Below are 922,746 nucleotides of genomic sequence, written 5' to 3'. Positions count from 1 at the left end.
CAGCCTGGGTGGCATGAGCGGCATGCACAAACAGTTCCAGCCGCTGGATTACATTGAACACGTGCAGCAGCCTTACTGGTTTGCCGAGGGCGGTGAACTGTCTCCAGAGGAGTTCGGTATCCAGGCCGCGCGCAGCCTCGATGAAAAAATCCAGGAGCTGGGCCCTGAGAAAGTGGCCGCCTTTATTGCCGAACCTATCCAGGGCGCCGGTGGTGTGGTCATTCCGCCAGAGACCTACTGGCCTGAAGTGAAGAAAGTACTGGATCAGTACGACATCCTGTTAGTAATGGACGAGGTGATCTTTGGTTTCGGTCGCACCGGCGAATGGTTCGGCGCCGATTACTACGGCCTCAAGCCCGACCTGATGACTTTCGCCAAAGCGGTGACCAACGGTTACTTCCCTCTGGGCGGTACCATGGTGGGTGATCGCGTTGCGGATGTGATCAAGAGCAAGGGCGGTGAGTTCACTCACGGCTATACCTACTCCGCACACCCAGCGGCCTGTATGGCAGGCCTGGCCACTATCAACATCCTGCGCAACGAAAGAATCATCGAGAATGTGCGCGATGTAACTGGCCCCTATCTGGCCAAGCGCTGGGCTGAGCTGGCCGAACACCCGATTGTTGGTGAGGCGCGCAGCCTGGGTATGGTCGGCGCTCTGGAGCTGGTGAAGGACAAGGCCAGTCGCGCCCGCTTCGATGACGACTGTACCGCCGGCGCGGTATGCCGCGACCTGAGTATCAAACACGGTTTGGTGATGCGTGCTGTTGGTGATGCGATGGTGATTGCGCCGCCGCTGATTATCACCACCGAGCAGGTGGATGAGTTGGTGGAGAAAGCGCATCGCGCACTAGACGACACCGCTAAAGCTCTAGCGTAAACTCGGGGTTTCGCCCCCTTATTGGAAGCGGCGCAAGGCTGTCACTCATAATTCGCCAAAGGCGGACATGGGGGCAGCCCTGGGCCGCTTCTGCGGTTTGACAGGACTACCTCAGGCAACTTATGTCACAAGAAAAAGAATTTACTGCCCAGCCAGAGCTGCTGGAGCAGTCGCGCAAATTCCTGGCAGAGCACCCGGACCTAAAGTGGATCGAAGGCTTTATGTTCGACATCAATGGCGTCCCCCGCGGTAAATGGCTGCCTGCTGAAGCAGCGGAGAAGCTGCTCAAGGGGAGTCTGCAAATGCCGCGCAGCGCCGTTAGCCTGGATATCTGGGGACGGGATATTGAAGACAGTCCCCTGGTGTTCGCCAGTGGTGACAGTGATGGTGTCTGCCTGCCGGTATCGCCGATCAGCCTGGCGCCCTGGCACCGGGAGGAGACGGCGCAACTGCATATGCAGTTGCACGAAGCGGATGGTTCCCCACTTTATGCCGATCCGCGCGCCCAGCTGCAGCGGGTGGTGGATCGCCTGCAGAAGCTCGGCTATACCGCGGTTTGTGCCACCGAATTGGAGTTTTACCTGCTGCGCGATGATGTTGACCATTTAGCGCGCCCGCGTCCGGTTAGTGACAATGATGCCGAGCTGGTGCCTTCCACGGATGTATACGATCTGTCTGAACTGAATGCGCAGCGTCACTTTTTTGCCGATGTACGCGCCGCCTGCGAGGCTCAGGGCATTCCCGCTGACTCGGTACTTTCAGAGTGTGCACCCGGTCAATTTGAAATCAATCTGCTGCACAGTGCCGATCCGGTCAAAGTAGCCGACCAGACATTGCTGTTTAAGCGCTTATTGAAAGGCGTAGCGCGCAGTCATGGCTTCCGTGTGAGCACTATGGCCAAACCCTTTGGGGATCAGGCTGGCAATGGCATGCATGTGCACTTAAGTCTGATTGATAGCAGTGGCAAAAATGTTTTCGATGATGGCAGTGAGGAGGGCTCCGAGCTGTTGCGTCAGGCAGCCGCGGGTATGCTGGCAACAGCCAATGATGCGATGGCCTTTTTCGCGCCGCACAGCAACTCTTACCGCCGTTTCCAGGAAAGCTCTCACGCACCGCTGAACCTGTGTTGGGGCTACGATAACCGCACCACAACACTGCGTGTCCCAGCCAGCAACCCAGAAGCCCGTCGTATCGAGCACCGTATCGCCGGTGCGGATGTGAACCCCTATTTGGTTTTGGCGGGTATTTTGGCTGGTGTCTGCCATGGTCTAGAGAACCAGTTGCAAGCGCCTGAACCGGTGGAAGGTGATGCCTACCAGGTGCAAAGCGAACAGCTGATCAACACCTGGAGTGGGGCACTCAAGCGCTTTGGTAGAAGTGTCTTGTGGCGCGAGTATCTCGATCCTCGGTTTGTCGAGCTTTTCTTGATGCTGAAGCGCCAGGAGATGGCAGAAATTGGCGCCCGAGTTACCGATGTGGAATATCAAAGTTACTTGCATCGGGTTTAATTTTTGGCCTGTTGACTACCGGCGTATAAATACTGAACGGCTTTTGCGACAGGGGCTCTGGAGAGTGGCAATACTCTGCTATACCTAAATTTAAGTGCGTAACGTGCTTGAAACTCTCCTCCTGAAAGTGTGTTCGAGAAACCTGGCCCGCCATTGGCGGGCATTTTTTTGCCAAAAAAATAATCAGGTTCGCTTTTGGTTAGCTCTTCCGCTGAAAAAACTAATGCCACCTTTCTCTTTGCGCCTAACCTGTTTCAAGTGACGAAATTTAGACGTTACTGTCAGGTAAATAATCCGTTACAGTTTTTTGAGGTGCGGTATTTTGGGTGGGTTATGCGCAGAATAGGGGCTTGCAGTGACCATAGGGCTATAAGCTTTGTGTGAATTTTTAGGCGCTCGCCAAAATCTCACCGGCGAAAATACCATTGAGGGGGAATTCACTCGCTTCATTTATTTGGCTTCAGAAGCCACGCGGAAGGGCGGACTGGCCAACAGCGTGGACTGCTTCTGCCTAGCAGTCATTTCTCCGCCAGTGTATTCTTCCGCTTTACCAGCGTAGGGCCCCGGATTGGTCGACTGCTATAGCCAGGCTTCACAGCCCGGCGCTGCATTTTTGATTAATGTATGTGGGTCTCAGAACAAGCAGATGGGGAATCTATGACCGCCTTGGGAAATTGTGCAGACGGTCCAATGGCTGGCGAGACACGGCCACTAAAAATATGTCTACTGGGTTATCGCAGCCACCCGCACAGTGGTGGCCAGGGTATTTATCTCCGTTATTTGAGTAAGGCACTGGTTGATGCCGGTCATTCCGTGGATGTTATATCCGGCCAGCCCTATCCGGAATTGGATGAAAGGGTCAAGCTGATTAAGATGCCCGGCCTCAATCTCTATGAAGTAGAAAAGCCCAGCCTTGCCCTTAGACCAAAACACCTGCTCTCCTGGGCGGATTTCTTTGAGTGGTGGAGTAAACTGACCGGCGGTTTTGCCGAGCCTTATACCTTTGGCCGCCGAGTGCGCAAATACCTGCGCCAGCATGGCCACAAGTACGACATAGTTCACGATAATCAATCCCTTTGCTACGGCCTGTTGGATATCGAGCGCAGCGGCCTTCCGGTTGTTGCCACTATTCACCATCCCATTACCCGCGATCGTCAGTTAGCCCTGGATGCGGCGCCGGACTGGCGTTTTCGTTTATTGGTGCGGCGCTGGCATAACTTCCTCAATATGCAGATTAAGGTCTCGAGGAAATTACGCCATATTGTCACGGTATCGCGACAGTCAGAGCGGGATATCATCGAGCAGTTTGGGGTAGCACCAGAACAGATCCACCTGATTTACAACGGTATCGACACAGAGATATTCAGTCCCGACGACAAAGTACATCGCCAGCCCTTGCGCATCATGACGACCTCATCGGCGGATCAGCCGCTCAAAGGCCTTGGGGTCTTGTTACAGGCCATGGCTGGATTGCGAGAGCGCTTTCCCGATTTGGAACTATTGGTGGTCGGGCGCTTACGCGAGGGCGGCGCCACCGAAAAGCTGCTGAAAAAGCTGAAATTACAGGATGCAGTGCAGTTTGTTTCCGGTATTTCCAATGAAGAACTGGTGAATCATTATCGCAGTGCAACAGTTGTTGCCTGTCCGTCACTTTATGAAGGGTTTGGTCTGCCAGCAGGCGAGGCGATGGCTTGCGGGGCCCCGGTGGTTTCCAGTGATGGTGGCGCTCTGCCAGAAGTAGTTGGCAATGCGGGTATCGTCGTCCCGGCCGGTGACAGCAATGCGCTGGCAGAGGCTTTGGGGCGCGTTCTGGAGGATAAGTCTTTACAAGCCAATATGGGTGCTCAAGGCAGGGCGCGTATAGAAAATAAGTTCTGCTGGAGTCTGGCGGCAGAAAACCTAGTCGCTTACTACCGCGAAATACTCGGCGAGCCGGCTGTACAACAGCAGAAAGAAAACGATTTAGTTGACGCAGATGTCAGCGGTGCGGAGGCAGCTTAATGATTACTGTAGATCCGCAACACTTGAATCTTCGCCCAGGGCAAAAAGTTTTGGACCTGGGCTGTGGCGAGGGGCGCCATTCCATCCATTTGATGATCACGGATGAGGTGGATGTCTACGGCATAGACCTGTGCCTCAATGATGTGCGCACCGCCAGTGAGCGTGCCGAACCTTTTAACCATCCAGAGCATGCCAAAGGGCGCCTATTACTCGGGGTGGCGAATGGCTTACAGCTGCCTTTTGCCGATGCCACATTTGATGTGGTGATCTGCTCCGAAGTATTGGAGCACATTCACGAGTACAAAGAAGTCCTCGCAGAAATAGATCGTGTGCTAAAACCTTCGGGCATCTTTGCCGCCACCGTACCGGCGTATTTCCCCGAGTGGATCTGCTGGCAACTCAGCGATGAGTACCATCAGGTAGAGGGGGGGCATATCCGCATTTTCCGTGAGCGCGAACTGCGCCAGAGCATTGAAGCCCTGGGACACCGGCATTTCGCCCGCCACAAGGCCCATGCTTTGCACTCTCCCTATTGGTGGTTAAAGTGTCTGTTTTGGAACAAACCGGATAATCGCCTGGTGGCTGCCTATCATCGCCTGCTTGTTTGGGACTTGATGAAGCGGCCCGCGCTCACCCGTGTGACGGAGAAATTGTTGAACCCGCTTTTGGGAAAAAGTATCGCGCTCTATTTTGTGAAGGCGGAGCAGCGGGTTCCTGAGCGCCTACCTCTGGCCGAGGAGGTGAACTCGTGACTGAAACGGTAACATCCCAAAAGAAGGCGAGCCTGTTTCCTACCGGCTTTGTGCGCGATAGTGCCGCCTACATCCTTTCTCAACAGTTGCCCGATGGCTCAATTCCCTGGTTTAAAGGGCATTACGCCGACCCCTGGGATCACGTAGAGGCGGCCATGGGATTGGCCATCGCCGGGGAGTTTGTCGCTGCGGAAAAGGCCTATCGTTGGTTGGCGGATATTCAGCTGCAGGATGGCAGCTGGTGGGCGGCTTATAAAGACGGGGCGATTGATAATAGCGAGCGCCGGGAGAGTAATTTTGTCGCTTATGTGGCCACTGGGGTCTGGCAGTATTACCTGATTAGCGGTGATAGTCGTTTTCTACAGCGGTACTGGCCGATGGTGGAGCGCGCCATCGATTTTGTCTTGGGCCTGCAGACCGAACACGGTGAGATTCACTGGGCTGTAGACGCCGAGGGAAAACACAAAGAGGATGCCCTGATTACCGGGTGTGCCTCGGTTTATAAAAGCCTGGAATGCGCGATCAATATTGCCAGTGCACTGGGGCTGGAGCGCACGGAGTGGATGCGGGGCCGCGCTGCACTCGGCGAGGCGTTACAGAACAAGCCCGAACGTTTTGACCGGACCTGGGAGAGCAAAGCGCGCTTTTCCATGGACTGGTTTTACCCCGTGCTCACTGGCGCTATTGCTGGAGAAGCCGCCCGAGCGCGTCTTCAACAGCGTTGGGATGAATTTGTGGTGGCCGGTTTAGGCTGCCGCTGTGTGAATGATGAACCCTGGGTAACGGTGGCGGAATCCTGCGAGTTGACCATGGCGTTGCTGGCCTCAGGTCAGCGGGCTCGCGCCGAGATTATTTACCGGGGCCTGCATCGCTGGCAGGACAGTGATGGCGGTTATTGGACGGGATATGTTTATCGGGATCAGGCGGTCTGGCCCGAGGAAAAAACCACCTGGACTGTGGGCGCTATGTTGCTTGCTGCAGATGCGCTTGCCGACCTGACGCCGGCAAGCGGGCTGTTTACCTCGGTACGCCTGCCATCAGATGCGGCGCAGGATACCCAGAGTGTCGACAGTTTCGACCAGCTCGAATTGAGCGGAAGCCAGGGCTAGCTTGTAAATGTCGTAGGGAGCCTGGCCGCCATCGGCTGGATCGGGAAATATGTCGTGAATGGCCAGGTAACCGCCTGGCACTATATGACGAGACCAGCTGCGATAGTCCGTCATTGCTGCTTCCAGAGAGTGTCCGCCGTCGATAAATACGAGCCCGAGCGGGGTGTTCCAGTGACGTGCGGCCACCGCTGAGGGGGCCACTACCGGCACTACCCAATCTTCCAGCTCGGCCGTTCGCATATTTGTGCGAAAGGTGCGAAAGCTGTCCATTAGGTTGGCTTTTTGGTCAAACAAATCGGGATCGTGGTACTCCTCGCCAGGCTGGTGCTCCTCGGAACCGCGATGGTGATCCACGGCAAACACGACGCTGTCGGTCAGCTTGCAGGCTGAGGCCAAATAGATCGTGGACTTTCCGCAATAGCTGCCTACTTCTAGGCAGGGGCCCAGGCTACTGGCCTCAGCGGCAAGATGGTAGAGCGCTTCCCCCTCGTGGGCTGCGAGAAATCCCTTGATGGCTCGGATATCGATGGGCAAATGAATGGACATAGTTTACTGCTTGCTATTTTACTTGGCCCAAACACTAAACTGGCGCTTGCACAAAAGCAATTGTGATTTTTTGTGGGCAGCAGGCCCCACCAAATAGAAATTTAATTATGCGCAAGGATCATAGGCCTTACTGGCTGAAGCGCCTGCAGTTGCGTTGGCGCAACTGGCGCACGCACTATTTTTTACTTCCTCAGTTTGATGCGGTAGGTGTTGACCCGGAAGTGATGGACCCCTCTTCAGTGCATGTATTTGGAAATAATGTTCGCCTGGGTAATTATCCGCATTTGATTTCCAATGCGGAAAAATGCATTCGCTTCACTACCTTTGGACACAAGGGGGGCGAGGCTTTTATTACTATTGGGGATTATGTGCTGATTTCCCCAGGGGTTCGTATTTCGGCGGCTCAATCCATAGAAATTGGCGATGCCTGTATGATTGCGGCAAATGTTTATATTTCCGATTCCGACTGGCATGGCCTCTATAACCGCACCAGGCCCTTTCGCTGCACCGCACCGATACGCCTCGGTAATAATGTCTGGATTGGCGATAGCGCGACTATTTGTAAAGGCGTTAGTATCGGCGATAATTCCGTGGTTGGTGCGGCCAGTGTGGTCACCAAGGATGTGCCTGCGAATACGGTGGTGGCCGGCAATCCGGCCAAGCCGATAAAAACCATTAATCCCAAGCGCAGAATGATTACTCGCGAAGCGCTCTTTGCCGATGCTTTTCGGCAGGCTCATAATATGGATGAGCTGGATAAATATATGCTGCAAGGCAATAGTTTTTTCGGCTGGTTGCGTTCTGTATTTTTCCCCCGCCGCGGTGATTAAAGGTGTTTTAAGTTCCGCTTATGATTTTGCGTACAGATAAACTGATGAAAAAAAGAAAAAGTGTTGTTTTGATTGGCATGCCTGGCGCCGGCAAAAGTACTCTGGGTGTTTTGTTGGCCAAAGAGTTGGCCCTGGATTTTGTCGACACCGATGTTTTGATTCAGGCACAAGAGGGCAAGACCCTTCAGGAAATTATGGCGGAAAGCGACTACCTCAATCTGCGTGCTATTGAGGGGGAGGTTATTGCCGCAGCACAGCTGCCCAAGCATGTGGTTTCCACCGGGGGCAGTGCGGTATATAGCGCAAAGGGTATGGCAAATTTACGCGAGCAAGGCACGGTTGTATTTCTGGAGTGCTCTGCAGACGAGTTGAGTCGGCGAATCCATAATTATGAAAGCCGTGGGATAGCTAAGGCGCCGGGACAAAGTTTTGAAGAGTTGTTTGAGGAGCGGCAGGCTCTGTATCGCAAATATGCGGATATTACGCTGAGCTGCGATGGTTTGGATCTGCAGCAGGCACTGGATCAGTTATTACAAAAGTTACGAAGGTTGGACTGATGTCGTGAGCCCTGAGGTTACAGGGCTCAGATCTCGCCTCTCTTTTTTCGACTGCAAGATTGACGGAGGCTAGAGCGGCAACTGAGTGGTGTATTTCACTTGCTTGAGCGCGAAGGTGGAATTTACCGAGGCCACATTGGGCAGATGCACCAGCGAACGTTTTAGCAGTTGTTCGTAGTGTTCAACGCTGTCCACGACTACGCGCAGTACATAGTCCTTATCGCCGCTGGTTGAATAGCATTCAACCACTTCCTGTACATCCTGTACTGCGGTTTCAAAATTATTCAGGGACTCTTCGTCGTGGTTGTGGATGGTCACGTAACAGTATACCGTGACTCCCAGGTCCAGTTTGCGGGGGTCCAACAGAGTGACGCGGCCGCGAATAATGCCTTCTGCTTCCAGCCTCTTGATACGGCGCCAGCAGGGGGTGTGAGAAAGACCGACTTTGTCTCCGAGCTCCGCCATGGAATAATCGGCGTTCTCCTGCAGCGCTCGCAGAATCTTGCGGTCGAAATCATCCAGGTCTGTCGAACGCTTCATAAAGACTCCTATCCTATAAAAAATTGCTCGATCGAGATTTTCATCACAAATTTACGCACATTTACGTAAATAAAGCAATGCTCTGTTGCGCTTAACGCACTAGTATGACCTGACCAATCCGTTTCAACTTGAGTGCTTTTTGTGATTACCCGCCAGAGGGGTGACCTGAGAGGCGAAAAAATGAACTCTCTACGGCTGAAGCGGAGCAATTCGGAAGAATAATGACTTATAACTCGAACCGGGTTTCGAGAAGAATAAATGACCGGAAACTAGGTGTATGACTGATAAAGTAGCCAGTCCCCAGCGCGCGGTGGACTCCCAGGTAAAAAAACCAATATCACTGGATGATCGTTTTACCACTCTGAAAGGCCGTGTGCTTCTCTCTGGGATTCAGGCACTGGTGCGCCTGCCCATCGACCAGATGCGGATGGATCAATCCCGCGGCCTGAATACTGCGACTTTTATCTCCGGTTATCGCGGCTCCCCACTGGGTGGCTACGATCTACAGCTCTCAAGGGCCAAAAAATTACTGGACCAGCACAATATCCGATTTCAACCGGGCGTGAATGAGGAGCTGGCAGCGACTGCAGTGTGGGGCTCCCAGCAGGTTGGTCTGTTCGATGGCGCCCGGGTGGATGGTGTCTGTGGTATCTGGTATGGCAAGACGCCGGGTGTGGACCGCTCTTGCGATGCTTTCCGCCACGCCAATGCCGCGGGTTCCTCGCCAAAGGGCGGGGCGCTTATCATCGCTGGAGATGACCACGGCTGTAAGTCTTCCTCCTATCCAGGACAGTCGGAATTTGCTTTTGTGGATATGCATATTCCGGTTTTGAATCCCGCAACTGTGCAGGAGGTTCTGGATTACGGTCATTATGGCCTGGAGTTGTCTCGCTTTAGTGGCTGTTGGGTGGCGATGATCACTCTGGCAGAAAATATGGATAGCTCCGCTACGGTGGAAGTCGATCCACAGCGAGTACAGTTCAGCTACCCCGAGATTGAGCGCCCTGAAGGTGGGCTCAATATTCGCAAACAAGACAATCCCCTCGAACAGGAGGAGCGTTTGTGGCGCTACAAGCGCCCGGCAGCTCTGGCATTTGCCCGGGCCAATAAACTGAACAAGGTTGTGCTGGAAAATCCAGAGGCTACTCTAGGTATCGTTACTACCGGTAAGGCCCACCTGGACTTGATGCAGGCCTTCGAGGATATGGGTATCAATGAGGAGAAAGCCCGACAGCTGGGCATTCGTATCCTCAAGGTGGGGATGACCTATCCCCTGGATGTGCCCGGCATCCAAGAATTTGCCCGGGGCCTGGATACCCTGCTGGTGCTGGAGGAGAAGCGCAGCCTGATGGAAGTGCAGCTGAAAGAAGAGCTGTACAACGTCCACCTCAAGGACGCCAACTTTCCGCGTATCCTCGGTAAAGTGGATGAGCACGACCAGCCTTTAATGCCCGCCTATGGAGAATTGTCTCCGGCCATCATCTGCCAGGTGCTGGGTCTGATTTTGGATCAAGACCAGTTGGGCGAGCGCGGGCAACACCGCTTAATGCGCCTCAACGCCCTGGCGCAACGCATTGCGCAACAGGCGGGCTCCAGTGTGTCACGCCTACCCATGTTTTGTGCCGGCTGTCCCCACAACCGTTCCACCAAAGTGCCGGAGGGCAGTCGCGCCCTTGCCGGTATCGGCTGCCACTATATGGCCCAGTGGTTGGATCGCGAGACATTCACCTTTACGCAAATGGGTGCCGAAGGGGTGAACTGGGTTGGGCAAGCGCCCTTCACCGATGAAAAGCATGTGTTTGTAAATCTGGGTGATGGCACCTATTTCCACTCTGGAATTCTCGCCATTCGCGCCTCTGTGGCCGCCAGAGTCAATATCACTTACAAAATACTGTTCAACGACGCCGTCGCCATGACGGGTGGTCAGCCCCACGATGGCGAGTTGGCACCGGATATGATCTGCCGCCAGGTGCTGGCGGAAGGGGTGCAAAAAGTCGTTCTGGTGATGGACAATCCGGATAAATACCAGGGGGCTCTGAGCTTCCCTTCCGAGGTAGAGATTCGCCACCGGGACTATATGCCGGCGGTAATGGAAGAGTTGCGTGATGTGGAAGGGTGTACGGTTATTATTTACGATCAGACCTGTGCCACTGAATTGCGACGCAAGCGCAAACGTGGCCTGCTGCCCCAGGCGGAGGGGCGCCCCTTTATCAATGAATTGGTGTGTGAAGGCTGTGGCGACTGTGTGCAACAGTCCAGCTGTATTGCCGTGGAAAAGGTTTCCACCGCTCTGGGGGACAAGCGCCGCGTCAACCAAACCGGCTGCAACCAGGATCTGTCCTGTATCAATGGTTTTTGCCCTTCGTTTGTTACCGTAAAAGGTGGGCGACTGGCCAAAGGTGCAGGCGTTGGCGATGTATTGCGAACAGAAGCAGAAAAGTTGCCTGCGCCACAGCTACCAGGCCTAGTTGAACCCTTTAACTTCCTGGTGACAGGGGTGGGCGGCACCGGTGTGGTGACCATCGGAGCACTGTTGGCGATGGCAGCGCATATTGAGGGCAAAGCCTGCAGCACCCTGGATCAGACCGGCCTCGCGCAAAAAGGCGGTGCCGTTTATTCCCATATTCGTTTTGCCGCTCAGCCCGAAGCGCTGCAAGCGGTACGTATCTCAGATGGTCGCGCCGATGCACTGATGGCCTGCGACTTGATTGCTGCTGGGAATCTCGCCGCTTGCCTGGCCAAGCTGGATGAAACCCATAGCCGTGCGGTAGTTAATACGCATCTGAGCCCCACAGCTGCCACCGTTTTGGGCCGTGAGGATGCCCACTCTCCACAGGCGGTTCTCGATACTCTGAGCAGTGCGGTTAGCGAGTTGGATTCCATCGATGCCCACCGTCTGACCAAATCTGCACTGGGAGATACCCTGGCGGCCAATATATTTATGTTGGGTTTTGCCTGGCAAAAAGGCCTTCTGCCACTCTCCCAGGCGTCGCTGTTACAGGCTATTGAGCTGAATGGCGTGGCGGTTGAGGGCAACCTGCAGGGATTTGCTGCCGGGCGCCTGGCAGCAGCGGATCGAAAGATTTTAAACCGGCTTCTCGCCCATGACCGCGCGCCTGTTGTGTTGCCCAAAGGGCTGGATGAGATTGTTGCCCATCGGGTTGAACACCTGACCGGCTATCAAAATGAGGAATTAGCCAAGCGCTATCAGAGCCTGGTCGATAAGGTCAAAGCGGCCGAAATTCTTAAAACGCCAGCGAGTCAGGCACTTGCGGAGGTGGTTGCGCGCAATTATGCCAAGCTACTCGCTTACAAGGACGAGTATGAGGTCGCGCGCCTCTACACGGATGGGCGCTTTACCCAGTCTCTGCAGGAAAATTTCAGCGGCGATTTTGTACTTGAGTTCAATCTTGCCCCGCCTCTATTGGCCCGTTTCGACAAGGTGTTGGGGCGCCCGCGTAAGATGAAATTTGGCGGTTGGATGTATAAAGCGTTTGGTGTCCTGGCCAAACTGAAGTTCTTGCGTGGTACGGCCCTGGATATTTTTGGCTATACCGCTGAGCGCCGTATGGAGCGGGCCTTGATTACTGAGTATGAGCAGCTGGTTGAGAAAGTGGTGGGTGAGTTGAATGCGCAAAACCACCAGGCGGCTATTGAACTGCTTAGCTACCCAGAGGTTATTAAAGGCTATGGGCACATCAAAGAGGCCAACTGGTTGGAAGCCCAGCGACAAAGAGAGCTGGCGCTGAGCCGCTTCGAAAATCCTTCTCGAAACGCTGGTCAGGCCAGCGAGGTTGAGATTTTCGATCCCACTAAAGCTCAGCAGGTGGGTTAACTCTCCAGCCATAACAGCCCCGGCAGATTTCCTCCGGGGTTGTTTTTCCTACCAGTAAGCCTGCATTCGAACAGCGAACTGTTTGGTTTGATCGCCGGTAAAATCATCATCCCCGAGTGTGATATTCATCATTAAACGCACCTTGGGGTTGAAATAATAATTAAACCCAAAAACAAAGTTGCTAACCCTCATGCGGGGAATATCCTTATTCTCGATGGTGTCGTAACGTGCGGTTACTTCGAAAGCGCCTTCCGGTGGGGTGGGTTTGATGGATTTAAAAACGCCTATTTTATCGTCGTAGGGTTTGTGCTGACCGGTGATCGCCCAGCTACCGGTGATATACCAGGTGCGCACATCCTGATCGCCAATGAAGCAGCCGGTAAATGGATCGCATAAGAAACTGGGCGGTGCGCCAAAAAAATCCTCGAAAGTAAGCTCTGATAGATAGATATCTCCAGAGAAATTGCCAAAAGCGTATTCTGATTGGGCGTAAAAAGGACCGTAGGTGCCGGCTAACTCCAGTCCAAAAATCCACACATCACCACCTGGGTTACCTTGATAAAATTCATCATCACCAAAATCACCAAAGAAAAATTCGCCACCACCAGGGCTTAAAGCAACCAGCTGCTCCGGGCCACGACGCCCGGCATATTCAACCAGGGCCTCACGGGCTAAGGTGTCCTCATTGGCATCTTCATAACTTAAATAGGCGCCGAGGTGCAGGGTGCTGATGGGCTCGTTAATCGGGGCCCAAGTAAACCGGGCTGCGCTCCCTATGCCCTCATTGCGCGGATCACCGGGATTGCGCAGGTTAAAGAGATCGACGCCAAATGTATGGCAGCACCAGTGGGTATTCCAACCAATTCCCTGTTGTCGACCGCGGTCGGCGAAAACCCCTGTGGCAGTGGCGAAGGATCTCTCCATCATGGTGATTTCATTGGAGCTGGTTAGCTCATTAATAGAGCGGCTGGGTTTGAAGTTGCCAATGCGAAGTTTGCCGTCGAAGATTTTAGTGGCCAGAAATACATCTCTAAGCCCTCCAGTTCCTGCGGAGGCAAAATCCCTCTCCAGCTTGTATTCCCACTTCCAGAGTTTCCCCTTCATTGCCAGGCGCACTCGGCGAAAGTCCGTAGTGTTTACCGGCTCCTCAAATTCATCATCTATGAAAAAACTGTCAAAGTAGTTGTCGTCCTTGTCAAAAAAGTAGGTGTCAAAATGGATTCGACCGCCGAGCTCAGCGGAAAAATTACCATCGTCAGAGGTAATTTTGAGCCCGCCTTCTGTTTTGGCCTTATCGGCTGTGGCGGGGGAAGAAACAAGGGCACAGGCTAGGGCACAAGATAGGCCGTAGCGTTTCATGGGATACTCCCTAGAAAACTGCAGTGACAACTGCGGCGTGTTGTTGCAGTTTAGCAAGTGAGTATGACGATTAATCAATTTTTCGCCGATTCAGCTTTTTTGCGGGTAAAAGGGCGCTGGTTTTGAGCGTGCGAAGTGCGGGTGGTATTGGGTAAGCCCGTGAAACAGTGACAACTATTTATGTCTGCGCCAATATTTCGCGGGCAAAAGTAAGAAGGTATTCAGCTTAGTGATTACACTGCCTGGAAAAAATTAGATGCGCTCCAGTTTATAGCCTTTTTCTTTCATCAGTTCTGCAATACTGCCTTGCCCTACCAGATGACCGGCGCCGACAACCACAAACAGTGAACGATACTTTGGCGCCTTGGATGCAATCTTATTGGCCATATTTTTGTTGCGCTGGAAAAAGAGCTTGTCGTAAAGGGGCTTGTATTCGGGATTTTCCTCAAGACCATCGAGCAATATCAGACGGTTGAGGGCATCGTGATCCCCGGCTTTCCAAGCATTGGTGAGTTGAGGTAGGTAGGTGGAAATATCTTCCAGTTGTTCTAGCGTCTGCTGAAGTAAAAGGGCGGGATTGTCTAAGCCGTTCAAAAGCTGGAATTGTTGCACGACTCCTTCAAGCTCTAATACCGGTTTGCCATCTTTTTTGGCTTTGGTTAGGAAGTGACGATCGATACCCAACTCAGGGTTGAGGCCCAGAGCCTGCATTTCGATCATGCTCATGGAGATCATAGCGATAGCGGGACGCTGACGAATAAACATGGCTTCCGGCATGTTGCGTTTATGCATCCAGGCTTGCAGTCTCTTATATAAGTCTGCTGGCAGGTCGTCACGCAGGCTGCGCTCTCCTTGATAGACCGATTCCATCATAATTTTCTGTTGCACCATTATGTCGCTTTCGGCTGCGAGTACATCGGCTTCAACGGCAATAGCGTCGCTAGTGGCATAGGCGCGCTCTATTTGGGCACGCATCGGATAAAAGTCTTCCGTTGCCAAGTGGATAGAGCCCAGCAGATAGACAGTTTTATCCTCCTTGGTGGCTTTCCAGAAAATACCGCGGTCTGTTTCGGCTGCGGTGGCAGTGCCAACAAGCAATATAAGAACAAGAGCGATCGACTGTGTGAAATAGCGTTGGAACATTGCTTTTCCCTGAATGTGTTGAAGCGAGTCATGTTAGCACTCGTGAAGCTCATCTCATACCGGGGGAACTTGCTGGTAAATTGGCCTGGCCAGAGGGGTTTGTTGCAAACTTGTGTGGAATCTACTGGGAAATTATTTCTGTGAGGGCCAAAATACTGCCTTTGTTCCATTTTTGCGGTAGGTATTTTGAAAATCGTACAAGTCTGGCCTGAGTTGGAGCCTGGAGAAGTAGGCAAGGTCGCGCTGGAATTTATTCAGGAACTGGCCCGGCAGGGCGTTAAACCCGTTGTGATCTCTGCTGGGGGAGCATTGGTAAACCGTTTAGAGTTGCATGATATTCAGCATATTCAATTATCTTTGAATAAAAAGCCTTTTCTGTCTGTGGCCTTTGCGCGTCGGTTGCGCAATGTCTTACAAAGCTTAAATGCCGATGTAATTCATGTTCACGGGCGCCTGACTGCCCAGCTGGTTTGGCGGGCTTGGCGAGGCATGGATGTCGGCGCCCGTCCCAGTTTAATTACTCATGTCGATCAGTATTTTTCACCTGGCAGACGGGATGCGGGATTGATTTCTGGGCAATCTGTCATCGCATCGTCCAAAGGGATCGCAAATCATTTGCAGCAGCATTTGGGAGAAAAGTTAGCTCACCCGGCCCATGTTGTGCATTGGGGCATTAATTCCCGGGAGTTCGATCGCAGTAAACCTGTATCGAGCCAATGGCACTTACGCTTTTTGAATAGCTATCCGCAGTTGGAGGGAAAAAATTGGTGGTTGTATTCGGGTTCCCTGTCAGAAAAGGGGGAGTTGAGAACCTTTTTGCAGGCTTTGGCACAGGCTAAAGAGAGCCATGACGATTTATTGGGGCTGGTGGTAGGAGTGCCTCAGGGCGGCGATTTACGCTATGTACGTAAGCTGGAGCAGCTAGCTCAAGAGTTGGGGCTTGAGGGATGTGTACTGTTTCTGGGAGAGAGAAAGGATTTACGGGAACTCTATGCTTCCTCGCAGTTAGCTTTTTGTCTCTCCGACTCCGGAGAGCCTAATGGCAAAAATGCGATGCAGGCTTTGGCGATGGGGTGTGCGGTGATTGCCTATAAAGATACCTGTGCTGGAGAAGTACTGGCGCACTGTTTCGCTCAAGGCGTGGTTGATCGGGGGAGCCCACAAGCCCTGTGCGATGCTGGCCTGACTTTGATGGCACAGCGGGATAAAGCGGAATTACACAGCTTTTTTCATGAAGATATCGTTAAAAAGACCGTGAATATCTACCGTAACCTCAGTGTCACTTCTTAACCAGCAATTGCAAGCGCCCCAGTGTTGAATCAGAAATTAAAATGCCCATTGATTGAGGCGAAGTCGAAACCGGGGTTGGGGATGTTGGTGTAGGCATTGGAGAAGTGGCTATAGCGCACCGATAATGTATGGCCACTGCTAAAGCGATAGCCCAGGGCAAAATGCAGAGCAAAGTTAACCTTGGTGCTGAGCTGAATATCGCCAAATTCCCGCTGGCTTAAGTAAGAAGCGCCAACTCCCGCTTCTCCAAATCCACCTAGGGGTTCACTGCGCGGATACCAGCGCAGTACCGGTTTGATTTCTATGATGTTTTGCTGCTGGGTTTCATTGAGATGTCCCAGGCGTATATAGGAGTAGCTGCCCTGGCCCCACCATTGCCATGAATGATTGGCGTTATTGGAGGAGGTGAGTAGGTATGAGTAGTTCACGCCGGCTACCTTGGCGGCGGAAATAGAGTCCCGTTGCATTAAGGCATTTCCCAGCCCCTTTCCGCCGCTGATAATAATTTCCTGTTCAGCGTGTGCTACGTGTGAAATGAGGAAATTTAAGGCGAAGAAAAGGATACAGCCTAGCGCTGTGTTATCGCCCGCAGCCTGTGTGAAAGATTTACGCATGGGATATAGGGGGATAGTTGCAAGAGCTGTAATTAAGACTAGTGGGAAAGTGATTGATGGCAAGCACGGTACTCGTTGACCGCCACCGACTTCCTCCTGTTTGATAGGAGGTGATTGGTTGGGGGCTGAAAATCAGCCCCCTGCTCTGAGAGTATTGGTCTTTTGATCGATTGCTGGATCAATTGCTGGGCAGTTATCGCCACTGTCGCTTCAGTTGGCGAATGGCATCGGAGTGCAGCTGGCGCGCGCGCTCCTGGCTGAGTCCAAGTTGCTCACCGATAACCCGGAAAGAACAATCTCTATCTGAAATTAGTCCATAGCGCAGGTTCAGCACGGTCCGCTGTCGTGGTGGTAGTCGATTGACCGCTTCGCGCAGGCGCTCCGCCAGCTCTTGATTGGTAACCAGCTCATCGGTGTTATAAAGCTCGTCGGCGGGAGCGTAATCCAAGCGGGTGCTGCTCTGGTCGTCTGCGACAGGGTCGTCCAGTGAGCCTGTAGGGCCCGGTAGCTTGAGTAGACTCTGGATGCGTTCCAGATCGAGCCCTGTATGTTTCACCAGGTTCTCATCAGAGGCGGGCTGCCCCAGAGCGCGCACCTCGCCAATGGCACGGTAAATTGTACGCAAATCATCCTGCACATTGGCTGGCTGGCGCACCAAATCCTCATTGCGGCGCATAGCCAGCTGTATTTCCTGCTGAATCCACCAGTAGGCATAGGTGGAAAAGCGGTAGCCCATTTGTGGTTTGAAGCGTTCAATCGCCTTCATTAAGCCGACATTGCCCTCCTGGATCAGGTCAATGAATGGCACCGAGGGATTGCGGAAACGTTTGGCAATGGCGATGACCAGGCGCAGGTTACACTGGATGAGTTTCTTGCGCTGTTCCTGGAAGCGCCGCAGAAGGCCGCCGAGCTTGCTTCTTTCCCTTCGGATAAGTTCGTCGCCGGCCATTAATTTTTCGGTGTGCGCAATGATCAGGCCGTGATCATAGGCGCCGGTACTGCCGCGCTGCTCCACGCCCTCGCTGCGCAGCTGCACAAGCTCGGTGCCGCATTGCTGCAGCTTCTCGATCAGGGTGTCCTCGAGATCTCGCAACAGGCAGGTGGTACTGTGTTCCTCTTCGGGTGTGAGCAATTCAAGCCTATATAAGTGCTTGAGATAGCTCTGCATTGGGGTGCTGCCGCTTTCGCTCAGAGGCTCCCCAACTGAATGAATCTCTTCGATATCGGGCCCGGCTTCTTCCGTCTGGCCGCGATTTTCCGCATTGGAGCAGGAATCGGAGAGGGCGTTGTCTGTATCCTTCAGCCAGTCTTCATCCCTTGAGTAAAAATTTTCTCGGGACAAGTGCTTAAACCTTCTGTTGACTGCGTGAACGATATGTTTTGTTCAGTCTCTCCGGGCACCCTTTGGCGCCCATTTCACCTTAACGATAGATGAAAGTTGAATTTTGCGCCCTATTAAGGCTGACTGATAAGTCTTTGCGTGAGAGGGAGGGGCTGGGCGCAGAGAGCGCCCGGATTACTAATGGTAAGTTATTTCAGGCGCTTGACCCGCATTTTCTTTCCACCATCGGCAGGTTTCATAAAGAAGGAGCCAAACATCGCGCGCTCCACGACAACGAGGTCACCGGATTTCCAGAATATGCGACCCGTATCATTCTGCTTCTAGATCTGGCCGTTTTCCAGGGTGACAATTTTCTTGTTGTGGGCGCCCTCCTGAATTTCTGCGATTTTTGCCTCGATAGACTCAGGTGCTTCTTCAGTTTGCTTGTATTCTTGACCGAAATCTTGCTCGGCTCGCTTTGCGAGGGAGTTGCTGAGCTTGTCGTAGCAAGCCAGTCGATCCGTGTTGGGTGTAATTTCAGAGCAGCCTTTAAGCTGTTTTCCCAGCGTGTCCGCGTAAATACTGGGAGCAAGGATGGTTAGGAGGGAGATAAGAAAAATTCGTTTCATGACTATTTATTACGTTATTTTGCCGGAGCTGCGGCTAATGGACAATTGGATTTGTGCGTCTCCGCACGCTTTTAGTGGAACCCACATGGAAAAATAGCCTCGATAAAGATGAGCTAATCTGTCACCTTATTAAAGCGATTTGGTTGGCTCATTTTCAATAGCGGTGCTTGTTTTAGGGGTTTGTTGAGTGCTTGGCTATTGATTGGATTTGAATCATAGGCAAAAACTATCCAGGGGCGGAACAATGAAAAGTCTTATTACTCCCGCAGTTATATTGGCTACGGCAGGTTATCTCAGTATCGAGGGTTTGCGACTTACACTCGGAGGAGAGGTTTTTGCCTCAACGAGCGTGGTTACCCTACCTCAGAATCAACAGGGTAAGGGTATAGAGCAGGACTTTTCCGGGAGCAATATCAAAAAAGGCGAAATGCTCGGTGGCAGTGAGATGATGGAATTTGAGGGGGACGTCTTTGCCGATGTGCCTGAGCATATGGGGGCGGATAAAGGTGTGGGGCAGAGAAGCCCATCGGGAGAGGAATCCCCCAAGAAGTGATAGGGGCGAACACCTTTGTCCCTGTCTCAGCAAAAAACCGGGAGCTACCCGGTTTTTTGCTATTTACAGGGTCTAGCGCTTTTGCGCGCTGAAGTGTTTGCCGCTCTGGCTGCGGCTATCATTGCCCATTAAGTAGAGGTAAGTCGGCATAATTTCTTCTGGTGCCGCTACTGATTTGGGGTTTTCTGCCGGGTAGGCCGTCGCGCGCATAGCTGTGCGGGTAGCGCCCGGGTTGAGGCTGTTCACCCGAACATTGGATACACCTTCCAATTCATCGGCGAGTACCTGCATCAGCCCCTCTGTTGCGAACTTTGATACAGAATAGGCCCCCCAATATGCCCGTCCCTTTAAGCCAACGCTAGAGCTGGTGAAAACTACCGAACCGGCTTCGGATTTTTCCAGCAGAGGCAGTAGTGTTTTGGTGAGCCCAAATGCTGCATTGACATTGACCTGCATGACCTGTTGCCAGGTAGCGAAATGGTAATTTGCCAGGGGCGTGCGCTGTCCGAGTAGACTTGCGTTGTGAAGCAGGCCATCTAGGCGGCCAAATTCCTGTTCGATGGCCTCGGCAAGATTTTCAAAGTTTTCTATGCGTGCTTCACTGAGATCCATAGGGAAAATTGCCGGCTGTGGTCCTCCGGCGGCTTCAATCTCGTCATAGACCATTTCGAGCTTTGGGGTGGTGCGACCCAAAAGTATTAAAGTGGCTCCGTGTGCGGCAAAAGTTTTTGCTGCAACTTTGCCAATACCGTCACCAGCGCCGGTAACGAGTATGATTTTATCTTTTAGTAAGTTTGATGGAGCGACATAGTCGCCGGCATATTCAGACATGAAACATCCTGATGCTGGCGCCCAGCATCGGGCCGGGCATGATTACGAAGATTAAATGTAATGTTGCTGAAGCAAGGGCCAGATTTCATCCACAGAGCTGACCAGGTGATCGGCACCCCAATTGGTGGGGTCATCAGATGCATCGATATAGCCGTATGCGCAAGCAATCGTCGGCATGCCTGCACGCTGGCCGGCAATTATATCCCGCTGGTGATCTCCGATATAAACGGCGTCTGCTGGAGCGCATCCAATTTTGCTGCACGCGAGTAATATCGCTTCTGGGTCTGGCTTTGACTTGCTGACATGATCGGGGCAAATCACCGCAGAGGCCGGTGGCAGATATTCAAATGCCTGCATCAACGGCACCGTAAATGCTTCGGGTTTATTGGTGACGATACCCCAGGGGATTTCATTCTGCGCGAGGGTATCCAGCAATGGTTCTATGCCGGGAAAGGGGACGGTTTGCTCTGCGAGGTGCGCGAGGTAGAGATCCAGCAGGCGCTGCAGGAGGCTGGCAAATTCGGGATCACCTTCCTGTTTGCCAAACCCCAGGGTGACCAATGCCCTTGAGCCGCTTGAGACGGTGCCGCGGATTACCTGGTCGGGCAGTGGAGGTAATTGCTCCTGATGCCGTAACTGATTGAGCACGACAATAAAGTCCGGTGCGGTGTCGAGGAGTGTGCCATCCAGGTCAAATAAAACTGCTTTCATCGTAGGGGTCGCTTATTCGGGTTTGCTGGCATACATCAGGTAATTGACGTCGACGTCGCGGGGATTGAGTTTATAGTTGCGAGTAACCGGGTTGTAGGTCATGCCGGTGATATCGCACAGTTCCAGGTCCGCCTCGCGCAGCCAGGCACCCATTTCCGAGGGGCGGATAAACTTGCTGTATTCATGGGTGCCTTTGGGTAGTAAGCGTAGGATATATTCCGCTCCCACCACGCCAAAGAGCCAGCCTTTGGGAGTGCGGTTGATCGTCGAGAAAAATAAGTGTCCGCCGGGCTTGACCAGTTTGGCGCAGGCGCGGATCACTGAGGCAGGATCGGGTACATGTTCGAGCATTTCCAGGCAGGTGACTACGTCGTAACTTTCCGGTGCTTCTTCGGCAAGCTCTTCCACGGCAATTCGTCGATAATCTACCGATACGCCGCTTTCCAGAGCATGTAATTTGGCAACGTTGAGAGGGGCTTCGCCCATATCAATCCCGGTCACCTTTGCACCTCGCTGGGCCATAGCCTCAGCCAGAATCCCTCCGCCGCAGCCGACATCCAGCAGTTTTTTGTCGGCTACTGAGGCGTATCTGTCAATGTAGTTAGCGCGCAATGGGTTAATTTCGTGCAGCGGTTTAAATTCGCCTTCTTTATCCCACCAGCGGCTGGCGAGTTGCTCGAATTTGGCGATTTCCGTGGGATCTACATTACTCATGAATTTCTCTGCAAACTCCGTCGCTGTTAACCCGTAAATACATGCGGCTACGGGTTATCTCGGCACGGGGGTGTGCCGTAACCAGTTGTCAGCTGGCCGGTAAAAGTCCGAGAAAGCAGGGAGGCTTGAATAGCCACTCCAGTATTTCGCGGACGGCAACAAAAGGGATGAAGTACACCCATTAAATTGCCTGGTTAATGATTAATTAGCGGCTGATTCCTATATTGAATCGCAGTGTCCGGCTCGCGCCTAGCGCGAATGGCCGGCGATTCTATCACGCCATAGTTGCGCTCGCTGGATTACCTCAGTCTCGTTCAGGGTGAGTAATTGGCGCTCTTCCAATAACTGCTTGCCCGCAACCCAGACGTCGCTGACATTGTGTCCGCCGCTGGCATAAATTAGTTGAGACATGGGGTCGTGTACTGGTTGCTGCTCCAGGCCGGATAGATTGATCGCGGCAATATCGGCGCTCTTGCCAATTTCCAGGCTGCCGGTTTCCTCCTCAATACCCAAAGCACGTGCGCCATTGATAGTAGCCATTGCCAGCGCCTGGTGAGCGGGGAGTGCGGTGGCCCTGCCACTGACAGCCTTGGCCAGCAGTGCGGCGGTACTGGCCTCGGCAAACAAGTCCTGACTATTGTTGCTAGCGGCTCCGTCAGTGCCCAGGGATACATTAATACCGGCATCAAGCATCTCGACGGTAGGGCAGAAGCCGGAGGCCAGTTTGAGGTTGGACGATGGGCAGTGGGCTACGTGCGCACCACTGGTTTTCAACAATTCTATGTCCCGTTCATTGGTTGCCACCATATGGACGCAGAGAGTCTGTGGGCTCATCAGGCCAAGGCGCTGTAGCCGCTCGGTGGGGCGTTCGCCATTTTGCTTCAGCGCAGTTTCCACTTCCTGGTAAGTCTCGTGCAGATGTATCTGCACGGGAATTTGCGCCTCAGCAGAGCACACAGCGATTTTCTCCAGGGTTTGATCGCCGACGGTGTAGGGGGCGTGTGGTGCAAAAACCACTTCAATGCGCTCATGGGCGCGGTAGTCGTCGCGCAGTGCCAAGCCTTTATGCAGGGCCTCTTCGGCGTGGCGGCTCCAGGGGGTGGGCACATCCAATACCGGAAAGGCGATATGTGCGCGGATGCCGGTTTCCCGGACAGCGGTTGCGACAGCTTCTGGGTAGAAATACTGATCAGAGAAAGTGGTAGTTCCCGAGCGCAGCATTTCCGCAATGGCATGGCGGCTGCCATCCGCGACAAACTCCGGCCCTACCCAGCGCTGTTCCGTCGGCCAAATATGTTTTTCCAGCCATTCCTTGAGGGGGCGGTCATCGGCATAGCCCCGCAATAGCGTCATGGGCGCGTGATTGTGGGTGTTGATCAGCCCGGGGATCAGGGCGTGATGCTTGAGCTCCACTTCCCGTTTTGCCTTGAACCGTATTTTGGCTTCTGCCGATGGCAGCAGGGCGGTGATTCGCCCGTTCTCAATGGCTAAAGAGCAATTTTCGTACACTTTTTGCTCGGGGATTACTGGGATAATCCAGCGCGCGTGAATCAGGGTGTCTATTGCTTGGGGCATGGAAGTTAGGCAGCGGCGGTTAAGATGGGGATTTACTTTAGCGGTAGAGACTGCTTGCGGCAACAGGGGAGAGTAGTGGTCCAGAAGAGCGTAGGGCAGCCGGTCCAAAGGCGTCAAACTGTGCTAGAATCGCCCGCTTATCCGGGCTCAGTACACATGCCCGCGCTATAAAAAGGAACGCCGTAAGCCATGGGCGAATTAGCCAAAGAAATCTCTCCGATTAATATCGAAGAAGAACTCAAGCAGTCTTATCTCGACTACGCCATGAGCGTGATTGTCGGGCGCGCACTGCCGGATGTACGCGATGGCCTCAAGCCGGTACACCGCCGTGTGCTCTTCGCTATGAGCGAACTTAAAAACGACTGGAATAAACCCTACAAAAAGTCAGCGCGTGTCGTTGGCGATGTGATCGGTAAATACCACCCGCACGGGGATACCGCGGTCTACGACACGATTGTGCGTATGGCCCAGCCTTTCTCTATGCGCTACACCCTGGTAGATGGCCAGGGCAACTTCGGTTCTATCGATGGTGATAGTCCGGCTGCCATGCGTTATACCGAAATTCGCATGGATAAGCTGGCCCACGAACTGCTATCTGACCTAGATAAAGAAACCGTCAATTTTGTCGATAACTACGACGGCTCCGAGCAAATGCCGGAGGTGCTGCCCTCCCGCGTGCCGAACCTATTGGTGAACGGCTCTTCGGGTATTGCCGTGGGCATGGCCACCAATATCCCCCCCCACAACTTAAAAGAGGTTGTCAACGCCTGCCTGGCATTGATCAACAATCCCGAGCTGTCTGTTGACGACTTGATGGAGTATATCCCTGGGCCGGACTTCCCCACTGGGGCAACCATCAATGGCCGCGCCGGGATACTCTTGGCCTATCGCACGGGCCGCGGGCGTATCTACGTGCGCGCAAAGGCGGATGTGATTCGCGATGACAAGACCAATCGCGAAACAATTGTTATTACTGAGATCCCCTATCAGCTGAACAAGGCTCGATTGATCGAGCGCATTGCCGAGCTGGTGAAAGAGAAGAAGATCGAGGGTATCTCTGAGCTGCGCGACGAATCCGATAAAGACGGCCTGCGCGTAGTGATTGAATTGAAGCGCGGTGAGTTGGGTGATGTGGTTTTAAACAACCTCTACTCCCAAACCCAGCTGGAAAGCGTGTTCGGCATCAATATGGTGGCTCTGGTCGATGGCCAGCCCAAGGTGCTGAACCTGAAAGAGCTGCTCGAGCACTTCGTGCGTCACCGCCAGGAAGTGGTGACTCGCCGTACCGTCTACCTGCTGCGCAAAGCGCGCGAGCGCGGTCATATTCTTGAAGGTCTGGCGATCGCCATCGCCAATATCGACCCGGTGATCGAGTTGATCAAGTCCTCCGCTACCCCAGCGGATGCCCGTGAGGCGCTGCTGGCCAAAGGCTGGCCAGTGGGCAATGTGCAGCAATTCCTTGAGCGTGCTGGCGCCGATGCCTGCCGACCGGATGATCTGCCAAAAGAGTTTGGTCTGCGCGACAACGCTTACTACCTGTCACCAGCTCAGGCTCAGGCCATTCTTGAGCTGCGCCTGCACCGCCTCACCGGTATGGAACACGACAAGTTGCTGGCGGAATACCAGGATCGCCTTGAGCAGATCGCTGAATACCTGCATATCCTCGGCAGCTTCGAGCGTCTGATGGAAGTGATCCGCGAAGAGTTGGAGCAGCTGTCTAAGGACTTTGGTGATGAGCGCCGCACCGATATCGTTGCTTCCCGTCAAGACCTGACCGTAGAAGACCTGATCACCCCGGAAGATAAGGTGGTGACTATCTCTCACGGTGGCTACGCCAAGAGTCAGCCCTTGACCGATTACCAGGCTCAGCGTCGTGGCGGCATGGGTAAGTCGGCCACCCAGGTGAAGGATGAAGACTTCGTCGAGCACCTTTTGATTGCCAACTCCCACGACACTATTTTGTGCTTCTCTAATAGAGGCAAGGTGTACTGGCTCAAAGTTTACGAAGTACCCACTGCCGGTCGCGCCTCGCGCGGACGGCCGGTAGTCAATATGCTGCCGCTGGAAGAGGGTGAGCGTATCAGCAGCCTGATGCCTGTGTCCGAGTACGATGAAAATCACTTTATCTTCTTCGCTACTGCTAACGGCACCGTAAAGAAGACTCCGCTTACCGCCTTTGCCCGTCCGCGCAGCGTGGGTTTGCGCGCTATCGAACTGGAAGAAGGAGATCGTCTCGTTGCCACAGCGGTGACCGATGGTGAGCGCGATGTACTGCTGCTAACCAGCGCCGGTAAAGCGGCGCGATTCTCCGAGGCCAATGTCCGTTCCATGGGTCGCGTGTCCCGCGGCGTACGCGGTATCCGCATGCAGGAGGGCAAGGAGGTGATCGCCATGGTAATCCCGGAAGAGGGCGGCTCGGTGATGATGGCTACTGAAAACGGCTACGGTAAGCGTACCGCCATCAGCGAATTCCCCACCAAGGGTCGCGGCACCCAGGGTGTTATCGCGATCGCCGAAAGTGAGCGCAACGGTGCCTTAGTGGGCGCCTGCCAGGTGCATCCAGGCGAGGAAATGATGTTGATTTCCGATCAGGGCACTCTGGTGCGCACCCGTGTCGACGAGGTTTCTGTCCTGGGGCGCAATACCCAAGGGGTACGTGTCATCCGGCTTAAGAGCGGTGAAAAGCTCGTGGGCCTCGGGCGCATTGAAGAAACTGAGGAAGAAGTCGAAGACAACGGTGGGGCAGAGTGACCCACCCTCAGGTACCAAAAGAAAGGCTGCGATTATCGCGGCCTTTCTTGCCTCTGACGCCCTAAGAAATGCCTGAAAGCGTGATACCTATCTCCCTGAATGGCGGTTTGTGCGTCGGCACATCTAGTTGAATTTGAAACCATTTTTAGTTTGTGGAAGTCAGGTCATGAGGAAATACAATTTCTGCGCTGGTCCCGCCGCTCTACCTGAGCCGGTTTTACAGCAGGCGCAGCAGGAGCTGCTGGATTGGCGCGGTCTGGGGTGTTCAGTGATGGAGGTTAGTCACCGCTCGCCAGAATTTGTCGAGGTGGCTGAACGCGCGGAACAGGATCTGCGCGACCTGCTCAAGGTGCCAGATAACTATAAGGTGCTGTTTTTACAGGGTGGGGCTACCGGACAGTTCAGTGCGGTGCCTTGGAACCTGCTCGGCGCAGGCTCAAAACAGGCTGACTTTATCCACACCGGGCAGTGGGCGGCCAAGGCGATTAAAGAAGCTCGACGTTATGGCGAAGTCAATGTGGTTGCGTCCAGTGAGGATCGTAATTTCCGCTATGTGCCATCACAGGACAGCTGGCAGCAGAGTAAGGGAGCGGCCTATTTTCATTACACGCCCAACGAGACCATCGGCGGTATCGAGTTCGACTATGTTCCTGAAGTGGAATGTCCCCTGATTGCGGATATGTCCTCTAATATTCTTTCCTGTCCAATCGACGTGGAAAAATTTGGTGTGATATATGCCGGTGCGCAAAAAAATATTGGCCCCTCCGGTATAGCGGTCGCTTTGGTTCGCGATGATCTCCTCGATCGAGCGCTAAAAGATATTCCGCGTAGCTTGAGTTGGAAAGTCGCGGCAGATGCCGGCTCTATGGATAACACGCCACCCACATTCGCCTGGTACCTTTCAGGTCTGGTTTTCCAGTGGCTCAAGAATCAGGGTGGCGTTGAAGCTATGGCTCAACAGGCTGCTAAAAAGTCCTCTCTGCTCTATGACTTTCTCGATAGCAGTGATTTCTTTTCCAGCCCGGTGGAGAAGTCCAGCCGCTCGCGGATGAATGTTCCATTTGTGTTGGCCGACGAGCGACTCGATAAGCCGTTTTTGGCCGAGGCCGAGGAAGCCGGGTTGCTCAGTTTGAAGGGGCACCGCTCTGTGGGGGGGATGCGGGCATCCCTTTATAACGCCGTACCCTTTGAGGCGGTGAAGGCGCTAGTGGCCTTTATGGCGGACTTCGAGGCCCGCAGAGGCTAAAGAACAGGCAATTAATAAACCCAGGAAAGTAGAAAGCGGATGACAGAGGAAACCGTGGGAGGCGACCAGCGCCTGCTGGAGCTGCGCAATCGTATCGATGACATTGACTCGGAGATCGCCCGGCTAATCAGCGAGCGGGCCAGTTGCGCACTGGAGGTGGCGGAGGTAAAAAAAGCAACCGGAGAGGATGCGCTTTATTATCGCCCTGAACGTGAGGCGCAGGTTCTGCGTCGCGCTATGGAGCGCAATGCTGGCCCTTTGACCGATGAGGAAATGGCGAGGCTTTTTCGAGAGATTATGTCCGCCTGCCTCGCTCTGGAGGAGCCGGTCAAGGTAGCTTATCTTGGGCCTGAAGGTACCTTTACCCAGCAGGCAGCCTTGAAGCATTTTGGCAATTCCGCGCAGAGTCGTCCGCTGGCGGCCATCGATGAAGTCTTCCGTGAGGTGGAGGCCGGCGCTGTGAATTACGGCGTAGTGCCGGTAGAGAACTCCACTGAAGGTGTGATCAATCACACCCTGGACAACTTTATGAACTCCAATCTCAGTATTTGCGGAGAGGTGGAGTTGCGTATTCACCATCACCTGATGATTTCCGATGTGACTCGGCCGGAGTCGATCACGCGTATTTATTCCCATGCCCAGAGTTTGGCCCAATGCCGCAAATGGCTGGATGCACATTACCCCAACGTGGAGCGGGTGGCGGTCTCCAGTAATGCGGATGCGGCCAAGCGTGTTAAAGGGGAGTGGAATGCCGCGGCAATCGCCGGGGATATGGCGGCCGATCTCTATGGCCTGAAAGTGCTGTCAGAGAAAATTGAAGACCGCCCGGATAATTCCACGCGTTTCCTGATCGTTGGCACTCAGCAGGTGCCTGCCAGTGGCGATGATAAGACCTCTCTGATGGTCTCCATGCGCAATGAGCCAGGTGCGCTGCACGATATGCTTGAGCCCTTCCGCCGCTACAGCATCGACCTTACCAGGGTGGAAACGCGGCCTTCTCAGTCTGGCAACTGGACTTACGTGTTTTTTGTCGACTTTAAAGGTCACCGCGATACGAAGGATATTGCTGAGGCGCTAAAAGAGGTCGGTGCCTGTGCTTCGGATCTGAAAGTGCTCGGCTCCTACCCGCGCGGTGTCCTGTGATGGGACAAGTGCGTGTTGGCCGCTTGTTGGTTGTGGGTATCGGCCTTATTGGTGGCAGCTTTGCGCTCGCCCTCAAGGCGGCGGGAGCCTGCCGTGAAGTGATCGGTGTGGCGCTTCAGGAGGAGGTCTGCGAGCAGGCAAAGAGATTGGGTGTAGTCGATCGCGCCTACACAAGCCTGCCGCCAGCGCTTGAGCAGCTGGAAGCTGGGGATCTGGTTTTTATTGCGGTGCCAACTCTCGCAGTGGAGTCGGTATTTGCGCAGCTGAAGGATCATTTGCCTGAAGGTGTGACTGTCACCGATAGTGCCAGTGTTAAGGGGAGTGTGCAGAGTGCGGCGGAAAAAACCTGGGGCAGGGTACCGAATTATCTGGTGTTAGGGCACCCAATTGCCGGCTCCGAGAAAAGTGGGGTAAGCGCTGCGCGCGATGACCTCTTTCGCGATCACCGCGTAATCCTCACCCCAGCTCCTGACACCGATGTCGATCACCTGCACAGAGTGGCTCAGGCGTGGCAGGCCGCCGGAGCTGAAGTATTGAAAATGTCGGTGGAAGAGCATGATGAAGTACTGGCCGCGACCAGCCACCTTCCCCATGTGATCGCCTTTAGCCTAGTGGATACCCTGGCCCATGATGCTGAGAATGAAAATATTTTCCGCTATGCGGCCGGTGGTTTTCGCGACTTCACTCGCATTGCCTCCAGTGACCCGGTGATGTGGCGGGATATTATGCTGGCTAACCGAGATGCCATCTTAAAAGCGATCGATCTCTACAGTCTCAATCTTTCCTCCCTGCGCAGTGCGATCGCCTCTGGTGATAGCTCGGCACTGATGGGGGTCTTTACCCGCGCTAAAGCGGCGCGGGATCACTTTACAAAAATGTTAGCGAAACAAGCGTATTCAGAACCTATGCAAGCAAAGGAAGTTACTTTTATCGCGCAACCGGGTGGTACCGTGAGTGGCAAACTCCGTGTTCCGGGAGATAAATCCATGTCACACCGCTCAATTATGCTGGGCTCTCTGGCTGAAGGGGTGACAGAAGTGGAGGGCTTCCTTGAGGGGGAGGACGCTCTGGCCACTCTGCAGGCATTTCGCGATATGGGGGTGGTCATTGAGGGGCCGGATAAGGGCCGAGTGACGATACATGGAGTGGGGTTGCATGGTTTACAGGCGCCGCCTGGCCCGCTTTATCTGGGTAACTCCGGGACCTCTATGCGCCTGCTTGCTGGTTTGCTCGCGGGTCAGAATTTTGATGTCACTCTGACCGGTGATGAATCCCTCTCTAAGCGCCCCATGAACCGGGTTGCCAACCCATTGCGAGACATGGGCGCAGCAATTGAAACCGGGCCCGAGGGGCGTCCACCACTATTGATCAAAGGTGGTAAACGACTCGCCGGTATCGATTATCACCTGCCAATGGCAAGTGCCCAGGTGAAATCTGCGGTCCTGCTCGCCGGCCTCTATGCAGAAGGTGAAACCAGCACTGTGGAGCCGGCTCCTACCCGTGATCATACCGAGCGCATGTTGCAGGGTTTTGGTTATTCCGTGGGACGTGATGGTGCCCGCGCGACCTTGCAAGGAAATGGAGAGTTGAAGGCTTGTCGTATTGATGTGCCGGCGGATATCTCCTCAGCGGCTTTCTTTATGGTGGCTGCGGCTATTTCTCCAGGGGCGGATGTGACCCTGGAGCATGTGGGAATCAACCCGACGCGCGATGGAGTCATTAATATCCTTCGGGCTATGGGTGGTGATATTGAGCTTTCAAATAAACGCACTGTGGGGGGGGAGCCGGTCGCGGATATCCGGGTTCGCTATGCGCCTTTAAAGGGAATTGCTATTCCCGAAGATCAGGTGCCTCTGGCTATCGATGAATTCCCCGCACTATTTATTGCCGCGGCTTGCGCGCAGGGGCAGACGGTTTTGACCGGTGCTGAAGAATTGCGTGTAAAAGAGAGTGATCGTATTCAGGCGATGGCCAATGGTCTTGCTGCCTTGGGGGTAAGTGCGGCGCCTACCGAAGATGGAATCGTGATCAATGGCTCCCCAGAAAAAGCGGTATTTTCCGGTGGCACCGTGGATAGTTTAGGAGATCACCGTATCGCTATGGCTTTTGCGGTGGCATCGCTGCGTGCAAAGGATACAATCCGCATCCTCCACTGCGCCAATGTGGCGACCTCCTTTCCGAACTTTGCTGAACTGGCAGTTGGTTCAGGCTTTAGGCTGCAGTTAGCTTGACCTAGGGTATCTTTATGGGGGGAGCCGGTTTGCGCGGCTAACGATGAAGTAGAGTTGTACGAATAACTATGAATGATTCAAGCAAGCTGCCACCGGTTGTCACAATTGACGGTCCCAGTGGCTCAGGTAAGGGAACTATCGCAAAGCTGCTGGCCGACAGGCTGGGCTTTGCTCTTTTGGACTCTGGCGCTCTTTATCGGGCTGCCGCCTTGGCCGCCCTGGAAAAAGAGGTGGATCTCGCCGATGAAGAAGCGCTGACTCAGGTTGCCAAAGATTTGGATGTTCGCTTTCCGATAAGTGATGGTCGCTTGCAGGTCTTGTTGGAGGGTCGGGAGGTCAGCCATGAAATCCGCATGGAGCGGGTGAGTATGGCGGCTTCTACGGTGGCTGCAATCCCCGGCGTGCGCGCCGCATTACTGCAGCGTCAACGGGACTTCAGGCTTCAGCCAGGTTTAGTGGCCGATGGCCGGGATATGGGCACCACCGTGTTCCCCGATGCCCCCGTTAAGGTGTATCTAACCGCCAGTGCAGAGGAGCGCGCCAGGAGGCGCGAAGCGCAGTTGCGGGAGAAGGGGGTTTCTGTTAGCCTCCGCGACCTGCTGGAGGACATCCGTGCCCGTGATGCACAGGATATGAATCGAAAAGCGTCCCCCCTGGCTCCCGCTGAAGATGCGGTAGAGCTCGATAGTACTGGGGTTGGGATTGAGGATGTTCTCAATAAAGTAATGGCACTGGTACAGGAGCGGATCGCGCCCTGAACCACAGAAGTCAGTAGCAGAAAGTTTTTAACGATAGCGGCCGGGTTTTGCCAGAATTGCCCGGCCGTTGTTGTAATCCGACCCGCGTTCTGGCATCGCGGTTGGGGTCCTGGCTGGCGGTTGACTAAACTCAACAGTTACTAACGGCTGGACCCAGCACTATAGGTAATGTAATGAGCGAGAGCTTTGCTGATCTATTTGAAGAGAGCCTGAAAAGCGTTGAAATGGCACCGGGCGCTATCGTCACTGGTGTTGTAATTGACGTAGACAAAGACTGGGTAACCGTTCACGCGGGCCTGAAGTCTGAAGGCGTTATCCCTGCTGCACAGTTCGCCAACGATAAAGGCGAAGTTGAGCTGCAGGTGGGCGACGAAGTACAGGTTGCCCTGGAAGCTGTAGAAGACGGTTTCGGTGAAACCCGTCTGTCCCGTGAAAAAGCCAAGCGCGCCGAAGCCTGGAAAATCCTCGACGCAGCGCACGCAGCTGACGAAGTGGTTAAAGGTGTTATCAGCGGTAAGGTTAAGGGTGGCTTTACTGTCGACGTTGCCAATATCCGCGCATTCCTGCCCGGCTCTCTGGTCGATGTTCGCCCGGTTCGCGACACCGCGCACCTGGAAGGTAAAGAGCTCGAGTTCAAGGTTATCAAGCTGGATGCCAAGCGTAACAACGTAGTGGTTTCCCGTCGCGCCGTGATGGAAGCTGCAACCTCTGAAGAGCGTGAAGCGCTGCTGGAAAGCCTGCAAGAAGGCATGAGCATTAAGGGTATCGTTAAGAACCTGACCGACTACGGTGCTTTCGTAGATCTGGGTGGTATCGACGGCCTGCTGCACATCACCGATATGGCTTGGAAGCGTATCAAGCATCCGAGCGAGATCGTGAACGTTGGCGACGAGATCGAAGTAAAAGTACTGAAGTTCGACCGCGAGCGTAGCCGTGTATCCCTGGGCCTGAAGCAACTGGGCGAAGATCCTTGGGTATCCATCAAGCAGCGCTACCCAGAGAACAGCCGCGTGAAGGCGGTTGTAACCAACCTGACCGACTACGGCTGCTTCGCAGAGCTGGAAGAAGGTGTGGAAGGCCTGGTACACGTTTCCGAAATGGATTGGACCAACAAGAACATTCACCCGTCCAAAGTTGTCCAGGTTGGCGACGAGGTAGAGGTGATGATTCTGGATATCGACGAAGAGCGTCGTCGTATCTCCCTGGGTATCAAGCAGTGCCAGGAAAATCCGTGGGATGCCTTCGCGCGTAAATTCGCTAAGGGCGACAAGATCTCCGGCAAGATCAAGTCTATCACTGACTTCGGTATCTTCATCGGTCTCGACGGCAGCATCGACGGTCTGGTTCACCTGTCCGATATCTCCTGGAACGAAGCTGGCGAAGAAGCTGTTCGCAAGTTCAAGAAAGGCGACGAAATCGAGACTGTTATCCTGGGCATCGATTCCGAGCGCGAGCGTATCTCCCTGGGTATCAAGCAGCTGGAGTCCGATCCGTTCTCCGACTACGTATCCACTAGCGATCGCGGCAGCATCGTCAATGGTATCGTGAAGGAAGTGGACGCTAAGCAAGCGGTAATCACCCTGGCAGATGAAGTTGAAGGCGTTCTGCGCGCTTCAGAAATTAGCCGCGACAAGGTTGAAGACGCTCGCAACGTTCTGAAAGAAGGCGAAGAAGTAGAAGCTAAGATCACCAGCGTGGATCGCAAGAACCGCGTGATCAGCCTGTCTATCAAAGCCAAAGATCAGGACGACGAGAAGCAAGCCATCAAGGATCACAGCAAGAAGCAGTCTGAGCAAGTTCAGCCTGCTACTATCGGTGACCTGATCAAGGCACAGATGAACAACAAAGACTAATCATCTTTGAGTGTTCACCACTTCAGATTTCTTGTCTGAAGTGACCCGAAAGCCGGACTGGGGTTGCCCAGTCCGGCTTTCTATTAGATGATTGGCGCTCTACTCCAGAAAATCAATGACTTACAAAGGTTGCGGAGCGCATGACCAAGTCCGAACTGATCGAAAGGATTGCGTTGAGGTTGGATCAGCTGCCAGTTAAGGATGTAGAGCTGGCGGTCAAGGTGATGTTGGATACCATGTCTGATTCCCTCTCTCAGGGGGAGCGCATTGAGATACGAGGTTTTGGCAGTTTTTCACTGCATTACCGTGCACCACGCACTGGGCGGAATCCTAAAACGGGGGATGCTGTGGCGCTGGCGGGTAAATATGTTCCCCATTTCAAGCCTGGCAAAGAATTGCGCGACAGAGTAAATCGCAGCATGCACGATGTGGCTGGGATCGAAGTATGATTGCACCTCGGATATTGCCGGATGAGAGGGGTGGTGCTTCCAAAATGGCAGTATCATTCGCCTGAAAATCCTTGTGGCCGCTAGTTTGAGCCAATCTTTCGTGGAACGTGGAGGTTCCCTTGTCATTTCTGCGCTGGCTGATGCACTTTTTTTTCGGCCTTTTGGCCCTGATTTGCGTTGCTCTCGGTATCTATTTTGCGGTGGAAAACTCCCAGGTGATCTCCCCGGTTATTGCGGGTTACTCCCTGCAGTCCGGAAGCGTTGGGGTTTGGCTGATCTGTATGCTGCTTCTGGGCGTTTTGCTCGGCTTCCTTGCCAGTCTTTTACCGATTTTTTCCCAGCACCGCCGCGCTAGAGGTTTGAACAAGCAGCTCAAAAAGATGGAGCGCGAACTGCAAGCCGTTCACCGTAAGGCTTCCGGAGACTGACTTGCTGGATCTTGCCTACTTCTTCTTTCTGCTGACTGCTGTTGCTATCGGTTGGGTATTGGGTCGCGGTAGCTCCAGGAGAAAGCCCGACTTTAGTGAGCGGGAGCAGTCCCTGGCTCGCTCTTATGCGCAGGGTCTTAATTATCTTCTGAGCGAGCACCACGATGACACCATTGAGAAGTTTATCGATTCTCTTGAGGTCAGCCCGGTCACTTTCGATACGCACCTGGCTCTGGGCAATCTCTTGCGTAGAAGGGGGGAGTACGACCAGGCTATCAGGGTCCACCAGAACCTGCTCGCGCGTCCCAGCTTATCAAGGCAGAGCCAGCATAAAGCCCAGTTTGAGTTGGCCTGCGACTATATCGCCGCTGGCTGGTTAGATAGGGCCGAGCGGCTTCTACAGGAGCTGGTTGAAACCTCCCAGGAGCTGCGGGCAACCAGTCTCGAACATTTGATTGAGGTCTATAGGGATGAGAGAGAGTGGGCTAAAGCCATCCATGCGGTAAATCTTTTGCATGGTCGCCGATTCAAGCGATTGTCCGCTGACTGGGCTCCTATACAGGCGCACTTTTGCTGTGAGTTGGCTGAGGAGGCTATTGCAGGCAAAGACTATTTGAGTGCGCGTAAACATCTAGATGCGGCTTTGGGGTATGATCGCAGCTCAGTCAGAGCCTGCTTACTGTGGGCGCGTCTTGAATACTTGCTCGGTAAGCAGCGTGACGCTATCAAGGTGTTGCAGCGGATTCCCAAGCAAAGCCCCGACTATATTCCGGAAATTCTGGAGTTATTAATCACCTGCTATGTCGAGCTGGATGATGGAAAGGGGTTGGATCGCTATCTTGAGTCGCTCCTCAAGGAGCACCCATCGAATAGCGTATTGATCGCTCTTACTAGCAGGATTCAAGAGCAGGATAGTGAAGCCGCTGCGGCAGCCTTTATGGGCAAGCAGCTTGCTCTGCGCCCATCATTGCGAGGACTTGGCCGTTTTCTGGATTTGTATATTGGCACGGCGCAAGGTAGGTCGAGGGAAAATCTCTCCCTGCTGAAAACATTGGTTGATCAACTGATCGCCAATCGTCCGCACTATCGTTGCAGTAATTGTGGATTCTCTGGAAACCAATTGCACTGGTTATGCCCCAGCTGCAAGCATTGGGACTCTGTCCGCTCAGTCAAGGGGATCGAGGGGGAGTGATGGATTTCCTCGATCGCTATCTAGTCTAATTTTTTTAGAGGTATTTCTTTGCATTCTCAAGTCTCCTCCCCGGTTATTGTCGCCCTCGATTATGACAACGCCGATGCCGCGCTCTCTATGGCGGATCAGCTAGACCCATCTCTTTGTCGAGTAAAAGTTGGCAAGGAATTATTCACTATTGCGGGGCCAGATCTGGTTCGCGCCCTTGTCGATCGAGGGTTTGAGGTTTTTCTGGACCTGAAATTTCATGATATCCCCAATACCGTTGCAGCAGCGGTAAAGGCGGCAGCGCGCCTGGGTGTTTGGATGGTAAATGTGCACGCTAGTGGCGGAGAGCGCATGATGAGAGCGGCTGCCGATGCGTTGAGTGAGCTTGGCGAAGGTAGGCCGTTGCTGATCGGAGTCACTGTGCTGACTAGCACCACCCAGGAAGAGCTTGCAGCAACTGGGGTTGGTAAGCCCTTGGAGGAGCAGGTGCTCAACCTGGCCGCTCAGGCTCAGTCCTGTGGTCTCGATGGTGTAGTCTGCTCTGCGCGCGAGGCTGAAGCGCTAAAAGAAGCCTGTGGTCCAGATTTTGCTTTGGTGACCCCAGGGATTCGCCCTGCCGGTAGTGACGCCGGCGATCAGCGACGTACTCTTACCCCTTCTGAGGCATTGAATCAGGGATCTGACTACTTGGTAATTGGTCGACCAATCACCGCGGCAGAGTACCCCCTGACAGCCCTGCAAGATATATTGGCTGAAATTGCAGGAAAATAAGGTTTGTTTGCTTTGACTGGGTGTCATGTAGTGTAATAAGCCTATGCAAGAGGCTCATATGACCTGTTGGTATCATGCTCCGGCTTGGGGAGGTATAGCAGTCCCAATGTGAAACCAAAACACTTTCACTGGGAGTCGATCATGATAAAAGCTCATTCGTTAATTTCTGTATTTTTGGCTATTGCCCTTTCATTTTTTTCTTTATCGGCATTATCCGCCGAGGAGATTGAGGTTGCACAGCAAGACTCTATTGCGGTCAATGTAAACAGTGCATCCGCGGCAGAGCTTGCTGACAGGCTTGTCGGCATTGGTGAGGCCAAAGCGCAGCTGATTATTGAGTATCGGGAGCAGCATGGTCCCTTTACATCGTTAGATCAGCTGCTCAATGTCAAAGGGATTGGTGCAGCGACGCTCGACAAGAATCGTGAGCGGATTCGATTGTAGTTGACTTGGAATTAGGGGCGAAGAGGATTCCCCTTTGTTGATAGGATGGGGTGCCTCTCTGCCTCAGCTCTCCTCTGCTGCGAAATTGATGTCAGCGCTTGTTCTGAGGTTTAGTTTTAGCGCTATGTGTTGCGTCAATAGTAGGTGTTGAAGGAGAAAGTTTTGACAGGTTCATTTTTAGCTTGGTTGCTCCCCTTGTTAGTTGGGGGGGCATTGAGTTACGGCATGACATCTGTCTTGCTGTCGCGCATGCAAAATTTGGCCCTGGATGTGCCCAATCATCGCTCCATGCATAGCGACCCGGTTCCTCGCACTGGTGGTTGGGCGCTATTGGCGGGTTGCGGGCTGGGCTTAGCTGTGGGGCCGGCATCTTTTCCTCTGCCGGTTTATATATCTTTTTTCTTGCTGCTTGCTGTATCGGCCATAGATGATGTGCGGCATGTGGCTGCTAGGGTACGTTTTGCCACCCAGTTAATCGCCGCGATATTGATTGTTCTTTCGCTACCCAGAGAGGTGGATTGGTGGTGGCTTCTTCCCCTCGTTCTGGCGGGGAGTTGGATGATCAATCTGTACAATTTTATGGACGGCATGGATGGCTTTGCCGGCAGCATGACTGTGATCGGTTTTTTATCTCTTGGTCTTGTGTGTTTTTTTGCTGGTGATTGGGAGTTGGCTGGTGTGTGCGCCTTGTTTGTGGTGTGCACAGTGATTTTCCTGCGCTTTAATTGGCCCCCTGCTCGAATATTTATGGGGGATGCAGGGTCCACAGGCATTGGTTTGGCAGTGTTCGCTTTAAGCGTGTTTGGGTGGCAGAGAGGGGCCTTTCAGTTATGGTTCCCGATCATTGTATTTAGCCCATTTTGGGTGGATGCCAGTTTTACATTATTGCGCAGAGTGGCCACTGGGCAGCGCTGGTGGGAGGCCCATCGAGAGCACGTGTACCAGCGCTTGGCACTCCGAATTGGAGTGAGAAAAACACTACATTTGCAGTTGGCTTTAATGGTTGCTGCATCTAGTGTCGCATTCGCTTTTGTTGCCTTGACGGCAGCTTGACTTTGATGGTCGCTCGAATGGGGCCAGGGATTGGTTGATTCTATGTTTGGAGTAATCCTGTGATTGGTATTTGGCGAAAATTTGACAGGGCCAAGAAGCCGACATTGATGTTGCTGTTTGACCTCGCGATGCTGAGTGTTGCCTTTTTTATTGCTATGGCAATTCGGCTCAATGGCTTTGCTGAGGCTGTGACGTTGCCAATGCTGGCCTGCCTGGTTATTACCATCTGCTCCAGTAGCTTTATATTTCTTAAGCTCGGCTTGTACCGCACGGTTATTCGCTACATGGGGCAGAAAGCGGTTATCGCCGTACTCCAAGGGGTTACAGCATCCTCAATTCTACTTGCAGTAGCCTCTTATTTGACCACTGCGGGCGTCCCTCGCTCGGTACCAGTTATCTATTGGTGTTTTGCACTGATTGCTGTGGGTGGGTCTCGCTGGCTGGTTAGGATTTACTATCAGATGGCCTTGGAGATCCATAAAACTCGCGTGGCAATTTATGGCGCCGGTACGGCTGGTTTGCAGGTTTATAAGGCGTTGCTTCATGGTGAAGTCTATAAGCCCGTCGCCTTTTTTGACGATAACACCTCTAAGCAAAAGACTTTGATTGATGGTGTTATGGTTTATTCCCCGGCAAACATCCTTAGCGTTGTTGCCGATCAGGATATTGCTGAGGTTTTATTGGCAATGCCTGGCGTGCCTAAGCGCCGGCGCCGGGAAATAGCAAGGGGGCTTCGTGAGCAGGGGTTGGTGGTCAAGGCCATTCCCGGTGTGGAGGAGCTGGTTGATGCGGCGGGCCGCACCGAAGATATGTCCCAAACCTATGAAAATATTTTAGGTAGGGCTCCAGTAGAGCCTGAAAAAACTTTGATAGCTGGCTCTATTAGCGGCAAGGTGGTGCTGGTTACTGGTGCTGGTGGGTCTATTGGATCGGAACTGTGCCGGCAGATTGCCCAGTGGGGGCCGACTCACTTAGTGCTGGTTGAATCCTCTGAGTATGTCCTCTACCAAATTGAGCGTGAGCTTCGCCAGCAGCAGCTGGACGAAGGGTATCAGCTCAAGGTGACTGCACTACTTGGTGATGTCCGAGATAAAGTGCGAATGGCCGATATCATTAAAGGCTTTTCGGTAAATACTATTTATCATGCCGCTGCCTATAAGCATGTTCCATTGGTTGAGCAGAATGTCGTTCTGGGTGCAGACAATAATGTGCTGGGTACCCTGTCAGTTTTGGAGGCCACCGAAGGCTCCAAGGTGGAGCAGTTTGTTCTGATTTCTACCGATAAGGCCGTACGCCCAACGAATGTCATGGGTGCCACCAAGCGCCTTGCCGAACTGGTGTGTCAGGATTATGGTCGCCACTCCAGCAAAATGCGGGTCTGTATGGTCCGCTTTGGTAATGTGCTGGGCTCTTCTGGCTCGGTTATCCCTCTGTTTACAGATCAGATCAATGCGGGCGGCCCCGTTACTGTGACCCACCCTAAGGTGACCCGCTACTTTATGACCATTCCCGAAGCCGCTCAGCTTGTCTTGCAGGCCGGGAATATGGGCCGCAACGGCGATGTATTTGTATTGGATATGGGAGAGCCGGTACAAATCTATGATCTTGCCGAGCGGCTTATCAGGATTATGGGGCACTCCGTAAAGGATGATAAAAACCCTGACGGAGATATTGAGATTCAAGTGACTGGCTTGCGTCCCGGGGAGAAACTCTACGAGGAGCTGCTACTTGGTGACAATGTATCGGGTACCGACCACCCGATGATTATGCGCGCGGAAGAGGAGTTCCTGGAGAGGGGGGCCCTGCGATCGCTTATTGCGGCACTGAGGCAGGCCTGTGCTGAGCATCACTGCGAGAAGGTCCATCAGATCTTATCTGAATCGGTAAGTGGTTATGTCTCAAGGCACGGCTTGGCCGATGCCGTTTGGTCTTGCTCTGCCAGAGTGCCCCGCCCGGTAAAAATGGCCACCGTTGAGCGACTTCCCGTCTCTAATGAGGGCGTCTCCGGTAGCTTTTTATAGGGCCGCTACCACTGGCGACCCTCAGTACTTTATAAGCTGGTAGCTGAGGGGCTTTTCGGGGGTGAGAAATAAAGGTCGAGGTGAAAAAGATAGGGTGGTTATACAAGAAAAAACCCCACATAGCATGCTATGTGGGGTTTTAATTTGGCTCCGCCTGCTGGGCTCGAACCAGCGACCCAATGATTAACAGTCATTTGCTCTACCAACTGAGCTAAGGCGGAATTTAATCTAACTTATAGAGCGCAAATTAAGCTGCGCTTTGAAATTTGGCTCCGCCTGCTGGGCTCGAACCAGCGACCCAATGATTAACAGTCATTTGCTCTACCAACTGAGCTAAGGCGGAATATCTTTTCGGCTGTGCCGTTGAGATGGCGCGTATATTATAGAGCACTCCTGACTAGGTCAACCCCTTTTTTGATCTTTAACTAATTGATTTGTCAGGAAAATATTTATTTGGCCTGCGAGCAAAACGCCTCAGGTCTGAGGAGGGCAGGGTAGGACGCTATTCTCTTGTATTTGAGGGTGGTATGACGACAGCCTACAATCCGGTGTTGCATGAACGATTGAGTGGTTGAGGGAAGTGTATGGAGTCGCGGCCTTTTAAGGTGGAATCTAAGTATCAGCCAGCCGGGGATCAGCCGCTGGCGATCGAGCAGTTATCTGAGGGTATAGACGATGGTTTGAGTCATCAAACGCTGCTGGGGGTTACGGGTTCGGGTAAAACCTTCACTATGGCGAACATCATCGAGCGCTTACAGCGCCCGGCAATAGTGATGGCGCACAACAAAACGTTGGCTGCCCAGCTCTATGGGGAGTTCAAAGAGTTTTTCCCTAAGAATGCCGTCGAGTATTTCGTCTCCTATTACGACTACTACCAGCCTGAAGCTTATGTGCCCTCCTCAGATACTTTTATTGAGAAGGATGCATCGGTAAATGAGCACATTGAGCAGATGCGCCTTTCTGCCACAAAGGCACTGATAGAGCGGCGTGATGTTGTGGTCGTCGCCACGGTATCGGCTATTTATGGCCTGGGTGATCCCGATAAATATCTAAAAATGGTGTTGCATCTGGATCGCGGCGACCTGGTGGATCAGCGCACAATTTTACGCAGGTTGGCGGAGTTGCAATACACGCGCAATGATGCCGATTTCCGCCGCGCAACTTATCGTGTGCGCGGTGATATTATTGATATCTACCCGGCCGACTCCGATTTGGAGGCGGTTCGCCTGTCTCTGTTTGATGAAGAGATTGAAGAGATCACCCTGTTTGACCCTCTTACTGGCGAGCAGCTCAAGAAAGTTCCCCGGGTTACCATCTTCCCCAAGAGTCACTACGTTACCCCGCGCGAGACCATTGTCAGCGCTATCGATGAAATCAAGGATGAACTGCGGGTGCGTCTGGATCAGTTGCGCGGTAATAACAAGCTGCTGGAGGCGCAGAGGCTGGATCAGCGTACCCGATATGATTTGGAAATGATGCAGGAGTTAGGGTATTGCAATGGCGTGGAGAATTATTCTCGTTACCTGTCTGGTCGTGATGCCGGCCAGCCACCGCCCACACTTTTTGACTACTTGCCAAACGATGCGCTGCTGTTTATCGATGAAAGCCACGTAACCGTGCCGCAAATTGGCGGTATGTACCGTGGGGATAGATCGCGCAAAGAGACCCTGGTGGAGTACGGTTTCCGTCTCCCTTCCGCCCTGGACAACCGCCCGCTCAAATTTGAAGAGTGGGAGCACCTGGCCCCGCAAACGGTATTTGTTTCGGCGACACCGGGGCCCTATGAGGCTGATCACGCGGGGCAGGTGGTTGAGCAGGTAGTGCGGCCCACGGGGCTAGTTGATCCGGAAGTGGAAATACGCCCGGCTCAAACCCAGGTTGACGATGCGCTCTCTGAAATTCACCGCTGCGCGGAAGCGGATCAGCGAGTGCTGATTACCGTGCTGACAAAGCGGATGGCAGAGGACCTGACCGAGTATCTGGCGGAGAATGGGGTGCGGGTACGCTACCTCCACTCCGATATCGATACTGTCGAACGGGTGGAGATTATTCGCGATCTTCGCATCGGCGAGTTTGACGTGCTAGTTGGTATTAACTTGCTGCGTGAAGGTCTGGATATGCCAGAGGTTGCCCTGGTGGCCATCTTCGATGCCGATAAGGAGGGCTTCCTCCGCTCTGACCGCTCACTGATCCAGACTATTGGCCGGGCGGCGCGCAACCTTGAGGGGCGGGCTATTTTGTATGCAGACAAAGTAACCGGCTCTATGGAGCGCGCGCTCGAGGAGACCCGCCGTCGCCGGGAAAAACAGCTTGCCTTCAATAAGGAGCATGGCATCACACCGAAAGGTATTCGCAAAAGTGTCGCCGATATTCTTGAGGGGGCTGTGGCTCCCGGTGTGCCCAAAAGTAGGCGTAAAGTGGCCGAAGGGAAGGGCGCCTACAAGGTTGACGCCAAACCATTATCTGACAAGCAGCGTTGGGCGCGAATTGCTGAGTTGGAGAACCAGATGTATGAGCACGCCAAAAACCTGGAGTTTGAATCTGCAGCAAAGTTGCGAGATGAGATTTCACGCCTGAAGGAAGTGGAATAATTGGGTTGGGGGCAGCTTTATCGGCTGCCCACATAGCCGCAATCACTTAAAAAAATTACTGCAAAAGCTCAGTAAGTTGTTGAAAACACTGAAAAGCGGTGCTAAAGTTCGCGCTCTTCGCAGCACTGGGTTCCCCCGCTGCAGAGTTCTAGACCCGTAGCTCAGTTGGTTAGAGCGCTGCCTTGACATGGCAGAGGTCAGCGGTTCAAATCCGCTCGGGTCTACCATCTTCAAAGGGTGGTTACTCCATCCGAATCAATAGTTCCATGAAAGGTTTCATGGATAGTTTCATGCGGTCTTTGGTAGGGATCGCCACTGAGAGAAAGGACAAACAATGCTCGTTGTTACTCTCCCCGATGGTTCTCGTCGAGAATTTTCCGCTCCGGTTTCCGTGCATGACGTGGCCGCAGATATCGGTCCCGGTTTGGCCAAGGCTGCACTTGCTGGCGTAGTCGACGGCAAAGAGGTTGATATCAGCTATATCATCGATCGCGATGTCAATCTGGCCATTATCACCGACCGCCAGCCCGAAGGCCTGGAAGTCATTCGCCACTCTGCCGCACACTTGCTGGCGCAAGCTGTTAAGCAGCTGTACCCGACGGCCCAGGTCACTATTGGCCCGGTTATCGAAGATGGCTTCTATTACGATTTTGCCTACGAGCGCCAATTTACGCCGGAAGACCTGGAAAAGATCGAAGAGCGTATGGAAGTGCTGGCCAAGGAAGATATTACGGTCAGTCGCCGGCTAATGCCTCGTAAAGAAGCGGTGCAATACTTCCGAGATATGGGCGAAGAGTACAAAGCCGAGATTATCGACAGTATCCCCAGTGATGAAGATATTTCCCTGTACCGCCAGGGCGACTTTGAAGACCTGTGTCGCGGCCCCCACGTGCCTTCCACTGGCAGATTGAAGGCCTTTAAGCTGACTAAGGTGGCTGGTGCCTACTGGCGCGGTGACTCCAGCAATGAGATGTTGACCCGTGTTTACGGTACTGCCTGGGCCAACAAGAAAGAATTAAAAGCTTACCTGCGCCGTATTGAAGAAGCAGAGAAGCGTGACCACCGCAAGCTGGCTAAGAAATACGATCTCTTCCATATCCAGGAAGAGGCGCCAGGCATGGTGTTCTGGCACCCGAATGGTTGGACGATATACAGCACTGTCGAGCAGTACATGCGTCGCCGTCAGCGCGAGTTTGGTTACAAAGAAATCAAAACCCCACAGCTGGTGGATTTCAGCCTGTGGCGCAAGTCCGGTCATGCGGACAAGTTTGCCGATGACATGTTTACGCTCACCAGTGAAGAGCGTCAGTTTGCCATCAAACCGATGAATTGCCCCTGTCATGTGCAGGTGTTCAATCAAGGATTGCGCAGTTACCGCGACCTGCCGCTGCGCTTGGCGGAGTTTGGTTCCTGTCACCGTAGTGAACCCTCCGGTTCCCTGCATGGTCTGATGCGTGTGCGCGGCTTCGTGCAGGATGATGGCCATATCTTTTGTAGCGAAGACCAGATCCAGTCAGAGGTTTCTGACTTTATGGATCTGCTGCATTCCGTGTACAAAGACTTTGGCTTTAATGATGTTATTTACCGCCTCTCCACTCGCCCGGAGAAGCGTGTAGGTTCCGATGAAAGCTGGGACAAGGCGGAAAAAGCGCTGGCGGATGCGTTGGATGCCGCAGGTCTGCCCTGGGAGGAGCTGCCAGGTGAAGGTGCCTTCTACGGACCCAAGATCGAATTCTCCCTGAAAGACTGCCTCGGCCGTGTATGGCAGTGCGGTACTATTCAGGTAGATTTCTCTATGCCGGGCCGCCTGGATGCGCAATATGTTGCCGAAGATGGCTCGCGTCAGTCACCGGTCATGTTGCACCGCGCAGCCCTGGGGTCCTTCGAACGCTTTATCGGAATCCTGATCGAGCACTATGAAGGCGCGTTCCCCACCTGGCTGGCGCCACAGCAGGTGGCAATCATGAATATCACCGATCGTCAGGCTGATTATTGCCGCGATCTTGAGGCTCGCCTCGGCGCCCTTGAATACCGCGCCAGTGCTGACTTGAGAAACGAGAAGATCGGCTTTAAAATCCGCGAGCACACGCTTCAGCGTGTCCCTTATCTGCTGGTCATTGGCGATAAGGAAGTAGAGAGCCAGACGGTTGCCGTGCGCACCCGCAGCGGTGAGGACCTGGGAAGCATGACTTATGAGTCTTTCCTTGAGATTCTCGAGCAGGACGTCAGTCGCCGCGGCCGTTTGTCCGAAGATAATGCATAACAACTTGGCAACTGGGAGACCACAGCTATTAAACGAGACACTAAGGGACGGTCCAAAAAGGCCCGCATAAACGATCAGATTGAAGCGTCAGAAATCCGCCTGATTGGCGCTGATGGCGAACAGGTAGGCATTGTCTCCCTGAGTGAGGCGCTGGAGGCTGCGCAACAGGCCAGCTTGGATCTCGTTGAAATTGCCCCGGACTCCACGCCGATAGTCTGTAAGATCATGGACTACGGCAAGCACGTATTCGAGGCCAAGAAAGCCAAGAATGCGGCCAAGAAGAAGCAGAAGCAGCAGCAGATCAAGGAAATGAAATTCCGCCCTGGCACCGATATCGGTGACTACCAGATCAAGCTGCGCAACCTCATCCGCTTCCTTGAAGCGGGTGACAAAGCCAAAGTATCCCTGCGCTTCCGTGGTCGTGAAATGGCTCACCAGGAGCTCGGCATGGAAATGATGCAGCGCATCGAAAAAGACCTGGAAGAGCTGGCTGTTGTAGAGCAAAGACCAAAGATGGAAGGTCGCCAGATGCTGATGGTTCTCGCTCCCAGCAAAAAGAAAAAGTGAGGTTTGGGGAAGCGATTCCCGGAACCTCCTTTGAGAAGTGATTGGGCGACGGCTGCCTCCTCACTCTCACAGTGTCGATAACCCCTGGTTGTCGGCAGTTACTAAAGGTGCCTGTTTTATACAGGCGAATATTCACTTTGGAGTACAAAATGCCGAAAGCAAAGACTCATAGTGGCGCTGCCAAGCGCTTCAAGAAGACGGCTGCGGGCTACAAGCACAAGCACGCTAACAAGAGCCACATCCTCACCAAGATGACCACCAAGCGTAAGCGTCAGCTGCGTGGCACCCAGACTATGAACAAGTCTGATGCCGGTCTGGTCGATCGTATGCTGCGCGCCAAGTAATTGGCCCAAATCGCAAAGGTTTAAGAGGATAAGTTATGGCCCGTGTAAAACGTGGTGTAGAGGCGCGTCGTCGTCACAAGAAGATTCTGAAGCAGGCTAAAGGCTACTACGGTGCGCGTTCTCGCGTATTCCGCGTTGCCAAGCAGGCAGTTATTAAAGCTGGTCAGTACGCATACCGTGACCGTCGCGTTAAGAAGCGTAACTTCCGCGCTCTGTGGATTACCCGTATTAACGCCCAGTCCCGTGCCGAAGGCCTGAGCTACAGCCGCCTGATTGCAGGTCTGAAGAAAGCGGACATCGCACTGGATCGCCGTGTACTGGCTGATCTGGCTGTTTACGATAAAGCCGCTTTTGCTGCCGTAGTTGAAAAAGCTAAGGCAGCCCTGGCAGCGTAAGCTGTCACTTCAGTTGTAAAACTGAATACTTAAAATAGGGAAGGGCTGTAGCGGCCCTTCCCTATTTTTTTATGGGGTTTCCGCTATTTTTACCGGTGGCGGTGCCAGGGGAGCCCCCGCGGTGCAAGCGCACCGGCCGAAACAAGCACAAAAAACTAGGGCCGTGAGGCCCCAATCGAAGTTGGATTCAAACGGGAACAGTTCGATGCAAGATTTGCAGTCCCTCACCGAGCAGGCAATGGAGCTGGTGGAGAAGGCCGACGGCCTCGCCGCACTGGATCAGGTGCGTGTTGATTACCTGGGCAAAAAGGGCCAGCTGACGGCACTGCTGAAAGGCCTGGGCAAGCTGTCTGCTGAGGAGCGCCCGGCTGCGGGTGCCAAGATCAACGAAGCCAAGCAGCAGGTGCAGGAAAAAATTAACGCGCGCCGTACAATGCTGGAGCAGGCCGCCATCAATGCCAAGCTGGCTGAAGAGACCATTGATGTCACTCTGCCGGGGCGCGGTGAAGAGCAGGGCAATGCTCACCCCATCACCCGCACCTTAAAGCGTGTAGAAGAATTCTTTGCGGGCATCGGATTTACTGTTGAGAACGGCCCGGAAGTCGAACAGGACTATTACAACTTCGAAGCCCTGAATATTCCTGCGCACCACCCGGCGCGCGCGATGCATGACACTTTCTACGTGGACCCCACCACCGTACTGAGAACCCACACTTCTTCCGTGCAGATCCGCACCATGGAGAAAAAATCTCCGCCGTTGCGCATTATCTGCCCGGGCCGCGTATACCGTTGCGACTCCGATGTGACCCACTCGCCCATGTTCCACCAGGTAGAAGGCCTGGTAATCGGGGAGAACATCAGCTTTGCGCATCTGAAAGGCACCATCGACCAATTCCTGCGTGCTTTCTTCGAAGCGGAAGTGCCGGTACGTTTCCGTCCGTCTTATTTCCCATTCACTGAGCCTTCCGCAGAAGCGGATATCCAGTGCACCGCCTGTGGTGGTGAAGGTTGCCGCGTATGTTCCGGCACCGGCTGGCTGGAAATTCTCGGCTGCGGCATGGTGCACCCGAATGTGTTTGCCGCCTGCGATATCGACAGCGAAAAATACTCCGGCTTTGCCTTCGGTATTGGTATCGAGCGCCTCGCCATGCTGCGTTACGGCGTTAACGATCTGCGCTTGTTCTTCGATAACGATCTGCGCTTCTTGAAACAGTTCTAGCCCAGTGAGAGTGCGAATAGCCGAGGCTGTTCGCAGTAGCAATCGAATTGTGGAGGCCCGGGTGGCGAAATAAATACTCCGGGCGAAATGCGCACAGAGCTGCGCTGACGGAATACAGAAAGAGATCAACTATGAAAATCAGCAACTCCTGGTTGCGGGAATGGGTAAACCCGAAACTCACCACACAGGAACTGGCCGATCAAATTACCATGGCCGGCCTGGAAGTGGATGGCATAGAGAAAGTAGCGGGTGATTTTTCCGGGGTGGTTGTGGGTGAGATTGTCGCCTGTGAACAGCATCCGGATGCCGACAAACTGCGCGTGTGTAAAGTGGCCGGTCACCCCGACGGTGAAATGCAAGTAGTGTGTGGTGCCCCCAACGCGCGCGTTGGAATCAAAATTCCTTTTGCTCTGGTAGGCGCCAAGCTGCCGGGCGATTTTAAAATCAAAAAAGCCAAGCTGCGTGGTGTAGAGAGCTTCGGCATGCTCTGCGCACAGACCGAACTGGAATTGGGCGAAGACAACGACGGTATCTGGGAGCTGCCGGAAGACGCACCCACCGGTACCGATCTGCGCGAATACTTGCAGCTCGATGACGAGACTATCGAAGTGGATCTCACCCCGAACCGCTCCGACTGCCTCGGTGTTGCCGGCATTGCCCGCGAAGTGGGCGTACTGAATCGCTGTGCCGTGCAGGGCCCGGAAGTTGCCCCGGTACCCCAGCAAATCGACGAGAGCCTGCCGGTATCCCTGCTGGCCGAAGCCGCCTGCCCGCGCTACGTAGGTCGTGTCATTCGCAATATTGATATCAAAGCCGTAACACCCCTGTGGATGCAAGAGCGTCTGCGTCGCAGCGGCCTGCGCAGTATCGATCCGGTAGTAGACGTGACCAACTACGTCTTATTGGAGCTGGGCCAGCCCATGCACGCCTTCGACCTGGAGAAACTCTCTGGCGGTATCAAGGTACGTATGGCAGAAGCCGGCGAAGAGCTGACCCTGCTGGACGGCCAGGAAGTGAAATTGCAGGAAGGTACCCTGGTAATTGCCGACGAAGAGAAGCCTCTGGCCATGGCTGGTATTATGGGCGGCTTGGATTCTTCCGTTACCGAAGGCACCCAACATATCTTCCTGGAGAGCGCCTTCTTCAGTCCGCTGGCGATAGCCGGTAAGGCCCGCTCCTATGGCCTTCACACCGATTCCTCTCACCGTTTTGAGCGCGGAGTGGACTATCACCTGCAAGAGAAAGCGGTTGAGCGCGCTACTCAGCTGCTGCTGGACATTGTCGGCGGCGAGCCTGGCCCGGTTCATCTGCGCGAGCTGACCGAAACCATGCCCGCCGAGCGCCATATTACCCTGCGCCGTGCGCGGGTAGAGCAGGGCCTGGGTATCCAGCTGGCTGATGACGAAATTGTCGATATCCTTACCCGCCTGGGTCTGGAAAAGATTGATCAGAATGAAGAAGGCTGGACCTTCCTTGCCCCCAGCTTCCGTTTCGATATCGCCATCGAAGCCGATCTGCTGGAAGAGCTGGCCCGTGTTTACGGTTACAACCGTATTCCCAGCGAGAGCTTTACCGCCGAGCTGGAAATTGCCCCGCGCCCGGAGAGCACCATTGCCCAGGACAACCTGGAGCAGACCCTACTGAGCCGCGGCTACTACGAAGCGATCACTTTCAGCTTTATCGATAGCGACAGCGCCGCGCTGTTTGACCCGGAAGCCGATCCGGTGGCCCTGCAGAACCCAATCAGCGCTGAGCTGGCGGTGATGCGTACCACCTTATTGCCGGGCCTGTGTAAAGCCTTGCAGTACAACCTCAATCGCCAGCAAAACCGCGTGCGCCTGTTCGAAACTGGCCTGCGCTTCGTACCTGGCGCCGAGCTGCACCAGGAGCAGATGATCGCCGGTCTCGCCTACGGTAACCGCTTTGCGGAAAACTGGACTGGTAGCAAAGACAGCGTGGATTTCTTCGATGTGAAAGCCGACGTGGAAGCCCTGTTGGCCCGCACCGGTGTCGCCGAGGAATTCCGCTTTGTCGCCGGCCAACACTCCGCGCTGCACCCCGGTCAAACCGCCAAGATTATGCGCGGTGACCGCGAAGTAGGGGTTATCGGTGCCCTGCACCCGCAGCTGCAGAAGAAGCTGGACTTGGCCAAGCCGGCCTTCGTATTCGAGCTCAGCCTGGAAGCAATCGGAGACGGTAAAGCCCCCGCATTCCGCCCGCTGTCCAAGTTCCCGGAAGTGCGCCGCGACCTGGCCCTGTTGATTGATGCGGACGTTCCCGCCGCCAACCTGGTAGAGACCGCCACAGAGGCCGCCGGTGAAACCTTGACGGACCTCAAGATATTTGACGTCTACCAGGGCAAAGGTATTGATTTAAATAGAAAAAGTGTCGCTTTGGGCTTGACGTTTCAGCATTCGTCGCGCACCCTTAATGACGAAGAAATCAATGCCGCCTTGGATGCGGTGGTCGGTAAATTAGAACAAAAATATAACGCTAGTCTGCGCTAACAGAGCATGATGCTCTCGGTGTGCAGACTGAATTGCACCCCGAGAGCGTCTGCTTCCGGGTTGAAAGCCGCCGCGGTTTGGGCCGCTTCCGATCTGGAGTCGACGCCTCTGAATCAATTGGTAGGATCCAATGACAGAGGCACTGACCAAGGCCGGGCTCGCCGAGAAGTTGTACGAGGAGCTGGGCTTTAATAAGCGCGAAGCAAAAGAGATCGTCGAGTATTTCTTCGAGGAAATCCGCAATGCGCTGGAAAGCAACGAGCAGGTCAAGCTCTCGGGCTTTGGCAATTTCGACTTGCGCGATAAAAGCCAGCGCCCCGGTCGCAACCCCAAGACCGGCGAGGAAATCCCCATCTCAGCCCGCAGGGTAGTCACCTTCAAACCAGGGCAAAAACTCAAGACACGAGTAGAGGAACATGCTGGAACCGAGCAATAATGCTCAGCTACCTGCAATCCCCGGTAAGCGCTATTTCACCATTGGTGAAGTGAGCGAGCTGTGTGCCGTGAAGCCCCATGTACTGCGCTACTGGGAGCAGGAATTCCCACAGCTGAAGCCTGTTAAACGCCGCGGCAACCGCCGTTACTACCAACACCAGGACGTTATTATGGTGCGCCAGATTCGTGCGCTACTCTATGAAGAGGGCTATACCATTGGAGGAGCCCGCCAGCAGATAGAGACCGGTAGTGAAAGGGCAGAAGTGGTGCAGTTACAGCAGGTGCTACCGGAAGTGATAGCGGAACTCAAAGATGTAGTGGCCTTGCTGGATGGGAGAAAGAATTTCTAAAAAACTGTAAACCTGGGCTTGCAATCCAGCCGCACTCAGGTATGATTCACGCCACATCGAGACACGATGTCTTTAAAAATCAATCACTTAGCGAAGTGAGCGATTTTTCAAAATCGGAGCGTAGCGCAGCCTGGTAGCGCACCACACTGGGGGTGTGGTGGTCGTCGGTTCAAATCCGGCCGCTCCGACCATACATATCGTTGCATATAGCAACGGCCAAGAAACCCGCTTTTTAGCGGGTTTTTTTGTGTCCGCAATTTGAGTCCACAATAAGTTCATTCTTGGAGAAGCTCTAAGTAGTTCAGCCAAGTAGGGCCTGAAGGATACCGCTCATAAGAACCTCTAACCTGCTCGCTCCAGGGTAGTCAATTCTAATAGCATTAATTGACACCGTTTTGTATGCACACTTTAGAGGTTTCAGTCGCTGCTAAGGAGGGGTACTTAAAACCATTAATCGGCTTCATCACCGATGAGACTCCAAAGAATCCTGCTTAGGGGCGGGCCGTTGTGCGAGGCAAGTAGCTTGGATAGCAGAGATTAAATAATGATCTTCATATCCATTTTTGAATTGACGGGGGCGTCGAGGCCAGTGGAATCATCGTGTAATATGTGATTACGTTAACAACAAAAAAAATCTATCTGCCTCAGGGAGATGAGGTTCAAATGCACATATCCAAGCTTTGTTTAGTAAATTACCGAAACTTCTCCAATGCCCAGTTCCATTTCAAGAAAGGTATAAATACCGTAATTGGGGAAAATGGGTCCGGTAAAACAAATTTGTTCCGGGCTCTCCGTCTTTTGCTAGACGACAACATGATGAGATTCGCTTACCGTTTAAATGAATCTGACTTTAATAGGTCGTTGTCGTCCTGGAAGGGGCACTGGATCATTTTGAGTTTAGAGTTCGAGGATATTTCACCAGATGAAGAGGTGCAGGCCTTATTTGTTCATGGGACGGGGGTTCTTGAAGAAGGTACTGTAGATCGAGCGACATACAATTTGATCTTTCGTCCTAAAAAAGATGTAAGGCAGGCCTTGTCTGAACTCGACGACGGCGATCACGATGGATTGGCCTCTATTCTCAATCAAATAACAATCGACGATTACGAAACTATTTTTACTGGGCGTAGTAATACAGATTTCAACGATCCGGCGATCTACCGTCAAATTGTAGGAGACTTTGATGCCGTCCGATTTAGTGCAGAAATAGAACACCCAGCTATTGGTATAAAGATTCCGGCAGTCTTGTCTATTTCGAGAGAAATATCGTTTACATTTGTTCAAGCTCTGAGAGACGTTGTTTCAGAGTTTCATAACAATAGAACAAATCCTCTATTGTCACTGCTTAAAAGTAAAAGTGGTGATATAGATCCCGCTATGTTTGGGCCAATTACCAATCAAGTAAAAGAATTAAATAATTCCATTGAGGGGTTGCCGGATGTTCAGGGGGTTCGCGGCGATATTAGGGATACGATTAAAGGTACAGCAGGCGAAGCCTATTCACCGGCATCCCTAGCAATCAAATCCGATCTATCTGATGAGGCCGAAAAATTATTTCAGTCTTTGAAGCTTTTCGTTGGCGAATCGGAGGATGGCCATGAGGGTCCGATTCATGAAATGAGCTTGGGGGGTGCTAACTTAATATTCCTGACTTTAAAGTTATTGGAATTTAAGTATCAGAAAGATAAGCAGTCATTTGCTAATTTTCTGTTGATCGAAGAGCCTGAAGCGCACATACATACCCATATCCAGAGAACCCTATTTGATAAGCTTAATTATCAGGACACTCAAATAATCTATTCAACTCATTCTGCACATATTTCAGAGGTGAGTAACATTGAGAACGTTAACATCCTTGGCCGTACTTTAAATAAATGTGAGGCCTACCAGCCATCTTTTGGTTTGAGTCAAGATGTTATAGGTAATATACAGCGTTACCTTGATGCAGTAAGAAGTAGCTTGTTGTTTGCGAGAAGCGTGATATTAGTGGAAGGGGATGCCGAGGAAATTCTTATACCGGTATTGATCAAAGAGGTTCTAGGTGTAAGTCTTGACGAGCTTGGGATAAGTTTAGTTAACATCAGAAGTACCGGATTTAAGAATGTTGCGTCACTGTTTCATGATTCTAGAGTTCGTAAACGATGCGCGATCGTGACGGACCTAGATAAGTCGGTGATTGATACGGTACCAAGTGAGGGTGACTCGGAATATACCACAAGGTTAAAAAGGAAATGTAAAAAATCACAGGAGTTAGGGGAATCTCGACGGATAGATCTTGAAAATTTTTGTGATACCAATAATTGGTTAAGTCCATTTTTTTCGGAGCACACGTTCGAAGTTGATTTTGCTAGAGAGAAAAATCTAGAGAAGTTTATTGAATTGGTTCCTGAAGTTTATTCTCAGCAGGCAACCATTAATAGGTCAGTGGAAGAGTTGCAGTCTTCTGATGTTTCCGAATATGGGATTAGAGTCTTAAAGATGGCTGCCAATGAAGGCAAGGGCTGGTTTGCTATTAGGCTTGGCAAGTGCATTGACTTCAAAACAAACATTCCGAACTACTTATTGAAAGCCATTGCATTTGCACATCCAGTGATATCTAAGGATGTTTGGATTCGGATACTTAATTATCGCTTAATGAGACTCAAAGAAGATACCTCTATTCCAGCCTCTGAAATAGAAGCCTACGAGGAAATTATTGAAGCCTTTCGGTTGGGGAATAAGGATCTAGAAGAGCTTAAACTTGATACCTTCCAACCTTTTGTAGACAAGCAGATAAATGCTATTTTAGAGGCTTTCTAGTATGTCATTTTGGGGAGAAGATGAGCTTAATCCTGAACAAGAGCAAGCCATACTGGATCCTGAAAGTGTATTTCTTGTGGCGTGCCCTGGGAGCGGAAAAACTCGAACTCTAACTTATAAAATTGCTTATGAATTGACAAACTTAAGTGATTCTAAGGAGTACGTGGTTGCAATTACATATACAAATCGAGCAGCAGATGAGATTCATGAGAGGGTTGAAGCTCTAGGAGTCAACACTGATAAGTTGTGGATTGGCACGATACATTCTTTTTGTTTGGAGTGGATCCTTAAACCATATGGCGTTTACCATGAGTTTTTGCGTTTTGGTTTTAAGGTAATAGATTCTCATGATAAGGAGAAAATTCTGGCCGGGTTGTGTGGTAAACATTCAACTCGACAGACTCGCGTAAAAATTTGGGATTGTGATTTTCATTTTGAACCGGACGGACATGTTCTTTCCTGCAAAAACTCTAGGAAGATTGAACTCATCAATAGAGTTTTGGGTGAGTATTTCGATATTTTACGAAGCCGGCGTCAAATTGATTTTGAGCTGATCCTTTATTTTTCATATAAACTTCTAGAAGAAAATGTAGAAATTAGTTCAATTCTTTCTTGTATATTTTCTCATATTTTGGTAGATGAGTACCAAGATACTATGAAAATTCAATACTCTATAATTTTGTCGATATTAAGAGCGGGTGCTGGTTCGACTAAGTCTTTTATCGTTGGCGATCCGAACCAAGCAATTTACGAATCCCTCGGGGGGTCCGCCATAGATGCTCAAGAATTTAGGCAGCAATCTCAGTTAATAATGAACGAGAGGGAGCTTTCTAAAAATTATCGATCTTCTAGTCGAATAATAGAATTTTTCTCAAATTTTAAAGTTTATAATTCAACTATTATATCTGCATCGAGTGTTGATACCTGTAAGAGTTTGATTACTTTCAATAGCTCTGTTGATAGAGAGGATTTGGAGGATGAATTAGTTAGATTGATTTTGTTGAATGTCGAAGAATTAGGTGTGCTTCAAAAAGAAGTTTGTGTCATTGCGCCTTGGTGGATCCACCTCGCCAGTTTGACTCGTAGACTTATTTTTCGTCTCCCAAGCTATCAATTTAACGGTCCTGGAACGGTCCCTTTTGCTCGAGATATAGAGAATTTTTGGTATAAACTGGCAAAAATTGCATTGACTCGCGCTTCACCAGATGTTTATGTTCGGCGACTAAGATGGGCGTCAGATATAGTCAAAGATCTTGAGTTCGCTGGAGTTGACGTAAGTAAAATTACGGCGAAATCGTTACTAAGATGTTGCAATACACTAGTGGTAACTGAAGAAAATGGTTTGCTTTATTTATCTGTTTTTTTTGAAAGACTTTTTGAGTTGCTCAAAATAAATGCTATGGCTTATTCCATGCTAAAGGAGCACTATGATGCATTCTTTGAGAGCTCAAGAGATCGTATAGCTCGATTAAAGAGCGAAGGTGTAGAATCCATAGATCATATTGATTCATTTAGGAGAGTCTTTCAGTCTAAGAAAGGGATTACAATTTCTACCATTCACGGCGTGAAAGGTGCTGAGTTTGATACTGTAATTGCTTTCGCTCTTCTTGAGGGGATGGTTCCTCATTTTAGTGATTCGGGTGGTCAGGAAAGTGCGAAGAAGCTCCTTTATGTAATTGGATCTCGTGCAAGAAAAAATCTACACCTTATCTCGGAGCGAGGCCGTACTCGATATGGGAATAGCGAATATTTCCCGACGGTAGCTCTAAGAGCTTACGATTTTGATTATGATGATTTGTGATAGTTAGTAACGATAGGTGTACAGTTATTGACAGAGCTCCAGGGGAGGGGTATTGGCCCCTCCTATTGCTTCTGCTCCACAATTTTCGAATTCGGTAACCGGTCGAACTGACCACTTGTTGAAACGAGTGATAACCTGCGATTTTGTTTGAAATAACAGGTCGCTCAATTTTTGATCTTCTAGGCCGTATTTGTTCTCATCTTAGATTAGCCCTTTCAGCGGCTCACTGCTTATCGAAGCCAGCACTGATCAAATTTATAACGACTTCGCGCTCTTTCTTAGTTTAACAATGGGGCTTGGCAACGTGTATAAAACTGATGAAATATTTAAGTTTTCATCTATTTCAGAAAACCCATAGGCAGCTTCAGCATTGAGTATTTTATTCCCCCATGCTTTTGAAAAAGTATATAAAAATTCCAATGAAAACCGTAATTTTTAATGGTTAGCTGAATTACCTCTAGCCAAAATACAAAAAAATATAGGCGCGGAAATTATCCTATTGGAATTTATTCAGTTTGTTTCGCTCTCAAAGCAGCGTAAAATCGATAGATATTTTTGGTATTTTGGCCGTAATTGAGCGAGCCGATTAAAAAGGCTTCAGAAGTTTAAATAGTATTGAAAGCTTCGAGAGAGTCGAGAATTTTCTAAAAGACCCATCCCCTCAAAGGAGAACGGTAGCGTGACGTAAGAGTAAGTAAAAGGCGCTGACCCAAGGTGCTAGGAACACCCGGGGCCAGCTAACCAAATTGATAACCTAAGTATCAAAATGGCTATATGGATAATACGCTAGAAACCCGCTCGTCTTCAATAAAGTGGAGTACATTCAGCGGCTTGGGGCCTGTTCCCAAGCTCTGGAAGCCTAGCGCCCGCCTTTTCCTCTTCTCTGCCTACCGCCCCCGTGCACCGCCCCATATTTCCTCCAAACGCTAAGCCCAAGCTTCCCCATCACGGAAGCGCCCAAACTTCGACCATTGAAGGAAATAAGTATGTTGATCTTAAAGCGACGGACAGGTGAGCTTTTAAGGATTGGAGCAAATGTCTCGGTCACAGTGCTGGAGGTTAAAGGTAATCAAGTGAAGATAGGCATAAGTGCACCCAGGTCACTGCCCATCCATCGTGAAGAAATCTATGTGCGGATCAAGAGAGAACGGAAGGTGAGCGCCTAAATATGCCGAAAGGATGGGACCGTTCTGGGTATCCATCTTTAAAAACTGGATTCCCAGCAAACTATTATTCCTTTGTCTAGCAGGCGGTATAGGCACACAGAAACGAATACCTTTTTGTTGTATAAAGGATCTTTTGAAAATAAAAGGTGGTTAGTTGGCTGGGTGAGGGGTTAAGAAAGCTTTGGCAGTCCTGTAGGGTGTTTCTTAGGACTGTTTTGTCAAGATATCTAGCTTTTCGATGGTTGGTGGTATATTCATAATCTATGATACCTGGCTTTTGTCTGGCGGAGTTAGCGACCATACCAGTCTACATGTTGGATATAGTGCCCTCGCTAAAGGGTAGGCTCTTGGGCACAGTATGGCGCTTATTACCAAGCACCGGCATTAGGTCTGGAGGCAGACTACGAGTAGTTGCTGAAAGCTCCCGCTGTTGGATCGAGGTAAATTGGACTCTTCCGGGCTTTTGACAATATTAGTTTGGATTGGATTAAAATGCTTACAGACTGCCAGAGACCGTTAATCTAGTAAATCTAAGAGTTTGAAACGTTCCCAAAAGTAGACACTGTACTTATTTTGGGGAGGAATAACCCCAGTTAAATAGCGTATTAATTAGCAGGTATCCACTAAACGTGTTTGCTAAAGAGCAACTAACTCCATGAGATTTTTCATCTTGTTGTGATCAAGGGCACTGCTCAGAATAGAGCCGTTGGGCCAGCGTGAAAGCTTTAAAAGACCTTTAGCAGCAATTAACTACTGCTGTATTAGAGTAAGTTATGGCTGCCTTCAAGTCTAAATAGTGCACAATATGATTGGATATTCCTCACTATAATCTAGGTCGCGACATAAAGAACAAAAATAGGGACCTTTTTTGCATTCGGGCCTGAATCCATTGGCAGCTGTGCACACAATCTTTAATGTATTAAATATCTTCCTCAAAAACCTGCCCTGCAGCCAAGAATGGAAGCATATTGAAAGTATAATTGTGACCTTGAGAGGGGGTGCATCTATTTACTCTGTTAAAACATAAGGTTTTAGTGGGTTTTTTTGTTTGGACCTATGGGAAAAATTAATATTTGCCTGCTAGCTAGTTTTTTTGTCTAATTGCATCAAGCGTGATTTGTTCAAGTAATTGGAAAGGAGATCCAGTGAAAAATACAGTTTTTATAATTTTATTGATTATATCCCTCCCTTTATCGGTTTACGGCGATTGTAGGGGAATGTGGAACATCAGTGGCAATGTATATGTTGAAGGGGTTGATTTCCAAGAGAAAGAGCATGCTGGTGAGATGTTCTGTTATGTGGAGTTTTATTATGATAGTGGAGATTATCTGCCAGATAACTTTATTCTCGAAGAATGCCATATTGGTGAAACGGTATTAGATTGGAGGGGAAAGGCAATGGCCCTAATTACATTGACAATGATAAGTAAGGAGCCCGATACTAATGGAGATTATGGAATAAATAGAAAGCAAGCGCACGCATTTCAGCGTTGCGTTATTTAGAAAAGTGATTTAGGACACTCAAAAATACCAGTTACGCGGTAAAAATCATTACTGGTGGCTCTTCATCTATGATTTAGCAGTAAGGGACGTGAAATTCTGGGAGTTTGTATTCAGGCTTCGGAAATTTTTTTGAAGGAAAATCGGCACACATGGCATCAAGTGCTTGGATTAGGGCTAGATTTACAGGGAGTCCCTGAGAGTAAGCCCCGGCAGCCGCCTATGCTGTGTATCCAACGTTTATTGAGCCGACCACTCCATTCCACAAGCTCTAAATGATTATCCAGCTGAAGGGGGTAGTCCTTTGGGTATATCTTGCCGCTCGGTGCCCATAAGAGGCAAAAGATTTTTAGGCTTCTTCCAGAAATGGCTGTGCGAATGCGATACTGAGTGGATGTGTAATTGAGCGCTTCTGAAGTTTCCGATATTTTGGCTCGAAAAGGGTTGAATTAACGTCGACTGTTATCTGGACAAGTTGCAGGATAAGGCCCAAAAGCTGGCTGACTACCCTGACCTTGAGGAGACTGATCAGAATCTCTATTACACCATTACTGAAACCAAGCTGACCTTGGAGAGAATACTGCCTAGCAACCGGGACAGTACCGCTATCCTCTGAGGCCGTAGGTATCCATTCGTGTGATATCGTCATGCACAAACCTTTCATTCCCTGTCTCCAATCCTATTTGTTTTTGGATACCAATTTCTGTTATTCGGGTTTAGCTTTTCTAGATTTTATTGGCAACACGCTGTTCTTTTTTGGGGTTCTAAATTGGGGTGGTATCCATGATTCGTTTAACTGCCTAGAGCTGACTTCGTGCGAGGGAATATTTCAGATCTTCTCTTAAATTGGCCTTGAGTGTGATTACACTGTATTACCTGTAGTTGATATCTCTACTTCGAGGGGAATAATGATGATCGTTTGGTTTTTAGTGAATTTGATATTTATTTTTTAGGGGAACGTATGTCAGTGCTAAGGTCAGGAGAGACTGTTATAGCTTCAGAAACGGATGTTCGATCTGGAACTATAGGGTACGGTGGTGTCAATGATGCATTCGATTTATATCTTGTAAAGTTGGCTAGTGGAAATTATTTGCTTATAGTTTTTATGAAGATCCAGTTCTTCTTTGACGATGGAGAAGGCGGTGAGTGGAGTTCATCAGAAAAGTCACTTTTTGTTAGTCGGTGGAAGCTTGCTATACAGAGCAAGTGGGGCGGAAGAGTGCTTAAATATCTGGCATCTGGAAAAGCTATTGGTATAGATTTTAGGTTTGAGACGCAAATAGGTGGCTGGATGTTGGATCACTGGGAAATAAGCGTAGAAAAGGTTAGCAATTTTGCTGTAAGTAGTGTTAATCCAGTAAAGGGAACCGTTGCATTGGATAGTCAAGACCTGAAGCTTGTATGGAAGTCGGGTGGTCAACGGCAGCGAGGTGCAGTCCATGAGTTTGGTCATATGCTTGGCCTTGAAGATGAATATCATAAATCAAGTAAGCACAATGGGGACTATAGATCTGTTATGAATAGTGGTGAGACAGTACTTAAAAGGCATGATAGTACTCATATGAAATGGTTAGAAAGTAAGTTGGCGGATCATGGTATTTCATAGTGCTTAAAAATCTATGCTTGATATTGTTGTTTTTTTGCCTGGCGTCCTGCGGTAAGGAAGATAGTATGGGTGATATTAAAGTCCTAGCATCAAAGGTTGTTTCGAGCTCTACGGCCCAAGAGGAAGAGCAAGCCTTAGAAAGTGTGTGGGAATATGTTTATAAAAATAGAATTTATGTTGAGGTATTATCAGTGGATTCTGAAGGGGGTAAATCTGATATTAATAATCTTGAAGATTTGAGTGGCGTGGTTAAGGTCCAAGCCCTATTTTCTAAGGGTGATCAGTCTTTTACTTTAGAATGGGAGCCACATGAGTTAGATAATGTGTTTATCCTATATAGGGAAAAATAGGTGGATTGTTCTGATCCCGCAGAAAGGAAACTTTTTCTTCGATAATTTTATGTATCAATTGTTGGTCGAGGCTGAGGCGCAAGAGAAGAGCATTTTTTGCAGCTTTTGAGTTGGTGGATGTCAAGGGTTGGTAAACGCCAATCTGGGTGAAGCTATAATCCGTGTAGCATTTGGATATCTTGCTGATTGGTCAGGCTATTTTTTAGCTAGCCTAGCTAGTGAGCTAAATTCTGGCTGGTCAACTACACCCCAAAATGAAAAAGCTCAAAGATTTGACAAGCTTAATAGTTCAGTTATTGATATAGAGATTACTAATTGGGATGGATTAGAACGAGTAACAGTACCAATTACTTTAGGGGCTTCAAGCGAGGCTACTCAAAACCCTGTGTGGCCTCATTTTTCTGTAAGTGGCAAGTCAGGAACTAAATTGATAGAGCCTCGGCCCTGCTTGCCTCGACATACCACAGTTATTTATCCCTCAAAATCTCCATCGCCGCATTATGCCCAGGCAGCCCAGTAACCCCACCTCCCGGGTGACTGCCGGAGCCGCAGAGATACAGACCTTGGATTGGTGTGCGGTAATCCGCAAAGCCCATAAAGGGGCGGTTGCTCCACAGTTGGTCCAGGCCTAAGGCACCATGGAAGATATCACCTCCCATCAAGCCAAACTTGCGCTCTAAATCCAGCGGTGAGTGGATTTGTTGAGCAATGATGGAATCACGGAAATTGGGTGCATAGTTGGTGACGGTATCGATAATGGTCTGAGTTGCCTGCTCGCGATAGCCGTCCCAGCTCTTACCCTCCGGCAGTTCTGGAGCAAATTGCTGGCAGAATAGGCTGGCAACATGTTTGCCCTCGGGGGCCAGAGAAGGATCGATGGTGGAGGGGATCAATATCTCGACAATGGGTTGCTTTGACCAGCCATATTGGGTCGCATCTATATAGGCTTGTTCCAGGTAGTCCATGGTGGGGCCAATGACGATTCCAGACTTGTGGTGCGGTTGTGCGTTATTACCAGGCTTGCAGGTAAAGTCTGGCAGCTCAGATAGTGCGACATTCATACGGAAGGTGCCCGAGCCCACTCTAAAACCACGTACACGGCGGCGGAACTCCGGTTCCAGATGTTGTTCGTCTATCATCTGGGAATAGAGCAGTTTAGGGCCGACATTGGCGACTACTTTACCGGCAGTAACGGTTTCCCCACTGCTTAGCTGTACTCCGGTAGCGCGACCACCATCGATCAATACCTCTTTAACTTCAGCATCCGTTCGAATGGTGACTCCGAGGTGCTCCGCTTCTTTGCGCATCGCCTGGGTGATCGCACCCATACCACCTATTGCATGTCCCCAAGCGCCTTTCTCGCCGTTTACCTCGCCAAACACATGATGTAGTAGCACATAGGCGGAACCGGGAGTGCTGGGAGCGGCATAGTTGCCGACGATAGAGTCGAAGGCAAACGCAGCTTTTACATGGTCATTTTCGAACCAGGCATCCAGCACGCTGGTGGCACTCTTGGTGAACAGGTCCAATGCATCACGACGGGATGCCATACTCAGTTTTTTCGCCCTCAGGCCAAAGCCGCCGGCGCGAATCAAATCCACAAGGCCGCCACCTACATTGGGGGGAGCACGCAGCAGTTCCTCGCGCAAAATGTCTGCCACCGTTTCCAGCATGGCATAAAAGTCAGGTAGGGTGGCTGCGTCTCTTCCAGAGAAACGCGCAATTTCTGCCTGTGTATCCGCGAGATTCTTATGGAAGGAAAGGCTTTCCTCCTCTGAAAGTGGGAAAAAGTTTGATTGCGGCCGTAACTTGATCTCCAGGCCATGCTCACGCAAATGGAGGTCTTCTATGATTTTGGGATTAAGCAGGCTAACGGTGTAGCTAGCCACAGAGTTTCGGAAACCTGGGTGGAACTCTTCAGTAACCGCTGCACCGCCAACAATCGACCGGCGCTCAAGAATCGTTACATTTTTTCCAGCTTTAGCCAAATAGCAAGCACAAACCAAGCCATTATGGCCGCCACCAATAATCAAAAAATCCTTCATTATTATGCTCTGAGTAGGAAGATTCGGTATATAAAATATGCCAAAAAAAGTCGGGCGGCTCAATCATTGAATTCTTGGGGTAGGTATTGATAAGTCGTCAATTAGAAAGAACACTCTACTTAATCCTGGGAACCTAAAATCAAAATATTAGCAGCTGGTTTTGATAGATCGCTTTAGTCTGTTGAGAAAGTTACGGGAGACAGGGATTTTTGTATCTGTACCAGCCATTCTTACAAAATGACGTCGTGAATGTGACTTTAACTCCAGCATTCTTTCGCTATTAATAATATAGCTACGATGCAGTCGATAAAATAAGTTCCCCGGTAACAGTTCACAAAAAGTATCCAATGTCATATCGGATATTATGGTGTCTCCACTGTGTAAACGAGCCCCTTTTTCGGTGAGATGAACACGGCGATAACGGCCTATACTTTCAATATAATTAATGTGGTCATGCAAAATTATTCTTTGTTGGTTGCCATCGTTCAATAATAAACGATGAATGTTTGTAGTATTCCCCCTTTGCTCTAAAGCATACATCTCCTGTTGCAAAATTTTACGAATGCTCTTGGCAATTAATTCTGGCCTGGCAGGTTTTACCAAGTAATCAATAGCATCAGTGTCAAAAGCACGCAACGCATAATTTTCATAGGCGGTTAAAAAAATTAATTGATAATTCATCTGAGAGGTTGCTTTTGCCACATCAAATCCTGTTACTTCAGGCATTTCAATATCGAGAAAAACAATATCGGGTCGCTTGACCAAAATCTGTTCTATTGCAGACTTACCATCCGACACCTCTACTATGACTTCCAATTCGTTAAAAGTATCAATCACCTCCTTTAAGCTGTATCTTGCAGCAGGTTCGTCATCAACTATGGCAACGGTTTTCGATTTCATCTGCGCTTCCTTGCAGGTGCTGTGAGTTAGTGTATGAGGTGACTTCTGGAATACGAATTACCATACTGGTGCCTCCAATACTTGAACTCAAATTCATTGAGTAATCATCAGCAAAATGTAATTTCAGGGATTCTGACAATATGCGTAGACCTTGACCCTCTTGTATATTGCTGTCATCAAAAGGAGGGCCGGTATCATGTACTTCTATTTTTAAGTAGCCAGTTTGTAATTCTATGTTGATGCTCACATGGCCGCCCCTTACAAAGGGTGCAATGCCATACTTAATGGAGTTCTCAACAACCGGTAAAAGCAATAAGGAAGGAACAAGCTTTCCCTTTAATACGGCTGGGCAATCTATATCAAAGGTAAGTCGACTATCGAATCGTTTACGCTGTAATAAAAGGTAGAGTTCCACCAGCTGTAATTCTTCTTCTAAGCTTGCCCAGTTATTATTGGAAAGCCTGACAGTGCCGCGCAATAAATCAGAAAGGTTATAAATAAGTTCTTTTGCAGCTGGCGGATCTCGGCTTATCTCAGTCGCTATCAAGTTTAAAGTGTTGAATAAAAAGTGAGGGTTGGATTGCATCTTAAGCATCTGCAATTCTGTCTTCTGGGCATTCATGCAGGTATGGTAGTGTAATTCCTGCTGCTGGAATATATACATTACAGCCATGTAAATTAGCGATTCAAGTAGCAGTACCACGACTGGTAAAAATTTTATATTTGATACATTGTTTTCGAGTGGGATTTCGACAATTGGCACAACCCAGATAAAAATAAAAAAAATAACGATGGGTCTATATAGCCAAATATACTGCTCAATCAAAGATGTTAGTAATCTCTTGAATAGGGTCTCAAAAATATTGAACAGTAAGTATCCAGCAAAAAATACACTCCATATCTTGATTGTTACCTGCAGTAAAAGATAAATATTGAGATGGTTGAGCAAATAAAGTGCGCTAGAAATAAGGCCAATATTAAAAGATGGCCAAATAATCAAGAATATCCATGCTTGATTAGGTTTTCTCTTGCGAATTTCCACAGAATTTTGGTTGGTTGTGGTTTCTATCAATATCTTTCAATTCCAATAAATTTTCAGGTCGTAAAAACCATAAGTAACTATGGACGTTGACCCTTGTTTCGTCTACCGCAGGGTTTGAAATATAAACCATAAGTAAAAAATTTTTGGTCTTTTTGAAAATTGTTCAGCGAATATTTTTGATTTGTGTGGAGGTAAGGCAATTTAAATCCACTGGTTATTTTTAAGTTCGAGTTAAGTGTAAGAAATCTAGATGACTATTTAAACTCTTTGTGTTGAATAATATGGCTTAAAGCACCATTGATACGAATATTTACACCATCTGAACAATCCTGCCTTCTTTACGGTGTTGTAGTAGTGATATCTGTATTCCTCACTCCTGGCATTTACTGTTCACTGACTGCAAAAGGAATACATCCATGGCAAATCACTCTTTATCACCAGATATTAAAGAGATTTACTCTAAGCGCAGATGGCCAAATATCATTGGCGCCTTTATGCTTGGAGTTTTAATCACTGCTTGTAACTCAGATAACTCTGAAGAAACAACAGAAGAAATACCAGACTCCTCTGGGCCGAATAGCGAGGCCTGTAAATCAGCAGAAAACACAACGCAAGTTACCGATGCTGGTGTGGAGTATATGGTCACTCCAGAGGCCTGTTTTGATTCATTGCCCGGTTATGAGTTTGCTGCTAATTACGCAGAAATTGATGGCCTAAGTATGCATTATGTGGATGTAGGGCCAGTTGATGGGGATGTTGTATTACTCTTGCATGGCCAGCCAAGTTGGTCCTATCTTTATCGGAAAATGATTCCTATCCTCGCAGAAGCTGGTTACCGGGTAATAGCACCTGATAACATCGGCATGGGTAAGTCAGATAAGCCAGTTGATGTCACGATTCACCAATTCGAGCAGCATGTTGCTTGGACAAAAGCCTTTATTGATAAACTACAATTAACTAATATCAATCTTTTCGTACATGATTGGGGTAGTCTTTTTGGTCTTCGAATTGCCGGTGAAATGTCACACCATATTGCGAGATTAGTTGTCGCCAATGGTAACCTGCCAATAATCCCTCCTGGTAAAAATCCATATATTTACCCTAGTTTTGAGTTAGACGAGTCATTAGGTGATGCAGCAACATTTTTTGCCTCTCGGTCAAGCGACCAAGTTGAGGGATTCCAGCAGTGGATTGACTATGCATCTAGTGTACCTGAGCTATTGGCCGGAGATGTGGTTCAAGTCTTGACAGTCTACCAGTTGACTGATGAAGAAATTTCCGCTTACAACGCACCTTATCCCAGTATTGATTATAAAGCGGCAATACGTGCTTTTCCTGCCATGTTTGTTGATATCGAGATGCAAAATATAATTGCTTGGCAAACACTCGGGGCATTTCATAATCCTTTTATGTTTAATGCCGGTGAGTTCGATCGAGGCTTAGGCAGCGAGGAAAATCAGCAAAAGTGGATCGAGCATGTACCAGGATCGGATGGTAATGATCACAGGCGTTTTTTGGCTGGGCACTTTATTCAAGATGATGTGGGTGAAGAATTAGCTATTCACTTATTAAACTTTCTACGAAGCACCACTCCAGAAGAACCATTGCGTGCAGGTGGTCCATCCTTCAATTTCCGTTATTGCGAAATTTTGCTTTCATATCAAGATGGCTCAAGTATAACAGCAGAAATCTGGGGTACACCGGGAGTTAACTATTGCCCACAGGCCCAGTGGGAGACTCTAGATTTTAACGATATAGCTGCGGAATATGATGCACTATCAGCCATACCCAATGGACCTCGTTTTTTTGTTGTGGATGAAAATCTAGGTGGCGACATCATTTTACCCAGTCCAGATGATGAATACCGATTGTTTGGCGAGTTAGAAATGCGTTTATTAACTAGCGTTGATCTGACTGATAGTCAAGGGGAGGATGTTGCCTATGTTCCTGGTAAAGTACTAAGGGATAACACCTGGTTATTTTATGAAGGTAGACGTGTCTATGAGTTAACAGATATCAATGGGCAGGTATATATCATGCAGTCTTTTAGTCGACTTGAAGATACCAACTTACAGATGGACGATTTGAAACATCTAGGCGCTCGTCTTAACCTACCCGAAGGGTGGACATTCAGGAGTCGAATTCTAAATGAGCCTTTGCAGGTTTCAGCTATTGATGGCACAGCCATGGTGCTTAAGGATGACCTGGGTAACAGCTACCAACTCGTACCGTAATATTAGCTAGATATTTAACGTAATCTTTTCAATAAATAGGTTGAATTTATTGAGGCCCACTTGTTGTCAAGTGGGCTTCAATTTTTTGGATCTACAGATCCTGGATCAAATATATTTTTGAAGATCCTGTTGTCAATCATCTATATGTTCGACTATCCCTGAATCGTTATTGCTGGAGTACAAGTTAAACAAAGGAATCTCTGATTGTCTTGAGCACATATTTTTGAAGTGTAGCCTTGTTTTCATTGGATAGAGTATATTCAATTTGCACTTACTCTCTATGCTTGAAAAGCTTATTCTATCCCAAGTAAAACAATGTCTGATTAATCCTTTAGCCAAAAAGGTGAGCTGTATTTGCAAGGCGCTGAATTACTCAATAAGGGTTTCACACAAAATCTAAGTAAAAAACACGATTTAATATTCTGTAGCCTTTGATGTGCTAGTGCAAACTTAATCAGACGCTGCAGTGACGGCATAGGATGTATAAGTCTGTCAATCTTTCTTGTTCATAAGTAAAGTTCATCTATCTGCCGATAAATACCATGTATATTGGGGTGCTGCAAATAGAAAATTCTTAAAATTTAGGTGTGCAATGATGAAAATGGCGCCAAAATATCATCATTGACGGTTAAGCGCCTTTCTTGATCCAGGGAGCTTAAAAAGCATATTAAGCGCTTTTTTCATTATGAAGTGACGCCAGCGACCTTCGGAGGATCTAAAGTGGAGGATTAAGTCTTGTATACAAGGCAAGTTGCATAGGTTGGGGTAAGCTTTGGACAAAGCTTCTTACCGAAGAGGTACGATTATCAAGATCTCGATAATCTTCGTTTAATAAAGATAACAATCTGTTCTTGTTTTTATTGTTTAAACATATATTCAATATGCAACAATCCAAGCGCGGCAAGAAAAAAGTTACACTGCTTAGTGCAACACTGCTCAGCGCAACCTGCATGATCGGGTCAGGCTGGCTTTTCAGTGCTCAATTGACAGCAAGATATGCCGGCAACTGGGCATTCGCAGCTTGGATCCTAACAGCAGCTCTGGTTTTGATGGTGGGCCTTTGTCTTGCTCGTGTCGTGGCAATTCATCCAGTAAGGGGAGCATTAGCTCAAGCCAGTGCTTTATCGTATAACAATATCTTTGGTATGCCTTTTGCCTTTGCTAATTGGTTTGGCATTCTGATGGTGGTTGCTACAGAAGCTCAAGCTACAACACAGTACCTTTCATCAGCAATTGGATCCTCTTTACTGATAGAAAACTATAGGCTCACGACCTGGGGGAAAGTGCTAGCTCTCAGTATTTTGGGTCTTTATCTGATGGTTAATTTTTATGGAATTCGCTGGTTAACTAAAATCAATAACGTGGTCACAGTACTGAAGATATTTACCCCGCTATTTGCACTTACGGTATTGCTCATTGTAGTTTTCACGCGGAATCAAACTGGATCCAATTTTTCTCTCTCTTCTAGTCAGGAATTTGAGTTCCATAGTGCATTCTCTGCCATTATTGGTGCTGGACTTATTTATTCATACAATGGTTTTCAGGTGAGTGTTGCGTTTGCTAGTGAAATTAAAAAACCCAGACGCAATATTCCGTTGGCTATTATTCTGTCGATAGTCATTATCACTTTAGTCTACCTGTCGCTACAATTTGCCTTTATGGAAGCAGTGCCACATGAGCTATTGATTGAGAATGGTGGCTGGCAGGGGTTGAATTTTGCATCGCCACTCTTAGATTTAGCTACTCTTCTTGGTCTGCATTTTCTGGCGCTTGTATTACTAGTAGATAGTGTTACCAGCCCTTCTGCCTCTGGATATACGTATCTTGGAGCTTCATCAAGAATTTTATTTGGGATGGCACAACTAGGACAAATGCCTCGGTGGCTAGCCGTATTGGATCCGGTACACAATATTTCCAGGCGATCGATTCTGGTTAACTGGGTTTTAGCAGCGATTGTTCTAGCTAATGCGGATAGCTGGGCAGCACTTATGGTAATTGTGACCGGATATCATGTCGTCAGTTATATGGCTGCGCCTATCAGTATGGGGGCTCTTGAGCCTAATACTCGCTGGTTTGGACTTATTGTTTTTGTGCTATTGAGCTTACTGATGCTGACATTGGAGTCTTCGTCGCTACTTTTGCTATGTGTTTCCTTGAGCATTCTAGTGTCTATATATGCATCATTACATATTTCTGGAGCAGGAATTCATAAGTTAATTGTCTTCACCTTGCCATTCTTGACATACTTGTGGATTCTATATTTTGTCTCGAGTATTTGGCTGGTTATGATCGTATCTGGAGTTTTTTATTTAGTAATATCATCTCGTCCCTATGTGGAGTTTTGCAAGAGTCACAATATGGAGAGAGGAGGGTAGAGTAGAGGGTTTAAACTAAAGTCGTAGAGAGGCATTTTATAGGCTTAGTATTTTTTACTGAAGAGTCAAGTTAGACCTGGAGACGAAAAGCTAATATCTACCAGGTCAAAATCTATTGGTCAAACCATAGAGTTAATCATCTTATTGGCTTTTGAATTACCAGAGCCATGATTGAGATCATCCCAGGTAACTCGGCCAGAGGCAAGATCTAACTTAACACCTTGGTGGCCAACGTAGTTGCCGCCCCGACGTAAATTCATCTCGGAGAATACTCCCTGGCTATTGAAGTTGAATTTCTCCAAATTGCTAATGTTAAAATTAACATCAAACATTCGATTAAACTCCAGCACACCACGTACTGTATCAATTAAGGCTCGAGTATGTATCAGGCTGGACCCATTCCCACTCATGGTTTGATGTGAAGAGTTACCATTAAGGGATACACCACCAAAAACCCATCCCCGCCATTTTCTTCCCGGCGCAATAGGGCAGACCGCTGCCATGATCTCGAATGCATCATCCCTTACCTGTTGAACTTGCATAGAGCCAGAAAAGTGCGCGACCACCCCAATTTTTCTGGGTGCGCCACTATAGAGTACTAGCCCCACACAAGAACCATATCCATCAGAGCGTAACGTTCCTGCATTGGTGCCAGTCACTCAAGTACATTCAGGTCTGAAACGATAAGCAGCATAACCGCCTCCCAATCGAACTGCCATGACCGAACCTCCTTATTGGAAATTTGTAAGTTATGTGACCGGTTGGTCTAAAGCAGTATAACGATAAATTGTATGGTGAGCCTTTTCAATATCATCAAATTACACTATTGACGACTGATATTGATTGGTTAGTTATCGACGCGGTAGTTCATTTATTTATGAAGATGAGGGTTGATGTCAAACAGGTTCGGCAAAATTGATATTGGTTTTGTCTATGGGTGGGATTTTGCTTTTTGAGTGATTTTTATATTTACGCCTGGCAATATGATGAAAATTTAGTAAGCCATAGATATAGAGTTATTTAAGAATCTAACATGACGTTATTCTATGCTTGGGAGTAAACGGGATCTACAGTTAGCCTTTGTTGCGGGTCAGGCTTGGCTAGATAATGGGAGGCAAGCTTGGTTACTTTAAGCTAAAAAGGCTTTCTTTGGTGTGCTTGTGGGGAAAATTCAATGTGCTTACACACAAGAATAAATAAGGGTACATTTCAATTGTGTAAGAAATATGGATTTCATGTGATTTATTTCAGGCTGAGGTCCAGCGATTATCTTCAGTTTTTTAAATGCTAGTTTTAATCATTTCTTGATTTCTAATCTTAAGCTATAGCTTGATGTCAAAGCCTTCATATGTAGTTTAAATTTACAAGAAGAGTGGTTTTTGAGTTTATTTATTCCTCGCTTCATTGGTTTAAATGAAATAAATTACTGATCTCCCATTTTTATAATTTTCGTCTTTTTTTGGCCTGGCGATAGGAACCGTACTAATTGAAGGCGGTCCATAGCTTTGTCGTAAACGCTGCTCTTGAGGCATACACATGCTTCAACTGGCTAAGGAACTAGCTCAACAGGGGAAGGATATTGGACAAAATTGAATAACAGGCAGAAATATGATTTACCAGAAAACCAAATTAGCATCTGTATTAAAACAACCTATTTTTAATCATGCATTAATGGCTGTAGTACTGGCCGGACTCAGCTCCAATGCACTTAGCCATGGTTATGTAGAAGCAGCTGATGGTGGTGTTGCCTCTGCACGTGGAACTCTGTGCAAATACCCTCTTGATACTGGAGAAATGAATACTGGCTGTGGCGCTGTCCAGTGGGAGCCCCAAAGTGTTGAGGGTGCCGAGGGTTTCCCTGATAGTGGCCCAGCCGATGGCCAAATCGCCAGTGCTGGGAATAGCTCCTGGTCTGAATTGAATGAACAGTCTTCTGATCGTTGGGTTAAAAACTATATTAGTTCTGGTTGGCAAACCTTTAAATGGCACTTTACTGCAAACCATGTAACCCGCGATTGGAAATATTATATTACCAAGGAAAACTGGAACCCGAATTCTGCCTTGACTCGAGACCAGTTTGATCTTGATCCCTTCTGCGAAGTGGATGGGAACTATGAGCAGCCTCCAACAAATATGACGCACGAGTGTCAGGTGCCAAATCGTGAGGGCTACCATGTGATTCTTGCTGTTTGGGATGTTGGGGACACGGTGAATGCCTTCTATAACGTTATCGATGTAGAGTTCGACGGTGATAATGTAACCAATACTGAATGGAGTGTTGGAGGCACAATTAACCCAACTCAGGACTTAAATGTTGGGGATAAGGTGTATACCCGTGTTTTTGATAGTACCGGCGAAAACGATTCTTACTCTACTGTTCTGGAGATAACTTCTGGTGAACAGGGGATTGCCGAAAACTGGTCTCACGATCTAGCTGAGTTAATCAATCAGGAGCAATCCAGCATTCGAGCCGGTGATTATGATGGCAGTAGTAGTTTTGAGCCGTTGTACGGTATCAATAGCATCTACCTGTTGGGCAGTAGCGGCCTGAGAAATGTTGAGATTGGATACGAACTTAGCGCTGACCAGGATGATGCCACTACAGGTGACGATGATTCTGGAGAAACCGGTGATAGTGAGAATACTGGGAGTTCAGGAAGCAGCAGCTGTGCAACCTTCGAGCAGCCGTATGCTGGTGATCCAGGCTACTCGATTGGCGATGTAGTTATTTACGAAGGGGTTGCCTACGAATCTAAGCACGAGCCCAATTGGTGGTCTCCGAGCTCTGCGCCCACATTGTGGAGCGAAACCACATGCCAGACAGAGGGTGATGACTCTGGCAGTGATATTGGCACGGGATCAGACGATAGCAATGACAATAGTGTCGATGACAATGCTAGCGGTGATGAAGGTTCGGCAGCTTCTTGCCCTGAGTTTCAGCAGCCTTACGCGGGTGATGGGGGCTATGAAGTCGGTGATCGAGTAACTTTCGAGGGCCAGGTATATATTTCTACTTTTGGGCCCAACTGGTGGTCCCCCTCGGCTGCACCCCAGTACTGGGAGCAGAGTTCCTGCCAGTAACCTAGGTACTCCTAGCCGTCTCCCTTTGGGGAGGCGGTTCTAGAGAGAAGCCCGTTTTAATACCGAGGGCAGGCAAAAAACCTGGTATCTCGTTAATCGCTAAAGTATGCTGATTTTTGAGTTAATTAGCATAAATTCCTGATGAGATTTATCATTTACCATCTCTCTCTAACGCTATCGATATACCCCAGTACCTAATCTTGTAGAATCAATGGTTATTTGGCCGCCTGATTGACAGCTTTATGAATTCATACAGTCCACCGGCTGAACATTATTTTGTACTTTAGCTTTTCTTTTTCATTCCATATTTATTTATGTTATTCAAGATGAAGTTTTTCGGGGTGTTTGGCTTTCTTTTGATATCTTACAAATTAAAAGTTTATGATTGATACTCCTTCCACCTATCACTATCTTTAGCGGATCGAAACATTAAGCTTATAATTAAGTTTCGAAAGGAATACTTATCCTTTCACTCGAATTAAAACCTGATGCTGGTTAATTGGGTGGAGGACGGTTTACGACTTGGTTAGTTTGCATATTTGGTTGTATTTTTAAACTTACTTCTACTTCTACTTCTACTTCTACTTTTCCTTATTATTTGGATTGAGATGTTTCATTTAATCGCTAATTGCCCGAATATATTTCTCCCGCTGGTTTATTCTCCCAGTTTGGTAGTGTTGATTGCTGTGCCGGCGGGCATTTCAGAAAGCCAATTAATCAATCTATAGAGTCGCGGTTTTACTCAAGCTACTGGATTCACGCCATCTGTTCTCTTCCATCTTTACTAAAGTGACATAAAGTAGTATTTTGCCTTCAACCCCAAGCGTTGACCCGTATCCATGCATAACAACACTGCGGTTGTCACTATCGAATTCGATTGTATAGTTTGCATTGGCGACTCTAATGGATGTAGTTATTTGATTAGAATCGCTATCAGATCTTTCTGAGTTGATGATTACAGAGTTTCCATCAACAGATAAATAGATATCTATAGACTCATTGGTTTCTTCAACTTGAAAATTGGACCTGCCCGCTAGTTGAACCACATCGGATGTGGAAATATCTTGCTTGTCGATAGCTCGCTTAGCTACAGACTTTAAAGAGTTAAAATCAGAGTCGTCTAATACATTATTAAATGTCTCATTTGCCAGGGGTAGATTGGAAAATAATGTGAAAAACAATGACGCAAGAATTGATGTTTTTGTATTCATCTTATCTCTCAGATTGATTTGCTTGGGTGACGTTAAAAGATTTCTTATGGAAGAAGTATCGTTGTTCCCAACAAAGCTTATTCGAAAGGGTGGATGTTTGGGGTGTGAATAAAGCGTCAGTTTGAGGGAGTTGTTATGAATAATCTGATATGGATAGTTGGGGTGCCAAATTGTTTCGAGAAGTTTTAAACCGTAACTGAATAGTACGCCTCTTATTTGGTAGGGTATGATTGAATTCACTTATAATCAGAAGGGATATTTATGCCTTGGCCTGGCCCTAAATGTCGCAATCTCTTTTACTTTATATTCAGTGCATTAAGAGGAGGTGATCGAGTGCAAATCTAAGACGTACGGAATTGAGAGGTCGATGGGCTTATAAGTGGGTGGTGATTTGTCGCGCTGATCAGAATGATTTACCTTTTCTACTTTGAATGCTGGGTTACCCAAGGTAAGCGAGGAGAGGTTATCGAGGATATGGAATATACCATTAATAGTAAATCGTTCTACTGGATGGTTAGCTTTTGGAGTATATACCTAACAAGTTCAGGATTTCATGCTAAATAAGACTATGGTAACATGAAGCATAGCTACAGATGCTCTTCTCAAAGCTTTGCAACCTCGGTCTCGACAAAATATTTTTTATTTTTAGTAATTATGTTTAGATATGGTTTGATACTCATTTCACTTTTTATCTTGGTAGCATGTGATAAACCTTCTCAGCCGCCAAGAGAAAGCTCAAAAATTTCCAATATTGCTGCGGATAAGGCAAGAGGTGATTCGGTAAAACTGGATGATGTCTTGGTGGACCTTGAAGGGCCAGGTGAATCTTTGGAAGAAGAATCTTCGCCTGAAGTTGAGATTGGCAGGAGTAGGGCTGATAAGCATGAAGAACAAAATGTGCCCGTCAAAGAAGTACGTCATAAACCACTAGATATTAGTGCTGCCTTTGAGGAGGGCGTTACATCTGGAAAAGGATATGATTTTTCCAGGAAAAATACACTCCCGGATCTATTTGAGCAAAAGAAAAAGGAGGAGGGAGTCTCTTTTAGTGGCAAGTTAATCAATGATCCTGCTAACCCAGACTACTTTGATTCTTTAGAGGGTGCAGAATTCTCAATTGAGGTTAAAACCCGCTAGTGAAGTTATAATGTGATATCTACTGGGCGATGGATTTGGTGGCCGTTAACTTCATTTGGTACATCCTTCTAGAAAGATATTATTTACTATAAATGCCTTGCTTTTCTTAAAAATAGTTAAGATTATATTTGTCGCTCTCAGAGGTTTTCCCTTGAGAGCTGCTGTGAAGGTTTAAGTGTGTGTATTTAACTCCTTGTCAGTTTTGAATTGATGTTTCATTTTTGGAGTGAGATTAGGATTTTATAACAAGGAAGTCTGCATTATGTCTGGAAGTTACCCCAATAGAATTAAACAGTTGCCACTATATGATGGTCGCTTTGATGCTTATAAACTTGAAGCGAAAGGCAGTGATGTACTTTTTGCTTCTTATCCCGCAGGCACGACTATTCCAGCCCATGTCCATGAAACGGATAATTATGGGGTGATTACAAAAGGGGAGCTGATACTGAGCATGAATGGTGTTGTCCAACGATTTGGCGTTGGTGATTGGTACCATGTGCCCGCCTATACCGAACATGCCGCCTCTTTTGAACAGGATACTGATGAAATCGAGTTTTGGTTTAATTCAGGTGAGAAAGGATAAATTACTTCAGCATATTTTTGTTATCGTGCAGAGCTACATTTGTTAGCTTGGTGAAGTGATTAAAAAGATTGGATAACCCGGATACGGTCATTCATGGCTCTCACGGAGATCGGGATTTCTGGTGCGAATACTTCCCATGCATGAATAACGCCAGGGCGCAGGTGAAACTCCGTGCTCACCCCGTCATTGGTGAGTAGCCGTGCATATTGGATATCTTCATTACGAAAGATATCCAGCTCGCCCACCTCAATATATGCTGGAGGCAATCCCTCAGCGTTTTTCAAGTGTGCCGGGGCAGCTACAGGGCTAACGTTGTTTGTGCCTGCGGCATCCCCGAGATAGGCACGCCAGGCGGTGAGGTTGTCATCATTGGTCCAGAGTACTAAAGGGGCCAGATTTGGATCCTCGATAATATTCCGATCATCAAGCATTGGGTAGATAAGGATTTGCCTTGCCAAAGAGGGGCCTTTCCGCTCTCTTGTCAGGATGGTTAGTGCGGCAGATAACCCCCCGCCAGCACTATCTCCCATAACAGCTAGTCGACAGGGGTCTACATTTAGCTGCTTGGCATTCTTATGTAGCCAGCTCAATGCGGAGAAGCAATCTTCAATAGGGGTAGGGAAGGGGTGCTCCGGCGCTTTACGATAATCTACTGAGAGAAATGGAACCCCACTTTTAGAGACATAGTTTGCGACTGTTCGGTCGTAAATCCCAACATCGTTAAAGATCAGGCCACCACCATGCAGGTAGAGTACTGCTGAGCCCGGTGTCGAACCCTCCTTACAATACCAGCGTAACAGCATACTGGACCCATCCGCTGCCTTTACCAGAAAATCTTCAATTAAAACATCACTTGGCATAGGCTGCGTGCGAAGTACTTCTCTAAGAACCCTCTCTCCAATCTCACGCCTTGTTGCCACATCACCAACGGCGATTGGTTCTATTGGCTCTAGTAGCGCGCTAAATTTATCAAGTGCCTGGGTAAAATCCCTGTCGACTGAAAAGGCCATTGTGTATCCGTACTTTTGATTTGGTGCAGACTTCAACTTCTTAGGAAGAAAAATCCGGGCGCCTATAGCTTTGTCCATTTTTCTACGAGTGTGTTGTAAATGGTGCCTGAATCCTCCTCGTGACGTGGTCAATTAGCCAGTTTTTCAGGAAAGAGAAGTAAAACTGAAACTTAATGGTCATACCGGAATGATATCGTTTACTGGTGGTTCTCTTGTGCCAAATACGAAATCTTATGAAAAAGCAACTTTGTAAGTTGGTTTCGAGTATTTTTTTTACTCGTTATGCGAGTTTTGAAATATAAGAAGTGAATAGCGTAGGGAAATTGAAGCTATCCATTGGTTTTCTCGCCCGGAAATGTGCATGCATTGTGAAATAGTTAAGTAGCGTTAAGCGCGTATTGATGCCGCAGAGTTTTAGGTTAATTTCTTTCCTGGAACGTTAGTGCTTATTTTAATTTTTTAATTCATTGAATAAGTTCGAGGAAACGATCTTAAGTTGGTGTGGCCACTATCAAGTAATCTTTCAGGAATAAATAATGCTAAAAATAAACTCCATTCCTCTTCTGGTACTGGGAATCTCAGTGTCGATGATGGCAGTTGGTGAAATAGATAGCGGTGATGTAAAGGTGCAGCGACTGGATTTACAGGGACAAATCGACACCCGGGCACCTTTATCTAAAACGCTTTGGGCCGGCGCGCACAACGCCTATGCCTCTTACCAGTGGGACCAGGGAGTCTATACCGATGTTAACCAATGGTATGCTCCGGAAAAACTATTCCATCGTGGCATCCGCCTGGTGGAGTACGATACTTATCCTTCATCCACTTTTAGCTCTACTCCACATATGTGCCATATGGGGCTTGAAGAGGCCACCATGTGTATTTATATGGCTGGTACCGCAGCAACTCTGGGGGATGGCTTTGATGAAATCACCGATTTTCTTGAAGATAATCAGGATGAGGTGTTGTTCATAAAGTTTGAAGCCTACGACTCCGACTATCATCAAAATTTCAGAAACAAAATTGGTGAGAAGATAGAGAGTCGCTTAGGGGACTATGTTTTCAAGCCAACGGACTGGGGTTATTCCGAAGGCGATTGCGCCTCATTACCGGTGCAAACGTTGACAAAGCAAGACGTGCTGGATGCAGGTCGGAATATTATTCTCTTTACACAGGTCCCCAGAGATTACCCACATACCGGAGACGATAATCTTTGCGATTATCACGATGAGTCACATAGCAGCAAGTATTTAAGAAATGTCTGGATTGGTGTGGATGAGATGGATGCTTCTGGCAATCTGACTTCCAATGAACCCTTGGCACAAAACTCCAGCCAATTGACAGCGGATTCTGATGGCAATAGCAGTGCGACTACCCACTATAAAAACGGGAATTTCAGTGTCGCACTGGATGCGACCACAGAATACAGCAAAAACGATATTAAAATTTACGGTAATACCGTTCAAGAAAAAGCGCAAGCAGGTTATCAGTTAATTGAGTTGGCTTTAGTTGAAGCCAATGCAACAACTATTGGTGCTTCCAAGGCTCCACAAATAGAAGACTATTTGTGGTCTTGGAGAGATGATTCACCGGGTACCGAACACAACTGTAGTTGGCTGACTAATGATGGCGAGATCCGAGATTACAATTGCTCGTCAGAACGTGTATTTGCCTGTGTGGATGATGATCGCAACTGGCATATCAGTGAGTCCACTGGTGCCTGGTCTGATGGCTACAGTGTTTGTGCTGCTAAAGGTTATCGCTATGGAATGCCCTACAATGCCCTTGAGAATTCTGAACTTTATGCTGAAAGGAATGCTCAGGGGATAACCACTTCGGTTTGGGTGAATTACTACAAAGTATTTGATGGATTCTGGCTTGCGAGCCAGAAAGCTTACTCTGATTTTGGTTATCTGAAAAAAGATGAGATTGGTGGAACTGGTGGGGATTCATTTGATTCTATCGATCTTGTTAAGCGTAAGCTACTCGGAAGTGGCACGATGAATCTTAAGTCAGTGCAGATTCGTTCTGGAAGCCGTATTGATGGTTTAAAGGCCTGTTATGAATTCCGGCAAGCTGTCAGCCATGCAAATGCGAGTGAACATGAACTTTGCATGGAGTATGGCGATGGGGATGGGGGTTCAATGGGCTCTGTTCTGAATTTTGATACCACGAGTGGGGAGTACCTTGATGATGTCAAAATTTGCTGGGACGATGAAAAATACAGTTCCGGCAGTGTTTATTATTTGAAACTGACTTCTAGCACAGGTGAGACAGTTTCTGGTGGCTCTCAACAGGGTTCCTGTACGACCTACTCTTCTACCTCAACCCAGCAGCTATTTGCTTTCCATGGTCGTCATGGGGATGAAATTAATGCTTTAGGGGTGCATAAACTTTCCAACTCATTAGTTAATGCCGGATATTATGCGACCGACTGGCTCAACAATGATGATCCATCCTCGGGAGGCATAGACTATGAAAGTTTTAATGAGCAGAAAGCGGCTGGTAATATTTCCAGCAATTGTGAAGTAGGGGATGTAGTTGGCATCGTCGGACGTTTAGCGGATTCCAAGTTGGACTATAGGCTAACTGGTGAAGATCTACTTGTCGGAGATATTGGTACTAATTATCGTTTCTTCTGCGCTACAGAGGCGTGTAGTGATTACGAGGTGAAATACTTCTTCTCTACATCATCTTGTTTGCCTTAGACCTCGGAATTTTGAGCGGATAGGAGGACCCTGTCCGCTCAAAATACAGTGTTATTTAGTGATTAAGAAGCATGTGGTTGCATCGATTTTCCACTTCTTCTCTTATCCCACTTGATTAGTCCAATCAGCAATCCTGAGATAATCAATAAAGCTGAACCTATTTTAATTGGCCCCAGAGGCTCTTGATAAAATAGCCAACTCGCAAAAAGTCCAAAAACTGGTACCAGTAAGGTGAGGGGAGCAATGGTAGATAGCGGGTAAGTCACAACCAAGCGATTCCAGATCCAATAGCCAAGCAATGTAGTAGGCCAAGCCTGGAATAGAATTGAAAAGATAGTTCGCTTATCTATTTCAATTAGGCTGTAAAAAATCTCTTTACCTTCCAAAGCCAGCGCAAGAGCGATTAAAGGAAAAGGAGCGAATAGTAGGCTCCAAACGATAAAGGCGAAAACCTGCTTAGTATTCGCAGCCTTCATTATTAATCCACTAACCCCCCAGCAGATTGCTGCCATTACCACCAGGCTCACGCCGAAAAAGCTGACACTACCGTCTTCAATAAGCAAGGCTAGCCACAGGCCTAAGAGCGCCAGGCTGGCCCCTAACAACTTTTGAGTGCTTATGGTTTCTTTTAGAATCATCCAACCGATCAATACACTGATTGCTGCATTGAGCTGAAGAAGCAATGAAGCCATCCCTGGAGAAAGCCCTGCTGTAACTGAATAAGTGGTTAGTCCCCAGATACCCGTACCGAATACCAGGCTATAGCTAAGGATATATCGCCAGGCTACGGGAGGTCTGGGTATAAAGAAAATGGCCGGTATTGCCGCAAGAGCAAAGCGCAGGGCGGTGAGAAGCATTGGATTGAGATTGGTGGTGCCCATCTTGATAGCAATAAAGTTCATCCCCCAAATTACCGTCACAAAAATTCCCAATGCCAGGTCTTTATAGCGCATAACTTCAGTCCCATTGATATCGGGATAGTTTCTGTGCATTCTGAGATTAGGTACAGATACAGATTTGAACCAAAAAAAGTATACAGTTTGTTGGTTTGCTTCCCCTTAAGGGCCTGTGCTCAGGGCGAGCTGTGGATGTCGGAGGGGAGTAGTCATGCGGTATAAGAGTCTGGCTGATCGTTTAATAGACGATGTGCGCCTGGGGAGAGTGCAGGCGGGGCAAAAGCTTCCCTCATTACGGCAGCTTGCCCAGCAGAATGAGGTCAGCATGACTACCGCACTAAACTGTTATCGTTATCTTGAGGAGATAGGATGGGTACAAGCCCGGCCTCAGTCTGGTTTTTATGTGAGACAGCCTCTAATCGTGGGGACACTTCCCGAGTTGCCTACTTTTGCTAGTCAGGCAACAGCGCCGAGTACAGGTGGGCCCTCCTATTCTGTGCTGCCTGGACCACTCGGAATAACTCAGTTGGCTGCGGAATTGCAGCCAGTTTATGGTTTGGAGCGAAGCTTACGCCGTGCCACTCGAAGTCAGGGGGAGAGGGTATGCCTTTATCCTGATGTGCAAGGAGAATTACTGCTACGTCGTTCGCTTAGTGAGCACTTTGGGAGCTCAGGATTCCACTTTCAAGCCTCAGAGCTTGTGATCACCAATGGTTGTCTCGATGCAGTACGCACAGCGCTGGAAGTAACTACTAGACCCGGAGATGCGGTGGCCATTAGTTCCCCTTGCTACAGCGGGCTCCTTCAACTCCTGGCAAGAATGCGGAGGAATGTTGTGGAGATTCCTTCTACCGCTGAGGGATTGAATTTGCATCAGTTGGAGTTACAGATGCAAAAAAGGAGTATTAGTGCAGGGCTTTTTACCTGTAGCCACATGAACCCAACCGGCATCAGTCTTAATGTTGCACAGAAACAGCAGTTAGCCGAGTTGGCGAATAAATACCGCATCCCAATTATTGAGGACGATATTTACCATGAGCTTGATCACCGAGGTACCCCTCCACTGCCAGTATGCCATTGGGATAAAGGGGGTTATTTACTATGGTGTGGCTCTATATCAAAAACGCTAAGTGCTGGTTATCGGCTGGGTTGGTGTTTGCCTGGTCGTTATCTAAGTGACTACAGGCATCAGCGTCAATGGGAAAGTTTAGGGGTAAATTCACCTCTCCAATTGGGTTTGGCTGATTTTGTTGCTAGTGGCCAATATACCAAGCATCTGTCAGCATTGAGGCCTAGATTGGTAGAGCAAGTAGCTCAGTATCGTAATTTTTTGACTGACCGACTCCCCTCTGGGGCCCGTATCAGTGCTCCTGCAGGTGGACTGGTTTTATGGCTACAGATTCCTGGGTTAAATGAACAGCTTTTTGCGTGTCTTGCCCAGGAGCAAGGCTTGGATATAAGGACAGGGTCATGCTTTAGTACCCTAAATTATTATAAAGATTGCTTAAGGGTTAACTGTGGCTTTCCTATGAAAGATAAGATAGGGGAGTATTCTCAAGCAGGAAAACAGCTGGAGCAGCTGGTTGGGCTGATCAATCAGAGTGTTTGAAGCAAAAGTATAGCGTTTGAGTAAATTTTTTAATTCAGCCTGTTATGTTGATTAGATTTAAATTTCTATTTAGGCCTCCCGTAGTCTAATAGCGCGCACTCACTTGCAGATGGTTTGACACCTGAAATTACTCCATCGGTGATGTTTGCCATGATTAGCGCTGTCACGACATGACAAAAATATTTCAATTGCCCGCCTCCCTTTGCTAGAATCCGCGCCGATTTTGAGAGAGTTAATTCATGGAGGACTACAAATGAAAACTATTGCAAAATTAACTGCGTCAATTTTGGCTGTTGCTGGCACCATCCCTGCTCAGGCAGATACAACATTTGATTTACCGAATTTTAGTCAGTGTTCAGAGGTTGCGACTCAAAGCAATACTAACGACCGCGAGGTATATCGCATTTTTTCAGATTTTTACTATGAAATCGAAGATAAACGCGAGTATGCCATTACTGCGGTGAAGGACTGGGTAAAAAATTATGCAGCCAGCTGTATCACTTCCACCACCCAAATTACACTGGATGACGTGCAATGTGATGAATTTGTTGGCGGTGCGCCAATTTGCCGTATTGAAAGTGACGAAGGCGATTATGTCGTTGTAAAGGATTACGTTGATTCCACAAACATAGTACTTTCCAAGCATGATCAGCAACGCTGGCCTGGGGTACATTCTTCCAATGACATGGATATGCTGTGGGTAGCTAACCCTGCGCAATGTTACTCCGATCTGCTGGGCTCTGGCTGGGATTCCCAGGCTTATTACCAGGATGCGTATAACTATCGTTACTTCGGTGATTACCGCTTTGTTTTAGCTAGAACTACTCGTGATCTTGTACAAAACCTGGCGGGGCAGTCTGAGCAGTGTGCTTATGAAACGACAGGTATTGAAGCTTACAAAATGGAATGTGCAGAGACTTCAGGCGGCACCAAGGTGTGTGCTTCCAGGTACACGAATGCTGGTTATTTCGTATTTGTTAGTGACGATAATCACGGTATGCACGTTGTATTTAATCGCTGGGATTAATAAATCTCATTGACTATGAAAGCTCCCTTGAGTGGGGGCTTTCAGCAAGTGGGGCTTTCAGCGTATGCATCGCCTCTCTCACTCTCCTCTTCTTAATAAAACTCTACAACAGCGCTGCTTATCCTTATCCATAACTTCTCAAATGGCTGTTCTCAGCGATCAGCATATCAAGACTTTTGTGACTCACGATGAATGCCCGTTATTAATTCTGCTCGGTACTTTTGTTGCCTAGTGTTTTGGGTGAAAACTATTTCTCTATCTTCCCGCATTGAGTGTCTTAGTCAATCTTCGACACGCCTTGCTATGGCACCTGCTGACTGATAGGCTGTAAATGTGATCACATTTTTACCTAAGTAGCTTCGCGAATTCTCCGGGGGTGGCTTATTTTTAGGATTGACAGGATCAGGGAGCAGATTGATGCAGGGTGAAATTCTACCCGCCATGCCTAAGCAGGCTGCAGTAGTAGCGCACTTGATTGCCAAGTTGCTATTCGTTCTGGTAGGGCATAAGCGCAAAATTAACGCTGAACAATTAGCCGAAGCGAGCAGCAAATTGCTAGCCAGTGATAGTGGTTTTAATGCCTTCCTTTATTATGTTGAGGGTAACCCTGTAGCTGTTATTACGGTGTCCAGGTCTGCGGCTATTTATGCCGGAGGCTTTTACGGTGTGATTGAAGAATTTTACGTGGAGCCTGAATACCGTAGCCAATCGATCGGCAAAAGATTACTTGACCGGGTGATTCAATTTGCAGAGGAGCAGGGTTGGTCTCGCTTGGAAGTGAGCACACCAGAAAAGGAAAAGTGGAAAAGAACAGAAGATTTTTATCGTCGAGAAGGTTTTTCAGGTAACTCTAATGGTGAGAGACTCAAGTTGGAGATTTAGAGCTCTCTAAGTTTATAAATCTAAGAGGAGCGATAGATATTGAAATAGATTCGCCTTTCTACTCGTGTAGTTTTCTTTCCTGAGCCTAAGTTCAATCTAGTAGATGTTTTACCGGTATTTTTTTGTTTGACTATTTGGTCCCGATAGGAGTATTCCCTGTCGGGAATACTGGTTAACAGTGTCATAAACTCGTTCTTGATTTTTGCAGTTTAATATAATTAACTGCTCTCCAGTTTTCGGTAGTTACACCTTTGAGCTTTTTAATTTGCTGGGATGATTAACCTTTCATATCGGCCTTCAAAGGTGCAGAAAATTTATATATGGATGAAGTGAGTTAACTATATAAATCTATATTTATAAGCAAAAGGTCAGGTAAAGCAGTCGGCCGTTTTTATTACAAGGAAAATAATGAAACGTCGCGATCTTCTTAAAGCCGCTGGTGCCCTCTCTGCGCTGCCTATTGCTGGTATGACATCTTCTACAGCTCAGGCAAGTAATCGCTTAGAGAATTTTCCGAAATCTATTATGCACGGTAGTCTGCAGGACTCAGCCGGTTTTCTTAAGGTAGTTCAGGGTAACCTGCCAGATGATGTCACCGGTCACCTGCTGATGGCCGAGGGTATCCCTCTCGCCCCTAATCATTTGACCCCCAACGGAAAAGGCGCGCTCACCCGGTTGGATTTTAGTGGTAGGGCTAGTAATAGCAGTGTTGCTTATACACGAAAAATGATCAGAACCGCCTCTGCAATTATGCAGGAGCAGGATTTGAGTGGTTTCGACAAGTTTAATCTGCTGGGTGGGACGATCTATTCCAGTGCAAACCTGGGTTTCATGAATTATTGCAACACGGCCCCCAACTATATGGGGGATAACCGCTTTGCTATGAGCTACGAGGGTGGAATGCCCTATGAATTCGATGCGACCACACTGGAAATGATAACACCTATCGGTGAGGTGGATGAGTGGGAATCCAGCCTGCCGCCACTGCTCGATAACCTAACGCCAAAGAAGTGGCTGTTCCCGCAAATTCGTACCACAGGCCACCCCTTCTTTGATCTGGAGTCGGGTGAATGTATCACCATAAATTATGGTGGCAACATGGGTGACTCCGGGCGCTCGGGCTTTATTCGCCTGATCTCCTGGGATCAGCAGGGGATTTTTAAAAGCTGGAATATTCGCGATCGTCAGGGAAACAACGCCTACATTGCTGCCAGCTCTCACTCCCTGGGGGTTACGCGCAATCATGTCATTATTTTTGAGACAGCGGCCAGGGTGGAGTCTACCCGTATTCTCGGTACTCATATTGTATTGCCGCAGGAGCACAGCACCCGCTGCTGGGTGTTACGCAAATCTGATATGGTGCCTGGGCGTGAAGATATTATTGCCGATTATCTAGAGTTGGGCTTCGATACTTCGGATATTGTTTGTAATTATGATGATAGCGCTGGTGAAATTACCCTCTATGGTCAGTATATGGGGGCCATGGATAAGTCTGAGCAGCTATTCCGCTATGAGATATTCCAGGAGGGCGGGCTGGTACCGAAATGGCTGTCCGGCTATCCAGCAGCACCGGTGGATGTCGGTGGTTTGGTGCGGGCACGGATACAAGTAACTTCCGACTTCGCGCGGGAGATCAAGGAAGACTATCAGGTTATTCGAGATGAAAACCTGTTGTGGGACATGAATGACCCGGCTTATCGTGGCCACTTCCAGTTTCCTGAAACCTTTGAGCATCTCTATTGGGCCGCGGTGGGTTACCGTCCCGATTTGGTTTCAATGCGCGTATCTTGGGCATACCGCAATTACCCTGAACGTTTATATAGCTATTGGGATATGCCCGAGCAAAGCAGGCCATCTGCTTTGGTGCATATGGATTGCTCCCGTATGCAAATTGCCGATGCGTATCAGTTCCCCGATGACTGTGTGATGCGCACTCCGCAGTTTATGGCTCGACCTGGGTCCACCGCTCAGAATGATGGCTACCTGATAGCCGCCGTTGTTCGAAAATATCCGAGTGGCGCTCAATCCAACGGCAAAGAATTTTGGATATTCGATGCCGCTGCACTCAGTAGGGGGCCACTCTGTATTCTCGCCAGCGACTCCCTGGAATTCGCCACTACGAATCATGCCCTATGGGTGCCTTCTATAAGCCGTCGCCCCGCCGCGGCTTATCGTTCTGGATATGGGGACTTCCTGCGCGGTAAGGCGCCGGATCACAGCCGCAATGTTCAGGACATTATCAACCGGGAGCTTCTGCCAAGGTTTGGTTAATTTTTCTGATTAGTTGACATACAACGACTCTGTAATACAACAACAAGGAAACAAAGGCATGTACCATCAATTACTCTCCGGGCGATGTCATTTGTTGCGCCGGGCCACCAGTTTTTTATGTGCGGCAGGTTTGTTTTTTGCTGCGGGGGCTTCGGCGGAGCAGTTACCTCCACCCATTGATGTACCAGAGGTTATAAAAAACTACCAAGAGACTCAGGAATGTTTTCCAGGGGTTATTCATGACCCTTCAACGATTGCCGAGGTGCAGGCAATCGTGCGCGATGCAGCCGCTCAGGGCCGCAAGGTCATGACCGGCACACGGCGTTTCAACAGCCAGATAGATGCTGCCTGTGCCGGTAATGGAGAGGTGCAAATCACCCTGGAAAATATGGATCAGGTGGTTAGCCTGGACAAAGAAAACCGCCTGGTAACCGTACAGGCCGGTATGCGCTTTAATAATTTGGCGGCCTACTTACGTGAGCATGAGCTCAGTGTGCCTATGGTCACGGAGCTGGCGATCTTCTCGATTGGTGGGATGCTCGGTAGCGGCACACATGGTTCTACCTTTACCCAGAAGAGCAATATGATCTCGGATTATGTCACCGAGATAAAACTCGTTGATGGTAAGGGGGATCTACGTGTTATTAATGGTGAGCTACTCAATGCTGCACGGGTTAATCTGGGCGTGTTGGGGGTTGTGGTTGAAGTGACCATCGAAGCCGAGCCGGGCTACAAGGTGCGGGCCAAAGTGAAGGGGCACCGGGATGACAGCGACCTGGAAAATGTTGTCTTGGATCTTGCCCGAGATAACCACTCTGCAAATATTGCCTGGTTCCCTGGGTTGGGGCGCTATACGGTAACCACCTATAACAAGGTTCCCTTGGACACCCGGGGCAATGCTTATAACGCTCAAGCCGATGTCTCTGATTTTTCCGAGTATCTGTTTGGCCTGATTTTCGATAGCCTTCATGAGGCCGACAGTGCAGCTTTACAGTGCTTTGCCGCGTCCCTGCGCTATACAGCCCGCTCCAGCTCCTACTTCCGCGATGTTAATACGGGTCTCAAGAAATTGATTAAACCCACAGGCCATGCGGACCTGATGCAGCATTTTGTTTGTAAAGAGCCGAATAATTGTGTCTGGGACAAGCTGCCGATTGCCTTACAGGAAGTGGCTATACCCTTTGAGGAGTTGCCCAACTGGATTGCCGATGTGCGCCAGATTATCGCCCACAGCGAGCGCACTTGCTTCCCTTTGAATGGTATTTATTTCCGCTTTGGCAAGGCCTCCGACAGCTACCTGGGAATGAGTGCCGGGCGCGATACCGCTTTCGTAGGAATTGAGTACACCCTTCGCCAGCGTGGTGAGGCGGTGCCGAAAAACTACTTTGTGAATCTGGAAATTGAACAGATGTCCCTGCGGAAGTATGGTGCCAGGCCGCACTGGGGTAAGAACTCGGTGGCTATTTTTGAGGATATGCCTTCACGCTTCCCCAAATGGTCTCAATTCCTCGATGCCAAGGCTGAGCTGGACCCGGAGAATGTCTTTACCAATCCGTTCTGGGAGCGTGTCAGTGGCCAAGATCCACTTGAGAATTACCTAACGCCACATTGTAATGCCGATGGTCAGTGCTATTGCAGAACCGATGAGCACTGTGAGCAGGGGGCAAGCTGCCAGGCCGGTAGTTGGTATTCTGAGGCGCGGATTTGTAAGAAAGATTAAGTTTGTATTGATGCAAAAGGGGTGGCAGTTTCGCCACTCCTTCTCATTTTTTTCGATTGATCGTTAATTATTTGACAGATGCTCTTTAATGAGCAGGCAAAACTTTTCTGGGTTTTCTATTGGCAACATGTGATTTTCTGAAGCAACTTGTAATAGTTTCGATGTCGAAATATGACTGGCCGCAGATTTGGATACTATCTGAAAGAGCTTTCTGGTTTTACTGCCGTATCCAATCGTAGTTGGAGTTGGGATTTCAGATAAGTGCTCTTTATCCAGGCAGGGCTTTTCGGTTTGGGAGAGTTGTAAGGGGAGGGTGTGCGCATTTTCCAGTTGCTGGTCACGGAGTTCTGGTGCTTGTGAAGAGAAATATCCAGCTCTGTTCCCGGAGCCATCGATAAGAAACTCGACAGCCGCCTCAAGCTCACCATTAGTAACTGCGTTAAATACCTTACCAAACATGGCTTCGGCATCCTGCATAAATTCTTCCATCTTCTGGGTGTCTAGATGTCCTGGGTACCCAGGTTCATAGACAAATAGGCTTTTGAATAATTTGGGTGCTTTTATCGCTGCGCTTAATGCAACGTCAGCACCATAAGACCAAGCGATCAAATGAAAGGGGCCCTCATTAAGGGTGGCTGCAAAATTAATCAGATCGTTGGCATGCGTATCAATACCAAAACTTCCCGTTTTTCCTTTTTTTTCAGCGCCGAAGTGTCTTTGGGTGAGAGAAACAACCCTGTACTCTTTTGAGAGTATATGGTGATGCGGCTCCCACATTCTTTCATCGGCAAGTGCACCATGAAGAAAGAGGATAGTTTCTTTAGGTTTTTCTGGTGAGTACTTTATCATGGGTATATAAACTTTATTATTTATTTCTAATTTTTACTCTCTGAATCAGAGTGTGCTAATAGCTTGACTGTGCACCTCTATGCCCTAAGGTTTTATTTTTGTAAAGTTTGATAAGGGCCAAGAAGCTGATAGCGGCTAAGTTTACTCCGATTCCCCAAGTTTGTTCATTTAAAAAAGAAAGTGCGTATTCAGCACCGACACTCAGGCGATATGTGCCACTGATGGGTGGACAGGTCAATAAAAAGGATGCGCCTATTCCGGTGGCAATTTTGAAGTTCACTACAGGAGATGTGATCCAGGGAATCTGTGCGATAAAAGCCCGCTCAAGATGCTCTATATTTGAAAGGTCTTTTAAAAACGTTAAGCCCGCATAAAGTGAGTATACAAAAAAAGTGAATACAAAGCTGTTGCCAATTACTTTGTAGAATGTTAATTCTCGTGAGGCCACGGTATCCACTGCAACCATAATGATTCCAACGGAGCTGCCGCCAATTGATGTGGCCAGTAAAATCTGTCTGATGGTTGTTTTCAATGATTTTCCTTTAAAGACCAGTTTCCTCAGGCTCTTTTACTGATCGCTTTTTAAAGGCCAAGTATATTGATAAATTGATCATATATGAGGGACTATTTCTCTATACGCTGTCCTGATCGGTACAAGAAATAAGGGCAGGATTTATTAACGAGCGAATTGCTTTGCTAGAGCGCCTGGGTGTAATACAGGCGCTTTAAACCGAGAGGATTGCTTTGAAAACTTATCAGAGTCGTGGCAGGAAAGACTTCCTGTCTATTTTATTTCTCCAACAACTGATCCAACGGCAACTCAGTACGGTAGCGTACCTGCTTTAAAGAAAAGCTGCTCTTGATATGGTCAATTCCCGGCAGCTCTGTCAGCTTTTTATCGAGAAACTCCTGGTAGGCCTGCAGGTTGGGGACCACAACCCGGAGCAGATAATCGAAGTCGCCGGTCATCAGGTAGCATTCCATAACCTCCGGCCATTGGCCGATAACGGATTCGAAATCCTGCAGCTCTTTTTTCACCTGGTGGTTGAGGGTGACCTGGATAAAGACGCTGACTGGAAGCCCTACTTTTTCCGGCTCCAAGAGGGTCACTGCGCGCTTGATAAAGCCCTGTTCATTGAGGTTTTTGACCCGGCGTGAGCATGGGGAGGGGGAGAGGCAGACTTTTTCTGCCAGCTCAATATTGGGGATAGTGGCATCTTCCTGGAGAATCTCCAGGATTTTTTTATCAATGGCATCCAGTAAATAGGCCATGGTCTTTTTCCGTATCTCTTCTCTCTGAACGAACACCGGATTATCCGGCCGCTTCACTGCCTTGCCGGCATGACAAAACATCCCGGTTGAATCCTGTCTGGGCAATTATCCTGTTTTATTGCAGCGCCGTGAAACCGTTTATTCTTTGCTATCAATATTCATTCGCTCGCCAGCTCAGCGCTGGGTGACCAGCCACTATGCATTCGTTCATTCTGCCTTTCCATTTGTCGTCCAGCGAGTGAGGAAAATGGTCATGCGAAGGGATAGATCAGTTTGTATCCCGCATCGACATCCCCGTGAAGTTCCTAATCGATGAATCCCTAAAAAACCGGCTTTTTGAGTGAATTGTTGCTAGCAGCTTATGATCTTTAGCGAGTTGTGTCCGTATTATGCCCTAGCCAGGCTTATTTTGGTATGACCTGCCTGGCCGGGCGGTGTTAATTTTAGCGGCTAAGCAGATGCCTCGGTTTGGCTTTCGACTGGCTCCCTCAGTGTTGAGATGAAATAAGCACTGTGACACCCGCCATCGAACCGGGCAAAAGAAAAGCAATAATTAATAAATAGGTGGTACCCATGGCAATGGTCGAAGGCGATCAGGAGCTGGGCTTTGATACAGAGTATTCTCTCAAGGCCGCGTTTACCCGCGATTCTGGCCGGGTCTTTTTGACCGGCATCGACGCACTGGTGCGCCTGCCGTTGATGCAGAAACGCATGGATGAGCTGGCGGGCCTGAATACTGCGGGCTTTGTTTCCGGTTACCGGGGGTCTCCCCTCGGTGGTTACGACCAAGCCTTGTGGCGGCACAAGAAGTTATTGGCTGAGCACGATATTCACTTCGAGCCGGGTATCAATGAAGATCTTGGGGCCACCAATATTTGGGGTACCCAGCTGATCGATCACTACCGCAAGCAGGCCACTCGCGATGGGGTCTTTTCCATCTGGTATGGCAAGGGCCACGGGGTGGATCGCACCGCGGATGTGTTCCGCCAAGCCAATATCCAGGGTACCGCCAAGCTCGGCGGCGTGCTGGCGCTGTGTGGCGATGACCACACCGCTGAATCCTCCATGTTCTCCCACAATACCGATCAGATTTTTGAATCGGTCATGATGCCGCTGTTGTTTCCCGCCAGTATCGATGAGTATCTCACCCTCGGGCTCGCCGGTATTGCCCTGTCGCGCTTTTCCGGCCTGTGGGTGGGTTTCAAAGCGATTACCGAAACGGTGGAGGCCGGTGCCTCTCTGGTGGTTCCGAGCCTGCCTCAGTTTAGTATTCCGGCGGATTTCCCCATTCCCGCGCACGGCCTGAATTACGATCCGCACCTTAACTGGCCGGCGGAGCGCCTGGAATACGAGCGCCGCATGCTGGAGGAACGCCTGCCGGCGGCGCGGGCTTTCGCCTATGCCAACCGTCTGGATAGAACAACTCACAAGGCCGAGCGCAAGCGCTTTGGCATTGTGACGGTCGGCAAGGCCCACGGGGATCTACTCGAGGCGTTGCAGCTCCTCAACCTGAGCGAAGAGGACCTGCGCCAGGCGGGGATTGCCATTTACAAGGTGGCAATGTCATGGCCCCTGGAGCCCCGCGGTATCGGTGAGTTTGCCGATGGCATGGAGCGCCTGCTGGTGGTTGAGGAAAAACGCCCACTGGTGGAAGACCAGCTGAAGAATCTTTTATATGGCTGGGAAGATGGCCGCCGCCCGAAAGTGGTCGGTAAGAAAGATCTCAATGGTGGAGACCTACTACCTGCAATCTGGGGGTTTGGCCCGGACCAGGTGGCCAAGGCCATCGCCCGCTGGCTGGCGGACACCGATCTCGCGCAGCGACTGATTCCACTGGCAGAAAAGCTGGGCGGTAATGTGCCGCAGCGTGCCCAGGGTCTATTGGCGCGGGAGCCGATCTTCTGTGCTGGCTGCCCCCATAACACCTCCACCAAACTGCCGGAGGGCAGTCTCGGCAGTGCCGGTATCGGCTGTCATATTATGGCGCTGGGCAAGGGGCTGCGCACCGATACCTATTCCCATATGGGCGGTGAAGGCGCGCACTGGGTGGGGCTGTATCGTTTCTCCAGTGCCGAGCATATTTTCCAGAATATGGGTGACGGTACCTATAACCACTCCGGGCTGCTGGCTATTCGCCAGGCGGTGGCCAGTAAGGTCAATATCACCTACAAGATCTTGCTCAACGATGCGGTAGCCATGACCGGTGGCCAGCCCGCCGATGGCGAAGTAAATGCTCCCAGCCTGGCCGCGCAGCTGCTGGCTGAGGGGGTGGGTGAGGTGGTCCTGCTCAGTGAAAACCCCGATCACTGGCACCAGCACCGCGGCCAGTTGCCGGCGAAGGTGGAAGTACTGGACCGTTCCGAGTTGGATGCCGTCCAGCGTCGCCTGCGTGAAACGCCCGGTGTTACCGCCATTATTTACGAGCAGGTGTGCGCCGCAGAAAAACGCCGCCGCCGCAAGAAAAAGCTGATGGTGGACCCGCCCAAGCGCCTGCTGATCAACCAGCGTGTATGTGAGGGTTGTGGCGACTGCAGTGTGCAGTCGAGCTGTATCGCCGTAGAGCCACTGGAAACTCTTTATGGCCGCAAACGCCAGATTAACCAGTCCAGCTGCAACAAAGATATGCGCTGTGCCGATGGTTTCTGCCCCAGTTTTGTCACTGTCGAGGGGGGGGAATTAAAAAAACCACCGGTGCAGTCCCTGGCCGAGTCCCTGGATGCTGCAATTGTCAGTTTGCCCGCAGCGCCGGTGGCCGCCTTGGAACAGCCACTCAGTATTTTGGTGGCCGGTATCGGCGGCAGCGGTGTTCTTACCGTGGCCGCACTTTTGGGCATGGCCGCGCATCTGGAAGATAAGGGCAGTACCACGCTCTACTTCACCGGCCTGTCACAAAAGAATGGTGCGGTGGTTGCTCACGTAAAGGTGGGTGCGCGCCCAGAGGCCATTACCACCGCGCGTATCCGCGATGGCGCCGCCGAGCTACTACTCGGTTGCGATATGGTCACCGCTGCCGGTCAGCGCCCCAAGTTTGCTACCGGCAAAATGCGCGCGCTGGTCAATACGGCCGAGGTGCCTGTGGCGGCGTTTGTGCGTAACAACGAACTGGCCTTCCCGGCAGATACTACCCAGCAGAGCATTGAGTCCCTCTGTGCTGAATACTTTGCCTTCGATGCGAATAAATACGCTCAGGCACTGTTTGGCGATACCGTTGCCAGTAACCTGATGATCATGGGCTTCGCCTGCCAGAAAGGGCTGCTGCCTATTGGTGAGGCGGCACTGGAGAGGGCGATCGAACTGAATGGTGTGGCGGTGGAAAACAACCTGCGCGCATTCCGCGCTGGGCGTTTGTTGGCGACGGACCCGAGGGCGATTGAAAAACTGGCGGTGCCGGCGCAGCCAGTAAAAATGATTGAGCCTCAGGAATCTGTAGAGCAACTGATCGCACGTTTGAGTAGCGAGCTGAGTGAATACCAAAATGCCGCCTACGCTCGCCAATTCACACAGTCTATAGCGCCGCTGCAGCGAGCGGAGTCGGCCCTGGCCGGCACGGCGGGGGAGTTGACCCGCACGGCGGCTAACAGTCTGTTCAAAGCCATGGCCTACAAGGATGAGTATGAGGTAGCGCGCTTGTACAGTGGCGAGGATTTCCAGCGCCAACTGCGCGAGACGTTTAGCGGCGATTACTCCCTGAAATTCCATATGGCCCCGCCCGTATTGGCTCGCCCTGATGCCAGTGGTCGGGTGCGCAAGATGCAATTTGGTCCCTGGATGGGCCGCTTAATGCCGCTGTTGGCGCGGGGTAAAGTACTGCGCGGTACCGTGCTGGATGTATTTGGTTACACCAAAGAGCGCCGTGCCGAGCGCGATTGGGCCCGCCAGGTGGCTCAGGCGGTGGAATCGGTGGCGGCCCAGCTAAGCACTGATAATATCGCCGCGGCGCGTGAGCTGCTGGAGATACCCATGCAGGTGCGTGGCTACGGCCATGTGCGCGAGCAGAAGTTTGCCCTGGTGCAGGAGCGCTGGCAGAAACTGTTTACTCAGTTTTCCGCTCGCAATGGGGTAGAGGAGCCGGCAGCAGTTTCTTGAATTATTTAGAGAGTGTCAGAAGGCGAAAGTAAAAATTCATACTTGCATAGATCGTAGCCTGGGAATTTGACAGGGAATGCGCTTGAGGCATGGATGCCGATAACCTGGATACAGGTTTTAAATACCTCAAAAGCAGAGTTTTGCCAGGGCTTATCCTGGCCTGAAAGGGATGAGCGGGTTGAGGAACAGCCCGCGGATTCCCGTAAGGGACACCGGGGCCGCGACTGCAGAAAAACACAGGCAGTCCATGTCCTGGGTGGCGATGGGCCTGTGTACCTGCCCCGGCTCGCGTAACACGAAATCCCCCCGCCCATATATACCATTGTGATCGGAAAAACTGCCATGCAGTACCAGGGCGAATTCCTGCCCACGGTGATCGTGTTTTGGCAGACCACTGCCACTGCGCAGGCAGTGGAAAGCCACCTCGTAATCCCTCTGCCCAGACTTGAGCCGACACATTTGCAGGTTCCGAGTCAGGGTTTTCCATCGCCGGTTAGGGTTGCTGGCCAATAGTTTATTCAGAACTTTGGGCAAATGATCCATGGCCGGCTCCCCGCCAACCGGTACTGGAGTGGGGGTATCTTCGCTTTTATGAATGATCTTCTCTGGAATCTGGCCGATACGTTCCATCAGTCGCTCGAAAGCATTGGCTTGCAGGGGTTGTGCGGGACTTCCGTTGAGGAGTGAGCCACCGAGATTATTTAAGGTAGACAACTGGGAGCGACAGTCGGCACACATCTGTACATGGGCAGCAACAACCAGGCTGGGGCCGCGGGCCAGGCTGCCGGAGGCGTATTCCAACAGAAGATTTTCATCCGGGTGGTGGCGAATCATTCGGCGTTCACCTGACGAACCTGGCTTGTAATTTTTTCATGGCCAAGCGCACACGGGATTTGACCGTACCCAGGGGAAGGCGCAGTTCTTCGGAAATTTCGCTGTGGGATTTTCCCTCCATATAGGCCTTTTCCAAAATATGGCTCTGCTCTGCGGGCAGGGCGCTGAGGCCGTCGGCGATATCGCGTTCGTTGCGTTTATGTTGCAAAAATAACAGGGGCTGGTTTTCCAGGTTTTCATCCCAGATATCGGCCACATCAACATCGCTGTCGCGATTCTGGTGGCGTAGACTGCGGCGCAGCATATCGATACGGCAATTGCGCATAATGGTAAATATCCAGGTACTGGCCGAGGCTTTGCCCTGGTCAAAACAGGGGGCCTTATGCCATACCTTGAGCATGACTTCCTGAACCAGCTCATCCGCCGCTTCGGCATTGAGTGCCTGGGTGCTGCGGCTGTGGTGGAAGCCCTTGATCAGCGGGGCAAAATGTCGGAATACACGCTCGAACGCCTGGCGATCGCGCTGGGCGCCAACCTGCGTCAGTAGCCTGCTCCAGTCATCCTTGTAATCCTGGGAAGCTTTCACCGCAATTCCATTGCCGTTGTGTCTTAGTCTATGCGCCATATTAGCGCTCTCTACTGTGATGTCGATCTTTTACTACGCTTGTGCTCGGCAAATGGATTGGGCTTTTTTTACTTTGGCGCTGTGATCTGCCTTCCGCAGGCTAACGTAAATGATAGGGATAGCGCTGGGGAATACGGTGGAAGGGAAGATGAGCAGCCGAACATTGGTTAAGGAAGTGCAATCCTATTATCGGGATTTCTTGGTTAGGGATCCCGCCGAGCTATCGAAAATATACAGCGATAAAATTGTATTCCGTGACCCTTTGCACCGGATTGAGGGGCTGCCCGCTCTGAAAACATATTTCTCTGGTATGAGCCGCGGGCTCACCCAGTGCCGTTTTCGTTTTGAAGAGGCTTCAATTACCCATGATAGTGCTTGCCTGCCCTGGTATATGCACTATGCGCACCAGTCTTTGAAAGGTGGTCGGCCGCTGCGCTTGCGCGGCTGCAGTTTGGTGCGCTTTTCAGACAAAGTGTTTTATCACGAAGATTTTTACGATATGGGGGCGATGGTCTACGAACAGGTGCCGCTACTAGGTTCTCTTGTGCGCAAAATTAAACTGCGCCTGGGGCAGGGCTGACTGGTGGCGGAAATTCGCGATAAGACACTATGGATTACGGGGGCCAGTTCCGGTATCGGCCGAGCCCTGGTCCTACGTCTTGCCGATCACAATAATTTTGTGATTGCCAGCGGACGCCGGCGTGAAGCCCTGGCAGAGTTGCAGCAGTTTGCTCCCACGCGCATTCGCATACTCGATTGCGATGTGGCCGATGACAGTGCCATGGCCTCTACTTTTGAGCGTCTCAAGGATTTAACCGATCACCTGGATGGGGTGATCGCCTGTGCCGGCACTTGTGAATATGACAATGATTTACAGCTAGAAACCGCTATGTATCGGCGGGTATTTGACGCCAATTTCTTTGGCGTCGTGAATACTCTGCGTTGTGCTTTGCCTCTGTTGGCTGCCAGCAAGTCTCCACTTTTTGCCGCATTAGGCAGCTTATCTTCGGTTGTACCTTTTCCCAGAGCGGAGGCCTATGGCAGCTCCAAAGCCGCGCTCGATTACTTTTTGGCATCGGTACGTGCGGATACCTGCCATACAAACCTCAAGGTCGTGCTGGTCCGCCCGGGATTTGTCGACACCCCCCTTACCGCGCAGAACGACTTTGACATGCCTTTTTTGATTAGCGCGGAGCAAGCAGCGGAGTATATTGAGGTGGGGTTGTCTCGCAAAAAATCCATAATCGATTTTCCTCTGCGCTTGAGCCTGCCACTGCGTTTTCTCGGATTTTTCCGTTCTCTTTGGTTTCGTTTTTGCACACCAAAAATAAGTAGGATTCGTACCTTAAGGAAGAGTTGATGCGTATTGCCATCGTCGGGAGTGGAATTGCCGGCATGACGGCGGCTTATCTTTTGAGCCGCAAGCACGAGATCACCGTATTTGAAGCGCAGGACCGACTGGGTGGGCACACTGCGACGGTCGATGTGCAGGAAGGTGATCGCACCCTGGCCATCGATACCGGTTTTATTGTGTATAACGACTGGACCTACCCGAACTTTATTCGCCTGCTCGATGAGCTGGGCATCGAGTCCCAGCCGACCTCCATGGGTTTCAGCGTGTGCTGCGATCAGGAGGGCTATGAGTATGCCGGCAATAACCTCAATACATTATTTTCTCAACGCTCCAACCTTCTCAGCGCCGGTCACTGGCGCATGCTGTGGGACATAGTGCGATTTAATCATACGGCCACGCGGGACTGGCGCGAAGGGCGCTTGCATGAAGGCCTGACCCTCGGAGAGTACTTGCCGGCGAATGGTTACTCGGCAGAATTTGCCAATCGCTACCTGGTTCCCATGGGGTCGGCGATTTGGTCAGCCAGTGTGGCGCAGATGCTCGAATTTTCGGTAAGTTTTTTTGTGCGTTTCTTTTTCAATCACGGCCTACTCAACCTGGTGCGACGGCCCCAGTGGCGAGTGATTAAAGGGGGCTCCCGCTCCTATATTCCCACACTGATTGCACCTTATGCCGACAGGGTTAGGCTCTCTACTGAAGTGCAATCTGTCAGACGTAGGGAGCAAAATGTGGAGCTGCTGACTTGTACGGGTGAGCAACTCAACTTTGATCAGGTAGTGTTCGCCTGCCACTCGGATCAGGCGTTGGAGTGTCTTGAAGATGCCTCTGGGTTGGAGCGGCAATTGCTCAGAGCCATTCCCTACGCACGCAATAGCGTGGTATTGCATACAGATACCAGTTTATTACCACAACAAAGGCGCAGCTGGTCCAGTTGGAATTACCGGCTAGGAACTGAGCGCGATGAGTTACCGGTGCTGACCTATAACATGAACATTTTGCAGGGGCTGACAACAGATAAAACTTACTGTGTCACCCTGAATGCCGAGGATCGTATCGCCCCAGAAAAGGTGCTTGCGCGCTTTGAATATGCCCATCCCCAGTTTTCTGTAGCGGGCACTCGTGCCCAGCAGCAATGGACGTGCATTAATGGGGTAAACCGCACTTGGTTTTGCGGTGCTTATTGGGCCAATGGTTTTCATGAGGATGGGGTGAGCAGCGCTTTGCGAGTCGCCGAGGGATTGGGAGTAACCTGGTGAAGGGGAAACCTTAATGGAGGCCGCAACAATGGAGAGCGCCATTTACACCGGTTGGGTCCAACATCGCCGCTTTTCCCCCCGCCAAAATGCCTTCCGCTACAAGGTTTTTATGGTGTATCTAGACTTGGCGGAGCTAGAGCAATTTTGTGCACTCTCTCCCTGGTGGTCGAAAAAGCCATGGGCTCCAGCCCGTTTTCGCCGCGAGGATTTTTTTGGCGACCCGGAATTCAGCATTGATGAGGCCGTGCGCCGCAGGGTTGAGGCGGTTGCCGGGGAACGCCCGCAAGGGCCCGTGCGTATGCTCGCCAATTGGCGTTACTTTGGCTACAACATGAATCCTATCAGTATCTATTACTGCTTTGATGGCGAGGGCAGGGAAGTGCGTTGGTTATTACTGGATGTTCACAATACCCCCTGGAAAGAGCGCCACAGCTATGTGCTGGATTGCCGCTCCGGGGCGCGGGTGCAGAAAGTGGCTTTTGCCAAGACTTTTCATGTCTCCCCCTTTATGCCCATCTCCCAGGGCTATCATTGGAGAAGTATTACGCCGGGTGATCGCCTCACTGCTTATTTACAGAATTTTGATCGATGTGGCCAAGGGGAGGAAGAGCGTCCTCTATTCGATGCCATACTGAGCCTGCGCCGTTGCGAGCTGAGCGCAGGCCTTCTCAATCGTATTCTGGTCCAGTATCCATTTATGACTGCAAAAGTGATTGCCACCATTTATTGGCAGGCGCTGAAGTTATGGTTCAAGCGCACTCCTGTCTATGCGCATCCCGGTGACAGGGGCAAAGTTCAGGGAGGGGAGAAGCATTTATGAATCCAGAGCAAACTTCGCGGGCAACCGTTGGAGAGGAGAGTCAGTCTTGGTTAGTGCGACTCGCGCGCAAGCTGGTCTTGGCTAAGATGCAAGTGGTAGAGCGGGGCCACCTGCTGATTGAAGATGGGGAAGCCAGTTACCATTTTGGCCAGCCAGTGGAGCAGGCAGCGGTGCGGGCGCATATTCGCGTTCGGGATGCCAGTGCCTATGTACAGGTACTGTTAAACGGCACCATTGGTTCGGGCGAAGCCTATATGCAGAACGCCTGGGACTCTCCAAACCTGTTGGATGTGATCCGCCTGATGGTCGATAACATGTCCCTGATTGAGAGTATGGATAGCCGTGGGAGTCAGCTGCCCCGCATGGTGTTACGCGCCTTGCATAACCTCAACAATAATAATCGCAGGGGTTCCCGCAAAAATATCGCCGCGCATTATGATCTGGGAAATGACTTTTTCCGCTTATTTCTCGATAAAACCATGCTCTATTCCTCGGCCATGTTCCCCTCTGAGCAGGCTACCTTGTACCAGGCTTCTGTTCACAAAATGGAGCATATTTGCCAAAAGTTGCAATTAAAACCCGACGATCACCTGCTGGAAATCGGCACAGGTTGGGGTGGCATGGCTATTTACGCGGCAAAACACACAGGTTGCCAGGTAACCACCACGACAATCTCTGCAGAGCAATATGAGTATACCCGCCAGTGGGTGGAGCGTGAGGGACTGCAAGATAAGGTGCGTGTGCTGTTACAGGATTATCGGGACTTAGACGGCAGCTTCGATAAATTGGTTTCTATTGAAATGGTGGAGGCGGTGGGGCATGAATATCACCGTAAGTTCTTTTCCATTTGTAGTCGTTTACTAAAAGAAGATGGCCTGATGTTTATGCAGGCCATTACTATTTCGGATCAGCGCTACCATCAATACCGCAAAGACATCGATTTTATTCAGCACTATATTTTTCCCGGTGGTTGCCTGCCATCCAATCAGGTTATTGCTCAGCAGATTGCCACCGCTACTGATATGCAGATTGTGGGTTTGGAGGATATTACTGCGGACTATGCGCGCACACTGAGGCACTGGCGCAACGCATTTTTGAGCAGGCTGCCACAGGTGCGCAACCTGGGTTTTGATGACCGTTTTATTCGGATGTGGGAATTTTATTTGTGCTACTGCGAAGGTGGCTTTATGCAGAGGGTGATCAGTACCGCTCAGTTTGTCTTTGCCAAGCCGCGCGCTCTTATCGACTGATATGTGGCGCTTTATCGCCAATGCTTTGCTGTTTGATATTGCCTGGCCCCTTTGTGTGATCGTTGCGCGTCCCTGGATTGTTGTGCCGTTTACGCTGGTCAATTTATTTATTCACTTGTTTTTTGTCGCTAACCTGCGCAGAGAGCCTTTGTGGTTGGGGGGCGTGTTTCTTTTTGGCGTGGGGGTGGACTCGGTACTTTTTCATCTGGGAGTATTGCAAAACCTCAGTGGTATTTCCTGGCCTCCCATCTGGCTGGTATGTCTGTGGTTAAATTTTGCCATGACACTGCGCTACAGCCTGGTATTCCTACAGCGTAATTTATGGCTGGCTGCGTTGTTAGGCGGCTTTTTTGGTCCTTTTAGCTATTACACCGGTGCCTTCTTGAATGGCACCGTAGAGTTGGGCCAGCCCTTGTGGCGATCATTGATGTTACTGTCGCTGCTGTGGGCGCTGATGCTTCTGGGATTTAGCTACTTGGCGCGCACTATAAACCCCACCTATCGGTGAATGGCCGTGCAGCCGTGCAGCCGTGCAGCCGTGCAAGCTGGCGCAAAGCTTGTATTCGGCGGCCTCGCCACCTATACATACCCTACTCAATTAAAAATGTAATTTCTGGTTCAGTCACCTTATTTTACCAACGCCACCAAGGAGCCAGCCATGAAAGCTTACCTCGTGCGGGCCCTGATCTTGGTCGGGGTTCTGGGGGCACTCGATTCCAGGTGCCTATCGGAGGAAGTGGTCGTCGACGAGCGGGGTGAATTTAGCGAGATCGACCCGGGAGACGAGAATGGTGAGGGTGATGAGAACGGTGAGGGAGACGAGAATGGCGAAGATGACGGGTTTGGTACTGTCGCCGGTAGTCTGGTAATTGCTTCGGATTATATGTTCCGCAGTATCTCGAACTCGAATAATGGTCCTACCGTCCAGGGCGACCTCAACTGGACCCACGATATTGGTTTCTATATTGGCGTCTGGACAACCAATACGGACTTCGGTGGCCCCGGCAATAGTATGGAGTTTGATCCCTATGTAGGGTGGTCGGGAGATCTGCCTGAGACCGAAATTAACTTGAATATTGGCTATTGGTCTTACAACTATCCAAAGTCGGAATTTGATTTCGACTATGCCGAAACCTATCTGATCCTTAGTTTTACGGTGGATAAATTAACGATCAGCCCGAGCCTCTGGTATTCAAATAACTACTTTGGCAGAGACTTTCTCAATAATGTCGATTCTCTGGCCTATGAAGCGACCTTTAGCTTGGAGTTGGCCAGCTACATGGATATTTCTGTGCATCTTGGCGAGCAAACTTTTGAATCTTCCTACAACCATCTCAATTATGGTTATTACGACGCCGGTATAGACTGGACAATCAGTGATTACACCCTGGGTTTACGTTGGTACGATACCGATGGTGTCGATCCATTCCTGGCTGCCAAGAATCTAACCGATGGGCGCTTTGTTTTTAAAGTCACTCGCAGCTTTTAGAGTAAATCATATACGCTTTTTGCCTGATCTACGTCGGCGAAAATTTCACTTCGAATCTTCTTTTTTGACCCCAGTGAAGCCTCCGCTCATCGACCATCTACTCAATCATCTACGTAAAAAGCTATGGTTGGAAGCCATGTAAGCTGGCATAGGGTTGGAAATTAAATTTAAAAAAACCCTATGCCTTCCCAGCTCAGTTAAGTTTGCGGGTTCATCCACTAATCCTGCGCTTACCTGGTATTGAGTAGGGCTTAGCGCAGAGAGCGCTCCGGTTTTTTCTCGCGCTGGCTGCTTTCCCAGCCACTCGCCACATAGCTCTCTGCCGTGGATGGCTTTAGTAATGACTTACCCAGAATATGATCGGCGGCTTTCTCGCCAATCATGATGGTGGGGGCGTTGAGATTGCCATTGGTGAGGGTTGGCATGATGGAGGAATCTACCACGCGCAGGTTTTCTATGCCGTGTACCCGGCATTCGGGATCCACTACGGCCATTTCATCCGTGCCCATACGACAACTGCCGGCAGGGTGATAGGCGGTCTCGGCGGTTTCGGCGAGCCAATGGTCGATCTCATCGTCACTTTGCACGTCCGGTCCCGGAGAAATCTCCCGCCCTCGGTAAGGGTCCATGCCTGCCTGGGCAAAAATCTCACGGGTGAAGTGCAGGCCAGAGCGAAAGGCTTGCTTGTCCTCTTCATGGTCTAAGTAGTTGAAGACCATTTCCGGTGCGGCTGCTGGATCTGCCGATTTGAGTTTGACCCAGCCGCGGCTGAGCGGTTTGTTTGCGCCCAGGTGTACCTGAAATCCATGCCCTTTCACCGCACTGGAGCCATCGTAAGCGATGGCGCCGGCGAGGAAGTGGTACTGGATATCCGGATATTTAAGGCCGGCGCGGCTGCGAATGTAGCCATTGGATTCGAAATGATTGGAAGCGCCCAGGCCCCGTTTGAAGAGTAGCCAGTTGATGCCAATCCAGGCCTTGCCCAGTGGCCCGAGCCAGCCGTTGAGGGTGATTTTCTGTTTGCATTCCTGCTGCACCCAGACCTCGAGGTGGTCCTGCAGGTTTTGCCCGACACCAGGCAGATCGTGTACGACTTCGATACCGTGTTCCTGCAGGTGGGCCGCTGGGCCTATACCGGACAACATCAGCAACTTGGGTGAGTTGAATGAACTGGCGGAAACGATCACTTCTTTATTAGCGCGCGCGCGAAAGATTTTTCCGCCCTGCCGGTATTCCACACCTATGGCTTTCTTGCCCTGCATAATCACGTGAGTTGTGAGGGCATGCATTTTGAGTTCGAGGTTACTGCGGCTCAGAACCGGCTTCAGGTAGGCGAGGGCGGTCGAGCAGCGCACACCGTCGCGCACAGACATGTCCATGCGCCCGAAGCCCTCCTGCCGATAGCCATTGTAATCCTGGGTAAAGCCGTAGCCCGCCTGAGTACCGGCCTCAATAAAGGCGCGGTAAAGCGGGTTTTTCATATTGTTGCCGTTGCACGCGGTGATAGGGCCCTGGTCGCCGCGATAGGCGTCACTGCCATAGACACAGGTTTCGGCTCGGCGGAAGTAGGGCAGGACATCCGCGTAGCCCCAGCCGGATGCGCCGTGCTCCACCCACTCCTCGTAGTCTCCAGCGCAGCCCCGAACAAATGCCATACCGTTGATCGAAGAGGAGCCGCCAATGACCTTGCCGCGGGCCTGATGGATTCGCCGGCCATGCAGCCCCGGCTCCGGTTCGGTATAAAACTCCCAATCGTATTTAGGCATATTCAGCGGAATGGAAAACGCTGAGGGCATACGGATATAAATGGAATTATCCTTGCCGCCAAATTCCAACAGTAAAAGGCTGTTTTTGCTGTCCGCCGTCAACCGGTTGGCCAGCACGGCGCCGGCTGAACCCGCCCCCACCACGATATAGTCAACAGCCTGATCAAAGTCCTGATTACTCATCTGTTTACCCTAGGCTGACCCTGGTTCACCCTCTTCACCGGTACTGCGTGCCGCGCGCTCACGGCGCATGTGCAGGTACTGTAGATGTGCTTCGAAGTGGTCGACGATGTCACTGATGACCTGTTCGCGGGTGTACCCCATAAGATCGTAGGTCAGCCCGCCTTCCCGCAGATGTGGTTCCAGACGGTAGTAGTTGGAGCGGGGTTGCTCTGCCCGCAGGGTAAACGCTGGCATCGAGCACTGCCGCGGCCACACCTGATAGGTGAAGTCCACTTCACCGCCGAGGTCCACGTTGAGCTCCAGATGCAGATTGTCGCCCTCGTCGCCAGCGATACTGACCGGATACCCTTCCTCTTCGAGCTTCTGTTTCATCGCCTCAAACGCGGGCTGGATGGTGCGTTGTATAAATGTTTCCACCTGCTTAAACGTTGGAAAGCTGATCGCGCGCGACAGCCGCTGGGCCCAATTGGTATGCCCTTCCCGCGATATAGTTCTGCCTGAAAGATGCCCGGATAAAGACTCTTGCATGCTCGCGGATTTCAGCTTCTCAAGCTGCAACGCCTTGTACAGCCCCAACATGATCAGCAGCAGGACAATGGCAAAGGGCAGCCCCATGATCACCACCGCACCCTGCAGGGCGGAAAGGCCACCTGTCATCAGTAGAGCAATGGTCACAATACCGATGATTGCAGCCCACAAAATCCGCATCCAGGGTTCCGCATCCTGATTGGGATCTTCGAGCCGGATAGTGAGATTGGAAAGCACCAGCGAGCCCGAGTCTCCAGAGGTGACAAAGAACACGATCGACAGGATGGTTACCGCAATTGTGGTTAGCATGCTCCAGGGCAGCTGTTCGAGAAACAGGTAGATGGCCGACCCGGGTTTCTCTACCGCCTGCGTGCCGAATTCTGTGGCGCCGCCCATTACCATATCGATGGCCGAGTTGCCCATGATGGCCATCCAGGCGGCCATAAATGTGAAGGGCAGAATCAAGGTGCCGATAACAAATGCACGAATGGTGCGGCCGCGGGAAATTCGTGCCAGGAACAGGCCGACGAAGGGCCCCCAGGCAATCCACCATGCCCAGAAAAACAGTGTCCAGGCATTGAGCCAATCCGTGGGTGGGGCGAAAGCATAGGTATTGAAGGACAAGCCGATAAAGTTCTGTAAGTAATCACCAATGTTGGTGACGAAGGCGTCGAGCAAAAATCGTGTCTTGCCGGTAATCAACACATACAGCATCAGCACTATTGCCAGTAACATGTTGAATTCTGACAGTCGCCGAATTCCCCGCTCTACACCGGTGGCTGCAGAGAATGCGGCGAACACCACAATCATAACTGCCAGCAGTGATTGCGTGAAGATGCCCTCCGGTATACCAAACATGTACTGTAAGCCGTAGTTCAGCTGGATGATCCCGATTCCCAGGCTGGTGGCAACGCCGAACACCGTGCCCAATACCGCGGCAATATCCACGGTATTGCCGAGAGAGCCGTAGATACGTTTACCGAACAACGGATAAAGTGCTGAGCGAATGGTAAGGGGCAGTCCATGCCGGTAGCTGAAGAAAGCCAGGGACATACCTACCAGGGTATAAACTCCCCAGCCGGACAGACCCCAGTGCAAAAAAGTTAGCGCCATGGCATGGCGTGCCGCTTCGATACTGCCGCCCTCACCAGCAGGGGGCTCCATAAATTGGGTCACGGGCTCTACGATGCAGTAGAAAATCAGGTCGATGCCGATTCCGGCGCTGAAAAGCATGGCAGCCCAGGTCACGATATTGAAATCGGGTTCTGAGTGATCGGGTCCGAGTTTGATGTCACCGAATTTGGAAATGGCCACCAGGATCACGAAGATGAGGTAGGCAACGATAGCGAGAAAGTAAAACCAGCCGAAACTGCCAGATATCCAACTAAGGACCTCGTTAATAACGCCGATTGCCTGCTCGGTAAAGATCATCGCCCAGAGGGAGAACAGCACAATACCCACGACAGAGCCATAAAATACCAGTGGCTTTATTCGCGCTTCTGCGCTGCTCGCTTTAGATGTGCTTTCCGATGATTTGGTGCTGTGCATGTCTCCCCTGCGAAAAAAGACCGACTATCCCATCAGAGTAGGCTATGCCTGACAGTCGCCGGGTGTGCTCATGGAGGTTGGGGACTACTTCAGGGCAGGTGTTGAAAATTTAACTCATAGAAATCAGCATCTCTCACAGGCTTGTTGTAATAGCCGTTATTACTCTTCATTTAATCAATAATCTGCGCATAGAGGGGGTTCTTATTCACTGACCCTTGTCCGATGGGATCTCTTTAATGACTTTTTAGTCGGTCATTTTCTTGCTTTTCCCTTCTCTCGACTGGCGCCATCTTCAACCAGCAGCTAAACCTAAAGATGAAAAGCGTGACATACACGCAATCTCTAGGCTCAGGCTGTAAGAGGTGTCCGATGAAAACTGGTATTAACGCCACCGCAGGATTTTGCCTCGCCCTATTAATTGGGTGTGCTGCCCAACCGGAACAGGTACCTGGTGCCGGCGGCATCGTGATTGATACCTGGGGCGTCAATATGAACCAGTATCAAGTCGACCTCTCTGAGTGCAAGGGGATTGCCTATTCCACCTATAGCGACCAAGGTCGCCGGGGCTTAACGGGTGCTGCCGGGGGTGCAGTGGTGGGCGGTGCGCTGGGCGCTATCGTCGGTGATAGTAGCCGGGCTGCGGCGGCAGGTGCTGGTGCGGGAGCCCTGGTAGGTGGTCTCTCCGGCGCTGGTAGTGCCGGTGCCGAAGCACAGCAAATTATCAAAAACTGTCTGCGCGGGCGCGGATATCGCGTGCTGAATTAATTCCCCTCACAGGAGTTAGCCAAGTTTTCTCGTGGGTCCTCTGATATTCGGCAACCTCACAGGACTTGGCTTGGGCCGGGAAATCCCCGGCTCTTTTTTTATGCTCTTTTTACAGGGTTTAGTTGGGAACAACCATTTTAAAGCCGAAAGCAACGCGTTGATCTTTCAGTGAATACTATGGGAGTAAGTTATGGCCAGTGGCACTACCATCAATGCCTATGGGGTTATGCAAGCTGGAGGCCCCTTTAAACCGTATCAGGTAAAAGTGGGGGACTTGGGAGCAACTGAGGTGGAGTTGGAAGTTCTCTACTGTGGTATTTGCCACAGTGACCTCAGCATGATTGAGGATGAGTGGGGAGTATCCAAATACCCCATGGTTGCCGGCCATGAAGTGATTGGGCGGGTTCTTGCTTCGGGAGAGCAAGCTGGTCACTTCAAGCCTGGCACCGTTGTCGGCCTGGGTTGGAACTCCGGTTATTGTGAGACCTGTCACTACTGCCGGCGGGGCGATCAAAACTTGTGTGCCGAAGCCCAATTTACCACTCTTACGGGTGGGGGTTTCGCCGATAAAGCCCGCGCTGATATGGGCAGCTTGGTGGTGATTCCCGAGGGGGTGGACCTGGTCTCGGCAGGACCTCTCCTGTGCGGTGGCATTACCGTATTTAACCCGTTGGTGCAGTTTGGTATTGAACCCACCGCTAAAGTAGCGGTGATTGGTATCGGGGGCTTGGGGCATTTGGCCCTGATGTTCCTAAATGCCTGGGGTTGTGAGGTTACCGCTTTTACTTCCAGTGAGCACAAGCGCACCGAGGCCCTGTCTCTCGGTGCTCATAAGACATTGAACTCACGGGACCCGGAAGAAATTAAATCGGCCTCTATGAGTTTCGATTTCATTATTTCTACAGTGAATGTCAACTTGGATTGGGATCTATATATCCAGGCATTAAAGCCGAAAGGGCGCCTGCATTTTGTCGGTGCTGTTGTGGACCCCATCCAGTTTACCCTTTTCCCTATGATCTTCGGTCAGCGCTCCATCTCGGCTTCCCCGGTGGGCAGCCCAGCAACCATTGAAACCATGCTCGATTTTGTTGCTCATCACCAAATCCGGCCGCAGGTGGAGATTTACCCTATGAGCCAGATTGAGGAAGCGTTCAGGCACTTGAAGTCAGGTAACCCCAAGTATCGAATCGTATTGTCTAGGGAGTAGAGCGCTGGAAAGCCGCTGTAATAGAGAGTGTGAAGCTCTTCTGGTTATTAGATTACAAACTATTCGGTGTATTGGCTTTAAGAGCTAGCCAAGTAATCTCGGTAACCGTGCATGGCTGTTCATTCTGACATGCCTCGTGTATACCGAGATTCTTACGAACACTGGTGTGCAGGATTTATAAGTCCTTTTTTAAGGTACTTATGATAAATGCAGGCTGTTATGGGGAAAGATAACGATTGGTCCAGAATACCCGGAAGAGTATTTCTCTATGAAATCTTTTTAGGATTAAATTGATTGCTTAGTCCTTTCTATCAGTTTCCGCTTTCTGTTTGGTCTCTAAATTTCGATCACAATTTCCTTGTCTGCACTGTGTACTAATGTTGGTGCCATTCTTAATAGGCGTTAATCCCATCGATTCTTCCATCGATTTCGTCTGTATTGCCGTTTCAGGTAGTCGCTTTCACGATAGTAGAGTTTGTCGTCATAACAAATAAAATCACAGAACCTTTTATCGCTCACGCAATCAGCTGGTATCTCCCGATTGTTTCCAAGACACCGGTGATAAACATGCTTACAGGTTCTCATGCATCGTTTGCGGGCTTCTTGTTCATTGAGACTGCTTGCCAGGCTGGAGGAAGATGTGCCCAATAGTATTAAGAGTGTAGCTATTGCCAGCGTAAATTTTCCGGTTGCCATGCTAATTGCCGCACCTGTGAAAGTTTCACCGCTTAAGAGTAATGTTTACCGTTTTGAAAAACAAATTTTACTCGCTGAGCAATATTATATGAATCAATCATCAGCCTCTTTGCTTAAGTTTCTGTACTACTCGATCTAGTTCAGCTTGATTATCGTTGATAAGTCTATCTGCTAAAATTTTTAGCTTGTCGATGGATTTGTAATCAAATGGATCAACAAAGGGATCGGTTATTTCTACATTGAAGTAGTTATAACTTATTTGACCTTTATGGCTAAGTGATTTGGCAATCTCCAGGGTGTATAATTGTTGATCGTCCATAGATCTTTGTACATTCGATATAAGATCTTTAGTCCAGCCTATTTCTCCCCAGTTTTTTAAGCTTCTGTAGTTGGTTTCCATAGTGTTCAAGGGCGATGTACCAGCACCAAGGATCAGTACATAGTAGTTTTTCCCTGGGAACTCTCTGATGGTTTCTAAAAGAATGATGCTGGTAGGATTGTTTGCATCTATGCCAGCATCAGCAAAGTAGCGGTGGCGAATATCTTTCCCGGTAGTCATAAACTCTACCGGGGGGAATAGGCTCTCAGCACTAGTAGCTGCAGTGACAAGCTGATAAAGCGTATTGGTGGGCAGTTCGGTAACTTCCTGACCTCGATTTTTAAATAGTTTCACCTGGCCTGTATGGATGTTCAGGGAGGGTATGATGATGTAATTATTTAGGTCGGTGAGTTTCATACCATTTGTGTAGTGTTTATCCATGGTATTACTCAGCCGCTCTCCAATGAAACGAGGCGAAAAAAGACCATTGGCGGTTAACAGTTTATGATACCAAGGGGTAGAGAATATATAGCCGCTCTCATTTTTGTAGATTTGAATTATCCTGTCAGTTTTAGAGTCAACACTTTGATCTTTAGACCCTTGCCGGTCTGTTGGTAGATAGGGGGCATTGAGCCCTGTGGCAATAATGGCACCCGTTGAGACGCCGCTGAAAATATCAAATAGTTCCTCAATGGGTTTGCCAGTTTGGTTTTCTATGTATTGAATTACGTAAAGTGGAATCAATCCGCGGATGCCACCGCCATCTACAATCAGAATGTTAATGGTTTCTTTGTCTTTGAGAGCATCATTATTTTTAATAAACTCACCTGTGACCGGGCGAGCATCAAACTTAGTGCTCTGTGTGAGGCGGCTATTGTATAAATACACTAGGCTCACAAAAACAATAATAAGAAAAGCAATAATGGCTGATAGATGCCGAGCTTTCATAAGTTGTTTGTACTCTTTAAGTCCATAGCATTCTTTAAATCTAGATCCTAAAGAGTACAGGATAGGGCGATAGTTTTATCTTTGGCTATTCCATTAAGGAATTTCAGGTGTAGCTTTTTATCTGTTTACAGATTGTTTTTTTGTATCCTGCTTTCTGCTTCCCTGGGGAGGATATTATTCTATGGGCAGAAAGATATCGGTGATCATTTCACTTTCCGACACCTCTGGAAAAAACTTTACCCTCTCAAAAAACATTGGGAATTCACGCAGAGTAAAATCTGAAGAATCCAGCCACTGAAAGTACAGGTATCGAACGGTTGTGCCGATTGAGTCATCGCTCCCACTGTGTCTAATGACTGCGCATTTTCCAGCCGGAATCACTTTGTTGACTATATTCTCGGCATTGGTGTCGGTAGAGGTTTTTACCATGCAGCAGACGTCAAATCTGTACTGATCGGGAGGTGTGGTTGCTGGATCATCGTAAACTAGGTTGAAGGTTCTGCTGTTGTTCGGTGAAAGCCCCTGAGCTTTCCGCCATTGAATAAACTGTCTGATGGTCGTGCCCAATAGGTGGGCTGCGCCCCGGTGTTCCATAACGGCAAGCTGGGTCTCGGGGAATTCAATAATATCGACCTGGTAACTAGCGGAACTTTCCATTAACTGGCTCCTTAACATCATTATTGGCTCATAGTGTTTGTGCCAAACTTCCCAGTCTGGGGCTCGGCGAAACTCTGAGGGACTCTTGCCAAAGAGTTTCTTAAAAGCTCGCGTGAAGGCTTCATGGCTGTCGTAGCCGTTCTCCAGAGCTATATCCAACACCTTTTTGTCCCGGTAGGTGAGCTGATAGGCCGCCCGTTTGAGCCTCAGCAATCTGACAAGGGTTATCACGGACATGCCGAAAAATGCGGAGCACTGTCGGTGGAAGTGGTACTTAGACAAGTTGGCGTACTGGCAGAGCTTGTCGATATCCAGTTCGGAGTTCAGGTTGGCCTCGATATAGCGCAGTACCTGCGCAAACCTTTCCCTATACCTCATCATAGATACCGCCTCGTTTTATCTAAAAGTATTCTAAATTTTGTGTCTCTCTGACACTTGATCAAAGTTGCGGAATATTACCCATGGAGAGCGCGAGTTGGTGGGGGCGAGGAAAAGAGGGGAGAGGGAGTGGAAACAGAGGAGGTAGAGGGGTGGAATGGAGGGGGCGCATAGGCCCCCGAATAGACTGCAGGGGACTAACAGGGTGTGGTAGACCTCTTGAAGGTGTTTACCATGACCTTTGCCTCCTTGAGACGCTGTAAGTAGTCCTTCAGGGAGTTGAGCCCAGCCTTCACCCCAAAGGAAATCACTTTTATCACCAGGGAGAATGCCAGTTCTGATTTGAGGTGGGGGGTAAATGCCAGAAAGGCTTTGAAAATAGAGCAGTGGATTCTTTTGAGTAGATCTTGAATATCTTTATTGCCGGTAGATATCTTCTCGGCTTTTTTCTCAAAAGCTTTGAGTTCATCCAAGTACTCGGTAAATAAACGGTAATTAAAGACAACGGTTTTGTGCTCTTTGTACCCGGCTATGATGCGACTCAGGGCATCGTTGATTTTTCTGAGGGCAATGTAATCTGTTCTGGATAGGTGCTCATAGGAATTGGAGAGATACGCGATGGTATCTCTCCGTAATTGACAAAATTCGAACAGGTGTTGGTCATGCTTTCTTATCTCAAAAAGCCTGTATATCTGAATTGCAATGAAGACAAGAGCAATCGCGAGCAACATGGAGAACACTACTCAAACTCCTTTTCATTAACTGGCTTTTTGGGGGCCACTTTTCTAGTGGGCGGAGAATAGGAAAAGGCATTATCCATCAGTTTGAGGAACCTGTCCCGATACTCTTTATTATCTGCCGCTAGTCGATCAATTTCAACTTGGCGATCTTTCAACCGCCCACTGTACATCCAGAACAATAAATAATGCGCAAAGATGAAAAACACGACAAACAGGCCATTTTTTAGGCCCATTTCCTGTATGAAGTGGAGTATATCTTTCAGGGTATCGGTCATGCAGTCCCTTAAAGCCAATTTCATTGAATCTTGCGCATTTTTAACCATTGAGACGGTTGAAGCAAATCGCTTCACTGAAGATGGGAAGTGGTGAGAGCTTTTCCGTGCCTTTAATAGAGTTCTATGGGTTTGCTGCTTGTTATTTTCAAGGCAGTTGAGGACGAGGAAGGGCTTATTGGGGTTAAAGCAGGCCAGGTTGATGTGGAAATCCGGGGGGAAAGAATTGTCCGTCAAGAACTCCCTGCCCAGAAATGAGGGCAGGGAGGGGGGGGAATCTACTGTGCTTCGGCCTGGCTGGTTTCCGGCAGTTTTTCTGGAGCTTCCGTTAGCTGCTTGCCGGGGTTTTTAATCACGCCTTTTTGCAGGATTAAAGTGTTGGGGTATGTAATTAATTCCTCGCCCCGTCTGATCAGGACATGAAACAGTGTGATCTCCTCAATCGTGCCAGAGATGTCATCGTCTTTGTCCATCACCCGAATCTTGTCGCCAACCCGGTAGGGAAAGCCGAAGAAAATAATCAGGCTGGCGGTGATGTTACTCAATATTGACCACTGGGCAAAAAGTGCCACGCCAATTACTGCAAATACGGAAGAGAGGAAGATGGAAACCTGGGTGTATTCAAATCCCAGGGCGCTGATCAGCAGGACCAGGTGAAATACCAAAAGAGCAATACTGACGGTCTTGGAAATGTATTTGAGGCGATAGGGCTTGACTGCCCTGGTTTGCCCAAATCGGCTGATAGCGGAGGAGCTAAGCCTCATGCAGATAAAATAAGAGGCTACGATCAGTGCCGCTATGATTAAATTCATATGTGTGTCTCGTCTCCGTACCGTGCCCATTAGGGAGAGGGCTGCGGGGCACGTCTTGTCGTTAATCACTCTCCGCCCGCTGCGCGGATCATAATCTCACACCGCCACACTGCCAAGCTGTCATGCAAGCGGGAGCCTGAAGGCCTGCCAGTGGGCTTGGTATGGGCACGGCTGGCGGCTCGCTGGTCAGCCATCGTTCTTGCCGGGATCGGCGAACTGCCCCTAAACTGTATACATATACAGTATTGGGCAAATCCTATGAAACTAGCGACTCTCTACAGCCACGGTGTTGCTGCTGGCTTTCCATCCCCTGCGGATGATCACAAAGAGAAAAGTCTCAGTCTTGATCAACATTTGATCACTCATCCAGCGGCCACGTTTATGGCCCGCGCCAATGGCGACTCCATGCAGGGCTTGGGGATCTTCGACCGCGATCTCCTGGTTGTCGACCGCTCACTGACGCCGGTACACGGTGATGTCGTGGTGGTGGCCCTGGATGGCCAGCTCACCTGTAAGGTACTGGATCGCCACCATGGGCGGCTGCTATCGGCCAATGACCGCTATCCGCCGATACCGGTTTGGGAGGGGCAGGAGCTTATCGTTGAAGGGGTGGTTAAAGCCTCTATTCGCTATCACCGCCCCCGCTGAATGCTGGCACTGGTGGATTGCAACAGCTGCTACGCCAGCTGTGAACAGATATTCCGGCCCGACTTAAGGGGTAGGCCGGTGGTGGTACTCTCCAATAATGATGGTTTTGTGGTGGCGCGCTCGAAGGAGGCCAAAGCGCTGGGGATTGGGGATTTGCAGCCCTTCTTCAAGATTGAACACCTGTTGCGACGGCACAAGGTGGCCATCTTCTCCAGTAACTATCCGCTGTACGGTGATATTTCCCACCGGGTGATGGAAACCCTGAAAGGCTTCAGCCCGGAAGTGGAGGTGTACAGTATCGATGAGATGTTTCTCAATCTGTACGGCTTGCAGGAGCAGTGGTTGGATTACGGCCAGCGGATTCGCACAACCCTGTGGCGTGATGTGCGTATGCCGGTGGGGGTGGGGATTGCCCCGAGTAAGACTCTGGCTAAGCTCGCCAACCGGGCGGCGAAGAAAATCGCTAGCTGCAATGGAGTCTGTGCTCTGGATACCCCGCAGAAGTGGCAGTGGCTACAAAAGCGTATGCCGGTCGATAAAGTCTGGGGCGTTGGCAGGCGCCTGGCAAAGCGGCTGGGGCACTTGGGTATAGAGACCGCTTATGATCTGGCGCAGGCCAATCCCAAGATCCTGCGTCGGCACACCAATATCAATATTGAGCGAACTATTGAGGAGTTAAATGGAGTTCCGTGCCTGAGCTTGGAGGAACAACCGCCGGCAAAGAAGCAGATTTATTGCACGCGCTCTTTTGGGGAGAAGCTGACTGAGCTGCAGCCCATTCAGCAGGCAATCAGCCTCTATGCCAGCCGAGCGGCAGAAAAGCTGCGCGCCCAGGAGTGCCTGGTGGCTTCAATACATGTTTTTCTGCACACCTCACCTCACGAGCCCCACTATTACAGCCGCAGTACGCTGGTACAGTGTCCCTATGCCACCGATGACAGCCGCCTGATCGCCGGTCTGGCCAAGGGGGCGATAGCCGAGCTTTACCGCCCGGGCCACCGCTTTATGAAAGCCGGTGTGGGCCTGGTAGAGCTGGTGCCCAGGCCTCTGGGGCAGGGGGATCTGTTCACTGTCGGCCAGCCGGCCCGCGCCGGGGAGATGATGCAGGCCCTCGATAGGGTCAATCAGCGTTTTGGCCGCGGCACCCTTTTTTTGGGTGCTGAGGGGGTACATAAACACTGGAAAATGCGCCAGGCCTATCGCTCACCCGCCTACACCACACGCTGGGAAGCGCTGCCACTGGTAGATGTTTAAGAGGGTATTTTTTAAGGAGGCGGCTGGTCCTGTTTCTTTGGGGTATCAAGATTCAACGCCCCGCAGCTGCCGCAGTTTTTGATGAGGACTGGAATATTGTCCAGGCATGCATTGCAGACGAAGCAGCGACCGCTCTTTAAGGTCTTGTGACATGCGAAGCGCTTTACCTCCATCATAGGGAGGCCAATAGCGGGTTTTAAGGCTTTAATCAGCGTTGCGCTGATCCTGTGATCGGGAAAGGCGCGGAGGATTTCCCGTATCGGAATAAGTGCGGAATCCTTGATATCCCAGATTTGGCCACAGTGATCACAGTAAAGAAGCATCGGATGGCTGGCAGTATTTATCGATCGATAAATACCAGTCTAGCCGCAAGCAGTCAGTGTGAGGAGTCAGCAGGGGAAAGGAAGCTAGAGTCTCGGCGGGGTACAGGCTGAACTGAGATCGTTAGTTTTAAGCGGGCTCTTAATATTTCAAATCCAGATCCAGCAGGGAGACAGGCTTGCCCTCTTTGTTTATCAGGTCCACCTTAACAGCTTCTCCGGTTTTTTTATCAACCACTCGAGACCAGCGTACATTGGTTTTCTCAGACCAGTGTGTACTCCAATCAATCAGAGAGACCAAAACGGGGACTAGCGCAAGGCACTTTGGGGTAGCGCTATAAAGCATACGCCGCGCACCGGGCTTAATGGGCGCTTTAACCAGGATGCCGGTTTCCTCCAGGTTAGTTAATCTCTGCGTGAGGATATTTCGAGATATCTGCAAGCTATCTTGCAATGAGTCAAATCGATTAACGCCTCTCAGCACATCGCGGACAATCAGCAGGCTCCAGCGGTCGCCGATCACAGAAAGTGCCTCTTCGATCCCACATTGAACAGCGGGTTTACTGTCGCTCATAGCCGTTCCGGAGTTGTTCAAGGCGCCATGGTCTCACAAGTTAGTTCCAAAACAAAACTTCCCTGGAGGCCGCATCAGGTCGTTATATAGCCATAAGTTATTGAAGGTTCTAGCTACAACCCGTGCAATTAAGTTGCATTTTGGAACTTATTTATATTAGATTAGTTCCAAAATGCAACTTATGGTATGGGTCATGCACTTCAAACCTATCGTTTTATGTTCTCTGGTCGAAGGCTCACGAGCGAGCCTCAACAAGCAAGCCCTGGAGCAAGTCATAGGCCGGGCTTACCGGGAACACCTAAGCCAGCCGGTAACGCCCAGGGTGATATGGATGGAGGTTCCCTCAAACCAAGCCTTTTTGGAGGGAAAGACATCGTCGGTGGCCACCTTGATGGCCCCAGTGCCTGATGGAACATCAAATAAGTTGCGACACCCGTTTTTATACCAACTGCTGGAGCAGTGGTGCCTCACAACAGGGATAAACAAAAACGAAGTCGTTATTACGGCGCCTGACCAATCGCTCAGCAGGGCATTCCTAAGCGCAAATCGCAAGCGTATGTCACCGCTGCGGCAAATTGCCTACATAGCCAAAACACTGGTGCGTTTAGTGAGATCCAAAAGCGCCACGGGTCATTTCAACACCCATATCAATTTATGAGAGGTTAAAAATGCCGCTTTATACGATTTCCACTTGGCGCCCATTATCTGCTCCTGAGCAACAGGCTCTGGTCTCTGGGATTACTGAAGTTCACTGCACAATAACTGGCGCACCCGCACAATTTGTACAGGTTGTATTTAGTCGAGGCGTTCATTTACGCTCAAAGAACAGTCTCCATATCCTGGGTTCCATTCGCGCAGGTCGCAGCGATAGAATCAAGTTAGCTCTAGCCAATCGCTTTATCGAAGTGGCCTCCCAGGTTTTAGGGTGTTCTTCCGCTCGCTGCACGGTGGATCTTATAGATGTTCCCGCCAGTTGGGTGATAGAGGGGGGCGCGGTTATGCCAGAACCTGGAGAGGAGCAAGAGTGGCTTGCCCAGCATTCAAGCTAGGCTTGCGGTTGCTTTCTAAGTATCAGTGTAAGCTAAGTATCAAAGTAAAAAATAATTCAATACAACCATCTGCTGATTGGCAGTCAGGGAGTAATATTATGTCCACTTCAACCTTGAAAGGTATTGAGGCTCTGGAAGCCTACCTGCTAACAGGTAAGCAGCCAGAGGGGCAAGATTTTTCCAGCTTTAAAGCTTTTTCGGAAAAATTCAGCGGAAATACTTTTGAAGCATTAATGGCTGCGTGCAAGCGCTATTCCCAGCAAACGGCGATCTCTTTTTTTCTCTCAGGCAAAGACTATAGAAAGCCAGTAAAGATTAGCTATCAAACACTGGCTGAGCGTATTATCCAAACTGCCAATTTATTCAGTGGTGTCGGTATTCAAGAGCATGACACTGTCGCATTTGTACTGCCAAATTTACCAGAAACCCACTATGTACTATGGGGGGCGGAGGCGGCCGCTAAAGTATTGGCGATCAATCCGCTACTGGAGGCCAAACAGATAGAAGAGCTGATTCGGCATAGCCAGGCAAAAGCCATCGTTACCTTGAGTCCTTTCCCGGGCACTGATATCTGTGAAAAAGTTGAGAGTATTTTGCCGAATTTACCCGAGGTAAAAAGCATCTTTCATGTGGACCCGGCATATCACGCCGGAGGCTTGAAAGGCATTGCGGCTAGTGCAATTCAGTATCAATACCGTCGGCGGCTGAAATCACTGGAAGGCAAAAAACGAATACCCTTCCAGTCGGCGATTAAGCAGCAACCGTCTAGTCATTTGAACTTTAAACGCAGTATCCACGGTGATGACATCGCCTCCCTATTTTGTACCGGGGGTACAACAGGGTTACCAAAGATCGCCACCCATACACACGGGAATGAATTGGCGAATGCAAAAAGTATTGGTTTGGTCGCCGGCGATATTATGGGGCCCGGAAAAGTTATTCTCTGTGGCTTGCCACTATTTCATGTGAATGCGGCAATCGTGACGGGGCTTGCAGCGTTTATTAACGGCTGTGAGGTGGTATTAATGACCCCACAGGGCTACCGGGGTGAGGGTGTTTTCAGTAACTTCTGGAACATCATTGAATTCTATCGCGTGAACAGTTTTAGCGCTGTGCCCACAGTTTATTCTACTTTGTTGCAGCAGCCAGTAAAACAGTGTGATATCTCCTCCCTGCAAATGGCTTTGTGTGGCGCGGCGCCTATGCCGGTTGAGGTTTTTAATGCTTTTGAGCGTATAACCGGTGTGCAAATCGTAGAGGGATATGGTTTAACGGAAGGCACTTGCGCTAGTAGTCTCACGCCACCACATGGCGCGAAGAAAGTGGGCTCAATCGGGCTGCGTTTACCGCTGCAAGAGATGAGAAGTGTCCAGCTAGGTGAGCAGGGAAATTTTATTCGGTACAGCCAGACCAATGAAATCGGCAATTTGCTTATTCGAGGAGACAATGTCTTCAATGGGTATCTCAACCCTGAGCACAATAAGGGAATCTGGGTGCAGGATGATCAAGGGCAGCGCTGGTTTAACACCGGGGATTTAGGCAGGCAGGATGAAGATGGCTATTTTTGGCTCACAGGCCGAAAAAAAGAGTTGATCGTGCGTGGAGGCCATAATATTGAGCCCAAATTGATAGAAGAAGTCCTCTGTCGACACCCTTCCGTTGCTATGGCTGCAGCAGTAGGCACACCAGATGCACACGCGGGAGAGGTTCCCGTCGCCTATGTCATGCTGTCGGGTGAAGCGGTCAGCACGCTGACAGTCAGAGGGCAGGAGGTTGTAATGGATGATTTTGCCAAAGCCCTGCTTGAAGAAATTACTGCCTATGCCAAAGAAAATATTACCGAGCGGGCGGCCATCCCCAGAAAAATTGTACTTCGAGTGGGACTCCCTACTACGGCGGTTGGCAAGATCTTCAAGCCCGCGTTGGAGATGGAGGAAATCCGACTGTGTGTTCAGGACATTATTGATCGATTGGTGCAGGGAACAGATTCAGCCATTACCGAGAGCCAGGTAAAAGTGGAGCAAGACAAGGTGCTTGGCACTATTGCCAGGGTTACCACCGGAGGGGATTCCAGTCTCGAGGGCGCTCTTGCGGAACAGCTTGCGCCGTACACCTTTAAATATGAGATCGTCTAATTTTATTTTTGGGGTGCTCTCTTACTGAGCACCCCGACCAAGCGATTCAATCTTTGGTGGAGCTTGCACAGCTTGCCTTGAGGTTTTTACCAGCCCCAATAACTTACCATATAGAGTGTTACATATAAGTCCAGCCATAATCAGCGCAAAGCCGATGACCTCTATGGTTTCTAATTTTTCGTCCAAAATAATACTGGAGGTGATAATGCCCACTACCGGGATCAATAGGGCGAAAGGGGTCACCGTTGCCGCAGAATGGGTTCTAAGAAGTCTGCCCCAGATCGCGAAGGCAATCAGCGTAGAGATATAGCTGACAAAGGCTAGGGAAAGCCAGGTTTTCGCATTGGTACCAATAATCAGGGTTAAAGGATCTTGAGTCTCCAGAAAATAGGAGAGGGTAAAAAGAGGTATGGGAGGCACCAGGCATACCCAGACCATAAAGTGCAACAGATTGACGCCCTGAGTGCGTTTCATGATCAAGTTCGACAGGGCCCAGAAGAAAGCTGCAAGTAATAACAGCACCAAGCCGAATGAGGTTACGCTCCCCTCACTGCTGAAGAGAAACAGTGAAAATCCGGCCATTGCAATGAAAATACCCAACAGTTGATATCGACCTATTGCCTCCTTAAAGAAAATTGCACTCAGTAAGATGGTAAAGAAGACCTGAGCCTGAAGGATCAGTGAAGAAATTCCTGCAGAGGCGTCCGCTTTCATGGCGAAGAAGAGTAGCCCAAACTTGAACACCCCAAGAAAGACACCGACACCCAGTAGGTTCCACGGAGAGGTTTTGGGAAAGGGGATAAAAAGTACGGCCGGAATTGCAACTACAAGGAATCGAAGTGCGGAGAATAGGATGGGAGGAAGTTCTTCCAGTCCAATTTTAATAACCGAAAAATTAACTCCCCAAATGATAACAACAGTGCAAGCTCGAGCCAGATCCTTTAACGGCATAAATAATCCCCATCCCTACAGAGGGTAACTACTTTAGAACACTCTGGGAGGTTTGCACTCCTCAGCTTTTTAATGGGAGATACCTGTCTAATGTAGATGCTAGTAGATATTGCTTGGAAAACTGCTCCTGCATAATAAAGAGACTATGGAAATAGTCAATCGAATAGCATGAATCTTGTGGAGCTGGGCGAGTTGGATTGGTAGAGGTGTTTTGCCTAGAAAGTTAACAGTACGATTCTGGCTTATCTGTATCTCTCCAATAAGTCTGTCGGTACATTATTTCAAGGAGCTATGGTGTTAACAGCCAAAGAGGTCAACAAAAGAGTGGGTAACATCATCATCGATCTAATGGTTTTCAGTGCAGTTTTTCTGAGTAACTAAGCGATCTTCAGGGCATAAAGCCTGCAGATGACCTATCGATGGTTAGGGCTGGGTAAGAGATTTGTAGTCTGCGCAAATATGGATGATCAAATATCGAACTTGTGATGAACTACTACTGAGAAGCTTTTTTATCTGGCTGGTTGAGTCGCTCGATAATTCTTTTTAATTCTTGCTGGTTTTCTTCGATCAAGCGATCGGCGTAAGTTTTTAAATGGTGCAGGGAGTCATAGTCAAAGATATCGACGAATGGATCAGTGACTTCGATATTTAGGTAATCGTATTCCAGGCGATTGCCATCAGAGAGCTGTTGAGCGAGCTCCAGTGCGTATAATTGTTGAATATCCATATATCTCTGAATATTGGAAAAGGCATCCCGTATCCAGTTGATACGCCCCCAATTTTTCAGTTCACTGTAATCTGCTTCACTGCTAGCCAGTGGTGGTGAGCCTGCTCCTAAAATTAGTACGTAATAGTTTTTATTTGGAAATTCTCTAAGAATATCCAGTAGTACCAGGCTGGTGGGGTTATTCATGGCCAGGCCGGCATCGGCAAAGTAGCTGTGCTCTCTGGATTGCTCTGGTGTCCTGAAAGCTACCGGAGGAAAGGCGGTCTCGGCGCTGACTGCTGCAGTGATAAGCTGGTATAAGCTGTCGGTAGGTAGTTGTTTGATTTCATCCCCTCGATTTTTGAAAAGGTGTATTTTACCACTGTGAATGTCAAGTGCTGGGATAAGAACAAAGTTATTGAGATCTGTGAAAGAAAGTGACTTTGTATAGTGGTTTTCCAGTACACGGTGGAGTCGCTCACCCATGAAGGAAGGGGAAAACAGCCCCCAGCCTGTCAATAGATCGTGATACCAAGGTGAGGAAAACAGATAGTCACTTTCTTCTTTATAGAGTTGTATTAAGTACTCTGTGGCAGAATCATGTCCAGTGTAATTTTTAGGGATAAATTTTTCAGGGATGTTGATGCCGCTGGCTACAATGGCACCGCTGGATACTCCGCTGTAGACATCGAATACCTCGCTAATCGGCTTGTGTAGTTTGTTCTCGAGATAGTTGAGTACATATAGGGGGATGAGCCCCCGAACACCGCCGCCATCTATGATCAAGATTTTGATAGTGTCTTTTTCTTTGAGGTAATCCAGGCTTTCTGACCGCTCGGGCTCGTAAGGGGAGCTTTTGAAAGTGACAGACTGGGTAAAATGCTTGTTGTAGACATAAGCGGCAACAATATAAATTGCAAGAATGCAGAGTAGGGCTATAACCACACGTTTAAGCATAAGACTGCAGACCACTCTCACTTAAAGAGTTAGTGAATGCTGCCGGGCCGAAGCCAAGATTAACTTAGTTAGATTGGTGTGAAGTGTATGGTCGTATGCCTGCAATCGCTACCTGCGGAGCTATCTACAGAAGAAATAAAAAAAGGGCTTGTATCCGGAGATACAAACCCTTTTGAAATGGCGCGCTCGGGAGGATTCGAACCTCCGACCGCCTGGTTCGTAGCCAGGTACTCTATCCAGCTGAGCTACGAGCGCGTCGTTGAGGGTGCGCACAATATAGATTTACCAATGAGTCGTCAAGCACTTTTATGAAAAAGAGTAATTGAGGTCAAATATTGATCATTAAGCGAAGGAGAACAGTGGCCACCTCCTATTCTGGTTGGTTAAGAGGTGGGAGTGGGGTAATGAAGCTAAGCCTTTAGCTACGGCATTACCCAACACCAGTACACCTGAAACCCTGAGGCATTTGAGGAATAACTAGCCGCTTAGTGGCGTGTCCGTTGTTGATGGATTGGGTCACATTGGTAGCTGTATTCTTGGCATGCGCGTTTAGTGTTCAATCTTGGAGAGAAGCTTGGGGTTCTGGATCAAATTCCTTACACCATGAGCATGGTCTTCATTAAAGATATTGTCCTTGCACCAGTTGCCCACAGAAGTAATGTTGACCTTGGCAACATTGGGGCGGACACTCCAGGTGACTTGATAAGGTGAGCCCTGTTCATTGTAATCTGGACCGGTGGTGGAACCTGAATACTGAATTGGCTTTCCAGTATTGCTGGGAATGCCCAAGGCTTGTTGAAAACCACCTTTTTCATCATGGGCAGTTAATTTTACAAAGTCTAAAGCAGTGGAATCATTCACCAAGACATAAACTTGCGTTTCTACCCGCAACTGTGGATTCTTGATGTCTTCGTTAAAGCAGGAACCCAAGGTTGGACCGGGTTTAATTTTGGCGGATGAGTGGACATAGTGGACTTCAATGGTATCTCCAGGATGAAGGCTGCCATGTTCGCTTGGGCACACTTCTTGATTAGGTGGGGCTAACTCGGTGTCGGTAAGAGTGCCGGAATACTTAAAACCCGACAGGAAGCCATGCCCATCACCGTTGCCCGCATACTGGGTAAATTCTCCACCTTTATGCTCAGCATTTTTATGAAAATGGATATTGCACAAGTTCATAACCGTATGAGCTGGTGCGGCAGCAAAGAAAATCGCATGGTTTCCGGAAGTTGATTCAATATCACGTGGGGATTGCGGGCCAAAATTTCTCCCTGTGGTATTCTTCTCTAAATTAGCACGTTGATTTGCGATGGTCTCATCTGATACTGCGCCATTACTTTCTTGCGCAGAAGCGTTGACGGCTATAGTTGTCGTTGCAGCTAAAACAAAAAGAGATTTTATTTTCACGGTGATAATCCCCCTGCGGTTTGTTGTGGTTGAGAGGTTGTTTGTATTTATGTGGGTATGTTGCTCTGGTAATTAATTCCGGTACGCTGCAGGAGTAACTTTAGATTACATCCAATAGGGCATCTGTTACTCTATCCGGCTTATATACACAGCTGCTAAATGGCTGTTGCCATCCGCAATGATAAAGTCACTTTTGCCATCTTTGTTTAAATCTAAAAGTGCGACTCCCCACGGATTGGGAGTATTCGTATTCTTAAATTTGATCGACTTGATTGTCGAGCCTCCAATTAAAACGAGAATTTCACCCGACCAACTGCTGATTAAAGCGACGTCAATATCATCACCATTGATATCTCCTGTCGCAATCTGTTTGGCGCCATTAGATGCCTGGATTTCTACTTGTTTCTTTTTTGGAAAGCTGCCGCTACCATCTCCCGGGATTATAGTAATGACATCGCGGTTGTTGGCTACAAGTAAATCCATGTTTCCGTCTCCGTTCATGTCTGCCGCCTCAACAGTAAATGGAGCTTCAGATTGTGCCAGGTTATTTAAGCTGAAAGAATTATTGCCAGATTTGTTATTTATTAATATGCCTATATCATTCTGATTGGGCGTCACCAAATCGGAGTGTCCGTCTTTGTTTAAGTCTTTGATGGCAAATCCCCGGTAGGGGTCTCCTCCCACTTTAATAGTCTTCCCTGGCAGTTTAAAATCACCATTCCCGTGTCCTTTGAGAATAAGTAAACCTTCGTGATCACGGTTGTCTACAATCAGGTCAACTTTACTATCACCATCAAGGTCACTTAATCGGACGACATGTGGGTGGGGCGTTACTTGCACGCTTAAAGGTGAATTCGGTGCAGGGTAAAAACCTCCTTTACCATTTCCAAAAAGCATGGTGACGTATGAGGTTTCGTGGTTGGCTATAACAACATCAATGTTCCCATCACCATTGATGTCAGAGGTCGATAAACCTGAAGGGCTGTCACCGGCGGGGAAGTCTCCAGCTGATGTCAAAGTCCCATTGCCATTGGAAAGAAAGGTTACTATGTTGTTATCCGAATTGTTTGCAATAATTGCATCTTGATTTCTGTCTGAATTGAGGTCTATCACTGCAACTGCAGGTTGGCCGGCACCAACTTTAAGTATGGAAGCGGAGTAAGATATATTTTCTACTTTGATTGTGTCTGCGGAGCATAAAGCGCTAGTCATAAAACAGAGTGTTAGAGGAATATATTTAACTAAATTCATTTTCTTATGGTTCTCTAAGGTTTGCGTGATTACATAACAAATTTTAAGGGGATGCTCTGGTCTAGAGTTGGCAAAAGTTAATTATATCCGGCTTAGAATTTTATCTGGCACCAGGCTAATAATCGAGATTAATCTGTTAGCTTCTGGTGAATTTGGCGATATATGAATTTTGTGTGGGGCTAAATGGATGTTGCCATAACTTAATAACTTATCAATATTATGTGCAGTGCGAAACACCCGTGATCGATCTTAAGCCTTATTCTGCTTTTTCAGGAAAAATTATTTTTTTGATGCCTGCGCCCTAAGATGGAGGGTTTTTCAAGCTGTTCTTGATTGAGCTAGTAAAAATTATAGCCTTGGGTTTGCCTGTATTATGGCTGCTTAAAAGAGTCAGGCTGCTCTTTGTTGGCGCTTGAAAATATCTTTTGGTCCCTAGTGGTCACTATTAGCCATGTATTGTCAAAATCTATTTAAATGCAGACTCAGTGTATCAGGGTGGCTGCTGGTAAAGACCCCATGCAGGTTGCGCGGCTCTACTGTAAGAGAGCGATAAAAATTTATATCGTATTCATGCCTCCATTAGGCTCACAATTTTATGCCTGGATTTTATAACAAGTGATTTCCTTGACAATAGTAAAGGGGCCCGTTGGTTGCAGCCCAGTTATTTTCAACACGGGTAAGCTAGGAACCTTATGGGAGCCGATGCCAACCAGTCGCCCTGAAAGAACGACATTAGATGGATGGGCATAACTAAAACGCTAATTGTCTACCGAGGTACTTCCTCTTGAGAGAATTGCAAGCTGGCAAGGTCCTTAATAGTCGAGGGCGTTTATGAGTTTTTGCTGGTAGGGGATCATCCCCTACCTATATATTTGTAATCGACATTAACCCGTTTTCCGCGACAGTCACTCCGGCCTTTTCAATAAATCAAACATCAGCCGGGAAAACTGCTTGATCTTTTCTGGATCTGATAGAAGCTGCATCATCTGATTCTGGTGGGCATCATTGCTTTCCAGGATCGCGCGTCGTCCACCGCTTTGTTAAAGCCCCCTAACAGGGCCTTCTAGACAGTGTTATTCGCTAGCTGTTCCATCACCCGCACGTTTGCTGCACTCAAACATTTCCTTGGCTGTTTATAGGCGGCTAGGGCGGACTTGTAGCGGACCTGCCAACGCTCAAGCACCGGCATGCGGGTATTGGCAATCGCCGCGTTGCTCTTGCGCTTGATGAAAAAGGCCGCGCAGAACTGCTCTACTTCTAACAAAGTAAAGCTGCCCGCAGCTTGTCGAACAGATCAAAAATCAGGTCCGGGTCGGTGCAGCTAGTATTTCAATTACTCGGAGTAGGGCGCTTGGGTGGCCGCGCTGTCTACGATCAAAGCCAGTTTTTTAGCGGTTGTCGGTGAGTGACTAGAGCGCAGACATCAACCCAACCACGACTACCATCCCAGGCACAGCCACTATCCCAGTCGGCTAGCTAAACAGCATCACCAGCCCAGGCCCCAAGGCACAAATCTGCGTATTAGCAGAAATCAAACAGCTTTAGCGACATGCCCAATAAAGGCAAACCCTTCGCACAAGAGGACACCCTAGCGCCCGCCGTCAAGCCCTGGATACCATCGACGCACAACTGCAGCTAGAAGAGCAGGCCGCACAAAACAATCTGCCGGGCACTGCCAGTAATGGCGAGCGCTACCTAGTGGCTTCAGGCAGCGGCGCCTGGGCCGGTAAAGTCGGCCAGCTTGCCCGCTATGTGGCAATGTTAGGCTGCAGACAACTTTGCTTGACAAAAGTGGCCCTGAATAAAGCGGACAATCTGTTGTATGTGAAAGGCAACACAGCTGGAATATCGCTAACCGCCAGGGGGCTCTGCCGAAGATCACTGGGAGTGCAAACAGCGATTCGGCTGGGTGCTGGGGCAGATGTTATCCGTGTTAAATAATATTTACTGAGATAACCAGGTTAGTTAATCGCTCTGCTTTTAACTGTTGGCTTAGTTGGTACGTATATAAGGGTAAAATTTTTTGGGGTATGGGGAAGGAATGAAATAAAATACTTCGGACAGTTTTGGCCTGGTTGTTTTAGGGTTGTGGCATTGTAAAGGTATTTTACGCAATTTGGAGACTTTCAAGGCTGTGATAAATACCGATTATCAAGCTGCAGGCCTTGTTAGGGTTGGGAATTAAAAAACTGTCCGAAGTATTTATGTGTTTCATAGTATATGTAATAGGTTGTAATTTTGAAAAAACTAGCTACAAAATTCGCTCTGCACAGGGCTGTGTTGAAAAATTCTATCGGTGGAATCACTTTAACCTGCGCATCGGCTTTGGTGCAGGCAGATACGATCAGTACCAAAATAGACTTGGGTGCACCCTTCCCCTTCAGGATGGAAGATGGAATTAAACACGAGTTAATTTTAGATGTTGGTTATCAATTCGATACCATTAAGAAAATTTGTATCAATACGAAAGTTAAAAATGGAACTGCGGGCGGAGTATCTTATGAAACAAAAAGTGAACCTGCAGGACCTTTCACTCTTCCTTATTTTGAATCGCAAGCGTTGATGTTGCTTAAGAGCGTAGAGCTTCCAACACCGGAAAATCCTAATCCTGTACCACAGATGCAAGAAAGCATCAATATCTGTGGGGGAGAAAACAGCCTCTTAGCAAAAAACTTTCTCGATGGAGAAGGTAAATTTACGTTCAATGTGTCCGGTGGTTATATAGATTTCTGGGACTTTGAGCTGGTTGTAGAGGGGGATGTTTCTGATACTCAGTTGGCGATTGTGCTTGACGAACCTGTCGAATTTTCAGTGCCTTCCTATGGAGGAAGAGTCAATTATGATGCAAGTATTCGTAATTTAGATTCTTCACAATCATTGGTTACTCTTGAGCAATGGAGCGTGCTCACCCTTCCCAATGGGGATAATTACCCCATTCATAAATCACGTGATGTTGTGTTGAATTATTCTGAGGCAAAGGACTACACTCGAAATTATCTAACGATACCAGAATGGTTTGAGGCTGGAGATTACGAGTTAACCTGGTATGTCACTGACCCAAGCACCGGGGTTCGGGTGAAAGACAGTCTGCATTTTACTAAAAGTGCTGACTAAGTTTTAAGTTCTCGACTGAGCTGGGGGCTCTTGTGTCCCAGTTCTTCCTTTATCAAATCAAGAGCTTTGCTTTTTAAGGGCCGGATTATGAAAAACTGTCCGAAGTATTGTTGTGCCTCATAATATATGTAATGGAATATCGTTTTGAAAAAAATCACAAACAAATACCCTCAGTATAGGGCTGTGTTGAAAAGTTCTATCGCTGGTTTCACTTTAATCTGCGCGTCGACATTGGTTCAGGCAGATACGATCAGTACAAAAATAGATTTAGGTGAGCCGTTCCCCTTTAGGATGGAAGATAGAACTACACACGAGGTGGATTTAGATGTTGGCTATCAGTTCGAATCTATTGATAAAATTTGTATCAATGCTGAAGTTAAAGATGGAGATGCTTTCTCGGTAGCTTATGGGGTTATAGAAGAGTCTACAGGTGCAGGGCCTGACGATATTATTAATGCTGTATATAAATTGGAGCTCATCAGTTATTCTGGTGATGTCTCAACTCCAGAAAACTTCAATCCTGTCCCACAGATAGCAAACATCAGCTTTTGTGAAGATGAAACCAGTATCTTGGCAAAAAATTTTCTCGATGGAGAAGGTAAATTTACGTTCAATGTGTCCGGTGGTTATTTGGATTTCTGGGACTTTGAGCTGGTTGTAGAGGGTGATGTCTCTGATATTCAGATGGCGATTGAGCTTGATGAGCCTGTCGAATTTTTAGTGCCTTCCTATGGGGGTAGAGTCAATTATGATGCGAGTATTCGCAATTTAGATTCTTCACTATCGTTGGTTACTCTTGAGCAATGGAGTGTGCTCACTCTTCCTAATGGTGATAATTACCCCATTCATAAATCACGGGATGTCGTGTTGAATTATTCTGAGGCAAAGGACTACACTCGAAATTATCTAACGATACCAGGGTGGTTTGAGGCTGGAGATTACGAGTTAACCTGGTATGTCACTGACCCAAGTATCGGGATTCGGGTGAAAGACAGTCTGCATTTTACTAAAAGTGCTGACTAAGTTTTAAGTTTTCGACTGAGCTGGGGGGGTTCTTGTGTCCCAGCTCTTCCTTTATCAAATCAAGAACTTTGCTTTTTAAGGGCCGGATTATTAAAAACTGTCCGAAGTATTGTTGTGCCTCATAATATATGTAATGGAATATCGTTTTGAAAAAATTCACAAATAAAAACCCTCAGTATAGGGCTGTATTGAAGAGCTCTATCGCTGGTTTCACTTTAATCTGCGCGTCGACATTGGTTCAGGCAGATACGATCAGTACAAAAATAGATTTAGGTGAGCCGTTCCCCTTCAGGATGGGAGATGGAGTGGAGTACGAGGTGGACCTAGATATTGGCTATCAATTCGACAGTATTGAAAAAATTTGTATCAAAACTGAAGTTAAAGGTGGAGATGCAGGTGCAGCATTTTATAGGGTAGAAAGTGAATCAGTAAAACCTTTCACGATGCCTATTTCTCAAACGTATGCGCAAAGACTCCTTTATTCTATGGATGCTCCAACTCCGGAAAATCCCAATCCTGTTTGGCAGATGGCAGACATCAGCTTCTGCGAAGGTGAAACTAGTATCTTGGCGAAAAATTTCCTTGATGGAGAAGGTAAATTTACATTCTATGTGTCCGGTGGTTATGTGGAATTCTGGGACTTTGAGCTGGTTGTAGAGGGTGATGTCTCTGATACTCAGTTGGCGATTGTGCTTGACGAACCTGTCAAATTTTCAGTTCCTTCCTATGGGGGTAGAGTAAATTATGATGCGAGTATTCGTAATTTAGATTCCTCAAAATCGTTGGTTACTCTTGAACAATGGAGTGTGCTCACTCTTCCTAATGGTGATAATTACCCCATTCATAAATCACGGGATGTTGTGTTGAACTATTCTGAGGCGAAGGATTACACTCGAAATTATTTAACGATACCAGAGTGGTTTAAGGCTGGAGATTACGAGCTAACTTGGTATGTCGCTGACCCAAGCACCGGGATTCGGGTGAAAGACAGTCTGCATTTCACAAAAAGTGCTGACTAAGTTTTAAGCTTTCGACTGAGTTGGGATACTCTTGTGTCCCAGCTGTCCCGTTCTAATCATATATGGCTCAGTCATCAAAATAAGTTTTGGATGTTTGACTACCTTTGATATTAAAGCACTGTCGTTTCGGTCTTATGGATGGCCCTCTATACCGGCCAGTTTTTCCAACAGGCTTCGGACTTGAATGTTGAGCATATAGGCCTACTCACCTTGGCTCACAAGTTCGGCGGTGCCAATTGAGATCGCGAACATCATCATGACTTCGCGGAAGACCCGGCCAACCTGTGGCTGGTGGATGATGGGTACAATCAAACCAAGAGCGATAAAGGTCCCGACGAATGGTTGCCCCCTACCAACCCGCTCGCGCAATCTATGCGAGGCAGTTTGGGGATGTTGCCCGAAAGTATGGATTGATTAAATTGGAGACAGCTAAGTTGGAGTGGCTTTTGGTGGGATAGCTTTAGAGTGGTTATCGGTTGGAATATTACTCTTTAGCTGCTCTTCTCGAAGGATACCCTGATTAAAAGGAAGCTACGTGTTAAATTGAGGCAACATATAAGTTGGTGAGGATTTCAGCCTCTGTCTCACCATCATTGGAACCAGTCAAGAATAGATGTATTCTTTTGTCAGTTGTAATATTTTTAGCTCCTCCGGACTTTAGCGCGTCTTTGAGATTATCTTTGGGGGGTTTGTGATTTTTAGCAGCGCTGAAAACGTGGAAATTAATGCTCTCTGTTATGCCAAAAAACCTCGCTGCTTTTTTAATTGCTTCTGTAGATTTCTCATAGAGTTGCATATTCGCTTTGATCAAAGCATCCACTTTCGTGTTATTTTCTTTTTCGGCATTCAAGTTTTTAACATAGACATTGCGGATTATTTCGTCCGGCCGAATTTTGTAAAACTTGCACCTATCTTAACTGCATCTATTAAATGTAGTTCATTGGTGGCATCAACAGCAAAAATCCATATTTCATTATCGATAATTGCCGCATCTTTAATGTTGATTGGTTTTTAATTTTGGATAAAATGGGGAGATGTTCTTTCCATATTTTGCCTTCCAGACTGACAATGAATCATAAGTGGTACGTAGAGCGTATTTATTCTCAACAGACCCTCCGGTAACAAGCGATACATCAACCTTACAGTTGGGGCCTGCTTCAGCGACTGTTAATGCACAGGTTTTCATTACAAATCCTTGTATTTGAAATCATAGACATCCGAAGAAATAAACGTGGCGGTACAGACTCTATTTCCCTGTTTTGCCCTTTCGAATGCTCTGTCAAGGTTGTAGATGTCGTTAGACCAATCACTCTCTTCGTAGGTGGCAATATTGGTAATGTCTTTAATAGATATCCCGTCCTCGTTGAAATTAGAGGTAAGATGATCGATTGCCTCTTCTTTTGAGGTTGCTGGTACAACAGCGCGGTTGTAATAGAAATCGCTTCCATCTTGCTCGACTGAGCTAGTTGGTAAGACCGTACAAATGGTATCGATAACCCAAAACTTATCCATTGAGTACTTCACCCCCTAAAAGTGGTCCTAATTTACGATAGTGGGTGTGTTTTGTAAGCCCGCTTAGCGTAGAATCTTTTTCTGCAAGAAAAGCTGTATGATCTTCATTCAGCGTAAGACTGACTGCTTGTGTAATTTAAAAAAGCTACCCTTCTCAGTTTGTGTGCTTGATAAGATACTGCGACTTATATTGAGGCAGCGGTACCACTTTTTGGGGAGATGGCATTACAGAAGTACCAATTTGATTTTATGCAGTAACAATTGCTTTGAATTTGGTGTGTCGGTCTATGGGCTGATTTAACAGGATGCGGTACGTTATGCATTCGTAACAGGGTAACAATACTAGGCTAGGAGGCCGCTATGGGATTTGGTGGAATTAGTATCTGGCAGTTGATCATAATATTGCTTCTTATAATACCAATAGTGCATGTACTCATCTCCAGTCGCTCCCATGGTGGGGCAAAAGTGGGATGGTTCTTCGGTGTTCTTTTCTTTTCCTGGTTGGTCTACGCCGTCTTTCTGATTGTTACCCAGCCAGTGAAGGATGCTAAGGTGGTTCGTGGCAGTTAGATTATCTGTGCACCTTCCTCCACAGTTGGTAAGTGCTCTCAATCACCTGGTGAATATGCCGGCGAAACTCCTGCGGCAATTTTGCGTACATTCGGGCTCTTAACGGCGGAAAGGGAACCTGCGCAAAGTGGTGCAGGTTCTCGGTGCCGTACACCTCCGCCATAGTAATCTCCACCGCCTCACACCAAGCCGGCAGCAGCTCCGCGGGTATCTTCTGCTTGCCTGTTTCCATCTTCGAAACTTGAGATGGCGCCAGTCCCAGCTGCCTGGCCTACTGTGCGATCGTTTCCCCCTCCTGTTTCCTTGCGTTGCGCAGGCGTTCGCCCAGTGTTCCGGCCTCATAGTCATCCATTGCCCTTTACAGCCCTCTAGCAGTAAACTGTATAGATATACAGTATTTAGGGTTTCCAGTATGAAGCTTTCCCCACTCTACGGCCACAGCGTAGCCTGTGGCTTTCCCTCTCCCGCCGATGACCACAAGGAGGCGGCCCTTAGCCTGGATGAGCACTTAATCAGCAAGCCGGCGGCGACCTTTATGGCGCGGGCGAATGGGGATTCCATGATGGGGCTTGGCATCTTCGACAAGGATCTGTTGATTGTCGATCGCTCGCTAAAGCCTACTCATGGCGATGTGGTGGTGGTGGCCCTGGATGGACAGCTCACCTGTAAGGTGCTGGACCAGCAGCAGGGGCGGCTACTTTCTGCCAACGATGACTATGCCCCGATCCCCATTTGGGAAGGGCAGGAACTGATAGTGGAGGGGGTGGTAAAAGCTTCGGTGCGTTACCACCGGCCGCGCTGAATGCTGGTACTGGTGGATTGCAATAGCTGCTACGCCAGCTGTGAGCAGATATTCCGGACGGACCTGCGCGGGCGCCCGGTGGTGGTGCTCTCCAATAACGATGGCTTTGTGGTGGCGCGCTCCAAGGAAGCAAAGCTATTAGGCATCGGCGACCTGGAGCCCTTTTTTAAGGTTCAGCACCTGCTGCGCGCTCACCGGGTGGCCATCTTCTCCAGCAATTACCCCCTGTATGGTGATATCTCTCACCGGGTGATGACCACCCTGCGCGAGTTTGGCCCCAACGTGGAGGTCTACAGCATCGATGAGATGTTTTTGGACCTGCATGGGCTGCAGGAGGATTGGCAGGACTACGGCCGCAAGATCCGCAACACCGTCTGGCGCAATATCCGTATGCCCGTCGGAGTGGGTATCGCCCCCAGTAAAACCCTGACCAAGCTCGCCAACCGCGCAGCCAAGAAAATCCCCAAGTGCGATGGTGTTTGTGCGTTGGATACGCCCGAGAAACGGCAGTGGATGCAGCGCCGCACCGCTGTGAATGATGTGTGGGGTATAGGTCGTCGCCTCACCAAGCACCTGGCGGATTTCGGCATAGAGACCGCCTACGACCTGGCACAGGCCAACCCGAAAATCCTGCGCCGCCGTATTAATGTGAATATTGAGCGAACTATTGAGGAATTGAACGGGATTCCCTGCCTGGGCTTGGAGGAAGAGCCTCCGGCGAAGAAGCAGATCTATTGCACCCGCTCCTTTAGTGAAAAGCTCACAGACTTACCCCCGATACTGCAGGCCGCCACCCTCTACGCCAGCAGAGCCGCAGAGAAACTGCGCGCACAGAAATCGCTGGTAAAGTCGATCCATCTATTCCTGCACACTTCACCCCATGAACCCAACTACTACAGCCGCAGCACCGTAGTGCAGACCCCATACCCGACCGATGACACGCGGGTAATCGTGCGGCTGGTGAGGGAGGCCATTGCCGATTTATACCACCCCGGCTGCCGCTTTATGAAAGCAGGCGTCGGGCTAATCGAGATAATCCCTCGCGCACTGGGCCAGGGTGATTTGTTCACCCCAGGACAATCGCTCAGGGCAGGGGAGACCATGCAAGCGATGGACAGGATCAATAAAAAGTTCGGTCGCGGGACACTGTTTCTAGGGGTTGAAGGTATCCAGAAGAAATGGAAGATGCGGCAGGCTTTTACATCGCCTGCCTATACCACTCGGTGGGGGGATTTGCCTCGGGTGGTAACTTAGTTTTTTGGAGAACCTTGTCGAAACTTGAAATACAAGATTTTAGTCGGGCAAGATTACATCAACGCCAATCGCAAAGTGATCAGATGGATATGTTTTATATGCGTTCTTCAGAGAAAATATCCGATCGTTCGTCGGAATTAGAAAGCTACTCTCATAGCCACTTTGTGAATCACCTGCGATATAAGGTGAAGATCTAATAATAGTGTTGTCTCCAAGTAGCCAGTCAATTTTTAATTCAGAGCTTTTGATGTGAGTAGAAGATAAACTGACATGTGATGAGCTGCAGGAGTTAGTGGTTTCGCATTGTAAGTTGGTGAATCTTGTTTCGTCTGTTATTTCTTTTATTGGGTGGCTGTTCGGTTTTGAGTTTAGGTCGCCAACTATGATTGTAGGATTTGTTCTGTTTTCATGTTTTTCCATGACTTTTTTGGCTGAGGCAAGGCGAATGTCTGGGTCAACATGGCAAAAATGAGTATTTACAAAAGTAAATTTATTTTTGTTTTCGTCATCGTTGTCGATTAATGTTACCCACATTTGATTTTTTATGGCTGCGCCATTTCTGTTTGATTTTGGGAAAAGCGCACTGCCAGAGTTGGCTTCATTCTTTGTGAATCTTCTCTTTTTGTACAGAATTAAATTGTAGAAATCTTTATCTGCTTCAGCTTCTACAATTTCATATTCAGGTTTAAAGTGAGAAAAAATATCGTTGTATTGTGATCCCTTGACCTCTTGTAAGCCAATTATGTCAGGGTCTTTTTCTTCGATTATAGAGTATATTAGATTTCGCCGAATATGCCAGTGTGCTACTTTTTTTTTCATATAGTGGGCAATTCTCACAAAGTATATTGTAAGACATTATTTTTATTTTCTTTTGGTCTCCAAGTGCGACTTCGGCGCCAAATGTAAAAAAGATAAGTGCTAAGAAGAATAATTTATTTCTCAGTGAGATTTTTTTCATACCCTGGTCAACTTGAATTGAAATGCGAAAGTTACATAGTAAGGGGGTTTTAGCGTTGGCATTTTTATTTAGGAGTTGGGTTTTATGCTTACATATAATATTTTCGGTGAGCCTGTCTCGCAAAACTCATTGCTTACATGCATTTTAACTTGATCGCCATTATTATATGCAGTAATGAGTAATCCATATAGTGGATTAAAGCCGGGGTGTTCCATCGATAAAGCATAGCGATAGTTAATTTCGCATCCAATTGGATTATGTTCAGATCCGTCTGTATAGATGTAAATCTTTCCTGAGGCGCCTCCCATCATAGAGTTAATCTTGGTCCAATCACCCTCTGACCAATCTTCGGCGGCATAAGATATACTGCAGGCTGAGAAAATTGAAATGGCAAATAAAATTTTGATGATGTTGATTTTAAACATTAATTCTTCCTTTTAATTTCAACTATGAAAGTTCTATTCCTTTACTCTTTTCTTTAGGGTCAAGGATTTGTAAATTCAGTGAGCTTTGCTCACCACTTTGTATAGGCTTTCGTTTGCTCCTTCAAGTAGTCATAGTGGTCATAGACTTGCCATTGGCCCGGCAGTTTGTGTCCTAGCATTATTTCAGCAATATGGGGCTATGTCAGTTCGGAGAAGTTTGTCCTTGTCGCCTTGCGCAAGTCGTGAACCGATCAGTGTTTCATCTCATAGTCTTTGTGCCGGCGTAGCCACTGAATGGCATTGTAAAGCAGTGCCAGCGGTAGAAAATAGTACCACCCCAGAAGAAGTTGAGGCAGGCTCCATACCCCCGCAGGTGGCACGCGGGTAATAGTCTGACTATTGGGGGGCGTGAAGGTGGTGGACCGAATCAACCGTAAGTTCGGTTGGGAGGCTTTTTTTCTAGGTGCTGAAGGCATCAAGAAAAAGTAGAAATGTGTCAGGCGTTTACATTGCTTGCCTATACTACTAGTTGGGGGGGGCTAGGGTGGTGACCTGTGGCTATAGCCCCCTATCCCCTATATTGGGAGGCTGTGAATTGACTATGGGGGCTGTTAAGGCGCTAGTTATATGTCAACACGGAGGGTAGGTGCGGGGCTGTCTAAATATACAGATTTTGAGCGATTGCCCTATTTAATTTGCACCACAACAAAAAAAGGCTTACGCCGTGAGACGTAAGCCTTTGCTTTGTATGGCGCGCTCGGGAGGATTCGAACCTCCGACCGCCTGGTTCGTAGCCAGGTACTCTATCCAGCTGAGCTACGAGCGCGTTACGGGTGCGGATATTATAGAGACGCTTTACCCAAGTCAACTGTTTTCTTAAAAAAATCGTTACAAATCATTGTCTTACCCCATACATACTGGCCTTGCCAAGAGCTATACCAAATAGCGGGCCAGGGTGTCCCAGTCGAAGCGCCGCGTTTTGCCATCGCTGAACTGTACCTCCACACGCTGATCCTCCCATTTTAAAACCCGCCCCTGGCCGAGTTTGTTGTGGCGTAGGACCTCGCCTTGGCTGGGCTTGCGTATGGGGGCGGCGGGTGCGCTGAGTGTTGGGTTGTAGTCGCAGGTCTCTAGGTAGCGCAGGGCCTGGCGGGAGACCGGGATATCGGTATGGACATGTTCGGGGCGTTCGCGCAGGCATTGCGCCATCAGCTGGCTAAGAGGCAATTGCATTTCGTCGATAAATAACGAGGGCTGTGCGGCATCGGGGTCTTTGCGCTTCGCTTCCTCGGTGGGGGCCAGCAGAAATAGTTTGGACTTTGCCCGCGTCATAGCCACATACATCAGGCGGCGCTCACTCTCCAGGGAGGCGGGGGTGCTGAAATCCCGCTGGGACTGGTAGGGCATATTGTGCTGGGTAAGGGTGGGAATAATGACCTGATCCCACTCCAGCCCTTTGGCCTGGTGCATGGTGGTGATCTGGATGGCCTCTGCGGCAGTCTGCTCGCCCTCGCGGTGTTGCCGCTGCAATTCCTGCAGGTGCGCCAAGGCTTCTGCCGGAGGTTGCTTGAGGGTATCCAGATATTGGCAGAAGGCCAGAATGGTCTGCTGCCTCTCCTCACCCTGCTGGCGGGTGAAGGCGTCTTCGGCGATACCGCTGAGGAGTTCCAGCTCACCGATATGCCGGCGCAACAGCTCGCCGGCGTGGCCGCGCCAGCTCTCTATTTGTATCAAAAGCTCTGCCCGTTGGCGCAGGCGTTTGGCTTGGGGTTTGCTCAGACTCTCGGGCAGTTGCGCAAGCAGCTGTTTGCCCCAGCCTTTCTCCCGAGTGGCGAGGGCGGCGCAGAGGGGTTCGAGTACTTTGCGCGGGATGCGCACATGCGGGGCGGTGAGCCATTCGTACAATCCTTGCTGGCGCCGCTTGGGCGGGAGTTCGCTAAAACGTCCCGAGGCGATATTCAGGCTCCAGAACAGTGGTCGCAGTTCGCGGCGCGACAGCACCGTGTTGCGGCTGGCGGAGCGGTAGGGAATACTGTTGGCCAGCAGCGCCAGCTCCAGCGGTGCGGCAATAGACCAGAGGCGCACCAGCACGGCGATACCCGCCAAAGATTGGCCCTGCTTTTGGCAACGGCGCAGGTGCTCTACCAGCCAGCGCCCCTCTTTATCGGTGTTCACCAGTTCGATGGGGGTTTGCCGTTCGCCATCGGCGGAGACACAAAAAATCTCGGCGCGGTCGCGATTGTTTTCAATAAAGTGGTTGGCGGCCAGGGACAGCTGGTGCCCGTAGCGGAAGGTACGGCTCAGGTGATAAATGTGAGACGGCGGAAAATCCTGGTCGAAGAGTTTGAGCAGGAATTCCGGCTTGGAGCCGCGCCACTCATAAATGGTCTGGTCGGGGTCGCCAATGGCGATCACATTGCCATTGCCGCCGTGCAGCACTCGCAATAGAAAGTGCTGTATCTCGTTAATGTCCTGGTACTCATCCACCAGGATATCTTCATAATTTCCGCCGTATTGTTGTGCCAGCTCCGGTTTTTCATGGAGCAGTTTTGCCGGGTCGTAGATCAGGTCGGCATAGGTTACGGCTGCCTGGCTGCGGCGCCAGTCTTCGAAGGTGCGAAATACCTGTAAAAAATATCCGTATTCGTCGCCGAGTTTCAGTTCCTTGAGCGCACTGTGCTCACCGCAGAGAAGGGTTTTGCTGTAGTCGATAAAAAATTCTGCGGCCTCGACTTCCGACTGCTTGCGCTCGCGAATTTCCTCCAGCTCGTGGGTGGGAGCGCACTCCTCAATGGCCTTCCAGATTTGCAGCTGTACGCTGGATTGTGGCAGGGGGCTGAGGTTGGCTGCGGTGATATGGCCGTTGGCCATCATGCGCTGGTACAGGCGGTAGCCGACGCTGTGAAAGGTGTGCACCGCCGGGATGTGATTACTGGCCAGCTGGCCCATACGGCGCTCGAAATCCTCCCGCGCGCTGCGGTTGTACATCAATACCAGCAGCTGGGCGGCGGGGGTGCCGGCATCCAGGCGATTTTTTACATAGTGCAGTAGGGCAGTGGTTTTGCCGGAACCGGCCACGGCAATAATCTTGGCGTGGCCCCCGGAGTGATCCGCAATGGCCCGCTGTTCCTGTGTCAGTGTATCGCCAGCCATGGTGTCCTTCGCCCAAATACTGGATATTTTGCCAGTAATTGGCGCTGGCAGACAAGTTAACTAAGTGATGGGTCAAGTGGGATCGGCGGGGGAGGGGGGAGCGCTGGGTTGGCCATCGTCATTGATATTGTGATGGCGCAGGGCCAGTTCGGCGATGTAGGCAGAGAGAAATACCCGGCCGGTTAATTCTTGCAGCAGCTTGGAGCGTCCCAGCCGGTCCAGTACCGGGCCCTTAACTTCCGCCAGGTGCAGGCGGATATTGCGCTCCAGCAGGTCTTGGTTGACCTGCTGCAGGCGCTCGGTGGCGGTGCTGTCGATGCGGTTGACCGAAGAGAGAATCAGCACCAGGTCGTGCAGGCTTTTTTGCCGTTTCACCTCTGCAAACAGGCGGTCTTCTACCGCGCTGATATTGCTGAAAAACAAATTTTCATCGATGCGTAGGAAAAGAATGTCCGGTTGGGTTTTTACCGTATAGCGCAGCACATTGCGGAAGTGCTCGGTGCCGGGAACACGCCCCACCACGGCGATATGAGGCCGGCTAGCGCGCCAAATCAGGGTGGCGAAAGAGAGCCCTACGCCCAGGCCGATACCCGCTTCCACACCAAACAGTATGACGCCTAATAAAGTGCCGCCCATGGCCAGGCCATCGGTGCGGTCATAGTGCCAGTGTTGTGCCAGTGCGCGTAGGTCAATCAGATTGGCTGCCGCCACAATAATGGTTGCGGCCAGTACGCACACCGGCAGTTCGGTAAACACCTTGGTGGCATAGAGCAGCACCAGAGCTATCAACACAGCGGCGATAATACCGCTCAGCGGTGATTTTGCCCCCGCTTCATCGTTCACCGCGGTGCGCGCAAAGCTGCCGGTTACCGCAAACCCACCGGAAAAGGCACTGAGAAGATTGGCGGTACCGAGGCCGCGTAGTTCCGCATTGGCATCAAGCTTTTCTCCCCGTCGCAGGGCGATGGTGTGGGCCACCGAGAGGCTCTCGACAAAGCCGAGCAGGGCGATAATCAGTGCCGGCAGCAATAGCTCGTAAATCATGGAGAAATTAAAAACCGGCAGGGTGAAATCTGGCAGGCCCGCAGGGATTTCGCCCACCACGGGCAAATCCTGCTCCCAGTGGAAAATGGTGGTGAGGGCGATGGAGAGCAGCACAACCAGCATTGGAGCCAGGCGCGATAGCAGCTTTGCCCGTGTGGCCTCAACGCCCAGGGTGCGCAGTAAAAAAGGAAGCCCGAGGCGCGCGATAATTAAGCTAGACAGGGCAATCAGCCCCATCAGGGCTGCATCCGGGTCGCTCAACGGGCCGTTATCTATGGTGCTCAGCAAAATTTCCAGGGCCGTGTGCCCCTCACTTTTAATGCCGAGCAGTGGGGCTATCTGCCCCGCGATGATCAGCACCGCTGCGCCGGACACAAAGCCATTGACCACCGGTAGGCTCAGCAGATTGGAGAGGCTGCCAAGGCCCAGGAAACCCATCAATAGCAGCATTATTCCACTGAGTAGGGCCAGTAGTATGGCCCCGTTGATATATTCGGCACTGCCGGGAGTGGCGATTGGGGTGAGGGCGGAGGCGGTCATCAGGGCCAGTATTGCCACGGGCCCCACAGAGAGTACTGAGCTGGAGCCGAACAGGGCATAGCCCACCAGAGGCAGCAGACCCGCATAAAGTCCCAAGTAGGGCGGCAGGCCGGCCAGTGCCGCATAGGCCAGTGCCTGGGGAATCAACATCATGCTGGCAAGGATTGCAGCCACGGCATCCCCTATCAGCCACTTGGGCTGGTAGCGTTTTAGCCAGAGGGGGATCAGTTGCTGCACACGCATGTTTTACTTTTGTTGATTGGCGGATCTCCACTTGGTGGTGGCGATACCTTGATTCAACAAGATAGACCGCAGCGACGGCGCTGCTTACTAGTGCCGCCTCTACCAGGTGACCGCCTTATCCGCGCGCCGGGATCATCTTATGAGCGCCGAGCCTGAAGATGCCCATGCCGGCCAGCATGGCCAGGGTAAATATCAGTGCTTTTTCCAGCCCGGCACCGCTTGCCACAATGGCGGGGCCGGGGCAGAAGCCCGCCAAGCCCCAGCCGATCCCAAACATTAGGCCGCCTATCACCAGGCGGCGGTCAATATGGGTATTGGTTGGCAGCTGCAAGGTTTCTTTTAATAGGGATTCTTTGTGCCCTTTAAATAATTGTAAGGCGGGCAGACTGACGGCGATGGCGCCCGCCATAACCAGTGCCAGGGAAGGGTCCCAAGCGCCGGCAATATCTAAAAAGCCCAATACCTTTTCCGGGTTAGCCATACCGGATAACAACAAGCCCAGTCCGAAGATCAAGCCCGCCAGTAACGCCGTCACAGTGGTTTTCATCATTTGATCCTCTCTTAAGCGGCCAGCAGGTGGCGGACAACATAAACAGTGGCAAAGCCAGCGGCCATAAACATTAGCGTGGCGACCAGAGAGCGGGGTGAGAGACGGGATAGGCCGCAGACACCATGACCGCTGGTGCAGCCGGAGCCCAAGCGGGTGCCGAAGCCCACCAGCAGGCCGGCGGTGATCAGGGTGGGGTAGCCCGCCTCAATTTTGATGGGGGGGAGGGCGGCAAAGAGCTGCCAGGCCAGCGGTGCAGCCAGTAAGCCGATAATAAAAGCCAGGCGCCAGCCGATACCGGAGCTGCTTTCCAGCAGGCCGCCCAAAACACCAGAGATGCCGGCAATGCGGCCATTAAAAATCAGCAATAGGACGCTGGCGAGCCCGATAAGTGCGCCGCCGGCGAGTGCCGTGGTAGGGGTGAAGGCAGTCCAATCGATGGTCATGGCGTTACTCCGCGCAGTAGAGTTGATAAAGAGTTTGTAGAAGTGCCAGAACCCGTGGGTCAGCTACTCGGTAGTAAACGTGTTTGCCCTCCCGGCGGGTGTCCACCAACCCCTCGCGGCGTAGGACACCCAGCTGTTGGGAGAGGCTGGGCTGGCGAAGACCCAGGCGTTCCTCAAGTTCGCCTACATTAAGTTCTTCCTGGCTGAGTTGGCACAGCAGTAACAAGCGGTCTTGGTTGGCCAGGGAGCGCAGCATGGCCGCGGCTTGGCCGGCGGAGTCGCGCATCTTGTTTAAATCGAGGCTGGAGGTATCGGGCATTAACTTGGCCTGGTAACAATCTACAAAATAATAATATATTGTTTTACATATTATCAAAATGTATATTGATCGGGTAGTGAATTTGGAGGGCAAAAAATGCCGCAGGTAAAGCAAAGCACTCAGGTGCGGCCGTTCCTCGACAGAGAGACCGAAACCTGGAGCTATGTGGTATACGACAGGGCCGGTGGCTCGGCCGCCGTGGTGGATGCCGTGCTCAACTTTGACACGGCATCCGGGCATACCAGCAACAAGGGTGCGCAAGAAATAGTGGCGTTTATCCGGGAAAAGAATCTCACCCTGGAGTGGATACTGGAAACCCACGCCCATGCCGACCACCTCTCTGCGGCGCCTTTCCTGCGGGAGCAGTTGGGTGGACGCATCGCTATCGGCGAGCACATTTGCCAGGTGCAGAAGATTTTTCGAGAGGTTTTTAACCTGGAACGGGAGTTCCTTGCCGATGGCAGCCAGTTTGATCACCTGTTCAAAGACGGTGAACATTTTCAGGTGGGGGATTTGGAGGCGCGAGTAATTTATAGCCCCGGTCATACTCCCGCAGATATGGCCTGGTTGATCGGCGATGCCCTGTTTGTGGGAGATACCCTGTTTATGCCGGATGTGGGCAGTGCCCGATGTGATTTCCCCGGAGGCGATGCCGCACAACTGTATTTGTCGGTGAAAAAAATATTATCCCTGCCGGACGAAACCCGCATGTTCATGTGTCACGACTACCCGCCGCAGGGTCAGCGGGAGCACCAGTGTGAAACCAGTGTGGGGGCCCAGCGACGGGAAAATATCCACCTGCGCGACGGTATTAGCGAAAGCGAGTTTGTGGCAATCCGTAAAAAACGCGATGCCAGCCTGCCCATGCCGCGGCTGATTATCCCCTCAGTGCAGGTCAATATTCGTGCCGGCCAGTTTCCTCCGGCAGAATCCAATGGCACAGTCTATCTAAAAGTGCCGCTGAATCAGCTGTAAAAAATCCAAGTAAATCTAGCGCTGCAGCCAAGATTAGCTGGGGCCGCAGTCACAACGAGGCGACGATGAATATTAAAAAATTAGATGGGCAAGTGAGCGTTTCTGAACATATTGCCTGTGAAGAGATGGCACCTCTGGCACAGAGTGGTGTACAGGTGGTGGTTTGCAACTGCCCGGAAGGGGAGAGTGAGGCACACCCCAGCTACGAAGCCATGGAACGGGCCGCTCAGGATGCCGGCCTACGCTTTATTGCGATTCCTTTTACCCGTGGGCGAATGACCCGGGAGCACTGCGAGGCCTTTCGCAATGTATTGCAGAGCGGTGAAAAAATTCATGCGTTCTGCCGCACCGGAAATCGTTCCAGTCAGGTTTGGGCTGGGGCCAAAATTTTAATGGGTGCCGATAAAAAACAGTTGCATAGCCAGGCACAGGCAGCAGGCTTTGATGTCAGCGCCGCGCTGGTTGCTATCGATTCCTAACTTATCGAGCCCTAATTAATTTGAGCACCTAATTAAGGCGCTTTAATTGCCGGCTAGACCATACCAAAAATTGCGGCACCGCTATGCATTGTAAGAGAGTACCGCAATTAAATGTCTGTCATATGCCGTGACAAAACGGGTGGAACTGACGGCGTGAAGAGAAAAAGTGGAAGGTAAACCATGGTTATGCAGAAACTCTCCCGATGGTTTCCCATCTTCACTACCTTTCAATCCTATAACCGCCGCACTTTAAACCGGGATCTACTCGCCGCCGTAATAGTCACGGTGCTGCTGATTCCCCAATCCCTTGCTTACGCCCTGTTAGCGGGGTTGCCGGCGGAAGTCGGCCTCTATGCCAGTATGGTACCGCTGGTGGTTTACGGTATTTTCGGCTCTAGTAGTACTTTATCTGTGGGGCCGGTCGCGGTGATCTCACTGATGAGTGCCGCCGCCCTGGGAGAGGTCACTGCTACTGGTGAGGTGGATTACCTGAGCGCGGCCGCCGCCCTGGCGCTGCTCTCCGGGGGAATACTTTTTCTGCTGGGCACTTTACGTCTCGGCATGCTGGCGAACTTTCTTTCTCACCCGGTGATCTCTGGTTTTATTACTGCTTCCGCATTATTGATTGCACTCAGCCAGCTGCGGCATTTATTGGGGGTGCCCGCCCATGGTGATACTGCACAGGAGTTACTGCTATCGCTATGGCAGAACCTGCAAAGCATCAATAGCCTCGCCTTGATCACTGGAGTGGGGGTGGTGATTTTTCTCTATTGGGCCAGAGCTTTTGCTGCAAAGTTTCTGGAAAGCATGGGGTTGTCTCGCAGTAATGCCGGACTGTTTGCCAGGGCGGCTCCGGTGGTGGGCGTGCTGGCAACCATTGCCTTATCCGCTGTCCTGAATTTTGAAACTCACCAGGTGGCACTGGTAGGCGTTATTCCCGCCGGTTTACCGCCGCTATCATTGCCGAAGCTAACACTGCCGCTACTGCAATCTTTACTTGTTCCTGCACTAATGATCGCCATTATTGGCTATGTAGAATCCATATCAGTGGCCAAAACCCTTGCAGCCAAGCGACGACAAAGAATTGATGGTAATCAAGAGTTGATCGCCCTGGGTATGGCCAATATCAGCTCCGGCCTTTCTGGTGGTTTCCCAGTGAGTGGTGGCTTTTCTCGCTCGGTAGTGAATGATGCCGCAGGTGCGCAGACACAATTTGCCAGCCTGTTTACTGCCATAGGCATCGCCTTAGCCGCGCTCTTTTTGACCCCTTTTCTTTATTACCTACCAAAAACCACCCTCGCCGCTACTATTATTGTTGCGGTTCTCTCCCTGGTGGACTTCTCCATCCTGCGTAAAACCTGGCACTTTGCCAAGGCAGATTTTATTGCCGTTACCTTGACAATTGCCGTTACCCTGTTAATGGGCGTCGAGCCCGGTGTAGCCTGTGGTGTTGCCGCATCCCTATTATTATTTATCTATCGTGCTTCTAAGCCCCATATCGCCGAAGTGGGCTTGGTGGAGGGCACCGAGCATTTCCGCAATATTCACCGACACCAGGTAAAAACTGTTCCCGAGATTCTCACCTTCCGCGTAGATGGCCGCCTGATTTTCTCTAATATCGGCGTACTGGAAGACCGTATCTATAGCGGCCTTGCCAATAATCCTCAGGTGAGACACGTCATTCTGATGTGTAGCGCAGTGAATGAGATTGACTGGAGTGCATTAGAAGTTTTGGAGTCTATGAATGCGAATCTGGCGGAAAGAGGGGTTTGCTTCCATCTCTCCGAAGTGAAAGGGCCAGTGATGGATTGCTTGGAGAAAAGTAGTTTTTTGAAGAAGTTGTCTGGGCGGGTATTTTTGAGTCAGTATCAGGCGTTTGTGCAGCTAGGTTAGGGCAAAACCACATTACATTGAAGGAATGCAAGGCTTGCGGACTACAAGCGGTATAAGTCATTGGGTGACTCACTAAGGTCGCAGTTCGAATACACCGTTGAATAGAAGTGTGGCCAGAACCTTTCACCAAATAGGCTGAGAAGATCAAAGCAGGCCATACAGGGGCTAGGACACTTCTTCCATCTAGCTGTGCTTGAGGCTTAAAGCGGCCATCCTAGAAGTGACCGGATCTAGCGGAAATATTCCAGCTAGCTTATGCATTCAAGGCTAAATCCACTTGCAAAAGCCTCATAAGTGTTGGTTTCTTTTGCATATTTTTATGTGCAGAAATTACTATGTTCAACTGTTGTCGATATCTAAGATCACAAGCAGATGCACATATCCACAGTAAGATCAGCGTTAACCTATTGATTTTTAATGATTTACATCAGTGATCAAAAGCAACAAAATAACAAGATATAATGCAGCCGCAATATATCCACTTGAGTGTTTCTATGTCAGAGATTGCTAATTCCTTGATTTGTAAGCCTTTTTCTGGATTTACTGGTTTTTTTGAACTTGGGATATGTTGCAGGGTGATATAGTGCAGCTGCTTTTGAATACACTGTTAGGCAAAAGTACAAATGACAGAGAAAGTACCATGTACAAAATGCGGTGCGCTTGTTCTTCCTAGTACAGCAGAGAGAACGGGTGGTGTTTGTATGGCCTGTAAAAACGGCATACGAGAAAGCATGGAGAAATCAAAGGAGTATTATAAAAAGGAAATAGAGCTTGATAAAACATGCCCGTTCAGGCTCTTTTGGAGCGAGTTAGTGTCTCGTGTATATAATGAAAGTAAAGGTTTTAAATCTCTGTCTGAAGCAGAAAAAATATACTTTTCGGTTAATTGCCTGAGTGGTGAAGTCTATAACGGTGGCTTTGATCAGTACTTTTCCAATTCAGCCGGTGAAAACTACATGCATGCTGAATTAGGGCTAATTCAACTTAAAGCAACAAATTCACTTGGGTTATTACGCAAAGCTAAACAGATAGTATTTGGCAAATCGGATGTCCCAAAAGAGCAATATTTACGTCAGGTGGCAACTAATTCTGATGATGTTTCGAAAGATCTAGATGAACTAGACACCGAATTCTATAAAGATCCAGATCAGCTAGCAGAGAAGCTTGAAACTTACGCAATAAATAATGACCTAGTCAAAAATGCCTAACAATACGTGCCAGCCGACATTTTTTCCGTCGCTCCTTTTGTGCTTAAATAGCACAAAAGGGCTCCTCCAAAAATGCGGCTGCACTCAGCGTTAGGTGAAATTCAGTATGAGACTAATTGGCATCATTTTTGTCTTTTTATTTAGCTCATCCGTTTATTCAGATGAGATTCCATGCTGGATGAATCCTGACATGGTTCCAGAAACAACCCAGCTCGCGGTATTAAAGACATACCTATTGCCAATCAATCTAGATGCACCCAGAAAAGATTTAGAAGCGAGAATAAAGCATCAAGATTATCGCTTCATCTCAATTGGCGGTTTTGGGGTCGGCTATCCAGGTCTTTCTGACAAAGAGATGCTCTGCAAATACGGCTCTAGATATATCATGGGTACTTCAGACGCATTGGAGGGGAGGGAGCATAGTAAGCTGTCTCATGCATTTAGCCGTTATGCTAAAGAATATAATATGGCCTTGGAGAAGAAACTCAGTGCCAAGTAATTCACCTAACAATCACAGGCAGTATGCGCCGGCCCTTCGGGCCTCTGCGGGACCTCCTACGCTACGCTTCGGCCGCCCCTGCTGTGGGCATTAGAAGTGCATAGGTATGAAGACTGTAATCTCTATTCTGGCTTTGTTTCTTTTAGTTGCCTGCACAGGGAATATGATCAAAGGTGAATGGCACCATGCAAATGATCAAAGCAGCACTCTGATAAGATTTGAAAATGGAGATGACTGTTTCATCTTTGTGGGTGGGCCCGTCGATGGAATGGCTTCCGAGTGTAAGTATCAAAAGATAGGGGTGAATTCTTACGAATTGTGGTTCCTGGATGAAGCCGGAAATACAGAGGAAGGTGGCTATCTACCACTTACTTACGATCAAGAAAAAGGCACCATAACCGTTGTAGCCGAGGAGCGTACTATTGAGCTTCGTAGAAAATAGCTCCACTTCTAACAAGGTGGTGTTGTTCGCCGCGCAAAAGACGCGTGACTGGGACAGCCTACACGCCGCTTCGCTCTGTTTCGGCTGCCCCAAACAACGGCGTTATGTGTAAATAGATATGGAAGATCATGTATATAGCCCGACAACTTTTTGGCAGCTATTTGGTGGCATTAACGACTTTACCGCTTGGTTTATGCCCTTCTTTCTATTTGCTGCATCATTAGTGTGGTTCCATAGAGAACGCTCCATTTTATCTGGGCTTTCACTTTTCGCAGGAGTATTAGTTGCCGCCTCAAGGGTTGCGCACATATTAATACCTAACGTACATTCAATCGCCCTTGGGAACTCCGAACCAACTATTGAGCAAAACCCAGTCATCTGGTTTTTATACGTACAAGCCTTAAATATTGGCAGTTTTATTTTCGTTGTATGCGTTGGTTATCACTTCGCATTCAGCCAAACACATAACAAGCAAAGGCAGCAACGCCCTTCGGGCAGGACGCGCTAACGCGCGCCGCTGCTTTGGGCGTTCTGAATACCGACAAACTTGAGAGATAATAAAGAGGCATAATGCTAACTGATACATTTGCAGACCGTTACCTTGGAATCCAGATGTGGGAAGACTTCACAGATGTGGAGGAACGCTTTTTAGTTCAGGGGTTTCGCATAGTCAGTGAGCAGCTATTTCCATACTACAGGGATGGAAAAGAAATTCCCACCTCGAAAGCGACTTGGATATCGATACATGACAAGCTAAGTATGGAGCTTGGCTTGGATGAGCTGTCTCGAAAACGCTATCACTTCAACACAACCTATAATGGTAAGCCTGTCACTCAAAGTGGGGCTTGGTCTATGGATAAGGTCTGCAAAGAGTTTGTTAACTCAAAATATGATGGGACTGTATCTGCCGATAGGTTCATTAAAGAAAGGCTGAGTTTTATTGAGCTGGCGTTTCGTGAGAGAGAAAATCAGCTTAATGAAATAAATAGAAATTTGCCGCAGAAATTGCTGCATGCCCAAATCCAAGATAAGCGAGTTAAGTCAGGAGGCGTTAGAATTCCGGGTAATCGAGCGGATAGCTTAAAAGCATTTAACGAATCAATTAATGCATCATTTAAAGCTTCCGTTGCAGAATTAAATGAACGTCTGCGTCGAGCAAACTTCAACCTTAATTATCATAACGGATTTATACAGATTTCTGATGACAAGCTTCTAGAAGAACAGATTGAAAGAGCATTCTGGGACATGACAAATGACCCGCTCTGGAAAAATGTCGACATAGATATGAAGGAGGCTGTAGATCTCAGAGATAGTAATGGTAGAGATCCTGCCTTCTATGCTGCTCGAGCTTTGGAAAGTACGATTAAAATTATTTCCGACCAGAAGGGATGGACGCACGGTGGGGAAAAAGGCGCACAAAACTATATTGAGAATTTGGCTAGTAAAAAGAATGGCGCATTTATCAACGACTGGGAACGAGATGCTTTGAAAGCGTTTTTTGCAGCAGTGAGAAACCCTTTTGGTCATGGCCCAGGAAGTGAAGAAATGCCAAAGCTTTCACGGCAGCAAACTGACTGGGCAATTGAGTCATGCATGTCATGGGTAAAAACTCTAGTAATGCGTATGTAGCGAGAATGTGCCAAGAAAACACTAGCAAGTTGCTCAATTGCGTTCCGGCCGCAAAAAGCGCGGCCTCCACGGGACAGCCTACGCTTTGCTTCGGCTGCCCATTAGCAAAGCGTTAGCGCCAATCTTATCCGAGGTAGATGTAACCTAAATGAGCACAGAAAAAGACAAAATATCCCGTGTTAAGAAGGCAATTTTAACTGCTGACCAAAATTCTTCTCTTAAGGATATTATAGATATAGATGAGCCTGCATTTAGCGGCGTAAGAATTTTGTACGCTACAAATTTTAGTGGTGCACAATTGCAGGTAGATGACTCACTAGAGCATATCATTTCAGGTATATTCTCGAAAGATCGATTGCTAGCGTACTCAGATTCAATCAGAAATGAGATGGAGTTAGGAACATCTGTTATTGGTTTCAAACAAAGAGCATTGCTTGATACAAACTTGTTGTCGGACCTTCCAAAGTACTTCAAGGGCATCGACATTACCACAACGGATAAAGTTGAAGATGTCTTGACTGTAATCGAAAGTGTATATGGTGGTGGGTTTGACTATTCTTTTGCCATGCTAGAGAACTTGAGGCAATTTACTTGTGACAACAACCCTCACCCAGTTAATAAAGTTTCAGCAGCAATTTACTTCGACCACAAATTAAGAGGTACCATAAAAAAATCGAACACGGAAGGCGATATATTCGAGCCATATATTGAACAAGCTGAGTCCGTTTGGATGAGCTTTAGGTCAAGTGAAGTCATGTGGGGCCAGATAGATCGAAGAGACCTAATTTATGCAGTTATGCTTAAAACCTTTCACATGTGCTGGACAAGTACGAATATCACTATAGAAAGGGCGCTCCATAATCTTGTTGACTACTGCTTGGATGAGCTGGGTGTATTACCCCTCAAGGAAATCTACTTTGCATGGAAAGTTGTAATTGGATTCAGTGTTGGTTTCTTTACGCCTGTTTTTGATGAGGGCTCTCTTAAGTCGCCAAAAAGTGACTCGGTAAAACGTATCGGTGCTCTTGCATGGGATCTATTTATATTTAGATTCACAGAAACTTCACTTACAGAAGAAGCAGGTAACAATTTTTACATTCCAAGCGTAACTACTTTGGATAAGGGATTGCTCGATACGATTTCAAGCTGCCCAGTAAAGGCTATGATTTCTTTTCCAGAGCTTAAATATGTTGAAACAATATTCGAGAATGAGCTTCAGTTTCAACAGTGTTTAGATTCCTCAATGTCAGCGAAACAGAAAGAGAGAATATTAGATGTTGGTAGAGGCATTAAAGGAGCCAAAAGGTCCAGGCAGTATATGTCTATATCGATATCCAAGTTAGAGAAATCAATAAAGAAGCTAAACTAAAATCGCTAACAAGGCGCTGCACACGGATAAATTACTCGCTGCGCTCCTAATTTACCGGTGAGCGGGGCGTTATATTTCACGATAACGGAGAGTATCGGTGATTGATCTAGATAGGTTCATTGTAGAATTGGATAGGCTCATTACAGCGGTTCACCTTTACGATGAGCTTTATTGCGATGACGAAGCAATAAAAGTCGTGAATTCAGTATCCAGCCAGGCTTTTAATATTATCCGGTACTCAATGCACAACGACATAGTCATGTCGGTGTCGAAGCTTATCTTTGATGGCAAAGGCTATAAAACCAAAAAACAAGAATACGAATACTTGAGTCAGTATAATCTAGCCACAAAGTACGAACATTTTATTGATGGCGAGCTTCAAACAAATAGAGACGGAATTCGAACCCTAAAAGAATCTCTGAATGTGAAAAACTATCGCGATCTTGTCCTAGCCCACAATGACAAACCCACACTAACGGGAGAGTCTGAATTACCGAAGCATAATCTAGAAACAGCCACTCTATTAGAGTTACTTCAAGAATCCAGACTGTTATTCTTCGGCATTCGTTTAAAATTAGCTAAGGAACAAGGCGAAACTAGCTTAGCAGTATCGGGTTGCAATGTAGTCCGTAGCGGCGTGGGTTATAATCTTGTAAGGAAGCTAAAAAATATAACAAACAAAGGCAGCCGACGTATAAATGCGCAGCTGCTTTGAGCGTTATCTGGCGTGAAGTTGAACCAGTGGGGCATTAATCGACCGAGGCTCAAATGAAACTCGACAGCGGGATCCGGTTAGTAAGCGACGGCGAGCAAGCTGACTTGTATACACTCGACGAAATCAACACAGCGCTGGCGCCGATCGGCGCCCGGATTTGGGCGCAGGATTGGTCGGGCCTCTCCAACGACCTTAAGGCCTTTTTGGCCGATCCCGAACCTCCGACGGAGCGTGTCGCGGAAGTGATGCCACACTTTCTGCTATCCCGCGAACGTCTACTGGAAATCATCGCCCAGGCGGGACGCGAGCCCCATATTCCCGGAGGCGGAGAGCTGACCACACTGGACGAGACCCATGGCGTTTCCTATCCGCAACTGTATGTCGCACAGGAAGGTGAGGACTTTTCGCGTTTTGACCGAATGCATGTGAACATTAGCGCCGATGGGACGCCTGTCGATGACGTGGTACAACTTCTCTGCGGCAGGGGTTTCGTTGTGCACCTCCGTATTCCTTCGGGCGAGACGTTCAAAGTATATCTTGCCTGCCCCACGTCTGATGCTGGCTGGCTTTTAACTGTTGATTGCGCCATCCCATTTATCGGCAGCTTTAGCGGCGCTTCGGCTGGGGCCAAAGCCGTCACCCAAGTTATCGGCCCGGCACGCTGGAGGATGGAGTATCTTGAATAGAGATGTCTGTGCAGCTAACGGACGCGTTCAATCAATGGAAAATGGCAACAGCCAGATAACAACGCGTTGCACCGGAGTAAGGGCGTCGTCCTTCCTCCAGCTACCCAACCAAACGAACGCCCTTGCCCGGTGAACGCCACCGTTAAGCCTCTATGAATATCGAGCATTTTAACAAGTATCTTGAGTTTCAAGATAAAGGCCTGAAAAAACAGGCGACAAAAGAGGTTAGGTTATTTATCGATTCATTCTTAGATGAAAGCGAGAAATATGAGTGGGTGTGGGCTTGTTTGCCAAAACTCGATAAAAACAGACATTCAAGAATAAGGCATGAACTTTTCCATGAGGTCGTGTTTCCTACACTGAAAAAGGGGTATATTGAAAATGACTTCAAATCTACATTATGGCTGGCCAAACTAATACAGAATATCTATCAGAATAATAGAGTTCATGAAGAACTAGATTGGATTACCGATACCTTACTTCTAGAGAGGTGTTGTAAGTTAAGTCCGAAGAATGATGAAGCAAGAAGTTTATATCTGGAATCAATTGTTTCATGGTTAGGCTATTGCATCCACGAATGGCCATCTGGGATATTGAGTGGTAACGATGGTGCAAGTCTTGAGGAATGCAAACTAATGAGAAGAGAAATTGAGGTGGTATCTTCATTAGATAAAGAAATGATACACAAAGACTTCATAAGTGATTTTTTGGAGAAATTGTGTGAATACGAGGCAAGGCTTAACAAGTGACTATGGCCCTTTGTCAAATATTTAAACCATTTTCTCATTCCAATAGGTGTTGTTTTTTACCATCGTATTGAGGATGGTAAGTTGCTTCCTCATACATGCGATAAGGGCTACTTGCTTTGGTTTACCAGCAGCGACCAAGCGCTCATATATTGGCTTTGATTTAGGGTGGCATTGTATTGCCGACATCATAGAAACAAACAAAACCGTGCGTACACGATGTCGCCCACCTCGAATATAGCGCTTACCCTGGAAGCTGCCGCTATCACGATTCATCGGGGCGATACCCACAAGGGCCGCTATCTCTTTGCGGTTCAACTTGCCCAGCTCAGGAAGTTCGCTCATTAGCGTGTAAGCCAGTACATTACCGACTCCTTTAGCACTTAATAAGAGATCGCGTTTTTGTCGCCACTCGGCAACACTGTTAACAAGTTTATCAAGTTGCTTATCGATCCCTTCTAGCTCTTTCTTGATGGCTTTTAAGATAGCCTGAATGGGCTTGTGAACAGACTTAGGCATTCTCTTGAGACGATTCTTTTGCATTGTGCTCATTTCTAAGCACTGGTTCCTGACCGTCAGCAAGTCACTGATATTTCTGAGCTTTTCTGGTTTGATTGATGACAATTTTGGCTTCATTGCTTCACCAAAATGTGCGATATCAATAGCATCTAGCTTATCTGCTTTGGCGAGCCGCCCCGCTGACTTTGCAAAGTTTCTTACTTGCGTAGGATTGCAAACAACTATCGGCAATCCAGCTTTATGAGCAGAACAGACGAATTCTAATTCTAGTCTTCCTGTGGACTCGATTAATACCCTTTGAGGTTTAAGCGGTTGTAGTCGTTTAATGGCGTCTTTAATACCTTCTTTGTTATTGGTAACACTAAAGAGCTGGCCAGTAGGTCTCACATAAATATCGAGTTGTTTACCGCTGGTATCGATACCGACATTGATCTCTTGAGGTTCCATAAGATAAGCTATCTCCGCCTTGCTATTCGGACTCGAGGCCCACATGACTATTCGAGTTATGCCTAGTGGGTGTCTGTCACGTTCATACTTGTTATCGGCCTTTATGAACCGGCGCAGCAACGAACTGTGACAAACAAGGCCTTCGGTGGCCGCCGAAGGTGGGTCTCAATTTACCCGTTAGCGAAAAGGATTTTCAATATCAGAATCGGACAAGAACAACCATACAAATCAATACAACCGACCACTACCGCGCCGGCTGATTGAGACGTTATAAGGCTGTTCCACTAATCAAAAATGTTCAGGGTATAGAAAATGAACGTAAATTATAAGCAAGGAACTAAAGTAGATTGTCAACGCATAGCTGAACTTGATTACTTGGCATCTGACGGTGCAGTTGAATATCTTTTTCATGATTTGATACCGGGTTGTTCTGCTTTGCAGCTACTTTGTGATGGATTAGAACAAGATATTTATCCTCATACTTTTCGCAGTGCTATTGTGGCTGAAATTGATCAAAAAGTTATCGGAATGGCCCTCTCATATCCGGCGCACTATCACGGTATAACTGACGAATTAACAAACTTTTTGCCAGCTAGTCGAATTGAAAGATTCAGAGAGTTTTATACCAGTAGAGCTGAAGGAAGCTATTTTCTCGATGCTATGTGTGTTGAAGAATCGTATCGAAGATTGGGTGTTGGTAAAGCATTGATAAATCATACAAAAGAAAAAGCGAGTAATGACGGTTACAATGAACTTAGTCTCATAGTGTTCGCTGACAACATTCGAGCTATTGGCCTTTATAAAAAGCAAGGATTTAGAGTGGTAAAAAATATCAAGTTGGAGCCACATGAGCTTATTCCTCATGAAGGTGGCTGTTTGCTCATGAAGGCTGAAATATAAAACCATATAAAAAGTTGATGATGTTCACTGTTGACCTCCACCGGAAATCCTTTCCCATTATGTAAATGCCTACCTTTTGACTGGGGTATGAGGGAAGGTGATTAAAACCCCGCTTCTTGGTCCAGTGATTTGTCCAACGAGAATTCTGTACTTACTTGACAGAATATGCTGAGGGAAGAGGGTGTTTGATGATTTTTAATTATTCTGTTGAGGTTCCCATGGATACATTTTTATCAAAATTAGTGTTAACAGCCTCAAGCATGGATCAGTGAAAAGATGGGCAATAAGCAGGGCTCCAAACTCTTATCCAGAGAATGAGTCGCCCTGCAGCTTAATGTGAGTATTAGCGAGATTTAAAAATTAAGATTCGATGGTTCCCGGAGTCAGTAATAAATAAGTTATTTTTATAACCAAAAATTCCTGTGGGTTCATTCAGAGTAGATGCTGTCGGCGATTCAGCTTCATCCGGATACCCAGTACCGTTTTGATTTGCATCATTTGCGGTAAAATTAGTAAATCCATTCTGACCTAGAACTCTGTCTGCAGGTTCAAAATTTGTGGTTGGCCACGTGTCCCAAATCAGAATTCTATTATTTTTGCTGTCAGCAACAAAGAGTTGAATTCCATTTGACCAAATGCCAGTTGACGGTTCGTTAAAAGTGTACTCGTTGACGGGCCATTCTATGCCTTCTTTGTTTGTTAACTCCTTATTTCTACTTGTGAAGTCCGGTTGTCCTAGAACTACATCTGCAGGCGCAAAATTTTTGCTGGGGAAATTGTTCCATAGTAGAATACGGTTGTTTCCGCTGTCTATAATTGCTAGTTTTTTTCCGTCACTCCATACATCAGTAGGTGAATTGAAAGTATTTGCAGAAGGTCCATCCAGGACGCAATCTACTAACGATGTCTGACCGAGCACTAGATCTGGAGGCGTGTTGTTATTATCTGGTTGCGTGTTCCAAATCAAAACCCTATCGTTTCCTGCATCGGTGACTAGAATTTTTTTATCCGCAATAGAGGCTCCCCAACTAATCCAGAGTGCCAGGCTCACACAAGGGGAAATATCATCTTCACCAATTGTTAATGTTCGAGAAGGTATCGCTCCCATCCCAATCGTTATTTTGTCATAAATAGAGATAAGTCTTTCTTTATATTGTGAAATCAGAAGGTTATTACCATCAAAACTTATATCTGATGGGCCAAATAATTCCTGTCGTTTGTCAGATAGGGTGAGAGTATCCAGTCCATCCTTACCTACCGCCATATCTGCAGGAGCGCCATTAATGGTGGGGATAGAGTTAAAGACTAACACTCTATTAGAGGAAGTATCTGAAATATATAGTTTTCCTTCATTGTCAACACTTACATCTCCGCTGGGCTGAAATGAAAAGTTTTTCGCGCTTATTCCTACATCGTTGCTAGAAAAGTTATCTTGACCAATAACAACTTTTGCGGAGTCAAAATTCTCAAAATATAAAGGGATAGTAAAAGTACTGCTATATTGCGGTATTTTGTTACCTGCTTGGTCATTAACATCAATGCTAATGTCGCGGTTTTGACCAGACTCCCAGTTGGTATCGGGTTTAATGGATAAGGTATCATTCCTAACATTGGTTTCAGACCAAGCAATTGTATAGCCATCTTCAGTAAGGCTACCAGTCAATTGAAGACTTTCGACATCCATAGACTCTGAGAAGAGAACCTTGATTATGTCGTTATTCTCTAAGCGAACCGTCCCTGGAGTAAAATTGACAACAGAGGGAGGCTGCGTATCTATCTGATAGGAGGCAACAACCTCTTCCATGATGTTATCGGCATCAATTTCTGCATTAATGACTAAGGTATATTCTGATAAATTTACCCACCCCGCTTTTGGGTTTACTATCAGTGTATCTTCATCAAGCTGAGTAATCACTCCGTCTTCACCCATAGTTCCAGATAACGTAACATTATCTAGTTGAATGGAAGTACTGAAGTTCAGCTGAATATCCTCATTTGGCCCAATGATGCTGCCGCTAGCTGGCTTGAGGCTTACTAAAAGTGGTGGTGTATCACTGCCAGGCCCATCCGTTGTTGGAGGTGTAGTATCATCGCCCTCAGAACCATTACCGGAATTAGTTGCGGAGCCATTCCCAGAGTTATCTCCAGAACTATTTCCATGGCTACTTTCGGAATCGCTGTTTGTTGAGTCACTACCCCCTGAGCCGCCACTACAGCCATAAAGTGATGAGGCGATTGCGACACAAAGTATTAACTTTAGAATACGATCTTTCATACTTACTTCCCTATTACTAAACTCCTGGAATCAACGAGAAAATTTCCAATTGAAACTGTCGTGCTAAATTTGGATGATTCCTAAGTCAAGATTACCGTTTTACCATTTGAAAGTCACTTTTTACTGGAGGCTAAAAGTTAAGTTCTCATGCTGTAAGTTTAGGAGTAAAAGCCCTAAGTTGACTTCTTACCATGCCTCTTAATCTATATTTATGGTCGATTACATGAGGGTAGGGATTTTATAGAGTGATGGTATTAAAAATAAATCTCTGCAATTTATAGGTTGGATTTGCCGGCTTAAGTGGTTTAATTAATGATTTTTATTGTTATGATAAAGGTTCTGAAGAAAGCATGAATTTGCTTAGCAGGTTGTGAATTGTTTGGTTTATTTGGATGTAGATAAATTTACGTATTAATTAATACATAGGTAAACCACCACCCCTGACGGTGAGACTTGACAGGGCTCTGCCGTTCCGGCATGTAGAATGAAAAATATGGCCTCCATGAACGGGCAAGTTCTAGAAGGAGGCCATATGCGAGATTGGCAGTGCCAAGCTCACGTGAAATATTATTGCAGGTACCACGTGGTATTTGTGCCCAATTATCGAAAGAAAGCGTTATTTGGGATATTTAGGCGGGAGATTGGAGCAGTATTCCGGGACTTATGTCGTCAAAAGGGCATTGTGTTGGTCGAAGAGTACGCAATGAGGGATCACATTCATATGCTGTTAATGATTCCTCTGAAGTTTAGTGTTTCCAATACGGTTGCGTTTCTGAAAGGAAAATCTGCGATCCAGATATTTCGGAAGTACAAGCATGTACAGAGAAATTTCACTGGAAGACACTTTTGGGCTCGCGGTTACTGCGTGAGTATAGCGGGGCTTGATGAGCAGATGATTCGAGAGTACATCAAGATTCAAGAGGTCGAAGAACGCCGGCAAGAGCAGATGCAACTGGCGGGGTTGTAACTAGCCCCCTTTGGGGGCTTTCACCATACCACCCGATATACGGGTGGTTGCTGATTCGTGGGCGTTCGTGGTTCTTCCGAAGGATGAAAGCGCAAGACTTCCGCGGCGGGGTCGAACTACAGTATAGGGAACCATTAACGGTCAAGATTTTAGGCTTTGCTTGAGCCGGATGGTCAGAGAAGCCACTGGCAGCGCATCAATAAAGAGCTACTATAAGCTTCGGGTACAGTTGTTGGTGGAATCTGCCAGTTTGAGATCGCGCCTGTGCAGAAGGAACCTGAACCGGAAATCCCAGCTGACGGCTTAGCAGCATTGGTGGCTTCTCTTGACGCTCGGACTACTTAGTATGACACAACCACTGTTACGCGTGTCGACTGGATTCATTGGATAGTCTCAGCCAAACAGGCAAAGACACGAACAAAGCGGATTAACAATGCATGTGAAATGCTTGCCTCAGGAAAGCGGAGAGTCTGGTGTTTTGATCCGTCAGGTTACTACAGCAAAGCCTTCAGCGCTCCCAAAGCGGCAGACTCCAATAACTAAGGTAGTGCTAAGTGCGCCCATACAAGCACAGGTAACTGGACAGTCAAAATTGTCAGGCCTTTTGCCCCAAAAGCAGCGCAAATTTTGCCTGCCGTTGCTGCAGGCGTTAACTGTGCTGGTGGATTATGAGTAAGGGGAAAGGAATATTACTAAGAATCGCACTAGTGGTGGTACTTGCAGCTGCTATTTCACATTTCTTTGGTAGCAGCTTTTATATGAACGTTGTGATTATTACGACTCTGGGAGTGTTAGGCGAAGTGGTACACATGCCTGAAAATATGCCGGGAGCTGCCGACAACCCCGAAGGAAAGGAAATTCATCCATTTAAGGCAATGGCCATTGGAGTAGTTATTGTGTTGGTTTAGCTTGTAGTGGGGTTTCTGTTTCCAGAGGTATATCGATTTGGTTTCGATTCGTACAGTTAACAAGTCGCATCGCCAGCAAAGGATGCGGGTTGAATTCGCTACACGTACATTACGTTCCGCTCGCCTATGCACTAGGTTTTGTATCTCTTGAATATGAGTAAAGTCGATCTGAAAGAAATTGTAGAGAGGTTGAAGGTTGGAGTCTTATGTAGAGATTTTTCTGGACGTCTTTGCTATGAAATAAATGATTTGCCTCTCGATAAATATAAAGAGACTAAAAGAGCGCTTGTTAAGAAATTTGAGTTATGTCCATTCGGTATCACAATTTACGGACTGGATGAAGTTTTTCAAAGCTATATGCGTGGGTTTAAGCGGGTAGGTATTGAGTGGGATGTATGGTCTGGATTCACTATTGTTGCGAAGAGTAAGCGCGCTGAAAATCTGGTAATCAACATGGCTCGATACCTTGAGAGCACCATTAAAATGTGACAAACACAGGCAGCAAGGCTCCGGCCTTCCGCGAGACGCCCAGTGTTATGCACATTTTGTACTTGGCACTGCACTCCCAATGCCGCGCAAAACGCGCATAGGGTAAGCCGCCAATGCTGTGGGTGATATACAATAGGAAAAGCATGAATAAATTTTCAAATCTGGTGTTGCTACTGGTTCACTTTGGTTTAGGCGTGCTGTTCGTTGTGATATTGATTTCATCAAACGGCTTGTTTGAGCATGTACAAAAAGCATCGATGTTTCTTGCGCGTATATTTGGTGACGCATCTCAACACTTCATGGGGCCGTACCATATATTTCTCTTTTGTCTTGGCGGATTAACCGGTTATATCTGGTCTAAAAATGCGTATATCCTTGCATTTTTCCAAGTCTTTCCATCATTTCTTGTGTTTGGCGTATTTAATTTTTCGGACAGTCCATTTTACTTAAAATTACTGTTCGGTCTTGGTTTAGTTATGGCGTCCATTTTCGGTGCATATGTTGGCAGGGTGCTTCGTAGAAAAAAAACGGGAAGAAATGCATAACTATCACAAGCAGGATGCTCCGGGCCTTTGCCCCTCAGCGGGACGCTGGACTCCCAACTCCGCACAAAATGTGCATAGCGTTGGGCGCTTCTTTTTAGGGCGTTATACCCCTTAGAAATCCCCAACGCGTACCTGATAAAATCTAGATTTAGACTCCAGTGGCTTATATTTTTCTGCTTACTTCAGAAAGATATACCGCTTCTTGAATCAGAAAACTCCATTATCATTCTTTATACTTCCTCCGCTTATGAGTGAATAAAATCGCATAAAACCATCTAGTGCTTGTATTGAATCCCAGTGTTCTACAATTCTGCCATTCTCAAGGCGCCAGGTGTCGATAATATTCATACCCTTGCTATCGTGACCTCTGTCACTTTTTTTCAGAGTGGCATGTGAGTGGAAGATAACGTAATCGCCATCAGCATAGATATGCTTAACGTCATAAGTGTAGTCGGGATAGTCCTCAACAAACTCTTGTAAAAAACCCACTAAACCAGTGATTTTATCGGGCAAATTACGGTTGTGTTGAACATACGAGCTATCGTTATAACGCTCAAGTATGTAATCAAAATTATGGTTATTCATCAGATTCTGAACAAAGTCAGTGACCAAGGTAACATTAGCCAATTCTTGCTCAGTCCAGCTATTTTTTTGTAATGCTTTCAAATTTATAGTCAGCTGATCCGCATTCTGTGCAGAGACAGTAGTGCTTGCTATTAGCAGCAGTGTTGTTGCAATAATCTTCCACATAATGTTATCCACTTAGTTTGATTGGTTGATATTAGTATCACTTGAGTCTTATGGTATATAATAGTAACTAGCACAACAAGAAGGCACTTTGGTGTCATCTAGGCACATTTTGGTAACCTATAAAACGATGCTGGCAAAAGAGGTGTGGCATGACTGTGAGAAGAAAAGACAAAGAGAAAACCGAAAAGCGGGTATTTCATAATACCGAAGACTGTCCCATTCGTAATGTGGTGGCACAGATAGGTGACAAATGGTCAGTGCTGATATTGTTTGCACTTGTCGAGGGTGCCGACCGATTTAACTCACTGAAATCAAGAGTGGTGGGTATCTCACAGCGCATGCTTACACAAACCCTCCGTGACCTTGAGCGGGAAGGATATGTATCAAGAACGGTCTATGCCGAAGTGCCGGTAAAAGTAGAATATAACCTTACAGAAATGGGTAGAGATTTGGTTAAACCTTTATACCAGTTGGTTTCCTGGGCAGAATCACACCATACAGAAATCAAACGTTCGCGAAGAATTTACGATGAAAAAGTCAATCAAGAGTGACTCACCTAATTTCACGTAAGGTATGAAGCATCAATGAATAATGAATCAAAACGCACACTATAAGTGAATATGGTCCTTTGACAAATATTTAAGTGTAGTGCTTTAGGCTTGATCTGATAGTTACTGGTTTTTCAGAAGGTGCTCTATCTGGTCTAAACTAATCTCCTCAGTATTTAAGTAGAGTGATTTTTCGCTTAAGGTATAGCTAATTTTCAATGTGAGCAGCTTCCGCAATCTTACCCCTAAGCCATTTATTTGCTTGATCATCCTTATTTTTTAAATTCCAGTAGACTTTCATAGAGTAGTCAGGGAGGCTAATAGGTGGGGTGAAAAGTTTAATATTGAATTTGCTAGTGATAGATTGAATGAATTTTCTTGGTGCGGTTAGAATCGCATCACTACGCTCTACTATGAAAGGTGCGCTAGAAAAATTGGCCACCTTAAATTGAACATTTCGAGACAAGCCAATTTTCTCTAACGCTTCATCAACCATTCCCCGGTTATCACGCCCCGTGCCAGCCAGGATATGTGGATAATTGCAGAAATTATGAATATCCTTTTTGCTTTTCAGAAATGGGTGATCAGCCCTTACTACTGAAGCAAAATCATCTCTATATAACGTTTTCACCATAAGGCTCGGGTGATTGGATTCCACAGTGCTGATTGAAAGATCAGACTCACCACTTTCAATCTGATTGGCTATGCCAAGTTTATCTATTTTTATAAAAATAACTTGAATTCTGGGAGCCTCCCTTTGAAGTAATGCTATCAATGGGGGGGCAATACTCTGCTCCACTAAATCACTCGTTGCGATATAGAAATTACGCTGTGTATTTTCTGGGTCGAACGCTTCCTGATTTAAAATATTCCGTTCAAAATCATGCAGCCATCGATTCAAAGCCACTTGTAGTGTTTCTGCTCTTGGCGTCAGTACCAATTGATTGCCCTGCCTTATGACTAGTGAGTCATTTAAGCTGTGGCGGAGTTTCTTGAGCGTGTGACTCACCGCAGACTGAGTGAGTCCGGCGCGTTCACCAGCACGGGTGAGATTTCGGGTTTCAAAGATAATCTGCAGCAGCCTTAATTGGTTCAGCTCTATGTCTGAAATATTGCTCATCTGGACCTGACTCGGCTATTAGTTGTGTTCATGATTATATTAGACTAATTAATTTCAGTAATGAAGGCTTGGGGCCTATTCTGCGCACAGTCCAATTCGATCAACCCCAGTCCCGAGGAACTGATTATGAGTTTGAAGAAACTACTTGCAATGGCGTCACTGTTGGTTAGTCCACTGGCAATGGCCGACAACGTGTTGGTTGTGATGTCTGATGTGTCTGAAATGAAATTGAAAGGTGGCTATGACTACAAAACTGGCTTCTATTTGAATGAACTTATGGAGCCGGTAAAACTTCTGATGGATGCAGGGCATACATTAACATTTGCCACTCCGACTGGGCTGGCACCGACCTTGGACCCGATATCGGATACACCTGACCACTTCTTAGATGTTAGTCAGGAGAACTACAGTACCCATAAAGCGCTCTTCGAAAATCTAATGCTGACCGACAAAGCGCATAGCCCCGTAGTCAGCTTTGCCCGTATTGAACAAATTGGCATCGAGAATTTTGATGCGATGTTTGTACCTGGCGGCCACGCACCTTTGGGAGACCTGGTATCGAATGATCGACTGGGAGGTTTCTTAAGGCATTTTAATGCTGAATCTAAGCCCACGGGTTTAGTTTGCCACGGCCCAGTTGCTCTGTTGTCCGCTTTGCCTAATAGCTCTGATTTTGAGTCCCAAATGAAAGCAGGCAAGAAGGCAAAGCCTGCTCAGGGTTGGGTCTATGATGGCTACAAAATGACCTCTTTTAGTAATTCAGAAGAAGCCGTTGCTACACAATACTACTTAGGTGGCGATGAGCTGTTTTACTGGCCACAAAATGCACTTACTAATGCTGGTGGCAATTACTCTAAAGGTAAAGAGGATTGGCAGACACATGTAGTTGTTGATCGTGAGCTGGTGACAGGTCAAAACAACAAATCCTCTGTCGCTGTTGCCCAAGAACTCTTAAAGTTAATGAAGTAGTAGCTTGCTCTGTACCTCTTCAGGCATAGCTCTTAGGAAGGCTGTGTCTGAGGAGGTGTGACTTATACTGTATTTCAACAATTTTTACAGTATTTTTCCTCTGAATATCTTTGTCATCAACTTAGGGGTCCCTATGAGCATGTCTTCCATTTTAAAGAAGAATAACATTGCAGTTATTACCGGTGGCGCCAGTGGAATAGGTCTTGCTACGGCAAGGATCTTATCGGAAAGAGGGATGAAGGTTTGCATTGCCGATATCAACAAAGATAAGTTGAAAGAGGCCAAGCACAATCTATCAACTGATACGCTCATTGTAGAGACCGATGTAGCTGATTTTGGTTCGGTGATGGCTCTCAAGGAGAGAGTAAAAGAAAAATTTGGTCGTATTGATTTTCTTTTCAACAATGCGGGTACTGCGGTTAAAAGTGGTAGCTGGGAAAATCTAGAGGGCTGGAATAAGACGATCAACACGAACCTTTGGGGGGCGATCCATTGTATTCACGTATTTGCTCCGGAAATGCTTAATCAAAGTAGCCCATCAATCATTGTTACCACTGGGTCCAAGCAGGGAATCACCACGCCTCCAGGAAATCCAGCTTACAACGTGAGTAAGGCTGCAGTAAAAGTCGTTACGGAAGCATTACAGCACGCTATTCGTAATTCAGTTGGAAGCCGAGTCACATCACACCTATTGATTCCAGGGTTTACTTATACGGGTATGATTGACAGTCCCACTAAACCTGAGAGTGCATGGACTGCAGAGCAAGTAGTTGAATTCATGATGAGAGGTATTGAAAGGGGGGATTTCTACATTCTGTGCCCAGATAATGACGTAGATCGTGAAACTGATAATAAACGTATTCGCTGGGCTTTTGGAGATATTATCCATAATCGTCCACCGCTTTCTCGCTGGCATCCTGACTACCAATACGCTTTTGATGCAACAATAAATGAGTAGTGACTGATAAGTTTGACAGAAAAGTTATGGCGAAGCTCTCGTGACGATTTTCTACACCTTTCAAATTTTATGCGGCAATAGATGAGAGTAGATTGTTGTATGAATTTTTGGTTTTTTAGGTGGGTATTTCCGTTAGTGCGTTGAGCTTCAATTTATTTTTCATATTTCCCTTTTGATGGGCAAAATTACTGTCTTGTTAATGCTGAAAAACCCACTTTAGTGGTGGCATAAGTTAGGCGATGGCCAGGTGTCGCTATGCTCTACAAACCATTTCTGGATAAATGCGTAAAACTTTGAGTTAACGCGCATGCTTATAACTAATTACCTCACTCTTTTATCTGTTTGGTGCGTCACAGCCCCGAATTTACCTTTGCCCGAATTTACCTTTGAGAGTAAATTGAGTGGCTAATGGCATCATAACACCAAATTTTACCTCCAAAGAAATATACTTCTAATGAGTGAGATTTCTGATGCTGTCTTTGCTGTGCGGTAGTGTCAAAGCTTATTTCGATCATATTTCTTGAGATTTATTGGTTGGCGGTTAGTGGCGCAGGGTTGAGTGTTGTTGAGGTTTTATGTTGGCAATTTATTCTGGTGTCGCGCCAGTATTGGGGTTTATCGAGATTAGCTGGTTTCTTTTACCTCTTAATGACTTTCTGGGTCATGAATTATATTCATTATTAAATTCAATGAATTGATTTCACTCATTTCTGTTTGGACATTAATCTATACAGGAATCAAGCGATGTAGCTCACAATTTAAGGAGACAATCATGACTCAAACTGCTTTAGTTACTGGTTCAAACAGTGGTTTCGGTTACCTGATCGCCAATACACTTGCAAGTAATGGTTTCAAAGTCATTGGCACAATGAGAGATTCAAAAGGACGCAATGCCTCAATAGCCAATGAGTTACAGGCAAAAGGTATCACCATAGTGGATATTGATGTAACTGACGATGAGAGTGTTGCTAAAGGTATTGCTCAAGTGATCCAGGAAGTGGGCGAAATTGACGTACTGATTAATAATGCTGGAGTCGGCACTCTCGGTTGGCAGGAAAGTTTTACTATTGAGGATTTTAAAAAGGTTTTTGATATTAATGTCTTTGGGGTTCAGCGGTTAATACGCGCGGTATTACCTCAAATGAAAAAGCGTGGAAGTGGAACCCTTATTCAAATATCCAGCATTCTGGGTCAATTCGTGCTGCCTTTCCTAGGCTCTTATAATGCTACGAAACACGCAGTGGAAGGCATTGCGGAGAATTATCGCGTAGAATTAGCACAATTTGGAATTCAATCATTGATTGTACAGCCAGGTGGATTTGGTACAGATTTTGGTTCCAACTTGTTAAAAGCAAGTGATAGAGCGGTGGCTGCAAGCTATGGTGAGTATGCAGATGCTCCAGAGCAAATGTGGGCAGGCACTGAAGAAGGGCATGAGTCAGAGGATGCTCCCAGCCCGCAACTAGTCGCAGACGCAGTACTCAACCTACTGAATACCGATCCTGAGAATCGACCATTTCGGACGACCGTTGATGGTACGGGATTAAATCCCACGATAGAGAAAATCAATAGTGTGACCGAACAAGCTATGCAAGAAATATATTCTGCTTATGGAATGTCAAACTTATTTCAGCTTAAGAAATATTAAAGAGATGCGTTGAAAATGGGCACCTTGAATACTCTGGCGGGTATAAAAGGTGCCTGCGCTTAATAATATCTCTTTATGATATCGCTAGATCTGCCCATAACTTTTATCTTTGGCAGGAAGTATAAGGCGGCTTAAATAGAATGTTGGTATAGGACAACTAAATAGATATTCTCTATACAGCCGATTGTTTCATCTTAAAGAAACTGAATATCATTATTTTATAGCCCCCATTTGTTTCAGGAAGCCGTATTTATCCCAGGTAACCCAGGTTTCGGTGATCTTTCCCTCTTCAATCCTGACAAACTCAACGCCATCATAAGTGACGGTCTTCTTTGTTGGGGGTTCACCCATAAAAGAGCCGACATGATTTGCCCTGATAACCACATGGGTGGCCACTAAATTGCCTTCAGCGACCTGCATTTTATTAAGAATTTTTACGTCTTTGAAGGCGGCATGAAATTTATCTACCTCAGCCTTTACTTCTTGTAAATTTCGTTTTTGAGGGCCAGCGGTATAGTTGGTTGCAGAATCCAGATGATTCACATAGTTTGGAGCAAAAATAGTGGCTGGATCAATATCAGTCCCACTGAGCCACCAATCAATAGCTTGCATAGCGAGTTTTTTATTTGCCTCTAGATCATTGGAATAAGCAAAAACGCTAGTTAAACTCGCACACAAGAAGATACATGTCGTTATTACCAAAGAAAGATATCGTTTAGTCATGTAGTTGTCCTATTTGCAAAGGTACCTGAGGTAACCGTTAGTTTTGATGAAAAAGGAGTTCATTAGAGAGCTATAAGGAATGCAAAGTATGAACGCTATTCGAAGGAATAGTCATGTCTGCAGGTGGATTTTGGCAACTGCTTCCTCCTTACCTGCCCAGTTGCTGGGTTAAATAGCCCTTCACGATTCATCAGGTTATCAAGTTCCGGATTGGAAGCTTGTAGGAGGAAACGATGGCCTTAGTCCCCTCCTTATTGGCAGCTTTTACATTAACCTATATCGACTGACTATTGGATTATCTAAGTGGGCTAGAGACTCAGCATCTCTCGTAGGCGGGTGGCTGGCCGTCTGGCAACCTCTATCTCTTTCCCGTCAGTCATGGTTATTAGTAAACCACTGTTAATCCACGATTCTATATCCTTAATAAAATTTAAATTGATAATCTGCTGTCGATTAACGCGAAAGAAAATTTCAGGGTTCAATCTTTGTTCAATTTTGGCTAAAGATTTATAAATAAATGGTTTGCTATCATCGAAAAAGACTTGCGCATGATTGCCGCAGTTCTCAAAGTGGCGAATTTTTCCGATTTCGATTAGCCAGCAACGCTCTCCATCTTTAATGAATATTTTATTGTTGCTGTCTAAGTAATTTATTGAGTCGCTGGAGGGGGTAGGGGGTGTCTCACGTAATGTCTTGTCTAGGGCCCGCTTTAGTTTTTGAGGGTTGATTGGCTTAAGTAAATAATCCAGAGCATTCACTTCGAAAGCTTGGATGGCATACTCATCGTAAGCTGTTGTGAAGATAATTTGAGGTGTAAGGTCCAGTTTCTCTAGTATGTCAAATCCATTGCCATCAGGAAGGTTGATATCTAAGAAAACTAAGTCCGGCTGTTCTTCTGATATAAGAGAGATCGCTTCTTCACAGTTTTTTGCCTCCGCAATCAAGTTTATATGCTTATGAGGTTTGAGCAGTTCTCTCAATTCATTACGTGCGAGTCGTGAGTCTTCAACGATAATGGCTTTCACTTCTTATACCACTAATTGTAAGGAGGAGGGAATATGGCACTGGGCAACTACATGGGAGCCCTGCTGTTTAATATTAAAACGTGTCCTATTGCCATATTGAATGGTTAATCTTTTTTGGATATTGCTTAATCCTACGCCAGTATTGTTGCTCTCTGTAGCTGATGCTGTGTTGAGGGTGCCTGGATTTTTTACAGTGATTACTATATGGTTTTCTTCTTTTGTTACTTTAATCATTAGTTCACCTCCTTGTTTGCACTTCTCTATGCCATGACGTACAGCATTTTCAGCAAGTAGCTGGATTAACAGTGGTGGTATTCTCTCTCCCATTAAGTGATCGTCAGCCTCGATTTTGAAAGCTAGTCGATCTTCATATTGAATTTTTAGAAGTTCGATATACTGGCAAACGATCTCTAGTTCATCTCTTAAGGGTACAGTCTTATGCTTGTGGGCAATTAAGGTATAACGTAGCAGATCAGAGAGATTGGTTAACATTTCTCTAGACCTATTGGTATCTTCAAGTATCAAGGCGCGAATGTTATTTAATCCATTAAAAAGAAAGTGAGGGTTTAGTTGCCCCATTAGCGCACTCATTTTAGCTTCATTGAGTTGCAGCTTGAGTTGTGTTGCATCTTGCTCAGCCTTTCGCAAGCGATCTTGGTTTACTGCAGTAAGGTAAATTAGAGACCAAGTTAGCATGAGTAGGATAAGGATAAGCCAGCTATCGAACACCGCTTCCCAAAAAGTGTGAACAACCGTATATCCCTCAGAGTTGTAGTATGCATAGATGATACTCACTGCGATACAGGCGCAGATAAATCCTAGTAAGATCGAGGCGGAGAGAAAATAAGCCCATTGTTGATACCAACTTTTATCAAAAAGATTAAAGCGGTATATGATTTCTCGGATAATAAGAGTGGAGAGACCAACGGTTAATACTACGGTTGCAACGTGTATTGCGATCTTGTCGATGTGATCCTGGGTCAGTAGTCCCAGTGAGAAGGTGTTTACTAGTGAGAATATTGCCCAGCCACCAAAGTGGTAGGATAGAAACTTTACAGATGGAGTAGGTGATTTTAGAAAATTCATTGAGTGTATATATTAATAAAAATGGCTCCAAGATAGGAGCCATAGATTGATATTTCTTATTATGACTAGAAGCGTTCATTTAGCCATAATGACATTATGTTAAGGGCTCTTGGAGAGAAGCTTTCTTCAATTTCAGCATATTCAGAAAATGAGCCGTTGCCTGCAGTTTGAAAAAGGTGGTTCATTTTTTCAAGTTCAATAGTTTTAAAGTCCTTGTGCCCAGCATTGCTCAATATTGACTGTATATTGTTCAGGTTCATTTTTGCATCAACTTGAAAGTCCAGCGATCCAATAAGAGCTAATAATGGTGATTTTGTTTTTTCTAAATAAGGCTCAGGGTTGAACTTAAGAAAATAACGGAACCAAGGTGTAGAGTATTGGTTCTTTAGTTGTTCAACTTGAACATCCAGTTCTTCTGCCTTAACGCCTTCGAGCTTGACACTTTCGTAAAGCAGTTCCTCAATCTCACCATTGATACTTTCTTTTAGCCCAAGCATGCCAAGTTTATCAAAAATTTCCTTATCTAAATTGCTGAGTTTTTGCAGCTTTTCTTCTGGAACGCCTTTAAATCTACGATCCCGGTTCCATTGATCAATAATCAATTCTGGTATTTTAACCCCTGGGCCTGCAAGCAGGATTGAAAAAGCGATATCATCTCGGCTGCTAGCAACCATGGGTGCTATCATACCACCTTCGCTGTGTCCAATTAATCCAACTTTACCTTTGGGTAAGTCTTTGCGACTGTTTAAAAAATCTACAGCGGCACTGGTATCGTTGGCAAAGTCTTCGCTGGTTGCTGCACTGAAGTCACCACTGGAGCCACCAATGCCGCGGTCGTCATAGCGAAATACTGCATATCCTTGTCGTGTCAGGTGATCGGCGATTATTGCGAATGGCTTATGGCCAAACAGGGTTTCATCACGGTCCTGAGGCCCTGAGCCACTGATAAGAACAGCGGTTGCCTTGATATTTGACTTTGGTTTAGTCAGTGTTCCTGAAATGATATTGTTCGTCGCAGCATTCTTAAAGCTCACTTCCTCAATCGTATACGGAAATGGACCTTGTGGTGTCTGGGGGCGATTGTTCGGCCTGTTTCTTGCACTCTCAGAGGTCCTGCTAAAATTCATCGGTGATGCAACTTCCTGATGAATAGCGCCGAACATCAGGTCAGTTGCTTCACTATAAGCGCCTTTGTAGCTAATCTGTAAGTCTTCCACTTCGAAAGTGATACTATTGTCTTGGATTTCCAGCATGGAGACTTCTAGCCCCTCCTTCCGCAGAGTGGGGCTGTCCAAAGTGCCGGTCCACTCGCCATTAACTTCGTCAAGATGAATGACTATTGGCACATTTCTCTCACCATTTATTTGTGCAACTGACCTCCAGCTTCCTTCGATGCCACCAGCCATTGCATTGGCTGAGATCAAGCCTGTTGCGAGGATCAAGGTTTTTAATTGCCACTTGGCTTTTGCAAAGGTAGTTTTGCTCGCTTGCATGTGTGATATCCCTGTGTGTATTCGATGAATGCTTGGCATTCTAATGAGCTTTTGGCTTTATGTAGGAAGTTTAGTGGGAATGGTTTTTATGATTGATGAGCGGTAAAGAAAGATGATGAGTGGCTAGAGCCTGTGCATGCACAAGATGGTTCTATAGTGCCATTAGTTTTGAGGCATATCTGTCACCTCTTTGTAGGCTAGGCAAGGGCTTGGTGGAGTGGCCCTTGTTTCTGGTTTATTGTTCGATAGGCTGGAGGGGCTTCGGTGTAGATAGCCGTTAAGCACACAGCAAATGCGGCCTGCAGGGTTCGCACTACAGAGTTTTAGAGCGATTTGTATCCTGCGTTGCGACTGATGGAAAGGTCTAGGTATTCCTACATAGCTTTGTTTTGATGGTGAGCCACTCTAAAAGTAATAGAAGTTACGGCGTTATTCAGAGGCCCCCTAAATGCCGTAAGATGGTGAGTGGCCTTTCTTGTACACCAATACTGTTCTCAGAAAGCTCAAAAATAGTTCACCATCTTGATTGAAGCCACGAGTTTCAACCGTCACTATTCCCTGAGTAGGGCGGGAATGTGATTCCCGTTTAGATAGGATTTCACTCTCAGCGTAGATGGTGTCCCCCTCAAAAACAGGTTTTAGAAGCTTTACCTTATCCCACTCTAAATTAGCTACTACCTTCTTACTGATAGTGTTTACGGTCATTCCAGTTACAATTGCCAGGGTTAGAGTGCTATCTACTAGCGGTAACTTCCATTCAGTGTTTTGTGCATAGTGTGCGTCAAAATGCAATTGTGCCGTATTCATTGTAAGTAACGTCATCCAAGTATTGTCTGTTCGAGTCAATGTTCTACCTGGACGATGCTCAATGATCATACCCTCTGTGAAGTCTTCGAAGTAAAATCCAAAGTCTTCCCGATAGCGGTTATCGTTGATTTTTTGATAGGGTTGGAATTGCATGACTACCATTTCCCTTGCGGCTTCAGTTTAGTTTGTTGAAGATAGTGATGATTTGCTTTGCTTTGGAATAGACAGGTACATCAATCATCTCCCCCTGGTATTGACAAGCCTTGCCCTTTGAGTTGTTATAAATCTCTACGATTTTTTCTGCTTTTTCATACTCCTCCTGAGTAGGCTTGAAAGAAGACTTGATTGCTGAGATTTGTTTCGGGTGGATAGCGGCTTTGCCATTGAATCCCATTGTCTTAACGATATTCAGCTCTTTCAGTAGCCCATCTTCATTATTGAAGTCAAAGTATGGTGAGTCATAACAGGCCAGATTCTTTGTCGCTGATGCTTCTACGATTTTGCTGCGAGCAGAGCTTAGGGCGTTAATGGAGTTGTCACAGTTCAGGTCGTTGGCGTAGTCTGCAGCACCAAACATCAAGGCCTGCAGTTTATATGGGCTGTTTTTAACAATATTGTGGATGTTAATTGTTCCATTGGCTGTTTCGATTAAGGCAATTATTGCTAAGTCCTCATAAGTTTGAGAGAGAAGTTCATCAAGCTGCTGGATATCATTAGGGGACTCTGTCTTGGGGTAAAGTACAGCTTCGATCTGTAATTTGGTGGTAGTAATAGCCAGTATGTCTTTTAGTCCTTCATTGCTTGTTAGGTGGTTGATTCGAATAATATTGGCTGTGGTGTGGCTGATTTTCTTGGAAAGATAGTGAACCGCATTATCTCGGGCTAATTGCTTATCACTTTTGGGTACACTATCTTCGAGATCAATAATAACGGCACTGGCTTCTACTTCTGCGGCTTTCTGATAAAGAGTGGGTTTATTACCTGGCGTGAAAAGCAGTGCAGGATGAATGTGTAGGTTGATCATAAGATTGGTTAGATGAAATTGTGCTCTTTAGCTTCTTTTATCAGGCTTTCCCTAAATTCTGGGTGTGCAATATTAATTAGGGCATGGGTACGCTCTGTGGTTGATTTTCCCATCAGCTGGCAGCAGCCGTATTCAGTAACTACGTAATCAACATCTAGCCTGGAATCTGTTGTGATGGTATTTAATCGCGGTACCACCCGAGAAATTTTTCCGCCCTGTGCTGTAGAACTGCTTGCCAATATGGTCTTACCGTTTTTCGAGTAATAGACACCTCTAATGAAATCCAGTTGTCCTCCCACTCCTGAGAATTGATGGTCAGTAAATTCTGCATTCACCTGACCATTGAAATCGATCTCTATAAAGGAGTTAACTGATATCATGTTGTCAATCTGGGCAATAGTCTGTGGTTCATTGACGTAAGAGACCGGGAGGCAGGCCATTGAAGGATTTCCATCAATAAAGTCATACAGTGCCCTGTCACCTATTGCAAAGGTGAAAACATTGAGGTGGGTATTAAGCGTTTTTCGTGAATTATTAACAGCTCCAGATTTGATCAGGTTTATCATGCCCGAGGTGATCACCTCGGTATGTATCCCAAGATCTTTCTTACCAACCAAATGCTCACATACAGCATTGGGAACACCACCAATCCCCATTTGAATGGTGGAGCCATCAGGTATTAGTGGTGCTATATAATCGCTGATCTTTTTATCCAGTTCAGAGGTTTCTCTTTGTGGCTCTTCGATTAATGGAGTGTCGTTTTCTATGATTGCATCCACTTCGTTAATATGAAGAAGTGTTTGCCCAGAAGTTCTCGGCATATTTTTATTGACTTCAACAATCAATCGCTCCGCGTGTCTGGATAGCTCAATGGCATAATCCCCGCTAGTGCCAAAGTTGAAGTATCCATATTTATCCATTGGGGATACGGTAACGAGAAAGGCATCCAAATTAACTTGCCTTTTAATGATTTCAGGGTAGCGACTGAAGGATATAGGCACATAGTTAATGTATTTTTTACCCTTGGCGAAACCTTTCTTGGCGAGCTTGACCTCGTCTTTGGTGAGCATGGAGGAAAAAGGTCTAACGCGGTCTAGTAAATCTTCCTGGAAAATGGTCTTCATTGCGATGCCACCGCAGCGCATGTAGTACACTTTGAGCTTCTTTATGTCGTCTGCCCGTACTCGCTTTTCTAAAGCTTTTAGTAAGGCCGGTGGCGTGGCTACACGCATGCCCATAGAGATGATGCTTTCGCTGGGTATTGCGGATATGGCGTTGTCGGCTGTGGTCAATTTTCTATGGTATTGGGCTTCGTAGTTCATAATACGCTAAATTCACCGTTATCTTATTTGTCTTCTCGCTGGGCCCTTAGGCGCTTAATGGCCTACTAGCACTGAACTTAAAATAGATTATTTTTCCGGTCTAGATAGTGAAGTATGGGCTTCGATAGCATTCTCGGTTAATGCTAGGGCTTATTTATAGTGGCTGTTTTATTCTGTCGTGATTTTTTGCTATTTATAAAGATTGAAAGGTTATTTACGGTGATATTATTTAGGGCTATCAGGTTCAATGTGAACAGTAAGTGTCGGTGGGATAAAGGAGAGGTTATGAGGCAGGAAGAGAGCTAGAGAATCCCATTGACCTTGATTGCAAATGCTAAAGAGGGACTGGGAGGGCGGCATATTTCGTGCAGTACACAAGTAAAAAAGGCCGGTCTTAGACCGGCCTTGAGAAGTATCGATATTTATTCCACTGAGGAGCGGATCAGGTAATCAAACGCGCCCAATGCTGCCGTGGCTCCGGCGCCCATGGAAATCACAATTTGCTTGTAAGGCACAGTGGTGGCATCGCCGGCAGCGTAGACGCCGGGTACAGAAGTTGCGCCACGCTCGTTGATAACAATCTCTCCCATGCGATTCATTTCTACATCGGTTTCCTTGAGGAACTCTGTATTGGGTACCAACCCAATTTGCACAAAGATTCCTGCCAGATCGAGTTTTTTGCTCTCTCCAGATTCACGATCGGTGTAGGCGAGCCCATTTACCTTGTTACCATCGCCTAGGACTTCAGTGGTTTGGGCGTTGACGATAATGTCAATGTTATCCATCTGCTGAGCCTTGCGTACTAAAACGTCATCCGCGCGCAGCTTGTCGGCAAATTCCAATACGGTGACATGCTCGACAATACCAGCCAGGTCGATGGCCGCCTCAATACCGGAGTTGCCTCCACCGATAACCGCAACGCGCTTACCTTTAAAGAAGGGGCCGTCGCAATGGGGGCAGTAGGCTACGCCTTTAGTGCGGTATTCCGCTTCACCTGGCACGCCGAGTTCTCTCCAGCGGGCTCCGGTGGCCAGTACGACTGAGCGACTGGATAGGGTAGCGCCGCTTTGCAGTTCTATATCCACCAGCTCGTTGCGCTGTAAATTGGCTGCACGTTGGTCGGTAATTATATCTACGCCGTACTCTTTAACGTGTTGCTCCAGACTGGCAGAAAGCTTCGGGCCTTCGGTGTAAGGGACTGAGATAAAGTTTTCGATACCCACGGTATCCATTACCTGTCCGCCAAAGCGCTCAGCTACCAAGCCTGTGCGAATACCCTTGCGTGCGGCATAAATGGCTGCGGCAGCACCGGCGGGTCCACCACCCACTACCAGTAAGTCGTAAGGGTCTTTTTCATTGAGTTCTTCAGTTTTGCGTTCTGCGGCGCCGCTATCCAGTTTACTGACGATTTCTTCCAGAGACATTCTCCCCTGGCCGAAGTGTTCGCCGTTCAGGTACACCGCTGGTACCGCCATCACATTGCGCTGCTCAACCTCATCCTGGAACAGGCCGCCATCGATCATCTCGTGGGTGATGTTCGGGTTTAGGGTAGCCATCAGGTTCAGTGCTTGAACCACATCCGGGCAGTTCTGGCAGGAAAGCGATATGTAAGTTTCAAAGTGAAATTCACCTTTTAGATTGCGCACCTGCTCCAGTAGTTCTGGGTTCGCCTTAGAGGGATGGCCGCCCGCTTGCAGTAACGCCAACACCAGAGAGGTGAATTCATGGCCCAGCGGGATTCCGGCAAAGCTTACACGGGGTTCTTCACCCGCTGGAGCGATGGCCATACTCGGTGTGCGCTTGGCCTGACCTTGCCGTGCGCTGATTTTTCCAGAGAGCGCGGAAATTTCATCGACCAGCGATTCCAGTTCTTTGGATTTCTGGCTTTCATCAGTGGACACACGAATCTCGATCGGCTTGACGATATTCTGCAGGTAAGTGTCCAGTTGCTTCTTCAGGTTTGCATCCAACATCGGTGTGTCCTTTCCTAACAATTTAAAAATTTGGGTGTGGCCCACCTCTTTGGTGGGCCGGGTCAGAGCTGTTCGGGTTTAAATTTTGCCGACAAGATCGAGGGAGGGCGCTAGGGTTTCTTCCCCTTCCTTCCACTTGGCCGGGCAGACTTCACCGGGGTGTGCGGCGACGTACTGAGCGGCTTTGATCTTGCGCAGTAGCTCGCTGGCATCGCGGCCGATACCACCGGCGGTGATCTCAACGATCTGGATGCGACCTTCCGGGTCGATCACAAAGGTGCCGCGGTCGGCAATGCCTTCTTCCTCGATCATCACGCCGAAGTTGCGGGTGATGGTGCCTGTGGGATCGCCGATCATCGGGTACTGGATCTTGCCGATGGTGTCTGAAGAGTCGTGCCAGGCTTTGTGGGTGAAGTGGGTGTCCGTGGATACGGAGTAAATCTCCACGCCCAGTTTTTTGAACTCTTCGTAGTTGTCCGCGAGGTCGCCCAGCTCGGTGGGGCACACAAAGGTGAAGTCGGCCGGGTAGAAGAAGAACACCGCCCACTTGCCCTTTACGTCGGCGTCGCTGATATCGAAGAAGTCACCGTTCTGGTAAGCCTTGGCATTAAAGGGTTTCAGTTGGGATTCGATGTAACGTGACATGGATAGCTCCTTATTCATGGCTGTCTTGCCGGTCGTTGTTTGGGTACGGGGGTAATACTATCGATTACGATAAATTAATAAAAATTATTAATTTAAATGCTTTCGATAGTTAATAGCTATCTATGACTGCATCTTGATTGCCGTGGGTGGGGGATACCACTGCAGGGTGTTGATAGGTATTCAACACCGCTAGAAGCAGCGGTATTGAGTGCTGCTCAGCATTCCTTAATCAGGAAGTTACCAGCTAAGAGGTCGGCCTCTGGGTTGAGTGATGAAGAGCTGAAAAAGAGTTGAGGACTAGATACGAGGACATTAGCAATGGGGTATGAGAGTGGATTGGTGCTCGAGGTTTTAGCTTAGCTTTGTGCTGGTGTGAGGTTGAAAGTTGCCGATATGAATGAAAACGTTGTGCATGTCACAGTAATTGGTGTCGGCCTGCCTGGGGAGTCAATTGGGTGGCTGCATTTGTCTCAGTTAATGAGTATGCCAAATGTCGTCGTGGATGCGGTTATTGAGGAATATTGGCTTTCTGAGGCTGTGGCTTCGAGCGAGAAAGGGCTGGCATATCAAAGAGAGATGGCAAGACTTGAGGAGCAGTTCGGAGGCTTCAAAATCTATACCTCTGTAACTCAGTTGCCCAGGCCAGATATGTTCTCCAAGCATTTGGTCATCATCTCGGTTAGAACTCCATCAGCCCCGGATGTGTTTAAGTCGGTAGTTGCCAAAGGCTATAGGAATATTTACTTGGAAAAGCCAGGGGCAGATTCCCTGGAAAAATTACAAGCCATGGAGAGGATTGCCGAAGAAAAAAATGTAAAGGTTGTCGTAGGTTATCAAAAACATATTGCAAATTATGTAAAAGAAGCTGAGAAAATCGACCATGAGTGTGCGTTGCACTCGAGAAGCGTTGGTTTTATACATCACAACCCCCACCCTGAAGATTCTCTAGAAAGTGTGTTTAGGCAAAATTCTGAAGGAATGCTGCTGAATCAGTGCTGTCATGAGCTTGAACTTTGTGTCGCAAAGTGGAAATTAGCTCCTAATAACATTGTTGATGTAGTAGTTAACCCTGAGAAAACTGTACAAAAACGTTTTGGTAATATTGAGGATTTTAAGAAACTATCCTTCAAGGTAGAGACTAATTTGGGAGTTACTTTTTCCTTTTTTGCCACCCGTTGTGAGGGGGTAGAAAACAGTATAGTGATGAGGAGAGGCCTCACAGGTAAGCCTATTTTGGTTAGGCAGGCCAACCAAGATGTGTCAGAGCGCGCTTTGGCGCTTACCAAGAAAGAAAAAGGTGCAATGTGGTATTGCTACTTATTCGAGCAGGATTACCGTGTTCTGAAGAGTTTATTTATTGAGTCAATTTTATACCACGATGACGAGAAGTATTTAAGCCTCCCCAGGCTGCCACACGCCTGTGGAGTTCTTCAGCTAGCCGCGGCGATTGAGCCTAGTATTCAGGCTCAGGTTAAGAGTAACAAAGATCATCATCCTGTTGCTCAGGTTGTAGATACGGTATGTCAACAGCCAACTACTCAAAGAATCTGGTACCACCAAAAACTATTTGCCCCTGGTAATAACTTTCTTATTGATATCCTAAGGCCGCCAAAGAAAAGAATTATCTGTTGCGTTGATGACAGAGTCTGGGATCTTTATGCAAAAGATATCCTTGAGTGGGAGAATTCCGTTGGAGTTAGTCTTACTCCAATAGTGATGAAAGGCGGTGAACAGTCAAAGAATATTGATAGTTTCCTCAAGGTGATTGATGAGGTCTGGAAGGCAAACCCTCTCCGCTATAGAGAGCCAATCGTAGCCATGGGGGGGGGGGCGGTAACAGATACCATAGGATTCGTTAGCGCCGTCTGGCGACGTAATACCCCATGGATACGTATTCCCACTACACTTATGGGGATGATTGATTCCTCTATCGGAATCAAAGTGAGTGTGAACCATATTATTAAGAATGGTTTAGGTGCTTTCCACTGTCCTCGGCATACCATTATCGATCCGACCTTTTTACGCACTAACTCACAACGGGTATTGAAGAGTGCGATTGGCGAAATGATTAAAGTGGGCGTGGTATTTAATAAAGAGGTTCTCAATCTGCTATCTAAAAGGGGTGAGGGCTTGTTGGATAGCAGGTTTCTCGACTCTAATGGCTTGCCTGGAGAGGATTCTTACAATCTTATTATGATTTGTATTGATGCCATGCTGGATAGCATCGCGGGGGACCTAAACGAGGAAAATTTATCCCGGCCAATGGATTTTGGGCACACACTTTCAAGATGGCTGGAACGTGATGAATCATTCCGGCTGATGCATGGTGAGGCAGTAGGTATTGATTGCCTGTTCACATCCCTAGTGGCTGAACAAATGGAGTTGATTACCAAAGAGGAGGTTGAGTTTCTCTTTGATATTTACGTCAAGTTGGGACTTGCAGCTAGCGTAAAAGGGCTTAACTTGGATGTATACAAAACAGCTCTAAAACAAGTTTCTATTCATCGATCGGGTAGATTACGGGCTCCACTGCCTGCGCCTCTAGGGCGTTGCACTTGGGTAGATGAAATAAAAAATAAAGATCTGGAGAATTCCTGGATTAGCTTGCAAAAGAGACTCGCTATACATCCTGAGCTGGTTTTGGACCCAGATACTATTGAAAATGAAGATTATCGGTCTGCTGGTGTGAAAACGTCAAATGTTAGAAGCCAGGAAAAATATATTCAAAAATCACTTCGCTGGGGAATTATTGGTTGCGGAAGAATTGCAAATGACTTTGCGATAATTATCAATTATCTGGAGTCTGCTGAAATTCAAGCTGTGGCTTCAAGAGATTTGGATAGAGCGAAAGATTTTGCGAGTAACCACGGAGTCAGTCGGGCGTATGGGAGTTATCTAGAGCTTGTTTCTGATCCAGACGTTGATGTTGTTTATATTGCAACCACCCCAGAGCTGCATCGGCAGCATGCTGAACTGGCGTTGAGGGCAGGAAAGCCGGTGCTTGTTGAGAAACCTTTAGCGCTCACAGTCGAGGATGCCTTAAAGATTAAAGCGCTTGCCCATAAAAAGCAGCTGTTCTGTATGGAAGGGATGTGGATGAGATTCTTCCCTGCTATTGAATATTGTAGAAGCATCGTAAGTAGCGGCGAGATCGGTAAGGTTTGCCAGATTCGGGCAGACTTAAGTTTCGACTTGCGTAAGGATGAAGGGCTTCAATCGCCTAAATGGCGGGTAGGGGCGGGCATGGATGCTGGTGTTTACCCCATTCATGCCGCGCTTATGTTGCTTGGAAGGAATGCATCAGACCTAGAGTTTTCTGGCGTACTTGATGACTATGGATTTCAGGAGGATGGTGCGGGATTAATCTATGCGCATTATGATTCCGGGACTACAGCTGTTGTTTCCTGGAGTCATCTGGTTGAGGGAGCGGAAGAATTGGAGGTCTATGGCACTAAGGGTAGGGTGAAAGTACACTCACCGGCTCACTGCCCGACAAGGATTTCCGTAACCAGGGTCGAGGGTGATCGAAGAGCCGATAATAATACCAGGTTGTATGAATTTCCGCTGCCGCGAATTAGGGGGGAGTTTAATTATCCTAACTCCGAGGGGCTATACTACGAGGCTCGGGCGGTGCAGCGATGCTTGGAGAGAGGATTGATCGAGTGCCCGGAGCTTCCTTTAGCAGACTCCGTGCAGGCAATCAAGATGATCGTAGAGTGCGACCACCACATTAAAAGAAAAGCTGCGTGAAACGAAATATCTATTGGTTTGGGTTGCTGTCCTGCTACGGAGCGCTGTTTCTTCTGGGGTTTATAGAAGTTTATAAGGCACCAATTTATCCAAAAATACTAGATTTCTTTTCTGTATCCCCTACTAAGGGCTCCACCTTTTTCTTTTTATCCACCTTTTCAGCTTTATTGATGACGCTCTCCGGATCTTTGTGGGTAAAGAGGGTGAGAGTCATATCTGGCTTGGGGTTGTTTGTCATTTTCATGGGGAGCGGCTCCATCCTATCAGGTATCTCTGGTTATTTTCACTCCTTTCCTGTATTGATTTTGGGCAGTTTTGTTTTTGGGGTCGGTGCAGGGGGTTGTATGGTGCTAATTAATGTAGCAATTCCTCTTTTTGTACCTCAAGACCTGACTCGCCAAGGGTATTGTGGATTGCATAGCACCTACGGAGTTGCATCAATACTATCTCCATTATTGCCTGTACTCTTCTATAAATATCACTTTGGTTGGGAGGGTGGGTTCTACCTGTTTGGTGGGCTTGCAACCGCAATTTTACTATTTATTTTCTTTGGATTACGCAATAGCAGGGCAAGGCGTCAAGCGGGTGAGGGAGGTATTGATCCCAGTGCTTATCGAGAAAAGAGTAAGCGTGATAAAGAACCAAAAGAGTGGTGGATTGCAATAGGTGGTGGGCTGATTGTTTCTGCCTACAACGGATCGGAGCATATTCTTGCAAGTCGACTGGTGCTGTTTCTTGAGGCAAGAGGCGGCCCATGGGCGGTTGAAGCTGATATCCTGCTATCAATCTTTTTTGGACTATTGTGCATTGGCAGAATACTTTTTACCTTTATTCTTCTGAAGGGCAATACCTTCTTTTGGCTGATTATCTCTTTTCTATCGACTGCAGTGGTTTTTCTTCTGGGTTATTGGGTGAATCCTATATGGTTTCCGGTATGCGGATTAACATTATCTTACCTATTCCCCTATACGATGGAGTGGTTAACCCGTTGTTCCAAGAATCCACCATTTACTGTTTCATTTTCTCTTGGCACAGGAGGTGTATTTTTGATATTTGCCCATGCTTTGGTGGGTTGGTTGGATGGAAATTATGGAATTCAAACAGCTATTTATGTAGTCCCAGTATTTCTTCTGTCAGGGATTATAATTTGCACATTGATAGCCTTTTTTGAGAGGTTGAAAAATTCTCGATAAACGTCTAATAATCCATATTATTCTCATGAATAAAAAAGAATGTTAATCAGTTGAAGTTCTCAATGTGCAGGGTTAAAAAACCTGGGTAATTCACTCACAGATGAGTCAGCCTTATCATAGGAAGGTGGTTAGAGTGAAAATACTAACGGGTTGATAAGGTGCTTCTTCCTGCAGGTTGATACTTAATAGGTTAGGAGACGGTCGGATTGGTGATAAGGCGTTCAGTATCAAAGCTTGATGGGCAGGTATATTAAATTCTATAATCGCTACAATAGTAGGTGTCGTCTGAGCTCATTTATTGGCAAATAGTGCTACTAGTCATGTAGATCAAATAGTGCTTGAAATGTACTAATATATTAATTACGCTGAGCGCCTGTAATAGATGTTCCCACCTTGGAAAATAAAATTCTGTCATCCTACCTGGAGTTTTTTACGCCGATGAATTAAGTCCTGCGCATAATTGGAGCTAAGTTCGCACTCTATCGCTGCGGACCTATTTAATCCTTTGCAGGTGGCGTATCTTCCTTGAGAACCAGTCTTGTTCGATAGCAGAAATACGCCGCACGATCTTATGATCGGAGGGCATATGACAGCTATTTGTACTCTTGAAAACGTCTCCCTGATATTTGGGGGGACCTCGATTTTCCATGAAGTAAGTTTGGAATTACCTATAGGGATCACTGGATTAGTTGCACCTAATGGCAGTGGGAAATCCACGTTACTTGGCATTCTTCACGGTCAAGTTTCCATTGCTAGCGGCAAGGTATCTTGGAAAAGACGCCATCACCTGGTGAAACAGATGAATCACCGGCCTGATTTGCGGATCGTCGATTGCCTCGCAGATGGACACTTGTATGAAGTTTTTTCACGGATTGACCAAGGGCATGCATCAGAGGAGGACTTGATATCCGTTGCGGACTGTTGGCATCTGCCTCTTAATTGGCAACGCCAGCTAGAGGAAGCAAAAATCCATGCGCCATTGGAGACTCCTATTGAAAGACTGAGTGGTGGTCAAAGAGCCAGATTACACCTTGCCTATGCATTCTCTCTCTCAAATGATTACTTACTTCTCGATGAGCCTAGCAATCATCTTGACCAGAGTGGTCGAGAATGGCTGAAAGAGAAAATAATAAGTCATTCAGGCGGGGCGTTGGTAGCCAGTCATGACGTGGAGTTACTAGAAAATACTGGGCAAATAGTAGAGATATATCAGCGAGGACTGAGAACCTATGGCGGCGCATACAGTACGTATACACAACAAAAAGAAACAGAGTATGCAGCCCTGCTTCAAAGGGCAGAAGATAATCGAAAAGAATTAAATAGATTAAATAACGTTAGACAGGAAAGTTTGCATAAGTTTGCTACTAGAAAACGACAGGGTAAAGGCCAGCGGAACTCTCAAAGCAAGAGTCTTATGGATTCACAAAAAGATCGTGCAGGAAAAGGTCTCGGAAAGTTAAAGCGAAAGTGTGTGCAGCGCAAGTTACAGTTAGAGAGAAAAGGTGATGAGATAAGTAAAAAAACTACAATTGAGTCCCAGAGGCTAAGACCACAAAAGCTATCCATAACTAAGTGTGACTCTCGAAAATCAATAAAACTGCATCTCGAAAATTTGCAGCTTCCATATGGTTCTCATAATAAGCCTATATCTTTAACAATCCGAACGGGGGATCGTTGGAGGATAAAGGGTAGCAATGGCAGTGGAAAGTCCACCCTGCTGAAGATTATTGCTGGCCAACTAGAAGCTTTAAGTGGTGTTTGCCAACTGCGTGGAAGTGTTTGTTATTTAGATCAGGATTTCAGTTTTCTCAATAAAGAGATATCAGCTCTAGAGAACCTTTCCTTTCTTCACCCTGGCAGAAAAGAATCTGAATGGCGTATCATGCTAGGTAATTTGCGGCTAAGGGGTGATATGGCGCTGCTTCCTCTCAGGTTACTTAGCGGGGGGGAGCAATTAAAAGTAGCTCTACTAGCCATTACACAAGGCACTATTACCACAGACCTTATACTACTAGACGAGCCAGATAATCACTTGGATCTGGATTCCCGTCAGCTATTAGTGGATGCCATTATGGATTTTTCTGGTGCTGTTTTATTGGTCTCACATAATCTGAGTTTTGTTAAGGCTTTAGGTGTTGACGGTCAGCTAAACTTGGATTGAAAAATCTTTACCGATTAGTAAGAAAAGGGGATTAGTAGGTAGTATGTAACTGACGGCAGGCTATTTAGTTGATTATGGTATTAACCTTGCCACTTTATATCCTATTGAAACATAGGTCTTTCGTCTGCCTAGTTTTTCCTGAAAATTTATCTTCCCATGCTCGAAAGGGCTTATCTATGAGGCTGCCGCTGTACAACGGTGCCTTGCTGCAGGGCGCACTGAATGCCCTCAAGCTCCTATGGATGATTCATTGTTGGCTATTCAGTTATTGTCAGATTGCGATCACATTATCAAAAGCAGAGAGAGTTAGAGCCTTACGACGTTTAGATTTTTGTTAGTCAGGCATACTTTTTCTGAAAACGAAATTTATGGTAGCGTTTGATAATTCTATTGAATTTGTATGAATCTGCTGTTCAAAAATTATAAATGGCAATGCCCACCAAAAGGTGGGCATTGCCGGTTCCAATCCTGTGAGGGCTTGGGAAAACTTAAATCTTGCCTACCAGGTCGAGAGATGGGGCCAGGGTCTCTTCACCTTCTTTCCATTTAGCCGGGCAGACTTCACCGGGGTGTGCGGCGACATACTGGGCAGCTTTGATCTTGCGCAGCAATTCGCTGGCGTCGCGACCGATACCACCAGCGGTGATCTCAACGATCTGTATACGGCCTTCCGGGTCGATCACAAAGGTGCCGCGGTCGGCGATGCCTTCTTCCTCAATCATCACACCGAAGTTACGTGTAATGGTGCCGGTGGGGTCGCCGATCATCGGGTATTGGATTTTACCGATGGTGTCAGAGGAGTCGTGCCAGGCTTTGTGGGTGAAGTGGGTATCGGTGGAGACGGAGTAGATCTCTACACCCAACTTTTTGAACTCTTCGTAGTTGTCCGCCAGATCACCGAGCTCTGTGGGGCATACAAAGGTGAAGTCGGCGGGGTAGAAGAAGAATACGGCCCACTTGCCTTTTACATCGGTGTCGCTGACGTCGTGAAATTCGCCGTTCTGATAGGCCTTGGCTTTGAAGGGCTTGAGTTCGGATTCGATATAACGGGACATGAATTGCTCCTTAGTTGGATTAAAAGTATTCCGCGTTGTGTCTGTAACTTCTGTGACCTAAATACTATTGTTCTTGTGTTTTTAATAAAAATTAACAATTTAAATGTGTCAGATAGCCTGTGACTATGCGCTTATCTGGGGCAGGCTAGATTGTGGATGGAAGCGACTTTAGAGATACTCCAAGGAGTTGGGGTGCGCGTAATGCTGCTCACCGGTAATGGATACTAAGCCGCAGGAAAGTGGTATGCGATTGATAAGGTTGTTGAAGTATGACCTGGCGCGGGAAGCCGGGGACTGGGTGGATGATGGGGTGATCAGCGAGGCGCAGGCTGAGTTAATCTGCGCCCGCTATGAGGTGGACTACCATCGTGCCCGGCAGCGCTCAATGGGTTACAACGTGTTGGTGGGGCTCGGTTACCTGTTTATCGCCTTGGCGCTGATTACCCTGATTGGTGCCAACTGGGAGGAAATTCCACGCGCTTTGCGTATGGGAGGGCTGGTAGCGCTCACTCTAGCCACCCAATGCGTTGCCCTGCGGATCTATTTCACAGGAGATCCCCGCCGGGGCGAGGGGCTTTTCCTTCTGGGGAACTTCTTCTTTGGTGCCTCAATTATCCTGATCGCGCAGATATACCATTTGGGCGAAAATATGCCCGATGGCGTCTTCTGGTGGGCATTGGGTTGCTTGCCGTTTGCCCTGATTACTCGCAGCCCCTGGCTGGCAATCCAGACACAAGTTTTAGCGCTGCTGTGGTTCTTTTTGCAGGTCAGCATGGGCTACTACCCTGCGCTCTTCCCGCTCTTTATAGCGGCATCTCTCTATGTGCTTCTGCGCGGGCGTGCGAGTACGGTTCTTATGCTGTTGCTCTTGGTGAGTATCGGCTTCTGGGTTGAATACACTCTGTCGGAATTTTGGCGGAGCCAGCAGCCGTGGGTTGGGTTGAAGCTCTATCCCGAGAATCTGGCGGTAGCGGTTGCCCTGTTTATTCTGCTGTATGTTTTCAGCCACTGGCTGGCCTTGAGGGGGGCATCGGTGGCCAAGGATTACGCAACGGTGATTTCCGTGTGGTGCCTGCGTTTTGCTCTGGTCAGCCTGCTGGTATTCAGCTTTGCATTTCCCTGGGAGGAGCTGATTGAGGCCCAGTGGGAGCACCGGCTGAGTATGTGGCTGGTGGTAGCCGCGATGGCTGCCGCTACGCTGGTATTAGCACTGCCGACCAGGCGCCTGTTATCGAGCGGCCTCCTCTTGGTATTTTTTGTTGGTGCACTGATTACCGTCAGTACCAGAGGCGCCCCGGATTTGGCAGTGTATCTGCAGGTGGCGACTAATTTCGTCCTTATCAGCTGCGGTATTTGGTTGATCTACCGGGGTATTCACGATGGTATTTCCCATTATTTCTTTCTTGGGGTGATGTCGATATTAATCACCGCACTGCTGCGCTATATCGACTTGATCGGCGATTATCTGGGGGCGGCGTTAATCTTTATTCTATTTGCGGGCCTGCTGCTGGGCGCCGCCAAGTACTGGAAGCACCACCAGGGCGGGGAGGAAATGTCATGAAGAAGGGATTGACCTACGCCTTAGGGGTGGCGATTGCTACGCAATTTTTCATTCTTGTGGGGATGTATGTAAAAGCGCAGATGCCGCTTTGGACGGGAGAGCTGGTTCGGGTCAAAGCGATTCCGGTAGATCCCCGCTCTCTATTTCGAGGTAACTATGCGCGGCTGAATTACGATTTTTCTCGCATTGCCAAGTCGGCCCTGGCCGGAGACCGGCGAGTGCGAGAAGGAGAGGTGGTATATGTGTCCCTGAAAAAAGATCCTTCAGGGCTCTATGCGTTTTCTGGAGCGAGCCTGGAGAAACCTTCCGAAGGGGTATTCCTAAAAGGGCGGGTTGCGGGTCGTAACGCTTGGCGTGCAAAGCATTTTTATCGTGTTAAGTACGGCATTGAGGCTTACTTTGCGCCCAAGGCAAAGGCTCTGCAGCTGGAGCGGGAACTGCGTGATGGTGGAATAGCCGAGCTTATGGTGGCGCCCAGCGGGCAAGTGACCCTTAAGAATGTAATTGGGGACGATTGATTCGGTAAATTGACTCGTGCGGTGTTTGGTGTGGGAGTATGCCGGACTCCTAATCGAGCAGAAAAAACAATGCCAACGGATGGGAGGCATGCGCTATGTCACAGGGGAAAGGACATCGGATCGATATTTTCTCTACCATGATGTGGGTGCAGGGGGGTTGCCTGCTGCTGGCAGCAATCGGTTTTGGGTTTTCCGAGGTAGCGCTTCCCGCATTCGAGAGTGCCATTTTGAGTTCAGTGGCCTGGGGAATTCTGGGGGCGTTACTCAGCTTTGTAGCAGTAGTGGCGTTGACTCGTTCCCATAATCGGGTGGGCCGCGCCCTGCGCTGGCACTGTGGCCGGCTGGCGCCAATTTTCAGCAAAATGCCTCTAGTTCAATTAGTGATACTGTCTATTGCTGCGGGCGTGTGTGAGGAGCTGTTATTTCGTGGCTTTCTGCAAACCTGGTTATCACAGCTGAGTTCACCGCTCTTGGGATTATTCGTTGCCTCCCTCATTTTTGCACTTCTACATTGGGCTTCGCTGATCTATGTACTGTTGATTTTTGTCTTTGGTCTGATCCTCGGCTATGCCTATCAGGTTAGTGGGAGCCTGTTGGGGGTGATAGTCTGGCACGCCGTTTACGATTTTTTTGCCTTGGCCGCTCTCGCCTATTACCCCAAGGTGCTGGGCGCCGATCGATGGTTGAGCGAATAATCCGTTTATTCAGGGGCTCGGCAGTTCAGTCCTTCAGCCCTTTATCCCTTCAACCCTATAGCAGGGTGTGGGCGAGTAGTAGGGTGAGTAGAGCGGTTATGGTAAAGGCAATCAGTGCCAGCAGGCCGTCGTGGGCCACCAAGGCCAGTCCAAAAATGGTGAGGGCAAATCCCGCGGTAGTAGCGGAAAAGGGCACCAGTTCCATCAGCGGCATCGTTAAAGCGATCAGCGAACAGGTGGTGGCGATGGCATAGGTGCCACCGCGCCTCACCAGAAAGTCCAGGCGCGGCTGCATCCAGCGGTCAGCAAACTCTGCCGGCCGTCGCAACCAATGCAATGCTCTTATGAGCTTCTTTTTAGATATGGAACGCTTGAGTAGCCACTTGGGCAGCCATACATGTCTCCGCCCTAATAGGAGTTGAATGGCTACTAGTAGCAGCAGCGCTGCCATGGCGGTAGAAATGCCGGGCACGCCACTCAATGGGGAGAACAAAATCAGACCCACCACCAGCAGGAAGGGCGCATAAGACCTGAGCCCGATGGTATCTATCACAAGTTCCAGGGAGACCCGCTCAGCGTGTTGGCAGCTGGTTTCGATTTGCTCGAGCAGTTGGCACAGACCGGTAAACTCCTGGGGCATAACAGCGAGGCTCAGTGCCTGGCGGTGTTTGGTTGCGCAGGGCCCGATGGCCAGGGTTTTACATGCTGGCATCCTCGCCGACTGTGAGCTACGGCCGGGAGCGTCGGCAAGGCGACCTGGGGCAAGGCGACCTGGGGCAAGGCGACCTGGGGCAAGGCGGGCAAGAGCAGCTCAAACAAATAGGACACAAACAATAGCATGGCGTTCACCAGAAAGGGAAACCTCTAGAGATAGTCTGTGCCGCCAAGGCCCCAAGCGCCAGTCCAACAGGGGATCTAGTTGGAAAACAATTCATCCAAAGTGAAGGTTTCCAGGCCCTTACCCTGCCTTTGGCTCTCGCTCACCATCTTTGCCGCCACTTGGGCGCCTTTTATTGGACGGTAGCGACGTAATCCGGGCAGCAGGCAGATCCAGGGTAGTAGTATGGCGCCAATTTTCTCAGCTGGGCGCGAATCGCTACGCTCTCCCACTAGTAGAGAAGGGCGGAAGATACTGATTTGGGCAAAGGGCAGCAGCAAAACCTTCTGTTCCAGTTCTCCTTTCATTCGCAAATAGGCATTGCCGCTCTCGGCATTAGCGCCACTGGAGGATACCAACAGATAATGAGATACCCCGTTATCCGCTGCCAGTTGTGCCGCGTGGAGCTGATAATCCACATCCACCTTATGTTGTTGCTCCAGGCTGCCGGCCTGTTTCTTGGTAGTACCTAGGCAGGAAAAGAGCAAGTCGCCCCGAAATAATTCTGCATATTCCTCAAGGCGATCAAAATCCACTACTTCATTGCGTACCTTGGGGTGGGGGGAGAGAGCATTTCGGCGGGTCAGGGTTACTATTTCATCAATGAAAGCTTCTTTTGCTAATTGCTCAACCAGGTGATTCCCGATCAGTCCTGTTGCTCCGATAATAATGGCTTTCATTGCTATATTTCCTGGCTAATCACTTTTCTATAAGGTGAATGATCCACTATTAAGGGGTGGTATTGTCAAGTTTGTTGGGCACCTAAAAAGCTAGAATTTTCAGTCAGTTTGTTTAAATAAATGAGCACTCCGTTAAAAAATTAGAAAAGATATTTGGAATTTTTTTGCCATTAGATATTGAGCCTTGAAAGATAAACTCCAGGTAGTGATGCAATAAATTATGGAGTTAAGTAGGATATAGCGGGCTTATATAGGCTTGGGTTTTCAACGGCGTTGTCCATGAAGACTGAGAGGCATTCAGGTTGATTCGGATTGGTTTGGTTAGTTCTTTTGCTATCCAATCTCCCCACAAAATCAATTCTCACCGAGTTTGACGCAGCGCCAACGGAGCTAGCAATCTACTACCTGTGACTGACGGAGCGCTCTCATACCCTAACGTTGGCTTGCCTAGCGGTTGGTGCCACAATCCAACCCAAATCGGTCCTGGTGTTGCTTGAGTGGCGTAAATGTGGATGGTGCCAACAACCTTATCCAAACGGATCAGTCAGCACTTTGCCAGGTAACGATTTACGGACAAAAGGACGAATCGGCTATCGTTTTTCAGGAATAGCCGAAGCGGTGGAGAAGTTCGAAATAATACAAGTGTTACTGTAAAACCTCAGGTTTCATCCCTGCACAATATTTGGCCGGTATTTCATCTAAATGGAATGCCTTCATAAGATCTCTGCTTGCCCCAACATAAGACCCTACCGTTGCGCCTGACCAGTAGCCCGTATCACAAGTCAGAGAAACACAGTCTCCCCCAAAAGTTACAAAGGGCTTATCACGTACAATCTTGCATGTGCATATGGCTTTGAGCGGATTCATTGGATCGACAATGCAAGGTTGATCCAGGCAATCTGTCCACGGCCCACCCTGTGGGCAGGAAAGTACAGGCTTTGTAGGCGCCTGTGCGAAAGAAAATGTCGATAAGGCTTTTTTTACACCATTTGAGTCAGTCACAGGCACCCGGGCTTTGCATTCTGATAACCCGAAGTTCAATCCCTCGTTAACATCACAATTACAAATTGCATTTGAATCCGGTTTTTCAGGATCTGGAACGCAAGGGGCGGATGTGCATAAGACATATTCATTGCTACAAATGGTGCCCTTGCCATTTTTGATGGCGTTGTGATTGCCCTCCTGAGCGGCTGCTTCAAACCCTATCAAGGCAAGGGCAATCAAAATGATAGTGACCAGGGATGAACCTTTCTTCATGAACGTAGCCTTTATGATTAAAAGGTTGGATAAAATTTAAGCTGATATGGCTCATGTTAGGATCATTAAAGTGTCTGTTTTTGATGGATAGGGTCAGTTTGTCAAATTGCAGCCAATGTCGTTCAAGATGGTGGGGGGGAGAATCAGGAATCGGATCTAACAGGCGTCATTTAATCTATGGATCTATTGGATATAAAGGTTAGCTAGGTATGTATGTTGGTCAGGACTTAATGCGTAGATGGGATGGATGAACTCTAAAGTAATAAGTCTTGTACATAACCTGTGTGCGTAAAGATTGGATGATGGTCAGATGCGAAGGGGGTCGGCATATCTAGGCATCAAGGATGCCTAGGCATGCTCCTATTTAGGTTGCTCAATGCAAAACTTCTCGGCAATTCTAGAAAAAAAATTTAGTGTTCCAGCAGTTTCAATACAGTTATTAAGCCGATCTTGATTGGGTAAATAGGTACCTTGCATCTCCTGCTGCCGCATGGGCATCCGATCTATACGATGAAATATTTCCACGGGTGAGAAGGTTACAGTGCGATATTTCACTCCACCATCCTTGCCAATTAAAACAACCTGTTCCGTATTGCCCCTGAAATATTGATCGCGGACATTAACACCGAAATCTCTGGCAATTTCACCGGGGTAATTAGTCTCGATCTTCTCATTGGAAAACAAAAACCACAGTAGTTGCCTTTCGGCGAATTGTGGTTCCAGCTTGAGTAGAGACTGCATAGTCTCCGGCACGTCTTTAGGGTTGGCCAGGAGTAACACACGATATTTCCATTGGAAATTTTTAAGATTGTTTATAGCTACTTCTTCTGCGGAAAGCTGTAAAGAATGAAGAATTAATAGCAAAAAAAACAGTATGCGCATTAGTACAACTCTGCTATTTGGATTGCTAAATACACTTAAGTTTAGCTGAGTTAAATCAACTAGACTTTTACGGTGCCTCTCTTGATTGCCCCTGTTAATAAAATAGGGGGTGGCCCCCTGGTTTTTAGTGGACCTTATTAAAGAGGCTCTTAAGCACTAGGCTACTGAGAGAAGTCCCAAACCCAAGTATTGCAGGGACCTGACAACTTCCTGACTTGATTTTCAATTGGAGTCTCTGAAGCTGGTACCATTCATGGCGTACGTGCAGGAGTCCTCCCAGCAGTCAAACCGATTAGGCCTATTAGCCATATTCGTTGCTCTGTTTATTATCGCTATCGATATTAGCGCCTTCTCCCCGGCGGTTCCGGCCATCGAAAGGGAGATGAATATGGATATTACCACTTCACAATGGGTTATTAATGGCTATGGACTGGTGTTTGGGGTACTGGTTGTTACCGGGGGGCGTATAGCAGACATTATCGGTCGACGTCGTACTTTTATAGCTGGAGCCAGTATTTTTTTGCTCTTTTCCCTTGTCGGTGGGCTTTCAATCAATGTGCCAATGCTACTGGCAAGTCGGGCGGCGATGGGTGTGGGGGCTGCCCTTATGTGGCCTGCAATTTTGGGTATGGCTTATAACCTGATGCCTGAAGAGCGCGCAGGGGAAACTGGGGGATTGATTATGGCGGTTTGTGGCTTGGCCAATACCCTTGGCCCGGTTGTGGGCGGCTTGTTGGCAGATCTACTGAGTTGGCGCTGGATATTCTTCTTCAATTTGCCTATTGCTACTGTCGCAGTATATATGTGTTGGAAATTTACCCCTCTAGATGCCCCCTATAATCCGGATGAAAAAATTGATTATCTCGGTGTTGTTGCCCTTACAGGTTCGTTGTTAAGTTTTCTCCTAGCCTTAAGCTTTGCTTCTGAGAGAGGTTTTCTGAATCCTTTAGTGGTGGGGCTGTTATCTTTGTTCTTATTATTCAGCGTTGCTTTTTTCATTATAGAAATAAAAGCCGGTGATATTGCACTGATTCCACCAGACATCATTGAAAACAAGCGTTTCTTGGCTGCAGGTGCAGTTACGCTCTTTACCTCTGTAACTTTCTTCTCAGTTATTTTGTACTTGCCACAATTCTTAACTAATGTGAGAGGCTTTTCTACTATACAGTCAGGGTTGGTCTTGGTCCCAATGATGCTTGCTTTTGGACTGATGTCATTTGTTGCAGGAAAATTATATTTGAGGACAGGTGGAAAACTACTGGTCTGTGTTGGGATTCTTGGTATGAGTCTGGGAATGTTCTTTTTGTCTAGGCTGAGTCTAGGCTACGAGTATATCTTTGGGTTAATCATTTTAGGGGCAGGCCTTGGGCTATTTAACCCCTCAACTACAACGATGGTTATTGCCATCGTTAATCCCAATCGTGCCAGCCTGGCGAGTGCCATTATTTATATGCTTAAAATTACCGGGGGGGCTGTCGGTTTAGGTGTTAATGCAGCGATATTGGGTTTTTCACAGAATATAACATCAGGTATTGGCCGGGCATTTGAGGTGAATGCCTGTTTCGCATTTGTGGGCTTTGTCATTGCGTTTTTATTTATGAGTGCACCCAGAATCCCAGAGCGGGAAGAAGGGTAATGGCTGGAATGAGGGAGTATGTGGAGAAGGCTGAAACAAATATCCTATTTTTGGGTTCTCATCCAAAACTGCTGAAGGAAGTAGGTTAGTGGAGCAACCGAAGATTTCAAGGGGACAGGTCTATGGGCTATCTTCAGCTGCCCTGGCCCTCTTTCTGATCGCTATTGATATGAGTGCATTTGCCCCCGCGCTACCTGCCATAGAGAATGAATTTGGTTTTGATATTACTACCTCACAATGGGTAATCAATGGCTATGCGCTTGTATTCGGTATCTTGGTGGTTACTGGCGGGCGCTTGGCTGATATTTATGGAAGAAAACGCGCATTTATTACGGGGGCTGGCATTTTTGCCCTTTGCTCACTATTAGGTGGGCTTTCTGTCGATATGGCGATGCTATTGGTGGTCCGCTGTTTAATGGGCATAGGGGCAGCATTAATGTGGCCATCAATTATAGGAATGACATATAGCTTGGTATCTAAAGAGTATGCAGGCCAGGTTGGTGGAGGTTTAATGGCAGTCTTGGGGCTGGCGAATATAGTCGGGCCCATTGCTGGTGGAGTTTTAGCAGAATATTTGAGCTGGCGCTGGATATTTTATATAAATATTCCCCTTGCTCTTACAGCAATTCTATTATGTTGGAAGCCAGTGCCTGATGATGTTCCAACGGGTACACGTGAGAAAGTCGATTACCTGGGAGTCATCACATTAAGTGTCTCGCTATTTAGTCTTCTAATTTCTTTGAATCTGGCCTCTGAGATTGGATTTAGGCACCCGCTGGTAGTCTACTTGTTAATGGCATTCCTAATATTTATATGTCTCTTTATCGTTTTAGAGAGACGTAATCAAGAGATGGCTTTGATTCCGGCAGATATCATCACAAATAAAACATTTTGTGTTGTGAGTATTGTAACGCTGTTATCCGCAATGATGTTTTTTGCGGTTCTATTGTTTATGCCACAATTCTTCATTGAATATCGAGGATTTACTGCCGTCCAGTCTGGATTTGCAATGGTTCCTCTTATGGCTACTTTTGCCTTGACCTCCTACCTCTCTGGGGCTCTTCATAAACAGCTGGGGGCTAAGATATTGATCTGTGTAGGGCTTGTCTGCAAGGGGGCAGGTATTTTTTCCCTATCATACCTTAATCATGAGGCTGAATATCTGGAGCTTATTCCCGGGTTAATTATTCTAGGTATTGGTATAGGTCTATTTAACCCAGCGGTAACTACTGTAGCTGTTTCGGTTGTTGATTCAAGTCGTTCAAGCTTGGCTAGTGCGATTCTATATATGTTCAAGATTGCTGGAGGGGCATTGGGGTTGGGAATCAATGCGACTATCGTAGCATTCGCCCCAGATGTGGTTGAAGGTATTGGTCGAGCCTATACGGTGAATGCCTACTTTGCTCTCAGTGCATTTATCATCGCTGTTTTCTTTGTTCCAGGGCCGTTACCCAAAGTGCTTTCAGGGCGCAAGTAGCAAAGAAGCATGTTGCTCATTTTAGAGTAATTTGATATGAAATAAGTATTTTGGAAATGAAAGAGTAAGTAAATTTTGACATACGAGGGTGATTGAAAAATGACTAAAAAATGCTGATCAAGATTGAAATCTAAAGTGGTGCAGAAGGAGTCAATTTATGTCGGCGTCAAATTCCTCTCTAGGTAGGGAGCAATATCTAGGGCTTACGGCCCTATCTATGGCAGTGTTCCTTGTTGCTAATGACTTTACCGCTTTTGCCCCCGCACTGCCTGCTATAGAAAATGAGTTTAACGTGGACATAACCACCTCGCAGTGGATTATTAATGGTTATGCATTGGTCTTTGGTGTTTTAATTATCACCGGTGGTCGCCTTGCTGATCTCTATGGTAGAAGAAATATATTCTTTTGTGGCACCCTGGTTTTTATGTTTTTTTCACTTCTGGGTGGCTTGGCTGTTAATGTTTACATGCTCTTGATTTCAAGAGCTTTGATGGGGATCGGAGCGGCAATGATGTGGCCATCCGTCCTGGGGATGACCTATAACCTGATGCCCGAGGACCGCTCAGGCCAGGCCGGCGGGTTAATTATGGCAGTTTGTGCCTTCGCTAATGCCATAGGCCCGGTATTGGGGGGGACACTGGCTGACCTTTTAAGTTGGCGTTGGATTTTTTTAATCAACATCCCCATTGCTTCACTCGCCATGTTTGTATGCTGGAAGGTGGTTCCGTTCGAGCCTCCTGAGCCAACAGATGAGAAAATTGACTATCCAGGGGTCGCGACTCTCTCAGTTTCTTTATTTGGTTTGCTGTTTGCTCTGGATATGTCTGGGCAGATCGGTTTCAAGCACCCGCTAATTATTGCGCTCTTGACAGTGTTTTGTGTGTTTATTTGTGTGTTTGCTATTACTGAATATCGAACAGGGCGCAATGCGCTGGTTCCTGGTGATGTTATCGGTAATAGGAAATTTCTTGCGGCAAGTGTTGTCACCCTATTAGTCGCTGTCTTATATTTCTCAGCGCTATTATATGTTCCACAGTTTCTGACAAAAACACAGGGATACAGTGCGATGCAGTCCGGTATGTCACTGATTCCGTTAATGGTTATTTCCGGGGTGTTCGCCTATTTGTCTGGACGTTTCTATGAAGTCATTGGGCCAAGGTGGCTGGCGGGGGCGGGGATACTGTGCATGTGTGTGGGAATGTTTATGCTGTCTCATCTAAACGACCACACAGGATTTGTGTCTCTGTTGCCGGGTATGGCAATGCTGGGTACTGGCATTGGCCTATTCAACCCTGCAATTACTACCGCTGCAATCACTGCCGTATCACCAAGCCGGGCAAGCCTTGCTGGGGCTGTTTTATATATGTTTAAAATTGCTGGCGGCGCTATTGGGCTTGGTATGAATGCGACTATCGTGGCTTTTGCCCCTGATATTGCTTCAGGTATTGACCGAGCATTTACGGTTAATGCCTATCTCGCTCTTGCAGGGTTGATTGGATGCCTGTTTTTTGTTGGAGCTAGCCAGAAGAAGGAGGTATCTGGTTAGCATACCTAATGAGTACATCTATAAGTAAATAGCTCTTCAAAAGGGCGGTCAGTTTTGGGTTGACGAAAGGGCTTGTATAGTAATCATTGTGTTTTTTTATCTTTCTATTCGCCCTTGAGTACTAAAATAGCAAAGTCTCGCCAAAGGATATTCTGTCTAAGCCTCTATTTTTCGAAAATAAATATGATCGGCATAAGTCTTTCCGCCAATCATGTGGGCTTCTGGGATGATCATATCAAGATGAAAGCCGCACTTCCCGAGCACCCGCTCTGAAGCAATGTTACCTTCTGTTGCTACTGCCTTATAGTGCGCAATACCATGCTCTAAATAGGCCCATTCCATTAAGCCGGCAAGCGATTCGGTACCATAACTTTTTCCATGAAACTCTGGTAACAATAAATAGCCAACTTCGGCTATGCCGTTCTCTAATTGAAACCCAGTAACCCCCATTTTCTGGCCGGAGAGTTTATCTATAATAGTCATGCACAACCAAGTATTAGAGTTCGCTTCCCAGGGCGTAAGTCTTGATTCAAACTTAGACTTTAATTCTGTTTCATCTGGCGCATCGAAACATAACTGGATTACTTGAGGATTAGTATGCAAACTCTCAAATAGTGACCAATCACCTTTGGTGATAGGTGACATGGTTAAGCGCTGGGTACTTACTTTCATTTCTGTTCAACACTCCATTGGTACATTAATTTTGATGATATTTCAGGTTATTTTAAAAGTTGGTCAAAATTTTTAAATAGGAGTGAGTCTGCGAAGTAAGATTGAAAAAGTTCCAACTTTGCAGATACCTAAAGATTAAGAGGTCGTTAAAATTTTTGCTCATCAACGGTAGAATTCATTACTGCCACACAGGGGCTTCCCGGTCCTGCACAAGGCCCTTCTAAAATGTATGTGGCGCGTCTATTGCAACCGGAAGCACCGTATGTGCGTCGGTCTAGTTGGTGAATGGTCATGGATTTAGCATCACAATTTAAATCAAAAGGTGCTCTTTTTGAGACGGTTTCTTCCATGAGGGAGGTACAGCCACTTAATAAAGTAACCAAAATGCTTGACCAGATTAATTTGCGTCCCACGGGTAATCCTTTTCTATAAAATTGATGAAGTAGATAGGGTAAACATACACAGGCCTAAGCTTGTTGAATGTTAATAGATTTATTAATATCGACTTGCCTGTGTTTCCTATTGTTGAATAGTAAGATTTATTTCCCTTTAAGATCTAGGTAACAATTATATTGTTAAAGTTATCCTTTGGGGAGTGGACATTCAGGCTTTTGTCGTATGTTAACGATCTCTTAGCTAAGAGATATCGTCTGATATTGATCGTTAGTACCAATTATCCTTTCATGATTACTTGCCTGAAGGTTGTTTACCGGGCTTCCAAGCGGATTGCACCTTAAATCGCTTAATAAGATCTTGAATCTTGGGGCTCGTGCAGCTTGCCTCTTCTATTTCCCTATATACCATGTCGGTTGCTCGCTTGCCTGCATCAAGGAGTATCTGTGAGGCTTGCTCGTCTGTTAGGCTTGGCTTTTTCCTTTTAATGTACTGGGATGACATTCGGGTAACCAGCTCATAATTGGCTAGAAACAGAGCTAGTTCCTGCTCTGTCGGCTTGTAACATTTACCCGCTGCGGCGCTAGACAGGGTAAAGTGCTCATACATCTTAAGGATTTCAGGCGTGCTCTGAGCAGCGGCGGCTGCGTTGGATAGGAGTGCGATAGTTAGAGTTATAATAGCTTGCATATCATTCCTATATGATGAATAGCTAAAGTTGATTTAATTCAGTAAATCTCTTTGTTGTACTATTTAAAACTGATTAGGTTTTGCTCATTTATTGTAGTGTGCGTTGCTTGTAGATTGTTGTTCTTTTGCTGGATATATTCCTGATTTCCATTTTTGCTTGCACCAATTCAAAAAAAAGGTTCTAACATGTGACCTGTTTTTTTCCCCAAAATTTACACCATCGACCGGCAGATACTACAACATGTAGATTGTAAGAAGTGCTTGTCTCTTCGGGTGCCTGACCTGGGATCTTAATTTTATGTGATTCAGAATATCTACTTGCTAATTTAATTAGATCCTCACCATACCTAACCAGCTCTGAAGGCTGTTGGTATTCAAATGATTTAGCCAGTAGGTCTTCACCAATTATTTCCTTGCAGTCTTTCAAAAGCTGGGCTCTGAAAGAGTAAGCATCCACGTAACCCAATAGACTATTGCTGTAATAGGGGATGCCATCACACGGAGGAGAGAGCTCTAGTACATAGTATCCAGTTAATCTGGAGAGAAATTCTTCTTCACTTATTTCTTGATTTGAGCCTTTGTACTTCTCTTTAGCCCACAGGGTAGCTGCTTCGTCGATGCCTACTTGGGGCGTATTGAGGGTTTCAAAAGCAGAGATTGATATCTCTTCAAACCTTTGTTCTAGTCTTTTCCTCCCAAACCAAACTTTTCCTAAAAGCTTTTTGGTGATTTTCTTAAATTCTTCTTCATGTCCAGGTTTTGCCTTGTTGGCTGGGTTCCAATCAAGCCCCATGGATCCTTCCTTGCGATGTAAATTTTTTAAGAGCCAAGAATATAATAGTTTGATCGACGTTACGAATTGCTCTGCTTAGATTGGAGTTACACACATAGCTCGATAAAATAATTGGCCAAGAGGCTTGGATATAGAAGTGACACTGACTACCTTTCGACGATCAGAGTGTCATATATTGTAATGGGGTTGGCACTAGATGGTTGATTTTTACATTTGACTTTACAGTGTGGTATTTTTCACCTTTTTCTTAATTTTGCTGCAAATGCTTACAAATAAAATCCACACATAATTTAATTTTGGGTATTTGATATTTACTGCGCTCGTAAAGTAGAAAAATGCCAATATCGCCCCCGGGGCTGACGGAAACCTGCCCTTGGGTGGGTACCTGCACCAATTCCCCGGATTCCAGGTATTCACAAATACTCCATGAAGGTACACAGAACATGCCGCGGTGATTCAGCGCTGCAGCCAGCAGGGCCTTACCGTTATTGCTTATCATGTGGGTGGATAGTTTCAGTGGCTCCCAATGGTCACCATCCAAATAGTGCCAGTCTATAGGGCCTCTGGGGCCGCGGTATTGCAGGGCCTGGGCAGACTCGATAGCTTGTTTGTTCAGCGGAAACTCCTGCCCCAGGGCGTTTAGGTACTCTGGCGTGGCGGTGAGTGAGAATTCGTTCTTGGATAGGCGCTTGGCGATGACATGCTCATCGGGGGCATAGCCTCCACGTATGGCGATATCCACTGGGTCTTTGCCCAGCTGGGCAAGGTCGTCGCTGTAGTGCAGATCAAAAACAATTTTGGGGTAACGCTGGGCGAATTCTTCCAGCAAGGGTGTCAGGTGTTGTTCCCCATAAGAGGGCAGGCAGCTGATACGGATCAACCCGCTCGGTGCCTCGAAGGTTTGGCTCACCAGTTCGTCAGCTTGCTCCAGTTGGCGAATGGCTTCACTGGTCATGGAATAGTAAAGTTTGCCCAGCTCGGTAACCTCCACCTTGCGAGTGCTGCGCTGCAATAACTCTACCCCTAGGGACTGTTCCAGATCCCGAACCCGCCGGGAGATGGAGGAGGCGGGCACATCAAATTCCTCGGCTACGGCAGTAAAACTGCATAGTTCTGCCACTCGTTTGAAGTAGCGTAATGCCCTGATTTTGTCCATAAATCCTCTATTTTTGGCGATTCTTGCGGGTATCCCGCCTTTATTATTGTCAGAAAGACAAAAGACTTCCACCGGAAGCTCACTGTTTCATAGGCGGGCTAGGGGGCACTATCGTCATCATTCCTGAACAGATGACTAGAGGGATTAATGAAAGCACTCAAAATTACTCAGTATGGTGATATCGACAGCAGCCTGGCTTTTCAAGAGGCCAATGTACCTGAGCCGGGTGCTGGCGAGGTACTGATTAAAATAAATGCAGCGAGTATCAACCCCATAGATCTGATGGTGATGCGCGGTGAAATGAAAGCTGTAAAGAAGCTCAATCTACCAGTGGGTATCGGCCGTGACCTAAGTGGTGAGGTGGTCTCTGTGGGTAATGGGGTCTCCCAATATCAGCCCGGTGAAGAGGTCTTCGCCAGGGTGGGGGAGGATCATGTAGGAACTCTTGCCCAGTATCTGGTAGTGGATGCTTCTCACTTGGCGAAAAAGCCCAACAATCTCACCCATGAAGAGGCTGCAAGCGTCCCCCTGGTGGGGCTGACTTCCTACCAGGCCCTGATTCAAGTTGCGGGTTTGAAAAAGGGAGAGAAAGTATTGATTCATGCGGGTTCCGGTGGCATTGGCTCTATGGCTATTCAGCTCGCTAAGGCTTACGGCGCTTATGTGATAACAACAACCAGTAGCGCCAATGTGGAATGGGTGCGCAAGCTTGGTGCGGATCAGGTGATCGACTACAAAAAAGAAAACTATCTGGAACTGCTGTCTGATATCGATGTGGTTTATGACACCCTCGGTAAGCAATACACATTAGACGCTTTCAAAGTCTTGAAGAAAGGTGGCAGGGTAGTATCTATCGCAGGGGTGGTGGACCCGCAGACGGCGAGGGAATTGGGTATCAACTGGTTGTTGCGCAAGTTGATCCGCCTAAAGTCGCGTCCGATATTGAAGCTGGCGAAAGAGAAAAACGCATTTTATCGCATGGTCATCATGCAGGCGAATGGGGCCCAGCTCAATGAGTTGGGGGCGCTGTATCAGGACAAGATAATTCACCCGGTCGTCGATAGGGTTTATCCCTTCGAGCAGAGCCTGGCTGCCTTCACTTACTTGAATACCAAGCGGGCAAAAGGCAAAGTGGTTATTTCACTGGCGAATGGCGGTTGATGTGCTGGATTTTTTAGGGTTGCTTTTTCGCTAAGATGTCAGCCATACCTTGAGATTTGGGTATGGCTGCCACTGACTTTTAACTTCTCACTATTTATCTTCTTATCCTCAGACGCAGTTGATCAATGCCTATCGATTGCACTCCTGTTTTTTTAAATTTTATAGAGCCCTGTTATTGAAGGGAGATAGTTTCTCCCGATGTATCTGTAAAATAATTGCCATCAATTTCCGGCTTTAATTGAGGGGTTATGAGACTTGCCTCACATAATCACCTCAGATTGCAACTTCTCTGCGTTGAAAATTAACAACGGCCGGTTTCCCTAGATTTGACTTCCCTCACATCTGCCCATTTCTGTATTCACTACAATGCCGCTGGCTGAAAGGTCCCTGTTTTCAGGCATTTCAATGTGGCCCATAAGGGGCTTGCACATCGCTGGTTTTCATTGATAAGGATTGGGTCAGAGGTAGGCCACATGTTCAGAATTTTGCAGGTAACTCTCCTTCTTTTATTGGCAGTCGCAGTGAATGCGCAGGATGTCAGCCGAGATGATATTCGTGGTTTGGATGAACAGATCCAAGATGTCAAAAAAGATGTGATCGACCTCACGGCGACTTTGGCACAGCTGGAAGAGAAACTGTTGTTTCCCTCAAATACCCAGGTGGCCCTGTTTGTTTCTGTTGCCGATGAAAAGCCATTTGAGCTGGAATCTGTAGAGATTACGCTCAATGGGGAGATCGTTGCGCACCACCTCTACACCTATCGCGAAATTGAATCTCTGCAGAAGGGTGGGGTGCAAAAAATTTATACCGGTAATGTGCAGGCGGGTGCGCACCCGTTGCAGGTGCGCTTTATCGGTAAGACCCCTTCAGGTAAAGATTATCAGGCCAATGCCTCTTACCAGATCGATAAGGCAGTGGGGCCCAAGTTTGTTGAGATCAGGATTTCCGGAACCGAGTCTGAGATTAACTTCAAGGACTGGTAATCATGCGCATCCCACTGCTTTCCGCCTTCTCTGGCGTCGCCGGGGCTCGCCTGCGTGCCCTCAGCTTCACCCTCTGTAGCTTCTCTCTGCTCTCCAGTGCTGCTCAGGCCGATGATGAGAAAGAGGAGCTGCGCGATTTGTTTTTTGGTGCGGCCATGTATTACGCCCATCAGGAAAATTACTTCGATGCGATTGTGGCCCTGGACAATGAGTTGGCCCAGTACCACCGCCTGGATGAGCCGGAGCTGGACCCATTCAGTGCGCATTTGGGGCAGGCGGAATTTTCTGTGGGCGACCTGGAGCTTTCCTATCGGATGCACCGGGAAGCGGGCCGCGCGATCGAGGCGGTGCTGAAAGGCAACGTTTCTCAGGAAGTGCGTAATGAGGCCGCCTATCGCCTGGCTAAGATTCACTATCACAAACAGCAGCCCCTCAATGCTCTGCACGCACTGGAAATGATTGAGGGCAGGGTGCCCTTGCGGGTGCGCGCCGATGAGCAGTTCCTGCGTGCGCGGGTATTTATGGAATTGGGGCGCCTCGAAGAAGCCGTTGAGCTGCTTAAAGATTTAAAAGGTGAGGAATCCCTGGACGGCTTTGTGGAATTCAACCTGGGCATCGCCCAGTTGAAGTCCGGGGAGGAAGCTCGCGGTGTGCTTGAGCTGACGGCTCTGGGCAAGCGCCGCGGTAGCAATCCCGTCGACCAGGCGCTGTATGACAAGACCAACCTCTTGCTGGGCTCTCACTTGATGGAGGCCGGCGAGCTGGAGTTGGCGCGCCCCTATTTTGATCGGGTCAATCTCGAGGGGCCTTTCTCTAATCGAGCACTACTCGGTGCCGGCTGGGTGGAGGCCCGTGCGGGCCGATATGATCGCGCCCTGGTGCCCTGGAGAATCTTGCAGAACCGCAAGGGCACTAATGAGGCGGTTCAGGAAGTGATGTTGGCGGTGCCTTATGCCTACGGCAAGCTGGATGTACACAGTACGGCAGCCATTAATTACGGCCGCGCCCTGGATGCTTTTGGCCGTGAAATCGATACGCTGACCGCTTCTATCAATAGTATTCGCCAGGGAAAGTTTCTCGAAGCGCTGCGCCGTAAAGAGGCTACCCAGGTGCAAAACTGGGTGGTGGCTTTGCGCAATCTGCCGGAGGCGCCGGAGACCCATTATCTCCTTGATCTGATGGCCTCCAATGATTATCAGGAATTCCTGCGTAATTATCGTGATCTCAATGATCTCTTCGAGCGCAATAAAGAGTGGCTTAAAAGCCTGACCGCTTATGAAGATATTATCAGTGCGCGTCGAGCTTACTACGAGCCCCTGTTGCCACAGTTAGACGAACAATTCCGTGCGCTGGATGCGCGTATCAAGCTGCGTATGGAGCAGCGCGATCAGTTTTCCAATCGTATCGAACAGATGCTGGTTTCCCGTCGCCCCGAATATCTCGCGACCGCCGATGAGCAGGAAGCACGCCTGCAGCTGTTGCAGCTGCGCAAGGAGATCGCGCGCAATCCCAACGGTTTTACCGAGGAAACCCGCAGCCGCCTGGCGCGCTTGCAGGGTATTTTGGATTTACGTCTCTCCACTGAGTATCACCAGCGCCTCACAGAAGCTTATAGGCATTTGCAGGAACTCAATATTGAGATTGAAAAACTGCAAACAATTTATCGCTCCTATGTGCGCAGTCGTCAGGCGGCCACCCATAGTTACACCGGTTACAACAAGAATATCCAGCGCCTGCGTGCGCAAATTCACGCTGCACAGCAGCGTCTGGAGATGCTGATGGCCCGCCAGGGCAGCATGCTGGAAGCGCTCGCCGTTGAAGAGTTAGAGCGCCGTCGCAGCCAGTTGGAAAGCTACCAGATTAAAGCGCGCTTCGCCCTGGCCGATAGTTATGACCGTGCCAACGAACTGCAAGAGCAACGCGAGGATGAGCGCAAGATTGAGCAGCACCGCGAGGCTCAGCCGGAAACGCTTCCGGAGCACAACCCGCCCGAAATGGAAGCATCAGAAACTGAAAATAATCTGCAGGAGCCGGATGAGGTTGAGCAGCACCGTGAAGCTCAGCCGGAAACTCTTCCGGAACACAATCCTCCCGAAATGGAAGCATCTGAAACTGATAATAAGTTGCAGGAGCCGGACGAAGTTGAGTCACACAGCGAGACCCAGACGGAAGCTCTTCCAAGGAGCAGTCCTGCCGAATCGGAAGCTCCAGAGATTGAGGGGGATAAAGCGTGAAATCCTTAACCAAGCGCGTAAAACACCCCGTTAGGGCTGCTATTAAGCCCGTCGCGACAGGATACAAGCCCCCGATCTTACTGCGCCGCTGTGCATTAGCTGCGGCTGTATTGTTGCTCAACGCCTGTGCGGTTAATAGCGGCAAGACCATTGGCAGTCTGCAGAATGTCGATATTGAGATCAAAGAAGAATATATCGACGGAAGCCTGGAAAAGGCCCTGGCCAGTTATCAACGCTACTTGCAGGAAACTCCAGAGTCTAAACTCACTCCCGAGGCGATGCGTCGTATTGCCGACCTGAAAATCAAGCAGGCGCACCGGGCCGAAGATGCCGCTATCGACGGTGTCGCGGCTGCTGCCAGCGGTGCTGTGATCGCCATTGATGCTCCAGAAGTACCTGAAGAGAACACTTTGGAGGCTCCCGCAGGAGTTGCTGCGCCTGTGTCCAAAGTACAAGATCAACAGCTACAGGAAGTTGCAGCAGAGCAAACTGGCGCGGCGGAATCCGATGCAGATTTCGAAGCCCGTGCTAGCAGCAGTGTCGATATTGCAGCAGATACTACCCCGCTACAGGTGCCCGAGGAGGACCCGGAAGCGCTGATGTCAGCCAATGCCCGTGAGGCGATCGCGCTGTATCTTAAGCTGCTGAAAAAATATCCCTTCTACGACCGCAATGACCAGGTGATGTACCAGCTCTCCCGTGCCTACGAAGAGGCGGGACAAATTGATGCCGCAGTGGATGTGTTGCGTCAATTGGTGGCCAAGTATCCAGATTCACGCCATATCGATGAGGCCTGGTTTCGCCTGGGTGAATACCACTTTACCCGTAAAAAATACCTGGATGCAGAAGAGGCCTATGGTCGGGTAATTACGATTGGCGAGATTTCCAGTTTTTACGAATTGGCCTTATATAAGCGCGGTTGGTCCCTGTTTAAACAGGATATGTACGAGATGGCGCTGGATGATTACGTGGCCATGCTCGATTACAAAGTTTCTCAAGGTTACGATTTCGATCAGCAGACCAATACGGTTGAACGCAAACATGTGGATGATACTTTCCGCGTGGTGAGTCTGAGTTTCTCTTATATGGAGGGGCCAGATTCCATTGTCGATTATTTCTCCCGCAAGGGCGCGCGTCAGTATGAATACCTGGTGTATAGCCACTTGGGTGAATACTATCTGGACAAGCGCCGCTACCAGGATTCGGCGAAATCCTACATCGCTTTTGTGGAGCGGAATCCTCTCCACAAAGTTTCCGCGGACTTTTCTATTCGCGTCATCGATATTTACAGCAAAGGTGGATTTCCCAAGCTGGTACTTGAGGCGAAGAAAACCTTCGTCAATACCTACGCTCTTAATGCCGAATACTGGACCGTATTCGATATCAATGAATTCGGTGAGGTGGTTGAGTTTTTACAGGCCAACCTGATCGACTTGGCAGGCCACTATCACGCTGCCTACCAGAATAAGAAGTTGAAGGATAAGAAAGGCGAGCACTATCGCGAGGCCATTCACTGGTATCGCCGCTATCTACAGTCCTTCCGTGAAACCGAGCGCGCGCCGGAAATGAACTACCAGCTAGCCGGTTTGATGCTGGAAAATCGCGATTTCCACAATGCCGCACTGGAATATGAGCGCACCGCCTACGAATATCCCGCCCACAAGGACTCCAGCGAAGCGGGCTACGCTGCGGTTTATGCTTATCGTGAACACTTGGCGAACAACTTGAAAGAGGCGAGCGCAGATCAGCGTGCGCCGCTGTTGCGGGAAATTATTCGTTCCTCCTTAACGTTTGCCGATACTTTTGCGCAACACGCCAAGGCGCCACAAGTGATGTTGGGTGCGGTGGAGGAGTTGTATGGTCTTAAAGACTATACGCCAGTGATCGAAAATGGCCGCCAGCTGCTGGAGAAATTCCCGGCGGCAGAGCAGGAAATTCGTCGCTCCGCCTGGATGTTGGTGGCCCACGGTTCCTTTGATACCCAGGCCTATGTCGATGCGGAAGTGGCCTATGGGGAAACGCTAAATCTCACTGCGGCTGATGCCAAAGATCGTTCGGGGCTGGTCGATAACCTGGCCGCGTCCATTTACCAGCAGGGCGATATGGCGCGCAAGCAAGAGGACCATGCCACCGCTGCCGGCCACTTCCTGCGAATTCGCGCTGCGGCTCCGGGGGCGACTTTATTGGCTACGGCTGAGTACGATGCCGCCGCCTCCCTGATTGTGCTCAAGGATTGGACCCAGGCTGCCTCGGTGCTGAACAGCTTCCGCAGGAATTTCCCCGAACACGAACTGGCCAAAGATGTCACCAAGAAATTGGCGGTGGTCTATCAGGAGAGCGGAGAGCTCTTGTTGGCGGCTGCAGAATTTGAGCGTATTGAGCGAGAATCTGAGGATGAAGAGATTCGTCGCGAAGCCCTGACCCAGGCGGCGGATCTTTACAGTGCCGCCAAAGATAGTGACAGAGCCCTGGCGGTATTGCGCCGTTACGTCAAGCTGTTCCCCAATCCCATGGAACCGGCTCTGGAAACGCGGCAGAAGATTGCCGATATCTATAAATCCTCCGGCCAGCAAAAACGCTACACGCAGGAACTGCGCGAGATGGTGCGCATTGAGTTGCGCGGCGGCTCCCAGCGCAGTGATCGCACCCGCTACCTCGCCGGTAACGCCGCACTGCAACTGGCGCAGCCCAGTTATGAAGCCTTTACCCAGGTGGCGCTGGTGAAGCCCATCGAGCAAAACCTGAATCTGAAGCGCAAGCGCATGAAAAAGGCGATCAGCGATTTCTCAGCCCTGATCGACTACAAGGTAGCCGATGTGACCGCTGCAGCTACCTATTACCTTGCGGAAATTTATCTGCACTTCAGTGTGTCCCTGAAAGACTCTGAGCGCCCAAGTAATTTAAGTGCGCTTGAGCTGGAGGAGTATGAGCTGGCTCTGGAGGATCAAATTTATCCCTTCGAAGAAAAAGCGATTTCCGTACATGAGAAAAATGTTGAGCTGCTCGGGGTGGGTATTTACAACCCCTGGGTCGACAAAAGTATCGGAAAGCTGGCAGGTCTGATGCCGGCCCGTTATGCACGCGCCGAGGAAGCTGGTGAGTATCTGCAGAACATTGTGCCTCTGCCGCCAGAACCTGAGGTGTTGGAATCGGGTGAAGCGGTTTCCGGCCAGTAACAGTGAAAATGGAGATTAGGGCTATGCAAACAAGATTGCGAATGGTTGTCCTGATGGTTGTGGCTTTGTTTCTGGCTGCCTGTGCGGGTGTCCAGACCAAGTCGGGAAAAGTTTCTGATTATTCCTCTGTGCGGGTATCCGGCAGTGTGAGCCGGGACTTTGCGCGTTCCCTGGAACTCCTCGCCAATAAGGAATTTGTGCAGGCCATTGAATTATTGGAGTCGGTTGTTGAGCGGGAGCAGCGCTTGCCTGCACCCTATATCAATCTCGGTATTGCCCAATCTCAGGTTGGCGAGGAAAAAAAAGCGGAAGAGGCTTTTCTTAAGGCGTTAGAGATTGATGCCGAACACCCGGTAGCCACCAATGAGTTGGCTGTGCTTTATCGCAAGCAGGGTCGCTTTGCCGATGCGCGCAAAATTTATGTGAATGCCTTGGCAGAAAACCCCGAATACCTGCCTTTGATTAAAAATCTAGGCATATTGTGTGATCTCTATCTGCAAGATCTCCAGTGCGCTCTGGCACAATTCCAGCAATATGTGCAGCTGGAGCCAGAAGATCAGGATGTATCCATCTGGCTGGCGGATCTTAAGAGGAGGGCAGACAAGTGACAGTGCAGTGTAAATGGATTTTGCCGTTCCTTATGGGGTTAGTCATTTCGTCATTCGCCAATGCGCAATCACAGGATGAAGAAAAAACACAATCCACAGAAAAGAAAGTGGATTCCAAGGTAAAGGAGCTATCGGGTATATCCATTATTGGTAACAAGGAAGCGCCCAAGTCCCTATATATCGTTCCCTGGAAAAGTTCCGAGGTGGGCGTTGAAAGTGATCTTGTCTCCAGCTTGATGGACGACAAGCTCAAACCGCTCGACAAGGAAGTTTTCATGCGTGAGCTGGAGTTCTACCAGCTCAGCCTGTCCGGCGATTAACGCCGTCCTTTCTCTGGCAAGTGCCAGAGCAGCAACCAATTACTGCAGTATTTCTCAAGAGGGTTTGTAATGGACTTTTTCAATAGCGTCATCGAGTTTTTCCAGACGGGCGGTACTTTTATGTACCCCATTCTTGTGGTGGCCGCCCTGGGTAGCGCCGTAGCGATTGAGCGATTTATCCGCCTGCACTACGAGCGCCATACCAACCGCACCATGTGGGATAAATTACAGCCGATTCTCTCCAGCGGAGATTTCGATCGCGCTCGCAATCTGGTCAAGCAGGATAATTCCAGTGTAGCTAAGCTGCTTTCCATGGGCTTGGCCCGCCAGGGTGCGGTGCGCCGTCGCGAAGACATCGAAATCGCGATGGAAGAGAGCATGATGGAAATCACTCCGCAACTGGAAAAGCGCACTCCCTACGTAGCGCTGTTCTCCAATATTGCCACGCTGCTAGGGCTGCTCGGTACCATTATGGGCCTGATCGAAGCCTTTACTGCGGTTGCTAATGCCAACCCTGCAGAAAAGGCTGACCTGCTCTCCGCCAGTATTTCCGTGGCGATGAACACTACCGCCTTCGGCCTGATGACCGGTATTCCCCTGTTGATCGTGCATGCGCTGCTCAACTCTCTCACCGGTGAAATTATCGACAGCCTGGAAATGGTTTCCGTAAAAGCCTCCAACCTGATCGACAGCTCAACTCGCCGCCGCTTCGAAATCGATGCGCCCACTTCAGAGAAGAAAGCTGAAAATAAGCCAGTCAAGAAATCTGATAAGCACTCCAAAGCGCAACCCGAGGCCCAGGCCAAAACCGAAGAACAGCAAACGGAAACTGCGTAATGAGAAGGCGGCGCCACGGGAGAGATAAAGAAGCCCCGGAGCTGGACATTACCGCCTTCCTGAACCTGATGGTGGTGCTGGTACCCTTCCTGTTGGTATCGGCAGTGTTCTCACGGGTAACAATTTTAGAGCTGAATATGCCGAGCGGAGCCGGCGGCGGAGCGCCGGATGATCCCGCAGTTACGGTGGAAGTCGTCGTGCGTAAGGAGGCACTGGAAATCAGTGATGGTGAGAAGGTTATCGCGCGTTTTCCTAATCTGAATCAGCCCGAAGAGGGTGAGTCCGCACCGATGGAAGCAGCTGTGGAGGCCGGCACTGAAGAGGGCGAAAAGCTTGCCCTGTTGCCAACTGCCGAGGTCTACGACCTGAAAAAACTCACTGAGTTTTTATTGCAGGTAAAAGCCAGCTATCCGGAAAAAACGGATTCCATTTTGTTGATGGAAGCGGATATCGCCTATGAGCATCTCGTGGGTGTGATGGATACCGTACGCGGAGCCGAAGTGCGTGTGGAAGGCAGTGATCCCAGCGATCCCGAAGCGGTGGAGAGGGTGGTGCTGTTTCCCGATATTTCCATAGGAGATGCGCCGTGAGACATGAAAGCCGACGTATGAAGCGCATGGCGCGCAGCCATAAGCGCAAAAAAACCTCGGGGATGAACCTTACCTCACTGATGGACGTGTTCACCATTCTGGTGTTTTTCCTGCTCACCAACACCTCCAGCAATGAGGCGTTGGAGCCACCCAAGGTCATCACTTTACCGGATTCAGTGGTGGAGACTAAGCCCAGGGAAACCGTGACTTTGATGGTGACTGACGAGGAAATCCTGGTGGAATCCAATTCGGTGGTGGCTACCAGCGAGGTGCTTGAGAGTGAGGAAATCATTATCGAGGCCATCAAGCAGGCGATGATTGCCGAAATGGGTAAGGCCATTGGTGTGGTCCAGGCTTCTGCCGAAGCAGAGGCTGAGGAGGAAGGCACTGAAGGTGAAGTGCAGCCGGAGCCACCGGAAGTCAATATTCTCGCGGACAGGGGCATTCCGTTCAGTTTGCTTAAAAAGGTGATGTCCAGCTGTACGGAAGCTGGCTACACCAAGGTATCGCTGGCGGTTATTCAGAAAGCATCTCAGGGTTAATGGAAGTTTGTGAGTAATTTTCTACAACAACAGCAGGCGCTTAGCGAATCGCTCAATGCGGTTCGCCAGCGTATGCTCCTGCTCGAGGATGAGCGGCAGCAGATAGAGGAGCAGCTGGCCGAGTTGCAGGCCAGTGGCACCAAGTTCCAGCTGCTTGATGAAATATCTGAGCGTCTGAGCAAGCTCGAAGAAGCTGGCGCAGGGGAAATGTTTTGGGCCGAGCACTACCGGGCCGATGCTTCCGCTCAGGTGATTGCGCGAATTGGCGAATCCACCCGCGATTACAATGAGCGGCTGGACCAGCTGCATCAGTCTCGACGACAAGTCCTCGACAATATTGAATATTGTAATGAGGAAATCTTTGCTCTGGATGAGCAGGCGGATGAGCTGCGCCGTGAAGAGGAAGAGTCTAAGTACGAATTCGAAATCACACGCGAATTTGAACAGCCGGATTTTCGTCCGATGGTTATGCCTTGGCATACCCAAGGTGAGGATGAAAAGCGTTTCCGCCTCTGTGTATTTGCGTCTCTATTTATCGCCACTTTATTGGGTTATCTAGTGCCGCTCTACACGCTGCCGGAACCGGAATCCGAGGTGGTTGAAATTCCCGAGCGCCTGGCCAAGCTGGTCATCGAAAAGAAAACCAAGCCCAAGCCACCGCCTGAGCCGGAGAAAACCAAGCCCAAGAAAGAGGAGAAAAAACCCGAGCCTAAGCCTGAACAAAAGGTGGCTAAGCAGGAGCCGAAGCCTACCAAGACCGAGAAAAAGCAGGCTCGTAAGAAAGCCGAGCGCGCCGGTGTTCTGGCCTTCAAAGATAATTTCCAGGATCTCATTCAGGATGATCTGGATAATCGTCTCGGCCAGCAGACACAGCTGAGCACGGCTGGTAAGAAGGAAAATCGCAGCCAGCGTTCTCTGATTACTTCTGCTGCGGCCAAGGGTAGTGGCGGCCTGAGTGCTGCCGATGTGAGCCGCAACGTGGCTGGAACTGGGTCCTCTCTGGGTGGTGTCGAGTTTGCGCGAGTGGAGAGTGCTATCGGTACCGAAGGTGACTTTGCCGGTGAGGATCGTCCGCTTAGCGATGGTGTGGGGCCGTCCCGAACCGACGAAGAAATTCAGATTGTCTTCGATCGTTATAAGTCGTCGCTGTATCGTATCTACAACCGCGAGTTGCGTAACAACCCGGCTCTGCAGGGTAAGATGGTGTTGAAAATTACTATCGAACCGGATGGCTCTGTATCCATGGCACAAGTGGAATCCAGTGATATGGATTCACCGGCACTCAATGCCAAGATTGTGGCAAGGGTCAAGCGGTTTAACTTTGGTGAAAAGGCTGGTGTTCCAACGATCACCATTCTCTACCCGATCGACTTCCTGCCTCAAAACTAATCAAAAGTGTCTCCTTCTCACTTGGGTGAGGAGGAGACACTTTTTGTACATGCTGGTTGTGTAAAAGTTTTTAATTGCTTTCTCGATGACTCCCTTCCTGGGTATCCCTGAGAACCACTTGGCAATCTCCAAAAAAGTTCCCTTGCCCCGCAGTATTTATGACCTGTTTCACGGCCACTTTTTTCCTCTGCAATTAAAGTTCGCGCACCGGGCAGACCCTGTGCGGTGGCAGTGCTTGTGGGCTCTGTCGAGGATTTTGTAAACAGAAAAGCGGCGGCTAATAAGTGACGATGATGTCAGAAGTAATTGGACGGAAATCCTGGAATAATGCGCTTGTTGGTTTAGTGCTGCTCTGTATTTGGATTGCTTTATTTGCCCCGCAGGCTAGGGCGGATCACAACTGTCCCTCATCTCCGGATAACCCCGCATTTTTTAATATCATTGAACATAGTTCCTCTAACAGCTGGTGCGAGCTTTGTGGTGATGGTCAAGTGGCTATCAAGATCGAGGTCCCTAGTATCCGCAGTGATTTTATGGGAACTCAGCATATCGAGAACATTGTGGTCACAGAAGATCTTGGTTCTTCTCAGCTGGAATATGTTCCCGGTTCTACTTGGGTAAGTTCAGGTTCTATAATAAGTGAGCCTACAATTAGTGGCTCCACGATACGTTGGGATCAAAATGATTTAACTGCACTTGCTGCCCGTAATGAAAGTACCACTTTATGGATTACCTTTGAGGTACGCAGCAGAGCTGATAGAGAAGAGGACCTGGTCAATAACAACCGCAGAATTTATGCTTCTGCTTCATTTGACTATTGTGGCGATTCCGAAACTGATTACCATGATCTGGTGTTAAGTATTAAAGAGCCGCTGCCCTCCGTAGATAAACGCGGTCGTAATATCGATGCGGGTCAAACTAACTACACCAATGATGTTTACGGCAATATTAATGATGATGTGATCTGGCGTATCGCCATCTCCAATGCTGGGGATGCTGATATGCAGGATGTGCGCTTCGATGATTTGATGTCCAATCCGAATATGGATATCAATTATGCCTGCTCTAGTAATGCAGCCGCTGAGGTTATCGCCGATAACAATGGCTCAAACCCAGGCGTTTCTGGGTGTGTTTCAGCCAGCAACAATATCAATGATTTTGAGCTGGATGGCAGTTTCTCTGGTGGTTCTGGCCGTACGGATGTCCCGGCAAATTCAACTCTAAATATTTATCTGGTCGGTAAGGTAAACACTTCTTGTAGCGACGGCACTAATAAGGTTTCGGATATAGAGTGGGGTTGTGAAATTGATGACGATACTGGGGTGGGCGGAATTTCCTCTCCGGCTGTCGGGTCCGGGCCTGGTTCAGATTCAGAGGCGATGTATGCACGGGTTGCCGACGCGCTCGATATTACCCAGGTTATTACCGGAACCAACCTGAATCAGCCTTTGGGCTCCGCCGGGTTTGTAACTATTACTATCAATAACCAGACCCGCGGCTCGGTTAAGGATATCCAGTTCGTCAGCGATCTTCCCGATGAGTATGTGGTGGATACCACCTATACGCCGCAAATCATCCGTGAGCGCCGCGGCATTGATGGGCATGGGGCCAATTACAGCTCCACTTACCCCGGTAAGGCCGATACCTTGCAATGGCGTGTGGGTAGCAACTGGAATCAATGGCACACTGACCCCCTGCAAAATAACAAGCCGGAATTCCGTCTGCTGAGTAGTACTACGCACCGGGATTATTCGGACCAGCGCAATATGATGCGTCAGGGCGATGAGATACAAATCCGTTTCCGTATCGTTACCACGGAGCCGAGCTTCTACGACAAAATGGCCGACCTGGATGTTGAGGAAGAATCTGCAGGTAATGGCAAGGATCCCAACAGTAATATCCGCCTTGCGAATAATGTCCTAACGATTGATTACGAAGACTTTTGCCCCAGTACCAATCCACCGACTCAAGTTGAAAACCAGTCGGTTACACCGGACCCGGAAGACCTGGATATCAGCACTGTACACCCTCTGTATATTGTGCGGGATAGCGGTACTTCCGAGCTGACGGTTGATGTAACCAACAACGGTGGTCACGATGCGGACAATTACGATGTGTATGTCACCTTTGGTGAAGCAATGCGCGTGCTGTCCAATGACCGTGCCTGCACACCCATCGGCAAGCCAAACCCTGGTACAGTGCCGGCACATCCCCTTTGGAATCAGCCGGATTATTTACCAGCATCGTCAGCGGTTTATCGTTGTTCCAATTTAGGTGGCGTTATTGAGCCCGGTAAGACCGAGCGCATTGTTTTTCAGGTTGAGAAAAACCATTCAGCAACTGATGATGATCTTACTTTCCGCGCCGATGTAGTGGGGGAGATAACCCTCTCTGATGGTACACCACTGTATTTCCCCAACCCCGTTAAGCTGAGTCAAACAACACCTGAGGAACAACTTGCCAATAACTATACCCTCGACGGCATGCGTGCGCGGGTGATGGGTTTTAACCTGATCAAGGAACGCTCTGATCAGTGTAACGAACTGACTTCCGAAGCTGCCTTTTCCAATGACAGTGTGTTGATCGGTGAAGAGTGTCGCTTTGAAATCCAGGCCGGTGGCTGGTTCGGTTTCGATACGCCCGGATTTACTCTGATCGAAGTACGCGATATTGATGTGCTCGATGACCTGCCTGATGGTCAGGGCTATATTAACGATGCTCCGCTTAATTGTGCCGATGTTACACTGCCGCACCCAACTTCCCAGGCCAACTGTGTGGTAATTCCCAGCGGTGATATCGTAGAAAGTGGGGGTTTGAATATCCCCCTCAGTGAAACAGATTTTCTCTGGGAGGTAACTTCCAAGATCACCTTGCGAGACCGCTGGTTCCTTGCAGATATGACCACGCGCTTGTTGAATGATCCGGTAGACACCGAAAATACCGATCCGAATCAGCATGCCAATCCCAGCACCGACTTTGCGCGCGCGCAATTTACCGCAGTGTTCGATACCGAAACAATTGTGGTGGATAATTTTAATACCAGCGGGATCTTGACCAATATCGACGGTATTCCGACTACAGTCCCGGGCTTCCCGGATATTACTGAATGGTCGGAAACCGTAACCGTCTCTGAGCCCCATATCGAAATCGATAAGAAAGTCTGTAACGAAAACCTCTATGGTATCGGCACCAGCTGTACAAATTTCGTGGACTTTACGAATGAAGGTCACCGGGACCAGACTTATATTTTCCGTTTGACCCTGACTAACCGCGCCGCAGATGCTGGAGTAAACCGTGCTCCGGCCTACGATTTGGTTGTTACCGATACCCTCGACCCCACCGGTCAGATGTGTGTGCAGGCCCTGGGCAGCGATGGCTTGGACAACGATGGCGATGGTTCAGCGGAAACGAACAGTGGTGACGATGGATGGGTCGGCACCACTATCGGGGCGAATAATTATTCTGAAGCTAGCCATTGTAGCGATGGTGGAACTCCGGCCATTGTTACCTTCTCTTATGAGCACTCCTCGGCATTGGAGCGAATTAATCCCGGTGATTCGATCACCCTTTATTACCGAGTAAAGCCGCATCGCTCCGTAGCACCATTGCAGCTATTCAATAACACCTTCTATACCCGCTATGACAGCCTGGAAGGTGACTTTGGCCACCAGACTGCCACACAGATCGATAGTGATGCGGACAACGATGGTGTCGGGGATGGGTCTCCTGCAGCGGGGCGTGCACGCCACTATAAATCGGCCGATGCTGAAGCGCGCATGCAGATTATTGAGGTAAAAGCGGAACCTAAACAGGCCCTGGAGCTTTCTAATAGCACTGCCAGTGGCACCAATAGTGATACTGCCGTTGTTGGTGAGGAAATTCGCTACCGATTAACCGCGAAAATCCCCGCGGCCAAGTTGCGTAACTTTGTTATTCGCGATGAATTGCCAGCGGGTATGCGTTGTATTGAAGGGCAAACGGTTAACCTCAATGCTTCTCCCTACGATGCCGCCGGTTTTATTCCAGGGGGGACGTTTAGCGCAACCTGTACCAGTACTGGCACTGCCGATTATGTGGAGTGGGATTTTGGTGACCAGGAACTCACAACGGTAACCGGCAGCCTGTTTGATTTCCCAGTTGAATTTATCGCACGTATCGAAAATAGCAGTAATACTGATGATGGCGATTTGCTGGGCAACGGGGGTAGCTACACCACCGCGCAGGTGAGTTATGTGGATGAGGCCGGTGGCAATATCGTAGTGCCTTTCGACTCCCACGAAATTACCGTGTTGGAACCGAAGATAAAACTCAATAAATCCTTCGCTGTAACCAATAGCGATGCGGACGATATTCTCACAGTAACTGTAACCGCGGAAAATACCGGTAGCGCCGCTGCCTATAATCTGCAGGTGCTTGATGACCTGACCGGTACCAAGTTGGTTTACGTTGGCAATATCGGTGGTAATGATCCCCCCCAAAATGTTGATGTCACTACTGTAGGTGCCAATGCACCGATCTTTAGCTGGAATCGCAACAATGCGGATTACAGTATTGCCGTTGGCGCCACTAAATCCTTTACGTTTGATGTGCGCGTAGAGCAGGGCGTAGAGCCCCATGAGATTCTGGATAACACTATTCAGGCTCGCTGGCAGTCCCTGCCGGGCAAAGATATTTCATTGAATAGCAGCAAGACCATCGGCAACGATGGGGCCGCTGATGGTATGCGTATCGGCGTACTGCCCAATGGTGGTGACGCTATCAATGATTACGAAACCAATGCCAGTGCCCAGACAGAAGTCTTGCCACTGCAAATGAGTAAAACTGATTTGCAGCCGGCGGTAGTTCCCACTATCGGTGCCCATAAAAAATTCCAGCTGGAGATTCGTTTACCTGAAGGTATCAGCCAAAGCGTAGCGATTACGGATCAACTGGGCAGCCCGGAAGGTTATGTGCTTAGTCATAATAGCGATTACGACATCAGCTACGACTTTATCGGTATCGAGACCATCAATGGCGCTGCGCCCTCTGAAGCCGCATTTAATAGCTTCCCCGCAGACAACACTGCTGGCAATGCCACCTGGGATATCGGTACCGTCGATACGAATAGTGAAAATGACACTGCTGGCGGAACCATTGAACCACTGATCCGTATTACCTATTTCGCCCGTATCGCCAATGATTTGGCCACTAACGACGGTGACTCACGCCGCAACGGTGCCACCCTGTCTTATAGCAATGGCGAAACCGGGGCCGGGGAAAATCTCAATGACAGAACTGCCGCGGTTACCGTGGTAGAGCCCCTGTTAACAGTGAGTAAAACCGTGAGCAATGCAACCAACCCCGGCAATTTACCCGTGGGTGGCGATGTATTGGAGTACGAGATTACCGTGGCCCACGCTGGTGGCTCCACCGCTGCCGCTTACGATTTAAATCTGGTGGACACACTGCCGTCGGAACTGCAGTTGGATAATAGCTTTACTCCGACCGCATTGATTAACGGCGGCGTCGTGGCTGGTTTTGTCGCTACACCGGCGGCGGCACCGAATGGACCGTTGATTTGGGGTCGCGATAACGGCGATAACAGCCTGGACCTGCAGTTGGGTGAAACCCTGGTGATCACCTATCGCACCCAGGTGAATGGGGTTTTTGGTTCGCCGATTAGTAATAGTGTGATGCTGGACTGGACCTCACTGGATAACAGCAGCAGCAACGATCAGGCCTATGAGCGCGATGGCGCCGGCTGCCCAAGTATTTCTGCACCGGATGACTACTGTGTAGGCCCGGCCAACGCCAGTATCGATACGGTGGATAACACCAGTCTCTCCAAGACTGTGATTGCGGATTCCGATAGCGCTACTCCAGTGGGTACACTGCGTGTTGGTGACACGGTGACCTATCAGCTGGTCCTGAACCTGCAAGCGGGCACTACTCCGGCGGTAACCGTTACCGATACGCTGCCCAGCGGCTTGGAATTTGATTCCATTGTCAGTGTAAATGGCGATACCACCGCCCCCTACAATGACAATCTGAACGATTACTCCTATGCGGCGATTGCCGTGCCCACTGCCGGCGATACCGGTACGGTAACTTGGAACCTGGGGGATATTCGCAGTAATTTCGGCAATACCAATCACTTTGTGATTGAGTACACCGCCAAGGTGCAAACCGGTGCAGGCATTGCCGTACCCACCGCCACCCTGACCAATACTGCGCAATTGAATTACACCGGTGCCGCCAGCGCATTGCAGGACAGCGCCAGCATTACGGTGCTGCAGCCGCGCCTCGCGAATCTGACCAAGACCGATGCCAACTGGCCCAGTTCCCATATGAATGTGAACCCGGCCAATGATGTGATGCAGTTTACCCTGCAAGCCTGCAACACCGGTTTGGCTCCAGCCTATGATCTGTCATTGACCGATGATCTGGCTACGCAGATGGACCAGAATTCCATCGCCAACTTGCGGGTGTCTCTGGATGGCACAGTACTGACGCAGGGCGCTGACTACAACTACACCGCACCGGCCAATCGCGGCGACGATATGCACTTTACTCTGCAGGTGCCTATCGAAGCCGGCGCCTGTTTGGATATTTATTATGAAATTGGTTTTTATACCGATATCGGCGGCGGTGAAAATTGGGTAAACACCTTTACGGCCAATGAATTCTGGTCACTGCCCAGCAAGAACGGCGAGCAGTATGCCCCAGTTCCCCTGGCAACCCCTTATCCGATGGGTACAGTTGCCACCACGGTAACGCCGCCACAGAAAACCCTGCTTACTGCCCCTGCGGCGGCAGTGGGCGAGGAAGTGGTGTATCGCATTCAAGTACCGGGCAGCGCCACCACCGCGGCGATTCATGACTTAGTGATTACCGATGTGCTCGACCCCAGCCTGTCACTGGTGCAGTTGCAGGAAATAAATGGCCGCGCATTTACAGATAACACCAGCAATAACAATATTGCCCTGGCCGTGGATATGATTCCGGCTGGCGATGTGGCGATTTTTGAGGTGCGTGCGCGTGTTGCCAATAACGCAACCGCGCAGGCGGGGCACAGTTTTGCCAATGAGGCCAGCTATACCTTTGCCGCCACCAAAGGTGGTGCGGCTCAGGCTGGTGGTGTTGGCACTGCGCCGACGCTCACGATTGTTGAGCCGGATTTATCCGCAACCAATGCCGTAGCCAACCAGACCAGCCCCGGCAATGACCCGGATGCGGGCGATATTCTGCGCTTCACTCTGGATCTCAGCGCTGCGGGCAATACAGAAAATTCTGCCGCATTTGATTTGGCAATCAGTCAGCAGCTTTCACTCGGCCTGCAATTTGTACCGGGCAGTGTCACCTTTGCCGGTGCCGCCCAGGCTGATCCCACTGTCACTGGCGATGGTGTGAATAACGCACAAGCGCTCGAATGGAACCGTACTAACAGTGATCTGGACATCGCCGCAGGCAATAACAGCCTGCTGGTATTCGATGCATTGGTATTAGATGAAGTATTGGCGGCCGCCTCGCTTTCTGCTGCTGCACGTATCGAGTGGACCAGTCTGGATGAAGACAACAGCAGTTCCCACGAGCGTAATGGTGCCGATGGTGTCGGCGGTTTAAATGATTATGTGCTGGAAAGTATCGCTGCACAGCTGACCGCCGCCAATGACAGTACCCTGAGCAAAACCCGTGTCGACGACAGTTACGGTAGCGGCAATGCCCAGTTGCGTGTCGGTGATCTGGTGGAGTACGAGCTGCGCCTGGCATTGCCCGAAGGCTCAGCACCGAACACTCAGATTGTCGATACCCTGCCGCAGGGCATGGTATTTGCCGGTACTGTGTCAGTGAATGGAGATAGCAACGCACCCTTCGCGGCTGTGGCACCTTTCGCTCACAGTGATATTGCCGAGCCGGTGCAGGCTGGTGACCCCGCGATGGGCCCAACGACATTAAGTTGGAATATTGCCGATCTGCGCAATCTCGGCGATAACAATGCAGCCAATGACGAATTTGTGCTGCGCTATCGTGCTCGGGTATTAAACCGCGATGTACATCCATGGCCTGCCAATAATACGGCGCTCACCAATAATGCGGTGTTTAGCTTTGATGCGGCCACCGGTACAGAGGCCCGCAATGACAGCGAAACCCTGGATCTACTGCAGCCGGATTTGGCGGTAGCGATCAGCGCGACGCCCGCAGGTGGTACCACTCTGTCCGCCGGTGACACGGTCGATTACACCATTACCATTACCAATAATGGCTCAGCACCGGCGTACGATCCGGTCTTTAAAGATTTGATTCCCCACGGCCTGCGCCAGGGTGGCATCAGTGTGCAGTCGATCAATGTGAATGGTGCTGCGGCCGGCGCAATTGCCCCGGCGTTCGATAACAGTACCGGTGAGGCGGTTTGGGATTTCTCTGCGGGAACAGGTTATGCCATTAATCCGAGTCAGACTTTGCAGATGGTGTATCGCGTACAGGCCGATGCCAACTTAGGCGCGGGCCTCAATCTGCAAAATGCAGCCTATGTAGAAACCTATTACTCACTGGATGGCGATAATCTGCCTTCCCTGGGAGCCACTGCGGTTGCTTTGGATATGCGCGAAGACTACGGCCCCACAGCCCCAGTGGGTGTGCAGTTTAATACCCCCAATGCCGCGCCGCTGTTAATTGAAAATACTCAGCCCACGGCCTCTATAGGCGAGCCATTCAATTACCGTATTACCATTCCGCAAACGCCACAGCCGGCAGCCCTGCACGATGTGAGTGTGCTGATCGACTTGAGTGCTTCTGCTGCGGATCTGGAATTTATTGGTGCGGCCAAGGTTTCCGGTAAAAACGCATTTACCCCGCAAAATACCGGCTCCGCCTCTGCATTGGTGATTGCCGATAGCACCAGTGGCATCGACATACCGGCTGGTGAGCAGGTGGTGATTGATATCACTCTGCGCCTGCGCGACAGCAATCCGCCCAATGTGGATGGCTTCCTGTTTAGCAACAGCGCCAGTTACAGCTACAACTACGGCAACGACAATCCGGCGTTGGGGCAGGGCGCCGGTGCCGGTAATACCACTTTGGATATGCAGGTGGTAGAACCCACGGCGATTACCCTGACAAAAACCGGCCCCGCCAGTGTGCAGTCTGGTTTGCCCGGTACTTTTACTTTGGACTTACACAATATCGGTACCGGCCCTGCTTGGGATATCAACGTGACCGATATTCTGCCGGACAATAATCCCGGTGGTATGTGTGAAACCGCACCAAATAATTTTGCTGCGCAAATTACAGACGCTGCCGGTACAGCAATTGCCACTCTGAGCGAAGGCACCGATTTTAATACGGCCTTTGATGCAGCCAGCTGTACGCTCACCCTTACCTCGATTGGCGCTGGGGCAATGTTGGTTGCGGATCACCATCTGTTGCTAAGTTACGACGCCACCCTGGATGCGGATACCCGCGATGGCGATACGCTCACCAATATTGCCGGCGTAACACTGTGGCACAGTTGGGATAGCAGTGCGCCCGAAGCGCGTCAGTACACCCGTCCGGCGCCAACCGACGGCACTCCTGGGGTTCTTGATCACGAGGACGCGTTCAGCGTGAGCGCCTCGGTGCCCAAGGTGACTTTCTACAAGACTGTTGAGAATGTTACTCGTGGGGAAAGTCCAGCAACTGAGGCCAGCCCTACTGAGGTATTGCGTTACACCCTCACACTGACAAACCTGAGCGGTGTGGATGTAAGCAGTATTGAAATTACCGATGACCTGGGCCGCCTCAACAGCCTGCCGCTGTTCCAGTCCGGTTCACTCCAGCTGGTAACAGCTCCGGCAAATAGCGATAGCAGCGGAACAGATCCTTCTGCTGGTACCCACGGCAGTGGTTTGCTGAAGGTGACAAATCTTGACCTGGCAGCAAGTGGCAATGCTGGCGATTCAATTCAGTTGGTCTATGAAGTCACTCTCGCCCCTGTTATTGATAGCGCTACAGCTGTATTGAATCAGGCTCAGGTACAGTTGCCAGGCCAGTTACTCAAAAACAGTGACGATCCCAATATTAACGGCACCGATGATCCTGACGCGGAGGGTGATGAAGATCCTACTCAGGTGTTAATCGATTCCGAGCCACTGCTGGTGGTACACAAAACCTCAGCGGATATAACAGGCGATCCTGATCTGCTGATGGTGACGGATACTCTGCGTTATACCATTCGCGTGGAAAATACCGGTAGCGAAAATGTCGTTAATGCAATGCTGCGCGACCAGATTCCAGCCAATACCACTTACGTAGCGGGTTCCACCACCTTGAATGGTTCAGCGCTTTCGGATGTAAGTGGCACTTCTCCTCTTGCAGCTGGAATGAGTATTAATACCAATGGCGAGGCCGATGGCTTTATTGGTGCGGCTGCAACCGGTGTTGCAGCTGCGGTGGTCACCTTTGATGTCACCATTAATGATGTCAACGATGGCACCATGATTTCTAACCAAGGCTTTGTTAATGGCGAGGGTGCAGGAAGCGGTCCCTTTGCTGAAGTGCCTTCGGATGATCCTGCTACCGATGCGCCCAACGATCCTACAATCGATATTGTGGGCGATGTCCCCTTGCTGATTGCTCATAAAACCGTGGCAATTACTGTGGACAATATTTCTGCGGGCATTGTTGATCCCGGTGATGTACTGCGTTACACCATTGCAATTTCCAATATGGGGGGTGTCGATGCACTACAGGCGGTTCTCACCGACCAGGTGCCTGCAAATACCACTTATGTTGCTGGCAGTACGACCCTAAATGGCGTGGCTGTTGCCGACAACGCTGGCGGTATGTCACTGCTGAATACGGCCTTGCCCGTGTCTTCCAATGACCTAACACCACCACTGCCGGGTGCCGATGAGGGGGTGATCACTTCTGCACAAACGGCCACTGTAACTTTTGATGTGATGGTGAATGCGGACGTTGCCAGGGGAACTGTAATTAGTAACCAGGGCAGCGTCACTGCAGAAGAACTGCCACTGGTTCTCACTGATGCGGATGGCAATCCGGCCAATGGTGCCCAGCCGACTCTAGTGGTTGTGGGTGATGCACAGCTACTTTCAATTGTGAAAGAAGTCGCCGTTATCGGTGGCGGTGCAGCTGAAGCCGGTACAGTGCTGGAGTACCTGGTGGCCATTGAAAATATCAGTGGTGTACCGGCAACCATGGTGACTATTACTGATGACCTAATGGTTGCTGGTGATGGTGTCCTTACCTACGTTGCAGACTCTGCCACCCTCAATGGCCAGGTCGATGGTGTCAGTATCGCTGGTCAGGTAATTACCGCAGATTACTCAACTATTTATGGGGACTTGTTGCCGGGTGAAAGTGCAACACTGCGCTTCCAGGCAAAGCTTTCCGACAACCTGGAAATTGGTTATACGGTGCTGAACACCGCTGAAGTACAGTGGAATAATCCTCCTTCAACTAATCAAGCCAGTGTTGCCATAGATGTGGGCGGTACGCCGGGTATTGCCAACTTGGCCGGTTACCTATGGCACGATGTGAACTTCAATAACCAGGCGGATGCAGACGAACGATTATTGTTGAATTGGGCTGTAGATCTCTATTTCAATGATACTTTGCTGGAAACTATCCAGACCGACGAAAACGGTTACTTCCAATTCCAAGGGCTAGTTCCAAATGGCTACGGTGGTCTCAGTTATGAGATGCGCTACACCGCACCGGATGCCACTGAAAATACTGCATCTTTAGGTAACTCGGTTTCCGATTTCACCGATGGTCCGCAACGTATTAGTGAGATTTTTGTAGACTCAGGGGCCAATCCGCAGGACTTGAATTTACCGCTGACACCAAATGGTGTGGTGTACAACTCGATCCTGCGTGAGCCCATTACCGGTGCTGCTCTGACCATGCTGCGCGCTAGCTCTGGGCAGGAATTGCCGGATCGCTGTTTCGATGATGAAAAGCAGCAGGGCCAAGTAACCCATACCGGTGGTTACTACAAATTCGACATTAATTTCGATGATGCCGCTTGTCCTGCCAATGCGGACTACCTGATTAAGGTAGAGCTTGCCGATAAGAAATATGTCGGTGGTGAATCCCTGGTAATCCCTGCGCAAACCAATGAGGAAACTGCCGGGTTCGATGTGGGTGCCTGCCTCGGCAGCAATGCCGATATGGTGCCGGGAACCGCGCAGCACTGTGAAGTGCAGCTGTCCCCAGCGCATCCACCGCTGGATATCGAAGCGCGCGATGCGTTAACCGATTACTACCTGCGCCTCTCTCTGGATGACCAGCAGATTCCAGGGGACAGCCAGTTGTTCAACAACCATATTCCTATGGACCCGAACCTGGAGGGTGCGCTTTCCATTACCAAAACTGCGGCCATGCTGAATGTGACTCGCAGCCAGCTGGTGCCTTACACCATTACCTTTGGCAACAGCTTGCCGGTGCCGCTCACAGATTTGCAGCTGGTGGACTTCTTCCCCGCTGGCTTCAAATACGTGGCCGGCTCGGCCCGCCTCGACGGCGAACCGGTAGAGCCGGAGACAAAAGGCTTGCAATTGATCTGGTCCGACTTGCGTGTGGAAGCCGATCAGACCCGCGAGCTGAAACTGCTGCTGGTCGTGGGCTCCGGCGTGGGCGAGGGCAAGTATGTTAACCGCGCGGCTATGTTCAACCAGCTCTCCGGGCAGGCAGCTTCTGGTGAGGCCTCGGCAACCGTGCGTGTGGTGCCAGACCCCACCTTCGACTGTACCGATGTGATCGGTAAGGTTTTCGACGATAAAAATATGAATGGCTATCAGGATGCCGGTGAAGGTGGTTTGCCTGGTGCGCGAGTGGTGAGTGCTACTGGCCTCAATGCTACCGCTGACGCCCACGGTCGATTCCATATCACTTGTGCTGTGGTACCGAATCCTGATCGCGGTTCCAATTTTGTGCTCAAGCTCGACGATCGCAGTCTGCCTAGCGGCTATCGTCTCACCACGGAAAACCCGCGTGTAGTGCGCGCGACCCGAGGCAAGATGGTGAAGTTTAACTTCGGTGCCAGCTTGCACCGGGTGGTGCGACTGGATATGGCTGAGGCGGTCTTTGAACCGACAACTACCGAGATGCGTCCCCAGTGGCAGTCCCGTATTGAACTGTTGCTGGAAAAACTCAGTGAAGCGCCTTCGGTATTGCGTCTGTCTTACCTCGCGGAAAATGAAGACCCGGATTTGGTGGAAGAGCGTTTGCAAGCGATCAAGACTGAAATTGCCGAGCAGTGGGCAGCTAGTTATGGCGACTACGAATTGACTATTGAAACGGAAGTATTCTGGCGGCGTGGTGCGCCGCCTAGCAAAGGAGGGTGGCAGTAATGTCCTTTGCAGATAGCGATAAAAATCGCAGTAGCATGGAACCATCGAGTGCTCTGGTTGCTGTAAAAAAAACTGTTCGCACATTTCGCCGACGTGAGCGCTGTTTGGCCACAGCCATCGCCCTGGCCTTGGCGCTACCGGCGCAAGCGCAACAACCAGTTGTCGCTGAGGCCGCCGAGCCTCAGGAGGCGAGCTGGTGGCAAGTGTGGCAAAAAATTCCCGGACTGACTCCAGAAATAGAGGAACCTCAGGCAGAATTTGAGGAAAAGTCCATCGGCAGCAATACGGAAACCATGCTATTGCGTGCCCCAGCCAATCAATGGCTGCAGGATGCAGGGAGTTTTATTGCTCCGCCTGAGCCAATTGTGCTGGAAGACTTTATCGAACCCATACCGTTTTATACTGTAGAGGATGAAGTCTCCCCAGAGGCTATAGAGTTATTGCGAGAAAAACTCACCGAGTTAGGTGAAAAGCCAAACTTTAAGCTGCACTTTATTGGCCACACCGATTCTGATCCCATGCAAAAAGAATTGGTGGCTGATTATGAGAATAAGGATGACTTTACCCAGGCCAGGGCTCAGTTCGTAGCAGATTTCTTCCAGCAGGCCCTGGACTTGCCAGAGGAAATGATCACCGTGGAAGGCCGCGGTGATGTCGAGCCAATCGCCGACAATATCACCACCGCAGGGCGCGAACTGAATCGCCGCGTCCAGGTGCAGGTGACTTACGATGCCCTGAATGAAGAAGCCATGGCGGCACGCGCCCGCGCTGAAGCCCTGGCGCTCAATCGAGTGAAAGTATGCCGGCAGGAAACGGTTTGTAGGCTCAACTATACCGCTGGTACTGAGCAGCGCGCGCGTTTAAAGAACCTGGTCAATCCTCTGCGCTGGCAGGCAGGGCAAGCGAATTTGCCCGAGGCGTTTTTACGCCGTATCCGCGAAGTGCGCTCGAATTTAGCGAATAAAAATAATCTGGTCATCCATTTTGTCGGCCACACCGATGCACTGCCTCTGCAGATTGGTGAAAGTTCTGAACAGCAGCAGAGTGCTTATCGGGAAAAATCCCATAGCGAAGCTCGCCGTGTCGCTCTGGCGGTGCGCGATGCCCTGGGCCTGCCGGGCACCATGATTACCAGTAGCGGCAAGGGGGCCAGTCAGCCTATTGCCGCCAATGACACACCTAAAGGCCGCGCTCTCAACCGTCGCGTGGAAGTGGAATTCTGGTACGACGATCCCCTCGAAGTAGCGGTGGACGGGGTACAGGCCTGCCCGGAAGCGGCGGCTGCAGAAACCATTACCATTGCACACCAATCCCTACGTGGAGATATACCGCCCATTCGCTTCGATAATGGCGATCCGATTATTACCCAGGCACAGCTGACCCAAATGCGTGCGGCCATGGGGGAAATCGCCAGCAAGGCCAATGTGCGCTTGAGCTTTATTGGCTACAGCGAAAACAAACGTATGGATCGCCGTGAAGCCATGGTTTATGGCGATGATGTGGGGCTTTCCGGTGCACGCGCTCGCCGCGCTATGGAGCAGGTAAAAGAGCTTCTCAGCCTTGAAGACACCCAAGTGCAATCGGAAGGTCGCGGTTATGTGCAGTCCGACGATGTAGTGGCCAACGGCTTCACTCTGAATGAAGGTGCCAGGGTTGAAGTACAGGTACTTTACGATGAGCTGGCGATTCTGGCGGAGAGTGACCGCCTGGAAATTGAGCGCATTAATCGCGAGGCTATCGCCAATAATCCCTATTCTCTGAATTTAATGCGTATTACCGTGGATGGCAGCCCGGAGTATGACCCTTATAAAAACTCAGCCGATTTACAGCGTTGTACCGATGTGGCTCTCGATAATGCCAATATCCAGTTCCGCTTCGATAACAAAAAGATGCAGCCGCGCCTGAATGTTTCAGCCTGGCCTAATACCATCCGCTATGCGGATAACCCGGATACCGAACACAGCGAGAACCGCGTAGTTTTCCGCAGCTATACCAACTATCCCACCTTTATTGAGCAGGCCGAGGTGCGGCTGTTTGAAGAGGGCCAGTCCCTGCGCGACACTCCCCTTGACGTGGTTCCGCTGATCGCTGGGGAAGGAGAGTGGTTTGCGGAATTTTCCCAGTTCCAGGCGCCGTTAAAAAAACTGCACTATGTGCTGCGGGTGTACGATAGAAAAGGCCGCTTCGATGAAACCACCGAACAGACTCTGTGGTTGGTGGACAAGGTCGAAGAGTCCACGAAAGATGTGGATGTCTCCCAGGAATTACTGGTTGGCTACGGCGAGAACCGCTTAGCGCGACGAAGTATCCCTCTGGATGGCAATAGTGTGCTGGTGAATGGTGCTGAGGTGCCGCCAGGGCACACTGTTTGGCTGGCGGGTAATCCAGTACCGGTTAACGAGCAGGGCCAGTTTGTGGCCGAGCAGATTTTTGATCCCGGTATGCATACCGTAGAGGTGGCGGTTCTGGATGAAGAGGGCAATGGCGAATTGTTCCTGCGCGATCTGGAATTTGCTAAAAACGACTGGTTTACCGTGGGTATTGCCGATCTCACGATCGGCTACGATAAAACCAACGGCCCTGCAGCGCTGGTGACCGGCGATGAAACCCACTATGACAATTCTGTCAGCTACGATGGCCGACTGGCGTTTTATACTAGCGGTGGCTTCGGTGAAGGCTGGCGTTTGTCCGCCAGTGCGGATACGGAAGAAGGTCCTGTCGACGATCTGTTTTCCAACTTTATGGAAAAAACGCCGGATGCCCTGTTTCGTCGTTTAGATAGCGATCTTTATTATCCCACCTTTGGTGACGACTCCACCGTAGTGGAAGATGCGCCCACCTCTGGCAAGTTTTATGTGAAGTTGTCCAAGTACGACGATTACGGCTTGTGGGGTAATTTCAAAGCGACCTATGCCGATAATGAACTGGCGCAAATAGATCGTGCTCTTTACGGTGCCAACGGTCACTTCGAAAGCGATTCCATGACCAGCTTCGGGGAAAAGCGCTTCCAGGTGGATGCCTTCGGCGCGGAGCCAGGTACTATTGCCGCACGCGATGAGCATCGAGGAACCGGCGGTTCCCTGTATTTCCTTCATCACCAGGATATTCTGAACGGTTCCGAGCGCCTGCGAGTGGAAGTGCGGGATAAAGACTCAGGCCTGGTGCTAGCTGTAAAAAATCTCTCGCCGGTCATTGATTACGATATCGATTATATTCAAGGCCGCGTACTGCTGAACAAACCGCTATCCGCCCTGGCTAACGATAATTTATTAATTCAGGATGGCTCCTACAACGGCAATCCCCAATATCTGGTCGCCCGTTACGAATATACTCCCGGCTTTGAAGAGATGGACACCCTGGCCTTTGGTGGCCGCGCCCATTACTGGTTTGGAGATCACGTAAAGCTGGGGCTTAGTGCTACCCAGCAAGATGAGGACGACAACGAAACCGCGTTGCAGGGCTTCGATTTAACCCTGCGCAAAACCGCCGGTAGCTGGCTAAAAGTGGAAGTGGCCAACAGTGAAGGCGGTAACTTGGATACCACCAACTCTTTGGATGGCGGTTTCACTTTTGATAATGGTCAGACCTTAGACCCCGAGGCCTCTGCGGGCGCGACCAAAGTAGAGGGTAGCCTACAGCTGGGAGATTTCTTCGAAAGTCTGCGCGGCTCCAGTAATTTTTACCACCAGCAGCGCGAAGCCGGCTTCTCCGGCCCCGGCCAATTTGCCCGGGGCGAAACCACACAGTTTGGAGCCGGGGTCAACCTACCTCTTGGTGAAAGTTTCGATGTGGGCTTGAAAGCGGACAATAAAGAAGAGGAATTCGGTCTGCACACAAGTGCTACAGATCTGATGCTCGGCTATCGCCTCAACGACCACTGGCGCCTTAGCTCGGGCGTGCGCAATGATAGCCGCGAGGATTTCTCGGAGGTCGTTGCAGCTACCCAAACCGAAGGCGATCGCACCGATATGGCGGTGGAAGCCAGTTATGATTCCGGTGAAAACTGGAGTGCTTTCGGCTTTGTACAGGGCACTGTGGAAGTAAACGGCACCCGTGAAGAAAACAACCGGGTTGGTATGGGTGGCGCCTACCGGGTGAGTGACAGACTCACCATGGATAGTGAAGTCTCCAGCGGCGATACCGGTTTGGCCGCGCGCCTGGGTACCGATTTCCTGGTGAGCGATAGAACCAGCGTCTACCTGAATTACACCCTCGATAACGAGCGCAGCGATACCGGCGTGCGTGCCCGCAAAGGCAATATGAGTACCGGCTTCCGCAGCCGTTATTCCGACACTTTGAGTATGTATGGTGAGGAGCGCTACAGCCACGGCGATGTCTCCACCGGCCTGACCCACGCCCTGGGTATGGACCTGGCACCCAACGACCGCTGGACATATGGCACCACAGTAGAGGCGGGCACCCTGGAAGACCCACGCACCGGCGCCAAAACTGAGCGCAACGCCCTGGGACTTAATATGGGCTATAGCCTGGATGAAATCCGTTTGGCTTCGGCAGTGGAATACCGCACCGATACCATGGAAACCACACTGGATGAAAATACCGTGCTGGAATCCGAGCGCGATACCTGGCTGCTAAAAAACACCCTGAGCTATCAACTCAACCCAGACTGGCGCTTGGTCGGCAAATTCAATTACTCCGATAGCAAAAGCTCCCAGGGCGAGTTTTATGATGGAAAATTTACTGAAGCGGTAATGGGCTACGCCTACCGCCCGGTGAATCACGATCGCCTCAATACGCTATTGAAATACACCTATTTCTATAACGTGCCCACCAAAGATCAGGTAACGGTAGAAAACACCTCGGCTGAATTTATTCAGAAGAGTCATATTTTCTCCGTGGATGCCAGCTACGATCTCACCCAACGCTGGACCCTGGGAGGCAAATACGCCTACCGCCTGGGCCAGTTAAGCCTGGATAGAGAAGACCCGGAATTCTTCGACAGCCGCGCCAGCCTCTATGTACTGCGCGCAGACTGGCATTTTGTAAAACGCTGGGATCTGTTAATCGAAGGCCGCCTACTCGACTTGCCCGAAGCACAGGATAGCAAGAGTGGTGCCTTGGTCGGCCTGTACCGTCATATCGGTGATCATTTGAAGTTGGGGGTGGGTTACAACTTTACCGACTTCTCCGATGATCTCACCCAGCTGGATTACGACAGCCAGGGGATGTTTGTGAATATTGTTGGTAAGTTGTAAGAGTGGAGTAGGAATTAGAACCTTATTTTGTTTGAGGCGCACTTCTTCAGTGAAGTTATGTCGTTCGTAAGAAGTTAATAAGGCCTGCCGTTGCGGGCCTTCTTCTCTTTTTACTTAATTTTTAATGACTCCATCCACTTATTAGGTACACCTAAAAAGTGATCTCGAAGTCTATCTTCTATATGCTCTGGGTCCCATACGGCAGCTCTCTCTAACCCTTCACAATCCCCTGCTGAAACAGGTCCGTCTTGAATTTCGGAGTTCCTATATAGGAATAAATTACCATTCATGGGGCTCTGCTTAAAAAAAGTCACTGGTGCCCTTAGATCTTCTGTTAAAGGGCTTTGGCCAATAATTGGCCATCGACCGGATGTAACTGCATATTTCATAACCCAAACTTTAAATAAAATAGGGGAGTTAATCACAACATTAATCGGCGGAATCTCCTTAACTTTTAAATCGTAAAAAGCTATAAGAGGGTCCTTGAGTACATGTGCAAAGCAAAACTCACCACTTTCTAATTCAATTTTAACTACACTTCCAGCTTTATGTTTAATAGCCATACAAAAGCCCAAGATTTACTTTATTACTTCAATTATATACAATCCATTTCTTATTTTTAGCTCCGACCCATTAATAACATTGTCAGGAGTGCCTCCGGTAGATTTTGCTCCCCCATTAGTGTCAATAAGTAATTAACACATAGGTAAACCACCGCCTCTGCGGTGAGACTTGACAAGGCTCAGCTGTTCCGGTGTACAGAGTAAAAATATGGCCTCCATGAACGGGCAAGCTCCAGAAGGAAGCCATATGAGAGATTGGCAATGCCAAGCTCACGTGAAACATTATTGCAGGTACCACGTGGTATTTGTGCCCAAGTATCGAAAGAAAGCCTTATTTGGGACATTGAGATGGGAGATTGGAGCAATATTCCGAGACTTATGTCGTCAATAGAGCATTGAATTGGTAAAGGGTACGCAATGAGGGATCACATTCATATGCTGTTAATGACTCCTCCGAAGTTTAGTGTTTCCAATACGGTCGGGTTTCTGAAAGGGAAATCTGCAATCCAGATATTTCTGAAGTACAAGCAAGTACAGAGAAATTTCGCAGAAAGACACTTTTGGGCTCAGGGTTACTGTGTGAGTATAGTGGGGCTAGATGAGCAGGTGATTTGAGTGTATATCAAGAATCAAGAGGTAGAAGAATACCAGCATGAGCAGATGCAACTGGCGGGGTTGTAACTGGCCCCCTCTGGGGGCTTTCACCATACCACCTGCTATGCGGGTGGTTGCTGATTAAACGGATGCTCCAAGTGGGTGATGGCTTAGTAGCTAACTCGAGATTTCTATTAGCTGGCTGTGCTTATGAATCATAAGCCTATCTAAATTTAAAATGAGGCAGTCGTGAGATATTTTCCGCTATTAAGGTGCTAGGGTTACGGAGTTTCTTGTGTTGTTCTTTAAAAGCTGAAATGACAGTAGTTTAAAGTAGCCTGTCTTTGATCGATATTGATTAAGATCTATCACAGACAGGCGCTCCATATTGGTAATCAACTCAAGGTCGCAAGAAATCTATTTAAGATTACTCCTCGGCTAATTTTGATATGTCAACTTCAAGCCCAGCCAAATGGGTAGTAAGCTCCTCAGGAATATCAGAGCTTACTTCACCACCTAAGTGCTCAGAGAGAAATTCTTCCATTTTTATCAAATAAGCCAGTTTATTAATGCGCTTGGTAAATCCGTGCCCCTCATCGTTAGCCAAAATATACTCGACAGCTAAGTCTTTTTGATACATGTCTATAGCAATTTGATCAGACTCAAGTTGAGTAACGCGAGGATCATTTGCACCCTGAACCAATAGTAAAGGTGCTTTAATTTGATCCGTAAAGTTTAAAGGTGATCGGGCCTGCATATCCTCTCGGTCTGCTTGAATCAAAGGATCACCGACTGCTTTGAACCAGTTGGAAATAAATGGTCGATAATACTCCGGGAATGACTCAACCAAGGTGACTAGGCTTGATGGGCCCACAAAAGATATCGCGGCTGCATATACATCTGGGGTGAAAGTCAACCCGGAAAGTGCTGCATAGCCACCGTAAGACCCACCCATGATTGCTACTTTATCTTTGTCCGCAATGCCTTGCTCCACTAGAAACTCAACACCATCAGTCAAGTCATGTTGCATTGCACCGGTTCCCCACTGGCGATTACCCAAAGCGATGAAGGTTTCACCAAAGCCTGTAGATGCACGAAAGTTGGGTTGTAATACCGCATAACCACGATTCGATAGCAACTGAGACACGCGATTGAAGAAGCTATCACTAAGTTTCCAGTGATCTCTTCCCCATGGACCACCGTGAGGCAATACCACTAGCGGCAATTGACTGCTCTTGCCTTTGGGCAGAGTCAGATAGGCTTGAATAGTAATGCCGTCACGGGCTTTATAAGTAATAGAGCGTCTTTCTGCCAGAGATTCAGAATCTAACCTTGTATCTTTATCTATCAAGCGCCTCAGGGATTGGTCTGCTTGATTGTAGGTATAGAAAGCCCCTAGATCGACATCACTGGCAATATCTAGCAGCCATATGCCAGTCTCCTCATTGAGAGAGATAACATCAATCTCTACCCTGCCTGAAAATTGATTGGTGATATATTGCCAATGCTTTTTGAACTCCTTACTAATTGGATAATCTTCTCGATATCCATAGTAGTAAGAAACCAACTGAAGTTCTCCATCTTTACTGAATAAGGTCTTATAAACGTCGGATCGCTTATGGGGATCTGTATGCACATCCGTGATTTCTCCTGAAGCCAAGCTCAATTGCTTTAACCCCGAAGTGTCTGCCTCACCGAAGCTGGACTCGAAGTACACTCTTCCAAGATCTGCGTTATAACTGGATAGGTGTAAAATTTCACCCGCTTCAGTTTTCAGGGCTTCTTGCCAGGATTTATTCTTATAAATAAATAACTGCATTGATGTATCTGGGTTCGATCTCACACCAGCAATGGGAAATCCTTTAGGATCAATCAGTACATCATTAAAACGCTCGGTATTGGTCATCAGTGATGTAAGCTTACCGGCTTCAGTATCCAGCCGATAAAATTTTAATGTCATCGGATCGTCGTGATTCGCAATGAGTGTAAGGGTGTCAGGTGTTTTTGAAGCCTGTCCCAAAAGTATGTAATTGACACCTTTTTTCGATGTTAAATTTTGGGTGTTCAGCAAATTTAGAGTTTTATCCTTTACCTCCAGATCCAATCGGAAAATCTGGTGCTGTTCGTTCCCATCGGAATCTTTAGAAACAAACATACCGAGCTGATGTTTATCCCAATAAAAGCTATCTGCTCCATCGGCAAAAGCAGTTAAAGGGAAGGCATCCTCAACACTCCCATCACTCGGCATTACATAGATATTTGGTGCTCCGTTGTGTTGCTGGAGCCAGGCCAGCCATTGACCATCAGAAGATAATTTGACTCCATTGATTTCAGAGTCATTAAAGAAACTCTCAATAGGGAGTAACTCCTGTTGAGCTTCTGTTGATACTGAATCCTCTAAAACGACATTCATGCTACAGCCGCTAAATACAGTGGCAAAGCTCAGCCAGCAGATGGCCTTACGTATTGACCAACGGTGATTCTTGAATTCCATGGACTTAACTCCTTATCAGTGATGACCATGGATATACTGTAGAGCAGCTATAAATTATTGTAAAGCAATAAATTATAGCTGGATTGCAGAAATTAGATGCTGTTGTATAATGTTTGCTTATCCCAAAGGAGCTAACCTGTGAAGCAAAATATTCAGGTATTAAGTACGCGTCTGCGCTGGACTGTCGTCGCTGTCAGTTTGATTGCCATAAGCATTTTGCTAATCAACTACTTTGTTTACGATGAGAATGCCTTCAATAGCAGCAACCCACTTTTCCAGGAACTTTGGGCGTTAGGTGACGAGTACAGGTCGATGCTATTACTCGGCCAACTACCGACCTTTGTGCTTTCCGGCTTGTTTATCTATTGGCTTTGGCGGCTTTTTGGTCAGTACGCGAAGGGTGACTATTTTGGCAAAGAGAGTGATCGTTGCTATGTGTGGTTGGTTTGGCTCTATGGTTCTTCGATCCTGGTGCGCTTACTGGAGTCTTTGTGGCTCAGTTATCTATCGTATTTGCATGAAAATGAACTGACCCTGGTGCTGTCATTTGATGTCGGTAGGCTTTTCACATTGTTCGTACTTGTGAGCGTCCTCTATATTTTGCGCGCAGCAAAACAAATTGAGCAAGAAAACAAAGAGTTTGTATAGCATGGCTATCATTGTCAATTTGGACGTTATGCTGGCCAAACGTAAAGTCAGCTCTAAATCATTGGCAGCTGAGATAGGTATTACCGAGGCTAACTTGTCATTATTGAAGCGTGGCAAAGTGAAAGGAGTCAGGTTTGATACGTTATCGGCAATATGTGAAGCGCTTGAATGTCAGCCCGGTGATATTTTAGAGTTCAAAAAAGATGAGTGATCTACTTTTTCTACCCAGTTTTACCCTCAGGAAGGGAGTGTCAGGGGTGCTACCGGGAAATCTTTAGTTCAATAGTTGAGGGCTGAAGTGAAAACTGCTGGTCTTCTTCAGTCTCCTATGCTTTCCATTCAAATATACTAAAGGGGAGGGTACCTAGAAATAAGTTCGCTATTGAAGCTTCTGGGCGGTAGGTGCTTTCCGGTTGTAGAGGTATCGATTCCTTTTAATCTTCCTCTCGTTATATCTGTTCTTGCCAATAGAATTATTATCCTCTTAAGACCTGACTACCTATTCAGTAGTGTTTACCGCAACAAGCAAAATCCCACCCTATAATCGGTTTTTATAGATGCGGTAGTGGGTAGTCACAAAAAATTTCAGTGGTGCCCCATCCAGTAGTGCTCAACTCTTGGGTGAAAGCTTTGTCTGTAAGCCTGCGTTTTATTGCATATTTCTACTTTCTGTTTTTATCTTTTACAGCCTGTGCCAGTGGTTTCTCTAGCAAATCGTATTCAGACTCTTCCCTACTAGTAGTTAAAGCGGCTGTCTCTGAAACGAGCAGCCGTATAGAAGACATTCCATTTTCTTGGCTTTCACTACCAAGCGTTGTCAATGACTATGCTCTGGTAAAGCCAAAAGAGGGTGGTGTTTGGTCTGAGCTTAGTAAGTTTACTGGGTATTCATATCAATCTAAAGGGCTATCTCAAGGGCCTTCGGAGTTCAAGACGCAGCCCAGAAGTAGTACAGGCTGTGATGGTTTTTCACGTGAGAAACATCAAGATGGTGCTAATCCTCTTCCCACGCCAAGAAATATAACTGTTCAAAGTGGAGAGTTGGAGAAAGTCCAGCTCGTAAACCCTCCGATACAAGCTCCCCGAGTGGTGGATGCTGTTTCTGAAAATCCAGGATCTCAAGGAACTGTTGAAGTCAAATGGGAAACCCCTGGGTCAAGGAAAAAAATTACCGGCTATGAAATTGAGCAGTGTAAAGATAGTTGTTCCACATGGTCTTGTGTTTATTCTGGAGTGAGTACAGGCCCAATTGCCCTACCAAGGGAAAAGGGTAAGCGATTAACAAGTGGTTCCTATAAATTTCGAATTCGATCTTATACCAGGACTGATGGTTCTACCTCCTATAGCGCCTGGGTAAACTCTCCAAGAGTCGCTGTAATCCGAAAGGGATTGATAAATCCTAAAGCTGTCAGGTTCACTCAGGATAGCATTAAGGCAACTTTTTCAAACGGACGAAAAGTGGAAGACTTAATCCAGGATCTAAAGAGTGGAAAATTGAATGCGGGTGATGTGCCACCTATACGGGTATTTAGTAGAGATGGTAAAATCTATTCGTTAGACAATCGCAGGCTTAAGGCCTTTCAGGAGGCAGCAAAGCCGATCCGCATAACACCCGCGACCACAAGTGAGATTGTTGAGGGGTCATTTAAATTCACGAGTAAAAATGATGGCACCTCGATTCGTATTCGCAGAGGAGATAAATGAAAAAATTAAACTTACTTGAAAATCTTAACCAGATTAAGACAAGAGATGATTTCTCTAAATTTGTTCTGGATATTCTTAATGATTATAAAAACAATTCTTCGAGTTGGGAGAATGCTGATCTAGCCAGTTTTCTGGAGGCAATGGCTGCTTGGGCAGATGATATGGATGGCTTTTACGCTAATCAGGGAGAAGAAATTCCCGAAAATATTCATTGGAAGATTTTTGCTGAAATCCTTTATGCTGCCAGAATGTATGAATAACTTCATTAACCCGTTCATTTATTGATCCGCCATTCTGGGGATTGGTTTACTCAGCACTCCATATGAGTTTTTATGACAGCTTATAAATTTAAACTTAATGACTAAGTGACTGAATAAATATTCTCGCTTTCAAAAAAATCTATCTCGCCTCTTCATTACCCCTTTGTTACAAGTTGACCAGGGCTGACTGTACTATTCCTAATATTAATTGACCGAATACGGGGTGAATCCAACCGTCTGGATGCTGGCCAATGATTCGATGAGATACCGTCATGAGCGAGTCATTACTTGAGGTTAAGGGAGAACCCGAGATCATCTTCATTGGTGCGGGTATCAATTCTCTCTGCGCTGCATTCATCCTGGCCAAAGAGGGTTGGCGAGTACTGGTCCTCGATCAAAATGCTACTCCAGGTGGTGCGATACGAACGCTGGAACTCACTTTACCAGGATTCTTACATGACATTGGGGCGATGAACCTGAGTATGTTCGTAGGCTCAGAATTTTATACTGAGCACAGAGAGGTCTTGGCAGAAAAGGGCTTGGAATTTATTGTCGCGGAGCATTCCTTTGGGTCATTTGCTTCGGATGACCGATTTTTGGGCGTTAGTAGGGATCTGGATGCCAATTTGCGATCCATTGCGTGCTTCTCGAAGGCAGACGCTGAGGCATGGAAGGATTGGCGTGAAGACTATAATCGGTGCAGTCCCACCTTGTTCCAACTATTGGCCTCACCAGCCGTTCAAACCGGGCCGCTGGAACTGGTCTTTGGCAGAACCGGGGATATACCCCCTAGTGTCTCTACTCCCTTACGCGGGATACTGCTTGACTCCCTTCGTGCGAATTTAGGGCGATGTTTTCAGAGTGATATTGTACAGGCTCTGATAGCCGCTTGGGCAATGCACTTAGATTATGCACCTGATATCTCGGGTGGATGCTGGATGCCTTTTCTGGAGACCAATGGTGATGAGCGAAATGGCATTCCGATTGCTCGCGGTGGATCCGGCAACATGATCCGGGCCATTGTAGAACTTGTTCAGGAGCATGGGGCAAATGTTGCGGCCAAGCAGATGGTACAAGAGATCCTCTTTGATAAGGGGAGGGCGTCCGGTGTACGTCTTGCGAGTGGACAGGAGCTGCGATGTTCTCGTGGAGTTGTCGCCAGTGTCACACCGCAGGCATTGGTGAGACTGACGAGAGGTAATTTGTCGGATGCGATAGTTAAAGAAGCGGAAAACTACCGTTACGGGCCAGGCACAATGGTGATTCATCTTGCTCTATCGAGGTTGCCCGATTGGAAAGATGAAGCGGCGCGACGGAGCTTCTATGTGCATATAGGCCCATCGCTGGACTATATAGCGGCCGCTTATCAGGAAGGTGTGGCGGGTATGCTTCCAAGTCACCCTTTTATCGTAGTGGGCCAACCGACGATATTTGATTTAACCCGCGCCCCTGATGGCCAGCATGTTCTTTGGATAATGGTACGTGCAATACCTGCTGAGATTCGTGGAGATGCTGCAGGTGAAATAAAAGAACAGGTCTGGAGCTCTGAAGCTGCCAAAAAAGTTGCAGATCGCGTCATTCGGAAGATATCGAGATATGCGCCGGGTCTTCCCGATAGGATCCTCGGGATGACTATACATACGCCATTGGAATTGCAGCAATTGAACCCAAATCTTGTGAATGGAGATTTAAACGCTGGTAGCCTCCATTTATCACAATTTTATGGCAATCGGCCCTTTACTGGGTATGCGAACCATGAAATGCCAATTCCAGGTCTCTACATGTGTGGTACATCCACCTGGCCAGGTGGAGGTGCCGCGCCAGGGTCGGGAATGTTATTGGCTAGAAAGCTCTTATGTGGGAATTCGTGAAAGTGCATTGTCGATGCTAAATGGGTGTATTCATGGAAGGGATGCGATCAATTGGCATTGATTGGCCCATTTTACATTTTCAGATATCTTAAATGCTTAGTTAAGTCTTCAGAAGGGTATCTTTAAAGGGGCGGTATAATCTTTTTCTCAATGAAAGACTCAAAAAGGGCTTTCTATCTAGGGGATTAAATTCTTAGGAAGAACATTCTAAGGAAATACATGTAAGGTGCTTCACTTCTTGGATGCGACTGGTTGGAGTCAGTAACCGAGCGATATACAATTTTTATAGGTTCTGAACTACTGGGGCCATTATTAGACTTCGCATTTGATACTATCACACCTATTTAAGGCCGACTAAACTATAGGAAAACTTAGCTAACGGAGTCGCTCAATGCTCTGTTACTTGAAATTCCTACTCGCTATTTTCATTGCTTGCTGCCTCTTGACGCCATTAAGCTCCGCTGTTGAGAGAGATAAATTAATCAGTCAGGCAAAATTTTCTAGTAATGGAAGCTGCTATACCCTTGATCGACTTACCCTGACAAATAGCCTTAATTTTGAATATCTAAAATATTATCTCACCCACAATGCTTTTATTGCAGCTAGTTTCATTGTTGGAAGCAGTCGGCAGCCTAAGGCCAGGCAAACCAAAAGACAGAGATTCACTTTTTTTAGTGAAACCTGCTATCCGGAAAAGAAATATACTGGCCGTATCAAAGAGAAATTTTGTAAAAGGAAAAAATCTCATTCGCAGTATTTTTTCAAAAGTTTGCAACAGCTGGCGCAAGAAAACAGACTAAAATTTGATCGCTGTATTGAAAGTTATCAAAATGTAATTTTTCAAACATATGATTTTCAGTCTAGGTCTAATGATAAATCCGACAATGCAAATGAAATCGAAGGATTTAATGAGGTATATGCAATGGCACCTGCGGCGAAAATAGAGATTGATGCCTTAGCAGATGTGATTGCTACTTTGACTGGAGGTCAGGTCGCTAAAGTGCCGATAAAATCGAAAGATAGGGCTCAAATAAAAATAATAAATGATTATGGCGGCGATCCAACCAGAATAACGGACCTTGCCAGAAACACTATTATTGTTCCTCAAGATAAAATCAAAGAAGTGATAGAAATGCTTCGTGCAAAAGCCACAACCGTTAAAATATCAGATGGAGCCTTAGATCTACTAGGTTACAGTGGAGTAAACTCTAAAATAAAAACGAAGTCTGGCTTAATTGCGGAAATACAGGTGAATTCACCAGAAATGATATTTGCAAAAGAGCCTCCAGAATTAGCTAAGGCCCTGTTGGGGGAGGATGTTTATAACTCGATTGCAAGTAAATCTCCAATTGCAGGCGGGAAAGGGCATAGGTTGTATGAAAAATGGCGCTCTTTAGATGAAGATGATCCGAATAGAAGGAAACTCGAGGCTGAAAGTAAAGAGTATTATGAATCAATAAGGTCTAAGACAATGTCAATTAAAACTGGCAAGTATTTAAACTTAAAGAATATTTATATTGATTATTCTTTTGAGTCGGTTATGTTTAGGCGGGATAAAAAAACAAAAAACATATATAGAAAATTTTATGGGAAAAAAGAACACCCCGCTCCTATCCCGCATACAAATCGATTGTTTAATGATGCTCTTTTGTATGGTCAAGAAATCACTAAAGAAGAATATCTTAAAGGTGAAGGGGGAGGTAACTAATGACTGATCTAAATGCTGCAATTGAAGTAGTAGTAAAACTATATTTCAGGAATAAGGATAGGCCTGGAATCTCATATCTTGATTTTTTCATGTTGGATCTTCCCTAATGGCAAGATGGGAGTTACGCCACTGCCTCCCAGAGTTGTGCACTGACCCGAAAAATTAAAACTAGTCCAGATATAAACATAATTGATAGGGCGTAACTATCGAATCTCTGGATGCTTATTATTTTTAAAAAATGTTTTGCTACGAGCATTCCCACCATAACGCCTAAACCAATAGTGATGCCATATGTGAGCAGTTCTGAATTGAGGGCGCCAAAATGGAAATAGGCAACAAGCTTAGTGGAGTGCATCATTAAAGAACTTACTCCTCTCGTGGCTACCAGCTCTTCTTTGTTGAGTCCATAATTTAAGAAAAAGGGGTTTTGTACAGGGCCAACCGCGCCAATGATTGAGGAGAAGAGTGTGGTGACAAACCCCAGCATGGGGAAATATGGAAGATGCATAATGAAAGATTTTTTCTTTCGTCCGAATCCAAACTGAAATACGGTCGATACCAAGAATAAACCGACAGTGAACTCTATCAATAATGGGTGCATTTGCGTGTAAACATAGGCACCAATGATTGCTCCGGGAATAATTCCTGGTAGTAGCCATAGCGCTACTTTCCAATTAATGTACTTCCAGAATAAAAAAATGCCAAATGGCGATGCAATAGCATTGCCAGTGGTTAATATAGGTGCAACGAGATGAGGTCCTACCAGAAATCCTACCAAAGGTACTAGCAGCAGTGCTCCTCCACCTGCAGCCATGATAGATATGTAGCCGGTTACTAGCCCAAATATAAGGAGTAGGAAAATAATCATAAGTTAGCAGATTTTCATGCCTAGCATCAATATTGTTATTCCTTATAGGTAAGCACAAAAACAATGAAAGACTAGTGGCTGTGATATAGGGAGAGTGTTTTAAGTATAAAAATTGGAGTTTGTGCAGAGAAGCCTGACGCCAAGTTGGGTATGGCGTAGCTTAGCACTTATAATTTTTTATATTATCGATAATTGCGCCAGAAAGTTGGCTGATAGCTGTATGTTATCAGTATTAGATTCATCACGAATATAAAGGCGATACCGTGGCGATGCATTTTTTTGTTCTTCGAAGTTAAAGGAGAATATATATCATTGTGGAGATTTAGGCGGAGTGTAGCAGCCTAAAAAACGTTTTGTAAAAAGATGTTAGCTGCAAACTAGAGGTATGGGTTGCTGCATATAATCCCTTCCCTTCTACCGATAAAATTTAAATTTCTTCAGGTGGGCTAAATACCGTCATCCCTCGCTTAGGAGTGAATGGCTCATCGTTTTCTCCAATAAATTGGAATGGTATAGATACAGTTGACATTCCAATATTCTTTCGGATTACAAAGTGAAGATGAGGCCCGGTGGAAAAGCCAGAGGAGCCAGATCTGGCTAAACGATCTCCAGATTTCACCTTGTCTCCAGGTTTTACTAAGGCGGTTCCTTGTAATACATGCGCATATGTAGCATAGGTGCCATCCTCATGCAAAACTGATACATAGTTGGCTTTATCTAGGAAGTACTCCTTTGCTCCACCCATATGGTAGTCGTCTTTTACCCAGATGACAGTTCCCTCTCTGGCCGCACCTATGTAGGTGCCTATAGGCATGGCAATATCTACTGCGTATTTATTCGGTCGTTGGTGATGGGAAAATCTACCATTAAAGGATTGGGTAATTCGGTGGTCTTGAAGAGAAGAAATGGGTAGGCGATAAGTATAGGGCTTTGCAAGTGTTTCCGGTGAACCCATCACCCATGTGTAATAATATTTATCAATTTCTTCGTTACTTTCATAAAGTTTAAATTTTGAATTGCCAGGTACAACTGTTGTAAAAACTCTATCTATATTTTCCGAAAACTTAATTTTAAGTTGCACTTCAATAGGTGCGTAATAAGGGTTTTGAGCAAATATATAATTAACCTTATCATCGGTTAGGGTATATATCTTTGGTTTGCTCTTGGTTAGCTTAGAGGAGGTCTTCTTTATTGTTTCTACTTCAATATCTTTGGTAGGTTTTCTATCGGTAAAAATCCAATTCCCCTTCTGATCTTTGTATTTATAGATCTGATCGGCACTGGCTGGTATGGAAAGCAGGAAATATAGTGAGAGTAAAGTTAAGAATCTTTCCATTGAAATTTGCTTTGTTTATGCTCAATTTAGCAGTTCATTTTATCTATGAATAGTTATTGGATCAAGTTTGATTATCTAATGTTTGTTATAAACTTTAAGTGACGACTTTATTGGCTCAGAAGGCGGGCCAATACAAAGTTTATAACAATCCTTACTGTTGAGTCGTGTGCACACCTACAGCTTAATTGGGTGATTTGATTTATATAAGAAGTTTTAAGGTTTGCTTGTGGTTGATATCGCACAATTTTTATATGTGGGGCTACAATATGATCTACTTATAGCATTAGGGGTTGCAGTTATTACTTGAGATCAATAAGCCCAATATTTCATGATAAAATTCATTGTCTGACATTTTGCCAGAGAGGTTAATGTTTCTAATCTCAAGGCCTTAGATGCATAATGAATGTATTATTAAATATAGTGGCTTTAATCCGGTCGGTACATTAATTATCTATATGGATGAGACTTAATTTTTTAGAGTGCAGGCTTATCTTGTTTATTATGAAAGATGGGGCTGATATCGGTTCGTTAACCTCAGTCTAACAACTAAGATAATAGATTAAGCACATTTTCCAACGAAATGAGTGACGGTAATGTATCTAAAGGGATTAACCGCTTCTGAAGCCCGAAGTCTGGGTTTGACGGCGTTAATTTTCTCAATTTTTCTTGTTGGATATGATTATACCGCTTTCTCTGTCGCTCTCCCTTCAATTCAGAAGACGTTCCAGGTCGATATTACGACAACAATGTGGCTGGTTAATGCTTACGCCTTGGCTTTTGGTGTTTCTGTAATATCTTGTGGCCGCTTAGCTGATATGTTGGGGAGGCGACGAACCTTTTTTATAGGCGCAACGCTCTTTTCGGTATTCTCTCTTTTAGGTGGTTTTTCGCTAAATATATGGATGTTGATGGGGTGTCGCGTAATGTTAAGTATTGGTGGCGCCATGATGTGGCCTTCCGTGATAGGGATGACTTATCACTTGTTAGATAGCAAGCGCGCCGGTGTTGCAGGTGGACTGTTGATGCTTGGTTGTGGCGTGGCAAATTCCCTTGGCCCTATTATTGGTGGGGTTTTAACCGATACCCTGGGGTGGCGTTGGATACTTTTCCTAAATCTCCCCTTAACCCTGGTGGCGATGCTTATTTGCTGGAAATTGGTCATTAGCGATTTACCATCGGCCCCGGGCGAACATGTGGATTTAACTGGGCTGTTTTTTCTTTCATTGGCTTTACTTGCGCTGTTGTTAGGGTTGGATTTATCTGTAGATGTGGGGTTTGTTAACTACCGGACATTACTCCTATTTTTAGGCTTTGTTCTTTTCTTATCTGTATTTGCCTGGTTGGATTATCGTTCCTCAGGAGAGCCTCTGATACCTGTGGATGTGGTCAAGAATAAGAAGTTCTTCGCGGAGGGAGTCGCTACTTTATTGGTCTCTGTGGCATTTATATCTGCACTGATGTTTGTTCCACAGTTTCTCAGTAAGGTATGGAAGTTCACTGCGATACAGTCTGGTATAGCGCTACTTCCCATGATGATACTGTTTGGTGCCACCTCTTTCCTATCTGGACATCTTTATGAGAGGTTTGGGGCCAAGTTACTTTCCTGTTTTGGGGCTCTATTTATGTGGGCCGGTATGTTGGTTCTCTCTAAACTTTCTGTGCAAGTTGAGCCTTTCATTTTTACGCCTGGCATGGGGTTGATGGGTATTGGAATGGGTTTGTTTTACCCCACTATCACCACGGCAGCTATTCTAATTCTCAGGTATGACCGTGCCAGCCTTGCTGCAGCCATCATCTATATGTTTCAAATTATTGGTGGTGCAATCGGTTTGGGATTGAATACGACAATCGTTGCGCTGGCCCCAGATTTGGCGACTGGTATTAGTCGGGCGTTTTTGATGAATGCCCACTTGGCCCTATTGGGAATGGTGGTGAGTGTGTTTTTTATCAATGGAAGAGGGAAGGGTTCAATTTAATTGAGGGCGGTATAAGATTCCCCTAAATACTAACTTATTCTCAGGTTTATAACGTCATTATTATGATATATGTCTATTGGCAATATGTAGTGGTTTTTTGTGAAGATCTCTCCAAGGGGCTAATTAATGGCGTGGAATTTTCTTGAATAGACCGGGCCAAATTCCCCGAGAAATCTTTTATAAATTTCTGTGTCATGTCTGCAAATGTGTTCAATTTTTTTAATTATTTCTGGGGTGGATCTTAGTTGTTGGGCGAGTTCACTATTGGGGCTTTCATTTAATCTAAGTAAATTTAATTTAACCTGAAAGTCTTTTTCTGTCTGTTCTGTCAGTTGGTCTAGGTGTTCGGTTGTGCCAACGATAGAAAATCTCTGCAAGTTGCGAATGGCTTGCTCAATATAATCCGCTGGGTTTGATCGAGGTGCCTGGCTAAAGTCTGAAAAGTAATGAATGAAGCTTAGGCCGGCAGAAATGCCTTTGTGAGACCGGATGTATTCGTTCAGTGGAAGTGTATTCTTAGCCCATTTGCTCAGCTTGAAAGTATTGTAAGTATAAAGTGATATCCATCTCTCAACAGGATCTCTTAGGACTGTAAAAAAATTCCACTCAGGGGAGAAATTTGTTACAAGGTTGGGGCGGCAGAAGCAATGGCCACTGCCAAAAAAATTCGCCTTAATAGATAGGTTGTAGGCGAGCACTGTTTCTCGAACTGACATCATTGATCTATCTAAGATGCTGGCCGCAAATCTACTCTCTTCTAGCTTGATATCGAATTGGCCTAATTTATTAGGTGTATAGAGTTGATTTCTGAATGCGGAATCTAATGAGGATCCTGCACATTTAGGGACATGGCAAAAATATATCTTTGGAGGGAGAGTTAGTCCGGATGGATGTCTTAAGGTAGTGAGGGGCTGATCTTCCAAGTTGGTATCTGGAGTTGTTTGGTTGGCCAATTTTCTTAGTAGCTTTTTCATTTGAAGATTATTTGCGGCGAGAGTGAAAAGCTACTTATTAGAATGGGTCCGGTCAAGGTCTTAATTAGAATCTTGAATTTTGGCGCGATTAATATCTGTTATTTTTTTGATATTTCTGTTTTAGCTGCAGAGTAGAAGTAAAGTAAATAAAAAATTATCGGATTTCTTCCTCAGTCCTATTTTCGTATTTAGTTAACAAGGAAAGCATTGTTTAGGTTTAAGCTCTTTACCTTGTTTTGCTTGGTAAGAGTTTTGGAGGTGCCATAAAAAAGCCCCGCCAAATGGCGGGGCTTTCTCTTGAGGCAGGGCTGTTACTTAAACAGTAACTTCCTGGATCTCGGTGGCGGCAATGCGCTTACCTTCTTCGGCAGATTTCTGGAAATCTTCAATCTGGTCGAAGTTCAGGTAGCGGTAGATCTCGCTGGACATGGAATCCAGGTTCTTCGCGTATTCCTGGTACTCGGCCGGGGTCGGCAGTTTACCCAGGATAGCGCCCACAGAAGCCAGTTCAGCGGAGGTCAGGTACACATTGGCACCGTCGCCCAGGCGGTTGGGGAAGTTACGGGTAGAGGTGGACAGTACGGTGCTGTTCGGAGCCACACGCGCCTGGTTACCCATGCAGAGGGAGCATCCGGGCATTTCGGTGCGGGCACCGGCTGCGCCGTAGATGTTGTAGTAACCCTCTTCCATCAGCTGGTGCTCGTCCATCTTAGTGGGCGGAGCGATCCACATGCGGGTGGAGATACCACCTTTGTGTCCCTGCAACAGCTTACCGGCAGCGCGGAAGTGGCCGATGTTGGTCATACAGGAGCCGATGAATACTTCGTCTACTTTATCGCCAGCAACGTCGGACAGCAGGCGCGCGTCGTCCGGGTCGTTCGGTGCACAAACGATAGGCTCTTTGATATCGGCCAGATCAATCTCGATAACTTCCAGGTACTCTGCGTCGGCATCCGCTTCCATCAGTTTCGGGTTGGCCAGCCACTCTTCCATAGCACGCGCGCGGCGTTCCAGGGTGCGCTTGGAGCCATAACCTTCGGCGATCATCCAGCGCAACAGGGTGATGTTGGAGCGCAGGTACTCGGCCATGGTCTCTTCGGACAGTTTAATGGTACAGCCAGCAGCGGAGCGCTCGGCGGAGGCGTCGGACAGTTCGAAAGCCTGCTCTACGGTCAGGTTTTCCAGGCCTTCGATCTCGAGGATACGGCCGGAGAAGATGTTCTTCTTGCCTTTCTTCTCTACGGTCAGCAAGCCTTGCTTGATGGCGTAAAGCGGAATGGCGTGTACCAGGTCGCGCAGGGTGATACCGGGCTGCATTTCGCCTTTGAAGCGCACCAGTACAGACTCAGGCATATCCAGCGGCATAACGCCAGTTGCTGCGGCGAAGGCTACCAGGCCGGAACCTGCCGGGAAGGAGATACCCATGGGGAAACGGGTGTGGGAGTCACCACCGGTACCTACGGTGTCTGGCAGCAGCATACGGTTCAGCCAGCTGTGGATGATACCGTCAGCCGGGCGCAGGGAAACACCGCCGCGGTTCATGATGAAGTCCGGCAGGGTGTGCTGGGTGCTGATATCAACGGGCTTGGGGTAGGCCGCAGTGTGACAGAAAGACTGCATGACCAGGTCGGCGGAGAAGCCGAGGCAGGCCAGGTCTTTCAGTTCGTCACGGGTCATGGGGCCAGTGGTGTCTTGGGAGCCCACAGTGGTCATTTTCGGTTCGCAATAGGTGCCCGGACGGATACCTTCAACGCCACAGGCTTTACCAACCATTTTCTGCGCCAGGGTGTAACCCTTGCCGGTATCGACGGGCTGCTCAGGCTTGCGGAACAGCTCGGAAGGCGCCAGGCCCAGGGATTCACGGGCTTTGCCGGTGAGGCCGCGACCGATAATCAGGTTGATACGACCGCCAGCCTGAACTTCGTCCAACAGTACTTCGGACTTCAGTTCGAATTCGGACAGTACTTTGCCATCTTCGGCCAGGATCTTGCCGTCGTAGGGGCGGATCTCGATGATGTCGCCCATGTTCAGTTCGTCAACCGGCGCTTCGAATACCAGTGCGCCGGCATCTTCCATGGTGTTGTAGAAGATCGGGGCGACTTTACCGCCGATACAAATACCACCGCCTTTCTTGTTCGGCACGCCGGGCATTTCTTCACCGAAATACCACAGTACGGAGTTGGTGGCGGATTTACGGGAGGAACCGGTACCCACTACGTCGCCAACGAAAGCAACGGGCAGGCCTTTGGCTTTCACTTCTTCAATCTGCTTCAGCGGGCCGGTAACGCCGGCTTCTTCAGGCTCCAGGCCGTCGCGCTTCATTTTGTACATGGCCAGCGCGTGCAGGGGGATATCCGGGCGGGACCAGGCATCGGGAGCAGGAGACAGGTCATCGGTGTTGGTTTCGCCGGTCACCTTGAATACGGCAACCTTGATGCTCTCGGGCACTTTGTTGCGCTTGGTGAACCACTCGGCATCGGCCCAGGATTGCAGTACGGCTTTGGCGTGTTCGTTGCCGGCTTTGGCTTTCTCTTCCACATCGTGGAAGGCGTCGAACATCAGTAGGGTGCCTTTTAGCTGCTCTGCGGCCAGCTCGGCCAGATCTTTGTCGTCCAGCAGTTCTACCAGGGTAGCGATGTTATAGCCGCCAAGCATTTGGCCCAGTAGTTCTACAGCGTGTTTGCGGTCGATCAGCGGGGACTCCGCTTCACCCTTGATAATGGCGGACAGGAAGCCGGCTTTTACGTAAGCGGCTTCGTCAACACCGGGCGGTACACGGTGGGTGAGCAGGTCAACTAATTCCTGCTCTTCGCCTTTTGGCGGATTTTTCAGCAGCTCAACCAAGCCAGCTACTTGCTCAGCGTCGAGCGGCTTCGGTGGGATGCCCTGTTCGGCGCGTTCTGCGACGTGATTACGATAGGCTTCAAGCACGGATAAGTCCCTCTTGGTGTGTGGGGTGGCACCAACAGCGGGTGGAATTCCCGATCTTTGTATTGTTGTCGGGATTTTTTTTTCGAGGCCGCTGAAGGCGGGGTGGCGAATACTACAGCAAAGCCCTACAGCTGTTAAGTTTATCGAAAAATCAATAATTTAAGTGAATTTCGACTATTCGTAGGGCGAATTTTACTGCGCTCACAGCAGCTGTCCCGCCTCTTTTCTTAGTGGCCGAAACAAAATAGTCTACGCGCAATTTTAATCCAGGCCTCCGGTGCCTGATCGGCTAAATCTGGTTAATTGATGTACAAAAAAGTCCGTACACCTTGTATCGGTGTCTGCTCAACGGGAATTGGCGATGATGTTTGCCGTGGCTGCAAGCGTTTTGCCCACGAGGTGATCGATTGGAATGCCTACTCCGAGGAGCAGCGCCGCATTATTGCCTCCCGGCGTGAAGGCTATTTAACCAATGCCGTGCGCAGTCAGCTGGAAATCATCGATGAATCCCTATTGCTTTCGCAGCTGCGCCATCAGCAGATTCGCTTTGATGATAGTCAGGGTGCCTATTGTTGGGTATTTGAATTACTGCGGGCGGGTGCCAGCCAGATTGGCGACTTGAGCACATTCGGGCTGCGGCCGACCGCACAGGCCAAGGGGGTGAGCCTGGTGGAAGTTCGCCGGCGCATTGATGAGGATTTCTACGCTCTATCTGTAGCTTATTACCAGCGCTATATTGCCCCAGGTCTGCAAAAAGACTGACGGCTTCTCTTTATTTACCATTGCGTGCCTCTTATTTTTAGCATTGCGTACCTCGGTCGGTATTTTCTTGGGGCAGCTTATCCCTTTAGAATTCATACTCCTTTTCCGGTAATGGAGAACCGGCTATCAGCTCAACTCAAAAAAAATCTCGCCGAGCATTGCTCGTGGTCAATCCGAAAAGTCGAAATGGCGCCGAGGCAGATATCGACAGCGGCATAGAACGTTTGCGCGCTGACGGAGTAGAAGTGGAAGTCCTGCACTCCGAGGGTCCACAGGAAACTGAGGATGCGATCCGGCAGCGCCACAAGGCTCTGGACTTTGTGATCATCGGCGGCGGCGATGGCACTATCAGCTCCACTGCCAGGGTATTGAAAGAGTGTCAATTGCCTCTAGCTATTTTGCCGTTGGGGACTGCGAATGATCTGGCCCGCTCACTGGGCATCGAGGATCTGGAGCAGGCCTTTGATGTCATTATCGAGAACTACCGCCAGCCGATTGACCTCGGTGTTGTCAATGGCCACTACTTTTTCAATGTGGCCAATATGGGGCTTGGGGTAAAAGTGACAGAGGCACAAGACTCCGAAATAAAAAAACGTTGGGGGGTGCTGAGTTACTTGAGGGCTTTCTTTGTTGCCCTGAGGCGGGCGCAAAAGTTCCGGGTCAAGTTGGCGCTGGATGATGAGCGCTATCGAATGGGGTCCATCCAATTGGCGGTGGGTAATGGCCGTTACTATGGCGGTGGGAACCTGGTGGCCGAAGAGGCGCGCATCAATGATGCCAGGCTCGATCTGTACTGTCTGCGTCCACGCGGCCTGATGGAGCTACTGGGTATGGCGCTGTTGGTGCGCGGTGGCAAACACCACTTGGCCAAGAGAATCTTTAACGCCAGTGCCCAGCATATAGAAGTGGAAACCAAGCCGCGCCTGGAGATCCACGCAGATGGAGAGCCGGTTACCAATACTCCGGCCACTTTCTCGGTTATTCCCAAGGCGCTAGAGGTGCTGGTGCCACGTAATTCTGAAGAACTCCTCAGTGAAAAAGAGAGAGGGCAATGACACTCATTCGCACAGAAACCCAAGCCGCATTGAATGACCTGTTTATGGCGCTTACCCGCAGCGAGGATGACTACCGAGCTGCGGCCGAACAACTCGAAGATCAGGCTGCAGCCGATTTTCTGTGCGCTATCGCTTCCAAGCGGCAGTCGCTTGCACAATGTGTGGAGCGAGCGATTCGCGCAGAGGGCGGCTTGCCCTCGGAACCGGATCCTGACCTGAAAGCGGGTGAGCAGCTTCTGCAGATGCTTGGGCCATTGATGGCCGACGACAAGACCAAGGAAGTCTTTCAGCAGCGTCTCGATGCTGACCGCGAGCTGCTGGACTATATGGAGTGCGAGGATTTGAGCGCCCTAGAGGGGGCTCACGGCGAGCTCAAGGGTGAGTGCCGCCATCACCTCGAGGAATCTCTGACCTGGCTCGAAAAGCGCCTAGAGTGATCCTCGCCGGCTGATCACCCTCAGCGCTGCTGCCGCAGAAATACCCGCAGGGCTGGCAGGAAAGGCTCATTGGCGATGGTCAGATCCCGCCTCTGCCGGCGCCGGCTCACACTGGGTTGATGGTCGATCCGAGTAAATTCCGGTAGCTGCTCGGCCTCGTTGGCGGCCACCAGTACCGGCATGGAGGAATAGCCCACCTGACGGTATTGGTCTTCCTCGCCCGTTCCCTGCGCAAAAAATATTTCCGCGACCTGCAGATTGGGGCGGCTCTGTACCTGTACCTGGCGCAAGTCATCCTGCTGGCTTTTGTGCAAGCCGGCGAGCAGTTGCCGTTGGTACTGAATACCGGGGTCCGCGCCGGTCGGGTCCATCTGGACCAGCTTTTTCTCACACCATTGCGTCGTTACTTTACGAATAGACTTGCGCGCTTTTATCCAGGAGAGGGTGATGGCGTCGGGATACTCATCACAGAGTAAAACCAGGCGGTAGCACTGACGCAGGTGCGCGCGTGGATAGCCTGCCTGAGCCAATACCTCGCGCACGTTGCGGTCTCGCTCGGCCATTGGCCGCTCAGCCAGGGCTGCACGGTATTCGGCGATGGCATTGGCAAAGGCCTCCTTGGCGCTGTTGAGCTGTTTGGCCAGGGACAGAGTCTTTTGCGGGACTGCCAGTAAACCGGGAATTTGTAGGGTTACGCGGGCATCGCCACCGGTACCTAGAGGTTCGGCGTAATCCAGTTGGGAATAGAGAGCACCAGCGAGCGAGAAGGGGCGCTCAAAGCTTTCTTGCAAGGATTGGGCAGCTTCCAAGGCAAAAGGTGGCTGCAGCAGATAGTGTTGCCAGGGCTTACCGGCAGTCTGCAGCTGTTCGAGAGCGTCGCGCAACTCTGCGGCGCGGCTGTGGACCTGTTCCAGCAGGGGGGGGATGCCGAGTGCCAATGCCCGATGGTCTCTCATTGCCGAGTTCCACTATCTAAAAGGCTGTTATTTTAATGCACTTAATAAACCGTTACCAAATTTCTATTCAAATGGTTTAATCCTGAGGGCCCTGCTTGGCAGGGCCGCGTTGGCCAGTGGTGGCATGGTGCAGGATGATAGTGCTCGGTGGGTCACTTTTAGGATTGCTCTTGGAGTGTAATAGTTGATTTAGCTTGGGACCTGCCTTTCTGCCGCTGTGTCGCTATAATCCCGCGCCAAATGATTGATGCCAAGTGAATACCGACCCCATGAGTGCCCAAGTTCCCGATTTGTCCGCAATCCATGAATTCCTGTTGTGCGCCACCCCGGATGCCTGGATTGAGGCGGCACTAGCCGAGCCAGAGATGATGCTGGTAGATCACGCCAACTGTGAGAAAAAAGCGGCGGGTACGGCACTCAACCTGATGTTCCGCTATTTGGGGGATTTTGAGCTGCTGCACAAGATGTCGCGTCTGGCCCGCGAGGAGCTACGCCACTTTGAGCAGGTGTTGGCAATTATGGAAAAGCGCGGCATTGCCTATCCCCACGTCAGTGCCTCCCGCTACGCCGCTGGGCTGCGTGCAGAGGTGCGCTCCGCGGAGCCTGGGCGCCTCGTGGATACTCTGATTTGTGGGGCCATCATTGAGGCGCGCTCCTGTGAGCGTTTTGCTCGTATTGCGCCACACCTGGACGAAGAGCTGCAGAAATTTTATCTCTCACTTCTGAAGTCAGAAGCCCGCCACTTCCGCGATTATCTGCACCTTGCACAAAAAGCTGCCAATGAGGATATAGAGCCTCGGGTGCAGGCTTTATTACAGCTCGAGAAGGAGCTTGTGCTGAGTGGCGATGGCGAGTTTCGTTTTCACAGCGGCGTACCTGGCAAAGTTTAAGGTGCGCTTTATATAGCCCAGCTTCAGCTCTGGTCCAGACTGGCCAGTAAGCGGTTAAAGTCCTGCAGATCCCTGTCGCTCCCGTAGTCCACAGAAAACTTATTGTGAAAAAATACGGTGAGCTTCACTTTGTCTGAGTTGATGAAGACGGTATAGCCATCAAAGTCGGTGCTTACTGTCAGCCCTTGGTAATGCCAGCCATCGGCTTCCTTTTGTCCCTCTCGGGTGGCCCGATCAAATACCCGCAAGGCCTGTTTGACGTCAATTTTGCTCTCCTCTTCCATACTGACCTCCCCGCGCCGCTAGACTTGTTGTTTCAATGTCGGAAATTCCTTTCCCTTACTGTATGGAATATTACACAGCATGGATAGTAGCGGCTATCAGCAGCCGGTGGTGGATACCCGTCTGTTTGACATCCTGGCTTATTTGGGACTTTGTCCTTTTGTTATCGGGTTGTTGCTACAGATAACCGAGGTCTCCTTGTTGGGCATTGATGCCCGCTTATTTTTTACCGCTTACAGCGCGGTGATACTCAGTTTTTTATGTGGTGTCTGGTGGGGTGGGGCACTTAATCGCCCCGGTCATCCGCATCGGATGGCGTTGGTGTTTCTCAGTAACCTAATCGCACTGGCCGGTTGGGTTGGATTGCTTTTGTATCAAAGCCCTTGGGGCTTGCCCATCCTCGCAATTGGTTTTGCATTTGTGGCCTGGATGGAGGCCCGTTTGAATCCAAATTTGCCTGGCCGGGAGCAATACTTTCGCACGCGCAGTATCGTTACCTATCTTGTGATCGCTTGTCACCTCGGCATGATGCTGCTGTCTTAACGCCTTCGTTGGCAGTTCCTCAGACTTATTGAAAGCTAGACTTTTACCTGAAAACCGACAAGGAAATGCCAGAAATGGAGCCGATTACCCCCTCAGCACAAGACCAATTATTTTTTGACGCCAGGACACATAGTTACTGGCAGGATAAACCAGTACCGCAGCCGCTGCTGAAAGAGTTGCATGACCTGGTCAGGATGGCACCCACCAGCGCTAACTGTTGCCCGATGCGGGTTGTGTTTATTGTGAGCAAGGAGGGCAAGGCAAGACTTAAACCGGCCTTGAATGAGGGCAATGTCGAGAAAACCCTGTCGGCTCCGGTTACGGCAATTATTGCGCACGATATGCGTTTTTATGAACACCTCCCCAAACTGTTTCCCCACGCACCGGCCCGGGAGTGGTTTGCCGATAATCCAGAGCTGGCAGAAACTACAGCGTTTCGCAATGGTTCAATCCAGGGAGGCTATTTCATCTTGGCGGCGAGGGCTCTGGGGTTAGACTGCGGTCCTATGTCGGGGTTTGATAACGCACTCGTGGATCACGAATTCTTTAGCGATAAATCCTCGGCTCCGGCTTTTGTACAGGAGCATTGTCCAGAGAGCCACATTAAATCCAATTTCCTCTGTAACCTCGGATATGGCGTGGATGCCAAACTGCACCCGCGCAATCCTCGCTTTGAATTCGATGAAGTATGTCGGGTCGTTTAATCATGCGGAGAAAATGCCGCTTGGTGTTTATTGGTATTGCTAAAAGTGGGCAGGATTAATGGCTCATAGACCGTTGCAGAATTTATCTCGCCCTGAGGAATATTTTTTACCCAGGGATGAAGAGGTTCTGTATGAATTATTTGGGCGTGACATTAGTCGGCCGGTCGTCGAGCGTTTTCTCGCCTTACAGGATATCGAGTATTTACGCTGTGTCTCTTCTGAATATAAAGGTATTTACCAGGCAGACCAGATGTTGTTGGACTGCTATGCCAGAAAGATCAATGAAGAGGCGGTTTTAGATGAGAAACTATTGTTCACTAAAGCGGAGTTTGAGCCGATCATTGCGGCTTATAGAAGCGAAGCACAGTACATGAACCTGGGGGAGGATAGGGCGACCTTGCCTCATGATGTGATTTCGACTGAGGAGTTTGTGCTGCATTTGCAGGCCACAATTGCTAGAGCTTTAGAAAAAAAGAAAGAGGCTGATGACTTTGTCGTTGTGATTCCAACCACTAGCTATAAAGGGGAGCTTATCCCCAAGGCGATTTGCAGTAAAGCCAAGCTGGATGATGAGACTTTCAAAAGGCAGTGCCAGTTGGGCTTAGTGCGCAATCAGCACCTGCAGTATGTGTTGAGTAAGTCCTATCTTTGGACCCTTGCCCATGCTTGGCCCTTTATTACTGGCAGTGAGGTGGGTGAGGGGCGCTTTCGCGGTGTGGTATTTAGACAGTTCGATCTCAATTGGGGCACCATTGCCTGTGATCTCGATAGTGATACCAATGTCTTTGTAATTACTGATGCTAGCTGTTCCGGGGGCGAGGCTGAGCATATTCGCAGCCGCTTGCTAAGGTGTGATAAGCGCGAGAAATCCGCCATTATCATTCCGCTCTGCAAAAGGGCAGCCTTGAATCGGTTGAGTAAAAACTCCGAAGGATATGCCGAGATTGTTGCGGGTGTTGTGCTGGATGATTTTAAACGGCAGTGGAAAGATATTGGGCAGAGAGCGAGTTATAAGACCCTGAGAGGCGGAAATTAAAGTTGGAAGCCTAACTTAAGGTGAGTCAGTCAGGTTACCCAAATTGCTAAAAAGAGGGTTTGGAGACCATCAGGTAAACGATCGCAACTGTTAGAGGAAAGGCCAGCGCACCCAGTAGGCACCATGTCCGCATAATTTTGCGTATTTTACCGTGGTTATTCTCCTGGTTGGCATGAGAGCGCAACTGATATTGCAGGTAGACCACCGGTAGCCACAGTAGGAAGACAGCGAGGGTCAATCCGGCGGCTAGTTGCAGCCACGTTTGCTGAATCCAGGCCGGATTTATCATCAGCATGCCCATGGCACTGCCCATCAGCCCAAGCACGGCGCTGCCGGTGAAAATCCAGTCCGCCCGCACTGTTTCCTTACTTACCCACTGGATTACTTGTGAATCGCCGGACAGCCAACCGCGCAAGGTATACCAGGCAATTCCGGTGCCGGTACCGAGTACGATAATGGCGCAGAGGATGTGTAGTGTCTTGAGTACGAGGTAGTAATTCATAAACGCGCTGACCAAATTAAGCGGGAGTAAGGTAGGGCTTTGAGCGGGAATTTTCAATTCTATTGGTTTTCATAGGTTTTCTTTGAGCATGATCTTCAAACCGGAAAAAATCATCAGTGGCGGACAAACTGGAGCGGACACCGGCGGATTGATCGCTGGGCAACGTCTGGGTATTGCTACCGGTGGCGCCGCACCAAAAGGCTATTTGACCGAGGAGGGGGCGCGAGCGGAATTTCTGAAAGGCTTTGGGTTAATTGAGCTGCCGACCAAAGATTTGGCAGAGCGAACGCGGGAAAATATACGCAACTCCGATGCGACCTTAATTTTTACCGACAATCCCAACAGCGACGGTACTGCTTATACCATCCGGTTCTGCCGGGAAATGGACAAGCCGTACTTGATAGTTGATCCCAGGGAAGACTGCTGCAGAAAAATACGAGCATTTATCGATAAAAATAGACCGTTTGTGTTGAATGTGGCTGGTAATAGGGAATCAAATTCCCGTGGTATTACCCAGCGGGCGATTAAAATAATCCAGCAGGTATTTAGTGGTTAATTGCCTGCCCAAGTGGCAGAGGATCGCGCAAGCGAATCTCTAAATCGGTGTATTGGCCAACTGAATACCAGAAAAATACGCAAAGTGCGGTGATTGTCGCCCCAAGGGTGAAATAGTGTACCCATCTGGGTTCGGGACCACCGGGTAGCAAGTGTCTCTCTTCGACGCTGCGCCGGCGATTTAATATCAACGCATAGAAAATAACGGTGCTGATGACAAAAATCAGTGACCATCGCGTTTGCTGGCCATCTGAGCCTACCAGTGCCACCAGGCAATAGATGGCGGCAATCAGCAGTATCACGGTAAACAGTATGTATTGATGATGTGGCATTTTGCCGTAGGCGAGCACTCGCAGAGCGATTGCCGAGTAGATATAGGGTAGCAATGTCATGATGACTGCTACCGAGGCTATCTTGCCGAACTGCTGGCTGGCGCTAGGAGAAATAGTGGCGAGCACCAGCAAGGACATCAGAATGGCTACCAGTGCCAGGCCGAATGAGGGCACACCTTTCGCGTTGGTTTTGGCAAAGGCCTTGGAAAAGAGTCCGTCATCGGCGGCGGCCTTGGCAGATTGACCCACCAAAAGAATCCAGCCTCCGAGTGATCCGATACATCCTATAGCCGCACAGATGGCCACAATATTCGCCGCAGTATTGCCCAGCGCCAGGCGCGCCGCATCGGCAAAGGGTGCGGAAGAGGCGATCAACGCTTTGTTGGGTAGCATGCCCATAATGACCGAAGAACTCAGCACATAAGCTACCGATGCCAGCAGCACCCCACCTACGGTGGCGATAGGTACATTGCGACTGGGGTTCCTTACCACCGCAGTGGATACGGAGGCAGTCTCTACCCCAATAAACGCCCACAGGGTAAAAGTTAAAGTGGTCATGATTGCGCTGGTATCGCTCTTGCCGGAGACATTCCATCCGGCGCTGAACGTCTGGCTGTCGAACCAGAACCACCCAAAAAGGGCAGTGCCGAGGATCGGAATCAGTACCAGGCTGGTGGTGAGAGACTGTATTCGCCCGACGATATGCGGCCCCAGGATATTCGCGTAAGTGAGCAGCCAGATCAGTGCCACCTGGGCCAGGGCAAAGGTAAATGGGTCCTTGAGGGGTGGGAAGAAATGGGTGATGTAGCCCAGCCCGGCGGTAATCAGTGCGACGTTACCGATGACATTGGCCAGCCAATACACCAGGTTGGTTTGATAGCCGATATAGTCGCCGAAGGCCTGGCGCGCGTAGGCATAGGGCCCCCCGGCGGCTGGGTCTAGGGCGGCGAGGCGGGCAAAAACCAGTGCAAGTGATACGGCGCCAACGATGGTAATGAGCCAGCCGACTAGGGAAATACTGCCGACAACCGCCAGATTGGCCGGAAGCATAAATACCCCAGAGCCCATCATATTGCCAGCCACCATCAGTGTGGCGGGCACCAGTCCGATTTTATTTTTCTCCGCGGGATGAGGAGCTATGGCGCGGCCCCCCGGCTCAGGGCGTAGATATAGTAGCGCCCCTCGCGTACTTCCACTCCATGGTTATCGTGGCCGAAACCGGGAAACTCCCGGTCGAAGGATTCCAATACCCGCAAGTATTCCAGCGAGGGGCTGCCCTCACTGCCAAAATTCTCCCCGGGCATCAACAGAGGGATACCGGGTGGGTAGGGAATAACCCCTGTTGCCGCAGTGCGCCCGGCCAACTGATCGAGAGGGAGTAGTTCCACCTCGCCGCGTACCAGGGCTTCATAGGCCTGCACGGGGCTGTAATCGGCCTGGGGCAGGGCGGAAAAACCGGCGGACATTTTTGCCGTGCTGCGCAACTCCTTCATTCGGTCAAACATTTTTTGCGCTAAGTCCCGCAGGCCCATCTCCGTATAGCCCGGGTACTTTGCCAGTAGGTTGGGCAGGCACTGACTGAGGGGCTGGTTAGCGTCGTAGTCCCGCTTGAAGGCGAGCAGCGCATTGATCAGGGTGCCCCATTTGCCTTTCGTAATGCCGATGGAGAAAAGGAACAGGATGGTGAAGTCGGTCGTTTTCTCGACAATGATGCCGAGGTTATCCAGATACTTGCTGATAATACCGGCTGGAATACCCCATTGTGCGAGTTGGCCGTTGCGCTGCATGCCTGGGGTGGTGATTGAGACCTTGATGGGGTCGAGCATGCAGTAATTTTTTTCCAGCTCGCCGAAGCCGTGCCAGGAGTCGCCGGGGTTCAGCAGCCAGCAGCTGGCTTCGTTACAGAGCAGCTCTATGGGGGCGCTGTGAAAGGCGTATTTCTGGCCACTCGCCGGGTCTGTCACCTGATCCGGCTGCCAACCGTCAAAAAACCACTCCCCTTTGTCTTCATATTCCCGTTTGAGCCGTGCCAACACCTGGCGAAAAGCCACCGCCTCGGCAATGGACTCGCCGGTGAGCGCCGTGCCACCGGGGCCGTCCATCATCGCGGTGCTGACATCATTTGAAGCCATGATGGAGTAGAGCGGCGAGGTGGAGGCGTGCAACATAAACGCTTCGTTAAAGCGGCCGTGCTCGATGGGGCTGCGCCCGTCGCGGATATGGATCATGGAAGCCTGTGATAGAGCCGCCAGTAGTTTGTGAGTGGACTGGGTGGCGAATTTGGTTGGGCCATTATGGGGCTCGGCATCATCGCTGTCGTACATAGCGAAGCGATCCCGGTAGATGGGATTGAAGCGGGCATAGGCATACCAAGCTTCATCAAAGTGCAGCCGGTCGACGGACTCACCCAGCAATTCCTCCACCCGGCGCACGTTATAACAGAGCCCGTCATAGGTGGAGTTGGTAATAACCGCATGCACCGCGCGCTGGCTGTCGGTGGTGCGTGCCAGGGGATTGTTCTGGATCGCTTGGGATACCGCCGCTTTCGTCAACTGATCCGGGGGAATCGGTCCGATCAATCCGTAGTGATTGCGCAGAGGCACCAGGTAAGCGGGGATGGCGCCAGACATTGTGATGGCGTGCTCCACCGACTTGTGACAGTTGCGGTCGCACAGGGCCAGTTGGCCGCGGGTCACAGAGGCCATCACAATCACGCGGTTGGAGGTGGAGGAGCCGTTGGTGACATAGTAAGTACGGTCAGCACCGAACACCTTGGCCGCGTAGCGCTCTCCGGCGGCAATTGGCCCGGTGTGATCGAGTAGGGAACCCAGCTCTGTCACAGAAATGGACAGGTCCGAGCGCAGCATGTTCTCACCAAAGAAATCGTAGAAGGCGCGGCCCGCGGGGGATTTTAGGAATGCAGTGCCGCCGGTATGGCCGGGTGTGTGCCAGGAGTATTCATGTACACGGGCGAAATGGGTCAGGGCGGCAAACATCGGCGGCAGTACCGCATGGCTATAGCGCTCTATTGCCCCTTGAATGCGCCCACCGATAAAAGTGGGGGTGTCCTCCAATATCCAGATAAAGTCATTGGCCAGCTCCAGGGCGCGTCGTGGCATATTGCTGACGGTTTCGCGATCGGCCAGTAGGAATACCGGCAGCTGTAAATTGCGCGCTCTCAGCTGTTCCAGCACATTTAACGCGGGCAAATGGCCGCTGCCCGGTAGCTCCCAATTTAGCAGCAGGCATTGTATCGCTGGGTTGGCGCGCAGCATGGCACTGGCGTCGTCACTGGAGACCGTGGTGATCAGGTCGATGCGGCGCTGCGCCAGCTCCTCTTGCAGGCGCGCGGCGGCGCGACCGGGAGCGCTGTTGCTGGCGATCTCCCCGCTGGCGAGTAGGGCCAGCATCCCGGTGGGCACTTGTTTTCCGAGCTGGTGCATGGCTCTCCCGCCTGGGTTGCGCTGGGTTGCGCTGGGTTGCGTCTGGGGTCGAGCTGGGTGGCCCGTGTCAGCGCAGAAAGTTGTCTTTCAGCAGGTCGACCACTTCATCGGCACGCCCGCTGAGTATGGCCTTGAGGCCAAACAGCGCGGTGGAGGAGACCTGTTGCGCCGTGACCTCCGGAGGCATGACCAGTTCCAACCGATTTACAGTAACATCTAGCAGGGCCGGTCCTTTCGCCGCCAACCAGCGCTTCATTGCGTCCTCTAGATCATCGGCTTGCTCGACTTTCTCTCCGTGAATGCCAATGACTTCCGCCATGCGACTGAAGTCGGGATTCTGCAAATCGGTAAAGCTATCTAATAGCCCTTCGATACGCTGCTCCATTTCCACAAAGCCGAGGGAGTGATTGTTAAAGACCAATAGTTTGAGTGGGATTTTTTCTTGTACCAAAGTCAACAGATCCCCCATCAGCATGGTCATTCCCCCATCGCCGCACATCGCAATTACCTGGCGGCTGGGGTCGGCTTTGGCCATGCCCAGGCCCTGAGGGTAGGCATTAGCCATGGTGCCGTGGGAGAGGCTGGTGAGAAAGGAGCGTTTGCCATTGGCGCGTAGATGGCGCAGCAGCCAAACCATGGGAGAGCCGCCATCGGCAGTAAATACGGCCCCATCGCTGGCCAGTTTGTCCAGGGTTTGAGCAACAAACTGGGGGTGAATCAGTTTGGGGTCGGGCTCGTGTCCTCGATCTTCCAATTGCTCCAGGTCTTTTTGATAGCGACCGAGCAGGTCTTGGAGAAATTTTTTGTCGCTGCGGGCTTTTAGTTTTGGCAAAAGGGCTTCAATGGTTGCACCGACATCGCCTACCAAGCCCATATGAATGGGGGTGCGGCGACCAAGGTGGGAGGCCTCTATGTCCACTTGGATGATGGTGGCTTTTTCCGGGTAAAACTGGGTGTAGGCGAAGTCGTTGCCCAGACACAACAACAGGTCACAGGTCTGGATTGCACGATAGCCGGCGGGGTTGCCGAGAATGCCATTCATGCCGATGTTGCAGGGGTTGTCGTACTCTAAAAACTCTTTGGAGCGGGTGGTATGTACGATTGGGGCGGACAGGTGTTGCCCCAGTTTGACTACCGCATCGTGAGCAAAGCGGCAGCCAATGCCGCCATAGATAACAATCTTTTCGGCCTGGTTCAGTTTTTCCGCCAGTGCATCCAGTTCCTCATCAGTGGGGCGTGCTAACCACTGGGGGCGATGGACTGCCCAGGGGATCGAGTCTTTCACCTTGGTTTTGAAGGTATCACCACTGATCTCAACCACGGCCACGCCTCGGTGGTTGAGTGCGGCTTGGGCGGCCTGGCAGATAATACGGCGCGCCTGCTTCGGGTCGGAGAGGGTTTCACAGAATACCGAGCACTGCTCGTAAAGCTTGATCTGATCGACATCCTGTGGGAATCCCAGCCCCTGCTCGGCACGGTCGATACGGGAGGCAATCAGCAATACCGGTGCGCCGTTGCGGTGGCTCTCGAAGATACCGTTGAGAAAATGCAGGCTACCGGGGCCGGCAGTGCCGGCACAAACACTCAGCTCACCACTCAGATAGGACTCACCGCCGGCAGCAAGGGCGCCCACCTCCTCGTGGCGAACATGCACCCATTCCAGCTTGGACTGGCGCACGGCGGAGGTAAAGTGATTGATGGTATCGCCGACGATGCCGTAGCAGCGTTTTGCCCCGGCTTTTACCAGGGCATCGACAACAATCTCCGAAACGGTCTCCATGGAAATCTCCAGTAAAAGGGGCTGGGGCTATAGGCGTCGCAGGGCGGAGTGATCATCGTGATGAGCCAGATTAACCGCAGGCTGAAATGAGTCGGCCCTCGCGGCCTGCCACCAGTGTCGGTAAGGGGTTTCATCGGGTGCGTCTATCAAGGACTTCTCATTGAGGAAATGCCAGATTCGATCGATAGGGTATGACTCGGTGCCATTGATTCGGTGGTAGAGGTGATAGGGCTGTAGATCCCGCGGTTCGGTTAAACCTGCGGCGGCGATAATATCCCCAAGGGCCTCCAGAGTTTTCTCCTGAAATGCCGCAGCGCGCTTACTCTGCACATCCACCACCAGACCGCGCTGGCGTTGAGGGTCCTGGGTGGTGACACCCGTGGGGCAGGTATCGGTGTGGCAGCGCCGCGACTGGATACAGCCAATGGAAAACATAAAAGGTCGCGCGGCATTGCACCAATCAGCGCCAATCGCCAGGCAGGCAGCCAGTTCTGAAGCAGAGTAAATTTTGCCGCTGGCGGCCAGCCGCACTTTATCCCGTAAGCCGGTACCCACCAGAGCATTGCGCACCACGATCAACCCCGACAGTAGCGGCATGCCCACATGGTTGGATAATTCCAGCGGTGCGGCGCCTGTGCCCCCTTCGGCGCCATCTACCACGATAAAGTCGAGATATTTTTTCGTTTCGAGCATGGCTTTCATAATGGCCAGCACTTCAAATACCTGCCCTACACACAGTTTGATACCCACCGGTTTGCCCCCAGATAGGTTGCGCATCTGGTCGGCAAATTCGAGCATTTCAACGGGGGTCGAAAACATTGAGTGTGCTCGTGGGGAGACGCAATCCACTCCTGGTTTCACTTTGCGAGTGGAGGCGATTTCCTGGGTGACTTTTGCACCGGGCAATACGCCCCCATGGCCGGGTTTAGCACCCTGGCTCAGTTTAATTTCGGTCATCTTTACCTGATCATCACAGGCTTCTCGAAAAAGGTCGGGATCGAAACTGCCGTCATCGTGGCGGGCTCCAAAGTAGCCACTTCCTAATTCCCACACCAGGTCACCGCCGTGTTTACGGTGGTAGGGGCTGATACCGCCCTCTCCGGTATCGTGATAGAAACCGCCGATAGCGGCGCCCTTGTTTAGAGCCTCAATCGCTGGGGCGGATAGGGCGCCGAAACTCATGGCGGAGATATTTAATAGCGTTGCCGAATAGGGCTTTGCGCAACGACCGGAACCCACCTCAATGCGGGACTTCACATCCGCTTCTTTGGCCGGGTTAATAGAATGTGTGAGCCACATATATTCATCGCTCTGCACATCCAACTGGGTGCCAAAGGGATGCATATCCGAGAAGCCGTCGGCGCGAGCGTAAACCAGCCGCCGCGCCTCATAGCTAAATGGCTTGCCTTCCTCGTCACCTTCCACCATATAGGCGCGGAAGTAAGGACGCAGATTCAGGAACATCCAGCGGATGCGGCCGGCAACAGGAAAATTACGTGTCACATTCCAGTAGGGCTGCAGCATGTCGTAGATACCCAGAAGAACCAAAGATAGGCTCAGCAGCAGGGCGATTACCCACCAAGCATCGACTGCGATGGTGAGAATTAGAAATATCGGGGTCAGAACCAGGGCGGTCACCGGAATGATCGCGCGCTTGATTCCATTTCTACTGGCGTAAGCACGCCAGGCTGAGGAGATGATCATAGTGGGTGGGTTCAATCTCATTACAGGGAGTTCCGATAATGAACCTAGATCATCGCGCGGGGCTTTGCTGCTATATACCCTCGATCTGCCGCAAAACAGGCCGCTCAAGGTGTGAATCTTACCAAGTAGCTTTTTTTAGGCGTATAAACAATCTTTATGCGTGTAATTAATATTGTCGAGTAATTAGTGCAGGGCGAGTGGCACAGTGAGTCGCTCGTTTATTCTCATCTTGAACATACAATACTCATTAAGGGAGCCTCTGAATAATTTCGAAATGCTTCTGCAGGGTTAAAAGGTTTTAGATATTAGGTGCACCACGTCGTGAGGGCTGCCTGGCAGAAATTTGGCAGAAAGATTATTGAGCGTTCATGGGAGAGAAGCATGTCGGGATGGGAACAGTCTGCAGATGTGCCTCTGTCAATCACAGAGCGGAGTATCTACAACTTACATTACCGAAAAGCCCTGGCGGATATGATCGCCCGCGCCATAAATATCAAAGGGCCTCTTCAAGTTGACCTGTTCAGGGAGGCGGTTCATAGAACCGTTAACACTTACCCCATTTTTCGCTGCCGCTACACCAGGGAGCCCGTTAGACGCATTTTTGTTGATGTCGAACTGGATATCATTGATGTCTGTGACATGAGTGATGCCCATATAATGAGCTTTTTAACTCAATACAGTAATGCGCCAATAGCGTTGCAGTCGGATCAACTCTTGGGGTTAAGTCTGATTCGCACGGGAGAGGCTGAATACATTCTCTTGACAAAATGTCATCATATTATTGCCGATGGCATTAGCTTGGCCCTGCTTTTAGAGTTGGCTCTAACTGCTTACCTGGATCTCGAGCATGGCGCAAGCTTCCGGTCCCAGCCCGAAACGATTGACTTTGCCGATTATGTAAATTTCGAAAATAACTATATCCACTCCCAGCGAGGACAAAAAGCTCTGCAATATTGGCGGGACAAGCTCAACCTTCAAAGAAACGCTGTTGAGGTGGCGTCAGTTGGAAAAATGGTCTCGCTCTATTGCGAAGATTTGGCTTATACCCTGGAACCGAGAGAATTTTTACATATAAAAGAGCGTGCTAGGGCTGCTGGGGTCAGTCACTTTGCTTATCTGTGTGCCGCATTTCAACAAGCTTTGTACGAACTCTTACAAAAAGAGTTTTGGATGAATGTGAGTTTGTCACTTCGGATAAAAAAAGAACATAGGCAGATTTTTGGACCCATGTTTCGCTTGGCAAATCTGGCTGTGGTGGTTGAAGAAGACTGGGCGGAAAAATTACAGCGTTTGTCCAGGGAAATACAATATGCCGTGCGTACAGTTTATGTGGCGGACTCAATAGGCCCCCATGGAATCATCGGTAATAACCTACCAGCTCCCTGTACCTATTTGGTCAACTACTTGCAAACGGAAGTGCATCAAGAAGGATTGCAAGCTGCATATAATGCCGCGGGCTCTGATTGGATTGCTATTAATGAGAAAATTAAAATACGTTCGTTAGATCTCCCCGCCCGTATCAGTCCCTATGGCATTTATCTCTCCTTGGCGGCTTACGATGGATATCTCCACAGTAATTTTGTTTATAACGCCAACTGCTTTAGTCGAGACACCCTACAAAAACTTAGTGAACGTTGGCGCTGTATCTTAATGCACGGGTATTAGGGCTTATACAGATAAGCCGAAGTTAAACCAAACTTGAAAATTACCGGGAAATACTGGTGGTCTTAAGCTGCATATGACTTCGTTTGTGTCCATCATCAGCTCGTTAGCTTGCCTGCAGAGTCTCATAAAGACAGAGGTCCAAGGCTTTTCAGTAAGCAAGTGCGGGCATACGCTCACGGGAGTGGCTTTCTATTGAGGTCACAACGGAGTGATCATTTAATTCAAGTAGAATCTCATCCAGGCTGAGAAGTTGCCAGCATGCCTTTGCCCCAGTCTCTACCATTTCTCCACGTAAAAATTTGCGAGCTAGGGCCGCCGCAGGAGCCGCTGGAATCCAGGGACCATCGCCATTCAGGCCGAGCACCTGCCAGCAGCGTGAGGCAGTTTCACCATGGGTATTTTCCCCTATGGCACGCACAATCATGCCGCCGTGTGGGGTGCCTCCCGGCCAGCGTTCGCTGAGTTTGTGGCCGAGTTGGGCGATGCGTGCGGTAGTTGCGGGTAGCTGTAGGCGAGATAATTGGGCACAAGCGGACAGGCCGATTTGCAGGGTGAGTGGCTCCAACCCGGTAGCGAAGCGGGCGCTGTGCATCTCGGGGAAATACTTCGGGAAGAGTTCCAGATCGGGCACATCAAAATCGCACAGCCAGCGTTTACCTACCGGGTGGGCGAGCTTGATGGGGCGTAGATTTTTTCCTGCATGGGATTCACGCCAGTAGCCGCCCTGTAGTTGTGGAAAGCTATGGCCGAGGGATTCAACACCGGCGCGTACGGTTGCCAGGCCGCGGTCTATACGGTGTGCGGGTGCTATAGCGATGTCGACGGAATGAATAACCGGCAACTCCAGCTGGATTTCGGCGATTGCGGCGGAGCTCAGGCCGGGCAGGCTGCTGGCACCAGACACCATGGCTATTCCCGCAGCTTCTGCTGCAGGTGATAGGCGATGGAAGTCACACACGAAGCGGCGGCCATCGGAGATATCGATGTAAGGTGTGCGGGATTCGATACAGGCTTTGGCGACTCGGTAATCCGCCTCTTTTTGAAAAGGTCCTGCGCAGTGAATCAAAAGATCCAAATGTAGGGCTTTCAGTTGCGCGGACAGGTTAATGGCGTCTCTTTCCAGGCGCAAGCCTTCGGCGAGCCCACCGAGTTCTTCAGCGCATTGATCCGCCTGAGCCTTGTTGCGGCCGGCAATAATCAGCTGGATATCGGGCTCAGAACGCAACATATGCGCGATGCGCGCGCCAAAATTGCCGTAGCCGCCAAGTATTAATACCCGTTTGTTCAGGTTGTTGATCACCTGGATCGCACTCCTCTCCCCTGAGGTCAGAGAGGATCATGCAATGGGGTGGTGGCGTAAATCAAGAGAATCTTGGTGTCTGTGATCAATCGATTGGGTAGTGGTTTGGTTCAATTTGGCCTAGCAAAGAGGATTTTGACGAAAAATAGCAGTTTCTAGGGGGCAGCCCTTGCGCTTGAATGGCATAACCTTCTTTACCGAACTATATTCCCTATCCGCGCCAAGCTGGTGCCTGTTGGCAATCCGATTGGCGCCATTAAACCCCAGGTTTCTGCACAAGGCTCCGGGTTTCTCTAGGATTCTAAGGGGGAGCGCTTTTTTCTCACAGTACTCCCTTTGGCCGAATGGATGGGTGGATTGTAGGCGCTAATCAGTGACACCACCCACTAGCTGGTCAATAGCCAGCAGTCGCCTGGTTAGTGGTCTTGTATATTATTTATTCATTTATAGCTTTCGGTATTTGGCGCGAATTTTCTCTGGGGAGGCAAATATGCGGCAAAACGGTAATGCCCGCATTTTGGTATTGGGTGGTGACGGATTCTGTGGCTGGCCTACGGCACTGTATTTATCGAGGCAGGGTTACGCTGTCACTATCGTGGATAATTTTTCACGACGCCTTATCGATGAGGAATTGGGGGTGGAATCCCTGACGCCTATCGAGAGTATTGGGCAGCGTATTCAATGCTGGTGGGAAATGACCGGGCTCAACATTGGCCTGCATAGGCTGGATCTTGCCTGTGATTACGATCCCCTTGTGGAGTTGATTGCAGAGACCAGGCCTGCTGCGATTGTGCATTTTGCCGAGCAGCGCGCTGCGCCATACTCCATGAAATCCTCGCGTCACAAGCGTTACACGGTTTCCAACAATATCAATGCCACCAATAATCTTCTCGCTGCCGTGGTGGATGCGGGTGTCGATACGCATGTCGTCCATCTCGGTACTATGGGGGTTTACGGTTACGGCTCTGCGGGAATGAAGATTCCAGAGGGCTACCTGGATGTGGAAATACCCCTGGAAAATGGACAGAGGGTTTCCCAGCAGATTCTCTATCCGACCAACCCAGGCAGTATTTATCACCTGACCAAGTCTCAGGATCAGCTGCTCTTTGCCTACTACAACAAAAACGATGGTGTGCGAGTTACGGATTTACACCAGGGGATCGTTTGGGGAACTCAAACTGCAGAAACCGCCCTGGATGAGCGCTTAATCAATCGTTTTGACTACGACGGGGATTACGGCACTGTACTGAACCGTTTTCTTATGCAGGCTGCTACTGGTCATGAGTTGACGGTTCATGGCACTGGTGGGCAGACACGCGCATTTATTCATATCTCCGATACGGTGCGCTGTATCCAGCTGGCGATCGACTCCCCTCCCGCAGTGGGCGAGCGTGTGCGCATTATGAACCAGATGACCGAAACCCACCGGGTGCGCGATCTCGCCAAGATAATTGCTGATGCCAGTGGAGCCAAGGTGGCATTTGTCGATAACCCCCGCAACGAGGCCGCAGAGAACGAGTTATTTGTGGAGAATGACAGCCTGTGTAACCTGGGCTTGAAGCCAACTTTCCTGGCTCAGGGGCTGATGGAGGAAATCTCTGAAGTTGCCGGAAAATATGCGCACCGCTCTAATCCCGACCTGATCCCATGTCGCTCCTACTGGCGAACACGAAAAAACCAGGAAAGTTCTCTTTGTGAAGGTATTGGTACAGATACTGAGGATAGTGCTGAGGCGCCACACCTGCGCCAGGTATTGGGTGGGGCACAGAATTTGATTGGGCCCACTAGCTCGTAGCCGGCAATAGGCGTTCCCCATGCCAGGCTGGGATTGCTCCACCCGTGTGCCTCTGTCAATTACTGAACAGAGCATTTACAACCTCAATCACCGCAAGGTGTTGGCTGACCTGATTACCCGTGCCATGCGCATCAAGGGCGATGTGGATGTCGAGTTGTTTGAGCGGGCCATTCCGTTGGTTGTAAATTCCTATCCTATTTTTCGTTGCCGCTATCATGATGAGCCGGCGGTTCGAAGCTTTGACGATATCGAGCTGGACTATATGGATATTCGTCATATGAGTGAGGCGCATATCACCAGTTTCCTGCGCCAGTTCAGCAGTTCGCCCATGGATTTAAATTCGGATCAACTACTTGGTCTCAGTCTTTTTCGGACCGGCGAAGATGAATATATTTTCTTGACCAAGTGTCACCACATTATTACTGATGGCATTAGTCTTTCACTGTTGTGGGCAGAATCCCTGACTGCTTACCTGACCATGGAAGCTGGGAAGCCTTATAGGCCTCGGGGAGAAGCTACGGATTTTGCTGACTATATCAATTTTGAAGACACCTATCTCGAATCGGAGCGTGGGCAAAAAGCCAGATATTACTGGCGTAACAAGTTGGAGCTACAGCATGAGGCTGTTTGGCAGGCCTCGCATCAAGAAATTGTTTCAATTATTTGTAAGGAGGCGACCCTCAATATTGAGGGCAGAGAGTTCGAAGAAATCCAGGCCAATGCCGGCGATGCAAAGGTCAGCCTGTTTGCCTACTTGTGTGCCGCTTACCAACAAACTCTATGTGAATTTCTTCACCATGACTTTTGGCTGAATACCAGCCTGTCACTGCGTTTAAAGCGAGAACACCGGTATATTCTGGGGCCCATGTTTCGTTATGGAAACCTTTCCGTTTGTAGGAACGAATCCTGGCCGGAAAAGCTCACCCGGCTGTCGCAAGAGATCAAACGTGCAGTGCGCACGGCCTATGCTGCAGACTCTATCGGCCCTCATGGCAGCATCGGCCATAAACTTAATGCCTCCAATTGTTTCCTGGTTAGTTTTCTTCAGACCGAAGAGCATCATGAAGGCTTTAGTGCTGTATATACCGGTGAAACTTCAGACTGGGTGGAAGTTGGCGAGAAATTGAAAATACATACGACCCCACTGCCCACACGTTTAACCCCCTACGGAATTTATCTTTCAATAGCGGCTTATGGAGGCCAGCTTCGGGCGAGCTTTATCTATAATGTGAACTGTTTCAGTCTAAAACAGGTGGAGTGTATTATGGATCGATGGCGTCTTCGCGCGATCCATGGCTCGCAAGAGAAAATGCCCCCTCTATGATCCATCCCATAGGTTTTTTCTGAGCATTTGGCAGTGCGTCCCCCTAATGAGTATCAAGTAGTGTGCAGTTGTCGCCATGTCTCATTGTGCCTTTGTTACCCTCATCAATAGCCCAGAGTATGTGATTGGTGCAGTCGCTCTAAAGCGCTCATTGGAGAGGGTGGGAAGTATCTATCCTCTAGTTACAATGGTGGTCGCCGATTGCGTTAATACAGCGCCGCTGGAATCTTCTGGATGCTTGGTGCAGGAGGTCAACCTGCCGGATTTTTCCGAAGCATTTATTCGGCGTCATGAGCGCGAGAGGTTACATCGGCGTGCGCCTTTCGATAAAGGGAATAAGCCTAGATTTCATGTTCCATTGAACAATTTCTGCAAACTGGCTCTTTGGCGTTTGGAGGAATATGACAAACTTGTGTTTCTCGATGCAGATGTTCTAGTGCTTCGTAATATTGATCACCTGATGGATTACCCCGAGTTTTGTGCTGCACCTAACCTCTATGAAGACTTGGATGGCTTTGGACGGATGAATTCCGGCTTGTTTACTGCCGTACCCTGTGAGGGCACTTATCAAAAAATGCTGAAATTGCTGGATCGACCCGGCGTATTTTGGCGTCGCACCGACCAAACTTTTTTACAGGCGTTTTTTCCCCGCTGGCACGGTATACCTTATATCTACAATGCTTTGCAGTATCTGTATCTGAACTTACCTCAATTATGGCTGTGGAGCAGTATTCATGTGATTCACTATCAATACGAAAAGCCTTGGCAAAAGGACCATGGGAAGGCGGAGCAGCTCAGACCGCTGATCGATTTGTGGTGGGCTGTCAATCAGGGGCGCGATATCAGTTTAAGAGTCGAGCAGCTTGCGCGTGAGCAGCGCCAATCGTCGGGTGGTGCCTTGTGAATATCGGTATCACTGGCGCTAGTGGTTATGTCGGGCAATTTATTGTTCGCTACTTTCTCGATCATGGTTACAAGGTGCGGGCAATGTCCCGTTCGGGGCGCAAGTCGGGCTTATTTCCCTTTGCTGCGGGCAGTAACTTTGAGTGGGTTGCTGGCGATATGGCAGATCGCAGTGTTTTATCCAAATTTGTGAGGGGGCTTAATGCGATAGTGCACTGCGCCTATGACCATTTGCCCGGTCGCTATCGAGGTGGGGAGGGGGAAAACCTCTCCAGGTATCTCGATTCCAATTTGAACAGCACGCTGCTGTTGATGCAGGTGGCTCACTCTGCTGCCGTGGATAAATTTGTTTTTATTTCCAGTAGGGCGGTGTACGCGACGGGGTGTTTGCGCGGCAGTTTGTACGAGCATCAGGCGGTGCGGCCCGATACATTTTATGGGGCTTATAAATCGGCGGTGGAGGCGATGGTCTGTGCCTGGGCTCAGCAACGGCAATGGCATGCGGTTTCCCTGCGCCTCACCGGAGTCTATGGTGTGGTAAATCCTCTGGAGCGCAGCAAGTGGTATGACATTGCCCGTGCGGTGGTCAGTGGGGAGCCCTATACCCAGGCCAGAGTTGCCACCGAGGTACATGGAGAAGATGTAGCTCGAGCGGTAGAGTTGGTGCTGACTGAGGAGGATGCCAGGGGTCGGGCAGTAAATTGCAGTGATCGCCTGGTGAGTTACCGGGAAGTGGCTGAGATTTTGCAGTCCATGTTGGGAACGCGTAGCCCTCTGCCCCCAGAGCCTCGGGAAGAGCCGCCAGCGGTAATGGACTGTGCCTATTTGCAGGGCAAGGGCTTCAAGTTTGGCGGGGTAGAGCGCTTGCGACACAGCCTGCGCCTACTGGCGGAAGCTGTGAAGCTCGAGCAAAGACTCTACCATTAGCGGGCGTAGTGATGGGGTGGTCAGCCGATTGGCCAGTGCACGAGCTCCAATGTTTCGCCGTTCGCTTTCAGGCACCATGCATTGTGATCCCAGTCTCCCAGTACAATGCGCTCCGCAGGGGCATCATTAATGGAGAAGGGGTGGCGGCCCGGCCTGTGGGTGTGGCCGTGGATCAAAATGTTCGCGTTGTATTCACGCATCACTTTTTCCACTTCCTCAGGGGTGACATCCATGATGTCTTCCGCTTTGCGGCTGTTCATGGCTTTGGACGCGGCACGAATCTGTGCTGCGATAGCGCGGCGCTCTTCCAAAGGCTTGGCTAGCAACCCCTGCTGCCAGTTGGGGTCCCGCGCCTGGCGACGGAAAGCCATGTATTCCTCATCGCGGGTACATAGGCTGTCGCCATGCATCAAAAGTACTTGCCGACCTGCCAGAGTGAGGGTGGTTGGGTCCTGCAGCAATACTGCCCCTGTGCGCTGGGCAAAATCCGCACCGAGTAGGAAATCGCGGTTGCCGTGCATCAGATACAGTTCCACCCCGGTGCCACTGTAGTGGCTCAACTCCCGCACTACTTCATCGATCAGGGGGGCATCGTCGTCATCGCCAATCCAGGCCTCGAAGAAGTCGCCGAGAATATATAGTGCCTCGGCACCGGCGGCAGGGCCGCGCAGGAAATCAAAGAAAGCCTGAGTGATCTCTGGACGGCTCTCATCGAGGTGCAGATCGGAAATAAAATAAATAGACAATGTCCCCGCCTTAAAGCCTAAATGGGCTCGAAAAATTACTTATCTGCGTAGTCGTCAGAAATGCTGATGCCGGTGATTTCGATGGTTTCCAGAGGTACGTCCTGGTGGAAACCCTTGCTGCCGGTTTTTACGCTCTTGATCTTGTTGACCACGTCCATACCGTTGGCCACTTTACCAAACACGCAGTAACCCCAGCCCTGGGTGTCCTTGCTGCGGAAGTTCAGGAAGTCGTTGTCCTTTACATTGATAAAGAACTGGGAGCTGGCGGAGTGTGGGTCCATGGTGCGGGCCATGGCCAGGGTGCCGGTGTCATTCTTCAGGCCGTTGTCCGCTTCGTTTTCAATGGACTCACGGGTTTCTTTCTGCTCCATATCGGGGGTCATACCGCCGCCCTGAATCATGAAGTTGTCGATCACCCGGTGGAAAATGGTCCCAGTGTAAAAATCATCACGGCAGTACTGCAGGAAGTTGGCTGCAGTCTTTGGGGCCTTGTCGAAATCCAGTTCGATAGCAATATCTCCGTGGGTAGTGTGCAAGGTGATCATAAAATGTCCTATGAGGGTTGATTTCGGCCGGCATGATACCTTTTCGTCAGGAGCTGTAAAACGCCGAGTCACGATATCATAATGGATTGCCTAAAAAGTGTGCGCCAACAGTAAAAATCATCGCCTGACACTCAGCTAAATAGGATATTCTGTGGCTCAACTAGGGTATAATTCGCCGTTTATGTTCGCACAGCTGTAAATAAGAGAATCCTATGACATCCGAGAGCAAGCCCGCTCACTTTTTACAGAACCTAATTCGCGAAGACCTGGCAGAGGGCCGGGTATCCCAGGTGGCAACCCGCTTTCCACCGGAGCCGAATGGATATCTACATATTGGACACGCCAAATCCATCTGCCTGAACTTTGGTTTGGCTCAGGAGTTTGGCGGCACCTGTAATTTACGTTTTGATGACACCAACCCGGCTAAGGAAGAGGAAGAGTTTGTCGAGGCGATTAAGCGCGACGTCTCCTGGCTCGGTTTTGAGTGGAATGGCGAGGCCAAATATTCCTCGGATAATTTTGATCAATTGTACGAATGGGCACTGCACCTGATTAAAGATGGCAAGGCCTACGTGTGCGATCTGTCCGCAGAAGAAGCTCGTCACTACCGCGGCACGCTGAAAGAGCCGGGTAAGAACAGCCCTTACCGGGATCGCTCCGTCGAGGAAAACCTGGCGCTGTTCGAGAAGATGCGCAACGGTGAAATGGAAGAGGGCCAGTGCAGCCTGCGCGCCAAGATCGATATGGCTGCGCCCAATATCAATCTGCGCGACCCGATTATTTACCGCATCAAAAAAATGGCTCACCACCAGACCGGTGATAAGTGGTGCATTTATCCCAGCTACGATTTTGCCCACGGCCAGTGTGATGCAATTGAGGGTATCAGCCACTCTATCTGTACCCTGGAATTCGAAGATCACAAGCCACTGTACGACTGGTTGATCGAGAATCTGCCGGTGCCCTCGCGCCCGCGTCAGTACGAATTTGCCCGCCTGCACCTCAACTACACCGTGGTGTCCAAGCGCAAGCTCAAGCAGTTGGTTGACGAAGGCCATGTAGACGGCTGGGATGATCCCCGCATGCCGACCCTGTCCGGTATGCGCCGTCGCGGCTTTACTCCGGCCTCCATTCGCAACTTCTGCGAGATGATCGGTGTCACCCGTTCCGACTCCGTCGTCGATGTGGGCATGCTGGAATACAGCATTCGAGACGACCTGGATAAAAATGCACCGCGCGCTATGTGCGTGATGGAGCCTTTGAAGATCACCCTGAAAAATTACCCGGAAGGTCAGGAAGAACTGTTGTCAGCACCGGGCCACCCGGTGCGCGATGACCTGCCGGCCCGTGAACTTCCGTTTGGCCGCACTCTCTATATTGAGAAAGAGGATTTCCGCGAAGAGGCCAACAAGAAGTACAAACGCCTGGTGCTGGGTAAAAAAGTTCGCTTGCGCAATGCCTATGTCATTTTTGCCGAAGAAGTGGTGAAGAACGATGCCGGCGAAATTGTAGAAGTGATCTGCTCGGTTGATCTGGATACCCTGGGCAAAGACCCAGCCGACGGCGTTAAGCCGAAGGGTGTTATTCACTGGGTTTCTGCGGATAAGAATGTCGATTGCGAAGTGCGTCTCTACGATCGCCTCTTCAACGATGCGGCGCCGGATGCCGGCGGTAAGAACTTCCTTGACTGTGTAAACCCGGACAACCTGCAAATCCTAAAAGGCTGTAAGGCGGAAATCGGCCTGGCCAAAGCGGAGCCGGAGCAGGGTTACCAGTTCGAGCGCAACGGCTACTTCTGTCGCGACAGCAAATACGGCAGCGCAGAAGCGCCGGTGTTTAACCGCACCATTGGCCTGCGCGATAGCTGGGCGAAAGAGCAAAGCAAATAACAAAACAGGTCACTGTCTGAGGGCAGTGTTTGGAGGCTGGGCCAATGATAGGCCCAGCCCAGTCAGCAAAAGAGTTTGAGAGAAGAGATGTCTCTACAGGTCTACAACACGTTTTCCGGCAAGAAAGAACCTTTCGTACCACTGGTGGAAGATCAGGTGCGCATGTACGTGTGTGGCCCCACTGTGTACAACCGCGTGCATATCGGCAATGCCCGCCCTGTAGTGGTGTTCGATACCCTGTACCGGGTACTAAAAAGAAATTTCAGCGATGTGATTTACGCGCGCAATATCACCGATATTGACGACAAAATCATGAAGACCGCGCGGGATAACGGCGAGGAAATCGGCGTGCTGTCGGCGCGCTATGCCCAGGCTTACTATGAGGATATGGCCGCGCTCAATAACCTGGAGCCGGATATCGTCCCCTACGCTACCCAGCACTTGCCGGAAATGATCGCGATGATCGAAAGCCTGCTGGAGAAGGGTCACGCCTACGCCGCCGAGGGCCATGTGCTATTCGCGGTGGAGTCCATGCAGGAATACGGTCAGCTGTCCAAACGCTCCCTCGACGATATGCTCGCCGGTGCGCGGGTGGAAGTTGCACCTTACAAAAAATATGCCGGTGACTTCGTATTGTGGAAGCCCTCCTCAGAAGAAGAGCCAGGTTGGGACAGTCCCTGGGGCCGTGGCCGTCCTGGTTGGCACCTGGAGTGCTCGGCCATGATCAAGAAGCACCTGGGTGACACCATCGATATTCACGGTGGCGGTCGCGACCTGACTTTCCCCCACCACGAAAATGAGCGAGCCCAAAGCTGCTGCGCCAATGGCGTGGATTTTGTGCGCTACTGGATGCACAACGGCTACGTGAATATCGACGGCGAGAAGATGTCCAAATCCCTGGGTAACTTCCGCATGGTCAAAGACCTGTTGGCACTTTACCCTGGCGAAGTACTGCGCTTCGCATTGCTATCTGCCCACTACCGTTCAGAACTGAATTTCAGTGCTGACCTGCTGGACCAGGCTTGGCGCACCCTGGATACCCTCTACGGTGCCCTGCGTGAAACCGAAGTGGTTGAGGCGCAAGCGGCAGATTTGGCCGGCACCGCTTTTCTTAAAGCGCTGGAAGATGATCTAAATACTCCCATCGCCATTAGCGAACTGCACCAGATCGCCCGCGATTTGAACAAGGCCGAAGACGCCGATAAAGCGCGCCTGAAAGGTTTGTTGCTGGCGGCCGGTGAAATGCTTGGCATTTTGCAGCAAGACCCGGAAACTTGGTTCAAGCAGGCCCGCGGTGGCGAAGAAACGATTTCCGCAGAGGAAATTGAAGCGCTGATTGAAGAGCGTGTGCAGAGCAAGAAAAACCGTGACTTTGCCCGCGCCGATGAGATTCGCGAAGAGTTAAAATCCAAAGGTGTGGTACTTGAGGATAGCCGCGAGGGCACTAAGTGGCGCCGCGAGTAGGGCGCCTCTAACCCCTAAACGACATCCTTAAACTACGCTCACTGATTTCTCCCTGGCTGGTCGCAGCTGGGGAGAAAAAGCCATTCGAATTTCATTTGTAGAAGCGAACCATGAGAAAAGTACTCGTTTTAATCAGTTCCGCTGTAGCCCTTGTCGCACTGACCGCCTGTGAGCCCAAACGTGGTTCCGACGCCTGGTGTGAAAAAATGGATAAAGTACCCAAGGGCCAATGGACTTTGGATGATGGGCGTGACTACACCAAGTACTGCGTCTTCAATCAAAAGCCGGAAGAGGAATAAGCGGGCCTATAGTCGTTGTTCTTCGTCGATTCCTACCAGCACTTCTTCCGCCCGCTGACCGGTAAATACCGCGAGCAGGTGGTCGAGTGCTTGCGTCTTTTGTATGAGCGTCTGTACACCGCTAAGGCTGACTACGGTGAGTCTTTGCTGCGCGAGCAGATCCTGGAAATTTTTGCCGAGGCTCTGACCCGCGCGCCCCAACTTGATAGTGAAGATGGAGTGCAGGACCCTGAGGGCCGTTTCCGCAACCTGCGCGATCAGGCCGTTTGGGTACTGAACAGCCTGGTGGAATTCGGTTGGCTGGAGAAGCAGGTGGACAGCGCTACGCTCACCGCCACTTACCCGTTTAGCCGACGGGGCCGACTTTTCACTCAGCCGTTAGTGGAAGTGAATGGCACCCGCGTGCGCACCCGCCACCGCAACACCCGCAACACCTTAAATGCCCTCGAAGCCTTTGCCAGCCGAGGTGAAATCCACGATTTAATCGATGCCTGGGAATATTCCGAGCGTATCGTGGCGGATTTCACCGATATGATTGCCGAACTGGAAGAGCGCAAACGGGAAATGGTGCGCGAGGTGGAAGCCCAGTTACTGGTGCAGCAGGCCACCGATGAGTTTTTCTCCTTTATGGAGAGCCGCTTCCAGCCGGATCTGGCTATCCGCTTGTCTGCGGACAGCGTGGAAAAGCACCGCGATGCCATCAATCGGGTGATTGAGCGTATTCGCCGCAAAGAGGATGTGCAGAAGGCGGAGTGGGAAAAGCGCCTGCGCCAATTTTTGCCGGAATTGGTGGAGCAGGGGCAGTCTTTATTGTGGCTGATGCTCGATACCATCGAGGACCGCATGCGCCGCGCCTGCGAGGTGAAACTGCCTGCACTGCGCCGGGCCCTACAGGGCTTTACCAAGCGCGCCGATATTATTATTCGCCAGCTGAGTTACCTGCACAGCCAGGCCGAAGGCGAGTTTGCCGACCTGTGCCAGCGACTCGGCGAAAGCCAGCAAAAAACACAAATTCTCGAGCAGCTGGGTGAAGAGCTGGGCGGATTTCAGCTGCGGCTGTTCGACCCCAAGCAAACCCAGTTGTGGCAGCGCAATCGCCGCCAGCCGGTGAATACCCGGGTCGAAGATGAAACCCCCATCGGTGAAGAGAACCGCCGCGAGATTGAGCTACAGCAACTGCTCGACCAGGCGTTTAATTTCAACAACAGTCACCTGCGCGATTATCTGAGTGATGCCCTCGGCACCGGCCGCCAGATCAACAGCCGCAACCTGCCATTGCGCGATGCGCGTGATTTGCTCGCCATGAGCCATGTGATCGAAGCGGCCGCGGTGAACCAGAGTGGCGCCGCCGATCTGCAGGTGAAATTTACCGGTGAAATCGCCAGCAATGATTATTTCACTGAGTTTGATGAATATATCCTGGAGCTGAAAAACAGTGATTGAACAGGCTTTGGAAGAGGCTCTGGCGCAATGTCGCCTGAATCGCAGTGAATTCTCCGAGCTACTGGTACGCCTGTTGGATTACGGTGTGATCTGCCGGGATGAAAGCGTGATTGAGACCACCCTTTACGATCGTTTCCAGCGCTGTGAGCAGCTGGTGCGCGAGTGGTTGGCTCCGCTGGGATTGCGTTTGCAGCACGACAGCCGTTTCCAGTTTATCCGCGTATACCCGCCCGGCGCTGAGGTGCCCGGTCTCCCGGATCAGGAAGAGCCGCACCACGGTGGCTTCCGCGCGCGCCTTAGCCAGCAGGAAGTGGCCGCGATTCTCGCCCTGCGGGTGGAGTACGACAAAGCGCTGCGGGAAGGGCAGGTGGATGAGAGCGGTTGTGCCGCGCTATCGATGGAAGCCCTGGAACTGGGCATGCGCAACTTGCTGAAAATGTCCCTGCCGGATAAGCACGCCGAGCGTAAAAACCTGTTGAAGAAATTACGCCAACTGCGTCTGGTGCAGTTCAGCAGTGAAGAAGTGGAGACCAGTGCGGAAGTCTGGTTACGCGTGCGCCCGACCATCGCCCACTTTGTCAGCGAGTCGGTACTGCGCCAGTTGATCGACAATGACATTCCACCGGCTTCCCACGAAGAGAAGGATGATGATGCTGAGGAAGAAAAACCCTCCGAACGTATAACCCCAGAAGTTGAAGACCACAGCCTGTTTGAGAGCGAAGCGGCCTCTTAGGGTGTAATAAAAATGGCCGGGACTACCGGCCAAAAAAATCGAGAAATATTCGACCGCCTGGGGCTGTGTGAACCGCGCCCAGGAGCCTTGCAAAAGGTTGTCGGGTTCCCGCCTGCGAAAAGACTGTGTTTTTGAAAAGACTATGTTCCTAAAAAAACTGATCCTGATTAACTGGGGCAATATCCCGCAGTTGGAATATGATTTCGGCCCGATCAACTTGTTTTCCGGTGGCAACGGTTCCGGTAAAACCACGGCGGCCGATGCTATCCAGACATTGATGACCGCCGCCCACGACACCCTGTTTACCTTTAACCCGGGACAGGATGAAACCACCCAGCGCGGGCGCGGTGGCAAGCAGGTGCGGACGCTAGCTTCCTATGTACTGGGTTGTGACGACGGCAGTTACGCCCGTGTAGAGCCCACCGACTGTTACATCGCCGGTATTTTTCACCCCACCAGCGGTGAAGACGATGCTGAGCCCTTTACCGCAGTGATGGGGATTCGCGCGCACCTGGATAACAGCAGCAAACCCGCCCAGGCTCGCCAGAGTGATTTGCGCTTTTTCGTATTCCCCGGCGAGCAGTTGGTGATGGGGGATTTTGTCCGGGATTACACTGATGGCAAACACCTGCTGCCGCTGGATAAGTTCAACCAGGTCCTGAGCAAGCAGTTCGAAAAAGTAGAGCAGTACGACAAGAAAAAGGCCTACCTGCGCCGCCTTTACGGCGCCCTGCGCGGACGCCGCGATGCGGTCTCCGATCGCGAGGCCATGCATGCCGCGCGCACCTTTGCCAATTTTATGGCCTACAAGCCAGTAAAAAGCATCAACGATTTTGTCGCCCAGGAAGTGTTGGAAAAACGCGATCTGGGTGATGCCATCCGCTCCGTCTCCGAGCTGATGAAAACCATTCACAGCATGGAGCAGGAAGCCCGCCAGATTGTGGAGCGGGTCAGCTCGCTGGAGGCCATTGCCCAGTCGGTAGAGCTCTACCGGGAGCAGTGGTTGCAGTTGCGGGTGCAGGAATATTTATGCGCGCGCCACCGCCAGCAGCGGGTACAAAAAAGTTACCTGAGCGGCAAGAACGACCAGAAAAAACTGCGTACCGATCTGGAAAACAATGAGCGGGAAGTGCGCATCGCTTCCGAGCGCGTCGAGCAACTCAACGGCCAGCTGGTAGAGCTTCAAGCCCAACGTCTGGGTATCGATGCGCTGCGCAATAAGGACGAACTGGAACAGCGTATTAACAATGCCCTGAGCCTTCTGTCCCAGCAGCACACCCCCATGTCTGCTGAAGAGGCCCGCTGGCGCGAGAACCGCGAGGCCGCCGAAGAATTATTAAACCTGCTCAACTCCACCTCTGCCGAGCTGGAAATTCCCGCCTTCTCCGATAAAGCACTGGTGCAGGCGATCAAGCAGGTAGCCCGCGAGGAAGACCTGCCGGATTTGCACAAGCTGTTGGGCAAGGACTGGATTGACCTGGCCGCATTGGAGCCACTGCGCGAGCGCGCTGCCAGCAGCGAAGCTCTACAGAACCGCCTCTTCGACTTGCTGGATAGCAGTGGCAAAGCTGGCACCAGTGATGAGGTTTCTCCCAAAGAGCAGATTACCCAACAGGCCTCCCGCTGGGAACAAAAAGTGCAGCAACTGCAAAAGCAGCTGCGCACCCAGGAAAGCCGTATCCAGCATTTGCAGGCCAACCGCGTGCGCTACCCCCAGTCGGTGGAAGCGGCCCTGGCCGCTATTCGTGAGCAGTGCCCGCAGGCGGAACCCCGCGTCCTGTGTGATTACGTGGAAGTGTTGGATGAGCGCTGGCAGATGGCGATTGAAGGCTATCTGGGCGGCGCGCGCTTCTCGATTATTGTGGAGCCGGAGCACGAGGCCCGCGCGATTCGCATCGTGCGCAGCCTGCCTGGTCGCAACAACCGCGCCCGGGTGATTCAGGGGGATAAAGCCCGTCGCGATGCTGAGCGCCTGGAGACACCGTCCAGCTCCATTCTCGAATTGATGGAATTCACCCATAAAACTGCCGAGCACTATTTGCGCGCCTCCTATGGTGCCGTGGTACAGGTAGAGGATGAACACGAGCTGCGCGGCACCCGCCGGGGCCTGACCGCTGATGGTATGGCCAGTGGTAACTACAGCATGTGGCGCTGCGATATGGACGATGCGGAGCTGGTATTCGGCCAGGGCGCTCGCGCTCGCGCATTGGCCGCACAGCAGCGCGCTATGGAGCAGTTGCTGGAAGAAGCCGCTCACGTCAACGAGCGCCACCAGCTCTACCGCCGTGTCACCAACGCGGTGCGTGGGTTGGCGAATATCAAGCTGTTGTCTATCGTGGATTCCGCACTGGCGGCCCAACGCGAATGGCGCAGTGCCGAGCGTGCTTTGGAAAACCTGGATCTAAAGGATTTCGAGCAGTTCGAGCAGCAAGTCGACGAACTAAAAGCCCAGCTTAAAAACCAGCAGAAGCAGTTGTCTGATCTCCAGCGTCAAACCGGTTCCCTGGAAACAAAGTTAAAGAGCAACGAAAAACTTTTGTATGCCCTGTCTGGTGAGCTGGAGTCCCTGGACGATGCCGCCAGTGACAGCGAGGAGATGGTAAGGCGTATTACCGCCATCGATCCGGCTTTCGATGCCGAGCAGGTGCTGGTTACTGCCGACGAGCAGGTGGAGCGCGCCGCCGATAACTTCGATTTCTCAGCGGATATTGAAAGCTGGCAAGGGCAGTTGGAAAAATATAGTCGCCAGCTGGATCGCGCGGTGATGGAGTACAACGCCACTTGTGCCAGCGTTGATACCCTGGTGTTTGAGCCAGACCTGAGCGGTGGCCATAAAGACAACCTGTTCAGGTTGATCAGTGGCCTCGGCAATCAGGTGGAAACCCTGCGTAACCGCCTGAAGAATAATCTGCTGGTGGAGCGTCACGATCAACTGCTGGGATTGAAAAAATCCTTCAACACTACTTTTGTCACTCACTTGTGCCACGCTATTTACCAGTCCATCAACGACGGTAAGCGCGTGTTGGATGATCTGAACAAAGAGCTGGAGCACCACCGTTTCGGCGCCGATCGCGAGCGCTTCCGTTTCGACTACCAATGGGTTGCGGAATTTAAGGAGTACTGGAGCTTCTTTAAGGCGGTGATCGAGCTGCCGAGTCTGGGTGAAGAGCAGAGCCTGTTCGATACGGATTTGGCACCCAAGCACCGCAAAGTGCGCGATCGCTTGTTGAATATGCTGCTGAGTGAGAACGAACAGGTGGCGCGACGCGAGCTGGATCGTATCAGCGATTACCGCAATTACCGCAGCTACGAAATTTATAAAGAACCGGAGGGCAAGGAGCCAATTGCGCTCAGCCAGTACGGCACCGGCTCTGGCGGCCAGCTTGAAACACCGGCTTATATTATCCGCTCCGCAGCGGTCACTTCGGCCTTCCGCTTTGGTGAAAGCGGCAGCCATTTGCAGATGGTGCTGGTGGATGAGGCCTTCTCCAAAATGGATGAGTCCCGCTCTAAAGAAGTGATCCGTTACTTGACTGAAACCCTGGGCTTACAGCTGCTGTTTATTATGCCCAGCAGTAAATCCGGGCCTTTTATGGATCTGATCTCCAACCAGTTTGTGTTCAGTAAGTGCCCCAGTGCCAAGCCCATCGGCCAGCTGAATACTCGGGTGTATGTGGATCGCAAGGTGTGCAACCAAGAGCGTATCGCTGAACTCTGGGCCAATCACCGCCGCACGATTCGGCAACAGGCATCACTGGATTTTATGGATCTGGTAGAAGTAGATTGAACTGAGCAGGCATTTTTCGGGGGAAACCCCTCCATTGGCAGGGAGGCAACCGATGGAAAAGGCATTGCCCTATTGGGTAGAGGAAAACCCGCTGTTAATCGGTATCCTGAATTTTATTTTGGATCGGCGGGATAGCCAGCTGCAGCGTGGCAAAAAAGCTCGCATCAGTTTCAGGTTGGATTTGCGCGCTGGCAGTAAACGCTGGCAAGAAGTACTTGAGCCACTCAGGGACCCCACCCAGGATGAGCAGGAACTGTGGAGTGAGCTCCAGCACTTTGCCAATGAGTATCAATGCTTTGCGGTAAAGCCGAATCCTAAACGGCGACCGGGTGTTGCAGAGTGGCAGGGTGCTCAGCTGATCTTTAGGGATGCCAGTGAAGAGCAGCTGCGCCTATGGCTCAATCGTCCATCGCCCAATTTGCGCCAGTCTGCCTGGACCAGTTTACTGGAACCCTATGCCGACCGTTTTGAGAACCCCACTGCTTTTCCCATAAAAGGGTTGGAACTCCAGCCGGGATTCGACTCCGTTGAAGAGTTGGTCTCTTGTTGGGCTGCTATAAGTCGGGAATTGATTTTTGCCGAGCAAATCACCTGGCGGCAATTGGCCGCGCGCTGCTTTAAAGGCGATTCCAAATATCTTGATTTACATAGTCGCCAGTCCCTGGTGCGTAACCTGTTTCCGGAACTGAGCCGAAAAATTCGCGAGCGCCAGTTGTTACTTCACGCTTACCTGCCGGAACAGTTTACGCAGGTGATTTTTATAGAGAATCAGGATACTTTTATCAGCCTCGCTGAATTGCAGCCCAACCGCACGGCCCTGGTGTATAGCGAGGGTTATCAGGGCGGCGCGGAGCGGATTCGCAATCCTGGCATTGCTCGCTTTAGTACATTTAATGTGGTCGATAAAGCGTCTCGACAGCAATTTCTCCAATGGTGGTATGGCGATGACTCGAGTCCATTGCCAGTTTTTTTCTGGGGGGACCTGGACTATGAAGGCTTGCGGATCGCTGCCGCATTGAGAAGAAGCTTTCCTGAGTTACAGTGTTGGCGCCCCGGTTATGACCTACTGCTCGACTCTCTTCGCACTGGCAAAGCCCACTGCCCCGATTTGGCAGAAAAACTAGGGCAAAAACCTATCGAAATGATTGGCTGCCAATACGCGGATCAATATTTGATCCCGGCTCTTTCGGCAACCACTTCTTTTGTGGACCAGGAGGCTGCCAACTTAGGTGCTTTGTTGGAAACCCTTCCATAGTCTTTAGGAAAGATTGCCTTTGTCGCTAATCGATAAATTTCTCTATAGTTTTATCGCCCAGTGGCCCATGCAATAGCTTCAGTCAGCTTTAAAGCTTGTTTTTTATGCGCAACATCTCGGAAGATGCAGGAAATTTACGGTAAAAATGCCCTTTAAAAATAACAAGGGAAGTTCCTGGAGATCTCTATGCGTCAGTTTTCCATTTTGGTCATTTTTGCTTTGGCCTTTGGCGGCGCCGCTGTTTTATATGAGAAGGAAAGCCGCAAAGTTAAAGGTGTGCTGACCCAGATTACCGAGCTGCAGGCGCAGATGGGAGATTTGCAGGCGGAGGTCAATCGGCTTAACAGCGAGCTTGAAGCCGTGAAGCTTGCAGAGCGTCGCCGGCCGAATTTGTCCACTATGGCCAATCGCATCCGCCGGGAGTCCAACCCGTCCATGCCGCCCAAGCCGGTAGTGGAAAAGCGATTCGAGCAAAAACGCTCCGCTCTGATGGCCTCCGATGTTACTACGGCCCCGCCTGCAATCCGTTCGGGAGAAGGGCAGGGTGAGAGTGATGAGTGGTCACGCCCCACTATAGATGCGGACCAGTATCAAAAGGAGTCTACGGAAAAGGAAGTGTTGGACCCCTACCAGTAATTTACCTTCACCGGTTGATTCCTGCTGTAAAGCCCGCAAAATACCTGCCTCTTGGTGCACACCGTGCCAGGTATTTCGCGGGTTTGCTGTATCTGGCAAATGCGTTTTACAGCCACTGATTGTGAGGGGGCGCCCCGGCCAATGTCGTTAAATAAATTCTACACATCGCTCAATAGTCAACTCGAAGGCCTGCTATCAGCGGAGAATGATTGGCTGGCCAATACTGCCAATGCCAGCGCCTTACTGTTTATGGAGCTGAAAGATATCAACTGGGCGGGCTTCTACTTTTTGCATGGTGATGAGCTGCGCCTGGGGCCCTTCCAGGGTAAGCCCGCCTGTACTCGGATTCCGGTAGGTGCCGGGGTTTGTGGCACAGCGGTATCCACTGGTGAATCCCAGCTAGTGGAAGATGTGCATCAGTTCCCCGGCCATATCGCTTGCGATGCGGTTTCTGCTTCTGAAGTGGTTATTCCGCTCTACGATAATAACGGCCGATGCCTCGGAGTGCTGGATATCGATAGCCCCACCGTTGCCCGCTTCACTCAGGAAGACCTTGCCGGCTTACAGGGCTTTGCCCAGGTTCTGCTGAAATCCTCTGACCTGCCGAAAAGCTAATGGCGCTATTGTGGCAGAAGCAGGTGGGAGACACCCGCTACGAGGTGCGCAACCACGGCGCCAGTGTGCGCTTGTACAGTAACGGGGTATTTCATTCCCAGTGGAATCCCCGCGATCCCCTTAAGGGCTCCCTGTGGGAGCTGCTTATGTTGCCTGCCTTCTTTCTCCCAGAGAAGCGTCTGAATTCGGTATTGCTGTTGGGGGTGGGGGGCGGTGCCCTGATTCGCCTGCTGCAGGCCTATACCTCAGCAGAGCGCATCGTTGGTGTGGACTTGGACCCGGTTCACCTGCAGGTGGCTCGCCGCTACTTCGGTGTTAAGGATGTTGAGCTGGTGCATGCCGATGCCAAAGAGTATGTAGCAGATTATCTGGAAAACCCCTCCAATGAGCCGTTTGATCTGGTGATCGATGATTTGTTTGGTCACTTCCAGGGGGTGGCACAGCGTGCCGTACCCGCAAATCAAGCATGGTGTGCCAGCTTAATGCACCTCCTACATAAGGAGGGTGTTTTGGTCAGCAATTTTGGCGATCTCCAGGAGCTTCGAGGCAGTGCCTGGTGTCAAAAAACTTTACGCAATCGTCTACGTGGCGCCTGGATGGCCTATATGCCCCAATATGAAAACCATATCCTGGCAGTGAGTAGAAAGACACTTTCCCTGTCGGAACTGAATGCCCGCGCTCCAGGCAAAATCAATCCCAGTAGCCCCAGCTGTCGTCTCTATACCCATCACCGAATTTTGCGTTGAGTTTCCTGACTGGCTTGCCCAAACCGCAAACTAGATAGAGAGAAAAATGCCATTGTCGTTTTTTTGTGGGGTCTTGTTGGCGCCCTTTCTCACAGTCTGTCTATACTGACATTAGCGACTTATTACTCCAGGGCTCGTTAATGCGGTACAAAACAGTTGAGGAAGTTATTCAGGAAGGAAGGGATTTTCATGCCAAATTGGCGCTGCAATACCAAGAGTATGAGCAGCTTGCCACCAACAAGCGGGTTGAGCTGCTCCTAGATCAGCTTCGACGACGGGAGGACTCCATGAAGCACTCGCTGGAGAACTTCCACGCCGACCTGCCTCCTGGTGCCCTGCATACCTGGGTGCAATTTGCCCCAGAAGGGCGCGAGAAGGAGTTCCTGCAGCGTCTGCGTAGTATCGATATCGACAATCTAGACGACATTGCCAAACTGGCAATGGATATTGAGATCTACCTGGCCGATCAATACCGGGATCTGGCTCAGGGTGCGGAGACACCTTCCGCGCGTGAGGCTTTCGAACGCTTGCGGCAACTGGAGGAGTTGGAGGAGCACACCCTCTCTATGAATCTGTTTAATTTGCGCGACTATTGATTCTACCGGTCTCGCTGGTTCGCAAGCTTGATTTTTGCCCCCTGGCGACTGCTCGCCTTATTTAGACGTCGGCAAACTGCGCCCTAAGGGCGCAGCCGATATACACAGAAGCCCTTCTCTTTGGTGATCAACTGCACTTCAGAGAAGTAGCGCGGCCCCTTTTTACCCAGCGGAATAAACTCATTCACCACAAAGAGTGCCGTACCGGTTATTTTCAATAACCGTGCGCTTTGTTGCAGAAAGCGATCGGTGAGATCGCCCTCCACCTGGAACCCCTGGTGGAAGGGCGGGTTGCACAGCACCAGATCGGCAGCGCCGCTTTCCAACTCATCTCCGGCATCCGAGGGCAGTACTACCCCTTTTATCCCTAGAGCCTGAAAGTTTTTCTTACAAGCGAGCAGGGCGGCGGCATTATTATCGGTAGCGGTAAAGTGGAAGCTCCCCAGTGATGCCAGCCGTGTGCTGAGGTAGCCGTAGCCACAGCCGAGGTCCACTACCTGGGCGTTTTCCTTGGGCAGCTCGGTGGTGAGTTGCTGGGCCAGCAGGGCGCTGCCCTTGTCAATCTTGTTCCAGCCGAACAGACCGGGCTTGCTGTAGAGGTCGCCTAACTCTGGCAGACTGCGCAGCTGCGGGTAATCCTCCTCAGCGATGAGCTTTCCACCCTGAGGATGCTCCACCCGGTTAACGCTGCAATAATCGTTACCGAATTTTTGCAGATGCTTACTGCTATCCAAGCGCTCCGCAACTTTCAGTGCATAGCTTTTAATGCCGCTCTGCTTTTCACCCAGTAACACCAGTTCGCCACCCTCTCCGAGGAGTCGGGGGGCCTGGTTGATGATATGGTGAACGACGGCCTTCTCTTTAGAAACTGAATAAACAATGCGGCGATAGCGGCGATTCAGCTCTTCAAAGTGAAAGTCGTTATAGAAGCTGCGCCCAACCTTACCCTGGGCCAGCTCGGCAATATCCCAGCGGTTGGTAAGGAGATCGCCTTCGAAGTGGAAACCCGGCTGTAGCAAGGGCTTGCTGTTTTCATCGGCGATCCACAGGGTTTCACTCGGCACCTGTGAGATTTCCTGGAGGAGAAGCGAGGACATAGTCTTTATTGTACCGAAGCAATTTCTTCAGAAGTTAACAGCCGGTATTCGCCTTCCTGGAGTTCTTCATCCAGGAAAATATCGCCGATTCTCTCCCGATGCAGTTCGATTACCCGGTTGCCCAGGGCGGCAAACATACGCTTGACCTGGTGGTAGCGGCCCTCACCGATGGTGATGCGCACCTCGTTGGCATAGAGAATCTCAAGCTTGGCCGGCTTGGTTCTTTTCTTTTCATTATTGAGCCAGATGCCTTTGGCAAACTTTGCCACCGCATCTTCCTCAATTTTCTCAGCCAGCAGAGCGTAATAGGTTTTCTCACAGTGGTGGTTCGGCGAGGTCACTTTATGTGACCACTGGCCATCATCGGTGAGTAGTACCAGCCCGGTGGTATCGATATCCAGGCGCCCGGCAATATGCAGCTTGGCCTTGTTGGGCTCGTCAATCAGGTCCAGCACCGTAGGGTGCTCGCCATCTTTGGTCGCGCTTACATAGCCCAGGGGTTTGTTCAACATAATGTAGCGTGGCCCCGGCTCGTGCAGGGGCTCGCCGTCCAGGTACAGTGCATCGCTGGCCTGCACCTTGGCGGCCGGATCGGTGACTATCTCGCCGTTTACACTGATACGCTCCGCCTTGGCAGCGCGCTTCACATCGGAGCGGGAGAGGTCAGTCACCTGACTGACCGCCTTATCCAACCGTATAGAACTAGCCAATCTTGCGTTCACCGGAATCGACAGATTGGTAGATCAGGGTATTGATGGTCATGGGGCCAACACCGCCGGGCACCGGGGTGTAGGCGGCAACGCGCTCAGTTAGCGGGCCTAGTTCGATATCGCCCACGCCGCCTGGATGGTAGCCGGCATCCACAACTACTGCGCCATCTTTAATCCACTCAGCCTTAATAAACTCCGGTTTACCCACGGCGCCCACTACGATATCGGCGCGGCGGATATGTTCTGCCAGGTCTTGAGTACGGGAGTGGCAGATAGTTACGGTGGCGTTGGCGTTCAACAGCATGGCAGCCATCGGCTTACCCAGGATAGGACTGCGGCCCACAACTACGGCATGCTTGCCTTCCATTTCGATATTGTAGGCTTCCAGTAGGCGCATAATGCCTTTGGGGGTTGCGCAGCCATAGGCTTCTTCACCCATGGCCATGCGGCCAAAGCCCAGGCAGGTCACGCCATCTACATCTTTCTCCAGGCTAATCGCGTCGAAACAGGCACGCTCATCGATCTGTGCCGGCACCGGGTGCTGAAGTAGGATACCGTGGACGTTGGGGTTGGCGTTGAGCGCCTCAATCTTGGCGAGTAACTCCTCAGTGGTGGTGGAGGAGGGCAGTTCCACCTGCATGGAATCCATGCCGATGCGGCGGCAAGCATTGCCCTTCATCTTTACATAGGTAGCTGAAGCGGGGTCATCACCCACCAGGATGGTCGCCAGGATTGGCGTTTGCCCACCGCTCTTCTCTTTTAGTACGGCTACTCGAGCCGAGAGTTCTTCTTCAGTTTTCTGTGCCAGGGCCTTGCCGTCCAGAACCAGTGCAGACATAGATGCTATCTCTAACAATAAAAAATCGATGGCTAATAGACCGGAGTCTGCTCCAGCACCTACTGTATATAGAAGGGCGGAAGCAGGCGATTTTTAAAAACGCTTACTTTTTATCCGGTCGGATTCGCGAAGTGCGCCATTTTCGCACAGGTTGGAAATAATTTCGCCACTTCTGGGCCCAGATAGGCAAAAGGATAAACTTCTTTAAAAATAATAGCTTAGAAGCGTTGACATGGGCCGGGGGTATCATTACTATGCACGCACTTCGCAGCTACAGCGACTTACACAACCACCTACGGGGCGGTTAACAGGGTCAAAGAGATGCGAATGATTGGAAAAACGGGGCATAGCGCAGTCTGGTAGCGCGCCTGCTTTGGGAGCAGGATGTCGGGGGTTCGAATCCCTCTGCCCCGACCAATTTTCCGGGTTCACCTTGCGCCCGTAGCTCAGCTGGATAGAGCATCCGCCTTCTAAGCGGATGGTCGCAGGTTCGAGTCCTGCCGGGCGTGCCATCTACACAAGATGGTGCTGGTTTGGCAAAAAGGACTTAGTCTGAAGCCAGATTGGTTGCAAGAGATATCCGGAAATCAGTACTGCCACAAGGTGCTGAAGTATATCACTGTTATGGTGGCCGTAGCTCAGTTGGTAGAGCACAGGATTGTGGCTCCTGAGGTCGCGGGTTCGATCCCCGTCGGCCACCCCAGATTCTTCCTTGTTTATCAAGGACTTAAAACCCCGCCTAGTGCGGGGTTTTTTAGTTTTGGGCTCTTGAGGGGTAATTCGAGGGGGTAATTTTTACCACAATCGATTCTTTCAGTTCCCCCGATTGGATATTTATCCAGTGCCCTTTGGCGTATCCTTCTTTTCTTTAATCCTCGCCTTGTTGAGAGAAACAACCTTATCGGCGGTGTGGTTGTAGCGCTCCATCATGCTGCGAGTCTTATGCCCGCTGAACTCCTGCTTGTCGCCTTCAAAGTCTGAGATGCCTTTTATCTTTAAGTCATGAAATCGAAAGCGAGCGGGTAGGGCGCCGGCCTCATTGGCTGCTTTCTGTTCACGGCTCCAGGTGCTATTAAACCCGTCTCGAGTAAAGCGCTGCCCAGTTCGGCCACGAATCAGATACATACTTTGTGACCTGGAGCTGGTGTTGCTTTTAAGTGCCAGTTCAACCGCGTCGTGCAATCGCTCCGTCCAGAGTTTCAGCTGCTTCTTGCCGGTTTTTTGCTGGCAAATCATTAAACCCTCGTCGGTAATGTCCTGTCGCTTTAATGCGAGAACATCTTGCTGCCGTGCGCCGCAGAGGTATGAAATTTCCATGGCAGCAGCGTGTGTAGTGTGTCCCCTGGATTCAAGCCAGGTGTAAAAGGCTAAATATTCTGAATCTTCGACATAGCGACCACCCTGTTTTTCCTTGAGAGGTTTCACAGCCTTGGTTGGGTCATCGACCGACACGAATCCACGAGCCTTTCCCCAGCGATAAATAATGCTGAGGAATGTTCTCTCTCTATTGGCGGCTGTTGGATACTGCTGCCCGCGGGCATCCATATACATTTGGATTACTGGTGAAGAGATGGTGTCTGGATTTGCAGGCCCGAATACCGCCTCTATTTTCTTAGCGTACCGCGCATAGTCTTTTTGGGTCTGAGGTTTTAGCTCTTTGGTGTACTGTGGGGAGGCTAAATACAACTCTAACAGGTCGGCAATGGTAAAGGTCTTGCCGTGCTGGCCGCTTTCCCATAGCTCATAAGCGGTCCATACCTCGGCTCGAGTTGCATCAGGGCCGCAGAGGTGCCAAGCTCCTTGCCCGCGTATTTTCACCCGGTAGCCGCGCGGGTAATTCTCAACCCAACGTGGCATCCAGGCGTTCTTGGGGTTTCTTGGTCTAGCCATTGATGGCGCTCATGTTCACACCTGATGGTATTTGAGGTCCTTGCCCGTTGTGGCTGGTGGTGGTCACTTGCATGAGTTTAGCTTGGTTGACCATTTCCCAGGTCAGGGCGGGAGAGCGGTCTTTCTTAATGACGTAGGGAATGCGATTCCTGTCCAATACTCGCTTTTGCTCCTCAATATTTTCTGCGCCAACGCCGGTTAAGCGACCAATTTCGTACTTAGTGAGTAGTTTGCTCATGCTGCCACCTCTGCCTGTTCAACCCTGCGAAACTCGATAACCCATACCCATGGGTTTTGGTCCCAGCTGTCGTTGCCGTATATGGATTCCCAAACCCTGCGGAATGCTGGGCGCGGTTTTTCATACCATCCACAGAATTGAGCGGCTGCAGACTCAGGCCCATCAACGCCTTCGGCTTTTGCGTCTTCCTCGCTGATATCTTGAATACGCTCAACGCGAACATTAGTTATTTCTAAGTTGATACGACTGGCCCAGCGGGGCATGTGGATTGAGGGGGTATTGTTTCCTTCTTGGGCTGACTTGGGCATGGTCCAGCTTTCAGCGATATCGTCATCCCTGAAGAATTCGAAACTACCATCGGCTAAATACTCGACCTTCACATCCTCGCAGTCACAGGTGTCCATTGCGCACGTATGAGAAATAGAAGGTTTCCAGGTTTCGCGCACCCATAGGCGGTCGCCAGGTTCACCGCAGGGGCAAGTTATCGGGGTAGTTGGGAGTCCAGTGCAGGTGAATGGCTTCCCGTGACGGACAGTATCTGGTTGCGGTTTTATTGGCCTGCGGATCTGAGTTTTACGGCCATCCAGAATTGCCCACACCGTATCCTCATTAAATAAAATAGGTCTTTCCTTCATTATGCTGCTCTCCCTTTTTCCTGCTTGCGGTTCGGCAGAATCTCCGCTTGCCATCCGTGGTCTTTGTAGTGGTTGGGGTTGCCTTGGTTTTGGATAGTGTCCAGCTCTGGGCGCACCAGCTCGGCCAAGTCGTTTAGGCGGACTCCGCGTGATTTGAACTCGGTGGAGTCTTTATAGAAATCGCCCTCTGGGGTTTTGCACTCGACAAAAACCGTTACCAGCCAGTGGTGTTGCCAGTTGAGGATTTCGTGCTGCAGCTTGGCGCGGGCTATATCGCCAACGGCGCCGCCTTGGCGTCGATGGCTGATATCGAGAATGGGGTCGCCATCATTATCTAGGCCGGTGCTGCTGCGAGCGGTGAGGACCAAGCCGGGCAGCCAGCGGTTTACCAGACGGGCGTGTTGGGCCTGCTTGCTCATGGGTTTACGGGGTTTACGCTTGGCCATTCTCTATTTCTCAATATCCTCTACCCACTTAGCCCGCATTGGGCGGGCTGAGTGAGCTATTTTTTAGGGTTAAGCGTATTGAGGCTCGGCTGCGGCTATTAATTTTTTTGATGGGCGTTCGCACTCGTCGGGTTTTTGTTCCTTTAACTCGCCTCTATAGAATTTGAAGTTTCTCGCTGTATCGGTTTCCTTGTCGAATATCTGTATCCAGTCAATAAAAGCCTCTGGTTTGGCGATTTCTTTAACCCTTTCCAGTGCCTGTTCTTCGGTGTGTACGGACTCTTTAAAATCTTTTGCTCCGCCCATCATTAGGCTGTTGTAGCTGCCGCAAAAAATTGCAAATCGTTTCATTGGTTTCTCCCATTTTTAAAATGGGCTCCGTACCGGCAGCCCTAACGGTTACAGCTGACTAATGCGCCTGGGCGCGGTTAAATTTTTAGCTGGCTTTGGGTATGGGTTTGTCTTCAACAAGGTCGCGAATCCAGACCATGCCTTTGGCTGTTACCTTGGTGGTGATGTACTGCACTTTTACCGGGCCTCGGTAATATTCATCGGCTATGGCAATTAGCAGCTGTTGTGAAACAGCCTGTTTTGTTGGCGTATTGCGCATGGGTTCGCGGCTATGTAGCAAGTCGTTTTCCCGCATTAATTTCAGCAGGGTATTTCTACCCAGTTTCACGGTTCTGGCGGCCTGGGTGATGGTGAAGGTTTTTTCCTTTTTCACGCTGCCTCCTGTTTTTTCGGTTTTATATTTGGGTTTTGAGCTTGTTTAGCTGCGAGTATGCGCAGTTGATTTATTTGGATTTGTTGCAGCTGTACTGTGCGTGCTAGCTCTTCGTAAAGCTCCAAAATCCGGCTAAATTCATTCATGGCTTAACCCCGTTATTTTTTTGAACTTCCTTTCTCTGCCGATGGCGGGCTCCCAGTGTCGGCAGGGTTGGCAGCTCCAGCCGCGTAGTTGCAATTGCCCGTTAAATGCCGGTTCTGCGGGTTTTCCGCAGTGGCGGCAGGGCATTTGCGGGAGCGGCTGGGTTTCGCTCACGCTGCTTCCTTCCTCTGTATTTCCAAGTGGTTCCATTCGCGGTAGAGGGCACTCAGTTTTTTATCGCCGTCTGCAATTACGCTTTGCGGTTCTCTGCCGTGGTAGCGCAGATTCATCACATTGAGGGCGTGTTCATAGTTGTCGCCATCCAGCAGGGAGAGGTTGGCAACGGGGACTGCGAAATCACTGCTATTCCAGGCTGAAAGCAAAACCTGTGCGGCTATTTCACTCGCGCCGGAGTATCCGTTGGCAACGCGGAGCAGGGTTTCCACGCTCTGGGTTGGGCTGTAAGTATTCATGCGGCATCACCTCCAAATGGGGGCCAATTATTGTTTTGTGTTGGCCGTGCAAAAGTGGGTTTTGGCTGCACTAAACGGATGTGCGCTTTGTGGTCGGCGTTGACGATATCGATGCGGCGTTTCAGCTGGTCGATATGGTTTTTGCTCATGGCCGTTGGATGTACAAACACGGTGGCGGTCATGCGATTCCCTCCCGGTTGTTGCGGATGCGAATGGTTCGAACTGTGGGGCGGCGCTGGAAGCGGGTGCGTAATTGGTCTTGAGCATCAGCACCGATGCCGCTGAGTACGCAGGAGAGCAGGACGAATTGAATCAGTCCGTGCTTTACCGCTTTGGCCACTGCGTCTGTGCTGTTGCGGGCGTGGAGTTTGTAAAAGCACTCGGCCAGCAGGTTGGTTACGTTCGTGACTGAGCACTGCATAGCCTGGGCTGTCTCGCGATTGGAGAGTCCACGAGCGCGATGGGTCAGCGCTTCGGCCTGTCGTGGTGCCAGTGGTCTGAGGTGTTTGGCGGTGTCCATTTGAGTGCCCTGTCCTTGGTTAGCAATTAAAGTAGCCGAAAGTTAACATGCTGGTCAATAGCCATAAGTTAATTTTCCACAGTTAATACCCTTGGTATGCTCGAAGCGCACTTATCACGGAGGATAAGAATGAAAAAGCTAAGTTATGTGGTGGTAGGAGTTCTGTTGGTATTTGGCCTTGAGGGCTGTGCTGTAAAGAATGATGCGCCAGTGATAATTAGCGAATATTTCGCTATAGAGCATTTCTCTAGCAAGCAGGAAGTATTGAGTAAGGCAAGGCAGGCCTTGTTGAGAGATGGATTTAAGATTTTATCTACTGACTTAGAGGCGGGTTATATCTCGACCTCCCTTAAAGATTGGAGGCTTTCGCCAGAGCAGGCCCATTGTGGTACGGCTAAAGGGATGGATTACTTGAATGACAATCACACCAAGACGGAGGTGGCTTTTAATGTGGTCGTTGATGATAAAGCCGTGATTGTTCGTTCAAACATCCAGGGAGAGTATATACCGGGAGAATTGGCTCAAAATCTGACTTTGAACTGTGTATCCCGCGGTGTTATAGAAGTTGAGATGGCTAAAAAAATACTGTTGTGATTCTTAGTATTAAAAAGCCCGTATTTGCGGGCTTTTTTTTATTCAGGGGTGTAAGAGCCAATAATAACCCCGCAAAAGGTTACGTCTTTGCCGGTCACATCCATCGGTGAGTAAGTTGGGTTGATCGGGCGCAAGTAAATGTGGCCCATGTCTTCAGCATAAGTTTTGAAAGTCGCCTCTCCATTTATCTTGGCGATAACCCGGCATCCATTAGTAAGAGGTTTGTCGGGATCGACAAAAATGATTGTTCCCTCAGGGTAAGAACGCTGGCCTGGGTAGGGGCTAGTCATACTGTCGCCATTCACACGTAGTGCGTAGGCGCGGTCTGAGTGTGCAGCTGGGCAGGGCAGCCATGCTTCGGCTTCGCCGGGTTCTAGCAGATCTACCGCTTCACAAAAAGCACCTGCTTGTACCCAGCTGATCAGGGGGATTCTCCCTTGAATTCTTGGTCCTTGTGTAACATTGCTTCCCTCCGTGTTACCTAGCAGTCCTGGACCTTTACCGGCCCCAGTGAGCAACCAATCCACTGACACCCCGAGAGTTTCTGCAATTCGTGTGGCGGTACTCATGCGCGGTAATTTTTCACCGTTCCGGTAGCTCCAAATAGTCACGGTGCTGACATCAAACAGGCGAGCTAGGGCCTCCTGCGTGTCTTCTACACCGGCATGTGTGACGGCCTGTTTAAACCGCTTTGCAAAGTCAGGATGTTTCATATCGACATGTTAGCTACAAGTTAATTAATTAGCGGCTATTGATTTCAAGTAGCCGAAAGTTAATACTTTGGCTACTGACAGCAGGGAGAAGCCGAGATGACCCAGGACGTGATCAATTCAGCAATCGATGATGCGGTGAGGGTGGTTGGCTCTCAGGCCAAGCTAGCGCGGGCAATTGGGGTTACGCCGGTCTTTGTGTCTCAGATGCGTCGAGGGCTGAGAGCAGTTCCTCCAAAGCTATGCACAAAAATTGAGTTGGCTACTCAGCGGAAGGTATCTCGCGCCTGTTTGCGCCCTGATGTGTTTGGTTCGTTGGAGGGGCAAATAGATCAGCAAGGCATTCCAGAGGTTCGGGAGGCAAGTTAAGCCCGTGTGGGTTAGTCGGTGAAGCCAGAATAACGATCATTTTCAAATCCCCATTTTATTGTCCTGTCATTCTGCGGTGAGTGAAGGTCAGGATTAATTCATTGCGGTATATGGGGATTTATACAGGGTTCTACCAGATGCCATAGAAAGGGCCGGTGAGGGACGCCAACCCGGCCCGCTTTGACGACGGCGGGAAAGACCGCTGGCAGCCGGGAAAGACCGGCGCTCATTTCCATGCGCCTTTGGTGCTTCTGTTGGGTGTAGTTCGCTATGCACGAATAGTGAAATCAAGGATAGGTAAAAACAAAATGACCCATTCATTTTTCTTCGGGGGGGCTGCTGCATGATTCGTCGAAGTGCTCGGCCGTCTTCAAATTATTTGGTGATTGCTAATTCCGTTGTCTGCGATCGCCGTATTTCTTTTGCTGCTGGCGGTTTGCTGCTGCATCTGTTGTCAAAACCTGATCATTGGGAGGTTTCCCCTTCGGCACTAGCCAAAGAGGCTCAGGAGGGCAGGGACAAGATCTACAAGCTATTAGGTGAGTTGATCGATGCTGGTTATTGCAAGCGCATTACTCGGCGTGGTGAGCGGGGAAAAATAGTCGGTATGGACTATGAAATCTCTGATACTCCAAGAGATGCTGATCCACTTCCTGAAAACCCGGATACGGATTTACCGGATACGGATTTACCGTATCCGGGTTTGCCGACACAAGAAAGTAAAGATACTAAGAAAGTAACTAATCTAGAAAATAACCAGAGAGAGCGCGAGCAGGGGGGTGCGGTTGCTGTTTGCCAGGAGCAGGCCCCGCGATCCAAGCGCGGTTCCCGCCTTCCCGATGATTGGCAGCTCACCCAGGAATTCTACGATGAGGCGGTCAAGGTTCGCCCTGAGGTGATGCACCAGATCTACGATATCGCGGCCAGCTTTGGTGATTACTGGAAATCTCAGTCGGGCAAGCAGGGGGTGCGGTGCGATTGGTTGGCCGTGTGGCGCAATTGGGTGAGGCGGGAAAGGTTTATTCCTCCACAGCGCTCAGTGCCCCAGCAGCGAACGCGAGACCGTCCAATCGGTGAAATCTTGTCAGACACCAGCTGGTAAATACGAAACATCAAGGAGCGATAGCTATGACCGTTGTGACTCTCACAGAAGCCAAAGAGCGAATTATGACAACCGTTGCGAGTAGACCCTTAGCGGTATTCCGCACGGATAACCCGCGCCAGGTGGATTTGGTGTTTGCTCATACGGTGGTGACGCAAAATAAAATCCGAGAGGTGCATGAGGATTATTTGGGGACTTTCCACCGGGATAATATGCATGTGGCGAGGAAGGTTTTTAGGGAAAATGCCGAAAGTTTACAGGCGGCAGCGTGATAGGGCCCAGCCGGGCCAGTTGAGGTTGGTGTTTACAGTCTTGGGGGAGGTGGCATGAGATTCGATTCAGCGAGACAGGCTTGGCATGATGCCTTTGATGGCTCTGCGGCGGCGTTTGATTATGAGGCTATGGGTAATAGGAGCACGGTCACCTCAAAGACTCGGCGAGGGCGGAAGATAATTATTCGGGGTGAGGTGCAGGGAGAGGCTAATCAGGTTATTTGCCGCATTGATGCGCCTCGGGTTAGTGGTGTTGAAACGATTGTGGGCAAGGGTAGCGGTAGCCGGGTTATGGATTCCTGTGAGAAGGGAATCATTCAGAGCGTGGTTGCCAAGCTGAGACAAAGTGATCCACTGGCTTACTGCTGGGGCATGGCTGCCTATGCGCCACCGGCAAAAAGATTTAAAGAGCGGGCGGCGCTGTTGCAGTACTTGATGTCTGAATTCGATAAGTGGGAGGAGCCGCACCCGAGGGATAAGGTTAGCCAGTTGGCGTTATTTTGTATTAGCGCGAGTGCGTTGCGGGATGTGAATGGGCGATCAATAGATCTAGGTCATGCACGTAAAATATTAGGGTGTGACAAAAAGCGTTGGGATAGGGAGTGGGTGAAAATTTGGAAGCGCTTACAGCGGCGTCTGGACCCTTTGCCCGGAAGAGCTTTGGGGCCTGTGTCTGAGTTGGTGCAAGAGTACCGCATTAGATTTAAAAAGGCCTGTTGACAGCTTTGTCCTGAGTAGGTATAAATTCCCCAGCATGCGGTTTTTCCGCTTTGCAGAATAAAGCCGGCCTCTGAGCCGGTTTTTTTTGTATATAATTTAATAAGGTTTACTACCGTTTATAAAATTCTGTAGACCTTAACTTATGCTTTATATCTTTTTTGAATGGAATTTCCGAAAAATGTGATCAGGTGCTGGGTTTTGATGTGCGTTATAAGGTTCACTTTCTCTTCGAGCGGTTAATTCAATTTATTTTTCAGTGAATTTTTATGTTTTTAAGAAATACCATTAAAACAGTAGCTGTTTCTGTGGCTTTAATATCCTTCGGTGCGCAAGCTAAAACGTTCAAGTATGAACTTCAAGATCTACATTCATCTAACGGTGAGATACAGTACCCAGGCCTAAATTTGAATGACGCTAGCTCTGTGGTTTTGACTGTTGAGCAAGCGGATAATTCAGTGCCTGCTATGCTTACATCGTTAACAATTAATTTTCCTCATGCGCCCGGTCTGTCAGTAAGTGATTTTAAAGAAAATGATCAAGGTTGGAGATTTTATTCTACCGTCGATGATGTTTGGGTGTATCGTCAGCTCGATATTGCAGTAGACGGTTTTAATGCTGGAAATCCAAATAATGAAACGGTTCACATTGAAGGTTTTGTCTCTGAAGCTGAAAATTTTATTGGGGAAGAGCGTTCACTAAATTTTGAGCAAAGACTATTTTCTGTTCATGGACAATTAGTTGATGTGACTCCAGGCAAAGTTGTTGATGTCAAATCGTTTACAGTTGATGGCAGTCAGGTTGAGCTGTCGCTAAAAGATAATCCAGCTGTTGATCCAAATTCAAGCAATGGTGATATGGCATTTGTTATCGAATTGCTGTGGTTTGGGGAGGGGAAAGAGGTTTACCATTTTCACGCACCTTTTGGTGATGAAACAAAATTTTATGAAGCATACAAGCTAGAAGTCTCAACAATGCCTGGGCCTGATGGTGATGAAACAGCTGTCAGTATTAAAGTTAAAGACGCGCAAGGTATGGAATTTGAAACACATCATATTTATCTTAAAGATATGCTGAGGGAAGCTTACGAGCTTTAATCGCATCCTTATTTTTGATTTAAGCTTTAAGATACGCTGTTTATTTAAATCAGTAAAAAGTCTTAGTAAAGTCGTTCTGTAACGAAACTTATTTCATAAGAATTAACCCGCCCTGTGCGGGTTTTTTCATTTCTGGTACTTCCATGTTTGATAACGACTATTTCACAGAGTTGGAATTGGCTTGTCGTTGCTGTGGCAAAAATTATTTTAAAGATGAAACGCTAAAGCGCCTGATTAGAGTCAGGGAGCGCTTCGGCAAGCCAATGGTTATAAATTCCGGTTATCGTTGCTCAGCTCACAACAAACGATTAAATGCGACCATGACTCATGCTACCGGGCAAGCTGTTGATATTTCTGTGGCTGTAGGCAGAGCACATGAGCTTATGAAAGTTGCCTTAGAAGAAGGTTTCAGCGGTATAGGGGTGAAGCAGAAAGGGCCGATCAAAAAGCGGTTTATCCATTTGGATGATCTTGATTCAATTTCTGGCGAGCGGGCGCGCCCTGCGGTGTGGAGCTACTAATGATTTCAGCTATATCCAGCTTACTCGGCAAGGTCATAGACAAGGCATTCCCGGATAAGACAGAGGCCAACCGCCTAAAGGCGCAGGTAGATTCAAAGTTAATCTCAATGGACCTGGAGGAGCTGAGAGCGGCTACCCAGGTAATCACTGCAGAAGCTGGGGGAGAGTCATGGCTACAAAGAAACTGGCGGCCAGTAACAATGCTCACGTTCGTGGGGCTGATCGTCTTTCATTGGCTGGGGTGGACAGCGCCAAACCTCAGCGAGAACCAGACTCTCGCCCTTCTGGAAATAGTAAAAATCGGCCTCGGTGGTTATGTCGTGGGGCGCAGCGTTGAGAAGGCAACTATTGCCTGGAAGCAGACATGACACTTCAGGATGCCCTCAGAGAGATAGCGGATAAGGCTGGCTATATGACTGCTATTGGTGCTGGAACTTTCGCGGGTTGGCTTGCAAACAACTGGCTTGGTCTTGCTGGTGTGCTGATAGCTGCGGCAGGTTTAATGGTTAATTGGTATTACAACCACAAGCGCTTGAAGCTGCAGGAGCAGCAGGGCGGGGACGATGGACGTTAGTGTAAAGCTGGATACTTCAAAGTTTGATCGAGCATCTGCTGAATTAAAAAAGCAATTACCTTATGCCAGTTCGGTTGCCCTAAATAACGTGGCCTTTCGTATACGGGGAGAAGAGTGCTCAGCGATGGGGCGTGTATTTACAAACCCTGCAAAGTTAATGCTGAACTCTGTATTGGTAAAGAAAGCCACGAAGCGTTCTGGCATTGCCAAAGTCTTTATCCGTGATCAGGTTTCCAATGGAACTGCACCGAGTAAATATCTGGCTCCGTCGATTATGGATGTGAACCGGAACGATAAGCGCTTTGAGCGAGCCCTTCGGCACATGGGTGTCCTACCTGCTGGTATGTATGTGGTGCATGGCGAGGTGGCGAGATTAAACAAGCATGGGAATATCTCGGTCGGTACCTATAAGAAGATTTTGGCAGAACTCCGTGCTGGTACCAGTGTAAAAAAGAGCGGGGCAAATAGTGCTCAAGGGCCTACAGGCAAACACTTTGTAGGAAAGGTAAACGGAGTATTGGGTGTGTGGAAGAGGGCAGGCGGTAAGCGCCGGCCAACGGTTAAGCCCATCCTGATTTTCCTCAAAGGCAAGCCAGATTACCGCAAGCGTTTCCCTTTTATCCGAATAGCTGAAGGCATAGCCCGTAGGCATTTGCCATTAGAACTGGATAAGGCCATGGACCATGCGATTGCGACCGCAAAAAGACGTTGAACGGGTCCTCCTGAGGGGCCAACACACGGGTGATTCGGACCCCGCTTTTTTAACAGATATCCAAAATTTCATAGGGGGTTATACCTTGGCTGGTGATATCTCTCTTGATGATCAGGCCACACAATTGGGCTTTGCTCGCTTGGTTGGCGCTACTCAACCGGCTATTGCCAAACACTACAAGGCAGACGTTTTTACTGTAGGTGCCAGTTTCAGAGTTTGGCTTCATGAGTACTGCGAGCGGCTGCGAACCGAGGCTGCAGGACGCCAAGCGAATGAGGCCCGCAACCGTCGCGATATGGCGCAGGCAGTTGAGTCAGAGGCAAATGCACAATTAAAAATGCGTGAGCTGTATCGGCAAGACCAATTAATTCTGGATATTGAGTCCGTACGCAAGGCGATGGTGGAGTGGTCCACCATTGGCAAGAATGAATTTTTAGGAGCGGTGGAAAGCATCGTTATTGCTATCGAGAGCCAGCATGCCATTACCATCGATCGCGAACCCCTACAGCCAAACATTGACGCTGCCCTCAAAGCTATTGGCAGTTACGAAATTGAATCTGAAGAGGCTGGTGGAGGAGGTGCGCCAGGCCTGGATACCGCAGCCTAAAATCCCGCTGATCGAGTGGCTACCGGACAATATCAAACTGCCCTCGGAGGATAGCGACAACGCTGGTTATTACCGCAACGACTATGTGCCCTATTTCTGGGGCGTAATGCACGCATTGGATAATCCGGTGTCGTGGATGGTGGTAATGCAGAAGGCCGCGCAGATCGGCTGGACGGTTCTGCTGGCCACCGATATCTGCAAGGTCGCCGTCACCGACCCGGCCCGCATCCTGATGCTGTTCCCCAAGGATGAAAAAGGCCGGCTGTTTATGGATGAAAAGCTGGTGCCGATTATCGAAGGCTCGCCAGCAGTGAATCGGGTGATTGATGTCACCACTAGTCGCAAAGGCGGCAGCCGCTCGACGCGCAAGAAATTCCCCGGTGGTGAGGTGCGCACCATTGGCTCCAACTCCATCTCCAATGTGAAATCCACCACAGCCCGCCGGGGCTATGTGGAGGAGCCAGACGATACCAACAAAGATGTCGGCGATCAGGGCGACTCCATTCGCCACCTGCGCGAACGCCTCAAGCGCATGCGCAACAAGAAATTAATTATTGGTGGCACGCCGGCGGTAGCGGATCTTTCCCAGGTAGAGCACTACACCAAGCTCGGTACCATGCGCGTACTGCCGGTGACCTGCCATGACTGCGGTGACTCCCATGTACTGGATTGGGAAAACGTCCGCTGGCTGAAGAAGGAAGAGGGTATACCGCACCCGGTATTTGGCCTGCATCAGCCTGATACGGCTATCTATGGCTGCCCGGAATGTGGCAGCGAATGGGATGACTACCGCCGCCAGGCCAATATTCTGCAGACCTGTAAAACGGCGCGAGAAAATGGAGATGACTTTGCCGGCTGGGTGAAAACCCAATGCGGTGAAGATTTTGAGCCCGATGAAATCGAACCGATAGAAACCTTTATGGAGCTTTCCGAGCTCTATGTGTGCATACCCGGCACCGGCCTTGCCGATGTGGTGCGGGATTTTCTCGAAGCCGAACACGAAGCCAAAAGTGGGGATGAATCCGCGCGCATCGTATTCCAGAACAACAAATTGGGCAGGCCCTACCAGTATGCCGCCAGCCGATTGTTGGACCACGAAAAACTACAAGAGGCCGCCGAGGACTACCCGGAATTATCCTGCCCCGCCGGCGGCCTGCTGGTAACGGTGGGCGTTGATGTGCAGCACGACCGCCTCGCGATATCAATACGCGCTTTCGGTCGCAATGAAGAAAGCTGGCAGTTGTTCTGGGGCGAGATCGACGGCGATACCGCAGACAAGCGCGACGACTGCTGGGCTGCCCTGGATAAGCTAGTCTTCCAGCCTTTCGAGCACGAGCGCTTTGGCGAAATACGCGCAGCCGCAGTCAGTATCGACTCCTCCGATGGGGGCACCAGCAACGCGGTCTATCACTGGGTGCGAACCCGCGATAAAAAACATCGCGGCGTGCTGGTGATGGCCATCAAAGGCGACAGTAACGACTTCGGCACCAAGGAAATCTTTTCCCAACCCAGACAGGTGGATTACAACAATCCCAAGCGTCGTACCAAGGCTGACCGCCACGGGGTTCGGGTTTATATGGTGGGTACCCATAAAGCCAAGGATCTGATTGCCAAACGTTTGCTCGGCACCAGTGCTTATATGCACAGCTGCAAACATGTGCGGCAGGACTACTGGGAACAGGTGACTGCCGAAGTGAAAGCCCCCAGTAAAAAGCATAAAGGCCGAGAAACTTGGCAGCAGCGCCCCGGCAGACCCAACGAGGGCACCGATACCGAGGTCTATGCCCTACACGCAGCCCACGCCAAGGGCATGCATAAATACAACGAGAAAAAATGGTCCAGCATTGAATCACAGCTGGGCCAGCGCACCCTGTTTAGCGAACCGGAAATATCACCGGATCAATCTCAGCCAGCCCCGAAAAAACTACACCGGCCAGCACAGCCGGTGGGCTCCCTACTGGATAGTTAAATGTCGAAAACCGCACAAGCCATGGTCGACCTCTATATCGAGGCCGAGCTAGATGTGCTCGCCGGTAAAACCACGGTGATTAACGGCCGCCAATTTACTGCAGAGAACCTGCAGGAAATCCGCGCTGGTCGTCAGGAGTGGGAGCGCCGCGCACAGCAAGAAAAACTCAAGGTTGCCGGCAAACGCCGCGGACCCGCCTACGCGAACTTTTACTAATGAACAAACTGGATTCTGTTATCGGGTTCTTTGCGCCCGAAGCTGCCCTGCGCCGCGTGCAAGCCCGCCGCGCCTTGGAGATCGCCGCCGCCTATGAAGCCGCACGGCCAAGCCGGCTGAGGAAAAATCCCGGTGATAACCGCAGTGGGGATTTAGTAATTGAAGGCAGTGTGGAAACACTGCGCGGCCAGGCCCGGCACCTGGAGCAAAATCACGATTTTGCCTTTGGCATTCTCACCACTATGACCAACAACATCGTCGGCCCGCGCGGCATCGATGTGGAGTTCCAACCTAAAACTTGGGATGGCGATATTCACGAAGGCCTCGCCAGCCAAATGAATGAGGCTCACAAGGAATGGGCACGGCGCCCGGAATGCACCCGGCAATTTAGCTGGGGCAAATCCCAGCGGCTTTTATGTAATACCTGGCTACGGGATGGCGAAACCCTACTGCGGCACCTGCAGGGCTCGGTGCCGGGATTAAAGCATAGGACCCCAGTGCCTTACACCATCGAATGCCTGGAACCGGATTTTCTGCCGGTGGATTACAACGATCCCAGCCAGCGCATAGTGCAGGGTATTGAGAAATCTGCCTGGGGCGAAGCCAAGGCCTTTTGGCTCTACGACGAGCACCCAGGAGCCTCACTGAACTGGCGCATGAAGTGCAGGCGCCACACTGCGGAAAATATCGAGCACCTGAAATTTGTACGCCGGCTGCACCAAACCCGTGGAGTTTCCATCTTTGCCGCGGTGATGAATCGCCTCAACGATATCAAAGACTATGAAGAAAACGAGCGCGTTGCCGCCAAGATTGCCTCGGCCATGGTGGGTTTTATCCAGAAGGGCAGCCCTGATACTTATGAGCATGATGATGCTTGGGATAGTGAAGGAAAGCGTATTCTCGACATCCGTGCCGGCGCCATCTATGACGATCTCCGCCCAGGGGAATCTGTCGGCACCATCCAAAGTAATCGCCCCAGTGGTCTGCTAACGCCATTTTTAGAAACCATGCACCGCATGGCCGCCGCCGGCACCATGGCCAGCTTTAGCAGCATCAGCAAAAACTACAACGGTACTTATAGTGCGCAGCGCCAGGAGCTGGTGGAGCAGTGGACCAATTACGAAACTCTCAGCCTGGAATTCTGCGAGGAGATTGTAGAGCCGGTCACCCGGCGCTGGGTGCAAATGGGTTTACTGGCCGATGCCTTCCAAGTGCCGGCTGATGTCGACCCGGCAACCCTGATGCACGTCGATTTTATTACCCCGGTCATGCCCTGGATTAACCCAGCCCACGAAGCCAGCGCCGATGAAACCCTGCTGGAAAACGTGCTGGTCAGCCCACAGCAGACCATTCGCCGCCGGGGCAAGAAATCGGACGATGTAATCAAGCAAACCGCTGCCTGGCAGAGAAAGCTGAAAGAAAACGATATCACCACTCCAAGCAAACGCGCTGCGGTCCCCGCAGAAAATACTGAGTCCGACTCTAAATAGGAGACCGCAATGCCTAAAAAATCCTGGTACAGCATTACTGCCGCTGCCAATACCAGTGAAGCCGATATCTATTTGTACGACACCATCGGTTATTGGGGTGTAACCGCAAAAGACTTTGCCCGGGATCTCAAAGCGCTCGGCAATGTCAGCAAGATCAATCTGCACATTAACTGCCCCGGCGGCGACGTGTTCGATGGCACTGCCATTTACAACCTGCTGAAAGATCACAAAGCCGAGGTGGAAACCTGGATTGAAGGCATCGCAGCCAGTATGGGCAGCGTGATCGCCCTCGCCGGGGATACCGTCCATATCGCTGAAAATGCCTATTACATGGTGCACAACCCCAGTGCCGGTGTGCGAGGCGATGAGCGCGCCCTGGAAAAAACCAAAGGCCTGCTCGCCAAAGTGAAAGCCACCATGATCGGCCTCTATGCCTCCCGCACAGGAATGTCCGATGAGGAAGTCAGCCAAGTGATGGATGACGAGACCTGGTACACCGGTGCCGAGGCGGTAACGGCCGGCTTCGCCACCGATACCACAGCAGCAATCGAGATGGCTGCCAGTTTTAACGGCGATCTCTTCAACCAGTTCAAAAATACCCCTCAAGCCATTAGTGCATTGGTTGTGCAGGGTTCCACTGAATTCAGATTCCCGTCTGCGGTTGCAGGCAATCCAAACCAAACCCATAGCCAGGAGGCGAAAGCCATGACTACAACCACCTCCACCACGCCAGCTGCAACCGCTGCGACCGAGGTTACCCCAGAAATGAAAGCGCAGATCGAAGCCAGTGCCAGAGCGCAATTTGCAGCGGATGAGCAAAAACGCAAAGACGGTATCAAAGCCGCTTTTAAGGGCTTCGAAGCGCACAGCACGGTAATGCAATCCTGCCTCGATGATATGAATTGCACAGTAACCGCAGCCAAAGACAAACTGCTTGAAGCCCTGGGCCATCAAACCCCAACCCCGGTGCAAAGCTACAGCCTGGTAGTGCAGGAAGGCGAGGGCATCAAACGTATGAAAGCGGATGCCGAGAATGCCATCGCTATGCGCGCCCTTGGTGAACAGCGCACCGAAGGCAATGGCCTGGCCGGCTATACCATGTTGGAAATTGCCCGCATGTTGATGCACGCCCACGGCCAGAACCTAACGGGCCTGGATAAAATGGCTGTGGTCGCCGCCGCCTTTACCCATAGCTCCGGGGACTTTGCCACTGTCCTCGGCAATATTGCCAATAAAGCCATGCTCAAGGGCTACTCGGAAGCGGCGGAGGTATTTCCGCAGTTTACCGCCACCGGCAACCTCAGCGACTTCAAGATAGCCACCCGCACCGACCTGGGTTCCTTCCCAACCTTGCGCCAGGTGGCAACGGGGGCAGAATTTAAATATGTCAGCATGGGCGAGCGCGCCGAAACCGCCGTGCTGGCCACCTACGGCGAGATGTTCTCTATTACCCGTCAGGCCATTATCAATGACGACCTGGGAGCCTTTACCCGTATCCCACAAAAAATGGGCCTCGCCGCCGTGCGTACCGTGGGGGACCTGGTGTTCAGTATCCTGATCAACAATCCAAAAATGGCCGATGGCAAGGCACTGTTCCATGAGGACCATGGAAACCTGGCCTCCGCAGCAGGGATTAACACCAGCAGCATTGATGCCGCAAGGGTAAAAATGGGCAAGCAGAAGGACGGCGATGCCTTCCTGAATATCCGCCCCAAATTCCTGATCTGTGATATTGCCGACGAGGGTACTGCACGGGTCGCACTGGAATCCGAGTTCGAAGTGGGTGCAACCAGCAAAAACAACACCGTACCCAATAGCGTGCGCAATATCGCCAGCGTGGTATCCGATGCGCGTTTGCACGGTCATAACGGCTGGTATCTGGGTGCCGATCCCAATATGCACGACACCATCGAAGTACTCTACCTGGACGGCCAGCAGGCGCCGGTACTCGAGCAACAAAACGGCTGGAATGTGGACGGGGTGGAATTCAAAGTCCGCCTCGATGCCGCCGCCAAAGCCTGGGACGCTAAAGGCATGGTGAAGACACCCAAGACTTAATGCCAAACCCAAACCGAACCAAACCTAAAAAAAACCGAATAGGGCTGCACATCGCGGCCTTTTTTATTGCAACAGCTCAAAACCCAAGCGGGGAAAGTGAAATGGCTACCAATTTTGTTCAAGACGGCCGCATGCTCGATTACGCCAATGCCACCGGCTCAGAGATCACCTCTGGCCAGGTGGTCGCCATCGGCGCAGTGCTGGGCGTGGCCCTGGATGATATCGCCAACGGCGCATCCGGTGTGATTGCTATTGAAGGTGTGTTTAGCGTGCCCAAGGTATCCGGTGCAGTGATTGGCCAGGGGGAAACCCTGACCTGGGTCGTTTCCTCAAAAGCCTTTGACGATAGTGCCGCAACAGCCGCAACCGGCGATATTACCGGCCCCACAGCCTTTGCCGCAGAGGCTGCCGGCGATGGCGTTACCAGCCTAGCGGTGAAGTTTACCGGCGTACCTGGCACAGTGAAGGCTTAGGTGATCGATGGATCTGGACCAACGAGCCGCAGAGCGCGCGTTCCGCAAATGGGGCAAGCCCGCTACCTATACAGATGGTAGCGGTGCTGAGCCTATTGCTTGCCGGGTGATTAAGGATCAGGAGATCGACGAGTTCGATGATGAGGAGCGTGTGCGGGTGCCGCGTATCGAGTTGAGTCTGCTGGTGAGTGAAGTTGGGCTTTATAGCTCTGGGGCGGTGGTTACGCTTGATGGTGTAGTATATAGAGTGCGCAAGCGACTGGTGGATGATGGAGTTATTTGGCGGGTACAGGTTGACGGTTGAAGCAAGCCAATAGGTTATCATTTGGACTGTATAAGGGTGATAAGAGCCTTTATTCGAAAACCAATGAAGGTTGAGATTGGGTTTATAAAGACAGGTATATAAAAAGCCACTCTTGAATTAACTATTAAGCATCAGGAGGAATTGGTGCAACTTTCCAAAATAGTTTGGGTATTAATTGTATTGTGTATATCAGTTGCAGTGCGTGCTGAGGATGAGTTTGTAAACAAGTATCGAAACTATACGCCACAGCAGATAGCTGATTTACCAGAAAAGGAGCGCAGTAGTAAAGTTCCTATGATGTATTCGTTTGCGGCGAGAAGCGGTTTGGCGAAAGGGGCTGAATTGCAGTTTGCAATGCAGTTGAATACTTTGATGTACCCAGGAATTGATGATTATGAAAGTGCTGTAAAGTCATTTCAGAGAGACTTGGGTGATAAGGCTACTGGGGTTCTAACTGTATGGCAGATTCATAACCTAGAGAAGCGTTCAGGTTTTCAAAAACTTTCAAGGGTTTCATTTCCCTCCGATTATTTCAGTAGAAAATCTGATAGTTATGCAACGGTTAAGGGAACCATGATGATTCATGGTGAGCGAATTGCTTGGCCAGTTAATTACTTTCAGCTCAAGTGCTACAAGTCAGGCATGTATTGTGAACTTGATGAACTATATCTTATATTTCCTGACGATGATTCATGGACTCAAACATTTGATGTGATGCAAAAGAGGACTCAGTACTACGATGTAACGAATTGGTCTAATGATATTGTTGATGCAGTCCCGAACGACCCGGGCGATGGTTGCAGAGTTACGGCTCTAAATCTGAACTTCAAGGCTAAAGAGTTCTACCAGATTACAAGGAATGGAGCTGAGAAATGTGAGTTCATGGGGGTTGCTTTACCAAAGTTGGAAAGACCTCAAGTTGCTCAAGTAGTTGATGGAGAAGACATCATAAATAGAGAGTTCGGTGAGCTTCGTGAAAAGGCATTTTCCTTTTTATCTAGCGAATTCAGGAGCAAAGTTGAAAAACTTAAAGCCGAGACTAAGTAATGTTTGTCTAGGTGCTGTCAGGAACAAGTCTGAGTTACGATGTTAGATTTAAACGCCTGAAGATATTTTTCAAAGCTCTTGTAGGTTTAGATAGCCATTACCAGAAAAATAGTTATCTCGAAAGATATTGCAGCATGCAAGATTTCCGAACCCGCACCAGCGGGTTTTTTCATGCCCAAAATTTCTGGAGTACTTCCCAATGACCCAACGCATCACCATCCGCGATGCAGTACTAAACAACTTGCAAACCCTATCCGGATACACATTCCCCTCTGCTGGCCAATCGTGTTGTGGAGGAAACAATAGGTATCAGCCCAATGCAGTTGATGGGTATAACTCACCTGGAGGCTGAGAATAACGAACCTCTCTACACCCCTTCGGAATTGGGTAAAGCGTACGAAATGAGTGCCCGAGAGTTCAACGCCATCCTACAGCGTATGGGGCTGCAGAAGCATGTGGAATACAAGCCGCACAAGAAACGCTGGGAGCTAACGCCAAAGGGTGAAGAGTTTGGCCGTTATTGCGATACCGGCAAGAATCACTCTGGCGGCGCTCCAGTACAGCAGATCAAATGGCGCAAGGCGGTATTGGAAGAGGTTGCCCGCTATGCGGAACAGCTCCGCGATAAGTTGCCTGGGGGCCCCTTCCTTAAAGTGGTATAAGTTTTACGGCGGCCATGAGCGTGAATACAACACCGCAAGGAAATAGCGCTCGCCCATTTATCATTCTCCTTTGGGTGTTCAGTGGCTGCCGCCTTATTAAAGGGTTCCCAAAATGATATGAAACAGTGAAAATACTGAGATGGAAAAACGCGGCTTTATATCTATTTTTGCACATCTACGCTAGGCGTAAGTAAGTAACTAATTGATTTCCTTAGTCTTTTCCTTCTTTGAAGGAGGTGGGGCTTAGAAATATAAAGCAAGGTGGTATAAAGAATTTTTTTTGAATGAACTGTTATAACTCTGAATAAGGATGTCCTGTTATGCAGGAAGTAATTGAGCAGCCCGAATATATCTACCACTACACAAGCATACATTCCTTAGCCTGTATACTTGAAAGCACTAAGATTCGCTTCACTAAGCTAAGCAACTTAAATGACCCTCTAGAGGGAAAATCCTCAGATTTAAGAGGGTCTGAGCATTTAGTCTTTTGTTCTTCTTGGACTGCTCAAGGGCGCGACACTATACCGTTATGGAAAATGTATACAGACCTACAGGGGGTAAGAATAAAAGCTCCTATCAATATGTTTGCTATAGACGGAGAATTGAAAAGAGGGACTTGGGGACGTCTAGAAGTAAATCATTCAACTCTAAAAAATGTAATTGAGACCACTGCGACAGGTGGTATAAACGGAAATCGTATAGTAAATAGACTAAATAAACTCTTAGGGCCAGATCCTGTCCGATATCTTAATGAAAGAGATACTGCGTATACCAAAGCACTTTCCAGTTATGTTTCACCTAGTGGTCCAGGAGAAGTCATAAATTTGTCAGAGGTTGGGATCTATAAGAATGATGACTGGGGGTACGAAAAGGAATGGCGATTTCGATTGCCATTTGGAGTTAGTTTTACATCCCCGCAGGGCATAAGTGCTAGTGATTTCTGTAAGCTTGTAGGGTTTGAAAAAAACTATATTGATGTGCCGTTAAAAAATGAGGTCATTGATAATATTGAAATCATGATGGGGCCTCGATGCCAAGCATCACATGAAATAATTGTGCGCTCCTTGCTGGAGAAGTATTCTTCTAATTTCAATTTGAATAAGAGTGATATAAAAATAAAATAGCCATAGCAAACTAATGCAATGGGACTGCTTCGCAGCCGTTGTTTGGAGCGTTGAGAGCCTAAACCTGAAAAAATCTCTTTGAACCTCTGATGGCAATTAAAATGTGCTCAGAGCGAGTAAACGCTATCGAAGCGTAAATCCTCAAACCCGCACTAGCGGGTTTTTTTGTGTCTAAAATTCTTGGAGTACTACCCAATGACCCAACGCATCACCATCCGCGATGGCGTTTTTAATAATCTGCAAACCCTATCCGATTACAACTTCCCCTCAGTGGGAACCACTGAAGGCATTGAACGGGAAAAACTACCGGCAATCTTTGTGGGCTTTGCTACGGAAAACACAGAGCAGGAGCTCTCGGGCACTACCCGCCAGCTGGATCTTGTCGTTTCTGTGGTGGTGCACAGCCGGGGGGATATCTATGAACTGCTGGATCAGGCCTCTGAGGATGTTGAGGACGTATTGCAGGATCGAACCCTGGGCGGCGTCTGTGAAATTTTTGCGCTGTCGCAAACGGATTTCGCCCTGGATCAGGATCACCCGCTGGGTGAAGTACGCCTGACCTATACCGCCCAATATTCCACTGAATGACGCACCCCGCGTCGGACTTTCATTTCCACTAAAGCAACGGGAGAACCCCTATGTCTCAATTGGCTCAGGGCACCAATATCTATTTTATCGACCCGGCAGATGATTCTGTGAAGAAAGTGACCGGGCTGAATTCTTTTAACCCCGGCGGCAACCCGGCGGATCAGCTCGACGATACCTCTCTGGAGGACTTGGATAAAAAATTCAAACGGGGCCTGCGTACACCTGGGCAGGCGTCGGTGGGACTCAAAATTGATCCGAGAAATGCGGTCCACAAGCGCCTGCATGAGCTTTCCCAGGATGACACCGTGGACAATATGAAATGGGCGGTGGGCTGGAGTGATGGCACAGAGCCGCCCACGGTGACCGACAGTGATTTTGTGCTGCCGGATAGCCGCACTTGGTTCACCTTCGAGGGCTATGTGGCCGACTTCCCCTTTGATTTCCAGCAGAACAGTTTGGTCACTGGAGAAATGTCGATCCAGCGCAGCGGCGGTTCGGCCTGGACGGTTAAGTCTTCAACCTAAGAGAGTAATTATGGAATTATCCATCGAATCCCTGCAGCAGCAGGGGGCTTTTTCCGGGGCACCGGTTAAGCGTTCCATTACCTGGAAACAGGGCGAGCAGGAGTTATCGGCAACCGTTTACGTGCGCCGTCTCTCCTATCACAGCGCCGTCAATGATGTGGCGGCGATGCGTGGTGAGGGGGATATGATTGCCGGGCGTATCGCGGCCTGTATTGTCGATGCCGAGGGCAAGCCGGTGTTTACCCCGGCGGACATAACCGGAGAGGCAGACCCGGAGCGCGGCCCGCTCAATGCGAATCTGACCCAGGCCCTGCTACTGGAAATCGGTGCGGTCAATAACCTGGGAAAGACGCCCAGCTCAGCGAACTAGACGAACTCTGGCATGAGCTGGTGCTGAATGGCATCGGCGGCTGCACCATCGCCGAGGCCCAGCAGCGGCTCAGCTATGAAGAGGTCCAGCGCTGGGCGCTCTACCGTAAAAAGCGCGGCTCCCTACATCCGGGGATGCGTACCGAAAGATCAACGGCGCTACTCGCCACCCTCTACGCCAATGCTCACCGTGGCAAAGGCAATCCCGTAAAAATCACCGACTTTATGCCCCATGAGGAAGAGCCAGAGCTATCGCTGCAAGAGGCGATGAAGAGCTGGCACTAGGGGCCAGTGGATAGCTATGTCTATAAAAAATCTGGGCACATTAACGGTAGATCTAATCGCCAAAGTTGGCGGTTTTAAAAAAGGTCTGGATGACGCTGAGCGCGGTACCGATAAGTGGAAGCAGCAGGTTAAGAAAAATGTCGCGGCCGTTGGCAAGGCGTTCGGAGCAGTCACGGTTGCCGCTGCTGGCGCCCTAGCGGTAATGACCGCGCGCGTGGTGGAGCAGTCCGGCGAAATTGAAAACCTCTCTGCAGTGGCCAATACCAGCACCGAGGAATTCCAGCGCATGACCTACGCCGCGCAGCGCTACGGCGTTGAGCAGGACAAGGTTGCGGATATTCTCAAGGATACCTCGGATAAGGTCGGGGACTTTCTGCAAAACGGCGGCGGTCCTCTCAAAGACTTCTTTGACAATATCGCCCCACAGGTGGGGGTAACTGCCGAAGAGTTTCGCCACCTCTCTGGCCGCGATGCGCTCGGGCTCTATGTAAAGAGCCTGGAAAAGGCCAATCTCAGCCAGAATGAGATGACCTTTTATATGGAGGCCATCGCCAGTGATGCCACTTTGTTGCTGCCGCTGCTGCGCAATAATGCCAGCGAATTAAACCGGCTCGGCGATGAGGCCCAGGATGTGGGCGCGGTGCTGTCGGATCTGGATCTTCAGCAGCTCGGGGAAGTGCGCGAAAACCTGGATCAATTAAAAGGCGCGCTCGACGGCTTTGAAAAAGAGGTGGTCACCGGCGCACTGCCAGCCATCAAAGACCTGACCGAGCTGATTCAGGACGAAAAAACGCAAGCCGCTTTTTCAGCGCTCACCACGGCACTGATCAATGTGGGTTCGGCTGCGGCATCCGCCGTGGTTGAGCTGGTGGAATTTACCCAAGAGGTAGGTAAATCCGTCGCCCGCATGGTCCACGGCGAGCCGGAAATCTTAAAGCTAGATCACTCGCTGGAGCAGTTGAGCGCAACCATTAATAGCGGCGTGATCGGTGATGGCAAGCTGCTCACCGGTATTCGCCTGGCCACCGGGGAATATATTCATCAGGGTACTTCAGTCGATGACCTGCGTGTAAAACTGGCAGCGTTGCAGAAGCAGCGGGATGCATTCTTTGGTACATCGACAAAGACTGATTTTGGCGATCTGCTCGGTGATGATTTCAGGGCGGTGATTGCCGACCTGGAAAAAGAATTCACAACCGCTGCAAAGGTTGTGGACGGTGAACTGTTGCCGCCTGTAGACCACTGGCTGATTTTTAACGAGGTTATCGAAGAACTCGGCACCGAATTTAAGACCGCCAAGGAGGAAGCCGAGGCCCTGCAGCGGAATCAGGAAGCCTATGCCGGCCTGTTGCGGGATTTGCGCACCGACGAAGAAGTACTGACCGATCAGATGCGCGAGCGCTTGGCTATCGTCGATGCCATGGCCGGCCTGACCGAAGAGCAGCGGGCCAGCACTCTCGGCCGTATTGCCGGCGCCGCCACCGAAGACGGCCCAACCCTGGGCGGCCTCGATAGCGGTGAGGATATCGAAGCCGCGCGCACCGAGCTGGAAGACTGGTATTCCACCCAGCTGCAAATGCTGGAGCAATTCCGCAGCGAGCGCGCCGACCTCAATGCCACTTGGGATGAAGAGGAATTATCCCTGCGGCAGCAGTATGAAGAGCGCCTCACCGAAATCTCCCAGGCCAATGAAGACCTGCGCCGCCAGCAGCAGCTGGATGGCTACAGCTTATTGATGCAAGTTGCTGCGGAGTATTACTCGGGCATGGAAGGCGAAGAGGCGGCCTATATGCGCGCGGCTCTTTCTATCGGCGGGGCCCTGCTGGATGAGAAAAAACGCAATGCGCTGCAAAGCGTAATCGCTAATACCCAGGATGCCGCTATGGGGGCCTATAACGCGATGGCCTCTATCCCCTATATCGGCCCGGTGCTGGGCGCTGCTGCGGCGGGTGCGGTCTATGTCACCGGCGGCCTGGCTGCGGCAAAGATTACCGGTATGGCCCACGATGGTATCGACGCGGTACCGGAGGACGGCACTTGGTTACTGCAAAAAGGCGAGCGGGTAACCACCTCGGAAACCAGCGCAAAACTGGACCGCACCCTGGCCATGATTCAGGCGGATATGCACCGCGGTGGCGGTGCAGGGGATTACAGCCGCCCGGTTTCCATGACACAGAATATTCGCGTCGATGGCACGGTGAATAACCGCACTGCCACGCAGCTCGCCCGCGAGAGCGAGCGTAAACAACGGATTAACCGCAGGAGGCTCGGCTCTTAATGTTTAACGAAAGTCGCCTGCTGGAAAAAGTGGCTTACGGCTCCGAATACGGCCACCGCTATAAAACCGATATTAAAGAACTGCGCAGCGGGGTAGAGCGCCGCAATGCGGAATGGGAGCGCCCGCTGGGTCGTTACTCGGTGCTGTTTAAAAACCTGGATTATGCAGACCATCAAATCGTGGTCGCCGCCCATCACGCCTGCATGGGTGCCCTGATTGGTTTTCGTTTTAAAGACGCCAGCGATTTTGAAGCGGAGCGGGAAGTGATTGGCTTCGGTACAGGCAATAGCGAGAGCTACCAGCTGGTAAAAAAATATGTGTTCGGGGCCTTTTCCTATCAGCGCAAAATTATAAAACCGGTGATTGGCCGGGTAATGATTTTTGCCGATAGCAATCCGGTGGCCGCCAGTATCGACTACACCACAGGACAAGTGCAGCTCAGTGCTGCTAACGGTGCGGAGATTACCTGGAGCGGGGAATTCGATGTGCCGGTGCGCTTTGAAGACGATGAGATCGGCTTCAGTATCGACAATCGCCACCAGCAAATGCCGGTACTCAATGGCAATGTGGAACTGCTGGAGATTCGCCTGTGAGAACCATTCCCCCAGCGCTGCAAGCCCATCTGGACAGCGGCGTCACCACGCTGTGCCGCTTATTAAAAATTACTCTGGCCGATGGCCGCCAGTTTGGTACTACTACCCTGGACCGCGATATCGAATTCGAAGGGCTCACCTATTACGCCCAGAACGGTTTCGATTCCAGCATTATTGCCAGTGATACCAGTTTTGATGTGGACAATGCCGAGGGCTATTCGCTGTATAGCACCGACGTGCCTGGCATCACCGTGGAAATGGCTGAGCGCGGTGAGTTGGACGGGGCGGAGTGGGCCATGGTTCTGGTGAATTACCGCGATCTGTCCATGGGTGCACTGTTGCTCGATGGCGGTGATGTGGGCGAGGTGCGCACCGCGCGCAATACGGTCTTTATGCCGGAACTACTCAGCTATGCCATGCGCCTGCGGCAGAGTATCGGCCATGTGGATTCCATCACCTGCCGCGCGATTTTCGGCACTCCGGCCAATTCCCAGACCGGTTGCGGTGTCAATGCAGATCCTTTGTGGCAGTCCGCCACCGTGACCGCCGTCTCTGGGGATGAGCCCAAAGTTACCTACAAGGTCAGCAATATTGCCAGCCTGCCCACCGGCGCCAAGCGCTGGCGGGTGCGTTGGGTTAGCGGCAATAACGTCTCCTCGCGCCTGTATCAGGTGGAGGCCGTGGATATCGCAACAGGGCAAATCACCCAAATCGAGCCGCTGCCCTTTGCCGTAGAAAATGGGGATCAATTGGAGATCCGCCCAGACTGCGACAAGACCTTTTCAGTGTGCCGCGATGTGTACAGTAATCACCTCGATTTTAAAGGTGAAAATTTAATCCCCATCGGCCAGGCCAGCGATACCCCCGGCGCCGGTGTGCCCGGCAGTGCCGGTGGTGGCTCCTCGTTTAATTCCAACGGCACCAGCCAGCAGCAACACTAATGCAACAACAAAGAATCGACACACTGGCCTTTGCCCGCGGCCTGGTGGCTAAGCGCGTGCGCTGGCGGCACCGGGGCCGCACCCCTTGGGCGGTGGATTGCGTGGGCATGATCGTGCTCAGCCTGCGCGCCGCTGGTCTGGAAATTGAAGATGAAAAACACTATGGCCGCGAACCCTGGAAGGATGGGGTGCGCCGCAAAATGCGCGCGCGTTTCGGTGAACCGATTGCCGAGCAATTATGGAAGCCGGGGGATATTGCCGTTTTTAAATCTCCGCAGCGCAGCGATCCCAGCCATGTGGGTTTTTTAGGGGATTACTCTCTCGGCGCCCCGGGTGATTTTAGTTTGATCCATGCCCACGCCGATCAGGATTGCAGAGAACACCTATTGGATGCGCGCTGGCGCCGCTTGCTGGTGGAGGTTTACTCGCCATGGGCAACCTGATTTTCGGCAAGACCACCATTCAGGGGCGCAAGTTTGACAAGATCCAACTGCAGACCAGCAAGGCGGGGGTGCCGCGCCAGATTATTTTCGGCCGGGTAAAGCCGGTGATCGGCAATATTATCGCTACCACGCCGCCAAAAATTGTTAAGAAAAAACAGAAGCAAAAAAGCGGTAAGGGTAGCGGCAAGACCGAAGTCGTTAACGAAGAAGTCTATCGCACTTATGCGATACGCATCTGCGAGGGGCCGATTACCGGTATCTGTAAGGTCTGGCGCAACAACGAATTAGTCTACGACCGCGACAGCACAGACCCCATACAGATCGACAATAACCAAGCGTTTTTGCAGCTGGCCGAGTTTTTCCTCGGCAGCTTCCAGCAGATGCCCAGTGCGATACTGCAGGCCGCTTTTGGTATCAACAGTGTGCCCGCCTATCGCGGCACCTGTTATCTGGTCATCGACAACGAAAATCTCACCAGCACCGGCGGCGCCATTCCGCAGTATGCCTTCGAGGTGGAGCGGTCCGAGGGCTTTGTCCTCACCAGTAAACCCTATGCCATTGAGGCCACCGATGGCGTGACCACCAGCCCCGGTGTGCAGGGTGGGCGCACCAAGCCCGATTACACCCGTGAATTCACCGAGGCTACCCAGGCCGGCTTTACCGCTATTAGCGGCAGCCTGCGTTCGGTATATCAGTCCCATGCCTACAGCGAAGCCACCACTGCCGGTTTTTCTGGCCTCAGCGGTTACATACGGGAGAAACACAACATTGAAATCGCCACTGAAAGCATTAACGCCGCCCTGGCGTCGCTCAGCGGCCGTATGCCGGACTGTATTAAACACACGGTCGAGACCGAGGCCGTCAACGCCCTGTTTGTCAAAATCGAAGGATCACTGGAATGAAACTAAAAAGCGGCCTAGCCGGAAGGTTTAAAATCGAAGCCTATAAACGCGATGCCAGCGGTGCGGAAATCCCCGGCAGTCGCCGTGTGGCCGCGCCCTGGTTTAGCAACCTGATTTTGAATCAGGGCCTGGATGGTTGGGCCGTCAATAAGGATATCAACCGGGTTTGTCATGTGGGTGCCGGTTCCAGCACACCGGCGGTCACCGATACCGGCCTAAACAGCCCGCTGGGCTACACCGAGGACCGCTCCTCGCTCACCAACGGGTTGGATAACAGCGGTGCGCCCTTTGTGTGGAAACGCACGGTGTTTGCCTTTGGGGAAGGCGAGGCCGCCGGTAATCTAGCCGAGATCGGTGTGGGCTGGGGCACGAATCACACCGATTTATTTTCTCGCACCTTGATTACCGATGCCCAGGGCAACCCCACTTCGCTAACTGTGCTGCCAGATGAATACTTAGACGTTACCTATGAGTTGCGCCTTTATATTCCCACGATAGACGCGGTGGGCACTGTGGCATTGGGGGGCATTATTTACGATTGGCGCGCCCGCCCCAGCAATGCCGATTTCAATTCTACCGGCCAAACATCCCCCGGGTGGGCGATGACTTCCCCACGTAGCCTACCTGGCGTAACGCAAAACAGCTTGGCTTACGACGGTGGCATTGGCGATATGTACAACCGCCCCAGCGGTAATAGTGATTCTATCCATTACAACACCATTGAGATTGCGCCCTATGTGGACGGCAGTTTTGAAGCGGTGTGGACGGCAACCTATCCCCCGGACAAAGCCAACTTTACTAACGGTATTCGCTCGGTAGAGCCGCGCATGGGTTTTGGTGCCTGGCAGATCGAGTTTGCCGCCCAAGGTACTGGCGATGCCATCCCCAAAAACTCGGATAAAGCCCTGGTGTTGACCTTTACGCAAAGTTTCCACCGGGTGGCCGTCTGATGGCACTGCCCGATAACGCGCTCAGTGCTCAGCCGATCTTTGCCCCGTTTCTTGGTGGCCGCGCGTTACCGGTGCGCGCCATTACCGATTATGAAACCGGTGGTGTCGCCATTCAGGACACCAGTCGCGGCCTGGACTATCAGCACTGGCGCGCGCGGGTGTTGCAGGATGGCAGCGAGATAGTGCTGGATGCCGAAGCGGTGGCCCCGTTTACGGTGATTACCGGAAGCAATATCACCGAAGTTTCTTTGGCCTTCGACCAGAATATGCGCCCGGTGATTGCCTATGTGGAGGGCGGCATCGCCAAGCTGTACTGGTACGACAGCAGCCAGGGCGCCCAGATCACCACAGACTGGCCGGGCCTGATCACACCCAGGGTTACCCTGGATGATAAGCGGCCCACGCAGCTGCATATCAGTGATGTGATTTTTGCCTATTTAAAAAGCGGCGATCTTTGCTACCGTCAGCAGCGTGACCGCTACCAAACCGAATATGTTTTACAGCAAAACGTACCCAGTCCCGGCCTGATTAAAATCGGCATGCACCGGCAATTTCGCCTGCAATTCCTGTTAAAAAATCCCGAATAGAAAACCCTGAATAGATCCTCTATGTCTGTGCAATATCCCCTCTATGCCGTGGTCGCAGAGATCTGCGAGCGTGCCGGCCTGCCGTTCGGCAAATTCGATACCTCCCTGCTGGAGGGGTATGTCTCGGGTATGCAGATCAGCAACGACGCCCCCGCGTTCGAACATATTCAGGAGCTGGCCAAGGCGTTCTTTTTTGATCCGGTCAACCGGGGCGATTCCCTGGTGTTTACCCCGCGCGGCGCCGAGCCGCTGTTGACCATCGATGAAAACGATTTGATCGGCGATAGCGATGACGAGAAAACCCGCCGCTCCCCCGAAGAGATTGTGCGGGTGCTCAATCTCAACTATTACGACGCGGACGGTGGTATCGATACCTGTAAGCAGACCAGCGACCGCAGTATTGATACACGCAGCGAGGGTGAGAAAAATATCGAAACCCCGCTGGTTTTAGAAACCGACCAAGCCGCGCAGATCGCCGTGATTATGCACAAGGTGATGATCGAAGAGCAGCGCGGCGAGTTTGAAATTACCCTGCCGGATAGTTACCTCAAGCTCACTCCTGGCGACGTGGTGCTGTTCCGTGGGGATCGTTGCCGTATTGATGAAGTTTCCCTGGATAACGGCGAACAGAAATACAAGCTGATCCACGACCGCAAAAGCGCCTATCAATCCCAGGCCTTCGGCGTAGCTCCTATGGCCCCACCGGCCCCGGTGCCGTTAGTGCCGGGCTCTACGTATATCGAATTTATCGACGCGCCCATACTGGCCAGCGGTGATGATTTACAGCTGGGCTACTACATCGCGATTGCTGGCAGCAACAGCGCCTGGGGTGGTACCACAGTGGCCCTGTCCCTCGATGGGGGGCAGAATTTTATCGAATCCGATAACACCGATATCGAAGCGGTGATGGGCGAGCTGATTACCAGCCTCGCCGGCCACAAGCGGGAAATCCCCGACACTCACAGCCGCGTACAGCTACGTCTGTATGACAGCAACGACGCACTGGAAAATCGCACGTTGGCGGACCTGCTCAACCGCCAGAATAGGGCGTTGATCGGCAATGAAATCGTGAGCTTTGGCGAGGCGGAAGAAATTAGCCCCGGCGTGTGGGAGTTGGATTATTTCCTGCGCGGGCGCCTCGGCACCACGCCAGCCAATCACCCGGCGGGCACGCGCTTTGTATTGCTGGAACGCAACACCCTCAACTTTATTGCCACCGAGCGCTACAACCTCGGACAGACCTTAACCTTCCGCGCCACCAGTATTGGCAGTGGTAAAGAGACAGTTAACAGCGGCACGTTCATTGGGGCCAGCCATACCGAACCCGCCCCGGCCAATCTGCGCGCGCACCGCGCAAATGGCCAGCTGGTAATTCAATGGCTCGGAGTAGGGCGCCTTGGCGGCCGTGCTGCCTATGATCAAAGTCAGTTTTTTGCGGGCTACCGGGTAACGATCAACGGCCAGAGCACAGACACCACAGCAACCACACTCACCCTCGCAGACCCAGGCCCGGCCACTATCACCGTCAGCCAGCTAAACAGCATCACCGGCCCAGGCCCGGCCGCACAGATCAGCGTATAAGCAGGAAGCAAACCATGAGTAACACACCGAATAACGGTATTCCCTACGCACAAGAAGGCACCCTAGACCCCGCCGCCAGCCTCAATCAGGCCCTGGACACAGCAGACGCACTGCTACAGCTGGAAGTGCAGGCCATACAGAATGACCCACCAGCAAGTGCCAGCGACGGCGACCGCTACCTGGTTGCCGCAGGCACCGGCGCCTGGGCCGGCAAAGACGGCCAGCTTGCCCGCTATGTGGCAACGCCAGGCTACTGGCAGTTTTTCCCCGCAAAAGTGGCCCTGAATAAAGCGGATGGCCTGCTGTATGTGAAAGGCAATAGCGGCTGGCAGGTGGCCAACCGCCCGACGTCGTTGCCGGTGATTAGTGGAGATACAAGCAGCGATTTGGCTGGGGTGGTGGAGCAGATGTTGGGTGCATTGGATGGGGTGTTTTGGGATAATCAGGTGAGTTAGATTGCTTTTTATATCAAGGTTAAAAGAAGCCTGAGGCATAGAGGGGTGTGATATATTGCAGCTGCTTTTGAATACACTGTTAGGCGTCTTATGATTGATCGAATTATTAATCTAATATCAATCTTGTGCATATTTGTAATATGCTTTATCACTGGCTCAACTGTATATAATTCTTGGAAAGCTACTGAGGACTGGGAAAAAGTTTGGGTGGTAAATGAAGATCGAAAGTCAAATCCTTTTGATAAGTTCGATAATCCAGAGCAGGTGCAAGAGCGAAAAGATCCAAGCAAGATTCTTTCTGCCATGAAAAATGCACAAAAGGCATACGATTTTGTTGCTGTAGAGAAGTTAAGAACACATTTAGAATTTCATTTTAGGCCCACTGATGAGATAAAAGTACGAATATCAGAAGATGAATTTTCTAATATTTTTTTGGCTTTGTTTGCATCATTACTATCTTTGCTAATACCCGTTTCAATCAATTATGTTAGACACGCAAAATTTAGACTCTGGAATAGTAATAGCACCTAACAAATTGCTGGAACCGACCATCTGCATTTCGCTCTCTTTTTGCCGCTAGCTGCGCTAGCACAAAGCGGCGCTATTCCGGCGTTAATTAAGTAAGACGTTATGCATAAGTAAGGCTAAATTAGAGTAGGCACCTATGAGTAAAAAAGATTTTGAAGATTTGCTTAGAAAGCATGAAGTTAAATTTGAAGAAAAAGAAATTGATTGGCAACGAGAAAAAGAAGAATGGTTAGATTTTATAAATCAATTCTACAAAACTTTAGAGCAATGGTTATCTCCTTATAAAGAAAAAGGTTCAGTCTCTTATTTCTATAAAGATCTTCAATTAACAGAAGATTACATCGGGACTTACACGGTAAAGGTTATGACCGTTGATTTTGCTGGCCAAAAGTTGACCTTTGAGCCCATAGGTACTTTGCTCATCGGAACCAAAGGTCGAATTGATATGGAGGGTGTGAAGGGGCGAGTGCAATTTATTCTAGCGGATAAAAACAGTAAGGGGATGAAAGTTAGTGTGTCCATCTCAATTGATGGAGAAAAACCAAAAGAGAAAGAGCCACAAAAAATTCCAGAGTGGACTTGGAAAATCGTCTTAAGAGAGTCTCGTAAGGTTTCATTTGTAGAGTTTAATGAAGATAATTTCTTTGACTCACTAATGGAAATTGTAAATGGCTAAACGAAAGAAAATCTCATTTACAAATTCAAACTCGACTATCGAAGATATTGAGAGTTACTATGTAGATAGTGAGGGCTCCTTGAAATCATATTATGACGTTGATTTCGAATCAGGCGAAATATCTGCTAAGTTCATCGGTTATTCCAAGGAAGAAGTTTTCGGAGAATTAAGAGAAAGGAAAGAAACATTAGATCGAATGTGCTCTCTCGAATTACTTGCCGCAATTGAGGCTAGAGTGAAGGTTGATTACATCATTCGAGGTCAGAATAAATTAAGAGATGACTTTTCAAAGAAAATCAGACTTGTCTACAGTAGAAAAAATAATAAAGCGTCATTAAAAGAAGATATTATTTCTGTATGGCGCAAAGAGAAACCGGAACACAAAACAAGGCTAGATAATTTGTGTTTGGCTCTTGACTATAGAAATTGGCTAGCACACGGCAGGTATTGGCAGCCTAAAGGAGCGCCTCATATTCATAAGTATGACTATTTGTCAGTGTACTCTTTGGCAGAAGATATATTGGGCAATATGGATCTTTTAGAAAGTACATAACATAGTACTGCTTCAGACTATTTCTGCATACGCTTGACAATAGTCGCAAAGCGGAGTGTTATCGCCTACTTTTCCAAAGCTGGTAACTACTCTCAATCACCCGGTGAATATGCCGGCGAAACTCCTGCGGCAATTTTGCATAGAGCCGCCAATCAACGGCGGAAAGGGAATCTGCGCAAAATGATGTAGGTTCTCAACCCCGTACACCTCCGCTAGCGTAATCCCCACCGCCTCACACCAGGCCGGCAGCAGTTCCGCCGCTATCTTCTGCTTGCCTGTTTCCATTTTCGAAACTTGAGATGGCGCCAGTCCCAGCTGCCTGGCCAACTGTGCGATCGTCATCCCCCCTCAGTTTCCTTGCGTTGCGCAGGCGTGCGCCCAGTGTTCCGGCCTCGTAGTCATCCGTTGCCCTTGCCGGTTGCTGCCCTCTGGTAATAAACTGTATGCATATACAGTATTCAGGGTTTCCAGAATGAAGCTTTCCCCACTCTACGGTCACGGCATTGCCTGTGGCTTTCCTTCTCCCGCCGATGACCACAAGGAGGCGGCACTCAGCCTGGATGAGCACTTAATCAGCAAGCCTGCGGCGACCTTTATGGCGCGGGCGAATGGGGATTCCATGATGGGGCTCGGCATCTTTGATAAGGATCTGTTGATTGTCGATCGCTCGCTAAAGCCTACCCATGGCGATGTGGTGGTGGTGGCCCTGGATGGACAGCTGACCTGCAAGGTGCTGGACCAGCAGCAGGGGCGGCTGCTCTCTGCCAATGATGACTACGCCCCGATCCCTATTTGGGAAGGGCAGGAATTGATTGTGGAGGGGGTGGTTAAAGCTTCGGTGCGCTACCACCGGCCGCGCTGAATGTTGGTATTGGTGGATTGCAATAGCTGTTACGCCAGCTGTGAGCAGATATTCCGGCCGGATCTGCGTGGGCGCCCGGTGGTGGTGCTCTCCAATAACGACGGCTTTGTGGTGGCGCGCTCCAAGGAGGCGAAGCTATTGGGCATCGGCGACCTGGAGCCCTTCTTCAAGGTTCAGCACCTGCTGCGCGCCCACCGAGTGGCCATCTTCTCCAGCAACTACCCATTGTATGGTGATATTTCTCACCGGGTGATGACCACCCTGCGCGAGTTCGGCCCTAACGTGGAGGTCTACAGCATTGATGAGATGTTTTTGGATCTGCACGGGCTGCAGGAAGATTGGAGTGATTACGGCCGCAAGATCCGCAACACCCTCTGGCGCAACATTCGTATGCCTGTCGGTGTGGGCATTGCTCCCAGTAAAACCTTGGCCAAGCTCGCCAACCGTGCGGCCAAGAAAATCCCCAAGTGCGATGGCGTCTGTGCATTGGATACGCCAGAGAAGTGGCAATGGATGCAGCGCCGCACCGCCGTCAATGATGTGTGGGGCATAGGCCGACGCCTCACCAAGCGCCTGGCGGATTTCGGCATAGAGACCGCCTACGACCTGGCGCAGGCCAACCCGAAAATCTTGCGCCGTCGCATCAATGTGAATATTGAGCGCACTATTGAGGAGCTAAACGGAATCCCCTGCCTGGGCTTGGAGGAAGAGCCCCCAGCAAAAAAGCAGATCTATTGCACCCGCTCCTTCGGTGAAAAGCTCACCGACCTAGCGCCGATACTGCAGGCTGCCACCCTCTACGCCAGCAGGGCCGCAGAGAAACTGCGTGCACAGAAATCGCTGGTAAAGTCGATTCACCTATTCCTGCATACCTCACCCCATGAACCCAACTACTACAGCCGCAGCGCCGTAGTACAGACCCCATACCCCACCGACGACACGCGGGTAATCGTGCGGCTGGTGAGAGAAGCCATTGCGGACTTGTACCGCCCCGGCTGCCGTTTTATGAAAGCAGGCGTCGGGCTTATCGAGATAATTCCTCGCGCACTGGGGCAGGGGGATCTGTTCACTCCAGGGCAATCACTCAGGGCAGGGCAGACCATGCAAACGATGGACCGGATCAACAAAAAATTCGGTCGTGGGACTTTGTTCCTAGGGGCCGAGGGTATCCAGAAAAAGTGGAAGATGCGGCAAGCGTTTACATCGCCTGCCTATACCACTCGGTGGGGGGATTTGCCTCGGGTGGTGACTTGAGGTGTTGCTGGAAGTTTTGTCTTTAAGAGTTAATGCTTCTCTCAATCTATTGTATTGAGCAGTGAAGATGAAAAGCGACAGGCACTTGTTACATGCAGCTACCATTTACCAGACCAGTCACACTTGTATTGTTGATTGTTAATATCTAGGGTAAAAGGATACCATTTATCGAATCCCCAAACTTCGCGGCTTACAACGCCATTAGAAAATGATTTTAAATTTATCTCGTCGCTTGCAATACGCTTGATAGAGAATATAAAGCCATTTACGTTGTAGATATGGATTTCAGTATCCGTTGTTGCGATCACAGTATCAGGATCAGCTTTAATGATTGTTTTAAGATAATCACACTTCTTTTTACCAAGTAGCTTGCGTTCATTTATATCAATGAAGTAGCCTTGGCCGGTAGATAGAACGAAAGCTAAACTGCTACGACACTGAATAGCATCGTCACCACCACCCCATCCCGTTCCAAACACGCCAACCTAGTCAAGATAATCAGAGTCTTAGAATTTGAACCATGTGCAATCGCCAATTGCATCTAACCGAACTTCATCAATGCTTCCTGATTCAGGGATGTAGTTTAGTAGAACAGGCTTCATAGTTTAAGTATGAAACTCCCCGTTAAGCGGCAGACACAAGCTATGCTTTTGAGTACAGCTATTGCCTGACCGACTTCAACGGCTTGTTATATGTTTTACGCCAGATGACCACTAATGCCAACTCCTAAAAAAAATGCCATTAATGAAGACGCAGCAGCGATAGATAATACCCAGTTTGGCCAGATAGAATAAATGTATCGACCAGATCTTGGATAAAATTTAGTGTACCAATTCGTTTTATAACCTCCGCTTCTACTATCACTTACAGTGCTAAAAAACAACAATATGAAAAGCAGCTGAACGAACCACCAATAAACTGATTTAATATCAAAATTAAAAAACTCTAATCCTGATAAAAACCCTAAGCAAATCAAAATAAATGGGGCCGCAAAACTGTAAAATAAAAGATGCAAAATTAACCTACTTTAAGTGGCCACATATATTTAGCATTAACATTGCTGGCTATTAATAAAAACACATAACGCCTGGAGTACAGATAAAGCGTGCAGTATTTTGTCCAGCCACACGAAGTGTGGCGATCGTACTTCCACTTGTAATCTGTGTTACTCATGGATGAAGTAGGCATCTGTTTCTTTTCCTTCATCTATCATTGGAGCCTCGATTGAAATCAGTTTTCCAAGTATGGGTATGAGCTCATTCTCCGATACAATGCGCCCCTGCTTATTGCTATATAGAGTTCTTAGTTCTTTCCTGGAAATACTAATTTGATCAATGCTCAAAAGGTTCTTCTCATTCAAAAGCTCAACTAGCTTTCTAATATTTTCAGGCTACGCTTCTGACTCTTGTGCGTGCCAGATGAATTCTTGAACCTCTTCTGGATCATCAGTTTCGTAAATAACTGCTCCAGAGATACTTGTATCCGTCTCATTCTGCCATTGAGTCTCTTTAGCATTGAGGGCACCTAGGAATTGCATGGGAAATAGCTTTCTTTACATGATTCTCTCGTACAACTAACGCAATATTTTGCGATTGGTTTGGATCGCAGCGGAAAACCAATCCGACAACAGGGCCTTGTGATGAGCTCACAATCACAAATACACTCAGGTCATTTTTCGCCACATATGAATAGATGGTGCTTTACTTTCCCTATTGACTAATTCACGTAAATTTTCACCATCATTTTGAAGATCAATGTGGTCTATTTTTTGTTGAGTGGAATAGTTCACCAGATAATAAGAATCTATGCCCTTGGCCCCTAGTTTTCCAGCATAGTCATAAATATAGTCAAATGGGCTAAGTGTTCCAAAAGTCACCGATAAAACTCTGAGGTTCTTAGGTATGTCTATTAGCTTGCCATTATCTGAACTTAAGTACTCATTTCCATTGAATACACAGAGTCTTTGTTCTCTTTCATAGCTCCAATCAGATTGCTTGGTTAACAGTAGTCCTTCAAATACAAGCTGTGGTTTGAAAAGTGCATCAATGAGAGAAAAGCATGGCCGCTCATCCTGATATAAAATTTTTTCTATGAAAGTAAATTTGGAGTTCCAAATGGAGTGATTATTTTCAAATTCAATAGATACACCAGAATAGTTTTTCCCATAGTGTGACCACATGACATTGTTGTTTTCTAAAGGGATGAAGCATTTTATTAAAGTGCCGCCTATCCTCTTAATGATTTTCTCCATGACATTGTATTGTGTTCCTGACGTTTCATTCTTGAGTGCACTGATCATGAATCTGTGTATGGGAGCATCCAATAAAAAATTATGCTTAACTTCATCGAAAGGCCTATCATAAATAGATAGTATTGCTTCGATCAATCGTCCTCGTGGAATATTAGACTCGTCAAACGATTCAATCTGACAGCTACATTCTGAGACGTCGTTGAAATTTTCTGGTTTTGATAAGAAAAGTTTATTATCCAGTATTGAATCTAACCTACAAGACTCTGCAGGCTCATAAGTAAACAACTTATCAGACTTAAACATTTACAACACCTCCTTAGTCGTATTTGACAGAGCTGGATGATTCATAGCTAGTACCTTATGCATATGGCTGGATAAATCCAACAAGAAATATACAGTGATCATCGTGACCACTATATAGTTTTTACCTTATAGTTATAATCTTTCGGTTATAAAGGCGGTTGTGGAAATTTTAAGGGTCACCCAGAAATAACAGTCACGGTAAGTGGAAATTCCCGAGAAATTCGGCCACAAATGAACGCGTAGAAGGTCAATCCAATACTTATGGAGTGCCATCATTGTGCGTTGGTTGAATGTCCATCAGCTCTAAAAAGTGCTCAAATGTGTCCTATATTCGCGACTAACCATTAATTAATATAGGGCAGGAATGAGTAAAAGCAGAGTGTTTCCCTTGGCAGTGATTCATCAGAAAGCTAGTGGCCACAAGGGCTGGAAAGTGGTTTAAGTGACTACTGTTGCAGTATATGAGTCCCTCTGTATCTCAATAGAGGTGCGGCTTTATCTTCTAGCCACTAACAAGGAGAAAGATAGCTTTTTGCCCTGCTGTACATTTACCGACTAGATCCCGGTTCGATGGGAGATAAAACTGTTAGTAGAAGATGAATTTTGGGATCATTCTGACTCAAACGATCAGGCTTAGTGCAATACTGATTGCACATTCAGTTTGCACTAGGGGTAACTCTAAGGTTTAATAGCCCCCATGCGAGGTAAAATACTGGCTGTATATGCAGGCCTTACCCCCAAAGATGGAGATAAGTGATTGATTTTGTGGGGTTGAGCCAAGCCTTGTGGCTCCTGAGGTCGCGGGTTCGATCCCCGTCGGCCACCCCAGATTCTTCCTTGTTTATCAAGGACTTAAAACCTCGCCTAGTGCGGGGTTTTTTCGTTTTGGGCCTCAGTGTACGAATTCAGTGTACGAATTTCTGCCTCAATCTATGTTGAGGTTTCAATTTGATGGGTATTTGGGCGCCCTGGTTTTCTCAGCAATCTCCCATCTTTAAGAGCTTGTGATTCTAGCCTGATGACTGGGTTGTCTGATGTATGCATTCCTGCCTGAATCGATTTTTAGCCCTCAGCTTTGATGTTTTTCCAGTGGCTGTACATTTTGATACGGAAAAGTAGCGATGCTCATCGGCCCAATTTGATTTATTTGAATATGAACCTGCGGAAAAAGTCTAAACTCCCTTTCTTTATATTTTCGTAGTTTTTTGTTGCTTTATGTGGGTGTCAAACTCAGAGCGCGAGGAGAAGGAGGAACTCGGGCGTGAAATTAGTAGCATTGCCCCCGAGATGGTATCTGGACTGTATGCCTATGATCCAGCAAGTGATAGTTGGATAGATCTTGGCCGGCGCAAAGAGCTATTGATGACAGTGTTTTCTGTTGCAAGCACGGATTTTCGGCCTGACAGTCGTAAATACCCTTCTGAAAATCCAGTAGATATCGTTAAGGTCGTAGCTAGTAGTTGGTGTTATGACATGTGGTTTTGGGATGAGTGGCGTCCAGATTTTAAAATGTTCTTTAGTGTTAGGAAAAATAAATGTGCACCACTAAAGAGTGGGCCACTTTCCAATTACATGGGGTTCAAATTTAACTCAGCGCAGCTAAAAGCATTTCGAGAGTTCGTACGATGGGCTAGGGATGTTGACAATCCCAGCTAGATTCTAGTCTTAAAATTATCCAATTTTTCTTTTTTCAAGTAGTAGCTAGGAGCTGTAATGAAGTATCTGCTGTCTGTAGTCTTGTTAAGTTGTTCTGCTTTCGCCTCTGCGGCAGGCGACTCAAATTTTTCAATAGGTTTGGGTGGGGATCATGCTGGGCTCGGAGCAAAGTACACTATTAACCGAGGTAAAGATAAGTACTTCGGCTCTTTTGGTTGGTTAGGATATACGGAGCAGGCCGGCTGGATTGAGGGGTATGGTATAGGTTGGGAGCTGCTAGTCTCTTCTGATAGTCATTCTGTGGGGGCTTTTTTAGGTACCGTCAGCCATGATACTGTGGGTGATAAAATTGCCCGCTATCATGGAATTTCCTTACTCTACAACTACTATTTTTCAGGTTTTTCTGAGGCTTCATTTGTGATTGGTGCTGATGTCTATGCAGGCGCCAGCTCCAAGGATGAGCGGTATTTTGATGGCAATAGAGCTGGTGCGAGCTTGAAGGTTGCTTATCAGTGGTAGTGTAGGTCTGAGGAGAGCATCGAGCCTCCCTTGTCTGCTAAGTAGTAAAGCCCCGTCTAGTGCGGGGTTTTTTCGTTTTGGGGTGGGTTGCCACACAATTTATTTAATCTGTGCGAAGGTTCTAGCTTATTGAATAGTAAAATAATATTTTTCGAAAGTGAAGGTTGAGCTCTCTTGATTGGTGAAGTGAAATTTAAGTTTGTTGTTCTGTGTTGGGAGTGGGTCTAAAAATATTTATTTTTTCCATTGTTACTTTATAAGACTCTTGTATTTCCCTTAGGGCTTCAGTTGAGTTATCTTCATCGCTACTTGTAACTTCGATCACTTCCTTTTTTGTCGAATATAGTTCATTGAGCGCAGGTGAGCTTAGCTTATTCTCATCCTCTATGTAGAGTAAGGCGGTATATGTTGATGTTCCATACAGCATGGTGCCTTCGAACTCATCGCATAAATATTTTAGTTTAGTTAAGAAGTCACCATAGTCCTTAATTCTTGAGAAAGCGGATTTTAGTAAGTTGCCACAAATTGGGACTTCTATTTCTGGGGCATCTTTAAAGAGAAGTTTAATCGTTCTACATTCATTGGAGTGAAAAAGGTCATCTTGGTTAGGGTTTAAGATGAATAGGTCACGCCTAATTGATGTCTCTTGTGAGATGAAATGCCAATAAAGTCTTACTGCTAATCTTACGTCGTTTGTTTTAGTTATTTCTATTAGGATGCATGTTAACTCAATAATTGCCTCATCGAAGGTCTCCATCCATTCTAGCCTGGGTTTAATGTTTAGCTTAGTGGTGCCGTTGGATGGGTAGGATGATTTATAGAAGGGTCTGATAGCTTTTTCTGAGCATTGGCTTGCTATGTGTTCCGGCAGATCATTTTTTAGCTCTTTAAAATGATCTGTGTATTCTTGTCTATGTTTATAGAAGTTTGAAAAAATATTTTGTTCGCTGGTTTGTTCTATTTGGTGTGCTATTTGAGAGGATCTATGAATGACAGCGATTATTCCTAGTGAAGAAAAACATGTGGCCAAAATGGCTAGGGGTGCTCTAAGGACAGTAAAGAGAAGAAAATTAGCGCCAGAAAATGATGGTTCAAAGTTTAGGTCTGAATATATTAAAATTACAATGGTGCTGATTGTTGCTAAGGAGAGAAGTATCCATAAGGTTGTCTTAAATAATGGGGCTGAATAAAGTTTTACCTTTGGGTTTATTTCAAAAAAATGGAGAATTGATTTCAACTCTTTGATGCCTTGTTTTGGTTTTTTTGCTCTGTCCATAAATCTATAGGGTGAGAGTTTTATTTGAATAAATCTTTTGATGTGAGATTTCAAATCAAAAGCAAGTGAAATTTATATATTTAAAATTTAGAGTAATTTAAATATCTATCCTATTCAAAACAAGGGTTGGGGTGATTTAAGTCATTTTGGGGTGTTGTCTTTCTTGATTTTGTTGTGTTCCAGGCTGACCACCCGATCCGCAGTACGATTGTACCGCTCAGCCATAGACCAGGTCTTATGCCCAGTGAACTTTTGAACATCTCCCTCAAAGTCACTGGCCGCTTTGATTTTCAAATCATGAAAGCGAAAGCGCAGCTTGATAGCGCCAGCAGCTAGGGCTGCTCGCTGTTCTCTTTGCCATATAGCATTGAAGCCGGTGCGGGTGTAGGCGCGGCCAACACGGCTGCGGATGATATGGGTGGTTTGGATTTGTGCTTCGGTATTGGTGCCTACTGCACGATCAACAGCCTCTTTGAGCGCTGAACTCCATAATTTAAGTTGGGCTTTGCCTGTCTTGGCTTGCACGATCAAAAGGCCATCTTCTTGGATATCAGAGCGGGTTAGAGCAAGTACGTCCTGTTGCCTGGCTGCACATAGATAGCTAATTTCCATAGCGCATTGGTGCATTACGTGGCCGTGTTCACCCAGCCACTGCCAGAAGGCCTGGTATTCCCAGTCTTCCACATAGCGCCCGCCGGGCTTTACTTTAATTGTTTTCACTACCGCTGTGGGGTCTTCGATCTTCACAAAGCCTCTGGCTTTGCCCCATTTCATCACAATGCCTAGAAAGGTTCGCTCTCTATTGGCTGAAGTGGGGTACTCAGCGCCGCGTGCATCCATAAACATCTGTACTAGTGGGGAGGTGATATTATCTGGTTCCATTTCCCCAAATACCGTGAGAACTCGTTGGCTGTAGCGGTAGTAGTCTTTTTGAGTCTGCGGTTTTATATGTTTGGTGTACTGAGGGGAGGCGAAGTAGAGCTCTACTAAATCTGCGAAGGTAAAGGTCTTTTGCACTAGACCGGCTAGGTATTTCTCATAGGCAACCCAGACTTCAGCCCTGGAGGCGTCGGGGCCGGCAATATGTTTGGTTGGCTCGCCATGCTTGCGAAATCGGTAACCGTTTTTATACCTGGCTACATGTGGTGGCATCCATGCATTTTCGGGGTTGCGCCTTCTGCCCATTAGTTTGCTGCTCCAAGGTTAAAGCCTGGGGGCAGGTTAACACCGGCTAAGTCGGGTTTTGAAACCCCTCGGGCCAGAATGGCTTGATTTACCATTTCCCAGGTGAGTGCAGGGGATCGGTCCTTTTTCAGCACATAGGGAATCCGATTGGCATCGAGAATACGCTTTTGCGCTTCCATATTCCCTATCGGTGTTCCGGTCATGCGATTTCCTCCCAGTTGTTGCGAAAGCGAATAGTGCGAATTGTGGGGCGGCATTGAAAGCGGGTGCGTAGTTTGTAAAACCGCTCTGCCAGCAAGTTATTGGTGTTGGTCACAGAGAGCTGCATAGATTGGGTGGTCTCACAATTGAAGAAGTCGCGAGAGCAGTGTGTCCGTGCTTCGGCGTGACGTTAGGTAAATGGTCTGAACGGCTTAGCAGTGTTCACTTGAGTGCCCTATCCTTGGTTAACAATTACTGTTTCCGAAAATTTATATTTGAGTTGATAGTCATATGTTCATTTCCGAGGTCAGCACTCTTGATATGCTGAAGTGCACTTATCACGGAGGATAAAAATGAAAAAGCTAAGAGGTTTGGTGGTAGGAGTTCTACTGTTATCTTGCCTGGAGGGTTGTGCCGTAAAGAATGATACGCCAGTGGTAATTAGCGAGTATTTCGCAATAGAGCACTTCTCTAATAAGCAGGAGGTCTTGAGTAAGGCGAGACAGGCCTTGTTGAGAGACGGATTTCAAATTTTATCTGCTGATTTAGAGGCAGGTTATATCTCTACTTCTCTGAGAAATTGGAAGCTTTCGCCGAGTCAGGCCCATTGTGGTACGGCTAAAGGGGTAGATTATTTGGATGACAATCACACCAAGACAGAGGTGGCTTTTAATGTGGTGGTCGATGATAGAGCAGTGATTGTTCGCTCAAACATTCAGGGAGAGTATCTACCGGGAGAGCTGGCTAAAAATCTTACTTTAAATTGTGTTTCTCGCGGTGTTATAGAAGTTGAGATGGCAAAGAAAATATTGTTCTGATTTTTGGTATACAAAGCCCATATTAATGGGCTTTTTTGTCTGACTCAGGAGTGTAGAAGTCAAAGATAACCTCGCAAAAACTTACTTTTTTGCCAGTAACCCGCCCCGTATCCAGGCGTGGAACTCGCCTCCCGATGATAGGCAGCTGATCAGAGGATTTTATAATCAGGCTGTCAGGGTATGCCCAGCTGGCTGTGTGGTGCAATTGGGTGAGGCGGGAGAGGTTTGCTCCCATAATGCCCCTCCAGCGAGCGAGAGACCGTCCAATCGGTGAGATATTGAGAGATACCAGCTGATAAGCCCCGAGCACCAAGCCAAAAGTTTTCAGTTGGTCGCGTGATAGGGCCCAGTCGGGCCAGTTGAGGTAAGTGTTTACAGTCTTGCGGTCATGAGATTCGATTCAACGAGACAGGCTTGGCATGATGTCTTTTATGGCTCTGCTTCAGCGTTTGATTATGAGGCAATGGGCAATAGGAGTACCGTCACCTCAAACACCCGGCGGGGCCGTAAAGTTTTAATTCGTGATGAGGTATAGGGAAAGGCAAATCAAGTGTTCGGCCGAATTGATGCGCCTCGGGTGAGTGGTGTTGAAACGATTGTGAGTAAGGTGAGCGGTAACCGAGTTATGGATTCCTGTGAGCAGGGAATCATTCGACGTGATTGCAAAACTGAGACAAATCGATCTGCTGGGGCATTGTTGGGGCATGGCTGCGTATGTGTCACCGGCATAAAGATTTAAAGAGCGGGCGGCGCTGTTGCGGTATCTGATGTCTGAATTCGACAAGTGGGAGGAGCCGCACCCGAGGGATAAGGTTAGCCAGCTGGCGTTATTCTGTATTAGTGCGAGTACGTTGCGGGATGTGAATGGGCGGTCAATAGATCTGGGCCATGCACGTAAAATATTAGGGTGTGACAAAAAGCATTGGGATGAGGAGTGAGTGAAAATTTGGAAGCGCCTACAGCGGCGTTTGGATCCATTGCCAGGAAGAGCTTTGGGGTCGGTGTCTGAGTTGGTGCAAGAGTACCGCAGTCGATTTAAAAAGGCCTGTTGACAGCTTTGTCCTGAGTAGGTATAGATTTCCCAGCATGCGGTTTTTCCGCTTTGCAGAATAAAACCGGCCACTGAGCCGGTTTTTTTGTGCCTGAGTGAGCGAGGGCGTCGCCCGATAGATTGGCAAGCAATCACAGGGAAAATCAACAGCCGGTTCGACTGCTGAAAAATCTCTTTAAAAATTGTAGGTCAGGGCAAGGGAAGAAAGGCTGGGTTTCTTTTTGTCCATGTTAAAAATAGTGTGCTCTAAGCTAAGGCTCCAATTGTTATAGTTCCATCCTGCGGAAATTCCATAGTAAAAATCACTATCTTTTGTGCTATCTTTGCCGGAGCCTTTAAAGTTAGTATTCTTAATGTCTAATACATTTCCATTGTAATCAGCCCAGGTTTGTTGCATGTTGAAAGTATTTTTATGTTTCAAATCTGCATCCCACGAGTGGAACCCTGTGCGTACTCCAGCATAAAAATCTTTGGTTACATCTGTGGTAAATAATATACCCAGCATTTTTGATTTGATGCTGAGGGTTATATCCTTGCTTGTTTCACGGTGGGAGGTGTAAGGACCAGAATCTAAGTCATATGACTCGTCTGCAATGAAATTGTCGCTGCCATCAGCATCTCCCAGATCTGCATACCCAGCTTCAAAAGCGAAGAAGCGGTTAAGACGGTAACCTAAAGCTACGGTCCAGCCTTTAGGGGTGGAAAGGTCTACACCTATATTTGCTGAAGCTTCATATGAAGAAATATTCGTGTCTACCTTTCCATAAGAAGATCTAAGGTAAAAGTTATTTTCCGTCGCCATTGTGTTGGATGCAGAAAAGAGGATGACAGAGGCAAGAATTAATTTGTTCAAAAGATATCCTTAAATAAATGCAAAAGAGCTGTCTAATCCAAAAGTAGACGCTGGTATAACTTATACGGTAGTACAGCTAAAACCGTGCTCTTCATTGTGTGGAGAGTGTCAAGAAGTAATTGCTCTGTTAACAGCAGAAAAAAAGTGTCAGAATTCAAGTTAGGCGCATAATGCAATAGTCAAGTACCCCTAGTCAAAATAAATCTTACCCCACGCTTGGCTTTCTTATCTCTTAAACATTTAAACACCGAAACACCATGTTCCAGAATGATTATTTCAAAGAGTTGGAATTGGCCTGTCGTTGTTGTGGCAAAAATCATTTCAAAGATAAAACGCTCAGGCGCCTGATCCAAGTTAGAGAGCGCTATGGCAAGCCGATGATTATTAACTCCGGTTACCGCTGCCCAGTTCATAACGCTCGATTAAATGCCACCATGACTCACGCCACCGGGCAAGCTGTAGATGTTTCTGTGGCTGTAGGTAGAGCACATGAGCTTATGAAAGTTGCCTTAGAAGAAGGTTTCAGCGGTATAGGGGGGAAGCAGAAGGGGCCGATCAAAAAGCGGTTTATCCATTTGGATGACCCTGATTCAATTCCTGGCGAGCATACGCGCCCTGCGGTGTGGAGCTACTAATGATTTCAGCTATATCCAGCTTACTCGGCAAGGTCATAGGCAAGGCATTCCCGAATAAGACAGGTTAACCGCCTAAAGGCGCAGGTAGATTCAAAGTTAATCTCAATGGACCTGGAGGAGCTGAGAGCGGCTGCCCAGGTAACCACTGTAGAAGCTGGGGGATAGTCATGGCTACAAAGAAACTGGCGGCCAGTAACAATGCTCACGTTCGTGGGGCTGATCGTCTTTCATTGGCTGGGGTGGACGGCAACGAACCTAAGGGAGGGCCAGATCCTCAATCTAATGAAAATAGTAAAAAATGGCCTCGGTGATTATGTCGCGGGGCGTAATGTTGAAAGAGTGGCTAGTGATCCTACCCACTAACGACGGATACTCTATTAAGAGATAAACTACATAGCAGAGGTGCCCTATGACAAGATCAAGTAAGTCAACCAAAACCGTACGTAAACAATACTCTGAAGAATATTGATCCTACCCATCAACAGCGGACACACCGCCACTTAGAGCAGTTTTCTTGTAACTGTAGAAAGTGTCTTTCGATAATCCAGGTCGCTTGCAAGCTTTGGATATGTTGCCGAGTTCTGCTGCCAGATTGAGTAATTGGGTCTTGTGTTTGATGATACGATCATTAGTATGGAACAAGGGGTTTGCCCTTGGTTTTTTTAAGTATCTTTATTAAAACTGGTAAAGTCCTATTTTCAATAAGTTATGACGGATTCGGCTCGAATTGGCCCAGTTTTGGCTTTGTCGGGTTGGCATGATTTATTATGGCGTTTGTGTGTTTCATTCAAGAATGAAAATGAAATATATTTGAATGTTTTCGAGAAGTGCTGGGCTGCAGTAATAGGTGCACTTTTAATATTCAAAAGAGGCTGTGTGGAAGTCGGTCAGGGGTATATTGATATCTAAAAATTACTGGGGATTATTTAAATGAAAGAATCTAGAAGGATAATTATTTGTCTTGCTCTCGGTTTCGGTTTTTGCAGTCAGACATTTGCTGTTGAGATCCTCGCGCACAGGGGTGCATCTGGCGAATACCCTCAAAGTACAGCGCTGGCTTTCGATAAGGCATTAGAGCAAGGGGCGGATATTCTGGAACTGGATGTACATTTGTCGAAAGACCATTACATCATCATAAATCATGATGCAGATCTCAAAGACAATGTTGGAGTGCCCGATAAAATTAATGATTTGACTCTGGGTGAAATTAAGACCCTGGATGCTGGGCATGAGTTTACCCTGGATAAAGGCAGTAGCTATCCTTTCAGAAATCAGGGGCTTACTTTATTAACGCTGAATGAACTGTTTGAGCGATATCCTGATGGGGTCTTTAATGTGGAAATAAAACCTAACGACAGAAAGCTCTCAGAAGTGCTTTGGCAGGTTATTTTAGACTACAGGATGGAGCAGAGAGTGACTGTTGCGAGTCAACATAGCAAAGCAATGAAACACTTTAGAGAAATTAGCGGGGGTGAGGTCAGGACCAGTGCAACCATAGGTGAGCTTGTGGAGGCAAGCCTTGCCTGGAGTTCGGGTTTTGGCTGGGCTTTCAAACCGCAATTTGATGTCGCGCAACTGCCATATAGTATAACAACCAAGCCTTACGTGCGTTTTTTTCAGAAAAAAGGTGTGGATGTTGACCTTTGGACGGTGAACGATGCGGACCATATCGAGCGCAGTATATCATTGGGTGTAGATGGAATAATTGGCGATTATCCTGATCGTATTTATCAGGCGCTTGTAGATGCCGGGGAGCGCTAGTATCTACTAACCATCCACAAAATATGGGGCAATCTAATACCTGTACCTGAGAAATCACTTACCTGTGGCGAGAACTGTGAAATACTTCTCTAAGGTGAGCATAAACTTAGAGTATGAGTGTTAGTAAAAATTGTCATTTGTTTTAGCTATAGGTTGGGTGCAGGGTAGGGACTGTATGCGTAGTAATCTATCTGGCGGATAAAGTTGTTAGTCCGTTTGTTGGTCAATTTTATTAATTATTAATTATTAATTGTCATTATCATGGAGAGAGTAGATGTATAAAACAATTCTTTGCGCTATAGAGGCTTCCCAGGAGGGCCGCTTTGTGCTTTCAAAGGCAGTAGATCTCTCTAAGCAGCATGAAAGTAACTTAATAGTATTGAATGTGCTCCCTTATAGCTTTCTTCCTAAGGATTATCAACGGGAGCTTAAAGAGGATGCTATTCCTAAGTTTGAGGAGATTACTTCATCTTTTGGTGTCGCTAAAAAGAATCGTGCCCTAAAGGTGGGTAAACCTTATGAAGTTATTTGTAAGGAAGCTGTAAAGAGAAATGTCGATTTAATTGTGCTGGGGACGCATTCTAAGAAAGGTCTAAGTTCTCTTATCGGCTCTACAGCGAACAGTATTGTAAATTACGCTCATTGTGATGTCACTCTGGTGAGAATTTGATTGGGATGGGCTTTACGTAGACAAATTATAGAAAACAGTCTTGGAGGCTATAGTGTGAACTACTGCTAGGCGGGCAGCATCTAGTTTAATTTGGGAGGAAAGGTTGACTTCGTCTACTCATTGAACACCTCTATCTTTGATGGCAACTTTACCACTTAACTTGGTGTCCGGGTTTAGTAGACTCACTACAAAGTGAGTCTACATAAGGAATTATTGCAGGTATTTATTAGCAGTCGATTAACTATCGAATATAATTATTCGACTGCTATTACGAAATTTAGATCGGTAATGGACTGTTTCCCATTAATCTACTTATGCTAGCGGGCAGAGTGAGGAGGTAGAAAGTTATCTGAACTTTCCCTTCCAGCTACATCCTGGAACTCATCTTCACTGTCAACCGATGCTGGGGCGTTGCGCAGAATCAAGAAACCAGCGACCCCTGAGATCACAGAAGCCAACAAAATTCCGGCTTTCGCCTGAATCAGAATCTCGTTTTGGCTGCTAAATGCCAACTCGGCAATAAAGATCGACATTGTAAATCCAATACCGGCGAGAAGAGCTACACCAATGATGTGCTGAAAGTTTGCGGCCTTTGGGAGTTTGCCCCAGCCAAGTTTCCAGCCAATCCAGGTGGCGCCGACAATGCCAATTAGCTTGCCAACAACCAAGCCGCCAATAACTCCAAGGGTTACTGGATTGAACACCGCTGTTGAACTGCTAAAGCTGTCGAAAGGGATGCCTGCATTTGCGAGTGCGAAGATAGGGATTACTATAAAGCCCACAGGGATATGTAAGCGAGTCTCCATACGTTGCAGGGGGGACTGAGCCAGATTTACACCGTTACCCAGGGCCATTACTCTTGCGTGGAGGGCATCGTTAGCAATGATTTTGTCCCCGGGGCGAAAATAGCGGTCGAAGCTGCGGATAATATCTTTTACAAAGGTGCTGAATGCTACTGGGTCATACTTTGGTTTAGCTGGCAATGCCATGGCGGTAATGACACCGGCTAGCGTTGCGTGGACGCCTGCCTTGTAAAGTCCATACCAGAGTAAAATACCTATAAAAACATAGGCTGAAGAGCGACGAATTCCGGCAGCATTGAGTAAACCCATGGTTACAACTAGAAAGCCGGATGCGATTAGAGCAGTAGTGTTCACTTGCTCGGTATACCAGATTGCAATCACAAGGATTGCACCCAGGTCATCAACAATGGCCAGGGCTACCAGGAAGGTTACAACTGCTCTGGGTACTCGGTTTCCTAGAAGTGCTATACAGCCTACTGCGAAGGCGATATCGGTAGCCATGGGAATGCCCCACCCAGATGCCGCTGCGCTGCCGCTATTGAGAGAATTGTAAATAAGAGCTGGAACCACCATGCCACCAATAGCTGCCATTAATGGTAAGACCGCTTGGCGTAGATCGGAAAGCTCTCCAACTAGAAATTCACGCTTAAGTTCAAGCCCTACTAAGAAAAAGAAAATGGCCATTAGGCCATCATTAATCCAGTGGTGTAATGAAAGAGAAAGCTCCCAGCCACCGGAGCCGATGCTAATTGGTACGTGCAGCAGGTGCTTGTAAGCATCCTGTAGGGGGGAGTTGGCAACAATCAGTGCTACCAATGCAGAGAGCATTAATAAGATACCACTGCTACTTTGGCGATGAATAAATTCTTCAAAAGGTGTAACCAAGCGACCAAAGGCCCCCTCTAGTGGCGCCTCAAAAACCTTCCCTTTGCGAATTTTGAACCTATCCAGAACACTTTTTGCCATCGGCTATCTGCCTCCTTCTTCTAGCTAAGCCTTACAAAAAGTAGGGCTACTATATGCCTTTTAGAGGTCAGAGGTTAGCATGGCGAATGTATCGTTATCTATATTGAAATGTATTTTAGCTAGAGTTGACTTTGCGAACTTTAAGTAGCTCAGAATAAGAACCCCTTTCCTGATGTGAAGTTGTAGTAAGGCTGCAGTAAATTAGCTATGAGTGGAGTTGGGGGCCTAGGGGCTCTAGAAGGCTACTTTATAGCCTTAAGCCAGGGAGGCCTTAAGGGGTGACTTGTTCATTTTATAGTCACTCGTATAGCTCCGCTATTGGATTTCGATCAATAAGTAGTGAACCGTCTTTTGAGTGGTCAAGATTCGCCATAATTAGAGTTGCCGTAGAGAATTATAATGTTAAAGAGGCGGCTATTTGCCAAGAAGAAGCTTTGTGCTTAACTATCTGGAAGCCGATGCCAAACACGGTAAATATCGCAATTAAGTGCGTCGTGCCTAGATAGAAAGTTAGGAGTAGGGTATTTGAGCGTGGCGACTCTTTCCCTGTGAAAAAATCATGCAGCTTGCAAAGCTGTGAGATGAATAGATGTATCCTCAGCAGGTTTTCCTCTTGGCTTGCTTGCGCGACAACCCCTCATATTTCTTTTAGTGCAACCCACGAGAGTGTTTCAGATACTCGATCATTGGGTGGGTTGATCTCTTTTTGCTGTGGAGATGTGTCTTCTATTAATGGACAGGATCAAATTATAGCTACCCTGGTTCGTAGAACATTTGCTTGCAAGTATGCAATGCAGATCTCACAAGCTAAATCAAGAAGAGGTACACTTCGCCCGCTGAAGCGCTATAATTCATACTGAATATTAATACTAATCAAAGCCCTAATACTCCAAGTGTGGATCCCATTTTTTCAGCTATAACTGAGCTGCTCAATTGATTGAGGGTGCTGCTTTTAATACCTAGCTGAAAGTGACTAACTAATGCGGCAATTACTAAAAATAAAGTAAAAAGAGATCAGTAAAAGTGAAAAGTCATGGAGAAGTTTTCTTGGTATTGTGGGGCGTAATTTTTAGTTGGCTGGTCTCTGAAAAATCAGAAAGAGACTGAAAGTCTGCGTATTTCTTTGTTTTGCAGCTTGCGAGATATTGCTTAAAAACTCTACTAATTTGATATACCTGAGGGGTTAAGGTGATTTCTAATAAGAGATAAGGTTGTACGTAATTTTGTATCCCCTCTATAGGAATTTTTATGGGGTTATGTTGCCTGGAGATGAAAAGTATTTAGGAAGCATGTTTGTATGTCGCTTAATTTAGCGTGTTGTTTTTTATGGAAAAATATCACTGATATCTGCTTTAGCTCATTCTTTCAAATACATTTTATTGTACGGTGGGTGAAACTGTGGAAGTAATGACACGTTCCATTATTCTTTTTTCGCAAAAATTGATGCTCTAACAAAGCTTTTCATACCTGGCGAGCGTTTTTGGAATCGTAGGTGAGTACCTTTGGTGAAGGTGCGTTTGTTAATACTCAAATCGCAGCAAGGTCGTCTTTAGAGCTAGTAATATCATATACCGGTTACCTCACTCCTTGAGTGACTGTGGAAATACTCGTTGACCACAGTTTGTAAAGGGCGGTGGCGGGCTTGCCGTATCTAGCGGGAGAAAAGTTTTACCTTTTGATTGGGTTTCGTGATTTTTACCCCCTATTCATTTAATGGGGCGGAGGTTTTTCTAATCTTTCTTATGTTTCTTTATGGCCATGCCTGCTAAATATGCTATAAGCAGGACCTTTACGCATATGGCTCAAATGCTTGATAATTGGCGCCCAGGCTTCCAGGGGTGGGTGGTGCTTATGTGCTTCTTCCCAAGCGGGGGTGTATAGGAATTGAATCTGAAATCTTGGAGTGATCGGTGACGACAACAGTTGAACGCAAGGCAACCAATGTACATTGGCATGATGGCGATGTAACTCGAGACAACAGGGCTAGCATTCTTGGCCATAAAGGGGTGACTCTCTGGTTCACTGGTTTGTCTGGTTCCGGCAAGAGCACTGTGGCGGTAGCTGTTGAGAAAGCCCTGGCTGCACGTGGAGTTCTGAGCTACCGCTTGGATGGCGATAATATACGCTTAGGGATCAACTCCAATCTGGGCTTCTCCGCTGAAGATCGCCAAGAAAATATCCGTCGTGTCGGCGAGATCTCCAAGCTGTTTGCGGATACCGGGGTTGTGGTGCTGAGTAGCTTTATCAGTCCATATCGCGAGGATCGCGATTTGGTCAGAAAGATGCACGAGGATGGAAGCCTGCCCTATTTGGAGGTGTTTGTAGACTGCCCCTTAGAAGAGGCGGAATCCCGCGACCCCAAAGGCCTCTATAAAAAGGCCCGAGCTGGTGAGATTAAAGGCTTTACCGGTATTGATGACCCCTATGAAGCGCCAGTTTCCCCAGAGTTGCGCCTGAATACGGCAGAAATGACCCTGGAGCAGGAGGTGGCGGTGGTTATTTCCACTCTGCAGGAAAAGGGTATTATCGCCAAGGACTAAGGCTCTTCTCAGCTTGTCTATACCAGAAAGGGAAGCTTAAACAGCCTCCCTTTTTTCTATCGGATTTGTCAGATCATTCGATCCGTCTCTTCTGATACTTACTTCCTATAAGTCCTTCCCTGCGCCAAGAATCGGTTGATCTCCTTATCCCTTCATATACTCATCCTGTACCAGTTATAGAAGTTGGCAGCTGCGGAGGCGTTTATGTCGACAAGGGGAGCTTGGTTTCTCTCTGTATTTTTCTTGGTGTTGGTCGGAGTGCTAGGAGTAGCTGCTTGGATCGCATATGCAAAACTACCAAAGGTGCATGGCAAGGTGGATGCTCCGGTGCTGGGAGTGCCAGCTGGAGCCCTCGAATATTCTCCCGCGCCTGCCTATGCAGGTCCTCATCCAAGAATGATGTCGCGCCCACCAGAGTATTTCCCTTTCCCTATCTCAATCGGTGAGGTCGGACCTGTGGAAACCCTATTTACGGGCCCTTCAAAATACCCGTTCTTCTGTGGTCGCAATGCCATTACGGATAGGCAGCCATTAGTGGATAACCAGGTTAAGGAAGGAGTGGCGGTTTTTGCTTTAGATGCTGATGGAAAGAAAACCAAAGAGGTGATTGGTTATAGTCGGGACTGTAGTCATGCCACGGAGGTCACTTACTTCTATCGCAGTACAACCGATGGAAGTTTTTACTATCTACATGAGGCGCGCAACGATATTGATAAGGTGACAGTGAATGGTCGCCAGGTAGATTTTATCGTTCGAGTGGAAACGGGCACGATCAACCGGCACTTTTACGCCATTGCTGCTTTGCGTGGAGAGGGAGAAACAGCCGAAAAACCGAATGCCAGTAACTGGAACCGCCGCCTGATCTATCAATTTCGCGGTGGAGTTGGTATTGGCTGGCGCCAAGGCAATCTGAGCAAAGGGGATGTGACTACACGGCGCATGGATCAATTGGCCCGTGGCTATGCCATCGTTTACTCGACAGCGAATCAAACTAGAAATCACTACAATTTATGGTTGGCTGAAGATACGGCACGGCGCCTCAAGAAACAGTTCCAGGCACTTTATGGCGAGCCAATGTATACGGTGGGCATCGGTGGTTCTGGAGGAGCCATACAGCAATATCTATTCGCGCAAAATGCACCAGGGTTACTGGATGCAGCAATTCCACTCTATTCCTATCCAGATATGGTGACCCAGACAATTTATGCCTTTGACTGTGAGCCGCTTGAGTATTTCTTTGATGTTTTGGATGCCGACAACCCCAGCTGGAAGGATGTTGAGGAACGTCAGCGCATTCAGGGGCTAGCAGCCAACCCTGAGGCAGATAGTCGCTTCAAGCTGATAACAATGGCAGCAGGTTTGTTTGACAGTCGTTACAGGGGGCGGCCAAGTGGCGCAACTGAGTGTGTTGATGGGTGGCGTGGTTTGGTGCCATTAGTAAACAATCCAAATTTTGTGCATTTCTTCAAAAGCTTTGCTGGGGATTTACCGGAGAGGGTGCATTGGACTCATTGGGAAAACCTCCGCCAGTTTTACGGAGCTGGTGAAAATGGCTATGCAAATTCCACCTGGGATAATGAGGGGGTTCAATATGGGCTGAAAGCGTTGGTGGATAGTGAAATCAGCATCGACACCTTCTTGAAAATTAATGCCGCCATAGGTGGTTGGAAGGCCCAGCAGAATCAGTCACAAGAAAAGCTATGGTTTTTAAATGGTGGGTTGTTCCCTGTAAAGCTTTCCGTTTGGAGCGAGCAAAATCTCAATATGGGAACTTTGGAGAAACCTGCCAAGCGTAGTCGAGCAAGTATGGAGGCGATCAATGGTATCTATAGGTCGGGTCACGTTTTCCTTGGGGATGTGGAAATCCCAATTGTAGATATGCGCCACTATCTGGATGAAGAGCCGGATATGCATCATAGCTCCGCTTCTTTCACTGCTCGTGAGCGTATTCGAAGAGCTCGGGGCCATGCGGATAATCAGTTGATCTGGATGAGTCACAAAGACTACAACCCTCTGGATGACGCTTTAGATCTTGTTGACCGCTGGATGCAAAACATCATCAATGATCCTGCCAGCGGTGTTGTAGATAATCGACCAGAGGATGCTATCGACCGCTGCTTTGACAGCGAAGGTAATGTATTGGCTTCGGGGTCGGATGTTTGGAATGGCGACTGGAATGGTCAACCAAAGGGTAAATGTATGAGGGAGTACCCGGCACACAGTACTTCAAGGCAAGTAGCCGGGGCACCTGTGACGGATGACATTTTTAAGTGCGCGCTTCAGCCAGTTGAGCGGGCCTTGGCAAAGGGCGTATACGGCTCCCATACGGAAGAGATTTCGGGTCGCCTCGACGATTTACGTCGCATCTTTCCAACCGGGGTTTGTAATTACAACGAGCAGGACTTGGCGCGCCCGAAAGAGCAGTTGATTCCTAAAGAGGTTCCTGTACGGATAGCAGGTCATCTAATAGACCCAGACTATCGACAGGGCAAGCTATTGCAGGAGGCAAGTGTCGGGGATGGGGAGATGCAGCCGGTGTCTGTACCTTCGGAAAGCATGCCCGATGAATAACGGTGGGTCTTGGCGCGAAAATTCTTGACAGGAAATTTTATTCCAGTAATATGCGCCTCGCTCAAGGGGCAAGGCCCTTAAAAAAGATGAGCAGCGGGTGGTTAGCTCAGTTGGGAGAGCGACGGCCTTACAAGCCGTAGGTCACAGGTTCGACCCCTGTACCACCCACCAACTTCCTTAAGTGGAAGTTGACTACCGAGGACCGGTAGTTCAGTTGGTTAGAATGCCGGCCTGTCACGCCGGAGGTCGCGGGTTCGAGTCCCGTCCGGTCCGCCAGATACGAAAAAGGCCCCTTCGAAAGATGGGGCCTTTTTCATATCTGTAAGATTGGTATGCGAGAGCTAGAGTTGGTCCTATATTGACGCATATGGGAGGAAACCCGGTCTTGGTCTGATCGGCAGGCTGAGAAAATAGCAGATGGTGGAAGGCCTACTGGATCTGAGTACTTCCTGGTGCCTCCAGAAATAAACAAGCTTATTGTTTTGGCTCTTAATAAAGGGTGCAAATCATCACTGGGGATAGAGGCTAGCTAGAGCTGACTCAACCGATGCATTATCACTTGTAACAAAATTTGGATCGCCGGCTTGGTGAAGCTTTTGTCTTCAGCATAAAGACTCCCTCAATCTAGGCAATGCAGGTTGGCAGGATGCAAGTTTCAGGGGGGGGGAGCCTAGAAGTGATCGATGTACCTCTCGATCAATGTAGCCCTCTTTGGACCCCTGGCTTCACCCAAGTGACGATCAGTTCTGGAGGCTATTGTTACGGCAAAAACCAGAAAGATGAGCTCTATTCCTCACTATTTAACTAATCTCGATCTGAATTACTTCACCGAAGCCGCTCGCGACATTCCCTACCAGAAAGTCCACAGTGATCTTTTCCCTGGAGTTGAGGTTTGGATCCGTCGCGATGACCTGCTAGACCCGCTTATTTCAGGTAATAAAGCCTACAAACTCCTTTACAACCTAATCGAGGCGGGAGAGCATGGGGTCGAAACCCTAATTACCTGTGGCGGGGCCTGGTCAAATCACTTACATGCCTCTGCTGCTGCAGGGGCCCGCTTTGGCTTCCGTACCATTGGCATTATTCGCGGTGAACGCTCGCCAGAGCTGAGTGCCATGCTGCAAGATGCAGAGCGCCTGGGCATGGAATTTAAGTTTGTGACCCGAGAATTATATAGGCAACGCAATCAGCAGGAGTTTCTCAATCATTTAGGGGTTGAGCTACATAATTGCCTCTATTTGCCAGAAGGTGGGGCAAACTTTGCTGGTGCAAGAGGAGTTTTCTTATTGGGGAAAGTTATCGAAGCCACCAAGCCAATTAGGTTTGATCAGCTTTGGCTGGCTTGCGGTACAGGCCTGACTCTCGGAGGGCTGAGGGCATCTGTAAGTAGCTTTCCTGTGTGCGGCGTTGAGGTTTTGCGAGCAGGTCAGTCTATCCGCCGAGATGCACAGCGCTGGCTCTCGGCACTATCAACAAGCACAACTTGCATTCGTGACCAATTAGTCGCGACGAATGCCGAGCTAATGAATGAGTACCATTGCGGCGGCTATGGTAAATACCCCAGCCAATTGCAGGCATTTCAGCAGGCTTTCGAGCGTCAATCCGGTATCCCTCTAGATCCTATTTATACCGCCAAACTGTTGTATGCGATTCACCTAAGAGCTAATGCTGGCCATTTCGAAGGCGGTACTAAGATCCTGGCACTTCATTCTGGAGGGCTGCAGGGGCGACGTGGATTACAGCTTGGTAGCTAGGTTAAAAAACAACCTTTTTGGGCCGGTGGCTTCCCTTGACCGGGCGTCCTTGTTCGACTCCAATACCCAGCTAAGGCATAATACCCTGTCACATTTTTAGGAAGCTTTCCCCGTCGACGTTTTAAAACGAGATTAGGCGTCTGATAGGCAAAGCATCAATCACAAGGCCCTGGTTCGGGCACTTGAGAGGGAGCGGTGTCGGAATTTCAAAATATCGGTCTGATCGGCCGCACTGAAAGTGATAGTGCTGTGCTCTCGCTCAAGCGCCTTATGGTATTTCTTGAGCAGCAAGGCTACGCCGTTGTTTTGGAGAAGGAGACTGCTACGGCTGTGTCCGCCCCCAACGCACGGGTCTCTTCAAAAGAAAAGCTAGGTGAGCTCTGTGATTTAGTCATTGTCGTCGGTGGTGATGGTAGCCTACTCGCCGCCGCCCGCGCCTTGGCAAAATTCAGTGTGCCCCTACTTGGTATTAATCGTGGACGCCTGGGCTTTCTAACCGATATCACTCCTGATGAAATCGAGCAAAAAGTTGGCGAGGTGTTAGCTGGTAAATATATGGCCGAGAGTCGCTTCCTGCTGGACATGTCTGTGACTCGTGATGACAAACCTATAGGAAAAGGCTCGGGGCTTAACGATATCGTAATCCATCCCGGTGAATTCATTCGGATGATTGAGTTCGATCTTTATATCGATGGGCAGTTTGTTTATACCCAACGCTCTGATGGCTTAATCGTTTCTACACCTACGGGTTCCACCGCCTACGCACTATCTGGTGGAGGGCCGATTATGCATCCAAAGCTGGATGCCATTGTCCTGGTGCCGCTAAACCCACATACCTTGAGCAGCCGCCCAATTGTTGTGGAAGGTAGTAGTGAGTTTAAAATCATTATCGGTAAGTACAATACTGCTAATCCACATGTAACTTGCGACGGGCAAGATCATATTATTACCGAACCTAATGATGTTATACGAATTCATAAAAAGCCACATCGGCTGACCCTGATCCACCCTATAGATCATAATTTTTATGAAACCTGTAGATCTAAACTTGGTTGGGCCGAACAACTTAACAAATATTAAATTAGAAAATATATACGAATGAGAGGTGTTAGTGAGAGTTATTACATTCGGGACTTTTGATATTTTTCATGTTGGTCATGTAAATATATTAGAGAGAGCAAAGGAATTGGGCGATCAACTTATTGTTGGCGTTTCTTCAGACGCCTTAAATATAAAGAAGAAAGGTCGCCCTCCAATTTACAGTGAAGCTGACAGGATTGCGATTGTAAGCTCTATACATTGCGTAGATGAAGTATTTTTAGAAGAATCTCTTGAAAGAAAAGGGGATTACATAAAGCAACATGGTGCTGATGTCTTAGTAATGGGGGATGACTGGAAAGGGAAGTTCGATTGTTATTCCAATCTATGTGAAGTCATTTATTTCCCTAGAACTGAGGGAATATCTACCACTCAGATAATAGATATTGTAAGAAAAGAGCCAGCTGTCTAAGAAAAAATTCAAATGAAAATCTGTATTTTTACTGTTTCTCTTAACACCAAAATTACCGGAATAGACGTTGTTGCAGTTGGTTTGGCCAACGAGCTTGTCAGCAAGGGGCATGAAGTTGTATTTCTCACTCATCCTGGGCAGGGTGTACCTGACAGGTTGATCCTAAATTCGTCTATCAAGAAGTACGAGATACATAGAAACTACTCAGATAAAAATATAAAACTAGCACGTTCAATATTTTTACGTGAGTGTCCAGATGTTGTGCTCCCGATGATTACAAATTCAATTGTATCTGTTTTGGTTGCAGCACTTCATGGGCTTGAGATACCACTGTTGATATCGGAACATAATAATCCGGAAAAGTATCTGAATATGTGGTGGAAGCTCGGACAAAACTATAACGAAAAGCTAGAGATTAGAAATGCTATATTTGGCGCTGCTGATAGGATTCACTTATTAAATGAGTCCTTCAAGGACGGTCTCCCGGAGTTCTTGCGTGACCGCTCATTCGTGCTTAAAAATGCTTGTCCAGTTACGGTGTCGTCACGAAGTAATATAGAGGCCAATAATATTGTCTGTGTAGGACGGCTTGAGCAAAATCAAAAGAATATCAAACTTTTAATAGAATCATTTGCTCAAGTAGCTACAAAATACCCAGACTGGACTCTCACGATCGTCGGAGACGGTCCAAATAAGAGTTATTATACAAACTTAGTTAATTCATTAGGTATAAAGAATAAAGTTGAGTTTACAGGTCACGTTGATAACGCAGAAGAGTATTACCTGAAAGCCTCTATATTTTCCATTCCCTCATATTTTGAGGGCTGTCCAATGACCTTGATTGAGGCTCAATCATTTGGCCTTCCCGCAATAGGCCTGGACAGTTGTTCTGGCGTTAATGAAATGATATGCGATGGTGTCGATGGTCTCCTCGTTGCAAAAGATGAATACGCAGATGGTCTAGAATCCTTGGTTAAGTCAACAGATTTGCGAATAAGGATGTCCAAAAATGCAATGATAAGTGCGAAACGCTACGAGCCATCCTCCATCTATAATGCGTGGGAAACTGAAATTTTTGCTACTATTAATGAATATAAAGAGCGTGGCCAAGTAAGACTTTCCGAGATTAATACAATAAGCGAATCAGATATTTCTAAAGTTTTACTATTGAGATTTATTAAGGAAAATATATTTTGGCGAACGTATCCTCGTATCAATTGCTCTTCGGAGAGGCGCCGTTATCAGAAGGTGTTGGAATCTACCTCTTGGCGAATTACTGCACCGATACGCTTAACTCGTCGTTCTATAGATTATTTGAAAACTAATGGAATTTTAGCATCCATTTCAAAAGCTGCAAGTGTATTAAGATCTAGATTTATTTTTAATCCAAAAGTAATAAAATTCCTTGGGCGCTGCCTGCCTCGTATTGATGTTGTCGGTGTCGATATCAATAACATGAATGATGTTGAGGAGTTGGTAAAGCATTTAGTTAATAAAAAAAATGTAATAAAAAATACAACAACTTCTTTCTGCGATTATCTAAAGTTGGCTAGAGCAAGGGTTATTGTCTCTGCTGCTGGTGCATTTAAGAATGAGTATACCAATCAGGCTACTTGGGTAGAGGTTTGGCATGCAGCTGGAGCTGTTAAGTTTTTTTCAAATAGAACTTACAAGAATATTTCAAATAGACATTATATTTTCGCACCATCAGAGTACATGAGAAGAGAGTACGCCAAATCCTTCACAACAAGCCTTGATAACGTTTATGCATGGGGAGCAATAAAAACGGATAGGTGTTTCAATGCTTTAGAAATTGAGGCTGCAAAGAAGGAATTTTATAGATCATACCCCGAATTAAAGGGAAAAAAAATCTATCTCTATGCTCCCACTTATCGCGGGAAGTGGCCTGACAATGTTCATCTTAATCTTGAGCTGAACTTTGAAGAATTAGCCAGGCAGTTAACCCCTGATGAAGTGCTTGTTACTAAGCTCCACCCTGCAATTAAGGTTGACTCAAGTCTAGAAGCTGTTCATAAATCAAATATTTATGAAATTCCCGGAAAAATTTTTGATTTTTCCGATGATGATATTTTCAATTTAATTTCTGCTTCCGATGTTGTAATCACAGATTATTCTTCAGTCGTTTACGAGGCTGCGTTAATGAAAAAACCATTAGTTTTTTATGCGGAGGATGTTGAATTGTATGATCTCGAAAGAGGGTTGGCGTTTGACTATAGGGTAGAAATTCCCGGGCAAATAATAGATCAACCAGATGAGAGCTTACTTTTATCCTCAATTCGAGAGGCAAAGGTGGACAAAGAGAAGAATGCAATTTTCATAGAAAAATTCTTGGGTGCTTGTGATGGAAAGTCAATCATTAGGCTTAACCAGCTTGTTCAACAGATCCTTTCCAAGGGTATTAAAGAGCCCGTATCCACAGATCACTTACCTTCTGTAAACACATAACTAAGATAGTTTATGAAAGTCAGGCCAGTTGTTATGAAATCAAAGTTTCTGAATATGAGCTCACAGGAGGTAAAACTTTCCTGTATATACTCAATTCAGGTGAATAACGACTTTGATGAGTTGTTCACTAGGCTCCGGTTTATAGCAACCGATAAACTGCGCCCGGACTGTGTAGAAATCTTAGTTGTAGATGCAACTAAAAATCTAGAATATAGATCAAAAATTAAAAATTTTTGCTATCAGAATCAGTATAAGTACCTAGAAGCTAAATGTGAATCAAACAGGTTTTCGTTAAGTAGAGTAAGAAATCTTGCTGCAAGCCAAGCTAAAGGTGAGTTCATACTTTTTCATGATATTGATCTTCTACTATATGATAATTATTTTAATGATATATTGAAGTTGATAGCGAGCAACAAGTTAGAAAGCTATAATTCACGCTTGCTTTCAATTCCCTGCTTATACCTTACCAATCACGAGTCAAAAAGACAGCTATGTAGTACAAGAAAAGAAGATGTTCTTTTCTTGGCTGATCAGTGCAGATTGGATCCAAAAGCTCATTTGGAAAGCTTTGCGGATGTATGTTCCGCGGTGATTATAAATCGTCAATATTATCTATCACTAGGCGGGCAAGACCCCAGTTTTCGAGGTTGGGGCTACGAAGACTCTGAGTTTGTTTTCCGAGTTTTAGAGCGCTCTTCTGGTTTTTTGAAGCCTCGATTTTTTAGATGGAACCTAGAAAAGGAATATCGACATCAAGCTGCTTTTGTAGGCTGGAGAAGTAGCTTTCGTCTACACGGTCTTTCTGCAACTTTAAATGGTATTTACCTTCGACATATCTGGCACGCTCGAAGAGATGATGGGGCATGGGCTAGCAATGAGAGTAATTCTAATAAACAGTTATTTTTGAGCCGAATAAAAGAGAGGACGCACGCTAGGCGGGCGATTATAGATTGTTCATCGAAAGTTGAAGTGGTCGTTTACCCTTCTATTCCTGATTCAATGTCGTATATTGGCTCTTTCCTTGGAAAAGTATCTGAGATTGCTGACTTAGAAGAGCTTAAGTCAAAAAATAAAGTGGAAGTAGTCACGTTTTGCGAGGGTTTGGAAGAGGAAGGAATTGATTACACATGTATTATGGAGTCGCAATTAAAGCCGTTCTTCTACTCTGAAAGCTCATCAGGTAAAGAGTGCCATGCCAACCTCTTTGAGGAGTGCCCGACTGTGTTGAACTATATTGTACATTTAGAAAGGTCGCTTAAACTTAGAGCTTGGATTTATTTGAGCTGGCTTAAGAAAAGCTACTCTAATGATCTTTGCTTGGTCTTAATGGCAGCAATCTTTGGAATTCGATACAAAACAGACTGGGTTATGAAAGGTGAGGGTTTTGAGAGAGGGGGTAAGAAAAATAACAACTACTTGACTATTTCGAAGGAGGAATGCCGAGAATATTTAGCAAGGTTATTATCCTTCCCTCAAAAGCAATTTTTTGGAGGGAGAATTCGACTAAAAAATAACACACGTGCATTTATTGATCGTGGAGGAGAAATTATGGCAAGTAGTCCTTATTATGATTGTGTTCGTTGGTCATTGCCAATGCTTGGTATAGACTACAACTCCTTGGTCGCTTTTTTAAAGGCGCTTTTCTCTCATATTCGCTCTGTGTTTTCTTTGGTTTACTTCCGCAAATGAATGAGCTGATTGGCTGCCCATCTTAGTGAGTGGGCGGCGGACAATACCATCTAAATTTATGAATTAAAAGGCTGGAGTGAGTCAGGCCATTCCATAAAGTTTGAGATGGAGTCCACCACTAAATTATGAGCAGAGGGCTAGGCAATGCATTCAGTCTTTGTGGTTTTTAAGGTATAAAACTCATTTTTATTTCCAGTTGGAGTGAGCTTCTCACAAATACACTAACCGATTTTTATGTCTAATATCTGTTGGTTTGAATTTTTGGTGATTCCCTTGTGATCGATTAGGTTGCTAACTAATCTTATACATACATTAGTGTGTGACAAATCTATGGACTTCAAGTTGCTCAGGGCTGGCCTGGTTAACTGTGTAGTCAATTTATTTTTCCCCACGAATAGATAAAATAAATGTTTTGAGGTCGTTCGTCAGATGCTGACGAGGTATGATTGGCATTGAAAATTTGGGCAAACTTTTCCATAGTTAGGAAATAATTATTACTTGGATATTGGGTTGCTATTTGCATTATTGTTGATTTTTCCTTGTGTCCCTCAATATTGATTCGATTTAAGAGGTTTTAGAGTGTTTGAGCAATTAATTCAAGTGTCATAGTTATCTATTGGGGGCAGTCTCAAGAGATTAATTTACTGGATCTATGAAACGGTTTGAGCCATATAGAGGGATTTGATCTGATATCATTCTTTCTAGAGACACTATTCGGTTCGGTTCGGTTCGGTTCGGTTCGGTATGTGGTTGTTAGTGTGGAAGCTACTTAACCTTTGGAAAGAAGGCCTCCCTTGCTAACACTTTTTTGAGAATCTATGCTGAAAGGGCCTCTACCCCTCCCTAATCATTGGTAAGATACATAAACCTTGCTCAGACAAGATTATCATATCGTTGCCCCTCTATCCTAGATATTTATCATTGTAAGTTTAGTGAATATGCTCGAATATATCTAAAGAATGTCAATTTATCAGAGGGATTTTTCAGGCTTAAAACCCCTTATTTTTTAAGCGGATTAATTAATACATAGGGAAAGCAATGCCCTTGATAGTGAAACTTGACAGGACTTGTCGTTCTGGCGTGCAGATTAAAAATATGGCCTTCATGAACCGGCAAGTTCTAAAAGGATGTCATACACGAGCTTGGCCGTTCCAAGCTCGCATGAAGCTTTATAGCAGGTACCACCTGGTATTTGTGCTAAGTACCGAAAAAAGCATTATTTGGGATGTTTAGATGGGAGAGCAGAGGGTTACTTTGAGTCTTATGCCGCCAAAAGGGGATTGAGTTGGTCGAGGAGTACGTAATGAGGGATCATATTCATATGTTTTAATGTTTCCTTGAAGTTCAGTATATCCAATACGGTTGAGTTTTTGAAAGGGAAATCTACTATTCAAATACTCCGGAAATGCAACCCTATGCAGAGAAACCTTACAGGAAAATACTTTTTGGCTCGGTGCTATTGTGTGATCAGCGAGGCTTGATGAGCATATTAAGAATAGAGGTTGAAGGGCGCCGCCAAGAGTAGGTGCGGCTAGCGGTATTTTAACTAGTTCACTATGAGGGCTTTCACCATGCCACTTGCTTGCGGTTAGTCGTTGATTAGAGAAAATTCTTTGGTTACAGCATGATATTTGAGATAATTGGATTTTAATTTGAATTTAACGAAAATGTTAAAATTAGACTAAAATCTCAGATCCTTAACTTTTATTTGAGTTTGAAGCATAAGGAGGGAGAGTGAATAAGTGGTAGGTTACTATAAAGCTTGAGTCGAGAGAGGAAGAAAGTCATTAAAAGTTAACCATTAACAATAGGTCTAAGTAAATAAAAAAACTATAGAGAGTTGATGTATTTATAGCCTGCGTAATTGGTGTATTATATCTCGTTGTTTATTTGTGGTCGCTGTTTAAAGGTAATTTTATGTTAAAGCTAAATATATTTAATAACTATAAGAAAAAAGTTACATTTTCCCCATCTAAAGAAATTTTAAAGCTGACGGACTCAATAATTGAGAGATCTATAGATGTGAATTTTTCTGGATTGTCAACTATCAAGATTGATCGATCAGAAGTAGGGCATAAATCTGAAAGGCTTCACAATATATATGGGTTCGCACGGCGCAACCAAAATGTTAAGGAGCTCGTTACCAATCTAACAAACAATGGTTTTTATTTGACTCATTGCCAAAATGGAATTTCTACATTCAATAAATTCATTAATGCAGCCTCATTTTCTAAATTTATTAAAAAAGAAAATCTTAGGTATCACCGATCTATATTTTACACATTGGAGAAGCCTTTAGTTAAAAGTGATCGCTCTAGGTTGATGGTGATATTCTCTTCTGTTGCTGGCAAGGCTTATAATTCAGATGTTGCCACAAGAAATTTCTATTTAAACTTTAATTCTATACAGAAATACATACCTAGCAATACTTATATTCTGAGAATTGCAGATGTTGGTGGGGTCGTAGGAAGTTTCTATTTGAATAACAATTTTAATGAACAAGTAGAAGATGATATCCAATCATTGATTTCAAAGATTTCAGGAGAGTTTAGCATCTGCCATGATGATATTGTCTTATATGGTACATCTAAAGGTGGAACAGGAAGTCTTTACCATGCAATTTTAGGTCAGTATAAATGTGTGTCTGTAGATCCAATTATCACGGGGGAGTACCATCTAAATCAGCTTCGAGACTGTCATTTTGTATCAGGGACCTTTCCAAAAGAAAAATCCGATTTGTTTTACTCTCTGTTGAAAAATAATCTATTAAGTAAAAAGGTCAATATAATTTATTCTAGGCAATCTCCAATTTTTAAGGAGGTTGAAGGTATGTTTAACAAACATAAGGAATCAATGAATCTTTTCAACTTCTCTCATCCAAAAATAAAGTGCCATGCTGATGTTGGTAGGTATAGTTTAAATTTATTAATGCTCCTGATAAATAACCTGTATTATGACGTTGGTATTGTTTCATCTAAGAAAGTTGTTAATTAATATCTAAGTAAACTACAGCTATTGACGGTGAGAAATGATGGGGCTCTGCTGTTCAGGCGCGTAAATTAAAAATATGGTCTTCAAGAGCTGGCAAGTTCTATAAGGGAGGCCATATATGAGATCGGCAGTACTGAGCTCATGTGAAGCATTATTGTAGGTATCACGCAGTATTTATGCCTAAGTATCGAAAGAAAGAATGATTTGAAAAATTAAGACGATAAATTGGAACGATATTTCGAGACTTATGCCGTCGGACATTGAGTTGGTAGAAGGGTACACAATGAGTGATTACCTTCATATGTTGCTAATGATTCCTCCGAAATTTAGTGTATTCCAATGTGGTTGCGCTTTTGAAAGGGGAATCTACGATCCAGATATTTCAGAAGTATAAGATGTACAGAGAAATTTTTCAGGAAGACACTTTTGAGTTCGGGGCTACTGCGTGAGTATAGTGGGGTTCGATGAGCAGATAACTAGAGAGTATATCAAAAGCCAAGAAATTGAAGAGGTCGGTCAAGTACAGATTCAGCTGGCAGGATTATATCTAGTTCTCTCTGGGGGTCTTCACCATACTGATCCTACCCACCAACAACGGGCACACCACCAAGACACCGATCATCGTAGCAGAATTTTTGAATGATCTAGGGGTGCTATGTATCCTGACTGACCGTGGTACGGAATATTGTGGCAAACTGGAGTAACATAGTTGTAAATTAAATCTTAGTGTGAACGAAATAGAATACATCAAGACAAAAGCGAGATATCCACAAACCAACGGTATTTGTGACCGATTCCATAAAACTATTTTACAGGAGTTCTACCAACCATCGTCACCTTGAATATCTATTAATCGATAGAAGGACTGAAAAGGATCTGGACGAATGGCTTCTCTATTAGATTAATGATCGTACCCTCAAGGCAAGAAGTGTTGTGGCCACACACCAATGACAACACTTGAAGATGAAAAAGTCATCTGGATGGAAAAATTGTATACTGAATTTGACCTGATATAACACTTTCTGAAAAACCGGTAGCGGTCAGATCAAGTTCGAACTACTACACCTTATGAAGTGGGGTCCTGCACTATATTAGTCATTCCCTCTGTTACTTTTTCTTTGTAGATTTATATGTCCTTAGATACCAATTTCTTTGTGCCTAGTAGGCGGTAAAATCCTGAAATAAGCTCTACACCATTTTCTGAGCCTATGGTTTTCCAGATTAAGAACTTTATTGCCCTCTTGATTCGAAGTATAAAGTGGGAGGATGTGCGAGGCGTTGGGCTTTTTGTATTTTTAGGGATGTTAACTTGTGAGAATTTTACTCCAAGCAGGTAGGACTTTTCGGGGAATAGAGGGAGCGTCCTAGAGTTAAAATTTTCCTGGATTTCCTGTCCGAGTATACGAATTGTTTTGAATTTAACTTTTGTAGTAATAGTAATTACATCTCCATCCCTGCGCACTGATCTTGTTGAAAATTGGCCAAATGAGTAGAATTCATTAATAAGGTAGTTGAGAAACTTATAAATACGATTTATATCTGGTTCCCACTCCCTCGAAATAAATGTCGAGGCTTCTTCTGGGGTTTCAGCCTTATTGCATATTCCTTTATGATAATAGAACGCATCACCAACAGAAACAACGTTCTTAAATCTTAGAATAGATAACAATCCAACTCCCGAGTTTAGAAGGAATACCGAGTCAGCGGCATCGATTAAATCATGTATATTTTCTAGGTCGCAGTTAATAACATTGTGGTTGTCTTCAAATGGGTATGTAGGTTTTTTTTTAAGCGGGTGTGTTTTAATAAGAAATACCCACTCCCTAAGTGACTTGGATACAGTGTCCACCCATGTATAGAAGTCAGAATATCTCCTTAGCGGCCCCTTGAAAAATTCGCAAACAGTATCACCTGGTCTTTGAAGGGGTACAAGGCATATCTTTTTCCCATTTATTCGGTACTTATTTTTAATATACTCCGGCCCCATTTTTTTTGACTGCTTTTCAAGGTAATTTCCCTGTTGCATTTCGTTTTTACAATACTCAGAAACTGATAAAATTTCGGCATCAGATAGCTCTCTGTCCCAGTTTTTTTCGTGATATGAATTGCTGTCAGCATTGAATCCATTCATATCAAAGAAAACTGCTCCAGGAAGTGCTCCTCTCTCGTACGCAATGTACGGAATTTCTTCATTTCTACAATATCTATAGATATTTAATCTTTGTTTATTTGCGTATGGATTGTGAAAAAATACTTGATCTATTTTTTTCTTTGATATGTATTCTTTAAGCTCTGTTTCTGTTTCAAAGAATGATTCACGTTGGTAATCAACATGCCCAAGAGAGGGTATGACCTCTCTTACACTCTCAGTAAACTCACTGCCTTCAACTCCCAGAAATAGGGTTCTTTTATTATTGTAGGGTATCGGTGGTAGCCAGCAACTACATTGGTTGTCATATTCTGACATGCACTGCTTTAACAGGTTCTTGTTTTCCTTTGACTTCTTTATATAGTCATTAGATCCTTTTTCTCGTTCATGCCATAGATGGGCAATAAATATGCCGTCTAATGCAGTCTCATCTCCATACTTTCTATACAAGGATCTGAATCCAGAATAGCTTTGCGTACTCCAGTGTCCGTCGTTGTTGTATATATTTGATGGCCTTGGAAATCTTGGGTTATTGCTATACGCTCGATAAAATAGTTCGAAATCTTCACAGCCATGTCCCTGGAATCTTGGATCATGTCCTCCTAGGGTACAGTAATAGTAGCGATCAAAAACAGCAACTGATGAGCTTGCAGCGTAAAACTCTATTCTTTCATCTCCAATTTTCATGCTTTCTTGGAGATAAACTTTTCTGTTTTCAGGTGAGTTGCTTATATACTCTTTAGATGCGCTGTAGGATAAATATATACATGGGATATTGATAACTTCATCTATCCCATCGCTGAACCTCCCATTAATAAGTATCTTGAGATCTTCATAAAAAGTTGCATATGGGAGTAAATCTACATCCTGAAAAAGGATATATTTAGCTGTTGATATCTCTGCGCCGTGATCACGTGCCTTTCCTATAGAAAAGGTTTCATTTTTGGTATTTATGTAAGAGTATAAGGCACCGTACTTATTGCAAATATCTTTTGCTTTAATTGAGGCTCCCGCATCACTACCAGAATCAACAAGGATAAAACGAGCATCCTGGCGGGAGAATTCACTTAGAACTGCTTCCAAATTAATTAGACAGTTGTCTCGCAGTGGGCTATATCTGAACGGAATTATTACATCGAGGAAAGTCGTTTGGCTCATGGTAGCTCCGAGTGTTTGTTACTGGGACATTACCATTGATTTGTTTCTGTTGGATTTCGATTTTTTTTAAAAAATTATAACGTTTTGTTTCAGTAAAAGTCAGGTTTTCGATATTGTTTTAGTTAATTTGCTTTTTATCAATATCTTAAAAGCTGAAAAAATAATACTGGGTAGGGGGTAGCATGAATATCTCTGATTTTTGATGGCCGATATTACCCTGCTTAAAAGTGAGCTTTTTGGTGTGATAAGCATTTTTTGCTTTTGTAAAAGCAAGTGCAGGAGCTCTTCCTGACTTTTAATTGAGAATGTGTGATGGGTGGGTAAGGCTTCATCCAACTTTACTTTGATGATGGCGTCAGTCCCAGAAAAAACTCCTCTCCCTACTGCGTAAACAGGTTTGTCGTATATCAATGATTCAAGTAAGACAGTACTATTTATCCCCAGAACACAGCTAGACTTTGATATCAATTGATGTAGTGGGGTTTCGTAGTCGAGCTTTATTCGGCTATTGTTGGGGAGGAGGTTAATTAGTGGGGTACGGTCAAGAGGGTGCTGGCGTGCAATAATATCTATATTTGGTGCCACATGTGATTCGGCCCACTTTAGAAAGCTTATCATAGTGGAAAATGGAGAAAACTTTGTAATGTTTGTGTCTGTTTCTAACTGGAGGGGAATAAATAGATATCCATTATCAGAGATATCATTATCCCCAAAATTTTTCCTATATGAAACTTTCCATTGTTTTACGTTTTGCCGCTCTTCCGAACTAATAGTTCTTGGTTTTGTAATGGAGATCGAGCTTTGTCCATTTACTCCGAGGGGGTCTTCATAGTAAGTACCTGACTGTGGAAACCAGCCAGCTTCCAAGAAGGAGAATTTCTGATTTGGATTTATATCAAGAGCAAGATTTATAAAATCCTGTTGATAGTGGGGTAGACCATTCCAAATTATTATCTTTTCCGGTTTAAAGCTCTCTATCACTTTATGGAAGCAGTTCGCCCGATAATGTTTTATTTCTTTTAAGGCTTTATTCGGGTTCGCTTCGAATTGCTTCGCTAGTGCTTTATTTCTAGATAAGGAGATAAAGTTAAATCCGCTTGTTGCAATCTTAGCTTTGATTATATTTGTGCAATTGACGCTGTGTGGTTGATTGATATGGTTTCTGCTAAGAAGTTGTACTTCTTCTTCAACCAATAGTAGAATATTATTTCCGAGTTCGGACTCTTTATGTGCGATTGCTAAGATTATATCTGCGCGCTGAATGTCTGGCATTGGCTCATATATAAGGATACGCATTACTTCTGTGATTCCTCATAGCATGCTACTACATCTTTGCTATCCCCGTATTGGGCTACAACGCCATTTTCAATCCATAAAGCTTTGTTACAAAGCCGCTTCACAGTTTCTGCAGAATGAGAAACCAGGACTACAGTATCGCCTGAGGTGATTTTTTCTCGCATTACTGCTTCTGATTTCCTTCTAAACCTAGAATCGCCGACTGCTAAAATCTCATCAATCAGTAAGACATCAGATTTCAAATGAATTGCGACAGCCATTCCAAGGCGCTGCTTCATACCGGTAGAGTAGTTTTTAACTGGCTGGTCAAAAAACTCCCTAAGTTCAGCAAATTCATTGATTTCATTAAGTTTGCTAACGATATAAGCCTTTTCCAGACCCATCATCATGCCGCTAATAACCGCATTTTGGCGACCAGAAAGATTTTGATCATAGCCGACGGTTAAAGAAAGTAGTGCCGTTCTATGACCGTGGTTGATCACTTTCCCGTTATCAGGCTTGATGATACCGTTCAAGAGACGAAGTAGAGTGCTTTTCCCTGCACCATTGCGACCAAGAACTCCAAGCGAATCACCCACATAAAGCTCAAAACTAATATCTTTCAGTGGGCTATAAACACTGGTTGCTCGGGTAAAAGGAATGCCTGAGCGATAGGTCACCCGTACATTTTTCAGGCTAATGGCTGATTTCTTGCTTTCACTCATCTTTGCATCAGTGCCCTTGCGAATACGGGATTTAGCTTTTTCATTATTAATCTAGCTAAGGCATAAAGCGATATAACTGCACAGGTGTAAATTGCCAGACTAGATACGTTAGGTATTTGGTTATACATCAATATGTCGCGGTAGCTCTCAATGATCCAGATCATTGGATTGTAAGCGAGAATATCTTGAGCGTTTTGTGGTAACGAGCTGACGGTATAGAGGATGCCTGAGCCATACATGCCGAGTCGTAGCAAATGGGGAATCAGGTTAGAGAGGTCTGGTACAAATGGAATTAGCGCACTAGCGATCAGGCCACAGGCATAGTTCAGGAGGAACTGTATTACAAGGATTAATGGAAGGTAGATGTAGCTCCATGTGGGTGGATACCCCATTATCCATAACCCAATTAGCAGTAGCATAAACACAATACTGAACTTGAAGGTGTCCATGACGATATTAATAGATGGAAGTACTACTTTGGGGAAATTGACTTGGCTGATTAGTGCATGATTTTGGGTAATAGCAGCTGAGCAGTGGCTGACGCATTGGGCAAACCACTGCCAAACTACCAATCCCACAAGAAGGAAGGGGACAAAGTCATCTGTTCCTCTTTGAAATACAACGGCAAATATAAAGTAATAGATCGCCATCGAAAAAATGGGTTCTATGATCCACCAGAGGAAGCTTAAATAGGTTTTCGAGGCTTCAGATCGTAAATTACATAACGCCTTGTAGAAGACGATGTCTCTATGATGTTTTTGTAGAAAAATCACGGGGTTAAAACACTTTTTGGTATTCGGATAAAATTTTGTCTGAAACTGCTTTGGAGGATAACCCCAAGGTGGGGCAACCTATTTTCGATATGTCTTTTCTTGCTATATATAGCAACTCTTTCAATTTGTTCGCATCATTAACAGGGAAAACGGAGGTTGGGGAAAGTAGCTCGGCACAACCTGGAGTATTAGAGGCTAGAACAGGCTTTTTCCTTGCGGCAGCTTCAAGCAGCACTTGGGGTTGATTTTCTGGTGAGTTGCTGGGTATTACTAGCAAGTCTAAAGAGTCTAGAAATTCTTTGCTCTGTGATTCGCTAAGCTCACCGGTATATTCAGTAATTTTATAGGAGCTTAGGCACTGTTTGGCATATCTGTGATCGGATATTCTTCCTGCGACTTTGAGTTTGACTTTTGAATCACCAAGGTCATTTAATGCATGGGTAAGGGTATGAAGGCCTTTGTGTGGTGCAATAGCGCCAAGAAACCCAACTACGAAGGGGGTAGTGTTCGTCTGTCGGTGAGGTACTGTTTCAAACCAAGTATCTGAAAGGCCTGCAGGAATATAGTGGCAATTACTGAGTGAGTAGTACTCTTTTATCCGTCTCAGGCTTGTTTTTGAGAGGCAAATTACCTTTCTTGCTTTATTTAGAGCTGAGGCCAGGATTTGCTTACGGTTCTTGCTTTCTGGCGCTGTTGCAAATTTGGTGTTTTTTAAGTGTAAAATTTTAGCAATATAATCTCTAGTAACTGGAAACTGAGAGACGGTTTTTACTAACTTGTTAGGGTGTGTTTCTGCAATGCAGCGGAAGCAGGTTTCATAGTCAGCAAATCCTGAGCAAAAATCGCCGGATCTAAGAGTCAGTGTATGCTTGGGGCAGAGCCACCAGAAGTCAGTGATTGAGATGAAGTAAGGAATGTTTAGGTTCTGGGCTGCTTCCAGTATATTAATGCCTATATGGGCTGGATTAACCATATGGACGACATCGGGTTTCAGCTCAGAAAGTAAAGCCTGATGATTTTCAATCGAATCACCCTCGGTGGTTCCCCAGCCAAAAGTTGGGAGCTTAATTAGGCGAATTCGGTCTTCGTCAATAAGTGTGGGATCGGTTAGTATCCCTTCAGGATCACCGCCCGCAACTATGACATCACAACCGCGCTTACTTAGATCTTGAGCGAGATTGCGAATGTATTTTTCGGTTCCCTGGTTATACCCGGGCCCGAATTGCATGGTACAGAATAATATTCTCACATTGACACCGGGGTTACTGGGGCGGTTATTATACCTTAATGTGTTATAAAACAATAGGTTATCGGCAGGCCCGTACCCCTTCTGTTAAGTGAGTCTCCTTTGAATCCTGAGCTTGAAGTTCTCCACTGTTATCGAACCTTTTATCCTGAGTCACAAGGAGGAGTTGAGCAGGTAATTTTAGAAATCGCACAAAAAACAGAAAAGTGTGGTGTTCTCACTCTGGCTGATTCCCCCCGCAGTCTGAAGTTGAATGATCATTTGCCCGTAATTGCCAAGAAGCGTTGGTTCTCGATCGCTTCATGTTGCATAGGTCCAGGTTTATTGGGGGCTTTGTATCAAACTAAAGCAAAGCTATTGCATTTTCATTTTCCGTGGCCATTCGGTGACTTGTCATATTTTCTGGCCGGTCGGTCACGCCCATTGATCGTGACTTATCATTCAGATATCGTTAGGCAGAGGTTGTTAGGTGCCCTCTATCGACCTCTCATGCATAGGTTCCTGGCCCGTGCGGATCGCATTATAGCGACTTCACATAACTATCTGAAAAGTAGCCCGATTCTTGCCGCTTACAGGGATAAAGTGAAAGTGATTCCCCTTGGTGTGTCCGAGCAGGGATACCCTGAACCCTCGGATAAGACAATGGAAAGCCTCGAGATGCGATTTGGCCGGGGCTTTATGCTGTTTGTGGGTGTCCTCAGGTATTATAAAGGGCTCGAGTACTTGGTTCGAGCCGCTGCAAATCAACCTTATCGTGTTGTTATAGCTGGCAATGGGCCTGAGGCTAGTCGCTTGAAATCTTTGGCTGACCATCTGGGGGCAACCAACGTACATTTTGCGGGTTTTGTCAGCGATGAAGAAAAGGCCGCGTTGATGAGATTGTGTAGAGCAGTAGTTTTTCCCTCTCATTTACGTTCGGAGGCTTTCGGCGTTACCCTGATTGAGGGGTTGATGAATAGTAAACCCCTCATTTCCTGCGAAATTGGCACCGGAACTAGTTTTGTCAACCAAGATGGAGAAACGGGCTATGTTGTGCGCCCAGCCGACCCTATTGAACTTCGAGAGGCAATGGAAAATTTATGGTCCGATTCTGTGAAAGCAGAGGAAATGGGGCGCGCTGGTCGTTGTCGTTACGAGAGGTTATTTACTGCTGACAAAATGGCTGAAGCTCATCATCAGCTCTACCGAGAGGTTCTCATGGAGAGGGGGCTGGTAGATTAATGGCCAAAATAGCAGTGGATGCTCGACCACTTTCGATTCCCACTACAGGCATCGGTCGTTATACCCGTGCAGTTTTGGAGCGAATGCTGAGTAGCGGGCATCATTGGTACCTTTACAGCCACCAACCTCTGCTGATTGATTTTGAGTCGCTTCCTAATGTGACTGTGCGATCGGCAAATATTCAAAAGGGAAGTCTCAGTACTTTCTTTGCGCAGATGGTTTTTCCCCTGTGGGCCTGGAAAGATGATGTAGATTTATTTTGGTCTCCCCGCCACCATCTACCCCTTTGCCTTGGGCGATCGATATCGAAGGTGTTAACAATACACGATTTGGTATGGCAGCGTTTCCCTAAGACTATGTCGCGTTTGGGTCTACAGCTTGAAAGACTGCTGATGCCTCAGGGCGTTAAGTCGGCTGACTCAATTATTGCTGTTTCAGAGGCAACGGCAAATGAATTGAGGCAGTCATTTCCCAGCTGCGCTGAAAAGCTTGTGACTATTTATGAGGCCCCTTTTTTAGATGTTTCTGAAGTGCCTAGCCCTCCAGGCAAGTATTTTCTTTTTGTGGGTACAATTGAACCTCGCAAGAATCTCAAACGCTTGCTCGAAGCATACTCCTTATATCGAGAAAGAGTTACTAATCCACTCCCTCTGAAAATTTGTGGTGGTAAGGGCTGGGGTATGCCGGAATTGAAGGGAAAAGTCCAGGAGTTAAATCTAGAGGGGAGTGCTGAGATTCTAGGTTATATAACTGATGACCAATTGCCTAAGCTCTACCGGGAGGCGAGAGCATTACTGATTCCTTCGCTATACGAGGGGTTTGGTCTGCCAATTGTCGAAGCTTATAGCCAGGGAACACCGGTATTGACAGCAAACCGAGGAGCTATGGCTGAAGTTGCCGGAGATGCGGCAGTTACGGTCAACCCTGATTCGACAGCAGAAATTGCCCATGCACTTGCAGTGTTGACCCAAGACCTTGAAAAAGTATCAGAATTGCAATTCTATGCTCTGAGAAGGGCTGGGGAATTCTCTTGGAATAAAGCGGCAGCCGAGACTCTTTCAGTGATTGAGTCAGCTTTAAATCGGGCCGGATAACGGCGGTGGGCTGAGGCTATTAATTGAGATTGTCTTAACGCAACAATCACTAAATTGGCCATATATGCATATAGGAAAGCAGAGTGGACTTTTGGGGTCTGCTTTTCTATGGGGGGTTTGGCCATGCCAGTTTGTTAGGGGGTAAAAGTTTGGTAGCTTAGGCCTGACCGAATAGGGTAGCTGCAAAAAAATGAGTAACTGCCTCGTCAAGCCTGAGCTGGTGCACATCAAGTAAGTATCAGGTAAATAGCTTCGGTAATTCCCCCACCTCCGAAGCTTCTTCCATGCCTCTGTCTCGGCTCATCAACTTATCCATCAGAACCTTCACCTTCACAATATTTAGCGGCTTTACAGGTTCTTGATAGATGGCTGCACTGAGCAGCGACTGAATTTCTTTCAGCTCCTCAAAACCCAGTTGGTGTGAAATCTCAGTTAAGTTATTTCCGCTTACATGGGGCCAGCGTTGCTGTAGCCAGTCGAGTAAGGCTTGTTGAATGTGTCTGGGGTCTTCACTATCAATCGCTTTCTTTAATCTCGCCTCTTGGTGCATCTTCTTTGCTGACGTTGCCTGGGCTGCAGGTTGCTTTGGGCGCTGTTGGCGATACCGGTAGAAATAGAAAACCCACAGTAGATGGGAGGCAAGGGCGGCGATAGCCAGGTTGCGCCAGAAATGATCCTGTTCCTCCAGGGTTTTAGTGCCGGGAACAAGGGTGGGGAGGTTTCCGGGTTCTTGCGCTTGAGGGGCGGCTGCAGCAGTACCGCTGACCTTAAAGCGGAAAGCGGGAAGTTGGGTGGCGCGCTGTTTTTGGCTCTTGGTATCCCACCAAGTGAGTGTGACTGCGGGCAGCTGGTAATCACCAGGCTGGGTGGCGACGATTGCGGTGGTTTCTATGCGGCTACCAGTAACGCCATTAGGGCCTACCTGATCTTCCTGTTGTGGTTGGTCGGGGTAGGTTTTAAGGCCTTCAATGTCTAACTTGGGGAGAGGTGGTAGTTGGGCTGCGCGCAGGCCTTCAGCCCGTATGGTAAGAATCCGGGTAATAGGCTCGCCCACGGTAAAGGTATCCGGGTCTTGGCTCCAGCTTTGCACGATTCCCAGGCTTGCTGCAGGCAGCCAGTGGGCACCGCTGTAGCTGTCAGGCTTGGGAAGAACCTCGATGGTTTTTGCCTGGGAGCGCAGGCGCAGCCTTTGGCTGTTGCGATTGAACAGCGAGAAGGGGTCTCTTCGCCCGGCAACGGCGACATAAGTCAATGCGGGAATAGAGAGCTGGCCAGAGCTATCGGGAAAGATGGCATAAGTCAGTTCGTATACGGCATGACTGACGCCATCGAGTTTGCGCTCATAGCGTTGCTCATCAACCTTTTCTACATGGGCACCGGCCACTTGTAATGGCTCAGTGGCGATATCGTGCAGCCCGATAGTTGTGTACAACCGCACTTTAACTAGTAGCTGCTCTTGTACGTAGACCTTGTCTTTGTCTAATTCGATCTCCAGAAAAGCCTTGCGATCAGCGCCATTGGGGGTACTGCCGGCCTCACTGACCTTTATGGGGATTGCATCTGAAACTTGCCCTTTATAGTGCAATGAAGGAATAAATAACTCTCCTTCCCGCTTTGGGGCCAGCGTGAGCATCCATTCGACAAAGCTCTCCGCGCGACCATTGATGACCCGGTACTGGTTGGACTGTTGACGAGAGAGAATGTCAAAATCCTGCTCCAGTAATTCGAAGTCGGGCTGGCCGCCATTCTCATCACCGGAGTAGCGCACGCGCAAATTCAGGGTTTCATCGATACCAATTTTATTGCGATCCACACTGGCATTGAGATCACTGGCCCAGCCACTGGCGGGCAGGCAAAAGAGAGCCAGTAAAAATAGCAGGCAGTGAAGTCCTGAAAAATCTAGTGGACGAGATAATTTATGGTCCTTAAAAAAGCTATCCATAAGCCTTCCTGAAGTTTGGTCACATCTAAAAACAGAGATCATGTTTTGCATTGTGGGTATCTATCTACCACCTTTGGGTAGCGCCGTTTTCAGGGGGTTCCCACTCGCCACTGCGATAGGCACGCCGCCTCTGCAAGCTTTCGTATTTGAATTTTTCCCGCATTAAGCCGGCTGGATCGTCGGGAATTTGACGTAGCCATTGGTCCAGGGCCTGCTGGGTTTCTGGGTCCAATTGGCGCTCCTCGGCTCCGGCTGGTTGGGGCTCTCCTTGCTGTTCTTTTTGCTCTTTTTCGCCCTGTTGGGCTTGTTGAGACCGCCGCTCCTGTTCATTTTGTTGCTGCTCAGCTTCTTCAGGCTGCTGTTCGGCTGATTGATCCTGTTCCTGGCCAGATTGTTGCTCGGAGGGCTGGGGTTCGCCGGAGGAGGGTTGTTGCTTGTTCTCCTGCTGTTGATCCTGTTGATTTTGCTGTTGGTTGCCGGCCTGCTGATCCTGTTGCTGATCTTGCTTGTCTTGTTGTTCTTGTTGATCACCGGATTGCTGTTGATTTTGTTGTTGCTGGCGCTCTTGAAGGTCCTTGAGTTTCTCGGCAATTTCCCGGTTGTGTTGCGCATCGGCGAATTGGGGTGCTTGAGCCAGAGCCTGGTCATAGGCTTCAATGGCGCGCTCATAGTCGCCTTGCTGCACTAGGCTGTTACCCAGGTTGTATAGGCCCTGGGCATCATTTGACTGGGCAAAGTCCTGCTGGGCAGCAGCATAATCACCGGCGCGATAATTTGCCGTGCCGCGCCATTCTGGATTGCGAAAAGTCTCTGCGGCTTCGGCGGACTCCCCTTTATTGAGTAATTCCTGACCCTGCTGATCTTTGCGTTGCCAAAGATCCTTCCATTCTAAAGCCAGGCTTTCACTCGGCAGTCCCAAGGTTAGGGCGAGGGGCAGGGTGCAGGCGAGAGCGCCACGACGAAACAGCAAGGCTGCAAACGGTAAGAGAAGAAGGATCAATAGGGGGCCTTCGTCGCGCCATTGGTCAAATTCTCGCTCGGTCAGCTCGGCTTGGTCGAGGGTTTCGTTTTGTGGAAGCAGGTGCTCTATGTCGGCGTCGTTGACGGTAATCTTGGCGTAACGGCCGCCGCTGTCTCTAGCCAGTTTGCGCAGTTCCCGTGGGTCAAAATTGGAAATCACAATTGCGCCATTGCTATCTGTGACGAAGCCGCCACTATTGCCGCGGGGGATTGGGCTCCCCTCGCCACTGCCGACTGCGAGAATGTTGAGCTCAACTCCAGCCTCCGCCAGGGATTTGGCGACGATATCTGCGGCCGCAGGCTCAATGCCGTCAGTGACTGCGAGCAGTTGCCCGCGCCCAGCAGAGCCATCCTTGAGCAGGCGAATACCGGTCTGTACAGCCATTTCAATGTTGCTGCCGGGTACCGGCATAATCGCAGGCGATAATGCCGGAACCAAGTTGGCGATGGTGGCGGTATCTTCTGTTAGTGGTGTGACCACATGGGCTTCGCCGGCATAGGCGACCAGGGCGGTCAGTCCGTCTTTGCGCTCACGAAGAATATCCAGAATTTTTAACCTGGCGCGGGTGAGGCGATTGGGAGAGAGATCTGTCGCCATCATGGAGGGAGACAGGTCCATTAAAATCACCAAGGCGTCCTGGTTGCTGTAGACCGGAGTGGGCAGCTTTCTCCAAGAGGGCCCCGCCATAGCGATAATCATGGTGGCGAGTAATGCAAAGATTAGCCCGAATAACCAGGGGCGCTTGGCGCTGCCGCGCATTAACAAATGCGGTAACAAATCCGCATCAATCACCTTTTGCAGTTGGGCATTGTTCAGAACGATCTTGCCGAGGCCCCAGCAAATGAGTGCTGCGGGGATTAATAGCCATAGCCAGTAGGGGCGGAGAAAGTGAAACGATTGGAGTAGCTCAGGTGTGCTCACTGTGCCTGGCCTCCGTTGGTAGTAGCTTGTTTATTGCCGTTGCCGGAATATCTGAAATTAGTGGTGAGAGGGGCCACTGCCCAGATGGCAGACAGAAGTAGGGCTGCTCCAAGTGGCCATATGAATAGGGACTTCAGTGGGCGGTAGCTTTCTGCTTCCTGTTCCACAGGTTCCAGCTCATCCAATTCCGAATATATCTCTGCTAGCTCCTGGGGATTATGGGCGCGGAAATAGCGGCCGCCAGTTGTATCGGCAATTGTCTGCAGAGTTTTGCTGTCGAGATCCCTGGAGGGGTTAATTCTTCGGCTGCCATAGCGGCTGCCCAATAAACCCGGTTGAACCATCTCTTCAGCACCCACACCGATGGTGTAAACGGTGATGCCTGCTTGTTGTGCCAGCTCGGCGGCCTTTAGTGGAGACACTTCGCCAGCGGTATTGGCGCCGTCGGTGAGCAGGATTAGCACGCGCTGCTCGGCTGGGCGCTGGGTTAGGCGCTTAACAGATAGGCCGATAGCATCCCCTATAGCGGTACCCTGGCCGGCGAATCCGATTTGGGCTTCCCGCAATAGGGTCCCTACAGTTTCCCGGTCATAGGTCAGTGGCGCCTGAAGATAGGCGCGGGTGCCGAAGAGCACCAGGCCCAGGCGATCGCCCTGGCGCCGCTCTACAAAGTCCCCCACCACCTGTTTGACTGCATTAATACGCATCGCTGGGCGCCCGCCCAGAAGCATGTCGGGAGTTTCCATGCTGCCAGATATATCTACCGCAACCAATAGATCCCTTGCGCTACTGGCTTGGGAAATCGGTTCTCCATACCAGCGAGGCCTCGCGGCGGCACAGATCAGCAGTAACCAAATCAGGGCGAGCAACATTAAATTGAGGTAGTTGCTTTGCTCTCCACCGCCGCGCTGAGAGAGTTCAGAATAGAAGGGTACTTTTAAGGCACTGCTTAATGGCTTTGAGCGGGGCAGTAGCCACCGCGCGAGCAGCGGTAAAGGGACTAGTAGGAAAACCCATGGCCAGGCAAACTCAAACACCGGCATGCTCCTTACTCACTTGTGGCTCGGAGTCTTGCGCCGTTAATTGGTGCTGCAGAACCCACTGAATAGCGTATTGGCGAAAAGCCTCGCTGCTCTCCGGTTTAGAAAAGCCGCGATAAAGTTGTTCGAGCAAGGCCTCCCGTGCCTCGTCAGGACATTTTAGAGAGGCGCTGTTCTCTAAAAAGCTCAACCATGCGCTACCGGTGAGATTGCCACAGTGCGCTCTGCTAAAAGTGGTTACAGCAACGCGTTTCAGAATTTCGTTGATCTCTCCAGTCGCTTCAGGCCGGCTTACATCCACCGCATTTAATAAAGCAACGGCTTCAATTTTGTAGCGGTTGCGCTCGGCCTGCTTGCGCCGATGTCTAATCCACAGGGTAATTCCAAGCAAAGAGAGAAGTATCAATAAAGCGAGTAGCCACCAGCCAGGCGCGGGTGGCCACCAGCTTACAGGAGCCGGTTCCTGAATGTCGTGTAGTTGGGCCAGTAATTCTTGGGCCTCGGGTGAGGGGGGTTGCAGTTGCTGCTGTTTTCTCAGCATGGTTGCCCCTCCACTGAAGTTATTGGGTTGGTGGTGCCAATCGCTCCAGTTAAATAAAACCTACCAGGTGAAAATTCAGTGTGTTCCCTATCAATCACGGCTACTGCCTTTTATTTTTATGCCAACCGTTTTGCTGGCGTGAACCGTAAAAAGACATTAATTCCCCGACAAGGGGTTTTGTATTGTCAAAATCCAACAGCGGAAGTCGATGTCGCCGGCATAATTGTTCAACATCGGCGCGGGCCTGGGCCTGCTTTTCTGCAAAATGCTCACGCAGGGGGCGGTTGCCTGCGTTTAAAAATGTGCGTTGTCGGCCATCCGAAATTGTCAGGGACTGATCGGGCAAATGTTGTTCCAGTGGATCAGTTATGCGCAGTACCTGTAAATCCGCGTGCCTCGACAGCAAATACAAAGACTGGGAGCATTGCTGATTCAGGTCATGACAATCACTTATAAGAAAAAGTGCACTGCCGGGGCGGGCGATACGGCGGGCCTCCTCCAGCAGAGTCTGCATGGATTGGCTGCCATTCTCAGCGATTGGGCTCTGTAATTTAGATGCCCTGTCCACTGCGCTGTGAATCATCGCTAATACGGCGTGATGGCTGCGCTTAGGGCGCACAGTGTCTATGTCTTTATCAGAAAAGAGCAGGGCACCGATGCGGTCGCTGTGTTGCAGCCCAGCCCAGCCCAGTGCGGCGGCGATGCCGCTCGCTGCGACAGACTTGAAAGCGCGGTGGCTACCGAAAAACATCGGTGAGCGCAAATCGAGCAGGATAACAATGGGCCTCTCCCGCTCCTCCTGATACAACTTGGTATGGGTTGTGCCAGTGCGCGCAGTTACACGCCAGTCGATTGAGCGTACGTCATCGCCGGCTTGGTAATCCCGTACTTCTTCGAAATTCATCCCACGCCCACGGTAGCGGGTAAGGAGGTTCCCAGCCTGGTCGCTGCGCACCAGGCGAGGTTTAAAGAGCTGTAACTGGCGCGCAACATAGCGCATTTGCACCAGTGAGTTGACTTCCGGATAGGCGCCGCGCAGGTCCAGTTCTGATGGCGGGGTTGCGGTGTGCATCAGATAGCTGGCACCTGTTGAAGCAGGCGTTGAATAACCTGGTCTGTAGTAATGCCAGCGGCTTCGGCTTCAAAACTGAGTAGCAGGCGATGGCGTAAAATATCTGGGGCAACATCCATGACATCATCTGGGGTCACAAAATCGCGCCCTGCTAGCCAAGCGCGTGCGCGGGCACAGCGGTCGAGTGCAATTGTTGCCCTTGGACTTGCACCAAAATCTAGCCATGATGCCAGCTCGCTGTCATACTTCGCCGGCTCGCGCGTAGCAATGACAAGTTGGACAGTATAGGTTTCCACGGCCTCGACCATCTGCATTTCCAGAATCTGGTTGCGGGCCTGAAAAATGGTTTCCTGGCTGATAATTTCGGTAGGGCGATTTTCGCCAAGGGTGGCCTCGGATCTGGCCAGGCGCAGGATTTTTGCTTCCGCCTCGGCATCGGGATAGGCAAGATTCACCTGCATGAGGAACCTATCCAACTGAGCCTCAGGCAGAGGATAAGTCCCCTCTTGCTCAATGGGGTTTTGGGTGGCCATCACTAAAAATAATTGCGGCAGCGGATAGGTTTTTCGACCCACACTAATTTGCCGCTCGGCCATAGCCTCCAACAGTGCCGATTGCACTTTGGCGGGCGCGCGGTTTATCTCATCCGCCAGGATCAGGTTGTGAAAGACTGGTCCCGGTTGAAAATGGAACTCTCCGGTTTCCGGCCGGTAAATGTCGGTACCGGTAATATCAGCCGGCAGCAAGTCTGGCGTGAATTGAACTCGATGGAAGTCACCCTCAATAGCTTCGCCCAGTGTTTTGATCGCCTTGGTTTTGGCCAGGCCTGGAGCCCCCTCAACGAGCAGGTGTCCATCGGCAAGCAGAGCGATCAGAATACGATTAACCAGCGTCTCCTGGCCGATGATCTGCTCTTCCAGCCAGTCGCCCAATGCGATGATGTGATCTCTGATATTCCGGTTTGCTTCCATAGCGTCTCTTCTTCTGTAAATGTGCCCGCCCAATTAGTCCGGGTGGCTATCTACCATCTTTTATATATAGTCGCCGCCAAAGCGATGGGGCCTGTTGATTTTAGCGGCACCAGTAGAAGAGGCAACCACCGAACACCCGCCCACTTTTTAGGCGACATTCTTGAGGTGGCGTTGGTGCCACTCACAAGGTTAATTGAAAGTTTAATTTTTTGGACTCGCCCCTGCAGCACTTCAGGGATGAGATGACGATCTTTTCGGATCTACAGTCATAGGATTCGATGTGACAAAAATGAGATTGGGAGGTTCCCCGTGAATATGGCGACGGTGATTACCGACAGCCGTGAAGAGTTAGTGGCACAAATTTGTGAGCTGATTCGCGATAAGTTGTCATCTGATGCAGAGCCGGTAGTGGCTTTTGCGCAGCAGTTTCTGCACCAGTATCCACTGGAAGACCTGCAGGGCCGACGTCTGGTAGATATCTACGGTTGTATCTACACCTGGTGGAACTTTATTCAGCAACGTTCTGATGGCCTGCCCAAGGTGCGAATCTTCAATCCGCGCCTGGAAGACGATGGCTGGGAATGCTCGCATACGGTAATAGGGCTACTGGTACGGGATATGCCCTTCCTGGTGGACTCGGTGCGTATGGAGGTTAACCAGAAAAATACGGTTATCCACTCCATTAAGAGTACCGTGCTGCAACTCGAGCGCAGTGCTGGCGGAAAATTAAAACGCCTGCTGCCACCCAGGGATGAAATTCCCAATCTGACTTTTGAGCATATTACGGCTAAAGATCACAAGCCTGCCAAGGGGGCGAAGTTAGTCAGTGAGGCCCTCATTTATATTGAGGTCAACCATGACACTTCGGCGAAGTTTGCCTCAGAGCTCACTGCGGCCCTGAAAGATGTTCTCGGCGATGTGGAATTGGTGGTTGATGATTACGCGCCCATGCTCGAGACCTGTGGCGGTATGGAAGGGCAGCTGAAAGCCGGAGTATCTGAGGACGATACCAATCTCCTTGAGGCCTGTGCGTTTTTACAGTGGATGCGCGATGGCAACTTTACTTTTCTCGGCTACCGGGAGTATGAGTTCAGTCAGGTAGGCGACAAGAAAATTCTCAGTGAGGTGGAAGATCGCCGCCTCGGCATCTTCAAGAAGCTAGAAGAAGCCGCAGCGCCTATGCCCGAAACGGCTTTTAGCGAAGGCAAGCAGCGCTTTTACCAGGGGCCCAACTATCTGACTTTTGCCAAGTCCTCGGTGAAATCCCGCGTACATCGCAGCGCCTACTCAGATTATGTCATGATCAAGCGCTATAACGCCGAGGGCGAGGTGATTGGTGAATCCGCTTTTATGGGGCTCTATACCTCACCAGTTTACACAGAGAGTCCAGCCAAGATCCCTATTATCCGACGCAAGATGGCCTCAATTATTGAGTACAGCGGTCTCTCTGGTTATGGGCATGATGGTAAGGCGCTGCGCCGTATTCTGGATACCTTTCCCCGCGATGAACTGTTTCAGAGCAGCACCCGGGAGCTCTTCGATGTTGTGATGGGGGTACTCAGCCTGAATGAGCGCGCCCATGTTCGCCTGTTTATGCGCAGAGACCTTTTTGGAAAATTTGTTACAGCCACTGTGTATGTTCCAAGGGACCAGTTCAGCAGTAGCGTACGCGAATTGATTTGTGCTCATATCTCCAAGGCGATCAAGGCCAAAGAGTCTGATTTCACCACCTATTTTTCTGAATCCATCCTCGCGCGCGTGCACTTTGTTTTCCGCATCTCGCCTGATGAGCCTGTCGATATAGACGTAGCGCTGCTGGAGGCGCAAATTGTGGATATTACCCGCTCCTGGGAAGATGTTTTTCAAAGATCCTTAGTTGAAAGTAGCGGAGAGGAAGAGGGTAACCGACTTTTCCGGATTTTTGGCCGCGCCTTCCCGGCAGGTTATCGAGAGGATTTCGAGCCGCGCATCGCCGTACAGGATGTGGCGGCGATCCAGGATCTTAACGAAAACAACCGGGTGGCGATGAGCTTTTACCAGCCATCTGGAGCCGCTCAGGGCAGCTTGCGCTTCAAGGTATTTAACTGGGGCAGTGGTCTGACCCTCTCCGATGTAATTCCCGTATTGGAAAACCTCGGTCTGCGGGTAATCGGAGAATTCCCTTATACCATTCGCCCTTCCGGCAGCACCGATGTATGGATGCATGAATTCCACCTGGAATTTGGCTTGCCAACGAAAATCGATGCGCAGGCATCCCGTGGCCTTTTCCAGGATGCGTTTGCTGCAATCTGGAGTCATACCGCTGAGAGCGATGCCTTTAACCGCCTGGTATTGGCTGCGCGCTTGAACTGGCGCGAAGTCTCTATGCTGCGCGCCTATGCGCGCTATCTCAAGCAGACAAAGTCCAGTGCAAGCCAGAGCTATATTGCCGCAACCTTGGCTAGCCAAGTGGAAATCACGCGCAATTTAGTGGCCCTGTTCCGCGCATTGTTTGATCCGCGTTTGAGTAGTGGTAAGCAAGAGCAAACCCGTGTGGAACGGTTGATTGCCAAAATTCACGATGGTCTCGATGCCGTTGAGAACCTCAACGAAGATCTGGTATTGCGCCGCTATCTCGAGTTGATCCTCGCCACCTTGAGAACCAACTTTTTCCAAGTCGGAGCTGACGGCCAGCCCAAGGACTATATCTCCATCAAGTTCAGTCCGCGGGATATTCCCGGTATTCCCGAGCCGCGTCCGGAATTTGAAATCTTTGTCTACTCCCCAAGGGTGGAAGGCGTACACCTGCGTGGTAGCAAGGTAGCCCGCGGTGGCCTGCGCTGGTCGGATCGCCGGGAGGACTTCCGCACAGAAGTCTTGGGTTTGGTAAAAGCCCAGGCGGTAAAAAATGCGGTGATTGTCCCCAGTGGTGCCAAGGGCGGTTTTGTTGTGCGCCGCCCCCCTGCAGATGGCAGCCGCGAAGCCATGCTGGAAGAGGGTATCGCTTGCTACAAAACCTTTATCCGCGGCTTGCTGGATATTACCGATAACCTGAAGAACGGTGAGATTGTCGCGCCCGAGCAGGTAGTGCGTCGGGATGAGGACGATCCCTACCTGGTGGTTGCTGCGGATAAGGGAACGGCGACGTTTTCCGATATCGCTAATGGTATTGCCGCGGATTACGGCTTTTGGCTGGGGGATGCCTTTGCCTCAGGTGGTAGTCAGGGTTACGACCACAAGAAGATGGGCATTACCGCTCGCGGAGCCTGGGTTTCGGTGCAGAGACATTTCCGTGAGATGGGAGTGGATGTTCAGAAAGAGGACTTCTCAGTAATTGGTATCGGCGATATGGGCGGTGATGTGTTTGGCAACGGTATGCTGTTGTCTGAGCATATCCAGCTGAAAGCTGCATTCAACCATATGCATATTTTTATCGATCCGAGTCCCGATGCGGCAAGCAGTTTCGAAGAGCGCAAGCGTTTGTTTGAGCTGCCTCGTTCCAGCTGGAGGGATTACGATCACACACTGATATCCAAGGGTGGCGGTGTCTTTGAACGCAGAGTGAAAGCGATCAGTATCACTCCTGAGATGAAAAAAGCCTTCGACATCAAGGAAGACCGACTGACGCCCAATGAGTTGATCAGTGCCCTGTTGCGTGCGCCGGTGGATTTGATTTGGAATGGTGGTATCGGTACTTATGTTAAGGCCGGGACGGAAACCGATAGTGAAGTGGGCGACAAATCCAACGACCACCTGCGCGTTAACGGCGCGGAGTTGCGCGCTAAAGTTTTTGGTGAGGGTGGCAACCTGGGTATGACTCAGCGTGGGCGAATTGAGTATGCCCTTAACGGTGGCCGCTGTAACACAGACTTTATCGATAACGCAGCGGGTGTGGACTGTTCCGACCATGAGGTGAATATCAAGATTCTCCTCGATAAAGTGGTGGCGAATGGCGATCTCACCGAGAAGCAGCGCAACCAGCTGCTGCACGGTATGACCGATTCGGTGAGCGAGCTGGTGCTGCATAATAACTACGACCAGACCCGTGCATTGAGCGTGGCGGAGTACCAAGTCTCCAAGCGTCTGGATGAGTACCGCCGTACGATTAATACCCTGGAAGAAGATGGCCGATTAAAGAGGGCTCTAGAGTTTATTCCCGATAATGAGCAGATTTCTGATCGGGTACACAAGGGACAGACCCTGACTCGGCCGGAGCTTTCCGTTTTGATTTCCTACGTGAAAGTGAAGTTGAAAGAGGAGCTACAGGAGGCGGAAATTACCGATAACCCTCGTGTGCGCGAAGCGGCCGAATCCGCCTTCCCGGCAGCATTGGTAGAGCGCTACAAAGACCAGGTGTACGAGCATCCTCTGTTGCGCCAGATCGTTTCCACTCAGGTGGCCAACGAAATGGTCAACAGTATGGGGATTACCTTTTACAACCGCATCAGCACGGCAACCGGTGCGGATGTTAACGATGTCGCTGCAGCCTATATTAGTGCCCGCGATGTGTACAAGATGGTGGAGTTCCAGCAACAACTGGCCGAGCTGGATTACAAGGTGCCCGCAGAGCTGCAGACCGAACTGCTCAACTCTATGATCGGCCGGGTTCGCCGCGCAGCTCGCTGGTTCCTGCGCAATCGCCGCAGTGATTTGGAGCCCGCTCAGAATTGTGCCTTGTTCCAATCGCAGGTGCAGAGAGTGATCAAGGCTCTGCCCAAAGTCCTCAGTGGCGACCCATTGGGGGAGTGGGAGCAGCGCTACCAGAAACTGCTAGAGGCTGGTTTGCCGGAAGAGATCGCCCTGCTGTCTGCGTCGCCGACCTATCTCTACTCAGCTCTGGGTATTTCTGAGTCAGCCTATGCCAGTGACCGGCCGGTGGAGGAAGTGGCTAAAGTCTACTTCAGCCTCTCCGATGAGCTGAATTTGCACTGGTTTGGCAACCTGATTGTGGATCTGCCAGTGGATAGTTTCTGGCAGGCCCAGGCTCGCGAGACCAGTATGGATGACCTTGACAGTCAGCTCGCTACCCTGGCCGTCCATATCCTGCGTCTCGCCAGTGCTGAGAATTTGGATGTAGATAGTGCAATGTCTCGCTGGGGCGCTATTATGGCGCCAGCTATTCAGCGTTGGCACAATATGATTGCCGAGCTGAAGGCTGCTGCCGTCGGTGATTTTGCGATGTTTACAGTAGCGTTGCGCGAGTTGATGTACCTCGCCCACGCAACGGCCGATCGCGAGACCTTGGCGGAATAGGCCGGTGCAAGCCCGTGAAATCGCTGGAGGTTCTCCAACTTTCAGAGATCACGGGCGGTAATGAAACTCTACTCCCGTTCGTTTGCTCCGGGCGAACGGGTCCAGTCCCCACGTAAGGAAAGGTATGTATTCAACTCTGCGTAAAGCTCTGTTTGCGCTCGATCCCGAGCGGGCCCACCACCTCTCTCTGGATGCAATAGGTGCCGCTGAGCGCCTCGGTTTGATGTCTTTTTTCAAGCAATCAGTGGCGCATGACCCGGTAGAGCTGATGGGGCTGACCCTACCGAATCCGGTTGGTCTGGCCGCGGGGCTGGATAAGAATGCCCAGGCATTTAATGGCCTGGGTGCACTTGGCTTTGGATTTGTCGAGGTGGGTACTGTGACTCCTCGCCCGCAGCCAGGTAACCCACTTCCTCGACTGTTTCGTGTAGAGGAAGCGGGTGCCATTATCAACCGTATGGGGTTCAATAACCTTGGGGTTGATTACTTGATCGATAGAGTGAAACACCGCCGTTACAAGGGTGTTTTGGGTATCAATGTCGGCAAGAATTTCGATACCCCGGTGGAAAAGGCGGCTGATGATTACCGTCTCTGCATGGAAAAAGTGTATCCCTACGCCGATTACATCACCGCGAATGTTTCATCGCCGAATACCAAGGGGCTGCGGGACCTGCAATTTGGTGAGAGTCTCAACAGGCTGCTGGGTAGCATCAAGGACAAGCAAGCGGAGCTGGCTCAAAAGAGTGATCGCTATGTGCCAGTTGCGGTGAAAATTGCTCCTGATATGGAAGGGGATGCCATAGCGCAGATTGCGGAGGCGCTGTGCGAATACAGCATCGATGGGGTTATCGCCACGAACACCACGATCGATAAATCATCTGTGGCCAATCTACCCCACGGCAGTGAAGAGGGTGGGCTCAGTGGAAAGCCCTTACAACAACGCTCTACGGAGGTGATTGAGCAGCTGTCAAAAGCGTTGGATAAGCAGCTCCCGATTATCGGCGTGGGCGGTATCTTCGATGGCGACAGTGCCGCAGAAAAAATTCGTGCTGGGGCAACGGCTGTTCAGATCTATACCGGTTTTATCTACCGCGGGCCCCAATTAGTGCGTGAGGCAGTGGAAGCCATTGCGATGGAGCGACGCCGTTCAACTGGTGAGTAAGCTGGATATTGACCATCCCGCCTAATGGCTGTGAAGTGTGCTCGCCGATCAGGATGGTTTGCCAATGGCTTGGCGCTTATTGTTTCTGATGAGCTGACGAAAGGTGCAGGCTTGCCTGCACCTTCCCGCTGACTAAATGGTGCTCCAGCCGTCTGGGTATTGGATATCGGTAGAAACGGCGCCATAAATTTCCAGTTTTTGCGCCTTGGTAGTCCTGTCAAAGCCATTCCAGTAGTCTTCCCGCCCTTCACGCCAGCCGTTAACCCATTCCTGGTGTGGGTCATTTTCGACAAAGGGACAGCTATCAATAGACTTATTGTTCAGGGCTGCCAAATACCCTTTATAGAAAGCCCTGTCGGCGTGATTGCGTTTTTGGCGTTTCATCTATACGGCACCTCTGCTTGTAGATTTACGGACTGCGGCGCGGCCCGTTGGATGCTTATTGCGGTTTTGTTGCATCGACAATTAAAGCTTAGCGAATCTTTTCCGCGGGCAGTTGAGCGCCGCCATTCGCTTCCCACACTGCAAGAATATGGTGGAGGGGCCACAATCGGAAAAAGCTGGATGTGGCGCCTTGGGTATTTGCAAAATGCCAGTGAGAAGTGGGGGTGACCCGGTAGACACCATAACGATCCCCATGTGCCATAGGCTCAGCCGTTACAAAGTGGGATAATCGCGCCAGAAAGTCTGGCCTGCCGAGGAAGTTGCTGCCTTTCAGGTATCCCTCTCAGGCCGTTTGAAAATCTAATTCACGCCAACAGGCGTTGTATATACCCACTTATTGTGGGGTTATCGAGAAAAAGTTTTGACCGACTCACATATAGAAGAATTTAAGTTCACCGCGACCTGCCCGAAAGGATTGGAGAATCTACTTGTCGGAGAGCTGGAGTCCCTGGGTGCCAGGGTCCTTCGAGAACAGCCCGCGGCAGTGCATTTTGCCGGTTCTTTGAAGCTGGCCTATCGCTGTTGCCTCTGGAGCCGTCTGGCCAACCGAATCCTACTGCAGCTTGATCAAGTGCGTATTAGCGGAGCTGAAGATCTCTATCGGGCTGTGGCGGCACAACCTTGGGAGCAGCATATTGGCCCCTCGGGGAAACTTTGGTTGCAGTTTTCGGGGACCAATCGAGAGATCCGAAACAGCCAGTTTGGCGCACAAAAGACAAAAGATGCCATCGTTGATCGCTTGCGGGAAAAAACCGGGGCGAGGCCCAGCATCGATAAGCACAATCCAGACTTAACCGTTGCCCTGCGACTGCAGCGGGATAAGCTGGATATTGCCATAGATCTGAGTGGGGAAAGCCTTCACAAGCGGGGTTATAGAACACATATCGGTGCTGCCCCGCTGAAGGAAAACCTGGCGGCGGCCCTATTGATGCGTACCCGCTGGTCGCAGATTGCGGAGGAGGACGGGGCCCTTTTGGATCCCATGTGTGGCTCAGGCACTATTTTGATTGAGGCGGCCATGATGGCTGCAGATATCGCCCCGGGTCTATTCCGCGAAAGCTTTGGTTTCGAGCGCTGGCTCAACCACCAGAGCGATATTTGGAATGAGCTGCGAGAGGAAGCTTTGCAGCGCCGCGCCGCGGGTTTGGAAAAGCCTCTACCAGAAATTCGCGGTTACGATGCTGATGCCAGGGTGCTATTTGCCGCCGAAGGTAATATCGCCAGGGCGGGATTGGAGCGGCAGGTGAGGGTGAGTTGTCGGCCGGTTGCGACATTCAAGGTTCCGAGTCACAGAGAGGTCAATGTTGGCCTGGTATTGACCAACCCACCCTATGGTGAGCGCCTTGGAGAGCAAGAGGCTCTGCGGGAAACTTACGCGGAATTGGGGCGGCAGCTGAAGGCGGAATTCCCCGGTTGGCTGGTGGGAATTTTTACCGGTAATCCTGAGTTGGGTTATTCCACTGGCCTGCGCTCTCACAAGCACTACCAGCTGTATAACGGCACAATTCCAAGCCAATTACTGCTGTTTCAAGTGCGCGAACAAAATGAGCAAAACGAAACTGCGCAAAAGGAGCGTAAGCTTTCCCCGGAAGCCGAAATGGTGGCCAACCGCCTGCGCAAGAATTTACGCACCACGGGTAAGTGGGCCTCCAGGAATGGTATTGATTGTTTTAGGCTCTACGATGCTGACCTGCCGGAATATGCCGCTGCGGTGGACTTATATCGAACCCTGGAAGGGGACCTGTATGCACATCTGCAAGAGTACCGGCCACCGGCCAGTATTGATGAAAACAAGGCGCGAAACCGGTTAAGAGATTTGATGCGGGCTGTGCAATTCGTTCTGGAGTTGCCCAGGGGGAAAATGAGTATCAAGGAGCGTCGTCGCCACAGCCATAAAAGCGGCCAGAAGGGCGCCAGCCAGTATCAAAAGCAGGCTGATGCAGGGTCCAGCTTACAAGTGCAGGAGTACGGCGCTGAGTTGGAAGTGGATTTGTGGAGTTACCTGGATACCGGGCTGTTCCTGGACCACCGCCCGGTGAGAAAGTACCTGCGCGAAATGTCCTCGGGGAAAAAGTTTCTCAACCTATTTTGCTATACCGCGACTGCCACTGTACAAGCGGCTCTGGGTGGCTGTGTGCAGAGTACCAGTGTGGATATGTCCAGAACCTATCAATCCTGGGCCGCGCGAAACTTTCGTGCAAACGGTATGGACCCCTATAAGCATCAATTGATAGAGGCGGATTGCCTGCAGTGGTTGGCATCGGCCCAGCAAAATCGTAAAGGGCATTACGACCTGATCTTCCTCGATCCCCCGAGCTTTTCCAACTCGGCCAAAATGCGAGGTGTGTTGGATATCCAACGCGATCACGCCAATCTGATTAGCCAATGTATGGCGCTATTGGCTCCGCAGGGCACTTTGATTTTTTCCAATAATTTGCGCAGCTTTAAAATGGACGCGGCAGTTACTGAAGCCTTTGCTGTGCAGCCATTGCAGTTACTGGATAAGGATTTTCAGCGCAATCCCAAGATCCACAATGTTTGGGAAATACAGCGAAAGTAAAAGTAACTAGAAGCAGTTGCTAGCCTAGGGAATTATTGGAGCAGTGGAATAATGTGGCACAAGGATGTGTCGTGGCTACTGATCTCTATTGCCCCAGATTGAAATATCTATTGCAGTTTGCCACCACTTGAATGCTTTGACTCTGGTCGTGAAAAGTTGATGGCAGTGGCCTGGCGAGATTCTCAGTTTTTTAACTAGATCAATAATTAATCAAGTTCCATCACAACGCGTATCCCCACATCCTTTGTGCGGCTATTTTCATCGAGACCCTTGCGATATTCCGCTCCGATTCTGTTGGAGGGGTCCCGCATTGAGCCGCCGCGAACACTGCGTAACTGACAGTTTTTGATGTTCACGGGGGAGGGGGTGTTGCGGTTTTTATCGTAACCGGGTTGGTAGCAGTCCTGTACCCACTCAGCGACATTGCCCGCGGTATCGTACAAGCCAAATGGGTTGGCTTGGTAGTTTGCAACCGGCCCGGTTTTAATAGAGAAAAGGCTGTTAAATTGGCTATCGCATCCGCGCCTGCAATTGGCTTTTCCTCTTGCGTCGCTACTTTTCCACCAAAAAGAGTGGTTTGTGCCTGCGCGAGCTGCATATTCCCACTCAGCTTCACTGGGTAGGCGATACTTTCTACCCGTCTCCTTTGAAAGCCACTGAACATAGTCTTGAGCATCCTGCCAAGAGATATTGATGGCCGGCCTTTCTCCACGGCCCCAACCGGCATCGCTGGGTTGCTTGGCATCTGTGGCCAGGGCAAAGCGATCATATTCTTCAAAAGTAATTTCGCGGGTTGAAATGGCAAAAGGTTTGGGAATATTAACTGGATGTGCCGGGCGGCTGCTGCTGTGCTTATCACTGCCCATGGTAAATTCTCCCGAATCCACCACGACCATTTGTGGCCCCCGGCCGCCAGAGGAGAGCGTTGAGCGTATTTTCTTCCCGGCAAAGTAGGCCTTTTGCAGTTTTACTGAAAGCTGGAGATCCTGGTCACCAATGTTAATCCAGCGCCGATAATGGTTATAACCAGGCTTGCTGACTTCCACATCGTATTGCCCTGGCTCCAGTTGAATGCCGGGCTGATAGCGGGGGGCAATATTCATTATGCGTATGCGCGCATCCTCAGGCTCGGGCGCTACTGTAAAGGCAAATGTTGGTGTGGTATTTGCTGCTTCTGGCGGTTTCTCGGAAGTGTCAGCAGAGCTTTGAGTCGTTAAACCGGCTGATACCGGTAATTGAACAGACTGACTCGGTTGAGGCAGTTTGAGTGGACCCCCTTGAGAGATAGTCTGAGGACTGGCCAGTTTTTGTGCATGTTCTGGCAGTTTTTCTGAGACTGCACCTGCCATGCTGGTTTGCTGCTTACCTAGGTTATCGGTGCTGATAATAGAATCGGGGATAAGGATGTTAGCGTCATCTGCTAATGTGATGTTGCCCTGCTGGGGTGCCTTGTTGCCCAATACACTAAAAACACTCCAGCCTAAAAGTAGAGTAATGGCGGTGATAGCACTTAAAGCCCATGGGCGTTTGTGTTTTACCGGCTCACTGACCAATTGCCTTAGGCGTACAAGGGTATCCTGATCTTTGCGCGCAGGCCCAAGTTGCTGGGGGTTGCCCTGTCTAAGTTGCCAGGTCTTGATAAAGCGTTCGCGGAGGCTGCTGAAAAGAGTAAGGAAAAGTGCTCGTGCCAGGCTGGATACACCGATAGAGGTGTTGTTTAACTGGCTGATCTGCTGGCTTGGTTTTCCCGCCAAGGTGGCAACCAGCTGATCGGCCGCATCGGCAACCTCCAGGCCCCGTTGAAATCGTTTTGATGGATCTTTGGCTAGGGCGCGGTCAATAATCGACTGGTACAGCGCGTGTCGGGCAGGCAGCTTTGGTATGGGGTCGGTCAAGTGCTTGATGGCAATAGCCACTGCTTCCTCGGCCTGGTAGGGCACGACACCGGTCAGCATTTCATAAAAAACCACGCCAAGGCTGTAGAGGTCTGCACGACCATCAATGGCGTTACCCCTGGCCTGTTCGGGGCTCATATAGTGGGGTGTCCCTACGACCATACCGCTATTGGTCATTCTCGTGGTATGTGCCACTGCGCGAGCCACACCAAAATCACTCAATACGGCGGAACCGTCTTCCCGAAAAAGTATATTTTCCGGTTTCAAATCCCTGTGTACATACCCCTTGCTGTGGGAGTGATCCAGGGCCATGGCAATTTGTCGCACCACGTTCAGAGCTTCCAGTGGCTCCAGGGGTCCTTTGGCGAGTCTCTCCGCAACCGATCCGCCAGACATGTAGTCCATGGCGATATAGTTCAGGCTGCGGTAGCGCCCAATATCGTGGATGCCGACAATATTGGGGTGTGAGAGTTGCCCGACAATATTGGCTTCTCGCTGGAATCGCTCGCTAAAGATTGGATCGGCATTGAGAACCGGCGACATAACCTTGAGAGCCACTTGACGACCCACGCTGCGCTGAATGGCTAGGTATACCGTGGACATGCCGCCCTGGTTTATTTTTCGGAGAATACGATAGCCGGGGATTTGCAGCGAGGAGTTGCCACTCTTGACGAGTTCCATGATGTGTTATCGCCCTGTTAAAGCAGCTGGGACAGTCCGCCTGCCAGTGCGGCAACAGCCCCGCAAGCGGCAAGCAAAATCAGTAGCGGGCGCCACCTTCTGTTGTTGCGGCTTGTGTCGACATTTTCGTTTTGCGTGATGCTATCGGGAGATTGCTTCGAAATGCTTAGGGGAGAGGCAATGGCTGGAGCTTCGATAATTTGAATGGTGATGTTGTCTTTGCCGCCGGCGTCGAGGGCTGCGTTGATGAGAAGTTCGACTGCTTGGTGAATATTGGTATTTTCTGAAATGATCCGGTTTATTTTCTCACTGGGGACTTCAGAACTGAGGCCATCGCTGCAAAGTAAAATTTTCTGTCCGGCGCTCCAACGATAGGAAACTCGATCAACTTCGAGCTTTGGGTTGGTGCTACCGCCAATACATCGGGTAATAACGTGGCGATTGGGGTGACTTGCGGCTTCTTCGGAGTTGATGGCGCCAGAATCCATCAGCATTTGAACATAGGAGTGGTCACTGGTTAGTTGACTGAACTCTCCGTTTTTATCGCCAGGTGTCCACAGGTAAGCCCGACTATCTCCAACCCAATAGATGTGATAGTAATCCCCTTCCTCGGCAAGCACCACCGCGGTGGATCCCATATTGGCAGTGCTGTGTTCATCGCCGAGCAGTAGGGCGTGGGCTTTTTGCAATGCCCGTTCATAATGGCGGTCGGTCGCTGCGCACTTTTGGATTTCCTCAACAACAGTCTGGCTGGCAATCTCTCCGGCGTGGTGGCCGCCCAAACCATCGGCGACAACCCAAATGCCCTCTGCTTCATCGGCCCAATAGGCATCTTCGTTCTGCTCACGCCGGTAACCGGGATGAGTGGCGCCAGCGCTACGTGTAGCACTTGGGGTGCGTTGAACTGCTTCGCTGTGCCGCGATACTTCGCGTACTTTGGCTTCACTCACTGGCGTGCAACTACCTGTTATGGTTTCTTATCGTAACTGACGGTGATAGCCGCTTCGGCAAAAGCCCGTCTTCTCCCTGTCGTGCTGCAAGTGTACTTTACCCAACGACACCTGCGGCAGCTGAATAGGTCATCCTTGCCTGAGCTGGATATTAGACCTTTGCCCCATTGTAAGCTGCAAACCCAATCACACGCTAATGATATTGCCCGTGTTAAACTCGGCTCGATCCTTCAATCTGCAAATTTTTTCAGGTTATACAGTTAATTGGGACTCCCACCTTATTTAGGATGCCCCATATTCAATCTCCTTAGGGCGAGGAGCGCGACCGATGCTCAAACTTTGTGATGTAAACGATTCGGGCCAAAGTGTTTGGCTGGTGGCCCCTGGTGTGACGGTGGGGCGCGATCAAGGATGCGACCTATGTTTACCAGATGATTCTATAGCGAAGTTGCATTTGAAGATTGCGATCAAAGGGGATCAGTTGACTCTGGGAAATGTTTCCGGTGGTTCTCAAGTACTAGTTAACGGTAAGTCGGTCGCCTCAGCCTGCCATTTAAAATTGAATGATCGGATAACAATTGGGTCCCGAACACTGCAAATTGTTGACCCCAAGGTGACGAAGCTCAGTTCAAGCAAGGCTAAAAATGTAGCCTGGGCATTGCGGGCAAATCACAAGGCCATAGCTGGAAAAGTATTTCCTGTTAAAGGCGGGGCAGTGGTGGGGCGCTCTGAGGAGTGTGATATCACTTTTTCACTTTCGCATCTCTCGCGCCGTCATGCGCGGATGGAAGTGCGAGAGGGATTGCTGTTCGTGATTGACCTCGGCTCGGCCAATGGTACTTTCGTCAATGGTCGACGAATTACGGAGAGTCGTGTGCGGCGGGGGGATGAGTTGCGGTTTGATTCGTTGAGCTTTTCCGTTGTGGGCCCTGCCGATGACCTCGATCGCACTGCAGTGCGTCCGGCAATCTCTTCACATTTAATGAAATCCTCACGGCTTGCTTCAGGCGAAATCGCTGCTGAAGATGTCACTCAACGTTCCTTTGCGGTGCCCATTGGTGAGCAGCGGGAGGAGGTGCCAAATATGGTGGAGTCTTTGGAAGGGGAGCCCAAGCCCAGCATTTCCATGAAAGCGATGGGGCTAGCTGTTTTGTTAATCGCGGGTGCTGCTGGTTACTTTTGGTTAAATACTTTGGGGGTATTTTAATGAGCGCCCCCCGTGAATTGCTGTTGTATACCACCCTCGGATGTAGCTTGTGCGAGAAAGCCAAGCTGGAAATATGGCCCTTGTTAGAACAGTTTGGGTTGCGCTTGCGGGAGGTGGATATTGCCGATGATGATAGCTTGTTCGAGCGCTTTAGCTTACTGATTCCGGTAGTAGGCTTGGGTGATCCTGAAGACACTTGTGCCTGGCCCTTCGAGCAATCACAACTGCGAGTATGGCTGGCAAAACGGATCAGCTGAATAAGCACCCCTGAATAGGCACCTCTGAATTATTAAGAAATCTCTTTTCTGTCTGAAGCCCTCCCCTGAAAAGGGCTTCAGAATGAATTTCATTTTCCGCAAAAACGAGCCACATAAAGGCTGCACAAGGAACCTTCAAGCTTCACAAAAGATTCCTAAAGCTTATTGCTTGCTTCATTTGCCCTAAGTAACTGTAGCTTGGTGCCACTTCGATAGGCATAAATTACCGTATACGCGAGTACATTTTGCACATAATTTCTGGTTTCACTATAGGGAATGGTCTCTATCCAGACGTCGTGTGGAAGCTGTTGACGGGTCTCTTTTAACCACTTTGCGACCCGTGTTGGCCCCGCGTTGTAAGCCGCTGCGGCGAGGAAGCGGTTGTTATCGAAGCGATTTAACAGAGTGCTCAGATAAAAACTGCCCAGGGCAATATTGGTTTTGGGGCTGAGAAGATCCCAGCTGCGTCGATAGCGAACTCCGGCGCGTTTCGCTGTTGCACGGGCGGTGGAGGGGAGCAGTTGCATCAGGCCCAATGCGCCAGACCTTGATTTGGCATCGTGGCTAAAGTGGCTTTCCTGGCGGGCGACGGCAAAAATCATATAGGGCTCTAAGGGGGCGCTCTGCCGTCCGACCTGCTCACTTACACTTGTTACTATGTCGGCAAAGGCCAGGGGAAAGCGGAGCTCCAGGTCATCCAGGTAGTCCGCCGCAAGAACCGACTGTATGGATTTGTGATACCACCCCCAAGCACTGGCTACTTTTCCCGCAGCTAAAAGTTCCCCGTGATCCATCTCCCGAGTGGCGTATCTCCATTCCCGACGGGCGTGGAATAACTCACCAATAGCCTGAAGCTCACGAGCTCTTTGCAAATCGGCACGCTGGGCCATCTGCTGCACTTGCACTGGTGTGATTGGAGCGGGACGGTCAACAAAACTGTAATTTTGCCCGAGGGCATCGGCGGCGAGAAAACCGTAATAACTGCGCTCGCGCGCAGCTTTCCGATACAGTAGGGAGGCTGCTCCAGATTGAGCTTTACCGTAGACTTCTTCCAGTGAGCGGGCTTTCCAATAGAGCCAGCGGTCACGCTGTTGTCGTTCAGTAGGTAGGCGGTCTATCCAGAAGGCAACCCGCTCCCAATCGAGTTCGCGCAAAGACTGTCGTGCCAGCCACTCAATGGAATAGCCATCATCAATGGTGTGATTCTTAGTTAGCTGCAATAGTCCCTGGATATTGTCTTGCCGAGCAAATTGACGTGCCAAGTGACGAAGCATCTCCACCTGTTCATCATCGCTAAAGAGGAGGCTTGCACTATAGCGCTGCCATGCTTCCTCAGCGATTGCGGCGTCTTTTCGAGCCAGGCGATGCAGTCCATGCAGGATAATTTCCCTATTTTGATTGGGCGCCTGTAAAAAGCGAGAGTAGTTAAGAAGGCTTTTGGGGGATCTATGCACTTCCCTCAGTACAGTAGCTCTCTGCACATAGGGCTCGTCCATTTTCCTGGCGATATAAGAAGCTAGCTCCAGATTGCCCTCCTTCAGGGCGAGCAGGTGGCGGGCCCAGGTTTTCTCCTGAGTGAGACCGCCATTTCGCATCCAGTGTGCAAATACTGGATCGCACTCTTCAGCCTGGGAGTGGCCGACGAGCCAGAGTTCGGTGGTAACTTGATCGGCTTTTTCCTTGCTTCCATGGCGAAACAGAGCGTCGGCGTAATAACAGCGAAGTGCCGCGCGGCGGTGTTTTTCAGGTTGGTAGTATTTCAGGTAGGTTTTGAATTGGCGCTGTTGCCCAAGCTCTCTAAGTAACCTAATGCGCATCCAGTCGCCGATAGCAGTTCCCTGATTCTCTGCAAGAAAAAGGTCGATCTCTTTAACCGGTAATTGGCGCAATTTTCTGCTAATTGCCCAGTAGTCCAGGTAAGGGGCCAAGGGGTAATTGGTTAATTTGGCTTTCAACCGCTCTAGCTGCTTCTTGTTGCCGTGTTTGATGGCGAGCCTGGCTTGTTGTAACAGCTGACGCTGGCTGGATGACTCAGAAGACGACTCTTCTTGTTGAGTCAATTCTTTTGCGGATTCCAGTGGTGCTGCCTGGGCGCTGAGACAGGCCCAGATCAACAGGGGGGCGAATAACTGGGGGAGTCCCCTTGTGCTAACTGACATGACAGTAACCCCAAAATTGAGTCTGGTCGCGCAAGTTTATGAGACGGCTTGGCAAAAAAGCGTAAAATAGCGAATTTTTCACAGGACCCGAAGCGGCAATTTTCGTTTCATTCATCTTTCTAGCGAGAATGTTAACCGGGTCTGTTAATTGTAGTGCCTAATTATGTTGCTTCTATTGGATGGGGTCAGTCTGCGTTACGGGGCCCAAATTCTTGCTGATAATGCCAGTGCAAAAATTGAGCGGGGTGATCGTATTTGTCTTGTGGGGCGCAATGGGGAGGGTAAGTCCAGCCTGTTGCGTTTGATTGCCGGGCAGGTGGACCCTGATGCAGGGGAGATCGTTCGCGCTAGCGGGATGGTGATGGCAACTCTTGAGCAGGAGCTGCCTGCGGACTGTCTCGACACTGTCTATTGCTATGTGGCCGAGGGTTTGGGGCCTATAGGAAGGGTGTTGGCCGGCTATCGGCAAACCCCTACGGCTGAGCTGCAGAGCAAAATTGAAGCAGAGCACGGCTGGGAACTCTTGCCCAGAGTCGACAGTGTACTCGATCGTCTCGGATTGAATCCGGATGAATTGGTGGCCGATCTCTCTGGTGGCTGGCAGCGCCGCGCAGCTCTTGCCCGGGCATTGGTTACAGAGCCAGACCTACTTATTCTCGATGAGCCCACCAACCACTTGGATATTGCCGCAGTGGAGTGGCTGGAAGGTTTTCTCGATACTTTTAGAGGGGCCTTACTATTCGTCAGTCACGACCGTGCTTTGGCACAGCGCTTGTCCCGCACAGTGTGGGATCTGGATCGGGGGTACCTGCGTGTTTTTCGCTGCGAATTTGAGCGATACCAGGAGGAAAAGGAAAAACTTTTAGAAGAAGAGGCCAGAAATGAGGCGCTATTCGATAAAAAGTTAGCCCAGGAGGAGGCCTGGATTCGCCAGGGGATTAAGGCAAGACGCACCCGTAACGAGGGGCGTGTGCGTGCTTTACAGGGACTTAGGCGCCAGCGGGAGGCGCGCCGTACGCAGCAGGGTATTGCCCGGATGTCCCTCGATAGTGGCGAAGTGTCCGGTAAGCTGGTGGCCGAGCTGAGCAATGTTACCTTTGCCTACCCCAATGAGGCTCCCCTAATCCGCAACCTCTCATTTACCTTGATGCGCGGCGATAAGGTGGGGTTGATTGGCCCCAATGGTGTCGGCAAAAGCACACTGATCCGAGTGCTGCTTGGAGATCTCCAGCCGCAGTCCGGAAATGTCCGTTTGGGCACCAAACAGCAGGTCGCCTACTTTGACCAGCGTAGAGACCAGCTTAATCCTGAGCTCACCGTGCTGGACAATGTTGCCGAGGGGCGCGATTCGGTCACCATTGGCGGTAAGAGTCGCCATATCATGTCTTATTTGTCGGACTTTCTCTTTAGCGGTTTGAAAGCGCGTACCAAGGTCGGTGCCTTGAGTGGAGGTGAGCGCAACAGAGCTCTCCTGGCAAAATTGTTCAGTCAACCAGCCAATATTTTGGTGCTCGATGAACCGACTAATGACTTGGATGTTGAAACCCTGGAGCTGCTTGAGCAATTGCTGTTGGAGTTCAGTGGCACTGTGATATTAGTCAGCCACGATCGCGCTTTTCTCGACAATGTTGTGGATTCGTGTCTGGCTTTTGAGGGGGATGGTCGCATCCGTGAGTATGTCGGTGGTTATGCCGACTTCATTCGCCAAGGAGGTCGTTTCGAGCAGGAGGTGAAGGAGAAAGAGGTTCCTGAGGCTAAGGTAAAACCCAAGCCGGCTGAAGCGGATAAGTCGCAGATTAAGAAAAAGAAGCTCAGCTATAAATTGCAGCGTGAACTGGACAGCCTGCCGGCTTTGATTGAGCAGCTTGAAGAGGAAATTGGCGCTATTGAGGCCGAGGTGGCCGATCCTGCTTTTTATCAGCAGGAGCAAGCCGAAGTGCAGAGCCGATTGAATGCACTTGCAGAGAAACAAGCCCAATTAGAGACCGCTTTCGATCGTTGGTCGGAGTTGGAAGGAGGCGATGAATAAGGTTTGTGTGTTTGGAAGAGGTGGTGCTTAGCACCACCTCTTGTGCTGTAAAGGAGAGGTGCTCACTCTTCCTCTACATAAACTCTAACGGCTAAAACATCGCACTTGGCTCCGTGAAGAACGCCATTAGATGTTGAGCCGAGAAGCAACGCCAGCCCGTGGCGCCCGTGGCTGCCGATTACGATAAGGTCTATGTCGAGATCTTTGGCTAAGCGGTGTATCTCGGTGGATGGCTGCCCCAAAATAACATGCTGACGCTCAGCAGGGATATTCAGCGGTAGGGCCGCTTTGTGCAGTTGTTCCTTGGCTTGTCTTTGCAGTTGGTCTTGCACCTCCGACAAATCCATGGGGATATCTCCACCGTAGGCAAATGTCAGGGGTTCAATCGCATGCATTAAGCAGATTTCAGCGTTGAAAGCTTCAGCGAGAGTCGCTGCTTTCTCTATAACCTGTGACGACTCTTCCGAGAGGTCCAACCCCACCAAAATTCGTTGATATTTCGCCATATTCCATTAACTCCTGTCTTTTATTTTTGCCCTGAGGGGCCTCCTGCGACAGCCATTTTCAGTCTACCGTAAAAAAAACTGTTTGACATGGATCATATAGGGCGTCGCAGAATAGGCCGCTTTTTCATCATCGTAAGGAACCGACATGTCCGAGTGGCTACCGGTAATTATTATTGGCTTTGCTATTGCCCTGGTACTAGGGCCTGTGATGTGGCTGAAGCCCAATCAGCGCGATAGCCGCTTGGCGGATTTGCGAGGGCGTGCAGCTAAGGCGGGTATTACCGTGCAAATCCAGACCTTACCTGCGGCACTGGGAGAGGGGACCGCAGCGGTATATTGCTACCGATGGAATGATCGAAAGCGCCTGCAGGTTGGCTGGGCGCTGCAGCGCCAGCGCATCAATCATGAGATGAACTTTGCCGGCAATTGGGATTGGAGTAATAGCGTTAAGGCGCCCCAGACGGCATGGCAGTACTTACATCAGTTAGTGGATAGTTTGCCGTCAGATTGCTGTGCGATTATCGCTACCGATGTCGGATTGGGGGTGCAATGGCAAGAGAACGGTGGGGTAAAGGCTTTTTCACAGCTGTCTGACAGTTTGGCGGAGTACGCACCATTAATAGAGGAAGCAGTGCGCAGGACCAATCCGATCAAGCTCCCTGAGGACTAGGGTGGCAGGCGTTTTAGAAGGCTGCCCAAATAGGGAAAAATGTCACAATTTTGCTCCTTTTGGGTGGTGAAATTTGGCGAATCGACAGCAAAAATTGTCAGCTTCCCTTGACCCCGCCCCTAGTGGAGCTTATATATTCGCGCAGCGCGGGCCCGAACTACGGGTCTGAAATGCTTCGGATAGCAGTAAATTTTTCATTTGAAATCAAAGGCTTATGGGTAAATCACTGGTCATCGTCGAATCGCCGGCCAAAGCGAAAACTATCAATAAATATCTCGGCAAGGACTTTGTGGTTAAGTCCAGCGTCGGTCATATTCGCGATTTGCCAACTGGTGGCGGCAACAAACAGCCCGTTGATGCAAAAGAGCGGGCAAGACGTGCGGCTGAGACCCGTAAACTTTCGCCTGAGGCGAAAGAGGTCTACAAGCGTAAGAAAAATCGTGAGCAACTGATCAAGCGCATGGGTATCGACCCAGATAATGGCTGGCAGGCTCACTATGAAATCCTACCGGGTAAAGAGAAGGTGGTCAGCGAGTTGCAGAAACTTGCCGAGAATGCCGACCACATTTACCTGGCAACGGACTTGGACCGCGAGGGAGAGGCCATCGCCTGGCACTTGCGCGAAGCCATTGGTGGCAATGATGATCGTTATCGCCGGGTAGTTTTCAATGAGATTACCAAATCGGCAATTCAGGAGGCTTTCAAAGACCCCGGCCGCCTGAATATCAATCGGGTTCATGCTCAGCAGGCCCGTCGTTTTCTCGATCGCATCGTGGGCTATATGGTGTCCCCGCTGTTGTGGGAAAAGGTTGCCCGCGGCCTTTCCGCCGGTCGGGTGCAATCGGTAGCCGTGCGATTGGTGGTTGAGCGCGAGCGTGAAATTCGCGCCTTTATCCCGGAAGAGTACTGGACGCTCTTTGCCGATACCGCCACAAACAAAGCGAACAAGCTCCGCCTTGAAGTTAAAAAGCAGGCTGGAGAAGCTTTCCGCCCCACCAATGAAGTCGACGCGAAAAGCGCGGTTAAATTGTTGCAGGGCAGTGAGTTTGTTGTCAGTGCTCGTGATGACAAGCCCACGAGCTCCAAGCCAGGGGCTCCTTTTATTACTTCTACGCTACAGCAGGCGGCAAGCAATCGCCTTGGCTTTAGTGTTAAGAAAACTATGACCCTAGCGCAGCGCCTCTACGAAGCTGGTCATATCACCTACATGCGTACCGATTCGACTAATTTGAGTAAAGAAGCGGTTGAGTCGGCCCGGCAATATATCGGTGAGAATTTCGGCGATAAGTATTTACCGGAAAATCCCAATAGCTATAGCAGCAAAGAGGGGGCGCAAGAAGCGCACGAGGCAATACGCCCCTCCGATGTCCGTGTCGCCCCTAATATGCTTTCCGGTATGGAGCGCGATGCAGAGCGGCTCTACAACCTGATTTGGCAACAGTTTGTTGCCTGTCAAATGACCCCGGCGAAATACACTTCAACCTCTATTGTGGTGAGCGCTGGTGAATTTGAGTTGCGTGCTCGCGGCCGGGTGATTCGCTTTGATGGCTTTCTCAAGGTCGCGCCTCCGGCAGGTAAAAAAGATGAGGATCTAGTACTGCCTGATGTGAAGGTGGGTGAAAAGCTCTCACTAGAGCAGCTAGACCCGAAACAGCACTTTACGAAACCGCCAGCTCGCTTCAGTGAGGCAGCCCTGGTAAAAGAGCTGGAGAAGCGGGGTATTGGCCGACCCTCCACCTATGCCTCAATCATTTCCACTATCCAGGATCGTGGCTATGTGCGGCTAGAGAACCGCCGTTTTTATGCGGAAAAAATGGGTGATATTGTCACCGACCGTCTCAGTGAAAGTTTTAAAAACCTGATGGACTACGGTTTTACTGCAAACCTGGAGGAATCTCTGGATGCGGTCGCCGACGGCGATAAGGGTTGGAAGCAGCTGCTTGATGAGTTTTATCAGGACTTCTCTTCGCGACTGGAAAAGGCTCAGTCCAGCGATGCGGGTATGCGTCGCAACACGCCGACGGATACCGATATTGAATGCGGTAAGTGCGGCCGCCATATGCAGATTCGCACGGGTTCTACCGGTGTTTTCCTGGGGTGCTCTGGTTATGCGCTGCCTCCCAAGGAGCGCTGCACCAATACAATGAATCTGGTTTCCGGTGATGAGGCGATAGACGCAGATAAGGATGAGGATGCAGAAACCCGTCAGCTGCGGGAGAAGCGCCGTTGTCCCAAGTGCGGCACGGCGATGGATAGCTATCTGCTCGATGAACATCGCAAACTGCATATCTGTGGTAACAATCCGGACTGTAATGGATACGAGGTGGAGCAGGGCACGTTCAAAATCAAAGGTTATGATGGCCCGATTATTGAGTGTGATAAATGCGGAAGCGATATGCAGCTGAAGTCTGGCCGCTTTGGTAAATATTTTGGCTGCACTAATGAAGCTTGTAAGAACACCCGTAAGCTGTTGAAGAATGGCCAGCCGGCACCACCGAAGATGGATCCGGTGCCCATGCCTGAGTTGGCATGCCAGAAGGTTGAAGACCATTACATCCTCCGTGATGGCGCCTCCGGGTTATTCCTGGCTGCCAGTCAGTTCCCGAAAAACCGTGAAACCCGTGCACCGCTGGTCAAAGAGTTGCTACCTCACCAAAGTGAGATCGATCCCAAGTACAGTTTCTTGTTCTCTGCACCTGCACAGGATGATCAGGGGCGGGATACCGTGGTTCGCTTCAGTCGCAAGACCCAAGAGCAATATGTCCAGTCCGAGGAGGATGGAAAGGCGACGGGTTGGAAAGCTTTCTATCGGGATGGCGCCTGGAAGGTTGAGGCGGCAAGTAAGTCCACAGCGGCTAAGAAAAAGCCTGCAGCGAAGAAAGTGGCGGCAAAAAAGTAAATGAGCAATCCCTACACTGGTCTGGTTACATCCGCGCTACGCAAGAGCCAACTGCTTGCCACCAGTAGTTTTGACTCTGCTATTCAGCGAATGGCTCTTGAGGAAGGTGCCCTGTTGCAATTGTGGAAAGCTTACCGGGCTTTCCTGGCTGAGCTTTCCCATCAATTGCAACTGGGGTTTGAGCCTGAGTCCCTACAGGTTATTGTGGATAGTCTGCATAACCAGGGGAAAGCCAGTGTTGAAGTAAGGGAATTGCAGTTGTTGGTCTCAGAGCCGGGGAGTTGGCTGAGCGAGTTTTTACGCGCATGGCATCAACTCTTGCGGCTACCTCCGCTTGCGGAAGATAAGGGGCAGGGTGGCAATCTGATACCAGCGCACAATGTCGCGGGCCCTGTAGCTGTTGATCTTTCCTTCGAAGTGCTGCTCAAATGGCACGCTGCATTAAGTGAGTTGGTACGCAGGCAGCGTGCCAATCTTGAGGAGTGCTGAGGGCTCCTCGCTCCCTTTCTGTCTATCTGTTTGCACCCACTGAAACTTCTAAATTGCCTGTGGTACACTGGGCGCAAACTGATGTGCAGTGAAGGGAAAGCTAATGTCCTCCGAAACTTTTGAGATTATCGAGTTGGCCAATGGCGATGTGGCTCTGCGCCGCGCCGGTCACGAGGAGGCCCCTCTGGTGAGTATTCGTTTCTCAGCCGAGAGTCTCCAATTTTTACGTAAGCACAAAGTAGCGGTGGCTAGGGCAATGCTGGAAGCGGGCATAGAAGCTGTGCAGAATCTTGACGACCTGGAGCCTGGTTACTTCGAAGAGGAAGAATCAATGCCGGTTAACCATACGATTCATTGATCTAATCTATGGTAAGGTGAGCAGGTAAAAGTGTTTCAACAGCGGCTTAGAGCCGCTGTTGTTGTATATGGACATTGGTAAACTGTTTATTCTTAAGGGGTTTGGCGAATCACGCCCACCGCGAGCCCTTCAATTACAAAGTTCTTATCCCGCATATCCACCTGGATAGTCTCAAAGTCTTCGTTTTCGGGTAGTAGTTGCACAGTTGCCTGATTGCCTTTGCGGCGGAAGCGTTTAACAGTTACTTCATCATCAATCCGGGCAACCACAATCTGCCCATTTCTGACTTGCTCGGTTTTCTGTACGGCCAGCAGGTCCCCATCGAGAATACCTGCGTTGCGCATACTCATGCCGTGCACCCTGAGTAAATAATCTGCTGGCGGGTGAAAGAAGCTGGCGGGCAGGTCGCAATAATCCTCAATATGCTCTGTGGCCAGGATAGGGTGGCCTGCAGCGACACGTCCTACGATGGGAAGACCGGATTGGTGATCTGGAATTCGAATGCCCCTGGAGGCGCCGGCGACCATCTCAATGGCCCCTTTTCTCGCCAATGCTTTGAGGTGTTCCTCTGCGGCATTGGGTGAGCGAAAGCCCAGTTCCTGGGCAATTTCTGCGCGGGTGGGGGGGTAGCCTGTGTCATCCAGGTAGGTTTTGATCAGCTCTAATACTTGAGTCTGACGTGCGGTGAGATTGGTCATAGATTTACCTAGAGTTTCTGTATTTTTATACAGTTGCTGGGATTATATACAGATTTTAGGTTTGCGCAAACCCGCCCCTTGCCTCGATTCAAGCTGCTACATTGATTAAGAAAAGAATGAGTGAAAAAAAGAGTAGTTGAAAGAGCTGACAGCACGAGAGAACAAGGGAGAACAATAATGCTTGATGCAAAGATGCCCGAGGCTTGGAGGGTTCTGCGTATACAGTCGGAATTAGTTGACGGGATTGAGCGTCTAATTGCACTAAAAGGGGCTGTAACGGTTTTTGGTGGCGCGCGTTTCACAGAGGATAGTTTGGAATACCAGCAGGGAGTAAAGCTTGGAGGGCTTTTGGCTGCCGAGGGGATACCGGTAATCACCGGTGGTGGCCCAGGTCTTATGGAGGCGTGTAATCGAGGGGCTTTTGGGCAGTCTGGCCCCTCAATTGGATTAAATATTGAACTCCCTTTTGAGCAGGCAGCCAATCCGTATCAGGATATAAGTTTGAACTTTCGTTATTTCTTTGTGCGGAAATTTATGTTTGTTAAGCATGCCGCCGGTTTTGTTGGCCTAGCTGGGGGCTACGGTACTCTGGATGAATTGTTTGAAGCCTTAACACTTGTGCAAACACAAAAAGTAAGGCGATTTCCTATAGTGCTGGTTGGGGAGCGCTATTGGGGTGGGTTGTACAATTGGTTAGTGGATACAGTGCTGGAAAAGGGTTGTATTGATTCAGGTGATCTTGATTTATTCCATATCGTGGATACTGTCGAGGAGGCTGTACACTTGATTTTGAAGTATTTGCGGGCAAAAGCCAGTCAAAAATAATTTAAAAATTGTAAATTTTTGTTGGGGCAAAGAGGTTTGGCTATTGCTCTAGTAAGTTTTCAGAGCTAGTCAAACACTCTGCGGGTTCTCTATTTTGGGGCTTTGATTATTCTGAGCTATTGCCCATCGTATACTCCCCTTTGATCACCAGATGCTAGTTTCAGCGGTTTGTAATGCGTGTCAGGCTGATTAATGAGCCTGCTATTATTCTTATATTTGATCGCTTGTAATTAGGGGTATTTTTACTTATTAGCTAGCCTGTATTCTAAATAGGACGCCAAACTGTGCCGATTTATGGAGACCCCCTACCAAAGCCCGCGAACTTGAAGAATCTCTTACAGGTCGCTCTAGACAGTAAGCCAGATGAGATAGCGCTACTTTGCGGCAGTCGAGCGTGGACCTGGCGAGAATTGCAAAGTGATATTGATACTTTGGCTGAGAGGCTGGCAGCGAAGGGTTTTCGTCGAGGTGAAAGGTTTGCGTCTTTGATGCCGAACCGAGGCGAAATGCTTATTTTTTTTCTCTCATGCATCAAGCTAGGGCTAGTTGCAATTCCATTAAACTATCGCTACACCTCAGCCGAAATTGATCGTGCTCTTGAAGTGAGTGGCGCAGTAGCCTTGTGCGTAGGTGAGGAGCGTAGAGAGGATATTCGATCTAATAAATCTGTTGGCGGATTGAGTAAAGGTATTCTTATTTTTGAGAGTGCTCTTGAAAATACCTGGAATTTTGAAAGTTTGGTTGATTCTGGATTGCCTGCGGTTGGGCCTCCTTCATCAGATTTAGAGGATTGTGCATTCCTTTTCTTTACATCCGGCAGTACCGGAGAGCCGAAGGGTGTCACACACAGTCAGTTTTCTTTTGGGTCTGTTGTGGCAAGTTTCGCTGCTGCTTTAAATCTATCACACAATGATGTTGTTTTACCTGGAGCCTCTATTGCACATGTGGGGTCACTTTCAACAGCCATGGCTGCATTTTCTGTAGGTGCAATGGTTGTCATTCCTCAAAGTTTTGAGGGGCCAGAAATTCTTTCCTTATTGCGATCTCACCGGCCAACTGTGCTGGTGATGATTCCCGCAGCTTTTATCTCGATGGAGCGCAACCATGATGCAAGGCGTGAAGACTTCGCGTCACTTCGATTGTGTGTTACTGGTGGTGATAAATTTCCGCTCAATCTTGCAGTTGAATTTGTCCGCAAGACTGGTCTGATGATCCAGGAGACTTACGGGCTCACAGAGGCTCCAGATTGCCTTTTCAATCCTTCCAGCTCAATAGAGAAGGCTGGGTCCGTTGGTAAAGTTTCTCCAGGTTATATTGCTTGCTTACGTGATGGCGAGGGGAGGGAGGTTGCCTCTGATATAGATGGTAACCTCTGGCTCAGTGGAGCGCCGGTGATGACTGGTTATTGGGCTAATTCTGGAGTAACTCGAGCGGTGCTTGAGAATGGCTGGTTTGATACCGGTGATATTATGCGTGTCGATTCTCATGGTTATTTTTGGTTTCGTGGTCGAAAAAAGCAGATTATTGTCCGAGATGGCTCAAGCCTCTCACCCCAGGAAATTGAAGAAGCTGTTATGGCGCATCCAGCGGTTGATCTCGCTGGAGTAGTTGGCGTTCACAATGATGTTCATGGAGAGGATGTGTGGGCTTTTATCACGCTGAAGAGCGGTGTACCTGCGCCAAGTGTTGAGGATGTTATTGATTGTGCGAGAGAGCGTGTCGGTTACAAGGCCCCTGAAGTGATCATAATCCTGGATAGTATGCCTCTCAATCCCACTGGCAAAATTGATAGGGCAGCACTAAAAAAGCTTGCAGGAGAACAATTATCGATTAGTCAAAAAAAGTGAATGCTGCGAAGTGGTTTGTCGCTACAGATTAAATTTTTTCAATTTATGGCTGTTTCGTAGGGTATTTCAGCTCTGCCTTAAAGGTTGTATTTTTAATTGATAGCTGCAATTCAGATGGACTTGGGCCGCAAAGATGAGGTGCCCCGGCCGTTTCTTTTGTTCATGTGTTCATGTGTTCATGAATTCATGTCTCTGAGTTGATTTAACCTTTCTTGGACCCTCTATCTATCGGGTAGCTTCTCAAAGCGCTTATCTTAAAGTTGCAGTATTCAGACGGAGGCATTAGCAGTTGTTCTGCACCAGTGGGTATTACCTCTTGAACGATGTAGCAATACGTCAGTTTCAACTATGAGGAATTTTCTGTCCGCAGGCGCTTGCATGATGGTGATAAGCGATCCGAACCCCTAAAGGTGTTTTGTACAGTTGGACTGGCAGAGGAATATGCTAATCTGGCCAGAGTTAAACAACTGTTTTAAATGATGGTTTGATATATGAGCCAGACGGACACCGTCAGCCGGATACTGGACGCAGCTGAAGTGCTATTTGCCGAGCGCGGTTTTACGGAAACTTCTCTCAGAACGATTACGAGCACAGCAGGTGTTAACCTGGCGGCAGTCAATTACCACTTTGGCTCAAAAAAAGAGCTGATCCAGGCGGTCTTTGAACGCTTTTTGACCCCATTTACCGAGGCTTTAGAGTCAGAGCTCGACCGACGTATTGCTTCTGGCCAGCCGCTTAGAGTAGAGGGGCTATTAGAAAGCCTTTACAGGGTGGGGCTGGGCAGTTTGAGTGAGCGAGGGCTCGATCCGCAGCGCTTTATGCGTCTGTTGGGATTGGCCTACACACAGTTTCAGGGGCACTTACGTCGCTTTATAGTGTCTCGTTACGGTGAAAGTTACCGGCGCTTTGCCGGCCTGCTGGCTGAGGCCTTACCAGGGGTTGACCCCGTTACGTTCTACTGGCGCCTGTATTTCATGCTGGGAGCCACTATCTTCACCTTGTCGAGCTACGATGCCATAGAGGCTATTCTGAGAGAGGATTTTGGTGCTCAGAGCAGTTTGCCGGAAACCCTGGAGCGTCTTGTGCCGGCCGCTTCTGCGATGCTGAAGGTGGAGGCCAGTTAAGCCATAGAGCTGGTGAATATAAGAGGAATTGGATATGTCCGCATCACTTGGACCAGTGATGATTGATATTGAGGGGCAGGAGCTCACCAATGAGGATTGTGAGCTCTTACGTCACCCGCTTGTGGGCGGCTTGATTTTCTTTGCGCACAATTACCGGGACCGCAATCAGCTGCAGGCGTTGATTACGGATATTCGATCTATACGTCCGGAGATTCTCCTGGCTGTTGACCAGGAGGGGGGACGGGTCCAGCGGTTTCGTGAGGGCTTTACTCGCCTGCCTTCCATGCAGAAATTATCTGCAGAAGCATCTGCAACGCAGTTGCAGGATGTGGGCTGGCTGCTGGCTGCGGAGCTACTGGCTGTAGGGGTGGACTTCAGTTTTACCCCCGTTTTGGATGCGGATGATAGCCATAGCCGGGTTATTGGAGATCGCAGTTTTTGTCCAGACCCCGGCCGCTTGGCAGCTATTGCGAGGCCATTCATTCAAGGAATGCATGAGGCCGGTATGGCCTCAACTGGCAAGCATTTTCCCGGGCATGGCCATGTATTGGAAGACAGTCATGTGGAGCTTCCAGAGGATGAGCGGACTCTGGAGCGGGTTATGGATTCCGATGCCTTGCCCTTCATTGAGCTTATTGGTATTGGTGAACTGGATGCTGTGATGCCTGCCCACATTCGCTTCGTCAACATTGATAGTCAGCCCGTGGGTTTTTCCCGATACTGGCTGAGGGATATTTTGCGGGGGCGGCTCGGGTTTAATGGAATCATCTTTAGTGACGATCTGTCGATGGAGGGGGCGGGTGTAGCCGGAGGTTATGGAGAGAGGATCCGAGCTGCACTGGAGGCGGGTTGTGATATGGGGGTGGTCTGTAACAATCGTGCCGGGGCTCTAGAGTCCCTCGCCGGGCTACAGAACTTTAAGCCCGCAGCGGAGTCCAGTGAACGTCTGAAAGCGATGCGCGGCAAGCCTTCAATCACCTCCTGGGCGGAACTTGAAAATAGTGAGCGCTGGCGTAGAACGCACAGTTGGTTAGCTTCAATAATGCAGTAATTGAGATGTGCTGGCTTTTAACCCGACTGAAGCCTATTTGGGTGGAGTGGAGTCAGCTTTATGAGTGGAGGGGGAATCGTGGAGTCCGTAGAGAGTGTGCTGTTGTCCTGGCTGGGTGATAACCGGGTCTGGATAGTCTCTGTTTTTTTGATTGTATTGACTTCCGCGTTAGCGGCATGGATTTTTGGGCGCTTTGTGCAAAAGCTGGCTGCCAGGGCTGAGAAGACCGTCAATCCTTGGGATGATGCGCTGGTAGGGGCTCTTTCCCCACCTGGGCAGGTATTAATCTGGCTACTGGGCCTGACGGTTGCTGCCCAGCGTGCGGGCCTAGCAACGGGGTCTGAGATTTTTTCCCTTGCGGAGCCCGCCCGCGAGATAGGTCTTATCCTAGTGCTCTCCTGGTTCGCCTGGCGCTTCTCCCATAGTGCGGAACGCAACCTGTGTAACCCCCGCTACATTGGTAAACCGATGGATGCCACCACGGTTAGGGCCATTGGCAAGCTGGTGAGGGCTTCGATCGCCATCACCGCCGGTATAGTGATTATGCAGTTCCTGGGCTATAGCGTCAGCGGTGTTTTGGCCTTTGGTGGCATTGGCGGGCTGGCAGTTGGCTTTGCCGCTAAGGATTTGTTGGCGAACTTCTTTGGCGGACTGATGATTTATCTGGACCGGCCCTTTGCGGTCGGCGATTGGATTCGCTCGCCGGACAAAGAGATAGAGGGCACCGTCGAGGACATTGGCTGGCGCTTAACCCGTATTCGCACCTTTGATATGCGACCGGTTTATGTGCCCAACAGCGTGTTCACCCAAATATCTGTCGAGAATCCTTCAAGGATGCTCAATCGCAGGATTTTTGAAACTATTGGTATCCGTTACAAAGATGCCCATTTGATGGCGCAGATCGTTGCTGATGTTAAGAAAATGTTACAGCATCACCCGGAAATAGATGCCAACCGGACTCTTATTGTTAATTTTAATAGTTTTGCTGCCTCATCCCTGGATTTCTTTATATACACCTTTACCAGAACTACCGAGTGGGTGAGGTACCATGAAATCAAACAGGATGTTTTGTTGAATGTGCTCAATATTATTGAGCGCCATGGCGCCTCCTGTGCATTCCCCACCTCAACAGTTCATATTGCCGATATTCCTTCATTAGCGCGTGAAGCCGCGTTAGACAGTTGAGTATTGGGAGTGCGATAAGGTACAAATGTTTAGTTTTTATATGGAGCTTAATCGGGATTTTGACGGTTAATTATGCCTAGTGGTAAAAACGTAGTATTTATTTCACATAGAAACCTAGACACTGGCGCTGTTTTATCTAAGAATCAGGTTACGCCCTTTGGGTATCTCTCAAAAGGGTGAAGCAAGATAGCATTCTGCATGGAGCAGTTTGTTAACAATGGGGTGGCGTTTGCCCCTCTTGCCGAAATAAGCAGTGAGGTAATAGAGGTAGGCGCAATAACAATAATGAGGTTTTCTCAATGAGTGATCGCGTTACAGGTACAGTGAAGTGGTTCAATAACGCACGGGGTTATGGCTTCATCACCTGTGGAGAAGGAACTGAAGATATTTTCGTTCACTATCGCAGCATTCGCGGAGAGGGTTATAAAACCCTTAACGAGGGGCAAGCGGTTGAGTTCGAAATGCAACAAGGTGACAAAGGACTGCTGGCGGAAGATGTTGTTCCCTGTGAGTGATTTTCGGATCGCTCGTTGAAAGAACTGTTATCGTGTAGAGTTTGCGGTTGCCAGCTGCTAACTCTGCCAGCGCCTCTAAAGCGGGCTGCTTGGCTCGCTTTTCTATCTCCCCCCCCCTTCGCCCAGTTATCCTATTTACTGAGGTGATATGCCTTTCGCGTGTGACCAATTACATCGATTCCGTTTCGCGTTGTGTTTTCTCTAATAATTAGCCCCTTGAGATATTCAGAAAAATTAAATTTTTTCACGGCTTTAATAAATATGAAATCGATTTAATGGTATGTGCGCTTTAATGGCTGGGATTGGATGCAGTGTATTTGTTGGGTGATATTTGAAAGCTTATGGTTTTACTTTTAAATTTTTTCACTTGCTTATATGGCAAATAGCTTCGAGTAAATTGCGTTAGGGTGAGTCAATATGAAGGTGGGCCAATGTTGAGGTGAAGATAATTTCCTCATTTGCTCCTAATAGTTGTATGTCTATTCGCTATTGAGATCCCTCTGAATCACTCTTATAGAAAAATTTTATTGCCTTAGGAACAATCAAATTCGTTTGATTGTCTCGTTGGGTTTGGTGGATATTCTTTGGCTGTTACAGGATTAATTTATTTTAACTTTTGAGTGGGTGCTCTATTAGGAGTGCCCCCCCTTTAGAAAAATAAAAGAGGGGGGCTTTTTTGTAGAGCTTCGCAGGCTTTTTATTTACTGGTTTTCTACTGGTTTTCTAAAGGGTGTCAGAGTTTATTTCTTCGGTGGGCTCTTCTTTGATGCCGGCAACCGTGCGAATTTCAATTAGAATGCCAAATGCTGGATGGTCAATATAGTGCAGCTGGCCACTTCGCATACGGCGCTCATGTTGTAAATGAGCAGCTCGCATAACATGCATTGGCTGTTCGACAACTGGAAGCGAAGCATCAAGGGTCATTGGTTCTTGTCCCGCAGCTGGACTAAGAGCATCTTGCGGCTCTTGATTGGAGAAAGAATTATTTCCTTCATGGGCAAGGCGTGTGGAGGTCTCTTCAATAGAGGTTGTCGGTGTGACTCTGGGATGAAGAGGCAGGCGGATACCTTTTGCGGATGCCGGAGCTGAAAAGTCGCTTAGCCAGAGGTTTGTACTTAGGTGCAAATAGCGAGAGACGCTCAAGGTGATCGAGCCCTCCAGCTGATGGTGCCCAGCATAGGCGTCACCACCGTCAATCAGGATCGCTGGAGACTTGTGCTTTTGTTCCAGCACCTGGTGCCAGGCTTTGTGAAACAAAATACGGTCCCCGCCTCTCACCAGTGCGGCAACCTTGTTGTCCAGCTTGGTGGCTACCGGGGAAAGCATCAAGCGGGAGAGTGGCGTCTCGTCAGTAGTGTTGCCATTGAGTCCCATCGTTTCAAAGCCGATAGGCTCTTCGTCCAGGTCTGTAGCTCTGCGAGGGCTGTGGGTGGACCCGTTAGGTTCTGAAAGTGTGGGGGCCGCCGGGCTTTTAGAGGTTTCCTTTCGATGTGTGCGGGTATTGAAATCCACCCAGCGACTTGGGTATGAGAGCTTGGGCTCTGCTGGCCAGGTTTCACTGGTTTGCGCCATGCCTTGGGGGCGCTCGAATACGATCATCTCGATCTCAAAGGTATTGCCGGCATAGTTCGCCGCCTGAGTGGCCGCGGCGGAGAGCGCCAGGGCCAAGGTAGAGCAGAGGTGCGCTATCTTTTTTATGGTCATGGGTTTACCACTTTTCTCCATCTGTCTGTTGTCAGGGCCTGGAGGCATTCTACAACTGGGTATCTGTGCGGGGGATTGTGGCAGGGGGTTGCCCCCCTGTCGATCGACCCCATCACCGGTTGCAGGGTGCTATCACTGGGCCAGTCGCTCCAACACTTCGTTGATTTCCTGTAGTTTGCGCTCGGGACCCTCTTCATCGAGGCTGAAGTTCAACTGGTTGGCACCTGCAAGTTGATAGCGTCCCGGCTGGGTCTGCACCATTTTCACTAAGGTCAGGGGGTCTACCTGGGTGTTCTCGGCAAACTCAATGCGGCCGCGGACAGCGGAGGCCTCCAGCTTGCGAATCCCCATTTTATCCGCCTTCAGTTTAATTTCTGTGGTGCGGAACAGGTGTTTTACCGGTTCGGGCAGCAGGCCAAAGCGGTCGATCATTTCCACCTGAAGCTCTTTGAGCTGTTGGCGATCGACGGCATTGGCGATGCGTTTATACATCATCAGGCGGCCGTGCACATCCGGCAGGTAATCCTCGGGGATTAGTGCCGGTACTCGCAGATTGACATCTACCGCCGGGGATTCCAGGGGTTCGTCGATATTGGGAGTGCGCCCCTCGCGGATGGCCTTCACTGCGCGATCGAGCATCTCCATATACAGGTTGAAGCCCACGCTCTGAATCTGTCCGCTCTGCTCCTCGCCAAGTAACTCGCCGGCACCGCGGATTTCCAGGTCGTGGGTGGCCAGGGTGAAACCGGCTCCCAGATCCTGGGCTTCGCTGATAGCTTCCAAGCGCTTAATGGCGTCGCCTGTCATCGAGCGTTTGTTGGGGGTGAGTAAATAGGCATAGGCCTGGTGGTGGGAGCGCCCCACACGGCCGCGCAGCTGATGTAGCTGGGCCAGTCCAAATTTATCCGCACGTTCGATCAGGATAGTGTTGGCCGTTGGGACGTCGATGCCTGTCTCGATAATGGTGGTGCAGACCAATACATTGAAGCGCTTGTGGTAAAAGTCACTCATGACCTGTTCCAGCTCGCGCTCGCGCATCTGGCCGTGACCGATACCGATACGGGCCTCGGGAATCATTTCCTGCAGTTCCCTGGCTATACGCTCAATGCTCTTAACCTCGTTATGCAGGAAGTACACCTGCCCACCACGGAGGATCTCCCGCAGTATGGCTTCCTTCACCAGGGCATCGTCGCGCTCGCGTACAAAAGTCTTTACCGATAGGCGTCGCGCCGGTGGGGTAGCGATGACCGAGAGATCTCGAATACCGGCCATGGCCATATTCAAGGTGCGCGGAATCGGTGTGGCTGTTAGGTTGAGGATATCCACCTCCGCGCGCAGGCTCTTGAGTCGCTCCTTCTGACGTACACCGAAACGGTGCTCCTCGTCGATAATCAGCAATCCCAGGTTTTTGAAATCCAGATCGCTCTGCAGCAATTTGTGGGTGCCGACCAGGATGTCCACCTTGCCGCTCGCTACTTTCTCTTTCACGCTGTCCACTTCTTTGCCGGAGCGGAAGCGGGAGATGACCTCGATATTGATGGGCCAGTCGGCAAAGCGATCCTGGAAGGATTGGAAATGCTGCTGTGCCAGCAGGGTGGTGGGAACCAGCATGGCCACCTGTTTGCCGGCGTGGGCGGCGACAAAGGCTGCACGCATGGCGACTTCGGTTTTACCAAAGCCCACATCGCCACACACTAGTCGATCCATGGGTTTTTTCGACAGCATATCGCCGACCACGGCTTCGATAGCTTGCTGTTGGTCCGGGGTCTCTTCGAAGGGGAAACCGGCGGCGAATTCGCGATAAGCCAGTTTGGGATCGGCAAAGGCATGGCCGACACGGGCTTCCCGGCGGGCGTAGATATCTAAAAGCTCGGCGGCGGCATCACGTACTTTTTCGGCCGCTTTGCGTTTGGCCTTTTGCCACTGCTCACTGCCCATTTTATGCAAGGGGGCCAGGGCTTCGTCAGCCCCGGAGTATCGGCTGATCAGGTGCAGGCTGGCTACGGGCACATAGAGTTTGGCCTCATCGGCATATTCCAGGGTCAGAAACTCTGCCGGCTGCCCATCGATTTCAAGATGTTGCAGGCCGCGATAGCGCCCCACGCCGTGGTCGATATGTACCACCGGGGTTCCGATTCGCAGTTCCGCCAAATTTTTGACTGCATTGTCAGCATCATCTTTGGCTTTTTTACGGCGGCGCTGTTGAAGCACTCGTTCGCCAAACAGCTGTGGCTCCGCGATCAGGTTGATGGCGGGGTCGCTGAGCAGTAACCCCTGATCCAGAGGGGCTACAGTGATGCCGATGGATTTATCGCTTTGAAGGAACTCTTGCCAGCTTTGAAAGGTGGGTGGAGATAAGCGTATGCCTTTGAGTAGCTCAAGTAGTGCCTCGCGGCGCCCACCGCTCTCGGCACAAAAGAGTACCCGCCCGGAATACTCCATCAAATAACTCTCCAGGGCTGCCATGGGCTGCTCGGCTTTTCCGTCCACTGGTAATGTCGGTGGCACCTGGGTGTCAAAGTTGTGATTGCCCTGAGTCTCGGGCAGTGTCTCGTTGGAGAAAATGGCTCTCGGCATCGACTTGAGTGCACCGTTGAACTCGTCGATATCCAGCAGAATTTGGCGGGGCTGCAGGATCGGACGGGTCAGATCGCCGCGGCGGCTTTCATAGCGGTTGCTGACCTCGCGCCAGAAGCTGTCTACTGGTGCTTGAATATTCCCCTGAATAAATGCCTGGCTGTTTTCTGGTAGGTAGTCGAACAGGCTCGCGCAGTTATTATCGAAAAATAATGGCAAATAATATTCGATGCCTGCTGGCGCAATGCCTGCACTGATATCCTGGTAAATGGGCGCCAGACTGGGGTCAACTTGAAACTGTTCATGCCAGTTTTGCAGGAAGCCGGAAAGGCCGGCTTTATGCATAGGGAATTCCCTAGCGGGCAGTAGGTGAATAGTTTCCACCTTGTCCACGGTGCGCTGGGTTTCTGGATCAAAAGTGCGCAGGGACTCAATCTCATCATCGAACAGGTCGATGCGGTAGGGCAGCGGGCTGCCCATGGGGAAAATATCCATGAGTGAGCCGCGCACGGCAAACTCACCGTGTTCGTAGACGGTATCTACACAGTGATAGCCAGCCTGTTCAAGCAGGCGGCGCTGTATATCGATATCAAACTGTTGCCCCTCATTGAGGATCAGGGCATTGCCGGCTACGTAATCGCTGGGAGGCAGGCGATGCATCAAGGTGCTTACAGGCACGATGACGATACCACTCCCCATTTGCGGCAGGCGGTAGAGAGTGGCCAGGCGGTCCGAAATAATGTCCTGGTGGGGAGAGAAGGTGTCGTAGGGGAGGATCTCCCAATCGGGGAAATGGAAGATCTGAAAATCGCTCTGTGAGGTCTCATCTCTCCGCGCTTTGTTAAAAAATTTCAGTTGCACCTCTAAACGGTGCGCTTCAAGGCTGTCCCGAGTGACCAGCAGAGTAGGGGATTGGCTGTTACGGGCAGCATTGAGAATGGCGAGCGCGGCCGCTGCGCCGTGTAGTTGCCCCCAGAATTGCCGGTCGCTATCGCCGTGAAATTTGGGGGGAGTTAGAGGCTGTATATCGGTCATCTTTCCTTAAATATCCGCGCTTTCATTTGCTGTAGTGCCAGGGGCGGCTATTGTAGCCGCGATCGGATTAGGCTGCAGTCTATGATATCTGCGCCGGTGAATTTGGTCTCAAACGGCTAGGCTTTTTGGGAGATTGCGCATTGGGACAGCTTGTGACAACAAAAAGGTAGTTTTACTACATTTTTTTGGTTTTTTTTTGCGCAGTTGCGCAGCCTTGGGTGAATCCTGATAATGCGCAGCCATACGGCCCCCGAGTGGTTTGTGGGCCGAGATTTCCTGCCTATTAAACACATTGCAGAGGTGTCCGATAGTGACTCAGAAGCGACCGAAGCCCGCGGACTTTTTCAAGGACTGGAAGCAGCGTGAAGCGCTGGCCGAATCCATGATCCCGATGATTGGAAAGCTCAACCGCGAGCAAAACGTCGGCATTTATATGTACGGCCGCAACCTGGTTAACCGCTCTGTACTGAGCATCATGAAAGCGCATCGCTTCGTGCGTCAGGTTGAGGAAAACGAACTCTCCGAGTTTGAAACCTTCCCGGTGTTGGAAGCTATCTGCAAACTGGAGCTGGGCCCTGTCCACATCGACCTGGGAACCCTGACCAACAAATTTATGCGCGATGACCGCGGCCTGTCCGTGGACGAATTTGTACGTGAAGAGCTGTCCGACGCAGCGGGTGCCGGCAAGCCTCTGCCCGAATCCAAAGATGTTGTGATCTACGGTTTTGGTCGTATCGGCCGTCTGGTTGCCCGCCTGCTGATCGACAAGGCCGGCAGTGGTGATGTTCTGCGTCTGCGCGCTATCGTGCTGCGCAAGGGTAAGGCCCCCAACGATCTGGTGAAGCGCGCTTCTCTGCTGCGCCGCGACTCCGTACACGGCGCTTTCCAGGGCACTATCCGTGTAGACGAGGAGACCAACTCCCTGATCTGTAACGGTAACGAAATCAAGATTATCTACGCCAACTCCCCGCAGGAAGTGGATTACACCCAGCACGGTATCAACGATGCAATTATCGTTGATAGCACCGGTGTATGGCGCGATGAAGAAGGTCTGAGTCAGCACCTGCAGAGCCCTGGCGCTTCCAAGGTGCTTCTGACTGCACCGGGCAAGGGCGACATCAAGAATATCGTTTACGGTATCAACAGCAACGATATCAAGCCGGAAGACAAGGTGCTGTCCGCCGCTTCCTGTACCACTAACGCCATCGTGCCTGTTCTGAAGGCGATGATGGACGGCTACGGTGTTGAGCACGGCCACGTAGAAACCGTACACGCCTACACCAACGACCAGAACCTGATCGACAACTATCACAAAGGTGAGCGTCGCGGTCGCGCTGCAGCGCTGAACATGGTTCTGACTGAAACTGGTGCTGCCAAGGCGGTTGCCAAAGCGCTACCCGAGCTGAAAGGTAAGCTCACCGGCAACGCAATTCGTGTTCCGACCCCCAATGTTTCCATGGCGATCCTGAACCTGAATCTGGGTAAAGAGACCACCAAGGAAGAGTTGAACGAATACATGCGCGATGTGGCACTGCACTCGCCACTGCGTCAGCAGATCGATTTCACCAACTCCCCGGAAGTGGTGTCCAGCGACTTTGTTGGTTCCCGCGTTGCCTGCGTATTCGATTCCACTGCGACTATCGTGGATGGCAAGAATGCGGTGCTCTACTGCTGGTACGACAATGAGTTCGGCTACAGCTGTCAGGTGGTTCGCTGCCTGGAAGATATGGCTGGCGTTCGTTATGAGTTGTTCCCTAAGAAAGACTAAGGCGTCAGCTAAAGGTCTGCAGGTCGGCCCGCAGGGCTGACCGTGAGGGTGGGGCGGCAGTCACAGCCGCCCGCCTACTTCTCGCCAAATCCCTGTTTTTTCAGTAGAAATTTCCTATCTCAGAGCCACTTTGGACGCTTCCAGGCTGGTAAAGCTTTTGCCCCATCTTTATAATGCGCGCGATTTTGCGGGGCGGCCGTGCGCCGAGAAGTTAGCGCGCACAACCATTAGTTAGCTTCCTTCCGCCCGGTCTACGGGTGAAACGGCATAAGCCCTCGCAGCACAGAATTCCACAGTATGGCTCGCCAGTCCGGGATTGACTGTTTTTCAGTTTGAACCTGGGCGGGTGAGCTTTATTGCAATTTTATAAACTAGAAACTTAGGCATAGGCGTATGAGAAAGATCCGTCGGGGATTGGACTTACCCATATCCGGCGCGCCCGAGCAGGTCATCCACAAAGGACCTGCGATCAAGACCGTTGCTGTTCTCGGCCCCGATTATCACGGGATGAAACCGACAATGGCAGTGGCTGTAGGGGATCGCGTCAATCTTGGTCAGCTACTGTTCAGTGATAAAAAAACCGAAGGTGTGCGCTACACAGCGCCGGCCGCCGGTCGTGTTGTTGCTATCAATCGTGGTGCCCGCCGTGTTCTGCAATCCGTTGTGATTGGCATAGACGGTGATGCAGCGGAACAGTTCCAGAGCTACAGCGCAGATAAGCTGTCTGGCCTGACACGTGAGCAGGTTGTTGAGAACCTGGTTGAGTCTGGCATGTGGACCGCACTGCGCACCCGCCCGTTCAGCCGCGTCCCCGCTTTGGATGCCAAGCCGGAAGCGGTGTTTATCAATGCGATGGACACCAATCCTCTGGCTGCCAATCCAGAAGTGGTGATTGCCGAGAATCCTAAAGCCTTCTCTCAGGGCGTTGAGATTCTTTCCAAGCTGGCGGAAACCACTTACGTCTGTACCGCCCCTGATGCAGACATCCCCGTACCGAGCGCTGCGAATATTCGCCGCGAAGCTTTTGCCGGCCCCCATCCGGCTGGCCTGTCCGGTACCCATATTCACTACTTGAACCCGGTTTCCGGTTCTCGCAGTGTATTTACCATTAACTACCAGGATGTGATCGCCGTAGGCAAACTGTTTACCACCGGTAAACTGTTCACCGACCGCGTTGTTTCCCTGGCCGGCCCTCAAGTCAAGCAGCCGCGCCTTTTGCGCACTCGTCTCGGCGCCAGCCTGGAAGCTTTGACTTCCGGTGAGCTGAAAGGTGATAACGACCGCGTCATTTCCGGCTCCGTATTTGGCGGCCGCACCGCTGAAGGTCCTTTGGGTTACTTGGGTCGCTACCATAATCAGGTATCTGTCCTGGAAGAGGGCGATGAGCGTCCTTTCCTGCACTACCTGCGTGCCGGTAACAAGCGCTACTCTGTTTTCCCGATTTACCTCTCGCGCCTGTTCAAGAACAAGCTGTTCAACTTCACTACCAGCACTAACGGTTCCGAGCGTGCCATGGTGCCGGTCGGCACTTATGAGAAGGTCATGCCGCTGGATGTACTGCCGACCCAGCTACTGCGCTCCCTCATCGTAGGTGATACCGCTATGGCCCAGAAACTGGGTGCTCTGGAGTTGGATGAGGAAGATCTGGCACTGTGTACCTTTGTGTGTCCGGGCAAGTACGAATACGGCCCCATTTTGCGGGACAACCTGACCCGTATTGAGAAGGAGGGGTAAGTATGTTGCGTAAATTCCTCGATTCCATCGAACCGAAATTCCACAAAGGCGGCAAGTTCGAAAAGTTCTATGCCCTCTTTGAGGCCATTGATACTGGCTTGTTCCAGCCGGCTGATAAAACCAAGACCACGGCTCATGTGCGCGATGGTATCGACCTGAAGCGTATTATGATCACCGTGTGGGCTTGTGCGATGATCCCTGCCTTCTACGGTATGTGGAATATCGGTTTCCAGGCCAACACTATTCTGGAAGGCATGACCAATCCGGATCTGTCCGGTTGGCGTCACGCCATTATTGGTGCTCTGACCTCCTATAACCCAGCGAGCCTGTGGGACAACTTTGTCTACGGAGCCATGTACTTCCTGCCGATTTATGCGGTCACCTTTATTGTGGGTGGTATCTGGGAAGTGCTGTTCGCCGCTGTGCGCGGTCACGAAGTGAACGAAGGTTTCTTCGTAACCTCCATTCTGTTTGCCTTAACCTGTCCGCCGGATCTGCCTCTGTGGATGGTGGCTATGGGCATCAGCTTCGGTGTGGTGATCGGTAAGGAAGTGTTCGGTGGTACCGGCAAAAACTTCCTCAACCCGGCACTGACCGGTCGTGCGTTCGTATTCTTCGCCTACCCGGCGGCCATGTCTGGCGATGCTGTCTGGACTGCGGTTGACGGTTACACCGGTGCAACTGCGCTGTCTGTTATGGCCAGCGAAGGCATCCAGAACGGTATCGTGAACGCTGCGGTTGGTCAGGTAACCTGGTTCGACGCTTTCTTCGGCAAGATACATGGTTCCATCGGTGAAACTTCTACCCTGGCTATCCTGATTGCCGGTGTAATCCTGATGGGCATGAAGATCGCCAGCTGGCGCATCGTAGCCGGCACCCTGCTGGGTATGATGGCCACCGCGTTTATGTTCAACATGATCGGTTCCGAAACCAACCCGATGTTCCAGGTACCCTGGTACTGGCACCTGGTAGTGGGCGGTTTTGCTTTCGGCCTGATCTTTATGACCACTGACCCGGTTTCCGCTGCCATGACCAACACTGGTCGCTGGTGGTACGGCATTTTGATCGGGGTGATGGTTGTCCTGATTCGTGTAGTGAACCCGGCCTTCCCGGAAGGCATGATGCTGGCGATCCTGTTCGCTAACCTGTTCGCTCCGCTGTTTGACCACTTTGTGGTGCAGTCCAATATCAAACGGAGGTTGGCACGTGGCTAATAAAGATTCCGTAACCGGTACTTTGATTGTCGCGCTGGTAATGTGCCTGGTGTGCTCTGTAGTGGTTTCCACTGCGGCGGTAATGCTGAAGCCTGCCCAGCAGGCGAATGCCGAGCTGGACATGAAGCGCAACGTACTGATGGCTGGTGGCCTGCTGAAGGACTCTCACGCTAACAAAGCGCAAGTCGAGAAGGCCTTCGCCGATGTGAAGATCAAATACGTTGACCTGAACACCGGTAAGTTCACCGATGAAGCGCCGGCTGGCGGCAGCGGTCGCGCTGCTTCCAAGATCCCCTCTGCCAGTGAGAGACTGCCGGCAGACGAGGACACCGCTAAGATCATCCGCCGGGAAAATACCAAAGAGGTATACCTGGTGGAGAAAGATGGCAAGCTGGACAAGATCATTCTGCCTGTCCGCGGCTACGGCCTTTGGGGTACCTTGTACGGCTTCCTCGCGCTGGAGAGCAACCTCGACACCGTAGCGGGCCTCGGCTTCTACGAGCACAAGGAAACTCCCGGACTGGGTGGCGAAGTGGACAACCCCAACTGGAAATCCCAGTGGGTTGGTAAGCAAGTCTTCGACAGCCAGGGCAACGTCGATATCAGCGTGATCAAAGGGCAGGTTAATCCGAAAAGCCCGAATGCGATTCACGAAGTAGACGGCCTGTCCGGTGCGACTCTGACCAGTAAGGGCGTTAGCAACCTGGTGAACTTCTGGTTGGGTAACCAGGGTTATGGTCCCTTCCTGAAAAACCTGAAAGCAGGGGAGGCATAAGCATGAAAATTAAAGAGACTCTGCTAGAGCCGATTTTTAACAACAACCCGATCGCGCTGCAGATCCTGGGTATCTGTTCTGCACTGGCTGTAACCAGCTCGCTGCAGGTGACCCTGGTAATGTGTATCGCCCTGACCTCGGTTGTGGCCTGTTCCAACGTTGCGGTATCTCTGATCCGCAAGCAGATCCCGAACAGTATCCGCATCATCGTTCAGATGACCGTGATTGCCTCATTGGTAATCCTGGTGGATCAGCTGATCAAGGCATTGGCTTACGACATCTCCAAGCAGCTGTCCGTATTCGTTGGCCTGATCATTACCAACTGTATCGTAATGGGCCGTGCGGAAGCCTTCGCTATGAAGAACCCGCCGCTGCCCAGCTTCTTCGATGGTCTCGGTAACGGTCTGGGCTATAGCGTTATCCTGATTGGTCTCGCGGTAATCCGTGAACTGTTCGGCGCTGGTAAGCTGTTCGGTGTGGACATCCTGACCACCGTGAGCAACGGCGGTTGGTATATCCCCAACGGCCTGCTGTTGTTGCCGCCCAGTGCATTCTTCCTGATCGGCCTGTTCATCTGGGCAATCCGCGCCTGGAAGCCTGCCCAGGTTGAGCAAGACGAGTTCAAGATTGCGCCTAATTCCCAAGCGCAGGAGGCCTAATCCATGGAACATTATATTTCTTTGATTATCCGCGCCGTTTTCGTTGAAAACATGGCGTTGGCCTTCTTCCTCGGTATGTGTACCTTCCTGGCCGTATCGAAGAAGATCGAAGCTGCGATTGGCCTGGGTGTTGCGGTTATCGTGGTACTGACTCTGACAGTACCGGTCAATAACCTGATCTACACCTACCTGCTGAAAGACGGTGCACTGGCCTGGGCCGGTTACCCCGACGTGGACCTGAGCTTCCTCGGCCTGCTGTCCTACATCGGCGTAATTGCGGCACTGGTACAGATCCTGGAGATGTTCCTGGATAAATATGTACCGGCGCTCTACAACGCCCTGGGTGTATTCCTGCCGCTGATCACCGTGAACTGCGCCATTATGGGTGCCTCTCTGTTCATGGTTGAGCGCGAATACGCGTTCGGTGAGAGTGTTGCCTACGGCTTCGGTGCCGGCCTAGGCTGGGCACTGGCGATTACCGCTCTGGCCGGTATTCGTGAAAAGCTGAAGTACAGCGACGTACCGGATGGCTTGAAAGGCCTGGGCATCACCTTCGTAACCGTTGGTCTGATGTCCCTGGGCTTCATGTCCTTCGGCGGCATCGATATCTAAGCGGGGAAAACAATAGAATGAGTATTGAAATTATCCTCGGCGTAGCGATGTTTACCGTCATCGTACTGGCGCTGGTGGCGGTGATCCTTGCGGCCCGCTCGCGCCTGGTAAACACCGGCAACGTCAACATTTTGGTTAACGGTGAGAAGACTCTCACCGTACCGGCCGGCGGCAAGCTGCTGCAAACCCTGGCTGCCAATAACCTGTTCCTGGCCTCCGCCTGTGGTGGCGGTGGTAGCTGTGCGCAGTGTGTATGTAAAGTGACTGCGGGCGGTGGCGATATGCTGCCGACCGAAGCAGCGCACTTCACCCCGCGCGATGCGAAAGAAGGCAAGCGCCTTTCCTGTCAGGTTGCAGTTAAGCAGGACATGGAAATCGAAGTGCCGGAAGAGGTGTTTGGCGTGAAGCAGTGGGAGTGCACTGTGGAATCCAACCCCAACGTTGCCACCTTCATTAAAGAGCTGACCTTGCGTTTGCCCGAAGGCGAAAACGTTGACTTCCGTGCTGGCGGTTACGTACAGCTGGAAGCCCCAGCTCACCACGTTAAATTTGCCGACTTCGAAGTAGAAGAGCAGTACCGCGGTGACTGGGAGCACTTTGGCTTCTTCAAGCTGGAGTCCAAGGTGACCGAGCCAGTAGTTCGCGCCTACTCTATGGCGAACTACCCGGAAGAGAAAGGTGTTGTTAAGTTCAACATCCGTATCGCGACTCCGCCGCCCCGTACCGAGGGTATCCCGCCGGGTCAGATGTCTTCCTACGTGTTCAGCCTGAAGCCGGGTGACAAGATCAAGGTGTACGGCCCCTTCGGTGAGTTCTTCGCCAAGGAAACCGACAACGAGATGGTATTCATCGGTGGTGGTGCCGGTATGGCGCCGATGCGTTCACACATTTTCGACCAGCTCAAGCGTCTGCACTCCAAGCGCAAGATCAGCTTCTGGTACGGCGCGCGCTCCCTGCGCGAGATGTTCTACGAAGATGACTACAACGGCCTGGCTGCTGAATTTGATAACTTCAAGTGGCATGTGGCTTTGTCTGATCCGCAGCCGGAAGATAACTGGACGGGTTACACGGGCTTCATTCACAACGTGGTGTATGAAAACTACCTGAAGGACCACCCGGCTCCGGAAGACTGTGAGTACTACATGTGTGGGCCGCCCATGATGAACGCCGCGGTAATCAATATGCTCAAAGACTTGGGCGTAGAGGATGAAAATATTCTCCTCGATGACTTCGGTGGTTAAACGGAGAGCTTAGTTTGCTAAACGCAATCAAAGCCCCGCAAAAAACAAAAACAGGGCCCGTTTTTCCGGCCCTGTTTTTGCTTTGTGTGGCTGTAATTTTTTCAGCCTGTACTCCAGGGGTGGAAAACTGGCAGCTCAGTGGCCGTACCATGGGCACCAGTTATCACATCACCCTAGTGGACGTTCCCGATGGTATAGACCGCAATGCGTTGCAGAAGCTGATTGATAGCGAGCTGCAGCAGGTCAACCAGGAGATGTCCACTTACATCAACGACTCCGAGTTGATGCTGCTAAATCGCGGCCCTATCGGCGAACCTATTCCGGTCAGCCAGCCACTCGCCGATATTGTAGAGATGTCCCTGGATATCTATCGTCGTAGTGATGGCGCCTTTGAGGTGACCGTTGGTCCTCTGGTCAACTTGTGGGGGTTTGGCCCCAAGCCTGAGCCGGAGCAGATTCCCGTTGATGCGGATATCGACCGCCTGTTAAAAGTTGTGGGATCTGATGCGCTCTCGGTGACTCGCCAGCCGAATACCATCACCCGCCAGCGACCGGTGGAAATAGATTTGTCGGCTATTGCCAAGGGGCATGGCGTCGACCGGGTCGCCTTGTTATTAGAGCGTCAAGGGGTTCGTAACTACCTGGTCGAGATAGGTGGTGAACTGCGAACCCTTGGGGTGAATCCAAAAGGTAAGGCTTGGCGAATTGGTATTGAAGCTCCAGACTCCTTCGGACAAATGGTTCAGCAGCCCATAGAAGTTAGTGGTAAAGCGGTGGCCACCAGTGGCGATTACCGCAATTACTATGAGCGCGATGGCATCCGCTATTCGCACAGTATCGACCCGCGTACCGGGCGGCCATTAACTCACAATCTCGCTTCGGTCACTGTGGTGGCTGAGAGCTGCGCAGAAGCTGATGGTTTGGCCACTGCCCTCAATGTACTTGGTGCTAAAGAAGGGTTGGATTTGGCCGAAAGGGATAACCTGGCCGTTTTTATGCTGGTTAAAACTGATAAAGGATTTGAAGAGCGGTTTAGCTCCGCTTTTGCTCCTTACCTAGAGAGGTCTGAGTAATGACAATTTTTATCTTTGCTTTTATTGCCATGTTGTTAGTTGTCGCTGGCATGGCACTCGGCGCCATGGTGCAAAACAAGCCATTAAAAGGTTCCTGTGGTGGTTTGAATAATATTGGTATGAAGCAGGATTGCTCCATTTGTGGTGGCAATGACGACAAATGCGAGAAAGAGCAGGAGCGACAGCTTCAAGAAAAAGCAGCCGCTGAAGATCTTGCTTACGATGCTACTAAACGCAAGTAAGCAGCCCCCAAGCCCGTGAGCAACGGGCTTGTAGTTTTATATCATTGGCACCAATCGTGCCGATTTTAATATTGAATGTGAGTCGCTAGTACGGCTTACATTCCGTTTTGAAAAAAGAATTAGAGCAATAGATGGCAGAGCAAAAGTTTGACTTGGTTGTAATTGGTTCTGGTCCCGCAGGTGAGGCCGCCGCAATGAGCGCCGCGAAAAAGGGCATGCGCGTCGCAGTGATTGAAAAACGCCAGGTAGTGGGTGGCAACTGTACCCATAAAGGCACTATTCCCTCCAAGGCACTGCGCCACTCTGTCAAACAATTAATGCGGTATAACACTCAGAGTGTTTTTCGTGCTCTGGGTGAACCGCGCCGCCTAACGTTTCCCCAGGTGATGCAGACGGTCAATAAAGTGATTTCCTATCAAGTGGAAATGCACACTTCTTTTTATGCGCGTAACCGAGTTGAATTGATCGTTGGGGCGGCAAATTTCCGCGATGCTAATAGCGTGGAAGTACAACTGCCCGATGGTGCTATGGAAATTGTCACCGCGAAAAAATTTATTATCGCCACCGGCTCCCGCCCATATCGTCCCGCCGATGTAGACTTCGATCACGAGCGTGTCTACGACAGCGATATGATTCTGGATATGCAGCACACACCGCATTCCATCATGATCTACGGCGCCGGTGTGATAGGCTGTGAATACGCTTCTATTTTTGCTGGTCTCGGCATCAAGGTAGATTTGATCAATACCCGCAGTAGCCTATTGGAATTCCTCGATGATGAGATCTCTGATGCCCTGAGTTATCACCTACGGGATATGGGAGTCACTGTTCGTCACCAAGAAGAGTATGCGCGTGTACTCCCGAATGAACAGGGCGTAATTATGGAAATGCAATCTGGTAAGCGTATCCATGCCGATGCTCTACTCTGGTGTAACGGCCGTACAGGTAATACCAGCTCCCTGGGACTGGAAAATGTCGGCCTCGAAGCCAACCATCGCGGCCAGTTAAGCGTGGATGATCACTACTGTACCGAGGTGGAAAATATCTTTGCCGTCGGCGATGTTATTGGTTGGCCCAGTCTTGCCAGTGCCTCCTATGACCAGGGTAGGGCGGTAGCGGCGGCCATAGCCGGCCGCGGGCACCGTGTAATCGAGGATGCGCCCACTGGTATTTATACCCTACCGGAAATTTCCTCAGTGGGTAAAACCGAATCCGAACTGACAGCCGCCAAGGTACCCTATGAGGTGGGGCGCGCGCTCTTTAAGCACACAGCGCGGGCTCAGATATCCGGCGAGCGCGTGGGCATGCTCAAGATCCTGTTCCATATCGAGACCCGTGAGATCCTAGGCATCCACTGTTTTGGTGCTGAAGCGGCAGAGATCGTGCATATTGGCCAGGCCATCATGAAGCAGCCCTCTCCAAATAACACTATCGATTATTTCGTGAATACCACATTCAACTACCCCACCATGGCGGAGGCCTATCGCAGTGCCGCACTGGATGGCCTCAACCGGGTTGCACGGCTATGACAGAACCCTCACCCAGTGAGTTTCAGGAATTGGTAAAGGGGTTTTTTGAACAAATCCCTTTTAATCAACAAATTGGACTTGAGATGCGCTCCCTTGATTTAGAGGCGCTCACCCTTTCCGCTGGATTCGAGTTGAGACCGCAGCTGATAGGTAATATCTGGAAGAATATTCTGCATGGTGGCGTTATCGCTACGGCCCTGGATACCGTCGGTGGCCTCACGGCAATGGTTGCGGCTTACCAGAGAATGGGAAACATGCACTGGAAAGAAAAGGCCGAGCGCCTCTCCAAGCTTGGCACCGTAGATATGCGTGTTGATTACTTAAAGCCGGGCAGGGGGGAGCACTTTATCTGTGAGGGCTCTATCCTGCGTACGGGTAACAAGCTTGTTGTTGCGCGGATGGAGCTGAGTAATGATGAAGCTGAGCTGATTGCTACGGGCACTGCAACCTATCTTTACTGATTTTGTGGAAAGAGCCGCGAGATGAGTTAAAACGCCGGATTTTTACCTTGATCGACTGGGCTGATAATACCCCGTTCATGCACCTTGCGGCGTTATGAATTCTAACCATTAAGTCATTAGGAGTGACAATGAAAAAGCTAATGTTTATTTTTTAATCTTTAGTGAGCTTATCTACGCAAGCCTTTGATCGGGTGAATGCTAGTATAGATAGGATTTATGCTGAAGATTTTGGCTTTACTTTTTTGGTTAGTAACTTGGATGGGAGTCAACAATGTGGCCGATCGCATTTGGCTGTATATAGGGAAGGTAAGCCGCATTTTTCTGGGCTTTATTCTATGGTGTTGACGGCTTTTGCTTCTGGGCAGAAAGTAGAAATAGTCATAAAGAAATGTGAAGGTAATAGAGCTAGTGTTGACCATATGTCTATCTACAACGGCTAATATTTTTATAACAAGTCAAGGCTGTCGGACGCTTCGCGTCGCAGCTTGTGGCGTTAGTTCTGATACCCAAAATAAATTAACCTAAGCTTAGATGTTATATATGCTTAAAAAAATTCTATATTTGATCTCTAGCTTCTTTTGTGGGTCTTCTGCTCGCATGCAGCGGCGGCGGTGGCAATGGTGGCGGCGGTGGCAATGGTGGCAGTGGCGGGAACAGTTCTGATCCAGCAGAGATACCCGCTGAAATAGAAAGCTTTACCTCCTCCGAAATACTTTCAATTGATCCTCCTTCTTTTGAAGTTGTTGTACGATTTTCACAGAACGTATCGCGAGAAGACGCTCTCGATATCGGAGTAAAAGTTGTTGTGGCTACCGATGGAGCTGGTGATGTTATGGGGCAGGACTTTGCCCTGTTTTTCAATATGGATTGTCCAAGCGACTCTGAAAATTGCGATCAGACAGATTACTTCTTTACTTGGAGCTATGGAGATATCATAGGCTGGTGCTGCACTCTTAGAGGGCGTGACCTTTCGTATGAACTCACGAATGTAGAAGGGTATTTACAGTTAACTATGAGCTATCATGGAAAATTCACTAAGAGCACATATGATAATCTAGTTAGCGGTAACGTCTTAACAAATGTAGAGACAATTCTTTTTTCTGGGTCAAATAAAGAAACTGTTTTATCAAGGGATTACTACCCGTTGGTGAATGAGTTTACTGATCAACTTGGAGAGCTGAATGATAATCTCCGTGATTATGATGGTTCCTCAGGTTTAATTGATATTCAAAGTATTACTATCACTAATTATTTGGGCCCCTAAACCTGTCAAAGGTACTAACAAATCAAGGAAGCGGGACGCTGAGCCGGCCCCCCTTCTTGAGGCGTTATGTTTAAGGAGTACTAATGAAGTTATTGATTATTGTCCCTATTATTTTTGCTCTTACAGGTTGTGTAATGGGGGCTCCCAATCTGACTCCAGATCAAGCAGCAAGAGTGGATCAAATAGAGATTCTTGAGGAAGGCCAATTTCCTGATAAGGAATATAGCACCATAGATGATATTAGCGCTGCTGACTGTTCAGGTGCACCTTATGGAGGTCGAGTTTGGGGTGACGCAGAAAAAGCAATTGAAACTCTAAAGGCAAAAGCTGCATCGTTAGATGCTGATGCGATCATAAACACAAGTTGTTCTGCGGCCCCATTTGTTAATAACTGCTGGGCTGCAAAACTTTGTTCGGGTCAAGCGGTAAAGTGGTCACAAACATAACAAACCGCAGCACAATCGCCACTTCGTGGCTGGGCAGTCAAAGAAACCTTCCCCCATGGAGTAGACGCCTACCTTTTGAATAGGGTAGGAGAAAATGCCGAAAATATTGAGCGAAGAACGTGTTGTTGAATACTCAACAGAGTTTAAAGTTAGAGTGGTCGCACTCACTAATCAACTGAAAGTAGATACGACTACTATCGCCAACATCATTGGCCTACATCCAGTAATGGTGTATAGATGGCGACAAGAAAGTAGAGAAGGCAAGTTGGTTGAGAAGCCTAGCCGTAGAATAAGTATGACGAAGACAGAGAAACCTCAGTCTCAAACTGATGATAAAGAAATAAAACGCCTAAGAAAACAGGTTGAGAAATTACAAAAGGAGAATAATCTCCTAAAAAAGTGGGAAGCGTACCTGAAAGATCAAAAGCTGAAAGATTCGCGTTCATAGCCCACAATCGGTTGGACTTTGGTGTCAGGTACTTGTGTAGATATTTGGATGTTTCGCCTCAGGGGTTTTATAAATGGCTTAATCGTATTGAGAGTGCTCGAGACATAGAAAATAAGCGAATTCTAGGGTGTATAGAGACTATCTACACACAGCATAATGGTAATTATGGAAGCCCAAGAATTAGCGCAGAACTGAAAGCTAATGGTGAGCGAATAAATCACAAACGTGTTGAACGCCTTATGCGAGAGGCTGGAATCGTGGGGAAAGCAGGAAGGATCTATCGTCGACGCCCATTACCTGGAAATCCTTGTATTAAGGTTGAAAATTTACAACGAGAGCATGGTATGCCGACTAAACCAGACTCTCATTGGGCAGGTGATGTGACCTATCTGAAGATCAATGGTCAGTGGCAATATTTAGCTGTAATTATTGATCTTTACTCTCGAAAAGTGGTGGGTTGGGAATTGTCAAATACTCGAACGTTGAATTAACACTATCAGCGCTAAATAAAGCTGTCCGTCGCAGAAGGATAGAATCAGGTCTAATATTTCACAGTGACCGTGGGTCTGAGTACGGTGCTTATGCATACCAAAACCGACTCAAAGAGCTAGGTATTGAGCCGAGCATGAATCGACCAGGATTTATGAATGACAATGTGTATGTAGAGTCATTTTTCCAGACACTGAAAACTGAGAATATCAAAGGATTTTACTTTGAGTCGGTTGAGGATCTTAGGGCTAACTTATCTTGGTACCTTGATAGATACTATAACTTGAAGAGAAGACACAGTTCACTTGGGTTCAAAAGCCCAGATGAATATGAAAGAATGGCCGCATAAGATGAATATAAGGTAGCATCTACTTTAAGGGGGGAGGCTTCAAACCTACGGTTTATCTGCCTGTGTGCTAAGCGTTATGGCTCCTGAGAATTCATGAGAAATTTAATATTTATACTGGCTGTATTTCCAATTTTTGCAGCTGCTTATGACACAACTAGATTACATTCCCATCATGTCTATGCTGAAGGCGTCCTCCCTGAGCCATATAAAAGTGTATCTTTGAAAATTGATTTAGATCCAGAAAATGATAATTTAAAGAGCATTACTCTTAATGTAGATGGAAAGTTAATCAGCTTCCCCGAGTCAGAGAGGGCAAAGCTTACTGATCTTGATTTACATTCATTGCAAATTGAGCACGGCATATTTAGTGCTCATGATAGTGAAATGGGGGATGTTCTTTATATAAAAATCGCAAAAAAAGAAAGAAAGTCAATGAAGTGCAATTTTGATCAAGAAGGCCTAAACCACGGTGTCTATGATGTTGCATTAATCCAGTATAACTTCGAAGCCCCACCCGTTGTCATGTTGGATAATCCGTACAAATATTATGTTGGAAGTTACCGGTGGTGCTTCGAGGGGTATAAACCATGACAATCGCAGGCAGTTTGCTCCGGCCCTTCGGGCCTCCGCGGGACGCCCAATGCTATGCACTTTTTTGTTCGGGTTGCTGCGCTCCCAATTTCGCACAAAAAAGTGCATAGCATTGGTCGGCCCTGCTGCGGGCGTTATGTTTAAGACTTACCCACGTTTAGTAGACACCCTGTATAGTTAGGTTTAGGCCTAACACGGAGGTGTATCATGGGTAAGAAAAGAACTCAGGCGTATACGGAGGAGTTCCGTAGAGAAGCAGTTAAGAGGGCTGAAAAGCCTGGAGCAACAACGGCTTCTGTGGCACGAGAGCTAGGCGTCAGCGCACAGCAGATCTACAACTGGCGTCGTCAGTTTAATCGACTATCTGATAAGCAGTTCAATAGTTTAGATGGCGTCGACTATTCAAAACAGGAAAGCGCTGAAGTTCGCAAGCTCAGGAAGGAGCTGCATGAAGCTCGCCAGGAGGTTGAGTTTCTAAAAAAGGCAGCTGCGTACTTTGCGAACCACCAAGAGTAAAGTACGCACTGATACAAGAGCATGTAGGGTCATTCCCGGTTAGCTTGATGTGTCGGTGTTTAGAAGTCTCAAGATCGGGTTATTATCGATGGCGAGGGCGGTTGCCACCTCCTCGCATGATTAGAAAGATACGAACAATCGAGAAAATCCGAGAGACGTTTGCTGAGTTTAGAGGTCGTTATGGAGCGCCTAGAATCACTTGCGAGCTTCAAGAGTTGGGTGAACCATGCTCACGGAACTACGTCGCTAAGCTTATGCAACAGGAGCATCTTAAAGCGAGAAACGGCAAAGGCTTTCGATATAGTCAGCCCGTAGAGGGGAATATCAATGTCGCCGCCAACCTACTTAAGCGTTGCTTCGATGTGGATCGACCAAATTGCCGCTGGACCAGTGATATTACGTATATCTGGGTTCTGGAGCGGTGGTTGTACCTCGCGGTAGTTATGGATCTGTACTCTCGACGTATTGTAGGTTGGGCATTCGACTCCCAGATGACCGATGAATTGACACGTCGAGCGTTGAAAATGGCTCTAGAGCGACGACAAATAAAGCCTGGACTGATAGCTCACTCTGACAGGGGTGTGCAATATCGATCGCAGAAATACCAGGATCTCTTGTCCGAAAGCAAGTGCAAGCCGAGCATGAGTCGCCAGGCTAACTGTTGGGATAATGCGGCAATGGAATCATTCTTCAGTAGGCTAAAAGTCGAGCTGGTTTATGCCGGAACATTCGAAAGCGAAGAGCAAGCAAAATCTGAGGTGTTTGAATACATTGAGATTTTCTACAATAGGGTTCGTAAGCACTCTGCATTGGGCTATGTAAGTCCAGCAGAGTATGAGCGTAAATATGCATAGTTAGAGTGTCTACTTTTTGTGGGCAAGACCAGTTTAGTTTTCAGAGTAAGCAAAGGATGAAGGAAGAAAAGCTCTACGAATTTGGCCCAAGCTGGGAAGCTACACGCGTTGCTATTGAACGTAAAGGCTACGAAAGGATACTTTCGTTCTCAGTGAAATTCGAAAAAGAAGGTGAGGTTGTCGAGCTAGAGTTTTTGGGGCCAAAGGATATTGATGGCTTGCCAGAATTAATAGATGTTGAGCATGTTATTGTGTCGAAGGAAATTAATAGCCAAAGAGAGTTTGGTACTATTAAGGTGGAGTTCCTAGGCGAGTGTTGGCAGGCGGTTTGGTGTGATTCAGTTTCGCAAGTTGGCCAAACATAACAAAACCAAACACGGCCGCCAGCAAAGCTGGCTGGACCTACATTCCGCTGCTTCGCAGCTCCATTTCGGTCCGTGTTGGCGGATTAATTCGAGCAAGTTGAGGAATTTAGACTAGTGAGTATAAATTATACCTTTCATCCAATAAGCTCAGAAAACATCGAGAAGATTAGGGGGAATGAATTTCTTTATTGGTTGCTATTAGAGGATAGTGAGTTTTACGAAGAGGAAACCTGTGAAGTGCCTCCTGCGGACTTTGAAGTTAGTAGCAGAGAAGGGTCAGTTTTGATTGATGACTGGAATATTAAAACTGTTGGTTGGATTAAGGAAGTTTTAGATTCAAGATATCCCAGAATAATCAAATCTCTAGAGCAACTTAGCTACCAATTTGGAGAAGATTGTGGAGATGGTGTGGATTTTGGTTTTGGTCCTATAGCAATAATAACCTACGAGCAAGTGGCAGCAGCTTTAGATAACCTATCTGAGATTACGGAAGATTCTTCGCTAGAAGGAAAAGTAGAAGATATTAAATTCATTGGGAACTGGTTAATTGAATTGAAGTCTGCACTTCAAGAGATTTTTAATTCAAAATTTGGATTGATTCGGAAGCTTGGTTAGTAACGAGACCAAGCACGATCGCAAATGCAAGCATTTGCTGGACCTCCGGTGCTATCGCGCCTCCGGCCCGTGTTGGCAGGCGTTACAAGCCCTAGTAAGGAATATACAATTGATTTGGATGGCTCTATTTGCAGGAACCATTATGTGGCTAATTCAGAACTACAAAGATAGTAGTGAGCCAGTAATGGCTTTTTGGATTTACCTTGGTGGTACATTGGTTTTGGGATCAATCATGCTCTTCATCGCTGTAAAAACTAATCATTCTCCTTACGTGGTATTCTCAACTTATTTAGACGGAGGGGGCGGCAAGCTATTCTTTTGCTTCTGGGTACTTCTAGCTGCAGCCACATCTCAATTTATATCAAACTTGCGTAGATCACTGTAGTGCCTTGTAACAAAGCTATCATACACGCCGAACGTTGTTGGGCTGGACAAACTTTCCGACGCTCGAATTTGTGCTGGACGCTTACGCTAGCACAAATCAATCACCAAAAAATTTGCCGTATATAGCGGCGTTATATTTAAGACTTACCCACGTTTAGTAGACACCCTGTATAGTTAGGTTTAGGCCTAACACGGAGTCAGAGTATATGAATTTATAAATATTAAATTTTCTCAGAAGATAGGCCAATAGATATTAGCCTTTGACATACCTCTCGAGCTTCAATGCCCTGAGTTGAGTATGAATATAAAGAATGAAGAGTATTACGATGCTCTGTGAGCGGAGAGCGGAAATTCCTACCCAAGTTGCTCAGGTATGGTTAATGGTGTAGAGTCTCCCTTGAAACACATGGCCTCTAAATTTACGGCGAAAACTACTGGCTCAAGTCTCTCGAGAGTACTATAAGTGCTCTTTGAACAGTCAAGCACAATCACTACTGCAAGTGATGCGCTGGTTGATTCTCGCGGCCTGTAAAAGCTTTCCGCTATGACCTAGCACTAACTACATTTTTCTAGCCCCTAGATCTAAAAATTCTTCAGTAGATCTTTATTCAACTCTATTAGATTTACTGGCCATATTATCCATGCATGTAGCTTTCAGGTAAGTATTCCAATACTATCTACTTGAGTTGGAAAGCAGTGAATAAAGCGACACTGGGATATCTGCTAAATTTTCGAATTAGTCTGGAGGAAGTTAAGTGTGGACTTTTTGTATGGGTATCTTCTATCTAACCAATAGATTAGCCGAGCTTATATTTTGATGTTTATATTCATAGTAATCTATAGCGTTGTAATGGCAATATTTACCCTGCTACCTACTTTAAGGTATGAGGCTTGGTATATACGCGGATTTGATTTCCCGAGATTGCAGTTCTCAATATTGTTAATTTTTCTTTTGATACTTCAATGTATTTTTCTTGATTTCAGTAGTCCCATGTCTTACGGCTTGGTTCTGGTTAGTATTTTTTGCTTAGGATGTCAGTTGTGGCGGATAGTTCCTCACTTGTTTCTTTTCCCAGTTCAAGTGGAGCGTGTAAGTTCACGGGAAGGAAATCTTGAGGAATACGATAACATTAGTATTTTGACTGCTAATGTACAAGGTTCAAATAGAAGAGCAGCAGACTTTTTAGATATCGTTAAGCGGCATAATCCGGACATTATACTCACACTTGAGTCGAATAAGTGGTGGCAATCTCAGCTGGATACGTTAGAACCAAGCTATCCATATACGATAAAGTGTCCTCTCGAAAATTTATATGGGATGCACGTTTATTCCAGGCTCCCTTTGTCGGATAGTCAAATACAATTTTTGGTTGAAGATAATGTGCCTTCTATGCACACACTGGTTCAGACTCCTCAAGGCCATACGATTAATGCTCATTTTTTGCATCCTGCCCCTCCAAGTCCAACTGAAAATGACACTTCTGAAGAGAGGGATGCAGAGCTCCTGGTTGTTGCAGAAAAAGTGAAAAACAAGACTTCGCCTATTATCGTTGCAGGCGACTTTAATGATGTGACTTGGTCTCGTACTACACGACTATTCAGAAAAGTTAGTGGGCTGCTAGATCCACGTATTGGGCGAGGCCTGTTTAATACTTTTCATGCTAAATATTGGTTTATACGTTGGCCATTGGATCATTTGTTCCACAGTAAACACTTTAAACTACTAAGTATTCAACGTTTACAGGGGTTTGGTTCTGACCATTTCCCCTTATTAACCCATTTACAGATTCAGGCTCAAGTTGTAGCTGATGAAAGTACAGAATCATTGGCACCAAGAGAGGAGGGCGTAGCTCAAGAAAAGACTGCTCAGCAAAATGTTGATGCTAGTGATGTGGCTTCTTTGGGAAGCTCAAAGTAGTTGGTAGAGTTGCTCTAAGGCATATAGTGTTATGCCTTAAGTTTTCAGGTGTTAGTGATTAATTTATACTTTGACTAATGGCTAAGTAATAGTTCGGCAATGACTTCTTTTTATATTGTGGGGTTGATTCGGGGGTAGAAATGCTCACTGAACCTTATAAGGTCGTCATGAAAGGATAGAATGGGGGTTGCGGGTTGGCAAAAATGGTAGAGCTAAATTTATGTAAATTCGATGGCGGTTAGATTGGGCAAGCGATTAAGGATCATTCACTTGCACATACATGCTGTCCGTTCTTACTGCTGATTTTTATTAAAATCCGTTTCTTGTAGAAAATTGTTGGATAAATATTTATAGAGTGGAGGGGCTGCTTTGCAGCCCCTCAAGACTTATTATCCGGTTACTTTTAGCTTATTAACCACCTTTTGCACATCGTCGGTATTCTCTGCGATGGTCTGCGCTAGGTCTTTCTGAGCGCTAGACTTGACGGAGCCTTTAAGGGTAATCGTGCCTTCTTGTGCAGACACATCAATCTTAGTTCCGGAGACTTCTCGGTCAAGCAATAATCGTGTTTTTACAACGGTGGCAATCTTGGTGTCTGTATATTCCTTTGAGATGCTTTCTCCAAGGCTTTCTTTGTTGACGACAGTAAGTTTGTTATTAACTTTCTTGACGCCATCAATGCCAGTAATTAGCTCCTCTGCGAGACGTTTATCGATATTACTTTCCACCTCGCCAGTTAGTATGACTACGCCACTGTTGACATCAGTATCAATGGCAAAATTGTTTAGGTTCTCATTGAGCAGTAGGATGGCTTCTGCCTTTCCGTCGAGCCAAGCATCACTCATGGTTGAGCTTTTCTGATCTGATTTTTCCCCTGCCATAGCGCCAGCTGAAAAAGATACTGCGATGATGGCGGCGCTAAGAGTGCTTTTCATAAGGTTCATAAATTACTCCGTTCTTTGCTTGTGACACAATAACTCAAGCAGCTTTCATGCCAAGTTTTTCTGATGATGTGTTTTTGTTTTTTTCTTGGTTAAGGGTCACAAGGTGTTTTTCTAGTTGCTCGATAGCTGTTTGTTGCTTTGCTGTTAGTGCGGAGAGCGCCATTCTTAGGTGGCTATCGCCTGTGGATTGGATAACTTTCAGCTGATGAAAACTCTGTAATTTTTCACATTCAATGAGTCTGTTGATTAGTCTTTTGGGAGGATGTTTTATGATTATGGCAATTGGACGCCGTTCTATTATCCACTTTTTTGTCGAAAGTGAAGCGTTGAAGGAGGCTCCGTCAAGTAAATTTTTTACATTCTCATGTAGATCTTTCAAATTCTTGAAAGTCTCCCTAATGCCTAGATTTCCTATATTGCCTAGACCGGTTTTATAAAATAGCCTGGCATTTAAGCTTAGGTAGTAGATGGTGTTTATTTCATGCTCTATTGATTGTTGTGATAAGTTTGATGACGCCGATGGTTTCACTGGTAGATGTGACATTTTTTTATCCCTATTGAATTCTGTGAGTTGAGGTAGGTTTCAGTGCCTACTATTTGGAATTTGTAAGTTGTTCGTTGAGTTTCTTTTAAAGAAGTTCAAGCTTTTATTCTGTGGTTGAGCGATGGGTAGTGATTTATAACTGTAGGATGGTTTTATATCGGGGCAGTGTCGGCCAGAATCGGAGGTGCTGATTTCTTGAGTTCTGGGTGATTGCGGGCATGAAAAATATAGTTATGAGTGTTTTGTTCTAATGTCTTAAATTTGAGTTCCGTATTCTATTGCTGTAGTTGGCTCCCGGATTCTTATTGAATGGAGCCTGCTTGAATTAAAATCTAATAATTAATTGATCTCTAGGGAAACGATCTGGGGCGTTTCCCTAGGGTAGATTTTTAGCAATATAAGGATTGGAAGGGTGTTTCATATCCCCTTGCAAAACAACTAGCAGTCGGTATCTTTTGCATTGGCCCCTTCTTTAACTTCTTCACATGCATCTTCAATCTGATTGCCGGCTTGCTCAGCTTTGTTGTCGATTCGCTCTCCGAGGGTTTCAGCAGATTGCTCCTCACAGGCTGCGAGAGAGAAACTGAATACTGCTGCGAGTAGAACTAAACTGAGTTTCTTCATTGAATTGTTCATGAGGCTCTCCTTTGGTCGAGTTTTGGATCACTAAACTCTTTGCTAAAACTTGCTAAACAAAAAAGTGTTTATTTCAATACACCAGATAACTGTATCTGTAATAAAGCAAGAGCTATGCCAATTTGTTATTTTCAGTTTTTACAGGGTGAAAGGCTATTTTTACTGTTGGTAGGGCTGGAGACGTGAAAATATTTCAAGGGTCTATGTAATATCTTCACTTACTGCTCCTAGCAGTAAGGAAAGCTATCAAGCATTTTATTGTGAGATGGGAGAGATAATAGAGGTGAATCGAAGTAGACTTGGGGGGCGACACAGTGATGCCCCCAAGTATTAGCCCAACAGGGTTTTATTTACGAACCAGCATTAGGCCGGTTTCTGTGTGGTCTGTGTAGGGGAATTGATCAAATAGGGCAAAGCGCTCTATACGATGGGTTTTGCTTAAAAGCTTGAGGTTTTCCAGTTGGGTTTCCGGGTTGCAGGAGATATACAAAATACGAGGAAAGCGCGCAACCATCGCACAGGTATCCTCATCCAGTCCTGCACGGGGTGGATCTACCAATACCGTGTCAAAATTGTAGTCATCTAGATCTATGTGAGAGAGGCGGCGAAATGGCCGAACCTTGTCTATAGCTTGGGTAAATTCCTCACTGGATAGACGCACGATATCCAGGTTGGTGACGCCATTGGCTTGAATATTTTCCTGGGCAGAATTGACCGAAACCTTGGAGATTTCGGTGGCCAGTACCTTCTCAAAATTTTCACTGAGAGGAATGGTGAAGTTGCCGTTTCCGCAGTAGAGTTCAAGCAGGTCGCTGGAGTTTTGCCCGCAGGCATTCTTGGCCCAGTGGATCATGGCGCGACAAATGTGCCCATTGGGTTGGGTAAAGCTGCCTTCTACTTGTTTGTACTGATACTTCTTGCCATCGATATCCAGTTGCTCGGTGACGAAGTCTCGCTCTAATACGACTTTCTGCTTGCGTGAGCGGCCCAGTATGGGAAAGCCCAGTTTTTCCTGCAGGGCTGTGGCTTCTTGCTCCCAAATTTCATCCAGCTTTTTGTGATAGATGAGTGTAATGAGCGCGTCACCACTCAATGTGGTGAGGAATTCGGCGGAGAACAGGCGTTTGCGCAGCACCTCGTTGCTGTTAACAGCCTCCAGTGCCTTGGGCATCAGCTGATTCATCAGCTCTGAACCCACGGTGAATGTATCGATGATAAAAGGCTTCTTGTATTCGCCTTGGCGATACATAGCGTAATGGGCTACGCCGCCTTCATGCCAAACCTTGAACTCGGCGCGAAGCCGGTAGTGGATGGGGGGCGATGGAAACAGCTCGGGCTCCAGGTCGGTGAATTCCCGGTAGGCCTCGGCCAAGCGCTCGGCCTTTTGATGGAGCTGTTGTTGATAGTCGTCGGTGTTAACGCGGTGCAGTGCCATATTAGAATACGGTAGTCTCATTGGTAGAGCGGGCGCGAATTATATAGGAATCCGTATGGCAATAGGTGAGATTGCAATAAGAGTGTCGGGACAGGGGCTTCAGGAGTTTACTGGTCAGGTGGCTGATTGGGTTTCCAGGCAGAATGTGGGGGAGGGGCTTTGTACGCTATTTATTCAACATACCTCGGCGAGTCTGTTGATTCAGGAGAACGCAGATCCCAGCGCACGCAGGGATCTGGAGCACTGGCTCAATCGGTTGGTCCCTGAGGATGACCCCCTATACACCCATACTCTCGAGGGACCGGATGATATGCCGGCCCATATCAAGGCGGCTCTAACAGCCACTAGTCTCTCCATCCCCGTGCTGAATGGGCGACTTATGTTGGGCACTTGGCAGGGGGTCTACTTGTGGGAGCATCGTCACCATCATGGCGAGCGCAGAGTCATTCTTCATATCTAAGCGCCCATCCTAGAGACAGTTGGTGGGTTTGGGCAGCCCGGCGATTTTACTGGCAACCTTGGCGGGGCTGGGGGGGAATAGTTGCATCAGATAGATGCTGCGCCCTTTCTCCGGGCCCAGACGTTGACCGATAAACTTTACTAATGGGCGCATGGCGGGAGAGAGCTCGAATTGGCGGTAGAACTCCTGCAGTAGCTCAATCACTTCCCAATGTGCACTCGAGAGCTCTATCTCCTCGGCTCGAGCCAGCTCTTCGGCGACATCGCGGTTCCAGTCATTTAAGTTGCGCAGGTAGCCCTCTTTGTCCAACGGAATTTCCTGGCCATTTACATTCAGGTTGCTCATTGTTTGTATCACCGGAACCAACTGACGATGGGATTATGCTCGGTGCACAGCTGCACCCAGCGGGTGTCGTCGATCATCTCTACCGAGTCAGATGCCGAGCTAGTTTGCAATCCGCGGGCTTGGCTATCGGCTGATAGGCAGTAGATCTTTGTTTTGTGCAGACCCTGAAGGGTTTGGTGCTGTAGGGCGTAGACCCCATCTTCGATCAAGAGCAGGGCATCGCCTTCGGCAAGGCTCTGCAGGCAATCGTGCAGGGCTTGGCAGCTAAAGGGAGATTTACTGACAACATGTAAGGTCATATTAAAAGCTCAACACACACTGATAAGTAGCGATCAACTCTCCGGGGTTGTCCACCAGGGTCACCTCTGCGCCGGGTATTTGAATTAGATCAGGGCCAATACCTCTCTCCTCCAGGCTGTGTTGACAGACATAGAGTTGCTCGACACCAAACATGGGGAGCGCCATGAGATTACGGCGCAGGCTTTTTTGTTCTATGGCCTCTGGGGCTTGGTTGTCCAGCAGTTGAAATACGCCATCGCCCAGGAAGAGCAAGTCAATTTCCTGCTCCATAGCTGCGGAGGCGAGGACGGCTTCAATGCCCTCTCTGGCTAGGGCGCTACCGTAAGGAGCAGCTCGGCATAGGGCCAGGGTTTGATTGCTCATTGTTAGCCTCCAAAAGTGATCAGGCGCTCAGAGTTGGCCGCAGCATCGGTAAGCTGACCGAGGCCGGCCAGCTCGAAGCCCTCTGCGAGATTGGCTGCGGGCTTTTCCAGGCGCTGAGCCTCCCGCTGGCTTAACACGCCGCGCCTCTGTGCGGCGGCAATGCAGACGACTAAATCCAGGTTGTGCTTTTGCTGTAGCGTCTGCCATTCACGGATCAAGTCGGCCTCGTCTTGGGGAGGGGCGGCAATCGTGTTGCCGTTTTGTACGCCATCGCAGTAGAAAAATATCCGGTAGATTTCATGTCCTTCAGCCAGTAGCACTTTGGCAAAACGCAATGCACTGGCGGCGGATTGGGAGGCGTGAGGAGCGGAGTATATTGCCAGGGAAAACTTCATAGGGGGCCAAATAGTAAAATGCCCCGCAGAGCGGGGCATTGGGACTTGCTCAGCAGTGCTGGTGCTTAGTCATCAGAGGATGCGAATCCAAGGATGTGCAGCAGGCTGGTGAACAGGTTAAAGATATTCAGGTACAGGGAAGCGGTGGCCATCAGGTAGTTAGTCTCACCGCCATTGATGATGCGACTGGTGTCATACAGGATGAAACCTGACATCAACAGGGCAACAACACCACTCAGGGCAACGCTGACCAGAGGCATATGAATGCCGAAGAAGCCCGCGATGATGACTGCCAGGAAACACACCAGGACAGCGATCAGGCCGACGGCCAGGAAACCACCCATAAAGCTGAAGTCTTTGCGAGTAGTCAGTACGTAAGCAGACAGAGCAAAGAAAATCAGGGCAGTGGTACCCAGAGCTTGCATGACGATCTGGCCGCCGCCAGCGAGGCCAAGGTAGTGGTTGAGCAATGGACCGATGGATGCGCCCAGAAGACCGGTGAATGCGAACACAACACCTACACCGGCGCTAGAGTTGGCGGTGCGCGGCAGTACGAACCAGATCAGGGCCAGGGCTCCCAGGGAGCAGATCAGGCTCATGCCTCGGCCCATACCGACGGCCATGGAGATACCAGCTGTGACAGCACTAAAGAGTACGGTCATGGCCAGTAGGGCATAGGTATTGCGCAACACTTTCGCCGATTCCGAGCGGTCCAGTGCGCGGGTATTTGTATAAGCTTGCGGTTGCATTTAGCGACTCCTGCTATTTAATCGATACCGGAATCATATAGCTCGCGGTGGGGACCATCAAGTCGGTAAATCCCTTTTAAGCGCTGGCTATAAATCGAGATGAATTCGAAAAACCGTAGTTTTATTAGGGGTTTAGTCGAATCTTCTCCTGCTAATAATGAGGGCCTCGGGGAATTTTTCAAGTAGGTTTAGTTGCTCCCGGGCGAAAAGGCACCTCGATATCAACAATTAATGGCAGGTGGTCCGAGGCCTGCCGGGTGAGTGTAGTACGGGGCACTCGCACTTTTTTTACCGCGATGCCGGCACTCAGGAAAACATGGTCGATGCGCACCTTCAGAAAAGTGCCTTTGGGAGTGTGTTTGGGGGCCTGTTCCTGGGCGTCGCGCAGGTAACCAGTTAGTCGCTTGCACTCGGCAGAGTTGGGCAGTGCGTTGAAGTCGCCGAGTAAAATTCGCTCGCCCTTACAGCGTGGGTTCCCCAGCCATTCTGGCCCCAGCAACGCATCCACCTGGCGCAGGCGTTCTATACGGGAGAGGCCCAGGTGGGTGTTGATCACCTGGATCTTGCTGCCATTGTGTTCAATTTCTACCCAGATGGCACCGCGAGGTTCATCGGCAGCCGGATTGAAGAGGCGCCCCTTGCCCTCGGGTGGTCCCGGCAAAATCCCTTTTTTGATCAGCTTGGCTGGTAAATGAGTAAGAATGGCATCGCCGTAGAGTTCTTCATTGAGGTGAATGGCGGGCTGGAAGTGCACATCCATCGCGAGCAGCCGCGCCAGCCGCTCTGCTTGATCGAGCCCCCCGCTGCGTTTACGTCTCACATCTAACTCCTGCAGGGCGACTATATCGGGGCGGTAGCGGGCGATTACCCGGGCGATACGCTGGGGTGACAAGGTGCCATCGGTTCCCTGGCAGCTGTGCACGTTATAGGTCATCACCCTGAGGGTTTTTTGCGGCGGTTGATGTTCATCCAGTTTCATGGGGCGGGCGCCGCGCAGGTAGGCCCTCGCAGCAGTGCGCAGATCCTGTGGGCGCCAATAACCCAGGCGAGGGTCCGGAGGCTGGATATCTTGCGGCATCAGGGCAAAGGCGTGGGTTTCCCTGGGGCCGGCGGCGCCGTGGCTGCCGTTTTCCATCGCGAAGGTCAGCGGTTGCTCTTCAGTGGAGCACCAGCCGTACATCATAAAGTCGCCGGCGTCTGGGTGGCTGCACAGGCTCACCATGTCGGCTATAGATTGTTCGGGATAGGGGTGCTCGTCTCCCATCAACTTGCGGCCATCCTCCGGCAATCGCACCGGGCCGTGTTTCCACCAGCCGTGTACTGGGGAATCTGCTGAAGTGGGGTCCACCCGATAGAGCACCAGAGGTATTTTGGCCTCTTCAACGATCTTGCGGGCGACCTCCTCGCGGCTAATATCCCCCAGCTCCAGGTTATAAAGCATGGCCAGTGGACCGAGGGCAGTGAGCGCCAATGGCCTTTTCTGAGCAGTCTGCTCGGTTGGTTGCTCCTGCTTTTCAATATCCTCTTTATCCATCCACTCGCTGCCAAACAGGCGCGCGCGCTCCAACTGAACGCCGTGCCTGGTCTGGCCAGGTTCAATTTCTGGTGGCTTGGCGAGCCCAGAGAGTGTTTCTGACAGGGCATCGCCAAGGCTGCGGCCATAAATCTCTTCGTAGGGTTTGGTTTGTTCCTGGCCGTGATCGGAAAAAATCCACACATCGTAATGACGCCGGTCAGAGACATGCGCAGCACGCCAAATTCGGGCCACGGCATCGTCAATGCCCTTCAAAACCCAGTGGGCAAACGCCGAGCGTGGACCGCGGCGGTGGGATTGCTCGTCATAGCCGAGCAAATTGACATAGATAATGGGCAGGCCACGGCTGATATCGACCTTGGCGCCCATAGTGCAAAACTCCCGCGAGAGGATGGTGACGCCGACCCGGGTGGGGATAAACATCAGTTCCTTTATAAAGCTTTGCCCCTGCAGGACCCCGCGCACGCAGTCTATGAGCGAGAGTAATAATTCCACCAAAATTAGCGCGCCCGTACGTATCAGGCTCCATAAGTTGCTGAGGATAAGGACTGCGATGGTCCATGGGCTGGCGCTGCGCAGGGCCGGCCCCCAGCCTTGATCGGCCGGGCAAAAGTGGGCTTCGCCGGTTTTGGTGCCGGCGCGAAATAGGCTCAGGTAACAACTTCCGCCGCGCAGCAGCGGATCGCGCTGCTGGAACATGTCTCGGCTTTCCACCAGCGCGGCTACTTCAGGATCGTACATGCGGCCTAGCTTTTGGGTTTCGTGTACCAGAAAGCCAAAGGCCGGTACCGCCTGGCGCACGCCATAGAAAAGTTCTGCCTGAACGGCGGGGGTGGTGGAGGGGACCCCCGAAAACATGTGCTCCAAGCGGTAGTGCTCTTTGCGAATCAAACGCTTCAAAAAAGGCATCCTGCCTCTGGCCAAGGCCTTTAATAATTCCGGGTGGGCCAGGCCGTCGATTTGGATCAGGATTAAGCCCGGAGCATGGGGTTGACGGCCACTGGTAGAAAGTCCCAGCAACTTGGCGATCCACTCGCTGCGGCTGAAGCGGCGGCGCCAGCGCCTGATGGATAGTCCGACTCGGCTTATCATAATCTGTGATTACGGCTCTGGTGCCTGGCCAAATGCGGCGCCTGCGGCGCCGGTCAGCCCCTCGATAATCTCCCACTGGGCGCCGATAAGGTTGCGCATACGCATCCACTGGGCAAAAAGAGAGTCATCCATAGCCCAACCGTATTTCAGAAGCGGTTGATAGAGATCCAGGGCCCGCTGCGCGCAGCTGTGCATGGAAAAATCCCGTGCGGTGTTCAGGGCCTCGCGATTGAGGGCTTGACGCTTTTCTGTGGGGAGCTGGTAAAGCCAGCGAATGGCGTCGATAAAGCCATCCAAATTGACATCCGTCACCAGGAGTCCATTTTTGCCGTTGCGCACCATCTCACGTGAGCCGTTGGCATCCAGGGCGATAACCGGCACACCTCCGGCCATCGCTTCGGAGAGTACCAGTCCCTGGGTTTCACTGGTGGAGGCGAACACAAAAGTATCCATCGCGTTGTACATGTCCCGCCGTGCTTCGCCGAGCACCGCGCCGGGCATGTGCAGCCGTTGGGCCAGGCCGCGGCTGGCAAAGATTGCCTGCAGTTCCTCCTCAAGAGGTCCGCTGCCGGCAAACAGGAAGTGGCTGTTTTCCTCATCACGCATAAACCGGGCTACCGCGTTGCAGAGAAAGCGCAGGTTTTTCTCCTGCCCGAAGCGACCCAGATGGCCCACCACAAAAGCGGACTCGGGAATGCCCAGGCGGCGGCGTACCTTGCTGCCGTCGCCGTTGTTGTAATCCTCTAATTGAACGCCGGTAGGAACCTCGGCGATAGGGGTCTGCACGCCGCGCTCGCGCAGCAATTTGACAATACTGTGGCTGGGCGCCAGTACTAGGCTCGCGAGGTTGGCATAGCGGGTGGCGAGCTCAACTACAAAGCGCTTGAGCACCTGTGAGTCTGCCGGCACGTAATGGGTGTAGTGTTCGTAGAGTGTGTGGTGGGTAAAGACCAGAGGCAGTTCCCGCTGTCGCGCCACCCTGAGGGCGGTCATTCCCAGAAGGAAAGGGTGGTGCGCATGCACAATATCTGGCTTAAATTGATCCAGCCGATCGCTCAAGTCCGGTGAGAAAGGCAGTGCTACCGAGAAGTCACTGCCGTTGAAGTTCTGGATTGCGTGGATGCGGACTACATTCTTTTCCCCGGCGATTTTCTCTGGGAATTCCGGAGCCACTATCAACACATTGTGACCCCGCCTGCGATATTCCTCACTAAATGCGGCGACCGAGTGCGCCACGCCACCGACGTGGGGCAGATAGGTATTGGTCAGCATGACGATATTCACAGGGGTTTTAACTCCACAGACTCTAGCCCCTCGCCAACCAGTGTGGGTGGAAAGCCGATGGGGTTGACGGCTATGGCAGGCGGCTTTCCATACCAGTCTGCCGTCCAGGATACCTTCGGCTGAATTCCGGGCGTGATTTCCAAGGAAATCACGCCAAAGCGGGTCGGTGCCGGGCCGAAGCAAATGGGTTCCTTGGCGGAGGTATCCTTGAGCCACTCCGGTGGTAATCCTGAGACCAGAATCAAGGCGTCCTGTTCCTCCCGCACAAAGCAATTGCGCTGCATGGCGACCCACTCCGCAGCCGCCCAGGCATGCTGTCCATCCCCCATACAGCCACCCAGAGAGTGGGGATGAATGGCTTCCGGCCACTGGCCTGTGGGAGAGGCCAACTTGGCGACATTGCGCATCAATTCCAGGCAGCGCCGGTCCCCGGCGCGCAGTAAGACCTGGGCGATATGCAAAGTGAGATAGGCATTGATACCTGAGTGGATCATGTCCTGAAAAAAGCCGCCGCTGACAAAGCAGTTGTCGATCAAAAAGTCGGCCAGATCGGTCAGCCGGGGATTATCCGGTGAGTAGAGCTGCAGCGGGTAGCCGGCCACCACCGATCCAATAGCTCCAGCATCCAGGCGCCGGTTGGGAGAGGCGGGCATGGCGGCGCGTCCGAGACGCTCTTGAGCGCCGTTAAGGCTCTCATCGATGGTGCGCTGGAAATCGTTGGCTGCGGTGTTGAACCGATGGGCACTGTCGTCGATGCCCTCTCTGGTGCAAATCTCGGCCGCGGCGTGTAACCCGGCCACTCCCCAGAAGTCATCCCAGTAGTAACAGTCGTTGGGGCCCAGGTGTTCAGCGCTAAAGCCCGCAGGAAGCAGTCCGGCACAAAGGCTGCCATCCTGGGGTAGGCGTTTGTTGATGATCCATCTGGCACCTCTGAGGATGGGGTCACACCAGAACTGCTTGAGGGGCCTGTTGGCCAGCTGGCAATACAAGTTGAATATCCAAAGCGCCTCGCCGTTGGAGTCCCACTCACCGTCCTGGGAGTGAAAGAATCCGTCCCGCTTCTGCCGTTGAGGAAACTGATCTAAAGCGCGTTCTGCACGATCTATTAACCCCGCATAAAGCAGTGACTGGATCATAAATGCGGCATCACGGAACCAGAATCGCTTGTAGGTATAGGGGCCTGGGTAGACATCTTTGGGGGAGTGCAGGATCAATGTGCGAATGGCAGAGTCGTAGAGGAACTGGAAATCTCTGTCTGGTACCTTGAGCGCACAGTGACCGGCTAAACTTTCTTCCCAGCTTTTCGCTTTTGTGTCTTTTGGGGTTTCGGAGTCCAGGGGGATTGAGACCTCAAGCTTTAGGGGCTTGTGGCGCTCTAAACGAAACATCGCTGCCGCGGTGGCCATTCCCACATCGCACTCGCCTTGCATTCGGCCGGTCAAGTCCTTCAGGTGCAGGTAAATATCTCCACCGCGATAGTTCGATGCTAAGTGTTTGTCGATGGGCTGGCTGAATGAAACCGCCTGTTTGTCCTCAATCAGCCAACCCTTGCCCTCGTCATTCAGCCGGGCTTTATGCACAAAGCTGACCCCTTCAGGGTTGCAAGGGCGCAGGGCTACCAGCAGCCAGCCGCCATCCCGGCAACTGGCTTTGAGCTTTATTTTGCAGTGGGGCACGCCGCTCTGTGCTGTCACCGCAACATGATTTCGCAGTTTTAGGCCTCTGCGGGCAGACTCTGTGACTACAGCGAGGTTGTCAGCCAGTTCCTGATGCTGCTCACAGTAGGTGAGAGAGGCTGGGGTGAGTTCTTCGCCACCGTCGCCAATCACCCAGGCATCTATGGACCAGCCGTCGTAGTACGGCGTTACCATTCCGCGGGGGTCGACTACGGGCAATGCCTCGCAGTCGGGTAGCCCCACAGCGGTCCAATTGCGGTGACTGAGGTTGCAGTGGGTTATTGAAAAGGCTCTGGGGATAAACGAATTGTCACGTGGGTCAAACTGGCGCTGTATCCAGTAGGGCCAAATCCAATCCAAATTGTGTTGGATCACCTTGCTATTGATCAACGCACGGGCGTGGAACACCGCCCCCGCACGCAGGAGTTCGATGGGCTCACTCACTTCAGAGGGTTCTGCAAAGCGCTGCAGATGCGCCATCAGGGTCAGTGGGTCGAGGAAACCGTGGGCGGTGGCGAATCGGCGAACAAAGAAACGCCAGGGTAGCCATTTCATCCAAGGCATTAGAGGTCCTCTTCTTTCACGATCTTCTTCAGGGCGCGTCGCGCCATACGGGTCAGGCCGATCAAGGCCAGCACGGCGAGTACAAAGCCCATGATATATAGCGCCCATTGCACCGTAGTGCGTTCTTCCACCTCGCCCAGGGAGGTGAGATCTGCGGCGATGGAGCCCACATACACATTGTTTAGTGTGATGGGAATAACCCCCAGGGCATTGCCTAATACAAAGTCCCTCAGCCGCACCGGTGTCAGTCCAAAGAAGTAATTGGAAAGTTTGAAAGGGAACAGCGGCACCAAGCGGGTCAGCATAATCATCTGCCAGCCCTCACGCCTTATTACTTCGCCCACGGTGGCGGGTTTGATATGGGACATAATCCAGCGTGATGGTTTTTCTCCGAGTAGATAGCGGGCGATTAGAAAGGCCAGGGTAGCGCCGAGAACCGTCCCTGCCAGCACGAGTAATGTCCCTTTTACAACACCGAAAACAAACCCTGCTCCCATAGTAAAAATAATGCCCGGCAGCAACAGCACGATTGCCAGAGCAACGATCAGAACGAACAGCAGGCTGGTTTGCCAGCCCCGGTCATTGAGCCACTGGAAGAGTTCGATCAGTTGTTCATCCAGGTTGAAATAGTGCAGCAGGCTGAGCGCCCCGGCCACGGCGATCAGGCAAATCAGAATCACAATTACCGGGAGGAACTTCGCCGCCATAAAACTGCTCAGGAGCTAACAACAAACGGTTTTGATTGCCGCCAGTTATTAGCCTAGCCAATGGAAAAGGGCAGGTGAAACTTCATAGTGGCGTCCCTGGGTTTTTAATGGGGTAGGGGAGTTCATAAAGCGATGGTCCATCCGGGGAAGGTATAAAGCCGATATGAAAAATAGAAATATTAAGAGTGATGTATCGGATGGCGTGGGGATAGGCGTATGCACTTAGACGTGTTCACTAAGCACATATACTTACTTGAATAATTGCATATTGAGCGGGTGTGTGCTGCTGCCAGGAAGGGGTGATCGTTGTTCAAGGGCGGGTTCGCAATATGGGTCTTTATCGGCGCTGCCTGGAGCTCTGTCCCCGAGCCCGTGCTTCCACTCAATGAAGCTGTGCAGACGGCGATTCGAGCAAACCTGCGGGTGCAAGGTGCCGCACTGGAAGTCGATGAGGCAGGCGATTCAGTTGAGGCTTTGAAGACCCGCCGCTATCCCCGGCTTGAACTGGATGCCGCCATCAATCGCAATCTCACTACCCAGAGCTACACCTTCCCTGAGGGTAGCCTCGTTCCCGATTCTGAAATCGGTCCAATACCGCCAGAAAATGTGGAGATCACCACGGAGGAGGGAACGACTAAGATTGTTTCCTTTAGTGCGCGCCAACCATTAACCAGGCTTTACACCATTGCTCTGGAAATTTGTGAAGGTTATGTCACCACCGAGATGGCGGTGCAAAAAGTGCGTTGGACCCAGCAGGATGTTGCCTACCTGGTGAAGCTACAGTATTTCGAGGTGGGCAGGATCCTTGGCGATTTACAGGCCATTGATGAATCCATTCTCTTTTTGAGCTCACTGAGCGATCTGGTGCGCAATTATGTCGATCAGCAGGTAGCTCTGGAATACGAGTTGCTGGATGTACGCGCCCGACTAGCCCAGCGTCAGCTGGAGCGCCAGCGCCTGGTTGATGAAATGATCACTGCCAAAGAGCGACTGAATGCTTTAATGGGGCGCGATGTGGAAACGCCATTTAACGTTGAGCATCTTCCACTTCCCCATCAAGTCGTCTATGACACCGATGAATCCCTGCTGCTGGCCTTTGATCAGCGCGCCGACTTCATTGAGTCGCAACTGGCCATAGAAAAAGCGGAGTACAGTTACGACGTCAAAAAATCAGAATACATACCCGATGTGGATATCCACTTCAGCTATATCAAACTCTATAACGTCAATCTGATTCCCGATGCAGAGGCATTCGTTGCATTGGATTTCCGTTGGGAGTTTTTTGACTGGGGGCGTAAACGCGATGAGCTGGCGAGTCGCGCGAGTAAGATCGCCGGGGCAGAAGTGAAAATGGGCGAAGTGCGCAATCAAATCGAAATTGAGGTGCGCGATAGTTTGCGCAAACTGCGTACCTCACAAGAGTCGGTGGGCGTTGCCCGAGAACTACAGGCGGCCTATCGGGAAAAGCTGCGGGTGATGATTAACCGCTATCGCGAACAGACAACGCTTCTGACCAATGTCCTGGAAACAGAAACCCAGCTTGAGCGCGCCAACAGCGATTACAACAAAGCGGTGCTATCTGTTTGGGGGGCGCTGGCCGAATATGAAAAAGCGGTTGGGGAGGTGTAGCGGTGCTACGTTCCACCCCATGGCTGCTGCTTCTACTCTTACTTGCTGCTTGTCACGGCGAGCCGCCGGCAAAGCAACCGGTGCCTGTTCAGACCACTGTCGTGCGCACTGAAACGGGCATTGAGGGTTTTCCCTACTCTGCAGTGGTTAATCCCTATACCCAGGTCAATGTGGCTTTTCGCACAGAGGGTTATATCGATGAAATCCCAACCCGCAGGGTCCTGGGGGAAACCCGCATACTGCAGGGCGGGGACCGGGTGATACAGGGAGAGCCTCTGGCAATAGTCAATGACGAGCAATACCGAGATAAAGTAGTGGAAGCCGCGGCGAATGTGAGTAAAGCAGAGGCCGCAAGGCGCAAAGCGGATTTGGATTACAAGCGTGCCTCAGCCCTGTTCGCCACCGCAAGTATTACCGCACCAGATTACGATGCAGCCAGGGAAGAGTACGAGGTTTCACAGGCTGCAGTGGTGGGTTCGAAAGCACGGCTCGATAACGCCAAAGAGGACCTCAATGACACGGTGCTTCGCTCCCCCCTCACCGGGGTCATACTCCAGCGCAATATAGAGGTTGGGACCCTGGTACATCGGGATACTGTGGGTTTTGTCGTTGCCGACACCACCCGCGTAAAGGTGGTCTTTAATGTACCCGATGTGGTCTTGCGCTATGCCAAGTTGGGCAGTGTTTTATCCATGCATACAGAATCTTTAACGGGAAAGATTTTTACGGGGCAGGTTACAGAGGTTTCACCTAAAGCTGAGGAGCGCACCAGGGTTTTTGCTATAACGGTGACGGTGCCCAATCCCGATGCCCTGCTGAAAACGGGCATGATAATGAGCCTTGTGCTGGATAAAACACAAGAGCCTCCTAATCGTGTAGTTATCCCTTTGTCTTGCCTTGTGACCCCCACCAATGAAGAGGGTGGCTTTGCGGTTTTTGTTTTGGAAGTGGATAAAGATGTTTTGCGGGCAAAACTGCGAAGAGTGGTTCCGGGAGCGGTGCTTGGGAACAGTATCGTTATCCTGCGTGGGCTGGAGGTTGGAGAGCGGGTGGTCTCTAACGGCACGGCACAGTTACAGGATGGTCAAATGGTGAGGGTGGTGCCCTAGTGCTTTAAGGGAATAACAATGGCGGTTAAGGACGAAAAAACCAGAGAGGAAATCCTGGAAGCGGAGAGCGAGCACCGCTTTAATACCGCGCGTTTTTTTGTTGATAATGCCTCTATATCCTGGGCGTTGTTGGTTGGCGTTATGTTTTGGGGCTTGATTGCCTACCTGGTAATGCCAAAAAGTAAGGACCCAGATATTCCCGTTCGTATAGCAACGGCAACGACCAAATGGCCCGGGCAGAGTGCCATTAAGGTAGAGGAGTTGGTAACGCGCCGTATAGAGAATGCCATTGCCCAGAGTGAATACTTATACCAGCCTGATGCCCGCTCTTTCGCCATAAAATCACTCACTCTTAATGGGGTCTCAATAGTACAAACCCAGTTGGCGCCTCATACCGATGTCACTAAAGCTTTTAATGACATTAATTTAAAGCTGATAGATGCGCAAAGTACGTTGCCATCTGGGGCAGAAGCCACGCTATTTAATAGCGAGTTTGGGGATACCGCAGCGGTGCTTTTGGCGGTGGCGAGCCCTCGGGCCGATGCGACGGAGATTAGTCTCAGGGCCGAGAATATTCGCGAGGCCATATCGGAAGTTCGCGCAGAGTATAAGCGCCAAGGATTGGAACAGCGCGTGAGTATTATGGTAGCCCTGCCACTTTCAGTGTATGGGGCCAATGCCATGGCAGCGTTTCGGGTATTTTCCCGTTGGCTGAAAGATGAGGGCTACGGCATCGCTTTTAAAATCCTTTCTGGACCGGGTTATATCGGTGTGGACTTTACAACGGATAAGAGCGATGAAGAGTTAATGCTCGCGGAAAAGCGATTCCTGAATGAACGGCTCAGCGCACAGAAGTTTTTCCCAGATGCCTGGAATCCGTTTATCGTACGGGATTTAGCACAAACACGTGAGAGACTGGATGCGGTGGCCGGGGCAAAATATAGCTATCGACAGCTGGATGATTTCTCCGATCTCATTGCTGCCAATATCCGTACTCTGCCCCAGGTCAAGCGGGTGCTGCGCTCAGGGGTACTGCACCAGCAAGTCGACTTGATTTACTCTCAGGAGCGGCTTGCCTCATACGGTCTGCGCCCGGATATGATCGCGCCGATACTCAACGCGCGCAATACGACTATCCCTGGCGGTACTCTAACCGTGGAGGATATGGACGTTGCAATATTTCCCAGCGGAGATTTCACCAACTACGAGGAAATAGGGGATGTGCCCATAGCCCTGAGCCAGGAGGGTACTCCGGTTTACCTACGGGGTGTATTGGATGTTTCAATGGGTTATGAGTCACCGCCGCAATTATTGAATTATTACATCAGCAGGTCAAAGCATGATGGAACCTGGCATCGTCATCGCAGTGTTAATTTGTCGGTGCAAATGCGTACCGGAGAACAGATTGGTGAACTGGGCAAGGTACTCACTCAATTACTGGATAAGGTCAGAGCTGACTTACCGCCGGATCTAATCATTGAGCGTGTCTCTGATCAACCTCGACAGGTAAAAGAAAGTGTCGGGCTTTTTATTGAGGCCTTGGTTGAAGCCATTATTCTCGTCGTGATTGTCGCCTTCATCGGTTTTTCAGATTGGCGCTCTGCTGTGCTGTTAATGATTTCCATACCGATTACTCTGGCGATGACGTTTGGTTTTATCCAGTTTATGGGGGTGGAAATCCAGCAGGTTTCTATTGCAGCACTGATCATTGCTTTGGGACTACTGGTGGATGACCCTGTCGTTGCCGGGGATGCCATTAAACGACAAATGGCCGCGGGTAAACCATCCTTTATCGCTGCTTGGCTCGGGCCAACGTTACTGGCCAAGGCGATATTCTTTGCAACCCTCACTAACGTAGTGGCTTACCTGCCTTTCTTACTATTAACCGGTAATCAAGGGGATTTTTTGCATAGCCTACCGGTTGTTATGGCAAGCGCCCTGATCGCTTCACGTATCGTATCCATGACCTTTCTCCCCTTTATTGGCAATCTCATTTTGCGTCCGCCAAAGCATGCCGAGCCCAGTTTGGCAGAAAGAAGAAAACATGGACTTACCGGCTTCTATTATCGCACCGCCAATTGGGCAATAGATAATCGGAAGCTTGTTTTGTTAGGGTTCTTAATCGTTTTGATAGCCGGGTTTGCATTAAAAACCCAGCTGAAAAATGCTTTTTTCCCCGATGATGTTCAATATCTCTCCTATGTGGATATCTGGCTGCAAAATGATGCGAGTATTGATGCTACAGATAATATAGCCCGGCAAGCGGAGCAGGTAATACGGGAGACCATTGCAGAATATCAAGGGGCGAGCAGTAAAGATCTTGATGAATCTATCTTGCAAGCTCTCAGTACTACTGTTGGAGGAGGGGCTCCTCGCTTTTGGTACACTGTAAATCCGCGACCTCAGCAGGCCAATTACGGGCAGATAATAATTCGGCTTAGCAATAAAGATTTAACCCCAGAATTAGTGCCGATACTCCAGAAGGCGCTTAGTGAAAAGATTCCGGGTGCCTATCTGGATGTACGTCAACTGCAAACAACGCCGGTGGATTATCCATTTGAGATTCGGGTGTCCGGACGGGTAACAACTGGGTCCGAAGAGGAAAAGAGGGATATTGTTATTCTGCGGGAGATTGCAGAAAAGGTAAGGGATATTGTACAGCAGTCTCCCTATGCGCGCACTGTGCGCCAGGACTGGGGGGATGAGAGTTTGACTCTGAATATGAATGTTTTGGAAGATCGTGCAGCGATGTCTGGGGTTACCAATTCAGATATCGCTCTTTCTTCATCAACAGCAATTAATGGTAATGAGGTTGCTACGTTACGCCAGGGGGATAAGGAAATACCCATTGTTGCTCGTCTGCGAATAGATCAGCGAGGGCGCTTGCAGGATATCAATAACCTCTATGTATTTGCCTCTGATAGTGAGGTTAGAGTGCCGCTGGAACAGGTTGCAACAACCGGGGTCGACTTTAGAACTGAAAGGATTCGGCGGCTAGAAAAATTTCGAACCATTTCAGTATTCGCCTATCCCTATAGTGGATTTATATCCTCGGATATTATGGGAGATGTTAAACAAGAGCTGGAAGCATTACAGAAAACATTGCCGAGTGGGTATCAGCTACAGGCTTCTGGAGATGCGGCAAATTCCAAACATGGCTTTTCACAGCTGCTCATGATCCTTGGTGTTTCTTCCGGTGCAATTTTTCTGGCCCTGGTATTCCAATTCAGTAATCTTTTAAAGCCACTAGTGGTATTTGCTACGGTACCGCTTGGGATGGTCGGTGCCTTGGCTGCGTTATATATCACCCGCCAACCGTTTGGTTTTATGGCCTTTCTGGGTATTGTCAGCTTGGTAGGGGTAATTGTTAGCCATATTATTGTCCTGTTTGACTTTATCGAAGTACGCCATGCCGCTGGCGATCCATTTAGAGAGGCGCTATTAGATGCGGGAATTTTACGACTAAGGCCAATACTAATTACTATTGCGGCTACTACCTGTGCCCTGATACCTCTCGCCTTCCATGGAGGCCCGCTTTGGCAACCCCTGTGCTTTGCCCAGATAGGAGGGTTGATCTTGGCGACTTGTGGCACCTTACTACTGGTGCCGGTGCTTTATACCGTCATGGTGGTGGATCTCAAATGGATCCGCTGGGTAGAAAAACCCTCAGATCAGGATGACAAAAGTCAAAGCACTGTAAAGGCATAGGTAATCTACTTATCAGTCATGTATCTAAGAGTGGGAATAGTCATCTCATGCTCCTTAAATAGCTGGGCATTGGCTATGGTTGGGGCTCATAACCCCAATCAGAGTTGAAAGGATGTCAGATGCGTCTTTTAATGAAAATACTGATTCCCGTTAAGAGTGGAAACAATGCTGTTGCCGACAAGTCTATGTCGAGAGTATTTAATGACTTTATTGCCTCTGCAGAGCCGAAATCCTCTTATTTCTTTCTTGAAGATGGTAAACGTGGAGCCATTTTTATCCTGGAGGAAAAGCGACAGGATCATCTGATGGCTTACAATGAAAAATTTTTCTCTGTTTTAGGTGCCGAAATCTGGATTACACCCGTTTTAAACCAAAAAGAGCTGCAAAAGCACCTTTAAGCGATGTCTGGATACTGATCGAGAACTGTTGGGACCTTAGAGTTAGGACATTATACTAATTTTCGGTTTATTTGTGGTTTTCTCGATAACCGCTTAAGTTTCCAAGCCTTTTAAAGGCTTGTAAATATGAATCCAGGAATTGCAATTTATCTGGGGTTCTATATGCCTGTTAGTGATAACAAAGGGAGCAGGGGGGTATTAATTAGTTTAAAAAATTTATTGTTTTTTTTAACTTTAGGGTTCTCTTGCAGTTCTTTAGGTGTCCAGCTTGAGAATTCTTCTAGTGGTTATTATTGGCAATCGGGTAATGGAAACATAAAGCAGCTTCATTTAACTGAGAGTTGTTCGCCATTTAAAATGATTGCAGCTACACCTCATAGCCACTACGCATCGAGTGAGCTTCTTGGGATTGTGATTTTTAGGACCATTGCCAAAGATGTTTCAACCTCCCAAAGAGTAAAAACGCCACCTATACGTCATTTCGACGCCGTCACCGAAATCGATTTCAAACCGAACTTGGCCCGTAAAAGGTACCACCGTATTTGTGATCGCAAGGCACCACAGAATTTAAACTCCTGTGCCGAGGCGCAATGGCAGTACCGTCAAGCTAAGGCTTGCTTGGAAGCTCGAGAAGACTGGGAAGTTAAGTGGGGCACTTCGGAAACCGCAGAGCCCCATGAACGAGCACTGGAGAATGTTAGAGCAAGAGTAAAGAATGCTGAGAGGGATCGGCGCCGGTATTGCGAACTCGGGAAAAATTATAAGGATTGAGCCTCTCTGAAGGGATCGAATATAGCTCCAACTTTTTGGGTAGTTCAACCAGTTGTGAACTCGGCCGTGCATGTTGGTTTTAACCTGGGATGGCTTATCAAGGGCTCCCGTTCTTGTTCTTGCTGGCAATCAACTTCTCTAGCAGTGACTCACTGCTTTGCTATCTGTAGACTGTTTCACCAGTAGGACTTGAAATGAGCGAAATTTGTGGAAGAACGTGTATTGTTGACTGGTGCCAGTGGCTTTGTAGGTAGAGCGCTCCTGCCGGCCCTACGAGATAAAGGCTTTAATGTACTGCCCGTGTATCGTCAAGCGATTGAGGGAGGGCTTCAGATACCGCAAATAGATGCGGAGACTGATTGGAGTTCTGCTCTGCACAATATTGACGTAGTCATTCATGCAGCTGCGCGAGTTCACGTAATGCATGAAAGTGCTGCTGATCCCCTGGCAGAATTTCGTAAGGTTAACTTGGAAGGCACCCTCCAGCTGGCTCGTCAGGCTGCCTTATCTGGAGTGAAAAGATTTATCTTCCTGAGCTCTATTAAGGTGAATGGGGAGTCTACCACCGGTAGGGCGCCATTTACTGCTGAGGAAGCCCCACATCCGGCCGATCCCTATGCCATTTCTAAAAAAGAAGCTGAGGATGCGCTGTTGGCTTTGGCTGAGGAAACAGGTTTGGAAGTAGTCATTATCCGCCCACCATTGGTGTATGGACCGGGGGTGAAGGCCAACTTTCAATCCATGATAAGATGGCTTCAGAAAGGTGTCCCGCTACCCTTGGGCTCGATAAAGAATCGTCGCAGCTTGGTCTCTGTCTATAACCTGATCGATTTGATTGCAATTTGTATTACTCATCCAAAGGCCAGAAACCAAATCTTCCTTGTGTCCGATGACTTAGATATGTCCATCACAGATTTACTGGTGCGGATCGCCAGCGCTCTGGGTTGTCATGCCCGACTAGTACCTGTGCCGGAATCTGTTTTGACAATCACTCTCACCCTATTGGGAAAAAGGGCCATAGCTGATCGTTTGTGTGGCTCCTTGCAAGTGGATATCGAGAAAACCAAGCTATTGCTGGGCTGGGAACCACCGGTAACTGTAGAAGAAGGGTTGGCTAAAACTGTTGGAGGTCTATAAAAATCTGGTAAGAGCTAATTTTTCTAGTCTTAAAACAGAGGCCGCGAATGCGCTACTGCGGCCTCCCGTTCCCTAGCCTTGTCTATTGACAACAGCAGAGTAAAAACCCATTAGATATGAGCTGGGAACATCAATAACTGAGCGATGCCCTGATTTTGCGTACAGTTTTACTCTCAGTTTATCTCGGCGCTTGAGGGCGTCGGTAATTTGATCCTCGCTCAATGCTACCTCTAACGTCTCTTCAAGCATGCAACTATTCGTTGAAGCGCAGTTGAGTGTTTTTCTATTCAGTTGGGAGAATTCAAGTTGGCTCCCACTACCTAAGATCGCCTTTTCATAGTTGCGCCAGTTTTCCCGGTAAGTGATATCAATCTGTAAAAGGTACTGAGGGGAGGTACCATCACTGGGGGCAAGGGCACGCAATTTATAGTAGTACAAATTGTAAGCGGAACCGTCTGTGGTCCCCTGCATTGGGGGGCCGCTATATTCAGTTGCACTATCATCGGCGGTATTCTGTATTGCCACTGCCTGGCGAACTTCGCTAGCGCTTTTTTGTGTAATGCTCGTCGTAGCGCTACACCCGGCTAATAAGATAGCCGCCAGACCGATCGCAAATCTGCTCATATACCCTTCCTGCTACGATAGAGGCTTTGATTTTATAGGCGCGAAGTATCTCATATTTGAAGCCTGTTGTAGGGATTGAAGCGCACTTTTTTACATAATTGACCATATCAATAGTCATATTTGATTTGAGTCGTCAATACATCCTATTATAAATTCACCTTTACTCATATCACATTTGCATATTGGTATTGCTGGCTTTAGGAATGCCATAAGCCAGAATCAAGCAATCTGCAAAGTTCATTGATAGAGCACCTATTATTACCGAAAAGCCTGAGTCATAGAGTTTCAGTGCGATTGCTAGCTCAAATTATCATAAACGGTAAAGAGCAGGTGGTTTGTGGTTGTGGATTGCCGGTCAAATTTACATGTCGATAAAAGTAAACAATAAGCATGATCAATGTTCTTATAATATATGGAAAGGTTTGAGGTGCTGTAATGAAGGTCAGGTATATTACGGCCATTGTTTTAATATCTTTGGGCCTGCTGGTGTATTTCTATAACCATCAGTTTATCCAAGGTATAAAATTTGAATCGCAGCCAATTGCGAGCGAGCTAATAAAGAGTAATGCGGACCTTAAAAAGAAAGAAACAATTAATATCTTGATTATCGAAGGTGGCGGTGTTCGCGGCCTTATTCCTCTCTATCTGATGCGTTATATTGAAGAGCAGCTTGGCAGGCCCATCGAGGAATTTTTCGATGTGTTTAGTGGGGTGTCGACGGGTGCAATTATTGCAACTAGTTTAAATATACCGGATGCGGAGTTTAACCGCTTAGACTCGGGGAAAACTCTCTCAAAAAATGAAAAACTAATCAGTATTTATGAAAACGAAAGTGAGTACATTTTCTCTGCACCTTGGTATCACAATATTTTAACGGTCAATGGTTATCTTTCCCCTAAATTTAAGGGAAGTCACCTGTGTAAAGTGTTAAAGAAAAATTACTCCACTCAGATGAACTTCACTAGTTTGAACAATTATGTAATCATTCCTTCTCTGGATATACATAATGGCCATTTGCACCTATTTAAGAACCGTGGAGATGAGGCAGGTAAGCTACCAACAAATACCCTGTATCAATTGGTTCTAGCAGCGTCCAGCGCAGAAGCTTATTTCACCCCGGTAGATTTTGTAACTGCGGATGGTGCTTTAAGCCATCGGTATTTTGCAGATGCGGCAATCACAGCTAACGATCCAGCTAGCATTATATTGCATGATGTTATCAATGAGTTTCCTGATAAAAACTATTATGTGTTGATCCTTGGGTCTGGTATTCATCCGGTGCAGACTATGGATTTTAATTATAGGAGTTTGAAAAGTTGGGGGAAATTGCGCTGGTTTCAAGATGCCATATTTAGTATGACAAGATCTATGGATTATCAACAAATATTTTCTCTAGAGATAGCAAAATCTTTAGCATCATCACGGGTGAGCTATGACTACCTGAACATTCAACTGATAGACCCATTCGTTGGCCCTTTTGATTATAAATCAATCGACAAGCTTAAGGTTCTTTCAGATAGACTTATTGAAGAAAACAAGACGGAGATCGATCGGGTGATTAATTATCTTAAAGGAGAATAGCAAAACAGCTAGGGCTAATTCTGTTGGTGTTGTTAATCTCTTGTATTTCCTACTAATTCAGGCAGCTCGTCCATTGTAGTGAAGCTCACAACACCTTCAATGTTGCACTGCTCTTCAAATCTATTAAAGAAGAAGGTTTTCATTCCTGCATCTATACCAGCTTTAACGCCCACGGGACCATCATCAATAACGATGCAGTTTTCTACCGAATAACCCATCCCTTTGGCTGCATGCAGATATATACCTGGATCTGGCTTCCAAATACCTACCTCGTAAGAGCTATATAAATTGTCTCCAAAGTATTTGGATAAACCACATAGGCCTAAAGTATGCTTTATTTTTTCTATTGGTCCGCTAGATACCACTGCTTTTGGGGCATCTAGTGCTTCTAGAGCCTCAATTACCCCTTCAACAGGTCTAAGTTCTTTGTTAAATAGGCCTGATACTATAGTTCGATACTCTTGTACAAAATCTCCTGGCAGATCGAGTCCATTTTCCTTTTCTAAAATAGATAGTAGGCTTGAGAGTTTCCATCCTCTGAAACGGATCACTAATTCATCAGCATCCAACGCTATCCCATAGCGCCTGAACATTAGCACGAGGCCTATGTTACAAAGATACTCGCTATCAACTAATGTTCCATCATTGTCAAAGAGTAAACAATTATCCATGGCTCAATATATAAGAAAAAGGGTATTGGGGAGGGGCATCTTAGCATTTTTAAAGTGATATCTAGAGTTAGTTAATCGTTCCATGTAAATGATTTTCTGCTAAGCGCTATATGGCATGGTTAATGGGTGCTTCCTGGAAGCTAAAATTTCAGGAGGGAGGCAGGTATAAGTGCAGTAAGCATTGTCTAGCTGGCCCAATCAAGCCAGTTCCAGAGTTAATAATTGCTATTTTCATAATGCGTTTTCCTTAAAGCAATGGAAGCCAAGCCATTGTATGAAGGTGTTGATCAACAAGGCGGGGATCGTTGTACAGTAAATGTTTTTTCTGTTGATTAATATTTGTCACAGCTCAATGTGGCATTGGGAAAAGCAGTCGTGAGACAGATGGTATGACTAGTATCCATTTATGATTTATCTTTGTCAGGTTCTTTGGCGCGGCATTATACGAGCTAATGCATATGGCAATATATTGGACGCAATGACTATTACAATCGGGGTTAGGTTATATTTCTTCTTCCTTCAGATAACAGATATCCCATGTGGTGGCCAGCTAGCCCAATTGAGCCCCTTGAGCATGGCTTCGCCACGATGAATGGAGAGCTCTTATGTGTTACTCCTTTACGGTCCCTAATGATAAATCCATGTCATTACTTCCCATTGAATACAAGAGAGATGCTCTTGCTTGGCAGCAGTTCCGCTTGGACCAGAAGTGGGAGGTTTCTGCTGGCAGGGCAGAGGCTCAGCAGGTTCTTGGTTTGAAGGGACAGCCCCGGGTGAGCCAATTTCGCTTGGCAGGGGTGGGTGAGAGAGTATATCCACGGTATTTTGCGCCGGGTATCACTGGTGATGGGGCGCAAAACTGGTTGCGTCCTTTGCGCTACTCCTTGCAGTCTGCAAATTCTACAGTGGATCTATCGACCCGCTATAGCCTCTATAACGCCCGGTTGGATAGATTGCTGGATGCAAAGACTTGGCGGCCTTTAATAGGGCGCCAGCATGGTATTTTGCCTTTTAGCAGCTTCTTTGAGTGGGTGGATCATAAAGGGCGGAAGACTCAGGTTCAATTTACTCCATTGGGTAGAGAAATCATGTGGGCACCCATCCTCTGGGATTACTGGGAATCTGTTGGTGGGGAGGTTGGCTACTACTCATGCACTTTAATTACTGATGAGCCGGCACCTGAGGTTGCAGCGGCTGGCCACGATAGAAGCCCAATCTTTTTGGGTGCTGAATATGTACAAGTTTGGTTAGATGTGGAATCTTATACTGCCCCTGAATGGCAGAAATTTTTGAAAGGGCATCGTGAGCAGGTAGCGTATGGGGCCTTCGCGATTGCGTGAAAATTTAAGTGGCTGCTTGTGGCTTCCCACTCCTCCAAATAGCCTTGTTAAGCATCTGGATTAGTTATCTTAGGCGTAGCTCAGACGGTGTAGGTAACACCGCTGGTGCGTCGACGGATAGCCCGTAAACTTCAAGGCCACTAAGCACCCCTTGACTAGAGAAGATAAATACTCCAGCTAACGCGGCTTCACCCCCGAATAGATAATCACTCAAGATATGCACCTCTGGTCCGGCGATGGGCATGCCTTTTACTTTAAAATTGAAACTCGCACAGCCACATTCACACTTCCAGTCAGTAGCTTCAGCCTGCTCCAGTTGGGCAATATAGCCAGAAGCATCTTCATTGCCATTCTCAAGCAGCCACTTTGCAAGCGAATATTCTTCTTTCGTAAGTTCTCTAGTCATTTGGTTATGTTTCTTGGCTTCAGAATACTGGTGGACTATAGAGGTGGTGAATGGCCGGGGCACCTTCAAGGCTAGAATTGACGTGTTTCGGTTTAGCCTGTGTATCTACCAGGCTGCTACCTTGAACCTTTTGTTCTCTTTGATTCAGCTAGTGTTTTGGAGATTGCTTTCTTCGCCTTTGTGTACAAACTCTTGGGGTCTGCTTCATTAGGTAGAACAGTGAACTGTTTTTCTTTGTCGCTTAGCGGCTTATCGCTCATCATTATGATCCTCATCAAGGTCGATGATCATGATTCCATCTTTGTCACTTTTGCCAGACGCCAAGCCTTCAGGTTCTTTGATCTTGTCTTTCTCTGCTCTCATTTGTTGAGCCAGTCTCTTTAGCCTAGCTCTTGCTTGCTCTTCTTTGGAAAGCCCTTTGAGCTTCTCACCATGAGCGATATTGAAGTCTTTGATTTTGTCATTCATCAAATGATTCTCGGGATGCAGCTGCCGCTTCTGGGGTTGCACTGTACTCCTTTCTGCTCATAGCAATCTCGGGCATCACTATTTATGGAGTGCATAATTTTTAGATAGGTAGCACCAAGAAGGGCGACATAGGCGTATAAGGCTGTGTAGGTTGACTCTAGGTGAGCTCCACCTGGACTCGGTAAAAATCCACCCTCAGCCCTGCTTCATGATGTGTCAGGCGGCATATAACAAACACTGCCTTTAATGGCTTTCTGTTTCTTCTTGTTGTGTACATATACAGCTAACTTTTTTCACCAACAAATCGGTTGGGAAGTGGGGTGCTGTATGCATGTGTGCTTCCACCATCTTGGCAGTAAGAGATTTTTTTGCGCTGAGACTTCGTTGAGGCCCAAACGAAAAAGGGCGGTACCAAAAATTTTGGTACCGCCCTTCGGTGCTTGCAAGTCTATAATTTACAAGGCTTTATATGGCGGTGGGGCAGGGATTCGAACCCTGGGACCTGTTACAGTCAACGGTTTTCAAGACCGCCGCTTTCGACCACTCAGCCACCCCACCAAATTGTGCTGCGCATTATACATAGCTTCGTGCTACATACAACTGTCTTTGTGAAATTTTTTAATAAGTTCAATAAGTTAGGTGATTTATTGATCAATCTAGGTGAATTCTTTAGGCATTAAAAAGCCCCCGGCAGCTAAGCTGCCGGGGGCTTTGATTGGCGCTGTTTAGCCAGCTTCTGCTGAGTTGTGGTCAGTATCAGCTTGTGCTTGCGATACCCGGCGGGCCATGCGCGGGTCGTTGGCTGGGCGTGCCAGGGCGCGTGGGCTGTGCTCAATGGCCGCTGGTTGAGCGGTATCCAGCGGTTGCTGGGAGCCCATCTCGCGGTGCTCGGTAACGATAGCCAGCTCAAGTAATGGTTTGGGGTTGATGCGCGGGTCATTGCCTGCGCGCCCCTGGGTTGCCGGAGCATTGATTTCCTCGGAAGCTATAGCTTCTTCGGCCATGATCTCTTCTCTGGCAATAGCATCACTTTGCTTTTCAGCTGCTTTTGCGGCCTCGCTGGCTTCCTGCAGGGCAGTCTCCTCAGTGTCCTGCTGCTCCACAATGGCTTCCGCGGTTTTAGAGCTTGCCGTTGTTTTGGTGCTAGCAGCTTCCTGAGTGGCCTTTGCGGTTGCCTGGGGGGCTTCCCTGGTTGCAGCAGGTGTTACCGCTTGCTGGGTCTCTGCTGGGGCAGTGGCCGGCTCCGCTTTTACCCTGGTCGCTTCAGTTGCTTCTGACGCTACGGGCGCTTGCGCAGGCGCTTTCTCTGCGGGCTTGGGTTTGGAAGCCTGAGCGGGCTCGGGTGCCTTCTGTTCACTGTGCTCGGTTTTGGTTCTTGGCGCCTCGCTTGCAGATGTGTTGCTGGAGCTAGAAGTGTCGCTGGAGCTTTTGGCCGTGGTATCCCGGGATTTTCTGGCTTCGCTTTCAGCTTCGTCAATGGCTTCATTGACTTCGCGATTCAGCTCTTCCTGACTTTGGGCTACGGCTGTGGCGGCAGTATTTTCTGCACGACGGCCACGGCGACGAGCTTGCGGGCGGCCGCGAACATTGCTGGGGCGGCGCGACGGGCGCTGCTGATCAGTGCTCTCTTCTACTTGAGTAGCATTTTCATTGGTGCTGTTGTCGGAGATGTTACCGCGGTTTTCGTCCTTGCGGCGATTGTCCCCGCTGCGACGACGACGGCGACGACGCTGCCCCTCGCCTCGATCTGCTCCACTGTCGCGCTCATCATACGGCTTTGCGGTCTGTTTGGGCTCGCGCTGGTCTTCGCTCTTGGCGTCTTCGCGGCGATCGTCTCTGCGGCGGGTCTGGCGCTCACCGCGGTTTCCTCGGTTGCCACCGCGCTGGTTGCGATTACGGTTGCGATTGCGTTGGTAATCTTTGCCGCGGTTTTGCGACTTTTGATGCTTTTTGGGCTCTTCTTCCTTGCTGGTGAAAAGCTCCGCAATAGCACTAATCAGACGGCTAAACAGGCCTGGCTCCGGTTTCTTTTCGGGAGTGGGGGCCGGTGCAGTGTGTGCGAGCGGTTGAACAGTCGGTTGGGCCAGTGGGCGCTTGGGCTGCTCTTCTTTCTTGGTGACGGTTTCCTCAACGCTTCCAGAAATTTTATAGGAGGTTTCGAGGGTAGAGGTATCGTCATCGCGCAGGCGCTGTACTTCAAAGTGGGGGGTTTCAATCTCCGCGTTGGGTACAACCACTACACGGGTATTGTTGCGCGCTTCAATCTGGGAAATAGCCTTGCGCTTCTCGTTGAGAAGGTAGGTGGCGACATTCACCGGGGTAATTGCGCGAATCTCTGCGCTGCGCTCTTTCTTGGCTTCTTCTTCCACCAGGCGCAGGATTGAGAGGGCCAGGGATTTGGTGCCGCGAATGGTACCTTGGCCGCTACAGCGTGGGCAGACGCGGAAAGTGGTTTCGCCGAGAGATGGACGCAGGCGCTGGCGGGACATTTCCAGCAGGCCGAAACGGGAGATACGGCCAACCTGTACACGTGCACGGTCCATGCTGAGGGCTTTTTCCATGCGCTTCTCAACTTCGCGCTGGTTGGATTTGCTCTGCATGTCGATAAAGTCGATCACTACCAGGCCGCCCATATCGCGCAGGCGCAGCTGGCGAGCGATCTCGTCGGCGGCTTCCAGGTTGATACTGCGCGCGGTCTCCTCAATGTCGCCGCCTTTGGTGGCGCGGGAGGAGTTGATGTCGATAGAGACTAGCGCTTCGGTAACATCGATAACGATGGAGCCACCGGAGGGAAGTTTAACTTCGCGTTCAAACGCGGTCTCGATCTGGCTTTCAATTTGGTAGCGGTTGAAGAGCGGAATGCTGTCTTCGTAGAACTTTACCTTGTGGGCGTAGTGGGGCATGACCTGCTCGGCAAAGCCCTTTACTAGCTTGAAGGCATCCGCATCATCAACAATGACTTCGCCAATATCATCGCGCATGTAATCGCGAATTGCTCGAATGATTACATTGCTTTCCTGGAAGAGGAATTCGGGTGCGCTATTCTTGTCTGCTGATTCTTTAATTAGGCTCCACAGTTGCAGGAGATAGTTGAGATCCCATTGCAGCTCTTCGCCGCTGCGACCAACACCGGCGGTGCGCACGATAATGCCCATGCCAGAGGGGACTTCTACGCTTGCCAGGGCATCGCGTAGCTCGGATCGCTCGTCACCTTCAATACGGCGAGAGATGCCTCCGGCGCGGGGGTTGTTTGGCATCAGTACCAAGTAGCGCCCGGCGAGGCTGATAAAGGTAGTCAGGGCCGCGCCTTTGTTGCCGCGCTCTTCCTTATCGACCTGAACGACAACCTCCATTCCCTCTTTAACGACATCTTTAATCTTGATGCGGCCTTCGATGTCCTTGGGCTGCTTGAGGAAGTATTCGCGGGAGATTTCTTTCAGGGGAAGGAAGCCGTGGCGCTCTTCGCCATAGTCGACAAATGCGGCTTCGAGCGAGGGTTCTACGCGGGTAATTTTACCTTTGTAGATGTTGGCTTTTTTCTGCTGGCGGGTGCGATTTTCAATATCCAAGTCATAGAGCCACTGGCCATCTACCAGGGCTACACGCAACTCCTCAGGCTGGGTTGCGTTGATCAGCATTCTCTTCATGCGTGTCGATTTCCTTGCGTTGCGCAAAGGTTTGACACCGCTAGTTGCAGGCTTGCTTGTTGGCCGCCAAGAGGAGAGGACCTAGTGGCGGGGCAGAGAAACGAGAGAGGCTGTCTGTTCCGCAAATTCAGTCTACGCGGCTTTTCGAGACGAGCGTTCGCCCAATATTTTCACTGCAAAAACTCCGGATACACGCTGCTGTGGTGCTATCCGTTGGTACTTATTAGTACCTTTCTTCCTTTAGTACCTTATGTTTAGTACTGCCCTGTACCGGGGCCGTGGGTTTCCATGGCCGGATTGGGCGCCACCCTTCGGTCTATTTCAAGCTGGGCGGCAAGGTTTGCGTCATTATTACTGGCTCTGCAGCTCGGCTTTTGGCCGGTACCTTTCTTCTATATTTTGTTGACCAGGTCATTGGAAGCAGTTTTAGCCTGGTTGCCAGTTCGGTCGCTGGCATTATCTGCAGAGCGGGACGCAAATTTTGAGTCGTCCTTTCAAGCGCTGCGGGTCGCGGCCCGTCTTACCTTCGCGATTGTTACCCACTTAACTGTGGGCTGTTGTGCCGGTGAGGCCCCCTTGAGATTCTCGTTTTGGGAAGCGCTCATCAGCTCAGTTTTTATCAATAACGCGGGTATGCCCGCGCACTGGCCGAACAGCGGTATTTTCTCTGAAGCCATGGCTATTTCTTCATGTGGGAAGCCGCCAATGGCCGAAAACCAGCCGAATTCAGACCGGCCGAATATAGCACGGGCAGGGAGGTGCTTCAATTGTCCCCTAAGCGGCGCTATGATGCGCGTCATGCGAAGTACACCTCCCCTTAAAACGGCTGCGGCCGACACCCCCTCTGATACCTGGAACCCCTCTGGTGGCGTGCAGCTTTTAACTGTGCCCGAAGAGCTGGCTGGTCAGAGGATTGATAATTTTCTGCAGGCACGCCTAAAAGGTGTGCCCCGTTCACGCGTCTACCGAATTCTGCGTAAGGGCGAGGTAAGAGTAAATAAAGGACGGGTCAAGGCGGAATACAAGCTGGCAGCGGGCGATGTGGTGCGTGTGCCGCCAATTCGTGCCGCGGAGCAGGCTCCTGCCCCCCTTGCGGGAGAGCAGCTGCGCCAGTTGGTGCGAGATTCCATTCTTTATGATGACAATGGCCTACTTGTGATCAATAAGCCTGCGGGACTTGCCGTTCACGGTGGCAGTGGAGTCCGTCTTGGCTTGATTGAAGTGCTCAGGCAGATGTATCCGCAGAGCCCATTTATTGAACTGGTGCATCGCCTCGATCGGGATACGAGCGGTGCAATTATGGTGGCCCGCAAGCGCAACGTTTTGCAGCATGTGCAGTCGGAGCTGAGAGGTGGTCGAATAGGGAAGTCTTATTTGGCGCTGGCAGTGGGTAAGTGGCCCCGGGGCAGAAAGGTTGTTGAGGCTCCTCTGCGCAAGAACACCCTCAAGAGTGGCGAGCGGATGGTTTCGGTGCACCAGGATGGCAAAGCATCCGAGACGCGCTTCCAGGTGCTGGAGCGTTTCAAGGCGGCAACACTGCTGGCCGCAGAGCCGGTAACCGGTCGCACCCACCAGATTCGCGTGCATGCTCAGTTTGTCGGCTGCCCCTTGGCGGGCGATAGCAAATACACCAGTGACGAGGATAACCGCGCTTTTCGCGAGCGTGGGCTAAAGCGTCTTTTCCTGCATTCTGCTTCTGTGCGCTGTACCCTGCCAGACGGTACCGCTGTGAGTGTCGAAGCGCCCCTGCCCACTGAAATGCAGGCGTTATTGAATAAGTTGCGGGAAGAGTAGGGCGGTAAGCAATGCTGGTGATCCTCGATTGGGATGGCACTGTTTGTAATTCTGAGGCGCGGATTGTGGCCTGTATGCTGCGTGCAGCTGAGCGGGTTGGCTTGCCTGCGCTTACCCCTGATGCGGTGAGCAATATTATTGGGTTGGGTTTGCCGGAGGCGGCGGCCACCCTTTTTCCAGAGGCTCCCGATGGGGATCGACAAGCGCTGAGGCAATTCTATTCGGAGGAGTGGATGGCTGCGCGGGTGGAGCCTGTGCCCTTATTTGAAGGAGTGTTGGATACCCTAGATAAATTGCTCTCTCGGGGGCACAAGCTGGCGGTTGCTACAGGGAAAAGTCGTCGCGGTCTCAACCGGGAGTTTGAGGAGCATGGTCTGGGGCATTTGTTTGTGGCGAGCCGCTGCGCGGATGAAACTGCTTCCAAGCCCGATCCGCGCATGCTCAGTGAGCTACTGGTCGAAACCAGATGCGAGGTTCGTGAGGCGGTGATGGTCGGCGATACTACTTATGATTTAGCGATGGCGGCGGCAATGGGTATGCCTTCAATCGGCGTTAGTTACGGGGCTCATTGCCCGACTCGCCTGCAGGAGTATCGTCCCCAGGCGATTATCGACGAATTTGCCGGCTTACTGGGTTGGGCCCCTCTCACTCCTTAGGCGTTGATTCGGGAGCTGGTTGTAGGGGGTCTATGCCAAATTCACCGAGTAGGTCTACCAAGCGGATAAGGGGGAGGCCCACAAGGGTGTTGATGTCTGTGCCGTCGAGTTTTTCAAATAAGGCGATGCCGAGGCCCTCGACTTTAAAAGATCCGGCACAATCGTAGGGCTCTTCTAGCTCCACATATCTTTCAATCTGCGCCAGGCTGAGCGGGCGGAAATACACCGTGAAAGTTTCCACAGTGCTTGCTTGGCGGCCGCTTTCGCTGTCTAAGAGTGACAGGCCGGTGTGAAATATGACTTTGTTGCCAGAGCAGGCTTGTAGCTGGGCAATAGCTTTGGTGCGGTTGCCGGGCTTGCCTAGAATCCCGCCTTCATATTCTGCCACCTGGTCTGAGCCGATGATTAGGGCTTTGGGGTGATCTTTTACCAAGGCCTGGGCTTTTTCCTGTGCGAGTCGCAAGGCTAGCGCGCCTGCACCTTCCCCTGGTCTGGCTTCTTCATTTATATGAGGTGCCGCGTGGCGAAAGGGCAGGTTGAGCTGTTGTAGTAACGCTCTTCGATAGGGGGAGCTGGAGGCTAGTATCAGTGGAGAGGCCATTATTTGGGCAGTTCCATGGTTGTTTGGTCAATGTTTGTGACCGAGCGATACTGCAGTGACTGAATTGTTTTGACAAGGGTAGGGTGAGTCCATAGAATTGCGCGCTTATGTCGATAGCCCCCTCTAAATCAGTATTGCCAAAGAGCGTTGACGCTCGAAAATTGGTGCAGCGCGAACAGTATCTGGAAGGTATTTTGCCTCTGGAATCACTGGGGCGCCTCCGTGAGGCTGTAGAGTCTGTGGAAGGGGAGGTTGTGGCTGATATTCAGTTTGGTCGCGACCTGCAAAATCACCTCACTGTTAGTGGCAAGGTGTCGTGCACGGTGGATTTACTATGCCAACGTTGCCTACACCCCGTGCGCGAGCAGCTCGAAGCGCAATTTTGCTGGGGTATCGTTTGGTCTGAAGAGCAGGGCAAGGCCCTCCCCAAAGACCTGGATCCGGTTATTCAGGATGGCGATGAGCTAAACCTACACCAGATCCTGGAAGATGAAATTTTGCTTAATCTGCCGATGGTGGCTTATCACGATGCGGAATGTGTCTCTAAGGACAGTTTCCATGTCGGTGAGAAGGAGTCTGAAGCGGGTGAGCAACGGGAAAACCCCTTTAAAGTGCTGGAGCAGTTGAAGGGTTCTTCGGGGAAATCCTAGATTTTTCCGGGGAGTTTGGGCTCGCCGGTAGGCGCCCCGGTTCCAGCGAAATTTGTTTATTTTAGGAGCTAGCAATGGCTGTTCAACAAAACAAGAAGACTCGTTCCCGTCGCGGTATGCGTCGTTCACACGACGCTCTGGGCGCCGGTGCAACTCTCTCCGTAGACCCCACTACCGGTGAAAAACACCGTCGTCACCACGTGACCAAAGACGGTTTTTACCGTGGTCGCAAGGTGATCGAAATCGGCGGCGGCTCCGAAGAAGAGTAAGCTTTGTCCAGCCAATTGCGATTGGCCGTGGATGCAATGGGCGGGGACTTAGGTCCCCGCTCTGTCGTTCCGGCCTGTATTAGATTTCTTCATAACTTCCCCGAAGCGCAGCTGAAACTCTTTGGCCCGCGCGCGCAATTAGAGGCTCTGTTCCTCGAGCAGCGCTACTCCCAAATCCCCGATCGTCTTGAAATTGTCCCCTGTGAGCAGGTTGTTACCCAGGAGTGCAACCCTTTACAGGCCGTTCGTCATAAGCGCGACTCTACTATGGCTAAGGCTTTGAAGGCGGTGGCAGAGGGGAGTGCTCAGGCGATGGTAACTTCAGGAAATACCGGCGCTCTATTGGCTCTGAGTCGCAGCGTTCTAGGTAATATTGAGGGCGTTCGCAAACCAGCGCTGGGCAAGTCCGTACCCTCAGGGCACGGTTCCTGCTACCTTTTGGATCTCGGCGCCAATGTGGGGTGTAGTGCTGAAGACTTGCTGCAATTTGCGCGTATGGGGATAGAGGCTCAGCATCTGCATACCGGTATCCCTCGCGAGGATATCGAAGTGGCCCTGCTGAATATCGGTGCAGAAGCGCACAAGGGAACTGCTGAGATACGCAGGGCTGCCGAGCTTTTCGAGGCAGACCCTGGAGTCAACTATGTCGGCTTTGTGGAAGGGCATGACATCTTTACCGGTGCTGTCGATGTGGTTGTGTGTGATGGCCTGATGGGAAATGTGGCTATGAAATCCGCTGAGGGCGTAATAAGACTTATGGGTCAAAAAGCGTTCACCATCGAGAAAAAGGGGTGTTTCAAGCGTTTTTTTGGCCAATTAGCCATAAAGCTGTTGCGAAAATGGCGCACACAGGTAGAGCCTGCCCGCTATAATGGCGCCAGCTTTGTAGGGGTGAAGGGCAACGTGATTAAAAGCCACGGAGGTGCCAGCAGCGAAGCTTTTTACCGGGCTATGGTGACGGCAAAAGAATGTGCCGATGCCAATCTAGCCGCCAGAGTTGGCGCTGCCCTGGTACAAGCTGGTGAGCGAAACTCAAAGGAAATGGGGTAGATGGTTCGCCCCGCTCCTACTGAAATTTGCCAAATAGGTTTAAGGATATCTTATGACCAATGCCGCGCTTGCATTCGTCTTTCCTGGGCAGGGATCTCAAAAGATCGGTATGCTCTCCGAGATTGCTCAGGAAGCCCCAGAAATCCAGTCCACCTTTGCTGAGGCTTCGGAGGTTCTTGGATACGACCTTTGGGATCTCTGTCAAAATGGTGAGCAGGAAGCGATCAATCTAACCCAGCGCACTCAACCCCTTCTTCTGACCTCCAGTGTTGCTCTCTATCGTCTCTGGCGTGCCCGTGGTGGTGCTGTGCCTGCGCGCATGGCGGGGCACAGCCTGGGAGAGTGGTCTGCATTAGTATGCTCTGGTGTTTTGGCTTTTAAGGATGCTGTCCACTTAGTTCGTGAGCGCGGCCGCCTGATGCAGGAAGCTGTACCCGTAGGCACTGGAGCTATGGCCGCAGTGATTGGCCTCGACGATGCGGTAGTGGAAGAGGTCTGTGCTAAAGCCGCTCAAGGGGAGGTAGTTGCCGCGGTGAACTACAACTCACCGGGGCAGATTGTTATTGCTGGCAGTAGTGCTGCGGTTGAAAGGGCCATAGATGCCTGTAAATCAGCCGGCGCCAAGCGTGCAATGCCTTTGCCGGTGAGTGCACCCTTTCATACTGAGCTAATGCGTCCAGCAGCTGAAAAGCTCGCTCCTCAAATTGAGGCAGCGGAGTTTAGCGCACCGCAAATCCCTGTTGTGCACAATGTGCATGCCGAAGCCGAATCTGATCCGGCGAAGATCAAAGCTTTAATGATTGAGCAAATCTATAGCCCTGTGCGCTGGACGGCCTGTGCCCAAAAGCTTGTGAGCGATGGCGCTACACAATGGGTTGAATGTGGTCCGGGCAAGGTGCTGGCTGGTTTGGTCAAGCGCATCAATCGCAGTGCTACTTGTCACGGTATAGATACTCCTGCCAGCTTTAATGAGGCGCTGAGAGCTACAGCTGCCTGATATTGCTCAGGCACGATTGGCAATGGTCGAATAAGGATAATGCAAGTATGAGCCTAAAGATTTCCCTTGAAGGTAAGGTGGCCCTGGTCACTGGCGCCAGTCGCGGTATTGGTGCGGCAATTGCGGATATGCTGGGTAGCCAGGGCGCAACGGTGATAGGTACTGCTACCAGTGATAGCGGTGCAGAGAAAATCAGTGCGCGTTTTGCCGAGAAAGGCTTTAGTGGGGCTGGTATGGTGCTTGATGTGACGAGTGCCGAAAGCATTGCCGGGCTGCATGAGGCTGTGAAAAATGATTTTGCGGCGCCTGCCATCCTGGTCAATAACGCGGGCATCACTAAAGACAACTTGCTTATGCGCATGAAGGATGATGAGTGGGACTCTGTGATTGAGACAAACTTGTCCGCAGTTTACCGCATGACGAAAGCGTGTCTTCGGGATATGACCCGAGCTCGCTGGGGGCGCATCATTAATATCAGTTCTGTCGTGGGTAGCATGGGCAATGCCGGTCAGAGCAATTACGCAGCCACCAAGGCTGGAGTAGCCGGTTTTGCGCGCTCTCTGGCTGCAGAGATCGGCTCCCGCGGTATCACTGTCAATACCGTTGCCCCGGGTTTTATAGATACCGATATGACCAAAGTGCTGCCCGAAGCCCAGCGCGAGGCACTGCTTGAAAAGATTCCCCTGGGGCGTCTGGGGCAGCCCGAAGAGATCGCTTCTGTTGTGGCATTTCTGGCAAGTGATGCCGGAGCCTATGTCACAGGGGAGACGATACATGTCAATGGCGGCATGTATATGACCTGAGATACGCTAAAAATATCAAAATAACTTGTTGATTTTTATAAGATTTTTGTATTTGCTAATGGTGCCGCAGAGCCGTGCATTACAACCCTAAAAACTTGGGGTACAATGGCCTCTGAATTATCCAAAAGCTGTGTGAGCCGGTCGTTATCGCCGTTAATTGGATTGGCGAAATAACAATAGCGACTAAAACAGATTTTTACCCACTAGGAGTTAAATTGAATCATGAGCAGCATTGAAGAGCGCGTTAAAAAGATCGTTGCTGAACAACTGGGCGTGAAGGAAGAAGACGTTAAGCCTGAAGCCTCTTTTGTTGAAGATCTGGGCGCGGACTCACTCGACACAGTTGAGTTGGTAATGGCTTTGGAAGAGGAATTCGAAACCGAAATCCCCGATGAAGAAGCTGAGAAAATCACAACTGTTCAGCTGGCAATTGATTACATCAAGGACAACCTTGGTTAATTCCTGCTGGGTGGTTTAGGCGCGAACAGTTTTATTACTGTGCGTAGCCAAGCGTTTCTGAGAGCCGTTCTATGTTACATAGCGCGGCTCTCTTTTTATTTGCACTATGGAATTGTGACTACTGTTCGAGTGTTGTTTCATTCACAAACTATTGAAGGAAGAACAGTGACAGTAAGAGTTTCGGGGGGACCGCAGTGTCGCACAGAAGAGTTGTTGTAACCGGAATGGGCGCAGTAAGCCCGCTAGGTAACACCGTAGGGGAGACTTGGTCTGGCATTCTGAAAGGTGTCAGTGGGGCAGCTCCAATAGAAACGTTCGATGTTTCGGCGTTCTCGACCCGCTTCGCCGCTACGGTAAAAGATTTCGATCCCACGCCCTATATGCCTGCAAAAGATGCACGCAAGATGGACACCTTCCTGCAGTATGGCTTGGTCGCGGGTATTCAGGCGATGGAAGATAGTGGCCTGGAAGTTAGCGAAGGCAATGCACCGCGTATGGGGACCTGTATCGGTTCCGGTATGGGGGGCATCATGGCTATTGAAGACAATGCCCTGTTAATCGCGGAGAAGGGCCCCCGACGGGTATCACCGTTTTTTGTGCCGGGTGCCATCATCAACATGGTAGCTGGTAACCTATCGATTAAATATGGCCTTCGAGGGCCAAACCTTGCCGTCACAACGGCCTGCACTACTGGGACCCATGCCTTGGGGTTGGGAATGCGGACCATCCAATATGGCGATGCAGATGTTATGGTGTGCGGCGGGGCCGAAATGGTCACCACACCTGTTGGGCTCGGTGGCTTCTGTGCGGCCAGGGCGCTTTCCACACGCAATGATGATCCCAAGACGGCCAGTCGCCCATGGGATAAAGACCGGGATGGTTTCGTATTGGGAGAGGGCGCTGCGGTGCTCGTCCTGGAAGAGTATGAGCATGCAAAAGCCCGCGGCGCGACTATTTACGCCGAGCTTGCGGGCTTTGGTATGAGTGGCGACGCCCACCACATGACCTCGCCCCCTGAAGATGGTGCCGGAGCCGCACTTTCAATGCAGAACGCACTGAAAGACGCGGGTATGAGGGCTACCGAAATCCAATATATTAACGCCCATGGCACTTCTACCCCGTTAGGGGATACTGCTGAAATCCAGGCGGTACGCAATGTTTTTGCCGGCTCTGCAGAAAAGCTGGCTGTAAGCTCCACCAAGTCTATGACGGGGCACCTTTTAGGCGCAGCTGGTGCTATTGAGGCGGTTTTCTCCGTTCTTGCGTTGCGTGACCAGATGGCGCCACCAACAATCAATTTAAATAATGCCGATGAGGCTTGCGAAGGTATTAACCTGGTTCCTCAAGAGGCTCAGCCGATGGCTATCGATTCGGTACTTTCTAACTCCTTTGGGTTCGGCGGTACCAATGGTTCACTGATTTTCAAGCGAATCTGACCTATCTGCCCGCCTTTGGGCGGGCAACTCTCATTCCGAGGACTGCATGTCCAAATTACCGCAGCTTTTCCTTCGAGGCCATCCTGTGCAGAGCCTGCCAGAAGATGGGTGCTATAAAGACGGAATCCTCGAAACTATGCGTTGTCACAACGGGAAGATTCCTCTGTGGCCATTGCATAGAGAGCGCCTTGCACGAGCCTTGGGTTTGGGCGAGTCGTCACTTGCTGATATTGATCAATGCGTCCCTTTGCTGGCAGCACAGGGGGGTCACAAAATGGCGATCGCTCGGTTACGGGTGGGCCTTATTGATGGCCAGTGGTGCTGGGACCTTTCCTTTTTGCCACTGCAGCCGGCAGCGGAGGCAGAACTTGGGGTTCACCTTTTCCCCTGTAAGACTCATTTGCCGGTTTCACAAAGATGGAACTCTGGCTGCAAATTTTTGAGTCGCAGTCGATATAATAGGGCGAAGTCTGAGCTCCCTGAGGGCGACTACCTCGATGGCCTGATGCTTGACACTGAAGGCAGGGTTATCGAGAGCTTGCGCTGTAATTTACTGGCGCGCTTTGGCGATGGCTGGATAACACCTAACCTACAGCGGTGTGGTGTCCGGGGTGTCATGCTTGACTGGCTGTCAAGCAGGATTCAATGGCAGGAGCGAGATATGGATATTCAGGACCTGTGCGGTGCTGAGGAAATAGCTTTGTGCAACAGCGTGCGCGGGGTACTACCTGTTGTTGAGATTGTCGGCCACAAGCGTTGGCAAATTGGGCCTGGTGTTCGTGGGTTGCAGCAATTGATTATGGAAACATTGTGGTAAAAAAGAAGAAGCAGACAAGCTCCCCTGTGAAATTCTGGAAGGTCCTGTTTGGAGGTTTCCTTTTTTCAGGTCTGTTGGTGCTGGCATCTCTTTGGATGTTACAGGTGTCTCTCGCTACACCGTTGCCGGTGGGAGAAAAGGGCCTTCAGTTTCAGGTGGGCAAAGGCAGCAGTCTATCTGGCACTTTGCGCAAGCTGAAAGGTGATGGGGTAATCAACTGGCCGAGATTGGTGCTTGCCTATGCTTACTGGGAGGGCAAAACAGATATCCACTCTGGTGAGTATTTGATCCCCCATGGAAGTACAGCAATGGATTTGATCGCCCGGCTAAACCGAGGGGATGTCACCGTTTACCGGCTGACTCTGGTTGAGGGTTGGACATTCCAGCAGGCCCTGCACAAGATTCGCTCGGGGCAAAGGGTTGTTAGATCCGAGGCCGGTAGTAGTGTCAGTGCAGCTGCCCGGGCTCTCGGCCTGGAAGAGGGCGCAGAGGAGGGTTGGATTTTCCCAGATACCTATGTTTACCGCTCTGGAACTACGGATATTGAGCTTCTGCGCGAGGCTTACGAACGTATGCAGCGTGTATTGGATGAGGAGTGGCAGGCAAAAGGAGAGGGGCTTCCTTATGCATCCCCCTATGAAGCCTTGATCATGGCTTCGCTGATTGAAAAGGAAACCGGTCAGCCTTCGGAACGCAGTGAAATCGCAGGGGTGTTTGTGCGTCGCTTGAATAAAGGCATGCGTCTGCAAACAGATCCTACTGTCATTTATGGGTTGGGAGAAGATTATGATGGTAATCTCACTCGAGCACACCTTCGGGCGCCAACCCCGTATAATACCTATGTAATCAATGGGCTGCCCCCCACACCAATTGCACTGCCAGGGCGTGCGGCTATCCGTGCTGCACTCAACCCAAAACCTGGTAAAAGCCTTTATTTTGTAGGCAAGGGGGATGGCTCCCATCATTTTTCAGCCACTCTGACAGAGCACAACCGTGCGGTGCGGGAGTATCAGCTGAAGAGGCGAGCGGATTACCGCTCCAGCCCGGTTAAAGGAAATTAGAGATAGTGTCGCGCGGAAAATTCATAACCCTGGAAGGCGGGGAGGGGGTTGGTAAGTCCACCAACCTGCAATTTATTACCCAGTGGTTAGCTGATCGTAATATTCCATTTATTCAAACCCGTGAGCCAGGTGGTACGCCGCTGGCTGAACAGTTGCGGGAATTGCTCCTGGCGAAGCGTGAAGAGGCGGTTGACCCTACGGCGGAATTGCTTATGCTCTTTGCTGCTCGAGCGCAGCATTTGGCGAAAGTGATTGTCCCGGCTCTGGAACGTGGTGATTGGGTAATTTGTGACCGCTTCACCGATGCCACTTATGCTTATCAGGGTGGTGGCCGAGCGCTCGATAGAGCCTTAATAGAGCGGCTCGAACAAGATGTGCAGGGTGATTTGCGCCCCGATAAAGTGCTTCTTTTAGACCTGGACCCGCAAATAGGTTTGGAGCGTGCAGCCAGTACTGGGGCTGCCGATCGATTTGAAAGTGAGCAGCTGGCTTTCTTTCACCGAGTGCGTGCGGCTTATCGTGAACGTGCACAGGCGGCCCCCTCACGTTACGCTATTGTTGATGCCAGCCAGCCTCTAGCGCAGGTTCAGCAGCAGCTGGGGCAGGAGTTACAGCGTCTTCTTTAAAGGGCGCTGTAAAAATATAGCCCCCACGGCGCCTTTATTGTTGGTAGTGAAGTTCCCAGTTACAAATTTGGCAAATGGCAGTGTCTGAAGCACCTGAACATATCCCTATTCCCTCTCTATTACCCTGGCAAACGGAACAGTGGCAACGGCTCGGTACCCAGTGGCGCGCAGGTCGGTGTCCTCATGCCTTGCTGATCAGTGGTCAGCCAGGTCTTGGCAAGCGCGCTTTTGCCGAGGCTTTTTCAGCGCTGGTATTGTGTGAACAACCCAGAGAAGGGCAGGCCTGTGGGAGCTGCAAAGACTGCCACCTTTGGCAGGCGGGATCTCACCCGGATTTTCTTCGGGTGGAGCCAGAGAAAGAGGGAGGGCCGCTCAAGGTTGAGCAGATTCGCCAGCTCGGCGACTTTGTGTCGCGAACCAGTGGGCGCGGGGGCGCGCGCTTGGTGTGGCTGGCGCCGGCAGAGGCGATGAACATCAATGCGGCTAACGCCCTGCTGAAAAACCTGGAGGAACCGGCGGCATCAGTGATTTTCCTGCTAGTTAGTGACTCACCGGCGGGCTTACTGCCAACGATTCGCAGCCGTTGCCAATCTGTTGTATTTCCACCTCCTTCAGAAGAAATGGCACTGCAGTGGCTGCGCGCTAGTGACTTGGAGGAAGACTCGGCAACCAGGGCCCTGGCACTCGCTGGTGGGGCCCCATTGCTGGCTGCGCGATTGGCAGACCCAAAGTGTGAGGAAATTCGAGAGCGGTTTTTGCAAGAGCTTGTTGCTCTGGCCCAAGGGAGTACTAGGGCCGTGACAGCTGCCGGTCGCTGGGAGACCCCTCCCGAACCCGCAGACCTAGGCCAGCTTATTCAATTTTGGCAGCAGTGGGTTGCTCAAATGGCTCGGGTGCGCAGCTGTGATGCCACTGGTGATACTCAGGTTATGGCACTTTTGCAAAGGTTCCCCGGTGCAGGGCGGGCTAGCTTGCGCACACTGTTTGGCTTTTATGATCATCTTCTTCAGGCGCGTATGGGGCTCGCAAGCGGAGCAAATCCCAACCGTCGCCTGTTGCTGGAAGAGTTGATGATTCGCTGGGCCAGGTTATTCGGCTGAGTGAAAAACGATCAATAATGGTTGGCGTACTATTTAGTTTCATCAAAGTGTCGATCCGCTGGGTTCTGGACAGAAACAGTACGCTCAGATAAGTTAGCGCAACATTAAAAACATTGAGGTTGAGCATGAAAGCCATGGGAGGCGGTGCCCGAAACGGCATCCTATCGCTGAAGATTCAGGATAAATCAGTTCTCTACGCGGCTTATATGCCCTTTGTAAAGAATGGTGGCCTGTTTATCAGTACGGATAAATCCTACAGCCTCGGTGATGAAGTATTCCTGCTGTTAAGCCTGATGGATGAACCCGAAAAAATTCCGGTGGCCGGCAAGGTGATCTGGATAACCCCCAGTGGAGCCCAGGGAAACCGTACGCCGGGTATTGGCGTTCAGTTTGGGGACAAGGACAATATTGCGCAAAACAAAATAGAAACTTACCTCGCTGGCACTCTTGAATCCAGCCGACCCACTCACACGTTGTAAATTTCACATGCTCGTAGATTCTCATTGTCACCTGGATAGACTGAAGCTCGATAAGTTTGATGGCGATCTGGACGCTGTTCTGGAGTTGGCTCGCAGTCGGGGGGTCGGAAAATTCTTGTGTGTTGGTATCAGTCTCGATAATGCCGATGCTGTCGTAGAGATCGCTTCAAAGTATGAAGATGTGGTTTGCTCAGTGGGGATACATCCGCTGGATGTCGAATCCGGTCTCGCTGGTGTGGACCAATTGATCGAAATGGCGGGGCGCCCCAAGGTGGTAGCACTGGGGGAGACTGGTCTCGATTATTACTACAGTACCGAGACAAAAGAGACCCAACAGCAAAGTTTTATCGCCCATCTACAGGCGGCGGGCCAAGTGGGGCTGCCGGTGATAGTGCATACCCGCGATGCCCGTGAAGATACGATTCAGTTAATTCGGCAGCATGGAAACCTGCAAACAGCGGGTGTATTGCATTGCTTCACCGAGAGCTGGGAGATGGCTAAGGCCGCACTGGACCTAAACTATTACATTTCCCTCTCTGGCATTGTTACATTTAAAAATGCCGAGGACCTGCGCGATGTTGCGCGTAAACTGCCCCTCGATCGCCTACTGGTGGAAACAGATTCTCCCTACCTTGCACCGATTCCCTATCGTGGCAAGCCTAATATCCCGGCTTATGTGCGGGAAGTAGCCGAATTCATTGCTGAGTTGCGCGGAATTTCTTACGAGCAGCTGGCTGAAATCACTACAGAAAATTTTCTCCGATTATTTCCTCGGGCTGCCTAAGCCCGGCTAGTTAGAAGTTCCCTATATGATGAAGCAGCAATTGCAGGTCATGCTGACCCTGCAGGACGAAATTAATACCGTTGTTAATGATAATTGGCGTGCGCAAAACTTTGCCTGGTATCGCGCTATTTGGGTAGAAAGTGCCGAACTTTTGGATCACTACGGTTGGAAGTGGTGGAAAAAACAACAGCCCGATATAGATCAGGTGAAACTCGAGCTGGTAGATATTTGGCATTTTGGCCTGAGCCTTGAATTGCAACAGGGTGCCCCGATTCAGGTTGCTGAAAAGATGCTGCAGGAATTAGAGGCAGGTCAGCGAGCTACTGGTGATTTTCGTGAAAACCTGGAGGCCTTCACTTTAAATACTTTGGCAAGCAAACAATTCGATCTGCCAGGGTTTGCTCAGCTTCTCGCCGATACAGAGATGCCTTTTACCGAGCTGTATCAACGTTATGTAGGCAAGAACGTGCTCAATCGTTTCCGCCAGGATAACGGTTATAAAGAGGGTACTTATGTGAAGACCTGGGGTGGGCGCGAAGATAACGAGCACTTGGCTGAGATTGCCAGTGAGCTCGACGCCTCCGCTGATGATTACAGCGATCAGGTTTATCGCACCTTGCAGCAACGTTACCGGGAAATCGCTTTGGCGTGATCCTTATTTGACGTTTTATTTGAGAAAAATGCAGTTTTACTAGGCAAATTGAGTTGGTAATTTCCCCGCTTGAGGTGAAATTTGCTCGAGAGGCCCTATAATGCGGCCGCTTACAAACGAGGAGAACTATCGTGAAAGCACCTGTTCGTGTTGCTGTTACCGGCGCTGCCGGTCAGATCAGCTATTCGCTGCTGTTCCGCATCGCCTCCGGCGAGATGCTGGGTAAAGATCAACCAGTTATTCTGCAGTTGCTGGAAATCACTCCAGCATTGGAAGCGCTGAAAGGCGTGGCCATGGAGCTTGAAGACTGCGCTTTCCCGCTGCTGGCGGGTATTGTTCAGAGCGACGACGCTACTGTTGCGTTTAAAGACGCTGATTATGCTCTGCTCGTGGGCGCTCGTCCCCGTGGACCGGGTATGGAGCGTAAAGACCTGCTTGAAGCAAACGCCGCTATCTTCTCTGCACAGGGTAAGGCGCTGAATGACGTCGCCTCCCGCAATGTGAAAGTATTGGTTGTTGGCAACCCTGCGAATACCAATGCCCTGATCGCTCAGCGCAATGCGCCTGATCTGGATCCGCGCAATTTCACCGCAATGACTCGCCTGGACCACAATCGCGCGCTGTCGCAACTGGCCAATAAAACAGAGTCTAGTGTTAACGACATTACCCACATGACCATTTGGGGTAACCACTCCTCCACTCAATACCCAGACCTGCATCAGGTTAAAGTATCGGGTGAAGCTGCCATGGATAAAGTGGAGCAGGACTGGTACGAGAACGACTTCATCCCGACTGTTCAGCAGCGCGGTGCCGCCATTATTAAGGCTCGTGGCGCTTCCTCTGCAGCTTCTGCAGCTAATGCGGCTATCGATCATATGCGCGACTGGGCTCTGGGCACCGCAGAAGGTGACTGGACCAGCATGGCTGTTTACAGCGATGGTTCCTACGGTATTCAGGAAGGCCTGATTTACTCTTTCCCATGCACCTGTAAAGGCGGGGATTGGGAAATTGTCCAGGGCGTGGATATCAACGACTTCTCTCGCGAGAAAATGTCTGCGACCGAGAAGGAGTTGGCGGAAGAACGTGATGCGGTTGCCCACCTGCTGCCGTAACTCTGCCGCTTAACCGGCCTTATTGGCTGGTTCGTTAAAAAAGCCCGCACGGATGTGCGGGCTTTTTTATTTGCGCAGATAAACGTGAGTTGCTTCTATTGGGGCAAATAAGCTTCCACTAGAACAGGTGAAAGAAGTGAGGTGGTATTTACGACCTTGGTGTTATTCCCTCTAATTTCCTGCTTTCAGTCACTTTTTTTAGAGCTGCCGTAATACGGAGCTCTTGCCTTGTTGGAGCTTAAAATGACCCTCCGCAGTGGTAATCAAGCGAACCTTGGCTGATCTGAGTATTGCGATAGCTGTGAAACTGGCGGGTCGCTATACGAGTGTGGGCTGGTGGCGGCGGCACTACACTGATGGAGTAAGTAATGTCTGGAAACGTTTGCCATGGTCACAGAAGTCGGCCGCCAAGCCCCGCGATGCGCCTGCATTCTTCTTCAGCCTAACCAGTCTCTATCGGCAACCGGAAACCTTTGGGTGTTCTTCTCTCTGGTTGGCGTTTCCCTCGGTATTAGTCTGGCTTTTGCCTTTGCCGGGGCGTGGATGATCCTGCCATTTGCTGGTTTGGAAATCCTATTACTTGCGGTTTTATTTACCTATGTCTATTTGGAAGGGACTCGTCGTGAGGTAATCCGTATCAGCGATGAACGGGTTGTCTTCGACTGTTGCAAGGGGTTTCGCCAGCAATCTGTCTACCATCGGGAGTTTTCTCGGAGCAATTTGGCCTTATTGGTGCGAATGGGGAATAGCGCGGCTGAGCCGGCCTCGGTGACCTTCAGTGGCCCTGAGGGCTGCCTCGAAGTAGGTGAATTCTTGACCGATGCCGAGAAGGCGGATTTGGTACAAAAGCTCAAACGGATTGGTATCTTTGCACGCAGGGAGAAGGAGTTTCGCGTGCATCAGTTTTGATTGAGATCCGATGTGGCATTCCAGTTAGTACTTTTCGTTATAATCCCCACAAAATTCACAGCAACTCCTTAGGGGATTTCTTATGGCCTTTCCCAAAATTGGCAACCTAGCACCAGCTTTCACTCTGACAAACCAGAACGGCGAGAAGGTTTCACTCAAGGACTTCCGTGATAGAAACAATGTTGTGCTTTATTTCTACCCAAAGGCGCTGACACCCGGCTGCACTACACAGGCCTGTGGCATCCGGGATAGCGCCGATGCGTTTGAAAAACTTGATACTGTTGTTCTAGGTGTCAGTCCGGATCCAGAAGCCAAATTACAGCGTTTTATCGATAAACATGAACTGAATTTTGACCTCCTTTCCGATGAAGATCACAAGATCGCAGACAAGTACGGTTGCTGGGGGTTGAAGAAATTCATGGGCAAGGAGTACATGGGGCTGATCCGGACAACTTTTATCATCGATAAAAGTGGGCGCTTGCGCCATATTATCGATAAGGTGAAAACCAAGACCCACAGTGAGGACGTGCTTAACTGGGTGGGTGAAAATCTGGGTTAATGCGCTAGGATTGCGGATTGGTAGATTTTTTCTTGGGGGAGTAGATGGCCTCTGCCCCCCGAATTACCTTGGTTTTTAAGAAAAGTGAGTATTCGGGCCACTCAATTCTGCCCCTTACAGCACAATAAGATGAAAAAAACCACTGTCGCCCCTTGCATTCTCAATTCTTGGTCTATACTGGCAGATGTAAAGGAAAGGTGCGCCGGCGAGAGAGTGTTTCTCTTTGGGTATTGCCGGAGCGGTTAGTTTAAAAATTGTACATCTCTGTGAAGGATTCGATGTCTGTTTTTGGTGCGTCCCGCATCGAGTAGTAGTCCGCCGAAGTGGTTGATGTTGTGGGCAGGGGCAGCCGGGATTCGCTGGATGCGGACATAGAAAAATAACTGCGGCTCACGGAACTCAAAAGGAGCAGCTCGATGAACCATACTCAGCCCGACCAGACTTCGCTCTCAGAAGATAAATCCCTTCAGCAGGCCAGAATATCCGGTGACCCGAATATCCTTGACCAGCTGTTGGCGCCACCGGAAGCTACCAGCTTTGGCATTGCTGCCAGAGTTATCGATGTGTTGGAGCAGCGCATCGGTAAGGCTTCTCTCGCTATTCGCCCAGTTGCCTCTGACTTAAGCATGTCCACCCGGACTTTGCAGCGTCGTTTGCAGGAGCATAATCTGAGCTTCGCCTCACTGCGTGACCATGTACGTTTCCGTCACGCGGTGCACTTCCTCAAAGATACCGCCTTAAGTGTCGACGGAATTTCCCGGATCCTGGATTTTTCTGACAGGACCAGTTTCACCAGTGCGTTTAAGCGTTGGACAGGTATGTCACCAACAGGTTATCGCCGTCAGGTGCGTCAGCGCTTTTAAATGAGTGGGAATTGATTAGGTCGGTCTTTCGTCGATCGGCCCAATCCGTTGCCTCAACAGGGGAAACCCGTTAGAGTTGGCGGCAATTTTATAGGCTGACTCTTTGAGGTTTTGCATGAGCTTTTTTATCCCCTCTGCCATGGCACAGCAAGCGGCACCGGCACCACAGGGTAACCCGATGATAACCCTGTTGATGTTTGCGGGTCTGTTCGCATTCATGTGGTTTTTTATCATTCGCCCTCAGCGCAAGCGTCAGAAGGAGCACCAGGAACTGGTTGGCGCTCTGAAAAAGGGTGATGAAGTGGTCATGAGCAGCGGTATGCTGGGTCGTGTAGACAAGGTAGACGAAGACTACATCGTGCTGGAAGTTGCAGACAACATGTCTCTGAAGTTCCAGAAAGTAGCTGTTCATGCGGTGTTGCCGAAAGGCACAATTAAAAAGATCTGACTGCTCTATTGGTTTGATCTTTTATGGATTTTTAGAAAACCCGGCAGTAGCCGGGTTTTTTTTGCTGTTGGTTTCTACACTGACTAAATATTGAGCTTGGCAAGCGGCGTTCGTTGCTTAAACCTTAGTTTCTTAAGGCTTCGTTGCTAATACCTAGGCACTTCGAGTTAGGTAAGAGATTAGGCCAACAGGGTTCTCTACTTTTTTTATCGGCCTAACTGAATAGAATGGAATCTACTTTGTTTGAAAAGATACCCGTTGAGCTACCCAGACGTCTGAATCTGGCCCATCTGCCAACGCCTCTGCAACCCCTCGACCGTATTAGCGAACTTTATTCCTACCCATACGGTGGCCCGAAAATCTGGGTGAAAAGAGATGATCTGACGGAATCGGGAATGTCTGGCAATAAGCTGCGAAAGCTTGAGTTCGTGGTTGCAGAGGCACTAGAGCAGGGCAGTGATACCTTAATCACCTGTGGTGGTATTCAATCCAACCATTGCCGCACTACCGCGCTTGTCGGGGCTCGCCTAGGTCTCAATGTGCACTTGCTGTTGCGAGGGGAGCCGGTCGCTGAGGCTGATGGGAACCTGTTGTTGGACCAGTTGGCAGGTGCAGAAGTTACTTTCTATTCGCCCGCAGAATTTGCCAAGGACATCAAAGGCCTTTTTAATTCCTGTAAAGATGAATACCGCAAACGTGGCCTTAAAGCTTTTTGCATTCCAACCGGTGCTAGTGATGGCCTGGGTTTGTGGGGATATCTCTCCGCTTCGCAGGAATTAATCGCTGACTGCCTAACAAGGGGGTTCGAGCCGGATCATATTGTATGTGCAACAGGGAGTGGGGGTACCCAGGCTGGTTTAACCCTGGGGTGTCATCTGCAGGGATTTAATGTACAAGTGACAGGTTATGCAGTTTGCGATAATGCCGCATATTTCCAGGCTAAAGTGAAAGAGGATATTCGTCACTGGAGTAGGCTGTCGGGGAATCCTATAGATACGCAATCACTGCAAGTGAACGTCAACGCTGACTATATTGGGCCTGGATATGCCAAGGCTGGCCCCCCGATCTACAAAATGATTGAGGAAGTCGCTCGCTTGGAGGGAATATTGCTGGAGCCTATATATACCGGTAAAGCTTTTTATGGACTGATACAGGAGCTACAAAAAGGCCGCTACAAAGGCTGTGATAACCTGGTATTTGTACACACGGGAGGGCAATTCGCGTTATTCCCCTATCGCCACAACTTCTCATTTCGTAGGGTTTAGGCCCCTTTACTGTTCTAGCGCTGCGGAAGCTGCTAACCTGCGCAACAAATTACGGCTGCGGCTGTATATAAAACAAACAGAATTAGTTCAGAGAAGTGGGGGGTTAGTTTGGATTCCTTTAATCAGCTGCTACTGTCGCTAGACGGTTTGCTCGGTTCAGCACCTTGGTTCCCGTGGGTGCTGCTTGGGGTAGGTTTCTTTTTCACTATTTACCTAGGGTTTCCGCAATTCCGTTACTTTGGGCATGCGATTAAGATTGTCCAGGGTAAATACGATAAGCCCAGCGACCCTGGTGATACTTCCCACTTCCAAGCTCTTGCTACCGCTCTTTCCGGTACAGTGGGTACCGGTAACATTGGCGGGGTAGGTCTCGCTATTTTCCTGGGTGGGCCGGCCGCGTTGTTCTGGATGTGGATGACTGCCTTCCTGGGTATGACAACCAAATTTGTCGAAGTCACCCTGTCACACAAGTATCGTATTAAAGCGGCGGATGGTTACTATGCAGGTGGCCCCATGTTTTATATGGAGCGCCGTCTCAATATGAAATGGTTGGCGGTTTTGTTTGCCATTGCCACTGTAATTTGCTCCTTTGGAACCGGAAGCCTGCCCCAGGTGAATAATATCGCCCAGGCGGTGCACGATTCTTTCGGTATTGAGAAAGCCCTGACTGGTGGTGTGCTCGCAATTCTGCTGGGTATGGTGATCATTGGTGGAATTACGCGGATCGCTAAGGTTACCTCCACTATTGTTCCCGCAATGGCACTGATCTACATCATTGGTGCATTGGGAGTAATTTTCTACAATATTGAAAATATCATTCCTTCATTCGTGGCTGTTTTCCGCGATGCCTTTACCGGCAGTGCTGCAGTGGGTGGCTTCCTCGGAGCCAGCTTTGCCTATGCCTTTAACCGTGGTGTAAACCGCGGCCTCTTCTCCAACGAAGCCGGTCAGGGCTCAGCGCCCATTGCTCACGCCGCCGCACGTGCCGATGAGCCTGTATCCGAGGGTATGGTTTCCCTGCTGGAACCGTTTATCGATACCATCATTATCTGTACCTTGACCGGTCTGGTAATCCTGTCTTCCGGTGTCTGGACTGAGAAACATGAAAACCTGTTTGAGGGTGCCGATACTTATGTTGTAGAGGGCCGTTACGAAGAGAGTGATCCCGAGCAAGTTAAGCAATTGTTTAACTACCTCAGTGGTCGGCCTAGCGAAGTGAAGGCCTATAACGGCTCGGTGGTTGTGACAGATGGACATCCGCTCAATGTTCAGGACTTCACCTTGATTCATGCACGTTCAATTGCTGAAGACCTGGATTTCCGTGTCGGTGATGACCAGTTCAGTGGTGTATTGAATGTAGTAGATGGTAAGTTTGCCAATGAGGATGTAGATATCTGGGGTAAATCCCTGGTTCATTCCGTGGCTCTGACCAGTAAGGCTTTCCAGCGCGGTTTCTTCGGAGAGTACGGTGGACTGATCGTTACACTTGGCATTCTCCTGTTTGCTTTCTCAACCGCTATCGCCTGGTCTTACTACGGTGATCGTTCCATGATCTATCTGTTTGGCCCCAAAGCGGTAATGCCCTACAGAATTGTGTATGTCATCGCCTTCTTCTGGGCAGCGATTGAAGATACCACCGTTATTTGGAATTTGTCCGCGGTAGCTATCGTCATCATGACCTTGCCCAACTTGTTTGGTATCACCATATTGGCGAAGGAGATGAAGGATACGGTGAAGGAGTATTGGAAGGATCCCAGTCATAAATAAAGTGACCACCCGTAAACGTCCGAATTAAAAAAAGGCAGCCAAATGGCTGCCTTTTTCGTTACCGGGATAGGCTGGTATGGCAGCTTATCCCGATTTCTAGAGACTCAGCACATGCCCTTATTCAGACTGGGCGCTGAGAGTTATACCGGAGTAGGAAGAGTAGCCACGAATACTGATGTACCATGTCCCCGCTTGAGGGTTGCTGACATTACAGCTCTCCTCATTACCCCACTTGTAGGGGCGGCAATCCCAGTTGTTGCGAGTAGGCTCTGAACCATAGCGTACATAGAGGTCAGCATCACCACTGCCACCTGACATGGTTGCGGTCAGAGAGGACATGCCCTCGGCAACGTCTAATGAGAAATGTTGCCAGCTGCCGTTGGAGCCGGAAAGATCGGTTTCCTCCCAGCCGCCAGGCTCACCGCCGCCGTCACCTTCTGTGAAACTGCCCACCAGGCTGACACCGGAGAAGGAGCTATAGCCACGCACCATTACGTAGTAGGTGCCCTCTTGAACATTCGAAATGTCACAGGTCTCATTGTTGCCACTACTAAAGGGACGACAGTCGTATGTGGAGGTCGTAGGAGCTGCACCAAAACGGACATAAAGATCGGCATCACCACTTCCGCCGGACATAGCAAAGCTCAAGTCAGTTGCGTCCCCTGGTACATCCATGGTGTAGTGAAGTTCATCACCAGAGCCACCGCTGAGGTTATCTACTGAAACGCCATTCTCTAGTTCACCGGGAGGAGGTGGCGGTGTGGTATCACAGGTAACTCCTACGGTACTGAAGGCGGTTGTAACATCCGCTTTACTGTACCCTAGGTCTACAGCAGCTTGCTCAACACCGCAGGCAGCTTCATCGTAGTCAGAGTTTGAGCCCCAGTACATCTGATTGGCGAGGACAAAAATATCAAATGCCTTGCGAGTATCCCAGCCGCTGGTATTGGCGATCAGATAGAAAGCTCGGTTGTAGACACCAGAGCTATAGTGTACGTCCATACCGCTGTAATAATCGTCGGCATGTCCAATGGAGCGTCCATCCTGTGTCGGGTCTTCAAAATAACGCAAGGCGCCATTGGCTTTGAAAATCTGAGCTCCAACCAGCCAGTCGTTACTGCCAGTCATAAAGTATTCAGCGGCTTCACCAGAGATATCGGAGAAGGCTTCATTAATTCCCCCTGGTTGTTGACTGTAAACTAGGCCAGAGTTCTGCTCGGTAAAGCCGTGGCTGACTTCGTGAGCCGTAACATCCAGGCTGACTAGCGGGTGGAAGGTGTTTTGACCATCGCCAAAGGTCATTTGGCTGCCATCCCAGAATGCATTTTCGTAGTTATTACCGTAATGCACGCGAAGGCGCAGCTTTTGAGTCAGCGGTGAAGTGTTGTACCAGTCGCTGAACATATCGAAGACCACGCCACCGAAATAGTGCGCGTCATTTAGCGGTGAATAAGCACCATTGATTTCTTTGTGATCATTGTAGGGGCAGTTGAATTGATGGACGCTACCGCCACTGGTTCCATGATTCAGGTCCACAGTTTCAACATTGGTAGTATCCATACGGCAGTTGGCATCAACCTGCATGGAGGGGAAATCGGTACCATATTCATAGCGGCCTGTTTTTAAATTGCCGCCAGGACCCTGTGCATCTTGGAAGGTGAGGCCATCCCAATGCTTAATCACTTCGCCGGTCATGGCATCAATAAAGTAGAAGGGGCGCTTGGGGTCGTCTCCATACTCGACCCAGTTCACCAGGTAGGCGAGGCGCGCTTCATCCTTATCATTGATGTAAACATAGAGTTCTTTTTTCTGGTTTTTGGCTTCCAGTTTAAGTACTGGCAGTGACAGGGCACCTGACATCACTCCCTGCTGTGCGCGCAGGGAGACCTGGTGGTTCATGGCGCGATCAAGGGCATTGCCCGCGTCAATTGCCGCGCGCACGGTGGGCACTTCGAGCTCAAGCCCGGTGAGAACATTACCGTGCATTTCGGTAATAAGACCTTTACCGGAACTGGTTACGGTCTGTCCCCATACGGGGATACCTTTGTGGGTCTGTTGATAACGGGCGATGGTCTTGCCATTTCCCAGTGTACGCTCGCGAATTTTCACCAATGCCATATCTGATCCGGCAACGGTGTTGAGTGTTTGAGGCGAGAGCATATCCGGAGTTGCTGGGACACGGTCTGCGGCCTGAGCACTGATAGCCATGGCTAAAGTGCAGGTAAGTCCTACGAAATGCTTCATTGCTAGCTTTCCCTTTACGTAACTTTTTTATTAGGGACCGAGCACCTGGAACTGATAGGTAATCCAGCATGGCGTTACCGAACAGTTCAGCAGTTTTGGTGCTAACGGTCTTTATGGTTGGTAAGACAGCAGAAGAAGGCCGGGCATCAGGGGTGGGGCCATAAAATGGCAGTGACGTCCGCTTTCTCAAACCGGTTGCCCAAAATTTCCGGGCAACCTGAGATTACCTTGCATGCGCTTAGTGGCAACAAAAAGGTGATGACAAACTCATATATTTGAATTCTTTTCGATATTTTTGCTTAAGTAGTCACAAATCAGCAAATAATATCCTGCCGAAGAATCCAAAATGATGCGCCTAAATAAACCCGATAAAAGGGTGATACGCCAGTCAATAATTAATTTTCAGATAAGTCTCGAAAATTTTTATTGGGAATATCTACACGTTAAGAAGAAGATATTCCCGCTCCCAAGAGCTGATCACCCGGTTAAATTCTTCATATTCGTCGCGCTTAATTGCGCTCCATGCTTTTACAAATTTTCTGCCAAACATTTCTGTAGCAGCTTCGCATTCCGTTAAAAGATTGAGAGCGTGTTCTTGCGTACGAGGCAAAGTAATGGCTTCTTTAGAGCAATCGCCCTGATACGGTGCGCTGGGTGCCACTTTGTTGATCATGCCAAGATAACCACAGGCGAGTGAGGCAGCAATGGCGAGGTAAGGGTTGCAGTCGGCACCAGGAAATCGATTCTCTAATCTTTTTCCCTGAGGCGAGCTGTCGGGAACCCTTAGCCCTGTAGTGCGATTATCATAGCCCCAGTGCAGGCTTGTAGGTGCAGCCATTTCAGGGGTGAAGCGGCGATAAGAATTTACATTTGGGGCTAGAAAACTAATGAATCCCGGGGTGTACTCCTGCATGCCGCCAATAAAATGCATGAAGGTTTCGTTTTCATTTCCATTGCCGTCTACAAAAATATTTTTTCCTGTTTTTGTGTCGACAATACTCTGGTGGAGGTGTAGTGCACTGCCGGGTTCATCTTCCATGGGTTTGGCCATAAAGGTGGCATAAATTCCATGGCGTAAAGCAGTCTCTCTGACCGTGCGTTTAAAAGTAAAAACCTGATCGGCGAGTTGCAGCGGATCGCCGTGGAGGAAGTTAATTTCCATCTGTGCGGTCCCGGATTCATGAATCAGTGTGTCCACATCCAGGCCCTGTGCCTCACAGAAGTTATACATATCCTCAATAATGGGTTCGTATTCGTTGGCGGCATCGATACTATAGGACTGTCTCGTTTTTTCTGTGCGGCCAGATCTTCCCACCGGCGCTGAAAGTTTTTCATCTGGATCGAGATTGCGTTTCACAAGGTAAAATTCCACTTCGGGAGCAACAACCGGCTTCCAACCTTTTTCTTTATATTTTTCCAAAACAAATTTGAGGATATTGCGGGTACTAATCGGATGGGGTTGACCATCCCGGGTATAGCAATCATGAATAATTTGAGCAGTGGGATCATTGGCCCAGGGGTTAAGTCGAACGGAATCGGGATCGGGTACCAGTAACATATCCGTATCAGCCGGATCGACAAGCTCGTTGTGTTCATCGACATAGTCTCCGGTCACGGTTTGGACCAGGATACTTTCCGGTAAACGGCTGTCCTGGGTGAGAAATTTATCTGTAGGGGTGAATTTACCCCTGGCATTACCTGACATATCCGGTACCAGGCATTCCACTTCTGCAATATCGTGCTCTGCCAGCCAACTTGTAATCTTGTCCATTCTCTTGTTTTTCCGGTGTGTTCCCATCTGAGAGTCGCTCCAGTATATGCCTGACCTACATACTCGCGATAGCCGATGCTGTTTAGCGGAGCAGTTTGTTGCCCTCATAGGCTTGGGGCATAGATTGATAGTGTCTGGTGGAGATCTAGCATGGAGGGTAAAAGCGAATTACCATTCGGCAATTCCCGGAGGCTGGGAAAACCTAAACCTCCGGCCGACACAACGCCTTAAGGGGTTGCATTGATGATAAGCACACCTGGTTATACAGATTCCTACTACTCCGCAAGTGCCAGCCCATTGCCTTCCTATCCTCAGCTGGAAGGTACCAGGGAAGCGGATGTTTGCGTAATCGGTGCAGGCTATACCGGACTCTCTACGGCATTGCATTTGGCTGAACGGGGTTACAAAGTGACTTTGCTGGAAGCCGAGCGTGTGGCCTGGGGGGCTTCGGGGCGCAATGGCGGGCATGTGGGGGTGGGGCAGAGGCGCTGCCAGAGTGACCTGGAAGAAATGTTCGGTGTCGATATTGCCAAACGGCTCTGGCAATTTAGCCTGGAAGCGGTGCACCTAGTCGAGCAGTTAATCAAGAAGCATCAAATTCACTGTGATCTGAAGCGGGGGATTATGCATCTTGCCGCCAAGCCCAGCCATGATAACTATTTGCGCAAAGAGGCCGAACTTCTTCAGGAGCGTTACGGCTACACCGATGTGCGGTATGCCGATGAGCAGGAGGTGGGTGGCCTTGTGGGAACACGGCGTTATTTGGGGGCGCAAATTGACAGTGGCTCACTGCACCTTCATCCGCTCAACTATGGGTTGGGGTTGGCGGCAGCCTGTGTCAAAGCGGGAGTCGAACTCTTTGAGCACAGCCGAGTGACTGGCTATCGAGGGGGGCGTTCCTGTACGGTTGAGACAGCCAAAGGGCAGGTGAAAGCAAATAATATGGTTCTGGCCTGCAATGGCTATCTTGGTAATTTGGAGTCTCGTCTGGCTGGCAAAATAATGCCGATTAATAACTTTATTCTGGCCACTGAACCCCTGTCCGAACCTCTTGCACAGAAACTGATCGCCAATGATTACGCGGTGCAGGACACACTATTCGTTATTAATTACTGGAAGCTTTCAGGGGATAACCGCCTGATTTTTGGCGGAGGGGAAAATTACACGGCCCGTTTTCCCGCAGATATTCGCAAGTTTGTGCGAAAAAATATGCTGAAAGTGTATCCGCAGCTTGAGCAGACCAGAATAGATTATGGCTGGGGTGGCACTCTGGCAATCACTATGAACCGTATGCCGCACATGGGCCGATTAGAGCCCAATGTCTATTACAGCCAAGGCTATTCGGGTCATGGGGTACCTACTGCCACTTTTGCGGGCAAGTTACTCGCAGAAGTCATTGCTGGTACAGAAGAGCGTTTCGACATTATGTCGAAAATTCCAACAGAGACTTTTCCAGGAGGGACTCTTTTGCGTTGGCCCGGCCTGGTACTGGGGATGCTCTACCACAGTCTGCTCGATAGGTTTGGGCATTAATGGGGTTAGCTGTGGCTAGTTACTGGTGAAGTTGTAGGCTGCTTTGGTGTTAATATGCCGTAACTTGCATTTGGGAAGCCGAACTTGTCCAACACCGAGCAGCCAAAACGTAAAAGCCAGTTATCTCCCCGCCGTGAGCCCATTCAGGCCCGCGCGCGGGCACGAGCAAGGCAGATTCTTGATGTCACCGGGCGCCTACTAGAGGAAGTGGGTCTCGACGACCTCACCACAATCCTAATTGCCAGGAAGCTCGATATTTCGGTGGGCTCCCTCTATCACTATTTTCCCAATAAACACGCGATTCTCTATGCTATGGGCGAGCAGTGGCTCGCCAGCATCAGCGGGGCTATGGCCGAATTGGCAGAGTTAGACCTCGAAGACATGGCGCTTGAAAATTTTATTGATGAGTTTATTGGGCGCCTATTGACGGTCTACCGTGAGCAGCGCGGGCTACTGCCACTGGTTCAGGCGATGTGGGGAATCCCCGAGTTACACGAGCTGGACGAGAGCCATGACGAGCTGGTGATCGGGCACCTGGTGGAGATGTTCCAGCGCTTGGGCTTTGCCTGCCCACCCAATGAATTGAATCGCCTGGGCAGGCTTACGTTGGAAAGTTGCCATGCGCTATTGCTGGTGATGGTCAACCAGGCCGAGAGGCGTGCACAGCGTACCCGAGAAGATTTACAGCAAATGCTGTTCACTCTGTTAAATGGTAGGCGTAACGATAACAGTCCTGAGGGACTTGGTGATGTGGAGGCTCCCTGATGGCTATGCGACCAGATAAGCTGGTAATCGCGATTTCCTCGCGGGCATTATTTGACCTGAACGATAGCCATAAAGTCTTCGAAGAGCAGGGCTTACAAGCGTTCTCCCGTTATCAGGTGGAGCGGGAGAATGATGTTCTGCAGAAAGGTGATGCTTTTCATTTAGTAGAGAAATTTCTAAAAATCAATGAGCAGCTAGGGGGGGAGCCGAGGGTCGAGGTCATCCTGCTCTCGCGCAACAGTGCAGATACCGGGCTGCGGGTGTTCAACTCGATTGAGCACTACGGCTTGGATATTACCCGGGCGGCCTTTTGCAATGGTGAAAGCCCCTACCGCTATATCGGGCCATTTGGTTGCAACCTGTTTCTATCGACCGATGGCCTGGATGTGCGCCGCGCGCTGGAGCAGGGGGTTGCTGCGGCCACTCTGGTAGCCGGTGGCAATCGTGAACAGCGAGATGATGTTTTACGCTTTGCTTTTGATGGTGACGCGGTCATCTTTTCCGATGAGGCGGAGCAGATTTTTAAACGGGATGGGCTCGCCGCCTTTGCCCGGGCCGAGCGAGCCTCGGCGCAGATGCCTTTGGGCGGGGGGCCTTTCAAGGGCTTCCTTGAGGCCTTGCAAAAATTGCAGGCGGAGTTTGGTTTGGAAGCCTGCCCAATCCGCACCGCGCTGGTAACTGCCCGATCGGCTCCAGCCCATGAGCGGGTAATTCGTACGCTGCGTGCTTGGGATATCCGGGTGGATGAATCAGTATTCCTGGGTGGGCTGCCGAAGGGGGAATTCCTACGGGCATTCGGTGCTGATGTCTTCTTCGATGATCAGCCAGCGCATTGCGCTTCTGCTGCAGAGCATGTTGCCACAGGTCATGTACCACATGGAATTGCCAACGTCGCTAATAGTGAAGCCTAATCGTATAAGCCTTTTTGGGGGGGCTGTTAATCCCTCGAAGTTGATTGACACTCGCCGCGCTTCACCGGATATTCATTTGTCCGTTGGCCCCGGCTTCGATTGGCTGCTATTCTTTTCTCGCATAACTCAAGATGTTTTTTATAACTAACAATTTATCTGTCAGAGTTGCACTCGTCCAGGGGCGGGATGATTGATACCAAAGGGAGGACTTATGAAGCTGCAGCAGTTGCGATATATCTGGGAAGTGGCACATCACGATCTCAACGTTTCTGCTACTGCGCAGAGCCTCTATACCTCCCAGCCGGGCATCAGTAAGCAGATTCGCCTTTTGGAGGACGAGCTTGGAGTGGAAATTTTTGCCCGTAGCGGCAAGCACCTGACCCGGGTGACTCCAGCGGGTGAGGCGATCCTCAAGACCGCTGGCGAAATTATGCGCAAAGTGGAAAATATTAAGCAGGTTGCCCAAGAGTTCAGTAATGACAAGAAGGGCAGCCTGGCAGTTGCCACTACTCATACCCAGGCGCGTTACGCGCTGCCCCCGGTCATCAAGCTGTTTATTTCCCGTTACCCGGATGTGTCTCTGCATATGCATCAAGGCACGCCCATGCAGATCTCGGAAATGGCGGCCGATGGCACAGCGGATTTCGCCATTGCCACCGAGGCGCTGGAGCTATTCAGTGATCTGGTGATGATGCCGGTGTACCGCTGGAATCGCTGCGTGCTGGTACCCAAAGACCACCCTCTCTGTCATGCCAGTAAGCTGGACCTGGAAGAGGTTGCCAAATACCCGATAGTCACTTATGTGTTTGGCTTTACCGGTCGTTCAAAGCTGGACGAGGCGTTTCTGGAGAAAGGGCTTTCCCCTAAGGTGGTATTCACCGCTGCGGATGCGGACGTTATCAAAACCTATGTGCGGCTGGGACTGGGTATCGGCATAGTGGCGGATATGGCGGTGGATGGCGAGGACGAAGATCTGGTTGCCCTTGATGCGAGTAACCTATTTGAACCCAGCATCACCAAGATTGGCTTCCGTAAGGGAATTTTTCTGCGGGGCTTTATGTATGATTTCATCCAGCAGTTTGCACCGCATCTCACCCGAGAGTTGGTGGACCAAGCAGCGCACGCCACGTCTAGGGCCGAAGTGGATGCGCTATTTGCCGATAAAGAGCTGCCAGTTTATTGAAGGTGGCTGCTTAGCTGCTTAGCTGCTTGGCGGGGGCTAGGAGGCCTCCGCCTGCTGGATCAGCGGCTGCAACACTTCTTTGGCCAACTTAAAGTAGACGGTGTAAATTTCTGCTTCCTGCCCCTCGCGCTCAACCACAAAGAATGGTGCACGATCCACTTTAAATTGCTGGGCAATCTGCATACCGCTACTTTGCGGGTCGCGTACATCGGCTATCAAGGTTTGGTCGATAAATTTCAGCTGCCCATTCACTTCCAGTTTTTCCTGCACATCGCGACACTTGGCGCAGGGGGAGCCATCGGCAAGTATTTTTTTAACCAGTGTGATCTTCACGATAAATTCCTTGATCCAGTTAAGTGCTGAAATTGGCACTACTGGCATTGAATCTATCAGATGGTCTAATAACTTTGAAATATCAATCCTGGATAGATCTATAACCAAAAAGCTGTAATAAGACTACAGGAAAGCCCGCCAGAAGGTGATTCCCGGCGGGCGGGGCAATTACTGGAGGAATTGCTCTGCGGTCTCTAGGAGTAAGTGTACTTTCGCCAGGCACTCATTGTGTTCTGCTATTGGATCAGAGTCTGCAACTATACCTCCGCCGGCAGCGCAGGTAATGCGGCCATTGCTGGCACTGAAGGTGCGGATAGCAATATTGGTATCGGCGCGACCGCAGCTGCTGATATAGCCGATGCTGCCGCAATAGATGCCTCGCGGGCTGCTTTCCAACTCGCGGATCACCTCCATAGAGCGGCGCTTGGGGGCGCCGGTAATAGAGCCACCGGGAAAGCAGGCTGCCAGGAGATCGCTGTAGGCTGAATCCTCGTGCATTTCTCCGGTCACAATGCTGACCAAATGGTGGACATTGGCAAAGCTGGTCAACTGGAATAATTCCGGCACGCGCACACTGCCACTGCGGCACAACTTGCTGAAATCATTGCGCAACAGATCCACAATCATTAGGTTTTCCGCGCGATCTTTAGGGCTTCTCTGTAGGGTAAATGCAGCCCGTTGATCCTCTACTGGGTCGGCGGCTCTGGCTGCGGTGCCCTTGATGGGCTCGGTGCGTAAACTGTTTCCATCGGCGCGGATAAAGCGCTCCGGTGATAAGCTCAGCAGGCTTCCCTGGGGCAGCTCCATAAAGGCGGAAAAGGGGCCGGCTGCTCGCTGGCGCAACGCCATATAGGCACTGAAGAGGTCGCCTTCATAAGGGGCGCTGAAGCGCTGAGTAAAGTTTGCCTGGTAGACATCCCCAGCCGCAATATATTCGAGGATGCGTTCAATGCGCTCCTGGTAGTCCGTGGCACTGAATTCATGGGCGAATGGTGCCAACAGTCGAAAGCCTTTCAGATCTTGATCCTGCTCCCACTGCACCGATTTAAAGCGATCGATCAGCTCGCGTACCTGCCTGGCTGGGCAGGCTGGGTGGAATACCAGGTGGCTGGAACCCAGCTGATGGTCCGCGATAAAAGCCCAGCTATAAAGCCCAAAGAAGCCTGCGGGCAGGTCTGTGGGCCGGATATCCGCCGGCAAATAGTTTCCGCTGGTGCCCAGTTCATAGCCGGCGAAGCCTATCATCCCTCCGCAGAAGGGCAGTTGCGAGTCCCGCTCCTGTGGGCAGAGTTCACGGCTCAGGTCATCCACTTGAGTGAAAGGTTCACTGCTGTCTGCTGCCAGTTCCAGCGTATTGAGGGGGTCGGCGCTGATAATATCGTAGCGGCCACTGCTGCTGAGAGGGCGGCCGCTATCGAGCCACACTGGCACCGGAAGATCTGCAATCGCCCTAAAGGCCGCGGCAGAATTGAGTGAATAGGGCAGGGAGACTATTTGCATATCAAAACACGGCAGTCTGGAAGACGGCGCACACTACACACTTTGACGCGGCGTGAAAAGGGCGGCTGGCCCTTTGGTCAATCCTTATTAGTCAATCCTGCGCTCGATGCCTGCCTGGGACATCAGGCGGGTTGCGAGCTCCTCCACGGAAAGTTGGGTGGCGTTGAGGAAGGGCACCTGTGCCCGCCTCAGCATCTGTTCGACTTGGCGCACCTCAAATTCACACTGTTCCTTAGAAGCGTAGCGGCTATTGGCGCGTCTTTCCTGTCGAATCTGCATCAGCCGCTCGGGGTCTATGGTGAGGCCGAAGAGTTTTCGGTGGTAGGGGCGCAATATCTTCGGCAGGGTGGTGGAGTCCATATCCTCTTCGGTGATGGGGTAATTGGCGGCGCGCAGCCCAAACTGTAGGGCTAAATAGAGGCAGGTGGGGGTTTTGCCGGAGCGGGAGACTCCGAGCAGTATCACATCCGCCTGTTCAAATTCACTGATACGGCGGCCGTCGTCATTGTCCATAGCAAAATGCACCGCATCGATACGCTCACTGTAGCGGCGATTGTTGGCAATGCCATGGGAAACATTAACGGTTTGAGTGGGGTCGCGCCCAAATAAATTGGCCAGAGGTGTCAGGTAGTTCTCGAATACATCCAACATCAGTGCGGGGCTTTGGTGCAGCTGATCGCGAATCTGATTTGACACGATGCTGGTAATAATAATGGGCTGTAACCCAGACTCTTGCGAGGCTCTATCGATACGCTGTAAAGCTTGTTGAACTTTCTCAGCCGAGTCTATGTAGGGCAGGGTCACCTGCTCGACATGCTGATCCTGAAACTGTGCCAACAGGCTGTGGCCAATGGCCTCCACGGTGAGGCCGGTTCCATCGGAAATAAAAAAGGCGGTGCGTTTGTCTTTTGCCATGCTGCTTCTCTGTCTGTTGGCGGGACCTTTTCAGTGGCCGCTAGTATAGGGGCGGTGGGCCAAAAGGTCTTATTTTCTGAGTGTTTCGCCATCTTGTAGAAAATTTACAACATTTTGGCCGTTTTTACTGGGCTATTTTTTACAAGACTCATCCTTATAATCAGCGCCCAACAAACCTGATTTCAGAGGGCCTTCACTTGACGAATTTCACCATCGACTTTGCAAAACTGGGAATGGATGATGTCGACAAGGTCGGCGGTAAAAACGCATCACTCGGCGAGATGATCTCATCTCTGGCCGGTGCTGGTGTGAGTGTACCGGGCGGCTTTGCGACCACTGCGGAGGCCTTCCGGGCTTTCCTGGCCCATGAACAGTTGGAGCAGCGTATCGCCGAGCGTCTGAAAGGGCTCGATGTCGGTGATGTTACTGAACTCGCCAAAGCGGGCGATGAAATTCGCAACTGGATCTTACAGACTCCTTTCCCCGCACAACTGGAAAAAGAGATCCGCGATGGCTACGAAGCTCTGGGTGGCGGTGAGACAGCCGTTGCCGTGCGCTCCTCGGCTACCGCGGAAGACTTACCGGATGCCTCTTTCGCCGGTCAGCAAGAGACCTTCCTGAATATCCGCGGTATCGATGCGGTTTTGACTGCGGTTAAAGAAGTCTTTGCCTCTCTCTACAACGACCGCGCCATTGCCTACCGTGTGCACACGGGTTACGCGGATGTAGGCGTTGCTCTATCCGCGGGTATTCAGCACATGGTGCGCAGTGAAACTGGCGCAGCCGGTGTGATGTTCACCCTGGATACCGAAAGTGGATTCCGCGATGTGATCTTTATCACCGCGGCCTTCGGTTTAGGTGAGACTGTTGTACAGGGGGCTGTGAACCCCGACGAGTTCTACCTCTACAAGCCTGCTTTGGATGCCGGACGCCCGGCGATCCTGCGTCGCAATCGCGGCAGCAAAGCGATCAAGATGGTGTACGACGAAAGCGGTGAGTGTGGGCGCTCTGTAAAAACCGTTGAGGTTGCAGAGGAAGATCGTCAGCGTTTTGCCCTTAACGATGAAGAGTTGACCAGTCTAGCGGTGCAGGCCCGCAAAATTGAAGAGCACTATGGTCGCCCGATGGATATCGAGTGGGCCAAAGACGGCGATACCGGCAAGCTGTTTATCGTACAGGCGCGTCCGGAGACCGTACGCTCTCGCGACCAGGGTACCCACATCGAGCGCTACAGTTTGCAGGAGCGCGGTGAAGTACTGTGTGAAGGGCGCGCTATTGGTCAGCGCATTGGTGCCGGCCGCGTGCGTAAGCTGAAGTCTGTTGAAGACATGGCAGCTATGCAGGACGGCGAGGTGCTGGTGACCGATATGACCGACCCGGATTGGGAGCCGGTTCTGAAGAAAGCCAGCGCAATTGTCACCAACCGCGGCGGCCGTACCTGTCACGCGGCGATTATTGCCCGCGAACTGGGGATTCCCGCGGTGGTTGGCTGTGGAAACGCCACTGAATTATTGGAAAATGGCACTCCGGTGACCGTATCTTGTGCTGAAGGCGACACCGGTTTTGTGATGTCTGGCGAGCTGAATTTCCAGCGTGAGGAAACTGAAGTTTCCGAGATGCCGGACCTGCCTTTCAAGATTATGCTCAACGTGGGCAATCCGGATCGCGCTTTTGCTTTCAGTCACCTGCCCAATCAGGGTGTTGGCCTGGCGCGTTTGGAATTTATCCTGAACCGGATGATTGGTATTCACCCGAAAGCGCTGCTCGAGCTGGATAGTTTGCCGGAAGATCTGCAACAGAATATCCGTGAGCGCATTGGCGGCTACGCTTCTCCGGAAGACTTTATTGTCGAGAAGTTGGTGGAAGGTATCGCTACCCTGGCCGCCGCTTTTGCGCCTAATCGTGTGATTGTGCGTCTGTCTGACTTTAAGTCCAACGAATATGCACACTTGGTGGGTGGTCAGCTGTACGAGCCCAGCGAAGAGAACCCGATGCTCGGTTTCCGTGGTGCGGCCCGTTACCGCTCCGAAGATTTCCGTCAGTGCTTCGCTCTGGAATGTCGCGCACTGAAGAAAGTGCGCGATGAGATGGGCTTGACCAATGTAGAGATCATGGTGCCCTTCGTGCGCACCCCGGAAGAGGCGGAAGAGGTAGTCGGTCTGCTCGCCGAAAATGGCTTGCGTCGCGGTGAGGGTGGCCTGAAGGTCATCATGATGTGCGAACTGCCCTCGAATGCTCTGCTGGCCGAAGAGTTCCTGCAGCACTTTGACGGTTTCTCTATCGGTTCCAACGACCTGACCCAGCTTACCCTGGGCCTGGATCGGGATTCCGGCCTAGTGGCTGACCTGTTCGATGAGCGAAACCCAGCGGTTAAGGCCTTGCTGTCCCGCGCCATTCAGGCCTGTAAAAAAGCCGGTAAATATGTGGGCATTTGCGGTCAGGGACCTTCTGACCACAAAGACTTCGCTCGTTGGTTGATGGATGAGGGGATTGACAGTGTTTCCCTGAACCCGGATACGGCTGTGGATACTTGGCTATTCCTGGCTAACGAAGAAGCCTGATTTCCCAGCAAAGCGGCCCTATTGGGCCGCTTTTTCTAATTAAACACCTCTCGCGCGGCTGTGGTTTTTTTTGCTCGAGCCGTTTCGCATCTGCTCAAAAATTAGACTCCAGTTGCCGCTTACCTCGATAACTTCGGATTTTATCCTGCTATTTCAGTGTGAGATTTGCAGATCACACACTACCGAAAAAATTCAACACTCTATGGCTTACCCGCCAAGAGAAGAATTCATTCTAAGTCTTATCATCAGCCTCAATAGAATCGGAAGAGTCCTGAGGCAGCGCGTTGATAGAAAAAAACCTAGCGCAATTTGCTTTGGTGCTGATTCACCTGCAGGGGTAAATCCCCCGGTGTTGAAGTTTAAGTGGTACCGGTAGGGCTGTTTTCCTGTCCGTCCACTTTGGCAGAACAGAGAAAGTTGTTGAGGTGAGCTATGCATACGAGCAGACAGTTACAAATTCCGATATGGCATATTTTCCTGATGTTGTGTCTCCTGGCGCTACTCGCTGTTCCTCCGGCAATGGCAAAGCCCCGTGGAGGTAACTGGTTTGATGATCGCGCTGCAGCCAGGGGAGGGAGTGCTTCAATCAGAATTGATTTGAGCGAGCAACGCGCTTATCTCTACAAAGGCGGTAAATTGGTTGGGGTTTCTAGAATTTCATCGGGCAAGCGTGGCTACAGTACGCGCCCGGGACATTTCCGCGTTCTGTCCAAACATCCCCATCACCGCTCTTCGATCTACGGTAGCTATGTGGATAGACGCACAGGCCGGGTGGTGAGATCTAATGTGAATACCCGTAAGCACCGCCGTCCTGCCGGTACCGTATATCGCGGTGCGAAAATGAATAATTACATTCGTTTTAATGGCGGCATCGGTCTACATGCCTCAGGTCATGTGCCCGGATATCCTGCCTCCCACGGATGTGTACGCATGCCGCCGCACATGGCAAGTAAGTTTTATCGCCATGTGCGCGTAGGTACCCCGGTACGTGTTACGCACTAAAAATGGCGTAACGCATAGAGCAGTTTTGTAGCAGCGAAGCCTTGGCCGGGTATTATCTATAGAGATGATACCCGGTATTTATTTGTCAGCCTGCCACCAAAGTTACGGTACCGCTATCATCACTTTTTACGGAATGATTGCGAGAGGACTTATGTCAATTTCAACCCCCGATTTGTGTGATGCCCACGGCGATGCAGTACAAGTGGTTGAGCCGATGTTTATTAATTACGGAGGCCGTGAGAGCTTTGGCGGTCAAATCGTAACTATTAAATGTTTCGAGGATAATTCTTTGGTGCGTGAGCTCGTTGCAGAACCTGGGCAGGGCAAGGTTTTGGTGGTTGATGCGGGCGGTTCTATGCGCCGTGCCTGCCTTGGGGATATGCTCGCCGAGAAAGCAGTCGCTAATGGCTGGGAAGGCATTGTCATGTATGGCTGTATCCGCGATGTTGATCAGATTGCGGCGCTGGATCTGGGGGTGCAGGCCCTGGGTACACACCCAATGAAAACTGAGAAAAAAGGGATTGGCGAGCGGGATCTGGAAGTCACTTTTGGCGGGGTGAGTTTCCGCCCAGGTGATTATCTCTATGGGGATAACAACGGCATTATTGTTGCACAAAAACAACTGGTATGAACTGCAGACTCAATAAGTGATTGGGAATAAAAATGCCCGCTGGCAACTTCGCTGCCGCGGGCATTTTTCTCAGGGAGCCGTTTATCGATTGATTAAATCAGAAACCGGGTCCCTCGGCATGCGTAAGGACATCAGAAAATTAAGGATCTTGTTCTTGTCCTCATCTGTCAGATTCTGGAAATTTTCTGCGGCATAGCCGGCATCGCTTCCGGGATTATCGTGTAACAGTATGGCTTCTACCAGAGTGAGAGCGCGGCCATCGTGCATGTAGGGTGCAGTGTCTGCCACTCCCCACAGGCGTGCGGTAATAAACTCCCTGTTTTGTACCTCATCTAGGAAGAAAGCCGTTTCAGATAGTGCGATGCCCATGTCATGGCGCTTGAGATCAGAGAACATTTCGACTTCAACCCCAGCCCCAAAAATAGTTTTAAAAATTGTGGGGGGTTTACTCAGATCTACCTCATAGAAAGTATCTTCAAATGGAGCCTCAGGTGAGCCAGTCAGCTTATAGGGTAACTTTCTGCGCTCAGTGGTCATAACGGGTCGATGGCAGTCGGCACAGCCTATTTGACTGAACAGTTTACGACCGTCGGTATTTTTTGTGGATTCTATCTTAAAGGGGCGGTCCAGCGTGGTGACAAAAATACTAATTGCTGAAAGATCACCGACAGATATTTCATTGGTTACACCGTCATTGTCCTCATCGGCGTCCTCTCCACCAAATTTTTCGGTCGCTTGCATGCCCATGTGAAATGAAAGGGCATCCATTGCGAATTCGCGGGCTGAAGCCACATCTCCCTTCCTGCCAAAAGGCCGCACGACCAAATCCTCATCGACGCCTTCCACATTACTGGTATCCAGGTTACCATCCTCATCGGCAACGATGGTGCCAAAATTAACGGATTTAGTATCCAGGCTGACAACGGTTCCAGGGTTGTCTAGGGCATATTGTTTGAGACCCTGAAGCTCAAAGGTCATTTCTCTAGCCACTAATTCAATGCCCCCGGAACCAAATAAAAAGAGGGGGTTGATCAGGCGGCCGTCATATTCGGCAGTACCATCAAAGCTCTCATCAATGACATCAATATTTACCGGACGCAGCATTGCACTGGTGCTAAAACCGCCGCCGCCGCCAATACCCATCGTAGGCGGCACAGTCCTGTTACTGACGATACTATGGCATTCCAGGCAGTTCTGAGAGTCGAGACCATTGACTCGCAGGAAGGTGCCATTGCCCTGTAATGTCGGCCGATTGCCGGCATCGGCTGAGTGGTTATCGGGTTGGGATTCATCGTGTGGGCCATCCCCATAACCATCGTAGCGATTGAAGGGGGTGCTAAAAATGAGCATTCCTGCCCGGCGAATTTCATCCAGGGTTAGTTCACCCTCTACAATTTGTCCCTGGGTAATTCTGTCTTCAGGGGCTAACCGGGGGCCTTCTCCCACCAGATTGGCAAAGAGCAGTGTGGGGGTTATTAGTAGTCCAACACCGGCAAGTGAGTTCACAAGAGTCTGCTTCATATGAGCATCCTAAGTTCAATGCTTTCTATCAACTGATCCAGAGCTTCATTTGCGGCGTCCATTCCTTCTCTCTAAATATAGGTAGATTTTCCCAGGGATATCGCGACAACTGGCGCCTCATACATCTTTTTGACGTATAAATTACAGGTTCTCTTGGGCGCCTGCTCTTTTCTGCTCATTAACGGGGCTCTGGATAAGGTCTTGAAGAAAAGAAATCCGCGCCAGGTGGGTCTTAAATGGCGTATCTGTAACGTTCTATTGCCGTGGAGGCTCTGCGGGATCATTCAGCGACTCCCCAAGTCGATTCGTTGCCTATCATTGTCTTTTGAAATAACACCATGGCTTCTGGAAAGTGGCAGGGTATTTTGCCGCTACGGATACTACGGAAGGTAAAAATGAGCGAGCTGCGCAAGAAATTCTTTACCAAACCTCTGCTGAACATCATCAAGAGGGTTTTGCCGCCAATATCGCAAACTGAGCGAGAAGCAATGGAGGCCGGGGAGGTTTGGTGGGATGCCCAGCTACTTTCCGGCAAGCCGGATTGGAAACAACTGCTGGATATGGGGCCACCGGAGCTGAGTGAGGAAGAGCAGGCCTTTCTCGACGGGCCTGTCGAAGAGCTCTGCAAAATGGTCAACGATTGGCAAATCAGCTTTGTCGAGCACGATATTCCAGAGCCTGTATGGGAATTTCTGCGAAAGAACCGTTTTTTCGGCATCATTATCCCTAAAAAATATGGCGGCCTCGGCTTTTCCCCCGCCGCACACGCAGAAATAGTGACCAAGATTTCCACGCGCAGTAACACCGTGGGTGTGACAGTCATGGTGCCAAATTCCCTGGGGCCGGGTGAATTACTGCTGGCCCATGGAACCCAGGAACAAAAAGACCACTATTTGCCCCGACTCGCCGATGGCACGGATATTCCCTGTTTTGGCCTGACCAGCCCTCAGGCAGGTTCCGATGCGGCCGCCATGATCGACCGTGGGGAAGTTTGTTACGGAGACTATAAGGGGGAAAAGGTCTTGGGCATGCGTGTCAACTGGCACAAGCGCTACATCACACTGGGACCTATTGCCACGGTTTTGGGGCTCGCCTTTAAGTTGTACGACCCGGAGCATATTCTCGGCGATAAAGAGGAGTTGGGAATTACCGTGGCATTGGTTCCCACTGATACTGAGGGCGTGACTATTGGTCAGCGCCATCTACCCGCGATGCAGGCCTTCCAGAATGGCCCCAACTGGGGAAAAGATGTTTTTATTCCCATGGAATGGATTATCGGTGGCCAGGAGAACGTCGGAAAGGGCTGGGAAATGCTGATGAGTGCCTTGGCTGCGGGCCGGGGTATCTCACTGCCCTCTCTCTCCACTGGCGGCGCCAAGATGGCTGCAAGAACCACCGGCGCCTACGCCCGTATTCGCGAACAGTTCAATATTCCCGTTGGGCGCTTTGAAGGGGTGCAACGGCGCTTAGCGGAGATTGCCGCTATTGCCTTCGTGCTCGATAGCGCACACAAAACGACTACCAGAGCGCTGGATGACGGCATCAAGCCGGCGGTCATTACCGCAATTATGAAAGCCAGTGCAACGGGAGGGCTGCGCCAGGCCATTGATGACGCCATGGATATCCATGCGGGCAAGGCAATAATGGATGGGCCATTGAATTATTTGGGTAATGCTTATCGCGCTGTGCCAGTGGCGATTACGGTAGAAGGCGCAAACCTGTTAACCCGCAGCTTGATGATCTTCGGCCAGGGGGCGATACGCTGCCATCCCTATATACTCGATGAAATGCTCGCAGCCGAAAACCCCAATACGGAAGAGGGGTTGGAGCAATTAGATCGGTTGTTACCCAAACACATGTGGTTCCAGGTCAAAACGCTGCTGCGCGGAGTGTTTCACGGTTGGACCGTGGGGCTCTTTGCCAGCAGTCCGCGCAATGTCGGGGGCGCGGCTAAGTATTTCCGTCAGATCAATCGCTATTCGGCTGTGCTGACTCTGGTTACAGAAGTCTCTCTGATCACTTTGGGCGGAGAGCTGAAAAGGAAAGAATTGATCTCCTCCCGGCTTGGCGATGTACTCAGCCAGCTGTATCTGCTGAGTTGTACCCTCAAGCGTTTCTATGACGACGGTAATCCAAAAGATGATTTGCCGTTATTGGAATACGCTATGCGCGATGGCTTACATAAAATTGAAGTTCAGTTGCTGGAAGTCTTTCAGAATTTCCCGCGTCCTTTCTTTGGCCAGATAATGCATTTCCTGACCATGCCTTGGGGACACAGTATTCACACCGCCTCGGATCGCCAGGCTAGGGCCTGTGCAGAATTGCTGCTGAACCCCTCTAAGACTCGAGACCGTTTAACTCGTGGCGTTTTCCTCGGCAATCCTGGAGACGGGGTCGATATAGTCGAGCAAGCTTTTGAAAAGGTATGTGCTTCCGAGCGTGCGCGGGAGAAGCTAAAAAAAGGTGGTATTCGCACTCTCAGTCGCGAGTCGGTGGAAGAGGGGCTGCAACGCAACTTGATTAGTAGTGAAGAGGCGGATGCCCTTCGGGAAGCCGCTGATGCGGTGGATAAGGCTATCCAGGTCGATCATTTCGACCACTTGGCCAGGGAGGCTGGGCAAATCCAATAGCGCTGCGAGGGAAGTCTGATCTCCATGGAAGTCTTTCCCAATAAAGCACCTCAACGCTTTACCGCTGTTGAGGCTTGTATCGATGCGCTTCTACAAAAAGTCGGTAAAAAAATTGTACTGGGGTTGCCCCTGGGGCTGGGAAAGGCCAATCACTTTGCCAATGCCCTTTACGCACGTGCCGCTGCCGATCCATCTATCTCCCTGACCATCTTTACTGCGCTGACTCTTGAGCGACCCCGGGGGGATAGCGATATCACTCGCCGCTTTGTACAGCCATTGCTGGATCGCCTTTACAGTCACTACCAGGATCTTGGGTATGTGGCTGCACGAAGAAAAGGAGAGCTCCCCAATAATGTTGAGGTGATAGAGTTTTTTATGGAGCCCGGTGCCTTACTGGGTAACCACTATGCGCAACAGCATTATGTCAGTACGAATTATACCCAGGTGCCTGCTGAGCTTCTGCGCAACGGGATCAATGTGATCGCGCAAATGGTGTCGCCCTCACCAATGGGGGATAAATACAGTTTAAGTTGTAATCCGGATCTGACACTACCGCTTTTGTTAATGGCCTCAGAACGCAAAGAAAAGCCATTATTTTTACTTGGAGAAGTGAATCCCCAGCTACCGTATATGCCCGGTAGCAGTGAGCTTGCTGAGACGGAGTTTGATTTTTTACTCGAAGGGCAGAGCTTTGACTCCCCATTATTTCCTGCTCCAGCCATGCCAGTGAGTTTTACCGAGTACGCCATCGCCTTTCATATTGCCAGCCTCATTGCTGATGGTGGCACATTGCAAGTGGGTATTGGTGTCCTGGGTGATGCGGTTTGTCATGTACTACGCCTGCGCCACACAGAAAACACTTTATTCTCCCGTTTGCTGGGGAAACTGATCGGGACCGAGCTGCCCCCTTATCGGAAAAGCCTGCCTCTTCAAATAGCGCCTTTTCAGCGGGGACTCTATGGTGCCAGTGAAATGGTTCCCCATGGCTTTTTACATCTGCGCAGGGCAGGAGTTTTAATCCGCGAAGTGTACGGCGATGAGGCGCTGCAGGAGTTGTTGGATTCCGATGTCATCACCCACACGGTGAATGAGGAGACCTTACTCGCTCTTCAGAAGTGTGGCCGTATCCATTGCCCTTTAACCACTGAAGATACGGAGTTTCTACAACGATTCGGTATTGTAGATCCGAGTTACAGCTGGCGCGGCCACAAGTTGCTGACTCCCGATGGTGAGGAAGAGGAGTGTGATCTGCACAGTGAGCACGGCCGGCGGCGTCTGATAGGCAATTGTCTGAATAACAAATTGAAAGGGGGCATCTGGCTTCACGGTGGCTTCTATCTAGGTCCGGAAGTAATGTATCGAGAGCTACGCGATCTGGCTCCAGTCGAGCGGGCGGGCATTGATATGACCTCCATCGATTTCACTAACGACCTTCAAGACCAGCAGCTGTTAAAGCGAGCCCAGCGCAAACACGCCCGCTTTGTAAATTCAGCCATGATGGTGACCTTGGGCGGGGCGGTTATTTCCGATGCTTTGATGGATAACCAGGTAGTTAGCGGTGTTGGTGGGCAATACAATTTTGTAGCTCAGGCGTTCGCACTGCCGGGTGCCCGCTCTATCATTGCGCTGCCGAGTACACGGGTTCGCGATGGAATTTGTGAAAGCAATATTGTGTGGGAATACCCTCATACCACTATACCCAGACACTTGCGGGATATCGTGGTAACTGAATACGGTGCGGTGGATCTGCGCGGTAAGACGGATCGGGATGTGATGATCTCCATGCTCAGCATTTGCGATGCACGATTCCAGGCTGTGTTGCTGGAGCAGGCCAAATATGCCGGCAAGATTGAAAAGGGTTTTGCTATTCCTGCTGAGTTTAATCGGAATACCCCGGAGCATATTGCCGAGATTTTTTCCGATGAAAAGTCCCTGGCAATGCTACCTTATTATCCATTGGGAACGGACTTTACCGATGAAGAGGGATTATTGGCCGTTGCACTCCAGCAGTTGAGGGCGGCCGACCGCAGTTGGTGGCGAATGCTGATGACGGTGATCAAGGGTCGCGGAGTATGGCGGGATAAATCTGAAGAGTTCGCGTTTATCCATCGTTGCCTGGAGCGGATGGGCTGCGATCATTCGGATACCTATGAGCACCGCTTGGAGGCCTATGTCATTGCCGCTGCACTGCATGATTATATCGACACCCGCCGCCCTCTCAGTGGTTAGGAGCTGAGGATTGTTCAGCGAGTTGCTGCTGACGTTGTTGGGCCTGAATAGCAGTCAGTGCAATGGTGTAGACAATATCGTCTACCAGGGCGCCGCGGGAAAGATCATTTACTGGTTTGCGCAATCCCTGCAGCATGGGGCCAATACTGACCAGGTCCGCACTGCGCTGTACAGCTTTATAAGTCGTGTTGCCGGTGTTTAGGTCGGGAAAAATAAAAACGGTGGCACGGCCGGCAACTGGACTCTGCGGTGCTTTTTGTTTGGCCACATTTTCGATGAGTGCCGCGTCGTATTGCAGTGGTCCATCAATAACCAGGTTGGGCCTCCTTTTCCTGGCGATTTGTGTTGCTTCCCGCACTTTGTCCACGTCTAACCCAGTCCCTGAGGTACCGGTGGAGTAACTGATCATTGCCACACGGGGCTCGATACCAAAAGCTGCTGCTGAGTCTGCTGATTGGATGGCAATAGCGGCCAGCTGACTGGCGTTGGGATCGGGATTAATCGCGCAGTCTCCGTATACCAGCACTTGCTCGGGTAGAAGCATAAAGAAAATTGAGGAAACCAGTTCTTCACCTGGGGCTGCCTTGATTAATTGCAGGGCGGGGCGGATGGTATTGGCGGTGGTGTGGATAGCGCCTGAAACCAGGCCATCTACCTGGTCCAGAGCGAGCATCATAGTGCCCAATACCACATTGTCTTGCAGCTGTTCTTTCGCGACTACTTGGGTGAGCCCTTTGTTTTTACGCAAAGCCACCATGGGCTCAATATAATTTTCCCTGACATCCTCCGGCTTGATGATTTCTATCTGGTTATTGAGTTTAAGGCCCTGTTGCTCGGCAACTCGTTGGATAGTATCAGCTCTCCCCAGAAGTATGGGTTGTGCAATACCGCGTTCTACACAAGCCAGGGCCGCGCGAATTGTGCGAGGCTCTTCTCCCTCCGGCAGTACAATGCGTTTTAATGCCCGTCGGGCCAGCTCTGTCAGGTGGTAGCGAAAAGCTGGGGGTGCCATGCGGCGCGGCCGCTGGGAGACCTGGCTGAGGGACTGCACCCAGTTACTATCCAAATGGCTGGCGAAAAAATCCTGTACCCGGTTTACCCGCTCGCGGTCATCCGCAGGGGTGCGCAGATTAAAAGTTTGCAGCTCCATAACGGTATGCCAGGTGTTGGAGCCAACCAGCATTACCGGAAGGCCGGTCTCCATGGCGGGCGTGCAAAGTTTGTGTACGCCGCGATCTAGTCGATAACCTCCAGTCAGCAATAAACAGCCAATCTTTACACCATTCATTGCCGCCAAACTGGCCCCAACCATGACATCGGGCCTATCGGCGGAGGTGATCAATAGTGCCCCGGGGGAAAAGCGGTGCAGCATATTGGGGAGTGATCGAGAGCAGAAGGTCACACTGCGTAAACGGCGACTCTCTAATTCTCCGCGGTTAATCAACTGTGCATTGAAGTGACGAACGAGATCCAGTGCGCGGGGTGCCAGCAGCTGTGCGTTCCAGGGAATAGCGCCGACAATACGCAAGGGGATCTGACGGTAGAGGGCTTTGCGGTCGATAGTTGCGGAGCTGGGCTCCTGTTGGGCGCCCACCGAGATAAAGTGACCACCGGGTGGGTCGGTTATGCGGGGTGGTGCATCCAGCTTATTGATAATGCAGCCCACCACTGGGTTGGATGGCCCCTCCCCAAACGATTGCATGGCAAACTGCAGGCGTTCTCTGAGCTGACGGATATTGCCCGTGTGCAGGCTGGCAACCAGAACCACTTCAGCATCCAGGGTTTTCGCCACTTGGGAGTTTAACTGGTCTGCATATTGGTTGAGCCCGCCGGGTAAAAGGCCCTCCACAACGATGACATCCGCAGCTGGAAAACTCCTACGGTAGCGGGCCAATATTTTCTCCTGCAACTCCGCGGAATCACCTGCAGCAATCATAGCCTCCGCTTGCTGTGCGCTGATTGAAGGGGGAATATCCAGCTTAGTGGTTTGTCGCAGTATCTCGGTTGTTCTCTCGATGGCGCCGTCGCGAGAAGGGGGTTCACTGACAGGCTTAAAAAACTGGGTTTCCACACGGTTGCGTTCCAGTGCCCGTATCAAACCCAGGCTTACTGAGGTGATCCCCACGCCCACTTCCAGTGGGATCAGCATCAAGGTGCGCGCATTCTGTGCCATCTTCAAGACGCCCTGCTCGCCAAGCGAATGGTATCGCGGGCAATTACCCATTCCTCCCGAGTGGGTATTACAAAGATATCCGGTGTTCCGTCTTTCGAAATTCGTCCCTCGGCACCGAAGCGGATTTTTTCATTGCACGTTTCATCCAGTTGGTAGCCGAACTGACTGAGCCAGCCTGTGGTTTCTCGACGTACCCAGGCAGAGTTTTCGCCGATTCCCCCAGTAAAAACCAAGCTATCGACCCGCTTTAAGGGCACTGTGTAGGCCGCGATATATTTGGCCAGCCGATAGCAAAAGATCTTCAGTGCCAGGCTGGCACCTGCGTGGCCTTTTGCCATGGCCTCTTCTAGCTCCCGACAGTCATTGCTCAGCTCGGATATCCCGAGCAATCCACTGTTGCGATTGAGCAGCAGTTCAAGTTCTGCCAGGGAGTAATCCAAGGCCTCGCCTAAATGAAGTAACAGGCCAGGGTCCAGGTCACCGCAGCGGCTCCCCATCACCAACCCTTCGAGCGGGGTCAATCCCATACTGGTATCAACACTCTGCCCCTCTTTTATGGCGCAGAGAGAGGCCCCATTACCCAGATGAGCGGAGATGACATTGATGTTGTTTGTGGGTTTATTCAATAACTCCGCACAGCGCTCGCCAATATAGCGATGACTGCTGCCATGCATACCGTAGCGGCGCAGGTGATGATCCCGGTAAAAGCGGTAGGGCAGGGCGTAGAGATAAGCGTAATCCGGCAAGCTTTGGTGGAAGGCGGTATCGAATACTGCTACCTGTGGCAGCTCAGGAAAGGCGACCAGAGAGGCTTGTATACCCTGTAGGGCGGCAGGGTTATGGAGAGGGGCCAGTTCACAGCAGGCTCTTATGGCCGATAGCACATGGTTGTCTATAAGGGCGGAATCTGCGAATTGTTCGCCACCGTGAACCACCCGGTGGCCAATGGCCACAAGTTGCTTGCGTAACTCTGACCAAGGGCCGGCGAAGCGTTCTACCAGGGCACCGACAACGCTGTCATAGTCGTCCCCCGGTGAGAGCGGTTGCTTGCCCTCTTTATCGCAATACTGCCACTTAAGTACCGCTGAAGAGGTATTTAGTGCAGCGGCCTGGCCATTTAAGTGATCCTCGCCACTTGTGGGGTCAATTGCGGAGAACTTGAGGGAGGAACTGCCGCAATTGAAGATCAGAACAAGGTTTTGACCAGACATAGGCGTTGCGCACCTTAGCGTGTATACCCTAAGGCTAGCTAATGTGGCGTAAAAATCCTTTGATAAAGGGAATAAGGCGGGGAATAAAAAAAGGGCCGCGATTGCGGCCCGAGTTCTAAATGCAGATATAAAAGCGCAGTTTGCACAACTGTTCTTCTTCGGCGGATTCATTGCTTAGATCAATTGGACCCAGCGGAAAATCCCTGAAGAAAAAGGCGGCTTGCGCCGCCTTGAATCTACCTGAAAGGTATAAGAGCGTCTTAGCTGAACTGGTTCATGGTGTTGTCTTTACCAGAAGCTTTCAGGGCAGCTTCACCAGCGAAGTATTCTTTATGGTCGTCACCGATGTCGGAACCGGCCATGTTCTGGTGCTTAACGCAGGCGATACCCTGACGGATTTCTTTGCGCTGAACGCCTTTTACATAGCCCAGCATGCCTTGCTCACCGAAGTACTCTTTGGCCAGGTTGTCGGTAGACAGGGCCGCAGTGTGGTAAGTCGGCAGGGTGATCAGGTGGTGGAAGATACCGGCTTCACGGGCAGCGTCGGCCTGGAAGGTGCGGATCTTGTCGTCTGCAGCTGCAGAAAGCTCGGAGTCGTCATACTCGGCGCTCATCAGGTTGGCGCGGTCGTAAGCAGATACATCTTTACCTTCTTCGACCCACGCATCGAACACTTGCTGACGGAAGTTCAGGGTCCAGTTGAAGGACGGGCTGTTGTTGTAAACCAGCTTCGCATCGGGAACGACCTTGCGGATTTCGTCCATCATGCCGCCGATCTGGCGAACGTGAGGCTTCTCGGTTTCGATCCAGATCAGGTCAGCGCCGTTCTGCAGAGAAGTGATGCTGTCCAGGATGCAGCGAGCTTCGCCGGTGCCTTTGCGGAACTGGAACAGGTTGGAAGCCAGGCGCTTAGGACGCAGCAACTTGCCTTCGCGGTTGATTACAACGTCGCCGTTAGCCAGGTCAGCAGGTGCGATTTCTTCGCAGTCCAGGAAAGAGTTGTACTGGTCGCCCAGGTCGCCCGGCTCTTTGGTCACAGCGATCTGCTTGGTCAGGCCAGCACCCAGGGAGTCGGTACGGGCAACGATAACACCGTTGTCTACGCCCAGCTCCAGGAACGCGTAGCGAACTGCGCGGATCTTGGCCAGGAAGTCTTCGTGAGGAACGGTTACTTTACCGTCCTGGTGGCCACACTGCTTCTCATCGGAAACCTGGTTCTCGATCTGGATACAGCAAGCACCCGCTTCGATCATTTGCTTGGCCATCAGGTAGGTGGCTTCCGCATTACCGAAACCGGCGTCGATGTCGGCGATGATCGGTACAACGTGGGTCTTGTGGTTGTCGATCTTGTCTTGAGCCGCTTTTTCGGCTTCTTTGTCGCCAGCTTCACGGGCGGCGTCCAGCTCGCGGAACAGGTCGTTCAGTTCGCGGGCATCGGCTTGACGCAGGAAGGTGTACAGCTCGTTGATCAGGTGTGCAACAGAGGTTTTCTCGTGCATGGACTGGTCGGGCAGAGGACCGAATTCACTGCGCAGAGCGGCAACCATCCAGCCGGACAGGTACAAGTAGCGACGGTCGGTGTTGCCTTCGAAGTGCTTCTTAATAGAAATCATCTTCTGTTGGCCGATGAAGCCGTGCCAGCAGCCCAGAGACTGGGTGTACTTGGAGCTGTCCTTGTCGTAGTTCTCCATGTCTGCACGCATGATATTGGCAGTGTATTTGGCAATATCCAGGCCGTTCTTGAATTTGTTCTGGGCGCGCATACGGGCAACAGATTCGGGATTGATAGCGTCCCAAGTGCCGCTTTTGCTGTCACGGAGCTTAGCTACCGCGTCGATGTCTTGAGTGTAAGTGGACATGACAGTGTTTCCTTAAAACGGTGACTGCGATTAGGTGTTGAGTATCTTAGGAGGAGTGGCATAATTTGCCTAATTTATTGATTTTATTTTCACTATCGATCTGGCAAATGTTGTATGCAACTGGAAAGAGCTGACCTGAACCTGCTGGTATACCTGGATGTACTGTTGCGCGAGCGCAATGTGACCCGCGCGGCCAACTATCTAGGGTTGTCCCAACCCGCGATGAGTAATGGCCTCAAGCGCCTGCGCGAACTCTTTGACGACCCCCTGTTGGTGCGAACCCGCGAAGGCATGATGCCCACCGAGCGCGCCCTGGAGCTGCAGCCTATGGTGCGCGAGGCACTGTCCAGTATCGACCGTGTGATTCAGCCCAACCGAGACTTCGATCCTGCCAACACCCGTCGTACCTTCCGCATTATGGCCAGTGACTATGCGGAATCCACATTGATTCCGCCCCTGCTCAAGAAGCTGCGCGATGATGCCCCCGGTATCAGCCTGGACATTATGACGCCCAGTGATGTGAGCTTTGTGGATGTGGAGCAGGGTAAAGTGGATATGGTGATCAACCGCTTCGACAGCATGCCCCAAAGTTTCCACCAGGCTACTGTCTGGCGCGACAGTTTTTCCTGCATGATGCGGGCAGATAACCCAATTCTCGAAGACTACAATCTGCAGAGTTATTTGAAGGCCCAGCATATCTGGGTGAGCAAGACCGGCATGGGCGTAGGTGTGGGGGTCAATCCGGAGGACGTACAGCGTCTGGGCTGGGTAGATGAAGCTATCGGCAAGCTGGGGGAAAAGCGGGATATCTCGGTATTTACCCGCCATTATCAGGTGGCTATGTTACTGGCTGAGCAGAGCGACCTGATTGTCACCGTGCCTACACGCTTGGCGCAGCTCGCCAACGACAATCCCAGGGTAGTGCGCCGGGACCCGCCATTGGATATCCCTCCATTGGAGCTGAAAATGGCCTGGAGTCCCTTGTTACAACAAAGCGCGCCACACCGCTGGTTACGCCGCCTGATCCTGGATATTGGCCGGGCATTGTAAGTGACCAGTAAGTAAGGAAGCATGCGCTTTGCGAGTGAATATCCAGTTCTCTAGGCAAGGTTTCATGCGCCAGCCGCATTCATAAAAATTTGATCTATGAATAGTGGAAATTGTGTCTATAAATTAGCGGTATGCCGAAATGGCTGTTTAGAATGCCGTAATTCCAACAATCAGTGAGAGGCCCAGGGTATGACGGAACGAGTCCAAATCGGTGATCTACAAATCGCACCAGAGCTTTACAACCTGGTTTGCGAGGAGGTGATTCCAGGAACCGGGGTCGATGCCGATAAGTTCTGGGCTGGACTCGATGCGATCGTTCGCGACCTGGCGCCAGTGAATCGGTCTCTGCTTGAAAAGCGCGACGAACTCCAGGAAACCCTGGACCGCTGGTACACCGATAATCCGGAAGGTTTCCGCGATCTGAATGGCTATCAGTCATTTTTGAAAGAAATTGGCTACCTGGTGGATGAGCCCGCTGAATTCAGTGCATCCACTGAGAATGTGGATGAGGAAATCGCCACTCTCGCCGGCCCTCAGTTGGTAGTGCCTGTGATGAACGCCCGCTACGCCCTGAATGCCGCGAATGCTCGCTGGGGCAGCCTTTACGACGCTCTTTATGGCACAGATGTCATTAGTGAAGAGGGTGGTGCGGAAAAGGGCAGTGAGTACAACTCGGTGCGCGGCGCCAAAGTTATTGAGTTTGCGCGCAACTTCCTCGACCAATCCGCCCCATTAACTTGCGGCAGTCACAAAGAAGCCGTGCAATATCGTATCAACGGCTCTCTGCTGGAAGTGGTTCAAGCCAATGGCGATATTGCCACCCTGAAAGACGGCACCCAGTTTGCCGGTTACCGCGGCGACAGCGAAGAGCCCTCCAGTATTCTGCTCAAGCAGCACGGTCTGCACTTTGAAATTCAGGTAGATCGTCAGAGCCCTATCGGTAAAACCGATGATGCGGGTATTAAAGATGTTCTTATGGAGTCCGCGCTGACCACCATTATGGACTGTGAGGACTCCGTAGCAGCAGTGGATGCGGAAGATAAGGTTGTGGTTTATCGCAACTGGCTTGGTCTGATGCGAGGGGACCTGAAGGAAACCATCAGCAAAGGTGGCAAGTCATTTGAGCGCAAGCTTAATGCCGACCGTGAATATATCACTCCGAATGGCAATCAATTGACCTTACCGGGTCGCAGCTTGATGTTTGTGCGCAACGTTGGCCATCTCATGACCAACGATGCTGTTTTATATGGTGATGGCCAGGAAATTCCGGAAGGCATTCTCGATGGCATGGTCACCAGCCTGATTTCTTTACATGATCTGCGTGGCAACAACGAGATCAAGAACTCCCGCGAAGGTAGCATCTATATCGTAAAACCGAAGATGCACGGCCCGGAAGAGGTGGCTTTTGCCAACACGTTGTTTAATCGCATCGAGGATGTCCTTGGCCTACCGCGTTACACCGTGAAAATGGGCATTATGGATGAAGAGCGCCGTACTACGGTGAACCTCAAAGCCTGTATTGCGGAAGCCAAAGAGCGCGTGGTGTTTATTAATACCGGCTTCCTGGATCGCACCGGAGATGAAATTCACACCTCCATGCTTGCTGGTCCCATGATTCGCAAGGGCGACATGAAGCAATCCACCTGGATTAACGCCTACGAAGAGTGGAACGTAGATGTGGGTCTCAATAGCGGCCTCAAGGGAAGAGCGCAAATTGGTAAAGGCATGTGGCCAATACCAGATCAGATGTCAGCCATGATGCACGCAAAACTCGCGCACCCCATGGCCGGTGCGAATACTGCCTGGGTGCCATCGCCTACTGCGGCAACTCTGCACGCGTTGCACTATCACAAGGTAGATGTGAACCGCCGCCAGGAAGAAATTCAGCATCGCCACCACGCCAAGCTGGAAGATATTCTCACCGTACCGGTGGCCGAAGACACCAACTGGAGTGCTAAAGAGATCCAGCTGGAATTGGACAATAATGCCCAAGGTATCCTCGGCTATGTAGTGCGCTGGGTAGAGCAGGGCGTGGGCTGTTCCAAGGTGCCGGACATTAATGATGTCGGCCTGATGGAAGACCGCGCGACCCTGCGGATTTCTTCACAACATATTGCCAACTGGCTCAAGCACGGCATCGTCACAGAGAAACAGGTGCGCGACACCATGGAGCGCATGGCCGCAGTTGTTGACCGCCAGAATGCGGATGATGCCAATTACAATAATATGGCACCAGACTTCGATAAGAGCGTTGCCTTCCAGGCCGCCTGTGAACTCGTTTTTGAAGGCTGTGTTCAGCCAAACGGTTATACAGAGCCGGTTCTGCATCGCCGTAGACGCGAGTTTAAAGCTTTGAATGCTTGATTCTAGAACTCAAAAGTTCCAAAGGGCCCCATAAGGGGCCTTTTTTGTTTGGGGTGAGCTATTTCACTATTTCCTTTTAACCCTGAAAAATTCTCGATATTTATTTTGGCTTCACTTTTATTTACAGACCCTGGCTCAGCTTCACCAATCAAAATTAAACACCTACATATCAATTTTTACGTTTCGGTCTACATGACGTTATATCCGTTATGAATTGAATGTTAGTCGCAGGTATTGTTGTTTAAATGTCCTCGAGGTTGTTTCTCTATAAATAAGCAAGTTATGTTTTGTGTCTCTATGAAAATTCATGACTGATGTCATTTTGACATTTAATTGAACGTTTGAATTATTCTATTTAACTGTATTGAGCTTTTATTTGTCCGCTTACCTATATGCCATACTTCTTCCCGGCAACTAGCGCAATTATCTGATAAATAAACTTTGCGGCGCCAAAGAAAAATTTAGGCGTTGTTAAGAGGTGGAAATATAGTCGGAGAGGGCCTTGCAGTTATCTCGCAATGCAAAGGAGTCGCTCAAACTCGCGACGGCTTTGGTCTTTGTTTATGCCATTGCTATGGGCCTTAATTGGGAGAAACCTTTTTGGGCTGGGTTCGCTGTTATTGTATGTAGTCAGGCCAACCTCGGACAGTCTCTCAATCGGGCAATTTTGTGGATCATGGGGACACTTTTTGCGCTAATGGGCGGATGGTTAATCGTCGCCTTGTTTCCTCAAGATCGTTGGCTTTTTATGATCGCCCTTTCTCTTTGGGTTGCAAGTTGCGTCTATTTCCTACAAAGATCCCGTTATCAGTATTTTTGGATTACATGTGGCTATGTCATTCTACTGTTGTGGGATGCGACTGGTGGTGACCTATCTATTTCCTATGAAGAAGGCATTTTACGTGTACAGGAATCTTTACTGGGAATTGTCGTTTACGGTCTTATTGCGGTTCTTATATGGCCAAACTGTAGTCGAGATGAGTTAGATAAAGTATCTGCTGAACTTCTTGAAAAGCACCGACTTTTTGCTGAAAGTTGTTTTGATCGAATCCAAAAGCAAGAAAAAGTTGAGGTTCGTCCAGATAAACGGGTCGAACTGCTTAAAACTGACACGCGACTTAATACAGCCATTAATGATGCCAGTTCCGACAGCTATGAAATTTGGGAGTGTCGTAAGCAGTGGAATCACTTTGGGCATCGTGCAACAGCAGTCACTCAGTCATTACTCAAACTCGAGGAAAGTTTGGCTTTATCTAGTGAGCTGGGTGTATCCAAATATCTTTCTGGGGTGGATGAGTACATAGAGGATATTCAAGACCGTTTCGCTCAAATAAAACATGCAATGAGTGGAGGTGGTCTCGCTGATAGAGCCGTGGAAAGAAATATCCAGGGAGATGTAGAAAAAATAAAAGAGCTTTCAACCTTTCAGACAGCCGCTTTGGCGATTACGAGACGATCTTTAAATGATCTAGCGGTAGAAACCCGATTTTTTATCGATTCTGCGAATGATATTCAGCAGATGGGCCGGTCATATTTAAAGTTCCCAGATGAAGGGGGCGGCTATTGGCTCGGTCTACTTATGCCTGACCCAGACAGGCTTGGGAATGTGGTTCGTGTACTTGTAGGTATTTGGATTGCTTATCTGTCATACCTATTCGTCCCGGGTATGATAGGAGGTTTATTGGTTGTTCTATTAATTACAGTAATAGCAATTATTGCCGCAGTGAGCCCTCAAATCAGGTTGTTTGAGACATGCATCTACACAATATTGGTTTGTTTAATGTCGGCGCCTTTATACTTCTTTGTGATGCCAAAGTTGCAGGGATTTTACTCGCTGGGGTTAATGATATTCATTTGGACCTTTATTGTCTGCTATCTGGCTAATCGAGCATTCGGCACACAGTCGATGATAAGAACACTGGTACTTATTTTCCCACAGATTATATTCAATTTTAATGACTACCAAACATATAGTTTTGTTGTGTATACAAACTATGTTTTCGTTCTGGCTATTATATTTTGTATTCTGGCGATTTCCAGAAATATACCATTTTCCTCACATCCTGAGAGGAACTTTAAAAAAAATGTGGACAGGCTTCTCAATAGCGCTGCCTGCTTAATATTGCAGGGCGATATCCCTGAAGCTAGAAGGCGATCAATTCTTTATCGGCTATATATACTTTACCACATTAACATTGTTTTTATTGCATATAAAAGCATTCTCTATTGGATGGATGGTATTGATAAGAACCGTATTAAGGGTATGTCTAGATATCAGATGGAGAGGGTAATTAGCCTGCTGATGTTGATTGCAAATCAGGTGAAAATTTTATACGGAATAGATAAAAGTAAAATGAAGTTTGTAGCTCCAAAGAGGATGATGCGTGAAGCCTTTATTTGGAGGTGTCTGGCTGGGAAGATACTTTTTTATTTATCCGGTAAGAAAAGAGAGGTTCATATTGATTCGTTGCGGCGGGGATATCGAAGGATATTTCATCGGGCAAATGTCGATGTAAATGAGCTTATGGAGATGGGCGCATATAGTGCAAAATCCAAGGAGGGTGTGTCCAATTTTTTATATTTCTTAGGGGTTACCCACTGTATCAATAACTATTTGGCTGAATTATTTCATTTGTCAGAGTCATTGGACTGGGAGCGGTTTTGTGAAGAGCGATTCTTGTGATTTAACCAGGTCTGTGAATGGAAAAGATACCGCATGATGTTTCTGTAGGTGGATTTTACCTTTCACCTATATTGGTTTCAGGCTTGCTCGGTGTGCTTGCTGCACTTCTTACTGCCAGACTTCTAGATCGTTATCGACTCTCTAGGTATTTTGCAAATCCTCCTGTTGTCATTATCTCATTGAGTGTTATTTACTCTGTTTTCTTTGGGGTAGTATTTGTGGGGATATAAGTATGAAAAAATATAGTAAATATATTCTCACGGGCAGCTTGGTTTTAATTGCCGTTTTGTTATTGGTTTTGCAGTTTTGGAGGTACCTTAACAATCCATGGACAAGAGATGGAACGGTTCAGGCTGATATTATCCAGATTACCCCCAGGGTTTCTGGCCAAGTAGTTAAGCTACCGATTAGGGATAATCAATTTATCAAAGCAGGAGAGCTCCTATTTCAAATTGATCCGAGAATCTATGAGGCGGCACTTGCTGAAGCAAAAGCGCAATATGAGGAGGCCATAGATACATATAATGCCCAAAGGGAAAATATTCTTGCCTATGAAGCCCGGTTGCGAGAATCCTCAGCGGCCATAGATCAGGCCCAAAGTAATATCAATGCACTTGATGCAGAGATTACAAAGGCCAGGGCGGAATATAAGCGTCAACAGGAATTGCTTCCTCAGCGTGCCACTTCGGTGAGATCCCTTCAGGCTGCTCAGGCAGAGTTTGAGTCGTCTGTGGAATATCGTGCTGGAGCAGAAGCGAGACTTGCCAAGTCTTTGGCTTCTCTAGAGCAGTCACAGGCTGAATTGGCCCAGGCCCGAGCTCAACTAGGCGCACTGGGAATAGATAATCCAGGCGTGCGTGCGGCTCTTGCTTTAGTGCGTCAGGCAGAGCTTAATCTGGAATACACTACGGTTACCGCACCGGTTTCCGGCTATGTAACGAACCTCGATTTCCGTTTTGGTGATCAAGCGGTTGCGAATCAACCGGCCCTGTCCATAGTAGACGTTAGTACTTATCGGGTGGAGGGGTATTTTCGGGAAACATTCATCCGTCGTATTTCTCCAGGTGATCAGGCCATAGTGACTTTGATGGCCTATCCATACAGGCCGCTCCATGGTTATGTGGAAAGTATTGGCTGGGGAATAGCCCAAACAGATGGAACCGCTGGCAATGATTTACTACCAAGGGTAGATCCAACGTTTGAATGGATACGATTAGCACAGCGGATACCCGTGAGAGTTCATCTGACCGAAATCCCCACCTCGGTTGAGCTGCGGGTTGGTTTCACTAGCTCAGTACTGGTTATGAGTGGTACTGCGAGCGCCGAACAAGATGATACGGCGCAAACTCCTTAGTTGGTTAAGCTCAATAAACCTACGCCAGCCTGTAGTTCTAGGTGTACTTACCATGTTTGTTGGTAATGGCTGCATGTTGGGGCCAGACTATTTGCCTCCGCCAGTTACAGTTGAAGACTCTTGGATTTATCAAAATAATAAGAGTTTGGACAGTCTAGAAGCAGTGAATCCCTATTGGTGGCAGTCGGCCTTTGCAGACCCCATTTTGGATGATTTGGTAGCCCAGGCGATAGAAAATAACCTGGAACTAAGGTCTGCCGCCCTGAGGGCTTTACAAGCGCAGCAACTCCTCGCAATTGCAGTCGGTAATCAATACCCACAGATACAGCAAATTGAGGGCTTGGTAGATCGATCTAAATATGTTCGCTCAGGCATAACCGGTAACTTACAGACCGAATATTACCTCAATTTCAATTTGACATGGGAGCTGGATATGTGGGGGCAGCTAAGGAGGTTGGTCAACTCTGCTGCCGCGGACTTTGAGGCTAGTATGGCCGAATATGATGGTTTGCTCGTTTCGATTATTGCACAGGTGGCTCAGACATATATCAATATCCGCACTATCAAGCGGCGTCTTGAAGTGGCCAGAGAGAATATTCGTATTCAGCAAGAGGGTCTAAGAATTGCAGAAGTAAAATTCCATGCAGGAGAGGTGAGCGCCTTGGATGCTGAGCAGGCGCAAACCTTATTGAGTAATACCGAGGCTACTGTGCCAGGGTTGGAAATAGCGCTGCAGCAATTCAAAAATACCCTTTCGATATTGTTGGGCATGCCGCCTCATAGTCTTAATGACATTCTTTCTGTGTCTCCAACAGTACCACATGTCCCCTCAATTATAGCGGTAGGTATGCCGCAGGATCTCCTGCGACAGCGTCCAGACATCCGTCAGGCCGAACGCCTCCTCGCTGCTCAGGGAGAGCTGATTGGTGTTGCACGCGCAGAGCTTTACCCAAACTTTTCAATTGGTGGATTGATTGGCGCAATTGATATTAGGGGAGGGCAGCTAAATGGTAGAAGCGATGCTTGGGATCTATTTGTTGATTTTGAATGGAATGTTTTTAACTATGGACGATTGCGTAACAATGTACGCTTGCAGGATGCGACCTTTCAGCAGCTAGTCTCGGATTATCAGCAGGTGGTTCTGCAGGCGCAAGTGGATGTTGAAAATGCAATTGTTGCTTATCTTAAATCCCAAGAGCAGCAATATTTTTACAATATAGCTGCTATGGCTTCAGAGGAAGCGGTTAACCTATCTTTAACTCAATATATTGATGGGCAAATACAATACAATACAGTTCTTACAACCATGGTCTCCAACCTTGCGCAACAAGATATTTTAGTGGTTGCTCAGGGTGCCGTGGCAGCAAACCTGGTTCAGGTTTACCTCTCTCTTGGAGGCGGATGGCAGATAGTGGACGGGTTAACTCCTTTGGAGCTATTACCAGAAGAAACCATAGAGGATATGCTTCGGCGGACCCACTATTGGGATAAGCTCTTGGATTAGAGCAAGATAGACTTAGAAGATTAATTATCTAGCCATTGTCGAAATTTGGGACTTCTTGTTTTACTGGTAATTAGCGGCTCGTCTACACCTGCAAGATAAATGGCTAATGTATCCTTGCTATAATTTTCGAAACGTTGAATACTGTGGATATTAATTATATCGCTACGATTAATACGAAAAAAATCCTGAGGGTTCAACTGAGTTTCAATGTCCGTAACAGACTGCTGTACTAGAGAATGACAGTTCCCTCTGTTGTCATATGCCATGATAATGCCTTTATTTGCTCTTAGGCAAACGATATCATCTACCTGTAAAACTTCCATGCCGAGCCTTTTTCTTAGAAGGAATCTACGTCTGTAGCTTTGACGGTTAGTTATGTGTAATTGCTCCTCGCTTGCTGGCGAAAAGGCTTCTTTAAGTTGTTCAAAAGCAAACATGGCCTCAATAAATCTCTTATATGAATAAGGTTTGAGTAAATATTCAATCCCCATGTTTTGAAAAGCTTGCATCCAGTAAGTGTTGTAAGCGGTAGTATAAATTACTGGGCAAGGTAAATTTAACTGTTCCAAGGCTATAAATGACGGGCCATCTAGAAGCTCAATATCAGAGAAAATAAGGTCAATAAATTCTTCCCCAGAAAAAAATTCTTGAACTTTTGCAATTGTATCCAGAGGGCCCTGAATGTGAGCTTTTGGATTGTACTTTATTATATAGTTAGATAGCTTCTCAGCAGCAATTGGTTCATCTTCTATGATTAAAATATTCATTGTCTTTATGTGCTAATCGTGAACAACTGGGATACGAAGTTTAAACTCTTCAGTGGTTTGGATTATCTCTATTGGCTTGCCCAGTATAGCGCTTGCTCTTGTCTTTAAATTAGTCAATCCGAGACCTTTTGATAGAGGAGGATGTAATTTTGGCCGAATTTTATTGGTAATATCAAGCCACGATTCGCTAACCTCTATTTGGATTGTTAAAGGGTTCTCCAGGTCGCCTTTGTTATGTTTGATAACATTTTCTAATGCTAGCTGTAGGGAGCATGGCAGAGTCATATGCTGCAATATTTCCTTTTTGCTACAATCAATATTTAATTTATAAGCATTTGCAAAACGTAGATTTAGCAGATAAATATAATTGGTAGCAAAAGAGATTTCCTCTGAAAGGCATATTTTTTCGAGGTCTTGGCAATCTAGGATGTATCGGTAGATATCTGAGAAAGTTTCAATGTGGAGATCGGCAATCTCTGGTTTAGAGCTTATTAACCCTGATAATATGTTTAGATTGTTAAATAGAAAGTGAGGGTCCAGTTGCTGTTTGATTTGTTTGAGTTTACTTTGGGTTAAAGCTTTATCTGCTCTTTCTAGGGCCAGTTTCTGCTGGTTAAGATTCTCAATTAGTTTCAATGAGATTACAGCTCCGCCATTAATGGCGTGCAATAGAAAAAGAGTTGTTATTGATAATAGTACATGAGGTTTATCTATTTTTTGTAGGTCAAAAACTAATTCGATCAGTGTTGTTATAATTGTGAGCAGGGCAACGAATAATATACTGCTAAGCATAAACACCTTGGTGTATAGCTTAGGTGGAATATTGGTACTGTTGTATCTCGTTGTGAGTTTGTTATAGATTTTAACTGTAAGCCACTGAGCGCAAAAGCACTGTGCAGCTATCCAAAAAGGGGCGTCGTAATGAATGACAAAAGGTTCACTTGGTCCTGTTTGGCTTATGGCCGAGAATAAGACAATCAAAAAAGAAAGGCATAATGTCAGAATAACAATGATTGTCTTATTCATTATTTATTTAATGCTACTATATTTGCTCACTAGGGAGTCTCATAATAACATTTCCATTAATGTCTAGAAACTCCAATTTTGCCTCTCCAGATTTTGTAACAATCAATTGAATACGTTTGTTACCTTCCGGGTCATGAAGTTGAAGCTTAGAATCCCCGTTTAGGGTGCCATAAAAAGCTCTACGTGTACCGTTTAATTTTTCTTCTTTGTATTTATTAGATATTCGTGCAACTTTTTCTTGGTCATTATTCTCTTGTGCTGCAATAAGTTCCTTAGTTAGCTCAAAATCCATATCTTCATCAGGTCGATCAATCACCGTCAATCCTGTGACCATTCGGTCATCGCTTTCAATATGCTGTATCATTAATGTTTGGTCTTGATTGTACCTGTCGAAAGATAGATGCAGTCCATGATTTACAGTATCGCCATCCTTTTTTCCTCGAAATATGAAGCCTCCATTTTCTGTTCCTTCATCATTGTAAAAAATCATCCCTGGTCTGGCTGATTTTGGCCGGAATACTTCCTTACCAAATTTTTCCGCACCTGGGGCTTTCTCAGAGTTTGCAAGAACCATGCGGTTTAATCCGTTGTTTTCAACAATGTTTAGTCGCTTAACGGATATCTCTTCAAACATTGTTGTGGGTTCTTTTTGGCTAATGTAGATCCCTAAAAAAATGAGTCCTCCAGTCAAAAGAATGTTTATTGTGTTTTGCCCTAACATGCTTGTTCTCTTGTTCTTCATTGCTATCTCTCTTGTTGTGCAAAGAACTTAGGGTAGAATCACGTGAGATGTTGAGGGAGGGTAAAACTATAAAGAGGGGGGATGATCTATTGAGTAGAGGAAATTTCTCGTCGGAAAGCTCTACAAGAGACTGGAAATTGAGAGGGCCGTATAGAATTGTTCAACTGCCACTCTGAAATCTTGACCTAAACCAAGGTTTAGGTATTAGACTGCTCCTATTGTTGATTGGCCAGGAGGATTAGAGGCAAATGACAGAAAGCACACACAATATAGATTTACAAAAATACTTTGAGCGGATCGGTTACTATAATAAGCCTTCTCTGGATCTGGATACCCTGAAGAGCATCCTTACCCAGCATATTCGTACCCTGCCATTTGAAAATGTAACGTCCTTTCTAGGCAGTCCCGTGAATATTGATCTAGCTGCGATTGAGCAAAAGCTAGTGAATCAAAAGCGTGGAGGCTATTGTTTTGAGCAAAATGCCTTGCTACGTGCTGTGTTGCAGCAGATTGGATTTACGGTAACCGGGCTTGCTGCACGCGTTCTCTGGCAGACACCACCAGGCCATCAGCCTGCACAATCGCATATGATTTTGCTTGTGGAAGTCGGCCAGGTGCATTACCTGTTAGATGCTGGTTTTGGTAGTAATACCCTTACTGCTCCAATACGCTTGGATGTATCTGATCCACAGAGCACGCCACACGGCACCTATCGCTTGACATTGTCTGATGAAGACTGCTTATTGGAAGTAAAGGTCGCTGATTCCTGGCAGCCAATGTATAGCTTTGATTTACGTCCACGTACTGCAGGTGATTATAAGATCGCCAACTGGTTTTGTTGTACACACCCAGAATCTCGTTTCGTTGAGCATTTAATTGCTACACGGGCATTCCCAGAAGGTCGCCATGCTTTATTGGATCGCCAATTAAGTTATCAGCCAATTGCGGGGCCAAAAACTGTCATTATGCTGGCCAATGTCGAAGAGATACGTAAAACGCTTTTAGAGGTGTTTGGGATCGAGGCTCCGAGGGACGCAGGCGCCGACAAAAAGCTGGCAAATCTCTTCAAGGTTGCAACATCGTCTGAGAGTTATGATCACTCTATTGCGAATATCGATCAGGCCGTATCATGATCAAAGTGGGCGTTGTATACCATTCTGTTTGTGGCAGCACAAGGACTTTAGCTGAAGCCATTGTAGATGGGATCAATAGTAATCCAGGTTGTGAAGGGGGAGCATTTGCGATTGAGGGCGCTCACATTATTCAAGGGCGCTATCACAATCCTGAATTGATGCTTCGTTTGGACCAATGTGATGGAATTGTACTTGGTTCGCCAACCTTTATGGGATCGGTTTCAGCTCAGTTTAAGGCTTTCATGGACGCAGCCAGTGAACGCTATAGTGGGCGTGGGTGGGTTGATAAGTTATCTGCGGGCTTTACCATCGGTAGTAACTTTAGTGGGGATCAACTCAATACGATTAGCACTTTACAGATATTTGCCTCTCAGATGGGTATGTTGTGGGTACCTTTAGATATTGTGCCAAGCCAGGATGCCGAGGGGCGAAATAGGAGTGGGTGCCAGTCGGGACTTGTTGCTGTTCTTGAGAGTGAGGGAGCCGTTCACGAGCTTGATTATCATACGGCCTTATACATGGGAGGGCGAATAGGGCGATTACTAGGCCGCTTCCAACAACTATAACGATAACTAAATAGAGGTAAAAACCCTAATTGATTTTTAATGTATTTTGTTAGGATAAATCGCTTATAGATAATGAAATAGCCTCTGGAGCTTATTGTTGAATTTTGCCGGGGCTATTTTTCCTTATGAAAGAATAAGCTGCTAAAAAACCCAATACAGATAACGATACCTACCAACTGAAAAGCAGACTGATAATTTAGGAATTTAGTACTGCCTTTAGGTAAAAAATTAAGGTGCTCGGTTATTCTATCTATTAGTCCAAGCTGTTGATTGGCTTCAAGTGATAGGCCTACAAGCGCCTGTAATAGCCCACCAAAAATAAATCCGGCAGTAACTACCAGCGCAGTTGCCAGGGTGTGAGTAGATTTTGGTAATTGAGCCTGGATTACTGAAAATGCCAGAATAGATCCGCTGAGTCCAACTCCAAGAATAAAGTTGGCTCCTAAACTCCATGAGATGGAGAGATTAATCAATAGTAAGATCAATGTGATTGCCAATGCAATTAGGCTATACGTTCTTGCGGGTACAATATAGTCATTTCTATGTTGCGCCCAGACGCCAACTGTGAGGCTCCCAAAGATTACCCCTATCAGAGTCATTGTGTTGCTAAAAGTCCCTTGCTGTGCGGTTTCGTCAAAAAAATCTACCTGGAACTGCACATTCCACAAGTCGGAGTAAGCGAGCATGCTACCGTAGAGGCAGGCATAAAAAATTAATGCTGCCCAGAATTGTAAAGACGTAAAACAAACCCTAAGTTGAGTAATGAGTGGTAAGGCAGGAGCATTTTTTTCATTGCTGATTTTGGGGTTGCTGCCAACAAATAGATATATCGCCGCTGCCAAAGTAATAAGAAAAGCGCCAGCAAAATAATATAGGTCCCGAAACGAGGTGATACTTGCAGTTAACCCGAACAGTATTGATAAAAAAGCCGCACTAAAGTTTGCTAACCCCTGGCTTAATGCGCTTAAAAGGGAGAAGTGATCCGGTAAATCTCTCTCGATAATATAGATAACTCCTATAAAACTACACGACAGGCCAAATGCAGTTAAGATTTGACCGACTAACGCCCACAAAAAACTGGAGCTACTTGCAAAAATGATACAGCCACATGAGGCTAGTAAAGCCGTTAGGCTCAGAAGTTTTTTTGGGCTGAAAGCGCCTAGTTTTGATCCCAGTAGGAGTTGACCAAGTGAGTAAGCGATAAAAGAGCTGCCGCCTAAAATACCTATTTCACTGTGATCAAGTTCTAGCTGGGTGACAATGTTGGGGGATAGTAATGCAAAGAAAACTGAGAGCACGATACTGCTTGAAAAAAGGAGGACTGCAATACTCCAGGGAAGGTATCTCTGCTTTCCTTCCAATCTAGCCCCAGCTCTGTGCATATCAGCCATCTCTCAGAAGCTTTCTGCTCCAATTATTATGCTCACGAATGACAGGGGCCATATCAATTGAAATAATCTCTCCATTACTAACTATCTGGCGGCCGTGAATAACCACTGTTTTCGCAGACTGTGGAGCGCAAAAGACTACGGCGGCGACAGGGTCTGAAAGGGCTCCCGCGTATTGAATAGTATTGAGCTCCAGTGTAAAAAAATCTGCGCAGCGCCCGACCTCTAGCGCACCGATATCAGTGCGATTAAGAACCCTTGCACCTCCAAGGGTGGCAAGTTCCAAGGCTTCTCGAGCTGTCATCCATTCTGAGGAACGCAGTGGGTGGGATTGAGGGAGTTGGGCGTAACGGTGTGGCCCTTCTGGGGGGCGAAGTCCCATTCTCAACCTTGAAAGCAGCATGGCTTGGCGGGTTTCGAGAAGCATATTGGAGGCGTCATTACTGGCGGAGCCATCAACGCCAAGACCCACTTTTATGCCAGCGGCAATATAATCTTTGACTGGCGCAATTCCCGAAGAAAGACGCATATTAGAGCTTGGGCAGTGTGAAATACCACACCCCATGCGAGCCAAAGCATTCACTTCCAAGGCATCGACATGTACGGCATGAGCAAACCAAACATCGGGGCCTAGCCATTCGGCTTCTTCCATCCATTCCAAAGGTCGCTTGCCAAACCGTTCAAGTGTATGGCGTTCTTCATCAAATGTTTCGCAGATGTGTGTGTGCAGCATGACCCCCTTATCTCGGGCCAGCTGAGCGGTTTCCTTGAGCAAGTTTTCTGAAACATTAAATGGGGAGCAGGGGGCTAAAACGATTCGGGTTAGGGCGCCGTAATTTGCATCGTGATAGCGATCTATGACACGAATGCTGTCCTGGAGAATAAATTCTTCATCCTCGACGCTCTCATCTGGAGGCAAGCCCCCTTTGGATCTCCCTAAGGACATAGAGCCGCGACTAGCATGAAATCTCACTCCCAAATCTTTGGCGGCTTCAATATGAATATCTACTTTGTTGCCACTTTTGAATAGATAAGAGTGGTCAAACACCGTCGTGCAACCAGAGAGCACAAGCTCACCTAAACCAATCAGGGCGCTGGTACGGGAAGCCTCAGGGTTTATACGGGTCCAAATGGGGTAGTGGAGCTGCAACCAAGCAAACAGGTTCATGTTTTGGGTGGCAGGCAGGTTACGGGTCAACGTCTGATTTAAGTGGTGATGAGTGTTCACCATCCCGGGGAGGGCTATCTGCCCGCGGGCATCTATAATCGTATCCGCATTCCTGGGCAGGTCTTTGGACTGCCCTACAGCAGTAATTATTCCGTCCTCAGCATAAATACCCCCGTCGGTAATTTCACGCCTTTCTGAGTCCATGGTTACCAGGATTTCGGCATTTTTAAGGAGCAGTGTCTTGGGCATGGTTGGTTGAGCACCTCCTTATTCGATTTCCAGGCCCTCTGATATTAGTCCGAGCTAACAGGAAGTCAGGAAAAAGGGGCTGTGTCCAAATGATGGGCAGCCTGTTCGGTCTCAGTTATAGCAAGTAAATAAAGGAATAGTATAAAAGAATACACTTACAAAACCGTTATCATATGAATTTATATTCCCGCTAGCCACATCTACAGAAAATGTTAGTTAGGTGATGGGGGAACGGATGGGATCTACCTGAACAGTGAAGAGGGTATTTTGTTTATGGTGGTTTGGATGGAGGATGGCCGGCATGCATTTCCATGCCGGCATTTTTCATTCCAGCTTAGTTTAACTGCCGCACCATCTTGATATGGGGGATACCCGCTTCATAAAAGATCTCTCCCTCGGGACTAAAGCCACCTCTGGTATAAAAACCCTGAGCGTGTTGTTGTGCATGCAGGTAGATATTGAGTAAGCCCCGCTGCTTGGCAAAGTCACAAATGCTGTTTAGTAATTGGGCCCCAATTCCAAGGCCTCGAGCAGATTGCTTGATCGCCATTCTGCCAACTTTGCCATTTTTACAGAGGCGCCCGGTCCCTACAGCGACACCCTCATTGAAAACCAGGAAATGTTGCGAACTTTCCTCCAGGTTATCCCATTCCAAGTCTGCGGGTACTTTCTGTTCTTGCACAAACACGGCTTCGCGGATAGCTCGAATGCTTTCTTGCTCTTTTTGCCAGTCAGCAGGGCGTACCAGTACGGCCATTTCAGAAATCCTCAGGGGGATAAATTAGTGTGCCCTGGGCTACCAGCTGATCGATGAGCCCATCATTGCTTGCGATTTCAGGGAAGGCCTCAATATCGTCCCAGGAGATTTCATGGGACTCGGCAAACTGCTGGGCAAATGTGAGTGGTGCGGAGAGAGCCTCACCATCGACAAATAACGTGGCGGGCTCTCGACAGAAGGCTGCTCGCGATGCGGGGTTTAGTACTAGCTGTGCCCCTTTAGGCATTTGCTCACGCCAGTCTGAAGCTTCATCTGCATCTAATGCGACAGTATCAGGGTATTTTGCTTCAGTCATTACAGCGCCAAACCACTGTGTGATCTTTTCTGGTTGCTTCAGCCACTCGATGAGCTGTTGTTGCAAACAAGCTACTGACTCAGAATCTACTTCTGCTGGGCATTTTGCCGGTTCCATGCCGGCATCGGTATAACGCAGGCTGTCCGGTAGACCCATGGCTACTTCGGCGGCGAGGTCTTCCAGTATGACTGAAGCAGAGGGTGCTCGGAAGCCAATGGAAATCGTGGTGCAGCCGCCCTCGGCGATACCCCAGTGGCTATATTGTGGAGGAAGATAGAGCATATCACCGGGTTCTAGCACCCAGCTGTTTTCTGCATTGAACTCTTTCAAGATATTGAGGGGCGTGCCTTCCAGACGTGGGCTGGTTTCATCTACTTTTACTCCCTGCTGCCAAAGGCGCTTGCCTTCGGCCTGGAGCAGAAAGACATCGTAGTGGTCGTAATGAGGTCCGACACTCCCCTGGTCGGCCGCGTAACTAATCATGACGTCATCTAAGCGCCAGTCTGGGATAAAGCGGAAGGACTCTTTTAGTTCGGCCACTTCCGAGAGCCACTGGTCTACTGCTTGTACAAGTAATGTCCAGTGAGTGCGGGGTAGGGTGAGGAAGTCTTCTTCAGTGAAAGGGCCAGTGCGTAGCTCCCAGGGCCCGCTCTCACCGTTTTCCAGCACCAGGCGCGATTCGACCGCTTCCTCCAGTGCCATGCCTGCAAGCTCTTCCCCTGAAATGGGCGATTCGAAGTTGGGGAAGGCATTGCGGATCAGCAGGGGTTTTTGCTGCCAATAATCGCGCATAAAAACTTCAATTGGCATATCGCCGAGATGGGTAAGGGGGCTTGCCACGGTAACTCTCACTGTTAGTTGGGCTGGGGAAATGTTCTCAGGTCTGCGATTGGATGTAACTTAGCGTGAAGTTACAGCCCTGCAGAGTAGAGTGATCATAAGCGGTTTGAAAAAGCTTCCGGCCACGGAGAGGTGGCCGGAAGCAGTGCTCACTTAAATTTTGCGGGCTTGCTCGATAGCATTACCGATATAGGATGCTGGGGTCATTTCCAATAGTGCGCTTTTGGCTTCTGCAGGAATTTCCAGGTTCTCGATAAACACCTTTAAAGTTTCGCGGGTAATACCCTGGCCGCGAGTAAGGGCCTTCAGCTTCTCGTAAGGCTCTTCGATGTTGTAGCGGCGCATAACAGTCTGGATCGGCTCGGCCAGAACTTCCCAGGAATTATCCAGGTCTTCCGCCAGGCGTTCACGGTTGATCTCCAGTTTGCCCAGTCCCTTCATAGTGGCGGCATAAGCAATGGCGGAGTAACCGGCGCCCACGCCCATATTGCGCAGTACAGTGGAGTCGGTCAGGTCGCGCTGCCAGCGGGAGACCGGCAATTTCGCGGCCAGGTGCTGGAATACGGCATTGGCCAGGCCCAGGTTGCCTTCGGAGTTTTCGAAGTCGATAGGGTTGACCTTGTGCGGCATGGTGGAGGAGCCCACTTCTCCGGCAACGACTTTCTGCTTGAAGTAGCCAAGGGAGATATAGCCCCAGATATCGCGGTCAAAGTCGATCAGGATAGTGTTAAAGCGCGCAATGGCATCGAACAGTTCGGCAATATAGTCGTGGGGTTCGATCTGGGTGGTGTAGGGGTTCCAGGTCAGGCCGAGAGAGGAGATGAACTCTTCCGCGTTCTTTTCCCAGTCGATAGTTGGGTAAGCAGACAGGTGAGCATTGTAGTTGCCCACAGCACCGTTGATTTTACCCAGCAGTGGTACGGCCTCTACCTGGGCTACCTGGCGGCGCAGGCGCGCAACCACGTTGGCGAGCTCCTTACCCACAGTCGTGGGGCTGGCGGTTTGGCCGTGGGTGCGGGATAGCATAGGCACATCGGCGAAGTCCTGGGCGAGTTTAGCGATTTTCTCTACCAGTTCATTCATTGCGGGCAGCATGAAGTTATCTCGGCCAGCGCGCAGCATCAGGGCGTGGGACAGGTTGTTGATGTCCTCGGAGGTGCAGGCGAAGTGAACGAATTCGCTTACTTTTGCCAGCTGTGCATTGCCGCTGATTTTTTCTTTGAGGAAGTATTCAACCGCTTTCACGTCGTGGTTGGTGGTGCGCTCAATTTCCTTGATACGCCCAGCATCTTCCAGGGAAAAGTTGGCCACAATGTTATCAAGCAATTGGTTGGCAGCTTCGTCGAACTGTTCTACCTCAGCAATTTCCGAGTGTGCGGAGAGTTTCTGAAGCCAGCGCACTTCCACTTCAACACGGGCGCGAATCAGGCCGTATTCACTGAAAATTTCACGTAGGGGGGCAGTCTTGCTCTCGTAGCGACCATCAATAGGGGATACCGCTGTGAGTGCGGAAAGCTCAACTGTCATAGTAAATCTCCGGGATTAGTTTTTTATAGATTCGATCTGTGCGATCAGCTCGTCGGTCGCACGCAATAGTTTTTTGCGTTGAAACAGAAGGTGCAGGCGTCTGCCACCCAATTGTCGCCACAGCGTGGCTGAACGAATACCGGCAAACAGCATGGAGCGGATCTGGTTGGCGACACGCTGTTGCTGCAGGAAATTGAAATCCCCCAGAACCTGGATGCGGAAGCGGAAAGTACCGAGAGTATCGCTGTAGATGCTGGCGAGATTGGAAAATACATTCTCGTGAGTGGGGGCGAAGTGCTCCGCCTGAGTCTTGGCTTTTTCGAGGCGGCTGCCAATAATGGAAAGCAACTCTCCTTTCTTGCTTAATTGCCGCTGCAGATAGAGCACCGAGAGTGCGTAGCGCAGGCAGTCTGTGTATTCGGGGTGTTGCCGCGATTGCAGTAACTGCCTTGAAACCTGTAAGCCAGGCAGCAGCTTTTCTGCACCGGCAAACACATCTTCGGTGCGATCTGGGTTGAGCTGGAAGAGGCTATACACCCCGGTTTCCAATTGGGCCTGGGGAGCGGTGCCCGTTTTGGCCAAACGCTCTACCAGTGTTGCGGATTGAAAAATTCCGGCCAGTGCCAGAGCCTGGTCCCGCCAGTTATTCAAAGTCACTCCTTAGTGTTTCTTGTACTTTTCTGGTACGGCGGTGCCTATACCGGTTGCCTGTTCTATCACTGCGCCGCCGAGGCATTTTTCTCTATCGTACAGGACCAGAGATTGCCCTGGAGTAATTGCACGTTGAGGCTCATCAAATTCCACAACTAGGTTTCCATCTTCCTGTACTTGTACGATGCAATCCTGGTCCGGCTGGCGATAGCGAGTTTTCGCCTGACAGCGGAAAGACTTCCCTGGTGCAGCACTATTGATCCAATGGGTTTGGGTTGCCGTCAAGCCAGTGGCGTAGAGCAAGGGGTGGTGCGCCCCCTGGGCGACAATCAATACGTTGCGCTCCAGGTTTTTACCCACGACATACCAAGGTTCTTCGCCTGCACCTTTTACGCCACCGATACCTAGCCCCTGTCTCTGTCCGATGGTGTGGTACATCAGGCCGGCGTGACGCCCCATAACTTCGCCTTCGGGCGTTTCCATGTCGCCCGGCTGGGCGGGCAGGTACTGCTCCAGGAAATCCTTAAAGCGACGTTCGCCAATAAAGCAAATACCGGTGCTGTCTTTCTTGTTGTGGGTGATAAAGCCATTTTCCTCGGCGATACGCCGCACTTCGGGTTTCTCCAGTTCCCCTAATGGGAACAGTGAACGAGCAAACTCTGCCTCCCCAACAGCGTGGAGGAAATAGCTTTGATCTTTGTTGCCATCCAACCCCTTGAATAAGTAGGAGCGACCTTCTAAATCACGGCGGCGGGCATAGTGCCCGGTGGCAATGGCATCCGCGCCCAGAACTTCGGCATATTCCAGGAAAACTTTAAATTTGATTTCCCGGTTACACAGAATGTCTGGGTTCGGTGTGCGGCCGGCTTTGTATTCTGCCAGGAAGTATTCGAATACATGATCCCAATACTCGGCTGCAAAATTGGCGGTGTGCAGTTTAATGCCCAGCTTTTCACAAACAGCCTGGGCATCGGCCAAGTCCGCTTTCGCAGTGCAGTATTCGGTGCCGTCGTCCTCGTCCCAGTTTTTCATAAACAAGCCCTCCACCTGGTAGCCCTGCTGCATAAGCAGGAGTGCGGCTACAGAGGAATCCACACCGCCGGACATACCGACGATGACGCGCTTTGGCAGTTTGTTGTGCGTGGAATCAGGCATAAGAAGGACAGTCACTACTTCACTGAGATGGAAAGGGGGCGAATTTTACCTGTGAATCGTGCTTCTGACCAAGGCCGCTTTTATCTTGCTTTATAGCTTACTGCCCCCGGCGGGGGCGATTGCGCTTCTGAGGTGGCTTCGTTTTGCGATAGGGCCTTGGTTTAGGCGCAGAGAAAACCTCCTCTGAGCGGTACTGTCCCGGCTGCAGAGCATCGAGCTTCCAATTGCCGATCGCCATACGCACCAGTCGCAGGGTGGGGCAGCCGACTGCGGCGGTCATGCGTCGCACCTGGCGGTTTCGGCCCTCATGGATAATGAGCTCTACCCAGCTGGTGGGGATGGACTTGCGCTCTCTAATTGGGGGATTGCGCGGCCACAGATCGACTTCGGAGAGTCTGCGGGCCTTAGCAGGAGCTGTGCGTCCATCCTTCAAATCTAGGCCTTGGCGCAGGAACATCAGGGCATCATCGGTGATGTCCCCCTCAACTTGGGCCCAGTAGGTTTTCGCCATCTTTCTTTTTGGATGGCTGATTTGATGTTGTAGCGCTCCATCATCAGTGAGGAGTAGGAGACCCTCGGAGTCGTAGTCGAGCCGTCCGGCGGCATAGAAGCCTTTGTGCGGGATATAGTCCGCAAGTGTGGCGCGACCCTGGGGATCTGTGAATTGGCTTAACACGCCAAAAGGTTTGTTTAGGAGAATGATCTTGGGCATAAGAAAAATTGAGTATTGTAATCCAACTACAAAAATTAGCCGATGCTGCTATAATCCCGCCGATTTTTATCCCCGCCCAATGGTCCCGGGGGAGCGGTGCAAGCAACGCTGGACCTAAAAAGTCATAGAATTTTGGGAGTTTACGCAATATGGGTCACATCCAAGTGCCGGCAGACGGCGAAAAAGTTACAGTCAATTCCGACGGTTCGCTGAATGTTCCGAATCGCCCGGTAATTCCGTTCATCGAGGGTGACGGCATCGGTGTGGATATCACCCCGGTAATGCGCAAGGTTATCGACGCGGCGGTAGAGAAAGCTTTCGGCGGCGACAAGAAAATCGAGTGGATGGAAATCTACTGCGGCGAGAAAGCCGCAGAGACTTACGCTGGCGACTGGTTCCCAGCTGAAACCCTCGAAGCGATCAAAGACTACGTTGTCAGCATCAAAGGCCCTCTGACCACTCCAGTAGGCGGCGGCTTCCGTTCCCTGAACGTAGCCCTGCGTCAGGAGCTGGATCTGTACGTATGTCAGCGCCCGGTGCGCTGGTTCAGCGGTGTACCTTCTCCGGTGAAAGAGCCGAACAAGGTAGACATGGTGATCTTCCGTGAAAACTCCGAAGACATCTACGCGGGTATCGAGTGGAAAGCTGACACCGACGAAGCCAAGAAAGTTATCAAGTTCCTGCAGGACGAGATGGGTGTTAAGAAAATCCGTTTCCCTGAGAACTGCGGTATCGGTGTTAAGCCGGTTTCTTCTGAAGGTACCAAGCGTCTCGTGCGCAAGGCTATCCAGTACGCTGTGGACCAGGATCGCGATTCCGTAACCTTGGTACACAAAGGCAACATCATGAAGTTCACCGAAGGTGCCTTCGCCGATTGGGGTTATGAGCTGGCTCGCGACGAGTTTGGCGCTCAGCCGCTGGACGGTGGTCCTTGGCACAGCTTCAAGAACCCGAAAACTGGCAAAGAGATCGTTGTTAAGGACGTGATTGCCGATGCGATGCTGCAGCAGATCCTGTTGCGTCCTGCTGAGTACGACGTAATTGCCACCCTGAACCTGAACGGCGACTACCTGTCTGACGCACTGGCTGCGCAGGTTGGCGGTATCGGTATCGCTCCGGGTGCGAACTTGTCCGACGATGTTGCTCTGTTCGAAGCGACTCACGGTACTGCGCCTAAGTACGCTGGCCAAGATAAGGTAAACCCGGGCTCACTGATTCTTTCCGCTGAGATGATGCTGCGTCACCTGGGCTGGAACGAAGCTGCAGACCTGGTCATCAAGGGTATGGAAGGCGCTATCGAAGCCAAGACCGTAACCTACGATTTCGAGCGCCTGATGGATGGTGCCGAGCTGAAATCCTGCTCCGCATTTGGTGACGAAGTCATCAAGCACATGGCCTAATTGGCTGATTTAGGGTTGGATTGTTTAATCCGGCCCTAACTAAAAAAGCCCTTTGCTGTAAAGCGAAGGGCTTTTTTGTTGGTGTGGGTCTGTCAGCGCAGCTTCAACAGCTTAGTCGAGCGCTTCCGCCTCTTTCTCTCTGATTGTCTCAGAGCGGCTGAGATCTGCATTAACGCTGGCGCTTTGGCTGCTAGTCGTGGTTTCTGCCGCCGCGGCGGTAGAAATATTTGCGGCGTGATAGCCTTTGTCACCTCTGACGATATCAAAGGTAACTTGCTGGCCGGCTTTCAGGGTTCGGTAGCCTTCCATCTGAATTGCGGAATAGTGCGCGAACAGATCCTCCCCTCCTTCATCTGCAAGAATAAACCCATATCCCTTAGCGTTGTTGAACCACTTCACGGTACCAGTAGGCATAACGAACTCCCTCTAATTGCCTGAGTGACCTATCGGCCACCTTACAGAGTTTTTATATTTATTTGACCTGCGGATTAATCGACTGCGATCCTATCTGCGACTAATGGCTGTGAATGAGCAGGCACTACCTCTTGTAGTCAACTGCTATAGGAATGTCAAGAAGCTGCGCTTGAGGCTGTGATGTCCCTGTGTCGTTGGTCAAATAAGGTTACAATGGCAGGTCGTTGATGGTTGAGCATGTCGTGCTACTAAAGCTCGTTAGAACACATTGATAATTGTTATGAGTATTTTGCAGGTCATTAAACTAGGCTCCAGTGATTCTGGAGAAGATTATTTAGAGGGTGAGGGTTCCGATGGCGGGCTCGCACTGGAAGAGGCGCCGCCACGGCTCAAACGCCCGCCTATGTATAAGGTCATCATGTTGAATGATGACTACACCCCCATGGACTTTGTTGTGGAGACTCTGGAGTTATTTTTTGGGGTCAACCGTGAGCGCGCCACACAGTTGATGCTGCAAGTACACACACGGGGAAAAGCAGTGTGCGGTGTCTATACTCGGGATATAGCGGAGACAAAGGCCGCGCAAGTTAATCAGTTCGCCCAGGAGAATGAGCATCCGTTGTTGTGTGAGATAGAGGCGGACGAGAGTAAAGACGATTGATTTATATTAAAGCTGCTTTAGCACAAGGGTCCCGTCACCTGAAAGGAATCAGCCAGGAGATAGATGCCGGCAAAGGGTGCGCGCCTACCAGCGGAGTCGGCGGGGAATATTGGCGATTAGGGTTTGAGGTTTAAATGCTCAGCAAGGACTTAGAGGTAACGCTCAATCTGGCGTTCAAGGGTGCACGAGCGAAGCGGCACGAATTCATGACTGTGGAGCACCTGTTGCTGGCGCTCCTGGACAATGAGTCGGCTGCTGACGTGTTGCATGCCTGCGGGGCCGACCTGAGCGCATTGCGCCGCGAACTGTTGGAGTTTGTGGACTCTACCACGCCGTTAATCCCGGAGGCAGATACCGATCGCGAGACCCAGCCTACCCTGGGGTTCCAAAGGGTATTGCAGAGGGCCGTTTTCCACGTTCAGTCATCGGGTAAAAAAGAGGTTACCGGGGCTAATGTGTTGGTCGCCATTTTCTGTGAACAGGAAAGCCAAGCCGTTTACTATCTGAAGCAGCAGAGTGTTGCGCGCATTGATGTAGTCAATTACATCACCCATGGGATTTCCAGGGTCGGTTCCAGCGGCAACAACCACAATCATCACCATGGTTCAGATGCCACCCAGGAGCAGGTGGAAGAGGAGATCAGCACCGGTACCGAACCCGGAGGCTCTGACCCCCTGGAGAGCTATGCAACCAACCTGAATCAGGAGGCAATCCTCGGTCGAATCGACCCGCTGGTCGGGCGTGGTCCCGAAGTTGAACGGGTTACTCAGGTCCTCGCGCGACGCCGAAAGAATAACCCCCTGTTGGTGGGTGAATCCGGCGTCGGTAAAACAGCAATCGCTGAAGGCTTGGCCAGGCGAATTGTGGATGAGGATATTCCAGAGCCATTAAAAGACAGTACCATTTACTCTCTCGATCTGGGCTCTCTACTGGCCGGAACCAAGTATCGGGGTGATTTTGAGAAGCGTTTCAAAGCATTGTTAGCCGAGCTGAAGAAACGCGAGCATGCAGTCCTGTTTATTGATGAGATCCATACCATTATTGGAGCCGGCGCAGCATCCGGCGGCGTTATGGACGCTTCCAACCTGCTGAAACCACTGCTTTCCAGCGGTCAGCTTCGCTGCATTGGCTCCACCACCTTTACCGAATACCGCGGGATCTTCGAGAAAGACCGCGCGCTCTCACGCCGCTTTCAAAAAATCGATGTCAGTGAGCCTTCGGTAGAGGAGACGGTACAGATACTGCAGGGGCTCAGAAGCTGCTTCGAGGATCATCACAAAGTGCGTTTCACCGATGCCGCCCTCGATGCCGCCGCCCAGCTCTCCAGCCGTCATATCACCGAGCGTTTCCTGCCCGATAAAGCGATCGATGTGATTGATGAGGCGGGGGCCTATCAATCCCTGCTGTCCGTCGAGGAGCGCACAGAGGTGATTGGTGTTGGTGAGATCGAAGAAGTGATAGCCAAAATGGCTCGGATCCCGGCGAAGAGTGTCTCCGCTTCGGACAAGGAGCAGTTATCGCGACTAGACGATAATCTCAAGATGGTGGTCTTTGGTCAGGATCGGGCGATTGAAGCGCTCAGTACGGCCATTAAGCTGAGTCGTGCAGGACTCGGTGCGGAGGAGAAACCCATAGGCTCGTTCTTGTTCTCTGGCCCTACAGGGGTCGGTAAGACCGAGCTCTGCCGTCAGCTGGCCAAGGTCATGGGGATCGAGCTTATTCGCTTCGATATGTCCGAGTATATGGAGCGCCATACGGTTTCCCGTCTGATTGGTGCGCCTCCCGGCTATGTGGGCTTCGACCAAGGCGGGTTGTTAACCGATGCGGTGACCAAGCATCCTCACAGTGTGGTGTTGCTCGATGAGATCGAGAAGGCTCACCCCGAAGTATTTAACCTGCTTCTGCAGGTGATGGATCATGGGACCCTGACGGACAATAACGGGCGCAAAGCGGATTTCCGCAATGTGATCCTGATTATGACCACGAATGCTGGTGCTGAACTGATGAGCCGTCGATCTATCGGTTTCTCCAGTCAGGATCACTCCTCCGATGGTATGGAGGAGATCAAAAAGATGTTTACCCCCGAGTTCCGCAACCGCCTCGACAGCATTATCCAATTTGGTGCTCTTCCATTGGATGTGGTTAAAACAGTGGTGGATAAGTTTATTGTCGAGTTGCAGGCGCAGCTGGATGACTCCCGTGTAACCCTGATCGTGGAAGATGAGGCCCGCGAGTGGCTGGCTATTCGCGGTTATGATGAGAAAATGGGTGCTCGCCCAATGTCCCGCTTGATACGAGACAAGTTGCGTAAACCCCTGGCGGAGTCCGTTCTGTTTGGGGAGTTGGCGGAAGAGGGTGGCCGTGTAGTGGTCGTCATAGAAAATGACGAAATATCCATAAAGACGGCGGTTCCGGCCTGATTTTGCTTGCAAGCCCATCAAAAAAGCCACCGTAAGGTGGCTTTTTTGTATCACAGCAAATCGCCTTGGAGGCTTTTGCCTGGCGAGCGAATTAACGGGCGCGGTACGTAATGCGGCCTTTGCTCAGGTCGTAGGGCGTAAGCTCCACCTTGACCTTGTCGCCAGTGAGGATGCGAATGTAGTTTTTACGCATCTTTCCTGAGATGTGCGCAATGACCACGTGTCCGTTTTCCAGCTTTACGCGGAAAGTGGTATTTGGCAGGGTGTCGATCACCTCGCCTTCCATTTCAATATAATCGTCTTTTGCCATGCGGCAGCAACCTTCAAATAAACTTGATCAGACCTTTACCCCGGAGGCAATCTTGCCTAGCCGCGGCTCGACGGGCGAGCATTTTGCACGAAAAGGCAGAATAGAGCAAAGGGCGCGTGTAATGGGGCTATAGAGACTTCAAGCTCCAGCGGTTCTCTGTGAGCATTTCTATCGGCTTGAACTGGCTTTTATAGGCCATTTTGTGGCACTTCTCGATCCAATAGCCCAAATAGAGATTGGAGAGGCCCAGCCTCCTGGCCCATTCGATCTGGTAGAGAATGCAATAGCTGCCGAGGCTGCGTTTGTCCTCATCCGGGTCGAAGAAAGTATAGATGGCCGACAGGCCAGCAGTGAGAAGGTCGGTAACCGCTACAGCCACCAGGCGCCCCCGCGCACGCAGTTCGATATAGCGTGTGGCCCCCCAGGCTGGACTCAAGAAGCTGCGATATTGCTCGCGGCTGGGAGGGTACATTTCTCCGTCGGCGTGGCGCTGCTCGATATAGCGGGCGTACAGCTCGTAATGTTCGTCTGTGTCGATGGATTCGATATGAAAGATATCCAGATCCTTATTGCGCTTCCAGCAGCGCCGCTGGTTGCGATCCGGTACAAAAAGACCCACAGGCACACGGGCGGGTACACAGGCTCTGCAGGTGGCGCACTGCGGTCGGTAGAGATAGGCACCACTACGGCGGAAGCCCAGCTCTGAAAGGCGGTTGTACAGGCGTTGGTCTACTTCTGTCTGCGGGTCCACAAATACCGTTGTGGCCTCCCTGTCCGGCAGGTAGCCACATGGGTGGGGCAGGGTTGCCAGCAGGCGGACCGAGTCGAGCTGAGAATATTTACCCATAAGTCCACGAAAGTTCCCAAGGCTGCGGGAAGGCGGGTTGTGCCAGGCCGCATTCCAGCAAGTGTTCGAAGTCCCTACGACACAATTCAACGGCCCCGAGACTGTTCAAGTGAGGGTTGCTTACCTGGCAGTCGATGAGAGGGCAGCCCCACAATTCTAATTGGCGAACGAGGTGGACAAAAGCGACTTTGGAAGCATCCGTCTCCCGGTGAAACATTGATTCGCCAAAAAATACCCGACCGATGGCTATGCCATAAAGCCCGCCAACCAACTGCCCGTCGCGCCATACTTCGACGGAGTGGGCATGGCCAAGGTGGTGCATATCGACATACGCCTCGGTCATTTCATCGGTGATCCAGGTGCCATCCTCAGCGGTTCTTGGGGCGCGGCAGCCCTCGATGACCGCTTCGAAGGCCTGGTCAAATGTGACCGAGAATGTACCTCGGCGCAGCGTCTTGCGTAGGCTGCGACCAATACGAAAGTCACTGGGTATCACCACGCAGCGTGGCGAGGGTGACCACCATAGGATGGGCTGGTCATCGGAGAACCAAGGAAAGATACCGCGTCCGTAGGCTGCTAACAGCCAGTCTGGTGTGAGGTCTCCACCCGCAGCGAGTAGCCCATTGGGGTCGTCGAGAGCAGTCTGGGTAGGGGGGAAATCGATATGGTTGTGATCCAGCCACATCAGGCGGCTTTGGGTATTCCTTGCCACAAACTGATACCTGTCCTGGGCCTGAAGAGGCCCGGGTAGCCTTGTGGATACCCGGGGCAGAAGCGCTTATTAGGCGTCGAGGAAACGCTCGGCATCCAGAGCTGCCATACAGCCAGTTCCGGCGGAAGTGACCGCCTGGCGGTAGATATGATCAGACACATCGCCTGCAGCGAACACACCGGGCACAGATGTCTGGGTCGCGTTACCCTCCAGGCCACTTTGTACGATGATATAGCCGTTGTTCATTTCCAGCTGATCTTTAAAAATATCAGTATTGGGCTTGTGGCCAATCGCGATAAACACACCGGAGACTTCAAGCTCCTTGGTAGAGTCGTCCTGTGTGCTGCGAACGCGCAGACCAGTGACACCGCTGTCATCCCCAAGAACTTCGTCGAGGGTGTGGTGAAAGCAAAGTTTGATATTGCCGTTTTCCACCTTGTCCATCAGGCGATTTTGCAGAATCTTTTCCGCACGAAGTTCGTCGCGGCGGTGAATCAGTGTGACTTCACTGGCGATGTTAGACAGGTAAAGGGCCTCTTCAACAGCGGTGTTGCCGCCGCCTACTACCGCCACTTTTTGATCGCGATAGAAAAAACCATCACAGGTGGCACAGGCACTGACGCCGCGGCCTTGGAAGGCTTCCTCGGAGGGCAGGCCCAGGTACTGAGCAGAGGCGCCTGTGGCAATAATCAGTGCATCGCAGGTGTAGGTTTCATTGCCCTTCAGGGTGAATGGGCGGTTGTTCAGATCTACAGACTCGATGTGGTCGAAAATAATCTGGGTGTCGAAACGCTCGGCGTGTTGCTGCATTTGCACCATCAGGTCGGGACCTTGCAGGTCGGCGATACCACCGGGCCAGTTTTCAACTTCTGTGGTAGTAGTCAGCTGTCCACCCTGCTGCATGCCGGTGATCACTACGGGGTTCAAATTTGCGCGGGCTGCGTAGATGGCTGCTGTGTAGCCTGCAGGACCAGAACCGAGAATAATCAGTCGATGATGGTTGTTGCTCATGAAACTCTCTTTAAACCTGTCTGAGTGCAAAGTTTACCCAGTGAACTGGGGGTCCACCTAGCTGGCCATATTTTAATCAGCCAAAGCTATTAGATTGGCCGATATAATAGGCGATAGTGACAATGCGGCGAAATAGTTTGCCTCAATTTATGCCATTGGGAAGTGCTATTTGGGTCGCTACGGCGGGTCGGTCCGGTTCTATCTATCCAGAAATGACATCAATAATTGCTAATAATTCCTTGTTTTTATTGAATAAATTGCGATTTATTTAATGTGAAGTCTGCCCGAAAGGTCTTATAAAGTATTTGTATTTGGTCACAAGAGGGCTCGGAGGAGGTGTTTTCATCCTTTTGGTAATTAGCCAAATTTCGGATGCATAACAACGGCCAAAGGGCGAAGCCATGAGGCAGGGCAGAAAAATAGTACCGTTGAATCTGGGCAGTAACTTGATTGGCCACCCCACATTTACCTTCAGTCTCAGTAATGAAGCACAGGTATTTGTGTCGGAAATCCTGGATGACACTTTCTCCTTGAGGCTTTCTGTCGATTTAGGGCCTGACGGTAGTCATATTGCCAGTTTGCATGGCCCTCCAGATCTAGTGGAGTTGTTCGCATCCCTCAAGCTGCAGGTCAGATGCGATATTGTGGCGGATGGGTACAATGTCCTCTCCCATGATGCTTTAGACGCCTTCGTGGCTTCACCCGAATCGAAAGCAAAACTACTCGAAGCGCTGGATCTCAGAGAGGGAAACAAAGTACTGGACTTAATGAGCGGCAGTGGAGCGGTCAGCCAGTTGCTGTTGGAGTATGGTGATAAAAAGTCAATGGAGATTGCTCTCAGTCTGTGCGATACCCACCACTCCCAGCTCAAGCGTATTGACCCAAAAGTGCGTGAAAGGGTTGTCGATGTTACTGTGGGTGATGCCAGGGCGTTGCCTTATGAAAAGGAATCTTTTGATGCAGTAGTGCTCAAAATGGGATTGCACGAAGTGCCCCAATTGGATCAACCGTTGGTAATGAGGAATGTCTTTCGAGTTCTGAAGAGGGGGGGGCGCTTCATTATTTGGCAATTGCTGCCTGCCACCGGTGTGATACAGGATGTATTTACAGATATCGTACGAAAAACCAGCATTTTGGCTGGCTGCGAATCTCAAGCATTCAACCGCTACTTCCCCAGGCAGGACCAGTTATCCTGGCTATTTAAAAGTGCTGGATTCAGTGGATGTGAGGAAATATTTCAGGCTGAATTCACTTACAGCACCCGAGCGAGCCTGGTCGCCGAGCTGGGTGGAGACTCCAGCAAACTAGAAATACTGAATAACTTTGCCCGCGACAGAGTGCCCCATGAGATAAGAGATTCGTTGTGTTGGCGGGATACTGGAGAGGATATTTCCCTTAAGATTCCGGCTTGTATATATCGCACATACAAACCAGCATAAATCAAAGATAATTAGGCCATCGAGGAAATCGCTTAAGTAGCGATTTCCGTTTATTACAAGTGCCAGAAAGTAACAACAAAGATTATTGAGGTAAGCCATTGAAGGCCGAGAGCGCAACCGAAGAAAATTCCGCGAAGAGCGGTGTATTGCCGGATTCACTCGTCGCCCGCTTGGTTCGCGAGGGTGCATTAATCAGTCTGCTAGCGGGTGCACTACTGTTGGCTATCAGCCTGCTGAGTTATGACTCCCAGGATCCAGGTTGGTCCCATACCGGTCAGTTAGGAAAAATTCACAATGCCATTGGACCGGCTGGGGCCTGGCTCGCCGATGTGTGCCTTTCACTATTGGGTTGGATGGCTTACCTGTTCCCTCTGTTGATCGGCTTGCGCGCCTATAAAATCTTGCGCGATCGCAATGCGCGATTTCATGCTCCTCTGCTTGCACTTAGAGTCTTTGGTCTGACCCTTCTGCTAGTCAGTGGCGCTTCTTTGGCGACACTCTGTTTTTCCCCTGCGGAAAATCCACTGCCGTTCACTAATGGTGGGATCATTGGCGATGCATTGTCGAGTTCCCTGGAGGGGAGTCTCGGTTATGTTGGCGCGACCATTCTATTGCTGGCGATTTTCGCTATTGGTACCACCGTGTTTACCGGTCTTTCCTGGCTCAAGCTGGTGGAATCCATCGGCCGCAATGTGTTGGGGCTTATTGCCTGGTTGGCTAGCTACTACAAGCAGTGGCGTCAGAAGCGCACAGAACAACGGGTGGCGCGGGAAGCTATAGTGGTACGCAAAGCTGCCGTGGAAGAAGAAAAGCAGCGCACAGCCAAACGCATTCCACCCAAGATCGAAGCGACGGCACCAAAGCCGAAGCAGAGCCCCCGGGCGGCAAAGGAAAAGCAGGGTGAACTATTCAAGGCTGGGCCTGTGACTGGAACCTTGCCACCTTTGGGACTTCTCGACCCCTCCGACCAGAATAAGAAGCCGGGCTTTTCCCGGGAGTCCCTCGAAGCACTGTCTCGTTTGCTGGAGTTGAAACTCAAAGATTTTGGTGTGGTAGCCGAGGTTGTATCGGTACTGCCAGGCCCCGTGGTGACCCGCTTTGAGATCCAGCCGGCGCCAGGGGTAAAGGTGAGTAAAATCTCCAACCTGGCTAAAGACCTGGCCAGATCCCTGGCGGTAATCAGTGTCCGTGTGGTGGAGGTGATCCCGGGTAAATCGGTAGTGGGTATTGAGATTCCCAATGAGAATCGGCAGATGGTGCGCCTCAGTGAGGTGCTGTCCGCCGATGTTTATGAAAATGCCAAATCGCCTCTGACTCTGGCGCTTGGGCACGATATTTCCGGTCAGCCGGTAGTGGCGGATCTCGCTAAGATGCCCCACCTCCTAGTCGCCGGTACCACCGGTTCTGGTAAATCCGTGGGCATCAATGTGATGCTGCTCAGCCTGTTATATAAGTCCACGCCGGAGGAGGTCCGCCTGATTTTGGTGGACCCGAAGATGTTGGAATTATCGGTATACGAGGGTATTCCCCACCTACTCACCCCGGTGATCACCGATATGAATGACGCGGCCAATGGTTTGCGCTGGTGTGTGGGTGAGATGGAGCGTCGCTATAAATTGATGGCGGCGATGGGGGTGCGCAATCTGGCGGGCTTTAATCGCAAGATAAGAGAGGCAGAAGAAGCCGGTGAGCCGATTCTGGACCCTATTTGGGAGCCAGATCCTGCTTCCAGTGTTCCGGCTGAAGAGCAAACCGCCCCTGCACTTAAGGCTCTGCCCGCAATCGTGGTTGTTATTGATGAATTTGCCGACATGATGATGATTGTTGGCAAAAAGGTGGAACAGCTGATTGCCCGTATTGCACAGAAAGCCCGGGCCGCAGGTATTCATCTGCTGTTAGCTACCCAGCGGCCCTCGGTAGATGTGATTACCGGGTTGATCAAGGCCAATGTGCCAACCCGTATCGGTTTCCAGGTCTCCTCCAAAGTGGATTCTCGCACCATTCTTGACCAAGGCGGCGCCGAGCAACTGCTCGGCCACGGCGATATGCTTTACCTGCCTCCAGGCAGTGGGGTGCCAGTGCGGGTTCACGGTGCTTTTGTTGACGACCATGAGGTACATAAAGTCGTCGCAGACTGGACGCGCCGGGGTGAGCCCGAATATATCGACGGTATCGTTGATGACAGCAACAACAGTATTCCAGTGCCTGGTCTGCAGTCCGAGGGCGGTGATGAAGATGACCCTGAGGCTGATGCTCTTTACGATGAAGCCGTTGCTTTTGTCACCAAATCGCGCAAAGCGTCCATCTCTTCAGTGCAGCGCCAGCTTCGCATCGGCTACAATCGCGCCGCGCGAATTATCGATGCCATGGAGGCTGCTGGCGTTGTGTCGCCCGCTGGACATAATGGCAACCGTGAAGTGTTGGCTCCGCCCCCCGCATAAGAGGGGGCAGCGCCAATCGCAGTTAAGCTACGGTTCACTTCTTGCTGGCTAATCTTTAGGGAAATCAACACACTGGAAATCAATGATGAAGAATATTCTACGCAACTTGCTGGTGGCATTGACGGTTGTGACCAGTGCAGCCTGGGCCGACGCTACCGAAGATCTCGGCAAACTACTGCAACCCCTGTCTTCCCTGTCTGGAAATTTTAAGCAGACCTTGATTGATGAGCGCGGCAAGGTTTCGCAAAAAAGCAACGGCAACTTTTCTGTGCAGCGTCCGGGTAAGTTACGCTGGAAAACAGGTGAGCCTTATGCCCAACTATTGGTGACCAATAATAAAACTCTATGGCTCTATGACCCGGATCTTGAGCAAGTCACCGTTCGTCCGGTGGATGAGCGCATGAAAGAGACTCCAGCGCTGTTACTCGGCGGCAAGGTTGAGGATATTCGCAAATCTTTCGATGTGACCTTAAAAGAGGGTGTTTACCAGCTGGTGCCAAAGAATCCAAAGGCGCCGTTTAAGTCGATGGAAATCCGTTTTGCTAAAGATGGTTTGCCATCCTCTATGAAAGTACGCGATAGCATGGGGCAGACAACCGAGATTGTCTTCAACAGCATGAAAGCAAATCCCAAACTTTCTGAGTCCCTCTTTAATTTCAAGCCACCCGCTGGTACAGACATAATCAAAGATGAGTGATCTGTTTCAAACTCCGCCGACGCACCAACCACTGGCCGCGAGAATGCGGCCCGATTCCCTGGCCCACTATGTGGGCCAATCACATTTATTGGGCAAGGGAAAACCTCTGCGGGAAGCAGTTGAGCGTGGCCAGTTGCACTCGATGATTTTGTGGGGGCCGCCGGGCGTCGGCAAGACCACATTTGCCCGGCTGTTGGCGGCAGAGTGTGATGCGCACTTCGCCACCCTGTCTGCAGTATTGGCGGGAGTGAAGGATATTCGGCAGGCAGTTGCTGAAGCCGAACAACGGCGAATGCAGTCAGGCCGTAACACCATTCTTTTTGTCGACGAAGTACACCGTTTCAACAAAGCGCAGCAGGATGCTTTTCTTCCCTATGTGGAAGAGGGCATCGTGACTTTTGTTGGCGCCACTACTGAAAACCCGGCCTTTGAGTTGAACAATGCGCTCCTGTCCCGCTGCCGGGTTTATCTGCTGCGCAGTATTCCTGAAGAAGACTTGCTTGGGCTACTGCAGTATGCGCTGCAGGCGGATGATCAATTACGCGAGCGAAGTGTCCATGTGCCAGAAAATGTTTTGGGCAAGATTGCCCGCGCGGCCGATGGGGATGCACGCAGCGCCTTGAACTTACTCGAAGTCGCCTGCGACCTGGCCAGGGAAGAGGGCGGTAGGCTGGTGGTCGATAAAGACGTACTCAGCGAAGTACTCAGCGCCGATGTGCGCCGATTCGACAAGGGCGGTGATTATTTTTACGACCAGATTTCTGCCATGCATAAATCTGTGCGGGGCTCAGATCCCGATGCAGCGCTCTACTGGTTTGTGCGCATGCTCGATGGTGGCTGCGATCCCTTATATGTCGCCCGCCGGGTAGTGCGTATGGCCAGTGAAGACATTGGTAATGCCGATCCACGCGCGCTGCAGTTGGCTCTGAATGCCTGGGATGTCCAGGAGCGTCTCGGTAGCCCGGAGGGGGAGCTGGCTATTGCGCAAGCAATTACTTATCTTGCAGTCGCAGCGAAAAGTAACGCGGTTTACAGTGCTTATAAACGCGCAGTGGCCGATGTACGCCGCGAACCCAGTTACGAAGTGCCCGTTCATTTACGCAATGCCCCCACTAAGTTGGCGAAGAGTCTGTCTCACGGTGCAGAGTACCGCTATGCCCACGACGAGCCCGATGCTTTCGCGGCGGGAGAGAACTACTTCCCCGAAGAGATTGCAGACAGGCAGTATTACCAGCCTGTACCCCGTGGGCTGGAGCTAAAGATTTCTGAAAAGTTGCAGGTGCTGCGACGTCTTAACAGTGAAAGTGCTGAGCAGCGCTATAAAAACAAACCTTAGCGCTAGCTATTAGAGAAAGTCGAAAGGATTAGAAGGAAAAATCTATGCAGTGGCTCGCCATCGCCATAGGTGGTGCCTTGGGGGCAATGCTTCGCCACCAGATTACTGTCTGGACCTATCCGGTATTCAACGGGAAATTCCCACTCGGCACATTAATCGTGAATGTGCTCGGATCATTCCTTATCGGTATTGCCTACATATTGATCACTCACAGGGCAATGCTTGGGGAGGAGTGGCGCCTGTTGATCATGACAGGAATGTTCGGTGCACTGACTACCTTTTCCACTTTCTCCCTAGAGAGCCTGATACTGTGGCACAATGGCCAGCCTTTGATGGCTCTTGGCTATATCGTTGGCAGTCTCATTTGCTGCCTGGCGGCCACAGGAGCCGCAGTCGCCCTGGCGACGCGTTATTTTTAACCAATATTTACTTTAATTTTGTTGTAGGAGCCTGATTACAGGCGAACTGGAAACGATGCTCGATCCCAAACTGATTCGCACGGATATGGACCAAGTGGCCGCAGCCTTGAAAAAGCGCGGTGTGGAACTGGATACTGCCAAACTGGAAGCCCTCGAGGAGCGCCGTAAAGAGCTGCAGGTGCGCACCGAGAGTTTGCAAAACGAGCGCAATAGCAAATCGAAAAATATCGGGCGGGCCAAGGCTGCCGGAGAAGATATTGCTCCTTTGCTCAAAGAAGTCGAGTCTCTCGGGGGCGAACTGCAAAATGCCAAGCAGGCGTTGTCTGAGTTACAGGAAGAGTTGGATGCGATTCTCTCCGCGATCCCCAACCTGCCGGATGCCTCTGTCCCTGAAGGCGAGAGTGAAGATGATAACGTAGAGGTGCGTCGCTGGGGGCAGCCGCGTACTTTTGATTTTGAGGTCAAAGACCATGTTGATCTGGGCTCTCAGCTCGGCGGTCTCGATTTCGAAATGGCGGTAAAACTCACTGGCTCGCGCTTTGCAGTGATGTCCGGTGAGGTGGCGCGCCTGCATCGTGCCCTTGCCCAATTTATGCTCGACACGCACGTCGAAGAGCATGGCTACAAAGAGACCAATGTACCGGTGATCGTCAACAGTGACTCCCTGTACGGAACCTCTCAGTTGCCAAAGTTTGAGGAAGATTTGTTCAAGCTCACCGATGAGCGCGGCTTCTATATGATTCCTACCGCGGAAGTACCGCTGACCAATATGTATCGCGATCATATTGTTGAGGACAGCGACTCGCTGCCGCACAAACTGGTAGCGCACACAACCTGCTTCCGCTCCGAGGCCGGTTCACACGGCCGCGACACCCGTGGCATGATTCGCCAACACCAGTTTGAAAAAGTAGAGCTGGTATGGGCAGCGCGCCCGGATCAGTCCGAAGAGGCGTTGGAGACCCTTACCAAAAATGCTGAGGCGATTCTGCAAAAGCTGAACCTGCCTTATCGCACTGTAGTGTTGTGTGGCGGTGATATCGGATTTGCCGCGCGTAAGACTTACGATATCGAAGTCTGGATTCCCTCCCAGGACAAGTACCGTGAAATCTCTTCTTGCTCCCTGGTTGGCGATTTCCAGGCACGCCGTATGAAGGCGCGCTGGCGTAACCCGGAAACCGGCAAGCCCGAGTTGTTGCACACACTAAACGGCTCCGGTTTGGCAGTAGGGCGCACTTTGATCGCGGTGCTGGAAAACTACCAGCGCGAGGATGGCAGTATCGAGGTGCCCGAAGTGCTGCGCCCCTATATGCGCGGCCAAGAGGTTATCTCCGCTGTCTAAATGCGGTGATTTAAAAGGGCGAACAATGTGTTCGCCCTTTTTTCTTTGCTGAGTAGAATACTGCTCACCGGCTTGTTTGATGGATTAATCCGTGCGTTATCTCCCGCTTGCATTCGATATAAAAGATCGCCCCAGCCTGATCGTTGGAGGTGGCTCCATAGCCACACGTAAGGCTCGTCTGTTGCAAAAGGCGGGGGCTCAAATATGGGTGGTATCCCCAGATATCACAGAAGAATTACAACAGATAGTGGTTGATTCCAAAGGACAGTGGTATCGGGAAACCTATTCTGCTGAGTATTTGGATTTGGCCGAGTTGGTGATCGCTGCCACAAACAGTCCTGAGGTCAATGGCTGTGTATCCAGGGATGCGCAGAGACGTCGCTTGCCAGTGAATGCTGTAGATGCTCCGGAACTTTGTACTTTTACCTTTCCGGCGATTGTTGAACGCGGCGATCTGTCTATCGGAATCAATAGTGGCGGGGCAGCTCCGGTTCTGGCCCGCCGTATTCGAGCCCAGCTGGAAGCACTACTTTCGCCGGGGATTGCATCACTGGTGGATTTTGCCTCACGAATGCGTTCTCACGTAAAAGATGCACTACCGGAAGCCCGTCGTAAGAATTTCTGGGAGTGGGTCTTTGCCGGTCCTGTTGCCCGCCGGGTGGAGTCGGGTCAGCTGACGGATGCAGAGAAGGAATTTTTTAGCGCTTTGCAAGATTGGCAGGGGAGTCCCAATCCGCCAGGGGAGGTCTACCTGGTTGGCGGTGGGCCGGGAGATCCAGACTTATTGACCTTTCGTGCGCTGCGCTTAATGCAGCAAGCTGACGTAGTGCTCTACGACCGACTGGTTTCCCCTGAGGTTTTGGATCTGGTGCGCAGAGATGCCGAGCGTATTTATGTCGGTAAAAGAAAGGCGTTTCATGCCGTACCGCAAGACGACATCAATCAGCTATTGGTCGATTTGGCCAAGCAGGGTAAGAAAGTACTGCGCCTGAAAGGTGGTGACCCCTTTATTTTTGGGCGTGGTGGAGAAGAAATCGACAAGCTGGCTGATGCTTCGATTCCCTTTCAGGTGGTACCGGGAATAACCGCTGCGGCTGGATGTGCCAGTTATGCGGGTATTCCATTGACCCATCGAGATCATGCACAATCCGTGCGATTTATTACTGGTCACCTCAAGGAGGGAAGTCTCGACCTGCCATGGAAAGAGCTGGCCTCTGGCAGCCAGACATTGGTTTTCTACATGGGATTAACGGGACTGGAAAAAATTTGTGCAGAGCTTGTTCACCATGGTCTGCCGGTAAGCACTCCTGCGGCGCTGATTGAAAAAGGCACTACCCAGGCACAAAGAGTGATCGTCGGTGACCTCAGTACATTACCCACACTGGCACATGAAAAAGCCGTACGGGCGCCTACGCTCACCATTATCGGTGGTGTCGTCAGCCTGCATGAAAAACTGAGCTGGTATCAGCCAGGCTAGTGCCCGCAGTTTCAAATCGGCCTATGGCTTCTTGCGTTGGCACTGAATCTACCCTGACAGAAACTATACTGAAAAGGTCTTTCCGTCAGGTATAAGTGCCATGCTGCTGGCGATGATTCGCTTTTATTGCACCAATTTTGTGCGATTCTTTCTCCCACAACAGCCAGAGCTTCCGCAGTTTGGCCCGCTGGATTGTGATACCCGCCGCTACAGCTATGAATATCGTCAAAAGAAAGATCTGGTGCGCTGGCTGTGGACCGGGGTTTCCCTGATCATGCTGTGTTTTCCGGTTTTACCATTAGTGCTTGGTCTAACCTTTTTTACCGCTTTTTTATCCTTCGCAATTTTGGATGAGACCACCTGATTTTTTCTATTGTTAATCCAGCAACTCTGCCAATGCACTAATGCGGCACGAGTTTGTGCTGCAGTGTGAGTTGGAAAGGTGCTGGCCGTTAAGGCATCTAAGCCAGAATTTCTAGGCTGGGCATTTTTCGTTATTGCAGTTTCAGCTGGTAACGGCTTTCTCCCTCTTTTAAAGGAGAGGGATTTCCTTCTACCCAGTCGCTATGGCCTTTACCAAAAAATGGGGAAAGCGGGTGGCTGCTTTGCCCTGTTGCCATATGGAAAATACCGTACTCCTCCCGCCCTGGTGAGACAACCATTCGCTCTGAGGCGCCGTGAGTTGGGGATTGAAAACGGGGCATATGGGTATCCCCAGCCAGTTGGTCCTCGGGCATTGCGGTAAACCAATCTATGGCTGATATGGCTCTCGCTAGTGGGTGCCGGATAGAAGCCGTGTTGTGTTCGCCCCAGGTTTGTTGTATCAGGGGTAGTTCGTCTGCCGACATTTTTTCCAGAACTTGATCAAGTGCGGCTAATTTAAGTGCTGTCCAGGATTCAAAATCGGGGTTGAGCAGGTGTTGAGGTTCTTCTTGTGTGAGAGTCCAGATCGGGTATTCGAATTGACGCTTTAATTGACCGAAAGAAAAGTTGGGCTGGGATTTGCGCATAAAAGTAAGAATAGGGGCGGTGCACAACTCCATAAACTTAAGGCGGTAATTGCGAACAATACGGTACCCAACCGAGTCGGGGCTGGCGCGTCCTCCCCAGTTCTGTACTAATTGATAAGTCTCGCTGTAACCTTCCCGGCCTCGCAGGAATTCGGTCAGGTGTTGCTGCCAGCGCTGCAGAAAAATGGCGCGGTCATCCAGCTGAATATCCAACAGAGATTGTTCATCAAACTGCTGGCGGGCGAGTAGGTTATCGCGTATTTGCTGCTGGCGGGCTCCGAGGGCATAGCCGTGATCGCCCATGATTTTCAGCCAATTTCCATCTACGGTTCGGGCATTAGCACTCCACAGGCGATGATTGGCAGGGTTATAAATTCGCGGTTGTTCCTCTGTGGTGAGATAGCCATCCCAGTAGGTTTTACCCTCGGCCCAGCTTACCGAGCGGCTGCCATCAAAGCCAAACCGCTTGGGGATAGGCCCGGCGATTGTCCAGCCAATGTTGCCTTTCTGATCGCCTACAAGAAGGTTCTGGTGAGGTATTCCGATTGCCGGACCAAGGTTTAATGCTTCCCTGGTGGTAGTGATAGATTCCATCTGCAATAAATTCATATTGCCAGCGGGGATATCGTGAGCAACCCAGCGATAGGCGAGAGGGGTTCCACGGTGGTTTTTCCCGATAACAGGCCCCCAAATAGTTTTCTTCACTATGAGTGCTTCATCGGGGGCACTTTTTACTTTGATAATTTCCTCTTCGAGAGTGATATCCCGCCAGCCATCTGGGGTCAGGTATTGGGTGGTGTCTGAGTTCAATTCCAGGGGAATAAGGTCACCCCAATCTGCGCCGGTATTGGTAAAGCCCCAGGCAATTGCGCCATTGCTTCCGGCCACCACGATCGGACCTCCCGGTAGGGTAACTCCGCGAATAGTCCTGTTGGTCCCAGGAATATTCCAGCCTGCGCGAAACCAGATGTTGGGTACATTCAGCCCCAGATGCATGTCGTTAGCGAGGATGGCGCCACCGTGCTCAGTTAAGGCCCCACCAACCACCCAGTTGTTACTGCCGTAAACTTTGTCATCGCTTTCCATGGTCTGGTAGGCAATAGGATCGTTTTTACCCAGCAATGAAGAAATTGGCGTTTCTGGGACAGTACTAATAGGCTCCTCCTCGCCAATTAGCGGAGCATCCCAGATACCTCCGGCAGGAAAGTAGAATGTGTAAAGGTCTTGCGGTAAGAGATCGGCGAGAGCGGTATCGCGCCTTTCGAATTTTCCCTCTTCACTTTGCAGTGTTAAGTACATGCTAAAGGTCGTCAGCAGACTGTCGGCGGCGCTCCAGGGCCTGGGGTCCTGCCCTAAAAGAAAATATTCCCAGGGCTTGCTGCCAAGCTGTAGCAGTCCGAAGTTTACTCCGCGTACATAGTGATCGAGTAGTTGGCGCTGCGTCTCGGGCATTGCCTCAATATTCCTTTCGGCCCGCTTGCGAAACTGATGCCTGCGCACCTTTTTATCTTTTTTCAGTGCTGCCGGGCCTACCAGTTCAGACAGCTCTCCCGCGGAGCTTCGTCGCAACAGGTCCATTTGGAAGAAGCGCTCCTGGGCATGTAAAAAGCCCAAGGCAAAGGCGGAGCTATTGCGGTCACTGGACTGGATCATTACCACACCCTGCTGATCCCGATGTATGAGCGCGGGTTCAGACAGTTGCCCAGAGACGATACTGCCTTCGAGTACAGGTAGGCTCTGTCTCCACCAGGCCCAGGCTGCAAGAAGGAGGACAGTAATGAGTACCATAGTTGCAATGAGTAAATACATTGCGCGGCTCTTTAAATAAGATGAACTTAAATAAGACGGGCGCACCATAAGTTTTTTCCGTGCAGTGGTTGCTTTAATCAATGCCGGTCAAATCGGATCGCTTTTATCACGTTAAATAAACAAGTTACTAGAGAACACACGTTAGTAACTTTTGGTGACGGTAATAACAAGCTATTTACGCCTAATTACCTGTCTTTTCGCGCAATCCTTCACAATACTGACCAGTCAAAAGAAAAAGGTCATATCGGGGTTTTAAATCCAAAAACGCAATCGTAAGATGGCGTGGAATAACAAAAATAATAAACCAGAACATCACGCTGTATAACAATAAATGCGAGGACGCGATGATGCACGATGTTGGTAACACCGTAAAAAACCGTCAATTTAAACTCTCCATCCTCTCTGGGGCTATAGCCTTTCTCACCGCTGTGAGTGCTGGCGTTCAAGCTGCGGAAATCGAGGAGGTCGTGGTGACAGCGCAGAAGCGCGCGGAAAACCTGCAGGATGTACCCATCGCGATTTCTGCATTTACCGGGGACAATATAAAAGAGTCCGGTGTCAAAAATCTGACGGACCTGGGGCGATATACGCCAGGCGTTGAGATGCATAACGATACCGCCTTGCAGCCAACATATAGTATCCGCGGTATTCAAACCAACGATTGGACTGTGGGATCTGACCCGGCTGTTGCTGTCTATGTGGATGGCGTTTACACCGGCCGTGGTGCCGGTGCCGAAATCCCCCTGACAGATATCGAAAGGGTAGAGGTTCTAAAAGGTCCACAAGGTACGCTGTTTGGGCGCAATGCCACTGGCGGGGCCATTCATATTATTACAACCAAGCCCCAGGCAGATAATTCGGTTGAGCTTAACCTCACCGCTGGTAACTACGGACGCCAATCATCCGATCTGCTTCTCAACCGCCAGCTGACCGATACGCTATATGCCCGCTTCTCGGCATCCACTAACCGCCGCGATCCTTTTGCGGATAATTTGGCGGGTGGTTTCTCCGTAGGAGATCAGGACACCCAGACCTACCGGGCATCCGTTTTATGGGAGCCCGCAGAGGATATCGAGGTTCTATGGCGTGCTGATTATGGTGTTATGGACCAAGGCAGTGCTTTACGCACAACCATCGTGCCAAGTCTGAAAGGGGAGACCGATGTATTTGGGGACTACGCCCTCGATACACCCACGATTGAAGACAGGGATTCTTTCAGTACCTCTCTGACGGTGAGTAAGGATTTTGATAATTTCACCTTCACCTCAATTACCGCTTATCGAAAGTTTGATGCGCACTTGCAGCAGGATGAAGATGGCACCGCTAACCCAGACCATATGTTTGGGTCTGCCAATACCGATGACCAGAGTCAGTTCTCGCAGGAATTCCGACTCAATGGTGCTACCGATACGGTTAAATGGACTCTGGGGGCCTCTTATTCTCAAGAAGAGTTGGACCATACGACTTACGCTTATTTCACAACCGGTTCTGTTGAATCCTTTGCGGTTTATGAAGGCGTCAAAGCGCTATACCCAGATCTGACTCAGACCCAGCAGGAGGACCTGGCGGTTATTAATCGGCAGTATTATGAGTCGATGGGGCTAGAGGGCGCCGCTAGTGCGACTTTTGTTTACGACCTGATGTTGCAAAGTGGTCAGGTGGATGAGCTGTTATTTGCCTTGGGTGCGCCAGACTATGTCACAGGCAGCATGCTTAAAGCAGATCAGGTTGTAGGGCAGATGATGGCGGGTTTCCAGCCTTGGATAGCCTCCGATGCGCCCTGGAATGAGAGTGTGCGCAACACCGGTGATTATCGCTCCACTGCGATCTATGGTGATATGACTTGGAGTATCACCGATAAGATGGATCTCACGGTGGGCGCTCGCTACACCTACGATAAGAAAGATTTCACTATCCAAACCGCCTATGGCAACAGCATTCCCCTGTCACTATCTGGCGGAGAAGTTGATCTTCTCGATGAAAAAGGCAATAAGGTTGGCAGTATAGAGCTACCAGCAATTGACTTGGGCTCACAGCTTTTCGGCATTGCCTTCTACAACAATGGTCAGCCTGAGCTTAATTCCAAGTTGAGCGATAGCTGGAGTGATATTTCCGGCCGCATCGTGCTCGACTATCGCTGGACGGACGAGATGATGACCTTTATATCCCTGGCGGATGGTTTTAAAGCCGGTGGATTTAACAGTCTTAACTTTGGTCCGGGCGTTGAGTCGTCTTTCGATCAGGAGGATGTGGTCAATCTGGAAGTGGGCCTGAAGAGCAATCTGTTCGACAACCGCGTACGCCTGAATGCATCCGTCTACACCTACGAGTACAAAAACTTACAGGAGCTGGACCTGGTCGGTTACCCAATTCCCAGCTACAACCTGAGAAATGCCGATGCGGAAGGTACCGGTGCCGAGATAGAGGTGCAGTGGGCGGCTACCGATAGCCTGTTCATTGCTGGTAACTACTCCTATCTAGACACCGAATTCACGGACTACCAGATAATAACGGCTATTGGCGAAACCGAGGAGGATTCCAAGGTCGGCCAGGCCAGGGTTTCCACCCCTGAGAGCAAATTCAACCTGATGGCCGAGTATACGTTTGACTTGGCTTCCGGTGGGGAGCTCGTATTCCGGGGGGATTACAACTGGACCGATGAACGGATTGGCTCTATCACCGATAGAACCCGCATAGTGGATGATTATCAATTATTTAACTTGCGAGCAGCCTGGAACAGTGATTCTGATAACTATTCGGTAGCTCTTTGGGTGCAGAACTTAACCGATGAAGAAATAGCCGGTGGTTACGGCGGTACCGGCGCTGCAATCGGGGCTAGCCCTGCATGGCGCTTTATGCCGAGGATGTACGGTGCAGATTTTACTGCACGATTTTAATTCGTTATTCATGTCAGCATGACGAGAGTGTGGGCCGGTTTACCGGCCCTTTTTTTTGTACAGTTCCATCTTTACGAAATAAAGTGGCGTGAATTAGACCCTATAATTCTGCAAGCTCTTAGGAATACACCTAAAACTGCGTATGATGATTTCAATAGAACTGAATTCTATCGTAGTTGATTATTGATATGACAATATTCGCAGGTGAAGTTTCTCTGGAAGAGTTACAGCAGCAGGTTCTTTCAACTTATCAAAGGGTGCGGGGGGAGACGGAATGTCTTGCTGCGCCTCTATCTGTCGAGGATATGCAGCTGCAATCAATGCCCGATGCCAGTCCAACCAAGTGGCATCTGGCGCATACCAGCTGGTTTTTTGAAACCTTTATACTCGCTCAGCATTTGCCCAAATACCAACTTTTTGATCCTCAGTTTCATCACCTTTTTAATTCCTATTACAACAGCTTGGGTACACCCTATGCCAGGCCACAGCGGGGCTTGATATCCCGCCCTGGAGTTGAGCGTATTTACGCCTATCGGCAGTTTGTAGACTCAGCCATGGAGCAGCTGTTAAATGAACACCCCTTTACCTCGAGCATCAGTGCACTGTTAGATCTCGGCCTCAATCATGAGCAGCAACATCAGGAGTTAATGCTGACGGATATCAAGCATGCACTTTCGATGAATCCAATGGCTCCCGCTTACAGTGATAGCGCCCCCGAAGATGAGGCAGAGAATGTAGCACCGTTACGTTGGCTGGAAATTCCCGGTGGATTTTATGGTATCGGTAGTGATGGAGAGGATTTCTTTTTTGATAATGAGGGGCCTGCTCATAAACAGTTTCTGCCTGATTTTTCCATTGCTTCACGACTGGTGAGTAATGCTGAATATCTGGATTTTATCGAGGATGGCGGCTACCAACAACACAGGCTCTGGTTATCTGATGGTTGGTCGCTGATAGAAAAGCACGCCCAAAAGCATCCTTTATATTGGCGTGATACCGATAGTGGCTGGCAACAATATACTTTACACGGTTTGCAGCCGATAAATGGTTATGAGCCTGTGCATCACCTGTCTTTTTATGAAGCAGATGCATTTGCCACCTGGGCCGGTAAAAGATTGCCCACTGAATTTGAATGGGAGGCGGCTGCCTGTCACCTTCGTCAACTAAACCAGCTTGCCAGTGCCAATTTGCTGGAAAAGCGTTATTTAAAGCCTTTGGCTGCGCAAAATGGTCAGACCCAATTCCTGGGGGACCTGTGGGAGTGGACCTCCAGTGCCTATTTGCCATACCACGGTTTCAAGGCCCGCAGGGACGCGGTTGGTGAATACAACGGTAAGTTTATGTGCAACCAGAAAGTCTTGCGTGGAGGGTCTTTCGCAACCCCATCTGATCATATAAGAATTAGTTATAGGAACTTCTTTTATCCACATCAAGCGTGGCAATTTACCGGTGTCCGATTGGCAGGAGACTAAAGTGAAAGCAGCCTTATCGTCAGTTACGGAAAATCAACTCCAAAATAATGAATTCCTAAGAGATGTTTTAGAGGGGTTGGGGGGTAATAGAAAAACATTGCCCTGCAAGTACTTATATGACGAAGTTGGCTCTCGTCTTTTTGAAGAGATATGCGATTCAAGTGATTACTACCTGACCAGAAATGAGGCAGACATATTCGCGATTCATTTGGATAAAATTGCAGAAAGAATTGGGCCCGAAGCTCTGCTAATAGAACCGGGGGCCGGAAACTGTGAAAAGGTAGAAGCGCTGCTTGCCGCATTGGATTCTCCCAAGGGCTATTATCCTATTGATATATCCCCTGAGATATTGCTGGATGCCGAAAGGCGAATAAAAAATGGATTACCGGGGATGCAGGTATGGAGTGAAGTCGGGGACTTTACTCAGGCAGCTGTGTGGGACAACTTGATTAATATTCCTTCCCGGAAAAGGGTTGTCTTTTTTCCTGGGTCGACAATAGGTAACTTTGAACCACTCGAGGCGGAGCGTTTGTTGGAGTTGTTCGCCTCCAACCTGAGTCCTGGTGATGGCTTGGTGATAGGCACAGATTTGGTTAAGGATTCAGTGACTTTAGAGCGGGCCTACAACGATAGTGATCATATCACTGAGAAATTTAATTTGAATCTCCTGCAGAGAATTAACGTCGAGCTAGGGGCGGATTTTGACCTGTCTCTGTTTGCGCATCGTGCATTTTACCACTCGTTGCGCCAGCGGGTGGAAATGCATCTGGTTTGCCTTAAGAGTCACAGTGTTTCGATTGCGGATACAAAGATAGAATTTATTGAGGGAGAAACGATTCATACTGAAAACAGCCATAAGTATTCTATTGCAGGCTTTAATAGCTTACTGACCCGTAGCGGGTTTGAACCTGTCTGCTTCTGGCAGGATCCCGCTGAGACTTATGTCATTCATTATGCCCAGGCCATATAGGATTAAGATGTTGGAGGGGTGGGTAAAAAGGGCTTTCTTGTCTTTAATGTTCGCCGCTTCACTGGCTGGTATTGCCATCGCTGAAAGTACAAGTAATACCGCCGCTATGGTTGTCTATAAGCACCCATTGTGTTTTTGTTGTAATAAATGGATTACTCATCTAAAGGAAAATGATTTAGAAACCACCTCGGTTTTTAAAGTGGATATGCAGGGAGTTAAACGTAAGTGGGGTATCCCCAGGGGTATGGAGGGGTGCCATACCGCGATTTGGCATGATAGATACGTCTTTGAAGGGCATGTACCGGCCTTACATATTCAGAAGTTCCTGGCCTCACCTCCCGAGGGGAGTGTGGGGCTGATCGTTGCCGGGATGCCGATTGGTAGCCCCGGTATGGAGGATGGAGAAAAATTTGAGCCCTACAATATTTACTTGCTACTAAAGGGCGGTGATTATCGTCTGTATGCCCGCATTGAAAAGCCTGACGAGATCTAATCACTTAAAAGATTTGCTCTTAAATATTTAAGCCCCAGAGCTTAATGCTTGTAAAGCTCTTTACCAGCTTGCATACCAGATAATCCAAAAGTAGCTTACTAATACGCTGATAATGCTGACGGGAAGCATCAGAAAGAAAAACTGCCAAAAGTTAAAGGGCTTGACTCCGAACTTCTCTGCTTGCTGCAATACAATCACATTACTAGCAGCGCTAATAATGAATAAGTTTCCAGCCACTGTTGATATGGCAGAGAGCATCATTAATATCTGGGTATCTTGTTGGTGCAGGAGGTTAAGGTAAATCTCAACTACTGGCACGTTGGAAAATAATTGGCTGGCAAAGAAGCTGACAAAAGCAACGGTTTCTGGTTCAGCCAAGTCAATATTGCTTACTTTAAGGAAATGTTGGAGTGACCCCGATTGAAGCAGGGACCCTGTCACTACAAACATAGAGATAAAAAAGAATAGGGTGGGCCAGTCCACCTCTCTTAATATGCGCCTGCGCTCGTGGCTGGCAATATAGATGGGTAGGCAGGCAGCCAAACCAATTTGCCCAATAGTGGGATGATATATACCGTCTACATTGTGCAATATACTTGCAAGAAAGATGAGTGCTAATAAAAGAGTGGCAGATAAAAGTGCTGGCCACTTTTGAGTAACTTCCTCCTCCTCTTTGTACTCTCTTGAGGCTTCATAATTGATGATATCACTGGTTTTAAAGAAACGTTTTAACCATATCATCGAAAGAAACATAATAATGATGGCGGGAATAAGAATCCACTGGGCAAAAACGACAAACATATTGTCGAAGTTCCCGACATTGGCAATCAGTATATTTTGTGGGTTGCCCACAGGGGAGACCATGCTGCCGATGGTTACAGTTGCGCACAGGGTTATCAGTAGAGGGATCAGTCCCCATTTCATGTTTCGTGCTAGCACTATCGCAATGGGGACGCCAATCACTGCGGCGGCGTCATTGGTAAGAATGGCTGCGCATAATGCCATTACAAGGATATAACTTATCAATACCAAACCAGGATGCTTGATTGAGAGAATTCGGTGGCTGATTTGTGTGGATATCCCGGTATCGTACAGGGCCGAAGCAATAGAGAAAACGGAGAATAAATACAGTATCAGATCCCAATCTATGGCAAAAAAGGCTTCCCTCAAACTAATCTGGCGCATTAATAGTAGAGCGATTGCGCCAAAGGTCATGATGTGCCATATGCGAATAATGGATGGAAGCCACTGCCTCGCGGCAATCAATATAAAAATGACTGCCGACACAATTAGGCTAATGGACATTGGCACAGCCTCGGACTTCGTCTCTGCTAACTGCTACTCTGAAAATCATTAAACAGTTCTTTTGGTTAGTGTTTGGCTGCCCGCCTGGGCAGATAAAGCAAAAAATAAGATTTATTTATGAGTTTAAACAAACCTCTTCTCTTTACGAACTTCTTCGCGGGAGATGTGGTTGCAGGTTTGGGGCCCTATTTAGCGATATATCTTTTGTCAGCCATGCATTGGAAGACTGGAGATATTGGCATTGTTCTGGCAATTGGCGGCATTACAACCGTTTTACTGCAAACACCCGCCGGAGCATTCATTGATAGCACCCGCTTTAAGCGTGCACTGATTGCTTCTTGCGGCGTTATTATTGCTATTGTCTCTGTCGCTATTGTTGCTCTTACCAATCATAAACCTATCATCTATGGCTCCCAGGTTTTAATGGGAGCAGCCATTGCCTTTGTGGCTCCCTCTATCGCGGCGATTACTCTGGGAGTCTGTAGCGATAAAACTTTTACCTTACAAACCAGTGCCAATCAGGCAGCTAATCATGCGGGCAATGTTTTTGCCGCAGCAATTGCCGGAATTGTGGCGCTGACGATTGCGGCCGAAGGGGTTTTTTGGTTGATGGCCATTATGGGTGTGTTAATGGCGATCTCTGTTGGATTTATTCCCGCTAATTCCATCGACCATATACGTGCGCGGGGTGGTGAAAAACGCGATGCCTCAGGGAAAAAGGAGCCTGCTGGATTTTCCGTACTGCTCACCGATAAGCGCCTGATCGCTTTGGCAGTGAGCGTCTTCCTGTTTCATTTTGGCAATGCGGCCATGCTGCCTCTGGTCAGCCAGAAGCTATCGCTGAATTCAAACGTGAATCAAGCGATTGCCTTTACCTCGGCTTGTATTATTGCTGCGCAATTTTGGATGATGTTGATGTCTCTTATGTGTGCGGCCAAGGCGGATGACTGGGGCCGTAAAGCTATCTTCATGATTGGGTTCTGTATCAACCCGATTCGCGCAGTCTTGTTTATGTCGACAGATAACCCTTTCTTTCTGGTGGCAATACAGTCGTTGGATGGTGTCGCCAATGGGATCTTTGGGGTGGTTATTATCTTGATGTGTGCCGACCTCACCAGGGGCACGGGGCGTTTCAACATTACTCAAGGAGTCATGGCCGCTCTGGTGGGGATAGGATCTGCTTGTAGTAACTTCTCGGCGGAATATGTTACCCAATTCTTTGGCTACGGTGCGGCCTTTCTGACTTTGGCAGGGATAGCGACCGTTGCAGCGATATTCTTCCTGATCTTTGTTCCCGAAACCATGCCGAAAAAGCGGGCTCAACCTCAGGAATAGCAGGCGCTATCTGGCGCTTATCCCAACTTATGCCGGAGTTCGTTATATACTGATGATATTCGCGCAATTTTATCGGGGTCCAAGAATCCCAAGTTTTTCGCGAAATCCGCTCTGCCCGGTTGGCTCGGGGCAGCACCAGGCCCGGCATCTACACCAGGCCCGGCACCTACACCAGGCCCGGCACCTACACCAGGCCCGGCACCTAAAGGGAGAGCAGGGCAGGTTATTAGCAATAGCGGGACCCGGGATATGACTGATCAGTTTACCCCCGCCATAGGCCTTGGAAACTGTCATGTTCAAACGGTCTTTGGCCGTGTGCACCGTCCAGTTCCTTGGATAGAAACCCAGTGCCGCTGGTATGAAACCCCGGACGGGGATTGCCTCGCATTACTCACCCCGCGCCCATTGGTGGATGACCCGGATCTCCCACTGGTTCTGATTCTCCATGGTTTAGCGGGCTCAGTAGCCTCTCCCTATGTTCAGGGCATGATGGATTCTCTTCTCTCGCACCGCTACCAGGTTGCGGTCATGCATTTTCGCGGCTGCGGCGGGGTACCCAATAGGTTGCCGAGGGCATATCACAGCGGTGATAGCGAGGACCCTCGCTGGATGGTTGAGCAGTTAAGGGGAGAGCTACCCGCGACACCCGTTATGGTGGTCGGATACTCACTGGGTGGTAATGTCCTGCTTAAAATGCTGGGCGAGGATGGAAGCTGCAGCCCGGTGGCCGCCGCCGTGGCGATTTCATCGCCAATGGACCTCCATGCCTGTAGCCGCAAAATTAATACTGGCTTGTCCAAGCTGTACCAGCGCCATCTGCTGAGTTGCCTGCGTCTTACTTTGAAACAAAAGGCAGAAGACCCCTGTATCGCTGCAGCTCTGCCCAATGTGGACGATGCCACGTTCTTTGCCAACTTCCGTTGTTTCGACGACACTTTTACGGCACCACTACACGGATTTCGGGATGCCGATGACTATTACACCAGGGCTTCGAGCAAGCATCTTCTGCGGGAAATTGGGGTGCCGACGATGATCATTAATTCCGTAGATGACCCTTTTGTTTGCCCATCTGCCATCCCTGAGAAGAAAGAGGTGAGCTCTATGGTGCAGTTGGAGGTTACCCTGCAGGGAGGGCACGTAGGGTTTGTCAGCGGATCTCTGTGGCGGCCGAATTATTGGTTGGAGCACAAAGTCCCGAAATTTCTCGATTCTGCCATTTTGCGGGATAAAGGCTAAAAACTCAGCGCCGCTGTTGCGACGCTGATTTGATACCCCTCAGCAACATTGGCTTCCAGTTGCAGCCTCTTCGCCTATCCCTTCTGAGAAGGGCATTTCACGTCCACAACCGGGAAATAATCCGAAGTGTTGTGAGAAGTCGCCGATAAAGTCAAAATGTGGGGCCATTCGTGTTTCTGACAGCATTTTCCAGGTGTTACCACAGACGGGGAAGACCCGCCCCTTTTCTATTCGATGGTGTCCATCCAAAATAAATGCTGAAGGTTGGTCTGGAATTGTGCCCTTATATATCACGGCTTGGCCGTAGTCCTCACAATCCTTCTCCAGCCCCGACAGTTTGAACAAGCGGTAGGTGGCAGAATAAAAACGGACGGCGCCACAACGAGCGAGTAAGACCTCATTGGTCACTTCCAAAGGGCGGCTTTCCACCAGGCGACTGTCGCGGAAGCCACTGACTTGAGCGAGCTCCAAAAAGTCATTCCAGTAAAGTGCACCGCCCAGGCACTCACCCACCAGCTCAGGGTCTGTGCGCAGGGCATCGGGGACGCGGCGATCGGCATAAACATCGGAGAAGTAAAATTCACCCCCCTCTTTGAGTAATCGATGTAGGCCTCGAAGTACTGCACCTTTGTCTGTAGAAAGATTCACAACACAGTTGGAGACAATCACGTCAAAGCTGCCGGGTTCCAGACCGAGCTCCTCAAGCTTTTCGATATAGCCGTGCAGGAAAGTTACATTGTTATAACCAAATTTTTCCGCGTGGTAACTCTGGTGTTGTCGGGCAACCTGCAATTGCTCATCGGTCATATCCACGCCGACCACTTCACCGCTCGGGCCCACCAGCTGGGAGAGTAGGTAGACATCACGGCCGGAGCCGCAGCCGAGATCAAGTACCCTGCAGCCCTCTAAAAGAGGGGGGCACACAAGCCCGCAACCGTAATAGCGGGATAGGACTTCCGGGTGGATATTGGCCAACAGTGGTTTCAACCAACTGGGCACTGCACTGGCATCACAGCAGGCATCGGTTTTTAGGTCCGATGAGCTTTTCAGTTGGCGGCCGTAGTAGTCCTGAACAATATCGTGCATGGGGATACCTTTCGCAGAGTGATTTTCCTTTCCGGCGCTGGGCGCCTTTGCGGGGCAATTTTTACCTCTCCTTCCCTTTGTAACAAGTATCGCCTTTCTGCGACTAAGGACTTTCGAGGTTTCGATTGTTAGTGTGTAGAGAGGTCTTAAAGTTGCCTTTTGATGTCAGGGTCGGCTGGCTGTTAGATAATCTTCGTTTTTTGGTTAATATCGCCGGTTTCCGCTTCGATTTTATGAGGGACCGTAATTGAGCGATTACCTTGCCCCCGATACGTCATCTGAAACGAAGTCCGAAACGAAAGTTGAGGATTCTTTGCAAAACCCCCAGTTTCTCGTGGACTTGCGCCAGCAGATGCTTCGTTTTGCCAGCCTGCAGCTGCAGGACGCCCAACTGGCCGAAGATGCGGTGCAGGAGGCACTGATGGGAGCCCTAAAGAATTCCCGCAGTTTCACTGGCCGTTCGGCCCTTAAAACCTGGGTGTTTGCCATTCTGAAGAACAAAATTGCCGATATTCTGCGGCAACGGCAGCGATTTGTTGATGCGGACCAACTGGTGCGCGGTGATCGCGAGGAGCACGATCACAATGAACTGTTCGACCAAACGGGCCATTGGCGAAAGGACGAGCGCCCCAAAAAATGGGCTGATCCTGAGTCGGCCATTCACGACAAGCATTTTTGGAGAATCTTCGATGCTTGCCTCAATCACCTGCCATCCCGGCAGGCGCAAATATTTATGATGCGGGAGTTTATTGAGTTGGAGAGTCACGAGATCTGTGCTGCGGCGGAAATCTCGGTGAGCAACTTAAATGTGACATTGCACCGGGCGCGCCTGCGCCTGCGAGAGTGCCTTGAGGACAACTGGTTTGGTGTGGAGGGCTAAGTCAATGAAATCGTGCCGGGAAGCAACGCAGTTGATGTCTGAGTCCCAGGAGCGCAACCTGCCTTTTAGTGAGAAGGCCAGCCTTAAGCTGCATTTGGCAATGTGCGCTCCGTGCCGGAACTTTGGCAAGCAGCTTCGAATCCTTCGCCGTATCAGCAAATCCTATGCCGAGGGCGGGCCGGAAAAATCTGAAGATTAAACCTTTCTGTTAACTTCCAGCGCCATGTACCCAACTGGGTGGATTAATTTGGCGCTGGAATAGGTTCCCAGCTACCGCCGCGGAGCGGCGACATGTCGATAGGCGATGTGCCCGCCGACAAAGTGGGGTTCATACCAATAGGTTCCGCAACGCTCATAGGTCACATTGCCGATCGTCACCCTGACACAGCTAGGTGGCAGGGTGTACAACCAACCACCCACGCCCACTGCGGTCACACCCCAGTAAGCCGGGCCTGGATAGGGCCAGTGACGCGGACGCCAGGGTGGGGGGTAGGGTGGATGATGGTGTCCCGGGCGAACTGGATGAAACGGTGGGTGGCCAGGAAATCTCCGCTCAAAGTCCCCCCTGGCAAACTCTCCGTGAAAGCCACCACCGGGCATGGGGCGAACGGCATTGAAATGCCCTCCCACATTGAAGTGGGCACCGCCCCCGCCAAAGTGACCTCGCGCCTCCACCTGAGGACTAAATAGAGCGGCGAGGAGAACGCCAGAAAGGAGCAATGGCGCAGCCCAAAGTGATAAGGCTCTCGACTTGCGACACTTAACTTGGATCATTGTGGGGCCTCCTGCTTGTTCGGCTCGGCCTTTTTAAACTTGATCTGCTTGAGCTTCTGAGTAGAGGGAGAGAACTCTTTTGCCGCCTCTGGCTTAGCTTGCATCCACTTTAGCGTCGCGATAAAGCGCGGCTTGGCTGGGTCGCGGGTATTGACCGTGGAGATGCGTAGGGGGAGAGGCTTATCTCCAACCTGGATCCAGATCTCCCAGTCCAGGTTCTCAGAGCGAAAGGCCCAGTGTTTGGTGCGCTTGCCGTAGATCATGGGAGAATTAACCAGGAAACCTTCTTTGATCCCTGCCCAGGCATCCGGTTTGCGACCCCACTCGAGCAAATCAGCCAATGGCACTTCAATTCCGTAGTCTTTCGCCGCTTTGGTCAGTACTTGGGCGGTGGGTTGAGAGGCCTGCATTTCGGCAAAGTAGCCATTACGCGGGGCGATCATGGTGAACTTGTCACCGTTATGAATGAAGTTGCGGGTGATCGAATCGGTAGTCAGGTCTACCCGCAGTTTTTTGGGAGGCATAGCCAAATATTTAACTTTGCCGCCTATTAATAACTTCTGCTCATTCTCCAGTACTACATCGGCAAAAATCCTGGCGTTAAACATCAGCGTCTTCATGCTTGCCAGGTATTTCCCCATTGCCTTCAGGGCCTCCATGGCTTTGGGATCAATCGCCTCACCATTCTGTGCAACACCTGCCAGGGGCTGGGTGTTCTGACCCTGACCGCTTTGGCCCTGTCCATCTTGTCCCTGTCCGGTAGTACTGCCCGATGGTGGCTGGGGTTGACCCTGCTCGTTTGTACCGTCTGAGGGCGCGGGGGGCTGCCCCTGTCCATTAGGGTTATCAGTGGGGGCAGGGGGTTGATTCTGTTGAGGATTGCTAGAGCTATCCTGTGGGTCCTGAACAGGCGCGCCACCTGGTTGAGGCGGTGGGGGAGTGGGCTGTGCGATTACGGCCGGAACCAATACCATCGACACCGCGAGAAGCAGCGCCCTGGCGTGGCAGCCAAATGGGTGAGGGGCAAGCATATACGGATACCTCCCGGTACAAGATCAAGTTAGTGGCATCAAAATCAGTGTAGAGGAGATGGGAGTGACCAACTGGACAGGGAGGCCGACTTTGCTGACTGGCGCTTCAGTGTTCAGGGCCTATGCGCTGAGTAGCAAGTTTGCTTGTCGGGTTTCTATTTGAGCTATGCTGACTTGTTTGCTAGAGTCCAAAATAAGATTTTGTGGTCCCGTTGTTCTTATGAACCTAGTCAGACTGTCTTTTTTATTGATCGCGCTGCTGGTCTTCCAGACCGCAGGTGCTTTCTATGACAGTCACGAAGAACTGCAGGATGTCACCAACCACCTTCCCCCCCACCATCTGGACCAGTCTGATAGCTACGGTGAATTTGGATCACCCGATTCAAATGTTGATTTAAATGAAGTCGCCAAAGCATCGCTCACTACTGATGAGCCCGGTACGCAGGCACCGCTTCTGGATTTTTGCAATCACTGTTGCCATTGCCATGGTAGTACCGTTGCTGGCCTGCTTGGGCAGTCATTTCAGCCCCTTCTCCGGGGGGCTATTTACTATCGTGAAGTGTTAAGCGCCGCTGTTCCCAGTGGTTACTTTTCTCCCCTGTTGCGCCCACCTATAACCCAAGTCTGATTGCTCAATTGTTGCGCGAGTAAAGGCAGAGCTAAGAAACCTGCTTGCGCCGGTGAGATGTGATTTTGGGAGATATCCATGGAATTTTTTCGCACGCTCTTTGTGAGCGTGATCTGTCGCCGTGCCCTATGGCCGCTTGTGGCGACAGCTTTATGTATTCCTGTGCAGGGTTTGTCTGCACAGAGGGGGGAAATGCTGACTCTGTCGGAAGCGATCGAGTTAACACTCGCGCAGAACCCACAGCTAGCGGTATTCCCATTACAGCGTATCGGCTTGAATGGTGCGGCACAGACAGCGGCACTGCGTCCGGCCGTCAATCTGGGTTTTGAGTCTGAGTATGAGTACTACGGCCCTGGCGATGGCTTCTCCGCAGAGAAAGAGCTGGAGCTAACCGTTTATCTGTCGTCGGTGATTGAGTTGGGCGGTAAGCGCCAGGCTCGTATAGATGCTGTTAATGCCCAACGTGACCTGTTGATCGCCGATGAACAGGCCAAGGCTCTGGAGCTGTTGGCCGAAGTGCTTCGCCGCTATGCGGAAGTATTGGCCGCTGAAGAGTTGCTGGTCCTTGCCAAAGAAAAGGTCGCTCTAGCGGAGGATACTCTAGAGGCTGTGACCACCAGGGTGAATGCTGCGGCGAGCTCTATTTCCGAGCGAATGCGAGCGGAGTCGGCTCTGGCCAATGCCAAGCTTTCTGAGCAGGGCCAGCAGGCCATGCTCGGGTACTACAAACATGCTCTGTCGGCGTTGTGGGGAGATCCCGAGCTGGACTTTGCGGTGGACTCCAGGGAGCTCTACCGCTTTGGTCCCAGCGCCAGTTTTGAAGAGCTTTATGCCCGAGCTAAAGATAACCCTGCAATTGCTCGATTTGCTTCTGAAGAGCGGGTTCAGGCCTCTAAGTTGCGGATCGCTCAAACCAGATCCAAGCCAGATGTGGAGTGGTATTTGGGCTATCGGAAAAATAATGCCGAGCAAGAAACTGCGGTAATGGGAGGGGTGACCGTACCTCTATTTACAGGCCAGCGCAGCCGGGGTTCACGACTCACTGCAATGAGTGAGTTGGATGAAGTTGTTCTGCGTCGCGATGTGGCGCTCTTGCAGCTATATCCACAACTCTATCTGACAGTAGTTAGCCGCGAGCAGGCGCTCAGAACTTTTTACACCCTGCAGGATTTTATCATTCCAAAACTTCGCGAGGCCTTGAAAGAGGTCGATCGTGCATATCGCCGTGGGCGGAACTCCTACGTGGAATTGATTTCCGCGCGGGAAGAGCTGCTCGCCGCTGAGCGGTCTCGGATCAAAGCGGCGCAAACCGTATTGCTGTATGGCGCAGAGATAGAACAGCTGACCGCTGGGCCCCTGGGGCCTCCCGGCACTGAAAGCAGGAAATGATTTTGGTTGGAATTATGAATAAATTAGTAGAAGCAATTCAGCGGGTTACTTTTTCGCTGTCCCTTCTTTTCCTGGGGCTTTTTATCGCGAGTCAGGCCTATGCAGGGGGGGATCATGGTGCACATTCCGGTGAGGAAGATTCCCATATTGAACAGGGCCCGAACGGTGGCCGTTTACTCGAAAAAGATGCTTTAACAGTAGAGCTGCTTATTTATGAAAACGGCGCGCAATCGGAATTTCGAGCCTGGATTAATCGTGATGGTAAATTACTCAACAACGCCCGACTCTCGGTGACAGTGGAAAGACTCGGTGGGGATGTAGAGCAAGTTCCTTTTACCTGGGAATCCAGTACCGGGTATTACCGCGGCGAAGGCACAGTGATGGAACCCCATTCTTTCGATGTCGTAGTCTCTGTTTTGTATAACGGTAAGCGTAGTGAGTGGGAATATGAGTCCCACGAAGGACGCGTACAAATCTCAGCACAGATGGCGAAAAAAGCCGGAATTGAAACAGCGGTCGCTGGCCCCGGAATTATTAAAGAAAGTGTGACCCTCTATGGCAAAACCGCGATTGATCACCGCAGTATCAGTCATGTGCGGGCACGCTACCCGGGAACTGTAGTCACTATTGAAAAAGCGCTGGGTGACTTAGTAGAAAAAGGGGAGAAGCTCGCAACCATTGAATCCAATGACAGTCTGCAAACCTATCCCTTGGTCGCTCCTATCAATGGGCAGATCATCGATAAGCAGACCAGCCGTGGCGAATTCAGCGGTGAGCGAGTGTTGTTCACCATCGCCAACTACACCCAGTTGTGGGCTGAACTGCAGGTATTCCCAACCCGCCGCGGTCAGATCAGTCGGGGCCAAAAGGTTTCCATTGTCGCTGGGGACCGCACTTTCGATTCAACCATTACCAGTCTCGCTCCTGGGGGTAACGGCCAGCCCTTTGCGATAGCTAGAGCGGCTATCGAAAATCCCAACGATCTCTGGACTACAGATCTTATGGTGCAAGGGCAGGTGGTCACCAGTGAAAACCCTGTGCCTCTTGTGGTGGAAAACCGGGCTCTGCAACCATTTCGCGATTGGACGGTGGTGTTTATCAAGGTGGGGGATACCTATGAGATCCGTCCGCTGAAACTGGGACGTAGCGATGGCAGAGTGACCGAAGTGCTGAGTGGCCTCAAGGTGGGTGATCGTTATGTCACTGAGAATAGCTACCTGATCAAAGCGGATATCGAAAAATCCGGCGCCGCCCATAGCCACTAAGAGGGGCCAGAAGATGATTGAAAGCATCCTGCGCTTCTCTATTGAGCGGCGCTACTTTGTGCTGTCCCTGATCTTTGTATTGGTGGGGCTGGGTGTCTGGAGTTATCAGAAACTCCCGATCGACGCAGTCCCCGATATCACCAATGTACAGGTACAGATTAATACCGAGGCTCCCGGCTATTCCCCTTTAGAGGCTGAACAGCGGATTACCTACCCAGTCGAGGCTGCACTCGCCGGCTTACCCGATCTGGAATATACCCGCTCCCTTTCCCGCTATGGACTTTCCCAGGTAACGGCGGTTTTTAAGGAGGGCACAGACCTCTATTTTGCCCGCAATTTAATCAATAGCCGGCTCGGCGCCATTAAGAGCAATCTACCACCGGAGTTGGAACCGGAAATGGGTCCTATCGCTACCGGGCTCGGTGAGATCTTTATGTATACGGTGGAGGCTCTGCCCGGTGCTATCCAGGCGAACGGGCAGCCTTACGATGCCACAGCCTTGCGGGAAATCCAGGACTGGATCATCAAGCCGCAATTGGCTCTGGTGCCAGGCGTGACGGAAGTGAATACCATCGGTGGCTACAACAAGCAGTATCACGTAACCCCAGACCCGCGGCAGATGCTCAACTTCAGCGTATCCATGGAAGATATTGCCGAAGCCCTACGTCGCAATAACGAGAGTCGCGGTGCCGGCTATCTGGAGAATAACGGTCGCCAACTTTTGGTCCGCTCACCGGGACAGCTGCGAAATATCGCTGAAATCGAAGATGTCGTTATTACCAGTCGCGCCGGTGTGCCAGTAAAAATCTCTGACGTGGCCGAAGTGGCTATCGGCAAAGAGTTACGTACTGGTGCTGCTACTCGCGACGGTGAAGAGACTGTATTGGGTACGGCCATGATGCTGGTGGGGAAAAATTCCCGCGAAGTTGCCCGCGATGTGGCGGAGGCATTGGAGCAGGTGAAATCCACCGTGCCTGAAGGTATCAAGGTAGAGGCGGTTTACGATCGCACCACCCTGGTAGATAAAGCCATAGCTACCGTGCAGAAAAATCTTATCGAAGGTGCTCTGCTGGTGATCGCGGTGTTGTTCCTTTTATTGGGGAATATTCGCGCAGCCTTTATTACCGCAGCGGTAATTCCGCTTTCCATGCTCGCTACCTTTTTCGGTATGGTGCAAACTGGTGTCTCAGCAAACCTAATGAGTCTCGGTGCCCTCGACTTCGGCTTGATTGTCGATGGGGCCGTGATAATCGTGGAGAATGCGATTCGTCGACTTGCCGAAGCACAGCACCGCAAGGGGGGCAAACTACCTCTGCATGAGCGTTTGGAGTTGGTATTCCAGGCGACCAACGAAGTGATTCGCCCAAGCTTGTTTGGTGTGCTGATTATTACTGTGGTGTATATCCCTTTGTTCACGCTTACCGGTGTGGAAGGCAAGATGTTCCACCCCATGGCCGCCACTGTGGTGATGGCCCTGCTGGCCGCGCTGGTGCTTTCATTGACTGTTGTTCCAGCAGCGGTAGCTGTTTTCCTCACTGGCAAAATCAGTGAGAAAGAAAACAAGGTGATCGTCGCCACCAAATCCCTATATAAACCACTGTTGATCGCAGCTATGAAGGTACGTTGGCTGGTGCTTTCCGGGGCGCTAGCACTGGTACTGTTCTGTAGCTGGCTTGCGACTACTTTGGGCTCCGAATTTATTCCGCAGCTTAATGAGGGGGACATAGCACTACACGCCTTGCGAATTCCCGGTACAGGCTTAGAGCAATCGGTGGAAATGCAGCGATTGTTGGAGCAGCGTATTAAGGAGTTTCCCCAGGTCGATAAAGTATTCGCGAAAATTGGTACACCTGAAGTGGCGACAGATCCAATGCCGCCGAATGTGGCCGATAATTTTGTGATTCTGAAACCCAGGGACCAATGGCCCGATTCGAAACTGCCACAGGAACAATTGGTGGCAGAAATCGAGGAGGCCGTACGACAATTGCCAGGTAATAACTACGAGTTTACCCAGCCAATCCAGATGCGCTTTAACGAACTGATTTCTGGGGTACGCGCCGACCTGGGTATCAAGGTGTTCGGCGATGATTTGGATCAGCTGGTCGCTTCTTCCAATGAAATCTTAAGCGTATTAAATGGAATTGAAGGGGTTGCCGATGCGAGAGCAGAGCAGGTGGAGGGCCTTCCTGTGCTTTCCGTTGTGCCCAAGCGCATTGCGCTCGCCCGTTACGGTATCGACCTGCAAACCCTGCAGGATCTGGTCTCCACCGCTATTGGGGGGGAAGAGGCTGGATTGATTTATGAAGGTGATCGCCGCTTCCAGCTGGTGGTACGCCTGCCAGAGGGGTTGCGCAGGGACTACGAAAATCTCGGCGACCTGCCTATTCCTTTACCTGCTGACAGCCAGCTGGGTAGCTACGTCCCCCTATCAGAAGTGGCGAGTCTGGAAATGGCACCGGCCCCGAACCAGATCAGCCGGGAAAATGGCAAGCGCCGCGTGGTGGTAACAGCCAATGTACGCGACCGTGATTTGGGGTCATTCGTTGAAGAGGCGAAGGCACGCATCGAACAACAGGTTTCCCTGCCCGCAGGTTACTGGTTGGCTTATGGCGGTACCTTCGAACAGTTGGAATCCGCCAGTACTCGCCTGTCCATCGTGGTACCGCTAACGCTGTTGGTAATCCTCGGTTTACTGGTCATGGCCTTTGGTTCTTTTAAGGATGCTCTGATTATCTTTACTGGCGTTCCTTTGGCCCTGACTGGGGGTGTTTTGGCCCTGTGGTTGCGGGGTATGCCCTTGTCGATTTCCGCGGGTGTAGGCTTTATCGCGCTTTCCGGTGTGGCGGTGTTAAACGGCCTGGTGATGCTCTCTTTTATCCGCCAACTGCGCCAGCAGGGCGGTGAGCTAATCACTTCAATCATCGACGGCGCCATGATCCGCCTGCGCCCGGTGTTGATGACGGCATTGGTGGCCAGTCTCGGCTTTGTACCTATGGCATTGAACGTTGGTACAGGGGCTGAAGTGCAGAGACCCCTTGCCACAGTAGTGATTGGGGGAATTATTTCTTCGACATTGTTGACGTTATTTGTATTGCCGCTGCTGTATCAGATAGTGCATGGAAGAGAAGAGGCTAATAGGGACACTACAATAGCCGAATAAACTGACCAGCTTACTCATACTATCTCAGGGAGTTAGGGTTAGTATGAGTAGGGCTCTTATTGCAAACCATGCGAAAGTTTACAAATGCGTCTCCACTCTGTCTGGCCTAAGTATACTGGCGCTACGGTGCTTTGAATCGCAGATGATTTTTTAATAGTCATAGTTTTCAGCACAAATTACGCCACATCTGAAATTTTGAGTATCCAACCACACTTAAGAATTTCAAAATGACTCTAAGTAACTGGAAGTTGAAACTGCTTGTAGGGGTGTTCTTGGGAGCTGCTTGGTTCACATCCTTGGTCCCAGACATTAGCGGTTGTCCATAATTGAAAAGGCATCACTTATAGTGATGCCTTTTTTATGTGATAAAACTTACCTATATAGATTAATTTTATCTACTGTGCTTTGTGCATGGTCTCAGTAACTTCAACCCGACTTTCAATGGTCAAGCCAGATTGTTTTATTGCATTGAAAGCTTCTAACAAGTCATTACCTTCTTTAACTTTCAGGATGGCAATGTCAGTGCCAGGAAATACAGATAATACTTCCATGCCAGTTGCTTCAGCTACTTCAGACGCATTAACATTTTTACTTAATAAAATTGTTATATTGCCAGTTAAAGTCGTTAGTTCATTGGTTATTGTGTTTCGTACAATCGTTCCTTTGCCGACTACATCCTCTGCAGAAGCATTATCGATATTTACAATGGCCATTTGGCCTTTTGTTGCAACAATTTGCTCTGGTGAGGCAATTGAAGAAGGAATTTTTTTCAGCGATCGTTCAATTTTAAAGATACCAAACTCAGCGCCCTCTCTTACTGGTGTGACCTTAATGCCTTCGCTCTCTGGGTCAAACTTTTTTTCAATTTCATTTGCTTGTGTCATGCCAGATAAACACATTACAGCAGTTAAGATTATTAATTTATTTAGCTTCATTGTATTACCCTTCTTATTGCGCTGCGCGCCCGAACGCTCTTAGTGATACACCCTCAAGGACGCTCTCCACAGGGTTGTTTATCATGCCTGTCGCTTCCGGTAGTCCTGGTACGTAAGCTGGGCTTTTAAATTCTATGTTTGTTTCTCCGGTATCTAATGCCTTAATAGTCCAGGTCCCCTTAGCATTTTCACCATAAAATGCATTGGAGAGAAATACCGCATCACTCAAGATATAATTCATACGCCATCCATCGGCAAAACTGTAGGCAGCAGTCAGTAATGCCTGCTTAGAGGATAGTAGAACGCTTCTAGTGCCTGAAGGAGAGACTACTTCAATCGCTAAATCGTTACCGGCAGAGCTTAATAGGCTGTCATTTAAAATAGAGCCCATATGATCATTACGAACATCAAACTCGAACTGCATAGCTTCAATGACAATATCTTCTGCCACTTCGATTTGTCGGACCACACCCGTGGCATCGTTGTCTGGAATGACTGCCTGCATGGCTTCTTCACCAGCAGTTGAGCCTAGACCTTGCCATTCGGTGATAATTTGCTCGCCTAGACTTTCTGAGTAATCTAAGGCCATAGCAACAGCGGCGCCTGCATTGACTCGGCCAAAGCCATATAGGTTGTTGAAGCGATAACCAGCGGCGTTTTCAACCCAGCCATCATGAGCAATAAAAGAGCCTTCCCCAATTGTTAGTTCAACTTTTTCGTTATCACTGTCAATTACTGTACTTGTTGAGGCTAAAATGTGTCGAACATCACGCCAAGTCAATTTTGGATTTGCAGATAGGATCAGAGACACAACACCTGATGCATTCGGAGCTGCTGAAGAAGTGCCATTGAAGGTTGATGTATAGTTACAGCTTACATTCTCTGGGTGGCCTGGGTAGTTGAATGGGTATTGGCTAGCTGCAATATCTTCGCCATAGGCGTCGCTCCAAGCACTAATTGATCCACCATTGAAGCCGGAGTAACCATTAATACAGGTCATTTGGTCTGTTGTGACCATAGCGGGAGCCCAACGGCCATACTCACCAGCAGGTGCTGAAACCATTACACCTGCACCAGCAGTTGAGTAGCTTGTATGTTTGCCGTTTGCGTTAACCGCAGCAACAGTCAAGTAGTATGGGTGCCCTTGGCTAGGCTCAAACGCCGAATTATAACACGTTAGGCCTAAATCATGGGCACCATTATCAGCACATAAAGAACTTTCATAGCCGCTGTTTGAGTATTTAAAATCATTGCCGCTAGATTTGATATTTAAGGCGCCTTTGCCGCCTCGAAGATTAAGGTTAGGGTAAGATTCTATAGCTTCATCTAAAGCAGAGTACGCAAAGAAAATAGGATAAGTTCTGCCGTAGCTACGGTTGAATGCTGAAATCTCTTCGTTTGTAGAGATACCACTTCCAGGAAACCCATGCACAAATAGTTCACTTTGCTCTATTCTGTCTGCACCTAAATAGTTCATGCCTATCAGCCCTGTATCCGGGGCTACACCACGGCTACCAATATTATTCCAGCCCTTGGCTGCAATTAAGCCAGCTACACTAGTACCATGATCTCCGCTATTGGACAGGCTGGTTGGGTCCGTCCTGTCAGTTGCCAATTGGTCTAAATTGAGGGAGCGGTTGGCCAAAACATTGTCTATCAAGTCTTCATGGCGAATTTCTAAACCAGAATCCACAACAACAGCTGTCACACCTGCACCAGTCACACCTTGAGTATATGCAGCTGCAACATTCATATCCTCACCAGCAACAAGTTCTCCGCCTTCAGCCTCTATAAGCTTTTTAGCAGCTTCCTCGGCAGTTAATCTACCTGCATCGACTTCCCCTTGCGCCATACCATCGCTGAGTGCGTAAGCTTTTTGGCCTGTATTGCGGAGGTGCCATTGCTGATAAGCTAGTGGGTCATTTGCAACATTTACAATTTTAATTGTCGCAGAGGCGGAAGCACCATTTGCTGTTACTGTATAAGTAATAGAGGCTTCTTGTCCTGAGATAGAGGTATACTCGAATTTGTCGCCTTTTAATGCTAGCTGCCCATGACTAAATGTATAAATACCATCTACGGGATTAATGGTTTCGTTATTTTCTGAAAAACTATACGTTAAAACATCACCATTTTGATCTCTACCTAGTAATGCACCAGATACAGAAATCCACTGCTTTGCTCCATCTATAGTTACATCGGCAGCAGTTGGCGGAATATCAGCAGGGGCAGATGAACTCTTATTGTTATCACAGCCTGATATTGCTAACAAAAACGCTGTTTGAATTACAGTAAGTCGAAACACTTTTTTAGTCATTAAAATTCCCCATTATCCCCATTATATAAGTTGCGGGTTTTGGCATTATAAACCACCTCATCTCTGTTTAGCTAACGAAATCATAACAGCCTAAAGCAGTTACCTGACTTTTGGCGATGTTGTGACGATCTATTTTTTCTTGGTGCAATAATGAACAGCTCTATCAACGATTAAGCTGCTCCGAAATTTGTTTTGAGCCATGATGTTAGTGGTTGATCGATAATATATGTTTCAAAAGGCTTATAAATTTATGGAGGTTAGTGGGTAGACAATTTTGCTGTGGTTTCTAAAGAGAAAAATAGAAGGGTGATAAGGCCTTAGTCGAATCGCTAATCATGAGAGATTAGCTGTACACCAAGAGCCTGACGAAGGCTCTGTAAAACAATGGGGATAAATTTCTAAAAAAAATGATTATTTTGTTATTTTTGTGCTCGCCATAAAATGGAAATTAATAAATAGATTGCAGTAAATAGACTGAGCTATCTGATATTGGAGTACCACAAGATTTTGGAAACCGGAGGATGATGTTCCTGATGGTGAAGTTACCTCCTTCCTATGGCTATAAAATGTACGGAGAATGAAACTGTTGCATTTTCGTGGACAATTTGGCCTTCAAAAGAGATTCGTGATGCTGGCTGGCAAGCTTTTATGGATGCATCTAAGAATGCAGTCAGAGGAAAACTCAATGCCGTTTGATGGCAAGCGACTTAATCTATGGTGGCTTTAGTGTCATCCTTGATCTATAGAGATATAAAAAGAAGAGATATAGATACAATGCTATAAGAGATTCAACGCTATAAGTGGCACAAATGTATATATGTACTGGCTCATACATTTGCATTGCCGATCTTTAATTGTGTTAACTGCTTTTGGCTTAGTAATGAGAATAGTGTCATGGCATAGATAATGAGGTTTTAATTATGTCACGAAAGGATTCTGCTGCAAGAGACCACGCATATCCCCTCGATTTATCCAATATGAATTATCTTCTAGTTATGGTTCTTTCATACATGTTGGTGGATAACAGTGTCAACAGAAAATGGTAGCTATGTAAAGGAAACGCTCCACCTGGAGCTTAAGTCAAAAAAAGAATGTGATTCTTGCGCTGTGCCCTTAGTTCATAAGTATGGTGACAATAAGATCTGCGTCACTGATAAAGTTGGATATTCTGCTGTAGAGAATAGATCCCCATTGGATTTGGTGTTACACAGTGGGGAGGGATACATTCCCCTTTGGAAAGAGGCTGTAACTCTAAGGTGGAAGTTTGATGAAGAATCTTTGCGGTATTTTAAAAACCCAGATGAAGTAAAAGACTATATTCGAGTTCTACTTGGAGAGGCCCTGTTAAAGTGGGGCGATGCTTCTCCGGTGAAATTTAACGAGAACCCAAATGTTTGGGACTTTAAAATCAGAGTGGAGCCTGTAGAAAATTGTAGTGTGGCAGGTTGTACATTAGCGCGCGCCTTTTTTCCTAATCCGGGGCGTAATGAACTGGTGCTCTTTCCCACCATGTTTGAACAAAGCTGGAAAGAGCAGGTTGATACTATGATTCACGAACTGGGCCATATATTTGGGCTAAGGCATTTCTTTGCTGATTTGAAAGAGGAAGCTTGGCCCAGTGTGATCTATGGTGTGCATAAGCCGTTCTCCATCATGAACTATGGTGAAAATAGTGAACTCACTGAGGCTGATAAGAATGACTTGAAAGCTCTTTATGATTTAGCCTGGTCTAAACAACTTACTGAAATTGATGGGACACAAATTAGATTTGTTAAACCTTATCATGAGGCTATCGAACAGATACCTGTTTCTCTTGAAGTTTCAATTGGGTGATTTCTACGGTGCTCGAAAGTTGGTGAGTTAATGAGCCTAACTATTACGACAGAGGGTTTGTCTTTAATATCCCATTCCTGTTGATCCAAGAACGCTTGGTTTTATGTGTGGATTGATTCAGCTCATTATTTTCAATCGTATAGCTGAGATCTATGCTTCGACAATGAGTGTTTAAGGTAATGCATGGTGAGGCTCCTTCACTGTCGAAGGTTAAACGAAAGTATCAAAGATTTTAATCGGCATATTGCCTTTGAGCACGTTCCATGATCCTATTTATTTCTACTAAGAGACATCGCTGTGAAAAGCGATAGCCATTCTGTAAAGCTCTTAGTGATTGGTTGTTAAAGCTAGTACCCAAAATAAATTTCAATAAAAAGGAAGATGTTTTGAATAAAATAGTATTTGTGGTATTGCTGATTGTATTTAGCGTAAAGGTCCTTGCATCAGATCCCAACGTAGATCAGGCCAGGAGTTCATTGCAGGTGATTAAGGAGCTGACTCCATGGCCTTGGGAAGAGCCTGTTACTCCAATTCTGGATGATTATCTGGCTGCTGAGTTTGACCAATATCAGGGACGCGCGAAGTCGCTCTATATGGTCGATGAGCTAAAAATGCATAAGTGGGGGCAGTCAATTACTGAATTTACGGTGCTCGCGGAGCTTTTGTACACCTTTCAGTCAGAGGACTACCAAGAGGAAAATAGGTTGGCTTTTGAATCCGCTCTCGCAGATTTGGATCTGTTTAGACAGGAGCTTAATGACTTACTGTATCCCTATGTGCCCGGTTATAACCTTAAACAACACAATCTAGTTAGGCACTTTGATGGGGAGGGTATTGTTATTGGGGTGTTTGATTTGTTTGATCCTGTCCGTTTGCAGGAGCAACGTGAGCAGAACCCTAATATCGAAGCTGAAGTTCAGTTTGGTGATCCGATCACTTTCCTGCATGGCAATACTGTCATTGATATTATCCTCGATATTGCACCTAAGGCCACCATTGTGCCCATAAGCACCGAGAGCAAGACGTACAATGAAGCCATGGCTTATATGCGCAGTCGCGATGATATCAGTGTGATTAATATGAGCCGGGCCTTTCATATCACCAATGATCAGTTAGATCCAGAGTTTTCAGGCCATCTCTCACATATCTTACAGTCCAAAATTTTTACCAAATCGATTGGGAACACGGGTACGGATTTGAACGGTGAGAATACCGATGTACGTAAACGCCTCGGTCTTCCACCTTTGGGAAGTTTCTTTACTTATGATTTGGAACTGATTAAAGCTTTCTCGCTGCAAAACCAAGGCATGCCGGGGAATCAAAACCTGATGTTTGCGATCAACTTGCAGCCATTTTCCGATGAGGTGTCTCTCACCGCTACAGTTCCTGGCTATAACGAGTTGGCGATTAACCGAAGCTTTGCCATCTCAGGTGATGCAGTCTACTCGGCTTCTAGTCAAAATTTTGAATCTGGTAGCTCTTTTGCAGCTCCACAATTGGCTGCTGTTAGTGCGCTGCTATTGGATGCGGCAGACCACTATGGCTACTCAAGGGGTGAGGCCGTACCAGTGGTTGTGCAGGCTCTTCAGGGCACAGCAAGGCACTCTCACTTGGGTGCTAATAATACTGGGCTGGGTTTTGTCGATGCTCATAAAGCTCTTGTAGAGCTGATACGGTCTAGTAGAGGACCCAAGTATATCCACTAGCGGATTAATATGACGGCATAATCGTGTACTAAACCGTGCGTGCTTTTGAAATGAAGACGGGTGAGAATGCGGCAGGATCGTTTATGATTGCTACCCTGAGCAGAGGGTCTTTTCAATCTACATCTTTGGGAAGTTTAACTTGAAAGTAATCGTGTTCTTCGCTCTTTTTGTGAGCAGTCTTGCCTGGTCTTCAGAAGATATCAAATGTGGCAAATCATGCACATTTGTTCTTAAGAATCACAAAGAGGCCTCCTACTCAGTTGTCAATGAAAGTAGGGCAGATGTCAGGCTTACCCCTTTCTCAACCTTCAAGGTGCCGAATACCCTGATTGCTTTGGATGCCGGAGTGGTTCGCAGTCTTGTTCAAGAATTAACCTATGATCACTTGAAGTATCCAGCGCAAAGATGGTGGCCCAGTATTTGGTATGACAAGCCACTCCCCATCCGGGCGGCATTCCAAAATTCCGCAGTGCCTATTTACCGTCAGTTAGCCATTCAAGTTGGCGAGGAGCGGATGAACCAATATTTGAGCAAGTTCGATTATGGAAATAAAGATATTTCCTCGGGTTTGGATAAATTTTGGCTAAATGGCAGCTTAAAGATATCGGCTAAAGAGCAAGTCGACTTCTTGCAAAAGTTATTTTCCGGTTCATTGCCTGTTTCTAAAGAGACATTGTCTCTATTTAAAGCAGTGATGTTGGTAGAGGAAACAGATTCTTACAAACTCTATGCGAAGACCGGGGGTGGGCAAATTTCCAATAATTTCGCTTTAGGCTGGTATGTTGGGGTAGTAGAAACTGAAAACAATATGTATTTCTTTGCTGCGAATATAGATGGTAAGAGCTTTGCAGAAATACAGACGAAGCGCATTAGATTCGCCCGGCAGCATTTGGCCAGGCTTGGGGCCATTTAGTTTTCTTAAGGGTTTCTTTTAGTTTTCTTAGTTCCAGAGTAGATAATTGGCCAGTCACAACAAGTGCCAGAATTTGAAGGCTGCAACAGAGCAAGGTGAGAAGTGGCGCTGATCGGTGCCACCTTTTAATCGCTGAACCTAAATTCTAATTTTTTCGCCCATGACAATTACCCGGCTTGCAGGAATCCGGTAATACTCCACGGCACTACTAGCATTGCGAAACATGGCAGCAAAGAGTCGCTCTCGCCAGAGGAACATGTGACTGTCTTCTTGTTTGGTAGGAATGATGGTCTGCCGGGTTAAAAAATATGAGGCCTTATTCGGCTCGATATCCAACTCTTTTTTTGAACGTAGTCGTTTAAGAACCTTCCAGATATCCGGTTGCTCTATATAGCCATAACGTAGGAGCAAGTAAAAACTGTTTTCTCCAACTTCGCTGAGAATGTACCGGTTACCGGGCATCACCCGTGGAGTATTTACAAAAGATACGGTAATAAACAGTAACTTTTCGTGCAAAACTTTATTGTGCTTCAGGTTATAGATCAGGGCGTGAGGGGCATATAGTTGTCTGGAGATAAGAAACACTGCGGTTCCAGGCACCCGTATTGGTTTTTTCTTTAATAGAGCCGCCAAATAGGGTTCCAGCTTAAACTCCTGCCGCTGAAGATGTTGCGCCAATACTTCCTTGCCATCCCTCCAGGTGAACATGGAAATACACGCTATTGCGCCCAGGCCCAGTGGGAACCAGCCCCCATGGCTGATTTTAAGCAGGCTGGAAGAGAAGAATGACAGATCGATACAGATAAAAAAGGTTGCAACGGAGATGCACAACAGTAGGTGATATTTCATTTGAATGCGGTAAACAACCGCGGCTAGGCATGTACTTATGAACATGGCGCCACTTACAGAAACGCCGTAGGCGCTGGCCAGGTTGGTCGAGGAGCTGAAACCCACCACTGCGCCAATAACTAACAGCATAAGCAGCCTGTTGACACCCGGCATGAAAATTTGCCCTTCCAGGTGCGCAGAGGTGTGCTTGAGGGCAAGGCGAGGCAGGAAGCCCAGTTGCATGGCCTGTTTGGCCATAGAAAAACTACCGGTAATACAGGCCTGGGAGGCAATGACCGTAGCGGCGGTGGCGAGCACAATCACCGGGTAAAGTCCCCAGCTGGGAAACATGCGGTAGAAGGGGTTGTCCACCGCATTCGGATCGCTCATTAACAGCGCCCCTTGCCCCATATAGTTCAGAAATAGAGCAGGAAATACCAATCCGAGCCAGGCCATCCTAATAGGAGAGCGACCGAAATGTCCCATATCGGTATAAAGCGCTTCGGCTCCGGTAAAAACCAGCAGAACGGCACCGAGTACCACAAAAGAGCTAAATCCGTGGGTAGTTAGGAATTTCAAGGCGTGCGCCGGGTTTATGGCCTGAAGAACCTGGGGGTTGCTGATGATGCTGGAAATTCCAGCCACCAGCAGGGTGAGGAACCACAGGGCGGTAACTGGCCCGAATAGGGCGCCAACAGTTGATGTGCCGTAACGTTGTACAAAAAAGAGACTGATTAATACGCCTATGGCAATTGGTACAACCAGGATTTTGTGTGTCTGGTTGCCCACCTCAAGCCCTTCAATGGCTGAAAGTACTGAGATTGCCGGGGTTAGCACGGCATCACCAAAGAACAGGGCAGCACCGCAGATGCCGGCCGTGACCACAAACCACTGCAGATATTTGCGTCCTTTTGAGGCCTCCATTGCCAGCGTCATCAGAGCCATGATGCCGCCTTCACCGCGATTATCCAAACGCATTACCAAGGTGACATATTTGATCGTCACTATCACGATCAGAGCCCAGAAGATTGCAGATATCCCGCCCAGGATATTGGCTTCGGTCAATGGGATACCGTATCTCGAGTGAAAGATCAGCTTAACCGCGTAAAGAGGACTGGTACCGATATCCCCAAAAACCACCCCAAGCGCGGCGAGCGATAGAAACCACTTTCCCTTGCTGCCCCTCTCTTTGCTCTTCATAAAGGCGCTATTTGCAAAGCCCGGGAAACCTAACTTTTGTGCGGTGGTTGCAGGTCAGCGGCTTGCTGGAGCGGGCTCCCATCAAGGTGAAAAGAGTCGCAGGTGTCAACATGAAGTCATTGAATTGACTCGTGAGATTCATGGAGAGGGCCTTTCTAGATGGTGTTCACCACTCAAAGATATTAGCAAGCAGTGCGAATGGAGGAATTCTGACTTCCAGAGTAACTTCTGTGGTTGGTATGTTGGGAAAAGTGGAGCTTTAGGGCACCAAAGACGTCATCCTGTGCTAAAACTCAGAGGGGTTTTACATCTGTATGTTCAAAATCATGTCACTGCCGGTAAGAGTGGCGAAAGGTGGGGGTAGGTTCGGGCCTCTGGGAGGGTAAAGAGAGGCACAGGACATTCCATATTTGCCTAACTCTTGAGAGCTTACAACGACGAGAGACGCTCCTATGAAAGCATCCGATTTATTTGTGCGCGCCCTGGAAGCCGAGGGGGTTGAATATGTTTTTGGTATTCCCGGCGAGGAAAACCTCGACATGTTGGAATCTCTGCGGGGCTCCAAAATACAATTGATCCTTACTCGCCACGAGCAAGCCGCAGGCTTTATGGCCGCCACTTATGGTCGCCTCACCGGCAAGTCCGGTGTCTGTTTGTCGACCTTGGGTCCAGGCGCCACCAATCTCGTCACCGCAGCGGCTTATGCCCAGCTTGGTGGGATGCCCATGGTATTGATCACCGGCCAAAAGCCCATCAAGAGTTCGAAGCAAGGGCAATTCCAGATTATTGATATCGTGGACATGATGCGCCCCCTCACCAAGTTCACCAAAACCCTCGTCGGTGGGGATTATGTGCCGGCACATGTGCGTGAAGCCTTTCGACGCTCCGAGGAAGAGCGACCCGGTGCCGCACACCTGGAGTTTCCTGAGGATATTGCCCGCGAGCACTCCTCTATGCCGGTGCTCGAAATCAGTTATTCCCGCCGTCCCATTGCCGAAGAGAAAGCCATTCGCAAGGCGGCAGAGGCTATTACCGCCTCACGCAAGCCTTTATTGCTGATAGGCGCCGGCGCAAATAGAAAGCTGACCTCGAAGATGCTGAGGAAGTTCGTCGAGAAACTGGGGATTCCCGCGATCACCACGCAGATGGGCAAAGGGGTGATCGATGAGTCCGGGCCACATTTTATAGGTAACACGGCCTTATCCGATGAGGACTTTATTCACCGCGCAATCGGGCAGGCGGACCTGATTATCAATGTGGGCCACGATGTGGTGGAGAAACCGCCGTTCTTCATGCGCCCTGGCGGGCCCGAAGTCGTACACATCAACTTTAATGCGGCCCAGGTGGACCCGGTTTATTTCCCGCAGATAGAAGTGATTGGGGATATTGCGAACAGCTTATGGCAGCTGCAGGAGAGCCTTGAGCCCCAGGAGCATTGGAGCTTTAGCGATGCCCATCGCATACGTTCGGCGCTGCTGAAGCAAATAGAGGAGGGGGCGAGTGTGGATACCTTCCCCATACGGCCCCAGCGTTTAGTAAAGGATGTTCGTGAGGTGATGCCAGAGAAGGGCGTGATTGCCCTGGATAATGGCATGTTCAAGATCTGGTTTGCTCGCAATTATCCAGCCTATTACCCGAATACTGTGCTTTTAGATAACGCCCTGGCCACCATGGGGGCCGGCCTACCATCGGCTATGGCGGCCAAGCTGGTCTGCCCCGATCGCAGGGTGCTGGCGATCTGTGGAGACGGTGGTTTTATGATGAATTCACAGGAAATAGAAACCGCTGTACGCCTGAAGTTGGACCTGATTGTGTTGATTCTTCGCGATGATGCCTATGGCATGATCAAGTGGAAGCAATCCATGATGGAGCTAAAAAACTTTGGGCTCGATTTTGGCAATCCTGATTTTGTCGCCTATGCGAAATCTTATGGTGCTGAGGGTCATCGCATAGAGGCGACAGATGAATTGAAGCCGATGATTGAGAAGTGCTGTAAGGAGGGAGGGGTGCACTTGATTGATGTCCCCATGGATTACAGCCATAACGATCGGATTCTGAATCATGAAATTAAGGATTTGGCGAGCAAGCTATAGGCTGAGGCCTTAGATTGAGATCTTAGATTGAGGTCTAAAGAAATAGCAATATCGCCGTAGCTTTCGTCACGATTCAAGAGTCGGCTACCTTAAGCTGCAGCGATATTGCAATAACATTTACAATGAGAACCTTTCTTACTTTTCAATAATTTTTTTCATCGCGCGACTACGCCAGCCGAGCCTAATCAGTATCAAAACAAAGACGGCAGCGATGGCAGTTATAAAGAATGGCAGCCGGATATTGATCTCCATGGCACCGCCGCCCAACAGCGAGATAAGAGTCGCTACTACAGTAAATCCGGCCGTGGCGATACCCATTACCCAGCCCTGTTCGCTCTCATCCACACTCTGGGCAAATAGATGTAGTAGTGCTGGATAAGCAAGCCCAAAGCATAAATAGGCGATAAACACACTCACATAGCACAGCCAAACCTGACTACTAAAGGCAAACACCAGAGCACAAGCGCCCATGATTAAAGCCGACACTTTAATGATCAGGGGCTTGCTCCAGCGGGATAACACGGGCTTCACCAGAAAAATACTGGATATACCCACGGCGATCCCCATAAACAGCATGGCCATGCTGGTTCCCAGTAGCCCGAGTTGAAAGCGGCTGTTCAAGTAGTTGGTGATAAAGATATAAAAACTGAGGTGTACCAGCATGAAGCTCAGGTAGGCTGGACATAGTCTGACAACCTGTGGTCGGTCTTTCAGGTGCACAAATTGCCTGAACAAGTCGAGGAAGCGTAATTGAACAGGTGCCGTAGGTTTCCGGCTATCGTGATAAAACGCCAAAATCAGGCCTAGGGTAACGGCAACCAACAACAGCGCGAAATAAAAAGGGAGTTGAATACTCGCGATGCTGCCCAGCAGCGCCTGGTCGGCTAATACGCCGGCGATAATTGGCCCGGCTACTGCCCCAGCACTCATTCCCGCCACCAGTAGCCCCAGATTTTTCGAGGCCTCCAGTTCGCTGCGGCTGGCATCAATCATTGCCGCCTGGGCGATGGGTTGATTGCCTGCGGTAAATCCACTCACTACGCGCCCCAAAATCAGCAACCACAGGCTACTGGTGAATAGCGCTACAACCGTGATGGTGTAGCCTGCCAGCGCACCAACCAGACAGAGCACCATTGCACTCTTACGTCCGATACTGTCGGATAGCTTCGCGACATATACAGACCCCAAAAACCAAGCCAGGAAAAAGCTACTGATAACGATGCCATAGAAAAGATGGCGTGTGGGTTGCGGGGTATCGCTTGGCAGAAAGTGAAACTTAGTCGACATGACCAGCTCACTGATGATGGGAAAAAGCAGCCCTTGTCCCATTAGGTCGACAAATACCACAGCCAGCAGGGCCAGGCGGCTCATCGCGGACATCAAATCTCCCCTGTGGGGTTGCTAATTGATAGCAGTGCCATAAATGTCGGCACTGGGAAGAAGATAGCACCGAAATAACGGCTTCACGGGAGTGGAATGAGATAGGGAGGGGGCAGTGGAAGCTGAAACTCTAAATTCGAAAATCTGTAAGGTCGCCCCCAAGGTGCTCAATGGCTCTGAGGGCGAGAAGCTACCGTGCCTGGTCAGCGGACTTCCTGGCACAGGTTATATTGCGCAACACAGCGGCTTACGTAACCAATCTTGATAAATGTTGCGCTGATAATCATAAAAATATGGCCCGCCACCTGGGCTGGGATCGAAAAATAATGCGAGAACGGATAACAGATAACGACGGTGAGCAGTAGCATAGGAGCTGAAAGTAACAGGGTGAGATTTCCGGCCTTGAGCAGAAGTTCGAAACGTCTGCGAATTTTCAGGGAGTACGTGTCCAGCATTGTCTTTGCCTCTATTACTGAATAACCTCAATAGTTACTAGGCAAAGGGTGTGCCAACCTGAAAAATCTATATAAAACAATAAGATAGGTTTTCTTTAATATAGGTTTGTGTCATTTTGACTGAATCTATTGCTGTGTCATAATGATCTAATGAGAACTTATTGACTGGGTAAGTTATGGTGGATATCAATTCTACTTTGCTGCTTGAGGTGGCGCTGGATCTCGCGAATAGCCTGAACAATAGCGATCGGTTTGAGCGATTGCTCTCCACCATCCGCAAGGCCATTAAGTGCGATGCGGTTGCCTTGCTGGGATTGAATGGTGAGGTGCTCACACCCCTGGCTGTGCAGGGCTTGGCCAGGCGCACATTGGGTCGGCGCTTCCTGGTTAGTGAGCATCCCCGCCTGGCTCAAATCTGTAACTCTGAAACACCTGTACGTTTTCCTTCCGATTGCAACCTGCCAGATCCCTTTGATGGTTTGCTGCTGGATAGGGAAGGGGACCTACCGGTGCACTCCTGCCTCGGTTTGCCGCTCTATTCCGATAATCACCTGGTGGGGCTGCTCACCTTGGATAGCATGGCATCCGATGCCTACAGCCTGATTAGTGATCGAACCCTCGAACTGATTGCGGCGCTGTCGGCGGCAACACTCAAAACCGCTTTGGAGCTTAAAGCGCTTTCTCTTTCTGCTGAGCATGCCGAGCAGCTAGTGAAAGAATTGACCCAGGAAGCTTTTCAGCGGGATGGTGGCGAACTGATCGGTGAGAGCAAGGTGATGAAAACCTTGCGCAGTGATATTGAGCTGGTCGCAGGGTCCGATTACAACGTGCTTATTCTTGGGGAAACGGGCGTAGGCAAGGAACTGGTTGCCCGCACGGTGCACAGGCTATCACCGCGCAGGGAAAAACCCTTGGTGTATCTCAACTGTGCCTCCCTGACAGAAACATTGGCAGAGGCTGAACTGTTCGGACATGCCAAAGGGGCTTTTACTGGCGCTGAACGGGAACGCCCCGGTAAGTTTCTGTTGGCGAATGGTGGGACTCTTTTTCTGGATGAAGTGGGTGAGCTGCCTTTATCTGTACAGGGCAAGCTACTGCGGGTACTGCAAAGTGGTGAGATCCAGCCTGTTGGTAAAGATGCGGTGCAGCATGTGGATGTGCGCATTGTTGCGGCAACTAATAGAGACTTGCTGAAGGAGATCGCAAAGGGGGCTTTCAGGGCCGATTTATATCACCGTCTCTCTGTGTATCCTCTGGAGGTCCCCGCGCTGTCGCAGAGGGAAAACGATGTTCTCTTGCTGGCGGATTACTTTTTAGAGCGATCCACAAGAAAACTGGGTTTTCGCCAGCTAAGGCTCACTGCGGACGCCTCCAACAAATTAAAACGCTACGGATGGCCGGGCAACGTGCGGGAGTTGGAGCATATCATCAGTCGCGCAGCACTCAAGGCCAGAAAAAACTCAACTCCCTCTGAAATTGTGTCACTAACCGCAGCGCATATAGAGATTCCAGAAGATATGGCGGTGCAGCCAGACTTTGAGAAACCCCTTGAGCCGACGCTCGAAGCAATAAACCTTAGAGCCGCAACCGAAGATTACCAACGAGATCTTATTAAGCATATCTTGATTCAGTGTGAAGGAAATTGGAGCAGGGCTGCCAAATTGCTTTCTACCGACCGGGGCAATCTGGTCCGTCTTTCAAAACGGCTGGGTATTTATGTTAAAAAAGAGATCGTCGGAGTAAAGTGATACTACGCCGCCCTAAAAAAAGGATGAGAAATATGTATGAACCAGGATAGAACCGGGTTATAGCCTGAAAAACTGAGTGCCAGCAGTTTTTTAATGAACAGGCTTTATACGCCCAATAACTTTCTGACTCCGCATTTGAGACCTAGTGGATTTGCATAAATACTACGGTCTTGAGTACAAAGACAAAAGTCATTCTCTTATTTTATATAAGAGATAAACTTCTGTTACTGCATATTGGGCGTTACTCGGCTTGGCAAGCAATTATATTTACTTGTCCACGATATGAATCCCGTATTGCTTAACGAAGCGCTCTTTGTCCGCTTGTGTCGGCGCATCGGATAAATTGGATACATCGTGCATAAAGGCCTCCGCTGGTCCTCCCGGTGCATTGATCACTACGAGTCGGCTGCCTGTCAGTGCTTTAAATCTGCGATGCACCTTGGGGCCGGCTATCACCAGGTCTCCGGCAGTAGCAATAAACTCGTCATCGTTGACACCGAACTCGACTTCACCTGAAACGATATAAAAAATCTCATCATCTATGTCGTGGTAGTGCCATGGCGCACCGTTGCCTTTCGGCAGTCAACTCTCAGACACTGTGACACGTCCTGCGGTGTCGGCAGCCGTGGCGAGAAACAGTGTTGTCTCACCGCCTTCAACCTTGAGGGATTGGGCGTTGGCAGGAGTAATATGCTTCGATCTCATCGTTCAGCTCCAAGGGTTCAGTTTGGTCGGGCCTGTTGATACTGGTGTTAACGGCTAGGGGCTCCAAAAAGTCCATAGCGTTTATCTTAGAGCGCAATATAATCAATACTTAAATTAAAATAATCATAGCTAAAGTAATAATAGAATTTACTTAAAGTACCGAATGGACAAATTGAGAAAGATGGCTCTGTTTTGCAGAGTGGTGGAACTGGGCAGTTTTGCTGCAGCTGCGGATGATCAAGGCATTAGCCCCGCAATTGTTGGGCGTCACGTGGCCGACTTGGAGAATCTACTTGGCTTGCGTTTGATCAATCGCACCACTAGGGCTATGGAAATTACCGAAGCCGGCCAGCTTTACTATCAGGGTTGTAAGGAAATGCTTGACCAGCTGGTCTCATTAGAGCAGGTCGTTTCCGGAGGTAGCGCTCAAACACCCAGTGGCATTATTCGCATTTCCGCACCGGAAGGTTTGGGCTCTCCTCACCTGTTGGAGCTTATTGAAAGCTTTCAAGCAAAGTATCCCGACGTTCTATTTGATCTTTCCCTGGATAACGACAGAACGGATTTTGTAAGTTCCAATGTTGATATCGCTATCCGAATGGCGATCTCTCTGGAAGATAGCTCTTTAATAATGCGAAAGCTTGCAGAAACCCCATTTGTCTTAGTCGCTGCCCCCACCTATCTAAGAGAACATGGAACCCCTAAAACACTGGCAGATTTGTCGGGACATGCTTGCCTGAGTTTTGGTGCAACCCGCTTGGGGAATAGCTGGCCGCTGGTAACAGCAAAGGGAATTCGTAAATTCAGCCAGCCTTGGAGGTTGGTGCTGAACCAAACGCACACCCATCGCGATGCTATTGCCCGTGGTATGGGAATAGGGTTGTTGCCTAGGATCATGGTAGAAAAACTAATTGGCCAAGGTAAACTGATCCCAATAGAGCTCGATGCAGAATTTCCAGTGCTGAGAATCTATGCGGTATACCCCAGTCGAAAATTTCAGCCTAATCGGGTTCGTTTGTTTTTAGATTACTTGCAGGAAATGTTTTGCCTGAAGGCTGCTGCCAGTAATGTAGTGGATAGAAAATAATTGAACCATGTGATGACACCCTGACATTGCAGGGTGCTTGGTAAAACAAATGTATCTGGCAAATGTAGATGGCCGAGTTAGCTCGAACTCAAAAATCCTATCACTTCCGCATCAATCGCAGCCCATTAAATACCACCAGCAGGCTCGTGCCCATATCCGCAAATACCGCCATCCACATAGAGGCTTCGCCGGCAAAGGCGAGTGCCAGGAAGATCACTTTGATGCCGAGGGCGAGGATGATGTTTTGCCAGAGAATATGTGCGGTAGTCCGGGAGAGGCGGATAAAGCTGGCGATCTTACCCAGGTTGTCATCCATCAGGGCAACATCGGCGGTTTCTATGGCGGCGTCGGTGCCGGTAGCGCCCATGGCGAAGCCGATATCGGCTCGCGCCAGGGCAGGGGCATCATTAATGCCATCGCCGACCATACCGACACGCCCGTGGCCCGCCAGGGCATCCACTTCGCGCAGTTTATCTTCGGGGAGCAGGTTACCCAGGGCCCGGTCTATGCCTACTTCCTGGGCGATGGCATCGGCAGTGTGCTGGTTGTCGCCGGTCAGCATTAGGGTTTTCACCCCCAGCTGGTGGAGTTCCTCAATGGCCTTGAGGCTGGATTCCTTTACGGTATCGGCCACGGCAAATAGGGCCAGAACGCCGTTCGTATCCACCAGCATCACCACAGTCTTACCCTGGTACTCCAGTTTGGAGAGCCGATCCTCGAGTTCAGCGTTGCAGACTTTTAACTCCTCCACCAGGCGATGATTGCCTAAGTAGTAGCCGGTGCCTTCGATTTCTCCGCGAATTCCCCGCCCGGCTAGGGCCTCAAAAGCCTCTACTTCTTGCAAGTTTCCCTCACTTAAATTGAGAAAGTCCGCCACAGCCTTGGAAACCGGGTGATCGGAGCGGTGGGCGAGGCTGGCGGCAAGCTGCTTGATTTGCCGCTCATCTGTACTGTCTATAAGGGCAAAATCGGTGACTTCCGGCGCACCATGGGTGATGGTGCCGGTCTTATCCAGGGCCAGCCAGCGCAGGCGGCGGCCCTCTTCGAGATAAGCTCCGCCCTTGATCAATGTGCCGTGTTTTGTAGCGGCGGCCAGGCCGCTGACAATGGTGACCGGGGTAGCTATGACCAGGGCACAGGGGCAGGCGATAACCAGTAATACCAGCGCGCGGTAAATCCATTCCATCCAGGCGCCGGAGAAAAACAGCGGCGGAATCAGCGCAGTGGCCAGGGCTACCACAAACACCAGGGGGGTATACCAGCGGGCGAATTGATCCACAAAGCGCTGGGTGGGGGCACGGCTGCCCTGGGCTTCCTCTACCGCGTGGATAATTCGGGCGAGCACTGCATCGTTGGCGGTGGCGGTCACCTTGTATTCCAGTGCGCCGGATTCATTAATGCTGCCGGCAAAGAGGCCATCTCCCGCTGTCTTGTCCACTGGCAGGCTTTCACCGGTAATTGGAGCTTGGTTTACTGCGGAGTTGCCTTTTACCACCTCGCCATCCAGTGCAATGCGTTCGCCGGGCCTGACCCTGACAGTGGCACCGAGGGAAACGGTTTTGGCATCCACTTCACGCCACTGGCCATCAGCTTCAAGCACTGTGGCAGTTTCAGGAGCCAGGTCCATCAATTCGCGAATGGCATTTCTGGCACGGTCCAGCGACTTGGCCTCAATCAGCTCGGCCAGGGTAAACAGCACCATCACCATGGCCGCCTCGGGCCAGTGTCCAATCAAAAGTGCGCCAGTGACCGCAATGGACATTAGCGCATTCATATTCAGGTTGCGGTTCTTGAGGGCAATCCAGCCTTTCTTGTAGGTGGATAATCCCCCGCCGGCAATGGCGCCAAGCGCAAGAAGCATTACCAGCCAGTTATTCCCTCCCTGCAACCAGAACACCAACTCAGCGGCGAGTGCCGCCAATCCCGCCGCACCCAGAATCCACCAATTGGCTTTTGCGGCTGGCGGTGCGCTTTCTGTATCTGATGGGGAGGCGATCCTGGCGTCCAGATCCAGCGGGGCGAGTATGTCCAAAATCTGCTGTTGCATACCCGGAGCGTGCCCCACCCGCAGGGTGCGTTGCACCAGGTTGAAGTCGAGGCTGTAGATCCCTTCCAGTGGGGTGAGTTTGGCGCGGATCAGGCTTTCCTCGGTGGGGCAGTCCATCTTGGTGATCGAGAAGAGAGAGCTTTCACTCTCCTTTCCTGCGCCACTATCGACGGGTTGTTGCTGGGGTTCATCGTTGGTGCCGCAGCCACAAGTGGAATCCTGTTTTCCCATGATTATCTCTCGAATAGCCCAATGAGTGAGCCAGCATTACAATCCCTCTAGTAACTATAGAGTCAAGGGGGCGCCAGCATGGAGTACCGGATAGGGGAGGCCGCCAAGCGGGCAGGCTGTAAGGTGGAAACGGTACGCTACTACGAACAGGTGGGCCTGCTGCCGCAACCGTCCAGGTCCGAGGGTAACTACCGCCTTTACTCCGAAGAGCACTTGGCGCAGTTGCGCTTTATTCGCCATTGCCGTTCACTCGATATGCCCCTTGAGGATATACGCAATCTGTTAAGACTACGGGAGCGGCCGAAGGAGCATTGTGGTGAAATCAATGCCCTGGTCGATGAGCATATTGAAAGGGTAAACAGCCAAATGGCATTGCTAGAACAGCTGCGCGAAAGTTTGTTGGCCCTGCGCAGCCAGTGTGCCGGCCCCGGTTATACCGACTCCTGTGAGATTGTGCGGGAGCTCTCTCACTGTGAATGTCACGATACATAAATCAACGCTTAAATAATCATCTGTACCGAGAATCTCTCATTGAGAAAGTTGTTAAGAAAGTCTCGCATCCTATTTCTTCTGATTCTAACGGTGGGTTTTATCCTCGCCGCTTGGGCATTTTTCGCCGAGCCCAGGAGTTTCCGAATCAATGAACAAACGCTACGCCTGGATACCTGGCCTGCCGCCTGTAGCGATTTAAGAATTGCGGTATTAGCGGATTTGCATGTTGGCTCCCCTTACAGAGGGATGGATAGCCTGCGTTCATTGGTTCGCAAAGTGAATGCCAGCCAGCCGGACCTGGTGCTGCTACCCGGAGATTTTGTGATTCAGGGTGTGCTCGGAGGCTCTTTTGTCACCCCTGAACGTGCTGCCGAGGTACTTGCCGGGCTTAAGGCGCCGTTGGGTGTCTTTGCCGTATTGGGCAATCACGACTGGTGGTTGGACCCCGGCCGGGTAGCGCGGGCATTTTCTGAGCAGGGAATCCCGGTGCTGGAAGATGCCTCCACCAAGATAGCCACAGAAGACTGTACTTTCCGCTTAGTCGGCATCAGTGATTTTTGGGAGGGGCCACACAATATCGACCAGGCAATGGCCGCTGTTGAAGAAAATGAACTGGTCATGGCCTTCACCCATAACCCCGATATTTTTCCCCAGATACCCCAATCTATTGCCTTGACGATTGCCGGCCACACCCACGGTGGGCAGGTATATCTGCCAATGATTGGCCGCCCGATCGTGCCTTCCCGCTACGGGCAGCGCTATGCGATAGGCCATATTGTCGAAGAGGGTAAACACCTGTATGTCAGCCCTGGGGTGGGCACCAGTATCCTGCCGGTAAGGTTTCTTGTGCCGCCGGAAGTGACCCTGCTAACGCTTATGAGTGCCGAGCAATAAATGCCTAAAGTGAGAGTGGTCGAAATGGTTACTTGCTTTGGCAGGATGCCGCAGGGCTGGCTGACATAGAATGCTGGCCGGGCTTTTGGTAGAGGGAAAATCTAATGATAACCGTCAGACGCAAGGTTTTGTTTGGAGACTGCGATCCAGCGGGCATTGTCTATACCCCCAGGTTTTCGAACTTTGCCCTGGAAGCCACGCATGATGCATTGTCGGATCTTTTTGGTGGCCCGGCTATCACCACTATGCAGCAGCGGGGATTTGTGACCCCGGTGCGGGCCTTTAATTTGGAGTTTCTCACTCCGGTTACCTGGGATCAGGAGTTAGAAATAAAAGTCAGCGTATCCAGGGTCGGCAACCAATCTTTTACTCTTGAGGTGGGAGCCTACCTCAATCCCGACCAGCTGGCTTTTACTGCGACGATTACCTATGTCACCTTATCGGTTGAAACTAAGGAAAAAATAAGCCTACCTGATTGGCTGAGAAATGCTCTTGGCGAATCTGCAGAGCGGTAAGTGCTTAATTAAAATGCTTTTCAATTTGTAAAGATCACTATTCCATAAAATTCTCTACAAAGATATCCTTCCAGTTTAATTCCAGGGTGACTGTCACTTTTTCAGACAAGGGAAATTTCTCCGGGTTTGAGAGTACAATTTTGGCGAGCTGGTTGCGCTCTTGGGGTTTGAAGGTATTCTGAAACTCTTCCGGTAGCTGATCGGAAATTGGCAGTAATTCAGAGATCACACCTTTGTCTTTGTAACGCCCACTCTTAAGGGTGACAACCATTCCCGGTCGGATAGCGAGCATATACCGGCGGGGCATATAGGCAAGAACATAGGGTTCTCCCCAATACACTTGCATTAATGGCTCCCCCTCCCTGTAGACATCCCCTACGGAGGGAACCATAGCCCCGACTATACCTGTTACCGGGCTGTGTACTTGGCCATCGTCATAGTGCTCTTTTAACCTCTTGTACGCTCTACCGGCTACCTCAATCGCTGCATCTACGGCTTTTCTTTTCTGGTCTAGCGTGGAACTCTCCACCTGAATCTTCACCAGTTCCTGGCCTGCTTCAAAATTATCCCTGAGAACCTCCTGGTAGGTAATTTTGCTGACAAAACCCTTGTCGGCTAGCTTATTGATTCGCGCTAGGATCTCCTCTATCTCTTGCTTGCGGTGTTCTGCTGGAACCAGAAGTTGCTTGGCGGTCTCGGAAAGCAGGGTAAACTCGGCAGAAATTTGTATCAGGTTGGCTTGGCGGCTGGAGAGATCTGCCAGACGCTCCAGTAATTGCATGGATTCTATTTTAAGGAGTAGTTGCCCCTCTTTAACCGCCTCGCCCTCATCGATTTCCACGGCGGTCACTTTTGTAATGTAACCCATCTCTACGGCCGCATAATCCCTAAGGACCAGCCCATCCCCTTTAAGGATAAACAAATCCCCAAACAAATAGCGGAGAATGCCCAGGGCAAATAATATCAATACCCCGATATAGATGCGCCGCCCTATGGCGCTGTGATGGGGGCGGACCTCACTGGCCATATTATCCGGGCGAATATGTTTTCGTATAGTTCTCATACAACTTACTCCCGAACACGATGCACTTTCGAAGGTGAATAGGTGTCGGTATAGGAGGTTTTAAATATCCACTCTTGAGTGTAAGAATAGAGTCGGACAATACGCATCAGGTTAACGTACAAAATACTGTACCCCAGCAGGTAGGGCCAAATGGGGGATGCCTTAAATTTTGGTGTGGAGAGAGCGCTTAGAGTGAAGGTAATAATATCCATTATTATAAGGATCATCTGGGCCGCTATTAAAATAAACCATCCGTTAGTTCCATAAGTAAAAAATAGCCAAGCCAGATAAATTGGTAGCACCAAGATGGCGATTACATTAAAGAGCAGGAACTCAAATTGGTGGAATAGCTCTTTGGGCTTTATACGGTGCTCAAGAGGATTGATAAAGTGGCTGTATTTTCTATAACGCAGGCGAATAGAGTCCCGCTCCCAGCGAAACCGCTGCCGAACCAGCGCTACCAGACTGGTGGGCACATCGGTATAACAAATAGAGTCAGCTGCAAACCCAATCTTCCAACCATAATGGCGTAGGCGCAATGTAATATCCAGGTCCTCACCTCCGCCGGAATCCCAGCCGCCAGCTTGGATTAAAGCTGTTTTTCTAAATGCACTGAAAGCCCCTGAGACACAAGTTACCTGTCCCAGCATGAACAGTGCATGCTTTCCAAGGCTGATACTAATACTATATTCAATGGCTTGAAATATTGTAATTAGGTTCACTCCCCAGTTGCGCACAAGGATACTGTTAGAAACTGCTCCTATTTTGGGGTCGTCAAATTGATATAAGACATTCCTGATCGCGTGATAATCAAAGGAGCAGTCGCAGTCCACATTTATGATGATATCTCCGCTGCAGAATCGTGCCCCTAGATTTACGGCAGAAGACTTCCCTCCGCGTAACTCTGTTGAATGTGCACCATGAATAAGCCTTTCTTTGAGCAATCGACGTAAAATATTTCTTGTTCCGTCTGTAGAGCCATCGCTCACTACTACAATTTCATTGGGAGGGTGGCTTTGCTCCCATAAGCTGCGCACACATTTCTCTATGGCATCTTCCTCGTTATGCCCGGCAATAATTACCGACACTTTCCCCAAGCTTTCTATATCTACCTCAAACCTCGGTTTTTTTCTGAAAAATGTTAAGGCGGTAAAAAATGAAAAAAGGTACCGGGGGATCTCGAAAATAACCAACACCCAGAGCATCAGAAACAGAGTTAAGTAACTCTGGGAGATCAGGTAGTAGTAGCCGTCTTGTATTTGCTCCCACATTAACTCAGATCCTCGGGACCGAAGACTTGCAGGATAGGTTCCACATCCAGGCGTAGAGAATTCGCCGCTTTCTGACCAGCCTCTTCACTAAAGGTGTACAGGTCTTTCTGGTTGATATGGCTCACCAGGATAAAATCTTCGAGCCTGCCTTTGGCTGCGGTAACCGGGTATTCCCCCTTCATGACTTTTTTTAAGGAGTGGCTTAGGCTCTGGAAAAACTGATTGCGACTATGAAAGAACTGGCGGTTTCCGTGTTCTTGCTCCACCAGATATTCATTTTCGTATTTGATGCAGAGCAGGGCGAACTCACTCTCTTCGTTTTTCCACTTCTTCAGTTCTTTGTTTAAGACCACTATCAGCTCGAAGGGAAGCCCAGCAAAAATGGGGCTCTGCTGGGTGAGCTCCAGAAAGGCATGGCCGGCGTGTAGGTAGTGAACCGCTTTTTCGGTGAGACTATATTTAAAGATATCCCCGGTTTTTACCGAGTCGCCATCAATATGGGTGTCACAGTTCAGGCATAAAAAGCCCACTTCTGTTTCTGAACTGGACTTGCCGCAGGAATTACAGATTAAAATGGTACCGGGTTTGTCGTAATCACTGCCGAAATGGCTCATTTCCATTCTGCACTTGGGGCAGATCAAATACTCCCCCTGGCGGAAGTCATCTTCCGGCCCCAAGTAGGCACACTTAAAGTGATGCAGGTAAAAGGATTCCCTTAAATTCGGTGATCGGCATTCCGGGCACTCTTCCCGCACATTAAATTGAGAGGCACTGCAGCCGTTACAAATATGCCGGCGGTCAAAAAAGCTACCGGCCAGTAATTCGGCCGTCATCATTTTTTCGCATTCGTGCAACACCGTTTCGGAATCTAACAGGGTGTTGAAAGACACTGTGGTGCGCGAGTCTGGCTGGTAATTTGGGGTCAAACTTACCCCAGAGACAAAAATACGGGCCAGGATTTTGTCGTCATCGTTCTGGGGGTTTTGAAAGTCCGGGTGCAGCTGGGAGCGGCGGAAGTTAAAAGAGTCGATCAGCTTGCCATATTCCACAGGGTCTGCCTTGAGGGTATTGGAGGCATCCAGATCCGCCCTGTTTCCCAGTGTGCCCGTTAAGTCAATCACCGGCAGCAGGTGCAGACCTATCTGGCTGTTCCAGAGCTTTTCAATACATTGCGGAGTCATGGGCTCCTCAACCACCAGGGCATCACACTTCTCAATGCCTGGATGCACCGTATTGAAGTCGCTGGGCCAGCGATAGTAGTTGTATGCATCGCTGAGAAAGGAGATGGCAAACCCTCCTGTAAAAAGGGCAACCTTGCGCCGGTTGTGCCTTGATCATATTTTTGGCAGGAAAATCCCCGCCTTAAGAAAACCATAGACCAAGTGGTGTATGGCGCCAGTCAATCGGAGAGATTTGGGCTATCCCAATAACGCAGAGCTTGTGGTCCTACATAGGGATATCGCCAGGAGTCATAACCGCTCTGAATGACTGACTACATTTGCCAGATTCAGTCAGAAAATAAGCACTTCAATGAATTGAGCGTAAGATCTCCAGCAATTTTTGTGGCGGCGGACTGAGGTTTTTCAGGGAGGTTACTCCCTGACCCGATGTACTTTAGAAGGGGCGAAAGAGTCGGCATAGGAGGTTCTGAAGATCCACTCCTGTACGTAGGCATAGAGCCGTACTACACGCATCAAGTTCACATAGAGGATGCTGTAGCCAATAAGAAAGGGCCAGAGTGGAAAAGTACTGAATTTATAGGTGGCATAGGCCGCGAGTGCAAAGGTGAGGCAATCCAGCATGATGAGTACTATTTGGGCACCAATTAGAATAAACCAGGCATTACTGCCGTAACTCACAAAGAGCCAGACCAAATAGATCGGCAAAGCGATAGCAGCGATCACATTAAAAATCAAAAACTCAAATTGGTGAAAGAACTCTTCGAATTTTATTCGGCGCTTAAGAGGATTGATAAAGTGGGCGTACTTGCGGTAACGCAAACGCACCGCATCCCGCTCCCAGCGCAGCCGCTGCCGAATTAGGGTCAGGATATTGGTGGGTACATCGGTATAGCAGATCGCCTCTGGGGCGAAGGCGATATCCCAGCCGTAGTTGCGCAGACGGAAGGTAATATCCAGGTCTTCGCCACCACCTGAGTCAAAGCCACCAATCTGGTCAATTGCGGTTTTTCGGAACCCGCTGTAGGCACCGGATGCACAGCACATTTGCCTGATCATGGCCAGCGCATGCCTGCCGAGGGAGATACTGACAATGTATTCGATGGTCTGAAATGCGGTGAGTAGGTTGTCGTGGGGGTTACGGACAAAGACATTGCCGGATACCACGCCTACTTTGGGGTCTTCAAAGGGGAGTAACACTTCCTTCATGGTGTGGTGTTCAAAGGAGCAATCACAGTCTACGGTGATCACGATGTCGCCGGTGCAAAAGCGTATTCCCAGGTTTAGTGCGGAGGCCTTGCCACCTCTAAGCTCTGTCGCATGGGCCCCCTGAATAAGTCCCCTGGTGAGTAGGCTGGACATGACTTTTCTGGTTCCATCGGTGGAGCCATCGCTGACCACAATAATTTCATAGGGTTTGACGCTCTGGGCCCAGAGACTGTGCACACACTTCTCGATCGATTCCTCCTCGTTATGACCGGCAATAATGACCGAAATTTTGCCGATTTTTTCCAGGTCCACCTCTTTCTCGATCCTCGAACTGAAAAAGAAAACCGCAGTAAAAAACGAGAAGATATAACGTGGGAGCTCCAGAAAAATCACAATCCAGAACATGATAAACAGAGCGCCCCGGCTCTGTGCGAACAGGAAGGTGAAGCCGTCATGCACTGTCTCCATCATTGGTGGCGTTCACCTTTGACGGAGATTTTGGGCTGCATAGGGGACCGGTAGCTCAGTGAATAGTCGCAACGGTATATGCCACTATATTCGTAGCTCTGGTCGCAACTCTCGTTGTTAGGTTTGTTGTAACTCTTGCTGTAACTATCGCCGTGACAATGGCTCTCTCTGAGCCTAAACATGGTTATTCCTCCAGCTGTGAGGCTAACCTGGTGGTCATTAGGGTCGACTGTCTGCTTCTGTAGGGCACGACCATGGCGACCGCGCACCTAAAGAAACGTTAGGTTGGAAGATACGATAGGTTGAGATGAGCAAGACGCCAAGAGAAGGTACCAATAGAAGGTGCCAAGGCAAGGCCAGCAGCATTTGCAGACTTGTGAGGCAGCATGCCATGCAGAAAACTGGCAATGCCTGAAATAGGGCGCTTGCGAACCCCAATAGCGAGCCGCTTAGCGCTCCAGATAAGCCGCAGTAGCCATGCCACCGGCGGTACAGACTCCAATAATCGCTTTATGCGCATCCCTACGCTCGAGCTCCAACAGGGAAGAGCCCAAGTAGCGAATACCGGACATGCCGTAGGGATGGCCCAGGGCAATAGCACCGCCATTAACGTTGGTAATATCCCATGGGGTGTCCAGTTCCGCTTGGTTATAGAGCGTGGTAACGGCAAAGGCTTCGTGTAGCTCCCACAGATCTATCTCGCCCATCGAGAGGTTGTGATGCGTCATCAAGCGTTTGATGGCTGGCGCCACGGCAATACTCATCTCCTCGGGGGCCACGGCAGCAAGCTGCATGCCGCGGAACAGGCCCAGAATAGGCAAGTTCTTTTTTGCAGCCAGCTCGGCATCCATCATGACCACCGCTGCGGCTCCGTCAGAGAGCTGTGAGGCGTTGCCCGCAGTGACGGTACCGCCGGCATTGACCGGTTCCAGAGCCGATAAGCCCTCAAGCGTGGTGCCGGGGCGGGGGCCTTCGTCTTCCGCAAGCAGTACGGTCTTTTCTGAGACTTGCCCGCTCCCTTTATCCAATACCGACATCACCGCCTCAAAGGGGGCGATTTCCTCGGCAAATTTCCCCGCTTTGTGGGCTTCTGCCACTCTTTTTTGCGATTCCACCACATAGGCATCTTGTGCCTGACGGCTGATGGCAAATTTGTTGGCGACGAAGTCTGCGGTTTGGATCATGGTCCACCAGACCGCGGGGATTTGCTGCTGCAGGGGTTCATAGACAAAGTGATTCAGGTTCAGGCTGAACTGGACGAGGCTGATACTTTCCACCCCACCGGCAACGCCGATCTGCATTTCCCCGGCGGCGATACGATTCGCCACGATTGAGGCCGCATTCAGGCCCGAGCCGCAGTAGCGATTTATGGTGATACCGGGTACCCCGCTGCCACAGCCAGCAAAGAGGGCGGCATTGCGCGCGATATTGTGGCCGGTTGCTCCTTCAGGTAGTCCGCAGCCCAGCACCACATCTTCCACTTCCTGCGGGTCCAAGGCTGATCTGTTTATCGCTTCCTTGATGACGTGTGCCGCCATAGGAATGCCATGAGTTTGATTCAAGGCGCCGCGTCTCGCCTTGGCGATAGCGGTTCTACAGTAGGCGACAATGGCGACATCTCGCATGAAGTTTGTCCTGCGGTGGAAGGGGTTTCTAATACAGTAGATCAGTTATTAGCCTCTGAAATTGCTTTGAGGTGGAAGCATTTAAGGAGAGAAAAGTGAGCAATGAAGGGCAATTCCAGTCGATTTATTAAGCTGTACTACAGCATCTGTCAAAACAGATAAAAGTGACATTCATTACATCCTTGGTGTATTAATAGATAAAATTTCATCAAAAAGTAACATTACGTAGAATAGACTGACTTCTTTGTTGGTACGCTTTTCTATAGAATGCGCGCCAATTCACATTATTCGAATTCAAAATAACAACAGGAAGTTGGGGTTTATGACCGTCTCTCGTCGCACATTCGTTCAGGCAATGGGGCTTGCGCTGCTCACACCATTTACCGTCCGTTCTCTAGCGTCTAGCAGTAGTGAAACCTACGCACGCTTTAATCTGAGCGGCAGTCCATCGGGCTATGACATCGATCAGGATGGCCTGATTTTCGATTTGTCCGTGGCCTCGGGTGATCCCAGCCAAACGGGTGTGGTGCTCTGGACCCACATCAACCCGGCCGCCTTTGTGCCCGGTCAAACGCTGTATTTGGATGTGGCCCTGGATGAGTCATTTACCCAGCCGGTGATGAGCGCCGAAATCCATGCCGAGGATATCAGTGCGGATCGCGACTACACCGTAAACATTGACCTGGAAGGCTATCTATCTCCCAACCAGCGTTACTACTATCGCTTTAAGTACGGCACATTGTGCAGCCGCACCGGGCGCTGCCATACCCTGCCTACCGGCGGGCTGGAAAGTATCAAAATGGCGGTGGTGACCTGCCAGGATTACACCACGGGTTATTACAACGCCTACAGCCACCTGGCAGATGAAGATGTGCACTGTGTATTGCACTTGGGGGACTTTATCTATGAGTACGCACAGTACGAAGGTTTTGAGGATGCCATTGTCCACCCCCTGAGCCTGCCTTCCGGTGCGACGGTGGCTATGGATCTCGAGGACTACCGCCATATTTACCGGGAATACCGCAAGGATAAAAACCTGCAGCGGGCGATGGAGATGCATTCCTTTATCATCACCTGGGATGATCACGAAACCGCAGACAACGCCTACTGGGATTACGATCGCGATACCCTCGGCGTGCCATCCCATCCCTACCAAACCGGTGACAACAACCCCGAGCAGTTGCGTCAGCTACGCCGGGATGCACAGCAAGCCTGGATTGAGTATGTGCCGGCGCGCGTGAAGGTCGATGAAGCGGCCAGCCACGCTTTTGACTACCTGCAGATCTATCGCTCTTTCCAGTTTGGTGACCTGGTCGATTTATATATGACCGATAGCCGCACCTACCGCACCAAAGAGCCCTGCAAAGACGGCACCGCCTGGCAAAACTATTGGTGCACCGACTACGAAAAGAAATCCCAGACCATGCTGGGTAAAACCCAGCGCGACTGGTTGATTGATGGCATCGTCAATTCAAATGCGCGCTGGAAAGTTTGGGGCAACCAGACCCTGTTGGCGCAACTGGCCGGCACGGCACTCGGTCAGCCGTTAGTTTTTGCCAATTACGATGCTTGGGATGGCTACCAGTGGGAGCGTGAAAAAATTCTCTCCAGTGTCAAAGACAGCAATGTCGATAATTTTGTTGTGTTGACCGGGGACCTACACACCAGTATCGCCTCTTACCTGAAGGTAAACTTCAATAAGGTCAGCAACTGGAACTACGATAACCTGGTGGGCATTGAACTGATGACCCCATCGATCTCTTCGCCAAATCTCAACGATACGGTGGAGAGAGGGCGCGATGTGGGTGCTGTATTTACTTCACTGCTCAATGGCGGAGTGCAGGTGAATAACCCTCACATCAAGGATTTCGTCAGCGATATCTATGGTTATGCGGTGATTGAGTTCAACCACAGCGAGTTGAACTGGACTGTCTATAACATCGACAAAAAGTCAGACAACCCGTCCACGAAGAAAAAGACCTATAAAAAGTTCAACTACGAACCCGAAGGCATGTGGCTGACGGAGAAATAGGCCAGTAAATAACAGTCTTCTACAGCGCCACCAAGCCTGTTTTGGTGGCGCTTATCTAACTCTCTTCGCCCGAGTCCCACCCACCAAAGTCTTCACAATTCTCTCAGTTGCTATCTGGCCCTGGGTGACCTATACCCTCGTGATTGATCGAGCGGGTTTCGATGTCGATGCTCACCGTGAACGCCACTTGGAGGCATCGATGTTACAGAAAGCATACCCCTACTACTTGGCCAACGAAGCCGTCTATGCCAATACCGAGCTGGAGGTGACAGATAAGTACTCCGGCGAGGTGGCAACACGGGTTGCCATGGCGGATGCCAAGGTGATCGACAGCGCTATCGATTGGGCCCTGCTAGCGGAAAAACCCATGGCCGCGCTGCCCCCCTACAAGCGCCAGCACGTCTTGGATCACTGTGTGCAGCGCTTTCAGACAAGATTCGAAGAGCTGGCCGAGGCCCTGTGTGTTGAAGCGGGTAAGCCAATTCACGATTCCCGTGGGGAAGTCTCCCGCTTGATTGATACCTTCCGAGTAGCAGCGGAAGAGGCTGTGCGTATCAATGGCGAGATAATGAATCTCGAAATCTCCAAGCGCAGCGCGGGTTATCGGGGGTTTGTTAAGCGTGTTCCCGTGGGGGCCTGCTCTTTTATTTCACCGTTCAATTTTCCGCTGAACCTGGCGGCCCATAAAGTGGCTCCCGCCATTGCTGCCGGTTGCCCCTTTGTGCTCAAGCCTGCGAGTAGAACACCCATTGGTGCCCTGATTATTGCAGAGGTGCTGGCGGAGACCGATCTGCCCAAGGGTGCCTTCTCGGTGCTGCCCTGTCATCGCGAAGGTGCTGACCTGTTTACCGTGGATGATCGCTTTAAATTACTCAGCTTCACCGGCTCTCCTGCCGTTGGTTGGGATTTGAAAGCCAGGGCAGGGCGCAAGAAAGTGATTTTAGAGTTGGGCGGCAATGCCGCCTGTGTGATCGATCGTGATACCGACCTGGAGGATGCGGTAGAGCGCTTAATCTTTGGGGCTTTTTATCAATCGGGCCAGAGCTGTATCGGAGTGCAAAGAATTTATGGGCACTTCAGCTTGTATGAAGATCTGAAGGCGCGCTTGTTGGAGCGCACTAAGAAGCTAAAAAAAGGCGATCCAAAATCCGAGCAGACTTTTATCGGGCCAATGATTTCCGAAGGCGAAGCGACAAGATTGCATAACTGGATTAAAGAAGGGGTTGAACAGGGAGGGACTCTCCTATGCGGTGGCAATCGCGATGGCGCCATGCTTGAGCCAACGTTAATGGAGAATGTTCCCAGTGACTGCAACGTAGTGCAGCAGGAAGCTTTTGGTCCTGTCGCAATACTGGAGCCTTTTGATGATTTCGATGAGGTGCTGAAGAAGGTCAACGACAGTGCATTTGGTTTACAGGCCGGGATCTTCACCCGTGATTTGTATCGAGCCCAAAAAGCCTGGGATACCCTGGAGGTGGGCGGCGTAGTGATTGGCGATGTGCCTAGTTGGCGAGTAGATAATATGCCCTACGGTGGAGTGAAAGATTCAGGCTTAGGGCGAGAGGGGGTGCGTTGGGCTATTCAGGATATGACGGAGGAGCGGTTGATGGTGGTGCGCACATTGCCTTCTTAACTTGAGGGCTCTCGAACGAGAGCCCAGAAAAATTGAGCTCCAGTATTCCTGTGCGTATTGGAAATACCCAGAACTTTGCTGAGTGCTAGCCAGTAACTTTCACTTTGCCCCTCAATTGTTTATATTTCGATAAATCTAGAATTTAGGGCGTTGTGGAAATGGGAATTGATGAGGTAGCCAAAGCTTTAAAAGAACTGGGTCACCCGACCCGGTTATTAATCTATAAAAAGATTGTTAAAGCGGGTAACCCTGGGATTCCCGTGGGTAGCATTCAGGAGCAGCTCGACATCCCTGGGTCCACTTTATCTCACCATATCGCGAGCTTGGTCTCTGCTGGTTTGATCACTCAACGGCGCGAGAGTCGCACTCTGTATTGTGTGGCTGAATATCAGCGCTTAGTGGGTGTTATCAATTTTTTACAAGATGAATGTTGCAATGATGACCTTGCAGGCCAGGCCGATAGCTGTAGTAAGCCGGAGTGAGGTGAATCCCTCTTGTCGAGCCTTCCTCCAGCCCCCCTCAGTCTATTTGCTCTCCTTTTTATCTACTCTTTTTTGCTAGCTAAACATCGGTTGCCTGATCCATTTTTCTTCGCCTGAAAATAGCCAAACCTAGGGGCGCTGTCCGCCAAGTCTAACGGCTCAAACATGTTGACCAATTGGTCAGGTCCTGAGGCTGGAAGGTTGCCAAATTGATTAAGACGATTCGGCCCTAATCAATATTTCCATACTTCTAGAAATAACTTGACTGTGCCTTATGATTCGATAATTCTAGAAATATAGTTATTCTTAGGAGGAGTTATTATGATGTCTGCCGAGTTAGTCACCATGCTGGAGGAGGCACTCAACATGTTTGCTTTCCTCGCAGTCGAACTGACAGTGTTGTTTCTAGCAATCAGCTACCTTGTGGGGGTGTTGCAGGAGTACATTTCTCCTGACAGGGTTCAAGCGGCACTGAGTTCACGAAGAGGTAAGGGGTACCTTATTGCGGCACTCCTCGGCGTGATCACTCCATTTTGCTCTTGCTCTACGATCCCATTCATTAAAGGCTTGTTAAGGGCTCAAGCCGGATTTGGTCCAGTAGTGGTATTTCTATTCTCCAGCCCCCTGCTAAACCCTATAGTTATTGGCCTGTTGGTCGTCACTTTCGGGCTAAATGTAGCCATCCTCTATTTCACGCTTGCCATGGCAGTCTCAGTCTTGGCTGGGTTTCTTTTGGAGAAGCTTGGCTTTGAACGGTTTGTTCGCGATGAAGCTTACCTGGAGTCCATAGGTTGTAACTCGGGCTCCAAGAACAGTGAGGCCCAGCCTGCGATGAGTAGTGGCTTGCCTGAACGGGAAACTACTTCAAGTTTTGCTGCCCAAGGGGCTCCTCTACTTGCATCAGTAACAGGGCCTGGAATTGAAAAAACGGCGGTAGCTGGCAGTTGCTCGGTAAATCAGTCAGGGAAAAACAATTGCGAAAGCAAAACTCAGCCTGAGCTTGCGGAACCTAGCCGCTGGTTAACTATCTGGCTCTCCACCTGGAAGGACTTTAAGAAGACGCTATCATACCTGCTGATTGGAATTACCCTAGGGTCCTTTATTTATGGGTTTGTGCCTACCGATCTGATCGTGGCCTACGCCGGTGAGAACAAATGGTATGCGATACCTATCGCCGCTGTGATTGGTATTCCTCTCTATATTCGCGCCTCAGCCGTCATTCCATTGAGTGCCGGACTGGTACAAAAGGGAATGGCACTGGGCTCAGTCATGGCACTGATTATCGGTAGTGCCGGTGCCAGCCTGGCGGAAGTGATATTGCTGAAGTCGATTTTCAAAACTCAAATGATAGCCGCATTTTTGACTGTCGTTTTAGGGATGGCGGTAACGGCTGGCTATCTGTACAGTTTCTTTTTTTGATGTGATTAATTCCTCCGAAGTTCAGTGTTTCCAATAGGGTTGGGTTTTTGAAAGGGAAATCTGCGATCCAGATATTTCGAAAACACGAACATGCACAGAGAAATTTTTCAGGAAGACACTTTTGGGCCTGGGGATGCTGCGTTAGTACAGTGGGGCTCAATGAGAAGATGATTCAAGAGTACATCATGAAGAGCGCCGTCAAGAGCAGATGCATTTGGCGGGGTTGTAACTAACCCCCTTTGGAGGATATCACCATACCACCCGCTATGCGGGTGGTTGCTGATTCGGACGTGGCTTTTTGGAGCTGTAAGCCTTCCAAAAAGCCAACCTATGAGCCGTAAATCGCTCTGAGCTAATCCAGAAAGTCTGGATACTTTGGTTACTTATTTCCCAGTTGGCAGGGGAGCGGAATCGTCGACAAGGTGTTCTTTGCGTAGTTCTTGCCAGAGTGCCTTTGGATTATCAGTTTCCAAAGCTTCAATATCTTCTTTGATCCTACTGGGTTTACTGGCGCCCGGTATAACTGCGGCGACCGCTGGATTGGCTAGGACAAATTGCAGCCCGATGGCTTTGTTACTCACTCCGTATTTCTCGCCAATCGCTTTGATCTTGGCAACTTTTTGCAATATGGATTCTGGTGCCGGGGCATATTCAAAATTGGGACCGCCAACCAGAGCGCCTGAGCTATACGGGCCTCCAGCTACGATACCCAGGCCACGCTCGCAAATTTGAGGAATCACTCTTTGTAGGGCTTTGGAGTGGTCCAACAAACTGTAGCGGCCAGCGAGTAAGAATCCATCGGGGCGGGGCTCCTCAAGTTCGAGTAGCAGCTCAATGGGTTCCACTCGATTCACCCCCAGCCCCCAGGCTTGAAGAACGCCTTCATCACGCAGCTTATCAAGGGCAACGAAAGCCCCTTTTCTCGCACTTTCAAATATGCCCAGCCATTGGTCACCATAAAAATCCTGGGCCACATCATGAACCCATACAATTTCAATACGATCAGTATTTAGCCGCTTGAGGCTGCCCTCAATTGAGCGCATTGTTGCATCGTATGAGTAATCATGAACGACCTTGTTGGGCCGGCCATACTTGAAAATATCCCGCGTATCTTGCGTACTCTGATTGGTTTTTTCCTCCACTTCATCCAGGATCAAGTGACCGACCTTGGTACTGATCACATAGTCTTCACGTGGAAATCTGGAAAGTGCTTCACCTAAACGCATCTCCGCCAGGCCTGCTCCATAAAATGGCGCAGTGTCAAAGTATCGGATGCCGCTCTCCCAAGCTGTCTCTACCGTTTCCAAGGCTTCTGCATCTGGAATCTGGCGAAACATATTGCCAAGAGGTGCACTACCAAAACCGAGCTTACTGGGCAAAAGGTCTTTTAGTCTCACGTTGAACTCCCATTCAAAAAAATTCAAATCAGAAATCGTCGACTACGCGGTCTTTGGCTTCGGGAGCCATAGTAAACGGTATTACTCAGAGGCTCCTTGTTACGCTGGAGTCTTCCGCTTTCTACTGATTTTCTGAGTACGCCTGGTCAACAGCGCTTCGCAGTGCCAGAAGTGTCACTGAAATCAGTGAAGTTGCGCCGACGGAGAGAGTCTGCGCCAGTTGCTTTTGATGAAAAAGCCGCTTATAAGCATAAGACTATTGACTTGGAGTCAACTATGCAGATCACCCTTCAAGAGTTGCAGGTCTTTACCACTGTAGTGGATACAGCCTCAATCACTTCGGCAGCCGAACGTCTAGAGCAGACGGTATCGGGGGTCAGCCGCGCCCTAGGGCGCTTGGAGCAGAAGCTCCAGACCACATTACTAAGACGTACAACCAGGCGTTTAGAGCTGACAGAAGAGGGGCAGGCATTTCTGAAGTATGCACGCGATATACTCACCTCTGTAGAGGAGGCTGAGGAGCAGATGGCGGCACGCAAAAAGTATCCCTCGGGCCTTTTGCGTATAGATGCTGCAACCCCAGTTATGCTGCATGTCATTACCCCACTGATTGATACCTATCGAGCCCGATACCCACAGGTAGAGCTTGAGCTGCAGAGTAATGAGGGAATCACCGACCTGATAGAAAAACGCACGGATGTGGCATTTCGAGTTGGCTCTCTTGCGGACTCTACCCTACATGCCCGCTTAATCGGCACGAGTAGAATACGAATATTAGCGAGTCCCGCTTACCTAAAGCGCCATGGTACTCCGAGGAATGTGGAGCAGCTTGCCGAGCATACTTTGCTTGGTTTCACAAAACCTGAACACCTTAATCAGTGGCCGCTACACGAGCGAAGCGGGGATTTATTACAAATTAAGCCCGCGATCACTTCATCCAGTGGCGAGACGTTACGTCACTTAGCACTTTCAGGAGCGGGTATTGTCTGCTTGTCAGACTTTATGACTCAGAGAGATCGACAGGCTAGACGATTGGTGCCGTTATTCCCGGAACATACCTTAGAAATAAAACAACCTATTCATGCCGTGTACTACCGTAATACTGCGCTCTCATCACGAATCACCAGTTTTATCAACCATATTATTGGAGCACTCGGTGAGCGGCCTTTTGATGAGCATTAGTCCGGGGGAATCGGTAAAATACAGGGTTCAAAGCTTGTTATTAGTGGTGATTTTTCAGGATCCAATTGCTACAAAATGCCGCAATCCGGGTCCACTCAGGCTCCATCATTAAATAATGTCCATAACCTTCGGCTATATAGAATGTGGTTGGTGTACTTTGGCATTTGGCGATAAGACGAGCCGTAGAGGGCGGTATTGCCAAATCGTCGGTGCCGGAAACCATCAAGACAGGGCAGTCGATCTTTTTGTAATCAATCTTTGTGGTCCTGTTGTCGTCAAAGATCCAAAAGAAAAGTTCGAAAAGTACTCGTCCAGATTCAGGGCCTAAACGATTGAATACTTGGTGTTGATCTTCTTTATTGAGCTTGTTGAGCCCAAATTTTGCCATTGTCTCAAAGTCTGGTAAAAGTACGTCTTCCCAAAAATTACCGGCTGCCATAAACATTTTGCCGAGTTCGCGTTCTTGCTTCGTTGTAGGCAGTATCCCCCAGTTGACGCTCCCGTTCAGCAGCACTATTGCCTCCGTCAAGCCCATGGAGGCTATTTTTTGTGCGATGACACCTCCCAGAGAATGGCCAATTAAGATAGGTTTGACGCATAAAGCGTTAACGAATGATGCAATGTCCTCAACATAGTCGGCGATGCTGATTCCCTTTAGGCGCTTTTGCGATTGTTGAGTTTCAAGATTCTCGTGGTAGCGATAGCATGGGCTATAACAGCGGAAACCTTTTTCTTCAAAGTACCGATGGAAGTTCTCCATTGTCCAGGGGCCGGCGTTAGTGCCATGAATAAAGACGATAGTAGGCTCCATTATTGTCAACCTGCTTAGCCCAAGTCTCTTATCTGCTTGGGTTCTTCCGTATTACACTGATCATTTTTGCTATTGGTAGACTTACCTGAACCATATGACGACTTCCATAAAAACTTGCCCCACTCACATAGCAATAAGTAAGCGGAGAGGTATATCAATCCAGTATAGCCCGAGACTGTTTATTGAGAGTTATTGTTGCGGATTAAGTAACTATATCTTCACTAAAAAACGGGTTATGGAAATTGGCATAGCTATTAAAATCCAAAGTTCAATATGCCTCTGTAATCTGCCCGATAAGCCTGACTAGGGTGCACTGCGTGTTGTAACTGTCCTTGATTGTCGATCTGATAAATGGTTGCCCCACATTGATTACAGAAAGCGTGCTTTTTTATAGGGCCGTATTTAAAGGTATAAGTCTTTAGCTGTCTTGATGGGTCTTCAATATGGACCGGGTTGGAAGCCTCAACAAAATCGACAGGTTTATTTGTCCGTGGTAAGGCTGAACTGTTGAAAAGTTTGTAATGAATAGCTCCGCAGTGGCAAGTTAAGTGATTCATTGGTTAATCTCCAGAGTGGATTAGTATGGGGTTAAAGTTTACTATTTGGCTGATCTCAATAAAGATCACCAGCGGAAAGTCATAATTAGCTTTAAGGAAATAGTCGGTGCGGCGGGAATATGATAAGTACCACTTGATCAGTGTCTTTTGTGCGGTAGTGGATCATGGCTCCTTGAGTAAAGCCGGCAGCCATTTGGGCTTATCGACGCCAACTGTGAGCAAGACACTGGCACAGCTGGAGCAGGTGCTGGGCCAGGTACTCTTGACCCGAACTACCAGGGCTGTGTCGATAACAGATGCTGGGAGACTTGTTTATCAGCAGGGGCAACAGATACTCAATGCCTTTACTGAACTGGAGGACCGGGTTGCTGAGCTTGGGACTCTCGATCGCGGTAAATTGCGAATTACCTTCCCTGAGACACTGGGGGAGAATGTATTTAGCCAGATTTGTAATGACTTTCAAAAGGCTTATCCTGATTACAGTCTTGAGTTGATATTTACCCCACATCTTCTGGATATGATTGAAGATGATATTGATATCGCCGTACGTGTATGGGCGACAATGCCGGATAGCCAGTTTTATGGCTTACCACTGTTCAATATTTCCCCAGTTTTTGTGGCATCACCAGAGTATCTTGATAAGAATGGTTATCCGGCGTCTATTGAGGCACTGAGTCAGCAAAATATTTTACTGGCCAGGCTCAATGGATTGAAAGATGGATGGCTTTTTGATGGTAAGTACTACCACTTTAAAGGAAATCTCGTTTCTAACAAAACTTCTCATAATCGTGCCGCAGCAATAAACGGTAATGGCATCGCTATATTGCCATCCTACTTCTGCCGGCAAGCCATACAAAGTGGAGAACTGATTGAGCTTTTTCCAGAAATCAAAAGAGAAGAAAATATGGTGGGGGCTCTTTATAAAGTAAAACGTAAAAACTCCAAGAAAATTGATGTGTTTTTAAGTTATTTGGAAGAACGCTTACGGGAATCGGATTTTATGTGTTGATATTTGGTAGAGTGGTTCTAAATAGCCGCTATGATGAACTGGGTTTATTGCTGTTTGGTACGCTTAATTAAATATAAATTCCGGCAAGAAATAAAGATGCCAGTAAACTGCCCAATAATAACCGGATCGGCTCGGTGAATACCATAGATCACCATCATCGCTCCACCCACTAAGCTGATATACCAAAAGGCTTCTGGCACAATGGATTTATGGGCGCGCTCTCTAGCAATCCATAGTGAAATTACTGCTGAGTATTAGAGCATTGTTGCTCAGTTTATTAGCCTTTGCTATCCAGCTGAAATAAGTGTTCGCCTGATGAATTTAACTAAAGCCCAGTAGATCACCTTATAAGGTGATCAGTAATAAAGTACCCGGTAATAGTCAGGTCCGGTTTGAAGTATTACTTTTTGTAATAACCCACACCGCATACATGATCGTCAACTTTAGTAATAAATGCCGTTTTTTGTACGGGCTTTGTTTCACCAGGGCGTGGCCACATATAGGTTACCTTACTGATTTGCCCCTCTTTCGCATTCTTAATCATCTCCTCTCCAAAAGCTTTTCCCATTATATCCCTTTCCGCTTTTAGGTTTCTTTCATCAAGATTCGGATGGAATACAGGGTGTGCTGTAAGGCTGCCATCAGCCTTGACACAGAATGGGTAGAGATCTCGATCTTTGAACCCTCCCTCGCCTTTATTAATTTTATCGATGGTCGCTGACTCATCCGTCTTTAGCGAGGTGACTACCTTTTCCAGCAGGGCCTTGGCTTCTTCAGCAGTACCATAATTGTCAGCAAACACTGAAAACGATGCGAGAGATGCAAGAAGCATTACAGAGCGGATAAAATTTTTCATCATTGAACTGACTCAGTAGAGAGTGTTGCCCGTCATCTCTATATAATAGACACTGTCTGGGATAAGACGTAAAGGGATAAGACGTAAAGGGATAAGACGTAAAGGGATAAGCTCAATAGACTTTGCAGTGTAGCGAGTATAATTGACGATTGATAAAAAGGTACTGCTCGGGATCTTCTAGTCTGTTTACTCGGGACGGCGGGGCGCAAAAGTTAAGCTAAGCGCCCCGCAGAGGATTTTTTACCGAACTACCAATCTTTTTCTGAGATTGGCAGAGTGCAAACTATTCTTCGATAGCAACGTTCAGTTGTGTCGAATGGAGATTACACCACTTATCCGCGGATACGCCGTACCCGGAATTTACGACCTTTCAGTTTTCCGTTCTCTATTTTTTTCAGTGCTTGTGTTGCCACGTTTCTTTTTACCGCAACATAAGCCGTCAAATCCAAAACATTGATCTTGCCAACATCTTTGCCATTGATCGGACGATCACCACCGGTCAGTGCGCCCAGGATATCGCCCGGGCGGACTTTCTGTTTTTTTCCACCATCAATCTGCAGGGTGGCCATGGGGGCCTGAAACGGAGGTTCGCTTAAGATACTGGCAGGCGGTGGTGTATCGGGATCGGACAGTGGGTCCTGGGTCAGATCCATTCGCAGTAGTTTATGACCTTCCTTCTCCGAAAATAGGGAGTAGGCGCAACCGCGTTCACCGGCACGACCGGTCCGTCCGATACGATGGGTGTGTACTTCCGGATCTTTGGCGATATGAAAGTTGATCACCGCATCCAGCTTGTCGATATCCAGGCCTCGTGCCGCCACGTCGGTGGCCACCAGAATCGAGGCGCTGCCATTGGCGAAGCGAATCAGCGTTTCGTTGCGCTGGCGCTGTTCCATGTCCCCATGCAAGGCGAGCACGTTGAACCCAGCTTGCTTCAGGTCATTGGCGACGTCATCGGTTTCACGCTTGGTATTACAGAAAATCAGGGTATTGACTGGTCTGTCACTGAGTAGAATACGGCGGGTCATTTCCAGACGATCGTCGAAGCTCTCAGTTTTGTAAAAACGTTGTTCGATCACCTCTTCACTGTGTGAGGATTCAATACGCACCATCACTGGCTTTTGCATCACTCGCGCACTGAGCCGCTCGATTTGATCCGGGTAAGTGGCGCTGAACAGTAGGGATTGTCGCCGAGCTGGCAGCTGCGCCAGAATGGTATCAATAACGTCCTGAAAGCCCATGTCGAGCATCCGGTCAGCTTCGTCAAAGACGAGTGTGTCGACATGCTCTAGGGACAGGGTTCCCTTGCGCAGGTGCTCTTCAATACGCCCTGGCGTGCCAACAATAATGTGCGCCCCATGCGCCAGGGAGCCAATCTGCGGGCCAAACGGCATGCCGCCACACAGGGTTAGAATCTTAATATTGTGAATCGCCCTGGCCAGTCGGCGTAGTTCCTGCGCAACCTGGTCGGCCAGTTCCCGTGTGGGACACAGAATCAGCGACTGAATCCGAAACCGATCAACATTGAGCCTATGCAGTACTCCCAAACCAAAGGCCGCCGTTTTGCCGGAGCCGGTTTTTGCCTGTGCGATGATATCTTTGCCGTCGAGTATGACTGGGAGTGTCTTGGCCTGAACCTCGGTCATCGATGTGTAGTTGAGTGACGCCAGGTTTTTTAACAGGGCGGGTTTTAGGGGGAGGTCGGAAAAGGGGGCAGTCAAGGTGAATCCTGGAGTCGTTAAATATCAAATACGCGTATTACGCAACTGCATTTTTACAGTCTGGCCAATACAAATTTTGCAGGGCACTTTAACAGTTAATGCCGTTGAAACCTATGTACTAGTGGTCTCTCCCTAGTGAGCTGTTATCGTCTTGGTCATCACCAATCCGAGCCTGCGTCCAATATGATCGATAGAAAGAAGATGGGGCACGGGACCAAGTTGATCCAATGCCCTCGCTTTTTTAGTTTTCCTTCTCTTTTCTGGCCTTCCACTGATAAAACACACCAGGCATCACCAGTAATACAAACAACAATGTGGTGATGGTGCCGCCGACCATAGGTGCGGCAATGCGTTTCATGACATCTGCACCGGTGCCGTCGGAAACCATGACTGGGATCAATGAAACCAATAAGGTAAGGCTGGTCATCATCATTGGCCGTATGCGGCCCGCTGCCGCTTGTGCGACTTCGGCGGTATTGCCTTGCTGCGACTTATTATCTCCAGCAGCCGATAAATAGTGCAGCATTAAAAGACCCATCTCTGCGGCAAGGCCGGCCATAGCGATCATGCCCACCCATACGGCGACGCTGAGTTTGTAGTCAAGCAGATACAGCAACCAGAAGGCCCCGACCAGTGCCATCGGCATAGCGGTAAGTACAAACAGGGTGTCAGACAGCCTGCCGCGGTGCAGGTAAAGCAAGAAACAAACTGCTAGTAAGGTCAAGGGCACCAGCCATTGCAGGTGGGACTTGGCCCGCTCCAGATATTGATACTGGCCAGCCCAGGCGATGCGCTGACCGGGCACCAAATTGACTTGGTCGGCGACCACCTGTTTTGCACGGCTCACATAGTCGGCAACACCTACATCGCCTTTCAGGTCGACAAATACTAATCCCACTAACTGCCCGTCTTCATTGCGAATCATGGGCGGGCCAGTGCGGAAGTCCATATCAGCCAGTTGGTTGAGAGGCACCTGGGAACCATCGGAAGCGGGAACCAGGATTTGCTCCAGTTGTTCCGGGGTATCCCGGTAGTCGCGGGCATAGCGCACCAGCACATCGTAACGTTCGCGCCCCTCGACGGTCTGGGTTGCAGCCAAGCCACCGGCAGCCGCGGCAATCACATCTTCGATATCCTGCACATTTAAACCGTGGCGGGAGGCTCGTGCGCGATCGATATCAAAGTCCAAAAAGTAGCCACCGGTGAGGCGCTCGGCAAAGACACTGCGGGTTTCATCGGCGGTGCGCTGATCGCTGCGCAGGGCTTCCTCAATAGCCAATGCGGTTTGTTCGATTTCTTCCAGGTTATCGCCAAACACCTTAATACCCAGCTGGCTGCGAATACCGGTGGCGAGCATTTCGGTACGGGTTTGGATGGGCATCCACCAGATATTCGGCATACCGGGATACTGAAGTTTCTCATCCATCTCCGCTAGCAGGTCATCCCAGGTCATGCCGGGCCGCCATGCATCCTTGGGCTTCAGGGTAATCACGGTCTCTACCATGGAGAGTGGTGCCGAGTCAGTCGCACTGTTTGAGCGACCAATTTTACCGAACACGTGCTCAACCTCGGGGAAGGTTTTTAGCTCTTCATCCATTTGCTGCAGTACTTTGCCAGCTTCGGTCACAGACATACCGGGTAGGGCAGTGGGCATATAGAGGATGCTGCCCTCATTGAGTGGCGGCATAAATTCACCGCTCAACTTACTAATGGGGTAGGTCACGGAAACCAGGGCGATTACCGCGAGGGCCGCCACCATTTTGCGCTGGCGCACACAGAAGTGGATCACCGGTTGCAGTGTAAAAACCAGGGCGCGGGTGACCGGGTTTTCCTTGGTGCGGATCTTGCCTCGCATCAACAATACGGCGAGAGCTGGGATCAGGGTGATCGCCAGTAGTGCGGCAAAGGCCATGCTGTAGGTTTTGGTATAGGCGAGGGGTTTGAACAAACGGCCCTCGGTGGCTTCCAGCGCAAACACCGGCAGGAAGGAAACCGTAATAATAATCAGGGAGAAGAAGATACTCGGCCCCACTTCCTGCATTGCCCGAACAACCAACCTTCTTCGCTCAGCAGTAGACAATGCCTTATCGCCAGAGGCTGCCAGCTTTTTATGGATGTTATCCACCATCACCACGGCGGCATCCACCATGGCCCCAATGGCTACGGCAATCCCCCCCAACGACATAATATTGGCGGTCAACCCTTGTAGGGAAAGTGGAATAAAGGCCAACAACACGGCAATGGGCAGGGTGATCACCGCGACTAAAGCAGAGCGTGCGTGCAGCAGGAAAATGGCGATCACAGCGGCGACCACTAACATCTCTTCAATCAGGGTGTTTTTAAGATTGTCGATCGCGCTGTTAATCAGCTTTGAGCGATCATAAGTCACCACCAGCTCGACGCCTTCCGGCAAACCAGCGCGAACCTGCTCGATGCGCTCTTTAACCCTTTCAATCACCTTTAGGGCGTTTTCACCGTAGCGCATTACCACAATACCGCCGACGGTTTGCCCCTCACCATCCAGCTCGGCAATGCCGCGCTGCATGGCTGGCCCTAAGGTAATATCGGCAACCTGATCCAGGGTTACGGGAATTTTTGCCGCGTTTACCCCAATGACTACCTCTTCCAGATCAGAAACACTGCGGATATAACCGCGGCCACGGACCATATGCTCGTGGCCGGCGATCTCCAGTACCCGCCCGCCGGTGTCGTTGTTACTGCGGCGAATGGCTTCGACCACTTTGCCCAGTGGAACATTAAACATCTGTAATCGATGGGGGTCGATCTGGACTTGATATTCCTTCTCATAACCACCGATAGACGCGACTTCGGCCACACCCTCCACAGAGGTGAGCCAATAGCGCAATTTAAAATCCTGTAGTGCGCGCAGTTCTTGCAGATCTTGCTTGCCGCTGCGATCCACCAACGCATACTGAAATACCCAGCCGACTCCGGTGGCGTCTGGCCCCAGAGTGGGCTGAACATCCTCGGGGAGTTGGTCTGACACCTGGTTGAGATATTCGAGCACCCGCGAGCGGGCCCAATAAATATCTGTACCGTCTTCAAAAATGGCGTAGACAAAACTGAGCCCAAAAAAGCTCTGGCCGCGGACATATTTGACTTTGGGCAACCCCAGCATGGCGGTGGAAAGCGGATAGGTGATTTGGTCTTCCACCAGGTCTGGACTGCGGCCGGGCCAGTCTGTCATGACGATCACCTGGGCATCGGAGAGATCCGGGATAGCATCCAGGGGAACACTGATAAGGGCCCGGTATCCCGCCAGGACGGCAATCGCCACCAGGATCAGCGTGATCCCCGGCTTGCCAGCACAGGCCCCAATTATACGGGCGATCAGCCCCTTGGGTTCGGTATTTACCACTGCTGTACCCCCGACTTCAGGCGGCTCTCTGCCGCGATTAGGAACACACCTGAGGTGACGATTTTGTCGCCTTCCTGCAATCCGGAGCGAATCACAATGCGCTCGCTATCCCCGTACCCGGTGCGTACCTGCACGGGCTCCAGGCGGCCCTGGCCCAAATCGCGGAACACGATGCGCTTCTTGCCGGAGATCAGCACAGAATCCCTGGGAACCACCAAAAGATTACCCAGTTCGGCACTCAACATAATGTCCGCAAACAGCCCAGGGCGAAGCTCGCCATCGGTATTGGGCAGGGTTACGCGCAGCCGCGCGCTGCGGTTACTGTGATTGAGGAATGGGTCGATCTGGGTGAGGGTGGCCGGGATTTCCTCGTGGTAGACGTTGGTTAAACGCACCTTGGCCGGCATACCTTTTTCTAGCAGTGGCAGCTGGTCCTCATAGGCGTGGGCCTCTATCCAGACCTGGCTGAGATCGGCAATACGCAGCAGGTTGTCTCCCTTCTGAAAGGCCGAACCGGCGACAATATTCTTCTCAATAATCACGCCACTGGCCGGAGCGAAAATCGGCACATAGTCTTGTGCTTTCTGCTGCTCAACCAGCCAATCGATCTGCTCTTCTGAAAGTCCCCAGAGCAGTAGGCGCCGGCGCGCGGCTTTTTCCAGGGAATCGCCGCGGCGGCGGGCTTTCAGGTATTCGTCCTGAATGGCCAGAAGCTCCGGGCTGTAAACGGAAAATAACACTTCTCCGCGTTTGACTTCCTTGCCCTCAAAGTCGGCATCCAGTTCACCGATCCAGCCATCAAAGCGCAGGCTGATATCCCGCAAGCGGGTTTCGTCGTAAGTCACCTGGCCGTGCAGGTGAATGGGCAGGGCGAATGGCTGTCTTTCAACTGTGCCAGTTTTTATACCAATGGCCTGGCGGCGACCGCTTTCAACCACAATACTGCCGCTTTGCAGTTCATCGTGGCTGACCGGCTGCAAGTCCATACCGCAGATAGGGCAGGTGCCGGGCTTTGCAGCTCGTACTGATGGGTGCATGGCACAGGTGTAGTAAGCGGTATCCGAGGATTCGGGTGCTGATTTCAAGCGCAGCCCTTTGCGGTTGGTGCTCATATCAAAGGCCAGGTCCACATGGCGATCGTGGCCGGTAGCTACATCTACCACCATGGGCCATGAACCCACCATGGCGAGTTCGATCTCACCCTGGAAAACCCCGGGACTGGTCTCGTTAATATCTGCCTGGGCGCGCATGGCCGGCATGGCGCCCATCGCGGGCATTTCCGCTACTGCGCGGACTTCGGCACCGTTGACCGGCTGGTTTTCTCTGTTCCTAACTTCGATGCGAATCTGGTTCTTACCAGCGCGGGGCTGCTGTGGATCTACGGTTACGGCGATCTGGAAGGGGCCGGCAGGAATAAACTCAACATGGTCGGTGGCAGCCAAGCCAGCTGTTTTCTTCCAATAGAAAGCAGCGCCCGCCGCCAGTAAAAAAACGAAAGCAACCAGGCTCAGCGTTTTCGCGCGGCTCATTTCGCACCTCCAGAGATAGAGGGGATGAGGTTTTGGGTACCGAGCACGGTGCTGTGTGGGGTGCCAAGTTGGCTATCAAAGGCACTGTCCATTTCTTTGCTGCTACGGGCAGCAACGGCTTGTAGGGAAATCAAAGGGTTCACTCCTAGAACAATCTTTCTGAAGCCCAACAGCAGCAATGAAAAAAGTCGAAAGACGCACGACGGATATATGGTGCTGCGGGAAATTTCGTAAATCAGAGAGAGGGAGTGATCAAATACGCAGGCGCAGAGTGGCCAACCAGGTTCGATTGCCGGGGAAGGTAGAGGCTAGGGGAAAGGGTGTAACCGCGTTGGGCGCTGGTGGGGCCAGTATTTGCGGCCACTGGTAAGTGGGTGGTGGTGCCAGCTGAGGAAGTTCCAGGCCAAGGAAGGCAGCGGTTAAGGCGACTTCGTGATCATCCAGGGAGGTCTTGAGGGAAACCTGGGCATCGTATTCACAGCAATCTACCTCATCGGGCTCTGAGCTGGTAACCATGTGGTCACAACAGCACTCCTCTGCTGGCTCAGGGCTTTCCACCATTTCGCAGGCAAGCACGGTTTGCACCTGGAACATCAGCAGGAGCAGGGCCGCCATAGCAATCAGTTTGGCGCGAAATGTGGAAGAGTAGTGCTTCATTACTGATAAATCATACACCAGAGATTGGCTACCCGACAAAGTTTACCTGAAAGCCATGACCAGCTAGTGCTATCAGGTCTTCTAAATGTAGGAGGTCATGTCTCTCAATACTCGATCACTGATAATTCCGGCACGGTTTAACGCTTTGGTGGAAGGATATTGGCGATAGTTAATGGAATCACTTATGGCTAATAAAGCCTCACGCAAAACCCCAAGGGGAGCACTATGTCATTACCTGCCAAAATCTGTTTGCTCCTGCTGATGTTGTTTGCCGCTTCTATTTATGCCGAATCCTCAAGGGCATCCTTGGAAGCATTGTTTGCTGAAACCTATGATCCGAACAGAAAGGTTGATAGTGACTGGGTGCTAAGCAGGGAGCGAAATTTGGCTGCCTGGAAAAGAAAGAGGGCTGTGAGGGAGGCAATTAAAAATGATGAAGACTTATCGTTTCTCAGCAAATACGGCCTTGAGAAGGAGGAGGCAACTTGGTATGAAGTTGATTTAAGAGGGCACCTTGATTGGATGACGTCATACAACCTGCTTGGACCTTTTTCCTCTTGGCGCAGGTTGGCGAAAAACCAAACAGAGCTTTATCAACTCGGTATGAGTGTGGCCGAAGTCGAAAAACTGGGCCGTTATGTTCTTGCCAATGATATTTATGAAATGAGAATTCAGGCGCGACTGGATTATCTTCATAAAGAGGAATCTACTTATATAGCTAGACTCTTACAGGGCGGTGAAGACTATGCTGCTATCTATAAAAACTATATCGATGATATAGGTTTACTCTTACACTTAGTAGAAGTTGAGTGGGCAGCTGGACTGCTTAACCAATTTGAGAGTGATGCCCAAGAAATTTTATTGACCCTCAGTTTATCCAAAGTTTCTTCCCGAATAGGGATGGGGAAGGGTAGTTTTAACTTGGATCAGGAAGTTGATATCTTTGTGGGATATTTTCTATCCGGTGAGCTGACCACATCATGGAAAGAGTCTTTGCAAAGGCATAGAGACAAAAGACTTGCTGAAATAGCTCAGATTAATACCGAGTTTAAACCTCCTGCCGACAAAGCAGTAAATGAGTGCCGCTGCCCCCCAGAACAATGTTCCTATACCAATCCTTGAATATACTCATTAATAGCGATAACGCCTTGTGTCGCTTGTGTGGTCAATTCTTGATTTTAAGTGGTAGAAGCAATGGCTGTAACAAGGATCTGTAGTTGTCTTGTCGCACTTCTCATTTCATTGCCTCTTGCGGCAGAAGAAAACACCCCCGCCACAGAATCCTACGGTCCTCTTACAAAAATGACCAACTTATGGCTCCGAGGTGAAATTAGCAAAAGGCAGATTCGGGAGCTGGCGTTGAGGGGGCGATATGTGAATAGCTCAGACAATGATATTGCTCATGTATCCTTTTTCTTGGATGAGATGCAGGTAGTTGCTCGTGGATCATCGGTGTCCGGGCGTTCTGCTCAAATTAATATCCAGGTCAATGAGTCCAAGTTTGACCTGGATTATGACCTTGTCTCCATGCACCTCTTAATTAACGGGCATGGCAGTGGGCTATCGAATGAGCAAAAATTTCTTCTAATTGTGATGAGTTATCGATTGGCAGCTGAGGGTTGGAGTAAATCTTTGGGAATAGACCAAATGGAGAAGAGCTTGATCTATAACACTCTCAATTACCTCTCCGAAATGCCGGCAGACTATAAGATGTGGGTGATGGCTAAGGAGATTAAATATCCCTTACATTAATAATATAAACAGTCAAATTTAAGTCTGAGGTGATAATCTAATTGTTATCTGAATGTCCGCTATTTTTATAGTTAAGTTTATTTGTTTTTGGGAGTTATCGTTCAACTACGTGAAAAAAGTGGATAGGGTAATTTCACATGAATAAAAAGGCATTCGGACTATCAGTTTTAGTTATTGGCATAGCCTGGCTTTGCGCCATCATATTCACGGCTATTTCTCCAATACAAATTACTATGCTTGCCATACTCTTGGTGGTTTTGACCTTTGTAGTTTTGGTTATTTTGGCAGTTATAAAGTGAATCAGAGCGGCCATAACTTAAAAATCATAGGCACGTTGCTACGGCCCTCCAGGCCTCCGCGGGACGGCCTACGCTTTGCTTCGTCCGCCCGTGCTGTGGGCGATCTTGGAATGACCTGCCTCAGTTTGTGCTGCCGAGATCATGCCCTGTGCTTGGACTTAATCCTATGTCCTAGACGGATTGCAGATCGCAGGCGGCCAGTGTTTGATCGTGCAGTCGGGTTCGCTGTGGGCACAGCCGAGGAACGGGAGGTGTAAATGCGGGCAAGTTGGGGCTCGGGTTTCAAAGGCACTGGCATCATTAGAAATGCAACGGTCCCTGCCTGTGTTTTGCGTGACCCTGGCAATTCTGAGCCATCGGGTCTTGTTTCTTGCGATTTGATATTTCGTAACGGAACGCTGATGCAGGTTACTCCGACGGCAAGTCTGCCCGAGGCGTCAAGCGGATTAGATCTGGATAACGGCTTGGTTTTACCGGCACTTGTCGATCTGCATACCCATCTGGATAAAGGGCATATCTGGCCCCGTGCACCCAATCCCGATGGCTCTTTCACGGGGGCGGTGCAGGCGGTTGGCAGGGACCGGAGCAAAAATTGGTCAGCAGAGGATGTTCGCGTGCGTATGGAATTTGGGTTGCGTTGCGCCTATGCCCATGGCACGGCCGTCATTCGGACGCACCTGGATAGTTCGCCACCGCAAGATGAGATCACCTGGCCGGTCTTTTGTGAAATTCGCGCCGAATGGGTGGGCCGAGTCGAACTTCAGGGCGTGTGTTTGTTCGGCATCCATCGCCTTGCTGCAGACGATCAGTTTTTGGAACGCATTGCGGCTAGAGTAAAGGCTGCTGGGGGTATCTTGGGAGCAGCGACCTACATGGTGCCGGATCTGGATCGGCATCTTGAAGCGATGTTCCGCGTGGCTATGGAGTATGGGTTGGATCTCGACTTTCATGTCGATGAGACGCTCGACCCATCCGGGATGACCTTGCGCCACATTGCGGAAACAGCTTTGCGCCTAGGCTTTCAGGGGAAAATTGTGTGCGGGCACTGCTGTACTTTATCGGTACAGCCTGATGAAGAGGTAGACCGTACACTGGATCTGGTGGCTAAGGCGAGGATCGCGGTCGTGACTCTGCCGGTGAGTAATCTATATCTTCAGGATAGGGTATTGGGCCGGACTCCACGCCGCCGGGGCGTCACGCTATTGCATGAAATGCGTTCCCGTGGAATAGATGTTGTTGTTGCTTCAGATAATACACGGGACCCCTTTTGCGCCTATGGGGACCTCGATCTGATCGAAGTCTACGCTCAGGCGACTCGCATTCTGCACCTGGACCATCCGGTTGGAGACTGGGTTCGGTCAATAACGACCACGCCGGCGGATATCATGGGGATTTCTGCCGGTCGGATCGGGGCCGGTGAGTCGGCGGACTTGGTTCTCTTTCGTGCGCGCAATTGGAATGAGCTCCTATCACGCCCAAGCGGTCCGCGGCATGTGCTGCGCGCGGGGCTCAGCATCGACCAGGACTTGCCAGATTACCGCGAACTGGATCATCACATGCAAATGCACATGGGAGAGCAACGCCCATGACTGATATCTCCGCTTTGAAAGCGAATCTCCACGGTATCAAGGTCGAGGACGATCCACGGATAGTTAGAAAAAAGAGCCGGGATTTCTTCTGGTTCTCCCCAGTCCTTAAAGAGCAACTTGATGGTGTGACCGGTGATCTGCTGGTCAGCCCGAAGAATGTTGACGAGGTCATCCGCGTTCTAAAGGCGTGCTATGACGCGGACATTCCGGTGACAGCTCGAGGGGCAGGGACCGGCAATTATGGTCAAGCCATGCCACTTTCCGGTGGCGTTGTCCTGGACTTGTCAGAAATGGATGCTGTTAAGGACATTAATTCAGGCGTTGTTGTTGCCGAGCCTGGAGCCGTTATGGCGGATATCGATGCGCAGACGATATCCCGGACCGGTCATGCGCTGCGCATACATCCCTCCACATACCGTATCGCGACGATTGGAGGATTTCTCGCGGGTGGAGCTGCGGGAGTTGGTTCAGTGAATTGGGGTGGGCTCAGGGATCTGGGCAACGTCATCCGTTTACGAATGGTAACCATGGAGGCGGAGCCGAAAGTTCTGGAGCTGACAGGCAGTGATGTACAAAAGGTTCTACACGCTTACGGTACGACAGGCATCATCACCGAGATCGAAGTACCGCTGACGGAAGCTTATGACTGGGGCGATGTGCTCGTCGGGTTTGATGATTTTATAAACACGATCCGTTTTTCCGAAGAACTGGCCAACATGGATGGCCTTTTGACAAAAAATATCACTGCGCTTGAGGCGCCGTTGCCCTATGACTATTTTTTGCGACACAAAAAATTTATCCGCAAGGAGCAGTCTGTTGTTGTTGTCATGGTGGCAGCGTTTGCCATGGGGGCATTGGATGGACTCCTGAGCCGATCGCCAGGTGCTGAGATTTTGTACCGCTCCGATAGGGCAACCGCCGAAGATATCGCGCATTTACCGCCGGCTTATGAACTCGCCTGGAACCACACAACCTTGCGAGGCTTAAGTGTTGATCCGTCAATTACTTATCTTCAGGTCCGTTATCCTGATGTGAACCCGCTTGAGACAGTCAGCAAGTTGCAGGGCATATTTGCTGAGGAGTTGCAGGGCCATCTGGAGTTTATCCGCTACAACGGACGCCTAGTCCCCATTGGTCTGCCCATTGTTCGCTTCACGGATAAAGCCCGGCTAGATGAAATTATCAAGCGGCATGAGGCGCTCGGGTGTACGATTTTTAATCCGCACCGCTACACCCTGGAAGAAGGGGGTATGAAGCAAATCGACCCGGTGCTACTTGCATTCAAAAGGCAGACGGACCCCAAGGGGCTACTCAATCCGGGCAAGATGATCGCCTGGGACCACCCCGACTATAGGTTTGATAGTGATCAAGGGTTTTTGTTTCCGGGTTTGCAGCGTTCGTAAAGTTACGCCGTTCACTGGAGCCTCGATAGGCAGAATAGTCAGATATTTAAAGACTGAAGGGCAAAGTGCATGGATGTTCTCACTCATCCCTGCGAAACGAGTGTTGATGCTGTTTTAGCCAGAGCTATGTTTCCATTTCTCTCCAAACTACAGCGGGAACTTTATTGGTTCGTGTAACCCTCTGTAGTTTTTGTACCCGTTTTACCAGAAATGAGTCGGGGTATTGATGGACCACTGAAGCTAAATTGTGAATGCCATTTAAGATTTGTTTACTTACCTGTTGCGGTTCTGCGGCGCCAGTGAAAGTAATGGTAAAGACACTGGCCTCCCTGATAGCTGTCTCTTTCTTGCTTCGTGTGAGAAGCAGCTGGACCTCCTCAACACCAGGGACCTGTTCGGCGAGTTTGACTATTTGATCGGTACTGATCAGTGCACTCAGTAAGCTGACGGAGTCATCTGCACGCCCTTCAATAATAAGTGCATCGCTGCGGCCGCAGCCGCAATGGCTTTCCTCGATTTTATCGCCCAGGCGGTAGCGAATGAGCGGTACCGTCCAGCCATCGCCGATGCGGGTCAATAGGGCTCCGTGATCATCGAGTTCGATCAATTGATCCGGGAGCAGATGGTAGGTATCCCGATCACACTCTGGCCCATTGACGGCAATACTGTTGGTTTCCACCGATCCGTAGTCACACCAGAATCCGGCGTTGGGGAAGGCACTACGCACTGCTTTAAACTTGCTCTCGGTCCAGGGTTCCGCCATCCAGATAATGGTATTGATAGCCAGTTTGCCTTTGGCATCCATTAATCCCTGGGCAAAGTCAGCTAATCCTGTTGGCGCTCCTGCGAGGGCATTGATCCCAATTTCTTCAAATGTCTCTATCCATGCACTCACTTCTTCTGGGGTAAATGGGCCTGCGGGCACAGAGGTGGCTTTACTCTTTTCACAGAGGGTTTGGATAAAGTAGTGGGCACCCCATAAACGGCCCGGATTGAAAAGGTTGAGAAGTACACTGCCAGGCCCCAGCGGTTTCCAGTGTTGGAGTAGCCTTTCCATTGCCTGGTGGAAGGGCGTGTAAGCGAGCTTTGGTTTTCCCGTGGTACCACCACTGGAGTTTAAGATGGCGCCGTTTGTCTTTGCTATGGCCTTGGTGATGCGCAAGATCTCCTCGGGCCCACTGATTGGGAGGTCTTCAATCCTACTGGCGTTGGCGGGCACGCTTAGGCCGCCGTGTTCAGATAGTGATTTGGCATGGCAGAGCAACTGATCCCAGTTTAGGTGTCCAATAGCCATAGAGGTCCCCAGCTTTCCGCTTTCCTTTACGCATTCTTAGCTATTCATATTAGAAGTAACCTGCGGGATTAAATTGATGAGTAAAGCTGGATTAAAAAATGGGCTAGAAGCTTAGAGTTGAAATAAGCCAATGGATTCCCTCGATATTGGGTCGCATCAAGTGACTGAGACAGATTTGCTAAAGTCCCTCAACTAAACTGTTTCCCAGAAATGGGATGACGGGAACCACCTTGGCTTATTGGCGAAAGGGCTCGGTAGAGCGCTCAATCCTCGCCTTAACACTGGCGTTGGCAGCCTGCTCACCACTGCCCGTAGAGTTAGGGCGGGACCAGGTTGTCCAGCAGGTGCAACTGCGGGGTCGGCCGGCGCAGATCCTAATCCCGGAGCTTGTGCCCACATTGGTGGCTGAACTCAGTGCCACACCCCTCAACGCCGATAGGGCCATGCAGATCGCATTGATCAATAATCCTGAACTGCGCGGCTATTATGCTCAACTCAATATTGCCGCCGCTGAGATATACCGGGCCGGGCGCATCGGTAACCCGATATTTTCCGCTTCTTTATTATCAGGCGAACAGACCCAGAATACCTACGGCCTAATGGCTTCCCTTTCCGACCTGATCACACTCCCCACACGTAAACGCCTAGCTGCGATGGAGTTTGCTACGGTCCAGCAAGAAGTCGGTGCGGAACTGTTACACCTTGCCGCTCGTGCGGAGGGAGCCTTTTACCACTGTATCGCTGCTCAACAAGTCTCCGTTATGCGTGGGCAAATCGCTAAAGCTGCGGATCTCTCCTGGCAACTGGCTCGCCGTTACTTTGAAGCCGGGAATCTGACACCCCGGGATCTGGCATTAGCAGAGGCAGCGGCTGCAGAGGCACAGATTGTTGCGTTACAGGCTGAAGAAACGGCTTTTGCCGCACGTAACGAGTTGGCAACAATGTTAGGACTGTCAGTGGATGGTATCTGGGATGTGCATCCACAGTTGTCTTTACCGGTTCTCCATGAAGACAGTCTGCAAGAGCTATTGCTTCTTGCTCGGGAGAACCGTCTCGACTTGGCGGTAGCCATAGCGCGCACAGAGAGGCTGGCAGAGGATCTTCACTACAATAATTGGCGGCGTTGGCTGGGAGAGATGGATTTTGGTATTGGTCGCGAGCGAGAGGACGACGGTGCCAATCTAACCGGGCCGCTATTGGATTGGGAGATTCCGATTTTTACCCAACATGAAGATCGCCTGCTTGAGCTGGATGCCGAGTTACAGGCATCTATAGGTTTGCTGGCGCGTCTGCTGTTGGAAAGTGACAATGGCGTACGTCTTGCTTTCGCTAAAACGCAAAGTGCCAGGGCAAGAGTTGCTGTGTTTAGATCCCGTTTAATTCCGGCACGAATGGAAGCGGTTACACAGGCGCAACTGGAAGAAAATTACATGCTGATTGGCACTTTTGAGCTGCTACTCAGTAAGCAACGGGAGTATGACGCTTACCAGGGCTACCTTGAGGCGTTGGGAGACTATTGGGTAGCGCGCGCCTCACTGGCGGAAGCTGTGGGTCGGCGCCTGCCGAGCAGTAATCAAGTCTCTGCAGGGAAGGTAGATGTAGAGGCCTTTATAAGCCCAAGGTCGACCTGGAAGCATGGGGAGCACGGGAAAGATTCACAGGAGGCTCCTGCAGATGGGCACAAACATCACGGTATGGCGCCATGAGGGGAGTCACGGATGATTTCACGGCGTAGATTCTTGCAGGCTGGAAGCCTGGGGTCACTGGGTGCTGCGCTGGACGCGCGGGCAGCAGCAGGGAAGAAGACCCAATCACCTAATGCATCGTCAAAGGGCGATAAAACTTCCAGCTATGTCCCGACCCGTACTCTCAATGGTTGGACACTTCCCTACAGGTTAAAAGGGGATGTTAAGGAATTCCACTTGGTGGCAGAAGAGGTGGAGCATGAGTTTGCCCCCGGCACCCGTGTCAAATGTTGGGGGTACAACGGGACCACCCCAGGCCCAACGATCGAGGCCGTGGAAGGGGATCGGGTGCGAATACTGGTGACTAACCGCCTCAAGGAACATACCACGGTACATTGGCACGGCATTATCCTACCGAGTGGCATGGATGGAGTCGGGGGTGTATCCCAGCCACATATCCAGCCCGGCGAGACTTTCGCCTACGAATTTACCCTCAACCAACAAGGTACTCACATGTACCACCCTCATGCGGATGAGATGGTGCAGATGGCGGAAGGTATGATGGGGATGTTTATTATTCATCCCCGAGAGCCAGAGATTGAACCAGTAGACCGTGATTACTGTTTCCTACTGCATAATTGGGCGGTACATCCGGGTACCTATAGACCGGACCCATCGGTGATGGTGGACTTTGATCTCTGGACGATCAACAGCAAAGTATTTCCGGCAATTGATCCTTTGGTTGCCCGTACCGGTGAGCGGGTACGCGTGCGCATGGGAAATCTGTCTATGTGGAACCATCCCATGCATATGCATGGAGTGCAGTTCTACGTTACCGGCTCCGACGGAAGCCGTTGGCCCCGTTCCCAGTGGCGGCAGGAAGCTACGGAGATTGTCGCTGTGGGACAGACCCGCGATATAGAGTTTATTGCCGTGCCCGGCGACTGGGCCTTCCACTGTCATATGGCCCACCACACCATGAATGCGATGGGTCACAATATTCCCAATCCGATGGGGGTGAATCAAAGCGGTGTAGCGGCTGAAATTCAAGAGATGCTGCCGGGCTTCATGCCCATGGGACGCTATGGTATGGCCGAGCACCAGGTCCATGTAGAAGAGGGGCACCTCCCAGGACCGCGCAATACTATGCCGATGCTCGTCGGTAAAGGCCCCTATGGAAATATCGAGATGGGCGGCATGTTTACCCTGGTGAAAGTACGCGATGATTTGGCACCAGGAGATTATCGAGATCCCGGCTGGTACAAAGCGCCTCCAGGCACAGTGGCCTGGCTTGTCAGTAGCGATCCCAACTACGGTGAACCGCCGCGGCTCTCTTAGGAGCTGTCGAAGTTAATTGAAATACAGTCAGGTTTTTTGGGCTGATACCACAGAAAAGTAGCTAAGCGCTTTATGACATTGAGGGTTTTTAAAACCCGCTTTAGTGAGGAGTTGGTCTAGCTGTTGCTCTGAAAACAACTGTGAGCCGTGATTCATAAAAAGATGGAAGCTAAATAGGCTTGGGGTCAGCTGGCTCTCGTCTAAGAGCATGTCATGGATAAAGATATGGCCTCCTTTAGGTAACAAAGAGAAAGCTTTGCTTAGCAGGTTTTCACAAGTCGCTTTGTGCCAATCGTGCAGTACATTGCTAAAGCAAATACCATCAAAACCTGTGGGCCAATTGGCGCTGAACAGGTCTCCCTTCACTATGGTTATCTGCTCTTTTTTGTTGAATTTTTGAACATACTCTTTCGCTGTCTCACAGACAGGCCCCAGATCAAAGAGCAGGGCATTGCGATCTGGGTAGGCATCGCAAAAGGCCAGCGCTATGGTTCCAGAGCCAGCACCGGCATCCAGTAAGGTATTAACGCTTTTGAAAATATCATTTGAAGCTGCCTTAACTGCGGAAGCGAAACCTTGCGCATGCATTAAATGGGTAAAGGCTGCAGCAGACTCATTATCCATTTCGTCATTCTGCCACATATCCGTTACCGAGCGACCTTTGCACTCAAGTTCATATTCGCGTTTCAGGCTGGTTAAAATCTTTTTGTCCAGGTGGTTAATATCATAGATGGCAAAGGGATCGAGGAGGACTTCACCCCAATAATAGGGACTGGACTTGTCCAGGTAATTTTTTGCAAGTTTAGTGTTCTTTAGTTGGTGATTTTCAATCCTGATGTAACCCAAATGATTCAGTATCAAGAGATAGTGATTAATGCCTTTGTGGCTGAGTTGTAATTTCCGGGCTAACTTTTCACTGGTATTGCAGCCTTCTTCAATTAACCCGCAAATATCGAGCTGGGCCGCGACCATCAGGCAGGCAAAGGAGTAATTGCCCATTAGGCGATCCCACAGGGGGGCGTCGGAAGTGGTGGGCGCCTTTATATGCATACTGTATCTCTCTTTTGTCTTTATAAAGATCTTTAATATGTAGGATTGCGCTTAAATGTGTATAGAAGAGACCTGCATATTAATTTGTCGCTTAACTTGTATTGCAGGCACCTAAATAAACTCTAGGATTTTTTGCTATTAGTATTTGCCTGAGGTCTATATCTTTACTGTTGTGATTTTAGAGTAATAGTAGATTCCCAGCAGAGCGTTAAGTGTTAGGGCGTTCGGATGTCGCGAGTTTGAACCGGTATAGGGTTGTGTGGAGTGGTTATGTTAAAAGATTTTTTGTCGGAAATCAGAAAGACTCTTAGGGATGATCAAGTTTTATCTAAGCAGGATGAAATAGCGCATCAGGTTGAGAATGTTACATCGTATAACGTAGATGTTCCGTTTATTTTATATCCTGAGTCTGCTGAGGAAGTTAGACAAATAGTCTTATATGCAAATAAGTTTAAAGTATGTATACAGCCTTTTAGCACTGGGAAGTCTTGGGGCTTTGGATCAAAGCTATCATCGCAAGGTGGTCTTATACTTGTTGACCTACATCGTATGAATAAAATTATTGAGGTAAATGAAGAGTTTGGCTTTGCCGTTATTGAGCCGGGAGTGACACAGTTTCAACTTTTCAATTACCTCAATGAAACTGGTTCAAATTATTTTTCAGACACAACTGGCTCTGCAAAGGATACTAGCATTGTAGGCAACGCTCTAGATAAGGGGGTTGGGTACAATATGGAACGTTATAAACAACTTCTAAATTTGGAAGTTGTTCTCGGCGATGGCAGGATATTTAAAACAGGGTTCGGGCACTATGCAAACTGTAAGGCAACCAATACCTTTCCTGAAGGAATAGGGCCGTCATATCTTCGGATTTTTTTGCAGTCAAATTTTGGAGTTGTCACTCGTGCAACCATTGAGCTGAGAAGAAGGCCTGAGAAAAAATGTATGTTTGTGACTATTTTAAAGGATGAAAGTTACCTGGGTGATGCAATTAATGCTCTCAAAGAGATTAAACAGCTTGGCCTGATTAACTCGATTACTCATTACTATGAAAATGTCCGAGTTAAAAATGGTCTGGCTCCTGTCATGTATCAAGATCTTAAGGAGCGGGGTGTTGATATAGATCGTGAGAGTTTGATGGGGTTTCTGAATCGATACGCATTTGGTGCAGGTATTATATTTTCAAATATCAGCGGCACTAAATATCAAATAAAGGCCGCAAAAAATGAGCTGAAGAGATTGAGCCCTTGGGGTATGACCTTTTATGTCACTGATAGGTTGATTAGTTTGGGGTTGTATGCCTCCAATCTTATCGGTTGGAAAAAGATGCACTCTTTTATCCATTGTAATGCAGGATTTTATCGTATGGCATTGGGCGAACCCAGTGATCGACCTATTATGAGTATTTATTGGCCGGCTCAAACGGAGCTCCCTGAAGGATGGGAGAATCCAGATCATACTGACATTGGCATGCATTTTATTCTTCCAACGGTACCAATGAATGTTGAATATGTTCAGCAGGCAAACTCAATTGTTCGGATGGTAAATGGTCATTATAGTAAAGCTCAGGCAAGTTATGCATTTGGACTTGTCGATGACAAGACAACACATTTCAGTATATCAACGCACTTTAAACGTACCGATGAAATAGCACGAGAGGAATCGCGATCCTTGGCAAAGGAACTTAATGAAGAATTCATTAAGGCTGGTTTCCATCCTAACCGTCTGTATGTTGATTTCATGGATCTTGTTGTTGATCCTGATGATATTTTTTGGCAAATCACAAGAGATATTAAGAAGGTTTTCGATCCAAATGGAGTGATTGCACCGGGTCACTATAATCTAACTTGAAGTGTTACTGGTAAATATCAATGAAAGATTCTTAATCTGTATTGTGGGTGTTGAATTTTATGTGGTAAGTCTATGGGGCCATTTTCATTCCTAAATTTGGATCTGAAAATATATGAGCTGTTTATATGTTTACTGAAAAAAGATATCGGCAGTACATTAGTGATTTTAACTCTACGTTCACTGGGGGAATCAGCTTAGATGATTTCTTTGACAGTTACTATGAAAAGAATGCAACTTTCGAGTATGTCCCTCAAGCCCGTAAAAATATTGGTCGTGACCAAATTCTGACCTTTTGGTCTGGGGTTGCTGAAAAAATGCAAGAAGTGATTATGAATCATACTCACTTTTTAGCAGATGAAAAAACTGTAGCCTCTGAAGCGCCGATAGATTTTCTCTGTAAAAAAGATCTTGAGTGGAATGAGGTTCATTATAATGCTGGCTCAAAGTTCCGACTAATGATGTGCGCTTTTTATGATGTTAGTCCAAGCAATAAGTTCTCGTATGTGAGGGTATATTCTATATACAATCCGGCCTATAAGCCTGATGAATAAAATTTGCTTTGTCTTTTAACCTTATATGTGCCCAACGTGAGGTAGGGAATGGTTGACTCCCGATTAACAATCTAGAGTAACCTTAATCATTCCTCACGCCGGAAGATATACCGGAAGATATAAATGACGCAATCTATTTTACAACTTGCTGAAAAAATCCGTGCTGGTCAGTTGACGTCAACTGTATTGATTGAGGATTCCTTGGGTAAAGCTCGCGCCGATGAGAACCTCCGTGCTTTTATTAGCTTAGATAAAGAAAAAGCATTAGCTGCAGCACAGTATATCGATAGGTTGGTGGCTGAAGGAGCACCTTTAGGGCCTCTCAGCGGCATTCCTTTGGCAATCAAAGACAATATCAATGTGAAAGGCATGCATACAACGGCTGGTACACCCGGTATAGACTTCATTGCCAGCCACTCAGCGCCTGTCGTGCGTTCTTTAATCGATGCGAATGCCATTATAGTGGGCAAGGCAAACATGCATGAGTTGGCATTTGGTGTGACTTCAAATAATGCGGCTTTTGGTGCAGTAAGGAACCCTATGGATTTAACCTGCTTCCCAGGTGGCTCTTCCGGAGGCACTGCAGCTGCGATTGCGGCCGGTATAGTACCTGCCGGGTTAGGTACGGACACGGCAGGTTCCGTAAGATTGCCCGCAGCACTGACGGGCATTGTTGGTTTTCGCCCCACAACACACGCTTTAAGTCAGGCTGGCGTTGTCCCTTCGGTTCCAACATTCGACGTTGTAGGCCCCATGGCGCGAACTGTGGAAGATGTGACCTATCTATTTTCAATAATGAATAAAACTCCATTGCCTAATCGAAAAGAGCTTAAGGGTTTACACTTTGCCGTTGCCTATCCCCAGTCAGCTGACCTTTCTCCCCGAGTGAAGTCCGCTTTCCAATTAGCCCGGGAGCGGTTGAAAAAAGCAGGCTTGACATTAACGGAGTTAGGTTTGACAGAGCTGGTAGATTCTGCCTTCGACATAGGCTACCCAATCGCTTATCACCAAATGAAGTCGGCAATGATTGCTTTTTTGCAGAAATATCAACCTGATACTTCCCTTGAGCAGCTAATTGACTGTATCGCCAGTGCAGATGTGAAAGAGATTTATCAGGAATCGGTGATTGGGCGCAGTGCGCCAACAGATGAGCAATATAAACACGCTTTAAGTAAACTGCCGAAAGTACAGCAGAAATATCTTGATGTTATAAAACGCAAAGGTATTGATGCGATAATTTTCCCTACAGCATCCATTGAGGCTCAGCCAATTGCGACCTCATCGCTGTCGATCAATATTAATGGGATGTCAGTGCCAACGCTGCAAGTGTATGAGCGAAATATTGCAGCAACGGCCGTCTGGGGTGCTCCGGGTCTTAGCATTCCTTTGGAGAGCACAACAACTGGTTTACCCATAGGACTCGAACTTGATGGTCTGCCTGGTGAAGATTTAGATTTACTTGCTATTGGTATGGCAGTAGAGGCTATTTGCTCTCCTAAAGCCGTTTAGCTCCATAGTTATGAAATATCTGGTCAAGTATCTATTGAGACATTTACCACTATAACTATGACCGCCCTGTGCTCTTAATATTGATGGGCTGCAATCACTCTTAGAGTATATTGCAAGCCCGCTTCTTAGAATGATGTGAACAAAAGTGATGAGAACAAAAAGTTAATGCTCTTTATAGGATGCCATTGTTTGTTTCTCTTTGCGGTTAAGTTTTTGATCAAAAAACTTAAGTATATCCAGGCTTAGGCTCTCATGAACTTGTGATCTCTCAAGGGTCTTGTGATCTTCACAAAGCCCTTCTAAGTACTTTTTGCCGAGAGGGGTACAAGTAGATAGGAAAGTGTAGTGGCTCGCTTTTTCTATCTCCTTGTATTCAGCACCTGGAATCAAAGATGCAACCCTATGGGCATTGGTCAAACTGGGTGCAACGCTATCGAGAGAACCGACGGCAACGGATACTGGAATAGAGATATCCATTAAGCTTTCCTGGGTTAGCGCCTGGGAGACAGCTGGGGAGAGAATATAAGCTGCAGAAATTTGATTAATTTTATAAGAGCTTCCGTGTTCTGAGAGGGAAACTTTTATATAGGGATTATTCTCCACCTTTTTGAAGGCTTCGTTGATATTTGGGAACTCTGCTTGTCCCTCACAAGTAAAATCTCTCTTCTGACTACTGCAGAAATCCTTGAACAGTGATCTATCTGTAATGCCTCCGATAGCAGAGAGTGCGGTATAACCACCTAAAGAAAAACCCACAACGCCTATCTTGCTGGGGTCAATATGCTGTGACCAATCATCATCCTTCAGGATAGAATTTAAGGCAAAAGAGAGGTCGCGCGTTCGCTCCCACCATAAAGTGTAACCCGCAGCGTATTTTTTAGGCTCTATTGCGGTATTACCATGATGATTGACGCCAAGCACCAGATACCCATTCTCGACTAAGCGCTGGGCAATCCAGAGCATTTGTAGGGCGGATCCACCAGTTCCATGGGACAGAAGTATTAAAGGCATCTTTTCATTGAAAAGTGGTTTAGCTGCCCAAGCCACCTCTCCAGCATTGAATAGCTCTTTACCTGGCTGCCCTAGTAACAAAGGCTCGCTATGAGATTCGGCGGTAGGGTAAAACAAGTGAGAAGTGACAGGCCGCTTTCCCTCTCCATCCCAGGATGGCCTGCTGGTATCAATATAATTTAGGGGTACGACTCCAATATTTGTGGCGCTGTTCGCGGTTGCATAGATCGATGAAAGCAGTAAGACGATGGTAGAGAGTAACCTCAAGAACATATTTGACCTATTTGTTGGTGGATTATTTCTTTTATCTTAAATAGATATGTTTTATTTAATGGACCGTTAAAGTGAATTACCGATCTCAAACCTTCATTTAGGAAGGCTTGAAGTATGGGAAATAGCCTATTGGTAAACTAAGAGATAGCCAAGTTAAATCTACGTAAATTCTTACTGCTAGGATATAAATGGGATTGCTTTAACAGTATTCCCAAAATTGGGTACCTGAAATAAGAGAAGCCTGTTAGACACTTTTAAATTTGATGCAGACAATCTTTACAGGCCTAAAAAAAACTACAAAATCTTTAAAGTCTTTTAATCGCATATATTCGATTATGGTATAAATATAGGTAAATTAAAGAGTCTTATCTGGTACAAATTACAGGTAAATAGCCAAAGACAACTCTCTGTGAAGATGGCAATCTTGAGAACACGTTTTTAGCCACTCAATTCATTTGACTTTTTCGTAAGGAACGCGAATGAGGAATATTGCACTGGTCAAACCAATAAAAACAGGCTGTTGGCTAATCACATTGGCTTTGGGCTCAATGGTTGTGCATGCGGCTGGTCAGGAGCGTGTCATCGTACAGAAGGCTTTGGAGTGGCAGCAAGCCGTGGAGACGACGCTTTATTGTACAGTTAGCGTACCATTTTTACATGAAGTTTCCAGTCATAATCAAGCTGAATTGACTACTGTGAAGCCCGTCGGTTCGACGATCAAAGCCGGTGATTTGGTGGCGGAGCAGGATGGTTATTACCTAAACAGTGAGATTGCGGTCATTCGCACCGATCTTGAGCTTGTAGAGGCGCAACTTAAACATGCAAAAGACGAATTGGCGAGGCTTGAGACCTTAAGACAAAGCGAGATGGTGTCTCAATCCCAGCTGAGTGTGCTGCTACTTCAGGTCAATACCTACCGGCTGAATAGGCAGCGATTGAAACAGCAATTACAAACCAGTGAATATCGCCTGGAACATCTGAAACACTATGCGCCGTTTAATGGTCAAGTGATACAAGTGAATGCTAGCCCAGGTGAGAGGTTAAGTCCCGGCCAGAGAATTGCGCAATTGTTACCCCTGGAAAAGAAGCAACTGGAGTGCAAGGTTCCCCAAGACCAAGCGCCTGAAGTCACCTCCATAGAAAAGTTTGAATTCCATCTTCAGGGTGAGCCGATCTTTTTACGTGATATTGGCGTAACGGTAGAAACTGATACTCAAAATTTAACGCTCTATTTTGAAAGTAATGGAGATCAATACCAATCGTTATTGGTTGGACAGCGTTTCCAGGTTTCCATGCTCAAAAGAGCTGAAAATGCGTTTCAAAACGAGAGTATTACCCGGGTCCCATCAGATGCCGTCAAGCTTGAAGGCAATACTCATCAAGTTTGGGCTGTCGATGGGCAGAATAAAGTACATAAGGTACCAGTAAGAATACTCGACACTTTGGACTCCTATTTCGTTGTCCAGTCAGAAATCCAACCCGGTGATTTATTGGTTGTGGTTGGGCATGAAGGCTTGCAGGTAGATCAGGATGTGATACCGGTGAATAAGGCACAGTCATGAAGCTTTTGGAGAAATACAGCGCGGTAATCATAAGCTGCGGTTTCTTATTAGTTATTCTAGGAATTACCGCTGGTCTTAAATTGCCCAATGCACTATTGCCGGCCATTGATCGACCCCAAATTGCTCTCGCGACATCCTGGCCTGGTAAGACAGCGAGTGAAATAGAACAGGCTCTTGTTGCTCCCTTGGAACAAGAGTTATCTTCAATAGGGCATCTCAAGGAGATTCAGACCAATACCTCCAACGGTTTTGCCTGGACTACCATGACCTTTCACTTAGATGCCGATATGGAGCAGGTGTATATTGATGTGCTCTCGCGCATCAACCAGGTACCAAACTGGCCTTCACATGTACCGCTACCTCGAGTCTTTAACTTCAGTAATGGTGCAGGCGCTACACTAGCCAGCTTCTTCCTTTATTCGAAAACTTCGGCTAGTGAAGCTGAACTCATCCAGGCTTTTAGAGACCATATCCAACCCGCATTTAGTAAAGTCCCTGGTGTCGCCTCGGTGATAGTCGCAGGCACGCCCATGGAGCAGCGTGTCGATATTGAGTTTGAACCGGTCAAGCTCGCCAACCATTCACTGACCATAGATGAAGTGCAATCCCGTCTCAATGATTTGGTAGACCGGTCTGGTGGAAGTCTCAAAATTGGTTCCAAAGAATACGGGCTACATTTCAATGGCCATGTTCCATTGAATGAGCTTCGCAATATACCGATTGCCAGTAGGGGGCCACACATCATTCAACTAGGGGATATTGCCTCAGTTCATACCCGATTGGTTTCCGATTGGAATTACTTTGCGCTTCAAGGCAACCGAGCTTTCTATTTCTACTTACAACCGGCAGAGAATATCAACGTTTTAGATTCCATTGATAGCATCAAGCAGGTGATCGATGAGTTGAATCGTGGAGACTTATCGAACCTAGGAATGGAGGTGGCGTTTAGTCGCGATGACTCAAAGAGTATAAGAAATTCTCTAATGCTTGTTTACGGAAGCCTGCTAGTGGGAGCATTACTGGCTTGCCTTGTCCTGTATTGGTTTTTGCGAGATCTAAGGACTCTGTTCCTGATTTTCCTCAGCATACCGGTCTGCGTAGCTCTTGTTACCCTTGGAATGTATATAGCTGGCAAGAGTATGAATGTTATCTCTTTGGCCGGCGTGGCTCTATCCATCGGGTTGTTGGTTGATGCCGCTATCATTGTTGTCGAGAATATCCAGCGGCTACGGCAGCAGGGTTTGGGACTTTTACCAAGTATTCGCAAAGGGACTCAAGAGGTCAGTGGTGCATTAGTATCTTCGACAATCTCCAGTGTCATCGTGTTCCTGCCAATCCTCGCCATGCAATCGCCCACTGGGCAATTGTTTATGGATCTCGCCTTCACTATCTCCAGTGCACTTCTGGCTTCATTGTTGTTCGCTCTGGTTCTCTTGCCGGCGATAGCACGGTATACCTTGAAAGGCTTATCAGTAAAAGCTTCTCGAGAGAAGGGTAATGAGTCCAATCGAATACTATCGAAATTTATAAATTGGTCGGTGTTACCGGCAACGCGCCGACAATGGGCTTATGCAGTGTTATTGCTCTGTGTACCAGTAGCACTCTTTGTTGCCTATGTTGCAGCTCCACCTATTGATGTATTACCAGAGCCCAAGCAGGCAATGGTTTCCACTTATATCAATTTTGAAGAGCCCATGGCTTTGGATGTCATTGAAGAGGAAGTAGCCCAGATCATCCAGAACAGGATTGAACGAAACATCGGTACCCGAAGTTCACAGATTTCTACCTATGGAATCATGTGCTACCCAGCTATGTGTAATCTCTATTTTTATACTCATGGTGACTGGGAGTTTGATGAATTCAAGAATTGGGTCGAAACAGAGGTTGTGCATGATTTGGTCGGCACAAGGATATTCACCCGGCAAGGCCAGTTGCTGCAATTTGCCATGCCTAACAGTCGAGTTAGCCAGTTAGATGTGAAGGGCGCAGAACTTCCAGTCCTACAGTCTGTGGGAAGAGAGTTATTGACCCACTTAAGGTCTGAGTTTCCAAATGCCCAGATTCAGGAAGGCACAGCGCTAAATGACCGCGGGGTGCGTATTGAATTTCAGCCAAATCAGGAGCAGCTTATACATTTTGGAGTGAGTCTATCGGACTTCAATCGTTATCTCGTAACCTTAACCGATGGGGTATACCTGGGAAATTTCTATACAGGGACTAATACGCTCCCATTCTATTTGAAGTCTAGAGAGCCCAGGGATCTTAAACAGCTTCTTGATACGGAGATAATGATTGGAGGGCATGGCTTGGTTCCTCTACGTCAACTGACTGAAGCAAAAATTACCCTGGCCCCAGATAATATTCTTCGTGTTGACCAGGATGTTAGTGTTTCTTTGAACCTAACACCGCCTGCAGAAATCGCCATGAAAGATTTTGTCGACAGTGTCAGTGGAAGCGTCAAAAGCTTTATGAGTACCGGTGAGTATCAGGGGGTACACGTTCAGTTTCGTGGCAGTGCCAATGAGCTTAAGGTGTTTCTTCAGGAGTTCCTCTATCTATTTATTGCTGCCTTAGTGATATTAGGAATGATCATGTCCTTTACCTTGGGTTCTATTAAGTTGGCTGCAGCTGTTTTACTCGCAATACCCTTATCTTTTGCTGGTGGTATGTTGAGCCTTAGCTTCCTTAACCTATTTGTGACGCAGAATCTCGATGTTATTACGATGATAGGTTTTGTAATGCTGATGGGACTCGTGGTGAATAACTCTATTCTATTGGTCAACCAGTATCAGGTGGCAATGAATGCCGGTGCGAATCAATTTGAGGCGATTAAAAACGCGGTAAACTTGCGTATTCGCCCGATAATGCTGACTACCATAACGTGCATATTAGGCAACTTGCCTCTGGTTCTGAATCCCGGTGATAGCGCAGCGATATATCGAGGTCTTGCAGCGGTCATTACTGGTGGAATGCTTTTTTCCGCTCTCTTGGTATTGGTTTACATGTCAGCCATGTTATCTCTTCCTTTATTCAAACTTCAGCGAAGTGTTGTGAACTCTGAGGAAGAGTCAAGAACGTTGAGCGTTGATGCTCTGGTGTAAGATATTTGCCCAGTTAGAAACGCACACAATTGAGCCAATACACAAAAAGGCCAGGGAGAAAAATCTCCCTGGCCTTTATCTTTCATTATCTACAAATTATCTACAAATTATCTACTAATAGTGCTAGTTAATCACTCTCGAATACCCAGTATTCTCCATCGCTAGCATCACAAGCACCCTGATAAAGGGATTCTCTATTTGTGATTGATGCTGTTTCGATACACAGGTTAGAGTGCGCAGGCCGGATTCGATAAGTGCCATTTCCCTGGTGCTCCAGGTAAAACCTCTGGCTGTTATCGTCAATGGCCTCCCACTGATACACATTGGCACCTTCAGTATCATTGGCAGCCTCCACTGTCATCAGCTTGTTACTATGAAGCACGGTGAGGGTATAAAGGCCAGCACTAACTTGTGTAACTTGCCATCGTTGGTTGTTGTTGCCGTGGCAATCCCATTGAATAATATCTGCTCCATTGGAATTACTCGCCCCGGTAACATCTGCGCAGCGGTCGCTGGCGGCATTGACGATTTCATAGGTCCCATCGCTCACCGTACCTGAGTTGGAGTCATCGGTTAGGAAAAGCACATTATCGGGTATTGCTACCTTTGTAATTCCCGGGCCTTCATAACTCATTTCCAGCAGTTCGCCGCCATAGTATTCAAAGAATTCGATGATTATATGGTGCCGGCCAGTACCAAGGTCAGTGTCTCCAAAGCGATCGGCTGGTCCGTGAATACCATCATTACTTACCACCTCCTGGTCGTTAATAATGAGGCGTGAGCCATCATCGGACCGGGTGTAAAACCGGTAAGTACCAGCCGTATCAATCTGAATATAACCTTCGTAGCGGAAGCCAAATAGATCATCGCGCTGGCGCAATGTCATATCAATGTTGGCAGTAGTACCCGTAGCAACGGGAGTCAGCTGGGTGAAATCCGGTAATTCGTTCCAGCTCCCTTCGTAATAGGCGTAATTGAGGCCATTGCCCTCACCATTACCTCCATCTTCTACGTCCGCCAGTTGTGCAACCTCCTGGGCTGTTAGGGCTTTGCGATAGATACGCAGATCGTCCAGGTAACCCTGGAAACCTTGTGAGCTACCGTCACCACCGCCGGAACCATCCCCTATGGCAGATTCATATTGATTGATTTCACCAACCAGGGCGCTTAGATCTCCCTGACCAACCACCTCTCCATCGACATAAAGCGTCAACTGTTCACTGGAAAAATCGGCCACCATGGCGACATGGTGCCAGTTACCATCATCAATAACCCCTTGAGTAGCTTCGACACGTACGGTGTTGTAGCTGTGATTGTCATGATCCTGGGCACTGATTAGCGCTTTGATGCTACCGTTGCTGGACGTGGTGAAAGCAAAGCCGCCATTTCGCCCATAGTAATACTTATTGGAGATCAGTATTTGCTCTTCAGTGACTGAGGTATCGGTTTTCACCCAAATGGCAAAGCTGAAATCCTGACTGGTGTGGAGGTTGAGGAAGTCAACAATGGGGTAGGTCTCCCAATAATGTAGAACGCCTTCGCCATTGAAATAGACTGCTGAGCCCTCGTAGCCGGCCTGGCCGAAGCTGACTCCGTCTCCGATGACCCGTGCTTTGATACCAGCTGCATCATCCGTGGTCGAGTCCTCGGAATAATTATCAAAGGTGTAATGCAGGGTGAGAGGGTCGTTTTCATCGCGAACCCAGAGTTTCACTTTACTGGTATTGCCTGCTAAGCCGTTGGCTTGCACACGATACTCAAATTGATCTGGCCCGAAATAATCCGCATCGGGGGTATAAGTGAAACTACCATCCCCATTGAGAGATAAGTTGCCATGTTGGGTTGTACTGATTAGTTCAGCCGACAAGCCATCTCCTGAATCATTGTGCAAAACACCCTGTGACTGGTCCACATTCAGCGTGTTATCCGGGGCTGCCGTGTACTCATCACCGATTGCCGCTGGTCTCCCCAGTTGTGGCAATACTGCCTGGGCTATCCGCTCGCCAATCACCACATAACTGTCATTACCGTAGTGATAGTAAGGCCTTAAATCACTGGAAATGACCAAGCTGGCATTCGGGTCCTCTTCAGCCACAACCCGTTGAGCTTCCATGACTACCTCACCGGCTGCACCGCGGTTATCGTTAATTTGTACGATGATAACCGGCAGATCTGATTGGCCAAGATCATTACGAATCGATGTCAGTAGATTACGAAGATGATTTTCATAATTATCTTCAGTGCCAAAAGTATCGTTGTAACCTTGGAACCAAATAAAACCGGCTAATTCATGATCGATATCCGCTAACTCGTTCGACCGGAAAGCGTCGAAGCCGGTGATCATCTGGTCATACAGGTTGCCCTCGTTGCCGCCGTACGCCAAGGGGCGCCAGTGATCGGGGTTGTCCAAGGTGGTGCCGCCTTGCGCGGCTTTGAATATGGCTACCTCTTCATCCAGAACATCGCCCAACACATGGCCCATTTTGAGTTCGACCCCAAAATTACCATTGCCGTAACCATAACCAGGCTGAAGTGCTCCCAGGGCCTTGTTGGGGCTGATAATCGCTTTGATAAAGACGTCATCCCTCGCAGTGTTCAGAGCGGGGTCAATAATCTCCAGCGCACTGTTGCTGCCATGACCAACCATATTGGATTGTCCGGCCATCAAATACAGTTTGGCCGGGGTTACTGAGCCAACAGGGTTGACCGTTATCGAGACCGTAGCTGGCTCACTGTCTTCACTGCCATCATTGGCGATATAGGTAAAGCTGTCATTACCGCTATACCCATTAGCCGGTGAATAAACCAGGTCTGGGGCCTGGCCACTTAGGGCGCCGTGGGAGGGTGGGTTAACCACAGAATATGCGAGCGTATCGTCATCGGCATCTGAAGCCGTAAGGGTGATGTTGACCGAGCTATTTTGGTTCACGGTTACCATCAAGTCATCAGCTACCGGGGCCGTGTTGTCGGAACCACCGCCGCCACCATCTACACCGGTAAAGAGTAGGGTGTTTGGAATGGCCATTTTGTCGATTCCGGGTCCTTCGAGACTGACCCCAAGCACCTCGCCGCCGTGAAGCTCAAAAAACTCCACCACAATTGAGTGACGACCACTGGTCAAATCAACCTGCCCAGAGTTTTCACGCGGCGCATGCACTCCATCATTTTCCACCACCGTTTGGCCATCAATAATGAGACGCGAACCATCATCCGAGTTTGTATAGAATGTGTAACTCCCCGCTGTGTCGATCTGAATCTCACCCTCAAAGCGAAAACCGAATTCATCATCACGATCTCGGGGGCTAATATCGAAATTAGCTGTAGTACCGCTCTTAACGGCGGTCAGTTGTGAAAAGTCAGGCAGAGAATTCCAAGAGCCTTCAAAGTATTCATAAAGAACACCGCTGGTGTCACCAGAACCGCCACCATCAGTGCCGGAATAGACAATATCATCGGGTAGGGGGGTTTTATTGATGTTCGGCCCTTCGATGCTTACTTCAAGCACTTCATTGCCCCCATGCTCGAAGAAATCCACCACTAGTGCATGCCGCCCTGCACTCAGTTCGATTTGTCCAGAGCGCTCTTGAGCAGGATGCTCACCATCGTTATCGACTACCATCTGCCCATCGATATAGAGGCGCGAGCCATCATCAGAATTGGTGTAGAAGGTATAGGTTCCGGCAGTATCAATCTGAATCTCACCTTCAAAGCGGAAGCCAAAAAAGTCGTTGCGATTGCGCTGGCTGATATCGATATTGGTCGAGGTACCTGTGGCAACGGGTGTTAATTGGGTGAAATCTGGCAGTTGATCCCATTGGCCTTCGTAATAGGCCCAGTTCAAGCCGTTTCTGTCGTTGCCACCAGTGGCACCTGCTTCAATCAGATAATCGTAGCGGTAGGCATCCCATTCGGTAAACTTTTGCGAGGGTGTACTGGCCACCACCAGGTATAGGGTTTCCCCGCTACTGACCGGCACAGTAACAGTGCCTTCCTCGCCAGCGCTAACAACAGGGATAGGGTGGTAACGTCGCTCTTTAGAGTCTTCGTTATAAACCACCGCTTGCGCCCGGAATTCGGCATATTCTGTGTTTGTGACCGAGGGTCGTAGACCGATGAGGTAGGTTTCATCACGCGAGACTTCCACCTCATAGGCGTTATATGCCCAGCTGCCAGGACGATACCGCTCGGGTACTGCAACCCATTGCCCATTGGTGCCTTCAACATCATAGAATTCTGCGATTTTATTATCGACCTCCTCATCGGGTAGATCGTCAGGCTGTTGACTCACCATGCGGCCATAGGAATCCACCTCTGCCTGACGCCACTGCTCCCCATACTCAGGGTAATCCCAGGTAATCGTGCGCGCAGCAAACTCTGAAAATACCTCACGCATATCGTAACCTGCCTGAGCCACCAGGTCGTACATGGCGGCTACAGGGGCAGAGTAACGGCGGTCGTCATTATAAATATCACCGATAATTTTTCGGTCGGTAACGTATTCACTTAAATAAAATTCATAGATACCGGCACCATATTGATGGCCACCTTTATAGGCATCTATGATGCCTTCCTCCAATGGCGAACTTTGATCGGTGTGGAGTGGTTGGTGTGGCTGTAAGGTATACATGCCTAACAGGTTTACTCCGTCATGCCCCGGCTTTTGTGAATAGGCTCCCCAGTTGGCAGTCGACTCCTGTAGCATTTTACTGCCGCCGCCGGCACGGGTCTGATAGGAATGGAAGTTTTCATGTAGGACAAAATTATTCCAGGGGTTGTCTTTGTTGAAATTGTTTACCCAGGAATTCCTATAGGCTTCCGTTAGTTGTAAGTCGCGTGGCTTTTCATATTCACCACAGAGATCCCCGTGCATGTGCATACCAGTGGCCAGTACATTGTGTTCCCAGGTCATATCATGGGCATTCACTTGGTATTGAAGAGATGCATCGGAGGTTTCTACATCATTGGGCCACCAGATACACTGGTACACAGCGCAGAGATAGTTAGGGTATCCTTCAAAAGGCGTTTCCCGGCTACCATTATCATCACAATCCTCGCCGATCTTACTGGCTTCTTCCGGAGAAAGGGCGCGGTTAAAAACCCGTAGATCCCAGATCTTGCCTGTATAAGGGCCAATATTCATCACGCCGGTCAATGTATCTACACCACTCGTATTCACATTATGTTGTATTACATTGCCATTGAAATAGGTGGTCACCATATCCGATTCGATTACCGCAGTGACTTGGTTGCAGCTATAGGTTTTTGAAATGCTTTCGTTATTGATGACTTCGATATCATCATCGCCATGGAGTTGTGTCGCGATGATTCCCTGTCGTTCGATTACCGTTAAGCTACTGGAGCTAATCAGCGTATTGGTTTGTAACGCTTGAGAGGGTATATATTTAAATGAAACTGTTAAAGGTAGCCCAGTACTGCTATTGCCAAAGTCCAGCGCAATAGCTTTTGTGGTCATATCTGTACGGCTTACGAATGGGAAATCATCGCCGTCATCAGGTTGTATCCCGGTATAGGTGGTTTGAACCGAGTGCCCATTGCCAGATAAATCTGTATTGCTAACTTGGTTCGGGACATAAGCAAAGAGGCCGTCAAAAGCACCTTTACCAGTTTGATCGAGAGAGCAGCCAGTCTCGCAGCGATTGGCCATACAGCTCTCACCATCTGAGCAGCTACCGCAATCAATGGTCTCCCCACTTTCGCCACGAATCACTCCACACTCAGCCAAGTGCACACTACAGTAATCGGCTTCGGTAGCTAGAGAAAATCCATAGGCTTTTCCAAAGAGGCAGGCGGTGAATAGTGTTATCAGATGCCATAATTGTAATTTTTTACCAGGTTTTCGACGTTTATTCATAGCGTTTATCCAGCTTATCCTTTTGCTTTAAAACTATTTCTAATGAAATGCGATTTCTTCCAAATACACTTAGAGATTCAACAAAATTCTTGAATAAAAAGATCAGAACTGGATGTTAGTCGATCGTTTTGAGGGGCAACATTCAGCCCTAGTGGAATCGGCGACTTATTTTGTTTTTGTTCTGTGTGGCAAAAATTAATTTATCGTTTGGCGACAGGGAGGTGTTAAAAAATTTTTAGAAATTAACTCTTATCAACTTTTGTAATTATTCAGATTGGCTTTGGATTGGTCATTGGCTTAATAACTATCAATGCTCATGCGGGAATAACGAGGGCAAGTATTCGTTTGCCACCGGTAGTTATATAGGATCTACAGCCCTACTATAAACACTTAACTCGTCTTTTCATGCTTGGTTTTGTGTAAATGAATGTTAGTTATTTGATATGTATGGTGGGTATATATAATTCACAATTGGCACAAGTTTCGCCGGTCCTCCAATGTCATAATGAAGGTGTAAATACCAAAAATATGTCCAGTTACAGACCCTTTCTATAAGTGATATTAAAGCGGACCTTAGAAATATTGAGAAAATAACAATTCCTTAGAGTCCGCCATCTGAGGCGTAGAAGGTCTTTAATTTATATACTAGTCAATAGTGATTGCTAATGTCCTCAATAATTTTTATGAAACTTGTTATTCTTGATTTATTCGGATTCAACAGTAATTAGCAGTGTCCCAGAGAAGGGAGCTGATGCCTGATTGGGCTCCCATTCATTTGCCGGAATACTAATAAAAAAAGTCGCGTTATCATTTGGACAGCTAGATGCTTGAAGAACATTGTTGGCGATAGTTATTCCGGCATTAGCTTGTTGAGGAAATCCACCATCATTCTGGTATACAACACTATAACTAATTGAAGTTCCGTCAGTTCCTATCAATCTATATGTAGGGTCAGTTCCATCATTCTGAAAGGTTATGCCGTAAGTTGAAAACCCATTTCCCGCAACACAAAACCTGTCATCGCCTGTTGCACTATTTCCCGGCATGGGATTTGAAATGGTGATTGGGTCAACATTGTCTATTGTGATGATCGTATCAAATTGGAGGGTTACCAAACTGGTTGCACTATCTGTAGTTTGGGAAAGTGCGGATGTGGTATAGCCAAGTGTTATCCCTGTGGCCAATATTGAAGCCATAAATCTATTTGTAACAACTTTCATCAGTAACTCCCTTTATCATTGGATTTCACAATGCCTGTGAATGAAATAACATCATAGCGACATGGGTGTGGTTAGGCTGTGCACAGAAATGTTAGCAGCAGCTTTTCTATCCAAATTTATAAGGCGGCCATCTATCTTAAAAAGGGATAAAATTACTATTTCTTAAGAAGAATTTCTCATTTTTAATTCATTGTTTTGGCGTTCAGCTCACTTTCATTGATTTTAAGGTGAGTCCCTGAGGTTGTGGGGAATTGTGGTTAGTGTTTTCAGAAGATTCCTTAGATTATTGAATTTCAAATAAATATGTCTGATTGCCACTTTATAGGAAATCTATAATCTAAAGTAGCTAATAGACTCGTTGTGGGACTTGCAGGGTCTTCAATAGAAGTAATAGACAGATAGATAGTGAACCACTGGCTCCCTGGTAAACTATTACATGGAATCTTGACTCTTAACTCATGAGTAAAGGGGAAAGATTTTTTCATAGTTTTTTTCAAAATACGCTGATCTTTCCAAGGAGCAGTTGAAGCTGGTGCTATGTAATGTAACGACAATGTATACAGCGGATAAGATTAAGATGTTCCGTATCTCTGAAAAGAAGGGAAGAAGCGAAATTGTAGCTTCAGTGAGAGAATCTGCTGTAAAGCAGCATACAGAGTATGAGGATTACGGCATGAGAATTAAAGCTAATAGGCGCGGGGGCTGGGTATGTTGATCGTGGCCGGCGCCATGATCGCCTTCTCGATCTTTGTCCTCCCTTTGACGGGGGAAACGGCCACCACGCTAGACAAGAAACCAGCGGCGCTTCCGCCGCTGCAGAATACCACGCTCCCCGATCGGGTTGAGCTGGGATTCCTTCTTTACAACGACCTGAACATCTCGGCTAGGCGTAACACCGGCTGCGTCACCTGTCACGCGCACTCGGCCGGTTTCGCCGATCCACGCAGTGTCGCCGATCCGGTAAGCATGCCGGTTTCCCCCGGGTCCGAGCCCGGGAAATTTGGCACACGCAACGCCCAGACCGCCGCCTACGCGACGTTCAGCCCCCCGTTCCACTGGGATGAGCAGAAGCAGACCTATGTCGGCGGGCAGTTCTGGGATGGCCGGGCCAACTCGCTGAGAGACCAGGCAATCGGACCGCCTCTCAATCCGCTGGAGATGGCCATGCCGAACAAAGAGGCGGTGCTCGCGCGTCTCGCGGAGAATCCGGTCTATCTCGAGGCTTTCCGGCGGCTCTACGGCGTAGACCTCAAGTGGCCACAGGTCGATATGGTCTACCCCAAGTTCGGCGCCGCAATCGGGTCCTTCGAGCCCACTGACGAGTTCGCCGAGTTTAATTCCAAATACGACTACTACGTCGCTGGCAAGATTGAGCTGACCCCGCAGGAACAGTTGGGACTCCAACTGTTTAATGGCAAAGCCAAATGCAGCAACTGTCATAGCAGCAAGCCGCCGGCGAACTACCCGCACGCCCTGTTCACCGACTTCACCTACGACAACCTGGGGCTTCCTGTGAACCCGCGAATCGCTGGCCTGCACGGCGTCGACAGCCTGCCACTCGACCTGGGCCTGGGCGGTCGGCAAGAGATCGCCGCCAAGCACCCCGACGGATCGCAGGATGGTAAATTCAAGGTTCCCACTCTCCGTAACATTGAGATCACCCCACCCTACGGGCACAACGGCGTCTTTGCCACGCTCGAGCAAATCGTCCACTTCTATAACACCCGTGATACGCTCGGTGAAGTGCCTGACGCAACCGACCCGAACTTCGGAATCACCGGCTGGCCTAAACCCGAAGTCCCTAAGAACGTCAACCGGGCCGAGCTGGGCAACCTCGGGCTGACTGACGAGGAAGAAGCCGCGATCGTGGCGTTCCTGAAGACATTGACCGACGACGCATTCGACGAAAAGGACCTCGAACACCCCGAAGGCGAGGCGCCGCTGCGCCGCTGACGATAAACAAATTGTCGAGCAGATTTGGTCTTAACTAATCCACTTTACTAGTCAATAGTGACTACGACTTTGCCCATTGCTTTACCGCTTTCCAGGCGCTCATGAGCTTTGCCAATCTCTTCTAGTTTATAGGATGTATCGTCAAGCACTGGCTTCAGGTCACCCTCTTCAACAATAGATTTCAAGGCCTTTAAGATGAGTCCATGTTTCTCGCGGTGAAAGTTATGCAGCATCGGAATCAGCATAAATACAACATGTAGAGATAACCCCTTGAAATGTGCCGTTGTTAAGTCAAGTTCAACCATGGCAACTGTTGACACAACTTGACCATTGAGTGCAGATGCTTCAAATGATTTTGACATGTTTGTACTGCCAACAGAGTCGAACACTATATCGAATCCATCACCACTGGTATGTTTCTGCACATACTCTTCAACCGACTCATTTTTATAATTAATAGGTATTCCACCCAGTTTTTCAATCAGGTTCAATTGTGCCTCACCACCGCCAGTAGAAAATACATTAGCGCCGAAGTGCCTAGCCAATTGCAGAGCTACATGACCAACTCCACCTGAGCCGCCATGGACAAGCACCTTTTGGCCCGTTTTAATGCCGGCCCTTAGCAGGCCCTCGTAGGCAGTGATGCCAACTAATGGCAAAGCCGCAGCCTCACGCATCGTTAAATTGGTTGGTTTCAATGCAATTAAGTTGGCATCTGCAACCATGTATTCAGCCAGTGTTCCCGGTAGGTCTGCCAGACCACCTGCACAGCCATAGACTTCATCGCCAACTTTATATTCGCTCACACCTTCACCAACTTCTTCGATAGTACCGGCGAAGTCCATACCGAGTATTGCGGGGGCAGGTGGGGAGATTGGTAGCTCTTTGCCCATTTGGCGAATCATCGTATCCACTGTATTGACACTGGTCGCTGCCATTTTAACGAGTACATGCCCAGCCTTAATGGTTGGCTTAGTGACTTCTGCCTTTTCAAATACCTCTGGGCCACCAAAGGTGTTTACGATCATTGCTTTCATGTAAAGTTCTCACAAAAATACTTGGGGTGAATGATATGAGTTTGGTTAGTATGATGAGCTAGTCCTATCTCGTAACTAGGCGTCTTTTATTCCCAGTTTATCTGCAATATCTATAATTTCTTCGATGAGTGCTATATTCAGACTTTCATCCAGGGCATCGGGGTGTGGCGGAGACCAATTACCCAGGTCATTGTCAAAGTATTGACCAGAATTTCCTGAGAATTCATCGCTTAATGCGGCTCGTACCAATATATTCGCACCAATACTTAAATCTCTCCCTAATGATCCATAGGCCTCTTTTACCATTTTACTCCCTAGAAATGATGCGGGATTGATTGCGATGAGGTCTGGTGCACTATCATCAAGCAATTTGGCCAGTTGAAATGTCCACATGGTGAGAGCCAGCTTACTTTGGGCATAAGCATCGCTATCAGATAGAATCTGTTCTCCTTTGAGTGCTTGCAGGCTCACAGGCGCTTGTGCAGCAGAAGACAAATTGATAATACGGCCTTCAGTATTGAACAAAGGTAAAAGACGCTTCGTTAGCAGGTAAGGAGCGATGACATTAACTATAAAGCGAATATCGTAACCCGCATCAGTTGTTGGGTTATCCGTTTTGAATACGCCCGCATTATTAATAAGTACGTCAATACTCGAATAGCGGCTTTTAACTTGCGACGCCAGCGCTTCAACGTCTGACAGGTCAGAAAGATCTGCAAGAAATATCTCTAAATGGGTATCTGGATAGTCTTGGGAAATACTCTCCTGGATGTTCTTTAGTTTCGATTTACTTCTTCCATGCAGCAGTAAAGTGTGCCCTTTTGATGCTAATAGCTTTGCTGTTTCTAAACCGATGCCGTCCGTTGCACCTGTTAGCAGAATTGTCTTTGCCATTTTAAGTCCTACCCTTTGAATTCTGGAAGAATCATAGTTGCTATTTTTTTTAGCGTTTCTTCCACATTTCGACTGTTGAAGCGGAGATTAAGGGCAATGTGGTTGATGCCAATAGTCTCTCTTGATCTCAAATACCTACCTAACTGGTTAATGCCGAGTCGATACCCCAAGTGTAATGGTTGTGGCGGGTAATTGGGGTCGTCCATAATGTCTATATAAAGAGGTTCCATGATTGGTTTACTCGATACATATTCTTCTCTGTTTTCTCTTAGCTGCTCGATAAAGCCCTTTTGTTGCGTAAGTGGTCGCGGGTATGTAATCCACCCGTCGCCGTTGTTTGCCAACCAATCAGGAGATTGCTGGGAAGATCCGGTTATTAGTAGTGGTAACTGGTTGCCTTGAGGCTTTGGCAGTAGGTCCATTTCACCAGATACTGTTCCAAAGGCATTCTCAAACTTAGGATAGGGCATAGTAACTTTGCGAATGTATTCATAACTATTCCGGAATGACTCTCCTCTGTCTGAATATGAAACATTCATCGCTGGATATTCCTCAGGGCGATCACCACTGGCAACACCCAGAATAAGGCGCCCTCCAGAAATCTGGTCAACCGATGCGGCAGCTTTTGCAACATGTGCGGGGTGACGCAGTGGCAGAATAAGGCTTGCCACTCCTAGGGCAATCTTTGAAGTAGACCCTGCAAGTAATCCAAGATAGACGAAAGGATCAAAAACTTGACCAGCATCACCAAATGAAGGCACGTTGAATGGCACATCTCTGAGCCAAACGGCGCTAAATCCCAGGGCCTCAGCGAGTCGTACTCTCTCAATATGTGCTTCCATAGTTGGCATCGAGTTTGTCGAGTAGTTTTCAATAGGTACGACTAAGCCAATAGATAGTTTTCCGGGCTTAAATACGCTATCGAAGCCAATATTTATGCTAGGAAAACACTCAACTTTGTCTTTATGACTTGCAGTCACTAAACATCCCCTTCATCAAAGTTGACACTACGGATTTGGCCATTGCCACCAACCATCACATGGCTGAGGTTTTTGAGGTCAGGTTTCCCACAACCTCGATAGAAATGAACAATTGGCCTACTGATATTCGCTGACCCCTACCTAATCACTAAGCTCTTGCTGAAAAAATCTCATCGACGGGACACAGCCTAATGCATTGGAAATGCCGTATAAATGATGTATAAAAGTATTCAGAATTCTGTTTTTGGATATAATAGATGGATACGAAAGGTATCAGGCTTTTTGTACTGGCAGCGGACATGCTCAATATAAGTTCTGCTGGGCGTAAGCTCGGGCTAGCTCCCTCTGTAGCCAGTGCACGTCTGTCAAAGCTTGAGCACCAATTAGGGGCGGATCTTTTTCATAGATCTACTCGGAGGGTCGCTTTATCGATTGAGGGCGAGGAATTCCTTCCCTTCGCCAGGGAGATTCTTGCGCAAGAGGACGCAGCTCTGGCAGCGCTTGGTAAAGGCAGTTCAAATGTAAGTGGAACATTGAGATTCGCCGCTTCTAGCACCTTTGTGCAGCGCTTTGTAGCACCCATCCTCCCCAAATTTCTTGAGAGCTATCCTGATGTGAATGTGGAGCTTAAACTATCGGATACGCAAGTTAATCTAATCGAGGGTGGCTTTGACTTAGCCCTGCGCAATTATGCGGTTGAGGATAGTAGTTTAATTGGCCGAAAGCTTGCGGATGATAAAAGAATTTTATGTGCTTCTCCTAACTACCTAAAGAAATATGGTGTTCCAAAAACTCCTGAAGATCTCGTTAGGCATCAGCTTCTAGTCTTTATGAATTCAAAACCCAGAAGGCTGATCTCTGAAACCGATAAGCAAGCCGGCTCCTTTCCACCACCGAATGGTAAATCTCGGGTTATTTGCGATGACGGTGCCAGCATGCGCATAGCGGCTAAGGCTGGTGTTGGTATTTGTATGAGTTCTCTGTGGAATATTCACTCAGAGATAGAAGAGGGCACATTGATTCGTGTGTTACCGGATTACAGAATTGATGACCAGGCAGCTATTTGGCTTGTTTACCCTAAATCTAATGTACTGACTTCAAAAGTTAGAGTGTTTATTGATTTTTTGGTTGAAGAAATTGAAGAGGGTGTTTTCTCAGAAGTTCTGTAATTTTCTTCAATGCTTTTTGCTCAACAGAAAGCTCCACTTGCACAGCTAAATTTTTGATTTATCCGAAATTTTATAGACGCTGCTATTGAGTAGTATTGAGCCATTTAATAATCGCTTCATGCTCGACATCTCCTATTGTGTTCATACTTGGGTGATATCTGCCATTAACTTCGAATATTTTTATATTGTCTTTATTCAATTGTTTGTAATTTGCATATGGTGAAACTTGGTCTGAATCTGAGAGGATTAGTAGTGTTGGGGTCTGGGAGGTTTTTAAGAGGGGTTGTATGTTGGTATCTTTCAAATCAATATTAGCTCTTTTTAGAGCTATAACAGCTCCCTTACGAATGTCTCTCTCAGGGATGATCCTGCTAAGCACGGGGTAGTCGATCTTCATATAATTGTATACGGCCTCATCAAATTGCGGCATTGGAGCTAAAAGAATGATTCCGTTAATGTCTGATCTTAAAGAGGCAATATGTGTGGCCGTTAAGGCGCCCAAAGAGCTTCCTACAATATATATGTTTTCATCTTTGATGGCTCCCTCTTCAACTAGGTTGTCAATAAGGGAGTTGATATATTTGCTATCATCTACCCCATATTTCTTCTTACCACCAGTATCACCATGACCGAGAAGGTCTGGAACAATAACCTGAAATCCTAGGAAGCGGAAATAAAGAGCAGAATTCAGCATAAATTCTTTAGAGGTGCGAAATCCATGCAGTAAGACTACTGTGCCATGGTAACTTCGATCTAGGGAGTCTCTATTTAAGTTAATTTTAACAGTATTTTCTCTGTCGCCCCGACCTAATATTGCAGAGTAGTTAAGGTTGTTGTCGACTAAAGGTGAGCCGTAATAATAGCTAATACATTTCTTATTATCAGGTAAGCAATATTCGGTTTTCTTGAAGCCAAGCTCTTCAATGCGCTCGGTAGTTATTCTGTCAACAAAAGAAAAATTTTCAGCTTTTTCTATTGAGCTAGCTATTCTTTGAGAGCAGGCAGAGATAACTATACATATTGAGATAACAGTTAGCACTCTGATTAAAATTGAGCTGGCTTTATATTGCTTGAATTCAATAGGTAACTGTAGTTTATTCATTTGGCGCATAGGTAAATTTGCTGCTGCATGAGTTGCTCACTTAGTGGTGTCCCGCGTTTTTATTGATTTATTTTGGGATAGTGCATGCTTGCTACAAGTGTAGGGCAGTAGTGTTTACTGCTCCTCCTTAACCCGCTTACTGCGTCCACTCTCATGACGTTCACGCATATCAGAATCGATATACCGATCAGTAGTAGCCATACTTGCGTGACCTGCATCATCACGGACGTGTTCTCGCGGGCGGTATTTCACATCTTCGGAGATACCAGTATGCCGCAGCCAGTGCACCGTTGCTGCCTTCAGGTCTTCTGCATCTTCACCTAGACCTTCCTCAACCATACGCTGGTAAGCGGCATCGAAGCAGTTCTGCACGATTAGCCGTACTTGGCGTGTACTGGTAACAGGTCCCTTACCGCGAGATTTCTGCACCAGCGGTGTCTGCTCATTAATACTGGGTAGGGCAGGGAGCTGCAAATGACTTCTGTAGCGCTTCAGAGCGCTCAACATCTGATCACAAACAGTAATGGCACGGCCTTTGTTACCTTTACCAGTGACGTGAAACCACCAGTTCCCGTCGCGATCCTTCTTGAAGTCCCCCATTACAGGTGCAGATCGTTCATCCGCAACCAGCTCAGAGATGCGCAGGTACATGGCATATAGGGCGTTCATAATGAATAGTGTACGCTCGTGCTCATGTGGAGACATTTCAGCCATAATCTCGGCAGTTTCCAGCACATAGTCCCACTGTAGGTTACTGATGCGTCGAACCACCTGGCTTTGTTGCTCACGCCGCACGAACTTACTTTTTTGCCGGATCAATGCCACAGGGTTAGCTGGAACCAAGCCTTCTTGAAAGAGAAAATCGAAGAAAGAAGACAAGGCTGTAAAGATACACTTGATGGCAGCTTGGGATGGCCGGAAATCCTTGGGCGATGGTGTCTTACCAGAACGAAACTCAACTTTAGACACGCTGACGACGAATGGCCGCCAGTCAGCGTTAACAACACGCTCACCATTTATAGTTTTAAAACGAGCTACATTTTTGGTGCCAATCCAGGCAATAGGCGGTTCAATACAAAACTGAACGAAATCTTCAATATGCTCACGCTTGAGCGACAAGATAGAGACCTCCTCAACACGCCAAGCCCATTGCAGCAGTCGCTCAAGTTCTCGCCGATAACTATTAAAGGTTGCCTGGCTACCGTTGTAGCTGTAAAGAAACTTAAGCGTGAACTCCAGATCGGTATCAGCATCTGGAATCTGCTTGTTGAGATAACGGCTGGCAGAAAAGCTACTGCAGCGGAACGGATTCTCAAGATTGCTTAGATTGTCGATGATTGGTGCTGGTGGCTGGTTAGAGGCAGACATAGAAATATGAAGTTGTTGTTGGAGTAAAGAGCTTAACTAGTCTTCTGATTTTATCCTAAATTTCAACTGGTTAGTGCGTTTATTACCAACTAAAATTGATGACTGACTGATCGTCCACTTTTTTTGAGCCTGTACATACTCCCCCAAATAAATTGCTTAATTAAACAACCAGAAATTAATCAAATAGTTAATATTAATTTTAGGGGGGATCCAGGTGGCGTTGCGCCTTCAAATGTTGGTAGTCCCCAGAGTGTGCGATAACCTCTAAAATCAATCCGATCTCATGAAGAGCTCGGCTTGGACATCGATTTAACCGCTGCCATACTAGGCACCTACCGGTGTTAAGGACTTGAGACCCTCACAAGCAATCGACTGAAATGTCTTCGATTGCTCGAACTAACCTTCGAGAATTATTAACAAATAAATGATTAATGACATCTGATAAGGTATTAATCCAAAATTAGGATTGTTGAGTCACTTTGATATGGAATTCACGCAAAATTTAACCTCATATTTTAAGCAATCTCTCATTGACGGCGAGCGACTTTGTCCACCGGATAGAGATCTACTTCCTGCCCTCGGACGTGGTAAGTCCACAAAGGCGTCAAACGCATATATAGCTCAACCAGCAAGTATCTGGAGTCAAGGGTGCGTTCCATCGGACCTGGCCGAAAAAATTATCAATGGACAGCAAACCCCTAAATCCCCACCACTAACTGAACTAGAACTCGTCCTTCTGCCCAGAATTGATATTTACGATTATCGGGGAGGCTGGAACACCGCATTAAAACGTAAGGTCCTTACACCCTTGTGCGTGTTTGTACGGCTGCAACGAGATGGAACTTTACTGCCTGGCCGTAATGCACCCTGGATACCCAGGGAGTGGCTGTCGCCAAATACCAGTGCGACCCAACCTTTTGCGGAATTCTCCAATGTAGATGAGTTTTTGACTTTGAATCCGTATGAAGGAATTGAGTCTTGGGCAGATTTAATGTCTTACTGTGAAGCCATGTTGGCTACCGCGGTTGATTACACGGAAACCGAAAATATTTCATCAAACGCTCTTCTATTTGAAGTTCCTTTACATTCTGAATACACGGTTTCGGATCAATGTCTTTTCCAAGTGGAACCTCCAGTCGTAGGAGTTAAGGCCAAAATTATCGGTGTGCTCGAAAAGTTGTTAGAGACAGGAAATTATCCACCGTTATATCACCGCTTTTGCAGTGTAAATGATCTGAAGCTAGCTCCCCATGAAATGCTTGTTCATGAAGAAGCCGGAGAAAAGTCTCATATAGCTCAAATGACGGGCGAGTTTGCACTATCTAACCACCAGCGGAATGGACTGCATTACTTTTCTAAACAGATGAATGGAGAAATTCTCGCTGTTAATGGTCCTCCCGGTACGGGAAAAACAACTCTGCTTCGTAGTATTGTTGCTAACCTTTGGACCACCGCTGCGTTGGATGAAGCTGAACCGCCTTTGATTGTTGCAGCTTCGAATAATAATCAAGCTGTAACGAATATCTTGGAAAGCTTCGCAAGGGTGGACGAAGATGGACTTAATGAGTCACTTAAGGGACGGTGGCTACCTGGCTTGGATAGCTACGGCCTTTACTGTTGTGCGGCGAATAAGAAGAAAGATACTCCTTACTTGCATATGGACTCTAATGGTGATGGCACTATCAAGAAGTACCAAAATCAAGAGTATATTGATGTAGCTAAAGAGATGTATCTCCAGCGAGCCTCTACTTGGCATGGAAGCGCTATAGAAAAAGTAGGAGATGCAAGATCAATCCTCCATCATAATCTAAAGGATCTTGTTAGAAAAATCTCTAATGCAGTAAGCATTAAGAAAAGATTTATCAAGGCAGAGTTAAGTTTGCTCTCTATCGCAAAATCGTCTGAGGATATGAAATTAGTAATCAATGACCATCGGGCGATGATTGAGAATGTTAATAGAAAATTGCGTGAAACGAATGAGCAATACGATATGGTTTGCGAGCTATGGGAAAGACGATCCATTTGGATGCATCTGTTATTTTTGATTCCCACAATTCGCAAAATCGAATATCGTAAAACTAAGAGATTGCTTAGCAGGTGGTTTGATAGCATTCAATTGAAAGGCTTCTCTGATGACGAGGTGGATGATTGGTTTAGAAGGAAATTTAGTGATTTTAAAGATGAGTTAGTAATGCTTGAAAGTCACGTAAAGCAGTGCGAGAAAGTACTGACAAGCTATCTTTCAGCCAAAGAAGATATTGAAAATCTGATTGCACGATATCGACCAAAAGAGCTGTTTACAACAGGGCTTGCGGATCAATGTACGGAGATTGTTGATCGTACATTGCGGTTTACAAGTTTTAAAATTGCATCTCACTACTGGGAAGCTAGGTGGATTGAAGAAACTGAAAGCTTTCTGCTGGAACCCGATGAGTATGAAAGGTCACCCACAACGATGCCGAGGCGATATCGTAGGCATGCAAAGCTAACTCCCTGTTTCGTATCCACGTTCTATATGTTGCCAGCTGTTTTTACGGCATATCGAGGAGAAGATAAACCACTTTTTGAAGAGATAGATTTATTGATCGTCGATGAGGCTGGTCAGGCGTTGACTGAAGTATCTGCAGCCAGTTTTTCGTTATCGCGAAGAGCACTAATTGTCGGCGATACAGATCAAATTGAGCCTGTATGGAGTGTTCCTGAAAAAATTGATTTGGCGAACATCATCCAGTTTGGTCTTCTTGACGATATCGAGCAATATGAAGAGTTTTGGAAGAAAAGCGGTCTTCTTGCAAGCAGTGGCAATGTGATGAGAGTTGCTCAGCGTCAATCGAAATATCATCAGTATGAGAAATTATCTCGAGGCTTATATCTTACTGAGCATCGTCGTTGCTATGATGACATAATCAAATATTGTAACAAGCTGGTCTACAAGGGGGAGCTTGACGCGCTTAGAGGAAATCCAAAATTAGTTGTACCCTGGGGCACAATGAGTTTTTATGAGGTGTTTTCTCCATCACAATCTATAGGTGGGAGTCGAGCGAACTTAGGAGAGGCAACAGCCATTGTACGCTGGTTATGCGATGAGCGAAAAACTATTCTGGATTACGCGAGAAGGCAAGACAAAAAGATGATTCAACTGAGCGATGCTGAAGTATTGAAAAAGTCTGTGGGAATAATTACGCCGTTCAATAAACAAGCAAAAATCATTGTGAAGCTTCTTCAGCAGTACGGTATTCATGGACTTACAGTTGGTACAGTTCACAAGCTTCAGGGGGATGAGCGATTACTAGTGTTGTTTTCCAGTGTTTATGGCGAAAACAATAAGGCAGCTAGAAAATTCTATGATCGAGGAAGCAACATGTTAAATGTGGCAGTTTCTCGTGCTAAGGATTCTTTTATTGTTTTCGGACATCCTGAGGTCTTTGGTGTGGGAGCAAAAGGATCACCTTCAGGGATGTTGAGACGTGAATTGAAAACGCTTAATACAACTTTGCCTGCATAGATAATCCGTCATCTGCCACGAACATGCCTGAATGCCTTTGGGGGGCGAGCCAGAACTGTAATTCAATTTTGGGGACTTCGACGGTTTTCGGTTCCGAAAGCCCGCCTTGCAGGTTGAAGTGGCCGGACTTAGGGGGCTCTATACCGGTATCCATTCAGGAGGGACTCGTAAGACATCAACAGGCTGTTGTGATAAAACAATATTTGGCGGGTGATTCCTAGTGAAAATCGTTTCCTTTGTCCAGCTGCATCCTACTCTCTACTTAGTTTTGAATTTTGTTAGTGTATCAAGCTAGCAATAAGTAAAGCCAAAATGTTGAACCTTCCGCAGTAGCGGTCATGAGTAGGGCAGGGGATGCTTATGAAAACCACAGTATATATTGCACTTTCGTTACTTTTAACCTCCATAGTTTCAATTTCCGCCACAGCCCAATTGGCTATTCCAGAAGTAGGGACCTCGGCTTATCCAGATGAAATGTGCAAACGGGTTAAGCCGCATTTTGAAAAGCTATTTAAAGCGCCAGTCGATGAATGCTTCAATGGCGTTGGTCAACCCTATCCAGAGTTAGTGGACGGCGTCTGTTCGGCGGGAGAACCTAAACGCAACGGTACGCGGATTTGGGGGATGGCTGAATCTCCCCAATTTTTATACTGGGGAACCGGCAGCAATTTTCTCTGTACTGCACAAGCGTCTCCAACCGCAGTATTGACTCCGATATTAGCCCCAACCCAGGGTTGGGTGTGCGAGTTCGCCGATGGGATACTCGCTCAGGAAAACCCAAACCTTAAAAACCTTGGGGACTGGCGGGCACCCTCTGCCTACCGCATAGATACTTGCACACTTGAAGTCACAGAAGTTACTCCCACTTACGATCCGCTTCTACAGGACATCCTTGGATTACGCTCGGGCGGCTACGCGGATGACGTGATTTTTCTTGCAGGGCCGGGTGGTATACAGGAGGGAATTGCCGGCGTGGGCAGCGGTAACAGCATTATTATGCTGGCTTGGCAGGCAAGTACCGGGCGGTATTTGGGTTCAAAGAAATTTCCTGAATATTCTAATATCCGTGAGTTTCTTAATCATGAGGGCGTTTTATATACCGGTGTGCGATTACAAGAGGATCTTGGCGGATCGGGCCGGGTTTTGCGTTGGATGGGCGATCTCGATGATCCATTCAATTTTGAAGTCATCGGCACTATGGAAAGTACTCCGGCCGACATGACGATACACAACGGGCGTATATTTTCGTCTACCTGGCCGAACGGTGATATTGAAACAGGAGAGGTGCAAGCCTACGCCGGGATAGTGATGAGTCCCCATATACCTTCAGGTGGGTTCATGCCCGATAATGCCGAAGAGTGGGAGGAAGTTTGGAATATTAGCGAGTACGAACCAGACCCCATCAGCGCTCGGGCCTATGCCGGTGGAGATATTACTTCATGGCGTGGGAATCTCTACTGGGGTACGATCAACTTTCCGTTCAGTGGATTCAGGAGCCATGTTCTCGCCTATGGTGAGACGTGGGGTACTCCTATTGGAGAGTTGAACACCATTATGGCAACCCATAGAGCAACAACCGTATTCCGCGGGGACAACTTTGAAGGAGAAGGGCAGCCAAATGTTGAAGTTCTCTATGGGTATGAAACGGTTCAGGCTTGGGACCCGGATCTCAATAAGTTTGTGGAAACACAAACCTTGGCCGGGCCCCCAAAGCTAGGCGGAGCTGGATTGGGCTGGCTGTTTAATGTATACACTTGGCGCCTGGGAGTGACTGGAGACAATCTTTATCTGGCTACACTGGACGTCAGCTCACTTATACCGAGTGTAATTGACCTTTCGGGTGAGCTTCCTGCAGAATTTCTGAATCTCCTTGAGGATGCGTTATCCAACCCAACAATCTCGGGCGCAAAACTCTATCGTTTTTTCTCTCCAGACCTACAGGCAGTCCCTGCCACTATAAATGGTGTAGGTAATTCGGGCAATTTCGGTTTCCGTACGATGATCAACCACCCAACTTTTATGTGGTTGGGTACCGTAAATCCCTTCCACCTAAATCCCGAAGGGGGTTGGGAGTTGTATCGGTATGCACCGACCGCACCGGTTCAGCAGGAATCGGTGGATGGGGCGAGGTATGATTAATTCAATGCCTTCATCGTAGCCCAATTTGAGACTCATTAAGGAGTTAAGGGTTTGGAGTTTGATCGTGTTATGGCTGTGCTGGATGATGAACGCTCAGCCAGTTTTCTTTTTTAAAAACGAGAAAATACTAGGAGTCGAACCGTTAAGTGCGGCGGATAACCAAGTGTAACATGATAAAGAGAGGGGAGGAGGGCTTTAGCTTTTGCGTAAAATAGTGTCCTTTGTATGTTTTAAATTTATATTTTTACTAAGTATATCTTTAACTTCCCTTGCGGGAGTTCCAACCTGGGACTCCTTATCTTATGGAGGAAGTGTAGAAGCACAGATTGAAAAAATTGAGAGTGACAGGTTAAAAAGTAACAGTTCCTATGGAAGGGCAAAAATCATTTTTGTTAACCCGATAAATAAAGATGAAATTGTAAGATGGTCAATTACTAATGGGGCGATTATTGACGGCTTGGAAACAAATCTGCAAGTAGGTGACCAGATATTTTTAGTTGAGATGAATACACTGGCATCTGAGCCTCATCTCATCAATGAAAGAGTAACTTCTGCTGAAAATCAACATAGGACATTCTTAGGGGGGGCAGCTGGCGGCATGTTAAATCGTGCAAATGTAAATGAAGATTTAGAAAAGTCTAAGATGTTGAAAGCAGCTGCTAAAGAAGAAATATTATACAACAGTGCAACGGTTTACTTAAAGCTAGAAAAGCTTTTAGAACTGCATGTTTCCCCTGATATTAAAGCGATTATATATTACGGACCAATATCTGAAGAAGGCGTAATAAAAAGACAGCAGCAAAAGCCTCTCGAAGAGCTATTGGGCACAAAACTTAATACGACTAGCCTATGGTGCCCAGCTAGAATTGAGGACACATTACTATACGCTGAGGATATCAATGTTCCTAATTCGTCTAAGTTTCAAGTCTAAGACCTATTGAAACTATTAATAAGGGTTCTGACAATGGAAATTGAATGCCTTTGGGAGTGTAACGATGGATTGGGAGAAACACCCATCTGGCATGCAGAAGACACTTCTATCTACTGGGCGGATCACGTCGGCCCTTCGGTTGATTTGGCAGGGCCTCGGCGACCATCGATTCGGCGGCTAAACATCACTACTGGTGAAAGAAAGACCTGGAAAATGCCGGAGCAGGTAGGGTCCTTTGGTTTTCGTAAGGGGGGAGGGTTGGTTGGCGCTGCCAACTCAGGATTTTGCACTATCAACCTTGAAACAGAGGAGTTTGAGACAGTTGTTGACCCGGAACCGAATCTACCCCAAAGCCGGTTAAATGATGGAAAGATCGACCGAAGGGGACGTTTTTGGTGTGGTAGTATGGATTCGCAATTGAAAGGTAAAGTCTCACATTTATATTGTCTTGAGCCTGATTTTAGCCTGCGCAAGGTTGCTAAGGACTTTTCCTTTGTGTGTTCTAATGGGATTGCCTTTGATCCAGAGGACTCTCGTATGTACTTTGGCGATTCCATTGGTGGCATGATCTATGTATTTGACATGGATATGGATGAGGGCCATATCAGCAACCGTAGGCCGTTCTTTTCAGTTGAAGATCGCAAGCCCGCGATTGTAGATGGCGCAACAGTTGATGCCGAAGGGTACTACTGGTTTGCTTTGAATCTTGGCGGTAAGATTTTAAGGGTTGATCCTAAGGGCCGCCTTGATCGTGAGATTGACCTACCGATCCGGAGTCCCACCTGCGTCACATTCGGCGGCGAAAATTATGAAACTCTCTACTTTACTTCACAGCAATCATTTTTAACTCCTGAGGAGTTGGCCCGCCACCCGCAGCCAGGTAGTATTTTTGCTATTCATGCTCTTGGTGTTCAGGGGCTGCCGGAGCCAAAGTTTGGAGCTTGAATAGCTCACCGATTTAGGGTCACCGATTAGGCGTATGCACAGCTAATTGGGGCCAAAACTTTCCGTATCATTAAACCGAGAAATGAAAAACTAGTGAATTACTATATGTCCTATGCCAAAAGGTTTGAGTATTACTCAGCAGCTAATGGAAATCCCTGATGCCTGGAGAGGCAGTAATGGGCAGGAACAAGCCGACCAAGTCCTTTGATGAGATTAAGCATTCAATCAAAGAAGAAACAGAAAAGGCTTTGGAGCACTGAGAAAACCTTTCCGAGGAGGAACGTGAGTCTATTGATAAGGAGACTACAATAGGAACTCTGGAAAACCTAGTAGAGCCGGATAAGGACTCCTAAGGCTAATTATAGGGCAGGGCGGCAGTATTACCGCTTCTCCTTAACCCACTTACAGCGCCCACTTTCAACATATCGGAGTCAATGTAGCGATCGGTCGTAGCCATACTTGCATGGCCCGCATCATCGCGCACATGCTCACGGGGACGGTACTTCACATCTTCAGAAATACCGGTTTTGACATTTCAAGTTCCATATAAACCTTATCAAGCCCTTCGGCATACCCACTTTTAACAATTTCAGTGACTTTAAAACCGTACTTTTCGTAGAACCCTTTTGTATGCTGGGACGTATCGATTGACACTTTACAGTCTCCATACTTTTCTAAAATACTCCCCAGCCTAAACTCCAATAACAGCGTGCCAATTGACTGGCCGTGATTGATTCTACGCACCATCCCCCAACAAAGCCCAACTACCCCACCACTTTTCTCGTAGCCACCACACGCTATAACTTCATTGTTTTTTAAAACTATAAAATAGGGATTATAACCTGCACCTTTATCTAAGTAGGCCTCGAATTCGCTAAGCTCTTCATCAGAGAAATACTTATCTGAATTACTCTGAAATAGCGTTATACACGCTTCTTTATACATCTCAGTGTATTTAACGATCTTCATAACTTTGATTTACACTTAACCGGGATAGGGAGACATCTCGTGGCGCCCCTTCACTCACACCACCGGGCCTACGGGTCACGTACCACGGCGGTTCATCTCCTCATTTCTTATCACTTTACCAATGATGGCAATCCCAAGTCAGCAAAGTATCGATTCGGCAGTGCCCTCTAAAGGGTCGGACTCTTACTTGATCCCAGGAGCCTAGGCGGATTTCATCGTTTTCCATACCGCCCAACGATCGATACTTAGACGACGCAGTTTTAGATTAACGCTACGTCCCCATTGCTTCAGCTTTTGGTCGCGATCACCATGGGCAAATTGTATTCCGGGATTTGGTAGCTTGTTGTGTTGACTGTCTGCACCTGAGTTGGATCGGCATAGCTGGTGTTGGTTACGGGCGATCTGAACCGAGTCGTACAGGCTCCGGTAGCTTACATCTCGGGAATAGATGCTATTCAGTCGCTGTCTCTTCCTTCACAACTCAGACAAGTGTTCACCGGATCGCCACCGGGTTGATATTAACCTGGGTGGAGCCGACGTACAGCGGCTGGCCCAGCACAAACATGAACTCCCATGCCTTATCGCGTACGAGAGCGCGGCTATCGATCAGCTCCAAATTGTAGATGCCGCGCTTGGCGAGCATATACTGATTAACCGGAAACTCCTCATCACCCGACGGGTTAGGGTACACCTCAGACGCCCAGGTGTCGCCTCCAAAGGCAACAATGCCCTGGTCTGCAAGCCATTTTGCAGCTTCCATGCCGATACCTGGCTCAGTGTTGAGAAACTTCTGGTCGTCCTTACCTATCAGCTCCAGCCAGCCGGTGTTAAATAGCACCACATCACCCTCACGGATCTTGATACCCTGCTTCTGGAGCACTGCCTGGATGTCAACAACTGTGAACTCAGTGCCACCCGGGACTATCGTTTTCTTATAGTGGGCGGTCATGTCCAACACCACGCCGCGTGTGACAATCGGGGGCACCTTCTCGATACCGAGTTTCTTAACCCCTTCAACGGTGACGAAATCGGCCGCCTTGTGGCCGTTGTAATAGACGTGGTTGATACCGATGTGTCCAATGCCATTAAGCTGTGTGCCCACGCCCGTCCAGGCGTTGACCAGCTCATCGTTGAAGGTGAACTTGTTCGGACCTAAACTCTGTCCGGCCTGTTCACCGGGCTGAATGTTGTAAAGCTGGAAACTGCGGTGGCGGAAGGCTGGCAGATTTTGATCAACCGGCACTGCAAGTGGATAAGTCTTACCTATCTTCACCAAATCCACTGCCTGCAGTACCAATTCTGGAGTCAGTAAATTGGCAGCGCCGATTTCGTCATCTTCGCCGTAGATTGATGGGTACCAGTCGGCATCAGCAGCAACGTGTGTGCCAATCAACATACCGAGAATCAGTCCCGCCAGTGCAATAGGTGCGCATTTTTTTTTCATCGAAAGTATCTTCTTGTTTGCTTAGGGTGGACATTACGCCTACGGGGCCAACGAGGCTGTGATAGATAGGGTGCAATGGCTCAAGAGCACCATCCAGTCGGTGAAATTACAATTAGGGGGTAACTTTCAGACTCAAATTTCTGATATCGAAGGGTAGTCGGTGAGCCCCTTTTTGCCACCACCCAACAGGGTTACGCAATCGTATGTATCCAAGGCCACGCCTGTGCGAATCCGGTTGGGTTGATCTAGGTTGGCGACATAAGGCAATCAGGTTGGCCCAGCCTTCGGCGATGTGGAGATATCCCACACCGATCTCACCCAGCAGTTTGGCGGCGGCCGTGTAGCTGGTATCTGGGGCGGAGTTCTCACAGCTATCTCGACCAGGGCTTTGTTTCAGCGGCTGGAACAGGGAATCAATTATTTCAAACATCACAAGCCTCCAGAGCCGGCTTAGTCGTGCTGGCTAAATGAAAAAATTTCGTCAAGTGGTCACACTCTATGTCAGTCCCACACAGGAGCCAGGCCTTCCGGGTTGACTTCGCGACCATTACGTTCCAGCGTGGCGATCTGCGTCATGTCTTCATTATCCAGTCGCAATTGAAGGGCCAGCAGGTTGCTCGCCAAATTCTCACGCTTAGTGGAGGAGGGTATTACGGCATAGTCGAGCTGCATCGCCCAAGCCAGCGCAACCTGTGCAACAGTGGCATCATGCTTGCGTGCCACCTGAGCCAGCACCGGGTCCTGGAGCACCTTGCCGTAGGCCAGGGTCATGTAAGAGGTAACGGCAATGTCCTGCTCTTTCAGGAATGCCACTAGCTTACGGTTCTGCAGGTAGGGGCTGAGCTCGATCTGGTTGGTGGCGATCTCGCCCTTACCGACTGCGGCGATGGCTTGCTTTGTAAGTTCGATATTGAAGTTGGATATGCCTATCTGCCGGGTCAGCCCTAGCGCCTTAGCCTCCACTAGTGCGGCCATGTACTCGGGTAGCTCGACGCCGTTGTTCGGTGCCGGCCAGTGAATCAGGGTCAGATCCACATAGTCGGTGCGCAACCTGGTAAGGCTCTCTCTTAGGCTCGGTACCAGCTTCTCCGCGGCGTAGTTGTCAGTCCAGATCTTAGTGGTGAGGAATACCTCATCACGCAGAACGGCGCTCTCGGCCAAGGCTTGGCCTACCTCAGCCTCGTTGTCATAGATCTGCGCAGTGTCGATTGCACGGTACTCAAGATCGAGCGCATTGCTCACCGAGTCGATAGCGGTCTGACCGGTTAGGCGGAAGGTGCCGAGTCCGAAGCAAGGAATCTTGCTCATGGAATACTCCTATCAATTTATTAAGGGTGAATGAAATGGATTCATAATCTGCACCGAAGCCAACAATATCCTGCAGTATCGGGACGAGGAAGGTGAAAGAGACCAGTGAGCTACCATAGCCAACCACCGTTATCCTATAAGCCACAACAGGCATCGCTGAGCAGTACCCGGACCTGGCCCAGCAGCGAGGTCGGACGGGTATACAGGATATTTCTAGGAATGAACAGCAAGGGACCTAACAATGCTACCAGAGCGAAAATCGATACCTCCAGGAAAGTTGTGTGCCAGCCAAAGTGCTGGTCGATGAAGGTACTCAGCAGAGTTTCGGTGACGAAGGCCTGAGTCATGTCGAGAACATGCTGGCGCTGATTTTTAGAGTCAGGAGTGCTAGGGGCATGGCGGTATCCGGTAATTATGTAAAGATGTGCGCAGTCTGAAGATATTGCATTTGCCGAAAAAGCCGCCTTGAGGCAAAAGACTATTGATTCAGGATCAAAAATGAAAATTACCCTTAGGCACCATCACAGCGGCAGCCGAGCAACTGGAGCAGACTGCCTCTGGAGTCAGCCTCGCACTGGGACGTCTGGAACGCAAGTTGTGTACCACATTGCTACAGAGAACCACACTAGGCCTTGGATAAGGTCTCCACTTCTGCCTTGTCTTTAGCTACTCTTAATATCACCAAAGGGTTCTACCCATTGTTTTTCAATGGAGCTGCGATTAGGTTCCTAAGTTTGTAACTGTTTGGATCAGAGTTGGATAGTTCTGAACACTCCAAGTGAAAATCTCAGAAAAAGCATCTTTCAGCTCTTTTTTGGCAGCATCTTTCGCGGAGCTTATCGCCAAATCTTTTGCTGCCTTGATAAGGCGATTTTCTCTCTTGGGCTCTATTTTTATGGATTCTAATCCTTTTGGAGTCAAACACACTCCTTGAAAATTAAATCCATCATATTTTTCATAAGTTACTAAGCCGGACCTAGCAAGCCATTCGATTGATGGTTTTGCTAGGCTTGCTGGACTCTTATGGCGAATAAAATGAGTGTGATTTTCTTCATCATTCACCGGCACTTGAGACTGATCCCAAAGTTCATCGCCTAGTTTCATCGCCAAATCGGTGGGTGATATTTTAATCTTTAACGGAAAATGTTCATAAAGCTCCGCTAATAGAAGCCCAGAAATAGCTTCAAATATTTCAATGTTTCTCATCAACTTACTCCTTGTTTACTGGTAGTAACTCAATTTATGAGGAGATCATAATAGGAACTCTGGAAAAACTAGTAAGGCCGGATAAGGATTCCCGAGCTTCATTATGTATGGGGTAGGGCGGTAGTATTAGCGCTCCTCCTTTACCCGCTTACTCCGCCCACTTTCATGTCGTTCCCGCATGTCGGAATCAATGTAGCGATCAGTCGTAGCCATACTTGCATGGCCCGCGTCATCGCGCACATGCTCGCGGGGGCGGTACTTCACATCTTCAGAAATACCCGTATGGCGGATCCAGTGCACAGTGGCTGCCTTGAGATCTTCAGTATCTTCCCTTAAGCCTTCTTAAACCATCCGTTGGCGGGCAGCATCAAAGCAGTTTTGAACAATCAGGCGCACTTGTTGGGTACTGGTAACCGGGCCCTTGCCACGGGACTTGTGCACCAGAGGTGTCTGCTCATTAATGCTGGGCAGAGCAGGGAGCTGCAAATAATTTCTATAGCGTTTTAGTGATTGCCCGGCCTTTGTTACCTTTACCCGTAACGTGAAACTACCAGTTTCCGTCGCGATCTTTCTTGAAATCACCCATAACTGGTGCCGATCTTTCATCTGCAACCAACTCAGAGATTCGCAAATACATAGCGAATAGGGCGTTCATAATGAATAAAGTTCGCTCTTGATCAGTAGGTGATGTCTCGGCCATGATCTCAGCATCTCAGCATCTCAGCATCTCAGCATCTCAGCATCTCAGCATCTCAGCATCTCAGCATCTCAGCATCTCAGCATCTCAGCATCTCAGCAGTTTCCAGGACATATTCCCACTGCAAGTTGCTGATTCGACGTACAACCTGACTTTGTTGCTCACGTCGAACAAACTTACTTTTCTGGCGAATCAGTGCCACAGGATTGGCTGGAACCAAGCCTTCTTGATAGAGAAAATCGAAGAAGGATGACAATGCAGTAAAGATGCATTTGATCGCTGCCTCGTATGGTCGGAACTCCTTGGGAGAAGCCGTCGTGCCAGCACGAATCTCAACTTTGGACACACTGACTACGAATGGCCGCCAATCAGCATTCACAACGCGCTCGCCATTTTGTGTTTTGAACCTGGCAACATTCTTAGTTTCGATCCAGGCAATTGGCGGCTCAATGCAAAACAGCACAAACTCCTCAATGTGTTCGCGCCTCAGAGTCATTATTAAAACTTCTTCAATGCGCCACGCTCATTGCAGCAAACGCTCAAGTTCACGTCGGTAGCTGTTAGCTGGTGCAGCGGAATGGATTCTCAAGATTACTCAGGTTGTCAATGATTGGTGCTGGTGGCCGATTGGAAGCAGACATAGAAATATGGAGTTATTATTGGAATTCTGCAAACTATATGGAAAAACGGGCATTTAAAAAATATCCGATATTCATTTGATACCGGAAATATCTTTAGCTATTTTCCATACAAATCAATAACTTAGGCGATTTGGGTAAGGGACCCCGCGAGGCTCGAAATCGCCGGACTGCTCAATAATTCACCAGTGGCCAAAATGGCCAGCGCAAAAATGCCCGCAACTGCGGAAATCTTGGGTGTATGCTTTTTAGCGAGGCGCGCAAGGTTATCAAAGGCGGGGCTATTCTGTGATCTTTCAGCGGCGAGGCTCAATATAATTGACTCCTCTGAAACCTCTAAAAATTTAGCCGCAATCAATCCTTGTTCAAAAGTTAACTTGCCGCCGTGGTGGCGCATTTGATTAACGCGGTTGGGGTGTACTTCTAGTTTTTGGGCCACTTTGTAATAGCTTCCTAGGCGCTCTTTCATCATGGCCAAAATGTCTATGGTACTCAGCATGGCTGTAACTCCCTCCTTAGAATATTTTTTCATTATAGGTTTTATACACGCGGCCAATTAGCCTTTGGCGACTTGTATAGGGTTGTTTCGCTTGTATAGAGTGTTGTTGCTCGCTGTTGAGTAGCCCCGCCAAGGAGTAGCGGCGGGGCGTGTCGAACAGTGAGCCGACACTCTACCGCAAGCAAGGAACCGCTATGCATAATCGAACATTTTCACTTGGGGTTATTGAATCTGAACTGAACCGACTGGGAGAGAGGCCGGTGGCTGATTTCCTTGAAGGGTTGCGCAACGGCATCGACGAGCGTATTGCCCAGACTCAGCACTGCGAAACCTCAAAACAGTACCCATGCCCAGTCTGTCACGGTGCAGGCTGGTTGATCCTCTCTGGCGATATCTTCGCCTTTTCTCCCGATGACAAACTACTGAAGCCTATACAGCGCACCAGCGGCAAGAATATCCGCGCGGGTGTATCTCTCGAGTGCCCGCGCTGCCTGGGTATGCAATACGACCTGAAAGCCTTGGTTGACGCTTGGCGTGCGCAAGCGCTGGAGGTGGCCGCATGAGTGCCGCCCGCAAAATCCAACCCGATGACCCGCGCCGGGTTGCTCGCAAAACAGTTGCAGACATCGAGAAAGTTTTAGCCTCGGTGCGCTTTGGTAACCGCAAGCATTTAAACGATCAGCAAAAGCTGCAATTCCTGGTGCAGTCACTGCGGGCACTCGATGCCAACTTGCGCGAGATTGGCGACAAGGCCGATGCGCTGCAAAAAGATTTTGAGCGCACCCGCCGCGATGTGGCCGCCGTTGACCACGGTGTGCGCTCTGGAATGGATGACCACTACCGCGCTGCGTATGTGGCGGCCTCAATCAATCTGCTGCAAAACCAAATCAAAAACGCCCTCAAAGACCTTGGTGATATTCGCAATAGCGCCGGGGGTTCCCATGAATGAGCAAAAAGCCAAGTGCATGCGCGTAGAGCTGGTTTTGGACCGCTCCGAGTATGAGCGCTTTCTCGCGGTTACACGGGCTGTGCGTGAGCGCCGCCCGGTAGGCATGGGCCCTGCAACGGAAGTCTTGCAGGCATTTGATTATGGCCTAAGAGCTGCGAAGCCACTGGGTGAATAAGAGCTATGGAGGGACACGGTGCGGGGTCGGAATGTTTGGGGTTTTATTTTGGTCTTGCTGGTGTGCCTGCCTGGGATTGAGGCGGTAATTCGTGGAACAGATCACGGCACTAGAACAATTCAACAGCCGCATGCCGCGCGAGATTTGGCGGTGGCGGGATTCAGTTATCAATCAACACCGACCAGTGATGCGCGAGCTAATCGCCCAGTATGCGCGCGATTGTCGCGGGCATGGTTACGTCCTGGCCAACCACAACTTGCGCCGCATAGCGGCAGAGCTGGGCCGCCCCATGTTTGGGGCTGATGGCCTGTTCTGGGTAACGGCAACGGCTGACGACGAAGAAATCAAAGCCTATGCCGAGCTCTGCGCGGAGAGCTGCGCGGATATCGTGCGCGGGGATATGGCTGGGGATGATGTGGAAACGGCGGCGGCGTTGATCAGTGAGCTGGTGCAAATGGTCGGCGTTCAGTTTCCGTTGGTAATCACCGGTAATGATGACCCTGAGAAAGTCCGCGATAAGAAACTCGCGGCTATGGCCCGCACGGCCTGCCCGCGTTGGTGGCGTCGCCAGTTGCGCAAACTGTTTGGCCGTCAGGTTGAGCAGGTTTTGCGCACCACTGGCGCCGTGCAAAAGCGTCGCCAGCCCTACCTGTCGGACTGGGCTTTCAATCGCTGGAAAACCGCGCAAAAGCGCAACCGTGAATTGCTGGCGAGTATGGAAGCGGTGCGGGAAGAGGGCGGCGAAGAGGTTGCTGTCAATCTGGCTGATGCGGTGGACGCTTCACCGGCAAACCCGGTGAACCGAGAAAATGAGTTCTATGTGCGCTCCCGTGGCTTTGAGGAGATTGCTGATGATGTGGGAATGCCGCGCCTGTTCCTCACATTGACTGCACCTAGCAAATATCACTCGCGGCACCACAACGGGCCGCGCAATGGCAAGTACAACGGCGCAACGCCTAACGAAGTGCAGGAATATTTGTGCAAAGTGTGGCAGCGAATTCGCGCAGCCTGGAAGAAAAAGGGAATTGTTACCTATGGGTTTCGTGTGGTGGAGCCACACCACGACGGGACGCCGCACTGGCACATGATGCTGTATTTCTCAGAGTCTCAAATTGATCAGGCATGGGAAATATTCAGGGATAGGGCGCTTGAGGAAGACCCCGAAGAGGTAGCCGGTAAAGAGCGGGTGCGGGTGGACTGTAAGCGCTTGGAGGTTGGGGAGTCTGCAACCGGATATCTGGCCAAGTACCTGTCAAAAAATATTACTGGCGGTGCGATCGATTATGACCATGAGGCAGAGACTACCGGAACCGAAGGGGCGGCCAGGGCCATTGCCTGGGCCTCAATGTGGGGCATTCGCCAGTTTCAGCAGTTGGGCACGGTATCTGTAACCGTATGGCGCGAGCTGCGCAGGCGTGGTGAGTTTCTGGCCGGTGGTCTGGATGGGCTCGGCGATACGCAGTTATTTGAGGATATTCGCGAGGCTGCCGACAAGGGCGACTGGCGAACCTTTGTTGAACTGATGGGCGGACCTACGGTGCCGCGCAAAGAGCAGGCGATAAGGCCGCAACAATTACCAAAGCCGGAAAGCAACACCTACGGCGAAGAGGTGGAGCATATTCGCGGGGTAATCATGCGAGGCGCCGCGCGGTTTATCAAAACGCGGTTGCATGAATGGAAAATCCGGCGAGGCAATACCGCCAATGATAGAGAGATGCCGGTAGCGGATCGCGGGCGGTTAATGCCCGGTGAGAAATTACGGGGAGAGGTGGTTGTGAATAGTCCGTCTCGCTCCGAATTTGCGCGCGCAGAATGGCGCGCGTCAAGGGCGGCGCAGCCGCCCGCCTTGGACTTGTGTCAATAACTGTAACCCTGGAGGAACCATGGGCAAAAACAGGCAAAGGAAATACATGGAAAGGCAAGCCAGGAAAGGTGCGGTTGATCCGCGACCGATACCGGAAAAGGAAAGACCGGCAACCCCTGTTCAACAGAAGGGGGAACCTAGGCCTGTGGAGAGGTTGCCACCTCCGCCTAAACCTGAAACCGAGAAGAAACAGGAGTTCACAGCTGAGGATTTGCGAGCGGCTGCAAATCTTCCCATTCGTATTGTGGGGCCGTCTGGTGATCTTTTGATGAGTACAACCCCGATGCAGGTTCTTGAGAGAAGCAAGGCGGCGGGTTTAAACCTCGATGAGTTCGAACTGTGCCTGACGGTATCCAATAACCTGACGGGGAATATCCATTGAATGACTACTTGCGCGAGGCCCGTGCAATAGCGCGTGTGTGGGTTTGGTCTGGCGCAGTGTCGCGGGTACTGCTGGCGGCTGCGCCAGTGGTAACCGTAGTTACTTTTGCGTTGGGCGGGGTATCGGTGACGGTTGGAGGGGAAATAACGTGAGCGGAAAACGACCACCGCAAAACCCGGTGATTGGGAATTGGCAATGCCCGGAAGGGGGCACCGCCGTTGTGCGCCAGGCCAGCAAGCGCGGCCGGCACTTTTACACCCAGTGCGATTGCTGCGGGGTGAATATGGGAACCGGTGCAGCGCGTCAGACAAAAATTTGGCGCGAAGCGGAATTTAGCCCGCCGGACGGTGTGACCGTATACAAGCCGAACAATGTAGATGATGAGCGCGAGGCGGAGGCGCCGGTACCGGTCAATGATTCAGAACAGCCCCCAAAGCCCAAAGAGGAGGAGCGTTGGAAGCCGGGGCAAAGTGAGCCGGTGGACGGTGACCCGGATCCCGATAAACAGCAACCAAGTGGCAACAGGGGCGCTCTGGTAGCGCTGGGTGTTGCCACGCTGGCACTAATAGGTGGCGTATGGATGGGGTAAGCACGCTTGATTTGCTAGCACAGCGCGCAGAGCAGACCGAAAAGGGCGAAACGGAAAAGCTGGAGGCTGAATTGTCCCCGGATGAGCCGACTGAGCCAGATGACATCGACGCGGGAGCGAATCGCGCTGAATCGTTCATGCGCATCTGTGAGGGTGGGGTGCAACTGTTTGTTGATGATCGTATCGCCTTGAGCGATGAAGAAATTCAGGGAAGTCGCGATCAGCTGGGGCCGGTACTGGCAAAGTATAACCTTGCTGGATCAGGAACCGGGAACATCCCTTACCAAGAAGAAGTTACAGCCGGTTTTTTTCTCGGGCGCATGATCAAGCGGCTAATTATGCGAGTGCGTCAGTTGCGCAGAGCTGACCGGGAAGAAGCGAAGAAGAAAGAGCAACAGTGGAGAGATAACCGGAATGGCCAAGAACCCCAACACGAGACTAGCCAACAATCACGGTCTGTATCTAGCGAAGTCAGGCTTCGGGAAGAGTCAGACATTGCTCCGCCGATCGTCAATTAGCCCTGGCGATCGTGTCGTGCTGTGGGACAACAACGATGATCATGAGGCCGATGAGCGTTGCGGTAGCCTGAGTAGTTTTTTTCGCTCCCTGGCAGATGCGGAGCGAAGCGGCAAGGCATACCGTGTGGCCTATAACGGCGATGCTGCACCGCATTTGTTTGAGCAGTGGGCGCACGGTGTCTGGTCGATCCTAGACGGTAACCGCATAACCCGCGCAGTGATCGAAGAGTACTCTGACTGTTGCCGTGGCCCTGGGTTGCTGGATTACAAGCGGGACGCCTACCATCGGCGGCTTTGGACTCAAGGGCGGAAGTACGGCCTGATTATCGACGCTACGAGTCAGCGACCGCAGTTAATCAGTAAAGACTCTCTGGGCAATGCCGGCATCATTTGGGCCGGGCATATGGACACCAGCGCGGCAGAGCGCATAGGCAAGGAAATTGATACCCCATGGCGGGAAATAATGGCTTGTAGTGTGGGGGAGTTTTTCCGCAAGGATTTGCAAAAGACGGAAAAAATGCGGGTATTTTATCCTCGTTAGAAAAAAATGAAGCGGTGAAGCGAAAAGGTGAAGCGAACCGGGATTGACCGGCGAAGCGAAACCCATGTGACAAATCCCTCGCAATTTGTGTTTCAACCAATTTCGAGGGACTTATGTCCATGCTTCCAAACTCTGTTGACCGCGCTGTGCGCGATAACGTCGACAAAAAAATTGTTATCTCTTCGGCGATTGGTGCCGCGCTCTTGGGCGTTGTCACTTTCGTGGCCGTTAAAACCGGCATCAAACCGTTAGCCAAAGCCGCGCGCGTGGCCAAGAACGGGAGCAAATAAGAATGCGTAACACATTCCGCCTTGCTCCCGCTGAGGGGGTCGCCGCTGGTGCAACTGCCACGATTTCCCTTCCTGGTCCGCGTTGCTATCACGATGTCACTTTTCAGACATCGTTCCCGCGCTCACAGATCAATGCGATTCGAATGGTTGCCAATAACCGCACGGTGCAGGAATACACCGGCGAGGCGATCGATATATTCAATGCCTTCGATGGTAGACAGAAAGGCGATGATACCTATCTGACAATCCCGTTCGATCAGACTGGCCTAAAAATGCGCATGTTCGAAGAGCAAACAGCCTTCAACGTGGGCTCAATGGAAATCAAAAACGGCGCTGCTACTGGGGTAATCCTCAGTGATCTGGAAATTCAGATCGATATTGATGCCAGCGCGAACAACCCACGCATTCTCAATAGCTGGGCGACTATTTCGCCGGTAAAAGAGGGTGGCCCTGGTGCCCTGCGAAGTATCTACCGGCTTCCGGGTGTGTCCGGTGTCACTGGCCGCTGGGACTATGACAAGTTGCCGAAAGGTACGCGCTCCAGCATGTTCCTGTCTCGCTTGTTTATTAAGACTGCGCAAATCACAGAACTGGAAATCGAGCGCGATGGTCGCACCATTTGGGAGCGTACCGCGGGCCTCAATACCTGGAAGCAAAACGACGGCGAACGTTTCCCGCAAGCTGGCTGGTTTGTCATTGACTTCTCAGAAGAGGGCTATGGGGAGAACAAGCTCGATTGCCGCACCGCGCGGGATTTGCGCCTAAAGCTGACCAGTGCCGCGGCTGAGAATGTCGAAATGTTTGCTGAGTATATCGGCGAGCTTGAAGTCTAAGGGGGCGGCAATGTCTGACGCATCAAACCCATTTATTGATTTCACAAAAGTCGTAATCGGCGGCGCCCTGTCTTGGAAGCAAATGGACAGGCCAGAACCCTTGCCAGCTCAGCCTGACAATGCCACCGCTGTTCCTGCCTACCCCTATCAACCCAACACCGCCTATGGCGGGCCTGGAATGACTGCGGTCAATACGGCCGCAGTCGGCGCACCCTATCAAACCAAAGTGGGCGGCCTCACTTTTGATAATCGCTTTCTGCTGTTGTCAGGTTTGGCTGTGGGCGCAGCGGTATTGTTGAAGGTGGCTAAATAATGTTGGGGTCACTGACAAGCCTGACCGGTGGCGGCGGGCTTGATATGGGCGGTGGTGGTCCTTCTTCAGCTGGAGGTGGTACCGCAGCCGGTGGCAACAGCGGCAATAAAACATACACCTTTAACAATGCGGGGGGAACTAGCGGCCTGACAACTCAGCAAATGTTGATAGGTGGTGCTCTGGTGCTGGGGGCACTCTATCTATGGAAAAAGTGACCTTTGAGCCAATGGATTGGCCAAATCAGGCAGCTTTTGAGCAGTTCGCTTTGACTCCCGGCGTTTTGTCACCGGGGGTTATGTATGACCTAGAACTTGGGGAAGCCCAGCTGTTTTTTGTTCGTTCTGCAGGTGTGAGCGGCTGGATGGTGACGCGTACAGAGGGTGAGGAGCTGGTGGTGTGTGCGGTTACTGGTAGGGGCTTAGTCCCTACGGTCAAGGCGGTTATGGCGGGGCAGCTAGGTGATTGGTATGACACTATCCGGTGCCATACAAGCGACTGGCGAATCGAGGCTCTTTATCAGCGCGCAGGCCTGGAATTTTCAGAGGTTGTTTATCGGGCGGGGGTGAATCGTGGGCGGTGATTCAAAATCAAAAAGCAGCCAAACAACAAACCAGAATGAACAGACGTGGAATTTCGTCGAGGGTACTGGTGACGGCGACCGCCTAAACCTGGGATTGTCTGAAGGGGCCAGGGTTGGCGATATCAGCATAACCCAAACCGATTATGGCGCTATCGACTCGGCGGAGCGTATGACCCGCATTGCATTCGATACAGCGGCAGAAATGAATCGGGGCTCAAGGGATTTAGGGCTCACTGCGATAGAGGAAACGATAGGCGCAGCCAATAACTTTGCCGCTCGTAGCTTCGATGCCATGGAGGATGGTTTCGACTTTGCCCGCGATACCAACCGCGACTCACTAGATTTTGCGGAGCGCTCCCAGGCTGAAAGCTATTCGTTTGCCCGCGAAACCAATAGTAAAAGTATGGACTTTGCGCGCGATAGCTTGGACTTTGCCCGCGATGCCAATACCGACAGCCTGGATTTCGCCTCTAACACAATGGCGATGTCTATCGCCGCAATCACTAAGGATGCGGATGCATCCCGCAAGCAAACAGCGGACCAAATCGACCGAGCTTTCACCCTGGCGACAATGCACAGTCGTAGTGAAGGCGCTGAAGCTATGGATAAAACGGTCAAGGTTCTAGGGTGGGGCGGTGCTGCCTTTGCCTCAGTCGCAATTTTGGCAATGTTTAGGGGTAAATGATGACCATTAAGAATATGGCGCCTTATCGCCGCGAGTTGCAGGCAGGGGTGCCGGTAACGATTGAGGCCGGTGGTGAGTTTGTTTTCATCGATCAGGGTGAAGACTTGGAAATTCGGGTGGATGGCATGATCATGCCGCACCGTAATGCTGGCGATATTATGCGCCTTAAAGGGGAGTTTAAGAGGGTAACAGTGACCAGCTCCGTTGAGCAGGTGGCGATCTTGATCATAGGGTTTGGCGATTACAATCGGCTGATTATTTCGGGTGAACTGAATATCTCGCCTTATGTGACCACCCATCATGGCACCAGCGCAACTCTCCCAATGGATGTAACAAAAACAGTTACCCTGGAAAGTAGCGAGCAATGGAGTGCTAGGTATAACGAAGTCTATGTGGATGATACGACAACAATAGACGCCGATTGCGAAGATAACCAAGCTGTATACTTTTTTGAGGGTGATGCTTATGTAATTACCCGCGAGGGGTTAGCCCGATACGAAATCGGTGAGGGTTTGAAAAAGCCCCCAGAAAATCCTATGACCGCGCCCACTGAAATTATTAAATGGAAAAGCGAGGATGGAACCGACTTAGTTTTACACCACAACATGGATATGCACTTAGGCCATGGCGAGCTTGGCAAGTTTGCTAGCTTGGGTGGGCTAACTATTAGTCCGGGCGGTGAAATTTGGTTTTTCCATGATGGGCGAATTTATAAGAGCCATTTGGCCCATATGCAAGTAACCGGGTTTTCTTATTATGAATATGGCGATGGCCATATTCCGGCGCCTTTTAGCGATTCAATTTATGGTGCTTTCCCCCTTGGCTATTCCCATGGCAAATATCACCTTTTGCACTACTTCAATAATCAGGTGTGTGAGTGGGACGAAGAATGGGATGATGTTTATAACGCGTGGAATATCCACGGTGATAAGTATTTAATTTCATTTGATCCTCTGACTAGGAAAGTCGAGTATAGAAACGTAGGTACTTTGGCCGGATGGGTTGGCGGCGACGCGCGGCCTAAAAATGGGTTCGTAAATGAAGACGGTAATTTATGCATTACTGTAGTTCACAGCGAAGATTTTGACCGTCACTGCCACGTGATCGACCCAGTTAAGGGCGAGGAAATTGATGATGAAAAATATTCATGGTTATCTAATGGTGATTTCGAGTGGCCAGCATTTGACGTAGCACCATGGGGCCAGGGGTACGCAGTTTCACCCAATGGATTATATTTAGGTGTTATTGCCTATGATGGTAGTTTCTATGTAAGGCTGACTTCGGACGTTAGTGTATACGCGCAGTTTTCTATTAAAGACCCCGGCGCCGACGATAGTACAAAGCTATATTATTATTTATCCAATTGGCGCTCTATCTTGCCGTATAAGTTGGGCCATAAAATGTATGGTGGAATTATTGAGGTAATTTTAGGGGCCATGCTCCAACGCACACCGCCATCTAATTATTTAGATTACGTCACTAAATTGGTTAACGATAACGGCCGTTATACGGTTACTTATAATTCCGGCACTAACTCTTTTTATAAAAATGGAATCGCTGATGATCGCGTATCATTTTTAAATAGTGATTATACGGTAGGGGTTTTACCTGAATTCTTTGAGTTATGAAAAGGGTGATGCTTGCCGTATTGGCGGGCGCTGTAGCAATCGGAATAGGGGGGCGGTTTGTGACCCGGCCTAAATTGAATCACTTTTCTCCTGATGAATTCGGAATATGGTACCCGTTAATGTCGGCGGAGCTACTGCGGCGATTGGATCGGTTCCGCACAGAGTGGGGCGGTCGGGTGATCGTCTCAAAAGCGGAAGGCGGAATAGGGCGAGAGGATGACAGTAACAGCCAGCACAATGTAACTCGTTGGGGCGAAGTGCTGGCGATCGATGTTTTCCCGCAGGTGCAGGATGTACAGGGTAATTGGCACTACCTGAATAGCCCGGAACAGCTGGAGCGCGCCTATCAGGTAGCGCGCTCCGTTGGCTTTACTGGTATTGGCTTATATACCGATACACGGCCCGGTCACATGGTGCATTTAGATGTTCGCCCTGGTGATCATGTCGCCACATGGTCGCGCATCGCCGGCGAATACCGCGGAATTAATGAGGCGCTGGTATGAGTGTAAAAGTGCAAGTTGATGGGTTGATGATTCTCACGGGTGTTGCGGTCGGCACTGTGGGTCTAGCGTGGTGGAATCGCCAATCCTTGATCAACTTAGTTAACCCAACGCATCAGGACAACATAGTAAACCGAGCTGCAAAAGAAGTGGTCGGGGAAGATAATCTTCAGGGTTTTTTCGACCGTGTTTTTGGTGCGGTCGATCTGATGAACCCGTTAAATGAATCAGATGATTATGCGCGGCAAGTGTGGGGGCTTGATCCAATATGAAAGGTTTCTTAATCACAGTAGCTGCGGGTGTCACTGCGGCAATGATAGTGCAAGCTCTGAATAGCAGGCAGCAGCGTGTCTAGTGTTGCGCTGGCGGTGCTTGGGTTTGTCAAAAGCTGGTGGGATTCTCGGCAAGAGTCTCGCGCAGCGGAAACGCAGGCGCGCGCACTAAGGATCCAGCACGGAATACCGGGCTGGGCGGATGAGTTTTTAATTGCGGTTTGGTCTTATCCGTTTATTGCCCAGTTTATGCCTGGGCTGCGAGAAAGTGCCGCACAAGGGCTCACGGCGGCAGCCGCATTACCTGAGTGGTATATAGCCGGTTTTATGTCGATATCTTTTGCCGTATTTGGGATCAATAAATTATTTCAGTGGAAGAAGATTTAGTGGAATTTGATTTAGGAACTTTCTTGTCAGCGGCCTTTGGTGCGGGCGCTGCTTGGGCTGCAATCCGAACGGATGTGGTTGCTTTACGTCGTGATGTAGACCGTTTAATGCGTAAAGTTTTCGACTGAGAATCTCGGATGGGTGTGCAGAAATTTTGCGTTATTTGCTGAAATCTTGGTTTTTGAGCATTTTGTGAGAAAAAACACTTTATATTTTTTAGTTATTAAAACCGGCTAACATTTGTACAGATAGTGGGAATTTTGGCTCAAATGGCGCGATTTTGTAGGTTGTTAGGCTCAGTTTGAAATTAGGATCTTGACAGCGCTGAAAATGGTACTAGGACGGTAATTCCTTAATATCCGATATTCACAAATATCGGAAATAGTGGGAGCCCTTACAGGGCCTAGGTTTGAAGTTTTTTCTTGACGGCTATTTCCGATAACCATGTCTCTCCCTCCTGTGGGAACGATTTGTTGCGATGCTCTGGCCGAACTCGTATCAAGTCCAGCTCTCCGATTATCTCACGTAATGCACCCATAATGCTCTCCGTCTGTTCTAGGTCCCTGGTTTTTAGGTTAACCAGGTCGGTGTTTATGCTGGCGAGGAAGTCGCGAAGCGGCTTAACCTCGTTGGCAAAAATCGTTAGCTGCACATCAAACATGGCTGGGTTATCAACTAACACACCAGCTCCTGCGCAGTGGCTGCAAACTCTCCATTGTCGATCGATGGCTATCCCTGCACATTGACTGCAATGCTTCATTATCGATTGTTGCGGTTCTAGCTTATTGCAAGTTGAAGGCAGCGGCTAATTTACCGCTGCCAGTGAATATCTGATTAGTTAGAGGTTCTGCACGTTAAAAGACAGAAAGTAACCTTCGGTACTTAAGAAAATCTGCAGCTGCTGATTCAGTACACCACCCTGCTCCTTTGCAGTAACAACCCATTGTCGCTGGTTGTCAACACGCTGCATTGCGGCATTGAGCGGCTTGTCAGCCCAGGATTTGTTTAGCTTACCCTCTTTGATTAGGCGAGCTACTTCCTGGCTGGCGATACCCTTGGCTTCTACCATGGATACAGTGGCAAAATTGTCTCTCTCATGGTCACCATGGGCGAAAGCAAGATTTGCGAAGCCTAAGGTAACTGATACACAGATGACTCGAATAAGTTTGTTCATAATACTCTCTTTCTTCTCGGTTTTAGCGAATGTTGATAAAAAAGCGTTACTGTTTGAGTCCAATAATCTCGTAGAACCCCTTTGTTTTTAGAGTGATCTTCACAGATTCCTGACCGTTATTCTTCCAATACCAGCCATGGGAACCATCAAAAGGCGTGGTGAGAGAGCCACTCATTTTATTTGCGGTAGCAATAGCAAAGCTCTCAAAGTAGCCGGTAGTATCGCCTGTGGGTTCGCCGTGAAAATCAAAGTAAAGTTCACCACTCTCCGTTACCCACTCGTACTCCAGATGGCCGTATTTATCCAATTGAAATTTGTATTCAATTCCACGGCCAGCGGGCACTTCAATAGTTGTAGTGTCAGTCCGATAAGCAAAGGACTGCTCGCCACGCTGCACTACTTCTGGTACCGCAATTTCCTGTTCTTGACTGTTTAATTCAGTCAGCCCCAGTGCACTGCCAATTCCAGTAGGATCTATATTGTATTCAGCTGGCAGGATTACTGTGGTCAACATAATGGCTGCAAGTACGCCAGCAGCAAGTGTTGATCTAATCAGCGTTTGTGCAGACTGCACTGGCATTTCAGTTGTATTCATTCTGTAAGCTCTAAATCTGTGTTTTTTCTGTTCAATTAACTTGTAAAAGCCATTTTCGGGCTATCTAACTCACGAAGTACCCTGTCATTTGGTAACCCACCAACATCAGTCCACCACTCATTAGCAAGGTATTCGTCATGGTGGAAAAACGCAGGAAACTGTCAAAGCGACGCCAATAATTGATGGCGAGGAGAATAAACAGCAACGCAACAAACTGGCCAATTTCTACTCCGACATTAAAGGCCAGAATATTTTCCACCAACCCATCGCTGGACAGCTTGAATTCCTGTAATTTGGTTGCCAAACCAAAACCGTGGAAGAGTCCAAAAATCAGTACGGCAGCCTTGGTATTAGGCTGGAAGCCAAAAACCCGTTTGAAGCCGCCAAGATTATCGAAGCCTTTATAGACAATGGATAATCCAATAATGGCATCGATCAAATAGGCATTCACATGGGTGTCGTTAAGCACTCCAAATAACAAAGTTAAGCTATGACCGAGAGTAAAGAAGCTCACATAGATAAGAACATCTTTAGAGCGATATAAAAAGAAAATGACTCCCACCAGGAACAGTAGGTGGTCATAGCCAGTCACCATATGCTTGGCGCCAATATATAGAAAGGGAATAATTGATACCCCTTCATTGCCGGCAAGAAAAGTCTTGGTAGCATCGTCTACCCCATGGGCAAATAGCGGTATGGATATCACCATACCTGCTATCAGCGCCATCAAGCCGAAAACTGTTTTTAAACTATTGTGCAACGTTACTATCTCCCGTTATTAAAGTTCTAAATTCTTGTGAACCAAAGCGCACACAGGCCCAGTTAACTGGCTCCAGCCAGAGCCGCTTCAGGGTTATCTTGTAAGCTCTCAGACTTGGCATTCCTGCCATGTAAAATTCTGTAGAGTGCCGGCAACACTAAAAGTGTCAGGATTGTTGATGAGACAATACCGCCAATAACCACCGTAGCCAGTGGGCGCTGTACCTCAGAACCAATACCAGTATTCAGCGCCATGGGCACGAAACCGAGTGAGGCGACCAGTGCGGTACTAATGACCGGACGTAAGCGGATCAGTGCGCCCTCAATAATGGCCTTTTCTATGCTGTAACCTTGGTCTCGCAGGTCGCGAATAAAGGAAACCATCACCAGGCCGTTAAGGATGGCAATCCCGGAAAGTGCGATAAAACCAACGGCTGCGGAAATGGAGAAAGGGATATCCCGCAACATTAAAGAGAGCACACCGCCGGTTAATGCGAGGGGTATACCGGTAAAGATAATTGCCGCATCTTTTATGGAGCGAAGCGCCAGCAGGAGAAGCCCCATAATCAACACAAGGGTCAGCGGCACTACAATCGATAAGCGTTCAGTAGCAGACTGTAGGGTTTGATAGGTTCCACCATATTCAACCCAGTAGCCGGGTGGAATTTCCACTTTATCGGAAACGGACTGCTGTACATCGGCAACAAAGCTACCCAGGTACCTACCCCGCACATTAGCCGTTACCACTACCCTGCGTTTACCGTTCTCGCGGAAAACCTGATTGATACCGGCAGTGAGTTCCAAGCTGGCAATTTCCTCCAGGGGCACATAGTTGCCATTGGGTCGATGAATGGGCAGTTTCTTTAGCCCATCCAAATCCTGGCGCAATACCTCTGGCAAACGCACAACAATATCGGTGCGGCGGTCTCCTTCATAAAAGCGGCCAGCAACCGTACCTCCCAGCGCGGTTGCCAGCTGCTCCTGTACTTGGCTGATGGCCAGCCCATACTGGGATAGTGCGGCTTGGTCAGGAACAATGGCGAGAACTGGTAAACCGCTGGTTTGCTCCATCTGTATATCAGCAACGCCTTCTACACTGCCTATAGCCGCTTCAATTTCACCGCCCAAACGCTCTAATTGCTCAAAGTCATCGCCAAAGACTTTGATCGCCAGTTCCGCGCGTACCCCCGCTAAAAGCTCGTTAAAGCGCATCTGGATTGGCTGGAGAAATTCATAGCGGTTGCCGGGGATTGGCTCTACCAGCTTTGCCAGCTCGTCTACCAATTGCTCTTTCGGCTTATCCGGGTCTGGCCACTGAGACCTGGGTTTCAGGATAATAAAGTTATCGGCAACACTTGGGGGAACGGCATCGGTAGCCACTTCCGCAGTACCAATTTTGGCGAATACACGCTCCACTTCGGGCAACTCTTTAATCCGCGCCTCCAGGGATTTTTGTAGTGCAATCGCTTGTTCCAGGGATGTACCGGGAATACGCAAGGCGTGCATGGCAATATCGCCTTCATCCAGATTCGGCACAAATTCGCTTCCCATTCTGCTTGCCGTATAGCCGGAAACCAACACCAGTAGCGCAGCAAGAGCGACAACCATGCCACGCTGGCGCAGTGCAAACTCCAAGGCCGGGCGATAAAAGCTATTCAGCTTCTCAAGTGCAGGGTTTTTCTTTTCGATCACCGGTTTGCGGAATAGCAGCGCTATGCCGGCTGGCACCAAAGTGATGGAAAGAAACATCGCAGAAAGCAGCGCAATCACCACGGTAATAGCCATCGGATGGAACATCTTGCCCTCCACTCCAGTCAGGGCAAAAATGGGTAAATACACGGCTGTGATAATGAACACACCAAACATGGCCGGGCGAATCACTTCCCGCGTCGATTGGAATACCAGGGTAAGCCGTTCTTTTAGATCTAACTGGCCACGCTCGCGGGCGGATTCGCTAAGGCGTCGCAGGCAGTTCTCGACAATAATGATGGCCCCATCCACCAACAAGCCAAAGTCCAGCGCCCCCAGACTCATCAGGTTTGCACTTACGCGGGCCTGAACCATGCCGGTGATGGTCATTAACATGGCCACTGGAATGACCAGCGCAGTGAGAATTGCTGCGCGAACATTGCCCAACAGCAGGAAAAGAACCGCGATAACCAGCAGCGCACCTTCCATAAGATTGGTTTGGACCGTGCGCAATGTCTGGTCAACCAGACCGGTGCGATCATAAACCGCAGTCAATGTGATACCAGGCGGTAGACTCTGTTTGATATCCTCTAGCTTTTCACCAACTGCACTTGCAACGGTGCGACTATTTTCGCCAACCAGCATGAAAACGGTGCTCATCACCACTTCCCTGCCGTTCTGAGTAGCCGCCCCGGTGCGCATTTCGCGCCCCTCTTCGATCTTGGCCAAGTCGCCAAGTCGAACAGCAACGCCATTCACTTCCGCAACCAGGAAATCCTTCAGTGTCTCTAACGAGTTTGCCTGCCCAGGAACCCGCAACAACCACTGGGCGCCACTGTGTTCAATAAAGCCTACACCGCGGTTACGATTGTTCTCCTCGATCGAGCGAATCAGGTCTTCCTGCGTCAGGCCGAATGCCAGCAGTTTATCTGGCTCTATAGCAATCAGAATTTCTCTCTTAAACCCGCCGATCGGATTGACTTCCACCACACCAGGTACACGCAGTAACTGCGGGCGCACAATCCAGTCATGCACCGAACGTAAGTCCTTAGGTGTTACCGCACTGCCATCAGCATTGGTGGCTCCGGGTTCGGAGTCCACTGTGAACATAAAGATTTCACCAAGACCTGTGGCGATGGGTCCAAGCTCCGGCTCCAAACCAGCAGGCAGTGCACCACGTACACTAGTGAGCCGTTCATTCACTAACTGGCGGGCAAAATAAATATCGGTGCCATCCTTAAAAATCACCGTAACCTGAGACAACCCATACCGTGAAACGGAGCGTGTATAAGCAAGGCTCGGCAATCCAGCCATTGCATTTTCCACTGGGTATGTAACACGCTGCTCAACTTCTTTTGGGGTATACCCCGGTGCCTCCGTATTAATAACCACCTGGATATTGGTGATATCCGGTACTGCATCAATGGGCAGCCGGGTGAAATTCCAAATGCCCAAACCGCATAGTAAGAGCACAAGTGCAATAACCAGCCCGCGATTTTGAATTGAGGTTCTTATCAAGTACTCAAGCATGTCGAACCCTCAGTGATCGTGAGATGCACCGGACTTTTCAATGTCCGCTTTAATGATATAGCTGTTGTTGGTGACATATTCGATTCCCGGTCGAATCCCCCCCAGCACTTCAACCCAATCACCGGCTTCACGCCCTAACTCCAACATACGCACTTCATACTGGTCACCCACCTTGGCATAAACGACAGTAAAATCGCGGAACGCCTGTAAACCGGAACGCTTTACGGCGAGAGGCACCTCATATTCAGCAACTTGGATATCGCCGCTTACAAAAGAACCCGGTGCGAGGCCTGCGGGAATATCTTGCAGTGACACTCGAACGGCGGTGGCCTGGTTGGGTTTCATCAAAGTATCAATTTGTTTAACTACCCCGAGCAGAGGAGTTTCCAAGGACTTGATATTTACGAAAACGGGCGCGCCCTGGCGAATCTGGGGGCGTGTCGAGGGGAAAACATCCAGCTCTGCCAGCAAGGCGGTATCATCGGCAACCGTTAATAAAACTCGACCTGCGGTTTGTTCACCGGGGTTTACATTGCGCTGGACTACTACACCGGTAATTGGGGATTGAATAGTGTAGGTGTTTAGGTTTTGATTGCTGTTAATGGCAATTAGGGGTTGCCCTTTTTTAACGCGCTCCCCCAATCCCACCTGTACAGTTTCTACAAAGCCATCGAAACGCGCACTAATTTCACGTACCTGCTCTGGATCTACAATAAGCCTGCCGTAAGCGCGGCTGGTTTCACTCATCCTGGCTGGGCCGACGGTTTCCGTATCAATTTCCATGGATTCAGCAATACCGGATTCGATACGGGTTCGCCCCTCAAAATTATCGTATTGCCAACGGTATTCTTGCCCCTGGTACTTGGCCGTTAGAGTCACAACAAATGAGTGGGGCTCATAGATCACCATATCACCACGCAGATAATCCCCCTCGGGCCTGAATTCGATGTGGTCCTCTCCATCTCCAAGCCTTGTAAGAATCACTTTAAGATCAACCTGTTGAGGATTAACCAGCTCTCCATCGTTACTCACCCAAACCCGAAACTCCGGGGGAACACCAGTTTCATAAATACTTAGCTCAACGGCAAAATCACCTTCTCGCAACATGCGCCCACGATTGGGCCCTTTTTCCGGTTCCGCCTCTGCGACAGCTCCGGCCGCATAGACACTGCCACTAAGGAACAAGGAAAGTAAAGCACTGAATATCAGGCTGGAAAAAACTGCGGATCTCATATCTCGCTCTCGCTTATCTGTGCCAATGACAGGCCGGTGAGTTTTTCAATTTCAATCAGGCTAAGGTGTGCGTTGTACTGTGCCTGGAGCAGTGAAAGCTGCGCATCGGTAAGCCCCTGTTGGGCTAGTGCCAATTCCGAGTAGTTGTAGCGGCCACGTCGATAGGCTTTTTGCGTAGCGCTGAGCGCCTTATCCAGACTGGGAATCATCTTTTCATTCAAGGCGGCAGCTACGTGCCGGTGATGCTGTAGCCTTTGGGTCATCACAAAGAGCTGTGTATCCAATGCAATCTCTTTCGCATTTCTTTCTGCTCGGAAGCGATTCTGTTCCGCCCTCAAAGCAGATACCTTGCCGCGATTGCGATCGCCCTTACTTAGTGGGATTGCGAAACCAGCCACCAATCCATAATCTCCGCTCGCTTCGTTGCGACGAATTCCTGTATCAATCCGCCACTGAATGCCCGCTTCTGCACGTGCCAAATCAATTTCCGCCTGCGCCACGCGCTCGCGGCTCATGAATATTTCCAAATTTGGGTTGCTCGCCACCAAGCTTCGCAATCTAGATAAATCAACCTCTGGAATGACACTGGAAAGAGAACCAACCACCGCTCGAAAACTGGGCTCTCTGGAGCCCCACTGGGCAGCTAATTGATATCTGGCAATATCCAACTCGTGCTCGACATCTTCCACAGCTAAGAGTCGACGCTGGAAGTCGACTTCCGCCCGAAAAGCATCGGCTTCATTCGTTCTGCCAACACTAACTTGGCGATTAATTTCGGCGGATATCCTGCGAGCCAGGTCGACTGCTCTTTTAGCAATTTCCAGGCGTTCCTGCTGAGCCAGGACTTGGAAAAAGTAACGCGCAGTATTAGCGGCAACTTCTAACTCAAGAACCTGCTTTTCGGCCTCAATCACGGAAGTCTTACTGCGTGTAGCCAATACACGTTTTTCTGCGAGATCACCCTGTAATAGCCAACTGATGCCTACTGTTACCTGGGAACTGCCGTTGCCATCGCTGCTCTTGTCTTCCCCCAACCCTTCAGCGGCAACACTAAGCTCCGGGCGTGGTCCAAGCTTGGCGTGCTTGGATAGAGCAACCACAGCCTCAAACTGATATTGGTAACCCGCCAGTTCGGGGTGATTTTGCAAGCTTTTAAGAATTGCCTGCTCATAAGTGAGGCCCGATAACTCCTCGCCCTGCTCTGCCTTAAGGGGCCCACTTAATGCGACTAAAAAGAACACGGCTCCGGCCATAAAAAACCGATCTATAGTCGGTTTTTTAGTTATGACTAAACGCAAACAATTAAACACTTCGGCTTCCTTAGTGGGAGAAAAGGGTTTCGACGGTGTGGTGGAGTGCATCCACCGTAACAAGGCAAGTGCCAGTAAGAACTACAAACAATCCAGCTAATAACAAGGGGGGTAAGCTGCGCCCCTTATCATCAGACAGCAAGTAACGAATACGAGCATCCAACTGGTCAAGAGCGAAATAACAGACCATTGCTGAAGTTCTCTCTTTGGGCTGCAACCCATTGGAGACACGGGTTACTTTAAGTAGGGTTTGGGCGATAAAAGTCTCACTCCACCCCTGCCTATGGGCATAAGCATCTGCACGCTGCTCCATACACAGCGCCATCTGCCGATTCAGGTTACTCCCCAAACGCGAGGGGAAAAAGCTGGCAAACAAAGCGAATATTAATTTCTTCAGAGGATCAAATTTTTGCGCATGAGCTTCCTCATGTAGGCGTACCACCTCAAATTCTTCCGCTGTTAACTGGTCTCGCAGACCGCTGGTATAAAACCCTTGCGGACGGAGCAGACCGCTGGTGAAAGCCTGGGGCCCCTTTGCCTGGATAATACTCTGGTCAGACTGATCCCTTTCGCAAAGTTGCATTAACAATCGGAGCTGCGCCAAATGGCGATGAGCTCGTTTAAAACTTTGAAATACCAAAAACCCGGCAAGGAAAAGAAACGCAATGGTAAAAACACCATGCCAACTGTAGAGGTTAAAAGCATTGATATGGTGCCAGTGCGCCAGTGATGCAACGCCTCCCAAAAGGCTGGGGAAAGCCAGGATAACAGCGGCAGTGGAAGCCGCGAACCACGGCAGCAATACCGCGCTCCACAGCAGTAAACGCCGGCTACTGGCAGACAAGCGAAGTGAAAGCCGGGAAGCAGAAAGGCAGGCAGCTGATACCAGTAAAATACCGACAAACAGGCCAAGCGCTGCAATAGTCAGTAGGTTTAGCCAGAGTGCAACCTGCCCCAAAATCACTAGCGATCACCCTGCTGGCGCTTTACCTTCTGGCTTTCGATCAACTGCTCCAGCTGCTCTAATTGACTTTCGCTCAACTCCGATGAGATGGAGGTAAAAGCGGCTACCAACCCATTCTCATCATCAACGAATTCACGAGTAACATCTTGAATCAGCTGCCCGACAAACTCGTAGCGCTCCACTGCCGGGCTGTATTGGAATGCATGCCCCTGCTTCTCCCGAGACAGCAAACCTTTCTTGTAGAGGCGATCCAGCGTGCTCTGGATCGTATTGAGAGAACCTCCACGGGCCCTGCTCAAGTCCGAGTGGACCTGTTTAGCATCCGCAGCTTTTGTATCCCAAAGGTATTGGAGCACCTGTTTCTCAAGATCGCCAAGTCGCATAGACCATTATTCCAACAGTTAAAATCATTCCTTGGATGATGGTAAGGCGGCTAAAACCGATCGTCAATAGGTTTTTAACTTGGTAAAAGATAATATGGCCAAAGTGCTTCTTGGGCTCCAAAACGTATAAGCCAAGTTAATTTTTCAGGCTCTTAAGTACAATGAGGGCTCTAATTCCTAAGATAGCAGCAATTGACTGTTCTCCCAGATCTAATGCAAGGACGGAAAAATCTTAAATAGCATTAAAGGAACTGAAGGAGCTACTTGTACCATTGTGGACTGCGATCGCAATTAATACGCTATAAGTGAGATACATGTTTGGTAATAAAAATACTTGCTAGCAATTTTTTTTGTCGCTATTTCGGATATTCATGTTTGCCCCCTGCACCTATATTATTAAAGGTTCACATTAGTTATTTGCATATAAGCTATAGCGTCAACAACAATTTACTAATTTTTATTTACAATCGAGAAAAACCATTTTGCGTAATTTTTATAGTTAACTTCGCATCAATACTTGGGCAGCACCTAGGATCGTTCTTATGAAGCTTTTACCTTGCAGATAAATCACATTTTTATCCAAACTTATGGCATTGACTAATAAGCCATTGATTTTATAAGGTTGAATTTTCTTAGATTTAACAATAGCTGCTAAATATTGTACAACCATATTTCCACAGATGCCTGAGGGCTGTTGGCCCTGCCCCTTACATGGACCGCCCATGCTGTATAAGATTACTTCAACATCTCCAGATTTAGAATCAAATGTACCTTCACAAAGAATTTCAGCCCGAAGTTCTTCCACATGAGAGCCGACGATCTCTTTCAGCTCTGGGGATATTTTTGGACAAGTCTGAGCAAAAACTGGGAGAGAGAAAAGAATGAGTAGGTAGAATGTTTTCATAAGCTCGCTTTACATTAAGCCCAAAGTAATTCTTATTAACGTGAAATCCATTTGCGCAATTCCCTTATTCGAATATCTGTTTTCTCCGCCCTACATAATTGGTAAAGCATTGGCCAGATTGACCCTCCAAGTGCTTCATTATTTGCTTCAGCTTTACAATCTGGATCACGAGCCTGAAGCCAAAGGCGCTGCTCTGCTCGCAGTTTTTTTTGCTGTTGTGGTGTCAGCGAATCTAACACCTGCTGGTAAATTTTATTCAAATGGTTGTCACTAGACAGAAATTGTTGGTGCGCACATTGATTGAGTTCTAGTTGTGTTCGCTCTCTCTGATTACATTGTTCTTGCCATTTGCTCCAGTTGTAATCTATAGCAAATAATGATGGTGATATAGTAAGACCACTTAGTAACAAAACCACTTTCATGGCCACTGCCGCCACGTTAAGTGCATCAGCCCAGCCCCATCGTGCGTGCCAGATCAAGTTTCTTCTGGCAGCGGCTTGGAACCAGCTATTGCTGATTAAGTTTTGAATGAATCCTCTCGGCCGAAGATGAGTAAACCTTAACCCCAGTTTTTTGAGGTGTGCTTCTATCATTTGATACTATTCCCAATGGGTGACCTCTATGGTATCGGTTCCAGAGGCACTAATATGAACAATGTGGCCAACATTTGCGCGTTTAGCTGTAAGGGATACTTCATCATATAAACGGTGTTAAACGGTGTTAAACGGTGTTAAACGGTGTTAAACGGTGTAACCTGTTATCAGATGTATTGAATTGGAACTTTACCCACTGATGGCATCATTTTGAATGCCCCCTACTCTGCCACGTCACCCAGTCTAAAAAGCCGGCTTTTAAATCTACGAAGTCCTAGATAAATATTCCTTAGTGTTTCGCAATTCCGATGGGGATATATATTTTACTTCGATTTTAGCTAGTATACGGCGGATTAGGTGGCCTATAAATGTAATAGGTGTAGAGTCAAGTGCTGTATGCTGCAATTGCAACCTGAACGTATTTCAATGTGCCAATTCATAAGTTAATCGAAATAACCTTGCAAGGAAAAAATTATGTCACATCCGGAAATTACGATGTCTGAAGAAACAATCCATAATCCAAATGAACCACGACATTTTATGCGCGCAAAGCCAGTGCCAAGAACTGTGAGAGTACGTCGTGGAGGTAAAGTGATTGCTGAAAGTAATAATGTTCTAAGAATCACTGAACTTGGAAAGGATATGTATGACCCTGTTTTCTACTTCCCCAAAGAAGACGTTATTGCGGCTCTAAGCCCGGTTGAGGGAAAGACAAGCCATTGTCCGCTTAAAGGGGATGCCAGTTACTTCACAGTCGATGACAGTGGCGAAGCCATTGCTTGGACCTACGAAGCCGCATTCGACTTTGCAAAAGTGATCAATGGACGTATCGCCTTCTATCCCGATCAAGTGGTAACAGAGGAGATTGGGATCTCATCATAAATTCTTAAAGATGTTTGTTCACACAAGCATACTGATGCGCATCAATCAGGGCTGTGTTAATCATATCCATATGAAAGCACCTGTGAAGCGATCTACCGGATTGAACATGCAACAATATAGGGTTGCATGGCAGATTAAGTATCAATTTCTCATTTGTGAGGAATTTAAAAGATGATAAGTGCCTGTGCATGCCTGGTGGATTGATGGAGCTGGACATTTCGTTGATGGTGATACGACTACCGAATTTAACAAAGCAGTATTTGAGTTTTAGAAAGCCTGGAGACTAAGCGTAATAAATAGTTGCTGAGTGACCATGACTTGAAATCAAGAAGTGTTATTTGTTTTAGCTTTATAAGAAAGACTTCCAGCAGCCCCTTCTCTCACCCAACCTCTTCTTCTATCGGAAGTAGTAAGAGCCTTTACAGGGCTAGCTTTTAGGAGTTCGACCTGTGTTTTGAGGCGTTTTGTTTTATGCGAATAATTTAGAATAATAATTTGAGCTTGCATATTTTGTTGAGTACTCCGTAGTACAGTATTTCAAATTGTGCCGTTTTTGGAAATGTGGATCCGCAGTTTGCACTTTAAAGCTTGAATACAGTTTATTTGGTGCGCTAATATTATGACCATCAACCTACAAGCATAAATATTATAAGGAAAGCAAATGCCGCTGATGAACCTGATTCCTGAAGGGCAAACACCGGGCAGAAGAACGCGTCTATTAGCTGAATCGATGGGAAATGCGAAAGCCTCATTCATGAATGGTACTCTGACAGGGCCAGAGCTTTCCCTCTATAAAAAACTTACCAGTATGCAATGCTGGGATGCTGCGCTTTACTGTGCGTGGAGTGCTAAGGGCGTAAACTGCCCAGACGTAAACATGAACAACATCAGTTTTAATGTTACTACTATCAATAACTACAACCGAATTTTTGGGGCTAACCCCAGAACTCGATCCGTTAATACTCTGCACGAGTTGATGACTTTACCGGAAGGGTGTTTCATTGGTTTTCTGTCAAATACAGGAGTTATGAGGCATGTAATGATTCATACTTCTAATGGTCATGGAGCAGGCAACAAAAGTGACTGTGTTTTAACGGATGGAAATACAGCCGGTTGGGAGCTGTTAGATATGGCTCATTTTTTTGGTAAGGATAGAAATCATAACGGCAATTCGCAGACAACTATGGTGTACATGCCGGTAACTGGTCAATTGATTTAAGTTTTCAAAAGAGTGGGTATATGACTTAATGAGATCCCCTCCTTTTAAGTGAGTTAATCCAGACTTGACCTGACAGTTACCAGTTTTTGAAGGTGTTCTGTCAGGTCAATCCTGAACTACTAAACCCTGAACTCCTAAAGGAACAGAAAGCGCTGTTTAAGGTACACAGGCAAGCGCCCTTCCCCTCTATGAATTAGCCAGCGGTTTCCAGATTCTGGTTGATAACCTCGCAGCTTTTTCACAACAGGCCGAGCGCTCATGATCTTTGATCAACTGGATGTAAGTTCAGCTGTAACGGCTTCGCTTTTAAAATCGTTGCTGGTCGGATCGTTCTCGGTTGGGTCAAAGCTTTCTGCACGAGCCATACGCCAGGCTCGGGCATAGAAGCCCCCCTCGTCATGCTCCCTGAGTAATTCGCCGGGCTTGAGGAAGACGTGGATTTGCGAAAATAGCTGCACTTCAGTGCCACCGGTGCGGCGCACCAGATGTTTCCCCTCCAGCTGTTCTGGATGCTCCAATCCAGCGGCGGCTAGCATCTCGGCCAGAGTTTGAAGGGTGTTGTGGTGGAAATTATGCACCCGGTTGGCTTTATCAGGTACCACCAGGGCTCGTTGCCGTAACTTGTCTTGGGTGGCCACCCCCGTGGGGCACTTATTGGTGTGGCAGGATTGGGATTGGATACAACCGATGGCAAACATGAAGCCGCGCGCCGAGTTAGCCCAGTCGGCCCCTATGGCCAGCACGCTGGCAATATCGAAAGCCGAGATTATCTTGCCGCTGGCCCCTATCTTGATCTTGTCTCGCAGATTCAGTCCAACCAAGGTGTTGTGGATGAACAGCAGTCCTTCTCGCAGGGGTACGCCGATATGATTGGAGAACTCCAGCGGTGCTGCCCCCGTGCCACCTTCCTTGCCGTCCACCACGATGAAGTCAGGCAATATGCCGGTCTGGAGCATGGCCTTTGCGATGCCCATGAACTCCCAGGGGTGGCCGAGAGCCAGCTTGAAACCCACCGGTTTACCGCCACTTAGTTCTCTCAGTTGTTGGATAAAATCCAGTAACTCAAGGGGGGTGGAAAAGCTGCTGTGGCTGGATGGTGAGATGCAGTCCTCTCCCTCTGGCACGCCGCGGGTGGCCGCTATTTCGGCTGTAACTTTGTGCCCGGGAAGGATGCCGCCATGGCCGGGCTTGGCACCCTGGCTGAGCTTTAGCTCAATCATCTTAATTTGCGGGTTGTGGGCCTGCGCCTTGAACCGGTCTGGGTCGAAGCTGCCGTCCGGGGTTCGACAACCAAAGTAACCCGAGCCTATTTCCCAAATCAGATCGCCACCGAACTCGCGATGATAGGGGCTGATGCTGCCCTCCCCCGTATCGTGGGCAAAGTCTCCCAGCTTGGCGCCTTTGTTCAGGGCCCTGATGGCGTTGGCACTGAGGGACCCGAAGCTCATAGCGGAGATATTAAAGATCGAGGCCGAATAGGGCTGGCTGCATTGTGGCCCCCCTATGAGCACCCTGAAGTCCTGGTGTTCTCTGACCTCCTTGGGTTGGATGGAGTGATTGATAAACTCAAAACCCGGTTCGTAGACGTCAATCAGGGTGCCGAAGGGTTTGGAGGCATTCTCATTCTTGGCCCGGGCATAGACCAGGGAGCGCTGGGCGCGGGAAAAAGGCAGCTCGTCTTCTTCTCCTTCTAATAGGTACTGGCGTAGCTCTGGGCGAATACGCTCCACCAGATAACGAATATTACCCAATATGGGATAGTTGCGACGCACTGCGTGGTATCTCTGGGTTAAATCGTAAGCTCCAAGGAGGCTTAGAAGGCCGCTGATTGTGGCCACAGGCCAGAGCCAGGAGTAAGAGTAAAGCAAAGGCAGGCTGACGAGAGTCGTGAGTAAACAACAGCCAAAAAATGTATAGCGATTGAGCAGGGATAGTTTCATCGTCGTATTTCGTACAGGCTATTGCTGTATGCTCTCCTTGAAAAATGTATTTTCTACCGGCTCGGAGTCAATCGCATGTACGTGGATATTCTATGCAGTTACTTTAATAGCCCACGACTTGATCGATCTTGCCACGAAAAGCTAGTGTATCAATTAATACACAACCATCAATAAACTACATATCAAATAAAAAAACCACAACAAGCTTCAGCTTTAAGGCTCATATATAATCTGCTACATCAAAAGTCTGCCCAGTTTCTTTGGTCAAAACAGCATGACGATAAGCTTTTGCAGTGTCCGATGCGGAGATACCACTGGAGCTATCCATATCCATCATATCCATGGTCTCTTTCACAAAATGTGGACTAACAGCATTCAAACGAAGCTTATGGTCGAGCTCAAACGCAGTGGCTTTTACAAAGGATTCAATAGCCCCATTCACTAAACTGAGGGCAGAGCCGCCCCGCATAGGATGTTGGGCTAAAACACCTGAAGTTAGGGTGATACTGCCACCCTCTCGAACATAGGCGCGGCCAATCTGGAAAATACTAATTTGCCCTAATAACTTATTGTTGATAGCCGCCTTAATTTGATCAAAGGTTAGCTCCTCAATTGACGCAAAAACTGCATTTCCTGTGGCTGAAACTACAGCGTCAACTTGGCCGACTTTCTCAAACATGGCCTTGATGGATGCCCTGTCCTCAATGTTGATCCGGTAGTCACCACTGGTATGACCAACATTGACAATTTCATGGTCTTTAAGCGCAGCGGCAACTGCTTTTCCAATGGTACCAGTAGCACCTATCAATACAATTTTCATATTTTATTCCCTTAACGACTCCTAAATGACTAAGTATGATAGATATGAATAATTGAACTAAATATCATTTCAAATGTGAGAGATTCTTGATGAGCAAGAAAAAGCTTATAGGCGATTAAATATAGCAAAATTGCGAACTATCGAGTTTCCAAGAAACAGATATGGTTCCTGTCCTATCACTTATTCTTCGTCTAGACGGGATTATTTATATCTACATGCACGATTCACAACTAAGGGGAAATTAATACGTGGCTAAACTTCACGTAAGTTTTGAGTCCATTATCGCGTGCTTACGAAGTATTTATGCCTTTAAATAGACTGGTAACAGCAAACTTTGCTGCTTGCTTTGCACTGATTTGTCCTTGGTTGATCAGCCACCAAGCGGAGTAAATCTGGGCGTCAATCATTGAGGTTATCCACTCCACTGGTAGATCTTTACGGATATCTCCATCCCCCTGTGCCTCTAGTATTAGAGCCGTTAGGTCATCCATCTGTTGGCCATAATATGACTGTACTTCTGGATCATTTTCGGCAATGTTCCATAGAGATAGAAGAAAGTGATAACTGTCTGCCAAGGGCATCAAGGCCTCAATCCCTTGATGGATCTTTTCTCGGGCTGAAAGCTGTGGATCTGCATGAATTGGTTCCAGAGCTTGGCTGGTCAGCTTAAAGCACTCTCTAGCTATTTCTAGGATTAACTCCTCCCGAGTTTCAAAGTGACGATATAGAGTTGCTCTACCTACGCCGGCGATTGCCGCAACCTCTTTAAGGCTGGCCTTTGGGTTGTTCACCAGTAGTTCCTTTCCAGCTTCAATAAGGCTGGTTCTGGAGCGATTGGCTCTAGAGTCAATGGTATTCATAGCTCTCCGCTCAAGTGAGACACTCTTGTCTCATTTTAAAGATGCTTATATGATACATGCGTGTCTCACAGAAATACTAGTAATGAGAGTGTTCAAATGAATACCCATGAGAGAGATCTGTTATCTGAGTATCAACGAACGGCTGAATCTCAGCTCCCCGATGCTCTTTGCCTACCCTTCGGTGCTTATACAAGCGAGGCCATATTTCAGCGAGAAATGGAGCAAATCTTTGAAGGAGGCTGGGTTTTTATTACAGCTGAATCCAGTCTAGCCAGGCAAGGCGATTACCTTGCATTAAACATTGGTCTTACCACTGTAGTTGTAGTTCGTGGTACTGATGGGCTATTACGCGCTCTATCTAATACTTGTCGACACAGAGGGACACCATTATTAGATGCCGGGTATGGCAATGTTAGTAAACGGCTGATCTGCCCATATCATGCCTGGAGCTACACTTTGGATGGTTCTTTGCAGGGGGCACCGTTCACTGGCAAGGAGGAGGTAGATAAAGCTAAGCACTGTCTACCCGTTTATCGGCTGGAAATTTGGTGTGGCTTGGTGTTTGTTGACATCAGTGGTCAGGCGCCGCCTCTTTTAATACAACTTGAGGGCTTACTGGATTATTTACCCCCCCACCAGATAGATGTCTTTGATGAATTTGAGCCGGGGAAAACCCAGCGTTGGGCCGCCAACTGGAAGATTGTGATGGAAAACGCAATGGAGAGTTACCACCTGTTTAAAGTTCACCAGAAAACCCTGGAAACAGTTACGCCAACCCGAGATGCTTATTATTCCGCCGGCTGCCCAAGATGGACACTGACCGGAGGTGCAATTAAATCTTACCTTGGCTTCGGCAAGCCTAAACAATATCAATTATTGATGCTGCCGCCTAATTTTACCGCCATTATCGACTCAGGCTCTTTAAGCTGGCTGTCTGTTATGCCCTGTCATGCAGGTGAAACAGAAGTGTTATCCGGTTCACTAGTTTACAGAGGTTATGGCAGCAACCGCTCTGCCCGGAAATTTACTGATAAATTTTTTGCTGAGGACCAATGGATTTGTGAGCGGGTTCAACGAGGTATGAGCTCTCCCTCTGGAAAAGGCGGCACCCTGGTTGAAGCAGAGCGTATCATTGTAAATTTTCATCAATTCCTGGCTTTAAGTTTATTTGGTGGCAACAACACAGCTATAACTCAAAGCGCTGTAAAGCAAGGAGGATGAAAATTGAAACTCAGATATGCCTTATTACTGACTGGGGTTATTGCGGGTACAGTAACTTTCCTGGCTTGGGCCCAACCATTAGCTCCAGAAGCGAGAGATCCTATGGTTGATGAGGCTACTTCACCTTCAGTTACCTCAAAAGCTATGGTTAGGTCTTTAACAAAAACGGGATCGGAGGTACTGCCAAAGAAAATCTACGGCATGACCCGTACAGTAGCCTTGGAGGAGTCTGGAAATCTAGTAGATGTATTGTTACAAAACAAGGATATTCTCAATCGGCTTAAACCGGGTTCACATAAGATATTTATTATTTATCAGAGGTTCTCTAAGAATTATCAAGAGGCTCAGGTAACGGTAGGGCTGCCAAGGGAAAGCTTTTTTCATCATGATGGCGCAAGTGAGACAATGCCTGTAGGCAATGTTATCCATATTGGTGGTGGCACAAATATTACTTCGGTTGGGCTAGAAGAACATTGGAAGAAGGTTTCTTTTGATTCAACATTGCAAGCCGTCGTAGAGAGATACACCCTGTCGGAAGTTGGGGCGGCTCAGTTTGTCGATGTTTATCAGATAAGCCGGGAAATAATAAGATGAGCTTTCTAACAGCAGTTTTTACACAAGAAGAAATTAATTCTTTTGAAATCTGGGTGAATGAGGGGTTCTTTCTACTGGCCATGGGTGTGCTTGTGCTGGAAGTGGTACGCTATGCTTTTAAGCGTAAACTAACTCTAAGCATGCTGGGTGACTCAGTTAGTAACTTTATCACCCTGTTCGCTTTTATAGTTATCACTTCATTAATTGCTGCAGTGTTTTATGTGGCAACATTTTTCTATGTTTTTGAAAACTTTAGCATTGTCCAAATACCTATTACAGGTTGGAGCATATTGGCCTGCCTTATCTTGGCAGATTTGGCTTACTACTGGGAGCATCGTTTTGCCCATAGTGTCAATTTAGCCTGGGCTTCCCATACTGTACACCATAGTTCGCCTTACTTTAACATTTCTGTGGCCTATCGGTTTGGGCCTTTAGATGGACAATTTCCGTTATTCTTTTACTTGCCATTAGCTGTGCTTGGTTTTGATCCATTTCTTATTTTCTTCTGTGAAGTGGTCGTACAGGTCTACCAAACGCTTCTTCATACAGAATCTGTGAAAAAACTGCCGAGGCCAATCGAATGGATTATGAATACTCCATCTCACCATCGAGTACACCATGCCACCAATCGTGAATACCTGGATAAAAATTATGCAGGCATTCTAATTATCTGGGACCGTATGTTTGGTACCTTTGCAGAGGAGAAGGCAACAGTCCACTATGGAGTTTTTCCCCGTATTAACAGTTTAAATCCTGTTGTTATCTTCTGTCATGGTTATGTGAAACTCATTCGGCAACTCTGGCAGGCAGATGATTGGAGGGAACGTTGGCAGCTGCTGATAAAGTCTCCTAGATGGTTATGGGAGCATGATCAGAGGTAGGTAACTAAATCACTTAGTCAAATTTTAGATGTTAGTATTGGGGGAGTTTAAAAGTTCAGGGAGGGATTCTTGTTAAAAGCAAAATAGTCTGACTAGAAAAAACGAATTCAGTTTTTAAAATAGTAAGGCCAATACCCATGAGAGCCGTCACGATAAGAGCGGTTAATAAACTCCCCGCAGGTGGAACAAGTCATTTCTGTAAATAAATGAAAAGTTAAGCATGCAGAAAAACCTAAGAAGCGATCTTCACTGACGATAACTATAAACTCCTATTTGCCAAGAGAGAGTGTCGGATTTGGTCTGGACTAATACAATCCACTAATTTGTACCCATCGGCAGAGCCAAGTTTGTAGTTTTGAAACTTTCCAAAATATTTGTAATCAATACTCTTTCATGAACTTGATTCTTTTTAGGTTAACTTCTGATCAGATGCTGTAAACGTATATTGATATACTTAACTGGCCTCTTAAATAGGTACTAATCGCCATGGATCGACGTGATTTTTCAAAACTTTTTTTGGGGTTTGCCGCTGCTTATGCCCTACCCCAGCCAGTCGTTGCGATAGGCGCTTTATCAAATAATACAGGGAGTGATGAATATGCGCTCAAACGCTTTGTGCGTCACCGTATTCTTAAACAGCATAGGGCATATGCAGCGGTCACAGGCACCCTGAAGTCCTCTGAGCGTCGCATCATTACCGTTCGGGACCCTGAAGCCAAGGATGACTACCAGCTAGGTGGTGATACTATTTTTGAAGTTGCGTCGCTGACTAAGATTTTTACAGCCCTGCTATTGGCCGTTGAAGTCGTACACAAGAGGGTACGACTCGACGACCCGCTTCAGGATTACGTACCGAGCGGAGTAAAGGCTCCCACTTTTGAGGGGCGACAAATCACCCTCGCCGACTTGGCCACACATGGCGCTTCATTGCCACTTAGACCCAACAACCTTGCAGCATCGGCACCCGATGCGCCGAATAAATATGCAGGTTACTCCCTTGAGCAGCTGTATGGCGGCTTACCCAATTACCATCTGCAAGCCAGTCCAGGTTCTCAATTCAATTATTCAAACTTGGCTTTTGGGCTCTTAGGTCAAGGAATCGCTTTGAAGGAAGGCCGCTCTTTTGCAGAAATTCTGCGAGAGCGTGTGACAGGGCCTCTAGGATTAAGGGATACCTCTTTAAAGGATGATCCAAGAAAGTCAGCACGACGCGCTCAAGGCCATGACTTCTACCTCAGCCCGATTGGCCCAACTAGCGATGGAGTGCTCGCACCGGCTGGTGGCTTGCGCTCGACCGCTAATGACCTCCTCACGCTACTCGATCTGTTTCTCAGCGGTCGCGGCCCAAAGGATTTGGTGGCTGCCTCACGTTTGATGTTGTCGATCGATAGACCGGGAGGCAGTGATATCACTCGAATGGCTCTGGGTTGGCGCAAGACGACTACCCATGGAGAAACCTACTATTGGTCTAACGGCAGCAGCGATGGATCACGTACATTTATGGGCTTTAACCCAGCACGGAAAGCCGGAGTTGTCGCTCTGGCAGATGCTGCCAGTGGCGAAGGGTTGGATGATATAGGCCATCACTTCTTGAATCCCCAGCAATCGGTATCTACTAAGGTCATTCCCACCCCAGATTTCATCACTTTACCAGAGAAAGTGCTTTTAAGGGGTATCGGTCGTTACGAGCAGGCAAAGGACGATATCATCGAGATCAGTCGTGGCTATACGGGCCTCATTGTTTCAGCGGGATACGGAGAGTTCGTCATTCGGCCACAATCGCCTACAACGTAAGCATCTAAGATGGTACCAGGGCTGACTATCGAATTTGAAGGAGCTGATATGGGCCCTGCCCTTACGCTGACTCTTCGACAAGATGACAAAACCTATATCTACAAGCGTATACCTTAACTTGGGAGGCCAGAGAAGAGCTTAAGCTCTTCTCCCCACTCTTTTTATATAAAAGGCGGCCCTTACCCTCCCAACACACAGTAAAAATGCACGGCTTTATACTTCGTGATTGAGCTGGCATTAATAAGGACAGCTAACATAGCGGCCGGCGATTACCAATTACTAACATACTCCAAAATAAGAAAAAGACAGCTCAAGTGGCCCATAAGATTACGGGACGCATCACCCCTTCGTCCTCATTAGTGTATGAGGAGTCTCAGGAAGAAGTCCTGAAAGCAACACTAGAAAAGTTATATTCAAAATAAATTGAGAAATAATTTTGCTTCAGGGTCATTTCTAAAAACCTAATGTACTGTCATAAGAATCAATATTACAATGCTGATCTTCTTTCCCTCAGCGTTAGCCCTACAACAATAATCTCTATCGCTGGAACATTAGGAAATCATAGGAAGGTAATTATGACAAAAATAATCAGTCGCAGCATCAATCAGGGTGTTGGATTTTCTGTGTTGGTAGAGGACACAGCACCGGTACTCTTTCAAACAAAAGTGAAAAAATCACTTGAAAGTTGGCTGGATGAAGCACAAACCATTTTGTCCCGGGCGGAAGCAATGTGTACCACCGCCCTTGTGTCCCCCAAAAAGGTTTCAGGCAAATTTAATAATTTACTTTCTTACTACTTCGGACTTCCTGCGAATTGTCCAAACGACAGATACCGAAGTTGTCTAAACGCGATACTCAAGAGGTTAACTAAGACTCAGAGGGGACTGAGTAGTGGGGTGGAGTGTGCGGACGTGAGCATGATGCCTACCCTTGCAAAAATTCAAACTTCTGCCATGTCAGCAGTGGGTCTGGGGAACCCCACAAAAAAAATGGCGGGTTTTGTGTGGGTGGACATCTTTGAAAGTGTGCCCAGGTATCTTTCAAATAACTATAAGCTGACGACGGTAGGTGGAGGGTACCTCAATGGGGGGAGCTTTAAGACAGATTACAAGCATCCCATCTGCTTGAACTTCGAAGAAATTTGGAAAAGAGGTGAGAATTTCTGCATTGTTACTTTGATACACGAGGGAACACACAAATACGCGCAAACAGTGGATCTGGACCCCGGGTACTTCAAGGATGGAGGCATTGTAGATAAGTTAGATCAGGCAATTAGTAATGGTGGTATGTATATGAAAATTTATATGGAAGGACAAGGTCTCACCCATGATCAAGCTTTTGAGCGCGTTGTAGAACAGGCATTAAACCAGTTACGTGGGCAAGATTCAGCGGCATCACATATGGCAAAGCTTGCTGAGGTTAAAGCGGTAGACAATGCTGATTCACTGGCATGGTTCGCCCATGATGTGGCACAACTCCCCTCTGAAGTAGAAGTTGGGAAGGTTGTAGGAGGGATTTTGGGTAATCGAAAAATACACCCAAGCCTGCTTAACCATTAAATAAAAGCCGGGGCGGCTCATTTAATTGGGAATCATTGAATATTTCCCTATTGCTACAAGTATATATTTAACCTAATGAGCTGCTCTCATAATTCCAACAAGGCTGCTGGTGGTAAAAATACCAGTAATAAGTGGCCATGTTGATTGACAAGACTAGAGCCTCACGACTTTGCTTTCTGAGCCCATGCGATAGGCCCTTTCGAGCAACTGGCTCACTGCGTAACTGTTTGCAACAATGCGGTTAGACTAGGCATTGATTGTAACTACCTATTAGAGCTTGTGATAATCGAGGCATGCTTTGCTGTTGGTTTCTTTGATAGTCAATGAAGTGTTTTAAGGAGTTTATACGTGTCACTAAAAATTAGGTTTACCCTCACCTTTTTAGGACTTATATCTGCTGTTTTTTTGGGTGTCTTTATTGGTCAATCAACTTCAAGTAATACTGAAAATTATGATGATACGTTGCTGATGCACGAAAAGCGTATCAGGGAGATCGGGCTCGCTCAAAAACAATTGCAAACACTCCTATCAAGAATGGCCTCAGGGACTGCAGAGCAATCGCAAAGTTATATAGAAGCTGATTTTATTGATGAATCAATGGTGGTAGAAGACTCGCAAAGCCCACCAAGCTCAAATATATCTCAAGAAAACATCGGTTATAGGCAGCGAATGATTAAGCGGCTTGTCGACTCAGGATTTGATAATGAACGTGCCGAAGAAATCCTTTTGATCAGGGAGGGGCTTGATTACAAGCGTAGACTTATTGAATATAAATTGCAGCATATAACGGAGCTTTCACCGGAGAATCCTAGAGATTTGTTCAAGGAAATGGAGAAGTACCACTCTCCCTTTCTTATGATGTCGGAGCGGCTGAGCAAGGATGAATTTGAATTGTACTTAAAGGCGCATGGTTTGAGCTCGCAGCTTACCATAGGGGAAGTGGTCGAAAACTCCACTGCAAAATCGTCAGGGCTTAATACAGGGGATAAGGTCATCTCTTATAATGGATCACCTGTTGTTACCATTTTTGATCTCAGAAATTTAATTCGATCAACACCACCGGGTGAGAGTATCCCGATGGAGATTATTAGAAGTAATAGCAACCTTAAAGAGACTATATATGTTCCTAGTGGTCCCCTTGGGATATTAAACACCGAGAGCAATATGCCTATTTACCCGTAGTAAATAAAGTGAGGGAAAGAATAATTCACTGTGCCTAGGACAGTAATGTGTACTAATAGGAGACTTATGGAGCAGTTGGATTCACAGTCCTTGCTTAACTAGGGAGGTCTTTTCTGATGCCAGCTTTGCACCAGCAAAAAGTGTTCTGTAATTGGCAAGACTAATTGTGATGAAGGTTTAAAGTAGGTTGCGTAAAATGTAACCAGGAATTTATGGGATTCCATATTTCTCTGCTAGGCGATCAATATCCGCTTGAGACCTGGAACTATTGGGGCATTTGGCTCTAAACCAGGGGTTCAGATCGCTATTACTGCCAGCCGGTAAATCTTTCAAGTCAAAGCATTTATCATCGAGTTGAACAAAAGTGCCTGTCGCTGTTGTATAGAGGGCATCTTTTGTTTGAAGCTGGCGAACTTTGTTGTTCTCTCGATCCAAAGCTCTCTTTAACCTCGGATCAAAAACCACCGCTTTGCTTTTTGCTCCAGATTCAGAGGGAGCCGTTAAATTAGCGGCTTTTTGAGACGATAAGTTTTCGGGCTTGGTAGTAACTGCTGAGCTGCTTTGTTCATTGATTGTTTCTCTATTCGAGGCGTCACGTTTTTGCCGGATTCCGGGAGAGCTAGGTTTTTCAGCTGCTGTAGCAGCAGGCAATACTTCAGCTTGCCCTTCTACTTTCGGTTTCGTAATGGTTGCTGATTTTTCGAGCTTGTCGGCACTGGCCGGGCTATCGGAGTTGTTAATTGGCGAGCCCGCAGTCGGATCTTTATATTGTAAGACAAGCTTAATTGTCGATTGATCGTTCACCTGCTTACCTGATGGCAGAACAACTGGAATAATCAATAAAGCCATGTGAAGGCCAAGCGCGATCGCCAGGGAAATCCAAAGGCGCCACGAAATTGATGTTTCGCTATCTTTATGAACTAAGGGTGGAGGCTGGAGATCCATCTGATGTATATATCACTTCCGTATAATGCCCCGACAAGATTCCGAAAAGAGAAGACCTATTGGCTTGCGAGGTTGCAGGTTTGACTGGGTGTCAGCCAAAAAGTTCTTTGAAATGAAGCCCCCGGTTTCTATTGGGCGAAGTCTAATCTATGCATTAAATATGAACGAGCTAGACTTTCCTCTAAATAGAGCAACCTGCCGAACCCATAAGGTGTCTTTCAATGCGCATTCCCCCCATTGCTCCCGGTGACCTCAGCCAAGAACAAAAGCCTTTGTACGAAGATATGTGTAATGAGATGAGAAGCTACTTCTCAGGGTTTATTAAAAGTCGCAAAGATGGAGCTTTGTTAGGGCCTTGGGCGCCGGCAATTCGCTATCCAAAATTTGGTAAGCCCTGGTGGGATTATGTGAAGGCGATAGCGGATAACCCTTCGCTGCCAAAGACTGTTCGGGAAGTTGCGATTCTGGCCACTGGAGCGCACTTTAAGGCGGGCTATGAACTCTATGCGCATTCGGCTATTGGTGAAAAGCTGCATTTGGAAGCGGATAAAATAGCGACGATCGCCGCAGGTGAGCGTCCTTCTGATTTAAGCCGAAAAGAAGGCATTGCCTACAGCGTTGCAGTTTCTCTGGCGGCTGGTGGCCGCCTACCCAGGGCTACCTGGAAAATGGCTGTTGAGGTTTTTGGTGAGGATTCCGCCGCGGAATTGATTTTCCTGGTCGCCGGGTATCATCAAGTTTCAGCCATTTTAAATGGCTTTGATGTTTGTATTCCGAGCGAGGAAGATCAAAAACCCGATACCTCCTCAACATAAGGTGCCCTACCCGGCTAATACAGCAGTAACTGCAAGGGTAACCCCTCTATTAGCCGGGAGCCGGTGATGTAGTCTTGAACATCAGAGATACCTTGTGCTCCTGGCCATCATCCTTAAGAGGGATTTTCCCCGAGGAGATGTGTTCACCGTCCAGAGTCAGTGACTCTATTTCTCTCGGACAGCCACCGCAATTGCTTACGGCGATCTCATAGCGACTGCTGCCAAAGCGCAGTGACAGGTGATAGTTGTGCCAGGTTTGCGGTAGACAGGGCTCGATTACCAAGTGATCGCCATCAAGAACTTTTGCCCCAAGCAATGCCTCCAGTGCACTGCGATACAACCAGCCGGAGGCGCCGGAATACCAAGTCCAACCGCCGCGTCCAACGTGGGGCGGCACGCCGTAAACGTCGCCGGCTAATACATAAGGTTCGGTGCGGTAGCGCTGCACGCCTTCGGCAGTATTCGTGTGGGTGACCGGGTTTAATAGATTGAAGTAATGCCAGGCCCTCTCACTTTGATTCAGCCCGGCGGCGGCCCAAACTGCCCATGTGGCGGCGTGAGTGTACTGGCCACCGTTTTCGCGGATACCTGGCGGATAGCCTTTGATATAGCCGGGGTCCTTCTTGGTTTTATTAAAAGGTGGCTTGAGCAAAAGTATCTGCCGAGCGAGCTCGTTTACCAGATGCCGGTTAGCTGACTCCATTGCCTTGTGGGCACGTTCAGTGGGTTCTTCTTGGGAGAGCACCGACCAGGTCTGCGCGATCAGATCAATTTTGCACTCATCACTCTCTTTAGAGCCAATTGGAGTGCCGTCATCGTAGTAAGCGCGCCGATACCAGGCACCGTCCCAACCACTGTCTTCCACCTGCTGACGAAAGTTTTCTCCCAGCAGGCGGTAGTGTTCTGCCAGGGCAGAGTCGCCAATGTAGTCACATAGGGGGGCCATATCCCGGCAGACCCGCAGCAAAAACCAGCCCATCCACACACTTTCACCGCGACCAGTAGTACTGATTCGGCTGAAGCCATCGTTCCAGTCGCCATTGCCGATTACCGGCAATCCATGGGGCCCCACGGCACCGGCACGCTCGATGGCTCGGCAGCAGTGCTCGTAAAGGGACCCGGATTCGTCACTGCTTTCAAATTCGGCATAGCGCTCGTGTTCATCCTTCCCCAGTGGTGCCCCTGCAAGGTAGCTGACGGGTTCATTCAGGATTTCATAGTCGCCGGTGGTGCGAATGTACTGAGCCGTAACAAACGGTAGCCATAGCAAGTCGTCGGAGCAGCGGGTGCGCACACCGCGTAAAGGATTTTCGTGCCACCAGTGCAGTACATCTCCGTCCTGGAACTGACGGGAGGCCGTGCGTAATATATGTTGGCGGGTCCAATCGGGATGAGTCCACAACAAGGCCTGAACATCTTGCAGCTGGTCCCGAAAACCAAAGGCGCCACTGGATTGATAGAAACCGCTGCGTCCCCAGAGGCGGCAGGCCAGCGTCTGGTAGGGCAGCCAGCGATTAACCATCAGTTCGGTGGCTTTGTCGGGCACTTGCACCTGCACCGAGCCCAGATAATCCTCCCAGAACTGTTCGAACTCAGCCTGGGAGTTTGCGGCTCTTTGTGGGTCCCGAAATTCTCCAGCCAAGTCCAGGGCTTGAGCCCGATCTATCCCCTCCCCCATCACGAAATAAATATGCTGGGTTTCGCCAATAGCCAGATCGATATGCACCTGATAGGCGGCACAGGGGTCACCACCAGACTGAACTCTGCCAGAGAGGCCGATACGAAACAGTGCCTCCGGTGCTTGCGGGCCCCCGGCGCTGCCTAAAAATTCGTGGCGGTCTGTGGTTAAGCCGTGGGGTGGCAGGCTGGCAGTCAGGAAGGCGACACCGGGCTTGGCATCTGGAACAAAAGCGTTGCGGGCCAACAGCGTATGGCTCTCCGGTACGAACTCATTGATCAAGTGTGTCCAGTTGCTGCGGGTCAGCCCCAGTACCCATTCCACATAGTAGGTAGCCGTTAACCGACGTGGCCTGTTCCAGCCATTTTTCAATGTCAGGCGGCCAATCTTCACCAGTGCTGATCGGTCGACAGTTATACGCCAGGACTGTTCTAGGCCGTGACTGTTGTGGCGGTACTCTGTATAGCCCGCCCCGTGATGTACCTGGTAGCTGGCCTCGGCGGGCCGCGGGGCCGGAGTCGGACACCAGACCTCGGCGCTCTCCTCGTCGCGAAGGTAGAGCATTTCGCCACTGGGGTCGCGTACCGGGTCATTGTTCCAGGCCGTCAGCCGGTGCTCCCCGCTATTGCCGCTCCAGGTGCAACAGGAACCGCCCTCAGAAACCAGGCAACCGAAGTCGGGATTGGCGATGACATTTACCCAAGGTGCCGGGGGGCGCTCTCCCGGTTCTTCCAGCTTGCCAGACTTCAGATGTAGGATGTACTCGCGGCCATCTGCAGAGAAGCCGCCGAGGCCGTTATCGAATAAAAGGTCGTCGGGGCGCTGTAATTCTGTAGTTGGCAATTCGGTATAGCCTGCGGGCTGCACCGGCACGAACGGCGGCAGCGGCTGCATTTGAGCCTGCAATGTTGTGGCGCTGCTCTCTAACTGTGTGGCCACAGAACCGGCGGAGGAATCGAGCAGTACTCGCGCCGCGGCCAGCAGGCCAATACGGTCAGACTCCGGCAGTTCCTGGCCAGGTACTATCACCACCGAGCCATTCAGTTTGCGCAGAGTGCGGCCGCGGATATCCGCGATCATTTCCTGAAGTCTGTCGCGGGTCTGCTGGGAATAGCCGGCGGAATCTTCATCGACGATAACCAGGTCTATGGCCAGGCCGCGACCACTCCATAGGGTGTGCGCCTGCAAAATGGGCTCGGCGAAATCGATTCCCTGCTCACTGCGCACCTGCACCAGGAGTATCGGATTGTCCCCGGATATGCCGCGGCTCCACAAACAGCGCTGAATATGGTGGCTGCGGGCCAACACCCTGGAGGGCGCGCGTAGACCTCCCGAAGGCGCCAATACCGCGGTTAGCAAATCCATCATCCAATAGACATCTGCTGCGGGGATGCGAAGGTTGTGCAATTCCTGCTCCGATTGCATTCGCGCTAAATCGTATACCCAACGTGCCTTGGGACGGGAGCGATAGGAGCGGAGCACCGAGAGCAATTCTCGGCGGGACTTGCTTGCCCCGGTCAGATAGATAACTTCAACTTCAGACTGGGGCGGAATGGATATTTCCTGGGCCGAGGCGATCACCGGGTCCAGTACGGGCCCCGTGGTGCCAGTAAAACCTGCCAAACCCTTTTGCAAAGCCAGGGGCCGGGCTGGTGATCCGCCGCGCCCGAGGAATAGCATCCGGTCGGTTTCCCAGGCCAGCTGGTGGTTTACCCCAGAGGATACCAATACACAGTGGGCCATGTAGATCGGCTTTTCATCACTGCTGCGGGGCCGCCGGCGATAGAGCATCACCTGCTCCTCTGGCAGGTACTGACTTTCCACGAATAGCTTGGCAAACGCGGGATGGCGTTGGTAATCGCGCTCGGGTGCCAGCACTACCTCCGTATAATCCGCCAACAGCAAATGGCGGCTGCGATTGCTCTCATTTTTGATTACCAACCGGCGCGCTTCCAGGTCATGCTGGGAGCTGAGCGCTATGTGTAGACGGCAGAAGAGTTCCGCTTCACGGCGCTGGAACTCTGCACCTTGCGGGGAGAAGTTCGCCATACAGTGGCCGGCGTCCCCACCACAGGGAGCCAGGCCGACCGAGAAGAGTTCGCCGCTATCCAGGTCGCGGATATAGTTCCAATGGCCACCCTGGTGCCGAGTCGGGTCCGGCTGCCAACGTGTCAGGGCAATATTGTGCCAGTAGCTGCCGCCGGCACCATCAGCGCCCAGCAACAGAGTGTGGTGGCCGTTGGACAACACGTTGTACTGCGGATAGGGGCGCCCGGGCAGTGCCGACCAGCTCTGTAGTGCCCCTTCGGCGTGGAAACTGCGCTGAAGTCCCGGTTGCTGCCAGGGCCTTAAGGCTGGTCGCGCGGTGGGCAGGCGCTCATGCAGCAGCGGGGTTAAGCCGGCAATCCGCACGTCGCTATGAAAGCGCTGCTGCATGATGTCTTCATGCAGGTAATTATTGATGGACAGCAGAATCATGCCCTGATGGTGGCTCATATAAGAGCGCACAGTGCGCGCACGGCGCGGTATCGGTTTGGCGGTGCGGCCATAGTCGATGGCTTCATAGAGGCCAAACTGACCATAGCCCCCCTCGGCGCGCAGCTGACGCAGGTTCTCCATGACCGCACCGGCATCGAATGGTAGCGCCATCATGGAAGCGTAAGGCGCGATCACCAAACGTTCACCCAGGTCGCGGCGGAAACCGATACCGGGGACCCCAAAAGCCCGGTATTGATAGTGCAACTGACTATCCAGCTCGTAGTAACCGGATTCGGCAATGCCCCAGGGCAACTCATAGCGGCCGGTAAATTTGCGGTGTACTTCTATGGCGTTGCGACAGGCGCGCCCAATTAAGCTGTGCTCCGGAGTTTCCATAAACAAGCGGGGCATTAGGTATTCAAATAGCGTCGCACTCCAGGACATCAGCACCACTCGGCGATGTAAATGCCGGAATGGCCGCTCCAGGTGGCGCCAATGGCGTGCCGGCACATCGCCTTTGGCTATAGCGAGAAAACCGGTCAGGCGAGATTCCGAAGCCAGCAGATCGTAATGGTTGGCGTCCAAGGCGGCATCGGTGACGTTGTAACCGATATGAAAGAGGTGCTGATCGCGATCGTAGAGGAAGGCGAAATCCATTTCCTCCACCCAATTGCGTGCCCTTGTGGCCAAGTTGGTAATATCGCGGCAATAACTGGCCGCGTTTTCCCTGGCTCTTTCCAGAGCGTTATACAGTTTTTCACACCAGGCCGTGACTTCATCCCGCTGTTGTAGTGATTCGGAAGGGATGTGTTTTTGCAGCTGCTGTAGTTGATCTTTTGCCGCCTCACAGAAAGACGGCATGGACGACAGTGAAACTGGGTTATTCAACGCGGCCGCTAGAGCGTGGAAACCTTCTTTGATTGGGCCCCCACCTTCCCGACAAACCTTGGGTGGCGCTTGCATCAGTCGTAACCAGGGTTCCAAAGCCTCCTGGTAGCGCCGTGCGGCTACCGCGTGGCGGTGCAGTTCATCGAGCCACTGCCGCAGCCGTCCTAGGTCCTCGGCACTGAAGTTCTTTTCGTCTCCTTCGATAAGAGTCAGCATCCGCTCCTGCAGCCAGGGCACGTCCCGCTCGTAGATATCATCAATGGTTTGCCACCAGCGATTATGTTCCGCCCCAGCTTGCAGGCGTTGGCGAAACTGCGCTATCTGTGCGTTGATCTCGCGGATTTCGTTATGGGTGGAATCCGAATCGACAGGTTGTAGGGTTTCCGCCATGGCATCGAGGGTATCAGTGATTCCCAATACCAGTTGTCGGCCACTCAGTGGTTCCGTTTTTAGAGCCTCTAAACCGGAGGCCAGTGTCAGCAAGCTGCCAGCCAGGTTGCCGCTGTCCACGGTAGAGACATAACGGGGGTTGAGGGGGTGCAGTTCGCGGGTTTCATACCAGTTGAGAAAGTGCCCGCGATAACGCTCCAGTCCGCGCATCCTGTCGAAGCTGTTGTTGAGACGCGCCAAAAGTAGACTGAGATCAACGTAGCCAAAGTCGTAGGCGCTGAGAATCGAGAGCAGTCCCAGCCCTATATTGGTAGGAGAGGTGCGCCGGGCCAGGACGGCCAGCGGCTCTTCCTGATAATTATCGGGTGGCAGCCAATGGTCATCCGGGCCCATAAAATGTTCGAAGAAAAACCAGGTTCTCCGGCTCAACAAGCGCAGCTCTCGCTTATCTTCTTCGGATAGAACTGAGGGCTCCAATAGCCGTGGCAGATTGATATGGTGTACCAGCTGCGGCGCAAACAGCCAGGCCAATAAAAACGGCGCGGCGGGCAGTAGGCTGGCGGGAGCCCAAAAAATCAGGCCTGCCGTTACCAATAATGCAATCGCGGGAGAAACCCACATTTCCCGCCAGCTGCCTGTAGTGGTAAGGGCGTTTCTGACGGAGCGATTGACATGTGCCGCCGAGGTCCACTGCAGTAAATGGCGGTGGGAAACGCGCAGCCGGTAGAGAGTGCGCACTATCGCATCCAGCGCATTGACTGCCTGTACTGGGAGCAGAGCCAGAGACAAAAGCCAGTGCAAAAAGCGTTGCTGTAAAACTGCTGGGCCTCCCCGCAGATGAAGATGAGCACGACTGGGGTCGGCTATGCTCCGCCAAATCATCGATAGCAGTTCCTGCCATACCGAGGCGGATGACAGTAATAGAAGTAGCAAGGTCCAGGCCCAGGATTGGCCTGGCAGCCAGCCGCTCCAGGCCAGCAGAAATAGAGCCAAAAGAGAGGGAGACTCCAAACTGCGACGCAAGTTATCGGCGATCTGCCAGCGCTGGATGGGTGGTAGAGGGTTGCTGACTTTCTCACCATTTTCGATCGGCACACACTTGCCCAACCAGGAAAGCAATTGCCAGTCACCACGAATCCAACGGTGTGAGCGGCGCAGCATGGCGAAAATATTGGGCGGGTATTGCTCATAGAATACGGCATCCGATAAAAGCCCTACTCCACCGATGGCGCCCTCTAGCAGATCGTGGCTGAGAATGGCGTTTTCCGGCAGGTGGCCTACCAGGGTTTGGGAGAAAACCTCCGGATCATAAATACCCTTGCCTGTGAATATCGCCTCACCAAACAGATCCTGGTAGGCATCGGATACCGCGTGAGTGTAGAGATCTACGGTGCGATCGCCGGAGAAAATCTGGCTGAAGATAGTCCCATCAGAACTGGCAGGGTCGGTTTCCACGCGGGGCTGCAAAAATCCGTAACCAGCCACCACCCGCTGTAGGTCGTCGTTGACTACCGCGCGATTGAGCGGGTGTGCCATGGCGCCGACAAGGCGCCGCGCGGTATCTGGTGGCATCTGGCTGTCGGCATCTAGTGTGATGACATAACGGATGCCCTGGAGCTGTTCGCGATCGCCAAAACAGCTGGTGAAACTGTGATCCTCACGGCCCGAAAGCAGGTGGTTGAACTCGATCAGTTTGCCGCGTTTACGCTCCCAGCCCATCCAGCAATTCTCTAGCGAATTCCAACGGCGCTCGCGGTGCAACAAAAGAAAAGGCGATCGGCCCTCATTGGCCCTGTGGCGTTCATTTAAGGATTCGATGGAGGCCCTGGCGATCTCCAGAAGTTCATTGTCCCCCTTGGCACTTTGCTCATCCGAGTCAGCAAAATCGCTAAGAACGGCATAAACCAGATTCTCGTCACCATTGTTGAGGAAATTGATTTCCAGGCATTCGAGAATCCTCTGCATATCCTCCGCATCGGCAAACAGTACCGGCATTACCACCACGGTGCGGCATTCTTTCGAAATACCTTTATCGAAATCCATCTTGGCCAGTAGACGCGGCGGCAGGCAGTGAGTTATTAAGCCGTTGACCAAAGCCAAGGCCATGCCGATCAGCGGTACCGCGGCAACCACCAGTACCAGTAAGGTCAAAATTACAGAAGCGCCGCCCCAGAGCAGATATATGGCTAGGGCAAGCAGTAGCGGAATAGAGAAGAGCGCCAGCCCAGAAAAGAAAACCTTGGAGGCTTTATGCAGCAACCGCCAATGAATACGCTGCAGAAAACCCGGGCGATAGTCCAGTATCGCTTCCAGTTGTGGTCGCCCCTCATCTATTAGGTAATAACCCACATGCTGAGTCCGGCTGCCGGGCTCCTGTTCACTGCTCAGCTTTACCAGCTGTTGGGCTACCTGTTGTTCGCTTGCACCACTGCCCCGAGCCAGCTTTTCAATCACATCCCGGTATCTGTCGCGGGTTTCAAAATCCATTCGGCGGTAGGCGTCTGCAGGGTCGCTGTGCAGAATGCGTTCTAAACGGCTGAGGGATTCAACAAAATCCCGCCAATTACAACTGCGCAATTCTCGCAGGCTAATAATGCCACTGGCGATGCCGACACTGAGTTCTTCCTCGGTGCCGGTATTTCCACCCAGGGCCTCCTCCGCGAGTTGCGCCAAGTGCTCTAACAGGCAAAGGCGTAACAGGGCGGGCAGTGCCCAAAGTTCGCCCGTGGTGAGTACGGCATCCTCCTGATAGTGGTCTACCAGTAAGTGAATAGATTGAACATCCACTGGCTGGGAGAAATCGGTGATCAGGGCATTGGCAAGGAGATGTAAACGCAGGTCGATACTGCCATCTTCCGCAGTGACTTGCGGCAACTGCTTCAAGTAGTTTCTAGGGAGAGACTCGCAGACCAATTGCAGGGCTTCCTGAACCACATGGCGGTTATCCAGAAGCCACTCTTCGCTACGCGTGCTTTTTTCGCCAGATTCCACCCGCGCCGCGAGATGCCGATAGATTTTCTCGAAGTGCTTTTCCAGCTTGCCCAAATGCGACCTAAGGCGGTAGCCGCCACCTGCCCCGACAGGGTTTGAATGCCGCTTAGCCAGCGTGGCTATATCTTCAAGACGCTGCTGTTCATTATCCCGGCTATTGTCCCGGCTCGAATCGTTGCCATCTGCCGGTAGAGTAGCCGCCACCTGGGAAGCTACTTGCCCTGGCTTTGAACGTGAAAAGAACTTGTGCTTGTGGCTGGCGCCCTGCTTTTTCCAAAACCGCAATTTCATCGATGGGCTTCATTTCTAACCGGTAGAGTGGAATGGCGAATTTGACAGGCGTCAGTGCCAGCGCGCAGGGCCTGTAATTGGGATTCCTGCAGGTCTTGAAAGATTAATACCGGCAGATTGCTGTGGGACATTACCGTGTGGCATACGGTACCGGTTACGTGATGCTCGCCAGTCTGCCAATCGTGTGCGCTCATGGCGATTAGATCGACATCCTCTTCAGCGGCTGTGGCATAAATACATTCGGCGACATTTTGCGCAACCAACAACATGGGGCGCACTTTAATACCGTTTTCCAATTGGCGGGCCATCTCTTCCAGGTAGACCTCGCCAGCGCGGCGATTACATTCGACAAACTTCTCCCGAGTGGCATGCTCCTCTCGGGTGATGGGCATTTTGCGTGGCATCTCTGGTACCGCGATGACTTGCAGCAAGATCATTTCCATCTCTTGTCCGCGCATCATTGAAGCCGCCTGACAGGCCACCCACTCTGAATGCGAGGAGCCATCCATGGATACCAGAATGCGGCGGTAGGCCATATTATCCTGGGCTGGCGGTTTTAAGCCTGGCCGAACGATGATGAATGAACGCCCGGAGCCACTGAAAATCTTTTGGGCGGTACTGCCGAAGTCGAAACGACTGACGCCTCCTTTGCCGTAGGCAGTGAATACGATTAAATCGACATCCACTTCTTCGCAGTACTCGACAATTTGCTCCGCCGGGCGCCCCTCCACCACAGATTGGGTCACAGTGATACCCTGCTCAGAAATACGTTCAGCGAGGCGATTGAGGTAGCTTCGCAACTCCACCCTACGCAACCTCCAGTCCACCGGGTCGATGCCTTGCTCGTCAGAGTTTTGCACATGCAGTAGATGAATTTTTGCGCCGCTGTTTTGTGCAAGCATCACCGCGTGGGCGATGGCCTCCTCGGCGATGGAGGAGCCATCAAGGGGCAGTAGGATGTGTTTAAACGGCATATCATTACTCCCAGCCGGAGCCCGGCGATGGATATTCAGTAAGCGTTAAAGAGTTTTACGTCAGAAAATTTTTGCTTATTCGCTTCGTGACTGCTCCCGGTTTTTACCCTGCAAGAAACAGTCCCAACACCGAGCTTTTAGCAATGTTAGGGAAACTCCGAAATGCCCATTAGCGTGGTTAAGGTCAAGAGTATTTCAAAGTCTCATCCATGGTGTTGTCTTTGCTGCCAACATGAAAAACTGTGCTCCATGTCACTGAAAACGCCAGCGTTAATAGATTCGTAACGGCTTTTCTCGGGGGCTTCTGGATAATTCTGTGATGCCTCTGGCTTTTAGGGCGGCTCTTGAGGGCTACAGCTGCTGCGTTGCAACCCTTGTAAAGGGCTATGGCCATTCGCTGCGAGCTGCGCCTTATCTCTGCAGACTTCAAGATCCGCAGAGATATTACGGAATGATTCAAAGGCTCCTTAGGTATTTAGATAGAAGGAAACTTGTAAAGAGTGCGTTCTAAGCCCTTTAACGTTAAATAATAGGGGCTCAATAGAAAGTAAGTCGGAGGAGATTGGCTCGGACCAGGATAAGGGTTTTCAAAAGCAGTTACGCTTTCTTTCCAGTGGTAAAGTCAGGTGTTTGCCTTGAGAGTCGTATACGCATCTGTTTTTCAATTTCGACAATGGTAAATAGCGCCACGCCTATAGCAACAATCAATACTCCATCGGCGAATGTCACAGCTTCGGTTGCGAAGATTTTCTGCAGGGTGGGAATATAGGTAATTGCGAACTGCCCCGCGCTAACGACAAGTACCGCCAGCCAAACAACCTTTGTGCCGCGTACGGCCTTCCAAGTGAGAGAGGTGCCATACATGTTGCGGATAAAGAACAGGTGGAAAATTTCCATCACCACCAATGTATTCATGGCCATGGTGCGTGCAAGCTCCAGGGAGTAGTTTTGCTCAATGGCGTAGGTATATATCCCGAATACGCCACATAGAAATAACGTACTTACCAATGCGATATGCCATACCAGCACGCTGGTGAGCAATGGCTGTCCGCGCAAACGGGGGGGACGGCGCATGGTATTTTCTTCGGTGGGCTCAAAAGCGAGCGCAATTCCGAGCGTAACGGCGGTAATCAGGTTTACCCAAAGTATCTGGATCGGTGTTATCGGCAGCACCATGCCAAAGAGCAGTGCCACAATAATGGTTGAGGCCTCTCCTGCGTTGGTGGGTAGTGTCCAGCTGATCACTTTCTTTATATTGTCATAAACCGTACGCCCCTCACGTACGGCGGCACCAATAGAGGCGAAATTGTCATCCGCTAGAACCAGTTCGGAAGCCTCTTTGGCGGCCTCGGTTCCGCCTTTTCCCATGGCAATGCCGACATCGGCGCGTTTCAATGCGGGGGCATCGTTAACGCCATCGCCAGTCATTGCCACAGTCATATCGTGGGCCTGAAGTGCGGTTACCAGTCGCAATTTATGCTCTGGCCTGGTGCGGGCGAAGATATCCACCTTCAGGACTTCTGCCGCCAATGCCGCGTCATCCAGGTTGTCGATGTCCACTCCCGTTAGGGCTTTATCCGGCCCCTGTAAACCTATCTGCTGACCGATGGCTTTTGCGGTCGCGATATGATCGCCGGTAATCATTTTCACCCGAATACCCGCGCCCCTGCATTCCGCAACGGAGGTTATAGCCTCCTGACGGGGAGGATCGATCAATCCCACCAAGCCGAGAAGGGTTAAAGTGCCCTTCACGTCGGAGTGCTCCAGTACCGTGTGCTCTGGCTTTACTTCTTTTGAGGCGAGCGCCAAGACACGTTGCCCCAATGCCGCCACTTCGTCGGCCTGTTGTCGCCAGTAAGTTTCTACCAATGGTTCGCAGCCTCCTTCCTCGCTGCGATAGGTTTTGCACATTGCCAAAACCTGTTCCGGCGCACCTTTAACGGCGATCAGAGCATGATTCTCATGGTTGTGGTTCAGGCTGGCCATGAACTTATGCTGGGCATCAAAGGGGATAATATCGGTACGGGTCCACTGCTTGCGTACCTCCCCGTCATTCATTCCCGCTTTTGTGGCAAACACCAGCAAGGCCCCCTCCATGGGGTCGCCCTCCACGAGCCAGTTGTCATCCTCTTTTCTGAGCTCGGCGTCATTACAAAGAACCGCAACACGGGCCAATTCCTCCAGGGGGTGCGGGGCCGGCATCGTTACCGGCTCGCCGCAGAGCATGACTTCACCCCGCGGTTCATAGCCCTCGCCCTTTACTTCAAAGTGCTGTGTGCCTGTAACTACAGTGGCGACGCACATCTCGTTGCGTGTGAGTGTCCCGGTTTTATCGGTACAGATTACCGATACTGATCCCAGGGTTTCGATAGCCGGCAGGCGTCGGACAATGGCGTTGCGCCGTGCCATCGCCTGGACCCCAACCGCTAATGTGATGGTTAGAACTGCCGGTAAGCCCTCAGGGATAGCGGCTACCGAAAGCCCAACAATGGCCATAAACAGCTCGGTAAAGTTGTGCTGCAATACAAACAGCCCAAAGGCGAAGATGAGCGTGGCAACGGTCAGAATAAAAAGTGCCAGCCATTTGGCGAAGATGCCCATCTGTTCAACCAGCGGAGTGGTTAAAGTTTCAACACTGGCGAGCATGCCACTGATATGGCCGATCTCTGTCTCTGCTGCGGTGGCCACTACTACCCCCACTCCCTGCCCACTGGTAACACTGGTACCGCTATAGGCTAAGCAGCTGCGGTCCCCCAAGGGGGTATCGGTGTTAACCGGGGCGGTGTGTTTTTCTACTGCGAGCGATTCCCCAGTGAGGATGGCCTCTTGTATCTGCAGGCTGTGCGTTTTTAACAACCGCAGATCGGCAGGCACTTTGTCACCGGCTTCAATGAGCACAATATCTCCGGGTACCAGCTTCTCTCCCTCTACAGTGAGCCGCTGGTTGTTGCGAAGGACCGCAGCACGTGGTGCCAGCATATGGCGGATAGCATCCATGGCCTTTTCCGCCTTACCCTCCTGCGCAAAGCCGATAATCGCATTGACGATAACCACCGCCAGGATGACTCCGGTATCTACCCAGTGCTGCAGTAGTCCTGTGATAAGCGCCGCACCCAGCAAGACGTAAATCAGGATATTGTTAAAGTGGGAGAAGAAGCGCCGCAGTAATCCTTTGCGAGGCGGTGCCGGCAGGCAGTTGGGTCCGTAAGTTTGGAGTCTTAGCGCCGCTTCATCCTCACCGATTCCCTCCATACCGCTCTCCAGCTCGGAGAGCACCGTCTCTGGGGGCATTGAGTGCCAGTTTTTCTCAGACCGCGTCTGAAGCACGCTTCACCTTTGCCGGGTTATCTTTTTCTATTTTCGACTGAGCTTAGCAATAAATATTAATTATTCGAAAGGTTCTAGATACTGAAAACAATCAGGGATGAAAAGGCTTAGAGGTATCAATTAGGCACAACTAAGCCCTTATTCACAAGAGGTAGCCATCATTAATAATATGAGATGTAAATTATATTATACCTTGTCAGCTTTCTCAGAAAGTGAAGTTGGATCCATCCACATTGCCTCCCAAACATGGCCATCGGGATCTGCTAATGCCCTGCCATACATAAAACCATGATCTTGTGGAGGGTTGGTATCGGCGGTGCCGCCATTGGCAGCCGCTGCATTGTTTATCACATCAACTGCCTCACGGCTGTCCATAGATAAAGCCAGCATAACCTCGCTGCTGCTTGAAGGGGGGATCGGGCGAGATGTGAAGTGACGCCACTTCTCATGGGTAAGCAACATGGCACTTATATTTTCACTCCAAACCATGCAGGCTGCGGTCTCATCGGTAAAATGTGGGTTGTTCTCAAATCCTAGGGATTTGTAAAACTCCATTGAGGCCTTAAGGTCATTAACGGGCAGGTTCACAAAAATCATACGTTTCATAATTATGGATTCTCTGTTAAGAGTAGTTAATTGTGATGCTATCTATTAGTTGCTCAGATACTTATAGATAGCTTAAAGAGTTTTCAGTATCAACATACTACTGTTCTTGTGGTCCTTTGCCAGACATAATTTTTGATCGAAATTTAGCTATATATGCAGCTCGAGTTTCGGATTTTTTTGCTGAATTGAGTTTGATAGCATAACTCTTCTGTCTCCCAGGTGTTAAATTATAAAAAGCTTGTGCAAGCTCTGCATCAGTGCTTAGTGCTTCCGCTAATTCAACAGGTAAACATTGTTTCTCTCTTTTCTTTGAGGGTCTTATACCTTCGGCGGCATATCTTGTTGACTCTAAGAGATAAGATTGAATGATATATGCTTTATCATCTACTTGTTTGGCGTTTGTAAAACGCATCATATCTGGACTTTGTGTGTTCTCACCTTGACGCTCTAAAATGCCGTATGGATCCTTCATTAAACTAGCGTTAAAAAAAATAAGTCGGAAATCGTTTCGTACTGCGCCAATCATAACAATGTTACGATTAGCGTGCATGTAACATGGGTGTGCCCATTTAACCACTTCAACAAGTTCATTTTCTAGGCAAATTCTCCGAAGTTTATGGATACCATCTCTCCAAATAAATGAGGAACAGCTTGAAGTATTAAATCGATCACAACGTCCGCACCCTTTATTAAAGAAATCTTCTATAACGGTAATCATCATGACAGCGTTTACTCCTCACAAGTATTTCTACAGAGAAAAACATAGGGCCAATTAAGCAAACCTAAGATCATAAGAATAAATTAAACCTATGCCTTAAGGCTGTTTTAGTTGAGTAGAGAATAAATGAATTAGAATCAATCAACAAAAACAATCGAGCAGTATCGATAGAAATAGCAAGTTATCAATTTCATGGGTGTCCAGATCTAAATAAATTCACCAATAACCCTGCTGATTTTTATATCTCATTCTTGTTTCTGGTTATTAATAACAGGAACTATTTAAATGCTACTCCATTTGCCTCTAACATATTTAAAGTTAATCGACGTCGATTCCCAATATCTTCCGGTGCACCTATATCTAGATTAAAGGCAAAAACGATATCTCCGCCCATTGAACCCTCTTGTTCAATCCAGCCAATATACCAGCCAATACGATCAACAGTCTCTAAACGGGAGATAACGGTATCGGAATTGGTTATATCTCCTGTCTCTGGATCAATCGGTAAGACAAGTCCACTTTTTGCATAAACTTCACTTGTATTATTCTCAACTTGAGTCCGCATCATTTCGGCTACTATTATCTGGTTCTTATCTCTTGCTGGTAGCGAACGCCGCTTTAACATACTCAAAAACTCGACTTGGCCCAGTGCGCTAACTCTCAGAGAACCATCCAGCCAAAAATGTGTGAGTTCCCGAGAAAGGCCGATATCAGTATTACCATAACCAAGTTTTTTTACCCAGCGGGACATATTTTCATAGCCAATCTTTTTAGCTGTTTCCTGGTAATACCAAACGGTAGAGTTGGCCATCCCTGTGGCGAGTGTAGTATCCCTGTTCCAAGCTGGTACTACTCTCTCTCTTCCATCCCACTTCATATATTGGTTTGGCCCTTGGATAATTTCTAGCTCTAATGCAATCAATGCGTGCGCTACTTTAAAGGTTGATGCAGGCAGGAAAGGTTTATGAGCGCGTTCAGCATTGCATACCCTGAGACGATCGGTATCAATATTGAACATAACAAAAGTAGCACCCGTAGTTTTTTGATTAAGAATCTCGCACCCCTTAGCTTCCTCTATGGGTAGGCCAGTGATATCTGAGGATAATCCCATTGACTTGCCACTCTTAGTGCAGCTTGCCGATATAAAAATGCTGATGATTATGGAAAGACAAGCTTTACATTTCAGGTGTCGATTAATCATTTGTAAACCAAAGCACTTAAGGTTTTATCTATTGTAATTGCCATATTAATACACTTGCTGAATTGGGGTGAAAGTCCTTATTGTTTTATTAGGTAGTTTAGAGTGGCTTCTCTAGTCTGCACATTTAAAAGTCTACACATCCATATCACCCAGGATCTTTATGAGAAGCTCATTAATTAAATGCTGGTTTGAGAAAATGAACCATCATTCGATGAAAAGGTAATAACTAAATCTCTACTGGGAAAGAGGCCGACATATGAATACCAATATGTATTGGAGCCATTGTGCCAAATATGAGTTTCGTCGCCAAAAGTAGATTGAACCCAACCAAAACTGTATGAATTTAAAGCTGGAGTATGGATTAGCTGGTAAGTTTCTTTATTGAGTAGTGACCCATTCCCCTTTATTCCCTGCAGGTGCTCAAAGGCATATTGGCTTAGATCTTGTAGTGACATATGCACTGACCCAGCCGGTCCCATTATTGGGCTGTAATCCGCCTCATTGCCGATACCAACGGAATATTTACCTTCAGGTAATTCAATATGCCCTCTAGGTTGAGATATAACATTAACTCTATTCCTCTCTCCTGGAGGGCCAAATCCAGCGGACTCAGTCCCCAGCGGTTTAAATACTTCCTGTTCGATAAGCTCTTCCCAAGACTGGCCAGTGACTGTCTCCGCAATAACGCCAGCGACAGTGTACCCAACATTTGAGTAGGAAAAAGATTCACCGGGATTTGAATTTAATGGCAAATTGAGTATTTCCACAACCCAGTTATATCGATGTTGTATCCTTTGTTTACCTTTTTTGGGGTGTTCAGCTTGGATATCTGCAGAAAAGTTGGTTGGCGCACCTGAGGTATGCGTCAATAATTGCCTCAAGGTCACTTTTTGCCACTGCTTATCAATAGCTTTCTCTTTAGCAAATATATCCCCAATTGTAGATTCCCAATTCAAAACTCCTTTTTCTACTAAGCGAGCAATCATCGTGGCAGTCATGGATTTGGTTATTGAGCCTAAATGCCACTTGTCATTTTTAGATAACGATACGCCACTATTGACTTCTCTTTCCCCACTCGTATATTGGGCGATAACTTGCCCACCCTGAAGAATGACAGATCCAACCCCGACCAACTTATGCTCTTTTTTCATTCCCTCTAGTACATCGCGCAATTTTTCTTGGATATCTGTTGATGCCGATAGAATAGGAGCGTAAGTCAGAAGAGTTAACAAGAATACTTTTAGTGCTTTATGAAGATGGCTATTCATTTAAAATATTGACCGATGATAACTGCTTAACTCACAGTTGGTTTTCATATTGATAGGGGGATGCTAAAGGATGCTCCTCCCTCGGGAATCTTTTTGGAAATCCTTTTGATATTAAAATTGGCATTGCTGTCTAAACTTTACTGAAAAATAGGGGCACTCTTTTCTCCATCTTTTTCACCAAAGAGTAGATGCCTTTCGAGATATGAGACATCTCTTTTCAAATCCTTTTTAAATGGCGTACCACATACTTATCTATATACAGCGCCAGTTTTAGAATCTATACGTCAATGAATAACTACTTTAATATGCAGTTTTCCAATTGTGTTGAATAAACGTGCACTCAAGGTCTGGTGACTTGTATGATTAATGATCAAGAGGTGTTTTCGAGCCCACTATTCCTTCTTGCTGCTGACCGATTACGGGCGCATACGCTGCCTTCTACTTGTCTCTTATGTGGCCTCGATGGCCCCATTGTTCTGAAGTATGGAGCAAAGCAAGTTGTGGGTGATATTCTTCTGGTGCGCCCTCAGGTTCTTCATGAGGTGATTATTGAGGGGAGAGCTCGGATTTTAAATCTAAATGGGCTGCAATTTCCCTATGATAGTGACTTGGCAATTCAACTTGCTAACACAAATTATGAAATTGCCATAGATGCCCTCTGGGGCGAAGAGAGTTCCATACTTGAGTTACGCGCAAAGCTTGGATATCGACAAGTAAAATGCCCTACAGATATCGCTCAAATTATTACCCATCTCTCAGATGAGCCTATGTTTCGTATGTCACAACAAGAGTTGGCGATACGCCTTAATCGTGAACGAACTCAGGCACTAAAGTATTTTAAGGCGTCAACAGGTATGACATTTCGTGGGCTGAAATTGTGGTTGGCGATTCAAAGTGCAGCTCATCAGTTATTAACTGGTGATTTGGTTCGTAATGCTGCGTTGGATAATGGTTTTGCCGATACGGCGCATTTCACACGCAGCTTTCGTACAGCATTAGGGATTACCCCATCTGAGGCTATAGCTGGTTACCACCTGGCTATGAGCCTATCCAGCAGATAACTGACTCCATCATAATTCTCCCCTTGGCTTCTAAAGCACCATTCCTAAGCCCAATTGTTTAAACTGAAGTGACTTAACTGATACCTTTTTCTGAATGTCAATGGAGGCTATTTGTGTGTCTGTTTAAAGAGTGCGTTCCATTCTTGATCAAAGTTCTTGGGTATTGGCTTCGCGGTTTTCTTGAAGAGTAAAACGCCCACAAGTGCTTCATGCGTGGATGAGTTATTGGTTACCTCTTCTACAAACCCTTGCATAATTCCATTACTATCAATTGAAAGCCTGCTCACCGTTTCATCTGACACGTCGAGTGTGACCATAAGAGTGTTATTATCTGTCTTCGAATACACAAATATACCAATATCCTTACTATAAATTATTCCATCTTTTGATTCTTCGATGCCTCCTATTTGATGTTTTATATCAGGCTTTTTAAGCACATCAATGAATCGTCCGCCGCCACGTGATTCGTTCACGGTTAAGACTTTAAAGGTTCGGCAGTAGTCGCCTTTCCCTATATCTACAGCCTCCCTTTTATGTTCATAAAAAATAAAAGATCCTTCCTCAATGGTACACCAGGTGCCATCCAAGCTATTTTTTGTGTCTGAACTTGCATAAGCTGGCTTCATATACGCGAATATGACAGCAAAGATGCCCAACAGGAAAACCCTTAGGTTAGCCTTCTTCGAATCCATGGTGACCCCTTATTCTTTTGTGGTTTTAACAAGCGTATGTATGAATGGCCAAAAGCCCCAATGATAGCTGACACATATCAACCGGATTGGCTAATTCAGTCCCTGGTGAACAATGAATCAGGTTAGGATGTTTTATTAGAGTGCGCCAGGGTTGAGGGGCGAACTGGGAGTAAGATATTTCCCCTTTTCGAGAGTGGAAATTTAAAACTAAGCACTACTTATTGATAGTCTTCTTATTAAGTTTGATGGACAGTGATACTGACAATATTCCTTGTCAGGTAAATCCATTTAAGCCTGTTACTTGATATATATGGATTTCTGTTTTTTCATTTTTTTAGTTATTTAATATTAGACCTGCATGCTCAGCTTAAAACTCCCTATTCGGTTCACTTCGCCAGCTTGTTATATATCCAAGCAATAACAACTCCGGCAATATAGCCATCAACAAATCCCCACACTGCGCCGATGAGGGCACCAATAAAGGTTGGTGCATAGCCAATATAAAGTGACGAAAGTGTAACGACGAGCTCCAATCCCCAGCCAAATATGGCCGTGATACCACAGAAAAAGACATAGATTGCCCAAAGTACACCAATTGCAACACCTAAGGCGTTTGGAGCACATCGGTTCATAGGGACCTCCCCTACACTAACAAACTAAATACTATTAAGTATTGATGATAGCAAAGGGATGACATGCTTGAGTCAGGCTGAGACCGTTGTGATCTTCATGCCTATTAACAGATTCTCGGCAACTGCTCTCCGGGTAAGCGTTGCAACAGGCGATCACAACCCAGGCTATTTTTCAGGATGACCTGGCAACTGGGATTGTCTGAGACCTGCCCAATGATTGCACAGGATGCCCCAACTGGGTCTTCCCCTAGGATTGCGATGGCCTGATCAGCGTACTCTTCGGGAATAACTGCGACAAAGCGCCCCTCGTTGGCAACGTAAAGCGGGTCTAAGCCCAGCATTTCACAGGCTCCCTGTACGGATTCGCAGACTGGGATCTGCTCTTCATCCAATTCAAACGCCCTGCCACCGGTTTCGGCCAGCTCCACCAGTGCGGTGGTGAGGCCGCCGCGAGTAAGGTCACGCAAGCAGTGAATCTCCACACCACCCTGTAGCAGTGCCTTTACCGCATTATTGAGTGGGGCGCAGTCACTACTGAGCGCGCTTTCAAACTCCAGCCCTTCGCGACTTGCCATAACGGCAATGCCGTGCCGACCTATATCCCCGGACAACAGAATCCTGTCGCCGGGGCGGATATAGCTTGGGTCTAATGGGTGATCACTCAGCAGAGTACCCACTCCACTGGTGTTGATATAGATACCATCGCCCTTGCCTCTCTCCACCACCTTGGTGTCTCCGGTAACCAGCTTTGTCCCGGTTTCCTCCGCTGCTGCAGCCATGGATTCCAGCACTCTTTTTAATGTACTGAGTGGTAGTCCCTCTTCCAGAATTAAGCTGCAACTTAAGAACTTTGGCTCAGCACCGCCCATGGCCAGATCGTTGACGGTTCCATATACAGCCAATTTGCCGATATCCCCTCCAGGGAAAAACAATGGGGTAATTACGAATGAATCGGTGGTGAACACCAGGCGATCAGAATGCCAAGGCAAGGTAGCGCTGTCATGGGCCTGGTCGATCCAGGTATTTTTAAACAGCGGTTGGATAAAATCGTTTAGAAGCTGCTGGGTCATCTCACCGCCACTGCCATGCCCAAGCCGGATACTGTCCTTATTTGTCGCTGGGAGTGGACACTGAATATTCACGGGCTTTTACCTGTTGGCTGTAGCGGTGATAGGCTGAGCAGGCGCCCTCTGAAGAAACCATGGGGGCACCCAGGGGGCGGTCTGGGCGGCAGTCTGTGCCGAAATGGGGGCAATCGGCGGGCTTTTTATGACCGAGCATAATGGCGCCGCTTATACAGTGATGTTGTTCCTGGGTTTTGATCTCGGGCAGTTCGAATTTTGGCACGGCATCGAATTCCAAAAAATCTTTACGAAGCCCCAAGCCACTCGCCGGTATTTCTCCCAGGCCGCGCCATTGCTGGGCAGAAACCTTAAACACACTGTCCAGTAATGTTTGTGCTTGCCGGTTACCGACTCGTTCCACCGCCCTCAGGTATTGGTTTTCAACCCGATAACTACCCTGCTCCAATTGGCGCAGACACATCAGCAAACCTTCGAGAATATCCAGGGGTTCAAAACCGGTGACGACGATGGGCACCCGGTACTTTTCTGCAAGCGGCAGGTAATTCTCGTAGCCTGTTATGGAGCACACATGACCGGCAGCAAGAAACCCCTGCACGCGCGAGTCCCCGGCAGAACAAATAGAGGCAATGGCGGGTGTCACCAAGAATTGGGAGACTAACAGAGAGAAATTTTGTAGAGATTTGTTTTTGGCCTGAGTGGCAGCCATGGCATTGGCGGTTGCGGTGGTTTCAAATCCTACGGCAAAAAAGACAATTTGTTTTGCGGGGTTGTCCTCGGCAATCTTCACCGCCTGCAAGGGGGAGTAGACGATGCGAATATCGCCTCCATCGGCCTTCACATCGAGCAGGCTGCGCTCTGATCCCGGTACGCGCAACATATCGCCAAAGGAGCAGAAAATGACTTCCGGTAAGGCCGCGATGGTGATGGCCCGATCAACTGTCTCCAAGGGCGTAACGCAAACCGGGCAGCCGGGCCCATGCACCAGCTCTATTTCCTGGGGCAGTAACTGGTCGAGGCGATTCTTAACAATGGCGTGGGTTTGACCGCCGCACACCTCCATAATCGTCCAGGGCTGTGTGGTGACTTTGCGAATTTCTGCGGCGATTTTCTGGATGCTTTCACTCTGACGGTATTCATTGACGAATTTCACTGCATCACTCCTGGCCGCTGGTCCCATCCAAGGCTTCCAGGTCGCGAAAAACCTGTGCGGCTTCTTCTTCCCTTATTTGACTGATGGCGATGCCCACATGCACGATCACATAATCACCAACACCGGCATTGGGAACCAGAGACAAATTGATTTGCCGCGCTATGCCGCCAAATCGTACTTTGCCCAGGCGCTCGAGAGGAGAATCACCTGTAATCTCTTCAATAAGGCCGGGAACACCTAAGCACATGCGCTTTTAACCTCCCACTGGCTGACCAGCCGCGGCCATACAGTGGGCATAATGGAGTTGCCCCAGGGCGATGCCGCCATCGTTTGGGGGGATCTGGCTGTGACAGTGCACGGTAAATCCCTGTTGGCGTAGGAGCAGTGCGGTGCTCTCTGTTAGCCGTCGGTTTTGGAAAACGCCACCGGAGAGAAAAACCTTTGCCTCACCCACTTCGCGAACCACCGCCAGAATCATATGGGCCAGAGTAGTGTGGAAAGCCGCAGCCCGTTGCGGCAGTGACTTGCCTTCATCATGTATCAATGCACCGATGCAGGGTGCCCAGTCCAGTTCCCATTTGTTTCGACGTCGATAGAGATCGAATGGGTAGCTGTCGCCGCTCTGAATTCCGCGGGCGCTATATTCCAGCGCTAGTGCGGCCTGTCCCTCGAAACTAGACTGGCTACAGAGACCCAGTAGTGCAGCCACTGCATCAAATAGGCGACCGGCGCTGCTACACAGAGGGCTGTTGACCTCCCCTTCCAGCATGGTAACCAGATTGCGGCGTTCGCTACGGGTGAAGCAGCGCTTTAGTAGCTGGTGTTGTAGCGCTACGTATCCGGATATTTCATACAGCAGTCCCGCAGCAGCCCGCCTCGGTTCGCGCACGGCTTTTTCACCGCCCGGCAGCGGGAATGTGCGCAGGCTGGCGACATGTTCCACTTTTGCGTTGCCATCCCAGAGGAGGAATTCCCCTCCTCGAACTACGCCACTACTGTCAAAGCCGGTGCCGTCCCAGCAAACACCGAGCGCGGCGCCACTGTGGCCGTGTTCAGCCATACAGGAAAATAGATGGGCCACATGGTGTTGCACTTCCAGACGTGGAGCCCGCTGTTTGAGTGCCCACCGATGGGAACTGTAGCCCGGGTGCTGATCGTGTATCAGGGTTTGTGGGCGGTGTTGCTGTAAGCGTGTGAGGTCCGCGATGGTCCGATCAAAGTGCTCAATTGCCGTGGCGCTGCCCAGATCGCCGATATGTTGGCTCTGATAAACCCAACCATTGTGTGACAAAGCGACGGAATTTTTTAAATCGGCGCCAAGCGCCAGGTAGGGTTCCGCCACGGCCTGTTGTGACAACTTTGCCTGGGTGATCGGTAGGGGCGCGTAGCCTCGCGCCCGGCGCAACATTAACGGGCGATTCTCTACCACGCGCAACACCGAGTCATCCAGTGGCCTGACGATGCGACGGTTGTGCAGTAGAAACCGGTCGGCAATTTTGCCGAGTCGCTGCAATGCCTCTGTGTTTTCAATACAGATTGGTTCCTCGGCAAGATTGCCACTGGTGGCAACTAACGGAGCGGCATACTCTTCTGCAAGCAGTAGGTGTAGCGGCGAGGCCGGCAGCATCACCCCCAGGTCTGGTGAGCCCAGTGCCACTAACTCATGCACCCTGTCACTCGCTTCCGGTTTGGCTTCCAGCAGCACTATGGGCCGTGCTGGTGATGTGAGCAGCTTGGCTTCCAGTTCGGAAATCCGGCAATCCCGACGCGCTGCTGACAAGGAGCTGTAGAGTAGTGCAAAAGGTTTGTGCGGGCGCTGCTTGCGTTTACGCAGTAGCTCCAAGGCATGTCGGTTACCGGCATCAACCAACAGCTGAAATCCCCCCACTCCCTTTAACGCTACTACTTGCCCCTTTGCCAGACTTGCGAGCGTCTCGTTCAGGGCTGCCTGGCGGGTGTAAAGGGTTTTGCCTTTGGCATCACAGAGTTGCAGTTGCGGGCCGCACTCTGGACAGGCATTGGGTTCGGCGTGAAAACGCCGGTTAGCAGGATTGGCATACTCGGCCTGACACTTAGGGCATTGAGAAAACTGCTGCATGGCCGTGTTTGCGCGATCATAAGGTAGCTTTTCGATAATACTGAAGCGCGGGCCGCAGTGGGTACAGTTGATAAAAGGGTATTTGTGCCGTCGGTTGCGTGAGTCCTGAAGTTCGGCTTGGCAGAAGTTACAGGGGGCCAGGTCCGGTAGCACCATAGTGGTTTGTGCTGCGGCAACCGTACTTTCGCGTATCTGAAAACCGCTACCGCCTTCAGCTGGAACCACTTCGGTGTCGATATTGAGAATCAGGCTATGGGGTGGTTTTTCTAAAGGCAAACGCTGTAAAAACTTTTCAACTGCTGCCGTTTCTCCCTCAACCTCTAGTTGCAGTCCACCGCTATGATTGGCGACCCAGCCCGTGAGTTGGCAGTCCAGTGCCAAGCGGTAAATATATGGGCGGAACCCCACTCCCTGGACCAGGCCCTTGATGGCGACTCGACGACGTTCACTGTCCATCACTGACCTCGAATTGCAGATTTTCCAGGATGATGTCCTGTGCCTCGGCATGGTGAATATCTGTGTGCTCTTCGATTTCCAATTGCAAGCCTTCCAGAGGGGTCCCAAAAGTTGCCTGTTCGAAGTGTTCACGCAGGTGAGCCGCGGATATATGAGCAAGGGCACCCAAGCGCAGCTTGGCGCCTACGACCCTGGCGCCTTCGTTATCGGCGAGTTGTTGGATTTTCTCGATCAGATTGCTGATCAGGGATTGTTCGTGCATGGCTGACCTCCGTTGTCAGCTTTCACCGGTATCGGCTTGTAGAAACGCAAGTAGTTCCTGTTCGGCGCGCTCGGCGCCGGACTTCACTTCGGCAGTGAGATGATCACCGCAGGTAATGTTCTGTGCACAGATCGCAAAAATTTCCAGGCGACGAGGCAGTGAGTCCAGTGCTTTACCCAAGTCGATGGCCTCTCTCAGATTAAAGCCGTGGCTGGAGGTGGTGCAGATGCTGGGTACGATCACATCAGCCAGGCCATTGACACGAATTAAATCGCCCGATGGTTGTTCATCTGAGAAAACCGCATCCAGGAGGCAGACCTGTCGATCCTTCCACCGTCCTACAAGGGTTACCATATCGTTGCCGCTCTCCAGAAAATCTGCATTTTCTTTTAACTGGCTGCGCAGCCTGTCGAGTAGATAGGGCCCCACTCCATCATCACCCCGGAAGCGGTTGCCAAGGCTGACCAGCAGCCAACGCTCAGGAGTTTCTTTTTGCTTCATGTTGCAAATGTAGCTGCAGGAAATGGGTTGAGCAGGAAATACAGGGGTCGTAATTACGAATGGCGCGCTCACATAAACCCTGCAATTGTTGTTCGGGCAAATGCATAAATTTGGGCAGCATTAGGCGCAGGTCATCCTCGATCGTTTTTTGATTTTGTGAGGTGGGTGCGACGATCTTGGCAAATGTAATTTTACCTTCGCGGTTAATAGCATAACGGTGGTAGAGCAATCCCCGAGGCGCCTCGGTAGCGGCACAGCCACTGGCTTCCTTTGGTTCGGCTACCAGGTAGGGTTCATCGGGCGCTTTAAATCCATCAATCAGTCGCAGCGCCTCCTCCAGGGCATAGAGCACTTCCAGACAGCGCACCACAATGCTCTTGAAGGGATTGTTACAGGGCGCTTTGAACCCCAGCTCCTCGGCAAGGCCTCGCACCCCTTCGGAGAGTTGGGGATAGTTCAGGTTGTAACGCGCCATCGGGCCCACAAGATAGGCGCCCCGCTCTATCAACACGCTGTGCAGCGCCGTGCTATGAGGCACCTGCTGTTCGCGGAAATGTTTTTCGTAGTCCTGTACCGAAATGTCCAGCCCGCGATTGGAAACAATGCGGCCCTCATTCATAGGGTATTCCCTGGGGCTGGAGAGGGCGACGCACTCATAGGACTGCTCGCAATGGGGAAATGGCAGCCCTGCCGCCCAGCGGGCCATTAGCTCGGCCAGAATACGGGCTTCTATCAACTGTGGACGCAGCGCTTGAAAGGATTCCTGGCTTGGCACCCGATAAAAGCCCCCCACGCGCACATTGATGGGGTGGACTTCTCTGCCTCCAAGCAGGCGCACCAAGGCATTACCCGTTTTTTTGATCTCCAGGGCACGCTGCACGACTTGTGGGTGATCTTTGGCCATGGCCACGGCATTGGGATAACCGAGAAAGTCCGGTGCGTGCAGCATGCTGATATGCAGCATATGACTCTCTATCCACTCACCGCAGTAGAGTAAGCGGCGCAGATTCCTCAGGGGCTCGGTGGGTACAAGTCCCAGCGCGTTCTCCATGGCGTGCAGTGCGCTCATCTGGTAAGCCACCGGACAAATGCCGCAAATACGGGCAGTAATATCCGGTGCTTCTGTGTAGTCGCGGCCCCGAAGAAAGGCCTCAAAGAACCGGGGTGGCTCGAAAATCTTCAACTGTACTTCGTGCACACCATTATCGTCATAGCGAATGTAGAGTGCTCCCTCGCCCTCTACCCGCGCCAGATAATCGACCTTAATGGTCTTGCTTTTACCGGCCATTGGCTTCCCTATCCATCAGGATTTCCCCTTCTGCCCCCGCTCTTTTTCCTCACTAACTGCTTTAAAGTGCGGCGCTAAACCATTGAAATTGCGCAAATTCTCGATAACGGTTGACCTGTCAGCTCCCAACTTTTCCTCCCACCAATGACACAGGGATTTCCCATTGGGGTTCTCCTTGGGGCCATAGCAGGCATAGCAGCCGCGGTTGTAACTCGGGCAAAGTGCGCCGCAGCCTGCGTGGGTCACCGGCCCCATACAGGGGGTGCCATGGGCCACCCACACACAGACGTTGTTTTTAAGTTTGCATTCGATGCACACAGAGTGGGCGGAGACCTGGGGGGCACGGCGATTCAGGAAAGCGCTGATGACCTCCAATAGTTGCAGCTTGTTGATTGGGCAGCCCTGCAATTCAAAATCCACCGATACATGGGCGGAAATTGGCGTGGAATCTTTTAGTGTTTTTATATAGGCGGGCTCTGCATAAACCGCTGAAGTGAACTCGACGACATCGGCAAAATTGCGCAGTGCCTGGATACCGCCGGCAGTCGCGCAGGCGCCGATACACACTAAGAAGTTTGACTGGCGCCGCACCTCCTGGATTCTCAACAGGTCGGCGGGGGTAGTGATGGACCCCTCCACCAGGGAAATATCGTAGGGTCCCTCTTCCACTTTACTGGAGGCCTCCATGAAGTAGGCGATCTCTACTTCCTGCCCCAACAGTAACAGCTCATCTTCGCAATCCAGCAAACTGAGCTGGCAACCATCGCAGGAGGTGAACTTCCATACCGCCAGCTTGGGTTTATGGGGCTGCCGAGCTATAAGCTGCGAATCTGCAGCCATGGGCGTATATCCTCATAGCAAAAGACCGGGCCATCCTTACAGATAAAGTTTGGACCCCACTGGCAGTGTCCGCAGAGACCGATGGCACATTTCATATTGCGTTCCATCGATAGATAGATTGAGTTTGGGGGTACGCCTTTGCTCAACAGAACCTGGATACAGAAGCGCATCATTATTTCCGGGCCACACAGGAAGGCCACCGAATTGGCACCGTCTATCTGTGCCGCTTTTAGAGGATCGGTAATCACACCGATATGCCCAGGCCAGGTGCCATCGCCATGGTCCACAGAGATTTCAAGATCGAGTTGTTGCCCCCACCCTGCCAACTCCTCGCGGTAAAGAAGCTCACTTGGGCGCCTGGCACCGTAAAAGAGGCGTACCCTGGTTGCCGCAAGCCTCTCCAGCAGGCCGGCATAGATAACTGGGCGAAGCGGTGCCAGACCGAGACCACCGGCAATAATCAAAACCTCTTTACCGACAGTGGTATGTAGCGGCCAGCCAATTCCGAAAGGCCCCCGAACCCCCAGGGAGTCCCCTGCCCTTAAACGCTCTAAAGCGCGAGTGACATTCCCCTGTGCGCGTATGGTATGAATGAGTTTGCCGTCGCCACTTCCCAGTCCGCTAAATGAAATGGCCGATTCCCCTACACCAAAGGCGTACAGCATATTGAACTGGCCGGGCGCAAAACGCATCGGCAGCTTATCCGGCTCAGGGTTACCGACCTCCAGCTTCAAGGTGAAAGTCCCCGGATACTCCACGCTCCGCTCGCTTACCCGGTAAACGGTGGGAATCATGCTGGGTGGCCCTGATGATCTGGCCCATAAATATCCAGCAACTGGATGCGCGCGGACTGTAGCCGTTCGGTGGCAATCCGCGCAAAGCGTTTCATTAACTCAAAACCCAGTTTGGGTTCCTGTTCGCACTTGTTGCGCAAGCACTCCCCGCCCAGGCGCAGACTGCGCACATCTTCCAGAGCGCGGGCATCAAAGGCCGAAATATAAGGCGGGAACAGCCAGGACCAACCGAAAATATCACCGCCATGCAACGTGAGCAGACACAGAGGGCCGCGATTGGGAACAAAGGTTTCCACTGCTACCCGGCCACTGCGAATCAGGAAAAAGTGGTTTGCCGGGCTGTTTTCACGCGCCAAATAGTCACCTTTGTGGTAGACACAATTTTCTCCGCATGAGGCCAGGAACTGCAGATCACTCTCCGCCAAACCTCGAAAGAAGGGGTGCTCATGGAGCAGATCGGCAATGGTTTTCATGGCTTCTCCTGGCTACGCGTCTGTGTTTGATCCAGGGCTCGAATAGCGCGTACCTCTTCGGTGAGGTCGATACCCACCGGGCACCAGGTGATACAACGACCACAGCCCACGCAACCAGAGCTGTCAAATTGGTCGTGCCAGCTGGCCAGCTTATGAGTCATCCACTGCCGGTAACGGGAGCGGGTATCGGCGCGTACTGAGCCGCCGGTAATATGGCTGAGGTCTGCGGTAAAGCAGGAATCCCAACGCTCCCAGCGCTCGGCATGGTCTCCGCTGAGGTCGGTGGTGTCCTCAACGGTGGAGCAAAAGCACGTTGGGCAAGCCATGGTGCAGTTGGCACAGGACAGGCAGCGATCCGCGACCCTTTCCCAGTTGGCACTTTCGAGGTTTCTATAAAGTAGCTCTTTCAGATCCGAGCTATCGAAGTGGCGCGGTCCGCGCCGCATCTCCTCTGCTAGCCCCTCCACCCTTCCTTTTGCCAGCTTTCGTTCCTCCTCACTTGTTGGGCGTAAAGGGAGTTTCTCCATAATTGTTTTACCGGCTTCAGAGCCACTTCTGATCACGAAGTAATGCTCTTCTCCCTCAATCACCTCTGTCATGGTCAGGTCGCTGGGCAAAGTGATCTCGGGGCCGGTATTCATGGAAGTACAAAAGCAAGTATCTGCCGCCGAGGTGCAGTTCACCGCAACAGTGAACAACTGCGCCCGCCTCTGGCGGTAGCTCTCATTGTGGTAATCCCCTTGAGATAAGATCCGATCTTGGATGGCTATTGCATGCAGCTCACAGCTGCGCACTCCCAGGAACGCCTGCTTTGGCGCTGCCTCCTGAACCTCAATAATTTCTATGGCTTGATTTTGCCTGGCTGCCTTCCAAACAGGCCGGCGAGGCAATTGCAGATATTTCTTCCAGGAATGAGGGCCCAGGGCATAGCCAAAGTAGGCTTTATCCCCCCGGCGCTTAACCCGGTACTGTCCCGCCTGTTGGTCATCGGTCCAACCCTGGGGGAGGCTTGATACCGATTGAATCTCACCGTAGGTTATGGCCCGGTCGTTTAGTGTGGGCCCATATAGTAGGTAGCCCTGATTGCGGATTGCTTGAATGAGGCACTCCAGGTCGGGCGCTTGCAGCCGATAATCCATAGTGCTTATTGCTCATATCTATATATGAAGATTGGGTGCCAATGTCAGTACTGATAATGAGTGTAGTGTTAAAGCCGCGATCACTCGAAGGCATCATGTATTGATGGAAGTGTTTTCTATAACGGGCTATCAGGGGTAGGAAAAGATGGCAATATACCTATTCTCTTTTAAAGAGCAGGCGTGTGTGGGCGTTTTTAGGCGTTACTTTCTTTAGGGCAGATAATTTTCAGAAAACCCGAAATCGATAGGGCTTATCGGATGAGACCAATCACTAGGTTAGTCATTTGGTGGTTTCTGTGACACATTTTAATTCCCGTAGTAGTGTTACTTAAAATAACCTGTTCAATCTTAAGATTCATAAAAGCGAAAACTGCCAAGCTGGCTGAGAATGCGCATGTTTCAGCTGTCACTTATTGCGAGTCATTTGATATAGTGAGCGGGTGACTGTTTTTTTATCTGTGTAGTGGGTTAAAAACTGGAGATCCAGGTTGAGTCAACGTAATGAAGATGTACCTGACATGGCTACCCCTCAGTTGGCCAAAGGGTGGCTACGCTGGCTCTGGGGAGCTGTAGCCTGTCTCTTTATTCTTGTTGGAATCATTGGCGCCATCTTACCGGGATTACCTTCTGCAGTATTCATTGTTGTGGGTGCCTGGGCGGCCTCAAAAAGTTCTGAACGGATGCACCAGTGGATTGAAGACCATCGTTTGTTTGGGCACCTGTTAAGAACCTGGCGCAGTGGTTATATCAGCAGAAGAACCAAGCTGTTGGCTACCCTGACTATGGCTCTCTCTATGGCACTGGCTATTCATCATATCGCCAATCTGTATTTACTGTTTTTCGCTATTGGTGGCATTGGCTGCGGGTTGTTTTGGATCTGGAGCCGGCCGGAACCAGCTGAGCAATAATCCGATACTGCCCTGTAGCATAATAATCTTGCAGTATTGTTTGCCTTTAAATTATTAAAAGGCTAAAGGGAAATTACTCCCTTAAAATGAATAACTGACAACACCAAAGATAAAAGTTTTATGTGAACTCACCCTGTGTCACCAAAGGTCAAACCGCAGCTTTGCGTTTGGCATCACAGAAATTTACCACCTAGTGGGTATTGCCCTGTTTTATCCTCTAATTTTCCGCATTCAAGTGGTATGAATTCGACTAAAAAATGTGGTTTTCAGGTTGATTTCGCAATGTCATAAAAATGACGGATGAATTAGTTGACTTTGCCTGGGATCAGAATATCCTCTGCGCCCTCTCGTTGATTGCGGCGCCCCTTAGCTGGCCTCTTTTATCGGGAGAGCTTCGAGAATCTTGGGCTGGCAAGATAATCTCTAGTGAACGATTTACAAGTGGCAAAGTAATAATAATAGGGATGTTTCATGCATGAACTCTACCGGGCCCCAGATAGTGCTCTTGGTAATGGATCTTTAATCTATAAGCCGAGTGTGCTCTGGAAGGTATTGTTTTTCCTTCTGGTTCCGATAGAACTGACATCTCAGTATGAAGCCTTTGCTTATAATGAGTACAATCAGCCGATCTGGTGGTTAATTGCCAGCTTGATCATTTATACCACTTATTTTGTAGGCTTCTTTGGGTTGGCTTTTGCCAAAAAAATAGGCAGCGCAAGATTCTGGGCGTTTTTTCTTCCTGTAATCATTGCTACCGACATTTATGAGCTGGGAACTGTAATCATCACAATGAATATGGCGGTATTAAAAAATCAAATGGCCGTATTAATGATTACACCACTTGCCTTATTCCTTTGGTTTATTATTTTCAGGTATCGTAAAGTTTTTCGGTATATAAAATAATGGCCGCTCCACCTCGCCCCCTTTTATGCTTGTAAAACCATAGCCCTGAAAACCTTGGTGGAATTTACTTTAACTTAGCCAGCCTTTGTGACGACCAATTGTTGTGAGCGCAATGCCAATCAATTGACTGAAGACTTTTTTAAGTGGCATACATAATATCCCCAGTAAAAATTTTGGCGTTGTTCATCTCGCAACCATCGCGAATCTAATATTAAAGGGGTTGATATCGGCTTTTATGGCCCCGATACTCCGCCTGTGCGCCAAGGGGTGCACAATTAGCAGGGATCTTAGGGTAAAGCCTATAATATACATCTCGTATTTTTTTTGATTTGTTATTGTTTTTGCTTTCCCCTCTTCCCAGGCTTTCGTTTTAAAAATAGGCGGTACCCACTTGCAGTCATTAATTTTTTAATGATATTTCTGAAGAAAAGGATTAATCATGTCAAATATTGGTCATGTTGAAGGTTGGGATACGGATAAGCCATTTATTTCTGATAGTCTTGAGGCAACCAGTTTTCACTGGGCCGCATGGACTGGTATCGAGGACTCCACTGAAGGAAGTTATATTCAGGGGCTTATAGAGCTCAAAAACACCGGAAAATTTCCTATCCTCGACGCCAAGGTATTCTTGGATCTCGATGACAATGGTATGACCTGGGATGCCTACCTGTGTAATTCAGCTGGTACTCCAATAGAAGATGGCTTTGTAAGCTACGGCCACCCCATCGCCCCAGGCGAAACCGTTAAAATAAAATACTGGTGGGGTCTGAAGCATGTTGCCGGCCCTACTAAGTGCGACTTTACTGTTACCGTAAATATGTTCCCAGAATATAGAGTACAGGTTCCCAAGTCGAACGCGCATCAAAGCAAAACCTCAATACAAGCTTCTTGAGTTTTACAGCACTAGATGATGCCATTTTTGGCTGAATAGGAGGGGCGAATTGCCCCTTCTATTTACAAGCCTATTATCCTGCCACTCCCAAGCCAATTGATAAAACCATTGAATACTGAACTCAGCGATTAAAATTTATTCTTTATTGGCTCTCACTTCCTCTCAAAAACTTTCTTTCTGGAATAGCTTATCCAATGGTCACTTGAAGTATTGATACTTTTATCAGTGAGGACGCTTCTCGGAATCATTCACAGCTTACTGCACCTATGCTTCTTCTATGTCCATAAAGTCAGCCTATGGCTTTGTCTCCAGAAGCAATATGCTGTATAACCATACAGCTTTAATGCCGTTACTACCCACCACGATCCATCGTTGACACACTGTTACCTTTACCATGGCCACCTCTATTCAGCTAGCACCTGATTACTATTTGACCAATTTTCGCACACTGGTTGATTTTGTTGTTTCTCGCTATACCCAGCTTCTCTCCACCAGCGAACTAAGTTTTTACAGGTTATTTTGTGAGCTTGATGCCGATAGCCAGCGTCTTTATGTAAGGCTACTCTCTCGCAAGGGGGTCCCATCATCAGCTGGAGCTCTGTTCAGGGAAGGAAAGCTGTCTTACCAGGAAATCAACAAGCTCCCTGGGGCTGTAGATTCTCTTTGTTCCGCAGGGCTTTTAATCAGGAATCCTCCCCTGCAAGATCGAGCCCTTTTAGCGCTGTTTACCAAAGCAGAGTTATTCGCAGCGGGCCCGGTTGGTTTGAGCAAGCCCCTCAAGCGGATGGAGCTGGAAGAGGCCCTGTTAGCTTCCTCCACAGAATGGCGAGAACAACTAATGGCCGAAGAGGGCCTGCTAGCACTTCAGGGGGCTGAATACTTCCAAACCTTCAAACTATGCTTTTTTGGCAACCTGAATCAGGACCTGACCGATTATGTGCTGAGGGATCTTGGGTTGTACAGGTATGAGTCCTACACACTAGACAGGCACCAACTGCCCTTCCAAAGCCGTGAGCAAATCGAACAGTACTTGCTCTACTACGATTGCCTGGAGCAGGCCGAGGAGGTATTGGCTAATGGTGCCAGTGAAATTCTCGACCTTGCCAGCCAGTTGCCCATTGGCCTTCCGGGGGATTTGACACTAGCGCGGCGAGTGGATCGCCTGCGCCTAAAGCTGGCCCGCCAACTGGAAAGACTGGATCAGCTAGAGGCCGCCGAGCGCCTCTATCGAGACTGCGGGCAACCTCCGGCCCGTGAACGGCGAGCGAGAATTGCGGTTAAACGTGACAATCTCGAGCTGGCACTTTGCCTTTGCCGGGAAATTCTCGACTCCCCACTCAACGAAGCCGAACGATGTTTTGCCGAGCGCTTTGGATATCGTATCGCAAAACGGATGGGCACTACCCAGAACTGGGCGAACCCACAGCCTTGCCAGCCACAGTTAGAAGTATTTACCCTGCCCCAATCTCCAGAAAGAGTAGAAATTCAGACGGCTTCGGAGCTGGCTAGCCGGGAGGAAGGTATCTGCCATTATGTGGAGAACAGTTTATTTAACGGGGTACTCGGCCTCTATATCTGGGATATTCTGTTTGCTTCCATTCCCGGTGCTTTCTATAACCCCTTCCAAATAGCACCTAGCGACTTCCGTACCCCGCATTTTTACATGTCGCGCCACGCTCAGTTTGAACAGCGCTTAAAAGAGCTAAGTCCAAGTGCATTAAAACGGCGAGTTATGGAAACCTATCGGAAGAAGCTGGGCATTGCTAATCCGCTCGTCGCCTGGGAGGCGCTCTCTCTGGAACTGCTGGAGCTAGCCCTGGATCGTATCCCGGTTGAGCACTGGCGTTCACTGTTTCAACGTTTACTTGGCGATATCACCCATCATCGCAATGGCTTGCCAGACCTGATTTTGTTTCCAGATAAAGGTGGCTATGAGCTTGTGGAAGTCAAAGGCCCCGGAGATCGCCTGCAACAAAACCAGCAGCGCTGGCTGACTTTCTTCGCGGCTCAAAATATTCCCCACCGAGTGATACACGTGGAGTTGTTGTAGTCTTGAGAGCAGTCGTGGGAGAGGAGCTCAAAGAGCCATATCTGATAAAAGAGCCTACAGAGGATCATACCCCTTCCGAATACACCCCTGCCCTACAGATTTCTGTGGGTGAGTTAGTGGCTTTCTCCTGCCGCAGTGGGGATTTGATTTATACCGGTGGGCCGGGCCCAACTGCCCAAGAGGGTATTCGAGCCCACCAAAAGCTGCAAAAGCGGCGTCCTAAAGGCTCGGAAGCCGAATATCGTTTACATGTACAGCTGGAATGCGCTGGCCAGGATGTTGTCTTGGAAGGACGGGTGGATATCTTTCACCCACAAGCTGACTTGCACCAGCCGGCCCAGCTGGATGAAATCAAAACCACCTATTGCCACCCAGATACGCTGCCAGAGGCCACTCGCCGGCTACATTGGGCCCAGCTTAAAATCTATGGTTTCTGTTACTTGCAACAACTTCGGCAAAAGGGGGATTCCGTTGCAGAAGTCTCGCTGCAAATGCTCTGGTACAACCTCAAGGAGAAAAAATCCTACCTAGAGCGGCGCCTTTTTACCTGGAGGGAGCTGGAGAGCTTTGCCAAGGATGCCCTCACCTTATATATCCAATGGCATAGTGACTGGAAAGCGCACCGACAACAGGTAATTCGCGCTGCAAAAGATTTATCGTTCCCCTTCCCCGAATACCGACCCGGTCAACGCCAGCTGGCGGTAACCGCTTATCGCTGTCTCAGGGATGCCGGCCAATTGGTGGTCGAGGCACCCACTGGTATTGGCAAAACGATTAGCACCCTATTCCCCGCTATCAAAGCCCTTGGTGAAGGAAAGGTGGATCAGCTGCTCTACCTCACCGCGAAAAACTCTGGCAGGCAGGTGGTGCGGGAGGCCATTAACAAGCTACATCAGGGTGGGCTAAAGCTCTCTCTGCTGGAGTTGCGCGCCCGCGATAAGACCTGTGCCTGCAAACTGGGATTGTGCAATCGCGATGAAGAGGGTATCTGCCCTCGCACCAAAGGCTTCTATGAGCGCTTACCCCAAGCGCGCAAACAACTGCTGGGGCAACCTTTAATCACCCCTGAAGAAATCGCGAAAGTTGCCGATCAGTGGCATCTCTGCCCATTTGAGCTGTCACTGCAAATGCTGCCCTGGGCCGATCTGGTGGTCTGTGACTTCAATTATGTCTTTGATCCCTTAGTGCGTATTTCCACACTGCAAGACTCACGTTATAAGCACGCACTACTGGTAGATGAAGCGCATAACCTGAGCGAGCGCGCAAGGGAAATGTACAGCGCCAATTTGAGCCGCAGGGATAGTCGCCGCGCCGCCTTGGCTTGTAAGAGCAGTCACCCACAGCTGTATCGGCGCATCCAATCCCTGGTGCGCGCACTTTCTCAATGGAACAAACGTTTTCAAGAGCAAAACCTCTATAAGGAAATGCGCTCAAGCCAACGTGTACAAGCCTGGTGTAGCCCGCTGGATAGCGAAAAGGATCGTCCTGCGGCTGTGTCTCGCGCTATCCAAAAGGTGCTAGATGCACTGAGTGAGCTATCGGAGCAGGCAAAATCTCCCCCTGAGGAAATCGGGGACTGGTTGAAAAATCTATATCGATACGCCTGCATAGAACAAATCCTTTCAGATCAACACCAAGCCCTCACACGTGTAATCGATAGGGATGCCCCCTGGGAGGAGCATCAGCTAAAGCTGATATGCCTGAATGCCGCAAACTTCCTGCGGGAGTCATTTTCCCAGTTTCATGGGAGCATTCTGTTCTCAGCCACACTGCGCCCCATAGACTTCGTCTCTGCACAACTTGGGGTCGAGCCCGAGACCCCATACTTGGTGCTGCCTTCGCCTTTCGAACCCTCCCGCCAGGGCGTATTTCTTTGTTCTTACTTAGATACCCGCTACCAGGCACGTCAGAGTGCGCTCCCAGCATTGGTGGATCTGATTGTCCGCGTTTACCGTAGCCATCCCGGCAACTATCTGGTGTTTTTCCCCTCATATCAGTTCCTGCAAATAGTCGCAGAACGTTTCCAAGTGAATCACCCGGAGATACAACTACTACAACAAACACCCGGAGCCAGTGATTGCGAAAGAGAAGCCTTTTTAGCCTCGTTTAGTGAAGGTGCACAAAGCCTGGGTTTTGCCATTATGGGGGGAGTCTTTGCTGAGGGCGTTGATTTTGTCGGGGAGAAATTGATCGGCACAATTATCGTAGGTACCGGCCTTCCCCAGGTAAATGAAGAGCAAGAGCTACTACGACAATCAGCAGAGCACCCGCAGGCCCCCTCGACGATTGTTGGATTTGATGTTGCCTACCGCTATCCCGGCATGACTCGGGTATTGCAGACAGCGGGTAGAGTGATTCGCACTGAATCCGATCGAGGCGTGATTGTTTTAGCTGACTATCGTTTTGGGGATAGGTTTTATCAAAACCTATATCCCGAACATTGGCAAATCCAAACAAGTAAGAACGGCGAACAACTTTCACAGCAATTAGATTGTTTTTGGAGCCGGCAACATTCGGACGAATGTACCTCAGTGTAAATAATTTTATTGGTCGTATATAAATGAATATTTATACATGGTTCTTTTACGGGTAGTATAAAATCGTTCTGTTTTATCTTGGCCACTAAAGCTATGCCCTCACCCAATTTAAGTGTAAATATCGAACACATCGATCAAAAAGCATTCCTATCCGATTGGCAATGGCTCGTTGGGAAAAATCAGCACTTGTTGCTAGTCACCACTCTTAGTGACTTTTTTGTACAAGATAAGAAGGAAGATACTGTTCACCTTGTTAGTGTTTCGCAAGGCAGCAAAGTAGTTGTGGCAGAGTCTCTGGAAGACTTCAAACAAAAATTAAACAGCAGTGAGTTTATCTATGAATACTTTGCCCCTCATATACTGGAGCATTTAAAAGAGTCTGGGATATCCCTTAAGGAGGGAGAGGTATACGGATTTAAAAAACCACTGATTTTTGGTGGAGAAGTTGTAGCTGAAAATGTAGAAGCTATCAATCTTGAGGTCTACATTTCTTTTCAAGGGCAAATCCATGACCAGCTTCAAGGTGTTCCCCCAGGCACCAAAATCGCGAATGTCCATCTGTGCAAACCCAAAAAGCCTTGGTGGAAATTTTGGGAGTGATCTTTGCTCGTACTACACGAATACACACAAATGCCTGTCTACACTTTTCCCAAAGGCACTTCGCAATAAACATACGCTAGTACTAGAGACACTCTAGAAACCCTTAACCTTGAGCACCTTTGACAGGCGAAAGGTTGAGGGCTAATTTACTGACATCATGGAAGATATACACGCACTCATTCCCGTCATTACTTTGCTGCTCCTCGGTGTATTGGCGATCATTTTGATGCGCCCTCTCAGGTTGAGCCCAATTGTCGGCTATCTCATTGCGGGCCTGGCGGTTGGGCCCCATGCCCTGGATCTGATCCCGGAGAGCAATACCACCCACCTGCTAGCGGAACTTGGTGTTGTTTTCCTGCTGTTTGATATAGGCCTCCATTTTTCCTTATCGAATATCTGGAATGCTCGAAGAGATATTTTCATTCTGGGTCCTCTGCAGATTCTACTTTGCGGAGCTGCTTTTGCCGGTATTGCGTTGGTTCTAGGTGTTTCCCCGGCTTATGCTGGGGTTATTGGGGGCGCGCTTGCGCTTTCATCGACGGCAGTCGTGGTGCAAAGCCTTGCAGAGAGGGGGCAACAAGACTGCCCCGTTGGCCGCACCGGAACAGCGGTGCTGATTTTTCAGGATATCTGCGCAATTTTCCTGCTGGTAATGGCGAGTTCACTGGAGGGTGGCAGCTCATCTTCACCTCACAATGCCCTGACAGCAGAAATCCTTTCCGCCATTGCAAAATCTGTGGTCGCCTTTGTCGCCGCCGCCCTGCTAGGACGCTATGCCATCCGACCACTATTCGGGCTGTTATCCAAAACCAGGAATGAAGAGGTTTTCACGGCCATGGCGCTTCTGGTCGTCCTCGCCACAGCGGCCGGTACAGGAGCGGTGGGATTGTCCCTGACATTGGGGGCTTTTCTGGGAGGCATGATGATCAGTGAGACCCCCTATCGCCATGTGATCCAAACCGAAGCGAAGCCCTTTCGTAATTTACTACTGGCATTTTTCTTTATTACCGTGGGCATGTCCCTGGACTGGCGCATCCTGTTAGATCAGTGGGCAAAAATTATCCTCTTTATCTTAATTCTGATGGCGGTCAAAGTCTTTCTGGTGGCCCTGGCGGCACGGGCCTGTGGCTGGTCCCTGCCCGGCTCGCTGCAATTAGGGTCTTTGTTGGCACAGGGCAGTGAATTTGTCTTCGTTATTATTGCTATGCCTCTCGCCCGTGAATCACTGGGGGAGCAGGCTGTAGGGATTGTCATCACCGGGGTGGCCGCCAGTTTAGCGCTCACTCCAACACTGTCGAATCTAGGAAATCGATTAGGAAAGTATCTGTGGAGGCGCTCATCCTCTAAGACACCCAGCCATGAATCCAAGCCAGTCACATCAACAGCACCCGTGGTGATTTTTGGTATGGACGAGGTTGGACGTCTGGTTGCCGATGCCCTAGAAGCTCAAAAAATAGACTACGATGCCATCGAGATGGACTATGACCGGTTTCTCAAGGCTAGTGCCGATGGTTATCCGGTGGCTTTTGGGGACCTGGCCGATATCCGCATGATGGAAACCTTCCAGTATGCCGAGCGTGCAGCCATTGTTATCACCATTGTTCGCTATGAGTTATCCAAAGCACTAAAACCTGTTGTTTCCGCACGCTACCCCAATTTAAAGCGCTTTGTTTCTGTCGATGGTGATAGCGACCTAGAACGCTTCAAATCTCTCGGTATGTATCCAGTGGTCAATAGGAGCACTCCCCGAGGGCTGGACCTGGCTGCGGCAGTGCTACATTCACAGGGCGTAGATGATAAGAAAATCAAAACCTGGATCGAGCGCCGTCAACAACGTGACCTGGATAGCCATGATATTACCAGTAACAACAAAGAGCGATCACAGGCTCGCTGAATGCTCATCCGGTATTGCAACCCTGCTTATCCCAAACGAGCCAGGGCTTCATCAATTGGAGTGTCTCCCGCTATAAATTCAAATACCGCACCGATCGTTTTTGGTTCAGATAGGGACGCGGCGATAACCTCTGCAACATCAGCTCGGCTAATCTCCGCGTCAGTGCCCTCAAATGAGTCATCTATACGAATAGCTCCTGTTTCTGCCGTATCCTTAAGGGCACCCGGTCGCAAAATCGTGTAGTCCAGACCGCTCTTTTGCATATGAACATCGGCTGCGAGCTTAGCTTTTAGGTATGGTTGCAAATTTTCCGGGCCCCGCTCAGGGCGCCCGGCAAAAATAGAACTCAGTAAGATAAATCGCGGAACACCAGCATTTTTCGCAGCATCACAAAGGTGGATAGCCCCATCCCTATCCACCGATTCGAGGGCTTTCCCTTTTGAGCCTGCAACAAAAAGCACTGCGTCTCGTTGCTCAACGGCTTTAGCTAGAGACTCCTTATCGGTGAGATCCGCAAGAACGGCTTCTGCGCCGACTTTGCGCAGGGCGTCCTGTTGGGACTCCTTGCGTACCATGCCGGCTACTTCGTAGCCCCGTTCGATTAATTTATCGACGAGGATTTGACCGATAGCACCATTAGCGCCGGCTACAAGTATTTTCATCGGAGTCTCCAGGCAAGCGTTTTCACGATCTCGATTGAGTAGCTATTAAGATTGCAGCAGCCCTCACAATCTCACGAGAGGTAGCTGGGCAAGGCAACGCTCTCAATTAAAGTGTCGTATCAATTTCTGGTTCACAAATTCCTTGATGCCCAACTCACCCAACTCGCGACCATAACCAGATTTCTTGACTCCGCCCATTGGCATGCTCGCATAGCTTGAGGCCACATGATTCACAAAGGCCGTACCGCACTCCAGTTCTTCGGCTACACGCTGCCCTCGCTTATGATCCTTGGTATAGACCGACCCCCCCAGGCCAAAGCGGCTATCATTTGCCATCTCGATAGCCGCTTTCTCATCCTTTACCACCCAAACACAGGCAATTGGGCCAAATAGTTCTTCCTCTGCCGCGGGTGAGCCCGCGGGTATATCCGTTAATATCCCGGGCTCAATGAAGGCTCCGTTGCGTTTCCCCCCCACTAGCAAGTGCGCTCCGGCCGCAACCGATTTACTGACCTGCTCCTCCAGGTGTTCCGCCGCTTTTTCGGTACATAAAGGCCCATAGTCGGTAGTGTCTTTAAGAGGATCACCGGGTTTTAACTCTTTAAACAACTTGGTGACCCGCCCCAGGAATTCATCGGCAATCGGTTCGGTTAAGATGATTCTCTTGGCGGCCAGACAAATCTGGCCACAGTTGCCAAGCTTGCCCTCCACAAATCGCTCTACGGTCAAATCCATATCCGCATCTTCGAGTACAATAAATGGATCGACACCACCCAGTTCCATCACAGTTTTCTTGACATTGCGACCAGCTTGTTCCGCTACCTTTGCGCCTGCGTCATTGCTACCGGTAAAAGAAATCCCTTTTACCCGGTCATCATCGATAATCGGTGCAGCACCGGCAGAAGTGATTGGCAGATTAGTGTAGACCCCCTTGGGGACACCAGCATCGAATAATAATTGCTCAAATGCTTCGGCACACTGGGGAACATTAGAGGCGTGTTTGGTGAGCACTACATTGCCGGCAATTAAGTTGGCAGCGGTAAAGCGGGAAGGTTGATAGAAGGGAAAGTTCCAGGGCTGGATACCATAGACAACCCCCAGAGGCTGGAATACCAAAGTTCCCTCCCCTTCTCGGGTAGATAGCTGCTGCGGTGCTAAAATATTTTCCCCTTCGTCTGCATAGTAATCAAAAATCTCGGCACAAAGCGCTAATTCACCCAGGCCATCACTCATTTTCTTGCCCATCTCTTGAGCCATTAACCGAGCCAATGTATCGCTGCGCTGCTCGAACAACTCACTCGCACGTTTGAGTATTGAGGCCCGCTCACTAAAGCTGCGAGCACTCCATTCTGCGAAAGCATTATCAGCTCTGCCTATTGCCTTATCGAGCTCTTCCCGACTCATCTCATGGAAAGTTTTTAGTGTTTCGCCATTCAGTGGGTTGATTGAGATCAGAGGACGCTTGGACTTGGTCATAAAATGACTCCCGGCGAATTACTGGATTTGACAGACTGGACAAAACAGCCGCTTACACAAAGTTCGATAGTAAGTGGAGCACCTGATGGCTCTCTGTGAGCTGCTAAAAACTGCGGCGCTCAGCAGCCATTCGAAGAAGCCCCTAGCTATCGAAAATATCTCAGGAGGTGCTTTTAGGTGCCTGGCCAAAGTGTAGTCGTTTATTCGCGGGGCCTGCCCAAAATCGCTCTTGTGAGTGAAGCCGGGCTTGTAATAGTATCCTCCTCGATTTTTATCCAGCATCCCTCAGAACAGAACACCTGCTAAGCCCCAAGCCAACTATGGTAGCCAACCGCCAATTTTATCGACATGGTCCCGATTTACGTGGTAGTGACCAGGTATCCTTTGTTGATGTTAGAAAGCGTTTTGGCTTTAGGTCCATAGCGATTGGGCGTTGGGTGACAACAGAGGAGCGCGATCGGGCTGCATGTTTGTTTTTTGATGCCCTTTGCGACTTGATGGTCATCCTACAGGGACCTGAAGTGCTTATCTCCCTGCGTGGGTCCCTTTCCTTCCAATACGGCATTGGCGGGCGCCCGGGAATCTCTGCTTTCTATGACCCCTCCGTCAAATCATTCTCCCTAGCTAAGAATGCCGGTCCAGGCGCTATTGCCCATGAATGGTTCCATGCACTGGATCATTACCTCGCACAAAAGGCTTTCAGCGATACATCAGGCAATATGTATGCTTCAGAAGCCTGGCTGCACAATGCCACACCAGTACCGCATCCACTAAATGATCGCCTTTTTGCTTGTTTTAAAGCCATTATGCTCGACGAGGAAGGCGGTAACCCCAGTGACTTGGTAAGGGCTTCTGTAATATCCGACAAAGCCAATAAATCTCTTTATTACAGCAAGCCAGTGGAGCTGTGTGCGCGCGCTTTTGAGGCGTTTGTGCAGGATGCCAATATTAGCAACAACTTCCTGGTCGCGGGCACTAAAGCCAGTGAAGAAGCCCAGCGGGGGCTCTACCCTGCAGGGAGACAAAGGCAAAGGATAAATCAGGCTTTTACCGAGTATTTTACTTACTTGGGCAGGGCTTTGTGGGCAGATATAGGAAGATGAGGCAGATGCAAGAGGAGACTTGGGGCGCCTGCAAGTCGACACCCCACACAAGTTTTCTAAGATCTGTTGCTATTCAGACATCAACTTTTCGCGCTGATAAACCAAAATAGAGCAAATGCGAAGCGCCCCCAGCACAAATATAAATGCGGAAAATGCGTAGAGCATCTCGGCTTTGATTTCATGCTTAAATAGTGCAATCAATATTTCTCGAAGCACAAAGACGATTGCCGCATCAACTATAAATGTAAGCCTGAGCTTATGGGTGTGAAAATACTCTATAAGCGATCTGGACAACTCTATTAATACATATAAGGTCAAAACATCCGTTATGATGTCTATGTAATGACCAGTTATGCCTTCAAAATTAAAAAGTTTCCATGTCGTTAAAAATAGTTGAAGTGTCCCCGCTGCTATCCCAACAATGATAAAGACAAGAATGATCCCAAAAACTACGTCTACTGATTTATCAAAATAAATCTTGATTTTCTCACTAATCATCGAGTCTTTCACTTTTGAGTTTTGCTCGGAACTTAGCATAAGTAACCCTTGAAAGGCTTAGAGCCAAAAAGATATCAATTTTAAATGCGTTTTTTATCTGCCCTATTCCTATAAAGCTTCTGTGCTGTATAACGTTCGAGCAGAATAAGCTTTAAGAAGAACCGCTGCAGCGGATGTTCTAGGGCGGGGCAATAATCGCACAAACTTTAGGTTCAAACTACAGCTTTACTATCCTCTCCCATGAGAGCTGCTGGAAGAGCGATCTTCAGTTAGCTAATGAATTTTTAGTCGTACAGAAGTTGGTGAGAGGGAATACAAACGGGCTTCACCGGTGGCCGACGATTTGTAAGGCGCTTTTACAACTTTCGCCTTCGTAATAAATGGATTGATGCTTGCGCTGCTTGCCAACTCAAGCAACTACAGCACAAAACCCAGAAGCCCAAAACCTAGAAGCCCAAAGCCAGAAGTGCAAAACCCAGAAACCACTAAGTTTCTGGGTCTCAGGGTGATTCACAACTTGTAAGAAAGTTTCCGCTTTTCACCAAAGTTCGCTGTAATGTGCGAATCGCCCTAGAAGCCCTGAGATGCTCATCTCCCAAAGAAAAGGATTTTCTGAGTGAACTACTTCGCTTTCTTGTCGGTTAGATCGGCACTTTCAGGGTAAGCGCCGGACTTTTCAATGGCGGCTCCCTGCCTATCCAAAACCCCGATATCCAATACCGGAGAGGCATCAATATGTTGGGCATCCATCATTTGGGCTACACGCTGCAGTGAGGCAATGATCATACTTTGCTCCCAATCTTTGAGGTCACCGAACTGACGAGCAAACTGATCCTGGAGCGGAATCGGTGCATCTCGCAATGTTTCAGCGGCTTGTTCCGTCAGGTAGGCATGCACTTTGCGCTTGTCCGACTGAGAGCGCTGCCGAAAGACAAGTCCCCTTTTCTCCAGGCGATCCAGAATATTGGTTACCGTCGCCTGGCTGAGGCTCACCTCGTTGGCCAGCTCACCAATGGTTACCTCGCCCTTATTGCGTATGGCCTGTAGTAATAAAACTTGTGGCGCGGTCAGTCCTGTTGTTTTGGCGAGATGCTTGGAGTGCAGGTCTGTCGCTCTTATCACACGCCGCAGGGCCACTAACACTTGTTCAATGCTGTTCAAAGCTACCTCTCAATCCCAGAGTCAGTCAGAGTCAATATGATGATTATATAGATGACACACTTCATATCTAAGCGCTTTGAGCTCAGCTCCTGGAAAAGTCGGATTCAGGAAGTCAATTCTGAAGAGTTAAATCTTTATTGAGCTGTTTTTTGCTCAATAAGTGATCATGCCAAAAGCTAAAAATTGAGCAACTTTTCCCCCTGACTAGCCATCCAGTCTAAGAGCAAAGTCCTATTTTTGAGTAAACCCTCCTAGGCATGCCGGTGCATTTAGGCCAAGTACTGCCTCTTACTCTGTGCTCATAGTACTGGACTTTGCATTTCATTCGTGTACGATATTTAGCGTTCAAAACATTTTTTACAGAAAGGTTTATCGAAAAAGCTCAAATAAGCGCCCTAAATAGCATATTTGTATGATTTTCAACCTTTCTAATGTTTAGACGTGTAATTTTGTTTGGCCGAATGGGAAGATTTTTTGTCTAGATTAGAAAATATTTCACTAAGACCTCCGCTTCTCGAGGATGGCATGGCTGTGTACCGCCTGATTGAGAGCTGCCCTCCACTGGACACCAATTCCAGCTACTGCAATCTCCTTCAGTGCAGCCACTTTTCAAGTACCTCCGTCATTGCGGAAGTAGAAAAGGACCCCTTAGGCTTTATCTCCGGTTATCTCATTCCCGAGCGCAAAGACACTCTTTTCATCTGGCAGGTTGCCGTTTCTGATCGGGCACGTGGTGCGGGTCTGGCTTCACGCATGCTGCAAGACATCCTCAGCCGCCCTATCTGTCAGCCGGTCAAATATCTCGAAACGACAATCACCAAGAACAATCACGCTTCCTGGGCCCTCTTCAAAAGGGCAGCTCAGAAGCTGTCTGCCGATCTCCACTCCTCAGAGTGGATGAACAGCCAGGTCCACTTTGATGGACAGCATGAATCGGAACACCTTGTTCGTATCGGGCCTTTCACTCATAAAACCAACATTCAGTAAGAGTAAAAAATGAAAATTTTTGATGAGATTGAATCTGAAGTGCAAAGCTATGCCCGCTCCTTCCCGCGGGTTTTCTGTCGCGCTAAGGGCGAATTAATGTGGGATGAGGAGGGGAATCAGTACCTCGATTTCCTCGCCGGCGCCGGCACACTGAATTACGGGCACAACAACCCGATCTTCAAAGAGGTGCTGATGGATTACATTCAGGCGGACGGTATCACCCACGGCCTGGATATGCATACCAAAGCGAAAGGTGAGTTCCTGCAAGCGCTTAATGAGAAGATCCTTAAGCCCCGCAATATGGAATATGTGGTTCAGTTTACTGGTCCCACAGGTACCAATGCGGTGGAAGCGGCGATGAAGATTGCTCGCAATGTCACCGGTCAACAGAATATCGTGACCTTTACTAACGGCTTTCATGGCGTGAGCCTGGGCTCTCTGGCCGCCACGGGTAACTCACACCATAGAGATGCCGCTGGCGTGAGCCTGAATGGCACCCATCGAATGCCATTCGATGGCTACCTCGGGGAAAACATTGATACCACCGAGTACCTCGACAAGGTGCTTTCCGACTCCAGTAGCGGTATCAACTCACCGGCCGCGGTGATTGTTGAAACCGTACAGGGTGAAGGTGGCATTAACGTCGCAAGTGCCGAGTGGCTGCGCAATCTCCAAAGCGTATGTAGAAAGCACGGCCTTCTGTTTATCGTTGATGATATCCAGGCTGGCTGCGGTCGCACAGGCGATTACTTTAGCTTTGAAGAAGCCGGCATTGAGCCGGATATCATCACACTGTCCAAATCCCTCGGTGGGTACGGCCTACCCTTCGCCGTTGTGCTAATGAAGCCTGAACTGGATCAATGGAAACCCGGCGAGCACAACGGTACTTTCCGCGGAAACAATCTGGCCTTCGTTACTGCGAAGTCCGCCATTGAACATTACTGGTCAGACGATAAGTTTTCCCAGGATATTAAGCGCAAAGGTAAATACATTGCCGAGCGCCTCGACAATATTGTCAGCAAGTATGGCGAGGGTCACTTCACCAGAAAAGGGCGTGGCATGTTCCAGGGAATTGATTGTGTAAGCGGTGAAATCGCCGGAAAAATCACACATTCCGCTTTCAAACAGGGGTTAATTATTGAGACAAGTGGCGCGGATGACCATATTGTTAAATTGTTATGCCCGCTGATTATCAGCGATCAAAACCTGGAAAAAGGCATCGACATCATTGAATCAGCCATCAAGGAAGTTTGTGCAGCTGAAGCGGATATGCCGGAAGAAAAGGTCTATTTCAAGGCCTGCTAGACTTTAATTATTCAGGCAAACTCCGCGCCATAGCTTGCGACTAAAGCAAATGGATAACGCGGACTGCCTGTACAAGACAAAGGTAGACTACCAATGATCGTTAGAAATTTACCCGAAGCCAAAGACTCCAATCGAAGAATCGTCTCCCCGGATGGCAACTGGGAAAGCACCCGCCTGCTATTGAAAGACGATAACATGGGCTTTTCTTTTCATATCACCACCATTTATAGCGGTGCAGATTTCCAAATGCACTACCAAAACCACTTAGAGGCCGTTTATTGTATTTCTGGCCGCGGAGAGGTGGAAACCTTGGATGATGGAAAGAAACACCCTATTGAAGCAGGCACTATTTACATTCTGGATAAGCATGACAAGCATGTTTTACGGGCCTTCGAAGAAATGACTATGGCCTGTGTGTTTAACCCCCCGCTTCACGGCAAGGAAGTACACAATGCCGAGGGCGCCTATGAACTTGGTGCCGACTCCATTGATGTATAAATAGGTACCTATGAGGGTGGGAGGGATGCATAGCCTTACAGGCTACCACTGTCATGAGCAGCACTTGCCAAACTACTCGCAAGAATCTAGCTCAGCTGGCCAACGGGTTGCCCAGAGAGGCCGCTTGATTAGCAGTGCACACCCCTCCCCTGCTCCTATTTACTTAAATTCGGCATTCAAAGCAGCTAGAAGGGAGGCCGTTTTGTAATCTTCCTCTGGAAAGATAATCCCCTTGAAAAAGAAAGCGGCCCCGCTTTCGATCAAGATATCTTAATCCGGCCTTATTTGCGGAATTAATCCTAGCGATAGAGGCTATCCAAGAGTACAAAAGGATCTAGTAGAGACTATGCATACGATAGAAAAGATTGGTGGGACTTCAATGACGGATTATGAATCTGTCAGGGATAATATTATTAAGGGGAGCCCAGGTGATCTCTACAATCGAGTGTTTGTGGTTTCTGCTTATGGCGGCATAACTGATTTATTGCTGGAGCACAAAAAAAGCGGCCAGCCTGGTATCTACGGATTGTTTTCCAGCGGCATAGAAGATGACAGCTGGCTGGATAAATTTGATGAACTGCGCTTAAAGCTGCGCGAGATAAACGAGCGCCTATTTGGCGATAGTGAGCTGCTCACTGAAGCCAACCTATTCCTGGATGAGCGCCTGCAAGGTGCGCAAAAATGCTTGCGCGACTTACAAAGCCTTTGCCAACACGGCCATTTTGCACTGGATGCTCACCTGGGCACCGTAAGAGAGATGCTCGCCAGTTTAGGTGAGGCTCACAGTGCCTGGAATACCTCTAAACTTTTACAGCGGGATGGCGTTAACGCTTGCTTTGTCGACTTGACCGGCTGGCGTACCAGTAAACATATATCCCTGGATGAACGTATTCGCGATGCCTTTGCAAGTATCGACTTGAGCAAACAGCTGCCTATTGTCACCGGCTATGCGCACAGCGATAAGGGTCTGCTGATCTCTTTTGACCGAGGGTATAGTGAGATGACCTTTAGCCGCCTTGCGGTATTAACCGGCGCCAAAGAAGCGGTCATCCACAAGGAATTCCACTTGAGCAGCGCCGATCCACGCTTGGTTGGCCCCGACAATGCCGTTCCCATTGGTCGAACCAACTACGATGTGGCCGATCAGCTGGCCAATCTGGGGATGGAAGCGATTCACCCAAAAGCCGCTAAAGGTCTTCGCCAAGAGAACATTCCCCTGCGGGTAAAAAACACCTTTGAGCCCGAACATGCCGGAACCTTGATTACAGGTGACTACGTCAGTGACTCCCCCTGCGTGGAAATTATCGCCGGTTGTAAGGGGGTCTACGCGCTGGAGATGTTCGACCAAGATATGGCCGGAAGCCTTCCGGATTACGATCGCGAAGTGCTGGCAGTGATCAAAAGGTATAAGGCCCATATCATATCCAAAGATACCAATGCCAATACGCTGACTCATTTCCTTTCCACTAACCTGAAAACCATAAAGCGCATTCAGTCTGCCATTGAGGAGCTCTTTCCAGAGGCAGAGTTGAATCAGCGTAAAGTAGCGATTGTTTCCGCAATAGGCAGTGATATGCAGATCCCCGGGGTCCTGGCTAAGGCGGTTCAGTCGATCTCCAGCAAAGACATCAGCGTGCTGGCTGTACACCAATCAATGCGGCATGTAGACATGCAGTTTATTGTCAATGAATCCGACTATGACGTGGCAGTGAGAACACTGCACGAAGCATTGGTTGAGGTTCACGATCATGGAACCGCGATATGCCTCGCCTCCTAGCAGTTATTTTTTCAGTTGTTCTGTTCGCCTCTTTTGCAGTATTTGCCCAAGAGGCGAATGATAAAAAAAACAATAACGCGAATAAAAACAACAATATCGAGGAAGAAGTAGAGGCCCTGAGTGAGGCCATGTATACCCCTTTTATAGAGCGGTATATCCTGGATGAACTCAAGCAGTTACGAATTGACCAGGCGCAAATCAAGCAGGATCTGATCCAGCAGATCGTGGATCGTGAGCACAACTCGGTGGATCGGGCTGTAACTTACGCGACCGATACCGTTACCTATTTCTTCTACCTGATTGCCGGTGCCACCTCGATTTTAGTTCTGGTGGGATGGCGATCTTTTCAAGATATCAAGGAGCGTGTGCACTCTCTTGCCGATGAGGAAATTTCCCGCTTGGTGCAGGAATATGAAAAGCGTCTAGAAGTGATTGAGAATCAACTTCAGCAAAAGACCCAGCATATTGAGGAAAACCGCGAGGAAATCGAGCTAACCCAGGAGGTTCAGTCCCTCTGGCTGCGCGCGCAGCAGGAATCATCTGTAGCCAATAAGATCGCTGTCTACGATGAGATTTTACAGCTGCGCCGAGAGGATGTAGAGGCTCTCACCTATAAGGCTGATGCGGTTCTGGAGCTCAACGAACCCCAGTGGGCCATCAATCTTTGCCATCAAGCGCTAAGTATTGACCATGACAATGGCCATGCGTTTTATCAATTGGCCTGTGCCCACACCACCATGGGTCAATTTGATGAAGCCGTGCGTTATCTGGCGGAAGCCATCATCAGGAGTGAAAGCTACCGCGAAGAGACTCTCAATGATAGCGCCCTAAAACCCCTGGTCGAAAGTGAGGTTTTTGCAGAGCTCGACAAGATTGTCGCCATGAAAAGCCACGATCACGATAAGAGTGCTTAAAACGATATCTGTAAAAAGCATCGTCAAATCTAAAAAATGATAACGAGATAGGATCTGCAGGTGATCTACGCATTTATTGGCTTTCTACTGTTATTTACTCTGGTGGGTATCTCCTCCGCACTGTTTAGCCGCGGCACCAAGGCCGATTACTATCTCGCCAGTGCCGGCATTCCGCCCTGGTTGGTTGGCTTATCTGCGGTGGCAACCAATAACAGTGGGTATATGTTTATCGGGGTGATCGGGTATACCTATGTCAGTGGGCTGGCATCCATTTGGCTGATGTTAGGCTGGATTGCTGGCGACTTTATCGCCTCTCTCTATGTGCATAGACGCCTGAGCTGCGCAACCAATGCCAGTGGCGAGGTCAGTTATGCCGGGGTGCTCAGCAATTGGTATGGGCAAAACCACTCCACCCTACAGCGCCTTATCGGGGTTATTTCCCTGTTGTTTCTGCTGGTCTACGCCTCTGCACAAATGATTGCCGGCAGTAAAGCGCTGCATGTGCTTTTGGATTGGCCACTTTGGTCCGGCGCTGTCGCTGGGGCGGTTCTGATTTGCCTCTACTGTTTTGCCGGTGGCATTCGCGCATCTATCTGGACAGACGCCGCACAATCCATTGTGATGATTGGCGCTATGGGCATCCTGTTGTCGGTCGCCCTCGCTGACCTGGGTGGGATCTCCAGCACACTTGAGCAAATGCGGTCTGTCGAAGGGTTTATGGACTGGTTCCCCCAGGAGCTTGTCCTGCCCGGCTGGGCGGGTGTTGCCGTCTTCGTGGTGAGCTGGCTCTTTGCTGGATTCTCCGTTATCGGCCAGCCCCATGTCATGGTGCGGTTTATGACACTCAGTGACTCCAGCAAAATGTACCGGGCAAGAGCTTGGTACTATCTATGGTTTGTGCTTTTTTACTGCATGGCGACCGGCGTTGGCCTGCTGTCCAGGGTATATATTGCGGATGCTGGCAGTTTTGATGCAGAGCTTGCGCTACCGACGATGGCCATCGAATTGCTTCCCCCCATTCTTGTCGGCCTGATACTGGCTGGCATCTTCGCGGCAACCATGTCCACTGCGGACTCCCTACTATTAAGTTGTTCGGCAGCCATTACCCACGACATTCTGCCCAAAAAGACTGAAAAGACCTGGCTTCTGAAGGTCGCTACAGTGTGCATCACAGGTGCAGCGCTTTTGTTGGCATTAACCAATAATCAAAGCGTTTTCAGCCTGGTAATTTTCTCTTGGTCTGGCCTGGCCAGTGCATTTGGGCCACTGCTATTGGTGTTGTGCCTGGGCTGGAAGCCTGCACAAACCACCAGCATCCTGGCGGTGCTCGTTGGTTTTTCCTCTGCGATAGGCTGGCGAGCCCTTGGGCTTCATGGTGCTGTCTACGAGGGTTTACCGGGGATTATGGCGGGACTATCAGTGTTCTATTTTGCACGCCAGTTCTTCCAGCCCGTCAAGCTTACGAGTGCGAACCCGGCTGAGGGTAGTCGTTAAGCCCAAGGTAAATTTGATCATTTTCCCTCATGGTCCCAGGGAGCTTTTCTGGGGCCTGCTTTTTTTACCCCCTGCCCCCTATTTTTACTGCGGATTACCTTTTCCTTGAGCTAGAGCCCAATCAAGTGACTGATGGGTATTTTTATAGAGTTCAAATGAGATATTTGGCCTTTATTGACCAATTTTCGGCATATGACTTTCTTGCAACACCTCTATTTTCGGGAAAATCAATCTCATTATTCTTCCCTCTCAATAGTGCATCGAATACGAACAATTAGAGTTCAAACTAATAATATGTTACATTTTCCGTCATATACCCTACTACTTATGTACTAGGTATGGGCTTTCGTCCTGAACCTGTCGTCTGGTTTCGAAACGGAGAGCCCTATTTGCAATGATGAATTGCAGCGATGACCAGCGGTCCAAAAAAATGGCTAGCAAGTCTACCTACCCTGCTCTATCGCTTGAAAAACAACCTATTGACCCTCTGTTAAAGCAGTATGGAGAACCAACAGATGTCATTGGAAAAAGAACAAAGTTTTGTTGATGGCCGCTACCTGGCGAATGAAAGCGGTGAATGTTTTGACGTGTTCAACCCCGCAACCAATGAAGTCAGCTATCAAGTAGAAGTCGCCGATGACAAGGTGCTCAAAGAAACCATTGAGAGCGCTAAGCGTGGCTTCGCTCAGTGGTCAGCAATGGCGCCGATCGAGCGCAGCCGTATCCTGCTGAAAGCGGTAGCCATTCTGCGAGAGCGCAACGATGAGCTGGCAGCTATCGAAGTGGCTGATACCGGCAAGCCCTGGCAGGAGGCGAGTGTTGTCGATGTGGTGACCGGAGCCGATTCCATCGAGTTCTTCGCAGGCGTGGCCGCAGGTATCGAAGGTAATCAGCAGCAGGTCGGTGAAGACTTTTACTACACTCGCCGCGAGCCCCTGGGTATCTGTGCCGGCATCGGCGCCTGGAACTACCCTTTGCAGATCGCCTGCTGGAAAGCTGCCCCGGCTCTGGCCTGCGGTAACGCCATGATATTCAAACCCTCCGAGGAGACCCCCAAAGGCGCTTTGAAGCTGGCGGAAATCTTTATTGAAGCGGGCATGCCTCCTGGTGTTTTCAACGTAATCCAAGGCGATGGTTCCGTGGGCGCCTGGCTGACCAATCACCCGGATATTGCCAAAGTCTCTTTTACCGGTGAGGTAGGTACCGGTAAAAAAGTAATGGCCGCAGCGGCTTCCAACCTGAAAGAGGTAACCATGGAGCTGGGCGGTAAGTCCCCGCTGGTTATTTTTGACGATGCCGACCTGGAGCAGGCAATTTCTGCCGCAATGCTCGGTAATTTCTACACCCAGGGGGAGATCTGCACCAACGGCACCCGGGTATTTGTACACCGCAGTATTCACGATCAGTTCCTCGCTCGCCTGAAAGAGCGTGTCGAAAAAAATATTGTTGCCGGCGACCCCATGAAGCCGGACACCAACTTTGGCGCACTGATCTCTGCCAAGCACCAGCAGCTGGTGCTGGATTACATCAATAAAGGGAAAGAAGAAGGTGCAACCCTGCTTTGCGGTGGCCATACACTCTCCCCAGAAAATTCGCCTAACGGCTACTTTGTTGCACCCACCGTATTCACCGACTGTCATGACGATATGACCATCTGCCGCGAAGAGATTTTCGGCCCGGTAATGTCGGTATTGGTGTTTGACGATGAAGATGAAGTCATTCGTCGCGCAAACGACACCCGCCTGGGCCTCGCCGCCGGCGTTTTTACTCGCGATATCACCCGCGCCCACCGTGTAATTCACCAGCTGCAAGCAGGCATCTGCTGGATTAACGCTTATGGCGCTTCCCCGGCAGAAATGCCCGTGGGCGGATATAAATTATCTGGCATCGGCCGCGAAAATGGACTTGCGACCCTCAATCACTACACCCAGCTGAAAGCGGTGTATGTGGGTCTGGCACCACTGGAAAGTCCATTTTAAGCGGTATTCTGCATGAGTGAGTTTGATTACATTATCGTTGGCGCCGGCTCTGCCGGCTGCGTTCTGGCCAACCGACTGTCTGCCCAGGAGGATAAAAAAGTCCTTCTGATCGAAACCGGCGGTAGCGATCGCAGCATCTTTATCCAAATGCCCACCGCGCTGTCTATCCCCATGAATACCAAAACATACGCTTGGCAGTTTATGACTGAACCCGAGCCGTATTTAGATAACCGCAGTATGCACTGTCCTAGGGGCAAGGTGCTCGGCGGTTCTTCCTCCATTAACGGTATGGTTTACGTGCGTGGCCACGCAAAGGACTTTGATGAATGGGCCGAGCACGGTGCAGAAGGTTGGGATTACGCCCACTGCCTACCCTATTTCAAACGTTCTGAAACCTGGGCTTTTGGGGGCGATGAATACCGGGGCGATGAAGGTCCACTTGGGGTCAATAATGGCAACGAGATGGCAAACCCTTTGTACCGCGCCTTTATCGAAGCCGGTACAGAGGCCGGTTACGATTACACCGCTGACTACAATGGCGAGCAGCAAGAAGGCTTCGGCCCCATGCATATGACGGTAAAAGATGGAAAGCGCTGGTCTACCGCCAATGCCTACCTGAAACCGGCCATGCAGCGCCCCAACCTGACGGTATTGACCCATGCCACCGTGCATAAGGTACTACTGGAAGGTAAACGGGCAGTGGGTGTGAAAGTTGAACGAAAAGGTAAAATCCAGGAGTTTAAGGCGCGACAGGAAGTGATCCTGAGCGCAGGCCCCATCGGCTCCCCTCACCTTCTTCAACTCTCCGGTATCGGAGATTCCGACACACTGGCAGAAGCCGGCATCGAACTTAAACACGAACTTCCCGGCGTTGGCCAAAACCTGCAAGATCACCTGGAGTTCTATTTTCAGTTCCGCTGCAAGCAGCCGATTTCCCTGAACGGTAAGCTGGATCTCTGGAATAAATTCCTTATTGGCTCGCGCTGGATACTAAAGAAAGATGGCCTGGGTGCAACCAACCACTTCGAGTCCTGCGGTTTTATTCGCTCCAAGGAAAACGTGGAGTGGCCAGACCTGCAATACCACTTTCTGCCAGCAGCAATGCGCTACGACGGCCGCGAGGCTTTCGATGGTCACGGCTTCCAGGTACATATCGGCCACAACAAGCCGAAGAGTCGTGGCAGGGTCAAAGTTGTTAGTAGCGACCCCAAGCAATCTCCTTCAATCCTGTTTAACTATTTACAGGAGAAAGAAGATATCGAAGGGTTCCGCGCTTGCGTACGATTGACCCGTGAGATTATCAATCAGCCAGCTTTTGATGAATTCCGCGGGGATGAAATCCAGCCTGGTACTGATATCCAGACCGATGAACAAATTGATGCTTTCGTGCGGGAGTCCGTCGAAAGCGCCTACCACCCATCCTGCTCCTGCAAGATGGGCACCGATTCAATGGCAGTGGTAGACCCGCAAACCCGTGTGCACGGTTTGCAGGGCTTGAGAGTTGTGGACTCTTCCATCTTTCCAACCATTCCGAACGGCAACCTGAATGCGCCCACCATTATGGTGGCGGAGCGGGCTGCCGACCTGATTTTAGGGCGCCCCGTATTGGCACCCTCCGAGGCATCGGTAGCTCTCGCGGCTACCAGCACGCAGCGACCTGGCCGCCCTGTGCGGACAGCAAGCTAATCACCACCGGCGTCCTGTCAAGATTTGACTATCCCCTTCATTGTGGCGGGGATACTCAAATCTCGCACAGTTTAGCCTTCTGGAGGCGCCGGTATACCAATAACATAGCTGGAGACACAGCATGACGTTATGGCTTTCTGCGGGAATATTGTTTACTTTTACAGCAATAATCTTTGCTTTAATTCGCTGGGGAAACGTGAAGCTGGTTGGGGTTACACCTGTCCACACTTTCACTTTCATCGCTATTCTTTTCACTTCGGGCCTGGATGTTGGCCTGATCATGTTCCCACTAACCGAATTTGCCGGTTACGCAGACCTGGCCAACAGCCCGGAATACGGCTTCACCAATCCACTCGCTATTGAGTTTGGTTTTTGGGCCTTTTTAATCTGGGGCTTTTACTTCCTCACCTGCTTCTACTTTTGCGTCATTGAGCCCAAAGTGAAGTTCTTTGAGATTGGCCTGGTTAAGCTGATTAACAACGTGGTAATTATCGGCACCTGCGCATTTACCGCTTATCTGCTGCTTAGCAACCTGCCCTGGTATCTGCCCCAAGTTGGCGATGGTGAAACTATTGTGGGCAGTTTCTACTTGATCGTATTTGCGGTAATCGCGGCTGCGGTTTATTCATCCACCAGTTTGCGCTATGTGCGGCTTCTAAGCCTGGCCAGTACCTGGCTGTTTATCGGCCTGATTGCCCTGATGTGGGTTGGTGCTTTTACCGGCGAGAATGGCAGCGTTGGTGACTTCGCTTCAACCTTTGCCCTACTCGGCGGTTACTTTGGCAACATCCACCAGTTCGTACTGCCTCTGAATGACTACCACGAGTTCTACCTGTTCTGGTGGTTTGCCTGGAGCATCATGATTGGCCAGTTCACCTCCCGCTTTGTGGGCGGTCTGCGCACTTATCAGGTGCTAGCTGCGATGCTGATCTTCCCGTCGATCCCCATCGCTCTGTGGTTCACGGTTCTCTACTACTACTCCAGCCAAGGCCTGGATACCAGCGGCTTTTATAATCTGGCCATGGTGGTAGTGGGTATCACCTTTGTGATCAACTCGCTGGACTCCCTAATTCGCCTGTATACCGACAACCTGGGTATGACGGTAGCCCGCCTCGGCAAGATGAAATACATCATTTTGAACTTGGTGGCTTTAAGTCTACTGACTCTGCTGTTCAAACTGGACTTCCTGCAAATCCAGTGGATCGGCGCTCTGGTGATCGGCATCTTCTTCTGCTGTCTCGGCTACATCCTGGTTAAACGTTACCGGGCGGTTGCCGCAATCGACTCCTCACCGAAAGAAAACCTGATCGATTTCAGAAAAATCGAGATGGCCAACTAAAAATTCGGAAGTGAGACACCCTGCCCGTAATGCGGGCAGGGAAAAGAAATAATTTAAGGGGACAATACTATGAAACTGAAATTATCTGCCCTGGCCTGCGCCTCAATGCTGGCCCTTTCACAGCAGACTTTTGCAGACCTTTCTTCAACTGTAAATCTGACCACCGACTACACCTTTAATGGTGTAAGCCAGACCCAGAACGACCCAGCCCTTCAGGCCAGCCTAGATTATGGTTTCGACAATGGTTGGTATGTTGGCACCTGGGCTTCCAATGTAGATTTTGGTAGCGGGGACGACACCAATCTGGAATGGGATTTTTACACTGGTAAGTTTATGCAGCTCACCGACAAAGTGAGCCTGGATACTGGTATCGCCTATTACACCTATCATGGTGATGATGATGTATCTAGAGATTATGACTACCCAGAAGCCTATGCCAAACTGGGCTACAGCTCCGATCTCGGTGAATCAGAAGTCAATGGCTGGTACAGCTGGGACTACTTTGGAACTGGCGGCAACCACTACATTATGATGCTGGCTCACACTTTTGAATTTGCAGAGGGACATAACGTTCGTTTCAGTGTTGACCGCTCAACCTCTACCAATAAGGATGATTGGAGCTGGGATGATAAGAAGTCATATAACCACTATCGTGTAGAATACATGACCTCTTTGAATGGCTTTGACTTCAATATTGCTGCGGAAAATACCAATCTCGACTGGGATACCGCAGACGAGCGCATCGTGCTCTCAGTTGCCCGCACTTTTAGCCTTTAAGGCTTAAGCGGCATACCGAGGCCTATTATGGGCCTCGGTACTTCTTACTCTGCTCCTAGTTATCGTCCTTTCCCTGGCTATCCCCTTCCCTCTCCCAGCCAGTTTCTGTAAAAAACTTCACCACTATTTACTCTCGCTCTGATTTTCCTCTTTCATATCCCACGGGTCTTCTGCTGGCAGCCCTTCCAGAACGATTTCTTTTTCCATTAGCGTCGAATATGATCGCAAATCATGACGAGCAATTTTAACGATAGAGAAACATAGCAAAAGTGCGACTAACAATAAGGGAGCACCTGTAATAATACTCGCCGCCAGCAGTGCCTCGAACCCTCCAAGTATCATCAAGGCAACTGGCAACACTGCCAGGGCAAAAGCCCAAAAGATACGATTCCAACGCAGTGGCTCAACATCGACTTCTTTCTGTACAACTGCAGCAAGGATGTAGGATGTGTAATCAAATGTGATGGCTGTAAATAGCAGTGCCGCCAATGTGTATACCAGTACCACCAATTGACTTGCAGGCAGGGCCTTTAATATCGCGAAGATTGCCGCATTCGCTCCCTGATCATTGAGGATTTCCACTAGATCCAGTTTTCCAGAAAAATGCAGATAAACACCATAATTGCCGAGCACCATATAGAATAAAAAGCATCCAAGGGTTCCGTATAATATGGAGCCGACGATCATTTCTCTGATTGTCCGGCCCCTGGAAATCCGAGCGATAAAAAGCCCGATGCTCGGTGCAAACACTAACCACCAGGCCCAGTAGAATACGGTCCACTGCTGGGGGAAACGATAACTAGGAGATTCCTCGAAGTGTGAAAAGGAATCGGTCCAGGTGGCCATTTGCAAGAAGCTGTGAAGCATTCTTCCCAGAATCTCCATGCCATTATCGATAATAAATAAGGTTGGACCAGCAAGAAAAACAAAAATCAACAACGACAGTGCAAGCCACATTGTGAAGTTGGAAAACGCACTGATCCCGCGCCTTAAACCGACAAAGGCACTGTAGCCAAACAATAACGCACAGAGTAAAAGAACCGCTATTTGCGTCTTGAGACCTATAGGGAGGCCCAACAACTCATGGAAACCTTGAGTGATCAATGGAGCGGCAATACCTAACCTGGTAGCAACTCCTCCCAACATGCCTAACACCAGAGAGATATCGATCAGTTTGCCTATGGCACCATTAGCTCTTCTCTGCCCTAGTACGGGCGCAAGCGCTTGACTGAACTTCAGTACATTGCGCTTTCTCACATAATAGTAATAAGCGATGGGTAATGCGGGTATTAGATAAATGGACCAAGCCAAAGGGCCCCAATGAAATATGCCATAGGTGACCCCCCAGCGAGCGGCCTCTGTTGTATTCGCCTCAACGAGAAATGGTGGCTCCTGGTAATAGTAAATCCACTCTACAAATGACCAATACAAGATAGGGGCTCCGATACCAGAGCATAGCAGCATGGCAACCCAAGGAATTGTTGTAAACTCAGGAGTCTCCCCTTTACCTCCTAGCTTTATACGGCCTATATCACTAAAGGCGATATAGGCCATGAAAAGAATCGACCCAATTCCTAGTAAGAGATAGAGAGTACCAAAACGGTTCGTAAGAAAATCTTTTGCCGACATTATCCATAGAGAGCCAAGATCAGGAAATGAGATCAAAGGCACTGTCGTTATTAGCAACAACAAAAGTGCGCCGCAAAAAGTGGGCTTATCAATAAGGCCTTTTGTAGACTGACTCAATAAATGTCTCCACCCCAATGGAGTCATAAAACAAATAACAAGCGTAGTCGCTTAGAATGCTGTTTTTAAACTAAGACCTGACATCTTAGCCTCTCTTAGAGGAGTAAGTTACGCCAAACTCTTTGAGAGATAATTCAATCAATTCGTTAAACGCCAATCAACGATATTGAACGTCATATACCCCTCTCCCCGAGGCATTCCGTAAATATCTACAACAATTCAATATATCCAAATTGATGGATACACATATCCTACCCAAATGAACAGCGTTAAATGGGAGGAATCCTTCATCGAGCTGAGGCAGGGGAAGCATGTTCTATTTCTATATCATTGTGTTCACTACTTTTGGCCTGATTGCCTGTACCAAAGACCCTTTAAGTCATATCACGGAAAAGGATTTCCGCCCTGAATCTGAAGCGGGCATATATGATATTTCAGAAGAAGAATGTGCCTTGATGATTTATCGGAAAATAATCATTAAGAAGTCACCCATTGGCTGTGAAAGGATAAAGAAAGTAGTCTTCGAGTTTTACCCATTAACAGATGGGCAGCCTGGTGGAGCGGAAAGTGAAAACAAAGGAGCCTTAATAGTTCTTGATGTTGTAGCCGACAGTGTCCTTGCCCTTTTCGATGAGCTATATCAAAGACAATTTCCCATAAAATCTGCAATACCCATTGAGTACTTTAGTCAGCAAGAGCGAAAAACAGAGGATATAAACAACTCTCTTGCATTTGACTCCCGACCAATCACGGGTGGAAGTAAATGGTCCGAGCACGCCTATGGCGTTGCCATTGATATTAACCCATTACAAAACCCCTACCTCTATATAGACCAGTCATCGAAAGCAATAGTGGTACCGAAAGATGCCAAGGAAGGTTACTTAAACCGAGCGAAGTATCGGGCGGGAAAACCTGTGCGTGTCGGGATGTCTGAGGATGTAACCACCGTGTTTGCCAAACACGGGTTTGCCGTTTGGGGCGGGGATTGGAATGTGCCTATTGATTATATGCACTTTCAGGTCGGCACTCGCCAGTTTATTGAGCACCTTGTTGCCTTGCCTTTAGAGGAGGCAAACGCGTTATTTAGCCGTTATGTGAAACGGCTAAATCAATGTTTCCAGAAGAAAGGGCCTACTGATAACGCTGCACTTCTGCGGAAATCCTGTGTAGAGCAAGTTTCGAAAATAGACTGAGACAAATCGGCTAGAATTGCGATGGGCCTCCGGCAAGCAATATTGGCACAAAAAGACTTGACCCAAGACCGAGAGCAAGTATAATACCCAAACAGCTAAAAAGTAAGTTGCCTTTGTTTACACTCTCCATTACGTCGCATCTCTGTAGTACTTCGTCCTGTAGATCTTTAAATCTAAGTCTATCTTTTTGCTATTCTTGCCTTCTTAAGGCTTATACCTTTTTATTTACAGGATATTATTATGTCTAAAACAAGCACCGGCACAGTTAAGTGGTTCAACGAAGAAAAGGGCTTCGGCTTTATCGAACAAAAGTCTGGCCCAGATGTTTTTGCGCACTATAGCTCAATTGCCAGCTCAGGTTTTAAAACTTTAACCGAAGGACAGACCGTTGAGTTTGAAGTGACTCAAGGCAAAAAGGGTCCTCAGGCAGAGAACATTATCTGCATCTAAGCAGTCGACTCTCTTAGCAGTTGCGCAGCACTGCTAAGTAATTATGTGATTCGCAGGTTGAGATAATAAATAGCTATATCTCAACCTCGATAACCAGTATCCGAGCAATTCGTATACCCTCCAATTTTTAGCCTTCGATATCCATTGAGTGATGCCCGCCATTTTACCTTGCTGAGTTAAATCTGATCTGCACCAACACATCATTTAAGCCTTTACCAATAGCCTAGAATGTTATTGGCGCTTTTCTGTGTAAAGCATGAGTGTAGCTATATTAACGGCACCGGCACCTTATTTGAGCTGATAACCCAACCAAGAACCCAGAAGAACCGCTACAGAGCACCCTTGCTTTAGGCGCACCGTAGCGGCCAGCTTAACCTATCGGGCTATAAGCGAGATGGGTGGCTTCCCGGATCACCCTCTATATGAGGTTTATCATTGTGCGATACCCCATGAGGAGGTTGAGCTGGTAACTCCCAATCACCCTCCTTACTCCAGGGGTCATCCTTTGGAAAATCCTCAATGTAGATTTCTTTCTCTTCGTAATTGGGCTGGAAGCGCAAATCATAGTGAGCGGCTTTAACAATAGAAATACACAGTAGTACCGCCACTATCAGCAGCGGGACGCCACCGATAACACTGGCAGTTTGCAGGGTATCCAGTCCACCGAGGAACATTAGGGTTACAGGCATTATGGACAGAGCGAATGCCCAGAATACCCGATTCCAGCGCACCGGCTCTTCATCCACTTCTTTCTGCACTACCGCGGCGAGAATGTAGGAAATAGAATCAAACGTGGTAGCCGTAAAGATCAAGGCCAGTACCGTATAAACCAGTATCACCAATTTGCTAGCCGGCAGGGTCTGTAAAACGGCAAAAATCGCCGCAGTGGCCCCTTCTTGGTTGAGCACCTGAACCACATCCAGCTCACCAGAAAACTGCAGGTAAACGCCGTAGTTCCCAAGCACCATAAAAAACAGGAAACAGCCAAGAGTGCCAAAGAATATGGAACCCACCACCATGGCTTTAATGGTCCTACCCCGGGATATCCTCGCAATAAACAACCCAACACTTGGGGCAAAAACCAACCACCAAGCCCAGTAGAAGATGGTCCAATCTTGTGGGAAATGGGTCTCGGGGAACTGCTCAAATTGCGCGAAGGGCTCCGTCCAGGAAGCCATGTGGAAGATGTTATCCAGCACCCGACCCAGTGCATCCAGGCCAGTATTCAGCATGAATAGCGTAGGCCCAACGAGAAACACAAATAAAAGGAGCACCACCGATAGCCACATATTGACATTGGAGAGTGCACGAATGCCATTCTTGAGGCCAACGAAAGCACTGTAGCCAAAGATAAGCGTGCAAATCATCAGAACGATTACTTGGGTGCTTAGGCCCTTGGATACTCCGAGCAGCTCATGCGCACCTTCGGTAATTAAAGGTGCAGCAATGCCAAGGGTGGTAGCCCCTCCTCCCAGCATGCCGAATATGAAGAGAACATCAACCAGCTTGCCGATACCGCCCTTCGCACGCTCCTCGCCTAAAACCGGCATCAGTGCTTCACTAATTTTCAGTACGCTGTGGTTTCTGACATAGTAGAAGTAGGCAATCGGTAAGGCGGGGATCAGGTAAATTGACCAGGCTAGTGGCCCCCAGTGGAAAATACCATAGGCAACCGCCCAGCGTGCAGCATCGGGGGTGCCGCCCTCAATCTGGAAAGGTGGAGTTTGATAGTAGTAAATCCATTCAACCATCGACCAGTAGAGGATAGAGGCTCCAATGCCAGAGCAAAACAACATAGATGCCCAGGACATCGTTGAAAACTCCGGGTCTTCTTCTGGAGTGCCGAGTTTTATCTGGCCAATATCGCTAAATACGATATAGACCATAAAGAGTATCGCCCCTACTCCTAACAGTAAGTAAAAGACACCCAGCTTGTCAGTAACAAAGTCCTTTGCCAGCCTTACCCATGCGGCACCCACATCGGGGAAAACAACCAGCGGCACCGTTACCAGCAATAGCAGTACCAATGACCCGAAGAAAGTCGGTTTGTCGATAATTTCTCTGAAACTCTTAGTCAATGTACTCCTCCAAAGCAACTTACAAACCGACAAAATAAAAGTGGGCGCGGTGTCACATAGGACATCAAGACAAGTGAGGTAGCGGGGAAACTTTTATAGAGGCGGAATACGACAGATAATGTATTTCTTATAGTGGTGTCGAATTTTAACAGGACGGCGTTTTATTTCAACGTGAGGAACGGGCAAAGAATTCATGAAAGCCGTCGCGTATGTCAAGCTGTATAGAGCAGATAATCTATTTAACAGTCAACAAGCTATATCTTTATTTGGTTTGGACTAGAAAGGAAGATCGAGAGCATTAAAGGGTACACTCACCGCTTATCTTGAATGTGGTGACACTATAAGCTCAGTCAAGTAGTATCTTGGAAAGATATATGGAAGAGATATATAAAGGTAGCCGTATTTATGGCTTCTCATTACCGGAAGTTTTTTTATCGTTTATAGAGTCACCGGGCGCCCCCCAATCACCCTCCTCGCTCCAGGGGTCATCCTCAGGCAAATCCTCTATATAGATCTCCTTTTCTTCATAGTTGGGCTGGTAACGTAAATCGTACTGTGCTGCCTTAACGATCGACATGCAAAGCAATACCGCCACAAACAACAAGGGGACACCACCTATAATACTTGCCGTTTGCAATGCCTCCAGCCCACCGAGGAATAGTAAAGTGATGGGCATTACAGATAGTGCAAATGCCCAGAAAAGCCGGTTCCAGCGAGCGGGCTCTCCAACTATTTCTTTTTGCACAACAGCAGCCAAAATATAGGATATAGAATCAAATGTTGTTGCCGTAAAAATTATCGCAAGTAGAGTAAAAGTGAATATCACCAGCTTGCTAAGCGGTAGTGTTTTTAAGATGGCGAATATAGTTGCCGTTACGCCTTGCTGGTTAAGTGATTGCACAACATCTAACTCACCAGAAAACTGCAAGTAGACACCATAGTTGCCCAGAATCAAGAAAAATAGAAAACACCCCAAAGTACCATAAAATATTGCACCGACAACCATTGCTTTTATTGTTCTTCCCCGGGATATACGGGCAATAAACAAACCTACACTTGGCGCAAACACCAGCCACCAGGCCCAGTAAAAGATAGTCCAGTCTTGAGGAACATACGTTTGCGGGAACTCCTTAAAACGGCCAAAAGGCTCCATCCAAGTAGCCATATGAAGAATATCGTTTAGCATTCTACCCAGAGAATCCAATCCCGCACTCAACATAAATAATGTTGGACCCACAATAAATACAAAGGCCAACAAAAGAATAGAAAGCCACATATTGAGATTAGAGAGTGTTTGTATTCCCTTTTTCAATCCAGCATACACGCTACAGCCAAAAATCGAGGTACAGAGCATCAAAATAAAAATTTGTGTAGTGATACCTGTAGGGACACCAAGTAGTTCATGGGCACCTTCTGAGATTAAAGGTGCGGCAATGCCCAGTGTCGTAGCCCCACCGCCCAACATGCCAAATACAAAACATACATCTATTAGTTTACCGATGGATCCTTTGGCTCTTTGTTCGCCCAGAATGGGCATAAGAGCCTCACTAATCTTTAATACATTGCGATGCCTTACATAATAAAAATAGGCGATAGGAAGAGCTGGAATAAGATAAATAGACCAGGCAATTGGGCCCCAGTGAAATATTCCATAGGCCATTGCCCAACGTGCAGCTTCTGGAGTATTTCCCTTTACCTCAAAGGGTGGGGTTTGGTAATAATAAATCCACTCCACCATAGACCAATATAAAATGGAAGCTCCAATTCCGGTGCAGAAAAGCATTGAAGCCCAGGAGAGCGTACTGAACTCCGGTTCTTCCTCAGGTTTTCCAAGTTTGATTTGACCTATATCGCTAAAAATGATGTAGGTCATAAAAAGCAATGCCCCAACCCCCAGCAACAGATAAAACACTCCCAGATCATCCGTTACAAAGTTCTTTGCGTTCAGCACCCATTTGGTACCAAGCTTCGGATAAATAATGAGCGGCAGAGTAACCATCAGAAGCAAGCTAAGCGCACCAAAAAAAGTCGGCTTGTCGATGATCTGCTTAAAGTTCCCTGCCAATACTTCTCTCCGGGATACTCAAAAAGCTTTAGAGGCTGGTTGCAGGTGGGCCTGCTTTGCGCGCTAGGCTAAAAGCGAGTGACTAAAGTAGCTGAAATTGATCAGATACTGACTGGCCTGCCAGTAAGTTTAGCTGCCTATCTTTTAGGCAGCCATTGCAGGTTAGATTGCTTGCGTAGTGGATTCTGTGTGCTATCGCTGCTTGCCAGTTGCTGGCAAATAGCTACGCTGCGTGAGCTCTACTTGCGGCTCCACAGGTTGCAACAGTAAAGCCGCCGAGTTTAGCAGGCCTATCAGGAAAGCATGAGAGCTCATATCAATCATTCAAACGGAGCCTCACCGAGAAGTATAGCGAACCCAGTGCATTCTCAGCTTAGGATTTTAATGAGCTCTCCAATTGAGTAAATTGGCCTTGGATCATAGCTTTCTCTTGGATAAGTATGCGATTCTCATCCGTGACTTGTTCCAGGCGGTTTTGTGAAGCTGCTAATTCCGACTCCAATTTTTCCAGAGCGCTCTGTTGTAAGTGCACTTCCCTTCGAGTCGCAGAGCTTTCGCTCTGAAGTTGTGAGACTCGCTCACGCAAACTGGCAATCTCAGCCTGTTTATCTTTCAGCTCACCACCCTGCATTTCCGCTTGTTGCCTCAGGTTGGCCGCTTCAGTGCTGGCAACCCCGACTTGCTCGCTGAGTTTTTGCTTTTCCCGGTTGAGCTCAACAATCAATGCCTGCCCTTGCTTATAAAGCAGCTCCTGTTCATTGAACCTGCGCTCGGAGAGGGCTAGCTGCTCATTGAGCACCGCAATCTGGCCCTTCATCTGCTCAGAGCTAGCGCGGAATTGGTCCCGCTCATGCTGGCGGTCGTTCGCGGTGCGCTGCTGGAAATGCTCAAAGTGCTCGCGAACATCTCTATTCTCCTGCTTGATCTCCTCAATCGCCGCCTTTTGCTCGGCAATGCGCCCTAGGGCCTCCTGCCTCTGGTAGTCACTCTTCTCCAGAGCGACCCGTGTTTCCTCCAGTGACTGTTTAAGTTTGCGCTTTTCGGTTTCTGTGATGGAGAGCTTTTGTTCCAGCTCCCGGATCCTGGCAGCTTGCTGGCTGGCGGTACTTCGCGATTCCTCCAATTGCGAGGTGATTTCCTTTTCTTGTACCTGAAACTCCTGTTGCACTTCCTCTATTTGTTTATTTGCCGCTCCCTGGATTCTCTGATGTAGCTCCTTTAGGGCATCGACCAGATCCTTCGGGAGTCCATTCACATCAGTATCACTCGCAGATTCACTTCGCCACCGCTTAAGCAAGGGGGCAATAGTGCTCTTACTACCCGTTCCCAGCTGAGCTCGAACACGATCAACCGTTGGCTCCTCTCCGCGAGCCTTAATCGCCTTCGCAGCCTGGACAATATCCAGATAAGTGACCCCTGTGCGCGCCATAAGTCTTGCCTCAGATTATTTCGTTACAAATTACATAATACGTAATATTACATTATATTTGTTCTATCACCAATTTTAAAATAGACCTATCTAACCTGCGATAATGACTATTATCAAAGGTTATAATCTTGTAGGATGCTCCAAATAACGTACCTCCAGTACAGGCAGGGGCTTCTCTAGCGATACGGGCACCATGAAAAATCACACTCCTCAATCCACCAAAAAGCACGCTAACTCCCACCCCCTCAGTACGCTTGGCGCTGGCGGCGAACTCCTAACCGATGAAGACATTCAGAAGTATCTGAGCGCAGCCACTTCCGATAACACCCGCAGGGCCTACCGTTCAGCGATTCGCCAGTTTGAAAAATGGGGCGGGCGGCTACCGACAGATGGCGGCACTCTGGTTCGGTATATCCTGGGCCGTGCAGAGGAGCTCAACCCTCGAACCCTGGATCTTCATCTCACCGCTATCGGCCAGTGGCACCAATACCAGGGGATGCTCAATCCCATAACAGATCCACTCGTGCAGAAAACGATGCGCGGTGTTCGTCGCACCCATGGCAAGCCCAAGCAAAAATCGAAGGCCCTCGGTCTTCAGCACATTGCCACCATGACTCGACATTTGCGCAATCAATCTTCAAGCAAGAAAAGCGCCCGCGATCTCGCACTGATCTTGGTTGGGTTCTTTGGCGCTTTCCGGCGAAGTGAGTTGGTAGCGATTCAGGTGGAAAACCTGATCTGGGAGGATGAGGGCGTAATCGTAAGGCTCCCTAAGTCAAAAACTGACCAAAGTGGTGAAGGCATGATGCGTGCCCTGCCCTTTGGTACACCTAAGGCTTGCCCCGTAACAGCGCTTCAAACCTGGCTTAAGGTTGGCAACATTGAAAGTGGGCCCGTGTTCCGTGCTGTGAATCGTTGGGATACAGTTCAAGACCGACAACTTAATCCTGCAGCAGTCAATGACCTACTTAAGAACTTGGGCGCCGCCTGCGATTTCGACTTTGTCGGCGAACTGAGTAGCCACAGCTTTCGTCGTGGTCTGTCCACATCCGCGGCTCGGGAAAAGGTGGGCTTCGAGCTTATTAAGAAGCAAGGTGGTTGGAAAAGCGATGCCACGGTATGGGAATATATTGAAGAGGGGCAGCAGTTTACCGAAAACGCCTCCGCCATCTTGATGAAGAAGATGGCGGAGCTTCTTTGAGGTACAACGCTATTGCTCTTGGGTACTTTTCACGTCTTTCGGGCCTGGAGAGGCACCATCCTTTCCTCTTGGTGGGCGTCCATGCCTTGTTTCTTTATGTGTTGCATCGAAGACCGACTGCCACTCTTTATCAAATACTGCTGGGATAGGGCCTGGAGCCCTCTTAAAGGACAAAACGCCAACATGAGCCTCATGAACATGGGCATCAGAGGTTACCTCCTCGATAAACCCATGCATTTTCCCGCTACTGTCGAGCGTAAAGTTGCCCACACTTTCATCTGAGACATCAACGGTCACTATACGAGTGGTATCGCCGGTATTTGAAAAGGCAAATATGCCGATATCCTTGCCAACAGTGGCCCCATCTTTTGTCTCTTCGACACCACTTAACTTTTGCTTAAGATCGGCTGGCTTTTTGAAGTTATCAATGAACCGGCCGCCGCCTCCTGTTTTTGTTTTCTTTAGGACCTTAAAGGTTCGGCAAAATATATCTTTGCCAACATTCAAAGCATCTTTTTTGCTTTCATATAAAATGAATGACTCCCCATCGACCGCACACCAAGTGCCATCGATTGAGTTGTTTGCGTCAGGGTTTGCGCTTAATTGTCCTGAATAAAGTGCTGCCAATACCACGGTCGCAGGCAGCAATTTTGATATAAGATATGGTTTCGCCTTCATAGTGCACCTCTGATTATCATTAGCTAACTACAAGTAAATAAAGTAGCGGATTAATTCAGTGGTCTCTTGAAATTTTCAGTCTCTTATTTAAAAGATACGCCAGATCCAAATTCAGCCATCAAATCTGCAACAACCTATTAGCCCTGCCCCCATTATCATTACGATCAACCATTGAAACACATGTAACCTAACCAGTGGCAGCCTTAACTTTGTCACTGGAAGCCGCCGATTTCACGGTATCTTCAAACTGCATATTATTAGTCCCTATTGATAACGTATTTTATTTTCTGACTGCTATACCTGTATTCACATCTTGGCGCAGGTTCAATACTGTGCAGTGAAAAGGAGATCAGAGATGCCTCTGAACAAGCAGCAAATCAAGGACTGTGAATCCAGCCATTGGGACTTCTCAGATCTGAAAGCCCTATTCCTTAACTGTACCCTCAAGCCAACACCAGAACTCTCCCATACAGATGGGCTGATCAATATTTCCCGTGAGATTATGGAGAGAAATCGCGTTGCGGTAAGTGTTCTAAGACCGGTAGACCATGATATCGCCTTCGGCGTTTATCCAGACATGACCGAGCACGGCTGGGAAAATGATGACTGGCCCAATATCTATCGCCAGGTTAGCGAGGCAGATATCCTCGTGATCACAACCCCCATTTGGCTTGGTGAAAAATCCTCAATCTGCACCCAAACAATAGAGCGCCTCTACGCCAATTCATCAGACCTAAATGATCAGGGACAGTATGCCTATTACGGCAAAGTCGGTGGTTGCCTGATCACTGGTAATGAAGATGGCGCTAAACATTGCGCGATGAATATTCTCTATTCCCTGCAACACTTGGGATATGTGATACCACCTCAAGCAGATGCCGGCTGGGTTGGTGAAGCCGGCCCCGGCCCTTCCTATCTAGACCCTGGATCGGGTGGGCCAGAAAACGACTTTACCAACCGCAATACCTCATTTATGACCTGGAATCTTTTACACCTGGCGCGAATCCTGAAGGACGCTGGTGGAATCCCCGCCCATGGCAACCAGCGCTCCGCCTGGGATGCAGGCTGCAAGCCCGACTTTCCCAATCCAGATTACCGCTAGCAGTCTGCTGTATAAGGGATTTCCGATATCGGGCAAGGGTCTAACTGGCCCTTTCTATCGCTTTTTCCCTGAACATATTTACAAGTGGGGGCGCAAGAAGATACATTGCGCCCTTCTTTTATACCCCCGCCACACCCCCCTCGGCCCAATACCCATCAGCTATGCTTGCCGGGCAATAGCCAGAGGAGGTTGTTGCGTATAACAACAACGAGGTAATCCCCTTCGAATGAAACCCGAGTTACTGCAACACATTCTCGAGAGCAAACTTTTTATTACCTTTTGTGTCATCGTAGTTATCTTATTACTGCGAGGATTCGCCACGCTGGCCATAGTCCGCAGTGGTTGGGCAAAGGCAGATAAGCGCCGCCGTATCAATACCGTGCATAATCTGGGCAACCTGTTATTGGTCATAGGTGTTATTGCTGTCTGGGTCACGGAATTACGCGAGTTTGCCCTATCGATTGCCGCCTTCTCGGTCGCTATCGTATTGGCCCTGCGGGAAGTTGTTCAGTGTCTGGTTGGGGGACTTTATCAGGCCAATATGCGCTCCTTTACCGTAGGAGACTGGGTCAAAGTGGGCGATCAGTTTGGTGAAGTTACCGACAGTGATTGGTTGAGCACCACACTGTTAGAGATTGATCCTCACGGGTTGGGCAACGGATATACCGGCACCACGCTCTATATCCCTAACAATGCTTTCTTTACCCAACCAGTAAAGAACTTGAATTTCAAGCGTCGCTATATCGAGCATTCTTTCTCGATCACTCGTGAAAGCGGAAAAGTAAATCCCTTTGAAGCCAAAAACTTTATTGCGGAACGCTTAAAGGAACACTGTGACTCCTTTCGCGAAGTTGCCGAACGTTACTGCAAACTCATTGAAAACCGTATGGGCGTAGAGCTTGCTGGGCCGGATGCAAAAGTGTGCATCACCAGTAACGAGCTGGGTCACGATGTGATCACTGTGACTGTATTTTGCCCGAGGGAAGAAGCCACGAATATCGAGCAACTGGTCACAGAAGATTTCTACAACTTCTGGTTCGAGAAAACCAAGGAGCTCGAGGCAAAAGAAAACGATAAAAGCTAATCAACGGATTAGCTTTGGTAAGCGGGACAACATGGCATGGATGCCACAGGCAATATGCCCCCCCCCTAATGACCCCCTATTAGTTCAAGCAAATAGTTCAAGCAAACCGTATTAGTCGAGATCTCTTAAACAGTCATTTTTTGGCGCTTGAGTGCGCGGATCACAGCCTCCTCGCTCTCAAGGCGGCTGCGAAATTCAGCAAGAGAGGGAAACGAAGAGAGATCGAGGGGGGTTGAATCCATCCAACGGCACAAGACGAATAGATAAGCATCGACCACCGTTCGGCGCCCAAGAAAGCCATCCCCCCCGGCCTCCTTGAAAGAGGTGTCGAGCCTACGAAAGTGCGCTTCTAACTTTCTATAGGTATGTTGTTGAACATCTTCTTTCGCTTCTGGAGATGAAGCAAATCTCTCGGGCACAAAGTGGGGGCCGAAATCCGAGTGAACCTCAGAGCTCATATAGGAAAGCGCTTCAGCCTGCCTTGCCCATTCCATAGGTCCACGGGGTATCAGCTCAGGGACCTCGGATAAGGAAGCAATATACAAAAGAATTGCCAAAGCTTCGGTTAAAACCTGGCCATCATCAAACAATAAAGCGGGAACCTGCCCCTTCGGGTTCACTTTTAGATAAGCGCCAGATTGATGCTCTCCCCTCTCAAGGTTTACTAACTCAACGGGCAAGTTAGCCCAAACTGAAGCGATATTAGGCGCTAGAGCGCAGGTCCCCGGCATGGCGTAGAGTTTCATCATGGGTTAGTCCAATAGAGTTTGAAGGCCAATTTTCTTACTACTGTTGATCATCCCAGGACAGACTGATCAATAAATCCTTTTTCTTTGGCGCTTATATTGATCTCAAGGAAAAGGCGGAGAATTCAATAACTAGTGTCACAGGTTTGTTTAACCATAGCTTAAGCTCATAGCATTTATAGTGAAAGGGAAACCCAGGGATTGAGAATTCAGGCATAAAATTTTACGAGCAGTATATTCATTTATTGCTCTCTATCAGTCTGAAGCTTTCCTGGGTAATTAAAGAGATTAAACCAACAAAGAATAGGGAAAGGTTTATGAAAAACCTCTTCACAACGGATAGTACCGCGATGCTTTTGATTGATCATCAAGTGGGGACTGTCAAACTTGCACGCAATATCAGCCATGCACACCTACTGGCAAATGTACGTGCCTTAGCCCGTACCGCGGTCAAAACAGGTATGCCGCTGCTATTCACAACCAGTCAAGAAGACCACTTTCAGGGCCCTCTCTTTGACGACCTCGAAAAGATAGCTCCCGAAGCTCATGCCCAAAGGATTAAGCGGCCAGGGGTAGTAGATGCCTGGACATTTGAGCCATTCAAATCTGCCGTGGAGGTTACAGGCAGGAAAAAACTGATAATGGCAGGCCTAACTAACGATGTGTGTATTATTTATCCCGCTATCAGTGCTGTAGAGGATGGCTACGAGGTACAAGTTGTGGCAGATGGTGGTGGCTCTCCAACCCAGATCGCAGATGAAATTTCCATCGAGCGAATGAGGAACGCTGGTGTAGGCATTACTACCACAAATCAACTAATGGCAGAGCTTGCTACAGATTGGGCCAGTACAACGGGGCAAACCATCCAGTCCATTATGTACGAAGAGATATTGAAGCCTTTAGTTGAAGGCTAGATTCTGTTGGCGCTTATTCGATAGCTACTACGGATAAAAATTCATTAGACAGGATTAGTTCTGATCAACTCCAGGGGTAACTTCTTTATCACGGTTCAGCTGTATTAGTTCGGCATAAGCTCCATACGGCTGACTTGTGTGCCCTCCAAGGCCTATATTTACCACTCCCTCAACACCGACACCCAAGGACCCACTGACATCCAAGGACCTTTTGACACTCTGGGACCCAGTGGTCAGGAGCCTTGGGGCTTCTTTGCTAGCTCGTACGGGCAGACCGCAATCATTCTAATAAATCGATAGGTTTATCGGCTTATTTCTAATTTTTAATCGAATAAAGCGATGGTTAAATGGCACCCAATCCAATCAACTTACGAGGGGCCAAACATGGCAAAGCTACTCAGCATCCAGTCCAGTATGTTCCAATCCGGTGGCCAGACCTCCCAGCTGGCTACAAAGTATGTAAAGAGCTGGAAAGCAAAAAACCCAAATGGAGAAGTGACCGAGCGCGATCTGGTAACGGAACCTATCCCCCACCTGACCCTCGATCGCTTTCAAGCATTCACTACTCCGGCAGAGCAACGTAGCCGTGAACAACAGGACATCGTGGAACTTTCAGACAAGCTAATTGAAGAGATTTCCTCTGCAGATGTACTGGTCTTTGGTGTTCCCATGTACAACTTCAACATCCCTTCTACCCTGCATACCTATTTTGACCATATTGCCCGAGCGGGGGTTACTTTCCGCTATACGCCCAATGGGCCTGAGGGGCTACTGAAAGACAAGAAGACAATTATCTTTATCGCGCGAGGTGGATACTACGGCAACGAGCATTCACAGAGCGCGTTTCTCCGCCAACTCCTCGGTTTTGTGGGAATAACCAATATCGAGTTCATATACACGGAAGGACTAGCAACGGGAGATGATGCCAAAGAAAAAGCATTGACTGCTGCAAACGAGCGTATCGCCCAGCTTGCATAAGCAAGCTCCCAAATCCGTTAACACTAGAATTAGATATAGAAGCTCATCAATAAGCCGAGCAGGTCTCCCCTCTCGGCTTATTTCCCATTAAGAATGGGAGGAGCTGCTCAATCTATTAACCATGAAGACACACGTGAAGATCAGTCATTCACTGGCGGGAACTGTGGCAATTTCACTCGATTAAACTGTCTTGTTTTTGACAGCTCAAAGATGGATAACCCGGCAATGTAAACTCCAACTAGCCAGTATCTACGCCACGAACACAAACTTGTCTTTGCTCAATACCTGTTCACCATCAAATCGATAAGCAACGAGCTTGCCATTCCCTGCGACGGAATAGTCGAGACAAACTACATTATCGCTTAGAGGTGCTGGCACACCTTTAAGCCAATAGTGACCGATAAAGCAGGGCTTACCTGCTTTAGGGTAATAAGGAATACCCCTAGGCACAGGCAAGCTAGCGGCAGAACCGATATCAACACCACGTGGTAACGCTATCTCACCCAGCGCTTTTGCAGAAGCGTTCCACCATTGAACACGAACAGCAAAGCGGCGATTACCATCCTTATCCAGAAAACTTACATTTTGAGGTAGTTCAACTTCATAACCTTTGAGCAGAGTTTCCACCGCTTTGAAGGCGTCACTGCCTTGGGAGCTAGCTTCCACCAATAGCTCAGACGTTAACCTCGCCCTGTCAGTTTTTGATTTCAAAAAATCAATACTTTTCATATCCCAGCAAGCGTGTACTGCTCGCAGTGGACCCAGGTCAAGCCATAGCGGTAATGACCTGAAGAAATCCAGTACATGAGATTTTTCTGAATCGTTATCCGGGTACTCATTCAGAAAGGCCTGGTGTTGTTTTTTATTTTTATCGGTATGTGGGCGCAGGGACTTGCCATTGACTTCGGTGTGATAAGCCAAGGCATTAAACTCGTGATTACCCATAATCGCTTCGGCATGACCATTGTTGACCATGCTCATAACTATCTTCAGGAGCTTGCGGTGCTCTACCAGGTGTTCACCGCGGTCGATAAAGTCTCCAAGAAAGATGACTTTGCGTTCTGGGTGCGCATAACCACTGCTTGTTTCCCGGTAATCGAGCACATCGAGCAGCTCGATCAATGCGCTGGCGTGACCATGAATATCGCCAATAATGTCGTACTTGCAGTGTTCCATCCTGGTCCTGCCTCTAAAGTACAAGAAAGCTTCAGTATCAAAATCCCGATTTTTGTATCAAGGATTACTCTGTCCATTTTATGAAATGAACGCATTTCCCGAAAGCTGGGCATGGGGCGAAGAAAATAGCCGAAGCTACTGCCAACCTGGGAATTACTGAGTTCACTTACATTTAAGGTGTGCTCTATAAAGAGCGAATACAAAAAAGCCAGGCCAGAAAATGCGGCCTGGCTTTTCTCTGGCTTGAGACTTACAAAGCTTCCGCAGCTTCTGTCTTTTTACTGGCAAGAACTTGATCCTGCCCAGTATCAGTTCTGCTCACTCTAGTTTTACGCCCAAACAATCTCTGCACCACTACAAAGAACAGCGGTATAAAGAAGATTCCCAGCAGCGTGCCCACAACCATTCCCCCCAGTACCCCGGTTCCAATCGCACGCTGTGCGCCAGAACCTGCACCAGTGGCTATCGCCAGTGGAAGAACCCCCAAGCCAAAAGCCAAAGAAGTCATCAGGATAGGGCGCAGGCGATCACGAACTGCACGCATGGTCGCTTCCACCAGTTCCATTCCGTTTTCCAGGTTTTGCTTGGCAAACTCCACAATCAGAATGGCGTTCTTACTGGTCAAGCCGACAGTGGTCAGCATAGCTACCTGGAAATAGATATCCCTCTCCATGCCGCGCAAACTGTTGGCAAGCACTGCGCCTAGGATACCGAGCGGCGCCATCAACAATACGGCGGTCGGTACTGTCCAGCTCTCATAGAGAGCGGCAAGACACAAGAATACAATAAGTAATGACAGGGTATAGAGCAGTGGTGTTTGTGCACCGGCAGCGCGCTCTTGATAGGAAAGGCCACTCCACTCAACACCAACCCCAGCTGGCAATTGCGCTACCAAGCTCTCCACTTCTGCCATGGCCTCGCCAGAACTGACCCCCGCTGCTGCCTGACCATTGATCTGCATGGAGGGCACACCGTTATAGCGTTCCAAACGGGGAGATCCATATTCCCAGGAAAAACTGGCAAAGGAAGATAGAGGCACCATATCGCCTTTATCATTGCGCACGGACCAAAGCTGGAAGTCTTCCGGCACCATGCGATATGGCGCATCCGCCTGCATATAAACCCACTTGACCCGGCCGCGATCGATAAAATCATCAATATAGGAGCCACCCCAAGCGGTACTCAGCGCGCTGTTAATATCGGCAATAGACAAGCCGAGGGTCGCAGCTTTGGCATTGTCGATTTTCACTCGAAATTGCGGCGTGTCCTCCTGGCCATTGGGACGTACGTTAGACAGTAACTTACTCTGCCCGGCCATCCCCAAGAATTGGTTGCGGGCAGCAGTCAGTGCTTCGTGCCCCAGGTTGCCGTTATCTTTTAAGTAAAAGTTAAAGCCACCAGAAGAACCCAACTCTGGCAGAGGCGGCGGTGCAAAGGCAAAAGCCATGGCATCTTTAATTTGCATCAGCGCGCCCATAGCACGCATGGCTACTGCGCCAGCACTTTGCGACTCTTCTTCCCGCTCAGACCAGTCTTCCATATTCACAAAGGCGATACCGGTATTCTGGCCGCTACCGGCAAAGCTAAAGCCCTGCACCGAAAATACTGACTTCACAGTGCCCTGCTCATTATCCAGGAATTGATCTTCCACTTTGCGGATAGATTCCATGGTGCGTTCCTGGGTCGCGCCCACGGGTGCCTGCACCATAGAGAAGAGCACACCCTGGTCTTCATCGGGCAGGAAGGAGCTGGGCAAACGCAGGAATAAAAAGGCCATCACAGCGGAAAGGGCCACAAACAACAGCATAAAGCGGCCGCTACGTTTTAGAATGCCCTGCACTCCGCCCTGGTAGCGCCGACTGCCGCGCTCAAAGTTGCGATTGAACCAACCGAAGAAGCCTTTCTCACCGTGGCTTTCCCCTTTTGAAAGTGGTTTCAGCAAGGTGGCACATAGTGCGGGGGTCAGGATAATCGCCACTAATACAGACAAGGCCATGGCAGCAACAATAGTTGCTGAGAACTGCCGGTAAATTACGCCAGTGGCGCCATCCATAAATGCCATTGGCACAAACACCGCCGACAGCACGACACCAATTCCGATCAATGCCGGGGTAATCTGGTGCATGGATTTTTTAGTGGCTTCCTTTGGCGATAAGCCCTCTTCGCGCATCACCCGTTCTACATTTTCCACCACCACAATAGCGTCGTCCACTAGCAGGCCAATGGCCAATACCATAGCGAACATTGTGAGCATATTGACCGAGAAGCCCAGTGCTGCGAGTACGGCAAAGGTACCCAACAGCACCACCGGTACTGCGATTGTAGGGATCAGGGTTGCACGGAAATTCTGCAGGAACAAATACATCACCAGGAAGACCAGCACAATCGCTTCAATCAATGTACTGATCACGCCTTTAATGGAGACCTCCACAAAGGGCGTGGTATCAAATGGTACGACCGAAGTAAGCCCCCGAGGGAAGAAAGGCTCCAGTTCTTTGAGCTTCGCTTTCACGCCTTCGGCGGTGTCCAGTGCGTTGGCACCGGTGGCCAGGTTAATGGCGATACCGGTAGCCGGCTGGCGATTGTAGCGGGAGATAAATTCATAATTCTCTGCTCCCAACTCAACGCGGGCGACATCGCCAAGCCGCAGTATGGAGCCATCATCATTGGCTCGTACCACGATTTCCCGGAACTGTTGCGGGGTTTGCAGGCGCTCCTGGGAGGTAATAGAGGCATTGAGTTGCTGCCCTGGCACCGCCGGTGCGCCACCAAGGCTGCCCACTGTGACCTGGGCATTTTGGGCCCGTACCGCCGCGGCTACATCATTCGGTGTCAAATCGTAAGTAGTCAGCTTGTTGGGATCGAGCCAGATACGCATTGCATATTTGGAGCCGAACACCTGCACATTACCGACACCTGGCACCCGGCTAACCGGGTCCACAATCGCTGAGTTGATGTAATCGGCAATGTCGTTGCGGTTCATACTGCCGTCTTCGGAGACAAAACCTGCAACCATCAAGAAGCCACCACGGGACTTACTGACATTGACCCCTTGTAACTGCACCTCTTGGGGCAACAGCGGCATTGCCAGCTGTACTTTGTTTTGGACTTGCACCTGTGCGGTATCAGGGTCGGTACCATTCTCAAACGTAAGGGAGACAGACACACCACCGTTAGATTGACTGACAGCAGACATATAGAGAAGGCCATCGAGACCTTTCATATTCCGCTCCAGAATCTGCGTCACCGAATCTTCCACCACTTTGGCGGAGGCGCCGGGATAACTGGCCTCAATATTAATAGAGGGCGGTGCGATATTCGGATAGCGCTCCACCGCCAACTTGCTGATAGACAATGCACCTGCCAGCATGGTGATAATTGCCAGAACCCAGGCAAAGATGGGCCGGTTGATAAAAAAGCTCGCCATAACCCCTACCCTCAGGAACCCTGATCAGCGGCAGTGTCGCCGTCACCAGCTACTTCAGGTACCTGTTTATCCTCACGTTCACTAGGCTGCACCGGCGCACCGGGGCGAATTTTCTGCAATCCAGCCACTACGACACGGTCACCGGGCTCCAGCCCCTCTTCTACCAACCAGCGGTTACCGACTGTGCGACTGACCCGAACAGAGCGTTGGGCAACAATATTCTCTTCATTGACCACCATTGCCGAAGTGTTACCTTTCGGGTCCCTTGCAATACCTTGTTGAGGCACCAGAATGGCATTTTCCCGTACACCGCTACCCACTATCGCGCGCACGTACATGCCTGGCAGCAGCATATTGTCTGGATTGGGGACAACGACTCGCAGCAACACACTGCCAGTAGAGGGATCGACACTGGCTTCGGCAAACTCGAGCTTGCCTTGATGTTCAAACTCACTGCCATCTTCCAGCAAAATCTTAACTGGCAGATTTGTGGCATCTGCCAATGTACCCGCCTGGAGGGCCCGACGCAGGCTGACCAGCTCTGCTGCGGACTGGGTAACATCCACATAGATGGGGTCCAGCTGTTGCACAGTGGCCAAAGTTGCGGCCTGATTGGCCGCTACCAAGGCACCCTGAGTGACACTGGATTTACCAATACGGCCAGTAATCGGCGAGGTAATCTGGGCATAGTCCAGCTGGATCTCGGCTCGGTGTAACTCCGCCCTGGCAGCAGCAACAGAGGCGCGGGCTTCCTGCAAGTCTGCCTCCGCGACATCATTCTCCTGCTTGCTGACAGCGCCACTCTTAACAAGGCCTGCGGTACGCTCAGCCTTGAGGCGGGCGATATTCATAGCCGCATTTGCCCCCTGTAATTTAGCGCGCGCACTATCCACATCCGCTTGGTAAATGGCGTCATCCAGCTGATAAAGTGGCTGATTTGCATCGACACGCCCACCTTCACGGAACAATTGCTGTTTTATGATGCCATTTACCTGTGGACGAACTTGCGCCACCTTGAAAGGTGAAGTGCGACCAGGCAGCTCTCTGGTAAGCGTAACCGGCTCGGTTTCCAGCGTAACCACAGTCACCTGTGGCGCCGGCATCGGTGGCGCAGCGGTTCTTTCATCACAAGCGGCAAGCAATGCACTAGTGATCAAAAGACTGATAAACGCTTTTTTATTGAGCATGGTTACCTCGATCAGGGCTGACGGCCTGGATACTGCGGTCAGTTCGGGAGAAAAAGAGATGGTGACAGGAAGGTCTAACTCCAATGGCCACGCATTTTATGTGTAGTGATGAAATCCGATCAACTATTCATCAGCGCATGAATATCGACTAACATGCACTTTTACCCAGTGTTTTCAAGGGTTTGCACTAAAGTCTCATTTGTTTTCATGCGGCGAACAGCCGTGAATATGCGGTCAAATGAGGCGATTACGATAATGAAGAAGCTGCATTGCCCATGGCTAAATATAGAGAAGAGCAAATACTTAACACCCGAGAGCGTATCTTAGACGCCGCGATTCGTGTTTTTCACGAATCTGGCGTCACCCACGCCTCCCTAACGGCAGTCGCGGAGCTTGCCGGAGTCACTCGTGATTCCCTGCATAGCCATTTCCGCGACAGAGTTGGGCTACTCAACGCTCTAACCGAGCGCATGCGCCTGCCCGGTGAAGACCTCTGCGCGGCGGCCGGTGATGAGTTGAAGAGAGACCCTCTAGGCACCCTTCGTACCCGCTGGATATGGCTATTTGATGAGATTGCCTGCAATGATGAATGGCAGCGCTTGCTGGAGATTATCTTCCTGCCATGTGACCCAATCAGTGAAGTATGCGAGTCCACTCACCGTATTAAGCAAGGCCGTACAGAGCGGCTGGAGCGAATGGGAGAATTGTTGGAGATTGCACTATCAGCCGGTCAATTACCTCCTGACCTGGATCTGAAACTGGCCCAACAAATGCTTCACGGAGGCCTTTTTGGTGTTCTGGAAGACTGGCTTCTTTCTCCACGCTTTGTAGACCTTGGCGACTTAGGTGAACATTATTTTGATGCTCTCCTAGATATGATTCGCTTCTCCCCAGAACTGCGTCTAAACAGGCAGCAAGCACGAACTTTGCACTGAGCAGTGTATTGAGCAAATTCGAATTTTCTTCCTATTGGGGCAAGTCAACTAACTGCGGCTTGCTCCAAGAAGACAATCAGCCGAGTTTACTTTTCGAATCTACTAATTGTGCACCGCTCGCATCTCTTACTGCATAATTAAAACCCGGGTGAATACAGTGAGCACCGTAATTACCGACTTTATCTAAAGCCAGGAAACCCACCTGGAACTTCTTATAGTCCCCCAGCTTGCGCGCAATACGCTCCACCGCCTCACGACAGGCTTCCTCCGGTGTATAGCCATGACGCATCAGCTCCACTACTTGATGGCAACCGACAGTCTTAATCATTAGCTCGCCCATACCCGTGGCAGTAGCCGCACCCACTTCATTGTCGACATAGAGTCCGGCACCGATAATCGGCGAGTCCCCTACCCGCCCATGCATCTTGAAAGCCGCGCCACTAGTGGTGCAGGCACCTGAGAGATTGCCGTCCTGGTCCACGGCTAAGATGCCGATAGTATCGTGGTTTTCTCTATTGATTACCGGCTGGTACCGGGACTCGCGTTTCCACTCACGCCAGGCGGCTTCAGCTTTTGGAGTTAACAGGTTCTCAATGTCAAACCCCTGTTCAACTGCAAAACGCTGTGCGCCCTCGCCGACCAACATTACATGTGGAGTTTCCCCCATCACCTTTCGCGCAACCGAGATGGGATGCTTGATACCCTGTAAAAAAGCCACTGAACCACAATTTTGTTTGTCATCCATAATGCAGGCATCAAGAGTCACTACACCATCGCGATCGGGAAAACCGCCATAGCCAACACTGGTTACCTGCGGGTCAGCTTCCGGCACCCGAGCACCTGCCTCTACGGCATCCAAAGCCCTGCCACCCCCTGTGAGAACCTGCCAAGCTGCCTCATTGGCTGGGCCCCCATGGTTCCAGGTTGATATGACTACGGGCTTTTTTCCCTTCTTCGTATAACGCCTTGCCATAGCTGCCGCTGAAGGTGTTGCCATGGCGCCAGCAGTGCCCAGGAAGGAGTATTTCAGGAATTTTCTTTTGCTGATCACAATGATTTGTCTCAAATGGAAAGCGCACAGAGACATTACTGTATCTGTGCGCCGAAGTTATGGCGGGATCAGAAGCTGTAAGTCAGCCCCATATAGGCGCGGCGACCTGAGTAGGAGGAACCCAAGACTCTGTTTTCTTCACCCCAATATCTATCCACCTTCTCTTCGGTGAGATTAATAATGGAGGCAGTGAGAGTAAGGTTTTCCATCAAACTATAAGAAGCATTAACATCAAGCTGATTATACTCATCAGTAAACGTATTCACGCCGTTGCTATAGCCATCCGCATAGGCGCTGCGATAGTTGTAAGAGGCTCTCACACTGAAAAGGTCATTCTCGTAGTACACCGAAAGGTTGTATTGATCTTTAGAGGTACCCGCAATTTCTGTTTTGATTGTTTCACCGCTTTCGAGGTCAAGATTGGCCAGTTCTGTGTCCGTATAGGTGTAGTTGGCAAAAACCCCAAAACCGTTATCAAAGGCATATTGCACAAACAGCTCGGCACCCTGAGCGGTGGCATCGGTGCCATTAACAGGCATCGACATATTTACATTCCAAATTTCACCGTCGATTTCCCTGGTTACTAGGGAGCTGCCGTTAATGACGAATGATGCAATATCCTTCCTGAACAGGGTTACTCCCATTGCGGAAGCATCGTCGAAGTACCATTCCAGACCCAAATCAAACTGATCCGCTTTATAGGGTTCCAATTCGGAGTTCCCCGCAAATCCATCTCTTACGGTCGCTCCTGGCAATGGGGCGTGTATTGATTCAGAGCCACCGAGGTCATCATAATTAACTCGAGCGACAACCCTTGCGAGGGCTGCACGCATTACTAAATCATCGTTAATATCCCAAGCGATATTGGCGCTTGGCAAAAAATCGGTGTTAATGCTATCGCGAATATTGGGCTCATCTTGCAAAACGCCATCAATGTTGTCGTAGGTTCGGGCATATTGCTTGGTCTGCACCGCGCGAACACCAAAATTACCGCGCAAAGTGGCAGAAGCAAAATTCTGCTGTACATAGGCCGCAGTCACCTCCTCACCGATGCGATAGTCCTGGTCCCGTTCTACGATCACTGTAGGATCACCATAAGTCTCATAGAGAAACTCTTTTAGCTTCTCGAACTCCAGGTAGGCAAAGTTGGGCACTTTTACACCGCCAATGATATTATCGAGTGGGCCACTAGAAAGGATATCGATCGTATCCGGAACGCCATTAGGGTCGGTGTGGAAAGAATCGTCCGGCCACCAGGGATAACAAAGACCATCTTTACCGTCTTCATTCGGCCAGTTAATAGTCGGACACGGCGGGTTATCATCATCCCAAGCTTGTTTAGTAATGCGTCGGTTAATTTCGTGGTCGCGGTATTTAAGTCCTACATCAAGGGAGGTCAGCCAGCCGTAATCCATATCGATAGATACATCTAGCTGGTAGTAGTTTTCATCATCCTCACTACTGGTCCAGTGCGAAGAAAACCAATCGTATAAGGGGTAAGTATTGGGGTCTCCCAGATCGGCACTGGTATCTATCTCTGCAGTACCACTGCTTAGGTCCCAGCTCCAGTCAGTCACAGTGCCATAGCGAGAGTTTACTGAGGCAAACAATTTCTCAGAAGGTCCGCCCTCCGCACTGGTGCTGCCCAGTACCAATCGCACGATATAGCCATCACCTTGGTAAATAGCATTAAAATCCAAGGTATCTGACACATATTCAGCTCGCGTGTAGTCACCAGCGACTTGAGGAGACTGCAATTCGGCCTGTCCTCTGTCCAACATGCCAATACCGAGTAAGGTATCGCCATCCTCGTCAAATTTAAGGCTACCGGGTGCAACTGCATCACCATAGTTCCACTCTGGAAATACAATACGGTAATTCTCTGAGTTGCCACCCTGCTCAAAGCGAAAATAATTGACACCCAGCTCAAGTTGTTCAACCGGACGCCACTGAGCACTGAGCTGAATTCCCTCGCGGGTACGCTCCTCTTCAAAAACGCTGCCCACTACGGCTCTGGGGGCATAGAAATCCCGGTACTCATTACCATCGATATCTACCATAGCCCCCCTGGCCTCTACGCCATCGTGCGGCTTTTCATCACCTTGCCATCCCCAGTTTTCAGTGGTGGTGCTAATCACCCGGTTCTGACGGTCCTGCTTGGAGTAACCAACTAATACACCAAAGGTTTCCCGATCATTTTTCCATGAGTAAAAACCCGTGTATTGTGGCTCATACTTCTCAGTGACATCCGCGTAAGTTGTTTCAACCGATAGCATGCCCTCTCCCGCGTCCAGATCCAGAGGTTTGCGGGTATGCAAAATGACAGTACCACCGATTCCGCCTTCATCCAGCTTTGCCTCAGGGCTCTTATAAACATCTGTACGGGCAATCATTGTTGCGGGCAACAAGGAATAATCTAGCGAGCGTGATGGCTCATCGCCCGGAGTGGCAATATAGTTACCGTTAAGTTGAGTGAAAGTAAGTTCTGGGGCTGTACCACGAATACTTACCCTGGCGCCCTCACCACCACTACGGACAATAGAGACTCCCGGTACCCGCTGTAAGGCATCAGCTACGTTTTTATCGGGGAACTTGCCAATATCTTCAGCGGTAATTGAGTCCACCACCGCATTGGAAAAACGCTTTACATCGAGGTTTTTCTCCATGCTCTGTCGAATGCCCAATACCTCTACTTCTTCAAGCGCCAAGCTTTCTTTTTGGGCTTCCTCGGTATTTTGCGCCTGTGCCATACCGACGACACTGCATAACACCAGTGCACTGGCGGATGTACGAAGTAATTCCGTCCTGCGGTTTTCTTTTTGGGTTTTCTCTTTCATAGCTAAGCATCACTTTTATTATAATTTTTGAGCCTTCCGTGCACCCTCTAAACTCGGCATACCCTCTTACCAAGTCTTCGGAATAAGCCCGGTTTCAGATCTATCCATCCCTGGCTTACTTTTATAGGCAACCCCTTTCCCAGGGGGTTGCCTTAAACGGTTATCAGCTTTCTAAGCCGAGTCGTTTTAATACTTCAGGCGGTGCGCCAGGGAAGCTGGCCATAGGCCTATTGCCTACGTAGCCAATATCCGCCATGCCTTCCTCGGTGGTGTAGAAGGCGGTAGATACAAGAACTCGCACCTTGGCAAAGAAACGTGCACCGGCTTGGAATTCTGGCTTCGCGGTGCGAGTCCATTTGATGTCCTCACAAATGGCAATTTTTTGAGATGCATTCAGCTCGACAAATGGGCCTTGGTACCTGCGCCTGGACTCTCCCTCGAGCCAGACTACCCCTCCGCGAATAGTGACAAGGTCCGCCTTATTGTTGGAATAAGGTGCGCTGACATATTCATTGATGTAATGGTGTGCACCTACTGAAGAAGCGCTCGGTGAAATTTCATCTGCAGGTATAATCACATCGCAAAGCGCTGCAAGTACCGCCAGCTCACGCGCATCTAATTGCATTTCCCATGGTACGACGGGGTTAAGCAGATCAGGATCTGTTGGTGTACCCCTGGCTAAAGTTTGTTTAGGCGCATCCAGACTTTTAACGGCTGGTTTCGTTGCCGGTTTGTCTTGCTTCAACTCAACTTTTGGTGCTGCTTTCTCAGAACAACCGATTACTGGGACCGCAGCCGCAGTAGTAGCAATCAAACGCAGGGCATTACGGCGGCTCAGGTTTGTTTTATCCTTGCTCATATCAAATGTTCCTCCTTTTAAACTGGTCCACAATGTAGTCACAGGTACGCCAAGCCAGCGCCATAATGGTTAGGGTTGGGTTTTTATCGGCATTGGAAACGAAGGGAGCGCCGTCGGTTAAAAAGAGGTTCGGAACCTCCCAAGACTGGCAGTAAGGATTGAGTACAGAATCTCTTGAGTTGGAGCCCATTCGCGCAGTGCCAACTTCATGAATAATCGCACCACCGTTGATAATGGCCTTGGCACCATCGGTCTGTACCGTTGTGGTCACATTGCCGCCCATACCCTCAATAATTTCGGCGAAGGTTTTGTGCATGTGGGCAGCCTGATTGAGCTCCTGGTCACTCCACTTCCAGTGGAATTTCAGAACCGGGATACCCCACTGGTCAACTTGGTCCTTGTCGATTTCACAGTAACTATCATCATTAGGGATCATTTCCCCACGACCATCGAACCAGACAAAGGAACCGTAGTAACGTCGGCAGGCCTGTTTCAGATCTTTACCATAGGCACCTTCGGTAAAATCACCCATACCACCGAAGGCACCGGCTCCAGGCATACTGCGGCCACCACCGAATTCAATGTGATAACCGCGCGCAAAATTCAGATCTCCGCGCAACTGCTCTTTATATAGCCACCACGGCATATACATATGCATTGCCGACGCGCCGTCTTCGTTATGGGCGGGCATATTTTCCAGGGCTGGAATTTGACCACCCACTCCCGCACCCACAGTATCCATCAGGTATTTACCTACAACACCACTGCCGTTGGCGAGACCGTCTGGGAATAAGGTACTTTTTGAATTGAGAAGAATGCGGGATGTCTCGGCGGCACTGGCCGCGATGACTACGGCGCGGGCACTGGCAAACTTTTCCTGGCGGGTGATTTTATCAATGTAAACCACCCCGTTGGCTTTGCCTCTCTTATTAACGGTAACTTCGCGCACCATCGCGTCAGTGATGATGTCTAGGTTGCCTGTAGCCAACGCAGGAGGCAGTAGTACTGTGGTGGACTGGAAATTTGCCTTAATGGAACAACCGCGACCACAGGGTGTGGCCCAAAAACAGGCTGCGCGGGATTTCATCGATTCGCGGGTTACATCCTGGGCAAGCTTGTTATCGGGGAACAGTTTCTGCGGAATATTTTCATGGTCGAGGCGCTCACTGAGAATCGCCAAGTGTGAGGGGATCACGGGGATACCCAGCTTATCACAAGCTTTTTTCGCTAGCAGTTCATAAGCACGGGGGTTAGGGGGCGGCAATAATACGCCGTCGGAAGAGTCCGGAGTATTTTCCAATCCCTCATTGGTGCCGTAGACACCAATAAGCATCTCGGTTTTATCGTAGTAGGGTGCCAGGTCTTGGTAGCTGATGGGCCAGTCAAAGCCGAGCCCATCCCTTGAGTAGGGCTTAAAGTCGTATTCACCCATACGCAGGGAAATACGCCCCCAATGGTTCGTGCGGCCACCCAGCATACGCGCTCGCCACCAGTCAAAACGTCGACCTTTCTCTCGAGATCCCTGGGTATAGGGCTCGCCGGGTACCTGCCAGCCACCATCCACTGTCGCATCGTAAAAGCCGAACGGCTTTTCCGGCGTACTACCACCGCGCAGGGGTGCGTCTTTGGGCAAATTAAACATAGGGGTTTCTTTGACCGGGTCGTAGGATCGCCCTGCTTCAAGCAGCAGTACCTTTAAACCGGCTGTGGCCAGCACATAGGCAGCCATGCCGCCCCCAGCGCCAGAGCCGACTATTAAGGCGTCGTACTCTTTATTCTCGATATCTTCACTCGCCATAACATCTCTCCTACATGATCATTTATTTTTCTTCTGACCGGCTAAATTCTATCAATTTGAGATATTTTCCTGTAACCGGTTTCATTTTTAGGATATTTTTCTGCCTTCTTTGGGCGTTAATAAAGTCTAAATGTAAAATTTTTTAGTGCTGGAGTCTGATTTCTTAAAAAAACCAGACATTAAAGTACATATTTTCACGTCTGGATAAATTAAAAATATGTAACCGGTTACATTCGAAACTAAATTTTATCGATTTTTTCATTTAGTTGCGCGGACAGCTCCACCCTCCTGCCAAGCTGCTCAAGCAGCTGCTTAGTTGCCAAGATTCCATGGTCCTCATCTCCCGGCCCTTCAAACTCAATGCCGATATAGCCTCGATAACCCGCATCGCGAATGATCCGTAACATCCGAGCAAAATCCGTATTGATTTCAATTCCCGCTGAATCGAACTCAAAGCTTTTGGCACTGATACCCTGGGCGAACGGCATTAGTTGCTGAACCCCCAAATAGCGATCGTAATCTCCAAAGTTTCCAAAATCCGGCAAGCTGCCACAATTGGACATATCTACACGTTGAAGGACTTGTGACAACCACTCACCGTTCGATGAGTAGCCACCATGGTTCTCAACAATCACGTTAATATTAAAATCCCGGGCGAATTCCGAAAGCGCGCGCAGTCCCTCAACAGCAGCCTTACCCACTTCTTCGCGGCTCCCCTGCCCTGCGGCATTGACACGTACAGAGTGACAATTGAGGTACTTAGCCGCTTCGACCCATTTGTAATGGTTCTCTATGGCCTGCTTTCTCTTGCCTTTATCGGGGTCGCCTAGGTCGCCTTCGCCATCAACCATAATCAACAGGCTGCGAACATTATGGTCTTCTGCTCTAGCCTTCATTGCAGCGAGAAACTTCAAGTCCTTTGCCTGATCCTTAAAGAACTGATTGACATACTCAACCGCTTCAATGCCAAAGACTTTGCGTGTTTTTACTGGAAAGTCCAGAACCTTGAGAGCTCCACTTCGCAGTTGCCGATGCAGGGACCACTGGGCTAATGAGATTTTAAAAAAGCGTTCACTTGCAGCGCTGTGGCTAAGATGACTGAACCCAATAAGGGGGGCAGCAAGCCCCAAAGCTGCCAGCCTTGCACTATTTGCCAAAAACCGCCTTCTATTGATAGTCATTGCCGCCCTCCTATTTGGGAAACCTCAGCAGCAGATTTTGAGGGAGATTCTGCAGAGAAGCCTTCTTCTCCGTTATCCTTTAAAGAGCGGCGAAAGCCACTGATTGCTCCCCCCAGGTCTTCTCCCATACGACGAATCTTGCCGCCGCCAAACAGTAAAACTGCAAGCACCAGTACTATCAGGATTTGCCAGAGACTGATTCCTGAAATACCCATGAGCTTATAGCTCCCGGATTTTTATATTGCGATACCAGACTTTGTCACCATGATCCTGCAAAGCGATATAGCCGCTTTCAGAGCGTGCGAAATCTGGATAATTCGAAAACTTGCTGCCCGCCAAACGCTTGCCCCAATCCTCGGACCAAAGCTCGTAGCTAACAATCTTGTTGCCATTCAACCAATGTTCGACCTTTCCGCTCTCTACGCGTATACGAGTGTGATTAAACTGCCCCGCAGGTTTGACACTCTCTTCACTGGGCGCATACATATCAAACACCGAACCGGCGCTGTGGCTTGGCTTTTCCAGGTTGGGAAACGCAGTATTGTCCAACACCTGGTATTCCATGCCACTCATCCAAACTGGCGCATCTCCATCAGCGACACGATAAATAATGCCACTGTTGCCGCCCTCAGAAATTTTCCACTCCAGCTGCAATTCAAAATCCTCGAATTGTTCAGCTGTTACCAGATCCCCAGCCCCTCCGGCGGTCAAGACCAGATTGCCATTAACAACCTGCCAGGCCTCTCCAATTTGTGAGCCATTTGTGCCGGTCCAGCCTTGTAACGTTTCTCCATCAAACAGGTAACGCCACTCTCCGTCCGCTTGTTGGACATTCGATTCGGGCACCCGCTCGCAACCTGCAGCTCCCAGCATCACTGCTGCAATCACTAGGGATAGTTTGGATCTGGCTTTAGTAAGGTTTTTCATCATTATTATCTCCACACCTAACGCTGTAATCTAATCAATACGGCTCTTTTAAGGGCAAGAGTCCATGGGAATCTGCAGCCCTCACTTGTCCGAACAAGGACCTGTACTTTCCCGTTCCACCAGCTCAAAGGGCAAAATAGTCCGGCTGGATTTCAATGGCTTGCCATCGATAATCAATCGCAGCGTTTCCATTGCGTAACGGCCTAACTCCTCTGCGGGCTGGTTGATCGTAGTCAAAGGCGGATCTGTGAATTGGGAGAATTCAATGTTATCGAATCCTGTAACAGACACATTTTCCGGCACCCTGAGGCCCATTCTCTTCACTTGGTGCACAGCACCAATTGCCATCTCATCGTTCATACAAAAAATGGCAGTCGGCCGCTGGGGGGTCGATAGCAAAGCCTCTGCGCCTTTCTGCCCAGAGGTCATCGTGAATTCCCCATGAACGACCATTTCAGGATCAAGTTCTAACCCACGTTTTTTTAGCGCCTCGGAAAATCCGGACAGCCTGTCTCGCACTATAGGGCTTTGCGAGGGCCCGGTAATAACCCCGATGCGACGGTGCCCCATCTCCATCAAGTGCCGCGCGACTTCCTGGGCAGCACCATGGTTATCCAACTCCACCACTGGATAACGATCATCTTCTGCTATTCGCTCACAGGCATTCACTAACGGAACAGATGCTGCCAGGTTTGTGTCCTTCTCTGCGAATGGATAGCGACTACCAAGCTGGATAACGCCGTCCGCTTGGTTGGTTAGCGCCATACCTGCATAAAATTGTTCATTGCTGGAATCCCCTTTTGTGTCCCCCAGCAGCACCGAATAGCCTTGGTCCTGAGCAGCTTTCTCAATCCCGCGAATGACCCGGGAAAAGAATGGATTGGCTATATTGGGAACCAAAACCATCACTGCGTATGACTTTCCCGAACTGAAGTTCCGCGCAAGGAGGTTCGGCCGGTAGCCCGCCTCCTCTACAGCCTTTAGCACCCGTTCTCTGGTTCGCGGAGAGACCATCTGCGGATCTTTCAGTGTCCGGGATACGGTCGCGACCGATACGCCGGAGCGGCGTGCAACTTCGCGAATGTTTGACATAATTTCCTGCTAATTACTTATTAGAAGCGAGTTATTTTCGCACAGACGGATACCATCTACGGATTCCCCACTGAAACGGCGGCTTCTGATTTGCTAGCTGCTTGCCTTCGATCCCAAAGCCAAATAAAGGCAAAAATGGGGAGCAGGATAAGTGGCACTATAGCCAGTGACTGGAATGACTCAACAGAAGCGGTGGCTAATACCGCATCCAACTCATCCCCACTCAGCTTTTCAAAGGCCTCCAAGCCCCCCGCTGCCTCAATCTTGGCATTGTCAAAAATAGCGCCAAGCTTTGGCAAAACAAATTGGATAGACATACCACCGGCAAAACCCAGCAATCCCAGAAACAATGCCCCTCCGCGCACAAAACGCTCGGAGACTGTGGCCAGCATAGTGGGCCACATATAACAAACACCAATGCCCCAGACAGTCGCTGCCAAAAATGCAGTTACTGGCGTCCTAGCCATACCCAGGCAATAGAGCCCAATTGCTGCAAGGAGACTGCTTAACCATAGAAGTCCAATAGGAGACAGTTTCTTTGCCAGCCGTCCGGCAAAGTGGCGCATCACAAACATCAACATACTGACATAAACAAGGATAAGAATACCCTTCATGCCAACTACTCGGGATAGGGTCAGGTCTACCCACTGCCCAGGGGCCAGCTCGGTTGCGGCGGTCAGCCACATGCACACCCACAGCAGGATAAACATCGGCTGCTTGAATACCTCTTTAAACATTTCGCCATAACTGATACCGGAAGAAACCCGTTCAGTAACTGGGAAATCTGTTTTAGCCACAAGCCAAGCCATAACAACAGCCGGCAGTGCCAACACGACAAGGTTCAACTGCCAGGGAAGCTCGAGGGCAGAGATTGACAACCCCAGTAATCCTCCAACCACAATGCCCGCAGGCCACCAGGCATGTAGTACATTTAAACGTTGCGTTTTATTATCTGGGTCGACTGCAGCAACCATAGGATTACTGGCTGCCTCCACGGCACCCCAGCCCAAGCCTGTCAGTAACAGGCCGGCTAGTACCAGATTCTCTACTCCCTCCCCAGGAGCCACAAAAGAGGCAGCAATAATAAGCAAACTGCCCAATACATAGCCTATAGATGAGAGCATCAGCATTCGCTTGATACCGACCAAGTCCACAAGTGCGCTTCCAAATAACAAGGTGAGAGCAAAACCTGTGAAAGTGAAACCCAGGGCTTCACCAAGCATGGCGGTAGAGTTGGCAAGATCAATAGGATCGTAAATGTCGCTTTGGAGATCACCGGCGATTGAAGCCCTCACAGCAAATCCGAGGCCAATCATAAAAATCGAGAGGTTCCCCACAAGAAAGACATTCTTATGCAGGGATTTTGTCTGTGTACTCATCTATCCAGTCTCCGCATGATTTATTGTTATTGGTTATTCACTTGGTTTGGAAAAATTTAATCCAATCCTAAAATCCGACGATTTCGCGCGCGATCTGTTTCTGCACCAGCAAAATCATCAAAAGCCTTGCCTGCCACGGTAATCAGGTGATCCCGAATAAATGGTGCACCCTCACTGGCCCCCTGTTGTTGATCCTTAATGCAACACTCCCATTCGAGTACCGCCCAGCGGTCGTAACCGTATTGGGTCAAGCGGCTGAAAATCCCACGGAAGTCCACTTGACCATCGCCCAGGGAACGGAAGCGGCCAGGTCTATCAATCCAAGGGGCATAACCGCCATAAACTCCGGCCCTACCACTCGGATGGAACTCAGCATCTTTCACGTGAAACGCCTTGATTCGCTCGTGATAGATATCGATAAAAGCCAGGTAGTCCATCTGCTGCAAAAGCAGGTGGCTGGGGTCATAGAGGACATTCGCTCTTGGGTGGTCCTCCACTTCGTAGAGAAAACGTTCAAAGGTCAACCCGTCGTGCAGATCTTCACCGGGGTGAAGCTCATAACAGACATCAACTCCAGCACTGTCAAACGCATCCAATATAGGGCGCCACAGCCGGCCCAGTTCGCGAAAGCCCTCTTCTACTAACATTGCGGGGCGTTGGGGCCAGGGATAAAAAGTATGCCAAAGTAGTGCGCCAGAAAATGTAGCGTGCGACTTAAGCTTTAGATTGGCACTGGCACGAGCAGCCAACATCAGTTGATTGCTCGCCCACTCAGCGCGGGCTGGCAAGTTGCCTCGCACTTCCTCTGGGGAAAAAATATCCAGCATTTCTTTATATGCTGGATGCGCTGCAACCAGCTGGCCCTGCAAATGCGTGGACAGTTCTGAGATTTCTACTCCCGCCTTCTCACAGATTCCCAAAACATCATCACAGTAAGCCTGGCTACTGCTGGCTAATTCCAGATCAAAGATACGCTTGTCCCAAGTGGGAACCTGAATGCCTTTATAACCCAGATCCGATGCCCAGCAGGCCATAGACTCCAGTGAAGCCGGTTGGTCGCTCGGAGGGAGGAACTGGGCGAGAAATATCCCGGGCCCCTGAATTCTGGGTGCCTTCATTTATTCTTATCCTTTTTACTGCTGTACTTATTTACCTCTGTAACCAATCAATCCTTCCTGGGTGATTAGCCTGCTTCTTTTGAAAAGCACAATGCTGTCATTCCAAAAGCGGACTGGCACTGGGCCGACATCGACACCTCCCTGTGTCGTACTAACTGCCGGACTTCCACCCTGCCAGAGGTTCCTAAATTATTTGAAAATGAATCAATACGATTTAGCTGCTTATTCCCAATAAGGCGCCAGCGCCACCCAAGAAGAACTCGCACGGCTGCTTTCCAATGCACCGCGCACAAATGCCATAGCACGGACACCCGCATCAATATCCCCCACGACAGAACTTTCTTTAATGGGTTGTTCTTGCCGGCGGCATCGAACCTGGGCAGCAAAGTCGCGGTAAATATTCGCAAAGGCCTCTATATAACCTTCAGGATGCCCCTGCGGGGTTCGACAAAGAGCTCGGACCTCGTCATCCAGGTATTCACTGTCTGCACCCGCCTTCAAAAGGGCCACTGGCTGCCCCCTGCGCTTTAATTGCAATTGATTGGGAGATTCCTGCTCCCAGAACAGCGAGCCATGTTCGCAATAAACGCTGATATTCAGGTTATTCCCTTCTCCACCACAGACTTGGCTGGCTGTCAGGGTGCCGCGCGCACCCTGATCTAATTTAAATAGCGCCGCACCATCATCATCCAGAGCCCTTTGGTCGACTACTGATTGCAAGTCCGCACAGACCTCAGAGATACGCTGACCGGTAAAGAATTCGACCAAGTGATGAGCATGGGTACCAATGTCGGCAAAACAGCCACTTTCCCCCGAGCGTGTGGGATCTGTCCGCCAACTGGCTTGTTTACTTCCGCTGGAGTCGCCAGCCAATGCCAGCCAGCCTTGTGGGTAGGCAACAGTCACTCGGCGGATTTTTCCTAGTTCTCCCCTGGCTAAGATTGCCCTGGCCTGTGTCGCAAGTGGATAAGCCGCATAGGTATGAGTCAGACCATAGAGATGGCCGCTCCGCACGACCTCATTTTTGAGCGCAAGGGTTTCCTCAAGCGTGGAAGCGGCTGGCTTATCAGAAAGAACATGAAACCCCGCTCGCAGTGCGGCAATAGAAACTGGCAGATGTAAATCATTGGGAGTTACCACAGAGACAAACTCTATGCGCTCATCAACAGGACGCTGGGATTCCTCCAGGAACATCTGCTCATAACTCTGGTAAACACGCTCGGGGTTGAGGCCCAACTTCTCTCCACTGCTACGGCCGCGCTCGGGATTACTGCTAAAACATCCCGCCACCAGCTCTATCTCACCGTCGAGGGAAGCTGCCATACGATGGATAGCACCAATAAAGGCACCCTCTCCACCACCGACCATGCCCATTCTTATTTTGTTTCCCATACCAGTTCCCATATAGCTGCCTTTGGCAACCAGGTTCTTATTATTTTGGATTGCTATCCGGCCAAGTATCTTGCCTCGCTATTGGTCCATTTCTTCTTTCACGGACCCTTGCAGCAAAATGTAACCGGTTACATTTTGTTTTAAGATACAGAAAAAACTCACCGTTGCAAGCAACAGTTTCATTACAAGACGTTTATTTTGCGCCTTAGACCGATGTATTTATGTCCATATCGAACAGAAACCAATCAAATTGATTAACCCGAAGAGGTTAAAGTTAACGGTGATAGCCCACTTTCCGAGCAAAATCTTCCCAACACTGCCAATTGAGCTTGTCGCTCTGCCACTTATTCTCTAAAGGATGGCCAGCCCCCGAGCCAGGGGATAATCCACTATCGGCGCCCGGCTGGGGATGACAGCTTTTACGCTTGGACCGCACCCAATTTCCAGCATCATCGGCGACATTAGCAGCCAAACCCCAATGGTTTGGCCATACCGCGAGAAAGTTTTGTATCCCAAAATCATCTAATTGGTACGGAGTGGGATAATCCAGCTGTACTAATGGATCCCCATCTGGCCCCGGCGCATCTGTTTTCCAGCCCGCATATACCGACCACTGGCAGCCTTGCGCCCAAGCCTCGAACGCCACCATCGCACTGGACAGGCGCTCAAAAGATGCACAAAGTAGATCATTCTCTATTTCTGGCGGGATACGCATGTCGACAACACCCGCCCTGAACTTGGGAACTTCTGGATTAAGCGTAAGAATCCAGAGCCCTTCTCCTCCTTCCAGTGGGTGGTACACCACTATCACGTCAATTAAACAAGCTGAAACCGGCGGGATATTGGGGCCGCGAGCCAAGAGCATATGCAGAGGTCTTACTAACTGGGCATTCTGTATCTGCTCCTCCGCCACACCCAAGTGCCGAATCACCTCAGCATTCCCCGCGCCACAAGCAGAAATCACCAACTCTGGTTTTACCTCACAAGAGCGACCATCCATATCCAGAGTTACCCTCTCAATTCCTGCTCCTCCAAACTGGAACGAGGCCAACCTCCCAGGATAGATTTGTTTCCTCAGGGGCTCGCTGATACTGCGATAGGCTGCAGCTCCATCAAAAATAAGATCATCAGGAAATCTGAACCTGCGATTTGCTGGCAAATCATCCGGATCAAAGATCTCTGGCAGCTCAACTTCCTCAAAAGGAATACCTGCTCTGGCCCAGTTATCTTCAACAGTTTTTAGAAAGCCTGGAGTCAGCGCTGCATGGAAATCTGTTATGCGACTATTCACGCCACTTGTCGCAAGTTCTTTGTGCCAGCGCTGCGCGGCACACCGGTAAATTTCAGCAGCCTGGGGGTTGGCTGCATTCCAACCGGAAGAGAAATACCCGTGGAAATGCAGGGATTCGGCGTCACCGAACTCGTCATCGACCAGTATCACCGAATACTCTGGTATCAATTCTCTCATCAGAGTTACTCCCTGAATACCACCTCCTAGGATCAGCACATCAACGGGAATTTCCTGTGACATAGAGTGGCCTACTTATTGGTTTGATTGGAGTAGTGATCAACCTCTGTTACCGAAATGAATTTACGAGGATGCTGTTGGGGCGGCCTCAACCTATCTCGTTTGATACCCGCTTACTGCAACTCTTTTATTCAACTATTTTCAATTTTCTGGGATTTTGGGCGCCGTAACCTCGCGAGAGGAGCCACCAAAATGCAAGAACATAAGACAAAAACCCACCCAAGATACAAAGAAGGTACCAAAACCAGACAGGAAACTCGTAGCCCAGTTTAGATAGAATGGAAAACGGCATGTAAATTGGAAGATTGATCAGGATCGCCCTCCAACTAACCGCCCATGTCAATGCAACTACAGCCGAAAGTGATGGTTTTTTATTCACTGTTGCTTCCTTACTACTGCGCTAATGAATAGGCAGACAGTTAAGGTTTCCCTCTTTGTCAACCGGTTTTCCTAAGTTTAGTGGGCAGTGCTGGTCATTCTTGAAGTTATTATGAAGCTTTGCCCCAAACCAACAATTGATTAATCCGTTCCAGCTTGCCTTCCGTAAAGAGTTTGCCATCGCACAATTGGTACGGTGGAAAGTGATTCAATCCAATGACAAGGAAATGTGAATATGAAGGGTTTGGCAAAAGGTTTGGGGGTTCTTTTATTGGCTTTTGGAGCGCATCTCTCCTGGGCTGATAATGAGTCTGAGCTTGAGACGGTCCCCTACGTGGACGTTTATCAGTACGTTGGCAAGTGGTATGAAATAGCCCGATTGCCACAGATCTTCCAGCCTGCTTGTACAGCAGTCACGGCAGATTATGGTCTCAACGATGATGGCACACTCAGTGTTTTCAATTTTTGCCGAATCCTACACCCAAAGTACGGCTTTCCCATCAGTGTGCAAGGCACCGCTGTCCCTCTAGATGATACGAATAGCAAGCTTGCGGTTTCATTCTTCGATGGGAAAACCAATGGTAACTATTGGGTTCTAGAGCTTGACCCAGCATATCAATGGTCCCTCGTGGGCGACCCCGATCGCAGCAGCCTCTATATTCTGAGTCGCACTCCACAGCTCAATGAGGCCATTGTCGATGAGCTGTTGGAACTGGCTGTCACTAAGCACGGTTACAATATCGACCACATCATAATGACCAAACAGCTACCAAATTAATCCAATGAACCAAAGGCGAGCGGAGCTTTTGCTTCACTCGCCCCCTGAAAATTAGAATTTACATTAAGTTTTTAAAAATACATATATATCAATGACTTACTTCTATTTGTAAATGTACTTTCTAGATTAACTGTGTCCTTTCACACCACATTCGCAGGCCATAGCGTCTACTATTACTCACCGTCATTTTTCACAATCACATAACCATTCCTCTCCCTCGCAGACTCTCGGCCACTCTCGTGAAAAAGGTCATCTAAGTATCTGGGACAGCTGTGATAGCAGAAGCATGAGGAATCTGTTCCCACGATATCTGCAGAATGCAAAATCACCGGCAACTCCGCCAAAAGATACCTCACCGCTATTGAAACCATTTCAACAGTAATTTCTTCTTCCGCTAGATGGTGCTCCAGCACCCATCTACTGGCCTCCAAACAACCCTTGCGGAAACCATCATTCAAGTGAAACTCCTGCTCAAGCTGATAGAGCCAGCGAGAATATAGCTGAGACTGTTTTAACCACTCAGAGTCAACCAATTCACTGGCCACGGCACAAGCGCCCGAAGCGCGATAAACCTTGTTATGCAGGTAGTGGCACTGGCGTCGAGCTCTTTTTCTTGCCTTCTCTTTCTCATAGCCAAGCGCGATCTGTGTATATTCAGCAGCATTATCCGGAATAAAAAACATGACTCGCTTAAAATGACTTTGCGCCCATTCTGCAAGCCGGGCAATCTGCCCCTCGGAGAAGTAGCTATTGAAAGGGCTTACTCCTATTACTGCCAGGTCAGCCATCTCATAGATTTCTTGTGAACGCGATGTTGCAAACTCAACTTTCATCCTGCAACTCCAAGGGACAGCATTTGGGAGCCAGTGGATCGATTCAGTGCAACCTTTTTTTACCGGGAATAAAGACCAGCATCAAACTGAAAAGGTTTAGCTGAACCGCAATTAACTCTCGTCTAGATGCTTACCTTCAATATCAGTACATATGTCTTAGATATAAATAATCGGTAACCAATCCCATTAATTGAGCCCTCGGGCGTGACCGTTAAGCCACGTTGAAGCAGTACGCATTTAAAAGGCCTCTGAACTAATTCAGAATGACTCTGCGGTGCTGGAAGATTGCCGTTTTTTGGTGCAACTCGCCGTAAGAAGCTCTAGGGAGCTTCTAAATAACTCCGTGATGCCTCTGGCTTGCAGAGCGGTCACAATCAAGGCGCGGCTTCGCAGGAATGTCTAGACCTTTCAAGAAGTCGCAGCGCGGAGTGTGAATCGTTCTGCAAGCCCCGAAGGGCGGGTCTTGAAGGCCGCATCTGCTGCGTTGCAGCTCTTGCAAAGGGCTACGGCCATTCGCGGCAAGCTGCGCCTAATATTTACACCCTTCAAGACCCGCAGAGGTATTACGGAGTTATTCAGAGGCTCCCTAGCTCTTTGTTGGGGCAAATTCGGCCTTAGAGGCTCTCAAAACCACGCCCTATCAACTCGATTCCATTTCTTTATTAGCGGTGTCAATTTTCCCAGCACCCAAGTGCACCAATATTGACCGAATGGTCGAAATTGACATTCCGGCGTAAAAATAATCAAAGTCGCGTTATGCCTAACGCCTCCAATTGAGATTAAATGCCCTAAATAAGAGATGGAAGGAAAATCTATTTTGCTAAATGCAACCAATTTGGAAAAGATCCATCTCTGATTGGAGGTATTTCATGCCCTTCGGAGCTTTCAGCCTTTATACTTGTCCTAAGCTATAGGTCGCCAAGCCATAAAGGCTGGTCGCCTATGAAGTAGGACGTATAAAGAGACTCCCTATGCTTACCAATCGGATCGCCGCTCTATTTTCCGGCTTCTTGGTCATTGGCCTGCTTTCCACAACCGCTCTGGCAGAGACTGAGCCCCTAGCTCCTGAGAAGGATCAGGGCAGCACTGCCAGGGAGATTGTCGGCAAGCTAGAAATGCTGCACTACAACAAGATCAAGGTCGGAGACGAAATGTCGGAAGACCTTTGGGATGAGTACATCGATGCTCTTGACCCCACCAAAAGCTACTTCCTCGCCTCAGACATCAATGAGTTCCGCGAATGGCAAACCAAACTTGACGACCAGCTGCGCGCTGGCGAAGTCAAAGCTGGCTTCGAGATTTACAACCGTTTCCGTCTTCGCATGGGGGATCGGTTAGACAATATCCTTTCTCAATTAGAGGACGGATTACCGCCATTCGACTTCGATCGCGATGAATCCCTGGAACTTGACCGCGAGGAGAGCCAGTGGCCCGCCTCCATTAGTGATGCCGATGACCTGTGGCGCAAGCGCCTGAAGAGCAGTGTTCTCAACCTGAGACTCACAGGTAAAAAGGATGAGGAGATCCGCGACTTGCTGGAACGCCGCTACAAAGGCCAGAAAAAGCGTCTTGAGCAGCAAAACAGTAATGATGTGTTCGAGCTCTATATGAACTCGCTGACCCGTCTTTACGATCCTCACAGTAACTATTTATCTCCCCGTTCCCTGGAAAACTTCAATATGAGCATGTCGCTATCCCTCGAGGGTATCGGTGCCGTATTGCAGGCGGATGAGGAATACACCAAAGTGGCCCGCCTGGTAGCCGGTGGCCCCGCTGACCGCACTGGCAAGATCAAGCCAAACGACAAGATCGTGGGTGTTGGCCAGGATAAAGAAGGTGAAATGGTCGATGTTGTCGGCTGGCGCCTGGATGACGTGGTAGACCTGATCCGCGGTAAGGCCGGAACTTTCGTTCGCCTGGAAACCATTCCCACCGGCGGAGATGGCACCCACAGGACCATCCTGATCAAGCGCAGCAAAGTGAAGCTTGAAGATCAGGCTGCCAAGAAAGCCGTGTTTGAATTTTCAGACGGCAAGAAGAGCTACAAGATCGGTGTGATCAACCTGCCGACCTTCTATATAGACTTTGACGCCTACCGTCGTCGCGACCCCAACTACAAGAGCACCACCCGCGATGTGGCTAGGCTGCTCAGCGAGCTGAAAGAGGAAAAGGTCGACGGCATCATTCTCGATCTGCGCAACAATGGCGGCGGCTCCCTGCAGGAAGCCACCATGTTGACCGACCTGTTTATCGATCAGGGCCCGGTGGTTCAAATCCGTCACGCCAACGAGCAGATTTCAAGGCATAACCGCTCCCGCTCCCGCGCCATGTATCGCGGTCCGTTGATGGTATTGATCAACCGCCTGTCGGCTTCCGCTTCCGAAATCTTTGCCGGTGCCATTCAGGACTACAATCGCGGCCTGGTGGTCGGTAACCAGTCTTTCGGTAAGGGCACCGTACAAACCATGGCCCCTCTCAAGGAAGGCCAGTTAAAAATCACCCAATCCAAGTTCTACCGCGTATCCGGGGACAGCACTCAGCATGCCGGGGTGAAACCCGATATCCCCATGCCACAGCTTATCGACGCGGAAAGTGTTGGTGAGAGCGCCTACGATACCGCCCTGCCCTGGGACCGTATCCACGCTGTGCCTCACGCCAAGTACTTTAACCTGAAGACTCTGATTCCCAACCTGATCACCAAGCACAATAAGCGCACTGAATCAGACCCGGACTTTGTTTTCCTGCGCGATCAGTTCAAGTTTGAAAGTGAGCGGGCGGACAAAAAGCACCTCTCTCTCAATGAGATGATGCGTGAGCAAGAGCGTGAAAATGTGAACCAGCGCCTGCTCTCCATGGAGAACCGCCGCCGTGAAGCTAAAGGTCTTGAACCCTACAAGGATTTCGAGGCATACGAAGAAAGCGAGTCGGAAGAAGTGGCAACTATCGGCGGCCCTGTAGAGATCAAGCTGGAAAAAGATCCAATCTTGAACGAAGCGGGCTATATAATGGCGGACTTTATCGGACTGGCTGACAAGGCCAGCAAGGCCCCGCCGCAAGTAGCCAATTTCTAAAAATGTGATGTGCTCTGGGTGAATTACGCTCACCCAGAGCGCGCAGCAACAATTTAGGTCGGGCTTGCCCGACCTTTTTCATTTGGGGGAAGAAATGAAAGTCGTTTCCTTTAACGTCAACAGTATTCGTACTCGTCTGCACCAAATGCAGGCTTTAGTAGATAGCCATCAACCCGATATCATTGGTCTTCAGGAGACAAAAGTCACCGATGAAGACTTTCCTGTGGATGCCATCCGCGACCTGGGGTATGAGCTGATCTTTTTTGGCGAAAAAACACACTACGGTGTCGCTCTGCTCTCACGCCTGCCATTTATCGATCGCGAATATGGCTTCCCAACCGATGACGATAGCGCTCAGCGACGTATGGTCATGGGTAAATTCGATATTGGTGGCTCGAAACCTCTCACCGTGATCAACGGTTATTTTCCCCAGGGGGAGAATCGTGAGCACCCGGTAAAATTCCCGGCGAAAGAAAAGTACTACGCAGACCTGGATACCTACCTGCAAACCACCTGCGATCCCGAAGCCCCAGTATTGGTCATTGGCGACATGAACATTTCTCCAAGCGATCTGGATATCGGTATCGGCGAGCCCAACCGCAAGCGCTGGCTGCGCGACGGTAAATGCAGCTTCCTTCCAGAGGAGCGCGAGTGGTTGCAAAAGATTGAGGCCTGGGGCCTGGCGGATACCTTCCGTATGATGAATCCCGAAACAGATGATGTATTCAGCTGGTTTGACTATCGCAGCAAGGGCTTTGACCGTGAACCAAAGCGTGGACTGCGGATTGACTTGATCATGGCCACTAGTCCCCTGATGGAGCGCTGCGTGGCCACAGGTGTGGATTACGACATTCGCGCTATGGAACGCCCCTCAGACCATGCACCAGTCTGGGCAGAGTTTAAGCTCTGAGCATTTAGAAATAACCGGGACTCACTCCCGGTTTTTTTAGTCCTTTGAATATTCGATTTTCCATATATAATGCCGACTAGGTCGAACGGTATACCGTTCTGGAGCACTCCTATGAAGAGGCGCATCCTGTTTATCTGCTCGGGAAATTCAGCCCGCTCTTTAATAGCCGAGGCCTTATTGCGCCATTACGGTGGAGAATTCTTCGAGGTAGTCAGTGCAGGGACAGACCCCACACCAGTGGATGTCCGGGCTATCAGAGCACTCCAGCGTTTCGGCATCCCGATCAAAGGGCTTTATTCCAAAAGTTTGCAGGAGGTTTCCGACCAAGACTTTGACTTGGTCATTACCCTGTGCAACAAGAGCCACAGGGAGTATGTACCCGACGCAGGACATGGCAAGTCGATATCCTGGGATTTTGAAGATCCAGCCAGCCGCCACTGCTTTCGACCCTTTTATACAACGGTGCTGGAGCTGAGCACTCGCATCAAGCTATTTGTGCTGGTATACACCAAAGCTGCGAAAGCGGCATAACCGAAAATTGGGGAAAACCTTGAACCCAGTTCAGTTTTACAAGTGTCTGGCAGATGAAACCCGCCTGCGCACATTACTTTTGATCTCCCATGAGGAGGAGCTTTGTGTGTGCGAACTCACTGCCGCTATGAGGTTGAGCCAGCCCAAAATTTCCCGTCACTTGGCCCTACTCCGCGGTGCCGATCTGTTGCAGGATCGCCGCCAGGGGCAGTGGGTTTTCTACCGTATTAATCCAGCTTTGGGGAACTGGGCCAAATCGATCCTTCAGGATACTCTTCAGGCAAATAGGCACTTTATTGAGGAGGATCTGCACAACCTGATCCAGATGGGGGACAGACCCCAAAGGGCCACCTTGTGCTGCTAGGTCGTGCAGGCCTCAGATTCCCAACAGGTAATTACATCAAATCGCTGTAAAAATTTATCTGAATATATGCGTTTTTTCATATATTGAGATTACTTAGGAGATACAAAATGGCTATCAAAGTCGGAGTCAATGGATTTGGTCGTATCGGTCGACTTGTTCTGCGTGCAGCTTGGGACTGGCCTGAAATTGAATTCATTCATATCAATGATCCCGCGGGAGATGCCCCAACCCTCGCTCACCTGCTTAATTTTGATTCTGTACATGGGCGCTGGCAGCACAATGCAGAAGCCAATGACAACACCATCACCGTTGATGGTCGGGAAATAAGCTGCAGCCACAACCTTGCCATTGCCGATACCGATTGGAGTGCTTGTGACCTTGTCATCGAGGCTTCCGGTAAAATGAAGACCAGCGCTGCTTTGGAGGATTACTTGAAGCAGGGCGTAAAAAGAGTATTGGTTTCGGCTCCAGTGAAAGAAGCCGGGGTGCCAAATATTGTTTTGGGGGTAAACCAACATATTTACGATCCCGCTAAACACAAAATCATTACTGCCGCTTCTTGCACAACCAACTGCTTGGCCCCAGTAGTAAAAGTGATACACGAAAACCTGGGCATCAAGCATGGTTCCATCACCACAATCCACGATATCACCAACACCCAGACAATCCTCGATGCGCCCCATGCAGATCTGCGCCGCGCAAGGGCCTGTGGAGCCAGTCTGATACCCACTACTACCGGCTCAGCTACAGCAATCACCGCCATCTTCCCAGAGTTGACTGGTAAGCTGAATGGCCATGCCGTACGAGTCCCGCTGGCCAATGCCTCCCTGACTGATTGTGTTTTCGAAGTAGAACGGGAAACAACTGTGGATGAAGTTAATAACCTTCTGAAAACCGCAGCAGAGGGTGAGCTGAAAGATATCCTCGGTTATGAAGAGCGCCCGCTGGTCTCTGTGGACTATAAAACTGACCCCCGCTCCAGCATCGTAGATGCTCTCTCCACCATGGTGATTAATGGCACGCAGGTGAAAATTTATACTTGGTATGACAACGAGTGGGGCTATGCAAATCGCACAGCGGAACTGGCCCGCCTAGTCGGCACTATGGATCAATAAATTTTTGCCCAATCAATTCTCAAAGTAAGGCTGGCCTGGTCTCCAGGCCAGATAGCGCCCAAGCAGTAAGAGTTAAGAAAAGCCAATGCAGTTTTTTTCCACCCTTTCACCCTCGGTACGCCAGTATTTATTGGTGACTGGCAACTATTGGTCTTTTACCTTGACCGATGGTGCATTGCGCATGCTGGTGCTACTGCATTTTCACGCCCTGGGTTACAGCCCACTAGAAATAGCCTTCCTGTTTCTTTTCTATGAAATTTTTGGGGTTGTGACCAATCTAGTAGGCGGGTGGCTCGGCGCACGCCTGGGTCTCAATCGTACAATGAATATCGGTTTAACCTTACAGGTTTGCGCCTTGGCCATGCTACTGGTTCCATCCAGCTATCTCAGTGTGCCTTGGGTTATGGCTGCTCAGGGAATCTCGGGCATTGCCAAAGACTTGAACAAAATGAGTGCAAAAAGCTCGATCAAACTCTTACTACCCAGTGATGCTCAAGGGGCTCTTTATCACTGGATTGCCCTGCTGACCGGCTCCAAGAACGCTCTCAAAGGAATTGGCTTCTTTATGGGGGGAGCGCTACTTGCTCTAATGGGATTTCGCGGGGCCGTATTATTGATGGCAATAGCTCTCGCCGTGGTGTTGCTATTGAGCAAGAAATTTTTGCGAGCAAATCTGGGCAAGGCGAAAGCAAAAGCCCGCTTCAAGGACGTATTCTCCAAGAGTCGTTCGGTGAATATTCTTGCTGCTGCCAGGTTATTCCTATTTGCTTCACGCGATGCTTGGTTTGTAATCGCCCTGCCCGTTTTTCTTGCAAGCCAGTTTAACTGGAGCCACTGGCAGGTCGGTGCCTTTCTGGCCAGCTGGATCATCGGCTATGGAGCTGTGCAGGCCATTGCTCCCAAAATCACCGCAAGTTTTTCTCCAAAAGTTCCCGATGGACGGACAGCCCTACTCTGGGGAGGAGGGTTGACTCTGATACCCGCCCTTATTGCCCTCGCACTATATGCAGGCTTTCACCCACAGCTCAGTATACTTCTGGGCCTAATGGTCTTTGCGGTGTTATTTGCCGTTAACTCTTCGGTACATAGTTACTTGATCGTTGCCTATGCCAGAGACGATGGAGTTTCGATGGATGTGGGCTTTTACTATATGGCCAATGCTCTAGGACGTCTGGGTGGAACTTTACTATCCGGTTGGGTGTTCCAAACTGCCGGATTGCAAGCCTGTTTGTTGGTCTCCACTGGCTTATTGCTTCTAGCCACACTTGTTTCTTTCGCCTTGCCCAAACATAAAGAGGAAGGTAATTCGATAGTCAATGCCGTAGCTTGAGCAGATGCAGGATTATAGGCGCTCAATAAAAAGTAATACCGACGACTTCTTCTCAGCGATGGGGTGAAACTCCCCCGGGGGATCACAACCTAGCAACAATAGGAGGGAGCAGGAACACAATATCCAGCAGAAACAACTTCGCATAAGTTACCACTTAGGACCCTGGAACAAACCGGCAGTCCAGTTACGACTCAGTGTCAAAAGGCCCAGAGTATCCATAAGGTCAGGCCAGTTTTACGGGCAGAAGATTAAAGAACTGAAAGCCAAACATCCATGCCAAATTGGTACCAAATCCTGCCATCCAGCTATAAGCCAAGGCGCCCCAGCTCCATGCACTCTAACGTCCCAATAATGAGACGATTTAGTCACCCGCAGAGATATCTCTTACACGTGTACATAAGTCAATGGCTGGAACTATTTCGTAGCCAAGCGCTAATGCCAGCCTCAATACCTTTTCAAGGGCAGCCATACGTTTAGGATCAGTACCTGTCACATGGGCGTGGCTGTTCAAAGTTACAAAGCCATTGGCCTGTGCAACATTCCTGATTACCTGGCACCAGTAATCGGATAGGAGTTGTGGATTGCTTAAACCATTGTCGGCAAGACGATAGTGAACAGCATCCACCATAAACCACTGCCAGGAAATACAGACCAGGCCATTTTCCTGTTGCTGGATTTTGTCACCAGTGAATCCGCTTACATCATTCGGGAGGCATTTGGGTAGAGCGGTTTCCACATTAGAGTCATAAATAAAATCATAATCAGCAAGTATCTGTCGGGTAAATGGCCCCACTTTGCCACCGGGTGCCCTAAAGCCAAAAGGCTGGATGCCACGTAACTGCAGAACTTTTAAACCATCATGGATGGATTGGCGGGCAGCTCGCTGATCCAAGCTGGCAAAGTGCTCATGAATCCAACCGTGCAGGCCTATCTCATGGCCGCTGTTGTGAATATTCTCAATGATCGCCCCATAGTGTAGAGCACTCCACCCTTCTACAAAAAAGGTCGCCCGTATTTGCAAGCGATCCAACAGCTGTAAAACTTTCGGAAATCCAATAGTGATCTCTGGGGCTTCCCAATCTGGAACGGCGGACTTATTAAGAAACACGTTTCTAGCTTCGCCAAGATTGTCAAAGGTCAGGCAAAGCACCCTGGTTTTATGGCTATTAATCTCTGGATCCCTATCAGAGACCACTTTATTCACTGGCATGGTTTTTTAGTTTCGGAAGGAGTGGTTATTTCACTTTTTTCCGGTAGTCATTCGCACCAGGGTTCGGTCTTTCTTGATAAAGTGATGGTAGAGAGCGGCCAAAACATGACCAAGAATAAGCAGCCAAACCAACCACTCCCCCAGAACTTCTTTGTGAATGAAATCGATAGGTTCCTCGAACTGCTTGAAGGTCAGGCCCATTTTATTTTGAACAATGCTTGTAAAAAGCGATGTGTCAGCGAATTGAGGGATTTCAAACAGGAAAAAGTATTCGGTATTCACACCAGTACCCAGATATCCGGTTAGTGGTGCAATAATCATGATTAGATACAACAGGAAATGGCCTGTATGGGCGGCAAAGTGCTCTAACTTAGAGCCCGGCTCTAGCCTGGGTGTAGGATTGGTGAGGCGCCAGAAAATTCGCAGCAATACAAACGCTCCAATGGTTATCCCAATAGATAAATGAAGCTGTAGTGCAGTCCAGTTTTCAGGCGTATCTTTCTCGGTAAACCATTTGAGGTAATAGACGCTGACATAAGATCCCAGAAACAAGAAGGCTATGGTCCAATGAAGCCATTTAGCGACGGTTCCATATTCATATATAGTATTTCTGGCGCCCATAGAATAGCCTTCTTCCGAATATTTCTATTTACAACACTATCAATCTAAAGATTACACGGACTCCTATTATAAGATATCGGTCAAGAATACTTGGGCACTAGGGGTGTTATCGATAGGCTTTTGTGGATCTCCCCCCAACCTTCTACTTAAAGCAACTTATATGCTTATACCTTACGGGGAAACATTCAGGCAGCTAAATCCATTACATGACTGCTTGAAATGACTTCTTTACCCCTATAAAAAAGAAAAGTACGCCGACCGTCTGCACCATGTGGTAAATCCCATTATGGTTAAACGTCCAAATAAACGTAAATTCGACCGCCGTTCTGACCTGAAAGATCACAGCAATGAAAGAAAAAATTCCGCCTAACACCATATACCAAGCCCCAGGCAAACGATCAGTCCAGCCCAGCCAGGCATAACCGATAACAACAGGAATCATTATTAGCGCCTGATAAGCAACAAACACCAAGAAGCCGTAAGTTTTCAAAACCGCCAGAACAAAAAATAGAAAACCGACCAGTAAGATATAGGGGAATGCTTTTTTAGAATAATATTCACCTAGGAGGTCATTAACAACAGCCAATGTGAAAGTTGCCAGGAAAAGACCAAGGAAGATAAACAAGATGTACCACAGCCCTACCCTAAGATATTGAGATGTCTCTACTCCATGTATAAAGGCGGCCAGAAGAGCACCAGTAAATAATAAAGCGTAGAAACAAAGCCACACATTCCGTTTCCAATCGGGCTGGAAATCACTTCTAATAAAATAAATAAAAATCAGCAGCGCCGAGACCGCCAATATCAAGTCTGTTATTGATGAAACCTGTTCAGTAGACACATCTGTTAACCTAAGCACTTATTTCATATTCCTACACGCAATATATTAATTGGCAATCAACACCCAACATCACCCCATCCAATAGCAAAATCACCCAAAACCGCATTAATCGACAACCAACGTAATTACAACCAATACCAAAGCGCCAAGCTTAAATTAATCATCATCATGACAAAATCCATGACAAATATGAACTTCATCACGCCTTGCACTTTCCAGGGCCCACCCCCACTTCGATTCTTTAGTGCGACTGGCAAATTATAAAAAAACTGAGAACCATGTGTAACAGCAAAAATAAAAAGTAATATAGATCTTTGGATATCCCCAGAAAAGGAGGCGTGATTAACCAACAAAAGAACACTCATTAGCGCCAATGAAAAATTAAATCCCCCTAGAAATTTACCCGACTCAGCTAGTATTCCAAAGACAGGGGTATCTCTATATTCTCTAGGGACAATCAGCTTGGCAAAAATTTTTCCCCGCAAGGAGAAAACATTAAAGCCCATTAAGAACCAAACAGTATTTAGCACTAAAACCAGCTCAAAAATCACATTTCCCTCCAAGATTTATAATAGTAATGACTTCTGATTACTTAAGGCAATATTCAGCACAGCACCAACTATTTAGGAGCACATGAAACTGGATTTTTAGGAGTTGCTTAATACCGACCAGCGCTCCACAATTGCCCCTTTGTCATATACAGCTATATCCCCAAACTGAAGAAATACGGACTCACTTTGAGTTGGTCTCAAGAAAACCCAGTCATCCTCTTGCAGGGCCACTTGGTTTGAAGCATTGAGCATCTCCTGATTTGTGGAGCGCCCATAGATAGGATTGATAGAAAGCCCTTTTGGAGATTCAGGCTGTGCCTTCCAATAGCCGCCGGAGATAAAGAACGTTTGCTCTCGGTTAGGATTTAACAAGCGCATAGCACCTGTCAAACTTTCCAATCCAGGAATCTGTGTTTGCGGCAGACGCTTTAACACGGGACTGGCAATAAAGGCAGCTGCTTCATGATCATCTAAGGTTGGAATATCAAAATCCGTAGGCTTTACCAAACAGGAACCCGCCGCTAACTCATTACAGGGAGCACTCCCTGAACGCCTTTTATAGAGTTGATAAGTGGGACTGCCAGCTCCATTCAATGTCAGATCACTGGGAAACTGATCACCCAGTATACGCCTGGCCTGCTCTAATCTTTGGCGGTAGATATTCAAGCCGCGGTCAATCGCCTTCTCTGGCCCACCCAGAATCCCCGGCATCTTAGCCGCATGAGCGTCATAGCCCATAAATCCCGATAAACTGAGCTGTGGTTCTTTCTGAATGATATTAAGCATTTCGGTAAGGCCTTGAACATCATTGACACCGCCGCGATGCAATCCTACATCCAATTCGATATTGATCCGCAACTCTTGACCGAGGTTATTGGCCAATGCGGCATACTGTTGCAGACGCCGAGGGCTATCAATGAGCCACTGAAGCTGTAGTTTGGGGTCAAAACCACTTGTTGGCGGGCTGCTATAAAAGCTTTTAGCCGCAGCAATCGGAAGGGGCTTACCCAGCAGAATGTCCGCCTTTGGTTGTGACTGTGCCAACTGTTGTAAAAAAGGCAGATGGAACACCATAAACCGTTGGGTTCCAGTCTCCTTGGCTACCGTCTCCAGTAAACCCAGGGCCGGTAAAGACTTGGCAACAATACGATAATCAAAGTGTCCCTTCAGGTGCCCAGAAAGCACATCAGCATTAGCCTTCAGACGACTTAAGTCCACCACCATTGTGGGACCAGAGAAGCCAGCGGCATCCATGGCCTTGGAGATATTTTGGAAATAATTGCTATGTCCTCCCTGCCCCAAGGCTTTTGGCCTCAAAAGTGGTACTGCAGCCGCAACTCCCAATGCCGCACCGCCCAGTATGAATTTTCGCCGTGCTTTCTCCAAAGTCCTCTCCAGAATTTCCTTTTTTAGCTCTTAGTTTGGGCAGTACCTCATAGCGCCGAAGCCAAATATGGTGTCAATCAGCTTACTAGTTCCTTTAGGTAAGGGTTTAAAAACTTTCCTTTGGGGTCCATTTCCTTTCTGGCTTCAAGATAGTCCTTCCAGCGAGGGTATAATTTGGCGAAATCCTGCCGGTGCAAAGTATTGAGTTTGCCCCAGTGAGGCCTACCCCCATACTTGCGCATAATCGGTTCCAGTACCTTGAACAAGGGTTGGTAATCCTCTTCAAAGTATCGGTGCACTGCGATGGAAACAGAATCCTGTTGGTAAAAAGGGCTCAGCCAAATATCATCACCCTTCACAAAACGCACCTCAATAGGGAAGAAAACATTGAGGTTGTTCTCCTCTATTGTGCGCCGCAACTCCGCAAAAGCGGCCAAGCCAGCTTCCCGTGGTAAGTGGTATTCCATCTCATTAAAGCGAACATTGCGCTCACTGGCATAGTTGCGCCAGGAGGACTCTACAACCACTTCCTTTTCAATATCTTCCATTGCAGACCGCAAGGCGTATTGACGCAATTTAGGCGACCAACCAAGCCAGTCCCTTACGGTTTTAAGGGTCATCACCGCTTCATTGGTATCCTCTCGCTCGGTAGTGAAGATCTCCTCATTCGTCAATTGATGGGTATCTGCCAAACACATACCGGAGAAAGGAATATAGTAGAACTCGAAATTCCGATTTGAACCCGCAAGTGTCTCCGCCTGTTCAATCAGCTCCTCCATTGGAGCCACCCAGGATTCCCGCCGCAGCCTGTAGCTGGGCTGATTTTGCATGCGTACCTTGGTCACCAAGCCCAGGCTACCCAGGGAAACTTTGGCCGCAGTAAAGACCTCTGGGTTTTGTTCCGCATCGCACCAAAGGGTGTTGCCATCTGCAGTAACCAGCTCTAGCCCCACAACATAGCTGGACATACAGCCCAGGCCAGCCCCAGTGCCATGGGTAGCGGTAGCTAAACATCCACCGAGAGTCTGCTCATCGATATCTGGCTGATTGATCAAGGCTTGACCAACATCTTCCAGCGGCTGGCCCAGATCGGCTATTCGCGTACCCGCATAAATCGTAGCCTGGGCAGTTTCTTGACTGTGATCGACAACCCCACTAATGCGCCCAAGCGAAATAATGGTGTCATTTGTCGGCACCAAAGCCGTGAACGAGTGCCCTGCCCCCACAGCTCTCACAGTACCGCTAGCTTCTGCTACACGCTGCTGCAGTTCGGCAACCGTTTTTGGTGCCAAGCGCGCACTAGGTACACACTCTTGCGAACCAGACCAGTTACGCCAGCGGATACCCTTGCGCTTGCCAGTATCGCTGGCCTGTACCAAGGTGCGGGCAATAGAGGAGATTGGAGCTGCAGCCATGGCGGTAGAGCCTGCGGCAATGGTGGTAATAAAGCGGCGACGTGATTGCTGCATGATCCCTCACTCCGCAGTGGCCATAAAGGCGATCAACTGCTCAAACTGTTCCGGTGAGCACTCAAAACAAAGACCTAGGGGTGGCATGCCCTGGAATCCATTAATCGCGTTTTCAACCAGTACATCCATTCCTTTATCTAAACGCGGTTCCCAACTGGCAATATCGCCAGTAAGTGGTGCCGCACTGGCACCGGTACTATGACAGCTACGACAGGTTCGCTGATATATCTCGGCTATTTCAGGATCATCAGGCGTCAAGGTGAGTGCTTGTTGGGCTAAAGCCAAACGGTTTTCGGGGCTATCCTCGGGGGATTCAGAACAACCAGCCATTAATACACCCAAAAGAAGGGGGGCGCAGAGAAGCCTAAGGCTCCGGTGAGGTCTTACCAGTTCCATGTATGTACACCTACTACATTATTGTTAATATTTCTCAGGTGCTTAAACCTGAGGTTGGCGTTGTGTACTCAAGTTGCAACCATTGTTAATCAGGCTGGCAGCTAAGACAACAAGCGGAACTGGTCAGTCTAATATTGAACTGAACTCACTATTTACTTGGTACTAATTCGTATCACCTGCCCATTATTCTTTTAGTAATTACTATTCTCTGATTCTTTTGCACATCCCTATGAGTAAAGCCTTTGGCATTACGTCTCTTCTTATTTATTGATGGTTAATTTATTGATGAACTGAAAACTGTAACTATTATTAAACTCCCCGAAGGCCCCTTAGGCATTACTCAAATAGTCCCCATTTATATTCATTAGAGACAATGAATCAAGGAGGTAGCAAAACCAGCTAAAGCGCACAATCTTTATCGTCCTCAACCAAAAGCATGATTCTAAAGAACAACTTATAAAAAAATATAATCGGCAAACTTAAACCATGGATAACAATAAAATGAAAAATAAACTATTAAAATCCGCATTTTTTGTAGGAGGTCTGAGTTTTAGCTTTTCTGCTTCAGCAATCACTTTTTCTGAAATCTGGGATATTTTGATTAGCTCCAGCACACAGGTCGACTTCACCGGCACAGTGGGCAATCAAGGCTACAGCCGGCCAGAGCACTTATCTGGACAGAGCGGTCAAATAAAAATAATGGCAGCCAATATCAAGGGGTTTCCTGAAGGCTTACAGGGGATTTCAGACAGCCAAGCCTCCCTGTTTTCTTCCACTTATATTACCGGTCAGGCCTACGATATCGTTGGGCTTAAGGAGAACTGGGTAAGAAACTATGCAGTTATGTCTTCACTCAACCCAACAGAATACCCTTATAGAAGCGATCACTTCCAGGGTGGAATTTTCAGCTTTGGCGATGGTTTAAGTACTATTTCCAAGCACCCTATCAATGGCAGACAGCTCCATATCGAATACTCAAGCTGTAAGGGTACCTATGCAGACTTTATAGCAAATGGTTCAAGCCCCGATTGTGAAACGGAGAAAGGCTTCACTTTCACCGAAGTTCAGCTGGCGAAAGACTTGAAAGTTCATTTTTACAACACCCATATGGACACCAGTAATGGTCCAGAAAAAATGGGCCAGTTCAATCAGCTAAAGCAGTTTATCCAGCAAAATTCGGCGGGCTACCCTGTTATTGTGATGGGAGACTTCAATGCATGGATCGATAACGGTGGCTGGCAACCGGGCCCTGGCCAATCAGAATTAGGGCGCTGGGCCACAGATTTAGGCTTAACCTGGGCTTGTAGTCAGGTCAGTTACGCCGCTGGCAATACGAACATCAATGATGTTAAGGGGCCCTGTAAAGGCGTTGACCACATTGCATTTCGTGGTAATTCACAAATCAGCTTCTCCACAAATCGTTACGATGAGGTTCATCAGAGCATCAGTGACCACAACCCCATTACTGCAACATTAAATTGGACAAATCACGCAGCCGCTTATTCATCCACTTATGCGAGAGCACATACCGCTTCTCTGCTCAACACCCACCACAACACACGAATTCAGGCAGTCTATGGTGGTAACGACGAAGCAAAAAATATGCCTGCGCCTGCTGCGGAATGGGAGACCTTTACTCTTGCATTAGAACAAAAAGGTAATACTCAGCCATGGGTGGATCATCGCTGTATTCAGAGCGGAGACACGGTTTCGATACGCTCCCATAACGGGCATTACTTACGTGCCACGCCGCATAACAATCATAATGTCGATGTCAGAGCCGGTGTGACCATGAGCTGGGAAAAATTTACTCTTTTCAACCATACGAACGGATGGGCATGTTTAAACGCAAACGACAGGATTACTTTAAAAACAGCTCATGGGAAGTATGTAATGGCGGATGCAAATCGTAATTTATCTGCTTCAGATAACCAGCAGGCCTGGGAGTTCTTTCAGGTTGAGTTTGCGAGATAACTGGAAATCCAGACATCGCAACTCGTTTGCGATCGTATATAGCCCACTTTAAGTGGGCTAGTTCTGATTTTTCTTTTTTGCTTGGAGTAAAGCTGTAGTAACTCGGACTTAAACGGACAGTGCCTTACGAGAGATTCAGATGTTATCACGTAAAGTCCAAACTACAGTTTTAAACTCTATTGTTCTAAAATCTATGCCGAAGCTGTACTGATCCACCGGCCTGGCGAGTATTTTCTGATACAGCGCCTCTGGCAATAAAAGAAAGGACGAAATTTTCGTTGACCGTAAGCTCTAAGCCTGCTGAGACCTCTCCGTAAACCCGGTCATTGTCAAGTTCAAAGCCAAAATTTGGCAGGGCCCCATCAAAGCTTGAATAACGAGCATCCATTTTTATATTCGGGTCGTTCAAAAATGCAGTCACACCCAAGCGGGTATAGATTATTCCCGACATGTCACCATAATTTAGGCTTTCCCCGAATTCCACTGCAGGCCTCACGGCAGCGAAGCCCTTAGACAAATTGTCGATCGACCAATTAAAGTCGCCTTTGCCCTTTTCCCGGAAGCTTTCTTGCCAAACCTGCATGGCCATCAGTCCAATAGCCGGCTTTATCAGATAGTCGCCATTGGTAAATACCTTCGAGGCACGCAACTCGCCACCGATAAAACCACCGAACGGGCTACTTTTTGCCTTATATCTGCCACTGTGAGTCTGGTAGCTACGGGAATAGTTGTAATCAAACAGGCCAGCGCTAAGCATGGCTGACAGTGTTGTCTCACCGATTTCTTTCTTGATCGCGCCACCGCCCTGAAGGCGATAACCATCCTGTTTGAAGTTGGAGTCATCCAACCAAAACCTATCGAAACCGGCAGCCACTTCGTAAAAAAGTTTTGGCCGAATTTCACGCTGAACACCGCCCATCAACCCCACCCAGTGCTCGTCGTATCCCGGGTTGTAACTGGTCCTATCCTGGTCAAAATTGTTGCCCGTAATCATTCCCCATTCACAGGACTCCTGCAGCATAAACTGATCCAGGGATGTGCGGTCGAGGTTCGGGCAGCTATTCAGCAAATCGTGCAGGATTCTTACCGTCCGCGATGCAATGATCCCTGCTGCACCGGATTCATTGGGGTTATGTTCGCGGTAATAGGTATCGAGATCGGAAGTCGAGCTGGTGGTCAGGAACAATGTCGTCATGTCAGACATATTCGCATATTCATCCGAGCCATCATCAAACAAATCGCGCACATCGACAATAATCTTATCCAGGTAGGAAACAAATGACAGTGAACCCTTCGACAGTGGTGAGCTGGTTTTAATAAAGGTGGTGGACTGCCCCAGTGGAGAAGCAGTGTCAGTGTCATCATCCGAGGTGGTGGTGGAAGAGGTGGACGCAGAATAGTCCACCGTATAGGTCATATAAAGTTCAGTGAAGTCTTCACTAAATTCCAGCGCGTAGGAAACTGTGACGCTGTCGCTATCGATGCTCAAGCCAATATCGCTGACCAATTCATCCGCTTTGAAGATGGTGACGGTGCCGCTTTCGCCGGAGGTCAGCAGGTTGGTGCCGGAAATAATGTTGGGTTCCACAAAACCATTCAAATCGGCAAACAGGTTGGCCGAGATCAGGTCGGCACTGCCGTCGTCCTCGCTGTCACCCATCTCATAGTCGACCCACAGGATACCGCTGGTGTCCTGGGTGATCATCTTGACTGCCACATTGCTGGTCCAGATTTCATCCACGAACCCTGCCGTCATCAACCCCTCATTTTTGAGCTCATTCGTCGTTGACTCATCTCCCATAGAAAAGTCGGTGCCGAGCTGCAGAGTGCCGCTGCTCTCGTTGGTCAGGTACTGGTCATAGCTAAAGTCGAGGGACACCTCGCCGGTAAAGGTGCCTGAATTCTGAATTGTGACCGTGCCGCCCGAGACCTCCACGGCATCGCCGCCGGTTTCGATATCGTGCTGCAGCGTACTGCCCTCGTCGATGGTGATGGTGTTGTCGTCGCCATCGAGCAATACGATGGCGGACTGTGCGTCCCGGTCCGCCAGAATCTCGGCATCGTCTTTGATGGTGATACTGATACTTCCGCTGCTTTCCGAGCCCTGGCTCTGTGCCAGAATGGCGCGGGAATCCGTGCCGGCGGCGATAATATCGCCCCCCACCGTGATCTCTACATCGCCGGCGGTGTTGTCATAATCACTGGAGTCATCGGCGTCATCCACGACACCACCAACCGACTGGGCGAAAATGCCCACAGACCACTCCCCGGATACCCTGACCTCTTCGGTGGTTTCAACCTTGACTGTGCCGCCATCCCCACCCGCGCCGGCACTGCCGCCCAAGTAAGTATCATCGGCTTCCGACCCAGCCGCACCGCCACCGCCGCCGATCGACTGGGCCCAGACACCGTGGGCGTAATCGCCGCTGGTAAGGATTTCCCCATCGACATTGATGGTAACATCGCCAGCATTGCCGCCATCGCCAGAATCACCCGAGGCCGCTACGCCGAGGCCGATATTGAGTTCACTAGATATCACACCGAGTCCTAATTCAGGGTCCCCTGCAGTACCGCCGCCGCCGCCAACAGATTGCACATAAATACCCATCGCCCCTTCGCCGGAGGTGGAAATGGTGCCGCTGTTGGTAATCGTGACATCATCGCCATCACCGCCACCACTGCCGCCCTCTGCTAGGGCGACTTTGGTAAGAAAGCCGCCAGAGCCATCGCCTCCGGAGCCACCTCCACCGCCCACCGAAAGAGCAACGATAGCGGCACCGCTGTCCCCTGACGTAGTGATGTCACCACTGTTACTGACGGTCACCTCGCCAGCATCCCCGGAGACCCCCGCCGAGCCACCGACCTCAATCTCATAATCGGCAACCAAAGACGTCAGGCTAAAGCCTGCAACCGTATCAATTGCACTGATAAAAGTAGCAATATCATCGGCCACCTCATTGCTGGTAAAGGCGGTGATGCCACCGCCGCCATCGCCTCCAGTACCGCCGCCCCCACCAATGGACTGCGCAAAAATGCCATGGGAGGCGACGCCTGAAGTCGTTAACGTTTCGGTGTTAGTGACGTTAACGTCTTCCCCATCACCGCCGCCTTCCCCATCACCGCCAATGGAAACCGTCAATTCAAAATCGGTATCGTCAGACCCGCTGTCACTGGAGGTTGCCACTTGCACTACATAACTCGATGCAGAGCCACCAGCCCCGCCGCCACCGCCGACGGATTGGGCAAAGATGCCACTAGCCACCTCACCCGAGGTAGTAATACTTTCGTAATTGTTGACGGTTACGGTATCCGCATCCGCGCCACTGCCACCGGAACCACCCACATCAACCGTTGCCGATATCGCCGCCAGGCTTTGAGCTGAGTCGGTAGTGATATCGATAATAATTGAACCCGCATTTCCACCAGTACCACCATTACCACCAACCGAAGAGGCATGAATGCCATCTGAGCTGCCTTCTACGGTGGTCAATTCACCATAATTATCAACGGTTACTTCTCCGGCAACCGCCCCTTCGCCACCGCTACCACCTAGAGAAAGATCAAAAGAAATAGAACCATCTTGAGTTCCAATTAGGGAAACCGTGTAGGCATTCCCTCCGGAACCTCCATTACCACCGACCGATTTGGCGAAGATCGAGTGGGAGTAGAAACTAGAGGTACTAATAGTCCCGTTATTGGTGACCTTCACATCGCCACCCTGCCCTGAATCTCCGCCACTACCGCCGATGGTGACATCGACATCGGCGGCATAACCGGAAGACGCTTCAATCTGGCCCGAATACACCGAGCCGCCGGTGCCGCCGCTGCCTCCAGTGGAAACTGCAGTAATCCCTGTCGCAAAAATATCTGATGTGGTGATATCGCCACTATTATCAATCGTGACACCCCCGCCGGTATTGCCACTGCCAGCATCGCCACCCACGGTGACCGATACATTACCGGCGACATATTCACTCGCATTGAGACCGCCAGTAAAAGAAAAGCCACCATTGCCGCCATCGCCGCCAGTACTGGTGGCCTTGATGCCCGTCGCATTCGGCTTCTCCGTCGATAATGTACCGCTACTGGTTACCGAAACGTCTCCGCCCGTGCCGCTGGTGCCTCCATTGCCGCCGATGGCATAGGTCACATCGTCCATGGTCAAACCAGAAGCCGAAATACTGCCAATGGCCGAACCACCTCCGCCACCATTGGAGTTTGCATAAATTGCAACGGCATTCCTTCCTTCCGTGCTGATGCTACCGGTATTGTTCACGGTCACAGCTCCGCTACTACCACCATCACCGCCATTGCCTTCGACTGTCCCTTCGACATTTCCGAATTCTACGAGGCTGCCGGACACCGTCATGCCTGCACTGCCACCCGTTCCAGCGACGCTCTGGGCAAAGATGCCAAAGCCGCTATCACCCTCGGTTTCAATGGTGGAGGCAGAAGTCACTGTGACACTATCGGAATTGCCAGAAGCTCCGCCGTCTGCTCCTGTACTGAGATTTACAGATGCTCCACCTGTGACATCACCGGCAATGGTGAAAGAAGAGCTACCACCATTTCCCCCTATTGATTGGGCGTAGATCCCATAGGATTGAGCTTCTTGAACAGTGATATCCCCTGACTGGCTGGCAACGCAAACTTGATCACCATCACCGCCCTCGCCGCCGCTACCACCGACAGAAACATTTACACTCGCAAAATCAATTGCATCACCAGAGAATGCCCAACCGGCATCGCCGCCACCGCCACCGAGGCTCAGCGCGTAAATTCCATGAGATGAGTAACCGTCTGTGGAGATGGTGGTGTTACTGGTAACGGTGACTTCCTTACCGTCACCGCCTTCTCCTCCATCACCACCCTGGGTCACCTCCAATGAAGCGATATCCCAGCCAGTACCATTAAATGAGAAAGATGAGTCTCCACCGCCACCACCGACAGATTCCGCTACCAGTGCAGAGGAAAAGTCACCAGTGGTAGTTATGCTGCCACTGGTGGTGACGGTTACTTCGTCACCATCACCAGCTTCTCCACCGGAGCCACCGTTAGTGAAAGATAAATCAAGCCCAGCAACATCACTGACCGAGATATCGTAACCCGCACTACCACCTCCGCCACCCACCGAACGGGCTTCTATGCCTCGCGAATGGTTTCCCGAGGTCATTATGTCGACGTCTGTATCGACACTGACTGAATCGGCGTCTGCACCATTGCCGCCCCCACCGCTCATACCCAGATCAACTTCTAAAAGGATACTGGCGCTGATCGAAATATCAGCGCCGCCGGTGCCACCGCCACCGCCAATGGAGTGAGCCACGATACCGGACGAGCGCGAGCCGGTGGTGGTAATAGTAATCGCCGAGTCGCTGTCCGTAGACGGCTCAATAATCACCTCGCCGCCTGCGCCACCGTCACCCCCCGTGCCACCGTAGGCAGCTGTATATCCAACACTCAAGGAGAAGGCGCCACCGCCATCGCCGCCGCCACCACCCAAGGATTGCACCAGGATCGCATCCGCATCATCCCCTCCGGTCGTTACAGTAGAGTTGTCCATTTTAAGTTGAACTTTATCCCCGCTGCCCCCATCCCCACCGGTTCCACCTACCGTCTGTATACCGCTAGAGGAGCCTGCGGAGCCGCCACCACCGCCGATACTGGCCATATTGATCCCGTAGGAATTGTCGTCTGTAGTAGTGATAGTCGCTTCACCGACCGTAAGAAATACCTCTCCCCCATCACCACCGCTGCCCCCCGAGCCGCCGACTGCTGTGATTCCGTCCGCCGAGCCACCATTGCCACCACCGCCGCCAATACTCTGCAGCAGGATCGCGGTCGATTTCTCGGTCGCGGTGGAGAAACTGGCATCCTCAATGGTGACGTTAACTTCTCCGCCATCTCCCCCGGAACTGCCGGAACTGCCAAGCGCGCTAATATCATTGGAGGAACTGCCAGACCCACCACTGCCACCCACGCTGTGCGCGGTGAAAGCCGGTGCCACATCGCCGGTCGTGGTCAGCGAGCTGCCACTGCCGATGGTGACCGTAAGGGCGCCGCCATCGGCGTCAGCAGAAGAAGTATTTGCACCATAGGCATTGAAGGAACTACCGGCATCACCACCATCGCCACTGAAACCGCCCACCGACTGAAATAATATTGCCCGCGCTTCTGTACCAGAGGTGGTGATAGAGCCCGTAAACTCGACATTGACCCCACCACCGGCGGCCGCCGTGCCATCGGCGCCATTCACGATATCAAAGCCCGAAGGGGGTTCACCTCCTGCACCTCCCGCTCCGCCATAACTACGCACCAGCAGGCCCTGGGCCTCTTCACCGCTGGTGGTGATAGTCACTTCTTCCAAGGTAACGTCAGCATCATTGGCGACGCCGCCATTACCACCATCGCCGCCATAGCTGACATCCCCCGAGCCAACTCCACCATCTCCGCCATCCCCACCAACCAGTTCCGCGACGATGCCGTGATCGAAGTCACCACTACTGGTAATCGAAATAGATCCCGTCACCTCGCCAGAAGAGTCAACATTTGTGATATTGACACCCGCGACTTCGCCGCCATCACCGCCGGCGCCACCAAAAGAATCGGCAAACAATCTGGTTTCTGCATCACCACCATTTCCGCCATCACCGCCCTTGACGCTGGCCTGGATGCCGATACCATCTTGATTAATAAAAGTCATCTCCTCCGATAGCTCTATAACGACCGACGCCGCAACACCACCCTTACCGCCAGCACCGCCAGTAGTTTCATCTCCCTCAGACAAATCAAAAGCTCCGTCCCCTCCTGAGCCCCCATAACTGATACCCAGGATACCGGCACCGCCAGCGGTGAGAGGCGCGTCATCAATGGTAACACTCACCTCATTGGTTATACCGCCAGCATCGCCGTCGGCGCCACTAGTGCCGGAAGCGCTTTCTCCATCTCCCCCCTCGGCAGTAATCTCGATAGCGGTATCGGTCACATCAATACCGTAATCAGACTCTTCGATGGTGATTATCAGTTCGGACGCATCTTCACCATCGGATTCGATGTCCGTCAATATGATGCCGTCATCGGCCGATAGCGCAGAGGTCTGATCCTCAAGGATCACTTCGGTCACAGAGCCATCAGTGTATTCAATCGTCTCGGTAATATCGCCGGTACAGGTAGCGGTAGATCCAGAGACTGTACAATCCGCCCTGGCAGGCTCTATATTGGCGAGATAAACCGCAGTGACGGGAATAATGGGTAATACCTGGAAAAATGAGGCGAGGACTTTTCGGCACAATTGCGGCTTTTTCATTATTCTTTCTCATCACAAAGTGAAGTGGGGAAAGATTAGTCATAGCCGCCAATTCCATCCATTTTGTAAACGCCAAAAACCTGCCAAACAAATAGTTAGACAGATCTCTCATCAATAGGATGGAAAAGAGACGCTGTTATGTTCATAACATCTCTTTGGGAGGGGTTTATCTAAATACCTTCTCGAATAATGCGCACTTTGCAAAAGCGCTCGCTACCTTTGCAAAGTGCGCTTGCTTGAAATTATTTTGCTAAATACATTGTAAACCTGGAGCTGAAGTTATCAGCTCCGCAAAGAAATAGTTATCAGTAATTTCTGATATTCGTATCAGTGATCGACCAGCTCAAAAGATCCCTCACCCAGGGCCCTATTAATCACAGCGGCCAGGCGCACACCACCTTGTTGCAAGCGCATTTCCACGGAATCTCGACAACGCAGGAAGTACTTTTCACCTAACTGAGTTTCATTGGTATAAGCCAGCTGATGAGCCAGTTGATGGGACTCTTTGGCCCAGTGTGTGGCGCTTGTAGACTGCCAAAGCCGGCTCTGGGCCGCGCCGATTTTTTCTGTCTGCTCTTTGGCATAATCCTGCCAATCACTAACTATCCGTGAGACGAGATGAATATCCCAAAGCGCATGCAGGTTGGTTTCCTCTCCAAAAAACTGCACCACGACATCATTCCCACCTCTATCCGAGTAAAGACCGGTATGTAGCGGTTGGTGTAGATCGCCCACAAAGTGGGTGATAAACATCAAGGCCTCAGCGCGCTCCGTACCTGATCGACTACGATCTGCAAGAACTTCTTCAAACTGCTGAATAGCTTTAAGGATGCAACCCGCCGGAGGGCAATCTCTCGCTGAGACATAACTGCGCCAGTCGCGTGACAGATTGATATAGTGCATGGGGGCAGCCCAGTTGTATTGCTCATTTGAGCGGATACGATCCGCCCAAGTGGCTGACTCTGCCAGGTGTGGCTCCCCAACTTCATCGAGAAGGAGTTCAACTTCTGCCGCCACATCCGGGGTCAAGTATTGCCATGCAATTTCCCCAATTACTCTATGACCATCGTCCCCCCAAGCGTGAACCTTGAGAACACTGAACACCCCAACAAGTACAATATTTATACAAATTATTTTTTTCAGCTTACCCATCTCAAGCATCCGCTCTAAAAATTTGTCGCTACCTTAATAAACATTTGTGACAAATTGGTATTCATCAATGCCGTCCTACCAATTTGTTACCAAATTGCAACAAATCGTTAACCTGCCCTTCAATTTCACCCGCTAAAAAGCACACTGGCCGAGACCTGGGGAAGCGTCTCGGGAGCCGATTACAACCAGTACCCTAAAAGCCACGCTGATGGCTCATTCAAGACCAGGATTTAGTTATGAAACCTTCAATTTTTCGGCGCATGTGCTTATCCGCTGCGATCATCTCCGCGATTGGTTCAACACAAGTCTCTCATGCTCAAGAAACTGCCGCAGCCATCCGCGGTTCGATCACTGGTAATGGTGGCGAAGTAATCAGCAATGCGAAAGTAACAGTAATTCATACTCCTTCTAACAGCCGACGCACAACGCAGGTGGGAGAGTCCGGTCAGTTTAATTTAAGTGGCCTTCGAGTTGGCGGCCCCTACACAGTGACGGTTGAATCCGACCAAGGGAAAAGAGTACTCGAAGATATCTACTTGTCCGTAGGCGATACCCTGCCCCTAATGCTAACCCTTGGCTCATCCAGCCTTGAAGAAGTCAGCGTACTTGGCCAGGCTTTGAGCAGCTCTCGATTGGCAGTGGGCCCCTCTTCCCATTTCAACAGCGACGATTTAAAAAGTGCACCGACTGGTGGTCGTGATATCAAGGATCTGCTTCGCCTTGACCCGCGTGTTTACATTGATGAGGCCAATGCAGATTCCATTCAATGTGCGGGAGCCAACCCTCGCTTCAACAGCCTGACTGTTGACGGCGTGCGTATGAATGACAACTTTGGTTTGAATAGCAACGGCTATCCAACCGAACGTATGCCATTCTCCTATGACGCTATCGATCAGGTAGCGGTCGAGCTGGCCCCCTTTGACGTACAGTATGGCGGCTTCAGCGCTTGTAATATTAATGCAGTGACCAAGTCCGGCAGCAATGAGTGGCACGGTTCTTTTTTCTATGACTATACCGATGATGGTTTTCGCGGGGACTCGTTAGAGGGAGAAGACATCAACGTCGCCAAGTTTGATGAAAAGCGATACAACGCAACCCTTGGCGGTGCCATTATCGAGGATAAACTTTTCTTTTTTGCAGCCTATGAAAAACTCGATGGTGTAGCTACTTTTGACCGGGGCCCAGTTGGTAGCAATGCCGCTACTGAAGTCCAGGGCGTATCCCAGGCTCAACTGGACGAAATTGTACGAATTTCCAACGAGGTCTACGGTTACAACCCGGGCAGCTTACCCAGTAGTCTTCCGGAAGAAGATGAGAAACTGTTAGTCAAGTTCGACTGGAATATTTCTGAAAACCATCGCGCAGCATTGACTTACAACTACAACGATGGTTTTTCTATTGCCGAAGCCGATGGCGATCCTGATGAGCTGGAACTGTCCAATCACTACTATGAGCGCGGGGCAGAGCTGAACGCCTACGTCGTGCAGTTATTTTCAGACTGGAGTGACATCTTCTCTACTGAAATGAAGATTGGTTATTCCGAGCTGGATAACCGTCAGATTTCCCTGGGGGGGACTGATTTTGGTGAAGTGCAAATCAGCACTTCCTACGATCATGACAACGATGGCAGTGACACAGATGCTACTGTTTATCTCGGTGCAGATGACTCCCGTCACGCCAACAAGCTGAGCTACGATAACCTGACCTTTAAACTCGCCGGCAAACTGCTTTTGGGTGAGCACAACCTGACTGCTGGCTACGAGCACGAAAATTTCGATATTTACAATCTGTTTATTCAGGAAGCTGCTGGTGAATATCGCTTTAGTAGTATTGAAAATTTTGAACAAGGCGTTGCCGATCGAATCATCTATGAAAATGCTTCTGGCACCAACAATATCCTGGATGCCGCCGCTGAATTTTCATACGGTATCGACACTCTCTACGTGCAGGATGAGTACACTTTTGCCAACGTCGACCTCACAGTTGTCGCGGGCCTGCGCTACGATCGCTACAGCAGCGATGACGAGCCTGTAGCCAATACAGATTTTAAAACAGCTTATGGCTTCTCCAACCAACACACCATGGACGGTCTCGATCTACTGCAACCCCGACTAGGTTTGAGCTGGAATGTCGATGACAACCTAGAGCTGCACGGTGGGGTTGGCCTCTATTCAGGTGGCAATCCGAACGTATGGATTTCCAACAACTACTCCAATAACGGCGTTATACAAATTGAGGCGAATGATTACAGTGGCACGCCTTTGTTTGATATGGATTGGACTGGTAACGGCGCTCCAATTTTCGACGTACCACAGTCCCTCTACAATCAAGTTGCGAGTGGAGACGGCTCTTTAGGTGGCGTAAACATGATGGACCCAGACTTTGAGGTTCCATCAGTTTGGAAATATGCACTTGGCGGTAGCTATGAGTTTGAGTCTGGTTATCTACTCTCTGCAGACTATCTCTACAGCGACTATAAAGATGCAGCCATTATTCAAGACCTATCTTTAGAGCAGATTAGTACCGCAGCCGATGGCCGGCCTGTTTACGCCAACGCTAATGGCCGCAGAGGCGACTACATGCTCACCAATGTTAAGGGTGATTCCGGTTATTCCAGTGTTATCTCATTGGGGCTCAGTAAATCTTTCGACTTCGGTCTCAATGTAGCGGTGGGCTATGCCTATACCGATGCGGAAGATGTGAACCCTATGACCAGCTCAGTGGCCTATTCTAACTACACGACTATCGCCACCGTGGACGCCCAGGATCCAGGCACGGCAACTTCCAACTACGTGGTTCCTCACCGTTTTACTCTGAAGTTGGACTATGCCCGCGAGTTTCTTGCCGGATATGAAACTCGCTTTACCCTCTTTGGTAGCGCAAATGAAGGCGTTCCCTACTCTTACACCTTCTCCAATTATATCTTTGGTGATGGGGGGCGAGGCCGTGGTCTGCTCTATGTGCCAACAGGCTTAGACGATGCCAATGTTGTCTTTGGGGATGACTTCGATACCGACGCATTCTTCGCATGGGTCGATTCTGAAGACCTAGATAGCGGCACTATGGAGCGCAACTCCCTCAGCAGCGATTGGTGGAGCAAATTCGACCTGCGTGTTGACCAGGAGCTACCCGGCTGGCGCGCAGACGACAGACTCAATGCTTTCTTTGTTATCGAGAACCTTGGCAACCTGCTAAATGACGAATGGGGAGTAATGTACGAGGGTGCCTTCCCACGCTTCCAGGCTGCTGTAGATGCGAATATTGATGAGCAGGGTCGCTTTGTATTTAACGAATTCAACGATCCAGCTGGTCAAACCCGCGTTACAGACGCTTCTCTATGGAGCGCCCGTATGGGAATTCGCTACGAATTCTAAGTACAAAAAAGCCGCGGCAACTGCCGCGGCTTTTTCATTCTCACAACTCAGTATGACAGCCCTGCTCAATCGGATTTAAGCACTACCCAACCAACGGGCTAAAGTCTCCCGTAACAAATCCTTACTCAAGGGTTTGGTCAGGTAATCATCCATTCCCGCTGCCAAACAACGCCCTTCAAACTGCTCTTCCGTAGTGCTGGTCAGAGCGACAATTGGCAATCGGTCATCGGGTCTGTGCTCTGTTTCCCAGCGGCGCAGCATCTCAATGATCTCGGCACTGTGATCGGTATTTTGTTGGCAGTCGACCAAAGCCAGGTCGTAATGCCCTTCTGACAGACGCGTCAAGGCCTCTTCACCGTCGCTGGCAATATCCACCTGGTATCCAAGTGCCTGTAACATTTCCTCCGTCACCCACTGGTGCGGACGGGAATCTTCCACTAATAGCAGAGAGTATTGCCGCGGTTGATCGGCGCCGCCTTTTACTACGCGCCGGGTGGTTCGCTTGGCGCCGCCAAAGATTCTCTCCACCAGGGTATCGTGTAACTCTTTACGGGTTACCGGACGTCCCAGGTACAGCGCCGAAGGAACAAGTCGTTGCAGTTGTGCGAAGGTGGACTTCTGGCCAAAGCCGCCGAGGCATATCAAAGGGCAATCCCGATCTTCGGCATGGGCCTTTTCAAAGAAAGGAGTCACGGACTCAAAAAGTATGTCATCCCCCATAGCAGGCACCAGCATTACCAGCTGACCACGTTCCAACGCCTGCTGAAGCAGCTGTTGTACCTCACACTCGCAGCCTTCGCACCAGCGCTGGGATTTCACATCCATACCAAAGGAACGCAACATCTGAACCAGACCGGAAATAAATAGGCCTTTCTGGTGAATCAGCAAAATCTCACTGTCTTGTAAACGCCGATCCGGAGTGAGGTAAGTGCGCTGATTGGGTTCGATACTGAACTTGACGACCGCCTGGTAGCGATTGCCATCCTGGTTGGAATGCAGTTGCAGGTAGCCCCCCATTGCCTCCGCCAGTCCCTTTGCGATGGAGAGGCCGAGGCCTGTAGTCACCTGATTGGTATCCATCCTGGAAAAGGCACCGAATAATTCACTTTCATCGGGCAGGATTTCACCGCGGCCGTCATCTCTCAGGGTAATACTCAGTTGTCCCTCTACCGAAGTGATTGGGGTAAAACTCACTTCGCCCCACAATTCTCCGCGTTGGGCGATACCTGTGGCGGAGTCCACCAGATTGCGAATCAGCTGGGCTGTCTTGCGGTTATCCCCGGTGACCATCACCGGCAGGCTGTCATCAATCTGGAAATTGAATTCCAGGGACTGGCTGTGTGCGGCCCGCGCAGCAAATTTGAAAGACTTCTCAATTGTTTTTACCAGGTTAAATGGCCCCTGGCGCATACGGATGTCCTTGCGGGCAACACGGGTAAAAAGGCCTACATTATCGACCAGTTTGAGCTGCTGGCTGCTGGCGGTTTTTGCCAGCCCTACCCACTCTTTTTGTCGCTCACTGAGGGGTTCCGCTTCCAGCAAAGAGAGAGCGCCCAAAGCATCAGACAATTGGCTGCGGAATTCCTGACCAATGTTTGCGATAAATTCATTGGTCAATTCAACTGCCGCTTCCGAGTGCTTGCGCGCAGCTGCGAGGCTACTGGCGCGCTGCTGTAGCTCTTGCATCGCCGACAGCCGTTCCCAGTAGTTTTCTGACTCTCGCCGCCCCTGGTGTGCAGTCAACCAGATAAAGGCCAGTGTCAGGGTGCCGTAAATAGTGCCGAGGATCATGCCGGAAAAGAGTGCCATGAGCGCAGCTGGCAGCAGGGAAGTCACCGTAAACCAGGTGAGAAAGCGATGATAAGGTGAGAATACCGTGGTTACGCTAGAGCAAAAGATAACGGAGTAGATCCACAGGAAGTGGGTCTCTGGAGCAAACCCCATCAGGTAGACAAAATAGAAAAGCGTAAGACCCCACCAGATGGAGCCGAGAATCGAAACGAAAAAATAATGATTTCGCCAGCGATTTGGCCCCGAACTGTATAGATGACCAAAACGGAATACGTAGTAACCACGAATCAGCGTAATTACCACGAGCCCTGCCCCCAGGATCAATAACAATCGCGGGGCTTCCAGACGCATGTCACCAATGGTGGCCGCGATTAAAAAGGCACAGAAGGAAAGCACCATACCCCGCCGGCTGTATTTGGCAATACGCATATCGGTGGCACGGCAGATGCGTCTATCCTTTTGCACCTTGAGTTCAGGGCGATCAAATAATGTCATAGCGACCTTCCCTGGAGCATTGGGTATCCGGTGACATAGAGGCCCTAGCCTATCCCAAGTACTTCAACCAGTACTGTTTTTATAATAAACCCGAGCAATCCAAGGCCCAGTGCGGTGAACAGGATAAAGGTACCAAACCTACCCGCTTTAGAATCCTTTGCCAGGTTCCAGACGATAAACACCATGAATAGGATAAGGGCGCCAATTCCCAACCACAGGGAATACTCTTCAAACTGCTCAAAAGTCATGCAAATCTTCGCTTATAAAAATTGGCGCGCATTGTACAGCGCTTACCAGCTACTGGTAAGACTTGGCCAAATAGTCTCGGTCAGGATACCACTTCATATGACTGGCAGTTCAGGCACCCTGATAATAGTCTCCATCCTCCTGGGCGTGGGTACCACAGCGCAAACGTCGAACCTCCTTCTCACGATAGCGGCTGTCATGCCAACATCTGGGCAGTGGCTCCCCAGACAGAAAACACAGGTCTGTCTTATCGAAAACCTCAGGATCTTGAATTTCCTCCCCCCACAAGTAACGACCGACAACCGTCAGTTCATAGGGGTTGGAGAGTGTGACAACATCGGCCACTTCAACCAAGTGCTTGGTGTTTACATCTTTGAAAAGCATGGTGGCACCCTTTTCCACTTTCTGACTTCAGTATAGGGCTTTTGGCGACAATTCTGGCTAAATCAGAGGGAATGGGCAGAAAGTGAGATAGAGGAGCTTCTTTTTGTCTGAAAACAGCACTTTGTTGTAGAGAGGGGGATTTTGGTAGAACGTATTCTGAACTTCAGAGAAAGGCCAGCTATCCTCTCCGACTTTCCCCGCCTCTATATCTTTGGTAGAGCCACCCTTAACCTTCAATAGTCAAGCGCGCGGAGACCATACCCTGCTCCTGCAGGGCATCCAGGTTGATAGTGCGAACACCCAGCTGCTCTTTCATCAGCTGGTTCAACCAGGGTTGAAGATCCTGATAGCGTACTTCTTCAACCCATAGGCGAATACGATTCTCTCCCTCAGGCTCAAAACGCTTAATGGTGACCCGGTTTTGCTTGGCCGCATTGGTCACCCGCTGTAACAGGGTGCCGGAAGCCTGGCCGCCACCACCATTGGGCTGGATGCGGGAGAGTACGGGGCGCTGGGACTCCATCCATTGAACCAACTCTTTCGAGTCTTCTGCACGCGCACGGGATTCATCGAAAAAGCTTTTGGCCGGACTGAACAGGCCGTAGACAATAAAAATTCCGCCTGCGAACAGGCCAAGGAGTGTCAGGGCACGTTGATCGCTGGGGGACAGCGCTTGCCACTTCTGTTTCCACTGCTCAATTTGTTCTTTCATGCTGCTATAACTACCAAATTCTTTTGCCTTTTACCCTGTGCCTTTAGCGCACGCGTACCCGTCCGGAAACGCCTTCCTTCAATTCATTGGCACCGAGCAGATCAGCACGCAGTCCATTACCGGAGAGCTTGCTAACAAAAGTGTCCAAGTCCGAGAGATTTTGCGCTTTCAGCTGTAATACCATTTCACCGCGCTGGCCATCAAAGCGCAGGGATTGCAGCTGCAGCTCTTTACCCCGTTGCTCAGTCCAAACTTTACTGAGCTGTTGCATATGCGTAGTAAAGGCGCCGCCCTGGTTTCCCGCGCTCTTTAAGAAACCATTAAGTTGTCGGCGCAGCTGGGCCGAGGGCCGAACGTTGGGGAACATCTCTGTGAACATTGCGCGAGCCTGCTCCTCGGCCTGCTCCGCCTGCCAGTGGTAATAGGCACCCGCACCGACAAAGAAAAGCAGCTGGGCTGCAAAACAAAAAACGGCCACTTTTGCCGGCTTTACCCACCACACAGACTCGGTTTTGCCGCTGGCTAGCTGGTAATCGCCGCTCAGCAAATTGCTGAGTTTGCCAGGCTTGTAACGCTCCAGAAAAATTTCTTCAGGAGAGCGCTTATTTATCTGTAGTCGGTCAGCAAAAAGAGACTCAAGCTCCGCTACAACAAGGCCATCCTCTTCGCCAGCGCCCAATAACAGCAGTTTTTTTCCCTCAGCTTCTTCATCGGTTCCTTCTGCATCGGCTCCAACTTCAGCAGATACAACCTCTCCGAGCAAGGAGCCAAGTAGTGGCTGGAGGTACTCACGGCGGATCGATAATCCCTGGCCGCTCGATTGCCAAACATGGGCCTGATCTCCATCGAGCCACAGGGAGACATCACTCTCTAACAGGTCCAGTAATAAGTATTCCGGTAGCGCCGCAACCAACGGCCAGTTGAGCCGCTCAATCTGGCTGTGCAAGATTTCCATTTTGTCCTTGGAAATCGCATAAATACTACAGATATCGCCATTGCGCGGTGTGCAGACAAAGTGCAGGTCTTCCACATCCTCCGCGAGCTGTTCTTCCACCATATAGCCAATGGCATTGGCCTGGCGTCTGGCCGCCTTGGGAATAGACTCAACGCCACTCCAGACCCAATTACCGGGTAAAAGCAGTAGCGCTTTACTGCCCTCTGGCAGGTTCAGTGACGGATGGATGTCGGGTACGGCCGAGACTTCTAAATCTGGATTAAAAGCCGAGAGGAATTGATCGTCTAAAGCGGCTTCGCGCCAAACGCCATCCTCCCATTGATGCAGAGCAAGCCCATTGGCGCTAGTTTCAGTGAGCCGCAGCAGAACCAAAGCCGGCTTGGGTGGCACTGCAGGCATGCCGATTTCATTTACGCTTTTCTTTTTAAACATACAATCTTATTGGCTATCTACTATCTTCACTCGCTGCGGTGCCATCGTAGTCGAGTAACTCCTGCATCATTGCACCAGAAAAAGTGCGGCGCTGGCGCTGCACAACTTTAACTTCACCATCCCCTGCCTCATCAAGCCAGAGGGCCGTCTCCCAGTACTGGCGATAGTCTTCACTATCTCCGAGTTGGACAGCTATACGCGCCAGAAAGTGCTGGCTGTGAAACATAAACTGGTTGGTTTTGGTGATGTTATAAGAGGATAAATCTCCCGACTGGCTGAGAATGCCGCCGGATTCACGAAACTGCAGTAACTTGCTCACACTCGCGGAAGAGTCCACCGCCTCAATGAGCTCCTGTGAAGCCAGGTTGATATTAATCTTGGTCTCGGTTTCTGGTAGCGCACAGAGGAATGGGGCCAGTTTTTGCCAGTCCTCCAATTCCATCTCCTGCACCGAAGACAGTTCTGATATATCACTGATCAGGGTATCTGGGGTGCGGTGAGCAAGGTCTCTACCGAGATAGCCATCATCCTCGGTTGCGGAAGAGCGCGGTGTATCGTTGTCATCCATCCAGTCGGCAATAATTCCGGCCAGATCAGATTTCCCCGTGACATTGCTTACCAGCCTGCGAAAGATTTCAAACTGGTCATTGCCATTACTGCTGGAAACCAGATTATTTACATTGAAGCAGGAGTTTAAGTCTTTGATATTTATCCGAATTTTTCCGTTATCGGGATTGAACTGCAACGCTGGTGAAGCCCAGGCCTCCAGGGCATGATCGGCGGGCTCCGCCGCGTCTTTATCCTCTTCAAAATCCTTGAGCAGCGCGACCCTACTCCAGGCTTCGGCACCGGCGACAAACTCGGCCAATTGCGTGTTGGCCAAAAGAGCGCCACTTCGGGTAATGGAAATCTGGTCGCGGGTTATGGCGTGCGAGACCAGGGCAATTGCAATCACCATTACGAGTAAAACGGTAATTAAGGCCACGCCCCGCTGGCGGTGAAAAGTCTTTATCGACTTAGAGCCGCTCATTTTTCATCATCCGGGGGGTTAGGGCCTGAGGGAGGATCAGATTCTTGAGGATTGAACTCTACCGTTGAGAAGGAGAAGACCCGGCGAATTTCACCGTACTGGCGAGTCATTAATACAAACTCTATGGCCTTCGGCAAGCGGCTGTCAGCAGCAGAAGGATCGGTACTATCCAAAGGCGGCCACTGGGCAACCCAGGCATCAGAATTAGGGTCAAAGTACTGCAAAGTCAGGCTCTCAACCCCGGTTAGCAGTGGTTCGACAATGGGTTCTGAATCCGGTCCGCGATCCAGAACCTGCCAGCGACTGCGCAACAATAGGGCCCCGGTATCTTCCTCTTCCGAAAAGGAGCTGCGTTCATCACTCTCGGGGTAACCGATACTGTAACCCAGCCGCTGAAGCTCTCCTCGAGGTTCGGCGGTCAGATTTGCCGCCCCCAGGCGGGTAAATTCGAACTCATCCTGATCACCGCGAAAAGCCGGCTCATAACCCGTATAGGCATTTTTGACCGGTCGCGCCGTAACCTGGCGCAGGTCATCTTCCAGGCGATAGAGCGCCATGGAAAAACGACGTAACTCTTCTGCACGTCGCTCAACAACGCTATCGGTATTGTGAAATATCTCCAGAAGGGAAAACGAGCCGACACTGATGATCGCCACCAGTACCAGTACAACGAGCACCTCAACCAAGGTAAAACCGGACTGACCTTTTATTTGGGGAATCTGCATCGAAGCTACTCCTCCGCCGCCCAGGCATCCAAGGTTAGGGTTGGATTTTCGGCATCGGGATAACCCACTTTAATAATGATATGGCGCAGGCGTTCTTCACTGGTCGCCTCCACCTTTGCAGTCACTTCCCAGTCCCTCTCGGCAAAGGACACTTCATCCTTTTTCTCACCAATCGGTGGCCAGGGAGTTTGCACACGAACTTGTGAGAGTATCTGTTGGGCCACCCAATTGGCAGCGAGCCGCTCCTCCATTACCCGCTGGCGCTGGACACTGCTCTGCATGGTGCGCAACACACTGGCAGCGATTACCCCAAAGATAACTAGGGCAATCAAAACCTCTACCAGGGTAAAACCACCCTGGCGATTCATGGTCTTGCACTTAAAGGTCATCGGCTTGCCACTCTAACTGCAAACCGTACAGGCTGCTGTAGGAAATTGTTGCGCCACGGGCATAGTCGCCATCCTCGATTAGGAATACTGCCAACTTCACCGGTAGAACTTCACCACTCGATAAGGCAACGAACTGTGGCTTAAGATTTTCTTCGTCGCCCTGCTCTTCGGCAAACTCGGTAGATTGAGTTGAAGGGAGTTCTGCCTCTTCAAGAACTTCAAGGCGCACAATTGCAGGGAATTCATGGGCCGCAAAGCGCTGACTGCGCCTGCCGGCGGCAGCCATATCGGGCGCTACCCAAGTCATGGTAGTGGGGTCAAACCGCACCACGGTATAAGATTCCGGTTCAAGAACGACACCGTAGTGGGCTTTATCGATCAAGGCCCGATCGGCGACTAGCTGTAACAGGGCGGAGAGACGCTGAGTCTCTCCCTCCCACACACGTGCCCCGGAACTGCCCAGGGACATCACGGCCATCCCAGCCAAGCTGGCAATGATTACAATCACCACCAGTATCTCGACCAGTGTGAAACCGCGATTACGCTTGAGCCCCGTGAGAGCAAGTCGCTTGTACATCGAGTGCTATTGGACCCGGATTACAGATCAGCCGCGAAAATATCGGCGGCCTCACCTTCCCCACCGGGCTTGCCATCGGCACCCAGAGAGAACAAGTCGAAAGCGCCGTTACTGCCAGGGCTGATGTACTGATAAGCGTTACCCCAAGGATCCTTGGGCGCTTTCTTCAAGTAAGGTTCATTCCAGTTTTTGGCTTCCGGGAAACCAGACGGGCGTGTCACCAGAGCTTCCAGGCCTTGGTCAGAACTTGGGTAAACGAAGTTGTCCATGCGGTACATGTCGAGGGCGGTCTCGATAGCGCGAAGGTCAACACGAGCGGCCTTCATGCGGGCCTCACCAGTTTTGCCCAAAACACTGGGGACCACCATGGCGCCGAGAACACCAAGGATCACAATCACCACCATGACTTCAATCAAGGTGAAGCCACCATTTCTACGTAGGTTTCGCATTTTTCTCTCCAAGTTCAGCTGAAAGCTGGGAACCCCCAGGGCCACGAAGGGAATCGTGACCCCAATTTAAAAATATTCAGTTTTTGTAAAAAAGAGACTATCTACATTTTCAAAGCAGTAAGAAGCCGAGCACCCCTACTAAACCAAGACCAATAAGCACCCTTGAGGCCTCGCGTAGGGTAAAGCCACGGCTGTTTAGTAAGGATTTCATCTTCCCCTCCTAAATAACCTGCATCCAAAATCTATGGACTTCACTACTTTGAGCTCTACATAGCCAGTTCGTTCATGCTCATGATTGGCATCATGATGGCCATTACGATAAATAGTACGATAGCGGCCATAACAAGCAACATTAGCGGTTCGAACAAGCTCACAAAAGCAGTCACCGCCCCCTGAAGGTCTTGCTCCTGGGACTCCGCGGCCCTCTGCAGCATTTCGTCCAGGGTGCCGGAAGATTCACCACTGGCGATCATATAGATCATCATTGGTGGGAAATAGCCAATATCTTCCATAGCCCGGTGCAAACTACCGCCTTCACGTACCGTTTTCTGCGCAGTTTCCAGGCGATCTTTCAAGAACTCATTGGTCATAACCCCACGAGCGATACCCATCGCCTGTACCAGAGGGACACTACTACCGGTTAGGATCGCCAAGGTGCCCACATAGCGCGCACTTTGCGCACCGCGCACCATCCAGCCAATAACGGGAAGCTCCAACAAACGGTGGTGAAACTTAAATTTGATCGCGGGGCGGCGCAGCATAATGACCACACCGGCAATAATGGCGCCCAGCGCTGGGGGTACCAGCCAGCCCCAGGCGGCAATAAAGTCACTCAGTGATACCAATATCCGAGTGGGCAACGGCAAAATTTGTCCGGTGCCTGTGAAGACCTCAATGACATCCGGCACCACATAAACCATCAGGCCAGTAACCACGAGGACACAGATAAACACCAATACCATGGGGTAAATCAGTGCCAATTGCACTTTCTGGCGAAACTGCTGCTGCCCCTCTGTGTAGTCTCCCAAGCGTTCCAGCACCGCATCCAGGTGCCCGGAGTGCTCACCGGCTTCCACCGTAGCCCGGTAGAGCTTAGGGAAAGCCTTGGGAAAACAACCCAGGGCCTGGGCAAAACTGTGGCCCTCCAGAATCTTACCGCGCACTGCCAGCACTACACGCCGGATCTTTTGGTTGCGGGTCTGATTGGCAATTGCTCCCAGGGTTTCCTCCAAAGGAATACCAGCACGCAACAGAGTGGCGATCTGGCGGGTGAGCAGGGCCAGGTTTTTAATACTGAGCCCGGGGCTTCCGGACATAAAGGCGCCAGCGCTCTTCTCGGATTGCTCTGCGGCTGGCGCGACATCCAAAGGCACCATGCCTTTAGCGCGCAACTGCTGTCGCGCCGAGCGGGCGCTATCCGCCTCGAGGGTTCCTTTGCTCTTGCGACCCGATGCCGCCAGGGCTGTGTATTCAAATGCTGCCACTATCAGGACTCCTGGGTTACCCGCATCACTTCTTCGAGGGAAGTCCTGCCCGCCAGGATCTTGGCGACACCATCATCACGGATACTTGGCCCGAGCTTGCGCGCCTCTGCCACCAACTTACTTTCTGAGGCGCGGTCATGAATCAACTGGCGCATGATTTCATTGAGTGGCACCAGTTCGTAGATACCGATTCGGCCCACATAGCCGGTATGGTTGCAATCATCACAACCCTTGGGACGGTAGATAAGGGCATCATCACCGGGTGCAACACCGAGTACCGCCCTTTCCCCCTCGTCGGGGATATGGGGCTGCTTACAGGTGGGGCAAAGTACCCTGACCAGACGCTGTGCCAGAACCCCGATCAAACTGGAGGACAGCAAGAATGGTTCGATGCCCATGTCCATCAGACGGGTAACAGCACCAAGCGCGGTATTGGTATGCAGGGTTGAGAGTACCAAGTGACCTGTCAAACTCGCCTGAATGGCGATCTGCATAGTTTCAAGGTCGCGGATCTCACCAATCATCACCACATCCGGGTCCTGACGCAAAATAGCGCGCAAGCCCCGTGCAAACGTCATATCTGCCTTGGTGTTGACCTGGGTCTGTCCAACCCCTTCCAGGTTGTATTCGACCGGGTCTTCCACCGTCAGAATATTTTTTTCGCGACTGTTAATGCTGCCGAGGCCGGCATAAAGAGTGGTTGTTTTACCCGAGCCCGTCGGGCCCGTAACCAGAATAATGCCGTGGGGGTGGGCCAATAGCTCAGTCATAACACTGAGATCCCGTTCGGACATACCAAGCTTGGTTAGGTCCATCTTCCCCGCCTGCTTGTCGAGCAGACGCATCACCACACGCTCGCCAGCCGAAGATGGCATGGTGGAAACACGCACATCCACTTCGCGCCCGGCCATCAACAGTGAAATACGGCCATCTTGTGGAATACGCTTTTCGGCGATATCCAGCTTGGCCATCACCTTGATACGGGAAACCAACAGCGGTGCCAAGGCGCGCCGGGGCTGCAGTACTTCACGCAGTACACCATCAACCCGGAAGCGCACCACCAAACGTTTTTCGAAGGTCTCAATATGAATATCCGAAGCGCCCTGCTTCAGGGACTCCGCAAAAATCGCATTGATCAACTTAACGATGGGCGCATCGTCTTCCTGCTCCAGCAGGTCTTCTGTTTCCGGCAGTGAATCTACCACCGCAGCCAAGTCCAAGTCGTCGCCCAACCCCTCTACTTCAGAGAGGTTACCGCCTTCACGGTTTTCGTAGAGGCGCTGTAGCGCCACCTGGAAAATCTCATCTTCCACCGACTCCAGGCTTACCGCACCACCGTTGATACGCTGCACTTCCGCAATTGCGGAGGGACTCAGCGGTGCAACGTATTGGCACAGCGGGCGCCCCTCCTGCTCCAGTAGCAGGACCTTGTGGCGCTTGGCGAAAGCATATGGAAGGCGACGAATTGCTGGAGTCCCTGTTCCTGTATCAACCGTCATTTAGATTCTTCTACCTCCAGCACCTCAACTTCACCGTCCAATACCTCAACCTCGCCGGGCATTCCCTCCAGGGTATCTTCCAGGTTATCGACGGCATTGATAGAACCATCTACGGGCGCTGGGCTTTCGTTATAGGTACCTGTCGGCGGCATCAAGTCAGGCAGTGCATCACCGCGGTGCCAGTCCCACAGCAGGCTGGTTCTGTCTTTCAAGAAGATCTGTTTCTGCTGCATATCCATATATCGCTTGCGGGTTTCCTCGTAGCCAGCCCGCTGGGTGCTCAAGATCTTGGGTTTCAGGAACACCATTAAATTAGTTTTTACTACTTTTTTGGTATTGTTTCGGAACAAACGCCCTATTCCTGGAATATCCCCCAACAGAGGCACTTTCTGAACGGAATCAGTAACATTATCTTCTATCAGTCCACCCAAAACCAAAATCGCACCATCATCAATCAATACTTTGGTACGGATCTCGCGCTTACTGGTAACGATGTCTGAGGCACCAACAGCTGCATCAGCTGCAGCGGAAAGCAGGTTTTCAACCTTTTGCTCAATTTCGAGGGTTACCGAGTTGTTGTTGTTCACACGCGGGGTAACTTTGAGGGTGGTACCAATATCTTCACGCTGAATCGTAGTGAAAGGATCATCATTACTGCCGGACAACAACTGCTCACCAGTAATAAATGGTACGTTCTGACCGACGAGGATTTCGGCTTCTTCGTTATCCAGAGCCATAATGGTCGGCGTAGACAGAATATTGGTATTGCCCGCTGTGGCAAGCGCGTTCACTGCAACCCGAATATCGCTTCCACTCAAATAGCCTAAATGTAATGCGTTCTGCCCAGTTAAACTTGTGAAAGGCAGTGAGAACGGATTGATATTTCCATCTGCATCTTCTGACGGCAGGTTGTTCCAACCAGCAACAACATTTTCATCACCCGTAATCCAACTGATACCAAGGTTATTATTGGTATCCTCTTTAACCTCGACAATAATTGCCTCAATCAGCACCTGAGCACGACGCACATCCAAGCGAGCAATAACGCCTTTCATCGTTTCCAGCAATGCCGGAGGCGCAGTGAGAACCAGGGCATTGAGAGATTCGTTGACCTGAATGCTGACTTCAACATTCGCAGCCTGTTGGTCTTTCTCCGTATTCTGGATACTGCCGCTCATGCCTTCCAATATCGGCTTCAGGTCAGCGGCATTAGAATACTGGACATAAACTACCGCCGTATTGCCATCGCCATCCAGCGGCTGATCCAACCGGCCAATAACAGTGCGAATTTGTTGGCGGGTTACCGGGTCACCGGTCAATAGCACGCTGTTGGATCGCTCATCCACTGCGATACGCAGCGGCTGAACTTCTTGGCCTGCACCTTTACCTCCAGACGCCTGCAGCAAGTCATTGAGGATTTGCTTAACCTCTTTGGCGGAGGCAAACATCAAGGGAACCACTTCAATATCGATCGCTCCAGCGCGGTCCAATTGATCTACCAAGCGTACAATCTGGTCAATATTTGCCGCACGATCGGCAATGATCAGAGTGTTGGTATCGGCATAAGCCGCTAAGTGGCCGGTCTGGGGAATCAGCGGGCGCAACATGGCAATCAACTGGGAAGCGGAGATGTTCTCAACCCGAACCGTGCGGACAACCAGGGATTCGGCCGGAGCGCGGGTGTTTTCATCGGCAACAGGAATTGCCTGTTGTTTAGCGAGCGCATCGGGTACCACTTTCCAGGTACCGCCCTGCTCTACCAGGCTGAAACCGTTTACCTGAAGCACCGACATAAAAACATCGAAAGCTTCATCGTGTGTCATAGGGTCACCGGCAACGACGGTGACTTTCCCTTTTACATTGGGGTGGACAATAATATTTTTGCCGGTGAAATCGGCTGCCCAGTTAATCAGGTCGCGAACATCGGCATTGTCGAGAGAGAGGGTAACTCTCTCCGAGCCTTGAGCCAGCGTTGCAGTAGACACAAAAAAACCAAACCCGACCGCAATCAGCCGTCGATAAAACATCTTCATCATTATTTATCTGGCTCTAGTAAATGTTCAAAAAACTCAAAACAATCTAGTTAGACAGTTTTATTGGGGCTGGCGCTGAGCACGACGCTCACGGGCCAATTCACGCAGCTTTTCCATCCGCTCTCGAATACTTTCCTGGCTCGCTTCACGTCTCGAAGAACTTCTCGCACTACTGCTTTGCCTGGACTTATTTGACAGGCTTGAATAATTTCTCAACGGAACATTCGGGCGTCCGTCTATCTCTGGATATGTCAGTTTTTCCATCCTGCCATTACGACGAAGAACTACATGGTCTACCTCAACAGAATAAAGTTCGGCGCCACCAGGCAGGGAGTCGCCTACAAACAATCGCTGAGCAGGCTTGCCCTTCTCAGCAACCAAGGCACTGGCCTTACTCTTATCTGAATTATCCAAAACCCCGGAAAGAACAATATTCAGCTGGGTTACAGGGAGGTTAGAGAGATCCACCTCTGGGATAGCTTCTTGCTTCTTGGCTTCGGCATAGCCGAAGAAGGGAGTATTCGGTATGGAAGCTGCCTGAGGGGCACTTACCCGACTATCGTTACGCTCGGCAAGTAGAGACTCCTCCGGCTCCGAGGGAATCAGCAATGCGCCATAGGCAAGCAGATTGCCAGACACCCAAAGCAGTCCCACTGCGGATGCTGCCATGGTGCCGCGAGAGATTGATCTTCGCGAATCGCCCTGGCCAAGGCCGTTACCTACTGAGCCAATGGCTCGCTTTAATGGGGACATGAACATACCCACGTACAAGTTCAACTTTCTTAGGTTATTGGTTTTTGACGCCTATTTTGTTGCCTCTGCCTCTGAAAGGCAACGCTCCTGCCCAGTTAAACGTTGCAAACCATCACTTCGTCCCCGAAATTGCACACTAGTTCCGTAGTCCAGAAGCCAAAAATGAGAAAAGGCGGCAATACGCCGCCTTTTCAATACTAATCAGTATACTAATCAGGAATTACAGCTTTGCTTCAAGCTCGGGGACGGCTTCAAACAAATCAGCTACCAGGCCGTAATCAGCAACAGAGAAGATTGGAGCTTCTTCATCTTTGTTGATGGCCACGATAACCTTGGAATCCTTCATACCGGCCAAGTGCTGGATAGCGCCGGAGATACCAACAGCGATATACAGGTCGGGAGCGACGATCTTACCGGTTTGACCAACCTGCATGTCGTTGGGCACAAATCCAGCATCTACCGCAGCGCGCGAGGCACCAACCGCCGCACCCAGCTTGTCTGCCAACTTGTACAGCATCTCGAAGTTTTCGCCATTCTGCATACCGCGACCACCGGATACGACCACGCTAGCGGCGGTCAGTTCTGGGCGATCGGACTTGGCGAGCTCTTCACCCACAAAGGATGAGACACCAGCGTCGTCTGCAATATCCACAGACTCAACAGCCGCGCTACCGCCTTCTGCAGCAACCGCGTCGAAAGCAGTGGTGCGAACGGAAATCACCTTGATGGCATCAGAGCTCTGCACGGTCGCGATCACGTTACCAGCGTAGATTGGACGTTTGAAAGTGTCGGCGCTCTCTACGGAGATGATGTCGGAGATCGGCTGAACATCCAGCAGCGCAGCGGCGCGCGGCAGCATGTTTTTACCGGTAGTGGTAGCGGGAGCCAGGATGTGGCCGTAGTCTTTACCCAGATCGGCAACCAGCTTGGCAACGTTTTCAGCCAGTTGGTGCTCGTAGGCAGCATTGTCAGCCAGCAATACTTTGCTAACGCCCTCAGCTTTGGCCGCGGCGTCAGCAACGGCAGAACAACCCGCGCCAGCCACCAGAACGGCGATGTCTCCACCGATAGCTTTAGCTGCGGCAATAGTGTTGAGCGTGGCGCCCTTCAGTTCGGCGTTGTCGTGTTCAGCAATAACCAGGATGCTCATCAGATTACCTTCGCCTCGTTTTTCAGTTTCTCTACCAGTTCCGCAACGTCGGCAACTTTAACGCCAGCCTGACGCTCAGCCGGTGGCTCAACTTTCAGGGTTTTAGTGCGCGGAGTGATATCTACACCCAACTCATCTGGGGTGGTGGTGTCGAGAGGCTTCTTTTTAGCCTTCATAATATTCGGCAGAGACGCGTAGCGCGGCTCGTTCAGACGCAGGTCAGTGGTCACGATAGCCGGCAGTTTCAGCTCTACAGTCTGCAGGCCGCCATCGATTTCACGAGTCACTTTCACAGTGTCGCCTTCAACAACCACTTCGGAAGCGAAGGTGCCCTGCCCCATGCCAGTCAAGGCGCCCAGCATCTGGCCGGTTTGGTTGTTGTCGCCATCAATAGACTGCTTGCCGAGAATAACCATTTGCGGCTCTTCTTTATCGACAATCGCCTTCAGGCATTTGGCTACAGCCAGAGGCTGCAGTTCGGCATCGGTCTCAACCAGAATGCCTCGGTCGGCTCCCAGGGCCAGTGCTGTGCGGATTTGCTCCTGACTCTGCTTGGGACCCATGGAAACGGCGACTATCTCGCTAACAACGCCTTTTTCCTTCAAGCGAACCGCCTCTTCTACTGCGATTTCGCAGAAGGGGTTGATAGACATTTTGACGTTGGCGGTATCAACGTCAGTGCCGTCCGCCTTGGGGCGAACCTTGACGTTGTAGTCGACAACGCGTTTCACAGCTACAAGAACTTTCATGGAAATCCCGTCTCAAATATGCTTTTTAACAGCCGCGACTGACGATTCTCATCGCGAACGGATACGGTGTTCTGGTCAAACAAGTGTTTGAACGGCGTGTATGGTGGCGGTTCTATACGGCAAAATCAATAGTCAAATAGAAGTCACTGCTGCCATTCATACAATCTATTTCGGGAAATAGAAACCATCTATTCAGTCTCCCTAAGCCGTTGAAATACAGCACATTTGCCATAGCAATTGAATAGTCATGCAATTGGTAGGGTTGAATAAACGCCTATATAATCCGCCATCTATATAAATGATAAGGCCGGAATGGCCGCAAAAAGTTGAATACAACTGCTGAGGAGAGTGCCGTGGAACGCGAATCAATGGAATACGATGTAGTGATCGTGGGTGCCGGTCCGGCCGGATTGGCAGCGGCCTGCCGTATTCGCCAGCTCAATGAAGACGTCTCAGTATGCGTTGTAGAGAAAGGCTCCGAGGTCGGTGCCCATATTCTCTCTGGCGCAGTTTTTGAGCCAACCGCCCTGAATGAACTCTTCCCAGACTGGAAAGAGCGCGGCGCCCCGCTGAACACCGAGGTCAAGGGCGACGATATCTACGTTCTGCGTAGCGATGAGAACTCCATCAAAGTCCCCAACATGTTTGTGCCGAGCACCATGCATAACGAGGGCAACTATATTATCAGCCTCGGCAACCTTTGCCGCTGGTTGTCCGAGCAGGCAGAAAACCTGGGGGTGGAGATCTTCCCCGGCTTCGCCGCTGCAGAAGTTCTGTATAACGAAGACGGCTCTGTAAAAGGTATTGCCACCGGTGATATGGGCATTGGCCTGAATGGTGAGCAGAAAGACTCCTATATGCCGGGCATGGAGCTGCACGCCAAGTACACTCTTTTTGCCGAGGGCTGTCGCGGCCACCTGGGCAAGCAACTGATCGAGCGCTTCAAGCTGGATACAGATGCCGACCCACAGCATTACGGCATTGGCATTAAGGAAATCTGGAAAGTTCCTGCGGACAAACACCAGCAAGGCCTGGTAGTTCACACTGCAGGCTGGCCTTTGGAGCAGAGCGGCACCCACGGTGGCGGCTTCCTGTATCACCTGGAAGACAACCAGGTTGTGGTTGGACTGATCACCGATCTTGCCTATAGCAACCCGCACGTAAGCCCTTTTGACGAATTTCAGCGCTACAAGCACCATCCAGTAATCAAACAATACCTGGAAGGTGGCCAGCGTGTCGCTTACGGTGCCCGCGCGATTGTCAAAGGCGGACTGCAATCTCAACCGAAGATGACTTTCCCCGGCGGCCTGCTGATCGGTGACAACGCTGGTACCCTCAACTTCGCCAAGATCAAAGGTAATCACACCGCAATGAAGTCCGGTATGATCGCCGCCGAGTCTGTTGTGGAAGCCCTTGCCGCAGAGCGCACGAGCGAAGAGCTGACCGACTACACCGCCAAGTATCGCGATAGCTGGGCCTGGAAAGAACTGCATATGCAGCGCAACTTCGGCCCGGCGCAGCATAAGTGGGGCAACATCCTCGGTTCTGCTTACGCATTTGTCGATATCAATATCTTTAAAGGCAAGCTGCCCTGGACCCTGCGCGACACCAAAGCGGATCACGCACAATTGAAGCCTGCTGCGGACTGCGCAAAAATTGATTACCCCAAGCCCGATGGCGTACTCAGCTTTGACAAGCTCTCCTCTGTGTTTATTTCTAATACCAACCACGAGGAAGACCAGCCCTGTCACCTGACCCTAAAGGATCCGGAGATTCCGCTGAACCACAATCTGCCAATCTATGATGAACCTGCTCAGCGCTACTGCCCCGCAGGCGTCTATGAAGTGGTTGAAGATGCTAATGGCAAGCGCTTCCAGATTAACGCGCAGAACTGCGTACACTGTAAGACCTGTGATATCAAAGACCCAACCCAGAATATTGTCTGGATTACTCCAGAAGGTGGCGGCGGCCCCAACTACCCAAACATGTAAGCAGTTTGCTTTCTGGCGCCTTCGGGCGCCATTTTTGTATCCGTATTATTGGCCAGCTCTTGGAAGAACGCGGAACAGAATGAACTCCTGCTTTCAGATACTGGAAGCAGGAGTTATCTGGGGGCGGGAATCAAAATTTATATTGAGCGCTCAAGGTGAAGGTCTGGCCCGGTTTTTCCTCAAACACAATGACATTGTCACGTTCAATCTCAATGGACTCATTTAATAAATTTTGCATTTTCGCTTTTATTGTCACCTCTTCTGATGGGTACCAGGAATAAGTCAAATCCAACGAGTGGAATGGTTGCTCATAAGAATCTGGATCCGGATTACGTCCAGCGAGGTGTAGACGTTCACCAAATACGTTATAACCCAGTGTTGCAGAATGGTTGCCATCTGGGCTATCAAAGCCCAATAACATATTCACAACATATTCGGATGCCCCAGTCATTTCCCGAACCGGACTTGTAGGTGCATCGGCCTCCTCTCCAGCAACCAACTCAGTCTCCTGTAGAGTGACATTACCCTGCACAAAGAAGCTATCCATAAAGCCACCGAGGAAACCAAGCTGCTTCATGCCTTCGATTTCAATACCGGTAATTTCTCCAGACTCGGCATTAATAATTTCCCTGGCAACATTCGTATCACTGGAGGCCGCCTCAAAGAACTCGATTGGATCAATCACATCCTTATAAAAAGCGGAAACCGTTAAGCTATCTCCACTATCAAAGAACCACTCGGCACGCAGATCATAATTATGAATTTCCGAGGGTCTAACGTTGGGATTACCCTTCACCTGCTCATCGGTAATAGGATCAATATAAAACGCATCAGTGATCTCACGAAGATCGGGTCGAACGGCTGTTTTCGATACCCCAAAACGAAGTTGGAAGGTCTCCGCCCAAAATGCCCCCATATAAGTCAAAGAGAAAGAGGGATAAATATCATCCTCAGCATAAACCGCTTCCAACAGGTCATCTGGGTCTGTTGTTACCTGAGGGTCACTTATGGAGTAGCCATAAGGGTTCCATTCAAGTGCCACCTGACTGTAATCTTCCCAGCGGGCTCCAGTGGAAACCCGCCAGGTTTCAAAAAATGTCCAATCAAACTTACCAAATACTGCATCTGTAGCCGTAGCTGCTAGATAGCTTTGCTTGTTACTTCCCGCCAAGTCGAAAACGTAGTCATTTCCATTGCTGGTGATATTTTCATCACCAAATACCTCACCCAACGGACCAGCTAGTACATCTTCAGTAGCCACACTGAAGATATCTAGGCGCAGCTCAGTTTGCTTGTAGGAGCGCCCCTTCTCCATCCTCGCGAAGCCGCCCGTCAACTCCAAGCTTGAAGAGGAAAACTCTAGAGGCAAGACAACTGACCAACCGTAATTTTTGACTTCGTCTTCAAGCTCAGTAAACCGGAATCCTGCACTTCGAGAACCCCTGCTGACCTTAGAGCTAAGCACTTCGCCCGTCATAGGATCAGTAACTGTATCGGAAATGACGTCGACCTGATTGGGTATATCTGTGGTCGCTGTTGCATCCGAATAAAACCAATCAACAACTACCTCTTCCGGAACCCAATTGAGGAGGTCAATGGGCATAAGAGTTTTGGTCTCAGGCCCCAGAGAGTGACTGCCCTTGACCTGATTCAGGGCTAGCTCTCTCTCTTCATACTTCAGCAAATACTCACGATAACCAGAACCGTCCGACACCTGTCGGTTCTCATTAAAGTAATCAGTAATAGAGGTTTCATCATCAGTATTGCGTAGAAATATACTCGTAGTTTCAATCACATGCTCATCAGCAAAGCGTATACCTAAATTTAAATTTCCACTGATATCCACTGAATAAGTTGACTTGTTACGATTATTCAATTGCTCTTTGGGGGCACCAAAATTGCGTAAGGTTCTCTCAGACTCCCTCCACTTACTTTTATAAGAAGCTCCAGCCAGAAATCCCAACTCCCAATGATCATTGAGGGAAAAACGATTGCCTACACTCGCTTTCACATCCCTATCCAGATCACTGGAATCCTCTTCGATAGAAATATCACGATTGAGATTTAATGCCAGTTCACGATTTAGCGCTAGGGCTGCATCATCGGCCTCCTGCTCACTGGCATACTGATTTCCCTCCTCGACCAGAACTTTTCTGATATCGGAGATACCCAAGCCTCCCCTAAAGCGTTTTAGCGCTGCAGATATTTCTCCTGGGAGTGCCCTGGTACCATCATCAGTTCCGAAGATATCATCATCCCCACCCTGATAACTCAGAACCTCACCGCTGGTTTCCGTATTGCTTCCTATGCCTAACTCTACAGAATAAGTCAGATCATCGGGAATTCCCTTTGTGCGAATATCCACATTGCCGCCGCCAAAGCTAGCAGCCTGATCAGCAGAGTAACTCTTTTGAACAGCCAGGGAATCCACGATAGAAGTAGGGAATAAATCGAGAGGAATCACATTTCGGGTCAGGTCCGGTGAGGGTACTGTCGCACCATTTAGTGTGGTACTTGAGTAACGCTCCCCCAATCCACGTACATAGACGAACTTATCACTCACGAGCGACAGTCCTGACACCCTGCGCAACGCAGCCGCCACTGTAGAATCCCCTACCCGACCGATCATTTCGGCACCAAGGATATCGGTGACCACTTCTTCTTCCAGGCGCTCACTGACCAGGGCCTCTGCGGAGTCCCGCAAACGCCCCTGAACTACCACTTCTTCAATCCCTTGTGCTGTACCAGTGCTTTCTTCCACCAAATCCGCATCCTGGGCAAATACGCCAGGAGCCATAGCAGAGGCCGCGGTAATAGCGATTACCAACGGCAGTCTCTGGAAATTTTCATATTTAGCCATTACACGGGCCTCTTATCATTCCTGTTTTTAGGTGTTAAAACCAAACAGGGCGCCGACCCCATCAGCGAAGGCGGCGCCCTGCAGGTTCAGGAGAAATACTCCTAACAATCCCTAAAGCTAATTATTCAAACCAGAGAGGCTGTGCACGGTTGCCCTGGTGAAGGCCGTAAGTCCAACCTTGGGTCCAGTCAGTGCCATTTATGTCGAGGGCACCCAAGTAGGCGCGTTCAAACGCAGTTACAGTAGGCACGGCATCATTGATACGCTGTTGATCGGCAGCCACCGTATAGATTGCAGGGGTACCGTCTAGCAAAATAAAATTGGTATCAATACCGATGGTTGGGCTCACCGCACCAGAAATCGGAGCAAACTGGTTACCGTTATCTTCAGCCCAGGCCACTAAATCGAATGAAGCTTCATCGGTTTTAGTGCGATCTTCACAAGCGAAAATGTTAGAAGTCAGGGCCAGCTCTGTTCCAGAGGTCGCTTCGTTACGGGTTTGGGCACTTTCCATACGCAAACAGTAGTTGCTACCATCATCTGCCGTTTCGTCAGCTTTAAATGAGGCAACGATTATGGAGTTGGTAATCATTGGGTAAATACCCTCACGCAAGCGCCACCCAGCACCCGGATCATGCGTACCTTCTTTTTGAGCAGAAACGATACAAGTCAGACCATCAATCATAGGGCGGCTGTTAAGCCCTTGATTAATCAGTGCGGTGTAATCAATCGTGTCTTCATAAGAACCGATTCCATCTGCCTCAATACAGTGGTTGCCATCATTTTCACTCTGAATCACCAGGGCATTGGTGATACTTCCGCGGTAACCTTCGTCAATATCAATTGAGTCATCTCGCACATAAAGAGCAACATAATTATTAACATCTACCGCACCGCCAAAGAACTCAATCCCATCATCAAAAGTGGAATAAGCCTGCAAATTGTTTACCACAGTCCCATTTCCAACCGCATCAAATGAAATACCATTGAGTTCATCACCACTAGCGACCAAAGCTCCAGTATGTTTTACGACGACATAGGAAAGCTCACCAGAGTTATCCGCATTGTTGTCACCACCGTAGTATGAAGTGTTATCGTCAGTAGACCCCTCAGCAGCAACATGACACTCGCCATCCAGGACCAAATCTCCGCCACCAATAGAGCCTTTATATTTACATTTATTGGTAACTCCAAAACCATTGATAACCATTCCACCCCACTGGGATACTGCATCAGCAGTCACAGTGCCGCGAACATCCGTTTCGGAGGTGAAAGTAATTGGTGCGGATTCAGTACCACGGGCAAAAACTTGCGAGCCACGATTCACGACCATAAAAGCCGAGTTATCCTTGAACGCAACGGTTGTCCCAGCCTGTATCTCCAGCTTCACGCCATCTCCACCCTTGGCGATACCAGCGGCCTGCAAGTCGGCATCACTAGAGAAATTTTCACCAACGAAAAGACTACCATCAAAAATATGGGCTCCACCTTCTGAAAGCGCCGGGAGGTATAAATCTTCAGTTAAAGGATTGGATGCAGAAACAAAATCGGTTCCATATCGGCAGTTACCACTCTCATAGGTACCTTGCACACCAGAGCTTCCAACAATTGCACAAGGATTTTCTGAGGAGCCGCTTCCAGAATTATCAACAGAATTATCGACTGAATTATTTACGGTCTTCGGCTCAACGCTCACACCACCACCATCACAACCCGCCAATAAAGCCGCAATTACGGCAGCCAGGACAACTCGATTTTGTATACGCTTCATACTCCCCCCTAAAGGAATTAATATCCAAAATATGAGCAGCCTATGAATATTGATCACAGCTTTCACTTACAAGTAAAAACTTAAAATCAAGTAATTGACTGCCTGAGCACTTTGTTTGTTTTTACGCCTAAGCGAATAGGACGGAGGGGAGTGTAGAAACGGCGTGTTGCGAATTTGTTAACTTTTTATATATTTTCAGTAATTTTTGCAATAGAGACTGGAAGTTTACATTTAATGGTATTTTTTATTTCCCTTGGATTTACAAACGCTTTCAGAAAAATGAAAGAAATTTAAAAGCCAGTAAATCTTGCCAATTAGCACAAGACTGCAAAGGTTTCAAAAGAGATATGGAAAGTTATGAATCTAGGGAAAATTTACGTTAGATGCGATTTCAAGAGGGGCTTATCTAAGTAGTTAGATAAACCTGGAGAATAGAAAACAACCCCAGGTTTAGAAAAGGGCGTTTGTTAATATGAACCCAAAAGAAATTCGCCACCCGCACTGCGTATAAAAAGCTGTCCAGAGCCATTTTCGCCCAGCCTTCTCTCTTCTGCCCAATCTACTAGCTGGTAGAAGACATCACGGGAAACCCTGGCCATTAGGCCATTTCGGGCTTCCACGTAGGGGACTGGCTGCGGAGGTGTGCCGAATTCTTGCAGCTGCCAGTTGCTATCTTTATTCAGCTCGATAACATCGCCCAGACTCGTGGTAAATAATAGCCGCTGATCTTCACCTTCTGAGGCGCTGCGCGCAACCTGAGTAGCAACAAAAGGGACATCCTCGACCTGTATCCGCAGCTTTTCGACAGGGGTGACCAAAAAGTACTCGTCCCCTTCTCTTTTCAAGATGCTGGCAAATAATTTCACCAGTGGCTGACGACGAATCTCGGTACCCTCATGGATCCAACGGCCATCGCTTTTGATCACCATATCCATGTCGCCACATAAGTCCGGGTCCCACCGGTCAACCGGAGGGTGCCCGTGGAACTCCTCTTGCAACTTTTTTAGTTGCTGAAAAAGTGGCTCAGCCAAAGGAGGACCCCGCAGTATCGCCAGAATGGCCACTCTCCATAGGTTTGCGCTGCGAGGTATCACCAATGTGTACCCCCACATCCATAATGAACTCCATCAACCCCTCACGATCTTCGATCACATCGGCGAAGGATTTGGAGTGGTAGAGTTCAACGGCGCCCTGGACTAAAGCCCAGTAGGTTGAATAGTAATAATACGCAGGCACCTTCTTCAGCATGCCCTGCTCTATCCGGCGCTCAAACACGCGGTTCAAGGCCGAAGTGTTGGAGTTTCGGATAGCGTGTAATTCTGAAATCATCTCTGGGGCCAGGTTAAGAGAGATAATCTTCTCTTCCAAGCGCTGAAATAGGCGATCCTTGCCAGGATCGGCCATACGGGATTCAAAGTAAGCACGAGCGGGTGCGGTGATATCACCTTTCTCCGCATTCTCAACCGCAACCTTAAGGCGTTCTGCCAGGGACTTTTCATAGTCCATCAGCAAGCGCATATAGATTTCAGTTTTAGATATAAAGTGCTTATAGATAGTGCCTTTGCCGATATCTACACGCTCAGCAATCTGCTCGACCGTGACCTTTTCTTCACCATGCTCCAGCAGAAGCTCCAGAGCCGCATCCAGGATGCGCTGCTCTCGCGCGCGAAACCTCTGAACCTTCTCTTTTGCCTTATCCATACTTCCGACCTTCTCTGCCCGTAATGTTGGGGACTGAAATTGACTATTCATTCATGAATGATAGGCAATTCGAGTCGCTTGGAAAAGAGAATCGGGAAATTAGCCTAGAAAATACGCCCAAATAGGGATCGCGCCGCCTAATTTTTACCCTATTGCGACAGTTCGGGCCCTGACTGTGGCCGATTAGGTTGTGATAGACCTCTCACCACTAACACAAAGTCTTCGAGAATGGTGAACCATCAGCCACTTGGAAACTGGTACTGAAATTAGTGACCGATAATGGTCTTTACGTCATCTGCTGTTATTATCACCCTTCTGGGCAGACCTGCGATACCAGCCCAGTCAAACCCGACTATCACTAATAGGTAACAGGTAGAGTCGTCCATGTTGGAAAAGCTGAGCAAACTTCTCGACGTTGAAGAGCTGGATCGCCACCTCTTTCGCAGTCGCCACCACGTCGAAAATTATCGAAAAGTACTTTTTGGAGGCCAAGTACTTGGCCAAGCCTTAATGGCCGCTGCCCGTACTGTTGAAGATCGCCTGCCTCATTCCTTACACTCCTACTTTCTGCGCCCTGGCTCCAGTGAGCTTCCGGTTATTTACGAGGTGGACCCAATCCGCGACGGAGGCAGCTTCACCACCCGCCGCGTAGTTGCCAAGCAACGCGGACGCGCGATCTTTAATATGTCTGCCTCTTTTCAAATCCAGGAGCCCGGCTTTGACCACCAGGCCGAAATGCCCACTGAAGGTATTCCCGACCCAGAAGGCCTGAAGAATACTCAGCAACTAGCCCTGGAAGCTGGCCTTGTCAGCCCTCAGTACGACCAGCGCCGCTATATGATCGATTTTCGCCCGATAGACCCGCAAAGCTACTTTGGCGCCGAAACCCGTGAGGCCAAATGTATGTTCTGGCTTCGAGCAGAGGGGGAGATGTCTGATGACCCCATTGAGCACAGGGCGGCGCTTTGTTATGCCTCAGACATGGGACTTTTGGGCACCTCCCTACAGCCCCACGACATCTCTCTGTTCGACCCACATCTGATGCCGGCCAGTGTTGACCACGCCATGTGGTTCCACCGCAATTTCCGTCTCGATCAATGGCTCTTGTATGTCACCGACAGTCCCTCTGCCTGTGGCGCGCGCGGATTTACCCGCGGACAGATCTATACCCGCGATGGCGTACTGGTAGCCTCCACCGCACAAGAGGGCCTGATTCGGCAAATTAAAAGTTAAATCAATGGTTTACAGTGCAAAATTGGCTGCTATAATGCCGCCCACTTCGCTAGTGAAGCGAAACCAATAAGTCGGTGAGTAGCGCAGCCTGGTAGCGCACTTCGTTCGGGACGAAGGGGTCGGAGGTTCGAATCCTCTCTCACCGACCAGATTTAAGAACCCGCTTTTAGCGGGTTTTTTCATGCCTGGAATTTATTCAAAGCATCCCCCTGCGCGATTATCACCACCCCAGAGCTACTCCCTAGCCCACTAACTCTTCGGTAAAAGTCAGAATGTCGGAGCGCACTGATCCTATAGCCTCCCCGTTCACTGATTAACATTCCGAGTTGTTCTAAAAATAAAACAAATATTATGATAACGACCTTCTAAGTGTATACTTTTAACATAGGTTGTATCGGTAATTCTGATGTAGCTGCCAGTACAATTGGACGGGGCCCAGTACACATGGAGTGAGCAAAGCAACTTGTTAAGTTCATCAAAATCTGCGATTGAGAGTGAGTCTATCCCACCTGAGGCATCGCACTAGAATCATTGACGTCACTACAAGCCCTGCCCCTGCTGACCTAGCCTTGTATTTAACAAAACCCCTATTCCTTTTTAATAAAAGCTAGCGACCTTAAGTAAATCAGAATCTAAGATTGAACCTCGAGGGTAATGACGAGGCACGATATAGAGCAGTTCAAATCAGACCGCCGTAAACCAAAAACACCTGAACCCCATAATGTAAAATTTTTGCTCTCCATAATGAAGACATCTCAAGTCATGGAGGTGCACCATTACTGCTTTGATGAAAATCCAGCTGGTTATTTAAACATTGCCAATATAAATGGTTTTAAAAGGAGTCATTATTAGTGATTTTTACGCCCTGCTGCCAGATTTCATAATCAAGAAAATTCAGCGCTTTGAAACATCCCAGCTCATCAACCAATAGCAAAAAACAAGAAATTACTTGCAACCTATCAGGAGCGCCATCACTTAGAAAATAAGAGGGTATTATCAGGCAAAATTCGTTACATTTTCGATAAATAATAAAGAATTTTTACGCCCCATTTTTCCCAAGAAAATTTCTCAAACTTTTCCTGCACAACACCAAAGCTTCTCTATACTCTGCTCAGCCGGATGGATAACTGACACCTAAAGCATTACCCCGATAATTGGCACCTGATTTATTTCCGGCCGGCTGAACTGTAAATGAGATTTTTTAAATCTCAATATTCTCACCCCAGAAACAATGAAATACCCGGACGATAGATTTTTATATCGATAAAGGCCTACTTAAGGAGTACGTTCATGTACCAACCATATGCTTACGGACAAGGAAATTTTGGACAACCGCTCAGCTACGCAACCTCACCGATTAATACAGTTGCCGGATTTTCCAACCAATCACCTTACCAAGCTGCACCACAGATGAACCCACAAGGGTTCCTGGGTGATATTGTTAGCCGTGCAGCACCAATAATTGGTGGAATCGTTGGAGGACCTCAAGGCCAACTGATTAATTCTCTTGGCGGACTGGGCCAGCTACTTCCTTTTCAGGCGCTGCCACAAATTCATCCACAATTTGCACAGCAGATGGCGCCACAAAATTATCTCGGGGAGATAATTAATCGCGCAATGCAACAACTTGGGGGATATATGGGCGGTCCTCAGGGCCAATTCAACAACATTGAGAATAACCTCAGCCAGCTTCTACCCTACCAAGCTGCACCTCAGTTCTCCCCCCAGGGCCTCCTTGGTGAACTGATAAGTCGTGCGGCACCTGCTATTGGTAACTACATTGGCGGCCAACAAGGCCAATTTCTGAATAATGTGGCACGCTTAGGTCAGTTACTGCCATTTCAAGCATTACCGCCGTTAGCTCAACAGTTAGCGACACAACCCTACTTAATCAGCCTACAAGGTCAGTTTTCGCCTTTACACCAAACTCAAGAACAATTTGGCGGCTTCCCAAACCAGATGATGAATCCTACTGGAGGATTCGGTCAACCAACCCCTTTTCAGATGATTCCGCAGCAACATTACCAGGGGTTTCAAAACTTTGGCGGCATTGGCCAGCCCTACCCATTCCAGGCCATGCAACAACCTAATTCAGCATTCCAACAACAATCATATTTACACTGATCGTATAGGACTATAAGTGGCGGGTAATCCGCCACTTTTTTAATTAGGTTAATATTTCTTTTCAGAGATTTGACCATATTTTTTGCATAGCTGACTTCTATATCATTTTGAAACAAAGAGTTTAGAGAAAAATAATGAAGAAATTTGAGCAGTATGTGGCTATCCCAAATCGCAAGGCATTAGCTACAACGATTGAGCTGGAAGAATTGGCTAGGGAGGCAGAAAATTGCCCAGATGTGAAAGAGGTCATTTTACGCAAAAGTAATGTCACTCTTCGGGCCACCCCAGATGCTATTGAAAACCTGAAGAAGAAGTTAGGCGGTAAAGTGATTATTGACCCAGACAGCCCTATCCAGCCAATCAATTAATAATGAATACCTTATCGACTCATTACTTTCAGACTCTAAGTACACGCTGACAAACAGTACCGCACTGAAAGCGAAGGAACATAAACATGACTGAATCCCGACAAGAAAAGGCCGCAGGAGAAACTTCGGTCGAGGTTGCAGAAAAGGTAGAGCTACTTATTTCACCCCGTAGAAGTCAAATTGCGAAGTCCATGGGTATACAACCATTAAGCGCGGGGTCGATGCACAATGTAATCTCATACATTGCAAAGCAACCAGGTTGTGAAGTACTTCGTGAAATCAGACCAGGAAGAAAGTTAAAAACACTTTCAACCGCTGATGAAGCAACAAACATCTACAAAGTACGCATGGATGTTGACGCTGCCGCAACACTCTACCAAACAGCTCCACCTAATGTTGCAGTGGAGTTGGATTCACTACTTTCCTATGGGCAGGCAAACTTTTCTCCCAGCTTCACCGCAATTTTTGCCCAGCAACCCGGCCTCCTACGGGAGTATCACGCTAAGGCACAACAAGTTCGACTTCGGGTTGTCGGCTCAAAAGGCGAACCCATTCGGGATGCGCAGGTTATTGTAGAAAGCGCAGGATTTCCACAAGAGGGAGTGACCAATAATAAGGGTGAAGTGGCACTGAATATTTTTGCCCAAAGTGGCGGGGCCCAGATTAAGTCTCTACTCATCCGTCCCGCAAAAGATTTTTGGAATAAATACATTCGCTGCCCGTCGCTGTCATTGACAGGAGTGAACCTGGTTAAGTTGCACTCGCTCAGCGAGGCAATTCCAAGTTTCCCCAATAATACGCCCTATGGTTGGGGGCAAAAATTCATGGGCTTGGACCAACTACCTGATGAATATACGGGCAAGGGAATAAAAATCGCCATTATTGACTCAGGTGCGGACAACCAGCATCCGATCCTTTCACACCTAAAAAATGGTGTTGACGTTACCAACAATTATGATACTAAAAGTTGGGCGGAAGATATCGTAGGCCATGGAACGCACTGCGCAGGCATTATTGCTGGCCAGCCATCCGGGACAGATGCTATTCGCGGCTTTGCCCCAGAAGCAGAAATTTATGTATTCAAGGTCTTCCCTGGAGGCCAATTTAGCAGCCTGATTGATGCCCTCGCCCACTGCATCGAAATTGGCGTTGATGTCGTCAATATGAGTTTGGGGAGCTCAGATTCTTCAGATGCGGTTGAGCAGCAAATTGAAGATGCCGTTCAACATGGAATCGCTTGTATTGTTGCCGCTGGCAATTCCGGTGGCCCTGTGCAGTATCCGGCAAGGTCCCCTAACGTGATGGCGGTGGGGGCAATAGGAATGCTTAATGAGTTTCCAAGAGATTCCTGGGATGCACAAACGGTTATCGCATCAACGGTAACCGCCGATGGTGTTTTCTTACCCACATTTGGTTGTCATGGACCGGAAATATCTGTTGCAGCCCCTGGAGTCGGCATTGTATCGGCAGTACCCGATAAAGGTTTTGATGTGCAGTCTGGTACATCCATGGCGGCACCTCATATCACTGGTCTTGCTGCCCTGCTACTTGCCCATCACCCACTATTCAAAGCTTCTTTAAGGCAGCGCGATGCTGCACGTATTACCGGACTTTTCCAACTGATCCGATCTCTGACATCGCCTTTGAATCTGGGAGCAGAAAGAATTGGGGCAGGTGTTCCCAAGCTCTTTGGGGTCGATACGGTATTTGAATCAGCCAAAGAAATGGCCGCAGGTGAAAGTGTGGGAGTATCCTCAGCTCAGACTACAGGCCCTCAGGCATCTCCCTACACTGGATTTACCGTTGCCCCCATACAGGGTTTTTCAGGTGCTGCAACCAATTGGTCTGGCCAATTTGTTCCCAACGCCTATTACGGGGCGGATGTCCGAGCAATGCCTCCCCAGCAACCTGTGATGGGTACCTTCCCGGATGGCTTTGCCTTTGGCCCCTATGGTGCGCCTTTTGTGGACCCGCGAGCGATTCGCTTTTGGTAACCTAGATAAGCGGGGCCACAAATTTATGTGACCCCTCTTTACAATATCGCTTAATTTTCGACCTAAAACCCACCTCTTCTCTCAGATTGCAGATTCGCCATTCGCGAATCTGCTCGCCTATCTACAGCAAGGTTTCATCTCCCTAACCCCCAGTCCTTATTAACCAATGGGTGTTCAAAATAGATAAAAGAAAGATGATAACGGTTTTATAAGTGTATTTATTTAATGACTTATTAGTCACAAATCCCTATTTCATTCCTCATCCCGCCTATACCAGTAATCCTGCATTATGAGTCGATGTGACCCATTTGCTTGATGGCGACATGCCGGCACCTGTAGGCTTAAACATTGTCCAAATTGACACTTGTTGGATACTCTGCCAGATAATGATGCTTAAAAGACTCTTCTCCTTTTCTCTGCTCGCTCTACTTCTCACTCCTGCTGCCAGGGCTTATGAGCTTCTGTACACAGCAACAATTGATCCTGAAACCAAGCTAGCCCGAGTCGAGTTAGCCTTAAAAGGGGAAGACATACCTAGCAAGCTTGTCCTTAACCTATCATCAGGGCGCTATAAAGACCTTAAAAGTACACAAGATCTACAGGAGAAAGGCGATAAAGCGATCTGGCGAACTGAGGGCAACGAGTCAAAACTCAGTTACAGTTTTGTCATCGACAATCAAAGGAAAAATGGTGGCTATGACTCTCGCATCACCAAAGACTGGGCGATTCTCCGTAGTGACAAATTAATTGCGCCAATTTCTGCAACTAGTAGCGGGCGTTCATCAGATACCCGCCTGAAATTGGTGATGCCCGAAGGCTGGTCTTCAGCTCTCCCCTACCCTGAAATCGAAGATGGTCTCTATCAGATATCAGACCCTAAACGACGCTTCGTAAGACCCAAGGGGTGGATGATTGTTGGCAAGATTGGCAGCCGTCAAGATTATATATCCGGTACCGATACCAGAATCTCCGGCCCGAAGGGACAAAACATTCGTCGCCAGGATGTGCTCGCCTTTCTCAATTGGAACCTACCGGAGCTAAAGAAAATTTTCCCGCTCTTCCCGGATCATTTATTGATCGTCACTGCCGATGATCCGATGTGGCGTGGCGGCCTCTCAGGTACACGCTCATTATTTATGCATGCCGATCGACCATTGATCAGCGGAAACCGTACCAGCAGCATGATCCATGAACTCATACATGTGGGTACAGGTATTCATGGTGACGACCAGAGCGATTGGATTGTTGAAGGTATCGCTGAATTTTACTCTCTCGAAATCTTGAGGAGGACTGGGGGTATTAGCGATGACCGCTACCAGGAAGCTATGGACAAACTTACACGCTGGGGTAAAAAGGCCCCCTCTCTATTAGTGAAGCGCTCTTCAGGACCTGTTACAGCCCGTGCAGCGGGGGTGATGCTTGAACTAGACAAAGAAATACGTGAGGCGAGCAACGGAAAAGCCAGTATTGATGAAGTTGCGAGGGCGTTGGCGAGCACCCGCGGAGAAGTTACCCTGGAGAGATTCAGAAAGCTATCGGAGCAGGCCGCGGGTAGACCGGTGAAAACTCTCGCCTTAGAGAACCTAACCTCTAAAAGTAACAAGATCCTCAAAGACCAGGCAAAAAAAAGCCCTGACGACGGGGGGGGAGAGCGTCAGGGCCAAGACCATTAGGAGTGAAACTTGGAGGATTTCATCCTTGCTACACTGCGGGCAAGTACCATCCTGGTGTGCCCTACCAGCATTACAAAACACGTTTGGGGGGGAGACGTGTTAGCCAGATAAAGACAGTATCGAACACCCTCAAGGGATTTCCAGCACCCTCCAAAATAAATTAAGAACAAATGGAAATAGGTTCATCTGCAGCAGTACTAAAAGTTATTACGTCTATTGCCAGAAGGTCATCCGTGCACTTTCCAGACTTTTTTCCTCAACTTTTACAATTTGTTGAAATCAACGCTTGACTAATCTTCGATAGTCCATAGAATAGCGCCCTCTTACGCAGCCAAGTGCACGTAAGTATAAGAAAACGCTAGGATTTTTCAGATTTATCAGATAGAATTCGCAGCGTTCTCATCCACACAAGATGTGGAACAAAGGCTAGGTGGCAGAGTGGTCATGCAGCGGACTGCAACTCCGTGTACGCCGGTTCGATTCCGACCCTAGCCTCCATTTTTCCTTTTCATTGCAGACTCCTGTGAACTGCATTGAGAGTGAGGACTCCGGGAAGAGCAAAAGCGCTAAAATCCCCCCTCGCAAAGGACCTGCCCGGGTGGTGGAATTGGTAGACACAGGAGACTTAAAATCTCCCGGCCTCACGGCCGTGCCGGTTCAAGTCCGGCCCCGGGCACCACACACTCATATCAGCATCAATAACTTACATTTCTTTTAGTGCAAATTTGGAGTACTCCATCTGAAGCGCTACCCCTCTCAATCCTCAGGCTCTCGCGGCAAGAAGATTTTCGTTGATTGATAAATAGCTACCCTTCTCCCTTACATCACTTTACAGTCTTTACTGAGCCCCTCCCCTGATCACAGCATTTAAAACCAGCCTAGCCCTGTAATTGCTTTCGCAAAATAGTCAAACCGCTAGACTTCAATGCTGACCAGCTTAAAAATTCGCCTTTGGCATAAAGTGGAAAGATGTATGGCTGAAATTGACCTCAAGGCAGCATGAGAGAGGCTTGTAAACTGGTGGTCACCGAAGGTTTGGCTCAATTTACCCGCTAGCAAAAAGGATTTTCAACATCCGTATCAGACAAGAACAATCATACAAGCCAGGTAAGATCACCCTTACTGGCAGCTTTATGAATCGTGTAGATTTCCGAGGATTATGAGAAATAAATTGATTTATATAATGGCCATTTTTATGGCTGTATGCGGGACAGGATGTGCGAGCCAAGAGGATCTTCTCCATGCTGACCTTTGGTCCGATGATTCCTATATAAACATGCCTAGCAACGATAGGGCTACCCAAGATCTAGGGAAGACACCTCGAGCTAAAATGTTAGAGCAACGAAAGATCGATAAAGAGCGGAAAAATTGATCGTTAAAAGATCAGCTGCTCAATGATTTAATTTTAGGTAGAGATGGCAAAATTAATTCTTAGCCTAATGCCGCTAGTATTCAAAGTGTGATGTGCTAGCGAATCCATAACAAAGCTAACAAATTCATTACGGCCGCAAAAAACGCAGCCTACACCAGACTTCTTTCATTTTGCTCCAGCAGCCGTCTATGGTGACATTAAGCATCAAATAAGCAACGAGTGGAATATATGAGAGTTAATGAGCTCGAGGAAATTATTAGCATGGTATTTTAGGGGGCAACGGTCGCTGACCAGACTTTTTCTAATTTTTGTTCGACTCTCAAGCTGTACTATTCTGAAGAAAAGTATATGTCTATCACAGATATAGAACTTGCTAGAGATGGTAGCACTGCTAACTTTTCTACCTCAGACCCTGAGGCAAAAAGTTACTTTTTTGCTGAGAAAAAATTTGAACCCTCCAAAAAAATGGTGCTGCGTTTCGGTATACGCGGCAGGCTTGGTTCAAGTACAAATTGATCTAAAAAGTAGGGTTAATGCGGAAACCAAAGTTACCATAAATACTAAAAAGCCAGCACAGTCACAGTCAAGGGCAGCTACATAACCGGATTATGAAGACCCTTCTCTCTGGGAGTGAAAGCATGTTGAGAGTCAAGGAAGGCGCGTTATTTGACTTTTATCCCGAAGCGCTCAACAAAGCGATGTATCCGACGTCTTATTTTGTGCGTGTTTTTTCACTGCCGCTGCAATCCAATTATTGCGTTAAAAATATACAAAATAAATCGCACTAGATTGCGGCGCTGGATTTGCCATGGCCAAATTTATTGAAACCTATAATCACCAGAATCGGATAGGCGTAATGATAGAGTTCGCCTGCTCGGATGCTTGGGCTTTCGAAACCGATGAATTTCGTGAATTTTCTCGCGATATCGCTTTGCATATTGCAGCAAATGGTGAACTTCAAGAGCCTCTGGTTACACAGCTATTCTTGAAAGAGCCATCTGAAACGGTGGGACACCAGTTTAAAGAGATCTCAAATAAGCTAGGTGTAAAAATCACCATAGCCAAGTATGAGTATTATGATGCCTCAAAAATCTAACAGGTTCTTGTTGTCACCGCAAAAAGAGCAGCTAGAACCGACACTTCGGCTCCATATATAGAAGTTAATACTATGGATTTAAACTGGAACCCATTTCTTGAGTAGAACCAATGCTGTATTCCAGCTATAGCTTAACAAAGCGCCAAATGAGCCAGAAAACTAAGCATAAGAAAATAGGGGTAATACTTGGCTCAATAGCGTTGGCATTAGCTATATTGGCCTTCATTCTCGGATCCGCACCATTTACCCCAGCATTAGCTCTTCTCTTTATCACTGCTCCACTGGCCTTAATCGCAATTCTGCTAAGAGCATGGCGCTTGGCGATACTTACCTTGTATTTTTCATTGGCAGCATGGAATGTAGTACCATTAGCTAGAGTATTAGCTTTTAGAATTGACCATCTTCTCGTTATTATGGGATTATTTGGATTCTTGATGTCAGCCATATTGTTTTTTAGTTATGTGCGAGCGAGCAGCGCCGCTTAACAAGTAATTATGATTTTTCACCCTTACGACTTTAGGCATTTACTCCTAAAGAAAAACTCCCACAAACAACGCTCAACTCTGGCTAACACAAAAGACAGCTCCCCTACCTAGCGGTTTAGGCAGGCGATGAAAACTCCTGCCACACCTTCCACCAGTTTTAGAGATCTACACCATTTGAAAACAGAGCCTATTAGCCAAAATTACGATGGTCCGGTTCATCGCCTGTATGGCTCCCCACATCAGCCAGACGATTGCCGCATGTTATCTTTAAGTATGGTGCCCGCCTAAGTACTTCTGGGGGGGGATGCTATGCTCTACCGGGAACGCTGCCTTACAACAACATACGATGACTTTGCAGGCAAAAAACTACTGACTCAATTGAACATCTAGTCAGCTCACGAAATACGAGAGAGCACAAGAATTAACCATTCAGAACTGACCGAGCCCTATATCATCAAAATTATGTTGGGCTAGAAACTACAAGGCCAGTGATAAATCTATGCCCACCATGACTACCTGAAAAACAAATCGAAATCTACATAAAGTCGAGGGAATAATTAATGGTTACGCAATTTTTTGCACTAAAATTTATAGATCGTAGGCATGCTGACTACTACACAAGGGTTAATACATAGAGGGAAGCCTAATGAAAAAATCAATTTTTTATTATATAGCAATCATGATGATAGCTACTTTTGGAAGTACGAATACCTTATCCGCAGAGACTTCAACAGGGGAAATTAAGAGAATCTACCCTAGTAAAGCAGGCTATGTGTTCTTCAGGTTAAAAAATGATGCCTGTATAACCGGCAGCCAGTACTATTATTTTGAGATGAACGAGGAGGGTCCAATGGGTAAGTATGCATCTAAAAACTGGTATTCAATGCTTCTTGCGAGCGCTATGGCAGGCAAAGAAATTTCTGTTAGCGTGAGCTCTTGCCCCTCCACAGGCAATGTCGAAATAAACTACATATACCAAGAATACTAACTCTGCGTAAAATTCTTAGTGTTGAAGTTTCCACTAACTGTTTAAACCACCGCCCTAGGCAATCCCCTTCCTGGTCGTTTAGGCAGGTGATGTTAACTCCTGCCTCTCTTCCACTTCTCCTGAATGCTTCAACCACTAGAAGCAGCGACATGAAGCTAAACTTATTATTTATTCGGTCCATAGTCTACATACTCACCCCAGCCCTAAAAAGGCCCAAGACTGTAAACAGAAACTCGCTCAAGGAAGATAATTCAGGAAAAAGTCCCGCATATTTTCCCCCATCACTTTGCGAATCTCCGTCTCTGTAAATCCTTGTCGCAACATTTCAGCGGTTAATACATTCAGATTCCCAACATCAAATGAGACTTCAACGCTGCCATCATAATCCGATCCAAGTGCAACATGATCTACTCCCAGCAGATCTATGGCATAACGAAGTGTTTTGGCAATATTACCTGGGCTGTTATCACATACCGCCCCCGTCCAAAAGCCGATGCCTATCAAGCCGCCCCGCTCAGCGACTTCTTGCATCAAGCCATCGCTAATGTTGCGCGGTGAGTTACAACTGCCTTTCAACCTTGTATGGGAAACGATTACGGGACGTTCACTCAGCGTCAATACATCCATCACTACAGACTCAGAGGAGTGAGCGACATCAATAATCATGGAGCGGCGATCCATCTCCTGAACGGCTGCGCGGCCAAACGCCGTCAAACCTGCTCCATTTTGCCCATGCAATGAACCACCCAACTCATTATCAAAAAAGTGTTGCAGCCCCATCACCCGAAAACCGGCATCATATAAGCGTTCAATGTTAGACAAATCACCTTCCAGTGGATGGGCTCCTTCAATACCAAGAATTGCCGCAAGAGTATTAGCTCCCTGCTCCCTCCCCTTAAGAACCTGACGCAGATCTTCAGCGGTATAAACAACATGGAACTGTTCAGGCTCGGATCTTTGTAAAGCACTTACCCGCTCGGAGTGGTAAAGGGCTCTCTCAAGTAAACTATCCCAGGTTCTGGGCGGCCACCCCTGCGCAACCGCAAGCAGGGTAATATTATCCCGAGCATCTGCAGAATTTTCGCTATAGTTCTGGCCTTGGGGAGACTTGGTGACTGAAGTAAAAACCTGTATCCCAAGATTACCCCGTTGGGCCCTAGGCAGGTCCAGATGACCATAATCAGCCTCCTTTGATAGGTCACGAGCCCAGAGGAAACTATCCGCATGCAAATCACCAATAACAAGTGAACTATGCAATGCCTTGGCTTGCTCTGAAACCTCAAGGGAATCACCTGAGGCCACCTTGTTTAATTTTTGCTCAACCCCTGGAATCAAAAGCCATTTCCAGCTTGCGAACAATACCAGTGCCAGTGTTGTCAAACTTAAAAACCACTTCTTCATTATGATTTCCAGATATCAGTAGTGTTGCCCAATGTTGTGGTTATAACCGATGAAGGCGTGGTATGTCAGGAGCTATGTAGATTAATAAATGATCAGCAGGCAATATACGTCCAAGATGATCAAAATATGTTCACCCAGCCAACTTAACCGGTGAATAAACAAGTGGATAGAGGATTAGGGAATCACAGTGGAAAAAAACTACCGACTCACACTATTGCTATTGATTGTAATGCTCTTTAGCGCTAGCGGCTGTTCGACACTCTCACCAAATTTCCAAAAACCCGAAGTGGAAGTTATTGCGGTACAACCCCTGCCTGCAAGGGCTGGTAACAACCTAAGGTTCCGAATTCACCTTAGGGTTTTCAATCCCAATAATAGTGAGCTGGCTCTTTCGGGTCTTTTCTATACCCTGCGGCTCGGCGGGCATAAAGTCTTAACCGGCACGTCAAACAATCTTATGCCTATTTCTCCCTATGGTCAGGACGACATTGCGGTGGATGCAACAGCCAGCTTGGTAGGCTCTATCTTTGCAGCAGCTGACTTCATTAACTTGAACCAAGACTCTATCCCTTATGAGCTGGAAGCAAAGATCGGCTTAAGTAGGTCACTACTCCCCTCAATCAAAGTAAATAGAAGTGGGGTGATTAGCCTGAACCAGTATCAGTGAACCTTCTGCAAAATTTACCAGCAACCTTATGATGCTATCGGCACTAGGTTGGTTACTATTTTTTTAAGTAACAATATGAAGGTGGGTATCTACTACCCACCTATTTACATAAGCCTCAAATTTGCTTGGTGAGAATCAAAGACATTACAAAGTTGCCCATAGGGGCTCCATTATGGCTCAGGAAACCTTCATCGGGGAGCCTCTGGGAGGCGTAGAGCTTTGTGTTATACCTAATATCAAAACCAAACTCATAAGTCCCACGGCCAAAGAAAACACCAAGGTTTGTTAGTGTTACCTCTCTCTCTGGAGTTACACCATAACTGAAGATTTTTGTCCCACTTTTTACCTTCGAGTTACCTTCCATCAATACATTTCTTTGGACAGTTTTATGTTCCAATCCAGCCTTTAAATACCAATATCGCTCTCTTTCCGAAAATAAAGACACTGCACGGAAAGTCGGCAAGAAGCTACCGAATAACAGGTGAACCCCAGCACCATAATCCCTTACGATGTTACCTGTTTTCCACCGAAGGTATGGCACTAACCGGTAGCTTGTTCCACCAAGACTTCCCTGTAGTAGTCGGTAATCCATCTTCAGCTCTGGCATCAGGCCCCACTCATTGAAAACCTGTGAATCCCATCCATCAGGTGGGGACGATGAGACCAACCAATGCATTAACTTCTGAGTTTCACGAGCACCTGCCCTAGGGCCAACGGTTCCAGCATCGAGAGTAAAATCGATCAACCATTGATCAGATAACAGGTATTTGTAGTTGACACCAAGATAGGTCCACCCCGCATAAGGGTGTTCATTATGGATAGGTTCTGATCTGCCAAGGTGATCTGGAGTATAAATCTCCTGACCAAACCGAAAGGTGTAAGGTTTAGCAACAGGACTCCAACGAATAAAGATGCCACCGGTATAGTCCCGATCCGTCTGGAAAGGAGCATCATTTTCCAACTCAATCTGCAACTTACCTCTTGGAGGTTCATCCGCGTAGAGTGCAAAGTGATAACAGAAGATTGATAGCCCAATAGTCAAAATGGAGCATGTTTTTAATATGCACTTCACCCTTAACCTACCCCTTCCTATATTTAAAAGAATTTCGCCAGGTCAACTCATGCGATTAGTACGCCACTGCACATAACATCAGGGTTCGACATCCCTTTAGAACCCCACCAAAGGAAGCGGTGTGATCTCAATAATGAATGGCTTCACTCTCAAGTAGCCGCTATGTCAGCACCGAACGGCTTTTCACACTCGCGATTGGAATACCACTCAACCCAATCACCACCTACTAAGTAAAAGACGACACAGTAGAGCACTGGGGCAATTAAGCTCATCATTGAGAACCATTAGCCCAGTTCATCACTGTAGAAGACAGATAAAGAGGAAAGGATGCTTCTAGCGGCAGGTAAGAAATCTATGTGACAAACTCTTCACATCAGAGAATTTGCCATCCTGCTGGTAGTGAAAGAGAAAAATTGGAGAGGGGAAAGTAAAGGGGGAAGTAAAGAGAGCAACGCTCCGTGCAAATAGCACGGAGCGTCGGGAGGTCGTATTTTAATTATGACGACTTGTGATTATCCGCCATTAAAACTGGCCAGGCCGCCCGCAGATACATCACCATAGTCCACAAAGTAAGCGCAGCGGCTATATACAGCAACAAGTAGCCCAGGCTTTCCATCACAGGGAAATCACGAACATCGAAAGCCAGTAATACGATAATGGCTGCCATTTGTGCCGTTGTTTTAATCTTGCCGACATAAGACACAGCAACACTACTGCGTTGCCCCAACTCAGCCATCCACTCACGCAAGCCCGATACCGCAATTTCACGGCAAATAATGATGGCTGCAGCCACGGTAAACCAAGCACTCTTATGAAGACCCACTAGTAACACCAGCGCAGTAGCCACCATCAACTTGTCGGCAACAGGATCGAGAAAAGCACCAAAGGCCGTACTCTGATTGAGTTTTCTTGCCAGATAGCCATCCAGCCAATCAGTGGCTGCAGCAGCGGCAAAGATGACCGCAGAAGCGATGTAGCTCCATTTGTAGGGTAAATAGAAAACCAAAACCAAGACAGGTATCAGTGCGACGCGAAGCAGTGTGAGTTGATTGGCGAGTGTCATGCTTTTCTCTATTCTTGCGGAAGGCGTACGTTATCAAGCCATGAGGCAAATTGAAACGCTCATTGGGAAACCCGGAGAAAAATCCGCTGCCTTTACCCTGCACCTTTATTCATGGTGAAGTGCCGAGTATATATCCTGTGCGAGCTTACGACTGATCCCCTCTACGCTCGCGATCTCAGTTACTGTCGCCTTCTTGATTTCCTGCAACCCACCAAAATGGCGAAGCAGTGCGCGCCTGCGTGCTGGCCCCACCCCTGCAACCCCCTCCAGCGGAGACTCCCTACGCTTTTTGTCACGCCTTGCGCGGTGGCCGGTAATGGCGAACCTGTGTGCCTCATCTCTAATCTGTTGAATTAGGTGTAACGCAGGAGAATCGGCGGAGAGTACCAGCTCTTTGTTACTGGAAACGATATGCAAGGTTTCAAAGCCCGCTTTACGGGTTGTGCCCTTGGCCACTCCGATAATCTGAACACCCACGACCCCAAGACCGTTAAGGGTGTCGACCGCCTGGCTGACCTGCCCCTTGCCACCATCTATTAATAGGATATTGGGAAACTTACCCTCACCTCCCGACAGACGCGTGTAGCGGCGTTTAAGCGCCTGCCCCATTGCAGCGTAATCATCTCCAGCCTGAATACCTTCAATATTAAAACGACGGTAGTCTGACTTAACTGGCCCGCCAGTATCAAAAACGACACAAGAAGCAACAGTGGCCTCGCCCGAAGAGTGACTGATATCGAAACATTCCAGGCGTTCGGGCAATTGCTCAAGACCAAGTACTTCTTGAAGTGTTTCAAAACGGCTGAACAACTTCTGCTGCGCCGCAGTGCGGCTACTCAAGTTTTGCTGAGCCGCCTGCTGAGCCATTTCCACCCAGGTTGCGCGCTTGCCCCGTAACTTATGGGTAACCGCAACTTCACGCCCCGCTTGAGCACTGAGCGCCTGTTGCAGCGGCACCAGATCCTCAATAGATTCCGATACTAGAATTTCGCGAGGGATTTCCCGTGGACTCCCCAGGTAAAATTGAGGGACAAAAGCCGAGAGTAATTCGGGATGGCTTAAACCCAAGCGCTCACTGGGAAAGTAGCTGCGACTGCCAAGAATTCTCCCCTGGCGGATAAAGAGTACATGCACACAGCAGCTACCGCCCTCGCTAGCGACACCATGGACATCTACATCCCCCGTATCCCCCTCCGCCACTTGGTGGGCCTGAAGGCGCCGTAGTGCGGATATTTGATCTCTCAAGCGTGCAGCCTTTTCAAACTCCAGCGTCTTTGAAGCTTCATCCATCTGATCCGCTAGCTCGCGGACAATGTTGTCGCTCTTACCGGCAAGAAACATTTCTGCATGACGAACATCCTGACGGTATTCTTCAGGGCTAATAAAGTCCACGCAGGGGGCCGTGCAGCGCTCAATCTGATATTGCAGGCAGGGTCTGGAACGGTTGCGGAAAACGCTGTCTTCACAGGAGCGAATACGAAAGGTCTTTTGCAAAAAGTTCAGGCTGTCGCGCACGGAGGAAGCATTAGGAAAAGGGCCAAAGTAGCGGCCTTTTTTCCGCTTTGCCCCACGATGCAGTGCGATACGAGGAAAGGTATCAACACTGGAAAGAAAGATGTAAGGATAGCCCTTATCATCTTTCAACATCACATTGTAAGGCGGTCGCTGGGACTTGATCAGGCTCTGTTCCAGCACCAGAGCCTCTGTTTCACTGCGGGTAACAGTTACCTCAATATTACAAATCTTCTGCACCAGCGCCATGGTCTTGGCGGTGAGCCCGGAGCTTCGAAAATAACTTGTAAGCCGGTTGCGTAAATTCTTCGCCTTACCCACATAGAGAATATGGTTATCGGCATCAAACATTTGATAGACGCCGGGCTTGCGGGTAACCGTAGAGAGAAAACGCTTGCTATCGAACATCTGACAACCGGTCTTGCAATTTCAGTGAACACACCGATCTTTAGAGTGCCGCTTCGGGGTCGAGTATTTGGTATTTAACAGCGAGCAGGGTCAGCTCTACATCACTATTAATATTCAGCTTCTCAAAAATCCGATAACGATAGCTATTGACAGTTTTTGGGCTGACCGAAAGTGACTTGGCTATCTCAGCGACTTTTGATCCATTCACAATCATATCGGCGGTTTGCAATTCGCGCTTGGAAAGTTTTTCAAAGGGAGACAGGCTGTCCGACTGACCAGAGACATTGCGCAGAGCCATTTTAGTGGCCATGGAGTTGCTGATAAAAACCCCACCGTTCATAACGGTGTGGATTGCACGCACCATTTCTTCGAGGTCAGCGCCCTTGGTCACGTAGCCCATAGCACCCGCCTGCATAAGGCGACCGGGAAACAGATCGTCATCCAGCGCACTGACAGCAACCACTTTCACTTGCGGGCAGCGGTTAAGCAGCTTTCGAGTAGCCTCCAAACCACCCATCCCAGGCATTTTTACATCCATCAGGATGACATCGACCGCAGCCTCGCGCACGAATTCCAGCGCTTCTTCGCCACAATTCGCCTCGCCAACAACTTCTATATCCTTGACGTCACTCAACATGCGCGAAATCCCCATTCGCACAAGGTCGTGATCATCCACCACTAAGACTTTGATCAAGCTATCCCCAACTACGGATAAGTGCAGTGGCTACGCAGCGTACAATCCCCTCGCGCGTGCTCTTTGAACTGCGTTCTTCTTTTTACTCACGGAGAAACTACCCCGTGTAGATCCACCCCAAGAATCCAGTCGAAACATACCAGACAAAAACGCTACTGCAAAGCGAAACCACCGTTTCAAATGCTGCTGAATGGTTGTTTCACCGCAGGATCTTGGTCTCTATATAGCGATTAATTATAGCTTAAAAACGTACCAAGTAATCTTCCTGCGCTCAAGTAGAGCTGTTCCGCACTAGCTGCGAAAAGATGAAACTTAAAAAAAATAAAATTCTTTTTAGTTTTTTAGAAATATATGAAAATTTTTTAATTTCTTTAAGTTATAACACTATGATACACAGAAATCAGCATAAAGACCTGCCGATGAAGCTTGCAGGACGGAGGGAACTACATAACTCTGTCTCAGAAAACCCAACCCGGGCTCACTAAGCCTTAAGGGTAAAAACGCGGTTCAGGCTCGAGAGAAACACCAAATTTTGTGTGAATATCCTCAGCAATGTCGTGGGCAAGTTGAACTAATTCACCTCCAGCCCCCCTACCCGGATTAATCAGCACCAATGCTTGGCGTTCGTGCACACCTACAGCACTCCGTCGCAAGCCGCGCCAGCCAGCTCTATCGATTAACCAACCCGCCGCGAGCTTCCAATGCTCACCCGCTGCATAAGCAACTAAATCGGGATGTTCGGCTTTCAAATTCTGATATAGATCCGAATCCACTAGCGGGTTTTTGAAAAAACTACCAGCATTAGGGATTTGATCGGGCAAAGGAAGTTTGCTACTGCGGATATCTATAACTGCTTGCGCAACCTGAATTGGAGTGAGGTTGTCGATATCCCAGTCGTGCTCCGCCATATATTGGCGTAGTGCCGGGTAGTCTACTCGCGGTTGCCATTCTTGAGACAACTGTAGGTTCACCTGGGTAATAATATACTGATCCCGCAGGCGTCCCTTAAAAACACTGTCCCGATAGGCAAAGTCGCAATCGTCTTTGTCAAAATCATGCAGTTCACCAGTAGCAATCTCCACGGCCTGCAAGCTCATAAAGCGATCGCATAACTCGATACCATAAGCACCAATATTTTGAATCGGTGCCGCACCGATCTTACCGGGAATCAGTGCAAGATTTTCAAGTCCACCGATGCCATTGTTTACGGTAGTCATAACCAACTGGTGCCAGTTTTCTCCAGCAGCAGCTTCAATAGAATGGCTATTCGTTCTGGCCTGCAAAGACAGACCGCGCAAATCCACCTGGATAACCAGGCCGGGGAAATCCCCGGTCAACACAATATTACTACCACCACCCAGGGGCAAAATCGGTAGCTTCTTTGCCCGGGCAAAGGCCAGAGCTTCACGCAGCTCATCCAGGCTGCGGACTCTGGCAAAATGGGCACTGCGTGCCGAGATTGCCAGGGTATTGTGGGGTTGCAGGTCGATATCGGTTTCTATCATGAAAGTAATTTCTTAACCGAGAAGCTCGCGCATACGCTGGAGATCCTGCTCAGAGTCTACGCCACCAGGCACCTCCGCACAGGCATCAGCCACATGAATATTTTCATCGTGATATAAAAAGCGCAGCTGTTCCAAAGCCTCAAACTGCTCTAAAGGAGCCACCGGCCAAGTTACAAAACTCTGTAAAAGCGCTACTCGATAAGCATAGATACCAATATGCCTGCGTGGTTCCAGCCCTTGTGGGAGCTCATTGGCGTGAATAGCAAAGGCATCGCGGGGCCAAGGTATGGGTGCGCGGGAGAAATAGCGGGCCAATCCGGATTCCGCAGCGACCACCTTAACAATATTGGGGTTGCGGAAATCTTCCACGGTAAGAATAGGTTCGCACAAAGTCGCAACGCCGGCGTGGTTATTTCCTGCTAGGTTTGCAGCCACCTGGTTGATCACCTGTGCGGGAATCAAGGGCTCATCACCCTGTACATTAACTAAGATACGATCTCTTGCCAAACCGAGGTTATTGGCTACTTCCTGCAAGCGGTCGGTGCCTGATGCATGATCGGCAGAGGTCATGCACACCTCGCCACCAAAGCCGCGGACCGCTTCTGCTACTCGCATATCATCAGTAGCGATGATCACCCGCTCGGCATCACTCTCGCTGGCCCGCTCAAAAACATGCTGGATCATCGGTTTACCAGCAATATCAGCCAGGGGCTTGCCCGGCAGACGGCTGGAGCCAAAACGAGCGGGGATAATGACATCAAATGAATGTTTATTTTTCATCTCAAGAAAACTGTTGCAGGTGCTGGTGCACCTTTTGATAGAAAAGATCGGGTAATTTGGCGCGCACTTCCAGCGCCCACCAGTGGCTCTCCCAGAAATCGCGGCACTTTACCGCATCTTTCATCGTCATAATCACCGGGGTCTCGCCATCGAAGTGCAGCTCCTGGGGGCTAAACTGGTGGTGGTCCGCGAAGGACTGCTCCATCACCTTGTAGCCCATACGCTGTAACTCGCGGAAAAACCGCTGGGGATTACCGATCGCCGCCACCCCGTGACAGGGGCCAGGTTCAGGGCCGGAAGTTAAACGCAATGTGGAAGTCTGATCGAGGTTAAACTGATGCCAGCAAGAGGGTTCCAAGGTCATCTGGTATTCCAGCAGGGCCCCACACTGCTGCTTCACCCTGGCTTCGGGCTCACCATTACTCACCACCAAGTCGACGTTCTCTAGGCGGCTGGCCGGCTCACGCAGCGGGCCTCGCGGAAGCATGTGGCCATTGCCGAGGCCTCGGCTGCCATCCACCACACATATTTCCAGGCTACGCCAGAGACTATAGTGCTGCAGTCCATCATCAGAGAGGATGACATCGCACTGGTGGTAATCGATCAGTGCTCTCGCCGCTTCGCTACGATTGGGGGAGACCATCACCGGTACCCCAGTGATCAGGTGCAACATCAGCGGTTCATCACCGGATTCCAGAGGGTGTGACTGAGCCGTTACCTGATAGGGATATTGCTCTGCACGGCCACCATAGCCGCGGCTGACAATCCCAGGATTTTTGCCCCGCTCTTTTAGCCAACGCGCCAGCTCTGCCACCAGCGGCGTCTTACCGGCTCCACCGACAGTAATGTTACCTACAACAATGACTGGAACGGGCAAAGGTTCTGGAGGCGTCCGGGAACTGATGACTCTGCGCCGCTTACTGACACCGGTATAGAGCATCTCTAGAGGCGTAAGCAGAGATAAAGTAGGGCTTGTGCCGTCTTTCTTATACCAGCGTTTGTTAAACCAGTCTTCCAGTGACATCCAGTGCCCTAACCCATTGTCTGCTGTTGTAATAAGGTTGCGTAACGCCCACCACGGGCGAGCAGCTCGCTGTGCCTGCCACTCTCTACGATGTGCCCTTTCTCCATAACCAGAATGCGATCGGCGTTCTCAATGGTACTGAGGCGATGGGCGATCACAAATGTGGTGCGGTTCTTCATGACTTCCGTTAGAGCCGACTGAATATGGCGCTCGGATTCATTATCCAGAGCCGAGGTGGCTTCATCGAGAATCAGTACCGGCGCATCTTTCAACAGCGCCCGAGCTATCGACAGGCGCTGTCGCTGGCCTCCGGAAAGCATCTGGGCGTTGTCCCCCAATACAGTTTCCAAACCCTGTGGCAACTCTTCGATAAAGCTTGTTGCATGCGCTAACTCCACAGCCCGCAAAACGTTCTCTTTCGGGGCACCTTCCAGCTCGCCATAAGCAATATTGCGATAGACGCTATCGTTAAACAGCACAATATTTTGCGACACCATGCTGATATGTCGGCGCAGCTCTTGAAGCGGGACCGTGGAAATATCGACCCCATCAATCAGGATGCGCCCCCCGGTAGGGTCGTAAAAGCGAGCGAGCAGGCTTGCTAGGGTTGTTTTACCAGAGCCCGAGGCGCCGACCAGCGCAACTGTCTCGCCCGGCTCTACCGAGAAGCTGATATTCGACAATACCTGGGGAGCGGCCTTATCGTAACTGAAATCAAGAGACTCAAAAGTAACCGCACCACGTACAGGTTTGGGCAGTGCCTCATGGCCACCCTCCGGTTCACTGGGCGTATCCATTACCTCAAAAATACTTTCTGCCGCGGCAATCCCCTTCTGAATGTCCGCAAAGACTTCTGAAAGGCTGCGCACTGGCTTGGCCAAAGAGGCAGCGGCACCGATGTAAGCGGCGAAAACACCAGCAGTCATGGATTCCACCATGCCCGGCGCCAATGCCAACCACACGATGGTGGCGGTAGACAGGCCAACCAGAATTTGAATCACCGACACGCTGGCGTTATTAGCCACCACCAATTTCATAAATTGCCGGCGGTTATTGTCACTAGCCGATTCAAAGCGTGAATTTTCATATCCCTGACCGCCGTACATCCGCACCACCTGGTAACCATTAATGGCCTCCTGGGTAACATGGGTGACATCGCCCATGGAATTCTGGATGCGGTGGCTCAATTTACGGAATCGTTTGCCTACGGTACGCACAATAAGAGCAATCAAGGGGGCGAAGAGGAAAAAGGTTAATGTCAGCTTCCAGTTCACCAGCAATAAGTAAGCCAGCAGCGCAACTGTCGTAAAGGTCTCACGAAATAAAACCTTGACCGCCTTGGTGATGGAGTTGGTGACCTGCTCAACATTGTATGAGACTTTGGAAATCAGGTAGGCGCCAGTGTAACGATCAAAATAGGCGCTGGGCAGCTGACCAATTTTTTCAAATAACTGGGACCGCAACTGGTGTATAACCGCACGACCCACATAGGCGAGACCATAACTGCCAACAAAGTTACCAATCGCGCGCAGCAGAATAATGATCAACATGGCCAGAGGTACCAGCCAGCGCGCAGTCTCCTGTGGCATCACCCCATCGGGATAATAGGAAGCAACATATTTTGACAGAAAACCTCTGCTTTCCTGGATACCAGCGCCAACCGCATCTAACAGCAGCTCCGTAACAGCGATCAGGCTGACGCCCATGATAGAAAACAGGAAAAAACCCAGCACCGCAACACCAAAAATGGCCAGGTGCGGACGGGCATAGGCGAGTAAACGTCGGTAAGTGTGTGCCCCTTGCTGAGGTTTACTGGGGGGCATGGTTACTTTCTTCATACAGACCAATGACTGGACTCGCCCCATTACCCTAGGGAAATGGAGCGAGTACGCTCGCAGGGCTAGCAGGGATAAGAGTCCATACCGGACCTTAAAACGAAGCCAAGCGTGCTAGTTCACTTCTGGTTGCCGTGTAGTAATGCTTAGGTTGACAAAGCCTAACTGTCCAGCGGCATCCATTGCCCGCACCACGGCCTGATGGTGAGCTGTGGCGTCGGCGGTTATCACAAGCGGGCGATTGTACTCGCCTGCAGAAACTTCCGACAGCGCAGATTTCAAAGTGGTCAACTTTTTATTGATCAACCCCTGACCATTCACTGAATAAGAGCCATCGGCACTGATCAGAATTTCAACAGCTCGGGACTGTTCCTCCGCCTGGGGCCCCGAGGCCTCGGGCAAATTCAATTTCAGATGGCTCTCTTTGGTGAATGTGGTCGACACCATAAAGAAAATCAGCAGGAGAAAGACCACATCAATTAATGGCGTAAGGTTTACCCCATCCTGCTCTTTGGTTTGGCGGCGAAATTGCATGGATGGCTACCTCACTCAGGCCGCATTTTCAATTTTGCGATCACTGTGCAAAGCATCCACCAGCTTCACGGCTTCCTGTTCCATGGTGACCACGATAGTATCCACACGGCGCTGGAAGTACCTGTGCGCCATCAATGCCGGAATCGCCACAGTCAAACCCGCCGCCGTAGTAATCAGAGCCTGGCTGATACCACCGGCCAAAATACCCGCATTACCGGTGCCCTCCAACATAATGGCTGTGAACACCTGAATCATGCCGATTACCGTTCCAAGCAAACCAATCAATGGCGCAACGGCGGCAATGGTGCCCAGAGCATTGAGAAAACGTTCCAGCTCATGCACTACCTGGCTCGCAGTCTCTTCAATACTGTCTCTCATCACCTCACGACCATGGCGGGAGTTGGAAAGACCTGCGGCAAAAATTCTTCCAAGTGGACTGGAATCACGCAGCTCTTTCAGTTTCTCTCCATTGACCTGATTGCTTTTTAGCCACCCCCACACCTCTCCAAGTAAAGTGCGCGGTGCAATGCGCTGGGGATTCAGCGTCCAAAAACGCTCAATGCTGATAGCAATAACAGCAACGGAACACAACAGGATCGGCAACATCAGCCAGCCGCCAGATTTTATTATTTCAAACACTTTTCTTGGCCCTAAACAGCGAGAGGGATTTCTGGAATTTTTTCTGCATCCTAGACGCAGGAGTCGCACTTTATCACAGCTACTCTCGGCGGCTAAGTCTTCCACTAGGCTCAGCCTCACCATTGTGATCGGCATACCAAAACCGTGGCGCGGAACGCCCCAGATTTATTGCAGGCTCCGAAGTGCTTTTGTGCCAATGTAATTCGATAGCCCCACTCTGGGCCGTATTGAAAATTTGCGTGTCCATCGCGCGGTAGCGTGCAACTACGTCCGCATGCGGGTGGCCAAAATGATGGCGATAACCCGCACTGAATATGACTCGTTCAGGCTTTGCCCAACTCAAAAAGGCCTGCGATGAAGATGTCTTGGAGCCGTGATGCGGTGCCACCAGTAAATCCACTGGCCTCTGCATTGGATAGAGTTCCACAAGGCGGCGTTCCACCGAACTGGTGATATCACCAGTGAGTAATATACGTATTTGCTGCCACTCAATCAGAGCCACACAGCTCTGGTCATTCTCCTCGCCATCCATCGCTTTTTGCAGTGGCCACAACCATTGCACGGAGAGATCGCCAAAGAAAACCGTTTCACCCGCGACACAGGAGCTCGCATGAATATCGGAGCCTCTCGTCAGTTTCTCTCCCAGCTGCCCTGGAGCATAGAAATTGTTGACAAACAAAGACTGCAACAGCGCTTTCACCCCACCGGCATGATCCCTATCCCCATGGCTTACGACTAACCCATCGAGTGCACTCACACCCGCTCCACTCAAATAAGGGGCAACAATGGCACCTCCAGCACTCCAACCCGATGAAGAGACTGGGCCGGTGTCGAAGACAAGGCGCGCCTCTTGGGTGCGAATTGAGAGGGCCAACCCCTGGCCGACATCCAAAGCGGTGAAGGTAAGGCCCTGACGACCAGCGTCCGACACAGGCAAAAGAGGTTGCAGTAATGGAAATAGAAACAGAAGCCCCAGATAGCGCCCCGGTACCCCCCTAGGCAAAATCAGCAATAGGGCGCCCAGTACGGATAAGACGAGCAGGGTTGCGCTTTGAGGTGGCATCAATGGCTGCCAAGTAGGTACAAAATCCCCCGCATGCTCCAGCGTTCCTATCAGAAGAGTCAGCTGCCAATCGGCAAACTTAAAGCACCAGATTCCTGGAGCAGTCCCCATCAGTAAGGCACCTAGCATCAAGGCCGGCAGTATCAGCAAGCCAAGCCAGGGGATTGCCAACAGGTTCAACAGTATCCCACCCGAGCTGTAGCCGGAAAAATACACTACCGAGGGCAGAATCAAACCCAGTGCCACCAGCCACTGGCTGCGCAATAGTTGTACAAAGGTGGCAAGCCTGCGTAAAAGCCAGGCTTTCATGCGCTTTTTCATCCCCACATGAGCGCCTGTTTCACCACCTTCCACACCGATTTCCGCTGCCCTCGCCTGCCAAACGGAACTGCGCCCTGAAAACCCCAAAAGAAGCGCCCCCACCGCGGTGAACGACAGCCAAAATCCTACTCCGAAGAAAGCCAATGGCTGAATAATCAGCACTAGTGCCAAAGCGAGCGAAAAGGCCAAGCCAGCGCCTACTCTGCGCCGCCAATGCCAGGCCAGCAACAAGACCCAAGTCATCACCAAGGCCCTTTGGGCTGAAAGAGGCGCACCGGCCAAAAGGGTGTAGATCAGGGTGCCAAGGAGCGCCAGAAGCACCGGCAACCACCTGGGGCTGGCACCCAGTAACACCCCCAAAGTTCGGGCCAAAACCTGCCCCAGCAGAAGTAAAAATCCAGCCACCATGCCCACATGCAGCCCCGATATGGCCAAAAGGTGTGCGGTCCCTGTCTCCCTTAAAAGGTCCTTATCGGCATGGGAAAGACCACTGCGGTCTCCCAATAACAGCGCTGTGACCAAGGCATTCTGATTTATCGGTAGCTTTTGAATCCTCTCCCTCAAAGTGTCTCGCAAAGCAGAGAGCCCTGCAGCCTGCTCCAACCACTGCGGATCACCATTATGAGTACGCACATAGCCCGTTGCATATACGCCACGCCGTAAAAGCCAGCCCTCATAATCGAAGGTATGGGGATTCACACTGCCGCGCGGGCGCTTCAATCGCACCGATAACATCCAGCGGCTATTACCGCGCAAGCGCGCTTGCACCTCTTCATCTGCTCGATACCAGGTGAGATAGAGGAGGCTGCCTATATCAATACCCCCTACCCCAGCCTCCAAGACCCTCGCCTGGAAGCGTATATCCCTGGTAGCGGCACCCTGTGATGCATGGTTATTTCTGACTTCGGGCAGGGATACAACCTCGACTCTTAGGCGCTGATCTATGCCATGTGCCGTTTCGGGTAAACGCTGTTCAAGCGCAGTTTTATTGCTCGATAGCGCCCAAAGAGCTCCGAGTAATGAGGTGACAAGTAATAGAGAGAGGGAGCGTCTTTGAGGAATGGAAAGCAACAGTAGTAAAACAACCAGGTATACCCAGAGTACCGCCCCTATTTCTGGCAAAGCAGGCAGCATGCCAATAACTGCGATCGACAGAGAGAACACCCAAAGGACTAGAGTGAGGCTCCTTGGCCACAGAGTAGATTTGTGCCCCAGTCTCCCACTAAATCTGTACATTTTTTGTGCAATTCCTGTGGCGCCCATCCCTGTAAAAAGCCCTGTAATAACAACGCATTCAGTTATTCAATTCGCCACACAAAATAGGCACCCTAGAACCAAAAAACACCTGTAATCGGCGTGCCATGCCGCATTGTGACTGCCTTAACTGTTATTCATGGCACCTATTGGTCATATTTTTTTAAGAAAAATGCCATGTTTCACATGTTTGTAATATTCAGGTCGCAGAATCCGCACCAAATCGAGGGGCAACCAAAGGACTAAACGGAAGGCTTCCCCTCAACCCACAACCATAAACTGTGCGAGACGACTATGAATAAGACCGCTCTCTCTCTGGCCATTGTTGCCATGATCCCTACTCTGGCCAGCGCCCAAGAAGAAGGCGATGTCCTCGACTTTTACGGCAAAGCCAATGCTACCTTTCAGTCTGCTGACGAAGGTGATGGCTCTGTAACCGACGTTCAAAGCAACGCTTCCCGCTTGGGTGTTAAGGGCGAGATCGCCCTGACCGACGGCATCAAGGGTATCTACCGTATGGAATACGAAGTAGATATGGACGGCGACGCTGACGATACTTTCTCCCAGCGCAACATCTACGCAGGCCTGGAAGGCGGCTTCGGTCAGGTAATCGCGGGTAAGTTCGATACCCCACTGAAGGTTGCTCAGAAGAAAGTTGACCTGTTCAACGACCTGGAAGGCGATATCAAAAGCCTGATCACCAGCAGCGACAACCGCGAAGAAGACGCTCTGCAGTACACTACTCCGTCTTTCGCTGGCTTCAAAGCTTCTGCTGCTTACATTAGCAACAAAGATGAAGTCATTGGTTACGAGATCGTTGGCCAAGATGACGATGGTAACGACATCTTAGGTAAAGAAATCAAGCGCAACAACGGCATCTCTACTTCTATTGCTTACGATAACAATGGCGTTTACATGGCCTACGCTTTCGACCAAGACGTTGAAGGCCAGGACGTTGACGTTCAGCGCTTTGTAGCTCAGTACAACATCGGCCCTGTACAGGTTGGTGCTCTATTCGAAGACCAGGAAAACGCTGACGGCGAAAACGCCGATGGCTGGATGGGCTCTGTAGCGTACAAAATCGAGCAGTGGACTCTGAAAGCTCAGTACGGTCAGTCCGACATTAAGAAAGAAGACGGCGAAACTTACAGCCTGGGCGTTGACTACAAGTTCAACAGCGCAGCAAAAGTATTTGGCTTCTACACCGACGAAACTGCTGATGGCGATTACGACCGCAGCTATGCCGGTATCGGTGCTGAATACAAGTTCTAAGAGCACTTGTAACGGCGGTCATCCAAATTGGGAAGAGCTGTTTGACCGTCGTATGATTTGAGAGCTTGAATTAGGCGGCCTATGGCCGCCTTTTTTTTATTGGAAGCCACAAAGCCACATTGCGGCAGCCCATCAAATAACCAACTTCTCCATGAAAAGATGCACTGGCATTGCCTGTAACTGTTGTTGATCAGAAAATAAAGCTAATATTTTCTCTGCTTGGCCTGAAGGGAAACGTGCAGCCAGATTGGAATGGAATTTCTTCAACAAAAGCGGTATCCCCTCTTTACGGCGTCGACGATGACCAAGGGGATATTCCACCACTACATTCTCTGTTGCCTTGCCCCCCTTAAAAAATACCTGCACACCATTCGCAATTGAACGCTTATCCGGATCAAGGTAATCCTTGGAATAGCAGCCATCTTCCACGACCGTAATTTTCCCGCGCAGCACATCAATTTCCGGATGGGACTGATGGAATTCATCCTCGTAATAACCAGCCTGTAAATCCCCAAACAAAAGAGCTACAGCCACGATATATTGCAGGCAGTGGTCGCGATCCGCTGGATTGGCGAGAGGACCGCTTTTACTAATAATTCGTATTGCAGATTGGTGGGTGGCCACGACAATCCTATCAATATCCCCCACTCTGTCTTTCACCTGCGGATGTAAAAAAATCGCAGCCTCACAGGCCGTCTGGCCATGAAATTCCGCCGGGAAGGAAATCTTGAAAAGGATATTTTCCATTACATAGGAACCGTATCTGCGCGGAAACTTGAATTGCTGCTCCTCCAACGGTTTTATTGCCTGATCAGCATTGGTTTTACTGAAAGCCACGTCATAAAAGCCCCACTGCTTCGCCGTAAGTACGGTTGGTATACCCATCTCACCACGCATGGCCATATCCGCCAAGCGAACTCCCCTTGCCGTGGCATCTCCTGCCGCCCAAGATTTACGCGAACCCGTATTGGGGAAGTGCCTGTAGGTACGCAGGGCACTACCATCTACCCAGGCCTGGGAAATCGCCGCCAGTAATTCTTCCCTGCCTCCCCCCATCAACCAAGTAGCAATCGCTGTAGAAGCCACGCGAACCAACAATACATGGTCCAAGCCGACGCGGTTAAAGCTGTTTTGTAATGCCAGTATCCCCTGGATTTCATAGGCCTTGATCATCGCCTCCAACACCTTTCCCATTGTTATAGGCTCTTTCCCTGCACTCAGCCGCTTCTGAGAAAGGAAATCGCACACCGCCAAGATGGCACCCAGATTGTCAGATGGATGCCCCCACTCAGCGGCCAGCCAGGTATCATTGAAATCCAACCAGCGGATGGTGCAGCCTATATCCCAGGCAGCTTTAACCGGATCCATACGAAATTGAGTACCTGGCACACGAGCCCCATTGGGCACCCATGTTCCCTCAACCAAAGAGCCAAGCAGTTTTGTGCATTCAGGAAAGCGCAATGCCAAAAAGGCACAGCCGAGAGAATCCATTAGGCAGTAGTGCGCTGTTTGCCAGGCCTCATTAGAATCAACCTCAAAATTGAGAACGTAATCGGCGATATCCTGGATGACCTGATCATAAATTAGATGGCCAGTTTGGTCTGAGTCCGTGCGCATAGCAGATGGCCTGATGGTACTGTTAAGAAATTAAATAAGCCTAGTAATTTTTTAGCTGTATCTTTGACTTTGTAAATGGATAACAAGAGATAACAAGATTTGAGCGCTGCGACATTGATGGCTTGCTTTTTCGTGTATATTGTCATCCTGTGAACTTCACTAATATTCGACCAAGATTGAAAAGGTAAGAAGGTTTGTGATTAGTCTTTACATTTCAACTTCCAATAAGAAAACAGTAAATTGCACACAATAGCGACTAAAACAAAAAGGATATGCTGCACCACAGAAACAGTGTTATTCCGTCAGGGAGCGGCCTCACGAAACATTTATTTTATACATGCCGGTTATGTACTTATCCATAAAGTGGACTTTAATGGCAACCGGGGACTTGTAGACCTGTATGGGCCAGGCTCCTGGTTTGGCCCAGGTCTTGGCGGAAATTCACAAGAAATAGAAGCCATTGCCAAAATAGGTTGTCAGCTAGAAGTCGCTTTTCCAGAAAATCTCAATGCCCTGTTACATTCACTGTCACAAACCCAGCAAGACCTTATAGAGCATCTAGCCAACAGAGAGGCTTTATTACAACAGCGTATATTTCAGTATATAACTGCGCCCCTGGCTGTCAGATTGGCAAGTTTATTATCCCAACTCTTTCATTTTCGGGGGCAACCTTGCGCTCACGGGCATGAATTAGATGTAAAGCTTTCCCAATCTGAGCTAGCGGCTATGGCCGGCGGCAGTAGACAAACTGTTAGCCAACTACTTAGCACCTGGAAACACAAGGGCATTATTGATTACACACGCCAACATATTTGCCTACTAAACAAAGGCGCCCTCGAAGGCTTAGCGCAAGGCTAAATTTGGCTTTAGTGTCAGCTAGCTGACAGTTGATCGCCCCTGCCCTCCCTATACTTCCAAAAAAAATGAGGACTAGTGCTAGTCCCCACCTCCATGGAATCAACATAGGAAGAGGCATTATGCGCACAATCTGCTTAGTTACACTGGGAATACTATTTAGCCTACAGGCCGTAGCCCAAGAGAATCTAAAGTCCACTTTCAGTCATTTCGTTGACGCACAGGGAAACATCACATTACCCAGGGATTACCGCCAAGAATGGACTTTTCTCGGCTCTTATCAAGTAAAGTCATCCAGTGGCGAGGGCTGGGATACACATATTGTTTACACTCAACCTGAAGCGGTTAAAGCCTTTCGCAAAAATGGAAAATTCCCGGATGGCGCAGTCCTGGTAAAAGAGGTCAACAGCACCAAATCAGAACCATTAACCACTGGCTTGGCTTACTACTCTACTGATCTCCAGTTTACCTTTATGATGGTAAAGGACACTGAAGGGAGATTCCCCAATAATGAGGCCTGGGCAGAAGGCTGGGGATGGGCTTTATTCAAGCCAGGGGCAGCAAAAAGTGAAACCAAAACCTGGAAGGGCAGCGGGCTTAACAACTGTTTTGGATGCCACTTACCAGCCAAAAATAATGACTGGGTCTATACACAAGGCTATCAACAAGTCCTGCAGAATTAACAAGCAAGCATAGCCTCCTTCAAATCAGCTTATCACTTCCACCCCAGCACTAATTGATTTATATCAATTAGTGCAATCTTGATTACCGTTAACATGCGGCCGCTTCCGACTATTCCACTATGAGTTTTTCTGTGTTCAAACCTGAGTTACTGTCCCCCGCAGGGACTTTAAAAAATATGCGATATGCGTTTGCCTATGGTGCCGATGCCGTTTATGCCGGCCAGCCCCGCTACAGCTTGCGTGTGCGCAATAATGAATTTAAAAATATTGAAACCCTGCGCCTAGGCATAGAAGAAGCACACCAGCAGGGAAAACAGTTCTATATCGCCTCTAATATCGCCGCTCACAACGACAAAGTTCGCAGTTACCTGCGGGACCTGGAAGAAATTGTCGAAATGGGACCTGACGCCCTGATTATGTCCGACCCAGGCCTGATAATGATGGTAAGGGAGCGCTGGCCTGAACTGCCAGTCCACCTATCCGTACAGGCCAATGCGGTAAACTACGCGACCGTAAAGTTCTGGCATCGCCAGGGGTTATCTCGGGTGATACTTTCCCGGGAGCTGTCCCTGGATGAGATTGAAGAAATTCGCCAGAGAGTGCCTGAGATGGAGCTGGAAGTCTTTGTCCACGGTGCGCTCTGTATCGCCTATTCCGGGCGCTGCTTGCTATCCGGTTATATGACCCATAGAGATGCCAACCAGGGCGCCTGCACCAACTCCTGCCGCTGGCAATACCAAGCTCATGAAGCCAAAGAGAATGAAGTTGGCGAATTGATTCATGTGCAAACCCAGGAAACTATTCAGGAATCTATCCAGAAACCCATCCAGCAACCCACCTCCGCCAGTGGCAGTACTTCCCAGGCCCTTTTACTACAGGAAAAGGGTCGCCCTGGAGAGTATATGCCGGCCTACGAAGATGAGCACGGTACCTACATCATGAACTCCAAAGACCTACGGGCCGTACAACATGTCAAGCGCCTTACGGAAATGGGGGTTCACTCTTTAAAAATCGAAGGTCGCACCAAATCCCACTACTATGTGGCTCGTACTGCTCAGATCTATCGTCGCGCTATAGACGATGCTGCAGCAGGAAAAGACTTTGACATGAAGATGATGGACGAATTGGAAACCCTCTCGAACAGAGGCTACACGGAAGGTTTCTACCGTCGCCATCCACCAGCAGAATACCAGCAATATGAAAAGGGGTTGATATCAACTCCGGGCCAACAGTTCGTAGGCGAGCTTATTGACGGCAGTCCTGAGTATTTGACGGTTGATGTTAAAAATCGCTTTGAACGCGGTGATCAATTGGAGTTAATGACTCCCAGCGGTAGCTTGTTCTTCCCCTTGGAGCAAATGGAGAATACGGAAGGCAAAGCGATCGATGTAGCTCCAGGATCCGGGCATATCGTGCAAATACCCCGACCAGAGGGGGTTGATGACGATCAACTTCAACAGGCGCTATTGGTCAAAGCCCTGGGATAACCCTCGGTCTGTAATTAGCACTAAGGCTTATCAAGCCCTTGGTTTTACAAATATATTTTGTTAAAGGTGTAGTGGTTTAGACAATCTACCGGATTCACTAAGCCACGACACCTTTATTCCCACTACATCATTCCCACTACATCTCCACAATTTTACTTGTGAATCGATCCTCAAAATTCATTGGGTAATCGTTAAACTTCACAAGTGACTGCCCGCCTCACAATATTCAAACCGTCCTGTATTTCCCCACCATTCATCGCAAGCAACTGGTTCTTGTACCAATTTTCCTGCATTTTCAGCCTCACCTAAAACCCTTTTAAAGCCCTGAGTTTTGATCACAAAAATATGCTCGACAGTACTAATTACAAGATAAAAATCCGCCCTACCTCGGAGTTCCAACAGGAATACACCCGTTTTAAATAGTTATGATTTTCCACCTCTAACTCGCCCCCGCATCAAGGTTTCACAGTAGAAAAGCGTGCAACGATTGCTTAACCAAGGAAATGCCGCAATATGGATATTATTAAACCTAAGAAACGCCCCCTGATTAAGCACCCTTTAATGCTAGGTGGTGCTGCTCTTGCTTTTGTGGCATTTACCAGCACCCTCCTGTTACTTCCTGACAGCGCCTATAAGGTAGAGCGGGAACAGCTAATGCTAGGTACCGTCCAACGGGGAGACCTGCAGGTTGTGGTAGATGGCTACGGTAGGCTGCGTTCAGACAAGCAGACTTTAATTACCGCCCTAACCGCAGCGAATGTTGAAAAAATCATGTTGCGTCCCGGTGCAGAAGTACAAAGTGATAGCATCATTATGCAGCTGAGTAATCCAGAGTTAATGCGCGACCTGGATGCAGCCGAAACCTCCCTGGAGCAAGAGGAAGCTAATCTGCGCCGGCTTGTTCTGAACAACCAGCGCGATGTGCTCGCGGAGGAAGCCATACTCGCGGAACTGAACTCCAATTACCAAGTGATCAAGTTGCGTCGCGAAGCTGAGGACGAACTGGTAAAAAGTGGAGTGGTTTCCCAGCTCACCTACCAAACCACCGTCTTACGCCAAGAGCAGATGAAAAAACGTGTGGACCTGCAAAAACAGCGTATCAACCACCTGCGCAAAGTCGCCGTCGAATCAGAGTTAATCCAGCGCGAGCAAATCAACCAAGCCCAGACCCAACTGCAGAGCATACAACAGCGGACAGATCGCCTCACAGTACGCGCCGGCCTGGACGGCATACTACAACGACTACCAGTAGAGCTGGGGCAAGGTGTCAATCCCGGGCAGGAGCTGGCGCTGATCGGCAGCGAGACTGATCTTCTCGCTTTGGTTCAAGTCCCACAATCCAAAGCAGAGCAACTGGAGGTTGGCCAGCCCGCTGAAATTGATACCCGCAGAGAAAAAGTCGAAGGTATGGTAACCCGTATTACTCCTGAGGTTCGGGACGGCAATATTGAAGTGGAAATTGCTTTTAGCGCGGGCGCGCCAGAGTCTGCCAGGCCACAGCTCAACGTCGATGCCCGTATCTTCACTGCCACTATGGAAGATACGCTGTTCGTCGAGAGGCCTATCAATGTGCAGAGGCACAGTGAGGCCAATCTCTTCCTGATGAACGAAAACGAGGAGGAGGCGTCACTCCAGCCCATCAGCTTCGGCGAGGAGTCGGGTCGATATATCCAAATCACCCAAGGCGTCAATGAAGCGGATCGTATCATCCTCTCTGATATGGCCAATTTTAATGAAGCTGAGCATATCCAGATTGTTGACTAAAGCCTGAAACCTAAAGCGAGAAAGGGAGTTCGCTATGCCCAAGCCAATCCTCCATATGGCCGGGATCACTAAGGTGTTCAGCACCGAAGAAATGGAAACTCACGCCCTGCGGGGCGTTGACCTGAGTATTAACTCGGGGGAATTTGTTTCTATCTGCGGCCCCTCGGGTTGCGGTAAATCCACACTTCTTTCGATTCTCGGCCTGCTGGACCTCCCCACCAGCGGCAGCTATCAAATTGAAGGTATTGAAGTCGCTCAATTGTCGCTGCGTGAGGCGGCGACTATTCGCAACGAGAAAGTAGGCTTTATCTTCCAGTCCTTTAATCTGATTGACGAACTCTCTGTCTACGACAATATCGCCCTGCCCCTGCGATACCGCCGCAATCCCATTCCCAAGTCTGAAGCCGACAAAAAAGTGAAACACTGCCTGGAGAAGGTGGGGATGAGTCACCGGGCCTCTCACAAACCTAATCAGTTATCGGGTGGCCAACAGCAGCGAATCGCCATAGCCCGCGCGCTAGTTGGCAATCCGTCCCTGCTACTGGTGGACGAGCCCACCGGCAACCTGGATTCCCACAATGGCGATGCAGTAATGGAAATGCTGCGACAGCTCAATAATGAAGGGACCACCCTGTGCATGGTGACCCATGACCCTCGTTATGCAGACATGGCCAGCCGCCAATTGCATCTGCTGGATGGAAAAATCTCAACACCGCAGCCCATAAAAGAGCCACATGAGATGGCCCTATGATCACCACAAAGGACCTGTCCATCGCCCTCCAGTCCATCAATCGGGCGCGGAGCTACGCCACCACTATTATTCTGACCCTGGGTATCACCCTCGGCGCCCTGGTAACACTATTTAATCTCAACTACCAACTGCTAGCCGCACCCCTACCCTACCCGGACGAAGATCGGCTGTATGTCGTGAATGGTAATCTCTACCAGAACAAGCAGCTACGGCTGGAAAACAACAGCCAATACCCCGCCCTGGTTGAAATCTATAAAAACGACAGTTTCTTCGAGTCCAGCGCCCTGGTGTACTTCTGGGAAGATGTGGTCCGCAATTTATCCGGATCACCACGGGTTAATGTTTCCTATGTCTCTCCAGAATATCTCCAGCTGGCTGGAGCACCCCTGGCCTTGGGCAGACAATTCAGTGCCAATGAAGGGCTCGACAGCCGAGTCCCTGTGGCGGTTATCAGCTATCAAACCTGGGAGCAGATGTTCCGGCGCAACCCAAATGTCTTGGAGCAAAGCCTGCAATTTGGGGAGGTGGACTTTCGCATTGTCGGCGTCACTGCCAAAGACTTCATTGAACCCCAGATCTATAAACAGGGCCGACAAACAGCAGTCTGGCTGCCCTGGGACTTTAACGATACACAAGTAGAGCGCAGAAATAATTGGAGAGGCTTCCTGCCTTTTCGCATGCTCACAGGAAAGCTGAAGCCGGGCATTGACCCAGCCAGTGCGGGGCATGAATTGAGCACATTAATGGATGCCCAGTATCAAGCGGCCCTAGCGGGAAGATCCTCTTCGGTAGAAAGGTCCGTTGAATACCGACTCACTCCCTTCGCCAATAAAATACTTGGCGACAGCGCCACGCGAACCCTAATGGTTATGGGCGGTACACTGGTACTTCTGTTAATTGCCTGTGCCAATGTTACCAACCTGATTCTTTCTCGCGCAACCAAACAACAACGCAATATGGCGATACAGGTCGCATTGGGCGCACACAAAAAACATATCTTTTTGGCCCTGCTATGTGAAATCGGCCTACTAATGTTAGGGGCTGCATTACTTTCTCTACTTTTAGCCCTGGGATCGACGGAAGTACTAAGGGTGATGGCTACGGAACAAATTCCTCGCATTCAAGAGCTCACCTTAAACTGGCAGACACTGGTTTTCGCACTGTTGTGTGCCTTACTTCTCGCCCTGTTCTTCTCAGCCATAGTCAGTCGACAGGTTAATTACCGCGCACTGAATCAAATTTTGCAGAGCAGCGGCAAAGGCTCGGGTGTACAAATTTCACCACTGATCCGCAAAGTCCTCATCAGTAGCCAAGTGGCGATGACCAGTTTGCTTATCGTCGCCAGCTTGCAGATTTTCCTGCAAGCCAATCGCCTGATTAACCAGCCCTTTGGCTTCCCCTTGGACAGCGTTCAAGTGATGACTATGAATATCGGCAATCTTAGGAGTGCCCCCACTGCCGAACGGGAGAGTTACCTGAAGGCCATCAGGCAGAGATTGCTGGAGCACCCTAAAGTACAAAATGCCAGCCTGAGCTTAAACACTCCTATCTCTATCAGCCGGCCACTCTGGACCACATCCCTGAGTCATGATGCCAGCCGGCAAAATCCAGTGATGGCCAAGACCACAGTAGTCGACGAAAACTACCTTTCCATTTTGCGTATGCCATTGATAGCTGGCCGCCATATCAATGCGGCTGAATTTTCCGATAACAATCGCATGATGCTCGTCAACGAAACCCTGGCCCAGCAATTGGAGCCGGATGGAGAAGTATTAGGCAATCGCTACTACTGGCGAGGTGACTTGCCCTACCAAGTGGTCGGTGTAGTACGCAACGCAAGCCTGCCGGGCAAAAAGGAACCCGCCCGCTTATTTGTGCGTGGTATCAACGTGAGCTATCCCCTACTGGTACTCAGACATAAGCCTCACCAACCACTCAGCACCACAGAAATCAATCGGGAATTTGCCCAAGTAAACAGGCAGTACAAAGTTTCTGAGCTCTTCTCCCTGGAGCAGGCGCGAGACCTACTCCTAAGCAATGACCGGGTCTCAGTTTGGGTAACCACCGCCCTGACGTTACTGGCACTCAGCCTCGCTGCCATCGGTATCTTTGGAGTCCTCAGTTACAGTGTACAACTGCGGCGTACTGAGCTTGGCGTACGCATGGCAATCGGCGCCCGCCCAGCGACGATTTTCTATCACACCCTGATCGATAGCCTGATTCCCGTAGTTATCGGTATCGCTGTAGCGACTTTGGTAGTAGTCCCACTGGCACTTTGGCTTGAGCAAAGCGAGTTCAGTATTGAAACCAGCCTCTGGGGCTGGCTGCTACCACCACTACTTATTATCGGCCTAACCGCCTCGGTTACCCTGCTTTCTGTATGGAAGATAATCAACAAGCCCGCGATTTACGCATTGTAAGGAACAGGATAATTACTTTCCACCTGATAGCCGCTGCTTGAGGTTGCGCGCGCATCGTGCAATCTTTACAGCAAATACAACAATAAGAAATGGAGTAGCCAATGCAACCTCAGCAATGGTTATCAAACGGAAATATATTTGATTATCAAGACCACCAACTCTTCTATGTCGATAGCAACCCAAGCTGTCGACATAAACCGGTACTGCTTTTGATTCACGGCTTCCCCACTAGTAGTTATGACTGGCAAAAGGTATGGGCCCAACTGACAGAGCACTATCGCTGTATTGCTATGGATATGCTGGGCTTTGGCTATTCAGACAAACCTAAGCAGCATAACTACAGTATCCACGGGCAAGCTGATTTACATGAAGCTCTTCTGCAACATTTAAACATCAACAAGGTCCACCTGTTGGCCCATGACTATGGGGATACTGTTGCCCAGGAGTTACTCGCCAGAGCCAATAGCGGTGGTACCACGGGGTATATCTCAGCATGCCTGCTGAACGGCGGCCTTTTCCCAGAAGCTCATCAAGCTCGTCTCGTGCAGAAACTGCTGCTCTCTCCCACAGGTTTTCTGATCAATAAACTAATGAATTACCGACAGTTTTGCCGCAGCTTCAGTGCCATTTTCGGACCAGAGACACAACCCTCCGACAGAGAATTGCGAGACCTGTGGCAAATTCTCCAATATAAGAATGGCAACCGGCTCCTCTATAAATTGATCACCTATATGCACGACAGGCGCCAACATCGTCAGCGCTGGATTGATGCTCTTAACCAATACCCCGGCCCCCTGCTACTAATCAATGGCTCATTAGACTCGGTTTCTGGGAAGCATATGGTGGATCGATTTCGTCAATTGATTGATCGTCCAGCAGATATTGTTGAGCTGGGAAAGGTTGGGCATTATCCCCAGTGGGAGGCGCCAGATAGTGTGGTAAATTCGTATTTAAGTTTCGTAGAGACTGAAAAGGATGAACAATTAATTCCTTCTTGAATGTCCTGGATAACTCTCGAGTACTAACATGATGACAAGGAGCTGGCTGCCAAAATTCCAGCCTAATACCAAGCACACCCCATTAATAAGATCTATTTTAAGTTTCATTCAAAAGTATTATTTTCTTCATTCCTAAGCATGTCCTATGCAATCATAGTAAGAACCATACCAAGCAACATTAAGAAAGTATTATGATCTACTCAACCACTGAAACCCTACCCGGACATGAAATTAAAGAGATACTCGGAGTGGTTACCGGTAATGTTGTCCAATCCAAGCATATTGGTCGTGATGTTATGGCTGGCTTAAAGAGTATCGTTGGCGGCGAGATAAGAGGCTATACAGAAATGTTATCCGAAGCCAGAAATAAGGCCCTTCAACGGTTGATTGATAGTGCCCAGCAGAAAGGAGCCGATGCTGTAGTAGGCATCCGATTTTCAACAAGCGCCATTATGGAAGGGTCTTGTGAAATGATGGTCTTTGGGACTGCTGTCAAACTAAGGAGGTGATTGGCCCCAAGCCACATCCTCTACTTTTTTAGCTTTTGTAACAGACTTGATGAAATATAGCTCTAACTGTTAATTAGCTTCAATTCAGAGGTACGAGGCTCCGAAATTAAACTCAGTGGAGCCTCTAATTTATAACCACTTTGAAGAATCTAAATAGTCAAATTGCAACTATAGACAAATTAAGCGTTAACTGATATTGAAGTAATTACAGGCGCTTTCTTATATCATCCAAAACCCACTCCAGCGGTTTATCTATCCCCTTATTATAACTTTTCCAGTCCTGCTTGATCATTACATCCGGTTGTACACCCTCTGTATAAACATCCTGGAACCTATAGTTACGCTTCGAATAGGTTATAACCCAGTCGGAGTTAGGCAAAGAGAACTGGTCCATATCCTGATAACCAACAGGGTTCCCACCGGAAGGCTCTCCCACTAACTTGGCATTCAGAATTTGACGATATTGAGCCGCATTACTCATCGCTGCTGAATAGGTCTTACCGCCTATCAGTGTATAAACACCGTGATCCCAATCAATACTATCAACAAGGACCAGCCTCCAGGCTAAAGTCAGACCGACAAAGAAATCACCCCCGCCATTCTCCCTGAAATCAATAATCAGATTTTTAACATTATTTTTCTTTAAGAACTTTTCAACATCAACTGCAAAGTCCTCCATATTTGAAAAACTCGGATAGCTTTTGAAGTATATATAAGCGGTTTGCGTATCTATGTCAGCGGACATCCAGAGGTTAGATGACTCTTCGACCCTCTTTGACTTGAAGGGAGTGGTCTTTGGAAAAAGATGGTGAGTAATTTTAGAGTGGTAATTTCCCATAGACAAAGAAGACACCGAGACAGTTTTCTCCCGACCAGAGTCGTCTGTAAATGTATAGACAGCTTTCTTAGTACTAGCTGAAATACCTGCTCCCTCGAGAACTTGTGCAACATTTATTTGAAAAGCTCTCCTTATTTTTAATGAATACCCATTCTCAACCCCCTGTACAATAGGTGATAGTCGATCAATAATGGCATCTATGGGTGTACCGTTAATAGCAGTTAATTTATGACCCAGTAACTGCCGGTAGGATTCATCGGTAGCAATCAGGCGAAGATCCCCATCAAACTCTATGAATTGAAAAGGGTAAAGCTCTATATCCTGATTCCAAAAAGCAAGCTGAGTATGGCCATCCCCGATCATCCGGCTAATTTTCATCAATTCAACCATCACTTGATTTTCAGAAAGATTTGGCAAGTCGGATTTTAGTAGCAATAGTTTATCAGTGAGTTCTTCCTTAGAAACGTTATGGTAAAGATTTATATGATTCCTCTCTAACTCTTGATGGAAGTAATCAATATCTTCAACCCAGTCACCTATATTTGAGATTGCTGATGCCTCGGCAGACAGTATTAGGCACAATCCAAGGTTTATCCATCTCACAAACTTGACTAACACTCCCTCTCCTCCCTGATATCTTTTAACCAAATGAGAAATGGTCATGATCCACTCCATTTCACTTTATTATTTTACAAAGGAAATGCAGTATACTCCCTTTGAGAGCAGAAAAGTGGGTTGATATAACATATAAGTACCCCTTCCCCTAGTGGTACAAGGGTGCCGCAGGATAGCCTATACGCTATTACCAACTAATGCAGTTTTACTCTCAAGATAGTTTTAAAGCTACTAAAGATCGATGCAGCTTTCCACTTACTGGAAGATCCCTCATGACAAGCCTAATTAAATATTTTTTCCTTTCTTTCCAGTTAACATTAGCACCTGCAGTAACAGCAATAACCATTCGTGATGATGTAAGTGACTCAGAATATCGTATAGATGCCTCTGAATTCCCAGCGCTTGTAGATTTACCGGGAGAGGGACATGGAGTACTTATCACCCCAAAATGGATTATTACAGCTGCGCATGCCATTACTTGGCAACATTGCATTGAGGAAGTCGTCATAAATGGCACTCCCAGAGAGATCGACAAACTAGTGATGCACCCTGGCTATAAAAAGACACCTCAAAGGATGATTGATGAGGCACTAGAAACGGGAGATGCCAGTGAAATTGAAGCATTATTGGCCACATCAGATGATATCGCCTTAATCAAGCTTTCTCAGCCTGTCGTTGATGCTAATCCGGTGGGAATTTACCGTGAGAATGATGAGCAAGGACAAATAGTAAAGCTGATCGGAAAAGGAGCAACGGGTACAGCTGACCTCGGCCATGACCCCAAAGGCCCAAATCGAACAGAACTCCGCAGAGCATTTAACATAATCTCATCAACTCAAAGTCGTTGGCTTGGCTATGAATTTGATCAGGCCCCGGATGCATTACCACTTGAAGGCATGACGACGAATGGTGACAGTGGCGGCCCGGTATTAATTGAAGTTGATGGCCAGTGGTTACTCGCAGGTCTAACGTCCTGGAAGCATGCTGAAGACGTCGATATACGAACCTTCCGCCCCGGCACCTATGGGCAGACTTCCTATTCCATTCGCTTAAGTCATTATGTAAGCTGGATTGACACAATGATTTCTAATCACTCATCTATTCAGCAATCTGTCAAAGCAGAGCTTGATAGTTCATCAACTAACTAATAATCGGTTATTCTCCAAACACTACAGTAAGCATTACCCGAGAAAATATCATGTATAAATTAATACCTTTCATTCTATTAACTTTTTTAAATTCATATGTATATGCCAATTCCGCCGAGGACAACATCAAAATACGAAGAGCCGTACTCGACTACATTGAGTCACAACAAAAAATTGAACCAGGCCTAATGGAAAGAGGTTTAGATGAGAAACTAGCCAAGCGAACCTACTGGGAATCCAAAGACGGCTCAGAATTCATCATGGAGACAGACTATGAAACTATGGTTTGGCTGGCCGAAAACTACAATAAGGAAGGCGATAAATTTACAGATTCCCCCAGAATTGATATCGACATACTTGATATTGATAACCGGGTAGCCTCGGTAAAGCTTACAGTCGATGATTGGATTGATTATATGCACTTATATAAGAATGATAAAAATAACTGGAAGATCATCAACGTTCTCTGGCAGTATCACGATACAAAACGGCACGTTAGCAAGAAATGATTTAGCATTCTGCTCTGCAGTTCTATGCGTAAGCATTATTTATTTTGGGTTTCAGTCTGGCATTCAGTATAGCCTTTGAATTGTATCAAGCTTAAGCCTGTGCCCACACGCAACAAAAAGAGGCACCAAATTGAGAAGGATCGCCATCGCCCTACTATTTTTACTAGCAGCCATTGCCTGTTATGAATTTGATGTACCTGTTGGCGGTGCCTTTTTTCTCGCTTTTGGTATTGTTTTTTTGAGAGGATCTTCTGGATAAATCTGTTCAAATGCAAAAGAATGTCAGCCTAATAGCTAGTATCTAGGAATTTCCACCTAGGAATATAGGCGTTGACAGCTTAATCAATCCTCAACAATCCCACTTACGCTCCCCCTACTAGCACTATCGAACCACATTCTCCTCTCACCGATACCTCCTTGGCTACAAATCCCAGCTCTGCTGATCCTCATTACCAAAGCTCAATACCCTTACTCACTCACATCGAGCGATAGGAAAGCTTGAGACAACTTTCAAGACCAACTAAATTGTCCGCCACTTCATTCCACCAATTAGGAAATAGCCATGCCCCCTCACCGCTTACCGCGTTGGATTGCGGTCACTCTTCTCTGCCTTGTTGCTGTAGCCTGCACGCCAGAGAATCCGGAAAAGCCGGGCGAGACCTCTGCAGATGTGGTATCTACGCATGGCCCACTCAAAAGCGGTGATGAAAAATCAACGGAGGAAACACCCCCATTGGTCTCTCCCCCCAAGAATAGTGGTAAAGAGGCTAGCAGTGAGACTGGATCAACAACTTCCGATACCAAATCCATAAACAGGCCCAGTGAAGAAGCTCCTTCGCAGGCTGCCACTTCCAACAAAGACACGATGCCGGTGGTTGCGGGTTCAACAGAACGTGCTCTTACGGTGCTCCATATAGGCGAGCGGGTCTACAAAGATGCGCGAGCTATTGCGGTGATCTTTTCCGAGCCCCTGCTGGGGAATACCCATTTTGGTTCCTACCTGACCCTCTCCCGCGAAGATGGTGAAAATGTCGATGGGGGCTGGGTTTTATCTGACAACCAGAAGACCCTTTACTTCACTAACATCGAGCCGAATACCCGCTACCGAGTAGCGATAAACCCCGGCCTGCCCAGTGAGGATGGATTCCAACTACAGAAGCCAAAGAAGGAAACAGTTCACACGCGGCGTATCGAACCCAGTATTAGCTTCACTAGTAACGGCAGTATATTTCCGTCTACGGTAACACCTGGCTTGCCGGTGACTGCCGTCAGTATCGAAGCAGTGCAAATCCATTTTCACAGGGTAAAGCCTGAACACTATTCCGACTTCTTTAGCCTGGTCAACAATCAGTCCCTGAAGTACTACTACCAGCTAAGAGCACTGAACAATGTTGCCGAATTAATCTACAGTGCACATTTTGACCTTACCCAGGAAAAATATGTTCAACGGGATTTCGATCTCTCCATCGGCCATATTGAGCCTCTAAAACAGCCTGGCATTTATGTTGCAGTCATGCAACCGGCCGGTGTGTACAACACCAACCTTTTCGATATCACCCACTTCTCTATTTCCAACTTAGGCCTCCATGCCCGTTACTATCCGGAAAGCGTGGACCTCTATGTCTCTTCTCTGGACGAAGGGGAAGCACTGAAAGGCATCCAGGTGGAGTTACTGGACAACAAAGGAGGACTGATCAAGCAGCAGACGACCTCTAAAGAAGGGCATGTTCGTTTTCTGCTCAGTCAGGAGCAGGAGGACTCCCAGCGCTTCTTTGTTGCGCGAGACCCAGATACTGGCCATTTTTCTCTGTTAGATTTGCGCGAACCGGCGCTGGACCTGTCGGACTTTAAATTGGGCCAACGCCCTTCCAGGCCGATGGAGTTCTTTATGTACGGTCCCCGAGACTTGTACCGTCCCACAGAATCCATACAAGTTAGCGGCCTGCTACGCAATTACGACGGGCGCTATTTAAAAGACCTACCGATCAAGGCGGACTTGATCAAGCCAGATAACACCAGTGCCCGTACATTCACCTGGCACGCCAGCGCGCCTGGATACTACGAGAAGCTCCTTCCCCTACCTCAAAATGCTCCGACGGGTGACTGGCGTCTGGAAGTTGAGTTGGCCGATGGACGCAAAGTGAATTACCCGTTCAAGGTAGAGGAGTTCCTGCCTGAGCGTATGAAGTTGGTATTACAAGACGGTGAAGAGCGCAGCCTGGTCCAGGGGCACGCTAAATCTTTGGAACTGGAAGTTGAGGGTAGTTATCTGTACGGCGCTCCGGCAGCGAATAACCGCTTGGAAACTTTGGTACAAGTCAGTCACTATCGGGAACCCTTCCCTCAATGGAAAGGGTTTTTGTTTGGTGACGCCACTGAGCGATTGCCCACGCGTCAATTTAATGCCCCCACCATCGAGCTGGATGACAAAGGGCTTGGCAAGTTGCCATTGCGGTCCCGTTGGAGTCGCGCGAATAGCCCGCTAAAAATCAATCTGGTTTCCAGCCTGTTCGAGTCCGGCGGTCGCCCGGTAACTCGGCAGCATCCCGTTCTGGTTTGGCCAGAGCATCCTGTAGTCGGCATTCGCCCGAACTTTGGCAAGGAGAATCCCTCGGCCAATAGCAGACCAGAATTCGATATTGTCGTAGCCGATGCACAGGGTGAACCGGTCACCGGTCGCAACCTCAATGCGGTATTAATCTCAGAGGACCGTCAATATTTTTGGGAGTACTCCGCTAGCCAGGGTTGGCATTATGAATACTCCACTGCCGAGTACGAGTCTTTCAGCCGCCAACTGCAATTTAATGAAGAGACTCCCCTGAAACTCACGGTGCCTGTGGATTATGGCCACTACCGTTTGGAAATTACCGATACTAATAGCGGAGCTACCAGCAGCCTGCGCTTCCATGCTGGGCGCGACTGGTATTACTGGTGGCGTAAGGACCAAGTAACGAAAGGCCAGGCGGCCCGTCCGGATACCGTGGCTTTATCTTTAGATAAACCCAGATACGCACCTGGAGATTTAGCGCAGCTCACTATAGTGCCTCCGGCAGACGGTGAAGCGCTTGTGTTGGTAGAGAGCGATCGATTGCTGTGGTCCGAGCGTGTATCGGTAGAGAAATCGGGCACCAAGGTTGAAATCCCCATTTCAGTAGACTGGGACAATCACGATACCTATATTTCCGTAACTGCACTGCGTCCGGCCGATAAGAACGAACGTATCACCCCTAATCGCGCTTTCGGACTGGCTCACTTGCCACTGGACCGGGAAGCCCGACGCTTGCCAGTGCGCCTGGAAGCCCCTACACGCGCCCTGCCCGGCTCAGAGATAGAGGTCACCGTAATCACGGATCTGGATTCCATCGGCAAAAATGGCGGTGCAGCCTGGACCACCTTGGCAGCAGTAGATGTGGGCGTGCTCAATATCACCCGCTTTGAAACACCAGATCCCTTTGAAGCCTTTTTCGGCCAGCGCCGCTATGGTGTCGATGTCCGCGATATCTATCACCGCATTATTGAGTCTGGTAATGGCAAGCTGTTGGAGCAACGCTTCGGTGGAGATGCGGAACTGGCGCGTGGTGGAGAAGAACCTAATTCCGATGTGCAAATAGTTTCACTATTTTCCGGCCCGGTGGAATTTGATCAGCAAGGCAAAGCCAAAGTTTCCCTTCAGCTGCCGGAATTCAATGGTAGCTTGCGCCTGATGGCGGTGTCATTCAGTAAAGAGGGGTTTGGCAGTACTGAAGGAGAACTGACAGTAGCCTCCCCATTAGTGACCCAGGCAGCCCTACCCCGCTTTATGTCTCCCGGAGATACCAGCACACTGGCGCTTGACCTGAACAACCTGAGCGGCCGCACGCAAAAACTGACTGTGGAAATGCGGTCTGTGGGCGTTGTGGATATGGAAATGGGAGAGCGTCTTTTAGAGCTGGCTGACGGCGAGCGCAAGACTTTGCGATTCCCCATTACCGCTAAAGACGCCACTGGTGAAGCGGAATTCCAACTGGTTGTCCGTGGCGCGTTAGATGAAGATAGCCAAGCTATTTCCATTGAACGCCAGTGGAGACTGGGTGTTCGCCCAGCTTGGCCCGCCACCACGCACACCCGGCGACGCCTGCTGGGCCAAGACGAAAGCTTCAGTATTGATACGGCTTTCCTCGATTCACTGATGCCGGATACAGTGCAGACGCTGGTCTCCCTGGATAGCCGCCCGCAATTGCAACTGCAGGATCATCTGGCAACCTTGCTGGGTTATCCCTACGGATGCCTGGAGCAAACTTCCAGCCGCGTTTACCCATTGGTAATGGCAACGCCACTACAACAAGAAAAATTGGGCATCGAACCTCTGGACGAGAGTGAGCGTGCGAAACGTATCGATGCCGGCATCGAGCGCATCTTTAATATGCAAAAAGGCAACGGTGGTTTCGGCCTGTGGAGCTCGGAATCTCCGGAGAACCAATGGCTCACGGCTTATGTAGCCGACTTGTTACTGCACGCTCGGGACCAGGGTATTGTGTTCGATAACGCACGCCTGGAGTCCACCCTAAAGCGCCTGCAGGAATATGCCCGCGAACGCGGTAGCTTCTATCAGCAGCGTTACAGCAGTGACCCTGACTTTTACGCTTATGCCGCCCGCTCCTATGCCGCCTATGTGTTGTCCCGTGTACAAAAAATATCGCTCGGCCAATTGCGCAGTCTGTATGAAAACGGCAGTACTATGACCCAGTCGCCCCTGCCGCACTTACACATGGCAATTGCATTGCACACGATGGGCGATACCGCTCTAGCTCAGGAAGCCTTACAAAAAGCCCTCTCCATTGAACGCAAACGTCGCGATTATTACGGCGATTATGGCTCCGATCTGCGCGATACTGCACTGATGATTTCCCTATTGCTGGAGCACGATTTAGCTACCGACAAAGCCGAAGGATTGCTGTTTGAAATGGTGAATCTACTCCGCGAACGCACGTACCTAAGTACGCAGGAACGTAACAGCGTGTTTATGGCCGGCGTGCAGTTGCAGCTGAATAGTGGTGAGAACTGGTCTGCCTCTCTGAGTACCGATGATGGCTTGCGGGAATTAAATCGCAACACCCCATATAACACTCTCTTCCGAGGCCGTGAGGCTGCTGAAGCTATTGAGGTGACAAGCCAAATAGAAAAACTTTTCGCTGCTATAACCACCAATGGCTACAGCAAGCAGGCACCCGCAGAGGTGATGGATAAGGGCGTTAAGGTCAGGCGCAGCTACCACAAACTAGACGGTTCAAGTATCGTGCCGACTCAGGTGCGTGAAGGTGAACTCTATCTGGTGCGCCTGCAAATCGACGCGGACCGACGCCTGCCCGACCTGCTCGCAGTGGACCTGCTGCCCGCAGGGCTCGAACTGGAAAACCAGAACCTGGCCGACAGTATCAAAGTGGATGAGATTGAGTTCGACGGCAAGAGCATCGCCCAATGGCAGGAAGATCAGGATAATGTTCAACATATGGAATTCCGTGATGACCGCTTTGTGGCAGCGCTGGACCAGTCTGAGTGGAAAACCACCAACCTTTTCTACATTGCCCGAGCAGTAACTCCCGGTCGCTACCAAGTACCTCCCCCTTTCGTGGAAGACATGTACAGCCCTGAGCGCTTCGCGATTGGCAAAAATCCAATGACGCAAATGCAGGTAATCGGCAAGCAGTGAAACTGTTGGTCACTTCAACAGCCCGATGGAAAAACAGCAGTCGCGTATTTCGCGCGCTGCTGCTTTCTCTTTTCTTTCTTTTGGGTTCACTCTTAGCCCTGGATACTATTTTTCCTCCGCCTTTGCCTGCAGCACATGGTTTTGCGCGGGTAGTGGCCGATCGCCATGGCAAGCCGTTGCGCTTCTTTGCCGATAATCGCGGAATATGGCGTTACCCCATCACTCAAGATGAGGTATCGCCGCGATTTATCGAGGCACTGCTCACCTATGAAGATCGCCATTTCTATCAGCACCCTGGAATCAACCCCCTTGCTCTCGTCCGCGCAGCCGGCCAATACCTTGTTAATGGACATGTGGTCTCCGGTGGCTCCACCCTGACCATGCAGGTAGCGCGCCTGCTAGATCCACATCACAGAACTTTAACCGGTAAAACCAAACAAATGTTGCGCGCCCTGCAGCTGGAGTGGCATTTCAGCAAACGGGAAATTCTCGATCTCTACCTTAACCTCGCCCCCTACGGCGGTAACATAGAAGGCGTGGAAGCGGCCAGCCGTTTATACCTACGCAAATCGGCTGCCGACCTTACCCACGCCGAAGCAGCGCTCCTGGCAGTATTGCCCCAAGCTCCAAGTCGCCTGCGCCCGGATCGACACCCACATCGCGCTCAGAAAGCGAGAGACAAAGTATTGACCAGGTTGCAGACCTACGGCGTTTGGAGCAAAGACGAAATCGAGCGCGCGCAGCTAGAAAACGTCTATGCCGAGCGCCTGGAATTCCCACAGAACGCGCCGCATCTATCGCGCAGACTGGTAGAAACCATCAGTGATAAGGAGGTGATCCACACCACTATCGACGGCAATATTCAGCGGGGGCTGGAGGATTATCTACGTGATCATATGGAGAGCTATCCGCATAAAACTTCTGCCGCTGTTGTAGTGATGGAGAACTCCGATTTATCTGTACGTGCCTATTTGGGTGCCTCCCATTTCGGTGACAGGCGCCGATATGGCTATGTGGATATGGGAAGAGCCATACGCTCGCCCGGTTCCACTCTCAAACCATTTCTGTATGGGCTGGCAATCGATGGAGACCTGATCCATAGCGCCTCCTTACTCAGTGATGCACCTCGCATTTATGGAGATTACCGCCCAGAGAATTTCCACCGTGGCTTTTCCGGCCCGGTCAGTGCTACTGCCGCTTTGCAACGCTCTCTCAATGTCCCAGCTGTACAATTACTGGAGCACTACGGCCCCGGTCGATTCGCAGCAGCATTGGAAAATGCCGGCCTCTCACTGCAATTCCCCAGCGGCGGTAAACCCAATCTGGCGATGATATTAGGTGGCGTAGGTGCCCGTCTGGACCAACTCACCGGAATTTATGCAGCCCTCGCGCGCGGTGGACTCGCTGCAGCACCCCGCTATTTACCAGAAACCCCACTGAGAGAGAGACATCTGATGTCCCCGGAGGCCGCCTGGATCACATTCGAAATGCTGGCTTCCAATCGCAGTGGCTCGCGCCGTTGGCGCAATCTGGTAAGGCAAACCAAAGCAGATATTGCCTGGAAAACCGGCACCAGCTACGGCTACCGCGATGCCTGGGCAATTGGCGTGACTCCCGGTTATACCGTAGGTGTTTGGGTAGGCCGCCCAGATGGCACCCCTCTACCCGGCTACTATGGCTCCATCAGTGCTACACCGCTATTAAACGCAGTGATTGCAGCACTGCCAGGGAACAAACAACAGCGTCTGGCAAGACCAGAATCAATTGCTAAAACCGAAATATGCTGGCCGTTAGGTGGCCAGAAGACGTTAACCGAAGATGAACACTGCCACCAAGAACGCCATGGCTGGCTGATTCATGGCCGAGCACCCAGAACCCTACCGCCGAAAAGCGAGCCCTTGCATGCTGCGCAAACATACCGCTTCTTTATCAACCAACAGGGGTTACGTGTTAAACCCAGCTGTATGGACTCCTCAGCTGAAAAGCGAAGCATTGCCCTGTGGCCTAAAGAACTGGAATCCTGGCTGCCCGCTAACCAAACCAGGGCCCAACAAATTCCGCGGACAGCACCCAAATGTAACGCCCCAACCGCAACTTCAGGTACCCCATTAAAAATTGTCGGTGCCGGCAATGGCAATCAATACCGCCCAACTGGCAACAATGCTCCTTTACCACGATTAAATCTCAGTGCGATTGGTGGGCAAGGAAAACGCTACTGGTTCGTCAATGGCGACCTTAAAGGGGAAACTTTGGGCACTCAAAATCTTGAACTCTCACCGCAAAATGGCCAGCATCAAATTGCCGTGCTGGATGAGAGTGGGAATGTGGATCGGATTGAAATATACGTAGGGATTAACGATTAAATGACACATTATCGATATGGACAAAGATAAAAGCTATCGCAGAGCTTATGAACTCCAAGCTTCTGGGAAGCTTTCTCAAGCTCTTCAGCGGTATTCACAGGTAACGGCCTTGTCTAATGACTCAAGATATTTCATCGCTAATACAATTTACAATCATTTTCTGATACTCCCAGCCCTCTCATAATTACAGGCCCCTAAAAATATGACATTCTCAACCCAATCATTAAACTTAATACAATCAAGAAGTTGTTATTAATATGAGCCTAACCCATGTAGCAACTGCTATTCTTGTAACATTTATTTGGGGGTCAGCATTTGCAATAATAGAGATAGGCCTCCAAGGATTCCCTCCAATTTTCAATGCTTCATTGCGTTTTCTCACTGCAAGCATCCCTTGGATATTTTTCATTAAAAGGCCTCAAGTAAGCTGGAAATTTCTATTTTTATTTGGATTGAATTACGTTCTATTGTTCGGCCTCATGTACACAGGCATGAAACTAGGCATGCCCTCTGGACTTACATCATTAGTACTTCAGTGTTCTGCACTGTTTGCACTAATCCTGTCAGCTTTAATTCTGAAGGAGCACCCATCCAAGGCCCAAATATGTGGAATCATCGTTGGCTTAGCAGGCATTAGCATTATTGCTACCGATCATACTAGCTTTAGTTCAATAACCGCCTTTCTATTGGTGCTAGGAGCTGCTTTCTTTTATGGCACCAGCAGCATTATTATCAAGCGCGCCGGCAATATTGATATGCTATCCCTTTTAGTTTGGGGTTGCCTTATACCACCAATTCCATTGCTGGGACTATCTATGTTTTTCGAACAAGGCCAATGGCAAGCATTAAGAGAAATAAATCCATCTGGTGTATTTTCCATTTATTATACGTCCCTTTTGGGGACAGTCATGGCTTTTGCACTCTGGGGAAACCTACTAAAGCTGTATCCGGCAAGTATGGTAGTCTCTTTTAATCTTTTGATTCCTGTGTTTGGAATACTGACTTCATATTTGTTGCTAGATGAGCAAATAACTAATAGAGCAGCCGTGGGATGCTTTGTGATATTCCTAGCTTTACTTCTTATATCATTTCACACAAAGCTCCATAAAATAAATTTCTGGAGATTAACACCATTCAAGAGCTACAAATGAAAACTTGACTATATCCCGCAGACTAAATCAAACACTTGAAAATATTAAAATTGATAAAGTTAGAGCGCCCATCAAATGGTGACATTTACCATTACTGGGTCGCTCACTTTAGTGGAGCTATGATTGGCAACCTCTTGTTAAATTCGCCGTTTACTTATCCTTTAAATTTAAAATCTATTTTCAAACAAGACTTCTTCTAAGGGTAACTGCCCACCACGCCCATTTGCTACTTTACTAGCCTTACCCACGACTACCATCATTCCAATCAGGTAGCCATCTGGCAGGTTTATAAGCTCGGCCACTTTATCTGAGTCAAATCCAACGAGCGCGCCGGTGTCATAGCCCAGTGCTTTTGCCGTAAGCATCATGGTTTGCGCCGCTAAGCCACAGCTCCTTATTGCCTCATCTCGTTGTAATTGGGGTTTATCTCTATAGAAGTCGGTTAACATCGGGACTAAAAGTTCCCTTGCCTCTATGGGTGCATCGGCCCAGTAGCGTTCGGGGCGATCTTTCCAGGCATTGATATCTGCACAAAGAACAATCAGCTCAGAGGCATCTTCCACCTGTTGCTGGCCCCAGGCGGCGTCCTTCAGTTGCGCGCGGAGTGCTGAATCAGTCACTCTTAGAAAGCGCCAATGCTGGATATTGTATGAGGTAGGCGACAACATCGTAGCTTGGATAAGTTGGTTAAACTCACTTGATGTCATCTTTTCAGATACATCGTAATGCTTTACCGAACGGCGAGTTTCAACAGCAGTGAACAGGTCCATAATTTCCCTCTGACAATTAGTCATCTTGTGAATGTCGATGAGAGAAAGCTTATTGGGTTTCTCCTGGCTTGATAATGGGCTCTTTTGTTAAATGATTGTTGAGAAAAAGTTTACAAACTAACAATCCCAATAGGGAATGTCGCCACCAAAATACTCAATGGCAAAGTCTATAAAGGCCCGTACCTTGGCAGGCATATACTGCCGCTCAGGAAATACGGCATAAATAGTCTTGGCCGGCATTTGATATTCTTCAAACAACGGCACCAGGAGACCACTCTTGATATCTGCTCCTGCGACAAAAGTCGGCAGGCGGCCGATGCCAAGCCCCTGGAGAATGGCTTCCCGCAGCGCTTCACTATTATTGACCTGGTAGTTACCCCTGACTTCTATGGTGTGCAGATGGTTATCCTGAATAAAATTCCACTCTTTTACATCCCTGGAATAAGTAAACATCAAACAATTGTGCTCTGTTAACTGTGCAAGCTCGATCGGTTTGCCGAACTCTTCCAAGTACGCGGGAGAGGCACAGAGCACGCTTTGCAGAGGCGCCAGCTTGCGGGCAATCAAACTGGTATCAGGCAGGTCACCACCACGGATAGCGATATCAAACCCCTGCCCAACCAGATCTAACACCTTATCGTCCATCACCAGATCAATCGTGATTTTTGGATAGCGCTTGAGAAACACTGGGATAAGCGGTGCCAAATGCAACCTGCCAAAGGACATTGGGGCATTGATTCGCAAGCGCCCCTGGGGCTCACCTTGAAGCTGAGTTACTGCATCCTGAGCGTCCTGTGCGGCCTGATAAGCGATTCGGGCATGCTGAAAAAAATGCTCGCCCGCCTCTGTCAAGCTCAGCTTGCGGGTGGTGCGATGCAATAGTTTTACCCCAAGTTGCTCTTCCAGCTGACTGACCCGTTTACTAACTGCAGACTTGGATATCCCCAGCAATTTGGCGGCCGGGGAAAAGCCACCGGTTTCGGCCACTGTGACAAATACCGGTATGGCTGCAAAACTTTCCATAAACTACTGTTTCCTTTTTCTCAACAGTTTGTATCTTAATTGATGGATTATCAGTTTATCAGAAACGAGTTACTCTGATCTCGCTTTTATTGAGGGAAGAGTCATGCGTGAACTTTCAAGAGGTATCAACCCTGCAGCAACGGCAAGCAGTGGCACATCATTGTGGTGGGTTCACGGCTTGATGATAGCCTGCACATTACTGGTCGCAGGCTCATTTCCTGTTGGTGCAATAATCGCCGATTCGTTACCGGCGGATTGCTTGATGATGATTCGGTTCTTAATTGCAACAGGGCTATTTGCGCCCTTCATATTTTTAAAGCATGGATTTCAGCTTCCACACCCCAAAAAGCTACTGGGTTATGCGCTACTCAGCATCCCATTGGTTATCTTTTTCTGGTGTATGTTTGAAGCGCTCAAATACACCACAGCAGTAAATACCGGCGCCCTTTTTACAACCGTTCCTGCAATGACTGCCGTTTTTGCCTTGATCATCAATGGTGAGCGTAGCAGCGCCCGCAAAGTCATCGGTCTTACCCTTGGAACACTGGGTGCGGCCTGGATTGTACTTGAAGGGAGTATTACAACAGCGATAACGCTGGATCTAAATAGAGGGGATTGGATATTCACCTTAGGTGCTATATCGCTCAGCTTGTATAATCCACTGATCAAGAAAGTCCACTCAGGGGAGCCTACAGAGGTTATGACATTCTGGGTTATTCTATTTGGCGCCCTCTGGTTATTACTGCTTTCATTCCCAAGTTTAAGCCAAATAGAATGGCGGAATATACCTGTCGAAACTTTCGGAGGGCTATTCTATTTAGCCTTATTCACAACATTAATCAGTTTTTTCCTACTGCAATTTAGCACAATAAGAATCGGGGCGACCAAAGTTGCAGCATACAGCTTCTTGAATCCGGTATTTGTACTGGTATTGGCTACAGCATTGGAAATGACGAAATCCTCTATCAACTTTATACCTGGAATAATCTTAGTATTTGCAGCCATGTTATTTATCCAGGCAGAAAAACCCAAGAAAAAATACCGCTGAACAACTCAAGAACAGTAGAATCAAACTGCCATCAAAAGGGGCAATATTTCTAGTCGACAGTCTTTTCTATTTCATAAATTGCATCAGAAATATCTTCCAACTTAGAGGACACTATTACCTGAGCATCATGTAGACCTTGATTATAAAACCCTGCCCCCATCTCCTTTGCAAGAAAATCAATAAAGAACTCCGCTTCAAAACTGCCAATCTCCAACTCAAATTCTTTAAATAAATAACCCCTAATCTTTTCGATTAGCTCTAACTTTCGCCTTTCTTCCAGTTCTATTGTCGACATCACCTATTTTCCATCAATACACAAATTTAGAATAAACTCTCAGCCCCATATGAGAATAACACAAATGTTGAGGCCCCTAATCAACCCCAAAAGCATGACTCCAAGTAAACAACATGAACTTCGGCGCATATTTTTATAAGCAAACCGGACAATGTTAGATTCGAATCAATTCGGATTAACTAAAAAACAGGATTAAAATGAAACTCTTTAACTACTTCTTTGCCCAACTTATATTGGGCAGTAGCTCTGGTTGCTCAGAATCAAGCAGTGATAGATCAACAACTTCTTACAGCCCCAAAACCTACACCACTAGCTACAGGGTTGAAGCTTTGACTTCATAAGCGAGACATAAAAAAGCCGGATCATCTAAAATGATCCGGCTTTTTATTATGGAGTAGCAATAACTACTTAGAAATTGTAGTTAAAGCGCACACCGTAGCTCATTGGGGTAGAGAATGGACCAGATACCAGGCCATCACTTCCATCTGCGTAGTACGGAACAACTTCGTCAGTCAGGTTGTTACCAAAGGCTTCAACGTTCCACTGATCGTCCGGGCTTACATACTTCACAGAAGCATTTACCATCCAGAAAGAATCGCGGCTGTCATCAAAAGCAGAAGTATCACCAGTGGGGAAGTCGTGCTTGTCAACATTCCAGTAGGTCAGATAAGACTCATCTTCCCAGTGAATACCGACAAATGGAATAATCGCCCCACCGTGAGACAGCTCAAAGGTGTGATCGTAGTTGATGGTGAAGCTGAATTCAGGTGATGCCGGCAGCTCATTACCTTTCAGATTTCGAAAAAGCTCTTCATTAGTATTGTCATGAGCTAAACCGTAATCCGAAATTTCGAATAACGCTTGGTTATTGAAATTCCAGCGGTTCTGAAAATCAGAGGTGATTTCTGTTTGCATCCAGGTAGCAAAGCCACTGATTCGGCCATTCGGATAGGGGGCCCAGTCAAACTCTAACTCTAGCCCCATAATCTCTGCGCTAGCAGCATTCTTAGTAAGGTAAATGACGACGGGCTCGGTCGTAATTTCACCTGCGTTCTCACCTTCTCGCTCTACCGCATAGTACGAGTATGCAGTATCAGGTGCAGCTAGCTGCATATCCTTATAGTCGGAGATAAAGAAGGTACTAGCCAGATTTAGGCGACCATCCAAGAAGGTACCTTTTGCTCCTAGCTCCCAAGTAATGACCTTCTCCTCATCATAGCTAGTGTCAATTACCTGTCGAACAACCCGATTTCCTTCATCATCGTAGATGTACTCAGCCGTGTCCGGGTCTTGCTCATATTGGATGACAACATCACCCAAACCACCGGACTTAAATCCACTTGCAACATATGCATACAGCATGACTTCATCTGTCAGGTCATAATCGAGACCAATTCGAAAGTCGGATGAATCCCAGCTCTTGCTCACATCATTGTAAGTATCAATTGTATAAATTGAGCTGTCAGCAAAGTGGTTGGTAGTGAAGCTATTAAAGGTGTCCTGTAAATAGGCAGGGAAGCAGCCATACTCTTCATCTGATTCAGTGGACCAGTCTCGAGTGCAACTCAGGTTGTTACCACCTACATCACTCTTCTCATCTTCCGTATATCGACCACCAACAGTCAGGTGGAGGGTATCGGTAAGGTCATAGGTAGCCTGAGCAAATACTGCGCTGGCTTCTATAGTTCTTTCTGGCTGCCTCCAGAATACGGCATTATCTAATGAGGCCAGGAAGTAACCATTCAGATCAGTGGTCTCGTGGAAATAAAACAAACCTGTAATCCACTGTAGGGGACCATCACCTGTAGATTGCAACTGTAACTCATGGGAGTAAGAGACATTTTCTGAGTCTGTAATGCTCATACTCATATCCCAGGTATTGCGACCAGCATCAATATCAATCAGATTATTTCGTTCCTGAACTGCATACCCGGTGTTATACACAAACGCCATGGTATCGCTGAAATCCCAGCGGAAGTTAGAACGGAATGAAGTCATGGTGAGGTCGAGCTCACCTGGTACATTCACCGCTATGGTGTACTCATCAGCACCGGAGCCGTAATAGGTTTCACAAGTTGTTCCATCTTCGCGCTGCTCAGCCTTTTCACAGTCAATAGTGTTGATGCCGCCTGCACTACTATCCTGATAGTGTTCCGCTACGGCATACCAAGAAACATCGTCAGTCGGTTCCCATAACGCACCTATACGCACCGCCTGCTGATCAACATTCCCATAAAAATCTTCAGCATCCGCCCTAACCAGCTGATAGTCTGTGGCTCCTTCAGCGTTATTCGCTTGAATAAAGGTTCTTGAAGCGTCATCAGATAAAGCGCTCGCACCTAAAGAGTCAGCATCAATATAGCGATTGTCCCACTGGTTAACGTCATAGTACCCGGTCAGGTAGGAGTCCCTAGTCTCGTTCATAAAGGACGCACGTAGAGCAAAGGTATCTGAAACCGGAATATTGATAACGCCTTTTACCAGCTCTTGATTCCAGCGACCCAGCTCAACTCCGACTGAACCTTCAAACTCGTTAATTACCGGTCTCTTGGAGATAACATTAATGGCACCAACAGTAGAGTTACGTCCATAAAGGGTACCCTGCGGCCCACGCATGGCTTCAACCCTTTCGGAGTCAAACATCATTGCCATAGCAGACTGGGGTCGCGAAGAATAAATACCGTCGAAGTGCAGACCAACAGCAGGGTCACCAAACTCGGTAGTGTTAGTTGAGCGCACGCCCCGCATAGAAATTACTGGTGAAGACTGGGAGGCATCATAGCCAATATCCACATTAGGGATAGTGTTGCCCAGATCTTTTACATTCTTAATACCCTGGCGGTCGAGCTCTTCCTGCGTAAATGCACTGATCGCTACGGGGGTGTCCATCAAATTGGTTTCGCGCTTGGTTGCGGTAACCGTTACTTCTTCCAACGCCCAGCCATCTTCTTGATTACTGGTTTCCTGTGCCCAGGCTGAGGCCACCGCTATATTGGCCATTGCAATCGCAAGGGTAAGTGGTTTTTTAATTGTCATTGATGTCTCTCCAATCTGCTGCAACAGGGAAGCCGGATTTGATTGTTATAAATAGCTAACCTACGGGCCGTCGGCTGTACGTCGGCTAGGTTAAAATCTCAAAAAGGAGAGTTCTGTGAAACTGAGATACGACGGGGCGGATCGCGATTAGGATCAATCGGACCTTTAAACCAATCGGAAGGCGATGTAGTACCCTAGAGGCCCTGCGGCAGCCGCAGAGCGCTAGTATGTTTTCCCTCGATAGGAAGGAATTTTAGAGCTTCATTTCAAGGCGGGTAACTCAGTACTTTAACGGGGCGGATCAACCCGATCGGTTACAGAAGTATTTACCCGAAACCAGCCTGCAATAGAGTAGCGATCCCGATTAGCTGGTAGAACTTCGTGGGGAAACTCCTCGCTCAAGAAGGTCACCACCGTTCCCATTAGCGGAGTAACTTTGGTGCCGGCCCTATCCTGCTCATCTTTGTAAAGCACAAGCTCACCAGCATCTGCAGTGTTCCAGCCTAGATTAAGGTAAACGACCAATGAAAGCACCCGATTCGCCTCTCCGCGAAATGCATCGTAGTGCCTTTTGTAGTAGTCCCCAGGCCGGTAATGGGCAAAATGGCTTTCAAATGAGAAGAGCCCCAGAAAAAGACGCCTGTTAAGATAAACCTGAAGCTGGCCCGCCCAGTTGAGCCAGTCTCTTCCTGTAGCAGACTCCCCGGTAATCCAACAAATTTCATCCGTTCGCACGAATTCATTCCGTAAGTAATCGTCACCTCGCCCGATCCCTGCATCAATAAATTTCTCTGCATTCATTTCTTGTTGATAGGTAAAGAGCGCATTGGAGAGAGATTCAGGAAGTGCGGCATGGCGAATACTATAGCCCTGCTCGGTAAGATCCCTTGCGATATGTGCAAATAGAGTTTCATCGATTGTGTTATCGCCACCGAGCGACATTAACGATTTGGCTGCTACCAAGTTATTTCCCTGCTAACAATAAAAGGCGCGGCGATAGGTGGGAATTTCGCCACAAGCACTGCTTAATAATCAATCTGTATTCTTATAGACACAGCGTAAGACCCGAGTGAGATTGCGGCCGAGGATAAGCCAGGGGCTGGAATGGGTGGCTCGGGGTGCAGGGAAAGGTAGCTCAAAGCTGCTTGAGAGTCTACGAAAGTATTGAGTGAGTCGGCTAAACCCTTCAAGAGTCCAAGCCGACTACTCAGAAGGGACGTATCCCGCCCCTAAAGATGTGATTATACCAAGACTAGAAACTATCCCCTGGCACTCGCACCCAGCCTTCCATCAGGATACGGGCACTACGGCTCATAATGGCTTTGGTGGCAACCCACTGGCCATCAACAACTTTCGCATGGGCCCCAACCCGCAATGTACCCGAGGGATGGCCAAAGCAGATGGAATTGCGATCACCCCCACCGGCGGCGAGGTTGACCAAGGTGCCGGGAATCGCCGCTGCAGTACCGATAGCCACGGCGGCAGTGCCCATCATGGCATGGTGCAGCTTACCCATGGAGAGGGCTCGCACAAGCAAATCAATATCTTGCGCCGCTACCTTTTTTCCACTGGAGGCAATGTAGTCCTGCGGCTTGGCGACAAAGGCGATCTTCGGCGTGTGCTGCCGGGCCGCGGCCTCCTCCACAGAGGAAATCAGGCCCATCTTCACCGCACCGTAGGCACGGATGGTCTCGAACATGGCGAGCGCTTTACTATCACCATTAATAGCATCCTGAAGCTCAGTGCCGGTATAGCCAATATCTTCCGCATTGACAAAGATCGTGGGAATACCGGCATTGATCATGGTCGCCTTCAACACACCAATCCCGGGCACTTCGAGATCATCTACGGGGTTACCGGTGGGGAGCATGGCACCCTCGCCGTCCGAGGGGTCCATAAACTCAATTTCCACTTCGGCTGCCGGGAAGGTTACGCCATCCAGCTCGAAATCTCCGGTTTCCTGGACTTCACCGTTGGTAATAGGCACATGGGCGATAATGGTTTGGCCTATATTGGCCTGCCAAATGCGAACTGTACAAATACCATTCTCTGGAATTCGCGCAGCATCCACAAAGCCGCTATTAATAGCAAAGGCTCCAACAGCCGCAGTGAGATTACCGCAGTTACCACTCCAATCGACCAGGGGCTTATCTATGGAAACCTGGCCAAACAGGTAATTCACATCGTGATCGGGCTTATCACAGGCAGACAGGATTACCGTTTTGCTGGTGCTCGAAGTGGCACCGCCCATCCCATCGGTATGCTTTCCGTAGGGGTCCGGGCTGCCAATTACCCGCAACAGCAAATTGTCGCGAGCCTCTCCGGGGACCTGCGCAACTTCGGGTAGATCCTGTAAACGGAAGAAAACGCCCTTGCTGGTGCCCCCGCGCATATAAGTCGCGGGGATTTTGACTTGAGAAACAAATTTCAACATTTAGGCGGTCGCCTCTGCTTCGAGGAAGTCTTTGGCAAAACGCTGCAAGACGCCACCTGCCTCGTAAATGGAAACCTCTTCTGCAGTATCCAAGCGGCAGGTAACTGGAGCCTCAATCGTCTCACCGTTGGCGCGGTGGATCAGTAGAGTCAGCGTGGCATGGGGCGTGCGCTCACCGATTACGTCGAAACTTTCGGTACCGTCGATACCCAGGGTTTCGCGGGTAGTTCCCGGCTTAAACTCTAGCGGCAACACGCCCATACCGATCAGGTTAGTGCGGTGAATACGCTCGAAGCCTTCGGCCACAATCGCTTCTACGCCGGCCAGGCGCACACCTTTCGCGGCCCAATCACGGGAAGAGCCCTGCCCATAGTCGGCACCTGCAATGATAATGAGCGGCTGCTTGCGATCCATATAAGTCTCGATCGCCTCCCACATACGGGTAACCTGCCCTTCCGGCTCGATACGGGCGAGAGAACCTTGGCGAATCTCGCCCTTATCATCGCGCACCATTTCGTTGAGCAGCTTCGGGTTGGCGAAAGTCGCACGCTGGGCAGTGAGGTGGTCACCGCGGTGGGTTGCGTAGGAGTTAAAGTCCTCTTCCGGCAACCCCATCTTCGCCAGGTATTCACCGGCAGCACTGCTGGCCAGAATGGCATTGGAGGGAGACAAGTGGTCGGTAGTGATATTGTCACCCAGCACCGCTAGCGGGCGCATGCCCTTCAAACTGCGCTCGCCTGCCAGGGCACCTTCCCAATAAGGTGGCCGGCGGATATAGGTGCTCATTGGGCGCCAGTCGTAGAGTGCGTGGCCCTGCTCTTCTGCGGCATCCCGCTCTTCGAACATGGGAATATACACATCGCGGAACTGCTGTGGCTTCACGCTCTGACGTACGATCGCATCGATCTCTTCGTCGCTGGGCCAAATGTCTTTCAGGGTAATTGGGTTGCCATCGGCATCGTATCCCAGCGCATCTTTTTCGATATCGAAACGGATGGTGCCGGCAATAGCGTAGGCAACGACCAGCGGCGGTGAAGCCAGGAAAGCCTGCTTGGCATAGGGGTGGATACGACCATCAAAGTTGCGGTTTCCAGACAGGACCGCAGTAGCATACAGATCGCGGTCGATCACTTCCTGTTGGATTTTCGGGTCCAGGGCACCGCTCATACCGTTACAGGTGGTGCAGGCGAAAGCCACTACGCCAAAGCCCATCTGCTCCAGATCAGGTAGCAGGTCGGCCTCTTCCAGATACATTTTTACCGTTTTGGAACCCGGCGCCAGGGAGGATTTCACCCAGGGCTTGCGGGTCAGGCCGAGCTTGTTGGCATTGCGGGCAATCAGGCCTGCGGCAATCATATTGCGCGGGTTACTGGTATTAGTGCAGCTGGTAATCGCCGCAATAATCACAGCGCCATCGGGCATCTCACCGGCTTTCTCTTCCCAGGCTTTAGCGATTCCACGATTAGCCAGTTCTGAGGCCGGCAGCAGCGCGTGGGGGTTGGAGGGGCCAGCAAGGTTACGGCCGACTGTATCCAGGTCGAACTTCAGCACGCGCTCGTATTCGGCATCCTTCAAGGTATCGGACCAGAGGCCAGTCTCCTTGGCAAACTTCTCTACCAAAGCTACCTGCGAATCATCGCGGCCGGTGAGTTTGAGATAGTCGATGGTTTGCTCATCGATAGAGAACATGGCCGCAGTCGCGCCATACTCCGGCGTCATATTGGAAATAGTGGCGCGATCACCCAGGGTCAGGTTGGAGGCACCTTCACCGTAAAACTCCAGGTAGGCACCGACCACACGCTCGCGGCGCAGGAATTCAGTGAGAGCCAGTACCAGATCAGTACCGGTAATGCCGGGCTGCAATTTTCCAGTAAGTTCCACCCCAACAATATGCGGCAGACGCATATAAGAGGCGCGGCCGAGCATCACACTCTCAGCTTCCAGGCCGCCAACGCCCACAGAAATCACACCCAGAGCATCGACCATCGGCGTGTGGCTATCAGTACCAACACAAGTATCCGGGAAGGCCACGCCTTCGCGCACCTGCACCACCGGAGACATTTTCTCCAAGTTGATCTGGTGCATGATGCCGTTGCCGGGAGGAATCACATCCACATTTTCAAACGCGGTTTTGGTCCAGTTGATAAAGTGGAAGCGGTCTTCGTTACGACGCTCCTCTACCGCACGGTTTTTCTCAAAAGCATCCTTCTCAAAACCGGGGTGCTCGACCGCGAGGGAGTGATCCACAATCAACTGGGTGGGAACAACTGGATTTACCTTGGCGGGATCACCGCCTTTTTCGGCAATGGCATCGCGCAGACCCGCCAGGTCTACCAATGCGGTTTGGCCGAGGATATCGTGGCACACTACTCGCGCCGGGAACCAGGGAAAATCCAGCTCGCGTTTACGCTCGATAATCTGCTTCAGGGAGTCGGTCAGTTTTTCCGGCTCACAGCGACGTACCAGGTTTTCCGCCAGAATACGTGAGGTATACGGCAGTTTGGCATAAGCTCCGGGCTGGATCGCGTCAACCGCGGCGCGGGTATCGAAATAATCGAGGTCGGTACCGGGCAGTGATTTGCGGTAATCAGTATTCATAGCTAGGTAAATCAGTTCAGTCGAATCTTTTTAAAATCGTGTCTCTTCTGAGAGCGGCTCCAGATTACCCCAAAAGGCAACCTGAAGCCGGCACACTGGGTGTGCCTCATTTCAATAGTGAAATGGAAATTAACCGCGCTCGGCGATAGGCGTTACTTCGCGCGGCTCAACACCTACATATTCAGCGCTCGGGCGAATAATGCGGTTGTCTGCGCGCTGCTCAAATACGTGGGCAGCCCAACCAGTAACACGCGACATTACAAAAATCGGCGTGAACAATTTGGTGGGGATTCCCATAAAGTGATAAGCGGATGCATGGAAAAAGTCGGCATTACAGAACAACTTTTTCTCGCGCCACATGACTTCTTCGCAGCGTACGGAAACCGGGTACAAGACCTTATCGCCGACATCTTCAGACAGTTTCTCAGACCAGGCTTTGATGATCTCGTTGCGCGGATCGGATTCGCGATAAATCGCGTGGCCGAAGCCCATGATTTTCTCTTTGCGCTCCAGCATACCCAGCAGTTCTTTCTCTGCTTCATCCGGGTTGGCAAAACGCTCGATCATTTCCATTGCCGCCTCGTTGGCGCCGCCATGCAGCGGGCCACGCAGAGTGCCGATGGCACCGGTAATGCAGCTAAACAGATCAGACAGAGTAGAGGCACAAACACGCGCAGTGAAAGTGGACGCGTTAAACTCGTGCTCTGCGTAGAGGATCAGGGAAACATTCATCACCTGCTCATGCAGGGCATTGGGTTTCTCACCGCGCAGCATATGCAGGAAGTGGCCGCCGATGCTGTCATCGTCAGTATCCGTTTCAATACGCACGTTGTCGTGGGTGAAACGATACCAGTAGCAAATGATGGAGGGAAAAGCAGCCAGTAAGCGGTTGGCTTTTTCCAGCTGCTGCGCGAAGGACTCTTCCCCTTCCAGGTTGCCCAGCATGGAGCATCCAGTACGCATTACGTCCATCGGATGGGCATCGGCGGGAATGCGCTCCAGCACTTCTTTTAGCGCTTGCGGCAGGCCGCGCATGCCCTTTAACAGGGCCTTGTACTCCGCCAACTGGTCGCTGGTAGGCAGTTCTCCATAAAAGATCAGGTAGGCAACTTCTTCAAACTCGCAATGTTGCGCCAGATCTTTAATATCGTAACCGCGGTAAGTGAGCCCTGAGCCGGATTTACCTACCGTGGATAACGCCGTTTTACCCGCTACCTGGCCGCGCAGTCCGGCACCACTCAATGCTTTATCTGACATCTTCCTTCTCTCCCCTAAATTGACACAGTCTCTGTGTTTATCCGAAAACCGCCGTATGAGCTGCCAAATCCGGCGGCTCATACATTTTGTAAAGTGATTTACTTCTTAAACAACTCATCGAGCTTCTGCTCGAACACGTGATAATTGAGGTAGTCGTATAGTTCCTCACGGGTCTGCATGGTGTCCACTACTGCTTTTTGGTCACCATTTTGCAGGATGCTGGAGTACACATTCTCCGCAGCACGGTTCATGGCGCGGAATGCCGACAGCGGATACAGTACGATATCTGCGCCCGCTTCACCCAACTCTTTAGCGTTATAAAGTTCGGTTTTACCAAATTCAGTGATATTCGCCAAAATGGGCACATTCAGCGCGTCTTTAAATGCGCGATAGTGCTCCAACTCAGTGACCGCCTCGGCAAAGATGCCATCGGCACCGGCTTCGATACAGGCCTGGGCGCGTTCAACAGCGGCATCTAAACCTTCTTGAGCGAAGGCATCGGTGCGGGCCATGATAAAGAAGTCATCATCGGTACGCGCATCCACGGCCGCCTTGATGCGATCCACCATCTCCTGCTTGGAGACAATTTCTTTATTGGGGCGGTGACCGCAGCGCTTCTGCGCCACTTGGTCTTCGATGTGTACCGCTGCAGCACCGGCACGAATCATTTCTTTGATAGTACGGGCGATATTGAAAGCGCCGCCCCAGCCGGTATCGATATCCACCAGCAGCGGAAGCTCACTCGCAGCGGTAATACGACGTACGTCCTCGAGCACATTGTCGAGGCTGGTCATACCCAGATCCGGCAGGCCGTAAGAGGCATTGGCAACGCCGGCACCGGAAAGGTAAATCGCCTTGTGACCAATACGCTCGGCCATAATGGCGGAATAGGCATTGATGGTGCCAACCACTTGAAGCGGTTGGTTCTCGGCAAGGGCGCTGCGGAAACGCGCGCCGGCGGAAGGCTTTTGGCTCATGCTCTACCTCAGTTTATTTTCAATATTCTGCCTGGAAGCACGGATATGTCGGCGCATCAACAGCTCCGCCAATTCACCATCCCCTGCTTCTATGGCTTCGATAATGTGGCTGTGTTCGCGAAAAGCCCGCTGAGCCCTGGGGCTGGCCATGCCCAATTGGTAGCGGTACATACGAACACGGTAATAGAGACGGTTGCACAGGGTGTCGATCAACAGATCGTTCTTGGAGGCCTGCACAATACGAAAATGGAAGTCGAAATCCCCCTCTGGCTGGAAGTACGCCTTACCGGCTTGCAGCTCTTCCTGCTGCTCATGACGGGACAACATCTGGCGCAGTTCCAACAGGTCTTCCTCGCTGCGCTGCTCGGCGGCAAGGCGGCAGGCCATCCCCTCAAGTGCTTCTCGCACTTCGTAGAGATCTAACAGACCGCGTTCACTCAGCTCTACCACGCGAGCACCCACATTGACCCGGCGCTCCAGCAAACCCAGTGACTCCAAACGCATCAGGGCTTCACGCAAACTGCCGCGACTGGCATTGAAGCGGCGGGCCAATTCCGGCTCGCTGATTTTGCTGCCTGAGGGAATACGCCCCTCCACAATTTCGGCGCGCAGGGTTAAAAACAGGCGCTCAGCAAGGCTTTGATGAGGTTCCCGCAGGGGGCTATTTACTCCAGTCGAACCCATAAGGTTTCAATATTGTCGACAATTTTTTAAGATTGCAGACCTTAAATCACTCAGACCTGAGCGTCAACTCGAATCATTGCGAACAATTGTTGACAATTTATGGCGCAAAATGACTTCTATCACAGTAGTAGTCTTGCCTCCCTTAAGTGGGCATAATAGCGCCCGCGCCAGATACGGCATGCCCTACCACCCTGGGCGCTCTATGCTTATTTGGGGTAGGGAAAAAATCCCGACGAATGAATTTTCCAAACCCCGGTACAGCGCTCATTAACAAAGGCTGCCAGCACCCAGGTTTCAGACAGAGTTATGCCGAAGAGTATTATCAGGCGATGGCTGCCAAGCCCCGAAGAAATCCGAGCCAAGAATGGGCTCAAGTTTCTGGGGACTCTTCTTCACGATCCCAATCTATTTCACCTGAACCGTCACTCGGTTTCAGTCGCTTTTGCCGTTGGCGTTTTCACCAGCTTCCTGCCGCTACCCGGGCAAATGGTTATTGCCGCACTGCTGGCCCTATGGCTGCGCTGTAATCTGCCGCTGTCCATCATCCTGGTATGGATTAGCAATCCGATCACCATGCCCGCGATTTTCTACAGCACCTACAAGCTGGGCGCCTGGATTCTGGGTACCCCCCCGGTGGACTTTGATATTGAGCTCTCTTGGGAGTGGCTTACGGACGAGGTGGGTAAAATCTGGATGCCGCTGTTTTTTGGCTCGGTATTGGCGGGGGTTTTCTTTGCCACTGTCGCCTACTTTTCCATGCGCGCCCTGTGGCGCTGGCACGTGGTAAAACGCTGGAAACTGCGTATAGAGCGCCGCTCTGCGGTCAGCAGCTGATCTTACTGTTGCAATACCTGCCAACACAAAACAAAGCCGCGGCTCCCGCGGCAATCGACAGCAGTGCCGGTAGGGCTTGATCCGTAAGGCTTCCCAGTCCTAGAGCTGTAAATGTACCGACCAGAAAGGAAATGGAAGCTGCCTTGACCCTATCTCCCGAGGCGGTTAAGGCTACCATCCAGACCACTACCAGTGCTGAGGTCATAGCGCCAAGGCATACCAACCACAACGGAAAAATCTGCCAACCCTCGGCATAGCAAACCGTTCCCTCGCGCATGCCATCCGGGCAAAAGGTCTTTACCCGCCAGCTTTCAAATTTCAGACTTGCTATAAGAACAAGAATCCAAGAGATGACTGCCGCTGGCAGCGGCAGTAACTTGCGCAATATCTGTTGAGCCCTGATCAGCACCAGCTGTTTATTCGTTGCGCAATGCCGCAGCGGGCTGCACGCGACTGGCCTGGAGAGCGGGATAGAGCGTGGCCAGTAGGCTGAGCAGGAAACCCGCGCCAACCACCAGAGCCACATCGGCCCAGGAAAGCTCCGAAGGCAGATAATCTACCGGATAGACATCAGACTTTAGAAACTGGATGCCGAACATGGATTCAAGACCCGCCACTAGGTCAGTTACCGTCAGCGACGCCAAAATTCCCAGTGCACCACCAACGAGCGCGCCAACCAATCCCACTAACGCTCCTTGACTGACGAAGGTGAGAAGAATCTGCCGGGTGCTGGCCCCCATAGTGCGCAGAATAGCGATATCCGTATGCTTGTCGATTACCACCATCACCAGGGTCGAGACCACGTTGAATGCGGCAATGGCGATGATCAACAGCACCAGTAGTCCCACCAGATTGCGAGACATCTGAATCGCCTGGTAGAGATTACCGTGAGTACGACTCCAATCCGTGCCGTAGTAGCCATCGCGGGGCAGCTCTTTCAGCAGTCTCCGCATAATCCAATTGGCTTCCAGCATCTCGGTCACACGCAGTTGTATGCCAGCGCCACCTTTTTTGCCGGCCAGCCCCTGGGCCTGCTCCCAGGAAACCAGCGCTAGAGACTGATCCAGAACCGTTCCCGAGTGAAAGACTTCCGCCACCTTGAAGCCGGCCACATGGGCGGCGCGACGGCCACCTGAGGCGGCATCGTTGTTCGGTACTATCAAAGACAGGTAATCGCCCTGCTCCACTCCCAGTTTTTCCGCAATACCGCGTCCCAGGATCACTCCCGGCTCGGAATCATCGAGTATCGCTGGAAAGGCATTCGGGCTGAGGAAATCACTGATGTTCGACACATTAACGATGGTGTCCGGGTTGACCCCCTGCACTAACAGCGGTGTTACCTCGCTGCCGCGACGGGCAAGCGCATTCACCTGCCAAACTTCCGCTGCAGACTCCACCTGGGCGTCCGCCGCCAGCTGATCGCGCAAAGCAGGCCAATCCACCTCCGTAGTGGCGTTATAGAGAGTGGCATGGGGCATGATGCCGAGAATGCGTTCACGCAGCTCGCGATCGAAACCATTCATGACTGACATCACCACGATCATCAGGGCAACGCCAAGCACCAGGCCAATCATCGACAAGCCAGAGATAAAAGAGACCAGGCCGGCGGAGTCATCGCTGCGGCGCTGGGCTCCCGCGTAACGCAGGCCGATAAAGGCGGGGAGCGGCTTAAACATGATCACCCTGGTGCCAGTCACTGAGAAGCTCACCATCCACCAGGTGCAGGCAGCGGTCCAAGGCCGCAGCAAGATCCGGGTCGTGGGTGACAATCACAAAACTGATACCCATCTCGCGATTGAGCCGGTCCATCAACTTGTGAATCTCCCCTGCCGTCGCTCTATCCAGGTTTCCGGTGGGCTCATCCATCAGCACACAGGCCGGGCGAGTCACCAGTGCCCGTGCAATCGCCACGCGCTGGCGCTCACCACCGGAGAGCTGTGAGGGTTTATGGCCAATTCTTTCCCCGAGACCCACCGCTTCCAGCATGGATTTGGCCTCGGCTCGGGCATTTGCCACACTGTGCTTACCGATCAGCAATGGCATAGCCACATTTTCCAGCGCGGTAAATTCGTTGAGCAGATGGTGAAACTGGTAGACAAAACCGAGACTGCTATTGCGCAGCCAACCGCGCTCATTGGCATTGAGTGTCGCCAGGTTCTGGCCAGCCACCCAAACTTCTCCCGTACTCGGCGTATCCAGCCCGCCGAGTAAATTGAGCAGGGTAGACTTGCCAGAGCCAGAAGCTCCCACGATGGCGAGCTTCTCGCCCCGCTCTACCTGAAGCTCCACCCCACGCAGAACCTCAAGGTCCCTGCCCCCCTGGCGATAACTCTTGCACAACTGGCGACAGGCCAGGACGGCATCACCGGGAGCCTGCGCCGGCCTCGCTTGCTCGGCGTCTATTTCCACTCGACTATTCATCAATATTTGCCGCTTCCAAATTCTTAGAGATTACCTTGTAAACCAATCATACCTATCTGATTTACAAGGACTTTATTCATACCGCAAAGCTTCAGCCGGCTCAATTTGCGCCGCCCGCCACGCGGGAAACAGTGTCGCCAGTAAGCTCATACAGACAGCGGCGGATAACACCACTACCGCATCCCCCACACGAAACTCCGACGGCAGATAGCTCACGAAAAATACCCGCGGATCAAATATCTTGGCACCCAGAAGATTCTCGACCCAACTCACCATCTCGGTGAGATTGAGCGCAACCAGGATTCCCAGCAAGGCGCCACTGAAGGCACCGATCAACCCGATAGCACTGCCCTGCACGACGAACACCACCATTATCTGGCGGGATGTGAGCCCAAGTGTCCTGAGTACGGCGATATCGGAGCGCTTGTCCGCCACCATCAGCACCAGGGCTGAGACAATATTGAAGGCCGCCACTGCCACGATGATCATCAACATCAAAGTGACCACCGTCTTTTCCATCTTCACCGCCTGGAACAAGCTCCCCTGGGAATGACTCCAGTCCTCCCCTCTGAAACCCTCACCGAGATTCGCGGCATAAGGCTCGACCCTGCCCAGGGCATTGTCCATATCGTCAAAACGCAGCTGCAGCCCCTGCACCTTGCCGGACATGCGCATCAGCCGGGCCGCGTCCTCAACATGCATCAGTGCCACATTTTGGTCCACCTGGGCACCTACTGAGAAAACACCGGCGACGGTAAAGCGTTTGGTACGCGGGAAGATGCCAGCGGGTGTTACCACGACTTCAGGCAGGGTCAGAATGACGGATTCACCGGGCATCACATTGAGCTGCTGGGCGAGGATACGACCGAGCACGATGCGGTAACTGCGCGGCTGCAGCTCATCCAGGCTGCCCATCACCATGTTCTCACCCACTTTGGAGACGTTGCGCAGTGCTTCGGGATCAACACCCTGGAATTCAACTCCGTGGCTGTCGCCGTAGGCGCTCAACAGGGCAAACCCTTTCACAAAGGGACTCACCGCCTCCACGTGGGGCTGCTGCAAAAGCTTTTCGGCCACGCCCTGCCACTCCTGCAGGCCGCCTTCACGCTCGATAAAGCCGTGGGGCACCACGCTCAATATCCGTGTTTTTAGCTCACGATCGAAGCCATTCATGACTGAAGTCACGACGATCAAGGCAAAAACACCCAGCGCCATGCCAACCAGGGAGAAGCCGTTGATAAAGGAAATAAACTGCTGCCTGCGGCGGGCAGCGACATATCTCAGGCCGATAAAAAGGGGGACAGGTTTTAACATAGAGCCGATTTAAACGGAAAATAGTCAAGAAATCCAAGGATTTAAGCAACTTCAACGCTTAGAGAACGTTTTTAACTTAGCCCGCAGATTCTGCAGTTCTGTCTCATTCCAGCCTGGGGGCTCGGTCAGGGCTATCCAAGCGAGGGTATATCCCTCTGCAGAATAGCGGTGCCCAAAATCCTTCGGTGTCACCCCAACATTAAAGTCCGCCAACAACTGCAACATAGTGACAACAGGAAACCAGCGCAGATCCGGAGAGACATCGGGCCCCCTCGGGTGCTCCAGCCAGTCGGGCCTGCGAAGCGCCGAACGCCAATCAAAAAAGACGATTGGATCACTGGCGTGCTGAAGAAAAGCGATACGGAATTTACCCCAGGGCTCTTGCCCCAAATAACCACCGTATTGGTTGCCAAAGCGCACCACCTTCCCTCCCCTAAACTGGGGAAGCCAGGCCAGCGAGCCTGGATCGCGATTATCAGTAATCACCCTCCAGGCTTTCATGTTAAAAGGAGGGCCGGCCCAGAGCGCACCATCGATGGGGTTATCGATAATATCGTAGAACTCAAATGCGTCTTCAGACAGCTTTGCCCCCAAACTCAGTCCATATAGATAAAGCCTGGGGCGCTTGCTCACAGGCAACTCTTTCCAGTAATCGTAAATCACCTTGAACAGTGAGCGTGCTGAGGTTCTGATATATTTATTGTCGGTAAATAGCGCGCTCGGACCTGGTAAATATGAATACTGAACCGCGACTGTAGCCACATCACCCCGGTATAAGAACTCAAGTGAATTCACGGCACCCGGGTCTATCCAGCCATCTCCCACGGGAGTTGCGATCAACAAAATTTCCCGCTCAAATGCCCCGAGCCGCTTTAACTCCTCAAGCGCCAAGAGTGCACGTTGTTGTGGAGTATCCGCAGAGTGTATGCCCACATAAACTCTGATAGGGTCGATTCCTTCTCCAGCAACCTCCCGAATATCCTCGACAGTGGGTCCAAGCGTCAGAAATCGGCGCCCTTCATGCCCGGCACTGCCCCAGGACAGAAACGAGTCCGCCCCACCTGTCTCACTGGGGTTCTCTGGGGGCGGCAGGTTCTCAGCAATAATCAAATCCAGCTTTTCAGAGATGATTGAAATCGTATATAGACCCGCTTGAAGCAGCACCCCACTCAACACGCTCCAATAAATCAATAGCGCGATAAGTAACCCCGTGAGCATTGCCACTCGCTCTGGAATAACCTCTTCCAACCGAGCAGACACCGCGAGAACTATCTTACGGAAACCTTTACCAATCATCCTGAAGAGTAGAAACACACAGAACGCAACAGCTCCGATCGTAGCAGGGCCAACGCCGGAAACCGATGGCATCCCCATTAACGAGCGCACCGAGTTCTGCCAGTCTGTCCCTTGCCAGAGAAACCCAAAAATCAGGCTGGCGCCAATGAGAATCACCAAGATCCTCAATCTACGTTGTTGCTGATTGGTTAGCGGGGGATCAGGAATCTCTAAATACTTCCAAATCCGGCGGAAAAGCACGCCCAAAGAGTAGCCGATGGTGAAGGCGACGCCGGAGAGGATGCCCTGAACAAGGGAACTGCGGGGAATTAGCGAAGGGGTTAGGCTCAGTGCGAAAAAAATTGCACCAAGCAACAGGCCAGCAAATGAAAAAGCAACCGTTGTTCGCATCCATGCCTGCCCGCGCGACCAAGATATTCGTCAAACTAGCACAGTACCTACCCCACCTGAATCAGCCACGGCATTTCCACACTTTCAACGCACCGGGTAGGTTCTGAGCTTTTGCCGCAGACGCTTTAGCTCCTCATCGCTCCAGTCAGGTGGCTCCGTTAGCGCCATCCATGCGAGGAGATATCCATCGGGAGAATAGCGGTGACCAAACGCCAGTGGCGCAATCCCCAGATTCAGATCCGCCAACAGCTGCAGCATGGTGACGATTGGAAACCAGTGAAGATCAGGCGAGACATCCGGCCCCCGGGGGCGCTCCAGCCAGTCGGGCTTTCGTAACATCCAGCGAAAATCGAAGAAAACAATGGGGTCACTGGCATGCTGTAAGAAGGCAATACGGAAACGCCCCCAGGGCTCCTGCCCCAAATAGCCACCATACTGATTGCCAAAGCGCACAACCTCCCCCCCTTTAAATTGCGGCAGCCAGGCGGGAGTACCGGGATCACGGTTGTCCGTTATTGTGCGCCAGATACCGGAACCAAATGGCGGCCCAGCCCAGAGTACGCCATCAATAGGGTCATCGATAATGTCATAGAAATCAAAGGAGGCTTCAGACAACTGAGCACCAAGGCTCAAGCCAAAAAGATATAACCTGGGGCGTGTTTCGAGCGGCAAATCTTCCCAATATTCGTAGATCACCTTAAATAGTGCCCTAGCCGATTCCACGCCGTATCGGTTATCGGTTAAAAATGCAAAAGGGCTTGGCAGGTAGGAGTATTGTGTGGCGACACTAGCCACATCCCCCCGATATAGGTACTCCAAAGAATTCACCGCCCCAGGGTCCAGCCAGCCTTCACCGGTGGGGGTCGCGATCAGTAAAATCTCTCTCTCAAAAGCATTGAGGCGCTTCAGTTCGGCCAGGGCCAAAAAGGCCCGCTGTAAGGGGGTCTCTGCCGCACGCAGCCCAACAAAAACTCTGATCGGTTCTTTGCCCAAGCCGGCAACTTCACGAATGTCTTCAACGCTGGGCCCAAGTGTCAGAAACCGCCGCCCCTGATGCCCAACCGACTTCCAGGATAAAAGAGAATTGGCTCCCCCCACTTTATATGGGGCCTCAGGTGCCTTTAGCCCCTCCGCAATAACCTGGTCATGCCTCTCCCAAATGATTGAGATGGTATGTAACGTCGCTTTTAGAAGTACCCCATTCAAAATACTCCAGTACAACGCTAGCGCTACGACTAGCCCCGTGAGCAAAGCCACCCTCTCGGGGATATGCCTGGAGAGGTGCTGGGAGACCGCGAGAATAATATGCCGAAACCCTCTCCCCAATAGCCAGAAAGTTAAGAAGATAAGCAGGGCCACCGACCCTACGGTAAAGGGACCAATCCCGGAAACCGGTTGCATGCCCATCAGGGCGCGCACCGAGTTCTGCCAGTGAGCACCCTGCCAGAGGAAAATAACGATCAGATAAATGCAGGCAACCAGCGCCAAGCGCTTGAGCACTTTGCGCTGTGCGTGACTCAGAGGAATATCGGGAAGCTCAAGGTAGTTCCACAGCCAGTGCAAAAACACACCGATGACATAGCCGAAAGTGAATGATGTTCCTGCCAGAGCTCCCTGTATTAAGGTACTGCGTGGAGTCAGTGAGGGAGTGAGGGATAGAGCAAAGAGAATGGCGCCTAGCAATAGCCCCAGAACTGAGAAGGTTTTTGAGAGTCGCATCCATGCTCGCCCGCAGGACCAAGCCCAGTTGTCAGCCTAGCACACACATTCACAGCCCTCGCGAACCTTTTTCCCTCTTCAAGGCGCCTCCAACGGTATAAAACGTGAAGAAGTCCAAGTGTTTTGGCATTTTTTCTGTTCTAATGGCCTGGCGTATTCGAACACTTAAATCGGAGAACAATAAATGTTCAGCAGAAATCGCAACGGAGTGGCCCGAATTGCTGGTACCGTGGCACTTCTTTTGGCATTTGGCGCTCAGGCAAAACCCCTGGAGATTCCTGTGGGCTCCCAGGGCAGTGAGCTGTCCTTTGGTGAGGCTCGCGGAATGAAGAAAAACGATATCAGCACGCGCCTGGGTGAGCCCCTCAGTATCAAGGGCCCAATTGGTGAGCCCGCTATTACCCGCTGGGAATACAGCGACTTCTATGTCTTTTTCGAACGGGATACTGTGCTCCACACGGTGAAAAAGCCGCGCGGCTGAGATTGTATTGCATTGGGCTAGGCGTCAAATTCTTACCTAGCCCCTCCTCCCTTTCTTTTACGAACAGCCCTGTTCCCCCTCCCCGGTACCTAAGGGACTGGATTTCCCCTCGGCAAAAGGTCAATATGCCCGCCGTAACTTCACCTTGGTGGAGTGGTCAGTTTTTAGGCAAATTGACAGAACACCACCTTCAGGACCAGCGAGAAACCGATAGAAAATGACAGTAAAAGTCGAATCCGTAGATAGCCTATTGAAATCCAGCGGCCGCGAGGGCGAAGAAGTTCGCGTGCAAGGCTGGATCAGAACCCGTCGCGACTCCAAAGCCGGCCTTTCTTTCCTGGCGGTGCACGACGGCAGCTGCTTTGACCCTATTCAAGTAGTTGCAGAGAGTCACCTGCACAATTACCAGTCTGAAGTACAGCGCCTGACCACCGGCTGCGCGGTGGATATTGTTGGCACCATCAAGCCTTCAGAGGGCAAGGGCCAATCGATTGAGTTGTTAGCTTCCGAAGTTCAAGTGGTTGGCTGGGTGGAAGACCCGGACACCTACCCCATGTCCCCCAAGCGCCACACCATGGAGCACCTGCGCGAGCATGCGCACCTGCGGGTTCGCACTAATGTCAGCGGCGCGGTGGCCCGTGTGCGCAACTGTATTGCCCAGGCAATTCACCGCTTCTACCACGAGAACGGCTTTAACTACGTACACACGCCCATTCTCACCGCCTCAGACTGTGAAGGTGCCGGTGAAATGTTTCGGGTCAGTACCCTGGACATGGAAAACCTGCCGCGCAACGAGCAGGGTGCCATTGATTACAGCAAGGACTTTTTCGGCGAAGAGAGCTACCTTACCGTATCCGGCCAGCTGAATGTGGAGAGCTACTGCCTGGCTCTGTCCAAGGTTTACACCTTTGGCCCCACTTTCCGTGCAGAAAACTCCAACACAACCCGCCACTTGGCCGAATTCTGGATGGTTGAGCCGGAAGTTGCCTTTGCCGATTTGGCCGATATCGCCGATCTGTCTGAGCAAATGCTGAAATACGTATTCAAGGCGGTGCTCGAAGAGCGTGCCGACGATATGGCCTTCTTTGCCCAGCGCATTGATAAAGAGGCCATTAGCCGCCTGGAGAACATCATCGGAAATGATTTCGCCCGCATCAACTACTCTGATGCCATCGAAATTCTGGAAAACTGCAACGAGAAGTTCGAGTTCCCCGTTTCCTGGGGTATCGACCTGGCCTCCGAGCACGAGCGCTACCTGGCCGAGAAGCACTTTAAGAAGCCGGTTATTGTTCTGAACTATCCGAAGGACATCAAAGCCTTCTATATGCGCATGAACGACGACGGCAAAACCGTGGCCGCCATGGATGTACTGGCTCCCGGTATCGGTGAAATTATCGGTGGTGCCCAGCGTGAAGAACGACTGGAAAAGCTCGATGAGCGCATGGACGAAATGAACATCCCCAAAGAGCACCTCGATTGGTACCGCGACCTGCGCCGCTACGGCACAGTGCCTCACGCGGGCTTTGGCCTGGGCTTCGACCGCATCGTCTCCTACGTGACCGGTATGGGTAACATCCGCGATGTTATTCCCTTCCCCCGCACACCCAAGAACATCTCGTTCTGATGAAAAAGCCCCGCTCTGCGGGGCTTTTTTCTTGCACTGGCAAAAACCTCACTCCCAATCAGGTCGATAGGCCTATCGCCGATGCAATAATGTCATCACTGGCCTTCTCACTGATCATATAGACCGGCACTACGATAAAGAAGCCGGGAATACGCGGAAATACCGAAGCGTCTACCACTCGTAAATTATTGGTGCCATGCACACGGAATTTACTATCGACCACAGCCATAGGATCGCTGGACGGCCCCATTTTGTTGGAGCAGGAAGCGTGATGGCCCCACGCCTGATTTTTAACAAACTGACCAATCTGTTTATCGGTCTGTACCTCACTACCAGGCAATAGCTCTTTGGATACATTCTTGCTAACAATCGGGCCGGACATAATATCCCGGGAAATTTTTACTCCCTCGACCACCGCCTGCAGATCCTCTTCAAAGGCCCCATTCCCCTCATCAAAGTAGTGAAAATTAATCTCCGGAGTATCTTGCGGATTTGCTGAGCGCAAGGTTACCCGACCAGCGGTATTATTGGTGTGACCTTTCAGTACAATCCAGGAGAAACGATCTTTGTACTCCCTCAACGCTTGGGAATAACCTGGGAAGTAACCGTGAAAGTCAGAGGGTGCACCAAAAATAAACAAATCGGGATCTGGTAAATCGGGGCGGGAACGCTTCACTAGAGACAGTACAGGGCCATTGCCACTATAAGGACCTTTATTCAACCAGCCGTAGCGATATCGGTTCAAACAGGGATCACCCTGCTCGCCCCAGGTACAATCTTTGAGCAGTGCCAGATCCTCAGCCATCTCACTCACGACGCCCACTTCGTAGCGATCCTGCAGGTTTTCACCGACACCAGGCAAATCTACCACCTGATCAATACCGTGCTGTAGCAGCTCCTGGCTTGGGCCAACTCCAGATAGCTTCAAGAGTTGAGGGCTGTTAAATGCACCTCCAGACAAAATCACTTCCCTACTGGCCCTTACCTGGCGCATTACGCCAGCCGAGCCCGAACCATCGTGATAGGGGTCCGCCTTATAGAGGCTCGCCCCTTCCATAAACTCCACACCAACAGCTGTTTTTCCATCAAACATCACCCGGGTTGCCAATGCATTTGTACGTATATGCAACAGGCTCGGATAGATACTTTGGGTGTCCAAAAGGTGCTCGCGGACACTCTTGCGACGACTTCTACTATCTGCAGCCATCGGGGCAATAAAAGGACCTTCCTGCCCTGAGGCTACATCCCAGTGATTTATATCCAAGCGCAGGTTGCCTGAAATAATCTGTTCGAGAGCGCCCTCTAACCCATATTTCGCCAACGCCGCCTTGACAA

The 922,746-nt window shown here is 49.5% G+C and carries 782 protein-coding genes, 15 tRNA genes and 4 pseudogenes (2 of these 801 cut by a window edge); 451 read left to right on the top strand and 350 right to left on the bottom strand.

Going from position 1 to position 922,746, the window contains the following annotated elements:
* Both ACXAFI_RS12060 and ACXAFI_RS12055 read left to right on the top strand, forming a co-directional pair.
* On the top strand, positions 1–880 hold the 3' portion of the coding sequence (locus ACXAFI_RS12060) for an aspartate aminotransferase family protein (RefSeq protein WP_475109000.1). Its footprint begins 470 nt before the window's first position; 880 of the gene's 1,350 nt are visible here — the last part of the coding sequence; its start codon lies beyond the left edge, outside the window; the stop codon is at positions 878–880.
* 122 nt (positions 881–1,002) lie between these two features.
* On the top strand, positions 1,003–2,388 hold the full coding sequence (locus ACXAFI_RS12055) for a glutamine synthetase family protein (protein WP_475108999.1): 1,386 nt from the start codon (positions 1,003–1,005) through the stop codon (positions 2,386–2,388).
* On the opposite strand, the gene ACXAFI_RS12050 is transcribed toward ACXAFI_RS12055, so the two are convergent.
* Positions 2,385–2,618 (bottom strand): hypothetical protein, encoded by a 234-nt coding sequence (locus tag ACXAFI_RS12050; protein WP_475108998.1) that lies wholly within the window; start codon positions 2,616–2,618, stop codon positions 2,385–2,387. The two genes, ACXAFI_RS12055 and ACXAFI_RS12050, sit on opposite strands and share 4 nt — an antisense overlap.
* Positions 2,619–3,045: 427 nt before the next feature.
* Here ACXAFI_RS12050 and ACXAFI_RS12045 point away from each other — a divergent pair, with 427 nt between their 5' ends.
* The 3 genes from ACXAFI_RS12045 to ACXAFI_RS12035 are packed head-to-tail and all read left to right on the top strand — an operon-like array spanning position 3,046 to position 6,250.
* Entirely contained in the window at positions 3,046–4,389 is a 1,344-nt protein-coding gene (locus ACXAFI_RS12045; protein WP_475108997.1) for a glycosyltransferase family 4 protein, read from the top strand.
* Positions 4,389–5,141, top strand: a complete 753-nt coding sequence (locus tag ACXAFI_RS12040; RefSeq protein ID WP_475108996.1) for a class I SAM-dependent methyltransferase — start codon at positions 4,389–4,391, stop codon at positions 5,139–5,141. The genes ACXAFI_RS12045 and ACXAFI_RS12040 overlap by 1 nt, the downstream gene beginning before the upstream one ends.
* Complete coding sequence (locus tag ACXAFI_RS12035) at positions 5,138–6,250, top strand: prenyltransferase/squalene oxidase repeat-containing protein (RefSeq protein ID WP_475108995.1); 1,113 nt, start codon at positions 5,138–5,140, stop codon at positions 6,248–6,250. Before ACXAFI_RS12040 ends, ACXAFI_RS12035 begins: the two co-directional genes overlap by 4 nt.
* Here the strand turns inward: ACXAFI_RS12035 and ACXAFI_RS12030 are convergent.
* Positions 6,179–6,796: a class I SAM-dependent methyltransferase gene (locus ACXAFI_RS12030; RefSeq protein ID WP_475108994.1), complete on the bottom strand. Its 618-nt coding sequence runs from the start codon at positions 6,794–6,796 to the stop codon at positions 6,179–6,181. The genes ACXAFI_RS12035 and ACXAFI_RS12030 overlap by 72 nt on opposite strands.
* 107 nt (positions 6,797–6,903) lie before the next feature.
* Here ACXAFI_RS12030 and ACXAFI_RS12025 point away from each other — a divergent pair, with 107 nt between their 5' ends.
* On the top strand, positions 6,904–7,626 hold the full coding sequence (locus tag ACXAFI_RS12025) for an acyltransferase (protein ID WP_475108993.1): 723 nt from the start codon (positions 6,904–6,906) through the stop codon (positions 7,624–7,626).
* A gap of 44 nt (positions 7,627–7,670) precedes the next feature.
* Positions 7,671–8,183, top strand: a complete 513-nt coding sequence (locus tag ACXAFI_RS12020) for a shikimate kinase (protein ID WP_475108992.1) — start codon at positions 7,671–7,673, stop codon at positions 8,181–8,183.
* A 69-nt stretch (positions 8,184–8,252) separates the two neighbouring features.
* On the opposite strand, the gene ACXAFI_RS12015 is transcribed toward ACXAFI_RS12020, so the two are convergent.
* Entirely contained in the window at positions 8,253–8,723 is a 471-nt protein-coding gene (locus tag ACXAFI_RS12015) for an Lrp/AsnC family transcriptional regulator (RefSeq protein ID WP_152452743.1), read from the bottom strand.
* A gap of 277 nt (positions 8,724–9,000) precedes the next feature.
* Here ACXAFI_RS12015 and ACXAFI_RS12010 point away from each other — a divergent pair, with 277 nt between their 5' ends.
* On the top strand, positions 9,001–12,558 hold the full coding sequence (locus tag ACXAFI_RS12010; RefSeq protein WP_475108991.1) for an indolepyruvate ferredoxin oxidoreductase family protein: 3,558 nt from the start codon (positions 9,001–9,003) through the stop codon (positions 12,556–12,558).
* A gap of 48 nt (positions 12,559–12,606) precedes the next feature.
* On the opposite strand, the gene ACXAFI_RS12005 is transcribed toward ACXAFI_RS12010, so the two are convergent.
* Both ACXAFI_RS12005 and ACXAFI_RS12000 read right to left on the bottom strand, forming a co-directional pair.
* Entirely contained in the window at positions 12,607–13,917 is a 1,311-nt protein-coding gene (locus tag ACXAFI_RS12005) for an OprO/OprP family phosphate-selective porin (protein WP_475108990.1), read from the bottom strand.
* Between the two features lie 252 nt (positions 13,918–14,169).
* Positions 14,170–15,060, bottom strand: a complete 891-nt coding sequence (locus ACXAFI_RS12000) for a TraB/GumN family protein (RefSeq protein WP_475108989.1) — start codon at positions 15,058–15,060, stop codon at positions 14,170–14,172.
* Between the two features lie 186 nt (positions 15,061–15,246).
* Here ACXAFI_RS12000 and ACXAFI_RS11995 point away from each other — a divergent pair, with 186 nt between their 5' ends.
* Positions 15,247–16,350 carry a glycosyltransferase gene (locus tag ACXAFI_RS11995; protein WP_475108988.1) on the top strand — a complete coding sequence of 368 codons (1,104 nt, stop codon included), beginning with the start codon at positions 15,247–15,249 and terminating at the stop codon, positions 16,348–16,350.
* A gap of 29 nt (positions 16,351–16,379) precedes the next feature.
* Here the strand turns inward: ACXAFI_RS11995 and ACXAFI_RS11990 are convergent, their stop codons facing one another.
* The 3 genes from ACXAFI_RS11990 to ACXAFI_RS11980 form a co-directional block, all read right to left on the bottom strand.
* A complete protein-coding gene (locus ACXAFI_RS11990; RefSeq protein WP_475108987.1) occupies positions 16,380–16,817 on the bottom strand; it encodes an acyloxyacyl hydrolase in 438 nt (145 codons plus the stop codon).
* 340 nt (positions 16,818–17,157) lie between these two features.
* On the bottom strand, positions 17,158–18,306 hold the full coding sequence (locus tag ACXAFI_RS11985; protein WP_475108986.1) for a sigma-70 family RNA polymerase sigma factor: 1,149 nt from the start codon (positions 18,304–18,306) through the stop codon (positions 17,158–17,160).
* 320 nt (positions 18,307–18,626) lie between these two features.
* Positions 18,627–18,914 carry a hypothetical protein gene (locus tag ACXAFI_RS11980; protein WP_475108985.1) on the bottom strand — a complete coding sequence of 96 codons (288 nt, stop codon included), beginning with the start codon at positions 18,912–18,914 and terminating at the stop codon, positions 18,627–18,629.
* 244 nt (positions 18,915–19,158) lie between these two features.
* Between ACXAFI_RS11980 and ACXAFI_RS11975 the strand changes: the two genes are divergently transcribed.
* Complete coding sequence (locus tag ACXAFI_RS11975) at positions 19,159–19,467, top strand: hypothetical protein (protein WP_475108984.1); 309 nt, start codon at positions 19,159–19,161, stop codon at positions 19,465–19,467.
* Between the two features lie 72 nt (positions 19,468–19,539).
* On the opposite strand, the gene ACXAFI_RS11970 is transcribed toward ACXAFI_RS11975, so the two are convergent.
* From ACXAFI_RS11970 to ACXAFI_RS11955, 4 genes are all read right to left on the bottom strand, one after another.
* Positions 19,540–20,298: a YciK family oxidoreductase gene (locus ACXAFI_RS11970; protein WP_475108983.1), complete on the bottom strand. Its 759-nt coding sequence runs from the start codon at positions 20,296–20,298 to the stop codon at positions 19,540–19,542.
* A 51-nt stretch (positions 20,299–20,349) separates the two neighbouring features.
* Positions 20,350–21,009 carry an HAD family hydrolase gene (locus ACXAFI_RS11965; protein ID WP_475108982.1) on the bottom strand — a complete coding sequence of 220 codons (660 nt, stop codon included), beginning with the start codon at positions 21,007–21,009 and terminating at the stop codon, positions 20,350–20,352.
* A 12-nt stretch (positions 21,010–21,021) separates the two neighbouring features.
* The gene (gene ubiG / locus ACXAFI_RS11960; RefSeq protein ID WP_475108981.1) at positions 21,022–21,723 is read right to left on the bottom strand and encodes a bifunctional 2-polyprenyl-6-hydroxyphenol methylase/3-demethylubiquinol 3-O-methyltransferase UbiG; all 702 of its coding nucleotides are present in this window, start codon (positions 21,721–21,723) and stop codon (positions 21,022–21,024) included.
* Positions 21,724–21,972: 249 nt separating this feature from the next.
* The gene (locus ACXAFI_RS11955) at positions 21,973–23,298 is read right to left on the bottom strand and encodes a TRZ/ATZ family hydrolase (RefSeq protein ID WP_475109820.1); all 1,326 of its coding nucleotides are present in this window, start codon (positions 23,296–23,298) and stop codon (positions 21,973–21,975) included.
* 189 nt (positions 23,299–23,487) lie between these two features.
* On the opposite strand from ACXAFI_RS11955, the gene gyrA reads away from it, so the two are divergent.
* The 13 genes from gyrA (at position 23,488) to ACXAFI_RS11890 (ending at position 39,626) form a co-directional block, all read left to right on the top strand.
* Complete coding sequence (gene gyrA / locus ACXAFI_RS11950) at positions 23,488–26,049, top strand: DNA gyrase subunit A (protein WP_475108980.1); 2,562 nt, start codon at positions 23,488–23,490, stop codon at positions 26,047–26,049.
* A gap of 166 nt (positions 26,050–26,215) precedes the next feature.
* Positions 26,216–27,295 (top strand): 3-phosphoserine/phosphohydroxythreonine transaminase, encoded by a 1,080-nt coding sequence (serC, locus tag ACXAFI_RS11945; protein WP_475108979.1) that lies wholly within the window; start codon positions 26,216–26,218, stop codon positions 27,293–27,295.
* Between the two features lie 39 nt (positions 27,296–27,334).
* Complete coding sequence (gene pheA, locus ACXAFI_RS11940; RefSeq protein WP_152452763.1) at positions 27,335–28,438, top strand: prephenate dehydratase; 1,104 nt, start codon at positions 27,335–27,337, stop codon at positions 28,436–28,438.
* A complete protein-coding gene (locus ACXAFI_RS11935) occupies positions 28,438–30,669 on the top strand; it encodes a bifunctional prephenate dehydrogenase/3-phosphoshikimate 1-carboxyvinyltransferase (RefSeq protein WP_475108978.1) in 2,232 nt (743 codons plus the stop codon). Before pheA ends, ACXAFI_RS11935 begins: the two co-directional genes overlap by 1 nt.
* 68 nt (positions 30,670–30,737) lie before the next feature.
* Positions 30,738–31,427, top strand: coding sequence for a (d)CMP kinase (gene cmk / locus ACXAFI_RS11930; RefSeq protein WP_152452767.1), 690 nt, complete (start codon positions 30,738–30,740; stop codon positions 31,425–31,427).
* 173 nt (positions 31,428–31,600) lie between these two features.
* Positions 31,601–33,280 (top strand): 30S ribosomal protein S1, encoded by a 1,680-nt coding sequence (gene rpsA / locus ACXAFI_RS11925; RefSeq protein WP_152452769.1) that lies wholly within the window; start codon positions 31,601–31,603, stop codon positions 33,278–33,280.
* Between the two features lie 140 nt (positions 33,281–33,420).
* Entirely contained in the window at positions 33,421–33,729 is a 309-nt protein-coding gene (ihfB, locus tag ACXAFI_RS11920; protein ID WP_152452771.1) for an integration host factor subunit beta, read from the top strand.
* Positions 33,730–33,848: 119 nt separating this feature from the next.
* Positions 33,849–34,157, top strand: a complete 309-nt coding sequence (locus tag ACXAFI_RS11915) for a lipopolysaccharide assembly protein LapA domain-containing protein (protein ID WP_253868900.1) — start codon at positions 33,849–33,851, stop codon at positions 34,155–34,157.
* Position 34,158: 1 nt separating this feature from the next.
* Entirely contained in the window at positions 34,159–35,349 is a 1,191-nt protein-coding gene (gene lapB / locus ACXAFI_RS11910) for a lipopolysaccharide assembly protein LapB (RefSeq protein WP_475108977.1), read from the top strand.
* Between the two features lie 48 nt (positions 35,350–35,397).
* Complete coding sequence (gene pyrF, locus ACXAFI_RS11905) at positions 35,398–36,108, top strand: orotidine-5'-phosphate decarboxylase (RefSeq protein ID WP_152452775.1); 711 nt, start codon at positions 35,398–35,400, stop codon at positions 36,106–36,108.
* Between the two features lie 141 nt (positions 36,109–36,249).
* A complete protein-coding gene (locus tag ACXAFI_RS11900) occupies positions 36,250–36,552 on the top strand; it encodes a ComEA family DNA-binding protein (RefSeq protein WP_152452777.1) in 303 nt (100 codons plus the stop codon).
* A 162-nt stretch (positions 36,553–36,714) separates the two neighbouring features.
* Entirely contained in the window at positions 36,715–37,605 is an 891-nt protein-coding gene (locus ACXAFI_RS11895; RefSeq protein WP_475108976.1) for an MraY family glycosyltransferase, read from the top strand.
* Between the two features lie 59 nt (positions 37,606–37,664).
* Positions 37,665–39,626 carry a polysaccharide biosynthesis protein gene (locus tag ACXAFI_RS11890; protein ID WP_475108975.1) on the top strand — a complete coding sequence of 654 codons (1,962 nt, stop codon included), beginning with the start codon at positions 37,665–37,667 and terminating at the stop codon, positions 39,624–39,626.
* 145 nt (positions 39,627–39,771) lie between these two features.
* Here the strand turns inward: ACXAFI_RS11890 and ACXAFI_RS11885 are convergent.
* Positions 39,772–39,847 (bottom strand) — tRNA-Asn (locus ACXAFI_RS11885).
* A 46-nt stretch (positions 39,848–39,893) separates the two neighbouring features.
* Positions 39,894–39,969 (bottom strand) — tRNA-Asn (locus ACXAFI_RS11880).
* 241 nt (positions 39,970–40,210) lie between these two features.
* Here ACXAFI_RS11880 and uvrB point away from each other — a divergent pair.
* The 17 genes from uvrB to ACXAFI_RS11795 all read left to right on the top strand — a co-directional run bounded on the left by uvrB (position 40,211) and on the right by ACXAFI_RS11795 (position 59,518).
* Positions 40,211–42,217 carry an excinuclease ABC subunit UvrB gene (gene uvrB / locus ACXAFI_RS11875; protein WP_475108974.1) on the top strand — a complete coding sequence of 669 codons (2,007 nt, stop codon included), beginning with the start codon at positions 40,211–40,213 and terminating at the stop codon, positions 42,215–42,217.
* Between the two features lie 150 nt (positions 42,218–42,367).
* Positions 42,368–42,444, top strand: a tRNA-Val gene (locus ACXAFI_RS11870).
* A 107-nt stretch (positions 42,445–42,551) separates the two neighbouring features.
* Positions 42,552–44,480: a threonine--tRNA ligase gene (thrS, locus tag ACXAFI_RS11865; protein WP_475108973.1), complete on the top strand. Its 1,929-nt coding sequence runs from the start codon at positions 42,552–42,554 to the stop codon at positions 44,478–44,480.
* A 27-nt stretch (positions 44,481–44,507) separates the two neighbouring features.
* Entirely contained in the window at positions 44,508–45,047 is a 540-nt protein-coding gene (gene infC, locus ACXAFI_RS11860; RefSeq protein WP_475109819.1) for a translation initiation factor IF-3, read from the top strand.
* 149 nt (positions 45,048–45,196) lie between these two features.
* A complete protein-coding gene (gene rpmI, locus ACXAFI_RS11855; RefSeq protein WP_020413351.1) occupies positions 45,197–45,391 on the top strand; it encodes a 50S ribosomal protein L35 in 195 nt (64 codons plus the stop codon).
* 35 nt (positions 45,392–45,426) lie between these two features.
* Positions 45,427–45,786, top strand: a complete 360-nt coding sequence (gene rplT, locus ACXAFI_RS11850) for a 50S ribosomal protein L20 (protein WP_020413350.1) — start codon at positions 45,427–45,429, stop codon at positions 45,784–45,786.
* Between the two features lie 205 nt (positions 45,787–45,991).
* Positions 45,992–47,005, top strand: coding sequence for a phenylalanine--tRNA ligase subunit alpha (pheS, locus tag ACXAFI_RS11845; protein ID WP_152452787.1), 1,014 nt, complete (start codon positions 45,992–45,994; stop codon positions 47,003–47,005).
* A 131-nt stretch (positions 47,006–47,136) separates the two neighbouring features.
* The gene (gene pheT, locus ACXAFI_RS11840; protein ID WP_475108972.1) at positions 47,137–49,512 is read left to right on the top strand and encodes a phenylalanine--tRNA ligase subunit beta; all 2,376 of its coding nucleotides are present in this window, start codon (positions 47,137–47,139) and stop codon (positions 49,510–49,512) included.
* A gap of 130 nt (positions 49,513–49,642) precedes the next feature.
* On the top strand, positions 49,643–49,948 hold the full coding sequence (gene ihfA, locus ACXAFI_RS11835; RefSeq protein WP_108733837.1) for an integration host factor subunit alpha: 306 nt from the start codon (positions 49,643–49,645) through the stop codon (positions 49,946–49,948).
* Positions 49,929–50,297, top strand: a complete 369-nt coding sequence (locus ACXAFI_RS11830) for a MerR family transcriptional regulator (RefSeq protein ID WP_152452791.1) — start codon at positions 49,929–49,931, stop codon at positions 50,295–50,297. Before ihfA ends, ACXAFI_RS11830 begins: the two co-directional genes overlap by 20 nt.
* A gap of 114 nt (positions 50,298–50,411) precedes the next feature.
* A tRNA-Pro gene (locus ACXAFI_RS11825) sits at positions 50,412–50,488 on the top strand.
* 472 nt (positions 50,489–50,960) lie between these two features.
* Positions 50,961–53,096 carry an ATP-dependent nuclease gene (locus ACXAFI_RS11820; RefSeq protein WP_475108971.1) on the top strand — a complete coding sequence of 712 codons (2,136 nt, stop codon included), beginning with the start codon at positions 50,961–50,963 and terminating at the stop codon, positions 53,094–53,096.
* 1 nt (position 53,097) lies between these two features.
* Positions 53,098–54,897 carry a UvrD-helicase domain-containing protein gene (locus ACXAFI_RS11815; protein WP_475108970.1) on the top strand — a complete coding sequence of 600 codons (1,800 nt, stop codon included), beginning with the start codon at positions 53,098–53,100 and terminating at the stop codon, positions 54,895–54,897.
* Positions 54,898–55,883: 986 nt separating this feature from the next.
* On the top strand, positions 55,884–56,063 hold the full coding sequence (gene csrA / locus ACXAFI_RS11810; RefSeq protein WP_475108969.1) for a carbon storage regulator CsrA: 180 nt from the start codon (positions 55,884–55,886) through the stop codon (positions 56,061–56,063).
* Between the two features lie 1,145 nt (positions 56,064–57,208).
* Positions 57,209–57,565, top strand: a complete 357-nt coding sequence (locus ACXAFI_RS11805) for a hypothetical protein (protein ID WP_475108968.1) — start codon at positions 57,209–57,211, stop codon at positions 57,563–57,565.
* A 916-nt stretch (positions 57,566–58,481) separates the two neighbouring features.
* Positions 58,482–59,168 (top strand): zinc metalloprotease, encoded by a 687-nt coding sequence (locus ACXAFI_RS11800; protein ID WP_475108967.1) that lies wholly within the window; start codon positions 58,482–58,484, stop codon positions 59,166–59,168.
* Between the two features lie 65 nt (positions 59,169–59,233).
* Complete coding sequence (locus ACXAFI_RS11795; RefSeq protein WP_475108966.1) at positions 59,234–59,518, top strand: hypothetical protein; 285 nt, start codon at positions 59,234–59,236, stop codon at positions 59,516–59,518.
* A 467-nt stretch (positions 59,519–59,985) separates the two neighbouring features.
* Here the strand turns inward: ACXAFI_RS11795 and ACXAFI_RS11790 are convergent, their stop codons facing one another.
* The 3 genes from ACXAFI_RS11790 to ACXAFI_RS11780 form a co-directional block, all read right to left on the bottom strand.
* The gene (locus ACXAFI_RS11790) at positions 59,986–61,563 is read right to left on the bottom strand and encodes a phytoene desaturase family protein (RefSeq protein ID WP_475108965.1); all 1,578 of its coding nucleotides are present in this window, start codon (positions 61,561–61,563) and stop codon (positions 59,986–59,988) included.
* A 147-nt stretch (positions 61,564–61,710) separates the two neighbouring features.
* Positions 61,711–62,463, bottom strand: a complete 753-nt coding sequence (locus ACXAFI_RS11785; protein WP_475108964.1) for a LytR/AlgR family response regulator transcription factor — start codon at positions 62,461–62,463, stop codon at positions 61,711–61,713.
* Positions 62,435–63,535, bottom strand: a complete 1,101-nt coding sequence (locus ACXAFI_RS11780) for a sensor histidine kinase (RefSeq protein ID WP_475108963.1) — start codon at positions 63,533–63,535, stop codon at positions 62,435–62,437. Before ACXAFI_RS11780 ends, ACXAFI_RS11785 begins: the two co-directional genes overlap by 29 nt.
* Before the next feature lie 386 nt (positions 63,536–63,921).
* On the opposite strand from ACXAFI_RS11780, the gene ACXAFI_RS11775 reads away from it, so the two are divergent.
* Both ACXAFI_RS11775 and ACXAFI_RS11770 read left to right on the top strand, forming a co-directional pair.
* Positions 63,922–65,739: a haloalkane dehalogenase gene (locus tag ACXAFI_RS11775; protein WP_475108962.1), complete on the top strand. Its 1,818-nt coding sequence runs from the start codon at positions 63,922–63,924 to the stop codon at positions 65,737–65,739.
* An 881-nt stretch (positions 65,740–66,620) separates the two neighbouring features.
* Positions 66,621–68,114 (top strand): APC family permease, encoded by a 1,494-nt coding sequence (locus ACXAFI_RS11770; protein WP_475108961.1) that lies wholly within the window; start codon positions 66,621–66,623, stop codon positions 68,112–68,114.
* A 119-nt stretch (positions 68,115–68,233) separates the two neighbouring features.
* On the opposite strand, the gene ACXAFI_RS11765 is transcribed toward ACXAFI_RS11770, so the two are convergent.
* Positions 68,234–68,773 (bottom strand): hypothetical protein, encoded by a 540-nt coding sequence (locus ACXAFI_RS11765; RefSeq protein WP_475108960.1) that lies wholly within the window; start codon positions 68,771–68,773, stop codon positions 68,234–68,236.
* Positions 68,774–69,722: 949 nt separating this feature from the next.
* Between ACXAFI_RS11765 and ACXAFI_RS11760 the strand changes: the two genes are divergently transcribed.
* The gene (locus tag ACXAFI_RS11760; protein ID WP_475108959.1) at positions 69,723–71,195 is read left to right on the top strand and encodes a lytic polysaccharide monooxygenase; all 1,473 of its coding nucleotides are present in this window, start codon (positions 69,723–69,725) and stop codon (positions 71,193–71,195) included.
* A 722-nt stretch (positions 71,196–71,917) separates the two neighbouring features.
* Here ACXAFI_RS11760 and ACXAFI_RS11755 read toward each other — a convergent pair.
* On the bottom strand, positions 71,918–72,406 hold the full coding sequence (locus ACXAFI_RS11755; RefSeq protein ID WP_475108958.1) for a hypothetical protein: 489 nt from the start codon (positions 72,404–72,406) through the stop codon (positions 71,918–71,920).
* A 576-nt stretch (positions 72,407–72,982) separates the two neighbouring features.
* Here ACXAFI_RS11755 and ACXAFI_RS11750 point away from each other — a divergent pair.
* Together ACXAFI_RS11750 and ACXAFI_RS11745 are read left to right on the top strand one after the other, a co-directional pair.
* Positions 72,983–73,543 (top strand): hypothetical protein, encoded by a 561-nt coding sequence (locus tag ACXAFI_RS11750; protein ID WP_475108957.1) that lies wholly within the window; start codon positions 72,983–72,985, stop codon positions 73,541–73,543.
* 262 nt (positions 73,544–73,805) lie between these two features.
* Positions 73,806–74,126, top strand: coding sequence for a cupin domain-containing protein (locus ACXAFI_RS11745; protein WP_475108956.1), 321 nt, complete (start codon positions 73,806–73,808; stop codon positions 74,124–74,126).
* A 59-nt stretch (positions 74,127–74,185) separates the two neighbouring features.
* On the opposite strand, the gene ACXAFI_RS11740 is transcribed toward ACXAFI_RS11745, so the two are convergent.
* Positions 74,186–75,136 (bottom strand): alpha/beta hydrolase, encoded by a 951-nt coding sequence (locus ACXAFI_RS11740; RefSeq protein ID WP_475108955.1) that lies wholly within the window; start codon positions 75,134–75,136, stop codon positions 74,186–74,188.
* Positions 75,137–75,672: 536 nt separating this feature from the next.
* Here ACXAFI_RS11740 and ACXAFI_RS11735 point away from each other — a divergent pair.
* Positions 75,673–77,844, top strand: a complete 2,172-nt coding sequence (locus ACXAFI_RS11735; protein WP_475108954.1) for a jacalin-like lectin — start codon at positions 75,673–75,675, stop codon at positions 77,842–77,844.
* 62 nt (positions 77,845–77,906) lie between these two features.
* Here ACXAFI_RS11735 and ACXAFI_RS11730 read toward each other — a convergent pair whose 3' ends face one another.
* Positions 77,907–78,797 carry an EamA family transporter gene (locus ACXAFI_RS11730; RefSeq protein WP_475108953.1) on the bottom strand — a complete coding sequence of 297 codons (891 nt, stop codon included), beginning with the start codon at positions 78,795–78,797 and terminating at the stop codon, positions 77,907–77,909.
* Positions 78,798–78,951: 154 nt separating this feature from the next.
* Here ACXAFI_RS11730 and ACXAFI_RS11725 point away from each other — a divergent pair, with 154 nt between their 5' ends.
* The 5 genes from ACXAFI_RS11725 (at position 78,952) to ACXAFI_RS11705 (ending at position 86,249) form a co-directional block, all read left to right on the top strand.
* Entirely contained in the window at positions 78,952–80,349 is a 1,398-nt protein-coding gene (locus ACXAFI_RS11725; RefSeq protein WP_475108952.1) for an aminotransferase-like domain-containing protein, read from the top strand.
* Between the two features lie 253 nt (positions 80,350–80,602).
* The gene (locus ACXAFI_RS11720; RefSeq protein ID WP_475108951.1) at positions 80,603–81,376 is read left to right on the top strand and encodes a hypothetical protein; all 774 of its coding nucleotides are present in this window, start codon (positions 80,603–80,605) and stop codon (positions 81,374–81,376) included.
* A gap of 417 nt (positions 81,377–81,793) precedes the next feature.
* On the top strand, positions 81,794–82,258 hold the full coding sequence (locus ACXAFI_RS11715) for a GNAT family N-acetyltransferase (protein WP_475109818.1): 465 nt from the start codon (positions 81,794–81,796) through the stop codon (positions 82,256–82,258).
* A gap of 408 nt (positions 82,259–82,666) precedes the next feature.
* Positions 82,667–84,529: a carotenoid oxygenase family protein gene (locus ACXAFI_RS11710; protein WP_475108950.1), complete on the top strand. Its 1,863-nt coding sequence runs from the start codon at positions 82,667–82,669 to the stop codon at positions 84,527–84,529.
* 58 nt (positions 84,530–84,587) lie between these two features.
* Positions 84,588–86,249: a D-arabinono-1,4-lactone oxidase gene (locus ACXAFI_RS11705; protein WP_444921717.1), complete on the top strand. Its 1,662-nt coding sequence runs from the start codon at positions 84,588–84,590 to the stop codon at positions 86,247–86,249.
* 63 nt (positions 86,250–86,312) lie between these two features.
* Here ACXAFI_RS11705 and ACXAFI_RS11700 read toward each other — a convergent pair whose 3' ends face one another.
* From ACXAFI_RS11700 to ACXAFI_RS11690, 3 genes are all read right to left on the bottom strand, one after another.
* On the bottom strand, positions 86,313–87,098 hold the full coding sequence (locus ACXAFI_RS11700) for an alpha/beta fold hydrolase (protein ID WP_444921718.1): 786 nt from the start codon (positions 87,096–87,098) through the stop codon (positions 86,313–86,315).
* A 55-nt stretch (positions 87,099–87,153) separates the two neighbouring features.
* Positions 87,154–87,630 carry a hypothetical protein gene (locus ACXAFI_RS11695; protein WP_444921719.1) on the bottom strand — a complete coding sequence of 159 codons (477 nt, stop codon included), beginning with the start codon at positions 87,628–87,630 and terminating at the stop codon, positions 87,154–87,156.
* A 257-nt stretch (positions 87,631–87,887) separates the two neighbouring features.
* Positions 87,888–88,370, bottom strand: a complete 483-nt coding sequence (locus tag ACXAFI_RS11690) for an Lrp/AsnC family transcriptional regulator (RefSeq protein WP_152456185.1) — start codon at positions 88,368–88,370, stop codon at positions 87,888–87,890.
* A 573-nt stretch (positions 88,371–88,943) separates the two neighbouring features.
* On the opposite strand from ACXAFI_RS11690, the gene ACXAFI_RS11685 reads away from it, so the two are divergent.
* Positions 88,944–92,456, top strand: a complete 3,513-nt coding sequence (locus tag ACXAFI_RS11685) for an indolepyruvate ferredoxin oxidoreductase family protein (protein WP_475108949.1) — start codon at positions 88,944–88,946, stop codon at positions 92,454–92,456.
* Positions 92,457–92,606: 150 nt separating this feature from the next.
* On the opposite strand, the gene ACXAFI_RS11680 is transcribed toward ACXAFI_RS11685, so the two are convergent.
* Both ACXAFI_RS11680 and ACXAFI_RS11675 read right to left on the bottom strand, forming a co-directional pair.
* Positions 92,607–93,290: a ChrR family anti-sigma-E factor gene (locus ACXAFI_RS11680; protein ID WP_444921722.1), complete on the bottom strand. Its 684-nt coding sequence runs from the start codon at positions 93,288–93,290 to the stop codon at positions 92,607–92,609.
* 7 nt (positions 93,291–93,297) lie between these two features.
* Positions 93,298–93,915, bottom strand: coding sequence for a sigma-70 family RNA polymerase sigma factor (locus ACXAFI_RS11675; RefSeq protein ID WP_152452845.1), 618 nt, complete (start codon positions 93,913–93,915; stop codon positions 93,298–93,300).
* Positions 93,916–94,063: 148 nt separating this feature from the next.
* Here ACXAFI_RS11675 and ACXAFI_RS11670 point away from each other — a divergent pair, with 148 nt between their 5' ends.
* The 7 genes from ACXAFI_RS11670 (at position 94,064) to ACXAFI_RS11640 (ending at position 100,084) form a co-directional block, all read left to right on the top strand.
* The gene (locus tag ACXAFI_RS11670; RefSeq protein ID WP_172975339.1) at positions 94,064–94,495 is read left to right on the top strand and encodes a nuclear transport factor 2 family protein; all 432 of its coding nucleotides are present in this window, start codon (positions 94,064–94,066) and stop codon (positions 94,493–94,495) included.
* A gap of 3 nt (positions 94,496–94,498) precedes the next feature.
* A complete protein-coding gene (locus ACXAFI_RS11665) occupies positions 94,499–95,275 on the top strand; it encodes an SDR family NAD(P)-dependent oxidoreductase (RefSeq protein ID WP_444921723.1) in 777 nt (258 codons plus the stop codon).
* The gene (locus ACXAFI_RS11660; protein ID WP_444921724.1) at positions 95,275–96,525 is read left to right on the top strand and encodes an NAD(P)/FAD-dependent oxidoreductase; all 1,251 of its coding nucleotides are present in this window, start codon (positions 95,275–95,277) and stop codon (positions 96,523–96,525) included. Before ACXAFI_RS11665 ends, ACXAFI_RS11660 begins: the two co-directional genes overlap by 1 nt.
* 13 nt (positions 96,526–96,538) lie before the next feature.
* Entirely contained in the window at positions 96,539–97,345 is an 807-nt protein-coding gene (locus ACXAFI_RS11655) for a DUF1365 domain-containing protein (RefSeq protein ID WP_444921725.1), read from the top strand.
* On the top strand, positions 97,342–98,595 hold the full coding sequence (locus ACXAFI_RS11650) for a class I SAM-dependent methyltransferase (RefSeq protein WP_444921726.1): 1,254 nt from the start codon (positions 97,342–97,344) through the stop codon (positions 98,593–98,595). The genes ACXAFI_RS11655 and ACXAFI_RS11650 overlap by 4 nt, the downstream gene beginning before the upstream one ends.
* The gene (locus tag ACXAFI_RS11645; RefSeq protein WP_475108948.1) at positions 98,561–99,103 is read left to right on the top strand and encodes a DUF2878 domain-containing protein; all 543 of its coding nucleotides are present in this window, start codon (positions 98,561–98,563) and stop codon (positions 99,101–99,103) included. Before ACXAFI_RS11650 ends, ACXAFI_RS11645 begins: the two co-directional genes overlap by 35 nt.
* A 150-nt stretch (positions 99,104–99,253) precedes the next feature.
* Positions 99,254–100,084, top strand: coding sequence for a TorF family putative porin (locus tag ACXAFI_RS11640; protein ID WP_475108947.1), 831 nt, complete (start codon positions 99,254–99,256; stop codon positions 100,082–100,084).
* Between the two features lie 251 nt (positions 100,085–100,335).
* Here the strand turns inward: ACXAFI_RS11640 and betA (ACXAFI_RS11635) are convergent, their stop codons facing one another.
* Positions 100,336–102,033 carry a choline dehydrogenase gene (betA, locus tag ACXAFI_RS11635; protein ID WP_475108946.1) on the bottom strand — a complete coding sequence of 566 codons (1,698 nt, stop codon included), beginning with the start codon at positions 102,031–102,033 and terminating at the stop codon, positions 100,336–100,338.
* A gap of 9 nt (positions 102,034–102,042) precedes the next feature.
* Positions 102,043–104,109 carry a choline BCCT transporter BetT gene (gene betT, locus ACXAFI_RS11630; protein WP_475108945.1) on the bottom strand — a complete coding sequence of 689 codons (2,067 nt, stop codon included), beginning with the start codon at positions 104,107–104,109 and terminating at the stop codon, positions 102,043–102,045.
* 369 nt (positions 104,110–104,478) lie between these two features.
* On the opposite strand from betT, the gene ACXAFI_RS11625 reads away from it, so the two are divergent.
* Both ACXAFI_RS11625 and ACXAFI_RS11620 read left to right on the top strand, forming a co-directional pair.
* Positions 104,479–104,874 carry a glycine zipper family protein gene (locus ACXAFI_RS11625; protein ID WP_152452863.1) on the top strand — a complete coding sequence of 132 codons (396 nt, stop codon included), beginning with the start codon at positions 104,479–104,481 and terminating at the stop codon, positions 104,872–104,874.
* Positions 104,875–105,064: 190 nt separating this feature from the next.
* The gene (locus tag ACXAFI_RS11620; protein ID WP_475108944.1) at positions 105,065–106,081 is read left to right on the top strand and encodes an NAD(P)-dependent alcohol dehydrogenase; all 1,017 of its coding nucleotides are present in this window, start codon (positions 105,065–105,067) and stop codon (positions 106,079–106,081) included.
* A gap of 796 nt (positions 106,082–106,877) precedes the next feature.
* On the opposite strand, the gene ACXAFI_RS11615 is transcribed toward ACXAFI_RS11620, so the two are convergent.
* The 6 genes from ACXAFI_RS11615 to ACXAFI_RS11590 form a co-directional block, all read right to left on the bottom strand.
* Positions 106,878–108,044: a patatin-like phospholipase family protein gene (locus ACXAFI_RS11615; protein WP_475108943.1), complete on the bottom strand. Its 1,167-nt coding sequence runs from the start codon at positions 108,042–108,044 to the stop codon at positions 106,878–106,880.
* Between the two features lie 174 nt (positions 108,045–108,218).
* Positions 108,219–109,082 (bottom strand): AraC family transcriptional regulator, encoded by an 864-nt coding sequence (locus ACXAFI_RS11610; RefSeq protein WP_475108942.1) that lies wholly within the window; start codon positions 109,080–109,082, stop codon positions 108,219–108,221.
* A 194-nt stretch (positions 109,083–109,276) separates the two neighbouring features.
* Positions 109,277–109,810 (bottom strand): hypothetical protein, encoded by a 534-nt coding sequence (locus tag ACXAFI_RS11605; RefSeq protein WP_475108941.1) that lies wholly within the window; start codon positions 109,808–109,810, stop codon positions 109,277–109,279.
* 8 nt (positions 109,811–109,818) lie between these two features.
* The gene (locus ACXAFI_RS11600; RefSeq protein ID WP_475108940.1) at positions 109,819–110,328 is read right to left on the bottom strand and encodes a hypothetical protein; all 510 of its coding nucleotides are present in this window, start codon (positions 110,326–110,328) and stop codon (positions 109,819–109,821) included.
* A gap of 41 nt (positions 110,329–110,369) precedes the next feature.
* The gene (locus ACXAFI_RS11595) at positions 110,370–110,903 is read right to left on the bottom strand and encodes a mechanosensitive ion channel domain-containing protein (protein ID WP_172975341.1); all 534 of its coding nucleotides are present in this window, start codon (positions 110,901–110,903) and stop codon (positions 110,370–110,372) included.
* 65 nt (positions 110,904–110,968) lie between these two features.
* Positions 110,969–111,097 carry a hypothetical protein gene (locus ACXAFI_RS11590; RefSeq protein WP_475108939.1) on the bottom strand — a complete coding sequence of 43 codons (129 nt, stop codon included), beginning with the start codon at positions 111,095–111,097 and terminating at the stop codon, positions 110,969–110,971.
* Between the two features lie 64 nt (positions 111,098–111,161).
* Here ACXAFI_RS11590 and ACXAFI_RS11585 point away from each other — a divergent pair, with 64 nt between their 5' ends.
* Together ACXAFI_RS11585 and ACXAFI_RS11580 are read left to right on the top strand one after the other, a co-directional pair.
* Positions 111,162–111,551 (top strand): LexA family protein, encoded by a 390-nt coding sequence (locus ACXAFI_RS11585; protein WP_152452880.1) that lies wholly within the window; start codon positions 111,162–111,164, stop codon positions 111,549–111,551.
* Positions 111,552–112,805: a Y-family DNA polymerase gene (locus tag ACXAFI_RS11580; protein ID WP_475108938.1), complete on the top strand. Its 1,254-nt coding sequence runs from the start codon at positions 111,552–111,554 to the stop codon at positions 112,803–112,805.
* A gap of 462 nt (positions 112,806–113,267) precedes the next feature.
* Here ACXAFI_RS11580 and ACXAFI_RS11575 read toward each other — a convergent pair whose 3' ends face one another.
* Positions 113,268–113,699, bottom strand: a complete 432-nt coding sequence (locus tag ACXAFI_RS11575; protein ID WP_475108937.1) for a winged helix-turn-helix transcriptional regulator — start codon at positions 113,697–113,699, stop codon at positions 113,268–113,270.
* Positions 113,700–113,892: 193 nt separating this feature from the next.
* On the opposite strand from ACXAFI_RS11575, the gene ACXAFI_RS11570 reads away from it, so the two are divergent.
* The 3 genes from ACXAFI_RS11570 to ACXAFI_RS11560 all read left to right on the top strand — a co-directional run bounded on the left by ACXAFI_RS11570 (position 113,893) and on the right by ACXAFI_RS11560 (position 116,883).
* Positions 113,893–114,357 (top strand): hypothetical protein, encoded by a 465-nt coding sequence (locus ACXAFI_RS11570; RefSeq protein WP_475108936.1) that lies wholly within the window; start codon positions 113,893–113,895, stop codon positions 114,355–114,357.
* A 10-nt stretch (positions 114,358–114,367) separates the two neighbouring features.
* Positions 114,368–114,748 carry a tautomerase family protein gene (locus ACXAFI_RS11565; protein ID WP_475108935.1) on the top strand — a complete coding sequence of 127 codons (381 nt, stop codon included), beginning with the start codon at positions 114,368–114,370 and terminating at the stop codon, positions 114,746–114,748.
* A gap of 98 nt (positions 114,749–114,846) precedes the next feature.
* Positions 114,847–116,883, top strand: coding sequence for an acyl-CoA synthetase (locus ACXAFI_RS11560; protein WP_475108934.1), 2,037 nt, complete (start codon positions 114,847–114,849; stop codon positions 116,881–116,883).
* Positions 116,884–116,904: 21 nt separating this feature from the next.
* On the opposite strand, the gene ACXAFI_RS11555 is transcribed toward ACXAFI_RS11560, so the two are convergent.
* The 6 genes from ACXAFI_RS11555 to ACXAFI_RS11530 all read right to left on the bottom strand — a co-directional run bounded on the left by ACXAFI_RS11555 (position 116,905) and on the right by ACXAFI_RS11530 (position 123,419).
* On the bottom strand, positions 116,905–117,834 hold the full coding sequence (locus ACXAFI_RS11555; RefSeq protein ID WP_475108933.1) for an EamA family transporter: 930 nt from the start codon (positions 117,832–117,834) through the stop codon (positions 116,905–116,907).
* A gap of 493 nt (positions 117,835–118,327) precedes the next feature.
* A complete protein-coding gene (locus ACXAFI_RS11550) occupies positions 118,328–119,497 on the bottom strand; it encodes a patatin-like phospholipase family protein (RefSeq protein WP_475108932.1) in 1,170 nt (389 codons plus the stop codon).
* A gap of 178 nt (positions 119,498–119,675) precedes the next feature.
* Positions 119,676–119,752 (bottom strand) — tRNA-Arg (locus ACXAFI_RS11545).
* Positions 119,753–120,046: 294 nt separating this feature from the next.
* Entirely contained in the window at positions 120,047–120,904 is an 858-nt protein-coding gene (locus ACXAFI_RS11540) for a delta-class carbonic anhydrase (protein WP_475108931.1), read from the bottom strand.
* A 126-nt stretch (positions 120,905–121,030) separates the two neighbouring features.
* On the bottom strand, positions 121,031–122,155 hold the full coding sequence (locus ACXAFI_RS11535; RefSeq protein WP_475108930.1) for an FG-GAP repeat domain-containing protein: 1,125 nt from the start codon (positions 122,153–122,155) through the stop codon (positions 121,031–121,033).
* Positions 122,156–123,218: 1,063 nt separating this feature from the next.
* The gene (locus ACXAFI_RS11530; protein ID WP_475108929.1) at positions 123,219–123,419 is read right to left on the bottom strand and encodes a hypothetical protein; all 201 of its coding nucleotides are present in this window, start codon (positions 123,417–123,419) and stop codon (positions 123,219–123,221) included.
* 974 nt (positions 123,420–124,393) lie between these two features.
* Here ACXAFI_RS11530 and ACXAFI_RS11525 point away from each other — a divergent pair.
* The 3 genes from ACXAFI_RS11525 (at position 124,394) to ACXAFI_RS11515 (ending at position 127,311) form a co-directional block, all read left to right on the top strand.
* Positions 124,394–125,269: an RbmA family biofilm matrix protein gene (locus ACXAFI_RS11525; RefSeq protein ID WP_475108928.1), complete on the top strand. Its 876-nt coding sequence runs from the start codon at positions 124,394–124,396 to the stop codon at positions 125,267–125,269.
* A gap of 144 nt (positions 125,270–125,413) precedes the next feature.
* Positions 125,414–126,292, top strand: a complete 879-nt coding sequence (locus ACXAFI_RS11520; protein WP_475108927.1) for an RbmA family biofilm matrix protein — start codon at positions 125,414–125,416, stop codon at positions 126,290–126,292.
* Between the two features lie 146 nt (positions 126,293–126,438).
* Positions 126,439–127,311, top strand: a complete 873-nt coding sequence (locus tag ACXAFI_RS11515; protein ID WP_475108926.1) for an RbmA family biofilm matrix protein — start codon at positions 126,439–126,441, stop codon at positions 127,309–127,311.
* 538 nt (positions 127,312–127,849) lie between these two features.
* Here the strand turns inward: ACXAFI_RS11515 and ACXAFI_RS11510 are convergent.
* The 3 genes from ACXAFI_RS11510 to ACXAFI_RS11500 form a co-directional block, all read right to left on the bottom strand.
* Positions 127,850–128,161 (bottom strand): hypothetical protein, encoded by a 312-nt coding sequence (locus ACXAFI_RS11510; RefSeq protein ID WP_475108925.1) that lies wholly within the window; start codon positions 128,159–128,161, stop codon positions 127,850–127,852.
* Between the two features lie 144 nt (positions 128,162–128,305).
* A complete protein-coding gene (locus ACXAFI_RS11505; RefSeq protein ID WP_475108924.1) occupies positions 128,306–128,497 on the bottom strand; it encodes a hypothetical protein in 192 nt (63 codons plus the stop codon).
* Complete coding sequence (locus ACXAFI_RS11500; RefSeq protein WP_475108923.1) at positions 128,497–128,823, bottom strand: hypothetical protein; 327 nt, start codon at positions 128,821–128,823, stop codon at positions 128,497–128,499. Before ACXAFI_RS11500 ends, ACXAFI_RS11505 begins: the two co-directional genes overlap by 1 nt.
* 360 nt (positions 128,824–129,183) lie before the next feature.
* On the opposite strand from ACXAFI_RS11500, the gene ACXAFI_RS11495 reads away from it, so the two are divergent.
* Entirely contained in the window at positions 129,184–129,393 is a 210-nt protein-coding gene (locus tag ACXAFI_RS11495; RefSeq protein WP_475108922.1) for a hypothetical protein, read from the top strand.
* A 1-nt stretch (position 129,394) separates the two neighbouring features.
* Here ACXAFI_RS11495 and ACXAFI_RS11490 read toward each other — a convergent pair whose 3' ends face one another.
* Positions 129,395–129,625, bottom strand: coding sequence for a hypothetical protein (locus tag ACXAFI_RS11490; RefSeq protein WP_475108921.1), 231 nt, complete (start codon positions 129,623–129,625; stop codon positions 129,395–129,397).
* A 180-nt stretch (positions 129,626–129,805) separates the two neighbouring features.
* On the opposite strand from ACXAFI_RS11490, the gene ACXAFI_RS11485 reads away from it, so the two are divergent.
* Both ACXAFI_RS11485 and ACXAFI_RS11480 read left to right on the top strand, forming a co-directional pair.
* Positions 129,806–130,195 carry a LexA family protein gene (locus ACXAFI_RS11485; protein ID WP_475108920.1) on the top strand — a complete coding sequence of 130 codons (390 nt, stop codon included), beginning with the start codon at positions 129,806–129,808 and terminating at the stop codon, positions 130,193–130,195.
* A complete protein-coding gene (locus ACXAFI_RS11480) occupies positions 130,196–131,449 on the top strand; it encodes a Y-family DNA polymerase (RefSeq protein ID WP_475108919.1) in 1,254 nt (417 codons plus the stop codon). It begins immediately after the preceding gene.
* 39 nt (positions 131,450–131,488) lie between these two features.
* On the opposite strand, the gene ACXAFI_RS11475 is transcribed toward ACXAFI_RS11480, so the two are convergent.
* The 8 genes from ACXAFI_RS11475 to ACXAFI_RS11440 all read right to left on the bottom strand — a co-directional run bounded on the left by ACXAFI_RS11475 (position 131,489) and on the right by ACXAFI_RS11440 (position 139,124).
* Positions 131,489–132,268, bottom strand: coding sequence for an endonuclease/exonuclease/phosphatase family protein (locus tag ACXAFI_RS11475; protein ID WP_475108918.1), 780 nt, complete (start codon positions 132,266–132,268; stop codon positions 131,489–131,491).
* 207 nt (positions 132,269–132,475) lie between these two features.
* The gene (locus tag ACXAFI_RS11470) at positions 132,476–132,832 is read right to left on the bottom strand and encodes a hypothetical protein (RefSeq protein WP_475108917.1); all 357 of its coding nucleotides are present in this window, start codon (positions 132,830–132,832) and stop codon (positions 132,476–132,478) included.
* Positions 132,833–133,581: 749 nt separating this feature from the next.
* Positions 133,582–133,658 (bottom strand) — tRNA-Arg (locus tag ACXAFI_RS11465).
* A gap of 107 nt (positions 133,659–133,765) precedes the next feature.
* Positions 133,766–135,985, bottom strand: coding sequence for an ATP-dependent helicase (locus ACXAFI_RS11460; RefSeq protein ID WP_475108916.1), 2,220 nt, complete (start codon positions 135,983–135,985; stop codon positions 133,766–133,768).
* 72 nt (positions 135,986–136,057) lie between these two features.
* Complete coding sequence (locus ACXAFI_RS11455; RefSeq protein ID WP_475108915.1) at positions 136,058–137,812, bottom strand: SulP family inorganic anion transporter; 1,755 nt, start codon at positions 137,810–137,812, stop codon at positions 136,058–136,060.
* 115 nt (positions 137,813–137,927) lie between these two features.
* Positions 137,928–138,362, bottom strand: a complete 435-nt coding sequence (locus ACXAFI_RS11450; RefSeq protein ID WP_475108914.1) for a DUF6691 family protein — start codon at positions 138,360–138,362, stop codon at positions 137,928–137,930.
* 11 nt (positions 138,363–138,373) lie between these two features.
* On the bottom strand, positions 138,374–138,805 hold the full coding sequence (locus ACXAFI_RS11445; protein WP_475108913.1) for a YeeE/YedE family protein: 432 nt from the start codon (positions 138,803–138,805) through the stop codon (positions 138,374–138,376).
* Positions 138,806–138,809: 4 nt separating this feature from the next.
* Positions 138,810–139,124: an ArsR/SmtB family transcription factor gene (locus tag ACXAFI_RS11440; RefSeq protein WP_152452914.1), complete on the bottom strand. Its 315-nt coding sequence runs from the start codon at positions 139,122–139,124 to the stop codon at positions 138,810–138,812.
* Positions 139,125–139,220: 96 nt separating this feature from the next.
* Here ACXAFI_RS11440 and ACXAFI_RS11435 point away from each other — a divergent pair, with 96 nt between their 5' ends.
* The 12 genes from ACXAFI_RS11435 to ACXAFI_RS11380 all read left to right on the top strand — a co-directional run bounded on the left by ACXAFI_RS11435 (position 139,221) and on the right by ACXAFI_RS11380 (position 149,768).
* Positions 139,221–140,099, top strand: a complete 879-nt coding sequence (locus ACXAFI_RS11435; protein ID WP_475108912.1) for an MBL fold metallo-hydrolase — start codon at positions 139,221–139,223, stop codon at positions 140,097–140,099.
* Between the two features lie 65 nt (positions 140,100–140,164).
* A complete protein-coding gene (locus tag ACXAFI_RS11430) occupies positions 140,165–140,578 on the top strand; it encodes a protein tyrosine phosphatase family protein (RefSeq protein WP_475108911.1) in 414 nt (137 codons plus the stop codon).
* A 186-nt stretch (positions 140,579–140,764) separates the two neighbouring features.
* Positions 140,765–142,471 carry a SulP family inorganic anion transporter gene (locus tag ACXAFI_RS11425; protein ID WP_475108910.1) on the top strand — a complete coding sequence of 569 codons (1,707 nt, stop codon included), beginning with the start codon at positions 140,765–140,767 and terminating at the stop codon, positions 142,469–142,471.
* A gap of 623 nt (positions 142,472–143,094) precedes the next feature.
* A complete protein-coding gene (locus ACXAFI_RS11420) occupies positions 143,095–143,679 on the top strand; it encodes a DMP19 family protein (RefSeq protein WP_475108909.1) in 585 nt (194 codons plus the stop codon).
* Positions 143,680–143,785: 106 nt separating this feature from the next.
* Positions 143,786–144,178, top strand: a complete 393-nt coding sequence (locus tag ACXAFI_RS11415) for a hypothetical protein (protein ID WP_475108908.1) — start codon at positions 143,786–143,788, stop codon at positions 144,176–144,178.
* Between the two features lie 106 nt (positions 144,179–144,284).
* Entirely contained in the window at positions 144,285–144,620 is a 336-nt protein-coding gene (locus ACXAFI_RS11410) for a hypothetical protein (protein ID WP_475108907.1), read from the top strand.
* A gap of 118 nt (positions 144,621–144,738) precedes the next feature.
* Entirely contained in the window at positions 144,739–145,128 is a 390-nt protein-coding gene (locus tag ACXAFI_RS11405; RefSeq protein ID WP_475108906.1) for a hypothetical protein, read from the top strand.
* A gap of 62 nt (positions 145,129–145,190) precedes the next feature.
* Positions 145,191–146,249 (top strand): AbiJ-NTD4 domain-containing protein, encoded by a 1,059-nt coding sequence (locus tag ACXAFI_RS11400; RefSeq protein ID WP_475108905.1) that lies wholly within the window; start codon positions 145,191–145,193, stop codon positions 146,247–146,249.
* Between the two features lie 148 nt (positions 146,250–146,397).
* Positions 146,398–147,618 (top strand): hypothetical protein, encoded by a 1,221-nt coding sequence (locus tag ACXAFI_RS11395; protein WP_475108904.1) that lies wholly within the window; start codon positions 146,398–146,400, stop codon positions 147,616–147,618.
* Positions 147,619–147,715: 97 nt separating this feature from the next.
* Positions 147,716–148,333 carry an AbiU2 domain-containing protein gene (locus ACXAFI_RS11390; RefSeq protein WP_475108903.1) on the top strand — a complete coding sequence of 206 codons (618 nt, stop codon included), beginning with the start codon at positions 147,716–147,718 and terminating at the stop codon, positions 148,331–148,333.
* Between the two features lie 242 nt (positions 148,334–148,575).
* Positions 148,576–149,019, top strand: a complete 444-nt coding sequence (locus ACXAFI_RS11385) for a hypothetical protein (RefSeq protein WP_475108902.1) — start codon at positions 148,576–148,578, stop codon at positions 149,017–149,019.
* Between the two features lie 152 nt (positions 149,020–149,171).
* Entirely contained in the window at positions 149,172–149,768 is a 597-nt protein-coding gene (locus tag ACXAFI_RS11380; protein ID WP_475108901.1) for a hypothetical protein, read from the top strand.
* A gap of 21 nt (positions 149,769–149,789) precedes the next feature.
* Here the strand turns inward: ACXAFI_RS11380 and ACXAFI_RS11375 are convergent, their stop codons facing one another.
* Positions 149,790–150,731, bottom strand: a complete 942-nt coding sequence (locus ACXAFI_RS11375) for an IS110 family RNA-guided transposase (RefSeq protein WP_475108900.1) — start codon at positions 150,729–150,731, stop codon at positions 149,790–149,792.
* Positions 150,732–151,043: 312 nt separating this feature from the next.
* Here ACXAFI_RS11375 and ACXAFI_RS11370 point away from each other — a divergent pair, with 312 nt between their 5' ends.
* On the top strand, positions 151,044–151,631 hold the full coding sequence (locus ACXAFI_RS11370) for a GNAT family N-acetyltransferase (protein ID WP_475108899.1): 588 nt from the start codon (positions 151,044–151,046) through the stop codon (positions 151,629–151,631).
* Between the two features lie 343 nt (positions 151,632–151,974).
* On the opposite strand, the gene ACXAFI_RS11365 is transcribed toward ACXAFI_RS11370, so the two are convergent.
* Positions 151,975–153,906 carry an Ig-like domain-containing protein gene (locus tag ACXAFI_RS11365; protein WP_475108898.1) on the bottom strand — a complete coding sequence of 644 codons (1,932 nt, stop codon included), beginning with the start codon at positions 153,904–153,906 and terminating at the stop codon, positions 151,975–151,977.
* Positions 153,907–154,438: 532 nt separating this feature from the next.
* Between ACXAFI_RS11365 and tnpA (ACXAFI_RS11360) the strand changes: the two genes are divergently transcribed.
* The 5 genes from tnpA (ACXAFI_RS11360) to ACXAFI_RS11340 all read left to right on the top strand — a co-directional run bounded on the left by tnpA (ACXAFI_RS11360) (position 154,439) and on the right by ACXAFI_RS11340 (position 156,815).
* Positions 154,439–154,873 carry an IS200/IS605 family transposase gene (tnpA, locus tag ACXAFI_RS11360; protein WP_475108897.1) on the top strand — a complete coding sequence of 145 codons (435 nt, stop codon included), beginning with the start codon at positions 154,439–154,441 and terminating at the stop codon, positions 154,871–154,873.
* A 378-nt stretch (positions 154,874–155,251) separates the two neighbouring features.
* Positions 155,252–155,416, top strand: coding sequence for a YdeI/OmpD-associated family protein (locus tag ACXAFI_RS11355; protein WP_475109817.1), 165 nt, complete (start codon positions 155,252–155,254; stop codon positions 155,414–155,416).
* A gap of 125 nt (positions 155,417–155,541) precedes the next feature.
* A complete protein-coding gene (locus ACXAFI_RS11350; RefSeq protein ID WP_475108896.1) occupies positions 155,542–155,781 on the top strand; it encodes a hypothetical protein in 240 nt (79 codons plus the stop codon).
* A gap of 153 nt (positions 155,782–155,934) precedes the next feature.
* Positions 155,935–156,270: a hypothetical protein gene (locus tag ACXAFI_RS11345; RefSeq protein ID WP_475108895.1), complete on the top strand. Its 336-nt coding sequence runs from the start codon at positions 155,935–155,937 to the stop codon at positions 156,268–156,270.
* A 143-nt stretch (positions 156,271–156,413) separates the two neighbouring features.
* Positions 156,414–156,815, top strand: a complete 402-nt coding sequence (locus tag ACXAFI_RS11340; protein ID WP_444921774.1) for a hypothetical protein — start codon at positions 156,414–156,416, stop codon at positions 156,813–156,815.
* Between the two features lie 207 nt (positions 156,816–157,022).
* Here ACXAFI_RS11340 and ACXAFI_RS11335 read toward each other — a convergent pair whose 3' ends face one another.
* Positions 157,023–157,565, bottom strand: coding sequence for a nuclear transport factor 2 family protein (locus ACXAFI_RS11335; RefSeq protein WP_475108894.1), 543 nt, complete (start codon positions 157,563–157,565; stop codon positions 157,023–157,025).
* A 149-nt stretch (positions 157,566–157,714) separates the two neighbouring features.
* On the opposite strand from ACXAFI_RS11335, the gene ACXAFI_RS11330 reads away from it, so the two are divergent.
* Positions 157,715–158,116, top strand: coding sequence for a winged helix-turn-helix transcriptional regulator (locus ACXAFI_RS11330; RefSeq protein WP_475108893.1), 402 nt, complete (start codon positions 157,715–157,717; stop codon positions 158,114–158,116).
* Between the two features lie 205 nt (positions 158,117–158,321).
* On the opposite strand, the gene ACXAFI_RS11325 is transcribed toward ACXAFI_RS11330, so the two are convergent.
* Positions 158,322–159,233 (bottom strand): LysR family transcriptional regulator, encoded by a 912-nt coding sequence (locus ACXAFI_RS11325; RefSeq protein WP_475108892.1) that lies wholly within the window; start codon positions 159,231–159,233, stop codon positions 158,322–158,324.
* Positions 159,234–159,359: 126 nt separating this feature from the next.
* On the opposite strand from ACXAFI_RS11325, the gene ACXAFI_RS11320 reads away from it, so the two are divergent.
* From ACXAFI_RS11320 to ACXAFI_RS11310, 3 genes are all read left to right on the top strand, one after another.
* Positions 159,360–160,202 carry a type 1 glutamine amidotransferase domain-containing protein gene (locus tag ACXAFI_RS11320; RefSeq protein ID WP_475108891.1) on the top strand — a complete coding sequence of 281 codons (843 nt, stop codon included), beginning with the start codon at positions 159,360–159,362 and terminating at the stop codon, positions 160,200–160,202.
* A 139-nt stretch (positions 160,203–160,341) separates the two neighbouring features.
* Entirely contained in the window at positions 160,342–161,160 is an 819-nt protein-coding gene (locus ACXAFI_RS11315; protein ID WP_475108890.1) for an SDR family NAD(P)-dependent oxidoreductase, read from the top strand.
* Positions 161,161–161,932: 772 nt separating this feature from the next.
* Positions 161,933–162,808, top strand: a complete 876-nt coding sequence (locus ACXAFI_RS11310; protein ID WP_475108889.1) for an SDR family oxidoreductase — start codon at positions 161,933–161,935, stop codon at positions 162,806–162,808.
* A 213-nt stretch (positions 162,809–163,021) separates the two neighbouring features.
* Here the strand turns inward: ACXAFI_RS11310 and ACXAFI_RS11305 are convergent, their stop codons facing one another.
* From ACXAFI_RS11305 to ahpC (ACXAFI_RS11265), 9 genes are all read right to left on the bottom strand, one after another.
* Complete coding sequence (locus ACXAFI_RS11305; protein WP_475108888.1) at positions 163,022–163,531, bottom strand: ester cyclase; 510 nt, start codon at positions 163,529–163,531, stop codon at positions 163,022–163,024.
* 308 nt (positions 163,532–163,839) lie between these two features.
* Entirely contained in the window at positions 163,840–164,556 is a 717-nt protein-coding gene (locus ACXAFI_RS11300) for a LytR/AlgR family response regulator transcription factor (protein WP_475108887.1), read from the bottom strand.
* Between the two features lie 3 nt (positions 164,557–164,559).
* Entirely contained in the window at positions 164,560–165,642 is a 1,083-nt protein-coding gene (locus ACXAFI_RS11295) for a sensor histidine kinase (RefSeq protein WP_475108886.1), read from the bottom strand.
* Positions 165,643–165,707: 65 nt separating this feature from the next.
* Positions 165,708–167,135, bottom strand: coding sequence for an alpha/beta hydrolase family protein (locus ACXAFI_RS11290; RefSeq protein ID WP_475108885.1), 1,428 nt, complete (start codon positions 167,133–167,135; stop codon positions 165,708–165,710).
* A gap of 444 nt (positions 167,136–167,579) precedes the next feature.
* Positions 167,580–168,095, bottom strand: a complete 516-nt coding sequence (locus ACXAFI_RS11285) for a MaoC/PaaZ C-terminal domain-containing protein (RefSeq protein ID WP_475108884.1) — start codon at positions 168,093–168,095, stop codon at positions 167,580–167,582.
* 22 nt (positions 168,096–168,117) lie between these two features.
* A complete protein-coding gene (locus tag ACXAFI_RS11280; RefSeq protein WP_475108883.1) occupies positions 168,118–168,966 on the bottom strand; it encodes an HpcH/HpaI aldolase/citrate lyase family protein in 849 nt (282 codons plus the stop codon).
* 8 nt (positions 168,967–168,974) lie between these two features.
* Positions 168,975–170,288 (bottom strand): acetyl-CoA hydrolase/transferase family protein, encoded by a 1,314-nt coding sequence (locus tag ACXAFI_RS11275; protein ID WP_475108882.1) that lies wholly within the window; start codon positions 170,286–170,288, stop codon positions 168,975–168,977.
* A 422-nt stretch (positions 170,289–170,710) separates the two neighbouring features.
* Complete coding sequence (gene ahpF / locus ACXAFI_RS11270) at positions 170,711–172,261, bottom strand: alkyl hydroperoxide reductase subunit F (protein WP_475108881.1); 1,551 nt, start codon at positions 172,259–172,261, stop codon at positions 170,711–170,713.
* Between the two features lie 78 nt (positions 172,262–172,339).
* Positions 172,340–172,906, bottom strand: a complete 567-nt coding sequence (gene ahpC, locus ACXAFI_RS11265; RefSeq protein ID WP_152452991.1) for an alkyl hydroperoxide reductase subunit C — start codon at positions 172,904–172,906, stop codon at positions 172,340–172,342.
* Positions 172,907–173,284: 378 nt separating this feature from the next.
* Between ahpC (ACXAFI_RS11265) and ACXAFI_RS11260 the strand changes: the two genes are divergently transcribed.
* From ACXAFI_RS11260 to ACXAFI_RS11250, 3 genes are all read left to right on the top strand, one after another.
* Entirely contained in the window at positions 173,285–176,656 is a 3,372-nt protein-coding gene (locus ACXAFI_RS11260; RefSeq protein ID WP_475108880.1) for a Gfo/Idh/MocA family oxidoreductase, read from the top strand.
* Complete coding sequence (locus tag ACXAFI_RS11255) at positions 176,653–177,849, top strand: MFS transporter (protein WP_475108879.1); 1,197 nt, start codon at positions 176,653–176,655, stop codon at positions 177,847–177,849. The genes ACXAFI_RS11260 and ACXAFI_RS11255 overlap by 4 nt, the downstream gene beginning before the upstream one ends.
* A gap of 586 nt (positions 177,850–178,435) precedes the next feature.
* The gene (locus ACXAFI_RS11250; protein WP_475108878.1) at positions 178,436–180,010 is read left to right on the top strand and encodes an ATP-binding cassette domain-containing protein; all 1,575 of its coding nucleotides are present in this window, start codon (positions 178,436–178,438) and stop codon (positions 180,008–180,010) included.
* A gap of 488 nt (positions 180,011–180,498) precedes the next feature.
* Here the strand turns inward: ACXAFI_RS11250 and ahpC (ACXAFI_RS11245) are convergent, their stop codons facing one another.
* Positions 180,499–181,065: an alkyl hydroperoxide reductase subunit C gene (gene ahpC / locus ACXAFI_RS11245; RefSeq protein ID WP_152452997.1), complete on the bottom strand. Its 567-nt coding sequence runs from the start codon at positions 181,063–181,065 to the stop codon at positions 180,499–180,501.
* Between the two features lie 244 nt (positions 181,066–181,309).
* Here ahpC (ACXAFI_RS11245) and ACXAFI_RS11240 point away from each other — a divergent pair, with 244 nt between their 5' ends.
* The 3 genes from ACXAFI_RS11240 (at position 181,310) to ACXAFI_RS11230 (ending at position 183,839) form a co-directional block, all read left to right on the top strand.
* Positions 181,310–182,626, top strand: coding sequence for a DUF2157 domain-containing protein (locus ACXAFI_RS11240; protein WP_475108877.1), 1,317 nt, complete (start codon positions 181,310–181,312; stop codon positions 182,624–182,626).
* A complete protein-coding gene (locus ACXAFI_RS11235; protein WP_475108876.1) occupies positions 182,623–183,144 on the top strand; it encodes a GDYXXLXY domain-containing protein in 522 nt (173 codons plus the stop codon). Before ACXAFI_RS11240 ends, ACXAFI_RS11235 begins: the two co-directional genes overlap by 4 nt.
* Positions 183,145–183,239: 95 nt before the next feature.
* The gene (locus ACXAFI_RS11230) at positions 183,240–183,839 is read left to right on the top strand and encodes a lysostaphin resistance A-like protein (RefSeq protein ID WP_475108875.1); all 600 of its coding nucleotides are present in this window, start codon (positions 183,240–183,242) and stop codon (positions 183,837–183,839) included.
* Positions 183,840–183,894: 55 nt separating this feature from the next.
* Here the strand turns inward: ACXAFI_RS11230 and ACXAFI_RS11225 are convergent, their stop codons facing one another.
* Positions 183,895–184,551, bottom strand: coding sequence for an exopolysaccharide biosynthesis protein (locus ACXAFI_RS11225; RefSeq protein ID WP_475108874.1), 657 nt, complete (start codon positions 184,549–184,551; stop codon positions 183,895–183,897).
* Between ACXAFI_RS11225 and ACXAFI_RS11220 the strand changes: the two genes are divergently transcribed.
* Positions 184,542–184,676, top strand: a complete 135-nt coding sequence (locus ACXAFI_RS11220) for a hypothetical protein (protein WP_475108873.1) — start codon at positions 184,542–184,544, stop codon at positions 184,674–184,676. The genes ACXAFI_RS11225 and ACXAFI_RS11220 overlap by 10 nt on opposite strands.
* A 78-nt stretch (positions 184,677–184,754) precedes the next feature.
* Here ACXAFI_RS11220 and ACXAFI_RS11215 read toward each other — a convergent pair whose 3' ends face one another.
* The 3 genes from ACXAFI_RS11215 to ACXAFI_RS11205 form a co-directional block, all read right to left on the bottom strand.
* Positions 184,755–185,396 (bottom strand): NAD-dependent epimerase/dehydratase family protein, encoded by a 642-nt coding sequence (locus tag ACXAFI_RS11215; RefSeq protein WP_475108872.1) that lies wholly within the window; start codon positions 185,394–185,396, stop codon positions 184,755–184,757.
* 645 nt (positions 185,397–186,041) lie between these two features.
* Positions 186,042–186,653: a hypothetical protein gene (locus tag ACXAFI_RS11210; protein ID WP_475108871.1), complete on the bottom strand. Its 612-nt coding sequence runs from the start codon at positions 186,651–186,653 to the stop codon at positions 186,042–186,044.
* A 360-nt stretch (positions 186,654–187,013) separates the two neighbouring features.
* Positions 187,014–187,535: a DUF4174 domain-containing protein gene (locus ACXAFI_RS11205; RefSeq protein ID WP_444921799.1), complete on the bottom strand. Its 522-nt coding sequence runs from the start codon at positions 187,533–187,535 to the stop codon at positions 187,014–187,016.
* Positions 187,536–187,788: 253 nt separating this feature from the next.
* Between ACXAFI_RS11205 and ACXAFI_RS11200 the strand changes: the two genes are divergently transcribed.
* The 3 genes from ACXAFI_RS11200 to ACXAFI_RS11190 all read left to right on the top strand — a co-directional run bounded on the left by ACXAFI_RS11200 (position 187,789) and on the right by ACXAFI_RS11190 (position 192,194).
* The gene (locus tag ACXAFI_RS11200) at positions 187,789–189,171 is read left to right on the top strand and encodes an MFS transporter (protein ID WP_475108870.1); all 1,383 of its coding nucleotides are present in this window, start codon (positions 187,789–187,791) and stop codon (positions 189,169–189,171) included.
* 88 nt (positions 189,172–189,259) lie between these two features.
* On the top strand, positions 189,260–190,648 hold the full coding sequence (locus ACXAFI_RS11195) for an MFS transporter (RefSeq protein ID WP_475108869.1): 1,389 nt from the start codon (positions 189,260–189,262) through the stop codon (positions 190,646–190,648).
* 157 nt (positions 190,649–190,805) lie between these two features.
* Entirely contained in the window at positions 190,806–192,194 is a 1,389-nt protein-coding gene (locus ACXAFI_RS11190) for an MFS transporter (RefSeq protein WP_475108868.1), read from the top strand.
* A gap of 156 nt (positions 192,195–192,350) precedes the next feature.
* On the opposite strand, the gene ACXAFI_RS11185 is transcribed toward ACXAFI_RS11190, so the two are convergent.
* From ACXAFI_RS11185 to ACXAFI_RS11170, 4 genes are all read right to left on the bottom strand, one after another.
* Positions 192,351–192,866, bottom strand: a complete 516-nt coding sequence (locus ACXAFI_RS11185; protein ID WP_475108867.1) for a GNAT family N-acetyltransferase — start codon at positions 192,864–192,866, stop codon at positions 192,351–192,353.
* Positions 192,867–193,553: 687 nt separating this feature from the next.
* Positions 193,554–193,949 carry a hypothetical protein gene (locus ACXAFI_RS11180; RefSeq protein WP_475108866.1) on the bottom strand — a complete coding sequence of 132 codons (396 nt, stop codon included), beginning with the start codon at positions 193,947–193,949 and terminating at the stop codon, positions 193,554–193,556.
* A 181-nt stretch (positions 193,950–194,130) separates the two neighbouring features.
* Positions 194,131–194,742, bottom strand: a complete 612-nt coding sequence (locus ACXAFI_RS11175; protein WP_475108865.1) for a hypothetical protein — start codon at positions 194,740–194,742, stop codon at positions 194,131–194,133.
* Between the two features lie 247 nt (positions 194,743–194,989).
* Positions 194,990–195,898: a LysR family transcriptional regulator gene (locus ACXAFI_RS11170; protein ID WP_475108864.1), complete on the bottom strand. Its 909-nt coding sequence runs from the start codon at positions 195,896–195,898 to the stop codon at positions 194,990–194,992.
* A 147-nt stretch (positions 195,899–196,045) separates the two neighbouring features.
* Between ACXAFI_RS11170 and ACXAFI_RS11165 the strand changes: the two genes are divergently transcribed.
* From ACXAFI_RS11165 to ACXAFI_RS11110, 12 genes are all read left to right on the top strand, one after another.
* Complete coding sequence (locus ACXAFI_RS11165) at positions 196,046–197,059, top strand: NADP-dependent oxidoreductase (protein WP_475108863.1); 1,014 nt, start codon at positions 196,046–196,048, stop codon at positions 197,057–197,059.
* A 473-nt stretch (positions 197,060–197,532) separates the two neighbouring features.
* On the top strand, positions 197,533–198,042 hold the full coding sequence (locus ACXAFI_RS11160) for a hypothetical protein (protein ID WP_152453024.1): 510 nt from the start codon (positions 197,533–197,535) through the stop codon (positions 198,040–198,042).
* A 2-nt stretch (positions 198,043–198,044) separates the two neighbouring features.
* Entirely contained in the window at positions 198,045–200,276 is a 2,232-nt protein-coding gene (locus ACXAFI_RS11155; protein ID WP_475108862.1) for a tetratricopeptide repeat protein, read from the top strand.
* Complete coding sequence (locus ACXAFI_RS11150; RefSeq protein ID WP_475108861.1) at positions 200,273–203,452, top strand: tol-pal system YbgF family protein; 3,180 nt, start codon at positions 200,273–200,275, stop codon at positions 203,450–203,452. The genes ACXAFI_RS11155 and ACXAFI_RS11150 overlap by 4 nt, the downstream gene beginning before the upstream one ends.
* Positions 203,453–203,475: 23 nt before the next feature.
* The gene (locus tag ACXAFI_RS11145; RefSeq protein WP_475108860.1) at positions 203,476–204,060 is read left to right on the top strand and encodes a tetratricopeptide repeat protein; all 585 of its coding nucleotides are present in this window, start codon (positions 203,476–203,478) and stop codon (positions 204,058–204,060) included.
* Positions 204,057–204,380, top strand: coding sequence for a hypothetical protein (locus ACXAFI_RS11140; RefSeq protein WP_475108859.1), 324 nt, complete (start codon positions 204,057–204,059; stop codon positions 204,378–204,380). The genes ACXAFI_RS11145 and ACXAFI_RS11140 overlap by 4 nt, the downstream gene beginning before the upstream one ends.
* A gap of 69 nt (positions 204,381–204,449) precedes the next feature.
* Entirely contained in the window at positions 204,450–205,217 is a 768-nt protein-coding gene (locus ACXAFI_RS11135) for a MotA/TolQ/ExbB proton channel family protein (protein WP_475108858.1), read from the top strand.
* Complete coding sequence (locus tag ACXAFI_RS11130; protein ID WP_475108857.1) at positions 205,217–205,807, top strand: ExbD/TolR family protein; 591 nt, start codon at positions 205,217–205,219, stop codon at positions 205,805–205,807. The genes ACXAFI_RS11135 and ACXAFI_RS11130 overlap by 1 nt, the downstream gene beginning before the upstream one ends.
* On the top strand, positions 205,804–206,349 hold the full coding sequence (locus ACXAFI_RS11125; protein ID WP_475108856.1) for an ExbD/TolR family protein: 546 nt from the start codon (positions 205,804–205,806) through the stop codon (positions 206,347–206,349). Before ACXAFI_RS11130 ends, ACXAFI_RS11125 begins: the two co-directional genes overlap by 4 nt.
* Positions 206,350–206,358: 9 nt before the next feature.
* The gene (locus ACXAFI_RS11120) at positions 206,359–207,738 is read left to right on the top strand and encodes an AgmX/PglI C-terminal domain-containing protein (protein ID WP_475108855.1); all 1,380 of its coding nucleotides are present in this window, start codon (positions 206,359–206,361) and stop codon (positions 207,736–207,738) included.
* Between the two features lie 491 nt (positions 207,739–208,229).
* Entirely contained in the window at positions 208,230–221,069 is a 12,840-nt protein-coding gene (locus ACXAFI_RS11115; protein ID WP_475108854.1) for an isopeptide-forming domain-containing fimbrial protein, read from the top strand.
* On the top strand, positions 221,069–226,285 hold the full coding sequence (locus ACXAFI_RS11110) for an OmpA family protein (RefSeq protein WP_475108853.1): 5,217 nt from the start codon (positions 221,069–221,071) through the stop codon (positions 226,283–226,285). Before ACXAFI_RS11115 ends, ACXAFI_RS11110 begins: the two co-directional genes overlap by 1 nt.
* 110 nt (positions 226,286–226,395) lie before the next feature.
* Here ACXAFI_RS11110 and ACXAFI_RS11105 read toward each other — a convergent pair whose 3' ends face one another.
* Entirely contained in the window at positions 226,396–226,848 is a 453-nt protein-coding gene (locus tag ACXAFI_RS11105) for an immunity 26/phosphotriesterase HocA family protein (protein ID WP_475108852.1), read from the bottom strand.
* A 247-nt stretch (positions 226,849–227,095) separates the two neighbouring features.
* Between ACXAFI_RS11105 and tnpA (ACXAFI_RS11100) the strand changes: the two are divergent.
* A pseudogene (gene tnpA / locus ACXAFI_RS11100) lies at positions 227,096–227,460 on the top strand (IS200/IS605 family transposase); the annotation flags it as partial.
* A 409-nt stretch (positions 227,461–227,869) separates the two neighbouring features.
* On the opposite strand, the gene ACXAFI_RS11095 reads toward tnpA (ACXAFI_RS11100), so the two are convergent.
* The gene (locus ACXAFI_RS11095) at positions 227,870–229,936 is read right to left on the bottom strand and encodes a S9 family peptidase (protein WP_475108851.1); all 2,067 of its coding nucleotides are present in this window, start codon (positions 229,934–229,936) and stop codon (positions 227,870–227,872) included.
* Between the two features lie 138 nt (positions 229,937–230,074).
* On the opposite strand from ACXAFI_RS11095, the gene ACXAFI_RS11090 reads away from it, so the two are divergent.
* The 6 genes from ACXAFI_RS11090 (at position 230,075) to ACXAFI_RS11065 (ending at position 236,127) form a co-directional block, all read left to right on the top strand.
* Positions 230,075–230,584: a hypothetical protein gene (locus ACXAFI_RS11090; RefSeq protein WP_475108850.1), complete on the top strand. Its 510-nt coding sequence runs from the start codon at positions 230,075–230,077 to the stop codon at positions 230,582–230,584.
* Position 230,585: 1 nt separating this feature from the next.
* The gene (locus tag ACXAFI_RS11085) at positions 230,586–230,795 is read left to right on the top strand and encodes a helix-turn-helix domain-containing protein (RefSeq protein ID WP_475108849.1); all 210 of its coding nucleotides are present in this window, start codon (positions 230,586–230,588) and stop codon (positions 230,793–230,795) included.
* Between the two features lie 419 nt (positions 230,796–231,214).
* Positions 231,215–232,288, top strand: a complete 1,074-nt coding sequence (locus tag ACXAFI_RS11080) for a hypothetical protein (RefSeq protein WP_475108848.1) — start codon at positions 231,215–231,217, stop codon at positions 232,286–232,288.
* Positions 232,285–232,548 (top strand): DUF7660 family protein, encoded by a 264-nt coding sequence (locus ACXAFI_RS11075; protein ID WP_475108847.1) that lies wholly within the window; start codon positions 232,285–232,287, stop codon positions 232,546–232,548. Before ACXAFI_RS11080 ends, ACXAFI_RS11075 begins: the two co-directional genes overlap by 4 nt.
* Before the next feature lie 272 nt (positions 232,549–232,820).
* Positions 232,821–234,419 (top strand): phytoene desaturase family protein, encoded by a 1,599-nt coding sequence (locus ACXAFI_RS11070; RefSeq protein ID WP_475108846.1) that lies wholly within the window; start codon positions 232,821–232,823, stop codon positions 234,417–234,419.
* 391 nt (positions 234,420–234,810) lie between these two features.
* A complete protein-coding gene (locus tag ACXAFI_RS11065; protein WP_475108845.1) occupies positions 234,811–236,127 on the top strand; it encodes a hypothetical protein in 1,317 nt (438 codons plus the stop codon).
* A 121-nt stretch (positions 236,128–236,248) separates the two neighbouring features.
* Here ACXAFI_RS11065 and ACXAFI_RS11060 read toward each other — a convergent pair whose 3' ends face one another.
* Complete coding sequence (locus ACXAFI_RS11060; RefSeq protein WP_444921822.1) at positions 236,249–236,995, bottom strand: sulfite exporter TauE/SafE family protein; 747 nt, start codon at positions 236,993–236,995, stop codon at positions 236,249–236,251.
* A 427-nt stretch (positions 236,996–237,422) separates the two neighbouring features.
* A complete protein-coding gene (locus tag ACXAFI_RS11055) occupies positions 237,423–238,331 on the bottom strand; it encodes a peptidoglycan DD-metalloendopeptidase family protein (protein ID WP_475108844.1) in 909 nt (302 codons plus the stop codon).
* 593 nt (positions 238,332–238,924) lie between these two features.
* On the opposite strand from ACXAFI_RS11055, the gene ACXAFI_RS11050 reads away from it, so the two are divergent.
* Complete coding sequence (locus ACXAFI_RS11050; protein ID WP_475108843.1) at positions 238,925–240,307, top strand: MFS transporter; 1,383 nt, start codon at positions 238,925–238,927, stop codon at positions 240,305–240,307.
* Between the two features lie 119 nt (positions 240,308–240,426).
* Here ACXAFI_RS11050 and ACXAFI_RS11045 read toward each other — a convergent pair whose 3' ends face one another.
* Together ACXAFI_RS11045 and acnB are read right to left on the bottom strand one after the other, a co-directional pair.
* Positions 240,427–241,281 carry a sulfotransferase family 2 domain-containing protein gene (locus ACXAFI_RS11045; protein ID WP_475108842.1) on the bottom strand — a complete coding sequence of 285 codons (855 nt, stop codon included), beginning with the start codon at positions 241,279–241,281 and terminating at the stop codon, positions 240,427–240,429.
* A 315-nt stretch (positions 241,282–241,596) separates the two neighbouring features.
* Entirely contained in the window at positions 241,597–244,212 is a 2,616-nt protein-coding gene (gene acnB / locus ACXAFI_RS11040; protein WP_475108841.1) for a bifunctional aconitate hydratase 2/2-methylisocitrate dehydratase, read from the bottom strand.
* Positions 244,213–244,518: 306 nt separating this feature from the next.
* Between acnB and ACXAFI_RS11035 the strand changes: the two genes are divergently transcribed.
* The 3 genes from ACXAFI_RS11035 to ACXAFI_RS11025 all read left to right on the top strand — a co-directional run bounded on the left by ACXAFI_RS11035 (position 244,519) and on the right by ACXAFI_RS11025 (position 246,466).
* A complete protein-coding gene (locus ACXAFI_RS11035; protein WP_475108840.1) occupies positions 244,519–244,974 on the top strand; it encodes a DUF1289 domain-containing protein in 456 nt (151 codons plus the stop codon).
* Positions 244,975–245,099: 125 nt separating this feature from the next.
* Positions 245,100–246,029 carry a lipid kinase gene (locus ACXAFI_RS11030; protein WP_475109816.1) on the top strand — a complete coding sequence of 310 codons (930 nt, stop codon included), beginning with the start codon at positions 245,100–245,102 and terminating at the stop codon, positions 246,027–246,029.
* Positions 246,026–246,466, top strand: coding sequence for a hypothetical protein (locus ACXAFI_RS11025; protein WP_475108839.1), 441 nt, complete (start codon positions 246,026–246,028; stop codon positions 246,464–246,466). The genes ACXAFI_RS11030 and ACXAFI_RS11025 overlap by 4 nt, the downstream gene beginning before the upstream one ends.
* A 20-nt stretch (positions 246,467–246,486) precedes the next feature.
* Here ACXAFI_RS11025 and ACXAFI_RS11020 read toward each other — a convergent pair whose 3' ends face one another.
* Positions 246,487–247,422, bottom strand: a complete 936-nt coding sequence (locus tag ACXAFI_RS11020) for a hypothetical protein (protein ID WP_475108838.1) — start codon at positions 247,420–247,422, stop codon at positions 246,487–246,489.
* Between the two features lie 269 nt (positions 247,423–247,691).
* Here ACXAFI_RS11020 and ACXAFI_RS11015 point away from each other — a divergent pair, with 269 nt between their 5' ends.
* The gene (locus ACXAFI_RS11015; RefSeq protein ID WP_475109815.1) at positions 247,692–248,312 is read left to right on the top strand and encodes a MiaE family protein; all 621 of its coding nucleotides are present in this window, start codon (positions 247,692–247,694) and stop codon (positions 248,310–248,312) included.
* A gap of 23 nt (positions 248,313–248,335) precedes the next feature.
* Here ACXAFI_RS11015 and ACXAFI_RS11010 read toward each other — a convergent pair whose 3' ends face one another.
* Positions 248,336–248,596 (bottom strand): DUF3081 family protein, encoded by a 261-nt coding sequence (locus ACXAFI_RS11010; RefSeq protein ID WP_152453075.1) that lies wholly within the window; start codon positions 248,594–248,596, stop codon positions 248,336–248,338.
* A gap of 79 nt (positions 248,597–248,675) precedes the next feature.
* On the opposite strand from ACXAFI_RS11010, the gene ACXAFI_RS11005 reads away from it, so the two are divergent.
* From ACXAFI_RS11005 to ACXAFI_RS10995, 3 genes are all read left to right on the top strand, one after another.
* On the top strand, positions 248,676–249,137 hold the full coding sequence (locus tag ACXAFI_RS11005; RefSeq protein WP_152453077.1) for a DUF3429 domain-containing protein: 462 nt from the start codon (positions 248,676–248,678) through the stop codon (positions 249,135–249,137).
* Between the two features lie 74 nt (positions 249,138–249,211).
* The gene (locus tag ACXAFI_RS11000; protein ID WP_475108837.1) at positions 249,212–249,841 is read left to right on the top strand and encodes a malonic semialdehyde reductase; all 630 of its coding nucleotides are present in this window, start codon (positions 249,212–249,214) and stop codon (positions 249,839–249,841) included.
* A 58-nt stretch (positions 249,842–249,899) separates the two neighbouring features.
* On the top strand, positions 249,900–250,877 hold the full coding sequence (locus ACXAFI_RS10995; RefSeq protein WP_475108836.1) for a hypothetical protein: 978 nt from the start codon (positions 249,900–249,902) through the stop codon (positions 250,875–250,877).
* Positions 250,878–250,923: 46 nt separating this feature from the next.
* On the opposite strand, the gene ACXAFI_RS10990 is transcribed toward ACXAFI_RS10995, so the two are convergent.
* Entirely contained in the window at positions 250,924–251,379 is a 456-nt protein-coding gene (locus ACXAFI_RS10990) for a DUF2269 family protein (RefSeq protein ID WP_475108835.1), read from the bottom strand.
* A gap of 88 nt (positions 251,380–251,467) precedes the next feature.
* Between ACXAFI_RS10990 and ACXAFI_RS10985 the strand changes: the two genes are divergently transcribed.
* Positions 251,468–251,935: a YpsA SLOG family protein gene (locus tag ACXAFI_RS10985; protein WP_152453085.1), complete on the top strand. Its 468-nt coding sequence runs from the start codon at positions 251,468–251,470 to the stop codon at positions 251,933–251,935.
* On the opposite strand, the gene adiC is transcribed toward ACXAFI_RS10985, so the two are convergent.
* The 4 genes from adiC to ACXAFI_RS10965 all read right to left on the bottom strand — a co-directional run bounded on the left by adiC (position 251,925) and on the right by ACXAFI_RS10965 (position 259,214).
* Positions 251,925–253,406 (bottom strand): arginine/agmatine antiporter, encoded by a 1,482-nt coding sequence (gene adiC, locus ACXAFI_RS10980; RefSeq protein WP_256366420.1) that lies wholly within the window; start codon positions 253,404–253,406, stop codon positions 251,925–251,927. The genes ACXAFI_RS10985 and adiC overlap by 11 nt on opposite strands.
* A complete protein-coding gene (locus ACXAFI_RS10975; RefSeq protein WP_475108834.1) occupies positions 253,403–255,709 on the bottom strand; it encodes an Orn/Lys/Arg family decarboxylase in 2,307 nt (768 codons plus the stop codon). The genes adiC and ACXAFI_RS10975 overlap by 4 nt, the downstream gene beginning before the upstream one ends.
* Positions 255,710–255,776: 67 nt before the next feature.
* Complete coding sequence (locus ACXAFI_RS10970; protein ID WP_475108833.1) at positions 255,777–257,489, bottom strand: thiamine pyrophosphate-dependent enzyme; 1,713 nt, start codon at positions 257,487–257,489, stop codon at positions 255,777–255,779.
* 27 nt (positions 257,490–257,516) lie between these two features.
* Positions 257,517–259,214, bottom strand: a complete 1,698-nt coding sequence (locus tag ACXAFI_RS10965; RefSeq protein ID WP_475108832.1) for an FMN-binding glutamate synthase family protein — start codon at positions 259,212–259,214, stop codon at positions 257,517–257,519.
* Between the two features lie 360 nt (positions 259,215–259,574).
* Between ACXAFI_RS10965 and ACXAFI_RS10960 the strand changes: the two genes are divergently transcribed.
* On the top strand, positions 259,575–260,858 hold the full coding sequence (locus ACXAFI_RS10960) for a condensation domain-containing protein (RefSeq protein ID WP_475108831.1): 1,284 nt from the start codon (positions 259,575–259,577) through the stop codon (positions 260,856–260,858).
* Positions 260,859–261,006: 148 nt separating this feature from the next.
* On the opposite strand, the gene ACXAFI_RS10955 is transcribed toward ACXAFI_RS10960, so the two are convergent.
* Positions 261,007–262,158 carry a saccharopine dehydrogenase NADP-binding domain-containing protein gene (locus tag ACXAFI_RS10955; RefSeq protein WP_475108830.1) on the bottom strand — a complete coding sequence of 384 codons (1,152 nt, stop codon included), beginning with the start codon at positions 262,156–262,158 and terminating at the stop codon, positions 261,007–261,009.
* Positions 262,159–262,648: 490 nt separating this feature from the next.
* On the opposite strand from ACXAFI_RS10955, the gene ACXAFI_RS10950 reads away from it, so the two are divergent.
* The 4 genes from ACXAFI_RS10950 (at position 262,649) to ACXAFI_RS10935 (ending at position 267,107) form a co-directional block, all read left to right on the top strand.
* Positions 262,649–263,953, top strand: a complete 1,305-nt coding sequence (locus ACXAFI_RS10950) for an NAD-dependent epimerase/dehydratase family protein (RefSeq protein ID WP_475108829.1) — start codon at positions 262,649–262,651, stop codon at positions 263,951–263,953.
* Between the two features lie 19 nt (positions 263,954–263,972).
* The gene (locus ACXAFI_RS10945; protein ID WP_475108828.1) at positions 263,973–265,277 is read left to right on the top strand and encodes a condensation domain-containing protein; all 1,305 of its coding nucleotides are present in this window, start codon (positions 263,973–263,975) and stop codon (positions 265,275–265,277) included.
* Between the two features lie 76 nt (positions 265,278–265,353).
* Complete coding sequence (locus tag ACXAFI_RS10940) at positions 265,354–266,181, top strand: glycosyltransferase (protein WP_475108827.1); 828 nt, start codon at positions 265,354–265,356, stop codon at positions 266,179–266,181.
* Positions 266,178–267,107 carry an NAD-dependent epimerase/dehydratase family protein gene (locus ACXAFI_RS10935; protein WP_475108826.1) on the top strand — a complete coding sequence of 310 codons (930 nt, stop codon included), beginning with the start codon at positions 266,178–266,180 and terminating at the stop codon, positions 267,105–267,107. Before ACXAFI_RS10940 ends, ACXAFI_RS10935 begins: the two co-directional genes overlap by 4 nt.
* 20 nt (positions 267,108–267,127) lie before the next feature.
* Here ACXAFI_RS10935 and ACXAFI_RS10930 read toward each other — a convergent pair whose 3' ends face one another.
* Both ACXAFI_RS10930 and ACXAFI_RS10925 read right to left on the bottom strand, forming a co-directional pair.
* Positions 267,128–267,853, bottom strand: coding sequence for a UDP-2,3-diacylglucosamine diphosphatase (locus ACXAFI_RS10930; protein ID WP_475108825.1), 726 nt, complete (start codon positions 267,851–267,853; stop codon positions 267,128–267,130).
* Between the two features lie 35 nt (positions 267,854–267,888).
* On the bottom strand, positions 267,889–268,398 hold the full coding sequence (locus ACXAFI_RS10925) for a peptidylprolyl isomerase (RefSeq protein ID WP_152453099.1): 510 nt from the start codon (positions 268,396–268,398) through the stop codon (positions 267,889–267,891).
* Between the two features lie 212 nt (positions 268,399–268,610).
* Between ACXAFI_RS10925 and ACXAFI_RS10920 the strand changes: the two genes are divergently transcribed.
* The 11 genes from ACXAFI_RS10920 to ACXAFI_RS10870 all read left to right on the top strand — a co-directional run bounded on the left by ACXAFI_RS10920 (position 268,611) and on the right by ACXAFI_RS10870 (position 281,858).
* Positions 268,611–270,284, top strand: coding sequence for a glutamine--tRNA ligase/YqeY domain fusion protein (locus ACXAFI_RS10920; protein WP_444921844.1), 1,674 nt, complete (start codon positions 268,611–268,613; stop codon positions 270,282–270,284).
* Positions 270,285–270,371: 87 nt separating this feature from the next.
* The gene (cysS, locus tag ACXAFI_RS10915) at positions 270,372–271,748 is read left to right on the top strand and encodes a cysteine--tRNA ligase (protein ID WP_475108824.1); all 1,377 of its coding nucleotides are present in this window, start codon (positions 270,372–270,374) and stop codon (positions 271,746–271,748) included.
* A 110-nt stretch (positions 271,749–271,858) separates the two neighbouring features.
* On the top strand, positions 271,859–272,047 hold the full coding sequence (locus ACXAFI_RS10910) for a DUF3012 domain-containing protein (RefSeq protein ID WP_444921846.1): 189 nt from the start codon (positions 271,859–271,861) through the stop codon (positions 272,045–272,047).
* A gap of 15 nt (positions 272,048–272,062) precedes the next feature.
* Complete coding sequence (locus ACXAFI_RS10905; RefSeq protein ID WP_475108823.1) at positions 272,063–273,490, top strand: Wadjet anti-phage system protein JetA family protein; 1,428 nt, start codon at positions 272,063–272,065, stop codon at positions 273,488–273,490.
* A complete protein-coding gene (locus tag ACXAFI_RS10900; RefSeq protein WP_475108822.1) occupies positions 273,483–274,223 on the top strand; it encodes a DUF4194 domain-containing protein in 741 nt (246 codons plus the stop codon). The genes ACXAFI_RS10905 and ACXAFI_RS10900 overlap by 8 nt, the downstream gene beginning before the upstream one ends.
* Positions 274,224–274,365: 142 nt before the next feature.
* The gene (locus ACXAFI_RS10895) at positions 274,366–278,010 is read left to right on the top strand and encodes an ATP-binding protein (protein ID WP_475108821.1); all 3,645 of its coding nucleotides are present in this window, start codon (positions 274,366–274,368) and stop codon (positions 278,008–278,010) included.
* Between the two features lie 52 nt (positions 278,011–278,062).
* Positions 278,063–279,265, top strand: a complete 1,203-nt coding sequence (locus ACXAFI_RS10890; protein ID WP_475108820.1) for a Wadjet anti-phage system protein JetD domain-containing protein — start codon at positions 278,063–278,065, stop codon at positions 279,263–279,265.
* A 186-nt stretch (positions 279,266–279,451) separates the two neighbouring features.
* Positions 279,452–279,901: a hypothetical protein gene (locus ACXAFI_RS10885; protein WP_444921851.1), complete on the top strand. Its 450-nt coding sequence runs from the start codon at positions 279,452–279,454 to the stop codon at positions 279,899–279,901.
* Positions 279,902–280,042: 141 nt separating this feature from the next.
* Positions 280,043–280,516: a GAF domain-containing protein gene (locus tag ACXAFI_RS10880; protein ID WP_475108819.1), complete on the top strand. Its 474-nt coding sequence runs from the start codon at positions 280,043–280,045 to the stop codon at positions 280,514–280,516.
* A complete protein-coding gene (locus tag ACXAFI_RS10875; RefSeq protein WP_475108818.1) occupies positions 280,516–281,262 on the top strand; it encodes a methyltransferase domain-containing protein in 747 nt (248 codons plus the stop codon). Before ACXAFI_RS10880 ends, ACXAFI_RS10875 begins: the two co-directional genes overlap by 1 nt.
* Positions 281,263–281,402: 140 nt before the next feature.
* The gene (locus ACXAFI_RS10870) at positions 281,403–281,858 is read left to right on the top strand and encodes a hypothetical protein (protein WP_444921854.1); all 456 of its coding nucleotides are present in this window, start codon (positions 281,403–281,405) and stop codon (positions 281,856–281,858) included.
* 83 nt (positions 281,859–281,941) lie between these two features.
* Here ACXAFI_RS10870 and ACXAFI_RS10865 read toward each other — a convergent pair whose 3' ends face one another.
* From ACXAFI_RS10865 to folD, 3 genes are read right to left on the bottom strand one after another with little or no spacing between them, the layout of a single operon-like run.
* Complete coding sequence (locus ACXAFI_RS10865; RefSeq protein WP_475108817.1) at positions 281,942–282,955, bottom strand: class I SAM-dependent methyltransferase; 1,014 nt, start codon at positions 282,953–282,955, stop codon at positions 281,942–281,944.
* Between the two features lie 5 nt (positions 282,956–282,960).
* Complete coding sequence (gene rsuA / locus ACXAFI_RS10860) at positions 282,961–283,665, bottom strand: 16S rRNA pseudouridine(516) synthase RsuA (protein ID WP_475108816.1); 705 nt, start codon at positions 283,663–283,665, stop codon at positions 282,961–282,963.
* Positions 283,658–284,503 (bottom strand): bifunctional methylenetetrahydrofolate dehydrogenase/methenyltetrahydrofolate cyclohydrolase FolD, encoded by an 846-nt coding sequence (gene folD / locus ACXAFI_RS10855; RefSeq protein WP_152453122.1) that lies wholly within the window; start codon positions 284,501–284,503, stop codon positions 283,658–283,660. The genes rsuA and folD overlap by 8 nt, the downstream gene beginning before the upstream one ends.
* A gap of 340 nt (positions 284,504–284,843) precedes the next feature.
* Here folD and ACXAFI_RS10850 point away from each other — a divergent pair.
* The 3 genes from ACXAFI_RS10850 (at position 284,844) to ACXAFI_RS10840 (ending at position 285,206) form a co-directional block, all read left to right on the top strand.
* Positions 284,844–284,920: transfer RNA gene (locus ACXAFI_RS10850), tRNA-Pro, on the top strand.
* Between the two features lie 18 nt (positions 284,921–284,938).
* Positions 284,939–285,015, top strand: a tRNA-Arg gene (locus ACXAFI_RS10845).
* Positions 285,016–285,130: 115 nt separating this feature from the next.
* Positions 285,131–285,206: transfer RNA gene (locus ACXAFI_RS10840), tRNA-His, on the top strand.
* A gap of 131 nt (positions 285,207–285,337) precedes the next feature.
* Here ACXAFI_RS10840 and ACXAFI_RS10835 read toward each other — a convergent pair.
* From ACXAFI_RS10835 to ACXAFI_RS10790, 10 genes are all read right to left on the bottom strand, one after another.
* Positions 285,338–286,393 (bottom strand): tyrosine-type recombinase/integrase, encoded by a 1,056-nt coding sequence (locus ACXAFI_RS10835; protein WP_475108815.1) that lies wholly within the window; start codon positions 286,391–286,393, stop codon positions 285,338–285,340.
* Positions 286,386–286,631: a hypothetical protein gene (locus ACXAFI_RS10830; RefSeq protein ID WP_475108814.1), complete on the bottom strand. Its 246-nt coding sequence runs from the start codon at positions 286,629–286,631 to the stop codon at positions 286,386–286,388. The genes ACXAFI_RS10835 and ACXAFI_RS10830 overlap by 8 nt, the downstream gene beginning before the upstream one ends.
* Positions 286,628–287,266 carry a hypothetical protein gene (locus tag ACXAFI_RS10825; protein WP_475108813.1) on the bottom strand — a complete coding sequence of 213 codons (639 nt, stop codon included), beginning with the start codon at positions 287,264–287,266 and terminating at the stop codon, positions 286,628–286,630. Before ACXAFI_RS10825 ends, ACXAFI_RS10830 begins: the two co-directional genes overlap by 4 nt.
* Positions 287,266–287,712 (bottom strand): hypothetical protein, encoded by a 447-nt coding sequence (locus ACXAFI_RS10820; RefSeq protein WP_475108812.1) that lies wholly within the window; start codon positions 287,710–287,712, stop codon positions 287,266–287,268. The genes ACXAFI_RS10825 and ACXAFI_RS10820 overlap by 1 nt, the downstream gene beginning before the upstream one ends.
* 69 nt (positions 287,713–287,781) lie before the next feature.
* A complete protein-coding gene (locus tag ACXAFI_RS10815) occupies positions 287,782–288,063 on the bottom strand; it encodes a hypothetical protein (RefSeq protein ID WP_475108811.1) in 282 nt (93 codons plus the stop codon).
* Between the two features lie 85 nt (positions 288,064–288,148).
* A complete protein-coding gene (locus ACXAFI_RS10810) occupies positions 288,149–288,436 on the bottom strand; it encodes a phage antirepressor KilAC domain-containing protein (protein ID WP_475108810.1) in 288 nt (95 codons plus the stop codon).
* The gene (locus ACXAFI_RS10805; RefSeq protein ID WP_475108809.1) at positions 288,433–288,582 is read right to left on the bottom strand and encodes a hypothetical protein; all 150 of its coding nucleotides are present in this window, start codon (positions 288,580–288,582) and stop codon (positions 288,433–288,435) included. Before ACXAFI_RS10805 ends, ACXAFI_RS10810 begins: the two co-directional genes overlap by 4 nt.
* A gap of 168 nt (positions 288,583–288,750) precedes the next feature.
* Positions 288,751–289,053, bottom strand: a complete 303-nt coding sequence (locus ACXAFI_RS10800) for a DUF7673 family protein (RefSeq protein ID WP_475108808.1) — start codon at positions 289,051–289,053, stop codon at positions 288,751–288,753.
* On the bottom strand, positions 289,050–289,235 hold the full coding sequence (locus tag ACXAFI_RS10795) for a hypothetical protein (RefSeq protein WP_475108807.1): 186 nt from the start codon (positions 289,233–289,235) through the stop codon (positions 289,050–289,052). The genes ACXAFI_RS10800 and ACXAFI_RS10795 overlap by 4 nt, the downstream gene beginning before the upstream one ends.
* Complete coding sequence (locus tag ACXAFI_RS10790) at positions 289,232–289,573, bottom strand: response regulator transcription factor (RefSeq protein WP_475108806.1); 342 nt, start codon at positions 289,571–289,573, stop codon at positions 289,232–289,234. Before ACXAFI_RS10790 ends, ACXAFI_RS10795 begins: the two co-directional genes overlap by 4 nt.
* 129 nt (positions 289,574–289,702) lie before the next feature.
* On the opposite strand from ACXAFI_RS10790, the gene ACXAFI_RS10785 reads away from it, so the two are divergent.
* A complete protein-coding gene (locus ACXAFI_RS10785; RefSeq protein WP_475108805.1) occupies positions 289,703–290,167 on the top strand; it encodes a hypothetical protein in 465 nt (154 codons plus the stop codon).
* A gap of 38 nt (positions 290,168–290,205) precedes the next feature.
* Here the strand turns inward: ACXAFI_RS10785 and ACXAFI_RS10780 are convergent, their stop codons facing one another.
* Positions 290,206–290,880, bottom strand: a complete 675-nt coding sequence (locus tag ACXAFI_RS10780) for a LexA family protein (protein WP_475108804.1) — start codon at positions 290,878–290,880, stop codon at positions 290,206–290,208.
* 96 nt (positions 290,881–290,976) lie between these two features.
* Here ACXAFI_RS10780 and ACXAFI_RS10775 point away from each other — a divergent pair, with 96 nt between their 5' ends.
* The 35 genes from ACXAFI_RS10775 (at position 290,977) to ACXAFI_RS10605 (ending at position 318,444) form a co-directional block, all read left to right on the top strand.
* Complete coding sequence (locus ACXAFI_RS10775; protein WP_475108803.1) at positions 290,977–291,246, top strand: YdaS family helix-turn-helix protein; 270 nt, start codon at positions 290,977–290,979, stop codon at positions 291,244–291,246.
* A 343-nt stretch (positions 291,247–291,589) separates the two neighbouring features.
* On the top strand, positions 291,590–292,348 hold the full coding sequence (locus ACXAFI_RS10770) for a hypothetical protein (RefSeq protein ID WP_475108802.1): 759 nt from the start codon (positions 291,590–291,592) through the stop codon (positions 292,346–292,348).
* A gap of 26 nt (positions 292,349–292,374) precedes the next feature.
* The gene (locus tag ACXAFI_RS10765) at positions 292,375–292,620 is read left to right on the top strand and encodes a hypothetical protein (protein ID WP_475108801.1); all 246 of its coding nucleotides are present in this window, start codon (positions 292,375–292,377) and stop codon (positions 292,618–292,620) included.
* A gap of 54 nt (positions 292,621–292,674) precedes the next feature.
* Complete coding sequence (locus ACXAFI_RS10760) at positions 292,675–293,340, top strand: hypothetical protein (RefSeq protein WP_475108800.1); 666 nt, start codon at positions 292,675–292,677, stop codon at positions 293,338–293,340.
* Positions 293,341–293,606: 266 nt separating this feature from the next.
* Entirely contained in the window at positions 293,607–294,434 is an 828-nt protein-coding gene (locus ACXAFI_RS10755) for a hypothetical protein (protein ID WP_475108799.1), read from the top strand.
* Between the two features lie 143 nt (positions 294,435–294,577).
* Entirely contained in the window at positions 294,578–294,955 is a 378-nt protein-coding gene (locus ACXAFI_RS10750) for a D-Ala-D-Ala carboxypeptidase family metallohydrolase (RefSeq protein ID WP_475108798.1), read from the top strand.
* Complete coding sequence (locus tag ACXAFI_RS10745; protein ID WP_475108797.1) at positions 294,955–295,323, top strand: 3TM-type holin; 369 nt, start codon at positions 294,955–294,957, stop codon at positions 295,321–295,323. Before ACXAFI_RS10750 ends, ACXAFI_RS10745 begins: the two co-directional genes overlap by 1 nt.
* Entirely contained in the window at positions 295,320–295,529 is a 210-nt protein-coding gene (locus ACXAFI_RS10740) for a holin (protein ID WP_143732445.1), read from the top strand. The genes ACXAFI_RS10745 and ACXAFI_RS10740 overlap by 4 nt, the downstream gene beginning before the upstream one ends.
* Positions 295,519–296,241 carry a hypothetical protein gene (locus ACXAFI_RS10735; RefSeq protein WP_475108796.1) on the top strand — a complete coding sequence of 241 codons (723 nt, stop codon included), beginning with the start codon at positions 295,519–295,521 and terminating at the stop codon, positions 296,239–296,241. The genes ACXAFI_RS10740 and ACXAFI_RS10735 overlap by 11 nt, the downstream gene beginning before the upstream one ends.
* Positions 296,242–296,326: 85 nt before the next feature.
* On the top strand, positions 296,327–296,848 hold the full coding sequence (locus ACXAFI_RS10730) for a hypothetical protein (protein ID WP_475108795.1): 522 nt from the start codon (positions 296,327–296,329) through the stop codon (positions 296,846–296,848).
* On the top strand, positions 296,793–298,817 hold the full coding sequence (locus ACXAFI_RS10725) for a terminase gpA endonuclease subunit (RefSeq protein ID WP_475108794.1): 2,025 nt from the start codon (positions 296,793–296,795) through the stop codon (positions 298,815–298,817). The genes ACXAFI_RS10730 and ACXAFI_RS10725 overlap by 56 nt, the downstream gene beginning before the upstream one ends.
* Positions 298,818–299,033, top strand: a complete 216-nt coding sequence (locus ACXAFI_RS10720; protein WP_475108793.1) for a primosomal replication protein PriB/PriC domain protein — start codon at positions 298,818–298,820, stop codon at positions 299,031–299,033. It begins immediately after the preceding gene.
* Entirely contained in the window at positions 299,033–300,523 is a 1,491-nt protein-coding gene (locus tag ACXAFI_RS10715) for a phage portal protein (RefSeq protein WP_475108792.1), read from the top strand. The genes ACXAFI_RS10720 and ACXAFI_RS10715 overlap by 1 nt, the downstream gene beginning before the upstream one ends.
* 9 nt (positions 300,524–300,532) lie before the next feature.
* Positions 300,533–302,581 (top strand): ClpP-like prohead protease/major capsid protein fusion protein, encoded by a 2,049-nt coding sequence (locus ACXAFI_RS10710; protein WP_475108791.1) that lies wholly within the window; start codon positions 300,533–300,535, stop codon positions 302,579–302,581.
* Between the two features lie 101 nt (positions 302,582–302,682).
* The gene (locus tag ACXAFI_RS10705; protein WP_475108790.1) at positions 302,683–303,054 is read left to right on the top strand and encodes a capsid cement protein; all 372 of its coding nucleotides are present in this window, start codon (positions 302,683–302,685) and stop codon (positions 303,052–303,054) included.
* A gap of 7 nt (positions 303,055–303,061) precedes the next feature.
* Positions 303,062–303,358 (top strand): head-tail joining protein, encoded by a 297-nt coding sequence (locus ACXAFI_RS10700; RefSeq protein ID WP_475108789.1) that lies wholly within the window; start codon positions 303,062–303,064, stop codon positions 303,356–303,358.
* Positions 303,359–303,502: 144 nt separating this feature from the next.
* Positions 303,503–304,405 (top strand): hypothetical protein, encoded by a 903-nt coding sequence (locus tag ACXAFI_RS10695; protein WP_475108788.1) that lies wholly within the window; start codon positions 303,503–303,505, stop codon positions 304,403–304,405.
* A gap of 317 nt (positions 304,406–304,722) precedes the next feature.
* Positions 304,723–305,067, top strand: coding sequence for a hypothetical protein (locus ACXAFI_RS10690; RefSeq protein ID WP_475108787.1), 345 nt, complete (start codon positions 304,723–304,725; stop codon positions 305,065–305,067).
* Between the two features lie 320 nt (positions 305,068–305,387).
* Complete coding sequence (locus ACXAFI_RS10685; RefSeq protein WP_475108786.1) at positions 305,388–306,191, top strand: hypothetical protein; 804 nt, start codon at positions 305,388–305,390, stop codon at positions 306,189–306,191.
* Between the two features lie 195 nt (positions 306,192–306,386).
* Positions 306,387–306,779, top strand: a complete 393-nt coding sequence (locus tag ACXAFI_RS10680; RefSeq protein WP_475108785.1) for a hypothetical protein — start codon at positions 306,387–306,389, stop codon at positions 306,777–306,779.
* Between the two features lie 50 nt (positions 306,780–306,829).
* Positions 306,830–307,303: a phage tail tube protein gene (locus ACXAFI_RS10675; RefSeq protein WP_475108784.1), complete on the top strand. Its 474-nt coding sequence runs from the start codon at positions 306,830–306,832 to the stop codon at positions 307,301–307,303.
* A 10-nt stretch (positions 307,304–307,313) separates the two neighbouring features.
* On the top strand, positions 307,314–307,673 hold the full coding sequence (locus tag ACXAFI_RS10670; protein ID WP_475108783.1) for a phage tail assembly chaperone family protein, TAC: 360 nt from the start codon (positions 307,314–307,316) through the stop codon (positions 307,671–307,673).
* 20 nt (positions 307,674–307,693) lie between these two features.
* On the top strand, positions 307,694–307,957 hold the full coding sequence (locus ACXAFI_RS10665; protein ID WP_475108782.1) for a phage tail assembly protein T: 264 nt from the start codon (positions 307,694–307,696) through the stop codon (positions 307,955–307,957).
* A 16-nt stretch (positions 307,958–307,973) separates the two neighbouring features.
* Positions 307,974–310,235, top strand: coding sequence for a hypothetical protein (locus ACXAFI_RS10660; protein ID WP_475108781.1), 2,262 nt, complete (start codon positions 307,974–307,976; stop codon positions 310,233–310,235).
* The gene (locus ACXAFI_RS10655; RefSeq protein WP_475108780.1) at positions 310,235–310,828 is read left to right on the top strand and encodes a DUF2460 domain-containing protein; all 594 of its coding nucleotides are present in this window, start codon (positions 310,235–310,237) and stop codon (positions 310,826–310,828) included. The genes ACXAFI_RS10660 and ACXAFI_RS10655 overlap by 1 nt, the downstream gene beginning before the upstream one ends.
* Positions 310,825–311,769, top strand: a complete 945-nt coding sequence (locus tag ACXAFI_RS10650; protein WP_475108779.1) for a DUF2163 domain-containing protein — start codon at positions 310,825–310,827, stop codon at positions 311,767–311,769. The genes ACXAFI_RS10655 and ACXAFI_RS10650 overlap by 4 nt, the downstream gene beginning before the upstream one ends.
* Positions 311,769–312,212: an NlpC/P60 family protein gene (locus ACXAFI_RS10645; RefSeq protein WP_475108778.1), complete on the top strand. Its 444-nt coding sequence runs from the start codon at positions 311,769–311,771 to the stop codon at positions 312,210–312,212. The genes ACXAFI_RS10650 and ACXAFI_RS10645 overlap by 1 nt, the downstream gene beginning before the upstream one ends.
* Positions 312,200–313,114: a hypothetical protein gene (locus tag ACXAFI_RS10640; protein WP_475108777.1), complete on the top strand. Its 915-nt coding sequence runs from the start codon at positions 312,200–312,202 to the stop codon at positions 313,112–313,114. Before ACXAFI_RS10645 ends, ACXAFI_RS10640 begins: the two co-directional genes overlap by 13 nt.
* Entirely contained in the window at positions 313,111–314,064 is a 954-nt protein-coding gene (locus ACXAFI_RS10635; protein WP_475108776.1) for a hypothetical protein, read from the top strand. The genes ACXAFI_RS10640 and ACXAFI_RS10635 overlap by 4 nt, the downstream gene beginning before the upstream one ends.
* Positions 314,064–314,651 (top strand): hypothetical protein, encoded by a 588-nt coding sequence (locus tag ACXAFI_RS10630; protein ID WP_475108775.1) that lies wholly within the window; start codon positions 314,064–314,066, stop codon positions 314,649–314,651. Before ACXAFI_RS10635 ends, ACXAFI_RS10630 begins: the two co-directional genes overlap by 1 nt.
* Before the next feature lie 21 nt (positions 314,652–314,672).
* Positions 314,673–316,232, top strand: coding sequence for a phage tail protein (locus tag ACXAFI_RS10625; protein ID WP_475108774.1), 1,560 nt, complete (start codon positions 314,673–314,675; stop codon positions 316,230–316,232).
* Between the two features lie 14 nt (positions 316,233–316,246).
* On the top strand, positions 316,247–316,687 hold the full coding sequence (locus ACXAFI_RS10620; protein WP_475108773.1) for a DUF2793 domain-containing protein: 441 nt from the start codon (positions 316,247–316,249) through the stop codon (positions 316,685–316,687).
* A 90-nt stretch (positions 316,688–316,777) separates the two neighbouring features.
* Positions 316,778–317,218, top strand: a complete 441-nt coding sequence (locus ACXAFI_RS10615) for a hypothetical protein (protein ID WP_475108772.1) — start codon at positions 316,778–316,780, stop codon at positions 317,216–317,218.
* A 133-nt stretch (positions 317,219–317,351) separates the two neighbouring features.
* Entirely contained in the window at positions 317,352–317,891 is a 540-nt protein-coding gene (locus tag ACXAFI_RS10610) for a hypothetical protein (protein ID WP_475108771.1), read from the top strand.
* Entirely contained in the window at positions 317,884–318,444 is a 561-nt protein-coding gene (locus ACXAFI_RS10605) for a hypothetical protein (protein WP_475108770.1), read from the top strand. The genes ACXAFI_RS10610 and ACXAFI_RS10605 overlap by 8 nt, the downstream gene beginning before the upstream one ends.
* Before the next feature lie 96 nt (positions 318,445–318,540).
* On the opposite strand, the gene ACXAFI_RS10600 is transcribed toward ACXAFI_RS10605, so the two are convergent.
* Positions 318,541–318,786, bottom strand: coding sequence for a helix-turn-helix domain-containing protein (locus tag ACXAFI_RS10600; protein ID WP_475108769.1), 246 nt, complete (start codon positions 318,784–318,786; stop codon positions 318,541–318,543).
* Between the two features lie 130 nt (positions 318,787–318,916).
* Here ACXAFI_RS10600 and ACXAFI_RS10595 point away from each other — a divergent pair, with 130 nt between their 5' ends.
* Both ACXAFI_RS10595 and ACXAFI_RS10590 read left to right on the top strand, forming a co-directional pair.
* Positions 318,917–319,306, top strand: coding sequence for a LexA family protein (locus ACXAFI_RS10595; RefSeq protein ID WP_152451359.1), 390 nt, complete (start codon positions 318,917–318,919; stop codon positions 319,304–319,306).
* Positions 319,307–320,560, top strand: coding sequence for a Y-family DNA polymerase (locus ACXAFI_RS10590; RefSeq protein WP_475108768.1), 1,254 nt, complete (start codon positions 319,307–319,309; stop codon positions 320,558–320,560).
* A 98-nt stretch (positions 320,561–320,658) separates the two neighbouring features.
* On the opposite strand, the gene ACXAFI_RS10585 is transcribed toward ACXAFI_RS10590, so the two are convergent.
* Together ACXAFI_RS10585 and ACXAFI_RS10580 are read right to left on the bottom strand one after the other, a co-directional pair.
* Complete coding sequence (locus tag ACXAFI_RS10585) at positions 320,659–321,039, bottom strand: hypothetical protein (RefSeq protein ID WP_475108767.1); 381 nt, start codon at positions 321,037–321,039, stop codon at positions 320,659–320,661.
* Between the two features lie 1,184 nt (positions 321,040–322,223).
* On the bottom strand, positions 322,224–323,114 hold the full coding sequence (locus ACXAFI_RS10580) for a DUF2971 domain-containing protein (protein ID WP_475108766.1): 891 nt from the start codon (positions 323,112–323,114) through the stop codon (positions 322,224–322,226).
* Between the two features lie 1,713 nt (positions 323,115–324,827).
* Here ACXAFI_RS10580 and ACXAFI_RS10575 point away from each other — a divergent pair.
* Entirely contained in the window at positions 324,828–325,289 is a 462-nt protein-coding gene (locus ACXAFI_RS10575) for a hypothetical protein (RefSeq protein WP_475108765.1), read from the top strand.
* Between the two features lie 193 nt (positions 325,290–325,482).
* On the opposite strand, the gene ACXAFI_RS10570 is transcribed toward ACXAFI_RS10575, so the two are convergent.
* The 3 genes from ACXAFI_RS10570 to ACXAFI_RS10560 all read right to left on the bottom strand — a co-directional run bounded on the left by ACXAFI_RS10570 (position 325,483) and on the right by ACXAFI_RS10560 (position 327,953).
* On the bottom strand, positions 325,483–326,619 hold the full coding sequence (locus ACXAFI_RS10570) for a hypothetical protein (protein ID WP_475108764.1): 1,137 nt from the start codon (positions 326,617–326,619) through the stop codon (positions 325,483–325,485).
* Positions 326,620–326,706: 87 nt separating this feature from the next.
* Complete coding sequence (locus tag ACXAFI_RS10565) at positions 326,707–327,750, bottom strand: tyrosine-type recombinase/integrase (protein WP_475108763.1); 1,044 nt, start codon at positions 327,748–327,750, stop codon at positions 326,707–326,709.
* Positions 327,750–327,953, bottom strand: coding sequence for a hypothetical protein (locus ACXAFI_RS10560; protein WP_475108762.1), 204 nt, complete (start codon positions 327,951–327,953; stop codon positions 327,750–327,752). The genes ACXAFI_RS10565 and ACXAFI_RS10560 overlap by 1 nt, the downstream gene beginning before the upstream one ends.
* Positions 327,954–328,304: 351 nt before the next feature.
* On the opposite strand from ACXAFI_RS10560, the gene ACXAFI_RS10555 reads away from it, so the two are divergent.
* Entirely contained in the window at positions 328,305–328,769 is a 465-nt protein-coding gene (locus ACXAFI_RS10555; protein ID WP_475108761.1) for a hypothetical protein, read from the top strand.
* 1,226 nt (positions 328,770–329,995) lie between these two features.
* On the opposite strand, the gene ACXAFI_RS10550 is transcribed toward ACXAFI_RS10555, so the two are convergent.
* A complete protein-coding gene (locus tag ACXAFI_RS10550; protein ID WP_475108760.1) occupies positions 329,996–330,673 on the bottom strand; it encodes an outer membrane beta-barrel protein in 678 nt (225 codons plus the stop codon).
* Positions 330,674–330,930: 257 nt separating this feature from the next.
* Between ACXAFI_RS10550 and ACXAFI_RS10545 the strand changes: the two genes are divergently transcribed.
* A complete protein-coding gene (locus ACXAFI_RS10545) occupies positions 330,931–331,308 on the top strand; it encodes a D-Ala-D-Ala carboxypeptidase family metallohydrolase (RefSeq protein WP_475108759.1) in 378 nt (125 codons plus the stop codon).
* 480 nt (positions 331,309–331,788) lie between these two features.
* On the opposite strand, the pseudogene ACXAFI_RS10540 reads toward ACXAFI_RS10545, so the two are convergent.
* A pseudogene (locus ACXAFI_RS10540) lies at positions 331,789–331,950 on the bottom strand (helix-turn-helix domain-containing protein); the annotation flags it as partial.
* Positions 331,951–332,238: 288 nt separating this feature from the next.
* On the opposite strand from ACXAFI_RS10540, the gene ACXAFI_RS10535 reads away from it, so the two are divergent.
* On the top strand, positions 332,239–333,069 hold the full coding sequence (locus ACXAFI_RS10535; RefSeq protein ID WP_475108758.1) for a glycerophosphodiester phosphodiesterase family protein: 831 nt from the start codon (positions 332,239–332,241) through the stop codon (positions 333,067–333,069).
* Positions 333,070–333,343: 274 nt separating this feature from the next.
* Positions 333,344–333,739 carry a universal stress protein gene (locus tag ACXAFI_RS10530; RefSeq protein WP_152453184.1) on the top strand — a complete coding sequence of 132 codons (396 nt, stop codon included), beginning with the start codon at positions 333,344–333,346 and terminating at the stop codon, positions 333,737–333,739.
* A gap of 317 nt (positions 333,740–334,056) precedes the next feature.
* On the opposite strand, the gene nhaA is transcribed toward ACXAFI_RS10530, so the two are convergent.
* Positions 334,057–335,508, bottom strand: a complete 1,452-nt coding sequence (gene nhaA / locus ACXAFI_RS10525; RefSeq protein WP_475108757.1) for a Na+/H+ antiporter NhaA — start codon at positions 335,506–335,508, stop codon at positions 334,057–334,059.
* A gap of 1,910 nt (positions 335,509–337,418) precedes the next feature.
* Between nhaA and cysC the strand changes: the two genes are divergently transcribed.
* The 12 genes and pseudogenes from cysC to ACXAFI_RS10465 all read left to right on the top strand — a co-directional run.
* A complete protein-coding gene (cysC, locus tag ACXAFI_RS10520; protein ID WP_475108756.1) occupies positions 337,419–338,048 on the top strand; it encodes an adenylyl-sulfate kinase in 630 nt (209 codons plus the stop codon).
* A 204-nt stretch (positions 338,049–338,252) separates the two neighbouring features.
* Positions 338,253–340,619 (top strand): DUF6351 family protein, encoded by a 2,367-nt coding sequence (locus tag ACXAFI_RS10515; RefSeq protein WP_475108755.1) that lies wholly within the window; start codon positions 338,253–338,255, stop codon positions 340,617–340,619.
* Between the two features lie 95 nt (positions 340,620–340,714).
* Positions 340,715–340,790: transfer RNA gene (locus tag ACXAFI_RS10510), tRNA-Val, on the top strand.
* Positions 340,791–340,818: 28 nt separating this feature from the next.
* A tRNA-Asp gene (locus tag ACXAFI_RS10505) sits at positions 340,819–340,895 on the top strand.
* A gap of 503 nt (positions 340,896–341,398) precedes the next feature.
* Positions 341,399–342,373: a 1-aminocyclopropane-1-carboxylate deaminase/D-cysteine desulfhydrase gene (locus ACXAFI_RS10500; protein WP_475108754.1), complete on the top strand. Its 975-nt coding sequence runs from the start codon at positions 341,399–341,401 to the stop codon at positions 342,371–342,373.
* A gap of 195 nt (positions 342,374–342,568) precedes the next feature.
* A complete protein-coding gene (locus tag ACXAFI_RS10495) occupies positions 342,569–343,453 on the top strand; it encodes an NAD(+) kinase (RefSeq protein ID WP_475108753.1) in 885 nt (294 codons plus the stop codon).
* Between the two features lie 31 nt (positions 343,454–343,484).
* On the top strand, positions 343,485–343,883 hold the full coding sequence (locus tag ACXAFI_RS10490) for an FAD synthase family protein (RefSeq protein WP_475108752.1): 399 nt from the start codon (positions 343,485–343,487) through the stop codon (positions 343,881–343,883).
* A 12-nt stretch (positions 343,884–343,895) separates the two neighbouring features.
* Positions 343,896–346,349, top strand: coding sequence for a CDP-glycerol glycerophosphotransferase family protein (locus tag ACXAFI_RS10485; protein WP_475108751.1), 2,454 nt, complete (start codon positions 343,896–343,898; stop codon positions 346,347–346,349).
* Between the two features lie 33 nt (positions 346,350–346,382).
* Positions 346,383–348,038: a hypothetical protein gene (locus ACXAFI_RS10480; protein ID WP_475108750.1), complete on the top strand. Its 1,656-nt coding sequence runs from the start codon at positions 346,383–346,385 to the stop codon at positions 348,036–348,038.
* A 1,310-nt stretch (positions 348,039–349,348) separates the two neighbouring features.
* Positions 349,349–349,519, top strand: a complete 171-nt coding sequence (locus tag ACXAFI_RS10475) for a transposase (RefSeq protein WP_475109814.1) — start codon at positions 349,349–349,351, stop codon at positions 349,517–349,519.
* Between the two features lie 436 nt (positions 349,520–349,955).
* Positions 349,956–351,032 (top strand): XcbB/CpsF family capsular polysaccharide biosynthesis protein, encoded by a 1,077-nt coding sequence (locus ACXAFI_RS10470; RefSeq protein ID WP_475108749.1) that lies wholly within the window; start codon positions 349,956–349,958, stop codon positions 351,030–351,032.
* A gap of 596 nt (positions 351,033–351,628) precedes the next feature.
* Positions 351,629–352,045 (top strand): annotated as a pseudogene (locus ACXAFI_RS10465) (transposase family protein); the annotation flags it as partial.
* A gap of 110 nt (positions 352,046–352,155) precedes the next feature.
* On the opposite strand, the gene ACXAFI_RS10460 reads toward ACXAFI_RS10465, so the two are convergent.
* From ACXAFI_RS10460 to ACXAFI_RS10440, 5 genes are all read right to left on the bottom strand, one after another.
* Positions 352,156–354,336, bottom strand: coding sequence for a glycosyltransferase (locus ACXAFI_RS10460; protein ID WP_475108748.1), 2,181 nt, complete (start codon positions 354,334–354,336; stop codon positions 352,156–352,158).
* A 99-nt stretch (positions 354,337–354,435) separates the two neighbouring features.
* A complete protein-coding gene (locus ACXAFI_RS10455; RefSeq protein ID WP_475108747.1) occupies positions 354,436–355,632 on the bottom strand; it encodes a capsular polysaccharide export protein, LipB/KpsS family in 1,197 nt (398 codons plus the stop codon).
* Positions 355,632–356,336 (bottom strand): ABC transporter ATP-binding protein, encoded by a 705-nt coding sequence (locus ACXAFI_RS10450; RefSeq protein WP_475108746.1) that lies wholly within the window; start codon positions 356,334–356,336, stop codon positions 355,632–355,634. The genes ACXAFI_RS10455 and ACXAFI_RS10450 overlap by 1 nt, the downstream gene beginning before the upstream one ends.
* Positions 356,333–357,109, bottom strand: coding sequence for an ABC transporter permease (locus tag ACXAFI_RS10445; RefSeq protein ID WP_475108745.1), 777 nt, complete (start codon positions 357,107–357,109; stop codon positions 356,333–356,335). The genes ACXAFI_RS10450 and ACXAFI_RS10445 overlap by 4 nt, the downstream gene beginning before the upstream one ends.
* A 4-nt stretch (positions 357,110–357,113) precedes the next feature.
* Positions 357,114–358,337, bottom strand: coding sequence for a glycosyltransferase (locus ACXAFI_RS10440; RefSeq protein ID WP_475108744.1), 1,224 nt, complete (start codon positions 358,335–358,337; stop codon positions 357,114–357,116).
* 120 nt (positions 358,338–358,457) lie between these two features.
* On the opposite strand from ACXAFI_RS10440, the gene ACXAFI_RS10435 reads away from it, so the two are divergent.
* Both ACXAFI_RS10435 and ACXAFI_RS10430 read left to right on the top strand, forming a co-directional pair.
* Complete coding sequence (locus ACXAFI_RS10435; protein ID WP_475108743.1) at positions 358,458–359,576, top strand: glycosyltransferase; 1,119 nt, start codon at positions 358,458–358,460, stop codon at positions 359,574–359,576.
* Complete coding sequence (locus tag ACXAFI_RS10430; protein WP_475108742.1) at positions 359,576–360,670, top strand: glycosyltransferase family 4 protein; 1,095 nt, start codon at positions 359,576–359,578, stop codon at positions 360,668–360,670. Before ACXAFI_RS10435 ends, ACXAFI_RS10430 begins: the two co-directional genes overlap by 1 nt.
* 238 nt (positions 360,671–360,908) lie before the next feature.
* Here ACXAFI_RS10430 and ACXAFI_RS10425 read toward each other — a convergent pair whose 3' ends face one another.
* The 6 genes from ACXAFI_RS10425 to ACXAFI_RS10400 form a co-directional block, all read right to left on the bottom strand.
* Positions 360,909–362,612 (bottom strand): BatD family protein, encoded by a 1,704-nt coding sequence (locus tag ACXAFI_RS10425; protein WP_475108741.1) that lies wholly within the window; start codon positions 362,610–362,612, stop codon positions 360,909–360,911.
* A gap of 64 nt (positions 362,613–362,676) precedes the next feature.
* The gene (locus ACXAFI_RS10420) at positions 362,677–364,554 is read right to left on the bottom strand and encodes a VWA domain-containing protein (RefSeq protein ID WP_475108740.1); all 1,878 of its coding nucleotides are present in this window, start codon (positions 364,552–364,554) and stop codon (positions 362,677–362,679) included.
* On the bottom strand, positions 364,551–365,591 hold the full coding sequence (locus ACXAFI_RS10415) for a vWA domain-containing protein (protein WP_475108739.1): 1,041 nt from the start codon (positions 365,589–365,591) through the stop codon (positions 364,551–364,553). Before ACXAFI_RS10415 ends, ACXAFI_RS10420 begins: the two co-directional genes overlap by 4 nt.
* Positions 365,584–366,135 carry a DUF4381 domain-containing protein gene (locus ACXAFI_RS10410; RefSeq protein WP_475108738.1) on the bottom strand — a complete coding sequence of 184 codons (552 nt, stop codon included), beginning with the start codon at positions 366,133–366,135 and terminating at the stop codon, positions 365,584–365,586. The genes ACXAFI_RS10415 and ACXAFI_RS10410 overlap by 8 nt, the downstream gene beginning before the upstream one ends.
* Positions 366,136–366,235: 100 nt before the next feature.
* Entirely contained in the window at positions 366,236–367,207 is a 972-nt protein-coding gene (locus ACXAFI_RS10405; protein ID WP_475108737.1) for a DUF58 domain-containing protein, read from the bottom strand.
* Positions 367,207–368,178 carry an AAA family ATPase gene (locus tag ACXAFI_RS10400; protein WP_152453226.1) on the bottom strand — a complete coding sequence of 324 codons (972 nt, stop codon included), beginning with the start codon at positions 368,176–368,178 and terminating at the stop codon, positions 367,207–367,209. The genes ACXAFI_RS10405 and ACXAFI_RS10400 overlap by 1 nt, the downstream gene beginning before the upstream one ends.
* A gap of 315 nt (positions 368,179–368,493) precedes the next feature.
* Here ACXAFI_RS10400 and ACXAFI_RS10395 point away from each other — a divergent pair, with 315 nt between their 5' ends.
* Both ACXAFI_RS10395 and ACXAFI_RS10390 read left to right on the top strand, forming a co-directional pair.
* The gene (locus ACXAFI_RS10395) at positions 368,494–373,410 is read left to right on the top strand and encodes an NAD-glutamate dehydrogenase (protein WP_475109813.1); all 4,917 of its coding nucleotides are present in this window, start codon (positions 368,494–368,496) and stop codon (positions 373,408–373,410) included.
* A gap of 124 nt (positions 373,411–373,534) precedes the next feature.
* Entirely contained in the window at positions 373,535–374,572 is a 1,038-nt protein-coding gene (locus ACXAFI_RS10390; protein WP_475108736.1) for a quinone-dependent dihydroorotate dehydrogenase, read from the top strand.
* Positions 374,573–374,704: 132 nt separating this feature from the next.
* Here ACXAFI_RS10390 and rmf read toward each other — a convergent pair whose 3' ends face one another.
* A complete protein-coding gene (rmf, locus tag ACXAFI_RS10385) occupies positions 374,705–374,956 on the bottom strand; it encodes a ribosome modulation factor (protein ID WP_152453232.1) in 252 nt (83 codons plus the stop codon).
* Between the two features lie 421 nt (positions 374,957–375,377).
* Between rmf and rlmKL the strand changes: the two genes are divergently transcribed.
* A complete protein-coding gene (gene rlmKL / locus ACXAFI_RS10380; protein ID WP_475108735.1) occupies positions 375,378–377,576 on the top strand; it encodes a bifunctional 23S rRNA (guanine(2069)-N(7))-methyltransferase RlmK/23S rRNA (guanine(2445)-N(2))-methyltransferase RlmL in 2,199 nt (732 codons plus the stop codon).
* A gap of 206 nt (positions 377,577–377,782) precedes the next feature.
* Here rlmKL and ACXAFI_RS10375 read toward each other — a convergent pair whose 3' ends face one another.
* Both ACXAFI_RS10375 and ACXAFI_RS10370 read right to left on the bottom strand, forming a co-directional pair.
* Positions 377,783–380,152: a bifunctional serine/threonine-protein kinase/formylglycine-generating enzyme family protein gene (locus tag ACXAFI_RS10375; protein WP_475108734.1), complete on the bottom strand. Its 2,370-nt coding sequence runs from the start codon at positions 380,150–380,152 to the stop codon at positions 377,783–377,785.
* Between the two features lie 17 nt (positions 380,153–380,169).
* Positions 380,170–381,102 (bottom strand): PP2C family protein-serine/threonine phosphatase, encoded by a 933-nt coding sequence (locus ACXAFI_RS10370; protein WP_475108733.1) that lies wholly within the window; start codon positions 381,100–381,102, stop codon positions 380,170–380,172.
* 328 nt (positions 381,103–381,430) lie between these two features.
* Between ACXAFI_RS10370 and ACXAFI_RS10365 the strand changes: the two genes are divergently transcribed.
* Positions 381,431–382,309 (top strand): FHA domain-containing protein, encoded by an 879-nt coding sequence (locus ACXAFI_RS10365; RefSeq protein WP_475108732.1) that lies wholly within the window; start codon positions 381,431–381,433, stop codon positions 382,307–382,309.
* On the top strand, positions 382,309–382,566 hold the full coding sequence (locus ACXAFI_RS10360; protein WP_475108731.1) for a glutaredoxin family protein: 258 nt from the start codon (positions 382,309–382,311) through the stop codon (positions 382,564–382,566). The genes ACXAFI_RS10365 and ACXAFI_RS10360 overlap by 1 nt, the downstream gene beginning before the upstream one ends.
* 155 nt (positions 382,567–382,721) lie before the next feature.
* Here ACXAFI_RS10360 and ACXAFI_RS10355 read toward each other — a convergent pair whose 3' ends face one another.
* Positions 382,722–384,725, bottom strand: a complete 2,004-nt coding sequence (locus tag ACXAFI_RS10355; RefSeq protein ID WP_475108730.1) for a transglycosylase SLT domain-containing protein — start codon at positions 384,723–384,725, stop codon at positions 382,722–382,724.
* A 163-nt stretch (positions 384,726–384,888) separates the two neighbouring features.
* Here ACXAFI_RS10355 and ACXAFI_RS10350 point away from each other — a divergent pair, with 163 nt between their 5' ends.
* A complete protein-coding gene (locus ACXAFI_RS10350) occupies positions 384,889–386,754 on the top strand; it encodes an ATP-binding cassette domain-containing protein (RefSeq protein ID WP_475108729.1) in 1,866 nt (621 codons plus the stop codon).
* 62 nt (positions 386,755–386,816) lie between these two features.
* On the opposite strand, the gene ACXAFI_RS10345 is transcribed toward ACXAFI_RS10350, so the two are convergent.
* Entirely contained in the window at positions 386,817–387,260 is a 444-nt protein-coding gene (locus ACXAFI_RS10345) for a universal stress protein (RefSeq protein WP_475108728.1), read from the bottom strand.
* Between the two features lie 145 nt (positions 387,261–387,405).
* On the opposite strand from ACXAFI_RS10345, the gene ACXAFI_RS10340 reads away from it, so the two are divergent.
* The 4 genes from ACXAFI_RS10340 to ACXAFI_RS10325 all read left to right on the top strand — a co-directional run bounded on the left by ACXAFI_RS10340 (position 387,406) and on the right by ACXAFI_RS10325 (position 391,676).
* Entirely contained in the window at positions 387,406–387,930 is a 525-nt protein-coding gene (locus ACXAFI_RS10340; protein WP_475108727.1) for a hypothetical protein, read from the top strand.
* Between the two features lie 214 nt (positions 387,931–388,144).
* Complete coding sequence (gene topA, locus ACXAFI_RS10335; protein WP_475108726.1) at positions 388,145–390,829, top strand: type I DNA topoisomerase; 2,685 nt, start codon at positions 388,145–388,147, stop codon at positions 390,827–390,829.
* Positions 390,830–391,318, top strand: coding sequence for a DUF6586 family protein (locus ACXAFI_RS10330; protein WP_475108725.1), 489 nt, complete (start codon positions 390,830–390,832; stop codon positions 391,316–391,318).
* 103 nt (positions 391,319–391,421) lie between these two features.
* On the top strand, positions 391,422–391,676 hold the full coding sequence (locus ACXAFI_RS10325) for a hypothetical protein (RefSeq protein ID WP_475108724.1): 255 nt from the start codon (positions 391,422–391,424) through the stop codon (positions 391,674–391,676).
* A gap of 92 nt (positions 391,677–391,768) precedes the next feature.
* Here the strand turns inward: ACXAFI_RS10325 and lexA are convergent, their stop codons facing one another.
* Positions 391,769–392,374: a transcriptional repressor LexA gene (gene lexA / locus ACXAFI_RS10320; RefSeq protein ID WP_152453258.1), complete on the bottom strand. Its 606-nt coding sequence runs from the start codon at positions 392,372–392,374 to the stop codon at positions 391,769–391,771.
* Positions 392,375–392,494: 120 nt separating this feature from the next.
* Between lexA and ACXAFI_RS10315 the strand changes: the two genes are divergently transcribed.
* From ACXAFI_RS10315 to ACXAFI_RS10290, 6 genes are all read left to right on the top strand, one after another.
* Positions 392,495–393,199 (top strand): LOG family protein, encoded by a 705-nt coding sequence (locus tag ACXAFI_RS10315; protein ID WP_475108723.1) that lies wholly within the window; start codon positions 392,495–392,497, stop codon positions 393,197–393,199.
* Positions 393,200–393,483: 284 nt separating this feature from the next.
* A complete protein-coding gene (locus ACXAFI_RS10310; protein ID WP_475108722.1) occupies positions 393,484–395,046 on the top strand; it encodes a class I adenylate-forming enzyme family protein in 1,563 nt (520 codons plus the stop codon).
* Positions 395,047–395,537: 491 nt separating this feature from the next.
* Positions 395,538–396,170, top strand: coding sequence for a TetR/AcrR family transcriptional regulator (locus tag ACXAFI_RS10305; RefSeq protein ID WP_475108721.1), 633 nt, complete (start codon positions 395,538–395,540; stop codon positions 396,168–396,170).
* 34 nt (positions 396,171–396,204) lie between these two features.
* Positions 396,205–397,221 carry a beta-N-acetylhexosaminidase gene (nagZ, locus tag ACXAFI_RS10300; RefSeq protein WP_475108720.1) on the top strand — a complete coding sequence of 339 codons (1,017 nt, stop codon included), beginning with the start codon at positions 396,205–396,207 and terminating at the stop codon, positions 397,219–397,221.
* A gap of 60 nt (positions 397,222–397,281) precedes the next feature.
* On the top strand, positions 397,282–398,406 hold the full coding sequence (locus ACXAFI_RS10295; RefSeq protein WP_172975356.1) for a mechanosensitive ion channel family protein: 1,125 nt from the start codon (positions 397,282–397,284) through the stop codon (positions 398,404–398,406).
* Positions 398,407–398,705: 299 nt separating this feature from the next.
* Positions 398,706–398,921, top strand: a complete 216-nt coding sequence (locus ACXAFI_RS10290) for a cold-shock protein (protein WP_020413094.1) — start codon at positions 398,706–398,708, stop codon at positions 398,919–398,921.
* A 723-nt stretch (positions 398,922–399,644) separates the two neighbouring features.
* On the opposite strand, the gene ACXAFI_RS10285 is transcribed toward ACXAFI_RS10290, so the two are convergent.
* Both ACXAFI_RS10285 and mfd read right to left on the bottom strand, forming a co-directional pair.
* The gene (locus tag ACXAFI_RS10285) at positions 399,645–400,625 is read right to left on the bottom strand and encodes a CsiV family protein (protein ID WP_475108719.1); all 981 of its coding nucleotides are present in this window, start codon (positions 400,623–400,625) and stop codon (positions 399,645–399,647) included.
* A 132-nt stretch (positions 400,626–400,757) separates the two neighbouring features.
* Positions 400,758–404,237 (bottom strand): transcription-repair coupling factor, encoded by a 3,480-nt coding sequence (gene mfd, locus ACXAFI_RS10280; protein WP_475108718.1) that lies wholly within the window; start codon positions 404,235–404,237, stop codon positions 400,758–400,760.
* Between the two features lie 307 nt (positions 404,238–404,544).
* Between mfd and ACXAFI_RS10275 the strand changes: the two genes are divergently transcribed.
* The 22 genes from ACXAFI_RS10275 (at position 404,545) to ACXAFI_RS10170 (ending at position 423,784) form a co-directional block, all read left to right on the top strand.
* Complete coding sequence (locus ACXAFI_RS10275) at positions 404,545–406,005, top strand: glyceraldehyde-3-phosphate dehydrogenase (protein WP_475109812.1); 1,461 nt, start codon at positions 404,545–404,547, stop codon at positions 406,003–406,005.
* Between the two features lie 393 nt (positions 406,006–406,398).
* Positions 406,399–407,739 (top strand): Na(+)-translocating NADH-quinone reductase subunit A, encoded by a 1,341-nt coding sequence (locus tag ACXAFI_RS10270; RefSeq protein ID WP_475108717.1) that lies wholly within the window; start codon positions 406,399–406,401, stop codon positions 407,737–407,739.
* Between the two features lie 2 nt (positions 407,740–407,741).
* Entirely contained in the window at positions 407,742–408,953 is a 1,212-nt protein-coding gene (locus ACXAFI_RS10265; RefSeq protein WP_444904951.1) for an NADH:ubiquinone reductase (Na(+)-transporting) subunit B, read from the top strand.
* Positions 408,946–409,728: a Na(+)-translocating NADH-quinone reductase subunit C gene (locus ACXAFI_RS10260; RefSeq protein ID WP_152453276.1), complete on the top strand. Its 783-nt coding sequence runs from the start codon at positions 408,946–408,948 to the stop codon at positions 409,726–409,728. Before ACXAFI_RS10265 ends, ACXAFI_RS10260 begins: the two co-directional genes overlap by 8 nt.
* Before the next feature lie 2 nt (positions 409,729–409,730).
* On the top strand, positions 409,731–410,387 hold the full coding sequence (locus ACXAFI_RS10255; protein WP_152453278.1) for an NADH:ubiquinone reductase (Na(+)-transporting) subunit D: 657 nt from the start codon (positions 409,731–409,733) through the stop codon (positions 410,385–410,387).
* Between the two features lie 3 nt (positions 410,388–410,390).
* Positions 410,391–410,999: an NADH:ubiquinone reductase (Na(+)-transporting) subunit E gene (gene nqrE, locus ACXAFI_RS10250; RefSeq protein ID WP_020413086.1), complete on the top strand. Its 609-nt coding sequence runs from the start codon at positions 410,391–410,393 to the stop codon at positions 410,997–410,999.
* 17 nt (positions 411,000–411,016) lie between these two features.
* Complete coding sequence (gene nqrF, locus ACXAFI_RS10245; protein WP_475108716.1) at positions 411,017–412,240, top strand: NADH:ubiquinone reductase (Na(+)-transporting) subunit F; 1,224 nt, start codon at positions 411,017–411,019, stop codon at positions 412,238–412,240.
* Between the two features lie 14 nt (positions 412,241–412,254).
* Positions 412,255–413,313, top strand: a complete 1,059-nt coding sequence (locus tag ACXAFI_RS10240) for an FAD:protein FMN transferase (protein ID WP_475108715.1) — start codon at positions 412,255–412,257, stop codon at positions 413,311–413,313.
* Positions 413,313–413,555 (top strand): (Na+)-NQR maturation NqrM, encoded by a 243-nt coding sequence (gene nqrM, locus ACXAFI_RS10235; RefSeq protein WP_475108714.1) that lies wholly within the window; start codon positions 413,313–413,315, stop codon positions 413,553–413,555. The genes ACXAFI_RS10240 and nqrM overlap by 1 nt, the downstream gene beginning before the upstream one ends.
* Positions 413,556–413,686: 131 nt before the next feature.
* The gene (sthA, locus tag ACXAFI_RS10230; RefSeq protein WP_152453286.1) at positions 413,687–415,084 is read left to right on the top strand and encodes a Si-specific NAD(P)(+) transhydrogenase; all 1,398 of its coding nucleotides are present in this window, start codon (positions 413,687–413,689) and stop codon (positions 415,082–415,084) included.
* Positions 415,081–415,545: a thioesterase family protein gene (locus tag ACXAFI_RS10225; RefSeq protein ID WP_475108713.1), complete on the top strand. Its 465-nt coding sequence runs from the start codon at positions 415,081–415,083 to the stop codon at positions 415,543–415,545. The genes sthA and ACXAFI_RS10225 overlap by 4 nt, the downstream gene beginning before the upstream one ends.
* A 580-nt stretch (positions 415,546–416,125) precedes the next feature.
* A complete protein-coding gene (locus ACXAFI_RS10220) occupies positions 416,126–416,809 on the top strand; it encodes a hypothetical protein (protein WP_475108712.1) in 684 nt (227 codons plus the stop codon).
* An 83-nt stretch (positions 416,810–416,892) separates the two neighbouring features.
* The gene (locus tag ACXAFI_RS10215; protein ID WP_475108711.1) at positions 416,893–417,255 is read left to right on the top strand and encodes a hypothetical protein; all 363 of its coding nucleotides are present in this window, start codon (positions 416,893–416,895) and stop codon (positions 417,253–417,255) included.
* Positions 417,256–417,361: 106 nt separating this feature from the next.
* Positions 417,362–417,703 (top strand): transposase, encoded by a 342-nt coding sequence (locus ACXAFI_RS10210; RefSeq protein ID WP_475108710.1) that lies wholly within the window; start codon positions 417,362–417,364, stop codon positions 417,701–417,703.
* Between the two features lie 32 nt (positions 417,704–417,735).
* Complete coding sequence (locus ACXAFI_RS10205) at positions 417,736–418,194, top strand: IS3 family transposase (RefSeq protein ID WP_475108709.1); 459 nt, start codon at positions 417,736–417,738, stop codon at positions 418,192–418,194.
* Positions 418,161–418,541, top strand: coding sequence for a transposase (locus tag ACXAFI_RS10200; protein ID WP_475108708.1), 381 nt, complete (start codon positions 418,161–418,163; stop codon positions 418,539–418,541). Before ACXAFI_RS10205 ends, ACXAFI_RS10200 begins: the two co-directional genes overlap by 34 nt.
* Positions 418,542–418,634: 93 nt before the next feature.
* On the top strand, positions 418,635–419,132 hold the full coding sequence (locus tag ACXAFI_RS10195; protein ID WP_475108707.1) for a hypothetical protein: 498 nt from the start codon (positions 418,635–418,637) through the stop codon (positions 419,130–419,132).
* A gap of 207 nt (positions 419,133–419,339) precedes the next feature.
* Positions 419,340–419,648, top strand: coding sequence for a transposase (locus ACXAFI_RS10190; RefSeq protein ID WP_475108706.1), 309 nt, complete (start codon positions 419,340–419,342; stop codon positions 419,646–419,648).
* Between the two features lie 8 nt (positions 419,649–419,656).
* Positions 419,657–420,502: an IS3 family transposase gene (locus tag ACXAFI_RS10185; RefSeq protein WP_475109811.1), complete on the top strand. Its 846-nt coding sequence runs from the start codon at positions 419,657–419,659 to the stop codon at positions 420,500–420,502.
* Positions 420,503–420,558: 56 nt separating this feature from the next.
* A complete protein-coding gene (locus ACXAFI_RS10180) occupies positions 420,559–420,867 on the top strand; it encodes a hypothetical protein (RefSeq protein ID WP_475108705.1) in 309 nt (102 codons plus the stop codon).
* A gap of 114 nt (positions 420,868–420,981) precedes the next feature.
* On the top strand, positions 420,982–421,482 hold the full coding sequence (locus tag ACXAFI_RS10175) for a hypothetical protein (protein WP_475108704.1): 501 nt from the start codon (positions 420,982–420,984) through the stop codon (positions 421,480–421,482).
* A gap of 1,234 nt (positions 421,483–422,716) precedes the next feature.
* Positions 422,717–423,784 carry an endonuclease/exonuclease/phosphatase family protein gene (locus ACXAFI_RS10170; protein WP_475108703.1) on the top strand — a complete coding sequence of 356 codons (1,068 nt, stop codon included), beginning with the start codon at positions 422,717–422,719 and terminating at the stop codon, positions 423,782–423,784.
* A gap of 389 nt (positions 423,785–424,173) precedes the next feature.
* Here ACXAFI_RS10170 and ACXAFI_RS10165 read toward each other — a convergent pair whose 3' ends face one another.
* The 4 genes from ACXAFI_RS10165 to trmA form a co-directional block, all read right to left on the bottom strand.
* Positions 424,174–424,728, bottom strand: a complete 555-nt coding sequence (locus ACXAFI_RS10165) for a BON domain-containing protein (RefSeq protein WP_475108702.1) — start codon at positions 424,726–424,728, stop codon at positions 424,174–424,176.
* 34 nt (positions 424,729–424,762) lie between these two features.
* Positions 424,763–425,272, bottom strand: a complete 510-nt coding sequence (locus ACXAFI_RS10160) for a hypothetical protein (RefSeq protein WP_475108701.1) — start codon at positions 425,270–425,272, stop codon at positions 424,763–424,765.
* 438 nt (positions 425,273–425,710) lie between these two features.
* Complete coding sequence (locus tag ACXAFI_RS10155) at positions 425,711–425,908, bottom strand: hypothetical protein (RefSeq protein WP_475108700.1); 198 nt, start codon at positions 425,906–425,908, stop codon at positions 425,711–425,713.
* A gap of 346 nt (positions 425,909–426,254) precedes the next feature.
* Positions 426,255–427,343 carry a tRNA (uridine(54)-C5)-methyltransferase TrmA gene (gene trmA, locus ACXAFI_RS10150; protein WP_475108699.1) on the bottom strand — a complete coding sequence of 363 codons (1,089 nt, stop codon included), beginning with the start codon at positions 427,341–427,343 and terminating at the stop codon, positions 426,255–426,257.
* A 55-nt stretch (positions 427,344–427,398) separates the two neighbouring features.
* Here trmA and ACXAFI_RS10145 point away from each other — a divergent pair, with 55 nt between their 5' ends.
* Complete coding sequence (locus ACXAFI_RS10145) at positions 427,399–427,803, top strand: secondary thiamine-phosphate synthase enzyme YjbQ (RefSeq protein WP_152453301.1); 405 nt, start codon at positions 427,399–427,401, stop codon at positions 427,801–427,803.
* Between the two features lie 9 nt (positions 427,804–427,812).
* Here the strand turns inward: ACXAFI_RS10145 and ACXAFI_RS10140 are convergent, their stop codons facing one another.
* From ACXAFI_RS10140 to ACXAFI_RS10100, 9 genes are all read right to left on the bottom strand, one after another.
* Positions 427,813–428,148: a TusE/DsrC/DsvC family sulfur relay protein gene (locus ACXAFI_RS10140; protein WP_475108698.1), complete on the bottom strand. Its 336-nt coding sequence runs from the start codon at positions 428,146–428,148 to the stop codon at positions 427,813–427,815.
* Positions 428,149–428,156: 8 nt separating this feature from the next.
* A complete protein-coding gene (gene tusB, locus ACXAFI_RS10135) occupies positions 428,157–428,447 on the bottom strand; it encodes a sulfurtransferase complex subunit TusB (protein ID WP_475108697.1) in 291 nt (96 codons plus the stop codon).
* A gap of 1 nt (position 428,448) precedes the next feature.
* The gene (tusC, locus tag ACXAFI_RS10130) at positions 428,449–428,811 is read right to left on the bottom strand and encodes a sulfurtransferase complex subunit TusC (RefSeq protein WP_475108696.1); all 363 of its coding nucleotides are present in this window, start codon (positions 428,809–428,811) and stop codon (positions 428,449–428,451) included.
* Positions 428,812–428,813: 2 nt separating this feature from the next.
* A complete protein-coding gene (tusD, locus tag ACXAFI_RS10125) occupies positions 428,814–429,245 on the bottom strand; it encodes a sulfurtransferase complex subunit TusD (protein WP_475108695.1) in 432 nt (143 codons plus the stop codon).
* Between the two features lie 26 nt (positions 429,246–429,271).
* Entirely contained in the window at positions 429,272–429,955 is a 684-nt protein-coding gene (locus ACXAFI_RS10120) for a Bax inhibitor-1/YccA family protein (protein WP_152453311.1), read from the bottom strand.
* Between the two features lie 178 nt (positions 429,956–430,133).
* Positions 430,134–432,581, bottom strand: a complete 2,448-nt coding sequence (locus tag ACXAFI_RS10115; protein ID WP_475108694.1) for an endonuclease/exonuclease/phosphatase family protein — start codon at positions 432,579–432,581, stop codon at positions 430,134–430,136.
* Between the two features lie 9 nt (positions 432,582–432,590).
* Entirely contained in the window at positions 432,591–433,865 is a 1,275-nt protein-coding gene (locus tag ACXAFI_RS10110) for a glycosyltransferase (RefSeq protein ID WP_475108693.1), read from the bottom strand.
* Positions 433,862–436,105 (bottom strand): hypothetical protein, encoded by a 2,244-nt coding sequence (locus ACXAFI_RS10105; protein ID WP_475108692.1) that lies wholly within the window; start codon positions 436,103–436,105, stop codon positions 433,862–433,864. Before ACXAFI_RS10105 ends, ACXAFI_RS10110 begins: the two co-directional genes overlap by 4 nt.
* Positions 436,105–436,812: a TVP38/TMEM64 family protein gene (locus ACXAFI_RS10100; RefSeq protein WP_444921941.1), complete on the bottom strand. Its 708-nt coding sequence runs from the start codon at positions 436,810–436,812 to the stop codon at positions 436,105–436,107. The genes ACXAFI_RS10105 and ACXAFI_RS10100 overlap by 1 nt, the downstream gene beginning before the upstream one ends.
* Positions 436,813–437,118: 306 nt before the next feature.
* Between ACXAFI_RS10100 and ACXAFI_RS10095 the strand changes: the two genes are divergently transcribed.
* The 6 genes from ACXAFI_RS10095 to ACXAFI_RS10070 all read left to right on the top strand — a co-directional run bounded on the left by ACXAFI_RS10095 (position 437,119) and on the right by ACXAFI_RS10070 (position 445,564).
* Positions 437,119–438,441: a TolC family protein gene (locus tag ACXAFI_RS10095; RefSeq protein WP_475108691.1), complete on the top strand. Its 1,323-nt coding sequence runs from the start codon at positions 437,119–437,121 to the stop codon at positions 438,439–438,441.
* Between the two features lie 2 nt (positions 438,442–438,443).
* Positions 438,444–439,550, top strand: a complete 1,107-nt coding sequence (locus ACXAFI_RS10090) for an efflux RND transporter periplasmic adaptor subunit (RefSeq protein WP_475108690.1) — start codon at positions 438,444–438,446, stop codon at positions 439,548–439,550.
* Positions 439,551–439,568: 18 nt separating this feature from the next.
* A complete protein-coding gene (locus ACXAFI_RS10085) occupies positions 439,569–443,258 on the top strand; it encodes an efflux RND transporter permease subunit (protein WP_475108689.1) in 3,690 nt (1,229 codons plus the stop codon).
* Between the two features lie 119 nt (positions 443,259–443,377).
* Positions 443,378–443,656, top strand: a complete 279-nt coding sequence (locus ACXAFI_RS10080) for a hypothetical protein (RefSeq protein ID WP_475108688.1) — start codon at positions 443,378–443,380, stop codon at positions 443,654–443,656.
* A 126-nt stretch (positions 443,657–443,782) separates the two neighbouring features.
* Positions 443,783–444,427 (top strand): hypothetical protein, encoded by a 645-nt coding sequence (locus ACXAFI_RS10075; RefSeq protein WP_475108687.1) that lies wholly within the window; start codon positions 443,783–443,785, stop codon positions 444,425–444,427.
* A gap of 207 nt (positions 444,428–444,634) precedes the next feature.
* On the top strand, positions 444,635–445,564 hold the full coding sequence (locus tag ACXAFI_RS10070) for a UDP-glucose 4-epimerase family protein (RefSeq protein ID WP_475108686.1): 930 nt from the start codon (positions 444,635–444,637) through the stop codon (positions 445,562–445,564).
* A gap of 72 nt (positions 445,565–445,636) precedes the next feature.
* On the opposite strand, the gene ACXAFI_RS10065 is transcribed toward ACXAFI_RS10070, so the two are convergent.
* Positions 445,637–446,188, bottom strand: coding sequence for a hypothetical protein (locus tag ACXAFI_RS10065; RefSeq protein ID WP_475108685.1), 552 nt, complete (start codon positions 446,186–446,188; stop codon positions 445,637–445,639).
* Positions 446,189–446,623: 435 nt separating this feature from the next.
* On the opposite strand from ACXAFI_RS10065, the gene ACXAFI_RS10060 reads away from it, so the two are divergent.
* A complete protein-coding gene (locus ACXAFI_RS10060; protein WP_475108684.1) occupies positions 446,624–447,769 on the top strand; it encodes a patatin-like phospholipase family protein in 1,146 nt (381 codons plus the stop codon).
* Between the two features lie 32 nt (positions 447,770–447,801).
* Here ACXAFI_RS10060 and ACXAFI_RS10055 read toward each other — a convergent pair whose 3' ends face one another.
* Complete coding sequence (locus tag ACXAFI_RS10055; protein ID WP_475108683.1) at positions 447,802–448,440, bottom strand: HAD-IA family hydrolase; 639 nt, start codon at positions 448,438–448,440, stop codon at positions 447,802–447,804.
* 605 nt (positions 448,441–449,045) lie between these two features.
* Between ACXAFI_RS10055 and ACXAFI_RS10050 the strand changes: the two genes are divergently transcribed.
* Positions 449,046–449,780, top strand: coding sequence for an SOS response-associated peptidase family protein (locus ACXAFI_RS10050; RefSeq protein ID WP_475108682.1), 735 nt, complete (start codon positions 449,046–449,048; stop codon positions 449,778–449,780).
* A 64-nt stretch (positions 449,781–449,844) separates the two neighbouring features.
* Here the strand turns inward: ACXAFI_RS10050 and ACXAFI_RS10045 are convergent, their stop codons facing one another.
* The 5 genes from ACXAFI_RS10045 to ACXAFI_RS10025 all read right to left on the bottom strand — a co-directional run bounded on the left by ACXAFI_RS10045 (position 449,845) and on the right by ACXAFI_RS10025 (position 455,101).
* On the bottom strand, positions 449,845–450,186 hold the full coding sequence (locus ACXAFI_RS10045) for a hypothetical protein (protein ID WP_475108681.1): 342 nt from the start codon (positions 450,184–450,186) through the stop codon (positions 449,845–449,847).
* Positions 450,187–450,435: 249 nt separating this feature from the next.
* A complete protein-coding gene (locus tag ACXAFI_RS10040) occupies positions 450,436–450,654 on the bottom strand; it encodes a hypothetical protein (RefSeq protein WP_475108680.1) in 219 nt (72 codons plus the stop codon).
* Positions 450,655–451,124: 470 nt separating this feature from the next.
* Positions 451,125–451,212: transfer RNA gene (locus ACXAFI_RS10035), tRNA-Ser, on the bottom strand.
* Between the two features lie 167 nt (positions 451,213–451,379).
* A complete protein-coding gene (locus ACXAFI_RS10030; protein ID WP_475108679.1) occupies positions 451,380–454,301 on the bottom strand; it encodes an Rne/Rng family ribonuclease in 2,922 nt (973 codons plus the stop codon).
* A 494-nt stretch (positions 454,302–454,795) separates the two neighbouring features.
* Complete coding sequence (locus tag ACXAFI_RS10025) at positions 454,796–455,101, bottom strand: hypothetical protein (RefSeq protein ID WP_475108678.1); 306 nt, start codon at positions 455,099–455,101, stop codon at positions 454,796–454,798.
* Here ACXAFI_RS10025 and rluC point away from each other — a divergent pair.
* Both rluC and ACXAFI_RS10015 read left to right on the top strand, forming a co-directional pair.
* Complete coding sequence (rluC, locus tag ACXAFI_RS10020; RefSeq protein WP_475108677.1) at positions 455,100–456,095, top strand: 23S rRNA pseudouridine(955/2504/2580) synthase RluC; 996 nt, start codon at positions 455,100–455,102, stop codon at positions 456,093–456,095. The two genes, ACXAFI_RS10025 and rluC, sit on opposite strands and share 2 nt — an antisense overlap.
* Before the next feature lie 11 nt (positions 456,096–456,106).
* Positions 456,107–456,751 carry an HAD-IA family hydrolase gene (locus ACXAFI_RS10015; RefSeq protein ID WP_475108676.1) on the top strand — a complete coding sequence of 215 codons (645 nt, stop codon included), beginning with the start codon at positions 456,107–456,109 and terminating at the stop codon, positions 456,749–456,751.
* Here ACXAFI_RS10015 and ACXAFI_RS10010 read toward each other — a convergent pair.
* On the bottom strand, positions 456,741–457,352 hold the full coding sequence (locus ACXAFI_RS10010) for a Maf family protein (protein WP_152453349.1): 612 nt from the start codon (positions 457,350–457,352) through the stop codon (positions 456,741–456,743). The two genes, ACXAFI_RS10015 and ACXAFI_RS10010, sit on opposite strands and share 11 nt — an antisense overlap.
* Before the next feature lie 107 nt (positions 457,353–457,459).
* Here ACXAFI_RS10010 and ACXAFI_RS10005 point away from each other — a divergent pair, with 107 nt between their 5' ends.
* The 21 genes from ACXAFI_RS10005 (at position 457,460) to ACXAFI_RS09905 (ending at position 475,458) form a co-directional block, all read left to right on the top strand.
* On the top strand, positions 457,460–458,002 hold the full coding sequence (locus tag ACXAFI_RS10005) for a YceD family protein (RefSeq protein WP_444921956.1): 543 nt from the start codon (positions 457,460–457,462) through the stop codon (positions 458,000–458,002).
* A 74-nt stretch (positions 458,003–458,076) separates the two neighbouring features.
* Positions 458,077–458,271: a 50S ribosomal protein L32 gene (gene rpmF / locus ACXAFI_RS10000; RefSeq protein ID WP_020415201.1), complete on the top strand. Its 195-nt coding sequence runs from the start codon at positions 458,077–458,079 to the stop codon at positions 458,269–458,271.
* Between the two features lie 3 nt (positions 458,272–458,274).
* The gene (gene plsX / locus ACXAFI_RS09995; RefSeq protein WP_152453354.1) at positions 458,275–459,321 is read left to right on the top strand and encodes a phosphate acyltransferase PlsX; all 1,047 of its coding nucleotides are present in this window, start codon (positions 458,275–458,277) and stop codon (positions 459,319–459,321) included.
* A gap of 52 nt (positions 459,322–459,373) precedes the next feature.
* Positions 459,374–460,318 (top strand): ACP S-malonyltransferase, encoded by a 945-nt coding sequence (gene fabD, locus ACXAFI_RS09990; RefSeq protein WP_475108675.1) that lies wholly within the window; start codon positions 459,374–459,376, stop codon positions 460,316–460,318.
* Positions 460,319–460,365: 47 nt separating this feature from the next.
* Positions 460,366–461,121 carry a 3-oxoacyl-ACP reductase FabG gene (gene fabG / locus ACXAFI_RS09985; protein WP_253868985.1) on the top strand — a complete coding sequence of 252 codons (756 nt, stop codon included), beginning with the start codon at positions 460,366–460,368 and terminating at the stop codon, positions 461,119–461,121.
* Between the two features lie 222 nt (positions 461,122–461,343).
* Complete coding sequence (acpP, locus tag ACXAFI_RS09980; RefSeq protein ID WP_152453358.1) at positions 461,344–461,580, top strand: acyl carrier protein; 237 nt, start codon at positions 461,344–461,346, stop codon at positions 461,578–461,580.
* A 194-nt stretch (positions 461,581–461,774) separates the two neighbouring features.
* Positions 461,775–463,016, top strand: a complete 1,242-nt coding sequence (gene fabF / locus ACXAFI_RS09975) for a beta-ketoacyl-ACP synthase II (RefSeq protein ID WP_475108674.1) — start codon at positions 461,775–461,777, stop codon at positions 463,014–463,016.
* Between the two features lie 46 nt (positions 463,017–463,062).
* Positions 463,063–463,833, top strand: a complete 771-nt coding sequence (locus ACXAFI_RS09970) for an aminotransferase class IV (RefSeq protein ID WP_475108673.1) — start codon at positions 463,063–463,065, stop codon at positions 463,831–463,833.
* A 26-nt stretch (positions 463,834–463,859) separates the two neighbouring features.
* The gene (gene mltG, locus ACXAFI_RS09965) at positions 463,860–464,894 is read left to right on the top strand and encodes an endolytic transglycosylase MltG (protein WP_475108672.1); all 1,035 of its coding nucleotides are present in this window, start codon (positions 463,860–463,862) and stop codon (positions 464,892–464,894) included.
* 5 nt (positions 464,895–464,899) lie between these two features.
* A complete protein-coding gene (gene tmk / locus ACXAFI_RS09960) occupies positions 464,900–465,520 on the top strand; it encodes a dTMP kinase (RefSeq protein ID WP_475108671.1) in 621 nt (206 codons plus the stop codon).
* A gap of 74 nt (positions 465,521–465,594) precedes the next feature.
* Positions 465,595–466,620 carry a DNA polymerase III subunit delta' gene (locus ACXAFI_RS09955; protein WP_475108670.1) on the top strand — a complete coding sequence of 342 codons (1,026 nt, stop codon included), beginning with the start codon at positions 465,595–465,597 and terminating at the stop codon, positions 466,618–466,620.
* Positions 466,621–466,745: 125 nt separating this feature from the next.
* Positions 466,746–467,099: a PilZ domain-containing protein gene (locus ACXAFI_RS09950; RefSeq protein ID WP_152453370.1), complete on the top strand. Its 354-nt coding sequence runs from the start codon at positions 466,746–466,748 to the stop codon at positions 467,097–467,099.
* A 7-nt stretch (positions 467,100–467,106) separates the two neighbouring features.
* A complete protein-coding gene (locus tag ACXAFI_RS09945; RefSeq protein ID WP_475108669.1) occupies positions 467,107–467,883 on the top strand; it encodes a TatD family hydrolase in 777 nt (258 codons plus the stop codon).
* A 28-nt stretch (positions 467,884–467,911) separates the two neighbouring features.
* Positions 467,912–468,535 carry a dUTP diphosphatase gene (locus tag ACXAFI_RS09940; RefSeq protein WP_475109810.1) on the top strand — a complete coding sequence of 208 codons (624 nt, stop codon included), beginning with the start codon at positions 467,912–467,914 and terminating at the stop codon, positions 468,533–468,535.
* A 131-nt stretch (positions 468,536–468,666) separates the two neighbouring features.
* Positions 468,667–469,647 carry a malate dehydrogenase gene (locus ACXAFI_RS09935; RefSeq protein WP_444921964.1) on the top strand — a complete coding sequence of 327 codons (981 nt, stop codon included), beginning with the start codon at positions 468,667–468,669 and terminating at the stop codon, positions 469,645–469,647.
* Positions 469,648–470,034: 387 nt separating this feature from the next.
* Positions 470,035–470,556 carry a DUF2244 domain-containing protein gene (locus ACXAFI_RS09930; RefSeq protein WP_475108668.1) on the top strand — a complete coding sequence of 174 codons (522 nt, stop codon included), beginning with the start codon at positions 470,035–470,037 and terminating at the stop codon, positions 470,554–470,556.
* 82 nt (positions 470,557–470,638) lie between these two features.
* Positions 470,639–471,115, top strand: a complete 477-nt coding sequence (gene bcp, locus ACXAFI_RS09925; RefSeq protein ID WP_475108667.1) for a thioredoxin-dependent thiol peroxidase — start codon at positions 470,639–470,641, stop codon at positions 471,113–471,115.
* 416 nt (positions 471,116–471,531) lie between these two features.
* Positions 471,532–471,978 carry a helix-turn-helix domain-containing protein gene (locus ACXAFI_RS09920; RefSeq protein WP_020415217.1) on the top strand — a complete coding sequence of 149 codons (447 nt, stop codon included), beginning with the start codon at positions 471,532–471,534 and terminating at the stop codon, positions 471,976–471,978.
* Positions 471,979–472,093: 115 nt separating this feature from the next.
* The gene (gene yajC, locus ACXAFI_RS09915; protein ID WP_020415218.1) at positions 472,094–472,426 is read left to right on the top strand and encodes a preprotein translocase subunit YajC; all 333 of its coding nucleotides are present in this window, start codon (positions 472,094–472,096) and stop codon (positions 472,424–472,426) included.
* A 239-nt stretch (positions 472,427–472,665) separates the two neighbouring features.
* The gene (locus ACXAFI_RS09910) at positions 472,666–473,691 is read left to right on the top strand and encodes a 1-aminocyclopropane-1-carboxylate deaminase/D-cysteine desulfhydrase (RefSeq protein WP_475108666.1); all 1,026 of its coding nucleotides are present in this window, start codon (positions 472,666–472,668) and stop codon (positions 473,689–473,691) included.
* A 108-nt stretch (positions 473,692–473,799) separates the two neighbouring features.
* Complete coding sequence (locus tag ACXAFI_RS09905) at positions 473,800–475,458, top strand: alanine/glycine:cation symporter family protein (protein WP_475108665.1); 1,659 nt, start codon at positions 473,800–473,802, stop codon at positions 475,456–475,458.
* A 117-nt stretch (positions 475,459–475,575) separates the two neighbouring features.
* Here ACXAFI_RS09905 and ACXAFI_RS09900 read toward each other — a convergent pair whose 3' ends face one another.
* Together ACXAFI_RS09900 and ACXAFI_RS09895 are read right to left on the bottom strand one after the other, a co-directional pair.
* Positions 475,576–477,702, bottom strand: coding sequence for a M4 family metallopeptidase (locus ACXAFI_RS09900; RefSeq protein WP_475108664.1), 2,127 nt, complete (start codon positions 477,700–477,702; stop codon positions 475,576–475,578).
* A 436-nt stretch (positions 477,703–478,138) separates the two neighbouring features.
* Positions 478,139–479,473, bottom strand: coding sequence for a glutamine synthetase family protein (locus tag ACXAFI_RS09895; RefSeq protein ID WP_444921970.1), 1,335 nt, complete (start codon positions 479,471–479,473; stop codon positions 478,139–478,141).
* Between the two features lie 243 nt (positions 479,474–479,716).
* Here ACXAFI_RS09895 and ACXAFI_RS09890 point away from each other — a divergent pair, with 243 nt between their 5' ends.
* From ACXAFI_RS09890 to cysB, 4 genes are all read left to right on the top strand, one after another.
* A complete protein-coding gene (locus ACXAFI_RS09890; RefSeq protein WP_475108663.1) occupies positions 479,717–481,006 on the top strand; it encodes an NAD(P)/FAD-dependent oxidoreductase in 1,290 nt (429 codons plus the stop codon).
* 84 nt (positions 481,007–481,090) lie between these two features.
* Complete coding sequence (locus tag ACXAFI_RS09885; RefSeq protein ID WP_475108662.1) at positions 481,091–481,771, top strand: TetR/AcrR family transcriptional regulator; 681 nt, start codon at positions 481,091–481,093, stop codon at positions 481,769–481,771.
* Positions 481,771–482,682, top strand: a complete 912-nt coding sequence (locus ACXAFI_RS09880; protein WP_152453392.1) for a 5'-nucleotidase — start codon at positions 481,771–481,773, stop codon at positions 482,680–482,682. Before ACXAFI_RS09885 ends, ACXAFI_RS09880 begins: the two co-directional genes overlap by 1 nt.
* A 211-nt stretch (positions 482,683–482,893) precedes the next feature.
* Entirely contained in the window at positions 482,894–483,865 is a 972-nt protein-coding gene (gene cysB, locus ACXAFI_RS09875; protein WP_152453394.1) for an HTH-type transcriptional regulator CysB, read from the top strand.
* A 36-nt stretch (positions 483,866–483,901) separates the two neighbouring features.
* Here the strand turns inward: cysB and ACXAFI_RS09870 are convergent, their stop codons facing one another.
* The 3 genes from ACXAFI_RS09870 to ppsR all read right to left on the bottom strand — a co-directional run bounded on the left by ACXAFI_RS09870 (position 483,902) and on the right by ppsR (position 486,613).
* Complete coding sequence (locus ACXAFI_RS09870; protein ID WP_475108661.1) at positions 483,902–484,198, bottom strand: hypothetical protein; 297 nt, start codon at positions 484,196–484,198, stop codon at positions 483,902–483,904.
* Positions 484,199–484,366: 168 nt separating this feature from the next.
* Positions 484,367–485,698: an aminodeoxychorismate synthase component I gene (gene pabB / locus ACXAFI_RS09865; RefSeq protein ID WP_475108660.1), complete on the bottom strand. Its 1,332-nt coding sequence runs from the start codon at positions 485,696–485,698 to the stop codon at positions 484,367–484,369.
* 87 nt (positions 485,699–485,785) lie between these two features.
* Positions 485,786–486,613 carry a posphoenolpyruvate synthetase regulatory kinase/phosphorylase PpsR gene (gene ppsR / locus ACXAFI_RS09860; protein ID WP_444921974.1) on the bottom strand — a complete coding sequence of 276 codons (828 nt, stop codon included), beginning with the start codon at positions 486,611–486,613 and terminating at the stop codon, positions 485,786–485,788.
* 197 nt (positions 486,614–486,810) lie between these two features.
* Here ppsR and ppsA point away from each other — a divergent pair, with 197 nt between their 5' ends.
* The 3 genes from ppsA to rraA all read left to right on the top strand — a co-directional run bounded on the left by ppsA (position 486,811) and on the right by rraA (position 490,807).
* The gene (ppsA, locus tag ACXAFI_RS09855; RefSeq protein WP_152453402.1) at positions 486,811–489,174 is read left to right on the top strand and encodes a phosphoenolpyruvate synthase; all 2,364 of its coding nucleotides are present in this window, start codon (positions 486,811–486,813) and stop codon (positions 489,172–489,174) included.
* 432 nt (positions 489,175–489,606) lie between these two features.
* Entirely contained in the window at positions 489,607–490,176 is a 570-nt protein-coding gene (locus tag ACXAFI_RS09850) for a L,D-transpeptidase family protein (RefSeq protein ID WP_253868990.1), read from the top strand.
* A gap of 151 nt (positions 490,177–490,327) precedes the next feature.
* Positions 490,328–490,807: a ribonuclease E activity regulator RraA gene (gene rraA / locus ACXAFI_RS09845; protein WP_475108659.1), complete on the top strand. Its 480-nt coding sequence runs from the start codon at positions 490,328–490,330 to the stop codon at positions 490,805–490,807.
* Positions 490,808–490,888: 81 nt separating this feature from the next.
* Here rraA and ACXAFI_RS09840 read toward each other — a convergent pair whose 3' ends face one another.
* The gene (locus ACXAFI_RS09840; RefSeq protein WP_475108658.1) at positions 490,889–492,328 is read right to left on the bottom strand and encodes a di-heme oxidoredictase family protein; all 1,440 of its coding nucleotides are present in this window, start codon (positions 492,326–492,328) and stop codon (positions 490,889–490,891) included.
* Positions 492,329–492,723: 395 nt separating this feature from the next.
* Between ACXAFI_RS09840 and ACXAFI_RS09835 the strand changes: the two genes are divergently transcribed.
* Together ACXAFI_RS09835 and ACXAFI_RS09830 are read left to right on the top strand one after the other, a co-directional pair.
* Entirely contained in the window at positions 492,724–494,958 is a 2,235-nt protein-coding gene (locus tag ACXAFI_RS09835) for an acyl-CoA dehydrogenase (RefSeq protein ID WP_475108657.1), read from the top strand.
* A gap of 24 nt (positions 494,959–494,982) precedes the next feature.
* A complete protein-coding gene (locus ACXAFI_RS09830; protein WP_475108656.1) occupies positions 494,983–497,187 on the top strand; it encodes an acetyl-CoA hydrolase/transferase C-terminal domain-containing protein in 2,205 nt (734 codons plus the stop codon).
* Here the strand turns inward: ACXAFI_RS09830 and pta are convergent.
* The 3 genes from pta to ACXAFI_RS09815 form a co-directional block, all read right to left on the bottom strand.
* Positions 497,177–499,360, bottom strand: coding sequence for a phosphate acetyltransferase (gene pta / locus ACXAFI_RS09825; RefSeq protein ID WP_475108655.1), 2,184 nt, complete (start codon positions 499,358–499,360; stop codon positions 497,177–497,179). The two genes, ACXAFI_RS09830 and pta, sit on opposite strands and share 11 nt — an antisense overlap.
* A 2-nt stretch (positions 499,361–499,362) precedes the next feature.
* The gene (locus tag ACXAFI_RS09820; RefSeq protein WP_475108654.1) at positions 499,363–500,571 is read right to left on the bottom strand and encodes an acetate kinase; all 1,209 of its coding nucleotides are present in this window, start codon (positions 500,569–500,571) and stop codon (positions 499,363–499,365) included.
* Between the two features lie 260 nt (positions 500,572–500,831).
* Complete coding sequence (locus tag ACXAFI_RS09815; RefSeq protein WP_444921982.1) at positions 500,832–502,430, bottom strand: isocitrate lyase; 1,599 nt, start codon at positions 502,428–502,430, stop codon at positions 500,832–500,834.
* Between the two features lie 114 nt (positions 502,431–502,544).
* On the opposite strand from ACXAFI_RS09815, the gene ACXAFI_RS09810 reads away from it, so the two are divergent.
* The gene (locus ACXAFI_RS09810) at positions 502,545–503,480 is read left to right on the top strand and encodes a LysR family transcriptional regulator (RefSeq protein ID WP_152453419.1); all 936 of its coding nucleotides are present in this window, start codon (positions 502,545–502,547) and stop codon (positions 503,478–503,480) included.
* Positions 503,481–503,669: 189 nt separating this feature from the next.
* A complete protein-coding gene (locus ACXAFI_RS09805) occupies positions 503,670–505,844 on the top strand; it encodes a malate synthase G (RefSeq protein WP_475108653.1) in 2,175 nt (724 codons plus the stop codon).
* A gap of 2 nt (positions 505,845–505,846) precedes the next feature.
* Here ACXAFI_RS09805 and ACXAFI_RS09800 read toward each other — a convergent pair whose 3' ends face one another.
* Positions 505,847–505,996 (bottom strand): hypothetical protein, encoded by a 150-nt coding sequence (locus ACXAFI_RS09800; protein WP_475108652.1) that lies wholly within the window; start codon positions 505,994–505,996, stop codon positions 505,847–505,849.
* A 350-nt stretch (positions 505,997–506,346) separates the two neighbouring features.
* On the opposite strand from ACXAFI_RS09800, the gene ACXAFI_RS09795 reads away from it, so the two are divergent.
* Genes ACXAFI_RS09795 through ACXAFI_RS09780 form a run of 4 tightly spaced genes read left to right on the top strand, consistent with a single transcriptional unit; the run spans position 506,347 to position 511,385 of the window.
* On the top strand, positions 506,347–508,527 hold the full coding sequence (locus ACXAFI_RS09795) for an FUSC family protein (RefSeq protein WP_475108651.1): 2,181 nt from the start codon (positions 506,347–506,349) through the stop codon (positions 508,525–508,527).
* A gap of 17 nt (positions 508,528–508,544) precedes the next feature.
* Complete coding sequence (locus ACXAFI_RS09790) at positions 508,545–508,757, top strand: DUF1656 domain-containing protein (protein ID WP_475108650.1); 213 nt, start codon at positions 508,545–508,547, stop codon at positions 508,755–508,757.
* Positions 508,758–508,759: 2 nt separating this feature from the next.
* Entirely contained in the window at positions 508,760–509,881 is a 1,122-nt protein-coding gene (locus ACXAFI_RS09785) for an HlyD family secretion protein (RefSeq protein WP_475108649.1), read from the top strand.
* Between the two features lie 52 nt (positions 509,882–509,933).
* Positions 509,934–511,385, top strand: coding sequence for an efflux transporter outer membrane subunit (locus tag ACXAFI_RS09780; RefSeq protein ID WP_475108648.1), 1,452 nt, complete (start codon positions 509,934–509,936; stop codon positions 511,383–511,385).
* A 20-nt stretch (positions 511,386–511,405) separates the two neighbouring features.
* On the opposite strand, the gene ACXAFI_RS09775 is transcribed toward ACXAFI_RS09780, so the two are convergent.
* The 3 genes from ACXAFI_RS09775 to ACXAFI_RS09765 are packed head-to-tail and all read right to left on the bottom strand — an operon-like array spanning position 511,406 to position 513,920.
* Positions 511,406–512,152, bottom strand: a complete 747-nt coding sequence (locus ACXAFI_RS09775; protein ID WP_475108647.1) for a LytR/AlgR family response regulator transcription factor — start codon at positions 512,150–512,152, stop codon at positions 511,406–511,408.
* A gap of 12 nt (positions 512,153–512,164) precedes the next feature.
* The gene (locus ACXAFI_RS09770; RefSeq protein ID WP_475108646.1) at positions 512,165–513,178 is read right to left on the bottom strand and encodes a sensor histidine kinase; all 1,014 of its coding nucleotides are present in this window, start codon (positions 513,176–513,178) and stop codon (positions 512,165–512,167) included.
* A 16-nt stretch (positions 513,179–513,194) separates the two neighbouring features.
* Complete coding sequence (locus ACXAFI_RS09765; protein ID WP_475108645.1) at positions 513,195–513,920, bottom strand: hypothetical protein; 726 nt, start codon at positions 513,918–513,920, stop codon at positions 513,195–513,197.
* 248 nt (positions 513,921–514,168) lie between these two features.
* On the opposite strand from ACXAFI_RS09765, the gene ACXAFI_RS09760 reads away from it, so the two are divergent.
* Entirely contained in the window at positions 514,169–515,053 is an 885-nt protein-coding gene (locus ACXAFI_RS09760) for an arylamine N-acetyltransferase family protein (RefSeq protein ID WP_475108644.1), read from the top strand.
* The gene (locus ACXAFI_RS09755) at positions 515,050–515,619 is read left to right on the top strand and encodes a flavodoxin family protein (RefSeq protein ID WP_444921989.1); all 570 of its coding nucleotides are present in this window, start codon (positions 515,050–515,052) and stop codon (positions 515,617–515,619) included. The genes ACXAFI_RS09760 and ACXAFI_RS09755 overlap by 4 nt, the downstream gene beginning before the upstream one ends.
* Positions 515,620–515,732: 113 nt before the next feature.
* Here the strand turns inward: ACXAFI_RS09755 and ACXAFI_RS09750 are convergent, their stop codons facing one another.
* The 8 genes from ACXAFI_RS09750 to ACXAFI_RS09715 form a co-directional block, all read right to left on the bottom strand.
* Positions 515,733–517,010 (bottom strand): MFS transporter, encoded by a 1,278-nt coding sequence (locus ACXAFI_RS09750; RefSeq protein WP_444921990.1) that lies wholly within the window; start codon positions 517,008–517,010, stop codon positions 515,733–515,735.
* Entirely contained in the window at positions 517,003–518,424 is a 1,422-nt protein-coding gene (locus tag ACXAFI_RS09745; RefSeq protein ID WP_444921991.1) for an 8-oxoguanine deaminase, read from the bottom strand. The genes ACXAFI_RS09750 and ACXAFI_RS09745 overlap by 8 nt, the downstream gene beginning before the upstream one ends.
* A gap of 334 nt (positions 518,425–518,758) precedes the next feature.
* On the bottom strand, positions 518,759–519,181 hold the full coding sequence (locus ACXAFI_RS09740) for a GNAT family N-acetyltransferase (protein ID WP_444921992.1): 423 nt from the start codon (positions 519,179–519,181) through the stop codon (positions 518,759–518,761).
* 1 nt (position 519,182) lies between these two features.
* A complete protein-coding gene (locus tag ACXAFI_RS09735) occupies positions 519,183–520,337 on the bottom strand; it encodes a JmjC domain-containing protein (protein WP_444921993.1) in 1,155 nt (384 codons plus the stop codon).
* Positions 520,338–520,490: 153 nt separating this feature from the next.
* On the bottom strand, positions 520,491–521,864 hold the full coding sequence (gene purB, locus ACXAFI_RS09730) for an adenylosuccinate lyase (RefSeq protein ID WP_475108643.1): 1,374 nt from the start codon (positions 521,862–521,864) through the stop codon (positions 520,491–520,493).
* 15 nt (positions 521,865–521,879) lie between these two features.
* Positions 521,880–522,515 (bottom strand): high frequency lysogenization protein HflD, encoded by a 636-nt coding sequence (gene hflD / locus ACXAFI_RS09725; RefSeq protein WP_152453442.1) that lies wholly within the window; start codon positions 522,513–522,515, stop codon positions 521,880–521,882.
* Between the two features lie 9 nt (positions 522,516–522,524).
* Positions 522,525–523,670: a tRNA 2-thiouridine(34) synthase MnmA gene (gene mnmA / locus ACXAFI_RS09720; protein WP_475108642.1), complete on the bottom strand. Its 1,146-nt coding sequence runs from the start codon at positions 523,668–523,670 to the stop codon at positions 522,525–522,527.
* Positions 523,671–523,767: 97 nt separating this feature from the next.
* Positions 523,768–524,382, bottom strand: coding sequence for a pseudouridine synthase (locus ACXAFI_RS09715; RefSeq protein ID WP_475108641.1), 615 nt, complete (start codon positions 524,380–524,382; stop codon positions 523,768–523,770).
* A 149-nt stretch (positions 524,383–524,531) separates the two neighbouring features.
* Here ACXAFI_RS09715 and icd point away from each other — a divergent pair, with 149 nt between their 5' ends.
* Positions 524,532–525,782, top strand: a complete 1,251-nt coding sequence (icd, locus tag ACXAFI_RS09710) for an NADP-dependent isocitrate dehydrogenase (protein ID WP_475108640.1) — start codon at positions 524,532–524,534, stop codon at positions 525,780–525,782.
* A 111-nt stretch (positions 525,783–525,893) separates the two neighbouring features.
* On the opposite strand, the gene cspD is transcribed toward icd, so the two are convergent.
* Positions 525,894–526,196, bottom strand: coding sequence for a cold shock domain-containing protein CspD (gene cspD, locus ACXAFI_RS09705; RefSeq protein ID WP_444921998.1), 303 nt, complete (start codon positions 526,194–526,196; stop codon positions 525,894–525,896).
* Between the two features lie 280 nt (positions 526,197–526,476).
* On the opposite strand from cspD, the gene clpS reads away from it, so the two are divergent.
* Positions 526,477–526,857, top strand: coding sequence for an ATP-dependent Clp protease adapter ClpS (gene clpS / locus ACXAFI_RS09700; protein WP_152453452.1), 381 nt, complete (start codon positions 526,477–526,479; stop codon positions 526,855–526,857).
* 134 nt (positions 526,858–526,991) lie between these two features.
* Positions 526,992–529,277 (top strand): ATP-dependent Clp protease ATP-binding subunit ClpA, encoded by a 2,286-nt coding sequence (gene clpA, locus ACXAFI_RS09695; RefSeq protein ID WP_444922000.1) that lies wholly within the window; start codon positions 526,992–526,994, stop codon positions 529,275–529,277.
* A gap of 91 nt (positions 529,278–529,368) precedes the next feature.
* Here clpA and infA read toward each other — a convergent pair whose 3' ends face one another.
* From infA to trxB, 4 genes are all read right to left on the bottom strand, one after another.
* Positions 529,369–529,587, bottom strand: a complete 219-nt coding sequence (infA, locus tag ACXAFI_RS09690; RefSeq protein ID WP_010130378.1) for a translation initiation factor IF-1 — start codon at positions 529,585–529,587, stop codon at positions 529,369–529,371.
* A 127-nt stretch (positions 529,588–529,714) separates the two neighbouring features.
* Positions 529,715–530,434 carry an arginyltransferase gene (locus ACXAFI_RS09685; protein ID WP_444922001.1) on the bottom strand — a complete coding sequence of 240 codons (720 nt, stop codon included), beginning with the start codon at positions 530,432–530,434 and terminating at the stop codon, positions 529,715–529,717.
* Positions 530,427–531,119, bottom strand: coding sequence for a leucyl/phenylalanyl-tRNA--protein transferase (aat, locus tag ACXAFI_RS09680; protein ID WP_475109809.1), 693 nt, complete (start codon positions 531,117–531,119; stop codon positions 530,427–530,429). Before aat ends, ACXAFI_RS09685 begins: the two co-directional genes overlap by 8 nt.
* Before the next feature lie 96 nt (positions 531,120–531,215).
* On the bottom strand, positions 531,216–532,157 hold the full coding sequence (gene trxB, locus ACXAFI_RS09675; RefSeq protein WP_444922003.1) for a thioredoxin-disulfide reductase: 942 nt from the start codon (positions 532,155–532,157) through the stop codon (positions 531,216–531,218).
* 401 nt (positions 532,158–532,558) lie between these two features.
* Between trxB and ACXAFI_RS09670 the strand changes: the two genes are divergently transcribed.
* The 8 genes from ACXAFI_RS09670 to ACXAFI_RS09635 all read left to right on the top strand — a co-directional run bounded on the left by ACXAFI_RS09670 (position 532,559) and on the right by ACXAFI_RS09635 (position 541,669).
* The gene (locus ACXAFI_RS09670) at positions 532,559–533,596 is read left to right on the top strand and encodes a class I SAM-dependent methyltransferase (protein WP_475108639.1); all 1,038 of its coding nucleotides are present in this window, start codon (positions 532,559–532,561) and stop codon (positions 533,594–533,596) included.
* A 98-nt stretch (positions 533,597–533,694) separates the two neighbouring features.
* Positions 533,695–536,037, top strand: a complete 2,343-nt coding sequence (locus ACXAFI_RS09665; RefSeq protein ID WP_475108638.1) for a DNA translocase FtsK — start codon at positions 533,695–533,697, stop codon at positions 536,035–536,037.
* A gap of 85 nt (positions 536,038–536,122) precedes the next feature.
* A complete protein-coding gene (gene lolA, locus ACXAFI_RS09660; RefSeq protein ID WP_475108637.1) occupies positions 536,123–536,734 on the top strand; it encodes an outer membrane lipoprotein periplasmic chaperone LolA in 612 nt (203 codons plus the stop codon).
* The gene (locus tag ACXAFI_RS09655; protein ID WP_475108636.1) at positions 536,727–538,070 is read left to right on the top strand and encodes a replication-associated recombination protein A; all 1,344 of its coding nucleotides are present in this window, start codon (positions 536,727–536,729) and stop codon (positions 538,068–538,070) included. The genes lolA and ACXAFI_RS09655 overlap by 8 nt, the downstream gene beginning before the upstream one ends.
* A 44-nt stretch (positions 538,071–538,114) precedes the next feature.
* A complete protein-coding gene (gene crcB / locus ACXAFI_RS09650; RefSeq protein ID WP_152453466.1) occupies positions 538,115–538,489 on the top strand; it encodes a fluoride efflux transporter CrcB in 375 nt (124 codons plus the stop codon).
* A gap of 55 nt (positions 538,490–538,544) precedes the next feature.
* Complete coding sequence (gene serS / locus ACXAFI_RS09645) at positions 538,545–539,828, top strand: serine--tRNA ligase (RefSeq protein WP_475108635.1); 1,284 nt, start codon at positions 538,545–538,547, stop codon at positions 539,826–539,828.
* A gap of 91 nt (positions 539,829–539,919) precedes the next feature.
* Positions 539,920–541,305, top strand: a complete 1,386-nt coding sequence (cysG, locus tag ACXAFI_RS09640) for a siroheme synthase CysG (RefSeq protein ID WP_475108634.1) — start codon at positions 539,920–539,922, stop codon at positions 541,303–541,305.
* Positions 541,306–541,405: 100 nt separating this feature from the next.
* Positions 541,406–541,669, top strand: coding sequence for a hypothetical protein (locus tag ACXAFI_RS09635; RefSeq protein ID WP_152453472.1), 264 nt, complete (start codon positions 541,406–541,408; stop codon positions 541,667–541,669).
* Positions 541,670–541,799: 130 nt separating this feature from the next.
* On the opposite strand, the gene ACXAFI_RS09630 is transcribed toward ACXAFI_RS09635, so the two are convergent.
* Positions 541,800–544,124 (bottom strand): penicillin acylase family protein, encoded by a 2,325-nt coding sequence (locus ACXAFI_RS09630; RefSeq protein ID WP_475108633.1) that lies wholly within the window; start codon positions 544,122–544,124, stop codon positions 541,800–541,802.
* A 344-nt stretch (positions 544,125–544,468) separates the two neighbouring features.
* Between ACXAFI_RS09630 and ACXAFI_RS09625 the strand changes: the two genes are divergently transcribed.
* The 4 genes from ACXAFI_RS09625 to ACXAFI_RS09610 all read left to right on the top strand — a co-directional run bounded on the left by ACXAFI_RS09625 (position 544,469) and on the right by ACXAFI_RS09610 (position 549,956).
* Positions 544,469–547,021, top strand: a complete 2,553-nt coding sequence (locus tag ACXAFI_RS09625) for a TonB-dependent receptor (RefSeq protein ID WP_444922012.1) — start codon at positions 544,469–544,471, stop codon at positions 547,019–547,021.
* A gap of 188 nt (positions 547,022–547,209) precedes the next feature.
* Positions 547,210–548,493: an ergothioneine biosynthesis protein EgtB gene (egtB, locus tag ACXAFI_RS09620; protein ID WP_444922013.1), complete on the top strand. Its 1,284-nt coding sequence runs from the start codon at positions 547,210–547,212 to the stop codon at positions 548,491–548,493.
* 1 nt (position 548,494) lies between these two features.
* Positions 548,495–549,463 (top strand): L-histidine N(alpha)-methyltransferase, encoded by a 969-nt coding sequence (gene egtD / locus ACXAFI_RS09615; RefSeq protein ID WP_444922014.1) that lies wholly within the window; start codon positions 548,495–548,497, stop codon positions 549,461–549,463.
* Positions 549,464–549,509: 46 nt separating this feature from the next.
* Positions 549,510–549,956 (top strand): DUF411 domain-containing protein, encoded by a 447-nt coding sequence (locus ACXAFI_RS09610; protein ID WP_444922615.1) that lies wholly within the window; start codon positions 549,510–549,512, stop codon positions 549,954–549,956.
* 60 nt (positions 549,957–550,016) lie between these two features.
* Here ACXAFI_RS09610 and ACXAFI_RS09605 read toward each other — a convergent pair whose 3' ends face one another.
* Complete coding sequence (locus ACXAFI_RS09605; RefSeq protein ID WP_444922015.1) at positions 550,017–551,261, bottom strand: ArsB/NhaD family transporter; 1,245 nt, start codon at positions 551,259–551,261, stop codon at positions 550,017–550,019.
* Positions 551,262–551,378: 117 nt separating this feature from the next.
* Between ACXAFI_RS09605 and ACXAFI_RS09600 the strand changes: the two genes are divergently transcribed.
* Together ACXAFI_RS09600 and ACXAFI_RS09595 are read left to right on the top strand one after the other, a co-directional pair.
* A complete protein-coding gene (locus tag ACXAFI_RS09600) occupies positions 551,379–552,596 on the top strand; it encodes an MFS transporter (RefSeq protein WP_444922016.1) in 1,218 nt (405 codons plus the stop codon).
* Between the two features lie 249 nt (positions 552,597–552,845).
* Positions 552,846–553,832, top strand: coding sequence for a hydrolase (locus tag ACXAFI_RS09595; RefSeq protein WP_444922017.1), 987 nt, complete (start codon positions 552,846–552,848; stop codon positions 553,830–553,832).
* Positions 553,833–553,871: 39 nt separating this feature from the next.
* Here ACXAFI_RS09595 and ACXAFI_RS09590 read toward each other — a convergent pair whose 3' ends face one another.
* Positions 553,872–554,918, bottom strand: a complete 1,047-nt coding sequence (locus ACXAFI_RS09590; protein WP_444922018.1) for a methyltransferase domain-containing protein — start codon at positions 554,916–554,918, stop codon at positions 553,872–553,874.
* A gap of 247 nt (positions 554,919–555,165) precedes the next feature.
* On the opposite strand from ACXAFI_RS09590, the gene ACXAFI_RS09585 reads away from it, so the two are divergent.
* Both ACXAFI_RS09585 and ACXAFI_RS09580 read left to right on the top strand, forming a co-directional pair.
* Complete coding sequence (locus tag ACXAFI_RS09585; protein ID WP_444922019.1) at positions 555,166–555,798, top strand: RNA polymerase factor sigma-70; 633 nt, start codon at positions 555,166–555,168, stop codon at positions 555,796–555,798.
* A 4-nt stretch (positions 555,799–555,802) separates the two neighbouring features.
* Positions 555,803–555,997 (top strand): zf-HC2 domain-containing protein, encoded by a 195-nt coding sequence (locus ACXAFI_RS09580; RefSeq protein ID WP_475108632.1) that lies wholly within the window; start codon positions 555,803–555,805, stop codon positions 555,995–555,997.
* 71 nt (positions 555,998–556,068) lie between these two features.
* Here the strand turns inward: ACXAFI_RS09580 and ACXAFI_RS09575 are convergent, their stop codons facing one another.
* Positions 556,069–556,572 (bottom strand): hypothetical protein, encoded by a 504-nt coding sequence (locus tag ACXAFI_RS09575; protein ID WP_444922021.1) that lies wholly within the window; start codon positions 556,570–556,572, stop codon positions 556,069–556,071.
* Positions 556,569–557,603, bottom strand: coding sequence for a DUF2092 domain-containing protein (locus ACXAFI_RS09570; RefSeq protein ID WP_444922022.1), 1,035 nt, complete (start codon positions 557,601–557,603; stop codon positions 556,569–556,571). The genes ACXAFI_RS09575 and ACXAFI_RS09570 overlap by 4 nt, the downstream gene beginning before the upstream one ends.
* 220 nt (positions 557,604–557,823) lie before the next feature.
* On the opposite strand from ACXAFI_RS09570, the gene ACXAFI_RS09565 reads away from it, so the two are divergent.
* The 4 genes from ACXAFI_RS09565 to ACXAFI_RS09550 all read left to right on the top strand — a co-directional run bounded on the left by ACXAFI_RS09565 (position 557,824) and on the right by ACXAFI_RS09550 (position 564,045).
* On the top strand, positions 557,824–558,231 hold the full coding sequence (locus ACXAFI_RS09565; protein ID WP_444922023.1) for a hypothetical protein: 408 nt from the start codon (positions 557,824–557,826) through the stop codon (positions 558,229–558,231).
* A 78-nt stretch (positions 558,232–558,309) separates the two neighbouring features.
* The gene (locus tag ACXAFI_RS09560) at positions 558,310–559,620 is read left to right on the top strand and encodes a TolC family protein (protein WP_444922024.1); all 1,311 of its coding nucleotides are present in this window, start codon (positions 558,310–558,312) and stop codon (positions 559,618–559,620) included.
* A 14-nt stretch (positions 559,621–559,634) separates the two neighbouring features.
* Complete coding sequence (locus ACXAFI_RS09555; protein WP_475108631.1) at positions 559,635–560,885, top strand: efflux RND transporter periplasmic adaptor subunit; 1,251 nt, start codon at positions 559,635–559,637, stop codon at positions 560,883–560,885.
* A 13-nt stretch (positions 560,886–560,898) separates the two neighbouring features.
* Positions 560,899–564,045 (top strand): efflux RND transporter permease subunit, encoded by a 3,147-nt coding sequence (locus ACXAFI_RS09550; protein WP_475108630.1) that lies wholly within the window; start codon positions 560,899–560,901, stop codon positions 564,043–564,045.
* Between the two features lie 395 nt (positions 564,046–564,440).
* On the opposite strand, the gene ACXAFI_RS09545 is transcribed toward ACXAFI_RS09550, so the two are convergent.
* Both ACXAFI_RS09545 and ACXAFI_RS09540 read right to left on the bottom strand, forming a co-directional pair.
* Positions 564,441–564,980 carry a hypothetical protein gene (locus ACXAFI_RS09545; RefSeq protein WP_475108629.1) on the bottom strand — a complete coding sequence of 180 codons (540 nt, stop codon included), beginning with the start codon at positions 564,978–564,980 and terminating at the stop codon, positions 564,441–564,443.
* A gap of 13 nt (positions 564,981–564,993) precedes the next feature.
* Positions 564,994–567,297, bottom strand: coding sequence for a S8 family serine peptidase (locus ACXAFI_RS09540; protein ID WP_475108628.1), 2,304 nt, complete (start codon positions 567,295–567,297; stop codon positions 564,994–564,996).
* 555 nt (positions 567,298–567,852) lie between these two features.
* Between ACXAFI_RS09540 and ACXAFI_RS09535 the strand changes: the two genes are divergently transcribed.
* From ACXAFI_RS09535 to ACXAFI_RS09520, 4 genes are all read left to right on the top strand, one after another.
* Complete coding sequence (locus ACXAFI_RS09535; protein ID WP_475108627.1) at positions 567,853–567,993, top strand: DUF1428 family protein; 141 nt, start codon at positions 567,853–567,855, stop codon at positions 567,991–567,993.
* A gap of 330 nt (positions 567,994–568,323) precedes the next feature.
* The gene (locus ACXAFI_RS09530; protein ID WP_475108626.1) at positions 568,324–569,130 is read left to right on the top strand and encodes a matrix metalloproteinase-11; all 807 of its coding nucleotides are present in this window, start codon (positions 568,324–568,326) and stop codon (positions 569,128–569,130) included.
* A gap of 386 nt (positions 569,131–569,516) precedes the next feature.
* Positions 569,517–570,836: a S8/S53 family peptidase gene (locus tag ACXAFI_RS09525; protein WP_475108625.1), complete on the top strand. Its 1,320-nt coding sequence runs from the start codon at positions 569,517–569,519 to the stop codon at positions 570,834–570,836.
* Between the two features lie 139 nt (positions 570,837–570,975).
* The gene (locus ACXAFI_RS09520; protein WP_475108624.1) at positions 570,976–571,749 is read left to right on the top strand and encodes a penicillin-binding transpeptidase domain-containing protein; all 774 of its coding nucleotides are present in this window, start codon (positions 570,976–570,978) and stop codon (positions 571,747–571,749) included.
* Between the two features lie 138 nt (positions 571,750–571,887).
* Here ACXAFI_RS09520 and ACXAFI_RS09515 read toward each other — a convergent pair whose 3' ends face one another.
* Complete coding sequence (locus ACXAFI_RS09515) at positions 571,888–573,777, bottom strand: potassium transporter Kup (protein WP_475108623.1); 1,890 nt, start codon at positions 573,775–573,777, stop codon at positions 571,888–571,890.
* Positions 573,778–574,229: 452 nt separating this feature from the next.
* Here ACXAFI_RS09515 and ACXAFI_RS09510 point away from each other — a divergent pair, with 452 nt between their 5' ends.
* Positions 574,230–575,870 carry an acetolactate synthase large subunit gene (locus tag ACXAFI_RS09510; RefSeq protein ID WP_444922034.1) on the top strand — a complete coding sequence of 547 codons (1,641 nt, stop codon included), beginning with the start codon at positions 574,230–574,232 and terminating at the stop codon, positions 575,868–575,870.
* A 135-nt stretch (positions 575,871–576,005) separates the two neighbouring features.
* On the opposite strand, the gene ACXAFI_RS09505 is transcribed toward ACXAFI_RS09510, so the two are convergent.
* Positions 576,006–577,250, bottom strand: a complete 1,245-nt coding sequence (locus ACXAFI_RS09505) for an MFS transporter (RefSeq protein WP_475108622.1) — start codon at positions 577,248–577,250, stop codon at positions 576,006–576,008.
* Between the two features lie 203 nt (positions 577,251–577,453).
* The gene (locus tag ACXAFI_RS09500; protein WP_152453502.1) at positions 577,454–577,705 is read right to left on the bottom strand and encodes a hypothetical protein; all 252 of its coding nucleotides are present in this window, start codon (positions 577,703–577,705) and stop codon (positions 577,454–577,456) included.
* A gap of 176 nt (positions 577,706–577,881) precedes the next feature.
* Here ACXAFI_RS09500 and norR point away from each other — a divergent pair, with 176 nt between their 5' ends.
* Positions 577,882–579,453 carry a nitric oxide reductase transcriptional regulator NorR gene (gene norR, locus ACXAFI_RS09495; protein ID WP_475108621.1) on the top strand — a complete coding sequence of 524 codons (1,572 nt, stop codon included), beginning with the start codon at positions 577,882–577,884 and terminating at the stop codon, positions 579,451–579,453.
* Between the two features lie 267 nt (positions 579,454–579,720).
* Here the strand turns inward: norR and ACXAFI_RS09490 are convergent, their stop codons facing one another.
* Both ACXAFI_RS09490 and ACXAFI_RS09485 read right to left on the bottom strand, forming a co-directional pair.
* Positions 579,721–580,035, bottom strand: coding sequence for a cupin domain-containing protein (locus ACXAFI_RS09490; protein ID WP_475109808.1), 315 nt, complete (start codon positions 580,033–580,035; stop codon positions 579,721–579,723).
* Entirely contained in the window at positions 580,036–580,158 is a 123-nt protein-coding gene (locus ACXAFI_RS09485) for a hypothetical protein (RefSeq protein WP_475108620.1), read from the bottom strand.
* A gap of 163 nt (positions 580,159–580,321) precedes the next feature.
* Here ACXAFI_RS09485 and ACXAFI_RS09480 point away from each other — a divergent pair, with 163 nt between their 5' ends.
* Positions 580,322–581,245: a LysR family transcriptional regulator gene (locus ACXAFI_RS09480; RefSeq protein ID WP_475108619.1), complete on the top strand. Its 924-nt coding sequence runs from the start codon at positions 580,322–580,324 to the stop codon at positions 581,243–581,245.
* Between the two features lie 100 nt (positions 581,246–581,345).
* Here the strand turns inward: ACXAFI_RS09480 and ACXAFI_RS09475 are convergent, their stop codons facing one another.
* On the bottom strand, positions 581,346–583,523 hold the full coding sequence (locus tag ACXAFI_RS09475) for a heavy metal translocating P-type ATPase (protein WP_475108618.1): 2,178 nt from the start codon (positions 583,521–583,523) through the stop codon (positions 581,346–581,348).
* A gap of 78 nt (positions 583,524–583,601) precedes the next feature.
* Between ACXAFI_RS09475 and cadR the strand changes: the two genes are divergently transcribed.
* From cadR to ACXAFI_RS09460, 3 genes are all read left to right on the top strand, one after another.
* Positions 583,602–584,015: a Cd(II)/Pb(II)-responsive transcriptional regulator gene (gene cadR / locus ACXAFI_RS09470; protein WP_475108617.1), complete on the top strand. Its 414-nt coding sequence runs from the start codon at positions 583,602–583,604 to the stop codon at positions 584,013–584,015.
* Positions 584,016–584,054: 39 nt separating this feature from the next.
* Complete coding sequence (locus ACXAFI_RS09465) at positions 584,055–584,909, top strand: metallophosphoesterase (protein WP_475108616.1); 855 nt, start codon at positions 584,055–584,057, stop codon at positions 584,907–584,909.
* Between the two features lie 104 nt (positions 584,910–585,013).
* A complete protein-coding gene (locus ACXAFI_RS09460; protein WP_475108615.1) occupies positions 585,014–585,424 on the top strand; it encodes an acyl-CoA thioesterase in 411 nt (136 codons plus the stop codon).
* A 37-nt stretch (positions 585,425–585,461) separates the two neighbouring features.
* Here ACXAFI_RS09460 and ACXAFI_RS09455 read toward each other — a convergent pair whose 3' ends face one another.
* The 6 genes from ACXAFI_RS09455 to ACXAFI_RS09430 form a co-directional block, all read right to left on the bottom strand.
* The gene (locus ACXAFI_RS09455) at positions 585,462–586,487 is read right to left on the bottom strand and encodes an HlyD family secretion protein (RefSeq protein ID WP_475108614.1); all 1,026 of its coding nucleotides are present in this window, start codon (positions 586,485–586,487) and stop codon (positions 585,462–585,464) included.
* Between the two features lie 5 nt (positions 586,488–586,492).
* A complete protein-coding gene (locus ACXAFI_RS09450) occupies positions 586,493–587,758 on the bottom strand; it encodes a glycosyltransferase family 2 protein (protein ID WP_475108613.1) in 1,266 nt (421 codons plus the stop codon).
* Positions 587,758–588,987 carry a TackOD1 domain-containing metal-binding protein gene (locus tag ACXAFI_RS09445; protein ID WP_475108612.1) on the bottom strand — a complete coding sequence of 410 codons (1,230 nt, stop codon included), beginning with the start codon at positions 588,985–588,987 and terminating at the stop codon, positions 587,758–587,760. The genes ACXAFI_RS09450 and ACXAFI_RS09445 overlap by 1 nt, the downstream gene beginning before the upstream one ends.
* Before the next feature lie 363 nt (positions 588,988–589,350).
* Positions 589,351–590,616 (bottom strand): glycosyltransferase family 2 protein, encoded by a 1,266-nt coding sequence (locus ACXAFI_RS09440; protein ID WP_475108611.1) that lies wholly within the window; start codon positions 590,614–590,616, stop codon positions 589,351–589,353.
* Positions 590,613–590,795: a hypothetical protein gene (locus ACXAFI_RS09435; protein ID WP_475108610.1), complete on the bottom strand. Its 183-nt coding sequence runs from the start codon at positions 590,793–590,795 to the stop codon at positions 590,613–590,615. Before ACXAFI_RS09435 ends, ACXAFI_RS09440 begins: the two co-directional genes overlap by 4 nt.
* Positions 590,796–591,062: 267 nt before the next feature.
* On the bottom strand, positions 591,063–592,238 hold the full coding sequence (locus ACXAFI_RS09430) for a thiolase family protein (RefSeq protein WP_475108609.1): 1,176 nt from the start codon (positions 592,236–592,238) through the stop codon (positions 591,063–591,065).
* 322 nt (positions 592,239–592,560) lie between these two features.
* On the opposite strand from ACXAFI_RS09430, the gene ACXAFI_RS09425 reads away from it, so the two are divergent.
* The 5 genes and pseudogenes from ACXAFI_RS09425 to ACXAFI_RS09405 all read left to right on the top strand — a co-directional run.
* The gene (locus ACXAFI_RS09425; protein ID WP_475108608.1) at positions 592,561–594,270 is read left to right on the top strand and encodes an alkaline phosphatase D family protein; all 1,710 of its coding nucleotides are present in this window, start codon (positions 592,561–592,563) and stop codon (positions 594,268–594,270) included.
* A 139-nt stretch (positions 594,271–594,409) separates the two neighbouring features.
* Positions 594,410–595,903 carry an aldehyde dehydrogenase family protein gene (locus ACXAFI_RS09420; RefSeq protein WP_475108607.1) on the top strand — a complete coding sequence of 498 codons (1,494 nt, stop codon included), beginning with the start codon at positions 594,410–594,412 and terminating at the stop codon, positions 595,901–595,903.
* A gap of 158 nt (positions 595,904–596,061) precedes the next feature.
* On the top strand, positions 596,062–596,385 hold the full coding sequence (locus tag ACXAFI_RS09415) for an ArsR/SmtB family transcription factor (protein ID WP_444922052.1): 324 nt from the start codon (positions 596,062–596,064) through the stop codon (positions 596,383–596,385).
* A gap of 324 nt (positions 596,386–596,709) precedes the next feature.
* Entirely contained in the window at positions 596,710–597,804 is a 1,095-nt protein-coding gene (locus ACXAFI_RS09410; protein WP_475108606.1) for a permease, read from the top strand.
* An 8-nt stretch (positions 597,805–597,812) separates the two neighbouring features.
* A pseudogene (locus ACXAFI_RS09405) lies at positions 597,813–598,037 on the top strand (transposase); the annotation flags it as partial.
* A gap of 150 nt (positions 598,038–598,187) precedes the next feature.
* Here ACXAFI_RS09405 and ACXAFI_RS09400 read toward each other — a convergent pair.
* Positions 598,188–599,201 (bottom strand): aldo/keto reductase, encoded by a 1,014-nt coding sequence (locus ACXAFI_RS09400; protein ID WP_475108605.1) that lies wholly within the window; start codon positions 599,199–599,201, stop codon positions 598,188–598,190.
* A gap of 276 nt (positions 599,202–599,477) precedes the next feature.
* Here ACXAFI_RS09400 and ACXAFI_RS09395 point away from each other — a divergent pair, with 276 nt between their 5' ends.
* Positions 599,478–600,383 carry a LysR substrate-binding domain-containing protein gene (locus ACXAFI_RS09395; RefSeq protein ID WP_475108604.1) on the top strand — a complete coding sequence of 302 codons (906 nt, stop codon included), beginning with the start codon at positions 599,478–599,480 and terminating at the stop codon, positions 600,381–600,383.
* Between the two features lie 40 nt (positions 600,384–600,423).
* Here ACXAFI_RS09395 and ACXAFI_RS09390 read toward each other — a convergent pair whose 3' ends face one another.
* On the bottom strand, positions 600,424–601,194 hold the full coding sequence (locus tag ACXAFI_RS09390) for an alpha/beta hydrolase (protein ID WP_475108603.1): 771 nt from the start codon (positions 601,192–601,194) through the stop codon (positions 600,424–600,426).
* Positions 601,195–601,857: 663 nt separating this feature from the next.
* Between ACXAFI_RS09390 and ACXAFI_RS09385 the strand changes: the two genes are divergently transcribed.
* The gene (locus ACXAFI_RS09385; RefSeq protein WP_475108602.1) at positions 601,858–602,760 is read left to right on the top strand and encodes a LysR family transcriptional regulator; all 903 of its coding nucleotides are present in this window, start codon (positions 601,858–601,860) and stop codon (positions 602,758–602,760) included.
* Positions 602,761–602,804: 44 nt separating this feature from the next.
* On the opposite strand, the gene ACXAFI_RS09380 is transcribed toward ACXAFI_RS09385, so the two are convergent.
* The 6 genes from ACXAFI_RS09380 to ACXAFI_RS09355 all read right to left on the bottom strand — a co-directional run bounded on the left by ACXAFI_RS09380 (position 602,805) and on the right by ACXAFI_RS09355 (position 610,902).
* The gene (locus tag ACXAFI_RS09380; RefSeq protein WP_475109807.1) at positions 602,805–602,990 is read right to left on the bottom strand and encodes a lipid-A-disaccharide synthase N-terminal domain-containing protein; all 186 of its coding nucleotides are present in this window, start codon (positions 602,988–602,990) and stop codon (positions 602,805–602,807) included.
* A 170-nt stretch (positions 602,991–603,160) separates the two neighbouring features.
* Entirely contained in the window at positions 603,161–603,619 is a 459-nt protein-coding gene (locus ACXAFI_RS09375) for a cache domain-containing protein (RefSeq protein ID WP_475108601.1), read from the bottom strand.
* Positions 603,620–603,948: 329 nt separating this feature from the next.
* Positions 603,949–605,337: an ATP-dependent RNA helicase DbpA gene (dbpA, locus tag ACXAFI_RS09370; protein ID WP_475108600.1), complete on the bottom strand. Its 1,389-nt coding sequence runs from the start codon at positions 605,335–605,337 to the stop codon at positions 603,949–603,951.
* A 241-nt stretch (positions 605,338–605,578) separates the two neighbouring features.
* A complete protein-coding gene (locus tag ACXAFI_RS09365; protein ID WP_475108599.1) occupies positions 605,579–608,716 on the bottom strand; it encodes an efflux RND transporter permease subunit in 3,138 nt (1,045 codons plus the stop codon).
* Complete coding sequence (locus tag ACXAFI_RS09360; RefSeq protein ID WP_475108598.1) at positions 608,710–610,245, bottom strand: efflux RND transporter periplasmic adaptor subunit; 1,536 nt, start codon at positions 610,243–610,245, stop codon at positions 608,710–608,712. Before ACXAFI_RS09360 ends, ACXAFI_RS09365 begins: the two co-directional genes overlap by 7 nt.
* 252 nt (positions 610,246–610,497) lie before the next feature.
* Positions 610,498–610,902 carry a hypothetical protein gene (locus ACXAFI_RS09355; RefSeq protein ID WP_475108597.1) on the bottom strand — a complete coding sequence of 135 codons (405 nt, stop codon included), beginning with the start codon at positions 610,900–610,902 and terminating at the stop codon, positions 610,498–610,500.
* Positions 610,903–611,127: 225 nt separating this feature from the next.
* Between ACXAFI_RS09355 and ACXAFI_RS09350 the strand changes: the two genes are divergently transcribed.
* The 5 genes from ACXAFI_RS09350 to ACXAFI_RS09330 all read left to right on the top strand — a co-directional run bounded on the left by ACXAFI_RS09350 (position 611,128) and on the right by ACXAFI_RS09330 (position 615,945).
* The gene (locus ACXAFI_RS09350) at positions 611,128–612,024 is read left to right on the top strand and encodes a hypothetical protein (RefSeq protein WP_475108596.1); all 897 of its coding nucleotides are present in this window, start codon (positions 611,128–611,130) and stop codon (positions 612,022–612,024) included.
* A 252-nt stretch (positions 612,025–612,276) separates the two neighbouring features.
* Positions 612,277–612,654, top strand: coding sequence for a hypothetical protein (locus ACXAFI_RS09345; RefSeq protein WP_475108595.1), 378 nt, complete (start codon positions 612,277–612,279; stop codon positions 612,652–612,654).
* A 137-nt stretch (positions 612,655–612,791) separates the two neighbouring features.
* Entirely contained in the window at positions 612,792–612,953 is a 162-nt protein-coding gene (locus ACXAFI_RS09340; RefSeq protein ID WP_444922067.1) for a hypothetical protein, read from the top strand.
* 257 nt (positions 612,954–613,210) lie between these two features.
* Positions 613,211–614,542: a cytosine deaminase gene (locus ACXAFI_RS09335; RefSeq protein ID WP_475108594.1), complete on the top strand. Its 1,332-nt coding sequence runs from the start codon at positions 613,211–613,213 to the stop codon at positions 614,540–614,542.
* Positions 614,539–615,945, top strand: coding sequence for an FAD-binding oxidoreductase (locus ACXAFI_RS09330; protein ID WP_475108593.1), 1,407 nt, complete (start codon positions 614,539–614,541; stop codon positions 615,943–615,945). Before ACXAFI_RS09335 ends, ACXAFI_RS09330 begins: the two co-directional genes overlap by 4 nt.
* Before the next feature lie 124 nt (positions 615,946–616,069).
* Here the strand turns inward: ACXAFI_RS09330 and ACXAFI_RS09325 are convergent, their stop codons facing one another.
* Complete coding sequence (locus ACXAFI_RS09325; protein WP_475108592.1) at positions 616,070–617,239, bottom strand: AMP-binding protein; 1,170 nt, start codon at positions 617,237–617,239, stop codon at positions 616,070–616,072.
* A gap of 215 nt (positions 617,240–617,454) precedes the next feature.
* On the opposite strand from ACXAFI_RS09325, the gene ACXAFI_RS09320 reads away from it, so the two are divergent.
* Both ACXAFI_RS09320 and ACXAFI_RS09315 read left to right on the top strand, forming a co-directional pair.
* Positions 617,455–618,945: a TolC family protein gene (locus ACXAFI_RS09320; protein WP_475108591.1), complete on the top strand. Its 1,491-nt coding sequence runs from the start codon at positions 617,455–617,457 to the stop codon at positions 618,943–618,945.
* A 12-nt stretch (positions 618,946–618,957) separates the two neighbouring features.
* Positions 618,958–620,262, top strand: coding sequence for a multicopper oxidase family protein (locus tag ACXAFI_RS09315; RefSeq protein ID WP_475108590.1), 1,305 nt, complete (start codon positions 618,958–618,960; stop codon positions 620,260–620,262).
* A 27-nt stretch (positions 620,263–620,289) separates the two neighbouring features.
* Here ACXAFI_RS09315 and ACXAFI_RS09310 read toward each other — a convergent pair whose 3' ends face one another.
* A complete protein-coding gene (locus ACXAFI_RS09310; RefSeq protein ID WP_475108589.1) occupies positions 620,290–621,234 on the bottom strand; it encodes a methyltransferase in 945 nt (314 codons plus the stop codon).
* Between the two features lie 348 nt (positions 621,235–621,582).
* On the opposite strand from ACXAFI_RS09310, the gene ACXAFI_RS09305 reads away from it, so the two are divergent.
* The 3 genes from ACXAFI_RS09305 (at position 621,583) to ACXAFI_RS09295 (ending at position 625,223) form a co-directional block, all read left to right on the top strand.
* Positions 621,583–623,163, top strand: a complete 1,581-nt coding sequence (locus tag ACXAFI_RS09305; protein ID WP_475108588.1) for an FAD-binding oxidoreductase — start codon at positions 621,583–621,585, stop codon at positions 623,161–623,163.
* A 125-nt stretch (positions 623,164–623,288) separates the two neighbouring features.
* Complete coding sequence (locus ACXAFI_RS09300) at positions 623,289–623,714, top strand: hypothetical protein (protein ID WP_475108587.1); 426 nt, start codon at positions 623,289–623,291, stop codon at positions 623,712–623,714.
* 123 nt (positions 623,715–623,837) lie between these two features.
* Positions 623,838–625,223, top strand: a complete 1,386-nt coding sequence (locus ACXAFI_RS09295; RefSeq protein WP_475108586.1) for an amidase family protein — start codon at positions 623,838–623,840, stop codon at positions 625,221–625,223.
* 162 nt (positions 625,224–625,385) lie between these two features.
* On the opposite strand, the gene ACXAFI_RS09290 is transcribed toward ACXAFI_RS09295, so the two are convergent.
* Positions 625,386–626,315, bottom strand: a complete 930-nt coding sequence (locus ACXAFI_RS09290; RefSeq protein WP_475108585.1) for an alpha/beta hydrolase family protein — start codon at positions 626,313–626,315, stop codon at positions 625,386–625,388.
* Between the two features lie 671 nt (positions 626,316–626,986).
* On the opposite strand from ACXAFI_RS09290, the gene ACXAFI_RS09285 reads away from it, so the two are divergent.
* Together ACXAFI_RS09285 and ACXAFI_RS09280 are read left to right on the top strand one after the other, a co-directional pair.
* The gene (locus ACXAFI_RS09285; protein WP_475108584.1) at positions 626,987–628,069 is read left to right on the top strand and encodes an efflux RND transporter periplasmic adaptor subunit; all 1,083 of its coding nucleotides are present in this window, start codon (positions 626,987–626,989) and stop codon (positions 628,067–628,069) included.
* Entirely contained in the window at positions 628,066–631,170 is a 3,105-nt protein-coding gene (locus ACXAFI_RS09280; protein WP_475108583.1) for an efflux RND transporter permease subunit, read from the top strand. The genes ACXAFI_RS09285 and ACXAFI_RS09280 overlap by 4 nt, the downstream gene beginning before the upstream one ends.
* A gap of 127 nt (positions 631,171–631,297) precedes the next feature.
* Here the strand turns inward: ACXAFI_RS09280 and ACXAFI_RS09275 are convergent, their stop codons facing one another.
* Together ACXAFI_RS09275 and ACXAFI_RS09270 are read right to left on the bottom strand one after the other, a co-directional pair.
* Positions 631,298–637,042 carry a PA14 domain-containing protein gene (locus tag ACXAFI_RS09275; RefSeq protein WP_475108582.1) on the bottom strand — a complete coding sequence of 1,915 codons (5,745 nt, stop codon included), beginning with the start codon at positions 637,040–637,042 and terminating at the stop codon, positions 631,298–631,300.
* Between the two features lie 704 nt (positions 637,043–637,746).
* Complete coding sequence (locus ACXAFI_RS09270) at positions 637,747–638,262, bottom strand: hypothetical protein (protein WP_444922081.1); 516 nt, start codon at positions 638,260–638,262, stop codon at positions 637,747–637,749.
* A 708-nt stretch (positions 638,263–638,970) separates the two neighbouring features.
* On the opposite strand from ACXAFI_RS09270, the gene ACXAFI_RS09265 reads away from it, so the two are divergent.
* Positions 638,971–640,215, top strand: coding sequence for a cytochrome-c peroxidase (locus ACXAFI_RS09265; protein ID WP_444922082.1), 1,245 nt, complete (start codon positions 638,971–638,973; stop codon positions 640,213–640,215).
* A 47-nt stretch (positions 640,216–640,262) separates the two neighbouring features.
* Here the strand turns inward: ACXAFI_RS09265 and ACXAFI_RS09260 are convergent, their stop codons facing one another.
* The 3 genes from ACXAFI_RS09260 to ACXAFI_RS09250 form a co-directional block, all read right to left on the bottom strand.
* A complete protein-coding gene (locus tag ACXAFI_RS09260) occupies positions 640,263–641,252 on the bottom strand; it encodes a zinc-dependent alcohol dehydrogenase family protein (RefSeq protein ID WP_475108581.1) in 990 nt (329 codons plus the stop codon).
* 75 nt (positions 641,253–641,327) lie between these two features.
* A complete protein-coding gene (locus tag ACXAFI_RS09255; protein WP_475108580.1) occupies positions 641,328–642,146 on the bottom strand; it encodes an SDR family NAD(P)-dependent oxidoreductase in 819 nt (272 codons plus the stop codon).
* Between the two features lie 8 nt (positions 642,147–642,154).
* Positions 642,155–643,126, bottom strand: a complete 972-nt coding sequence (locus ACXAFI_RS09250; protein ID WP_475108579.1) for an LLM class oxidoreductase — start codon at positions 643,124–643,126, stop codon at positions 642,155–642,157.
* A gap of 257 nt (positions 643,127–643,383) precedes the next feature.
* On the opposite strand from ACXAFI_RS09250, the gene ACXAFI_RS09245 reads away from it, so the two are divergent.
* A complete protein-coding gene (locus tag ACXAFI_RS09245) occupies positions 643,384–644,295 on the top strand; it encodes a LysR family transcriptional regulator (protein WP_475108578.1) in 912 nt (303 codons plus the stop codon).
* Between the two features lie 82 nt (positions 644,296–644,377).
* On the opposite strand, the gene ACXAFI_RS09240 is transcribed toward ACXAFI_RS09245, so the two are convergent.
* Both ACXAFI_RS09240 and ACXAFI_RS09235 read right to left on the bottom strand, forming a co-directional pair.
* Positions 644,378–645,406 carry an alpha/beta hydrolase gene (locus tag ACXAFI_RS09240; protein WP_475108577.1) on the bottom strand — a complete coding sequence of 343 codons (1,029 nt, stop codon included), beginning with the start codon at positions 645,404–645,406 and terminating at the stop codon, positions 644,378–644,380.
* Between the two features lie 105 nt (positions 645,407–645,511).
* Positions 645,512–646,765 carry a tyrosine-type recombinase/integrase gene (locus ACXAFI_RS09235; RefSeq protein WP_475108576.1) on the bottom strand — a complete coding sequence of 418 codons (1,254 nt, stop codon included), beginning with the start codon at positions 646,763–646,765 and terminating at the stop codon, positions 645,512–645,514.
* 484 nt (positions 646,766–647,249) lie between these two features.
* On the opposite strand from ACXAFI_RS09235, the gene ACXAFI_RS09230 reads away from it, so the two are divergent.
* The 4 genes from ACXAFI_RS09230 (at position 647,250) to ACXAFI_RS09215 (ending at position 654,285) form a co-directional block, all read left to right on the top strand.
* Positions 647,250–650,270: a DEAD/DEAH box helicase gene (locus ACXAFI_RS09230; RefSeq protein WP_475108575.1), complete on the top strand. Its 3,021-nt coding sequence runs from the start codon at positions 647,250–647,252 to the stop codon at positions 650,268–650,270.
* Positions 650,271–650,630: 360 nt separating this feature from the next.
* Positions 650,631–652,409, top strand: coding sequence for a hypothetical protein (locus ACXAFI_RS09225; RefSeq protein WP_475108574.1), 1,779 nt, complete (start codon positions 650,631–650,633; stop codon positions 652,407–652,409).
* 202 nt (positions 652,410–652,611) lie between these two features.
* A complete protein-coding gene (locus ACXAFI_RS09220; protein ID WP_475108573.1) occupies positions 652,612–653,340 on the top strand; it encodes a hypothetical protein in 729 nt (242 codons plus the stop codon).
* Positions 653,341–653,373: 33 nt separating this feature from the next.
* Positions 653,374–654,285 carry an SMP-30/gluconolactonase/LRE family protein gene (locus tag ACXAFI_RS09215; RefSeq protein WP_475108572.1) on the top strand — a complete coding sequence of 304 codons (912 nt, stop codon included), beginning with the start codon at positions 653,374–653,376 and terminating at the stop codon, positions 654,283–654,285.
* A gap of 355 nt (positions 654,286–654,640) precedes the next feature.
* Here the strand turns inward: ACXAFI_RS09215 and ACXAFI_RS09210 are convergent, their stop codons facing one another.
* The 5 genes from ACXAFI_RS09210 to dkgB form a co-directional block, all read right to left on the bottom strand.
* The gene (locus tag ACXAFI_RS09210) at positions 654,641–654,793 is read right to left on the bottom strand and encodes a hypothetical protein (RefSeq protein WP_475108571.1); all 153 of its coding nucleotides are present in this window, start codon (positions 654,791–654,793) and stop codon (positions 654,641–654,643) included.
* Complete coding sequence (locus ACXAFI_RS09205) at positions 654,790–655,254, bottom strand: GNAT family N-acetyltransferase (RefSeq protein WP_475108570.1); 465 nt, start codon at positions 655,252–655,254, stop codon at positions 654,790–654,792. The genes ACXAFI_RS09210 and ACXAFI_RS09205 overlap by 4 nt, the downstream gene beginning before the upstream one ends.
* Positions 655,255–655,747: 493 nt before the next feature.
* On the bottom strand, positions 655,748–656,698 hold the full coding sequence (locus ACXAFI_RS09200; protein WP_475108569.1) for a cyclase family protein: 951 nt from the start codon (positions 656,696–656,698) through the stop codon (positions 655,748–655,750).
* A gap of 112 nt (positions 656,699–656,810) precedes the next feature.
* Positions 656,811–657,128 (bottom strand): hypothetical protein, encoded by a 318-nt coding sequence (locus tag ACXAFI_RS09195; protein ID WP_475108568.1) that lies wholly within the window; start codon positions 657,126–657,128, stop codon positions 656,811–656,813.
* A gap of 71 nt (positions 657,129–657,199) precedes the next feature.
* Positions 657,200–658,006, bottom strand: a complete 807-nt coding sequence (dkgB, locus tag ACXAFI_RS09190) for a 2,5-didehydrogluconate reductase DkgB (RefSeq protein ID WP_475108567.1) — start codon at positions 658,004–658,006, stop codon at positions 657,200–657,202.
* Positions 658,007–658,287: 281 nt separating this feature from the next.
* On the opposite strand from dkgB, the gene ACXAFI_RS09185 reads away from it, so the two are divergent.
* Positions 658,288–658,443, top strand: a complete 156-nt coding sequence (locus ACXAFI_RS09185; protein WP_475108566.1) for a hypothetical protein — start codon at positions 658,288–658,290, stop codon at positions 658,441–658,443.
* Positions 658,444–658,526: 83 nt separating this feature from the next.
* Positions 658,527–658,646 carry a helix-turn-helix domain-containing protein gene (locus ACXAFI_RS09180; protein ID WP_475109806.1) on the top strand — a complete coding sequence of 40 codons (120 nt, stop codon included), beginning with the start codon at positions 658,527–658,529 and terminating at the stop codon, positions 658,644–658,646.
* A gap of 80 nt (positions 658,647–658,726) precedes the next feature.
* Here ACXAFI_RS09180 and ACXAFI_RS09175 read toward each other — a convergent pair whose 3' ends face one another.
* The 5 genes from ACXAFI_RS09175 to ACXAFI_RS09155 all read right to left on the bottom strand — a co-directional run bounded on the left by ACXAFI_RS09175 (position 658,727) and on the right by ACXAFI_RS09155 (position 661,046).
* Positions 658,727–659,212 carry a hypothetical protein gene (locus ACXAFI_RS09175; RefSeq protein ID WP_475108565.1) on the bottom strand — a complete coding sequence of 162 codons (486 nt, stop codon included), beginning with the start codon at positions 659,210–659,212 and terminating at the stop codon, positions 658,727–658,729.
* A 126-nt stretch (positions 659,213–659,338) separates the two neighbouring features.
* Positions 659,339–659,512, bottom strand: coding sequence for a hypothetical protein (locus ACXAFI_RS09170; RefSeq protein ID WP_475108564.1), 174 nt, complete (start codon positions 659,510–659,512; stop codon positions 659,339–659,341).
* 42 nt (positions 659,513–659,554) lie between these two features.
* Positions 659,555–659,818: a hypothetical protein gene (locus ACXAFI_RS09165; RefSeq protein ID WP_475108563.1), complete on the bottom strand. Its 264-nt coding sequence runs from the start codon at positions 659,816–659,818 to the stop codon at positions 659,555–659,557.
* A 170-nt stretch (positions 659,819–659,988) separates the two neighbouring features.
* Entirely contained in the window at positions 659,989–660,405 is a 417-nt protein-coding gene (locus ACXAFI_RS09160) for a hypothetical protein (protein WP_475108562.1), read from the bottom strand.
* A 266-nt stretch (positions 660,406–660,671) separates the two neighbouring features.
* Positions 660,672–661,046: a hypothetical protein gene (locus ACXAFI_RS09155; protein ID WP_475108561.1), complete on the bottom strand. Its 375-nt coding sequence runs from the start codon at positions 661,044–661,046 to the stop codon at positions 660,672–660,674.
* A 194-nt stretch (positions 661,047–661,240) separates the two neighbouring features.
* Between ACXAFI_RS09155 and ACXAFI_RS09150 the strand changes: the two genes are divergently transcribed.
* From ACXAFI_RS09150 to ACXAFI_RS09060, 19 genes are all read left to right on the top strand, one after another.
* A complete protein-coding gene (locus ACXAFI_RS09150) occupies positions 661,241–661,609 on the top strand; it encodes a hypothetical protein (protein ID WP_475108560.1) in 369 nt (122 codons plus the stop codon).
* Positions 661,606–661,995, top strand: coding sequence for a hypothetical protein (locus tag ACXAFI_RS09145; protein ID WP_475108559.1), 390 nt, complete (start codon positions 661,606–661,608; stop codon positions 661,993–661,995). Before ACXAFI_RS09150 ends, ACXAFI_RS09145 begins: the two co-directional genes overlap by 4 nt.
* Positions 661,988–662,170 (top strand): hypothetical protein, encoded by a 183-nt coding sequence (locus tag ACXAFI_RS09140; RefSeq protein ID WP_475108558.1) that lies wholly within the window; start codon positions 661,988–661,990, stop codon positions 662,168–662,170. Before ACXAFI_RS09145 ends, ACXAFI_RS09140 begins: the two co-directional genes overlap by 8 nt.
* A 91-nt stretch (positions 662,171–662,261) precedes the next feature.
* Positions 662,262–664,034 (top strand): replication endonuclease, encoded by a 1,773-nt coding sequence (locus ACXAFI_RS09135; RefSeq protein WP_475108557.1) that lies wholly within the window; start codon positions 662,262–662,264, stop codon positions 664,032–664,034.
* Positions 664,035–664,053: 19 nt separating this feature from the next.
* Positions 664,054–664,416, top strand: coding sequence for a hypothetical protein (locus tag ACXAFI_RS09130; protein ID WP_475108556.1), 363 nt, complete (start codon positions 664,054–664,056; stop codon positions 664,414–664,416).
* Positions 664,413–664,568, top strand: a complete 156-nt coding sequence (locus ACXAFI_RS09125) for a hypothetical protein (protein WP_475108555.1) — start codon at positions 664,413–664,415, stop codon at positions 664,566–664,568. Before ACXAFI_RS09130 ends, ACXAFI_RS09125 begins: the two co-directional genes overlap by 4 nt.
* Positions 664,565–665,005, top strand: coding sequence for a hypothetical protein (locus ACXAFI_RS09120; protein WP_475108554.1), 441 nt, complete (start codon positions 664,565–664,567; stop codon positions 665,003–665,005). Before ACXAFI_RS09125 ends, ACXAFI_RS09120 begins: the two co-directional genes overlap by 4 nt.
* Complete coding sequence (locus ACXAFI_RS09115) at positions 664,993–665,523, top strand: hypothetical protein (RefSeq protein ID WP_475108553.1); 531 nt, start codon at positions 664,993–664,995, stop codon at positions 665,521–665,523. Before ACXAFI_RS09120 ends, ACXAFI_RS09115 begins: the two co-directional genes overlap by 13 nt.
* Positions 665,501–666,064: a hypothetical protein gene (locus ACXAFI_RS09110; protein ID WP_475108552.1), complete on the top strand. Its 564-nt coding sequence runs from the start codon at positions 665,501–665,503 to the stop codon at positions 666,062–666,064. Before ACXAFI_RS09115 ends, ACXAFI_RS09110 begins: the two co-directional genes overlap by 23 nt.
* Before the next feature lie 113 nt (positions 666,065–666,177).
* Complete coding sequence (locus ACXAFI_RS09105; RefSeq protein WP_444884856.1) at positions 666,178–666,354, top strand: hypothetical protein; 177 nt, start codon at positions 666,178–666,180, stop codon at positions 666,352–666,354.
* Positions 666,355–666,356: 2 nt separating this feature from the next.
* The gene (locus tag ACXAFI_RS09100; protein ID WP_475108551.1) at positions 666,357–667,187 is read left to right on the top strand and encodes a major capsid protein P2; all 831 of its coding nucleotides are present in this window, start codon (positions 666,357–666,359) and stop codon (positions 667,185–667,187) included.
* Positions 667,188–667,197: 10 nt separating this feature from the next.
* Positions 667,198–667,500, top strand: a complete 303-nt coding sequence (locus ACXAFI_RS09095) for a hypothetical protein (RefSeq protein ID WP_475108550.1) — start codon at positions 667,198–667,200, stop codon at positions 667,498–667,500.
* Complete coding sequence (locus ACXAFI_RS09090; RefSeq protein ID WP_475108549.1) at positions 667,500–667,715, top strand: hypothetical protein; 216 nt, start codon at positions 667,500–667,502, stop codon at positions 667,713–667,715. Before ACXAFI_RS09095 ends, ACXAFI_RS09090 begins: the two co-directional genes overlap by 1 nt.
* A complete protein-coding gene (locus ACXAFI_RS09085; RefSeq protein WP_475108548.1) occupies positions 667,703–668,080 on the top strand; it encodes a hypothetical protein in 378 nt (125 codons plus the stop codon). The genes ACXAFI_RS09090 and ACXAFI_RS09085 overlap by 13 nt, the downstream gene beginning before the upstream one ends.
* Positions 668,070–668,765 (top strand): hypothetical protein, encoded by a 696-nt coding sequence (locus ACXAFI_RS09080; protein ID WP_475108547.1) that lies wholly within the window; start codon positions 668,070–668,072, stop codon positions 668,763–668,765. The genes ACXAFI_RS09085 and ACXAFI_RS09080 overlap by 11 nt, the downstream gene beginning before the upstream one ends.
* Entirely contained in the window at positions 668,765–670,393 is a 1,629-nt protein-coding gene (locus ACXAFI_RS09075; RefSeq protein ID WP_475108546.1) for a hypothetical protein, read from the top strand. Before ACXAFI_RS09080 ends, ACXAFI_RS09075 begins: the two co-directional genes overlap by 1 nt.
* A gap of 119 nt (positions 670,394–670,512) precedes the next feature.
* On the top strand, positions 670,513–670,896 hold the full coding sequence (locus tag ACXAFI_RS09070) for a M15 family metallopeptidase domain-containing protein (protein ID WP_475108545.1): 384 nt from the start codon (positions 670,513–670,515) through the stop codon (positions 670,894–670,896).
* Positions 670,893–671,165: a hypothetical protein gene (locus ACXAFI_RS09065; RefSeq protein WP_475108544.1), complete on the top strand. Its 273-nt coding sequence runs from the start codon at positions 670,893–670,895 to the stop codon at positions 671,163–671,165. The genes ACXAFI_RS09070 and ACXAFI_RS09065 overlap by 4 nt, the downstream gene beginning before the upstream one ends.
* 75 nt (positions 671,166–671,240) lie before the next feature.
* Positions 671,241–671,552: a hypothetical protein gene (locus ACXAFI_RS09060; protein ID WP_475108543.1), complete on the top strand. Its 312-nt coding sequence runs from the start codon at positions 671,241–671,243 to the stop codon at positions 671,550–671,552.
* 403 nt (positions 671,553–671,955) lie between these two features.
* Here ACXAFI_RS09060 and ACXAFI_RS09055 read toward each other — a convergent pair whose 3' ends face one another.
* From ACXAFI_RS09055 to ACXAFI_RS09005, 11 genes are all read right to left on the bottom strand, one after another.
* Entirely contained in the window at positions 671,956–672,312 is a 357-nt protein-coding gene (locus tag ACXAFI_RS09055) for a hypothetical protein (RefSeq protein ID WP_475108542.1), read from the bottom strand.
* 78 nt (positions 672,313–672,390) lie between these two features.
* Positions 672,391–672,726: a DUF6488 family protein gene (locus tag ACXAFI_RS09050; RefSeq protein ID WP_475108541.1), complete on the bottom strand. Its 336-nt coding sequence runs from the start codon at positions 672,724–672,726 to the stop codon at positions 672,391–672,393.
* A gap of 46 nt (positions 672,727–672,772) precedes the next feature.
* Entirely contained in the window at positions 672,773–673,321 is a 549-nt protein-coding gene (locus tag ACXAFI_RS09045; protein ID WP_475108540.1) for a hypothetical protein, read from the bottom strand.
* Between the two features lie 64 nt (positions 673,322–673,385).
* Positions 673,386–674,081, bottom strand: a complete 696-nt coding sequence (locus ACXAFI_RS09040; RefSeq protein WP_475108539.1) for a HupE/UreJ family protein — start codon at positions 674,079–674,081, stop codon at positions 673,386–673,388.
* 62 nt (positions 674,082–674,143) lie between these two features.
* The gene (locus ACXAFI_RS09035; RefSeq protein WP_475108538.1) at positions 674,144–677,299 is read right to left on the bottom strand and encodes an efflux RND transporter permease subunit; all 3,156 of its coding nucleotides are present in this window, start codon (positions 677,297–677,299) and stop codon (positions 674,144–674,146) included.
* A gap of 9 nt (positions 677,300–677,308) precedes the next feature.
* Positions 677,309–678,532 carry an efflux RND transporter periplasmic adaptor subunit gene (locus ACXAFI_RS09030; RefSeq protein ID WP_475108537.1) on the bottom strand — a complete coding sequence of 408 codons (1,224 nt, stop codon included), beginning with the start codon at positions 678,530–678,532 and terminating at the stop codon, positions 677,309–677,311.
* On the bottom strand, positions 678,529–679,785 hold the full coding sequence (locus ACXAFI_RS09025; protein WP_475108536.1) for a TolC family protein: 1,257 nt from the start codon (positions 679,783–679,785) through the stop codon (positions 678,529–678,531). Before ACXAFI_RS09025 ends, ACXAFI_RS09030 begins: the two co-directional genes overlap by 4 nt.
* Positions 679,786–679,852: 67 nt before the next feature.
* Entirely contained in the window at positions 679,853–680,806 is a 954-nt protein-coding gene (locus ACXAFI_RS09020) for a M56 family metallopeptidase (protein ID WP_475108535.1), read from the bottom strand.
* Positions 680,806–681,189, bottom strand: coding sequence for a BlaI/MecI/CopY family transcriptional regulator (locus tag ACXAFI_RS09015; protein WP_444904779.1), 384 nt, complete (start codon positions 681,187–681,189; stop codon positions 680,806–680,808). The genes ACXAFI_RS09020 and ACXAFI_RS09015 overlap by 1 nt, the downstream gene beginning before the upstream one ends.
* A 499-nt stretch (positions 681,190–681,688) precedes the next feature.
* Complete coding sequence (locus ACXAFI_RS09010) at positions 681,689–682,093, bottom strand: hypothetical protein (protein WP_475108534.1); 405 nt, start codon at positions 682,091–682,093, stop codon at positions 681,689–681,691.
* A 35-nt stretch (positions 682,094–682,128) separates the two neighbouring features.
* Entirely contained in the window at positions 682,129–682,686 is a 558-nt protein-coding gene (locus tag ACXAFI_RS09005) for a lysozyme inhibitor LprI family protein (RefSeq protein ID WP_475108533.1), read from the bottom strand.
* Between the two features lie 474 nt (positions 682,687–683,160).
* On the opposite strand from ACXAFI_RS09005, the gene ACXAFI_RS09000 reads away from it, so the two are divergent.
* Positions 683,161–683,568 carry a DUF427 domain-containing protein gene (locus tag ACXAFI_RS09000; protein WP_475108532.1) on the top strand — a complete coding sequence of 136 codons (408 nt, stop codon included), beginning with the start codon at positions 683,161–683,163 and terminating at the stop codon, positions 683,566–683,568.
* A gap of 661 nt (positions 683,569–684,229) precedes the next feature.
* Positions 684,230–684,787 (top strand): hypothetical protein, encoded by a 558-nt coding sequence (locus tag ACXAFI_RS08995; protein WP_444922105.1) that lies wholly within the window; start codon positions 684,230–684,232, stop codon positions 684,785–684,787.
* A gap of 269 nt (positions 684,788–685,056) precedes the next feature.
* Here ACXAFI_RS08995 and ACXAFI_RS08990 read toward each other — a convergent pair whose 3' ends face one another.
* The 3 genes from ACXAFI_RS08990 to ACXAFI_RS08980 form a co-directional block, all read right to left on the bottom strand.
* Entirely contained in the window at positions 685,057–686,727 is a 1,671-nt protein-coding gene (locus ACXAFI_RS08990) for an FMN-binding glutamate synthase family protein (RefSeq protein ID WP_475108531.1), read from the bottom strand.
* A gap of 220 nt (positions 686,728–686,947) precedes the next feature.
* Positions 686,948–687,547 (bottom strand): short chain dehydrogenase, encoded by a 600-nt coding sequence (locus tag ACXAFI_RS08985; RefSeq protein ID WP_475108530.1) that lies wholly within the window; start codon positions 687,545–687,547, stop codon positions 686,948–686,950.
* A gap of 290 nt (positions 687,548–687,837) precedes the next feature.
* Positions 687,838–688,407: a TetR/AcrR family transcriptional regulator gene (locus tag ACXAFI_RS08980; RefSeq protein WP_475108529.1), complete on the bottom strand. Its 570-nt coding sequence runs from the start codon at positions 688,405–688,407 to the stop codon at positions 687,838–687,840.
* A gap of 96 nt (positions 688,408–688,503) precedes the next feature.
* Between ACXAFI_RS08980 and ACXAFI_RS08975 the strand changes: the two genes are divergently transcribed.
* The 6 genes from ACXAFI_RS08975 to ACXAFI_RS08950 all read left to right on the top strand — a co-directional run bounded on the left by ACXAFI_RS08975 (position 688,504) and on the right by ACXAFI_RS08950 (position 695,638).
* Entirely contained in the window at positions 688,504–689,628 is a 1,125-nt protein-coding gene (locus ACXAFI_RS08975) for an aromatic ring-hydroxylating oxygenase subunit alpha (protein WP_475108528.1), read from the top strand.
* A 3-nt stretch (positions 689,629–689,631) separates the two neighbouring features.
* Entirely contained in the window at positions 689,632–690,222 is a 591-nt protein-coding gene (locus tag ACXAFI_RS08970) for a hypothetical protein (RefSeq protein WP_475108527.1), read from the top strand.
* Positions 690,219–691,103 carry a sterol desaturase family protein gene (locus tag ACXAFI_RS08965; protein ID WP_475108526.1) on the top strand — a complete coding sequence of 295 codons (885 nt, stop codon included), beginning with the start codon at positions 690,219–690,221 and terminating at the stop codon, positions 691,101–691,103. The genes ACXAFI_RS08970 and ACXAFI_RS08965 overlap by 4 nt, the downstream gene beginning before the upstream one ends.
* Before the next feature lie 486 nt (positions 691,104–691,589).
* Positions 691,590–692,897, top strand: a complete 1,308-nt coding sequence (locus tag ACXAFI_RS08960) for a serine hydrolase domain-containing protein (protein WP_475108525.1) — start codon at positions 691,590–691,592, stop codon at positions 692,895–692,897.
* A gap of 575 nt (positions 692,898–693,472) precedes the next feature.
* Positions 693,473–694,456 carry a hypothetical protein gene (locus ACXAFI_RS08955; protein ID WP_444922112.1) on the top strand — a complete coding sequence of 328 codons (984 nt, stop codon included), beginning with the start codon at positions 693,473–693,475 and terminating at the stop codon, positions 694,454–694,456.
* A gap of 348 nt (positions 694,457–694,804) precedes the next feature.
* Positions 694,805–695,638 carry a PDZ domain-containing protein gene (locus ACXAFI_RS08950; RefSeq protein WP_475108524.1) on the top strand — a complete coding sequence of 278 codons (834 nt, stop codon included), beginning with the start codon at positions 694,805–694,807 and terminating at the stop codon, positions 695,636–695,638.
* Positions 695,639–695,848: 210 nt separating this feature from the next.
* Here ACXAFI_RS08950 and ACXAFI_RS08945 read toward each other — a convergent pair whose 3' ends face one another.
* On the bottom strand, positions 695,849–696,487 hold the full coding sequence (locus ACXAFI_RS08945) for an RING finger protein (protein WP_475108523.1): 639 nt from the start codon (positions 696,485–696,487) through the stop codon (positions 695,849–695,851).
* Positions 696,488–696,804: 317 nt separating this feature from the next.
* Between ACXAFI_RS08945 and ACXAFI_RS08940 the strand changes: the two genes are divergently transcribed.
* The gene (locus ACXAFI_RS08940) at positions 696,805–697,398 is read left to right on the top strand and encodes a carboxymuconolactone decarboxylase family protein (protein WP_475108522.1); all 594 of its coding nucleotides are present in this window, start codon (positions 696,805–696,807) and stop codon (positions 697,396–697,398) included.
* Between the two features lie 49 nt (positions 697,399–697,447).
* Here ACXAFI_RS08940 and ACXAFI_RS08935 read toward each other — a convergent pair whose 3' ends face one another.
* From ACXAFI_RS08935 to ACXAFI_RS08905, 7 genes are all read right to left on the bottom strand, one after another.
* Entirely contained in the window at positions 697,448–706,114 is an 8,667-nt protein-coding gene (locus ACXAFI_RS08935) for a GH36-type glycosyl hydrolase domain-containing protein (protein WP_475108521.1), read from the bottom strand.
* Positions 706,111–707,088, bottom strand: a complete 978-nt coding sequence (locus tag ACXAFI_RS08930) for a universal stress protein (protein WP_475108520.1) — start codon at positions 707,086–707,088, stop codon at positions 706,111–706,113. Before ACXAFI_RS08930 ends, ACXAFI_RS08935 begins: the two co-directional genes overlap by 4 nt.
* 597 nt (positions 707,089–707,685) lie before the next feature.
* The gene (locus ACXAFI_RS08925; RefSeq protein WP_475108519.1) at positions 707,686–710,415 is read right to left on the bottom strand and encodes a cation-transporting P-type ATPase; all 2,730 of its coding nucleotides are present in this window, start codon (positions 710,413–710,415) and stop codon (positions 707,686–707,688) included.
* Between the two features lie 186 nt (positions 710,416–710,601).
* The gene (locus tag ACXAFI_RS08920; protein ID WP_444922119.1) at positions 710,602–711,021 is read right to left on the bottom strand and encodes a VOC family protein; all 420 of its coding nucleotides are present in this window, start codon (positions 711,019–711,021) and stop codon (positions 710,602–710,604) included.
* Between the two features lie 97 nt (positions 711,022–711,118).
* Positions 711,119–711,742, bottom strand: a complete 624-nt coding sequence (locus ACXAFI_RS08915) for a YdeI/OmpD-associated family protein (RefSeq protein ID WP_475108518.1) — start codon at positions 711,740–711,742, stop codon at positions 711,119–711,121.
* Positions 711,743–712,016: 274 nt separating this feature from the next.
* Positions 712,017–712,850, bottom strand: coding sequence for a penicillin-binding transpeptidase domain-containing protein (locus ACXAFI_RS08910; RefSeq protein ID WP_475108517.1), 834 nt, complete (start codon positions 712,848–712,850; stop codon positions 712,017–712,019).
* Between the two features lie 266 nt (positions 712,851–713,116).
* The gene (locus tag ACXAFI_RS08905; protein WP_475108516.1) at positions 713,117–714,208 is read right to left on the bottom strand and encodes a serine hydrolase domain-containing protein; all 1,092 of its coding nucleotides are present in this window, start codon (positions 714,206–714,208) and stop codon (positions 713,117–713,119) included.
* 359 nt (positions 714,209–714,567) lie between these two features.
* Here ACXAFI_RS08905 and ACXAFI_RS08900 point away from each other — a divergent pair, with 359 nt between their 5' ends.
* A complete protein-coding gene (locus ACXAFI_RS08900) occupies positions 714,568–715,269 on the top strand; it encodes a helix-turn-helix domain-containing protein (protein WP_475108515.1) in 702 nt (233 codons plus the stop codon).
* 107 nt (positions 715,270–715,376) lie between these two features.
* Here ACXAFI_RS08900 and ACXAFI_RS08895 read toward each other — a convergent pair whose 3' ends face one another.
* From ACXAFI_RS08895 to ACXAFI_RS08835, 13 genes are all read right to left on the bottom strand, one after another.
* Positions 715,377–715,961 (bottom strand): hypothetical protein, encoded by a 585-nt coding sequence (locus tag ACXAFI_RS08895; RefSeq protein ID WP_475108514.1) that lies wholly within the window; start codon positions 715,959–715,961, stop codon positions 715,377–715,379.
* A gap of 386 nt (positions 715,962–716,347) precedes the next feature.
* Positions 716,348–716,593: a bacteriophage holin gene (locus ACXAFI_RS08890; RefSeq protein WP_475108513.1), complete on the bottom strand. Its 246-nt coding sequence runs from the start codon at positions 716,591–716,593 to the stop codon at positions 716,348–716,350.
* A 104-nt stretch (positions 716,594–716,697) separates the two neighbouring features.
* Complete coding sequence (hypE, locus tag ACXAFI_RS08885) at positions 716,698–717,735, bottom strand: hydrogenase expression/formation protein HypE (protein WP_475108512.1); 1,038 nt, start codon at positions 717,733–717,735, stop codon at positions 716,698–716,700.
* On the bottom strand, positions 717,701–718,828 hold the full coding sequence (gene hypD, locus ACXAFI_RS08880; RefSeq protein ID WP_475108511.1) for a hydrogenase formation protein HypD: 1,128 nt from the start codon (positions 718,826–718,828) through the stop codon (positions 717,701–717,703). Before hypD ends, hypE begins: the two co-directional genes overlap by 35 nt.
* A 4-nt stretch (positions 718,829–718,832) precedes the next feature.
* Positions 718,833–719,075, bottom strand: a complete 243-nt coding sequence (locus ACXAFI_RS08875) for a HypC/HybG/HupF family hydrogenase formation chaperone (RefSeq protein WP_475108510.1) — start codon at positions 719,073–719,075, stop codon at positions 718,833–718,835.
* Between the two features lie 6 nt (positions 719,076–719,081).
* Entirely contained in the window at positions 719,082–721,382 is a 2,301-nt protein-coding gene (gene hypF, locus ACXAFI_RS08870; RefSeq protein ID WP_475108509.1) for a carbamoyltransferase HypF, read from the bottom strand.
* Positions 721,372–721,644, bottom strand: a complete 273-nt coding sequence (locus tag ACXAFI_RS08865) for a hydrogenase/urease maturation nickel metallochaperone HypA (RefSeq protein ID WP_226646514.1) — start codon at positions 721,642–721,644, stop codon at positions 721,372–721,374. Before ACXAFI_RS08865 ends, hypF begins: the two co-directional genes overlap by 11 nt.
* A gap of 15 nt (positions 721,645–721,659) precedes the next feature.
* Positions 721,660–722,145 (bottom strand): hydrogenase maturation protease, encoded by a 486-nt coding sequence (locus ACXAFI_RS08860; RefSeq protein ID WP_475108508.1) that lies wholly within the window; start codon positions 722,143–722,145, stop codon positions 721,660–721,662.
* Positions 722,123–723,433, bottom strand: a complete 1,311-nt coding sequence (locus ACXAFI_RS08855; protein ID WP_475108507.1) for a Ni/Fe hydrogenase subunit alpha — start codon at positions 723,431–723,433, stop codon at positions 722,123–722,125. The genes ACXAFI_RS08860 and ACXAFI_RS08855 overlap by 23 nt, the downstream gene beginning before the upstream one ends.
* A 15-nt stretch (positions 723,434–723,448) precedes the next feature.
* Complete coding sequence (locus ACXAFI_RS08850) at positions 723,449–724,273, bottom strand: NADH-quinone oxidoreductase subunit B family protein (RefSeq protein WP_475108506.1); 825 nt, start codon at positions 724,271–724,273, stop codon at positions 723,449–723,451.
* Complete coding sequence (locus tag ACXAFI_RS08845; RefSeq protein ID WP_475108505.1) at positions 724,249–725,067, bottom strand: FAD/NAD(P)-binding protein; 819 nt, start codon at positions 725,065–725,067, stop codon at positions 724,249–724,251. The genes ACXAFI_RS08850 and ACXAFI_RS08845 overlap by 25 nt, the downstream gene beginning before the upstream one ends.
* Positions 725,064–725,540 (bottom strand): cyclic nucleotide-binding domain-containing protein, encoded by a 477-nt coding sequence (locus tag ACXAFI_RS08840; RefSeq protein ID WP_152453572.1) that lies wholly within the window; start codon positions 725,538–725,540, stop codon positions 725,064–725,066. Before ACXAFI_RS08840 ends, ACXAFI_RS08845 begins: the two co-directional genes overlap by 4 nt.
* Entirely contained in the window at positions 725,537–726,679 is a 1,143-nt protein-coding gene (locus ACXAFI_RS08835) for a 4Fe-4S dicluster domain-containing protein (protein ID WP_444922134.1), read from the bottom strand. The genes ACXAFI_RS08840 and ACXAFI_RS08835 overlap by 4 nt, the downstream gene beginning before the upstream one ends.
* A 488-nt stretch (positions 726,680–727,167) precedes the next feature.
* On the opposite strand from ACXAFI_RS08835, the gene ACXAFI_RS08830 reads away from it, so the two are divergent.
* The 7 genes from ACXAFI_RS08830 (at position 727,168) to ACXAFI_RS08800 (ending at position 736,463) form a co-directional block, all read left to right on the top strand.
* Positions 727,168–727,587, top strand: a complete 420-nt coding sequence (locus tag ACXAFI_RS08830; RefSeq protein WP_444922135.1) for a YbaN family protein — start codon at positions 727,168–727,170, stop codon at positions 727,585–727,587.
* Positions 727,588–728,058: 471 nt separating this feature from the next.
* Positions 728,059–728,490, top strand: a complete 432-nt coding sequence (locus ACXAFI_RS08825) for a hypothetical protein (protein ID WP_444922136.1) — start codon at positions 728,059–728,061, stop codon at positions 728,488–728,490.
* Between the two features lie 439 nt (positions 728,491–728,929).
* Positions 728,930–729,382 carry a hypothetical protein gene (locus ACXAFI_RS08820; protein WP_152453576.1) on the top strand — a complete coding sequence of 151 codons (453 nt, stop codon included), beginning with the start codon at positions 728,930–728,932 and terminating at the stop codon, positions 729,380–729,382.
* 430 nt (positions 729,383–729,812) lie between these two features.
* Entirely contained in the window at positions 729,813–731,432 is a 1,620-nt protein-coding gene (locus tag ACXAFI_RS08815; RefSeq protein ID WP_475108504.1) for a VRR-NUC domain-containing protein, read from the top strand.
* A 2-nt stretch (positions 731,433–731,434) separates the two neighbouring features.
* Positions 731,435–733,969 carry an ATP-dependent DNA helicase gene (locus ACXAFI_RS08810; protein ID WP_475108503.1) on the top strand — a complete coding sequence of 845 codons (2,535 nt, stop codon included), beginning with the start codon at positions 731,435–731,437 and terminating at the stop codon, positions 733,967–733,969.
* 93 nt (positions 733,970–734,062) lie between these two features.
* Positions 734,063–734,569 carry a T6SS immunity protein Tdi1 domain-containing protein gene (locus ACXAFI_RS08805; protein ID WP_475108502.1) on the top strand — a complete coding sequence of 169 codons (507 nt, stop codon included), beginning with the start codon at positions 734,063–734,065 and terminating at the stop codon, positions 734,567–734,569.
* 157 nt (positions 734,570–734,726) lie between these two features.
* The gene (locus ACXAFI_RS08800) at positions 734,727–736,463 is read left to right on the top strand and encodes a cation:proton antiporter domain-containing protein (RefSeq protein ID WP_475108501.1); all 1,737 of its coding nucleotides are present in this window, start codon (positions 734,727–734,729) and stop codon (positions 736,461–736,463) included.
* A 26-nt stretch (positions 736,464–736,489) separates the two neighbouring features.
* Here ACXAFI_RS08800 and ACXAFI_RS08795 read toward each other — a convergent pair whose 3' ends face one another.
* Both ACXAFI_RS08795 and ACXAFI_RS08790 read right to left on the bottom strand, forming a co-directional pair.
* Positions 736,490–737,125, bottom strand: a complete 636-nt coding sequence (locus tag ACXAFI_RS08795; RefSeq protein ID WP_475108500.1) for an SDR family oxidoreductase — start codon at positions 737,123–737,125, stop codon at positions 736,490–736,492.
* Positions 737,126–737,227: 102 nt separating this feature from the next.
* Complete coding sequence (locus ACXAFI_RS08790; protein WP_475108499.1) at positions 737,228–738,601, bottom strand: NAD-dependent succinate-semialdehyde dehydrogenase; 1,374 nt, start codon at positions 738,599–738,601, stop codon at positions 737,228–737,230.
* 320 nt (positions 738,602–738,921) lie between these two features.
* Here ACXAFI_RS08790 and ACXAFI_RS08785 point away from each other — a divergent pair, with 320 nt between their 5' ends.
* Positions 738,922–739,704: a CLCA_X family protein gene (locus ACXAFI_RS08785; RefSeq protein ID WP_475108498.1), complete on the top strand. Its 783-nt coding sequence runs from the start codon at positions 738,922–738,924 to the stop codon at positions 739,702–739,704.
* A 69-nt stretch (positions 739,705–739,773) separates the two neighbouring features.
* Here the strand turns inward: ACXAFI_RS08785 and ACXAFI_RS08780 are convergent, their stop codons facing one another.
* Together ACXAFI_RS08780 and ACXAFI_RS08775 are read right to left on the bottom strand one after the other, a co-directional pair.
* Entirely contained in the window at positions 739,774–740,241 is a 468-nt protein-coding gene (locus ACXAFI_RS08780; protein ID WP_216646332.1) for a phosphate-starvation-inducible PsiE family protein, read from the bottom strand.
* Between the two features lie 582 nt (positions 740,242–740,823).
* The gene (locus ACXAFI_RS08775) at positions 740,824–741,363 is read right to left on the bottom strand and encodes a MarR family winged helix-turn-helix transcriptional regulator (RefSeq protein ID WP_152453587.1); all 540 of its coding nucleotides are present in this window, start codon (positions 741,361–741,363) and stop codon (positions 740,824–740,826) included.
* A gap of 474 nt (positions 741,364–741,837) precedes the next feature.
* Between ACXAFI_RS08775 and ectA the strand changes: the two genes are divergently transcribed.
* The 10 genes from ectA to ACXAFI_RS08725 all read left to right on the top strand — a co-directional run bounded on the left by ectA (position 741,838) and on the right by ACXAFI_RS08725 (position 754,119).
* Positions 741,838–742,350, top strand: coding sequence for a diaminobutyrate acetyltransferase (ectA, locus tag ACXAFI_RS08770; protein WP_475108497.1), 513 nt, complete (start codon positions 741,838–741,840; stop codon positions 742,348–742,350).
* Between the two features lie 9 nt (positions 742,351–742,359).
* Positions 742,360–743,655 carry a diaminobutyrate--2-oxoglutarate transaminase gene (gene ectB / locus ACXAFI_RS08765; RefSeq protein WP_475108496.1) on the top strand — a complete coding sequence of 432 codons (1,296 nt, stop codon included), beginning with the start codon at positions 742,360–742,362 and terminating at the stop codon, positions 743,653–743,655.
* Between the two features lie 93 nt (positions 743,656–743,748).
* Positions 743,749–744,153: an ectoine synthase gene (locus tag ACXAFI_RS08760; protein WP_444922148.1), complete on the top strand. Its 405-nt coding sequence runs from the start codon at positions 743,749–743,751 to the stop codon at positions 744,151–744,153.
* Positions 744,154–744,499: 346 nt separating this feature from the next.
* Positions 744,500–745,930, top strand: coding sequence for an aspartate kinase (locus ACXAFI_RS08755; RefSeq protein ID WP_475108495.1), 1,431 nt, complete (start codon positions 744,500–744,502; stop codon positions 745,928–745,930).
* Positions 745,915–746,844 (top strand): TPR end-of-group domain-containing protein, encoded by a 930-nt coding sequence (locus ACXAFI_RS08750; RefSeq protein WP_475108494.1) that lies wholly within the window; start codon positions 745,915–745,917, stop codon positions 746,842–746,844. Before ACXAFI_RS08755 ends, ACXAFI_RS08750 begins: the two co-directional genes overlap by 16 nt.
* A gap of 60 nt (positions 746,845–746,904) precedes the next feature.
* Complete coding sequence (locus tag ACXAFI_RS08745; protein WP_475108493.1) at positions 746,905–748,338, top strand: sodium/proline symporter; 1,434 nt, start codon at positions 746,905–746,907, stop codon at positions 748,336–748,338.
* A gap of 515 nt (positions 748,339–748,853) precedes the next feature.
* Positions 748,854–750,317: a betaine-aldehyde dehydrogenase gene (gene betB, locus ACXAFI_RS08740; protein WP_475108492.1), complete on the top strand. Its 1,464-nt coding sequence runs from the start codon at positions 748,854–748,856 to the stop codon at positions 750,315–750,317.
* A gap of 12 nt (positions 750,318–750,329) precedes the next feature.
* Positions 750,330–752,003, top strand: coding sequence for a choline dehydrogenase (betA, locus tag ACXAFI_RS08735; protein ID WP_475108491.1), 1,674 nt, complete (start codon positions 750,330–750,332; stop codon positions 752,001–752,003).
* 121 nt (positions 752,004–752,124) lie between these two features.
* Positions 752,125–753,342, top strand: a complete 1,218-nt coding sequence (locus tag ACXAFI_RS08730; RefSeq protein ID WP_475108490.1) for a BCCT family transporter — start codon at positions 752,125–752,127, stop codon at positions 753,340–753,342.
* Positions 753,343–753,411: 69 nt separating this feature from the next.
* On the top strand, positions 753,412–754,119 hold the full coding sequence (locus ACXAFI_RS08725) for a TorF family putative porin (protein WP_475108489.1): 708 nt from the start codon (positions 753,412–753,414) through the stop codon (positions 754,117–754,119).
* 123 nt (positions 754,120–754,242) lie between these two features.
* Here ACXAFI_RS08725 and ACXAFI_RS08720 read toward each other — a convergent pair whose 3' ends face one another.
* Complete coding sequence (locus ACXAFI_RS08720; protein ID WP_475108488.1) at positions 754,243–755,865, bottom strand: BCCT family transporter; 1,623 nt, start codon at positions 755,863–755,865, stop codon at positions 754,243–754,245.
* Positions 755,866–756,176: 311 nt separating this feature from the next.
* Here ACXAFI_RS08720 and ACXAFI_RS08715 point away from each other — a divergent pair, with 311 nt between their 5' ends.
* Together ACXAFI_RS08715 and ACXAFI_RS08710 are read left to right on the top strand one after the other, a co-directional pair.
* On the top strand, positions 756,177–757,058 hold the full coding sequence (locus ACXAFI_RS08715; RefSeq protein ID WP_475108487.1) for a M15 family metallopeptidase: 882 nt from the start codon (positions 756,177–756,179) through the stop codon (positions 757,056–757,058).
* Positions 757,059–757,298: 240 nt separating this feature from the next.
* The gene (locus ACXAFI_RS08710; protein ID WP_475108486.1) at positions 757,299–757,508 is read left to right on the top strand and encodes a cold-shock protein; all 210 of its coding nucleotides are present in this window, start codon (positions 757,299–757,301) and stop codon (positions 757,506–757,508) included.
* Between the two features lie 383 nt (positions 757,509–757,891).
* On the opposite strand, the gene ACXAFI_RS08705 is transcribed toward ACXAFI_RS08710, so the two are convergent.
* From ACXAFI_RS08705 to ACXAFI_RS08695, 3 genes are all read right to left on the bottom strand, one after another.
* A complete protein-coding gene (locus ACXAFI_RS08705) occupies positions 757,892–759,586 on the bottom strand; it encodes a BCCT family transporter (protein ID WP_444922159.1) in 1,695 nt (564 codons plus the stop codon).
* Between the two features lie 403 nt (positions 759,587–759,989).
* Entirely contained in the window at positions 759,990–761,651 is a 1,662-nt protein-coding gene (locus ACXAFI_RS08700; RefSeq protein WP_475108485.1) for a BCCT family transporter, read from the bottom strand.
* A 373-nt stretch (positions 761,652–762,024) separates the two neighbouring features.
* On the bottom strand, positions 762,025–763,080 hold the full coding sequence (locus tag ACXAFI_RS08695; RefSeq protein ID WP_475108484.1) for a DNA-binding protein: 1,056 nt from the start codon (positions 763,078–763,080) through the stop codon (positions 762,025–762,027).
* 193 nt (positions 763,081–763,273) lie between these two features.
* On the opposite strand from ACXAFI_RS08695, the gene ACXAFI_RS08690 reads away from it, so the two are divergent.
* On the top strand, positions 763,274–764,281 hold the full coding sequence (locus ACXAFI_RS08690) for a site-specific integrase (RefSeq protein WP_475108483.1): 1,008 nt from the start codon (positions 763,274–763,276) through the stop codon (positions 764,279–764,281).
* A 9-nt stretch (positions 764,282–764,290) separates the two neighbouring features.
* Here the strand turns inward: ACXAFI_RS08690 and ACXAFI_RS08685 are convergent, their stop codons facing one another.
* Positions 764,291–764,959 (bottom strand): hypothetical protein, encoded by a 669-nt coding sequence (locus ACXAFI_RS08685; RefSeq protein WP_475108482.1) that lies wholly within the window; start codon positions 764,957–764,959, stop codon positions 764,291–764,293.
* 355 nt (positions 764,960–765,314) lie between these two features.
* Between ACXAFI_RS08685 and ACXAFI_RS08680 the strand changes: the two genes are divergently transcribed.
* Both ACXAFI_RS08680 and ACXAFI_RS08675 read left to right on the top strand, forming a co-directional pair.
* Positions 765,315–766,061: a flavodoxin family protein gene (locus ACXAFI_RS08680; RefSeq protein ID WP_475108481.1), complete on the top strand. Its 747-nt coding sequence runs from the start codon at positions 765,315–765,317 to the stop codon at positions 766,059–766,061.
* Positions 766,062–766,287: 226 nt separating this feature from the next.
* Positions 766,288–767,145 carry a mechanosensitive ion channel family protein gene (locus tag ACXAFI_RS08675; protein ID WP_475108480.1) on the top strand — a complete coding sequence of 286 codons (858 nt, stop codon included), beginning with the start codon at positions 766,288–766,290 and terminating at the stop codon, positions 767,143–767,145.
* Positions 767,146–767,270: 125 nt separating this feature from the next.
* Here ACXAFI_RS08675 and ACXAFI_RS08670 read toward each other — a convergent pair whose 3' ends face one another.
* Entirely contained in the window at positions 767,271–767,894 is a 624-nt protein-coding gene (locus ACXAFI_RS08670) for a glutathione S-transferase N-terminal domain-containing protein (RefSeq protein WP_475108479.1), read from the bottom strand.
* 314 nt (positions 767,895–768,208) lie between these two features.
* Here ACXAFI_RS08670 and ACXAFI_RS08665 point away from each other — a divergent pair, with 314 nt between their 5' ends.
* Both ACXAFI_RS08665 and ACXAFI_RS08660 read left to right on the top strand, forming a co-directional pair.
* Positions 768,209–768,805 carry an isochorismatase family protein gene (locus ACXAFI_RS08665; RefSeq protein ID WP_475108478.1) on the top strand — a complete coding sequence of 199 codons (597 nt, stop codon included), beginning with the start codon at positions 768,209–768,211 and terminating at the stop codon, positions 768,803–768,805.
* 384 nt (positions 768,806–769,189) lie between these two features.
* Complete coding sequence (locus ACXAFI_RS08660; protein ID WP_475108477.1) at positions 769,190–769,783, top strand: FMN-dependent NADH-azoreductase; 594 nt, start codon at positions 769,190–769,192, stop codon at positions 769,781–769,783.
* A 249-nt stretch (positions 769,784–770,032) separates the two neighbouring features.
* Here ACXAFI_RS08660 and ACXAFI_RS08655 read toward each other — a convergent pair whose 3' ends face one another.
* The 3 genes from ACXAFI_RS08655 to ACXAFI_RS08645 form a co-directional block, all read right to left on the bottom strand.
* A complete protein-coding gene (locus ACXAFI_RS08655; RefSeq protein WP_475108476.1) occupies positions 770,033–770,959 on the bottom strand; it encodes a metallophosphoesterase in 927 nt (308 codons plus the stop codon).
* A 250-nt stretch (positions 770,960–771,209) separates the two neighbouring features.
* Positions 771,210–774,386 carry an efflux RND transporter permease subunit gene (locus tag ACXAFI_RS08650; protein WP_475108475.1) on the bottom strand — a complete coding sequence of 1,059 codons (3,177 nt, stop codon included), beginning with the start codon at positions 774,384–774,386 and terminating at the stop codon, positions 771,210–771,212.
* Between the two features lie 11 nt (positions 774,387–774,397).
* Positions 774,398–775,657, bottom strand: a complete 1,260-nt coding sequence (locus ACXAFI_RS08645) for an efflux RND transporter periplasmic adaptor subunit (protein WP_475108474.1) — start codon at positions 775,655–775,657, stop codon at positions 774,398–774,400.
* Positions 775,658–775,848: 191 nt separating this feature from the next.
* On the opposite strand from ACXAFI_RS08645, the gene ACXAFI_RS08640 reads away from it, so the two are divergent.
* Entirely contained in the window at positions 775,849–776,508 is a 660-nt protein-coding gene (locus ACXAFI_RS08640) for a TetR family transcriptional regulator (RefSeq protein WP_444890341.1), read from the top strand.
* Positions 776,509–776,584: 76 nt separating this feature from the next.
* Here the strand turns inward: ACXAFI_RS08640 and ACXAFI_RS08635 are convergent, their stop codons facing one another.
* The 12 genes from ACXAFI_RS08635 to ACXAFI_RS08580 form a co-directional block, all read right to left on the bottom strand.
* Positions 776,585–777,559 (bottom strand): isoaspartyl peptidase/L-asparaginase family protein, encoded by a 975-nt coding sequence (locus ACXAFI_RS08635; protein WP_475108473.1) that lies wholly within the window; start codon positions 777,557–777,559, stop codon positions 776,585–776,587.
* A gap of 68 nt (positions 777,560–777,627) precedes the next feature.
* Positions 777,628–780,396 (bottom strand): TonB-dependent receptor, encoded by a 2,769-nt coding sequence (locus ACXAFI_RS08630; protein WP_475108472.1) that lies wholly within the window; start codon positions 780,394–780,396, stop codon positions 777,628–777,630.
* A 163-nt stretch (positions 780,397–780,559) separates the two neighbouring features.
* On the bottom strand, positions 780,560–781,255 hold the full coding sequence (locus ACXAFI_RS08625) for a gluconate 2-dehydrogenase subunit 3 family protein (protein ID WP_475108471.1): 696 nt from the start codon (positions 781,253–781,255) through the stop codon (positions 780,560–780,562).
* A 1-nt stretch (position 781,256) separates the two neighbouring features.
* Entirely contained in the window at positions 781,257–783,053 is a 1,797-nt protein-coding gene (locus ACXAFI_RS08620; protein ID WP_475108470.1) for a GMC family oxidoreductase, read from the bottom strand.
* Positions 783,054–783,292: 239 nt separating this feature from the next.
* Positions 783,293–784,234, bottom strand: coding sequence for a sugar phosphate isomerase/epimerase family protein (locus tag ACXAFI_RS08615; protein WP_475108469.1), 942 nt, complete (start codon positions 784,232–784,234; stop codon positions 783,293–783,295).
* A complete protein-coding gene (locus ACXAFI_RS08610; RefSeq protein WP_475108468.1) occupies positions 784,231–784,449 on the bottom strand; it encodes a twin-arginine translocase TatA/TatE family subunit in 219 nt (72 codons plus the stop codon). The genes ACXAFI_RS08615 and ACXAFI_RS08610 overlap by 4 nt, the downstream gene beginning before the upstream one ends.
* 4 nt (positions 784,450–784,453) lie before the next feature.
* Positions 784,454–785,164, bottom strand: coding sequence for a 3-keto-disaccharide hydrolase (locus ACXAFI_RS08605; protein WP_475108467.1), 711 nt, complete (start codon positions 785,162–785,164; stop codon positions 784,454–784,456).
* Between the two features lie 78 nt (positions 785,165–785,242).
* On the bottom strand, positions 785,243–786,253 hold the full coding sequence (locus ACXAFI_RS08600; protein ID WP_475108466.1) for a LacI family DNA-binding transcriptional regulator: 1,011 nt from the start codon (positions 786,251–786,253) through the stop codon (positions 785,243–785,245).
* A gap of 56 nt (positions 786,254–786,309) precedes the next feature.
* Positions 786,310–787,632, bottom strand: a complete 1,323-nt coding sequence (locus tag ACXAFI_RS08595) for an MFS transporter (RefSeq protein WP_475108465.1) — start codon at positions 787,630–787,632, stop codon at positions 786,310–786,312.
* A gap of 56 nt (positions 787,633–787,688) precedes the next feature.
* A complete protein-coding gene (locus tag ACXAFI_RS08590; RefSeq protein ID WP_475108464.1) occupies positions 787,689–788,750 on the bottom strand; it encodes a sugar phosphate isomerase/epimerase family protein in 1,062 nt (353 codons plus the stop codon).
* 222 nt (positions 788,751–788,972) lie between these two features.
* Entirely contained in the window at positions 788,973–790,142 is a 1,170-nt protein-coding gene (locus ACXAFI_RS08585; RefSeq protein ID WP_475108463.1) for a Gfo/Idh/MocA family protein, read from the bottom strand.
* Positions 790,143–790,416: 274 nt separating this feature from the next.
* Positions 790,417–791,673, bottom strand: coding sequence for an FAD-dependent oxidoreductase (locus ACXAFI_RS08580; RefSeq protein ID WP_475108462.1), 1,257 nt, complete (start codon positions 791,671–791,673; stop codon positions 790,417–790,419).
* Between the two features lie 610 nt (positions 791,674–792,283).
* On the opposite strand from ACXAFI_RS08580, the gene ACXAFI_RS08575 reads away from it, so the two are divergent.
* The gene (locus ACXAFI_RS08575; RefSeq protein WP_152453626.1) at positions 792,284–792,826 is read left to right on the top strand and encodes a lipocalin family protein; all 543 of its coding nucleotides are present in this window, start codon (positions 792,284–792,286) and stop codon (positions 792,824–792,826) included.
* 173 nt (positions 792,827–792,999) lie between these two features.
* Here the strand turns inward: ACXAFI_RS08575 and ACXAFI_RS08570 are convergent, their stop codons facing one another.
* On the bottom strand, positions 793,000–793,659 hold the full coding sequence (locus tag ACXAFI_RS08570; RefSeq protein WP_475108461.1) for a tRNA-dependent cyclodipeptide synthase: 660 nt from the start codon (positions 793,657–793,659) through the stop codon (positions 793,000–793,002).
* A gap of 971 nt (positions 793,660–794,630) precedes the next feature.
* On the opposite strand from ACXAFI_RS08570, the gene ACXAFI_RS08565 reads away from it, so the two are divergent.
* The 6 genes from ACXAFI_RS08565 to arsJ all read left to right on the top strand — a co-directional run bounded on the left by ACXAFI_RS08565 (position 794,631) and on the right by arsJ (position 800,980).
* Positions 794,631–796,730 carry a carboxy terminal-processing peptidase gene (locus ACXAFI_RS08565; protein WP_444922192.1) on the top strand — a complete coding sequence of 700 codons (2,100 nt, stop codon included), beginning with the start codon at positions 794,631–794,633 and terminating at the stop codon, positions 796,728–796,730.
* A gap of 94 nt (positions 796,731–796,824) precedes the next feature.
* A complete protein-coding gene (gene xthA, locus ACXAFI_RS08560) occupies positions 796,825–797,640 on the top strand; it encodes an exodeoxyribonuclease III (protein ID WP_475108460.1) in 816 nt (271 codons plus the stop codon).
* Positions 797,641–797,751: 111 nt separating this feature from the next.
* The gene (locus ACXAFI_RS08555) at positions 797,752–798,171 is read left to right on the top strand and encodes an arsenate reductase ArsC (protein ID WP_475108459.1); all 420 of its coding nucleotides are present in this window, start codon (positions 797,752–797,754) and stop codon (positions 798,169–798,171) included.
* Positions 798,172–798,190: 19 nt separating this feature from the next.
* Complete coding sequence (locus tag ACXAFI_RS08550) at positions 798,191–798,535, top strand: metalloregulator ArsR/SmtB family transcription factor (protein WP_475108458.1); 345 nt, start codon at positions 798,191–798,193, stop codon at positions 798,533–798,535.
* Positions 798,536–798,642: 107 nt separating this feature from the next.
* Positions 798,643–799,650, top strand: coding sequence for an ArsJ-associated glyceraldehyde-3-phosphate dehydrogenase (locus tag ACXAFI_RS08545; protein WP_475108457.1), 1,008 nt, complete (start codon positions 798,643–798,645; stop codon positions 799,648–799,650).
* An 85-nt stretch (positions 799,651–799,735) separates the two neighbouring features.
* Entirely contained in the window at positions 799,736–800,980 is a 1,245-nt protein-coding gene (arsJ, locus tag ACXAFI_RS08540; RefSeq protein ID WP_475108456.1) for an organoarsenical effux MFS transporter ArsJ, read from the top strand.
* Positions 800,981–801,341: 361 nt separating this feature from the next.
* Here the strand turns inward: arsJ and ACXAFI_RS08535 are convergent, their stop codons facing one another.
* From ACXAFI_RS08535 to ACXAFI_RS08505, 7 genes are all read right to left on the bottom strand, one after another.
* Positions 801,342–802,190 carry a polysaccharide deacetylase family protein gene (locus ACXAFI_RS08535; RefSeq protein ID WP_475108455.1) on the bottom strand — a complete coding sequence of 283 codons (849 nt, stop codon included), beginning with the start codon at positions 802,188–802,190 and terminating at the stop codon, positions 801,342–801,344.
* 30 nt (positions 802,191–802,220) lie between these two features.
* The gene (locus ACXAFI_RS08530) at positions 802,221–802,811 is read right to left on the bottom strand and encodes a cytochrome b (RefSeq protein ID WP_475108454.1); all 591 of its coding nucleotides are present in this window, start codon (positions 802,809–802,811) and stop codon (positions 802,221–802,223) included.
* A gap of 202 nt (positions 802,812–803,013) precedes the next feature.
* Complete coding sequence (locus ACXAFI_RS08525; RefSeq protein ID WP_475108453.1) at positions 803,014–803,652, bottom strand: DUF6962 family protein; 639 nt, start codon at positions 803,650–803,652, stop codon at positions 803,014–803,016.
* Between the two features lie 125 nt (positions 803,653–803,777).
* Entirely contained in the window at positions 803,778–804,203 is a 426-nt protein-coding gene (locus tag ACXAFI_RS08520; RefSeq protein ID WP_444922203.1) for a hypothetical protein, read from the bottom strand.
* Positions 804,204–804,299: 96 nt separating this feature from the next.
* Positions 804,300–805,589, bottom strand: a complete 1,290-nt coding sequence (locus tag ACXAFI_RS08515; RefSeq protein ID WP_475108452.1) for a DSD1 family PLP-dependent enzyme — start codon at positions 805,587–805,589, stop codon at positions 804,300–804,302.
* A 77-nt stretch (positions 805,590–805,666) separates the two neighbouring features.
* On the bottom strand, positions 805,667–807,058 hold the full coding sequence (locus ACXAFI_RS08510; RefSeq protein ID WP_475108451.1) for a D-arabinono-1,4-lactone oxidase: 1,392 nt from the start codon (positions 807,056–807,058) through the stop codon (positions 805,667–805,669).
* Positions 807,059–807,064: 6 nt separating this feature from the next.
* On the bottom strand, positions 807,065–807,388 hold the full coding sequence (locus tag ACXAFI_RS08505) for a c-type cytochrome (protein ID WP_475108450.1): 324 nt from the start codon (positions 807,386–807,388) through the stop codon (positions 807,065–807,067).
* A 552-nt stretch (positions 807,389–807,940) separates the two neighbouring features.
* On the opposite strand from ACXAFI_RS08505, the gene ACXAFI_RS08500 reads away from it, so the two are divergent.
* Positions 807,941–809,428: an endonuclease/exonuclease/phosphatase family protein gene (locus ACXAFI_RS08500; RefSeq protein WP_475108449.1), complete on the top strand. Its 1,488-nt coding sequence runs from the start codon at positions 807,941–807,943 to the stop codon at positions 809,426–809,428.
* A 184-nt stretch (positions 809,429–809,612) separates the two neighbouring features.
* Here the strand turns inward: ACXAFI_RS08500 and ACXAFI_RS08495 are convergent, their stop codons facing one another.
* On the bottom strand, positions 809,613–816,734 hold the full coding sequence (locus ACXAFI_RS08495; RefSeq protein ID WP_475108448.1) for a hypothetical protein: 7,122 nt from the start codon (positions 816,732–816,734) through the stop codon (positions 809,613–809,615).
* 327 nt (positions 816,735–817,061) lie between these two features.
* Positions 817,062–817,886: a S1/P1 nuclease gene (locus ACXAFI_RS08490; RefSeq protein ID WP_475108447.1), complete on the bottom strand. Its 825-nt coding sequence runs from the start codon at positions 817,884–817,886 to the stop codon at positions 817,062–817,064.
* 236 nt (positions 817,887–818,122) lie between these two features.
* On the opposite strand from ACXAFI_RS08490, the gene ACXAFI_RS08485 reads away from it, so the two are divergent.
* A complete protein-coding gene (locus ACXAFI_RS08485; RefSeq protein ID WP_475108446.1) occupies positions 818,123–821,260 on the top strand; it encodes a TonB-dependent receptor in 3,138 nt (1,045 codons plus the stop codon).
* A 75-nt stretch (positions 821,261–821,335) separates the two neighbouring features.
* On the opposite strand, the gene ACXAFI_RS08480 is transcribed toward ACXAFI_RS08485, so the two are convergent.
* The 16 genes from ACXAFI_RS08480 to ACXAFI_RS08405 all read right to left on the bottom strand — a co-directional run bounded on the left by ACXAFI_RS08480 (position 821,336) and on the right by ACXAFI_RS08405 (position 837,113).
* Positions 821,336–823,546 carry a hybrid sensor histidine kinase/response regulator gene (locus ACXAFI_RS08480; RefSeq protein ID WP_475108445.1) on the bottom strand — a complete coding sequence of 737 codons (2,211 nt, stop codon included), beginning with the start codon at positions 823,544–823,546 and terminating at the stop codon, positions 821,336–821,338.
* Positions 823,547–823,590: 44 nt separating this feature from the next.
* On the bottom strand, positions 823,591–823,794 hold the full coding sequence (locus ACXAFI_RS08475; RefSeq protein ID WP_152453643.1) for a DUF2788 domain-containing protein: 204 nt from the start codon (positions 823,792–823,794) through the stop codon (positions 823,591–823,593).
* 109 nt (positions 823,795–823,903) lie between these two features.
* The gene (locus tag ACXAFI_RS08470; protein WP_152453644.1) at positions 823,904–824,176 is read right to left on the bottom strand and encodes an acetyltransferase; all 273 of its coding nucleotides are present in this window, start codon (positions 824,174–824,176) and stop codon (positions 823,904–823,906) included.
* A gap of 226 nt (positions 824,177–824,402) precedes the next feature.
* Positions 824,403–824,888, bottom strand: a complete 486-nt coding sequence (gene gspM / locus ACXAFI_RS08465; RefSeq protein ID WP_444922210.1) for a type II secretion system protein GspM — start codon at positions 824,886–824,888, stop codon at positions 824,403–824,405.
* 43 nt (positions 824,889–824,931) lie between these two features.
* Positions 824,932–826,275, bottom strand: a complete 1,344-nt coding sequence (gene gspL / locus ACXAFI_RS08460; RefSeq protein WP_475108444.1) for a type II secretion system protein GspL — start codon at positions 826,273–826,275, stop codon at positions 824,932–824,934.
* 13 nt (positions 826,276–826,288) lie between these two features.
* Positions 826,289–827,305: a type II secretion system minor pseudopilin GspK gene (gene gspK / locus ACXAFI_RS08455; protein WP_475108443.1), complete on the bottom strand. Its 1,017-nt coding sequence runs from the start codon at positions 827,303–827,305 to the stop codon at positions 826,289–826,291.
* Positions 827,302–828,030, bottom strand: coding sequence for a type II secretion system minor pseudopilin GspJ (gene gspJ, locus ACXAFI_RS08450; protein ID WP_475108442.1), 729 nt, complete (start codon positions 828,028–828,030; stop codon positions 827,302–827,304). The genes gspK and gspJ overlap by 4 nt, the downstream gene beginning before the upstream one ends.
* Before the next feature lie 5 nt (positions 828,031–828,035).
* The gene (gene gspI, locus ACXAFI_RS08445) at positions 828,036–828,419 is read right to left on the bottom strand and encodes a type II secretion system minor pseudopilin GspI (protein WP_152453649.1); all 384 of its coding nucleotides are present in this window, start codon (positions 828,417–828,419) and stop codon (positions 828,036–828,038) included.
* Positions 828,409–828,996: a prepilin-type N-terminal cleavage/methylation domain-containing protein gene (locus ACXAFI_RS08440; protein ID WP_152453650.1), complete on the bottom strand. Its 588-nt coding sequence runs from the start codon at positions 828,994–828,996 to the stop codon at positions 828,409–828,411. The genes gspI and ACXAFI_RS08440 overlap by 11 nt, the downstream gene beginning before the upstream one ends.
* Before the next feature lie 20 nt (positions 828,997–829,016).
* Complete coding sequence (gspG, locus tag ACXAFI_RS08435) at positions 829,017–829,445, bottom strand: type II secretion system major pseudopilin GspG (RefSeq protein ID WP_475108441.1); 429 nt, start codon at positions 829,443–829,445, stop codon at positions 829,017–829,019.
* A 266-nt stretch (positions 829,446–829,711) separates the two neighbouring features.
* Positions 829,712–830,929, bottom strand: a complete 1,218-nt coding sequence (gene gspF / locus ACXAFI_RS08430; protein WP_152453652.1) for a type II secretion system inner membrane protein GspF — start codon at positions 830,927–830,929, stop codon at positions 829,712–829,714.
* A gap of 2 nt (positions 830,930–830,931) precedes the next feature.
* On the bottom strand, positions 830,932–832,428 hold the full coding sequence (gene gspE / locus ACXAFI_RS08425) for a type II secretion system ATPase GspE (RefSeq protein ID WP_152453653.1): 1,497 nt from the start codon (positions 832,426–832,428) through the stop codon (positions 830,932–830,934).
* Positions 832,425–834,464, bottom strand: coding sequence for a type II secretion system secretin GspD (gene gspD / locus ACXAFI_RS08420; protein WP_475108440.1), 2,040 nt, complete (start codon positions 834,462–834,464; stop codon positions 832,425–832,427). Before gspD ends, gspE begins: the two co-directional genes overlap by 4 nt.
* A 57-nt stretch (positions 834,465–834,521) precedes the next feature.
* On the bottom strand, positions 834,522–835,214 hold the full coding sequence (locus ACXAFI_RS08415; protein WP_475108439.1) for a type II secretion system protein N: 693 nt from the start codon (positions 835,212–835,214) through the stop codon (positions 834,522–834,524).
* Between the two features lie 220 nt (positions 835,215–835,434).
* The gene (locus tag ACXAFI_RS08410; RefSeq protein WP_152453656.1) at positions 835,435–836,364 is read right to left on the bottom strand and encodes an electron transfer flavoprotein subunit alpha/FixB family protein; all 930 of its coding nucleotides are present in this window, start codon (positions 836,362–836,364) and stop codon (positions 835,435–835,437) included.
* The gene (locus ACXAFI_RS08405) at positions 836,364–837,113 is read right to left on the bottom strand and encodes an electron transfer flavoprotein subunit beta/FixA family protein (RefSeq protein WP_475108438.1); all 750 of its coding nucleotides are present in this window, start codon (positions 837,111–837,113) and stop codon (positions 836,364–836,366) included. The genes ACXAFI_RS08410 and ACXAFI_RS08405 overlap by 1 nt, the downstream gene beginning before the upstream one ends.
* 353 nt (positions 837,114–837,466) lie before the next feature.
* Between ACXAFI_RS08405 and ACXAFI_RS08400 the strand changes: the two genes are divergently transcribed.
* Positions 837,467–839,104: an electron transfer flavoprotein-ubiquinone oxidoreductase gene (locus tag ACXAFI_RS08400; RefSeq protein WP_475108437.1), complete on the top strand. Its 1,638-nt coding sequence runs from the start codon at positions 837,467–837,469 to the stop codon at positions 839,102–839,104.
* Positions 839,105–839,234: 130 nt separating this feature from the next.
* Here ACXAFI_RS08400 and ACXAFI_RS08395 read toward each other — a convergent pair whose 3' ends face one another.
* The 4 genes from ACXAFI_RS08395 to ACXAFI_RS08380 form a co-directional block, all read right to left on the bottom strand.
* Positions 839,235–841,964, bottom strand: coding sequence for a TonB-dependent receptor domain-containing protein (locus tag ACXAFI_RS08395; protein ID WP_475108436.1), 2,730 nt, complete (start codon positions 841,962–841,964; stop codon positions 839,235–839,237).
* Between the two features lie 121 nt (positions 841,965–842,085).
* Complete coding sequence (locus ACXAFI_RS08390; RefSeq protein WP_475108435.1) at positions 842,086–843,735, bottom strand: serine/threonine protein kinase; 1,650 nt, start codon at positions 843,733–843,735, stop codon at positions 842,086–842,088.
* Positions 843,736–844,202: 467 nt separating this feature from the next.
* Complete coding sequence (locus ACXAFI_RS08385) at positions 844,203–844,766, bottom strand: DUF1285 domain-containing protein (RefSeq protein ID WP_475108434.1); 564 nt, start codon at positions 844,764–844,766, stop codon at positions 844,203–844,205.
* Positions 844,759–845,436: a TetR/AcrR family transcriptional regulator gene (locus ACXAFI_RS08380; protein WP_226646348.1), complete on the bottom strand. Its 678-nt coding sequence runs from the start codon at positions 845,434–845,436 to the stop codon at positions 844,759–844,761. Before ACXAFI_RS08380 ends, ACXAFI_RS08385 begins: the two co-directional genes overlap by 8 nt.
* Positions 845,437–845,820: 384 nt before the next feature.
* Here ACXAFI_RS08380 and ACXAFI_RS08375 point away from each other — a divergent pair, with 384 nt between their 5' ends.
* The 10 genes from ACXAFI_RS08375 to ACXAFI_RS08330 all read left to right on the top strand — a co-directional run bounded on the left by ACXAFI_RS08375 (position 845,821) and on the right by ACXAFI_RS08330 (position 855,296).
* Positions 845,821–846,669, top strand: a complete 849-nt coding sequence (locus tag ACXAFI_RS08375) for an acyl-CoA thioesterase (protein WP_475108433.1) — start codon at positions 845,821–845,823, stop codon at positions 846,667–846,669.
* Between the two features lie 72 nt (positions 846,670–846,741).
* Positions 846,742–846,818, top strand: a tRNA-Pro gene (locus ACXAFI_RS08370).
* A gap of 1,141 nt (positions 846,819–847,959) precedes the next feature.
* The gene (locus tag ACXAFI_RS08365; RefSeq protein WP_475108432.1) at positions 847,960–848,793 is read left to right on the top strand and encodes a hypothetical protein; all 834 of its coding nucleotides are present in this window, start codon (positions 847,960–847,962) and stop codon (positions 848,791–848,793) included.
* Between the two features lie 134 nt (positions 848,794–848,927).
* Positions 848,928–849,161: a hypothetical protein gene (locus ACXAFI_RS08360; protein WP_475108431.1), complete on the top strand. Its 234-nt coding sequence runs from the start codon at positions 848,928–848,930 to the stop codon at positions 849,159–849,161.
* An 86-nt stretch (positions 849,162–849,247) separates the two neighbouring features.
* Positions 849,248–851,155: a S8 family peptidase gene (locus ACXAFI_RS08355; RefSeq protein WP_475108430.1), complete on the top strand. Its 1,908-nt coding sequence runs from the start codon at positions 849,248–849,250 to the stop codon at positions 851,153–851,155.
* Between the two features lie 386 nt (positions 851,156–851,541).
* Positions 851,542–852,828 (top strand): hypothetical protein, encoded by a 1,287-nt coding sequence (locus tag ACXAFI_RS08350; protein WP_444922226.1) that lies wholly within the window; start codon positions 851,542–851,544, stop codon positions 852,826–852,828.
* 424 nt (positions 852,829–853,252) lie between these two features.
* Positions 853,253–853,326, top strand: a tRNA-Cys gene (locus ACXAFI_RS08345).
* A 94-nt stretch (positions 853,327–853,420) separates the two neighbouring features.
* A tRNA-Leu gene (locus tag ACXAFI_RS08340) sits at positions 853,421–853,507 on the top strand.
* Between the two features lie 1,041 nt (positions 853,508–854,548).
* The gene (locus ACXAFI_RS08335; RefSeq protein ID WP_475108429.1) at positions 854,549–854,716 is read left to right on the top strand and encodes a hypothetical protein; all 168 of its coding nucleotides are present in this window, start codon (positions 854,549–854,551) and stop codon (positions 854,714–854,716) included.
* Between the two features lie 292 nt (positions 854,717–855,008).
* Positions 855,009–855,296, top strand: a complete 288-nt coding sequence (locus tag ACXAFI_RS08330) for a hypothetical protein (RefSeq protein ID WP_444922228.1) — start codon at positions 855,009–855,011, stop codon at positions 855,294–855,296.
* Between the two features lie 124 nt (positions 855,297–855,420).
* On the opposite strand, the gene ACXAFI_RS08325 is transcribed toward ACXAFI_RS08330, so the two are convergent.
* Complete coding sequence (locus tag ACXAFI_RS08325) at positions 855,421–855,741, bottom strand: hypothetical protein (RefSeq protein ID WP_475108428.1); 321 nt, start codon at positions 855,739–855,741, stop codon at positions 855,421–855,423.
* 686 nt (positions 855,742–856,427) lie between these two features.
* Here ACXAFI_RS08325 and ACXAFI_RS08320 point away from each other — a divergent pair.
* Positions 856,428–856,769, top strand: a complete 342-nt coding sequence (locus ACXAFI_RS08320; RefSeq protein WP_475108427.1) for a hypothetical protein — start codon at positions 856,428–856,430, stop codon at positions 856,767–856,769.
* 237 nt (positions 856,770–857,006) lie between these two features.
* Here the strand turns inward: ACXAFI_RS08320 and ACXAFI_RS08315 are convergent, their stop codons facing one another.
* The gene (locus ACXAFI_RS08315) at positions 857,007–858,170 is read right to left on the bottom strand and encodes a dipeptidase (RefSeq protein ID WP_475108426.1); all 1,164 of its coding nucleotides are present in this window, start codon (positions 858,168–858,170) and stop codon (positions 857,007–857,009) included.
* A gap of 187 nt (positions 858,171–858,357) precedes the next feature.
* Here ACXAFI_RS08315 and ACXAFI_RS08310 point away from each other — a divergent pair, with 187 nt between their 5' ends.
* On the top strand, positions 858,358–858,837 hold the full coding sequence (locus ACXAFI_RS08310; RefSeq protein WP_475108425.1) for an LEA/WHy family protein: 480 nt from the start codon (positions 858,358–858,360) through the stop codon (positions 858,835–858,837).
* A gap of 115 nt (positions 858,838–858,952) precedes the next feature.
* Here the strand turns inward: ACXAFI_RS08310 and ACXAFI_RS08305 are convergent, their stop codons facing one another.
* The 11 genes from ACXAFI_RS08305 to ACXAFI_RS08255 form a co-directional block, all read right to left on the bottom strand.
* Complete coding sequence (locus ACXAFI_RS08305) at positions 858,953–859,909, bottom strand: lipid A-modifier LpxR family protein (protein ID WP_475108424.1); 957 nt, start codon at positions 859,907–859,909, stop codon at positions 858,953–858,955.
* Between the two features lie 496 nt (positions 859,910–860,405).
* Complete coding sequence (gene pgsA / locus ACXAFI_RS08300; RefSeq protein ID WP_475108423.1) at positions 860,406–860,972, bottom strand: CDP-diacylglycerol--glycerol-3-phosphate 3-phosphatidyltransferase; 567 nt, start codon at positions 860,970–860,972, stop codon at positions 860,406–860,408.
* Between the two features lie 105 nt (positions 860,973–861,077).
* Entirely contained in the window at positions 861,078–862,892 is a 1,815-nt protein-coding gene (uvrC, locus tag ACXAFI_RS08295) for an excinuclease ABC subunit UvrC (protein WP_475108422.1), read from the bottom strand.
* Between the two features lie 40 nt (positions 862,893–862,932).
* Positions 862,933–863,586 carry a response regulator gene (locus ACXAFI_RS08290; protein WP_475108421.1) on the bottom strand — a complete coding sequence of 218 codons (654 nt, stop codon included), beginning with the start codon at positions 863,584–863,586 and terminating at the stop codon, positions 862,933–862,935.
* A gap of 488 nt (positions 863,587–864,074) precedes the next feature.
* On the bottom strand, positions 864,075–865,091 hold the full coding sequence (murB, locus tag ACXAFI_RS08285) for a UDP-N-acetylmuramate dehydrogenase (RefSeq protein ID WP_475108420.1): 1,017 nt from the start codon (positions 865,089–865,091) through the stop codon (positions 864,075–864,077).
* Positions 865,092–865,103: 12 nt separating this feature from the next.
* Positions 865,104–865,871 carry a 3-deoxy-manno-octulosonate cytidylyltransferase gene (gene kdsB / locus ACXAFI_RS08280; protein WP_475108419.1) on the bottom strand — a complete coding sequence of 256 codons (768 nt, stop codon included), beginning with the start codon at positions 865,869–865,871 and terminating at the stop codon, positions 865,104–865,106.
* A 1-nt stretch (position 865,872) separates the two neighbouring features.
* Entirely contained in the window at positions 865,873–866,895 is a 1,023-nt protein-coding gene (gene lpxK, locus ACXAFI_RS08275; protein ID WP_475108418.1) for a tetraacyldisaccharide 4'-kinase, read from the bottom strand.
* A gap of 8 nt (positions 866,896–866,903) precedes the next feature.
* Complete coding sequence (msbA, locus tag ACXAFI_RS08270) at positions 866,904–868,718, bottom strand: lipid A export permease/ATP-binding protein MsbA (RefSeq protein ID WP_475108417.1); 1,815 nt, start codon at positions 868,716–868,718, stop codon at positions 866,904–866,906.
* A 126-nt stretch (positions 868,719–868,844) separates the two neighbouring features.
* Entirely contained in the window at positions 868,845–869,264 is a 420-nt protein-coding gene (locus ACXAFI_RS08265; protein WP_475108416.1) for an ExbD/TolR family protein, read from the bottom strand.
* A gap of 15 nt (positions 869,265–869,279) precedes the next feature.
* Positions 869,280–869,903, bottom strand: coding sequence for a MotA/TolQ/ExbB proton channel family protein (locus tag ACXAFI_RS08260; RefSeq protein WP_152453681.1), 624 nt, complete (start codon positions 869,901–869,903; stop codon positions 869,280–869,282).
* 79 nt (positions 869,904–869,982) lie between these two features.
* Positions 869,983–872,421: a DNA internalization-related competence protein ComEC/Rec2 gene (locus ACXAFI_RS08255; protein ID WP_475108415.1), complete on the bottom strand. Its 2,439-nt coding sequence runs from the start codon at positions 872,419–872,421 to the stop codon at positions 869,983–869,985.
* 414 nt (positions 872,422–872,835) lie between these two features.
* Here ACXAFI_RS08255 and ACXAFI_RS08250 point away from each other — a divergent pair, with 414 nt between their 5' ends.
* Positions 872,836–873,813: a porin gene (locus tag ACXAFI_RS08250; protein WP_152453683.1), complete on the top strand. Its 978-nt coding sequence runs from the start codon at positions 872,836–872,838 to the stop codon at positions 873,811–873,813.
* Between the two features lie 132 nt (positions 873,814–873,945).
* Here ACXAFI_RS08250 and ACXAFI_RS08245 read toward each other — a convergent pair whose 3' ends face one another.
* Positions 873,946–875,430 carry a bifunctional 2-methylcitrate dehydratase/aconitate hydratase gene (locus ACXAFI_RS08245; protein ID WP_475108414.1) on the bottom strand — a complete coding sequence of 495 codons (1,485 nt, stop codon included), beginning with the start codon at positions 875,428–875,430 and terminating at the stop codon, positions 873,946–873,948.
* Positions 875,431–875,670: 240 nt separating this feature from the next.
* Between ACXAFI_RS08245 and ACXAFI_RS08240 the strand changes: the two genes are divergently transcribed.
* From ACXAFI_RS08240 to trhP, 3 genes are all read left to right on the top strand, one after another.
* Entirely contained in the window at positions 875,671–876,288 is a 618-nt protein-coding gene (locus tag ACXAFI_RS08240; protein ID WP_475108413.1) for a Crp/Fnr family transcriptional regulator, read from the top strand.
* Positions 876,289–876,407: 119 nt separating this feature from the next.
* Positions 876,408–876,968: a cytochrome P460 family protein gene (locus ACXAFI_RS08235; RefSeq protein ID WP_475108412.1), complete on the top strand. Its 561-nt coding sequence runs from the start codon at positions 876,408–876,410 to the stop codon at positions 876,966–876,968.
* Positions 876,969–877,144: 176 nt separating this feature from the next.
* Positions 877,145–878,455, top strand: coding sequence for a prephenate-dependent tRNA uridine(34) hydroxylase TrhP (trhP, locus tag ACXAFI_RS08230; RefSeq protein ID WP_475108411.1), 1,311 nt, complete (start codon positions 877,145–877,147; stop codon positions 878,453–878,455).
* A 198-nt stretch (positions 878,456–878,653) separates the two neighbouring features.
* Here trhP and ACXAFI_RS08225 read toward each other — a convergent pair whose 3' ends face one another.
* A complete protein-coding gene (locus ACXAFI_RS08225) occupies positions 878,654–878,854 on the bottom strand; it encodes a hypothetical protein (protein WP_475108410.1) in 201 nt (66 codons plus the stop codon).
* A gap of 114 nt (positions 878,855–878,968) precedes the next feature.
* Here ACXAFI_RS08225 and ACXAFI_RS08220 point away from each other — a divergent pair, with 114 nt between their 5' ends.
* The 5 genes from ACXAFI_RS08220 (at position 878,969) to ACXAFI_RS08200 (ending at position 884,897) form a co-directional block, all read left to right on the top strand.
* Positions 878,969–880,219 (top strand): efflux RND transporter periplasmic adaptor subunit, encoded by a 1,251-nt coding sequence (locus ACXAFI_RS08220; protein WP_475108409.1) that lies wholly within the window; start codon positions 878,969–878,971, stop codon positions 880,217–880,219.
* Between the two features lie 34 nt (positions 880,220–880,253).
* Positions 880,254–880,970, top strand: a complete 717-nt coding sequence (locus ACXAFI_RS08215; protein ID WP_475108408.1) for an ABC transporter ATP-binding protein — start codon at positions 880,254–880,256, stop codon at positions 880,968–880,970.
* Entirely contained in the window at positions 880,967–883,390 is a 2,424-nt protein-coding gene (locus tag ACXAFI_RS08210; RefSeq protein ID WP_475108407.1) for an ABC transporter permease, read from the top strand. Before ACXAFI_RS08215 ends, ACXAFI_RS08210 begins: the two co-directional genes overlap by 4 nt.
* Before the next feature lie 101 nt (positions 883,391–883,491).
* On the top strand, positions 883,492–884,388 hold the full coding sequence (locus ACXAFI_RS08205) for an alpha/beta fold hydrolase (RefSeq protein ID WP_475108406.1): 897 nt from the start codon (positions 883,492–883,494) through the stop codon (positions 884,386–884,388).
* Between the two features lie 191 nt (positions 884,389–884,579).
* Positions 884,580–884,897, top strand: coding sequence for a heavy metal-binding domain-containing protein (locus ACXAFI_RS08200; RefSeq protein WP_444922249.1), 318 nt, complete (start codon positions 884,580–884,582; stop codon positions 884,895–884,897).
* Between the two features lie 205 nt (positions 884,898–885,102).
* Here the strand turns inward: ACXAFI_RS08200 and ACXAFI_RS08195 are convergent, their stop codons facing one another.
* Positions 885,103–886,398 carry a S41 family peptidase gene (locus tag ACXAFI_RS08195; protein ID WP_475108405.1) on the bottom strand — a complete coding sequence of 432 codons (1,296 nt, stop codon included), beginning with the start codon at positions 886,396–886,398 and terminating at the stop codon, positions 885,103–885,105.
* Positions 886,399–886,622: 224 nt separating this feature from the next.
* Between ACXAFI_RS08195 and ACXAFI_RS08190 the strand changes: the two genes are divergently transcribed.
* From ACXAFI_RS08190 to ACXAFI_RS08165, 6 genes are all read left to right on the top strand, one after another.
* Positions 886,623–887,498, top strand: a complete 876-nt coding sequence (locus tag ACXAFI_RS08190) for a S1 family peptidase (protein WP_475108404.1) — start codon at positions 886,623–886,625, stop codon at positions 887,496–887,498.
* A gap of 50 nt (positions 887,499–887,548) precedes the next feature.
* A complete protein-coding gene (locus ACXAFI_RS08185) occupies positions 887,549–888,007 on the top strand; it encodes a nuclear transport factor 2 family protein (protein WP_475108403.1) in 459 nt (152 codons plus the stop codon).
* A gap of 130 nt (positions 888,008–888,137) precedes the next feature.
* Positions 888,138–888,266 carry a hypothetical protein gene (locus ACXAFI_RS08180; RefSeq protein ID WP_475108402.1) on the top strand — a complete coding sequence of 43 codons (129 nt, stop codon included), beginning with the start codon at positions 888,138–888,140 and terminating at the stop codon, positions 888,264–888,266.
* 303 nt (positions 888,267–888,569) lie between these two features.
* On the top strand, positions 888,570–893,696 hold the full coding sequence (locus ACXAFI_RS08175) for an alpha-2-macroglobulin family protein (RefSeq protein WP_475108401.1): 5,127 nt from the start codon (positions 888,570–888,572) through the stop codon (positions 893,694–893,696).
* Positions 893,693–896,059 carry a penicillin-binding protein 1C gene (gene pbpC, locus ACXAFI_RS08170; RefSeq protein ID WP_475108400.1) on the top strand — a complete coding sequence of 789 codons (2,367 nt, stop codon included), beginning with the start codon at positions 893,693–893,695 and terminating at the stop codon, positions 896,057–896,059. Before ACXAFI_RS08175 ends, pbpC begins: the two co-directional genes overlap by 4 nt.
* 257 nt (positions 896,060–896,316) lie before the next feature.
* Entirely contained in the window at positions 896,317–897,210 is an 894-nt protein-coding gene (locus ACXAFI_RS08165) for an EamA family transporter (protein WP_475108399.1), read from the top strand.
* A 167-nt stretch (positions 897,211–897,377) separates the two neighbouring features.
* Here the strand turns inward: ACXAFI_RS08165 and ACXAFI_RS08160 are convergent, their stop codons facing one another.
* Positions 897,378–897,980: a nitroreductase family protein gene (locus ACXAFI_RS08160; protein WP_475108398.1), complete on the bottom strand. Its 603-nt coding sequence runs from the start codon at positions 897,978–897,980 to the stop codon at positions 897,378–897,380.
* Positions 897,981–898,097: 117 nt separating this feature from the next.
* Positions 898,098–899,003 (bottom strand): LysR family transcriptional regulator, encoded by a 906-nt coding sequence (locus ACXAFI_RS08155; protein WP_475108397.1) that lies wholly within the window; start codon positions 899,001–899,003, stop codon positions 898,098–898,100.
* Positions 899,004–899,106: 103 nt separating this feature from the next.
* Here ACXAFI_RS08155 and ACXAFI_RS08150 point away from each other — a divergent pair, with 103 nt between their 5' ends.
* The gene (locus tag ACXAFI_RS08150) at positions 899,107–900,051 is read left to right on the top strand and encodes a DMT family transporter (RefSeq protein WP_475108396.1); all 945 of its coding nucleotides are present in this window, start codon (positions 899,107–899,109) and stop codon (positions 900,049–900,051) included.
* A 49-nt stretch (positions 900,052–900,100) separates the two neighbouring features.
* Here ACXAFI_RS08150 and ACXAFI_RS08145 read toward each other — a convergent pair whose 3' ends face one another.
* The 8 genes from ACXAFI_RS08145 to ACXAFI_RS08110 form a co-directional block, all read right to left on the bottom strand.
* Complete coding sequence (locus ACXAFI_RS08145; protein WP_475108395.1) at positions 900,101–900,346, bottom strand: DUF2164 domain-containing protein; 246 nt, start codon at positions 900,344–900,346, stop codon at positions 900,101–900,103.
* A gap of 408 nt (positions 900,347–900,754) precedes the next feature.
* Positions 900,755–903,382, bottom strand: coding sequence for a TonB-dependent receptor (locus ACXAFI_RS08140; protein ID WP_475108394.1), 2,628 nt, complete (start codon positions 903,380–903,382; stop codon positions 900,755–900,757).
* Between the two features lie 288 nt (positions 903,383–903,670).
* Positions 903,671–904,345 (bottom strand): 2OG-Fe(II) oxygenase, encoded by a 675-nt coding sequence (locus ACXAFI_RS08135; RefSeq protein ID WP_475108393.1) that lies wholly within the window; start codon positions 904,343–904,345, stop codon positions 903,671–903,673.
* Positions 904,346–904,634: 289 nt separating this feature from the next.
* The gene (prpF, locus tag ACXAFI_RS08130; RefSeq protein WP_475108392.1) at positions 904,635–905,816 is read right to left on the bottom strand and encodes a 2-methylaconitate cis-trans isomerase PrpF; all 1,182 of its coding nucleotides are present in this window, start codon (positions 905,814–905,816) and stop codon (positions 904,635–904,637) included.
* The gene (gene acnD / locus ACXAFI_RS08125; protein ID WP_475108391.1) at positions 905,817–908,414 is read right to left on the bottom strand and encodes a Fe/S-dependent 2-methylisocitrate dehydratase AcnD; all 2,598 of its coding nucleotides are present in this window, start codon (positions 908,412–908,414) and stop codon (positions 905,817–905,819) included.
* Between the two features lie 129 nt (positions 908,415–908,543).
* Complete coding sequence (prpC, locus tag ACXAFI_RS08120; protein WP_475108390.1) at positions 908,544–909,671, bottom strand: bifunctional 2-methylcitrate synthase/citrate synthase; 1,128 nt, start codon at positions 909,669–909,671, stop codon at positions 908,544–908,546.
* Between the two features lie 98 nt (positions 909,672–909,769).
* Complete coding sequence (gene prpB, locus ACXAFI_RS08115) at positions 909,770–910,648, bottom strand: methylisocitrate lyase (protein ID WP_152453708.1); 879 nt, start codon at positions 910,646–910,648, stop codon at positions 909,770–909,772.
* Positions 910,649–910,651: 3 nt separating this feature from the next.
* Positions 910,652–911,332 (bottom strand): GntR family transcriptional regulator, encoded by a 681-nt coding sequence (locus ACXAFI_RS08110; protein ID WP_475108389.1) that lies wholly within the window; start codon positions 911,330–911,332, stop codon positions 910,652–910,654.
* Between the two features lie 306 nt (positions 911,333–911,638).
* Here ACXAFI_RS08110 and ACXAFI_RS08105 point away from each other — a divergent pair, with 306 nt between their 5' ends.
* Positions 911,639–912,166, top strand: coding sequence for a DUF2062 domain-containing protein (locus ACXAFI_RS08105; RefSeq protein ID WP_152453710.1), 528 nt, complete (start codon positions 911,639–911,641; stop codon positions 912,164–912,166).
* On the opposite strand, the gene ACXAFI_RS08100 is transcribed toward ACXAFI_RS08105, so the two are convergent.
* From ACXAFI_RS08100 to ACXAFI_RS08075, 6 genes are all read right to left on the bottom strand, one after another.
* On the bottom strand, positions 912,156–912,551 hold the full coding sequence (locus tag ACXAFI_RS08100) for a hypothetical protein (protein ID WP_475108388.1): 396 nt from the start codon (positions 912,549–912,551) through the stop codon (positions 912,156–912,158). The two genes, ACXAFI_RS08105 and ACXAFI_RS08100, sit on opposite strands and share 11 nt — an antisense overlap.
* A 31-nt stretch (positions 912,552–912,582) precedes the next feature.
* Positions 912,583–913,842, bottom strand: coding sequence for a lipoprotein-releasing ABC transporter permease subunit (locus tag ACXAFI_RS08095; protein WP_475108387.1), 1,260 nt, complete (start codon positions 913,840–913,842; stop codon positions 912,583–912,585).
* Complete coding sequence (gene lolD / locus ACXAFI_RS08090) at positions 913,835–914,587, bottom strand: lipoprotein-releasing ABC transporter ATP-binding protein LolD (protein WP_475108386.1); 753 nt, start codon at positions 914,585–914,587, stop codon at positions 913,835–913,837. Before lolD ends, ACXAFI_RS08095 begins: the two co-directional genes overlap by 8 nt.
* 72 nt (positions 914,588–914,659) lie before the next feature.
* The gene (locus ACXAFI_RS08085; protein ID WP_475108385.1) at positions 914,660–915,901 is read right to left on the bottom strand and encodes a lipoprotein-releasing ABC transporter permease subunit; all 1,242 of its coding nucleotides are present in this window, start codon (positions 915,899–915,901) and stop codon (positions 914,660–914,662) included.
* 51 nt (positions 915,902–915,952) lie between these two features.
* A complete protein-coding gene (locus tag ACXAFI_RS08080; protein WP_475108384.1) occupies positions 915,953–917,587 on the bottom strand; it encodes an alpha/beta hydrolase in 1,635 nt (544 codons plus the stop codon).
* Positions 917,588–917,671: 84 nt separating this feature from the next.
* Positions 917,672–919,306 (bottom strand): alpha/beta hydrolase, encoded by a 1,635-nt coding sequence (locus tag ACXAFI_RS08075; RefSeq protein ID WP_475108383.1) that lies wholly within the window; start codon positions 919,304–919,306, stop codon positions 917,672–917,674.
* A 184-nt stretch (positions 919,307–919,490) separates the two neighbouring features.
* Between ACXAFI_RS08075 and ACXAFI_RS08070 the strand changes: the two genes are divergently transcribed.
* Together ACXAFI_RS08070 and asnS are read left to right on the top strand one after the other, a co-directional pair.
* Positions 919,491–919,787 carry a hypothetical protein gene (locus ACXAFI_RS08070; protein ID WP_152453716.1) on the top strand — a complete coding sequence of 99 codons (297 nt, stop codon included), beginning with the start codon at positions 919,491–919,493 and terminating at the stop codon, positions 919,785–919,787.
* 217 nt (positions 919,788–920,004) lie between these two features.
* Positions 920,005–921,411: an asparagine--tRNA ligase gene (gene asnS / locus ACXAFI_RS08065; protein ID WP_475108382.1), complete on the top strand. Its 1,407-nt coding sequence runs from the start codon at positions 920,005–920,007 to the stop codon at positions 921,409–921,411.
* 58 nt (positions 921,412–921,469) lie between these two features.
* Here the strand turns inward: asnS and ACXAFI_RS08060 are convergent, their stop codons facing one another.
* Positions 921,470–922,746: the 3' portion of a GMC family oxidoreductase gene (locus ACXAFI_RS08060; RefSeq protein WP_475108381.1), read on the bottom strand. 685 nt of this gene lie beyond the right edge of the window; the window shows 1,277 of its 1,962 coding nt (coding positions 686–1,962); its start codon lies off the right edge, out of view; its stop codon occupies positions 921,470–921,472.

The sequence above is a fragment of the Microbulbifer sp. ABH2_005 genome (assembly GCF_056160005.1).
Note: the sequence above shows the minus strand (reverse complement) of the source record. Positions and strands in the feature narration are given on the sequence as shown.

Coding starts and splice junctions, on each gene's coding strand:
- ACXAFI_RS12055 (WP_475108999.1), top strand. CDS start 1,003: ATGTCACAAGAAAAAGAATTTACTGCCCAGCCAGAGCTGCTGGAGCAG.
- ACXAFI_RS12045 (WP_475108997.1), top strand. CDS start 3,046: ATGACCGCCTTGGGAAATTGTGCAGACGGTCCAATGGCTGGCGAGACA.
- ACXAFI_RS12040 (WP_475108996.1), top strand. CDS start 4,389: ATGATTACTGTAGATCCGCAACACTTGAATCTTCGCCCAGGGCAAAAA.
- ACXAFI_RS12030 (WP_475108994.1), bottom strand. CDS start 6,796: ATGTCCATTCATTTGCCCATCGATATCCGAGCCATCAAGGGATTTCTC.
- ACXAFI_RS12025 (WP_475108993.1), top strand. CDS start 6,904: ATGCGCAAGGATCATAGGCCTTACTGGCTGAAGCGCCTGCAGTTGCGT.
- ACXAFI_RS12020 (WP_475108992.1), top strand. CDS start 7,671: ATGAAAAAAAGAAAAAGTGTTGTTTTGATTGGCATGCCTGGCGCCGGC.
- ACXAFI_RS12015 (WP_152452743.1), bottom strand. CDS start 8,723: ATGAAGCGTTCGACAGACCTGGATGATTTCGACCGCAAGATTCTGCGA.
- ACXAFI_RS12010 (WP_475108991.1), top strand. CDS start 9,001: ATGACTGATAAAGTAGCCAGTCCCCAGCGCGCGGTGGACTCCCAGGTA.
- ACXAFI_RS12005 (WP_475108990.1), bottom strand. CDS start 13,917: ATGAAACGCTACGGCCTATCTTGTGCCCTAGCCTGTGCCCTTGTTTCT.
- ACXAFI_RS12000 (WP_475108989.1), bottom strand. CDS start 15,060: ATGTTCCAACGCTATTTCACACAGTCGATCGCTCTTGTTCTTATATTG.
- ACXAFI_RS11990 (WP_475108987.1), bottom strand. CDS start 16,817: ATGCAACGGGACTCTATTTCCGCCGCCAAGGTAGCCGGCGTGAACTAC.
- ACXAFI_RS11980 (WP_475108985.1), bottom strand. CDS start 18,914: ATGAAACGAATTTTTCTTATCTCCCTCCTAACCATCCTTGCTCCCAGT.
- ACXAFI_RS11975 (WP_475108984.1), top strand. CDS start 19,159: ATGAAAAGTCTTATTACTCCCGCAGTTATATTGGCTACGGCAGGTTAT.
- ACXAFI_RS11970 (WP_475108983.1), bottom strand. CDS start 20,298: ATGTCTGAATATGCCGGCGACTATGTCGCTCCATCAAACTTACTAAAA.
- ACXAFI_RS11965 (WP_475108982.1), bottom strand. CDS start 21,009: ATGAAAGCAGTTTTATTTGACCTGGATGGCACACTCCTCGACACCGCA.
- ubiG (WP_475108981.1), bottom strand. CDS start 21,723: ATGAGTAATGTAGATCCCACGGAAATCGCCAAATTCGAGCAACTCGCC.
- ACXAFI_RS11955 (WP_475109820.1), bottom strand. CDS start 23,298: ATGCCCCAAGCAATAGACACCCTGATTCACGCGCGCTGGATTATCCCA.
- gyrA (WP_475108980.1), top strand. CDS start 23,488: ATGGGCGAATTAGCCAAAGAAATCTCTCCGATTAATATCGAAGAAGAA.
- serC (WP_475108979.1), top strand. CDS start 26,216: ATGAGGAAATACAATTTCTGCGCTGGTCCCGCCGCTCTACCTGAGCCG.
- pheA (WP_152452763.1), top strand. CDS start 27,335: ATGACAGAGGAAACCGTGGGAGGCGACCAGCGCCTGCTGGAGCTGCGC.
- ACXAFI_RS11935 (WP_475108978.1), top strand. CDS start 28,438: ATGGGACAAGTGCGTGTTGGCCGCTTGTTGGTTGTGGGTATCGGCCTT.
- cmk (WP_152452767.1), top strand. CDS start 30,738: ATGAATGATTCAAGCAAGCTGCCACCGGTTGTCACAATTGACGGTCCC.
- rpsA (WP_152452769.1), top strand. CDS start 31,601: ATGAGCGAGAGCTTTGCTGATCTATTTGAAGAGAGCCTGAAAAGCGTT.
- ihfB (WP_152452771.1), top strand. CDS start 33,421: ATGACCAAGTCCGAACTGATCGAAAGGATTGCGTTGAGGTTGGATCAG.
- ACXAFI_RS11900 (WP_152452777.1), top strand. CDS start 36,250: ATGATAAAAGCTCATTCGTTAATTTCTGTATTTTTGGCTATTGCCCTT.
- uvrB (WP_475108974.1), top strand. CDS start 40,211: ATGGAGTCGCGGCCTTTTAAGGTGGAATCTAAGTATCAGCCAGCCGGG.
- thrS (WP_475108973.1), top strand. CDS start 42,552: ATGCTCGTTGTTACTCTCCCCGATGGTTCTCGTCGAGAATTTTCCGCT.
- rpmI (WP_020413351.1), top strand. CDS start 45,197: ATGCCGAAAGCAAAGACTCATAGTGGCGCTGCCAAGCGCTTCAAGAAG.
- rplT (WP_020413350.1), top strand. CDS start 45,427: ATGGCCCGTGTAAAACGTGGTGTAGAGGCGCGTCGTCGTCACAAGAAG.
- pheS (WP_152452787.1), top strand. CDS start 45,992: ATGCAAGATTTGCAGTCCCTCACCGAGCAGGCAATGGAGCTGGTGGAG.
- pheT (WP_475108972.1), top strand. CDS start 47,137: ATGAAAATCAGCAACTCCTGGTTGCGGGAATGGGTAAACCCGAAACTC.
- ihfA (WP_108733837.1), top strand. CDS start 49,643: ATGACAGAGGCACTGACCAAGGCCGGGCTCGCCGAGAAGTTGTACGAG.
- ACXAFI_RS11830 (WP_152452791.1), top strand. CDS start 49,929: ATGCTGGAACCGAGCAATAATGCTCAGCTACCTGCAATCCCCGGTAAG.
- ACXAFI_RS11820 (WP_475108971.1), top strand. CDS start 50,961: ATGCACATATCCAAGCTTTGTTTAGTAAATTACCGAAACTTCTCCAAT.
- ACXAFI_RS11815 (WP_475108970.1), top strand. CDS start 53,098: ATGTCATTTTGGGGAGAAGATGAGCTTAATCCTGAACAAGAGCAAGCC.
- csrA (WP_475108969.1), top strand. CDS start 55,884: ATGTTGATCTTAAAGCGACGGACAGGTGAGCTTTTAAGGATTGGAGCA.
- ACXAFI_RS11795 (WP_475108966.1), top strand. CDS start 59,234: ATGGGTGATATTAAAGTCCTAGCATCAAAGGTTGTTTCGAGCTCTACG.
- ACXAFI_RS11790 (WP_475108965.1), bottom strand. CDS start 61,563: ATGAAGGATTTTTTGATTATTGGTGGCGGCCATAATGGCTTGGTTTGT.
- ACXAFI_RS11785 (WP_475108964.1), bottom strand. CDS start 62,463: ATGAAATCGAAAACCGTTGCCATAGTTGATGACGAACCTGCTGCAAGA.
- ACXAFI_RS11775 (WP_475108962.1), top strand. CDS start 63,922: ATGGCAAATCACTCTTTATCACCAGATATTAAAGAGATTTACTCTAAG.
- ACXAFI_RS11770 (WP_475108961.1), top strand. CDS start 66,621: ATGCAACAATCCAAGCGCGGCAAGAAAAAAGTTACACTGCTTAGTGCA.
- ACXAFI_RS11760 (WP_475108959.1), top strand. CDS start 69,723: ATGATTTACCAGAAAACCAAATTAGCATCTGTATTAAAACAACCTATT.
- ACXAFI_RS11755 (WP_475108958.1), bottom strand. CDS start 72,406: ATGAATACAAAAACATCAATTCTTGCGTCATTGTTTTTCACATTATTT.
- ACXAFI_RS11750 (WP_475108957.1), top strand. CDS start 72,983: ATGAAGCATAGCTACAGATGCTCTTCTCAAAGCTTTGCAACCTCGGTC.
- ACXAFI_RS11745 (WP_475108956.1), top strand. CDS start 73,806: ATGTCTGGAAGTTACCCCAATAGAATTAAACAGTTGCCACTATATGAT.
- ACXAFI_RS11740 (WP_475108955.1), bottom strand. CDS start 75,136: ATGGCCTTTTCAGTCGACAGGGATTTTACCCAGGCACTTGATAAATTT.
- ACXAFI_RS11735 (WP_475108954.1), top strand. CDS start 75,673: ATGCTAAAAATAAACTCCATTCCTCTTCTGGTACTGGGAATCTCAGTG.
- ACXAFI_RS11730 (WP_475108953.1), bottom strand. CDS start 78,797: ATGCGCTATAAAGACCTGGCATTGGGAATTTTTGTGACGGTAATTTGG.
- ACXAFI_RS11725 (WP_475108952.1), top strand. CDS start 78,952: ATGCGGTATAAGAGTCTGGCTGATCGTTTAATAGACGATGTGCGCCTG.
- ACXAFI_RS11720 (WP_475108951.1), top strand. CDS start 80,603: ATGAAAACTATTGCAAAATTAACTGCGTCAATTTTGGCTGTTGCTGGC.
- ACXAFI_RS11715 (WP_475109818.1), top strand. CDS start 81,794: ATGCAGGGTGAAATTCTACCCGCCATGCCTAAGCAGGCTGCAGTAGTA.
- ACXAFI_RS11710 (WP_475108950.1), top strand. CDS start 82,667: ATGAAACGTCGCGATCTTCTTAAAGCCGCTGGTGCCCTCTCTGCGCTG.
- ACXAFI_RS11705 (WP_444921717.1), top strand. CDS start 84,588: ATGTACCATCAATTACTCTCCGGGCGATGTCATTTGTTGCGCCGGGCC.
- ACXAFI_RS11700 (WP_444921718.1), bottom strand. CDS start 87,098: ATGATAAAGTACTCACCAGAAAAACCTAAAGAAACTATCCTCTTTCTT.
- ACXAFI_RS11690 (WP_152456185.1), bottom strand. CDS start 88,370: ATGGCCTATTTACTGGATGCCATTGATAAAAAAATCCTGGAGATTCTC.
- ACXAFI_RS11685 (WP_475108949.1), top strand. CDS start 88,944: ATGGCAATGGTCGAAGGCGATCAGGAGCTGGGCTTTGATACAGAGTAT.
- ACXAFI_RS11680 (WP_444921722.1), bottom strand. CDS start 93,290: ATGATTCGCCACCACCCGGATGAAAATCTTCTGTTGGAATACGCCTCC.
- ACXAFI_RS11675 (WP_152452845.1), bottom strand. CDS start 93,915: ATGGCGCATAGACTAAGACACAACGGCAATGGAATTGCGGTGAAAGCT.
- ACXAFI_RS11670 (WP_172975339.1), top strand. CDS start 94,064: ATGAGCAGCCGAACATTGGTTAAGGAAGTGCAATCCTATTATCGGGAT.
- ACXAFI_RS11660 (WP_444921724.1), top strand. CDS start 95,275: ATGCGTATTGCCATCGTCGGGAGTGGAATTGCCGGCATGACGGCGGCT.
- ACXAFI_RS11655 (WP_444921725.1), top strand. CDS start 96,539: ATGGAGGCCGCAACAATGGAGAGCGCCATTTACACCGGTTGGGTCCAA.
- ACXAFI_RS11650 (WP_444921726.1), top strand. CDS start 97,342: ATGAATCCAGAGCAAACTTCGCGGGCAACCGTTGGAGAGGAGAGTCAG.
- ACXAFI_RS11640 (WP_475108947.1), top strand. CDS start 99,254: ATGAAAGCTTACCTCGTGCGGGCCCTGATCTTGGTCGGGGTTCTGGGG.
- betA (WP_475108946.1), bottom strand. CDS start 102,033: ATGAGTAATCAGGACTTTGATCAGGCTGTTGACTATATCGTGGTGGGG.
- betT (WP_475108945.1), bottom strand. CDS start 104,109: ATGCACAGCACCAAATCATCGGAAAGCACATCTAAAGCGAGCAGCGCA.
- ACXAFI_RS11625 (WP_152452863.1), top strand. CDS start 104,479: ATGAAAACTGGTATTAACGCCACCGCAGGATTTTGCCTCGCCCTATTA.
- ACXAFI_RS11620 (WP_475108944.1), top strand. CDS start 105,065: ATGGCCAGTGGCACTACCATCAATGCCTATGGGGTTATGCAAGCTGGA.
- ACXAFI_RS11615 (WP_475108943.1), bottom strand. CDS start 108,044: ATGAAAGCTCGGCATCTATCAGCCATTATTGCTTTTCTTATTATTGTT.
- ACXAFI_RS11610 (WP_475108942.1), bottom strand. CDS start 109,082: ATGATGAGGTATAGGGAAAGGTTTGCGCAGGTACTGCGCTATATCGAG.
- ACXAFI_RS11605 (WP_475108941.1), bottom strand. CDS start 109,810: ATGTTGCTCGCGATTGCTCTTGTCTTCATTGCAATTCAGATATACAGG.
- ACXAFI_RS11595 (WP_172975341.1), bottom strand. CDS start 110,903: ATGAATTTAATCATAGCGGCACTGATCGTAGCCTCTTATTTTATCTGC.
- ACXAFI_RS11590 (WP_475108939.1), bottom strand. CDS start 111,097: ATGGCTGACCAGCGAGCCGCCAGCCGTGCCCATACCAAGCCCACTGGC.
- ACXAFI_RS11585 (WP_152452880.1), top strand. CDS start 111,162: ATGAAACTAGCGACTCTCTACAGCCACGGTGTTGCTGCTGGCTTTCCA.
- ACXAFI_RS11580 (WP_475108938.1), top strand. CDS start 111,552: ATGCTGGCACTGGTGGATTGCAACAGCTGCTACGCCAGCTGTGAACAG.
- ACXAFI_RS11575 (WP_475108937.1), bottom strand. CDS start 113,699: ATGAGCGACAGTAAACCCGCTGTTCAATGTGGGATCGAAGAGGCACTT.
- ACXAFI_RS11570 (WP_475108936.1), top strand. CDS start 113,893: ATGCACTTCAAACCTATCGTTTTATGTTCTCTGGTCGAAGGCTCACGA.
- ACXAFI_RS11565 (WP_475108935.1), top strand. CDS start 114,368: ATGCCGCTTTATACGATTTCCACTTGGCGCCCATTATCTGCTCCTGAG.
- ACXAFI_RS11560 (WP_475108934.1), top strand. CDS start 114,847: ATGTCCACTTCAACCTTGAAAGGTATTGAGGCTCTGGAAGCCTACCTG.
- ACXAFI_RS11555 (WP_475108933.1), bottom strand. CDS start 117,834: ATGCCGTTAAAGGATCTGGCTCGAGCTTGCACTGTTGTTATCATTTGG.
- ACXAFI_RS11550 (WP_475108932.1), bottom strand. CDS start 119,497: ATGCTTAAACGTGTGGTTATAGCCCTACTCTGCATTCTTGCAATTTAT.
- ACXAFI_RS11535 (WP_475108930.1), bottom strand. CDS start 122,155: ATGAATTTAGTTAAATATATTCCTCTAACACTCTGTTTTATGACTAGC.
- ACXAFI_RS11505 (WP_475108924.1), bottom strand. CDS start 128,497: ATGAAAACCTGTGCATTAACAGTCGCTGAAGCAGGCCCCAACTGTAAG.
- ACXAFI_RS11500 (WP_475108923.1), bottom strand. CDS start 128,823: ATGGATAAGTTTTGGGTTATCGATACCATTTGTACGGTCTTACCAACT.
- ACXAFI_RS11495 (WP_475108922.1), top strand. CDS start 129,184: ATGGGATTTGGTGGAATTAGTATCTGGCAGTTGATCATAATATTGCTT.
- ACXAFI_RS11490 (WP_475108921.1), bottom strand. CDS start 129,625: ATGGAAACAGGCAAGCAGAAGATACCCGCGGAGCTGCTGCCGGCTTGG.
- ACXAFI_RS11485 (WP_475108920.1), top strand. CDS start 129,806: ATGAAGCTTTCCCCACTCTACGGCCACAGCGTAGCCTGTGGCTTTCCC.
- ACXAFI_RS11480 (WP_475108919.1), top strand. CDS start 130,196: ATGCTGGTACTGGTGGATTGCAATAGCTGCTACGCCAGCTGTGAGCAG.
- ACXAFI_RS11475 (WP_475108918.1), bottom strand. CDS start 132,268: ATGAAAAAAAAAGTAGCACACTGGCATATTCGGCGAAATCTAATATAC.
- ACXAFI_RS11470 (WP_475108917.1), bottom strand. CDS start 132,832: ATGTTTAAAATCAACATCATCAAAATTTTATTTGCCATTTCAATTTTC.
- ACXAFI_RS11460 (WP_475108916.1), bottom strand. CDS start 135,985: ATGGCTGGCGATACACTGACACAGGAACAGCGGGCCATTGCGGATCAC.
- ACXAFI_RS11455 (WP_475108915.1), bottom strand. CDS start 137,812: ATGCGTGTGCAGCAACTGATCCCCCTCTGGCTAAAACGCTACCAGCCC.
- ACXAFI_RS11450 (WP_475108914.1), bottom strand. CDS start 138,362: ATGATGAAAACCACTGTGACGGCGTTACTGGCGGGCTTGATCTTCGGA.
- ACXAFI_RS11445 (WP_475108913.1), bottom strand. CDS start 138,805: ATGACCATCGATTGGACTGCCTTCACCCCTACCACGGCACTCGCCGGC.
- ACXAFI_RS11440 (WP_152452914.1), bottom strand. CDS start 139,124: ATGCCCGATACCTCCAGCCTCGATTTAAACAAGATGCGCGACTCCGCC.
- ACXAFI_RS11435 (WP_475108912.1), top strand. CDS start 139,221: ATGCCGCAGGTAAAGCAAAGCACTCAGGTGCGGCCGTTCCTCGACAGA.
- ACXAFI_RS11430 (WP_475108911.1), top strand. CDS start 140,165: ATGAATATTAAAAAATTAGATGGGCAAGTGAGCGTTTCTGAACATATT.
- ACXAFI_RS11425 (WP_475108910.1), top strand. CDS start 140,765: ATGCAGAAACTCTCCCGATGGTTTCCCATCTTCACTACCTTTCAATCC.
- ACXAFI_RS11420 (WP_475108909.1), top strand. CDS start 143,095: ATGACAGAGAAAGTACCATGTACAAAATGCGGTGCGCTTGTTCTTCCT.
- ACXAFI_RS11415 (WP_475108908.1), top strand. CDS start 143,786: ATGAGACTAATTGGCATCATTTTTGTCTTTTTATTTAGCTCATCCGTT.
- ACXAFI_RS11410 (WP_475108907.1), top strand. CDS start 144,285: ATGAAGACTGTAATCTCTATTCTGGCTTTGTTTCTTTTAGTTGCCTGC.
- ACXAFI_RS11405 (WP_475108906.1), top strand. CDS start 144,739: ATGGAAGATCATGTATATAGCCCGACAACTTTTTGGCAGCTATTTGGT.
- ACXAFI_RS11400 (WP_475108905.1), top strand. CDS start 145,191: ATGCTAACTGATACATTTGCAGACCGTTACCTTGGAATCCAGATGTGG.
- ACXAFI_RS11395 (WP_475108904.1), top strand. CDS start 146,398: ATGAGCACAGAAAAAGACAAAATATCCCGTGTTAAGAAGGCAATTTTA.
- ACXAFI_RS11380 (WP_475108901.1), top strand. CDS start 149,172: ATGAATATCGAGCATTTTAACAAGTATCTTGAGTTTCAAGATAAAGGC.
- ACXAFI_RS11375 (WP_475108900.1), bottom strand. CDS start 150,731: ATGGAACCTCAAGAGATCAATGTCGGTATCGATACCAGCGGTAAACAA.
- ACXAFI_RS11370 (WP_475108899.1), top strand. CDS start 151,044: ATGAACGTAAATTATAAGCAAGGAACTAAAGTAGATTGTCAACGCATA.
- ACXAFI_RS11365 (WP_475108898.1), bottom strand. CDS start 153,906: ATGAAAGATCGTATTCTAAAGTTAATACTTTGTGTCGCAATCGCCTCA.
- tnpA (WP_475108897.1), top strand. CDS start 154,439: ATGCGAGATTGGCAGTGCCAAGCTCACGTGAAATATTATTGCAGGTAC.
- ACXAFI_RS11350 (WP_475108896.1), top strand. CDS start 155,542: ATGAGTAAGGGGAAAGGAATATTACTAAGAATCGCACTAGTGGTGGTA.
- ACXAFI_RS11345 (WP_475108895.1), top strand. CDS start 155,935: ATGAGTAAAGTCGATCTGAAAGAAATTGTAGAGAGGTTGAAGGTTGGA.
- ACXAFI_RS11340 (WP_444921774.1), top strand. CDS start 156,414: ATGAATAAATTTTCAAATCTGGTGTTGCTACTGGTTCACTTTGGTTTA.
- ACXAFI_RS11335 (WP_475108894.1), bottom strand. CDS start 157,565: ATGTGGAAGATTATTGCAACAACACTGCTGCTAATAGCAAGCACTACT.
- ACXAFI_RS11330 (WP_475108893.1), top strand. CDS start 157,715: ATGACTGTGAGAAGAAAAGACAAAGAGAAAACCGAAAAGCGGGTATTT.
- ACXAFI_RS11325 (WP_475108892.1), bottom strand. CDS start 159,233: ATGAGCAATATTTCAGACATAGAGCTGAACCAATTAAGGCTGCTGCAG.
- ACXAFI_RS11320 (WP_475108891.1), top strand. CDS start 159,360: ATGAGTTTGAAGAAACTACTTGCAATGGCGTCACTGTTGGTTAGTCCA.
- ACXAFI_RS11315 (WP_475108890.1), top strand. CDS start 160,342: ATGTCTTCCATTTTAAAGAAGAATAACATTGCAGTTATTACCGGTGGC.
- ACXAFI_RS11310 (WP_475108889.1), top strand. CDS start 161,933: ATGACTCAAACTGCTTTAGTTACTGGTTCAAACAGTGGTTTCGGTTAC.
- ACXAFI_RS11305 (WP_475108888.1), bottom strand. CDS start 163,531: ATGACTAAACGATATCTTTCTTTGGTAATAACGACATGTATCTTCTTG.
- ACXAFI_RS11295 (WP_475108886.1), bottom strand. CDS start 165,642: ATGAATTTTCTAAAATCACCTACTCCATCTGTAAAGTTTCTATCCTAC.
- ACXAFI_RS11290 (WP_475108885.1), bottom strand. CDS start 167,135: ATGCAAGCGAGCAAAACTACCTTTGCAAAAGCCAAGTGGCAATTAAAA.
- ACXAFI_RS11285 (WP_475108884.1), bottom strand. CDS start 168,095: ATGCAATTCCAACCCTATCAAAAAATCAACGATAACCGCTATCGGGAA.
- ACXAFI_RS11280 (WP_475108883.1), bottom strand. CDS start 168,966: ATGATCAACCTACACATTCATCCTGCACTGCTTTTCACGCCAGGTAAT.
- ACXAFI_RS11275 (WP_475108882.1), bottom strand. CDS start 170,288: ATGAACTACGAAGCCCAATACCATAGAAAATTGACCACAGCCGACAAC.
- ahpF (WP_475108881.1), bottom strand. CDS start 172,261: ATGTTGGATGCAAACCTGAAGAAGCAACTGGACACTTACCTGCAGAAT.
- ahpC (WP_152452991.1), bottom strand. CDS start 172,906: ATGTCACGTTACATCGAATCCCAACTGAAACCCTTTAATGCCAAGGCT.
- ACXAFI_RS11250 (WP_475108878.1), top strand. CDS start 178,436: ATGACAGCTATTTGTACTCTTGAAAACGTCTCCCTGATATTTGGGGGG.
- ahpC (WP_152452997.1), bottom strand. CDS start 181,065: ATGTCCCGTTATATCGAATCCGAACTCAAGCCCTTCAAAGCCAAGGCC.
- ACXAFI_RS11240 (WP_475108877.1), top strand. CDS start 181,310: ATGCGATTGATAAGGTTGTTGAAGTATGACCTGGCGCGGGAAGCCGGG.
- ACXAFI_RS11235 (WP_475108876.1), top strand. CDS start 182,623: ATGAAGAAGGGATTGACCTACGCCTTAGGGGTGGCGATTGCTACGCAA.
- ACXAFI_RS11230 (WP_475108875.1), top strand. CDS start 183,240: ATGTCACAGGGGAAAGGACATCGGATCGATATTTTCTCTACCATGATG.
- ACXAFI_RS11220 (WP_475108873.1), top strand. CDS start 184,542: ATGCTGGCATCCTCGCCGACTGTGAGCTACGGCCGGGAGCGTCGGCAA.
- ACXAFI_RS11225 (WP_475108874.1), bottom strand. CDS start 184,551: ATGCCAGCATGTAAAACCCTGGCCATCGGGCCCTGCGCAACCAAACAC.
- ACXAFI_RS11215 (WP_475108872.1), bottom strand. CDS start 185,396: ATGAAAGCCATTATTATCGGAGCAACAGGACTGATCGGGAATCACCTG.
- ACXAFI_RS11210 (WP_475108871.1), bottom strand. CDS start 186,653: ATGAAGAAAGGTTCATCCCTGGTCACTATCATTTTGATTGCCCTTGCC.
- ACXAFI_RS11205 (WP_444921799.1), bottom strand. CDS start 187,535: ATGCGCATACTGTTTTTTTTGCTATTAATTCTTCATTCTTTACAGCTT.
- ACXAFI_RS11200 (WP_475108870.1), top strand. CDS start 187,789: ATGGCGTACGTGCAGGAGTCCTCCCAGCAGTCAAACCGATTAGGCCTA.
- ACXAFI_RS11190 (WP_475108868.1), top strand. CDS start 190,806: ATGTCGGCGTCAAATTCCTCTCTAGGTAGGGAGCAATATCTAGGGCTT.
- ACXAFI_RS11185 (WP_475108867.1), bottom strand. CDS start 192,866: ATGAAAGTAAGTACCCAGCGCTTAACCATGTCACCTATCACCAAAGGT.
- ACXAFI_RS11180 (WP_475108866.1), bottom strand. CDS start 193,949: ATGCAAGCTATTATAACTCTAACTATCGCACTCCTATCCAACGCAGCC.
- ACXAFI_RS11175 (WP_475108865.1), bottom strand. CDS start 194,742: ATGGGGCTTGATTGGAACCCAGCCAACAAGGCAAAACCTGGACATGAA.
- ACXAFI_RS11170 (WP_475108864.1), bottom strand. CDS start 195,898: ATGGACAAAATCAGGGCATTACGCTACTTCAAACGAGTGGCAGAACTA.
- ACXAFI_RS11165 (WP_475108863.1), top strand. CDS start 196,046: ATGAAAGCACTCAAAATTACTCAGTATGGTGATATCGACAGCAGCCTG.
- ACXAFI_RS11160 (WP_152453024.1), top strand. CDS start 197,533: ATGTTCAGAATTTTGCAGGTAACTCTCCTTCTTTTATTGGCAGTCGCA.
- ACXAFI_RS11155 (WP_475108862.1), top strand. CDS start 198,045: ATGCGCATCCCACTGCTTTCCGCCTTCTCTGGCGTCGCCGGGGCTCGC.
- ACXAFI_RS11145 (WP_475108860.1), top strand. CDS start 203,476: ATGCAAACAAGATTGCGAATGGTTGTCCTGATGGTTGTGGCTTTGTTT.
- ACXAFI_RS11135 (WP_475108858.1), top strand. CDS start 204,450: ATGGACTTTTTCAATAGCGTCATCGAGTTTTTCCAGACGGGCGGTACT.
- ACXAFI_RS11130 (WP_475108857.1), top strand. CDS start 205,217: ATGAGAAGGCGGCGCCACGGGAGAGATAAAGAAGCCCCGGAGCTGGAC.
- ACXAFI_RS11110 (WP_475108853.1), top strand. CDS start 221,069: ATGTCCTTTGCAGATAGCGATAAAAATCGCAGTAGCATGGAACCATCG.
- ACXAFI_RS11105 (WP_475108852.1), bottom strand. CDS start 226,848: ATGGCTATTAAACATAAAGCTGGAAGTGTAGTTAAAATTGAATTAGAA.
- ACXAFI_RS11095 (WP_475108851.1), bottom strand. CDS start 229,936: ATGGAATTCAAGAATCACCGTTGGTCAATACGTAAGGCCATCTGCTGG.
- ACXAFI_RS11085 (WP_475108849.1), top strand. CDS start 230,586: ATGGCTATCATTGTCAATTTGGACGTTATGCTGGCCAAACGTAAAGTC.
- ACXAFI_RS11075 (WP_475108847.1), top strand. CDS start 232,285: ATGAAAAAATTAAACTTACTTGAAAATCTTAACCAGATTAAGACAAGA.
- ACXAFI_RS11070 (WP_475108846.1), top strand. CDS start 232,821: ATGAGCGAGTCATTACTTGAGGTTAAGGGAGAACCCGAGATCATCTTC.
- ACXAFI_RS11065 (WP_475108845.1), top strand. CDS start 234,811: ATGCTCTGTTACTTGAAATTCCTACTCGCTATTTTCATTGCTTGCTGC.
- ACXAFI_RS11060 (WP_444921822.1), bottom strand. CDS start 236,995: ATGATTATTTTCCTACTCCTTATATTTGGGCTAGTAACCGGCTACATA.
- ACXAFI_RS11055 (WP_475108844.1), bottom strand. CDS start 238,331: ATGGAAAGATTCTTAACTTTACTCTCACTATATTTCCTGCTTTCCATA.
- ACXAFI_RS11050 (WP_475108843.1), top strand. CDS start 238,925: ATGTATCTAAAGGGATTAACCGCTTCTGAAGCCCGAAGTCTGGGTTTG.
- ACXAFI_RS11045 (WP_475108842.1), bottom strand. CDS start 241,281: ATGAAAAAGCTACTAAGAAAATTGGCCAACCAAACAACTCCAGATACC.
- ACXAFI_RS11035 (WP_475108840.1), top strand. CDS start 244,519: ATGTACAAAAAAGTCCGTACACCTTGTATCGGTGTCTGCTCAACGGGA.
- ACXAFI_RS11025 (WP_475108839.1), top strand. CDS start 246,026: ATGACACTCATTCGCACAGAAACCCAAGCCGCATTGAATGACCTGTTT.
- ACXAFI_RS11020 (WP_475108838.1), bottom strand. CDS start 247,422: ATGAGAGACCATCGGGCATTGGCACTCGGCATCCCCCCCCTGCTGGAA.
- ACXAFI_RS11015 (WP_475109815.1), top strand. CDS start 247,692: ATGAGTGCCCAAGTTCCCGATTTGTCCGCAATCCATGAATTCCTGTTG.
- ACXAFI_RS11010 (WP_152453075.1), bottom strand. CDS start 248,596: ATGGAAGAGGAGAGCAAAATTGACGTCAAACAGGCCTTGCGGGTATTT.
- ACXAFI_RS11005 (WP_152453077.1), top strand. CDS start 248,676: ATGGATAGTAGCGGCTATCAGCAGCCGGTGGTGGATACCCGTCTGTTT.
- ACXAFI_RS11000 (WP_475108837.1), top strand. CDS start 249,212: ATGGAGCCGATTACCCCCTCAGCACAAGACCAATTATTTTTTGACGCC.
- ACXAFI_RS10995 (WP_475108836.1), top strand. CDS start 249,900: ATGGCTCATAGACCGTTGCAGAATTTATCTCGCCCTGAGGAATATTTT.
- ACXAFI_RS10990 (WP_475108835.1), bottom strand. CDS start 251,379: ATGAATTACTACCTCGTACTCAAGACACTACACATCCTCTGCGCCATT.
- ACXAFI_RS10985 (WP_152453085.1), top strand. CDS start 251,468: ATGATCTTCAAACCGGAAAAAATCATCAGTGGCGGACAAACTGGAGCG.
- ACXAFI_RS10975 (WP_475108834.1), bottom strand. CDS start 255,709: ATGCACCAGCTCGGAAAACAAGTGCCCACCGGGATGCTGGCCCTACTC.
- ACXAFI_RS10970 (WP_475108833.1), bottom strand. CDS start 257,489: ATGGAGACCGTTTCGGAGATTGTTGTCGATGCCCTGGTAAAAGCCGGG.
- ACXAFI_RS10965 (WP_475108832.1), bottom strand. CDS start 259,214: ATGAGATTGAACCCACCCACTATGATCATCTCCTCAGCCTGGCGTGCT.
- ACXAFI_RS10960 (WP_475108831.1), top strand. CDS start 259,575: ATGTCGGGATGGGAACAGTCTGCAGATGTGCCTCTGTCAATCACAGAG.
- ACXAFI_RS10950 (WP_475108829.1), top strand. CDS start 262,649: ATGCGGCAAAACGGTAATGCCCGCATTTTGGTATTGGGTGGTGACGGA.
- ACXAFI_RS10945 (WP_475108828.1), top strand. CDS start 263,973: ATGCCAGGCTGGGATTGCTCCACCCGTGTGCCTCTGTCAATTACTGAA.
- ACXAFI_RS10940 (WP_475108827.1), top strand. CDS start 265,354: ATGTCTCATTGTGCCTTTGTTACCCTCATCAATAGCCCAGAGTATGTG.
- ACXAFI_RS10925 (WP_152453099.1), bottom strand. CDS start 268,398: ATGATCACCTTGCACACTACCCACGGAGATATTGCTATCGAACTGGAT.
- ACXAFI_RS10920 (WP_444921844.1), top strand. CDS start 268,611: ATGACATCCGAGAGCAAGCCCGCTCACTTTTTACAGAACCTAATTCGC.
- cysS (WP_475108824.1), top strand. CDS start 270,372: ATGTCTCTACAGGTCTACAACACGTTTTCCGGCAAGAAAGAACCTTTC.
- ACXAFI_RS10910 (WP_444921846.1), top strand. CDS start 271,859: ATGAGAAAAGTACTCGTTTTAATCAGTTCCGCTGTAGCCCTTGTCGCA.
- ACXAFI_RS10895 (WP_475108821.1), top strand. CDS start 274,366: ATGTTCCTAAAAAAACTGATCCTGATTAACTGGGGCAATATCCCGCAG.
- ACXAFI_RS10890 (WP_475108820.1), top strand. CDS start 278,063: ATGGAAAAGGCATTGCCCTATTGGGTAGAGGAAAACCCGCTGTTAATC.
- ACXAFI_RS10885 (WP_444921851.1), top strand. CDS start 279,452: ATGCGTCAGTTTTCCATTTTGGTCATTTTTGCTTTGGCCTTTGGCGGC.
- ACXAFI_RS10880 (WP_475108819.1), top strand. CDS start 280,043: ATGTCGTTAAATAAATTCTACACATCGCTCAATAGTCAACTCGAAGGC.
- ACXAFI_RS10875 (WP_475108818.1), top strand. CDS start 280,516: ATGGCGCTATTGTGGCAGAAGCAGGTGGGAGACACCCGCTACGAGGTG.
- ACXAFI_RS10870 (WP_444921854.1), top strand. CDS start 281,403: ATGCGGTACAAAACAGTTGAGGAAGTTATTCAGGAAGGAAGGGATTTT.
- ACXAFI_RS10865 (WP_475108817.1), bottom strand. CDS start 282,955: ATGTCCTCGCTTCTCCTCCAGGAAATCTCACAGGTGCCGAGTGAAACC.
- folD (WP_152453122.1), bottom strand. CDS start 284,503: ATGTCTGCACTGGTTCTGGACGGCAAGGCCCTGGCACAGAAAACTGAA.
- ACXAFI_RS10835 (WP_475108815.1), bottom strand. CDS start 286,393: ATGGCTAGACCAAGAAACCCCAAGAACGCCTGGATGCCACGTTGGGTT.
- ACXAFI_RS10830 (WP_475108814.1), bottom strand. CDS start 286,631: ATGAGCAAACTACTCACTAAGTACGAAATTGGTCGCTTAACCGGCGTT.
- ACXAFI_RS10825 (WP_475108813.1), bottom strand. CDS start 287,266: ATGAAGGAAAGACCTATTTTATTTAATGAGGATACGGTGTGGGCAATT.
- ACXAFI_RS10820 (WP_475108812.1), bottom strand. CDS start 287,712: ATGGCCAAGCGTAAACCCCGTAAACCCATGAGCAAGCAGGCCCAACAC.
- ACXAFI_RS10815 (WP_475108811.1), bottom strand. CDS start 288,063: ATGAAACGATTTGCAATTTTTTGCGGCAGCTACAACAGCCTAATGATG.
- ACXAFI_RS10805 (WP_475108809.1), bottom strand. CDS start 288,582: ATGAATGAATTTAGCCGGATTTTGGAGCTTTACGAAGAGCTAGCACGC.
- ACXAFI_RS10800 (WP_475108808.1), bottom strand. CDS start 289,053: ATGAATACTTACAGCCCAACCCAGAGCGTGGAAACCCTGCTCCGCGTT.
- ACXAFI_RS10795 (WP_475108807.1), bottom strand. CDS start 289,235: ATGACCGCCACCGTGTTTGTACATCCAACGGCCATGAGCAAAAACCAT.
- ACXAFI_RS10790 (WP_475108806.1), bottom strand. CDS start 289,573: ATGGACACCGCCAAACACCTCAGACCACTGGCACCACGACAGGCCGAA.
- ACXAFI_RS10785 (WP_475108805.1), top strand. CDS start 289,703: ATGAAAAAGCTAAGTTATGTGGTGGTAGGAGTTCTGTTGGTATTTGGC.
- ACXAFI_RS10780 (WP_475108804.1), bottom strand. CDS start 290,880: ATGAAACATCCTGACTTTGCAAAGCGGTTTAAACAGGCCGTCACACAT.
- ACXAFI_RS10775 (WP_475108803.1), top strand. CDS start 290,977: ATGACCCAGGACGTGATCAATTCAGCAATCGATGATGCGGTGAGGGTG.
- ACXAFI_RS10770 (WP_475108802.1), top strand. CDS start 291,590: ATGATTCGTCGAAGTGCTCGGCCGTCTTCAAATTATTTGGTGATTGCT.
- ACXAFI_RS10765 (WP_475108801.1), top strand. CDS start 292,375: ATGACCGTTGTGACTCTCACAGAAGCCAAAGAGCGAATTATGACAACC.
- ACXAFI_RS10760 (WP_475108800.1), top strand. CDS start 292,675: ATGAGATTCGATTCAGCGAGACAGGCTTGGCATGATGCCTTTGATGGC.
- ACXAFI_RS10755 (WP_475108799.1), top strand. CDS start 293,607: ATGTTTTTAAGAAATACCATTAAAACAGTAGCTGTTTCTGTGGCTTTA.
- ACXAFI_RS10750 (WP_475108798.1), top strand. CDS start 294,578: ATGTTTGATAACGACTATTTCACAGAGTTGGAATTGGCTTGTCGTTGC.
- ACXAFI_RS10745 (WP_475108797.1), top strand. CDS start 294,955: ATGATTTCAGCTATATCCAGCTTACTCGGCAAGGTCATAGACAAGGCA.
- ACXAFI_RS10740 (WP_143732445.1), top strand. CDS start 295,320: ATGACACTTCAGGATGCCCTCAGAGAGATAGCGGATAAGGCTGGCTAT.
- ACXAFI_RS10735 (WP_475108796.1), top strand. CDS start 295,519: ATGGACGTTAGTGTAAAGCTGGATACTTCAAAGTTTGATCGAGCATCT.
- ACXAFI_RS10720 (WP_475108793.1), top strand. CDS start 298,818: ATGTCGAAAACCGCACAAGCCATGGTCGACCTCTATATCGAGGCCGAG.
- ACXAFI_RS10715 (WP_475108792.1), top strand. CDS start 299,033: ATGAACAAACTGGATTCTGTTATCGGGTTCTTTGCGCCCGAAGCTGCC.
- ACXAFI_RS10710 (WP_475108791.1), top strand. CDS start 300,533: ATGCCTAAAAAATCCTGGTACAGCATTACTGCCGCTGCCAATACCAGT.
- ACXAFI_RS10705 (WP_475108790.1), top strand. CDS start 302,683: ATGGCTACCAATTTTGTTCAAGACGGCCGCATGCTCGATTACGCCAAT.
- ACXAFI_RS10700 (WP_475108789.1), top strand. CDS start 303,062: ATGGATCTGGACCAACGAGCCGCAGAGCGCGCGTTCCGCAAATGGGGC.
- ACXAFI_RS10690 (WP_475108787.1), top strand. CDS start 304,723: ATGCAGTTGATGGGTATAACTCACCTGGAGGCTGAGAATAACGAACCT.
- ACXAFI_RS10685 (WP_475108786.1), top strand. CDS start 305,388: ATGCAGGAAGTAATTGAGCAGCCCGAATATATCTACCACTACACAAGC.
- ACXAFI_RS10680 (WP_475108785.1), top strand. CDS start 306,387: ATGACCCAACGCATCACCATCCGCGATGGCGTTTTTAATAATCTGCAA.
- ACXAFI_RS10675 (WP_475108784.1), top strand. CDS start 306,830: ATGTCTCAATTGGCTCAGGGCACCAATATCTATTTTATCGACCCGGCA.
- ACXAFI_RS10670 (WP_475108783.1), top strand. CDS start 307,314: ATGGAATTATCCATCGAATCCCTGCAGCAGCAGGGGGCTTTTTCCGGG.
- ACXAFI_RS10660 (WP_475108781.1), top strand. CDS start 307,974: ATGTCTATAAAAAATCTGGGCACATTAACGGTAGATCTAATCGCCAAA.
- ACXAFI_RS10655 (WP_475108780.1), top strand. CDS start 310,235: ATGTTTAACGAAAGTCGCCTGCTGGAAAAAGTGGCTTACGGCTCCGAA.
- ACXAFI_RS10645 (WP_475108778.1), top strand. CDS start 311,769: ATGCAACAACAAAGAATCGACACACTGGCCTTTGCCCGCGGCCTGGTG.
- ACXAFI_RS10640 (WP_475108777.1), top strand. CDS start 312,200: ATGGGCAACCTGATTTTCGGCAAGACCACCATTCAGGGGCGCAAGTTT.
- ACXAFI_RS10635 (WP_475108776.1), top strand. CDS start 313,111: ATGAAACTAAAAAGCGGCCTAGCCGGAAGGTTTAAAATCGAAGCCTAT.
- ACXAFI_RS10630 (WP_475108775.1), top strand. CDS start 314,064: ATGGCACTGCCCGATAACGCGCTCAGTGCTCAGCCGATCTTTGCCCCG.
- ACXAFI_RS10625 (WP_475108774.1), top strand. CDS start 314,673: ATGTCTGTGCAATATCCCCTCTATGCCGTGGTCGCAGAGATCTGCGAG.
- ACXAFI_RS10620 (WP_475108773.1), top strand. CDS start 316,247: ATGAGTAACACACCGAATAACGGTATTCCCTACGCACAAGAAGGCACC.
- ACXAFI_RS10615 (WP_475108772.1), top strand. CDS start 316,778: ATGATTGATCGAATTATTAATCTAATATCAATCTTGTGCATATTTGTA.
- ACXAFI_RS10610 (WP_475108771.1), top strand. CDS start 317,352: ATGAGTAAAAAAGATTTTGAAGATTTGCTTAGAAAGCATGAAGTTAAA.
- ACXAFI_RS10605 (WP_475108770.1), top strand. CDS start 317,884: ATGGCTAAACGAAAGAAAATCTCATTTACAAATTCAAACTCGACTATC.
- ACXAFI_RS10600 (WP_475108769.1), bottom strand. CDS start 318,786: ATGACGATCGCACAGTTGGCCAGGCAGCTGGGACTGGCGCCATCTCAA.
- ACXAFI_RS10595 (WP_152451359.1), top strand. CDS start 318,917: ATGAAGCTTTCCCCACTCTACGGTCACGGCATTGCCTGTGGCTTTCCT.
- ACXAFI_RS10590 (WP_475108768.1), top strand. CDS start 319,307: ATGTTGGTATTGGTGGATTGCAATAGCTGTTACGCCAGCTGTGAGCAG.
- ACXAFI_RS10580 (WP_475108766.1), bottom strand. CDS start 323,114: ATGTTTAAGTCTGATAAGTTGTTTACTTATGAGCCTGCAGAGTCTTGT.
- ACXAFI_RS10575 (WP_475108765.1), top strand. CDS start 324,828: ATGAAGTATCTGCTGTCTGTAGTCTTGTTAAGTTGTTCTGCTTTCGCC.
- ACXAFI_RS10565 (WP_475108763.1), bottom strand. CDS start 327,750: ATGGGCAGAAGGCGCAACCCCGAAAATGCATGGATGCCACCACATGTA.
- ACXAFI_RS10560 (WP_475108762.1), bottom strand. CDS start 327,953: ATGACCGGAACACCGATAGGGAATATGGAAGCGCAAAAGCGTATTCTC.
- ACXAFI_RS10555 (WP_475108761.1), top strand. CDS start 328,305: ATGAAAAAGCTAAGAGGTTTGGTGGTAGGAGTTCTACTGTTATCTTGC.
- ACXAFI_RS10545 (WP_475108759.1), top strand. CDS start 330,931: ATGTTCCAGAATGATTATTTCAAAGAGTTGGAATTGGCCTGTCGTTGT.
- ACXAFI_RS10535 (WP_475108758.1), top strand. CDS start 332,239: ATGAAAGAATCTAGAAGGATAATTATTTGTCTTGCTCTCGGTTTCGGT.
- ACXAFI_RS10530 (WP_152453184.1), top strand. CDS start 333,344: ATGTATAAAACAATTCTTTGCGCTATAGAGGCTTCCCAGGAGGGCCGC.
- nhaA (WP_475108757.1), bottom strand. CDS start 335,508: ATGGCAAAAAGTGTTCTGGATAGGTTCAAAATTCGCAAAGGGAAGGTT.
- ACXAFI_RS10515 (WP_475108755.1), top strand. CDS start 338,253: ATGTCGACAAGGGGAGCTTGGTTTCTCTCTGTATTTTTCTTGGTGTTG.
- ACXAFI_RS10500 (WP_475108754.1), top strand. CDS start 341,399: ATGAGCTCTATTCCTCACTATTTAACTAATCTCGATCTGAATTACTTC.
- ACXAFI_RS10485 (WP_475108751.1), top strand. CDS start 343,896: ATGAAAATCTGTATTTTTACTGTTTCTCTTAACACCAAAATTACCGGA.
- ACXAFI_RS10480 (WP_475108750.1), top strand. CDS start 346,383: ATGAAATCAAAGTTTCTGAATATGAGCTCACAGGAGGTAAAACTTTCC.
- ACXAFI_RS10470 (WP_475108749.1), top strand. CDS start 349,956: ATGTTAAAGCTAAATATATTTAATAACTATAAGAAAAAAGTTACATTT.
- ACXAFI_RS10460 (WP_475108748.1), bottom strand. CDS start 354,336: ATGAGCCAAACGACTTTCCTCGATGTAATAATTCCGTTCAGATATAGC.
- ACXAFI_RS10455 (WP_475108747.1), bottom strand. CDS start 355,632: ATGCGTATCCTTATATATGAGCCAATGCCAGACATTCAGCGCGCAGAT.
- ACXAFI_RS10450 (WP_475108746.1), bottom strand. CDS start 356,336: ATGAGTGAAAGCAAGAAATCAGCCATTAGCCTGAAAAATGTACGGGTG.
- ACXAFI_RS10440 (WP_475108744.1), bottom strand. CDS start 358,337: ATGCAATTCGGGCCCGGGTATAACCAGGGAACCGAAAAATACATTCGC.
- ACXAFI_RS10430 (WP_475108742.1), top strand. CDS start 359,576: ATGGCCAAAATAGCAGTGGATGCTCGACCACTTTCGATTCCCACTACA.
- ACXAFI_RS10425 (WP_475108741.1), bottom strand. CDS start 362,612: ATGGATAGCTTTTTTAAGGACCATAAATTATCTCGTCCACTAGATTTT.
- ACXAFI_RS10410 (WP_475108738.1), bottom strand. CDS start 366,135: ATGCTGAGAAAACAGCAGCAACTGCAACCCCCCTCACCCGAGGCCCAA.
- ACXAFI_RS10405 (WP_475108737.1), bottom strand. CDS start 367,207: ATGCACACCGCAACCCCGCCATCAGAACTGGACCTGCGCGGCGCCTAT.
- ACXAFI_RS10400 (WP_152453226.1), bottom strand. CDS start 368,178: ATGGAAGCAAACCGGAATATCAGAGATCACATCATCGCATTGGGCGAC.
- ACXAFI_RS10395 (WP_475109813.1), top strand. CDS start 368,494: ATGGCGACGGTGATTACCGACAGCCGTGAAGAGTTAGTGGCACAAATT.
- ACXAFI_RS10390 (WP_475108736.1), top strand. CDS start 373,535: ATGTATTCAACTCTGCGTAAAGCTCTGTTTGCGCTCGATCCCGAGCGG.
- rmf (WP_152453232.1), bottom strand. CDS start 374,956: ATGAAACGCCAAAAACGCAATCACGCCGACAGGGCTTTCTATAAAGGG.
- ACXAFI_RS10375 (WP_475108734.1), bottom strand. CDS start 380,152: ATGGAACTCGTCAAGAGTGGCAACTCCTCGCTGCAAATCCCCGGCTAT.
- ACXAFI_RS10365 (WP_475108732.1), top strand. CDS start 381,431: ATGCTCAAACTTTGTGATGTAAACGATTCGGGCCAAAGTGTTTGGCTG.
- ACXAFI_RS10360 (WP_475108731.1), top strand. CDS start 382,309: ATGAGCGCCCCCCGTGAATTGCTGTTGTATACCACCCTCGGATGTAGC.
- ACXAFI_RS10355 (WP_475108730.1), bottom strand. CDS start 384,725: ATGTCAGTTAGCACAAGGGGACTCCCCCAGTTATTCGCCCCCCTGTTG.
- ACXAFI_RS10350 (WP_475108729.1), top strand. CDS start 384,889: ATGTTGCTTCTATTGGATGGGGTCAGTCTGCGTTACGGGGCCCAAATT.
- ACXAFI_RS10345 (WP_475108728.1), bottom strand. CDS start 387,260: ATGGCGAAATATCAACGAATTTTGGTGGGGTTGGACCTCTCGGAAGAG.
- ACXAFI_RS10340 (WP_475108727.1), top strand. CDS start 387,406: ATGTCCGAGTGGCTACCGGTAATTATTATTGGCTTTGCTATTGCCCTG.
- topA (WP_475108726.1), top strand. CDS start 388,145: ATGGGTAAATCACTGGTCATCGTCGAATCGCCGGCCAAAGCGAAAACT.
- ACXAFI_RS10330 (WP_475108725.1), top strand. CDS start 390,830: ATGAGCAATCCCTACACTGGTCTGGTTACATCCGCGCTACGCAAGAGC.
- ACXAFI_RS10325 (WP_475108724.1), top strand. CDS start 391,422: ATGTCCTCCGAAACTTTTGAGATTATCGAGTTGGCCAATGGCGATGTG.
- lexA (WP_152453258.1), bottom strand. CDS start 392,374: ATGACCAATCTCACCGCACGTCAGACTCAAGTATTAGAGCTGATCAAA.
- ACXAFI_RS10305 (WP_475108721.1), top strand. CDS start 395,538: ATGAGCCAGACGGACACCGTCAGCCGGATACTGGACGCAGCTGAAGTG.
- nagZ (WP_475108720.1), top strand. CDS start 396,205: ATGTCCGCATCACTTGGACCAGTGATGATTGATATTGAGGGGCAGGAG.
- ACXAFI_RS10295 (WP_172975356.1), top strand. CDS start 397,282: ATGAGTGGAGGGGGAATCGTGGAGTCCGTAGAGAGTGTGCTGTTGTCC.
- ACXAFI_RS10290 (WP_020413094.1), top strand. CDS start 398,706: ATGAGTGATCGCGTTACAGGTACAGTGAAGTGGTTCAATAACGCACGG.
- ACXAFI_RS10285 (WP_475108719.1), bottom strand. CDS start 400,625: ATGACCATAAAAAAGATAGCGCACCTCTGCTCTACCTTGGCCCTGGCG.
- mfd (WP_475108718.1), bottom strand. CDS start 404,237: ATGACCGATATACAGCCTCTAACTCCCCCCAAATTTCACGGCGATAGC.
- ACXAFI_RS10270 (WP_475108717.1), top strand. CDS start 406,399: ATGAGAAAGATCCGTCGGGGATTGGACTTACCCATATCCGGCGCGCCC.
- ACXAFI_RS10265 (WP_444904951.1), top strand. CDS start 407,742: ATGTTGCGTAAATTCCTCGATTCCATCGAACCGAAATTCCACAAAGGC.
- ACXAFI_RS10255 (WP_152453278.1), top strand. CDS start 409,731: ATGAAAATTAAAGAGACTCTGCTAGAGCCGATTTTTAACAACAACCCG.
- nqrE (WP_020413086.1), top strand. CDS start 410,391: ATGGAACATTATATTTCTTTGATTATCCGCGCCGTTTTCGTTGAAAAC.
- nqrF (WP_475108716.1), top strand. CDS start 411,017: ATGAGTATTGAAATTATCCTCGGCGTAGCGATGTTTACCGTCATCGTA.
- nqrM (WP_475108714.1), top strand. CDS start 413,313: ATGACAATTTTTATCTTTGCTTTTATTGCCATGTTGTTAGTTGTCGCT.
- sthA (WP_152453286.1), top strand. CDS start 413,687: ATGGCAGAGCAAAAGTTTGACTTGGTTGTAATTGGTTCTGGTCCCGCA.
- ACXAFI_RS10225 (WP_475108713.1), top strand. CDS start 415,081: ATGACAGAACCCTCACCCAGTGAGTTTCAGGAATTGGTAAAGGGGTTT.
- ACXAFI_RS10215 (WP_475108711.1), top strand. CDS start 416,893: ATGAAGTTATTGATTATTGTCCCTATTATTTTTGCTCTTACAGGTTGT.
- ACXAFI_RS10195 (WP_475108707.1), top strand. CDS start 418,635: ATGAGAAATTTAATATTTATACTGGCTGTATTTCCAATTTTTGCAGCT.
- ACXAFI_RS10190 (WP_475108706.1), top strand. CDS start 419,340: ATGGGTAAGAAAAGAACTCAGGCGTATACGGAGGAGTTCCGTAGAGAA.
- ACXAFI_RS10180 (WP_475108705.1), top strand. CDS start 420,559: ATGAAGGAAGAAAAGCTCTACGAATTTGGCCCAAGCTGGGAAGCTACA.
- ACXAFI_RS10170 (WP_475108703.1), top strand. CDS start 422,717: ATGGCAATATTTACCCTGCTACCTACTTTAAGGTATGAGGCTTGGTAT.
- ACXAFI_RS10165 (WP_475108702.1), bottom strand. CDS start 424,728: ATGAACCTTATGAAAAGCACTCTTAGCGCCGCCATCATCGCAGTATCT.
- ACXAFI_RS10160 (WP_475108701.1), bottom strand. CDS start 425,272: ATGTCACATCTACCAGTGAAACCATCGGCGTCATCAAACTTATCACAA.
- ACXAFI_RS10155 (WP_475108700.1), bottom strand. CDS start 425,908: ATGAACAATTCAATGAAGAAACTCAGTTTAGTTCTACTCGCAGCAGTA.
- trmA (WP_475108699.1), bottom strand. CDS start 427,343: ATGGCACTGCACCGCGTTAACACCGACGACTATCAACAACAGCTCCAT.
- ACXAFI_RS10145 (WP_152453301.1), top strand. CDS start 427,399: ATGGCAATAGGTGAGATTGCAATAAGAGTGTCGGGACAGGGGCTTCAG.
- ACXAFI_RS10140 (WP_475108698.1), bottom strand. CDS start 428,148: ATGAGCAACCTGAATGTAAATGGCCAGGAAATTCCGTTGGACAAAGAG.
- tusB (WP_475108697.1), bottom strand. CDS start 428,447: ATGACCTTACATGTTGTCAGTAAATCTCCCTTTAGCTGCCAAGCCCTG.
- tusC (WP_475108696.1), bottom strand. CDS start 428,811: ATGAGCAATCAAACCCTGGCCCTATGCCGAGCTGCTCCTTACGGTAGC.
- tusD (WP_475108695.1), bottom strand. CDS start 429,245: ATGCCCCGCTCTGCGGGGCATTTTACTATTTGGCCCCCTATGAAGTTT.
- ACXAFI_RS10120 (WP_152453311.1), bottom strand. CDS start 429,955: ATGCAACCGCAAGCTTATACAAATACCCGCGCACTGGACCGCTCGGAA.
- ACXAFI_RS10115 (WP_475108694.1), bottom strand. CDS start 432,581: ATGATAAGCCGAGTCGGACTATCCATCAGGCGCTGGCGCCGCCGCTTC.
- ACXAFI_RS10105 (WP_475108692.1), bottom strand. CDS start 436,105: ATGCCTTGGATGAAATGGCTACCCTGGCGTTTCTTTGTTCGCCGATTC.
- ACXAFI_RS10100 (WP_444921941.1), bottom strand. CDS start 436,812: ATGGCGGCGAAGTTCCTCCCGGTAATTGTGATTCTGATTTGCCTGATC.
- ACXAFI_RS10085 (WP_475108689.1), top strand. CDS start 439,569: ATGGCGGTTAAGGACGAAAAAACCAGAGAGGAAATCCTGGAAGCGGAG.
- ACXAFI_RS10080 (WP_475108688.1), top strand. CDS start 443,378: ATGCGTCTTTTAATGAAAATACTGATTCCCGTTAAGAGTGGAAACAAT.
- ACXAFI_RS10075 (WP_475108687.1), top strand. CDS start 443,783: ATGAATCCAGGAATTGCAATTTATCTGGGGTTCTATATGCCTGTTAGT.
- ACXAFI_RS10065 (WP_475108685.1), bottom strand. CDS start 446,188: ATGAGCAGATTTGCGATCGGTCTGGCGGCTATCTTATTAGCCGGGTGT.
- ACXAFI_RS10060 (WP_475108684.1), top strand. CDS start 446,624: ATGAAGGTCAGGTATATTACGGCCATTGTTTTAATATCTTTGGGCCTG.
- ACXAFI_RS10055 (WP_475108683.1), bottom strand. CDS start 448,440: ATGGATAATTGTTTACTCTTTGACAATGATGGAACATTAGTTGATAGC.
- ACXAFI_RS10050 (WP_475108682.1), top strand. CDS start 449,046: ATGTGTTACTCCTTTACGGTCCCTAATGATAAATCCATGTCATTACTT.
- ACXAFI_RS10045 (WP_475108681.1), bottom strand. CDS start 450,186: ATGACTAGAGAACTTACGAAAGAAGAATATTCGCTTGCAAAGTGGCTG.
- ACXAFI_RS10040 (WP_475108680.1), bottom strand. CDS start 450,654: ATGAATGACAAAATCAAAGACTTCAATATCGCTCATGGTGAGAAGCTC.
- ACXAFI_RS10030 (WP_475108679.1), bottom strand. CDS start 454,301: ATGAAGAGAATGCTGATCAACGCAACCCAGCCTGAGGAGTTGCGTGTA.
- rluC (WP_475108677.1), top strand. CDS start 455,100: ATGCGAAGTACACCTCCCCTTAAAACGGCTGCGGCCGACACCCCCTCT.
- ACXAFI_RS10025 (WP_475108678.1), bottom strand. CDS start 455,101: ATGACGCGCATCATAGCGCCGCTTAGGGGACAATTGAAGCACCTCCCT.
- ACXAFI_RS10015 (WP_475108676.1), top strand. CDS start 456,107: ATGCTGGTGATCCTCGATTGGGATGGCACTGTTTGTAATTCTGAGGCG.
- ACXAFI_RS10010 (WP_152453349.1), bottom strand. CDS start 457,352: ATGGCCTCTCCACTGATACTAGCCTCCAGCTCCCCCTATCGAAGAGCG.
- ACXAFI_RS10005 (WP_444921956.1), top strand. CDS start 457,460: ATGTCGATAGCCCCCTCTAAATCAGTATTGCCAAAGAGCGTTGACGCT.
- rpmF (WP_020415201.1), top strand. CDS start 458,077: ATGGCTGTTCAACAAAACAAGAAGACTCGTTCCCGTCGCGGTATGCGT.
- fabD (WP_475108675.1), top strand. CDS start 459,374: ATGACCAATGCCGCGCTTGCATTCGTCTTTCCTGGGCAGGGATCTCAA.
- fabG (WP_253868985.1), top strand. CDS start 460,366: ATGAGCCTAAAGATTTCCCTTGAAGGTAAGGTGGCCCTGGTCACTGGC.
- acpP (WP_152453358.1), top strand. CDS start 461,344: ATGAGCAGCATTGAAGAGCGCGTTAAAAAGATCGTTGCTGAACAACTG.
- ACXAFI_RS09970 (WP_475108673.1), top strand. CDS start 463,063: ATGTCCAAATTACCGCAGCTTTTCCTTCGAGGCCATCCTGTGCAGAGC.
- ACXAFI_RS09955 (WP_475108670.1), top strand. CDS start 465,595: ATGGCAGTGTCTGAAGCACCTGAACATATCCCTATTCCCTCTCTATTA.
- ACXAFI_RS09950 (WP_152453370.1), top strand. CDS start 466,746: ATGAAAGCCATGGGAGGCGGTGCCCGAAACGGCATCCTATCGCTGAAG.
- ACXAFI_RS09945 (WP_475108669.1), top strand. CDS start 467,107: ATGCTCGTAGATTCTCATTGTCACCTGGATAGACTGAAGCTCGATAAG.
- ACXAFI_RS09940 (WP_475109810.1), top strand. CDS start 467,912: ATGAAGCAGCAATTGCAGGTCATGCTGACCCTGCAGGACGAAATTAAT.
- ACXAFI_RS09930 (WP_475108668.1), top strand. CDS start 470,035: ATGGTCACAGAAGTCGGCCGCCAAGCCCCGCGATGCGCCTGCATTCTT.
- bcp (WP_475108667.1), top strand. CDS start 470,639: ATGGCCTTTCCCAAAATTGGCAACCTAGCACCAGCTTTCACTCTGACA.
- ACXAFI_RS09920 (WP_020415217.1), top strand. CDS start 471,532: ATGAACCATACTCAGCCCGACCAGACTTCGCTCTCAGAAGATAAATCC.
- yajC (WP_020415218.1), top strand. CDS start 472,094: ATGAGCTTTTTTATCCCCTCTGCCATGGCACAGCAAGCGGCACCGGCA.
- ACXAFI_RS09900 (WP_475108664.1), bottom strand. CDS start 477,702: ATGAAGCATTTCGTAGGACTTACCTGCACTTTAGCCATGGCTATCAGT.
- ACXAFI_RS09895 (WP_444921970.1), bottom strand. CDS start 479,473: ATGGACAAGATTACAAGTTGGCTGGCAGAGCACGATATTGCAGAAGTG.
- ACXAFI_RS09890 (WP_475108663.1), top strand. CDS start 479,717: ATGATAAGCACACCTGGTTATACAGATTCCTACTACTCCGCAAGTGCC.
- ACXAFI_RS09880 (WP_152453392.1), top strand. CDS start 481,771: ATGGCTATGCGACCAGATAAGCTGGTAATCGCGATTTCCTCGCGGGCA.
- cysB (WP_152453394.1), top strand. CDS start 482,894: ATGAAGCTGCAGCAGTTGCGATATATCTGGGAAGTGGCACATCACGAT.
- pabB (WP_475108660.1), bottom strand. CDS start 485,698: ATGCAAATAGTCTCCCTGCCCTATTCACTCAATTCTGCCGCGGCCTTT.
- ppsR (WP_444921974.1), bottom strand. CDS start 486,613: ATGGCAAAAGACAAACGCACCGCCTTTTTTATTTCCGATGGAACCGGC.
- ACXAFI_RS09850 (WP_253868990.1), top strand. CDS start 489,607: ATGCATACGAGCAGACAGTTACAAATTCCGATATGGCATATTTTCCTG.
- rraA (WP_475108659.1), top strand. CDS start 490,328: ATGTCAATTTCAACCCCCGATTTGTGTGATGCCCACGGCGATGCAGTA.
- ACXAFI_RS09840 (WP_475108658.1), bottom strand. CDS start 492,328: ATGAAGCAGACTCTTGTGAACTCACTTGCCGGTGTTGGACTACTAATA.
- ACXAFI_RS09835 (WP_475108657.1), top strand. CDS start 492,724: ATGAGCGAGCTGCGCAAGAAATTCTTTACCAAACCTCTGCTGAACATC.
- ACXAFI_RS09830 (WP_475108656.1), top strand. CDS start 494,983: ATGGAAGTCTTTCCCAATAAAGCACCTCAACGCTTTACCGCTGTTGAG.
- pta (WP_475108655.1), bottom strand. CDS start 499,360: ATGGCACAGAATGCGCGCACCTTGATGCTGATCCCACTGGAAGTGGGC.
- ACXAFI_RS09820 (WP_475108654.1), bottom strand. CDS start 500,571: ATGTCTGGTCAAAACCTTGTTCTGATCTTCAATTGCGGCAGTTCCTCC.
- ACXAFI_RS09815 (WP_444921982.1), bottom strand. CDS start 502,430: ATGTCCACTTACACTCAAGACATCGACGCGGTAGCTAAGCTCCGTGAC.
- ACXAFI_RS09810 (WP_152453419.1), top strand. CDS start 502,545: ATGCAACTGGAAAGAGCTGACCTGAACCTGCTGGTATACCTGGATGTA.
- ACXAFI_RS09805 (WP_475108653.1), top strand. CDS start 503,670: ATGACGGAACGAGTCCAAATCGGTGATCTACAAATCGCACCAGAGCTT.
- ACXAFI_RS09790 (WP_475108650.1), top strand. CDS start 508,545: ATGGAAAAGATACCGCATGATGTTTCTGTAGGTGGATTTTACCTTTCA.
- ACXAFI_RS09785 (WP_475108649.1), top strand. CDS start 508,760: ATGAAAAAATATAGTAAATATATTCTCACGGGCAGCTTGGTTTTAATT.
- ACXAFI_RS09780 (WP_475108648.1), top strand. CDS start 509,934: ATGTTTGTTGGTAATGGCTGCATGTTGGGGCCAGACTATTTGCCTCCG.
- ACXAFI_RS09775 (WP_475108647.1), bottom strand. CDS start 512,152: ATGAATATTTTAATCATAGAAGATGAACCAATTGCTGCTGAGAAGCTA.
- ACXAFI_RS09770 (WP_475108646.1), bottom strand. CDS start 513,178: ATGAATAAGACAATCATTGTTATTCTGACATTATGCCTTTCTTTTTTG.
- ACXAFI_RS09765 (WP_475108645.1), bottom strand. CDS start 513,920: ATGAAGAACAAGAGAACAAGCATGTTAGGGCAAAACACAATAAACATT.
- ACXAFI_RS09760 (WP_475108644.1), top strand. CDS start 514,169: ATGACAGAAAGCACACACAATATAGATTTACAAAAATACTTTGAGCGG.
- ACXAFI_RS09755 (WP_444921989.1), top strand. CDS start 515,050: ATGATCAAAGTGGGCGTTGTATACCATTCTGTTTGTGGCAGCACAAGG.
- ACXAFI_RS09750 (WP_444921990.1), bottom strand. CDS start 517,010: ATGGCTGATATGCACAGAGCTGGGGCTAGATTGGAAGGAAAGCAGAGA.
- ACXAFI_RS09745 (WP_444921991.1), bottom strand. CDS start 518,424: ATGCCCAAGACACTGCTCCTTAAAAATGCCGAAATCCTGGTAACCATG.
- ACXAFI_RS09740 (WP_444921992.1), bottom strand. CDS start 519,181: ATGGCCGTACTGGTACGCCCTGCTGACTGGCAAAAAGAGCAAGAAAGC.
- purB (WP_475108643.1), bottom strand. CDS start 521,864: ATGACAGTTGAGCTTTCCGCACTCACAGCGGTATCCCCTATTGATGGT.
- mnmA (WP_475108642.1), bottom strand. CDS start 523,670: ATGCCTGATTCCACGCACAACAAACTGCCAAAGCGCGTCATCGTCGGT.
- ACXAFI_RS09715 (WP_475108641.1), bottom strand. CDS start 524,382: ATGCCCAAGATCATTCTCCTAAACAAACCTTTTGGCGTGTTAAGCCAA.
- icd (WP_475108640.1), top strand. CDS start 524,532: ATGGGTCACATCCAAGTGCCGGCAGACGGCGAAAAAGTTACAGTCAAT.
- cspD (WP_444921998.1), bottom strand. CDS start 526,196: ATGCCTACTGGTACCGTGAAGTGGTTCAACAACGCTAAGGGATATGGG.
- clpS (WP_152453452.1), top strand. CDS start 526,477: ATGAGTATTTTGCAGGTCATTAAACTAGGCTCCAGTGATTCTGGAGAA.
- clpA (WP_444922000.1), top strand. CDS start 526,992: ATGCTCAGCAAGGACTTAGAGGTAACGCTCAATCTGGCGTTCAAGGGT.
- infA (WP_010130378.1), bottom strand. CDS start 529,587: ATGGCAAAAGACGATTATATTGAAATGGAAGGCGAGGTGATCGACACC.
- ACXAFI_RS09685 (WP_444922001.1), bottom strand. CDS start 530,434: ATGGGTAAATATTCTCAGCTCGACTCGGTCCGCCTGCTGGCAACCCTG.
- aat (WP_475109809.1), bottom strand. CDS start 531,119: ATGTGGCTGGATCACAACCATATCGATTTCCCCCCTACCCAGACTGCT.
- trxB (WP_444922003.1), bottom strand. CDS start 532,157: ATGAGCAACAACCATCATCGACTGATTATTCTCGGTTCTGGTCCTGCA.
- ACXAFI_RS09670 (WP_475108639.1), top strand. CDS start 532,559: ATGAGGCAGGGCAGAAAAATAGTACCGTTGAATCTGGGCAGTAACTTG.
- lolA (WP_475108637.1), top strand. CDS start 536,123: ATGAAGAATATTCTACGCAACTTGCTGGTGGCATTGACGGTTGTGACC.
- ACXAFI_RS09655 (WP_475108636.1), top strand. CDS start 536,727: ATGAGTGATCTGTTTCAAACTCCGCCGACGCACCAACCACTGGCCGCG.
- crcB (WP_152453466.1), top strand. CDS start 538,115: ATGCAGTGGCTCGCCATCGCCATAGGTGGTGCCTTGGGGGCAATGCTT.
- serS (WP_475108635.1), top strand. CDS start 538,545: ATGCTCGATCCCAAACTGATTCGCACGGATATGGACCAAGTGGCCGCA.
- ACXAFI_RS09635 (WP_152453472.1), top strand. CDS start 541,406: ATGCTGCTGGCGATGATTCGCTTTTATTGCACCAATTTTGTGCGATTC.
- ACXAFI_RS09630 (WP_475108633.1), bottom strand. CDS start 544,124: ATGTATTTACTCATTGCAACTATGGTACTCATTACTGTCCTCCTTCTT.
- ACXAFI_RS09625 (WP_444922012.1), top strand. CDS start 544,469: ATGATGCACGATGTTGGTAACACCGTAAAAAACCGTCAATTTAAACTC.
- egtB (WP_444922013.1), top strand. CDS start 547,210: ATGACAATATTCGCAGGTGAAGTTTCTCTGGAAGAGTTACAGCAGCAG.
- ACXAFI_RS09610 (WP_444922615.1), top strand. CDS start 549,510: ATGTTCGCCGCTTCACTGGCTGGTATTGCCATCGCTGAAAGTACAAGT.
- ACXAFI_RS09605 (WP_444922015.1), bottom strand. CDS start 551,261: ATGTCCATTAGCCTAATTGTGTCGGCAGTCATTTTTATATTGATTGCC.
- ACXAFI_RS09600 (WP_444922016.1), top strand. CDS start 551,379: ATGAGTTTAAACAAACCTCTTCTCTTTACGAACTTCTTCGCGGGAGAT.
- ACXAFI_RS09595 (WP_444922017.1), top strand. CDS start 552,846: ATGACTGATCAGTTTACCCCCGCCATAGGCCTTGGAAACTGTCATGTT.
- ACXAFI_RS09590 (WP_444922018.1), bottom strand. CDS start 554,918: ATGCACGATATTGTTCAGGACTACTACGGCCGCCAACTGAAAAGCTCA.
- ACXAFI_RS09580 (WP_475108632.1), top strand. CDS start 555,803: ATGAAATCGTGCCGGGAAGCAACGCAGTTGATGTCTGAGTCCCAGGAG.
- ACXAFI_RS09575 (WP_444922021.1), bottom strand. CDS start 556,572: ATGATCCAAGTTAAGTGTCGCAAGTCGAGAGCCTTATCACTTTGGGCT.
- ACXAFI_RS09570 (WP_444922022.1), bottom strand. CDS start 557,603: ATGCTTGCCCCTCACCCATTTGGCTGCCACGCCAGGGCGCTGCTTCTC.
- ACXAFI_RS09565 (WP_444922023.1), top strand. CDS start 557,824: ATGAACCTAGTCAGACTGTCTTTTTTATTGATCGCGCTGCTGGTCTTC.
- ACXAFI_RS09560 (WP_444922024.1), top strand. CDS start 558,310: ATGGAATTTTTTCGCACGCTCTTTGTGAGCGTGATCTGTCGCCGTGCC.
- ACXAFI_RS09555 (WP_475108631.1), top strand. CDS start 559,635: ATGAATAAATTAGTAGAAGCAATTCAGCGGGTTACTTTTTCGCTGTCC.
- ACXAFI_RS09550 (WP_475108630.1), top strand. CDS start 560,899: ATGATTGAAAGCATCCTGCGCTTCTCTATTGAGCGGCGCTACTTTGTG.
- ACXAFI_RS09545 (WP_475108629.1), bottom strand. CDS start 564,980: ATGAAGCTAAATAAATTAATAATCTTAACTGCTGTAATGTGTTTATCT.
- ACXAFI_RS09540 (WP_475108628.1), bottom strand. CDS start 567,297: ATGACTAAAAAAGTGTTTCGACTTACTGTAATTCAAACAGCGTTTTTG.
- ACXAFI_RS09535 (WP_475108627.1), top strand. CDS start 567,853: ATGGCTATAAAATGTACGGAGAATGAAACTGTTGCATTTTCGTGGACA.
- ACXAFI_RS09515 (WP_475108623.1), bottom strand. CDS start 573,777: ATGAAGAGCAAAGAGAGGGGCAGCAAGGGAAAGTGGTTTCTATCGCTC.
- ACXAFI_RS09510 (WP_444922034.1), top strand. CDS start 574,230: ATGAAAGCATCCGATTTATTTGTGCGCGCCCTGGAAGCCGAGGGGGTT.
- ACXAFI_RS09505 (WP_475108622.1), bottom strand. CDS start 577,250: ATGTCCGCGATGAGCCGCCTGGCCCTGCTGGCTGTGGTATTTGTCGAC.
- ACXAFI_RS09500 (WP_152453502.1), bottom strand. CDS start 577,705: ATGCTGGACACGTACTCCCTGAAAATTCGCAGACGTTTCGAACTTCTG.
- norR (WP_475108621.1), top strand. CDS start 577,882: ATGGTGGATATCAATTCTACTTTGCTGCTTGAGGTGGCGCTGGATCTC.
- ACXAFI_RS09485 (WP_475108620.1), bottom strand. CDS start 580,158: ATGAGATCGAAGCATATTACTCCTGCCAACGCCCAATCCCTCAAGGTT.
- ACXAFI_RS09480 (WP_475108619.1), top strand. CDS start 580,322: ATGGACAAATTGAGAAAGATGGCTCTGTTTTGCAGAGTGGTGGAACTG.
- ACXAFI_RS09475 (WP_475108618.1), bottom strand. CDS start 583,523: ATGGGAAAACAGGATTCCACTTGTGGCTGCGGCACCAACGATGAACCC.
- cadR (WP_475108617.1), top strand. CDS start 583,602: ATGGAGTACCGGATAGGGGAGGCCGCCAAGCGGGCAGGCTGTAAGGTG.
- ACXAFI_RS09460 (WP_475108615.1), top strand. CDS start 585,014: ATGATAACCGTCAGACGCAAGGTTTTGTTTGGAGACTGCGATCCAGCG.
- ACXAFI_RS09455 (WP_475108614.1), bottom strand. CDS start 586,487: ATGAGAACTATACGAAAACATATTCGCCCGGATAATATGGCCAGTGAG.
- ACXAFI_RS09450 (WP_475108613.1), bottom strand. CDS start 587,758: ATGTGGGAGCAAATACAAGACGGCTACTACTACCTGATCTCCCAGAGT.
- ACXAFI_RS09440 (WP_475108611.1), bottom strand. CDS start 590,616: ATGATGGAGACAGTGCATGACGGCTTCACCTTCCTGTTCGCACAGAGC.
- ACXAFI_RS09435 (WP_475108610.1), bottom strand. CDS start 590,795: ATGTTTAGGCTCAGAGAGAGCCATTGTCACGGCGATAGTTACAGCAAG.
- ACXAFI_RS09430 (WP_475108609.1), bottom strand. CDS start 592,238: ATGCGAGATGTCGCCATTGTCGCCTACTGTAGAACCGCTATCGCCAAG.
- ACXAFI_RS09425 (WP_475108608.1), top strand. CDS start 592,561: ATGACCGTCTCTCGTCGCACATTCGTTCAGGCAATGGGGCTTGCGCTG.
- ACXAFI_RS09415 (WP_444922052.1), top strand. CDS start 596,062: ATGGGAATTGATGAGGTAGCCAAAGCTTTAAAAGAACTGGGTCACCCG.
- ACXAFI_RS09410 (WP_475108606.1), top strand. CDS start 596,710: ATGTCTGCCGAGTTAGTCACCATGCTGGAGGAGGCACTCAACATGTTT.
- ACXAFI_RS09395 (WP_475108604.1), top strand. CDS start 599,478: ATGCAGATCACCCTTCAAGAGTTGCAGGTCTTTACCACTGTAGTGGAT.
- ACXAFI_RS09390 (WP_475108603.1), bottom strand. CDS start 601,194: ATGGAGCCTACTATCGTCTTTATTCATGGCACTAACGCCGGCCCCTGG.
- ACXAFI_RS09375 (WP_475108601.1), bottom strand. CDS start 603,619: ATGATGAAAAATTTTATCCGCTCTGTAATGCTTCTTGCATCTCTCGCA.
- ACXAFI_RS09360 (WP_475108598.1), bottom strand. CDS start 610,245: ATGAGCCGCGCGAAAACGCTGAGCCTGGTTGCTTTCGTTTTTTTACTG.
- ACXAFI_RS09355 (WP_475108597.1), bottom strand. CDS start 610,902: ATGAAGCACTACTCTTCCACATTTCGCGCCAAACTGATTGCTATGGCG.
- ACXAFI_RS09350 (WP_475108596.1), top strand. CDS start 611,128: ATGTCATTACCTGCCAAAATCTGTTTGCTCCTGCTGATGTTGTTTGCC.
- ACXAFI_RS09340 (WP_444922067.1), top strand. CDS start 612,792: ATGAATAAAAAGGCATTCGGACTATCAGTTTTAGTTATTGGCATAGCC.
- ACXAFI_RS09335 (WP_475108594.1), top strand. CDS start 613,211: ATGCGGGCAAGTTGGGGCTCGGGTTTCAAAGGCACTGGCATCATTAGA.
- ACXAFI_RS09330 (WP_475108593.1), top strand. CDS start 614,539: ATGACTGATATCTCCGCTTTGAAAGCGAATCTCCACGGTATCAAGGTC.
- ACXAFI_RS09325 (WP_475108592.1), bottom strand. CDS start 617,239: ATGGCTATTGGACACCTAAACTGGGATCAGTTGCTCTGCCATGCCAAA.
- ACXAFI_RS09320 (WP_475108591.1), top strand. CDS start 617,455: ATGACGGGAACCACCTTGGCTTATTGGCGAAAGGGCTCGGTAGAGCGC.
- ACXAFI_RS09315 (WP_475108590.1), top strand. CDS start 618,958: ATGATTTCACGGCGTAGATTCTTGCAGGCTGGAAGCCTGGGGTCACTG.
- ACXAFI_RS09310 (WP_475108589.1), bottom strand. CDS start 621,234: ATGGTCGCGGCCCAGCTCGATATTTGCGGGTTAATTGAAGAAGGCTGC.
- ACXAFI_RS09305 (WP_475108588.1), top strand. CDS start 621,583: ATGTTAAAAGATTTTTTGTCGGAAATCAGAAAGACTCTTAGGGATGAT.
- ACXAFI_RS09300 (WP_475108587.1), top strand. CDS start 623,289: ATGTTTACTGAAAAAAGATATCGGCAGTACATTAGTGATTTTAACTCT.
- ACXAFI_RS09295 (WP_475108586.1), top strand. CDS start 623,838: ATGACGCAATCTATTTTACAACTTGCTGAAAAAATCCGTGCTGGTCAG.
- ACXAFI_RS09285 (WP_475108584.1), top strand. CDS start 626,987: ATGAGGAATATTGCACTGGTCAAACCAATAAAAACAGGCTGTTGGCTA.
- ACXAFI_RS09280 (WP_475108583.1), top strand. CDS start 628,066: ATGAAGCTTTTGGAGAAATACAGCGCGGTAATCATAAGCTGCGGTTTC.
- ACXAFI_RS09275 (WP_475108582.1), bottom strand. CDS start 637,042: ATGAATAAACGTCGAAAACCTGGTAAAAAATTACAATTATGGCATCTG.
- ACXAFI_RS09270 (WP_444922081.1), bottom strand. CDS start 638,262: ATGAAAGTTGTTACAAATAGATTTATGGCTTCAATATTGGCCACAGGG.
- ACXAFI_RS09265 (WP_444922082.1), top strand. CDS start 638,971: ATGTTGATCGTGGCCGGCGCCATGATCGCCTTCTCGATCTTTGTCCTC.
- ACXAFI_RS09260 (WP_475108581.1), bottom strand. CDS start 641,252: ATGAAAGCAATGATCGTAAACACCTTTGGTGGCCCAGAGGTATTTGAA.
- ACXAFI_RS09255 (WP_475108580.1), bottom strand. CDS start 642,146: ATGGCAAAGACAATTCTGCTAACAGGTGCAACGGACGGCATCGGTTTA.
- ACXAFI_RS09245 (WP_475108578.1), top strand. CDS start 643,384: ATGGATACGAAAGGTATCAGGCTTTTTGTACTGGCAGCGGACATGCTC.
- ACXAFI_RS09240 (WP_475108577.1), bottom strand. CDS start 645,406: ATGCGCCAAATGAATAAACTACAGTTACCTATTGAATTCAAGCAATAT.
- ACXAFI_RS09235 (WP_475108576.1), bottom strand. CDS start 646,765: ATGTCTGCCTCTAACCAGCCACCAGCACCAATCATCGACAATCTAAGC.
- ACXAFI_RS09230 (WP_475108575.1), top strand. CDS start 647,250: ATGGAATTCACGCAAAATTTAACCTCATATTTTAAGCAATCTCTCATT.
- ACXAFI_RS09225 (WP_475108574.1), top strand. CDS start 650,631: ATGAAAACCACAGTATATATTGCACTTTCGTTACTTTTAACCTCCATA.
- ACXAFI_RS09215 (WP_475108572.1), top strand. CDS start 653,374: ATGGAAATTGAATGCCTTTGGGAGTGTAACGATGGATTGGGAGAAACA.
- ACXAFI_RS09205 (WP_475108570.1), bottom strand. CDS start 655,254: ATGAAGATCGTTAAATACACTGAGATGTATAAAGAAGCGTGTATAACG.
- ACXAFI_RS09200 (WP_475108569.1), bottom strand. CDS start 656,698: ATGAAAAAAAAATGCGCACCTATTGCACTGGCGGGACTGATTCTCGGT.
- ACXAFI_RS09195 (WP_475108568.1), bottom strand. CDS start 657,128: ATGTTTGAAATAATTGATTCCCTGTTCCAGCCGCTGAAACAAAGCCCT.
- dkgB (WP_475108567.1), bottom strand. CDS start 658,006: ATGAGCAAGATTCCTTGCTTCGGACTCGGCACCTTCCGCCTAACCGGT.
- ACXAFI_RS09175 (WP_475108565.1), bottom strand. CDS start 659,212: ATGAGAAACATTGAAATATTTGAAGCTATTTCTGGGCTTCTATTAGCG.
- ACXAFI_RS09165 (WP_475108563.1), bottom strand. CDS start 659,818: ATGAAAGATCGGCACCAGTTATGGGTGATTTCAAGAAAGATCGCGACG.
- ACXAFI_RS09160 (WP_475108562.1), bottom strand. CDS start 660,405: ATGACTCTGAGGCGCGAACACATTGAGGAGTTTGTGCTGTTTTGCATT.
- ACXAFI_RS09155 (WP_475108561.1), bottom strand. CDS start 661,046: ATGCTGAGTACCATAGACATTTTGGCCATGATGAAAGAGCGCCTAGGA.
- ACXAFI_RS09150 (WP_475108560.1), top strand. CDS start 661,241: ATGCATAATCGAACATTTTCACTTGGGGTTATTGAATCTGAACTGAAC.
- ACXAFI_RS09145 (WP_475108559.1), top strand. CDS start 661,606: ATGAGTGCCGCCCGCAAAATCCAACCCGATGACCCGCGCCGGGTTGCT.
- ACXAFI_RS09140 (WP_475108558.1), top strand. CDS start 661,988: ATGAATGAGCAAAAAGCCAAGTGCATGCGCGTAGAGCTGGTTTTGGAC.
- ACXAFI_RS09130 (WP_475108556.1), top strand. CDS start 664,054: ATGGGCAAAAACAGGCAAAGGAAATACATGGAAAGGCAAGCCAGGAAA.
- ACXAFI_RS09115 (WP_475108553.1), top strand. CDS start 664,993: ATGGATGGGGTAAGCACGCTTGATTTGCTAGCACAGCGCGCAGAGCAG.
- ACXAFI_RS09105 (WP_444884856.1), top strand. CDS start 666,178: ATGTCCATGCTTCCAAACTCTGTTGACCGCGCTGTGCGCGATAACGTC.
- ACXAFI_RS09100 (WP_475108551.1), top strand. CDS start 666,357: ATGCGTAACACATTCCGCCTTGCTCCCGCTGAGGGGGTCGCCGCTGGT.
- ACXAFI_RS09095 (WP_475108550.1), top strand. CDS start 667,198: ATGTCTGACGCATCAAACCCATTTATTGATTTCACAAAAGTCGTAATC.
- ACXAFI_RS09090 (WP_475108549.1), top strand. CDS start 667,500: ATGTTGGGGTCACTGACAAGCCTGACCGGTGGCGGCGGGCTTGATATG.
- ACXAFI_RS09085 (WP_475108548.1), top strand. CDS start 667,703: ATGGAAAAAGTGACCTTTGAGCCAATGGATTGGCCAAATCAGGCAGCT.
- ACXAFI_RS09075 (WP_475108546.1), top strand. CDS start 668,765: ATGACCATTAAGAATATGGCGCCTTATCGCCGCGAGTTGCAGGCAGGG.
- ACXAFI_RS09070 (WP_475108545.1), top strand. CDS start 670,513: ATGTCGGCGGAGCTACTGCGGCGATTGGATCGGTTCCGCACAGAGTGG.
- ACXAFI_RS09065 (WP_475108544.1), top strand. CDS start 670,893: ATGAGTGTAAAAGTGCAAGTTGATGGGTTGATGATTCTCACGGGTGTT.
- ACXAFI_RS09055 (WP_475108542.1), bottom strand. CDS start 672,312: ATGAAGCATTGCAGTCAATGTGCAGGGATAGCCATCGATCGACAATGG.
- ACXAFI_RS09050 (WP_475108541.1), bottom strand. CDS start 672,726: ATGAACAAACTTATTCGAGTCATCTGTGTATCAGTTACCTTAGGCTTC.
- ACXAFI_RS09045 (WP_475108540.1), bottom strand. CDS start 673,321: ATGAATACAACTGAAATGCCAGTGCAGTCTGCACAAACGCTGATTAGA.
- ACXAFI_RS09035 (WP_475108538.1), bottom strand. CDS start 677,299: ATGCTTGAGTACTTGATAAGAACCTCAATTCAAAATCGCGGGCTGGTT.
- ACXAFI_RS09030 (WP_475108537.1), bottom strand. CDS start 678,532: ATGAGATCCGCAGTTTTTTCCAGCCTGATATTCAGTGCTTTACTTTCC.
- ACXAFI_RS09025 (WP_475108536.1), bottom strand. CDS start 679,785: ATGGCCGGAGCCGTGTTCTTTTTAGTCGCATTAAGTGGGCCCCTTAAG.
- ACXAFI_RS09015 (WP_444904779.1), bottom strand. CDS start 681,189: ATGCGACTTGGCGATCTTGAGAAACAGGTGCTCCAATACCTTTGGGAT.
- ACXAFI_RS09010 (WP_475108534.1), bottom strand. CDS start 682,093: ATGAAAACATTCTACCTACTCATTCTTTTCTCTCTCCCAGTTTTTGCT.
- ACXAFI_RS09005 (WP_475108533.1), bottom strand. CDS start 682,686: ATGATAGAAGCACACCTCAAAAAACTGGGGTTAAGGTTTACTCATCTT.
- ACXAFI_RS09000 (WP_475108532.1), top strand. CDS start 683,161: ATGTCACATCCGGAAATTACGATGTCTGAAGAAACAATCCATAATCCA.
- ACXAFI_RS08995 (WP_444922105.1), top strand. CDS start 684,230: ATGCCGCTGATGAACCTGATTCCTGAAGGGCAAACACCGGGCAGAAGA.
- ACXAFI_RS08990 (WP_475108531.1), bottom strand. CDS start 686,727: ATGAAACTATCCCTGCTCAATCGCTATACATTTTTTGGCTGTTGTTTA.
- ACXAFI_RS08985 (WP_475108530.1), bottom strand. CDS start 687,547: ATGAAAATTGTATTGATAGGTGCTACTGGTACCATTGGAAAAGCAGTT.
- ACXAFI_RS08980 (WP_475108529.1), bottom strand. CDS start 688,407: ATGAATACCATTGACTCTAGAGCCAATCGCTCCAGAACCAGCCTTATT.
- ACXAFI_RS08975 (WP_475108528.1), top strand. CDS start 688,504: ATGAATACCCATGAGAGAGATCTGTTATCTGAGTATCAACGAACGGCT.
- ACXAFI_RS08965 (WP_475108526.1), top strand. CDS start 690,219: ATGAGCTTTCTAACAGCAGTTTTTACACAAGAAGAAATTAATTCTTTT.
- ACXAFI_RS08960 (WP_475108525.1), top strand. CDS start 691,590: ATGGATCGACGTGATTTTTCAAAACTTTTTTTGGGGTTTGCCGCTGCT.
- ACXAFI_RS08955 (WP_444922112.1), top strand. CDS start 693,473: ATGACAAAAATAATCAGTCGCAGCATCAATCAGGGTGTTGGATTTTCT.
- ACXAFI_RS08945 (WP_475108523.1), bottom strand. CDS start 696,487: ATGGCTTTATTGATTATTCCAGTTGTTCTGCCATCAGGTAAGCAGGTG.
- ACXAFI_RS08940 (WP_475108522.1), top strand. CDS start 696,805: ATGCGCATTCCCCCCATTGCTCCCGGTGACCTCAGCCAAGAACAAAAG.
- ACXAFI_RS08935 (WP_475108521.1), bottom strand. CDS start 706,114: ATGAAATTGCGGTTTTGGAAAAAGCAGGGCGCCAGCCACAAGCACAAG.
- ACXAFI_RS08930 (WP_475108520.1), bottom strand. CDS start 707,088: ATGCCGTTTAAACACATCCTACTGCCCCTTGATGGCTCCTCCATCGCC.
- ACXAFI_RS08920 (WP_444922119.1), bottom strand. CDS start 711,021: ATGAAACGTATGATTTTTGTGAACCTGCCCGTTAATGACCTTAAGGCC.
- ACXAFI_RS08915 (WP_475108518.1), bottom strand. CDS start 711,742: ATGATGATTACCGTTATAGAAGATTTCTTTAATAAAGGGTGCGGACGT.
- ACXAFI_RS08910 (WP_475108517.1), bottom strand. CDS start 712,850: ATGGGATTATCCTCAGATATCACTGGCCTACCCATAGAGGAAGCTAAG.
- ACXAFI_RS08905 (WP_475108516.1), bottom strand. CDS start 714,208: ATGAATAGCCATCTTCATAAAGCACTAAAAGTATTCTTGTTAACTCTT.
- ACXAFI_RS08900 (WP_475108515.1), top strand. CDS start 714,568: ATGATTAATGATCAAGAGGTGTTTTCGAGCCCACTATTCCTTCTTGCT.
- ACXAFI_RS08895 (WP_475108514.1), bottom strand. CDS start 715,961: ATGGATTCGAAGAAGGCTAACCTAAGGGTTTTCCTGTTGGGCATCTTT.
- ACXAFI_RS08890 (WP_475108513.1), bottom strand. CDS start 716,593: ATGAACCGATGTGCTCCAAACGCCTTAGGTGTTGCAATTGGTGTACTT.
- ACXAFI_RS08875 (WP_475108510.1), bottom strand. CDS start 719,075: ATGTGCTTAGGTGTTCCCGGCCTTATTGAAGAGATTACAGGTGATTCT.
- hypF (WP_475108509.1), bottom strand. CDS start 721,382: ATGGACAGTGAACGTCGTCGAGTCGCCATCAAGGGCCTGGTCCAGGGA.
- ACXAFI_RS08865 (WP_226646514.1), bottom strand. CDS start 721,644: ATGCACGAACAATCCCTGATCAGCAATCTGATCGAGAAAATCCAACAA.
- ACXAFI_RS08860 (WP_475108508.1), bottom strand. CDS start 722,145: ATGAAGCAAAAAGAAACTCCTGAGCGTTGGCTGCTGGTCAGCCTTGGC.
- ACXAFI_RS08855 (WP_475108507.1), bottom strand. CDS start 723,433: ATGGCCGGTAAAAGCAAGACCATTAAGGTCGATTATCTGGCGCGGGTA.
- ACXAFI_RS08850 (WP_475108506.1), bottom strand. CDS start 724,273: ATGGCTGCAGATTCGCAGCTTATAGCTCGGCAGCCCCATAAACCCAAG.
- ACXAFI_RS08845 (WP_475108505.1), bottom strand. CDS start 725,067: ATGATTCCCACCGTTTACCGGGTAAGCGAGCGGAGCGTGGAGTATCCG.
- ACXAFI_RS08840 (WP_152453572.1), bottom strand. CDS start 725,540: ATGAAAACCATTGCCGATCTGCTCCATGAGCACCCCTTCTTTCGAGGT.
- ACXAFI_RS08835 (WP_444922134.1), bottom strand. CDS start 726,679: ATGGATTATCGGCTGCAAGCGCCCGACCTGGAGTGCCTCATTCAAGCA.
- ACXAFI_RS08825 (WP_444922136.1), top strand. CDS start 728,059: ATGCATGAACTCTACCGGGCCCCAGATAGTGCTCTTGGTAATGGATCT.
- ACXAFI_RS08820 (WP_152453576.1), top strand. CDS start 728,930: ATGTCAAATATTGGTCATGTTGAAGGTTGGGATACGGATAAGCCATTT.
- ACXAFI_RS08805 (WP_475108502.1), top strand. CDS start 734,063: ATGCCCTCACCCAATTTAAGTGTAAATATCGAACACATCGATCAAAAA.
- ACXAFI_RS08800 (WP_475108501.1), top strand. CDS start 734,727: ATGGAAGATATACACGCACTCATTCCCGTCATTACTTTGCTGCTCCTC.
- ACXAFI_RS08795 (WP_475108500.1), bottom strand. CDS start 737,125: ATGAAAATACTTGTAGCCGGCGCTAATGGTGCTATCGGTCAAATCCTC.
- ACXAFI_RS08790 (WP_475108499.1), bottom strand. CDS start 738,601: ATGACCAAGTCCAAGCGTCCTCTGATCTCAATCAACCCACTGAATGGC.
- ACXAFI_RS08785 (WP_475108498.1), top strand. CDS start 738,922: ATGGTAGCCAACCGCCAATTTTATCGACATGGTCCCGATTTACGTGGT.
- ACXAFI_RS08780 (WP_216646332.1), bottom strand. CDS start 740,241: ATGCTAAGTTCCGAGCAAAACTCAAAAGTGAAAGACTCGATGATTAGT.
- ectB (WP_475108496.1), top strand. CDS start 742,360: ATGAAAATTTTTGATGAGATTGAATCTGAAGTGCAAAGCTATGCCCGC.
- ACXAFI_RS08760 (WP_444922148.1), top strand. CDS start 743,749: ATGATCGTTAGAAATTTACCCGAAGCCAAAGACTCCAATCGAAGAATC.
- ACXAFI_RS08755 (WP_475108495.1), top strand. CDS start 744,500: ATGCATACGATAGAAAAGATTGGTGGGACTTCAATGACGGATTATGAA.
- ACXAFI_RS08750 (WP_475108494.1), top strand. CDS start 745,915: ATGCCTCGCCTCCTAGCAGTTATTTTTTCAGTTGTTCTGTTCGCCTCT.
- betB (WP_475108492.1), top strand. CDS start 748,854: ATGTCATTGGAAAAAGAACAAAGTTTTGTTGATGGCCGCTACCTGGCG.
- betA (WP_475108491.1), top strand. CDS start 750,330: ATGAGTGAGTTTGATTACATTATCGTTGGCGCCGGCTCTGCCGGCTGC.
- ACXAFI_RS08730 (WP_475108490.1), top strand. CDS start 752,125: ATGACGTTATGGCTTTCTGCGGGAATATTGTTTACTTTTACAGCAATA.
- ACXAFI_RS08725 (WP_475108489.1), top strand. CDS start 753,412: ATGAAACTGAAATTATCTGCCCTGGCCTGCGCCTCAATGCTGGCCCTT.
- ACXAFI_RS08715 (WP_475108487.1), top strand. CDS start 756,177: ATGTTCTATTTCTATATCATTGTGTTCACTACTTTTGGCCTGATTGCC.
- ACXAFI_RS08710 (WP_475108486.1), top strand. CDS start 757,299: ATGTCTAAAACAAGCACCGGCACAGTTAAGTGGTTCAACGAAGAAAAG.
- ACXAFI_RS08695 (WP_475108484.1), bottom strand. CDS start 763,080: ATGGCGCGCACAGGGGTCACTTATCTGGATATTGTCCAGGCTGCGAAG.
- ACXAFI_RS08690 (WP_475108483.1), top strand. CDS start 763,274: ATGAAAAATCACACTCCTCAATCCACCAAAAAGCACGCTAACTCCCAC.
- ACXAFI_RS08685 (WP_475108482.1), bottom strand. CDS start 764,959: ATGAAGGCGAAACCATATCTTATATCAAAATTGCTGCCTGCGACCGTG.
- ACXAFI_RS08680 (WP_475108481.1), top strand. CDS start 765,315: ATGCCTCTGAACAAGCAGCAAATCAAGGACTGTGAATCCAGCCATTGG.
- ACXAFI_RS08675 (WP_475108480.1), top strand. CDS start 766,288: ATGAAACCCGAGTTACTGCAACACATTCTCGAGAGCAAACTTTTTATT.
- ACXAFI_RS08670 (WP_475108479.1), bottom strand. CDS start 767,894: ATGATGAAACTCTACGCCATGCCGGGGACCTGCGCTCTAGCGCCTAAT.
- ACXAFI_RS08665 (WP_475108478.1), top strand. CDS start 768,209: ATGAAAAACCTCTTCACAACGGATAGTACCGCGATGCTTTTGATTGAT.
- ACXAFI_RS08660 (WP_475108477.1), top strand. CDS start 769,190: ATGGCAAAGCTACTCAGCATCCAGTCCAGTATGTTCCAATCCGGTGGC.
- ACXAFI_RS08655 (WP_475108476.1), bottom strand. CDS start 770,959: ATGGAACACTGCAAGTACGACATTATTGGCGATATTCATGGTCACGCC.
- ACXAFI_RS08650 (WP_475108475.1), bottom strand. CDS start 774,386: ATGGCGAGCTTTTTTATCAACCGGCCCATCTTTGCCTGGGTTCTGGCA.
- ACXAFI_RS08640 (WP_444890341.1), top strand. CDS start 775,849: ATGGCTAAATATAGAGAAGAGCAAATACTTAACACCCGAGAGCGTATC.
- ACXAFI_RS08630 (WP_475108472.1), bottom strand. CDS start 780,396: ATGAAAGAGAAAACCCAAAAAGAAAACCGCAGGACGGAATTACTTCGT.
- ACXAFI_RS08625 (WP_475108471.1), bottom strand. CDS start 781,255: ATGAGCAAGGATAAAACAAACCTGAGCCGCCGTAATGCCCTGCGTTTG.
- ACXAFI_RS08620 (WP_475108470.1), bottom strand. CDS start 783,053: ATGGCGAGTGAAGATATCGAGAATAAAGAGTACGACGCCTTAATAGTC.
- ACXAFI_RS08615 (WP_475108469.1), bottom strand. CDS start 784,234: ATGACTATCAATAGAAGGCGGTTTTTGGCAAATAGTGCAAGGCTGGCA.
- ACXAFI_RS08610 (WP_475108468.1), bottom strand. CDS start 784,449: ATGGGTATTTCAGGAATCAGTCTCTGGCAAATCCTGATAGTACTGGTG.
- ACXAFI_RS08605 (WP_475108467.1), bottom strand. CDS start 785,164: ATGATGAAAAACCTTACTAAAGCCAGATCCAAACTATCCCTAGTGATT.
- ACXAFI_RS08600 (WP_475108466.1), bottom strand. CDS start 786,253: ATGTCAAACATTCGCGAAGTTGCACGCCGCTCCGGCGTATCGGTCGCG.
- ACXAFI_RS08595 (WP_475108465.1), bottom strand. CDS start 787,632: ATGAGTACACAGACAAAATCCCTGCATAAGAATGTCTTTCTTGTGGGG.
- ACXAFI_RS08590 (WP_475108464.1), bottom strand. CDS start 788,750: ATGAAGGCACCCAGAATTCAGGGGCCCGGGATATTTCTCGCCCAGTTC.
- ACXAFI_RS08585 (WP_475108463.1), bottom strand. CDS start 790,142: ATGGGAAACAAAATAAGAATGGGCATGGTCGGTGGTGGAGAGGGTGCC.
- ACXAFI_RS08580 (WP_475108462.1), bottom strand. CDS start 791,673: ATGTCACAGGAAATTCCCGTTGATGTGCTGATCCTAGGAGGTGGTATT.
- ACXAFI_RS08575 (WP_152453626.1), top strand. CDS start 792,284: ATGAAGGGTTTGGCAAAAGGTTTGGGGGTTCTTTTATTGGCTTTTGGA.
- ACXAFI_RS08570 (WP_475108461.1), bottom strand. CDS start 793,659: ATGAAAGTTGAGTTTGCAACATCGCGTTCACAAGAAATCTATGAGATG.
- ACXAFI_RS08565 (WP_444922192.1), top strand. CDS start 794,631: ATGCTTACCAATCGGATCGCCGCTCTATTTTCCGGCTTCTTGGTCATT.
- xthA (WP_475108460.1), top strand. CDS start 796,825: ATGAAAGTCGTTTCCTTTAACGTCAACAGTATTCGTACTCGTCTGCAC.
- ACXAFI_RS08555 (WP_475108459.1), top strand. CDS start 797,752: ATGAAGAGGCGCATCCTGTTTATCTGCTCGGGAAATTCAGCCCGCTCT.
- ACXAFI_RS08545 (WP_475108457.1), top strand. CDS start 798,643: ATGGCTATCAAAGTCGGAGTCAATGGATTTGGTCGTATCGGTCGACTT.
- arsJ (WP_475108456.1), top strand. CDS start 799,736: ATGCAGTTTTTTTCCACCCTTTCACCCTCGGTACGCCAGTATTTATTG.
- ACXAFI_RS08535 (WP_475108455.1), bottom strand. CDS start 802,190: ATGCCAGTGAATAAAGTGGTCTCTGATAGGGATCCAGAGATTAATAGC.
- ACXAFI_RS08530 (WP_475108454.1), bottom strand. CDS start 802,811: ATGGGCGCCAGAAATACTATATATGAATATGGAACCGTCGCTAAATGG.
- ACXAFI_RS08510 (WP_475108451.1), bottom strand. CDS start 807,058: ATGCAGCAATCACGTCGCCGCTTTATTACCACCATTGCCGCAGGCTCT.
- ACXAFI_RS08505 (WP_475108450.1), bottom strand. CDS start 807,388: ATGGCTGGTTGTTCTGAATCCCCCGAGGATAGCCCCGAAAACCGTTTG.
- ACXAFI_RS08500 (WP_475108449.1), top strand. CDS start 807,941: ATGGATAACAATAAAATGAAAAATAAACTATTAAAATCCGCATTTTTT.
- ACXAFI_RS08495 (WP_475108448.1), bottom strand. CDS start 816,734: ATGAAAAAGCCGCAATTGTGCCGAAAAGTCCTCGCCTCATTTTTCCAG.
- ACXAFI_RS08490 (WP_475108447.1), bottom strand. CDS start 817,886: ATGGGTAAGCTGAAAAAAATAATTTGTATAAATATTGTACTTGTTGGG.
- ACXAFI_RS08485 (WP_475108446.1), top strand. CDS start 818,123: ATGAAACCTTCAATTTTTCGGCGCATGTGCTTATCCGCTGCGATCATC.
- ACXAFI_RS08480 (WP_475108445.1), bottom strand. CDS start 823,546: ATGACATTATTTGATCGCCCTGAACTCAAGGTGCAAAAGGATAGACGC.
- ACXAFI_RS08475 (WP_152453643.1), bottom strand. CDS start 823,794: ATGACTTTTGAGCAGTTTGAAGAGTATTCCCTGTGGTTGGGAATTGGC.
- ACXAFI_RS08470 (WP_152453644.1), bottom strand. CDS start 824,176: ATGCTTTTCAAAGATGTAAACACCAAGCACTTGGTTGAAGTGGCCGAT.
- gspM (WP_444922210.1), bottom strand. CDS start 824,888: ATGAAAGAACAAATTGAGCAGTGGAAACAGAAGTGGCAAGCGCTGTCC.
- gspL (WP_475108444.1), bottom strand. CDS start 826,275: ATGTTTAAAAAGAAAAGCGTAAATGAAATCGGCATGCCTGCAGTGCCA.
- gspK (WP_475108443.1), bottom strand. CDS start 827,305: ATGAGCGGCTCTAAGTCGATAAAGACTTTTCACCGCCAGCGGGGCGTG.
- gspJ (WP_475108442.1), bottom strand. CDS start 828,030: ATGCAGATTCCCCAAATAAAAGGTCAGTCCGGTTTTACCTTGGTTGAG.
- gspI (WP_152453649.1), bottom strand. CDS start 828,419: ATGACCTTTAAGTGCAAGACCATGAATCGCCAGGGTGGTTTTACCCTG.
- ACXAFI_RS08440 (WP_152453650.1), bottom strand. CDS start 828,996: ATGTACAAGCGACTTGCTCTCACGGGGCTCAAGCGTAATCGCGGTTTC.
- gspG (WP_475108441.1), bottom strand. CDS start 829,445: ATGCGAAACCTACGTAGAAATGGTGGCTTCACCTTGATTGAAGTCATG.
- gspE (WP_152453653.1), bottom strand. CDS start 832,428: ATGACGGTTGATACAGGAACAGGGACTCCAGCAATTCGTCGCCTTCCA.
- gspD (WP_475108440.1), bottom strand. CDS start 834,464: ATGATGAAGATGTTTTATCGACGGCTGATTGCGGTCGGGTTTGGTTTT.
- ACXAFI_RS08415 (WP_475108439.1), bottom strand. CDS start 835,214: ATGTCCCCATTAAAGCGAGCCATTGGCTCAGTAGGTAACGGCCTTGGC.
- ACXAFI_RS08410 (WP_152453656.1), bottom strand. CDS start 836,364: ATGAGCATCCTGGTTATTGCTGAACACGACAACGCCGAACTGAAGGGC.
- ACXAFI_RS08405 (WP_475108438.1), bottom strand. CDS start 837,113: ATGAAAGTTCTTGTAGCTGTGAAACGCGTTGTCGACTACAACGTCAAG.
- ACXAFI_RS08395 (WP_475108436.1), bottom strand. CDS start 841,964: ATGGCTAAATATGAAAATTTCCAGAGACTGCCGTTGGTAATCGCTATT.
- ACXAFI_RS08390 (WP_475108435.1), bottom strand. CDS start 843,735: ATGAAGCGTATACAAAATCGAGTTGTCCTGGCTGCCGTAATTGCGGCT.
- ACXAFI_RS08380 (WP_226646348.1), bottom strand. CDS start 845,436: ATGGATAAGGCAAAAGAGAAGGTTCAGAGGTTTCGCGCGCGAGAGCAG.
- ACXAFI_RS08375 (WP_475108433.1), top strand. CDS start 845,821: ATGTTGGAAAAGCTGAGCAAACTTCTCGACGTTGAAGAGCTGGATCGC.
- ACXAFI_RS08365 (WP_475108432.1), top strand. CDS start 847,960: ATGTACCAACCATATGCTTACGGACAAGGAAATTTTGGACAACCGCTC.
- ACXAFI_RS08360 (WP_475108431.1), top strand. CDS start 848,928: ATGAAGAAATTTGAGCAGTATGTGGCTATCCCAAATCGCAAGGCATTA.
- ACXAFI_RS08355 (WP_475108430.1), top strand. CDS start 849,248: ATGACTGAATCCCGACAAGAAAAGGCCGCAGGAGAAACTTCGGTCGAG.
- ACXAFI_RS08350 (WP_444922226.1), top strand. CDS start 851,542: ATGATGCTTAAAAGACTCTTCTCCTTTTCTCTGCTCGCTCTACTTCTC.
- ACXAFI_RS08335 (WP_475108429.1), top strand. CDS start 854,549: ATGTCTATCACAGATATAGAACTTGCTAGAGATGGTAGCACTGCTAAC.
- ACXAFI_RS08330 (WP_444922228.1), top strand. CDS start 855,009: ATGGCCAAATTTATTGAAACCTATAATCACCAGAATCGGATAGGCGTA.
- ACXAFI_RS08325 (WP_475108428.1), bottom strand. CDS start 855,741: ATGGCTGACATCAAGAATCCAAATAATCCCATAATAACGAGAAGATGG.
- ACXAFI_RS08320 (WP_475108427.1), top strand. CDS start 856,428: ATGAAAAAATCAATTTTTTATTATATAGCAATCATGATGATAGCTACT.
- ACXAFI_RS08315 (WP_475108426.1), bottom strand. CDS start 858,170: ATGAAGAAGTGGTTTTTAAGTTTGACAACACTGGCACTGGTATTGTTC.
- pgsA (WP_475108423.1), bottom strand. CDS start 860,972: ATGACACTCGCCAATCAACTCACACTGCTTCGCGTCGCACTGATACCT.
- uvrC (WP_475108422.1), bottom strand. CDS start 862,892: ATGTTCGATAGCAAGCGTTTTCTCTCTACGGTTACCCGCAAGCCCGGC.
- murB (WP_475108420.1), bottom strand. CDS start 865,091: ATGATAGAAACCGATATCGACCTGCAACCCCACAATACCCTGGCAATC.
- kdsB (WP_475108419.1), bottom strand. CDS start 865,871: ATGAAAAATAAACATTCATTTGATGTCATTATCCCCGCTCGTTTTGGC.
- lpxK (WP_475108418.1), bottom strand. CDS start 866,895: ATGTCACTGGAAGACTGGTTTAACAAACGCTGGTATAAGAAAGACGGC.
- msbA (WP_475108417.1), bottom strand. CDS start 868,718: ATGCCCCCCAGTAAACCTCAGCAAGGGGCACACACTTACCGACGTTTA.
- ACXAFI_RS08265 (WP_475108416.1), bottom strand. CDS start 869,264: ATGCAATTTCGCCGCCAAACCAAAGAGCAGGATGGGGTAAACCTTACG.
- ACXAFI_RS08255 (WP_475108415.1), bottom strand. CDS start 872,421: ATGCTGCCTGCTTTGCCAGAAATAGGGGCGGTACTCTGGGTATACCTG.
- ACXAFI_RS08250 (WP_152453683.1), top strand. CDS start 872,836: ATGAATAAGACCGCTCTCTCTCTGGCCATTGTTGCCATGATCCCTACT.
- ACXAFI_RS08245 (WP_475108414.1), bottom strand. CDS start 875,430: ATGCGCACGGACTCAGACCAAACTGGCCATCTAATTTATGATCAGGTC.
- ACXAFI_RS08235 (WP_475108412.1), top strand. CDS start 876,408: ATGCGCACAATCTGCTTAGTTACACTGGGAATACTATTTAGCCTACAG.
- trhP (WP_475108411.1), top strand. CDS start 877,145: ATGCGATATGCGTTTGCCTATGGTGCCGATGCCGTTTATGCCGGCCAG.
- ACXAFI_RS08220 (WP_475108409.1), top strand. CDS start 878,969: ATGGATATTATTAAACCTAAGAAACGCCCCCTGATTAAGCACCCTTTA.
- ACXAFI_RS08215 (WP_475108408.1), top strand. CDS start 880,254: ATGCCCAAGCCAATCCTCCATATGGCCGGGATCACTAAGGTGTTCAGC.
- ACXAFI_RS08210 (WP_475108407.1), top strand. CDS start 880,967: ATGATCACCACAAAGGACCTGTCCATCGCCCTCCAGTCCATCAATCGG.
- ACXAFI_RS08205 (WP_475108406.1), top strand. CDS start 883,492: ATGCAACCTCAGCAATGGTTATCAAACGGAAATATATTTGATTATCAA.
- ACXAFI_RS08200 (WP_444922249.1), top strand. CDS start 884,580: ATGATCTACTCAACCACTGAAACCCTACCCGGACATGAAATTAAAGAG.
- ACXAFI_RS08195 (WP_475108405.1), bottom strand. CDS start 886,398: ATGACCATTTCTCATTTGGTTAAAAGATATCAGGGAGGAGAGGGAGTG.
- ACXAFI_RS08190 (WP_475108404.1), top strand. CDS start 886,623: ATGACAAGCCTAATTAAATATTTTTTCCTTTCTTTCCAGTTAACATTA.
- ACXAFI_RS08185 (WP_475108403.1), top strand. CDS start 887,549: ATGTATAAATTAATACCTTTCATTCTATTAACTTTTTTAAATTCATAT.
- ACXAFI_RS08175 (WP_475108401.1), top strand. CDS start 888,570: ATGCCCCCTCACCGCTTACCGCGTTGGATTGCGGTCACTCTTCTCTGC.
- ACXAFI_RS08165 (WP_475108399.1), top strand. CDS start 896,317: ATGAGCCTAACCCATGTAGCAACTGCTATTCTTGTAACATTTATTTGG.
- ACXAFI_RS08160 (WP_475108398.1), bottom strand. CDS start 897,980: ATGGACCTGTTCACTGCTGTTGAAACTCGCCGTTCGGTAAAGCATTAC.
- ACXAFI_RS08155 (WP_475108397.1), bottom strand. CDS start 899,003: ATGGAAAGTTTTGCAGCCATACCGGTATTTGTCACAGTGGCCGAAACC.
- ACXAFI_RS08150 (WP_475108396.1), top strand. CDS start 899,107: ATGCGTGAACTTTCAAGAGGTATCAACCCTGCAGCAACGGCAAGCAGT.
- ACXAFI_RS08145 (WP_475108395.1), bottom strand. CDS start 900,346: ATGTCGACAATAGAACTGGAAGAAAGGCGAAAGTTAGAGCTAATCGAA.
- ACXAFI_RS08140 (WP_475108394.1), bottom strand. CDS start 903,382: ATGACAATTAAAAAACCACTTACCCTTGCGATTGCAATGGCCAATATA.
- prpF (WP_475108392.1), bottom strand. CDS start 905,816: ATGTTGAAATTTGTTTCTCAAGTCAAAATCCCCGCGACTTATATGCGC.
- acnD (WP_475108391.1), bottom strand. CDS start 908,414: ATGAATACTGATTACCGCAAATCACTGCCCGGTACCGACCTCGATTAT.
- prpC (WP_475108390.1), bottom strand. CDS start 909,671: ATGTCAGATAAAGCATTGAGTGGTGCCGGACTGCGCGGCCAGGTAGCG.
- prpB (WP_152453708.1), bottom strand. CDS start 910,648: ATGAGCCAAAAGCCTTCCGCCGGCGCGCGTTTCCGCAGCGCCCTTGCC.
- ACXAFI_RS08110 (WP_475108389.1), bottom strand. CDS start 911,332: ATGGGTTCGACTGGAGTAAATAGCCCCCTGCGGGAACCTCATCAAAGC.
- ACXAFI_RS08105 (WP_152453710.1), top strand. CDS start 911,639: ATGCCGAAGAGTATTATCAGGCGATGGCTGCCAAGCCCCGAAGAAATC.
- ACXAFI_RS08095 (WP_475108387.1), bottom strand. CDS start 913,842: ATGTTTAAGCCGCTCCCCGCCTTTATCGGCCTGCGTTACGCGGGAGCC.
- lolD (WP_475108386.1), bottom strand. CDS start 914,587: ATGAATAGTCGAGTGGAAATAGACGCCGAGCAAGCGAGGCCGGCGCAG.
- ACXAFI_RS08085 (WP_475108385.1), bottom strand. CDS start 915,901: ATGTTAAAACCTGTCCCCCTTTTTATCGGCCTGAGATATGTCGCTGCC.
- ACXAFI_RS08080 (WP_475108384.1), bottom strand. CDS start 917,587: ATGCGAACAACGGTTGCTTTTTCATTTGCTGGCCTGTTGCTTGGTGCA.
- ACXAFI_RS08075 (WP_475108383.1), bottom strand. CDS start 919,306: ATGCGACTCTCAAAAACCTTCTCAGTTCTGGGGCTATTGCTAGGCGCC.
- ACXAFI_RS08070 (WP_152453716.1), top strand. CDS start 919,491: ATGTTCAGCAGAAATCGCAACGGAGTGGCCCGAATTGCTGGTACCGTG.
- asnS (WP_475108382.1), top strand. CDS start 920,005: ATGACAGTAAAAGTCGAATCCGTAGATAGCCTATTGAAATCCAGCGGC.